This is a genomic window from Natronosalvus caseinilyticus, assembly GCF_017357105.1.
Lineage (GTDB): Archaea > Halobacteriota > Halobacteria > Halobacteriales > Natrialbaceae > Natronosalvus > Natronosalvus caseinilyticus.
This window is the reverse complement of record NZ_CP071596.1, coordinates 960735-1869358: the sequence shown is the minus strand read 5'-3', so window position 1 is coordinate 1869358 and position 908624 is coordinate 960735. Positions and strand designations below refer to the sequence as shown.

The 908624-nt window shown below is 63.0% G+C and carries 862 protein-coding genes, 9 tRNA genes and 23 pseudogenes (2 of these 894 cut by a window edge); 413 read left to right on the top strand and 481 right to left on the bottom strand.

The genetic code is table 11. The features are described from left to right. A protein-coding gene (phoU, locus tag J1N60_RS09045; RefSeq protein ID WP_312912401.1) for a phosphate signaling complex protein PhoU crosses the window boundary here: on the top strand, positions 1 to 188 show its final stretch. It extends 484 nt beyond the left edge of the window; the window shows 188 of its 672 coding nt (coding positions 485-672); its start codon lies beyond the left edge, outside the window; it ends in the stop codon at positions 186 to 188. 580 nt (positions 189 to 768) lie between these two features. Then, positions 769 to 1287, top strand: a complete 519-nt coding sequence (locus J1N60_RS09040; RefSeq protein WP_312912400.1) for a DUF21 domain-containing protein — start codon at positions 769 to 771, stop codon at positions 1285 to 1287. A 189-nt stretch (positions 1288 to 1476) separates the two neighbouring features. Here the strand turns inward: J1N60_RS09040 and J1N60_RS09035 are convergent, their stop codons facing one another. Next, positions 1477 to 2133 (bottom strand): DUF7344 domain-containing protein, encoded by a 657-nt coding sequence (locus J1N60_RS09035; protein WP_312912399.1) that lies wholly within the window; start codon positions 2131 to 2133, stop codon positions 1477 to 1479. 161 nt (positions 2134 to 2294) lie between these two features. Here J1N60_RS09035 and J1N60_RS09030 point away from each other — a divergent pair, with 161 nt between their 5' ends. The 4 genes from J1N60_RS09030 (at position 2295) to J1N60_RS09015 (ending at position 10306) form a co-directional block, all read left to right on the top strand. Next, positions 2295 to 3029, top strand: coding sequence for an MBL fold metallo-hydrolase (locus tag J1N60_RS09030; protein ID WP_312912398.1), 735 nt, complete (start codon positions 2295 to 2297; stop codon positions 3027 to 3029). Positions 3030 to 3137: 108 nt separating this feature from the next. Beyond that, positions 3138 to 6263: an MMPL family transporter gene (locus tag J1N60_RS09025; RefSeq protein ID WP_312912397.1), complete on the top strand. Its 3126-nt coding sequence runs from the start codon at positions 3138 to 3140 to the stop codon at positions 6261 to 6263. A gap of 156 nt (positions 6264 to 6419) precedes the next feature. After that, positions 6420 to 9545: an MMPL family transporter gene (locus tag J1N60_RS09020; RefSeq protein WP_312912396.1), complete on the top strand. Its 3126-nt coding sequence runs from the start codon at positions 6420 to 6422 to the stop codon at positions 9543 to 9545. Further along, positions 9542 to 10306, top strand: coding sequence for a TrmB family transcriptional regulator (locus tag J1N60_RS09015; RefSeq protein WP_312912395.1), 765 nt, complete (start codon positions 9542 to 9544; stop codon positions 10304 to 10306). The genes J1N60_RS09020 and J1N60_RS09015 overlap by 4 nt, the downstream gene beginning before the upstream one ends. 25 nt (positions 10307 to 10331) lie before the next feature. Here J1N60_RS09015 and J1N60_RS09010 read toward each other — a convergent pair whose 3' ends face one another. Then, positions 10332 to 11399: an mRNA surveillance protein pelota gene (locus J1N60_RS09010; protein WP_312912394.1), complete on the bottom strand. Its 1068-nt coding sequence runs from the start codon at positions 11397 to 11399 to the stop codon at positions 10332 to 10334. 141 nt (positions 11400 to 11540) lie between these two features. Here J1N60_RS09010 and J1N60_RS09005 point away from each other — a divergent pair, with 141 nt between their 5' ends. Further along, the gene (locus J1N60_RS09005; RefSeq protein WP_312912393.1) at positions 11541 to 11984 is read left to right on the top strand and encodes a DUF4870 domain-containing protein; all 444 of its coding nucleotides are present in this window, start codon (positions 11541 to 11543) and stop codon (positions 11982 to 11984) included. A gap of 159 nt (positions 11985 to 12143) precedes the next feature. Here J1N60_RS09005 and J1N60_RS09000 read toward each other — a convergent pair whose 3' ends face one another. The 3 genes from J1N60_RS09000 to J1N60_RS08990 form a co-directional block, all read right to left on the bottom strand. Then, positions 12144 to 12539: an OsmC family protein gene (locus J1N60_RS09000; RefSeq protein ID WP_312912392.1), complete on the bottom strand. Its 396-nt coding sequence runs from the start codon at positions 12537 to 12539 to the stop codon at positions 12144 to 12146. Between the two features lie 66 nt (positions 12540 to 12605). After that, positions 12606 to 13043: an SHOCT domain-containing protein gene (locus J1N60_RS08995; RefSeq protein ID WP_312912391.1), complete on the bottom strand. Its 438-nt coding sequence runs from the start codon at positions 13041 to 13043 to the stop codon at positions 12606 to 12608. A gap of 18 nt (positions 13044 to 13061) precedes the next feature. Continuing rightward, positions 13062 to 13784, bottom strand: a complete 723-nt coding sequence (locus tag J1N60_RS08990) for a metal-dependent hydrolase (RefSeq protein WP_312912390.1) — start codon at positions 13782 to 13784, stop codon at positions 13062 to 13064. A 331-nt stretch (positions 13785 to 14115) separates the two neighbouring features. Between J1N60_RS08990 and J1N60_RS08985 the strand changes: the two genes are divergently transcribed. The 5 genes from J1N60_RS08985 to J1N60_RS08965 all read left to right on the top strand — a co-directional run bounded on the left by J1N60_RS08985 (position 14116) and on the right by J1N60_RS08965 (position 20552). Then, a complete protein-coding gene (locus J1N60_RS08985) occupies positions 14116 to 14382 on the top strand; it encodes a hypothetical protein (RefSeq protein WP_312912389.1) in 267 nt (88 codons plus the stop codon). Between the two features lie 99 nt (positions 14383 to 14481). After that, positions 14482 to 16659: a DHH family phosphoesterase gene (locus tag J1N60_RS08980; RefSeq protein ID WP_312912388.1), complete on the top strand. Its 2178-nt coding sequence runs from the start codon at positions 14482 to 14484 to the stop codon at positions 16657 to 16659. A 231-nt stretch (positions 16660 to 16890) separates the two neighbouring features. After that, positions 16891 to 17283, top strand: coding sequence for a DUF6176 family protein (locus tag J1N60_RS08975; RefSeq protein WP_312912387.1), 393 nt, complete (start codon positions 16891 to 16893; stop codon positions 17281 to 17283). 128 nt (positions 17284 to 17411) lie between these two features. Continuing rightward, positions 17412 to 19853, top strand: coding sequence for a PAS domain-containing sensor histidine kinase (locus J1N60_RS08970; protein WP_312912386.1), 2442 nt, complete (start codon positions 17412 to 17414; stop codon positions 19851 to 19853). A 129-nt stretch (positions 19854 to 19982) separates the two neighbouring features. After that, entirely contained in the window at positions 19983 to 20552 is a 570-nt protein-coding gene (locus tag J1N60_RS08965) for an SHOCT domain-containing protein (RefSeq protein WP_312912385.1), read from the top strand. A gap of 39 nt (positions 20553 to 20591) precedes the next feature. Here the strand turns inward: J1N60_RS08965 and mnhG (J1N60_RS08960) are convergent, their stop codons facing one another. Genes mnhG (J1N60_RS08960) through mbhE form a run of 7 tightly spaced genes read right to left on the bottom strand, consistent with a single transcriptional unit; the run spans position 20592 to position 27223 of the window. After that, positions 20592 to 21023 (bottom strand): monovalent cation/H(+) antiporter subunit G, encoded by a 432-nt coding sequence (gene mnhG, locus J1N60_RS08960; RefSeq protein WP_312912384.1) that lies wholly within the window; start codon positions 21021 to 21023, stop codon positions 20592 to 20594. Then, positions 21020 to 21364: an MrpF/PhaF family protein gene (locus tag J1N60_RS08955; RefSeq protein ID WP_312912383.1), complete on the bottom strand. Its 345-nt coding sequence runs from the start codon at positions 21362 to 21364 to the stop codon at positions 21020 to 21022. Before J1N60_RS08955 ends, mnhG (J1N60_RS08960) begins: the two co-directional genes overlap by 4 nt. Next, the gene (locus tag J1N60_RS08950; protein WP_312912382.1) at positions 21342 to 22046 is read right to left on the bottom strand and encodes a Na+/H+ antiporter subunit E; all 705 of its coding nucleotides are present in this window, start codon (positions 22044 to 22046) and stop codon (positions 21342 to 21344) included. Before J1N60_RS08950 ends, J1N60_RS08955 begins: the two co-directional genes overlap by 23 nt. Continuing rightward, a complete protein-coding gene (locus tag J1N60_RS08945) occupies positions 22046 to 23713 on the bottom strand; it encodes a complex I subunit 5 family protein (protein ID WP_312912381.1) in 1668 nt (555 codons plus the stop codon). The genes J1N60_RS08950 and J1N60_RS08945 overlap by 1 nt, the downstream gene beginning before the upstream one ends. Beyond that, positions 23710 to 24081, bottom strand: a complete 372-nt coding sequence (locus tag J1N60_RS08940) for a sodium:proton antiporter (RefSeq protein WP_312912380.1) — start codon at positions 24079 to 24081, stop codon at positions 23710 to 23712. The genes J1N60_RS08945 and J1N60_RS08940 overlap by 4 nt, the downstream gene beginning before the upstream one ends. After that, a complete protein-coding gene (locus J1N60_RS08935) occupies positions 24078 to 24542 on the bottom strand; it encodes an MnhB domain-containing protein (RefSeq protein ID WP_312912379.1) in 465 nt (154 codons plus the stop codon). Before J1N60_RS08935 ends, J1N60_RS08940 begins: the two co-directional genes overlap by 4 nt. Continuing rightward, positions 24539 to 27223 carry a hydrogen gas-evolving membrane-bound hydrogenase subunit E gene (gene mbhE, locus J1N60_RS08930; protein ID WP_312912378.1) on the bottom strand — a complete coding sequence of 895 codons (2685 nt, stop codon included), beginning with the start codon at positions 27221 to 27223 and terminating at the stop codon, positions 24539 to 24541. Before mbhE ends, J1N60_RS08935 begins: the two co-directional genes overlap by 4 nt. Positions 27224 to 27381: 158 nt before the next feature. Here mbhE and J1N60_RS08925 point away from each other — a divergent pair, with 158 nt between their 5' ends. Together J1N60_RS08925 and J1N60_RS08920 are read left to right on the top strand one after the other, a co-directional pair. Then, positions 27382 to 29043 carry a tRNA uridine(34) 5-carboxymethylaminomethyl modification radical SAM/GNAT enzyme Elp3 gene (locus J1N60_RS08925; protein ID WP_312912377.1) on the top strand — a complete coding sequence of 554 codons (1662 nt, stop codon included), beginning with the start codon at positions 27382 to 27384 and terminating at the stop codon, positions 29041 to 29043. 138 nt (positions 29044 to 29181) lie between these two features. Beyond that, the gene (locus tag J1N60_RS08920; RefSeq protein WP_312912376.1) at positions 29182 to 29592 is read left to right on the top strand and encodes a universal stress protein; all 411 of its coding nucleotides are present in this window, start codon (positions 29182 to 29184) and stop codon (positions 29590 to 29592) included. A 158-nt stretch (positions 29593 to 29750) separates the two neighbouring features. Here J1N60_RS08920 and J1N60_RS08915 read toward each other — a convergent pair whose 3' ends face one another. Further along, positions 29751 to 30161, bottom strand: a complete 411-nt coding sequence (locus J1N60_RS08915; protein WP_312912375.1) for a thioredoxin family protein — start codon at positions 30159 to 30161, stop codon at positions 29751 to 29753. Between the two features lie 139 nt (positions 30162 to 30300). Between J1N60_RS08915 and J1N60_RS08910 the strand changes: the two genes are divergently transcribed. After that, complete coding sequence (locus J1N60_RS08910; protein ID WP_312912374.1) at positions 30301 to 31680, top strand: NAD(P)/FAD-dependent oxidoreductase; 1380 nt, start codon at positions 30301 to 30303, stop codon at positions 31678 to 31680. Positions 31681 to 31776: 96 nt separating this feature from the next. Beyond that, positions 31777 to 32289, top strand: coding sequence for a dCTP deaminase/dUTPase family protein (locus J1N60_RS08905; protein ID WP_312912373.1), 513 nt, complete (start codon positions 31777 to 31779; stop codon positions 32287 to 32289). 147 nt (positions 32290 to 32436) lie between these two features. Here J1N60_RS08905 and J1N60_RS08900 read toward each other — a convergent pair whose 3' ends face one another. Then, on the bottom strand, positions 32437 to 33267 hold the full coding sequence (locus tag J1N60_RS08900; RefSeq protein WP_312912372.1) for a BtpA/SgcQ family protein: 831 nt from the start codon (positions 33265 to 33267) through the stop codon (positions 32437 to 32439). A gap of 233 nt (positions 33268 to 33500) precedes the next feature. On the opposite strand from J1N60_RS08900, the gene J1N60_RS08895 reads away from it, so the two are divergent. Next, complete coding sequence (locus tag J1N60_RS08895) at positions 33501 to 34592, top strand: NADH:flavin oxidoreductase/NADH oxidase (RefSeq protein ID WP_312912371.1); 1092 nt, start codon at positions 33501 to 33503, stop codon at positions 34590 to 34592. A gap of 14 nt (positions 34593 to 34606) precedes the next feature. Here the strand turns inward: J1N60_RS08895 and J1N60_RS08890 are convergent, their stop codons facing one another. From J1N60_RS08890 to J1N60_RS20765, 3 genes and pseudogenes are all read right to left on the bottom strand, one after another. Next, positions 34607 to 35755: a mechanosensitive ion channel family protein gene (locus tag J1N60_RS08890; protein ID WP_312912370.1), complete on the bottom strand. Its 1149-nt coding sequence runs from the start codon at positions 35753 to 35755 to the stop codon at positions 34607 to 34609. A gap of 123 nt (positions 35756 to 35878) precedes the next feature. Beyond that, positions 35879 to 36442, bottom strand: a complete 564-nt coding sequence (locus J1N60_RS08885; protein WP_312912369.1) for a thioredoxin family protein — start codon at positions 36440 to 36442, stop codon at positions 35879 to 35881. 46 nt (positions 36443 to 36488) lie between these two features. Further along, positions 36489 to 36581 (bottom strand): annotated as a pseudogene (locus J1N60_RS20765) (DUF6199 family natural product biosynthesis protein); the annotation flags it as partial. A gap of 292 nt (positions 36582 to 36873) precedes the next feature. On the opposite strand from J1N60_RS20765, the gene J1N60_RS08880 reads away from it, so the two are divergent. From J1N60_RS08880 to ddfA (J1N60_RS08870), 3 genes are all read left to right on the top strand, one after another. Continuing rightward, positions 36874 to 38022: an MBL fold metallo-hydrolase gene (locus J1N60_RS08880; protein WP_312912368.1), complete on the top strand. Its 1149-nt coding sequence runs from the start codon at positions 36874 to 36876 to the stop codon at positions 38020 to 38022. A gap of 154 nt (positions 38023 to 38176) precedes the next feature. Then, positions 38177 to 38851, top strand: coding sequence for a helix-turn-helix domain-containing protein (locus tag J1N60_RS08875; protein WP_312912367.1), 675 nt, complete (start codon positions 38177 to 38179; stop codon positions 38849 to 38851). 275 nt (positions 38852 to 39126) lie between these two features. Beyond that, positions 39127 to 39402: a DdfA family disk-determining factor gene (gene ddfA, locus J1N60_RS08870; RefSeq protein WP_312912366.1), complete on the top strand. Its 276-nt coding sequence runs from the start codon at positions 39127 to 39129 to the stop codon at positions 39400 to 39402. A gap of 181 nt (positions 39403 to 39583) precedes the next feature. On the opposite strand, the gene J1N60_RS08865 is transcribed toward ddfA (J1N60_RS08870), so the two are convergent. Beyond that, positions 39584 to 39985, bottom strand: coding sequence for a helix-turn-helix domain-containing protein (locus J1N60_RS08865; protein WP_312912365.1), 402 nt, complete (start codon positions 39983 to 39985; stop codon positions 39584 to 39586). 347 nt (positions 39986 to 40332) lie between these two features. On the opposite strand from J1N60_RS08865, the gene J1N60_RS08860 reads away from it, so the two are divergent. Further along, positions 40333 to 40773 carry a DUF302 domain-containing protein gene (locus J1N60_RS08860; protein WP_312912364.1) on the top strand — a complete coding sequence of 147 codons (441 nt, stop codon included), beginning with the start codon at positions 40333 to 40335 and terminating at the stop codon, positions 40771 to 40773. A gap of 4 nt (positions 40774 to 40777) precedes the next feature. Beyond that, a complete protein-coding gene (locus tag J1N60_RS08855; RefSeq protein ID WP_312912363.1) occupies positions 40778 to 41338 on the top strand; it encodes a class I SAM-dependent methyltransferase in 561 nt (186 codons plus the stop codon). Between the two features lie 75 nt (positions 41339 to 41413). Here J1N60_RS08855 and J1N60_RS08850 read toward each other — a convergent pair whose 3' ends face one another. Continuing rightward, positions 41414 to 42052 carry a class I SAM-dependent methyltransferase gene (locus J1N60_RS08850; protein WP_312912362.1) on the bottom strand — a complete coding sequence of 213 codons (639 nt, stop codon included), beginning with the start codon at positions 42050 to 42052 and terminating at the stop codon, positions 41414 to 41416. 111 nt (positions 42053 to 42163) lie between these two features. Here J1N60_RS08850 and aglM point away from each other — a divergent pair, with 111 nt between their 5' ends. Together aglM and aglJ are read left to right on the top strand one after the other, a co-directional pair. After that, complete coding sequence (aglM, locus tag J1N60_RS08845; protein WP_312912361.1) at positions 42164 to 43480, top strand: UDP-glucose 6-dehydrogenase AglM; 1317 nt, start codon at positions 42164 to 42166, stop codon at positions 43478 to 43480. 98 nt (positions 43481 to 43578) lie between these two features. Next, positions 43579 to 44661 (top strand): S-layer glycoprotein N-glycosyltransferase AglJ, encoded by a 1083-nt coding sequence (aglJ, locus tag J1N60_RS08840; RefSeq protein WP_312912360.1) that lies wholly within the window; start codon positions 43579 to 43581, stop codon positions 44659 to 44661. 110 nt (positions 44662 to 44771) lie between these two features. Here the strand turns inward: aglJ and J1N60_RS08835 are convergent, their stop codons facing one another. Next, positions 44772 to 45101, bottom strand: coding sequence for a DUF5789 family protein (locus J1N60_RS08835; protein ID WP_312912359.1), 330 nt, complete (start codon positions 45099 to 45101; stop codon positions 44772 to 44774). A 120-nt stretch (positions 45102 to 45221) separates the two neighbouring features. Between J1N60_RS08835 and J1N60_RS08830 the strand changes: the two genes are divergently transcribed. Then, positions 45222 to 45431, top strand: coding sequence for a ribbon-helix-helix domain-containing protein (locus J1N60_RS08830; RefSeq protein ID WP_253433767.1), 210 nt, complete (start codon positions 45222 to 45224; stop codon positions 45429 to 45431). A 108-nt stretch (positions 45432 to 45539) separates the two neighbouring features. Here the strand turns inward: J1N60_RS08830 and pstB are convergent, their stop codons facing one another. Both pstB and J1N60_RS08820 read right to left on the bottom strand, forming a co-directional pair. After that, positions 45540 to 46397, bottom strand: a complete 858-nt coding sequence (gene pstB, locus J1N60_RS08825; RefSeq protein ID WP_312912358.1) for a phosphate ABC transporter ATP-binding protein PstB — start codon at positions 46395 to 46397, stop codon at positions 45540 to 45542. Positions 46398 to 46567: 170 nt separating this feature from the next. Beyond that, positions 46568 to 47095, bottom strand: coding sequence for a hypothetical protein (locus J1N60_RS08820; protein WP_312912357.1), 528 nt, complete (start codon positions 47093 to 47095; stop codon positions 46568 to 46570). 153 nt (positions 47096 to 47248) lie between these two features. On the opposite strand from J1N60_RS08820, the gene J1N60_RS08815 reads away from it, so the two are divergent. Continuing rightward, positions 47249 to 47542, top strand: coding sequence for a hypothetical protein (locus tag J1N60_RS08815; RefSeq protein WP_312912356.1), 294 nt, complete (start codon positions 47249 to 47251; stop codon positions 47540 to 47542). Here J1N60_RS08815 and J1N60_RS08810 read toward each other — a convergent pair. Beyond that, complete coding sequence (locus J1N60_RS08810; protein WP_312912355.1) at positions 47527 to 47790, bottom strand: hypothetical protein; 264 nt, start codon at positions 47788 to 47790, stop codon at positions 47527 to 47529. The genes J1N60_RS08815 and J1N60_RS08810 overlap by 16 nt on opposite strands. A 283-nt stretch (positions 47791 to 48073) precedes the next feature. Here J1N60_RS08810 and J1N60_RS08805 point away from each other — a divergent pair, with 283 nt between their 5' ends. After that, complete coding sequence (locus tag J1N60_RS08805; RefSeq protein WP_312912354.1) at positions 48074 to 48691, top strand: VOC family protein; 618 nt, start codon at positions 48074 to 48076, stop codon at positions 48689 to 48691. 26 nt (positions 48692 to 48717) lie between these two features. On the opposite strand, the gene J1N60_RS08800 is transcribed toward J1N60_RS08805, so the two are convergent. Beyond that, entirely contained in the window at positions 48718 to 50517 is a 1800-nt protein-coding gene (locus tag J1N60_RS08800) for a DUF6541 family protein (RefSeq protein ID WP_312912353.1), read from the bottom strand. A gap of 443 nt (positions 50518 to 50960) precedes the next feature. On the opposite strand from J1N60_RS08800, the gene J1N60_RS08795 reads away from it, so the two are divergent. Then, positions 50961 to 52286, top strand: coding sequence for a hypothetical protein (locus J1N60_RS08795; RefSeq protein WP_312912352.1), 1326 nt, complete (start codon positions 50961 to 50963; stop codon positions 52284 to 52286). Positions 52287 to 52693: 407 nt separating this feature from the next. Here J1N60_RS08795 and J1N60_RS08790 read toward each other — a convergent pair whose 3' ends face one another. The 4 genes from J1N60_RS08790 to gyrB all read right to left on the bottom strand — a co-directional run bounded on the left by J1N60_RS08790 (position 52694) and on the right by gyrB (position 58207). Next, positions 52694 to 53128 (bottom strand): type II toxin-antitoxin system VapC family toxin, encoded by a 435-nt coding sequence (locus J1N60_RS08790; protein WP_312912350.1) that lies wholly within the window; start codon positions 53126 to 53128, stop codon positions 52694 to 52696. A 9-nt stretch (positions 53129 to 53137) separates the two neighbouring features. Beyond that, the gene (locus J1N60_RS08785) at positions 53138 to 53389 is read right to left on the bottom strand and encodes an AbrB/MazE/SpoVT family DNA-binding domain-containing protein (RefSeq protein ID WP_312912348.1); all 252 of its coding nucleotides are present in this window, start codon (positions 53387 to 53389) and stop codon (positions 53138 to 53140) included. Positions 53390 to 53629: 240 nt separating this feature from the next. Next, positions 53630 to 56173 (bottom strand): DNA gyrase subunit A, encoded by a 2544-nt coding sequence (gene gyrA / locus J1N60_RS08780; RefSeq protein WP_312912346.1) that lies wholly within the window; start codon positions 56171 to 56173, stop codon positions 53630 to 53632. Between the two features lie 102 nt (positions 56174 to 56275). After that, positions 56276 to 58207, bottom strand: a complete 1932-nt coding sequence (gene gyrB, locus J1N60_RS08775) for a DNA topoisomerase (ATP-hydrolyzing) subunit B (protein ID WP_312912344.1) — start codon at positions 58205 to 58207, stop codon at positions 56276 to 56278. Positions 58208 to 58478: 271 nt separating this feature from the next. Between gyrB and J1N60_RS08770 the strand changes: the two genes are divergently transcribed. Both J1N60_RS08770 and J1N60_RS08765 read left to right on the top strand, forming a co-directional pair. Beyond that, positions 58479 to 60977: a DNA topoisomerase VI subunit B gene (locus J1N60_RS08770; protein WP_312912342.1), complete on the top strand. Its 2499-nt coding sequence runs from the start codon at positions 58479 to 58481 to the stop codon at positions 60975 to 60977. Then, the gene (locus J1N60_RS08765; protein ID WP_312912340.1) at positions 60974 to 62062 is read left to right on the top strand and encodes a DNA topoisomerase IV subunit A; all 1089 of its coding nucleotides are present in this window, start codon (positions 60974 to 60976) and stop codon (positions 62060 to 62062) included. The genes J1N60_RS08770 and J1N60_RS08765 overlap by 4 nt, the downstream gene beginning before the upstream one ends. Before the next feature lie 3 nt (positions 62063 to 62065). On the opposite strand, the gene J1N60_RS08760 is transcribed toward J1N60_RS08765, so the two are convergent. The 6 genes from J1N60_RS08760 to J1N60_RS08735 all read right to left on the bottom strand — a co-directional run bounded on the left by J1N60_RS08760 (position 62066) and on the right by J1N60_RS08735 (position 66883). Continuing rightward, positions 62066 to 63064 carry a DUF8108 domain-containing protein gene (locus tag J1N60_RS08760; RefSeq protein WP_312912338.1) on the bottom strand — a complete coding sequence of 333 codons (999 nt, stop codon included), beginning with the start codon at positions 63062 to 63064 and terminating at the stop codon, positions 62066 to 62068. 77 nt (positions 63065 to 63141) lie between these two features. After that, entirely contained in the window at positions 63142 to 63840 is a 699-nt protein-coding gene (locus tag J1N60_RS08755; protein WP_312912337.1) for an MBL fold metallo-hydrolase, read from the bottom strand. 75 nt (positions 63841 to 63915) lie between these two features. Then, a complete protein-coding gene (locus J1N60_RS08750) occupies positions 63916 to 64920 on the bottom strand; it encodes a D-2-hydroxyacid dehydrogenase (RefSeq protein WP_312912335.1) in 1005 nt (334 codons plus the stop codon). 56 nt (positions 64921 to 64976) lie between these two features. Then, positions 64977 to 65771, bottom strand: coding sequence for an enoyl-CoA hydratase/isomerase family protein (locus tag J1N60_RS08745; RefSeq protein ID WP_312912333.1), 795 nt, complete (start codon positions 65769 to 65771; stop codon positions 64977 to 64979). A 124-nt stretch (positions 65772 to 65895) separates the two neighbouring features. Then, the gene (locus J1N60_RS08740; RefSeq protein ID WP_312912331.1) at positions 65896 to 66390 is read right to left on the bottom strand and encodes a YciE/YciF ferroxidase family protein; all 495 of its coding nucleotides are present in this window, start codon (positions 66388 to 66390) and stop codon (positions 65896 to 65898) included. A gap of 414 nt (positions 66391 to 66804) precedes the next feature. Beyond that, positions 66805 to 66883: transfer RNA gene (locus J1N60_RS08735), tRNA-Ser, on the bottom strand. Positions 66884 to 67065: 182 nt separating this feature from the next. Here J1N60_RS08735 and J1N60_RS08730 point away from each other — a divergent pair. Both J1N60_RS08730 and J1N60_RS08725 read left to right on the top strand, forming a co-directional pair. Beyond that, entirely contained in the window at positions 67066 to 68223 is a 1158-nt protein-coding gene (locus J1N60_RS08730) for a tyrosine-type recombinase/integrase (RefSeq protein ID WP_312912329.1), read from the top strand. Between the two features lie 160 nt (positions 68224 to 68383). Continuing rightward, positions 68384 to 68989, top strand: coding sequence for an HNH endonuclease (locus tag J1N60_RS08725; protein ID WP_312912327.1), 606 nt, complete (start codon positions 68384 to 68386; stop codon positions 68987 to 68989). A 780-nt stretch (positions 68990 to 69769) separates the two neighbouring features. Here the strand turns inward: J1N60_RS08725 and J1N60_RS08720 are convergent. From J1N60_RS08720 to J1N60_RS08710, 3 genes are all read right to left on the bottom strand, one after another. Then, on the bottom strand, positions 69770 to 70366 hold the full coding sequence (locus J1N60_RS08720) for a site-specific integrase (protein ID WP_312912326.1): 597 nt from the start codon (positions 70364 to 70366) through the stop codon (positions 69770 to 69772). Positions 70367 to 73101: 2735 nt separating this feature from the next. Continuing rightward, positions 73102 to 73183: transfer RNA gene (locus J1N60_RS08715), tRNA-Ser, on the bottom strand. A gap of 30 nt (positions 73184 to 73213) precedes the next feature. Then, on the bottom strand, positions 73214 to 73999 hold the full coding sequence (locus J1N60_RS08710) for a hypothetical protein (RefSeq protein WP_312912325.1): 786 nt from the start codon (positions 73997 to 73999) through the stop codon (positions 73214 to 73216). A gap of 78 nt (positions 74000 to 74077) precedes the next feature. Between J1N60_RS08710 and J1N60_RS08705 the strand changes: the two genes are divergently transcribed. Continuing rightward, positions 74078 to 74293: a hypothetical protein gene (locus tag J1N60_RS08705; RefSeq protein ID WP_254159995.1), complete on the top strand. Its 216-nt coding sequence runs from the start codon at positions 74078 to 74080 to the stop codon at positions 74291 to 74293. Between the two features lie 73 nt (positions 74294 to 74366). Here J1N60_RS08705 and J1N60_RS08700 read toward each other — a convergent pair whose 3' ends face one another. Beyond that, on the bottom strand, positions 74367 to 74831 hold the full coding sequence (locus J1N60_RS08700) for an ester cyclase (RefSeq protein WP_312912323.1): 465 nt from the start codon (positions 74829 to 74831) through the stop codon (positions 74367 to 74369). A 233-nt stretch (positions 74832 to 75064) separates the two neighbouring features. Between J1N60_RS08700 and J1N60_RS20630 the strand changes: the two are divergent. Further along, positions 75065 to 75444 (top strand): annotated as a pseudogene (locus J1N60_RS20630) (type II toxin-antitoxin system death-on-curing family toxin); the annotation flags it as partial. A 133-nt stretch (positions 75445 to 75577) separates the two neighbouring features. After that, the gene (locus J1N60_RS08690) at positions 75578 to 75718 is read left to right on the top strand and encodes a hypothetical protein (RefSeq protein ID WP_312912322.1); all 141 of its coding nucleotides are present in this window, start codon (positions 75578 to 75580) and stop codon (positions 75716 to 75718) included. Between the two features lie 20 nt (positions 75719 to 75738). On the opposite strand, the gene J1N60_RS08685 is transcribed toward J1N60_RS08690, so the two are convergent. Then, positions 75739 to 76917, bottom strand: coding sequence for a redox-regulated ATPase YchF (locus J1N60_RS08685; protein ID WP_312912321.1), 1179 nt, complete (start codon positions 76915 to 76917; stop codon positions 75739 to 75741). 108 nt (positions 76918 to 77025) lie between these two features. On the opposite strand from J1N60_RS08685, the gene J1N60_RS08680 reads away from it, so the two are divergent. Next, positions 77026 to 77442 (top strand): DUF2267 domain-containing protein, encoded by a 417-nt coding sequence (locus tag J1N60_RS08680; RefSeq protein WP_312912319.1) that lies wholly within the window; start codon positions 77026 to 77028, stop codon positions 77440 to 77442. A 39-nt stretch (positions 77443 to 77481) separates the two neighbouring features. On the opposite strand, the gene J1N60_RS08675 is transcribed toward J1N60_RS08680, so the two are convergent. Beyond that, complete coding sequence (locus J1N60_RS08675; protein WP_312912317.1) at positions 77482 to 78213, bottom strand: GNAT family N-acetyltransferase; 732 nt, start codon at positions 78211 to 78213, stop codon at positions 77482 to 77484. Between the two features lie 194 nt (positions 78214 to 78407). On the opposite strand from J1N60_RS08675, the gene J1N60_RS08670 reads away from it, so the two are divergent. Next, positions 78408 to 78848: a hypothetical protein gene (locus J1N60_RS08670; RefSeq protein WP_312912315.1), complete on the top strand. Its 441-nt coding sequence runs from the start codon at positions 78408 to 78410 to the stop codon at positions 78846 to 78848. A gap of 129 nt (positions 78849 to 78977) precedes the next feature. On the opposite strand, the gene J1N60_RS08665 is transcribed toward J1N60_RS08670, so the two are convergent. The 5 genes from J1N60_RS08665 to J1N60_RS08645 all read right to left on the bottom strand — a co-directional run bounded on the left by J1N60_RS08665 (position 78978) and on the right by J1N60_RS08645 (position 84570). Beyond that, positions 78978 to 79334, bottom strand: a complete 357-nt coding sequence (locus J1N60_RS08665; protein WP_312912313.1) for a DUF8055 family protein — start codon at positions 79332 to 79334, stop codon at positions 78978 to 78980. Between the two features lie 4 nt (positions 79335 to 79338). Then, positions 79339 to 81024 (bottom strand): NAD(P)-binding protein, encoded by a 1686-nt coding sequence (locus tag J1N60_RS08660; protein WP_312912311.1) that lies wholly within the window; start codon positions 81022 to 81024, stop codon positions 79339 to 79341. Beyond that, a complete protein-coding gene (locus J1N60_RS08655; RefSeq protein ID WP_312912310.1) occupies positions 81021 to 82607 on the bottom strand; it encodes an electron transfer flavoprotein subunit alpha/FixB family protein in 1587 nt (528 codons plus the stop codon). The genes J1N60_RS08660 and J1N60_RS08655 overlap by 4 nt, the downstream gene beginning before the upstream one ends. Before the next feature lie 2 nt (positions 82608 to 82609). Further along, positions 82610 to 83473, bottom strand: a complete 864-nt coding sequence (locus tag J1N60_RS08650; RefSeq protein WP_312912308.1) for an electron transfer flavoprotein subunit beta/FixA family protein — start codon at positions 83471 to 83473, stop codon at positions 82610 to 82612. 242 nt (positions 83474 to 83715) lie between these two features. Further along, positions 83716 to 84570 carry a polymer-forming cytoskeletal protein gene (locus J1N60_RS08645; RefSeq protein WP_312912306.1) on the bottom strand — a complete coding sequence of 285 codons (855 nt, stop codon included), beginning with the start codon at positions 84568 to 84570 and terminating at the stop codon, positions 83716 to 83718. A 153-nt stretch (positions 84571 to 84723) separates the two neighbouring features. Here J1N60_RS08645 and J1N60_RS08640 point away from each other — a divergent pair, with 153 nt between their 5' ends. After that, positions 84724 to 84918 carry a DUF5800 family protein gene (locus J1N60_RS08640; RefSeq protein ID WP_312912304.1) on the top strand — a complete coding sequence of 65 codons (195 nt, stop codon included), beginning with the start codon at positions 84724 to 84726 and terminating at the stop codon, positions 84916 to 84918. A 39-nt stretch (positions 84919 to 84957) separates the two neighbouring features. On the opposite strand, the gene J1N60_RS08635 is transcribed toward J1N60_RS08640, so the two are convergent. Continuing rightward, a complete protein-coding gene (locus J1N60_RS08635) occupies positions 84958 to 85539 on the bottom strand; it encodes an NUDIX domain-containing protein (protein WP_312912302.1) in 582 nt (193 codons plus the stop codon). Positions 85540 to 85688: 149 nt separating this feature from the next. Next, positions 85689 to 86450 (bottom strand): endonuclease NucS, encoded by a 762-nt coding sequence (nucS, locus tag J1N60_RS08630; protein WP_312912300.1) that lies wholly within the window; start codon positions 86448 to 86450, stop codon positions 85689 to 85691. A 148-nt stretch (positions 86451 to 86598) separates the two neighbouring features. Between nucS and J1N60_RS08625 the strand changes: the two genes are divergently transcribed. Next, positions 86599 to 87195: a hypothetical protein gene (locus J1N60_RS08625; protein ID WP_312912299.1), complete on the top strand. Its 597-nt coding sequence runs from the start codon at positions 86599 to 86601 to the stop codon at positions 87193 to 87195. 50 nt (positions 87196 to 87245) lie between these two features. Here J1N60_RS08625 and J1N60_RS08620 read toward each other — a convergent pair whose 3' ends face one another. Continuing rightward, complete coding sequence (locus J1N60_RS08620) at positions 87246 to 87725, bottom strand: DUF7984 family protein (protein WP_312912567.1); 480 nt, start codon at positions 87723 to 87725, stop codon at positions 87246 to 87248. Positions 87726 to 88135: 410 nt separating this feature from the next. On the opposite strand from J1N60_RS08620, the gene J1N60_RS08615 reads away from it, so the two are divergent. After that, complete coding sequence (locus J1N60_RS08615) at positions 88136 to 90079, top strand: beta-CASP ribonuclease aCPSF1 (RefSeq protein WP_312912298.1); 1944 nt, start codon at positions 88136 to 88138, stop codon at positions 90077 to 90079. A 124-nt stretch (positions 90080 to 90203) separates the two neighbouring features. After that, positions 90204 to 90674, top strand: coding sequence for a hypothetical protein (locus J1N60_RS08610; protein WP_312912297.1), 471 nt, complete (start codon positions 90204 to 90206; stop codon positions 90672 to 90674). 154 nt (positions 90675 to 90828) lie between these two features. On the opposite strand, the gene J1N60_RS08605 is transcribed toward J1N60_RS08610, so the two are convergent. Next, positions 90829 to 91704 carry a glycosyltransferase gene (locus J1N60_RS08605; protein WP_312912296.1) on the bottom strand — a complete coding sequence of 292 codons (876 nt, stop codon included), beginning with the start codon at positions 91702 to 91704 and terminating at the stop codon, positions 90829 to 90831. 19 nt (positions 91705 to 91723) lie between these two features. Between J1N60_RS08605 and J1N60_RS08600 the strand changes: the two genes are divergently transcribed. Then, positions 91724 to 92692: a beta-ribofuranosylaminobenzene 5'-phosphate synthase family protein gene (locus J1N60_RS08600; protein ID WP_312912295.1), complete on the top strand. Its 969-nt coding sequence runs from the start codon at positions 91724 to 91726 to the stop codon at positions 92690 to 92692. Between the two features lie 39 nt (positions 92693 to 92731). Here the strand turns inward: J1N60_RS08600 and J1N60_RS08595 are convergent, their stop codons facing one another. Continuing rightward, positions 92732 to 94492, bottom strand: coding sequence for an AAA family ATPase (locus J1N60_RS08595; RefSeq protein ID WP_312912294.1), 1761 nt, complete (start codon positions 94490 to 94492; stop codon positions 92732 to 92734). Between the two features lie 148 nt (positions 94493 to 94640). Here J1N60_RS08595 and dph5 point away from each other — a divergent pair, with 148 nt between their 5' ends. Both dph5 and J1N60_RS08585 read left to right on the top strand, forming a co-directional pair. Next, positions 94641 to 95414 carry a diphthine synthase gene (gene dph5 / locus J1N60_RS08590; RefSeq protein WP_312912293.1) on the top strand — a complete coding sequence of 258 codons (774 nt, stop codon included), beginning with the start codon at positions 94641 to 94643 and terminating at the stop codon, positions 95412 to 95414. Then, positions 95369 to 96031, top strand: coding sequence for a GrpB family protein (locus J1N60_RS08585; RefSeq protein WP_312912566.1), 663 nt, complete (start codon positions 95369 to 95371; stop codon positions 96029 to 96031). Before dph5 ends, J1N60_RS08585 begins: the two co-directional genes overlap by 46 nt. A 15-nt stretch (positions 96032 to 96046) precedes the next feature. Here J1N60_RS08585 and J1N60_RS08580 read toward each other — a convergent pair whose 3' ends face one another. The 17 genes from J1N60_RS08580 to J1N60_RS08500 all read right to left on the bottom strand — a co-directional run bounded on the left by J1N60_RS08580 (position 96047) and on the right by J1N60_RS08500 (position 112388). Further along, entirely contained in the window at positions 96047 to 96493 is a 447-nt protein-coding gene (locus J1N60_RS08580; RefSeq protein ID WP_312912292.1) for a PTS fructose transporter subunit IIB, read from the bottom strand. A 3-nt stretch (positions 96494 to 96496) separates the two neighbouring features. Then, complete coding sequence (gene ptsP, locus J1N60_RS08575) at positions 96497 to 98206, bottom strand: phosphoenolpyruvate--protein phosphotransferase (protein ID WP_312912290.1); 1710 nt, start codon at positions 98204 to 98206, stop codon at positions 96497 to 96499. A 24-nt stretch (positions 98207 to 98230) separates the two neighbouring features. Beyond that, positions 98231 to 98503 carry an HPr family phosphocarrier protein gene (locus J1N60_RS08570; RefSeq protein WP_312912288.1) on the bottom strand — a complete coding sequence of 91 codons (273 nt, stop codon included), beginning with the start codon at positions 98501 to 98503 and terminating at the stop codon, positions 98231 to 98233. Beyond that, positions 98503 to 98967 carry a PTS sugar transporter subunit IIA gene (locus J1N60_RS08565; protein WP_312912286.1) on the bottom strand — a complete coding sequence of 155 codons (465 nt, stop codon included), beginning with the start codon at positions 98965 to 98967 and terminating at the stop codon, positions 98503 to 98505. Before J1N60_RS08565 ends, J1N60_RS08570 begins: the two co-directional genes overlap by 1 nt. 24 nt (positions 98968 to 98991) lie before the next feature. Next, positions 98992 to 100113, bottom strand: a complete 1122-nt coding sequence (locus J1N60_RS08560; protein WP_312912284.1) for a PTS fructose transporter subunit IIC — start codon at positions 100111 to 100113, stop codon at positions 98992 to 98994. A 24-nt stretch (positions 100114 to 100137) separates the two neighbouring features. Then, complete coding sequence (gene pfkB, locus J1N60_RS08555; RefSeq protein ID WP_425499339.1) at positions 100138 to 101046, bottom strand: 1-phosphofructokinase; 909 nt, start codon at positions 101044 to 101046, stop codon at positions 100138 to 100140. Then, positions 101043 to 101804: an HTH-type transcriptional regulator GlpR gene (glpR, locus tag J1N60_RS08550; RefSeq protein ID WP_312912280.1), complete on the bottom strand. Its 762-nt coding sequence runs from the start codon at positions 101802 to 101804 to the stop codon at positions 101043 to 101045. The genes pfkB and glpR overlap by 4 nt, the downstream gene beginning before the upstream one ends. 76 nt (positions 101805 to 101880) lie before the next feature. After that, positions 101881 to 102057, bottom strand: coding sequence for a hypothetical protein (locus tag J1N60_RS08545; protein ID WP_312912278.1), 177 nt, complete (start codon positions 102055 to 102057; stop codon positions 101881 to 101883). Beyond that, positions 102054 to 103181: an ABC transporter ATP-binding protein gene (locus J1N60_RS08540; RefSeq protein WP_312912276.1), complete on the bottom strand. Its 1128-nt coding sequence runs from the start codon at positions 103179 to 103181 to the stop codon at positions 102054 to 102056. Before J1N60_RS08540 ends, J1N60_RS08545 begins: the two co-directional genes overlap by 4 nt. A gap of 45 nt (positions 103182 to 103226) precedes the next feature. Next, on the bottom strand, positions 103227 to 104141 hold the full coding sequence (locus J1N60_RS08535) for a carbohydrate ABC transporter permease (protein WP_312912274.1): 915 nt from the start codon (positions 104139 to 104141) through the stop codon (positions 103227 to 103229). Continuing rightward, positions 104138 to 105073 (bottom strand): carbohydrate ABC transporter permease, encoded by a 936-nt coding sequence (locus J1N60_RS08530; protein ID WP_312912273.1) that lies wholly within the window; start codon positions 105071 to 105073, stop codon positions 104138 to 104140. The genes J1N60_RS08535 and J1N60_RS08530 overlap by 4 nt, the downstream gene beginning before the upstream one ends. Before the next feature lie 17 nt (positions 105074 to 105090). Continuing rightward, the gene (locus J1N60_RS08525; RefSeq protein ID WP_312912271.1) at positions 105091 to 106371 is read right to left on the bottom strand and encodes an ABC transporter substrate-binding protein; all 1281 of its coding nucleotides are present in this window, start codon (positions 106369 to 106371) and stop codon (positions 105091 to 105093) included. Positions 106372 to 106563: 192 nt separating this feature from the next. Next, complete coding sequence (locus J1N60_RS08520) at positions 106564 to 107739, bottom strand: ABC transporter ATP-binding protein (protein WP_312912269.1); 1176 nt, start codon at positions 107737 to 107739, stop codon at positions 106564 to 106566. A 141-nt stretch (positions 107740 to 107880) separates the two neighbouring features. After that, entirely contained in the window at positions 107881 to 108762 is an 882-nt protein-coding gene (locus tag J1N60_RS08515) for a carbohydrate ABC transporter permease (RefSeq protein WP_312912267.1), read from the bottom strand. A 4-nt stretch (positions 108763 to 108766) separates the two neighbouring features. Continuing rightward, positions 108767 to 109696: a carbohydrate ABC transporter permease gene (locus tag J1N60_RS08510; RefSeq protein WP_312912265.1), complete on the bottom strand. Its 930-nt coding sequence runs from the start codon at positions 109694 to 109696 to the stop codon at positions 108767 to 108769. A gap of 32 nt (positions 109697 to 109728) precedes the next feature. Then, positions 109729 to 111252 (bottom strand): ABC transporter substrate-binding protein, encoded by a 1524-nt coding sequence (locus J1N60_RS08505; RefSeq protein WP_312912263.1) that lies wholly within the window; start codon positions 111250 to 111252, stop codon positions 109729 to 109731. A 155-nt stretch (positions 111253 to 111407) separates the two neighbouring features. Further along, positions 111408 to 112388 (bottom strand): isocitrate/isopropylmalate dehydrogenase family protein, encoded by a 981-nt coding sequence (locus tag J1N60_RS08500; RefSeq protein WP_312912261.1) that lies wholly within the window; start codon positions 112386 to 112388, stop codon positions 111408 to 111410. A 155-nt stretch (positions 112389 to 112543) separates the two neighbouring features. Here J1N60_RS08500 and J1N60_RS08495 point away from each other — a divergent pair, with 155 nt between their 5' ends. Beyond that, positions 112544 to 112723 (top strand): hypothetical protein, encoded by a 180-nt coding sequence (locus J1N60_RS08495; RefSeq protein ID WP_312912259.1) that lies wholly within the window; start codon positions 112544 to 112546, stop codon positions 112721 to 112723. Positions 112724 to 113046: 323 nt separating this feature from the next. Here J1N60_RS08495 and J1N60_RS08490 read toward each other — a convergent pair whose 3' ends face one another. Then, complete coding sequence (locus J1N60_RS08490) at positions 113047 to 113895, bottom strand: helix-turn-helix transcriptional regulator (RefSeq protein ID WP_312912257.1); 849 nt, start codon at positions 113893 to 113895, stop codon at positions 113047 to 113049. A gap of 342 nt (positions 113896 to 114237) precedes the next feature. Between J1N60_RS08490 and J1N60_RS08485 the strand changes: the two genes are divergently transcribed. The 4 genes from J1N60_RS08485 (at position 114238) to J1N60_RS08470 (ending at position 118227) form a co-directional block, all read left to right on the top strand. Then, positions 114238 to 115296, top strand: a complete 1059-nt coding sequence (locus J1N60_RS08485) for a class I SAM-dependent methyltransferase (protein WP_312912255.1) — start codon at positions 114238 to 114240, stop codon at positions 115294 to 115296. Positions 115297 to 115492: 196 nt separating this feature from the next. Then, positions 115493 to 116317 (top strand): helix-turn-helix transcriptional regulator, encoded by an 825-nt coding sequence (locus J1N60_RS08480; RefSeq protein WP_312912253.1) that lies wholly within the window; start codon positions 115493 to 115495, stop codon positions 116315 to 116317. A 184-nt stretch (positions 116318 to 116501) separates the two neighbouring features. Next, positions 116502 to 117332, top strand: coding sequence for a class I SAM-dependent methyltransferase (locus J1N60_RS08475; protein ID WP_312912251.1), 831 nt, complete (start codon positions 116502 to 116504; stop codon positions 117330 to 117332). Between the two features lie 7 nt (positions 117333 to 117339). Next, on the top strand, positions 117340 to 118227 hold the full coding sequence (locus J1N60_RS08470) for an alpha/beta fold hydrolase (RefSeq protein WP_312912249.1): 888 nt from the start codon (positions 117340 to 117342) through the stop codon (positions 118225 to 118227). 143 nt (positions 118228 to 118370) lie between these two features. Here the strand turns inward: J1N60_RS08470 and leuD are convergent, their stop codons facing one another. The 11 genes from leuD to J1N60_RS08415 form a co-directional block, all read right to left on the bottom strand. Continuing rightward, positions 118371 to 118997 (bottom strand): 3-isopropylmalate dehydratase small subunit, encoded by a 627-nt coding sequence (gene leuD / locus J1N60_RS08465; protein WP_312912247.1) that lies wholly within the window; start codon positions 118995 to 118997, stop codon positions 118371 to 118373. Further along, the gene (gene leuC / locus J1N60_RS08460) at positions 118990 to 120411 is read right to left on the bottom strand and encodes a 3-isopropylmalate dehydratase large subunit (RefSeq protein WP_312912245.1); all 1422 of its coding nucleotides are present in this window, start codon (positions 120409 to 120411) and stop codon (positions 118990 to 118992) included. The genes leuD and leuC overlap by 8 nt, the downstream gene beginning before the upstream one ends. Further along, positions 120408 to 120761 (bottom strand): DUF7989 family protein, encoded by a 354-nt coding sequence (locus J1N60_RS08455; protein WP_312912243.1) that lies wholly within the window; start codon positions 120759 to 120761, stop codon positions 120408 to 120410. The genes leuC and J1N60_RS08455 overlap by 4 nt, the downstream gene beginning before the upstream one ends. A 15-nt stretch (positions 120762 to 120776) precedes the next feature. Continuing rightward, a complete protein-coding gene (ilvC, locus tag J1N60_RS08450) occupies positions 120777 to 121862 on the bottom strand; it encodes a ketol-acid reductoisomerase (RefSeq protein ID WP_312912241.1) in 1086 nt (361 codons plus the stop codon). Then, positions 121855 to 122511, bottom strand: coding sequence for an acetolactate synthase small subunit (gene ilvN / locus J1N60_RS08445; protein WP_312912239.1), 657 nt, complete (start codon positions 122509 to 122511; stop codon positions 121855 to 121857). The genes ilvC and ilvN overlap by 8 nt, the downstream gene beginning before the upstream one ends. A gap of 67 nt (positions 122512 to 122578) precedes the next feature. After that, positions 122579 to 124405: a biosynthetic-type acetolactate synthase large subunit gene (gene ilvB / locus J1N60_RS08440; protein ID WP_312912237.1), complete on the bottom strand. Its 1827-nt coding sequence runs from the start codon at positions 124403 to 124405 to the stop codon at positions 122579 to 122581. Positions 124406 to 124832: 427 nt separating this feature from the next. Beyond that, a complete protein-coding gene (locus J1N60_RS08435; RefSeq protein ID WP_425499347.1) occupies positions 124833 to 126077 on the bottom strand; it encodes a LeuA family protein in 1245 nt (414 codons plus the stop codon). A gap of 503 nt (positions 126078 to 126580) precedes the next feature. Beyond that, entirely contained in the window at positions 126581 to 127036 is a 456-nt protein-coding gene (bcp, locus tag J1N60_RS08430; protein WP_312912235.1) for a thioredoxin-dependent thiol peroxidase, read from the bottom strand. Between the two features lie 81 nt (positions 127037 to 127117). Then, entirely contained in the window at positions 127118 to 128020 is a 903-nt protein-coding gene (locus J1N60_RS08425; protein ID WP_312912233.1) for a DNA replication complex subunit Gins51, read from the bottom strand. 7 nt (positions 128021 to 128027) lie between these two features. Beyond that, complete coding sequence (gene priS, locus J1N60_RS08420) at positions 128028 to 129203, bottom strand: DNA primase small subunit PriS (RefSeq protein ID WP_312912231.1); 1176 nt, start codon at positions 129201 to 129203, stop codon at positions 128028 to 128030. An 87-nt stretch (positions 129204 to 129290) separates the two neighbouring features. Next, complete coding sequence (locus J1N60_RS08415) at positions 129291 to 129770, bottom strand: GNAT family N-acetyltransferase (RefSeq protein WP_312912230.1); 480 nt, start codon at positions 129768 to 129770, stop codon at positions 129291 to 129293. 159 nt (positions 129771 to 129929) lie between these two features. Here J1N60_RS08415 and J1N60_RS08410 point away from each other — a divergent pair, with 159 nt between their 5' ends. The 3 genes from J1N60_RS08410 (at position 129930) to J1N60_RS08400 (ending at position 133192) form a co-directional block, all read left to right on the top strand. Beyond that, positions 129930 to 130463 carry an archease gene (locus tag J1N60_RS08410; RefSeq protein WP_312912228.1) on the top strand — a complete coding sequence of 178 codons (534 nt, stop codon included), beginning with the start codon at positions 129930 to 129932 and terminating at the stop codon, positions 130461 to 130463. 104 nt (positions 130464 to 130567) lie between these two features. Then, complete coding sequence (locus tag J1N60_RS08405; protein ID WP_312912226.1) at positions 130568 to 131692, top strand: DoxX family protein; 1125 nt, start codon at positions 130568 to 130570, stop codon at positions 131690 to 131692. Between the two features lie 36 nt (positions 131693 to 131728). Next, the gene (locus tag J1N60_RS08400) at positions 131729 to 133192 is read left to right on the top strand and encodes an RtcB family protein (protein WP_312912225.1); all 1464 of its coding nucleotides are present in this window, start codon (positions 131729 to 131731) and stop codon (positions 133190 to 133192) included. 30 nt (positions 133193 to 133222) lie between these two features. On the opposite strand, the gene J1N60_RS08395 is transcribed toward J1N60_RS08400, so the two are convergent. The 13 genes and pseudogenes from J1N60_RS08395 to J1N60_RS08335 form a co-directional block, all read right to left on the bottom strand. Then, positions 133223 to 133462 carry a hypothetical protein gene (locus J1N60_RS08395; RefSeq protein WP_312912223.1) on the bottom strand — a complete coding sequence of 80 codons (240 nt, stop codon included), beginning with the start codon at positions 133460 to 133462 and terminating at the stop codon, positions 133223 to 133225. A gap of 109 nt (positions 133463 to 133571) precedes the next feature. After that, positions 133572 to 134336, bottom strand: coding sequence for an isopentenyl phosphate kinase (locus J1N60_RS08390; protein WP_312912221.1), 765 nt, complete (start codon positions 134334 to 134336; stop codon positions 133572 to 133574). Next, complete coding sequence (mvk, locus tag J1N60_RS08385; RefSeq protein WP_312912219.1) at positions 134333 to 135319, bottom strand: mevalonate kinase; 987 nt, start codon at positions 135317 to 135319, stop codon at positions 134333 to 134335. Before mvk ends, J1N60_RS08390 begins: the two co-directional genes overlap by 4 nt. Before the next feature lie 133 nt (positions 135320 to 135452). Continuing rightward, the gene (locus tag J1N60_RS08380) at positions 135453 to 135971 is read right to left on the bottom strand and encodes a YkgJ family cysteine cluster protein (protein WP_312912564.1); all 519 of its coding nucleotides are present in this window, start codon (positions 135969 to 135971) and stop codon (positions 135453 to 135455) included. A 269-nt stretch (positions 135972 to 136240) separates the two neighbouring features. Then, a complete protein-coding gene (locus J1N60_RS08375; RefSeq protein WP_312912217.1) occupies positions 136241 to 136411 on the bottom strand; it encodes a hypothetical protein in 171 nt (56 codons plus the stop codon). Between the two features lie 168 nt (positions 136412 to 136579). Beyond that, positions 136580 to 137008, bottom strand: a complete 429-nt coding sequence (locus J1N60_RS08370) for a DUF8009 family protein (protein WP_312912215.1) — start codon at positions 137006 to 137008, stop codon at positions 136580 to 136582. Positions 137009 to 137075: 67 nt separating this feature from the next. After that, on the bottom strand, positions 137076 to 137936 hold the full coding sequence (locus J1N60_RS08365) for an adenosylcobinamide amidohydrolase (protein WP_312912213.1): 861 nt from the start codon (positions 137934 to 137936) through the stop codon (positions 137076 to 137078). Beyond that, complete coding sequence (locus J1N60_RS08360) at positions 137929 to 139020, bottom strand: aminotransferase class I/II-fold pyridoxal phosphate-dependent enzyme (protein ID WP_312912212.1); 1092 nt, start codon at positions 139018 to 139020, stop codon at positions 137929 to 137931. Before J1N60_RS08360 ends, J1N60_RS08365 begins: the two co-directional genes overlap by 8 nt. After that, positions 139010 to 140053: a nicotinate mononucleotide-dependent phosphoribosyltransferase CobT gene (cobT, locus tag J1N60_RS08355; protein ID WP_312912210.1), complete on the bottom strand. Its 1044-nt coding sequence runs from the start codon at positions 140051 to 140053 to the stop codon at positions 139010 to 139012. The genes J1N60_RS08360 and cobT overlap by 11 nt, the downstream gene beginning before the upstream one ends. Next, on the bottom strand, positions 140050 to 140703 hold the full coding sequence (locus J1N60_RS08350; protein ID WP_312912563.1) for an NTP transferase domain-containing protein: 654 nt from the start codon (positions 140701 to 140703) through the stop codon (positions 140050 to 140052). Before J1N60_RS08350 ends, cobT begins: the two co-directional genes overlap by 4 nt. After that, complete coding sequence (cobS, locus tag J1N60_RS08345) at positions 140703 to 141515, bottom strand: adenosylcobinamide-GDP ribazoletransferase (protein ID WP_425499338.1); 813 nt, start codon at positions 141513 to 141515, stop codon at positions 140703 to 140705. The genes J1N60_RS08350 and cobS overlap by 1 nt, the downstream gene beginning before the upstream one ends. After that, entirely contained in the window at positions 141512 to 142498 is a 987-nt protein-coding gene (gene cbiB, locus J1N60_RS08340; RefSeq protein WP_312912208.1) for an adenosylcobinamide-phosphate synthase CbiB, read from the bottom strand. The genes cobS and cbiB overlap by 4 nt, the downstream gene beginning before the upstream one ends. 137 nt (positions 142499 to 142635) lie before the next feature. Then, positions 142636 to 143283 (bottom strand): annotated as a pseudogene (locus J1N60_RS08335) (HAD family hydrolase); the annotation flags it as partial. A gap of 100 nt (positions 143284 to 143383) precedes the next feature. On the opposite strand from J1N60_RS08335, the gene J1N60_RS08330 reads away from it, so the two are divergent. Next, positions 143384 to 143815, top strand: a complete 432-nt coding sequence (locus tag J1N60_RS08330; protein ID WP_312912204.1) for an SHOCT domain-containing protein — start codon at positions 143384 to 143386, stop codon at positions 143813 to 143815. 230 nt (positions 143816 to 144045) lie between these two features. Here J1N60_RS08330 and J1N60_RS08325 read toward each other — a convergent pair whose 3' ends face one another. After that, positions 144046 to 144642 carry a DUF7344 domain-containing protein gene (locus tag J1N60_RS08325; protein ID WP_312912202.1) on the bottom strand — a complete coding sequence of 199 codons (597 nt, stop codon included), beginning with the start codon at positions 144640 to 144642 and terminating at the stop codon, positions 144046 to 144048. 906 nt (positions 144643 to 145548) lie between these two features. On the opposite strand from J1N60_RS08325, the gene J1N60_RS08320 reads away from it, so the two are divergent. Further along, a complete protein-coding gene (locus J1N60_RS08320; protein ID WP_312912200.1) occupies positions 145549 to 146502 on the top strand; it encodes a transcription initiation factor IIB in 954 nt (317 codons plus the stop codon). A 123-nt stretch (positions 146503 to 146625) separates the two neighbouring features. Here J1N60_RS08320 and J1N60_RS08315 read toward each other — a convergent pair whose 3' ends face one another. After that, a complete protein-coding gene (locus J1N60_RS08315) occupies positions 146626 to 146802 on the bottom strand; it encodes a hypothetical protein (protein WP_312912198.1) in 177 nt (58 codons plus the stop codon). A 231-nt stretch (positions 146803 to 147033) separates the two neighbouring features. Between J1N60_RS08315 and J1N60_RS08310 the strand changes: the two genes are divergently transcribed. Continuing rightward, complete coding sequence (locus J1N60_RS08310) at positions 147034 to 148980, top strand: DEAD/DEAH box helicase (RefSeq protein WP_312912196.1); 1947 nt, start codon at positions 147034 to 147036, stop codon at positions 148978 to 148980. A gap of 64 nt (positions 148981 to 149044) precedes the next feature. Here the strand turns inward: J1N60_RS08310 and J1N60_RS08305 are convergent, their stop codons facing one another. Beyond that, complete coding sequence (locus J1N60_RS08305; RefSeq protein WP_312912195.1) at positions 149045 to 149425, bottom strand: hypothetical protein; 381 nt, start codon at positions 149423 to 149425, stop codon at positions 149045 to 149047. A 211-nt stretch (positions 149426 to 149636) separates the two neighbouring features. Then, positions 149637 to 149891: a hypothetical protein gene (locus tag J1N60_RS08300; RefSeq protein ID WP_312912193.1), complete on the bottom strand. Its 255-nt coding sequence runs from the start codon at positions 149889 to 149891 to the stop codon at positions 149637 to 149639. Positions 149892 to 150080: 189 nt separating this feature from the next. Between J1N60_RS08300 and J1N60_RS08295 the strand changes: the two genes are divergently transcribed. After that, positions 150081 to 151943 (top strand): ATP-binding protein, encoded by a 1863-nt coding sequence (locus J1N60_RS08295; RefSeq protein ID WP_312912561.1) that lies wholly within the window; start codon positions 150081 to 150083, stop codon positions 151941 to 151943. Positions 151944 to 152069: 126 nt separating this feature from the next. Next, the gene (locus tag J1N60_RS08290) at positions 152070 to 153182 is read left to right on the top strand and encodes a phosphotransferase family protein (protein WP_312912191.1); all 1113 of its coding nucleotides are present in this window, start codon (positions 152070 to 152072) and stop codon (positions 153180 to 153182) included. 121 nt (positions 153183 to 153303) lie between these two features. Here J1N60_RS08290 and J1N60_RS08285 read toward each other — a convergent pair whose 3' ends face one another. The 7 genes from J1N60_RS08285 to metG form a co-directional block, all read right to left on the bottom strand. Further along, entirely contained in the window at positions 153304 to 154989 is a 1686-nt protein-coding gene (locus J1N60_RS08285; protein ID WP_312912189.1) for a spermidine synthase, read from the bottom strand. 53 nt (positions 154990 to 155042) lie between these two features. Continuing rightward, positions 155043 to 156245: a hypothetical protein gene (locus J1N60_RS08280; protein ID WP_312912188.1), complete on the bottom strand. Its 1203-nt coding sequence runs from the start codon at positions 156243 to 156245 to the stop codon at positions 155043 to 155045. A 30-nt stretch (positions 156246 to 156275) separates the two neighbouring features. Beyond that, positions 156276 to 156947, bottom strand: a complete 672-nt coding sequence (locus J1N60_RS08275; RefSeq protein WP_312912186.1) for a hypothetical protein — start codon at positions 156945 to 156947, stop codon at positions 156276 to 156278. A gap of 105 nt (positions 156948 to 157052) precedes the next feature. Beyond that, positions 157053 to 157529 carry a hypothetical protein gene (locus J1N60_RS08270; RefSeq protein WP_312912184.1) on the bottom strand — a complete coding sequence of 159 codons (477 nt, stop codon included), beginning with the start codon at positions 157527 to 157529 and terminating at the stop codon, positions 157053 to 157055. Continuing rightward, positions 157526 to 158665 (bottom strand): hypothetical protein, encoded by a 1140-nt coding sequence (locus J1N60_RS08265; protein ID WP_312912182.1) that lies wholly within the window; start codon positions 158663 to 158665, stop codon positions 157526 to 157528. The genes J1N60_RS08270 and J1N60_RS08265 overlap by 4 nt, the downstream gene beginning before the upstream one ends. A 175-nt stretch (positions 158666 to 158840) precedes the next feature. Next, complete coding sequence (locus J1N60_RS08260; RefSeq protein ID WP_312912560.1) at positions 158841 to 159293, bottom strand: response regulator; 453 nt, start codon at positions 159291 to 159293, stop codon at positions 158841 to 158843. Positions 159294 to 159405: 112 nt separating this feature from the next. Beyond that, positions 159406 to 161565 carry a methionine--tRNA ligase gene (metG, locus tag J1N60_RS08255; RefSeq protein WP_312912180.1) on the bottom strand — a complete coding sequence of 720 codons (2160 nt, stop codon included), beginning with the start codon at positions 161563 to 161565 and terminating at the stop codon, positions 159406 to 159408. Between the two features lie 305 nt (positions 161566 to 161870). Between metG and J1N60_RS08250 the strand changes: the two genes are divergently transcribed. Beyond that, entirely contained in the window at positions 161871 to 163202 is a 1332-nt protein-coding gene (locus tag J1N60_RS08250) for a sodium-dependent transporter (RefSeq protein WP_312912178.1), read from the top strand. 90 nt (positions 163203 to 163292) lie between these two features. On the opposite strand, the gene J1N60_RS08245 is transcribed toward J1N60_RS08250, so the two are convergent. Both J1N60_RS08245 and mfnA read right to left on the bottom strand, forming a co-directional pair. Next, complete coding sequence (locus tag J1N60_RS08245; protein ID WP_312912176.1) at positions 163293 to 164672, bottom strand: MATE family efflux transporter; 1380 nt, start codon at positions 164670 to 164672, stop codon at positions 163293 to 163295. A 208-nt stretch (positions 164673 to 164880) separates the two neighbouring features. Continuing rightward, complete coding sequence (gene mfnA, locus J1N60_RS08240) at positions 164881 to 165966, bottom strand: tyrosine decarboxylase MfnA (RefSeq protein ID WP_312912174.1); 1086 nt, start codon at positions 165964 to 165966, stop codon at positions 164881 to 164883. A 450-nt stretch (positions 165967 to 166416) separates the two neighbouring features. Between mfnA and J1N60_RS08235 the strand changes: the two genes are divergently transcribed. The 3 genes from J1N60_RS08235 (at position 166417) to J1N60_RS08225 (ending at position 170726) form a co-directional block, all read left to right on the top strand. Next, entirely contained in the window at positions 166417 to 167367 is a 951-nt protein-coding gene (locus J1N60_RS08235) for a hypothetical protein (RefSeq protein ID WP_312912172.1), read from the top strand. 472 nt (positions 167368 to 167839) lie between these two features. Beyond that, positions 167840 to 169903: a right-handed parallel beta-helix repeat-containing protein gene (locus J1N60_RS08230; protein ID WP_312912171.1), complete on the top strand. Its 2064-nt coding sequence runs from the start codon at positions 167840 to 167842 to the stop codon at positions 169901 to 169903. Between the two features lie 187 nt (positions 169904 to 170090). Continuing rightward, on the top strand, positions 170091 to 170726 hold the full coding sequence (locus tag J1N60_RS08225) for a phosphoribosyltransferase (protein WP_312912170.1): 636 nt from the start codon (positions 170091 to 170093) through the stop codon (positions 170724 to 170726). A gap of 58 nt (positions 170727 to 170784) precedes the next feature. On the opposite strand, the gene J1N60_RS08220 is transcribed toward J1N60_RS08225, so the two are convergent. Together J1N60_RS08220 and J1N60_RS08215 are read right to left on the bottom strand one after the other, a co-directional pair. Then, complete coding sequence (locus tag J1N60_RS08220; protein ID WP_312912169.1) at positions 170785 to 171249, bottom strand: methyltransferase family protein; 465 nt, start codon at positions 171247 to 171249, stop codon at positions 170785 to 170787. A 211-nt stretch (positions 171250 to 171460) separates the two neighbouring features. Next, positions 171461 to 171667 (bottom strand): DUF2196 domain-containing protein, encoded by a 207-nt coding sequence (locus tag J1N60_RS08215; RefSeq protein WP_312912167.1) that lies wholly within the window; start codon positions 171665 to 171667, stop codon positions 171461 to 171463. Between the two features lie 156 nt (positions 171668 to 171823). Between J1N60_RS08215 and J1N60_RS08210 the strand changes: the two genes are divergently transcribed. Beyond that, positions 171824 to 173209, top strand: coding sequence for a phosphohexomutase domain-containing protein (locus tag J1N60_RS08210; protein ID WP_312912559.1), 1386 nt, complete (start codon positions 171824 to 171826; stop codon positions 173207 to 173209). A gap of 60 nt (positions 173210 to 173269) precedes the next feature. On the opposite strand, the gene J1N60_RS08205 is transcribed toward J1N60_RS08210, so the two are convergent. Then, positions 173270 to 173617 carry a winged helix-turn-helix domain-containing protein gene (locus J1N60_RS08205; RefSeq protein ID WP_312912165.1) on the bottom strand — a complete coding sequence of 116 codons (348 nt, stop codon included), beginning with the start codon at positions 173615 to 173617 and terminating at the stop codon, positions 173270 to 173272. A gap of 126 nt (positions 173618 to 173743) precedes the next feature. On the opposite strand from J1N60_RS08205, the gene cdd reads away from it, so the two are divergent. After that, entirely contained in the window at positions 173744 to 174136 is a 393-nt protein-coding gene (cdd, locus tag J1N60_RS08200) for a cytidine deaminase (protein WP_312912163.1), read from the top strand. Positions 174137 to 174290: 154 nt separating this feature from the next. On the opposite strand, the gene J1N60_RS08195 is transcribed toward cdd, so the two are convergent. After that, positions 174291 to 175001: a phosphoribosyltransferase family protein gene (locus tag J1N60_RS08195; RefSeq protein WP_312912161.1), complete on the bottom strand. Its 711-nt coding sequence runs from the start codon at positions 174999 to 175001 to the stop codon at positions 174291 to 174293. A gap of 99 nt (positions 175002 to 175100) precedes the next feature. Continuing rightward, positions 175101 to 175772 carry a helix-turn-helix domain-containing protein gene (locus J1N60_RS08190; protein WP_312912159.1) on the bottom strand — a complete coding sequence of 224 codons (672 nt, stop codon included), beginning with the start codon at positions 175770 to 175772 and terminating at the stop codon, positions 175101 to 175103. An 89-nt stretch (positions 175773 to 175861) separates the two neighbouring features. Between J1N60_RS08190 and J1N60_RS08185 the strand changes: the two genes are divergently transcribed. Next, a complete protein-coding gene (locus J1N60_RS08185) occupies positions 175862 to 176488 on the top strand; it encodes a methyltransferase family protein (protein WP_312912157.1) in 627 nt (208 codons plus the stop codon). A gap of 113 nt (positions 176489 to 176601) precedes the next feature. Here the strand turns inward: J1N60_RS08185 and thrS are convergent, their stop codons facing one another. Beyond that, positions 176602 to 178560 (bottom strand): threonine--tRNA ligase, encoded by a 1959-nt coding sequence (thrS, locus tag J1N60_RS08180; RefSeq protein WP_312912155.1) that lies wholly within the window; start codon positions 178558 to 178560, stop codon positions 176602 to 176604. Between the two features lie 449 nt (positions 178561 to 179009). Here thrS and J1N60_RS08175 point away from each other — a divergent pair, with 449 nt between their 5' ends. Beyond that, the gene (locus J1N60_RS08175) at positions 179010 to 180122 is read left to right on the top strand and encodes an outer membrane protein assembly factor BamB family protein (RefSeq protein ID WP_312912153.1); all 1113 of its coding nucleotides are present in this window, start codon (positions 179010 to 179012) and stop codon (positions 180120 to 180122) included. 90 nt (positions 180123 to 180212) lie between these two features. Further along, positions 180213 to 182906, top strand: coding sequence for a DNA mismatch repair protein MutS (gene mutS, locus J1N60_RS08170; RefSeq protein ID WP_312912151.1), 2694 nt, complete (start codon positions 180213 to 180215; stop codon positions 182904 to 182906). A gap of 42 nt (positions 182907 to 182948) precedes the next feature. Here the strand turns inward: mutS and J1N60_RS08165 are convergent, their stop codons facing one another. Continuing rightward, a complete protein-coding gene (locus J1N60_RS08165) occupies positions 182949 to 184187 on the bottom strand; it encodes an Nramp family divalent metal transporter (protein ID WP_312912149.1) in 1239 nt (412 codons plus the stop codon). A 211-nt stretch (positions 184188 to 184398) separates the two neighbouring features. Here J1N60_RS08165 and J1N60_RS08160 point away from each other — a divergent pair, with 211 nt between their 5' ends. The 4 genes from J1N60_RS08160 (at position 184399) to msrB (ending at position 188447) form a co-directional block, all read left to right on the top strand. Then, positions 184399 to 185286: a dihydrodipicolinate synthase family protein gene (locus tag J1N60_RS08160; RefSeq protein WP_312912147.1), complete on the top strand. Its 888-nt coding sequence runs from the start codon at positions 184399 to 184401 to the stop codon at positions 185284 to 185286. A gap of 3 nt (positions 185287 to 185289) precedes the next feature. Continuing rightward, positions 185290 to 187587, top strand: coding sequence for a DNA mismatch repair endonuclease MutL (gene mutL, locus J1N60_RS08155; RefSeq protein WP_312912145.1), 2298 nt, complete (start codon positions 185290 to 185292; stop codon positions 187585 to 187587). A gap of 236 nt (positions 187588 to 187823) precedes the next feature. Next, a complete protein-coding gene (locus J1N60_RS08150; RefSeq protein ID WP_312912143.1) occupies positions 187824 to 187985 on the top strand; it encodes a hypothetical protein in 162 nt (53 codons plus the stop codon). A gap of 60 nt (positions 187986 to 188045) precedes the next feature. Further along, the gene (msrB, locus tag J1N60_RS08145) at positions 188046 to 188447 is read left to right on the top strand and encodes a peptide-methionine (R)-S-oxide reductase MsrB (RefSeq protein WP_312912141.1); all 402 of its coding nucleotides are present in this window, start codon (positions 188046 to 188048) and stop codon (positions 188445 to 188447) included. Positions 188448 to 188540: 93 nt separating this feature from the next. Here the strand turns inward: msrB and J1N60_RS08140 are convergent, their stop codons facing one another. Continuing rightward, entirely contained in the window at positions 188541 to 189542 is a 1002-nt protein-coding gene (locus J1N60_RS08140; RefSeq protein ID WP_312912139.1) for a glutathione S-transferase family protein, read from the bottom strand. A gap of 116 nt (positions 189543 to 189658) precedes the next feature. Beyond that, entirely contained in the window at positions 189659 to 190597 is a 939-nt protein-coding gene (locus J1N60_RS08135; RefSeq protein ID WP_312912137.1) for a calcium/sodium antiporter, read from the bottom strand. Between the two features lie 103 nt (positions 190598 to 190700). On the opposite strand from J1N60_RS08135, the gene J1N60_RS08130 reads away from it, so the two are divergent. Beyond that, on the top strand, positions 190701 to 191852 hold the full coding sequence (locus tag J1N60_RS08130; RefSeq protein ID WP_312912135.1) for a DNA methyltransferase: 1152 nt from the start codon (positions 190701 to 190703) through the stop codon (positions 191850 to 191852). A 174-nt stretch (positions 191853 to 192026) separates the two neighbouring features. On the opposite strand, the gene J1N60_RS08125 is transcribed toward J1N60_RS08130, so the two are convergent. Further along, complete coding sequence (locus J1N60_RS08125; RefSeq protein WP_312912133.1) at positions 192027 to 192686, bottom strand: potassium channel family protein; 660 nt, start codon at positions 192684 to 192686, stop codon at positions 192027 to 192029. A 232-nt stretch (positions 192687 to 192918) separates the two neighbouring features. Between J1N60_RS08125 and J1N60_RS08120 the strand changes: the two genes are divergently transcribed. Together J1N60_RS08120 and J1N60_RS08115 are read left to right on the top strand one after the other, a co-directional pair. Continuing rightward, positions 192919 to 194331 carry an NCS2 family permease gene (locus J1N60_RS08120; RefSeq protein WP_312912131.1) on the top strand — a complete coding sequence of 471 codons (1413 nt, stop codon included), beginning with the start codon at positions 192919 to 192921 and terminating at the stop codon, positions 194329 to 194331. A 58-nt stretch (positions 194332 to 194389) separates the two neighbouring features. Continuing rightward, on the top strand, positions 194390 to 194644 hold the full coding sequence (locus J1N60_RS08115) for a glutathione S-transferase N-terminal domain-containing protein (RefSeq protein WP_312912129.1): 255 nt from the start codon (positions 194390 to 194392) through the stop codon (positions 194642 to 194644). A gap of 15 nt (positions 194645 to 194659) precedes the next feature. On the opposite strand, the gene J1N60_RS08110 is transcribed toward J1N60_RS08115, so the two are convergent. Beyond that, positions 194660 to 195628 carry a transcriptional regulator gene (locus J1N60_RS08110; protein ID WP_312912127.1) on the bottom strand — a complete coding sequence of 323 codons (969 nt, stop codon included), beginning with the start codon at positions 195626 to 195628 and terminating at the stop codon, positions 194660 to 194662. Between the two features lie 217 nt (positions 195629 to 195845). Here J1N60_RS08110 and J1N60_RS08105 point away from each other — a divergent pair, with 217 nt between their 5' ends. Continuing rightward, on the top strand, positions 195846 to 197213 hold the full coding sequence (locus tag J1N60_RS08105) for a TiaS agmantine-binding domain-containing protein (RefSeq protein ID WP_312912125.1): 1368 nt from the start codon (positions 195846 to 195848) through the stop codon (positions 197211 to 197213). Positions 197214 to 197231: 18 nt separating this feature from the next. Here the strand turns inward: J1N60_RS08105 and J1N60_RS08100 are convergent, their stop codons facing one another. Next, complete coding sequence (locus J1N60_RS08100; RefSeq protein WP_253433448.1) at positions 197232 to 197435, bottom strand: VNG_1110C family protein; 204 nt, start codon at positions 197433 to 197435, stop codon at positions 197232 to 197234. A 192-nt stretch (positions 197436 to 197627) separates the two neighbouring features. Here J1N60_RS08100 and J1N60_RS08095 point away from each other — a divergent pair, with 192 nt between their 5' ends. Then, a complete protein-coding gene (locus J1N60_RS08095) occupies positions 197628 to 198737 on the top strand; it encodes an OBG GTPase family GTP-binding protein (RefSeq protein WP_312912124.1) in 1110 nt (369 codons plus the stop codon). Between the two features lie 205 nt (positions 198738 to 198942). Here the strand turns inward: J1N60_RS08095 and J1N60_RS08090 are convergent, their stop codons facing one another. Both J1N60_RS08090 and J1N60_RS08085 read right to left on the bottom strand, forming a co-directional pair. Further along, positions 198943 to 199173 (bottom strand): DUF8151 family protein, encoded by a 231-nt coding sequence (locus J1N60_RS08090; protein WP_312912122.1) that lies wholly within the window; start codon positions 199171 to 199173, stop codon positions 198943 to 198945. 25 nt (positions 199174 to 199198) lie between these two features. Then, positions 199199 to 200101, bottom strand: coding sequence for a DUF8155 domain-containing protein (locus J1N60_RS08085; RefSeq protein WP_312912120.1), 903 nt, complete (start codon positions 200099 to 200101; stop codon positions 199199 to 199201). 54 nt (positions 200102 to 200155) lie between these two features. Here J1N60_RS08085 and J1N60_RS08080 point away from each other — a divergent pair, with 54 nt between their 5' ends. After that, positions 200156 to 200866 carry a lipoate--protein ligase family protein gene (locus J1N60_RS08080; protein ID WP_312912119.1) on the top strand — a complete coding sequence of 237 codons (711 nt, stop codon included), beginning with the start codon at positions 200156 to 200158 and terminating at the stop codon, positions 200864 to 200866. Here J1N60_RS08080 and J1N60_RS08075 read toward each other — a convergent pair. From J1N60_RS08075 to J1N60_RS08060, 4 genes are all read right to left on the bottom strand, one after another. Then, positions 200863 to 201567 (bottom strand): energy-coupling factor transporter transmembrane component T family protein, encoded by a 705-nt coding sequence (locus J1N60_RS08075; RefSeq protein WP_312912118.1) that lies wholly within the window; start codon positions 201565 to 201567, stop codon positions 200863 to 200865. The genes J1N60_RS08080 and J1N60_RS08075 overlap by 4 nt on opposite strands. 6 nt (positions 201568 to 201573) lie before the next feature. After that, on the bottom strand, positions 201574 to 202302 hold the full coding sequence (locus J1N60_RS08070; RefSeq protein ID WP_312912116.1) for an energy-coupling factor ABC transporter ATP-binding protein: 729 nt from the start codon (positions 202300 to 202302) through the stop codon (positions 201574 to 201576). Positions 202303 to 202305: 3 nt separating this feature from the next. After that, positions 202306 to 202887 (bottom strand): biotin transporter BioY, encoded by a 582-nt coding sequence (locus J1N60_RS08065; RefSeq protein ID WP_312912115.1) that lies wholly within the window; start codon positions 202885 to 202887, stop codon positions 202306 to 202308. Positions 202888 to 203139: 252 nt separating this feature from the next. Next, positions 203140 to 203427: a DUF7545 family protein gene (locus J1N60_RS08060; protein WP_312912113.1), complete on the bottom strand. Its 288-nt coding sequence runs from the start codon at positions 203425 to 203427 to the stop codon at positions 203140 to 203142. Between the two features lie 69 nt (positions 203428 to 203496). Here J1N60_RS08060 and J1N60_RS08055 point away from each other — a divergent pair, with 69 nt between their 5' ends. Further along, positions 203497 to 203640, top strand: coding sequence for a DUF7557 family protein (locus tag J1N60_RS08055; RefSeq protein ID WP_312912111.1), 144 nt, complete (start codon positions 203497 to 203499; stop codon positions 203638 to 203640). Positions 203641 to 203709: 69 nt separating this feature from the next. Here J1N60_RS08055 and J1N60_RS08050 read toward each other — a convergent pair whose 3' ends face one another. From J1N60_RS08050 to J1N60_RS08010, 9 genes and pseudogenes are all read right to left on the bottom strand, one after another. Further along, a complete protein-coding gene (locus tag J1N60_RS08050) occupies positions 203710 to 204150 on the bottom strand; it encodes a DUF5799 family protein (RefSeq protein WP_312912109.1) in 441 nt (146 codons plus the stop codon). A 217-nt stretch (positions 204151 to 204367) separates the two neighbouring features. Then, a complete protein-coding gene (locus J1N60_RS08045) occupies positions 204368 to 204787 on the bottom strand; it encodes a tRNA-binding protein (protein ID WP_312912107.1) in 420 nt (139 codons plus the stop codon). Between the two features lie 169 nt (positions 204788 to 204956). After that, positions 204957 to 206222 (bottom strand): outer membrane protein assembly factor BamB family protein, encoded by a 1266-nt coding sequence (locus J1N60_RS08040; protein WP_312912105.1) that lies wholly within the window; start codon positions 206220 to 206222, stop codon positions 204957 to 204959. 279 nt (positions 206223 to 206501) lie between these two features. Continuing rightward, positions 206502 to 207293: pseudogene (gene thiD / locus J1N60_RS08035) on the bottom strand (bifunctional hydroxymethylpyrimidine kinase/phosphomethylpyrimidine kinase); the annotation flags it as partial. Next, complete coding sequence (locus J1N60_RS08030; protein WP_312912103.1) at positions 207290 to 208435, bottom strand: AIR synthase family protein; 1146 nt, start codon at positions 208433 to 208435, stop codon at positions 207290 to 207292. The gene J1N60_RS08030 and the pseudogene thiD, both read right to left, overlap by 4 nt. Before the next feature lie 189 nt (positions 208436 to 208624). Next, entirely contained in the window at positions 208625 to 208804 is a 180-nt protein-coding gene (locus J1N60_RS08025; protein WP_312912101.1) for a hypothetical protein, read from the bottom strand. Continuing rightward, positions 208801 to 209657: pseudogene (locus J1N60_RS08020) on the bottom strand (IS5 family transposase). Before J1N60_RS08020 ends, J1N60_RS08025 begins: the two are co-directional and overlap by 4 nt. Before the next feature lie 32 nt (positions 209658 to 209689). Beyond that, positions 209690 to 210124 (bottom strand): hypothetical protein, encoded by a 435-nt coding sequence (locus J1N60_RS08015; protein WP_312912099.1) that lies wholly within the window; start codon positions 210122 to 210124, stop codon positions 209690 to 209692. Between the two features lie 207 nt (positions 210125 to 210331). Beyond that, positions 210332 to 211489 carry an AIR synthase family protein gene (locus J1N60_RS08010; protein ID WP_312912097.1) on the bottom strand — a complete coding sequence of 386 codons (1158 nt, stop codon included), beginning with the start codon at positions 211487 to 211489 and terminating at the stop codon, positions 210332 to 210334. Between the two features lie 15 nt (positions 211490 to 211504). Here J1N60_RS08010 and J1N60_RS08005 point away from each other — a divergent pair, with 15 nt between their 5' ends. From J1N60_RS08005 to ddfA (J1N60_RS07995), 3 genes are all read left to right on the top strand, one after another. Beyond that, positions 211505 to 212374: a dihydrodipicolinate synthase family protein gene (locus J1N60_RS08005; RefSeq protein WP_312912094.1), complete on the top strand. Its 870-nt coding sequence runs from the start codon at positions 211505 to 211507 to the stop codon at positions 212372 to 212374. A 107-nt stretch (positions 212375 to 212481) separates the two neighbouring features. Further along, the gene (locus J1N60_RS08000) at positions 212482 to 215703 is read left to right on the top strand and encodes a PAS domain-containing sensor histidine kinase (RefSeq protein ID WP_312912092.1); all 3222 of its coding nucleotides are present in this window, start codon (positions 212482 to 212484) and stop codon (positions 215701 to 215703) included. Between the two features lie 119 nt (positions 215704 to 215822). Continuing rightward, positions 215823 to 216143, top strand: a complete 321-nt coding sequence (gene ddfA / locus J1N60_RS07995) for a DdfA family disk-determining factor (protein ID WP_312912090.1) — start codon at positions 215823 to 215825, stop codon at positions 216141 to 216143. 63 nt (positions 216144 to 216206) lie between these two features. Here the strand turns inward: ddfA (J1N60_RS07995) and J1N60_RS07990 are convergent, their stop codons facing one another. Beyond that, positions 216207 to 216902 (bottom strand): helix-turn-helix domain-containing protein, encoded by a 696-nt coding sequence (locus tag J1N60_RS07990; RefSeq protein WP_312912088.1) that lies wholly within the window; start codon positions 216900 to 216902, stop codon positions 216207 to 216209. Between the two features lie 182 nt (positions 216903 to 217084). On the opposite strand from J1N60_RS07990, the gene J1N60_RS07985 reads away from it, so the two are divergent. Both J1N60_RS07985 and J1N60_RS07980 read left to right on the top strand, forming a co-directional pair. After that, on the top strand, positions 217085 to 217303 hold the full coding sequence (locus tag J1N60_RS07985) for a hypothetical protein (RefSeq protein ID WP_312912087.1): 219 nt from the start codon (positions 217085 to 217087) through the stop codon (positions 217301 to 217303). Further along, positions 217296 to 217769 carry a DUF7384 family protein gene (locus tag J1N60_RS07980; RefSeq protein ID WP_312912086.1) on the top strand — a complete coding sequence of 158 codons (474 nt, stop codon included), beginning with the start codon at positions 217296 to 217298 and terminating at the stop codon, positions 217767 to 217769. Before J1N60_RS07985 ends, J1N60_RS07980 begins: the two co-directional genes overlap by 8 nt. Positions 217770 to 217841: 72 nt before the next feature. Here J1N60_RS07980 and J1N60_RS07975 read toward each other — a convergent pair whose 3' ends face one another. Then, entirely contained in the window at positions 217842 to 218846 is a 1005-nt protein-coding gene (locus tag J1N60_RS07975; protein WP_312912084.1) for a DUF3179 domain-containing (seleno)protein, read from the bottom strand. Positions 218847 to 218931: 85 nt separating this feature from the next. Between J1N60_RS07975 and J1N60_RS07970 the strand changes: the two genes are divergently transcribed. Then, positions 218932 to 219381: a universal stress protein gene (locus J1N60_RS07970; RefSeq protein ID WP_312912083.1), complete on the top strand. Its 450-nt coding sequence runs from the start codon at positions 218932 to 218934 to the stop codon at positions 219379 to 219381. A gap of 6 nt (positions 219382 to 219387) precedes the next feature. Here the strand turns inward: J1N60_RS07970 and J1N60_RS07965 are convergent, their stop codons facing one another. From J1N60_RS07965 to rocF, 3 genes are all read right to left on the bottom strand, one after another. Next, positions 219388 to 220011: a small multi-drug export protein gene (locus J1N60_RS07965; protein ID WP_312912081.1), complete on the bottom strand. Its 624-nt coding sequence runs from the start codon at positions 220009 to 220011 to the stop codon at positions 219388 to 219390. An 18-nt stretch (positions 220012 to 220029) separates the two neighbouring features. After that, complete coding sequence (locus J1N60_RS07960) at positions 220030 to 221184, bottom strand: NAD(P)/FAD-dependent oxidoreductase (RefSeq protein WP_312912079.1); 1155 nt, start codon at positions 221182 to 221184, stop codon at positions 220030 to 220032. A 110-nt stretch (positions 221185 to 221294) separates the two neighbouring features. Next, positions 221295 to 222215 carry an arginase gene (rocF, locus tag J1N60_RS07955; RefSeq protein WP_312912077.1) on the bottom strand — a complete coding sequence of 307 codons (921 nt, stop codon included), beginning with the start codon at positions 222213 to 222215 and terminating at the stop codon, positions 221295 to 221297. A 143-nt stretch (positions 222216 to 222358) separates the two neighbouring features. On the opposite strand from rocF, the gene J1N60_RS07950 reads away from it, so the two are divergent. The 4 genes from J1N60_RS07950 to J1N60_RS07935 all read left to right on the top strand — a co-directional run bounded on the left by J1N60_RS07950 (position 222359) and on the right by J1N60_RS07935 (position 225413). After that, positions 222359 to 223048, top strand: a complete 690-nt coding sequence (locus J1N60_RS07950) for a metal-dependent transcriptional regulator (protein ID WP_312912075.1) — start codon at positions 222359 to 222361, stop codon at positions 223046 to 223048. 168 nt (positions 223049 to 223216) lie between these two features. Further along, complete coding sequence (gene tnpA, locus J1N60_RS07945) at positions 223217 to 223606, top strand: IS200/IS605 family transposase (RefSeq protein WP_312912073.1); 390 nt, start codon at positions 223217 to 223219, stop codon at positions 223604 to 223606. A gap of 1 nt (position 223607) precedes the next feature. Beyond that, entirely contained in the window at positions 223608 to 224792 is a 1185-nt protein-coding gene (locus J1N60_RS07940) for an RNA-guided endonuclease InsQ/TnpB family protein (protein ID WP_312912071.1), read from the top strand. Positions 224793 to 224879: 87 nt separating this feature from the next. Beyond that, complete coding sequence (locus J1N60_RS07935) at positions 224880 to 225413, top strand: Rrf2 family transcriptional regulator (RefSeq protein WP_312912069.1); 534 nt, start codon at positions 224880 to 224882, stop codon at positions 225411 to 225413. Between the two features lie 206 nt (positions 225414 to 225619). Here the strand turns inward: J1N60_RS07935 and J1N60_RS07930 are convergent, their stop codons facing one another. Continuing rightward, a complete protein-coding gene (locus J1N60_RS07930; RefSeq protein ID WP_312912067.1) occupies positions 225620 to 226531 on the bottom strand; it encodes a DNA-3-methyladenine glycosylase family protein in 912 nt (303 codons plus the stop codon). Positions 226532 to 226679: 148 nt separating this feature from the next. On the opposite strand from J1N60_RS07930, the gene J1N60_RS07925 reads away from it, so the two are divergent. After that, positions 226680 to 227228 (top strand): DUF555 domain-containing protein, encoded by a 549-nt coding sequence (locus J1N60_RS07925; RefSeq protein WP_312912065.1) that lies wholly within the window; start codon positions 226680 to 226682, stop codon positions 227226 to 227228. Positions 227229 to 227513: 285 nt separating this feature from the next. Here the strand turns inward: J1N60_RS07925 and J1N60_RS07920 are convergent, their stop codons facing one another. The 4 genes from J1N60_RS07920 to J1N60_RS07905 form a co-directional block, all read right to left on the bottom strand. Next, entirely contained in the window at positions 227514 to 227750 is a 237-nt protein-coding gene (locus J1N60_RS07920) for a UPF0058 family protein (protein ID WP_253438168.1), read from the bottom strand. Between the two features lie 522 nt (positions 227751 to 228272). After that, the gene (locus J1N60_RS07915; protein WP_254159800.1) at positions 228273 to 228452 is read right to left on the bottom strand and encodes a DUF7836 family putative zinc-binding protein; all 180 of its coding nucleotides are present in this window, start codon (positions 228450 to 228452) and stop codon (positions 228273 to 228275) included. A gap of 104 nt (positions 228453 to 228556) precedes the next feature. Then, positions 228557 to 229522, bottom strand: coding sequence for a transcription initiation factor IIB (locus J1N60_RS07910; RefSeq protein WP_312912061.1), 966 nt, complete (start codon positions 229520 to 229522; stop codon positions 228557 to 228559). A 207-nt stretch (positions 229523 to 229729) separates the two neighbouring features. Then, positions 229730 to 230014, bottom strand: a complete 285-nt coding sequence (locus tag J1N60_RS07905) for a DUF357 domain-containing protein (protein WP_312912059.1) — start codon at positions 230012 to 230014, stop codon at positions 229730 to 229732. A 158-nt stretch (positions 230015 to 230172) separates the two neighbouring features. Here J1N60_RS07905 and J1N60_RS07900 point away from each other — a divergent pair, with 158 nt between their 5' ends. Beyond that, positions 230173 to 231594, top strand: coding sequence for a DUF389 domain-containing protein (locus J1N60_RS07900; protein ID WP_312912057.1), 1422 nt, complete (start codon positions 230173 to 230175; stop codon positions 231592 to 231594). After that, entirely contained in the window at positions 231591 to 232955 is a 1365-nt protein-coding gene (locus tag J1N60_RS07895; protein ID WP_312912055.1) for an FAD-dependent oxidoreductase, read from the top strand. Before J1N60_RS07900 ends, J1N60_RS07895 begins: the two co-directional genes overlap by 4 nt. A gap of 412 nt (positions 232956 to 233367) precedes the next feature. Here the strand turns inward: J1N60_RS07895 and J1N60_RS07890 are convergent, their stop codons facing one another. Next, positions 233368 to 233802 (bottom strand): thiol-disulfide oxidoreductase DCC family protein, encoded by a 435-nt coding sequence (locus J1N60_RS07890; RefSeq protein ID WP_312912053.1) that lies wholly within the window; start codon positions 233800 to 233802, stop codon positions 233368 to 233370. 249 nt (positions 233803 to 234051) lie between these two features. Here J1N60_RS07890 and J1N60_RS07885 point away from each other — a divergent pair, with 249 nt between their 5' ends. Continuing rightward, entirely contained in the window at positions 234052 to 235599 is a 1548-nt protein-coding gene (locus J1N60_RS07885; protein WP_312912051.1) for an HTTM domain-containing protein, read from the top strand. Between the two features lie 992 nt (positions 235600 to 236591). Here J1N60_RS07885 and J1N60_RS07880 read toward each other — a convergent pair. Continuing rightward, entirely contained in the window at positions 236592 to 238994 is a 2403-nt protein-coding gene (locus tag J1N60_RS07880; RefSeq protein WP_312912049.1) for a DUF7827 domain-containing protein, read from the bottom strand. A gap of 762 nt (positions 238995 to 239756) precedes the next feature. On the opposite strand from J1N60_RS07880, the gene J1N60_RS07875 reads away from it, so the two are divergent. Beyond that, positions 239757 to 239999, top strand: a complete 243-nt coding sequence (locus J1N60_RS07875) for a hypothetical protein (protein WP_312912047.1) — start codon at positions 239757 to 239759, stop codon at positions 239997 to 239999. Beyond that, entirely contained in the window at positions 239986 to 240387 is a 402-nt protein-coding gene (locus J1N60_RS07870) for a PIN domain-containing protein (RefSeq protein ID WP_312912045.1), read from the top strand. Before J1N60_RS07875 ends, J1N60_RS07870 begins: the two co-directional genes overlap by 14 nt. Positions 240388 to 240470: 83 nt before the next feature. Here J1N60_RS07870 and J1N60_RS07865 read toward each other — a convergent pair whose 3' ends face one another. Continuing rightward, on the bottom strand, positions 240471 to 241235 hold the full coding sequence (locus J1N60_RS07865) for a VOC family protein (protein ID WP_312912043.1): 765 nt from the start codon (positions 241233 to 241235) through the stop codon (positions 240471 to 240473). 110 nt (positions 241236 to 241345) lie between these two features. On the opposite strand from J1N60_RS07865, the gene rdgB reads away from it, so the two are divergent. From rdgB to J1N60_RS07825, 8 genes are all read left to right on the top strand, one after another. Further along, entirely contained in the window at positions 241346 to 241948 is a 603-nt protein-coding gene (rdgB, locus tag J1N60_RS07860; RefSeq protein WP_312912041.1) for an RdgB/HAM1 family non-canonical purine NTP pyrophosphatase, read from the top strand. A gap of 187 nt (positions 241949 to 242135) precedes the next feature. Then, positions 242136 to 243146, top strand: a complete 1011-nt coding sequence (locus J1N60_RS07855) for an NAD-dependent epimerase/dehydratase family protein (RefSeq protein WP_312912039.1) — start codon at positions 242136 to 242138, stop codon at positions 243144 to 243146. 224 nt (positions 243147 to 243370) lie between these two features. Further along, positions 243371 to 243730, top strand: coding sequence for a hypothetical protein (locus tag J1N60_RS07850; protein ID WP_312912037.1), 360 nt, complete (start codon positions 243371 to 243373; stop codon positions 243728 to 243730). Positions 243731 to 244002: 272 nt separating this feature from the next. Further along, on the top strand, positions 244003 to 244518 hold the full coding sequence (locus J1N60_RS07845) for a helix-turn-helix transcriptional regulator (protein ID WP_312912035.1): 516 nt from the start codon (positions 244003 to 244005) through the stop codon (positions 244516 to 244518). Between the two features lie 177 nt (positions 244519 to 244695). Beyond that, entirely contained in the window at positions 244696 to 246558 is a 1863-nt protein-coding gene (locus J1N60_RS07840) for a DUF7282 domain-containing protein (RefSeq protein ID WP_312912033.1), read from the top strand. Positions 246559 to 246735: 177 nt separating this feature from the next. Next, positions 246736 to 247041, top strand: a complete 306-nt coding sequence (locus J1N60_RS07835) for a MazG nucleotide pyrophosphohydrolase domain-containing protein (protein WP_312912031.1) — start codon at positions 246736 to 246738, stop codon at positions 247039 to 247041. Positions 247042 to 247208: 167 nt separating this feature from the next. Next, positions 247209 to 248732 carry an MATE family efflux transporter gene (locus J1N60_RS07830; protein WP_312912558.1) on the top strand — a complete coding sequence of 508 codons (1524 nt, stop codon included), beginning with the start codon at positions 247209 to 247211 and terminating at the stop codon, positions 248730 to 248732. Between the two features lie 329 nt (positions 248733 to 249061). Continuing rightward, complete coding sequence (locus tag J1N60_RS07825) at positions 249062 to 250252, top strand: tyrosine-type recombinase/integrase (RefSeq protein WP_312912029.1); 1191 nt, start codon at positions 249062 to 249064, stop codon at positions 250250 to 250252. Positions 250253 to 250361: 109 nt separating this feature from the next. Here J1N60_RS07825 and J1N60_RS07820 read toward each other — a convergent pair whose 3' ends face one another. The 11 genes from J1N60_RS07820 to J1N60_RS07770 form a co-directional block, all read right to left on the bottom strand. Beyond that, positions 250362 to 251441: a DUF354 domain-containing protein gene (locus J1N60_RS07820; RefSeq protein WP_312912027.1), complete on the bottom strand. Its 1080-nt coding sequence runs from the start codon at positions 251439 to 251441 to the stop codon at positions 250362 to 250364. Next, positions 251438 to 252697, bottom strand: a complete 1260-nt coding sequence (locus J1N60_RS07815) for a glycosyltransferase family 2 protein (protein ID WP_312912025.1) — start codon at positions 252695 to 252697, stop codon at positions 251438 to 251440. Before J1N60_RS07815 ends, J1N60_RS07820 begins: the two co-directional genes overlap by 4 nt. Before the next feature lie 223 nt (positions 252698 to 252920). Next, positions 252921 to 254753: a Na(+)/H(+) antiporter subunit D gene (locus tag J1N60_RS07810; RefSeq protein WP_425499337.1), complete on the bottom strand. Its 1833-nt coding sequence runs from the start codon at positions 254751 to 254753 to the stop codon at positions 252921 to 252923. Beyond that, a complete protein-coding gene (locus J1N60_RS07805; RefSeq protein ID WP_312912023.1) occupies positions 254750 to 256666 on the bottom strand; it encodes a proton-conducting transporter transmembrane domain-containing protein in 1917 nt (638 codons plus the stop codon). The genes J1N60_RS07810 and J1N60_RS07805 overlap by 4 nt, the downstream gene beginning before the upstream one ends. Then, on the bottom strand, positions 256666 to 258222 hold the full coding sequence (locus J1N60_RS07800; RefSeq protein WP_312912021.1) for a proton-conducting transporter transmembrane domain-containing protein: 1557 nt from the start codon (positions 258220 to 258222) through the stop codon (positions 256666 to 256668). The genes J1N60_RS07805 and J1N60_RS07800 overlap by 1 nt, the downstream gene beginning before the upstream one ends. Further along, positions 258215 to 258577: a cation:proton antiporter subunit C gene (locus tag J1N60_RS07795; RefSeq protein ID WP_312912019.1), complete on the bottom strand. Its 363-nt coding sequence runs from the start codon at positions 258575 to 258577 to the stop codon at positions 258215 to 258217. The genes J1N60_RS07800 and J1N60_RS07795 overlap by 8 nt, the downstream gene beginning before the upstream one ends. Then, positions 258570 to 259067, bottom strand: a complete 498-nt coding sequence (locus tag J1N60_RS07790) for an MnhB domain-containing protein (RefSeq protein ID WP_312912017.1) — start codon at positions 259065 to 259067, stop codon at positions 258570 to 258572. Before J1N60_RS07790 ends, J1N60_RS07795 begins: the two co-directional genes overlap by 8 nt. After that, the gene (locus J1N60_RS07785; protein WP_312912015.1) at positions 259067 to 259606 is read right to left on the bottom strand and encodes a DUF4040 domain-containing protein; all 540 of its coding nucleotides are present in this window, start codon (positions 259604 to 259606) and stop codon (positions 259067 to 259069) included. The genes J1N60_RS07790 and J1N60_RS07785 overlap by 1 nt, the downstream gene beginning before the upstream one ends. Beyond that, positions 259603 to 259956, bottom strand: coding sequence for a monovalent cation/H(+) antiporter subunit G (mnhG, locus tag J1N60_RS07780; protein WP_312912013.1), 354 nt, complete (start codon positions 259954 to 259956; stop codon positions 259603 to 259605). The genes J1N60_RS07785 and mnhG (J1N60_RS07780) overlap by 4 nt, the downstream gene beginning before the upstream one ends. Beyond that, positions 259953 to 260234: a cation:proton antiporter gene (locus tag J1N60_RS07775; protein WP_312912011.1), complete on the bottom strand. Its 282-nt coding sequence runs from the start codon at positions 260232 to 260234 to the stop codon at positions 259953 to 259955. The genes mnhG (J1N60_RS07780) and J1N60_RS07775 overlap by 4 nt, the downstream gene beginning before the upstream one ends. Further along, positions 260231 to 261388: a monovalent cation/H+ antiporter subunit E gene (locus tag J1N60_RS07770; RefSeq protein ID WP_312912009.1), complete on the bottom strand. Its 1158-nt coding sequence runs from the start codon at positions 261386 to 261388 to the stop codon at positions 260231 to 260233. The genes J1N60_RS07775 and J1N60_RS07770 overlap by 4 nt, the downstream gene beginning before the upstream one ends. Before the next feature lie 277 nt (positions 261389 to 261665). On the opposite strand from J1N60_RS07770, the gene J1N60_RS07765 reads away from it, so the two are divergent. Next, complete coding sequence (locus tag J1N60_RS07765) at positions 261666 to 262730, top strand: quinone-dependent dihydroorotate dehydrogenase (protein ID WP_312912007.1); 1065 nt, start codon at positions 261666 to 261668, stop codon at positions 262728 to 262730. A 37-nt stretch (positions 262731 to 262767) separates the two neighbouring features. Here the strand turns inward: J1N60_RS07765 and J1N60_RS07760 are convergent, their stop codons facing one another. The 3 genes from J1N60_RS07760 to J1N60_RS07750 all read right to left on the bottom strand — a co-directional run bounded on the left by J1N60_RS07760 (position 262768) and on the right by J1N60_RS07750 (position 267672). Further along, positions 262768 to 265170, bottom strand: a complete 2403-nt coding sequence (locus J1N60_RS07760; protein ID WP_312912005.1) for a thermonuclease family protein — start codon at positions 265168 to 265170, stop codon at positions 262768 to 262770. Positions 265171 to 265459: 289 nt separating this feature from the next. Continuing rightward, positions 265460 to 265873, bottom strand: coding sequence for a DoxX family protein (locus J1N60_RS07755; protein WP_312912003.1), 414 nt, complete (start codon positions 265871 to 265873; stop codon positions 265460 to 265462). A gap of 203 nt (positions 265874 to 266076) precedes the next feature. Beyond that, on the bottom strand, positions 266077 to 267672 hold the full coding sequence (locus J1N60_RS07750; protein ID WP_312912001.1) for an alkaline phosphatase family protein: 1596 nt from the start codon (positions 267670 to 267672) through the stop codon (positions 266077 to 266079). 317 nt (positions 267673 to 267989) lie between these two features. Between J1N60_RS07750 and J1N60_RS07745 the strand changes: the two genes are divergently transcribed. Continuing rightward, positions 267990 to 268973: a polysaccharide deacetylase family protein gene (locus J1N60_RS07745; RefSeq protein WP_312912556.1), complete on the top strand. Its 984-nt coding sequence runs from the start codon at positions 267990 to 267992 to the stop codon at positions 268971 to 268973. A gap of 168 nt (positions 268974 to 269141) precedes the next feature. On the opposite strand, the gene J1N60_RS07740 is transcribed toward J1N60_RS07745, so the two are convergent. Then, positions 269142 to 270104, bottom strand: a complete 963-nt coding sequence (locus J1N60_RS07740; protein WP_312912000.1) for a glycosyltransferase — start codon at positions 270102 to 270104, stop codon at positions 269142 to 269144. Between the two features lie 327 nt (positions 270105 to 270431). On the opposite strand from J1N60_RS07740, the gene J1N60_RS07735 reads away from it, so the two are divergent. Further along, positions 270432 to 270635 (top strand): zinc ribbon domain-containing protein, encoded by a 204-nt coding sequence (locus J1N60_RS07735; protein WP_312911998.1) that lies wholly within the window; start codon positions 270432 to 270434, stop codon positions 270633 to 270635. 52 nt (positions 270636 to 270687) lie between these two features. Next, positions 270688 to 271443, top strand: a complete 756-nt coding sequence (locus J1N60_RS07730) for an Lrp/AsnC family transcriptional regulator (RefSeq protein ID WP_312911997.1) — start codon at positions 270688 to 270690, stop codon at positions 271441 to 271443. A 99-nt stretch (positions 271444 to 271542) separates the two neighbouring features. On the opposite strand, the gene J1N60_RS07725 is transcribed toward J1N60_RS07730, so the two are convergent. The 5 genes from J1N60_RS07725 to J1N60_RS07705 all read right to left on the bottom strand — a co-directional run bounded on the left by J1N60_RS07725 (position 271543) and on the right by J1N60_RS07705 (position 277515). Then, entirely contained in the window at positions 271543 to 273060 is a 1518-nt protein-coding gene (locus J1N60_RS07725; RefSeq protein ID WP_312911995.1) for an alkaline phosphatase family protein, read from the bottom strand. Between the two features lie 279 nt (positions 273061 to 273339). Further along, a complete protein-coding gene (locus J1N60_RS07720) occupies positions 273340 to 274830 on the bottom strand; it encodes a nucleotide sugar dehydrogenase (RefSeq protein WP_312911993.1) in 1491 nt (496 codons plus the stop codon). Beyond that, positions 274827 to 275813, bottom strand: coding sequence for a Gfo/Idh/MocA family oxidoreductase (locus J1N60_RS07715; protein WP_312911991.1), 987 nt, complete (start codon positions 275811 to 275813; stop codon positions 274827 to 274829). The genes J1N60_RS07720 and J1N60_RS07715 overlap by 4 nt, the downstream gene beginning before the upstream one ends. Beyond that, complete coding sequence (locus tag J1N60_RS07710; RefSeq protein ID WP_425499346.1) at positions 275810 to 276967, bottom strand: DegT/DnrJ/EryC1/StrS family aminotransferase; 1158 nt, start codon at positions 276965 to 276967, stop codon at positions 275810 to 275812. Before J1N60_RS07710 ends, J1N60_RS07715 begins: the two co-directional genes overlap by 4 nt. Beyond that, positions 276919 to 277515 (bottom strand): acyltransferase, encoded by a 597-nt coding sequence (locus J1N60_RS07705; protein WP_425499336.1) that lies wholly within the window; start codon positions 277513 to 277515, stop codon positions 276919 to 276921. The genes J1N60_RS07710 and J1N60_RS07705 overlap by 49 nt, the downstream gene beginning before the upstream one ends. A gap of 395 nt (positions 277516 to 277910) precedes the next feature. Here J1N60_RS07705 and J1N60_RS07700 point away from each other — a divergent pair, with 395 nt between their 5' ends. Further along, positions 277911 to 278447, top strand: coding sequence for a DUF7344 domain-containing protein (locus J1N60_RS07700; RefSeq protein ID WP_312912554.1), 537 nt, complete (start codon positions 277911 to 277913; stop codon positions 278445 to 278447). A 220-nt stretch (positions 278448 to 278667) separates the two neighbouring features. After that, a complete protein-coding gene (gene gvpH / locus J1N60_RS07695; protein WP_312911988.1) occupies positions 278668 to 279189 on the top strand; it encodes a gas vesicle protein GvpH in 522 nt (173 codons plus the stop codon). Between the two features lie 35 nt (positions 279190 to 279224). Here gvpH and J1N60_RS07690 read toward each other — a convergent pair whose 3' ends face one another. The 3 genes from J1N60_RS07690 to J1N60_RS07680 form a co-directional block, all read right to left on the bottom strand. Next, entirely contained in the window at positions 279225 to 280559 is a 1335-nt protein-coding gene (locus J1N60_RS07690) for a transposase (RefSeq protein WP_312911986.1), read from the bottom strand. Between the two features lie 183 nt (positions 280560 to 280742). Next, positions 280743 to 281246 (bottom strand): DUF7344 domain-containing protein, encoded by a 504-nt coding sequence (locus J1N60_RS07685; protein WP_312911985.1) that lies wholly within the window; start codon positions 281244 to 281246, stop codon positions 280743 to 280745. Between the two features lie 203 nt (positions 281247 to 281449). Beyond that, positions 281450 to 281641: a DUF7563 family protein gene (locus J1N60_RS07680; RefSeq protein ID WP_253433255.1), complete on the bottom strand. Its 192-nt coding sequence runs from the start codon at positions 281639 to 281641 to the stop codon at positions 281450 to 281452. A 473-nt stretch (positions 281642 to 282114) separates the two neighbouring features. On the opposite strand from J1N60_RS07680, the gene J1N60_RS07675 reads away from it, so the two are divergent. The 3 genes from J1N60_RS07675 (at position 282115) to J1N60_RS07665 (ending at position 284962) form a co-directional block, all read left to right on the top strand. After that, a complete protein-coding gene (locus J1N60_RS07675; protein WP_312911984.1) occupies positions 282115 to 282492 on the top strand; it encodes a helix-turn-helix domain-containing protein in 378 nt (125 codons plus the stop codon). Positions 282493 to 282688: 196 nt separating this feature from the next. Then, on the top strand, positions 282689 to 282964 hold the full coding sequence (locus J1N60_RS07670) for a PadR family transcriptional regulator (protein WP_254159748.1): 276 nt from the start codon (positions 282689 to 282691) through the stop codon (positions 282962 to 282964). A gap of 633 nt (positions 282965 to 283597) precedes the next feature. After that, positions 283598 to 284962: a DUF1616 domain-containing protein gene (locus J1N60_RS07665; RefSeq protein WP_312911982.1), complete on the top strand. Its 1365-nt coding sequence runs from the start codon at positions 283598 to 283600 to the stop codon at positions 284960 to 284962. 1056 nt (positions 284963 to 286018) lie between these two features. Here J1N60_RS07665 and allB read toward each other — a convergent pair. Further along, positions 286019 to 287383: an allantoinase AllB gene (allB, locus tag J1N60_RS07660; RefSeq protein WP_312911980.1), complete on the bottom strand. Its 1365-nt coding sequence runs from the start codon at positions 287381 to 287383 to the stop codon at positions 286019 to 286021. 287 nt (positions 287384 to 287670) lie between these two features. Between allB and J1N60_RS07655 the strand changes: the two genes are divergently transcribed. Beyond that, positions 287671 to 288120: a MaoC family dehydratase gene (locus J1N60_RS07655; RefSeq protein ID WP_312911978.1), complete on the top strand. Its 450-nt coding sequence runs from the start codon at positions 287671 to 287673 to the stop codon at positions 288118 to 288120. 242 nt (positions 288121 to 288362) lie between these two features. Then, on the top strand, positions 288363 to 289253 hold the full coding sequence (locus J1N60_RS07650) for a mechanosensitive ion channel family protein (protein WP_312911976.1): 891 nt from the start codon (positions 288363 to 288365) through the stop codon (positions 289251 to 289253). An 84-nt stretch (positions 289254 to 289337) separates the two neighbouring features. Here J1N60_RS07650 and J1N60_RS07645 read toward each other — a convergent pair whose 3' ends face one another. From J1N60_RS07645 to J1N60_RS07635, 3 genes are all read right to left on the bottom strand, one after another. Next, a complete protein-coding gene (locus tag J1N60_RS07645; RefSeq protein WP_312911975.1) occupies positions 289338 to 290537 on the bottom strand; it encodes a redox-regulated ATPase YchF in 1200 nt (399 codons plus the stop codon). Positions 290538 to 290727: 190 nt separating this feature from the next. Continuing rightward, positions 290728 to 291702, bottom strand: a complete 975-nt coding sequence (locus tag J1N60_RS07640; protein WP_312911974.1) for an ArsA family ATPase — start codon at positions 291700 to 291702, stop codon at positions 290728 to 290730. Positions 291703 to 291709: 7 nt separating this feature from the next. After that, positions 291710 to 292006 carry a DUF7990 family protein gene (locus tag J1N60_RS07635; RefSeq protein WP_312911972.1) on the bottom strand — a complete coding sequence of 99 codons (297 nt, stop codon included), beginning with the start codon at positions 292004 to 292006 and terminating at the stop codon, positions 291710 to 291712. A gap of 118 nt (positions 292007 to 292124) precedes the next feature. Here J1N60_RS07635 and J1N60_RS07630 point away from each other — a divergent pair, with 118 nt between their 5' ends. Continuing rightward, positions 292125 to 293423, top strand: coding sequence for a CobW family GTP-binding protein (locus tag J1N60_RS07630; protein ID WP_312911970.1), 1299 nt, complete (start codon positions 292125 to 292127; stop codon positions 293421 to 293423). A 53-nt stretch (positions 293424 to 293476) separates the two neighbouring features. On the opposite strand, the pseudogene J1N60_RS20625 reads toward J1N60_RS07630, so the two are convergent. Further along, positions 293477 to 293658: pseudogene (locus J1N60_RS20625) on the bottom strand (hypothetical protein). A gap of 145 nt (positions 293659 to 293803) precedes the next feature. Then, positions 293804 to 294121, bottom strand: a complete 318-nt coding sequence (locus tag J1N60_RS07620) for a hypothetical protein (protein ID WP_312911966.1) — start codon at positions 294119 to 294121, stop codon at positions 293804 to 293806. A gap of 57 nt (positions 294122 to 294178) precedes the next feature. Here J1N60_RS07620 and J1N60_RS07615 point away from each other — a divergent pair, with 57 nt between their 5' ends. Further along, positions 294179 to 294400, top strand: a complete 222-nt coding sequence (locus J1N60_RS07615; RefSeq protein ID WP_312911964.1) for a DUF8107 family protein — start codon at positions 294179 to 294181, stop codon at positions 294398 to 294400. 120 nt (positions 294401 to 294520) lie between these two features. On the opposite strand, the gene J1N60_RS07610 is transcribed toward J1N60_RS07615, so the two are convergent. Further along, complete coding sequence (locus tag J1N60_RS07610; RefSeq protein ID WP_425499335.1) at positions 294521 to 294754, bottom strand: DUF8007 family protein; 234 nt, start codon at positions 294752 to 294754, stop codon at positions 294521 to 294523. A gap of 114 nt (positions 294755 to 294868) precedes the next feature. Here J1N60_RS07610 and J1N60_RS07605 point away from each other — a divergent pair, with 114 nt between their 5' ends. Beyond that, positions 294869 to 295258 (top strand): cupin domain-containing protein, encoded by a 390-nt coding sequence (locus J1N60_RS07605; protein WP_312911962.1) that lies wholly within the window; start codon positions 294869 to 294871, stop codon positions 295256 to 295258. Then, positions 295255 to 295872: a DUF8052 family protein gene (locus tag J1N60_RS07600; protein WP_312911960.1), complete on the top strand. Its 618-nt coding sequence runs from the start codon at positions 295255 to 295257 to the stop codon at positions 295870 to 295872. Before J1N60_RS07605 ends, J1N60_RS07600 begins: the two co-directional genes overlap by 4 nt. Before the next feature lie 154 nt (positions 295873 to 296026). On the opposite strand, the gene J1N60_RS07595 is transcribed toward J1N60_RS07600, so the two are convergent. The 5 genes and pseudogenes from J1N60_RS07595 to J1N60_RS07575 form a co-directional block, all read right to left on the bottom strand. Continuing rightward, on the bottom strand, positions 296027 to 297880 hold the full coding sequence (locus J1N60_RS07595) for a carbon starvation CstA family protein (protein WP_312911958.1): 1854 nt from the start codon (positions 297878 to 297880) through the stop codon (positions 296027 to 296029). Positions 297881 to 298117: 237 nt separating this feature from the next. Continuing rightward, positions 298118 to 299188, bottom strand: a complete 1071-nt coding sequence (locus J1N60_RS07590) for a pyridoxal-phosphate-dependent aminotransferase family protein (protein ID WP_312911956.1) — start codon at positions 299186 to 299188, stop codon at positions 298118 to 298120. Between the two features lie 191 nt (positions 299189 to 299379). Next, positions 299380 to 300615, bottom strand: coding sequence for an RNA-guided endonuclease InsQ/TnpB family protein (locus J1N60_RS07585; protein ID WP_312911954.1), 1236 nt, complete (start codon positions 300613 to 300615; stop codon positions 299380 to 299382). Positions 300616 to 300778: 163 nt separating this feature from the next. Continuing rightward, a complete protein-coding gene (locus J1N60_RS07580; protein ID WP_312911952.1) occupies positions 300779 to 303862 on the bottom strand; it encodes an oligosaccharyl transferase, archaeosortase A system-associated in 3084 nt (1027 codons plus the stop codon). Positions 303863 to 304145: 283 nt separating this feature from the next. After that, positions 304146 to 305060, bottom strand: a pseudogene (locus tag J1N60_RS07575) (NAD-dependent epimerase/dehydratase family protein). A gap of 190 nt (positions 305061 to 305250) precedes the next feature. Here J1N60_RS07575 and aglG point away from each other — a divergent pair. From aglG to J1N60_RS07550, 6 genes are all read left to right on the top strand, one after another. After that, positions 305251 to 306171 carry a glucosyl-dolichyl phosphate glucuronosyltransferase gene (gene aglG, locus J1N60_RS07570; RefSeq protein ID WP_312911951.1) on the top strand — a complete coding sequence of 307 codons (921 nt, stop codon included), beginning with the start codon at positions 305251 to 305253 and terminating at the stop codon, positions 306169 to 306171. A 65-nt stretch (positions 306172 to 306236) separates the two neighbouring features. Next, a complete protein-coding gene (locus tag J1N60_RS07565) occupies positions 306237 to 307385 on the top strand; it encodes a glycosyltransferase (protein ID WP_312911949.1) in 1149 nt (382 codons plus the stop codon). Then, on the top strand, positions 307385 to 308899 hold the full coding sequence (locus J1N60_RS07560) for an alkaline phosphatase family protein (protein ID WP_312911948.1): 1515 nt from the start codon (positions 307385 to 307387) through the stop codon (positions 308897 to 308899). The genes J1N60_RS07565 and J1N60_RS07560 overlap by 1 nt, the downstream gene beginning before the upstream one ends. Before the next feature lie 29 nt (positions 308900 to 308928). Then, a complete protein-coding gene (locus tag J1N60_RS07555; protein ID WP_312911947.1) occupies positions 308929 to 309687 on the top strand; it encodes a hypothetical protein in 759 nt (252 codons plus the stop codon). A 196-nt stretch (positions 309688 to 309883) separates the two neighbouring features. Beyond that, positions 309884 to 310774 (top strand): glycosyltransferase, encoded by an 891-nt coding sequence (locus J1N60_RS20620; RefSeq protein ID WP_425499345.1) that lies wholly within the window; start codon positions 309884 to 309886, stop codon positions 310772 to 310774. Positions 310775 to 310810: 36 nt separating this feature from the next. After that, a complete protein-coding gene (locus J1N60_RS07550) occupies positions 310811 to 311614 on the top strand; it encodes a polysaccharide deacetylase family protein (protein ID WP_312911946.1) in 804 nt (267 codons plus the stop codon). 12 nt (positions 311615 to 311626) lie between these two features. Here the strand turns inward: J1N60_RS07550 and J1N60_RS07545 are convergent, their stop codons facing one another. Next, positions 311627 to 312169, bottom strand: coding sequence for a methyltransferase domain-containing protein (locus J1N60_RS07545; protein WP_312911945.1), 543 nt, complete (start codon positions 312167 to 312169; stop codon positions 311627 to 311629). Positions 312170 to 312267: 98 nt separating this feature from the next. Next, positions 312268 to 312888, bottom strand: a pseudogene (locus J1N60_RS07540) (IS6 family transposase). A gap of 163 nt (positions 312889 to 313051) precedes the next feature. Here J1N60_RS07540 and J1N60_RS07535 point away from each other — a divergent pair. Continuing rightward, the gene (locus J1N60_RS07535) at positions 313052 to 313231 is read left to right on the top strand and encodes a hypothetical protein (protein WP_312911944.1); all 180 of its coding nucleotides are present in this window, start codon (positions 313052 to 313054) and stop codon (positions 313229 to 313231) included. Between the two features lie 5 nt (positions 313232 to 313236). Here J1N60_RS07535 and J1N60_RS07530 read toward each other — a convergent pair whose 3' ends face one another. From J1N60_RS07530 to J1N60_RS07490, 10 genes and pseudogenes are all read right to left on the bottom strand, one after another. Continuing rightward, positions 313237 to 314688 (bottom strand): sulfatase-like hydrolase/transferase, encoded by a 1452-nt coding sequence (locus tag J1N60_RS07530; protein WP_312911943.1) that lies wholly within the window; start codon positions 314686 to 314688, stop codon positions 313237 to 313239. Positions 314689 to 314989: 301 nt separating this feature from the next. Continuing rightward, positions 314990 to 315660: pseudogene (locus J1N60_RS07525) on the bottom strand (IS6 family transposase); the annotation flags it as partial. 375 nt (positions 315661 to 316035) lie between these two features. Continuing rightward, on the bottom strand, positions 316036 to 317559 hold the full coding sequence (locus tag J1N60_RS07520; protein WP_312911942.1) for an oligosaccharide flippase family protein: 1524 nt from the start codon (positions 317557 to 317559) through the stop codon (positions 316036 to 316038). A gap of 4 nt (positions 317560 to 317563) precedes the next feature. Beyond that, positions 317564 to 318073, bottom strand: coding sequence for a glycosyltransferase family 4 protein (locus tag J1N60_RS07515; RefSeq protein ID WP_312911941.1), 510 nt, complete (start codon positions 318071 to 318073; stop codon positions 317564 to 317566). Between the two features lie 138 nt (positions 318074 to 318211). Beyond that, positions 318212 to 318625, bottom strand: a pseudogene (locus J1N60_RS20615) (glycosyltransferase); the annotation flags it as partial. 118 nt (positions 318626 to 318743) lie between these two features. Further along, complete coding sequence (locus tag J1N60_RS07510) at positions 318744 to 319595, bottom strand: TrmB family transcriptional regulator (RefSeq protein WP_312911940.1); 852 nt, start codon at positions 319593 to 319595, stop codon at positions 318744 to 318746. Positions 319596 to 319674: 79 nt separating this feature from the next. Next, positions 319675 to 320682 (bottom strand): NAD-dependent epimerase/dehydratase family protein, encoded by a 1008-nt coding sequence (locus J1N60_RS07505; protein WP_312911939.1) that lies wholly within the window; start codon positions 320680 to 320682, stop codon positions 319675 to 319677. A 4-nt stretch (positions 320683 to 320686) separates the two neighbouring features. Continuing rightward, complete coding sequence (locus J1N60_RS07500) at positions 320687 to 321637, bottom strand: NAD-dependent epimerase/dehydratase family protein (RefSeq protein WP_425499334.1); 951 nt, start codon at positions 321635 to 321637, stop codon at positions 320687 to 320689. Continuing rightward, positions 321630 to 322799: an NAD-dependent epimerase/dehydratase family protein gene (locus J1N60_RS07495; RefSeq protein ID WP_312911938.1), complete on the bottom strand. Its 1170-nt coding sequence runs from the start codon at positions 322797 to 322799 to the stop codon at positions 321630 to 321632. Before J1N60_RS07495 ends, J1N60_RS07500 begins: the two co-directional genes overlap by 8 nt. A 547-nt stretch (positions 322800 to 323346) precedes the next feature. After that, positions 323347 to 323703 carry a cell division protein SepF gene (locus tag J1N60_RS07490; RefSeq protein WP_253433197.1) on the bottom strand — a complete coding sequence of 119 codons (357 nt, stop codon included), beginning with the start codon at positions 323701 to 323703 and terminating at the stop codon, positions 323347 to 323349. Between the two features lie 193 nt (positions 323704 to 323896). Here J1N60_RS07490 and J1N60_RS07485 point away from each other — a divergent pair, with 193 nt between their 5' ends. Continuing rightward, positions 323897 to 325423: a S8 family peptidase gene (locus tag J1N60_RS07485; protein WP_312911937.1), complete on the top strand. Its 1527-nt coding sequence runs from the start codon at positions 323897 to 323899 to the stop codon at positions 325421 to 325423. A 90-nt stretch (positions 325424 to 325513) separates the two neighbouring features. Next, positions 325514 to 326224, top strand: coding sequence for a DUF1028 domain-containing protein (locus J1N60_RS07480; protein WP_312911936.1), 711 nt, complete (start codon positions 325514 to 325516; stop codon positions 326222 to 326224). 77 nt (positions 326225 to 326301) lie between these two features. Here the strand turns inward: J1N60_RS07480 and J1N60_RS07475 are convergent, their stop codons facing one another. Then, positions 326302 to 326781: an RNA-binding protein gene (locus J1N60_RS07475; protein ID WP_312911935.1), complete on the bottom strand. Its 480-nt coding sequence runs from the start codon at positions 326779 to 326781 to the stop codon at positions 326302 to 326304. 142 nt (positions 326782 to 326923) lie between these two features. On the opposite strand from J1N60_RS07475, the gene J1N60_RS07470 reads away from it, so the two are divergent. Continuing rightward, the gene (locus tag J1N60_RS07470; protein WP_312911934.1) at positions 326924 to 327211 is read left to right on the top strand and encodes a DUF7562 family protein; all 288 of its coding nucleotides are present in this window, start codon (positions 326924 to 326926) and stop codon (positions 327209 to 327211) included. 67 nt (positions 327212 to 327278) lie between these two features. On the opposite strand, the gene J1N60_RS07465 is transcribed toward J1N60_RS07470, so the two are convergent. The 4 genes from J1N60_RS07465 to J1N60_RS07450 form a co-directional block, all read right to left on the bottom strand. After that, complete coding sequence (locus J1N60_RS07465; RefSeq protein WP_312911933.1) at positions 327279 to 328094, bottom strand: ABC transporter permease subunit; 816 nt, start codon at positions 328092 to 328094, stop codon at positions 327279 to 327281. Continuing rightward, complete coding sequence (locus tag J1N60_RS07460) at positions 328091 to 329065, bottom strand: ABC transporter ATP-binding protein (protein ID WP_312911932.1); 975 nt, start codon at positions 329063 to 329065, stop codon at positions 328091 to 328093. The genes J1N60_RS07465 and J1N60_RS07460 overlap by 4 nt, the downstream gene beginning before the upstream one ends. Positions 329066 to 329269: 204 nt before the next feature. Next, positions 329270 to 329731 (bottom strand): response regulator, encoded by a 462-nt coding sequence (locus tag J1N60_RS07455; RefSeq protein ID WP_312911931.1) that lies wholly within the window; start codon positions 329729 to 329731, stop codon positions 329270 to 329272. An 86-nt stretch (positions 329732 to 329817) separates the two neighbouring features. Beyond that, positions 329818 to 331305, bottom strand: a complete 1488-nt coding sequence (locus J1N60_RS07450) for a sensor histidine kinase (protein WP_312911930.1) — start codon at positions 331303 to 331305, stop codon at positions 329818 to 329820. Positions 331306 to 331474: 169 nt separating this feature from the next. On the opposite strand from J1N60_RS07450, the gene J1N60_RS07445 reads away from it, so the two are divergent. Then, on the top strand, positions 331475 to 332773 hold the full coding sequence (locus tag J1N60_RS07445; RefSeq protein ID WP_312911928.1) for an RNB domain-containing ribonuclease: 1299 nt from the start codon (positions 331475 to 331477) through the stop codon (positions 332771 to 332773). A gap of 24 nt (positions 332774 to 332797) precedes the next feature. Here J1N60_RS07445 and J1N60_RS07440 read toward each other — a convergent pair whose 3' ends face one another. Next, positions 332798 to 333346 carry a GNAT family N-acetyltransferase gene (locus J1N60_RS07440; RefSeq protein ID WP_312911927.1) on the bottom strand — a complete coding sequence of 183 codons (549 nt, stop codon included), beginning with the start codon at positions 333344 to 333346 and terminating at the stop codon, positions 332798 to 332800. A gap of 148 nt (positions 333347 to 333494) precedes the next feature. Then, complete coding sequence (locus J1N60_RS07435; protein WP_312911926.1) at positions 333495 to 334781, bottom strand: MFS transporter; 1287 nt, start codon at positions 334779 to 334781, stop codon at positions 333495 to 333497. 286 nt (positions 334782 to 335067) lie between these two features. Between J1N60_RS07435 and rtcA the strand changes: the two genes are divergently transcribed. The 6 genes from rtcA to J1N60_RS07405 all read left to right on the top strand — a co-directional run bounded on the left by rtcA (position 335068) and on the right by J1N60_RS07405 (position 341585). Then, positions 335068 to 336198, top strand: a complete 1131-nt coding sequence (rtcA, locus tag J1N60_RS07430; protein WP_312911925.1) for an RNA 3'-terminal phosphate cyclase — start codon at positions 335068 to 335070, stop codon at positions 336196 to 336198. A 178-nt stretch (positions 336199 to 336376) separates the two neighbouring features. After that, a complete protein-coding gene (gene kdgK1, locus J1N60_RS07425) occupies positions 336377 to 337330 on the top strand; it encodes a bifunctional 2-dehydro-3-deoxygluconokinase/2-dehydro-3-deoxygalactonokinase (RefSeq protein ID WP_312911924.1) in 954 nt (317 codons plus the stop codon). 154 nt (positions 337331 to 337484) lie between these two features. Then, positions 337485 to 338663, top strand: a complete 1179-nt coding sequence (locus tag J1N60_RS07420; protein WP_312911923.1) for a hypothetical protein — start codon at positions 337485 to 337487, stop codon at positions 338661 to 338663. A 208-nt stretch (positions 338664 to 338871) separates the two neighbouring features. After that, complete coding sequence (locus J1N60_RS07415) at positions 338872 to 340290, top strand: dihydrolipoyl dehydrogenase family protein (RefSeq protein ID WP_312911922.1); 1419 nt, start codon at positions 338872 to 338874, stop codon at positions 340288 to 340290. A gap of 69 nt (positions 340291 to 340359) precedes the next feature. After that, positions 340360 to 341013 (top strand): transcriptional regulator, encoded by a 654-nt coding sequence (locus J1N60_RS07410; protein WP_425499344.1) that lies wholly within the window; start codon positions 340360 to 340362, stop codon positions 341011 to 341013. 14 nt (positions 341014 to 341027) lie between these two features. Then, positions 341028 to 341585 carry a PIN domain-containing protein gene (locus J1N60_RS07405; RefSeq protein ID WP_312911920.1) on the top strand — a complete coding sequence of 186 codons (558 nt, stop codon included), beginning with the start codon at positions 341028 to 341030 and terminating at the stop codon, positions 341583 to 341585. Positions 341586 to 341829: 244 nt separating this feature from the next. Here J1N60_RS07405 and J1N60_RS07400 read toward each other — a convergent pair whose 3' ends face one another. The 5 genes from J1N60_RS07400 to J1N60_RS07380 form a co-directional block, all read right to left on the bottom strand. Beyond that, entirely contained in the window at positions 341830 to 342732 is a 903-nt protein-coding gene (locus J1N60_RS07400) for a serine/threonine-protein kinase RIO2 (RefSeq protein ID WP_312911918.1), read from the bottom strand. A gap of 331 nt (positions 342733 to 343063) precedes the next feature. After that, entirely contained in the window at positions 343064 to 345907 is a 2844-nt protein-coding gene (locus J1N60_RS07395) for a PAS domain-containing protein (RefSeq protein WP_312911916.1), read from the bottom strand. Positions 345908 to 346048: 141 nt separating this feature from the next. Next, positions 346049 to 347098 (bottom strand): metal ABC transporter permease, encoded by a 1050-nt coding sequence (locus J1N60_RS07390; protein WP_312911914.1) that lies wholly within the window; start codon positions 347096 to 347098, stop codon positions 346049 to 346051. Next, positions 347095 to 347880: a metal ABC transporter ATP-binding protein gene (locus tag J1N60_RS07385; RefSeq protein WP_312911912.1), complete on the bottom strand. Its 786-nt coding sequence runs from the start codon at positions 347878 to 347880 to the stop codon at positions 347095 to 347097. The genes J1N60_RS07390 and J1N60_RS07385 overlap by 4 nt, the downstream gene beginning before the upstream one ends. Positions 347881 to 347885: 5 nt before the next feature. Beyond that, on the bottom strand, positions 347886 to 348950 hold the full coding sequence (locus J1N60_RS07380; protein WP_312911910.1) for a metal ABC transporter substrate-binding protein: 1065 nt from the start codon (positions 348948 to 348950) through the stop codon (positions 347886 to 347888). Positions 348951 to 349131: 181 nt separating this feature from the next. Between J1N60_RS07380 and J1N60_RS07375 the strand changes: the two genes are divergently transcribed. After that, positions 349132 to 349953 carry a lipoate--protein ligase family protein gene (locus J1N60_RS07375; protein WP_312911908.1) on the top strand — a complete coding sequence of 274 codons (822 nt, stop codon included), beginning with the start codon at positions 349132 to 349134 and terminating at the stop codon, positions 349951 to 349953. A 164-nt stretch (positions 349954 to 350117) separates the two neighbouring features. Here J1N60_RS07375 and J1N60_RS07370 read toward each other — a convergent pair whose 3' ends face one another. The 3 genes from J1N60_RS07370 to pcp form a co-directional block, all read right to left on the bottom strand. Further along, positions 350118 to 350411, bottom strand: coding sequence for a DUF5808 domain-containing protein (locus tag J1N60_RS07370; RefSeq protein ID WP_312911907.1), 294 nt, complete (start codon positions 350409 to 350411; stop codon positions 350118 to 350120). 145 nt (positions 350412 to 350556) lie between these two features. Further along, positions 350557 to 351723, bottom strand: coding sequence for a threonine synthase (gene thrC / locus J1N60_RS07365; protein WP_312911906.1), 1167 nt, complete (start codon positions 351721 to 351723; stop codon positions 350557 to 350559). Between the two features lie 201 nt (positions 351724 to 351924). Further along, positions 351925 to 352542 (bottom strand): pyroglutamyl-peptidase I, encoded by a 618-nt coding sequence (pcp, locus tag J1N60_RS07360; protein ID WP_312912551.1) that lies wholly within the window; start codon positions 352540 to 352542, stop codon positions 351925 to 351927. 162 nt (positions 352543 to 352704) lie between these two features. Between pcp and J1N60_RS07355 the strand changes: the two genes are divergently transcribed. Next, positions 352705 to 353214, top strand: a complete 510-nt coding sequence (locus tag J1N60_RS07355; RefSeq protein WP_312911904.1) for a DUF8050 family protein — start codon at positions 352705 to 352707, stop codon at positions 353212 to 353214. Between the two features lie 140 nt (positions 353215 to 353354). Here J1N60_RS07355 and J1N60_RS07350 read toward each other — a convergent pair whose 3' ends face one another. Next, complete coding sequence (locus J1N60_RS07350; protein ID WP_312911903.1) at positions 353355 to 353780, bottom strand: DUF5789 family protein; 426 nt, start codon at positions 353778 to 353780, stop codon at positions 353355 to 353357. Between the two features lie 126 nt (positions 353781 to 353906). Here J1N60_RS07350 and J1N60_RS07345 point away from each other — a divergent pair, with 126 nt between their 5' ends. Both J1N60_RS07345 and J1N60_RS07340 read left to right on the top strand, forming a co-directional pair. After that, entirely contained in the window at positions 353907 to 354572 is a 666-nt protein-coding gene (locus tag J1N60_RS07345) for an HAD family hydrolase (RefSeq protein ID WP_312911902.1), read from the top strand. Positions 354573 to 354732: 160 nt separating this feature from the next. Further along, positions 354733 to 356076, top strand: coding sequence for a PQQ-dependent sugar dehydrogenase (locus tag J1N60_RS07340; protein WP_312911900.1), 1344 nt, complete (start codon positions 354733 to 354735; stop codon positions 356074 to 356076). 155 nt (positions 356077 to 356231) lie between these two features. On the opposite strand, the gene J1N60_RS07335 is transcribed toward J1N60_RS07340, so the two are convergent. Continuing rightward, positions 356232 to 356305 (bottom strand) — tRNA-Tyr (locus J1N60_RS07335). A gap of 123 nt (positions 356306 to 356428) precedes the next feature. Here J1N60_RS07335 and J1N60_RS07330 point away from each other — a divergent pair. The 3 genes from J1N60_RS07330 (at position 356429) to ftsZ (ending at position 358685) form a co-directional block, all read left to right on the top strand. After that, on the top strand, positions 356429 to 357046 hold the full coding sequence (locus tag J1N60_RS07330) for a double zinc ribbon domain-containing protein (RefSeq protein WP_312911898.1): 618 nt from the start codon (positions 356429 to 356431) through the stop codon (positions 357044 to 357046). 215 nt (positions 357047 to 357261) lie between these two features. Continuing rightward, positions 357262 to 357441, top strand: a complete 180-nt coding sequence (locus J1N60_RS07325) for a ribbon-helix-helix domain-containing protein (RefSeq protein WP_253433115.1) — start codon at positions 357262 to 357264, stop codon at positions 357439 to 357441. A gap of 2 nt (positions 357442 to 357443) precedes the next feature. Further along, positions 357444 to 358685 (top strand): cell division protein FtsZ, encoded by a 1242-nt coding sequence (gene ftsZ, locus J1N60_RS07320; RefSeq protein ID WP_312911897.1) that lies wholly within the window; start codon positions 357444 to 357446, stop codon positions 358683 to 358685. 337 nt (positions 358686 to 359022) lie between these two features. Here ftsZ and ncsA read toward each other — a convergent pair whose 3' ends face one another. Both ncsA and J1N60_RS07310 read right to left on the bottom strand, forming a co-directional pair. After that, the gene (ncsA, locus tag J1N60_RS07315) at positions 359023 to 359991 is read right to left on the bottom strand and encodes a tRNA 2-thiolation protein NcsA (protein WP_312911896.1); all 969 of its coding nucleotides are present in this window, start codon (positions 359989 to 359991) and stop codon (positions 359023 to 359025) included. Positions 359992 to 360097: 106 nt separating this feature from the next. Continuing rightward, a complete protein-coding gene (locus J1N60_RS07310) occupies positions 360098 to 360919 on the bottom strand; it encodes an alpha/beta hydrolase (protein WP_312911895.1) in 822 nt (273 codons plus the stop codon). A gap of 131 nt (positions 360920 to 361050) precedes the next feature. Between J1N60_RS07310 and J1N60_RS07305 the strand changes: the two genes are divergently transcribed. Then, entirely contained in the window at positions 361051 to 361518 is a 468-nt protein-coding gene (locus tag J1N60_RS07305; protein WP_312911894.1) for a DUF4442 domain-containing protein, read from the top strand. Between the two features lie 116 nt (positions 361519 to 361634). Then, on the top strand, positions 361635 to 362288 hold the full coding sequence (locus J1N60_RS07300; RefSeq protein ID WP_312911893.1) for a DUF7095 family protein: 654 nt from the start codon (positions 361635 to 361637) through the stop codon (positions 362286 to 362288). Between the two features lie 141 nt (positions 362289 to 362429). Here J1N60_RS07300 and J1N60_RS07295 read toward each other — a convergent pair whose 3' ends face one another. Next, complete coding sequence (locus tag J1N60_RS07295) at positions 362430 to 363587, bottom strand: Fic family protein (protein ID WP_312911892.1); 1158 nt, start codon at positions 363585 to 363587, stop codon at positions 362430 to 362432. Positions 363588 to 363822: 235 nt separating this feature from the next. On the opposite strand from J1N60_RS07295, the gene larE reads away from it, so the two are divergent. Both larE and J1N60_RS07285 read left to right on the top strand, forming a co-directional pair. After that, on the top strand, positions 363823 to 364734 hold the full coding sequence (gene larE / locus J1N60_RS07290) for an ATP-dependent sacrificial sulfur transferase LarE (RefSeq protein ID WP_312911891.1): 912 nt from the start codon (positions 363823 to 363825) through the stop codon (positions 364732 to 364734). A gap of 150 nt (positions 364735 to 364884) precedes the next feature. Then, positions 364885 to 365328, top strand: a complete 444-nt coding sequence (locus J1N60_RS07285) for a hypothetical protein (RefSeq protein ID WP_312911889.1) — start codon at positions 364885 to 364887, stop codon at positions 365326 to 365328. Between the two features lie 71 nt (positions 365329 to 365399). Here the strand turns inward: J1N60_RS07285 and J1N60_RS07280 are convergent, their stop codons facing one another. After that, a complete protein-coding gene (locus tag J1N60_RS07280) occupies positions 365400 to 365927 on the bottom strand; it encodes a TspO/MBR family protein (RefSeq protein ID WP_312911887.1) in 528 nt (175 codons plus the stop codon). 124 nt (positions 365928 to 366051) lie between these two features. On the opposite strand from J1N60_RS07280, the gene J1N60_RS07275 reads away from it, so the two are divergent. From J1N60_RS07275 to J1N60_RS07255, 5 genes are all read left to right on the top strand, one after another. Beyond that, positions 366052 to 368556 carry a DEAD/DEAH box helicase gene (locus tag J1N60_RS07275; protein WP_312911886.1) on the top strand — a complete coding sequence of 835 codons (2505 nt, stop codon included), beginning with the start codon at positions 366052 to 366054 and terminating at the stop codon, positions 368554 to 368556. Positions 368557 to 368732: 176 nt separating this feature from the next. Continuing rightward, positions 368733 to 369692 carry a DUF368 domain-containing protein gene (locus tag J1N60_RS07270; RefSeq protein ID WP_312911884.1) on the top strand — a complete coding sequence of 320 codons (960 nt, stop codon included), beginning with the start codon at positions 368733 to 368735 and terminating at the stop codon, positions 369690 to 369692. A gap of 74 nt (positions 369693 to 369766) precedes the next feature. Next, positions 369767 to 369979, top strand: a complete 213-nt coding sequence (locus J1N60_RS07265) for a hypothetical protein (RefSeq protein ID WP_312911882.1) — start codon at positions 369767 to 369769, stop codon at positions 369977 to 369979. 91 nt (positions 369980 to 370070) lie between these two features. Further along, complete coding sequence (gene map, locus J1N60_RS07260; RefSeq protein WP_312911880.1) at positions 370071 to 370973, top strand: type II methionyl aminopeptidase; 903 nt, start codon at positions 370071 to 370073, stop codon at positions 370971 to 370973. A gap of 280 nt (positions 370974 to 371253) precedes the next feature. Further along, positions 371254 to 372522, top strand: a complete 1269-nt coding sequence (locus J1N60_RS07255; protein WP_312911878.1) for an RNA-guided endonuclease InsQ/TnpB family protein — start codon at positions 371254 to 371256, stop codon at positions 372520 to 372522. 11 nt (positions 372523 to 372533) lie between these two features. Here J1N60_RS07255 and J1N60_RS07250 read toward each other — a convergent pair whose 3' ends face one another. Then, positions 372534 to 372734, bottom strand: coding sequence for a DUF7835 family putative zinc beta-ribbon protein (locus tag J1N60_RS07250; protein ID WP_254159655.1), 201 nt, complete (start codon positions 372732 to 372734; stop codon positions 372534 to 372536). A 314-nt stretch (positions 372735 to 373048) separates the two neighbouring features. Here J1N60_RS07250 and J1N60_RS07245 point away from each other — a divergent pair, with 314 nt between their 5' ends. Beyond that, entirely contained in the window at positions 373049 to 373594 is a 546-nt protein-coding gene (locus J1N60_RS07245) for an HIT family protein (RefSeq protein WP_312911875.1), read from the top strand. A 36-nt stretch (positions 373595 to 373630) separates the two neighbouring features. On the opposite strand, the gene J1N60_RS07240 is transcribed toward J1N60_RS07245, so the two are convergent. The 3 genes from J1N60_RS07240 to J1N60_RS07230 all read right to left on the bottom strand — a co-directional run bounded on the left by J1N60_RS07240 (position 373631) and on the right by J1N60_RS07230 (position 377698). Then, on the bottom strand, positions 373631 to 375226 hold the full coding sequence (locus J1N60_RS07240) for an acetolactate synthase large subunit (RefSeq protein WP_312911873.1): 1596 nt from the start codon (positions 375224 to 375226) through the stop codon (positions 373631 to 373633). A gap of 5 nt (positions 375227 to 375231) precedes the next feature. Continuing rightward, positions 375232 to 376629 carry an NAD-dependent succinate-semialdehyde dehydrogenase gene (locus J1N60_RS07235; RefSeq protein WP_312911871.1) on the bottom strand — a complete coding sequence of 466 codons (1398 nt, stop codon included), beginning with the start codon at positions 376627 to 376629 and terminating at the stop codon, positions 375232 to 375234. Positions 376630 to 376726: 97 nt separating this feature from the next. After that, positions 376727 to 377698 (bottom strand): DUF7351 domain-containing protein, encoded by a 972-nt coding sequence (locus tag J1N60_RS07230; protein WP_312911869.1) that lies wholly within the window; start codon positions 377696 to 377698, stop codon positions 376727 to 376729. Between the two features lie 236 nt (positions 377699 to 377934). On the opposite strand from J1N60_RS07230, the gene J1N60_RS07225 reads away from it, so the two are divergent. Together J1N60_RS07225 and J1N60_RS07220 are read left to right on the top strand one after the other, a co-directional pair. Then, positions 377935 to 378108, top strand: coding sequence for a DUF1059 domain-containing protein (locus J1N60_RS07225; protein ID WP_312911867.1), 174 nt, complete (start codon positions 377935 to 377937; stop codon positions 378106 to 378108). Positions 378109 to 378124: 16 nt separating this feature from the next. Beyond that, positions 378125 to 379207: a class I SAM-dependent methyltransferase gene (locus tag J1N60_RS07220; RefSeq protein WP_312911865.1), complete on the top strand. Its 1083-nt coding sequence runs from the start codon at positions 378125 to 378127 to the stop codon at positions 379205 to 379207. 32 nt (positions 379208 to 379239) lie between these two features. Here the strand turns inward: J1N60_RS07220 and J1N60_RS07215 are convergent, their stop codons facing one another. Continuing rightward, positions 379240 to 380487, bottom strand: a complete 1248-nt coding sequence (locus tag J1N60_RS07215; protein ID WP_312911863.1) for a tRNA (N(6)-L-threonylcarbamoyladenosine(37)-C(2))-methylthiotransferase — start codon at positions 380485 to 380487, stop codon at positions 379240 to 379242. Between the two features lie 139 nt (positions 380488 to 380626). On the opposite strand from J1N60_RS07215, the gene J1N60_RS07210 reads away from it, so the two are divergent. Beyond that, positions 380627 to 382564 carry a hypothetical protein gene (locus J1N60_RS07210; protein WP_312911861.1) on the top strand — a complete coding sequence of 646 codons (1938 nt, stop codon included), beginning with the start codon at positions 380627 to 380629 and terminating at the stop codon, positions 382562 to 382564. Between the two features lie 296 nt (positions 382565 to 382860). Here the strand turns inward: J1N60_RS07210 and J1N60_RS07205 are convergent, their stop codons facing one another. Then, entirely contained in the window at positions 382861 to 383472 is a 612-nt protein-coding gene (locus J1N60_RS07205; RefSeq protein WP_312911860.1) for a translation initiation factor IF-2 subunit beta, read from the bottom strand. 46 nt (positions 383473 to 383518) lie between these two features. Continuing rightward, entirely contained in the window at positions 383519 to 384265 is a 747-nt protein-coding gene (locus J1N60_RS07200; RefSeq protein ID WP_312911858.1) for a minichromosome maintenance protein MCM, read from the bottom strand. Positions 384266 to 384462: 197 nt separating this feature from the next. Here J1N60_RS07200 and J1N60_RS07195 point away from each other — a divergent pair, with 197 nt between their 5' ends. Continuing rightward, positions 384463 to 385707, top strand: a complete 1245-nt coding sequence (locus tag J1N60_RS07195; protein ID WP_312911856.1) for an ornithine cyclodeaminase, nickel-pincer nucleotide-dependent — start codon at positions 384463 to 384465, stop codon at positions 385705 to 385707. A 56-nt stretch (positions 385708 to 385763) separates the two neighbouring features. Here J1N60_RS07195 and J1N60_RS07190 read toward each other — a convergent pair whose 3' ends face one another. Beyond that, the gene (locus J1N60_RS07190; protein WP_312911854.1) at positions 385764 to 386759 is read right to left on the bottom strand and encodes a hypothetical protein; all 996 of its coding nucleotides are present in this window, start codon (positions 386757 to 386759) and stop codon (positions 385764 to 385766) included. Positions 386760 to 386895: 136 nt separating this feature from the next. Here J1N60_RS07190 and J1N60_RS07185 point away from each other — a divergent pair, with 136 nt between their 5' ends. Next, positions 386896 to 387855, top strand: a complete 960-nt coding sequence (locus tag J1N60_RS07185) for a phytoene/squalene synthase family protein (protein ID WP_312911852.1) — start codon at positions 386896 to 386898, stop codon at positions 387853 to 387855. Between the two features lie 118 nt (positions 387856 to 387973). On the opposite strand, the gene J1N60_RS07180 is transcribed toward J1N60_RS07185, so the two are convergent. Beyond that, positions 387974 to 388231, bottom strand: a complete 258-nt coding sequence (locus tag J1N60_RS07180) for a hypothetical protein (RefSeq protein ID WP_312911851.1) — start codon at positions 388229 to 388231, stop codon at positions 387974 to 387976. Positions 388232 to 389094: 863 nt separating this feature from the next. Here J1N60_RS07180 and J1N60_RS07175 point away from each other — a divergent pair. Beyond that, positions 389095 to 389388: an acylphosphatase gene (locus J1N60_RS07175; RefSeq protein ID WP_312911850.1), complete on the top strand. Its 294-nt coding sequence runs from the start codon at positions 389095 to 389097 to the stop codon at positions 389386 to 389388. Between the two features lie 3 nt (positions 389389 to 389391). On the opposite strand, the gene J1N60_RS07170 is transcribed toward J1N60_RS07175, so the two are convergent. Further along, positions 389392 to 389898 (bottom strand): hypothetical protein, encoded by a 507-nt coding sequence (locus tag J1N60_RS07170; protein WP_312911849.1) that lies wholly within the window; start codon positions 389896 to 389898, stop codon positions 389392 to 389394. 160 nt (positions 389899 to 390058) lie between these two features. Here J1N60_RS07170 and J1N60_RS07165 point away from each other — a divergent pair, with 160 nt between their 5' ends. From J1N60_RS07165 to J1N60_RS07155, 3 genes are all read left to right on the top strand, one after another. Further along, a complete protein-coding gene (locus tag J1N60_RS07165; RefSeq protein ID WP_312911848.1) occupies positions 390059 to 391486 on the top strand; it encodes an NAD(P)H-hydrate dehydratase in 1428 nt (475 codons plus the stop codon). Continuing rightward, the gene (locus tag J1N60_RS07160; protein WP_312911846.1) at positions 391479 to 392105 is read left to right on the top strand and encodes a cyclic pyranopterin monophosphate synthase MoaC; all 627 of its coding nucleotides are present in this window, start codon (positions 391479 to 391481) and stop codon (positions 392103 to 392105) included. Before J1N60_RS07165 ends, J1N60_RS07160 begins: the two co-directional genes overlap by 8 nt. 183 nt (positions 392106 to 392288) lie before the next feature. Next, a complete protein-coding gene (locus tag J1N60_RS07155) occupies positions 392289 to 393569 on the top strand; it encodes a polysaccharide deacetylase family protein (protein ID WP_312911844.1) in 1281 nt (426 codons plus the stop codon). A 139-nt stretch (positions 393570 to 393708) separates the two neighbouring features. Here the strand turns inward: J1N60_RS07155 and J1N60_RS07150 are convergent, their stop codons facing one another. Then, positions 393709 to 395046, bottom strand: a complete 1338-nt coding sequence (locus J1N60_RS07150; RefSeq protein ID WP_312911842.1) for an RNA-guided endonuclease InsQ/TnpB family protein — start codon at positions 395044 to 395046, stop codon at positions 393709 to 393711. A 267-nt stretch (positions 395047 to 395313) separates the two neighbouring features. On the opposite strand from J1N60_RS07150, the gene J1N60_RS07145 reads away from it, so the two are divergent. Further along, complete coding sequence (locus tag J1N60_RS07145; RefSeq protein WP_312911840.1) at positions 395314 to 396042, top strand: DUF7847 domain-containing protein; 729 nt, start codon at positions 395314 to 395316, stop codon at positions 396040 to 396042. Between the two features lie 167 nt (positions 396043 to 396209). Here the strand turns inward: J1N60_RS07145 and J1N60_RS07140 are convergent, their stop codons facing one another. The 6 genes from J1N60_RS07140 to J1N60_RS07115 form a co-directional block, all read right to left on the bottom strand. Further along, positions 396210 to 397529, bottom strand: coding sequence for an IS200/IS605 family accessory protein TnpB-related protein (locus J1N60_RS07140; RefSeq protein ID WP_312911839.1), 1320 nt, complete (start codon positions 397527 to 397529; stop codon positions 396210 to 396212). Next, the gene (locus tag J1N60_RS07135) at positions 397526 to 397660 is read right to left on the bottom strand and encodes a hypothetical protein (protein ID WP_312911838.1); all 135 of its coding nucleotides are present in this window, start codon (positions 397658 to 397660) and stop codon (positions 397526 to 397528) included. The genes J1N60_RS07140 and J1N60_RS07135 overlap by 4 nt, the downstream gene beginning before the upstream one ends. Positions 397661 to 397818: 158 nt before the next feature. Beyond that, positions 397819 to 398322 (bottom strand): PadR family transcriptional regulator, encoded by a 504-nt coding sequence (locus J1N60_RS07130; RefSeq protein WP_312911837.1) that lies wholly within the window; start codon positions 398320 to 398322, stop codon positions 397819 to 397821. A 384-nt stretch (positions 398323 to 398706) separates the two neighbouring features. Continuing rightward, the gene (locus J1N60_RS07125) at positions 398707 to 400365 is read right to left on the bottom strand and encodes a bifunctional N(6)-L-threonylcarbamoyladenine synthase/serine/threonine protein kinase (protein ID WP_312912550.1); all 1659 of its coding nucleotides are present in this window, start codon (positions 400363 to 400365) and stop codon (positions 398707 to 398709) included. 184 nt (positions 400366 to 400549) lie between these two features. Beyond that, the gene (locus J1N60_RS07120) at positions 400550 to 400684 is read right to left on the bottom strand and encodes a 30S ribosomal protein S27ae (RefSeq protein ID WP_253433020.1); all 135 of its coding nucleotides are present in this window, start codon (positions 400682 to 400684) and stop codon (positions 400550 to 400552) included. Position 400685: 1 nt separating this feature from the next. Further along, positions 400686 to 400997 carry a 30S ribosomal protein S24e gene (locus J1N60_RS07115; RefSeq protein ID WP_312911836.1) on the bottom strand — a complete coding sequence of 104 codons (312 nt, stop codon included), beginning with the start codon at positions 400995 to 400997 and terminating at the stop codon, positions 400686 to 400688. A gap of 371 nt (positions 400998 to 401368) precedes the next feature. Between J1N60_RS07115 and J1N60_RS07110 the strand changes: the two genes are divergently transcribed. Next, positions 401369 to 402757, top strand: a complete 1389-nt coding sequence (locus tag J1N60_RS07110) for an ATP-binding protein (RefSeq protein WP_312911834.1) — start codon at positions 401369 to 401371, stop codon at positions 402755 to 402757. 24 nt (positions 402758 to 402781) lie between these two features. Here the strand turns inward: J1N60_RS07110 and J1N60_RS07105 are convergent, their stop codons facing one another. From J1N60_RS07105 to J1N60_RS07095, 3 genes are all read right to left on the bottom strand, one after another. Continuing rightward, the gene (locus J1N60_RS07105) at positions 402782 to 403090 is read right to left on the bottom strand and encodes an SDR family oxidoreductase (protein ID WP_312911833.1); all 309 of its coding nucleotides are present in this window, start codon (positions 403088 to 403090) and stop codon (positions 402782 to 402784) included. 67 nt (positions 403091 to 403157) lie between these two features. Next, on the bottom strand, positions 403158 to 403544 hold the full coding sequence (locus J1N60_RS07100; protein WP_312911832.1) for a DUF6220 domain-containing protein: 387 nt from the start codon (positions 403542 to 403544) through the stop codon (positions 403158 to 403160). After that, the gene (locus J1N60_RS07095; protein WP_312911831.1) at positions 403545 to 404132 is read right to left on the bottom strand and encodes a halocyanin domain-containing protein; all 588 of its coding nucleotides are present in this window, start codon (positions 404130 to 404132) and stop codon (positions 403545 to 403547) included. It lies immediately after the preceding gene. A gap of 339 nt (positions 404133 to 404471) precedes the next feature. Between J1N60_RS07095 and J1N60_RS07090 the strand changes: the two genes are divergently transcribed. From J1N60_RS07090 to J1N60_RS07080, 3 genes are all read left to right on the top strand, one after another. After that, complete coding sequence (locus J1N60_RS07090) at positions 404472 to 405302, top strand: ABC transporter permease (protein WP_312911830.1); 831 nt, start codon at positions 404472 to 404474, stop codon at positions 405300 to 405302. Further along, positions 405299 to 406195, top strand: coding sequence for an ABC transporter ATP-binding protein (locus J1N60_RS07085; protein ID WP_312911829.1), 897 nt, complete (start codon positions 405299 to 405301; stop codon positions 406193 to 406195). The genes J1N60_RS07090 and J1N60_RS07085 overlap by 4 nt, the downstream gene beginning before the upstream one ends. 87 nt (positions 406196 to 406282) lie before the next feature. Next, positions 406283 to 407032 (top strand): sensor domain-containing protein, encoded by a 750-nt coding sequence (locus J1N60_RS07080; RefSeq protein ID WP_312911828.1) that lies wholly within the window; start codon positions 406283 to 406285, stop codon positions 407030 to 407032. A 29-nt stretch (positions 407033 to 407061) separates the two neighbouring features. Here the strand turns inward: J1N60_RS07080 and J1N60_RS07075 are convergent, their stop codons facing one another. Genes J1N60_RS07075 through J1N60_RS07065 form a run of 3 tightly spaced genes read right to left on the bottom strand, consistent with a single transcriptional unit; the run spans position 407062 to position 408108 of the window. After that, complete coding sequence (locus J1N60_RS07075) at positions 407062 to 407370, bottom strand: DUF7521 family protein (RefSeq protein WP_312911827.1); 309 nt, start codon at positions 407368 to 407370, stop codon at positions 407062 to 407064. After that, positions 407367 to 407759 carry a DUF7521 family protein gene (locus J1N60_RS07070; RefSeq protein ID WP_312911826.1) on the bottom strand — a complete coding sequence of 131 codons (393 nt, stop codon included), beginning with the start codon at positions 407757 to 407759 and terminating at the stop codon, positions 407367 to 407369. Before J1N60_RS07070 ends, J1N60_RS07075 begins: the two co-directional genes overlap by 4 nt. Before the next feature lies 1 nt (position 407760). Beyond that, positions 407761 to 408108, bottom strand: coding sequence for a transcriptional regulator (locus J1N60_RS07065; RefSeq protein ID WP_312911825.1), 348 nt, complete (start codon positions 408106 to 408108; stop codon positions 407761 to 407763). 250 nt (positions 408109 to 408358) lie between these two features. Between J1N60_RS07065 and J1N60_RS07060 the strand changes: the two genes are divergently transcribed. Beyond that, on the top strand, positions 408359 to 408715 hold the full coding sequence (locus J1N60_RS07060; protein WP_312911824.1) for an SHOCT domain-containing protein: 357 nt from the start codon (positions 408359 to 408361) through the stop codon (positions 408713 to 408715). Between the two features lie 42 nt (positions 408716 to 408757). Here the strand turns inward: J1N60_RS07060 and J1N60_RS07055 are convergent, their stop codons facing one another. Together J1N60_RS07055 and J1N60_RS20610 are read right to left on the bottom strand one after the other, a co-directional pair. After that, a complete protein-coding gene (locus J1N60_RS07055; RefSeq protein ID WP_312911823.1) occupies positions 408758 to 409792 on the bottom strand; it encodes a WD40/YVTN/BNR-like repeat-containing protein in 1035 nt (344 codons plus the stop codon). Positions 409793 to 409843: 51 nt separating this feature from the next. Beyond that, a pseudogene (locus tag J1N60_RS20610) lies at positions 409844 to 409945 on the bottom strand (RNA-guided endonuclease InsQ/TnpB family protein); the annotation flags it as partial. Positions 409946 to 410036: 91 nt separating this feature from the next. On the opposite strand from J1N60_RS20610, the gene J1N60_RS07050 reads away from it, so the two are divergent. The 13 genes from J1N60_RS07050 to J1N60_RS06990 all read left to right on the top strand — a co-directional run bounded on the left by J1N60_RS07050 (position 410037) and on the right by J1N60_RS06990 (position 419838). Beyond that, positions 410037 to 410417, top strand: a complete 381-nt coding sequence (locus J1N60_RS07050; RefSeq protein WP_312911821.1) for a DUF1428 domain-containing protein — start codon at positions 410037 to 410039, stop codon at positions 410415 to 410417. A gap of 80 nt (positions 410418 to 410497) precedes the next feature. Next, positions 410498 to 410956 (top strand): pyridoxamine 5'-phosphate oxidase family protein, encoded by a 459-nt coding sequence (locus J1N60_RS07045; protein ID WP_312911820.1) that lies wholly within the window; start codon positions 410498 to 410500, stop codon positions 410954 to 410956. Between the two features lie 14 nt (positions 410957 to 410970). Beyond that, complete coding sequence (locus J1N60_RS07040) at positions 410971 to 411822, top strand: undecaprenyl-diphosphate phosphatase (RefSeq protein WP_312911819.1); 852 nt, start codon at positions 410971 to 410973, stop codon at positions 411820 to 411822. 99 nt (positions 411823 to 411921) lie between these two features. Further along, on the top strand, positions 411922 to 412437 hold the full coding sequence (locus J1N60_RS07035) for a winged helix-turn-helix domain-containing protein (protein ID WP_312911818.1): 516 nt from the start codon (positions 411922 to 411924) through the stop codon (positions 412435 to 412437). Continuing rightward, positions 412434 to 412880, top strand: coding sequence for a toxin-antitoxin system TumE family protein (locus J1N60_RS07030; RefSeq protein WP_312911817.1), 447 nt, complete (start codon positions 412434 to 412436; stop codon positions 412878 to 412880). The genes J1N60_RS07035 and J1N60_RS07030 overlap by 4 nt, the downstream gene beginning before the upstream one ends. 57 nt (positions 412881 to 412937) lie before the next feature. After that, the gene (locus J1N60_RS07025) at positions 412938 to 413066 is read left to right on the top strand and encodes a hypothetical protein (protein ID WP_312911816.1); all 129 of its coding nucleotides are present in this window, start codon (positions 412938 to 412940) and stop codon (positions 413064 to 413066) included. Between the two features lie 88 nt (positions 413067 to 413154). Continuing rightward, the gene (locus J1N60_RS07020; protein ID WP_312911814.1) at positions 413155 to 415137 is read left to right on the top strand and encodes a hypothetical protein; all 1983 of its coding nucleotides are present in this window, start codon (positions 413155 to 413157) and stop codon (positions 415135 to 415137) included. Between the two features lie 209 nt (positions 415138 to 415346). Then, on the top strand, positions 415347 to 415550 hold the full coding sequence (locus J1N60_RS07015) for a ribbon-helix-helix domain-containing protein (RefSeq protein WP_312911813.1): 204 nt from the start codon (positions 415347 to 415349) through the stop codon (positions 415548 to 415550). 179 nt (positions 415551 to 415729) lie between these two features. Next, positions 415730 to 416056, top strand: a complete 327-nt coding sequence (locus tag J1N60_RS07010; RefSeq protein WP_312911812.1) for a TRAM domain-containing protein — start codon at positions 415730 to 415732, stop codon at positions 416054 to 416056. 283 nt (positions 416057 to 416339) lie between these two features. Next, positions 416340 to 416501 carry a hypothetical protein gene (locus tag J1N60_RS07005; protein ID WP_312911811.1) on the top strand — a complete coding sequence of 54 codons (162 nt, stop codon included), beginning with the start codon at positions 416340 to 416342 and terminating at the stop codon, positions 416499 to 416501. Next, the gene (locus tag J1N60_RS07000; RefSeq protein ID WP_312911810.1) at positions 416476 to 417747 is read left to right on the top strand and encodes a transposase; all 1272 of its coding nucleotides are present in this window, start codon (positions 416476 to 416478) and stop codon (positions 417745 to 417747) included. Before J1N60_RS07005 ends, J1N60_RS07000 begins: the two co-directional genes overlap by 26 nt. Positions 417748 to 417844: 97 nt before the next feature. After that, positions 417845 to 419323, top strand: a complete 1479-nt coding sequence (locus J1N60_RS06995; RefSeq protein WP_425499333.1) for a DUF7305 domain-containing protein — start codon at positions 417845 to 417847, stop codon at positions 419321 to 419323. A gap of 101 nt (positions 419324 to 419424) precedes the next feature. Then, positions 419425 to 419838, top strand: coding sequence for a MarR family winged helix-turn-helix transcriptional regulator (locus tag J1N60_RS06990; RefSeq protein ID WP_312911808.1), 414 nt, complete (start codon positions 419425 to 419427; stop codon positions 419836 to 419838). Here J1N60_RS06990 and J1N60_RS06985 read toward each other — a convergent pair. After that, a pseudogene (locus J1N60_RS06985) lies at positions 419766 to 420091 on the bottom strand (AbrB/MazE/SpoVT family DNA-binding domain-containing protein). The gene J1N60_RS06990 and the pseudogene J1N60_RS06985 overlap by 73 nt on opposite strands. Positions 420092 to 420482: 391 nt before the next feature. Here J1N60_RS06985 and J1N60_RS06980 point away from each other — a divergent pair. Then, positions 420483 to 421649, top strand: a complete 1167-nt coding sequence (locus tag J1N60_RS06980; RefSeq protein ID WP_312911806.1) for a right-handed parallel beta-helix repeat-containing protein — start codon at positions 420483 to 420485, stop codon at positions 421647 to 421649. Between the two features lie 167 nt (positions 421650 to 421816). Here J1N60_RS06980 and J1N60_RS06975 read toward each other — a convergent pair whose 3' ends face one another. From J1N60_RS06975 to J1N60_RS06955, 5 genes are all read right to left on the bottom strand, one after another. Further along, positions 421817 to 422659, bottom strand: coding sequence for a hypothetical protein (locus J1N60_RS06975; RefSeq protein WP_312911805.1), 843 nt, complete (start codon positions 422657 to 422659; stop codon positions 421817 to 421819). A gap of 15 nt (positions 422660 to 422674) precedes the next feature. Continuing rightward, positions 422675 to 423808 carry a DUF4330 family protein gene (locus J1N60_RS06970; RefSeq protein WP_312911803.1) on the bottom strand — a complete coding sequence of 378 codons (1134 nt, stop codon included), beginning with the start codon at positions 423806 to 423808 and terminating at the stop codon, positions 422675 to 422677. 145 nt (positions 423809 to 423953) lie between these two features. After that, complete coding sequence (aglF, locus tag J1N60_RS06965) at positions 423954 to 424688, bottom strand: UTP--glucose-1-phosphate uridylyltransferase AglF (RefSeq protein ID WP_312911801.1); 735 nt, start codon at positions 424686 to 424688, stop codon at positions 423954 to 423956. Between the two features lie 75 nt (positions 424689 to 424763). After that, positions 424764 to 425261 (bottom strand): metal-dependent hydrolase, encoded by a 498-nt coding sequence (locus J1N60_RS06960; protein ID WP_312911799.1) that lies wholly within the window; start codon positions 425259 to 425261, stop codon positions 424764 to 424766. Then, positions 425254 to 425766 (bottom strand): OB-like fold-containing membrane protein, encoded by a 513-nt coding sequence (locus tag J1N60_RS06955; RefSeq protein WP_312911797.1) that lies wholly within the window; start codon positions 425764 to 425766, stop codon positions 425254 to 425256. Before J1N60_RS06955 ends, J1N60_RS06960 begins: the two co-directional genes overlap by 8 nt. A 348-nt stretch (positions 425767 to 426114) precedes the next feature. Here J1N60_RS06955 and J1N60_RS06950 point away from each other — a divergent pair, with 348 nt between their 5' ends. Both J1N60_RS06950 and J1N60_RS06945 read left to right on the top strand, forming a co-directional pair. Next, the gene (locus J1N60_RS06950) at positions 426115 to 427572 is read left to right on the top strand and encodes a sugar transferase (RefSeq protein ID WP_312911795.1); all 1458 of its coding nucleotides are present in this window, start codon (positions 426115 to 426117) and stop codon (positions 427570 to 427572) included. Between the two features lie 51 nt (positions 427573 to 427623). Beyond that, positions 427624 to 428709 carry a glycosyltransferase family 4 protein gene (locus tag J1N60_RS06945; RefSeq protein WP_312912549.1) on the top strand — a complete coding sequence of 362 codons (1086 nt, stop codon included), beginning with the start codon at positions 427624 to 427626 and terminating at the stop codon, positions 428707 to 428709. Positions 428710 to 429176: 467 nt separating this feature from the next. On the opposite strand, the gene J1N60_RS06940 is transcribed toward J1N60_RS06945, so the two are convergent. From J1N60_RS06940 to J1N60_RS06920, 5 genes are all read right to left on the bottom strand, one after another. Next, positions 429177 to 429905 (bottom strand): hypothetical protein, encoded by a 729-nt coding sequence (locus tag J1N60_RS06940; protein ID WP_312911793.1) that lies wholly within the window; start codon positions 429903 to 429905, stop codon positions 429177 to 429179. A gap of 157 nt (positions 429906 to 430062) precedes the next feature. After that, complete coding sequence (locus J1N60_RS06935) at positions 430063 to 430935, bottom strand: glycosyltransferase family 2 protein (RefSeq protein WP_312911791.1); 873 nt, start codon at positions 430933 to 430935, stop codon at positions 430063 to 430065. A 234-nt stretch (positions 430936 to 431169) separates the two neighbouring features. Further along, on the bottom strand, positions 431170 to 432471 hold the full coding sequence (locus tag J1N60_RS06930) for an O-antigen ligase family protein (protein WP_312911790.1): 1302 nt from the start codon (positions 432469 to 432471) through the stop codon (positions 431170 to 431172). A gap of 40 nt (positions 432472 to 432511) precedes the next feature. Next, a complete protein-coding gene (locus tag J1N60_RS06925) occupies positions 432512 to 433396 on the bottom strand; it encodes a glycosyltransferase family 2 protein (RefSeq protein WP_312911789.1) in 885 nt (294 codons plus the stop codon). A gap of 169 nt (positions 433397 to 433565) precedes the next feature. Next, positions 433566 to 434459 carry a nitroreductase family protein gene (locus J1N60_RS06920; protein WP_312911788.1) on the bottom strand — a complete coding sequence of 298 codons (894 nt, stop codon included), beginning with the start codon at positions 434457 to 434459 and terminating at the stop codon, positions 433566 to 433568. Between the two features lie 333 nt (positions 434460 to 434792). Here J1N60_RS06920 and J1N60_RS06915 point away from each other — a divergent pair, with 333 nt between their 5' ends. Further along, positions 434793 to 436094: a polysaccharide pyruvyl transferase family protein gene (locus J1N60_RS06915; protein ID WP_312911787.1), complete on the top strand. Its 1302-nt coding sequence runs from the start codon at positions 434793 to 434795 to the stop codon at positions 436092 to 436094. A 42-nt stretch (positions 436095 to 436136) separates the two neighbouring features. After that, positions 436137 to 437606 (top strand): oligosaccharide flippase family protein, encoded by a 1470-nt coding sequence (locus J1N60_RS06910; RefSeq protein ID WP_312911786.1) that lies wholly within the window; start codon positions 436137 to 436139, stop codon positions 437604 to 437606. Positions 437607 to 437771: 165 nt separating this feature from the next. On the opposite strand, the gene J1N60_RS06905 is transcribed toward J1N60_RS06910, so the two are convergent. The 3 genes from J1N60_RS06905 to J1N60_RS06900 form a co-directional block, all read right to left on the bottom strand. After that, complete coding sequence (locus tag J1N60_RS06905; RefSeq protein ID WP_312911784.1) at positions 437772 to 440183, bottom strand: MFS transporter; 2412 nt, start codon at positions 440181 to 440183, stop codon at positions 437772 to 437774. A gap of 302 nt (positions 440184 to 440485) precedes the next feature. Continuing rightward, positions 440486 to 440842, bottom strand: a complete 357-nt coding sequence (locus J1N60_RS20605; RefSeq protein WP_425499332.1) for an HNH endonuclease signature motif containing protein — start codon at positions 440840 to 440842, stop codon at positions 440486 to 440488. A 283-nt stretch (positions 440843 to 441125) separates the two neighbouring features. Next, positions 441126 to 441281, bottom strand: coding sequence for a hypothetical protein (locus J1N60_RS06900; RefSeq protein WP_312911782.1), 156 nt, complete (start codon positions 441279 to 441281; stop codon positions 441126 to 441128). Between the two features lie 312 nt (positions 441282 to 441593). Here J1N60_RS06900 and J1N60_RS06895 point away from each other — a divergent pair, with 312 nt between their 5' ends. From J1N60_RS06895 to hepT, 4 genes are all read left to right on the top strand, one after another. Next, positions 441594 to 441815 carry a hypothetical protein gene (locus J1N60_RS06895; protein WP_312911780.1) on the top strand — a complete coding sequence of 74 codons (222 nt, stop codon included), beginning with the start codon at positions 441594 to 441596 and terminating at the stop codon, positions 441813 to 441815. Continuing rightward, on the top strand, positions 441808 to 442701 hold the full coding sequence (locus J1N60_RS06890; protein ID WP_312911777.1) for a DUF8008 family protein: 894 nt from the start codon (positions 441808 to 441810) through the stop codon (positions 442699 to 442701). The genes J1N60_RS06895 and J1N60_RS06890 overlap by 8 nt, the downstream gene beginning before the upstream one ends. 259 nt (positions 442702 to 442960) lie before the next feature. Next, the gene (gene mntA / locus J1N60_RS06885; protein ID WP_312911775.1) at positions 442961 to 443425 is read left to right on the top strand and encodes a type VII toxin-antitoxin system MntA family adenylyltransferase antitoxin; all 465 of its coding nucleotides are present in this window, start codon (positions 442961 to 442963) and stop codon (positions 443423 to 443425) included. Beyond that, a complete protein-coding gene (gene hepT / locus J1N60_RS06880) occupies positions 443422 to 443874 on the top strand; it encodes a type VII toxin-antitoxin system HepT family RNase toxin (protein ID WP_312911774.1) in 453 nt (150 codons plus the stop codon). Before mntA ends, hepT begins: the two co-directional genes overlap by 4 nt. Positions 443875 to 443952: 78 nt before the next feature. Here the strand turns inward: hepT and J1N60_RS20600 are convergent, their stop codons facing one another. From J1N60_RS20600 to J1N60_RS06870, 3 genes are all read right to left on the bottom strand, one after another. Further along, positions 443953 to 444297 carry a toxin-antitoxin system TumE family protein gene (locus J1N60_RS20600; protein ID WP_425499343.1) on the bottom strand — a complete coding sequence of 115 codons (345 nt, stop codon included), beginning with the start codon at positions 444295 to 444297 and terminating at the stop codon, positions 443953 to 443955. Positions 444298 to 444386: 89 nt separating this feature from the next. Then, positions 444387 to 444899 carry a DUF7342 family protein gene (locus tag J1N60_RS06875; protein ID WP_312911772.1) on the bottom strand — a complete coding sequence of 171 codons (513 nt, stop codon included), beginning with the start codon at positions 444897 to 444899 and terminating at the stop codon, positions 444387 to 444389. 128 nt (positions 444900 to 445027) lie between these two features. Then, positions 445028 to 445324, bottom strand: coding sequence for a ribbon-helix-helix domain-containing protein (locus tag J1N60_RS06870; protein WP_312911770.1), 297 nt, complete (start codon positions 445322 to 445324; stop codon positions 445028 to 445030). Positions 445325 to 445720: 396 nt separating this feature from the next. On the opposite strand from J1N60_RS06870, the gene J1N60_RS06865 reads away from it, so the two are divergent. Together J1N60_RS06865 and J1N60_RS06860 are read left to right on the top strand one after the other, a co-directional pair. Then, positions 445721 to 446707 (top strand): GDP-mannose 4,6-dehydratase, encoded by a 987-nt coding sequence (locus J1N60_RS06865; protein WP_312911768.1) that lies wholly within the window; start codon positions 445721 to 445723, stop codon positions 446705 to 446707. Between the two features lie 1150 nt (positions 446708 to 447857). Then, on the top strand, positions 447858 to 448190 hold the full coding sequence (locus tag J1N60_RS06860) for a DUF5789 family protein (RefSeq protein WP_312911766.1): 333 nt from the start codon (positions 447858 to 447860) through the stop codon (positions 448188 to 448190). A 301-nt stretch (positions 448191 to 448491) separates the two neighbouring features. Here the strand turns inward: J1N60_RS06860 and J1N60_RS06855 are convergent, their stop codons facing one another. Together J1N60_RS06855 and J1N60_RS06850 are read right to left on the bottom strand one after the other, a co-directional pair. Continuing rightward, complete coding sequence (locus tag J1N60_RS06855) at positions 448492 to 449793, bottom strand: hypothetical protein (RefSeq protein WP_312911764.1); 1302 nt, start codon at positions 449791 to 449793, stop codon at positions 448492 to 448494. Between the two features lie 396 nt (positions 449794 to 450189). Beyond that, positions 450190 to 450816 (bottom strand): helix-turn-helix domain-containing protein, encoded by a 627-nt coding sequence (locus J1N60_RS06850; protein ID WP_312911762.1) that lies wholly within the window; start codon positions 450814 to 450816, stop codon positions 450190 to 450192. A 178-nt stretch (positions 450817 to 450994) separates the two neighbouring features. Here J1N60_RS06850 and J1N60_RS06845 point away from each other — a divergent pair, with 178 nt between their 5' ends. Together J1N60_RS06845 and J1N60_RS06840 are read left to right on the top strand one after the other, a co-directional pair. Continuing rightward, positions 450995 to 451363, top strand: coding sequence for a DoxX family protein (locus tag J1N60_RS06845; protein ID WP_312911760.1), 369 nt, complete (start codon positions 450995 to 450997; stop codon positions 451361 to 451363). Between the two features lie 231 nt (positions 451364 to 451594). Beyond that, the gene (locus J1N60_RS06840; RefSeq protein WP_312911758.1) at positions 451595 to 452194 is read left to right on the top strand and encodes a nitroreductase family protein; all 600 of its coding nucleotides are present in this window, start codon (positions 451595 to 451597) and stop codon (positions 452192 to 452194) included. 283 nt (positions 452195 to 452477) lie between these two features. Here J1N60_RS06840 and J1N60_RS06835 read toward each other — a convergent pair whose 3' ends face one another. The 3 genes from J1N60_RS06835 to J1N60_RS06825 all read right to left on the bottom strand — a co-directional run bounded on the left by J1N60_RS06835 (position 452478) and on the right by J1N60_RS06825 (position 457486). Beyond that, entirely contained in the window at positions 452478 to 452972 is a 495-nt protein-coding gene (locus J1N60_RS06835) for a hypothetical protein (RefSeq protein WP_312911756.1), read from the bottom strand. Between the two features lie 157 nt (positions 452973 to 453129). Continuing rightward, a complete protein-coding gene (locus tag J1N60_RS06830) occupies positions 453130 to 456987 on the bottom strand; it encodes an ATP-binding protein (RefSeq protein WP_312911755.1) in 3858 nt (1285 codons plus the stop codon). A gap of 334 nt (positions 456988 to 457321) precedes the next feature. Then, positions 457322 to 457486, bottom strand: coding sequence for a hypothetical protein (locus J1N60_RS06825; RefSeq protein WP_312911753.1), 165 nt, complete (start codon positions 457484 to 457486; stop codon positions 457322 to 457324). Positions 457487 to 457752: 266 nt separating this feature from the next. Here J1N60_RS06825 and J1N60_RS06820 point away from each other — a divergent pair, with 266 nt between their 5' ends. From J1N60_RS06820 to J1N60_RS06800, 5 genes are all read left to right on the top strand, one after another. Beyond that, the gene (locus J1N60_RS06820; RefSeq protein WP_312911751.1) at positions 457753 to 458133 is read left to right on the top strand and encodes a hypothetical protein; all 381 of its coding nucleotides are present in this window, start codon (positions 457753 to 457755) and stop codon (positions 458131 to 458133) included. Further along, positions 458130 to 458702: a hypothetical protein gene (locus J1N60_RS06815; protein WP_312911749.1), complete on the top strand. Its 573-nt coding sequence runs from the start codon at positions 458130 to 458132 to the stop codon at positions 458700 to 458702. Before J1N60_RS06820 ends, J1N60_RS06815 begins: the two co-directional genes overlap by 4 nt. Positions 458703 to 458839: 137 nt before the next feature. Next, the gene (locus J1N60_RS06810) at positions 458840 to 459766 is read left to right on the top strand and encodes an ArdC-like ssDNA-binding domain-containing protein (RefSeq protein WP_312911747.1); all 927 of its coding nucleotides are present in this window, start codon (positions 458840 to 458842) and stop codon (positions 459764 to 459766) included. Between the two features lie 126 nt (positions 459767 to 459892). Then, positions 459893 to 460171, top strand: a complete 279-nt coding sequence (locus tag J1N60_RS06805) for a type II toxin-antitoxin system Phd/YefM family antitoxin (protein WP_312911746.1) — start codon at positions 459893 to 459895, stop codon at positions 460169 to 460171. 10 nt (positions 460172 to 460181) lie between these two features. Further along, complete coding sequence (locus J1N60_RS06800; protein WP_312911745.1) at positions 460182 to 460481, top strand: type II toxin-antitoxin system RelE family toxin; 300 nt, start codon at positions 460182 to 460184, stop codon at positions 460479 to 460481. 223 nt (positions 460482 to 460704) lie between these two features. On the opposite strand, the pseudogene J1N60_RS06795 reads toward J1N60_RS06800, so the two are convergent. After that, positions 460705 to 461788: pseudogene (locus J1N60_RS06795) on the bottom strand (RNA-guided endonuclease InsQ/TnpB family protein); the annotation flags it as partial. Here J1N60_RS06795 and J1N60_RS06790 point away from each other — a divergent pair. From J1N60_RS06790 to J1N60_RS06745, 10 genes and pseudogenes are all read left to right on the top strand, one after another. Next, positions 461789 to 461995, top strand: a pseudogene (locus tag J1N60_RS06790) (RNA-guided endonuclease TnpB family protein); the annotation flags it as partial. Between the two features lie 399 nt (positions 461996 to 462394). Beyond that, entirely contained in the window at positions 462395 to 463201 is an 807-nt protein-coding gene (locus J1N60_RS06785) for a helix-turn-helix transcriptional regulator (RefSeq protein WP_312911744.1), read from the top strand. A gap of 277 nt (positions 463202 to 463478) precedes the next feature. Further along, positions 463479 to 463652, top strand: coding sequence for a DUF1059 domain-containing protein (locus J1N60_RS06780; RefSeq protein WP_312911743.1), 174 nt, complete (start codon positions 463479 to 463481; stop codon positions 463650 to 463652). Positions 463653 to 463654: 2 nt separating this feature from the next. Beyond that, a complete protein-coding gene (locus J1N60_RS06775; protein ID WP_312911742.1) occupies positions 463655 to 464260 on the top strand; it encodes an OsmC family protein in 606 nt (201 codons plus the stop codon). A 14-nt stretch (positions 464261 to 464274) separates the two neighbouring features. After that, complete coding sequence (locus J1N60_RS06770) at positions 464275 to 465042, top strand: methyltransferase domain-containing protein (protein ID WP_312911741.1); 768 nt, start codon at positions 464275 to 464277, stop codon at positions 465040 to 465042. Positions 465043 to 465047: 5 nt separating this feature from the next. Then, entirely contained in the window at positions 465048 to 465545 is a 498-nt protein-coding gene (locus J1N60_RS06765) for a hypothetical protein (protein ID WP_312911740.1), read from the top strand. 28 nt (positions 465546 to 465573) lie between these two features. Continuing rightward, on the top strand, positions 465574 to 465771 hold the full coding sequence (locus J1N60_RS06760; RefSeq protein WP_312911739.1) for a hypothetical protein: 198 nt from the start codon (positions 465574 to 465576) through the stop codon (positions 465769 to 465771). Between the two features lie 632 nt (positions 465772 to 466403). After that, the gene (locus J1N60_RS06750; RefSeq protein ID WP_312912548.1) at positions 466404 to 467084 is read left to right on the top strand and encodes a nucleotidyltransferase domain-containing protein; all 681 of its coding nucleotides are present in this window, start codon (positions 466404 to 466406) and stop codon (positions 467082 to 467084) included. Further along, positions 467077 to 467193, top strand: a pseudogene (locus J1N60_RS20760) (DUF8154 family protein); the annotation flags it as partial. The gene J1N60_RS06750 and the pseudogene J1N60_RS20760, both read left to right, overlap by 8 nt. A gap of 605 nt (positions 467194 to 467798) precedes the next feature. Next, on the top strand, positions 467799 to 468641 hold the full coding sequence (locus J1N60_RS06745) for a DNA-binding protein (RefSeq protein ID WP_312911738.1): 843 nt from the start codon (positions 467799 to 467801) through the stop codon (positions 468639 to 468641). A 233-nt stretch (positions 468642 to 468874) separates the two neighbouring features. On the opposite strand, the gene J1N60_RS06740 is transcribed toward J1N60_RS06745, so the two are convergent. Both J1N60_RS06740 and pdhA read right to left on the bottom strand, forming a co-directional pair. Further along, on the bottom strand, positions 468875 to 469843 hold the full coding sequence (locus tag J1N60_RS06740; protein ID WP_312911737.1) for an alpha-ketoacid dehydrogenase subunit beta: 969 nt from the start codon (positions 469841 to 469843) through the stop codon (positions 468875 to 468877). Beyond that, positions 469836 to 470921 carry a pyruvate dehydrogenase (acetyl-transferring) E1 component subunit alpha gene (pdhA, locus tag J1N60_RS06735; RefSeq protein WP_312911735.1) on the bottom strand — a complete coding sequence of 362 codons (1086 nt, stop codon included), beginning with the start codon at positions 470919 to 470921 and terminating at the stop codon, positions 469836 to 469838. The genes J1N60_RS06740 and pdhA overlap by 8 nt, the downstream gene beginning before the upstream one ends. A 147-nt stretch (positions 470922 to 471068) precedes the next feature. Between pdhA and J1N60_RS06730 the strand changes: the two genes are divergently transcribed. Continuing rightward, entirely contained in the window at positions 471069 to 472130 is a 1062-nt protein-coding gene (locus J1N60_RS06730) for a glutamate-cysteine ligase family protein (RefSeq protein ID WP_312911733.1), read from the top strand. Between the two features lie 752 nt (positions 472131 to 472882). Here the strand turns inward: J1N60_RS06730 and J1N60_RS06725 are convergent. Then, the gene (locus J1N60_RS06725) at positions 472883 to 473146 is read right to left on the bottom strand and encodes a carboxypeptidase regulatory-like domain-containing protein (RefSeq protein WP_312911731.1); all 264 of its coding nucleotides are present in this window, start codon (positions 473144 to 473146) and stop codon (positions 472883 to 472885) included. A 518-nt stretch (positions 473147 to 473664) separates the two neighbouring features. Continuing rightward, positions 473665 to 475458 (bottom strand): ribosome biogenesis/translation initiation ATPase RLI, encoded by a 1794-nt coding sequence (locus J1N60_RS06720; RefSeq protein WP_312911729.1) that lies wholly within the window; start codon positions 475456 to 475458, stop codon positions 473665 to 473667. A 578-nt stretch (positions 475459 to 476036) separates the two neighbouring features. On the opposite strand from J1N60_RS06720, the gene J1N60_RS06715 reads away from it, so the two are divergent. Next, entirely contained in the window at positions 476037 to 476246 is a 210-nt protein-coding gene (locus J1N60_RS06715) for a hypothetical protein (RefSeq protein ID WP_312911727.1), read from the top strand. A gap of 334 nt (positions 476247 to 476580) precedes the next feature. Here J1N60_RS06715 and J1N60_RS06710 read toward each other — a convergent pair. Then, positions 476581 to 476871, bottom strand: a pseudogene (locus J1N60_RS06710) (hypothetical protein). A 132-nt stretch (positions 476872 to 477003) separates the two neighbouring features. Here J1N60_RS06710 and J1N60_RS06705 point away from each other — a divergent pair. Together J1N60_RS06705 and J1N60_RS06700 are read left to right on the top strand one after the other, a co-directional pair. Continuing rightward, positions 477004 to 477951 carry a transcription initiation factor IIB gene (locus tag J1N60_RS06705; RefSeq protein ID WP_312911726.1) on the top strand — a complete coding sequence of 316 codons (948 nt, stop codon included), beginning with the start codon at positions 477004 to 477006 and terminating at the stop codon, positions 477949 to 477951. A 190-nt stretch (positions 477952 to 478141) separates the two neighbouring features. Further along, positions 478142 to 479425 carry an RNA-guided endonuclease InsQ/TnpB family protein gene (locus J1N60_RS06700; RefSeq protein ID WP_312911724.1) on the top strand — a complete coding sequence of 428 codons (1284 nt, stop codon included), beginning with the start codon at positions 478142 to 478144 and terminating at the stop codon, positions 479423 to 479425. A 27-nt stretch (positions 479426 to 479452) separates the two neighbouring features. On the opposite strand, the gene J1N60_RS06695 is transcribed toward J1N60_RS06700, so the two are convergent. Further along, entirely contained in the window at positions 479453 to 480844 is a 1392-nt protein-coding gene (locus J1N60_RS06695; protein WP_312911722.1) for an ATP-binding protein, read from the bottom strand. 203 nt (positions 480845 to 481047) lie between these two features. Between J1N60_RS06695 and J1N60_RS06690 the strand changes: the two genes are divergently transcribed. From J1N60_RS06690 to J1N60_RS06660, 7 genes are all read left to right on the top strand, one after another. Next, positions 481048 to 481485 (top strand): SWIM zinc finger family protein, encoded by a 438-nt coding sequence (locus tag J1N60_RS06690; RefSeq protein ID WP_312911721.1) that lies wholly within the window; start codon positions 481048 to 481050, stop codon positions 481483 to 481485. Positions 481486 to 481712: 227 nt separating this feature from the next. Continuing rightward, the gene (locus tag J1N60_RS06685) at positions 481713 to 482255 is read left to right on the top strand and encodes a DUF7342 family protein (protein WP_312911720.1); all 543 of its coding nucleotides are present in this window, start codon (positions 481713 to 481715) and stop codon (positions 482253 to 482255) included. Between the two features lie 3 nt (positions 482256 to 482258). After that, positions 482259 to 482714, top strand: coding sequence for a hypothetical protein (locus J1N60_RS06680; RefSeq protein WP_312911718.1), 456 nt, complete (start codon positions 482259 to 482261; stop codon positions 482712 to 482714). A gap of 328 nt (positions 482715 to 483042) precedes the next feature. Further along, complete coding sequence (locus tag J1N60_RS06675) at positions 483043 to 483390, top strand: DUF7985 family protein (RefSeq protein WP_312911717.1); 348 nt, start codon at positions 483043 to 483045, stop codon at positions 483388 to 483390. Continuing rightward, entirely contained in the window at positions 483366 to 485153 is a 1788-nt protein-coding gene (locus tag J1N60_RS06670) for a DUF8186 domain-containing protein (RefSeq protein WP_484551600.1), read from the top strand. Before J1N60_RS06675 ends, J1N60_RS06670 begins: the two co-directional genes overlap by 25 nt. A gap of 44 nt (positions 485154 to 485197) precedes the next feature. Continuing rightward, the gene (locus J1N60_RS06665; protein WP_312911715.1) at positions 485198 to 485986 is read left to right on the top strand and encodes a hypothetical protein; all 789 of its coding nucleotides are present in this window, start codon (positions 485198 to 485200) and stop codon (positions 485984 to 485986) included. Then, entirely contained in the window at positions 485986 to 487128 is a 1143-nt protein-coding gene (locus J1N60_RS06660) for a TrbL/VirB6 family protein (protein WP_312912547.1), read from the top strand. Before J1N60_RS06665 ends, J1N60_RS06660 begins: the two co-directional genes overlap by 1 nt. A gap of 62 nt (positions 487129 to 487190) precedes the next feature. Here J1N60_RS06660 and J1N60_RS06655 read toward each other — a convergent pair whose 3' ends face one another. Continuing rightward, the gene (locus tag J1N60_RS06655; RefSeq protein WP_312911714.1) at positions 487191 to 488423 is read right to left on the bottom strand and encodes an RNA-guided endonuclease TnpB family protein; all 1233 of its coding nucleotides are present in this window, start codon (positions 488421 to 488423) and stop codon (positions 487191 to 487193) included. 263 nt (positions 488424 to 488686) lie between these two features. Here J1N60_RS06655 and J1N60_RS06650 point away from each other — a divergent pair, with 263 nt between their 5' ends. From J1N60_RS06650 to J1N60_RS06630, 5 genes and pseudogenes are all read left to right on the top strand, one after another. Further along, positions 488687 to 489787, top strand: a complete 1101-nt coding sequence (locus tag J1N60_RS06650; protein WP_312911713.1) for a TraC-like domain-containing protein — start codon at positions 488687 to 488689, stop codon at positions 489785 to 489787. Continuing rightward, complete coding sequence (locus J1N60_RS06645; protein ID WP_312911712.1) at positions 489784 to 491919, top strand: VirB4 family type IV secretion system protein; 2136 nt, start codon at positions 489784 to 489786, stop codon at positions 491917 to 491919. Before J1N60_RS06650 ends, J1N60_RS06645 begins: the two co-directional genes overlap by 4 nt. A 5-nt stretch (positions 491920 to 491924) precedes the next feature. Then, positions 491925 to 493118, top strand: coding sequence for a phage NrS-1 polymerase family protein (locus tag J1N60_RS06640; RefSeq protein WP_312911711.1), 1194 nt, complete (start codon positions 491925 to 491927; stop codon positions 493116 to 493118). 319 nt (positions 493119 to 493437) lie between these two features. Next, a pseudogene (locus J1N60_RS06635) lies at positions 493438 to 494099 on the top strand (transposase domain-containing protein). A 60-nt stretch (positions 494100 to 494159) separates the two neighbouring features. Beyond that, entirely contained in the window at positions 494160 to 494837 is a 678-nt protein-coding gene (locus J1N60_RS06630; RefSeq protein ID WP_312911710.1) for an MBL fold metallo-hydrolase, read from the top strand. A 38-nt stretch (positions 494838 to 494875) separates the two neighbouring features. Here the strand turns inward: J1N60_RS06630 and J1N60_RS06625 are convergent, their stop codons facing one another. The 5 genes from J1N60_RS06625 to J1N60_RS06605 all read right to left on the bottom strand — a co-directional run bounded on the left by J1N60_RS06625 (position 494876) and on the right by J1N60_RS06605 (position 499198). Continuing rightward, positions 494876 to 495718: an ABC transporter permease gene (locus J1N60_RS06625; protein ID WP_312911709.1), complete on the bottom strand. Its 843-nt coding sequence runs from the start codon at positions 495716 to 495718 to the stop codon at positions 494876 to 494878. Next, on the bottom strand, positions 495719 to 496552 hold the full coding sequence (locus J1N60_RS06620; protein WP_312911708.1) for an ABC transporter ATP-binding protein: 834 nt from the start codon (positions 496550 to 496552) through the stop codon (positions 495719 to 495721). It lies immediately after the preceding gene. Between the two features lie 2 nt (positions 496553 to 496554). Further along, complete coding sequence (locus J1N60_RS06615; RefSeq protein ID WP_312911706.1) at positions 496555 to 497178, bottom strand: ABC transporter permease; 624 nt, start codon at positions 497176 to 497178, stop codon at positions 496555 to 496557. A gap of 244 nt (positions 497179 to 497422) precedes the next feature. Beyond that, complete coding sequence (locus J1N60_RS06610; protein ID WP_312911705.1) at positions 497423 to 498496, bottom strand: ABC transporter substrate-binding protein; 1074 nt, start codon at positions 498494 to 498496, stop codon at positions 497423 to 497425. 144 nt (positions 498497 to 498640) lie between these two features. Continuing rightward, the gene (locus J1N60_RS06605) at positions 498641 to 499198 is read right to left on the bottom strand and encodes an HD domain-containing protein (RefSeq protein ID WP_312911703.1); all 558 of its coding nucleotides are present in this window, start codon (positions 499196 to 499198) and stop codon (positions 498641 to 498643) included. A gap of 100 nt (positions 499199 to 499298) precedes the next feature. On the opposite strand from J1N60_RS06605, the gene J1N60_RS06600 reads away from it, so the two are divergent. Next, positions 499299 to 500075 (top strand): HpcH/HpaI aldolase family protein, encoded by a 777-nt coding sequence (locus J1N60_RS06600; RefSeq protein ID WP_312911701.1) that lies wholly within the window; start codon positions 499299 to 499301, stop codon positions 500073 to 500075. Between the two features lie 52 nt (positions 500076 to 500127). Next, positions 500128 to 501096 carry an NAD(P)-dependent oxidoreductase gene (locus tag J1N60_RS06595; protein ID WP_312911699.1) on the top strand — a complete coding sequence of 323 codons (969 nt, stop codon included), beginning with the start codon at positions 500128 to 500130 and terminating at the stop codon, positions 501094 to 501096. Positions 501097 to 501194: 98 nt separating this feature from the next. Here the strand turns inward: J1N60_RS06595 and J1N60_RS06590 are convergent, their stop codons facing one another. The 3 genes and pseudogenes from J1N60_RS06590 to J1N60_RS06580 all read right to left on the bottom strand — a co-directional run. After that, entirely contained in the window at positions 501195 to 501560 is a 366-nt protein-coding gene (locus J1N60_RS06590) for a VOC family protein (protein WP_312911697.1), read from the bottom strand. A 234-nt stretch (positions 501561 to 501794) separates the two neighbouring features. Then, the gene (locus J1N60_RS06585) at positions 501795 to 502562 is read right to left on the bottom strand and encodes an IclR family transcriptional regulator (RefSeq protein WP_312911695.1); all 768 of its coding nucleotides are present in this window, start codon (positions 502560 to 502562) and stop codon (positions 501795 to 501797) included. A 620-nt stretch (positions 502563 to 503182) separates the two neighbouring features. Next, a pseudogene (locus J1N60_RS06580) lies at positions 503183 to 503739 on the bottom strand (transposase domain-containing protein); the annotation flags it as partial. A gap of 1347 nt (positions 503740 to 505086) precedes the next feature. Between J1N60_RS06580 and J1N60_RS06575 the strand changes: the two are divergent. From J1N60_RS06575 to J1N60_RS06565, 3 genes are all read left to right on the top strand, one after another. Next, positions 505087 to 505470, top strand: coding sequence for a hypothetical protein (locus tag J1N60_RS06575; protein ID WP_312911693.1), 384 nt, complete (start codon positions 505087 to 505089; stop codon positions 505468 to 505470). A gap of 49 nt (positions 505471 to 505519) precedes the next feature. Further along, positions 505520 to 506056, top strand: a complete 537-nt coding sequence (locus tag J1N60_RS06570) for a redoxin domain-containing protein (protein WP_312911691.1) — start codon at positions 505520 to 505522, stop codon at positions 506054 to 506056. 116 nt (positions 506057 to 506172) lie between these two features. Beyond that, a complete protein-coding gene (locus J1N60_RS06565; protein WP_312911689.1) occupies positions 506173 to 506604 on the top strand; it encodes a universal stress protein in 432 nt (143 codons plus the stop codon). Positions 506605 to 506735: 131 nt separating this feature from the next. Here the strand turns inward: J1N60_RS06565 and J1N60_RS06560 are convergent, their stop codons facing one another. The 3 genes from J1N60_RS06560 to J1N60_RS06550 all read right to left on the bottom strand — a co-directional run bounded on the left by J1N60_RS06560 (position 506736) and on the right by J1N60_RS06550 (position 509861). After that, positions 506736 to 508151, bottom strand: a complete 1416-nt coding sequence (locus J1N60_RS06560; protein ID WP_312911687.1) for a tripartite tricarboxylate transporter permease — start codon at positions 508149 to 508151, stop codon at positions 506736 to 506738. A gap of 65 nt (positions 508152 to 508216) precedes the next feature. After that, positions 508217 to 508756, bottom strand: coding sequence for a tripartite tricarboxylate transporter TctB family protein (locus J1N60_RS06555; protein WP_312911685.1), 540 nt, complete (start codon positions 508754 to 508756; stop codon positions 508217 to 508219). A gap of 31 nt (positions 508757 to 508787) precedes the next feature. After that, positions 508788 to 509861 (bottom strand): Bug family tripartite tricarboxylate transporter substrate binding protein, encoded by a 1074-nt coding sequence (locus J1N60_RS06550; protein ID WP_312911683.1) that lies wholly within the window; start codon positions 509859 to 509861, stop codon positions 508788 to 508790. 185 nt (positions 509862 to 510046) lie between these two features. Between J1N60_RS06550 and J1N60_RS06545 the strand changes: the two genes are divergently transcribed. Continuing rightward, complete coding sequence (locus tag J1N60_RS06545) at positions 510047 to 510979, top strand: isocitrate lyase/PEP mutase family protein (RefSeq protein ID WP_312911681.1); 933 nt, start codon at positions 510047 to 510049, stop codon at positions 510977 to 510979. Positions 510980 to 510986: 7 nt separating this feature from the next. On the opposite strand, the gene J1N60_RS06540 is transcribed toward J1N60_RS06545, so the two are convergent. The 8 genes from J1N60_RS06540 to J1N60_RS06505 all read right to left on the bottom strand — a co-directional run bounded on the left by J1N60_RS06540 (position 510987) and on the right by J1N60_RS06505 (position 520005). After that, a complete protein-coding gene (locus J1N60_RS06540; protein WP_312911679.1) occupies positions 510987 to 512372 on the bottom strand; it encodes an MmgE/PrpD family protein in 1386 nt (461 codons plus the stop codon). A 137-nt stretch (positions 512373 to 512509) separates the two neighbouring features. Next, a complete protein-coding gene (locus tag J1N60_RS06535; protein ID WP_312911678.1) occupies positions 512510 to 512899 on the bottom strand; it encodes a Zn-ribbon domain-containing OB-fold protein in 390 nt (129 codons plus the stop codon). Then, positions 512896 to 514062, bottom strand: coding sequence for a thiolase domain-containing protein (locus J1N60_RS06530; protein WP_312912546.1), 1167 nt, complete (start codon positions 514060 to 514062; stop codon positions 512896 to 512898). The genes J1N60_RS06535 and J1N60_RS06530 overlap by 4 nt, the downstream gene beginning before the upstream one ends. Before the next feature lie 86 nt (positions 514063 to 514148). Continuing rightward, entirely contained in the window at positions 514149 to 515381 is a 1233-nt protein-coding gene (locus J1N60_RS06525; protein ID WP_312911676.1) for a CaiB/BaiF CoA transferase family protein, read from the bottom strand. Positions 515382 to 515389: 8 nt separating this feature from the next. Next, the gene (locus J1N60_RS06520; RefSeq protein ID WP_312911674.1) at positions 515390 to 516553 is read right to left on the bottom strand and encodes an acyl-CoA dehydrogenase family protein; all 1164 of its coding nucleotides are present in this window, start codon (positions 516551 to 516553) and stop codon (positions 515390 to 515392) included. 225 nt (positions 516554 to 516778) lie between these two features. Continuing rightward, positions 516779 to 517549, bottom strand: coding sequence for an IclR family transcriptional regulator (locus J1N60_RS06515; protein ID WP_312911672.1), 771 nt, complete (start codon positions 517547 to 517549; stop codon positions 516779 to 516781). A 711-nt stretch (positions 517550 to 518260) separates the two neighbouring features. Continuing rightward, positions 518261 to 518752: a LeuD/DmdB family oxidoreductase small subunit gene (locus J1N60_RS06510; RefSeq protein WP_312911671.1), complete on the bottom strand. Its 492-nt coding sequence runs from the start codon at positions 518750 to 518752 to the stop codon at positions 518261 to 518263. Beyond that, positions 518752 to 520005 carry an aconitase/3-isopropylmalate dehydratase large subunit family protein gene (locus J1N60_RS06505; RefSeq protein WP_312911669.1) on the bottom strand — a complete coding sequence of 418 codons (1254 nt, stop codon included), beginning with the start codon at positions 520003 to 520005 and terminating at the stop codon, positions 518752 to 518754. Before J1N60_RS06505 ends, J1N60_RS06510 begins: the two co-directional genes overlap by 1 nt. Before the next feature lie 81 nt (positions 520006 to 520086). Between J1N60_RS06505 and J1N60_RS06500 the strand changes: the two genes are divergently transcribed. The 5 genes from J1N60_RS06500 to J1N60_RS06480 all read left to right on the top strand — a co-directional run bounded on the left by J1N60_RS06500 (position 520087) and on the right by J1N60_RS06480 (position 525112). Then, entirely contained in the window at positions 520087 to 521313 is a 1227-nt protein-coding gene (locus J1N60_RS06500; RefSeq protein ID WP_312911667.1) for an amidohydrolase family protein, read from the top strand. A 45-nt stretch (positions 521314 to 521358) separates the two neighbouring features. After that, complete coding sequence (locus tag J1N60_RS06495) at positions 521359 to 521715, top strand: Rieske (2Fe-2S) protein (protein WP_312911665.1); 357 nt, start codon at positions 521359 to 521361, stop codon at positions 521713 to 521715. Positions 521716 to 521720: 5 nt separating this feature from the next. Continuing rightward, positions 521721 to 522617, top strand: a complete 897-nt coding sequence (locus J1N60_RS06490; RefSeq protein WP_312911663.1) for an isocitrate lyase/PEP mutase family protein — start codon at positions 521721 to 521723, stop codon at positions 522615 to 522617. Positions 522618 to 522668: 51 nt separating this feature from the next. Continuing rightward, positions 522669 to 523826 (top strand): CaiB/BaiF CoA transferase family protein, encoded by a 1158-nt coding sequence (locus J1N60_RS06485; protein ID WP_312911662.1) that lies wholly within the window; start codon positions 522669 to 522671, stop codon positions 523824 to 523826. Between the two features lie 71 nt (positions 523827 to 523897). Further along, a complete protein-coding gene (locus J1N60_RS06480) occupies positions 523898 to 525112 on the top strand; it encodes an MFS transporter (RefSeq protein WP_312911660.1) in 1215 nt (404 codons plus the stop codon). Between the two features lie 78 nt (positions 525113 to 525190). Here the strand turns inward: J1N60_RS06480 and J1N60_RS06475 are convergent, their stop codons facing one another. After that, the gene (locus J1N60_RS06475; RefSeq protein ID WP_312911658.1) at positions 525191 to 526360 is read right to left on the bottom strand and encodes an acyl-CoA dehydrogenase family protein; all 1170 of its coding nucleotides are present in this window, start codon (positions 526358 to 526360) and stop codon (positions 525191 to 525193) included. A gap of 641 nt (positions 526361 to 527001) precedes the next feature. Between J1N60_RS06475 and J1N60_RS06470 the strand changes: the two genes are divergently transcribed. From J1N60_RS06470 to J1N60_RS06460, 3 genes are all read left to right on the top strand, one after another. Continuing rightward, positions 527002 to 527967 (top strand): transcription initiation factor IIB, encoded by a 966-nt coding sequence (locus tag J1N60_RS06470; RefSeq protein ID WP_312911656.1) that lies wholly within the window; start codon positions 527002 to 527004, stop codon positions 527965 to 527967. Between the two features lie 741 nt (positions 527968 to 528708). Continuing rightward, positions 528709 to 529428: a winged helix-turn-helix transcriptional regulator gene (locus tag J1N60_RS06465; RefSeq protein WP_312911654.1), complete on the top strand. Its 720-nt coding sequence runs from the start codon at positions 528709 to 528711 to the stop codon at positions 529426 to 529428. A 123-nt stretch (positions 529429 to 529551) separates the two neighbouring features. Then, the gene (locus J1N60_RS06460; RefSeq protein WP_312911652.1) at positions 529552 to 530019 is read left to right on the top strand and encodes a response regulator; all 468 of its coding nucleotides are present in this window, start codon (positions 529552 to 529554) and stop codon (positions 530017 to 530019) included. A gap of 217 nt (positions 530020 to 530236) precedes the next feature. On the opposite strand, the gene J1N60_RS06455 is transcribed toward J1N60_RS06460, so the two are convergent. The 6 genes from J1N60_RS06455 to J1N60_RS06430 form a co-directional block, all read right to left on the bottom strand. Further along, positions 530237 to 530953, bottom strand: a complete 717-nt coding sequence (locus J1N60_RS06455; RefSeq protein WP_312911650.1) for a phosphatase PAP2 family protein — start codon at positions 530951 to 530953, stop codon at positions 530237 to 530239. A 198-nt stretch (positions 530954 to 531151) separates the two neighbouring features. Further along, complete coding sequence (locus tag J1N60_RS06450; protein ID WP_312911648.1) at positions 531152 to 531475, bottom strand: hypothetical protein; 324 nt, start codon at positions 531473 to 531475, stop codon at positions 531152 to 531154. 237 nt (positions 531476 to 531712) lie between these two features. Continuing rightward, positions 531713 to 532717: an aldo/keto reductase gene (locus J1N60_RS06445; RefSeq protein WP_312911646.1), complete on the bottom strand. Its 1005-nt coding sequence runs from the start codon at positions 532715 to 532717 to the stop codon at positions 531713 to 531715. Between the two features lie 42 nt (positions 532718 to 532759). After that, complete coding sequence (locus J1N60_RS06440) at positions 532760 to 533317, bottom strand: YqaA family protein (RefSeq protein ID WP_425499331.1); 558 nt, start codon at positions 533315 to 533317, stop codon at positions 532760 to 532762. A 201-nt stretch (positions 533318 to 533518) separates the two neighbouring features. Further along, complete coding sequence (locus J1N60_RS06435) at positions 533519 to 534277, bottom strand: proteasome assembly chaperone family protein (RefSeq protein ID WP_312911644.1); 759 nt, start codon at positions 534275 to 534277, stop codon at positions 533519 to 533521. A 127-nt stretch (positions 534278 to 534404) separates the two neighbouring features. Continuing rightward, the gene (locus J1N60_RS06430) at positions 534405 to 535340 is read right to left on the bottom strand and encodes an ROK family protein (RefSeq protein ID WP_312911643.1); all 936 of its coding nucleotides are present in this window, start codon (positions 535338 to 535340) and stop codon (positions 534405 to 534407) included. Between the two features lie 859 nt (positions 535341 to 536199). On the opposite strand from J1N60_RS06430, the gene J1N60_RS06425 reads away from it, so the two are divergent. The 6 genes from J1N60_RS06425 to J1N60_RS06400 all read left to right on the top strand — a co-directional run bounded on the left by J1N60_RS06425 (position 536200) and on the right by J1N60_RS06400 (position 541869). Beyond that, positions 536200 to 536661, top strand: a complete 462-nt coding sequence (locus tag J1N60_RS06425; protein ID WP_312911641.1) for a hypothetical protein — start codon at positions 536200 to 536202, stop codon at positions 536659 to 536661. 227 nt (positions 536662 to 536888) lie between these two features. Next, positions 536889 to 538196 carry an ABC transporter substrate-binding protein gene (locus J1N60_RS06420; RefSeq protein WP_425499330.1) on the top strand — a complete coding sequence of 436 codons (1308 nt, stop codon included), beginning with the start codon at positions 536889 to 536891 and terminating at the stop codon, positions 538194 to 538196. A 9-nt stretch (positions 538197 to 538205) separates the two neighbouring features. Continuing rightward, positions 538206 to 539135, top strand: a complete 930-nt coding sequence (locus tag J1N60_RS06415; protein ID WP_312911637.1) for a branched-chain amino acid ABC transporter permease — start codon at positions 538206 to 538208, stop codon at positions 539133 to 539135. Between the two features lies 1 nt (position 539136). Continuing rightward, on the top strand, positions 539137 to 540318 hold the full coding sequence (locus J1N60_RS06410) for a branched-chain amino acid ABC transporter permease (protein WP_312911635.1): 1182 nt from the start codon (positions 539137 to 539139) through the stop codon (positions 540316 to 540318). Next, a complete protein-coding gene (locus J1N60_RS06405; protein ID WP_312911633.1) occupies positions 540311 to 541123 on the top strand; it encodes an ABC transporter ATP-binding protein in 813 nt (270 codons plus the stop codon). The genes J1N60_RS06410 and J1N60_RS06405 overlap by 8 nt, the downstream gene beginning before the upstream one ends. Then, positions 541120 to 541869: an ABC transporter ATP-binding protein gene (locus J1N60_RS06400; RefSeq protein WP_312911631.1), complete on the top strand. Its 750-nt coding sequence runs from the start codon at positions 541120 to 541122 to the stop codon at positions 541867 to 541869. The genes J1N60_RS06405 and J1N60_RS06400 overlap by 4 nt, the downstream gene beginning before the upstream one ends. Positions 541870 to 542047: 178 nt before the next feature. Here the strand turns inward: J1N60_RS06400 and uvrA are convergent, their stop codons facing one another. After that, positions 542048 to 544999 carry an excinuclease ABC subunit UvrA gene (gene uvrA, locus J1N60_RS06395; protein WP_312911629.1) on the bottom strand — a complete coding sequence of 984 codons (2952 nt, stop codon included), beginning with the start codon at positions 544997 to 544999 and terminating at the stop codon, positions 542048 to 542050. Positions 545000 to 545250: 251 nt separating this feature from the next. Between uvrA and J1N60_RS06390 the strand changes: the two genes are divergently transcribed. After that, positions 545251 to 545607 carry a hypothetical protein gene (locus J1N60_RS06390; RefSeq protein ID WP_312911628.1) on the top strand — a complete coding sequence of 119 codons (357 nt, stop codon included), beginning with the start codon at positions 545251 to 545253 and terminating at the stop codon, positions 545605 to 545607. 27 nt (positions 545608 to 545634) lie between these two features. On the opposite strand, the gene J1N60_RS06385 is transcribed toward J1N60_RS06390, so the two are convergent. Together J1N60_RS06385 and tnpA (J1N60_RS06380) are read right to left on the bottom strand one after the other, a co-directional pair. Then, positions 545635 to 546465, bottom strand: a complete 831-nt coding sequence (locus J1N60_RS06385; protein ID WP_312911626.1) for a class I SAM-dependent methyltransferase — start codon at positions 546463 to 546465, stop codon at positions 545635 to 545637. 509 nt (positions 546466 to 546974) lie between these two features. Further along, on the bottom strand, positions 546975 to 547382 hold the full coding sequence (tnpA, locus tag J1N60_RS06380) for an IS200/IS605 family transposase (RefSeq protein WP_312911624.1): 408 nt from the start codon (positions 547380 to 547382) through the stop codon (positions 546975 to 546977). Positions 547383 to 547426: 44 nt separating this feature from the next. On the opposite strand from tnpA (J1N60_RS06380), the pseudogene J1N60_RS20595 reads away from it, so the two are divergent. After that, positions 547427 to 548728: pseudogene (locus J1N60_RS20595) on the top strand (RNA-guided endonuclease TnpB family protein). 278 nt (positions 548729 to 549006) lie between these two features. Continuing rightward, positions 549007 to 549324: an RPA12/RPB9/RPC11 RNA polymerase family protein gene (locus J1N60_RS06365; protein ID WP_312911618.1), complete on the top strand. Its 318-nt coding sequence runs from the start codon at positions 549007 to 549009 to the stop codon at positions 549322 to 549324. Between the two features lie 441 nt (positions 549325 to 549765). On the opposite strand, the gene J1N60_RS06360 is transcribed toward J1N60_RS06365, so the two are convergent. The 6 genes from J1N60_RS06360 to J1N60_RS06335 form a co-directional block, all read right to left on the bottom strand. After that, positions 549766 to 550113 carry an amphi-Trp domain-containing protein gene (locus J1N60_RS06360; protein WP_312911617.1) on the bottom strand — a complete coding sequence of 116 codons (348 nt, stop codon included), beginning with the start codon at positions 550111 to 550113 and terminating at the stop codon, positions 549766 to 549768. 90 nt (positions 550114 to 550203) lie between these two features. Further along, positions 550204 to 551073: a deoxyribonuclease IV gene (locus tag J1N60_RS06355; RefSeq protein ID WP_312912544.1), complete on the bottom strand. Its 870-nt coding sequence runs from the start codon at positions 551071 to 551073 to the stop codon at positions 550204 to 550206. A gap of 91 nt (positions 551074 to 551164) precedes the next feature. Next, on the bottom strand, positions 551165 to 552697 hold the full coding sequence (locus J1N60_RS06350) for a pyridoxal phosphate-dependent decarboxylase family protein (protein WP_312911616.1): 1533 nt from the start codon (positions 552695 to 552697) through the stop codon (positions 551165 to 551167). A gap of 112 nt (positions 552698 to 552809) precedes the next feature. Then, a complete protein-coding gene (locus J1N60_RS06345) occupies positions 552810 to 553814 on the bottom strand; it encodes a CapA family protein (RefSeq protein WP_312911615.1) in 1005 nt (334 codons plus the stop codon). Between the two features lie 229 nt (positions 553815 to 554043). Continuing rightward, on the bottom strand, positions 554044 to 554445 hold the full coding sequence (locus J1N60_RS06340) for a PPOX class F420-dependent oxidoreductase (protein WP_312911613.1): 402 nt from the start codon (positions 554443 to 554445) through the stop codon (positions 554044 to 554046). A gap of 60 nt (positions 554446 to 554505) precedes the next feature. Beyond that, positions 554506 to 557568, bottom strand: coding sequence for an FAD-binding and (Fe-S)-binding domain-containing protein (locus J1N60_RS06335; RefSeq protein ID WP_312911611.1), 3063 nt, complete (start codon positions 557566 to 557568; stop codon positions 554506 to 554508). Between the two features lie 133 nt (positions 557569 to 557701). Here J1N60_RS06335 and J1N60_RS06330 point away from each other — a divergent pair, with 133 nt between their 5' ends. Continuing rightward, positions 557702 to 558445, top strand: coding sequence for a fumarylacetoacetate hydrolase family protein (locus J1N60_RS06330; protein WP_312911610.1), 744 nt, complete (start codon positions 557702 to 557704; stop codon positions 558443 to 558445). 77 nt (positions 558446 to 558522) lie between these two features. On the opposite strand, the gene J1N60_RS06325 is transcribed toward J1N60_RS06330, so the two are convergent. Then, complete coding sequence (locus J1N60_RS06325) at positions 558523 to 560709, bottom strand: elongation factor EF-2 (protein WP_312911608.1); 2187 nt, start codon at positions 560707 to 560709, stop codon at positions 558523 to 558525. Between the two features lie 196 nt (positions 560710 to 560905). Here J1N60_RS06325 and J1N60_RS06320 point away from each other — a divergent pair, with 196 nt between their 5' ends. The 3 genes from J1N60_RS06320 (at position 560906) to J1N60_RS06310 (ending at position 564668) form a co-directional block, all read left to right on the top strand. Beyond that, on the top strand, positions 560906 to 561667 hold the full coding sequence (locus J1N60_RS06320; protein ID WP_312911606.1) for a DUF5781 family protein: 762 nt from the start codon (positions 560906 to 560908) through the stop codon (positions 561665 to 561667). A 129-nt stretch (positions 561668 to 561796) separates the two neighbouring features. Continuing rightward, positions 561797 to 562546: a DUF7504 family protein gene (locus J1N60_RS06315; protein WP_312911604.1), complete on the top strand. Its 750-nt coding sequence runs from the start codon at positions 561797 to 561799 to the stop codon at positions 562544 to 562546. 67 nt (positions 562547 to 562613) lie between these two features. Continuing rightward, positions 562614 to 564668 (top strand): hypothetical protein, encoded by a 2055-nt coding sequence (locus tag J1N60_RS06310; protein ID WP_312911602.1) that lies wholly within the window; start codon positions 562614 to 562616, stop codon positions 564666 to 564668. Between the two features lie 4 nt (positions 564669 to 564672). On the opposite strand, the gene J1N60_RS06305 is transcribed toward J1N60_RS06310, so the two are convergent. From J1N60_RS06305 to J1N60_RS06255, 11 genes are all read right to left on the bottom strand, one after another. Beyond that, positions 564673 to 564801 (bottom strand): DUF7503 family protein, encoded by a 129-nt coding sequence (locus tag J1N60_RS06305; protein WP_312911600.1) that lies wholly within the window; start codon positions 564799 to 564801, stop codon positions 564673 to 564675. Between the two features lie 160 nt (positions 564802 to 564961). Then, a complete protein-coding gene (locus tag J1N60_RS06300; RefSeq protein ID WP_312911598.1) occupies positions 564962 to 565477 on the bottom strand; it encodes a HalX domain-containing protein in 516 nt (171 codons plus the stop codon). 380 nt (positions 565478 to 565857) lie between these two features. Then, entirely contained in the window at positions 565858 to 566466 is a 609-nt protein-coding gene (locus J1N60_RS06295) for a 30S ribosomal protein S7 (protein WP_312911596.1), read from the bottom strand. Between the two features lies 1 nt (position 566467). Beyond that, a complete protein-coding gene (locus tag J1N60_RS06290; protein WP_253432648.1) occupies positions 566468 to 566896 on the bottom strand; it encodes a 30S ribosomal protein S12 in 429 nt (142 codons plus the stop codon). 164 nt (positions 566897 to 567060) lie between these two features. Beyond that, entirely contained in the window at positions 567061 to 568272 is a 1212-nt protein-coding gene (locus tag J1N60_RS06285) for an alpha-hydroxy-acid oxidizing protein (RefSeq protein WP_312911593.1), read from the bottom strand. Between the two features lie 109 nt (positions 568273 to 568381). Further along, positions 568382 to 568801 (bottom strand): NusA-like transcription termination signal-binding factor, encoded by a 420-nt coding sequence (locus J1N60_RS06280; RefSeq protein WP_312911591.1) that lies wholly within the window; start codon positions 568799 to 568801, stop codon positions 568382 to 568384. A 36-nt stretch (positions 568802 to 568837) separates the two neighbouring features. Next, positions 568838 to 570064, bottom strand: coding sequence for a DNA-directed RNA polymerase subunit A'' (gene rpoA2, locus J1N60_RS06275; protein WP_312911589.1), 1227 nt, complete (start codon positions 570062 to 570064; stop codon positions 568838 to 568840). Beyond that, positions 570057 to 573020: a DNA-directed RNA polymerase subunit A' gene (locus tag J1N60_RS06270; RefSeq protein WP_312911587.1), complete on the bottom strand. Its 2964-nt coding sequence runs from the start codon at positions 573018 to 573020 to the stop codon at positions 570057 to 570059. The genes rpoA2 and J1N60_RS06270 overlap by 8 nt, the downstream gene beginning before the upstream one ends. 3 nt (positions 573021 to 573023) lie before the next feature. Beyond that, the gene (rpoB, locus tag J1N60_RS06265) at positions 573024 to 574853 is read right to left on the bottom strand and encodes a DNA-directed RNA polymerase subunit B (RefSeq protein ID WP_312911585.1); all 1830 of its coding nucleotides are present in this window, start codon (positions 574851 to 574853) and stop codon (positions 573024 to 573026) included. 3 nt (positions 574854 to 574856) lie between these two features. Next, entirely contained in the window at positions 574857 to 576431 is a 1575-nt protein-coding gene (locus J1N60_RS06260) for a DNA-directed RNA polymerase subunit B'' (protein ID WP_312911583.1), read from the bottom strand. Further along, complete coding sequence (locus tag J1N60_RS06255) at positions 576432 to 576659, bottom strand: DNA-directed RNA polymerase subunit H (protein WP_254159406.1); 228 nt, start codon at positions 576657 to 576659, stop codon at positions 576432 to 576434. 377 nt (positions 576660 to 577036) lie between these two features. On the opposite strand from J1N60_RS06255, the gene J1N60_RS06250 reads away from it, so the two are divergent. The 4 genes from J1N60_RS06250 (at position 577037) to J1N60_RS06235 (ending at position 580655) form a co-directional block, all read left to right on the top strand. Continuing rightward, positions 577037 to 577109 (top strand) — tRNA-Asp (locus J1N60_RS06250). A 212-nt stretch (positions 577110 to 577321) separates the two neighbouring features. Beyond that, complete coding sequence (locus J1N60_RS06245; protein ID WP_312911580.1) at positions 577322 to 577729, top strand: group I intron-associated PD-(D/E)XK endonuclease; 408 nt, start codon at positions 577322 to 577324, stop codon at positions 577727 to 577729. Positions 577730 to 577881: 152 nt separating this feature from the next. Then, the gene (locus J1N60_RS06240) at positions 577882 to 579999 is read left to right on the top strand and encodes a bacterio-opsin activator domain-containing protein (protein WP_312911578.1); all 2118 of its coding nucleotides are present in this window, start codon (positions 577882 to 577884) and stop codon (positions 579997 to 579999) included. 203 nt (positions 580000 to 580202) lie between these two features. Continuing rightward, entirely contained in the window at positions 580203 to 580655 is a 453-nt protein-coding gene (locus J1N60_RS06235; RefSeq protein WP_312911576.1) for a DUF7382 domain-containing protein, read from the top strand. A gap of 2 nt (positions 580656 to 580657) precedes the next feature. Here J1N60_RS06235 and J1N60_RS06230 read toward each other — a convergent pair whose 3' ends face one another. The 7 genes from J1N60_RS06230 to J1N60_RS06200 form a co-directional block, all read right to left on the bottom strand. After that, a complete protein-coding gene (locus tag J1N60_RS06230) occupies positions 580658 to 581392 on the bottom strand; it encodes a protein-L-isoaspartate O-methyltransferase family protein (RefSeq protein ID WP_312911574.1) in 735 nt (244 codons plus the stop codon). Positions 581393 to 581454: 62 nt separating this feature from the next. Further along, complete coding sequence (locus J1N60_RS06225; RefSeq protein ID WP_312911572.1) at positions 581455 to 582402, bottom strand: methyltransferase domain-containing protein; 948 nt, start codon at positions 582400 to 582402, stop codon at positions 581455 to 581457. A 77-nt stretch (positions 582403 to 582479) separates the two neighbouring features. Further along, complete coding sequence (locus J1N60_RS06220) at positions 582480 to 583130, bottom strand: protein-L-isoaspartate(D-aspartate) O-methyltransferase (RefSeq protein WP_312911570.1); 651 nt, start codon at positions 583128 to 583130, stop codon at positions 582480 to 582482. A 77-nt stretch (positions 583131 to 583207) separates the two neighbouring features. Beyond that, positions 583208 to 583873 (bottom strand): HVO_0476 family zinc finger protein, encoded by a 666-nt coding sequence (locus J1N60_RS06215; RefSeq protein WP_312911568.1) that lies wholly within the window; start codon positions 583871 to 583873, stop codon positions 583208 to 583210. A 316-nt stretch (positions 583874 to 584189) separates the two neighbouring features. Continuing rightward, positions 584190 to 585140: an aminopeptidase gene (locus tag J1N60_RS06210; RefSeq protein ID WP_312911566.1), complete on the bottom strand. Its 951-nt coding sequence runs from the start codon at positions 585138 to 585140 to the stop codon at positions 584190 to 584192. Positions 585141 to 585188: 48 nt separating this feature from the next. After that, positions 585189 to 585893: a MinD/ParA family ATP-binding protein gene (locus J1N60_RS06205; protein WP_312911564.1), complete on the bottom strand. Its 705-nt coding sequence runs from the start codon at positions 585891 to 585893 to the stop codon at positions 585189 to 585191. After that, positions 585890 to 586675, bottom strand: a complete 786-nt coding sequence (locus tag J1N60_RS06200) for a DUF7857 domain-containing protein (protein WP_312911562.1) — start codon at positions 586673 to 586675, stop codon at positions 585890 to 585892. Before J1N60_RS06200 ends, J1N60_RS06205 begins: the two co-directional genes overlap by 4 nt. A 25-nt stretch (positions 586676 to 586700) precedes the next feature. On the opposite strand from J1N60_RS06200, the gene J1N60_RS06195 reads away from it, so the two are divergent. Together J1N60_RS06195 and J1N60_RS06190 are read left to right on the top strand one after the other, a co-directional pair. Then, positions 586701 to 587615: an AEC family transporter gene (locus J1N60_RS06195; RefSeq protein ID WP_312911560.1), complete on the top strand. Its 915-nt coding sequence runs from the start codon at positions 586701 to 586703 to the stop codon at positions 587613 to 587615. Between the two features lie 107 nt (positions 587616 to 587722). After that, complete coding sequence (locus tag J1N60_RS06190; protein WP_312911558.1) at positions 587723 to 588676, top strand: AAA family ATPase; 954 nt, start codon at positions 587723 to 587725, stop codon at positions 588674 to 588676. Positions 588677 to 588949: 273 nt separating this feature from the next. Here the strand turns inward: J1N60_RS06190 and J1N60_RS06185 are convergent, their stop codons facing one another. Then, positions 588950 to 589447: a LabA-like NYN domain-containing protein gene (locus J1N60_RS06185; protein ID WP_312911556.1), complete on the bottom strand. Its 498-nt coding sequence runs from the start codon at positions 589445 to 589447 to the stop codon at positions 588950 to 588952. A 179-nt stretch (positions 589448 to 589626) separates the two neighbouring features. Here J1N60_RS06185 and J1N60_RS06180 point away from each other — a divergent pair, with 179 nt between their 5' ends. Continuing rightward, positions 589627 to 590202, top strand: coding sequence for a cupredoxin domain-containing protein (locus J1N60_RS06180; RefSeq protein WP_312911554.1), 576 nt, complete (start codon positions 589627 to 589629; stop codon positions 590200 to 590202). A 22-nt stretch (positions 590203 to 590224) separates the two neighbouring features. On the opposite strand, the gene J1N60_RS06175 is transcribed toward J1N60_RS06180, so the two are convergent. After that, the gene (locus tag J1N60_RS06175) at positions 590225 to 591058 is read right to left on the bottom strand and encodes a M48 family metallopeptidase (protein WP_312911552.1); all 834 of its coding nucleotides are present in this window, start codon (positions 591056 to 591058) and stop codon (positions 590225 to 590227) included. Positions 591059 to 591569: 511 nt separating this feature from the next. Between J1N60_RS06175 and dapA the strand changes: the two genes are divergently transcribed. From dapA to J1N60_RS06125, 10 genes are all read left to right on the top strand, one after another. Then, positions 591570 to 592490: a 4-hydroxy-tetrahydrodipicolinate synthase gene (gene dapA / locus J1N60_RS06170; RefSeq protein ID WP_312911550.1), complete on the top strand. Its 921-nt coding sequence runs from the start codon at positions 591570 to 591572 to the stop codon at positions 592488 to 592490. After that, positions 592490 to 593257, top strand: a complete 768-nt coding sequence (dapB, locus tag J1N60_RS06165; RefSeq protein WP_312911548.1) for a 4-hydroxy-tetrahydrodipicolinate reductase — start codon at positions 592490 to 592492, stop codon at positions 593255 to 593257. The genes dapA and dapB overlap by 1 nt, the downstream gene beginning before the upstream one ends. Then, a complete protein-coding gene (locus J1N60_RS06160; RefSeq protein WP_312911546.1) occupies positions 593254 to 594105 on the top strand; it encodes a 2,3,4,5-tetrahydropyridine-2,6-dicarboxylate N-succinyltransferase in 852 nt (283 codons plus the stop codon). The genes dapB and J1N60_RS06160 overlap by 4 nt, the downstream gene beginning before the upstream one ends. Continuing rightward, entirely contained in the window at positions 594102 to 595457 is a 1356-nt protein-coding gene (gene lysA, locus J1N60_RS06155) for a diaminopimelate decarboxylase (protein WP_312911544.1), read from the top strand. Before J1N60_RS06160 ends, lysA begins: the two co-directional genes overlap by 4 nt. Continuing rightward, positions 595454 to 596380, top strand: coding sequence for a diaminopimelate epimerase (gene dapF, locus J1N60_RS06150; protein ID WP_312911542.1), 927 nt, complete (start codon positions 595454 to 595456; stop codon positions 596378 to 596380). Before lysA ends, dapF begins: the two co-directional genes overlap by 4 nt. Then, the gene (locus tag J1N60_RS06145) at positions 596377 to 597504 is read left to right on the top strand and encodes a M20 family metallopeptidase (RefSeq protein ID WP_312911541.1); all 1128 of its coding nucleotides are present in this window, start codon (positions 596377 to 596379) and stop codon (positions 597502 to 597504) included. The genes dapF and J1N60_RS06145 overlap by 4 nt, the downstream gene beginning before the upstream one ends. Positions 597505 to 597587: 83 nt before the next feature. Continuing rightward, positions 597588 to 598091, top strand: a complete 504-nt coding sequence (locus J1N60_RS06140; protein ID WP_312911540.1) for a PUA domain-containing protein — start codon at positions 597588 to 597590, stop codon at positions 598089 to 598091. 132 nt (positions 598092 to 598223) lie between these two features. Next, on the top strand, positions 598224 to 598730 hold the full coding sequence (locus J1N60_RS06135) for a hypothetical protein (RefSeq protein WP_312911538.1): 507 nt from the start codon (positions 598224 to 598226) through the stop codon (positions 598728 to 598730). Positions 598731 to 598924: 194 nt separating this feature from the next. Next, the gene (locus J1N60_RS06130) at positions 598925 to 599323 is read left to right on the top strand and encodes a nascent polypeptide-associated complex protein (protein ID WP_312911536.1); all 399 of its coding nucleotides are present in this window, start codon (positions 598925 to 598927) and stop codon (positions 599321 to 599323) included. Between the two features lie 76 nt (positions 599324 to 599399). Further along, the gene (locus J1N60_RS06125; protein ID WP_312912543.1) at positions 599400 to 600191 is read left to right on the top strand and encodes a methyltransferase domain-containing protein; all 792 of its coding nucleotides are present in this window, start codon (positions 599400 to 599402) and stop codon (positions 600189 to 600191) included. A gap of 119 nt (positions 600192 to 600310) precedes the next feature. Here the strand turns inward: J1N60_RS06125 and J1N60_RS06120 are convergent, their stop codons facing one another. The 11 genes from J1N60_RS06120 to J1N60_RS06070 form a co-directional block, all read right to left on the bottom strand. Continuing rightward, positions 600311 to 600625: a transcription factor S gene (locus tag J1N60_RS06120; RefSeq protein ID WP_312911534.1), complete on the bottom strand. Its 315-nt coding sequence runs from the start codon at positions 600623 to 600625 to the stop codon at positions 600311 to 600313. 497 nt (positions 600626 to 601122) lie between these two features. Further along, positions 601123 to 602025 carry an ornithine carbamoyltransferase gene (gene argF / locus J1N60_RS06115; protein WP_312912542.1) on the bottom strand — a complete coding sequence of 301 codons (903 nt, stop codon included), beginning with the start codon at positions 602023 to 602025 and terminating at the stop codon, positions 601123 to 601125. Positions 602026 to 602087: 62 nt separating this feature from the next. Further along, a complete protein-coding gene (locus tag J1N60_RS06110; protein ID WP_312911532.1) occupies positions 602088 to 603269 on the bottom strand; it encodes a [LysW]-lysine hydrolase in 1182 nt (393 codons plus the stop codon). Then, the gene (locus J1N60_RS06105) at positions 603266 to 604417 is read right to left on the bottom strand and encodes an aspartate aminotransferase family protein (protein ID WP_312911530.1); all 1152 of its coding nucleotides are present in this window, start codon (positions 604415 to 604417) and stop codon (positions 603266 to 603268) included. The genes J1N60_RS06110 and J1N60_RS06105 overlap by 4 nt, the downstream gene beginning before the upstream one ends. After that, entirely contained in the window at positions 604417 to 605412 is a 996-nt protein-coding gene (locus J1N60_RS06100; RefSeq protein WP_312911529.1) for an acetylglutamate/acetylaminoadipate kinase, read from the bottom strand. The genes J1N60_RS06105 and J1N60_RS06100 overlap by 1 nt, the downstream gene beginning before the upstream one ends. Before the next feature lies 1 nt (position 605413). Next, the gene (gene argC / locus J1N60_RS06095; RefSeq protein ID WP_312911527.1) at positions 605414 to 606499 is read right to left on the bottom strand and encodes an N-acetyl-gamma-glutamyl-phosphate reductase; all 1086 of its coding nucleotides are present in this window, start codon (positions 606497 to 606499) and stop codon (positions 605414 to 605416) included. After that, the gene (gene lysX, locus J1N60_RS06090) at positions 606499 to 607407 is read right to left on the bottom strand and encodes a lysine biosynthesis protein LysX (RefSeq protein ID WP_312911525.1); all 909 of its coding nucleotides are present in this window, start codon (positions 607405 to 607407) and stop codon (positions 606499 to 606501) included. Before lysX ends, argC begins: the two co-directional genes overlap by 1 nt. Continuing rightward, positions 607404 to 607568 carry a lysine biosynthesis protein LysW gene (lysW, locus tag J1N60_RS06085; protein WP_253432542.1) on the bottom strand — a complete coding sequence of 55 codons (165 nt, stop codon included), beginning with the start codon at positions 607566 to 607568 and terminating at the stop codon, positions 607404 to 607406. Before lysW ends, lysX begins: the two co-directional genes overlap by 4 nt. Before the next feature lie 210 nt (positions 607569 to 607778). Continuing rightward, complete coding sequence (gene argH / locus J1N60_RS06080) at positions 607779 to 609284, bottom strand: argininosuccinate lyase (RefSeq protein WP_312911522.1); 1506 nt, start codon at positions 609282 to 609284, stop codon at positions 607779 to 607781. A gap of 2 nt (positions 609285 to 609286) precedes the next feature. Then, on the bottom strand, positions 609287 to 610537 hold the full coding sequence (locus tag J1N60_RS06075; protein ID WP_312911520.1) for an argininosuccinate synthase: 1251 nt from the start codon (positions 610535 to 610537) through the stop codon (positions 609287 to 609289). A gap of 280 nt (positions 610538 to 610817) precedes the next feature. Next, positions 610818 to 612203 carry a helix-turn-helix transcriptional regulator gene (locus tag J1N60_RS06070; RefSeq protein ID WP_312911519.1) on the bottom strand — a complete coding sequence of 462 codons (1386 nt, stop codon included), beginning with the start codon at positions 612201 to 612203 and terminating at the stop codon, positions 610818 to 610820. A gap of 225 nt (positions 612204 to 612428) precedes the next feature. Between J1N60_RS06070 and J1N60_RS06065 the strand changes: the two genes are divergently transcribed. Then, positions 612429 to 612929: a 2'-5' RNA ligase family protein gene (locus J1N60_RS06065; protein ID WP_312911517.1), complete on the top strand. Its 501-nt coding sequence runs from the start codon at positions 612429 to 612431 to the stop codon at positions 612927 to 612929. Positions 612930 to 613008: 79 nt separating this feature from the next. Here J1N60_RS06065 and J1N60_RS06060 read toward each other — a convergent pair whose 3' ends face one another. Both J1N60_RS06060 and J1N60_RS06055 read right to left on the bottom strand, forming a co-directional pair. Next, positions 613009 to 615117, bottom strand: a complete 2109-nt coding sequence (locus J1N60_RS06060; protein ID WP_312912541.1) for an ATP-dependent DNA helicase — start codon at positions 615115 to 615117, stop codon at positions 613009 to 613011. Between the two features lie 216 nt (positions 615118 to 615333). After that, positions 615334 to 616296: a cation diffusion facilitator family transporter gene (locus tag J1N60_RS06055; RefSeq protein ID WP_312911516.1), complete on the bottom strand. Its 963-nt coding sequence runs from the start codon at positions 616294 to 616296 to the stop codon at positions 615334 to 615336. Positions 616297 to 616445: 149 nt separating this feature from the next. Between J1N60_RS06055 and J1N60_RS06050 the strand changes: the two genes are divergently transcribed. Together J1N60_RS06050 and J1N60_RS06045 are read left to right on the top strand one after the other, a co-directional pair. Next, the gene (locus tag J1N60_RS06050; protein WP_312911514.1) at positions 616446 to 618296 is read left to right on the top strand and encodes an Hvo_1808 family surface protein; all 1851 of its coding nucleotides are present in this window, start codon (positions 616446 to 616448) and stop codon (positions 618294 to 618296) included. A 36-nt stretch (positions 618297 to 618332) separates the two neighbouring features. Further along, complete coding sequence (locus tag J1N60_RS06045; protein WP_312911512.1) at positions 618333 to 619913, top strand: Hvo_1808 family surface protein; 1581 nt, start codon at positions 618333 to 618335, stop codon at positions 619911 to 619913. 57 nt (positions 619914 to 619970) lie between these two features. On the opposite strand, the gene J1N60_RS06040 is transcribed toward J1N60_RS06045, so the two are convergent. Genes J1N60_RS06040 through J1N60_RS06030 form a run of 3 tightly spaced genes read right to left on the bottom strand, consistent with a single transcriptional unit; the run spans position 619971 to position 622697 of the window. Then, positions 619971 to 620282 carry a hypothetical protein gene (locus J1N60_RS06040; protein WP_425499342.1) on the bottom strand — a complete coding sequence of 104 codons (312 nt, stop codon included), beginning with the start codon at positions 620280 to 620282 and terminating at the stop codon, positions 619971 to 619973. After that, a complete protein-coding gene (locus J1N60_RS06035; protein ID WP_312911508.1) occupies positions 620279 to 621280 on the bottom strand; it encodes a cytochrome d ubiquinol oxidase subunit II in 1002 nt (333 codons plus the stop codon). Before J1N60_RS06035 ends, J1N60_RS06040 begins: the two co-directional genes overlap by 4 nt. After that, complete coding sequence (locus J1N60_RS06030; protein WP_312911507.1) at positions 621273 to 622697, bottom strand: cytochrome ubiquinol oxidase subunit I; 1425 nt, start codon at positions 622695 to 622697, stop codon at positions 621273 to 621275. The genes J1N60_RS06035 and J1N60_RS06030 overlap by 8 nt, the downstream gene beginning before the upstream one ends. 242 nt (positions 622698 to 622939) lie before the next feature. Between J1N60_RS06030 and J1N60_RS06025 the strand changes: the two genes are divergently transcribed. From J1N60_RS06025 to J1N60_RS06015, 3 genes are all read left to right on the top strand, one after another. Next, complete coding sequence (locus tag J1N60_RS06025; protein ID WP_312911505.1) at positions 622940 to 623656, top strand: DUF5828 family protein; 717 nt, start codon at positions 622940 to 622942, stop codon at positions 623654 to 623656. Between the two features lie 155 nt (positions 623657 to 623811). After that, a complete protein-coding gene (locus J1N60_RS06020) occupies positions 623812 to 625005 on the top strand; it encodes an inorganic phosphate transporter (protein WP_312911503.1) in 1194 nt (397 codons plus the stop codon). A gap of 63 nt (positions 625006 to 625068) precedes the next feature. Beyond that, a complete protein-coding gene (locus J1N60_RS06015) occupies positions 625069 to 625830 on the top strand; it encodes a hypothetical protein (protein WP_312911501.1) in 762 nt (253 codons plus the stop codon). Positions 625831 to 625973: 143 nt separating this feature from the next. Here J1N60_RS06015 and J1N60_RS06010 read toward each other — a convergent pair whose 3' ends face one another. After that, positions 625974 to 627470, bottom strand: coding sequence for a hemolysin family protein (locus J1N60_RS06010; RefSeq protein WP_312911499.1), 1497 nt, complete (start codon positions 627468 to 627470; stop codon positions 625974 to 625976). Positions 627471 to 627560: 90 nt separating this feature from the next. Here J1N60_RS06010 and J1N60_RS06005 point away from each other — a divergent pair, with 90 nt between their 5' ends. Both J1N60_RS06005 and J1N60_RS06000 read left to right on the top strand, forming a co-directional pair. After that, positions 627561 to 627875: a glutaredoxin family protein gene (locus J1N60_RS06005; protein WP_312911497.1), complete on the top strand. Its 315-nt coding sequence runs from the start codon at positions 627561 to 627563 to the stop codon at positions 627873 to 627875. Next, positions 627875 to 628390, top strand: coding sequence for a redoxin domain-containing protein (locus tag J1N60_RS06000; protein WP_312911496.1), 516 nt, complete (start codon positions 627875 to 627877; stop codon positions 628388 to 628390). The genes J1N60_RS06005 and J1N60_RS06000 overlap by 1 nt, the downstream gene beginning before the upstream one ends. A gap of 73 nt (positions 628391 to 628463) precedes the next feature. Here J1N60_RS06000 and J1N60_RS05995 read toward each other — a convergent pair whose 3' ends face one another. The 4 genes and pseudogenes from J1N60_RS05995 to J1N60_RS05980 form a co-directional block, all read right to left on the bottom strand. After that, positions 628464 to 629282 carry a glycerophosphodiester phosphodiesterase gene (locus J1N60_RS05995; protein WP_312911495.1) on the bottom strand — a complete coding sequence of 273 codons (819 nt, stop codon included), beginning with the start codon at positions 629280 to 629282 and terminating at the stop codon, positions 628464 to 628466. Positions 629283 to 629362: 80 nt separating this feature from the next. Further along, positions 629363 to 630100, bottom strand: a complete 738-nt coding sequence (locus J1N60_RS05990) for an Sjogren's syndrome/scleroderma autoantigen 1 family protein (protein ID WP_312911493.1) — start codon at positions 630098 to 630100, stop codon at positions 629363 to 629365. An 85-nt stretch (positions 630101 to 630185) separates the two neighbouring features. Continuing rightward, positions 630186 to 630566: pseudogene (locus J1N60_RS05985) on the bottom strand (GNAT family N-acetyltransferase); the annotation flags it as partial. A 105-nt stretch (positions 630567 to 630671) separates the two neighbouring features. Then, positions 630672 to 631109, bottom strand: a pseudogene (locus J1N60_RS05980) (TIGR00725 family protein); the annotation flags it as partial. 192 nt (positions 631110 to 631301) lie between these two features. Between J1N60_RS05980 and mdh the strand changes: the two are divergent. Further along, positions 631302 to 632216: a malate dehydrogenase gene (mdh, locus tag J1N60_RS05975; RefSeq protein WP_312911491.1), complete on the top strand. Its 915-nt coding sequence runs from the start codon at positions 631302 to 631304 to the stop codon at positions 632214 to 632216. Between the two features lie 156 nt (positions 632217 to 632372). Here mdh and J1N60_RS05970 read toward each other — a convergent pair whose 3' ends face one another. From J1N60_RS05970 to J1N60_RS05960, 3 genes are read right to left on the bottom strand one after another with little or no spacing between them, the layout of a single operon-like run. Next, positions 632373 to 633764: a signal recognition particle protein Srp54 gene (locus J1N60_RS05970; protein ID WP_312911489.1), complete on the bottom strand. Its 1392-nt coding sequence runs from the start codon at positions 633762 to 633764 to the stop codon at positions 632373 to 632375. A 51-nt stretch (positions 633765 to 633815) separates the two neighbouring features. Continuing rightward, the gene (locus J1N60_RS05965) at positions 633816 to 634943 is read right to left on the bottom strand and encodes a DUF8167 domain-containing protein (RefSeq protein WP_312911488.1); all 1128 of its coding nucleotides are present in this window, start codon (positions 634941 to 634943) and stop codon (positions 633816 to 633818) included. Then, positions 634940 to 636166: a DUF8167 domain-containing protein gene (locus J1N60_RS05960; protein WP_312911486.1), complete on the bottom strand. Its 1227-nt coding sequence runs from the start codon at positions 636164 to 636166 to the stop codon at positions 634940 to 634942. Before J1N60_RS05960 ends, J1N60_RS05965 begins: the two co-directional genes overlap by 4 nt. Positions 636167 to 636252: 86 nt before the next feature. Here J1N60_RS05960 and J1N60_RS05955 point away from each other — a divergent pair, with 86 nt between their 5' ends. The 7 genes from J1N60_RS05955 to J1N60_RS05925 all read left to right on the top strand — a co-directional run bounded on the left by J1N60_RS05955 (position 636253) and on the right by J1N60_RS05925 (position 644528). Beyond that, positions 636253 to 637368, top strand: a complete 1116-nt coding sequence (locus J1N60_RS05955) for an ATP-binding protein (protein ID WP_312911484.1) — start codon at positions 636253 to 636255, stop codon at positions 637366 to 637368. 83 nt (positions 637369 to 637451) lie between these two features. Next, on the top strand, positions 637452 to 638144 hold the full coding sequence (locus J1N60_RS05950; RefSeq protein WP_312911482.1) for a DUF7310 family coiled-coil domain-containing protein: 693 nt from the start codon (positions 637452 to 637454) through the stop codon (positions 638142 to 638144). Then, entirely contained in the window at positions 638141 to 638602 is a 462-nt protein-coding gene (locus J1N60_RS05945) for a DUF7311 family protein (RefSeq protein WP_312911480.1), read from the top strand. The genes J1N60_RS05950 and J1N60_RS05945 overlap by 4 nt, the downstream gene beginning before the upstream one ends. Positions 638603 to 638633: 31 nt before the next feature. Further along, entirely contained in the window at positions 638634 to 640580 is a 1947-nt protein-coding gene (locus J1N60_RS05940; RefSeq protein ID WP_312911478.1) for an ATPase, T2SS/T4P/T4SS family, read from the top strand. A gap of 2 nt (positions 640581 to 640582) precedes the next feature. Next, positions 640583 to 642298: a secretion system protein gene (locus J1N60_RS05935; RefSeq protein ID WP_312911476.1), complete on the top strand. Its 1716-nt coding sequence runs from the start codon at positions 640583 to 640585 to the stop codon at positions 642296 to 642298. A gap of 154 nt (positions 642299 to 642452) precedes the next feature. Next, positions 642453 to 643046, top strand: a complete 594-nt coding sequence (locus J1N60_RS05930) for a DUF7283 family protein (protein ID WP_312911474.1) — start codon at positions 642453 to 642455, stop codon at positions 643044 to 643046. Between the two features lie 84 nt (positions 643047 to 643130). Then, positions 643131 to 644528 (top strand): DUF7125 family protein, encoded by a 1398-nt coding sequence (locus J1N60_RS05925; RefSeq protein WP_312911472.1) that lies wholly within the window; start codon positions 643131 to 643133, stop codon positions 644526 to 644528. A 141-nt stretch (positions 644529 to 644669) separates the two neighbouring features. Here J1N60_RS05925 and J1N60_RS05920 read toward each other — a convergent pair whose 3' ends face one another. Then, on the bottom strand, positions 644670 to 645875 hold the full coding sequence (locus J1N60_RS05920; RefSeq protein WP_312911470.1) for a phosphoglycerate kinase: 1206 nt from the start codon (positions 645873 to 645875) through the stop codon (positions 644670 to 644672). An 88-nt stretch (positions 645876 to 645963) separates the two neighbouring features. Then, on the bottom strand, positions 645964 to 647031 hold the full coding sequence (gene gap / locus J1N60_RS05915) for a type I glyceraldehyde-3-phosphate dehydrogenase (RefSeq protein WP_312911468.1): 1068 nt from the start codon (positions 647029 to 647031) through the stop codon (positions 645964 to 645966). A gap of 326 nt (positions 647032 to 647357) precedes the next feature. Between gap and J1N60_RS05910 the strand changes: the two genes are divergently transcribed. From J1N60_RS05910 to J1N60_RS05895, 4 genes are all read left to right on the top strand, one after another. Beyond that, positions 647358 to 648428 carry a type II glyceraldehyde-3-phosphate dehydrogenase gene (locus J1N60_RS05910; protein ID WP_312911466.1) on the top strand — a complete coding sequence of 357 codons (1071 nt, stop codon included), beginning with the start codon at positions 647358 to 647360 and terminating at the stop codon, positions 648426 to 648428. A 193-nt stretch (positions 648429 to 648621) separates the two neighbouring features. Further along, on the top strand, positions 648622 to 649017 hold the full coding sequence (locus J1N60_RS05905) for an Hsp20/alpha crystallin family protein (protein WP_312911464.1): 396 nt from the start codon (positions 648622 to 648624) through the stop codon (positions 649015 to 649017). Between the two features lie 253 nt (positions 649018 to 649270). Then, positions 649271 to 649987, top strand: a complete 717-nt coding sequence (locus J1N60_RS05900; protein WP_312911462.1) for a V-type ATP synthase subunit D — start codon at positions 649271 to 649273, stop codon at positions 649985 to 649987. 41 nt (positions 649988 to 650028) lie between these two features. Further along, complete coding sequence (locus J1N60_RS05895) at positions 650029 to 650415, top strand: DUF6276 family protein (protein ID WP_312911460.1); 387 nt, start codon at positions 650029 to 650031, stop codon at positions 650413 to 650415. Between the two features lie 111 nt (positions 650416 to 650526). Here the strand turns inward: J1N60_RS05895 and J1N60_RS05890 are convergent, their stop codons facing one another. Then, positions 650527 to 651309 (bottom strand): helix-turn-helix transcriptional regulator, encoded by a 783-nt coding sequence (locus tag J1N60_RS05890; RefSeq protein WP_312911458.1) that lies wholly within the window; start codon positions 651307 to 651309, stop codon positions 650527 to 650529. Between the two features lie 207 nt (positions 651310 to 651516). Continuing rightward, the gene (gene prf1, locus J1N60_RS05885; protein ID WP_312911456.1) at positions 651517 to 652776 is read right to left on the bottom strand and encodes a peptide chain release factor aRF-1; all 1260 of its coding nucleotides are present in this window, start codon (positions 652774 to 652776) and stop codon (positions 651517 to 651519) included. Positions 652777 to 652913: 137 nt separating this feature from the next. Between prf1 and J1N60_RS05880 the strand changes: the two genes are divergently transcribed. Next, on the top strand, positions 652914 to 653549 hold the full coding sequence (locus J1N60_RS05880) for a hypothetical protein (protein ID WP_312911454.1): 636 nt from the start codon (positions 652914 to 652916) through the stop codon (positions 653547 to 653549). 107 nt (positions 653550 to 653656) lie between these two features. Beyond that, entirely contained in the window at positions 653657 to 654781 is a 1125-nt protein-coding gene (locus J1N60_RS05875) for an archaeosine biosynthesis radical SAM protein RaSEA (protein ID WP_312911452.1), read from the top strand. 21 nt (positions 654782 to 654802) lie between these two features. On the opposite strand, the gene J1N60_RS05870 is transcribed toward J1N60_RS05875, so the two are convergent. The 3 genes from J1N60_RS05870 to J1N60_RS05860 all read right to left on the bottom strand — a co-directional run bounded on the left by J1N60_RS05870 (position 654803) and on the right by J1N60_RS05860 (position 662568). After that, the gene (locus J1N60_RS05870) at positions 654803 to 656824 is read right to left on the bottom strand and encodes a hypothetical protein (RefSeq protein ID WP_312911450.1); all 2022 of its coding nucleotides are present in this window, start codon (positions 656822 to 656824) and stop codon (positions 654803 to 654805) included. Beyond that, entirely contained in the window at positions 656821 to 659199 is a 2379-nt protein-coding gene (locus J1N60_RS05865) for a GAF domain-containing sensor histidine kinase (protein ID WP_312911448.1), read from the bottom strand. The genes J1N60_RS05870 and J1N60_RS05865 overlap by 4 nt, the downstream gene beginning before the upstream one ends. Before the next feature lie 72 nt (positions 659200 to 659271). Next, positions 659272 to 662568: a PAS domain S-box protein gene (locus tag J1N60_RS05860; RefSeq protein ID WP_312911446.1), complete on the bottom strand. Its 3297-nt coding sequence runs from the start codon at positions 662566 to 662568 to the stop codon at positions 659272 to 659274. Positions 662569 to 662799: 231 nt separating this feature from the next. Here J1N60_RS05860 and J1N60_RS05855 point away from each other — a divergent pair, with 231 nt between their 5' ends. After that, positions 662800 to 663924, top strand: a complete 1125-nt coding sequence (locus J1N60_RS05855; protein WP_312911444.1) for an MBL fold metallo-hydrolase — start codon at positions 662800 to 662802, stop codon at positions 663922 to 663924. A 130-nt stretch (positions 663925 to 664054) separates the two neighbouring features. Here the strand turns inward: J1N60_RS05855 and purQ are convergent, their stop codons facing one another. From purQ to J1N60_RS05825, 6 genes are all read right to left on the bottom strand, one after another. Further along, positions 664055 to 664744, bottom strand: coding sequence for a phosphoribosylformylglycinamidine synthase I (gene purQ, locus J1N60_RS05850; RefSeq protein ID WP_312911442.1), 690 nt, complete (start codon positions 664742 to 664744; stop codon positions 664055 to 664057). Further along, entirely contained in the window at positions 664741 to 664887 is a 147-nt protein-coding gene (locus J1N60_RS05845; RefSeq protein ID WP_312911441.1) for a hypothetical protein, read from the bottom strand. The genes purQ and J1N60_RS05845 overlap by 4 nt, the downstream gene beginning before the upstream one ends. After that, complete coding sequence (gene purS / locus J1N60_RS05840; protein WP_253432447.1) at positions 664888 to 665139, bottom strand: phosphoribosylformylglycinamidine synthase subunit PurS; 252 nt, start codon at positions 665137 to 665139, stop codon at positions 664888 to 664890. A 247-nt stretch (positions 665140 to 665386) separates the two neighbouring features. Then, positions 665387 to 665683: a DUF7853 family protein gene (locus J1N60_RS05835; RefSeq protein ID WP_312911439.1), complete on the bottom strand. Its 297-nt coding sequence runs from the start codon at positions 665681 to 665683 to the stop codon at positions 665387 to 665389. A 91-nt stretch (positions 665684 to 665774) separates the two neighbouring features. Beyond that, positions 665775 to 666341: an NUDIX hydrolase gene (locus tag J1N60_RS05830; RefSeq protein ID WP_312911438.1), complete on the bottom strand. Its 567-nt coding sequence runs from the start codon at positions 666339 to 666341 to the stop codon at positions 665775 to 665777. A gap of 103 nt (positions 666342 to 666444) precedes the next feature. Then, the gene (locus J1N60_RS05825; protein ID WP_312911436.1) at positions 666445 to 667428 is read right to left on the bottom strand and encodes a diacylglycerol/lipid kinase family protein; all 984 of its coding nucleotides are present in this window, start codon (positions 667426 to 667428) and stop codon (positions 666445 to 666447) included. 53 nt (positions 667429 to 667481) lie between these two features. On the opposite strand from J1N60_RS05825, the gene J1N60_RS05820 reads away from it, so the two are divergent. Next, on the top strand, positions 667482 to 668183 hold the full coding sequence (locus J1N60_RS05820; protein WP_312911434.1) for a PHP-associated domain-containing protein: 702 nt from the start codon (positions 667482 to 667484) through the stop codon (positions 668181 to 668183). A 33-nt stretch (positions 668184 to 668216) separates the two neighbouring features. Here J1N60_RS05820 and J1N60_RS05815 read toward each other — a convergent pair whose 3' ends face one another. After that, positions 668217 to 668630 carry an Lrp/AsnC family transcriptional regulator gene (locus tag J1N60_RS05815; RefSeq protein ID WP_254159320.1) on the bottom strand — a complete coding sequence of 138 codons (414 nt, stop codon included), beginning with the start codon at positions 668628 to 668630 and terminating at the stop codon, positions 668217 to 668219. 102 nt (positions 668631 to 668732) lie between these two features. Here J1N60_RS05815 and carA point away from each other — a divergent pair, with 102 nt between their 5' ends. Further along, entirely contained in the window at positions 668733 to 669812 is a 1080-nt protein-coding gene (gene carA / locus J1N60_RS05810) for a glutamine-hydrolyzing carbamoyl-phosphate synthase small subunit (protein WP_312911431.1), read from the top strand. Positions 669813 to 669905: 93 nt separating this feature from the next. After that, positions 669906 to 670565, top strand: a complete 660-nt coding sequence (locus tag J1N60_RS05805) for a maltose acetyltransferase domain-containing protein (RefSeq protein WP_312911429.1) — start codon at positions 669906 to 669908, stop codon at positions 670563 to 670565. Here J1N60_RS05805 and J1N60_RS05800 read toward each other — a convergent pair whose 3' ends face one another. The 5 genes from J1N60_RS05800 to J1N60_RS05780 form a co-directional block, all read right to left on the bottom strand. Further along, a complete protein-coding gene (locus tag J1N60_RS05800) occupies positions 670566 to 672365 on the bottom strand; it encodes a DUF7519 family protein (RefSeq protein WP_312911427.1) in 1800 nt (599 codons plus the stop codon). Then, positions 672362 to 673645: a DUF58 domain-containing protein gene (locus J1N60_RS05795; protein ID WP_312911426.1), complete on the bottom strand. Its 1284-nt coding sequence runs from the start codon at positions 673643 to 673645 to the stop codon at positions 672362 to 672364. Before J1N60_RS05795 ends, J1N60_RS05800 begins: the two co-directional genes overlap by 4 nt. Further along, positions 673642 to 674337, bottom strand: a complete 696-nt coding sequence (locus tag J1N60_RS05790; protein ID WP_312911425.1) for a DUF7269 family protein — start codon at positions 674335 to 674337, stop codon at positions 673642 to 673644. The genes J1N60_RS05795 and J1N60_RS05790 overlap by 4 nt, the downstream gene beginning before the upstream one ends. Further along, positions 674334 to 676127, bottom strand: coding sequence for a hypothetical protein (locus tag J1N60_RS05785; RefSeq protein ID WP_312911424.1), 1794 nt, complete (start codon positions 676125 to 676127; stop codon positions 674334 to 674336). Before J1N60_RS05785 ends, J1N60_RS05790 begins: the two co-directional genes overlap by 4 nt. Positions 676128 to 676256: 129 nt before the next feature. Further along, the gene (locus J1N60_RS05780) at positions 676257 to 676742 is read right to left on the bottom strand and encodes a TRAM domain-containing protein (protein ID WP_312911422.1); all 486 of its coding nucleotides are present in this window, start codon (positions 676740 to 676742) and stop codon (positions 676257 to 676259) included. Between the two features lie 214 nt (positions 676743 to 676956). On the opposite strand from J1N60_RS05780, the gene J1N60_RS05775 reads away from it, so the two are divergent. The 3 genes from J1N60_RS05775 to J1N60_RS05765 all read left to right on the top strand — a co-directional run bounded on the left by J1N60_RS05775 (position 676957) and on the right by J1N60_RS05765 (position 679855). Next, positions 676957 to 677748 (top strand): electron transfer flavoprotein subunit beta/FixA family protein, encoded by a 792-nt coding sequence (locus J1N60_RS05775; protein WP_312911420.1) that lies wholly within the window; start codon positions 676957 to 676959, stop codon positions 677746 to 677748. Continuing rightward, the gene (locus J1N60_RS05770; RefSeq protein WP_312911418.1) at positions 677745 to 678704 is read left to right on the top strand and encodes an electron transfer flavoprotein subunit alpha/FixB family protein; all 960 of its coding nucleotides are present in this window, start codon (positions 677745 to 677747) and stop codon (positions 678702 to 678704) included. Before J1N60_RS05775 ends, J1N60_RS05770 begins: the two co-directional genes overlap by 4 nt. Positions 678705 to 678910: 206 nt before the next feature. Then, a complete protein-coding gene (locus J1N60_RS05765) occupies positions 678911 to 679855 on the top strand; it encodes a formyltetrahydrofolate deformylase (RefSeq protein WP_312911417.1) in 945 nt (314 codons plus the stop codon). A gap of 64 nt (positions 679856 to 679919) precedes the next feature. On the opposite strand, the gene J1N60_RS05760 is transcribed toward J1N60_RS05765, so the two are convergent. Next, positions 679920 to 681320 carry an MATE family efflux transporter gene (locus J1N60_RS05760; RefSeq protein ID WP_312911416.1) on the bottom strand — a complete coding sequence of 467 codons (1401 nt, stop codon included), beginning with the start codon at positions 681318 to 681320 and terminating at the stop codon, positions 679920 to 679922. Between the two features lie 393 nt (positions 681321 to 681713). Between J1N60_RS05760 and ilvA the strand changes: the two genes are divergently transcribed. Further along, positions 681714 to 682925: a threonine ammonia-lyase gene (ilvA, locus tag J1N60_RS05755; RefSeq protein WP_312911414.1), complete on the top strand. Its 1212-nt coding sequence runs from the start codon at positions 681714 to 681716 to the stop codon at positions 682923 to 682925. Positions 682926 to 682975: 50 nt separating this feature from the next. Here ilvA and J1N60_RS05750 read toward each other — a convergent pair whose 3' ends face one another. The 3 genes from J1N60_RS05750 to J1N60_RS05740 form a co-directional block, all read right to left on the bottom strand. Further along, entirely contained in the window at positions 682976 to 685477 is a 2502-nt protein-coding gene (locus J1N60_RS05750) for a methyl-accepting chemotaxis protein (protein ID WP_312911412.1), read from the bottom strand. Continuing rightward, positions 685474 to 686754 (bottom strand): ABC transporter substrate-binding protein, encoded by a 1281-nt coding sequence (locus J1N60_RS05745; RefSeq protein WP_312911410.1) that lies wholly within the window; start codon positions 686752 to 686754, stop codon positions 685474 to 685476. Before J1N60_RS05745 ends, J1N60_RS05750 begins: the two co-directional genes overlap by 4 nt. Before the next feature lie 449 nt (positions 686755 to 687203). Then, positions 687204 to 688199, bottom strand: coding sequence for a radical SAM protein (locus J1N60_RS05740; protein WP_312911408.1), 996 nt, complete (start codon positions 688197 to 688199; stop codon positions 687204 to 687206). Positions 688200 to 688394: 195 nt separating this feature from the next. Here J1N60_RS05740 and J1N60_RS05735 point away from each other — a divergent pair, with 195 nt between their 5' ends. Further along, complete coding sequence (locus tag J1N60_RS05735) at positions 688395 to 689042, top strand: helix-turn-helix domain-containing protein (RefSeq protein ID WP_312911406.1); 648 nt, start codon at positions 688395 to 688397, stop codon at positions 689040 to 689042. 16 nt (positions 689043 to 689058) lie between these two features. Here J1N60_RS05735 and J1N60_RS05730 read toward each other — a convergent pair whose 3' ends face one another. Continuing rightward, positions 689059 to 689820, bottom strand: coding sequence for a class I SAM-dependent methyltransferase (locus J1N60_RS05730; RefSeq protein WP_312911405.1), 762 nt, complete (start codon positions 689818 to 689820; stop codon positions 689059 to 689061). A 180-nt stretch (positions 689821 to 690000) separates the two neighbouring features. Between J1N60_RS05730 and J1N60_RS05725 the strand changes: the two genes are divergently transcribed. The 3 genes from J1N60_RS05725 to glmS all read left to right on the top strand — a co-directional run bounded on the left by J1N60_RS05725 (position 690001) and on the right by glmS (position 693516). Continuing rightward, positions 690001 to 690255, top strand: coding sequence for a DUF5789 family protein (locus J1N60_RS05725; protein WP_312911403.1), 255 nt, complete (start codon positions 690001 to 690003; stop codon positions 690253 to 690255). Positions 690256 to 690526: 271 nt separating this feature from the next. Beyond that, positions 690527 to 691711: a sugar phosphate nucleotidyltransferase gene (locus J1N60_RS05720; protein WP_312911401.1), complete on the top strand. Its 1185-nt coding sequence runs from the start codon at positions 690527 to 690529 to the stop codon at positions 691709 to 691711. Continuing rightward, on the top strand, positions 691711 to 693516 hold the full coding sequence (gene glmS, locus J1N60_RS05715) for a glutamine--fructose-6-phosphate transaminase (isomerizing) (protein ID WP_312911399.1): 1806 nt from the start codon (positions 691711 to 691713) through the stop codon (positions 693514 to 693516). Before J1N60_RS05720 ends, glmS begins: the two co-directional genes overlap by 1 nt. Before the next feature lie 230 nt (positions 693517 to 693746). Here glmS and J1N60_RS05710 read toward each other — a convergent pair whose 3' ends face one another. The 4 genes from J1N60_RS05710 to J1N60_RS05695 all read right to left on the bottom strand — a co-directional run bounded on the left by J1N60_RS05710 (position 693747) and on the right by J1N60_RS05695 (position 699338). Continuing rightward, the gene (locus J1N60_RS05710) at positions 693747 to 695927 is read right to left on the bottom strand and encodes a dipeptide ABC transporter ATP-binding protein (RefSeq protein WP_312911398.1); all 2181 of its coding nucleotides are present in this window, start codon (positions 695925 to 695927) and stop codon (positions 693747 to 693749) included. Positions 695928 to 695929: 2 nt separating this feature from the next. After that, positions 695930 to 696835, bottom strand: coding sequence for an ABC transporter permease (locus J1N60_RS05705; protein WP_312911396.1), 906 nt, complete (start codon positions 696833 to 696835; stop codon positions 695930 to 695932). Beyond that, entirely contained in the window at positions 696832 to 697782 is a 951-nt protein-coding gene (locus tag J1N60_RS05700; protein WP_312911394.1) for an ABC transporter permease, read from the bottom strand. Before J1N60_RS05700 ends, J1N60_RS05705 begins: the two co-directional genes overlap by 4 nt. A gap of 221 nt (positions 697783 to 698003) precedes the next feature. Beyond that, the gene (locus J1N60_RS05695) at positions 698004 to 699338 is read right to left on the bottom strand and encodes an aminotransferase family protein (protein WP_312911393.1); all 1335 of its coding nucleotides are present in this window, start codon (positions 699336 to 699338) and stop codon (positions 698004 to 698006) included. A 176-nt stretch (positions 699339 to 699514) separates the two neighbouring features. Between J1N60_RS05695 and J1N60_RS05690 the strand changes: the two genes are divergently transcribed. Further along, a complete protein-coding gene (locus tag J1N60_RS05690; protein WP_312911392.1) occupies positions 699515 to 700984 on the top strand; it encodes a CoA-acylating methylmalonate-semialdehyde dehydrogenase in 1470 nt (489 codons plus the stop codon). Positions 700985 to 701024: 40 nt separating this feature from the next. Here the strand turns inward: J1N60_RS05690 and J1N60_RS05685 are convergent, their stop codons facing one another. The 9 genes from J1N60_RS05685 to J1N60_RS05645 form a co-directional block, all read right to left on the bottom strand. After that, the gene (locus J1N60_RS05685) at positions 701025 to 701546 is read right to left on the bottom strand and encodes an Lrp/AsnC family transcriptional regulator (protein WP_312911391.1); all 522 of its coding nucleotides are present in this window, start codon (positions 701544 to 701546) and stop codon (positions 701025 to 701027) included. A gap of 58 nt (positions 701547 to 701604) precedes the next feature. Beyond that, a complete protein-coding gene (locus J1N60_RS05680) occupies positions 701605 to 702390 on the bottom strand; it encodes a hypothetical protein (RefSeq protein ID WP_312911390.1) in 786 nt (261 codons plus the stop codon). Next, the gene (locus J1N60_RS05675; protein ID WP_312911388.1) at positions 702387 to 703382 is read right to left on the bottom strand and encodes a hypothetical protein; all 996 of its coding nucleotides are present in this window, start codon (positions 703380 to 703382) and stop codon (positions 702387 to 702389) included. The genes J1N60_RS05680 and J1N60_RS05675 overlap by 4 nt, the downstream gene beginning before the upstream one ends. Further along, the gene (locus tag J1N60_RS05670; RefSeq protein WP_312911387.1) at positions 703375 to 704640 is read right to left on the bottom strand and encodes an ArgE/DapE family deacylase; all 1266 of its coding nucleotides are present in this window, start codon (positions 704638 to 704640) and stop codon (positions 703375 to 703377) included. The genes J1N60_RS05675 and J1N60_RS05670 overlap by 8 nt, the downstream gene beginning before the upstream one ends. Before the next feature lie 2 nt (positions 704641 to 704642). Continuing rightward, on the bottom strand, positions 704643 to 705392 hold the full coding sequence (locus J1N60_RS05665; protein ID WP_312911386.1) for an SDR family NAD(P)-dependent oxidoreductase: 750 nt from the start codon (positions 705390 to 705392) through the stop codon (positions 704643 to 704645). A gap of 138 nt (positions 705393 to 705530) precedes the next feature. Then, the gene (locus J1N60_RS05660) at positions 705531 to 707105 is read right to left on the bottom strand and encodes an ABC transporter substrate-binding protein (protein WP_312911385.1); all 1575 of its coding nucleotides are present in this window, start codon (positions 707103 to 707105) and stop codon (positions 705531 to 705533) included. 188 nt (positions 707106 to 707293) lie between these two features. Next, the gene (locus tag J1N60_RS05655; protein WP_312911384.1) at positions 707294 to 708775 is read right to left on the bottom strand and encodes an aldehyde dehydrogenase family protein; all 1482 of its coding nucleotides are present in this window, start codon (positions 708773 to 708775) and stop codon (positions 707294 to 707296) included. Positions 708776 to 708915: 140 nt separating this feature from the next. Continuing rightward, on the bottom strand, positions 708916 to 711573 hold the full coding sequence (locus J1N60_RS05650; protein WP_312911383.1) for a heavy metal translocating P-type ATPase: 2658 nt from the start codon (positions 711571 to 711573) through the stop codon (positions 708916 to 708918). 189 nt (positions 711574 to 711762) lie between these two features. After that, positions 711763 to 713199 (bottom strand): hypothetical protein, encoded by a 1437-nt coding sequence (locus J1N60_RS05645; protein ID WP_312911381.1) that lies wholly within the window; start codon positions 713197 to 713199, stop codon positions 711763 to 711765. Positions 713200 to 713670: 471 nt separating this feature from the next. Here J1N60_RS05645 and hisG point away from each other — a divergent pair, with 471 nt between their 5' ends. The 10 genes and pseudogenes from hisG (at position 713671) to J1N60_RS05595 (ending at position 724185) form a co-directional block, all read left to right on the top strand. Then, positions 713671 to 714525 carry an ATP phosphoribosyltransferase gene (gene hisG / locus J1N60_RS05640; protein ID WP_312911380.1) on the top strand — a complete coding sequence of 285 codons (855 nt, stop codon included), beginning with the start codon at positions 713671 to 713673 and terminating at the stop codon, positions 714523 to 714525. Positions 714526 to 714637: 112 nt separating this feature from the next. Next, entirely contained in the window at positions 714638 to 716320 is a 1683-nt protein-coding gene (locus tag J1N60_RS05635) for an MATE family efflux transporter (protein WP_312911379.1), read from the top strand. A 46-nt stretch (positions 716321 to 716366) separates the two neighbouring features. Further along, positions 716367 to 716439, top strand: a tRNA-Arg gene (locus tag J1N60_RS05630). Between the two features lie 283 nt (positions 716440 to 716722). Next, positions 716723 to 717134 (top strand): annotated as a pseudogene (locus tag J1N60_RS05625) (DUF7845 domain-containing protein); the annotation flags it as partial. A gap of 483 nt (positions 717135 to 717617) precedes the next feature. Next, positions 717618 to 718421, top strand: coding sequence for a hypothetical protein (locus tag J1N60_RS05620; protein ID WP_312911378.1), 804 nt, complete (start codon positions 717618 to 717620; stop codon positions 718419 to 718421). Then, positions 718421 to 718927, top strand: coding sequence for a hypothetical protein (locus tag J1N60_RS05615; protein ID WP_312911376.1), 507 nt, complete (start codon positions 718421 to 718423; stop codon positions 718925 to 718927). Before J1N60_RS05620 ends, J1N60_RS05615 begins: the two co-directional genes overlap by 1 nt. Next, positions 718927 to 719862 carry a hypothetical protein gene (locus J1N60_RS05610; protein WP_312911375.1) on the top strand — a complete coding sequence of 312 codons (936 nt, stop codon included), beginning with the start codon at positions 718927 to 718929 and terminating at the stop codon, positions 719860 to 719862. The genes J1N60_RS05615 and J1N60_RS05610 overlap by 1 nt, the downstream gene beginning before the upstream one ends. After that, positions 719855 to 721891 (top strand): AAA family ATPase, encoded by a 2037-nt coding sequence (locus tag J1N60_RS05605; protein ID WP_312911374.1) that lies wholly within the window; start codon positions 719855 to 719857, stop codon positions 721889 to 721891. The genes J1N60_RS05610 and J1N60_RS05605 overlap by 8 nt, the downstream gene beginning before the upstream one ends. A gap of 201 nt (positions 721892 to 722092) precedes the next feature. Then, entirely contained in the window at positions 722093 to 722794 is a 702-nt protein-coding gene (locus J1N60_RS05600; protein WP_312911372.1) for a hypothetical protein, read from the top strand. 674 nt (positions 722795 to 723468) lie between these two features. Further along, entirely contained in the window at positions 723469 to 724185 is a 717-nt protein-coding gene (locus J1N60_RS05595) for a hypothetical protein (RefSeq protein WP_312911370.1), read from the top strand. 40 nt (positions 724186 to 724225) lie between these two features. Here J1N60_RS05595 and J1N60_RS05590 read toward each other — a convergent pair. Together J1N60_RS05590 and J1N60_RS20755 are read right to left on the bottom strand one after the other, a co-directional pair. Beyond that, positions 724226 to 724456 (bottom strand): annotated as a pseudogene (locus tag J1N60_RS05590) (PD-(D/E)XK family putative nuclease); the annotation flags it as partial. 98 nt (positions 724457 to 724554) lie between these two features. Beyond that, positions 724555 to 724800 carry a DUF8154 family protein gene (locus tag J1N60_RS20755; protein WP_484551601.1) on the bottom strand — a complete coding sequence of 82 codons (246 nt, stop codon included), beginning with the start codon at positions 724798 to 724800 and terminating at the stop codon, positions 724555 to 724557. Positions 724801 to 726020: 1220 nt separating this feature from the next. On the opposite strand from J1N60_RS20755, the gene J1N60_RS05585 reads away from it, so the two are divergent. Further along, positions 726021 to 726230 carry a ribbon-helix-helix domain-containing protein gene (locus tag J1N60_RS05585; RefSeq protein ID WP_312911368.1) on the top strand — a complete coding sequence of 70 codons (210 nt, stop codon included), beginning with the start codon at positions 726021 to 726023 and terminating at the stop codon, positions 726228 to 726230. Further along, positions 726227 to 727336 (top strand): tyrosine-type recombinase/integrase, encoded by a 1110-nt coding sequence (locus J1N60_RS05580; protein ID WP_312911366.1) that lies wholly within the window; start codon positions 726227 to 726229, stop codon positions 727334 to 727336. The genes J1N60_RS05585 and J1N60_RS05580 overlap by 4 nt, the downstream gene beginning before the upstream one ends. A 206-nt stretch (positions 727337 to 727542) precedes the next feature. Here the strand turns inward: J1N60_RS05580 and J1N60_RS05575 are convergent, their stop codons facing one another. Further along, on the bottom strand, positions 727543 to 727836 hold the full coding sequence (locus J1N60_RS05575; protein ID WP_312911364.1) for a HalOD1 output domain-containing protein: 294 nt from the start codon (positions 727834 to 727836) through the stop codon (positions 727543 to 727545). Beyond that, positions 727833 to 728183, bottom strand: a complete 351-nt coding sequence (locus J1N60_RS05570; RefSeq protein ID WP_312911362.1) for a DUF7344 domain-containing protein — start codon at positions 728181 to 728183, stop codon at positions 727833 to 727835. Before J1N60_RS05570 ends, J1N60_RS05575 begins: the two co-directional genes overlap by 4 nt. Positions 728184 to 729415: 1232 nt before the next feature. Between J1N60_RS05570 and J1N60_RS05565 the strand changes: the two genes are divergently transcribed. From J1N60_RS05565 to J1N60_RS05555, 3 genes are all read left to right on the top strand, one after another. Next, on the top strand, positions 729416 to 730066 hold the full coding sequence (locus tag J1N60_RS05565; protein WP_312911360.1) for a helix-turn-helix domain-containing protein: 651 nt from the start codon (positions 729416 to 729418) through the stop codon (positions 730064 to 730066). A 123-nt stretch (positions 730067 to 730189) separates the two neighbouring features. Continuing rightward, positions 730190 to 730339 (top strand): hypothetical protein, encoded by a 150-nt coding sequence (locus J1N60_RS05560; protein WP_312911359.1) that lies wholly within the window; start codon positions 730190 to 730192, stop codon positions 730337 to 730339. 223 nt (positions 730340 to 730562) lie between these two features. Then, on the top strand, positions 730563 to 731210 hold the full coding sequence (locus tag J1N60_RS05555; protein ID WP_312911358.1) for a helix-turn-helix domain-containing protein: 648 nt from the start codon (positions 730563 to 730565) through the stop codon (positions 731208 to 731210). A gap of 404 nt (positions 731211 to 731614) precedes the next feature. On the opposite strand, the gene J1N60_RS05550 is transcribed toward J1N60_RS05555, so the two are convergent. Further along, on the bottom strand, positions 731615 to 732385 hold the full coding sequence (locus J1N60_RS05550) for a methyltransferase domain-containing protein (RefSeq protein ID WP_312911357.1): 771 nt from the start codon (positions 732383 to 732385) through the stop codon (positions 731615 to 731617). Between the two features lie 5 nt (positions 732386 to 732390). Beyond that, positions 732391 to 732945 carry an OsmC family protein gene (locus tag J1N60_RS05545; protein ID WP_312912540.1) on the bottom strand — a complete coding sequence of 185 codons (555 nt, stop codon included), beginning with the start codon at positions 732943 to 732945 and terminating at the stop codon, positions 732391 to 732393. A 412-nt stretch (positions 732946 to 733357) separates the two neighbouring features. Between J1N60_RS05545 and J1N60_RS20590 the strand changes: the two genes are divergently transcribed. Next, positions 733358 to 733810, top strand: a complete 453-nt coding sequence (locus J1N60_RS20590) for a methyltransferase family protein (protein WP_425499328.1) — start codon at positions 733358 to 733360, stop codon at positions 733808 to 733810. Positions 733811 to 734180: 370 nt separating this feature from the next. Here J1N60_RS20590 and J1N60_RS05540 read toward each other — a convergent pair whose 3' ends face one another. Then, on the bottom strand, positions 734181 to 735359 hold the full coding sequence (locus tag J1N60_RS05540) for a sodium:calcium antiporter (protein ID WP_312911356.1): 1179 nt from the start codon (positions 735357 to 735359) through the stop codon (positions 734181 to 734183). Positions 735360 to 735700: 341 nt separating this feature from the next. After that, positions 735701 to 736630 carry a DMT family transporter gene (locus J1N60_RS05535; RefSeq protein ID WP_312911355.1) on the bottom strand — a complete coding sequence of 310 codons (930 nt, stop codon included), beginning with the start codon at positions 736628 to 736630 and terminating at the stop codon, positions 735701 to 735703. A 316-nt stretch (positions 736631 to 736946) separates the two neighbouring features. Here J1N60_RS05535 and J1N60_RS05530 point away from each other — a divergent pair, with 316 nt between their 5' ends. The 3 genes from J1N60_RS05530 to J1N60_RS05520 all read left to right on the top strand — a co-directional run bounded on the left by J1N60_RS05530 (position 736947) and on the right by J1N60_RS05520 (position 738589). Beyond that, the gene (locus tag J1N60_RS05530) at positions 736947 to 737774 is read left to right on the top strand and encodes a helix-turn-helix transcriptional regulator (protein ID WP_312911354.1); all 828 of its coding nucleotides are present in this window, start codon (positions 736947 to 736949) and stop codon (positions 737772 to 737774) included. A 213-nt stretch (positions 737775 to 737987) separates the two neighbouring features. Continuing rightward, a complete protein-coding gene (locus J1N60_RS05525; RefSeq protein ID WP_312911353.1) occupies positions 737988 to 738293 on the top strand; it encodes a DUF4242 domain-containing protein in 306 nt (101 codons plus the stop codon). A 23-nt stretch (positions 738294 to 738316) separates the two neighbouring features. Continuing rightward, complete coding sequence (locus J1N60_RS05520; protein WP_312911352.1) at positions 738317 to 738589, top strand: DUF3303 family protein; 273 nt, start codon at positions 738317 to 738319, stop codon at positions 738587 to 738589. Between the two features lie 600 nt (positions 738590 to 739189). On the opposite strand, the gene J1N60_RS05515 is transcribed toward J1N60_RS05520, so the two are convergent. Both J1N60_RS05515 and J1N60_RS05510 read right to left on the bottom strand, forming a co-directional pair. Then, positions 739190 to 739636: an ester cyclase gene (locus J1N60_RS05515; RefSeq protein ID WP_425499327.1), complete on the bottom strand. Its 447-nt coding sequence runs from the start codon at positions 739634 to 739636 to the stop codon at positions 739190 to 739192. 454 nt (positions 739637 to 740090) lie between these two features. After that, positions 740091 to 740405, bottom strand: a complete 315-nt coding sequence (locus tag J1N60_RS05510; protein ID WP_312911350.1) for a DUF7344 domain-containing protein — start codon at positions 740403 to 740405, stop codon at positions 740091 to 740093. 267 nt (positions 740406 to 740672) lie between these two features. Between J1N60_RS05510 and J1N60_RS05505 the strand changes: the two genes are divergently transcribed. After that, positions 740673 to 741104 carry a response regulator gene (locus tag J1N60_RS05505; protein ID WP_312911348.1) on the top strand — a complete coding sequence of 144 codons (432 nt, stop codon included), beginning with the start codon at positions 740673 to 740675 and terminating at the stop codon, positions 741102 to 741104. 308 nt (positions 741105 to 741412) lie between these two features. Here the strand turns inward: J1N60_RS05505 and J1N60_RS20585 are convergent, their stop codons facing one another. From J1N60_RS20585 to J1N60_RS05495, 3 genes are all read right to left on the bottom strand, one after another. Beyond that, complete coding sequence (locus J1N60_RS20585) at positions 741413 to 741766, bottom strand: DUF7344 domain-containing protein (protein WP_425499326.1); 354 nt, start codon at positions 741764 to 741766, stop codon at positions 741413 to 741415. A 75-nt stretch (positions 741767 to 741841) separates the two neighbouring features. Further along, positions 741842 to 742504: a helix-turn-helix domain-containing protein gene (locus tag J1N60_RS05500; RefSeq protein WP_312911347.1), complete on the bottom strand. Its 663-nt coding sequence runs from the start codon at positions 742502 to 742504 to the stop codon at positions 741842 to 741844. A 335-nt stretch (positions 742505 to 742839) separates the two neighbouring features. Next, complete coding sequence (locus tag J1N60_RS05495) at positions 742840 to 743850, bottom strand: tyrosine-type recombinase/integrase (protein WP_312911345.1); 1011 nt, start codon at positions 743848 to 743850, stop codon at positions 742840 to 742842. Positions 743851 to 744212: 362 nt separating this feature from the next. Here J1N60_RS05495 and J1N60_RS05490 point away from each other — a divergent pair, with 362 nt between their 5' ends. Beyond that, the gene (locus J1N60_RS05490; RefSeq protein ID WP_312911344.1) at positions 744213 to 745073 is read left to right on the top strand and encodes a sensor histidine kinase; all 861 of its coding nucleotides are present in this window, start codon (positions 744213 to 744215) and stop codon (positions 745071 to 745073) included. Further along, positions 745028 to 745408 carry a sensor histidine kinase gene (locus tag J1N60_RS05485; RefSeq protein ID WP_312911343.1) on the top strand — a complete coding sequence of 127 codons (381 nt, stop codon included), beginning with the start codon at positions 745028 to 745030 and terminating at the stop codon, positions 745406 to 745408. The genes J1N60_RS05490 and J1N60_RS05485 overlap by 46 nt, the downstream gene beginning before the upstream one ends. Before the next feature lie 56 nt (positions 745409 to 745464). Here J1N60_RS05485 and J1N60_RS05480 read toward each other — a convergent pair whose 3' ends face one another. After that, complete coding sequence (locus J1N60_RS05480; protein WP_312911341.1) at positions 745465 to 745782, bottom strand: AzlD family protein; 318 nt, start codon at positions 745780 to 745782, stop codon at positions 745465 to 745467. Continuing rightward, entirely contained in the window at positions 745775 to 746509 is a 735-nt protein-coding gene (locus tag J1N60_RS05475) for an AzlC family ABC transporter permease (RefSeq protein WP_312911339.1), read from the bottom strand. Before J1N60_RS05475 ends, J1N60_RS05480 begins: the two co-directional genes overlap by 8 nt. A 317-nt stretch (positions 746510 to 746826) precedes the next feature. Here J1N60_RS05475 and J1N60_RS05470 point away from each other — a divergent pair, with 317 nt between their 5' ends. From J1N60_RS05470 to J1N60_RS05455, 4 genes are read left to right on the top strand one after another with little or no spacing between them, the layout of a single operon-like run. Beyond that, complete coding sequence (locus J1N60_RS05470) at positions 746827 to 747465, top strand: Era-like GTP-binding protein (RefSeq protein WP_253432329.1); 639 nt, start codon at positions 746827 to 746829, stop codon at positions 747463 to 747465. Positions 747466 to 747467: 2 nt separating this feature from the next. Then, positions 747468 to 747866: a DUF2073 domain-containing protein gene (locus tag J1N60_RS05465; protein WP_312911337.1), complete on the top strand. Its 399-nt coding sequence runs from the start codon at positions 747468 to 747470 to the stop codon at positions 747864 to 747866. A 9-nt stretch (positions 747867 to 747875) separates the two neighbouring features. Beyond that, complete coding sequence (locus tag J1N60_RS05460; RefSeq protein WP_312911336.1) at positions 747876 to 748727, top strand: OapC/ArvC family zinc-ribbon domain-containing protein; 852 nt, start codon at positions 747876 to 747878, stop codon at positions 748725 to 748727. A 45-nt stretch (positions 748728 to 748772) separates the two neighbouring features. Further along, complete coding sequence (locus tag J1N60_RS05455) at positions 748773 to 749588, top strand: CPBP family intramembrane glutamic endopeptidase (RefSeq protein WP_312911335.1); 816 nt, start codon at positions 748773 to 748775, stop codon at positions 749586 to 749588. A gap of 53 nt (positions 749589 to 749641) precedes the next feature. Here the strand turns inward: J1N60_RS05455 and J1N60_RS05450 are convergent, their stop codons facing one another. From J1N60_RS05450 to J1N60_RS05440, 3 genes are all read right to left on the bottom strand, one after another. Next, positions 749642 to 750268 carry a DUF7411 family protein gene (locus J1N60_RS05450; protein ID WP_312911333.1) on the bottom strand — a complete coding sequence of 209 codons (627 nt, stop codon included), beginning with the start codon at positions 750266 to 750268 and terminating at the stop codon, positions 749642 to 749644. 1 nt (position 750269) lies between these two features. After that, positions 750270 to 750647 carry a DNA-binding protein gene (locus J1N60_RS05445; RefSeq protein ID WP_254159270.1) on the bottom strand — a complete coding sequence of 126 codons (378 nt, stop codon included), beginning with the start codon at positions 750645 to 750647 and terminating at the stop codon, positions 750270 to 750272. Positions 750648 to 750878: 231 nt separating this feature from the next. Continuing rightward, positions 750879 to 751334, bottom strand: a complete 456-nt coding sequence (locus J1N60_RS05440) for a 30S ribosomal protein S19e (protein WP_312911332.1) — start codon at positions 751332 to 751334, stop codon at positions 750879 to 750881. 150 nt (positions 751335 to 751484) lie between these two features. On the opposite strand from J1N60_RS05440, the gene thiL reads away from it, so the two are divergent. Then, on the top strand, positions 751485 to 752432 hold the full coding sequence (thiL, locus tag J1N60_RS05435; RefSeq protein ID WP_312911330.1) for a thiamine-phosphate kinase: 948 nt from the start codon (positions 751485 to 751487) through the stop codon (positions 752430 to 752432). A 72-nt stretch (positions 752433 to 752504) separates the two neighbouring features. On the opposite strand, the gene J1N60_RS05430 is transcribed toward thiL, so the two are convergent. The 3 genes from J1N60_RS05430 to J1N60_RS05420 all read right to left on the bottom strand — a co-directional run bounded on the left by J1N60_RS05430 (position 752505) and on the right by J1N60_RS05420 (position 755338). Then, positions 752505 to 753629 (bottom strand): site-2 protease family protein, encoded by a 1125-nt coding sequence (locus J1N60_RS05430; protein WP_312911328.1) that lies wholly within the window; start codon positions 753627 to 753629, stop codon positions 752505 to 752507. 399 nt (positions 753630 to 754028) lie between these two features. Then, complete coding sequence (locus J1N60_RS05425; protein WP_253432306.1) at positions 754029 to 754268, bottom strand: DUF7123 family protein; 240 nt, start codon at positions 754266 to 754268, stop codon at positions 754029 to 754031. A gap of 236 nt (positions 754269 to 754504) precedes the next feature. After that, the gene (locus J1N60_RS05420; protein WP_312911326.1) at positions 754505 to 755338 is read right to left on the bottom strand and encodes a molybdopterin synthase; all 834 of its coding nucleotides are present in this window, start codon (positions 755336 to 755338) and stop codon (positions 754505 to 754507) included. A gap of 107 nt (positions 755339 to 755445) precedes the next feature. Here J1N60_RS05420 and pyrH point away from each other — a divergent pair, with 107 nt between their 5' ends. Both pyrH and lysS read left to right on the top strand, forming a co-directional pair. After that, complete coding sequence (pyrH, locus tag J1N60_RS05415) at positions 755446 to 756177, top strand: UMP kinase (protein ID WP_312911325.1); 732 nt, start codon at positions 755446 to 755448, stop codon at positions 756175 to 756177. Continuing rightward, positions 756167 to 757951, top strand: coding sequence for a lysine--tRNA ligase (lysS, locus tag J1N60_RS05410; protein WP_312911324.1), 1785 nt, complete (start codon positions 756167 to 756169; stop codon positions 757949 to 757951). The genes pyrH and lysS overlap by 11 nt, the downstream gene beginning before the upstream one ends. Positions 757952 to 757968: 17 nt before the next feature. Here lysS and J1N60_RS05405 read toward each other — a convergent pair whose 3' ends face one another. Beyond that, positions 757969 to 758343 carry a PIN domain-containing protein gene (locus tag J1N60_RS05405; RefSeq protein WP_312911323.1) on the bottom strand — a complete coding sequence of 125 codons (375 nt, stop codon included), beginning with the start codon at positions 758341 to 758343 and terminating at the stop codon, positions 757969 to 757971. After that, positions 758344 to 758574, bottom strand: a complete 231-nt coding sequence (locus J1N60_RS05400; RefSeq protein ID WP_312911322.1) for an AbrB/MazE/SpoVT family DNA-binding domain-containing protein — start codon at positions 758572 to 758574, stop codon at positions 758344 to 758346. Positions 758575 to 758822: 248 nt separating this feature from the next. Between J1N60_RS05400 and J1N60_RS05395 the strand changes: the two genes are divergently transcribed. The 4 genes from J1N60_RS05395 to upp all read left to right on the top strand — a co-directional run bounded on the left by J1N60_RS05395 (position 758823) and on the right by upp (position 765287). Further along, complete coding sequence (locus J1N60_RS05395) at positions 758823 to 760646, top strand: site-2 protease family protein (protein ID WP_312911321.1); 1824 nt, start codon at positions 758823 to 758825, stop codon at positions 760644 to 760646. 460 nt (positions 760647 to 761106) lie between these two features. Further along, the gene (locus J1N60_RS05390; protein ID WP_312911319.1) at positions 761107 to 762849 is read left to right on the top strand and encodes a nitrite/sulfite reductase; all 1743 of its coding nucleotides are present in this window, start codon (positions 761107 to 761109) and stop codon (positions 762847 to 762849) included. Beyond that, positions 762842 to 764521, top strand: a complete 1680-nt coding sequence (locus J1N60_RS05385; RefSeq protein ID WP_312911317.1) for a Coenzyme F420 hydrogenase/dehydrogenase, beta subunit C-terminal domain — start codon at positions 762842 to 762844, stop codon at positions 764519 to 764521. Before J1N60_RS05390 ends, J1N60_RS05385 begins: the two co-directional genes overlap by 8 nt. A gap of 88 nt (positions 764522 to 764609) precedes the next feature. Further along, a complete protein-coding gene (gene upp / locus J1N60_RS05380; protein ID WP_312911315.1) occupies positions 764610 to 765287 on the top strand; it encodes a uracil phosphoribosyltransferase in 678 nt (225 codons plus the stop codon). A 103-nt stretch (positions 765288 to 765390) separates the two neighbouring features. Here the strand turns inward: upp and J1N60_RS05375 are convergent, their stop codons facing one another. Beyond that, the gene (locus J1N60_RS05375; protein ID WP_312911313.1) at positions 765391 to 765990 is read right to left on the bottom strand and encodes an alpha/beta hydrolase; all 600 of its coding nucleotides are present in this window, start codon (positions 765988 to 765990) and stop codon (positions 765391 to 765393) included. A gap of 123 nt (positions 765991 to 766113) precedes the next feature. Between J1N60_RS05375 and J1N60_RS05370 the strand changes: the two genes are divergently transcribed. Then, positions 766114 to 767985: a S9 family peptidase gene (locus J1N60_RS05370; RefSeq protein ID WP_312911311.1), complete on the top strand. Its 1872-nt coding sequence runs from the start codon at positions 766114 to 766116 to the stop codon at positions 767983 to 767985. A 52-nt stretch (positions 767986 to 768037) separates the two neighbouring features. Here the strand turns inward: J1N60_RS05370 and J1N60_RS05365 are convergent, their stop codons facing one another. Then, positions 768038 to 768664, bottom strand: coding sequence for a methyltransferase domain-containing protein (locus J1N60_RS05365; protein ID WP_312911309.1), 627 nt, complete (start codon positions 768662 to 768664; stop codon positions 768038 to 768040). Positions 768665 to 768882: 218 nt separating this feature from the next. Between J1N60_RS05365 and ahaH the strand changes: the two genes are divergently transcribed. From ahaH to J1N60_RS05325, 8 genes are read left to right on the top strand one after another with little or no spacing between them, the layout of a single operon-like run. After that, positions 768883 to 769215, top strand: a complete 333-nt coding sequence (gene ahaH / locus J1N60_RS05360; protein ID WP_312911307.1) for an ATP synthase archaeal subunit H — start codon at positions 768883 to 768885, stop codon at positions 769213 to 769215. Beyond that, positions 769202 to 771481, top strand: coding sequence for a V-type ATP synthase subunit I (locus J1N60_RS05355; RefSeq protein WP_312911305.1), 2280 nt, complete (start codon positions 769202 to 769204; stop codon positions 771479 to 771481). The genes ahaH and J1N60_RS05355 overlap by 14 nt, the downstream gene beginning before the upstream one ends. 6 nt (positions 771482 to 771487) lie before the next feature. Further along, positions 771488 to 771727 carry a hypothetical protein gene (locus J1N60_RS05350; protein ID WP_254159245.1) on the top strand — a complete coding sequence of 80 codons (240 nt, stop codon included), beginning with the start codon at positions 771488 to 771490 and terminating at the stop codon, positions 771725 to 771727. Between the two features lie 23 nt (positions 771728 to 771750). Beyond that, positions 771751 to 772332, top strand: coding sequence for a V-type ATP synthase subunit E (locus J1N60_RS05345; protein ID WP_312911303.1), 582 nt, complete (start codon positions 771751 to 771753; stop codon positions 772330 to 772332). Next, the gene (locus J1N60_RS05340) at positions 772329 to 773405 is read left to right on the top strand and encodes a V-type ATP synthase subunit C (protein ID WP_312911301.1); all 1077 of its coding nucleotides are present in this window, start codon (positions 772329 to 772331) and stop codon (positions 773403 to 773405) included. The genes J1N60_RS05345 and J1N60_RS05340 overlap by 4 nt, the downstream gene beginning before the upstream one ends. Beyond that, positions 773402 to 773746: a V-type ATP synthase subunit F gene (locus tag J1N60_RS05335; protein WP_312911300.1), complete on the top strand. Its 345-nt coding sequence runs from the start codon at positions 773402 to 773404 to the stop codon at positions 773744 to 773746. Before J1N60_RS05340 ends, J1N60_RS05335 begins: the two co-directional genes overlap by 4 nt. A 2-nt stretch (positions 773747 to 773748) precedes the next feature. After that, positions 773749 to 775506, top strand: a complete 1758-nt coding sequence (locus J1N60_RS05330) for an ATP synthase subunit A (protein ID WP_312911298.1) — start codon at positions 773749 to 773751, stop codon at positions 775504 to 775506. Between the two features lie 6 nt (positions 775507 to 775512). Then, positions 775513 to 776934, top strand: coding sequence for an ATP synthase subunit B (locus J1N60_RS05325; RefSeq protein ID WP_312911296.1), 1422 nt, complete (start codon positions 775513 to 775515; stop codon positions 776932 to 776934). 86 nt (positions 776935 to 777020) lie between these two features. Here the strand turns inward: J1N60_RS05325 and J1N60_RS05320 are convergent, their stop codons facing one another. From J1N60_RS05320 to J1N60_RS05290, 7 genes are all read right to left on the bottom strand, one after another. Beyond that, positions 777021 to 777326: a hypothetical protein gene (locus J1N60_RS05320; RefSeq protein ID WP_312911294.1), complete on the bottom strand. Its 306-nt coding sequence runs from the start codon at positions 777324 to 777326 to the stop codon at positions 777021 to 777023. Positions 777327 to 777543: 217 nt separating this feature from the next. Continuing rightward, a complete protein-coding gene (locus J1N60_RS05315; RefSeq protein ID WP_312911292.1) occupies positions 777544 to 778338 on the bottom strand; it encodes a hypothetical protein in 795 nt (264 codons plus the stop codon). Between the two features lie 372 nt (positions 778339 to 778710). Then, entirely contained in the window at positions 778711 to 779487 is a 777-nt protein-coding gene (locus J1N60_RS05310) for a hypothetical protein (protein WP_312911290.1), read from the bottom strand. Positions 779488 to 780016: 529 nt separating this feature from the next. Beyond that, a complete protein-coding gene (gene pdxS, locus J1N60_RS05305) occupies positions 780017 to 780925 on the bottom strand; it encodes a pyridoxal 5'-phosphate synthase lyase subunit PdxS (protein ID WP_312911289.1) in 909 nt (302 codons plus the stop codon). 78 nt (positions 780926 to 781003) lie between these two features. Further along, complete coding sequence (locus J1N60_RS05300; RefSeq protein WP_312911287.1) at positions 781004 to 781678, bottom strand: DUF6517 family protein; 675 nt, start codon at positions 781676 to 781678, stop codon at positions 781004 to 781006. 131 nt (positions 781679 to 781809) lie between these two features. Further along, the gene (locus tag J1N60_RS05295) at positions 781810 to 783294 is read right to left on the bottom strand and encodes a sodium:solute symporter family protein (protein ID WP_312911285.1); all 1485 of its coding nucleotides are present in this window, start codon (positions 783292 to 783294) and stop codon (positions 781810 to 781812) included. Beyond that, positions 783291 to 783563, bottom strand: a complete 273-nt coding sequence (locus tag J1N60_RS05290) for a DUF3311 domain-containing protein (RefSeq protein WP_312911283.1) — start codon at positions 783561 to 783563, stop codon at positions 783291 to 783293. Before J1N60_RS05290 ends, J1N60_RS05295 begins: the two co-directional genes overlap by 4 nt. Before the next feature lie 174 nt (positions 783564 to 783737). Between J1N60_RS05290 and J1N60_RS05285 the strand changes: the two genes are divergently transcribed. After that, positions 783738 to 784805, top strand: coding sequence for an ArsR/SmtB family transcription factor (locus J1N60_RS05285; RefSeq protein ID WP_312911281.1), 1068 nt, complete (start codon positions 783738 to 783740; stop codon positions 784803 to 784805). Between the two features lie 61 nt (positions 784806 to 784866). On the opposite strand, the gene J1N60_RS05280 is transcribed toward J1N60_RS05285, so the two are convergent. Next, positions 784867 to 785979, bottom strand: a complete 1113-nt coding sequence (locus J1N60_RS05280) for a CPBP family intramembrane glutamic endopeptidase (RefSeq protein ID WP_312911279.1) — start codon at positions 785977 to 785979, stop codon at positions 784867 to 784869. Between the two features lie 309 nt (positions 785980 to 786288). Then, positions 786289 to 787593: a glucose-6-phosphate isomerase gene (locus J1N60_RS05275; RefSeq protein ID WP_312911277.1), complete on the bottom strand. Its 1305-nt coding sequence runs from the start codon at positions 787591 to 787593 to the stop codon at positions 786289 to 786291. Positions 787594 to 787715: 122 nt separating this feature from the next. Here J1N60_RS05275 and J1N60_RS05270 point away from each other — a divergent pair, with 122 nt between their 5' ends. Beyond that, entirely contained in the window at positions 787716 to 788333 is a 618-nt protein-coding gene (locus tag J1N60_RS05270; protein WP_312911275.1) for a DUF8056 family protein, read from the top strand. Between the two features lie 92 nt (positions 788334 to 788425). Further along, positions 788426 to 788911 carry a DUF5812 family protein gene (locus J1N60_RS05265; protein WP_312911273.1) on the top strand — a complete coding sequence of 162 codons (486 nt, stop codon included), beginning with the start codon at positions 788426 to 788428 and terminating at the stop codon, positions 788909 to 788911. Positions 788912 to 789172: 261 nt separating this feature from the next. Here J1N60_RS05265 and J1N60_RS05260 read toward each other — a convergent pair whose 3' ends face one another. Next, positions 789173 to 789973: an Ig-like domain-containing protein gene (locus J1N60_RS05260; protein WP_312911271.1), complete on the bottom strand. Its 801-nt coding sequence runs from the start codon at positions 789971 to 789973 to the stop codon at positions 789173 to 789175. A gap of 120 nt (positions 789974 to 790093) precedes the next feature. Between J1N60_RS05260 and J1N60_RS05255 the strand changes: the two genes are divergently transcribed. Beyond that, complete coding sequence (locus J1N60_RS05255) at positions 790094 to 790264, top strand: hypothetical protein (protein ID WP_312911269.1); 171 nt, start codon at positions 790094 to 790096, stop codon at positions 790262 to 790264. A gap of 143 nt (positions 790265 to 790407) precedes the next feature. Then, complete coding sequence (locus J1N60_RS05250; RefSeq protein ID WP_312911267.1) at positions 790408 to 791358, top strand: HFX_2341 family transcriptional regulator; 951 nt, start codon at positions 790408 to 790410, stop codon at positions 791356 to 791358. Between the two features lie 13 nt (positions 791359 to 791371). On the opposite strand, the gene J1N60_RS05245 is transcribed toward J1N60_RS05250, so the two are convergent. Both J1N60_RS05245 and J1N60_RS05240 read right to left on the bottom strand, forming a co-directional pair. Next, entirely contained in the window at positions 791372 to 792103 is a 732-nt protein-coding gene (locus J1N60_RS05245) for a hypothetical protein (RefSeq protein WP_312911265.1), read from the bottom strand. Between the two features lie 26 nt (positions 792104 to 792129). Beyond that, on the bottom strand, positions 792130 to 794859 hold the full coding sequence (locus tag J1N60_RS05240; protein WP_312911263.1) for an efflux RND transporter permease subunit: 2730 nt from the start codon (positions 794857 to 794859) through the stop codon (positions 792130 to 792132). 128 nt (positions 794860 to 794987) lie between these two features. Here J1N60_RS05240 and J1N60_RS05235 point away from each other — a divergent pair, with 128 nt between their 5' ends. From J1N60_RS05235 to J1N60_RS05225, 3 genes are all read left to right on the top strand, one after another. Next, a complete protein-coding gene (locus J1N60_RS05235; RefSeq protein WP_312911262.1) occupies positions 794988 to 795653 on the top strand; it encodes a DUF8102 family protein in 666 nt (221 codons plus the stop codon). A 240-nt stretch (positions 795654 to 795893) separates the two neighbouring features. Next, the gene (locus J1N60_RS05230; protein ID WP_425499325.1) at positions 795894 to 798605 is read left to right on the top strand and encodes a valine--tRNA ligase; all 2712 of its coding nucleotides are present in this window, start codon (positions 795894 to 795896) and stop codon (positions 798603 to 798605) included. Positions 798606 to 798759: 154 nt separating this feature from the next. Next, on the top strand, positions 798760 to 798987 hold the full coding sequence (locus J1N60_RS05225) for a DUF7344 domain-containing protein (RefSeq protein ID WP_312911260.1): 228 nt from the start codon (positions 798760 to 798762) through the stop codon (positions 798985 to 798987). 19 nt (positions 798988 to 799006) lie between these two features. On the opposite strand, the gene J1N60_RS05220 is transcribed toward J1N60_RS05225, so the two are convergent. Next, positions 799007 to 799702, bottom strand: coding sequence for a DUF1405 domain-containing protein (locus J1N60_RS05220; RefSeq protein ID WP_312911259.1), 696 nt, complete (start codon positions 799700 to 799702; stop codon positions 799007 to 799009). Between the two features lie 293 nt (positions 799703 to 799995). Between J1N60_RS05220 and J1N60_RS05215 the strand changes: the two genes are divergently transcribed. Further along, a complete protein-coding gene (locus J1N60_RS05215) occupies positions 799996 to 800142 on the top strand; it encodes a hypothetical protein (protein ID WP_312911257.1) in 147 nt (48 codons plus the stop codon). 99 nt (positions 800143 to 800241) lie between these two features. Here J1N60_RS05215 and J1N60_RS05210 read toward each other — a convergent pair whose 3' ends face one another. Next, complete coding sequence (locus tag J1N60_RS05210) at positions 800242 to 800394, bottom strand: hypothetical protein (RefSeq protein WP_312911255.1); 153 nt, start codon at positions 800392 to 800394, stop codon at positions 800242 to 800244. A 147-nt stretch (positions 800395 to 800541) separates the two neighbouring features. Between J1N60_RS05210 and J1N60_RS05205 the strand changes: the two genes are divergently transcribed. After that, positions 800542 to 801336 (top strand): YqcI/YcgG family protein, encoded by a 795-nt coding sequence (locus J1N60_RS05205; RefSeq protein ID WP_312911253.1) that lies wholly within the window; start codon positions 800542 to 800544, stop codon positions 801334 to 801336. A gap of 105 nt (positions 801337 to 801441) precedes the next feature. Here the strand turns inward: J1N60_RS05205 and J1N60_RS05200 are convergent, their stop codons facing one another. After that, positions 801442 to 801930, bottom strand: a complete 489-nt coding sequence (locus J1N60_RS05200; protein ID WP_312911251.1) for a hypothetical protein — start codon at positions 801928 to 801930, stop codon at positions 801442 to 801444. Between the two features lie 133 nt (positions 801931 to 802063). Here J1N60_RS05200 and ileS point away from each other — a divergent pair, with 133 nt between their 5' ends. Both ileS and surE read left to right on the top strand, forming a co-directional pair. Beyond that, positions 802064 to 805273 carry an isoleucine--tRNA ligase gene (gene ileS, locus J1N60_RS05195; RefSeq protein ID WP_312911249.1) on the top strand — a complete coding sequence of 1070 codons (3210 nt, stop codon included), beginning with the start codon at positions 802064 to 802066 and terminating at the stop codon, positions 805271 to 805273. A gap of 182 nt (positions 805274 to 805455) precedes the next feature. Beyond that, on the top strand, positions 805456 to 806256 hold the full coding sequence (gene surE / locus J1N60_RS05190; protein ID WP_312911247.1) for a 5'/3'-nucleotidase SurE: 801 nt from the start codon (positions 805456 to 805458) through the stop codon (positions 806254 to 806256). 93 nt (positions 806257 to 806349) lie between these two features. On the opposite strand, the gene samp2 is transcribed toward surE, so the two are convergent. Next, positions 806350 to 806574, bottom strand: coding sequence for a ubiquitin-like small modifier protein SAMP2 (gene samp2 / locus J1N60_RS05185; protein ID WP_312911245.1), 225 nt, complete (start codon positions 806572 to 806574; stop codon positions 806350 to 806352). 61 nt (positions 806575 to 806635) lie between these two features. Next, positions 806636 to 806926 (bottom strand): hypothetical protein, encoded by a 291-nt coding sequence (locus J1N60_RS05180; protein WP_312911243.1) that lies wholly within the window; start codon positions 806924 to 806926, stop codon positions 806636 to 806638. Here J1N60_RS05180 and J1N60_RS05175 point away from each other — a divergent pair. From J1N60_RS05175 to J1N60_RS05165, 3 genes are all read left to right on the top strand, one after another. Further along, complete coding sequence (locus J1N60_RS05175) at positions 806925 to 807941, top strand: replication factor C small subunit (RefSeq protein WP_312911241.1); 1017 nt, start codon at positions 806925 to 806927, stop codon at positions 807939 to 807941. The two genes, J1N60_RS05180 and J1N60_RS05175, sit on opposite strands and share 2 nt — an antisense overlap. Before the next feature lie 360 nt (positions 807942 to 808301). Next, positions 808302 to 808664, top strand: a complete 363-nt coding sequence (locus tag J1N60_RS05170) for a hypothetical protein (protein ID WP_312911239.1) — start codon at positions 808302 to 808304, stop codon at positions 808662 to 808664. A 139-nt stretch (positions 808665 to 808803) separates the two neighbouring features. Next, positions 808804 to 809301, top strand: a complete 498-nt coding sequence (locus tag J1N60_RS05165) for a hypothetical protein (RefSeq protein WP_312911238.1) — start codon at positions 808804 to 808806, stop codon at positions 809299 to 809301. On the opposite strand, the gene J1N60_RS05160 is transcribed toward J1N60_RS05165, so the two are convergent. The 3 genes from J1N60_RS05160 to J1N60_RS05150 form a co-directional block, all read right to left on the bottom strand. After that, positions 809302 to 811866: a GAF domain-containing protein gene (locus J1N60_RS05160; RefSeq protein WP_312911236.1), complete on the bottom strand. Its 2565-nt coding sequence runs from the start codon at positions 811864 to 811866 to the stop codon at positions 809302 to 809304. Between the two features lie 137 nt (positions 811867 to 812003). Then, entirely contained in the window at positions 812004 to 812711 is a 708-nt protein-coding gene (locus J1N60_RS05155; RefSeq protein WP_312911234.1) for a hypothetical protein, read from the bottom strand. Next, entirely contained in the window at positions 812708 to 813364 is a 657-nt protein-coding gene (locus J1N60_RS05150) for a hypothetical protein (RefSeq protein WP_312911232.1), read from the bottom strand. Before J1N60_RS05150 ends, J1N60_RS05155 begins: the two co-directional genes overlap by 4 nt. Positions 813365 to 813706: 342 nt before the next feature. Here J1N60_RS05150 and alaS point away from each other — a divergent pair, with 342 nt between their 5' ends. Then, positions 813707 to 816478 carry an alanine--tRNA ligase gene (gene alaS, locus J1N60_RS05145; RefSeq protein ID WP_312911231.1) on the top strand — a complete coding sequence of 924 codons (2772 nt, stop codon included), beginning with the start codon at positions 813707 to 813709 and terminating at the stop codon, positions 816476 to 816478. A gap of 99 nt (positions 816479 to 816577) precedes the next feature. Next, positions 816578 to 817237: a helix-turn-helix domain-containing protein gene (locus tag J1N60_RS05140; protein WP_312911230.1), complete on the top strand. Its 660-nt coding sequence runs from the start codon at positions 816578 to 816580 to the stop codon at positions 817235 to 817237. Here the strand turns inward: J1N60_RS05140 and J1N60_RS05135 are convergent, their stop codons facing one another. Next, positions 817238 to 817627 carry a hypothetical protein gene (locus J1N60_RS05135; protein WP_425494450.1) on the bottom strand — a complete coding sequence of 130 codons (390 nt, stop codon included), beginning with the start codon at positions 817625 to 817627 and terminating at the stop codon, positions 817238 to 817240. A gap of 70 nt (positions 817628 to 817697) precedes the next feature. Here J1N60_RS05135 and J1N60_RS05130 point away from each other — a divergent pair, with 70 nt between their 5' ends. Beyond that, the gene (locus tag J1N60_RS05130) at positions 817698 to 818834 is read left to right on the top strand and encodes a tRNA (guanine(26)-N(2))-dimethyltransferase (RefSeq protein WP_312911229.1); all 1137 of its coding nucleotides are present in this window, start codon (positions 817698 to 817700) and stop codon (positions 818832 to 818834) included. A gap of 9 nt (positions 818835 to 818843) precedes the next feature. Here J1N60_RS05130 and J1N60_RS05125 read toward each other — a convergent pair whose 3' ends face one another. Continuing rightward, positions 818844 to 819059 (bottom strand): hypothetical protein, encoded by a 216-nt coding sequence (locus J1N60_RS05125; protein ID WP_312911227.1) that lies wholly within the window; start codon positions 819057 to 819059, stop codon positions 818844 to 818846. A 129-nt stretch (positions 819060 to 819188) separates the two neighbouring features. On the opposite strand from J1N60_RS05125, the gene J1N60_RS05120 reads away from it, so the two are divergent. After that, positions 819189 to 820502, top strand: a complete 1314-nt coding sequence (locus J1N60_RS05120; protein WP_312911225.1) for a YihY/virulence factor BrkB family protein — start codon at positions 819189 to 819191, stop codon at positions 820500 to 820502. A gap of 117 nt (positions 820503 to 820619) precedes the next feature. On the opposite strand, the gene glnA is transcribed toward J1N60_RS05120, so the two are convergent. Further along, entirely contained in the window at positions 820620 to 821975 is a 1356-nt protein-coding gene (glnA, locus tag J1N60_RS05115) for a type I glutamate--ammonia ligase (protein ID WP_312912539.1), read from the bottom strand. Between the two features lie 125 nt (positions 821976 to 822100). On the opposite strand from glnA, the gene lrp reads away from it, so the two are divergent. Beyond that, on the top strand, positions 822101 to 822559 hold the full coding sequence (gene lrp, locus J1N60_RS05110) for an HTH-type transcriptional regulator Lrp (protein WP_312911223.1): 459 nt from the start codon (positions 822101 to 822103) through the stop codon (positions 822557 to 822559). A gap of 7 nt (positions 822560 to 822566) precedes the next feature. Here the strand turns inward: lrp and J1N60_RS05105 are convergent, their stop codons facing one another. Then, positions 822567 to 823493 carry a hypothetical protein gene (locus J1N60_RS05105; RefSeq protein ID WP_312911221.1) on the bottom strand — a complete coding sequence of 309 codons (927 nt, stop codon included), beginning with the start codon at positions 823491 to 823493 and terminating at the stop codon, positions 822567 to 822569. Positions 823494 to 823598: 105 nt separating this feature from the next. Here J1N60_RS05105 and J1N60_RS05100 point away from each other — a divergent pair, with 105 nt between their 5' ends. The 3 genes from J1N60_RS05100 (at position 823599) to J1N60_RS05090 (ending at position 824382) form a co-directional block, all read left to right on the top strand. After that, positions 823599 to 823979 carry a Rid family detoxifying hydrolase gene (locus tag J1N60_RS05100; protein WP_312911220.1) on the top strand — a complete coding sequence of 127 codons (381 nt, stop codon included), beginning with the start codon at positions 823599 to 823601 and terminating at the stop codon, positions 823977 to 823979. A 25-nt stretch (positions 823980 to 824004) separates the two neighbouring features. Then, positions 824005 to 824244 carry a DUF7981 family protein gene (locus tag J1N60_RS05095; RefSeq protein WP_312912538.1) on the top strand — a complete coding sequence of 80 codons (240 nt, stop codon included), beginning with the start codon at positions 824005 to 824007 and terminating at the stop codon, positions 824242 to 824244. 56 nt (positions 824245 to 824300) lie between these two features. Next, positions 824301 to 824382: transfer RNA gene (locus J1N60_RS05090), tRNA-Ser, on the top strand. Between the two features lie 507 nt (positions 824383 to 824889). Here the strand turns inward: J1N60_RS05090 and J1N60_RS05085 are convergent. Together J1N60_RS05085 and J1N60_RS05080 are read right to left on the bottom strand one after the other, a co-directional pair. After that, on the bottom strand, positions 824890 to 825378 hold the full coding sequence (locus J1N60_RS05085) for a PIN domain-containing protein (RefSeq protein ID WP_312911219.1): 489 nt from the start codon (positions 825376 to 825378) through the stop codon (positions 824890 to 824892). After that, the gene (locus tag J1N60_RS05080; protein ID WP_312911217.1) at positions 825378 to 825671 is read right to left on the bottom strand and encodes a UPF0175 family protein; all 294 of its coding nucleotides are present in this window, start codon (positions 825669 to 825671) and stop codon (positions 825378 to 825380) included. The genes J1N60_RS05085 and J1N60_RS05080 overlap by 1 nt, the downstream gene beginning before the upstream one ends. Positions 825672 to 826073: 402 nt before the next feature. On the opposite strand from J1N60_RS05080, the gene J1N60_RS05075 reads away from it, so the two are divergent. Together J1N60_RS05075 and J1N60_RS05070 are read left to right on the top strand one after the other, a co-directional pair. Further along, positions 826074 to 826853: an RlmE family RNA methyltransferase gene (locus J1N60_RS05075; protein ID WP_312911216.1), complete on the top strand. Its 780-nt coding sequence runs from the start codon at positions 826074 to 826076 to the stop codon at positions 826851 to 826853. Positions 826854 to 826930: 77 nt separating this feature from the next. After that, positions 826931 to 827416: a hypothetical protein gene (locus J1N60_RS05070; RefSeq protein ID WP_312911214.1), complete on the top strand. Its 486-nt coding sequence runs from the start codon at positions 826931 to 826933 to the stop codon at positions 827414 to 827416. A gap of 49 nt (positions 827417 to 827465) precedes the next feature. On the opposite strand, the gene J1N60_RS05065 is transcribed toward J1N60_RS05070, so the two are convergent. Next, a complete protein-coding gene (locus J1N60_RS05065; protein ID WP_312911212.1) occupies positions 827466 to 828458 on the bottom strand; it encodes an ornithine cyclodeaminase family protein in 993 nt (330 codons plus the stop codon). A gap of 166 nt (positions 828459 to 828624) precedes the next feature. Here J1N60_RS05065 and J1N60_RS05060 point away from each other — a divergent pair, with 166 nt between their 5' ends. Together J1N60_RS05060 and J1N60_RS05055 are read left to right on the top strand one after the other, a co-directional pair. Then, on the top strand, positions 828625 to 829422 hold the full coding sequence (locus J1N60_RS05060) for a tetratricopeptide repeat protein (protein ID WP_312911211.1): 798 nt from the start codon (positions 828625 to 828627) through the stop codon (positions 829420 to 829422). Positions 829423 to 829637: 215 nt separating this feature from the next. Then, positions 829638 to 829940 carry a DUF424 domain-containing protein gene (locus J1N60_RS05055; RefSeq protein WP_312912537.1) on the top strand — a complete coding sequence of 101 codons (303 nt, stop codon included), beginning with the start codon at positions 829638 to 829640 and terminating at the stop codon, positions 829938 to 829940. Between the two features lie 56 nt (positions 829941 to 829996). Here the strand turns inward: J1N60_RS05055 and azf are convergent, their stop codons facing one another. From azf to cofH, 3 genes are all read right to left on the bottom strand, one after another. Beyond that, positions 829997 to 830746, bottom strand: coding sequence for an NAD-dependent glucose-6-phosphate dehydrogenase Azf (gene azf, locus J1N60_RS05050; protein ID WP_312911210.1), 750 nt, complete (start codon positions 830744 to 830746; stop codon positions 829997 to 829999). A 155-nt stretch (positions 830747 to 830901) separates the two neighbouring features. Next, positions 830902 to 831186 carry a hypothetical protein gene (locus J1N60_RS05045; RefSeq protein ID WP_312911209.1) on the bottom strand — a complete coding sequence of 95 codons (285 nt, stop codon included), beginning with the start codon at positions 831184 to 831186 and terminating at the stop codon, positions 830902 to 830904. A 206-nt stretch (positions 831187 to 831392) separates the two neighbouring features. Beyond that, positions 831393 to 832778, bottom strand: coding sequence for a 7,8-didemethyl-8-hydroxy-5-deazariboflavin synthase subunit CofH (gene cofH, locus J1N60_RS05040; protein WP_312911207.1), 1386 nt, complete (start codon positions 832776 to 832778; stop codon positions 831393 to 831395). Between the two features lie 196 nt (positions 832779 to 832974). Between cofH and J1N60_RS05035 the strand changes: the two genes are divergently transcribed. The 7 genes from J1N60_RS05035 (at position 832975) to J1N60_RS05005 (ending at position 840298) form a co-directional block, all read left to right on the top strand. Continuing rightward, positions 832975 to 835107 (top strand): hydantoinase/oxoprolinase family protein, encoded by a 2133-nt coding sequence (locus J1N60_RS05035; RefSeq protein WP_312911206.1) that lies wholly within the window; start codon positions 832975 to 832977, stop codon positions 835105 to 835107. After that, positions 835104 to 836747, top strand: coding sequence for a hydantoinase B/oxoprolinase family protein (locus J1N60_RS05030; RefSeq protein ID WP_312911205.1), 1644 nt, complete (start codon positions 835104 to 835106; stop codon positions 836745 to 836747). Before J1N60_RS05035 ends, J1N60_RS05030 begins: the two co-directional genes overlap by 4 nt. A 211-nt stretch (positions 836748 to 836958) precedes the next feature. After that, complete coding sequence (locus J1N60_RS05025; RefSeq protein WP_312911204.1) at positions 836959 to 837978, top strand: phosphoribosylaminoimidazolesuccinocarboxamide synthase; 1020 nt, start codon at positions 836959 to 836961, stop codon at positions 837976 to 837978. A 230-nt stretch (positions 837979 to 838208) separates the two neighbouring features. Beyond that, entirely contained in the window at positions 838209 to 838397 is a 189-nt protein-coding gene (locus J1N60_RS05020) for a hypothetical protein (protein WP_312911203.1), read from the top strand. Between the two features lie 105 nt (positions 838398 to 838502). Then, positions 838503 to 838934, top strand: a complete 432-nt coding sequence (locus J1N60_RS05015) for a DUF5807 family protein (protein WP_312911202.1) — start codon at positions 838503 to 838505, stop codon at positions 838932 to 838934. Between the two features lie 109 nt (positions 838935 to 839043). Then, on the top strand, positions 839044 to 839736 hold the full coding sequence (locus J1N60_RS05010) for a hypothetical protein (protein ID WP_312911201.1): 693 nt from the start codon (positions 839044 to 839046) through the stop codon (positions 839734 to 839736). 163 nt (positions 839737 to 839899) lie between these two features. After that, positions 839900 to 840298 (top strand): hypothetical protein, encoded by a 399-nt coding sequence (locus tag J1N60_RS05005; RefSeq protein WP_312911199.1) that lies wholly within the window; start codon positions 839900 to 839902, stop codon positions 840296 to 840298. Between the two features lie 39 nt (positions 840299 to 840337). On the opposite strand, the gene J1N60_RS05000 is transcribed toward J1N60_RS05005, so the two are convergent. Then, on the bottom strand, positions 840338 to 842281 hold the full coding sequence (locus J1N60_RS05000) for a PAS domain-containing sensor histidine kinase (protein ID WP_312911198.1): 1944 nt from the start codon (positions 842279 to 842281) through the stop codon (positions 840338 to 840340). A 338-nt stretch (positions 842282 to 842619) separates the two neighbouring features. Here J1N60_RS05000 and J1N60_RS04995 point away from each other — a divergent pair, with 338 nt between their 5' ends. Beyond that, positions 842620 to 843873, top strand: coding sequence for a tryptophan--tRNA ligase (locus J1N60_RS04995; RefSeq protein WP_312911197.1), 1254 nt, complete (start codon positions 842620 to 842622; stop codon positions 843871 to 843873). Positions 843874 to 843934: 61 nt separating this feature from the next. On the opposite strand, the gene J1N60_RS04990 is transcribed toward J1N60_RS04995, so the two are convergent. After that, complete coding sequence (locus J1N60_RS04990; RefSeq protein WP_312912536.1) at positions 843935 to 844828, bottom strand: isoaspartyl peptidase/L-asparaginase; 894 nt, start codon at positions 844826 to 844828, stop codon at positions 843935 to 843937. A 140-nt stretch (positions 844829 to 844968) separates the two neighbouring features. On the opposite strand from J1N60_RS04990, the gene J1N60_RS04985 reads away from it, so the two are divergent. Together J1N60_RS04985 and icd are read left to right on the top strand one after the other, a co-directional pair. Continuing rightward, positions 844969 to 845268 carry a hypothetical protein gene (locus tag J1N60_RS04985; RefSeq protein ID WP_312911196.1) on the top strand — a complete coding sequence of 100 codons (300 nt, stop codon included), beginning with the start codon at positions 844969 to 844971 and terminating at the stop codon, positions 845266 to 845268. A gap of 59 nt (positions 845269 to 845327) precedes the next feature. Continuing rightward, a complete protein-coding gene (icd, locus tag J1N60_RS04980) occupies positions 845328 to 846590 on the top strand; it encodes an isocitrate dehydrogenase (NADP(+)) (protein WP_312911195.1) in 1263 nt (420 codons plus the stop codon). Between the two features lie 241 nt (positions 846591 to 846831). Here the strand turns inward: icd and J1N60_RS04975 are convergent, their stop codons facing one another. Continuing rightward, positions 846832 to 847233: an ArsR/SmtB family transcription factor gene (locus tag J1N60_RS04975; protein ID WP_312911194.1), complete on the bottom strand. Its 402-nt coding sequence runs from the start codon at positions 847231 to 847233 to the stop codon at positions 846832 to 846834. A 97-nt stretch (positions 847234 to 847330) separates the two neighbouring features. Between J1N60_RS04975 and J1N60_RS04970 the strand changes: the two genes are divergently transcribed. After that, positions 847331 to 847882 (top strand): DUF7509 family protein, encoded by a 552-nt coding sequence (locus J1N60_RS04970; RefSeq protein ID WP_312911193.1) that lies wholly within the window; start codon positions 847331 to 847333, stop codon positions 847880 to 847882. 107 nt (positions 847883 to 847989) lie between these two features. Here the strand turns inward: J1N60_RS04970 and J1N60_RS04965 are convergent, their stop codons facing one another. Continuing rightward, complete coding sequence (locus J1N60_RS04965) at positions 847990 to 848328, bottom strand: cupin domain-containing protein (RefSeq protein WP_312911191.1); 339 nt, start codon at positions 848326 to 848328, stop codon at positions 847990 to 847992. A 107-nt stretch (positions 848329 to 848435) separates the two neighbouring features. Between J1N60_RS04965 and J1N60_RS04960 the strand changes: the two genes are divergently transcribed. Next, positions 848436 to 848960 (top strand): DUF5817 domain-containing protein, encoded by a 525-nt coding sequence (locus J1N60_RS04960; RefSeq protein ID WP_312911189.1) that lies wholly within the window; start codon positions 848436 to 848438, stop codon positions 848958 to 848960. Further along, a complete protein-coding gene (locus tag J1N60_RS04955; RefSeq protein WP_312911187.1) occupies positions 848957 to 849310 on the top strand; it encodes a hypothetical protein in 354 nt (117 codons plus the stop codon). Before J1N60_RS04960 ends, J1N60_RS04955 begins: the two co-directional genes overlap by 4 nt. 56 nt (positions 849311 to 849366) lie before the next feature. On the opposite strand, the gene J1N60_RS04950 is transcribed toward J1N60_RS04955, so the two are convergent. The 3 genes from J1N60_RS04950 to J1N60_RS04940 form a co-directional block, all read right to left on the bottom strand. Continuing rightward, positions 849367 to 849495, bottom strand: coding sequence for a hypothetical protein (locus J1N60_RS04950; protein WP_312911186.1), 129 nt, complete (start codon positions 849493 to 849495; stop codon positions 849367 to 849369). 251 nt (positions 849496 to 849746) lie between these two features. Further along, positions 849747 to 850406, bottom strand: a complete 660-nt coding sequence (locus J1N60_RS04945; protein ID WP_312911185.1) for an ArsR/SmtB family transcription factor — start codon at positions 850404 to 850406, stop codon at positions 849747 to 849749. Between the two features lie 156 nt (positions 850407 to 850562). Next, positions 850563 to 851444, bottom strand: coding sequence for a hypothetical protein (locus J1N60_RS04940; protein ID WP_312911183.1), 882 nt, complete (start codon positions 851442 to 851444; stop codon positions 850563 to 850565). A gap of 270 nt (positions 851445 to 851714) precedes the next feature. Here J1N60_RS04940 and J1N60_RS04935 point away from each other — a divergent pair, with 270 nt between their 5' ends. The 5 genes from J1N60_RS04935 (at position 851715) to J1N60_RS04915 (ending at position 856028) form a co-directional block, all read left to right on the top strand. Continuing rightward, entirely contained in the window at positions 851715 to 852173 is a 459-nt protein-coding gene (locus J1N60_RS04935) for a DUF5802 family protein (RefSeq protein ID WP_312911182.1), read from the top strand. 28 nt (positions 852174 to 852201) lie between these two features. Further along, complete coding sequence (locus J1N60_RS04930; RefSeq protein WP_312911181.1) at positions 852202 to 853170, top strand: Vms1/Ankzf1 family peptidyl-tRNA hydrolase; 969 nt, start codon at positions 852202 to 852204, stop codon at positions 853168 to 853170. A gap of 277 nt (positions 853171 to 853447) precedes the next feature. Beyond that, positions 853448 to 854464 carry an N-acetyltransferase DgcN family protein gene (locus J1N60_RS04925; RefSeq protein ID WP_312911180.1) on the top strand — a complete coding sequence of 339 codons (1017 nt, stop codon included), beginning with the start codon at positions 853448 to 853450 and terminating at the stop codon, positions 854462 to 854464. Further along, positions 854461 to 855501, top strand: a complete 1041-nt coding sequence (locus tag J1N60_RS04920; RefSeq protein WP_312911178.1) for a dipeptide epimerase — start codon at positions 854461 to 854463, stop codon at positions 855499 to 855501. The genes J1N60_RS04925 and J1N60_RS04920 overlap by 4 nt, the downstream gene beginning before the upstream one ends. Positions 855502 to 855611: 110 nt before the next feature. Next, positions 855612 to 856028, top strand: coding sequence for a hypothetical protein (locus tag J1N60_RS04915; RefSeq protein ID WP_312911176.1), 417 nt, complete (start codon positions 855612 to 855614; stop codon positions 856026 to 856028). Positions 856029 to 856033: 5 nt separating this feature from the next. On the opposite strand, the gene J1N60_RS04910 is transcribed toward J1N60_RS04915, so the two are convergent. Beyond that, positions 856034 to 857098, bottom strand: a complete 1065-nt coding sequence (locus J1N60_RS04910; protein WP_312911175.1) for a DUF7972 family membrane protein — start codon at positions 857096 to 857098, stop codon at positions 856034 to 856036. Between the two features lie 223 nt (positions 857099 to 857321). Here J1N60_RS04910 and J1N60_RS04905 point away from each other — a divergent pair, with 223 nt between their 5' ends. Further along, entirely contained in the window at positions 857322 to 857978 is a 657-nt protein-coding gene (locus J1N60_RS04905; protein ID WP_312911173.1) for an FxLYD domain-containing protein, read from the top strand. Between the two features lie 252 nt (positions 857979 to 858230). On the opposite strand, the gene J1N60_RS04900 is transcribed toward J1N60_RS04905, so the two are convergent. Continuing rightward, positions 858231 to 859073, bottom strand: a complete 843-nt coding sequence (locus tag J1N60_RS04900) for a PspA/IM30 family protein (protein WP_312911171.1) — start codon at positions 859071 to 859073, stop codon at positions 858231 to 858233. Positions 859074 to 859220: 147 nt separating this feature from the next. On the opposite strand from J1N60_RS04900, the gene J1N60_RS04895 reads away from it, so the two are divergent. From J1N60_RS04895 to J1N60_RS04885, 3 genes are all read left to right on the top strand, one after another. Next, positions 859221 to 859607: a dihydroneopterin aldolase family protein gene (locus J1N60_RS04895; RefSeq protein WP_312911170.1), complete on the top strand. Its 387-nt coding sequence runs from the start codon at positions 859221 to 859223 to the stop codon at positions 859605 to 859607. Positions 859608 to 859785: 178 nt separating this feature from the next. Then, positions 859786 to 860316, top strand: a complete 531-nt coding sequence (locus tag J1N60_RS04890; protein ID WP_312911169.1) for a hypothetical protein — start codon at positions 859786 to 859788, stop codon at positions 860314 to 860316. A gap of 310 nt (positions 860317 to 860626) precedes the next feature. After that, positions 860627 to 861079 (top strand): DUF5790 family protein, encoded by a 453-nt coding sequence (locus J1N60_RS04885; protein WP_312911167.1) that lies wholly within the window; start codon positions 860627 to 860629, stop codon positions 861077 to 861079. 58 nt (positions 861080 to 861137) lie between these two features. Here J1N60_RS04885 and J1N60_RS04880 read toward each other — a convergent pair whose 3' ends face one another. After that, positions 861138 to 861875, bottom strand: a complete 738-nt coding sequence (locus J1N60_RS04880) for a creatininase family protein (protein ID WP_312911165.1) — start codon at positions 861873 to 861875, stop codon at positions 861138 to 861140. A 127-nt stretch (positions 861876 to 862002) separates the two neighbouring features. Here J1N60_RS04880 and J1N60_RS04875 point away from each other — a divergent pair, with 127 nt between their 5' ends. Then, positions 862003 to 862347 (top strand): DUF5789 family protein, encoded by a 345-nt coding sequence (locus J1N60_RS04875; protein ID WP_312911164.1) that lies wholly within the window; start codon positions 862003 to 862005, stop codon positions 862345 to 862347. A gap of 15 nt (positions 862348 to 862362) precedes the next feature. Here J1N60_RS04875 and J1N60_RS04870 read toward each other — a convergent pair whose 3' ends face one another. Both J1N60_RS04870 and J1N60_RS04865 read right to left on the bottom strand, forming a co-directional pair. After that, positions 862363 to 864291: an ABC transporter ATP-binding protein gene (locus tag J1N60_RS04870; RefSeq protein WP_312911162.1), complete on the bottom strand. Its 1929-nt coding sequence runs from the start codon at positions 864289 to 864291 to the stop codon at positions 862363 to 862365. A gap of 162 nt (positions 864292 to 864453) precedes the next feature. Next, on the bottom strand, positions 864454 to 864954 hold the full coding sequence (locus tag J1N60_RS04865) for a DUF192 domain-containing protein (protein WP_312911161.1): 501 nt from the start codon (positions 864952 to 864954) through the stop codon (positions 864454 to 864456). Between the two features lie 63 nt (positions 864955 to 865017). Between J1N60_RS04865 and J1N60_RS04860 the strand changes: the two genes are divergently transcribed. Then, positions 865018 to 865091, top strand: a tRNA-Val gene (locus tag J1N60_RS04860). A 371-nt stretch (positions 865092 to 865462) separates the two neighbouring features. On the opposite strand, the gene J1N60_RS04855 is transcribed toward J1N60_RS04860, so the two are convergent. Both J1N60_RS04855 and J1N60_RS04850 read right to left on the bottom strand, forming a co-directional pair. Further along, complete coding sequence (locus J1N60_RS04855) at positions 865463 to 865900, bottom strand: DUF7344 domain-containing protein (RefSeq protein WP_254159142.1); 438 nt, start codon at positions 865898 to 865900, stop codon at positions 865463 to 865465. 465 nt (positions 865901 to 866365) lie between these two features. Then, on the bottom strand, positions 866366 to 867238 hold the full coding sequence (locus J1N60_RS04850; protein ID WP_312911159.1) for a DUF502 domain-containing protein: 873 nt from the start codon (positions 867236 to 867238) through the stop codon (positions 866366 to 866368). A 123-nt stretch (positions 867239 to 867361) separates the two neighbouring features. Here J1N60_RS04850 and J1N60_RS04845 point away from each other — a divergent pair. The 7 genes from J1N60_RS04845 (at position 867362) to J1N60_RS04815 (ending at position 873395) form a co-directional block, all read left to right on the top strand. After that, positions 867362 to 867435 (top strand) — tRNA-Phe (locus tag J1N60_RS04845). A 238-nt stretch (positions 867436 to 867673) separates the two neighbouring features. Then, entirely contained in the window at positions 867674 to 868534 is an 861-nt protein-coding gene (locus tag J1N60_RS04840; protein WP_312911158.1) for an aldo/keto reductase, read from the top strand. Between the two features lie 337 nt (positions 868535 to 868871). Then, on the top strand, positions 868872 to 869798 hold the full coding sequence (locus tag J1N60_RS04835) for a hypothetical protein (RefSeq protein WP_312911157.1): 927 nt from the start codon (positions 868872 to 868874) through the stop codon (positions 869796 to 869798). A gap of 197 nt (positions 869799 to 869995) precedes the next feature. Next, complete coding sequence (locus J1N60_RS04830; protein ID WP_312911156.1) at positions 869996 to 870577, top strand: OB-like fold-containing membrane protein; 582 nt, start codon at positions 869996 to 869998, stop codon at positions 870575 to 870577. Beyond that, positions 870570 to 871088: a metal-dependent hydrolase gene (locus J1N60_RS04825; RefSeq protein WP_312911155.1), complete on the top strand. Its 519-nt coding sequence runs from the start codon at positions 870570 to 870572 to the stop codon at positions 871086 to 871088. Before J1N60_RS04830 ends, J1N60_RS04825 begins: the two co-directional genes overlap by 8 nt. Positions 871089 to 871493: 405 nt before the next feature. Next, a complete protein-coding gene (locus J1N60_RS04820) occupies positions 871494 to 872012 on the top strand; it encodes a hypothetical protein (protein ID WP_312911153.1) in 519 nt (172 codons plus the stop codon). Between the two features lie 39 nt (positions 872013 to 872051). Further along, complete coding sequence (locus J1N60_RS04815; RefSeq protein ID WP_312911151.1) at positions 872052 to 873395, top strand: asparagine synthase-related protein; 1344 nt, start codon at positions 872052 to 872054, stop codon at positions 873393 to 873395. Between the two features lie 20 nt (positions 873396 to 873415). On the opposite strand, the gene J1N60_RS04810 is transcribed toward J1N60_RS04815, so the two are convergent. Beyond that, the gene (locus tag J1N60_RS04810) at positions 873416 to 874762 is read right to left on the bottom strand and encodes a DUF2238 domain-containing protein (protein WP_312911149.1); all 1347 of its coding nucleotides are present in this window, start codon (positions 874760 to 874762) and stop codon (positions 873416 to 873418) included. Positions 874763 to 875025: 263 nt separating this feature from the next. Between J1N60_RS04810 and J1N60_RS04805 the strand changes: the two genes are divergently transcribed. Next, positions 875026 to 875568: a hypothetical protein gene (locus J1N60_RS04805; RefSeq protein WP_312911148.1), complete on the top strand. Its 543-nt coding sequence runs from the start codon at positions 875026 to 875028 to the stop codon at positions 875566 to 875568. Positions 875569 to 875735: 167 nt separating this feature from the next. Beyond that, positions 875736 to 876290, top strand: a complete 555-nt coding sequence (locus J1N60_RS04800; protein ID WP_312911147.1) for an NUDIX domain-containing protein — start codon at positions 875736 to 875738, stop codon at positions 876288 to 876290. A gap of 93 nt (positions 876291 to 876383) precedes the next feature. On the opposite strand, the gene J1N60_RS04795 is transcribed toward J1N60_RS04800, so the two are convergent. Then, a complete protein-coding gene (locus J1N60_RS04795; protein WP_312911146.1) occupies positions 876384 to 877181 on the bottom strand; it encodes an alpha/beta fold hydrolase in 798 nt (265 codons plus the stop codon). 535 nt (positions 877182 to 877716) lie between these two features. Between J1N60_RS04795 and J1N60_RS04790 the strand changes: the two genes are divergently transcribed. Further along, positions 877717 to 879300: an AAA family ATPase gene (locus J1N60_RS04790; RefSeq protein ID WP_312911145.1), complete on the top strand. Its 1584-nt coding sequence runs from the start codon at positions 877717 to 877719 to the stop codon at positions 879298 to 879300. An 18-nt stretch (positions 879301 to 879318) separates the two neighbouring features. Here J1N60_RS04790 and J1N60_RS04785 read toward each other — a convergent pair whose 3' ends face one another. From J1N60_RS04785 to J1N60_RS04775, 3 genes are all read right to left on the bottom strand, one after another. Next, positions 879319 to 879753, bottom strand: a complete 435-nt coding sequence (locus tag J1N60_RS04785) for a hypothetical protein (RefSeq protein WP_312911144.1) — start codon at positions 879751 to 879753, stop codon at positions 879319 to 879321. Positions 879754 to 879858: 105 nt separating this feature from the next. After that, a complete protein-coding gene (locus tag J1N60_RS04780; RefSeq protein ID WP_312911142.1) occupies positions 879859 to 880338 on the bottom strand; it encodes a copper resistance protein CopD in 480 nt (159 codons plus the stop codon). A 58-nt stretch (positions 880339 to 880396) separates the two neighbouring features. Next, entirely contained in the window at positions 880397 to 880948 is a 552-nt protein-coding gene (locus J1N60_RS04775; protein ID WP_312912535.1) for a metal-dependent hydrolase, read from the bottom strand. Between the two features lie 142 nt (positions 880949 to 881090). Here J1N60_RS04775 and J1N60_RS04770 point away from each other — a divergent pair, with 142 nt between their 5' ends. Next, positions 881091 to 881972, top strand: coding sequence for a hypothetical protein (locus tag J1N60_RS04770; protein ID WP_312911140.1), 882 nt, complete (start codon positions 881091 to 881093; stop codon positions 881970 to 881972). Positions 881973 to 881994: 22 nt separating this feature from the next. Here the strand turns inward: J1N60_RS04770 and J1N60_RS04765 are convergent, their stop codons facing one another. Both J1N60_RS04765 and J1N60_RS04760 read right to left on the bottom strand, forming a co-directional pair. Further along, positions 881995 to 882474: a deoxyuridine 5'-triphosphate nucleotidohydrolase gene (locus tag J1N60_RS04765; RefSeq protein ID WP_312911138.1), complete on the bottom strand. Its 480-nt coding sequence runs from the start codon at positions 882472 to 882474 to the stop codon at positions 881995 to 881997. A gap of 145 nt (positions 882475 to 882619) precedes the next feature. Next, a complete protein-coding gene (locus J1N60_RS04760; RefSeq protein WP_254159118.1) occupies positions 882620 to 882826 on the bottom strand; it encodes a dodecin family protein in 207 nt (68 codons plus the stop codon). 160 nt (positions 882827 to 882986) lie between these two features. On the opposite strand from J1N60_RS04760, the gene J1N60_RS04755 reads away from it, so the two are divergent. Next, positions 882987 to 883268, top strand: a complete 282-nt coding sequence (locus tag J1N60_RS04755) for a hypothetical protein (RefSeq protein ID WP_312911136.1) — start codon at positions 882987 to 882989, stop codon at positions 883266 to 883268. A gap of 238 nt (positions 883269 to 883506) precedes the next feature. Here the strand turns inward: J1N60_RS04755 and J1N60_RS04750 are convergent, their stop codons facing one another. From J1N60_RS04750 to J1N60_RS04740, 3 genes are all read right to left on the bottom strand, one after another. Beyond that, the gene (locus J1N60_RS04750; RefSeq protein WP_312911134.1) at positions 883507 to 883902 is read right to left on the bottom strand and encodes a DUF7522 family protein; all 396 of its coding nucleotides are present in this window, start codon (positions 883900 to 883902) and stop codon (positions 883507 to 883509) included. Positions 883903 to 884244: 342 nt separating this feature from the next. Beyond that, positions 884245 to 885369, bottom strand: a complete 1125-nt coding sequence (locus J1N60_RS04745; RefSeq protein ID WP_312911132.1) for a tyrosine-type recombinase/integrase — start codon at positions 885367 to 885369, stop codon at positions 884245 to 884247. A 431-nt stretch (positions 885370 to 885800) separates the two neighbouring features. Beyond that, positions 885801 to 885935 carry a hypothetical protein gene (locus tag J1N60_RS04740; RefSeq protein WP_312911131.1) on the bottom strand — a complete coding sequence of 45 codons (135 nt, stop codon included), beginning with the start codon at positions 885933 to 885935 and terminating at the stop codon, positions 885801 to 885803. A gap of 642 nt (positions 885936 to 886577) precedes the next feature. Between J1N60_RS04740 and J1N60_RS04735 the strand changes: the two genes are divergently transcribed. Next, the gene (locus J1N60_RS04735; protein WP_312911129.1) at positions 886578 to 886925 is read left to right on the top strand and encodes a hypothetical protein; all 348 of its coding nucleotides are present in this window, start codon (positions 886578 to 886580) and stop codon (positions 886923 to 886925) included. Positions 886926 to 887125: 200 nt separating this feature from the next. Here the strand turns inward: J1N60_RS04735 and J1N60_RS04730 are convergent, their stop codons facing one another. Genes J1N60_RS04730 through J1N60_RS04720 form a run of 3 tightly spaced genes read right to left on the bottom strand, consistent with a single transcriptional unit; the run spans position 887126 to position 888125 of the window. Next, positions 887126 to 887383, bottom strand: coding sequence for a hypothetical protein (locus J1N60_RS04730; RefSeq protein WP_312911127.1), 258 nt, complete (start codon positions 887381 to 887383; stop codon positions 887126 to 887128). Further along, positions 887380 to 887604 carry a hypothetical protein gene (locus tag J1N60_RS04725; RefSeq protein WP_312911125.1) on the bottom strand — a complete coding sequence of 75 codons (225 nt, stop codon included), beginning with the start codon at positions 887602 to 887604 and terminating at the stop codon, positions 887380 to 887382. Before J1N60_RS04725 ends, J1N60_RS04730 begins: the two co-directional genes overlap by 4 nt. Beyond that, positions 887601 to 888125: a hypothetical protein gene (locus tag J1N60_RS04720; RefSeq protein WP_312911123.1), complete on the bottom strand. Its 525-nt coding sequence runs from the start codon at positions 888123 to 888125 to the stop codon at positions 887601 to 887603. The genes J1N60_RS04725 and J1N60_RS04720 overlap by 4 nt, the downstream gene beginning before the upstream one ends. Positions 888126 to 888341: 216 nt before the next feature. Between J1N60_RS04720 and J1N60_RS04715 the strand changes: the two genes are divergently transcribed. Both J1N60_RS04715 and J1N60_RS04710 read left to right on the top strand, forming a co-directional pair. Further along, a complete protein-coding gene (locus J1N60_RS04715; protein ID WP_312911121.1) occupies positions 888342 to 888599 on the top strand; it encodes an ArsR family transcriptional regulator in 258 nt (85 codons plus the stop codon). A 436-nt stretch (positions 888600 to 889035) separates the two neighbouring features. Continuing rightward, positions 889036 to 889416 (top strand): hypothetical protein, encoded by a 381-nt coding sequence (locus J1N60_RS04710; RefSeq protein WP_312911119.1) that lies wholly within the window; start codon positions 889036 to 889038, stop codon positions 889414 to 889416. Positions 889417 to 890100: 684 nt separating this feature from the next. Here J1N60_RS04710 and J1N60_RS04705 read toward each other — a convergent pair. The 5 genes from J1N60_RS04705 to J1N60_RS04685 all read right to left on the bottom strand — a co-directional run bounded on the left by J1N60_RS04705 (position 890101) and on the right by J1N60_RS04685 (position 893862). Further along, on the bottom strand, positions 890101 to 890634 hold the full coding sequence (locus J1N60_RS04705) for a hypothetical protein (RefSeq protein ID WP_312911118.1): 534 nt from the start codon (positions 890632 to 890634) through the stop codon (positions 890101 to 890103). Positions 890635 to 890897: 263 nt separating this feature from the next. Beyond that, positions 890898 to 891197: a hypothetical protein gene (locus tag J1N60_RS04700; protein WP_312911116.1), complete on the bottom strand. Its 300-nt coding sequence runs from the start codon at positions 891195 to 891197 to the stop codon at positions 890898 to 890900. Further along, positions 891194 to 891634 carry a hypothetical protein gene (locus J1N60_RS04695; protein ID WP_312911115.1) on the bottom strand — a complete coding sequence of 147 codons (441 nt, stop codon included), beginning with the start codon at positions 891632 to 891634 and terminating at the stop codon, positions 891194 to 891196. Before J1N60_RS04695 ends, J1N60_RS04700 begins: the two co-directional genes overlap by 4 nt. 718 nt (positions 891635 to 892352) lie before the next feature. Continuing rightward, positions 892353 to 893405, bottom strand: coding sequence for a GNAT family N-acetyltransferase (locus J1N60_RS04690; RefSeq protein ID WP_312911113.1), 1053 nt, complete (start codon positions 893403 to 893405; stop codon positions 892353 to 892355). Positions 893406 to 893601: 196 nt separating this feature from the next. Further along, positions 893602 to 893862, bottom strand: coding sequence for an HTH domain-containing protein (locus J1N60_RS04685; protein WP_312911112.1), 261 nt, complete (start codon positions 893860 to 893862; stop codon positions 893602 to 893604). A 235-nt stretch (positions 893863 to 894097) separates the two neighbouring features. On the opposite strand from J1N60_RS04685, the gene J1N60_RS04680 reads away from it, so the two are divergent. Then, on the top strand, positions 894098 to 894619 hold the full coding sequence (locus J1N60_RS04680; protein ID WP_312911110.1) for a hypothetical protein: 522 nt from the start codon (positions 894098 to 894100) through the stop codon (positions 894617 to 894619). 214 nt (positions 894620 to 894833) lie between these two features. Then, entirely contained in the window at positions 894834 to 895091 is a 258-nt protein-coding gene (locus J1N60_RS04675) for a hypothetical protein (protein WP_312911109.1), read from the top strand. Positions 895092 to 896725: 1634 nt separating this feature from the next. Here the strand turns inward: J1N60_RS04675 and J1N60_RS04670 are convergent. The 5 genes from J1N60_RS04670 to J1N60_RS04650 form a co-directional block, all read right to left on the bottom strand. Beyond that, positions 896726 to 899353 (bottom strand): hypothetical protein, encoded by a 2628-nt coding sequence (locus J1N60_RS04670; protein ID WP_312911107.1) that lies wholly within the window; start codon positions 899351 to 899353, stop codon positions 896726 to 896728. A 449-nt stretch (positions 899354 to 899802) separates the two neighbouring features. Next, positions 899803 to 900342 (bottom strand): Ig-like domain-containing protein, encoded by a 540-nt coding sequence (locus J1N60_RS04665; protein ID WP_312911104.1) that lies wholly within the window; start codon positions 900340 to 900342, stop codon positions 899803 to 899805. A gap of 344 nt (positions 900343 to 900686) precedes the next feature. Next, on the bottom strand, positions 900687 to 901898 hold the full coding sequence (locus J1N60_RS04660) for a hypothetical protein (RefSeq protein WP_312911102.1): 1212 nt from the start codon (positions 901896 to 901898) through the stop codon (positions 900687 to 900689). Between the two features lie 300 nt (positions 901899 to 902198). Further along, positions 902199 to 905165: a bifunctional DNA primase/polymerase gene (locus J1N60_RS04655; RefSeq protein ID WP_312911100.1), complete on the bottom strand. Its 2967-nt coding sequence runs from the start codon at positions 905163 to 905165 to the stop codon at positions 902199 to 902201. Positions 905166 to 905359: 194 nt separating this feature from the next. Next, positions 905360 to 905432, bottom strand: a tRNA-Pro gene (locus J1N60_RS04650). 84 nt (positions 905433 to 905516) lie between these two features. On the opposite strand from J1N60_RS04650, the gene J1N60_RS04645 reads away from it, so the two are divergent. Further along, positions 905517 to 905771, top strand: coding sequence for a pro-sigmaK processing inhibitor BofA family protein (locus J1N60_RS04645; RefSeq protein ID WP_312911098.1), 255 nt, complete (start codon positions 905517 to 905519; stop codon positions 905769 to 905771). A gap of 65 nt (positions 905772 to 905836) precedes the next feature. Here J1N60_RS04645 and J1N60_RS04640 read toward each other — a convergent pair whose 3' ends face one another. Beyond that, on the bottom strand, positions 905837 to 906550 hold the full coding sequence (locus J1N60_RS04640) for a DUF7504 family protein (RefSeq protein WP_312911096.1): 714 nt from the start codon (positions 906548 to 906550) through the stop codon (positions 905837 to 905839). Positions 906551 to 906704: 154 nt separating this feature from the next. Here J1N60_RS04640 and J1N60_RS04635 point away from each other — a divergent pair, with 154 nt between their 5' ends. After that, positions 906705 to 907364, top strand: a complete 660-nt coding sequence (locus tag J1N60_RS04635) for a metallophosphoesterase family protein (protein WP_312911094.1) — start codon at positions 906705 to 906707, stop codon at positions 907362 to 907364. A gap of 154 nt (positions 907365 to 907518) precedes the next feature. Here the strand turns inward: J1N60_RS04635 and J1N60_RS04630 are convergent, their stop codons facing one another. The 3 genes from J1N60_RS04630 to J1N60_RS04620 form a co-directional block, all read right to left on the bottom strand. Then, on the bottom strand, positions 907519 to 907881 hold the full coding sequence (locus J1N60_RS04630; RefSeq protein WP_312911092.1) for a hypothetical protein: 363 nt from the start codon (positions 907879 to 907881) through the stop codon (positions 907519 to 907521). A gap of 65 nt (positions 907882 to 907946) precedes the next feature. After that, complete coding sequence (locus J1N60_RS04625) at positions 907947 to 908198, bottom strand: amphi-Trp domain-containing protein (RefSeq protein WP_254159110.1); 252 nt, start codon at positions 908196 to 908198, stop codon at positions 907947 to 907949. A 114-nt stretch (positions 908199 to 908312) separates the two neighbouring features. Further along, positions 908313 to 908624, bottom strand: partial view of a phosphohexomutase domain-containing protein gene (locus J1N60_RS04620; protein ID WP_312911090.1) — the end only. 1137 nt of this gene lie beyond the right edge of the window; the window shows 312 of its 1449 coding nt (coding positions 1138-1449); its start codon lies beyond the right edge, outside the window — the gene reads right to left on this strand; its stop codon occupies positions 908313 to 908315.

Below are 908624 nucleotides of genomic sequence, written 5' to 3'. Positions count from 1 at the left end.
GCGAGATCGTCGTTCGGGATCTCATCGAGCGGGAACTCGACGCCCCCGACGAGGTCGAAAGCCTCCTCCAGGACGTCTCTCGACTCCTGTTGACGATTCGAGACCTCGAACGGGTGGGCGACCACGCGGTCAACATCGCTGCCCGGACGCTGTACATGGTCGAGAACGACGACGAACTCATCTACTGAGTCGCCGGCTCTGTTGAGTTCCTTCGTAATTGATAGGAATCGCGTGCTGCATACAGAGGGTGGATGCAGCGAATCAGAACTGTTATGACATTCAATCACCAAATAATTCCAATGAGAATAAACAAAACTCATGTAACTCTTATTGGTCTTCATATAACGGTTCTCGGAGGGTTCCTCCGCATCGATGACTATCTCACTTGGCAATTGACCGGTGGGGGAAGAGCATCCCTTCCCCTTGTTTTGCTTTATGGTGGACTTCTCATAACACTCGGATCACTTCTCATATCCGAACCGACAGAAGATAGTCACTAAAACCTCCTTCTTGGATGATTCATCGGTGGATTATGCTGAGGATCTTCTTCACACGAAGTGAGTCAAGCCTCATACGACACTCGCCCTCTGAGTTCAGCACGGGTTGTTCGAACTACTGAGTTTCTGTCAGGAGCGGCGTGACCGACTCAGAGGATATATTCAGCACGATTGCTGTGTTTGTTTCACGTTGAGAAAGTTGGACCACCCGCTCACTACGCTTGCGAATCAACCACCGGTATTCATACAGCTACCTTTATATGAGTCAAACATGAGTACATACTTGTTCTTGGTTCCGTCCCTTATCGCAGTCATGATTCTATTGTCATTGAGTGCGTTCTTTTCCAGCAGTGAGTCAGCGATCTTTTCACTCCCGGATGAATGGGTGGAGACTACTCCCGAAGACAGTACACGAGATAGTCGTATGCTCCAACAACTCCGTGCGAACCCGCATCGACTCCTCGTCACACTGCTGGTCGGGAACAACCTCGTTAACATCGCCATCACCAGCATCATCACACTTCTTGTTGCACGGTTCGTTCCCCCTGGGTTCGCCGTCGTAATAGCAACACTCAGCGTCAGCGTTCTAATCCTCGTCTTCGGAGAAATCGTGCCGAAATCGTACGGGCTCGGCCATGCAGAGTCCTGGAGTCTCCGCGTCGCCCGCCCGATTTCGTACGTCGAACGCGCACTGGGTCCACTCGTTGCGTTGTTCGATACCGTCACTCGGTGGCTGACGACGCTTATTGGGGGCGACCCACATGTTGAGAAACCATATCTTGACGACTGAGCGGCTATACTCTCCACAGGTTGTATCAACCAATCTGTATCGCCGCTTCTCACTGAACGAGGAGTGACCGATTCGCGCCCTGTATTCAGCAGTCTTACCGAAACCTATCACCGCTCGAGGGGTTTAACGAAGCCGAGTCGCCCGCGCTGCAGTGCAATTATGGTCGCCGACCGGTCCTTTTTGCTGCGGTCACCGACCAATCCTGGTTGCTATCGCCTCGAGGTCGAGTCCGTTCGTCCGCCCCGTCGCCACCAGCGCGTGAAAAATCGACAGTATCGCGAACGAGGAAATGACGAGGCCTGCGGCGGCGAGCGCGGGGAGCGGGAGAACGCCGCCCGCCGCCAGACCGACCAGGGCGACGCCGAGACCGGAGAGGGCGAGGTACGGTCGCCACCACGCTCGAGCGCCCTCGGATTCGTCATTGCCCTCGACTCCATCCCTGGCCTCGGAGGGGGCGAGGTACTCGTCGAAGTGTTCGACGAGCGCCAGCGGGGTGACGGCCCCGCGGTCTTTGTGATAGCGCACGACCCCGTACTCGTCGAGTTTGGGCAGGTGCGTCTGGTAGAGCGAGATGTAGACGCGCTGGCGCTGGCGGGAGGTCAACTGCTCCGTCGTCGTCTCGTGTTCGCGCGCGGCGACCCACTCGGCGAGATCCCGGACGTCGACAGGTTCGTCGCGGCGGCGGAGGTACCGGAGCGTATCGCGACGACGACGCGTCTGTAAAATGTGATACCGGTCATCAGGAGGAAGCGACGACGGGGAGTCACCCAAACGACGCCCGTCGGTCGCTGACGCTTCCCCGACCGCTAACGCCGGATCCGGCGGGGTGGACTCCCCGGGGCTCATTTGTACGTTACCCGATACGTAAACCACATCATATAAATTGATGGATTCACCTATCACTTTTGATAGGACGGTGAACATCGGTTCGAACCGATCGACCGAACGACGGCTCACCGCCGAGTCAGCCACGAACATATATCCGTGATCCGGCCACATCTACGAGTATGCGCGTCACGTTTCTCGGCACCGGCAGCGCAATCCCGACCGGTGAACGGTTCCAGACCGGGTTGCTCGTCCAGAACGAGGGACGGACCGTCCTCGTCGACTGCGGTGCAGGCGTCCTCCAACGGCTGCAGCAGTCGGGCGTCGGCTTCGAGGCAATCTCGAGCGTCCTCCTGACCCACCACCACCTGGATCACGTCTCCGATCTGCTTCCGCTGATGAAAGCCCGGTGGCTCGCCGGCGAAGAACACCTCGAGGTCGTCGGCCCGCAGGGAACGAAGTCGCTCGTCGACGGGTTGCTCGATGTCCACGAGTACATGCAGGACAGACTCGAGTTGCGGGTCAGGGAGGTCGTGGCTGGCTCGTTCACGGTGGCTGACTTCGACGTCGAGGCCTACGAGACGCGTCACTCGCTGCCGTGTCTGGCCTACCGCTTCGGTGACTACGTCACCTTCAGCGGCGACACGGAGGCGTTCGCGGGGCTGGCGAACTTCGCCGACGGCTCGGCAATCTTGATCCACGACTGTTCGTTCCCCGACGACGTCGACGTCTCGAACCACCCGACGCCGAGCGAACTCGGGAAGGTCCTCGAGGGCCACGAAATCGGTCGCGTCTACCTGAGCCACCTCTACCCTCACACGGACGGCCGCCACACGGAGATGCGCGAGTCGATCGCTCGTCACTACGACGGCGACGTCCGATTCGCCGAGGACCTCCAGACGATTTCGGTCGAGTAGCTTCGGGCACACCGACTCGAGACGCACCGTCATCAAGTTATATACTCGCGGCCTGTCAACGGCTCATCGAATGCAGGGAGACGGGTCGCACGGTCAGCAGGTGGTCGCGTGAGGCGACGCTCCCGACTGGTCGAGGCGATCACGACCCACGCACGGTTCGTGCTGGTCGGTTGTCTCCTCGCAACGCTACTCTTCGGCGCGGGGATTCCTGCCCTCGAGACGGACACTACCCTCGAGCAGTTCCGGACCGACACCCCCGAAAGCGAGGCGCTCGCGTACGCCGACCGCCACTTCGAGGAACGGGGCGAGAACACGACGACCGCGCACGTCGTCGTCACCGACGAGAAGGCCCTCGAGCGCGAGTCGTTGCTCGAGGGGCTCCGATTCCAGCAGTCGCTCCGCGATGACGAGGCGATCGGGCCGACGCTAGTCGAGAACGACTCGACGCTCGGAATCGAGAACGTCGTCGCTACGGCAATTATCCGGCTGGAACAGGCGGACGCCCTCGAGGTACGCGCCACTGAACTCGAGACCCGGGTGAGCGACCTCGAAGAACGGATCGACGGCCTCGCGTCGGCGCTCGAGAGCGTCGGCTCGCTCCAGGCCGACTACGAGGCCCTGAACGACTCCTACGCGGCCGGCGAGGTGAGCGACGAGGAGTACGACCGGCGGGCGGCCGCCATCGAGGCCGACCTGAACGCGACGGTTTCGAACGCGACGGCCGACCTCGATCAGGAGCGAACCACGCAGTTCGAGCGGGCGGCCGCGACCGTCCGAGCGATCGAAAGTGAGATGGCCGACCTCGAGCGCCGGCGAGCCGCGGGTTCCGTCACGGACCGGGAGTACGAGGCTCGAATGGAGACCCTCGAGGACGACCGTGAACAGGCTATCGTCGACGGCTCGCGCTGGCTCTTCGGCGACGACCTCCAGTCCCTCCAGCAGGAAGCGCGGGAACTCGAGGCCGAACGCGACGGGGTCGAGCGCCTCGACCGACCGCCGCTCGAAGAGCAGATTTCGGCCCTCGAACGTGCCGACGACGACCGGTTCGACCGGGCGATCACCCTGGTGCTGGCCGAGGGCGGCCCGGGAAGTGCGGCAGCGCTTCGCCTCCTCCCGTCGTCGTACGAACCGGGATCGCTGGAATCCGACGAGCGACTGCTGCTCGTGACCCAGTCGCTCGACCGCGGGGCAGGGCCGCCCGGCGAGGTTGGTCCCGACATCGTCGAGAGCCAACTCGCCCTCGAGGAGCGCGTGCTCGAGCGCGGCGAGGAGAACCTGGTCTTCGGGATGGGACTGGTGGCCGACGAGGTAGACCGCGCGGTGGCCGATAGCCTCGTGATCGTCGGCCCACTCGCGCTACTCTTCGTGATCGTGGCACTCGCCATCGCCTACCGCGACGTTCTCGACATCGCGCTGGGCGTCACGGGTACGGTGATGGTACTCGTCTGGACGCTCGGGATGGCCGGGTGGGCCGACGTCGCGTTCACGCAGGTGTTCGTGGCCGTTCCCGTCCTGCTGATCGGGCTCTCGATCGACTACGCGATCCACGTGGTGATGCGCCACCGCGAGGAACGCGAGGGCGGGGGCAAAGGCGAGAGCAAGGACGATGGCAAAGGCGAGGACGAGGACGTCCGAACGACCGACGACGTTCGAACCTCGATGGCCGGCGCACTCGCAGGGCTCGCAACGGCGTTCGTACTGGTCACCGCGACGACGGCCATCGGCTTCCTCGCCAACGTCGTCAGCCCAATCGACCCCATCAGGGAGTTCGGGGTCGTGAGCGCCTTCGGCATCGTCTCCGCACTCGTCGTCTTCGGGACCGCAGTCCCGGCCGCGAAGGTCGAACTCGACGCCGCCCTCGAGGCGCGGGGCGTCGACCGTCGTCGACGAGCGATCGGTGGGAGCGACCGGGTCGCCCGAACGCTCTCCGTGGGCGCGATGGCTGCCCGGAAAGCGCTGCTCGTCGTCCTCGTCTGCGCCCTGCTGGTGACCGCCGGCGGCGCCTACGGGGCGACACACGTCGACACCACGTTCGACGAAACTTCGTTCCTGGCGGACGATCCCCCGTCGTGGACGGCACACCTCGGCCCGCTCGCCCCCGGCGAGTACCGGATGCAGTCGACCCTCGACGTGCTCGAGGAGCGCTACCAGCGCGAGGGCGGACAGGTGCAGATCCTGTTACGTGGCGACGTCACGGCAGGCAATACCCTCCAGCGAGTCGAGGATGCGTCGGCGCGCGCAGAGGCGAGCGAGGTGGTGTACGTGCTCCCCGACGGCGAATCCGACGTTCGGTCGCCTCTGTCGGTGATGCGGGCGACGGCCGACGAGAGCGAGTCCTTCAATGCGACGTTCTCGCTGGCCGATCGGACCGGAAACGGCGTGCCCGACCAGAACCACCTGGGCCTCTACGACGGCCTCTTCGAGTACAACCCCGACTCGGCGAGTAATCTCGTCTACCGCAGCGAGACGGGCGAGTACGAGGCGATTCGACTGGTCGTCGGGGTGCAGACCAGCGCCGAGAGCGACGAGACGGCTGCGGAGATGCGGTCGGTCGCCGCAGTGCTCGAGGGCGACGGCGACGCCGTCGACGCCGTCGCAACCGGCGGGCCGCTCACCACCTACGCACTCGAGCGCACCCTCTTCGAGAGCGTCGTCGGCGCGCTCGCGGTCGCACTCGGGGCGATCGTCGCGCTGCTCGCCGTCGGCTACCGGGTCACGGGCCGCGGGGCGACGCTGGGCGCGGTGGCCGCGGTTCCCGTTGTCGTCGCCCTCGGCGCCACGCTTGGGACGATGGCCATCCTCGGCCTCCCGTTCAACGTCCTGACCGGGATGGTGGCGAGCCTGACGATCGGCCTCGGGATCGACTACAGCGTCCACGTCACGACCCGGTACACGCACGAGCTCGGGGCGCTCGAGGCCGGCGAAACCGCGTGGGACGCCCTCGAACGGACGCTGTCGACGACCGGCGGCGCGCTGGCCGGGAGCGTCGTGACGACCGGCTGTGGCTTCGGCGTCCTCGTCGTCGCCCTCGTCCCGTTGCTCCGGCAGTTCGGCCTGGTGACGGCGCTGACGATCGGGTACGCCTTCCTCGCGAGCGTTCTCGTCCTGCCGACGCTACTCGCCTGCTGGACGCGGTATCTGGCCCCGGAACCGTATCGCGTTCCGTCGCTCGCGGTCGCCCCCTCGAGGAAGTCGCTGTGGTCGCGGCCGACTCGAGACGACGATCGCGAGTGAGCTGCGTCGCCACGCGAGTCACCTGACCTCCAATGGCCTGTCAGCCACTGATTCTGTTAGTATAATCGTAACAACGAGTATTTATGCGCTGATTTAGTAGGATCGTAACAACAGAATGGTGCCCTCAGCAGTTCGAGACGAGAACGGAGGCTCGAGATGAGCCTCGCCGATCGCATCGCCGGAACGATCACGAGCCACAGCAAGGCGGCGCTCGCGGTCATGCTCGTGCTCACGCTCGTGGTGGGCGCCGGCGCACCGATGGTCGACGACGACTCCTCGCTCGGGCAGTTCGAGAGCGAATCGCCGGAAGTCGCGGCTTCCGAGTACATCGCCGAGAACTTCACTGTCGAAGGCGCGGAGAATACGACGACCGTCCAGGTGATCGTCCGCGGCAACGGCGAGAACGTCCTCTCCCAGGAGTCGCTAATCGACTCGCTTCGCTTCCAGCAGGCGCTTCGCGAGAACGAGTCGATCAACGCGACCCTCGTCGGCGAAAACGCCATCACCGGCGTCGAGAACATCGCCGCGATCACCCACATTCGAGGCCAGGAAACCGCCGAACTCGCCGAACGCGGCGCCGAACTCGAGAATCGGACCGAACGGCTCAACGAGACGAGCGAACGACTCAACGAGTCGCTGGTGACCGTCGTCGGCCTCGAGCGAGAGTACGCCGCGCTCAACGCCTCCTACGAAAACGGCGAGATCGACGAGGGAACGTACGAGGAGGAATCGGCCGCAATCGAAACCCAACTCGAGGAAACCACCGACGAAGCGACTGCGGATCTCGAGTCCGAGCAGGCGGCGACCTTCGAGACAACGGTCAACGACCTCCGTGCTGTCGTCAACCAAGAGGCCCAGCTCGAGCGCCAGTACGAGGCTGGCGAGGTGAGCGACGACGAGTACGAGACCCAGTCCGCCGAACTCGCCGAGCAACGCGAGGGACTGTTCGAGCAGGGCACCGCCGGCGTGCTCGCCGACGAGTGGGCGCAACTCGAGGAAGATAGCGAGACGCTTCAGGCGGACCAGGAGGCCCTCCAGACTGCCGACCAGCCGTCGCTCGAGGAACAGATCGAGGCCCTCGAGGGGCTCGACGACGACGAGTACGAGGAGCTCATCGCAGACGTCCTATCCGACGACGGCGAGGACACCACCGCACTCGCGTTCATGCCCGCGGATTACGAGCCGGGCGAGACGTCTGCCGAGGCGCGAATGCTGTTCGTCACCCAGACCTCCGAGGGTGGCGGCATGGCCGAGATGGGCGGTGGCGGCGGACCCGCACTCGACGCCCAGCTCGACATGCAGACGCTCGCGAGCGAGCACGACGGGGTCGAGGAGTACCTCATCTTCGGTGCGGGCGTCATCACGGACGAGATCGATCGGTCGATGGGCGACAGCCTGGCCATCGTCGGCCCGCTGGCGCTGCTGTTCGTCGTCGCGGCGCTCGCCATCGCCTACCGCGACCTGATCGACATCGCGCTGGGCGTCCTCGGCATCCTGCTGGTGCTGGTCTGGACGTTCGGCTTCATGGGCTGGGCCGACATCGCGTTCAACCAGATGTTCGTCGCCGTACCCGTCTTATTGATCGGCCTCTCGATCGACTACGCGATTCACGTCTTCATGCGTCACCGGGAGCAACGCGAGGACGAGCGGACGACCGACGACGTTCGCGGGTCGATGAAAGTAGCGCTCGCCGGCGTCGGCATCGCCCTCGTCTGGGTGACCGCGACGACGGTCATCGGGTTCCTCTCGAACCTCATCAGTCCTATCGCCCCCATCCGCGACTTCGGCATCGTCAGTTCGTTCGGCATCGTCGCGGCGCTGGCAATCTTCGGCGTGCTCGTCCCCGCCGCGAAGGTCGAACTCGACGACCTGCTCGAGTCCCGCGGGTTCGACCGGCGAAAACGAGCGTTCGGAACGGGGAGCGGCCGGTTCAGCGACGCTCTCACCCTCGGATCCACGGCCGCACGCAAGGTGCCCCTCGTGGTCCTCGTCGTGGCACTCCTGTTGACCGCAGGTGGGGTCTACGGCGCGAGCCAGGTCGACACCTCCTTCAGCGAGGAGGACTTCCTCGCGGAGAGTCCGCCAGCCTGGACCGACAACTTGGGGCCGCTGAGTCCGGGCGAATACAACGCCAAGTCCAACCTGAACTACGTCAACGACCACTTCCAGCGCCAGGACGTCCGCGCCCAGGTTCTGGTGACAGGCGACGTCACCGATCCGGAGACGCTCGAGCGCCTGGACGCGGCCGAATCGGCCGCCGCCGCGAACGAGGACGTCGTCTACGTCCTGCCGAACGGTGAGGCCGACGTCTCCGGGCCGCTGTCGACCATGCGCGACGTGGCCGCCGAGAACGAGTCGTTCAACGAGACCTTCACCGCCGCCGGCGGCGGGCCCGACTCGGTGCCGACCGAGAACCTCGAGGGCGTCTACGACCACCTGCTCGAGGTCGAACCGTCGGCCGCCCAGTACGTCTACCGGACCGACGACGGCGAGTACGAGGCGGTCCAGCTATCGATCGCGGTCCAGGGTAATGCCGACCTCGCGGACGTCACCGCGGAGATGCGCGCCATCGCGGACGGCATCGACGACGGCGGCACCGACCCGCGCTGGGAGGCGACCGCTACCGGCGACCCGATCGTCAACCACGTCGTCGAGAACGACCTGATGCAGACCGTCCTTGAAAGCCTGCTGATCACGCTCGTCGCGGTCGTGGTCTTCCTCTCGCTGGCCTACTGGTTGACGGGGAAGGGCGCGACGCTGGGGGTCGTGACACTGTTGCCGGTCGCGCTCGCGGTGAGCTGGATCCTCGGCTCGATGTATCTGCTGGGGATGTCGTTCAACGTCCTCACGGGGATGATCACCAGCCTCACGATTGGACTGGGCATCGCCTACAGCATCCACGTCAGCTCCCGGTACATGCTCGAGCTCGAGCGCCAGGGGAACGTCTGGACGGCCATGGAGACGACCGTCACCGGCACCGGCGGCGCGCTCCTGGGCAGCGCCGCGACGACCGTCGGCGGGTTCGGCGTCCTCGCGTTCGCCATCCTGCCAGTCCTTCGCCAGTTCGGGATCATCACCGGGCTGACGATCATCTACGCGTTCCTCGCGAGCGTGATCGTCCTCCCGACGCTCCTGGTGCTCTGGACGCGCTACCTCGGCCCCGACCTGTCGAGTGCCGACTGGTCGACCGACCGGCCGACGCCGGCCAGCGACGGCGGCCGCGAGGCCGGCGACAGCGGTCACGAGACCAGCGACGCGACCGCCGGAGGTGACGACGAGTGAGCGCGCCGACCGAGAACGACGCCATCGAGTCCTTCGAACGACTCGGACTGACGAGCTACGAAGCCCGGGTGTTCATCGCGCTCCAGCAACTCGGCTCGGGCACCGCTCGAGACGTCGCGAGCGTCGCCGACGTCCCCCGCTCGCAGGTCTACAGCGTGGCCGAGAGCCTCGCCGACCGCGGACTCCTCGAGATGCAACAGTCCAGTCCCATCCGATACCGACCGGTGAACCTCGAGGAAGCGCGTTCGATCCTCCGCTCGCGCTTCGAGTCAGAACAGGAGCGCGCCTTCGACTACGTCGAGCGCGTCCGGGAGGAACCCGGGGGCGAGGAAGAACAGGAAGACATCTGGACGGTTCGCGGCCGAGCGCGCATCGACGACCGCGTGGTCGACCTCTGCTCGCGCGCCGAAGAGCGCATCATATTCGGCGCGCGACTCCCGCCGCTCGTCACCGACGAAATCGAACAACTGCTCGAGAGCAGCGCCGAGGAGGGCCTCGAAGTGACGGCCGTGAGCGCCGAACCCGAAGTCCGGTCGCGGTTCGAACGGCTCGAGGGCATCGCGGTGTTCGAGTCCCCGGAACATCGCCAGGCCGACGATCGGTCGGGACGGATCCTGATCGTCGACGACCAGACGATTCTACTCAGTGTCGTCGACGACGACGGGAGCGAAACCGCCATCTGGAGCGCTGACTCGCTGTTCGCCTCGGTGTTGATCCAGTTGATCGAGGCGAACAGCGAAGCGCGCGGACGGGCAGAGTAGCTGGCTGTCGCGGGGCTAGGACAGCTTACTCGAGTCGATACCGCAACAGCGCCGCGATACCGCCGAGATTCGAGAGTTGTTCGCCCGGCGGGAACTCGCTCGAGAAGACTGTCACGTCGCCGCCTTTCTGTTCGGCCGTCCGGACGACGTCGTCGACGTTTATCGCCCAGTCGCCCTCGGGACCGCGTTCCTTGCGGAGCTTCTCGTCCAGGACGAGCAGTCGTTCGATGGCGCCGTATTCGGCGGCCTGGGCGACCGCCTCGGGGCCGTAGGCCGCTTTCGCTCCCTCGGCGATCCGTTTCGTGAGTTCGTCGATGTAGGCGGCCTCCGACTCGATCCGGGTCTCCTCCTGGACGTCCGCGACGGCACCGCGTTTGAGCACCTCGTGGACCCCGCGGTCGCCGACGCCCGCAGTGTCGACCATCGTTATTTGTTCGGCAACCTCGGGGTGATTGCGCTCGAGGTGCTTCAGCGCGTCCTGTTTCGTGAACCCGGGCCCCGCGAGGATGATCGCGTCGACCTCGAGACGCGAGAGGATGGTACCGAGCTCGGCGAACAGTTCCGAGCGGTCACGGGCGTACTCACCTTTCCCCGTCGGGCCTGTGATCGAGGCTCGTTCCTCGGTCCCGTACTGGGCGACCGTGTGGACGTGGGCCTCGCCCTCCTCGACGGTCGCGATGGCGACGTCCGGGTTTTCGGTGGCCTCGGCGGCCTCCTCGAGTCGCTCGTTCTGGTCGGGCTTGAACCGCTTGTCGATCGAGAGTTCGTCGCGGGCCTCGACGTTCAGCGTGTGGTGAAAGCCCAGCTGGTCCTCTCGGGAGCAGGCGACGATCTCGCCGCCGACCCGGAGTCGGTTGGCGAACTTGTGGAACTCGACGTCGTCGACGGCGATGGCGACCCACATGTGTTCGCGCTCGCCGCCCGTATCGCGCATCTGCTCGTCGTCGCGCTGGATTCGCCGGGTGGTGTCGCCGGCGACGCGGTCGCCCGGTTCGAGGACGTACTGGAGGTGCCAGAGGTCGTCGACGCTCTCGGGGACGACCGTCACCCGCTCGCGCCCGCCCTCGAGGGGCTCGCGACTCTTGATCTGCATACTCCGTGATGAACGCCGGTGGGGTAAGTTACCTGCGGTCGGCCGCGGTTAGGTGTCGAACCGGCTCGAGCGCGTCTCACGCCGTGAACAAATTTCACGAGATGAGGATATCAGGGTCGACGTGGTGAGGGACGTACGCACATGTCAAACGACACTCCCGCACCTGACGTGACGGACGTCGCGGAGACGACGATCGCCGACGAACGAACCCAGGAGACGAGCCTCGGACCGGACGAGAACGTCCTCGGGGCACTCTCGTACTTCACCCTCGTCGGCGGGCTACTCGTCTACCTGCTCGAGGACGAAAACGAGTTCGCCAGGTTCCACGCCGCCCAGTGCATCGCTCTCTGCGTCGGCGCGATTGCCCTGTACGCAGGTCTGACGATCGTCGGGGTGACGGTTTCGGTCGTCCTCGGCGACGTCTTCCTGATCGGGTGGCTCGTCGGGGCCGGGCTCTCGATCGTCTCGCTGTTCGTCTGGTTCGCGCTCTTCCTGGTCTGGCTCTACCTGGTCGTGACGGCGTTCCAGGGCAAGCGCACTCGAATCCCGGTCGTCGGGAACCTCGCGGAATCGACCCTGCTCTGATCGGCTCGAGAATCGACCCTGCTCTGGGCAACTCGAGTACACCTTTTCCATAGCCGTGAACCAACCCCGTCGTACTGCGTGGGACGACGACCCGTTCCAGGGCGGCGAAAAACAGCGCCGGTGGGCCGTGAAAACGTCGATCGATGACTGCCGTCGCGCTTAGAACGCGTCACCCTGGAACGACGCGTCGGCGTGGAGGCTGTCCTTCAGCGCGTCGTGGACTTTGCAGAGTTCGAACGCGCGGTCGATGATCTTCTGGCCCGTCTCGTCGTCGACGTCCGCTTCGACGCGGATGTCGAACGCCGTCGACTCGAGTTTGTCGTCGTCGTTCAGGTCACCGGAGACGTCGATCTCGATTTTCCCCAGCTCCTCGACGCCGCGCTGCTGACCGCCGACGCGCAGGGCGGGGACGTAACAGGAGCCGTAGGCCGCGAGCAGGCTCTCGAGCGTGTCCGGGGCCTCCTCGCCGGTGGCGTCGATGTCGACGCTGAAGTCGCGAACCTCGTTCGTCGCACTAAATCCCTCCTCCGAGATGGTGGTGACTTCTTTCGTCATTGCACGTCGACAATCGTGCCCCCGCGGCGTAAACGTTGTTCTCTCGGACGGGGTCGCCGGAGTCTGTCACTCCTGCTCGAGGGCCGGTTCCGCATCGAACTCGTTGGAGCGGTCGGAACTGTGTCTGTCGACGGAGCGACTCCGGTCGACGCGCCCGATTGCCTCGTCAGTTTCTACGAGCCGATCGAGCCGTCGTTCGAACTCCGCGTCGTCGATCTCGCCGCGGGCGTAGCGATCCTTGAGCGTCTCGAGCGGCTCGTGCGCTCGTTGGCGCGCTCGCTCGTCGCCCCCGCGGGCGGGTTCGTCGGACTCGAAAGCGATCGCTGCCAGTTCCTCGCCCCAGAACAGAAACACCGGCGTGAGGAGAAACCAGCCGACGATCGTAATGGCTCCGGCCAGCCCCCCGAGACCCGCGACGCCCGCCAGTCCGGCGAGGGCGAAGGTCACGATAGCGACGAGCAACCAGAGGTCGTCGGCCACGAACGCAGCGAGATCGTCGGTCATCGGTTCGGTAGCTTGTCCTTACAGGTCGAACGTCTCGTCGCCCTCGAGAGCGACGACCTCTGCGCTGCTCCCCGCCGCTTTCACCTCGCGGGCGAAGTCGTCGGGATCCTGCTCGATCGGCGGGAACGTGTCGTAGTGCTGTGGCAGGGCGTAGTCGACGTCGAGCCAGTCGGCCGCGATGGCGGCCTGCCAAGGCCCCATCGTGAAGTGGTCGCCGATGGGCAGCGCCGCGGCGTCGGGCTCGAGGTACGGGCCGATGACCTCCCGCATCTCGGTCATGAGGCCGGTGTCGCCGGCGTGGTAGAACGTCGTCGACTCCTCGTCTTCGACCTGAGTCGGTTTCGTGTCCGAGACGACGAAACCGCCCGGCATTCCCGCGGAGTCCTCGTAGTCAGTCATGATGCCGTTGGTGTGGTCGGCGCGGTGCATCGTGACGAAGGCGTCGCCACACTCGACGGTCCCGCCGATGTTCATCCCCATGCCGCCGACGGCGTCCTCGAAGCCGAACTCGTCCTGGCAATAGGAGACGAGTTCCGGGGTCGCCACGAGCGTAGCATCCGAAAAGGCGCCAGCGTCAGCGATGTGGTCGGCGTGGCCGTGGGTGAGCAACACGTAGTCCGGCGACTCGAGGTCGTCGGCCTCGAGGTCCGTCTTCGGGTTGTCGAAGAACGGGTCGATCAGCAGGTCGGTACTGCCGACGGTGACGTGCCACGTCGAGTGGCCGTGCCAGGTGAGCTCCATTGCGGGTCAACCTACTCGCGTTATCGGCATAAAGGTGGGCGCGACCGTGTGCCGGCCGGATCCTCACGCCGGCCGCAGGCGCGTACGATCACAAATATTTATGTGGCGATGTGCTCGATAGTCGGTGACCGCACTGCTGACACACCACGCGGTCAAACCGATCAGGGAGACGGGGACTACCGGTTCGCGCGAACCGGGAGCGAAACACGGCGTTGCCGTGTCTTTTATTGGCCTACTGTCGACGGACGGTCGAGTCCCGGACGTGGGCCGAACGAGTACCACACACCGTCAATCATCAATCTTTACAGCGGTCGCCACGAGGGTACAGCGTATGCTCACCCTCTCGCTCGAAGACTTCACGATCGAACTCAAGGACGGCTCGGTGAAGAACGTCGGCCCGACGAACAAGTCCGCGACCGCGAAACTGTTCGACGTCTCCAGTGCGGAGGCCCGCGAGTTCGGCGACAAGCGCGTCAAACTCGTCTTCGAGGACGACGACGGAAACAAACTCCAGGCCGCGCTCTTTCCGGAGGAGGCTCGCGCGATCGCAGACGACCTCGAGGCGCTCGAGGCGGAATCACCGGTCTTCGAAGAGTGATCGCGCCCACGGCTATCGATTTCGGCGAACGATTCGCGCCGTCACGACGCGAGTGGATTTCGACAACCGTTTTAGGACGAACCTGCTTGTGTGAAGTAGATGGGTACCTGTATCATCTGTGGCAAACCCGTCGACGACCACGTGTGTGAGTTCCACGAGGAGGACGTCGCCTTCGAATTCGAAGGCACCTCCGCGTCGGAGCTCGTCACTTCCCGGTACTACCGGGGTTCGGTCGACGGCTACGCTGACTTCGGTCTCTTCGTCGACATCGGAGACCACGTCACGGGTTTGCTCCATCGAAGCGAGCTGGATCGTCGCCTCGAGAGTCTCGATCTCGAGCCGGGCGATCCGGTCTACGTACAAGTATTGGACGTCAGAGACAACGGCAACATCGACCTCGGCTGGTCGATCCGCCAGGACGACCGCGAGTTCCGCGGGAAGGTCATCCAGACCCCCGACGGCAACGTCCTGCCGGACGAGCGAGCCGACGACGGTGCCGAGTCCACTGACGAAACGAACGAGACGCAGTCGACCGATACCGCCGAGGTGTCGGCCGACGCTAACACCGACACCGAGACGACGTCGACCGCCGACGAGCAGTCAACGCCAGCGTCAGCCGCTGCATCGACCTCGACCTCGGCCTCGACCTCGAGCGACGACGCTGGTCACGGTTCGAACACGGAACCGAGTTCGACTTCGAGTCCGGGCTCGAGTTCGAGCGCCCACGCAGCAACCACGACCGAGGAAGCGACCCCCTCGACCCCGCTCAATCGGACCACGATCGACACGATCGAGAATCAGGTCGGCTCTATCGTCCGACTCGAGGGCGAGATCACGGGCGTCCGCCAGACCAGCGGCCCGACGGTCTTCGAACTCAGCGACGAGACCGGCACCGTCGAGTGCGCCGCCTTCGAGGAGGCCGGCGTCCGCGCCTACCCCACCGTCGAGATCGGCGACGTCGTCACCCTCGAGGGCGAGGTCGAACGCCACTACGGCGACCTCCAGATCGAAACGGAGACCCTCGAGGTACTCGAGGGCGAAGACCGCGAAACCGTCACCGAACGCCTCGAGGACGCCATCGATCAGCAGGCGCGCCCAACCATCGTCGCCCCGCTCGTCGACGACCCGATCGTCGAGACGGTCGAGGACGAAATCGTCGACGCCGCGACGGCCATCCGCCGTGCGGTCGTCGAGGCCCGCCCCATCGTCGTCCGTCACAGCGCGACCGCCGACGGCTACGTCGCCGGCGCCGCCCTCGAGCGCGCCATCCTACCGCTGATCGAGGAGAAACACACCCGCGACGACGCCGTCTACCACTACGTCGAACGCCGCCCGCTCGACGGCCACGTCTACGACATGGACGCCGCCACGGGCGACGTGACCTCGATGCTCGAGGCCCGCGACCGCCACGGCGAGCAGTTGCCGCTGATCGTGCTCGTCGACGCCGGGTCGACGACCGACTCGCTGGACGGCTTCGAACTGCTCGACATCTACGGCGCCGATCGACTCGTGATCGACGACAGTCGCGCCGACGCGGCGGTCGCCGATGCCGTGGACGTCGTGGTTTCGCCGTCGCTCGCCGACGAAGACGCCAGTAGCGACCTCTCGGCGATCACCACGAGCACGCTCGCGGCGAACGTCGCCGCCCACGTCAACGACGACGTGCGCGCTGACCTGGAGCACCTGCCCGCCGTGAGTTTCTGGGGCGACGTTCCGGAAGCCTACGCCGACCTGGCGGAAAACGCCGGCTACGACGCCGAGGACTGCGCCGAGCGACGGGAGGCCGTCGCCCTCGAGGCGTACTACCAGTCCTACAAGGACAAGCGCGAACTCGTCGCCGACTTGCTGTTCGACGGCGCCGGCGACGGCAACCTCGCGGCGCACGTCGCCGCCCAGTTCCGGGCCAAACTCGAGACGGAACTCGAGACGGCCCGGGAGAACCTCGAGGTTCGCGACGTCGACGGCCGTTCGGTCGCCGTGATCGACACCGCGGCGTTCATCCACCGCTTTAACTTCCCGACGACGACGCTGTTGCTCGACGAACTCCACCGACGCGGCGAGGAGTCGGTCACCCTCGGCGTCGGCGAGGACGAACTCTACGTGCGCTCGGACGACGACGTCAACGTCCGCGAACTCGGTGCGGCCCTCGAAACCACCGTCCCCGATGCTGGCATCACCGTCGTCGGCGGGCGTGACGGCTACATCGAGTTCCTCTCTGGCGAACGCGAAGCCGTTCGAGAGGCGGCGCTCGAGGCGCTCGGCGAGACGCTCGCGTAAGTCAGTTTTTCTCGTCTCGTTTGGCTCGAGCGGTACTGAATACGAAAAGCGATACGTCTCCTGAATTCGTCTACGGCAACGGATACGGAATACGTCCACGTCTACACCGACACATACAAACGACCCCATTGAAACGCTTTGACGGAGATTCGTGTGAGCGGTCGCACTGAATCTTGAGAGTGCACCTCGCCCCCAGAACAACTATCATCTTGCCAAGTAAATTCGTCCCTGATGGCTGAAATCTTCATCCGTAAGCAGAAGATTCGCCCCGGCAAAACCGAACGCCTCCGCGAGTGGATCGCGAAGATGGACGAGGAAGTCGAAGCCGACAGTCAGGGCGTCCGGGATATCTGGTCAGCGGAGAGTCTCCACACGATATCGTTGTTTATCGAACACGCTTCGGACGGCGACTATTTCGTCTGGTATCTCGAGGCGGACTCGATGGACCAACTCATCGACGCTCGACGCGCCTCGACACATCCGTTGCACGACGTCGAGGATACGATGATGGAGGACGTCCTGGAAGACCCGAACGAGAGTGGTGATTTCGAACCCCTGCTACACGGCGTGAGTCCCGAACGTCCGAACGACTTTGCTGTTCACCAGTACATCGAGGAGTCCTAATACACTCGCGCCCTGGATCGTGCTGAGATTCGATAAACAGTCCACGTAGTGTGCGTAGAGAGGGCCGATCTGTCAGAAACGATACCCAGAACATCAACTTTTTAGTGTCACAGCGATATCCGGAAGCAATGGTTTCCCCTGGACCGCCGGAACGGACGATAGAGGATATCCAGGAGTTCTTCAGTCGGACCGGACAGCCATCGACGCCAGTGTTCACCGAGGAAGTCGCCGAGGCACTCGAGTGTCCCCGTCAAACCGTCCGTCACTGCCTGGAGGCCCTCGCTGAACGGGGTGAAATTCAGACCAAACAGGGAGGCGACTCGAGTAGGGTCTGGTGGAAGGCTTCGGACGATCTCGCTGACGATCCACACCAGGACGAAACGCAGTTCAGCGCTCTGGTGAGTGCGGTCAAAGATTACGCGATCTTCATGCTCGATCCCGAGGGGTCGGTCGTCACCTGGAACGAAGGGGCCGAGCAGATCAAGGGCTATTCCGAAGCGGAAATCGTTGGCGAACACTTCTCGACGTTCTATACCGAGGACGATATCGCCGACGAGGTGCCCGATCACAATCTCGAAACCGCAGCGACAGCGGGTCGTGTCGAAGACGAGGGGTGGCGGGTCCGCAAGGATGGCTCGAGGTTCTGGGCAAACGTCACGATCACGGCTATTCGCGACAGGGAGGGCACGCTTCGAGGATTTACCAAGGTCACGCGCGACATGACCGAACGGCACGAGTACGAACAGCAACTCGAGCAGCAGGCAAACCGGTTCGAACAGCAGCGAGACGAATTCAAACGGGAACTCGACGACGTCTTCGATCGAATTGACGACGCGTTTTACGCGCTCGACGACGAGTTCCGGTTCGAATACGTGAACGAGCGCGCCGAGACGTTTTTCGGCACGTCGGAAGGAGAAATTCTCGGGCGAAAACCCTGGGAGGTGCTCGACGTCGACGAATCCGACTCGCTCTTCGAGAAGTTCAAAACGACGATGGTCGCCCAGGAACCGACGAGCTTCGAGCGGTACTCTGACCCACTGGGGATCTGGGCGATGGTCCGGGTATATCCCTCCGAATCCGGTCTCTCCGTGTATTTCCGGGACATCACTGAGCGGAAAGAGCGCGAGAGAGAGCTCGAACTGACGCGCGAACTCCTGGAGAAGGCCGAACGCATCGCGGACGTCGGCGGCTGGGAGATCGACACCGACACTCGAGAGGTGTTCTGGACCGACCACCTCTTCGAGATTTTGGGGATACCCGACGACGACGAACCACCGCTGGACGAAGCCCTCGACGTCTACAACGAGGCGGACCGACCGATCATCGAACACGCCGTCGAGGAGGCACTCGACACCGGCGAGTCGTTCGACGTAGAGGTTCGGTTCAGAACGCCCGATGGCGAGATACGCTGGCTTCACGTCAAGGGCGATCCCGACGTCGACGACGGTGAAGTCGTTTTGCTTCGTGGCGCGGTTCAGGACATCACCGAACGAAAAGAACGAGAGTGGGAACTCCAGCGCATCCGAGACCGGATGGAGTTCGCTCTCAATGCCACCGATTCGGTCGTCTGGGACTGGGACGTCGAGAACGACGAAGCGTCGTTCTATCCCTCCGAAGAATCGCTCTATGGGACGACAGTCGAATCGTGGGAGGAATTCGTCGACGTAATTCATCCGGACGATCGACAACGAGCACAGCAGGGTATCGAGAAGGCCCTCGAAACAGGTGAGCCAAAGCACGAGGAAATTCGAATTATTCGAGACGGAAACGTACGGTGGATCGAAGCGCCTGGCTACCCAGTACAGGACGATAACGGGTCGACCAGAGTGGTCGGTGTAGCTCGTGACATTACCGAACGAAAGACGTACGAACGGAAACTCCAGGAGTCGAACGAGCGCCTCGAGCAGTTCGCGTACGCGGTTTCTCACGACCTCCAGGAGCCGTTACGGATGGTCTCGAGTTATATCCAGTTGATCGAGAACCGCTACGCCGACGAACTCGACGAGGACGGCGAGGAATTCATCGAGTTCGCGGTCGACGGTGCTGACCGAATGCGGTCGATGATCCAGGACTTGCTTGAGTACTCCCGTATCCAGACGGAGGGTGATGCGTTCGAATCGGTGGAACTTGACGCGATCGTCGAGGACGTGTTGGCTGATCTCCAGTTCCAGATCGAAGAACACGACGCCAACGTCACGATTGACGATCTCCCAGAGATCGAGGGTGACGCGAGTCAGCTTCGCCAGTTATTCCAGAACTTGCTCGATAACGCTATCGAATACAGCGGTGACGAACCGCCACGCGTTCACGTCTCAGCCACACGAGACGGTGACGAGTGGGTCGTGTCGGTCTGTGACGAAGGAATTGGAATCGACCCAGAGGACCAGGATCGAATTTTCGAGGTCTTCCAGCGACTCCACACGCAGGAAGAATACGCCGGTACGGGGATCGGACTCGCACTATGTAAGCGAATCGTCGAACGCCACGGCGGCGACATCTGGGTCGATTCGGAGCCAGGTGGGGGAGCGACGTTTTCGTTGTCCATTCCGGTACCGGACACTACCGAGTAGGGACCAAAGATAGCGGTGTGCGCCTGGCGAGGGGATGCACAACGAAATGGTGCCATTTCACCGAACCGCACGGACACGAATTTCCCATCGAGAGAAACGTCTTTTTACTGAGAGGACGCAGGCGTGTACATGGACGAGGATCTATGGGAGCGATTTCGAGCGAACGCGACCGGCATCGCGTCGACGCTCGTCACCGGTCTCTGGCTCGGGTTGCTCGTCGGAGATATCGGCGGTGACCTGTGGCTCGCCGTGCTCATCGTCGGGTACGTCGGGGTCGTTCCCGTGGTGTCGATGCTCTTCGACGACGACGTGGATGAGGCGGACGAAACGGATGAATCGGACGAAGCGCGCGAATCGAACTGGGCGACCGACTCCGACGACACGGACGAAACTGGCACAACCGGCACACGCGAGCCCGACCAACGACAGCCCGCATCTCGAACTCCGTCGTCAGAAGACCGGGCCGACGCGCTCGCGACGCTTCGCACCCGGTACGCCGCCGGCGAGTTGACCGACGCGCAGTTCGAACACAAACTCGAGCGATTGCTCGAGGTCGAGACGCTCGAGGACGCCGAGGTCTGGGGGCGCGAACGTGACGAATCGACAGAGGAGAGGTCGGAACCGGGCGAACGGGAGCGATCGCTCGAGCGAGAAAACGAGTACGAGTACGAGCACGAACGCGAACGCGAACGCAAGTGATCGACTCGATCCGACGAGAATCGACTGCGGGAAGCGAAGTCAGTCCTTGGACTCGCCAGACTCTCCTGGCCGGTTCGCGCCAGTTTCGTATCGCCTCGAGTCGCCAGGATCGAGTGCTCGTTCGTCCCAGGTCCGTTCGGGCGGTCGCTCGAGCGCGTCGGGATCGGGCCAGGTGACGCCCTCGACGAAGGGAACCCCGATGCGCTCGGCTGCGCGGGCGATCATGTGCGAACCCGTCGGAATCGTCAGGAACAGAAAGAGGATGCCGACGAGCGCGGTCAGTCCTTCGGCGCCCGGACCGAAGTGGACGAACCCGGCGAGGAACATGGAGGCGGTTCCAAGGGTCGTCGGCTTGCTCGTCGCGTGCATCCGGTTGTAGACGTTGGGCAATCGCAGGAGGCCGATGGTGCCGACGGTCAGGAAGAACGTCCCGACGACGACCAGCGCGATTACGATCGTCGTTCGGATCACTCGATCACCTCCCCCTCGGTGAGGAACTTCGCGACCGCCACGGTCGCGATGAAGCCGATGATCGCCAGGACGAGGCTCACGGTGATGAACAACCCGCGATCGGTCAGCAGGGCCACGAGGACGGCGATTGCCACCACGTTTGTCGCGATGGCGTCGAGTCCGATGACGCGATCCGGTTCCGTCGGCCCGCGGATAACGCGATAGCTCGCGAGCACGCACAGGATACCCGCGAGTACCAGCGCCGCGCGGACGGTCGTCTCGAGTGCGGCCGGCGGAGCGCTCGGCTGCGTGGCCGAGAGCACCTCGAGGAGGGCGGGGTCAGTCACGACTATCGCCTCCATTTCCGTTCTCCCGCTCGGTTCTGTCGGCGGCCTCGAGTTCCTCGGCCAGCTCGTCCGCTGGCAACTGGTTCACCGCCGAGGTCTCGTCGGCGCGTTCGTCGGGCGGGGTCGGCGTGCTCGCCCGAGTGCCGCCGGAGACGACGATGTTCCGCGTCGGATCCTCGGGGCTCGCTCGCTCGTCGAAGATCACTAGTGCGTACTCCTCCCACGTCCTGATCGTTCTGGCGATCGCCTCCGGGTCGCGGCCGTCGACCGCGTGGATGTAGAGCGCGTTCGTCTCGCCGTCGTAGTCGAGCGTGACGGTCCCCGGCGTGATCGAGACGCTGTTGGCGATGGTCGTGATCGCGAGGTCGGTCTCGACGCGCATGGGGAACAGGAACACCTCCGGTTCGATCGGCATCGAGGGCGAGAGGACGCGTTTCGTGACGTCGACGTTCGCCCGTAGGATCTCCCAGGTGAAGATCCCGAGGTACGAAAGGGCGGACGGAATCGCGCGAACGCTCCGCGGGACGTCGACCCACTCGTCGTAGAGCCGACGGAAGACGAACGCGACGGGAAAGCCGACGGCGAGCCCCAGGAGCAGCTGTCCGAGGACGGCAGACGGCGTCAGGGTGACGCCGCGGACGAACACCCACAGGAGTGCGAAGACGACACCGGCGAGGGGCCAGGTTCTGGTCCGCATCAGTGGTCACCCCCGGATCCCGTCGAGACCTCGTCGGCCGGATCGACGGCCTCGACGTAGGCGTCGGCGTCCAGCGCGGCCTCGGCTCCGGCCTCGGCGAAGGCGTAGACGGGCTCGAAGCCGACGCCAACGCCGACGATCGCGAGCGCGAGCGCGAGGAGGACGGCCGCCTGCACGTGATCGGTCACCGCCGTCTCGACCGCCGTAGACGGCGGTCCCCAGAAGCTCCGCGTCCACAGGCGCGTCGCGTACACGAGCGACAGCACCGACCCGGCGACGACCACGATCACGAGCGCGCTCGAGGCCGTGCGCGCGGCGACGTCGAAGACGAGGAACTTCCCGAAGAAGCCCGACAGCGGCGGGATGCCGACGAGCGCGAGCGAGCCGACGAAGAACGGTACCGCGAGCGACGGACTGCGCCCGGCCAGGCCGCCCAGTTCGGCGAGGCGGCTCGTTCCCGTCGCGGTCCGGACCGCCCCGACCGCGAGGAAGAGTAGCCCCTTCGCGAGGGTGTGGTTGAGCGCGTACACGAGCGCGGCGACGATACCCAGAGTCCGGAGCTCCGGGACCGCCGCCGCGATGGCGACCGGGAGCGCGATGAACCCGACCTGGCCGATGCTCGAGTACGCCAGCACCGACTCGATGGAGCGGCCGCCGACGGCGCCGAGTCCGCCGACGAAGATGCTCGCGACAGCCATGGCGAACAGCGCCGCGCCGACGAAGACGAGTGGCGAGTCGCCGGCTAGCTCGAGGCCCGTGAACGGCACCGCGAGGGAGACGTCGACCGGCGCGTCGCCGACGACGGTGAACGAGAGCCGGATGATCGCGTAGATACCGACCTTCTTCGTCGCCCCGGCCAGCAGGGCGGCGATCTGTGGCGGCGCGGCCTGGTACGCCGACGGAATCCAGAACTGGAAGGGAACGAGCCCCGCCTTGATGGCGAAGACTGCGAGCAGGAGGCCGAAGAGGCCGACTACCGGCACGGGGTCGATACCGTAGGCCGCTGGCTCCGCGAGGCGCCTCGAGAGGTCGGCCATGTTGAGCGACCCCGCCGTGGCGTAGAGGCCGCCGACACCGAGCAAGAAGACGGCGCTCGCGACGAGGTTGAGGCTGACGTACCAGAACGCCGCCCGGGTCTGAAGGGGACCGCCGTCGTAGGCGACGAAGAGGTAGCTGGCCATGAGCATCACCTCGAACCAGACGAACAGGTTGAACAGGTCGCCCGTGAGGAAGGCGCCGGTCACGCCCACCATCAGGAAGTGAAACAGCGGGAAGTAGTACCGGTGGCGGTCGAGGTCGGGCAACACGCGGATCGAGGAGAGCAGCGAGGCTATCCCGATCACGGCGACCATCGTCAGCATGAACGCCGAGAGGCCGTCGACGACCAGCGTGATCCCGAAAGGGGCGGGCCAGCCGCCGACCTGGTAGGTCGCGATCCCCGGGGCGTCGGGCGCGAGCACGAGGTACCAGTCGATCGCCACCACGGCGAGCAGGTACGCGAGCGCGCCGAAGAGGCTGACGCCGATCCGGCCGCGGTGCTGGCGACCGGCGAGCAGGCTGGCGACGCCGGTCACGAGGGCGATCAGGAGCGGGGCGACGACGAGGGTGGAGGCCGCGTCGGCCCCGATCGCCGCCGGCATCGGCGTCCAGGACGCGATCACACTCATCGTCGATCACCTGCCTCGTCCGCCTCGGCCAACTCGGCCAGCGCGAGCGTCCCGTGTTCCTGGTACACCCGGTACGAGAGGAACAGGGCGAACGCCGTCATCCCGAAGCCGATGACGATGGCCGTCAACACGAGCGCTTGGACCAACGGGTCGGTGACCCCCGACGGAGGCTCGCCGTGGCCCGCCAGGACGGGGACTGCGTCGGGGCTAGCGGGAAGTATATTCCCCATCGCCAGCAGGTAGACGTTCGCCGCCTGGCCCAGCAGCGACAGCCCCCAGACGACGCGCACGAGGTCCTGCTGGAGCAGCAGGTACGTCCCGATGGCACACAGCGCGCCGACCACGGTCGCGACGACGATGGCGGTCATTCGTCTCCCACCACCGAGAGGATCGTCAGGAGGCCCCCGAGTACCACACAGAGGACCCCGAAGTCGAACGCCAGCGCGCTGGCGATCTCGACGTGGTGGTAGAGCGGGACCCCCTCGAACTCGCGGAACGTCTGGCTGAGGAACGGGTAGCCGAGGGCCATAGGGACCAGCGCACTGACGACGGCGATCGCCAGCCCGTACTCGAACAGTCGACGGTAGGCGAGGACGACGCGATCCCGAGAGGGTGGCCCGCCGGGTTCGACATCGCGTCCGAGGACGCCGCGCTCGAGGAAGTCGAGGTCGAACGCGAGGTAGATGACGACGAAGGCGGTGGCCGCGAGGACGCCGCCGATGAAGCCGCCGCCGGGGAGGTTGTGGCCCTCGACGAACAGCGAGGCGGCGACGACCAGGATGATGGGGACGACGACGCGGGCGGTGGTCCGCATGATTACGGTGGTCATCGGTCGTCACCTCTCGAGTCGTCTGTGTCCGTGTCCGTGTCACCAGTTTCCGCGTCGATGTCCGTACCCGTTCCTGTATCGCTAGTTTCCGTGTCCACGTTCGTATCCGTCTCTGAATCGTTAGTTTCCGCGTCGATGTCCGTATCCGTCTCTGTGTCGCCGGTTTCTTCGTCCGTGTCTCCGTCCACATCCGTCTCACCAGTCGTCGTGTAGAACCCCTGCGCGTCGCCCCCGAGCCCGCGCTCGAGGACGTCGACATCGTCCGGATAGTCGTCCGCCTCGAGTCGCGCTCGCTTCGCCCGGTCGCCCGTCCGTTCGGTGTTCGAGCGCATCGTGATCAGGGTCGAGATCGAGATAGCCGCGAGCGCGACCACGACGAGTTCGCCGAGCGTGTCGAATCCCCGGAAGTCGACGAGGGTGACGTTGACGATGTTCGTCCCGCCGCCCTCCGGCACGGCCCACTGGACGTACTGGCGGGCGACCTCAGTCGTGCCGTCCGGACGGGCGCCGGTCGTCACGACGACGGTGACGAAGGCGGTCACGCCCACGAGCATCGAGAGGCCGACGTCCCGGACCTCCCCCACCAGCGATCGGCCCGTCTCGACGAACTCGGGAACTTCCTCGATGACGAGCAAGAAGAGCACGAGGACCAGCGTCTCGACGACTAGCTGGGTCAACGCGAGGTCGGGCGCGCTCGCCAGGATGTAGAAGATCGCCAGCATGAACCCGAGGATCGAGAGCGTCAGCACCCCGGAGACGTGGCTTCGGGCGACGACGACGGCGACGCTCGCTAGCACTGCGACGAGCAGGATCAGGGCGACCTCGAGTCGCACGTCCGTCCCGAGTTCGAACGGCGTGATCGCGCCGGTCGCGACGAAGCCGCCGAGGACGAGCGCGCAGATGCCGAGGAGCGTCCAAGTCGCGTAGGTCCGGAGAAGGCCGTCGTGAACCGTCGCGTCGAGCCGGTCGGCCAGGACCTCGAGGCCGTCGACGGTGCCGTCGTACCAGCGCGACGGGTTGACGGCACGCGTTCGGCCGACGAGTCCGATTGCTCCGCGGTGGAGTCGGTCGACGAACGGGAACAGGCCGACGCCGAGGGCGATCGTCACCGCGCTCATGCCGACGGGGAGGCTGAGGGACGTGGGAAGTCCGACGTGCATCTCGTGGGGATCGGTCGCCGTCGCGTCGAAGCCCGCCTGGACGATCGCCTGGACGGCGAGGTCGGGGTCGACGCTGACGACGACGGCGAGCAGCGTCAGGACGGCCGGCGACGCGAGCAGCGGGATCGCCGGTCGACCCGCGTGCTCGGGCGTGGAGACGCGATCGCCGAAGAAAATCGACAGGAACCGCAGCGAGTATAGCACCGTAATGATGCTCCCGAAGACGGCGACCACCGGGTAGATCCACTCGAGGACGCCGACGTCGTGGTAGGTGCCGACCTCGAGGACCGCCTCGAAGAGCAGTTCCTTCGAGTAGAAGCCGTTGAACGGCGGGATGCCGGCCATCGAGAGGGCGACGATGGTCGTCATTCCGGCCGTGATCGGCAGGTGATGACGGAGCCCTCCAAGTTCCGAAAGGCGCCGGGTCCCCATCTGGTGGGCGACGATGCCGGCGATGAGGAAGAGGGCGGCCTTGAACAGCGCGTGGTTGAGCAGGTGGAAGACGCCCGTCTCGGCCCCCAGATACGACGGGACCCCGAAGCCGGCGATCATCAGGCCGAGGTGGCTGGCCGTCGAGTACGCGAGCAGTTCCTTGATGTCCGTCGACGCCAGCGCCAGGACCGCACAGACGACCATCGTCGTCAGGCCGAGGGTCACGAACAGGAGGAGCCACTCGGAGCCGACGAAGATCGGTCGAACCCGGCCGACGAAGTAGACGCCGACCTTGACCATCGTTGCGGAGTGCAAAAAGGCAGAGACCGGCGTCGGCGCGGCCATCGCGTTCGGTAACCAGAAGTGCAGCGGGACCTGCGCGGACTTCGACGCCGCGCCGACGGCGATCAGGCCGAGGGCCGGGAGGAACAGCCCCCGTTCGCGGAGGCCCGCCTCCATCGCGTCGGGATCCTCGAGCATCGCCGCGAGGTCGAACGCGGCGGTCGGGCCGATGGCGTCGCCGGCGACCAGCGAGAGGAGGAGGAGACCGACCAGCAAGAACAGGCCGCCGCCGGCGGTGACGATCATGGCCATACGAGCGGCCCGCGTCGAACCCGGATCCGACGTGTAGTAGCCGATCAGGAGGAACGACCAAATGCTGGTGAGTTCCCAGAAGACGAAAATCGCGATCAGGTCGGCCGCCAGCGCGACGCCGATGATCGAGCCCATGAACGCGAGCAACGCGCCGTAGTAGCGGCTCAGCCCGTCCGACCCGCGAACGTACGCTGGCGAGTACGAGAAGACGAGGACACCGATGCCACTCGCGAGCAGGGCGAACAGCAGTCCCCAGCCGTCGACGGTGAACCGGAGCGCGATATCGAGAGTGGGTATCCAGGCTAGCTCGACCGTCCCCGGATCGGTCGTCGCCGTCTCGTACTGGGTGGCGAGCAGGCCGAACGAACAGAGGGCAACGAGGGCGCCGACGTAGCCCGTTCGCTCCTCGAGGAGGCGAACGAACAGCGGGGCGAAGCCGGCAGCCAGAAAGGGGAGAAAAACCGCCGCGAGAACGACCAACAGGTCGGGAGACATGCGATACGCCGACGATAAGACGAGGCCGTCCTTAAACGATTACCTTTCGGGTTTCGGCTCGGGGTTTTCGGCCGTGACCTCGGCCGCGACCTCGAGCCCGGGATTCCGCCCTCGAGAGTTCGACACGCTTATTCACGAACGGGCACCAGTACCTACCAGTGAGTACCGAGACGCCCGATCCGACCGAAACCGACGCGTTCGAGCGCGCCTGCGAAACCCTCGTCGAGCGACTGCTCGAGGGCGACATCGAACGCGAAGAGGTCGAGAAGGCCAAACTCGAGGTCTGTTCGGAGCACTCCGCACCGAAGGTGCCCAAGAACTCCGAACTCCTCGACTTCGCCCCCAGCGAGCGCCGCGAGGACCTCGAGGGCCTCCTCCGGCGCAAACCCGTCCGGACCGCCTCGGGCGTCTCCCCCGTCGCGATCATGACCAGCCCCGAGCGCTGCCCGCACGGGAAGTGTCTCTACTGTCCCGGCGGGCCGGACTCGGAGTTCTCGAGTTCCCAGAGTTACACCGGCCAGGAACCCGCCGCCGCCCGCGGCGTCCAGAACGACTACGACCCCTACGGTCAGGTCACCCTGCGCCTCGAGCAGTTGCGCGAGATTGGTCACCCCGTCGATAAGGTCGAACTCATCCTGATGGGTGGGACGATGACCGCCCGCAGCCACGACTACCAGGAGTGGTTCGTCAAGCGCGCCCTCGAGGCGATGAACGACTACGACGTCGAGAAGGATCCGGAGCCGGCAGAGGGCGAGAGTTTCGCTCAGGACCGAGAGGACTACGAGTTCCGCTACCTCGAGGACGTGATCGCCGAGAACGAGACCAACGACGTCCGCAACATCGGGACGACCTTCGAGACCAAGCCCGACTGGTGTGACCCCGAGCAGATCGACCGGATGCTCGATCTCGGCGGGACGAAGGTCGAGGTCGGCGTCCAGACCACCTTCGAGCGCATCAACCGCGAGATGCACCGCGGCCACGGCACCCAGGACTCCATCGACGCCAACCGACGACTCCGGGACTCGGCGTTCAAGGTCGGCTTCCACATGATGCCGGGCCAGCCCGGGATGAGCAAAGAGATGTGCCTCGAGGACTTCCGGGAACTGTTCGAATCCACCCAGTGGCGCCCGGACTACCTCAAGATCTACCCCACGCTCGTGGTTCGCGGGACGGCGACCTACGACTGGTGGCACAACGACGAGTACGAGCCGCTGACCAACGAGGAGGCCGCCGACCTGGTCGCGGAGATCAAGGACATGATCCCCCGGTACACCCGCCTCCAGCGCGTCCAGCGGGACATTCCGGCGGACTTCATCGACGCCGGCGTCTGGAAGTCGAACCTCCGCCAACTGGCTCGCCAGCGGATGGACGAGCACGGCTGGACCTGCGACTGTATCCGCTGTCGGGAGGTGGGCATGAACGACGCCGAACCCGAGGAGATCGATCTCGACGTGATGACCTACGAGGTCTGTGGCGGCACCGAGCACTTCATTTCGATCGAGGACTTCCAGCAGGACCTCCTGATCGGCTTCTGCCGGCTCCGGTTCCCCAACGATCCCGTGAGACCGGAACTCGAGAACGCGGCCCTCGTGCGCGAACTGCACGTCTACGGCAGCGAAGTGTCGGTGGGCGACGCGAGCGAGGGCGACCAGCACCAACACCAAGGGTACGGCCGCCGGTTGATGACCCGCGCCGAGGAACTGGCGGCCGACGCGGGCTACGACAAGATCAGCGTCATCTCGGGCATCGGCGCGCGGGAGTACTACCGGAACAAGCTGGGGTACCACCAGGACGGGCCGTACGTGAGCAAGCGGTTCTAGCTGGTCGATTGTACAGCGTTCAGTGTTCAGCGCCCAGCGTTCAGCGCTCGAACCTGAACTCGAGCGCGTGTCGCCCGATTCTCGCTCTCGAGCGTGTGCCGTACCGACATTTATTAGCGCTCGCCGTCGAGTCCACGTATGGCAATTCTCGTCGCCTACGACGGCTCGGACCCCGCACAGGAGGCGGTCGAACACGCGGTTCGCAAACACGCCGACGAGGAGATTATTCTCCTGCGCATCGTCGAACTCGCCGACGGCTTCACGGGCGCCGGCTACAACCTCCTCAAAGAGCAGTTCGAAGCGGACGAGGAGGCGCCGGAAGTCTCCGAGGAACTCAGACTGCTACTCGACGAGGAAGACGTCGAGTTCCGAATCGAGACCGCCGTCGGCGACCCTGCTCGAGAGATCGTCGAATTCGCCGAGGACAACGCCGTCGACCACATTATCGTCGGCAGTCACGGTCACCAGGGCGTCTCGCGCGTGCTGCTCGGGAGCGTGGCCGAGAAGGTCGTTCGTCGAGCCCCGATACCGGTTACCGTCGTACGGTGAGCAAGGTAATTCGACGACCGGGTCTCCGAACGAGTTTGTAAATGCTATAATTTGTATACTATTGGCCTGCGGCTGGTAAACGGGTACGGAGCCGAACTGACGGTTCAGACTATATTGACACACAACCGTCCACCGTCCTCGAGGTGACCGACGGAACGCTACTGATCAGTCTCCGACTCGAGCCACTCGGTGAGCTCCTCGGCGGGAACGAATCCATCAGCGTGCCGAGCAGTGGGTTCGCCGTCGACGAACGCGACCAGCAACGGCACACTCCGGACGTCGAATCGCTCGATCAGCGGCGGGTCGTCCCGCGGATTGATCGTGCCAATGGCGACGTCGGTCGCTCGAGCGACGCCTCCGAGGACGGGGACCATCGCGTCGCACATCGAACACCCCGCCGTATAGAACTCGACGAGTGCGCGTTCGTGATCCGCGACGAACGCCTCGAGGTCGGCCTCGTTCTCGAGGGAAACGGGGCGTGCCAGGCGTTCGGCTGCCTGGTCGCTCGACGCCGCTGTCTCGCCAGCGTCGGCCGTTTCGCCTACGTCGCCTGCCGTCGGGTCAGTCATATCCGGAATTGGGCTCGAGGCAACGTCTGTCTTGTGCCGTGGGGGCTGGTGATCGTCGATTGGCACCGACTCGAGTCGAATCGTCTCGTCGCAGCGACTTTCAGGCACTTTAATAGGGGTCGCTGAGTCCCAACGCTATATGGAACGCGTTGACGTTGCGATCGTCGGCGGTGGGCCCGCGGGAGCATCGGCGGCCGAACGGGCCGCCGCCCACGGCGCCGAGACGGTCCTGTTCGAACAGGGCGTCCCTCGAGAGGATCGAGAGGGCCTCGGTCCGGACTCGACCGACGCCGCGGGGATGCTCGACTACTGGATCGACATCATGGACTTCGACTACGAGGAGATTCCCGACGAGGTGATCCTCCGGGAACTCGAGGGGACGGAGTTCGTCGGCCCCACGACGAAGATTCGCCTCGAGACGACGGGCATAGAGGCCCGATACCCCAAGTTCGGCTACACCTTCCACCGCGCCCGGATGGACGACTGGCTCCACGAGCGCGCCGCGGACGCGGGGGCCGACATGCGCGTCGGGACGGGTGTCAAGAACCTCGAGAGCGACCTCTCGGGCGAGCCGGTCCACACCCTGACGCTCTCGAACGGGGACGAACTCGAGGCGAGCCACGTCGTCCTCGCCGACGGGCCACAGCGCCGGATCACGCTGAACGCGCTGGATCAATTTCTGGTGGGCAAGAGCGTCTCCGACTACCTCTCGCCCCCGAAGGCGAACCACATCGCCTACCAGCAGTACCGCGAGTTCCCCGAGGAACTGTTCGCCGAGTTCGAGGACACCCTCAAGTTCTGGTGGGGCTACATGCCCGGCGAGACCGCGTACCCGTGGATCTTCCCCAACGACGGCACCGTCGCCCGCGTCGGCCTGACGATGCCCATCGGGATGGACCTCGCAGACGTCGCTCACCCGGAGTCGTACAAGCTCCTGCGGCCCTCGGACGACAAGATCCCGACCGGCGCGGAGTACATCCGCCGTCTGCTCGAGCAGGAGTACGGCGACGAGTACGATATCGAGGAAGACATCCCGATCGTCGAGAACCGCGGGAAGTCGAAGGGAACCGAAACGTATCCAATTTCGTCGACGCGGCCGATCGAGTCCCCCGTGGGTGCGAACATCGCCGTCGCGGGCGGCGCGATGGGGACGACCTCGGCGTTCCACGAGGGCGGCTACCACGTCGCCGTTCGCACGGGCAAGATCGCCGGTCGGCTGGCGGCGACGGACGGTCTCGAACACTACAACGAGGTCTGGAAGCGAGCGATCGGCGACGAGCTCCTCCGAAACGTCGCGTTCGCGGACATCGTCAAGGACTATGAACCGGACGACTGGGACTGGGCGTTTGACGTCATCAGCGGGATGCAGGGCTCGAGCAGCGGTAACGGCTCCATTCTGGACAGGAAGTTTACGGCTGGCGTCGGCGGTGCGAAGATCCTGGCGGCGTACAAGCGGCGCAAGTTCAAGTACCGAAACGGGAAGTACGTCCAGTTGCGCGAGGACGAGTACGTCTACTGATCACTGAGCGACGGGGTTGGTTTCCGCGACTCGAGCGCCCACCCGTGATTCGAGACACCACGCTTTTTCACCTCCGGGACCGTTGCCTCGACCAGTATGTCCGTCGAACACGACGTGTTACCGTTCGTCGACAACCTGGTGTACGAGCCCGAACAGGTCCACGACCACGGCGTCGACCTCACGGTGGCCGCCGTCTACGAGGTCGCCGGCCCCGGTCGCCTGGACTTCGGGGGCGACGAACTCGAGGACGCCGACCTCGAGCCGGTCGGTACGGAGCCGCGAAACCCGGACGACGAGTACGAGTGGTGGACCCTCGAGGGCGGCCAGTACGTCATCCAGTACAACGAGTTCCTGACGGGTGCCGAGGACGACGGACCGCTGGTTCTCCAGCCCCGCCACGAGTTGCTGGCTCGAGGGGGCTCGCATCCGACCGTCCACGTGTTCTCGCACCTCCCATTGCTCCCGCTCTCGGTCCCGGCAGGGGGTATTCGGATCAAGGAGAACGCACGAATCTCGACGTTGCTGGCGCTCGATTCGGGCGGGGGCTCGCGAACCGGTAGGACCGACGGTTCCGAACCGGTCGACGCTCGAGGGGACGTGGATCGGTAGTTGGTGATCGCCTCGAGCTTTCCTGACGGCCCTTGCGAGCTGTTTTCGAGCAGCAATTCGACGGTCGAGCCTCGAACCTCGAGACTGAGATCCGGAACTCAAGCGTCGAGACTGAGATCCGAAAACTCGAGACCCGATCCTCGAAGGCTACGGCTCCGCCGCTCGAGCCGCCTCCATCAACGCTTCCACTCGCTCCCGGGAGACGCGGTTCGTCGTCTCCCCGCCTTCTTTCAACGCCGTGCCGACGATGGCGCCGTCCGCGCCGACCGAAAAGGCGTCGTCGATCGATTCGGAGGTGACGCCGCTGCCGACGAACACCGGTATCGACACCTCGCGGTCGACCGTCGACACCGCCTCGGCCACCCGCTCCAGGTCCTCGAGCGACGTGGTCTGTCCGGTGCCAGCCCCGGAGACGATTAGCCCGTCAGCCCGTCCACGGACCGCCGTCTCGAGGGCGGTCTGTGCCAACCCCGCCTCCCCGAGAGGCGTCGCGTGCTTGACGTCCACGTCCGCGAGGATGGCCACGTCGGCCTCGAGCCGGTCGCGGAGCCGGACCGTCTCGTGCGCTCGGCCCTCGACGATGCCCTGGTCCGTCGTCGCGGCACCGACGTGGACGTTGACCCGGACGAACGACGCCCCCGCCGCCGCGGCGACCGAGAGGGCGGCCTCGGCGTCGTTTCGGAGGACGTTGACGCCGACCGGAACGTCGACTGCGCTCGTGACCGTCGTCACGATGGCCGTCATTTCGGCGACGGTGTGGGTCGGCACCTCGTCGGGGTAAAACGGCGAATCGCCGAAGTTCTCGACGACGATGCCGTCGACGCCGCCGGCCTCGAGCGTGGCGGCGTCCTCGAGCGCACGAGTGCGAATCGCCTCGCGGCTTCCCCCGTAGCCCGGCGATCCGGGGAGCGCCGGAAGGTGGATCATTCCGCAAATTGGGCGTTCGGTTCCGAAGGCGTCGCGGTGATTCCAGTCCATACGCGTGGTGCTCGGGCGAAGCGTATTACTGTTGGGAGGAACGGTTGGCGGTCGCGTTCCACGTGCACCAATGATACAGAAAGTATAGTAGGGTGGTACACTCCGAGTTTCCCGGACGACGTTCCCCTCGAGCGAACCGACGACCCCGAATAGATTCGAACGCGGATCCTCGATTGCGGCAAGGACGTCGCTCGTCGGGTCGGTTTTCCGCATCGAACTCGTCTCTTCGCTCGATGACGAACCTGTTCTCGCCACTGCGGCTTCGCGACCTCGAGATCCCCAACCGAATCGCCGTCTCGCCGATGTGCCAGTACTCCTCGCCGAACGACGGCCTGGCGCGGGAGTGGCACCGCGTCCACCTCGGCAGTCGGGCCGTCGGCGGTGCGGGGCTGGTGATGGCCGAGGCGACGGCCGTCGAGGCCCGCGGGCGCATCTCGACGCACGACCTGGGCATCTGGAGCGACGAACACGCGAAGGCGCTCGAGCCGGTCACCTCGTTCCTGAAGTCGCAGGGATCGGTGCCGGCGATCCAGCTCGCCCACGCCGGCCACAAGGCCAGCAAGAACCAGCCCTGGGAGGGGAACGTCCCCGTTTCGCTCGCAGACGGCGGCTGGGAAGTCCTGTCGCCTTCGCCCGAGGCGTACCCGTTCGAGCACGAACCCGAGGCGATGCGCCGAGCCACCACCGAGGACGTCGAGGCCGTGATCGACGCCTTCCGCGAGAGCGCGAAACGGTCGCTCGAGGCCGGTTTCGAGGTTGTGGAGGTCCACGCCGCCCACGGCTACCTGCTCCACCAGTTCCTCTCGCCGGTGACGAACCGCCGCGAGGACGACTACGGCGGCAGCTACGAGAACCGGACCCGGATCGTCCGGGAGGCGACCGCGGCGGTCCGGGAGGTGTGGCCCGACGACCGTCCCGTGTTCGTCCGCATCTCTGGCACTGACTGGCTCCCCAACCGGGACTCGTGGGACCTCGAGCAGTCGAAGCGCCTCGCTGCCGACCTCGCGGACCTCGACGTCGACCTGATCGACGTCAGTTCCGGCGGGATCCATCCCGACCAGCAGGGGCCGTCGGGGCCGAACTACCAGGTGCCCCTCGCGGAGGGCATCGACGAGGCCGTCGGCGACGACGTCGCGGTGGGCACCGTCGGTGGAATCACGCGGGCCGAGCAGGCCGACGCCCTCGTTCGAAACGAGCGCGCCGACCTGGTGCTGGTCGCTCGCGAGTTCCTGCGCGATCCATACTTCCCGCTTCGGTGGGCCGACGACCTGGGGATCGAGGGCCCCGAGTGGCCGGTGCAGTACCGGCGGGCCGTCGGCAAGTGATCATGGTCGAGAACTCAATCCGTCGGCTGACCGACCTCGAGCCCCTCGCGTGAGCCCTCGGTGATCGGGAACCCGTCGTCGCCTCGCGGAGCGTGGACCCGCTGGGGGAAGGGAATCTCGATCCCTTCCCGTTCGAATCGCTCCGTCACCGCCTCGATCGCCGCAGTCTGCGCCTCGAGCCGGCGACGCATCGTCGGGTCGCCGATCCAGACCTGGAGTTCGAGGACAATCGCCGAATCGCCGAACCGCCTGGCGACGACCTGCGGGTCCGGGCTCGTTCGGATCTCCTCGAGGTCCTCGACGGCGTCGACTACGACCGCTCGCGCCCGCTCGAGGTCGGTGTCGTAGTCGACGCCGATCTCGACGTCGACGCGGAGCTGGTCGTTCTCGGAGTAGTTGATCAGCTGGCTGTCGGTGATCTCGTCGTTCGGCACGAGGACGTGTTTCTCGGTGAACGTCTGTATTTTCGTGTTGAAGACGGTCACGTCGGTGACGATCCCGGTCGTGTCGTTGACCTCGATCCAGTCGCCGACGCGAAACGGCCGCGAGAAGAGCAGGATGAACCCGGCGAGCATCGCGGCGAGCGTTTGACGAGCGGTGAGCGCGACGATTGCGGTGACCGCCCCGGCTCCGATGAAGATGTTGGTGAGGTCCACGCCCCAGATGGTGAGGATGAGCGAGGCGGTCCCAAGCACGATCGCAACGTCAGTGACGTGGTAGGCGACTTCGCGCTGGTGGGTCGTGATCGCGTCGGTCTCGCTGAGTTTGTCGATCGAACGGTTAACGAACCGGATCGCCAGGTACGCGACGGCCACCAGCGCCGCCGTGACGAGTTGCTGGGCAGCCGTGAATCGATCGACCTGGGCCGTCTCGAGCGTGTACGCCAGGACGTAGGTGACGTGCCAGACGACGCTGAGCGCGTAAACGGAACCGGCGACGAGCACGCCTATCGCCGCGACGGTCGTCGCTTCGGCGACCTGGCCGCCGTAGCGGCGTCGAAGGGAGGGGTGGCCCAGGCGGGCGAGCCAGAAGCCGAGAATGACCCCGAGTACGACGACGACGGTCGCCAGCAGTTGCGCCTCGAGCGTCGAGAGGTACGTCTCCTGGATGGAAAGGAGCGGCTCCGGGCGAAGCGCCTGGAGCGGGCGAACAGCGGCGACCATACGAACGGCGCCTATGGGCGCGACGGCATAAGGAGCGCGGCCGGCAGTCTCAACGTCGGCTTCGGTGGTGACACCGGTGACAACGGTGGCGGCGGTGGAAGCGGTACCGAAACCGCAGTTCGATCACTCCTCGGTCCACTTGATCGAGCAACCCCGGGAGGGCTGCCACTCGAGGTCGACCGACTCGCCGGCGAGGACGGCGTCGATTGCCTCCCGAATGTGGTAGCGACTAGGTTCGTCCTCGGGGTTCGGCGCGTCGTCGAGTCGGCCTTGGTAGACCAGCCTGAACTCGTCGCCGTCGCGTTCGAAGAGGAACGGATCGGGCGTGCAGACGGCACCGTAGGCCTTCGCAACGGCCTGGGTCCGATCCCGGAGGTAGGCGTCGTAGGCGATCGTTCCGTCCTCGACGAGTTCCTGCATCCGGTCGAAGGAGTCATCGGGATACTCATCGGAATCGTTCGGGTTGATGCCGACGACTGCCACATCGTCGTACTCGGCAGCGAGGTCGTTGAGAAGGTCGATCTTCGCCTTCGCGTACGGGCAGTGGTTGCAGGTGAACACGACCAGCAGGGCCTCGGCGTCCGCGAAGGACTCGAGCGTGTACGTCTCGCCGTCGACGCCCTCGAGTTCGAACGTCGGTGCGGGGTCGCCGGCCTCGAGTTCGCTCTCGGATTCTTTCATGACCATAGGAGAGTGTGCAACCGTCTCCTCCTTAAGCGCCCCGTTCCCGTAATCAGATGTCGAAGAAGATAAACAGACCAAACAGCGTCACGGCGATGCCTATTGCGCGAGTGACCGCGACCTTCCAGTCGGCCGGCTCCACGCTGAACGTGGAACGTTTGCTGCCGACGGCATATAGTTGTTCTTCGAACCGGGCGAGTTTGTAGGGCTAGAGCGCCCCGACGAGCCCCATCGCGATGACGAGCGTTCCCAGGATCGGGTTGACCATACCCAATCGTTATTCCTCACAGTCATATTCTTTCTGATAGCTGCGCTTCGGGACGGTCGAAACCGGGCTCGAGACGGGGCTATCGCTTCGGACGGAAACGCAGTCAGTGATCTTGCAAGGGAGATGCATTTGCGCGTCCTGCTCGCAGTAACAGTGTACGGAGGCACCCATGGTACGCCAGATCACCGCCGACCGACTCGCCAACATGATCGACGGGGACGAGTCGTTCACGCTCATCGACACGCGGCCGGAGGACAGTTTCGAAGGGTGGCACATCCGGGGCGCAAAGAACGTCCCTTTTGGGCCGAACGACGACCTCACGGAGCAACAACGAAACCGTATCGGTAACAGCGACGACGCCGGATCCATCATCGCGATCTGCGGGAAAGGGCTCACCTCGACGTCGTTCAGTTTCGAACTCGAGACCATCGGGTACGACGACGTCAGCGTCGTCAAGGGCGGGATGGAAGACTGGTCCACGGTCTACGAGGTCGTCCCCATCGATACCGAGAACGACGACCCCGTGATCGTCCAGGTGCAGCGACGAGCGAAGGGCTGTCTCGGGTACGTCGTCGGCTCGAGTGCGTCGGGGAGCGCCGTCGCCGTCGACCCCACCCGCCAGACGGACCGATTCAAGGTCGTCGCCGAGGAGGTCGGCCTCACGATCGAGCGCGTCCTCGACACGCACGTTCACGCCGACCACGTCTCGGGGGGTCGAACGCTCGCCGACGAACTCGGCGTCCCCTACCACCTCGGCGAACGTGCGAGGGAGCGCGACGTCGAGTACGATTACGAACCGCTCGCCGACGGAGAGACGATCGACGTCGGCGGCGTCGAAATCGAAGCGCTCCACACGCCGGGGCACACCACGGAGATGATGAACTACCGCGTCGACGGCGAGGCCGTCCTGACGGGCGACACGCTGTTCGTCGAATCCGTCGGCCGGACGGAACTCCAGTTCGGCGACGAGGACGCCGCCGACGGCGCCGAAATGCTCTACGACTCCCTCCACGAGACGCTCCTCGAGCTCCCCGAAGACACGCGCGTCCTGCCCGGCCACGTCTCGGTCTCGGCGGACGGAAGGTACGAGGTCGGGTCGCCGGGCGACGCGATCGAGGCCCGACTCGGAACGCTCCGAGACGAACTCGAGTTGCTGGGCCTCGAAAAAGAAGAATTCGTGGACCGCCTCGTCGACAACACGCCCGAGAAGCCGGCGAACTACGAGCGCGTCATCGAGATCAACACCGGGCAGGAGACGCTCGATGACGAAAGCGAGGCGACCGAACTCGAGATGGGGCCGAACAACTGCGCGGCCTGATTGCTGCGTTCTGGGCGACGCTATCTGCCTCGAGTGCGACGACGCGAGACGGTCATTTACCCAGAACGGGCCGAGAAAACGCCGAGTCTCGAAGTCGCCACCACCAGATCGGTGGTCTCTGTTTTACAGTCGTGGTCGTCGAACGACGACTACGATGAGCGTCTTGACGGAACTCACGATCCCCGCCGAGGAGTTCGTCCTCGCGGATACATTAACTGCGTCGCCGGACATGCACATCGAGATAAAGCGCGTCGTGGGCGGGAAGTCCACCGTCACCCCTTACCTCTGGGCCTCAGGCGAGGGGTTCGACGCCTTCGAGAAGAATCTCCGCGACGACGACATGGTTCGGGAAGTCCTCATGCTCGAGGAGCAAGACGACCGGTCGAACGAGGACGGGACGGAGGAGCGATTCTACCGAGTGACCTGGGAGATGGACGTACCGAATCTCATCACGGCCGTCTCGGACGCGAGAGCGACCGTGCTCGAGGCGGTGAGCAACGAAGCACACCGATGGGAGGTGAAGATTCTCTTTCCCGGCGAGCAATCCCTCGCTGACTTTCACGAGTACTGCGTCGAACACGGCTTCTCGTTCGAACCCCAGCGCGTGTACCGCCCCGAAAACCCGGAAGAACAGGCGGAGTACGGCGTCACAGCCGAACAGCAGGAAGCGCTCGAGGCAGCCTATCACGCCGGATACTTCGACGTCCCTCGCGATCAGACGCTGACGGAACTCGCGTCCGAACTCGACATCTCGCGCAACGCGCTGTCCGCTCGGCTCCGGCGCGGCCAGCGAAACCTCCTCGCCAACACACTTGTGCGTGAAAAATGAACGATTGTTCACGACCCCCGTCGTGGCGAGGAGACGGGACCTGTTATAAATGCCGTGCGTGCTACCACAACAGACCTTTCTGCTCACTTCGCCTAGTGAGAGTTGGCGAATACGTGTGGTATCATGTACATTGAGAAACGGCATACAGCACCCGCTGAGGGGTACACGGGAGACGGTACGGGGAACAGTATTGTAACCATCGTTGGAATCCGGAGACCAAATCTACGAGAATGACAGTTGACCACCAGAACTCATCGTCTGTCAGCCATCGTGTCGTGAACGCAGTCGCCAGAAAGGAGGGGATCGATCCAATCGATCTGGAACCGCTGTATCACGCCATCGATCCGGATAGCCTCGACAGGCTGTTCTCGAGCGAGGCGGCGGCCGCCAACCGGACGGCCGACGAACTCACGTTTACGTTCGCCGGCTATCGCGTCACCGTCTCCGCCGACGGATCGATCGACACGGTCGCGATCAGCGGAGACGGCGGACAACCGAGTTCGATCGACCGCTCGGCCACACCGTCAGGCGAACCGAACACCCCCGATTGAACGAATGCCGTCTCGACTAGAAGTGTGAAAAATCGATAGAACGCTCGAGTGCAATCGAAGGGTCCGATGGACCGAGCCGTTCGACGTTTGCTATCTGGTTTTGGCCTCGACTCGCTCGGGGTGTCGACCCCGGAGGCGAACGTGACATATCCGTCTGTGAAGCCGACTACCGAACGATCGACTATCCTTCGGCGGGAGCCGTCGCCTCGGCCTGCTCGTACTTGTCCTCGAACTCCTGGATGAGCTGGCCCATCTTCGCGTACCAGTCGTTGAGCAGGCGCTGCATGTCGCCGGCGATCTTCGACGGATCGGTCGGCGAGTAGACGTGGTAGTAGCCGCCCTGGTCGTAGTTGACCTGTTCCTTCTGGATGAAGCCCGTCTGGAGCAGGCGCTGAACGGCCCGGTAGGCCGTCGATCGTTCGCGGTCGACCGCCGCCGCGATTTCGTCCACCGTCAGCGGTTCCTCGGCTTCCACCAGCACTTCGAAGCACGCCCTGTCGAGTTGTTTGAGGCCGTGAAAGCACTCGAGGAGGCCCTCACAGACCATGTCTTGCTGCAATTGTTCGGCCATCGAGTCAGGCATCAGTATCACTCGTAGGTAGCAGCCGTGTCGTTAAAAGATTTGTGTATAGATTGCACAATTCCGGCTCGAGTGACGCTGGAGGCCGGAAATCGAGGGCGACGTGGCAGCGAGGGAATCGAGCCGACGGCGACGGAGTCGTTCTCGAGTACTGCAAGAACGAGTGGCAGCAAATCGAGCCTCGATTGTGAGGCGTTCGTTCGGCCCGAGCGTTCGTTCGACTATCGACTCGGTTCCCGGCGCATCAGGTTCGTACGTCCTCGTGTTCACTCGAGCGGCGAACGTCGAGCGAGACGGTTCCGAACCGCCGTCGAAAGAACTTTTCTCGCTGGCCCCACTACTTCACACGAATGACGCTCCCTATCGATCCGGCCGAGATCGACCCCGACGACATCGGCGCGAAACAGACCACCCTCGAGATGGACCACGAGGACGCGATCGAACACGTGCGCGAGGTGTTCACCGACGCCGGCTTCGGCGTCCCCGTCGAGTTCTCCCCCTCGGAGTTGCTCAACGAGAAAGTCGACGCCGACCGGGACCCCTACTACGTCCTCGGGGCCTGCAACCCGGCCGTCGCGGACGAGGCGCTCGAGGTTTCTGACAACAAAATCGGCGCGATCTTCCCGTGTAACGTCGTCATCTGGGAGGAGTCGACCGGCACCCAGCGCGTCTACCACGTGAGCATCATGCGCATCGCTCGACTCGTCGGAATGGCTCCGGACGACGACGCGATGGCCGACATCGTGGCCACAACTGGCGAACTGGTCGACGACGCCTTCGCGAACCTCTAATCCCATGGGACACCACACCTTCGACGCCTCGCGGGCGGACAAACTCGAGCGGGCCGAGCGCCGGTACCGATTCTGCTCGAGGGAGGAGTTACGCTGGGCGCTCGACTCTGCGGAAACCGACACCGTGGCCGACCTCGGGAGCGGGACGGGATTTTTCACCGACGACGTGGCCCCGCACGTCGAGACGGTGTACGCCGTCGACCTCCAGGAGGCGATGCACGACTACTACCGCGAGAAGGGCGTCCCCGAGAACGTCGACCTCGTCACGGCGGACGTGAGCGACCTCCCGTTCGAGGACGGGGACGTCGACGCCGCGTTCTCCACGATGACCTACCACGAGTTCGCGAGCGAGGCGGCCCTCGAGGAGATTACCCGCGTTCTGGCACCCGGCGGGCGACTCGCCATCGTCGACTGGGCGGCGAGCGGCACCGGCGAGGACGGCCCGCCGACCGACGAGCGCTACAGCGCCGACGAGGCGACCGAGGCCCTCAAGGCGGCAGGCTTCGCCATCGAGCACGTGGCGGTTCGTCCGGAGACGTTCTTGCTGGTCGCGACGCTCGAGTAGTCAACACTCGAGTAGCGTTCGTCCGAATCGCCTCACTCGAGTAGCGCCCATCCGTATCGCGACGCACGAGCCCCATCACACTCGTTTTCGCATCCGCCCCCGAACGAACGGGCGCACCGGCGTCACCCCGAGGTTCATCCGCTCGAGTTCGAGCACGTCGAAGGCCCGGTCGGCCGCGAACAGCGACGCCGTCTGTCGAGTCAGGTGACAGCCGCCGGCGGCTCGTTTCCAGAGCGGTTCGACCAGCGACTGGACCCGTCCGCGCCAGCCGTCGTCTCGAACGTGCTCGAGGAAGCGGAACTCACCGCCGGGACGGAGGATGCGCTCGACTTCCTCGAGGGCGGCCTCGGTACCCGGAATCGTACAGAAGACCAGCGAGGCGACGACGACGTCGAAGGACTCGTCCTGGTAGGGAAGTGCCTCGGCCCGGGCGTCTCGCAGGTCGACCGCGAGACCCAGGTCGGCGGCCGTCGACGCGGCCTGCCGTCGCATGTACGGGTCGGGTTCGATGGCGTGGAACGTCACGTCTCCGTCGGGTACCTGGGCGAGGTACGGAAAGAGGGCGCCCGTTCCCGCGCCAACGTCGAGCACCCGGCCCTCGAGGCCCTCGACCAGGTACTCGCGGTGGGGACGAAGCAGGGTTCGTTCGGCGAGTGCGGTCGCCGGGTCGTAAATCGCTGCGAGCAGCGGGTGGGAGGAATCGTCCGTCGACATGGGGCCCGATACGTGCCGAAGAACTATTCTTGTTAGTGGTCCCCCGAGGATTGGGACGATGCTGGCGACGAACCCAAAAATCACTACCCCTCCGGGTGCCTTGAGCACTGCATGAACGTCTCCATCGTCGGCAGCGGCTACGTCGGCACGACGATCGCGGCCTGTCTCGCGGACCTCGGTCACGACGTCACGAACGTCGAGATCGACCAGGACACGGTCGACGCGATCAACGCCGGCGAGGCACCTATCCACGAAGCGGGTCTCGCGGAACGAATCGCCGAGCACGCAGGCGAGCGACTGCGGGCGACCACCGACTACGGCGCCGTCCGCGACACCGACCTCACCTTCCTCTGTCTGCCGACGCCCCAGCACGACGACGGCAGCCTCGACCTGACGGCGATGCGCGCGGCCTCGGAGTCGCTCGGGGCCGCACTCGCCGAGAAGGACGGCGACCACCTCGTCGTCGTCAAGAGCACCGTGTTGCCGGGGACGACCGAGGACGTCGTCGGGCCCATCGTCAGCGAGGCGAGCGGACGGGCCGTCGGCGAGGGCCTCGAGCTGGCAATGAACCCCGAGTTCCTGCGGATGGGCACCGCCGTCGAGGACTTCCTCGAGCCCGAGAAGGTCGTCGTCGGGGCGACCGACCCAGCGGCCGCCGACACGCTGCGGGAACTCTACGCCCCCATGCGCGAGCGCGGGGCGGACTTCGTCGAGACGGGCGTTCGCGAGGCCGAGTTGATCAAGTACGCCAACAACGCCTTCCTCGCCTCGAAGGTCTCGCTGGTGAACGAACTCGGGAACGTCGCGAAGGCCTACGGCGTCGACGCCTACGAAGTGCTCGAGGCCGTCGGGCTCGACGACCGCATCTCCGAGCGGTTCATGCGCTCGGGACTCGGCTGGGGCGGCTCGTGTTTCCCCAAAGACGTCAACGCCCTCCGAGCGGGCGCGCGAGAGCAGGGCTACGACCCCGAACTCCTGGACGCCGTCGTCCGCGTCAACGACGCCCAGCCCCGACGACTCGTCGACTTGCTCTCGAACCACGTCGACCTCGAGGGCGCCCGGATCACCGTCCTCGGGCTATCGTTCAAACCCGGGACCGACGACGTCCGGAAGTCCCGCGCACTAGAGGTCATCGACGTCCTCCTGGAGCGCGGCGCGACCGTCGTCGGCTACGATCCGGTTGCTACCGAGAACCTGCAATCTACGTACCCCGAATACGCCGACCACGAGGGCCTCGAGTACGCCGCGAGCGCCGCGGACGCGCTCGAGGGAGCCGATGGAGCGGTCGTCGCGACCGACTGGCCCGAATTCGACGACCTCGCAAGGGCGCTCGAGGGAATGACGAATCGAGTACTCGTCGACGGCCGCCGAATCGACGTCTCCGACGCGAAAGCGGATCTCGAGGTCTACGAGGGCCTCACCTGGTGAGTGGCGAGTCGTCAGGAAGACGTTACTTCCATCGGAAATGTGAACAGTCACCAAATACACCAGTACGTTTTTCCAATCCGGGCGTCGAGTGCATTCCAATGGACGAGCACGCAGGGATCGAGTCCGCCGCATCCGACGGCGACGCATCACCCGCGGACCAGAACGCTGACGCGGACGGCGATGCGAACGCGACGAGCGACGCCGACGAAGAATCTCGCTCGTCGACCATCGACCACCCACTCCCGCCCGACCAGGTCTGTATTCTGCTCCCCACGCTCGAGGAGGCCGCGACAATCGGAGGGATCGTCGACCGGTTTCGCGAGCGCGGCTACGAGAACGTCCTCGTCGTCGACGGCGACTCGAGCGACGGCACGCGCGACATCGCCCGCGAGCACGGCGCTCGGGTGTTGACCCAGTCCGGCTCCGGGAAGGGACAGGCCGTCCGCGAAGCCGTCGAGTACATCGACGTGCGCTACGTCCTCATGCTCGACGGCGACGGCACGTACGATCCGGCCGACGCCGAGACGATGCTCGAGCCCCTGTCTCAAGGGTACGAACACGTGATCGGCAATCGCTTCGCTAACATGGACGACGACGCGATGAAGCGCCTCAACGGGGTCGGCAACCGGATGATCAACGGCGCGTTCGGGTTCATCCACGGGGCTCACTACGAGGACATCCTCTCGGGCTATCGTGCGTTTACTCGCGACTCGTTCGAGCGCCTCTTGCTCGATTCCGACGGATTCACCATCGAGACGGAACTCGCCGTCGAGTGCGTCCGCCACGGCGTCGAGACGGCCGTCGTCCCGGTGAGTTACCGGGCCCGACCCGACGAGTCCGAGACGAACCTCCACCCCGTCTGGGACGGCGGAACGATCATCCTGACGCTGTACTCGCTGGCGAAGACGAACAATCCGCTGTTTTACTTCGGGAGCGTCGGCGCCGCGTCGGTCGTCTCGGGAGTTACCCTCGCAGGCTACGTGCTCTGGCGCTGGATCCAGTACAGTTCCGGCCACGAAATCCTCGCGGTTGTCTCCGCGGCTGCCATCTTGCTCGGCGTCCAGTTACTCATGTTCGGCGTCCTCTCGGACATGATCGTCACCCTCCACCGCGAGCAGCGCCGACGCCTCGAGCAGGTTCGCCTCGAGAGTCGTCAGGAGCGAGACGACCGGCAGCGCTGAACCGGCGTCTCTCCGAGCGAGTCGAAAACGAGTCAGAACGAGAGCCGAACGATACGGTCAGGACGGACGTCGAACCGACACGTTCAGAAGGGGGCGTCGAACGAAACCGATCAGAACGGGAGCAGCGTCCGGACCTGCCGGAGAAAGCCGCCCGAGTGATTCTTGCGATACTCCTCGAAGACCGGGTGGAGTGCGTTGAGCAACTCCTGTCGGCTCTCGAATCGCTCTCGGTCGACGTGCTCGAGCGCCGTCTCGAGTACGACCGTATTCCCGTGCACGTCGTAGGGGATGTTGGCGTCGCCGAGTGCGGCCGAGACGTCCGCTCTCGAGGCGGGAAACGAGAGGTCACCTCGTTTGAGGCGGGCGTCGACGGCGGCGATGCCAAATTCGATGCTCGTCGGCTCGTCGTCGGGTCCGTTCGATGGTGGCCGGACTCCCATGGGGTACCATACCACCTCGGGACCGAAAATGGCTACGCTCTCGAGACGGCTCGAGCGCTCACGGATGCCCCTCTGCAGTGGGAATCTTTACGCCGATCCGTCACCCAGTTTCGACATGAGATGACCGAATACACGACGGTCTCGATCCCGAAGGATCTCGCGGCGCGCGTCGAGGAGACCATCGAGGGCACGAGCTTTCAGAGTACGAGCGATCTCACCCGGTTTCTCCTGCGGAGCATTGTGATTCAACACCAGAAGTCCGGGCAGCTCACGGAGGCCGAGTTCGAGGAGATCGCCGAACAGCTCCGGGGGCTGGGCTATCTGGAGTAACCGAGCACACCGAACCGCTCGCACCAGGTTGTCGCTCGAGGGGCCACAGAACGCGAGAAATAGTCGAGCGTCCTCGACCTCAACTTCGACCTCGACCTCGACTTCGAACTATCCAAATTTCCCGGTAATGTAGTCTTCGACACGCTGGCTCTCCGGATTCTCGAAGATTTTCGTCGTGTCGTCGAACTCGACGAGTTCCCCGCCGGTGAGAAATACAGCGGTCTTGTCCGAAATTCGGGCCGCCTGTTGCATGTTGTGGGTGACAATCACGACCGTGTACTCCTCGGCCAGGGTCTCGACCAGGTCCTCGATCTTCGAGGTGGCGACGGGGTCGAGCGCCGACGCCGGCTCGTCCATCAGGATGACCTCGGGGTCGGTCGCGATGGCCCGGGCGATGCACAGGCGCTGTTGCTGGCCGCCCGAGAGGTCCAGCCCGCTCGAGTCCAGTTGATCCTCGACCTCCTCGAGCAACGCGGCACGCTCGAGGGCAGTGTGAACCTGCTTCTCGAGGTCGTCGTCCATCCCCTGGACCCGGAGTCCGTAGGCGACGTTGTCGAAGATGCTCTTCGGGAAGGGGTTCGGTTGCTGGAAGATCATCCCGATCTTCCGGCGGAGCGCGACGGGGTCGACGTCGTCGTCGTAGACGTTCTTGCCGTGAAAGAACAGGTCGCCCTCTACGCGGGCGACGTCGATGAGGTCGTTCATGCGGTTGATCGATCGCAGAAACGTCGACTTGCCACAGCCCGAGGGCCCGATGAGCGCCGTCACCCGTCGTTCGGGAATGTCCATCGTGATGCCGTCGAGCGCCTGGGTGTCGCCGTAGAAGACGTCGAGGTCGCGCGACTGGATCACGGGCGACTCGACCCCGGGCGATCCTCGCGGGCTGGCAATCTCGGTCATCGAGGTCACGCCGGAGTCGCCGGTCGCGTCGGAACGCTCTTCGGACTCGGCTCGGTTGGCGGTCATGCGCGGTAGGTGCCTAGTCACCCCTCGAGCAGTTACCTGTTGTGGACGCGTAGCATACACGGTCGAGAGCAGGGTGCGCTCGAGACGGAGACCTGGTCGCGGCAGTCGGCAGTCGGCCGGGACGGGAGAAGAGTCGTTCTGGAAGGCGCCGAGTCGTCTCGAAGGCGCCGCTACGAGACTCGAGACGGCGTCTCTCGAACCCGCTCCTGACCGGATTCGAAAATCTCCGCGTACCACTCCGCGGCCAGCGACTCGAGGTCGGCGCTCGCCACCGAAACCGCGTGTGACTCCCCCAGCCCGCGCCAGGTGATCGACACCCGCGAGATCGGCACCAGCGCCAGGCCGCCGACGGTGACCGGCCCCTCGTTCGTCCGGACGATCCACTCCGTTCGCAGCCAAGAGGCCGAGCGGGTGACCGACTCGACGCTCCCGCCGGCGGCGACCCACTCCTCGACGAGCGATTCGGTCACGCGACGGACGCGACGCTGGCCGAGCCAGTGAGCAGCGATACCGGCGACGACCAGCAGACCGAACGCGACGAGGGCGAACTCGAGGCCGCCCGCGGTGAGGTTCGCGGAGGCCGCGAGGCCGGAGGCCACGAGGATGAGGGCGACGACCCGCAGGTCGAAGGCGTTGGGGACGGTGCCGTCCCAGTCGGTTCCGTCCAGGTCGGTGCGCGCGGCGGACTCGAGTGGCATCTGAGGGTCGCTTGTGAGCGAGCCTGGGTAGCTTCGGGGGTGGCCAGATGCACGCGTTAAGTGCGCTCGAGCCCAGGTGCATCGCGGTCTCGAGCCTGGCGGCGTCGAGAAGCTCGAGCGAGCAGGCGACCCGGTGACCGTGCCTCAGTCGAGGTGCGAATCGACCTCTCGGACGAACACCGGAAACTCGCGGGTGGCTTCCTCGTCGGCGAGTTCGACGGTTCCGGAAGCCGTTCGGCGCGTTACCTCGAGCAGTTCATCGAGCGCGATGTCGGGTTCGGACAGTTGCTCGCCGTCGCGGTTGTATTGCGTGACAAGGGAGACGATGATTGCGAGGCCATCGTAGCCGCCCGCTCCGGTTCCGTACCCGACGCCGACGTCTCGCGGATCCTCGAGTCGCTCGCGGAGGCGCTCGAAGACGGCGCGTTCACTTACTCGCGTCGCTGATCCTCGAGTTCCCGCGCCCGTTCCTCGAGGGCTGCCAATTTGCGGTCGGTGCCGGGGTCGCCCCCGTGAGCGGCGCGGACCGAGCGGTCGAGCGGTGATAGGACGAACCGCGACTCGTCATTGCCATCGTTATCGCCATCGTCGCCGTCGTCGCCGTCGAACCCACCGACGTCCCCGTCGGAACCGGTATCGACCGCGTCGTCGATGTCGCCTCGACCGAGCACCCAGGTCAGGAGACTGCGCAGCATGGATCGACGTACGTGTCCGTCGAATAAAAGGTTCGGGCGTCGTCGCGCACCGCCCGGGGCACGGGCCTGCCCTTCCCCGGGTCACGCCGCTCTCGTTTCCTCGAGCGGCGTTCCCGGCCCGTCGATCGGACCGCCGTCGTACCGGGCACAGACTCGAGTCGATCGAACGATTGGGACGATAGTATAGAATCGATAGCTAGTCGAACGCTGCGCGCGAATCAACTGCCACGGGTGACATCGACGTTAGCGGAAACGTATGTACGGTCGGAACCTACGAGGTGGTATGGCTGACAACTTCGAAATCACCGCCGACCGACCCGACAGTCCCATTCAAACCACCGGCACCGACCACATCACGCTGATCGGCTCGAACGCCGAGGACACCATCGCCTACTACCGGGACGTGCTGGGGATGCCCCTCGTCCTGAAACAGCCGAACCTGGACGACCCGACTTCGACGCATCTCTTCTTCGACACCGGGGATGGCCGGATCATCACGTTCTTCGTGAGCGACGACCGCCAATCGAACCCGGCGCCGCTTCGCCACCAGATCGGTTCGGTCCACCACCTCGCGTTCAGCATCGATCCCGAGCGCTTCGTCGACACCCGGGAAGCCCTCGAGGAGGCCGGCTACGGCTACAACGAGTTCGATCGGGGCATCTTCCACTCGCTGTACACCAGAGACAACAACGGCCTGACGATCGAACTCGCCACGGACAAGTTCTCGATTCCGGACGACCGCCGCGCCGAGGTGCTCGCGACGACCCAGCGGATCCGCGAGGAGGACGGCTCGGACTTCGCCGAGGAGCGACACATGGAGGCCGCCCTCGAGGAACTGGGAATCGACGTCGAGAAGCAGGAACTGCCGGATGCGCCGACGGGAGCGGGCGTCGACAACTGACGCCGAGTTCGAGTTCCGCCGACTTACTAGGAGGGCGTCCCCTCCACCGAATACATCGTGAACTCCTCGCTCGAGACCAATCGATCCGCGTAGGGCTCGCGCTCGATTCCTTCCAGGGCTTCCTCGGAGTGGTGGAGTTCGTCGTACACCTCGAGTTCCCTCGCTTTATCGTAGGCGCTCACGGTGAAGTAGTAGTCCGCGCCGTGGTAGGCCTCCCGGTAGTTGCCGTCCTCGAACTCATCGACGAGGACCGCACCGCCGGCACCGCCGTCGTAGTTGATCTCGCTCCCGGCCTCGGTGCCGTAGTGGGCGTCGCCGTAGCGGTTGATTCCGTAGCCGAATCCGGCGTACAACCGCTCGTCGGCCCGGTGCTCGAGGGCGGTGTCGTAGCCGAACTGTTGCTGTTCGGTGACGTGCTGGGTCGGCTGGTAGATCAGCGGCGACGTGAACAGCGTCACGAGCGTCAGGACGAGACAAGCCGCGACGAAGACGGCGGCGAGCGCGTTCGCCCCCGGAGTCGTCAACGGTCCGGTCAGCCAGCCGAAGAGGTGCGCGAGGGCGATTCCCGAGAGAATCGTCAGGACGACGTAGATGAAGCCGACCTGCCGGAACGCCATCGTCGGCGTCCCGAGGAAGTAGACGACGAACATGCCGCCGAGGGGCACCAGCGCGAGCGCGAAGTAGGTAACGTACGAGCGGCCATCGGGATCCAGACTCGTTCGCCCGAGCCACGTCGCGAGGACGAACAGCGCTGCGATCGCCCCGAGGACGGCGGCGACGAGGAACATGATCGCAAACAGCTCGAGCAGGCTACCGCCCAGTTCCGTCAGCGACCCGCTTCGCTGACCGACAGTCGAGCCAGTCCCGATGTCACGGCTGAACAAACCGTAGACGAGCCCCGAGAAGGCGCGTCGGAACCGCGCGTTCGCGGCCGCCCAGACGACGAATAACACACCGAGCATGACCGCCGGCGCGAACAGCGACGGATGGTGCACCATCGGGTGATCGTCGTACCGACGCTTCGCGAGGTACTGCACCCCGGCGAGCGCCCCGAGGAAGACGACCACGTTGATCATCTGCTGGGGGTGAACCAGCAGGAGGCCCACGCCCGCGAGAAACAGGCAGACGGTGAACGGCGAGATGCCGAACGGGAGGCGCTCGAGGTCCGAGCGTCGGCTCACGAGCGCCACGGTCGCGAAGAGAGCGACGGGGACGACGAACAGTGCGTTGGAGTTCGTGTGCGGGCCCATGTGCGTCGCCACGTTGTTGATGGGGAGCACCATCCAGGAGGCGATGGCGGCGAACCCGGCCGCGGCGCCCGTTCCCGAGATATCGCGTGCGATGAGCGGGACGAAGACGACGAACGGGACGAACAGGAGGACGACGGCGATCAGGAGCGCCCGCTCCATCGAGACGCCGCCGCCGAGGTGGAGGGTCGTCGCGACGGCGTGGAGCCCGGGGTAGAACAGTTCGTGGGGCTGCATCGTCCCCTGGACGAAGTCCCGGACCCACCCCAGGTGCGTGAGCGAGTCGCCCATCCCCTGGAAGTGGTAGTTGCGGATCACCGGCAGGCTGACGATGCTCGTCACCGTGAGCCCGCCGAGGGCGATGGCGCCGGCCTGGTACCACCCTCGAGTGCCGATAGTCACCCCGACCGCGACGGCCAGCGCGAGGCCGAACGCGACCCAGGTGAGCGTCGGCGTGCCCGTGTAAATCGACGATTCGTACCCCGAAGGTGGGGACCGATGCGCGACGGCGATAGCGATCGCCACGGCGAGAAACCCGACCGCGAGGACGAGATCCAGCAGGGTTCGTCTCTGCGTCATCGACTCACCCGCACGAGGCGACCGCCGACGGTGGCTGGCGTGACAGTTCGCATTGGTGAAATGCCTCGAGAAGAGAGGGGTTTGTTATCCTCCGCCTACCCCCTCGAGGCGGTCGCGATCCCGAGTTGGCCCGGCGGCTGACCGGCTAGCGCGCGCTTGTGCCCGGTACCAACCCTGCGCTCTCCTGCTGGGCGAGAGTCGACGCTCGAGACGACGGTCAACGCCGGTCGAAACTGGGAAATGAGGTCTCCATCGCGGCGGTCGAGGCGACGATCGAAGAGGTGGCAGAGGCGGATACGAACGCCTACCGATCTCTAGGCGGTGATTTCTACGACGCTCGACGCGTCAACGATTGTGCCTGTTTTTACCGTCCTCGGTGGTGGTCACGGGACGACCGGTCGTCACCCTCGAGCCGAAACCGGTGGCGACCCTGCTCTTCGACCATGGCATCGATACACATCGACACCCCGACGACGGATGGACGCACCCTTCGAACGACCGTTCGCCCCTCGAGCGACCTCACCCGATTTTTCACCGGTGACCCGCTCGAGGTAACCTACGACGTCGACGTCGAGTCGGTTCCCGACTCGCTGCTGGTCGTCCCGGCACTGGCCCAGGTGTGTCCGGTCGCCTGGGCCGCAGGTGCAGACGTCTCCGTCGACACCGTCGACGCGACGTTCGTCTCGGCGCTCGAGGACGTCCAAGCGGCCATGCTCGAGATGTACGACTTCCTCGAGGGTGGCGACCTCTACGCTCGTGAGGTCGTCGACACGCGTGTATCCAGCGACGACGGCGACGATGAGAATGCGGAGAGCGGCCTCCTCTTCACCGGCGGCGTCGACTCCACGTGCTCGTACGTCCGTCACCGCGAGGAGGAACCCACGCTGATCAGCGTCCGCGGCTGGACGATCACGCCCGACAGTTCGGACGACGTGCAGTGGAACCACCTGGTCGATCGGGTGACCGACTTCGCCGCCGACCGCGGCCTCGAGACCGCCTTCGTCGAGGCCAACATGCTCTCCTTCCTCGATCACCCGATGCTGCTCGCTCACTACAAACGCTACGTCGACGGTGGCTGGTACAGCTCCGTCGGCCACGGCCTCGGCTTGCTGGGGCTCTGTGCCCCACTGGCCGCCTCCCGCGGCATCGAGGACCTCTACATGGCCGCCACCCACTGGGAGGGAATCGACCTCGAGTGGGGCTCTCACCCCGACATCGACGACAACGTCCGCTGGGACGGCACCCGGTGTCACCACGACGCCTACGACCTGACCCGTCAGGAGCGCCTCGACGTGCTCGCGGAGTACGTCGAAAGCGACGCCCCCGACCTCGAGCTCCAGACCTGTAACGACCGCATGGATGGCAACTGCGGGGTCTGCGAAAAGTGCTACCGGACGGCCGTCGGCCTTCGACTTGCGGGGCTCGAACCGACCGAACACGGCTACCCGTTCACCGACGACCGGTACCACGACCTTCGGCGAGGACTCGAGGGCGGCCACTGGATCCTGGGCCAGGACGAACGCTACATGTGGGAGGACATCCGCAACCGGGTTCGCAAGACTGAGCCGAGAACGTCGGCCGAACGCGCGTTCTTCGCCTGGCTCGAGTCCGCCAACCTCGACGAAATCGTCGACAACTCGGGGTCGCCACTGCGCCACCGCGTGCTCCGAGCGGGCGCCCGCAACGCGCCCGACCCGGTGTATACGACGCTGTACCCCGCCTGGAGCGCGGCGAAGGCGAGCTACCAGCGTTTGCTCACGAGGCGGTGAGCGGATCCAGGAACCGAGGCCGGCGGACCGAGCGGCCGGGTAGCCGAGCGAGCGGCCGGGTAGCCGAACGAGCGACCAGGTGGAATCGACGAACCACCGCGGCGCGCGCTGTCGAGCGGCTCGAGCACCGCGAGGGCCGGTCGTTCACGTCGCGCGAGGGGTGAGGAGCGCAGCGAAGCGAGCACCGCAATCGGCTGGGGAGGGCGAGGCTGCTCGAGGAATTCACCCTGGCGGTCATTGAAACCCTGCTTTAGAAGCGGTGTGCGGGGAACAGACGCTTACTGTGTGTGCATGTCACTGTGTGTGCGGCTCACTACGTGTGCGAATTGAGCGCCGACGTGAGCATCGATCGAACATCAACTTCAGCTGATGATTGTCGAGTTGTGCTGAATTCGGGGGCGTCTCGATCACTCTGGGTGATACGGGTTCGTTGCGACGTCGAGTCGGTAGACGTCATCTGCAGCGTCGAAATCGTCGTCGAACGCGTAGAGGTACCCGAGCCCCTCCGCTTGCATGTACGCGACGATCGCGGCATCGACGAACGAGAAGCACTCGTGCTGTCGGAAGAGGGCTTTTGCCGCGGCAAATTCGTCCGCCGTCAGGGAATCGATGTGAAATTGCGTATTCTCTTCCACCCGATCCAAAAAATCGACAGCGGCGTCGTGATCCGCGTGCGTCGTCAACCCGTTTAGCGTCTCCGCGAGGACGTAATCGAGAATCACCGCCTCCGGGAGAGCAGCGGCGTCGATTCGCCTGAGGATAGGGAGGGCGGCGTCGTGTGCACTGTCACGGCGGTACGCCGCCGCAAAGAGTACGGTCGTATCGACGAGTGCGCGCGGCATCTATCTCAGCTACTCGAGGTCGACGCCCCACGCGTCGTGTTGGCTCTCGGCCTCCGTCGCCTGATCGCCGTCGTAGCCGTCGAAGTCGCTGAACGTCCCGGTGCGCTGCTGGACGACCTGAACCCGGAGCGTCCCGTCGTCCTCGACGTGCCAGCGGAGTCTGTCGCCGTCGTCGATGTCGAGTTCCCGGCGGATACGAGCGGGAATGTTCGCCTGATTCCCCGACACCTTGCTCTCGGAGTCGACACGCTCACTGCTCATGTCCGAAAGGACGAGTCCACCACTCATAAATCATAGTGTGCGCCCACACTACCCCGACAGAGTGACGAATACGTCCGCTGAATCTCGTTTGGGCCCTGAATTCCTCGGCTCGAGCTCTCGGAAGTACGTTCGATGTTTGGGCCGCGGGTTACAGGACAGATTCTCGAGACTGGCCGAGCCAGGTTCTCCTCGAAAGCGGCGATACGCTCTCGAGGCCGGCGAAGGAAAACGAGAGGCCGGTTATTCGTCGGTCGTCGAATCTGTGTCGACGGCCGTCTCGTCGATATCCGTCTCGTCAGCAACGTCTACATCGTCGGCCTCCATCTCCTCGGCGTCCACACCGAGTTCCGCCGGAATCACGTCCACGCTGGCGACCGCATCGCCCGCCTCGACGTCCATCACCGTCACGCCCATCGTGTTCCGACCGACCGTCGAAATCTCGCTTGCTCGCGTGCGCATGATCTGGCCACGCTCGCTCATCAGGACGAGTCCGTCGTCTTCCGTGACCGCCTTCACCGGACCGTTCCGCTCGTTCGTCTTAATGTCGATCAATCCCTTGCCATACCGGGACTGGGCCCGATACGCCGAGAGCAGCGTCCGCTTGCCGTAGCCGTTCTCGGTCACCGTGAGAAGGGCTCGCTCGTCGCCCTCGTCGGTCGAGACGAGTCCCGCGACGGCGTCGCCATCCTCGAGTTTGATCCCGTTGACCCCGCGGGCGTTCCGACCCATGGCCCGGACCTCGTCCTCGTCGAAGCGAATCGTCATCCCCTGCTCGGTCGCGATGACGAGGTCCTTCGACCCGTCGGTGACGTCCACGTCGACGAGTTCGTCGCCCTCCTCGAGGCTGGCGGCGATGATGCCCGTCGAGAGGATGTTGTCGAACTCCTCGCCCGCCGTCCGTTTGACGTACCCGTGTTTGGTCACCATCGTCACGTACTCCTCCCCGTCGAAGGCGTCGGTGTCGACGATGGCCGTGATGTCCTCGCCCGGATCGAGGTCGAGGATGTTGACGGCGGATTTCCCCCGCGCCGTCCGGCTCATCTCCGGGATCTCGTAGGTCTTGAGCCGGTAAACCTGGCCGTGATTCGTAAAGCACAGCAGGTAGTCGTGGGTGTTCGCCCGGAAGACCGTCGTCACGCGGTCCTCGTCCTTGACGTCCGCACCGATGATCCCCTTGCCGCCCCGACCCTGGGGGTCGAAGTTCTCGATCGGCATCCGCTTGACGTAGTCGTCCTCGGTCATGACGACGAAGACGTCCTCCTGGGGGATCAGATCCTCGTGGGTGACAGTTCCCATGTCCTCGATGATCGAGGTCCGCCGGTCGTCGGCGTACTCGTCTTTGATCTCGAGCAACTCCTCCTTGATGACCTCGTACAGCGCCGACTCGCTCCCGAGGATCGCCTCGAGGCGCTCGATTTCCGCCGTAACCTCCTCGTACTCGTCCTCGATTTCGGCCGACTCCATCGAGGTGAGGCTCCCGAGTTGCATCCGGACGATGTGCTCGGCCTGCGATTCGGAGAAGTCGAACGTCGCCTCGAGCCCCGCCCGCGCCTCGTCGCGGTCCTCGGAGTCCTGGATGAGGTCGACCACGTCGTCGATGTTCTCGAGCGCTTTCAGTCGGCCCTCGAGGATGTGGGCGCGGTCTTCCGCCTCCTCGAGGTCGTACTCGCTGCGCCGTCGGACGACCTCCTTGCGGTGGGCGATGTACTCCTGGAGCGTCTCCCTGAGCGTGAGCACCTTCGGCTGGCCGTCGACCAGCGCGAGGTTGATGACGCCGAAGGTTCGCTCTAAGTGATTCTCGAGCAGTCGGTTCTTGACGACGTCCGTGTTCGCGCCGCGTTTGAGTTCGATCACGATGCGGACGCCGTCGCGATCGGACTCGTCGCGCAGGTCCGAGATGCCCTCGAGGGTGCCCTCGGTGACGTCCTCGGCGATGCGCTCGACCAGGCGGGCCTTGTTCGCCTGGTAGGGCACTTCGGTGACGACGATGCGCTCGCGATCGCGCTTCCACTCCTCGACCTCGAACTCGGCGCGTACGCGGATGCGCCCGCGACCGGTCTTGTACGCCGAGTAGATGGCGTCCCGGCCGACGATGTTGGCTCCCGTCGGGAAGTCGGGTCCTTTGACGTGTTCCATCAGGTCCTCGACGGTCGCATCGGGGTTGTCGATGAGTTCGACGGTCGCGTCGATCACCTCACCGAGGTTGTGCGGCGGAATGTTCGTCGACATGCCGACGGCGATGCCCGAGGAGCCGTTCACGAGGAGGTTCGGGAACGCCGCCGGGAGCACGTCCGGTTCCTGGAGGCGGTCGTCGTAGTTCGAGGAGAAGTCGACCGTGTCCTTGTCGATGTCCTCGAGCAACTCCTCGGCGATGGCGGCCATGCGGGCCTCCGTGTACCGCTGGGCCGCGGGCGGGTCGCCGTCCATCGAACCGAAGTTCCCCTGGCCGTCCACGAGCGGGTAGCGCATCGAGAAGTCCTGGGCCATCCGGACCAGGGTGTCGTAGATCGCCTGGTCACCGTGGGGGTGGAAGTCACCCATCGTCTCCCCGACGATCGAGGAGGACTTGCGGTGACTCGAGCGACTCGTGACGCCCATCTCGTGCATCGCGTAGAGGATGCGCCGGTGGACGGGTTTGAGGCCGTCTTCGACCCGGGGGAGGGCGCGCCCGGCGATGACGCTCATCGCATAGTCGATGTAACTCTGCTCCATCTCGTCTTCGATGCGGACCGGTTCGACCGAGGCCGCATCGATGTCCGTCGGGTCTGGTACTTCGGAACTCATCGCTCGAGGGGCACCTCTGTTCGTCGGTGGTCTCGTTTCCGTGTCGATTCGTGTCGTGACTGCATCGTCGTCAGTCGATGTGTGGCTGCGTACATGGCGCTATCAGATGTCGATCCACTCTGCCTCGGGGGCGTGGTCCTTGATGAACTGCTTTCGCGGCTCGACGGCGTCGCCCATCAGCACCGAGAACATGCGGTCGGCCGCTGCCGCGTCCTCGACCGCGATCTGCTTGAGGATGCGGTTGTCCGGATTCATCGTCGTACTCCAGAGCTGTTCGGGGTTCATCTCGCCGAGCCCCTTGAAGCGCTGGACCTGCGTCGGGTTGCCGTTGCACTGCTCCTCGACGATCTCGTCGCGCTCGGCGTCGGTCATCGCGTCGTAGGTCTCCCCACGGTACCGGATGCGATACAGCGGCGGCTGGGTCGCGTAGACGTAGCCGCCCTCGAGCAGCGGGCGCATGTGCCGGTAGAAGAACGTCAACAGCAGGGTCCGGATGTGGGCCCCGTCGACGTCGGCGTCGGTCGCCATGATGATCTTCTTGTACCGGATGTTGTCGATGTCGAACTCCTCGCCGATCCCCGCGCCGATGGCGGTGATCATGTTCCGGATCTCCTCGTTCTCGAGGATGCGATCCAGTCGGTGCTTCTCGACGTTGAGGATCTTCCCCTTGATGGGGAGGACGGCCTGGAACTCCGGGTTGCGGGCCTGTTTCGCGCTGCCGCCCGCGGAGTCACCCTCCGCGATGAACAGTTCGGCCTCGTCGGGATCTTTGGTCTGACAGTCCGCGAGTTTGCCGGGGAGGGAAGTGGACTCGAGGGCGGACTTTCGCCGCGTGAGCTCTTCTGCCTTCTTCGCGGCCTTGCGGGCCTTCGCGGCCTCGACGGCCTTCATCACGATGGCCTGAGCCGAGTCGGGGTGTTCCTCGAAGTAAGTAGAGAGACCGTCGTGCATCGCACTCTCGACGATGCCCCGTACCTCCGAGTTGCCGAGTTTCGTCTTCGTCTGCCCCTCGAACTGCGGGTCGGGGTGTTTGATCGAGATGACCGCGGTGAGCCCCTCGCGGATGTCGTCGCCGCGGAGGTTCTCCTCGAGGTCCGAGAGCAGGCCGTTCTCGCTCCCGTAGTCGTTGACCACGCGGGTGAGGGCGGTCTTGAACCCGGTCAGGTGGGTCCCGCCCTCGCGCGTGTTGATGTTGTTGGCGAAGGCGTGAATCGAGCCCTGGAGTTCCTCGGTGGCCTGCATCGCCACCTCGACCTGGATGTTCTGGGCGTCGTCCTCGAAGTAGATGACGTCGTCGTGGAGGGCAGAGCGCGTCTCGTTCAAGTACTCGACGAACTCGCGAATCCCACCGTCGTAGACGTACGTATCCTCGACTGGCTGGCCCTCGTCGTCCGTCTCGCGTTCGTCCCGGAGCGTGATCCGAACGCCTGAGTTCAGAAACGCGAGTTCGCGAAGCCGGTTCGAGAGCGTCGAGAAGGATAACTCGGTCGTCTCGAAGATGTCGCGGTCGGGCCAGAAGGTGATCTGGGTACCCGTCTCTTCGTCTGGCTCGAGATCTCGAACCCGTTCCATGTCGCCCTGCGGCTCACCGTTCTCGAACGTGTGGGTGAAGACGCCGCCGTCGCGCTTGACGGTCACCTCGAAACGCTCGGAGAGGGCATTGACGACGGAGACGCCGACGCCGTGGAGCCCACCGGAGACCTGGTAAGACTTGTTGTCGAACTTCCCGCCGGCGTGGAGGACGGTGAGAATGACCTCGAGGGCCGGGCGGTCGTACTCCTCGTGGGTGTCGACGGGGATGCCGCGGCCGTCGTCGGCGACGCTCACCGCGCCGTCCTCGTGGATGGTCACGGTGATGTCGTCGCAGTGGCCGGCCAGCGCCTCGTCGATGGAGTTGTCCACGACCTCGTAGACGAGGTGGTGGAGTCCCCGCGTATCCGTCGAACCGATGTACATCGCCGGTCGCTTTTGGACCGCTTCCAGGCCCTCTAAGACCTGGATTTGTCCGGCGCCGTACTCGCTATCTTGAGACATACAAAACCTGATTGCGGGTAGTGGTCGGGGGGTAATAAAAGTCACGTACGCGCGCGAGCGCGCGAATTTCGGCCGGGTGTCACGTATGCAACACACGAGTACTCACCGACGCCTCGAGTCGAGTACGACTCGTCGAGCCGCTCGCCTCGGGTACGCAGAAACAACCACGAACGGAACGCACGAAGAGACCAGACACCGGCCATCTCGAACGTCGATCACTTTCACTACGGTAACGCACACCTTTTACCCCCGCCGCTACAACAGGACGACGATGACGTCGCTACAGTCGACACTCGGCGACGAGCCGGGGATCGCCGAGGAACTCGCTGACAACCAGCGAGCGATCTCCATCGCCGAGTTCTTCGAGAAGAACAAGCACATGCTGGGCTTCGACAGCGGTGCTCGCGGGCTCGTCACGGCCGTCAAAGAGGCCGTCGACAACGCCCTCGACGCCGCCGAAGAGTCCAGCATTCTCCCCGATATCTACGTCGAGATCCAGGAAGCCGACGACTACTATCGCCTGATCGTCGAGGACAACGGACCGGGAATCACGAAAGAATCGCTCCCGAAGGTCTTCGGGAAACTCCTCTACGGCTCTCGTTTCCACGCCCGCGAACAGTCGCGCGGTCAGCAAGGGATCGGTATCTCCGCGGCAGTGCTCTACTCCCAGCTGACGAGCGGCAAACCTGCGAAGATCACCAGCCGAACCCAGGGCTCGAGCGAGGCCGAGTACTTCGAGTTGATCGTCGACACCGACGAGAACGAACCCGAGATCAGCGTCGCGGAGACGACCACCTGGGATCGCCCCCACGGCACCCGGATCGAACTCGAGATGGAGGCCAACATGCGCGCTCGCGCCCAGCTCCACGACTACATCAAGCACACCGCGGTCGTCAATCCCCACGCCCGCCTCGAGTTGCGCGAGCCCACGGCCCACTTCAAGTTCGAGCGCGCCACCGACCAGCTCCCCGAGGAGACCGAGGAGATCCGCCCCCACCCCCACGGAGTCGAACTGGGCACGGTGATCAAGATGCTCGCCGCGACCGACTCTCACTCCGTCTCGGGGTTCCTCCAGGAGGAGTTCACCCGTGTCGGCAAGAAGACGGCCGACTCGATCATCGACGAGTTCCGCGACCGCCACTTCGGCCGCGAGATGGCCTGGAAGCCGCCTGCGAGCCACGAGGCCGCAGACGTCGCCGCCGCCGTCGAGAACTCCACGGCAAACAAGGGGGCCAAAGCGACGACCGACTTCGCGGAGGGAATCGCCGACGCCGTCTCGAGCCGGGACCGAATCGCCCACCACGAACTGTCGACGGTCGTCGAGGAGGTCGCCGACGAGGTCGGTGACGAGTACGGGACGACGTTCGGATCAACGGTTCGCGAGAAGGCGCTCGAGTCGGCGTGGGCCGCGCTCGTCGGGCACGATGAGGCGGACGAGGCGGACGATCAGGACGACGAAGTCGGCCCAGACGCCACGACCCCAGATGAGGTCTCCCGAATCGTGGCCGACCTCTACGAACTCAGCGACGACGCCACGAGCACTCGGAAGGACGACGAGGTCGTCCACGCCTTCGCCGTCCGCCTGGCCGGCACGTTCGAGGACCTCGAGGACGGCCGACACCGGCTCACCCGGAAGGCCCTCGAGTCCGCCGTCGACCGGGCCGCGGACCTGACCGAGGAGTACGACGACGTGGCGTTCGGCGAGACTGCCCGCGAGAACGTCGTCGAAGCGGTCTGGGACGTGATGGTGACCGTCCCGGACGACACGCCGCTCGTTCGCGAACTCGCGAGCGACCGGGACGCTGCCAGCAACCTCGTGGAGGGGATGCGCGCGACGAACATCATGGCGCCGCCGACGCGGTGTCTCTCGCCGATCACAGCCGACCTCGTCGAGGCCGGGCTGAAAAAGGAGTTCGACGCGGACTTCTACGCGGCGGCGACCCGCGACGCGGGCGTCTCCGGCGGCGACCCGTTCATCGTCGAGGCCGGCATCGCCTACGGCGGCGACCTCCCGGCCGAGGGGACCGCCGACGTCCTCCGGTTCGCGAACCGGGTGCCGCTGGTCTACCAGCGCGGCGCCTGTGCGACCACCGACGTCGTCAAGGGCATCGGCTGGCGTAACTACGGCCTCGACCAGCCCGGGGGCTCCGGGATACCGACCGGACCCGCCGTGATCATGGTCCACGTTGCCTCGACGAACGTTCCCTTCACGAGCGAGTCCAAGGACGCCATCGCGAACGTCCCCGAGATCGAAGACGAGATCGAACTCGCCATCCGAGAGGCCGCTCGCGAACTCAAGCGCTACCTCAACAAACGGCGCTCGATGCAAAAGCGTCGGCAGAAGCAGAACGTCCTCGGCAAGATCCTCCCGGAGATGGCCGAGAAAGTCGCCGAAGTGACGGGGCGCGACCAGCCCGACATCGACGACGCCGTGGCACGGATCATGAACAACGTCCTGGTCGAGCGTCACCTCGAGGACGGTGACGGCGACGGCGGCGGTGATGGCGACGCATCGACGGTCAAACTCGTCGTCGAGAACCACTCGAGCACGAACGAGACCCTCGAGATAACCGACATCGTCTCCGCCGAGCCGCGGAACCTCTCCGACGGCGCCTCGGCCGTCGAGATGGACGGCGAGTGGTTCGTCTCCTGGGAGGCGGACGTCCCCGGTGGCGACGAGGCGACCCTCGAGTACGACGTGTCGGGTGAGGCGACGTTCGACATCGACGTCAAAGGCGTCGACGCGGAAAAACTGACGATCACATCATGAGCACGGACGAATCACAGGCCAGAGCACAGTTGATCGACCTCGCCGCCCAGTTCTACGACCAGTTCGAACTAGGCGAGATTCCCCACATGGAGGTCCCGACCCGATCGAAGAGCAACATCGAACTCGACGAGGAGGCCAACGTCTGGGTCTACGGCGACCGAACGTCGACCCGGAGTGCGAACTCCGTTCGCGGTGCCCGGAAACTTTTGAAGGCGGTCTACACCATCGAGTTCCTCGCAAACCAGCTCGAGGAGGATCGCTCCTCGACCCTGCGTGAACTCTACTACCTCTCGGAAAGCTGGGACAACGAAGAGGCCCAGTTCAACGATCAGGACGAGTCCAATCAGCTCGTCGAGGACCTCGAAATCGTGAGCGCGGTCACCCGCGAGGACTTTCACATGCGCCCCGAGGAGTCGGGAGCGACGATCATGGGGCCACTGTACTTGCGCGAGCAGACCCGCCGCGGCGAGCGCGACATCCACTGCCAGGAAGACGTCGGCGAGGGCGGCTACCAGATCCCGAACAACCCCGACACGATCGAGTTCCTCGACAGCGATGCCGAGTTCATCCTGTGTGTCGAGACCGGCGGGATGCGCGACCGACTCGTCGAGAACGGCTTCGACGACGAGTACGGCGCGCTCATCGTCCACCTCAAGGGCCAGCCCGCTCGAGCGACCCGTCGAATCACCAAACGGCTCCACGACGAACTCGAGCTTCCGGTGACGGTCTTTACCGACGGCGACCCGTGGTCGTACCGCATCTTCGGCTCGGTCGCCTACGGCTCGATCAAGTCCGCCCACCTCTCTGAGTACCTGGCGACGCCCGAAGCGCAGTTCATCGGCATCCAGCCCGCCGACATCGTCGAGTACGACCTCCCGACCGACCCGCTCTCGGACTCGGACGTCAACGCCCTCGAGAACGAACTCACCGATCCCCGGTTCCAGACCGACTACTGGAAAGAACAGATCGAACTGCAACTCGAGATCGGGAAGAAGGCCGAGCAGCAGGCACTCGCCTCGCGCGGCCTGGACTTCGTGACGGACACGTACCTGCCGGAGCGACTCGAGGAAATGGGCGTCATCTGATCGTCAGTTCGTTTTCATTTCTGCGTCCGGTTCCGTCGTTTCGGTCGCCAGTTCGTCGTCCGCTTCGAATCCGTCGTCCACCTCGAGCGCGTCACGGATCGAACCCGCGGAGGGATCGGCATAGGCACAGCGGTCGCAGTAGCAGTTCGAGCCCTCGTTCGTGGTGACGATCGGAACGCCGGCGACGACCAGTTCCTGTCGGTAGGTTCGTTCGACGCCGTCGACGATCGGCTTGAGACAGCCCGTGCAGCGTTTCTCGGGGGCGTGAACGTTCCGCTCCTCGATCGACCTCGTCCGGCCGTTCGTCGTGATCGGTTTTCGACGCTCGAGACGGCTCCTGGCCGGCGGCGAGACGACGACCCCGGCGCCGAGAACGAGTGAGCCGACAAGGAACCCGCCGAGACTCGCGCTCGAGGCGACGATCCAGAGCCCGAGTGCGAGGAGGGCGAGTGACACGAACGTTGAGAGCCACCTCGAGCGTCGTGTCGGTTCGTTTCTCGCTCGAGTGGACGGACTCGCCCGCTCGCGAGCGGGCGAGTCCGCCGACGGCGGATCGTCGGCGTGGAGCACTGTCCGCTCGGTTCGGTCGAAGTAACAGATCGCCGCGTAGATCGCGTTCGCGAGCCCCATCGTCCACCAGATCGTGATCGCCGCGATCAGCAGGTGGGTTCGCGTGGAGCCGAGGTTCCGTCGCACGAGGGTCACGCTGTCGTCCGTTCGGTCCTCGACTCGCCAGCCGTCTTCGACGTGTCGTCGGACGCGGCGGCGGAGTCGCCCTCGCTGCGCCGGGCTCGCAGTTGATCGCGGGCTGGACGACCTCCGCGAGCGAACGGCCCACTGCAGCAGTTCAGTCATGGATCCGCTCGAGGTGGCTCGATCCCGGCTGGAATCGCCGACGTCGCCGTCGACGGCCGTCCCACACTGGCCACAGAAGTTCGCTTGCCGGGAGAGCCGTTCTCCGCAGGATTCACAGAACCGACTCGAGGCTCGAGTCTCGTCCATCACCGATGAGTACGAGCCGCGCGACGTAATTATTGTGGAACTTATAGGTTATTCTGAGACTTGCCTCGACGTGACGGTCACTCGTCGAGAACGACCGGAACCGCACGTCTCGCTACGTCGAGCACGAACGCGTCGGCGTCGGTCTCGAGCGCCTCGAACGTGTCGTAGTGGATCGGGAGGACGAGGTCGGGCCGGATCGTTTCAGCGAGGTCGGCGACGTCGTGGCGATCCATCGTGTAACTCCCGCCGATCGGCGGGAGCAAGAGGTCGACGTCGAGTCTCTCGTGAATCGGAAGGACGTCACTGTCGCCGGGCCAGAACGCACAGATGCCGTCGATCGTCACGCCGAAGCCACAGCCCTCGCCTTCGAGGTGGTAGGGCGTGCCGTCGTCGCGGGTGTACGGGCCGTTTGGCTCGTTGTACGCGGGCGTCGTGAAGAGGTCGAGCGGGCCGAGGACGAACGACTCGTCCTCCCGCACGCGTTCGACCTCGTAGGGAAGGGCCTCGGGTTGTTCGTCGACGCGGTCGATGTCGTCGGCGTCGACGGCCTCGTGGACCACGACGATGGCGTCCTCGTGTGCGACGCGCCGGATGCCGTCGGGGTCGTAGTGATGGTCGTGGCTCACGAGAATCAGGTCGCCGTCTTTCGGTTCGACGTCGTCGAGGACGCCGTACCGGCCGGGGTCGAGGTAGACGACGGTGCCAGTCTCGCCCTCGAGGCGGACGGTCGCGTAACCGTGCCAGTCGATACGAAGTGAGTCGAACGTGACGGTCATAGCGGCCATTCGGCCAGCGAGTCGAAAAGGGTTGTCGCTGCGGTCGATACCGACGACCCGGAACCGATCGTCCGGCTACGGCCGGGGCAACACCTGGTTCTCGAGCCCCTCGTACGAACCCGACTCGAGCACCCGCTCGACGTTTCCGGCGACGATGTTGGCCAGACGGTCGTAGTACTTCGGTGTGTGCCCCGAGTTGTGTGGAGTGATCTGGACGTTCTCGAGCGTCCACAGCGGGTGGTCTTCCGGCAGGGGTTCGGGATCCGTGACGTCCAGCGAGGCCCCGCGGATGCCGTTACGACGGAGCGCCGAGACGAGCGCGTCGGTGTCGACGACCGGGCCGCGGGCGACGTTGATCACCACCGCGTTCGGCGGGAGGGTGTCGAACGCCGCCGCGTCGACCAGCCCCCGGGTCTCGTCGGTGAGCGGACACGCCAACACGAGGTAGTCGGTCCGGGAGAGGGCGTCGTGGAAATCGTCCGCGTCGAAGCCGTAAATTTCGTCCGCCGGGCCGCCTTTCTCCGGCGTGTAGCGGACGGCCTGGACGTCGACGCCGAACGGCTCGAGGCGCGCACAGACGGATCGACCGATCGCACCGAGGCCGACGACCGTCACCGTCGAGCCCTGCAGTTCGTGGGCCTGGTAGTGGCGCCACTCGCGGCGACGCTGGCGGCGGGACGCGACGTGGAACCGGCGGGTGAACCAGAGGATCGCCCCCAGGACGTGTTCGCCGATGTTGGGGCCGTGGACGCCCGACGCGTTCGTCACCGTGACGCCCATCTCCTCAAGGGTCTCGAGGGGCAGGTGACCGGTACCCGCGTAGGCGCAGGCGAATAGCTCCAGGTTCTCGGCGTGCTCGAGGAGGGACTCGTCGATCGTCATTCCGGTGACGATCTCGGCGTCTCGGATCGCCTCCCGTTCTTCGACTGGCGTGCTGGCGACGGTAATCTCGACGTCCGGATTCGAAACGCGTTCTCGCAGTGCGTTCGCGTACTCTTCGATGGGGGTTCCGTGCGTTCCCTTGCGGAGGACCAGTATCGACGGTCCCTCGCCGCTCCGAACGCTGTCCGTCTCGGTCATATCGCTATCCTCACGTCGATTCCTCTTGAACCTGTGGTCGGCCGAGGCTGCCTCGATCACTCCCCCCTGAACGTCGGCGACTCCTTCTCGAGGAACCCGCGCAACCCCGCCGCGTAGTCGGCCGTCGACGCCAGGTCGGTAATTCGCTCCTGTTCCTCCTCGAGGTGAGCCTCGATCCCGTTCGTCGAAGATGCCGCAAACAGGCGCTTGATCTCCGCGTAGGCCTTCGTCGGACCGCTCGCGAGTTCCGAGGCGACGGCCTCGAGGCGGTCGTCGAATTCCTCGGACGCGACGGCTTCAGTCGCCAGTCCCAGTTCGACGGCCTCCTCGGCGTCGATTGGCTCGTCCAAGAATGCGATCCGCTGAGCCGTCCGCCGACCGACGAGTCGCGGCAGGAGCCACGTCGCTCCGCCGTCGCCCGAGAGGCCGATCTTCGGGTAGGCGTACTCGAACCGGGCGTCTTCGGCGGCGAGGACGACGTCACCCGCGAGGGCGAGTCCAAGTCCGCCGCCGGCGACGACCCCATTGACCCCCGTCACGACCGGTTTCGGCGCCGAGACGAGCGTCGAGACGGTTTCGTGAAGGGGAGTCGCGATGGCCTCGAGGCGCTCGGCATCGGTCTCGTCGCCCTCGAACGTCGAGAGGTCGGCTCCCGTGTTGAATACGGCGCCGGTACCAGTGAGCACGAGACACCGGACCGCGTCGTCTTCCGCGGCCTGTGTCACCGTCTCGGCGAGCGTTCGGGCGACCGTCTCGTCCATCGCGTTGTGACGCTCCGGTCTGTCGACGGTGATCGTCGCGATTCCGTCGTCGCGCTCGAGCCGAATCGCGTCCGTCTCGGTCTCGGTCATACGCGTCTCGAGGCTCGAGACCGAGAAAAAGGTGGGTGGTTACGAACGCTCACGAGCCGGGGGAAAGCGCACGCGGTCGCAGTCGCAGCCACGCCCGACTACCGTCTGCATCCGACCGTGCAGCCTACGCGCTCGCCATTCCCTGCAGTCGGTCGACCGCGTTCTCGGCTTCCTGCTTGTTCGTCCGCAGAATCTCCACGGCCTCGGGCTCCAGATCGACCCGATCCGCGAGCGCGAGCAGCGTCTCGAGTTTCGTAATCTCGAGGCGCTCGATGGCCAGTCCGGTCTCGACGTCGACGAGGTCGCTCAGCGTGGGATCCGCCGTGTCTCCGATAAGTCCCTCTCGTTCCTCGACGACCCCTTCGAAACGGCTGCTTTCGCGACGTTCGGGATCGGCACCGATCGCCTCGAAGACGCGCTCGAGGCGGTCGATCTGTTCGGTCGTGGCCTCGCTGTGACCCATGTAGAAGTCCTCGAGGTCCTCGCTGGTTGCGTCGCCAGCACGGGCGGACTGGAACGCCTCGAGTCGGTGTTCGATCCCGTACAGTTCGGCGAGTTCCCTGACGAACAGATCGGCCTCGTTCTCGATCATGTGACTGTCCACACCGCCGTGGCTCATAGGACGACGGCTTTCACAGGCAAATCCTTCGTCGCGGTCGGCATTCGGCACTTGGTCGAGGTTGACGGCTCGAGTCGAGATTCATTACTATACTATTCGTAGTATTGATATGTGAGCAGGTGTTCTGGCTCGAGAACCGATTCAGATCGAACACCTCGAACAACGAGCCGGTCTCGAGCTGGCGAGTTGACGCGAGTCGAATCACAGTCGAACGTGCTCGCTTTCGTTCGCACAACCCAGTATCGTTCCCTGTGAGCCGTGCTATTGCTCACGGTAGTGTTCGCAACAAAAACGGTGAGGATGGGATTTGAACCACGGTCGGACGTGCTCGCTCGCGTCGCTCGCTGTGCGCGACCTCCCTGATTCAAATCCCAGCGTTCACGCTTCGCTCCTCACGTCCGTTCGTCGTAGAAGCGGTGAGGATGGGATTTGAACCCATGAGGCTTGCGCCACCTGCTTTCAAGGCAGGCGCGTTGGGCCGCTCTGCCACTCCGTGGGGACACTCCGTAGGGTGCCCCCACGAAATCCGACAGATATCATACGATATCGGCCGGATCTCACCTCGCCTCGTATTTGCTCTCACCAAGAGAGTGACCAAACCATGACGCTAATCCAAGCTCGATTGAATTGGTTATCAGACACCCGTCTAGCGATTTTACAGAGGTGTCTAATCTAATGGCGATAGAAGATCAGAGACACTCGTTTGACACTCAACGTGCTCCAGATAACGATAGAATCAGTACTGATGAGGGAACGATCATCCTCATACCTGAGCCAACGAGAGAGCGATTGAACACTAAACAACAAACTGACTACCGACATCACCGTGAAGAACTAATCAAGTGGATGCTCCACCTGGGGAAAGACCCTGATAAAGCGAAGGGATATTCCTTTGACGTTGTGAGACGGCGTGCTCATGATACTGATGTATTCTATCGATGGGTCTGGGATAACTACGATGGATACACTACTACTGTTACGACAGACCATGCAGATGCCTATACACAAGAATTAGCCTACAGTGACTACAGTGAGAGCCACAAGTCAAACATCCAGAAATCTTTGAAGATGTTCTTTCGCTGGAAAGGAGATGAATGGGAACCAGATATCTCCTTTACTGGCTCTACAGGAACCTCACCACAGGATTATCTTACCAGAGATGAACGCCAGAGGCTTAGAGAAGCAGCACTGCAATGGGACTCTATTCCTGCGTATGCAGCTATGTCGCCCGAAGAACGACAACGATGGAAAGAATACCTCTCGTATCGTCTTGATAGACCAGTATCAGCAGTGCAACCCTCTGACTTTGAAGAAGCAGAGGGATTCAAATATGCTTCACTAATCTGTGTCTCACTTGATGCTGGATTACGTCCCATCGAAGTAGGGAGAGCAACAGTCCAATGGGTAGACATAGACAATGCAGTTCTTCGTATCCCAAAAGAAGAATCAAGTAAGAACCGTGAGAACTGGATTGTCTCACTACGTCGATCTACAGCAGAGTTGTTACAGAATTGGCTTGAAGAAAGAAAATTGTATGACAGGTATGTAGATAGTGACCAACTTTGGATGACTCGTCACGGAAACCCCTATAGATCATCGTCTCTCAAATACGTACTCGAAAAGATAGCAGAGGTAGCGAACATTAGTATGGAGAACCGCTCTCTAACATGGTATAGTCTTCGGCACTCTGTAGGAACATATATGGCAAGAGAAGAAGGGCTTGCAGCGGCACAAAGTCAGTTACGGCACCAATCACCTCGCACTACCTTCAAATACGATCAGGCACCTGTGGAGGACCGTAGAAACGCTCTGGACAGAATGGATAGTAACTAGTCATTTTATCTATTCTTTGTGCCTTACTTCTCAACGAGACAGGCACCTATCTAAGATCAGAAGTTAGTCTTTCTAATAACTCCTGTGGATAATAATTTATAACAATACATTATTGTCTAATTAGATAACCTAATCGTGTTTAGGCAGTAAGTGTAAATAGATGAGTGATAACTGGGGAGACCAATATGCTGACAATTGGAATAGCATATCTGAATACGTGAAAGAGAGAGACCACTACACCTGCCAAATATGTGGGATAATGGGGCGTGAGTATGGTCCTGCTGAATTACACGCTCATCATGTTCATCACAAAAGCGAAGGTGGCGGAGATCATCCGTCAAATTTGATCACGCTCTGTTGGAAGTGTCATAATAACCAGCACGACCATTATGTGCAACCAATGACTGAAAGAGCACGAACGAATCAAACTCCTGTATCAGCAAAATCATCACGGTCATCCACGTCTAAACAATCATGGAAAGTGAGTGATGGGCCCGCTGATGAAAATTTACAACATATTGCTGAAAATGTTTATGGAAGTTCTAAGAATAATGAGTCTAAAACAGTGACCAACTCTTCCAGTACAAATAACGAAAATCCATCTTCTAAAGACTCTGTTGACTACTTTGTGCCCCTCCTAATCCTCCTTACTTTCTCTATGGCTATTGTACTATTCTGGGATATTAATGCATTATATTTAATTTACCAAGTTTTATTTGGCTTCTTTTTAATATGGATGTCGCTTGTCCTTGCTTCAGAGATTTAAATAAAACACGATCGTAGTATCTGCACATATGCTTTAATACACATTTATAGTTCAGAATTATATATGACGGCTTATCACTCAGTCTTACAGTGTTCCTAAGGAGTACTCCACAACAACGCAACGTACTCCTTACACCTCCACTGACGACATGAGATGATGAAGCCTTTTCTACACTGCGTAGAGTGAAGGGGGTTGGTTATTCATCCCCCTCGCTCCCTGTTATGAGGATGCACCAACCAGGGAGATATACTCTCTAAGACCATCTCCATATCCAACCACCCTCATTACCAAGAAGGGGAATAACACCAACCAATCCAATCTCAACTAAGAGTTGGATCAAGGCGCTTCACCTCCGCGTTTCAGATGGAGCGTCACAAGAGCCACGGGCGGTGCTGAGAGTGGCTCTTTGAGGAACACTGAAACCGGAGTGAACGCCGCTACACAAAGATGCTAAGTCAAGTAGATGGATGAGAGAAGCATTTGACCTGTCGTAACATCAAATGCATCATCAACAACTACATGGAGCAAAGAGGTGACTCCCACTCTCTTTTCTTTTTTCTCTCGAAATCAGCGACGTAGGATGTACTATAGTATAGACAATAATAAAACTTACTATCGAAAAATTATAAGAGTAATAGGTGTTAATATGATATTGATTACCAAGTAATTGTCTCTACAATCGACTTGAGTAGTATAATGATGAAAAACTACTTACTTCTCTAAAGAATCCGCTGACGGACATATACAAGCCATTATTTGGCTAACAAATACTACTGTCTTTCAGTTTATGCTGTTCAATTCATCTCCGATTTTCGAGGGAGTTGGTTTAGCAAGGTATGGCTCAATCGCATTGTAACTGTCCCATCCACCGATCTCCATCATGACTCGAGGACTCACTTCTTGTTCAACTAAGTGGTAGGTAGCCCAACTACGTCTAAGGTCATGGCTGGATACGTCTCCCCACCGCTCAGATTCTTCTGTAAGCTCCTCTGCTGCTTCTCTGACCCACCTTCTAACAGAGTCAACTGATACATCGACGTATGGCTCTGATGGTGCTATGTCCCTCTCCTTGGCGTAGTTTTCCAACTCTCTTTTCACACCAGTTGGAACGTAAGCGTCTCTGGTGGCTTTTCCATCAGTGTCTTTGGTGTTCTTACCTCTGACTGTGAGACTCCAGTACTCACCATTGTCGTTGTAGGACAGTCCTTTGGGGTTTGCAGTAAGCACACCACTGGCTCGCAGCCCTACTTTGCCCATCAACAGGATAGCGATACGTCGTTTCCATCCTGCTTCTCTTGCAGCATCAGCAAGTTGGTCGATCTCATTGGGATACTCTAACCAGCACTTCGTTTCTCTGCCTGAGTCATCTATCTGCATACACGGATAATTAACTTGCCGTGCAAAAAGTGCTTTGGTAAGTGTCTTTCACCATCCCTCTGTTTTCTATATCACGGATAGAGGGATTGGGAGAAGGAAATAGAATATAACATACACGGTAAGGTGTCTAACCGTGTATCTGATTGCAGCCCTTTCAGTTGGATTAGTAACAGCTATCGACTTGGACTCTCTAATCTCACGTCGATCTCCACTAACCCCATGTCGTCAAGAAGATCATCACCACTACTCTCTAATCCTTTGCTGGGATGGACTACATGAAGTTGTTTATCCTAAGATCATCTCCATCTCCTCTACAATCCCTTGCAGTACAGAGAAAGCAACTCTACCACCAATCTCTAAGTCAGGGTTGTGACTACAAAGGTTTCATCTGTACACTGTGGAGTGAGTACCGTAAGAACACTATGTGTTCTACGGAACGGAACGGAACAGTTACAGTGAAACCGCAATCATATACATTACCGCTGTAGTCAATACAATGAACAGCACTCCATCTTACTAACCCCCTATAGTCCCCCTTTCATCTTCCTCATCCATCATGGTTTGTAATGGTGGTTAGAAACGTCAATGAGAATTACTTGTAGAAGTCGTTTCTTTCTAAGAGCCATAGATTAGCCTACAATCAATTTCTATGCTTGGACAATCAAAACCACTTAGAAGAAAATGAGATTGTCTGACGACTCTGTTAGAAGTGTTAGAAAGAAAATCTGAGTATACCCATAGTCCTCACTCGAAATTTAGGTGGGTTTGGTGGTTATGATAAGCCATTGTCTCTCATAGTTGAAAGAGGTTTAGATTACCAGTGATTTTCTCGAGTCAGTGACCTACAATGGTATCTTCATGGCTCAGAGTGTGGGTAACACCTTGAGAATAGCAACTCCTTCCGACTCTCGACACTCAACGCCTTGAGAGTAGCCTTGCATCACTACGTAGAGAGAATGGTATTGAAGGATTCACTCCTTTCCTGGTAATGAGGGTGGATCAATCAGGGAGATACACTCTTTAAGATCATCTCCATGTCCAATTATCCTCATTACCAAGAAAGGGAATAACACCAACCAACTCCATCTCTACGTAGTGGATCAAGGCTCCACCACTCAAAGCGGAAGTGGAGCGCATGAGAAGGACGGGCTGTGCTGAGAGGCCTTCTCATCGAACGACTGGAGACTGAGTGTGAGCCGTCAACACAAAGATGCTGAACCATGTAGATTACTTAGGACAACTACGGACGTAGATGACTATGGGACAACTACATGAAGCAAAGAGGTGGCTCCCTAACTCCTTTTCTTTTCCTCTTTAGAAAATCGTCGTAGTGGTAACACTGTTATGGAAGACAATAAGTCTTTCTATCGGAAAATTATTATCGTAATAGGTATTAATATGATAATTATTATCACACTAATGGCTCACTATATCACTGACTCATTGGGCGAAAATTGGTGACTATACTACAGTACTAATCAGGATCTTGTGGATTGGTGTTTGCACTACTCAAAGGGTAGGTTACGGAACTAAAACCACTATCTAAGTGCTCTGTGATTACTGAATTTCTTTGGCTAATATCAGCCTGTCACCCTTTGTCTTGATCACTTCTGTTTGAGGAGTACACTCGAGTTTACAGAGTCTCTCATCCACCTCAGTAACGTCAGTGATCGTTACAGGGACATTACGATGAATGGTCCATGTCTCACCAACAAGCTGCTTAGCACGGTGATAGGGGCTACACAATTGGACTGTGACAGTACCCTCGTATTGTTCTCTCGTCATAGGTACTGGTCAAAGTTTACTGATTGACTCTCGAGCATATCAGTGAACCTCCAGTCAGCAAGTTGATTTTGTACTTCTTGCTGACTTGGTGTACTGATTTGGTCTGGGTCAAGTCGTGGTACGCTAATCTTTTTCTCTGTTTCTGCGAACGTCATAAGCATATTTACGTAGGAATAGGACAGTCATGTAACTTTGGGAGTGTACAGGTATAGGTTACATATATCTTTTGTATCCATTACTTTGTTACACTACCCTATGCATCAAAGATAGGTGGGGAAAGGGGTGTATGGCATTTTGCGTGGAGGGGTACACGACCTCCCTCCCCATGGGATAAGAACCTGAGACAGAAGGGTAGGGAACCTGTTTTTATCTTGAATATTATTTTAGTAAATACCTTTGAGCGTATTTGTCCCAAAATGGATAATGTAATAACCCCGTTGTATTAAAATGGTACAGTCATGTGTGGTAGTAATAATTTAGGTAATTTCACTGATCTACTATCCGTTAATTCTATCTATACTGAATGTCACGTCGAATAATATGGTATCACAAAGATCGCTAATATCTGTACCAGTCACCACCACTTCTTTTCTTCTAATTTTCTTTCCTTTTGGGGCTACTCTTTTGGCTGTGGGCTTTTCAGGTAGTACGTTTTTAATCACTCACTGTTAGATGGATCTGCTTAGAGGGGTATCACTGCCTCTCAGACAGAAGGCGTGACTACTACGTAGATCTCGAGTGGTGACGATCACTGATTTTCCACTTTGGTTGATTCATTGTATTGGTCTAATCTGTCATGGGGTCAAAGGGTTACCACATGGTTCAATGTTACTTCGATTAGCCGTGGACCATCGTGGCATGGATTTATCACTGTAGGTCAATCCTGTAGAGGTGAGAGCGATACGAGTGTGACATGGTGATGTTACTAATCAACAAAATCGCAACAGAAGCGGTGAGGATGGGATTTGAACCCATGAGGCTTGCGCCACCTGCTTTCAAGGCAGGCGCGTTGGGCCGCTCTGCCACCTCACCTCAAGCTGCACGTCGTCCTTTTCGACCGACTCAAAAAGCGTTGTCGGTGTCGATGTCGGTGTCGGCGTCGGTGTCGGTGTCACCCTCGAGGACCGAAAGCGTCTGCTCCGGCACAACTCGACCCGCCACCCGCCGGGCTCGAGCCTCGGCAGCCGTCCCGACGAGTCCTCGACGATCCGTTACCGTCGGCACCCGCGGCGCGAACCCAACCCCCAGGCCGGCGTCGTTCGCTCGAGTCGTCAGCGTCGACACCGCCGGCTCCGCGAAGGCGTCCGTGAAGTCGATCGGTTCCGTGAACGCCGCCAGGTACACGTCCCCGCCCTGGGAGGGGCCCAGGACGACCTCGTTGCGACGCAGCGACATCGCCACGCCGTCGATTTCCGTCCGTCCGACGAGGGGTGCCGTCGGCTCGAGCACCCCGACGCTCTGGACTTCTTCGCGCTCGAGGAGGTGCGTCACCGTGTTGCCGACGCGGGCCGCTCGCGTCGAGCCGACCTGGCGCTCGAATCGGACGGCTTCGGCGCCCTCGCCGACTTCGGCGTCCCCATCGAGGCTCTCGAGATCCCCGAGAGCCTCGAGCACCATCGCCCGGACGGCTGCCTCGGGGTCGTCGACGGCCACGTCGTCGAGCAGGGTCTCCTCGTCTCGGTAGTTGATCAGCAGGTCGCCACCGCTCGAGGCGACGGCGTTCACGACGTCCGCGACCATCGCCCGGTAGTACGCCGGCCAGTCCGCGGCCGCGAACGAGTCGTGCTCGAGCAGCGAGTCGGGAGCCAGCGCCTCGTGGGGCGGGTCGACGGGAACGACGACGATCATACCCGAAACGGGGGCCGCCCCGGCCTTGAAGCCGTCGAAGCCTCAACCTATATACGCCTCTCGAGCGTCGTGTCGGCCATGCATCGCGTCGTCTCCGGTCTCGGGGTTCCGCTCGTGACCGCCGGCCTGGTCGCGGCCGCCCTCTGGACCGTCGTTGACACCTACGTCGTCAGGTCGTACACCGAGTACCTGCTCCCCACCGCGGGCGCCCTCGTCGTCGCCTTCGCGTTCGTCTTTGCACTGTTCGTCCTGGGCGCGCGGTCGGATCGGTGGCTCAGCAGCCCGTACTGGTGAAGCAGAACTGAGGTTCGGGTACGCGCTCGAGCACTACCGGACCCGAGTCGCGCAAAAATCGAACGTTGGACACTCACACCGGCGCCGGCTCCAGATCCTCTGGCGAGGAGACGATGCCGAGTTGTCGGAGGGCATCCAGGCTGTCCGACTCCTCCCAGCGCTCGACGATCATCCCGTCCTCGAATCTCATGAAGACCATGTTCGATCCCTCGAGTCGCTCGCCCGTGGGCTCGAATCCCGCGAATGGCCCCTCGTGAGTCCCCGCGAACGTGAATCGTACCGCGACCGTGTCGTCCTCGGCGACCATGTCCTCGATCGTCACCGTCGCGCCGTCGAACGCCTCGTGGGCGGCCTCGACGTGGCGGACGAACCCCTCGAACCCCCTGGCCTCCTCGGGCATGAGCGTCTCGTCCGAGACCGGGTCGTGGTTGACGACGTTCTCGGCAATTAGCTCCTCGAGCAGGTCGGTTCGGCCCTCGTTGAAGGCCTCCTCGTAGTACCGGCGAACGATCTCCTTGTTCTCTGCCGCAGTGTTCATAGCTAGCTCACCACACGATATAGGACTCGAGCGCGTATAACGTGCGTCTCAGGGTTTTCTACGGGTCACGGCGTCAACCAATCAGGACGCCGTGAGACGAGCTTGATTAGTCCATCTGAGTGTAGACAGTGTACACAACGGATAAACGCAGTCTAATTAGCGATGTGGTCGTAGAGAGTTCAAGGATTGGTTGGCCAAAGTTGATAGCAAGGATTACCCCGGCTGCGACCTAAATGGCTGACTCGCTCTGGTACCCGTCAGTCGACGACGTTATCGCCATCCACGACGACATCGTGTCAGAGTATTCTAACACATACGCTGGCGTCCACAATCGTGGCGATATTGAGTTTGCCCTGGACTACGTCGAGAGCGGTAACTTCGGAACGGTACCCAGGACAATTCACGAGAAGGCGTTTCATCTTCTGCGACTGCTGGTAGCGATCATCCGTTCGTCGACGCAAACAAACGTACTGCGCTCAACACTACGGTCGTATTCTACTTTCTCAACGGATATCAGTTCGAGTACGACGACGAAATTAGAACGATTCTCAGGCGGTTCGGAACTGATCAGACGACCGTCGACGAAGCAAAAACCATCGAATACCTGCGGTCGAACACTGACGAGATCAACCTCGAAAACGAGATTGAACAATGGCGTGCTGATCTCATCCGGTATGGAATAGACGAACTAACCGGTGACTCGTCTAACCCGAACGATTAACCGCAGCCGGAACGATACGCCACATATGGCGACCGAGGAAGGTTCGGAGTCCGGTTCCCCGCTCGATGAAGTGATGGAGGACATCCGACGAGAACTCGTCCAGCGAGTGGCAGCGGCAGACCGGGACGCGAATCGAGAGTTCTACGACGCGCTCGAAAACGAGTAACGCGTACGACTCCCGCGTTCTCAGTTCGTACTGACGATCTTGATCACGTCGCCCTCCTCGAGGTCGTAACTGTCGCTGATCTCTCTCGAGCTGCGGGCGTCGACCGCGTGGAGGTAGCCGTCGCCGATGTCCGAGTGGACCGCGTACGCCAGGTCGACCGGCGTCGATCCCTGCGCCAGGAGGAACGCGTCGGGGAGCACGTTCCCGCTCCCATCGGACCACTTCGTGGCGTCCTGAACCGGGTAGGCGGTGAGGTGCTCGAGCAACTCGTAGACCGCGTAGTCTAACGCGGCCTGGACGCCCGTACCGTCCCAGCGGGCCATCGTCTCCTGGAGCCCCTCGAGGGCCTCGCGCTGGGCGTCGCTGACGTCGCCGGTGATCTCGAAGTCGTCGTCTCCCGGGTCGTAATCGATCAGCCCGCCCTCGGCCGCGTTCCGGAGCGCGCGCTCGCCCTCCGCCGACGTCGGGATCACGGGTTTGTCGAGGTCGAGCAGACGGTCGACGTTCTCCTCGGGCGCGACGTCGATCTTGTTCGCCGCGACGACGATCGGCTTGGTCCGCTGGCGGATCTCGGTCGCGAGCGCCTCGCGGTCGTCGTCGGTCCACTGGATCGGGTCAGCGGGGTACTCGAGTTCGCGCAGAATCCGGGCGATGTCGGTGGGCGAGGCGCCGAAGCCCGACATCATGTCCCCCAGCACCTCGTCTAAGTCGAAGTCGGGCGAGCGGGACTTGCGCTCGACACTCTCCCAGTTACGCTCGACGATGCCGGCGAGCCACATATCCATCTCCGTCTCGACGAAGTCGATGTCCTCGAGCGGGTCGTGGCTCCCGATGTCGACGGGTTCGCCCTTCTCGTTGGTCCCGCCGGAGGCGTCGATCACGTTGACGATCACGTCGGCGTTGGTCAGTTCGTCGAGGAACTGGTTGCCCAGGCCCTTCCCCTCATGGGCTCCGGGAACGAGTCCCGCAACGTCGAGCAGTTCGATGGGGACGTAGCGCTTGCCGTCGTGGCAGTTCTCGTTCCCGCAGCGTTCCTCACGCTCGAGACAGGGGCACTCGGTGCGGACGTAACTGACCCCGCGATTGGCGTCGATCGTTGTGAACGGGTAGTTCGCGACGTCGACGTCGGCCATCGTCGCCGCGGTGTAGAACGTGGACTTGCCGGCGTTGGGCTTCCCGGCAAGCGCGATCGAGAGCATACCGTCCGTTGCCGGGATCGGGAAAACTGTCTTTCGGTTCGCGGAGTCAGTTACTGGCCTTCAGATGAAGGGTGTACGCTGAATTGAACCACCGTCCAACCCGCGACTATGCAGTACGACGAACTCATCGGCGAGGTTCAACACCGTGCACAGCTCGACTCCCGGGAAGCCGCCCTCAGCACCACGCGAGCGACGCTCGAGACCCTCAGCGAGCGCATCCAGCCCGGCGAGGCGGAGAACCTCGCCGGACAACTCCCGGAGGAACTGGGACGCCACCTCGAGAATGTCGACGACGTGGAGCGGTTCGACCTGGAAACGTTCGTCGAGCGCGTCGCCGAGCGAGAGAGCCTCGGCGGGGACGACTACGAGGACGTCGCGTACCGCTCGCGGGTCGTGATGGAGGTACTCGACGAGGCGGTAACGGGGAGCGTAATGACCGAACTCAAGTCCCAGCTACCGGACGAGTACGACGACCTCTTCGCGTTGCAGGAGACGGAGGCGACGGCGGGTCCGGACTCGGAATAATCAGGAGAACGGCGCCGCAAAATCGGTCCGGGCCGGGGGCTACAGCTCGAGAGCCATCATCACTTCGTCGACGTACTCGCCCTCGAGCTTGTAGTGGTCCTCCCGAACCGCTTCGACCTCCCAGCCGTGTCTCTCGAGGAACGCGATGGCGTCCTCGTTGCTCGAGGGGACGCTGTTGTACACTTTCTCGTAGGCATTGGCGCCGGCCCACTCGAGTCCGCGCGAGAGGAGGTGCGAGCCGATTCCGTTCCCGCGATACTCCTCGATGACCCCGACCGTGAGTTCGGCCGTGTGGCTCAGTTTCTCGAGTTCGGGCGCGTGGAGGTGGACCCAGCCGACGACCTCGTCGCCGACGGTCGCGACGAAGAACATCCGGGACTCGATTTCGTTGTGCCGGAGCAGGGCGTTCTGGTGGTCGACCTCGTCGGCGACGCTCTCGGCGACGATGTAGGTTCGCTCCTCGGCGACCTGCCGAATCGCGCCGACGATTCCCGCGAGGTCGTCCTGGCGAGCAGGACGAATGTGGAACTCGAGGTCGTCGCTCTGATACTCCTCTTCGGCACCCGCGTCGATCGCCACCTGCAGGCGACCGTTGCGGTCCTCGAGCCGGCCGTCGCGTTTGAGGATGGCGACGTGGTGGCGGAAACCGCCGGGATCGATCCGGAGGCGCTCCTGGGCGTCGTCGGGGTGGACCGCCCCGTGGCGCTCGACGTACTCGTAGATTCGCTTGCGGTCCTCGTGCCCGAATTCGATCTCTTCGGCGAACGTCATGCCATGCTATAACGCACCAGTATACTTAACCGTTGTTCACGGTCGAGCGCATCGTCGGGTGGTGCCTACTTCAAGTCGCAAACTATCCACCCCGAACGGTTTCTCCCCCGACTCGAATCCTCGAGTGCGTGAGTCGGTCGGACCGACGGATTGATAACCCGTTCGTGAGAGACCGATACGAGCGCAAACGACGAATGAACGGAATCGATCTACTGGTTGCTGGAATCGCCCTCCCGATAACGGTACTGCTCGGCCTGGTCGCCCACGAGTGGGCCCACGCCCTGGTGCTTCGACTCGCCGGCATCGACTACGACGTCGTGTACTTCCCCGACCGACGCGACGGCGTCCTCGCCGCCCTGGCGAGCTGTCCCTGGGCGGCCGTGCACCCCCGGCCGACCGGGGACGAACCCCCCTGGCAGCTTCGGACCGCAGCAATGATCCCCTTCGTACTCGCGGTGCCAGCACTGGTTCTCGCAACCGTGTTTCCAAGTTCGCATCCGGCCGTCGCCGCCATCCTCGTCGGCTGGCTGGCGTGTTCGATCCCCTCCCCGCAGGACTTCTCCGTGGCCTTCTACGCCCACCGCGTGCTCGAGGAGACGGCTGAGTCGACGACGGTCGCCACGCGAGCATCGTAACGGACGGGGAGCGAACCGCTTCGCTGACAGTTGTCCGTTTTCGACGATCCCGGACCCCGATAGTGGAGCGTGGGTCGGTCTCCTGATTCCGCTATAGTGATTTCCCGGTCGATTCCAACGGTGGCGCCCTTACCGCTCCGGAACCCGCGTCAACAACTGCGCCGTGTCGAAGACGTTTCGCGTCTCGAGCAACACTTCCGCGGCTTCGCGAACGGTGAAGTCGGCCTCGAGTTCGACGCCGTGACAGCGGGCGTATAGCTCGAGCCAGCCGTTCATCGACGTCCGCAGGGCGGTCAACTCCGGTTCCGAAAACGGGACCATTCGGCCACCCGTTCGCGCCTCGACGTAGAGCCAGATTGCCTGTCCGGCCCCATCCCGAAGGTACTGCCGTCCGTCTGCGACCGTGGCAGCCGCCGGGTCGAACGCCTCGCGGTCGCGTTCGGCCCGGCGCTCGAGGGCCGCGATCCGGGGGCCGTACCGACTCATTTAGCTACCCCTGCCGGAACTCGACGCCCTTCCCGCCGCGGGGGTGTTCCCACTCGGTGTCGGCGACGATGGCACACGTGCCACACTCGACGCAGGGCTGGGTGTCGAGGCTGACGACCGTCTCCTCGCCGCCGTTGGTCTTGACGGTTTCCGAGCGGTAACAGCCGCCGCCGAAGTCCTCGGCACTGACCGGGCAGGCGTAGACCGCAGCCCCGCTCGCCTCGACTGAGTTGTCGCGCAAGCGGATGTGCGGATTGCCGACGTCCGTGTCGTAGGTCAGATCGCCGATGCGCTCTTCCAGCGTCGGCGGTTCGACCTCGTTGTCCCAGTGGATCGTCCGCCCCTGCTTTTCCCCGATGATCGACGGTAAGGTGGTGTAGCCCGTCTCCGTGTCGGGGAGCATCCCGACGAGCGTCGGGGAGTTGTAGGCCTTCTCGAGCAGCCGGTTCGAGAGGCGATTCCCGATAGCGGCAGAGCCGACCGACGAGCCCAGGATGCCCTCGATCGCCCGCGTCACGAGGCCGTGTTCGCCGACGGGACTCGTCATCTCGTAGCGCCGCGGGCGGAGTTTGCCCATCGTACCCGACTGCTCGAGCATCGTGGTGTACCGTCGCCCGGCCGACTCGGCGTCGGCGTTTCCGCGGGTGACCGCGTGGGCGTCAGCCGCGAGCGCGCCCGCGGTGACCGCGTGGTTCATTCCCTTGATGATCGGCCCCTGGGCCTGCATCTGGCCGCCGGCGTCGCCGACGAGCACGAGCCGGTCGCTGTAGGGCTCGCGGTGGGCGACCTTCTTCGAGTCGGGAACGAGTTTCGCGCCGTACTCGAGTTCGACGTACTCCTCGTCGAGCCACTGGGCGAGCAGCGGGTGAGTGAGCAGGGCGTCGAGCAGTTCGTGTGGCTCGGCCTGCTCGGCGACGAGGCTGTCCAGGTGGAAGACGGTCCCGATCGAGAGGGTGTCCTCGTTGGTGTAGAGGAAGCCGCCGCCGCGGACGTCCTCGAAGAGGTCGCCCGAGAAGAGGTGGGCGACGCCCTCGCCCTCCTCGATGTCGAAGCGGTCGTTGATGACCTCGGGATCCATCTCGACAACGGCCTTGACGCCCTGGAACCACTCGTCGGGCTCCTCCCAGTCCATCAGCCCTGCGTCGCGCGCGAGTTCGGAGTTGGCGCCGTCGGCGGCGACGATGAAGTCGGCCGTGATGGGATCGAGTTCGTCGCAGGTGACGCCCACGATCTCGCCGTTCTCCCGCAGCAGGCCGTTGACGCGTACGTCGGTCAACAGCCCGCCGCCGGTTTCGCTCGTCAGTTCGTGGACCCGGTCCTCGAGCCAGCCGTCCATCCGACGTCGGAGGACGGCGTCACACCACTCGGTGTCGTGCTCGTGGAGGTCGGTCAGGTCGTAGGACTTGACCTTCCGACCGGCGATGTTGTGGATCTCGTAGTCGGTGATCGGCCGTTCGGCCGCTTCCTCCCGGAAGTTCGGGAAGAAGTCGTCGATCGTGTACGGCGCGGACTCCTCGGCGTAGATGAGGCCGCCGGAGACGTTCTTCGAGCCGGCCTCGACGCCGCGCTCTAAGACGAGCGTCTCGATGCCGTGTTGAGCCAGTCGCGCCGCCGCGGCCGCCCCGCCGGGGCCACAGCCGACGACGATGGCTTCGTAGTGTTCGTACTCGCCGCCTTCGCTGGCGCTCATTCCGCCTCACCTCCGTCGGTCGCGGCCTCCATCGGTAACTCTCCGGACTTCACTGCCTCGGTGAGCCGCGGCAGCACCTCGAAGAGGTCGCCCTCGATGAAGTAGTCACTGAAGTCCCTGATCGTCGCCTCCGGATCGGTGTTGATGGCGACGATGGTGTCCGACTCGTCCATGCCGACCTTGTGCTGGACCGCACCGGAGACGCCGGCGGCGATGTACAGCGGCGGCGCGACGACCTGCCCCGTCTCGCCGATCTGACGCTCTTCTTTCGAGTACTGCTCGACGTGACCCTCGAACTGGTAGGAGGAGGTGACGATTCCTCGGGTGATTCCCAGGGCGGCGTCCTCGAAAGCGTCGGCCAGTTCGAGCCCGAGTTCCATCCCGCGGGTTGGGTCGTCCCCAATTCCGCGTCCGAGACAGACGACGACCTCGTGGCCCGTGAGGTCGACACCGCCCTCGAGCGTGTCGTATTCGGTGATTTCGACGCTGAACCACTCGTCCTCGAGCTCCATCTCGTGTTCGACGACGAGCCCGTCGCGGTCGTAGTCGGGTTCGGGGACGTCGAAGGTCCCCGGAATCACGGAGGCACCCTGCGGGTGGAAGTCCCGGTCGGGGTTGTCCAGACAGAGGATGGTCGAGTACTCGAAGCCCGAGAAGTCCGGGCGCTTCATGTGGAGGACACGCTCGAACGTCTTCTTGACGCCGGGCTCGCCGGTCTTGACCGGGTTCGAAATCTCCTCGGGTTCGATGAAGAGGTCCGAGCAGTCGGAGGCCAGTCCCGAGTCGAGTTCGCCCTGGACGAGCGCCGAGAGGTCTCGGCCGTTGTTCGTCGCCGGGTAGAGGGCGTAGCGCGGTTCGTCGTAGTCGCGCCAGTCCGTACTGTCGTCCGTCCCCTGCCCGCGGGCCATGTGCGCCGTGATCCGGGTGAACGGCGTGTGCAGGAAGCGCTCCAGACGGTCGTCCTCGTGGTAGACGGCGACGTCGGCCCCGTAGGCGATGGCCTCCTCGGCCAGGTTCCGACAGTCGTCGCCCATGAGAAAGGCGACGACGTTCTCTTCCTCGTACTCCTCGGCGTAGTCGTCCATCAGCTCTCGGGCCTTCCCGAGCATCTCCTTCGAGACGTCGAGCAGTTCGCCCTGCTGGGTCTCACAGAACACCCACATGTCACGGTAGGTGCCACCCTGGAGCGCGCGGACGTGCTTTTTGTCTCGAGTTGGGTGGGAGAGTCCGTCGTCTTCTTCCTCCTCGTCTTCCGGTTCTTCCGCTTCGTCCTCATCCGCCGTTTCGTCCACGGCCTCAGTCGTCTCGTCAGACTCCGACTCCGTCGCTACTTCCTCTCCTTCGGCATCCTCGCCGACGTCCTCCCGCGTCTCCTCGTACTCGCCCTCGGTCTCGTCGTCGGTTTCGGTCCCGGCGTCTTCGCCGAGTACCTCGAGGCGTCGCTCGATTACCTCACGGGCCGTCTTCCGGTTCTGCCCGGTCTGTTCGGCCTCGAGGACCGACTGGACCGTCTCGAGGTCGTCGACCGCGTCCAGTTCGTCGCGTAGTTCGTCTACCGTGTACTCGTCCGGATCCAGTGTCATGATCAGTCACCCGTCGCAAACGGCTGCAGTTCTTCGAGGACCTGTCCCATTCCGTCGTCGTCACCCGGATCGACCATCGTGGCCTCCCGTTCCGAGGGGGCCTTCGGAATCGGGTCGACCGAGGAGACGATGGTGGGCGAGCCGTCCAGCCCGATGTAGTCCGGGTCGAGGTTGAGATCCTGGTGGTTCCAGGTCGTCAGGTGGTCGTCGTGATTCTCGACGCGCTCCTCGGTTTCCGCGCGCAGGCGCTTGTGCTCGAGGCGGTGAGCCGCCTTCCGGTAAGTCGGCTCGAACTCAGGGTCGGCGATGACGACACACGGCAGGGGCGCCTCGACCGTCTCGATCTCGTCGACGTCGCCCTCGACGAGGCGTTTCGCTCGCAGCGTCCGCTCGTCGGGGTCGATGTCCAGCGCCAGGACGTGGGTGACGATCGGCCAGTCGAGACACCAGGTCGTCTGCGGGCCGGTGTGACCCGTCTCCCCGTCGGCCGTCTTGAAGCCCGCGAACACCAGGTCGACGTCCGCAATCTCCTCCTGGTACTTCTCGATCCCCGCCGAGAGCGTGATCGCGGTCGCCCACGTGTCCGACGCCGCGAGTTCGCGATCCGAGAGCAGGATGCTGTCGTCGGCGTACACCGACCCCATCGCCTCCTCGAGAACGCTCGTGTAACTCGGCGGCCCCATACTCATCCCGGTGACGTGGCCGCCGTGACGAACTTTCGTCTGCAGGGCGGCCTGGAGCGCGAAGTAGTCGTTCGGGTTCATCACCGTCGGCGTCTTCCCTCGCTCGAGGTGGCCGTCCTCGTCGAACGAGACGGCCCCCTCCGAGAAGTCCGGGACGCCCTTCGTCAGCACTACCGATCGCATACTCGCCTCCACTCACGTGGTATGGTTGTTCGTATCATGCCTAGTACGTTCCATCACAACAGGTGTTATTAAGAATGGTGGTGAAATCCGCTGCCGTGGCGGTTTTTTTCGACCCACGAACCGGTTTTTCCGATGGACGCGATGGTAGCACGCGCTCGAGGCGTCACACCGCGGTCGTCAGAACGCCCTACCGAAGTCGGTAGGCCGGTATACCGGCGAGCCGCCGACGCCACTCGAGTGCGCTACTCGAGGTCGCGTTCCGTCGTATTCATCGTGATTTCGCCGCTGGCTCGAATCGAGCCGTCGACCTCCGCGCCGGGGCCGAGTTCGAGGTCCGAACAGGAGACGTCGCCTAGCACGCGAACGTCGGGTCCGAGCGCGACGGCGCCGTCGCGCGTCGTCACGTCGCCGTGAATACGGGTTCCCTCGCCGACCGCTATGTCGCCTCGAGCCCGGAGGCTGCCGAAGACGTTGCCATTGGTCCCGACTGAAATCGACTCCGCGCGGACGTTCCCGTGGAGGCGGCAGTCGTCGCCGATTCGGGCCGGCGTCGAGACCCGCCAGGCGTCGTCGCTGACGGTCGCGTTCCGCGGGACGACGAGCGGTTCCGTCTCGGGTTCGGTGTCGTCGTCGACGACCTCGGAGATGAGTTGCTGAGCGGCGTCCTCCTCGCCGATCAGGAGGAGGTGTTTGAGGTACATGAACAGGAAGATGATCGTCGGCATCGGGTTGCGGATGACGATCCAGCCGTTGGCCTCGAACCCCTCCTCGATGTCGACGTCGTCGCCGATGTCGAGGTCGCCCGCGACCTTGAGTTCGCCGCCGACGTGAACGCGCTCGCCGAGGTAGGCGTCCTCACCGACGAGGACGTTGTCGGCCACTTCACACCACATGTCGAGCCGACAGTCCCCCTCGGCCTCGATCGATCCGCCGAACTTGGCGCCTTCGCCGGCGAGAACGTTTCGCCCGCGAACGCCGAACTCGACCGTCGACCGACCGCCGACCAGCACGTCGCCGCCGGTTACGAGGTCGTGCTCCTCGGCTTCCGTCCCCGTCGGCACGACGAGTTCGTCGAGCGGATCGCTACTGAACGCCACACTCTGAGCCAATGTGACCCCCGGGTAATAAACCCCGCGCGAACGTCTGACGGGCGGCAGACGGGGCCTCGAGCGCCGAACGCTGACGACGTCGCGGGGACGGACGCCCCGCAGTTCGCATCTTTTTTGCTCGCGCGTCGCTTCGATGGCGGTATGACCACGCTCGCGTTCGACGATGCTGGCGTCGACGTCGTCTACGAAGGAACCGAGTTTCGCCTCGAGCGCGCCCTCATCGAGGAAGCCGTCGGGAAACCCTACCCCGACGTGACCGACCACGAGGTGTTGCAAATGGTGGCCGAACAGCCGAATCTCCAGGGCGAACCGCGGCGCATCGCCGACATCATCTGAACTTAATTAACTCGAGGCGTTCGACCGTATCTCGATCCGTCAGCGTGAGGCGTTCGACTGCAGCTCGAGTGCCGACCTGGCCTCCTCCATGAGCCACGGCAGACTCTCGTCACCGAACCGATCTACGTGTGACTCCCGGAGAATGAACGACGAGGACTCGAACTCGTCGGGGGTGAAAAAACGGGCGTCCGTCGCGTCAGACCCGGCCTCGAGCGTCCCGCTCGTCTTCGACCGGGGGACAGCGTACTCGACATTGACCATATGCTGGTCCGGAACCGGCTCTCCCGCTTCGTCGTGGACGTAAACCAGATCGTCGGGATCGACGACGAGCCCGGTTTCCTCCTCGAGTTCGCGGGCGACGCCCTCCCGCATCGACTCGCCGAGTTCGATTCGACCGGACGGCAGTTTCCACTCCCCGGAGGCGCGAAAGTCCTCCACGAGAAGCAGGGCGTCGCCGTTGACGACGACGGCACTCCCGCCTGGCGTGGGGTTGTAGAAGACGTAGTCGTCGCACGACTCGCAGCGGTAGACCATCAGCGTCTCGACCCTCGAGTGCATCGGGGAATCGACGCCCTCTACCGACGCTCCACAGTAGGGGCAGTATGACGGTGGCTGATTCATGGTATCATACGTCACTTTATAGCATCGTAATGCTTCCGTCGAAAAGATCGCGACAAACTACGTCCAGTACTATATTTTTCATAGTAAGTCGAGGGACGAGCTAGAGAAGATCGCGACGACCACCCGAGCGAAACTCTCGAGCACCAGAATCAATCAGCTGTCGGCTCGAGCGCGACGAACTCGAGGCCGTGTTCGTCGAGGAGCCGCCCCGCCCGATCGGTTACCGAGGGCGCGACGAGAATACCCCGCAACTCGACCTCGGTGTGGAGGTCGCGAGCGAGGGCGTCAACGTACCGGCGGAGTTGGCCGACGGCGTCCGGACCGACGCGCCGTCGCTTGAGTTCGACGACCACCGTGCGTCCCGCGTCGTCCTCGCCGTAGATGTCCACGGCCCCGGCGGGCGTCTCGCGCTCGGTCGCCAGCGGCGTGAATCCGGGCTCGAGCAGGGCAGGATCCTCGAGGATGCGATCCCGGAGGTCGGCCTCGGTGCCAACGACGGCGACCGAGTCGGGGTCGGACATCGCGAACGTCGACACCTGGAGGACGTCCTCGACGGTGACGACGAGTTCCTCCGCGGGGGTCGAGCGCGTGCTGTGGAGGACGAGCGCCCCATCTGTGACCCGGACGGCGTGTTCACACCCCGGCGGCTGCCAGTTGACCGGCTGCTGACCCTCCGCGGTATGAACGAGTGCGGCGCCGTCGGGCTTCAGCATGACGTGACGGTCGCCAGCCTCGAGTCGGCTGGCCGCCCGTCCCTCGTAGTCGACCGTACAGCGCCCGAAGACGGTCACGAGCGCGTCGTCCTCGAGGCCGCGCTGGACGGCGTCTCGAGCGGTCGCGAGGGAGGGTGTCTCGAGACTGGTGACGGGTGATCGTCGCGTCACGGAGTGGGGGTCGCCGTCGGTCGTCATGGAGAGGTTGGTGGCTCGGACAGGTGCTTTCGGCGGAGAGGGCGCACGTGTCGAGACAGGACTCGAGCGAGTAAAAACCGCCCGGAACGAGGCTCCGTCTTGCGATAGCCAAGGCTTATTGGCGGCCGGGCCTCGACGCTAAGGCACGATGGATGCTGCCCCCAATCGACGACGGGTCCTCCAGGCGACCGGCGTAGCCGGTCTCGCCTCGCTGGCTGGTTGCAGTCAGCTTCGCTCCCAGGACGACTCGCCGGCGGACGGCAACGAGACGGAAGACACCGGCGGCTCGAACGACACCGAGTACTCGAACAAGGAGCCGACGATCGACCCCGAAGACGGCATCGCCGCGGTCGTCGAGCCGAGCGAGGAGGGGCAGGCCGAACTCGCCGCCCTCCGGCAGGAACTCGGGACGAAGATACAAGACGACGAGATCAGCCAGCAGGAAGCCCAGGCCCAGTTGCAACAACGGCAGGTTGAACTCACGATCGAAGCCGTCACCGAGTTCGAATCGTACGCCGAAGACGCCGAGGGGCTCTCCGTCGCCGGCAGCATCGGTGAGTACGGGCTGCTCCTGCTCGAGGGCGACGACGGCCCGCTCGTCGCCACGCTCGAGGACGACGCCGTCAGCGCGCTCTTGCCTGGCGGTCGGTTCGCGGAGGTGCAGAGCCAGCAGGCACAGCAAGGGCAGCAAGGCGAGCAAGATCAGCAAGACCAACAAGAGAACTCGTCCGAAAACTCGTCCTGATAGCGTTCTGAACGCGTTTATCGTCGGAGACTGAGCGTAGCGACACGCGTCTATCGCACGCTAAAGGGGCTCTCACGCTCCACCCACGGCCAGCCCGGTAGCCGCTCCTGAAAGCCGGCCGCGAGCGCCGCCTCGAGGTCGTCGACACCCGCATTTTCGTCGCCACCATGGTGGTGGACGTCCGCGTAGTGGAACGTGGCCTCCCCGAGTGTCCGGAGCGGTTGTGTTCCGGCGATCGCGCCCGCGAGCTCTCGGCCGACGATTTCGTCGACGACGAACCCCGGATAGTCGCCCTCGACGTCGAGTTCTCTGAGGACGGCGATCATGCCGGCGACGTTGACCGCGAGGTCGCCGTCGGCGAAGACGTCGTCGACCGCCTCGAGGTACTGCGCCTCGGTGACCGGTTCGACGTCGGTATCGAAGAGGTCGCTAAACTCGTCTCGAACGGCGTTGATGAGCGAGACGACGGTCTCCGCGCGATCTCGTACCCAGTCGCGCTCGGCGACGACGCGCTCCGGCGTCAGCGTCAGCGTGTCCATACCGGCCCTACGGACTCGAGCGTCGTGTGCGTTCGGGCGGGTCGGGTCGACGTATCAACTACTCGGGTTGCGAAGACTTTTATACTACGCACCGGATAGGCTCCGATAAGCGGGTTCTTCCTGGAATCTTCCCGCACGAACCAGGCTAACCGACCTGGGAGCGTGCTCGTCACAGCACGACACCGGACACTCGAGACGATGATCCGATACGGTGGACCATTCGTACCCGAACCCGAACCCGAACCGGAATCGGCGTGGTCAGTTCGTTCGACGGCTTCGAACCGGCTTCGTCGATTCGTGTGGGTAGACAGCGATCGACCGGTCACCCGCATCTGGTTCCGTGTCCTCGCCGTGACGGCACCTGCCCGGCGACGAGTTCACGCAAGCCACCTCTGGCGACTATGAGTACTGTAGAGCAGCAACTCGACGATTTGAAAGCAGAGATCACGAGCGAGTTACCGAACGACATCTCGGTCTCCTCGGTGAAATACGAAGGCCCCGAACTGGTGGTCTACACGCGCGATCCGAAGAAATTCGCCCGCCAGGGCGACCTCGTGCGAAAACTCGCGAGCAAACTTCGCAAGCGCATCACGATCCGACCCGACCCGGACGTCCTTTCCCCGCCCGACACCGCTCGAGCGGAGATCATGGACGTGATTCCGGAGGAGGCGGGCGTGACGGACCTGGACTTCCACGCCGACACGGGCGAAGTGGTTATCGAGGCCGCAAAGCCCGGCATGGTGATCGGTCGCCACGGCTCGACGCTTCGCGAGATCACGAAACAGGTCGGCTGGACGCCCGAGGTCGTCCGCACCCCACCGATCGAATCCTCGACCGTCTCGAACGTTCGCAACTTCCTCAAACAGGAGCGAAGCGACCGCCGGGACATCTTAGAGCGCGTCGGTCGACAGATCCACCGCGAGGAGATGTCCGACGACGAGTGGGTCCGCATTACGACACTCGGGTGCTGTCGAGAGGTCGGCCGCGCCTCGTTCATCCTCTCGACGCCCGAAACGCGGATTCTGATCGACTGCGGTGACAAACCCGGTGCCGAAGGCGAGGTGCCGTACCTCCACGTCCCCGAAGCGCTCGGCGCGGGCGCCCAGACGATCGACGCCGTGGTGCTCACCCACGCTCACCTCGACCACTCCGCGCTGCTCCCGCTGCTGTTCAAGTACGGCTACGACGGTCCGATCTACTGCACCGAGCCGAGCCGCGACCTCATGGGCCTCCTGCAACTCGATTACCTCGACGTCGCCGCCAAGGAGGGGCGAACCCCACCGTACGAGTCCGAACAGGTCCGCGAGGCGATCAAACACACGATCCCGCTCGAGTACGGCGACGTCACCGACATCGCGCCGGACGTCAAACTCACGTTCCACAACGCGGGCCACATTCTCGGTTCCGCCGTCTCGCACTTCCACATCGGTGACGGCCTCTACAACGTCGCGTTCTCCGGTGACATCCACTACACGGACACACGCCTGTTCAACGGCGCGACCAACGACTTCCCGCGCGTGGAGACGCTCGTCCTCGAGTCGACCTACGGCGGGCGAAACGACTACCAGACCGATCAGGCCGATTCCGAGGAGAAACTCAAGAAGGTGATCAGGGAGACGGCCGAGCGCGGCGGCAAGGTGCTCATCCCGGCGTTCGCCGTCGGCCGCTCCCAGGAGATTATGCTCGTCATCGAGGAGGCCATGCGCGAGGGCGAGATTCCTTCGATGCCGGTCCACCTGGACGGGATGATCTGGGAGGCGACGGCGATCCACACCACCTATCCGGAGTACCTGCGCGACGACCTCCGGGATCGGATCTTCCACGAGGACGAGAACCCGTTCCTCGCCGACGAGTTCAACCACATCGACGGCGGCGAGGACGAACGCCAGGACGTCGCTGACGGCGGTCCCTGCATCATCCTCTCGACGTCCGGGATGGTCACCGGCGGCCCAATCATGTCCTGGCTCTCACACATCGGTCCGGATCCGGACTCGACGCTCGTCTTCGTCGGCTACCAGGCCCAGGGAACGCTCGGCCGTCGGATTCAGAACGGCTGGGACGAGATTCCGACGAGCGAAGTGGGGAGCATGAGCCGAAACGGTAACGGGAACGGTCGCGGCACGCTCACGCTCAACATGGACGTCGACACCGTCGACGGCTTCTCCGGCCACGCCGACCGCGCCGGCCTCGAGAACTTCGTCCGGACGATGAACCCCCGACCCGAGAAGGTCCTCTGCGTCCACGGCGACGAACGCTCCGTCCAGGACCTCTCCTCGGCGCTCTACCACGAGTTCAACATGCGGACGTTCGCGCCGAAGAACCTCGAGACGTTCCGGTTCCTCTGAGTCGGCGCCGTCGAACGCCACTCGCGGCACTCGCTGCGGATAGAACGAATCGATCCCGGTACTGTCGATCGCGTCGTCCGCGATGTTTCGATATTATTTTACTATTCTAATAATATATTGGCGTATGAAACGTCGGCGATATCTCTCGGCGACCGCAGCGGGTACGGTAGCAGGCTTCAGCGGCTGTCTTTCCGTTTTCGACGACACCGTCGAACTGGCCGGGGTCGTCGGCATAAATCACGCCGAGGAACCGAAACAGCTCGAGGCCCGCGTCCTGGATGGGAATGCAGAGATTCTGACAACCGAGATGGAACTCGACGCGGCCGAACGAGGAGATGGATACGTGCTCGCCAGTCACGAGAGCGTCGAGTGTCGATGGTCAGGCGAGGCGAAGTCGTTCACCGTCGACGCACGAACGGAAGGCGAGTGGCAGTCCGTCGTCGTAGCGGACGAAGTCGACGAAAACTGCGCCGTCGTCGGTCTCGAATTCGGCCACCCGTTCGAGCCGGACCTGCGCTTCAGGGTCGAACCGTGCGACTCGATCGATCGCTCGTCCGACCTGTTTTGTACCTTCGACGAGAGTGACGGGCAGTAACGAGGACTGACGGGAGTGGTGGTCGGTAGGGGAAGAGTTCGAACCACTGCGAGGATCCGCTAGTGACGGTACGGATTCCGACCTTCGTTTCTCGACCTGATGGCCAGGCCGGCGGACGCCAGCATTCCGCGCTCTCGAGAGTGCGAGCCACGCGCTAGAAGTACGTCGCCGGCGGTGACCGACCGGGCAGCAGATACGCCAGATAGCCGCGAGCATAGGTCAGGAAGAGACGCCCGTACCCCTCCCGCTCCTGTCGGCGGACGGACGTCCTGACCGCACACTCCCGGTCGTAGATGCCCTCGCCCTCTCGACGGAGGCGCAGAGAGAGATCCGTGTCCTCGAGAAACGGGAGCGACTCGTCGAAGCCGCCCACCCGTTCGAAGGCCGTCCGGCGCACGCTACAGTTGGGACCAGGCTGCTGGACGAACCCCAGCGGCCAGCTGAGTCGGTACCACCAGTCCGAGAGGAGGCGAAAGCAGACGCGGTGGCGAAGACCGGGCTCGAGCGGCTCGAGCGGGCCGCCGACACCCACTACGGTGGCGTTCCGGTAGTGACGGCAGTGGTCCCGCACCCACGTCGGCGGAACGACGGTGTCGGCGTCGGTGAAACAGAGCACGTCGCCGGATGCCTGCTTCGCGCCGCGGTTTCGCGCCCGGGCCGGCCCTAGGGCCGTCTTTTCGGGTCCATCTCCGAACTCGTCGGATCGACTCCCGGACTCGTCGCAAAGTACGCGGTCGACGACGGCGTGCTCGCGAGCGGCGGCAATCGTCTCCGTCCCGCTCGCGACGACGATTACCTCAAGGTCGAGGTCGCCGTCGAAACGCTGAGCCGACAGCGAGTCGAGCGTCGCCTCGAGTCGGGCTCCTTCGTCTCTCGCCGGTACGACGACCGAGGCGCTGACCATGTACCGGACTGTCGTCTCGAGGACAAAAATCGGGGTGATTCGTCCCTCGGGGCGGCAGTTACCGGTTCGAAACGACGGAGGCAGACCATCGGCGACCGTTGCCACCGTCGCAACCCCCTTTTCCACACGTTTCGTTTTGTCGAGTATGCCGAGCGTAACCGTCAGCGCGGGCGCCCGCCTGCACTTCGGCTTCCAGAACCTATCGTTGGCCCGAGAGCGCCTCTACGGCGGCATCGGGGTCGGCCTCGAGGAGCCCCGCGTGACGGTCGCCGCCGAACCCGCGGACGCCGTCCGCGTCGAGGACCCACTCGCCGAGGAGTACGCCCGGCGGGCGGTCGGGCGTCTCGACGTTCCCGGCGTCTCTCTCGCCCTCGAGGAACGGCTCCCGCGACACGTCGGGTTTGGGAGCGGGACGCAACTCGCCCTCGCCGTCCTGGCGGCGACGGCGGGAGCGTACGACCTCGAGCCGTCGATTCGTGACCTGGCGCCGGCGCTCGGGCGGGCCGGCCGGAGCGGGATTGGCGTCGCAACGTTCGAGGACGGCGGGTTCGTCGTCGACGCGGGCCATCCGACGGGCCGGTTCACCACCGAACCGCCGGCCGAGGGCGACTGGACGGTTCCGCCCGTCGTCGCCCGACACGACCTCCCCGACTCCTGGCGGTTTCTGGTCGTCGTCCCGGACGTCGAACCCGGCCGTTGTGGTGAGGACGAGGACGCCAGTCTCCGCTCGGTCATCGAACACGCCGACCCGGGAATCGCCGACGACATCGCCGGCGTCCTCACGCGAAAACTGCTCCCCGCGGCCACGGAAGGGCGACTCGAGGCCTTCGGCGAGGCGGTTTCGACCATCGGCCACAAAAATGGAGCCTGGTACGCCGACGTCCAGGGCGGCGTCTTTCGCCCGCCTGCAGGCGAACTCGTCGACGCGCTGGCCTCGAGTCCAGTCCTCACCGGCGTCGGGCAATCGTCCTGGGGGCCGACCGTCTACGGCGTCACCGACGACCGACACGCCGACGAGGCCGTCGTCGCGGCGAGAGACGCACTCGAGGGGACGGGTGTCGAGGGACGAGTTCTCGTCTCGCGGGCGGCGGCCGAGGGCGCGACTCGAGGGTGATAAAGGGAGTGGAAGAGAGCAGCGATAAAGAGAGAGCGCTCAGTTGCCGTTGTCCGACAGGTAGAGCGTTCGATCGATGATGCTGACGGCCCCCTGTCCCCAGCGCTGGATTGCTGCGCCGTCGGCGTCCGGCACGTCGATGACGATCTGCTGGCCGTCGATCGTCACGTCGCCGTCCGGCGTCGACTCCTGGTCCGCGAAGCTCTGGAGCTGATAGGTGAGTAAGCGCTTCGTCGACCCCGTGATGGACACCGTTTCGGGGTCGAACGTGTAGGTCAACACGGCCCCGTCCTCGTCTTCCTCGGCGGACACCTCGAAGCCGTGACTGCTTAGCGAGAGGTCCGGTTTCTCCTCGTTGAGCGTCTCGAGTGCACGGTCGACCGGAATTTCCTCGATTTCGTCTTCAGCGTCGTCCTCGACGGAGTCGAGGTGATCGATAGGGTCGAACGGGTCGAATGCGACGGCCGCCTCGTCCGGTGCGTCCGAATCGCCTGTTTCGCCAGGTTCGCCCGTGCCGTCCAATTCGTCCAGTTCCTCTGGTCCGTCATCCACAACCTCGACACTCCCGTCGTCGCTCGCTTCGTCCAGATCGCTCGATTCTCGAGGAGCGGGCGCCTCGAGGGACGAGTCTCGTTCAGTCTCGGCCACGGCGTCGGCATCTGCAGCGACCCCTTCCGAGAAGGTGAATTCGTCTCTATCGGCGTCGGTCCCTGGATCCGGATCTGAATCGCTGGCGGGCACCGTGTCGAGGTGATCGGGTTCGACGTCGCCGTCGCCATTTGCAGCGGAGGACGCCTCGAGTCCGGCCCCGCCTGAGCCGTCCGTCGTCGGCTTTCGGACGGCTTCGGGAGAGTCGGGACTATTCGCTGGCGGGGCGGCGTAGACGGTGGATTCGTCGGCGTTCGCTGTCTCCGCGTCGTCATCTCCTTCGTCCGTTGACCTCTGCTCGTCGCCGTCATCCTCGCTGTCTGAACTCGAGCCCTCACCACCGTCATCCGAACTCGAGTCCTCGGCATCCGGTTCTGGGGCGCTCTCGAGTTCGCCGGCGATCTGGGGGTACCTGGCGTCGGCGATTGCATCCCGGTCGAGCGGGGTCGCGTACCATGCCGTTCGATCCGGGGACGTGATGAATCTCCCGCGGTTGCGAGCGACCAGCGCGTCGTCTGGTGCCGATTCCTCGTCCTCGGCGTGGTCGAGCTCGGCCTCGCCGTCGATCGCGGTCTCCTCCTGATCGTCACCCTCGTGCTCCACTTCGGCCGACTCGGTACTGTCATCGTCGGACTCGGCACCGTCGTCACCCTCCGGGTCGGTCGACCGCGTAGCCGATTCGTCGACCGCCGCAGAGTTGTCCGCCGCATTGTCGTCCGCTCGAGCCTGTTCGGCCTCGGACGCCGGCTCCGCCTGTTCGGCCTGGTCCTCGTGTGCTGGCTGTGGCTGTGTGTGCGCCTGGCCCGCCGGTGTATGGTGTGGCGATTGCTGTCCTTGCTGGGGCTGCTGTCCCTGTTGAGGGCGGTGAGGCTGCTGTCCCTGCTGGACCGGACCCTGCGTCGGCCCCGAACTGATCGTCCCGCTACTCAGATGCAGCTGGGTCCCACCGCCAGAACCGTGGGAAAATCCCTCGAGGTTGTGCCCGACGTCGGTCAACCCGTCGTCCAGCGTGTCCTCGAGTTTATCGACTTTGTCACCGACGCTACGGAGGGCGAGCGAGAGGTCCCAGAGGACGACGACCGCGAAAAACAATAGCGCCAGAAAGACCGTTACAGCGACACCGCCCAGAAATTGCACGTCCATCTCGACCATACTAGTAACTACATTCGAAATCTCCTGGTCGTACCTTAGTAGTTCGGACCGTTTCAGCGGTCGACTCACTACTCGATACGTACGGCTGTAGCGCTCGAGAGCAGGCGTGACTCGAAAGCGTATTCCACGCGCCGCCGAAAGACCCGGTATGCTCACGTTCGTCGGACTCGGCCTCTACGACGAGCGGTCGATCACCGTCGAGGGCCAGGAGGCCCTCCGGACCGCCGACCGCGCTTACGCCGAGTTCTACACCAGCCAGCTCGTCGGGACCACCGTCGAATCACTCGAGGAGTACCACGATGTCGACGTCGAGGTCCGCGACCGGGCGGGGGTCGAACAGTATCCGGACGACATCCTCGCGGCCGCCGAAACCGAGGACGTCGTCTTCCTCACCGCCGGCGACACCATGATCTCGACCACGCACGTCGACCTCCGGCTGCGGACCCACGAACGCGGAATCGAGACCCGCGTGATCCACGGCATCACCGCCCAGACGGCGACCAGTTCGCTTACCGGACTGCAGAACTACCGGTTCGGGAAGGCGACGACCCTCCCATTCCCCTACGCCCACGGCGCCGACGGGTTGCCCGCGAGCGTCACCGAGACCATCGAGGCGAACCGCGAGGCGAACCTGCACACGGTCGTCTACCTGGACATCAAGGCCGAGCGCGGCGAGTACATGACCGCCGACGTCGCCGCCGAGTTGCTCGCCGACGCGTACCCCGACCTGGTGGGCGTCGTCGTCGCTCGAGCCGGCAGTCCCGACCCCCTGATCGAGGCGGGGACGATGACCGACCTCGCCGAGCGGGAGTTCGGCGACCCGCTCCACCTGCTCGTAATCCCCGGCGAACTGCACCTGCTCGAGGCCGATGCCCTCTGCGAACTGGCGGGGGCGGATCGGGACGACCTCGAGATTGCCTGATTCGTGCGAATGCCGGACGCAAGCCCCCAGACGCAGGTCCACCGAACGACGGTCCACCGCTCGGCCTCGAGCGAGGGACCGTCGCCCTCGCGTCACACCACCCTGAGTGGCTCGACGCGGCTGCAACCGAACTCGAGCGCCTCGAGGCGGCGTTCGAGCGCGACGGGGACGACGGCCGCGTCCTCGGATACGAGCACGTCGGTTCGACGGCCGTCCCCGGACTCGCCGCGAAGCCGATTCTGGATCTGCTGGTCCTCGTCGCGGACCTCGAGGCTGTCATCAGTCTGCAACCGGCGCTCGAGCGCCTCCAATACGAACGGCGACCGAACGGCGATGTTCCTGACCGCGTCTTCTTCGCGAAGGGGCCGGAGACCGACCGAACGCACTACCTGTCGGTCGCACCGTGGGGAAGCGACTGTCACCGCGAGCAGGTGGTCTTCCGCGACTTCCTGCAGGCGAATCCATCGGCGGCCGAGGCGTACGAGACGCTCAAGCGACGGCTCGCGGAAGGTCATTCGGATGAACGGGCAGCGTACACCGACCGAAAGGAACCGTTCGTCGAAGACATCCTCGAGCGGGCCGCCTCGGCGGGGTTTGGACTCGAGGAATGGCCCTAGTCGGACTGATCGGCACTACGAGAAGAACCGCCTCAGTCGGGCGAGCAACCCGTTCGCTCGTTCGTCGGCTCGACCCTCGGAAACGCCCCTCTCGAGGGGTCCCTGGTCGGGACGAGGCGGTTCCGAGCGCCCGTCGTCGGCCCCTGCGGCTCCGTCGTTCTTCGCCACCTCGACCGCCCGGTCGAGAAGGCCTTCGCCGCCATTGACCGCGTCTTGCACCGGCACGGCCACGAGCGGTTTCCCGTCGAACCGGTCGCGTTCGACCGACGTCGCGGCGGCGATGATGACGGCGTCGGCGGCCTCGATCGACTCGCCCGAGAGTTCGTTCTCCGTACCCATGGCTCCCTGGATCTCGACGTCGATTTCGTGGCCGGTCGCCTCGGCGACCCGCTCGAGGTTCTCGGCGGCCATCTGACTGTGTGCGATCCCCGTCGGGCACGCGGTGACTGCGACGAACTTCATGGGCTAGCGGTCCGCTACGTAGTCGCGAACCGTAGGCTTCGTGGTCGCCTCGAGCGCGCGCTCGGCGAACGACCTGGCCTCGTCCGTGTCGACGCCGGTGACGCTCGCCTTCACCTCGGGAATCGAGTGGGGAGTGACGCTGAGTTCGTCGAGGCCGAGTCCGATCAGGAGTTCGGTCAGTTCCGAATCGGCGGCCATCTCGCCGCACATTCCGATTCGAGCACCACCGGAGTGACCCGCCCGAACCGCACGCTCGACGATCCGAAGCACCGCCGGTTCGCAGGGGTCGTGGAGGTGGGCGACCCGATCGTCCTCCCGAGCGGCGGCCATAACGTACTGGGTGAGGTCGTTCGTCCCGATGCTGAGAAAGTCGACGCGTTCGGCGAACGCCTCGGCGAGCAACGCTGCACTCGGCGTCTCGATCATCGCGCCCAGTTCGGGCATCGCGTAGTCGACGCCCTCCTCGGCGAGCGCCCCGGCCGCCGATTCGACCGCCGCGATCGCCGCCTCGAGTTCCCCGACCGTCGACACCATCGGGAACGGCACTGACAGCGAACCCTCGCCGACGGCCTCCGCCCGGAGCAAGGCCCGCAGCTGCGTTTCGAATCGGTCGGCGTCCGGGCCGAGTGACCGACGAATCCCGCGCTCGCCGAGGAACGAGTGCTCCGCCCCGGGGCGGCCGGGGGGCGAAATCGGTTTGTCGCCTCCGACGTCGAGGGTCCGGACGACGACGCGACCCTCGGGAAACGCGTCGAGCACCTCCGCGTAGGTCTCGACCTGTTCGTCCTCGTTCGGCGGGGTCGGTCGGTCCAGAAAGAGGAACTCGGTTCGAAAGAGTCCGATTCCATCCGCACCGTGGTGGATCGCCGCCTCGAGGTCCGAGAGCGTGCAGACGTTTGCGTCGACAGCGATCGGATTCCCGTCGGCCGTCGATACCGGCGCCGCGCGAATCTCGACGTCGCCCCCCACCTCGACGCGCTTTCGCTGTTCGGTCGTCGGATCGACGATCACCGACCCGGCGTCGCCGTCGACGAGGACGGTCGCACCGGCTTCGATCGACCGCAGTTCCTCCCCCGCGTCGACGACGGCTGGTACGCCAATCGACCGGGCGAAGATCGCCGCGTGAGCGGTTCGTCCGCCTTCGACGGTCGCGAATCCAGCCACCCGATCGGGGTCCAGTCGTGCGGCGTCGCTGGGCGTGAGCCGTCGGACGAGCACCACCGTCCCGTCTGGCACCGTACCGAGATCGACGCCATCGTCGCCGGCGAGTATCCGAAGCAGTCGATCGCGAACGTCCCGGAGGTCGTCGGCCCGCTCGGCCACCGTGCCGTCCGTCTCCTGGAACTGGTCGATCGGACCCTCGAACGCTCGACGGACCGCGTGTTCGGCGGGCAGTCGATCCGCGATGGCGTCCGCGACGGCGTCCGTGATCTGCGGATCGTCGAGGAACTGTCGGTGGGCGTCGAAGACCGCCGCTTCCGCCTCGCCGATCCGTTCGGCCGTCCGCTCGCGTTCGCGCTCGAGTTCCTCGCGAGCGCGCGCTTTGGCGTCGTCGAACCGGCCTCGTTCCACCGCCGGGTCGACCGTCGCCGGCTCCGGCGGTGCCTCGAGGTCGGCGGCGGAACCGGAACGGGCCCACACCGCGGTCCCGACGCCGACGAGAGGGGCAGCGCCCGTCCCGTCGATCGTTCGGCGGTGGTCGTCTTCGGGCATGGTTGGGGTTTCAGGTTTCACGTTTCAGGTCGAACGCTTCGCTTCGGGCGTCGAGAGCACCGCCTCGAGGGCGTCAAGGGCAGCCTCGGCGTCGGCCCCCTTCGCGACGATTCGAACCGCCCGGCCGCTCGGAACGCCGAGGCTCGTCACCGCGAGGACGCTCTCCGCCTCGACGAGGTCGCCGTCCGCCGGCCCGACCCGTACGTTGGCGTCGAACCCGTTCGCAGTCCGGACGAACGCCGTGGCTGGGCGGACGTGGAGTCCGTCCTCGGGCGCTACGGTGACGATCCGTTCCATCAAGAGATCGCCTCCGCGAGCGCGGTTCGGACCTCCGCGGGGGACTCGGCGTCGTGAAGCCGCTCGCGCACCTCGTCGTGTACGAGCGCACGCGAGAGCGAACTGAGCGTCTCGAGGTGGTCGTCGGCCCCATTCTCGTCGGCGGGAACGAGCAGCATGAACAGGAGCGTCGCCGGTTCGGCGTCCGCGTCGCCGAGAGGGACCCCCTCGCTCGAGCGGGTGAACGCGACCGTCGCCCGCCTGACGGCCTCGGTCCTGGCGTGGAACAGGCCGACACCCTTCCCCACTGCAGGGCTCGTCTCGGCCTCGCGGGCGAGGACGGCCTCGAGTGCGACGTCGCGGTCCGTCACGCGACCGGCCTCGACGGCGCAGTCGAGCAGGTACTCGATGCAGGCGTACGCGTCCGGGGGTGGCTCCTGGAGCGCGATGAGCTCCGGTGTGAGTACGGCGTCGATGTCGTCCATGCGTGGAGTATACTCGGGAGGGGTTTAATCAGTCACTCTTCCCCTGTCTTTCGATCTCGCCCCGCTCGAAACGGCCTCGTAGTCGGGTTTGAGGGCCGTGACGACCGCGGCCGTCACGACGGTTCCGACGGCGAGACACGCCAGGAACTGGATCCAGTTATTGGCCAAAAGCACGACGAGGATCCCGCCGTGGGGCGCGGGCATCGTCACGCCGAGCCACACCGCCGTCGCGGCCGCGGTCGCGCTTCCGAGCACGGTGCTAGGGACGACCCGAGCGGGGTCGGCGGTCGCGTAGGGGATCACCCCCTCGGTGACGAACGACAGTCCCATCGCCAGCGCGGGTCTGGCGCGTTCGTAGCGCCCCCACGGGTACTTCTGCGGGGCGACGACGTTGGACAGCGCGAGTCCGAGCGGCGGCACCATACCGGCGATCATCACCGCCGCCATCGGCGCGTAAATCTGTTCGGGAATCAGTGTCACGCCGAATACGTACGCGATCTTGTTGACAGGGCCGCCGCCGTCGACCGCCATCATCGCCCCCAGTACGGCCCCCAGTGCGATCGCCTCGAGACCGGACGGGTCGCGAACCAGAGCCGTCAGTCGCTCCATCGCGAGCGCGAGCGGTGGCGCGAGCACGAAGAGCACGACCGGCGCGAGTACACAGGTTACCAAGACGGGAAGGAGAAGAACCGGGACGAGCGGTTCGATGGCCGTCGGGACGTCGATTCGAGCGAGGGCGGCGACGACGACGCCGACGAGGAGTCCGACCCCGAGCGCCCCCAGATACCCCGCTCCCGCCTGGCCCGTCTCGATCCCGACGATCCGGCCCGCCTGCTCGACGACCGCGCCCTGCTGGACGAGCGCGGCCAGGACGAATCCTGGCGCGAGCGCGGGTCGATCGGCGATTCCATAGGCGATGTACGCGCCGAACGCCGGCACCGCGAACGCGAGCCCCGCACGACCGATCTCGGCGAGAAACCACGCGAGCGTGCCCGGTCGCTCGAGTGCCCCCGCTCCCCCAGCGATGTGGGCCGCCGCGAAGAAGACGCCGCCGATGGTGACGAACGGGATCATGAAGCTCACGCCGGTCATGACGTCCCGTCGAACCGACGCGAGGTGGGCTGAGAGGGCGGTCGTGACGGTCATGTTCGTGTGCGCCTCTGGCGCGGATCACCTTGTAAAGAGCGGGACGTCGGTCGAGTCCGAGCGTAGACCGGACATCTCGGGGACGGTCGTCCCCGGGACCGAAACGACCTCCGCGGCGACGGTCACGCCCATGCGGAGGGCGGCGGTGCCGGACTGCCCACGGACGAACGTCGAGAGAACGCCCGCCAGTAGCGCGTCGCCCGCGCCCACGGTGTCGACGACGTCGGCATCCTGGGATTCCGCCCGATAGATTCCCTCTGGCGAGGCCAGCAGTGCGCCGTCGTCGCCCAGCGATGCGACGACGTGTTCGAAGCCCTCGTCGCGGAGCGCCTGTGCCGCTTCCACGCACTCCTCGACGGTGTGGACGGGCATTCCTGTCGCCGTGCCGAGTTCGCGACGATTGGGTTTACAGACGAAGTACTCGCTTCGAAGTCCCCTCAGCAGGTCTCCCTGGACGTCCACGATTGTCTGCCACGGCCCCGCTCGAGCGATCCGATCGATCGTCGCCGGGCCCAGGTTCGGCGGAAGGCTCCCCGCGACGACGACCATCTCGGGGTCGTGCTCGCGGACCTTCGCGACGACCTCGCGGACGGTTTCTTTCTTGACGTTGTGTCCCGATTGGTTGATCTTGTACTCCTCGTCGTCCGTAAGAATTGTCGTGTTGAGACGGGTACAGCCCCCCATCTCGACGAAATCGTTCGGCACTTTCTGTCGGACGAGTTGCTCCTCGATGTACGTCCCCAGAAAGCCGCCCGTGAGTCCGGTCGCCAGCGTCTCGATGCCGAGTCCGTAGAGGTACTTCGAGACGTTGATCCCCTTCCCGCCGGGATCGTACTGAGACATACTCGCGCGCTTGACGGCGTCGGAATCGAGTTTTCCCTCGACAGTGATGGTGTGATCCACGGCCGGATTGAGAGTCACGGTGAGGATCACTCGACCACCCCGTCGACGACGTCGACGCCCGCGGCCTCGAACGGCTCGCGCTGGGCGTCGGTGAGGACCGCATCGGTCACGAACGTGTCGATCGAGGCGTAGTCGGCGAAGTGGACGAAACTCCGCCGACCGAGTTTCGACCCGTCGGAGACGAGGACGACCCGCTGGGCCTTCTCGACCATCAACGACTTCATCCGCGCTTCGTCCTCGTTCGGCGTCGTCAGCCCCGACTCGGGGTGGATCGCGTTCGTTCCGAGGAAGACGACGTCGAAGTTCGTCCGCTCGAGGAATTCCTCGCCGGTGGGCCCGACGAGCGCCCAGGTCTGTTCACGAAGCGTGCCGCCGGTCAGCTTCACGTCACCGTGTTCGCCCAGTTCCATCGCGATGAGCGGCGAGTTCGTCGCGGCGATGAACGCGACGTCGGGCGTGGCTTTCGCGACTTCCATCGTCGTCGTACCGGAATCGAAGAAGACGACCTGTCCCTCGAGGACCTCCTCGGCCGCACGCCGCCCGATGGCGCGTTTTGCCTCCAGGTTCTGCACCTGTTTCTGGCTGTACGATCGTTCCTCGGCGACGCTGGTGACCGGAAGCGCGCCCCCGTGAGAGCGTTCGATCAGCCCGTCGGACTCGAGGTCCTGTAGGTCGCGACGAACCGTCGCCTCGGAGACGCCGAGTTCATCCGCGAGGTCGGTAACGGTCTGTCCGTTCTCTTCCGAGACGACGTCGACGATTTCACGTTTCCGTTGTTTAGGCAACATAGCTCGAGAGGGATGGTGGTGCTCGTTAGTTGTTGATTCACCGGCCCGGACCTTATGTGTTTTCGCTCGTTTCTGCTCATCTTTGACGGCTCGAGAGAATAGTGAGGACGAACGTGACGATCGCGCCGACGCTCGATACGATCGCACCGCCGTAGATCCCCTGCAGATAGTTGTACGCCGCGATCAGGACGAGCGCGACACCGAGCGCCAATGGGACGAATTCCGCCACCGAAGCCGTGTCAATCGACGTCACGCGAGTTGCTCTCCACCTTCCGTCGTGGGCCTGGTCTCGGAATCGAACGTGAGCGACTCGCCGGATTCGGAATCGAAGTAGTGGAGCGAGCGGCGGTCGAACTCGACGCTCACCCGGTCGTCGACCTCGATCGGGCCGCCCGGTTCGACCGATGCCTTCACGGTTTTGCCGTCTCCCAGGCCGAGTTCGAGGACGGTCTTTTCACCCTGGGGTTCGACAACGTTGACCGTCGCCGGCAATCCGTCGGGTCGCAGGGTCACGTCCTCCGAACGGACCCCGAGAACGACTTCGTCACCGATCGAATCCTCGAGCGCCCACTGATACTCGTCGGGAACGTCGTGCTGGAACGGCCCGAGGTCGATTACGAGGTTGTCCACCTCCCGGCGAACCGCCCCCTCGAGGAAGTTCATACTCGGCGAGCCGAGGAAGTCGGCTACGAACAGGTTCCGCGGGTTGGAGTAGACGTACGTCGGCGGGCCGACCTGCTGGATCTGCCCGTTATCCATGACAGCAATCTGATCGCCAAGCGTCATCGCCTCGACCTGATCGTGGGTAACGTACACCATCGTCGTCGAGAGCGTATCGTGGAGCTTGTTGAGTTCGGCGCGCATCTGGACGCGAAGCTTCGCATCGAGGTTACTGAGCGGTTCGTCCATCAGGAACACGTTCGGTTTGCGGACGATCGCGCGACCGAGGGCGACGCGTTGTTGTTGCCCGCCAGAGAGTTCACCGGGTTTGCGCTCGAGGAAGTCATCGATCTGGAGTAGGGCTGCAGCGTCGGCGACACGCTCTTCAATGATGGCCTCGTCGACGCCGTGTTGTTCGAGGCCGAACCGCATATTCTCTCGAACGGTCTTATGCGGGTAGAGCGCGTAGTTCTGAAACACCATCGCGATGTCGCGCTCGTAGGCGCGTCGGTCGTTGACGACCTGGTCACCAATCTGAATAGTCCCGTCGCTGGCCCGCTCGAGACCGGCGATGAGCCGAAGGGTCGTGGTCTTGCCACAGCCCGACGGGCCGACGAGAACGGTGAAACTCTCGTCGGGAATCTCGAGTGAAACGCCGTCGACGGCGACGATGTCGCCGAACCGCTTGACGAGATCGTCGAGTCGTACTTCAGCCATTGCACTCACCATCGGTCGGGTCGGGCGTGAACGTTCCTATCCGCGTCATTCTTTCACCGCCCCCCGGGTGATGCCGCTGACGATGTGTCGCTGGAAGAACAGTCCGAACAGAATGCCGGGAAAGGCGGCGATCATGCCACCGGCTGCGAGGCGCGCCCAGTCGATGAAGTCGTCGGCGACGAACAGCGATACGGCGATCGGCAGCGTCTGGGACGACTCCGTCGAGGTGAGCACGAGGGCGAAGACGAACTCGTTCCACGAGAATATAAACGCCAGGATGGCCGTCGCGGCGATACCGGGTTTGGCCATCGGAAGGACGATCTTGAAGAATCCTTCCCAGGCGGAACAGCCGTCGATCTGTGCCTGTTCGTCGAGCGAAACCGGAATGCCGTCGAAGTAGTTTTTCATAATCCAGACGCTAAACGGGAGGTTGAAGAAGATGTACGTGAGGATGAGCGCGACCCGAGTGTCGTAGAGGCTCCCGGTTAGCCCGCCGATCAGCGGTGGGTCGGACATGATCGCGAAGAACGGCACGATCAGGGCGATCGGCGGGAACATTCGCGCCCCGACGATGGTCAACAGCAGCGCCCTGTTCCCGATGAAGTCGTACCGGGAGAACGTATACCCGGTGAGAGTACCGAGCGTGACGCAGATCACCGTCGTTGTCGTGGCGACGACCAAACTGTTGAACGTGTACAGTTCGAACGGGCGCTGGGTGAAGATGTCGACGTAATTCGCCGCCGTCGGCTCCGTGGGGAGAAACGACGCGGGGATCGAAACGGCCTCGCCTGGCGGCTTGATGCTCGTGATGAAGATGAAGTAGACGGGGAACCACAGGACGATCACGTAGAGGCTGAGCAGACCGTAGGCGATCCACCGCTCTCTGACGACGTCCGGCCACTCGTCCCCGGTTTCTATGCCGAGCAAACGCGCGAGTTTCGTCGAGGGTTTCGTGCTCATTGTTCGTAGGGACTTCCGGAGAAGAACGTGTACAGAACCGTCACGATACCGAAGGTCACCGCCAGCATCAACACCCCCATTGCGGCCCCTTCGCCAGCGTTCTGGAACTCCATGGACGTTCGGTAGAGAAAAGACGCCCAGACTTCCGTTTCCTTGCTGGGGCCGCCCTCGGTCATGACCCAGACGATGTCGAGGGCACGAAGGTCGAAGATAATTCGAATCGTCAGGGCGACGAGGATCGACGGTTTCAGGAACGGGTAGGTGACGTTCCAGAACCGGGACCATCGACTCGCGCCGTCGACCTCGGCTGCGTCGTAGAGCTGTTCGGGCACGTTCTGGAGGCCGGCAAGCAGGATTACGATGACGAACGGCGTGAACACCCAGACGTCGGCGACGATCAGCGCGACCATCGCTAACGTGCCATTCGAGAGGAAGGCGACACTCTCTTCGATCACCCCCAGCCTGAGGAGAAAGCCGTTGATAGCGCCGTACTGCGCCTGAAACATCCACCGCCACATCAGCCCGCTGAACACGTACGGGAGGATCCATGGAACGATGACCGCCGTCCGGATCCAGCTTCGTCCCTTCAGATCCCTATCGAGTAGCATGGCCACTCCTAGGCCAAGCAGGAAAGATATCGTGACGCTTGACCCGACATAGACGATCGTATTTCGCGTGAACGCCACGAACGACGGGTCGAAAACGGTCAGCCAGCCGTCGGCACCGTCGGCGAACAACAGCCGTCGAAAGTTCTCGAGGCCGACGAACTGCCACTCCCCCGTGATCGGATGGGTCCGGTAGAGGCTGGTAACGAACAGGCGATACACCGGATACGCAATTATCGTGACGATGAGGATCAACGTCGGTCCGACGGTCATCGGAACGAACAGCCGGTCGAGCAACCGCCGCAACGATTTATTCGAGCGTTCCATGAATAGATAGGGGTTCGTTACAGTATGCCGATCTCCTGATAGAGTGCTTCGACGTCGTCGTGAGCCTGCTCGAGCGCTCGCTGGGGATCCTTATCGTTGACGAGTACGTCAGTAATCTGGGTGGAAAGGTAGTCGTCGACCTGGGCCTGTGCGATGTAAGTTTCACCCATCGCGTGCTCGAGATTGTACTGCATCGTCTCGAGGAGATGAGACGGATAGGCATCGTGGACGTCGTCGTCGTCGTAGACATCGGGCACGACGCACGGATTCCCTTCGACGAGCATGTCGTGTTTGCACGACTCTCGACTGGTCATAAACTCGACGAATCGCATTGCAGCAGGCTTCCGCTCAGAGTACGCCGAAATGCTCAACCCATTCGTGTCCTGAAACGTCGCCCGCGAACCTCCGGGGCCCTCTGGCAGACGAGCGCTGCCGAGTCGAGATTCTCCCCAGCGATCGTACTCGAGCGCGTTCGCGCCCAGTGGGGTCCACGCGTTGACAGTCGCGAATTGCCCGGCCAGAAACGCGTCATTGAGATTCCCTTCGCTCATACTGGCCATGCCAACAGGTATCTTGCCGCGCTCCCGAAGCGCAACGATGAACTCCATGACATCGCGGCCAGCCCGGCCGTGGAATCTCGGTTCATCGTCCTCGTTGAACATTCGTCCGCCAGCCTGATAGAGAAATTGTTTGAACATGAACACGTCTTTGTCCGCCCACGTGAACCCGAACTCGCTCTGATCGGGCACCTCGAGTTCTAGGACATCGTCCCAGGTCTCGGGCGGCGCACTTACGGAGTGTTTGTCATAGAGATACGTTCCCCACTTACCGAACTGGGGAGCCATGTAGACCTCGCCGTCGAACGTCATCAACGAAACCAGGTCGTCAGGGAACTTCTCGACGTGCTCGTTCGGAAGGTCGAGTGGCTCGAGCCAGCCCGAGCGGACGAAGTCGTCTAACCACCACGACGGACCGTTCCAGACGTCGACGGTCCCGTCTTCGTTGCGCCAGATCGTCGTCAGACTCGTTTTGAGGTTGTTCCAGGGAACCTCATTCACGTCGACGGAGATGCCAGTTTCCGATTCGAACCGGTCGATGTTTGCCGCCGTGCCTGGATCGTACTCTAGCGAACCGGCATTGTAGAACACGATTTCGTCTTCCGCCTCATCGCTCCGACGGCCGAATCCGATGCCGAGACAGCCAGATAGTCCGGCTATCCCGGTCGCAGCGACGCCGCTACTGGTGACGAATCCTCGCCGGGTGTCGGCTCTACCGGTAGCGGTGGCATTGGTATCCATGTCGGGCGGTCCCTTCCGGCGGTGCAAACGGGTCACGCGCGATCGGTAAACGGTTCGGCTCTTCCTCCAGTCTCGATTTCGTGGGATCCGGTGCGCACGAGACCAGGATTCACTTCGGCCGGTCTCATCGAAGCCGGTCGGTTCCGGTGACGTTTGTAGCGATTGAACTTAGCCGTTTGTATTGTCGATCACCTATCGTGTCAAGTTTTTTCCGGTCCGATCGTTGAACACGTGCATATCCTCGAGATCGGCGACTATTTCGAGTGATCGCTCCTCGGTTGCCTCTGATTCCGAGTCGATCCGAGCCGTAAATTCGGCATCGCTCTCCCTGTCGACGTCGGTGAACGTGACGTACTTGTCCGCGCCCACCGGTTCGATCACTTTGACGTAGGTGGTGAACGTGTCGCTTTCGGTGTGTTCGCCGGTGGCAAGTGCCGCATCGTGAAAGCTCTCCGGCCTGACGCCGAGAGTCAGGTCCAACTCCGCCCACTCAGAGAGAGGATACCTGTTCGCAAACGATTCGGGGACGTCCAGTTCGAACAGGTCGGAGTCGACGACCCACCGATCGCCAGCTTTCCGGACGTCGATCGGGAGGAAATTCATCGCTGGTTCACCGATGAATCCGGCGACGAACCGGTTCGCTGGTTCGTCGTAAATCTCCTCTGGCGTGCCGACCTGCTGAAGTTCGCCGAGATTGAGGACAGCGATGCGATCGCCGAGCATCATCGCCTCCGCTTGATCGTGAGTTACGTATATCGTCGTCTTCCCGATTTTCTTGTGCAGCTTATTCAGTTCCGTCCGCATCTGCGCTCTGAGTTTGGCGTCCAGGTTCGACAACGGTTCGTCGAAAAGGAACACCGATGCGTTCCGGATGATCGCTCGCCCGAGCGCGACCCGCTGTTGCTGGCCGCCAGAGAGGTCCTTCGGTTTGCGGTCGAGCAGTTCCGTGATGCTGAGAATCTCCGCGGTTTCGGCGACGCGTTCCTCGACCTCATCGTTTGCGACGTTGCGAATCTGAAGCGGGAACGCGAGGTTCTCCCGGACGGTCTTGTGCGGATACAGCGCGTAGTTCTGGAACACCATCGCCACGTCCCGTTGGCGGGGATCCAGTCCGGTGACGTCCTCGCCGTCGATGACAATCTTTCCCTCCGTCGTCGTCTCGAGTCCGGCGACGCACCGAAGCGTCGTCGTCTTCCCGCAGCCAGACGGACCGACGAGGACGAGGAACTCCTCTTCCTTGATCTCGAGCGAGAGGTTTTCGACTGCGGTTACCGGGTCGTCGTCGTCCTGGTAAATCTTGAGCAGGTCGTCGATTTCGACGTGAGTGTTTCGTTCCGTTTCCGATCGAGAGTGCGTTGTTTGTGCCATGTGTGTTGAAAGTCGTTTTTGGTTACGGTTTCGTGCGTTCGAATCGTATCGATCCGGCGTTCCGCGAGTTGCCAGACGAGCGTACAATCGCACCCGCCAGCCGGTCGCGAGCGAGTCGACGATGAGTGGAGACGAGTCGCATCATCCCTTCACCGCCCCCGAAGTGAGGCCGCTCACGATGTACCGGTGGAAGAAGATGATGATGAGTACGGTCGGGAGCATCGCGAGGACGCTGGCGGCCGACAGGGAAGCCCAGAGCGTCGTCTGGTCCCCGATGAACCGGTACGCCCCGACCGAGACCGGCATCGAACTGCGATCCGCGCTGACCATGAACGCGAAGAGGAACTCCCGCCAGGAAAACAGGAAGGTGAGAATAGCACTCGCGGCGAATCCCGGTAGCGCAAGCGGAAAGATCACCTTTCGAAACGACTGGAACTTGGTGCAGCCGTCCACTCGTGCGGACTCGTCGATCGCCTTCGGGATCGACATGAAGAAGTTCCGCATCATGTAGATGACCAGCGGGAGCCACAGATAGACGTTCGCGAAGATGATCCCCATTTTCGTGTTGAGCAGCCCCATCGAGTCGATGATCTGGAAGTACGGGATCAACAACCCAATCGGCGGGAATAGCCGAGCGGCGATCACCGCGATGAACACGTACGTGTCGAACGGAAACCGGTACCGGCTGAACACGTAGCCCGCCGGGGTTCCGAGTCCGACGGTGATAATTGTCGTCACCGACGCGATGATGAGCGTGTTGTATATCGCCAGGTAGAACTGCTCGGTGACCAGGACGTTGTACAGCGTGGTGAAGGTCACCTCCTGGGGGAGGTACGCCACCTGTCGCGCCCCGTGATCGGTCTGAATCGACGTGAGAACCGTCCAGACGATGGGCGTGAGAACCATCACGAGCCCCATCGCGACGACGAGGTGGACTACCGCAGGTCCCTCGAGGACCTCCCAGATGCGTTTTCGAGTCGAGTAATCCAACAGCCGATTGCCTTCGATTTGTTTCGATGCCATAGCGTTATTCCTCCACGTTGACCATGATCTTCGTCACGACGAACGCAGCGACCGCGAGCGTGATCAGTACGAGGATGACGGAGGTCGCTGATCCGGTGCCGAGATTGAAGTTGACGATGCCATCCCGATAGATCCACGTCGCGAGTACGTGCGTCGAGTTCCCCGGACCGCCCTGAGTGAGTCCCCAGATGACGCCGAACGCGCGAAACGAGAACATCCAGTTGATCAGGATCACGATTGCGAACGATGGAAGCAGGTACGGGATCGTGACGTTTCGAAACGCCTGAAACGAAGTCGCCCCGTCCATCTTCGCCGCGTCGTACATGTGCTGAGGAATTGCCTGCAGACCGGCCAGGAACACGATCATCGCGAACGGTGTCCGCACCCAGCCATCGACGAACGTCACCGAGATCATCGCCCAGGTCGGATCGGCGAGCCACAAGATCTCCGAAAAGCCCAGATCGGTGAGGATCATGTTGATCAGGCCGAGATCCGCGTTGAACATCCAGCGCCAGATTAGTGCACTGACGACGAGCGGTGACGCCCACGAGATCAGCAGTAACGTCGAGTACGACGTCCGAAGCCACTCCCGCTTCACGTGATTGACAGCGAGTGCGAGGAGTAGTCCGCCACAGACCGATATCGTTAGCGACCCGAACGAGTAGTAGAGGGAATTCTTCAGGTTATCGACGAAGCGACCTCTTGTGAGGACGTACCTGAAGTTGTCGAGGAAGACAAACTCCTGTACGTACCCGCCGGTAGCCAGGGTCGTCCTGAATAGCGATTGCCAGATGAGGTACAATACCGGGTAGATGAAGACCACGAAGATGGCGACGAGGGCGGGGCCGAGCATGATCGCCGTAAAGTAGCGATTGACGAACTCGGCGATCGTGTTTCGTATACCCGATTCACGTCCGAATTTGTTTGTTGACATAATTGAAAATGGCGTGGGAATCGACGGCAGTGCTACTGGTCCAGGATGATATCGATATTCTCTTGAGAGGCGGACAGCGCATCGTCAACGCTTTTATCGCCCCCGATCGCGGCTTTAAGTTCGTCCGCGTGTGCCTCGAGAATCTCCTTCGAAGCCGGGAAGTAGTCGTTGTCGATGTTGTTCGCGGCCTCCATACGAATGTCGTTGAACGGCACTGATCCTAGTTCGGCGGCGTCCTCGTAGACCGGATTCATGTAGGAATCGTTCGCCTCGTAGGTGTACTCCCACCACTGGCTCTCGTAGCTAAACCGGCAGTCCATGTACAGAGCAGCAGCTACCTTCTTGGCCGGATCCGCGTACCGGTTGATGCTGACGTTGTTCAGGTGGCCCAGCCCGTTCTGCTGCGGATCGGGGCCCTCGCTCGCTTTCGGGTGAAGCGCGACGATGTACTCCTCGCCCGGTTCGAGACCGGCGTTGATGACGCGGCTGACCTGCGACCCCATCGAGGAGTGCATCGCGAGGTCGCCGTTGACGAGCAGGTCGTTGAGGGTCCCCTCGTTGTAACTGGTGACGGCGTCCGAGACGAGTCCTTCCTCTTTCAGGTGGACCATCCGCTCGAGGGCTCGAGCGGATTCGTCGGTGTCCACGCGGACAGTCCCGTCGTCCTGAACGAGGTTTGCGCCCTGCTGGTAGATCATCTCCTTGTGGTTCTTGATCACGTAGTTCCACTGATTACCCCAGTAGGCGTATCCCTCGATATCGGTGTCCTGAAACTCCTGGGCGACCATATCGACGTCTTCCCACGTGTATTCACCCTGAACTCGCTGGGGGTCGATCCCCTGTTCCTCGAGCAAGTCTTTTCGGATATGCATGAACGTATTCCAGCGAATACCCGGCGCACCGTAGAGGTGGTCGCCTTCGTCGGGCCCGATGTCGCTGGTGAATGCCTCCTGGATGTAGTCCGGGTAGGGCTCCCACATCTCATCTTCAGGCATGAGTTCGTCGATCGGTTCCAGGTAGCCGGCCTGAATGAACGTCGAGTACGACGTGGGCGTTGTCACCTGGAAGATTGCCGGTTCGTTACTCCCCTGAGAGAGGAACGTCTGCTGTTTGGTGAGTGCCTGTGTCGCAGCGATCTCCTGTGGAACGATCTCGATTCCAGTCTCACGCTCGAAGGCAGCATAAGTGGCTGCCGTCGCCGGATCACCACCGAGACCACCGAAGTTGATGATCTCGAGTTGATCGACGTCGCTCGCAATGGTATCCTCCCAGTTGTCCGGTGGCGACCACGGGCCTTGCTGCACTGCTTCACTCGAGGCCCACGCATCAACGACGCCGCCCTGATCCGGATCGGGGAACTGAGAGCGAACGTCCTCCGGCCACTCGTCGAAGCTGGTCAGCCGCCGCTCGCGCCAATTTTCCGCGAGGTTCAACTTCTCGAGTTCGCTCTGGAATTCATCGTCTTCCGAGACGGAACCACCGCCGTTGCCGCCAGTGATATTACTGAGACACCCTGCAAGGCTGGTTATACCAGCAGCGCCGACGGCACCGGTCATCTCAAGAACTCGACGCCGAGAGTGAGAATGATTGTTTCCATCGGATTGTGATTGGTTGCGATTGTTATCCATGCGTTCCGATCACACATTCGGAATAGTAATATAAATATCTTTCCCTGAATCAATCACATTCAATCAAAAGGAGTCAAAACTGCCTACAGTCGATCGATAACTGCCGCCGTCACCTCGTCTGTCGAGGCGTCGCCGCCGAGGTCACCCGTCCGTGGGCCGTTCTCGAGCACATCCTCGACGGCCTCCCGGACGGCCGCGCCCTCGTCCTCGTGGCCGAGGTACTCGAGCAACATCGCCGCCGAGAGGATGGCGGCGGCGGGGTTAGCGATGCCCTGGCCGGCGATGTCGGGCGCAGTGCCGTGGACCGGCTCGAAGAGCGCTCGGTCGGGACCGATGTTCGCGCTCGGGAGTAAGCCGAGACCGCCGACGAGCCCGGCCGCGAGGTCCGAGAGCACGTCGCCCGCGAGGTTCGGACAGACGACCACGTCGAACTGCGTCGGGTCGAGACAGACGTGGGTGGCGAAGGCGTCCATGAGCACCTCCCTGGTTTCGACGCCACGGGCGTCGGCTACGTCGACGACCGCGTCGCGAAACCGACCGTCGGTTTCGCGCATGACGTTCGCCTTGTGGACGACCGTGAATTCGTCGAGGCCGCGATCGTCGACGAACTCGCAGGCGAACGCGGCGAGTCGCCGCGAGGCCGAGTCGGTCACCACGCGCGTCAGCGTCGAGAGGTCGTCGCTCAGCCGGGTTTCGTGGCCCGAGTAAACTCCCTCGGTGTTCTCACGGAGGAAGACGAGGTCCGTCTCCGGCCGAACCGCGTCGACGCCGGGGTAGGCCCTGGCGGGCCGCACGTTGACGAACGAGTCGACGGCCTCGCGCAACGGAAGGATCACGTCCGCAGCGGTTTCGCCCGCGGCACCGAAGAGCGTCGCGTCGCTCGAGGCGACGAGATCGTAGGTCTCCTGGGGAAGTGCCTCGCCGGTTTCGGCCTTCACGGCGTCGCCCGCCGCCGCCTCGTGAAACGAGAAATCGATGTCCAGTGACTCGAGCACCTCGAGCGCCGCCGGCGTCACTTCCTGGCCGATTCCGTCGCCTGGGACGACGGCGATGTCGTGGGTCATGCTCGCGCTCGTCGTGGAAGCTCAAAGAGGGTATCGAAAGCGGTATATTTGCCAGTCCTAGTCCTCGACGAGCGGTCATATATCAATATATCGCACACTCCCGGAAACACGAATAGCCAGAAAGGTTATCATACTCGCATTCGAGTATCTGCGTCATGGTGGTGCTCGGACGGACCCAGATCGCGTACAGTACACTGAATACACTCGGGAAGCGAGAAATTTCGTACAGTGGGTTGGTGCTTCTGAACGTACTCTTCCTGTACCTCTTCGGATTGCTCGTCGTCGTTCCGGTGCTGTTCACCCTCGGATTCTTGCTCCACGCACGAACCCTGTGACGGAACCGAACGGGACCTCGCGGTACCGTCGAACCGTCACCCCCCAGTAACCTGGTACCGCAGGCCCCTCGGAACACCCATTGACCAGATCGCGGAAGTTGACGGCTGAGACGCATCGAGCGTTCGCCCTCGACGAGTTCCACGACGTCGGAGAAGCGACACAGTCACGGGGTTCGTCGAGTCTACAGGTAGCTGGTGAGCCACCCAACGCCAGCGCTGGGTCGAACGTTTTCGAAGGGGCTCGAGCGGTTCCGACACGCGCGAATGGGGCGAGGCCCCCACGGCAAGACGGCGAGATCCGTGGACGACCCCGGCGAGACGGACTACGACGCGGGCCCGTCTCGCTCTCGAGACTGAGCAGGATTGGCGCCAACCGAGTGGTCAGCCGCGACCTCGTCAGGATCCACGGGGTTCGCTTCGTCACGGCACGCTTCGAAGAGGTCGACTGCCCACTCATAGACGGCCTCGTCTTCGGTGACGAACCCTCCTTTGACGACGCCCTGCTCGTCGGTGAGGTCGATTCCAACCGCGCCGTCGACGATCCCGACTGAGATCGGGACGTCGTCGAAGACGGAAACGTGGACGTCCGTTTCCTCGAGCATCTCACGCAACTGCTTCGCGGAGGTCGAATGGGTTCGGATGGCGTCGAGGACGTCCGGTGTGATCACCATTTCGAGGTGCGTGTCCCCGTGGACGGTCGATTTCCAGTCGTTTTCGATGAACTCCGGGGCGACCGTGCGTGTAACGCCCCGAATCCGGTCGCCAGAGCGGCGAAATTCGAGTATTCGTCGAACGATGGCGGTCGCGTCACTCTCCTCGAGAACGACGAGTTCGGCGTCGCGAAGGCGCCGGACGTCGAACGTCAGAAGGTCGGACGGCAGCCACTGCAGCGGTTCACGCAGACGACGTTCGGCCTCCATTTCGCCCACCAAACGCGTGAGCTCGTCACACACCCATTCACCGGTCGGTGTCACCGTACACTCCTGTCCCGAGCGTGCGATCCAGTTGCGCGCTTCGAACTCTCGGAGAATGCGCGCGGTCGTCACCCGCGATGCACCGATCCGATCACGGATCTCGTCGTGACTGTGCGGTGCCTCGACGAGGAACTCCAAGACTGCCACGCGGTTCTCCGAGTTCGCGAGAAACGCGACGTCCTCGAGTGCAGTTTCCATGTTTATTGGTAACTCATAACATGATATTAACCTATGGGGTAAGACGCCCGTGTCCAATGGTCTGCTGATCGTTGGTCGAGTGTTTCGAGATCGTCCGGCCTGGCCACAGCGACTTGATCCACAGCTGACGAGGTCGTCATCTCACCATCGCTCATCGTTCACACCGTGGTCAGCGAAGACACCGTGATCGATGTAAACACCGCAACATCATGCTGACGCGAATCGACGAGTGAGACTGTACCCACACGAAGGCGCCGTCGAGCCGCCTCGAGGGTGGGACGTGAGAATCGGGCGACCGAACGCACTCAGCAATCCAGCCGACGACACCTACGACGACCACTCATGACACTCGACGAAGAACGATTGAACCAGCACGTACAGACGGCGATAACCGACTTCGGAGCGACAGCGCACGCACCACTCGTCGTCATCGGCGACGAACTCGGCCTGTACGAGACGCTCGCTGATGTGGGGCCGCTCACGTCGGCCGAACTGGCCGAGAAAACGGATACTGCGGAACGGTACGTCCGCGAGTGGCTCCCCGCACAGGCCGCCGGGGGGTACGTCACCTACGATGCGGAGATGGACCGCTACACCCTCACCCCCGAGCAGGCCGCGGTGCTCGCCGACGAGACCAGCCCGGCGTTCATGGTCGGAAACTTCCAGGTCGCCCTGTCGGCGGCCAGGATCGAATCACAGCTCGTCGAGGCGTTCCGCACGGGCGAGGGCGTGGGGTGGCACGAACACGACGCGGACCTCTTCCACGCAATCGAGCACTCCTGGCGGCCTCAGTACGCGGCCAATCTGGTCGACAACTGGATTCCCGCGCTCGAGGGGGTGGACGCGACGCTCCAGGACGGTGGGCGCGTCGCCGACGTGGGCTGTGGCCACGGCGCCTCGACCATCCTGATGGCCGAGGCGTACCCGGAGTCGACGTTCGTCGGCATCGACCCCCACGAACCCTCGATCGCGGCAGCCCGCGAGCGAGCAGCGGAAGCCGGCGTCGCCGACCGTGTCAGCTTCGAGGTGGCGACGGCCAAGTCGTACAACGGCGCGAGGTACGACTTCGTAGCCACGTTCGACGCCCTCCACGACATGGGAGATCCGGTGGGTGCGGCGGCGCACGTCCGTAACACGCTCACCGACGACGGCACGTGGATGATCGTCGAGCTGTTCGCCAACGACCGTGTGGCAGACAACCTCAATCCGATGGGGCGGGCAGCCTACTCGATCTCGACGCTAATCTGCACGCCGTGTGCACTCGATCAGGAGGCCGAGCGCGTGCTGGGCGCACAGGCTGGCGAGACCGGTATTCGGGAAGCCGTGACCGACGGCGGTTTCACCCGGTTCCGCCGTGCGGCCGAGACGCCCCTGAATCTCGTGTTCGAAGCCAAGCCGTAGTACGGGACGAGCGATCGGTAGGAGCCGATACAGGCGAATTGAAATGCTGTCTGTTCCGAACCGCTCGAGCCCTGGAGCATAACCGAGCTCGAGTATCGAACAGCACGCTCAGGCGATACTGAGTAGACGGCGCGCATTCCGTCTCGAGGGAGACGAACACCGATACGTACTATACTATGGCATGTGTAAACATACCATGGATACTGCCCTCGACGAGATCGACTTTCTCGCCAGATCGACCCACCGAGTTGGTGTCCTGGAGGGTCTGACCGATGGCGCCCGCGAACGGCACGAGCTCCGCACCGCCACGGGCGCCTCTACACCGACCATGAGTCGGATTCTCGCCGACTTCGAAGACCGTCGGTGGATCGCTCGGGACGGGCCAACGTATCACTTGACGTCACTCGGCGAGTTCGTCGCAGAGCGGTTCCTCGAGCTCCGCGAGGCGATGGAACTCGAACGAAAACTCCGCGGCGTCTGGCAGTGGCTCCCCCAGGAGATGGAGGAGTTCTCCGTCGACCTCTTCACCGATGCGGTTGTCTCGTACCCCGGACCAGGCTACCCGTACGAGCCGATCGAGCGTCTCACCCGCCTCATCGAGGGGACCACTCGAATGCGGGGGTTCGACAGTATCGTGTTCAAGTCGATCAACAACGAGGCGGTGTGCCAGGCCGTCCTCGACGGGATGGAGCTAGAGTACGTGTACTCGCCGACAGCGCTCGAGCAGACCCTCGCCTGGAATCCAGAACGGGTGATGGAAGCCGCATCGTGTGACCACTGCACCGTCCTCGTCCACGACGACCTCCCCGACCGGTCCCGGTGCGGGCTCGGCATCGTCGACGACCGTGCCGGCATCTGCTGTCACGACCCCGAAACCGGAGCGCTGACGGCCGTAATCGATACGGATGCACCGGCAGCTCGAGCGTGGGCCATCGCCACCTTCGAACGCGTCCGCAACGAGGCGAGGCCAGTCGAGTCGCAGGCGTTCGAGACGGTCGTCTCGTCGGACCTCCACCCGTAGAACGCGTCTGGGAGTCGAAGAAACTGCAACGACTAACGATACGTCAGGAACCACCGCCTCTGACGACCACGCCGGTCCACCGTGCAGAGATTAACTGTCGTAGTTCCAACTGTTTCTTCACGGGGCGAAATATTTCACCAGATATGTAGATGTATCCAGCGAGCGTACTGGAATTCGAGGAATCATGCCCGAACGAGCAGAAATCCAGCACGAATGGACTAAAATCGCGCCGGAGTACGACGAGTACGTAACTCCGTCGAACGTGGCCATAGCAGAACAGGCCCTCGAGCGGGCGGGGCTCCAGCCGGGAATGCGAATGCTGGACGTCGCGGCCGGCAGTGGCGCGTTGAGCATCCCCGCGGCTCGCGCGGGGGCACAGGTGCTGGCGACGGACATCTCTCCCGCCATGGTCGAGCACCTCGAGGCGCGTGCGCGTGGCGAGGGGCTCACCAGCCTGGAGGTCCGCGTCATGGACGGGCACGCACTCGAGCTCGAGGACGACACCTTCGACGTCGCCGGTTCACAGTTCGGCGTCATGTTGTTCCCCGACCTCCCACGGGGACTGGACGAATTGACGCGCGTTACCAAACCAGGTGGCCGCGTCCTCCTGGTCACGATGGGACCGCCCGCCGAAATCGAGTTCCTGGGGTTCTTCCTCGGTGCCGTGAAAGCTGCCGTCCCCGGTTTCACGGGCCTCCCGTCGGACCCGCCGCCGTTACCGTTTCAGGTAGCGGATCCCGAGACGTTGCACGAGAAACTGGCCGAGGCCGGTCTCACGGAGATTCGCGTGGAGACGACGAATCATCGGCTGGCGTTCCACTCCGGCGCACAGCTGTGGGACTGGGTGACCGCCAGCAATCCGATCGGGGCGGGGTTAGTCGCCGATCTGACGGCGGAGCAGCGAGACGTGGTCCAGACGATGCTGGACGACAAACTGAGCGAGCGTTCCGACGGGAGCGGTCCGGCCGTGTTGAACAACACCGTCAACGTCGGTATCGGAACGAAGTCGAGGTGAGGAAATCATGATCACACAGAAACGACGATCAGAGGGTGCTCGAGAGCGCCTGCTCGACGACCTCCCTGTGACGGAGCGACGGCTGCAGTTGGCTGGGGTTTCGACCGCCATTCTGGAGGGCGGTACCGGACCGCCAATCGTCCTGCTGCACGGCCCCGGCGAATCCGCGCTCTGGTGGATGCGGACCATCCCGGACCTGGTAACGACCCATCGCGTAATCGTTCCCGACCTGCCCGGCCACGGCGCCTCCAGCGTAACGAACAACGCGCTGGACGCTGACGCCGTGAAAGCGTGGCTCGGCGAACTGATCGAGCGGACCTGTCCGACGCCGCCGACGCTGGTCGGGCACCTGCTCGGGGGCGCGATCGCGGCCCGGTTCGCGAGCGATCACAGTGACCGACTTCGAGGACTGATCCTCGTGGACACGTTCGGCCTCAGTCCGTTCCGACCGTCCCCGATGTTCGCGTTCGGTTTGGTCCGGTTCCTCGTGCGACCGTCGGACCGTGCGTACCACCGGTTCCTCGACCAGTGTCTGGTCGATCGAGACGGTCTGATCGAGCGGATGGGCGACGACTGGGAGCCGTTCCTGGTGTACAACCTCGAGCGTTCACGGGCGTCGGACGTGAAGGCCGCTATGCGGACCATGATGAAGGAGGTCGGGGTGCCCACGGTACCGACAGCGGATCTGGAGCGAATCACGGTTCCGACGGCGCTGATCTGGGGTCGAAACGACCGCGCCGTACGACTCGAAATTGCCAGCGACGCGAGCGCCCGCTACGGATGGCCATTGCGCGTAATCGACGACGCCGGTGACGATCCCAAACTCGAACAGCCCGAAGCGTTCCTGGAAGCACTGTACGGGGTGCTCGACGACTGGTTGTCCATCGAAGGATAACGATCGAGAACCGCACCACCTGTGTGTACCCAGAACGGGATCGAACCTGCCGCTCGAGGCGGATTCAACGGAGTGGAAAACCGCGTTCACCGGTATCGCCTCAGCAGAATCGTCTCGTCCAGGTCGATGGACGAAAAACGAACCTACACTCGTTTCCCGTCTTCGACGTACGGGAGTGCCTCGGCGGTCTCGTCGACGGCTTCGGCGTTCGCCTTCATCAGCGCCGTGGTGTCCCAGACGCCCTCGACGAGTGCCTTTCGCTGGGCGTCGTCGACGCGGACGTCGACCGTCTTCCCGCCGTAGGTGACGGTCTCGTCGGCCACGTCGACGTCGAGCTCGCCGTCGGGATTCGCTTCGACCCACTCCTGCAGCTCCTCGACGACCTCGGTATCGGCCTCGAGCGTGGGCATCCCGAGTGCGAGACAGTTCCCCGCGAAGATTTCGGCGAAGCTCTCGCCGATGAAGGCGTCGATACCCCAGCGCATGAGCGCCTGGGGGGCGTGCTCGCGCGAGGAGCCACAGCCGAAGTTGGCGTTGACGACCATCACCGAAGCATCGCGGTGCTCGGGCTCGTTCAGCGGGTGGTCCTTCTCGTTGTCGTCGTCGTCGAATCGTTGATCGAAAAAGGCGAACTCTCCCAGGCCGTCGAAGGTGACGACCTTCATGAACCGGGCCGGGATGATCTGGTCGGTGTCGATGTCGTTGCCGCGAACCGCGACGCCCGTTCCCGACACCGAATCGACGCTCGGGATCTCGAGTTCGTTACTCATTCACCGTCACCTCCTTCATCGCCCGCACGTCAGTCACTTCCCCGTTGATCGCCGCCGCGACGACCATCCGGGGGTTCATCAGTACCGTGCGGCCGTCCTTGCTCCCCTGGCGGCCAACGAAGTTCCGGTTCGAGGAGGAGGCACAGGCCTCGTCGCCCTCGAGCTGGTCTTCGTTCATGCCGAGACACATCGAGCAGCCGGCGCCGCGCCAGTCGAAGCCGGCCTCGGTGAAGATTTCGTCCAGGCCCTCCTCCTCGGCGGCCTGCTTGACCTGCTGGCTACCGGGGACGACCATCGCACGGACGTTGGGGTCGACTGTCCGGCCCTTTACGAGCCGAGCGGCCCGCCGGAGGTCCGGCAGGCGCGCGTTGGTACACGAACCCAGGAAGGCCACGTCGATGGGGTAGCCCTCCATCGTCTCGCCGGGTTCGACCCCCATGTGCTCCTGGGCGCGGCGAGCCGTCTCGACCTTGTCCACGGGGAGGTTCTCGGGCTCGGGAATCGGCTCGGTGATGCCGACGCCCTGCCCCGGTGTCGTGCCCCAGGTGACGACCGGCTCGAGGTCGCCGCCGTCGATCGTGACGACGTCGTCGTACGTCGCGTCGTCGTCCGATCGGATCGACTCCCAGTACTCCTTGCGCTGCTCGAATGCCTCGCCCTCGGGGACGCGCTCGCGACCCTCGAGCCACGCGTAGGTGGTCTCGTCGGGATTGACGTAGCCCGCGCGGGCGCCGCCCTCGATGGACATGTTGCAGATGCTCATCCGGCCCTCCATGTCGAGGCTCTCGATGGCCTCGCCGGCGTACTCGTAGACGTAGCCGACGCCGCCCTCGGTGCCGAGTCGCCGGATGATCTCGAGGATGACGTCCTTGGCTTCGACGCCGTCGCCCAGTTCGCCGGTGACCTCGATCTTGCGAACCTTTTGTTTCTCCATCGCGACGGTGCCCGTGGCGAGGACGTCCCGGATCTGACTCGTGCCGATCCCGAACGCAAGCGTGCCGAAGGCGCCGTGGGTCGAGGTGTGGCTGTCGCCGCAGACGATGGTCGTCCCGGGCTGGGTCAGCCCCTGCTCCGGGCCGATGACGTGGACGATGCCCTGTTCGCCCGTGTCGGGGTGGGAGAACTCGATGCCGGACTCGCGGACGTTCTCCTCGAGTTCGGCCATCATCTCCTCGGCCGCCGTATCGGCGTAGGGCCGTTCCTTGCTCGAGGTCGGCACGATGTGATCGACCGTCGCGTGGGTCAGGTCCGGGTAGGCGACCTCGAGGTCGCGCTCGCGGAGCATCCCGAACGCTTGGGGGCTCGTCACCTCGTGAATGAGGTGGAGGCCGACGAACAGCTGGTCCTGGCCGGTGGGCAGGCGGGTGACCGCGTGGCGGTCCCAGACCTTGTCGTAGAGCGTTCCCTCGCTCATTCGTCGGCTCCGACCTCGCTCCCGCCGCGCTCGAATACCGCGTTCGCGTCGGCGGCGTCACGCGGCGGCGTGTGGCTCACGTCTTTCATGCGGTCGTCCCCGTCCCCGTCCGTGGGGTCGCTCGAGGCTCGTTCGTCCCGTTCGTCCGTCCGGTCTTCGGGAACCGCGTTCGCCTTCCCGCCGTCGGCGGCCACGATCGGCCCGCGGCTGAACAGGTGGCCGGTCGATTCGCCCGTGTAGGGGTTGGTGTGGCTGACGTCGCCCATCGTTCGTCGGTCTCGATTTCGGGCTCGGTTCCGTTTCGCGTCGTTCGATTTCGCTGCGGTCGTGGTGTCGGTAGTTCGTGTCATGGTTCTCTCCTCGTCTCAGTCGTCCGCCGGCACTTCCGCCGGTTCGTTCTCGCTCGAGTCGTCCTCCCACTCGAAGAGGTCGCGCAGGGGCGCGCCGATCGCCTCGATCTCGTGTTCCTCGTCGTGGCGCTTCAGCTGGGTGTACGACGGCCGTCCGGCCTGGTTCTCGTTGATCCACTCGCGGGCGAACGCGCCGCTCTGGACCTCCTCGAGTACTTCCTCCATGTTCTCGCGCACGGAGTCGTCGACGATGCGGTCGCCGCGGGTCAGGCCGCCGTACTCCGCCGTGTCGCTCACGGAGTACCACATGCCGCCGATCCCGTCCTCGTACATCAGGTCGACGATCAGTTTGAGTTCGTTCAGGCACTCGAAGTAGGCCATTTCGGGGGCGTAACCCGCGTCGACCAGCGTCTCGAAGCCGTGTTTGACCAGCGAGGTGACGCCGCCACAGAGGACGGCCTGCTCGCCGAAGAGGTCCGACTCGACCTCCTCGCGGAACGTCGTCTCGACGACGCCCGCGCGGGTGCCGCCGATGCCCTGGGCGTAGGCCAGCGCCTCCTCCTTGGCGTCGCCCGTGTAGTCCTGGTAGACCGCGATCAGGGCCGGGGTGCCGCCGCCGTTCTCGTAGTCGCGGCGCACGATGTGACCCGGGCCCTTCGGAGCGGCCATCGTGACGTCCACGTATTCGGGTGGCTGAATCTGATTGTAGTGAATGTTGAACCCGTGGGCGAACATGACCGTGTTCCCCTCCTCGAGACCGTTCTCGACGGCTTCGAAGACCGCGGGCTGGATGGTGTCGGGGACGAGGAACATGATCACGTCGGCTTCCGCGGTGGCGTCGTCGGGCGTCGTCACCCGCAGGCCGTCGTCCTCGGCCTGGCTCCAGGAACTCGAGTCCTCGCGCAGGCCGACCACGACGTCGAACCCGCTGTCGTGGAGGTTCAGCGCGTGGGCGTGACCCTGGCTGCCGTAGCCGAGGACGGCTACCGTCTTGTCCTCGAGGTAGCTTGAGTCGGCGTCCTCGCCGTAGTAGATGTTCGTCGTAAACGTGTCGTCTGCGTCGGTATCGGTGTCAGTGTGGGTGTGGGTGTCGTCAGTCATCGTCTGCTGGAACGGTGTGTCGGTGGTCGGCTGGCTGTGCTTGCGTCTGCTCGGCGGCCGTGTCGTCAGTCCCGCGGGCCATCGCGGTCGTTCCCGTTCGGGAGATTTCACGGATGCCAAACTGCCCGAACGAGTCGATCGCCGCGTCGATTTTCTGCCGCGATCCCGTGATCTCGATCGTCGCCGTCTCCGGGCTGGCGTCGACGGTCTTTCCGCCGTACATCTCCGCGACGGCGGCGACCTGGTCGGGCCGGGTCGCGTTCACCTTCACGAGCGCCAGTTCCCGGCGCATCGCGTCCGGCTCGAGTTCGCGGACCGCGATCACCGGGATCAGCTTCCGGAGCTGTTTTTTCGCCTGTTCGATGCCGGGATCGGGCTCCTCGACGACAATCGTCATGCGCGCGTGGGCCTCGTCCTCCGTGGGCCCAACGGTGAGGCTCTCGATGTTGAACTGCCGCCTCGAGAACAGCCCCGAGACGTCCGAGAGCACGCCGGGTTCGTGCTCGACGAGCGCCGAGATGACGGTCCGTCGCGGTGGGCGGGCGGCCTCGACTTCCGGATCGACCCGGATGCCGAGTTCGTTGCGCTTGCCCGCCGGGGCCGGCCGTTCGTCGGGAGCAGGGCCCTCGAGTCCACGTCGGTCAGTCACGCGGACCACCTCGAGTTCGGACCCGACCTCGCGGGTCGCGCACGGGCGACTGGTGTCCGTTCGGCGGTCATAGCTGGTCCTCCGACAGCGCGAACCGTCCGTTGTCGCCGCCGCTCGGCACCATCGGGTAGACGTTCGCCCGCGGGTCGACGTGGGCGTCGATCACCGAGGGGCCGTCGTAGGCCAGCGCGGCCTCGACCGTGTCGGCGACCTCGTCGTAGTCGTCGATGCGGAATCCCTTCGCGCCAAAGGCCTCGGCGAGGGTATCGAACTCGGGACACCAGTTGTACTCCGAGGCGGCGTGTCGGCCCTCGAAGAAGGCGTCCTGCCACTGGCGAACCATGCCGATGTACTCGTTGTTGAGCACGACGACGGTGATGTCCATGTTCTCGCGAACGGCCACGGCGAGCTCCTGAATCGTCATCAGGAACGAGCCGTCGCCCTCGAAGCAGACGACCTCCTGGTCGTCTTCGGCGGCGAGTCGCGCGCCGACGGCGGCGGGCAGGCCGTAGCCCATCGTCCCCAGCCCGTGGCTCGAGACCCAGGTCCGGGGTTCGGTGAACGTCCAGTACTGGCAGGCCCACATCTGGTGTTGGCCGACGCCCGTGGTCACGATCGCCCGGTCGCTCGTGGCCTCGTCGAGCGCTTCGACGACGAACGGCGGCTGGACGGGTTCGTCCTCGGGCGTCCGGTAGGCCATCGAGTACTCGGACTTCCACTGCTGGCACTGGGCGCGCCACTTGGTGGCTCGCGGGGATTCCGTCACCTCGTCGGCCAACTGCTCGATCACCGTTTCCGCGTCGCCGACGAGCGGATACTCTGCGTGGATGTTCTTGCTGATCTCGGCTGGATCGATGTCGACGTGGATGACCTCCGCGTCGGGCGCGAAGTGCTCGATGCCACCAGTCAACCGGTCGTCGAACCGGGTGCCGACGCCGATCAAGGTGTCGCAGTGGGTGATCGCCATGTTGGCGAACCCCGTCCCGTGCATCCCGGCCATTTCCATCGCGAGGTCGTGATCCTCGGGAAACGCGCCGAGCCCGGGCATCGTCGTCACGACCGGAATCTCGTGTTCGATCGCGAACGCCCGGACGGCCTCGGTGGCGTCGCCCTTGATGACGCCACCGCCCAGCAGCAAGACCGGCTTCGAGGACTGCTCGATGCGACGGGCGGCCAGTCGAACCGTCTCGGGGTCGGCGTGCTCTTGCACCTCGTAGGTGTCCGGCGTCCGCGGCTGGCCCGGCTCGCTCGAGGTTTCGCCCAGGGTCACGTCCTTCGGCAGGTCGACCAGCGTCGGGCCGGGTCGACCCGCGCCCGCGAGCGCGAACGCCTCGCCGACGTCGTCGCCGACGCGGTCGGGGTCGCTCGAGAACGTGTTGGCCTTCGTGATGGGCTTCGTGACGCCCGTGGTGTCTGTCTCCTGGAAGGCGTCGTTGCCGACCATCGCGGTCGGCACCTGGCCCGTCAGCGCGATCATCGGGTCCGAGTCCATGTCGGCGTCGGCGATGCCCGTCACCAGGTTCGTCGCGCCGGGTCCGGAGGTCGCGAAGCAGACGCCCGGGTCGCCCGAGACGATGCCGTAGGCGTCGGCGGCGTGGGAAGCGCCCTGCTCGTGGGCCATCGTGACGTGTCGAATCTCGGAATCGTAGAGCGCGTCGTAGACGGGCATGATCGCCCCGCCCTGGACGCCGAAGACGTACTCGGCGCCCGCGGTTTCGAGCGCGCGGATGACGGATTCGGCGCCCGTCGTGACCGGTTTCGTCGAGGCGTCGGTGTTCGAATCTGGTTCGGTCGAGGCGTCGGCGGTGGCTTCGGGGTCGTGTTCTCGCTCGCGCTCGGTTTCCGTCGCATCCGCTTCCGTCCGCGGTGTCACCGGTGTCGCGCGTTCACTCATCGATACCCTCCTGCCGCCGGATGGCGGCAATTTCGTGTGTGCTGTCGTGTCATCGTTCGGGGTCGCTGGGGACTGTGGGTGCTGCGTCGCTGGTCGCTATGAAATCGGTGCAACGTCGGGACAGGGAGGGTGAAGTGAGGGGCTAGGCGGCCCCTACAATAATGAGCGTCGCGACCGCGCCGCTGTCGGCACCGCGAGCCGAGCTGGAAGCGCGGGTCGTCATTACTACACTGGTAGACGCCTCGAGGCATATAACCGTTTCCCGGCTGGCAAACGTTGCTCGGGCTCGAGTCCGTGAACGGGGGCCGGCTGCCACTCGAGGCGACGTCGGCACGGGCGGCGCTCGAGCGACTGACTGATCCATCCGATCGAACGTCGATCCGCGACAGCCGACGCTGGCCGGCCGAAGCAACCGAAGGGTGCATCGTTACGCCTGCACCTCCTCTCGCTCCCGCTCGGGGAGCCGAGCGACGCCTTCCGCTTCGGCGAATCGCTCGAGATCCGAAACGGTGACGCGACGCTTCTCGGCGCCGTAGTCCTTGACACGGCGGGTCACGGCACGTACCTCAGTCTCAGTCGGGTCGAAGCCCGTCTCGACCAGTCGTTCGCGGACCGAGTGGGTTCCCGTGTGTTTCCCCAGGACGAGTCGGCGCCGGGCGCCGACCATCTCCGGGGTCATGACGCCGGGTTCGAAGGTGTCGGCGTTCTCGATGACGCCGGCGGCGTGGATACCGCTCTCGTGGGAGAAGGCGTTCGCGCCCACGACCGGCTTGTTCGAGGGGACCGGGACGCCGCTTCGATCGGCGACGACCTGGGAGAGTTCGGTGATCCGCGTCGTGTCGATGCCCGTGTCGGCCTGATAGACCGACTCGACGGCCATCACGAACTCCTCGTAGGCGGCGTTGCCGGCGCGCTCGCCGATCGAGTTGACCGATACCTGCGCCTGGTCGGCGCCGGCCTCGATCCCCGCCAGCGCGTTCGCCGTCGCCAATCCGAAGTCGTCGTGGGTGTGGACGTCGATGCGCGCGTCGGTGTGATCGGTGACCGTCTCGATCAGGTCGTAGAACCGTCGCGGGGTCGCGACCCCGCACGTGTCGGGGACGTTGATCCAGTCGGTTCCCGCCTCGGTGACGGCCTCGATGACCTCGAGCAGGAACGGCTCGTCGGTCCGGGTGGCGTCCATCGGCGAGAACATGCAGATCGCGCCCGCCTCGGTGACGCGCTCGACGGCGTCGATGGCGCGCTCGACGACGGCCTCGCGACTCGAGTGCATCGAGTCCTCGATCTGGACGTCACTCGTGGAGACGAAGACGTGGACCATCTCGACGCCGGAATCCAGCGCCGCCTCGACGTCTTTGTCGACGACGCGGGCCAGTCCGCAGGTCGTCGTCCGCGTCGAGGACGCGATGTCACTGACGGCTTCAAACTCGGCCTCGGAGTTGACGGGGAAGCCTGCTTCGATGACGTGGGTTTCCATTTCGTCCAGGATTCGCGCAATCTCGCGCTTGTCATCGTACGAGAACGAGGTGCCTGGGGACTGTTCGCCATCGCGCAGGGTCGTGTCGAAAACGCGTGCGGTTGCGATTTCGTCAGTAGAATCTAACGTGCCCTGGAAGAACTCGACCGCCCTGAGGGGTCTCAGAGCCGGTGTCGTTTGGTGTCGACATTGTATCCAACCCCAGGCCCGAGGCAGTATATAAACCTGGCGCTGAAACAGACGCTGGCAGTTTTTGCGCGCTGCTATACGATCGTGTGGATTCGGAAAACCGCACGACGTAAACGGCCTATATCGAACGGGTAGACCTTATACGCCACCCAATGATACTATGCCAGTTCCGGACACGGTACGACGTGGCACTGTAAATTCCACCCGATTTCTTGAGGACGTAACGATGTGGCCGGTCGCGCGCGCTGGGAGTTGGTCGTTCGTCCACCTGGGTGACATCGTCGTCCGGCCGGATGAGCATCACCGCCCTTGTCGTTCACCGGGGTGAGCACCACCGTCGGCCCGAGCGAGCGCCGTCGTCGACTGTATCGCCACAGCGCCTCGAGTGCTGCTCCGAGCAGTCTCGAGGGAACCACTCAGTCGCGATACTACTCGTTTCGAAGAGAACGCGCGTCTGGACCGTCGCTATCGCATCGAGAACCGGAATCGAAACTGAACCGTCCGGACGCTCACTCGAGAACGTTCAGCACTTCGTCGGCGTGTCCCTCGGGGGTGACGCCCTCGAACACCGCCTCGATGGTGCCGTCCGGACCGACGACGAAGGTGTTCCGGAAGACGCCGTCGAACGTGTTCCCGAACATCTGCTTCTCGCCGTAGGAGTCGTACGCGGCCGACACGGAGCCGTCCTCGTCGGAGAGGAGGTCGAACTCGAGGTCGTAGTCGTCTGCGAAGTCCGCGAGATCCGAGACGGGGTCGTCGCTGATCCCGACGACGGCCGCGTTCTCGGTCTCGAGAGCGGGGCGCGCGTCGCGGAACTCACAGGCCTCGACCGTACAGCCCTCGGTGTTCGCCCGGGGGTAGAAGTAGACGATCAGGTGCTGGCCCTCGAAGTCGTCCAGGCGAACCGTCTCGCCGTGCTGGTTCGGCAGTGCAAAGTCGGGTGCGTCGTCGCCAGCCTCGAGCATGTCCGGTGATTCGTCTCGCGGGTTGTAGTGTTGTCGGTCCCCGGGGCATCACTCGGGAGTTACTCGGGAGTTACTCGGGAGTCACTCCAGCGGTTCTGCCGCCTCGCGCTCGACCAGTGGCGTCGCATTTTGCTCGGGCAGCGTGACGACGTCGTCGGCCGCGAGCGTGTACTCGCGGTCGTCGATCCCGAGGATCGAGCCGACGTCGCGGGTGATGCGGACGGTGACGCGGTCGACGTCGGGTGCAGAACCGCTCGAGTCCTCGCCTCCCGTCGTCTCGACACCGGGTTCGGCGTCGCCAGCGTCCTCTCGGTCCGCCGGCGGTTCCTCTGGTGGCGGTGGCCGGACGTCGTCGCCGGCGTCTCCCGTTCCAGTCGCGGCCCCTGTCTCGGCGGCATCGACGGCATCCGCGTCGTCGCTCGAGGGCAGGTCTCCGCCCATGGCGTCGGCGACGCTGACCGAGCCCTCCGGCGACGGGTCGGCGGTCGGCTCGTCGCCCGCGGAACCGGCGACGTCGGCCAGTGCGTCGCCTGGATCGGCCGGCGGATCGGGCACGGCCGACTCGCTCGCGGCCGTCGCCTCCGCGACCGCGTCCTCGTTCCCGTCGAGCACGTCGAGCACGCGCTGTTTGTTGCTCTGGATGCGATCGACGAGGTCGGTGAACAGGTCCGATTCCTCCGCAGTCAGTCCCTCGTCGTCGGCGGGCATCCCGGCCGCAGCGAGGCTCGCCTGCTTGACGAGTTTGCCCATCCGGCGCTCGTAGATGGCCTCGACGACGTCCTTCGCCGTCTCGATTTCGTCCGTCAGGCGCCCGACTTCGGGCGAGGAGAAGGGGTCGTCGGCGGCCTCGGCGACGCGCTCGCGCTCGGCTTCGAGGTTCGCGATGTACTCGCCGACTTCTTTGTAAAACGACGGACGCAGGTGCTGGAGGCTGTCCTTCTGGCGCTCCTTGCTCTGCACCGTACGTAACTCGTCGAGATTCATTATTGGGTCATTCTTTCTCCTTTTCAGCGCGGCCACGCGCCATGAGAAACATGGCGACGTACTCCGGTAGTGACTGGTCACCCTCCTGGACTGTAAAGATATCGCCCCCCAGTTCGACCTCGCCGCCGCGGTTCACGTCGACGGCGATCTCGTGGCCCCGGAACGTCTCGGGGACGGCGTCGACCAGCGGGTCGAAATCCGTCAGGTCGTCCCTGTCGATTCGTCGCGTCTCGAGCGCGCTGCCACCGTGGAGGCTCCTCGGGAGCCGAATGAGTCGGTTCGTGTCGGTCGTGACCGGTTCGTCGATCGGCGCGTTGTCGGCCTCGACGGCCCGCCCGGCGAAGCGCTCGGCGAGCTGGGAGACCGCCGTGTGGACCGTCACGTTCCCCGCCTCGAGTTCAGCGCGGTTGTTCCGGGCGGCGTTGAGCGTCGCCTGAGCTTTCCCCTCGCCGATGCCGTCGAACGACTGCAGTCTCTCGAGGGCGGCGTCTTCCTCGAGGTCGAGCAGGTCGTCGACGTAGTTCATGAACCGCCGGTGGGTGCGTCGGCCCCAGCCGCCGTCGATCGAGAGGTGTCGGCGCTGCGTGGGCGTCTTGCGCCCCAGTCCGGCGACGGTCTCGGTCTCAATCAGCGCGTCGTACTCGAGGCCGATCCCGCGAACGTAGTCGACGATCTCGCGCCGGTGGTCGCTCTCTAACTGTTGAACGCACTCGTCGCGGACGTGAACGTGGTAGCCCCGCCCGCCCGAGAAGACGACCTCGAGGTCCTCGAAGGCGAAGTCGTCCTCGAGGAAGTCGAGCAGGCGAAACAGGGCGTCCTTGCACTTCTCGAGCATTTCGGCGTAGGAGTCCTCCCCGAGGGTCACGCTCGGCAGGTGATCGGCGTCGAGGTCGAAGACCAGATCCGAGGAGCGCCAGTCCTTGGCGCTCATCGAGTTCGCGCCGGGGTCGCGGTAGCGCCCGACCGAGAAGTAGACGTGCTGGGGGCGCTCGCGCTCGAGGAAGTCCTCGAGCGAGCCGAGTTCGAGGAGCGAGCGGTGGCGAACCATCGTGGTCTTGGGGCCTTCCGTCCAGGGGATGTACCCCCACTCGCGTTCGTTCGCCTCCGGGGGCAGAGTGATCTCCGTCCGTCGGTAGTGGTCCCGAAATCGCCCCCGAAGATAGGCCCGCGTGCGCTCCTCCATGCGTCCCCGGTAGTCGGCGGCACTGGCATATAGGCGTTTCCGAATGGCCGTCGCTCGAGACGGTCAGGTCCGCGTGCAGAACGAGAATCAGCGACGAATCAATTCCGAAATTCGATCCGAGAGCCCGGCGCTCGAGCCGAGTTTGAGGTAGTAGGCATCGCCACCGTCCTCGTAGTAGTTGTCGATGCGGCGCTTGATCTCGAAGCCGAGATGTTCGTAGAACTGGAGGGCGTTCTCGTTGGTCGTACGGGCGTGGCAGGTGATCGAGCGGTGGTCCTCGGCGACCTGGGCGACGAGGCGTTTGCCGATGCCCTCGCCCCGACAGTCGGGCGAGACGGCCAGAAAGAGGATGTAGCCGTCGCGTCGAACCGCGGCGAACCCGACGAGTTCCGTCCCGTTTCGGACGTAGCAGTGGACCGTCGAGCGCCGGTAGGCGTCGACGAAGAAGTTGCGTCGCTGTTTGAGCACCCCCTCAGCCTGGCTGATCGTCTCCTTGAGCTCCCAGGCCGAGTCGACGAACTCGTCGCTACCGGGTTCGACGACGCGACTGTCGATGTTGACGCTCACTAACCAACCGTACCACCGTCGCCAATATAATTCCACCGGCGGCCGGATCGGCGTTCCTCGCGGAACGGAGTGAACGACGTCGTTGGCGGCCACAAAACGATACCACTCGAGCCTCGCGGAACCGATGCACATAGCACGCTGGCGACGGAACGACTCCCCATGAGCTACGAGCTTCGCGCGCACACCGCGGACGTCGCCGTCGCCGCGAGCGGCGACACCCTCGAGGCGACCGTCGCCGCCGTTGCCGACGGGCTGGCGGCGGCCTCGTGCGACGAGATTCCCGGCACCGGCGCGGGTGCTGGCGAGAGCGACGACCGCTTCACACTCGAGGTGCGCGCCGAGAGCCGCGAGGCCCTCCTCTTCGAGTACCTGGACGAACTCATCTACCTCCGGGACGTCCGCCTCGAGTTGCCGGTCGACAACCGCGTTCAGACGCTCGAGCGAATCGAGGAGGATGCGGGGGACGAGAATGCAGGAGACGAGAGCCAGAGTGAGGGCACGGACGACGAGGGTGCACTCGAGGTACCAGTCAGCGGGGACGGACACGCCGACCGCTGGCGACTCGCAGCCGACGCTCACGGGATTCCGCTGTCGACGATTGACGCCAGAGAGGTCAAAGCCGTCACCTACTCCGAGATGCGCCTCGAGGACGTCGACGGCGGCTGGGAGGCATACGTCGTCTTCGACGTCTGACCAGGATCGAGCGACCACAGGGAGTCACTCGTGGCCGTAACCCCGGCCCCGTCTCGCCCGCTGCAACTCGAGTCCTTTTGTCGATCGACCGGATAGACACGACCATGCTCGACGGTCGACGACTTCGCAACCGAATAGCCGCCTCGTGGATCGCTGGAGTAGGTCTGATCTGGCTTTCGACGTCCGCGACCGCCCACGAGGAGTACGTCGTCGACGAAGAGCGAGAGGCGTCGGCCCTCGAGTTCCTCGCGGACGGACTCGGCGATCCTGCCGTCCTCGGCCCGCTGTTCGCTGGCCTCATCGGCGTCGGTCTCGCCATGGTGCTCTACCTGCGGATTCGTCCCGTTCCGAACGACGTCGCCGCCTTCCGAACGGCCATGCGAGAGTACACCGAGTTCGTCCCCTGGTTGCTCCGGATCTCGTTCGGCATCCCGCTGGTCGGGGCGGGCTTCGCCGGCTACTTCATCAGCCCCGCAGTCACGCTCGACGCCCGTCTGCTCCAGGTGGCTCTGGGCTTTCTGCTCCTGTTCGGCCTCGCTACCCGCCTCGTCGCTATCGTGACCCTGACTGCGTACCTCCTCGGACTGCTCGTCTGGCCGACGCTCCTGTTGCAACTCGAGTTCGTCGGTGGGCTGCTGGCCATCACCCTCGTCGGGAGCGGCCGGCCGAGCGCGGACCACGTCCTCCAGCGCGTCGCCGGCGGCCCGGGGACCGAGTACGGCCGAATCGATCGGGTTCACGACGTGGCCCAGGCGTTCCAGTCGCGAATCGAGCCCTACGAGGTGTACGCTCCGACGATCGCCCGCGTCGGCCTCGGGTTGACGTTCATCACCCTCGGCGTCGGCCAGAAACTCCTTCGCCCCGGCATCGCCCTCGCGGTGGTCGACCGGTACGACCTGACGAGCGTCGTGCCCGTGCCGGCCGAACTGTGGGTGCTCGGGGCCGGGTTCACCGAGGCGGCCCTCGGTCTCGCGCTCGTCGTCGGGTTGTTCACCCGCGCAAGCGCCGCCGTCGCCATCGCCATGTTCTCGCTGACGCTATTCGCCTTGCCCGACGACCCCGTGCTGGCGCACGTCTCGCTGTTCGGGATGGCCTCGGTGTTGCTCATCACCGGCGCGGGTCCCTACGCCGTCGACAACCGGCTCGAAGCCGTCGAGACGAGGGTCGAAGAAACGGTCTCGTCACCAGCCGATCGACCGGACGCCGGCGAGTCTCGGCAGGCGCGGTAACAAAGGTCTTTCAGCGAGGGCGACCCACTCTCGAGTATGACCACCACGTTCGACGCCGACGGCATCGTGCTCGAGCAGGTTCGCGAGCACGTCTGGGAGCTGCCACAGGAAGACGGGATGCGCGTCCCCGCCCGGGTGCTCGCCAGCGAGTCGCTGCTCGAGGAGATCAGTGAGGACAAGACGCTCGAGCAGCTGTGCAACGCGACGCACTTGCCGGGGATCACGAACTACGCGATCTGCATGCCCGACGGCCACCAGGGATACGGCTTCCCGGTCGGCGGGGTAGGCGCGATGGACGCCGAAGACGGCTGTATCTCCCCCGGGGCGGTCGGCTACGACATCAATTGCGGCGTCCGGATGATGAAGACCAACCTGACCTACGAGGACGTTGCCGGGCGCGAGCGCGAACTCGTGGACGCCCTGTTCGAGGCGATTCCCTCCGGCCTCGGCGGCGGCGGTGTCGTCGAGACCGACGTCGACACCGTCGAGCAGATCCTCGAGCGCGGCGTCGACTGGGCGCTCGAGGCCGGCTACGCGGTCGAGGACGACCTCCTTCACTGCGAGGACGAGGGCGTCCGGGCGGGCGCCGACGCGTCGATGGTGAGCCAGAAGGCGAAGGATCGCGGGAAGAACCAGGTCGGCTCCCTGGGATCCGGAAATCACTTCCTCGAGGTCCAGCGGGTGACCGACGTGTACGACGACGCTGTGGCGGAGGCGTTCGGCCTCGAGCGCGACCAGATCGTCGTGCTCATCCACTGCGGTTCCAGGGGGCTGGGCCACCAGACCTGCAACGACTACCTGCGGAAGATCGAGCGCCAGCACGGCGGCCTCCTCAATCAACTCCCCGACAAGGAACTCGCCGCCGCCCCCGCCGGCTCGCAACTGGCCGAAGAGTACTACGCGGCGATGAACGCCGCGATCAACTACGCCTGGGTCAATCGCCAGCTGATCATGCACCGGACCCGAGAGGTGTTCGCGGACGTGTTCGACCGCCCCTGGGAGTCGATGGAGATGGACCTCCTCTACGACGTGGCCCACAACATCGCGAAGAAGGAGGTCCACGCGGTCGACGGCGAGAATCGGGAGCTATTCGTCCACCGCAAGGGCGCGACACGGGCGTTCCCGGCGGGCCATCCCGACGTGCCCGCGGCCTATCGCGACGTCGGCCAGCCAGTGATCATCCCCGGGAGCATGGGCGCCGGTAGTTACGTCCTGCGAGGCGGTGAACACTCCCTCGACCTCACGTTCGGCTCGACGGCCCACGGCGCCGGCCGACTGATGAGTCGCACGCAGGCCAAAAACGAGTACTGGGGCGAGGACGTCCGCGAGGACCTCGAGTCGGGCCAGGGGATCTACGTGAAGGCCCAGTCGGGGGCGACGGTGGCCGAAGAGGCCCCGGGCGTCTACAAGGACGTCGACGAGGTCGTGCGCGTCTCGGACGAACTCGGGATCGGCAACAAGGTCGCTCGGACGTTCCCGGTGTGTAACATCAAGGGGTAATCGTCGTCAGATCCGGCGGTCTCAGTTTCGTCAGTTGATTCGGAACGGGCTGTCGTTCTCGTCGTCTCCGTCTCCCTCCCCGTCCGCGTCTCCGGCCACGTCACCATCGCCGTACGGCTTCCTCGCCGTGATCGTCACCTCGGCCTCGGGAGCATCCTCGTCGACCCATGGGCTGTCGTAGCTCGAGAGTTCGAGGCCGGTGACCTCCCAGCCGGCGTCCTCGATCAGGTCGACGAGTTCGCGCTGGTCGTCGAGCATGTCTCGGTCCATAGGCGCCGTACCACCTCGAGGACGGTAGCCGTTGGGTTTCGTGTGCCGGGGGTCGGTTCCAGAGAAATGCTGACCGTGAACGGCGTCCGGCCCGCGGTATTGTCGGCGACTACTCGATCGTCGTCCCCGCCCCTTCCCCGCGGAAGAACGCCGGCAGCGACTCGAGACCGAAGATCGAGGCGCGGCTCTCCAGGGCGAGCAGTGCCTGCACCTTCGCGGCCATGCCGCCGGTGACGTCCGTGGACTCGCTAGCGCCGAGGACGGCCTCGACGTCGGCGTAGTCCTCGATGCGCTCGATAACGGTTCCGTCGTCGTCGAGCACGCCGGGAACCGTCGAGCACAGGCCGACGCGGTCGGCCTCGAGGGCCATCGCGAGTTCGACGATCAGTTCGTCGCCGCTGACGATGGTGACGCCCTCCCCGCGGTGGCTCACGACGTCGCCGTGCAGGACGGGGACGAACCCCTCCGCGAGCATCGTCTCGACCTGTGCCGTGGGGAGAGTGAGTCGGCCCTCGGCGTCCCGCGATGCGACCGAAAAGGGGTGGACCGGAACCGCGGGGACGTCCTGCTCGAGCAACCGCTGGAGGACGAACCCGTCGAGCGTCTTCATCGCGCCGTGGATCGCGTGGACGGCGCCTACGTCGTGCGTACCGTCTGTCGTACTCACGCCGTGCTCGCTCGCGTGGACGTGGCCGAAGCTCCCGCCGCCGTGGACGATGACGAGGTCGTCGACGTCGCCCGCCTCGAGCGCCGTCGCGACGGCGTCGGCGGCCGTCTCGAGGGAATTAGCGTCGAGCGTCTCGTCGCGGTCCTTGTCCGTGACGACGCTGCCGCCGAGTTTGACGACGGTCGTTCCGGTACCGGAGCTGGTCATGCGAGTCGCTTCACCCCCTCTTCGGCCAGTTCGGCCCGGAACGCGTCCTCACAGCCAGGCGTAAAGCGCAGGGCCGTCTCCGTCTCCGGCGTCGGGTCGAGCGCGACGATACAGCCGCCCCCGCCTGCGCCGGTGAGCTTCGCCCCGTGGGCGCCCGCGTCGCGAGCGGCCCACACCATCGTCTCGAGGTCCCGCGCGGAAACCCCGAGCGCCGAGAGCAGCCCGTGGTTGAAGTTCATCAGTCGACCTACCTCCTCGAGGTCGCCCGCCCGGAGAGCCGTCTCGCCCCGTCGAACGACGTCGCCGATTGCCTCGACGGTGTCGGCGGCGAAGTCGTACTCGTCCCGGAGGGCACGGACGCCGGCGACCAGTTCGCCCGTCTCGCCGGCGCCGCCGTCGAAACCGATGACGAAGGGCAGCTCCGGCGCCTCGATCGATCGGCAGTCGTCGCCCTCGACGCGAACGGCGCCACCGGTCGCCGAACAGAAGGTGTCAGCGCGGGAGGCCTGCCCCTCCTGAACCGCGTGCTCGGTTCGGTAGGCTCGCTCGGCCAGTTCGTCGGTCTCGAGGGTGAGCCCGAGTTCCCGCGTCGCGGCGTCGATGGCGGCGACGACGACCGCGGCGGAGGAACCGAGGCCCGCCCCGAGCGGAATGTCGCTCTCGATGGTGACGTCGAAGCCGACGTCGTCCTCGCCGGTGACGTCGTGAACCTGCTCGATGGCGCCGTCGACGTAGCCCATCGCGGCGCTGATGAGCGGTTCGGGGACGTTCACGTCGTGCTGGCCGTCGTGCTGGCCGCCGTATTCGACCGTGAACCCGTCTATACTGAGGTCGTCCGCCTGCACCCTGAGCCGGTCGTCCGATCGCTGTTCGACGGTGACTCGCGCCCGTCGCTCGATGGCACAGGGAACCGCCGGTTCGCCGTAGACGACCGCGTGCTCCCCAAACAGATAGACCTTCCCGGGAGCGCTCGAGACTGTCATGTACGGGCGTTCGCACGACGACGGTTAATAGCTATCTTCTCGTTGTCGCGATTCGCGATCGGAGAATGTTAACTATACAATCTATAGTATTATACAGGCTTCTCAATATCGGCTGCTACCATCTCGAGCCCCCTCAGAGCACCCGATCACTGTCCGGATTCTCGAGGTCCCAGAGGAGTTCGGGGAGAAACGCCTCGAGGTTGTCGACGACCCGGCGCTCGCTCACACCGAGACCCTCGCAGTGGTCGTGCGCCGAGTCCCGGATGTCGACGTGGAGGCCGTCGTCCTCGAGCCAGACGCCCAGCGGGAAGACCGAACACCGCGTGGGCTTCCAGTCCTGCTCGAGGTGGAGCGAACACAACCCGTCCTCCCGGAGGAAGGCGCAGGCCTGGCCGTCCTCGGCGACGTGTTCCTCGCGGTCTTTGGCCTCCCGGGTAACGAACGGTTCGCCGCGAAACTGGGTCGTCGTCTCCGAGAGGTTCGCTCGCTGGGCTAACTCGAGGAGGTCGCGGTCATAGAGCAAGACGCCGTGGTGGCAACACCAGGTGCAGTCCTCGACGCACTCGAACGTGAGGCCGGGATCGAACTCGACGATCACCTCGCGGTCGGGGTACACCTCGACGGGAAACGGCGGTTCCGAATCGGGAGCGATTTCGCTCGAGTCGAGATCGGTGTGCGTTTCGGGTGCGGACGGGCGATCCAGGCCGAGATGAGGACCAGACTCGGTGCGCTTGCGATCGCTGTCGTCGGTGTCGGCGTCGGCGCCGGCAGCACTGTCGTCGGTTCTGACAGCACCGTCGCCGTCCCGTATCTCGCGCTCGCTCCCGGCGTCGTCGGTCACGCTCGAGTCGAGGGGGCGCTGACGGAAGTGCCTTCCCACTCGAAAATCCGTTCGAGCACCTCTCGCGAACCGTTCTCAACTCACTGCCCGACGACGAGGTAGGTCCGCGCGCCGCGATGCTCGAGCGAGACGGCGTCGGTGTCGACGCTCGTGCGAACGAACTCCTCGACACCGGCGGCGTCGAGGTCGGTGACGTCGATTCGCCGCGTGCGTTGCTGTCTCGAGTCGTCGTGGGTCGTAGCGGTGTGCATACGTCGGCATTCGACCCGACCCACGTGAAGTCGATCCGTCCGCAGTGAAAGTGAAACTGGTTGATGAGTACGGGCTCGAGAGTACCCGAATTGCCCGAAAACGACGTCTGGTCTCCCGGGTGTGGTCACCGAAGTCTGGTCACCGAGGTCTAGTCACCGACGGGCAATTCACCCGAGCGTCCTCACCGACACCCGATGTGTCCCGTTGGCCGTCTCGAGCGTCGCCGACTCGAGGATCGACTCCCGTGCTCGTTCGGCCCACGCCTCGAGCGCGTCGGCGCGTTGCTCTCGTACTGTTTCGGCACTCGCCTCGCCGTCGAGGCGCTGTTCGACCTCCGCGAGCGTCGGATACGCCGCGACGATTTCGTCGTCGAGCAGGGCCGCGGCCTCGAGGTGAACGGCGCCGGTTGCCGGCGAATCGTCGACCCGGTAGACGTGCAGGCGGGCGCGCATTCGTCCGTGAAACGGTGGTGTCGCTCGGAGGACTGCCTGGCCGGGGTTCTCGCGGGTGTAGACGAACGCGTTCACCACGTCCTCGGCGGTGACGGCCAGCGAACGGACGGTCGTCGGGTCCCGATCTCGATCCTCGCTCGGCATAGACGATAGCAGGAAGCGGACGGCCATATAGACCGGCGACTCGCTCGAGGCGAACTCGGGGCTGGGCTCAGGGACGAAAGACCGTCGCCCGCGCGTCCGTCGAGACGCCGTACTCGGCCGCCTGGACGCTCGGCGGAATCGTCGCATCGGTTCCCTCGTACCTGGACGCCAGCGACGCCGTGATCGCCTCCCGAACGCACGCCCGGGTCGCCGCGCCGACGGCCGTCGCGCTACCCGAGAACGGGAGGTTGGTGCCAGACGGGTCGTGGCCGACGACGATCGCGTCCGTCGTCGTCCCGGGAAATCCCGTTCGCGCGAGGAGCGTCGCCGCCTTCGCCTCCGCTGCAACCGCGAGGAGGTTCTCGAGAGCCCCCGCCTCGAGCGCGCGGGTCGTCCCGACGATCAGATTGACCGTGCCGGCGCGGCGTTCACTCCCTCGCTCGCCCTCGTTGCCCCCTCGTTTGTCCCCGCCGTCTCCCGAGTTCGACCCTTCAGTCCGTTCGAGGGAATCGGGCTCGAGCCGTCCGTCGGGCAACGATCCCCCGGCCGGATCCATCGGCAACGCGGCCGGGTTCGAGATCCCGGCCGTGGCGTAGACCGTCACCGATCCGCAACGGGCGCCGCGGGCGTGCGCCAGGTCGACGCCGGTGAGCAGGACGGGGCGGTCGCGTCGGCCGTCCACAAAACCCGCCCGCTCGAGGCGCCCCTCGATGTAGTGGGCGAGGTCGTCACAGCGCCAATCCTCGGGAACCGAGACGTTGAATGCCCGGTCGGTTCGCGTCCGACCGCCGTTCCAGCCCGAGGAGAGCCACTCGACCCCGGGGCGGTGGACACAGAGGACGCCGTCGGTTCGTTCGGCCCGGTACTCGGCGTCGGCGTTGCCGCCGGGGGCGGTATCGGCGTCAGCGTCCGTGTCGCCATCAGTCATCCACCAACACCTCGAGAAGCCGATCGTTCGCGTCGCGGTCCTTGACCGCAACGCGGACGTGCGAGTCGAGCCCGCGGAAGGAACGGGCATCCCGGAGGACGACTCCGGCCTCGCGGGTTCGCTCGAGGAGGTCGTCGACGGGATCGGTCGTCCCGTCACTGTCGGCGGAACCGGCTTCCCCGCCGTCGCCACCGTCACCACCGTCGCCGTCGACCTCGAGCAACAGGAACGGCGCACTTGAAGACGCCACCGCGTAACGGTCGTCCGCTAACAGCGCCTCGCGCAGCCGTTCTCGCTCTTCGGCGACTCGCTCTCGCGTGTCACGCACGAACGCCGTCTGCCCCATGCAGTACGCGCCGACGGTAGCCGCGGGTGAGCCGAGGTTCCACGTGCGACGGGCCGTCTCGAGGCGCTCGCCGAGCGGACCGAACGCGACGGCGAACCCCGCCCTGAGCCCCGGTAGCCCGAAGAGTTTGGTGAGCGAGCGGGCGACGACGACGCACTCGTCCTCCCGTCGAGCCATCGATTCCTGCTCGGTGAACCCCAGAAACGCCTCGTCGACGAGCAGCGTCGTCCCGGCCGCTCGGCACCGATCGGCGAGCGCCTCGAGGCGCGAGCGATCGGGAAGGTCGCCCGTGGGGTTGTTCGGCGTGCAGACGACGACCAGGTCGACGTCCCGCAGCGACTCGGCCTCGAGGTCACACACCGTCTCGTGGGGCACAAACCGCGGCCTCGCCCCCTGGAGGCGAACCTCCCGGGCGTACTCGCCGAAACTCGGGTGCGGAACGACGGCCAGATCGCCAGGATCGAGGGTCACTTCGAGGGCGAGGCGAATCGCGGCGAGGCCGCCCGGCGTCGGCACGACGGCGGACGGGTCGCAGCCGACGTAGGTCCCGGCCGCGTTCCGGTAGGCCGGATACCCGTCGTCCGGATACCGCCGGGCCGTCTCGAGCGCGTCGGCGTAGACCGACTCGACGCCCTCCGGCGTCCGCGGATTCGTGTTCGCCGAGAAGTCGAGCAGCGAACGGTCGGGTTCCCCGCCGTGTGGAACGCGCCCCTCGCCGTCGATGGCGTCAGGATGCATCGCCGTCACCCCTCGCGTCCGGTGATCGCGGGCCCTCCGCCGTCGTCTCACCGTCGACGCCCAGTCGCTCGCAGACGGCTTCGATCCGCCGGCGAACGGTCGCCATCTCTCCGGGCGGAACGAGCGAGAGCGCCCCGCCCATGGCGACGCCCTCTTTCGCCTCCCCGGCGCAGTACCGGGCCATCGAGACGTGTTCGCTCCGCTCGAACGCGGGGTCGGTGACGACCACCTCGAGGTCGAACCGGTCACCGGCCGCCTCGAGGTCGACGCTCGGATCGTCGGCCACGAACGAGGTGGTCGCGAGTCGGAGCGGCCTGTCGACCCCGGCGTGACGGAGGACGGCCGCGACGGCGACCAGTTGCGTCCCCCCGGCCAGGGTCACGTCGACGCCGGCCTCGAGCGCCCCGGCCGCAATGCCAGCGACGGCGGCCTGGACGGGATCGCCCACCGCCCGGATCGCCGCCAGCGAATCGCCCGCACAGTCGCCGGGCGCGAGGTCGCTCGCTGCCAGCCCCGTCTCGACGACCGCTCGCTTGCGATCGAGCGGATTCCGGGGGAGCGACGACGAGACGCCGATGGGCGCTCCGAGGGCGGTCGCGACCCCCAGGGCGGTCGTCGTCCCGCCCGGAATCGTCTCGCCGATCAGCACCCGATCGTCGGGGAGCGTCGCGCCGAACTGGCGAGCCCGGTCGTAGATCCCCGCGGCGTCCGGGACCGCCACGGCCTCGCGAACGTCAGCGCCTGGATCGGCCCCGAGGTCGATCGTCGGCGCGGCCGTCGATTCGGACAGGCCGGCATCGAGCACCGTCGCGTCGAAGCCGACGACCTCCCGAACGGCGCGGGTGATCGCCGCCGGCGTCGGGCACCCGGTCGGGCTCACGGGGGTGACGGGCGCGGCCGTCGGCCGACCGTAAACGAGGATTTCGGCGTCTGCTGGCGGCGTGTAGCCCATCACTTCGGCCGACGCCCCGGCGGCGCTGAGCCCGTCGATAAGTCCCGTTTCGGTCGACCCGGCGGCGAGGAGGACCCTCATCGGAACGTTTCCTCTTCTTCCTCCTCGCCGTCCCCATCACGGCAGTACGTCTTCGCCGCACGGGCGTCGGTTCGTCTGTTCACGTTACAGGCCAGTCTGTGGTCGTAGCTGCGTGTGATCATCGTTTCACTGGAGGTGCCGACGACGTTGACCCCGGTCGGCGCGAGGTGGCGGTCGGATTCGAGCGTCGCGTCGACGCTGAACCCGAGCCGTCGTTTCAGCGCGGTCGGGACGCAGACGGTCATCGACGGCGCCGGCGCTTCCCCGCCGTCACCGGCTTCCCGTCTTCTCGCCCGAACGCGGCGTCGGTACCGCTCGAGAACGCCGTCTACCGTCGCCCCCTCGAGCAACGGAAGATCCGCGGCCACTGTCAGCACCGGCGTCGAAATTGGGGCCGAGTCCGACTCGAGGATCGACCCGAGGTCGGCGACGTAGCCATCGCCGGGGGTCTCGCGAAGGGTGATGGGAGGATTACGTTCCGCCAGGTGCTCGTGGGTGTCGGGCGCGTTCGGCGAAACCGCGACGGTAATCCGGCCGACTGCACTCGCCTCGAGCGCCGCGAGAACCCGATCGATCATCGCGACGCCGCCGATCTCGTACAGCGGCTTTTCGACTCGGCTCTCGAGTCGAGTTCCCCGCCCGCCGGCCATCACCAGAGCGTCCACGCGATCACCCCCAGGTGGATGCCGAGCAGTCGCCCGATCTCGTTGGCCGCTCCGAAGACGTCGCCGGAGACGCCCCCGAGCCGTCGTCGGGCCCACCACCACGGAAGAGCGGTTCCCGCGAGCGCGCCGACGAGAGCCGCGGCCGCGGCCGGGTGAGGCCAGGTCAGTGCGACCGCCGGAATCGCCAGCGCCGCGGGTCCGAGGAGCGCAGACGGGCCCCCGGCGTCCGTCAACTGCGAGCCGAACCCCTCGTGAACGGCCGTCCCGAAGCAGGCCATCGCGGCCATTCCAGTCTTGGCGCCGACCTCAGCGGCGACGGTGACGCCAACGGCGACTGCGACTGGCGCGCCGGCGAGTGCGAGCGCGCCCAGCGCGAGTCCCGCCACGACCAGCGAGACGGCGAGCAGCGCGCCGACGCCGGTCGTCGTGTCCGTCATGACGGCCCGCCGGCGTTCGGCGTCGCCGTGGACGACGAGCGCGTCGCCGAGATCCGCGACGCCGTCGAGGTGGTGGATCCCGGTCAGCGCGTAGACGGCCAGCAGGTATCCGAAGGCGATCGTCGCAGCCGGCACCACCGGAGATGCGAGGAAGACGACGGCCGCCAGTCCGCCGACGATCCACCCCACGACCGTTATCGTCCACGGACTCGAGCGAAACGCCTTCCAGTCCCGGTCGGTGTTCGTGTCGGTAATCGCCCCGTCGACATTTTCCGTCCTCGAGCCGACCGGCAGGCGCGTCAGGAAGGCGAGAGCCCCGCGAAGTGCACGAACGGCCGTTCGAATCCGTCCGCCGATCACGGCACCACCCCCTGAACGCGGGTCGAGACGGCGTCGACGGTCGGCGCGATCAGCGACTCGAGCGTCGGCACCGACGCCACACAGACCGCCGCTACCGCCACGAGCGCGGCGGCAGCCAGGCCGACGACCGAAATCGCACGCCGGCCGTCCTCGAGGGTCGGGAGCGATTCTGCGGGGTTCAGCACGTACGCGCCGCGTTTCTCGAGGCGAACGTCGAGCACGCAGGCGAGCGTCGCCATCGGCCAGCCGGAGTTAGGTGAGGACGGGACTCGCGCCCAGCGACGGGCTCGAAAGAGTGCCCGGGGTCGGCTCGTGACCAGTGCGAGACAGCACGCGGTGACTCGAGCGGGGACGGCCATCACGAGGTCGTCGAGGCGGGCACTAGCGGTACCGATCGGTTTCGACGGGTAGCCGAGCATCGAGTCCAGGGTATTGACGCCCTTGACCCAAGCGGCGGCCGCCGCGGCGGCGGGGAGCGAGATCGGACCGAGGAGCGCGAACGGGAGGAGCGTCGCGGCGAACCCGTCGGCGAGATTCTCGGCTGCGCTCTCGACTGCCGCCGAACGGATCTCCGCGTCCGTGAGCGAGTCCACGTCGCGGCCGACGAGGCCGCGGACGCGCTCGCGGGCGGTCTCGAGGTCGTCCCCGGTCGCTGCGACGACTTCCTGTGCGAGGTCGAGGAGCGCCCGCACACTCGTGGTCAGAAAGAGGACGAGCGACGCGGCGACCGCGCCGAAGAAGGGGTCGATCCTTCCCGTCGCGACGACGAGATACCCCGCGATCACCGCCGGAATCAGGGGGACGAACAGGGCGACGAGGAATCCGATTCGACGCTGCATTCGATCGGTCGCGGACCAGGGGCGGTCGAGTCGATCGATCAGTCGACCCAGCCACGCCACGGGATGACAACGCGTCGGCGGTTCCCCGACCAGCAGGTCGAGACTGAGCGCCAGGCCGATCGCGGCGAGCGTTTGGACCGTCATTTCACGTGGTCACTCGAGTCGTCATCGTCACTCGAGTCGCCGTCACAAGTCGGTTCGCCGTCGCTCGAGCCATCGTCACTCGTCTCTTCACCACTCGAGTCGTCGTCACAGACCGTCTCTCCGCCGACCGGCGCCGTTGACGAGTCGTTTTCTAACACCAATTCAAGCCGATCGGGAACCGACTCGAGGGGCGTCTCCTCGAGCACGACCGACGTTCCGCCGGCCGCCTCGATACCGCCATCGGTTCGCGGATCGTCGCCCACGTGGACCAGGTCGGTGACGTCGACCCCGAGCCGTCGCGCCGTCGTCTCGAAGATGTGCGGCGAGGGTTTGCGCCACCCACAGCCGACGCTCGTCACGACGGCGTCGAAGTCGTCGCGCTCGAGCGTCGAGCGAGCGAGTGTCCGCCCGACCAGTTCCGGGACGGCGCAGTTCGAGCAGACGGCCACGGGTCCGTGCTCGCGAGCGGCCTCGACCGCCCGACGGGCGCCGACCCGGGTCTCGACGTTGGGATCGAACGCGGCGACGACGGCCCGACGAACGACGTTCCCCGCCCCGGCCGCTCGCCACTCGACGCCGGCGCTCGAGAGCGCCCGGCCGACGTGGGCCGGCAGCGGCACCTCCGCGCCCTCGGGGGCATCGACGGTCGGGCGAGCGTAGCGCTCGGCCCAGTCGCCAGGGACCGCCACGCCGCGTTTCTCGAGTTCGGTCGCGACCGCCGTCGCCGGGTCCGCAGGGCGGTCGGCGGCGACGAGCGTGCCGAACAGGTCGAACGAAACTGCCACGTGCGTGTGACTGGTGCAAGTCAACTTGAGTTTCGCGGTCCGCGCCGACCACAGATTCGTCACTCGGAAGACTTTTTCCGCCGCCCCCTGATCGAATCTCATGCGAGCGAAAACGCGTCGATTGCTCGGCTCGATCCCCGCACTGATCGCCGTCGGGACGCTTCCGGTAGCGATTCTCGCCTGGTTTACGGTCGGCGTGTCAGCGGCCGTCGTTATCGTACTCTTCTGCTGGCTCGGCCTGCTGCCGCTGTCGGGGGTACTCATCGAGGAGGTCCTCGGAATCGACGGCGACCAGCACGACCCGGTGGTTGGCGAACGCCGACCTGCGAGCCCCGACAAATCGGCGGCAGACCCCGTCGAGGTCCTCCGGGAACGCTACGCCCGCGGCGAAATCGACGACGAGGCGTTCGAACGCGGCCTCGAGACGCTGCTCGAGAGCGAGGGGAGCGACCCCGAAACGATCCTCGAGCGCTGGCGGAATCGTTCGGACCCTGACGACCGAAAAATCGAGCGCGAAACGAGCTACCGCTAACGCCGTCGCTCGGCGCGTAGAGGGGCTCCCGCGAGGGAACAGGTTGCTGGCACGCGAACTGCTCCGGTACTGGATGACCTCGGGAGCCAGTTTCGTGTACGTGCTCGAGAACTAAAAGTGCTTCTCGATAATTCGGCCACGAACGGGTCGGTACCCGAGGTTTGCATCGCTGGTCGGGTCGAAACAATCGCCACGTCCCAATCCGCGCGACCGAAGCGCGGCCGTCGAGATTACTGGATCCGGGACAGCTTCTCCTCGATGACCTGCTGGAATCGGTGGTTCACGAAGACGTGCACGAACGAAACCGCGAGGAAGGCTGCGACGATCACGCCGGCGAGGGCCGAGAGCGGGATGGCCGAGATGCCGGGGACACCGAGGAGTCCAGCCGCGAGTACCACCGCGCCCACGACGCTCATGGTCGCGTACCACCGATCCCACCGCTCGCGACGGTGGGTGTCCGTGTCGAGGTACATGACCAGTAAATCTGCGTTGTCGGCCAGGGTGATGAGACCGCGATCCTGGTCGTAATCGACGATCCCCGCGTCGTCCATCTTCGGCAGATGCGTCTGGTAGAGGGCGACGTAGACTCGTTTTCGCTGATCGGAACTCAGCGCGTTGACGTCGGTGTCGTTCTCCCAGGCTGCGATCTGTTCGGCGAGTTCACCCAGCGTTACCGTCTCCTCGGCCTCGAGTAAGTACGCGAGTACCTCTCGCCGTCGTCGGTTTTTCAGCAACTCGAAGATGACGTCTTTCGAGAGCGTTTCGTCGGTATCGTTCGCCGTAACGGAGGTTATTTCCTCGGGAAGGGACGTATCGATGGAGGACATTACCGGCACCTCCCGCCGGGAACTCGACGCCCGAACGCGGCCGACCGCGCTCGAGTACCGCTCGATCGCACCAGACTCGACCGGCTTCGGAGTCGGGTACGAGTCGGTTCCGTCCACCGTAGTTGATCGTTTACTGCCACCACAGAGCCGCTCGGCTCCGCCGAGGGAGACCGCTGTCCCGGCGAAGGGATACTCGCAATCACGTTTGACACACCAGTTTCTACGCCAACGGTATCAGTCTTAAACGCGGTCACGTTTTGCATTGGTTGCGAAGCCGGTACGTCGCCGCTTCTCGCCGCGAGCGAGGGCCGTGGCGCCCATCGCTCGAGTCGGGCGAATCGCGACTCGCCCGACGCGCCGTTTATACCTGCGACGGGGGCTGTATCGAGCGCATACTGAGCCGACCGACCGCCGTTCCGCGGAGACGGGGGCCGCTCGAGACGCGCCCTGCAGGGCGATCGAAAACGGGCTAGCGAGGGCTCCTCGGGACCACGTTGGCCGGTACGTCCGTCCTCGACGAGCGGGTGGACTCTATCCAGCGACACGCGCGTCCTTCTCGAGAACCGACCGCTTAACGGTCGTGGTCGGTTCGTCGTCGAAGCCAACCGTTACTCCCCTCAGTCGTCACTTACCCAGCTGTAGCCACAGTCAGCATGCTCGTACGCGGCTGGAGTCACACCGGCGTATGGCCAGGGATGAACCAGCGTGTGGTTAGGTTGAACCGGCCTCTGGCCAGGGACGGTCCGACGTTCGATCCGCCGGTTCGGGGTGGCCATCGACCACGCTCACTGACGCACGTCGAGCGTCAACCTGCCGAAGGTGGCGCCGTAGCCGGCGGAAAGTCCCTGTTACTCTCGAAACCATGTGACCCCCTTACAAAGACGGCTGGGTTCTCACCGCCTACTAATGACGCGGTCCGTCACCGAACGCACACGACAGGAGTCACAGCGGACGAACAGCGGCCAGTGTCCGGATTGTGAGACGAACACGGTCGTGAGCGATCCCGACCGCGGCGAACTGGTCTGTCGGGAGTGCGGCCTCGTCCTGAGCGACGAACCCATCGACTACGGCCCCGAGTGGCGGGCGTTCAACGCCAAAGAACACGACCAGCTCTCTCGCGTCGGCGCCCCGCTCACCCAGTCGATGCACGACCGGGGACTCACGACCACCATCGACTGGCGCAATCGGGACGCGAACGGCCACACGATGTCGGCCGACAAGCACGGACAGCTCCACCGGCTTCGCGTCTGGCAGGAACGCATCCGCACGAAGAACGCCGGCGAACGAAACCTCAAGTACGCCCTCTCCGAGATCGACCGCATGGTGAGCGCCCTCGGCCTCCCCAACTCGGTCAAAGAGACCGCGAGCGTGATCTACCGACGAGCACTCGATCGGGACCTCATCCGTGGGCGCTCCATCGAGGGGGTCGCGACCTCGGCGCTGTACACCGCCTGCCGAGAGGAGGGCATTCCACGGAGTCTCGAGGAGGTGACGGCCGTCTCGCGGGTCGATCAGCGCGAGATCGGACGGACCTACCGCTACATCGCCGACGAACTGAACATCAACCTCGAGCCGACGAACCCGCGCCAGTTCGTTCCTCGATTCTGTTCCGAACTCGGCGTCGGCAAGGACGTCGAGTCGAAGGCGGTCGAGATCATCGACGCGACGACCGACCAGGGACTGCACTCGGGGAAGTCACCGACCGGGTTCGCCGCGGCGGCCATCTACGCCGCCGGACTCCTGTGTAACGAAACGATCCCCCAGCGAGCGGTCGCGGAGACCGCCCAGACGACCGTCGTCACCGTCAGGAACCGCTACCGGGAGCAACTCGACGCCATCGATCAGAGCGTCGAAGCCTAGTCGTTGCGGTCGTGGCGGTACTCGAGCGGGCGTTGTTTCGGTTCTAAAGTGGCCTGAAGACAGTTTGAAGCGACCAGGGAGTAGAGCGGCCGCGAGTTTTCGTCGACGCGACCACGTTGTATTTCACATTATCGAGCGTTCCTCTCCGCTGTAGACGTCCTCGTCGAGCAACGCGTGAAGCGAGTTGTACGGCACGAACGCGACGAACGCGTCGTCCTCGTCGAACAGTTCGACGCCCGTGTCCGTGTGTTCGTAGCGCGCACAGATGATCTGGCCTTCAGGCAGGATCGCGCGATACATGGGTTCGAATACGCCAGCACGCGGTAAAGCCGTTTGCCTCGACCGCTGAAACACCACAATCGTTATGTCGCCGTGTGCTAAAAATTGCGCTGGCGCATACCACCAACACCACCACCTACCGCTGTGCGCCCGGCTGCCACTGCAGCCGTTTTGTGCGGCCTGGACTACCCTACCCTCGAGCCGTGGCGCTCGAGCGAAATCGGTTTATCGCCGAGTCCGGTAGCCATTCCAGTGACTGACGACGAGACCGATGTGGTCGACGAGGCCCACGACGCCGACGCCAACGACCCCCACAACCCCGCCGGCGGGGATGGAGCGACGGATCCCGACGACTCCCACCCATCCCTCTCGCTCTCGGCGTTCCACGACGCCTGCCAGCGGGCCGGCCGCCCGCTGCTCACCGCGTCCGAACTCGCCAGACACCTCGAGCGACCCCACAGCGAGGTGACCGGCGACCTCGAGGCGCTCGCGGAGCGGGGCGACCTCGACCACCTGGCCGTCTCCAGGGACCCCGTGGTCTGGTTCCCGGCTGAACTCGAGGACCTGACCGAACGCGAGCGGGTGGTCGTCTTCCCGAAGCGACGCGAGATTATCGTCGACCGCCCGGACCAGTTCACCCGCGCACAGCTCTCCCAGTTCGCCCACCTCGCGGACGGCAACGGCGAGGGCGGCTACCGCTACGTCGTCCGCCCCGAAGACGTCTGGCAAGCCCCCCACGACTCGTTCACCGACTTGCAGCGAACGATGCGACAGGCCCTTAGCCAGCGTTCGGACGCGCTCGAGTCCTGGGTCGAGAGTCAGTGGGACCGCGCCCGCCAGTTTCGGCTCGTCACCCACCCCGATGGCTACACCGTGCTCAAGGCCCGAAGTGCGGAGATCATGGGCAACGTCGCCCGGCAGAAACTCGACGAGGAGCACGTCCACGCGCCGATTTCGGACACCGAGGACTGGGTCCGTGAGGGATCGGAGGCAGCCATCAAGCGGATCCTCTACGAGGCGGGCTACCCCGTTCGAGACGACCGCGACCTCGAGTCAGGAGACGCCCTCGACGTCGGCCTCGAGGTCTCCTTGCGGGAGTACCAGCGGACGTGGGTAGACCGCTTCCTCGAGGTCGGGTCGGGCGTCTACGTCGGCCCGCCGGGCAGCGGCAAGACGATCGCCGCGATCGCCACGATGGAGGAAGTCGGCGGCGAGACACTCGTATTAGTCCCCAGTCGCGACCTCGCTCGCCAGTGGGCCGAGACGGTGCTCGACGTCACGAGTCTGGAACCTGAGCAGGTCGGCCAGTACCACGGCGGCCGCAAGGAGATCCGCCCGGTGACCATCGCGACCTACCAGATCGCCGGGATGGACCGCCACCGCTCGCTCTTCGACGACCGCGAGTGGGGGCTGGTGGTGTTCGACGAGTGCCAGCACGTCCCCTCGGACGTCTACCGCCGGAGCACGCACCTCCAGTCGCGCCACCGCCTCGGCCTCTCGGCCTCGCCGCTCCGGGAGGACGACCGTGCCGCGGACATATTCACGCTGATTGGGCCGCCCATCGGCACCGACTGGGAGGCGCTGTTCGAGGCCGGCTTCGTCGCCGAGCCCGAACTCGAGATCCGGTACGTGCCGTGGGGCGACGACGAGCACCGAAACGCGTACGGCTCGGCGGAGGGCCGGGAGCGTTACCAGCTGGCGGCGACGAACCCTGGAAAAGTCGCCGAGGTGCGCTACCTCCTGGCGTCCCACCCTGGTTCCCGTGCGCTCGTCTTCGTCGACTACCTCGAGCAGGGCCGGGACCTCGCGTCGGCGCTCGACGCGCCGTTCCTCAGCGGCGAGACGCCCCACCTCGAGCGCCAGCGGCTCCTGGACTCGTTCCGCCACGACGAGATCGACACGCTCGTGCTCTCGCGGGTCGGCGACGAGGGGATCGACCTGCCGAGCGCCGATCTCGCCATCGTCGCGTCGGGGCTCGGTGGCTCGAGACGACAGGGAACCCAGCGAGCGGGCCGGACGATGCGGCCCGCTGGGGGTGCGCTGATGTACGTCCTGGCGACCCGCGGAACGCGCGAGGAGGAGTTCGCCCGCCGTCAGTTACAGCACCTCGGCCGACAGGGGCTGACGGTTCGCGAGGAGACGGTCGAGCGGGATCTCGAGGCGGAGTCCGATACGTCCTCCGAAGTCGCCGACGAATAGTTCTGACTGCGGCGTCGCCGGGGACCACGTCGCTCGAATCCGTACTCGAGCGCTTCCGCTGACTCTACGCTCGAGGCGCCACCTGCAGGTCGGCCTCCTCCTCGGCGTCCGCCTCGAGGTCGGTCTCGGCCTCGAGGTCGGTCTCGGCCTCGAGTTCGACCTCGACGGTCGCTACCTCCTCGACGGTCACGCCGACGCCCTCGTTCAACTCGCGTCTCACGACGGCCAGGTCCTCGCCGCGGTCGCCGACGAGAACAATTTGTGCCTCGAGCGTGACGGTCGTGTCGTTCAGGCCGGGTTCGAGGCCGCGAACAGTGGCGTCGTCGACGCGCTCGACGGCCGCAACTCGTTCGATGATTCGTGCGCCTGCGGTGACGAGGTCGCCGGTCGCGTTCACGGGAACGCGCACGGCGAGTTTCGCCACGACGGTCTGGTATCGTGCCATAGTCCCCCGCCGAGAGTCGAACTCGGGGGCGGTCGCACGTGCCCGAGAATCGGGGACGCTGACGACCGCGCGGTGTCCACCACCGGGGGAAACCGCGCGGTCCAGGCTCGCCGGCAGAACGGATGGAATCGACGGACCGACCCCCGACCTCGAGCGAGAGGGAATGAGGGAGTCGGAAACGCGTACAAACCGTCCGGCCGGGAGAATGGACCTACGCGGCGCGGACGGAGATTCCGTCGAGATTCGACGAAATCGGGGTCGGGTGACCGAGTGCCCGTCCACGACCCTTCGGTCCGGCAACGCCGGAGTCCATGGAGACGCCATAGCGTCCGGAGACGCCGGTGACGCCCCAGCCAGCGACGTCGACACACCGACCGGCGGTGCCGGCGGCGTCGGCGTCGGTGGCGACCCCCGCGTTGCCACTCGTCGGGGCGAACGCGGGAATCGGGTGGGTCGTGGTGGTCATGGTCGGTCGCGATCTGTGACGATCGGCTACCCGATACATCCGGGGGGAGTGACATAATCGTTTCCCAGGGTTGTGAATAGTTCACAATCATCAGACACGGTGAGTGTCGCCCGAGGCGAACCTTCAAGGGAACCCGAGGGCAGTGTGAACTATGCAACGTTCGCGCAGGCGAGACGGGGTGAGGAGACGGTGAGCGAGACGCGCGAGGTGACGGTTGGCGAGACGGCCGACGGGACCGACGTGAGGCTCCCCGTCGTTGAGTTGCTGACAGGCCGGGGGTTCGTTACCGGCAAATCCGGCTCCGGGAAGTCGAACACGGCGTCGGTGATCGCCGAGGAGCTCCTCGAGGCCGGCTTTCCACTGCTCATCGTCGACACCGACGGCGAGTACTACGGGCTGAAAGAGGAGTACGAGATGCTCCACGCGGGCGCCGACGAGGAGTGTGACATCCAGATCGGGCCCGAACACGCCGAGCAGATGGCCTCGCTGGCGCTCGAGGAGAACGTCCCCGTCATCCTCGACGTCTCTGGCTACCTGGACGAGGAGGAGGCTGACGAACTCCTGCGAGAGACCGCTCGACAGCTGTTCGTCAAGGAGAAGAAGCTCAAGAAACCCTTCTTGCTGGTGGTCGAGGAGGTCCACGAGTACATCCCCGAGGGCGGCGGCATGGGCGAGACCGGGCGACTGCTGATCAAGATCGGCAAGCGCGGGCGCAAGCACGGCCTCGGCATCCTGGGGATCAGTCAGCGTCCCGCCGACGTCAAGAAGGACTTCATCACGCAGGCGAACTGGCTCGTCTGGCACCGGCTCACCTGGGAGAACGACACCAACGTCGTCGGGCGGATCATCGACTCGGAGTACGCCGAACTCGTCTCGGAACTCGAGGACGGCCAGGCGTTCGTCCAGACCGACTGGATGGACGCGGGCGTCCGCAAGATCCAGTTCCGGCGCAAGCGCACCTTCGACGCCGGGGCGACGCCCGGTCTGGACGACTTCGAGCGTCCCGAACTCAAGTCGGTCTCCGACGCGCTCGTCGACGACCTCCAGACCATCTCCGAGCGCAAGGACCGCGAGGAGGACCGCATCGACGAACTCGAGAAGCGCCTCGACCGGAAAGACTCCAGGATCGAGACCCTCGAGGACGAACTCTCCTCTGCCCGAGACGTCTCCGAGGCCGCCCGGCAGATGGCCGATGCGCTCTCCCAGGCCGAACCCGTCCAGACGACGTTTCCGGAGACCGGCGGCGACATGCGCCGACTGCACGACGAACTGGTCGACCTCGAGGACCGCATCGAGGAACTCGAGTCCGAGCGCGAGGAACTCGAGGAGGAGAACGACGACCTCCGCGAGCGACTCGCAGCACGCAAACGGGAACTCGAGAACCGAGACGACGACCTCGAGCGTCTCGAGGCCGAGAACGCGGACCTCCGCGAGCGCTGTCACGAACTCGAGTTGTGGCTCGAGCCCGCGGATTCGGGTGGCGAAGCGGGAGCGAACGGAGGTAGTGAAGCGACGGCCGACGGTGGTGAGAACGCAGACGGGAAGGCGGAGGCGGAAGTGGAAGGTGAAGCGACGGACGGAACGGAGACGCCGATCCTCCACGCCGACGGCGACGACCTCACGTTCGGCTACACGCCCGTCGACGACGCGAGCGAGGACGACATCCTCGAGACCGGCACGGCGGACGACCCCGCGACGGGACCAGTCGACCTCGACATGATGGTTCCCGACGAACGCGACACCATCGAGGACCTGTTGGCCCTCGAGGAAATTTCGACCCGCGTCACGGCAGCCTGCGACGACTCCCGGTGTGACGAGCCGACCGCCCGGCGCGTCATCGAGACGGTCGCCATCGACGGGCCGCTCTCGACGACCGCGACGGCCGAGTCGGTCGGCCGCTCGCCCGTCGCCGTTCAGAGCCTCCTCTCGGAGCTTCGAACCCGCGACGTCGTCGACCGCCGCGCGGACGGCACCTACGTCCTCGAGCCGGGATTGCTCGACGCGCTCGGCGGAGGCGGTGGGGAGTCCACGCTCGAGGCGGACGCCGAGTGACCGGTATCTTCGGATAGGCCCTGCGATCGCGAGGAACGCATTGATATAGAAAGTATAGTTTAGCGTGATCGAGAATCACAAACACACAACCGAACAGATTTTTAAATACCGGAGAGTGATCCACGCATGAACGACAGCGACGTGGATGTCGACATCGATGCGGACGTCGACCACCTCGAGGCCGTCCTCGCCGCCGGTCTTGGAACGGAGGTGACCGGACTCGAGGTCGTCGCCGACGGCCTCAATCTGATTCTCGAGGTGTCGACCGGGGATGCCAGCGGCCCGTACGTGCTGCGAACGCCCACCAAGTTGCGAGACGCGGCGTACATGAACGACCTGCGACGGGAGTACGCGGTGATGGAGCGGCTTCGAGAGACCTCGGTTCCCGCGCCAGTTCCCGTTCTGTATTGTGACGACGAATCGATCTTCGGCGACCCGTTCTACCTGATGACCGTACTCGAGGGCGAACCGATTCCCCTCGGCGAGGACCTCCCCGAGCGCTTTCGGACGCCGCAGTCGCGAGAACGGGTGGCCGAGCAACTCGTCGAGACGCTCGCCGGCATCCACACGGTCGACTCGGAGCCGTTCGCGGACGTCTGTCACCGGCTGACGCCGCGAGCCCGCGTCGACCGCGCTGTGAAACGACTCGATGAGACACTCGAGGTGACGGGTCACGAGGTTCCGACACTCCGGTCGGTCGCCGAGTGGCTCCGAGAACACGCGCCGACGGAGACGAGGACGACGCTCGTTCACGGCGATTTCAGGCCGGGGAACGTGTGCTTCGCCGGTACGAACCGACCCGAAATCACTGGCGTCCTCGACTGGGAAACGGCCGCGCTCGGCGACCCGCTGGTCGACCTGGGCTACCTGCTGCTCCGGTGGCGAGACGCGAACGACTGGCGACCGTCGCTCGAGGCGCTCGAGGTGCGACACGGGGACGACCACGAAGGAGCACTCCAGCAATTGCGGCAGCAAAACGAGCGCGGCCTCAGCCCGTTCACGGCGAAGCCCGGCAGCCCCACTCGGCGAGACCTGGTCGCTCGCTACGAGGCGGCAACGGGGTTCGCGTTCGAGCACGATTGGTTCTACCGGGCGCTGGCAGCGTTCTCGCTCGCAGTGGTCTGGGAGGACCTCCATCGCGACCGACTCGAGGCCGGGGACGCGTCCAACTGGGCGCCCTACGTCGAGTACATGTCACTGATGGCGGACGGCATCGCTGACGGCGAATTTCTGCTGTAGCGGCGTCGGCGCTTCCGCATCCTCCAGAACGTACCGGCATCACCGGCTTTCGGATAGCGAGTGCTGGTTCGACTGTGGTCGCGGTAGTGATGTCGACCGCGAATGTGGCCGTCGCGATCGATCACGACGCTCGCGCGAGCGGCGCCAGACTCGAGGTCGTTCCATCAGTGTCGTCCTCGCTCGAGTTCGTGGCGTCCGTGTCGTTCGTTCCGTCGGGTTCGTCGCTCGAGGCCGAATCGGAGGTCGCCCCGGACGCCCCGTCGTCGGTCGTTTCCTCGATCACGTACTGCTGGCCGAGCATCGGGTCGAGCAACTCGTTGACCGCCGCCCGGTCGTCGGTGAGCACCGGTACGTCGTCAGTATTCGGTTCGGCCATGTAGTTCTCGATCTCCCCGGAGAGATCGATCGGGAGGTCGGTGTTCCGGTTTCGTGCCTGGAGCTCTGCTTCAGAGTAACGCGTGTCGTTCTTGGTCGCGATCACCTGGATGTTCTGGACGGCTCCGGTGTCAGACGTGCGAAAGCTGTACACCTGCGGGAAGACCTCGTTCATGGTCGCATATTCGGCGCGATAGAAATCCGAGGCCGGGCCGCTGGGCGCGGAGATGACGTTCGAGATGAGGACGCCGTCCTCGCTCAGGTGCTCGTCGACCAGTTGCATGAACTCGACGGTCGTCAACTCGAAGGGAACCTGATCGCGCTTGAACGCGTCCAGGACGATCACGTCGTAGGTCTCGTCGCTGTTCTGGAGGAACGATCTCCCGTCGACGGTGTGGGCCTGGAGGTCCGCTGATTGCTCGAGGCCGAAGTAGGTCTCGGCAGTGGCGGTCACCTCCTCGTCGATCTCGACGACGTCGATCTCGACGTCGTACTGGCGCTCGAAGTCCTGCGGCCCGGTGTATCCGCCACCTCCGATGAACAGCACTCGGTCGACCGATTCGGGACTCTCGGCCATGAGCATCGGTAAGTGAAAGTACCGCGTGTACTCGAAGACGTGCCGGTCGGGATCGCTCAGATCCCGCGCGCTGTGACGCGTGTCGTCGAGGTACAGCGTCCGGACGTCGCCGTTGTCGACCACCTCGAGTTGCTGGTGGGCCGTCTGAGTCTGGTAGACGACGTCTCCCCGAGGATCGAGCCCGATAGAGCTACTGGTGGCGGCGCCGACCAGCAGGAGCGAGACGACGGCGACGACGGCGAGCGTCCGCCTCGACGGCCGCGGGAGCGACACGACGACAGCGGTTCCGACGAGCACGAATCCAAAGAAGAGGCTGATCTGCGTAATCGACAACGACGGAATGAGGAGATACGTCGTCACGCCGGAGCCGACGATGCTCCCGATGGTTCCGAGCGCGTAGACGTGTCCGGAGGCCTCGCCGATTCCCTCCTTGGCCGACAGTTCCGCCGCGTAGGGGCTGATGAACCCGAGGAGGTACGTCGGTGGCCCGAAGAGGATGATGATCGACGGGAGCGAGGCGTACCGCGGCGAGAGCGGGATGGCCGCCGTAGCGTACAGCAACATGTCGCTCGTGTAGATGATGATCGCGATGTAAATCGCCGTAGCGAACAGCAACCACCGCATCTGACTGTTCGAGGCTCGCTCCGCCGCTCGCCCGCCCTGCCAGTAGCCCAGACTCAGTCCGGCCAGAAAGACCGTGAGCAGGCCGCCGACCGTGTAGATGTGACTCCCGAACTGCGGCGCGACGATGCGCAACGCGAGGATCTCGAGACCCATGCTGACGACGCCGGAGACGAAAACGGCGAGTTCGGGTTTCGAGAACCGCGTCGACTCGAGCGCCCGTGAAACGTCCATTAGCCGCCCAAAGTGGGTCCACCGACGAGTACCTGTTGGATCGATCGACGGCCTCAGTTTCGTTTCGGCATCGTCGAGTGACGGGTCGTCGCCTTCATGTCCGCCCGTTTCGACGGCGAGCGGGCGACGGTCGAGTACATCGTCCCGCGCCTGCGGCCGCTGCTCGAGTCGCCGAAGGGGCCGCCGTCGTCTCCGGTGCTCAGAAGGCCGTCGTCTTCGTCTTCGTCGTCGTCAGCCCCGTCTCCTTCATCGCCGTCCTCCTCGTCGGTTTCGTCTCCATTCGCCTCCTCGTCCACAGGATCTGCTTCGTCCTCGGCATCGGCCTCCTCGTCGTCACCGAGACCCGCCGCCTCGAGCCCCGCTTTGAGAGATTCGACTTCATCACCAAACCCGCCGACTGCATCCTTGAGGGCGGACGAAATGGAGTCCTCGAGGTCGCCGTCGCCGTCCGTTTCGTCGGCCTCGTCAGTTTCGTCGCTGTCAGTCTCGTCGGTGGCTTCCGCTGGTTCGCTATCGGACTCCGACGTGGATTCCTCGCTCTCGTCCGTCTCGTCTTCGTCCTTCTGGTCCGCTTCGCCCTCATCGTCAATCTCGTCTTCGCCCTTCTCCTTGTCCATCTCATCCTCGTCCGACTCGTCCTCGTCCGTCTCGTCTACAGCCGCTTCACCCCCCTCCTCGCCGGGTTCCTCGGCATCCGCGCTCGCATCGGTGTCGGCCTCGCTGGCCTCCTCGTCACCCGTCTCGACCGCGCCGCTCTTCTCGAGGAGGCCGTACAGATCCAGCACCGTCTCCTCGAGCGAGTCCGCGTCGGCCAGGTCGGAATTTGTATCTGTATCTGAATCTGATTCGGGATCCGCGAGCGAAGCTAACCGCTGGAGGGCCCGCAGCGTGGCGACCTGGCCGGGATCGCCGTTCGCAATCGCCTCCGGAAGCGACGACGGGGTGGAGCCGTCGGGAAGGGTATCCAGGCCGACGCGCTCGAGCAGCGACTGGACGTCGCCCTCCTCGACGAGTTCGTGTGCTTCCGCCGCGAGCGACGGCAGGTCGGTAGACGAAATCGGCTCCGGAAGGCCGTCCTGGGCGCCGCTTTCGAGGTCGGCCGTCAGTTCGAGCGCTCGGGCCTCGTCACCGTCGTCACCGCCGGCCTCATCGTCCGCATCGCTTTCGTCCCCCGCCTCGCGGATACCGAGGTCGTCGAGTGCCGCTCGAGCGTCGGTCAACAGTGTCGTGATTCGGTCGTCCGTTTCTGTAGTCATAGGTGGAACTCACCGCGCTGGTCGTGCTAATCAGGACTCCTCGTCGATCACGGCGTCGACGATCTGTTCGCGCATCTCATCGCCTTTGAGGTTCGCCTTCACGCCGACGTCCTTCGCGACCGACTGGAGGTCCCGATAGGAGAGCATCTCCAGGACGTCCTCGAGGGTCTCCCGGCGCAGGTCCTCGAGCGTGTCGAGGGAAGGTGGACCGTTCTCGACGATCGCTTCGGTGTCCGTCTCGGTCTCGGTCTCGCTCTCACTCTCGCTTTCGCTTTCTTCGTCCGTATCGGTCTCGTCACCCTCACCTGCGTCGGCCTCCCCGGTTTCGTCACCGGCTTCGTCCGCATCTTCTGCTTCGCCTACCGCTTCGCTGGCGGCGACCCGCTCGGCCAACCCCTCCTGGCCGAACTCCTCGAGCCAGGCGGCAATCGCGTTCCGGAGCGACACGACGAGTTCCTCGAGGAACGTCCGAAGGCTCAGGCCCTCCTCCATCGCGTCGGTGGCCGTCTCCTGGATCGCTCTGCCGAGGCGTTCGCCGATCGAGCGACCGAACCGCTCGCCGATTCGGGCGCCGGCGGCGGCGCCGATTTCGCCGGCCTCGACCTCGTCGCCGATGCCGTCCCCGTTGAGGACGGACTCGATGTCGACGTACTCGAGGGCTTCCTCGACGACGATTTCTTGCAGTGAGGGATCGTCGCTCATTCAGATCCCTCCGTGGGTGGCGCGACGACGATCGAGGCGCTTCTTTCGTCGATCCGCCTCGAGTGGCAGTTACCCTCGAGTCGTCCGTCGAGCGCGGAAGGGGCGTCACGACTCGTCATTTTCGTCAGTGTCGTCAGCGTCCTCGTTGTCTTCGCTATCCTCGTTACTCTCGCCGCCCTCACTGTCCTCGTCTGACTCGCCCTCCTCGCTGTCTTCGCTACTTTCGCTGTCTTCTCCGTCCTCACTGTCCTCGTCTGACTCGCCGCCTTCGTCATCGTCTTGGCCGTTCTCATCGTCGGCCGCCTCGTCCTCCGCTGACTCGTCACCGTCGTCCGTCTCCTCGGATTCCTCCTCGTCGCTCTCGAGGATCGAATCCACGAGGACGTCACCGAGCAATCGACCGACCTCCTTGCCGACCGTCCGGCCGACCGTCGCACCGATGAGACCGCCTAACTCGGGCCCGATCGGTTCCTCCGAGTCGAACTCGTCCTCGAGCGAGGTGCCCTCGAGCAGCGATTCGAAGTCGATGCCGTCGATGATCTCGTCCACGTCGACGCGTTGGGTCAGTGTGTCGTCGGTCATGCAGTAGCCTCCGCTTCCTGGTCTTGCTCCTGGTCCTGATCTTGGTCCTGATCCGGACTCTCCTCTTCACTATCCGATTCCTCGGCGCCCTCGTCGCCGTCACCTTCCGACGCGGCTTCCATCCGTTCGATCACCTGCTCGAGGACCGACCGGACGATCGTCGCGAGCACCTGCTCGATCGGCAGCGAGGAGACGGCTCGCTCGAGCGGGTTGCGAAGGGTGTCGACGATCGAACGGCCTAGTCCGCGGAACCAGTCGGCGATCGAGGAGAGGATGCCGCCCTCGCTTTCCTCGGCTTCTTCGGCTTCTTCGGCTTCCTCGTCACCGTCGCCCTCGCCCGAACTGATCCCGGGCAGGAGTCCGCCGAGCCGGTCCCGCAATCCGCCGAGGAGACCGGTCGCGGCGCTCTTGAGCCCGCCTGGGATCTTCCCGAGTGCGTTCGAGATACTCTCGAGCGGCGACCCCAGCCCATCGAGGAGGCCGGTCACCGACGATAACAGGTTACCGAGCAGATTGTTGTCGCCCGGTCGGGCCGAGACGTCGAGGGTCACTTCGTTCAGGTTCACCTCGAGACCGAGGACGTCAAGAAAGAGGCCGTCCAGGTCGAGGTGGGCGACGCCGGTGGCGTCCTCGCTCTCGTAGACCTCCTCGGCGTCGCGGTCGTGTTCTTCGCCGGGTTCCTCGCTCTCGTCTTCTGTTTCTTCCTCTTCCTCGCTCTCGTCTTCTGTTTCTTCCTCTTCCTCGCTCTCGTCGTCACCCTCGTCCGCTTCGTCGCCTTCACCGTCACCGTTCTCTGATTCTCCGTCGTCAGCCGAACCGTCCTGATCCTCGGAGTCGTCGGGTTCTCCCTCATCAGTTGCTTCGTCGGCGCTTTCGGACTCGTCCGCCGCGTCACTCGAGTCCTCGTCGTTTTCGGCGTTCGCGTCTTCGTCGTCGGAATCGGAAGAGCCGTCTGTCTCTGCCTCTACTTCGCCGCCGTCCGGCAGGAGCGTCCTGGGCTCGTCGCCTTCCTCGGCGACGGTGACGGCCGCCGGATCACGGCCGACGTCACCCCTCGAGGTCTCGCGCTCGGCGGACGGCCTGTCGTCTCGACTGTGTTTCTGGGCGACCATGATAGTATCCGTGAGGATATACAATGATCTCGCCCGTGTCGTTTGGCCTTGCGTGTGCTATCCGCCGATGGGGACGAGCGATAGAGGCGAGCACCGAACGATGGGGACGGGCGACGAGCGGTGGACGCCCCCTCGATCGTTACAGCATCCGACAGCGACGCAAGGTGAGCGAATCCGGTCGCTCGAGTCAACCTCGGCCCTAGCTGGTCGGTTCCTGCACGATCGCGAACCAGAAGTCCTCGATCGATCGGACGAACTGGAAGAAGTCGTCCGGGGTAACCGGTTTCTGGATGTAGTGGTCCGCGTCGACGTCCTGGGACTTGACGATGTCCTCTTCGGCGTCCGACCCCGTGAGGACGACGACCGGAATCTCGGCGAGCGCCGGCTCGTCGTTCAGTTCCGAGAGGATTTCCATCCCGCTTTTCCCCGGTAGCTGTGGCTCGAGCAAGACGAGGTCCGGACAGGCGTTCGATTCGTACTCCCCACGTCCGTGGAGAAAGTCGAGCGCGTCTTCGCCGTTAGTCACCGTGTACAGACGATTCGCGAGTTTCGCCTCGTGCAGTGATTCCGTGAAGAGTCGCGTATCCCCCGGGTTCGGTTCGACCAGCAGGATCGTGATTGGCTCCTCCGTCCCCGCTTCCTTCGCACTTATTGCGGAGGGTAGACGCCGAGACGGTATAACCCCTCGTTACTCGGGTGTGCCAACCGATTCTGGTCACGAGCAGGTGAGATCGATTCACATACCTCCTCTCGAGCCAGTGAACCTACCGAATCTTCTCGCCGAGTGCGGCGTCGCCGTGGGTCGTCAGCAGGTCCGCCTCCTCGCCAGCCGCGAGGATCATGCCGTTCGACTCGACGCCGAACAGTTCGGCGGGTTCCATGTTCGCCAGCAGGACGCACTTCGTTCCCGGCAGCGACTCGAGGTCGTGGAGTCGCTTGATCCCGGCGACGACCTGGCGGGTCTCGAAGCCGATGTCGACCTCGAGGCGAGCCAGGTCGTCGGCGCCTTCGACGCCCTCGGCGGCCTCGATCCGGCCAACGCGGATGTCCAGTTCCTGGAAGTCCTCGAAGCCGATTCGATCCTCGAGCAGGGGCTCGAGGTCGCTAGTGTCGGCGTCGGCGTCTGCTTTCGTGTCTGTGGTGTCAGCGTCGCTCATGTCGTCACCCCCGCGCTCGTCGGGTTCGTTACTTTCGGTTTTGGGTTCCTCGCCCTCGTCCGCATCCGCGTCTTCAGCGGCTGCCGCGATCTTCTTCTCGAGCGTCGCCTCGAGTTCCTCGACGCGCTCGTCCTCGATCTTCTCGAACAGTTCGCTGGGTTCCTCGAAGGTGCGCGGCGGCGCCTCGAGGGCGTCCTCGAGGTGGGCGTCCGTGACGGCGCCGTCCTCGCCGAGTTGCTCCCAGAGCGCCTGGGCCTTGCCGGGGGCGATCGGCTCGAGCAGGACGCCGACGGCCTTCGCGATCTGGACGCAGTCGCGGATAACCTGGGCCTGCTCGGGGTCGCCGTCCTCGAGCTTCCAGGGCTCGTTGCGCTGGATGTACTCGTTGCCGAACTGGGCGAGGCGGGTCGCGGCGAGGCCCGTTTCCCGGAGGGAGTAGTCGTTGACCGCCTCGCGGAACTCGCCGATGGCGCCCTCGATGCGCTCTTCGACTTCCCCGGATACGTCTGCCTCGGGCGTCCCCTCGAAATTGCGCTGGGCGAACAGCAGCGAGCGGTACCAGAAGTTGCCGATCGTCCCGACGAGCTCGCCGTTGACCTTCTCCTGGAACGCCGTCCAGGTGAAGTCGATGTCCTGCTGGAGGCCGCCGGTCGTCGTCAGGTAGTACCGCAGGAGGTCGGGATGGAAGCCCTCCTCGAGGTACTCTCTGGCCCAGATGGCGCGATTCCGGCTGGTCGAGAGCCCCTTGCCGTCGATGGTGATGAAGCCCGTCGCGGCCACCGCTCGGGGGGCGTTGTAGCCCGCGCCCTGGAGCATCGCCGGCCAGAAGACGGTGTGGTGCTGGATGATGTCTCGTCCGATGACGTGGACGATCTCCCCATCGTCCTTCCACACGCGCTCCCAGTCGTACTCGTCGCTCCCGACGCGTTCCGTGTACTGCTTCGTACTCGAGATGTACTCGATCGGTGCGTCGACCCAGACGTAGAGGACGATGTCTTCGGCACTACCATCGCCGATATCCGTCTCCGGATAGTCGATCCCCCACTCCATGTCGCGGGTGAGACACCAGTCCTGAAGTCCCTCCTCGATCCACTGGCGAGGCTGGTTGCGGGCGTTGTCGGTGCCCTCGAGGCCGTCCAGGAACGCCGTCAGGTAGTCGGCGAACTCCGAGACGCGGAAGAACTTGTGGGTGCGCTCGCGGTACTCCGCCGGATTACCCGTTCGGACGCTCGTCGGGTTCTCGATCTCGCCCGGCTCGAGGTGGCGCTGACAGCCCTCGTCGCACTCGTCGCCGCGGGCCTTCGCGCCGCAGTAGGGGCAGGTGCCCTCGACGTAGCGGTCGGGCAGGTAGTCGTCGGCTTTTGGGTCGTAGGCGACGAGCACCTCGTCCTCGTAGACGTACCCCTCCTCGTCTAACGTGCGAACGATCTCCTGGGTGAGCTCGACGTTCGTCTCGTCGTGGGTGTGACCGTAGTTGTCGAACTCGACGTCGAACTTCGGGAACGTCTCCTGGTACCGTTCGTGAAATCGCAGGGCGAACTCTTCGGGGTCGACGCCCTCCTTCTCGGCGGTGACGGCGATCGGCGTGCCGTGCATGTCCGAGCCGCTCACGTAGGCCGTCTCCTGACCCAGCGTCTCGAGGGCGCGGTTGAACGCGTCGGCGCCGATGTAGCCGCGGAGGTGGCCGATGTGCAGGTCGCCGTTGGCGTAGGGCAACCCGCAGGTCACCACCGCGGGGCGGTCCGTCGGGAAGTCGTCGTGGCTCATACTCGTCACCACTCGCCCGCGGGCGTAAAACCCGCCGGTTTTCGCCGCGCGGAGTGGGCAATTCCTGCCAGCTCGAGCGGTCGTCGAGGCAGTACCCGCGACCCGTGTCGACCCGGCCTCGAATCCTCTGAGGATTGAATCCGCTCGAGGAACGACCGCGAGACGACCGGTGGCACTGCTGTCGGTGATTACTTCCCACACCGATCAGATGACGATCATGTAATACTCCAATAGATAGTTTATCGACAGACTGCGTCGATGGGAGTTCAATAGGTATTTAATCAATTACCTGGAAACGCACAGCCATGGTACGTGATACCTGGGCAACGCGGGCGGGGTTCATCCTCGCCGCCGTCGGTAGCGCAGTGGGACTCGGAAACATCTGGCGATTCCCCTTCCTGGCCGGAGAATCGGGCGGGGCCGTGTTCGTCGTCGTTTACCTCGCTCTCGTCGCGCTCATCGGCCTCCCCGTGATGCTCGTCGAGTTCGTCATCGGGCGACGATCCGAACGAAACCCGGTCGGCGCGTTCAGACGCCTCGGCCACCCGTCCTGGAAGTTCGCAGGAGCCATCGGCGCAGTAGCGGGGTTCATCATCCTCTCGTACTACAGCGTCGTCGGCGGCTGGGTGCTCCAGTACATCGTGGCGAGTTTCTCGGGCGGGTACACCGGCGACACGGAGGCGTTCTTCTTCCAGACGGCGTCCGGCACGAACGCGATCATCTACCACGCGATCTTCATGGCGCTCGTCGCCGGCATCGTCTCGCTGGGCGTCCGTGACGGCCTCGAGCGAGCGGCCAAGCTAATGGTCCCGAGCGTCATCGTCCTTCTCGTGATCCTCGCGGTCTACGCCGCCACGCTGCCCGACACCGGCGCGGGATACGAGTTCTACCTCTCCCCGGACGTCGACGCCTTCGCCACCAACGCCGTCGACATCCTGCCCGCCGCGGCCGGCCAGGCGTTCTTCACGCTGTCGCTCGGGATGGGCGTGATGATCACCTACTCCTCCTACCTCGGCGAAGATCGGAATCTGCTCAACGACTCGCTCATCATCGTCGCCATCGACACGTTCATCGCGATCCTGGCGGGGCTGGTCACCTTCCCGTTCCTCGCCTCTCAGGGCGTCGACCTCGAGCAGGGAGGGGGCGGGGCTGGCGCCGTCTTCATCAGTCTCGCGGCCGCGTTCGAGACCATGCCGATGGGTCATCTCGTTGGCGGTGTCTTCTTCATCATGCTGGCGGTCGCCGCGCTCACCAGCGCGTTTAGCATCCTCGAGATGGTGGTCTCGTTCGTGGTAGATACCTTCGACATCGCACGCCTCCCGGCAACGCTGGGGCTGGCGGCGATCATCTTCGTCATCGGCATTCCGACCGGGCTCAATCTCGACTACCTCGACGCGTACGACCTGTTCGCGAACAACATCCTGCTGATCGCCGGCGGGCTCGTGCTCTCGCTGTTCATCGGTTGGGTGTTCGCCTCCGATGCCCTCGAGGAACTCGGCCAGGGGCGGGGCGGCAACGGCGGGTTCGACACGTACTGGATCAACGTCGTGAAGTACGTCGTGCCGATCGCCCTCCTCGTCACGCTGGCGCTCGCAATTCAGGAGTACGTCGAGTTCATCCAGGGAACGTTCTTCTGACCGGCGAAGACGACGTCACTTTTTCCAGCGCCCGTTCGCCCCTGAGTCTCGACTCGAGGTGGCGCCGATCGGTCGCTCGACGTCCTCTACTCAGTCGTCGCCGCTCGTCTCGGCTCGTTCGGCCATCATCGAGGCGGCCAGATCCGCCCAGCCACCCCACCGGAACCCGGCCAGAGCCACGACGGCCCAGCAGACGTAACACAGGACGATGCCGACGTAGACGCCGAGGAGCCCGTATTCGAGGGTGACCCCGAGCAGGTACGAGCCGCCGAGCATGAAGACGACCGTCCCCGTCAGTCGAGCGTAGAACGGCGTCCGGGTATCTCCTGCCCCGCGGAGAGAGCCGGCGATGGGGAAGAAGATCCCGAAGAACAGCATCGAAACGGCGAACACGCGCGTGAACTCGACGGCGTAGCTCGCAGTGAGCGGATCGCGCGTGAACACCCAGACGAGCGGTCGCGCGGCCGCGAACAACAGGACGCCCGAGATGCCGAGCGTCACGATTCCGAGAGCAAGAATCGACCGGGCGGCGTGACGCGCCGCCGTGGGCTCGCCCTCGCCGAGCGTCTGGCCGACGATGATACTCGAGACGGTCGAACTCGACCGATAGAGCGGACCCGTAAATTGTTGATAGATGCGACGACCGATGTGGTAGGCCGCGTTCGCCTCGGTGCCGAACAGGAGGATCAGGGCGTTGAACGGGAAGTTCGCCAGCGACGTGCTCATCCCCTCGGCAACGTTTGGAATGCTGACGGCGAGCAGCTGGCGAGTGATGGTGAGGTCCCGCGGTCGAGCGAGCGAGACCGGCGTCCAGGGGCTCGCGATGGCGGCGACGACCGCGCCGGCCTCGACGGTTCGACTGGCCGCCGTGGCGACGGCCACGCCGACGATTCCCATGTCGGGGGCGATCCAGATGCCGAGTCCGAGCGCGATCGTCAACACGACGTTGAGCCCGTTCGCCCCGCCGTTGACGACCATCGGCGTCCGCGTGTCGCCCGCGCCCTGTAACGCATTCGCACCGACGAGCCCGACGATGCGCATCGGCGCGGCAGCGAAGACGATCGCCAGGTAGAGCCCACCGAGACGGACGACCGCCGACTCCGCCCCGAGCACGGCGATCAGCCAGTGGCTTGCGACCAACCCGACGATGGCCAGGGGGACGCCACAGAGGGCTCCGATGAGCAGCGCCTGGGTGATCGCGCGGTCGCGCGTGCGTTCCGCGCCGCGACCCGTGTCCTGGCTCGAGAGCGCGATCGCGCCGGTCCCGAGACCGAGGCCGATCCGGAGGGGCAGTTGTCCATAGAGGTCAGCGAGGCCGACCGCGGCTACCGCCGCGGGCGAGAACAGGCCGGTGACGATGACGTCGACGGTCCGCATCAAGGTCGTCAGCGTCTGCTGGACGGCGACGGGCCAGCCCAGGCGCAGCGCTCGCCACCAGACCTGCCGAACGCTCTCGTCGACCCGGAGCATCACCTTCACGAACGAGACGTCGACGCTTAACTGCCCCGCGGTCGCGGCGAAACGGTCGGTCGGCCCTCCGTCTCGTCCGTCGAGCGCTCGCCACTCGAGCCATCTGGCCTGCTGTTCACCCGGAGAAAAGGAATCCGAGTCGGCTCGCGCGTGTACGATCGATTCCCGTCACGAGTGCACCGAGAGCGCGCAGTCGAACCGATCCGCCTCAGTCGCAACTCGAGACGGGTGCCGCCGCCTGCGGCGTCAGTTCGGCTACGTCCGCGAGGAACACCTCGAGCATCTTGCGAGTGACGTGAGGCATACACACCACGCGCAGTTCGCCCGATCCGGTCCGAGAAATTCGCCAGCCAGCCTCACGAAGCGCATCGAACGTCGGTGTCGGGACGTCCGCCGCGACCAGCGGGAGCGTCGGCTCGACGACGTCGTAGCCGAGCGCTCCGAGTTCGTCGGCCAACCACTCGGCGTTCGCCTGCGAACGCTCGTACTGGGCGGCGTACCCATCAGGCCAGAGCTCCTCGAGGGCGGCGACCGTACTGGCGACGCCCGCACCCGACCGCGTGCCGGTGAGCGTCGCCTGCGAGGTCGTCTCGAGGTAGGGCGTGTCGACGGCGAGTTCGTCGAGCAAGGACTCGTCCTGGACGAGGAGGCCGCCTGCGGGGACGGCCGCCTGGCCCATCTTGTGCGGGTCGATAGTCATCGTGTCGACGCTCGCGTGCGCGAAGTTCCACTTGTAGTCCGTGAAGGGGAGAACGAAGCCACCCCAGGCGGCGTCGACGTGAAAGAGCGCGTCCACCGCTCGGGCGACATCGCCGAGTTCCGGAATGGGATCGACGCGTCCGTACTCCGTCGATCCGGCGACCCCGACGACCAGGGCGGTCTCCTCGTCGACGGCCTGGCGAACGGCCTCGAGGTCGGCCCGCTGGTCGTCGTCGGTCGGAACGACGCGGAGGTCGACCTCGAGTACGGTCGCGGCTTTCCGGAAACTGAAGTGGGCGGACTCGGGTATCACGACGTTCGGGCGGTCGCCGTCGGCCCGCTCGCGGGCGATTCTGACGGCCTGGAGGTTCGCCTCGGTTCCGCCGCTGGCGACGTACCCCGACGCCTCGGCCAGTCCGGCGACGTCACCGAGGCGCGAAACGGCTTCGCGCTCGAGTTCCGACACCTGCGGATAGGTGCCGGGGTCGCCGGGATTGGTTGCGAGAAAGCGGACGGCGGCCTCTCGAGCGACCGGGTGTGGCTCGGTGCACATAGAGGAGAGCACCCGGTCGAACGACTGCGGCTCGGCTCGCATACGCCTATGGATGGGAGTCGTCGGTTTAGTGATTGTTGTTCTCGTCCGCACGCGCGGAACGGTGTCGAGACGAGAGTGAGAGAGTCCGAAGCGAGTGTGAGGTGGACCGGGTCGATCGTGGTCCGGTTCCTCGGCTAGTCGTAGCGGTGGGAAACGCCGAAACCGGAAAATCCCGGACCGTTTCATTGGGTAATTCTCGAGTACGTACGAACGTTCCGGACGGAAAACGGCGGTATCGAGACGATACCATCGACGCTCACGACCCAAATCGGCGGTAACGAGTCATTATTCGCGGTCCAGTCCGATGGCCGGTCGTCTCTGAAATTCTTCGAACCACGGATGATCGTTCAAAAATACGTGAACGAACCCAACAGTTCAAATTAAACTACATAAATTTAATGAGTGTAATAAGAAAAAGTTTATGTGCGAAAGGCGGGGTTACGCAAGTGCATGGCGCAGAAGTCCCCCACTACCGACGTTGAATCTTCGACTACTCTTCGAAACTCGCTGGTAAGCCGTCGTTCCTACGTTCGTTCGATCGCGACGGCCGCGGTCGCAGCGAGCGTCTTCGGTGGCGTTGCTGACGCCGCGGCGGCGGAGAGCGACTACGAAACGGTGACCCTCGACCCCGGCGAGGACCACCAGGTCACCGTCGGAGATGGCGAGACGCTCGAGAACGTCCTGTTCGACTGTACGGCCGAGGGCGCGCGCGTGACCATCGCGGCCCACGCGACCGACTGGACGATCCGCAACGTCGGTATCAAGGGCGAGTTCGACGTCGGAAGCCCCGACGCGGCCTTCGGGATTTCCGATCAGGGTGGCAACACCTCGACCATCGAAAACGTGTACGTGGCCGACGGTGCGATTCACGGCTCGGAAGCTACCGACGAGACCGCCTTCTGGGTTTCCCCGGAGCACAACGGCCACATCGACTTCACGAACGTCAACGTCCAGAACTTCCCGGACAACGGCATCTACGCCTCCGCACCGGCCGGCAAGGGTGGCGGCACGATCCACATCGACGAGTGCTACGCCGCGAACAACTACGTGGCGAACTTCCGGATCGGCTCGGCGGGCAGCGCCGTCACGAACTCGAGCGTCCGCGTCGACCGCGACGGCTACGGCGGCCGCGGCATCTGGGTGTGGGCGCCGGGCGAGTGCGAGATCGACAACTGTCAGCTCGAGCTCGGCGGCCACAACTACGCGATCGACGCGGGCGCGAACGGCAGCGGGACGTCGGTGACGGTGACCGACACCGACTACAGCACGGACTTCCACGGCGGGGTCAACGAGACCGCCGGCTCGAGCGTCGACTTCGGCGACGGCGTTGGGAACGACCCCGAACCGACGATCCCCGACGGCGTCCCCGAGACGGCCGAGGACGCGGCGAGCGCGAACTGAGTCGCCCTGTTTTGCTGACGTAGCGGCCCTCCACACAGGTGCCGATGCGGTCTCCGTTCTGCGTTCTATCCTCCTCGACGGTAACTATCACTCTAGACTCGCCTCGAGCACCGTTCTAGCGTTCCCTTCGAGCGCCGCGGAACTCGCTCGAAAACGTCGAAATCGTCTCGGCGCACGATAGGTCACTCTACCGATCCGTCGTAATCCAGAATTACGCTCGAGACGTCGCCCGTTCGTTCACCGCTGGACGAAGGTCACAATAGCGAGTCGATCGCCTCGTTCGGCCGTCAATACGCGTCTCGAGCGGTAAGGTACAATTACTGCCGTCCGTTGCGCGATCATTCGTATAAATTTTTGTGGGTTATCGTTCTTGCTTTCGAAACGATACGTTCCGATTCCTGTTATTCTCTGTAAATTCAATCGATTCTATCTACGGAAGATTTAAACCAGTATCCTCGCATTACCCGAACGCATGGCACGCGACTCTTCGGTACTGGACGACGATTCGATTGCGGGACACGACGGGAACGCCCCGCGAGACGGTAATACGACGTTACTCGACCGACGAAGCTACCTCAAGCTCGCGTCCGCGAGCGCGGTGGCGGGTCCGGCACTCGCCGCCGCAACCGGCACCGCCGCGGCGGCCGACTACGACGTGATCACGGTCCCCGCCGGACAGCGTGAAGTGATCCGCGTCGAGTCGAACGAGACGCTCGAGAACACGCTAATCGACGTCACCGCCGACGGGGCAACGGTGACCATCGCCGCCCACGGCACCAACTGGACGATCCGAAACGTCGGGATCAAGGGCCGCGTCACGAGCGAGAATGCCGTCTTCGGCGTCTCCGATCGCCAGGGTGGCACCTCCAGAATCGAGAACGTCTACCTGGGTGACGGCGCCACGGACGGCCACCGCCACGGCGTCGGTCTCTGGGTCGCCCCCCAGCACAGCGGTCACATCGAGATCGACCGCGTGAACATCTCCGAGATGGGCGACAACTCGTTTTACTGCTCCGCGCCGGGGTACAACGGCGCCGGCGGAACGGTCGACATCTCGAACTGTTACTCCCGGGACTCCTGGGTCTCGCACTTCCGGCTCGGCGAGGGAACGGTCACGAACTGCACGGCCGTGAACACGGGCGCGCACAAGGACGGCCGCGGCATCTGGGCCTGGGCACCCGGCGACGTCGTCGTGGAAGACTGTAACCTCGCGATGAACGGCCGTCACTACTCCGTCGTCGTCGGCGCCAACGGCGGCTCCTCCACCGTTCGGATGGTGAACACGCAGTACGACACCGGCTACAGCGGGGGCTTCAGACGAGCAGGGGGCTCGATCGACCTCGAGTCGGGCAACGGCACGTCGCCCGAGGACGTCGTCCCCGAGGGCTGTCCGACCAGCGCGGAGGCGGCCGCGTCGGGAAACGCGAACAGCGGTGAGAGTCGGATCGAACGCGCGACCGACCAGCGCGATTCGGCGGACCTCCCCAACGTCATCGTCTTCGACGGCCGCGACGCGTCCACGACGACCACCGACTACGCGTTCACCGTAACCGGCGACCTGGAGTCGTCCACGGACGACGGGGCGACGATCGACGAGGAATCGACGGTCGACGGCTCGAGCGCAGAGGGCGTCGTCGCGAACTACCTCGACGCCTACCGCTTCGACGGCGAACTCGAGAGCCTCCAGCTCGACGGCGACGCCGCGGTTCGCGTCAACGGCGTCGAGATCGATCCCATCGAATTCGACGACCGCCCCGAAAACGTCCTCCTCGTCGAGGGCGCGGACGCGGACGTCACCCGCTACGAGTTCGTCGTCGACGGCGAGGTCGTCCCGTCGAATTACGAGGGGGCGACGATCGACGACACCGACGCAATCGCGGACGGTCACGTCCACGGAACCGTCGCGAACTGGAAGGACGCGTTCCGCTTCGACGGCGATCTCCAGCAACTGTCCGTCGACGGCCCCGGTACCGTTTCCCTCAACGGCGAGGAAGTCGACCCCGGCGAGTACGGCGAGGACCTGCCGAACGTCCTCGAGATCGAGGGCACCGGCGAGGCGGCGAGCTACGAGGTCACGGTCGAGGGAACGATCGCGTACGAGGGCGACGACGACGAGGTGACGGTCCGCTCGGGGACGACCGTCCAGAGCTCGATCCTCGAGGGCACCCAGCGCTACCGGTTCTCCGGCGCACTCACCGACGTGACCTTCACCGATGGTGTGGCGGCGATCCGCCTCAACGACGAGACGGTCGACCCCGACGAGACCGGCGACGACGAGCTCCTCCCCCACGTGGTCGTCGTCGACGGGACGAACGCCGACGGTCCGTCGACGTACTCGCTCCAGGTGGACGGGTGCGTTCGCAAGGCCGACTACCGAAACGCCTCGGTCGACGAGGGCGACCTGCTCGAGGACCGCACCGTTCGCGGCGCCGTCGGCAACTGGCTCGACGCCTACTGGTTCGACGGCGACCTCGAGGACTTCACGCTGCTCGGCGACGCGGAAGTCGACGTCGTCTACAACGCGCGCGATCAGTGAACCGTTAGCTGTTAGCCGTTAACCGTTCGTCCGTTCACTCGAGACGACTCGAGGCTCGCAGTCGACGGCAAATTTCGTTCTAATCGGCGAAAACACCCGATATCACGACCGAGCACCCATCGGCACGCTCCGAGGCGTGACTCGAGAGGCGCCAATAACCAAGTCGCTCGAGCCCGTACCTGTATCCATGTTCGCGGACAGAGCCGACGCCGGGAACCAGCTCGCCACCGAACTCGAGCGACGGGGCGTCGAGGCCGACGTCGTCCTCGGAATTCCGCGCGGAGCCCTTCCCATCGCCCGCCCGGTGGCCGACGCACTCGAGGCCGACATCGACGTCGTCGTCGCGCGAAAAATGGGCGCGCCGTCGAACCCCGAACTCGCCATCGGGGCCGTCGCGAGCGACGGCGCGGTCTGGCTCAACGACTCGCTCGTCGAGCACCTCTCGGTTTCCGAGGACTACCTCGATGACGTACGCGAACGAGAAGCCGAAAACGCGGCGACGAAGGCGGCTCGCTATCGCGACGAAGGCGAGGCAGGAACGCTCCCCGACCTCGAGGGAACGCGCGTCGTCGTGGTCGACGACGGGGTCGCGACGGGGGCGACGGCCATCGCCTGTCTGCGCCAGGTACGCGAGGCGGGTGCGGCTCACGTCACCCTCGCCGTTCCCATCGGCTCGCCGGATTCGATTTCCCAGCTTGAGGACGAAGCCGACGCGGTCGTCGCACTCCAGACGCCGGCAGGCTTTCGCGCGGTCGGTCAGTTCTACCGCCGGTTCGACCAGGTGAGCGACGAGGAGGCGATGCGATATCTAGATCGGTCCTGAGCGACCGGCTGTAGTCGACGTTTGTCGATTCGTTCCTCATCGACGGTGCATCCCTCGTCTAGAGATACCGACGAACGTCGCGCCGGTAGGCACGATACGCATCTCCGAATTCGCGTTCCAGCGAACGTTCCTCGCGTCGGACGACCAGGTGAACGGTAGACAGCATGGCCGGGAGTACGACGAGCAGCCACGCGGTGTTCAGAAGGAATGTGATTCCCAGATACAACGCCGACCACCCGACGTACATCGGGTTGCGACTGAACGCGTACGGTCCGGTCGTCACGAGTGCCGTCGGCTTTCCACCGTTCAGTTCCAGTTCACCAACCGTTCGAACCGCCCACCCGATGATCAGCAGGCCGACCCCGGTCAATCCCCAGCCAGCGGACCGAGCGAGTCGCTGGTTCTCGAGCAACCGCACCGGCTTCAGTACGTGGGCGACTGTCCCTGCGAGTAGCCCAGCGACGTGCGACTCGGGGACGGGGACGTTCGACCATCGCCACCTCCCGCTTTGCCCCCTTCTCATGTCCTTAGATAGGCTTCCGGACCACAAGTAGAGGGTTCCGTTGAGACGCAGACACTCAGTACTACGAGGAGATTCTTTATTACACCCAGAGGTTGGGTCTGACCAGGAAAAGATTACTCGACTGAGGCGATAGTGGGCGAAATGCTCGGCGCGTTCGTGGTCACGTGAGGAGTGATTCGAGGCGTTTTCGCGCGTCTTTCCTGATCGACGGTTACGCGTCGGCCACGACCTCGAGGACGTGTCCCACGGCCCCGTTCTTTAGCTCGACTTCTGGCCCATCCGCGTCGTCGCCGATGACGGTGCCGATCTCGCCAACGATCGGTTCCTGGTCGGTCGACTGGACGTCCTGATCGCCCTGGACGATTCGGACGGTCATTCCTTGCCTGAGTTCGGTGGCTGACGGACGTTCGTCGGACATACGCGAGGGTCCATCGGTGACGTCAAAAAGCGTGGTGCCTGCAGTCGCGCCGAACGCAGGGAGGTGCTAGCTCCTGAATTCGTAATGGCATCGACGCCGGCCAACGGAACTCCTCGAGACGGTGTCGCTAAGTACCTCCTCGAGCAACACCACCCCATGACCCTCTTTGGAACCGCCGGTATTCGCGGCCCCGTCGCCGACACGGTGACGCCATCGCTCGCGCTCGCCGTCGGGCAGGCCGCCGGCTCGCCGGGCGACTCCTTCGTCGTCGGTCGGGACGGCCGAGAGACCGGGCCCGCACTGGCCGCCGCGCTCGAGGCTGGCCTCGAGAGCGCCGGATCGAACGTCGAACGCGTCGGCCAGGTGCCGACGCCCGCGCTGGCGTTCGCCTCGCAGGGGCGTCGCGGCGTCATGGTCACGGCGAGTCACAACCCGCCCGCTGACAACGGGATCAAACTGTTCGTCGACGGCGTCGAGTACGACCGCGAGGCCGAGAAGGCGATCGAATCGGTCGTCGAAACGCCCGAACTCGCCCCGTGGGACGAGTGGGGGAAACCGCGACGTGGCGACGTCCTCGAACGGTACCGCCAGGCCGTGGTGGACTACGTCCGGGAGCGGTTCCCCGACGAGGACGACCGGCCGCTCGCGGGACTGTCGGTCGCCGTCGACTGCGGCAACGGCGTCGGCGCGCTGGCGACCCCGCAGGTCCTCGACGTCCTCGGCGCCGACGTGGTGGCGATCAACGCGACCGTCGACGGCCACTTCCCCGCCCGGGAGAGCAAGCCCACCGCGGAGACGCTAACGGACTTTTCGGCGTTTCTGGCCGAGGGCTCGTTCCACCTGGGGCTCGCTCACGACGGGGACGCGGACCGACTCGTCGTCCTGAACGGCGACGGCGAGGTCGTCCACGAGGACACGATCCTGGCGGTCGTCGCCGCCCACTACACCGAAACGAGCGCCGCAGACGACCCGGTCGTCGTCACGACGCCCAACGCCTCCGCCAGAATCGACGAGCGCGTTCGTGAGGCCGGCGGCCGCGTCGAGCGAGTTCGGCTGGGCTCGCTCCACGAGGGAATCGCCCGGGTCGAAGCAGCGGCCGCCGGAGACGGCACCGCGGCGGACACCGAAGTCGTCTTCGCGGCCGAACCCTGGAAACACATCCACACCGCCTCCGGCGGCTGGATCGACGGCGTCACCAGCGCGGCCGTCGTCGGCGCGCTCACTCTCGAGGCCGGGTCGCTCGAGGCCCTGCGCGACCCCGTCACCGAACGACCCTACCGCAAGGTCTCGGTCGAGTGCCCAGAGTCCGCGAAAGGTCCCGCCATGGCGACCCTCGAGTCGACGCTGCCGGCGGCGTTCGACGACGTAGCGGTCGACACCGACTACGGAGTCCGCCTCGAGTTCCCCGACGCCTCGTGGTTGCTGGTTCGCCCGAGCGGGACCGAGCCCTACGTCCGCCTGTACGCCGAGAGCGACGACGTCGACGCGCTCGTCTCGGACGCGCGTGAGGTAATCGAGTCGGCGGTGGCCGACCACCGATAACACTGCCGTGGGGAGTCAGGTAGAGCGAAAAAAGCAAAGCGAAAAGCAGAGTGACCGAGCCTATAGATCGCAGTACAGCGGTACGCCTCCTCGCACGCACGAAATTCGAATCGAGTCGTCGTAGCTCACGGAGACGTGGTCGGCCGCGCGGACGTACCTCGCCGGATCGGTCCGACTCACCGAGCGCAACAGTCCGGCGTCCTCGAGTCGAGAGATCGTTCGGTAAGTCGTGCTGAGCGGCAGCTCGAGTCCCTCCGCGAACTTGCCGACGGTCGTCGGGCCGTCCGCGTAGCGATACAGCTCGCGAGCGGTGTCCTCGGAGAGGAGGGAGACGATGCGCTCGGGGTTGCAGCCACCCTCCCCGTCGCTGATACCGCACGGGTGTCCGTCGGATACGATCTGGCCCATACGTAATCGTCACCGCGTGTTCACATACCTCCCGTCAGTCGCTCCCACTCGGTGGGAATCGCTGGCAGGCGCTCGGATCTCGACGAAACGCTTTGATACCTCCCCGCCGAACCGTGGCCCACAGCCATGGATTCACTCATCGAGGCCGCCCGCGACGTCCAGTCTCGAGCCCACGTCCCCTACTCCAAGTACCCCGTCGGCGCGGCGCTCGAGACCGCCGACGGCGAGGTCTTCGTCGGTTGCAATCTCGAGAACGCGAACTACAGCAACAGCCTCCACGCCGAGGAGGTCGCTATCGCCGAAGCCGTCAAGAACGGTCACCGCGAGTTTGCCCGACTCGCCGTCAGTTCGGGTCGTCGCGACGGCGTCACCCCCTGCGGGATGTGTCGTCAGACGCTCGCGGAGTTCGCCGACGACGACCTCGTCGTCTACTGTGACGAGGGCGACGACGACCCGCCGAGTGAGTACACCCTCGGGGAGCTCCTGCCGAATACGATCACCGAAGAGATGCTCGAGTGAGGCGAGGGAGGTGAAAGTGTGGCTCGAGTGGAGCGTGGCTCGAGTGAGGGGAAAGCAAAATAGAGAGCGAAAGGAGGGAGAAGAGAGAGGGAGAGACCGGGGGAGACGAGAGCGAGAGTGGAGGAGATAGAGAGGACGAGAGCGAGAACCAACCTCAAACCGTCGTCAACGACCCGACCGGCGCCTCCGTTCGCCCCTCCGCACGTTCGATGCCGTCGGTTCCGGCCGCGATGAGCGCGAAGACCCCGGCGACCTCCGCCCCCGCAGTTTCGACGATGTCCAGGAGCAGTTCCTGGGTCTCGCCCGACCGGATCAGGTCGTCGACGACCAGGACGGATTCGTCCGGGTCGATCGCGGCCGCGGGCAGGTAGTAGGTGAGTTCGATGCCCGACTCGAGGCGCTCGCGAGCCTCGAAGAACTCCTCGACGGCGGTCTCCTTGCGTTTCTTCGCGTACGCACACCGGGTTCCGTAGTAGCTGGCGAGCGAGGCGGCCAGCGTGATGCCGTCGGTGGCGGCCGTCAGCACGACGTCGGGGCGCTCGAAGTCGAAGGCGTCAGCCACGACGGGGGCGGCGAGGTCGAGAAACGGCTGGTCGAAGACGGCCCCGGAGTTGTCGACGTACCCCTCCGAGTCGACCTGGATGCGGGCCTCGAGTTCGGCCGCCAGCGCCTCCCGACCGACTTCCTCGACCACCTCGCGGGCGCGTTCGGTGCCGGGGAGGACGTGCCCGTTGACGTAGCGGTTGAGGTCGCCCGCCGGCAGGCCGGTCGCCTCGGCGAGTTCGTCGTACGTCCGGGTTTCTTTGAGCATCCGCAACACGTCGACCGCTCGTAGCTGGAGCGCGGCTTTTTCGGCTCGGTTCATGCGTGTACGCACGATTCCACAAGTATGTATATTTCGATCGGCAGTTTCGTGATACACCACCACAAACGTGGGTAGCCCGGTTGGTCGATCGTGACCCGGTCATCGGTGGTATCGAGCCACCAGCCGCCGGGCGAGGCGGGCCTGAGCACGCTGGAGGAGACGCGACGCCGTGCTCGAGGCACAGCCCAGTTCCCTGGCGACGGCCGCGACGCCAGCCTCGCGGGGCACCTCGAAGTAGCCGACCTCGACGCCCGCGGCGACGGCCTCGAGTTGTCGGTCGGTGAGCGCGTCCGCGATGGGGGCGTGGCGACGGTCGTACTCGCCGATCGAGCGAACGGTGACGTCGATGGACTCGGGTAGACCCTCGAGCATCGCCTGCAGGTTCTCGCCCGTGCCGACGACGGTCATTCCGAAATCCGCGGACTCGTCGTAGGTAATCGGCGGGACGACGACGAGGTCGAGCGCGGCGAACGCCGCGCGCCAGCGGACGTCCTCTTCGCGCGTCTCCTGGCAGACGTAGAGGTAAAATGAGTCGTCGTCGATCGGCGTCAGATCGTACCACCGGATCGATTCCGTGGACTCGAGCGCCTCCTCGTAGGGCTCGCGGTCGGCCTCGACGTAGAAGAGTTCGTACTCGAGGCCGTCCTGGCGGGCGTCGACGTTCCAGGCCTGGAGTTCCTCGTAGCGAACGGCGTCGCCGTCCCTGATGAATCGCTGCATCGGGTGGAGCATCCAGTCGGGCTGGGAGAGTTCCACGGAGAGCGACTTCACGGTTCGTTCGTCTCGAGTGGTCGAATTGTTATAAATACACTAGTCACTTCGTCATAACGTCGATCGAAACCGCGGCGCAACTCACGACTATGATCGACTGGATTCCGCTCCACGCACCGGAACGACTCGCGTTCGTCGTCGCCGCGAGCGCGTTATCGCTCAATTTCATCGGCGTGCTCGCGACGATCGCGGGCCGCACCGACTACTGGCCGCCCGGCGAGCGTGACAGGCGGTTCTACGCCCAGTGGACGCTCGCACAGACGTTTTCCGTATGTCTGCTCGTGGTGGCCGTCCTCGACTGGAATGGCCTTGGCCTCCCGCGAACGCCGACGCTCGTCGCCGGCCTCGTGCTCTTCGTACCCGGGTTCGCTGCGGCGCTCGCCGCCGGACGCGACCTGGGAAGCGAAGAGACCGTCGGCCTGACCGGCGAATTGCGAACCGGCGGCTGGTATCGCTACTCGAGAAACCCACAGTACGTCGCTTACCTCGTCGCCACGGTCGGATTCGCGCTGCTGGCGAACTCCGCGTTCGTGGCGGCGCTCTGTGGCCTGTACGCCTGCTGGTGGCTCCTCTTGCCGCTGGCCGAGGAGCCGTGGCTCCGCGAGCAGTACGGGGAGGCCTACGAGCGGTACGCCGAAGTGACCCCGCGGTTCGTCGGCTTGCGAACGCTCAGGCGACTCTCGGACGAGCGCACCGAGCGCGACGCGGCGGGATGAGCGTGCTCGAGCAATCTCGAAAACGAGGTCAAACGAGTCCGACGCTCGAGTGAGAACGAAACCGACGCGCGAACGATGGCGGAGAGAACGAAACGGAAACGGTCCGTAACGGCCTATTCCGCGAGGAAGTCCGGTTCGGAGCGCTTCTCGTCGCGCTCGGCCTCGAGGTGCGCCCGGAACTCGTCGATCTCGACGTCGTACTCCTGGTCCTCGAAGCGGTCCCGAACCGAGATGTTCCCGGCTTCTTCCTCGTTGTCGCCGACGATGATCTGGTAGGGGACGCGGTCGTCGTGGGCCGCCCGGATCTTGCGCTCGAGCGTGCTGTCTCGGTGGTCGACCTCGGTCCTGAAATCGCCGAACTCGTTGGCGACGCGGTGGGCGTAGCCGAGGTTGTCGTCGGAGATGGGCAGGACGCGCACCTGCTCGGGAGCGAGCCAGAACGGGAAGTTCCCCTCGTAGTGCTCGATGAGCATCATGAAGAAGCGCTCGTAGCTGCCGTAGAGCGCCCGGTGGATCATGACCGGCTCGTGGGCCTCGTTGTCCTCGCCGACGTAGTCGAGGTCGAAGCGCTCTGGCATGTTGAAGTCCAGCTGGACCGTCGGGCCGTCCCAGTGGCGACCGATGGCGTCCTCGAAGGCGTAGTCGATCTTCGGGCCGTAGAACGCGCCGTCGCCGGCCTCGAGGTCGTAGTCCACGTTTCGCTTCTCGAGGACGGACTCGAGCTGGGCCTCCGCTTTATCCCAGATCTCGTCGCTCCCCACGGACTTCTCGGGGCGCGTCGCGAGCGCGACCTCGTACTCGAGGTCGAACGTCGAGAGTACCTCGTCGATGACGTCCATGATGGCCTCGACCTCGCGCTCGATCTGGTCGGGGCGGACGAACAGGTGGCCGTCGTCGATCGTGAACGCCCAGACCCGCGAGAGGCCGGAGAGTTCGCCGCGCTGTTCTTTCCGATACACTTTGCCGTTCTCGGCGTACCGGATCGGCAGGTCGCGGTAGCTCCAGGAGTGGTCCTGGAAGATGGCGGCGTGGCCAGGACAGTTCATCGGCTTCAGGCCGAACTCGTCGTCGCCCACGTCGAAGATGAACATGTCGTCTTCGTAGTTCTCGTAGTGACCAGACTTGTGCCAGAGGTCCGTCTTGAACACGTGGGGCGTCTCGACGTAGTCGTAGCCCGCGTCCTCGTTCAGGTCCTCAACGAAGCCCTCGAGTTCCCGCAGGATGGTCTTTCCCGGCGGGTGATACAGTGGGAGTCCGGGACCCGTGACGTCCTGGATCGAGAACAGGTCCATCTCGTTCCCGATCTTGCGGTGGTCGCGCTCTTTGGCCTCCTCGCGGCGCTCGAGGTAATCCTCCAGGTCGCTCTCGTCCTCGAAGGCCGTTCCGTAGATCCGGGTCTGCATCGGATTCTCCTCGTCGCCGCGCCAGTAGGCGCCCGCGATCTCGAGCAGTTTGACGACGCCGATCTCGCCCGTCGACTCGAGGTGGGGGCCGGCACAGAGGTCTTCCCACTCACCCTGGCTGTAGAAGGTGACCTGTTCGCCCTCCTCGGCCAATTCGTCGAGCAACTCGAGTTTGTAGGGTTCGTCGGCCAGGCGTTCCTCGGCCTCCGCGACCGAGACTTCCTCGCGCTCAATGTCGTAGTCGGCCTCGATGATGTCCTCGATCTCGGCCTCGAGCGCCGAAAAGTCGCCCTCGTCGACCTCGAGGTCGTCGAAGTCGTAGTAGAAGCCCTCCTCCGTCGGCGGGCCGATGGCGAGTTTCACGTCGTCGAAGTGGCGCTCGACGGCCTGGGCCAGACAGTGGGCCGCGGAGTGACGGAGCACGTCGAGGTACTCGTCGGACTGGTCGGTGACGATCTCGAGGCGGGCCTCGTCGTAGACGGGGGCCTCCTTGGCGACGAGTTCGCCGTCGAGTTTGCCGGCGACCGTGTCGCGGCCGAGGCCGGGGCCGATCTCGTAGGCGCAGTCCTCGACGGTGGCGTCGGGGGCGACCTCGAGTTCGGACCCGTCGGGAAGGACGACGTTGATCGATTGCGGTGCGGATTCGGATTCGGATTCGGGTTCTGACATTGGTGGGTTGTGGGTGTTGGAGTGGGTGTCGATGTTGTGGTAGCTGTGAGTGTCGCTATCGGGTGACTACGGACAGGCAGTATCCTCGCTCGAGTCGCTCGAGCGGGATGTCGGGACGCTGGTACGCGTGACCGCGTCCGTACTCGTATCGCCGGGCGTCGCACCGAGCGTCGTGCGTACCGCTCGCCGAGGCGTTCGTGTCGACACAACGAGCGGTAGGTGGGAATTAGAAACGGGCGGACGGCCCTGTAAAGTAGACACCTACCATCGTACCTCAGGATATCCCCGAACGGAATAAAAACGTTTTGATGGTGTGGGGGTCGCTCGAGCGACGGTAGGCCGTGGACGAATCCGAACCCCACGCTCGCGGCGCGAACCCGCGATTTCACGCACAACTCGAGAGAAGAAAGCTTATACCGACATTACGCTGGTGTTACATCAAACGACGAATGGACAGAAGACACACATCACTACGAACGCACCGCCGCGAGTTTCTCGCCGCCTGCGGCGTCGGAGCCGCGACGATCGCCGGCTGCTCGAGGCTCCGCGCCGACTCGAAGCCAAATGTCGCCTGGACGGTCGACGGATCGAACGTACCGTACTCGTGGCCGGTACTTGTCGACGGGACGCTGTACGTCGGGACACGAGGTGGACAGCTCAAGGCAATCGACACCGAAACAGGATCCGTCTCCTGGAGCGCCTATATCGCCGAGGACCTGTTCGTAACGCCCGCCGTCGACGACTCGCGAATCTACGTTGGATACCACGACTTCTCGGCGTTCGCGACCGACGGAACGGAGTCGTGGACGACGACGCTCGAGTGGGGTTCACTCGTCCACGGTCCGAATCCATCAGTTCTGGTCGACGATTCCGTGATCGTCGGCACCCGAAACGGCTACCTGTATTCGCTCGCCACGGACGACGGAACCGTCGAGTGGGAGACCCAGATGGGTGAGAGAAGGCCAACGCCGTACGCAGTGATCGACGATGGAGTTCTCGTCGGCGACGAGAGTGGAACCATCGCTGCCATCGACCCGGCGGACGCGAGCGTCCGATGGGAGCGCACCGTAAGCGTGGACCCAGAGAGATCCGGGGACCCGTATCTTACGGTGAACGGCGACGCCGCCTACGTGAGCGGAACGTCGATCCAGCGACTGGACCTCGAGACCGGCGACTCGGTGTGGACGGTCGACGACGCGGACCGTACGTTCACGTCGCCTGCCCCGGCGAACGACACCGTCTACGTGACCGGTTCCGATCTGGCCGCCGAGAAAAACGAGGATCTGAGCAGACCCGGATACATCTGCGCGCTGGACGCCGAAACCGGCGATCAGCGCTGGCGGGAGCCACTGGAATCCAGCGCGTACAGACCAGCCGCCCGCGACGACGGGCGGGTCTACGTGGGTGACGTCTCCGAGCAATTCTACTCCTTCGACGCCGACGGCTCCGAGCGCTGGACCGTCTCCGTCGACGGTAACGTCGTCAACAGGCCCGCCCTCGAGGGCGATCGGATCTACTTCGGCACGGGTCAGGGGACGACCTACGCGCTCGAGGAGTCCTGACCCACACCCAGGCCCCTGCCTCTGAGCACCCGCCCTCGAGTCGCCCGCCAACCCGGAGGACTTTACTCTCCGGAACACGCTCGAGCCAGTATGACCGAGGCGACGGGAATCGTCGGCGAGTTTCTCTCTCTGAAAGCCGACACCGACGCGGACGTGCTGGCGATGCAGTGTGGCGACTTCTACGAGTTCTTCGGCGACGACGCCGAACTCGTCGGCGAGGAACTCGAGCTCAAGGTGACCTCCAAATCGTCCCAGGGCCAGTCGTACCCGATGGCGGGCGTGCCGCTGGCCGACCTCACGCCCTACCTCAAGGCGCTCGTCGAGCGCGGCTACCGCGTCGCGGTGGCCGACCAGTACGAGACCGACGACGGCCACGCCCGCGAGGTCGTTCGCGTGGTAACGCCCGGGACGTTCGTCGAGACGAGCGACGCCGACGCGCAGTACCTCGCGGCGGTGGTCGCGGACCAGGGCTCGGACTCGAGTTCGGGATCTGGGTCGGGCTCCGGCTCGAGTTCCGGCGACGAAACCGCGTACGGACTCGCCTTCGCCGACGTCACGACGGGCCGATTCCTCGTCGCCGGTACCGAGGACGTCGACGAGGCGATGACCGAACTCTACCGCTTCGCTCCCGTCGAAGTCCTGCCTGGCCCCGACGTTCGGACCGACGACGACCTCCTCGCACAGCTCCGCGACCGACTCGAGGCCCGTCTCACCCTCCACGAGACGGAGGCGTTCGCTCCCAAACGAGCGGCCCATCGGGTACGCGACCACTTCGGAGGCGAGACCGTCGACCGCCTCGACCTCCCGGAATCCGCACTCGCCGCCGCGGGCGCCGTCCTCGCCTACGTCGAAGAGACCGGCGCGGGCGTGCTGGCGTCGATGACCCGCCTCCAGACCCACCGTGGGGACGACCACGTCACCCTCGACGTGACCACCCAGCGCAACCTCGAGCTAACCGAGACCATGCACGGGGACCGCGACGGCTCTCTGTTCGCGACCATCGACCACACGAAGACCAGCGCCGGAGGGCGGTTGCTCAAGGAGTGGCTCCAGCGTCCCCGGCGCTCGCTCGACGTGCTCGAGGAGCGCCAGGCGAGCGTCGGCGCACTCGCCACCGCCGCGCTCGCCCGGGACGAACTCCAGGACGTGCTCGGCGGGGCCTACGACCTCGAGCGCCTGGCCTCGAGAGCGACTCACGGAAGCGCGGACGCGCGAGACCTGCTGGCGGTGCGGGATACCCTCGCGCTGGTTCCCCGGGTAGTCGAGGCCGTCGAATCGACGCCCGACCTGGCCGACTCGCCGCTATCGACCGTCGTGAATCGGGTCGACCGCGAGCGGGCCGCCGACCTCCGCGAGACGCTGGCGGACGCGCTGGCCGAGGAGCCGCCGTCGACGGTGCGCCAGGGCGGCATGCTGAAGAAGGGGTACGACGACGATCTCGACGACCTCATCGAGCGCCACGACGAACTCGAGCAGTGGCTCGACACGCTGGCCGACCGCGAGAAGCGCCAGCACGGGCTGAACCACGTCACCGTCGACCGGAACAAGACCGACGGCTACTACATCCAGGTCGGGCGTTCGGCCGCCGACGGCGTGCCCGACCACTACGAGGAGATAAAACAGCTCAAGAACTCGAAGCGGTTTACCACCGACGAACTCGAGGACAAGGAGCGCGAAATCCTCCGGATCGAGGAACAGCGCGGCGACCTCGAGTACGAGTTGTTCCAGGGGCTTCGCCAAGATGTCGCGGAGCGGGCCGCCCTCCTCCAGGACGTCGGACGTACCCTCGCGACGGTCGACGCGCTCTCGAGTCTGGCGAGTCACGCCGCCGAGAACGGCTGGGTTCGTCCCGCCCTCTCGCGGGGCGGAGCCCTCGAGATCAACCAGGGGCGTCACCCCGTCGTCGAGCAGACGACCGAGTTCGTCCCGAACGACGTCGCGATGGACGCGGATCGCGGCTTTCTGGTGGTGACCGGCCCCAACATGTCCGGCAAGTCGACGTACATGCGCCAGGTCGCCTGCATCGTCCTGTTGGCCCAGATCGGCAGTTTCGTGCCCGCCCGCGAGGCCGAGATCGGGCTGGTCGACGGCATCTTCACCCGCGTCGGCGCCCTCGACGAACTGGCCCAGGGGCGCTCGACGTTCATGGTCGAGATGAGCGAACTCTCGAACATCCTGCACGCCGCGACCGACGAGTCGCTCGTCATCTTAGACGAAGTGGGGCGAGGAACCGCCACCTACGACGGCATCTCCATCGCCTGGGCGGCCACCGAGTACCTGCACAACGAGATCCGGGCGAAGACGCTCTTCGCGACTCACTACCACGAACTCACGGGTCTGGCCGACCACCTGCCCCGCGTGGCGAACGTCCACGTCGCGGCCGACGAGCGCGACGGCGACGTGACCTTCCTTCGAACCGTTCGCGACGGCCCGACCGATCGCTCCTACGGGATTCACGTCGCCGACCTCGCGGGCGTTCCCGCTCCCGTCGTCGACCGCGCTCGCGACGTCCTCGAACGACTGCGCGAGGAGAAGGCCATCGAAGCGAAGGGTGGGGGCTCGAGCGAGCCCGTGCAGACGGTGTTCGACGTCTCGAGCGGGAGTTTTCGGGGACCGGCGAACGCCGACGGGGGCGATCCGGAGCCGGCCACAGGCGTGGAGCGCGATCCCGACGCCGAGGCCGTCCTTGAGGACCTCGAATCGATCGACGTGAACAGTACGCCACCCGTCGAGTTGATGGCGACGGTCCAGGAGTGGAAACGACGGCTGGATCTCGAGGAGTGAAACAGCAGCGGAAACCGATACAACAGAGGCCGACAGCGGAGTTCAGAGAAACGCGATTACTTCGCGCAGGTAATTGAGGACGATCCCGATGATCGCGAGGTAGCCGACGATCCCGAGGACGTTGACGATCAACCCGTTCGTGTACGGTCCCATATACTCCTCGTCGTTCGCGATACCGAGAATGAGAAGGCCGAGGATCGGGAACGCGATCACGGCGACCGCCTGGGCTATCCGGAGGAGTTCGATCGGATCCTCCTGGAACACGAGCACGACGGCGAGGCCGAAGAGAACGGCAACCGTCGCCCACGACTTGACGGGTCGGCCATCCATCGTCGGATCCTGACCGAATCCGTCGGCGAGGAGGGTCGCCCCGAGGATCGCGTTGACGACCAGCGAGGAGAGTGCGGCGAAGAAGAAGCCGAGCGTAAAGAGGTAGAACGCGCCCGAACCGGCGACGGGCTCGAGCTGGGAGGCCATACCCACGGCGTCGAAGACCGGATCGGTCTCGCCGTGGATGACGCTCGCACTCGTCAGCATGATGACCGTTACGATGAGCCCGAGGACGGCGATACCGAGAATGCTGTCCGATCCCTTCTCGGCGAGCTGGTCCGGGCCCCACTCTTTCTCCCGAACGAGATACGTCTGGTAGGCCGCGGCAGCGATCGAGAACGTCGTCGCCGCCATCCCAAGCGCGAGAAAGAGCGCGTTGACGTTCGGGACCGACGGAATCAGCCCGCCGGCAGCGGCGGGAACGTCGAAGCCGACGATTGCGAGCGTCCCGACGAACGCGACGAGCATGATCCCGACGACGAGTTTGATGAGGAGTTCGATCTTCTCGTACAGGTTCGGCAACCAGATGAACCCGATCGCCGCGATGGAGAATACGGCGGCCCAGAGTCTGACGTCGTAGCCGACGAGCGCATTCGTCGCGAATCCGATGCCCGCGTTGTTCCCGGCTTGAAACGCGAGGATAGCGAGAAAGCCAAAGACACCACCAACGGTCGCCAGGCCGTTACCGTACTTCTCCCGGGCGACCTCGAGGAGCGTTTCCCCGGTAGCGAGGCCGATCCGTGCGGCCATCCACGTGTACGTAATCATAAAAACCGTCGCGAGTATCGGCACCCACAGTAACTGGTAGCCGTAGAGGCTCCCGGCGATCGTACTCAGCGCGATACTGCCCGGTCCGACGACAACGGCTGCCAGGATGAGTGCTGGACCAATGGCCGTGATCCGATTCCAGAGAGATCGACTCGATGCAGGTTCTGTGTTAGTTGCAACCATACCGCAAAACTACTTTCAGGAAATAAATAGATTCTGGCAATTCGAACAGACATCACTGAAAACGATTCCGAAGGAGACGCTGAAAACGTTGAGTCACCACCCCTACAGAACCATCCCACGGGACCATCGACCGACGTACCTGTTTCGAGGAACACGAACCCAGTCGAATTCCCGTCGATACCCTTTTGCATCCGCTCAGAAACAACCATACATGACTTTCCAGCAGGCACTCGAGGGCGTCACGTGTCCCATCGTGACGCCGTTCGACGAATCGGGATCGGTCGACGAGGAATCGCTGGGTTCGCTCGTCGACGCGCTCCTCGAGGGCGGCATCGACGGGCTCTTCCCCTGCGGGACGACCGGCGAGTTCGCGAGCCTCTCGCCCGACGAACAGCGTCGAGTCGTCGAGGTCACGGTGGAGCGAGCAGACGGCGAGGTACCGGTGCTCGCCGGCGCCGCCGCGACGAGCGTCGTCGAGACGGTCGACTACGCCGAAGCGGCCGCCGAGGTCGGCGCCGACGTCGCGGTTGTTGTCCCCCCGTACTTCCACTCGTCAAACGATCCCGATGGCAACCGCCGGTTCTTCGAGACGGTGGCCGACGAGTCGCCGCTCCCCCTCGTGCTCTACAACATCCCGTCGTGTACGGGCCAGCCCATCGCCCTCGAGACGCTCGAGGCGATCGCCGACCACGAGAACGTCGTCGGCCTGAAGGACTCGAGCGGCGACTTCGAGTACTTTCTGGCGGCGATGCGCCGGACGCCCGAGGAATTTCTGTGTCTCCAGGGGTTCGACACGCTGCTCGTCCCTTCCCTCCGAATGGGCGCCGACGGCGGCGTGAACGCGCTCTCGAACGTCGCTCCGGAGGCGTACGCCGAGGTGCTCGAGACCGCCGAAACCGGGCGCGGGGAGGCACTCCAGGCGTCGATATCGGGGCTGTTCGAGGCGTGTGGAACCTACGGATTCGCTCCGGCGACCAAAGCCGCCCTCGGCCACCGCGGGTGGCTCCCGTCCGACGCGGTTCGCCCGCCGCTCGTGGCCGTTCCCGAGGCAGGTCGAAAGACGATCACCGACCGTACCAACGCGCTGCTCGAGGGCTGATTCATGACCGACGATACATTCGACGCCCCATCTCACGACGCGGACGACAGTGCAGATACTCGTTCAACGGACGACGCGGACAAGCGAGCAACGGACGAGACGACCATCCACCAACTCGACGAGCACACCGTCGCCCGGATCGCCGCCGGAGAAGTCGTCGAGCGGCCCGCCAGCGCGGTCAAGGAGCTGGTCGAGAACGCCCTCGACGCCGACGCCACGCGCATCGAGGTGGCAATCGAGAAAGGCGGCACCGAGTCCATCCGGGTCAGCGACGACGGCCGCGGGATGACCGAGACGGACGTCCGGCGGGCGGTTCGCCAGCACACGACGAGCAAGATCACGGGCCTGGAGGACCTCGAGCGCGGCGTCGAGAGCCTGGGCTTTCGCGGGGAGGCGCTCCACACCATCGGGTCGGTGTCGAAGCTGACGATTCGGACCCGGCCTCGAGCCGACGGAACCGCCGACGAAACCCCGACGGGAACCGAACTCGTCTACGAGGGCAGCGACGTCGTCGCCGTCGAACCGACCGGCTGCCCCGCGGGAACCACGGTCGTCGTCGAGGACCTCTTCTACAATACCCCCGCCCGTCGAAAGTTCCTCAAGACCACCGCGACCGAGTTCGCCCACGTCAACCAGATCGTCACCCGTTACGCCCTCGCCAACCCGGACGTGGCGCTCTCGCTCACCCACGACGGCCGCGAGGTGTTCGCCACGACGGGCCAGGCCGACCTGCAGGCCGCCATTCTCGCCGTCTACGGCCGCGAGGTCGCTCGATCGATGATCGACGTCGAGGCCGAAGCCGAGGAACTCCCGGTTGGCCCGCTCGAGACGGTCTCGGGAACGGTTTCCCACCCAGAGACGAACCGGGCCAGTCGAGACTACCTCGCGACCTACGTCAACGGGCGAGCGGTCACCTCCGAGGCCATCCGCGAGGGAATCATGAACGCCTACGGGGGCCAGCTCGGCGGGGACCGCTACCCCTTCGTCGTGCTCTTCCTCGAGGTCCCAGGTGACGCCGTCGACGTGAACGTCCACCCCAGAAAGCGCGAGGTTCGCTTCGACGACGACGACGCCGTCCGCCGGGCGGTCGAGTCGGCCGTCGAGGACGCGCTGCTCGAGCACGGGTTGCTCCGCTCGCGGGCTCCTCGAGGACGCTCGGCGCCCGAGGAGGCGACCGTCGGGCCCGACAACGAGTACGAGGACGGAACGCTTGCGGGCGCGGCTGACGAACCCGAGACGGGCGGTTCGAGCGGTTCGGGGCCGTCGACCGCGGCAGGCTCGAGCGATGCCGTCGGCTCCCATTCGATCGACCGTCGAGATAGCGACTCGAACGAGGCGCCTGCAACGCAGGCAGACGGCTCGAGGACGGCCGAGGCACCAGAAACTGGGCAGTCGTCGGACAGATCACGAGCGAACACCTCGAGTGGAGTCGAAACGTCACCGTCGGCCCCTTCGTCCGACCTCGAGGCGAACCGTTCCGATCCCTCGAGGGTATCCGAACAGACGAATCGAACGACGGGTACGTCGGATGCGACAGATGCGGCGAACGCAACGGACGCGGCGGACACGACGGAGACGACAGACGCAGGAGATCGATCTCGACACCCCGCCTCGAGCGACCCGTCGCGCTCGATCATTCCGTCGACGAACCAGCAGACGCTGGCGGGCGGGACGGCTACCGAGACCCTCGAGTACGACTCTCTGCCCTCACTTCGGGTACTCGGCCAGTTGAAGGACACCTACGTCGTCTGCGAGACGCCCGAGGGACTCGTCCTGATCGACCAGCACGCCGCCGACGAGCGGGTCAACTACGAGCGCCTCCAGCGAGCCTTCGCCGACGATCCGACGACCCAGGCGCTCGCCTCGCCCGTCGAACTCGAGCTCACTGCTGTGGAGGCCGAGGCCTTCGAGCACTACCGGGACGCGCTCGCGAGTCTGGGCTTTTCCGCCGACCGCGTCGACGACAGGACGGTCGCCGTCACCACCGTCCCCGCCGTCCTCGAGAAGACCCTCGAGCCGGCCCAGCTCCGCGACGTCCTCGCCTCGTTCCTCGACGGGGACCACGAGGCGGGCGCCGAGACGGTCGACGCGCTGGCCGACGACTTCCTCGCCGACCTGGCCTGCTATCCGTCGATCACCGGCAACACCTCGCTCTCGGAGGGGTCCGTGCTGGATCTGCTCGAGGCGCTCGACGACTGCGAGAATCCCTACGCCTGCCCCCATGGGCGTCCCGTCGTTGTGCAGTTCGAGTACGGCGACCTCGAGGACCGATTCGAGCGGGATTATCCGGGTCACGCTTGATCGTCGTTACGGCCGCTCGCGGGAACCGTAGCTATAGAAATTGTAGTATTTACACCATCAGGTGTATCGGGCGAGAACGGGGCGTACCACCGTGGCGGGTCCAACGGAGGGACGTTCGGCGGCCGACCGGTCGGCACGCTCCGACGATAGTGTCCGAAATCGACGGATCGATCACCGCTGTGAAACATCACTCGAGAGATAAAAACGCATATGGTACGCGATAGCATAGCGCGAGTATGGCGATGCAACCCCCCTCCGGTCGACACTCGCGCTGTCTGAACTGCGGCTTCGAAGCGCCCGGCGGTGACGACGCGTGGGTTCGCCTCGAGGTGCCCGGCCTCGGGCGGATGACCCAGTGTCCGGAGTGTGAGAGCACGAACGTAATGACGGGGCGCTAGTTCGCTCACCTGCCGCCTCGTCGCAGACAGACTCTTGAGTCCGACGCCCTTACTGGGCCTATGAGCCAGGAATCCAACGAGCGAGCGCTGACCGACGAGGAGTGGCGCGAGCGCCTGACCGACGAGCAATACCGCGTTCTCCGGGAGGCCGGGACCGAGCGCCCGTTCTCTGGTGAGTACGTCGACCACGAGGAGGACGGCTCGTACTCGTGTGCGGGCTGTGGAGCCACGCTCTTCGAGTCCGACACGAAGTACCACTCGGGGTGTGGGTGGCCGAGTTTCTACGACGCCGACGACGACGTGGTCGAGACGCGCGTCGACACCAGCCACGGCATGCACCGCACCGAAGTCCTATGTGCCAACTGTGGCGGCCACCTCGGGCACATCTTCGAGGACGGCCCCGAGCCCACCGGCCAGCGCTACTGCATCAACTCGGCGGCGCTCGAGTTCGAGGACGAGTAGGGACGAGTAGTCACGATGCGTTTCGGATCGGCGAGCGCGGAATCGTCGGTGACCGACTCGAATGGAGGGTAAAACGATCGTGAACTGGACAGGTTAGTCGAGCGACGACGCCAGCGCCGCGGGTGGCTCTCCAGACAACTGATCCCGATCGTGTGGCGCCTCGAACTCGAGGTCGGGGCCGCGGGCCACGATGCCATGCGGGTTCACGTCCGGGTGAGTCGTGTAGTAGTGTTCTTTGATGTGGTCCATATCGACCGTCTCCGCGACCCCGGGCGTCTGGTACAGGTCGCGCAGGTACGGCCAGAGGTGGTCGAACTCGCGGATGAACTTGACGTTGCACATGAAGTGCGTGTGGTAGACCTGGTCGAATCGCACGAGCGTCGTGAACAGGCAGACGTCGGCCTCGGTCAGGCGGTCACCGGCGAGGTAGCGCTGCTCGGCGAGCACGTCGTCCCAGTGTGCGAGCGCCTCGAAAAGGTCGTCGACGGCCTCCTCGTACGGCTCCTGCTTCGTCGCGAACCCGGCCCGGTAGACGCCATTGTTGATCGGCTCGTAGATCGCCTCGATGATCTCGTCGACCTCCTCGCGGTAGCCCTCGGGGTAGAGGTCGACGTCCCTGGTCGCCAGGTCGTCGAACTCGGTATCGAGCATGCGGATGATCTCTTCGGACTCGTTGTTGACGATGGTGTCCTCCTTCGTGTCCCAGAGTACCGGCACCGTGACGCGACAGGTCGCGTCCGGGTCGGCGCGCACGTAGAGTTCCCGGAGGTAGTCCGCCCCGTGGACGTGATCCACGGTGCACCCGTCTTTCTCGGGTGTGAACTGCCAGCCACCCTCGGCGCGATAGGGGTCGACGACCGAAACGGAGATGGCGTCCTCGAGGCCCTTCAGCGACCGCACCAGGAGCGTTCGGTGGGCCCACGGGCACGCGTAGGAGACGTAGAGGTGATACCGTCCAGCTTCGGGCTGGAATCGAGCGTCCGGCTCGTCCCGGATCTCGTCGCGGAACGTCGTCGTCTGGCGCTCGAAGGCCCCCTCCTCGTTCGTGGTCTCGGACGCGTCGGTTCGCCACTCGCCGTCGACGAGCATGTTCATAGACCAATGAAGGGGCCGCCCGCACAAAGGCCCTCGCTAACACCGATGTCACCTCGAGCGACGACGACGACGGACGAATGGCTCGAGGAGCTATCGAGCCTCGGGCCGGAGACACCTCAACCCGCCGCCAGCACCCAGTAGCCCGCCACCGAGAGTACGAGCGCGACGCCCTCGAGACGGGTCAGCCGACGACCGGTCGCCAGGAGGACGGCCGATACGGCAGTCAACGCGGCGAGCCACCACAGTCCCAAGCGAACACTCACGTCGACGGCCAGCGGCGCAGCCACCGCGGAGATGCCGAGCACGCCCAGCAGGTTGAACACGTTCGACCCGACTACGTTCCCGGCCGCGATGCCGACTTCAGCGCGCCGCGCTGCGACGACGGACGCTGCTGCCTCGGGGAGGGAGGTTCCCCCGGCGACCACCGTCACGCCGATGAGCCACTCCGAGACGCCTCCGGCGCGAGCGATTTCGACCGCGCCCTGGACGAGCAACCGACCGCCGATACCGACCAGGACCAGGCCGACGACGAGGACGAGCGCATCGACCCCGGGATGGCGGTTCGTTTCCGAGCGCTCGGGTTCGCTAACGTCGACGTCGGAACCGCGTGCCGATCGGGCGAGCCAGCTCATATAGGCGACCAGACACGCGATGAGAAAGATGCCTTCGGTACGCGAGACGTGCAAATTCACCAGAACCGCGATCCCAACCGCTGTCGCCGCCGCCATCGCGACGGCGTCCCGTCGGACGAGGGTATCGGCGACGCGAAACGGACTGATGATCGCCAGTACGCCCAGAATCGCGCCCAGGTTGAACGCGTTCGATCCGACCACGTTGCCGACGGCGATGGCGCCGCGTCCCTCGAGGGCCGCCTCGACGCCCACGACGATTTCGGGCGCCGACGTCCCGAAGGCGACGACGGTGAGACCGACGATCAGCGGCGGGATGCCCGCGGCTCGAGCGAGTCGGGAAGCCGCGGTAACGAGCCAGCGAGCGCCGAGCCAGAGCGCGAGAAGACCGACGAGAGTCGAGGCGATGGGTTCGAACGGGACCACGGGTGACCTTCCACCGCCGATCGGATAAGCGTCGGCGTCGGCACTGGTCCGACACCGATCCGCGAGCGAAAGCGCTTATGTCCGACCGGTGAGGACTCGAGGTATGGCCGACGACGGCGACGCAGGCGGCGAGAACGGGCACCGCCAGAGCCGCCTGTTCACCGACGACGACGGTGACTTCGACGCCGAGCGGGCGCGTGAGGAGTCCCTCCCCGTCGAGGACGGCGACGTGGTCAACACCGACGAACTGGCCGACCACCAGACCTACCTCGAGGGACGGGGGATCTACGACGAACGAAACCGACTCAACGACCTCACCGGCCGGGAGTGGAAGTTCGCCACGAAGTCGGTGATCCCCGAAGCCTATCCACCGGATCTCCAGCACGACCTGCGAAGCGAACACGGCGGGCAGAAGCCCCCACGGCTCTGTGCGGACCTCGTCGATCGGTTCAGCAAAGCCGGCGAGACCGTCCTCGACCCGTTCGCGGGCGTCGGCGGTACGCTACTGGGTGCGAGCCTCTGTGAACACGAGGGGACTGGCCTGCGGGAGGCCATCGGCTTCGAGCGCAACCCTCGCTGGATCGATATCTACGAGACAGCCCTCGAGCGGGAAAACGAGGAACGGCGGGAACGCGGGGAGCGGCCGCTGGCTGCACAGGACGTCCGCGAGGGCGACTGTGCAGACCTGATCGAGGACCTCTCCGAGGACTCGGTCGACCTGCTCCTGACCGACGTCCCCTACTGGGACATGGACGAGCGCGAGCAGACGCGGAATCGGCGGGCGACTCGAGAGAGTAAGTTGGGGTCGTTCGATGCCGGCGGCGATGCCGTTGACGCCGATGCCGACGACGGTGGCGGTGACGATGTCGGTGGCCGTGAGAGTGAGAGTGAGAGTGAGAGTGAGAGTGAGAGTGGGAGCGACGATGAGGGTGACGCACAGCACGCCGACGCGAGCGGCCAGTCGAAAGCCGACTGGCTCGCCGAGATGGGCGAGCGATTCGCCCAGTTCGCGAGGGTCGTGAGACCCGGACGCTACGCCGTCGTCTTCATCGGCGACATGTACCGCGAGCAATCCTACGCGTTCCTGGCCGCCGACCTCGCTCGAGCGATAGAGGACGCGGCGCCGATGACGCTCGCGGCGAACCTGATCTGGTACGACCCGTCGAAGGACCTCCACGTCTACGGCTACCCGTTCTCGTTCGTACCGTCGATGGTCCACCAGAACGTACTCGTGTTCCGGGTCGAGAGCGAGTAGGTTTCGGGTCGAGAGCGAGGAACGAGCGCGTCTGACCGCCGTCACACGGTCGTCTGACTCAGTTTTATGCCCGGTCAGTGAGTACGTTCATTCGAGGCACGCACCACCCTGACGGTATCAGTTCCCATCCTTCCCCGGTGTGTGCCTGCACGTACCCCCTCTTTCAACGTCGACTTAGACCTCCGTCAGCAACGTCGCTCGAACCTGCTCGACGGCATCCGTCTCGGTGATCACCGCCACCTCGTCACCGGCGGCGAGCGCCGTCCCCGGAAGCGGAATCGTCAGCGATTCGGTCTTTCGCCCGTGGGCGTAGATCCGCGACCCCTCGGGTAACTCGAGTTCGCTGAGTCGCTTGCCGACCGCCGGTGAGCCCTCCCCAACTTCGAGCACCGTCAGTTGTAGATTCTGGGCCAGATCGGCGACGACGTTGAAGTCGCCGCCGAGGAGCGCGGTCTTCGCGCCCGCGGCACCGAGTCGCTCGGGGTAGATGATCTCGTCGACGTCCGCGGCGTACTTCTCGTAAATGTCCTCCCGGTAGTCCTCGTCGATCCGCAAGACGGTCCGGCAGCCGTAGTGTTTGCCGACCATACACGCCGCGAAGTTGACGTTTAGGTCGGGCGTCATCGCACCGATCGCGTCGGCCGTCTCGATGCCCGCCTCGAGCAGCGCGTCCTCGTCGGCACCGTCCCCCTGCACGCCGTCGAACCCCTCGCCGTCGGCGCGCTCGAGGCGTTTCTGGTCGTTGTCCAGGATGACGACGTCGTGGCCCTCCTCTGAGAGAATGCGGGCCGTTCGCGCGCCCACCCGACCGTACCCGACGATGATGAACTTCATGCGATAGCGGTACGCGGGCAGGGGTGAAATATGTTGGTCCGTGACACGGCTCGCGCTCGGTCGGGCGAGTGCGTCGTGCAGCGCGAAATCGGCTCTCGAGTTCAAATTTCAGTGACAGGTAGTGGTGAGGGCTGCCTGCGAAACGGCTCGAGTATGCACATATGCGTATAGGTGGTCACATCGAGACGGGAAGGTTTAAGCGACCCCCCTCACCTATGCTCGAACGTCCAACATGGGGGCAACCGACACGCTCGCGGAGTACTTCGACTTCCGGGCTCACGACACGGACCTGCGCACCGAATCGGTCGCGGGGATCACCACGTTCCTCGCGATGTCGTACATCATCCTCGTCAACCCGTTCATTCTCGCAGACGCGATCGATATTCCGGGTTACGGTTTCATCGCGACTGTCCAGATGATCGCCATCGGGACGATCATCGCCTCGGCCGTCGCCATCTTCGTAATGGCGTTCTACGCGAATCGGCCGTTCGGCCTCGCGCCCGGGATGGGACTGAACGCCTTCTTCGCGTACACCGTCGTCCTCGGCATGGGAATTCCCTGGGAGACAGCGCTCGCGGCGGTGTTCGTCGAGGGGATCATCTTCATCGCCATCACCGCAATCGGCGCTCGAGAGTACGTTATCCGACTGTTTCCCGAACCCGTCAAGATGGCCGTCGGGGCCGGTATCGGGATCTTCCTGCTCTTTATCGGCCTGCAGGAGATGTCGATCGTCGTCGCCGATCCCGCGACGGCGGTCACGCTCGGCGGCCTCGCGACGAATCCTGCGGCACTGCTCGGGCTGTTCGGTCTGTTGCTCACGTTCGTGCTCTGGGCACGAGCCATCAAGGGGTCGATAATCGTCGGCATCGTCGCCACGACCGGGCTCGGCTGGCTCGTTTACCTGACCGGACTCGCCGGCACGACAGTCCTGCCGGAGGCGCTCGTCGGTGAAGATGGCGGCCTCACGTTCGCCGTCGTCACCTCCCCGCAGTACGACATCTCGCCGTTGCTCTTCGCGTTCGTGGACGGCCTCAGCGACGTCGACCCTCTGACGTTCACGCTGGTCGTCTTCACGTTCTTCTTCGTCGACTTCTTCGACACCGCCGGGACGCTCATCGGCGTCTCCCAGTTCGGCGGCTTCCTCGACGAGGACGGTAACCTGCCCGACATCGATAAGCCCCTGATGGCCGACGCCGTCGGCACCACCGTCGGGGCGATGGTGGGTACCTCGACCGTGACGACGTACATCGAGTCCTCGACCGGCGTCGAGGAGGGCGGACGCACGGGCATGACCGCGTTCGTCGTCGGGCTTCTCTTCCTCGCCGCGCTGGTGTTGATCCCGTTAATCGCGCTGATTCCCGCCTATGCGTCGTTCATCGCACTGGTCGTCGTTGGCATCATCATGCTCGAGGGCGTTCTCGACGTCGAGTGGCAGGATCCGGCCTGGGCGGTGTCGGCCGGTCTGACCATCACGATCATGCCGCTCACGTACTCCATCGCGAACGGCCTCGCCGCCGGGATCATCGTATATCCGATCATCAAGGCCGCCACCGGCGAATTCGAGGACGTGCGCCTCGGCCAGTGGCTGATGGCGCTGGCGCTCGTGGGTTACTTCTACGTCTACACGAGCGGGATGCTCGGCTGACGAGTAATTGACTGCCGCAACCACGTCTTTCTTCTCGCTCGAGCCCCGTTTTTCATACATGACAGACATTACCTTGTACGAACTGCCCGGCTGTCCGTTCTGTGCGAAAGTCCGAACCAAACTCGAGGAACTGAACCTCGAGTACCACATCGTCCAGGTCCCGGGGGCTCGCAACGAGCGCACCGAAGTCGAAGCTATCAGCGGTCAAACCGGCGTCCCGGTCATCGTCGACGAGGCTCACGGCGTCGAGGGGATGGCCGAGAGCAGCGATATCGTCGCGTATCTCGAGGAGACTTACGGCGCCGGAGCCTGAGAAAAAAGTTCGGTTTCAGGCCGCTTCTTCGCGCTTCGCCCGCTCGCGAATCACCTTCCGGAGTTCCGCGGCGTCGTCCAGGCCCTCGAGTTCCTCGCGCTCGACCAGCGCCGTCCCGTCGACGTTTTCCTGCTTCGCGCGGTCGACGACGTAGACCGACTGGGTGTGCGTGACCTGGCCGATGGAACTCATGATCCGGGCGCGTTTCTCCGCCGCCTTGGTGAACTGGGAGTGGCCGGTGAGGACGACGTCCTCGTCGTCGGCCTCGTCCTGGCTGACGGCCTTGAACGGCGAGCGTAGCGTCGGGTGGACCCGGTAGCCCGCTCGCGTGAGGACCGCGACGACCTCCTCGTCGTCGGGGTCGGCGTCCGGCTCTTCGGGCGTCGCGTCGGGGTCGCGCACGTCCTCCGTGCCCTCGAGAACGTCCACCGGGCTGGTCAGGGGCGCGTCGAAGAGGTCCTCGAGCGCCATCGCGACCTCGATGGAGGCGTTCATGCCGTCTTCGTACTTCGAGACCGTCCGGCGGGAGACCCCGAGTTCGTTCGCGAGTTGCCCCAGGCTCCACTCGCGAGCCTCGCGTTCGTCGGCCAGCAGGTCGCCGTCGATGTTGACGTAGAGACCGCCGGGGGCCGCGTAGATCAGCGGCGGGACGTTCTCGATGAACAGGTTGTACGCCGTGTCGGGGCTGAACACCGGAACGCCGTGGCGGAAGTAGACCACGTCGGGTTTCAGGTCCTCGTCGCGACTGCGCAGGCCGATGACCAGTGGCGTCGCCTCGAGGTAGGTGCCGAGTCGGCGCATCTCGTGGCCGGTCGCCTGGTTGAAGGCGTCGACGTTGCCGAGGATCTTCACGAGGATCAGATCCTCGCCGCGGCGGGCCGCGATGTCGAAGCTCTTCGGGCGAATTGCACACCGGTCGCTCACCGTAAAGCCCGCGTCTTCGAGCATCGCGGTGACGTTGCCGACCAGTGCGGATCGGGACATAGGGAAAGGTAAGTCACTCCTGGTATATGAGCGTTTCCCCGAGGACTCCGTGCCGTCCGGTCTTTTTGGGTTTTGGCCGGATCGTCGCCACCCCTCGAGATCCGAGCACCCGGTTTTATAACTGGCCGGACCAGTGCAGTCGATCAGAATCGGCGAGGGTCGGTTCGGGAAACTGCGAGGCGAAACCGGTTAACGACTCGCGGCCCAACGAGCAGCGATGACCGTCGTCGGCCTCGACGATACGGACTCCCGCGAGCGTGGGATGTGTACGACTTACGTCGCGACCGAGGTGGCCAGCCGCCTGGCCGAACGAACGGGCGCGACCGTCCAGCGCCTGCTCCTGGTCCGGCTCAACCCCGCCGTCGAACACAAGACCCGCGGCAACGCCGCCCTCGCCATCCACCTCGGCCACGACCAGGAGTGCGATCCAGAGACGGTTTACGACGTCGCCCGGACGACACTCGAGGACCTCGCGGAGACGGCCGACGAGCGGACGAACCCGGGACTGGTCGTCGCCCAACACGCTCCCGACGAGGTTCCCGACGACGTGAGCGCGTTCGCACTGTCGGCGATCCGTGACCACCTGTCGATCGACGAAGCGACGACGCTCGCCGACGACCGCGACTACCGTCGATGGGGAGCGGGCAACGGCCGCGGCCAGATCGGGGCGCTGGCCGCCATTGGCGCCTGGGGTACCCTCGAGGACTGGACCTGGACCCACGAGTGCATCGCCTATCGCGATCCGGAACGGTGGGGAACGCCGCGAACGATCGACGAGGAGAGCGTCTTCGCGGCCGCCGAGGTGGGCTATCCGACCGTCTGGGACACCGTCGACCGCGTCGAGGGCGAGACAGTCTGCGTCCCGCACACGCCGGGACCGATCCTGCACGGGATTCGCGGCGACGACCCGGAGGCCGTCCGGACCGTGTCCGAAGCGATCGGGGGCGAACCGGTCGCCCGGACTCAGCGGTTCGTGACCAACCAGGGAACCGACGTCCACCTCCGGGACGGGTCGACCCTCGAGTCGCTCTCGGCGGCTCGAGACGGACGGGCCTACCGCCTCGAGGGGCGAGTCGCCAGCGAGCCCGAAACGCGACGGGGTGGGCACGTGTTCTTCGAGCTGGGCGACCCGATTAATGGTGACGACACGGACGCCTCGAGCACGAGTGGCAACGCAGACGCCTCGAGTGCAAACGCGACCGAGACGCTCACCTGCGCCGCCTTCGAGCCCACCAAACGCTTCCGCGACCGGGTTCGCGCTCTGCGAGTCGGCGACCGGCTCACCGTCTGTGGCGAGGTCGCCCGCGGCACCCTGAAACTCGAGAAGTTCGCGGTTCGCGACCTCGTCGAGACCGAACGCGGGACCCCGACCTGCGAGTCCTGCGACCGACGGATGAAGAGCGCCGGGCGGGGCCAGGGCTATCGCTGTCGAGACTGCGGGACGACGGCGGCGACGAAGGTCGACCAACCGCTCGAACGCGACCTCGAGGTCGGGTGGTACGAGGTGCCCCCGTGTGCGCGCCGCCACGTCGCGAAACCGCTGGTCAGAGGGGGGTTCGACGGGCCGACGCACCCGGAGCGGTGACGTGCCGGATCGGAGGTGTCAGGGTAAGCTGACGCCCTGGCGCACCAGAAACTGACTCGCTTCCTTGATCTCGACCGGGCTGCCGATGATCCGGCAGTACCGATCGCCTTCGGGGAAAATCGTTATCGTGAACTCCTCGTCGAGTTGCGCCTCGAGGCCCGCCAGGGCCTCCTGTGGGAGGACGATTTGCGTGCTATCGCGCAGACTCGACGGATCTGGCATTCGTTCGGCTAAACGATGCGTTGCCGGTCGTTTATGTGTGTCGAAGTGTCCGTCGGTTCGAGTGGAAGGGGGATCTCCGGATGCATCCTGATTTTCGGTTTCCCGGTTCGTCCGTTCGCGGCCGCGACCCCACCGCGACGCCTGCACGAGGTCGAAAGGGTTTTTCGCGACGCGCGGATGAGGCTAGATAGAATGGGGCTCGAGGAGGACATCCAGGCAATCGAGGAGGAAATCGCCAACACGCCCTACAACAAGTCGACCGAGGCGCACATCGGTCGGCTGAAATCGAAGCTCGCCGAGAAGAAAGAGAAGCTCCAGAACCAGTCCTCGGCGGGCGGCGGGACGGGCTACTCCGTCGAGAAGACCGGCGACGCGACGGTCGGTCTCGTCGGGTTTCCGAGCGTCGGCAAGTCCTCGCTGCTGAACTCGCTGACCAACGCCGAGAGCGAGACCGGCGAGTACGAGTTCACGACCCTCGACGTCAATCCCGGGATGTGCAAACACCGCGGCGCGAACATCCAGCTCCTCGACGTGCCCGGGCTTATCGAGGGCGCGGCGACCGGGAAGGGCGACGGCAAGCAGGTGCTCTCGGTCGTCCGGAACGCCGACCTCATCCTCTTCGTCCTCTCGGTGTTCGAGATCGAGCAGTACGACCGCCTGCAAGAGGAGTTGTACGACATCAACATCCGCGTCGACAAGGAACCACCGCGGGTGACCGTCCGGCCGAAGATCAAAGACGGTATCAAGGTCACCTCGAGCGCCGACCAGGACCTGGATGAGGCCACGATCAAGGAGGTCCTGCGCGACCAGGGGTACGTCAACGCCGACCTCAACCTCGGCGAGAAGGTCGACATCGACCGCCTGATCGACGGCCTAATGGAGAACCGGGAGTACATCCCGTCGATCACCTGCGTCAACAAGGTCGACCTGATCACCCCAGAGTACAAAGAAACCGTCGACGAGCAACTCCGAGAGCGTGGCCTCGACCCCGAGGAGGTCACGTTCATCAGCGCCGAGGAAGAGAAGGGGCTCGAGGCGCTCAAGGACCGAATGTGGGACAACCTCGACCTGATCCGTGTCTACATGGACAAGCCGGGACGAGGAGTCGACTACGAGGAACCGCTCGTCATTTCGGCGGGGTCGACCATCGAGGACGCCGTCGACAAGCTCGGCGGCGAGTTCGAGGAGCGATTCCGGTTCGCACGGGTGTCCGGGCCCAGTGCGACCCACGACAAACAGCAGGTGGGCGATCAGCACGTGCTCGAGGACGAGGACGTGTTGAAGCTGATTCTTCGCCGGTAGCGGCGTTGTCTGATCGGTGGAATTTCCGGATCGCGATCGTTCATCAGCGATGAGTCGACGGTGGTTCGAGGATGGTTCGAAGACGGATCGACGGTGGCTCGGCGGAGACTCGAAGACGGATCGACGGTGGCTCGAGGATGGCTCGACTCCGCCAGGAACGCCGTCGCTGAGTAGACGACGATCAACCGAAGAACTGACAGGCGCCTCAGATCACTCGAGCCAGCAACTTCTGGTAGCCGATGCCGTAGAGACCGGCGTACAGCAGGACGAAGCCGAGTACTCCCGCCCAGACGGCCACGGACAGTTCACCGGCGCCGAAGTTCTGGATGCTCAGCAACTCCGCGGCGGCTCCGGCCACCGTCAGGGCGGCCGCGATCAGCGAGTAAAGCAGTAACGTCGCCACCTCGAGGACGAGTTCCGTATTCAGTGCAGCCATTGCCGACACCAGTCTCTCGAAGGACCTAACCTTTTCTGTTGGCGCCGAGACCACCGTTTCGGATCTCGACTGTGACCTGAGAGCCCACGGCGAAATCGTGATCCGGGCAGATGAGCTTCGCGCCGAAGCCGTCGTCGCGGGCGCAAAAGAACGAGAGTCCAGTAATCGGCGTGCCGTCGACGGTTACCGTGAGGCGGTCCCAGTCGATCGTTCGACCGCCGTCCTCAAGTGTGCCGAGTCGGGTTCCACCGAGGCGAACGTCGGTACCCGAAACGTCCCCGAGGACGCCTCCACCCTCGTAGTGGGGCATCCCGCCGTCTACGACCCCGCCATCGTCCGCCGCGACCCCGACGAACTCCGCTCCGGGAGACGGGTGCGTCGGGGCGTCGAGCACCGCGTACGTCTCGCCGACGTCGACCACTGTGCCGGCGCCGTCCCACGCGAGCGGGCGAACCTCCAAGCCGAGCACCAGCGGGAGCGATCCCGACGCCCGATAACAGTTCTGGTCGGGTCGACGAAAGCCGACGTGGAGGTGGTTGTCGACCCAGGGAGCGAAGAAGCCGGCCCGCACAAGTCGACCCAGCGACTCTCCCGCCTCGACCCTCTCGCCCGCCTCGACGGCGGGGTCGACGTGGAGGATCCGGGCGATCAGTCCAGCGAACGGCCCGTCGCACTTGAGGAGAATCAGGTGGTCGTGATCGGGCGCGTACGGTTTCGGCGGCGCCCGGACAGTCCGCGTCTCGAGGACAGTTCCCGAGACGGGACTCGGCGCCGCGGTCGTCCGGCCGTCCCGGAGCGTCCCGGGATAGAGGTCGATCGCACAGCCCCGGTCGTGGGCAGGGTACGGCGAGTTGTACAGCGAGAAGCGAGCGTAGCGCTCGAGCATCGAGGGTCCGAGCGTGACCGGTTCCGGCCCTGGCGCGTCCATCGACCGCAAATCGGAGTCGCGGGAATTTAGATAGTTCGGCTCCACGCTACGAATATGCCAGCGACTCCGCCGGTTCGCGTCCTCCGGGGCCGAAAGCCGACGATCGACGCCGACCGGGCGGCGAGCGAACGCCTCCTCGAGGTCGCCGCCGATGGCCAGCAGGCGGTTCGCGTCTGGACGCCCCACCGCCAGGTCGCGTTCGGCCGCCGCGACGCCCGACGCGGTGGGTACGAACGAGGTCGCGAGGCCGCCGACGAACGCGGGTTCCCTCCGGTCGAGCGCAGCGTCGGTGGTCGAGCGGTGGCCTACGACGGGTCGCGAGTGCTGGCGTTCGCCCGCGCAGAGCCCGTCGCGGACTTCCGGCGAGGAACCGACGAGCGCTACGAACGGCTCACGGCCGACGTCGAATCGGCTCTCGTGGACCTCGGCGTCGAACCGGTTCGGGGCGAGCCCGACGACTCGTTCTGTCCGGGGACCCACTCCCTCTCGCTCGAGGTTGGCGGGTCGCTCCGAAAAGTCGTCGGCATCGCCCAGCGAGTGACGAGCGACGCCGCCCTCGTTTCGGGGATCCTGCTCGTCGAGGCGAGCGACGAGCTTCGAGACGTCCTCGAGGCCGTCTACGACGCGCTCGAGGTGCCGTTCGATCCGGATTCGGTGGGCGGCGTGGCGGACGGCTCGACCGTCTCTCCCGAACGGGTGCGGCGCGTCCTCGAGTCGGCGCTCGTCGGCAATCGAGAGTTCGTTCTCGAGGACCTCGACGTCTAGACGAACGCCGATACCGATAGCGCGACGGCCAGCCCAAACGCTGGGACGTCGAGCCGTGTGAGTGCGAGTTCCGGGAGCGTCGGGTTCCAGGCGAAACACCGCGCCTGCATCGCGATCGCCAGTCGGTCCGCCCGGAGAAATGCTCGCTCGAGGGCCGTCACTCCGAGGTGGGTCACCCGCTCGAGCAAGCCCCGTTCGGTCCCCAGTCGAGACGCAGAGGCGTCCCGGATCGACTGCAAATCGGCCCGGAGCACGGGGAGAAACCGAAAGACGAGCGCGACGCCCATTCCCAGCACCTGTCCGGGTTTCCCCGGAATCGTTCGTTGGATAGCCGCCCGAGAGGCGCGAACCGGCGTCGAGCGCACGTAAGCGGCGCTGACGAGGACGATCAACAGGACGCGGTAGCTCGCGAGCGTCGGCTCGACCGCGTCGCCAGGCTCGAGCCACGGCGGGCCGAACGAGAGCGCGGCGACGACCGGGGCCGCGAGCAGAAACGGCAGCGCGAATCGGTAGGCAACGAGCGCACGAAGCGGCGAAACGTCCGCAGACCACAGGAACCCCAGCGCGAGGACGGTGAGTGCCGCGAGTGGTCGCGGCGAGAGGTGAGCCAGCGCCGCGACGGAGAACCCGATCTGGACGGCGAGTTTCGACCGTGGATCGAGGCGGTGAGCGAGCGTGTCGTCGGGTTCGTAACCGAGCATCGATCGTCAGTCCCCGACTCGCGTACCGCTGCCGGGCGCGCGAACGGCGAACGCCTCGCTCTCGAGGGAGTCGCGAGCGTCAGCCGGTGGTTTATCGATCGCGATTGAGCCGTTTCGCATGACGAGCACCCGGTCAGCCAGTTCGAGGACGTCCCGCAGGTCGTGGGTCGCGAGGACGATTCCGGTTCCTTGCCGGGAGAGGGCGGACAGGCGCTCGAGGACCGCTCGACGGGCGGGGTCGTCGAGGCCGGTGAACGGTTCGTCGAGGACGAGGTGAGTCGGCTCCATCGCGAGCGCGCCCGCAATGGCGACGCGGGACTGTTCGCCCCCGGAGAGGGTGTGGATTCGATCGTCCTCGCGTCCCTCGAGTCGGACGGCTTCGAGCGCGTCGGCGACGCGTCGATCGATCTCCGGATGCTCGAGGCCGAGGTTTTCCGGGCCGAACGCGACGTCCGCGCCGACCGTCGCGGCGACGAACTGGTCCCGTGGGTGCTGGAAGACCATCCCCACAGCTGTGCGGGCGGCCACGAGATTGTCGATGACCGGCGTGCCGTCGACGAGGACCGCCCCCGACGTCGGCGTCAGTAGGCCGTTGCAGTGACGCAGGAGCGTCGTCTTCCCGCTCCCGTTCGCGCCCGCGAGGACGACGAACTCGTCGCTCCCGACCTCGAGCGAGATGGACTCGAGGACGGTGACGCCCTCGATCTCGTAGCGAACGTCGCGAAATTCGATCATCGACTAGGCGACGGGGATCCGTTCGCTCCGAACGATTGCGATCGCGGCGGCGAGTTTCACGAGGTCGAGGGGAACGTAGTACGCCATGCCGATGATGGCCGCCTCGGCGAGCGAGAGGCTCTGGACCCAGGCAAGCCACGGGACGCCGAGGCCGTAGATGATACCGAGGCCAACCAGCAGCGCCGCGGCGAGCGTCGTCTTCTGTACCGTCGCGGGGTCTCGAACCCGCCAGCCACGGTGGACGAGGAGGCCGATGACGAACGCCGCGATCGGGTACGACCAGAGGTACCCTCCGGTGTAGCCGAACAGGTGACCGACGCCGCCTACGCCCCCGGCGAAGACCGGAACGCCGATCGCACCGGCGGCGAGGTACAGCACCATCGAGATGACGCCCCAGACGGGCCCGAGCACCAGTCCTGCGAGGAAGACGAACAACACCTGGAGCGTGAACGGGACCGGCGAGACCGGCAGTGGAATCGATACGTAGGCGCTCGCGCCGATCAACACCGCTAACAGGGCGGCTCGAGCGAACGAGCGCACGACGTCGCCGTCGACGAGGTCGACATTTTCGGTTGACGTAGCCATACCTCGAGTCACTCGTAAACCCGATTTAATGCTTCGGTTTACGTCCGTCGCCACACGAATACCGTCTCCGAATCACGGTCCCTCGAGATTCGAGGTGGTGGTAGAATCGGTGACGACGGGGCTCGAGGTGGCAACGCGGCTCGAAGACGGTGACGGCTCGAGGTGGCAACGTGACTCGAGGTGGCAACGGGGCTCGAGAGTAGTGTCGAAACCGCGAAAATCGGCTCGAGTCCGGCGGTCTCGAGCGTCAACTCAGTGGTGGTGGCCCGTCGCTTCCGCAAACGAGACGCCGAAGCGCTCTTCGAAGAGGTCCATGACGCGCTCTTCCTGGGCCTCGAGGTCCTCACCCGGATCCTCGCCGTGGTGGACGAGGTGGTGGGCGCGGCTCGCAAAGGAAAGCAGGGTGATGTCCGCGACGGTCTCGGCCTCGCCCTGACCCTCCTCCGCGAGGAGGTCGACCAGGCCGATCGGGAGCGTGACTTCGTCGGCGTCGCCGTCGGTTTCGATCGAAAACGTAGTCGTCTCGATGTCGTCTGTCATCGACTGGCCCTTGGCGGGCCACCTTAAAGGTACTGTGCCTTTATTGCCGTCGGCATCTAACGTTCGCCCATGCCCCAGGTCGAACTCGACGAGGAAACGATCGAGCGACTGGACGCCCTGCGGATCGAAGACGAGTCCTACGACGAACTCGTGACCGAACTGATCAACATCTACGAATCGAGCGAGCGGACGCTGTTTCACGCGGGCGATTGATTCGACGGAGCGTCGTGCACACCAGGCGACGGAGCGACGCGCGCGCTGAAGCGAGTCACTCGAGCGACGTTACTCCGCCGCGGTCGCACAAATCCCCTCCCAGCGGCCGTTCTCCTCGAGTCGGGACTGCAGTTCCTCGGCGTACTCCTGGGTGAGCGCCTCGGCGGCCTCGCGTTCGGCGTCGTGGGAGCCACCGCCGCCCATCCCGAGGGCACCCTTGATCGAGTCGAGGAACCCGCCGCTCGAGTCGTCGCCGCCGGGCGCGCCGCCCATCGCCCCCACCTGGGAACGGACGTTCTCGAGTTCCGGCAGGATCTGGTCGATCTTGTCGGTGTTGGCGACCATGCGCGCGGTTTCGGGGTCGTCGGGATTCTCGATTTCGAACTCGGTCGCGGTCATGATCAGACTCCACTCCTGGCTCGAAAAACGAGAGCTCTGGACTCGCGTCGAGAACTCCCGGTCGACGGTCATGCGCTCGCTGACGATCCGGTCGGTCCACTCGGTTCCCATGCGTGACGATTAGGCGACGGCAGTATCAGGGTTTCCCTCCTCCGGTCGTGCAGGGTACCTCCTCCGGTCGACGTTCAGCCGCGCGCTCGAGGGGGCGACTTGGCCATCGACACCGACGTCGTCGTCGAACGCGTCGAGTCACCCCACCGCGAGCGATCACGGCGAGATCACCGCCCAACCCTCGATTTCGCCGTGCTCGAGGCAACGGCCCTGACCGTCAGTACAGGACGCCACCGAGTGGCACGTCGGCGTCGACTTCGGTGTCGGGATTCACGAGCACTGGATACCCGTCGTCGCTGGGGACGCCGACGGTGAGCGCTTCCGATTTGAAGCCGGCGATACGGACGCTTCCGAGGTTCGTGGCACAGAGGACCCGTCTGCCGACGAGGTCATCGGGATCGTAGTGGTAGTCGTGCTGGCCGGCGGACTGGACGAGGGTGCTCTCGTCGCTCGAGTCGTCGTTCGCCCCGTCATCCTCCGTACCGCCATCCTCCGTATCGTCGCCACCAGCGCCGTCGTCACCAGCACCGAGGTCGATCCACAGCTTCGTCATGTGCGACTTTCGCGCTTCGGGAAACGATTCCGCGCGGACGATCTCGCCGACCCGAATCTCGACGTCGAACGGACTCTCCGGCATTGGCTCGAGACAGGGGCGCTGGACAGATATAGGTCGGTGGTCCGCTCGAGGCAGCGCGTGAAGTCGGGTCGAAATCGAGGTCAGGATCGAGAGTCAGGATCGAGAGTCAGGATCGGGAGTATCGCTGATGAATAGGGTCTTGGAGGGATACGACGCGTTCTCGAGGTCGTCAACAGCCGTCCTCGGGCACACCCTCTCTGAACGCGACCAGTTCCCCGTCGTGGTCGACGTACAGCGTGTCACCGCTGATCGCCCGAACGTACCCGACGGGGGCATCGTCCGTCGAAATCGCCCACTTCTCGGTGCCATCGTCCTTGTTCAGCGCGACGAGTTCCTCGTCGTACTCGCCCCAGTCGCCCTCGGCCCGTCCGAAGTAGACGTAGATGGTCTCGCCACAGATAACCGCCTGTCCGGCGTTGTGTGCACAGGGGACCTCCCACTCGTTTTCACACTCCTCGAGAGAGCCGCCGTACAGGTTGAAGGCGTCACCGGTTGTATACACGTCCTGGTCGATCGAGACTTCGTGGTCAGTCTCCAACGTGATCAGGCCGTTCACCTCGCCCGTCTGCGCGTCGTGTACGCCCAGATCGATGTCGGACCACCAGTCGACGACGACCGCGCTCGCGTTCGCGTGGATCGGACTCTCGACGTCCTGGTAGACCTCCTCGTTTCGCCAGACTTCGTTCCCGGCTTCGGGCTCCAGTGCGAGCACGGTCCGGGGTGTCGCGGCGTAGACGACGCCGTTCGCCGCGGCGGGGGCCCTGGCGAACTCGAACGTCCCGTCCGGGCTAGCGGGCGATTCGAGCGTGACCGACTCACGTTCCCACCGAATCGAGCCGTCGTCGACCTCGAGGGCGTAGAGAGTTCCGTCGACGACGACGAACGCGGCGTCGTAGGCCACCGTGTGACGGGTGACCGAGTCTGCTGGATCGAACGACGCCTCCCACCGGACGCCGCCGTCGGACCGGTCGAGCGCCACGACGCCCTCGTCGGTGGTCAGACAGACCACGTCGTCGGCGACTGCGGGGTCGTGCGCGAGGACATCTGTGTTCTCCCAGACGATTGCCCCGTCCCCGGCGTCCAGCGCGACGACACCGTCGGCGGTCGAGGTGTACACTGTGTCGTCAGCGACGGCGACCGAACCGTCGTGGTCGGCCGACCAGACGGGGGCGAGTGCCTCGCCGTCGAAGTCGTGTCCGTCAGCGATGCACCTGGTCTGTCCCGCGTCACCACGGTAGGATGCCCAGTCTTCGTTCATAGTAGCGTTCGGCTGGCGTGTCGGGTCCGGGAGATCTGTATCGAGTGATGCGTTGACATCGGAGGGTCCGTCACCGTCGTCGGCATCGACGTCTCCCGCCCCACTCGAGACGAGACCGACGCCGATCGACAGTGCTGCACCAGTTGCGAGGAAGGAGCGGCGTTGCCATTTTCCCATACCGACACAGCGTCGAATCATCTCATAACTATCGACGTAATATTCCACAGTTGTGCAGTGAGCAACTGTTCAAGCGGGTCTAACAACCGATTAAACAAACGCTCGCCAGTGGTTTCGAGCAGCCCACCCCGTCAGCAGTTGGCCCGAAGTCTCGACGTGATTCGACCACGGGAACCGTCCATCGGACAGCAGACAGCAGACGCCAGACAGCAGACGCCAGATGTCGGCCCCTCGAGTCAGTCTCTTCGACCGCGTTCCATTCGGGACTCACTCGCGTACCACAGTCGGGTTCACTGCACCCGCTCCGCGGCCCACGTCGGCGTAGCGAGTCAGCGCGGCCTCGACGAACTCGATCCCACCCTCGACGGCCGCCTCGATGCCCTCGCCTCGAGCCAGGTTCGACGCGATCGCGGCGGAGAGCGTACACCCGGAGCCGTGGGTCGCCTCTGTGTCGATTCGCGGGTGGTCGATCGCTACGATCCCGTCGTCGGTACAGAGGAGGTCCCGAACCGTCTCGCCGGGGACGTGGCCCCCCTTCACCAGTACGGCGTCGGTGCCGGTCTCGAGGAGCGCCCGTCCGGCCTCGCGCGCCGCATCGTGACTCTCGACGTCGATTCCCGTCAACACGCTCGCCTCGTCGGCGTTGGGCGTGACGAGCGTCGCCTGGGCGAACAGCTCTCGGTAAGCGGCCTCCGCATCCGTGTCGAGCAGTCGGTCGCCCGAGGTGGCGACCATCACCGGGTCCACGACGAGCGGCACCTCGAGGTCGCCCGCGTGCTCGGTCACCAGGTCGACGGCCTCGGCGGTCGCGAGCATCCCCGTCTTCACTGCGCGAACGTCGAAGTCGTCCAGCACCGCCCGAATCTGGGCGTCGATTTCCTCGAGCGGGAGGACGAAACTCGACTCGACGCCGCGGGTGTGCTGGGCGGTGACGGCGGTGATCGCGCTCGTGCCGAAGACGCCGTGGGCGGCCATCGTCTTCAGGTCGGCCTGGATGCCGGCGCCGCCGCCGGAGTCGCTGCCCGCGATAGTGAGGGCGACGGGCGGCGTCTCGGGCGAAGGGGCGATCATCGGTCGTCGCCCCCGTTCGCGTTCTCCTCTCCCGATTCGTTCTCGCCTCCTTCTCCCGGTCCGTTCGCCTCCCCCTCCCTCGATCCGTTCTCGCCTCCTTCTCCCGACCTATCCCCACTCGAGGCCTCCTCGGCCAATCGCTCGAACGTCCCCCAGAACGGGTCCGTCCCGGGGTGGTCGATCGCCTCGCCGTCGACGATAACGCCCTCGCCGTCCGTGACCTCGCCGACGGCCGCCGCCGGGATTCCCTCGGCCTCGAGCGCCTCGAGCACCGCATCAACGCCATCTGGAGCGACCGTCGCGAGCAGCGTCCCCTCGCTGATCGAGATCCAGGGGTCGACACCGACGGCCTCACAGGTCTCGCGGACGCCGGGCATGATCGGCACGCGGTCGCGGTCGATCCGCATTCCGACCCCTGCCGAGCGGGCCATCTCGAACAGCCCGCCGTAGACGCCGCCCTCGGTCGCGTCGTGCATCGCCGTGACGGCGTCGTCGCCGACGTCGGCCGCGAGCATCGCCTCCTGAAGGGGGCTCATGTCGTAATAGCGTTCCTTCGCGGCCTCGAGCGCGTCGGGGTCCATCCGTTCGGCGAGCAGGGACTCGTACTGAATCGACAGCAAGCCGGTCGTCTCGATGGCCGGCCCCTTCGTCACCAGGACGCGGTCGCCCGGTCGAGCGCCGTCCGGACGAATCAGGTCGTCGTGATCCCCGACGGCGACGACGGTCGCGCCCCCGACCATCGGGTAGTTGCACCCGGCGTAGCGGGCGGTGTGGCCCGTGACGACCGAGACGCCCAGGTCGCGCGCCTCCCGGTCGAACGTCTCCCAGACGGTCGCGAACTGTTCGTCGGTGATCTCCGACGGGAGGTTGAAGTCGACGCTCAAGTACGCCGGCTCGAGCCCCGAGACCGCCACGTCGCTGAAGAGGATGTGGAAGGCGAACCAGGCCGCCCGCTCGAAGCCCAGCGAGGGCATGATGAAGACGGGGTCGGTCGCCATCGCCACCGCCCGCCCGCCGACGTCGACGACGCCGAAGTCGACGCCGTGTTGCGGTGCGAGTCGCACGTCCTCGCGCTCGGCGCCCAGGTTCGGGTAGAGGTACTGATCGAAGAACTCGCGGTCGGCTTTGCCGAGGTCGTTCATACGTGTGGTATTCGTCGGTTGTACAAATGGATGTTGCTCGCTCGAGTTAGCGGAATGACCGTCGCGAAGTGGAACGTGGCGTGGACTCGAGTTACGGAAGAGTATCGAACAGCAGTGTTAAGGTAAATATGTGATATCCGGTCGAGCTAAAAACACCGGAACGAGCCCGGAAACCCTGACCCTGGCCGACTAAATAATATATTTTTCGTGGTCGAAGTAATCTATACCCGCCTGAATTCCAGTGGATTTCTCGTCACATCCCTCTGTAAATACAGCCAGAGCTTCGTCTTCTTTTATGAGTATTGATTGGTCTGTCGATTCGTTTTCGTGAATACATGTGTCTGGCCTTGTTTGAACGCGTGATTTCACAGGTGTGAGTCCTCGATGGCGCGTTCGATGTTGCGGACGGCGGATTTCATGACAAGTTCACGGAATTGGCCGAACCAGGTTCTCGACCAGAGCGTATCGCCGTATCTGCGTCGGAGGCCGAAAAACACTGATTCAGCGTTCGAACGTTGGTAATACGCCCGATCCTTGATAAGCAGATTTCTCGCCCATCCCCGCATTCCAGGGTCGCGCTGCGGAATCAACGGTGTGATATGTTCTGCACGCAATCGCGTGCGAAGCTCCTCCCAGTCGTAGCCTTTATCGGCAGCGACAGTACTCAATACGTCGAGATTCCGGATTAACACCTGCCAGCCGACTTGCGTATCGTGCGGTTGTTTCATCGAACAGTGTATATCAAGAATCGCACTGGTTTCACAATCGATGAGCAGCGTCGTCTTCACCGCCTCGAACGTGTAGTCCGTCCGTTTTGCGTAGTGCTGGCTGGCCTGGACGCGATCAACACCGGTTGCGTCGATCGCCTGCACATTACCGAGATCGTACAGTTCGACGGACTGATCGAGGATCGCTCGCCACCGCTTCATCGGAATCGCCTGTTTTCGCGCACACACCGTCGAGAAGTGTGGGACCGTTTCAGGCGTCAACCCCAGTGATTTCGTCACTCTCGGCATCTCACGGAGGACGTCCATCAGCTTCCGGTACGGATGGCCGAGATACTCCTTCAACCCCTGAACGGCGAGAATCACCCAGTCAGCGTAGCCGTCTTCTCCCGGACGATAGGCCGGTGCTGGCCAACGACGGCTTTTTGGGCGAGCGACACAACCTTCTCAGTGAAGCGGGAGGTCTTCGTGTGCACAACGAACCCGTCCCGCTTCACTTCCTAGTAAATTTGGTATTTTCCCCGAGCTACTAGCACGGCGATACGAGTTCGATCGACTCTGCACTGCGGAAGTTTGAGCGTCTAAACAAGGCCCATGTGTCTTTTACAGACCACTCGTCTTCTTTATGGACACCGTCATACTGCACAGAAACGTCGTACTCTTCTCCCTCTATACCGACCGCCGGTATTTCTATTCCAGTGCTTCCAGGGATTCTGTACGCGTTGGCTAGTATTTCGTCACCGTTCTCCTTCTGGACAACAACTTCCACCCGTGCTTCAGTTTCACTAAGATTCTCGATAAATACGGAATCTACTCGGCCTTCGGGCGTTTCGTCTGCTGAACCGTTCTGATCGGATTCTGGGTTAGTTGATTCACTGGGCTCGTTGGAGGATTCACTGAGACAGCCACTAAATGGAATAGAACAGGCAACAACGAATTTGACGAGGACGGTTCGCCGGTTCATATCCACGTACTATACCTCCTCGTTTAAATTAGTGCCGTCAAGTTGAACAGTTTGAACAACGACCAGGTCGTCGCGATAATCTGGAGCACTGGTCGGGGACTTGCAGAGTGAGAACAACGAGGTGGGTACAGAAGATTTCTGAAAGAAATCGATCTCGCTGAATCGAGCATCGAGTGCTCCCACGGGGCTGTTTGGATTTGTGTTCGCTCAGAACTCGGCGAAGCGTTCGAACGCCGACCACGAGGAGTCAACGCCGGGGTGCTCGAGCACGGCGCCATCGACGCGAACTTCGGGAGCATCGCCGGGCCCCTCGACGTGCCCGATTTCAGCGACGGTCGTTCCACGACTCTCGAGCGCCTCCACGGTTGCGGAGACGTCCCCCGGATCGACCGCGATCACGAGCGAACCGCAACTGGTCGCCCGCCAGGGGTCCATCTCGAGAGCGTCACAGACCTCTCGCACGGCCGGCCGGATCGGGACTGCCGACCGATCGATCTCGAAACGAGTTCCCGATCCCTCCGACATCTCCACGAGCGCGCCTGCGAGGCCGCCTTCGGTTACGTCGTGCATCGCGTGAACCGGCGCGCTCACCGCCGCGGTCAGCGCGTCCCGGACGGCGAAGCTATCGTCGAGGCAGGCCCCGGCGTCCTCGAGCGTCGATTCGGAGACGTCGATCTGGTCGCCGAAGAGAGTGCTTAGGAGGGCGACGGCTTCGACGGCCGGCCCGGTGGTGAGCAAGAGCACGTCACCAGGGCGGGCACCATCGGGACGGACGACGGCCTCGTGGTCGCCGACGCCGAGCACCGTCGCGCCGCCGACCCAGGAGTACGAGATGCCGGCATAACGGGCGGTGTGGCCCGCCGTGATCGCGATTCCGAGGTCGACGCACTCCTCGTGGATCGCCTCCCAGATCGTCGCAAACTGCTCGTCGGTCATCTCCGGGGGCAGGGTAAACGAAATCGAGAGATGAGAAGGTGAGATTCCGCTGACCGCGACGTCCGTGAGCACGATGTCCAGGGCGAACCTGGCGGCGCGCTCGAGGCCCAGGTCGGGGAGGATCGATACCGGATCGGTCGCCACCACGACGGCACGACCGCCGACGTCGAGCACACCGAAGTCGACGCCGTGGGTGGGCCCAAGCACGACGTCGTCGCGGTCGGCGCCGAGTCGGGGAGCGATCTGTCGCTCGAACACCGTCCGGTCGATCTTGCCGAGCGAAGGGTCGGCGTCGGGCGAGGGGTCGGTCACGGTCGAACGTTCTCGAAGCGGGCGCTTAGGCCTGCTGATGCTCGCTCGAGTCCCGACGACGTCGACGACCCCGGAACGATCGTCGGCGTCCGAACGGCCACAACTATTAGCCGTCATCACCCAGGAACCGCCATGCACGGAACTGGCGTGCCGCTGGTGACGCCGATCACCGACGACGGACGCGTCGATCACGAGCGCCTCGAGGCCCTCGTGGACTGGTTCGCGAGCGCGGGAATCGACTTCTTCGTCCCCTGCGGGTCGACGGGCGAGGCGCCGCTGTTGACGGCCGACGAACGAACGCAGGTCGTCGAGACGGTCGCCGACGCGACCGAGAAACCCGTCCTCGCGGGCACCGGTCACGAGGGGTACGAACCGACACTCGAGTCGACCGAGGACGCGGCCGCAGCAGGTGCCGACGTCGCTCTGGTCGTGACGCCGTCGTACTACGGCAGCGACGACGCTGCACTCGGGCGCTACTACCGCGACCTGGCCGTGGAATCGCCGATCCCCATCTACCTCTACAGCGTGCCGAAGTTCACCGGCTTCCCACTCTCGCCGCGACTCGTCGAGTCGCTCGCGACCCACGAGAATATCGCCGGGATCAAGGACTCGAGCGGGAGCCTCGAGTCGATCCAGCGCCTCGTCCGGTTTACCGCCGACGCCGACTTCTCGGTGCTCGTCGGCCACGGGAGCGTCTACGCCCACGCGCTCGATGCCGGCGCCGACGGCGGGGTGCTGGCGGTTGCGAACGCCGTTCCCGACCTGGCGAGCGAGATTTTCGAGACCCATCACAGCGGCGACGCCGCCGCCGCTCGCGACCTGAACGCCGCTATCGTGGAACTCAACCGGACGCTCACGGCCCGCTACGGCGTCCCCGGCATTAAGACGGCCCTCGCTCACCGTGGCCTCGAGGTCGGGCCCCCGCGCCGACCGCTCGAGCCGATTGACGAGGACGCCGCGGCCGAGGTCACGGCGGTGCTCGAGGCCGCGCTCGAGGCCTGACGATCGGTCGTCGCGCCCGTCTTCGACGCTCGAGTGACGTCCGTCACGGGATGCTTCACCGAGAAGCATGCCAGAGATTTTATCCCATCGAGTGATCATTACGACGTATGAACGACCGGTCGATAGGCACACGAACGACTTTCTGGGAGGGGGTGTCCGACGACGTGGCGCGGGACCGCTACCGGACGCTCGTCGACACGGTCGACGACGGTCTCTACCAGCTCGATGCCGAGGGCCGCTTCGAGGCCGTCAACGAAGCGATCGTCGAGACGACGGGATTCGCCCGCGAGGACCTCGTCGGTGAGCACATCTCGATGCTCCTCGAGGACGAGGACGTCACTCGAGGGAGACGGGAGATCAGGCGACAACTCGAGGAGGGGGCCGCCAACGTGTCGACGATGGAGTTTTCGGTCCGGACAGCGGAGGGCGGGGCGGTTCCCTGCGACGTCCGGATGACGGTGCTGATCGAGGATGGGGAATTCACCGGAACGATCGGCGTCGCGCGTGACGTCTCCGAACGCGAACGCCACCGCGAACGCGCCGAATCCGCCCGGGAGACCTACCGGTCGATCACGAGCGTCCTGGACGACGCCGAGATCGGCGTCATCGTTCTCGACGACGAGTTCACCGTCGCGTGGGCCGACGAGACGATCGAGGAGTACTTCGGACTCTCGCGAGCGGACCTCGTCGGTCGCGACAAACGCACCGTCGTCGACGACGTCAGTAAGCGGATCGCCGACTCCGAGACGTTCGCGGAACGCGTCCTCGCGACCTACGAGAACAACGACACCGTCGAGCGCTTCGAGTGTCGCGTCACCGAAGACGAGGAACGGACCGGCCGCTGGCTCGAGCACTGGAGCAAGCCGATCGAGACAGGCCAGTACGCCGGCGGGCGGGTCGAACTCTACTCCGACATTACCGAACAGAAGCGCTCAGAAGGTGCCCTCCTCGAGAGCGAGGCGGAGTTCGCGTCGCTGGTCGACGCCGTCGAGGAGTACGCCATCTTTCGACTCGATCCCGCGGGGCGGGTCGTCTCTTGGAACGAGGGTGCCTCGAAGATCAAGGGCTACGACCGCGAGGAGATCGTCGGAAAGCACTTCTCGAGTTTTTACACGGCCGACGACAGGGCCGAGCGCGTCCCCGAACGAAACCTCGCTACCGCCCTCAAGCGGGGATCGGTCGAGGACGAGGGATGGCGCGTCAGGCGCGACGGCACGACGTTCTGGGCGAACGTCACCATCACGGCGATCTTCGACGGCGACGGCACCCACCGGGGGTTCCTCAAAGTCACCCGCGACATGACCGACCGGCGCGAGCACGAACAGCAACTGCAACACGAGCGCGACCTGATCAATCGTGTCCTGGAGACGAGTCCGGTCGGGATCATGGTCGCGAATCCGGACGGAACGACCGTGCGGGCGAACGATCGGCTGGCGGAGATCTTCGACCGATCGGTGGAGACGATGGAAGCCTACAGCGCCGGTCAGCGGGACATGTACGACGCGACCGGCGAGCACATTCCCCTCGAGGAGCGGCCGATCAGCCGGGTGCTCGAGACCGGTGAGCCGGTGACGGACACGGAGATCTGGATCGAAGACGCCGACGGCCAGCCCCGATGGCTCTCGATCAACGCCACGCCCGTCACGCGAGGCGACGGCAGCGTTCGCCACGTCGTCGCCGCGGTGACGGACATCACGCAACTGAAAGTACAGGCCGAGCGTATCGAGCGACAGCGCGACGACCTGCGAACCGAACTCGACGACCTGTTCGAGCGGATCGACGACGCCTTCTTCGCGGTCGACACCGACTGGCACGTCATCTACGCCAACGAGGCATTCGCCGACCTAGTCGACGTCTCGGGGTCGGAACTGCTCGGCGCACCGATCTGGGACGCCCTCCCCGAACTCGAGGCAACCGCGTGTTCCGATGCGGCCCACGAGGCGAAGCAAACCGGAACCACAGTCGAACGCGAGGTGTTCTACGAGCCAGCCGACGCCTGGCTCCAGGTGACGGTCTATCCCTCCGAGACTGGCCAGTCGGTCTACCTCACGGACATCACCGAGCGCGTCCGGTCGCGAAACCGACTGCAACGTCGTGCCGTCCAACAGGCGGTCATCGCCGACCTGGGTCAGTTCGCCATCGAGACCAACGACATCGACGAGCTCATGCACGAGGCGACGCGACAGGTCGCCGACGCGCTCGAGGCCGACTACTGCAAGGTCCTTGATCTCGACCCCGTCGCCGACGAACTGCGCCTTCGGCAGGGCGTCGGCTGGCAGGCGGGAATCGTCGGCACGGCGACGGTCTCCGCCACCGACAACTCCCAGGCCGGATACACGCTCGTCGCGGAGGAACCCGTCGTCGTCGACGACCTCGAGTCGGAGAGCCGATTCCAGGGTCCCGACCTGCTGACCGACCACGACGTCTCGAGCGGCATTAGTACTATCATCGGCTCCGCCGACGATCCGTGGGGCATCCTCGGCGTCCACGACACCGACCACCGGTCGTTCACCGACGAGGACGTGAACTTCGTGCAAAGCGTCGCCAACATCCTCGCGGAAACGATCGAGCGCACCGACTACCGGGCGGAACTCGAGGGGACGATCGACCGCCTCGAGGCCTCGAACGAACGTCTCGAGCAGTTCGCCTACGCCGCCAGCCACGACCTCCAGGAACCCCTGCGGATGGTCTCGAGCTACCTCCAGCTGATCGAGCGCCGGTACGGCGACGAACTCGACGAGGACGGCGAGGAGTTCCTGGAATTCGCCGTCGACGGCGCCGATCGGATGCGCGAGATGATCGACGGCCTGCTCCAGTACTCGCGTATCGACACCCAGGGCGCCCCGCTCGAACCGGTCGACGCCGGCGAGGCCCTCGAGGAGGCGCTCGCCAATCTCGAGGTGCGAGTCGTCGAGACCGACGCGGTGATTACCGCCGATCCGCTGCCGTGGGTTCGGGCCGACGGCAGTCAGCTCAGGCAAGTCTTTCAGAACCTGATCGCCAACGCGCTCACCTACGCTGGCGACGCCCCGCCACGCGTGCATGTCTCGGCCGAGCGCGACGAATCGGACTGGATCATCTCGGTGCGAGACGAGGGCATCGGCATCGATCCCCGAGAGGCGGATCGAATCTTCGACGTCTTCAATCGCGCTCACTCGCGCGAGGAAGATACCGGCACCGGCATCGGCCTGGCGATCTGCCAGCGCGTCCTCGAGCGCCACGGGGGCAAGATCTGGGTCGACTCCGAACCGGGCGAAGGTGCGACCTTCTCGTTTACCCTTTCGGCCGCGGCCGACGTCGGTGTCGACGGCGACGGCGACGACGAGTGAAGAAAACCGGATACCCGGTTGACGGTTCGAACCCGATCACGGCCCTCGAGATGTAGGGGCCGAAACTAAGGTGTCACTTCTCGTCGTCCCCGATAGTCAATCATCACTTCTGTCCTCCAATGTCCTCAGACCACTCACCCGACGACAGGATTGGGTACGATCCGGAGACTGACACGTACACCGTCTCCTCCGACTGGGCGAGCGACGAATCACCCTCGGAGGCAGTAGTCGAGGCAGTCGCCGCCGCCACTGGGTCGACGCCGGAATCCCTCCCTCCGCTCTACGAGGCCGTCGATCCCGAGGCACTGGACCAACTGTTCGAACCGACAAGCCACATGCCGTCGCTGCGAACGGGTGTCGTCGAGTTCCGGTTTCACGGGTGTGACGTGACCGTCTCCACCAGCGGCCGGACGACCATTACGGTTTCCGAGCGCAATTGACGACGCGTTCCGTCGCGTTCTATCGCATTCTGTCGGGTTCCGGATCGGCCCCAGGCCCTACCTTCACGGCCCGCTGAAAAGCATCGTGAGCAACTTTCGCTCGGCCGTGTGGATGTGCTCGGAGAACGTCGCGGAGGTAATGTCGAGGCGCTCGGCTACCTCCTCGCCGGTACACGTTCGCGGCCAGTCGTAGTAGCCCGCCTGGTATGCGACCTCGAGCACCTCGTGCTGGCGGTCGGTGAGCTGGGCCTCCAGGACCTGCTCGAACGACGATTCCGTAAAGAGCGGTGTGACGGACCCCGTTTCGCGCTTCGAGACGAGCGAGACGCCGGCGGTCTCCTCGAGAAACGTCTCGATGACGTCGCCGGCGTCGTACGGCGACGGAATTTCGGCGACGATCCGCCCTTCACCGTCGACGCCGCGAACCTCCCTGGGGAGCGCGCCGCACGTCGCCAGCGTCACGGCGGGACAGTCGGTGGAGACCAGAAATTCGAACAACCCACCGTGGTCGTACGTCTCGAGGAGCGAAACGTTCACGGAGGCGTGGTCCGCGGCGAGGTCGTGGATTCGACCTGTATCGGCGCCGGTGACGGTGAAGTACTCCGCGAACCGGCCGTCGTCCCGCGGAAGCAGCTTCGCTAACTCGATTTCACAGCCGTCGATGGTCGATGCTGCGACGAACGGATACGAATCATCAGATATCGAAAATGTAACTTCGACGGCGGAGGCGCTCCGTTGTGCGTTGGGGGACCGATGCATTTTTCTCACGAACAATCACACATAGGTGAATTACTACTCTACCTCCTAAATAATTTGGTTACTAGCTGTCGAAATCGCTGCCCGGCTCGGGTCGCCTCGAACTCGGCGTCCCTCTCGAACAACCGCGACCGTCGAGCGCCACCCCTCGAGTACTTTTGAGGCTCGACCCCCAACCTCGAGTGATGACCGAACGCTGGGAAACGCTGTTCGACCGGGGGGAGTCGTTCGCGGTCGACCTCGAGACGATTCGAAACGAACTGGCGAGACGGCGCGAGTCGGCTGCCGACGATTCTGGCCCGGATTCGGGGTCGAAACCTGAATCGGCCTCAGCCTCAGCCTCGGAATCGGAATCGGCCCTGGAACCAGCATCGAAATCGAACCCGGAGGCCGACGATGCCTGACCGGCCGAACCCGGCACGCATCGTCGCTGACGCGGACGTGCTCGCGGCGGATCTCCTCGTCGGCGGGGCGGCCAGGGACGCCCTCGACTACGTGCGCCGCCACTCCTGGCTCGACCTGGTCGCGAGCGACGACCTCCTCGAGGCAACTGAATCGCTCGTGGCAGCGCTAGCCGACACTGACCTCGCGCGAAGCCACCGCGACCGACTCGAGCACGAGCGCGTTCGCGTCGAGCACCCGCCCGAGGACCACCCGGCGCTCGCCTCGGCCTACCGGGGAAACGCCGCGCACCTCCTCTCGTTCGACGAGCACCTGGGGTCGGCAAAAGCGGGAATGACCTTACAGCCGCGGGTCGCCGTGAGCGTGCGGACGCCGGACGCGTTCGCGACGGTGTTCGACGCCGAGAGCCTCTACGAGGCCGTCGAGGACGGTGGCTATCCGGGGCCGGACCGGGACCCTCGAGCGTGAGGTAACGCGGCGTTCGTCGCCGAGCGGCGCGTTCACCGGCACCGACCCCCAGGGGGTACGCTCGCTGCCGGCTCACCGATCGACGAGCGATTCCTGCCCGTGGTCGTCACACCAGGCGAACGCGAACAACCGCTTCGCGGGGACGGTCTCGAGGCGGCGCCCGTCCTCGCTCTCGCCGGTGACGGGGTCCCAGGTCGTGCCGTCGCCGACGAGTGGTGGGTCGTCGGTCGCATCCGTATCCGCGTCCGCGTTCGCGTCTTCCACCGCTCGCGCGAACTCGAGGGCGAAGTCGGGCGCCTCGAACGCGTGAATGCCGGCCTCGCCGGCCACAACGACGATCTCGTTCTTGCCGACCGACGTCCTCAGGACGCCGCCTGCCTCGCGAACCCACGGAAACGGGATACCGAGCGCGTCACCGTCTCGTTCGATGCCGAGGACGACCGCTTTGGGGTCAAGATCGCGGCGGTCCCACGTCCGGCCCCCGTCGCCGTCGCCACGAAGACCAGCGAGACCGACCTCGTCGCTCGCGAAGTACCCCGCGTACGGTCGTTCGTCGTAGTCGACCGGCGCCGGGTCGTCGTCCTCGCTCGCGGCCTCGCTCTCGGCGTCAGGGACTGGCTGGAGGACTCGTCCGTCGGGGTAGCGCTCGAAGAAACGGTCGACCGTCGTCAGCGAGGACGCCCGCGGCGACAGTCGCGCCCCCTCGAGGGGGCCGTCGATGCAGACGCCCGAGGATTGTTTCCACGCCGAGTCAGTCTCTCGGTCGTAGAGGACGAGGTCGTCGTCGGCGAGCTTTCCGCTCACGCCGAACGTGAGCCGACGACCGTCGACGACGGCGTCGTAGACGACGGCACTGGCACAGAGCGGACACCAGGTGACGGCAACCGAGGCGCCCGACACCTCGTCGTTGACCACCTCGTGGTAGTCGAGAATCCGGATCGGGTACGCTCGTGCAGGGCCATCCTCGGCCTCGAGGACGACGGCTTCGTCGGAGGCCGGTCCCCGGTGGTCCTGGCCGAACCGGGGATCGTCGATGCTTGGGATCGCGTCCCGCGGAATAACCTGTCTGACGTTCATACGAGGCCCTCGTCCGGATACGAGAAAAATCCAGGGCTCGATCCAGGAGGTGAATCTTCTTTCCGACCGGCGACCAAGGCCAGGTATGTACGAGTCGATTCTCGTCGCCACCGACGGCAGCGAGACGGCCGAGCGAGCGGTGGAACACGCCGTATTCCTCGCCGAGACGCTCGCTGTCCCGCTGTTCGCCATCTCGGTGCTCGAGGACCGAACGGCATACGATTCGGGTATCGTCGACCCCGAGGAGGTTCGCGACCGACAGCGGTCCCGTGCCGACGACGCCCTCGAGCGAGTCGAGGCCGCGGCGAGCGAGTCCGACGTCCCCGTCACGACAACCCGGAAACGAGGAACGCCCCACGAGGAGGTCCTCGACTACGCCGACGAGCAGGCCTGTTCGGTGATCGTCGTCGGCGCACAGGGTCGGTCGGCGTTTCGCGACGCCCTGCTCGGGAGCACGGTCGACGCGCTGGTTCGCCTGTCCTCGAGGCCGGTGCTGGTCGTCGGCGACGGCGGGGCAAACCGAGTGAGTCCGTAGAAGCGACTAGAAGGCGCCCTCGAGCGCCGACCGTCCGGCGACGCTGACGAGCGTGATGAGGGCCGTCCAGAGGGCGATGCTGCCGGTCATCCACGCGAGCGTGTCCCGGCCACGGGCGCCCAGCGAGAGCGCGAGGACGGCCGCGAGGTGGACTCCGGTCGTGACGGGTGAGAGCAGCGCCAGCCCCGGCAGCCCGTAGCGATTCCAGATGCGGACCGCCCGTTTCCGTCGTGCGGAGGGCTCGTCCGAGCGACGGTTCTCGAGCCACGCCGCGACCCGGTCGGCCGCGAGGACGATGCCGTAGATCGGGAGGACGTTGCCGGCGAACGCCGTCACGGCGACCGCGATCGGATCGAGTCCGAGGGCGATACCGAGCGGGATCACGACCAGGATTTCGAGCAGGGGAGTCGCCGCGAGCGCGAAGACGAGGACGTACTGCCAGGGGCCGCTGGCGGCGTCGAGGAGGTTTCGAGTCCACTCCTCGACGCTGGCGAGTTGCGCCTGAGCTAACCCTGTGACCGGGCCCGTGCTCGGGTTCGGAACCGGAACCACATTCGAAACCGATCCGCCGCCGAGGATACCGAGAGAGCGGTCGAGCGACACCAAAGCGTCGAAAACGATCGGGTCCACGAAATTCTCAGCCCTCGATCAGAGTACGGACCAGGCCTTGCGGGCCCGATTCCAGGAGGTCAGGTCGGCGATCCAGCGGGCGGCGATGAGCTTCTTGAGGTTCTTCGCGGGGAAGCCACCGAAGGTGTCGACGGGGAGCATCTTGACGCCGTGAGCGACGGCCTCGTCGCCGACGGAGACGACCGTTCCCTTGTCGTCGTACTCCCAGGTCTTGAGCGGGCGATTGTCGATCGCACGGGCGATGTTCTCGCCGACGACCTCCGCGGCCTGCCAGGCGGCCTGTGCGGTCGGCGGGGCGGGCTGGCTGCCCTGATCGACGATCGCCGAGTCGCCGATGGCGAACACGTGCTCGTCGGAGGTTCGGAAGTTCGCCTTCGCCTCGACGCGGTTGTGCTGGTTATCGAGGTCGGTCCCGTCGAGGGCCTCACGCCCCGTGATGCCGCCGGTCCAGACGAACACGTCGTACTCGAGGGGGTCGCCCTCGTCGAAGTGGATGACGCCGTCCTCGGCCTCGGTGATCGGGTCGTCGGTGTGGATCTTGACGCCGGCTTCCTCGAGCAGGTCGCGCAGGGCCTGCTGGATCTCGGGGTCGTTCCCGGGGAAGATCTCGTCGAGTGCCTCGACCAGATGGATCTCGAGGGGCGCGCGGTTTTCGTCGCGGAACGCCGCGACCTCGCCGGCGGTCTGGATGCCCGAGAGACCGGCGCCGCCGATGACGACCTGGGCCGGCTCGCCGCGGGTCGCGTCGCGACTCGCCTCGGTGATCTGTTCGTTGATCTCGAGGGCGTCATCGAGGCTCTTGAGCGTCAGGGAGTGCTCCGCGAGGCCGGGGATGCCGTAGTAGGCAGTACCGCTCCCGAGGGCGACCAGCACGTAGTCGTACTCGACGTCTTCGCCGTCTGCGAGTTCGACGACGCGTTCCTCAGTGTCGAGGCCGGTGACGGTGTCGGTGATGAATCGGGTCCGCGGGTCGGCGATGTCGGCGACAGGGATGGTGATGTCAGCGCGAACCGAGGGATCTCGAATCACGCGGTGGGACTCGTGCAACACGAGGTGGTAGTCGGTGTCGGAGATCCAGGTCAGTCGAGCGGTCTCGTCGAGTTCCGATTGGAGCGACTTGATCGCGCCGGCGCCGGCGTAGCCGGAGCCGAGCACGACGACGTTCTCGGTCATATACGCCAACCTCCGTAACACACCGATACAAAGGTGTTGAAACCCGGATAGGCGTGCGCACCGTTCGCATGTAACAGAACTCGACAGAAACAATCGATTAGTCTACATATCTACAGAATCCGCTTTCCGAAGACGCTCGCCGCCAGTTCGGCGGCCAGTTCGGCCGTCTCGTTCTGTTCGTCGAGGATCGGATTGACCTCGACGACGTCCATCGACCGGAGAATCCCCTCGTTCTGGTCACGTTCGTAGACAGTCTCGAGCGCGGAGTGGGCCTCCCGGTAGGTGACGCCACCGCGGACGGGGGTCCCGACACCGGGGGCTGCGTTAGGGTCGAGCCAGTCCAGATCGAGGCTGACGTGGACGCCGTCGGTGCCCGCCGTCGCCACGTCGAGGGCGTCCTCGACGACCGCCGTGATGCCCCGCTCGTCGATGTCGGACATGGTGAACGCGGTCATCTCGCTCTCGCGAACGAGTTCGCGCTCGCGCTCGTCGATACTCCGGAGGCCGACGTAGGCGATCGATTCCTCGCGGACCCGCGGGGCGTGAGCCCACTCGAGGCCCTCGAACATGCCGCGACCGAGCGTCGCGGCCAGGGGCATCCCGTGGACGTTCCCGCTTGGGGACGTCGCGGGCGTGTTGAGGTCGGCGTGGGCGTCGAACCAGACGACGCCGAGATCGGCGTCCCGTGAGGAGCCGCCCATCGATCCGATGGCGATGGAGTGGTCGCCGCCGAGGACGAGCGGGAACGCGCCGGTCTCCAGGGTCGCGGCGACGGAACTGGCGACGCGCGTGGTCACGTCCTCGACCTCCCGGAGGAATTTGGCGCTGCCCTCGACCGGCTGATTCGCGTCGGGGTCGCGCTCCTCGGCACGGGGCATCGGGAGGTCACCCTGGTCGAGAACCTCGACGCCGGCGTCGGCGAGTTCGTCGGCGAGGCCCGCGTACCTGATCGCGGAGGTTCCCATGTCGACGCCGCGTCGGTCGGCCCCGTAGTCCATCGGTGCACCGATTACGTGGACAGCTCGATCCATACCTCGAGGTTCTCCACCCGACGTTTAGAGTGACCCGATTTCGGATTCGAGTATCCGATTCCACGAAACCGCTGGATACGGGGCGGTCGCGGTCGGATTCGGTCGTCGGAACCTTTAGGAATAGACGCACCTAAATTCGGACGATGATGCTGAGTGACGTCATGGAAGACTACCTCAAGGCGATCTACCAGCTCCAGGCGGGACGCGACGAGCGGGTCAAGACCTCCGCCATCGCCGACGAACTCGAGGTCACGTCCCCCACCGTCACCAGCATGCTCACCAAACTCGAGGAGCGTGGCCTCGTCGACCGCGAGAAGTACCGCGGCGTGGTCCTCACCCCGGAGGGCGAGACCGTCGCCCTCGAGGTAATCCGTCACCACCGCCTGCTCGAGGCCTACCTGACCGAGCACCTCGACTACGACTGGTCAGAGGTCCACGCGGAGGCCGACCGCCTCGAACACCACATCAGCGAGGACTTCGAGGCCAGAGTGGCCGCCGCCCTCGACGACCCCGACGTCGACCCCCACGGCGCCCCCATCCCGAGCGCCGACCTCGAGGCACCGAAGACGCCGACCGGCGATGCCATCTCGGCGTTCGAGGCGGGCGACCGCGTCGTCGTCCGGGAAGTCGCCGATCACGACCCCGAGATTCTCTCGTACCTGGCCGAACACGGCGTCGAGCCCGGCGTCGAACTCGAGATCCTCGAGGTCGCCCCCTTCGGGATGGTGACCGCGCGGCCGCTCGAGTCGACGGATACCGAAACCCAGGTCTCGCTCCCACAGGAGGTGGCCCGCCACGTCCGTGTCGCGACGCCGGTGGACGCCCGGTCGTGATCCGTCGGCGAACGGGCGGGCGGGAATTGATTACACGAAGTCAAGGAGAAAGCCCACGACTTCAGTCGTGAGATGTATCCGACAAATCCGACACAATCGCTCCTCCTAGCACGGTGTAGGGTTGATAGAATCAAAGCAACTAATAGTGAGTGAGTTTTATCTAAGGCTATGCCTCGTGGGTATAGTCGAGAGCGAACGTCGGTACACAACCTCCACTACCACTTCGTGTGGTGTCCGAAGTACCGCAAGCCGGTGCTGACTGACGAGGTTGTAGACTGTCTCGAACAACTCATCGAGGAGAAAGCCGACGAACTCGACCTCGACATACTCCGGCTGGCAATCCAGCCCGACCACGTACACCTGTTCATCACGGGGAATCCGAAACTCTCCCCGAACAAAATCATCCAACAGATCAAGGGCTACACCTCGCGGAACCTCCGAGACGAATTCGACTTCGGCCTCCCCTCGCTGTGGACGCGCTCGTACTTCGTCTCCTCAGCAGGCGAGGTATCGAGCCAGACCATTGAGGAATACATCGAAGCCCAGACCGGCCAATAAAATGCGTCGCGAAGTCACCACCACGATACGGGTCAGGCTCCACTCACTCACTCAGCGGAAAGCCCGACTCATCGAACGCGAATACACCGCGTTCCAAGACGCCGTTCACGGTGACGATGACGCGAACCTCTACTCCGCCACCAAACAACAGGCGGGGAAAGTCCAATCGAACAAGAACCCACGCGAGGATACCGAACAACCAGTCGTTCTTCGAAATGACTGCATCACCATTGAACACGACGAGGATACGGTTCTCTCGTCGTGGTGGTTTAAACTCCCCGTCTACAACCCCGAGCGAGAACGCGGAGACAGCATCTGGGTACCCGTTCACGTTCCTGAGAAAGACACGCGCCTCCTCACCGACGAGTACATCCGAGACTCGGAACTCGTCCGCCGCGACGGTGAGTGGTACGTCCATCTCGTCTGCAAGCGGTCTGTGGCCGTTGCAGACGCGTACGACGACGTACTCGCCGTCGATATGGGTGCCAAATGGATAGCCGTCAGTACGTTCCTCTCCGACCGTGAGACCAAATTCCACGGCGTGGAAGTGCGACGCATTCGCGAACACTACAAGCAACTCCGCAAGTCCATCGGGAAGGCGAAGGTTCGTTCGGGGGCACAGGTTATCGACCGCATCGGCGACAAAGAGTCGCGAACGGTCGAACACGAGTTACATCAGGTGGCGAACGGACTCGTCGCCCGCGCTCGTAAACGGAACGCTGCCATCGTGTTCGGTGATTTGACGGGCTTGCGTTTCGACAACGATAAGGGGCGGTACGTGAACGACAAGACGCACAAGATGCCGTACGCGAAGCTGGCGACCATCCTCACGTACAAAGCGCATCTCGACGGTCGAGAGTGTTTGCCGGTGAACGAGGCGGACACGTCGGTGACGTGTTGGCGGTGTGGGTCACAGAATACGAGTCGTGACGTGCAGGGTCGATTGGAGTGTCACGAGTGTGAGTTGGATGATAATGCGGACAAGAACGGTGCGTCGAACATCGGAAAACGAGCCGTCGGTAAGGACCTTCAGAGCCCGCTATCGACGGTGGGGGCTGTTGTGGCTCAGCCCGAAACGCAGGTCAGACTCGAGGGAACAAACGGTGAGACAGAACCTGCGAACTCCCCGGAAGACGTGAGCCTAACCCTCAGTGAGGGAAGCCCACGACTCCAGTCGTGGGAGTAGTCACTACGGTCGTGAAGAAATTCGAGATAGCTATCGAAACCGAACCTGACCATCGGATTTAAGCAAATCAATTACCAAGGATTCACCATGTCATCAATCGAGCTTACCCCGAGCCAAAAGAAAATTTTGCGTGCGCTCACCAATCTTCACTCCGAGGACGAAGATGCGATCAAAGGTGAAGACATCGCCGAGCAGGTCGACCGCAACCCGGGAACCATCCGCAACCAGATGCAGAGCCTGAAGGCCCTCCAGCTGGTCGAGGGCGTACCTGGCCCCAAAGGCGGCTACAAACCGACTGCAGCCGCCTTCGAGGCCCTCGAGATCCAGCAAATGGACGAGCCGGCGGCCGTCCCGCTCACCCACGAGGGCACCCCGATCGAGGGGATCATCGTCGAGGAGATCGACCTCTCGAGCGTCCACCACCCGGAACTCTGCCGGGCCGAGATTCACGTCCAGGGCTCGACCGGTGACATCCACGAGGGCGACAGCGTCACCGTCGGGCCGACGCCGCTGTCGAAACTGGTCATCGAGGGAGTACTCGATGGGAAAGACGACACGAACAACATCCTGATTCTCCGGATCGAGGACATGGTCGCGCCGGCAGAAGAGCCGGCCCACTGACGCCAGCCCGTCGTCTTCGACCCTCGCTGTAACTCTCGACTCGCACTGTGGCTCTCGAGTCGCGGGTGACTCCAGACTCGCGTTGTTACTCTCGAGTTACCTCGAGCGTTCGTCGGCATCTCGAGAGACGGACTGCTGTTCGCGTCACGCGTCGACGCCAGCTCGAGGGGCCGAATCGGTTGCGGGCCGAATTTCTCGCGAACCGCTTACGCGTCGACGGCACCCGTCCGCAGGTGATGGAAGAGGTACGTCTGGGCATACCCGGCGTAACGCCCGCCGAGTCGCTCGCGAATCGCTCGAGACGTCTCGGCGTACGATCCCTGGTCGCAATCGGGGTAGTACTCCGCGATGGCGCTCCTGATCCACGTGTCGAGAGGCACGGCCTCGTCGAACCCCAGCGAGAAGAGCAGGACGCAGTCGGCCACCTTGTCGCCGACGCCGACGAACCGCGTGAGGTACTCGCGAGCGGCCTCGTACTCGAGGTCGCAGGCGTCCTCGGGGCGGGCCTCGCCGTCTGCGACCATCTCGGCCGTGCGCTGGACGTAGGGGGCGCGATACCCCAGGCGCAGGTCCCGGAGGTCGGCTTCGGTGGCCCTCGCGAGCTGGTCGGGCGTCGGGAAGGCGTAGACGGTCTGGCCGGCGAGCGCGTAGGCGTCGCCGTACTCCCGCGCGAGCGTCGAAACCATGCCGTGGATCCGTCCAACGCGCATCTGCGCCGAACAGATGAACGAGATCAACGTCCCGAAGGGTGGGTCGTCGACCAGTCGCATCCCGTCGTGGGCCGCGTACGCCGCCCGTATCAGCGGATCGTCGGGCGCGTCCGCGGCGATCGCCTCGAGGTCGTCCTCGAGACGCAACAGTTCGCGGACGAGCGGGTCGGCGTCGACCGTCGAGTGCCACTCGAGGTCGCCACCGGGGCCGTCGGGCTGGCGCACCCGGATCGGAACGTCGTCGACGACGGTCCGGTACCACGTCTCGGGCGCCCGACGGTCCGTGTACATCTCGCCGTCGCTTCGCGTCCAGAGGTAGCTCTGGCCGCTCTCGAGGGTGAGGTACAGGTCGAACCCGCCCGAGAGGGCTTCGACGGCAATCGTGTCGCTGACAGTGGCTGTCGCCATCGCTCTCGTCGTGGCCTTCGTGGGTGCGGGTATGGGCCTTCTGATTTCGGCCCGGTTCGAAAATTCGACAGCGGGAGCGAGACCGAGACCGACGCCTGTGGCCCACTACGGGCGAACCTTCATACCGAATGCGATACAATAGCTCACTATGCACTGCAGGGTTGTCGTCGAAGCTGCCGTGCCGGTGTTCGACGTCGAGACGGAGGACGAGGCAATCCGTATCGCCATCTCGAAAACTGGCGAGATGCTGAACCCTGACCTGAACTACGTCGAGATCAACATGGGCAAGCGCACCTCCCCCGGCGGCGAGGAACTGCCGCCCGCGTTCATCGCCGCCGACGAGGCCCTCGTCGCCCTCGAGCTCGAGATAACCGTGTTCAACGTCGAACGCGAGGAACACGCCTCCCGAATCGCCCGCAAGGAGATCGGTCAGCGCCTCGAGAACATCCCGCTGGAGGTGCTTTCGGTCGAGGTGCTCGAGGACGACGAGGACGACGACAGCGACACGGACGACAGCGACACGGACGACGACAGCGACACGGACGACGACAGCGACACGGACAGCAATAGCGACAACGAAACGTCGACCGACGAATCGGCTCGAGACGACGAGACTCCCAGCGAAGACGCCGCTGACGATCAGAGCTCCGAGACGGACGACGACGTTCTCCCCGAATTCGAAGATTTGCTCGAGTGACAGTCACGAACCGGACGCAATAGTCGACCAGTCATCGCACGAATACGGAGCCAGCGTACGCCTCGAGCGAGAGCAGCACAGTCCGTCGCCGAGGGCGCTCGAAGAACGACTGTGGGTAGTGAAACACAAAGAGAGACGGCAAAACTGGTTTTTGCGTCGAAGTCGAAGGTCGGGGTCGAAAACGAACGTCGAACGTCGAGAGTCGAAATCGAAATCGAAATCAAACGTCAGATAGCGCCAGTCTTTCCAGTCGGTGGTGTCGTTGATCAGGGTATCGCAGGAAACTCAGTCGGCCGTGGCTGCGACTGCTTCCGCCTCCCCCTCTCGCATCGGTTGCGTAATTCCCCCAGCCAGCGCAAAAACAGCAGCTTTGTGATCGGTTTTCGATTTGTGGATCGATGTCGGTCGAATCCCAAGAGACTCGTACTCGTCGAGCGAAACCGAACAGTCCTCCCAGTTAGCACAGTGGTTCGATACTTCGGCAAGAAGGCCGTGAAGGTGAATGAGCTCTTGTTTCTTCATAACCATGCAATCATACCCACTGCAGGGTTATATTATTATCTTGAGTCTCGTTAACACGCTCCAGGTGACGATTGAACGAAATTTCGCCGTTCGAGACCATCTCGAGGGGAAATCGCTCTTCAAAAACCACTCGGAAGGATCGGCCTAACGAGGATTTGAACGACGAAATCTCCGGTTTCTGACGGAATCCAACGAGGTTTTCCTCGGACCGCCGATCGGAGTGGCTGTGCGGACGAAACTGGTCGCCAGTAGGGATGGAGAAATCGACACGAACGACGGAACGTGTCGCTCGCTGACGTCGAGTCACTGCCGTGTAAATTGGTCGGAAACCGGGGTCGAAAACCGACGTATGGTCGCGTTCCGGTCGTCGACGGTCGAGGCCGGAGTCAACCTGGATTCGTGCGAACTCGAACTCGCGCGAACTCGACGCGAACCCGGACTCGAGCATCGAGCGCTCGTTCACCCTTCGAGCGGCGGCGCTCTGCACGGGTGCGATCGAAAAAAGCTCGACGAACGTCGCAGTTACCCGAGTTGTTTCAACGTTCGCAGATCGCGATCCGTCCGGGTAAATTCGGCCATTCGCCGGGAAGCGTGGCAGTTAGGACAGTGAAACATTGAGGTGGAGTCGGGCAATTCAGCGGGCGTCAGTTGCCATTCTTTGACGCATTCAGGGCAGACGAGTTGGACGGTCGTTTCGACCATGCTATGTCAATACACACCCACCGTCAAAAACGTTACCGCGCACCTGAAACGATGAAACGACGAGTCGATCGACACCGAACCGACGGACACGCTGTCGACCGATCTTAGACCGTCATCGTGTCGCTGGCCTCGAGCAACTCCTTGTACCGGTTTCGGATGGTCACTTCGGAGATGCTCGCGACCTCGCTGACGTCGTTCTGGGTGACCTTTTCGTTGGTCAGCAAGGCGGCGGCGTACACCGACGCGGCCGCGAGGCCGACCGGCGACTTGCCGCTGTGGACGCCCTGCTTGCGGGCCGACTCGAGCAGGCTCCGGGCCCGGCGCTCGGTCTCGTCCGAGAGGTCCAGGTCGCTGATGAACCGTGGGACGTAGCTCTCGGGGTCGGCCGGCTTGATCTCGAGGTTGAGCTGGCGGACGATGTAGCGGTAGGTCCGGGTCAGCTCCATTCGGTCGACGCGGCTGACGGCGGCGATCTCGTCGAGGCTGCGCGGCGTCCCCGCCTGTCGCGCGGCGGCGTACAGCGCCGAGGTGGCGACGCCCTCGATCGAGCGTCCCGGGAGCAGGTCCTCGTCGAGCGCTCGCCGGTAGATCACGCTGGCGGTCTCCCGGACGTTCTCCGGGAGGCCGAGAGCGCTGGCCATGCGGTCGATCTCGCCGAGGGCCTGCTTGAGGTTGCGCTCCTTGCTGTCCCGGGTGCGGAAGCGCTCGTTCCAGGTGCGCAGGCGCTGCATCTTCTGGCGCTGGCGACTCGAGAGCGAACGCCCGTAGGCGTCCTTGTCCTGCCAGCCGATGTTGGTCGACAGGCCCTGGTCGTGCATCATCTTGGTCGTCGGCGCGCCGACGCGAGACTTCTTGTCCTTCTCGGCGGAGTCGAACGCGCGCCACTCGGGCCCGCGGTCGATTTCGTCTTCCTCGACGACCAGGCCACACTCCGAGCAGACCGTCTCGGCGTGCTCGCTATCCGAGACCAGTCGGCCGCCGCACTCGGGGCACTGCTCGTCCTCGCTGGCTCGCGGCTCCTGTTCCCGCTGTGTCTCGCCACTGTAGGTTCGAATTGTCGTATCTGTCATGGTGTATCGACTCAGTTACTCAGAGCTCCCGGGTGGGGGGAACCAGAAGAAAACCCGGACGCTCCAGCTAACATACGGTAAGGGCGAAAGGCATATAAAGCTTTTGCCTTCTTTATAAAGAAGTCACGCGAGTAGTTATGTACGTTTCGGTTATTACATGATCGTTCGTTGCTGATCAGCTGTCGAGCGCTGGAATTCCCGGCACCGTCAGACGGTGAAGAGGTGACCCTCGGTTGGCACGTCGAATAGTCCGATCCGAGCCCCGGCATCGAGCCAGGCGTGTCCGTAGGAGAACGCCGCGAGCGCGTTCACCAGGTCGCCTTCCTCCCGAAAGTGGCGACCGTCCTCGAGGTACGACCGGGCCATCTCGTGACACTCCGCGGCAGCCTCCGCCATCGGGGTTCCCTCCGGCGGCGCGATGGTCGCCGCCTCGAGCGCCTCCGCCAAGAGGGTGCCGTAGCGATCGGTCTTCTCCTCGAGTTCAGCGGGCATACTCGCGAGTCGGTCGGACGGGCCGTAAACGCATCGTCATCGTGATCACCCCACGCCAACGCCATCGCCGTCACCATCACCTTCGACTGCGGACGGTCCGTTCACGGCGACTGTCAGGACGATAAAGACGTAACTAGGGGGCCGTGGTATCGCCGGCGATGCGACTGATACAGGCGCTCGTCCCCTCCGCCGTCCGGGACGACGTGCTGTTCGCGCTCGACACCGAGGGGATCGACTACGTAACCCTCCGGGAGAACACCGACGAGGAAGACAGCGTCATCGTCCAGTTTCCGTTGCCCACACAGGCCGTCGAGGAGGTCCTCGAGACGCTCGAGGAAGCCGGCGTCGACGACGACTTCATCGTCGTCAGTTCGATCGAGACGGCACGGACGCCGGGCCTCGAGTCCCTCGAGAAGCGCTTCGTCAGCGGGAGCGAGTCCGACGACAGTATCTTCTACGAAGAGATTCGGACGCGGGCACTGAACATGACGCCGAACCGCCTCACCTACTACGCGATGACGCTTCTGAGTGCAGTCGTGGCGACGGCCGGCCTTCTGCTCGACTCGCCGGCTATCGTCGTGGGGTCGATGGTCATCGCCCCGCAGGTGAGCGCCGCGCTGACCGGCACCGTCGGGATGGTGCTCAACGACCGCGGCATGATCGTCGGCGGCATCTCCTCGCTCGTCGGCGGGCTGGTGGCCGCGATGGCCGGGGCGTTCGCGTTCGCCTGGCTCGTCCGCTCGGGGGCCATCGTCCCCTCGACTATCGAGATCACGGCCATCCACCAGGTGAGCACCCGCATCTCGCCCGACCTCCTCTCGCTGCTCATTGGCATCTGCGCCGGTGCTGCGGGCGCGTTCGGGCTGGCGACCGCCCTGCCCGTCTCACTCGTCGGCGTCATGATCGCCGCGGCGCTCATCCCCGCCGCGGCGGCCGTGGGCATCGGCCTGGCCTGGAACGCGCCCCTGGTCGCGGCCGGAGCGTTCGTCCTGCTCACGATCAACGCCGCGTCCATCGTCCTCTCCGGCCTCGCCGTCTTCTGGTACCTCGGCTACCGGCCCGACCACTGGGTCCCGGGAGATCTGCGTGGGAACCTGGCCCGCGACCGCCTCGGCGCGATCGTTCCCGCAATCCTCGTCCTCTCGCTCGTCTGCCTGCTCGCCGGCGGCGTCCTCTTCCACCACGTCTCCTTCGAAAACGACGTCAACGAGGAGATCCGAACCGTCCTCGATAATCCCGAGTACGACCGGCTCGAGCTCGTCGAACTCCGGACGGAGTTCGCCGGGGGCGACCTGGCTACCTCCTACGAGGTGACCGCCGTAATTCGCCGTCCCGACGGTGTCGCCTACCCGGACCTCGTCTCTACCCTCGAGGACGCGCTCGAGGATCGGACGGGTCGCCAGATCGACGTGACCGTCGAGTACGTCGACCGGGACACCGGAGCGAACCTTGGCGACGCGCGGTTCGACTCGGTGAACCGACATGCGGACGACCGCGGAATGGGAGGGTCGCCAGGACCGACCGCGGAATGCCAGGAACGCAAGGCGTTTAGGTCGCCTGTGCGTAGTACGGATACATGAGCGACGCCCCTCGAGTCGAAATTTACACCAAAGAGAACTGCCCGTACTGCGAGAAGGCGAAGGACCTCTTCGACGCCAAGGAGGTCGCCTACGAGACCTACAACGTCACGGGTGACGAGGACCTGTTCGAGGAGATGGTCGACCGCGCCGAGGGCCGCAAGACCGCCCCCGAAGTGTTCGTGAACGACGAACTGATCGGCGGCTGGGACGAGACCAGCGCCCTCGACGAGACCGGCGAACTCGACGAGATGCTCGGGATCGCCCGCGAAGACGACTGCGAGGTCGTCGAGCACCGTCGCCTGATCATCGCCGGAACGGGTATCGCCGGCCTGACGGCGGCCATCTACGCCGGCCGGTCGAACAACGAGCCCCTGGTCATCGAGGGCGACGAACCCGGCGGCCAGCTCACCTTGACGACCGACGTGGCGAACTACCCGGGCTTCCCCGAGGGGATCAGCGGCCCGGAACTCGTGAACGACATGAAGGAACAGGCCCGCCAGTTCGGCGCCGAGCTGAAAAACGGCATCGTCGCGAACGTCGAACGGCTCGAGGATCCCTCGGTCGTGGAGGGCGCCACCGAGGACTCCTTCTGCGTCGACCTCACCAACGGCGACCGCTACACCGCCGACGCCGTCATCGTCGCCTCCGGCGCCAGCGCCCGAACCCTCGGCATCCCTGGCGAGGACGAACTCATGGGCTACGGCCTCTCGACGTGTGCGACCTGCGACGGCGCGTTCTTCCGCGACGAGGACATGCTCGTGGTCGGCGGTGGCGACGCAGCCATGGAGGAAGCCTCGTTCCTCACGAAGTTCGCCGACACGGTCTACCTGGCCCACCGCCGCGAGGAGTTCCGCGCCGAGGACTACTGGATCGACCGCGTCCACGAGCACGTCGAGGACGGCAACATCGAGATCATGAAGAACACCGAATTGATCGAGATTCACGGCTCCCAGGAGGAAGGTGTCGACCACGTCACCCTCGTTCGCAACGAGAAGGGGCACCCCACCGACCGCCTCGACGACCCCGAAACCGAGGAGTTCGACTTCGACGTCGGCGCCGTCTTCTTCGCCATCGGCCACACGCCCAACACCGACTACCTCGAGGGACTCGGCATCGAAACCGACGACGAAGGCTACCTCGAGACAAAAGGCGGCGACGGCGGCGGCCAGACCGAAACCGACGTCGCCGGTATCTTCGGCGCCGGCGACGTCGTTGACTACCACTACCAGCAAGCGGTCACCGCCGCGGGCATGGGCTCGAAGGCGGCCATCGACGCCGACGAGTACCTCGAGGACCTCGAGCGAGAGCGCGAGGACGCCGTGCTCGAGGAGAGAGAGGAAGTTCCGGCGGCCGACGACTGACGACTGACGGTTGTCGGCTGATACAGACCGATAGCGCATACCTCCGACTTTAGGCGGAGGTCAAGCGGTAGGCCCAGCGAGCCACTCGCAGTCGGTGGCCGGGACAGATTTCGACCGCAATCGTTTTCGTGTGCTTCCGAGTAACATGAACTGCTACGAATACCGTGAGATGCCGTCCCCGAACCAGAAGGGGAAGCGAGCCAGCGGTGGTTCGCACGGCGATGACATGGTATTCGATGGGGCCTGTTTGACCGGGCCACAGCCCTATACGAGGGAGGAAACGAGAGTTCCCCCGGTGTGTCGCCGGTTCCCTCTGAGTGCGGGTTGGAACCTCGAACGCCACACTCGGCGGAAATCCGATGGGCGGATTCCACGTCCTTTAGGGCGTGGAGGAGGTCAAACCCGACTCCAGTCAGGGATCGGTACGCTCGAGGAACCGCGACTGCACGTCCCCCGTCGGCATCATACACTGCTCTTTCTTCCCGAACCAGCGGTAGCGCCGGTTCGCGACGAAGTCGTACGCCCAGTCTCGAACCGGGCGCGGGACGAACCGAAACGGCGATAGCAGGGCGTAGATCCCACCGAGATGGCTCGCCGTGCGGATGATCGCTCCCGACTTGACGTAACTGTCCTCGCCCTCGATCAGGACGACCGACTCGAGTTCGTCGGTCGGCAGACCGTGCTCGGCACACAGCGCCTTGCCCACGTCGGACTGGATCGAAGCGAAGTAGAACTGCTCGTCCGTATCGCGGGGGACGACGAACTGGACGAAGCCGTTGCAGAGGTTGCAAATGCCGTCGAAGAGGAGGATTGGGGCGTCTGCGGGAACCTCGAGGTCGGCGCTCATTGGTCGATTTTCGTTCGGTGTGTAGTTCAGCATTCCGATGGCGGTGATTGGGGTCTCCGTTTACTCTATCCGTCGACTCTCACAGTTGCACGGACGTCCCAGGTCGAGTGATAGACGAACGCGCGGGCTTGAGCAAAGACGAGCGCAAATCGCGTGACGATACCGGCCGCAAGGCCACGTCAGGCCCGAAGAAGACAACAAGCTTATGCATCATTGCGCGTGACACCTCGGAAACGATCGACCCAAACGATGTCCTCGCAATCCACCTCCAGTCTGGACCGGCTGTCAGCCGCCATGGATCGGTTCGCCGTCGCCCTCCAGCGACGGTTCGAGATAGACCTCCGGGCGCTCGCCGCGTTTCGAATCGCACTCGGGCTCCTCATCATCCTCGACCTGCTGAATCGGACTCGTCACCTCAGAGAGTTCCACACCGACGAGGGCGTCCTTCCGCTACGGGCACTTTTCTCGGACTACTCCGACGTCTACTCAGTACACGCAATTTCGGGCGAACCGTGGGTACAGGCGCTGTTATTCGCCATTGCAGGAGGGTTTGCACTCGCGTTGATACTCGGGTATCGAACTCGACTCGCAACCGTCGTCTCCTGGTTCCTGCTCGTGTCGCTGCACATTCGAATGCCGATGGTACTTAACTCGGGCGACATCCTGTTGCGATTACTGTTGTTCTGGGGAATCTTCCTCCCGCTCGGGGAGCGGTGGGCCATCGACGCCCGACGGATCGATCTGCCACGGTCGACGCTCTCGAGCGAAGCGACGATGGCCGTCCTATTACAGGTGTTCCTGATGTACTTCACTAACGCCATCCACAAGTACGGGAGCGACAAGTGGATGAGCGGAGAAGCGGTCGGCTTCATCTTCCAGGCGGACCACCTGACGATCCTCCTCGGCAATGTGCTCGCGGATCAGTTCCTGCTGCTCAAGTTGTTTACGTACGCCTGGCTCGTCTGTATCTTCGCTTCCCCACTGTTAATCCTCCTCACCGGGTATCCTCGAGCCCTGCTGGCGACGGCTCTCGCCGGAATGCACCTCGGGATGGTCGTCACCCTCCGTATCGATCTCTTCCCCCTGATCGCCGTCTCCGGGTTGCTCCTCTTTTATCCACCAGCGGTGTGGGATCGGGTGACCGCACTCGGCGCCTATCTCGGCCTGGATACGCCGCTTCGAGCACGACTCGAGTGGCTGCAGCGGACCGCCCCGAGATTCCCCTCGCCGTCGGCATCGCTGTCTCACCCGTCGCTCTCGACGGTAACCGCAGGCGGGCGCGACGCGTTTTTCTCCGTTCTTCCCGCCATGTTCCTGCTCCTCGTCCTGTTCGCCAACGCAGAGGCTGTCGACTACACCGAGGTCCCCGACCCTGCAGAGCAGGTCATCGACACTACGATGATCGATCAGAGCTGGCGGATGTTCGCCCCGAACCCCACCTCGAACGCCAAGTGGTTCGTCGTCCCTGGTGAACTCGAGGACGGTTCGGAAGTCGACGTCATGCACGGCGGGGAAGTCGACTGGGACAGGCCACCGAGCGTCGACGAGACCTACAAGAGTGCGCGCTGGCGCAAGTACCTCTCGAACATGCGATACGTCGACAACGAAAAACATCGGTCGTACACGGCGAACTACCTCTGTGATCGCTGGAACGAGGAGCACGAGACTGACGTCGAGAGCCTGACCATCTACGGAATGACGGATCGATCGGGACCGTACGACGACGAACCGGACGTCGCCCGATTCACGCTCATCGAATACGACTGCTCGGGCGACTTCGTACAGGAGTCGGCGTAGGGAGACGTTCAGTGATCGACGTCCTTCTCGACGTGAGCCATTAGAGAACGGCTGCGTCCCACCGAATCGCGCTATTTTCGTTGTTGTTAGAATACGTGCTGGCACCGTCAACTACCCCCATGTATCCGTATCGACAGTGCACTATCGCTTTCCGGGGAGTTCTCTGGGTGACTTGTCGTCACAGTCGCAGACGTACCGTAGACCGGAGTGAGTTCCAGGTCCTGTCGGCTGTCACCGACCGGTTCGTCAGCCCCGAAATGCATGGCGTTCATCCAGGGCCCCGTCCAACTCTCGAGGCCGAACGCAAGATCCGAAGAACCCGAGAAAAACGATCGGAGAACGAGACTATACGAGTGCTCGAGGCCGTGGTGTTGACTCGACTGACGACTCCTACCCGACACCGGAGGCTGACTGAGCGATTCGGAAGGGGCCTGCTCTCGTAGGCGTGCCAATAATCCACGGGCCGACGCTGCCGTATCCTTCGGTATCGACTACTGGCGATCAGCACCTGAACGATGGGTTCGTACACAGTGACCAGCGAATACACGCGAGAAAGTCGATAGTTGAGAGTTAGTCTACGGCTGGTCATTTCCAGAGATCACAGTCCCCAGGGGCGTCAGGCATCGTCGTTCGGGAACGAGGCCTCGAGCAGTGCTCGAGTACGAACCGTCGACGACTGGACTCAAAATCGGGGTCTGGTCTGCTCGAGCGTTCGAACCGAACGTTGCGAGCGACTCCTGAGACGATGTGGAGGTGGAGTTCGCTACGAGCGCGTACGCGTCTGAGATCCGTACTCTGCAAATGGGCTCAGTTGCACGGACGAGGTCGTATCGGAGCCTCACAAGTGAGAGAAGAGATACCAGGACCAGCAGTACGAGCCAACCGCTATTCTCGATTTATTTGTCCACCGATCTCGAGCGCTGTCGCTGTCGGGTCAGTGTTCGATAAAATGAAAAACGCGGGACCGGAACTGCTCCGGTTAGTTCAGCTGCTTAGTCCTGGCGGCGGAGTGCCAGCATCGCAGCGCCGAGGATTGCGACGAGGGCGACAGCGACGCCGAATCCGGGCTGATCATCGGAGTCGTCGTCATCGTCGCCGGTGTCGTCACCAGTGTCGTCGCCGGTGTCGTCACCAGTGTCGTCGCCGGTGTCGTCGCCGGTGTCGTCACCAGTGTCGTCGCCGGTGTCGTCGCCAGTGTCGTCGCCGGTGTCGTCACCAGTGTCGTCGCCGGTGTCGTCGCCAGTGTCGTCACCGTCGGTGTCGTCACCGTCAGTGTCTTCACCTTCTTCGACCGTGAAGGTACCCTCGTCGATGACATTGTCACCAACGATGAGCTGCCAGTCGTGGTCACCAGCAGAGGCCTTCTCGTCCGTGCCTTCGAGCGTCACGGATTCGCCAGCGCCGACGGTCGGTTCCTCGTCGATGACGTTCTTCTCGCCGTCCACGACGAGCTGAACGGTGGTCGTGCCTTCGGCGTCACCGTTGTTCTCGAGATCAACGGAGAACTCGAGGACGTCACCTTCGACAGCGTTCTCAGGGACGGTTGCGGTTGCCTTCCAGGCAGCACCGGGCTCAGAGTCGTCTTCGCCTTCGACGACTACGCCGGTGTACTCAGCGGAAGCGCCACCAGCTTCGGTCGCGCGAACGGTGCGAAGTTCCTCACCAACCTCGCGGTCGCTGAGGTCGAACGTTGCAGTTGCCGTGTGGTCGTCACCGATGACGATACCGGACTGGGAAAGAACCGAGGTCTCGAAGCGGAGACGGAAGTCGACTTCCGTACCGGGCGCGACGTTGCTCGTCACGGAGACTGCGGATTCTTCGACGTTATCGAGTTCGACATCGCCGTCATCGTTGACTCTGTCGAAGTCGATCGTACGCTCTTCGATGCTGAGGTCAGAGTCGTCGCCTTCGTCCTCAGTGACGTACGGGTTGTCTTCGGAGACCGTGAAGTCAACGTTCCAGGTTTCGCCGGCGTCGACCTCGCTGTGAGCGCTGAGGTCAGTCACGACGTAGAACGTACCGTTCTCGGCGTCAGGTACGACCTGGTAGTCAGTCTCAGTGACGTTGAACGAGGGAGCCTCACCGTATCGAGGCTCGTTCGTGTCGGAGAACGTCAGGGAGACGTTGCTGTCAGTGTTCCAGGTACCGTCGGCGTTGAACAGGTATCCGTAGACACCAGTTGCCTCAACCTCAACGATAACGAGGTCATCGTTAGCGATAGTGTCGGTCGAGGTCAGGTCGTCCTGGATGTTGCTGAAGTCGTCGTCGTAGTTGTAGCTAGCTGGTGCGGTCCAGGTGTTGAGTTCGCCGGTCGAACGGTCCTGGAGCAGCAGGAGTGCGGCGTCGTACTCGTCACCAGCCGCCTCGGTACCCTCGTAGACTTCGAGCTCGAAGTCAGCGGGCTGGAGGCGGTATTCTTCGTCGAACTGAGCATCGAAGTCAGTTTCGTCGCTGACGGACACAGAACCACTGTCGCTAACGACCTCGAACGTTGGTCCATCGTCGTTAGCTGCGTTGTAGGAGTTGAAGCGGACAGTTACTTCGCCTGCCTCTTCGGTGTCGGTCACCGTGACGTTGGCGTTGTAGTTCTCGTCCTCTTCAACGATGTTGAACGTGGCCGTGTCGGCGTTCTCGAACTGAATCGTGATGTCGACGTAGTCGCCAGCGTCAACCTCGTAGGTGTTCTGATCGAACGAGATGTCAGTCTGGAGCTCTGGTGGTTCCTCGACAGTAATCGAGGGAGTTGCTTCAGCCGTCGTGTCAGGGACATCGACGGTGAAGTTGTATTCACCAGCAGCGATACCCGAGAAGTCGGCATCGAGTTCCGCGTCGCCGTTCTGGACGACGTAGACGTCGCCCTCGGCAGCACCAGCGTCAGTTCCGAAGATGCTCTCGAGTTCGCTGCCGTCGAGACCATCAGCACTGATGTTGGTCTGGTAGTCGCCACGGTTCGAGTCGATCGTGAGCGTGGCGGACGTGCTGTCGCCCGAGTTGTAGACGGAGTCCTCACTCCACTCAGACGTCAGAGACTGTTCGACGACTTCAAAGGTTGCCCCAACGTCGTCGGCGTCTCCATCCTGGGTGTCTTTGATCCAGTAGTCGCCGTTCTGAAGACTCGTCGAATCAATCAGAACGTACCCGTTCTCTGGCGAGAGCTCCCGAACGAGCCCGTCATCATCACCAGGACCGGTTCCGTGGCGGAGCTGTACATCATTCGTAGTGTCGTAGTGTCCAGTCTGGCCTTGCCAGAGCAGGGACGTAGACGTGACGTCATCACCGTGGTTCGATGCAGCGGCGGAACCCGCAAGGGCCGCGCCACCGATCGCAACAACGGAGAGGACCATCAGCGTAGCCATGAGGACTGCGCTGAACTTATCCTTGTAATTGCCTGTCATTGTTATCGTTGTATTCTGTTACGGCAACAGTATCGTTCCTGCCAATCGCACATTACCGTGCGTGAGGCCATACTTACTACTGTCACCCTGGGTAGGGGTATTAGATACCGAAGAGCCATTGTTATAAATGCTTTGTGGTGGTCTCGGGGTATGCCAACCCTGCACAATCTCCCTCAGACCCCGCTCAGTCCGGTATTAGCGCCGAACGCGGTCGACGTCCAGCTCGAGAATACATATAAAGGCCAGTAACTGTCACGGATTGGTGAGGGTCACGGTTTGGCGCAGGACCGACTCCAGTATTAGTGGTTAGACCGAACTATTCGTCGGGAGTGAGTGTCCAGGATTGCCGAGAGGATGGAGTTTCGGGCAATCGTAAGACCGGATTACCGCTTCAACGATCCAACCAGTCTCAGGGCTGCCGGCGAACGTGATGATGACATGACGACTATGGGGCAGACTCGAGACGAGTCGTGCGCAGCGTGGCCACCAGTGATCGGCTCTCGAGGGTCGCACTGCTCGAACCACTCGAGCCGCTCAAATCACTCTAACTTCTCGAGCTGCTCGAGCCGGACGACGCTGTGTCACTATACCATCGATGCCGTGAGAAGGGTCGAAAGCGCTGAAGAGAGAAGGAGCGTCCGCGGCTGTCGATCGCTATCGGGAATTCAGTCTCGAGTCAGGATCGTGATCGCGATTGCGATTTTGATCTCGTGACCCGTTTCGGAAGAACGCTCAAGTGTACGCCCGTGTAACCCGAGACATATGAGCGGGAAGACGATCCGGGTTCCCGAGTGGTTCCACGACCGCGTCGCGAAGGCCAAACGATCGGACGAAACGATGGCCGATGCGTTAATCCGACTCTCCGGTGGACCGCATCCAGAAGCTGTCGCCGGTTTCCTCTCGGAAGAAACGGCCGCTGAAATGGAAGCGGCTATCGACAAAAAGAGAGACGCAAGCATCGAGAATCGACGTGATCTGGTTGACAGCATGGATGATTCTCGATAGCTCTTTTTTGATCGCGCTCGGACGCCACGATCAGGCTGCGTTCGAAACGGGCGTCTCGATCGCCGAACGAGGTGACATTCAGTGGGTTCCAACGCCAGTAATCGCCGAACTCGAGTACGGCGTCGAAATGGTCGGCGATGCGGACGAGCGGCGACGAACTCGAAATGTGCTCCGTATGTACCCACACGTCGAAATCAACGCGGAGTTCGCTCGCTGTGCCGGACAGTTACTAGCCGCGGCCGACAAAGACGCGGGTGGTCCAGGTAATTCGGGTGCAGACGACATCGATGCGCTGATTGCGGGGGTTGCAACAGTACTCGAGGATACCGTTCTAACAGACAACGTAGCCGACTTCGAGGCGCTCGGTGTCGAGATTGAAACGTGGTAATCACTGACCATCTTCCTCGATCGAGTCCGTCCCGTGAATCCAACTGAGATGCCTCGAAACAGACGACCCAAAACGTCGGCTACTCAGTCTCGAGTCACGATCTCGATCTCGTGGCCGTCCTGATCCTTCGTGAACGCGTAGCGGTCGTCACACGACTCCGGATCGCGATAGTCCTCGCTCTCGCGCTCGAGCAACTGATCCCAGGCTTCGTGCAGATCGTCCACGGAAACCGCGAGGTGGCCCCAGGCGTCGCCCATGTCGTAGCTCCGGCCGTCGTAATTGTACGTGAGCTCGAGGGTCATCTCCTCTCTGGAGGCGCCCTCCCGCTGGACGAAGTAGTTCGCGAAGGTGTCGGACTCCCAGCGACCGATCTCGTCGTACTCGAACTTTCGGGACCAGTAGCCCAGCGCCTCGTCGGCGTCCTCGACGCGGATCATCGTGTGGTCGAGGCTCCACTTCTCGCCGTAGTCGCGCTTGACGATCTCGATCTCGTGGCCGTCCGGGTCCTTCACGAACGCGTAGCGATTCCCGCAGGACTCGGGATCGCGGTAGTCCTCGACGCCCTCGTCCATCAGCTGCTGGTAGCTCGACTCGAGTTCGTCCTCGGGAACCCGGACGGCGATGTGGCCCCAGGCGTCGCCCACCTCGTAGCTCCGGTCGTCGTGGTTGTACGTCAACTCGAGGACTGCGCCGTCCTCGTGGTCATCCTCGGGACCGAGGTAGACGTTGGTGAAGGTGTCGGCCTCCCAGCGTCCCTTCTCCTCGTAGTCGAAGTGGGTACCGTACCACTCCAGGCTCTCCTCGAGGTCCTCGACGCGCAACATGACGTGATCGAGCGTAGCATCCATGCCCAGAAACTCGGCTGCCGGGAGGAAAAGGCTAGCGGAGGCGGCGACCGACGGGGGAGAGAAAAGGAGAAATCGACGGCGCTTTCCCGCTCCCGTGCGCGCCCACGCGTATGGACACACTCTACTTCGCCACCGGCAACGCGGGCAAACTCGAGGAGGCCCGCGAGTACCTCGACGGGCAGGCGGCCCTCGAGCAGGTCGAGTACGACTACACCGAGATCCAGAGCGACGACCTGGGGGAGATCGCCGCGACGGGTGCGCGGGAGACCTACGACGCGCTGAAGGCCGGCGACGCGTTGGCGGGAGACGACGAGCTGGCGGCCGAGAAAGCCGACGTCGACGGCGTCCTCGTCGACGACACCGGCCTCTTCATCGACGCCCTCGGCGGCTTCCCGGGACCGTACTCGGCCTACGTCGAGACGACTGTCGGCGTCGAACGCGTCTGGCGACTGCTCGAGGCCGAGGACGAACCCAACCGTCGCGCACACTTCCGCACGGTCATGGCCTACGCCGACGCCGAGGGCGTCGAGACCTTCGAGGGGTCCGTCGCCGGTACCATCGTCGCCCCGCGGGGCGAGGCGGGCTTCGGCTACGATCCGATCTTCGAGTACAACGGCCAGACGTTCGCGGAGATGACGGCCGCGGAGAAGAACGCCATCTCCCACCGCGGACGCGCGCTGGCGGCGTTCACCGACTGGTACGCGGATCGGTAGCGCCTCGGAACTCTCTCGAGGGACGAACTCGCAGGAGAGACACGAGCGGCTCGAGCGACGTGAACGACTTAGACGATGCGAACCACTCGAGCAACGCGAACCACTCGAGCACACTGCCCTCGTAGGAATCGAATACGACGGGGTACGTCGCCTATACTAAACCGCGGGCGACTGGTTGGCCTCCCCGATGGAGCACCTCCCACTCGCCGACCGCCGTGTCCTCGTCACCGGTGGCGCCGGCTTCATCGGCAGCCACCTCGTCGACGCGCTGGCCCCCCACGCGGAGGTTCGCGTCCTCGACAACTTCGTCAACGGGACGCGTGAACACGTCCACGACGACGCGACCGTGATCGAGGGCGACCTCCGCGATCCGATCGCCCTCCAGCGTGCGGCCCGTGGCGTCGACGTCATCTTCCACGAGGGCGCCATCGTCAGCGTTACCGAGAGCGTCGACGAGCCCCGGTACACGAACGACGTCAACCTCGAGGGAACCCTCGGCGTGCTCGAGCAGGCCCGCCTCGAGGATGCCCGGGTCGTCCTGGCCTCGAGCGCGGCGATCTACGGTCATCCCGAGAGCGTCCCCGTCGCGGAGTCCGATTCGCTGACGCCAACCTCGCCCTACGGAATCCAGAAACTCGCCCTCGATCACTACGCACGCGCGTACAACGAGTTATACGGGCTCGAGACCGTCGCTCTGCGCTACTTCAACGCCTACGGCCCTCGCCAGCAGGGCCCCTACAGCGGCGTGATCGCGACGTTCCTCGAGCAGGCTCGCGCCGGCGAACCGATCACGATCGAGGGCGACGGCGAGCAGACGCGCGACTTCGTCCACGTCTCGGACGTCGTCCAGGCGAATCTCCTGGCGGCGACGACCGACGCGGTCGGGCGGGCGTACAACGTCGGAACCGGCACGCGGACGTCGATTCGAGATCTCGCCGAGACGATTCGAGACGTCACCGATTCGGACTCGAACATCGTCCACGTCGAACCCCGCCCGGGCGACGTCCGCCACAGCGTCGCGTCCGTGGCTCGAGCGCGCGACGAGCTGGACTTTACGGCACGAATCGACCTCGAGCCGGGGCTCGAGCGCCTCGTCGAAGGGGAGACGGACTCCCGGGCAGTACAGCAGACAGAGGGTCGCCCGACGAACGAGGTCGGCGGCGAGCGGGGAACGAGCGGGGGCCGGCAGGACGCGTAGACACCTGGGACGACCGCGCCCACGATTTGGACTCGGTGTCCCTTTCGTGCGTGGTCTCTTTTTCGTCTCCGGTGACCGTCACGGAAGGGACGACTTACTGCGACGAGAGTCCGGCGACGCTCTCATCTGTGAGCGACTCGAGACAGCCACGGCTTCTTGGGAGTCACGCTCGCGTGCGTGTAGGACGCCGATAACTAACGAGGGAGCAGCCCTACTCCCTGGGTATGGCTACAATCGACAGCATCATCGTGTTCGCCGTGAGCTTGCTCATCGGAGCCCTCGGAATCTACGTCGGGGCCAAAGTCATCGTCGACACGGAGGACTACACCTACGCCCTGGTCACGGCCCTCATTGGGGCGATCGTCTGGGGCGTCGTCGGGTTTTTCCTCGGCTGGATTCCCCTCCTGGGTCCAGCGATCGTCCTCATCGCGTACCTCGCGGTGATCAACGCGCGCTATCCGGGCGGCTGGATTCAGGCGGCGGCGATCACGCTCGTGGCCTGGCTGAGCGTGCTCATCGTGCTCTACATCCTCGCGTTCCTCGGCGTGACGACGTTCGACGCGGCGGGGGTCCCGGGCGTCTGAGTCGTGTTCGACGGGTTGAGCCATTGGAGGCGGACCGCCAAGCTCGAGTCGCCGGGATCGACCCCTCGACCACACTGCTCGACGGGCGTCACACGCCAGCTCCCCGCGCTGGACGCGGGTATCAAGCCAACCTCTCGAGTCGCCTGAGTGTCGCCGAATACAATATCACTTGTACTCTTATAAAAACTACTTTAGCGCCGCGCGTCGATGATTGCTGACAGACCCCCACAGAACGGCGTTTCGACCAGTTTCAACCGAGTTACACTCGTCGCATGAATCCAGCCACCATCTCTAACCCGGTCGTATCTGCCCCGGCCGAGTGGTCGACCCTCGAGTGGTCGATCACCGGTATCGGTGCCCAGACACGTGCACAGGTGTTCGCGCTCCAGACACACCTCCAGGCCCAGACCCAGGGCGGCGAGGAGTCCCACCTGGCCGCGATCGTCGGCATCTTGGCGCTGGCGTTTCTGGCCGGTGGCCTGGTTCTCCGGAAGCGACTCGCCGTGGGCAAGGAAGCGGACTCGAGAGATTCTTCGGAGGGCGAGTCGATGCTTACCGACCGCGAGCGGGTGTGCTCGCTGATCCAGCGCAATGGCGGGCGGATGAAGCAGTCGGCGATCGTCGACTCAGTCGACTGGTCGAAGGCGAAGGTGAGTCGCCTGCTGGCCGACCTCGAGGACGAGGGCGAGATCACGAAGTTGCGGATCGGTCGCGAGAACCTCGTGTGTATTCGGGGGAACGAGCCCACCGCGACCCGATCGCACGAGCCGCCGCGCGATCCCCAGTAGGTATCGAGTACACGATGCGGTGTCCGACGTAAACCCAAACGAAATGGCTCATTTCTGGCGCGGGCGCCGGTTGGAACGATATCGGTAAGGAGCAGTTTGTCGTTTCCCGTCGAAAGCGTTGGGCCGGTTTATGCCCGCCTTCGTCAAGTTTCGTACGCCTTTACGGCACGAGATGACATGAGCACACGAAAACACGTAGTCGTCGTACTCGTCGCCCTGATGATGCTGACGAGCGGTGTTGCCCTGGTGGGGGCGGCATCCGCATCAGGAGCGAGCCTGGCAATACAGGACGACGAGGCGAACGACACTGAGAACGACACAGCGAACGACACGAGCGAGGCGGACGACGAAACAGCACAACCGTCCGCGAGCGTGACGTTCAGTGACCAGACTACCGACGGAACCTCCGTCGTCGTCGACGAGGTGACGATGGAGGAGGGCGGCTTCGTGACGATCCACGATAGCTCGCTGCTCGTCGGCAACGCGCTCGAGAGCGTCCTCGGAACCTCCGAGTACCTCGAGGCGGGCACGCACGAAGACGTCGAGGTCCAACTCGACTCCTCGCTCGAGGAGAGCGAGACGCTGATCGCGATGCCCCACCTCGATACGAACGACAACGAGACCTACGACTTCGTCGAGACCGAGGGCGAAGACGACGGTCCCTACCTCACCGAAGATGGTGAACCGGTGACCGACGAGGCTGCGGTGACCCTCGAGTCGGCAGAAGAGCCGGCCAACGACACCGACGACGTCGATGACACGGAAGCCGATAACGAGACGGACGACACCGATGCCGAAGAGCCGTCTGAGTGCCCCGTCGAGGAGGATGACGGCGACGACGCTGACGACGAGCACGACGGCGTCGATAACGAGACCGACGACGCCGAAGCCGAACCGCCGGCCGACGATGCTGACGAAGAACCGGCCAACGACACCGACGAGGATCCGGCTGACCACGCCGACGAAGAACCAGCCAACGACAGCGACGACGCTCCCGTTATGGAGCCCGACGCTGACGCCGTCGAAGACGGCGTGACGATCGTCAACGCGAACTTCTCGTCGGTGACGATCGAGGAAGTCACGATCGAGAACGTCTACATCCTCGTCCTCGACGACGAGGAAGCGCTCGACCGGCTCGAGGAGATGCTGGGAGACGAAGAGAACGTAACCGTCGTCGACGGTGAAGACGACATGGATGGCGTCCACGATAACGAGACTGACGACGATGGTCTCGACGACAATGAGACCGACGATGACGGCCTAGACGACGAGGACGGCCTCGATGACGACGATGGTCTCGACGACAACGAGACTGACGACGATGGTCTCGACGACAACGAGACTGACGACGATGGTCTCGACGACAACGAGACTGACGACGATGGTCTCGACGACAACGAGACTGACGAGGACGGCCTAGACGACGATGACGGTCTCGATGACAACGAAACAGACGACGGTCTCGGCGACGATGATGGCCTCGACGATAACGAGACCGACGACGGCTTAGACGACAACGAGACTGATGATGGCCTCGATGACAACGAGACTGACGACGGCCTCGACGGCGACATGGAATCGTTCACCATCGAAAGCCTCGAGGCACCGGAGAACGCCACCGCCGGTGACACCATCACGGTCAACGCGACCGTCACCAACCCCAACGACGAGGAGGCCACCCAGGACGTCGAGTTCAGGCTCCAGGGCAACCTCGTCGAGTCGCAATCGGTGACACTCGACGCGGACTCGAGTGACACCGTCGAGTTCGAGGTCGACACCACCGGCGTCGAAGCCGGCGAGTACGTCCACATGGTCCTCACTGACGAGTTCGGTGAAGTAGCCTTCATCGAGCTGACGGAGGAAGACGAGATGGACGACACCGAGACCGATGGGGACGACGCGGACGATAACGAAACCGACACTGACGACAACGACACTGACGAGACCGACGACTACGACGACAACGAGACCGACGACAACGAAACCGACGACACGGATACGGACTCCCGTATTCCGATCGGCGTCGTCGGACTGGTCTAGGCACGACCGGACGTCGAGTCGCTATTTTTCAGCCGTCCGTCACCAGACCCATAGACGTGCGCCCGCTCGAGTGACTGACGAGGCGCTAAACGGACGACCGACGGAGGAGAACGAGCGACTTACTCGAGTAGTCACGAAACCGGCGCTTTTTTCGATCGATCGCCACACGTCCCAGTCATGGACGCACAGGACGACGTCGCGGCGTTTCTCGAGAGACACGAACTCCAGACGGATCCGGCCTACCGTGCCCTCGACCTCGCTTCCGAGGTCGGTGAGGTGGCGAAGGAACTCAACGAGTCGACGACATACGGAGCTGACCCCGAGGCCGCCGCCATCGCTCGAGACGAACTCGGGGACGCGCTCTTCGCCCTGCTCGCACTCTGTACCGAAGCCGACGTCGACGCCGGAGCAGCCCTCGAGGAATCGCTCGAAAAGTACGAGCGGCGACTCGAGGCGTCCGGGAGCGCTGGCTCCGGGAGTTGACGGGCGAACGTGACGGGTGAGAGGAGCGATGAGTCGGAGCCAGGGTCACGAACGATAATAGGGCATGCGAGCCCCACCCGTGGGAGATGGTTTCGATTCGAAACCGGTCGGCTATGCCGCGTCGGGAAGTGCTTTTAAGCGGAGGCTGCTAGGCTCGCGTGATTCCGGTGGTCCGTCGCGTCCCGAACCCGTTTCGATTGCTGATTCTCTGGATCGGCTTCGCCCTCGCTCGAGCGGGGCTGATCGAGCGCGAACGGGCCCGGCGGACCACCGACCTCGCCTGGCCGCGCATCGTCACCGGCATCGCCCGCATGTCCAAGAGCGCCGTCGACGTCGCGATGGTCGGCATCGCGGTTGGCTCGTCGGCCATCGCCGGCGTCGGGTTCGCCGGCCCGTTCTGGGGGCTCGCGTTCTCCGTCGGCGGCGGCGTCGCCGGCGGCACCATCGCACTCGTCTCCCAGCGCTACGGCGCCGAGGCCTACGACCAGCTCGGACAGGCCGTTCGCTCGAGCGTCTTCCTCGTGGTCGTCGTCTCGCTCCCCATCACGGCTACTTTCTGGCTGTACGCCGAGTCATTCATCGGGCTGATCACGAACAACCCGGACGCGATTCGGTACGGCTCAGACTACCTCCAGGTCGTCGCCCTTGGCATCCCCTTCGCGGGGCTCAACCTCATCGGGAGCCGCGTATTCGTCGGCATGGACGACGCCTGGACGCCCATGGTCGTCCGGGCCGGCGGCGCCGTCGCCAACATCGGGATCAACGCGGTGTTGATCTTCGGCCTCGACCTGGGCGTCGTCGGCGCCGCCCTCGGGACCGTTCTCTCGAACGTCGTCGTCACCGCGGTGTTCGCGATTGGCCTGACCGCCGGTCGGTTGCCCGGGGCGAGGGCGTTCCCCGTCCGCGTCAATCCCGTCGGGAGCTACGTGGACGCCCCGACGCTGCGGGACCTGGTCACCATCGGCCTCCCCGTGTTCGGCACCAACCTCGTCTGGACCCTCGCCGAGTTCCCCATGCTCGCCATCGTCGACGTCTTCGGCGAGGACACCGTCGCCGCCTACGTCATCGCCCGGCGCATCTGGGGCGTCATGAACACCCCCGGCTGGGGCTTCGGGCTGGCCTCCTCGAGTCTCGTCGGGCAGGTACTCGGCACCGGCGACGAGGGAACCGCCGAGCAGTACGGCCGCGAGATCATCCGCTTCGCCGTCGCCGTCTACGCAGTCTCGGCGTTCCTGGTCTTCGTCTTCGCCGAGCAGATCACGCTGCTGTTCAGCAACGATCCGACGGATCCCGCGATTCCGATCGCCGTCTCGCTCGTCCACGCCGCCTGCGTGGCCGTCGTGCTTCGCGGCGTATCCGGCGGCGCCTCCGGCCCGCTCAACGCCAGTGGCGACACCCGCTGGCCGTTCTACAGCCAGTTCCTCGGGATGTTCGGCTTCGCGATTCCGCTCGCATACCTCGGCGCGAACGGCCTCGAGCTCCCGCCGCTCGAGGCAGCCGTCCCCCTCGTCGACGCCACGGTCGCGGCCCCCGGCGTCTCGATACCCGCGATCGGGCTGATGGGGCTGTACCTCGCGTTCGTCGCCGAGACGGCCGTCCCTGCCGCGGTCAACTACTACCGATTCTCGACGGGGAAGTGGAAGCAAATCAGCCGGTCGTACCGTCCGGAGACACCGACGGCGGATGACTGACGTCCGAAGCGGCACCTTTCTTTCCGTTTCTCGACACCGAAACGCAGATGTACGAGGGTCGAGTAGAAAGCGACGAGAATGACGGTCGAGTCCTGCTCGGCAAAGGGTGGCGTCGGGGGAGACGCGTCGATCGTCGCGTCCGCTGTCCAACTATTCCAGAGCCGTTTCTCGAGCGCTCGACGTCGCATCCAGCGCGAGGGCCGAGTGGTGTCCGGTGAGGACCGAGTGACGTCCCGCGAGGGAGAAGAACGCGATCAATACGGCCAACCAGAGGAATGTGAGGAACGCGACGGATCAGACAAAAGTGACCGACGCGAGGTGATCGCTGCGTGAGCGAGGTCCGCGTTCGCGTCGCCGACGCCGTCGACGCCTACCTCCAGCGCAAGGCCGTCGGCAACCCGGACGGACCCGGCGCCGGCACCTACGCCTCGAACGCCGAGTCCGTCCTCCGCCGGTGGGCGGAGTGGCTCGAGCGCGAACACGCCGTCGCCTCGCTGTTCGACCTCGACGTCGAACACATGCGCGCCTACGCCGAGGAACTCGACGGCAGAACGCGCCGGGGCGACTACACCGCATCGACGGCCGGCACGTACTTCGCCGTCGTCAGGGCCTTCCTCTCGTGGTGCGTCCGCGGCGGCATCCTCGAGACCAATCCCGCGGCGACCGACGCTGCCGAGGGGCCCCTCCCGGTCGACGACGGCGCCGACGCCAGCGACCGATCCTGGACCCGCGAGCAACGCGACGCGCTCGAGGCGTTCGTCCGCGAGCGATCGCTCGAGGCCGAGGACGCCCCCAGATCCGAGCGCCTCGCCCGACTGCGCGAGTACGCGATGGTCGCCGTGCTGGCTCACTCGGGCGTCCGCGGCGCCGAACTCTTCCGGGTTCCGGAGGACGACCGCCGCACCGGGGCGACCTGGGCTGACGTCGACTTCTACTCGGGAACGATCCGCGTCCTGGGGCGATCACAGCGCCTCGAGGACGTCCCGTTACCGGCCTCGGCGCGGACGCCGCTCCGGCGCTACCGCGTCGTCCAGGACCCGCCCTCGAACGAGTGGCCGCTGTTCCCGACGCGACACGCCCCCTCGGTCTCCCGGCGGGTACGGACGGTCCTCGAGGAACGCGGGTTCGGGGACGACGAGATCGAATCGCTCTGTGAGAAACACACGTCCGCGGAGCTCTCTCGACGGTTCGCTATCGCGCCGCCGGCGATCACCACCGAGGGCGCGCGTTCGATCCTGAAGCGGCTGTGTACGGCCGCCGAGATCGACGTCGGTGGCGACTACCTGACCCCGCGGGGAGCCCGAACGGGACTGGGCGAGCGAACCTATCCAGGCGAGCAGGCCTCGGTGGAGACGGCCCTCCGCCAGCAGTCCTCGGAGCAATCGATCGCCATCGTCGAGGATCGGCCCGACCTGGGGCTCGGCGGCGTCGACGATCTGGTGGACGTGGAGGTTGATGTCGACGCGAACGCGGATTCGGGTGCGGATGCGGATGTCGACGCGGACGCGGACGAATCCTGATCGACCCAACACGGGTACCCGAGCTCCCAGGAGCTCGATGCCTGAGGCTCGAGGCTGGAGGATCAAGGCTGGAGGACTTAGGCTGGAGGCTGGAGGTCTAGTCCCCTGATCAATCCGCCGAAACGGCCCGCTGCTCGACCATCTCCACCGCCGCTCCACCCTGCTCGCAGAGCAGTTCCGTGACGTACGCCGCGACGTCGATCTTGTCGTCGAACAGCCGTTCCCGGCGCGCTCGCCAGCGCGCTCTCGTCTCGGGATCCTCGACGATCTCCCGAACCAGGTCGAGTCCCACCTCCTCGTCGGGCGTCGACCGGAGCAGGTCGTAGGTCTCCTCGAGTTCGACGAAGTTAGTCATGTCCTTCTCGCGAGCGGCGAACGACTGGATGCGAACGGTCGGCGTCCCGAGAAGCGCCGACTCGGTCGCCATCGTCGCCGAGTCACCCGCGTAACAGTCGGCGAAGTAGAGCAGGTCGTGGATCAACGTCGGCGGAACGGGCAGCTGGTAGGCCTCGAGGTCCGACGGAAGCGGATCCGTACTCGTGATGTAGATGTCGCCGTGCTCGTCGAGCATCGAGACGAGTCGACGCTTGCCCTCGAGCGAGAGGCCGCCCTCGCCGACGTCGTGGAGCGCGTCCCACCGGCGAAACCGGAGAACGAAGTAGGTGGCGTCGGGGTCGACGCCGTGGGCGACCAGTGCGTCCGGGTCGGGTTCGAAGTACTCCGGGTGGAGGTAGGCGAGTTCGTGGAAGCCCTCGTAGCGGACGTGGTTCGCGCCGTAGTCCTCGTCGTAGTGGCGCGGGGTGGCGACCACGTGGGCGAACGGGGTCGTGATTCGGTGGGAGGTCGTCCCTTCGTTGTCGACGAAGACGACGCTCCGGGCGCCGACGAGCGGGGCGACGTGGGATACCGCGACACCGCCGATGGCAGTCATCACGTCCGGACCGATCTTCCGAACTCGCCGGAGCAGTCGGAGTTCGTAGGCCAGTTGCACCTTCGCGAGTTCCGACAGCGAGTCCTGGGGGCCCGTTAGCACCTCGTGGGGGATGCCGTAGGCGTTGAGCAGCGGCACCGCCAGGTCGTTCTCGCGTGCGAAGACGAACACTTCGTGGCCCCGCGCCTCGAGTTCGTCGATGACGTGGCGATAGAAGTGGACGTGGGCGGGGTGCTGGATGGTCACGACGGCCTTCATTCCTCGCTCACCACCGTCACCGTGCCGACGTTGGCATCGTGGTCGAGCGTCATCGCGAACGCGAGACACATCGCCCCGAGGAAGGCGTAGAGGACGGTCCAGCCGACGCGACCGGTCCGCGTCTCCGCACGGGCGCGATTGGCTGCCGCCCACCCGAACGCCGCCGTCGCCAGCAGCCAGCCCGCGACGCCGAGTCCGTAGAGCACCACCAGCGGGTGGAACTCGCGGACGACGTACCGTCGGCCGAGCCGGCGCAGGAAGCCCGTCAGGAGGAGCTTTGAGAGCCGCGGAACGAAGGTCCGGTACTCGATGTGGCTCCGCTCGTCGCCGTACACTGCCGGCATCGACACGTCCGCGATCCGGTAGCCGGCCGTGTTGAGTTCGACGAGCAGGTCGTTCGCGAAGCCGTACTCCTCGTAGAGGGCGTCGAGGTCGACGGCCTCGAGCGCGTCCTTCGAGATGGCCGTGTAGCCGTTCTGGGGGTCCATCATCTCCCAGTAGCCGCTGGCGACCTTCGTCAGGACGGTCAGGGTGACGTTACCGAAGAGTCGCCAGTTCGACATCGACTCCCGATGGTCGCGACCCGCGAGGCGGTTGCCCTTGGCGTAGTCGGCCTGGCCCTCGACGAGCGGATCGAGCAAGCGGTGGAGCTGGTCGGGGTCCATCTGGGCGTCCCCGGCCATGACCGCGGTGACGTCCATCCCGTCCTCGAGGGCGCGGCGGTAGCCGGTCTTGATCGCGCCGCCGACGCCACGGTTTCGCTCGTGGCGAATGGGGACGACCGTCGTCGAAGCGTCCTCGCTGGCCTCATCGTCAGACTGGCTCGAGCGATCGGACGTCTCGAGGGGGGCATCGGACAGCTGTGCGTGGTCGTCTATCGGGCGGTCGAGTTCACGTTCTCGCTCGATACTGCCCAGGTCCGACTCTGGCAGGCGATCTGTCTCGGCGTCGGTACTGGAGGCGACGCTCGAGCCGCCGTCGGGAGCCGTCCGGTCGGGTTGGTCAGAACGCTCGACCCGGCCCTCTCCATCACTCGAGGCCTGGACAGCGCTCGAGGAACCGTTTCCGTCCGTCACCAGTTGCGGGGTCGCCCGCTCGGCGTAGCGCGTAATCTCGTCCCAGGTGCCGTCCGTCGAGCGGTCGTCGACGACGTACACCCGGTCGACGAACGCGGGCATCGTTTCGATCACTTGGCCGACGAACCCCTCCTCGTTGTAGGCGGGCACCACGACGCCGACGCTGTGTGCTCGGTACACGGCGCTCACCTCCGCGCAGGCGACGTGCTCGGAGAGCGAGCGTCGGACTCGCGGGGAGCCGATATCGGTACGTGGGTAGAAGTGCGTCTCATCTACGACTGAGATTCGTCCGTTCGCCCATTGTTATGCGACGCTTGCGGGAACTGTAGTCTCGAGCTATCACGAACGGCGTTTCGGCGGCCCTCGAGCGTCGTCGGTGCCGCTCGGAATCGGTCGACTCCGGTCAGAGCACGAGCGCGAGGACGACCGTCAGGGCGAGCGTAATGAGGAGGACGCTGGTCCCGATGGTCGCCCGGAGCGAGAGCGTCGAGGGGCGGCCACCGTCGGTTCGTCCCGCCTCCTCGAGGTCCACGAGCCACGACGGGAGTCCGCGCGTCGCCCGTTCGACGGCGAGTACGGGGTTGTTTCCGACCCAGTAGCCCGAGCGTACGAGCGAGACGGCAGCCCGGTCGACGGCGGCGAATAGTTCCGTCACCGCGAGTGTCGACCACCGCCCGACGTAGTAGCCCACGGGGTAGACGATGGTCGCGGGGTCCGCGAGGTTGAGTTTCGAGAGCGGCTTGCGGACGAGCGCGAAGCCGACGACCGAGATGCCCAGCAGCAGGGCCGACTCGATCAGGTGACTCTCGCTGTAGGGGTGCAGGTGGCTCTCGCCGCCGGGATACTCGAAGGCCGTCCCCTCGATCAGCGGCAGGAAGTCGACGAGCCCCTGCCACCAGACGCCCAGGAGGAGACACGCGCCGCCGACCGACAGCATGGCGACGGTCTGACCCGGCCGCGCGTCGGCCACCTGGACGTCGCTCTCCCCGTGGAGGAAGGCGTAGTAGCCGAGCTTGATGAACGAGAGGAAGGTGCCGATGGCGCCGAGCAAGAGCAGGTAGTACAGCGCCTGGTACTCGGGCGCACCGTAGTAGCCCGGATCGGCCGCGTCGAGGATCATCCCCTTGCTGATGTAGCCGTTGAACCCGGGAACGGCGGTGATCGAGAGCGCGCCGAGGCCGAACGCGGCGGCAGTCAGGGGCATCTCGCGCCAGAGTCCTCCCAACTTGTACAGGTCCTCCTCGCCAGTCCGGTAGATGACGACGCCGACGGCCATGAACAGCAGGCTCTTGAAGAGGACGTTGTTGAACAGGTGACCCATCGCCCCGGCGACGGCGAGGTTCGAGGCGATGCCGATGCCGGCGACCATGTAGCCGACCTGGGCCTGGATGTGGTAGGACAGCAGCGCGCGCATGTCGTGCTGAAGGAGTGCGAACGTTGCGCCGTAGACGGCCATCAGCCCGCCCATGTACGCCAGCGCGAGGTCTCCTTCGCCAGGGAACGCCCGGTAGAGGACGTACGCGCTCGTCTTCGTGGTGAACACCGAGAGGAACACCGACGCGGCAAAGTGCGGGCGCGGGTAGGTATCGGGGAGCCAGGTGTGCAGGCCGATGAAGCCGACGTTGACGCCGATGCCGACCATCGCCAGTATCGTCGGGATGCCGTCCGCGATGCCGCCCTCGTAGGCGAACGTCCCCGTCTGGGCGTAGTGAGCGGTGACGGCGAACAGCACCAGCACGCCGCCGATGCCGTGGAACAGCGCGTACCGAAAGCCCGCGCGGACGGCGTCGTCGCCGTGGAGCCACACGAGCAGGGTACTGGTCATCGCCATGAGTTCCCACATGAACACCAGCGCGAGCCAGTCGCCGGCGAACGCTGCGCCGAGACAGGAGGCGACGTAGAACAGCGAGAGTGCGAGGAGTCGACGGCTGGCCTCGCTCGAGTAGGCGTAGACGACGGCCATGCCCCCGAGGAAGCCGATCCCGGTCCCGATCATCCGGCTGAAGTCGTCGACGAAGAACGGCTGGACGTCGGCGAACCCGAGGAACGTCGTCGTCAGGTGCTGGCCCTCCGGAACGAGCAGGGAGACGGCGAGGACGCCGAACAGCGAGAGTGCGCCTACGGCGTAGCCGAGGGCACGGGGCAGGACGAGCGCGAGTAGCGCCGCCGTCAGCACGAGCAGGGGCGGGTAGGCGTAGACGAGCGTCTCGACGCTGGTGGCTGCCATCTCTGTCATCCGAGGACCACCTCCCCGGTGACGTTCTCGACGATGGTTCCCGCCAGCTCGAGGAAGATCGCGTAGTCGGGGACCACGCCGAGAACGACGGCCCCGGTGGCGATCACGGTGATGGGGACGAGCATGAGCCACGTGCTCTCGGTGAGTGGGGTGTGTCGCGCCCAGCCGTCGGCGGGCGGGCCGCCGTGGTGGCCGTCGTGGTGGTCGCTATCGAGGGGGACGGGCTCCCCGCGGGGTCCGCGCCGCGTTCCGGCTCCGAACGGGACGTCGGCGTCGCTCGGGTTCGCGTCGACGGCGTGGTTCGCGTGACCGACCGTTTCAGTGTCGGTGTCGGTCTCGCCCTCGAGGCTCCCAGCGTCCGCATCGACCTCGTTTCGCCCGCCGTCGGGCTGGACGGGGTCGGCCACCCGCCCGGTGTAGGACCGGAACTGCCCACCCATCGGGAACTCGACGAGCGGCTTGGCGTCGTGGCGATCCTCGCGTTCGAAGAACGCGGTGTAGACGATGGGCCAGAAGTACGCGATGTTGAGCACGCCCGAGAGCAGGAGGGTGGCTGCGAACAGCCAGCCCCAGCCGTCGAGGTAGATCCACTCGGATCCCTCGAGTCTGACCGAGCCGATCAGCATGTAGAACTTGCTGACGAAGCCGGCGACCAGGGGCATGCCAGCCATGCCAGCCGCGCCAATCGTGAACGCCGACAGGGTGAGCGGCATCCGTTTGCCGATGCCAGCCATCTCGCTGATGTAGTCGGTGTGGGTCTCGACGTGGATGGCCCCGGCGCAGAAGAACAGCGTGAGCTTGCCGAACGCGTGGGCCGGGATGTGGAACAGCGCGCCGAAGATCGTCCACGGGTGCAACAGCGAGAGCCCGAGGACGATGTACGAGAGCTGAGCCGTCGTCGAGTACGCTAACCGGCGCTTGAGGTGATCCTTCCGCATGGCGATGATGCTCGCCGCGGTCAGCGTGAACGCGGCCATGATCGCCACGGGGATGTTGAGTCCCACCTCGCCGACGCCGGGGACCGAGAGCGGCAGGTCGCGGATGGTCTCGGGGCCGTACACCTCGAGAATCACGCGGGCGACGCCGAATGCCCCGGACTTGACGACGGCGACGGCGTGGAGCAGGCCGGAGACGGGCGTCGGCGCGACCATCGCGTCGGCGAGCCAGGAGTGAAGCGGCATCACCGCGGCTTTGACGCCGAAGCCGGCGATCAGGAGGTAGAAGGCGGCCTGGGCCATCGCGGGATCGGCCGCGGCGGCGTCGGCGAGTGCCGACATGCCGCCGGATTCGAAGGCGAGCGTGGGTTCCCCGACGCCCGAGGTGAGCCAGTAGACCAACACCGTGCCCGCGAGCAGGAGGACGCCGCCGCCGAAGAACGTGTAGAAGAGGTACTTCCGGCCGGCGATTCTGGCCTCGTCGTCCTCGTTGTGCGCGACCAGCGGGTAGGTCACGAGCGAGAGGAGTTCGTAGAACACGAAGATGGTGACCAGGTTGCCGGCGAACGCGATGCCGACGGCCGTCGAGAGGCTGGCCGCGAACGCGGCGAAAAAGCGCGTCTGGGCGTGCTCGTCCAGTCCGCGCATGTAGCCCGCGGCGTAAAAGGAGGTGAAGATCCACAGGAAGCTCGCGAGCAGGGCGAAGAAGAGACCCAGCGGGTCGGCCCGCAGGGTGAAGTCGATCCCCGAGACGAACGTGTAGCCCGTCGCCTCGCTGAGACGCCACTCGTAGACGGTCCCGTCCATCACGCCGGGGAGCATGCTCGCGACGATGGCGAACTTCGAGATCGCGGCGAGGACGGACCAGCCCTCGCGAACGTTCGGGTGGCGATACGAGGCGATAATCAAGGCGACGGTGACGGCCGAAACGAGGACGGCCGCCAGCGGTCGCGGGTCGGCGACGGCGTGTTCTACCATCAGGAAGACACCTCCAGGACGCTCTCGAGGAACGGCTCGAGCACGTCGACGAACAGCTCACCGGCGAACCCGAGCGCGACGGCGAGGACGGCGGCGAGAACGAGCACCGTGAGAGTGCCGAGCGGGACCGACTTCCGGGTCGCGATACTCGATTTCGAGTGCCCCCCGTCGGTCGCCGCCGGGGTGTCGTGGGCCGGTTCGACCGTCGAATCGAGGGGTGGAGTAACGTACATGGTCTCGAGCAACCGGGCGGCGTAGGCGAGGGTGAGCATGGTGCTGAAGAGGATGACGGCGGCGACGGGCCAGGCCTGGGCCTCTACGGCGCCGAGGGCGATGTACCACTTGCCGACGAAGCCGACCGAGGGCGGGATGCCGACGAGCGAAAGCAAGAGGACGGCCACCGCCCCGGCGACGAACGGCTGTCGACCGGCGAGGCCGGCGTACTCGTCGACCGTTCGGGCGCCGTGAGCGATGGCGATCCAGCCGACGGCGACGAACAGGCCGGCCTTCGTCAGGCCGTGGCCGACGAGGTGGATGAGCGCGCCAGAGAGCGCCTGCTCGGTGAGCACGCCGTAAGCGGCGACGATCAGCCCGAACTGGGACACCGAGGAGTACGCCAGCAGTCGCATGACGTCGCGCTGGATCACCGCGAGGGTGCTCCCGGCGACGACGCTGAGACAGCCGATGGTCACGACGACTGCCGACGCATTGGGCGTCGAGGCGATAAATTCGGGGCCGTAGACTCCGAAGAGGACGCGCCCGAGCGCGTACGCCGAGGCCGTCGAGACGAGCGCGGCGATCACCGGCGTCACGCCGTCGGGGGCGTGCTGGTAGGCGTCTGGCTGCCAGCTGTGCAGCGGCCACTGGGCGACTTTGATCGCGAAGCCGATGACGATGAAGGCCAATCCCGCGCGAGCGAGGGTGACGTTCTGGCCCTCGAGTTCGGGAATCGTCGCGGCCAGGTCGGCCATGTTGAGCGTCCCGGTTCCCATGAACAGGAGGCCGACGCCCATGAGGTACAGCGAGGCCGCGACCGTCCCCAGGATCAGGTACTTCAGGGCAGCGACCGCCGACTCGGGGCCGTCGCCGCTGGCGACCAGCGCGTAGGTCGCGAGGCTCGTGATCTCGAGGAAGACGAACAGGTTGAACACGTCGCCGGTGAGCGTGATGCCGAGCAGGCCGCCCACGAGCAGCAGGTAGGCGGTGTAGAACGTGTTTCCTCGCGGCCCGTTCGTCCGGGTGTGGAGGAGGACGGCGAACGCCGTTCCGGTGATCAGGAGGGCGATCAGGGTCGAGAGCGGGTCCGCGACGAGTTCGATCCCCATCGGGGCATCGAAGTTGCCGAGCACGTGAATCCGGGCGATCTCGCGGTTCGTCCCCTCGGCGCCGAAGACATCCGACGCCAGCGCGAGCGCGGCGGCGAACAACCCCGCCGTCGTGATCGTCGCGACCGGCCAGCCGACGCGGTCGTATCGGAGGCCGAGCGCAATCGGCGCCAGCGACAACAGGATGGGCCCGACGATCAGCAAGACGACGAGCGTCTCGAGGCTACTCATCGGTGCGCACCTCCCGGAGGGTGTCCTCCCGAAGCGTCCCGTACTCGCTGTGGATGCGGACGATGAGCGCGAGCCCGACCGCCGTCAACGCGATGCCGACGACGATGGCGGTGAGCACGATCACCTGCGGGAGCGGACTCGCCAGCGGCGCGTCCGTCCCCGTCTTGAGAATCGGCGCCCGGCCGTCCTCGACGTAGGCCGTGGCGACGAAGAACAGGAAGATCGCCGACTGGAACAGGTTGACGCCGATGAGCTTCTTCACGAGGTTCTGGCTGGCGATGGTCATGTAGAGCCCGATGCCGAGTACGGCGAACACCAGGACGTAGGCGTAGTGGCTTGCGAGTAACTCAATCATCGGTAGGTTCCTCCGTCTCGTCGAATCCATCGGTGGCGAAGCCGGCTGCCGTCGCGAAGAACAGCGTGACGATCACGCCCGAGACGATCAGGGCGATGCCGCCGACCTCGATGGCCTCCATCCCCCACTTTTTCGCGATGCCGATCGACTCGAAGCGCGCGTACTCGAGGAACGCGCCGTCAAGCGCGATAGTCGCGAGGCCGATCCCGACGAAGACGGCGACGCCGCCGGTCACGAGCGCGACGATGACGCTGTTCGCGAGCCACTGACGGGTTGGCTCGATCCCGAACGCGAAGGCGATCATCAGGATGGTGACGCCGACGATGGCGCCGCCCTGGAAGCTCCCGCCGGGCGTGTTCGCCCCGTGGAGCGTCATGAACAGGCCATAGGTGAGCGTGAACGGGGCGATGATCCTGACCGCCACGAGGATCACCTGGCTCTCGGTGTAGGTGTCCTCGAACCCACCGTTGACGGGTTCTCGATCGCTCATCAGACGAACACCTCCCGTTTCAGGACGAGCAGGGTGGCGACGCCAGCCGCGAAGACGACGACCGCCTCTCCGAAGGTGTCGAAACCACGGTAGGCAGCCAGGACGGCCGTCACCGCGTTTTCGGCCCCCGTGTCCGTGTACGCCGACTCGAGGTACGCCTGAGTCACCTCGGCGTTCGCCCAGATGGGCGCTTCCTGAGAGCCGACGGCGTACATCTCGGGCAGGACCGCCGTCGCGAGGACGAGGACGAACGCCCCGACGACGACGAGCGAGGGCACGTGAATCGACTCGAAGCGGTCCTCGGCCGTCGGGCGGGCCGTCCGGGCGATGGTGAGCAACAGGAGCACCGTCGTCACGCCGGCGCCGATGGCAGCCTCGGTCATGGCCACGTCCGGCGCGAGGAGGAAGGCGTACAGGATCGCCATTCCCAGGCTGTAGGCGCCGAAGACGACGATGACCGAGAGGACGTCCCGGAACAATGCGGTCGCGACGGCTGACAGCAAGACGAAGACGGCGAGTGTGTAAGCGACGGCGCTCATCGCGAATCACCTCCTGTGTCGTCGTGGGTGTCCTCGCGGGCGTCGTCGGCCGTCCACGGCTCGATACCGACGTCGGAGGCCGACCGCGCGATGGCGTGGGCGGCCGTCGGGTTCGTGACGAACACGAAGAACAGCAGGAGGACGGTGTACGCCGTCGCGTGTTGCCATCCCAGCGCCAGCGCGACTGCCGCGAGCGTGAAGCCTGCGCCGAGGGTGTCCGTCTGGGACGCCGTGTGCGCGCGCGTGTAGACGTCTGGAAGGCGGATGACGCCGACTGCCGAGACGAGCGTGAAGAACACGCCCGCGCCGACGAGAGCGACGATGGCCCAGACGCGGATCGTTTCGATCACAGCACTCCACCTCGTTCGACGGTGAACTTCGAGATGGCGATTGCCATCAGGAAGTTCAACAGGGCGTAGATCAACGCGATGTCGAGGTACCACGGCTGCTCGAGCGCCACCGAGAGCAGCGCGAGGATGACGACCGTGTTCGTCCCGAGGACGTTGACCGCGAGGAGGCGATCCTGGGTCGTCGGGCCGGCGACCGCCCGGTAGAACATGACGATGGCGAGGACGACGAACACCGCGGCGGCGACGAGGAAGATTTCGCTGAGGTCGGTCGGCGTCATCGCTCGTCACCCCCTTCGGTGGGAGATGCGGCGTCCGGGTTCGAATTCGGGTCCGAATCGGCATCTGCGTCAGCGGTAGCGTCCGCGTCGAGGGCAGGGGCCGAAGCGGGAGTGGGCTCCGGATAGACGACCTCAGCGTCCCCCCGTTCTCGAGGCGACGCGATGGCCGCGGACCCCCGGCCGTAGAAGACGAACCGGATCGCTCGCTCGAGGCTGCCGTCGAACAGATCGTCCTGTGCGGCGGGGATCAGCGTGTGGACGATCAGCGACTGGTCGTTCGCCCGGACGGTTAGCGTCCCTGGCGTGAGCGTGATGCTGTTGGCCAGCGCGAGCAGCGGCAGGCCGCTCTTGACGCGGGCGTCGACGCGTGTCATCGTGGGCTCGATCGGCATCGAGGGCCGAAGGATGGCGATCGAGACGGCCACGTTGGCCTTGACGATCTCGTAGAGGAGGTACGGAATGTAGAGGAGAAAGCGGATCAACAACACGGGGCCACGCGTGATCGACGGCTCGCGGATGAATGTGACCTGCGAGAGCGTCAGCGAGACGATTCCGGCGACGGCGACGCCGGTGACGAGGTCGAACCAGTAGGTCGGATCGCCGAGGACCAGGTAGAAAATGAACGAGATGCCGAAGAGGCCGAAGAAACGACGCCAGCCGCCAGTGCCGACGAATCGCGCGTGCTGGGCTGGCCGGTCGACCGGCGCTTCGTCGAAGGGCAGATCGATCCGTGTCAGTTCGCGCTCGAGCGGTTGCAACAGCGGCGCGGTCGCCCCGGGCTGGTACTCCGGATCGAGGACGAGTCGGTCCAGGTCGTGTGCCTCGGCGTAGGCCGCGAACGCGTCGGCGTAGTCCTTCGGGCCGAAGAGGTACTCGTCGGCGCCGATGATGGCCGTCTCGACGGTGACGGTCGCCTCGACGTCGTCGGTGTCCTCGCCGACCCACGTCGCCGCCCGCTCGAGCAAACGCTCGGCGGCCTCGAGTTCCGCACGTTCCTCGGGGACGTCGGCCTCGAAGGGAACGGCGACCACGAGGTGACAGACGAGTTCCCTGGGGCCGGACGCGGACTCGAGACTCGACTGGACCGCGTAGGCGACCGTCTGGCGGACGGTGGACGACTCAGAGAGCGGGACGAGCAGGCGGTCAGCCGCCACGGCGGTTCCCTCCGGTCGAGCGCACGTGCGGGTGACACGCTCGAGTCGCCCGGGTTCCGGCCCCCGATCCGGCCCCGAAGACGACGCTCGAACGCGTGCGATATTCGTTACTCATGGCGCTGTTGTCTGATAGTCGACTCAAGCGGTAGCCACAGGAAAACTATTTCGTTATCCGCCAGATGGAACGGGGATTTTTTCGGGTTCCGGAACGCGTTTCCGGGAGTGGATGTTTCGAGTCCTTTAGGTGTGTTCCCGCTGGAGGACTAGGCGATACTCGATGACGCTGTACTCGCGGCTCCGGCCGCTGGCGTTCGCGCTGCCGCCCGAAACGGCTCACGACGCCGGGAAGACAGCCCTCCGGGCGGCTCAGTCGACGCGGCCGACCAGGTGGGCCCTCGAGGCCGCCTACCGATACGAACACCCCGCCCTCGAGGTCGAGCGGTTCGGGACGACGTTCCCCAACCCCGTCGGTGTGGCCGCGGGTTTCGACAAGAACGCGGAGTGTACGCACGCTCTGGCCGCCCTCGGATTCGGCTTCGTCGAAATCGGGACCGTCACGCCGTACGCCCAGACCGGCAACGAGCGCCCGCGCCTGTTCCGCCTCCAGGAGGACGAGGCGATGGTCAACCGGATGGGGTTCAACGGCGACGGGATGGATCGAGTCCGAAAACGGCTAGAGGCGGACGGCACGCCCCGGATTCCCCTCGGCGTCAACGTCGGGAAGATGAACATTTCGACCGAGCGCGAGGCGATCGAGGACTACCGCCGCGTGTTCACCAGACTGGCGCCGTTCGCCGATTACGTCGTCGTCAACGTCTCCTGTCCGAACACGCCCGACGAGTTCGACGAGAGTTCGCCCGAGCACCTCGAAGCCATCTTCGAAACCCTCCACGCCGAGAACGACGGCGACGTCCCCCTCCTGGTGAAGATCGGTCCCGATTCGCCCGACGAATCGGTCCTCGAGTTGCTCGAGATCGTCGAGGACCAGGGAGTCGACGGCATCGTCGCGACGAATACGACGACTACGCGCGAGGGCTTGCGCTCGCCCGCGCGCGAGGAGTGGGGTGGGCTAAGCGGTGCGCCGCTGCGTGATCGCTCGACGGGCGTGATCCGGTTGCTCGCCGATCACGGCGAGGTGCCCATCGTCGGCGTCGGCGGCGTCGACTCCGCGCAGGCAGCCTACGAGAAGATTCGCGCCGGGGCCTCGCTGGTGCAACTCTACACCGGATTCGTCTACAACGGGCCGTCGACGGCCCGGGAGATCAATCGTGGGCTCCTCGAGTTGCTCCGCGAGGACGGGTTTTCGTCGATCGAAGAGGCTGTTGGGGCCGACCTCGAGTGAGATATCGATTTTCGGGTGACGACGCTCTCGTGCCCCGTCAGTCCACGATGAATTCGGCGTCGACGGAGTGGAAATCCTCCCCCTCGAGCGTCTCGTTAGCGACGTACTCGCCCGACACGGGATTGGTCACACCATCGATTTCGACGCGCACCTCGCCCTCGACCGACGTGTTGTAGACGCCGTTGAGGTCGAACGTTGCGGCGCTTCCGGCGTATTCGTTCGAGTTGACGGCGATCTCGTCGACCGTCCCGTCTCCGTCGCGGTCCATGTAGACGGTCACGTCGTCGTTCGTGAGCCCGTCTACGCTGGTTCCGTCAGGATAGTCGACCGTGATCGTGTCGACCTCGCCGTCGAAGTCGGCGGACAGGTCCGCGAGGGTCCACGTGTGGTACGACTCCGTACCCGCCGTTGCCGGGTCGGCCTCGAGGACGTCCGTCCGAACGTCGCTCCGAGCGGTGAACGACCGCACGGAACCGTAGGCCGTGTAGCCGTGGTTCGACTCGACGACGGCGCGGAACTCGTACTCCTGACCGGCCTCGAGACCGTCGATATCTTCGCTGAACGATCCCGTTTCCTCGAGCAAGCGGGAGGGAGTGGTCATCTCGAGGTCGCCCGTTGGCCCCCACTCGAAGTACACTTCACCCCAGTCCGCGCCGTCGAGGTCCTCGAGCGTTCCGTTCAGCGTCGCGGACGTCTCGCCGACGCGAGTGGCCGAATCCGTCGCGACCCGCAGGTCGGTCACGTTGTACTCGACGTCGACCGAGAGGGTGTCGTCGCCCTCGAGCGTCTCCGTCGCGACGTACTCGCCCGACTCCGGATTCGCGACGCCGGCGATCTCGACGCGCACCTCGCCCTCGACTGACGTATTGTACCGACCGTCGAGGTCGAAGGTGGCGGTGCTCCCAGCGTAGGAATCGGAGTTAACCGGAATCTCGTCGACCGTGCCATCGCCGTCGCGGTCCAGGTAGACGGTCACGTCGTCGTTCGTGAGGCCGTCTAGACTGGTCCCGTCAGGGTAGTCGACGGTGATCGTGTCGACCTCGCCGTTGAACTCGTCGGCGGAGTCCGCGAGCGTCCAGACGTGGTCCGCGGCGACGGTGGGATCGTTCGGCGACGCTCGCAGGACGTCCGTCCGAACGCCCTTCCCGCTCTCGTAAGCCGACCAGAGGTCGAAGTCGGTCGTGTTCAGCCGCCCCGTTTGGAGGAGCTTTCGACTGCCACCGGCGTAGTTCGTATCGTCTCGAACGTCGTCGTAGTTGAGGCGGAGGTCCGATCCGAGACCCGCGGCGAGGTCGTCGAGGTTGGCTCGTTCCCCGGCAGTCTCGCTGCCGCTGCCCAGCAGGAGGACGACGCCGCCCTGGTCGACGAACTCCTGTACCTCCGCGATTTCCGCCCCGGTCCACGCCTCCGGGCTACAGGAAGCGACGAGCGCGCGAGCATCCGACAGGCTGTACCCGCGTCCGTTCCCGTAGGCGTTGATGCTGTGGAGTTCGATACCGAGCCCCTCGAGGTGGCGCTGGTAGTACGCGGTGTCCTCCGCCGAAACCGCGTTGTCCTGTTCGAACGTCCGGTGGCCGCCGTCGACCAGCACCGGCCCGGAGGGATCGTCGCTCCCGTGCAGATGATCGATCAGGTTCGTGACGAACGTGAAGTGGTCCAGGTCGGCCGACTCGCCCTCCCAGCGCTCGTTGATCGTACAGCCGCCGAAGTACGCGAGGTTGCACGACTCGTCGACGCCGACCATCGGGATCGCGTCGTAGTCGACGGTGCTCGCGGTGGTGTTCTCCTGGACGGCGGTGTCCTCGGCCCAGACCGGCACTCGTGAGTCGGGAACGGGGCCATCCGTCGTCCTGACGCTCGAGGCGTGGGGGTGGAACGTCGCCGCGACGTCGTCGTTTCGCCACTCCGAGACGTAGCCGTCGTCGGCGACCCAGAGCCCCCGCCCGGCCGCTCGGGCGGCCTCCTGGGCCTCGAGGTACTCGTCGGTGTTCGTCAGGCTCGCGGCGTACACACGGGCGTACCCCTCCTCGAGGGTGAGTTTGTTGTACACCGTGTAGGCGCCGTCGCCGTTTCGATCGTACCTGATCTTCGCGAGGAGACGGCCGAACTGGTCGATTTCCTCGGATGCGCAGTCGACCTGGACCTGGCAGGCCGAACCCGCCGGGAGTTCCGTCTCGGCAAAGTTGGTGGCCTCGTTACCCCAGTGCTCGAGGTGGGACTCGTCCTCGATGAACTCCCACTCCTCGATTTTCTCGTACGTGGTGTTTCCCGTTTTCTCGGGCGTGTCGTGCCCGAGCGTACGGACGTTGTACTCCTCACCGGTCTCGTAGACGTAGACGTCGAAGGTGTCGCCGTCGACGACGCGGGTGATCTCGGCGTCGTACCAGACGCCACAATCGAGGGCGGAATCTGCGGCCTGCGTGGGTTGGGTCGCAGCCAATCCCGCGAGCGTGCTCGTGACAGTTTTAATGAATGTACGCCGTTTCACTATGTGACACGACAGTGATTGTCTGACGATCAATCATCAATATTCCGCCAGATAATACTGTGTTGTTACGTATTGTTCTTATTCAATCCGTTTACAGTCACTCCTGAATTACTTCGAGAGCAGCGTGAGAACAGGTGTCAGTTACCCATCAATATGGTGCTGCTCGAGTTCGGCGGACGTGCTCGGAACGGGATCGACCAGCCCATCCGAGGAACGTCGTATCGCCCTCGGCCTCGAGTGCCTAAAGCCCGATGTTCAGCGCGTAGGGCCAGGCAGCGTTGCTAACCGCGAGGAACGCGAGGGCCGCACCCGCGCCGTAGACGTTCTTGAGAAACGCCGTCATCTCGTTCTGGGCCTCCTCGCCTTCGGCGTTCCAGAAGTCGTGCATCTTCAGCGCCGAGACGACGAGGAACACCGCGAGCGCGCCGGCGCCCACCGCGGGGAACACCCCCACGATGAGCGAGAGTCCGCCGAGAACGAGGAGGACGCCACTCAGCACGACAGACGCCTTCGGTGCTGGCAGGCCCTTGAACTCCGCGTAGCCGGCCATCCTCTCGACGTCGAGGAAGTGGTTGAACCCCATAAACGCGAGGACGCCACCGAAGATCACGCGCGCGAGCAGGAACGCCACGTCGGCGCCGGCAGACTCGAACATCAGGCGCTCACCTCGATTCCGTGGGCAGTCGTAGAACGATTCGATCGGTAGTCGCAAACTGGTTTCATTGCGTTACCAGGTACGAATTGGAACCTATATATCGGTTCCCGGACATGCATGCAACCGGGTTACGGAGACGTTACCGACGTTTCGTTCCGGTGCAACGATCGGGTTCGGAGGACTCGATTCGAGTCCGAGACCGGTCACTCCATGTAGCCGAGGCCCTTCAATCGGTCCTCGACGCCCGAAAAGTCGTCGTCGACGCTCTCTTGGTCGCGCTCGCTCGTGACGTCTCGGCGGGCGACCTTGGTCCCGGTTGGTTCGGCGTCCGGTCGGAACGCGTCGAAGAGAACCCGGCCGTCGGCGTTCGTGGGGACGGGCTTGCCGATCCCGTGGAGCAACGTGGGGGCGACGTCGACGACCCGTGCACCCCGCAGCGTCGCCCCGGGTTCGATCGACGGGCCGCGACAGAGCATGATCCCCTCGGGGCGATGGCTCGCGGCGGTCGGCGACGGGTCGCCGAACGGTTCGTCGGTGACGGCGTTGCGCCCCTCGTAACGGTTCGTCCCGTTGACGATGAGGTCCGGCGAATCGGGGTCCGTCGGGAAGAGGTCGTCGCCGTCGTAGACGACGAAGACGCGCTCGACCGCGTCATCGGTGATCGACTCGAAGAGGTCGGTGAGTTCGGCCTTGAGCGCCGGAATCTCCCGCGGCGAGACGACGCCGTGGTCGAACCGATCCGAGTCGTTGACGTAGAGGTTACCCGCGTCGTGGACGAACGCGACGGTTCGCTCGTAGTCCACGTCGTAGAGGGCGTGCTGGCCCGGTATCTGCTCGGCGACGGAGTCCAGTAGCTGACGCGGCAGCTTCGAGACCAGGAACTCCTCGGAGATGCCGACCCGGTTCAGCGCACTCGAGACGCGTTCCCGGGAGATCCCCAGGCTCGCGAGCGCGCCGCGAGTTCCGTCGTCTTCCTCCTCGAAGAGGTAGCCCTCCCGCTCGAGGAAGTGATTCGGGTAGGCGAGTTCGTCGATGGGCCCGAACCCGTGGTCGGAGACGACGTAGAGGTCAGCGTCGTGCTCGTCGGTGTAGTCCATCACCTCGCCGAGAATGTCGTCGAGCGCGCGGTACTGCTCGAGGATGCGGTCTTCGTCCCAGATGAGGTGCTGAAAGCGATCGGGGGCGGTGTAGACGAAGAAGAACAGCTCCCAGTCGTCTCGACGCTCCATCAACAGTCGCATCAACTCCCGGCGCTTTCTGAGGATGTCCGAGACCGCGACCTCGAACTCGTCGAGGCGGTCGGCGTAGTCGGGGTAGTTGAGGCTGATCTGGTAGTCGGGAATCCGGTCGACGACCTCGTCGGCGAGTTCTGGTGGATGGGTGAAGTCGTGCTCGAGCGAGGGCGTCATCATCCCCGAGACCACCTCGCCGTCGATGGCGGTCGCCGGGTACGTCATCGGGACGTTACCGACGACCGCAGGGCCGAGTTGTTCCCACAGCGGCGGCTGCTTGCAGTCCCGGCTGGTGTACATCCGGTGTGAGTACGACGAAGAGAGCTGTTGAAAGCCGTAAATGCCGTGTTTGTCGGGCCAGACACCGGTCGCAATCGACGGCCACGCCAGTGGCGTCGTCGCCGGGCGCGTGCTGTCGAGCGGGCCCGATGCCCCCTCCTCACGCAGCCGGGCGAAGTTCGGGAGCTCGCCCTCGTCGGTCCAGCGTTCGATCAAGTTCCAGGGGACGCCGTCGAGCCCGAGCACGAACGCTCGCTCGGACGCCGTCGTCGATGTAGATCCGCTCATGATGATACTCGAGGCGTTGGTGACGCCTGCTGTCGCTGACAAGGCACACTGACGCCTTTGTTATCCAGCGACTGCGATCGGGAAACCGCCACGAACGGAACATACTCTCCTGCTCGAGACGGTTCACTCGATGGGTACTACCGCGGGATTCGGCGGGAAGCACGCCAGAGGTGTTCGTTCGAGCCCAGCCGAGTACGAACGGCCACAGCGCGGTGGCAGGCCATCCATAACAAAACCATTACGGGAGAATCCACCAGCTATGTTCGCTCCCGTCGACGCCACGAGTCGCGACCGCGAGCGGGTGGCAGGTGACCGTCGTGGGTAGCGTCGTCGTCTCGGTCGACGCCGAGCTCGGCTGGGGATTTCTCGACCTCCACCCACCACCGGCCGACCGCATCGAGCGCTGCCGACGCGGCTGGCACGCCCTCCGCGAGGCCTTCGAGGCCTACGACGTCCCCGCCACGTGGGCCGTCGTCGGCCACCTCATGCTCGAAGACTGCGACGGCCGCCACGTCGACCACCCCGCCCCGGCTGGCTGGTTCGAGCGTGAGCGGACCGACTGGAAGGATCGCCCCGACCTCCGGTTCGGTCCCGACCTGGTCCGGTCCGTGCTCGAGTCGCCGGTCGACCACGAGTTCGCGAGTCACTCCTTCTCTCACGTCCTCTTCGGCGCGCCGAGCACCGATCGGGAACTGGCTCGCGCCGAGTTCGAGCGGGCGCTCGACCTGGCCGACGAGTGGGGCCTCGAGTGCTCGTCGTTCGTCTACCCGCGAAACAACGTCGGCCACCGGGCCGCGCTCGCCGAGGCGGGGTTCACCGCCTACCGGGGCCGAACGTCGACGCCGGAGGGGTTCCGGGCGGTCCTCGAGACTGGCCTGGGCGGGCGCTCGGTGCTAGTCGAACCAACGGTCGACGAGCACGGCCTGGTGAACGTGCCGGCCTCGCTGTTTTGCTTCGGATTCGAGAGCGTCGCCCGCACCGTCGCCGAGTCCGTCTGGACCGACCCGATGGTCGTCACGGCCCGCCGGGCGATCGATCAGGCCGTCGCGGCCGACGACGACCGGCTCTGTCACCTCTGGCTCCACCCGAACAACCTCACGACCGACCGCGACGACGAGCGAATGCGGGCAATCCTCGCCTACATCGACCAGCAGCGTCGAGAAACCGACCTCACCGTGGAGACGATGGACGAGGTCGCCGCTCGAGTCGGCAAGTCGGCCGAGGACGCCGACGAAAGCGAGAACGCGGACGAGGAGGGGATCGAGACGAGTATCACGCAAACCGTCGGTGGCGACGACTGATCAGGTCCGCGACCGGTATCGGGAACGACGTGGTCGTTCCCGTGACGTGGACGGCCTATCGATGAGATCCTGGTTATAACTATAGAAATAATAGTTTTGGACTTCGGTTAGGGACCACTTACGCGTGCAGGCCGCCCGTGTTCAGAATCGTCTACGGTCGCCCTGCGTTCAGGACCGCGCCACTCGCGTTCGCCGCTGGTCTGCGCGCTCGAGCCCCGTTACCGACTCGTAGACCTCGAGGACGGCGTCGGTCGTGCGCTCCAGACTCACCTCGCGAGCGGCCTTGCGGCCGTTCGACCGGGCCCCCGACTCGAGGATCGTCGTCAGTCCCTCGACCAGGACGTCGTCCGCGTCGGCCACGCACGACGGGGAGACACCTTCGAGGCGTTCGCGCACGTCACCGACGTCGACGGCGACCACCGGGAGGTCACAGGCCATCGCCTCCTTGACCGCGTTTGGCGAACCCTCACTGTGGGAGGTCACCAGGAGGGCGTCGGCGGCGTTCATGTAGTGGGGCATCTCGTCGTGGTCGACGCCCGTAATCGTCCGCAGGGAGACGGGCCGCTCGAGGCGGCCGTCGGCGCGGTCGACGATCCGTTTCGCCCGCGGGTAGTTCTTCACCGACCGGTCGGGCGCGTATGGGAACAGGACCGCGTGCTCGTCGGTGGGCCAGCCGACGCGGTCACGAGCGGCCGCCTGTGACCCCGGCCGAAAGGTCTCGAGGTCGACGCCGTCGGGGATCACGCGACACTCCCGACCGAGCGCGTCGGCCATCGCCTCGGACATGACGATCACCTCGTCACAGAAGGGTGCACAGAAGCGACTCACGGGTGCGACGGGGCCGTGGACGTCCGATCCCCAGAGCGAGCAGACGACCGGCACCCGTCGCTGGGCGAGCGCCATCGGGGCCGTGAGCCCGTAGTGGGCGTGGATCAGGTCGTATTCGCGATCCAGTTCGCGGCGCACCGTCCGGAAGAACTGGAGGTACTCGAGCGGCCCGCGAGCGTTCTCGCCGGTCACGTCGCCGGCGACCGACAGCGTCTCGAATCGAACGCCGCAGCGCTCGAGGGCAGCCTGTTGCTGGTTCAAAAACGGCGCGTCCGCGGCGTTCGTGAGCGTGAGTACGTCCATTCGACCGAGAGACCACCGGGAACGCGCTTTGTTAGGGACGGCCTTCGCCTCGAGGCAGGAACCTGTATCGAGTCGCCCCCGGTTTCGGGGCTCGACCGGACCCAACTCGAGGCGAGTCTCGACGTCGAACGGAGCCTCGAGCGTCGACCTCGAGCATCGACCTCGAGCGTCGAGCGACGTCCGTCAGACGCGAGTCACACCTGGGCCGGTTGACGAACTCAAGGGTATCGGGAGTTTCGGCTCCAACAATCGAATATAAATACCCTCTATCGATAGCCGACGAAACGCTTATACTGGTGAACATTGAAGCGGCTGTCAGGACGATCAATGTCACTCTCCGATCTATTCACTGGACTCCTGCCGGGGACAGACACCGAGCCGGAGTCACCCGACGCGCCACGCGGCGCCCACGTGGACGGGCCGACGACGGTCGTCTACGAGTGTCGAAACTGTGGGACCACGGTCGACCCGAAGACGAGTCGGTGTCCCCACTGCGACCACGACGAGATCGTCGAGTACCCCATCGATTGATCTCGAGGAAGCGAAACGCAGTCTCCTTAATACTGTCGCGTGAACGGACCGTATGGACATTCGTCTGGACGAGGTCAACAGGCGCATCATCCACGCCCTCATGGAGGACGCGCGGTCCACCTCGGCGCCGATGATCGCCGACGAGGTGGGCGTTTCGGCGGCGACGATCCGCAACCGAATCGGGCAACTCGAGGAGGCGGGCGTGATCGAGGGCTATCACGCGAACGTCGACTTCGAGCGCGGCGACGGCCGGTTACGGAATCTCTACCTCTGTAACGCCCCGGTCGACGACCGCGAGCGCATGGCCCACCAGGTGCGACTGATTCCCGGCGTGATCAACGTCCGCGAGCTCATGACCGGTCGACGAAACCTCCACGTGCTCGCCGTCGGTACGGACACGAACGATCTGCGCCGAATCGCCCGCGAGATCGCCTCCCTCGGAATCGACATCGAGGACGAGGACTTGCTCCAGGCCGAACACTACCAGGCCTACCGCCCCTTCGGCCCCGACGACCGGACGCCACAGCCACTCTCAGATTACATCAGCCTGACCGGCGGCGCCGAGGTCGTCGAGGTGACCGTCGCCGAATCGGCCCCCATCGCGGGGCTCTCGCTCGAGCGCGCCGCTAGGGAGGGCGTCCTCCCCGACGACGTACTCGTGATCGCCATTGAGCGCGACGACGCCGTGTTGACTCCCCGCGGCGATACCGAGATCGAACCCGACGACCTTCTGACGCTGCTCTCACGTGAGGGAGTGACCGGAGACGCGCTCGAGGCGTTCGAGGCGGATAGTATGAGAGACCGATAGTTCGACGGCCAGGATACCTCGGCCTCGAGCGATAGTAGCCACTGGACGTCATTTCATCCCCTGGTAGCCAGAGGTATCGGCGGCAGTGTGTAACCCGTTTCAGTTGTTTCGAGACCGGTAATCGAACTCCTCGAGGCGCTCCCCCAGGCGCGCATCGTCGAACGTGGGGTCGTCACAGGCCGTGCCGTGCGCGACGTTCGCGTATGTGCCGTATCCGACAGGGGCAGTCGTCAGCGCCGACGGATCGCGCCCGGTCATCAGACGGGGAACCGGGCGACTCAGCGTCGCCATCACCAGCGGCGCGACGTCCGCGGCGGTGAGACAAACCGGTTCCGGGGACACCTGGATCGTCGGCCCGGACGCGAAGAACGTCCCGACACCCGTTCGCGTCACGCCCTCGAGCCGCGTGAATACCCGATTCGCGGGAGCGGCCGACACCGTACAGTTCGTCCCCGCCGTGGAGACGAGGACATCGGGTGCTTCGCGAGCGAACGGCCCCTCGTAGAGGTGCTCACGTCGGCAGGCGAACTCGAGGGCGGGGTTCCCGTCCGGATCCGCGAGGTCGGCCAGCGCCTCGAGCACCCGCGACCGGGTCTCCTCGTACGTGGAGTTGACGACTCGACCGTAGCGCTCCCGGCCGGCGACGTTGAGACGGACCCCTGCACCGGTCGCACTCGGGAAGAACGCCTCCGAGGTCGCCCACCGGTACCCGTCGACGTCCTTTCTGTTCGCGTGAAAACCGCCACCGAGCGCCCCAGAGACGACGCTGAGCACCGATTCGAGGACGCCGGGTCGCCACCGACAGTTTCGTGCGTTCCGCTCGAGCAGGTCGTGATCGGCGAGCACCTCGTTGACGTGGACGCGATACCCTCGCGAGCGCTCGACGCCGAGCGGCGAACACCCGATGACGGTCGATTCCTCGGGAGCGACCTCGAGGACGTCCCGGACGAGTCGATCCGCAGCCCGGCACGCGGCCTCGAGGGCGCGGTCGCCAACGTCCGCGTCGACGGTCTCGAGGAGGTCCGGATCGGCGACCGGAACGTGGACGAGCGCCAGCTCCCATGGCTCGGCCTCGAGCAAATCGCAAGCGAGGCGACGTCGCGTCTCGAGGAGCGTCGGCACCTCGGCGGGGTCCTCGAGGTCCCGGAGCGTCCACGGCGAGCCGGGTGAGCCGGACGGGAGTCTCGCGTCCGCGGGATCATCCGACAGACGGCCGTCGACAGACCCCGCGGGGCGCCGTCCGGGAACCACGACGCCGCTCACCGGTCCCGGCGGGTCGGTCATCGGTACTCCACAGGCCACCGTGGAGCCCCCCTCGCCGGTGAGGTACGCCCAAAGGGTCGGCCGGCGGACGTCGATGGCGGAGGCTGGCCGACAATCGTCGTCGGGGTAGCTCGCGCGGACGGCGTCGTCGAAGACGCCGTGGAAACTCGGGTCGGTCCCCGTCAAGAGCGACGCCCAGGCGCTCGCCGGACTGGCCGGAACGGTCGACTCGAGCGACCCCGAGACGCCGTCGGTTCGAAGGCCAGAAACGGTCGGCATCACGTCGGCAAAGCGCTCGAGGTGTCGGTTCGTCACGCCCTCGAACGCGAAGACGACGGTCTTCACATCGACCACTGCCGATCCCTCGAAGTCGAGGTCGAGGCCACGCGACAGCCACCGGCCCGCTCGAGCGCGAACAGTTCGGTCATGAACGGACGGACGACTGGCGGTGGTTTCGTTATTCTTCGGCTTCCAGCGAGTCAGGACCGGCTACGATGGCTCTCGGTTGGCTAATCGGTCCCTGCGCCGTTCTCGACCGACGAGGAGCTTGCGGTCGGCTAACCGGTTCCTGTCGGCTCGCTCGCCGTTGGCTAACCAGTCCCTGCGTCGCTCTCGACCGACGAAAAGCGCGAACTACCGTCCGGTCGCGTCGAACGCCGCCGGGCGACCGATCGTCGAGGTGCCGGTTTCGGTCGGCACGTCGCCGTCGACGACCGTCGGCCGACCGTCGCGCGCGCCGCCGAGCGTGACGACCCGGTGGTCCGTGTTCGACAGCGAGAGCACGTCCCGGCCGTCGAGGACCACCATCGGCTCGAGGTCGGCCCACGGGATTCGCTCGAAGGCGTCCTGGGGCGTGACGAGAATCGCCGCATCGAACGCGGGACCCGAGGCCAGGTCCTCGACGTCGATCGCTCGAGCGCCGAAGTCGGTCGGGTCGACCAGCGGGTCGCAGCCCCAGACCTCGGCGTCGCGCTCGCAGAGGGACTCGACGACGCCGATGGCGGGGGAGGCTCGCGTCTCCTCGACGCCCGGTCGGTAGGTGAACCCGAGGACGAGGACCGTGGCGTCCTCGAGGCTGTCCGCGGGTTCCTTCCCCCGGCTTTTACTCTCGTCCGTGCCCGTACCGTCGAGCGCCGCCTCGAGCATCGCCACCGCGCGCGCGGGCATCTCGCGATTGACCTCGCGACCGAGTTCGACCATCGAGAGCGGGGCCTCGGTCTGGGCGAGCAGGAAGTGCGGGTAGTAGGGGATGCAGTGGCCGCCGACGCCCGGCCCCGGGTCGTGCAGGTGACACATCGGGATGTGGTTGGCCGTCTCGATCGCCTCGCGCACCGAGATCCCGAGGTCGTCGGCGGTGCCCGCGAGCTGGTTCGCCAGCGCGATGTTGACGTCGCGGTAGACCCCCTCGAACACCTTGACGGCTTCCGCCGTCGTCGCGTCCGAGACCAGGTGGACCGCGTTGTCCGAGAGTTCGTCGTAGATCAGCGCGGCCGCCCGGCCGCTCGCCTCGTCGACGCCGCCGACGACCTTCGGGTACTGCCCGCGGATGTCCCGCAGGGCCGTCCCCGAGGCGGTTCGCTCCGGGCAGAACGCGACGCCGAACGAGCCGGACTCGAGCCCGCTTCGGGCCGTCAGGTGTGGGGCGATGACGTCCCGACACGTGCCCGGCGGCAAGGTTGATTCGGCGATCACGAGGTCGCCTGGCTCGAGCCCACTGGCGACGTCCTCCAGGACCGCCTCGATAATCGAGAGGTCCGGTTCCGGTTCGTCGTCGTCGGTGATCAGCGTCGGGACGATGATCACGTGGACGCGCGCCTCGCTGGCAGCAGCGGCCCCGTCGGTCGTCGCCCGCAGTCGACCCCGTGAAACCTGCTCGGCGACGAGGTCGTCGAGACCGGGTTCGCCGCCGACGTGACTCCGACCGGCGTTCACCGACTCGACGATCGCGGGATCGACGTCGACGCCGGTCACGGCGCCCGTCCCCTCGGCGAAGACCGCGGCGAGGGGGAGCCCCATCTTGCCGAGGCCGTACACCGCGATCGGAACCGATCCGTTCGTCAGCGCCCGTCGTTTCGCGGCCTCGGTATCTGGCCCGCCATAGAGGGCCGTCGTCGCCCGACTCATCGAGCGACCACCTCCTGATCCTCGTCGGCGACGAACCGGTCGATCCGTTCGACCATCTCGAGGGCGGCCACGCCGTCTTCGCCAGTGACCACCGGCTCGTCGCCGTTTCGCACGGCGTCGACGAACGACTCGAGTTCGCGCTTGAGTGGTTCGCCGTTCTCGACGCGCGGGCGCTCGACGACGCTCTCGTGTCGGTGGCGGTTCGTCCCCTCGTCGGTGACGTACTCGGGGTAAGAATCCCGGTGGATCAGCACCGACTGCTGGAGGTAGTCGACCTCGACGAGGCACTCGCTGGCGGTCACCGTGAGCCGTCGCACCTTCTTCTGGGTGCGGCGACTCGCCGTCAGCGAGACGATCACGTCGTCGGCCGTCATCGTCGCCGTCGCGTACTGGCCGTCGTCGGTGCTCGTCGCCGAGACCACCTCGGGACGGGACTCGAGCAACGAGCCGACGACGTCGATGTCGTGGATCATCAGGTCGAGGACGACGCCGTCGGTCGCCGTCCGATCGACCGGCGGGCCGAGACGCTCGGCCTCGACGGCGATCACGTCCAGGTCGGCGATGACCGACTCGAGAGTGTCGACGGCCGGGTTGAACCGCTCGATGTGGCCGACCTGCAGAACGAGGCCGGCCTCCTCGGCCTTCCGCGCAAGAGAGCGGCCCTGCTCAACGGTTTCGGCGATCGGCTTCTCGACCAGCACGTGCACGCCGGCCTCGAGACACGCCGAGACCGTCTCGTAGTGAGCGTGGGTAGGCACCGCGACGGTGACGACGTCGCAGTTCGCGAGCAGGTCGTCCATCGGCACGGCGGCGGTGCCGTAACGGGCGGCGACCGTCTCCGCGAGTGCCTCGTCGAGGTCGCTGACGCCGACGAGGTCGACGTCCCGGCACTCGCTGTAGACGCGCGCGTGGTTCTCTCCCATCGAGCCGACGCCGATGACGCCGGCCCGTACCGTCTCCGTCGAAGTAGTCTGTTTCGTCATTGTGAGTCGTAGTAGTCGGTAATCGCTTGCACGACCCGCTCGCGGTCTGCGGGTTCGAGGTTCGGGTGGACGGGCAGCGACAGCACGCGCTCGGCGGCCCGTTCGGCGTTCGGCAGCGTCGCGGCCGCCGTGCTCACCGTCTCGTAGGCCGGCTGGCGGTGAATCGGCGTCGGGTAGTAGATACCCGTCCCGATCCCGCGCTCTTCGAGCCAGGCGGCGAGGTCGTCCCGGTCGGTCGTCGCGACGGTGTACTGGTGGTAGACGTGGGTCATCCCGTCGGGGACGGTCGGCGTCTCCACCGGCACGTCGGCCAACCCGTCGTCGTAGTACGCTGCGTTCGCCTGCCTCGCCTCCGTGAAGTCCGTCAGGCGCTCGAGTTGCGCCCGGCCGATGGCGGCGGCGAGGCTGGTCATGCGGTGGTTCCCGCCGAGGGAGACGTGGTCGTAGCCGCGCGTTCCGGTCACGTCCCGGCCGTGGTTGACGTAGCTCGCGGCGGCGTTCGCCACGTCCTGGCTGTCGGTCGTGATCATGCCACCCTCGCCGGTCGTCATGTTCTTCGTCGGGTAAAACGAGAAGCAGGCGGCGTCCCCGAGGCTGCCGACGCGCTCACCGTCGATGGCCGCGCCGTGGGCCTGGCAGGCGTCCTCCAGGACGAATAGGTCGTTCGCCTCGGCGATCTCGCACAGGGGGCCCATCGCTGCGGGCAACCCGTAGAGGTGGACCGGCAGGATGCCGACGACGTCCTCGCGCTCGCACACGACCGCCTCGACGGCCTCGGGGTCGACCGTGTACGTCTCGAGGTCGACGTCGGCGAAGACCGGCGTCGCTCCAGCCAGCCGGATCGCGTTCGCGCTGGCGACGAACGAGAACGGCGAGGTGACGACCGCGTCACCCGCCTCGACGCCCAGCGCCTCGAGGGCGGTCACCAGCGCCGTGGTCCCGTTCGTCGTCGCGACGCCGTGCTCGGCGCCGCAGTAGTCGGCGAACTCGGACTCGAAGCGTCGGACCTCGGGGCCGTCTGCGAGCTGGCCGCTCTCGAGAATCGCGTGGACCCGATCGTAGACCCCCTCGCCCAGGTCGGGGTCGGCGATGGAGATGTCGCCGGTCATGCGATTCGGTTCGGCCCCTCGAGGGGTGCCGGGAGGGCTCTCGATTCCGCCGGCGCGCCGATCGCGAGCGTGTCCGGGGGGACGTCCTCGGTCACCAGTGCCCCCGCCCCGACGAACGCGTTCTCGCCGATCGTGACGCCGGGGAGGATGGTCGCGTTCGCGCCGATCGAGGCGCCGTCCTCGACGGTCGGTCCCTCGAGGTCGACCTCGGTTCGGATGGGGTACTGGTCGTTCGTGAGGACGGCGCCGGGGCCGACGAACACGTTGTCCCCGATCGTCGTGTCCGTCGGAACGTAGACGGCCGACTGGATGCTCACGTGCGAGCCGATGTCGGTTCGCCCGTCGACGATCGTCTTCGTTCCCAGGAGGACGTCGTGGCCGATCGTCGTCTCCTCGCGGACGAGGACGTCGTGGCCGGTCGTGAAGTCGTTCCCGACGACGACGTCGCCGTAGACGATCGATCCCCGACGGATCGTCGCATCGTCGCCCAGCGTGGTCGGTTCGAACGCGTCGTCGACGCCGTAGCCGACGGTCGCCCCGTCGTCGATCGAACACCGGTCGCCCGCCGTGTAGGTCGCTTCGGTCACCGCCACGACCGGTCACCTCGCGTCGTCGATGCCGTTCGGTCGTTCGTCCGTCGATATCGGTCAGTGTACATGGAGATCGAATACCCGGTTGGGTAATCACGTAGGATCATCCGGTAATCGGGCTTTGTTATCCCCGGCCTGAGCGCCGGTAGCGCGCCACTACGACCGAACAGGCACTGGCTCGAGACCGACGAGACGACCGACCTTTCGGCGACGAGAGGGGGGTTTCGCGTTCACGCGTGCGTGACAGTTCGATAGTGATGAGAAACACCGAAGCAGACCGGTACAAACCGATTTCGAGACGGTAGCCGCGAGATAGTAAAGTGTCACTCGGTGGCACCTGAGTGCGTGAGTCTCTCGACGACGGGCACCTGGGAGCGGTTTCGAGGACATCGATGACCATGACCGATGGCACGCTAACGCAGGCGGAGCTGTTCGACGTGTTCAGCAACGCCAGACGACGACAGACGGTACAGTACCTCAAACGCCATCACGGGACCTGCGATCTGGCACCGCTGGTCGAACAGGTCGCCGCCTGGGAGAACGACACGACGACCGACGAGGTGACGCGCGCCCAGCGTCGGCGCGTGTACATCTCGCTCTACCAGACGCACCTGCCGATGCTCGAAGATCACGGCATCGTCGACTGGGATCCCGACGCCCACCGCATCGAGTTGGTGCCGAACGAGGAGACGTTCGAGCCGTACCTGGATCGGAACCTCGAGGACCAGCGGCCCTGGCACTGGTACTACGCGTCGGTCTCGGTCGCCAGCGCCGTCGTCGCCGTCCTGGCCGGCTTTTCCGTCGGCACCCTGTCGTCGGGGCTCGTCCCGTTCGTCGCGCTGGGGCTTTGCATTCTCGTTTTGGTCCTCGCAATCGCCCAGCGTGCGTCCAGTCGGTCCACGTTCCGCCTTCCGTTCGCGAGCAGACGACTCTAGTTTTCGTCTGAGTAATCTCCCGCAGAACGGGTACGCAGGACGCGAAGAAGATCAGGTGGAGTGGGGCTGACGTGGTCAAGCTCGAGCAAAAACCCCTCCGCAAACTTTCGTCTCAGTGGTCCCTACATCGTCCCCGCCCAGCGGTGCGCGCCACTTATCCCCTTCGAGGTGTTAGCACACGGCACGTGCCGTGAGACTGGCTCACGGTCTCGACACACGCATGAGCGAAGAGGACACAGACGACTCGAACGATCCGAACTCGAGCGAATCCGAAGACCGGCCTCGCGCGTTCCGACTGAGAGCCGGGTTGCGATCCCTGTCGACCCTGCTCGGCAACCTGGTGGAGGTATCGGTGGATGAATCACCACCCCCGGTGAACTCGGCCAACCGGACGACCGTCGAGGGCGGCGGGGAGTACCGTCGGCGCCAGGAAGACCAACCGGAGCGCACCCGGGTCAAGCGGGTACGGAAAACGACGGCCGACCACCTGATCGACACCCGCCTCGACGGCGACGAGTTTCTCGTCACCGCCGACGTTCCCGGGGCCAGCAAAGACGACCTCTCGGTCGGAATCGACTCGAGCACGAACCAACTCGTCATCGGTCGGGAGGGAACCGTCCTCGAGCGCGTCGAAATTCCCTGGCGGTCGCCCGAAACGACCGAGGCCTGGTTCAACAACGGCGTCCTCGAAATCCGCGTTCGCCGGTCGAGAACGAACCGACGTATCGACTCACCCGGGTGAAGTACCACGGGTCGGGTGACCCGTGGCGTCTGTGTCTAATCCACCGTGGACGCAACAGTCTTTAATTCCTCTCGCGCTTGGCGGTTGCCTCGCGCCGACGATCCGTGTCGGTGAACACCCGAAGCAAAAACTGCTCCGGGAGAGTCGGCCTCTTCACACAGGCCCGATGCCGCCCGTCTCACCTTCCGCACGCGCGGAAGGGTGTCGAGAGACGGCACATTTTCATCCTGTTCGTCAAACCAGTCTTGCGCCACACAAACTGCTGCCTTCCTATCCGCATGGTCTTGGAACCCGCATTCGTTGCACTTGAATCGCTTCTTGTACCGATTCGCTCGCTCTGTGTGCAAACACTTCGTCCGTGGACACCGCTGGCTCGTGTACTCGGGGTCAACTTCATCCGAAGGAATGGCTTCCCAAGCGGCTTTGTACGTCACCATCTCACGAAGTGCGGCGAACGGGAGGCTGTGTAAGCGCCGGTTCATTCGCGTGCCGTAGTCGATGGAGTCTCGCATGTCTTTGAGGTCTTCAAAGACGATTACCGGGTCGTTGAATTGCGAAACCCACTGAGTCACGTCACGCGATACTTTGTGGAGGTGGTCGTGAACGAAGTCGCGTTCTTCCGTCCGAACCACGGTTTCGAACGCAGTCTGCCCAACCTTCTGCATCCGCTTGCGCTTCGTGAAGTATTCGTGGCGAAGACGCTTGATGTCTGGATACTCAAGAACGAGTGAATCGAGTACGTCTCCGTCTCGAGCCATCGCGGCGAGTGCAACGCAGTCTTCGTTGATGTCTACGCCAACCACTGTGCCAGCCTCTTCAGGCGCCCGAACCGTGCGCTGTTTGTGCGTGACGGTGACGTGGAGTCGCCACTCGTTGTGTTTCTGAACGAGTTCTGCAACTCCCACCCGCCACGCATCCGAGGAAAGTGCGTTCTTCACGCGGTCGAGGTGACCAGGACTACCGCGAAGCACGCCCTTGACGTAGTTGTATGGCTTATAACTGACACGGAATCGTACGTTTCCTGAGTCGTCCACGGTGAGTGCGTATCCTTCGTCGTGGTTCATTCGCATTGGATACAGCTCGTGAATGTAGGGGAACGGTCGGCCCCAGCCATCGTCTTTGTGGTCAAAGTACGTTTCAATCTCCGTGAGTGCTTTCTGCACGAGGAGTTGCGTGGTGTTTTTGACGTGGGTGGCGGTGTCCACTACCGTGTCGTGGATGTCGTTCCAGTCCCAGCCTTCACGGTCGAGACGGTTGACCTCGTTTCTGATTCGTCGTGCTTCGAGACAGCCTTCTAGCAAGTTGTCAGAACTACCCTCGTGGATGGTTAATCCAAAGGAGAGCGTCTGGGTTAGTTCTGAATCTTGCATTATCAGTTACTTGTCTTATGTACTAGTAAATGTATTGATTGGGGGCTGTTGGCATTCACCCACGGGTCGAGTGACCCGTGGTACTCTGCCTTGCAATCTATAGACCGCGAGCAACGGCTATGGGTCACCGGTAGGATTCGGGACGTGGCATCGACGAGAAGGGGCTCCAGCCTGGCCGATTCCTCAACTCAACAGCCGATACAGACTGCTCGCCGCCACCGCGAGCAAGACCAGCACGCTCGAGAGCACGGGATCGATACTCGAGACGAGGGGCGCCTCGAGGCCGGACACCGCGATCAGGACCAGACCGAAGACGCCCACGAGGAGGTGGCCGATCAGGACCGACCGATCCGTCGACTGGTCGCCGTCGACGTAGCCGTAGACCGTCTCGAAGGTCGGCCCCGGCGTGATCGTCTTCGCCGTCGAGTCGTACTCGATCACGCCGTCTTCCTCGAGTTGGGGCAGGTGCGTCTGCTGTAAGGAGACGTAGACACTCTTGTAGAGGTTGTTTGGAACGGACCCACCGTCGGTTTCCGCCGAGGCGATATCCGAGGCGACGTCGGAAACGTCGAGTCGGCCGTGTTCGTCAGCGAGCAACTGAACGATCGCCCGCCGTCGATCGTTGCCCAGAATGTGAAAGACGTCGCTCTCGGCGAGCGATCCCGTTCGGCTCTGCTGTACCGACATGATTCAGCTGCCTCGACAGCGGATATCGCTGGAAGACGTTCCACCACCTACCATCGTATACCTCTCAATTCGCGTACTGCACCCTTCAATCTGATGTAAAATGTGCTAGACGTTGTGGGCGAACGAAACGTACACGGCGTGACACGTACCGACGATCGCACCATCGCGTCGTGAAACCGTCGTGGAACGGACTCGAAAGTCGGTTACCGAGAAGGAAGGTGGCCGCCCGATTGCATCTCGCGGTAGGTCGTACACGCGGGACAGCCGTGTACGACGTCGCCGTTGTCGCCGAAGACGCGAGCGAACTGCTGGGTCACGTGCGTTCCGCAGTTCTCACACCGCGTACCTGTCGCCGACGATTCGTTCGGAGTCCAGTTGAGTCGAGTCGTTGTCATGGATTGGAAAGGGGGGATTCGATGCGGTCGTTCTGGCTGTACACGCACTCGAACGAGGGAGCGCTCGAGCAGTACTCAACCGAGGTGGTCAGATCCGAATAAAAGAGGCCGACCGTTCAGTTCGCTCAGGGCGGGTAGAACCGGTTAATACGCTGTTTTATCGGCGTCTGGGCCGCTGTGACCGATCTGTGCGGGTGTGCTGGCCGACGACTTCCGGCTGGATTTACCCGGATTCGCTCGAATTCACCGTTTAGGAGGCCGATATCGGGCACCGAAATTCGAACTTTCCATCGGGAAATTCAAGCTTTCGTGACGGAACGGGCGCCCTTCGCCGAGTAAGGCTGTCCGTTATAAAATACTAGTCCTCCTTACGGGTTAGATGGTTAGAACGTACCGATGGCCTGTCACTGTCGACAGTTGACGTCGGTGCTGCCCCACGACCCGATTACCGTCTCACAACGGAGATTCCACACATGTCCACTCACGTAAACGACACGGCGACAGAATCGACAGTCAACCCGGCGGCTCAGCTCGACGTGCTCGGCGACGAGTGTGCGCGAACGATCCTCGTCGCCGCCAGCGAGGGACCACGGACCGCGAAAGAACTGACCGAACGAACCGACTGCTCGTCGGCGACGATCTATCGACGGATCAACAACCTCCTCGAGAGCGAGTTGCTGGCGGAGTGCATCCGGTTCGAACCGGACGGGACGCACACGACGGCCTACGAATCGACCGTCGACCGCGTGCAGGTCGAGATCGGCGAGACGGGGATCACGGTTTCGACCGGGCCGGGCCACGACACGGAAACGGAACCGAGCGTGCAGGCGCGACGTGGCGGTAACCGGTAAATTCGCGACCCGCCGTTGCGATCAGATCGGGGAACACGACGGGTGGCGCTCTCGGGGGAGTTGGCCCGAGTTTACGCGAGAAAGACGAGCAAAGCGTAAAAACAGTACATTTGGTTGACAAAATCGAGAGCGAGCAACGGCTGTATGATGCGGATAACAAATATCCAATCTACGGAACGGTCCATGTGATTGAGCAATGCACGACCTGACCGGATTCCAGCGAGACCTGCTATACGTAATCGCCGGCGCGGACCGCCCGTCCGGACAAACCGTCAAAGAAGAAGTTGAACAGTACTACAGCTCCGAGATCAACCACGGACGGCTGTACCCGAACCTCGATACGCTCGTCAACAAGGAGCTGGTCGAAAAGGGACAACTCGACAGACGAACGAACTATTACGCGATTACCGACGAAGGGCTCGATCGGATCAGCGAGCGCCGCGACTGGGAGGCCCAGTACGTCGACGTCTAGAGGGACGGTGGCCGTCACCGAACGACGATTAGCGAGACGATAGCCGTCGGCCAATGCCGAACGGCGGACGGTGGACGACGCCCAGAACGATCCCCGACACCATTTTCCGATCGACAACGGGCGATAGCCGATATACGACGAGCGACGGGTGATGAGTGGCGAGTGACGAGTGACGAGTGACGTGACCACCGCCGACGGGTACCATGTCGATCAAACACCTGAACGAGGTCGCTCGAGGCGTCTGAACACCCCTTTCTCGAGGCCCCTGGAAGAGGGTCCTCTAGATCCCTGGATGGGCTTTCTCGGGCCACCGGATGAGACTACCCTCTCCTCTCGAGCATCCTCGCACTCCCGATCCCGTCCCGGGTCACCGCCGCCGAGCGCTAGCACGCTACCCGGTGTTCTGCCCGGACAATTGAGCGGCACAGTGGTCGATGGTCGACGGCCGACGATGACGGTTGCCGGTCGACGACCGAACGACCGGCGACCGCAACCGCGCTCTGCGTCGGAAACGAACGACAGATGCCGACTCGAGGACGGTAACCCGGCCATAACAAAGGCCGGCTACCGCTAGCGATTCACTGATTCGAGTATGTCCGGTATCCCTGACCGACTCCTGTGGAGGCGGAATCGATGAGTCTCACCACGAAGACCCAGAACACCGTCGGAGCGGTGGGTCGGTACCCGACCGACCTCGCGTTCGTCACGCTCGCGACGGTCCTCGCGTACGTGCTCGTCACGAACCTACCGCCAGGGAGCGGTCCCCGTCTACTGTCCGCGCTGGCGTTCGTCTCGTTCCTGCCGGGCTACGCGCTCGTCTCGATGCTCTTCCCGGTTCAGGCCAGAGCACGAGCCCCGGGACCACAGGTGACCGCCGAAGCCCGCCCAGGCGGTATCGACCCCGTCGAACGACTGGCGCTCGGCCTGGGACTCTCGATCGCGGTCGTCCCGATCGTCGTGCTGGCGCTCCCACTGACGCGCTGGGGCCTCACAGTCGGTTCGACGGTCGGCGCGCTCGCGGTAGTGACCGTTGTGGCCGCCCAACTCGCGGTGGTCCGCCGACTCCGCGTCCCGCCCGCGGATCGCTTTACGGTGTCGCTGGCCGGCCTGCGAAGTCGCTTCTCGAGCGCGAACGAAACCGGCGCGGCCCGCGCCTCGTCGCTCCTGCTCGGACTCGCGGTCATCGCTGCCGTCGGCGTGTTGTTGTACTCGTTCACGGCGCCGATGGCTGCCGGGGGGTTCACCCAGCTGGCCATCTACACGGCAGAAGGCGACGGTGACCTCGAGGCCGAGATGCCCGACACGGTCGCCCCCGGTGATCCGATCCCGATTACCTTCCAGATCCACAACGAGGAGGGTCGCGAGATGGAGTACACCGTGGTGATGCAAGAGCAGGTGGTCGCTGACGGCGAGGTCGTCGATCGGGTGACCCACCAGGAGGTGTCGGCGATCAGCCAGTCCGAGGACGGCGGACAGATCACCGCCGAGCGATCGGTGACGCCGACCGCTGGAGACGGCGAGACGGTTCGCATCGCGGTGATGCTCTTCGAGGGTGACGCCCCCGAGACGGCCACGATGGAGGAAGCCATGGAGTACACGTACTTCTGGGTCACGGTGGAGACGCCGCCGGACGCGCCCGGATCCGGTGGCGCAGACGACGGCGAGGAATCGGGTGCCGACGCTGACGGTGCTGACGATGGTGACGGCGGTGACGGCGGTGACGGCGGTGACGACACCGGTGGCGAGGACGACGCTGGCGAGGACGGCGGTGACGGCGAGAGCGACGAAGCTGAGTCCGACGAGGACTCGAGCGAGGAGGGAGACGAAAGTGAAGACGATGAAGGAGACGAGGAGGAAGGCGACGAGGAAGAAGGTGGCGAGGGCGGCGATGAAGACGAGACTGAAGAGGAAGAGGACGATGTTGCAGATGACGGCGGCGAGGACGAAGAGGACGACGATGAAGATGAAGACGAGGATGCAGACGAAGGCGAGGAGTGATACTCGCTCGCCGTGACGGCGGAACTCACACGCGCGAAAGCGTGAGTCGATTGAGAGATTAACTAACATCGACTCGCCTCGCCGATCGCTCAGAGGGAGCCCTCGACTCGAGAATATACCATGCTGCTGCCGGTCCAGCAATCCCGAATCGATACGGCAAGCATGACTGCGGTCTACCCTGCAGAGTGGCTTCGAGAACAGTTATGGCCGTCTTTCAGATGGCTCATAATTGGGCTATTCGTCCGGAAGATGTGTGTAGTGAGTGTTTTAGAGGGCATCTAGGAAGAGGCGAACTGCGGATTTGCAAGATCGAGATCACGTTCAAGAACGCGCTCAATTCCACAAACGTTGGGTAGGGAGTCTCTCAAGGCAATTTATTGGCGCCTAGGTAAATAACAGGGCTAATCAGAATCGGCAGATAAGCACGGTATGTCTCATCGTCGTCATCCGATCATCTGATGTCTTTCTCGAAGCGTTCTCCCTGAATAACGGACCGAGACGCTCTAAGAGAGTAGTTTACACTTTCTGTATTGAAGATCTATCTACGCAGTCACCTCAACAGATTAAATTTCCAAAAACGGTAGCAGTAAACCGATTATGAAATCGTGTATCTAATATTTGATGAGATATTCCGGAGTCGAGGTGGCAGGTCAAATCACCGCATAGAGGCCTACATACCGCTGAATTCGAATCGGGATAGCAGACTTGAGCCAGCAATTCGGTTCATCGTCTATCGGTCGTCGCTCAATACGTAAAACGCCATACGGAAACCGGTTATGAACTTATTGAGGGCACGATTATACCTCCTCTTTACATCCCTTCGGGTATTCTTCTCTCTCCCGTTCAATCCTGACGCTGCTCTGAGCGCCATCTCGAGCAAAAACTGCTCACAAATCTCCGTCTTCCTAGTTTCGTTCTCAGACCACCATACCACACATCTTCCGGACGATTACAGCGAGTATGATCTCGAATGCAGTGAGGTGAACACGGGTTTGATACTGAACCTCGCCCGCGGATCGGTACGCGTTCTGCGCTGAATCCCTCGAGTCCACCGCTTCAGACCGGCTCAACGCGGGCTCCGTATCCCGACTCCCCGACGACCTCGCCATCGTCGTAGACGACCTCGCCGCGGACCACCGTCGTCACCGCCTTCCCGGTGAAGGTCTCGCCCTCGAACGGCGTCACGCAGTTCTTCGAGTGTAACTCGGAGGCGTCCTCGAGCGTCCACTCCAGGTCGGGGTCGACGATCGTAATATCGGCGTCCGTCCCCACCTGCAGCGACCCCTTCTGTGGGTACAGCCCCCAGACCTGGGCGGGCCGCGTCGCGTGATGGTAGGCCCACTCCTCGAGCGTGAGCCGTCCCTGCTCGACGAACGAGAGCAGCGCGGGGACCTCCGTCTCGAGGCCGACGAAACCGGAGATAGCGTCCCAGGTGTTCCCGAAGGGGTCGTCGACCAGCTTCTCCTCGGGGGTGTGGGGCGCGTGGTCGGTGGCGACGCAGTCGATGGCGCCCGTCTGGAAGGCCGTCCAGAGCCGGTCGCGCTGGTCGGCGTCCCGGATCGGCGGCTGGATCCGGGCGACGTTGCCCTTCTCCTCGAGGACCGACTCGGTGAACCAGAGGTAGTGCGGGCAAGTTTCGGCGGTCACGTCGACGCCGCGCTCCTTGCCGCGGGCGACGGCCTCCGCACCCGACCCCGAGGAAACGTGGAACATGTGGATCTTCGCGCCGGTTTCCTCGGCGAAGGTGATCATGCGCTCGATGGCCTCGCACTCGGCAATGACGGGTCGAGAGTGAGCGTGGTCGATCGGCCGGTTCTTCCCTGCGTCCTGGAACTGACGAGTGTAGTGGTCGATGATCTCGCCGTTCTCCTCGTGGAAGCCGAGGCGCTTGCCCGTCTCCCGAATCATTTCCATCGCCTCGAGGATCTCGCCGTCGTTCGGCGGCGGGACATCCCCGACGGTCGAACCGAGGAAGATTTTATACCCCAACGCGCCCGCTTCGTCCAACGCGGCAATGCGGTCGAGGTTCTCGGAGGTGACGACGACGTAGCTCCCGAAGTCGACGTGGGCGCTCGCGTCACCGCGCTCGAGTTTCAGCTCGAGGTGCTCGGGCCGGTCGATGACGGGGTCGGTGTTGGGCATGCCGACGACGGTCGTGACGCCGCCCGCGGCGGCCGCCCGGGTAGCCGACTCCCAGTCTTCCTTGTACTCGAGGCCGGGTTCGCGGTTGTGGATGTGACAGTCGACGACGCCGGGGGCGATGACGTTCCCGCCGGCATCGATCGTTTTTCGGGCGCTCGGAAGCTGGTCGCTCCGGCCGACGGCGACGATTTTCCCGTCCTCGACGGCAATACCCGAGTTCGGGCTTCGACCCGCAGGTGTGAGGACGATCCCGTTGTGAATAACGAGGTCCACGGTCATGACTCGAGGTTCCGAAGCCGCGGGGAAATAGCTTCTGTTCGGGCGGATTTCGCCGGCCATTTTCGACGAGCGGTGACTCGAGGACGACGATTTCGAGCGGCCGAGATTGGGTACGAGCCGCGTTGGGGGAGGTTCGAAGGCGCGCTCGGGACGGCCGACGCGAAAATCGCCCGTTCCATCGAGGCTCGGCATTACTATAGAAAATAAGTTTTATTTTAAGGTCTTTACCCTCCACAGGCACCCAGGATTACGAAGCACAGCAACCAGCCAATGAACCCGTTATAAAAATGCACTATTACGAAGACATCGAAATCGGCGACGTAGAAGAGTACGGCACGTATGAAGTCACGAAAGAAGAGATCAAGGAGTTCGCACGGAAATACGACCCACAACCGTTCCACCTGGACGAAGACGCCGCGAAAGAGTCTATCTTCGGAGAACTCGTTGCATCTGGCTGGCACACCGCGTCCATCATGATGCGTCTGAGCGTTGTAAATAGCGACGGGGAGAGCGCGTTCCTCGGCTCGTTCGGTATCGATGAAATCAGATGGAAGTCACCTGTGAGGCCAGGAGATACACTCCGGCGGCGAAGCGAAGTTATTGAGAAACGACTCTCGAAGAGCCGAGATGATCGCGGCTACGTGAAGAGCCGAATCGAAGGGCTCAATCAGAACGATGAAGTTGTCATTTCTATGATCGGGAACGGCATCTATGCGTGCCGACCTGACGATGGATAGAGAGGGTGTTGTGAGTGGATGGGTCGCCGGTGTCAATGCGAAATAAACGATGATGTCGTGCTGAACTCATCCTCTGCGACGGTCACAGCATTTCTGACAGAATGTAAGTGATTCGGCTATCTGTGCTGAATTCACAGCGCGAGTCTGGTACAATGGCCTGAAAAACGGCATGACCTCAATGCGCGTGAGAGCATTGAGCAGCCAGCAAGTGTGTTTTTATTGGCAAACCCTAACCGTACGGCATGATCGGCCAGACCTCTCCACCAGAATGGGTGACAGATGTACTGTCGGCGTACGACCAGGTGTTGTCAGAATTGTTGTGGTTCCTTCTGGGCCTCGGGATCGTCTATTTCATCGGTCGGATCGTTCTCGTTCCGCTTGTCACTCGAGTTGTCAGATCGCGCAATCGCAATAACCCCACGATCGAGACTGCAACGAAGACGTACCTTCAGGTGGTTCTGATAGGGTTTGCGATCCTGACGGGCACAATTGCCGCCGGATACGGAAGGGTGTTTTCCGAATCGGCGGTCATCATTGCAGCCATCACGTTCGTCCTCGGTATCGCCGGGCAGCACGTGTTCGGTTCGCTGATCAGCGGGATGTTTCTCGTCGCTGATCCCGACTTTAACGTTGGCGACTGGATAGAGTGGCCGGGTGGGGAAGGAACCATCGAAGCAGTCGACTTTCGTGTCACGCGGGTTCGGACACTGGACAACGAAACGATCTCGGTCCCGAACACTGAACTCACGAACAACGCGCTCACCCGGCCCTACGGTCGGGACCAGTACCGAATTACGGAACAGGTGTCCGTCGCCTACTACGAGGACACCGAGCGGGCGATGATGGATATTCAACAGATTGCGGTCAATTATGATTCGATCCTCGATGATCCAGCGCCGAACGCACGGATTCTCGAGCTCGGGGAGAACGCGATTACGGTGCAAGCAGAGTTGTGGATCGAAGATCCGAATAACAGGGACATCTTGACGATTCGGTCGGACTTCCGTCGATTAGTGAAACGGCACTTTGAGGAGGAAGAGATCACGCTCGCTCCGCCTTCTGAACAGTTGCTCTCGGGCGAAGTTACCGTAACAGATCGACAGAGCGAGTCACCAGTCTCGAACGGCGTGTGAAAACGGGCTATCAGAGCCAAAATTGAGTTTACTGTGATGCTCGTGCCAGACCGAAGTCAACTCGAGACGCGCGCAGTTCGAGACTCAGTTCGTCGTCACGACCTCGATGACGTCGCGAGCCTCGACGGGGTAGTCCTTGCCTAACTGGCGGTTGCTCCGGCAGTCGATGGCGTAGAGGAAGCCGTCGCCGATGTCGGAGTGGAGGCTGTACGCGAAGTCCTCCGCGGTCGACTCCGGCGGGATCAGGAAACAGTCGGGGAGCACCTCGCCGCGTTCGTTCCCCAGGCCGTTCGCACCGCCGGGGAACACCGGCGTCACGCCGAGGACGTCGAACAGGGCGGTCTCGAGCGCCGCCTGGACACCTGTCGCGCCGTAGGCGTCGAGGAAGTCGCGGATCTGCTCGAGGCCCTCCTCCTGGCTCTCGGAGATGTCACCCGTGATCTCGAAGTGATCGTCACCCGGCTGGTAGTCGACGACGCCGGCCTTGTCGGCCGACTTGAGCGCCTTCTCGGCGTGGGCGCTGCAGGGAACGATGGTCAGGTCCTCGTACTCGGGATCGCTCGTGATCTCGTCGTAGTTCGCCTGGGCTGCGGACGTATCCATCTTGTTCGCCGCAATCACCATCGGCTTCGTGGCCTTGCGAATCTCGCGGGCCAGTTCGAGTTTGTCCTCGTCGTCCCACTCCTCGGGGTCGAAACCAATGTCGACGCGCCGGATGAGGAGTTTGAGCTCGTCCTCGTTCGTCTTGAACGCGCTCATCTGCTCGGCCAGATCCTCCTCAATGGCGTCGTCCTCGGTGACGTAGCCCGACGAGTAGCGGTTGATCCCCTTCTCGAGCACCCCGAGGTACCACTGGTCGAGTTCGGTCTCGAGAAAGTCGATGTCCTCGCGGGGGTCGTGACCCTCGGTGGGTTCGCCCTCGAGGTCCGTCTCCCCGGCGAAGTCGACGACGTGGACGAGCACGTCGGTCTCGTTGAGGTCCGTCAGGAACTGGTTCCCGAGGCCCTTCCCCTCGTGAGCGCCGGGGATGAGGCCGGCGACGTCGACGAGTTTGGTGGGGACGAAGCGGGTTCCGTGCTCGCAGTAGCCGACGTTGGGGGTGCAGGTTTCGTCGAACTCGGGGGCGGCGCACTCGACGCGGACGTAGGCCTCGCCGACGCTGGGGTCGATAGTGGTGAACGGGTAGGCCCCCTCGGGGACGTCGTTCATCGTGGCGGCGTTGAAGAAGGAGGACTTGCCGACGGAGGGTTTGCCGACGAGTCCGATCCGGTAACTGCTGGTCATTACCCCTCTTGAGCACGGCCTGGCTAAACGGCTTTTGCTCTCGTCGTCGTGTGAAAGGGGACGGCATGCCACGGCCTCGGGTTGAGGGGTCGTCATCGTCCCTCACCTGCTCCTCGAGCATACTGACTACGGAACGACGAAGTGAACCCGTCGAGGTAGGCTCGAACCGCGCTCAGACCCCGCTCGAGTATCAAACGTGTGTCGGCGGTTCGACCGCCGTCTCGATCTCGAGTTCGCTCGCGACGTCCTCGAGCAGGCTCCCTTTGACCTCCGCGGTCCGCCAGCCGATTTCGGCTACCAGCGGCGGCCCGAACGTCTCCCGAATCGTCTCGAGGTGTGCGCGCTCGGTCTTCACGCGCTCGCGGAGGTACCGCGCGCCCCGTCCGTTCTCGTCGGCGTCGGGTTCGGGCGTGAGTTTGTTGGCGACGAGGCCGCGGACGGGGAGGTCCTTCTCCTCGAGGTCGGCGATCGAGCGTTCGGTCTCGTTCAGCGAGAGTTCGTCGGGGTTGAGTACGAGGAAGAAGGCCGCGTCGTCACCGAGGGTGTCTCCGGCGAACCGGAAGAACTCCTTGCGCTCCTGGAGACGGGCGAGGACGGGATCACCGTCCATCACGCGCCGGGGTTCGTTGTTCCCGATGGCGGCCTTCTCGAACAGGTCGATGCTCGTCCGGCGTTTGTACATCAGCCGATCGATCCAGCCCTCGAGCAACTCCGGCAGGCCGAGCAGGCGGAGCGTGCTCCCCGATGGGGCGGTGTCGAAGACGACCCGGTCGTATCCCTCGGAATTGCGCATGACCTCGATGAATCGGTCGAACAGCGCCGACTCGTAGGCCCCGGGCGTCCCGTGAGCCATCTCGAGCTGGCGATTGATCTCGTTGACCATCGCCGCCGAGACCTGCTCGGAGAGGTCCCGCCGGATGTCGTCGAGATGGCGCGTGACCTCCTCCTCGGGGTCGAGTTGCATCGCCTCGAGGCCGTCGATGCCCTCGACGGGCGTCGGATCGTCGTCGAAGTGCTGATCGAACACGTCGGTGACCGAGTGGGCCGGGTCGGTCGAGACGACGAGCGTCCGCAGCCCGTCGCGGGCACACCGCAGGCCGTAGGCACAGGAGACGGTGGTCTTGCCGACCCCGCCCTTGCCACCGAAGAAGACGAAGGGTTCCATGGATCGATCAGAAGTGATACTGCTGGCCTTTGCGTTCGATGAGGGTGTCGCGATCCCACAGCCGGCGCTCCCAGGCCTCGAACTCGGTCTCGAGGTACGGTAGGAGTTCGGCGGTGTAGTACGACACGGGTGAGGGGATGCCGAACGCGTCGGGGAAACACGCGAGCATGAACGCGTCCTCGAGGTCCTCGGCTTCCTTCTCGATCTTCTCGTAGGCCGGGTGCGTGATCATCCCGTGGTAGAGCCCACGGAGCCACTCCTCGAGCGTCTCTCGAAAGCGTTCGATACGATCGGCCAGGTCCATGCCCTGATGTGGGAGGCCGACGGGTAAAAGGTATCGCGGCGGTGGGAGATTCGAGCCAGAGCCGGATCTCGTCCTCCTCGAGGATCGGATTCAAGGGACCACGGCACCAGTAGCCGGTATGAACGGGCAGACCGAACAGATTCCGGTCACGATTCTCTCCGGGAGCCTGGGGGCGGGAAAGACGACGCTGCTCAACCACCTGCTGACGACCGCCGAGGACCGGTCGCTCGCGGTGCTGGTCAACGACATGGGCGAGGTCAACGTCGACGCCGAGCTGATCGCCGAGGGGTCGGAACTCGACCTCGAGGACGGCGTCGCGGAGCTCTCGAACGGCTGTATCTGCTGTGAACTCCAGGACGACCTCGAGACCGCCGTCGTCCGGTTGGCTCGCGACCGGGACTTCGACCACCTGATCGTCGAGTCCTCGGGCATCTCCGAACCCGCGCCCGTCGCGCGACTGTTCACGACCGAATCCCGCGTCGCCGCCCGCTACGCCGTCGACACGCTCGTGACCGTCCTCGACACGCCCGCGTTCCTCGAGGCCTTCGCCGGGGACGAGGTCCCGGAGCGTCGCGGCACCGAGGACGACCGGCCGCTCTCGGACCTGCTGGTCGAGCAGGTCGAGGTCTCGAACCTGGTCTTGCTCAACAAGGCAGATCTGTGTAGCGAAGGCGAACTCGAGCACGCCGCCGAACTCGTCCGGGCGCTCCAGCCCGATGCGGAGACGGTTCGGACGGAGTTCTCCGCGGTGGACCCGGATCGACTCCTCGGCAGGGGGCTGTTCGATGCAGACCGTCTCGCCGACCTGCCGGGCTGGAAGCGTGCGCTCGACGAAGGGTCGGAGACCCGCGATGACGACGGGGAACGCGACTCCGATCACGAGCATCACGAAGGAGGAGGCTACGAGCATCACGAAGGAGGAGGCCACGATCACCACGGAGATGGGGGCCACGGGCGCAACCACGACCACCGCCACCCCGACGAAATCTACGGCGTCTCCTCGTTCGTCTTCCGCCGCCGCCGTCCCTTCCACCCCGAACGGTTCGCCGACGTTCTCCGGGAGTTACCGTCAGAAATCGTCCGTTCGAAGGGCACTGCCTGGATCGCCGACAACGAGATGCGGGTGACGGTCGCCCAGGCCGGTCCCTCCGTCAGGGCCACCGCACAGGGCCCCTGGATCGCCAGCCTCCCCGCCGTCGAGCGCGACATGCTCAGGTCGAACCGACCCGACCTCGAGTGGCACGACGAGCACGGTGACCGCCGAACGGAACTCGTGTTCATCGGTACCGACTACGACGAGGAAGCGCTCCGAGCGGAGCTCTCGCACGCGCTCGTAACCGACGACGAGCGGAGCGAAGGCGTCGACGGACCCTTCCCCGTCGCCCAGGGCGAAGAGACCGTGCTGAGAGGCGGCTGACGGTGGCTGAGCAACTCAGAGGACAGACGGAGACGATCTCTCAGCAGGCGCAGCTACGAGCGCTCGAAGCGCATCTCCTCGCCACAGTCCGGACAGACGGGGTCGCCCTCGAGGTCGACGTCCCTGATTCGGACGTTGCAATCGTCACACCAGTACGCACCTGCGAGCCGTCCGTGGGACGGGCGTTCGACTCCGGCGACGCGAGCGCTGACTTCACCGAATCGATGACACCCATACTCGAGTGTTCTGGCTCCAGCACTACCAGCCCTTTGTGAGTGTGTATCAATGGTGCACGACCGTCGACCGTCTTCGGAATCACTCGACTCTCTTCGCAGCCGCTCGAGCCCTCAAATCGCTCGAACGGCGTATTTCGCACCGCCTCAGAGGATCAGCGGGATCGCGAGGCCGACGATGAGCGCTGCGAGGACGACCATGAGGTAAAATAGCCGCTCGGCGCGAATTCCGGCCGGAACGGTCTCGAGGAGTTCCGGGCGGACGGTCCAGACCTGCCGGTAGTACGCTCCGACGGTGGTCGCGAGCGAGATAATGACGGAGCCGGCAGCCGAACGCTCGAGACCAGCACCGAGGGCCTGCCCGTACAGTGGGCCGAACGAGAGCACGAGCATACACGCGAGTCCCGCGACGACGAAAAACGGGACGGGATCGACGGGCACCCCCTCACGATTCCGAAATCGCATACGGTTCGAACGCTTTCGAGCGACAAAAGCTAAGTGGGAAACCGTCCGTTGTCCGGTATGACTGACGCCGAGGAGCCAGAGGGGTTTAGCGAGGGCGTGTCGTCGTCACAGGGGGACCCCCGCGTGCTCCTCGTGATGAACCTCGTCCTGTCGACGCTGTTCGCCGTGTCGATCATCTGGGGGCTCTCGTTTATCGGAATCGTCGAGTACACCCTGATCAACGTAGCGACGGCGGCGATACTGCTGTTTGCGGCGACGTACGCCGTGACGATGACCTGACCGATTCGATTCGAGGCGGGGCGACCTGAACTCGAGGGAGCAGTCGCTCCAGCACGAACGCGAGGTACCAGCGGTTCGAGCACGAATTCGAGGCAGCGTCCGCCGGCCGAGCGCTACTGACTATCGACCGTAGATAACGCGTCGAGCGGCGTCGTCGATTCGATCGGTCACCCGTTCCAGCCACGCGGCGGGCGAAACTCGACGGAGCGTTGCGTCGTCGACCTCGATTGCCTCGTCACCGAACGGATCGTTGTCGGCGCCCTCACCGTCTGACCCGGTGACGTCGACGACCGACGACATCGCACACCGCCCGCAGGATTCGGTTTGTTTCCCACCCATGAGAGTCTCTGTCACGAGTTACCGTCTCCAGGGGCTAAAGCGTACCGCCCACACGTTCGAGGCGTTCACGCCTGCCTCGAGACCGCCGTCACCGACGCCTATTTGCTCCCCCGGTCGGTACGGGGTGATATGGGATACCGTATCGTCGATCCGGGCGCCGTCGACCCCGCGCCCGATCGGCCGAGCGAGTGTCGAAAGCTGTCCGAGACGGGCGGTCTCGAGACCATGGCTATCAATCGGTTTCGCGCCGAGCCAGGGGAGGAATTGCCGCTGGCGTATCACTACCACGAGACCCAGCAGGAGGCGTTCTACGTTCTCGAGGGGACGATGGCCGTCGAGACGCCCGAGGAGACCTACGAGGTGCCGGCCGACTGCCTGTTCGTCGTCGATCCGGGAAGCCCGCAACGGGCGTACAACCCGACCGACGCCGAAGGGCCGATAACCGTCCTGGCGATCGGCGCACCGGCAACAGACGGCGACGCCCACGCATACGACCCCGACGACGAAAGCGACGTATGAGCGACAGCGAACAATTCCTCGAGGCCGACGAACTCCCCGCGGAGATTCGCGAGGCCGTCCCCGATTGGGACGACGAGTATCTCGATCGAGTCTCCGACCGGCTGATGTACAGTTACGACCTCGAGAAAGACCATCGCGCCGCTGGCGAGAGCTGGGACCTCTACGGCGAGATGCGCGTGCTCAACCAGAAGCAGTTCTTCCACCCCGCGTTGAGCTACGCCGACCACGAGGCCGAGGAGTACCTGTTCGCCCGCCGCGAATCCCACCCGACGGTCGCCGAACTCGAGCGACTCCTGGAGCTGGGCCACGACGTGGCCGACGAGAAGATCGTCGCCGACGAGGAACACTTCGGGACGGACGTGAGCTTCGTGCTCGTCGCAGACGAGTTGCCGAGCGACGTCCGCGAGTACGTCTCGGGCTTTCGCGACCGGACGCTGTTGAAGTTCGGCTACTACGGTCACTACGACGTGAACCTCGCCGTGGTGGTGCCCGACGAGGAAGACCACGTCGCCAGCGAGGCTGCCGATGTCGCCGAGGCGTTCACCCTCTGGGACGACGTCAGCGAGCCCGACGAAGGCGTTCTCTCGAGGTTCGCAAAGCGTTTCTGGCGGTAGACGACGTAAATTCGCATCGTTCATCGACTGGGAAACGGCCAGGATGGGAGCGAACTGCTTGTACCGGAGAAAGTGACGAGGTTGAGATGAGCACGGCCTACTCGAGAGCAGCGTACGGCAAAAAGTGTGTTCGAAGTTCAGCGGTCGTCGATCGTCAGTCGTCGCCCGGTGCGGCGGGCGTTTCAGGCCCGCGACGGACGTTGCTGATATTCTTGTACCCCAGCCTGACGAGCATCAGCGCCAACGTGATGAGAACGATAGCGAGTACCATCTGGACGGCCGAGGAGACGACCGCTTCCGTTGTGTCTGCCCCGCCGTTCAGCAGGTTGACGTAGAGGTTCTCGTAGAACGCCAGCCACGAGAGTCCGAGAACGGTGATCGTCACCATGATCGCCATCGGGACGCCGGTGGAGACGAGCTGCTTGCTGTCGTCCCAGTTGGCGAGCCAGACGGTCGCGGTGAGCAGCGCCAGCGCCGCGAGCAGCTGGTTTGCGCCGCCGAACAGCGCCCACAGCGTGACCCACTGGCCGGAGACGACGAGCAGGTACGCAGGAATGGCCTGGACGATCGGGTTGGTGTACCGACCTCGAGCGATCGAGCCGATGTTGGCGTTCAGTCCAGTGTCGGTCCGGCCCGCGGGGGTGCCGACGATCTCTTCCATCATGTACCGACCGAGTCGGACGGCCGTGTCGGTCGAGGTGAGCAGGAAGCTACAGAGGACGAGCGCCATGAACACGGCGCCGACCGTTTCTGGGATACCGAGGCTCGTGAGAATGAGGCCGCCGCCCGAAGCGAAATTCGGCAGTGCCGCACCGATTCCGCCACCGGGGCTTGCGAAGCCCCAGACGGCGAGCGTCGAGAGTGCGACGGCGGCGAGCAGCCCCTCACCGAGCATGCCGCCGTAGCCGATCAGTCGGGCGTCAGTCTCCTTGTTGAGTTGTTTGGCGGTCGTCCCCGAGGAAACCAGCGAGTGGAACCCGCTGATCGTCCCGCAGGCGATCGTGATGAACAACAGCGGGAACAGGGGCAAGAAGACGCCTTCGACGCCCCAGAAGCCCTGGAACGCGCCGATAGACTCGTCGATGACGAGCGGTTGAGACGACGTCCCGAGGAGCGTGCCGACGATGATCGCAACGATCGCTCCGCCGACCCCGGTGTACAGCAGGAACGACGAGAGGTAATCACGCGGCTGGAGCAACACCCAGACCGGGAGTGCACTCGCAATCGCCGCGTACACCATCACGACGGGAATCCACGCCGCGGTGTTCCCGCCGAGGTCGGCCGCGCCGGGAACCCACGATCCGTCGCCGCCCAGGAGCGTGATCGGGGTCAAATCGGGATTCTCGACGACCCGCTCGGCGGTCGGTTCGAAGATCGCGACCGGGAATTGGATTCCGACCCACACAGCGCCGAATACGCCCAGAACGAACAGGATCGTCCCAGGAATGAACGGACCGTTCAGCTGGTAGAGGTACACCCCGAACGCCAGCGCGAGCAAGATGTAGATGAACGACGCCGTCGACACCTCCGGATAGGCGTTGAAGACGATGCCGACGACCAGCGCGAACACGGCCACGACCAGTATAATCGTCAAGAACGCGAACCACAGGAGCATGTCTTTCCCCTGTTCGCCCACGTACTCTCCGATCATGTATCCGATCGACTTCCCTTCGTGTCGAAGACTGCCCGACAGTGAGACGAAGTCGTGAACCGCGCCCATCAGCGGGTTGCCGATGGCAATCCACAGCAACGCGGGCACCCAACCCCAAACCGCACCCGCCGTAATCGGGCCGACGATCGGCGCCCCGCCGGCGATACTCGAGTAGTGATGCCCCAGCAACACCGGTTTCTTCGACGGGACGTACTCCTGGCCGTCCTCGTACTTGTGTGCCGGTGTGGTTCGGTTCGAGTCGAGTTCGACGAACTGTGCGAGGTACCTCGAGTACCCCACGTACCCCACTGTAAACGTTACCAGTACCGCGGCAACGATCCAAATTACCTGTGTCATGACAAGCCCACCCACATCAAGTGTGAGCGATTACCTTAATACTTATTTATATTCTCGGGTGGATTGATGAAGTTATTAGTTACATCGATCATTAATGTATATTTTACAACAATAATTGGCATAGAGGCTCCCGCATGCAGGTCAAAAGGAACCTGTTCTATCGACTTGAGTAGCCGGAACCACCAGTGAACGGCCTCCAAACCAGCCGTCGGCACCGACTCCCCCCCCCCAAGCCAGTCACTCGAGCGCCGCTCCGAGGGCGTCCATCGTTCGCTCGACCCGGTCGGTTCGGGCGTTGTGGCCCATGTGCCCGATCCTGAGGATGTCGTCCTCGAGGTCGCCCAGACCCGTCGAGAGGATGATATCGTGGTCCTCGCGCATCTGCACCTGGAGTTCCGTCGCGCGTCCCTCGAGGTCGAGTGCCGTCACCGTCGGCGACGCGAGCGAGTCGTCGGGATACGCCTCGAGGCCCAGTTCGTCGGCCCGCTCGCGACACCGCTCGGCGGCCGCCTCGTGGCGCGCGTAGACGGCGTCGAGACCCTCCTCGAGCAGCAGGTCAGTCGCCGCATCGAGCGCCTGCAGATTCGCCGTGAGGTGCGTGTAGGGGAACCACTCGTCCTCGATAACCGTTCGCCAGGGCTCGAGACTCGCGTAGAACGAGCGCGTTTCGACGGTTTCGATCCGTTCCCAGGCGCGGTCGCTCACTGCACAGACGGTCAGCCCCGGCGGCGCGCTGAAACACTTCTGGGTCGCTCCGAGGACGATGTCGATGCGCTCGGTCGGCACCGGAGTTCCACCGAGTGAGGAGACGGCGTCGACGACGCTGATCACGTCGTGCTCGGCGAGGCGGTCGAGTACCGGCTCGAGGTCGTTGAGCACACCCGTCGGCGTTTCACAGTGGACCATCGTCGCGACGTCGTAGTCGCCGGACTCGAGTTCCTGCTCGACCGCGTCGAGGTCGATCGGATCTCGCCAGTCACCACCACAGACGGTCGCCTCGCCGTCGTACAGGTCGACGAAGTCCGCAAACCCCTCACCGTAGAGCCCGTTGGCGATACACAGCACCTCGTCGCCGGGGCCGACCAGCGAGGCAACCGCGGCCTCGAGCCCCAGGATGCCCTCGCCGCCGAGAATGGCGACGTCACCGTCGCCGTAGATCGGCTCGAGCTTTTCCGTGAGGTCGCGGTAGAAGTCGACGAACTCGGGTTCGACATCGGGGTTCCGACTCGGTTCGGCCATGCGCTCGCGGACGCGTTCGGGGACCTCCGTGGGCCCGGGCGTCATGCGTAGCAGGTCGTGATCGTCCATGCCCGTTTGCTCGATGCGCGTCACAAAAGCGTCGGCGGTCGACGTCGACGAAAGTTCGCCCCTGAGTCGAGTGTCCGTCTCGAGTCGACAGCGCGCGGTTCGAGAAGAAACGTGACCGATTGACCTCCTCTCGCGCCTCAAGTCGCGGGAATCCCACCATGGGATTTCAGGCCGAGTTCGGCCCTAAGGTTTCAAGACGCGTTCGTTCCAAGCGTCTCTTGCTGGGTAGCATCGGCTTGGCTGTCTTGTGGGACGGTCAAACGTCCCCCTCCCTCAGCCGAGTCATTGCCACTCGTGTGTTCTCTTGAGTGGCTCTCTCCGCTGAGGTAGCGATCTGCAATATTGAGCGCGGCGTTAATATCCGCGTGGTACGCTGAGATCCAACACTCCGAGTTGGAACACCTAAACGTCGCCTGGTCGGGGCGATAACCCTGTTCTCCGCAACAGTGGCACGTCTTCGAGGTGTACGCGGGATTTACTGTCTCTACGCAAATCCCTTTCTCAGCGGCCTTGTACCGGATCTGAGCGTGCATCTTCGCAAAGCCCCATCCGTGCAACCGGCGGTTCATGAACGCGCCGTAGTCCATGTTCTCGCGGATGTGCGTCAAGTCTTCGAGGACCAATACGGGATTCTCGAATTGGTCGGCGTAGGCGACGACCTCCGACGTGACCGTGTGGAGTATGTCGTCTATCTGCCGCCAGAGCGAGTCTCCGTAGGACTCTGCAATACGTTCGCTTCCGCGTTTCTGAAGGCGTCGCGTCGCCGTAAAGTACGTCTCACGGAGTTGTCTGACCCGCTTGCCTTCGTCGTTCCAGAGGGTGGGTGCAGCCGGGGAGCCACGCTCGTCACGGTGACACACCGTTACCAAAGAGGCTTCCCCGATGTCTACCCCAATCGCCGTTGCCTCCGAATTGGTAGTCTGTCGTTCCTCCACGTTTCGCGTAGCGACGATGTGAAAATACCACTCGCCGTCGCGGTCGAACAGCCGACACTCGCCCATCTTTGCGTCCCCTGCGTGCAACGCTTTGAGCCACTCCCGCTGTTCAGGATTCGGTTCGGCGGGCACCCAGAGGTTGTAGTCGTCGTGGTGGGGGATTTTGACGTACCACTCGATAGCGTTCTGGGGCTTGTGGTCGAGTTTCGGCCCTTCGTTCGTGAAGCGGACGGGATGGTCGTCGTGAAGCTCTTTCGCGTTGTAGCTGGCACCACACAGTTGCGGGACGTACTTCTTGAGCGCGTTTTTCGCGTAGCCGGAGAGGTCGTACTCGACGACGATGGCGTTGGTAGCGGACGGGGTGGTACAGTCGGCGTCGAAGGCTGCCTGAAGCGCCTGCTGGTATGCCTTGTGCGTCTCACGAAGCTTGCGCTCTTTGTGGGCATTGGGGTCGACAAGGCGTACCTCCAGCGTCTTCGTGACTTTAGCCATCCTTCCTGTATTCATCGCTACGGCTCAGGACGACATGTACGTCAGCCATGCGGAGTGAAAGTAAACGAGGGAAATCCACCCGACGTCACTCTCGAGAACGGGAAACCCACTGCCTATCGCTCGACCTGCGCCTGAAGACGCAGGTATGCGCTATCGACCTCTATCAGCCCGCTCGAGGCGCCACCGGGTCCATCAGTGCGGGAGCGTCCGGCGTGTCGTTCGTTTCGTTCGTCTCGTTGTCGTCCGAACCAGTATCCGTCTCGTTGGCGTCGTCCGAACCCGCATCCGTCTCGTTTCCGTCCTCGGTGACGTTCTCCGATCCGTCCTCGTCAGATTCGTTCTCGTCGGCACCGTCGTCATCGTCCGCCTCGTTCTCTCCGTCACTCTCGTTCCCGTCCTCACCTTCGGACGGTTGGGTCTCCGCATCCGGATCTGGCACGACCTCACCGTCACCCTCCTCGAGCGTCACCTCGAGCGTCTCGCCATCCACGACGGCCGTCTCGGGAACCGCCGTGGTCCCGAGGTACTGGCGCTCGATCTCGCCGTCTTCGGGCGTCCCGACGAAGATTTCGTACTCCTCGTCGACCGCCTCGACCGCGCTATCGGTGTAGCCGTCTTCCGGCCCGAGCTCGTCGTTCGTCGCGTACGGCACCGTCAGCTCGAACGTGCCGTCGTCGCTCACGTTGGCCTGTTGCGTGTAAGTGAACGTTCGTCCCGGCTCCGTCTCGAGTTCGATCTGCGCGTAGACGCGGTCGGAGTCGGCGACTTCGCCGTCGACCGAGCCAGTGATGTTCGCCCCCTCGACGCGCTCGAAGGTCTTGACGTCCGAGACCAGATACGCGTTGTAGGCGTAGGCGGGGTAGTACCGGCCACCGAGTTCGACTGCATATCCGCCAAACGGCATTGTCGCCTGGTCGGCCGCCCGTGCCTCCTCGAGCATCGCCGAGATGTTGTTCGCCTGGTCACCGACGGCTCCAACCCGACCGGAGCGGGTCGTCACCGGGTACAGCCCGTTCGGCGTCTGGAGCAACTGCGTCCCCACGATCGAGTACGAGCTTGATTCGTGGACCAGTCGGTAATGCTCCATTCCCTCCGCGTCGTGGAGGTACAGCGAGGCGAGCATCGTGTCGTGGTAGGCCTCGCTCGTCGTTGGCACGTCGAACTCCTGGCCGCTGAGATTTGCCGTCTCCTGGGTCTGGAACCGACTGTACGCCGGGTCAGTCCACTGCGTGATCGCACTGAACTTCCCGCCGGCCATCTCGTTGTCGATCATGACGTACCGCATCTCGCCCTCGTCGGCGCTGTCGGCATTCTCGAGGTCGCTGCGAATCGTCTCTTCCGGCTGGTTGACGACAGGGACGTCTGCAGCGATACCGTCGAGAATCGCCTCGCCGTGACTTTCGTCTTCGGCCAGCAAGTACCACGAGGACGACTGCGCGTTCTGCTGGAACGGGTTCGAGTGCGGGATGCGCTCGCCGTTGGTCGTGATCAGGTGACCGTAGTCCCACCACGACATCACGCCATAGGCGCCGCCCGGGTAGTCGAAGTCGCCGTCTGCGGGCCGGTCGTAAGTTCCGTAATACTCGAGGTCGCTTTGGTTACCCGCGCCCGCCCAGTTTCCGGGTTCGGGCGTGCTCTCGAGGAGCCACTGGGTCGACTCGTCCCAGGTCATCGCGTCGCTGCTCGGCCCAACGTTCTCGCCGCGCTCCCAGGTAGTGGCGCCGTCAGCCGCGATCGGCGGGAGCAAGGGCATGAACAGCATCATGACGACGAGGACGATCGCAATCACTTGGTAGGTCTCGACGTCGCGAACCGAGTCGACCGTTCTATGGAAATCAAGGCTGAGGAGGCGGGCGATGTCCGCGACGAAGACTGCGTTAACGACCGCAACTGCAATCGCGAGGTAGTATGAGAACCGGGTCTGGGTTGCCGCCATACTGATCAAGAATAGCGACCAGACGATCACGAGAGTGTACTCCGCGCGCCACTCGCGACCGAACAGCGGTCGGAGCATGAGGAACGCGAGTCCGCCGAGCATAGTGTAAAAGGCGGCTCCGAACTCGCCGAAGGCGTACTGGGTGAAGTCGTCCGGAGGCTGAGCCTCCGAAACCGTAAGTGCCCCGGTCGAGGGGTTGAGCGGCAGGAGTCGTCTCGTGACGTTGTTGATCAACGTGCTGTAGAGGTCAGGAACAATGACAGCCATCGCGCCGAGTCCGACGATCAGGAGGCCGCCGATCGCAGCCGGGTAATAGTGACGGTCGACATTGAGGTCGTCCCACTGGCGAGCGAGCCAGGCCATGAACACGCAGCCCAGGGCGACAGCCAGCGCGAGCGTCGGTTGAAGGTAGCCGAAGTGGGAGACGCTACCGGACCACTGTTCGAACAGTAGCGCGGATCCGATTGCTGTCATACCGAGGCTGACGGCTCCGACGAAGGCAACGTGGTCGGGAGAGATCCCACGGACGTAGTCGACACAAAGCTGGATGCAAAAGAAAACGCCGAAGATGCCGATCAGCAATACCGCCGAAGGCCAGACCCAGATGAACAGCGTGAGCGCGAGACCGGCAAGGACCGAGTAGATCGTTGGGCGACGAAGGGCATCCCAGTCGCGGTCGGCGACGAGTTCGTAGATCGGGCGGTCGCGTTCGCCTGCCCGGACGGCGACCATCATCGCGAGAACCGCAATCGCCATGAACAGCGCCTCACCGATGTGATGATCGAGCTGGCCAACAGCCGATCGGTAGAAGAACGAGCCAGGCACGAGCGCGAGGAGGACGACCGAGACGAGTCCTCCGATAGTTCCGCCAAGTCGACGGCCCATGTAGAAGACGGGAATTGCAGTGAGCGCGCCCATCAGCGGAATGGACACGAGGGCGACCATATAGAGGGTTTCAGGAGAAGGATTTCCGAGACCGACGATCATCGCTGCCGTGACGATGAGCTGGTCGAACAGGGTTCCGAAGTGGCCGACGTACTGTCCCGTCGGGAATCCCGTATAGACCTCGTAAGGCATCGTGAACGGATAATTCTCGGCGGTCCACTGGATCGTCCGCCAATGGTACCACGAGTCGACGCCGGACAAACGCGGCGAGCCGTCGGCGACGAAGTTTTCGTAGGACCGGAGGCGAGTCCACAGCATGAACAGTACCACCAGCCCAAGCAGGGGAAGGTGATACCACTCCTGCCACGTCTCGAGGGTGGAGGGCGTTTCGGTTCCCTCGTCGACGTGTTCAGTGTCAGTACTCATTACGTCCCACCAGTGCAATATGGCGAATAAACTTTGTTATCTACTGTTGGAAGCTATTGGTGAGACTGTTTTCATGTGTAGTTGACCGAATGAGAATCTGACCGTATCCAGCGCGATTTGTCCCAGTGATCGCAAAGAGCGAATTACCCGATAAATTAACAAACGCGGGTGGGTACGCCGTATCGAGTGATGAACACTGGTATCCAACGCGGCTTAGTGAATTCTCGAGCGCTGTCGAGAAGCAGGCCGTACCAGTTCTCAGGCTCCAGGCTAACCTATTGACTTAGTCAAGGTAGGACTGGCACACCATCTTCACTCCATCCTCGAAATTGATCGATGGGCTCCAACCCGTTGCTCGAGAGAATTTCGATGGGTCGGCACACGTGTGCTCGACGTAATCGTCAAAGGGACAGTCAATGTACTCTGGCTCGACATCAGTGCCGAGTTCATCATTGATCAGTTCGATCATCCTGTTGAAGCTGTAGGCATCGCCCGTCCCGACGTTATACACCCCGCTCAGTTTGTGATCTGCAGCGAGTTCGAACGCGCGTACGACGTCATCAACGTGTGTGAAATCTCGTGTCTATGTGCCATCGCCGAACACTTTGGGCGACTCACCGGCGGCGATTCGGTCAGCGAACTGGGCGACGGTATTTGCGAATTTTCCTTTGTGTTTCTCGTTACCTCCGAATCCCTGATAGACGGAGAACAGACGGAGGCCAGCCATCGAGAGTCCGTGGTGATTGACATAGTATTCAGCGTAACGTTCGCGAGCCAGTTTCGACGCTTCGTACCCGGTGTGTGCCTCGACATCCATGCTTTCAGCGGATGGATCGGTCTGGCTACCATAGATCGACGATGTGGATGCGTAAACGACGTTTTCGCAACCCTGTTTACGAACCTGCTCGACCGCGTTGACAAAACCCTCGACGTTGACACGGCATCCACGTCGAGGATCATCTTCGTGCATATTCCGAGAGGACAGTGCTGCGAGGTGAAACAGGACATCAACATCAGACGGGAGATCATCATCAAGGACGCTCACGCTACGGAAATCGACTTCGTCGAGGAGATTGTCGGTAGTCCCGAGATAGAGGTCATCAATTGCGATTACTTCGTTGTCAGAAACAAGCTGATTTGCGAGGTTGGAACCGATAAATCCAGCGCCGCCCGTGATCAGAACGCGTTTTCCTTCCATGCACCAACGGTCTGCTCGTTTCATTAAATAACCTCACGTTCCGTTTTTTGCCTTCGACAGCTCGAGTAGCGCTGATACGATTGTCGTGTCAAATGAATAGGTTCGAAATCAATCGTGAGGGTTGTCGGCTACTGGTGCTGGCCCGGGCTTTAACGAAATAACTAACTCTCTGAGTTTCGCAGGACCGTATATGCGCGTCTCGGTGGTCATCTGTGAACATACGCTAGACCGGTACCAGGACCTTCGAGAGGCGGCCGATAGCGTTCTCACCCAGACCCACGACGACATTGAACTCGTGCTGGTAGCCGACGGGAGCGAAGAAGTCTGCCAGCAATTCTATGATGAATACGACGACCACGAAAACGTCTCATTACACTGTAACGAGAATAACGTCGGACTTCTCGAAAGTCGAAACAACGGTGCCAAAGTGGCGACCGGGGACGTGGTAGCGTTCCTCGACGATGATGCCGTAGCCGATCCCGGATGGGTGGCCGAGCTCGTCGAGGTGTATGAGAACTTGAATGCGATCTCTGTGGGCGGGAAAATGATTCCACTCTGGGTTGCTGGACGACCAAGCTTTCTCCCCGAGGAGTTCTACTTTCTCGTCGGCGTTACACAGCGCGGATTCGCCGATGGTCGAGGTGAAGTTCGAAACACTTTCGGCTCGAATATCTCCTTTCGTCGCGACATCTTCCTCGAGCTGGACGGGTTCGATACAACCATCGGCGGTCGTCAGGGGGATGAGAACCTCCAAGGTGGCGAAACGGAACTGTGCGCCAGGCTTCGTAGCGAGTACGGCCAAGGCGTCTACTACAATCCTGAAGCGAAGGTCGCCCACAAGGTGTTCGATTACCGGACGAAACCACTGTGGCTGCTCGACCGTGCATTCTGGCAGGGGTACTCCAAGCGCGGGATGGAAGTGCTGGTCCCCGAATCGACCGGCGAGGAATATGATTTTCTCGGTCGACTCTTCGGTAAGTTCGTCCCAGCACGTACGAGGGACCTCGTTCGGAACCCCTCTTTGGAAAAGATCGTTCAGTTCATCATGTTGTTCGCCTTTACCGGCGCTGTTGGATTTGGTTACTTATATGGAATGACGAAGTGGCGTTGACGTGAACGCTTGCCGATACGCTTATACAGCCGACTTTGCTCGGTAGAAACATGAGTGACTCTTCAGTGGACGAGGACACCGACTTGCGTCTCCGCGATCTCGACATCGCTATCGCCCACTGGGGAATCAACGCCTGGGGAGGCGCGGAATATCTCGCAACGATTCTTGCTGATGTACTGAATGTGGACCGAATATACACGATCGGAAAACCCAAACCCGATGATCCAAATCCGTATGGAAAAGTACGGTTCGTGGACGTGACGGAGGATCTCTCCCCCCGCCTGCTTCGGAAGGCTCAGGCGCACGTAGGTCGACCTTTTGAATACGCTCTCTGGGAAGACGTCGATTGGCGCAAGTACGGATCTCCCGACGTGTTGATCACGTCGGGTGCGACGACCCGTTCGGTCATTACGCCGGCCGAGACCTTGCATCTGAACTACTGCCACTCACCACCGCGCTGGTTTTACGACCTCTATCACGACCGGAAAGACTCCACAACCGGGGTGCTTACCAGACCCCTGATTCGATATCTTCGGATGCGCGATCACACGATCGACCCGCGCGTAGACGGCTACTTCGCAAACAGTCCAATTATCGCGCAGCGCTTACATAAATACTACAAACGTGATTCAGAGGTGCTGTATCCGCCCGTCGCCGTCGACTCTTATCACGAAGACGACGACGGCGGGTTCTATCTCCATCTTGGCCGTCTTGACGAGGAGAAGGGCGTTCCGGAGGTGGTCGAAGCGTTCGCGGAACTTGACCATCAGTTGGTACTGGCCGGCGGACGTGGCGACGTTGAAGACGCGGTTGTCGAGGAAATAAAGCGAAGTGGGAACCTCGAATACCGTGGATTCGTCGAGGAAGAAGAGAAACGAGAGTTATTGGCGACCTGTCGCGCTGTCGTGTTCAACGGCCGGAATGAAGACTTCGGGATCGTCCCGATCGAAGCGAACGCTAGTGGAAAAGCCGTTCTGGCGCGTAACGACGGATTCCCGGGGATCTACGTCAAGGACGGTGAGAACGGGTACCGTCACGGCGGAACGCCGGCGGGAATTCAAGGCGCCGTCGAACGGTTCGAATCGAACGGACTGGACGGCGATCCTCGGTCCGAAGTCGAAACGTTCTCAACCGCTGCCTTCGAGAAGCAACTGAAATCGGCAGTCGTCGATCGATATGAGGCGTTCGCGACGACGGCGAGAGGAAACTACTGATGACTGAAACAATCGTACTTGGGCTCGACGGGGCGAACTGGGCGCTACTCAAGCCGTGGCTGGAAGAAGGGCGCCTTCCGAACATCGAAGCACTCCGATCCGAAGGCGTCTTCACAGATATGGAAAGCTGTCTACCTCCGGTCACGTGCCCGAATTGGCGATGTTATTCCACGGGAAAGAACCCGGGAAAACTGGGCGTTTTCTGGTGGGAGCGCATCGACACAGACAGGCGAACGCTTACGACGCCCGACTCGCGATCGTTCAAGAGTGCCAACTACTGGGACTACCTCAACGAACAGGGCCGAACTGCGGGCATACTCAACCTTCCGATGACGTACCCGCCGTTTGAGGTCGATCGATTTCTCGTTGCAGGCGGGCCAGGAAGCGAGCAAAAAGAGTACGCCTATCCCCCCAATCTGGGTGCACGTCTCGATGACGAGGGATACACGCTCCATCCCGACCGGCCGGTTACCGCAAAAGGTGATCTCAAGGAGGCCGATAACATCGTTGACCTCATCGAACGCCGACTGGAGACGTTTCGCGGCCTTCTCGACGAGGAAGACCCGGACGTAGCACACTGCACAGTGTTCTACGTCAACGTTCTCCAACACTTCTTCTGGCGCAATGAGCCGACCCGCCGAGCGTGGGAGGTCATCGACGAACATATCGGACAACTCCGGGAAGAGAATCCGGACAGCAACCTCTTCCTGATGTCAGACCACGGTTGCAAGAACGTCGATACAGTATTTTACGCCAATAGCTGGCTCGAGGCCGAAGGGTACCTGGTTACCGAAAGCGAAACGTCGGATCTTCTCACGAAGTACGGCATCAACAAGAAGCGGATCTCGAAACTGGCCCACAAACTCGGCGTCCACGACCTCGTAACGCGGCTGGCGCCCGACCGTTTGACGGACTCGATCCCGGAAGACGAGGAAGGGTTCAAACGCGAGCAGAAGCTCGAGAAGGTAGATTGGGAACGGTCACAAGCTATCGCCAGCGGCCAGGGCCTCATTTACGTCATCGATAACGATCCCGAGACGGTCGATGCCATAATCAACGATCTGTCCGCACTTACCAACGAGAACGGCGATCCAATCGCTCGAGAGGTGATGCGCAGTGACGAAGCCTATAGCGGGCCGTACACTGACGAAGCGCCGGACATCGTCTTCGACCAGCGGCCGGGAGTTCACACGAGTGGAGCGATCGGATCGAACCCGATTTTCGACGATGTCGGACAGTGGGAAGCCGAGAACGTCCGGACGGGGCTCTTTCTCGCGAGCGGTCCGGATATCGAGGCATCAGCCGTTGATCGCGACGTGTCAATCACGGACGTCGCTCCAACCGTCCTCCACAGCGTCGGCTGTGCAGTTCCGACGGACATGGATGGCACGCCGCTCCCTCTGTTCGGCGACGACGGCTTCGATGAATGCGACCCATTGCCCTTCGAGGCCGTCGATTCGACGGGCCGGCAGAGCGTCCAGAACAGACTTGAAGACCTCGGGTATCTGGAATGACGGTTTGTCTCACTGGCGATGTCCACCACATGTCTCTTGAAACCCGTGAACAGCCGTACATGAGTCGGTCTGAGGCTGCTGCAGCTGTCGAATATGCTGAAATCGCAGCTGAGTTCGACGTTCCAGTGACGCTATTTTTGACCGGGAAGGTTGTTCTCGAGGAGCCCGAACTTGTGGACCGTCTCATAGGGATGGAGACCGTCGAACTCGGAGGCCACAACTATTACGCCTTCGAGACACTTGCCCACAAAGCATTTCGTGGCCTCCTCGGATCGTGGAACGGGCCGCGCAGGTTCCAGGCGTGGGAAATAGATCGGACCATTGCAGCATTCAACGAACGTCAGGTCGATATTTCAGCTTGGCGCGACCACGCTTACCGCCACGACAACAACACTGTACCGCTGCTCGCAGAGCGCGGCTTTACACATTTTTCTGACGTCGTCGGCCCGGGCGAACAGGTTCGCTGTGAAAGCGGTTTAACCGTTGTGCCTGTCAATACGCCCCCGGACCACGAACATGTCTATCACGGGTTTAGAACGCCAAAGTTCGTCGCAGAGGACGAATTTTCGGGGCCCTTCGGCGATGAGTCGTTCACAATTGAAGAATGGCACGAATGGGTGCTGAAAGAGATCGAGGTGTGTCATCGGAAGGGGCAGCCAGCGACGATACTCGCGCATCCCGGATGCATGGATCTTTCAGATGAGTTAATTATATTCAAAAAACTTTGTTCAGTCCTTAGTGAGGAGTACGAGACAGTTCCGATTTCAGAGGTAGACAGTAGTGACTGACGTTCACGTGGGTATTGTCGGTGGGACTCGGCTCCCCGGAAATGTACGTACTTTCTTAGGGAATATTCAGGAGATTTTGTCTGAGTCACCAGTCGAGTTCAAAATTGACCTTTTGCTGCGAGCAGATGCTGCTCCCGATGAATGGCAGTACAGCGTCATAGACCCCGGTCTCAACGAAACAGACCGAGCTGTGGGAATGATTTTGTCGCTATCCCAGGCGCTCACCCGATACGCGAAAGCCAATAGGCCAGATTTGCTATGGCAGATAACGAAATTTCCAGCCCATGGATTCGCTACAACAGTCGCAGGACAGCGTGCCAACGTTCCTGTACTGACTCGGTTCGCAGGCGATAACTTTCGCGAACACACCCTCTCAGAGAGCCCAGGAGAGAAGTTGCGGACATATGCATTAAATAACGTCCTCGGACGAGTTGCTGTACGAAATTCTGATGCAACTATCGTCCTTGGACCGTACGGCCGAAAACAGATATTAAGCTACGGCGGTACACGTACTTACGAGATCCCACAGCCAGTTAACAGAGACCGTTTCAGGCCGGCATCGGGGGAAAGCCGCGCCGATATCAGAGCAAAACTTGGGTTACCTCAAACGGAGAGACTACTGTTGACTGTTGGACGGGTCTCACAACGCAAAGGTGCAAATGATTTAATGAAGGCCGCTCGGACTCTTCTCCGTCGCGGATCATCAATATCGTGGTGTATTGTCGGTGATGGACCACTACGCCACCGATTAAACTCGCTCCCAAACGTCACCGCTGTCGGGCGGGTTCCACATTCAGAGATGCCCCAGTACTACCAATCAGCAGACCTCGTGGTTTGTCCGTCACACCTTGAGGGACTCCCAAACGTCCTATTAGAGGCAGCCGCGTGTGGGACGCCAACGCTCGCCCGCGACGTGGGGGACTGTGCCCTCGCGGCAAGCATGACTTACGAAAACTCAGACCGACTACCAATTCTCGTCAAACAGGAATATGAACCGGTGGACCTCAACAACCAATTTGATCCTGAACGCCTTCGAGACGCATACTCCGAGGCTCTTCTTAAGACGGCGGCTACCGGCGATTGGTAAAAAAAGTCTTGTACCCGCTATAGGAAAGTTAAACAGATGGAGTTAGCGTTCTCGGTTGACCTCGAACCAAACAAGGACGGTTCATTTGACGGAATTAGAGATGCAATGCGGTGGTTTGACAAGGTGATACCACGAGGGACAGTATACACGACTTCGCAAATCGCAACTGAACTCCCTGAGGTCGTTGAATCACTCTCTGAGGATCACGAAATTGGTGTTCACGTTCATCCTCAAGAATTCGGCCACGAAGCAGACGATCTCGCCGCACTTTCTCGCGACCGGCAACGGGAACTCATCTCTCAAACCCGAAAGACAGTGGCTGGAGCTGCCGGGGTGGCCCCCGAAACACTCACTGCCTTCCGTGCTGGCCGCCACAAGGCCAGTCAAACAACGCTTGATGTATTGACGGACATTGGATTCAAAATTGACGCCTCGATTAATGTCAGATATCGCAACTATATGCCAGACACAATGACGGTGCGTACAGAACCATTCATCTACAACGGGGATCTCATGGAACTTCCAACGACTTATGCACGTCCCTCGAAACCTTCCCGAGTCTGGGTTCGAACGTTCCCTAATGGTAACATTACTGCCACGGCGCACACGCTAAGAACCGACCGAAGAGGGTGCTCGGGATTGCGTGCACTGCAGTGGTTGTTCGAGAACACTGACAATGTCGTTTCGATGTACATGCACCCATACGATGCTATTGACTACCATTCAGACCTGGAAAACAACGGCCAGGAGTTCCGAGATCGCATCAAACTGCTCTTCGACTGGTCCGACCACCGATTTGTCGTTGCAACCGATATACTAACGAAACTAACTGAACGGTAAAGAACCTTTCAGTCACTCATGTTTTCGCCATCGAGCACGGACCCGCCCACCCGCGAATGGGAATTTCATTAACTCATCGGCAAGATCATGCCCGATAATATCAATTAAATTACCATAAAGGTATGAAAATGGCCGAAGCCACCAGCGATACGGACGTAACCAACCAACAACCGAGACATCAATCAGTTCTAGTTCGGCGTTGTAGAAGTAGTTCCACTTACTGTCGGCATCGTACCATTCGGGTGTCTGAGATGTCCAGGACCACAAGGAATGGTCCGGATCAGCGACGATGCCAGTGCTGTGGGCATGCGTCGCAGCAAGTTCAAGTTCTCCACCCGGCTCTAATGCTCGAGACCATTCTTCGATGGCTCTATTCAAATCAGGGAGATGTGGAACAAGGCTATTGGCATGTATCCTCTTGACGGTTCCATCTTTAAACGGAAGATTGTCCGCCGATGCAACGATATCGACGGATTCAGTTACCCTTAAATCAATATTTAAGTGATTTTCTACGGGGTCTGCCCCACCACCTAAATCCAAACGAATATCTTCCATAGTAGGATATAACATCAAATACATAATAGAGTTTGGTTCTATTGCACTATCTAGTCTAGCACCTCTGCTGGCGTCTATCCGTTAAGTGACTGATACGGTCATTGTGTGTCGTAGTGTCCGAACTGTTCAAGCCACTTTCTGACGCTCGCCCGACTGCTCACCCACGAGGAATAAGCGGTCAACCCGCATTTTTAGCGTGTGAAACCACCTCTCGAACAGAGTTCGCTCGACGTAGTCGACCTGATCGATCAGCACCTAATCGAGTGAAAGCAGTCAGACAACCGTAGCTATCGACGAGAAACACGGGCTCTCCGAAACTGTGTTTCTCGGTCAATCGATGCAGGAACGCGGCAGCTGGATCGGTGCCTCATCGTCTAAAGGCTGCGGCATCGAGGAGCAACCGAGAGTCGAGATCGATTACAGCGTACACTCAAGACCAATTGCCGTTGATCTTGACAGCGGTCTCATCAACAACTCGCGAGGGCTTCGCCGTCGACGGATCTGGCACGTTGTCAGCTAGTCGATGCACCCAGTTCCAGATGGCTTGATGAGATCGTTCAACGCCGAGCAAGCGGAGAATTGCTCGTGTTTCGCGGAGCGAACACCCGATTGTGTGGAAGCGGACGGCGAACGCCCGTCAGGGTGTTCGCCGTCCGCTCACGTTCCCAACAATTATCAAATTCCGCTGCGTACCACTCGCTGAGCAGGTCTGCGAGCAATGTTCCAAACTATCTCCATGACCTGTTCGTTCCTCAAACTAGCCTAACTAGACACTGCCGGTCATCTGTACGTCCAAGGGAGTAATTGACATTCTTACGGCCCATACTCCTAACTAAAAAGGTCTTTGGGACAGGCTAAAGGTAGTTTGACCTGTATGATCTGGTGGCGGACCCCAACGAAACAAGAGACGTGAGCGACGATAATCCCGAGGTCGTCAATCGGTTCACGGCCGTCATGAGTGAACACCTAAAGATGGCGCAGACGACCGATACTGACCTCTCGAATATAAAGGAAGACAAAGCAGTCAAACAACGATTTCGGGAGCTAGGATACCTTGATTGATTAGGTCACCGGTAGCCGAGTTGTTCGAGCCGTGCTTTAACATCGTCAGCTGGCACAACATCGTCCGATGTGACGGCCTTCGAAGGCTCAAGTCCGGCGAATGCCTCCTGAAGTACCGTTGGATCGGGATCGTCGAGCCTAATTGTCTCCCTTGGAGAGGTGCAATCAAACGCCATCGTGTTGCCGTTCCACTTGACGTCTTTTCGAATTCGTTTGTCTCGAGTCGTTCGATATACAGCCTTACCACCGTGTTCATATACCTCAACATCTTCAACGTATTCCGGCACGCTATCACGTTTCTGTTCGGACAGTCCGCTATCCGAGGCCAGAACGAGACCATTATCGGGGATGAATCCGGATTCGTCCCGCTCACCGGCAATCGTTCGCCTAACGAGCGTCGGGAACTCAGTCAAGGATGCGACAGTCTTTATACGCGTACCTTCAGTTTGGTTGGGGTACTTGACTACGAGCGGGACATGGAGGATCTCTTCCTCAAGCCCACCAGTTGTCCCATGTGCAACCGACCGAACGGGGCGAATGGTACCTTTTTCGCCGAATCCTTCGCCGTGGTCAGCAGTAATGACCACAAGCGTGTTATTGAGCTCACCATGTCTGGACAGTGTTGAAAGCAGTCGCTTCAGCTCGGCATCGACTTGGCGTATACATCCATTATATGCTCGCTCAAGAGCAGCCCGCTCGCTCCAGGGCCGGCATCCGGCGATGAACTCCCATTTGTGAGACTTAAGATCACACATTAATTTACGTTCCGTCTGGTCGGCCCATAAGTTGTACTCAGGATCAGGGAGGTATGGCGTGTGGGCGCACATATAGTTGACACAGGCCGCCCACGAACCATTACGGTTATCGACCCAGGTCTCGAATTCGTCGGTAAACTTGCTGTCAGGGACTATATTTAGCCCCTGGAATTTCGACGGAATCAATGGCCTCGTGACGTCCCAGAGTGCCAATCCGTTCGCAAGTGACTGTAGCGGTCGCCCGCTACTGACAACGCACTGCATGAATTCTAAGTAGCGCTTGAGACCATCTCGATTGAGATTTGAGGGATCAAACCCGCCAGGGAAGGGTACACGGTGGTTTTCACCTGAAACTACCGTCTCGAACGCATCAGATAGACCAACTGGGGCCTGAGTTAGGTAGGAGTTGTACGAAAACACACCTGTCTCGTATCCATCCGCGGCTAGTTCTTCCCAAATGGTGTTGCCGGGTCGGAGCCGGTCTCCGATATCTCGCATTTGGTGTTCAGCGACGTGCAGGCCGGTGAAAATGCTTGCATGACTCTGAAGGCTATCCGTTCCTGGGGCACGCGCTTGCTCGTAAACGGTCGCCTTTTGAGCGAATTCTTCTAAAAACGGAGTCGTCTCGGCATCGGACTCATAAAGAGACGTGTTCCGTGCCCGTACGGAGTCAAGAACCACGAGAAGAATATTCGGTGTCATTAGTCGGGATTTGAATGATCGGTACGAGCGAAGTATCAGTCTAGCCGATCAACTACATCTCGATTGTACAGTTGAGCGTTACCATTATCAACTAAATATGTTTCGGTTCGTCTGGATTCGGCTGACTCTATCCTGCATAGTGTGTTCAGAGGGAGGTAACGATACTTGACACAGTCTATGTAAGGAATATTTCAAGTTGGGAGAACGCTGAAGAGGTAACGAGACTCGTGGCACCATCATATAGTCTCTGATGAATTTGGGGTTGATCGACAAGCAGTGAAAATCGGTACTGTCTAGTTCCCACCTCCTCGACAGGGGTTCGGCCGTTTAGTGCCTGGTTCGGTCGATCGTGGCTATAATGGTGTCTGAAGCGCCTCAGCCAGCGGCGTGCGCTGGCTGGACTGCCCCGCCAGAACGAGTGAAAGCGGTCGATCCGCATCGACACTGTCTGAAACCACTTTTCGATGGTGTTTCGCTCGCTGTAGTCGAGCTGACCGTTCAACTTCCGACGAGCAAGGGCAGTCAGATAGCCGCCAGCATCCACGAGAAACGCTGTGTCGTCGAAATCGTGTTTCTCCTCAAGCGTGAGAGGAACGCCGCCGCGGGGTCGGTGCCGCGGCGGCTGAACACGTCGATTTCCAGCAAGAGCTTCGATTCTGTGTCGATTGCGGCGTACAGCCACTTTTTCTCGCCGTCGACCTCGATCTGTTTCTCGTCGACCGCGACCCGCGACGGCGAGGCCGTCGGCGGGTCGCTCTGCGCCTCGGACAGCGTGTGCGTCCAGTTCCAAATTGCGCCGTGAGAGCGGTCAATACCGAGTAATTCAAGCACTGAGACGACCTCCCGAACCGACAATCCCATCGAGTGCAGACGCACCCCAAACACCCTGACGGGTGCCGGGGTGCGATCGTTCTCCCAACCCTCATCACAGTCCACGTTCAAGGTTTCTCTGAGCAGGTCGGCGAGTTGCATGAGCACTTCTCGCCACCACCTGCTCGTTCCTCAAACTCTCATCTAGACAGTGTCTGAAAATCAAATATTTCAGTACGATGTTCATGGAGAGTGTACGAAACTAATAGTGCTTCGACAGCTACTGAAACGCTGTTATATGCCAAATTGCTAGCCAGTATTATCTACGTCAAGTCTCTCTAGTGAGACCACTGATGGAAATGTTATTTATATCTGTTATTTTATAAAGTATTAATATATAACCACAATTTTATACCCCACCAACCGAGCGGAATTCTCGTAAAGTGACTGTATGTTGAACACCAGTACCCGCGGCATCGTTTTATCGGTCCAACAAATATATGACCAATAGTGAAAGATGGTAATCACTAAGACTATTCATGAGAACCGGTTTATCAATATATCGAGCATCCAGGAGTCTATCTCATACTTCTCCTCAATTGATCTGAGAATCATTATTTCATACTGGAAGAGTCCAGTAATCGACAAAATGACCAGTACATACGCTATCGAAAACAATCCAGAAATAAGGACGAGAAAGACGAACGAAACCGGGATAATAGGCCTAATGAGTACTGCGAGGGCAACAAACGGAAGTGATATTAAAACAGGAGTTAATGTCGCTCTGGAAAGAGGCGTTCGATTTGTGTAATAGTGGATCTGTATCGTTGCCATCCCATCACGGATAATAAACGATACCCCTGTAGCAATGGCAGCCCCCATGATACCGAGAGTAGGAATCAATATGATGTTAAATGCGACATTCGAGATCGCCGCAGCGGCACTGTTGAAAGAGAGAAGTTTCGACTTTCCGAGTGCCCGCAGGAGCGGCCCGTGAACGTTCAGGACGTTACTGGCGGCATACCCAATTGCCAGAATTGTGAGGACTAATCCTCCTTCAGCATACTCGCCACCGTAAATTACGCTAATGAACTCCGTAGAGAACACACCGAGGGGGAAAAGGGCACATACGCTTGCAATTGCTAGCCATCGGGCTATCGATCGATAAACCTTAATCATCCCCGAGACATCACCTTCACTCTCGAGCCGGCTTGCCATCGGAGTTCCGATGAAATTAAAGGCAGTAGAGAACATTTGCATAAAACCTACAGCTGCGTACGCGACTCCGTACACTCCGACCGCTGCGCTCCCTAAAAAACGAAGCACGAGGAATATATCAACACTTCTGTATATGAAGCTCGAAAGTTCGGTAATAGTAAATGGGAGAGAGTATCGAAACACTTCGGATCTCCTGTCCTGGTCGAGCGATTCCGAAACTTCTGGAAGCGCACGATAAAGAAAATAAACTGCGGCAACGAGACTGGCGGTGTACGGTATCGCGTATGCAGTGGCAAATCCAAACTGGCCGAGGCCGAAAGTGACCGCGGTGATGATAAGCAATAGTCGGACGCTGGTATGCAGAATGTTCTGAACAAACGCGTATCGGGCCGACTCAGATTGTCCACGTAAACCGCTTAGTGCAACGTTAAGAAGGGCAGCGAATGGAATTGCTGCCCCAAAGACTCTAATGCTCGCCTCAACTGTTGGGTCGTCAAAAATGGTCGCTGCGACGAATTCTGCGTTGAGCGAAACTAGTAGGCCTAACGGCAGAGAGGCTATCGCAACCACACTAAACGCAAACTGGGTAAGCGCACGTTTTTCCGAATTATCTACGCGGGGGAGGTACCGTACCAAACCGGAGGCTAATCCAAGCCCTCCAATTATTGCGCCTACGCTTAAAAGCGCAGTCCCGGTCGTTAATCCTCCGAATTCACTAACCGAGAGGTATCTCGCGGCCAGCACCTGCGCTACAAATGCGATAACCAACTCGAGAAACAGTCCAACGTAGATGACACTCGCGCCTTTGACCACGTCCCGAATTGCCTGATCGTTATCGCTCATCTGGTCACCCGATCACCTGTTGAAGAGCGCGTTCGTATCGATCGTACAACTCGTCCCAGGAGAACCCCTCCTCGACGGCCGTTCGACCGTTCTCGCCGAGGCGCTCACGTTCGCGTTCGTCCGTCGCGAGGTGATCAATTGCCGTCGTCAGTTGATCCGGTCGATGGGGATCACAGAGCAATCCTGTCTCGCCGTCCTGAACGATTTCCGGGACCCCGCCGACTCGAGTGGCCGCAACCGGCGTTGCCGTTGCCTGCGCCTCGAGTATTACTCGCGGAAGCCCCTCAGTATGGGAAGGAAGAACGAACGCGTCGAACTCATGATACAGCGAGGGGATCTGTTCGTATGGCACCGATCCGAGGAACGTAGCCGTTTCTCCGAAAATCTTCTCGAGGTGTGTTCGTTCCGGGCCATCACCGGCAACGATCAGGTCGCAGTCGGCATCGGCCGACTCGAGGGCTGCGGCGAGATCAGCGAGGCCTTTGTACGGCTGGAGTCCACCGACGTACCCCAAATGGAGACCGCTTTCGAGATCGTCAATTCGACGTTCAAATCGACTGGAAAGCGCGACAGGCGCTGATTCTGGGTTGAATCTGTCCACGTCGACTGCGTTACGTATGTTGAAGATACGGCCTCCATTGATACTGTACGATTGGAGCTGGGAACCGATGTAGTCACAGACCACGAAATATCCGTCGTGAGGCGCACGAAGCCGCACTTTGAACGACGCCAAATCCGTTCGTCCGAAGAGGCTCTCCACCGGCGGATCGAGACTCGAGCCGACGTGGACGACGTGAGTCACGCCGAGATTCCGTGCTGCGAGCAGTCCCGGAAGATACGTTTTTCGGGTCTTCGAGATGACGATGTCGATGGCATGCCTCCGTCCGATTCGAATCGCTCGAATGAGCGTTCTGAGAGGCCCTTCGACGAATCGGGACCGAGGATTAACCGAAACCTGAAACGAACGTTCTGGTTCGGAGTTCCAGTCGAGAAGATAAACGTCGTGTCCTCGCTTTCGAAGTCCTGAGACGACATTTCGGACATGTATCGCCCCACCTCGTACCATCGCATCGGAGAAAGAGATAGGCTCCTCGGTGAGGTAGAGGATACGCATTGTTTGAATATGCTGAAGACTCGGCTAAATATCTCGCGGTCCAGTGTCTTCAGTTATGGTTTGTAATCGTTCAGACATATGGTCGTGACTCGAGACTCTCGTACCGCCAGATCAAATCGAAATACCGTTTCATACCTGCGACGAACGAGCCGTTTTCCGTAATCGCGGCTTGCCGCTGATGGTTCGGAACGTCGGTCTCTTCAACCAGGAAGATCGCTTTCCCAGAATCGTACTCCATACTCGGGTCGATAAACGTTCCGCGCCAGGGCAGTACCTCCTCGCTGAATCGATATCTGATAGCAGGATACTCGGAGGCGATTCGCTCGACGATATCCGCCTGTACCGCTGCCTTCTCCGACGGAAGTCTACGGGGATCGAGGAACAACACCGAGACCTCGAGTCCTTGCTCGCTCGCGGTCGAAATCGCCGTTTCGATATCCTCGAAGTAGGCGAAGCTGTTCGTAATCACGTAGACGGTTTCGGCCGCGTTCTGGTAGAGCTGACGCGTCTCCGTCTCGCTCGGATCGCCGACGTCGACGACGTGAAAGAGTTCCGACGTCGGCGTCACGTCCTCGTTCGCTTGTTCGTACAGGGGCCCGAACGTCTCAAGAAACGTCGATTCGATGGAATCGATCTCGGTGCAGTAGTCCTCGTACGCCTGTCGTCGATTCTCCTTCGCCCGCTCGAGAACGGTTTCCGGAGATTTCGGTTGATACTGCTTCGGCCGGCCGGGAATCACCTTGATGAAGCCGTAGTTCGCGAGCGACTCGAGAACGCCGTACACGCGAGCCTTGGGGATGCCCGTCGCCTTGGCGATGTCCGGTGCAGTCGTCCGTCCGGCGCTCAAGAGATGCTCGAGTGCCGTCGCCTCGTACTCCTTCAATTCTAGTTCCTGCAGTAAGTCGGTTGGCTCGGTCCCCATAGCAGATACTCCACAATTGGGCTGAGAAACCGTAAATCCGTGTATTTATACTCAGAGGTTCAGGTCTGGGATCGACAACTCAACCCTCTGCTCGCTGCAGGAGTTCTCGAACCGATTCCTCGATCGTGTGTCGTGGCGACCAGCCCAGCTGCTCGTCTGCCCTCGACGTGTCGACGGTGAAGCTTTCGACCATCGTTTCGCCACTTCGGGGGTTTTCGACGAGTTCAACGTCGACGTCGACGTTCAGTTCCTCGCGGGCGATCGCCTGAACGGTTTCCGCGACCGACATCACGGAGGGATCCTCGGTACCGGCTATCTCGTAAATCTCGGTGCCGGTCTCGCCCGTCTCGAGTTGCTCGAGCAGTCGTTCGCAGCTGTGGATGTACGCTCTGGCGACGTCTTTGACGTGAACGAAGTTTCTCGATTGGGTGCCCGGTTTGTACACCGTCAACGGCTCGTTCGACGTGGCCCGGTTGACGAAGAAGTTGATCACCGTCGGTTTCGAGACGACCGTTCCGTCGACGACGTGGTCGCCGTAGAGGTTCGACTTGAGGAACAGGTGGGCCGGAAACGCACCGTCGGCCAGCGTGTCGATCGCGCGTTCGCCGAGGAGCTTGGTTCGGCCGTACCAGTTGAGCGGGTCCCGTGGATCGTCCGCCGTAATCGGGAACGTGTCTGGGTCGCCGAGAACGGCCATGCTAAACGGGAAGACGAGCGCGGCACCCGTTTTTCGGCAGAACCACGCGACGTCGTTCGTTCCGGTGACGTTGACGTCGTAGGCGAGGTCGCGGTTGGTATCGCAGTCGTCGACCCCGCTGACTGCTGCCAGGTGGAGCACGATATCCGCTCCGTCGAGCACCGATTCCAGCCGGTTACGGTCTCGAATGTCGACGTGTTCGATGTCGACCGACCCGACCGCGGAAACCTGACCCCGGTACTGGTTATCGATCGCGCGAACGGACCAGTCGGGATGCGTTTGTTCCAGCAGGTGAAGGACGCGGCTGCCGATGAATCCGGCCGCGCCGGTGACGGCAATCGTCGGCGGTTCGTTCGTGTCGTCTTGTATCGATGATCGTTGACTCGTCATAGTATCATTGCCTCGGGTGTGATCGTTGTAGCCGGTCGGCCAGATCCGCAATTCCCTCTCGTACGGTCCATTCCGTCTCGAAGCCGGTTTCCGATAATCGGTCGAAGCTCACGTGATACGACGGCCCCGGGTGCTCGTCCTCGAGGTACGTAATATCGAGTTCCCGATCGAGTTCGTCTCGAACGAGTTCCGCGATGGTGGCGATCTGGTAGTTCTGGTCGTTCGCCCCCACGTTGTAGACCAGTTGCGGCCACGAGTTCGGGTTCAGCGCAGCGTGGGCGTAGGCTCTCGCGGCGTCTTTGACGTGAATAAACGGGCGCCAGTTACTCCCGTCACCGTAGACGGTAAGCGGTCGATCGGTGAGTGCTCGGAACACGAAGTGGTTGATGACCAGGTTGAAACGAACGCCCGGCGACCAGCCGTAGTTCGTGCTCATTCGGAGTGCCGTCCCGTCGAACCCGTGTTCGTCGATTGCCTCGCGAAGCAACGCCTCGGATTCGACCTTCGACTCCGCGTACGGATTGAGCGGATCCTGGTCGGTCGTCTCGTCGATGTCGGTGCTCGCGGTACGCCCGTAGTTGTTACACGACGAGGCGAAGACGACGTGTTCGACGTCGAACTTGCCGGCAGCCGTGAGCACGTTCTCCGTCCCGTGATAGTTGACCGAGAATGTCTCCTCGCGGCGGTCGTGCGTCGACGCTGCACCGGTAATCGCGGCGAGATGGATCACTCGATCGACGTCGCGCATCGCGTTCTCGACGTCACCGTACTCGCGTACGTCGCCACGTCGAAACTGTACGTCGTCGACGCGTCCGGCGAGGTTCGACGGCGAGCCAGTCGTCAGCGAATCCAGGACGCTGACGGTTCCGACGGCTTCCTCCTCGAGGAGGAGCGAAACGAGTTCGCTCCCGATGTACCCACAGCCGCCCGTCACGAGGACGTGCAGATCAGTCATCAGACGTCAGGACGCCGGGGAGGAACCGATCTTCGTGGGCAGTGACCGTCCGTTCGTGATCGACCAGCGTTCCGAGGATCTGTCTGACGCCGTCCTCGAACGTCGTCGACTGGCCGTCGATCAGGTCCGCGTAGCGGTCGTGTTCGATCTCCATCTTGTGCGTCTCGTCTTCTTCGCGTGGGTTTTCGAAGTGTTCGACGTCGACGTCGAGATCGAACTCGTGGGCGACAGAGGCGATGGTTTCTGCAATCTCGACGATACTGATCGCTCGAGTGACCTGATTGTAGACGTCGAGTCCGTCGTGGTCGGTCTCTTCGAGGGCCAGACGCGCCAGCCCTTCGACCGCGTCCTCGAGGGCGATAAACGGCTTTCGCTGTTCGCCTTTCCCGTACACGGTCATCGGATAGCCAGCGACGGCCTGTGCACAGAATCGGTGGGTAACGACCCCGAAGTAGTAATCGAAGTCGAACCGGGTCGCCAGGTCGGGGTGTGCTGCGGTCTCTTCGGTTTCGGTGCCGTACGTGATCGCCGTTCGCACGTCCGAGATTGGTATGTCGAACTGTTTGTGTGCCAGGCGCATATTGGCTGCGTCGTGCGATTTCGTCAGGTGGTACCAGCTACCGGCCATCGCTGGGAACGGGACGTCGTCCCGCTCGCCCTGGTTTTCCATCGTCGCCCCACCCTCCGGAATCGGGAACGTGGGCGCCCCGTAGACGCCGGTCGTCGTCGTTTCGATGAAGTGGGTGTCTGAAAGTCCAGCTTCGTGCAGCCCCCAGAGCAGATTCCGGGTCGCCTGCATATTGTTGTGCTGCGTGTAGTTTGCCCGTTCACCGTTGATCTGTGAGTACGGCGCAGACGGTTGTGCGGCAGTGTGAACGATCGTCTCGGGTTCGTGAACTGAGAGCAACTGATCGACGAACGCTCTGTCGGTCAAATCACCCTCGACGAAGGAGAGGTTCTCGAGACCGAGCACTTCTTCGGCTGCTTCCAGTCGCGCATCGATATCCGCGATGGGTACCGCTGTCGTCGACCCGACGGATTCTACCCACTCTCTCCTCGCGAAGTTATCGACGAGGACCACGCGGTCGTCGGTTCGCGATGCGATGCGCAGTGCGGTAGGCCAGCCGAGATATCCGTCACCGCCCGTAACCAGTATCGACATAGTTACTCATAATTTGAGTACCTTCCATATAATGCTTCTGCCATCACCTGCGAGATCGAGGGAAAGTACTAAGACCTCATGGATAATTGAGTTACTCAGAAACTGAGTACCATGGCATCTACAAACGATGAACCCCTGGCCGAGGATGAGCGAGACGATCAACACTTAGCGGACGTTGCTGACGGCTGCGGGTGTACCGAAGTGTGGGAACATTTGGCCCAGAAGCGAGAATCTGATTGACGTATTATCAGTAAAAGGCCGAGGAAAACGAGCAATAACCGGATTACGACGCGCACTACCCCCACTGGAATCTCAATTGACATTACTCCCCAGGCGGGACCATACACACGCTTTTGCGGGAACCAAATAGAGCGGATACCTCCAGACTCCGGAGTAATCGTTCGAACGAATGCAGGAATAGTGTCGACGGGAGTTACAACTGACGAACTTTGGAGCACCGAATGCGGTCACTCTCGCTGCCAGCCGGAGGGTGGAAAATGCCACGCTCGATGATGCTCGAGCGTTCGAGAAGCGAAATTCCTGAACCTTACCGACCCAATTTCTCCCGACCGATCCGAATCCCTGTGGGCGTGATGATGAGCTGGTCGTCACCCTTCTGGACGATGTCGCCGTCGACCTCGCGGGCGACCTGTCGGAGTTCGTCGACGATGTGTTCGGTCGTGCTGTCTTTGGTGCGCAGGCGGGTGATGTCGGCGATGACGATGTCGCCGTCGTAGACGGCGTCTTTGATGTCGATGGCGTCGACTTGCCCCCCGATTTCGGCGATGTGGACGGACATTCCGGCGTCCCCGGTCGACGGCGTGACGTCGTCGAGGTCGAGTTCGACGTACTCGTCGGCGGTGCGCGTCTGCCCGCTGCCGAGGATCTTGCTCATTAATCCCATAGCGTCAATGGACCCGCGCTGGAGTATAGTTCTTACGTCAGACGCTGTCTCACGACCTCACGGTCCTCCCCGATTTAGTAACCGCAATACCAGCTTGTTGCAATCCACCTAATTGTTATTCGCCTATCAGTTAGAATTCATTTTTCGAAGTATCATAAGAACGTTTATATGGTAAGGTATGGAGAGTGTTGTCGTGGTTGATAATACCATGTCACGGGAACACATCTCACGACGAACGCTGCTGCACGGAGTCGGCGCTGGAGTCGCCGCGACGGCACTGGCCGGACAGGCGTCCGGGCGGGACGACGAGTACATCGTCGGACTACGGGCCGACAGCGGATTCGAGGTCGCCAGCGAGCGAGCCAGCGGTGTCCGGCTCGAGCTCGAGTTCGGCGACGTCGGCAAAGCCCTCTCGGGACGGTTCTCCGAGCAGGCGATCGAGGCGCTCGAGAACAACCCGAACGTTCGCTACGTCGAGCAGAACGGCCGGATGCACGCCCTCGAGCAGACGACGCCGTACGGCATCGACCTGGTAGACGCCGACGTGGCGATCGACAACGGCGAGACCGGCGCCGGCGCCAACATCGCGATCATCGACACGGGGATCGACGCCCAACACGAGACGCTCTCGGCAAACCTCGGCGAGGGCTGGGCCGCGGGCGACGCGGAGTGTGACACCGGCTGTGGCGGCGGTCCCTTCGGCGGCGGCAACGACATCGACGAGTGTCTCGAGGTCTGGGACGACGACAACGATCACGGGAGCCACTGCGCGGGGACGGCCGCCGCGGCCGACAACGGACTGGGCGTCATCGGTGTCGCCCCGGACGCCACCCTGCACGCGGTCAAGGTGCTGGACTGTTCGGGCGGTGGCTCGTACGACAGCATCGCCGCTGGCATCGAGTGGGCTGCCGACCAGGGCCAGATCGATGTGTTGAGTATGAGCCTCGGTGGCGACGACTCGAGCGTCGTCCGCGACGCCTGCCAGTACGCCGACCAGCAGGGGAAGATCATCGTCGCGGCGGCCGGGAACTCCGGACCGTGTACCGACTGCGTCGGCTACCCCGCCGCGTACGACGAGGTCGTTGCCGTCAGCGCGACCGACTCGAACGACGATCTCGCGGACTTCTCCTCGACCGGCCCGGAGGTGGAGATCGCCGCTCCCGGTGTCGACGTCCTCTCGTCGATCCCGCGCAGCGACTACGCCCAGTTCTCCGGGACTTCGATGGCCTGCCCGCACGTCGCCGGCGCGGCCGCGAGCCTGATCGGTGCCGGCGAGGATCCGGCGAACGTCCGACAGCTCCTGAGAGATGGCGCCGAGGACGTCGGCCTGGCCAGCAACGAGCAAGGCGCGGGTCGGCTGAACGTCGCGAACTCGCTGGGGCTCGACGGTGGTGACGATGACGACGGCGGCGACGGCGGTGACGGCGGTGACGGCGACACCGCACCCGTCATCGACCAGTTCGCCGTCTCGACCAAATCGAGCGGCCCCTGGTCGCGCGCGAGCGTCACCTGGTCCGTCTCAGACGCCGACGGCGACCTCGCGAGCGTGACGACGGAACTTCTCTCGGGAACCAGCGTGCTCGACAGCCAGACCACGAGCGTCAGCGGCTCGAGCGCCTCGGGCGAAGACGACCTCCGAACCCGCGACAGTCCCGACAGCGTCCGGATGGTCGTGACGGACGCCGCGGGGAACGAAACGAGCGACAGCCAGGCGTACTGAGCGGACGAGACAGTTCGATCGCCCCCTTCGGCCTCGCGAACTGCCGCGAGCCACTCCTTTTTGCCGGCGGAGTACGTGCCCCCGGACGACATGACGTTCAGTATCTGTGTCCACGAGACGTACGAGGATGACGACGGCGAGGAACACGACCGCTTTGGTGTCGCCGTGACCACCCGGCTCCCGGGCGTCGGCACCCTCTGCCCGTTCGTCAGCGAGAACGGGGCCGTCGCCACTCAGAGTCTGGTGAACGTCGACCTCGGCCGGCGGGGAATCCAGTACGTCGACGACGGACTCGCCGTCGAGGACGCTCTCGAGGCCCTGCTCAACGCGGACGAGGGGGCCTCGAACCGCCAACTCCACGGCGTCGACCGCGACGGCAAGTTCACGTTCTCGGGAGAAGACTGCAAGGACTGGTACGGACACACGAGCGGCGACCGCTACACGGTCGCCGGCAACCTCCTGACCGGGGAGTCCGTGATCGAGGCAACCGCGGCGGCCTACGCCGATTCGAGGGACGACACCCCGCTCGCCGAACGCCTGATCGACGCCCTCGCCGCTGGGCACGCCGAAGGAGGCGACAAGCGCGAGGAACTGCGGGTCCAGAGCGCGGCCGTCCGCGTCGCGACGACCGAGGAGCGCGAACTCGAGCCGTTCTACGACGACCTCCGGGTCGACGCCACCCTCGAGCCGATCGCGGACCTCCGGGAGACCTTCGACCTGGCTCGGGAGGGCTACGAGACGGCGCTCGAGAAGTACGAGGACGCCTACGAGGAAGACGACATCGACGCGGGCGAGGAGTGAGCCGTCGCTCGAGAGGTAGGACCCTCGCTCGAGGGGTTAGAGTACGTAGCGGTCAGCGAACGCGAACAGGTCGAGCGCTACCCGGAGAACGAATAGAGGTCGTCGCCGACGTGGTGCAGCGAGTCGACGACCTTCCCCTCCTCGCCGACCATCTCCGTCCCCGAGACGCGAGCGCGCCCGATCGCCAACACCTTGCCGTGGGACTCCTCGGCGATCAACACGAGGTCCCCTTCAGAGATTTCGGCATCGGCTTCGGTGATCCCCGGGCGCATCACGTCCGCGCCGTCGGAGACGAACGAGACCGCGCCCGCGTCGACGGTCACGATCCGGTAGTCGGGGTCGTAGGCGTTCGCCCCGCGGACGGTCAGGAACGGCTCGTCGTCGAAGTAGGCAATTTCGGGGGCGCCGTCGACTAGAACGACCTCCCAGTCGCTGTCTTCGAACTCGACGCGTTCGTAGGTGTCGCCCGCGAGCGTGACGCCGAGCCGGTTGGACACGGCCGTCTCGATCTCGGAGATGGCGTCACTGCGGAGGTGGTGTCGCGATTTGACCTGCATACGCGCCACCACGGTCACGCCGGCTATAAAACGCCCGTCTCGAGGCCGGTTCGATCACGAGGTTCCGTGTTCTCGGTCGCCAATCGTGACCGTCACACGAGCCGTGAGAATTGCTAAGTAGGCGCACGGTGATAGCCGACGTATGTGGCTCTCCCGGTGGCGAACGGAGACCGTGACCTGCATCGCCTGCGGCGAGACGATCCCGCGATCCGAGGCCCGCGAGTACGACAAGTACGGCAATCGCTGGGAACGCGAGGGAAAAACGTTCGAGTACTTCTGTAAACCCTGCGACGGCGACCTCTGTCGGTACGGCCGCAACGGCCTCGAGGCCCAGCTCACCGACCTCGAGGCTGGCGAGCACTCCCAGGAGGCGTTTTTGCGTCGGTATCTGTGTTCGCTCGAGGAGCGCCGGCGAGTCGAAGAGCGGTGATCGTGGGCCGCGCCGACGGTCGCAAGTCGGTGTGCGTGGACCGGTAGAGGCCGGTGTCCGTCGAACGCTAGAGATCCGTCCGGTCGAACTGCAGATACCCCGCCAGCGGTGCGAGTATCACCCAGGCGAGCAAGACCGCCACGCCGAACGCCGACGGCGCGTCCTCGCCAGCTCGCTCGAACACGTAAGCGTCGAGCACCCGTTCGTAGGCCACGCTCGGGGAGAGCGTCGCCACGTAGGGGCGCCACCACGGGAGTTCGTCGGGGAACTCGAGCCCCGAGAGCAGGTAGACGACGCCGTCGGGAACGACTCGCCAGACGAAGACGAACAGCATGAACACGCCGAAGGCACAGACGGCGGCCCACGACGGCGACCGGACCAAGCCGGAGAGGCCGATGCCGATGGCGACGTAGGCCAGACCCAGACCGGCGGTGGCGAGCGTGAATCCGGCCAGCGCCGCCAGCGGAATCGTCGCGCCGAACCCGAGGAGGATCGCGACCGCGACGACGACGCCGAGGAGTAGCGGCGCGAGGAACACCAGGTACCGACCCACCAGCGACCCGATCACGACGTCGCGTCGGTCGTGAGGCATTCCCAGTACGAGCGTGAGCTGGCCGCCGTCGCGTCGCTTGACGATGGCCTCGTACGAGAGCATCAGCCCGGTGGCCGGGATCAGCACGATACAGAGCAACGAGAGCATCGTGACGAACTCGACCGGTTCGGGCGCCGAGAGGTAGTCGTGAACGCGAGCCTGCCGAACGTTCCGCACGTGGATGTAGCCGAACACGCCGAAGACGAGCCCGAAGAGCGCCGTCATCGCGTACAGCTGGTAGTTGCGGATCGCGTCGCCGAACTCCTTGCTCGCGAGCAGTCGCCAGTTCATCGCTCGCCCTCCGTGTAGGAGACGAACAGTTCCTCGAGCGACGTCTCCGCGGTCGAAAAGTCGGTGATGGTTGCCCCGTGCTCGCGGATTGTATCCAGCACCTCGAGTTTCGCCTTCGTCGCGCAGGTGACCACGAGCGCGTCTCCGTCTTGACGCACCGAGGAGACGCCCGTGAGGGAGTCGACGGCTGCGACGATCGGTTCGAGGGCGACGCCAGCTTCGATTCCGGATATGCCTTCGCCAGCGGCCAGTTTCTCGTCTGTTTCGGCCGTCTCGAGATCGAGTTCGACGACGAGTTCGCCGTCGCTCTCGTTGGCCGTCCGGAGGCCGTCGATCGTGTCGACGGCGATCAGCGAGCCCTGCCGGAGGATACCGACCCGGTCGGCGACGGCCTCGACCTGCTCTAAGATGTGACTCGAGAAGAAGACCGTCGCGCCCCGGTCGCGCTCCTCACGGACGATCTGACGCATCAGTCGGACGCCGTGGGGGTCGAGCCCAGTCGACGGTTCGTCGAGGATCAGGAGTTCGGGTTCGCCGACGAGAGCCATCGCCAGCCCCAGGCGCTGGGTCATCCCCTTCGAGTAGCCGATGGCCTTGCGGTCGGCCGCGTGGGCCACGTCCACGCGCTCGAGCAAGACGTCGGGGTCGTCGTCGGCGTCGTTGGCCGCAATGGCGTACTCGAGGTGCTGGCGGCCGGTCATCGTCTCGAAGGGGGCATACCCCTCCGGGAGGATACCGGTCCGCTCGCGGACGGCGACCGGGTCGCTCGTCACGTCGTGACCCAGGACTTCGACCCGCCCGCTCGTGGGGTGGGTGTAGCGCAGCAGGATGTCGATGGTCGTCGACTTGCCGGCCCCGTTCGGGCCCAGGAAGCCGAAGACCTCGCCGGATTCGACCTCGAGGTCGATGCCGGCCAGTGCGGTGACGTCGCCGTAGCGTTTCGCGACGTCGTGGAGGGCAATCGTCGTCATCGCCGAATACTCTTTGCTGATAATATATAAAATCCAACGTGTTTCTCGTGAACTGGTTGAGTGACTCGAGAGAGCCAGAACGCGGTCGGTTCTGCGTGATCGCACAAACTATAAAAAGTGTAGTTAGTCGCGAGGGGCCGTAGTCGGTGCTCGAGCGTGGCACGTACAGACAGTCAAGTGAGGCGAAGTTTACTCGAGCGTGGCTCACAGGGGCTGGTCGATGTCGGCGAACTTCCCCGACGGGAGCGATCCGGGCGAGGCCAGCGAATCCCCGATCGTTTTGACGAGCGAGATGAACTCGTGGGGGTCTACCGGTTTGACGAAGTATCCGTCCGCTCCCAGCTGATAGGTCTCCAGAATGTGGTCGTCGGACTGGGAGCCGGAGAGAACGAGTATCGGCGTCGAACGAAAGTCGGGGTCGTCGGTAATCCGCTCGAGAACCGCGTTGCCGGTCAGTTTCGGCACGTTCAGATCCAGCAGCACGAGGTCCGGTTTCGCCGCGGATTCGTAGCCGTTTCGTCGATAGAGGTAGTTGAGCGCTTCCGCGCCGTCGGTGACGACGGTCAGCGAACGCGGGACGTCGCTCTCGTCGAATCCGTTCTCGATGAGACGGACGTCGCCCGGGTTGTCCTCGATTACCAGGATGTCGAACGGTTCCTCGGCCATTGGAGTGAATCTTGAGTCTGGTGACGGTGAGCCTGTGAGTCTGTGCCTGTGCCTGGAGCCTGTGATCCTGGTACCTGTGAACCGATCTACGCCGCCGCAGGAAGGGTGAAGTAAAACGTCGTACCGTCGCCCGGTTCGGAGTCGACCCAGATGTCGCCGCCGTGGTGGTCGACGATCTTCCGACACAGCGAGAGTCCGATACCGGTCCCCTGGAACTCGTCGTTCGAGTGGAGTCGATTGAAGATGTCGAAGATCTGGTCGACGTACTCCGTCTCGATACCGATTCCGTCGTCGGCGACCGAGAGGACGCAGCGGTCGCCCCGTTTCTCGTCGGCGATCTCGATCCGGGGTGGCTCGTCGCCACTGTACTTGATCGCGTTCGAAACCAGGTTCGAGAACAGTTGCTTGAGCTGGTGGACCTCGCCGCGAACTGTGGGTAACGGCTCGAGGTCGACTGCGGCATCGGTCTCGTCGATCTGCACCTGCAGATCGGTCAGTACGTCGTCGACGACGTCGTCGCACTCGACTCGTTCGAAGTCCGCCTCGTCCATGTCGATTCGCGAGTACGCGAGCAACCCGTCGACCATCTCCCGCATCCGGTCGGAGCCGTCCACGGCGAAGTCGATGTACTCTCGCGCCTCTTCGTCCAGGTCGTCCGCGTAGCGGGAATCGAGCAACTGGAGATAGCTCGAGATCATCCGTAGCGGCTCCTGTAAGTCGTGGGAGGCGACGTACGCGAACCGCCTGAGTCGCTCGTTGGACTCCTCGAGTTCCGCGACCGTCTCGTTGAGTTCGGACCGCGCTCTGGCGCGGTCGACCAGCGTGTTCAGCATTCGCTCGACGTCACGGGTGGGTTCGTCAGGTTCGAAGAACTCCTCAGGCGGCGTGTAGTAGAAGTTGTGACAGACGGTGTCTTCGTACACCAGGTGCGGGTGCGTTCGGATAACGTCGACGAGCGTCTCGGGTGGGATGCGCTCACAATCGTAGTGACAGAGGGCGATGCAGTCCTCGCCGCGGAAGAGGTCGTTGACGCGGCTCTCGTAGGCCATGAAGTCCTCGAGGGTCGCGTACTCGTCCAGGATGAAGTTCGTGTTCGCGGTCACCCGGAGCGCCGGGTACTCCGCTTTTGCCTCTTCGATCGCGTCGGCGTACACCTCGAGCATGTCGTCGGGGTCGAAGCGGCCGGACCGCAGGTAGGTCTCCTCGAGCGTGTGAAACGTCAGCTGGCCCGACTCGAGAGCCGCGTCTACGTCGACGTCGCCGCCGCGGAGTTCCGTGAGGATGTCGGACTTCGGGAGGTCGTCGATGACGTACATGACCCGCTCGCCGCGCTCGATACCCTGTCGAATAAACGGGGTAACGGTGGCGAACCGTTCCTCGCGGCTCCGGTAGAACAGTGCGATGTGCTCGCAGGTTTCGAGGTCGTCGAGCCCGTCGAGCGGTTCGACCGTGCCGTGAAACGACGGGCTCGATCGAAGCGCCTCCAGACCGTTCTCCAGGGTTAGCGGGTCGGCGGTGGCGGAGTTCTCCGCCCGCGACTCCTGCTGACGGCTTCGATCTGCCTTCTGACTCATCGTCACGAACCTCGGTGTCTAACGATAAGTAACCTTTGCCTGTTCCCCGTCTTCCCGCGAGAGAGGGGATAACGGACGACACAGCACGGGTACCAGCCGGTTGAGTCGCTGTGAAATACCGCGTACGCGTCCCGACACGACTTTGGCACTCCTGTTCGTAGCCGAGGGTATGAGCGACGACGCACAGGCCGCAGCCGGCACGGCCGAGGGGCAAGGTCCCGTCCAAATCTCCGAGGACCTGGCCCGCCACCTCGAGAACAAGCGCGAGGACCTCTTCGAGAAGTTCGAGATCCGCGACGAGTTCCCCGCGAGCGTCCTCGAAGAGGCCAAGGAGTTGACCGAGGATCCACAGGCCGACATCGACGCGGAACTCGAGGATCGGCGCGACCTCCGGGACATGACGACGTGGACGACCGACCCCATCGACGCCCAGGACTTCGACGACGCGCTCTCGATCGAAGAGCGCGAGGACGAGTACGTCCTCTGGGTCCACATCGCGGACGTGACTCACTACGTCCACCCCGAATCCGAGATGTGGAACGAGGCCGTCGAGCGCGGCAACACGGTCTACCTGCCCGCCTACACCATCCACATGCTGCCGCCGGTGCTGGCCGAGTCGGTCTGTTCCCTCGTACCCAACGAGGAGCGACTGGCCCACACCGTCGAAATGCACCTCGACAAGGAGACCCTGAGCTACGACTCCATCGACATCTACAAGTCCGTCATCGAGTCCGACGAACGGCTCACCTACTCCCAGGCCGAACAGCGCCTCGAGGACCCCGACGCACCCCTCCACGAGGAGAACAAGCTCGTCTACGAGGTCGCCAACGAGATGCACGAGATTCGCAAGGAAGACGGCTCGCTCGTCCTGAACCCTAGCCGCGACCGCGCTCACACCATCATCGAGGAGTGCATGCTCAAGGCCAACAAGGCCGTCACGCACGAACTCATGTGGAACCGGGGCGTCGAGGCGATGTACCGCGTCCACCCCCAGCCGACGCCCGACGAGTGGTCGAAGGCCCTCCAGGAGATCCAGGACCTCGACGGCGTCTCCATCCCCGGCGACACCTGGGACGAGCCCCGCAAAGCAGTCAACGCGACCCTCGAGACCGCGCCGGGTCGCCAACTCGATAAGATCCAGTGGGCGGTGATGAAGGTGATGCCCCGCGCGAAGTACATGAACGACCCGTTCGGCGGCCACCACGCGCTCAACTTCGAGATTTACGGCCACTTCACGAGCCCCATCCGCCGACTCTCGGACCTGATCAACCACTGGATCGTCTACCAGAACGACGTGCCGGAGAATCTCGTCGCCCTCTGTGACCGCGCCAGCGACAAGCAGAAGGCCGCCGAGACCTGCGAACGCGAGTACAAGGGGTTCCTCCAGGAGGTCGGCCTCGATCCGATGGCGGTGAACAACCGCGGGCTCGAGGTCGTCGAGGAGGACGAGGCGGACAAAACACTCTGAATCGCGGAGAACGCGGTTACGAACTCACAGAGCCTTCTCGAGCAACGACACCCGATACGTCTCGCCCTCGAGTTCTTCGACCACCTCGGCGACGGGTTCGTACCCTCGGTCCTCGTAAAAGTCGATCGCTCGCTCGTTTCTCGCGAACACCTCGAGACGAATCCGGTCGAAGCCGTCGTCCTCGAGGGCTCGTTCCCCGCGCTCACAGAGCGACGTTCCCAGCCCCCGTCCCCAGTGGCTCGAGTGAACGTAGAGCCGAGCGAGGTGGCCGACGGCGGGTTCGTCCGGCCACTGGCCGACATGGACGAAGCCGGCGAGGTCGTCAGTTCGATCCGCTTCGTCATCGTCGGACTCGGGGGCGACGAACAGGTGGCTGTCCCTCGACTGGATCGACTCGCGCAGACCCTCGAGGGCGTACCACTCGTCGGTCACCGACTCGACGGCGTCGGGGCCGAGGAGGTCGTCGTACGCGGCGTGCCAGCTCTCGCGGGCGACGGCCCGGATCGCACGGGCGTCTTCGAGGCGCGCGGGTCGGACGAAGTGAGTGGATCGGTGGCGGCTCGAATCGGTCACGATGGCTTGTGAGTGGGCAAAGACGAAAAAATGTGCGGCTAGTCACGTTCCGAGTGAACAGGTGGGTGAAACCGATAGCGTTCATCCGGTTTCACGCATCATTTCACGCACCGGTCGACGCCTGAAAGGGTGCTACTCGCTCGGACCATCAGACGCTCGAGCCGTCCGCCGCGTACCGATACAACCAGAGCGTACACGCGAGCGCGACGGCGGCCGCGACGGTCGCGATCACGAACGCCATGCGGTAGCCGGTCGCGGTGTAGACGCGCACGCCGGCCTCGAGTTCGCCCGTCCAGTAGGTGTCGAGAGCGAATCCCATCGCCGTCGGGAGCACGGCGGCGCCGAAGAAGGCCGCGCCGTTGATCACGCTGGTCGAGATGCCGCTCGCGCTCGCGTCGTGGCGATCCTTCACCAGCGGGTACCCGAGGACGAACGCGCCGAGCAGGACGCCCGCGACGAAGAAGACGACGCCGACGACGGCGATCGGCGGTCGCCCCAGTGCGGCGACGAGACCGAGCGAAGCCACGTAGAGGACGGCGCCGACGACCATCAGCTCGACGCGGCGCTCGAGGCGGTCGGACACCCAGCCGATCGACGGCGGGCCGACGATCATGCCGACGCCGCCGGCGAGGGTGTACAGCGAGGCGTGGGTCACGGAGACGTCGTAGGTCTGGACGACGTACGGGACGCCCCACAGCCCGAACAGCGTCAGGTTGAGCCCGGAGGTACAGAAGAGCATCACGCTGGCGACCCAGGTGACCCGATCGGAGAGCACGGTGCGGACGTGGCGGACGACGGCAGCCGTCGAGAGCGTCGGCTGGCCAGGCACGCCCTCGATGGGGTCGAAACCGGCCCGTTCGGGCGTGTCGCGGACGACCGCATAGACGACGACGCTGAACGCGACGCCGAAGACCCCGAGCGCGCCGACGGTCGTCCGCCAACCCGCCGATTCCGCGGCGACCGCGAGGGGCGTAGTCGCGAGGACGCCACCGACGCCCGAAACCGCGAAACTGAGGCCGCTGAGGGTAGCGAACTCGTCGGCCCGGAACCAGCTGGCACAGAACCGGAGGATGCAGACGAAGATCACGCTCGCCCCGAGGCCGACGAGTCCACGGGCGACCAGCGCTCCCGCGTAGCTGGTGGCCAGCGCGAACCAGATCGCGCCGACGTTCATCACGAGCCCGCCGGCGGCGGCCGTCCGACGGGGACCGATCCGGTCGGCCAGGATCCCCGTCGGCAACTGCATCAGCGCGTAGATCCAGAAGAAAATCGCGTGGAGCGTCCCGAGCTGGGCGCCCGTGGTCCGGAAACCGGCCATCAGCTCCTCGGCGAGGACGGCCGTCGAGAGCCGATAGACGTTCACGAGCAAGAAGACGACGCCGAGGGTCCCCCAGAGGAACCACCGGCGAGTGAGCGGGTCGCGCCAGCCTCGCATGACTGTCCTCTCTCGACTCGAGTGACCTAACGATTCAGGTTCCGGAAGCGGTCATCGCGAACGGGGTTCGAGAGAGATTCGCGGCTCTACCGGCGTGCATCGATACCGTTCGACCGTGATCGCTCGTGTTCGACCGCGCTCCTCGCGTTCGTCTCACTCGAACATATCCGGCTCACACGAGCCATCGGATCCATTTCACTCGGGTGCGTTCCACGGATGCGCTGGAAACCACGCGCCGTATCACACCACGCGAAGACCTTTCCACGCCGCGCTCGAGCACGCAGGTATGCACACCCTCGACGGGCACGACGCCGGCGGCCAGTTCCTCCGGCGAGCGCTCACCCTCTCGGCACTCACCGGCGAGCCCGTTCGCCTCGAGCGCGTCCGCGGCGACCGGCCGAACCCCGGACTCGCGAACCAGCACCTGGCCGTCCTGGAGGCGATTGCGGCGATCACCGACGCCGAGGTCTCGGGTGGCGAACTCGAGGCCGAGACGGTCGAGTTCGACCCTCATGCGGGAACGGGCGGCGACGGCGCAGTCGAAATTTCGGGTGGAGAATACACCGTCGACGTCGGCACCGCCGGCAGCCTCACGCTCCTCTTCGACGCGGTCCTTCCCCTCACCGCCCGCCTCGAGTCGCCGCTCACTCTGACCGCCACGGGCGGAACGGACGTCGCCTGGTCGCCGCCCGTGGACTACCTCCGGTACGTCAAGCTCCCACTCCTTCGTCGGTGCGGCCTGCAGGCCGCCCTCGAGGTCGACCGTCGCGGTTTCTATCCCGCCGGCGGCGGTTGGTTGCGGCTTCACCTCGCCCCCTCGCGGTTCCGACCGCTGGACCTCCAGACCCGCGGCGACCTCACGGACGTGTGCGTCTACTCGACGGAAGCCGCCGCGCTGGCCGACGCCGACGTCGCCGAACGGCAGGTCGAGGGTGCCCTCGAGCGGTTGCGAGCACGAATCGGTGCGGATGGTGCGAATTTCGAGGTTCGCGAGCGCGTCGAGACGACGGCCGAGAGCGCCTGTCCGGGGTCGGTAATCGTCCTGGCCCTCGAGTTCGAGCACGAGTTCGCCAACGGCACGCGAAGATCGGCGTCGACGCCTCGTCCCCAGGCCGGATTCTCCGCCCTCGGCGAACCCGGCAAACCGGCCGAGCGCGTTGGGGAGGAAGCCGCCGACGCCGCCGTCGCGTTTCTCGAGGAGGACGGAAGCGTCGACGCCCACCTCGCCGATCAACTCCTCGACTTCCTCGTTCTCGGCGGCGGTCGCCTGCGGATTCCCGCCGTGACCGACCACGTCGAGACGAGCCTGCGACTGCTCGAGGCGTTTGGCTCCGACCTAGATTTCGACTTCGAACCCGAGCACCGGAAGAACGACGACGGGTCGACCGCCCTGGTCGCCGAGACGAGTCTCGAGTGAGACGCCACAGGTCAGGACCTCGAGTGTGGGTGAAAGTGAGAGTGGAGTGCGAATGTGAGTGAGAGTGTGAGCGAGATACCGCCACCAACGACACAACTTATAGCATGGCCCTCCGTTTTTCGACCATGAGCCAGCGATTCACCATCACCACCGACCGACCGAACCGGGAGGGAGACGCGTGAGCGACCTCGTCACCTTCGGCGAGACGATGCTCCGCCTCTCGCCGCCCGGGCACGAACGCCTCGAGACCGCCAACGAGTTCGAGGTTCGCGCGGCAGGCGCCGAGAGCAACGTGGCCGTCGCCGCCGAGCGACTCGGTGCCGTCTCCACCTGGACCTCGAAGCTCCCGGACTCCCCGCTGGGCCGGCGCGTCGTCGGCGAACTCGAGCAGTACGGCATCGACACCGACGTCGTCTGGAGCGACGAGGGCCGCCAGGGGACGTACTACCTCGAGCACGGGGGCAAGCCCCGCGGAACGAACGTCGTCTACGACCGATCGGACGCCGCAATCACGACCGCCGAACCCCAGGAGTTCGACATCGACCTCATCCGGGACGCTCGGGTCTTCTTCACCTCGGGCATCACCCCCGCGCTGTCGCCGACGCTCCGGGAGACCACGGCACAGCTCCTGAGGGCGGCGCGACAGAACGACACGACCACCGCTTTCGACCTTAACTACCGACGAAAGCTCTGGTCGCCCGAGGAGGCGCGAGACACCCTGACGAAACTGTTCCCCGGAATCGACGTGCTCGTGATCGCGGCCCGCGACGCCCGCACCGTGCTCGGCTACGAGGGCGACCCTCGTCAGCTCGCCCACAAGCTCGGCTCTCAGTTCGACTTCCGAACCGTCGTCGTCACCCGCGGTGACCAGGGCGCGCTCGCCTGGCACGACAACGTCGTCCACGACCACGACGCCTACGAGACCGAGACCCACGACCCCATCGGCACTGGCGACGCATTCACGGGCGCGTTCATCGCCCGCCGGCTCTCCGGCGACGACGTCGGTCGTGCCCTCGAGTACGCCGCCGCAACGGCTGCACTGAAGCGGACGATTCCAGGCGATGCCGCCCTCCTCACGAAAGCGGAGGTCGACGCGGTCGTCGCCGACAGCGGCGAGTCGATCTCGCGCTAAACACCCTCTCCTGCCCGACTGGCGAGCGTCGTGAATCGAAGGTCGAGCGTCGTGAACGAATCTCCTGGACGAACTCGAGTGGTTTTCGAGCCCCGTTCGATTGGACGGCTCTGCCAGAACCCCTTTTATGGTGTGGACGAACGGATCAGATGAAATGAATCGAAATGCAGTCGTAGCCGTCCTCGTCGCAGCGATGCTCGGCGTCAGTCTCGTCGCCGCGGCCGGGGCCGGTGCGAGTTCGGCCGAATCGAGCGCGACCACCCAGAGCGAAACGTACGCAGGAAGCCACCTCGAGTTCGAGACCTCGGGTAGCGCCCTAACGAACTACGCTGTTGGCGGCGAGACCCTCTTTTCGTCGGTCGCCGTCGACTCCCGAAGCAACGCCGGCGTCGGCGCCGGTATCGACCTCGGAGCCGTCGTGAACCTCGAGGGCGCCGGCCTCTCGGTGAGTGCCGAGTCCCAGACGAAAACGCGAATCGAATCCGAGAGCGGCGCGACGCTGTCGGCTCACGACAACGAACGCGGGATTCTCGTCGTCCGGGCCGGCGGTGACGCCCAGGTCGTCGAAGCACAACTCGGCGAGAACGTCCAGGCCAGCGCCGAAGGCGACGGCGAGCGCGTCGTCGTCGAGGGCGGCGACCGCAACGGCGTCTTCCTCGTGATCGGCGACGGCGACGTGACCGTCAACGAGGAGGGCAACGTCGCGGCCAGCCTCGAGGGCGAATCGACGCTCGTTTTCCGGTCCTACGGGGACGGCGAGCGCACCGACGAGACGAAAGGGGAAGAACAGCTCATCGCCGACGGCTCGGCTGCTGCCGAGGTCTACGTCGAGCAGCGCGACGGCGAGACCGTCGCCGACGCGGTCACCTACGGCGAGGACCTGACCCTCGAGGCCAAACAGGAGAGCGAGCGCCGCGTTGACGTCACCGTCGACCGCGCCATCGAGGAAGGGACGATCGTCATGACGACGGTCGAAGAGGAGACCGTGGGCACGCTCGAAGAGCTCGAGGTTCGCGTCGACGGCGAGGCCGCTGCCCAGGCGTCCTCCCACTCCGAACTCGAGAGCGCGATCGGCAGCGAGGAATCCGCGTACATGGTGCGCCAGCACGCCGAGGCGGACGCGACGGCGACCGTCTACGTCGCGTTCAACCACTTCTCGGAACGAACCGCGTCGATCGACGGCTCGGGTGCCGAGGATGGCACTGACGACGACGCGACGGCCGACGACGACAGCGGCTCGAGCGCCGAAAGCGACGGCCTCCCCGGATTCGGGGCACTCGCCGCACTGCTCGGACTCCTCGGGACGGGTGTCGTGTCCAGACTTCGACGATAGACCCGTCGTCGCGTCCGTTTTCGAAAATGCCATCTCCTTTTGCCCGCCCGTCGTACGAACGGAAGTCACTCGAGTAAATGCTGGTGGCGGACCCGTGTCCCTCGATTCGTCACACCCCCACCCCTTCGCCAGTGAGTCGTCTCTCGCCAGTGAGTCGTCCGCGCACGACCGCACGAACGCCTATTGGGGAAGCCACCGTTTCGCCGATATGGACAGTCTCCACGTCGCGGTGATCGGCGCCTACGGGAGCGCGGGCGTCGCCGCCGCCGACGAGTTGCTCGAGCGTGCCGCGGAATCGGAAACCGACCTCGAACTGACGCTGATCGACGGCGGCGAACCGGGCGGCGGCCTCTGCATTCTACGGGGCTGCATGCCCTCGAAGGACGTCCTCTCGGCCGCCCAGCACCGCTATCAGGCGCGACACGACGGCCGACTCGAGGGCACACCGTCAGTCGATCCCGAAGCGGTCGTCACCCAGAAGGACGAGCACATTCACGGATTCGCCGAGCATCGACGGAATCACGTCCACAACCTCGCCGACCGCGACGGCGTCGAGTTCCTCCACGAGCGAGCCAGGTTCGTCGACGACCGCACGCTCACCGTCGGCGACCGCACGATCGAGCCCGACTACGTCGTGATCGCGACTGGCTCGACGCTCAACGTTCCCGACACGCCTGGCATCGAGGACGTCGACTACTGCTCGAGCGCGGACGTGCTCGACGCGACGTCGTTTCCCGACTCGGGGATCGTGATGGGCTTTGGCTACATCGGCCTCGAACTCGCTCCCTACCTTAGCGAGGTCGGCGACGTCGACCTCACGGTGATCGAACACGACGACCGCCCGCTCGAGGAGTTCGAGGACGCCTATGGCGACACGATCCTCGACCTCTACCGTGACCAGTTCGACGTCGAAATTCTGACGAACACCGACGAGAAACATCTCGAGTCGACCGCCGACGGCGGCGTTCGGCTCACGGTCGACCGCGACGGCACCGAGCAGGTCCTGGAGGCCGATCAGCTCTACGTCTTCACCGGCCGCCGCCCGAACGTCGACGGACTCGGCCTCGAGAACACACCCCTCGAACCGGAGCAGGGCTGGGTCGAGCCGACGATGCAGGCCACAGACGACGAGCACACGTTCGTCGTCGGAGACGCCAACGGCCGCGAGCCGATCCTCCACGTCGCCAAGGAACAGGGGTTCGCCGCCGGGGAGAACATCTTGCGCCACGCTCGAGGTGACGACCTCGAGCCCTACGCGAACGTCCCCCATCACGTCATCTTCTCGGGCCTGGGCACCTACCCGGTGGCCCGCGTTGGCCACACCCCGGACACCGCCGCGGATTCGGCGATGGACGCGGTCGTGGTCTCGAGGGAGGCGTCCGACGACGGCATCTTCGAGAGCAAGAACCACCCAGAGGGCGTCGCGACGCTGGTCGTCAACGCTCGCGACGGGACCGTTCTGGGGTACCAGGGTCTGCACCTCCACGCCGACGTGATGGTCAAGACGATGCAGGTGGTCGTCGAGATGGGCCTCGACGTGCGCGAAATTCCGGACCGTGCGTACCACCCGACCACGCCCGAGATATTGGACGGGTTGTTTCGAGATGCGGCAGCAGAACTCGAGTAGGCGGTTTTCGGGCTCGAGCGGGTTCGAGAGTCAGTGTCCGATAACGTCCCGTTTCCGTGGCAAACGTTTATGGTTTCTAGTTTCGTAACTCTATACAAGATGAGCTACGATACAGAACACGTGCGAAACGCAGGGAACACTCCGGGAACGATCACTGGAATTCCGACGTTCGCAGAATTACTTGAAAACCCGTCTCTCGCTGACCTCTATACGTCGATAAAACGGGCAGAGACTGCAACAGGCCCCGAACTCATCGAAACAACGACCGTCTCCAAAAAGACGGTGTACGACTACCTGCATAAATTGGAGCAAGCGGGCCTGATCAGCAAGGTTGGTAACGAGGCCGGGACTGCCGTATACACCGCTGAGGAGTTCGAACTCACGTTGACGGTCCGCGAGACGGAAGTCTCGATCACTCCCAAGATTATCGAGGTAATCGCCCAGAAGAACGAGTACCCAGCGATCGAACGGGTTCTCGAAGACCACGGGATCGTCACATTCGCGCTCGCATACGATCTCGTGAAGGCACACAGTGAGGGCGATGTCACAATCCGGCAAATCGCGAGTCTCACAGATCTATCCCCTGGAACGATGTACGACCTCGTCGAAGCGCTCTATTCGATCCTCGATCTCGGTGACGACGATTCGACCCCGACGACGTACACACCGGATGATTTCGATAAGGACGGGGGCGATCATCTCAAAGAATACACCGACAGGTAGACCGAGTGACGGAGATGTATACTGCGAACATTGCAGACACGGTGATGTTTCGGAACCTGGGGAAACACCCTAGTCTACACTTGCAGAATCTCAAGTCGGCCGTCGAAGACGCCGGAACAGAAATTTGGGTGCCAGCAGCGGTTTACCACGAGCTGGCGGATACCGGGAGTGCCGACTCACCGACGAATCCGTACCTCGATACGGCTATCGAAGAAGAGTGGCTTCGGGTAGCCTCACCACTGCCAGGTGATCGCACAGAGGGGTTCGATAGGAGTGCTGGACCAGTTGAGAAAGCACGGTTCGTTGCAGATGAGTTTCTCAACCAGCAGAGCAAGTATCCAGAGACGAACAACTGGCAGGATGCGGCATTGGTCGCATTGGCAGTTCGATTATTCGATGCGAACGCCAGAATTCGTGTGATTACCCACACAGCGGACGAAAATCTGGCAAAGGCGTGTGCTCGTATCCCTCCCGAATTTGGGTACTACGATATCAAGTCTCGATACTACAATCCACCCCACACAGCGAAGGTTGAGTTTCCAACTATCGATCAGCTCACCTGGAAGGAGTAGCGGAAATTTTCGCGGTTGGACCAGTATCAGCACGTCCGTTCACGACTTCGACATCAACTCAAAATACGGTCTCCATGGAACGGACAGATCTCCTGCCTCGTCTGTTGTCAGAGAAAGCGGCGAAAACGTCGAAGGAGCACCTCGTCCATAGCTCCAAACCGGTTCGAGGATCGTATGCATTGAGACGGCCGGTCTCAACTACTGGGAAGGATGTTTTGTATACCGTTATAGAGTTTATTAATAGCTATACCGACAACGAGTCGAACTCTCCAGCGGCGATTTCGGCAGCGATCGCGTCGCTCTCGAGGCCCTCGGGCACAACTGACGGATATTTCCGCCGGAAGTATCCAACCAGATTCTCGAGATCGCGATCCAGGAACTCGCGGGCGTGTTCGTGGTCGATCGGCACCGCCTGCGGCCAGTCGAAGATCGTCACCCCCTCCTCGGCGACGAACACGTTGTACTCGCTCATGTCCGCGTGGACGTACCCCGCCTCATACGCACGCGAGAGTTCTCGCAAGAGTAACTCGAGTACCCCTAGCACCTGGTCGTCCTCGAACCGGGTTCGCGAGAGCTCTACCCCCGGCATCTTCTCCATCACAATGGCGTGTCGGTTCTGGTCGATCGGTTGGGGGACCGAGACGTCGGGATACAGCGTCTCGAGGGCGTCGAACTCCCGTTCAGCCGCTTTCCGGGCGGTGTAGAGCCAGGAGACGTGCTGATTCTCCGAGGTGTAATCGCGCTCGCGGTTGACCTCCCGGAAGTTGGTATAGCCCTCGCGGTGGTACTTCAGAGCCAGCGGCTTGTAGGATTTGACCTCGTAGACGTCGCTCTCCTTGCCGACGCCAAGTGGGGCGCCGAACTCCGAGATCGTATCCCGCTCGACGAGTGCCCGGAGGGCCAGGGCGTCGTAGCCCTCGAACTGAAGGGTGTACCCCTCGTACTGGATCGTCTTCTTCTCGATCAACCCGCGCTTGAGACAGCGCTCGAGGCGGTAGTCCACCTCCTCGGGGGTGAGCCCCGAGAAGTTCGACAGCTTCTCGCGCTGGACCCACTCCGAGAAGCGCATTCCCTGCTCGATCCCCGAGAGGAGATAGAAGTCCTCGGACTCGAGTTCTGCCAACAGCTCGGCGACGTTCCGCACCATAGGCGCCGTAGCCGCCGTGGACGTAAAAGTGCTCACAACCGCTCGAGCGGCTCGGGCGCCACGTTATAAACTGTATATAGCTGTATGAAATTCCGTTTCACCCGGCAGTCATGACTCGTCGAGCGGCTCGCGGCGGAGCGCCCAGGTTACCGGCTCTCAGCGCTCGAGTCGCGTGTGGGTCGAGAAAACCGCTGCTCAGCGAGCAGGAGCGAAAATTCGATCGACCGACTTGTCTCCAGGGTCAGGGACTCGTTGCGGGAGAGACGAGCCGCCGCAAGAGAGGAACTCGCAGCAGGAAAGAAGAATCCGTCTCGAGAGCAGTGACGACCGTTCAGTCCTGGTCAGCGCCGTCCGCCGCCGGGAGCGTAAAGGTAAAGGTCGTCCCGACGCCCGGTTCCGAATCGGCCCGGATCGTCCCGCCGTGGCGCTCGACGATGCGTCGACAGAGCGCGAGCCCGATCCCCGTTCCAGCGTGTTCTTCCTGACTGTGGAGACGCTGGAAGACCTCGAAGATCCGGTCGGTGTCGTCGGGATCCATACCGATTCCCTCGTCGCAGACCGACACTTCCCAGAGGTTACCGGCTCGCTCGGCGGTGACGTGCACCCGGGGCGGTTCGTCGCCGTTGTACTCGATCGCGTTGCTTAGCAGGTTCTGGAACACCTGGCGCAACTGGGTCGGATCGCCCTCGACGCGAGGGAGGGAGTCCGCCGTGACGTCGGCCCCGCTCTCCTCGATGGGGAACCGGAGGTCGGCTCGCGCCTCCGAGAGAACCGTCTCGAGGTCGACGGGCTCGAACGCGTTCCCCTGGGTTTCCACTCTCGAGTACTCGAGGAGCCCGTCGATCATCTCGCGCATGCGTTCGGCGCCGTCCACAGCGAACTCGAGGAACTCCTCGCCGTCTTCGTCGAGGTCGTCGCCGTACCGGCGCTCGATTAGCTGCAGGTAACTGGAGACCATCCGCAGTGGTTCCTGCAGGTCGTGGCTGGCAGCGTAGGCGAACTGCTCGAGGCGCTCGTTCGACGCCTCGAGTTGTCGCTCGTACGTTCGCCGTTCGGTGACGTCCTGGGACATCCCGAGAGTGGCGAAGACCTCCCCGCTCTCGTCGCGGATGGGGACCGTCTGGAACTGGTAGGCCCGCTCGCCGAGTTCCATCTCGAACGAACTGGACTCTCCCTCGAGCGCGGCCTCGTATCGTGGCACGAGTTCGTCCTCGAGCGGCGCCGGGAGGACGTCCTCGATTGGTTCGTCGAACCCGGTCCCGACCGTGACGTCCGCCCCGTCGAGCGGCGTGCCACCGATCGTCTGGTAGCGGAGGTGCTCGTCGACGAGCGCGACGGCGCCGTTTGGGAAGTGTTCGACGAGCGTGCGGTAGCGCCGTTCGGACTCCTCGAGCTGGCGCTCGTGCTCTTTCCGTTCGGTGACGTCCCGGAAGTAGACCGAGAGACCCGTCTCCGACGGATAGGCGTGTATTTCTAGCCACGCGTCCAGCGGATCGGGGTAGTAGAACTCGAACGAGGTCGGTTCTTGCGTCTCCATCGCTCGCTCGTACTCCTCGCGAAGTTGCGTGTTCGCGACCCAGTCGAAGACCTCCCAGACGTGCTCGCCGACCAGCCCCTGATCATCGAAGTCGAGCAACTCCTCGGCGCGGTCGTTGACGTGCGTGAATCGCCACTCGTCGTCGAGCGCGTAGAACGCGTCGGTGATCCGACCGAGGATCTCGCTCAGTTCGGTCTCGAGTTCCGACTTCCGTCGCTCTAGCTGGTGTTCCCGATCCTTGAGGTCGGTGATGTCCTCGCCAGCGACGATGATTCGTTCGACGTTTCCGTCGGGATCGACCACCGGTGCGGCGTTGACGTGCAGATGAATGCGGTCGCCGTCGGGCGGATCGACGACGACTTCCTCGTTGCGAACCGGTTCGCCGGTCGCGACAGCGCGCGCGGACGGCGTTTCGCTCGAGTCGAGCGGGTTCCCATCGGGGTCGTAGAGTTCCCACTGGTGGGCGCCGTCGGGGTCGTCGAGGAACTCCTGCTCGGAAACGTCGAGCGTTTCCTGGGCGCGTCGGTTCGCCATCACCGTCTCCCCGTCGGCGTCCCAAACGGCGATTGGAATCGGCACCGTCCGCAGGAGCTGCTCGGTCTGTTCGGATTCGCGACGGAGTTGCTGTTCGCGTTCGTGCTGTTCGGTGACGTCCTCGACGGAGAAGACGACTCGTTCGTCGTCGCCGTCGTCGATCGGTGCAGCGTTGATTGAGACCCACCGCCGACCGCGTGCCGGCGTGTCGATCTGGCACTGGTAGCCGAAAACTGGCTCGCCGGTTTCGACGACCTGCACCAGTGGCCAGTCCTCGAACGGGATCTGCTCGCCTTCGGTATCGTAGACGTCCCACGTCTCGCGGTCGTGGTCGGTGAACGACGACGCCTCGGCATCGAGCCAGTCCAGGACGCGCCTGTTCGCTCGAGTAAGTTCACCGTCGGGCGTGCTCACAAGAATCCCGACCGGGACAGTCTCGAGCACCTGGGCGGTGAAGTCCCGTTCGCGTTGCAGGCGTTGTTCGTACCCTCGTCGCTCTGTCATGTCGCGAGTGACCTTGGTGAATCCGCGAAGCGTCCCCTCGTCGTCGTGGAGTGCCGTTATGGTGACGTTGGCCCAGAATAGCGAGCCGTCCTCTCGAACGCGCCAGCCCTCGTCCTCGACGCGACCCTCGTCGACCGCTCGCTCGAGGTTTCGCTCGGGAACGCCGGCGGCAGTATCGTCGTCGGTGTAGAACGTGGAGAAGTGCTCGCCGACGATGTCGGCTTCGTCGTAGCCCTTGATCCGTTCCGCGCCATCGTTCCAGCTGGCGACGGTGCCGTCGGGGTCGAGCGCGAAGATGGCGTAATCCTCGACAGCGGTGATGAAGGCGCTGAACTCCTCTCGATCCGTTCGTTCGTCGTCGTCGGGACGCTCAGCATCGCTCGAGCGCCACCAGACTCGCGTCGAGTCGTCGATTCGCTTCGACCGGAGTGTGCCTCGTTCGACGAGCTCCGACAGGGTTCGGCGGACAGACTCCCGGGAACACCCCAGCTCGTCGGCGATTTCGGTAGCCGAGACCGGCGTGGAAGGGTCCTCGAGTTGCGAAAACATGCGTCGGACGTCCGCTCGAGTGCAGTTCGGAGCCGAACCTGGCGATTCCATTACGCCAAGACGTAGAGCCAGGCGTATAAACATATAGTGGTTGAACGACCGGGTGAAACCGCTCGAGGTGTGCCGTATAGGGGCGTTCGAGGTTCAGTGATCGGGCCGTCACTCGAGCGAGGTTCCGTCGCCGTCGAACCGTCACTCGAGGGGAGTCCCATCGCTGTCGATCGCGTCGACGTCTGGCGCCGACTCCTCGCGGTGGCTTCCGGCGAAGAGCTTGCCGAGGCCGACGCACCCGACGTAGATGGCGACGGCGACCAGCACGACGACGCCGCCGGCGGTCGCCTCGGCGTAGTACGCGACCCCGATACCGACGACGACGGCGAGTTCGGCGAGGACGACCGACGTCAGTAGCGCCTGCGAGAAGCTTCGCGCGACTTGCGAGGCGCCGGCGACGGGGACGACCAGCATCGCCGCCACGAGGATGACGCCCATGATCTGCATCGCGCCGACGACGACCAGCGCAGTGAGCATCACCATCACCCGATTGTACCAGCGCACGGGAATCCCCGCGACCTCGGCGGCCACTTCGTCGAAGGTGACGTACAGCAGTTGATTGCGGGTGAGCGCGACGGTGCCGACGACGACGGCGAACAGCACCAGCAGCAAGACCGCGTTTTCGGCCGACACCGTCGAGAGGTTCCCGAAGAGGTACTGGTCGATCGAGACCGTGAGCCCACCCGCGTTGAGGCTGATGAGCACCGTCCCGAGAGCGAACCCCGTCGAGAGGACGATCGCCATCGAGACGTCGTTGTAGGCGTCGGTGTACTCCGAGATGAGTTCGATGAGCAACGCGGCGATTACCGCGACGACGATGGCTGTCAGATACGGCGACACCGAGAACGACAGGGTCGCATTGACGAATAGCCCCACTGCAACGCCCGCAAACGCGGTGTGTGCGAGAGCGTCGCCGATGAGCGCGAGCTGGCGGTGGACCAGAAAGGTGCCGATGAGCGGGGCCATCACGCCGATGCAGAGACCGACCAGGATCGCCCGGTGCATGAACGCGTACTCGGGGTGGATCAGCTCGAGTCCCGTCGCGTAGTACAACTGAGACAGGAGCCAGTACCACGCCTCGAGCAGCCAGTACAGCGGCTCGAGGGCGACGTCGACGGGATCCGATTGCAGTGGGTCGAGGGCGACGTCTGTGGGGTTCGACTGCAGCGGGCCGACGGCCAGTCGACTCATCGACGGTCACCTACGATGGCCGCCGCCGCACCGAACGCCTGGGCGAGCGCGTCGCTCTCGACGAACGCCTCCGCCGTCCCGTCGAAGTACACCTCGCGGTTGAGACAGACGATTCGATCGGCGTGGGCGGTCACCGCGCCCAGGTCGTGTTCGATCAGGAGGACGGTAATCCCCGAGTCGTTGAGTGACTCGAGCAGGTCGTAGAACGCCTCGACCGATTCGGCGTCGACGCCGACGGTCGGTTCGTCCAGGACGAGTAAGTCCGCCTCGCCCGCGAGCGCCCGCGCGATGAACGCCCGCTGGCGCTGGCCCCCGGAGAGGTTCGTGATCCGCCGGTCGGCGAACGCGTCCATACCGACTGTCTCGAGGGCGCGATCGACGATTGCCCAGTCTTCCTCGTCGAGTCGGCCGAAGCGAACGTGGGGAAACCGACCCATCTTCACGACCTCGCGAACCGTAATCGGCATCTCCGTCGAGGCGCTCGCCCGCTGAGCGACGTACCCGACTCGAGCGCCGTCGTCAAAGCGGTGGGCGGGTTCGTCGAACAGCCGTGCGGTGCCCCGGTCCGGTTGGAGTAGCCCGAGCGCGAGTCGCATGAGCGTCGACTTTCCGGAGCCGTTCGGGCCGACGATGGCGACGTACTCGCCGGGATCGACGCGGAGCGAGACGTCCTCGACGACCGGGGTGGACGTGTATCCGAAGTCGACGTCGGCGAGTTCGATGACGGGCGTATTCGGGTCAGCGGGGTTCGTCTGCGCTTCCTGGTTAGCTGTGGTTTGCATATGTCTCACTCGAAGTTTCGCCACTCGTCGGCCCAGCCGTCCGGTCCGGCCTCGTCCGGCGATTCATTGCCGAGGACCACACTGAACGTGGGCATGTTGATGTTGTACGCGATCTCCTCGTAGCCCCAGCCCGCGTCGACCCACTCCTCGTAGACGCCGGCGTACGGCGTCACGGGGAAGTAGGCCTCGACGGGCGTCTCCGCGAGCAACTGCTCGGCCGGTTTGCGTGTCTCGAAGACCGCGGCACCGATGTACTCGATATCGTTCTCCTCGATGACCTCTTTGGCTGCCACGATGTCGCTCGGTGCCACGTTCCCACTGGCAGCGAGGTTCGTCACCAGCGGCCGCATCTCGACGCCGTAGCGAACGCCGACGTACTGGAACGCGTTGTGGGCCGCGAGCTGGACCACGTCCCGCGAAGCCGCCTCGAAGATTCGTTCGTAATCCGCGTCGATCCGGTTCAGGACGTCCGCCTTGTACGTCTCGGCGTTCTCCCGGAGCGTCTCCTCGTGGTCGGGGGCGACCTCGATCAGGCCGTCGGCGATGTTGTCGACGGAGCGCTTCGCGCGCTGCGGGTCGAGCCAGAAGTGCGGATCTTTGCCTCGTCCGTCGCCGACACCCTCCTCTTCCGGGTCCAGGCTGGCCGCCAGCGAGACCAGTTCGACGCCCTCGCGGGCGTTGATCAACGCCGTGTCGACGCCGTCGTCCTCGAGCGTCTGGATCGCCCGATCGGCCCAGGGCTGGAACTCCGGGCCGACGTGGATGAACGCGTCCGCCTCGATGATGTCGCGCGTGATGCTCGCGTCCGGTTCCCAGCCGTGGCCGTGGAGGCCAGTCGGAATCAGATTCGTCACCTGGACGGGCGTGTTCTCGGCTACCTTGCGCCCGAAGTCGTAGAAGCTGAAAAAGGACGCCGCGACGACCGGCGACCCGTCCTCACCCCTCGACGGACTTCCGCGGACGCCCGCGAGACAGCCCGCGCTCCCGGCGACGAGTACGCCAGCGCCGCTCGCGAGTGCCTGGCGGCGGGATATCGTGTGTTCGTCAGACGACCGTAGTCGCTCGCTCATTGTCGAGACGTAGCGCCTGCGAACTATAAAGTAGTTACTACCGAAGTCTATTTTTAGACCGATCTAAATCAGGTGCTTGTACGAGGATTCGTCGACGGTTGACGGTCGGCAGTCGGCAGGCGACGATCGACGGCGACCGCACGTCGGAATCCATTTCTCGGTGGCCGTCGAGCACACGGGTATGACCGACCTCGCCGACCGCGAGTGGCGCCTGATCAGGGACGACCCCAGGGACGGAGCGACCCAGATGTCCCTCGAGGAAATCGCCGCGCAAACGGCGCTCGAGGACGACCTGCGCACCGTTCGGGTCTACGACTGGGAGCCGAGCACGCTCTCGCTGGGCTATCAGCAAGATTCGGATACCGTCGACTGGGACTTTTGCGAAGAGTACGGAGTCGACGTCACCCGACGCCAGACCGGCGGTGGTGGCATCTACCACGATTCCGTCGCCGACATCTCTTACACCATCGTCGCCCCGGCCGCGGAAGTCCCCGGCGACCTGATGGACTGTTACGCCATGTTCTGTGAACCCATCCTCGAGGCGTTCTCCCGGATGGGCGTCGACGCCGACTTCGCGGAGGCGAAACAGGAGGCCATCTACCGTCCCTCGTGTTACCTCCGGGACATCCACCCGGCTCACGACGTGGTGGCGCCGGCGAGCGAATCCGAGGCGAAGAAGATTAGCGGCAACGCCCAGTACCGCCAGCGCGACGTCGTCATCCAGCACGGCTCGCTGAGTTTCGACCTCGAGCCCGAAACCCACGTCGGCGTCTTCGCCGCAGATATCGAGCCGGAGACGTTTACGGACCGCGTCACGAGCATCCGCGAGCAGGCGGGAATCGACCGCGAGGAGGCCGTCGACTGTCTCGCCAACGCGCTCGGAGAGTGGTCTAACGCCGAGGAGGGCGAGTGGCGTGACGGGGAACTCGAGGCCGCGGCCGACCTCGCCGAGCGGAAGTTCGGCGCTGAAGGCTGGGTTCGCGACCGCGCGGTCGAGGCCTGAGCTCACGCGCGAAAGGGGAAGAGGAAAAAGGAAAATCGGCGCCTGAAGTCGTCGAATTCGGCATACGAGTTCCGGGAGAGGGAGAGACTCGAGCGGCAGGGCTAGCGCTCGACCTCGAGGCTCGAGCGAACGAAAGACGGTCGAAAAGTGCTACTGGAGACCGCTCAGTCGTCGTTCTCGTCGTCGACGATCACTTCGACCGGGTCGATCGCCGATTCCGAGTCCGACTCCGTCTCCGACGACGGCGACTGTTCCTGCCAGAGCAGTGCGCCCGCGATGAGGACGACGATCCACGAGCGCCAGTTGGCCAGGTTGAGCGTGTAGCCGACGCCGAAGGGCTTCTCGACGAGCATTCCCTCACCGGGTTGCCAGTACGACGAGAGCATTCGGCCGAAACTCGGTCGCTCGAAGTTGTACGGGACGCCGAAAATCTCACCGGAGGTCGGTTTGTCTGCCATACCCGGGCGTACATCGTCCGGTAATAAGAGTATTATGTACCACTCGGAGTCTGAATGCTCCCTCGAGCTACGCGGAACCGTCACCCGAAGTGAGTGCCGATTCGAACTGTCCGTCCCCGGACTCGAGTATCACAAGGAATCCGCGTCACCTGGACTCGAGTACCGACTCGAGGTCCTCGCAGTCGACGATGGGTGTCATCGGAACGTCGCCTCCACCGCCGTAGCCGCGCCCGGTCAGCACGCAGGTGACCGTCTCGTCAGCGTCGATTTCCCCGCGTTCGGTCAGTCGGCGAAGGCCCGCGAGCGTGGTCGCCGAGGCGGGTTCGACGCGCACGCCAGCGTCGCGGGCCAGGCGATCCTGGGCCTCGAGAATCGCGTCGTCGTCGACCGAGAGGACGGCACCATCGGTATCTCGAACCGCCGCGAGCGCGCGGGTTCCGCTCGGCGGGTCGGCATTGGCGATTGAGTAGGCGACGGTCTCGTTCACGTTCGCAGCGGGGTCGACACGCTCTCGACCCGACCGGAACGCCACGACGATCGGATCGCAGGCCGCCGCCTGGGTCAGGTACAGTCGCGGCAGCGACTCGAGCAATCCGCCGGCGCGCAACTCCAGCAGTCCTTTCCAGACGGCGCTCGCGTTGCCGCCACTGCTGACCGGGAGGACGATGGCGTCGAGCGAGGGAACGCGCTCGAGGAGGTCGAACACGAGCGTCTTCTGACCCGCGACCCGGAGAGGAACGTCGGAGTTGAGGAACTGAATTCCGTGCCTGCGGCCGAGTTCGAGGGCGTCGTAATACAGCCGGCCGTAGTCCCCGCGGACGCGGACGATCTGTGGGTCGAACCGGGCGATGGCCCGGATCCGCTCCTCGGCGATGTCCGCGGGGACCAGAACGGTACAGTCGATCCCGACGGCCGCCGCGTGTGCCGCCACGCTCCTCGCCATGTTGCCATGGGAGACGGTCCCGACGCGATCGATTCCGGCCTCGAGGGTGGCCGCGACGCCGACGGCGCTTCCTCGATCCTTGAAGCTCCCCGTCGGGTTTCGCCCCTCGTCAGCGAGCCAGACGCGCGTCCCAGCGTAGCCTTCGAGGGAGTGGCTTCGCCAGACTGCCGCACCGCCGGCCTCGAGATCGCCCGCCGGCTGGCTCGCCGGGAGCACGGCGTCGTACCGCCAGACGGATCGAGAATCCGAAGCGGTGGGCCACTCCACGAGCGGCTCGATGGGGCGCCACAGCGGTTCGCCACAGTCACACCGGGCCCGAGGGGACTCAAACGTTCGGTCGCAGGCGTAGCAGACGCGCATCGGAGGCATTGTCGACCGTTCGCCCTGGAGAACGAAGACTTTCCGGGGCGGCGCCATCGGCAGCTGGGCGAAATCGGCGCCTATCGCCCTCGTTCGCCGTTCAGGCGGGTTCGAGAGGTGGACCAACGCACGGGATCTGAGGTGCCGATATGTCTGTAGTCGCTATATCAAATATGGTGTGGCGGGCGCAGTCAAGTCGTCGCAGGTGCGTTACGCCTCGAGTGCCGTCTTCAGCCCAACCTCGAGTCCACGTCGCATCGTCTCGAGGGCCATGCTCGGCTGGGTGGCCGCGCGGGTGGCCGCCTGCTCGTGACTCAGCGGAACGTGGACGAATCCCGACCGAGTCTCGAGATCGTTCGTTTCGACGTACCGGCGAGTCGCGTAGAGGATGTCGTTACAGAGGTGGGTGCCCGCCGACGTCGACAGCGTCGTCGGAACTCCTGCCTCGCGCATAGCTGTCCTCATTTGGCGAACCGGGAGCGTCGAGAAGTACGCGTCCGGGCCCTCGGCGTTGACCGGGTCGTCCGTGACCGAGCGGTCGTCGTTGTCCGGCGTTCCGGCAGTGTCGCGGAGGTTGATCCCCACGCGCTCGAGCGAGAGCGCGGGTCGACCGGCGGCCAGGCCGAGCGAGACGACCAGCGTCGGATCGTGGCGCTCGAGGTGCTCGACGAGAGCGGGACGTGCCCGGTCGAAGGCCACCGGGAGTTCGCGCCCGACGACGGCCGCTCCCGCCACTCGCGTGCCGTCGAGTGCTGCAGCCAGCTGGCTCGCCGGATTCGTTTCGAACTCGCCGAACGGTTCGTAGCCCGTCACCAGAATCGTCGACATGTGCCACTCGTTCGGGCGCGCGATGATGAGTTCCCCGGTCGCGAGCGGTCGCCACGCTTTTTTCGCCGCGTCGCGCACGCTCGAGCATACCTGGACAAATGATCACCAGCGGTGAGAAACGGCGGACGTGTGCCCGTTCTGAACGTGCAGGTGGCTGGTAACGTGGCGCCCACCGACGAGTTGCACGAGTCGGACGGAGCAGGCGACAACACGAGTCCCGAATCGAAGACAGGTGGCCAGAATCGCCGCCATCGGATCGTCCGCTGGCTCGCCCTGCTATCTCTCGGCGTCGTTCCCTGGGTCGTCATCCGAACTAGCGGGACGACCTTGCTGTTTCCCTGGGGGACGGTCGTCCTCGAGACCGGGCACGTCACCCTCTTGCCGACGTTTCTCGATCAGCCGGGGCCGACGCCCTCGTTCCTCCGCTACTGGCCACTCGGGAGCCTCGCCTACGCGCTCGCACTCTGCTGGGCCGGCGCTCGAGCCGTCGGTTTCCCCGCCGACCGGCGAGTCACGGCCGGCCTGGTCGCGCTCGTCGCCGTCGCCGCCATCGGCCTGGCCGCCGGGTTCGGAGTCGACCCCAATCGAACCGCCTACCCGCTCGCAACGATCCACGCCCCCCTGGTCGCTGGCTGGCTGTGGCTCTCGAGGATGCCGAGAGGGGACGAGTAGACGACGCCTCCAGTGGCGGTGGTTAGTTCGGAGCCGCAACGCTCGTCGACTCGAAACACTCGAAATGGATGACGGTGAACGGTGGCGTCGTCGCGGCTTCCGGTGGACGACAGCGCGGACGACGGGCGCTACTCGACCGATCAGAGACTGCTGCCCCCGCTCTCACTCGGCGACCCCTGTTCCGCCTCGTCCAGCGACTCGAGGTCGCGCTCCGGGTTCGCCTCGGTTCGCCCGCCCGCCTCGCCGGTCAACTGGCCGAAGATCGCCTCGCGGGCCTCCTCGGGCGTGTCGTAGGTCTCGCCGGCCAGCCGATCGAGGACGCTCCCCATCGTCTCGGTCTCGTTGGGCAGGTCGATCGGTTCGCTGCCGTACTCGGCCGCGATTTCCTCGCTCGAGACGGGATACTCGAGGTCGCCGAGGTGCGTTTCGACGGTCTCGAGGATGTCCTCGGTCGACTCCGCCCGGGATGACTGGCGCTCTCGTGCGCGTTCCTGGACGCGTTCGGGGTCGGGGTCTTGCTGGTTAGAACCCGCACTCGAGTCAGCATCTGGTGGCTGGTCGCTCATGGTCCTGCCTACCACGAGCGGCGGAAAAAGCGGTTGGCTGGCGACTGCGGGGGTGACCGTCCGGGAGCGAATCGCGCGTCTCTGGAGACCGAAACGATCACGTGCCCTCCGCGAACACGTTCGCGAGTGACAGCCTACGACGCGGTCATCTTCGACAGCGACGGCGTGCTCGTGCGCCCGCCGACCGACGACGTCCAGGCAGAGGCGACGGCGGCCGCGTTCGAAGCGATGGGCGTCGAGACCGTCGACCGGGCGGTCGTCGACGAGCTCTGTGACGGCGTTCCCGCTGACCGAGTTCGGGAGCTGTGTCAGCAATACGACCTCGAGCCGAAGCCGTTCTGGCGGACGTGGGAGGATCACGACGAACGATCCCAGTTTCACCGGTTCAGGGATGGAACACGCGGGCCATACGACGACCTCGAGACGATCGAGACACTCGAGCAACCCTGTGGAATCGTCAGCAACAACCACCACACCACGATCGAGTTCGTCCTCGAGTACTTCGACCTCGAGCACCTGTTCGAGACGTATTACGGCCGGGAGAAGACCCTCGAGAGCCTGGCGTTGCAGAAGCCGAATGGACACTACCTCGAGCGGGCGCTGGCCGACCTCGACGTCGAGGCTAGCCGCGCGCTCTACGTCGGAGACAGCGAGAGCGACGTGCTCGCCGCCCACCGGACGGGAATGGACTCGGCATTCGTCCGTCGGGATCACTGTAGAGACGTCGTGCTTTCGGAAGCCGCGACCTACGAGGTGGCAGGCCTGGACGCGATTCCGGAGCTCGTGCGGTAGGCGGTCGGGTTCGGGAGTTCACCGTCCAATCCGGCGGTCCGCTTTCGGTCACCTCGGACCCGTCCTCGAGGTCGTGACACCCTCACCCTTACCCTCGTCCTCGTCGCCTTCGCCCTCGCTCTCGCCGGAGCTATTTATCTCGAAAACGAACGGTCACGAAATGCCCGATTGGCCCAATCGGCCCTCCCGTCGCCGCCTGCTCACCGCGACTGCGGCCGCGAGCGCCGTGCTTGGCGGCTGTTCGATGCCCGACAGCGCCACCGAATTACAACCGGACGGGGATGGAGGTGGGGAGCGAGAGCGCGATGGAGACGAACCCGCCGAAACCGGACCCTCGAACGATTCCAGCGACGAATCAGCCGAGTCACCGCTCGAGGCCGACGTCGACGCCACGCCGTTGCTCGTCGGCCTCGAGGTCCCCTGGGAGATCGCGTTTACGCCCACCGGCGAGGTCTTCGTCTCCGAACGCGCGGGACGATTGCTGCGCCTGGACGCGGAGACGCTGCTCGAGGCAGCCGGCGATCCGATACGGGCGGGCGACGTTCCTGACGAGCGGCGTCAGGAGTGGCCGGGCGAGTCGATCCAGGGGATCGCCATCCACCCGTCCTACCCGGATCCCGCGTACGTCTACCTGTATTACAACGTGGGCGGGGAGAATCGCGTCGGGCGATTCGACGCCGAGGCGAGCGATCCGGAGGCGACCCACGAGGTGCTCCTCGAGGGCATCGTCGGGGACCACACGATTGGCGGCGAGATCACGTTCGGTCCCAATGGAGCGCTCTGGGTCACGGCCGGGACCGCCGACAAAACGCCCGCGCAGGACCCCGGGAGCCTCGGGGGGACGGTCCTCAGACTCACCCCGGCCGGCGAGGCTTCGCCGGACAATCCCGACATCGACGGCGCCGACCCCCGGGTGTTCTCATACGGTCACCGTAACCCGCAGGGAATCGCCTGGCTCGCCGATGGGACGCCCGTTTGCGTCGATCACGGACCGGACGGCCGCGACGAGGTAACTGTCCTTCGACCCGGCGCGAACTACGGCTGGCCGGACGTCCAGGGCGGTCCCGACGACCCCGAGTACGAGTCTTACGACGCCCGCGAGGACATCGCGCCGCCGCTCGTCAACACCGGGTCGGACGACACGTGGGCTCCCAGCGCGTGTATTCGGTACACCGGCGACGCCATTCCCGCGTGGCGCGATTGCCTCCTAGTCGGGACGTTGCAACGTCAATCCCTCGCCGTCCTCTCGCTCCGGTCGTCCGACGCGGACGACGAAGATTCGCCTAAAAGCGACGACGCACAGCAGTTCGACGCGCCGTGGCTCGACGACGCCTACTCCGTGACCGCCCACCATCTCCTCGAGGACGAGTTCGGACGAATCCGCGCCGTCACGCAGGCCCCGGACGGGAGCGTCCTCCTCGGAACCTCGAACCGCGACGGGGCGGCCGACGAGCCGTTCCCGCTCGAGCACGACGACGCGCTCGTGCAGCTTCGCCCCTCCTGATCGCCCGTAAACGTCCATCTGAAAAGCGTAGCATCTGGACACGTGGGAGAGCACTCGAGCAGTCACTTTCAGGATCGACGACTCGCCGTGGACACGACGTGGTATCGAAATCGCTCCTGTCGGTCGAACGTGATCCGTTCGACGAAGAAAACGAGTCCGCTCTCCCCGATTTGAACGGGGGGCAAGTCGATCTACAGTCGACTGCTCTACCAGGCTGAGCTAAGAGCGGTCACTCGTACGTAGCAGACGAAGGCGGTATAAGGGTTATTATTCGCACCGTGTGTGACACTGTCGGACGCGTGGGAAGTTTCATATAGGATAAGTTATAATATGGTCGGTAACTGAATCGACCATGGGAAAGATCACGTTCCGCGCGGACGACGACCTCGTCGCCGAACTCGAGGCCTTCGACGCCTCGAAGAGCGAGGTCATGCGCGAGGCACTCCGAGCGTACCTGGACGAGCGGCCGACAGACGGTGTCGACGCCCGTCCGACCGACGACGCTCGTACCGCCGCTCCGGACGACAGCCTCGACGCCTTGCTCGAGGAACGGATCGACTCCCTGCTCGAACAACGATTGTCCGCTCGTCACACATCGAGCGGCCAGGACGTCAACGTCTCCATCGCGCTCGAGGGTGTCGAGGCGACGCGCGCACGCGAGACCGAATCTGCCACCCCGGCAGTGGATGGCGAAACGCACGCGGCCGACCACTCGAGCACCTCAACCGGATCGGCGCGAGACCAACCGGCGCGTTCGGTCGAGGACCGTCCCGCTCGAGGCGCGCACGCCTGTGGCCAGTGTGGGACGGGACTCGAGTCCGAACACGTCTTCTGTCCCAACTGCGGCGAGAAGGCGACTCACCGCGTCTTCTGTGACTGCGGGGACGAGGTGCGATCGGATTGGGCGTTCTGCCCGAGCTGTGGGCGTCGAACGCCGGCAGCGGACGTGCTCGAGTCGAATCAGTCGTGACTGTCATACAAACGATTCAGTCGTAAGACACAGACGGTCACCGACGCCGATAGTTTTAATACCTACCAGCCTGTTGGCTACAGTCGCGTAAGACGGTTGTCTTACAGCGGGTGGACGCCACCCGGAAATCGGCCGCAGTCGGTCGATTCGACGTGTAAGACACGCCGCGTCTGACAGGGGCGCGCACCGTCTTACCCAATACGGGGAATACAATAATGGAGCGTGTGACACTGCGAATACCGAAACAGCAGATCGAAGAAGTCGAACAGCTGGTCGAGACGGGGGAGTTTCCAAACCGGAGCGAAGCTATCCGTTCGGCCGTACGAGAGATGATCAACGACCAGTACGAGGGTCGCCACGAACAGCCGGGTAAACGCGGCTGGGCGAAGGTGTAACGATGCAGGACATCGTGCAAGACGCCCTCGAAAACGCTGAGGAAGAGGCCAAGAACATGGACGGCTCCCTCGACGACGACGAGTTCGGGGAGCCCCGAATCGTCATCATCGGGTGCGGTGGAGCCGGCAACAACACAATCAACCGGCTGTACAACATCGGTGTCGAAGGCGCGGAAACGATCGCGATCAACACCGACAAGCAACACCTGAAGATGATCGAGGCCGACACCAAGATCCTCGTGGGCAAGTCGCTCACGAACGGACTGGGTGCCGGCGGCGACCCCTCGATGGGCGAGCGTGCCACCGAGATGGCCCAGGGTACGATCAAGGAGGTCCTCGGCGACGCGGACCTCGTTTTCGTCACGGCCGGCATGGGTGGCGGTACCGGCACCGGTGCCGCTCCCGTCGCCTCGAAGATCGCCAAAGAGCAGGGCGCCATCGTCGTCGGGATGGTCTCGACGCCGTTCAACGTCGAACGCGCCCGCACGGTCAAGGCCGAGGAAGGTCTCGAGAAGCTGCGCGAGCAGGCCGACTCGATCATCGTCCTGGACAACAACCGGCTGCTCGATTACGTCCCGAATCTGCCGATCGGCAAGGCGTTCTCGGTGATGGACCAGATCATCGCCGAGACCGTCAAGGGCATCTCCGAGACGATCACCCAGCCGAGCCTGATCAACCTGGACTACGCGGACATGTCCACGATCATGAACCAGGGCGGCGTCGCGGTGATGCTCGTGGGGGAGACCCAGGACAAGAACAAGACCGAGGAGGTCGTCCGCGACGCGATGAACCACCCGCTGTTGGACGTCGACTATCGCGGCGCCTCCGGCGGACTGGTCCACATCACTGGCGGCCCCGACCTCACGCTGAAGGAGGCCGAGGGAATCGCCGACAACATCACCGAGCGCCTCGAGGCCTCGGCGAACGTGATCTGGGGCGCCCGGATCCAGGAGAGCTACAAGGGCAAGGTGCGGGTCATGGCGATCATGACCGGCGTCCAGAGCGCGCAGGTGCTCGGCCCGAGTACCCAGAAACAGGCCGACAAATCCCGCGCCAGCCTCGAGGGCGTGACCGAGGCGGACTTCGACGCGAGTCAGAACGTCTCGCAGACACAGGAGCGGGGTTCGGGCGGGCGTCGCTCGAGTTCGCACTCCCACTCGGGCTCGCGTTCGAGCTTCGGTGCTCAGAGCGACGGCGGCCGCGACCAGGTTGAGCGGAACAACGGCGTCGACGTCATCCGCTAACGCGGGGCTAGCCGTTCAGACGTTCGATCGTTCGAGCCGAAACGACACACCAATCGCGACTGACACACTAACGCAATCGCGACCGCGAATCACGACACACCATCGGTCGGTCACCTGCGGCGGCCCTGACACACCGCCGCCGCAGAACACCACACCAGACACACCACTTTGGCCGACCGACGCTTTCACGCCCTCGAGTGGCGACGCTCGGCGAGACCCTACCTACACGTGGGTTTCGTGATCACCGCCGGCCGTTCTCGAGACGTCACTGACGAGCGCGAAAACGGGAACTAGCGAGTACGACGACGTAATACGTCGAGAGCGTTCTCGAGAAAACTCAAACCGCGTGGATCGACTCGAGCAACGAGCACTTCCGACAGACCTCCCGCGTCGTCGTCGAGCCGCACTCGGTACACGCCTGGAGGTCGGCGTCGTCGCCGTCTTCGTCGTAGCGATCGGCGACGATGCCGGCGAGTTCCTCGTAGCCCGAGAGGATGGAGTGGCGCGTTCCGGGGTGATCTTCCTCGAGGCCGTAGAGCAGTCGCTGGATCTCGCCGCGGTAGGCCTCGCTCGAGTGGGGACACTCGGTGATGTGGGCGGGCAGGTCCCGGAGGTGAGCGTAGAGAGCTACCTCCTTCTCGGGGACGTCCCGGAGGGGTTTAGCCCGGGGAACGAAGTTGTCCTGCTCCCGGCGTTCGTCGAGCGGGCCGAGACTCGCGTCGAAGTGCTTGGCGATCTGGGAGACGTCGCCCTCGAGGAAGTTCATCAGGGCCGTCTGGGCCTCGTCGTCGAGGTTGTGACCGGTGAGCATGAGGTCAGCGCCGAAGCGGTCGGCGTACTTCTCGAGGAGGTCGCGTCGGAAGACGCCGCAGTAGGCGCAGGCGGCCATGTTTTCGGGGTCGTCTTCGACGACGTGGTCCATGCGGACGTCGAACTCCTCCTCGTAGCTCACCACCTCGTGACGGATGTCGAGGTCCTCGGTCAACTCGAGGCAGGCCGCCAGGCTCTCGTCGCGGTAGCCCTCGATGCCCTCGTGGATCGTGAGACAGACGAGTTCGATCCGGGGGTCTTCGGCGAAGGTCTCCGAGAGGATCTGGGTTAAGACGACGCTGTCCTTCCCGCCCGAGAGGCCGATTACCCACGTCTGGGGGTTCTCGGGACTGGCGTCTCGCGGGACCAGGTCGTCGCGGCGAATCCGACGCCGAACCCGCTTGTCGACGGACTCGAGGAAGTGGTCTTCACAGAGGTGCGCCCCCGAGTAGGCGGCGTGCATCACCGCCTCGGCGTCACACCGGTTGCAGTTCATCGACTCGAGGTAGCGGGTTCGGGGGGAAACGCGTTTCGCTCCTCGCCGGCTGTAAGCGGTCGTTCCTGGATGGCTGGAACTGGCCGCTCCTGGCTGGCTGCAACGTCTAGTTCGTCGCGTCGACGGCGTCGGCTTCGTCCCCCGCGTCAGAGTCGGCGTCAGCACCAGCGTCGGCGTCGACGGCGTCGCCACGGTCGTCCGACGCCTCGAGCGTGTAGATCCCGTGGGCCGCTTCGATCGCGTCGGCCCCACCCTCGAGCGCGGTCAGCAGGAGGCCGACGTACTGGTCGCGCACGCTCGAGGAGAACAGTTCGTGGCCGCCGTCGTAGAGGACCACGTGTTCGGGCGGCACCCGCTCGCCGATGGGCTGGTGGTCGATGATGGGGTCTTTGAGCGAACAGAAGACGACGGCGTCGTGGTCGATCGCCAGGAGATCACCCTGGGCGCGCCGCGTCTCCCGGACGAACGATGGCGAGACCCACTTCGGGCCCGTCGCGAGCTGGTGGTCCGTCGCGAGGTCGCCGATGGCCGACCTGTCGGTCTCGCCGCGCGGGAGAAACGGCGCGCTCGTCGGAATTTGAGAGAGGAGGTCGAGGACCGGGTCGGGAACCCGCTCGTTGTATCCCCACCACGGACTCAGGTAGACGTGGTTGTCCGCGCCGTCGAGCGCCTGGGCGACGAGCGAGCCCGCGCTGTGAGCCAGTAGTTGATAGTCCTCGAGGTCGACGACGTACTCGGCGACGGGCTCGAGCCAGTCGGCTTTGAAGTCGTCGATGTTCGTCGGGAGTTCGAACGCGTGGACGCGGTAGCCGGCGTTGGCGAGCGTCCCGACGAGCCAGCTGACGTTCTCGTGAGTCCAGCGATTCCCAAAGCCCATGACGAAGACGAGGTCCTCCTCGCCCTCGTCGTTGAAGATTCGATGGCGCATCTCGGCTGTCCATTCGTCGGGAAGTGACAAAAGCGTACGCTGTCCGTCGGCGGGTTCGGGGTGGAAGCCAACAGTCCACACGCCAGGATCGAAGCCGCTACGTTGCCCCCTCGAGATGAGCGACGTACGCAATGCCCGAATCCCTCCGGACGAAACTCGCGCGCTATCGCTTTAACCTGTTTCCCGCCTACCGACTCGCCGGCGGCCGGGTACGGTACATCGCGAGCGACTGGCAGGAGGTCCGCGTCTCGATCCCGCGTAGCTGGCGAACGAAGAACGTCTTCGGGACGACCTTCGGAGGAAGCATCTACGCCGCGATCGATCCGATTTACGCGATGATGCTCATCCAGGCACTCGAGGACTCCTACGTCGTTTGGGACAGAGGCGCGACGATCGAGTTCGAAAAGCCGGGCAAAGAGACGCTGTACGCCAGGTTTCGACTCCCGGACGCGGAACTCGAGGAGATCGAGTCGATCCTCGAGACCGAGTCCTCGACGACCCGGACCTACGCGGTCGACATTGTGGCGGCCGACGGCACCCGTCACGCGAGGGCCGAGAAGGAGGTGTACGTCGGGACCGACGAGTCGAAGCGCGCGTAAACCGGTGTTTGCGGAGGCGATCGAGCGAGTTCGCTGATAGGCGCAGGTCGAGGAACTTCGTCGATCGGCGTAGGTCGAGGAAAACCGTTTTGCCCGACTCGCCCCAATCTCGAGCCATGAGCGGATTCAGCCGGGACGACGCCGTCGACAGGGTGGAGGCGATCCTCGAGACCGTCGACTCGGAACTACTGCCGGTCCCCGTCCGCGAGGTGTGGATCTACGGCGACCTCGCGCTCGGACTCGACCCCGTCGACCGACTCGACATTTACCTGACGAAGGACATCCTGATGCGCGACGAAGCCGAGGCGGAAGCCGAGTTCGAGGAGAGTCACGGCGTCAAGGGCGTCGGCAAGTCGGTTCGAGCCGAGTGGGCCCGCGCCCATCCCGAGTACCTCCGGGCCAACGCGAACGGCCACGCCGCCCCCGAGAAGTGCCTCGCCGCGCAGTTGCTCGCCGACGACGAACCGGTTCACCTCGAGGTCTGCAACGCCCGCTTCGAGGACAACGTGACCCAGCGCCTGCGCGGCGCGCGTTTGCGCGAGGACTACACGCAGTTGCTCGACCCGCGGGGCGTCTGTCTCTGGTCCGACGGCGTTCGCAGCGACGACGCGCTCGAGAAGGTGCGAAACAGCGAACTGGCGTTTCCCCCGCTGTCGGGTGCACTCGAGATGCTCGGGATGGACGACGCGGAGGCACAGGAGGCCGCGGAGGCGGTCCACGCCTGGCGAGGCGAGCAGGCGGGAGCGACGGTTCGCGGTGATGTCTTATGACTCACCACGGGTAGCATCGTCGTGCATCCCAGCTGCCCACCCGAGGTTTGACTGTAGAATCGAACCGCTTCGAAGCCCGCTGTGTCGCCGAAACGAGTCTGGTGTTTAGTTGTCTGCACTGAGTTCTATCCGTCGGTTCGGCTAGTGGTTCGGTGTTCCCTCGAGGATGTCGAAGACGTCGACTGCTTTGTACTCCTGGTTTCGCTGATTCCCGGTCGTCTCGACGAGGACACCCTCGGATATTAACTCCTCGATGGCGTTGTACGCGGTTTGGCGACTGACGTCGAACCGATTCTGGACCTCGCGAGCCGTGAAGTATGGCATGTCGAATACACCTCGCGCGAGGCGATGACTCGTTTTTTGGTGCGGGTACCGTCGTTCGTAGGCGCGTTGAAGCTCCATCAGATTCACCGTCCGCTGGTACGAGTTCCGAGCCTGTACTTCGATACCTTCGATGAAAAACGCGATCCAGTCACGCCACTCTCCGTTTTCACTCACGGCGCGCATCCGTTCGACGTATTGTTGTTTGTTGCGATTGAAGTAGGCGCTCGGGTAGAGGTATGGCTCGTCCAGGTAGCCAGCAGCACAGAGCTGCAACACGATGAGGATACGGCCAAGCCGTCCGTTCCCGTCCTCACAGGGATGGATCGTCTCGAACTGGTAGTGCGTAATTGCGAGGTCGACGAGTGGGTGATGTTGGCCGCCCATCTGAATGTACGCCTCGAGAGAGTCCATAAGACCAGGAACGTCCTGATGCGGCGGCGGAACGAACGGTGGCTTGTCAGAACGTGGGGCAGGGATGTGAACGTCTGTGGTTCGCCATTCTCCGACTGCTTCGCCTTCATTGCGGACGTTCTCGAGGAGCGACTCGTGGAGTGACTGGAGGAGTTCGAGCGTTATCGACTCGCCGTGTTTGATTGCGTTGAATCCGTCCTGAAGTGCACGTTCGGCATTCAGAACCTCCTGGAGGTCTTTGCTCGTGTCGACGTTTGCGCCTGCACTGGTACGCGTGTGGTAGGCGTAGACCTCGTCCACGTCGACGTCAGCACCCTCTATCTCAGCGGTTTCGACGGCTTCGAGCCGGACGAGAGACGTGTAGAGGACCGGTGCAAAGTCGACGGTTGGACTGATTCCGTCGAGGCGACCGAGTTGAAAGGACGCGTCTGCGATACGATTCGCGAGTTCGTCGTCTACAGTGATCGCTGTGGAAAAAGGGAGTTTCTCCGGAATGTAGTACGGGTGTGGATGCGACTCCCGATAATGGCCCGGTGCATCCGCCGGAAGTTCTCGAGTCGGCATTTGATTATACCACGATCCAACGCCTGTTAATCATATCGTTTTTAAGCCAGTTTGACTACTGCCATCTCGAGACGGCCTTGCTCAAATTAGATGCCGGAATTGTGAACGCGACGTTCATCCAGTGGGCGAGCGTGAATAGTAGTCGAATCGAAGAAACAATCAGTAGCCGAAAATCGTGTAACCGCACCTCCGTTCGTGACAACGCGCTTTTGCCCGTCGGGGCCAAACGAGGGCTATGACCCTCGACCTCGAGGCAAAACGCGCAGCCGCCGTCGACGACCTCCGCACCCACGACGGTGTCCTGGTCGCCTTCTCCGGCGGCGTCGACTCGAGTACGGTCGCGGCCCTCGCCCACGAGGCCCTCGGCGAGGACGCCGTCGCCTGCACAGCGAAGAGCGAGACCCTCCCCGAATCGGAACTCGAGGACGCGAAACGCGTCGCCGACGAAATCGGCATCCGCCACGAAGTCGTCGAGTTTTCGGAACTCGACAGCGACGCCTTCGTCGCGAACGACGAGGACCGGTGTTACCACTGTCGAACGATGCGCCTGGGGAGGATGCTCGAGAAGGCCCGCGAACTCGGCATCGAGACGGTCTGTGACGGGACCAACGCGGACGACCCCGGCGCCGGCCACCGACCCGGCCTTCGTGCCGTCGAGGAACTCGAGGTCCACTCGCCGCTGCTCGCGCACGACCTCTCGAAGTCGGCGGTCAGGGAACTGGCCGACGACTACGACCTCTCCGTGGCCGACAAGCCGTCGATGGCCTGTCTCTCCTCGCGAATCCCGACGGGGCTGTCGGTCACCGAGGACCGCCTCTCGCGCATCGAGCGCGCCGAGGCGCTGGTCCGTCAGTGGGGATTCGAGGGCTTTCGCGTGCGCGACCACGACGGCCTCGCCCGCATCGAGATCGATCCGGACGAACTCGAGGACGCCCTCGACCCGGCGTTTGTCGAGTCGATCCGCGACCCGCTGCTCGAGCTCGGGTTCGATCACGTCACCCTCGACCTCCACGGCTACCGGACGGGGAGTGTGAGTCCTGCCGCGGACAGTCCGGTGGAACCCGACGCCACGACGAACACCGCCGACGGCGAACCGCTGGTGGAGGACGTGTTCGCGGCGGAGTATCCGCGGGCAAACGAACGATAGTCCGGGTCGCCGCGTTACTCCCGGACAGACACACACAAATTTCCCCGTTTACGCCAGTAGTACCAGACATTCGTCGTAAAGTAAGACGTTAGTCCGGTAATATTGCTCGAGTCGGTACGAACGTGGCAGTGCCCGTCGTTTCAGTGGACGATGACCGAAGAGGACCTCGAGGACCCGCCAGCCGGCTGGCGCGCCGAGACCCACAGACGCTACACACCGGAGACGAGCGACCGCGAGATGGCCTACGTCACGTACCGCCACGAATCAGGAGATTTGCGGGTCCGAGTCGCTCCCGCCTCGATCGATGGGGACGACCGGCCGGGGTACGCGATCACCACGACGGCCTATCCCGAACTCGAGTCAGCCGACGGTCCCGCCGACGCGGGCCTCGAATCCACCTCGAGGACGATTCGTTACGTCTTTCGCTTCCCCAGGTGCGACGAACTCGCCCGTCGGTTCATGTCGCTCTTCGAGACGGCGTACGACGGACCGACGACGTTCGAACGCGCGCTCGCGTACGCCACCGATCGAGTGCGGGCGTCCGAGGCCCACGACGCACCCGTCGATGCGGACGGGAGGGGGACCCAGAACTGACTCGATAGCGAGGAGGCCAGCCAGGTTGGAGGCGACAGGCCGTACTCCGGAGGTTTCGATTTCCGGCCGACTCAGACGTTCAGCCGCCAGATGCCATAGTTCAGGACGGCCGCGAACGTCACCCAGGCGAGGTACGGCACCAGCAGCGCCGCCGCTCGGCGGTCGACCCGGCGGAACGCCGCGATGGTCGGGACGAGGAGAACCCAGAGGACGACGATGACGACGAGTGCTGCCGCGATTTCCTCGAGCCGGAAGAACACTGGCGTCCAGGCGACGTTGAACGCCAGCTGGACGGCGAACAGCCCGAGAGCCAGCCGTCGGCCGTCCCTCGAGGACCGCCACACCAGCCATACGGCGACCCCCATCAAGGTGAAGAGGAGCGTCCAGACGACCGGGAACGCGAGTTCGGGCGGGTAGTAGGCGGGTTTCTCGAGGCTCTCGAACCAGGCGCTATCGGGGCCGCCGAGAACCGCGGGGAGCCCGCCGACGACGTTGACGCCGATCACGAACGCCAGGGCCTCGAGGACGTCGCCTCGCGAGAGCGATCGAAGGGAAAATCCGCCGCGACGTGCGCTGTCCACTGTTCCCGTTTCGTCCATAACTGACCTACGCCCGCCAAACAGTTAGAATGAGTACGTCAAGAAAGAGCGAGTCAGGAACCGCACCGTTCACTTTCACCACGGTACGAGAACCCTTAACCGATCCCGCCTCGAATCGGGGGCAATGGCCGCGACGGACGAGGGAACGCCCTCCATCGACCACCCGCTGCTCGAGTCGGACTTTCTCGAGCGACGCCTCTATCAGCTAAAACTCGCCGGCACCGCGGCGAACGATCACACCCTCGTCTGTCTCCCGACGGGACTCGGCAAGACGACAGTGAGCCTGCTCGTGACCGCCCGACGCCTCGACGAGGTCGGTGGCAAGTCCCTGATGCTCGCGCCGACGAAACCCCTCGTCCAGCAACACGCCGATTTCTACCGCGAAGCTCTTCAGGTACCGGACGAGGAAATCGTCGTCTTCACTGGCGACGTGAGCCCGGACGACCGCGCGGCGCTGTGGGACGAGGCGACCGTGATCATGGCGACGCCGCAGGTGATCGAGAACGACCTCGTGGGCTCTCGCATCTCTCTCGCCGACGTGACGCACTGTACCTTCGACGAGTGCCACCGCGCCACCGGCGACTACGCCTACAATTACATCGCCGAGCGCTACCACGCCGACGCCACGGACCCCCTCGTCACGGGGATGAGTGCCTCCCCCGGCGGAGACGAGGAGGCCATCCTCGAGGTGTGTGCGAACCTCGGATTACGAGAGGTCGAGGTGATGACCGAGGACGACGCCGACGTCGCGGAGTTCACCCACGACACCGACGTCGAGTGGGAACGCATTCAGCTTCCGGACGACGTCATCGAGATCAGGGACGCCCTGAACGAGGTGATCACGGAACGCCTCGAGAAGCTCAAAGAATTGGGGGTCGCCAGGTCAACCCAGCCCGACCAGTCCCAGAAGGACCTCAACCGGATGCGCGCGGAGTTACAGAAACTGATCAACAACGACCAGTCGGAGGGGTTCAAGGGCATGTCCGTCCACGCGGAGGTGATGAAGCTCCGCCAGGCCGTCACCCTCGTCGAGACCCAGAGCGTCGAGGCGCTGCGGCGGTACTTCGAGCGCCAGCGCAACCAGGCCCGCAGTTCGGGAGCCTCGAAGGCGAGCCAGCGGCTGGTGAGCGATCCGAGAGTACGAGAAGCGATGCGCCGGGCGGAGTCCTTCGACGAACTCCACCCCAAATATCGCAAGACGCGGATGCTCCTAGCCGAGACCCTGGGACTCGAGGGCGGCGAGCGCGTCATCGTCTTCACCGAATCCAGGGACACGGCTGAGGCGCTAACCGAGTTTTTGAACACGAGTTTCGACGCGAAGCGCTTCGTCGGCCAGGGCGACCGCGAGGGCAGCGACGGGATGACCCAGAAACAACAGCAGGAGGTGCTCGACGCGTTCCGGGCCGGCGAGTTCGAGGTGCTCGTCTCGACGTCGGTCGCCGAGGAGGGGCTGGACGTCCCCGAGGTCGACCTCGTACTCTTTTACGAACCCGTCCCGACCGCGATCCGGTCGATTCAGCGCAAGGGCCGAACCGGCCGTCAGGCGAAAGGGCGCGTCGTCGTCCTGATGGCCGAGGACACCCGCGACGAAGCGTACTTCTGGATCTCGCGACGCCGCGAGAAGGAGATGGAGAGCGAACTCAGAGAACTCAAAGGGATGGCGAGCGACCTCGAGGCCGAACTCGACGACGCCCAGCAGTCCCTCGAGGCATTCGAGAGCGGGGCGTCCGCGGCATCGAGCGGGGGAAAACCCGCCTCGGAGAGCGACACCTCGAGTGAGAGTCAGGGGAAGAGCAGCCAGCCTGGACTGCAGGATTTCGTCGGCGACGCGACGGACTCGATCGACGGGATAGGCGATGGCAACGAGGACAGCATCGACGACCCTGACGCGACCGACGAGGAAGCCGCAACGGTCGAAACCCACGAACCCAGCGCCGAGGGTGACGCGGTCGAAATCGTCGCCGACCAGCGCGAGATGGACGCGAACATCGCCCGCGAACTCTCGAGGCGCGAGGAGATCGAAATCCGTCTGGAGACGCTCGACGTCGGCGACTACGTCTGCTCGGACCGCGTGGTCGTCGAGCGCAAGTCGGTCGCGGACTTCGTCGACTCCCTCGTCGGCGGCGAGCGATCGGTGTTCGAGCAGGTGGGGGCGATGGCCCGCCACTACTCCCGCCCGGTCGTCATCGTCGAGGGCGAGGGGCTGTACGAACAACGTGACGTCCACCCGAACGCGATCCGCGGGGCGCTCTCGAGCCTGGCGGTCGACTTCGGCGCGAGTATCCTCCGGAGCGAGAGCGAGGACGATACGACGGAGTTGCTCGCGACGATCGCCAAGCGGGAACAACAGCTCTCGAGCCGGGAGGTATCCGTCCACGGGGAGAAGGGGGCGAAGACTTTGAGCGAACAACAGGAGTACGTCGTCTCCTCGATCGCCGACGTCGGCCCGGTGACCGCTCGCTCGTTGCTCGAGACCTTCGGGAGCGTCGAGGCGGTGATGATCGCGAGCGAGGACGAGTTGCGGGAAGCCGACGGCGTCGGCGAGGTGACCGCCGAACGTTTGCGCGAGGTCATCGGGAGCGACTATACGGGGACCGGAAGCGGCTCGAGTTCGGGCGCCAACGAGTGACGCGTCGACGCCCGGGTCCGGATGGCAGACGATCGCAGCCTGCAGGAACCGTAGCGAGTAGAACCGTTTTAGGGGCTCCCCGCGGTACGGACCTGTAATGGACGCCACTCGGCCCCGCGAATCGTCAGCCTCGACGACCGTCCGGCGAGCGCCACGCGCCCTCGGGGTGACGCGACGTGGGCTATAGCGTCGACGAGCGCCTCGTCGAGCGTCTGTCGATGTTCCGAATCTACGCCTACGGGCTCTGCATGGGAACGGCGGACGCCCTCCCCGGCGTCTCCGGCGGAACGATCGCCCTCCTCCTCGGGTTCTACGGTCGGTTGATCGCGGCGATCACGTCGATCACGCCGAGTCGCATCTGGACCGTGCTCAACGGCGTTCGTCCGGGAAACCGCAACTCGGCCAGGGAGGCACTCCTCGAGATAGACGTGGGCTTCTTGCTCCCACTCGGGCTCGGCGCAGTGACTGCCGTCGCGCTCATCGCCAGCGCGGTGGCGTCGCTTGCGGAATCACATCCCGTCGCCCTCTTTGGCTTCTTCACGGGGCTCATCGGGGCGTCCGCGATCGTCCTCTACCGCGAGCTGCAGGTTCGAACGCGGACGGACGTACTCGTGGCTATCGCGGGCGTATCGCTCGCACTGCTCATCGCGGCGAACATCCTCGAGTTGCCGGGAAGCGGCGCGATCACCATCGTCTTCGCCGGCGCCCTCGCGATTAGCGCGATGATCTTACCGGGCGTCTCCGGGTCGCTCATCCTGATCCTGCTCGGCCAGTACGTCTTCCTCTCGGGCGAACTGAGCGCGTTCCTCTCGGGAATCGCCGGTCTCGCCGGTGGGGGGTCGCTCGAGGCCGTCCTCGATCCCGGGACCACGGTAGTCCTGTTCGTCGCTGGCGGGCTGGTCGGCCTGCTGAGCGTCGCTCGTGTCGTCCGGGCGGCGCTCGACCGACACCGAAACACGACGCTGCTCTTTCTGGTGAGCCTCATCGCCGGGTCGACGCCCGCTCCGCTGCACAACATCGGCGAGACGCACACCTGGACGGCCGATACGGTCGTCCTGGCCGCCGTCTGGACCGTCGTCGGGGCGATTGCGCTCTTCGCGCTCGACCGACTTGTGGGCGGTTTCGACCCGGAGTGATCGTTCCACCCACGACGTTCGAGACTTGCGTATACTGGCACGCGAGGTAACCTCCCTCGAGGACTAGACCGGCTATGGTACTCAAACGGTTGCTGGGGTCGAAAGCGGCTCGAACGCTGACGGTCGTCTCGGTCGCCGCGGAGGCGAAACGGGCGTTCAAGAACGGACGCCGACTCAGGGCAGCAGGGCTGCTCGTCCTCGCGGCGCTCGCCTGGAAGTGGACGATGCTCGGGATGATCGCCCAGGGCGTGCTCAAGCTGGTCCGGGGCGGGCGAACACCGGCATAGAGCGCCACCGAGCTAATGCGGGTCCGATGGCGGTCGACTCACGTCGAGCCGTGACGCAATCTCTTTTTATCGACCCGCACAAGCACACGGCATGAGCGACAGCGCGGTCGACCTCGAGGCCGAACAGTACGAGAAGCATCGCGAAGCCGGGGCGATCCTCGCCCAGGTCCGCCAGGAAGCCGCCGACCGCGTCGAGGTCGGCGTGAGCCACCTCGAGGTCGCCGAGTACGCCGAAGACCGCATCAGGGAACTCGGGGGCCAGCCAGCGTTCCCCGTCAACATCTCCATCGACGAAGAGGCAGCCCACCGCACGCCGACCATCGACGACGAGTCGACCTTCGGCGAGGAGATGATCAACCTCGACATCGGCGTTCACATCGACGGCTGGCTCGCCGACACCGCCATCACGGTCGACCTCTCCGGAAACCCCGAACTCGCGGAGGCCTCGGAGCAAGCTCTCGAGGCTGCCCTCGACCTCGTCGAACCCGGCGTGAACACCGGCGACATCGGCGCCGAAATCGAGGAGGTCATCGACGGCTACGGCTACAACCCCGTGGTCAACCTCACCGGCCACGGCCTGGGTCACTGGGAACAACACACTAGCCCGAACATCCCCAACCGGGCCGTCTCCCAGGGGACGACCCTCGAGGTGGGCGACGTCGTCGCCATCGAACCGTTCGCGACCGACGGCGGCGGGAAGGTGACCGAGGGCTCGAGCGAGGAGATTTACTCGCTCGAGCGGGAGGCGTCGGTTCGCAACCGGCAGGCGCGAGACGCGCTCGCACAGATCACCGAGGAGTTCCGCACGCTGCCGTTTGCGACCCGCTGGCTCGAGACCGACCGTCCCGAGATGGCGCTTCGCCGACTCAAGCGCCAGAACGTGGTCCACGGCTACCCCGTGCTCAAGGAGGACGAGGGCTGTCTGGTCAGTCAGAAAGAACACACCATCATCGTCACCGAAGACGGGTGTGAGGTCACGACGGCCGATCAGTGAACCGCTCGGGGTCAAGCCCCGAGACACTCGCCTCGAACCGCCTGGTGACCGACCGGTAAGCGGTCGTACGCAGAACACAACGAGAGGGAAAAGGAAATGGGGGACCGAGGTGATCACCGAACGCCAGCCGATTAGCTGAAATAGAGGGCGCTAAGCCCCCGTCCTCAAGAAGCGAGGCGAAGCCGAGCGAGTAGGGCGGGGATACAGCGCCCGCAAGAGGGACACTCGGTTATGATCAGAATAGTTAACTAACCACAACAACTAGCAGGGGATACGTCGCATGGAGTACAGTCCACGATTCCGACTCTTCCCTTCGACCACACAGCGGGAGAGCCTTGAGTGGACTCGCAACATTGTGCGACAAGTCTACAACAACGCGCTCCATGAATTCAACAAGATACCACAAGACGAGGGGACGCTCCGACAGCGCGTCTGGCAAGTCCGAGACAAACTGCCACAACACAAACAACAGTGGACCGAACTCAAACAGGTCTACTCTACCGTATTACAGAAAGCTGTCGAACGCATCCGAACCAACATCAACAACCTTGGCAAACTGAAAGCCAAGGGATACAGTGTTGGCTCGTTGAACTGGAAGAAACCGCGTGAATTTCGGAGTTTCACGTATCGGCAGTCGGGCTTCGAACTCGACAAGAAGAGTGGCCCGAGAGACCGAGCAATTCTCCGACTCAAAAAAGTCCGCGGAGAAACGCTCGACGTTCCAATCCGTCTTCACCGAGACCTCCCAGAGCACGACTCGATTAAGGAGATCACAGTGAAGAAAGAACCTACGGGAGCGTGGTACGCGTCGTTCTGCATCAGCACCGAGGAACCAGAGAAACCCGAACCAGAAGACATCGATGCAGTGGACACGGTTGGACTCGACTTTGGAGTCCTTAACTTCATCCACGACTCAGTCGGACGCTCTCTCTCCCGTCTCGACTTGGCCGACGAGCGCGAGCGCCTCGAACGCGAGCAGCGCTCGCTCTCTCGCAAACAGTACGAGTCAAACAACTGGGAGAAACAACGGCGTCGGGTCGCTGAGGTTCACGCCCGCATGTCGAACAAGAAGCGCGATTACAAGCATAAACTCGCGCATTTCTACGCGACGGAGTACGACGCCGTGTTCGTCGAGAACTTGAACGTGAAGTCGATGCTGGAAAGTGATGGGAACGCTCGGAACAAGGCTGAAGTGGGCTGGAGTGATTTCCGCCGGATTCTCGAACATCACTGTGACAAGCACGGCACGCACTACGTGGAAGTGCCTGCTCAGGGCACGACGAAAGAGTGTGCCAGGTGTGGCGTCGAAACCGAGAAGCCGTTGTGGGTTCGAGAACACTCGTGCCCGTCGTGTGGGTTTGAGTTGGATAGGGACTGGAACGCGGCGTTGAACGTGAAATCGCGTGGCCTGTCGAAACTAGGGGTGGTTCACTCCGAAGCAACGCCTGTGGAGACTGCGACCGCTGTGGACTCGGTTTCCGTGTCTGCAAGTCTCGTCGTCGAAGCAGGAAGCCTCTGCCTCAAGGAACGAGCGCAAGCGAGTGAGTAGGCAGGGGTAGTTCACGCGTTGTTCATCCGCTGGCTCGAACGCGTTCCGCAGCGTTGGCACTCGGTGACGCGGTAGGGTTCGCGGGAGAACTGCGCGTTCTCTTTTTTGAGGCTCTCGGTGCGGATCTGCACGTTCACTTCGTGTAGCGTATCCAGGTCGCACTCCTTGCAGTATTCGGTCAATCCGTTAAATGAGCTGTCAGTCGTTGCCATTGAGAGATTCTTCCGTTAGAGTAGTATTAAAACCCAGTTTCATTTCGGATCCTGAGTCGAGAAAACCGCAAGCAGGGGATTATACAGACCATAAGCAGGCCCGAGACGGTTTTAGACAGTTCAAACTCATCGCTCAGTGATTATTTCACGATTTCCTGAAAGTAGTGACAGAAATGTAAGTTTGGATTATCGACAAGGGCCGTGAGAACGGCCAACACGCCACAATACCGGAATTGAGCCCATTTGTCCTCGTCGTGCTCACCGCCCACACCTCTTCTCGACACCTCTTTCAGTTCGTCTCGAGTGGAACCCGTATGGACCGGATCTTTGCGCCGTGGCGAATCGAGTGGATCAGGCGCGAGGAGAAAAATCCGAACGTCGACGAGTGCGTCTTCTGTGAGCTTCCAGAGTGGGAAGACGAACGGGAGAACCGTCTCGTCGCCCGGAGCGACCACGCCTTCGTGTTGCTGAACAACGCCCCGTACAACCCCGGACACGTCATGGTGATCCCCCACCGCCACACCGGCGACTACACCGAACTCACGGACGAGGAGCTGCTCGACCACGCCCGCCTGAAACAGCGCACGTTCGACGCCCTCGAGACCGCCCTCGAGCCGGACGGATTCAACGCCGGACTGAACCTGGGAGCGGGCGCAGGCGGTTCGATCGGCGATCACCTGCACACCCACGTCGTCCCGCGATGGCAGGGCGACACGAACTTCATGCCCGTCCTGAGCGATACCACCGTCATCGTCGAGGCACTCGAGGAGACGTACGCCCTCGTCCACGAGGCCTTCGCCGCCCAGGAGAGCGCGCAGGTTCCGGACGACTCGAGTGCGGTTCGATTTGCGTTCGAGTAGCCGCCTCAAGCAATTTTGCAGGCGACGATCACCCACTCAGTCCGGACGTAACGCGTCCAGACGCACCTCGATCAGCGTCAGGTCGTCTGAGGGGACCGCTTGCGCGAACGCCAGTTCGACCTCGTCCCACGTCTCGGGGCGACGGGCCTCGATCCCGAAGCTCTCGGCGAAGGCGACGAAGTCGGGGTTGGAGAGCGTCGTTCCGGTCGACTCCCCACGATGGTCGACCTGTTGTGCGGAGATGAGTCCGTAATCGTCGTCGGTGAACACGACGATGGTGAACGCACAGCCGAGGCGCGTCGCGGTCTCGATCTCTGCTGCGTTCATCAGGAAACCCCCGTCGCCAGTCGCGGCGACCACGTTCGCGTCCACGGCGAGGTCGGCCGCGAGCGCTCCCGGTACGGCGATACCCATGCTCGCCAGGCCGTTGGAGATGACGCAGGTATTGGGCTCGTAGGTCGGGAAATTCTGTGCGATCGCGAGCTTGTGGTTCCCCACGTCCGAGACCAGTACGTCTTCGTCGGCCATCGCCTCGCGAAGCAGGGGAAGTGCACCCCTGACGGTGACGGGGTCGTCCGCCTCCGGCGGCGCTGAAACGTGCTCGATGATCCGGTCGTGTCGGTCGGCACACCACAGCGAGCAGGCGCTCGCAGGAAGGTGCTCACCGATCGCCTCGAGGGACGCGCCGACGTCGGCGACGATCTCCACCTCGGGGTTGTAGTGACGGTACACCTCGGCTGGTTCGTGATCGACGTGGACGACCGCTGTCTCGAGGTCGGGGTTCCACGCCGCCGGGTCGTGTTCGGCGATGTCGTACCCGACGGCGACGACGCAGTCGGCCAGTTCGATGGCACGGGCGGCCTCCTCGTCCGGGCCGGAGTCGAGCGTCAGGAGCGACGCTGGGTTGCGGTCGGAGATCGCTCCCTTCCCCATGTACGTCGCGACGACCGGAATGTCGAGGCGATCGACGAACGCGCGCAGTCGGTCGGAGGCACGGGTTCGCACCGCACCGTTACCGGCGAGGAGGATCGGCCGTTCGGCCGCCTCGATCGTCCGGGCCGCTCGTGCCGCCGATTCGGTATCCGGATCGGGTCGACGCACCTGATCGTGCTGGGGGATCGGACTGGCGTCGATGGATTCGCCGGCGACGTCCTCGGGGAACTCGAGGTGGGTCGCCCCCGGCTTCTCGTACTCGGCGAGTTTGAACGCCTTGCGGATCGATTCGGGGACGATCTCCGGGGCGGTCAGCTGAGCGTTCCACTTGACGATCGGCTCGAAGATGTCGACTACCTCGAGCGCCTGGTGACTCTCCTTGTGGAGCCGTTCCAGGCCGCCCTGGCCAGTGATCGCGACGACCGGGCTCTTGTCGAGGTGAGCGTCCGCGACCCCGGTGACGAGGTTGGTCGCACCGGGCCCGAGCGTCGACAGGCAGACGCCCGCCTCGCCGGTCAATCGACCGTGTACGTCGGCCATGAACGCCGCGCCCTGTTCGTGGCGGGTCGGGACGAACGTGATCGACGACTCCCGGAGCGAGAACAGGAGGTCCTCGATTTCTTCACCGGGAAGGCCGTAGACGTGCTCGACGCCCTCTGCCTCGAGGCAGGCGACGAGCAGGTTGGATGCAGTGGACACGGGAATCACTCCGTGGGAACCACATCGTCTTCGTCACCGGGCGACTGGACCCACACGGTCTTTCGATTGACGAACTCGTGGATTCCTTCCTTCCCGAGTTCCCGGCCGTATCCCGACGCCTTCACGCCGCCGAAGGGCACCCGCGGATCGGATTTGACGAGTTCGTTGACGAACACGCAGCCGGCGTCGATCTCGCGGGCGAGTCCCTCGCCGCGCTCGAGGTCGTCCGTCCATATCGAGGCGCCGAGTCCGTAGTGGATGTCGTTGGCCATCTCGATCGCGTCGGCCTCGTCCTCGGCGCGGAACACCGCCGCGACCGGGCCGAACACCTCCTCGGTCGCCGCAGGGCTGTTCGCGGGCGGTTCCGCGAGCACCGTCGGCGGGTAGTACCAGCCCTCTCGGTCCATCGGCTCGCCGCCGCACGCGAGGTCGGCGCCGGCGTCGACGCTCGCTTCGACCTGCTCGTGGAGGTCCTCCACGAGGTCCGAGCGGGCCTGCGGGCCGACCTCGGTATCGGAGTCCGTCGGGTCGCCCACCTCGAGCGCCTCCATCTCCCGAACGAACCGGTCGAGGAAGTCCTCGAAAACCTCGTCGACGACGACGAATCGCTTCGCGGCTATGCACGACTGGCCGGAGTTGATCGTCCTCGCCGCAACGCCGGTTTTGGCCGCTGCTTCGAGGTTAGCGTCGTCGAGAACGACGAACGGGTCGCTTCCGCCGAGTTCGAGGACGTGTTTCTTTAGCTCGCTTCCCGCCTGCTCGGCGACAGTACGTCCCGCGCCCTCGCTCCCCGTGAGCGTCACCGCGTCGAGGCGGTCGTCCCGGATTACGTCCTCCATCTTCTCGGAGCCGACCAGCAGCGTCGAGAAGACGCCCTCCGGGTAGCCCGCCTCGCGGAAGACGTCCTCGATCGCCAGCGCGCAGCCCGGTACGTTCGAGGCGTGCTTGAGCAGGCCGACGTTGCCCGCGGTGAGGTGGGGTGCGGCGAACCGGAACACCTGCCAGAACGGGAAGTTCCAGGGCATCACCGCGAGCACCGCGCCGAGCGGTTCGTAGGAGACGAACGTCCGCGCGTGGGGTTCGCTCCCGATAACCCGATCCGCGAGGAACTCGCCTGCCCGTTCGGCGTAATACTCACAGACCCAGGCACACTTCTCGACTTCCGCCCGGGACTCCGAGATGGGTTTCCCCATCTCGCGGGTGATCAACTCGGCGTACTCGTCCTCGCGATCGCGCAGGATCTCGGCCGCTCGCTCGAGCAATTGCTGTCGATCGGTGATGGGCGTCTCCGCCCAGTCGTCCATAGCGTCCGCCGATTCGTCGAGGATGGAATCGACGTCGTCCGCAGTGTGATCGTCGTACGTTTCGACCACCTCCTCCGTCGCCGGATTGATGCTGTCCATTGTCGTAACCCTCCTGCTGCACGGTCAGACGTTCTAACAGCGCAGGTACCATAGAGCCCCACCCAGCGAATGTACCGTCGAGTAGGCAACCGTTGAGTCAGTGTTTTCGCTCCCGCCGATCCACATCCATCACCTCCATCCGTTCATCGTATGTCACCTGCAGCGCTTCGTCCTCCAACGGAATCGAGATGCCGATACGAAGCGGATCCTCCGAGAGGAGTTCCTCCTCGAAGTCGAGGAGGAGTGCGCGCTGTTCGTACGTGGCGAGGTCGAACTCGATGCCGTGCTCGTAATAGAACGCGGTCACTGCCGGCTGTCTCGACGGGTAGAACAACGTCGGCATCCGCCACCGATATTTACACCCCTCGCAGACGTGCGAGACGAGCATCCAGAAGAGCGACCCACAGCCCTCACAGAACTGGTACTCGTTCCAATCGGGGTGATGGTCGTCGCAGATATCGACCGCGGTAACGGGCATATCGCTCGCACACTCCGGACAGACGCCGTCTATTACGGATGCTCGTCGATGCGTGCCCCAGATCCGATCGGCTTCGTTGATTTCGTTCGGCGTGCGATTCCGTAACCCCGACGGTGGGAACTCGTTTTTGCTGATGACGCCGGGCGGGAAGGTATCGACGCACCGGGCGTCGCAGTCGGTACATTCCAGGTATCGCCACCCATCCCGGTAGCTCCACTTAGGTTTCCCTCCGCAGTACCAACACGAGATATCCACCGCCACTGGTTCGATCTCCGGATCGTCGATCGCGGTGCCGGAAAGGAGCATTCTGACGATCCGCTTTCCCGAATCCCTGAGCTCGTATCCATCTTCAGTTCGCCGGACGAAGTAACCTGTGAGCTTGTTCAAGTGGTAGTTGAGACGGCCGGGATCCTCGACGCCGATGCGTTGGCGAAGTTCGGCGAACCGCATCGGCGTCTCGTTTGCGGGGTCGTGTGATTCCCAGAGAACCTGTAATACGGCTAGTCTGGTCTCGTTCGAAAGGAGCTGGAACGCCTCGTCTCCGGTGGATTGAGGTGATCCCGCTGTTTCGCTCGGAATTGAGGAGTCCATACAGAAACCACGCGAACGACGGTAAAGACGTTTCCTCACGTTAGCATACAGCACAGTATCGGGACCTCGAAAAGAGCCTCGAGAGGTGCCGAGGGGATCGCACCCATACTGCATCGGGTTCGGGACAAGACATCATATTAATTATAGAACCACAGTTCGATCAGCATTCCAATAGAAATATCGTTCTAATTACACTTATTCCGGTCGTGGTCGATGGTGTATCCGGGGGTACAGAAATGGCACAGGCCCACAGGCTGGATTGTGAATCGGCAGTCGGCGATTGCCGGTTCATTATTCAGTCGGAAAACGAGGAAGAAACGATCGAATTAGCGAAAACGCACATGCGCGACGTCCACGGGAAGGACTACGCGGTCGAGGTACTCCGGAGTGAACACCTGAAAATCGTGTAGCGACGGAAATGAGACAATGACAACAGAAACCCGAGCAGAAGCAGATCCGATCGACGAACAGCAACTGAACGAACTCGTGGAGACGTCGCTCGTCGATCTCGGCGCGACGGTCCACGCCGCGCTGGCCGTCATCGGCGACGAACTTGGTCTCTATACGGCACTGGACGACGCCGGGCCGCTCACGTCCACCGAGGTAGCAGAAAAAACGGATACCGCGGAGCGCTACGTCCGCGAATGGCTGCGCTCGCAGGCCGCTGGCGGGTACGTGACCTACGATCCCGAGACCGACCGCTACGATCTCTCTCCCGAGCAGGCGTACGTGTTAGCCAACAGGGAGAGCCCGGTATTCATGCCGGGCGCCTTCCAGCTAGTCACGTCGGTAGCCAAGATCGAACCCGACCTTACCGAGGCGTTTCGAACGGGCGAGGGCATCGGCTGGCACGAACACGACGAGGACGTGTTTCACGGCACCGAACGCTTCTTTGGCCCGTCCTACGGGGCCTTCCTGCTCGACTGGATCGAGGCGCTCGACGGGGTAGATGCAGCGTTGAAAGCGGGTGGACGGATCGCTGACATTGGCTGTGGACACGGCGCACCGACGATCCGCATGGCCGAAGCGTACCCCGACTCGAGGGTCGTCGGCATCGACTATCACGAAGCCTCGATAGCGGTAGCACGCGAGCGGGCGGAAGCGGCGGGCGTCGCCGATCGCGTCGACTTCGAGGTGGCGACCGCGAGGGAGTACAACGGAACTGACTACGACCTCGTGACGATGTTCAACTGTTTCCACGACATGGGCGATCCCGTCGGCGTGGCGGCCCACGTCCGAGAGACGCTCACCGACGACGGTGCGTGGATGATCGTCGAGCCCTACGCCGAGGATCGAGTCGAAGACAACCTCACCCCGTTCGGTCGCCTCGCGTACTCGATCTCGACGGTGGCCTGTACGCCGAACTCGCTCAGCCAGGACGTCGGCTACGGTCTCGGCGCCCAGGCGGGTGAGGAGCAGACTCGCGACGTCGTCACCGAGGGCGGGTTTACGCGGTTTCGCCGCGCGGCAGAGACGCCGACCAGTCTGGTCTTCGAAGCGAAGCCCTAGAATTGCCGAAAAGTGGGCCTGCGTGTACGGACTCAGATCGGCTCGGCGAACGCGTACACCGTGTTCGCGCTCGTCACCTCGAGGTCGACGAACTGCCCGGGCTCGAGGCCGTACTCGCTGGCGTTGCGGACGATGAGCTGTCGGTACGCCGAATCGCGACACTTCACCGAGTCGCCCGTCCCCTCCTCGACGACCAGAACGTCCTCGCGGGTTTCGCCGACCATCTCCTCGTAGGCGGCGCCGACGATCTCGAGTTTGAGCTCGGACATCGCCTTCGATCGCTCCTTCTTGATCGTGCCGCCGAGGCCCTTCATCTCGTCGGCGTCGGTGCCGGGTCGCTTCGAGAACCGGGTGACGTTGATCTTCTCGGGCCGGGTCTCTCGCAGGAGGGCCATCGACTGCTCGTGATCGTGGTCGGTCTCGGTCGGGAAGCCGACGATGAAGTCCGTCGAGAGCGTCCAGTAGCCGAGCGCCTCGTCGAAGGTTTCGACGACCTCGAGGTACTCGCTGACCTGGTGCTGGCGACGCATGTCGCCGAGGACGTCGTCGCTACCCGACTGCACGGGCGCGTGCAGGAAGTCGTAGAGTTCGTCGTTCGCCGCGAAGACGTCGGCGAGTTCCTCGCGGATGCCGTGGACGCCCTTCGGGTTGGCCATCCCGACGCGCACGCGAAAGTCCCCGTCGATGGCGCAGATACGCTCGAGGAGTTCGTGGAGTTTGCGTTCGCCGGTGTCCCAGCCGTAGACGCCGGTGTCCTGGCCGGTGATCCGGAGTTCTTTCGCCCCCGCGTGAACGAGCGCACGCGCCTTCTCGACGTTCTCCTCGATCGGCGGCGACTCGATCTTACCCGTTGCCTGCTTCGTGATGCAGTACGAGCAGTCGGACATACAGCCGCGTGCGATGGGGAGGATACCGATGACACCGTCGAGGATCGGCTCGGCGTCGGGCGTCGTCGTCGGGCACTCGCCGTTGGTGACCGCGGTCGGAACCTCGTCCCAGTGGAGGACCTGGGCGTCGAGGCCGGCGAACTCTTCTCCCTGGGCGAGGGCCATACAGCCGGTGACGAACAGATCGGCCGTCTCCTCGCTCAGTTCCGTGGCTCGCTCGAGCATGTTTCGCTCGGTCTTCTCGACGACGGTACAGGTGTTGAGGATGGCGACGTCGGCCGTCTCCGGACCGTCGACGCGATAGTGGCCCGCGTCACGGAGACGCCGCTCGATCTCGCGGCTCTCGCCGCGATTGGACGTACAGCCGTAGGTCTCGATGTGATAGCGGGCCACGGGTGGTACTCGCGAATGGGGCGTCAGCGGCCAAAAGCCCGACGAATCGTCTGCGATCTTCGCTGGCAAATATTGTTGTCTGCTAACAGGCACCTACAGAAACTATTATGCGTGTGAAGTGTCCTACTTACCAGTAGGTATGATACGCAATAAACAAATTGGTGCACTGGTGCTGTCCCTCTTGCTCGTCGCGAGTCTCGGGGCGACGGCCATCGCGGCGACGCAAACCTCGGGCGCGTCGACGCAGGAAGAATTCGACGCGGACCCCGACGAAGCGGACGAAGTCTACGTCTCCGAGAACGGCGACGCTGTCCTCGTCTACGAGGAGACCTCCAACGACTCCGACGCGGAGGCCGTCTCCGGTACGTTCGGTATCGAGACCCAAACGGGACTCATGCACGCCCTCTACGGCGCCGACTTCACCGAGATGGACGAGAACGCTAGCGAGGAACTCGGCATGGTCGGGGACGCCTCGTTCCGGATGTCCCCCGAGTCGGTCACGAGTGCGGCCGACCTCACGTTCCGAGACGTCGAGGCCTACGAGGAGTTCAGTGCCGACGTCAACCTCGAGCAGTCCCGAACGACCTACTCGGCGAACGCCGACCTCGCGATGGTGATCAACGAGAGTAACTACGTCGAAACGGAGGAATCGGTCGACCTCTCCGCAGAGACCAGAACCACCGCAACGACGTTCGAGTCCTCGGGAACGATGACCGTCGACAGCGGGACCCCCGCTGAAGAGGGCGACTTCACCATCGACATGACGCTTACCCAGAGCGACGACCAGTACGACCTCTCGGTGAGCGAAACGCGAGCGCTCAGCGACTACGAGCAGGACAACTGGGCCACCGAGGAGGACGCACGCGCCGCCCTCGACCGCCAGTTCCAGTCCGTCGCGATGAACTTTGGCGGGAACTACGACCTCACGCTCGAGTCTTACAGCTACGACGACAACGGCGAGTCGGCGACGGTCGACCTCGAGTACTCGGTGACCTTCACCGGCATCAGCGACCAGGTTGCCGACATGATCGCGATGGAACTCCAGAACGATCCCGAACTCGACCTCGACGAAACCGAGGCGCGAGCGATCGCCGACCGCCTCGCTGAGTTGCACATCGAAGAAATCCAGTTCTCCGCCGAGCAGAACGGCTCGACGGTCGTCATGAACTGGAACACCGAGATCCACAACTACGACCAGGTCGTCCTGGGCGTCATCGAGATCGCCGAATCACTCGACGACGTCGACGACGAACTCGCCGACCAGTTCGACGAGGCCCGACAGATGATCGAGGCTCAGAAGGAAGCGGACCTCGTCCAGACGTCCGAGTTCGACCTCTCGATGACCCAGACGCCCAACGAGACGAGTCTGGAGTTCAGTTCCTCGGCCGACGCCGAGAACTGGGGCGACTACGTCGACGAACTCGAGGAACGTGACGTCGAGCAGTTCATCGCGGAGACGACGCTCTCCTTCGAGGCCGAGACGGTCGACGGCGACGTCAACATCGTCTACGACTACGCCGCCAAAGACGACGCTCTGCTCGAGCGCATCCTCGACGAGTACGAGCAAATGGCAGAACAGGATCCGATGATCGGTGACGAGTTCACCGACACCATCGAGAACTTCCGCGCTGCCGAATTCGAGACGGCCAAAGCGACGATGTCGATCACCGAGGAAGAAGCCGAGTTCGAGACGGCCGCGGCGTTCGGCAACATGACCGAACTCGAGGGCGTCCCCTTCGAGACCGAAGACGGCCTCACGGTCACAGCGGTCCACGGCGAGACCGAGAACGCGACGACGACGATGTACGTTACCGTCGAGGGATTCGTCGGCGAGGACGCTGACGAGGCCGAAGTTCGCGAACAGCGCCAGGTCGGCGAGGACACCGACGTCCACCTGCCCGGCGAGTGGGACCGCGAGTTCCCCTCGATCGACGAAGACGAGGTCCGCTCGTTCCTCGAGGAAGGTGAGGACGACGACTCGCTGCTCCCGATTTCGACGACCGCTGCCGTCGCAGCAGGCGTTGCCGGCGTCGCTGTCATCGGTGGGCTGTTCGTAGCCTCCCGGAAGTTCCTCTAGACGAGCGAATCAGATTTTTCGTTTTTGCTGGTAATTCAACGTTCACGACCGTCTCGCGTCTCTCGAGCAGGAGCGATCGGTACCGACTAGACGCGGCAGGAACGAGTCCCCTATCTTCGACGACGACGTTCCCGAGTGGACTGACGTCGTGACTGCCCAGTCCTCCGTCGAACAAGCAAATCGCCTGCCACCCGTCGGCTGACGGGTTAACAAGTTTTCCCACCAGATACTATCGGCTCAAGGCTCGTGTCCAATTACAAAGAGTAGCATCCAACCAGACCGAGCGAACTCGAGGGTCAGTCGATTCGAGCGAACGCCAGGTTGCCCGAGATGTTCTTGATGTAGATGTCGACGACGTCGCCCTCGCTCGCGCCGGGAACGAAGATTGTGTACTCGCCCTTCTCGGCGACCCCGTCGCCTTTGCGTCCCGTGCCCGTGATCTCGACCGTGTAGGTCTGGCCTTCCTCGACGGCCTCGCGCTGGGTCTGTTGCTGGGCGCTCGAGGAGCGCTTCGTGACCGGGCGGAACGCCCCACAGGCGTCACACCGGAGCATCGGGGTGCGGTCCTCGCGGACGAGTCGGGTGTCGGGCAGGCCACACTCCGAACAGCGGACGTACTCTTCGACGTAGGCGTCGATTGCGGCGTCGAAGTCCTGACCGGAGAACGAACCGTTGTACCGGCCGCGACCGTCGGCCAGTTTCCCGTTCGTCCCGAGTTCTCGCTGGACGAATCGGTGCAGGTGGTCGGTCTCTCGCGAGAGGACGTCCGCGATCTCGCCGAGGTTGGTAAACCGGGTGAAGGCGCCGTCCTTCTGGGTCTGGGCGTCGGGAATCTGCAGTCGGTCGTCGTCCCCGCCGATGTCGGGGACGTTCTCCATCGCGCGCTCGAGGCTCGCTTCGTAATCCATACTCGAGCCAAGTGGCCCGCGACGTAAATCCGTTCTGCTCTCGCGTTCAGGGCGCTAGCGCCGGGTTTTCGCCCTCGTGGTCGGCGCTCACCGCCTCGAGTTCGAGCGTGCCGGTCGTCGTCTTCCCGTCGAGTCGCGCCCTGGGGATGGCGACGAGTTCGATTTCCTCGCCGATCGAGAAGGCGTCGACGAGGTCGTGTTCGAGTTCGACGGCGAGCGTCCGGCCGTCGTCGCTGATGGCGATGGTCTGGGCGTCGACGCAGGTCGCTCGATCGGGCTCGAGCGTGAACGGCCCGCTCGCGTTGCAGTGGCGACAGCGCCCCGGGCGACGCATGAATCGACCCGGCTGGCGGACCGAGACGAGTTCCTCGCAGTGGTCACAGCGGAAGTCGGCGACGGCGACCCGCGGGCCGGGTGCGTCCACGTCGGCGACGGTGCCCTCGACGGTCACGAGTCGGTTGAGGTGCTCCGTGCCGAGGTCCGACAGCGAGTGGCGAACGCTCGTCGGCGCCCCGGTCACTCGCAGGTAGACCCGGTCGTCCGGGTGAATCCGCCCCTCTCGCGCCCCGAGTTCTTCAGCGAACTCGCCGAGGGCCGCCCGTCCGGCCTCGAGCGTCCGGTCGGGTTGTTCGAGCAGCGGCGCCGAAAAACGGTAGTCGGTCCCGCAACGGTCGAACGGGACCGTGAGCGACCGGCGGTCGGGGAACCGCTCGAGGAGCGACCTGACCTCGTCTGCTGCGGGTCGAAACACGTGCGTTCGCCACTTGTCGACCAGTTCGCGGTCCGAGACCATGCGCGACCTTCGCTCTCGCAGGACTTTGGTAGTCGTCGGCTAACAGCCTTCAGAGTGGCGGGAAGGGGTCGGTCGAGTTCGAGTCGGTGACGGGAGGTCCCGGAAATCGGGTTGTCGGTTGCCCGACTCCGAGTGAATCACTCCGTCGCGGACGGGTGATACACAGATTCACGGTCCCCCGGAACCAAGCCCGACCGATGACCGTCAGTCGTACCGTCGAACTCGAGGGGCACATTATCGACTCCGGGACGATGGCCCGGTGTTTCGGGGCCGTGATGGACCTCGGTGGCGAGTTCGACGTCGAGGCGTTCGAGGTGGGTCGACACAAACACGAGGAGTCCTACTGCCGGATGGCCGTCAGCGCCGAAAGCGAGGCGGACCTCCGGGCGATCCTCCACGAACTCAACCAGAACGGCGCGACCGTGGCCGATCCGCGCGACGCGACGCTCGAGCCGGCGCCCGCCGACCAGGTGGTACCGATCGACTTCTACTCGACGACGAACCACCCGACCGAGGTCCGCGTCGACGGCGAGTGGATTCCCGTCGAGAACGTCGAGATGGACTGTGCGCTGGTCGTCACCCGCGCCGAGGACGAGGCCGACGAGGTGCGCGTGCGGACGCGCGTCCTCAACGCCATCGAGGAGAGCGACCTCGTCGTTACGGGGGAAACCGGCATTCGCGTCGACCCCCCGGAACGCCCACGCGGGAAAGGCAGCGCCTTCGGGTTCATGCAGGGCGGCGTCTCGAGCGAGCGCCCCTCGAAGTCCCTGATCGAGGAGATCGCCGACGAGATGCGCGACGTGGCCGAGCGCGACGGCAACGTGCTCGTCGTCTGTGGCCCCGCCATCGTCCACGCCGGGGGGCGGGAGGCCCTCGCAGACCTCGTCCGCGAGGGATACGTCGACGCGCTGAGCGCGGGCAACGGGTTCGCGGTTCACGACCTCGAGCGCGACCTCTATGGCACGTCACTCGGCGTCGACACGGAGACGCTCGAGCACCCCCGGAAGGGCCACAAGCACCACATCTACACGATCAGCGAGATCGGCCGCGCCGGAGGGATTGAGGCGGCCGTCGACGCGGGCATCGTCGACAGCGGCGTCATGTACGAGTGTGTGGCCAACGACGTCCCCTACGTGCTCGCGGGGTCGATCCGGGACGACGGCCCGCTCCCGGACACGATCACGGACTCGATCGAGGCTCAGGACGCGATCCGCGAGCAGGCCCAACAGGCCGACCTCGTGTTGATGCTCTCGACGCTGCTCCACTCGGTGGCCGTCGGCAACTGCCTGCCGTCGACGACGAAGACCGTCTGCGTCGACATCAACCCCGCGACCGTCACCCAGTTGCTCGACCGCGGGAGCGCCCAGGCGATCGGGATGGTCACCGACATCGGGACGTTCCTGCCGATGCTGGCCGAGGAGTTGCTCGAGGACGAGGCGTAGACGCGCTGGGCGAGCGTCAGTCGTCAGCGCTGTTCGGTACGCGACCTGTTCGCGGATCAGTCGTCAGTAGTATTCTCAGGAGCGTCGTCTCCCTCTCGTTCAGCCGGTTCGGTTTCGGCGTCGTCGGGTTCGACCCTGTCTTCCCGAGCGGGTGCCTCCTCCCGCGCCGTCTCAACCCAGTCGGGTTCCTCGAGATCCGTTTCGTTGATATCCGTCGTCGTGGCGACGTGCTGGACGGTGACCGTCTTCCCCTCGCGTTCTCCTGCGTCGAATCGCTGTCCGATCGGCACCTCCTTGAGGCGCATCGTTCCCTCGAGGCTGGCGTAGACGATGACGCCATCGCTGTCCACGTAGGCCTCGAACTGGAAGGGTTCGTCCTCGAGATACGTGTCGTCTCGAGGCGTCTGCGAGGTGAGCCGGTAGTACCGATCGCCGCCGTCCTCGAGTCGCTCCACGGTGACGTCCTCGACGGACTGAACCATGGATTGCTGAGTGGAGTAGTAGTCGACGAACCCGACCATCGTCCGGGTGTATCGCGTCGACCCGTTCTCGTACTCGTACACGCCGAGCTGTTCCGATTCGGACCGGTTGATCCACTGTTCGGCCGCCGTCAGTCCGTCGACCGGAACGTCGACGCGAACTCTCGATGGTGGGCGCTGCGTCGGAAATCGGCCTTCGAAGCGCTCCGTGGCGTGGAAGATACCCGCTTCGGGGTCGGCCGCCAGCGAAGCGCGATTGTCGAGCAGCGTCGTCCCGTTATCGAGGGTAACGACGTTCCGGATGTGTTGTCGATACGTACTGTGCAGTGTCGCCTCCATGTGGCCCCTGGCTACCTCTCCCGTGTCGACTGATCCGGACTCGTCGCTCGGAATGTCGGGAGGGGCGTCCTGGTCGGATCCGGTTTCGATTTCGTCGGGATCCAGTGGCTCGTCGACACCGTAGGCCTCGCGATCGGGACTCGAGTCCTCGAACGGGCTCGCAGCGAAGCCGGTACACCCTGCGAGGGCGATCAGGGCGACCACGGCGATGACCTGGAGGGCAAATCGCGTCACAGTGTCGTCGTTACTGGCCAGCCCTCAAATACTTTCTCGAGCGAAACTTAACCTGGTGAGGGATTCCCTTTTTGTACGCTTCTGCCGGACAGTATAGTATCGGATCGGTGTCGAATCGGTCGACGAGGGGATTCATATGGATCGAGAACACGTACACGCCGGCAAGGAAATTCAGCGACGAACCGGGAAGACGTTCTACCTCGCGACGCGCTTCCTGCCGCGACGCGTCCGGGAGCCGACGCACGTCCTCTACGGCTTCTTCCGGATCGCCGACGAAGTCGTCGACGACGCTTCGGGCGTTCCATCCGAGCGGCAAGCCGCCCGCCTCGAGACCCTTCGCGCACAGGCGCTGGGCGAACAGCCCACCGATGATCCGGTCCTCATCGCCTTTAGCGACCTCCGGGAGCGATACGGGATCAGCGACGCCGAGGTCGACGCGTTCGTCGAGGCGATGAAGTCCGACATCCACACCAGTCGGTACGACACCTACGCCGACCTCGAGGCGTACATGCGCGGGTCGGCGGCCGCCGTCGGGGTGATGATGACGGCGATCATGGACCCCGACGATCCGGAGACAGCCCTCCCCTACGCGGTCAAACTCGGCGAGGCGTTCCAGATGACGAACTTCCTGCGGGACGTTCGCGAGGACGTCCTCGAGCGCAACCGCATTTACCTGCCCCTCGAGACGCTCGCGGCTCACGGGGTCACCGAAGAGCAAGTCGAGCGCCTCGAGATGACCGACGCGTTCGCGACGGCGATGGCCCAGGAACTCCGGCGCACGGAGTCGCTGTACCGCGAGGGCGTCGCTGGCATCCAGTATCTCCCCGAAGACTGTCAGCTTCCAGTCTTGCTCGCGGCCGTGCTGTACGCCGAACATCACGCGCTCATCCGCGCTCGAGGGTACGACGTGTTGAACGCCGAGCCGTCGCTCTCGACGGCACGCAAACTGTGGTGTGTCCTGAAGACGCGCTGGCACTGGCAGTGGAACCGCGACCCGGAAGCCGTCTTCCGGCGGGTGTCGGCCGTTCCCGGACGCGAGACGGGGACGGCAGGCGGGACGGACCCGCGTCCCGAAGACGGAGTTCCGACCCGGTGACGTCACCGAGGGTGGCGTTCGGCGGTTGCCGTTGAAGGTGGTGTTCGGCGTCGTTACCGAAGACGACGTTCGCAGTCGCTGCTGAGGGCGGTGTTCGGCGTCGCTGAAGGTGGTGGCGTCAGCCGTCGTCCTCGCGATAATCCGACCGTCCGGTGAGCCCCCAGTAGGCCTGCGACAAAATCGTGATGGTGAAGATGATCGCGAGAATCACCGCGACGCCCAGTGCGGCCGCGTCGCCGACGAACGTGGAGACGAACAACCAGGCGAGCGCGACGAAGACCACCGACCCGACGACGAGTTCGACGATGTCGCGCACGGTCGCACGACTGCTCGAGACGTCGAGGTACTCGGTTTCGAACCGGTCGATGATGCCCATGGGTCGATTTCGACGGACGCGCTGATGTGACATCCTCCCCGTCGTAAACGACGGGGCTTCCCCCGCACGAGGAAACCCGGCCTGTTGCCGAGCAGGTTTCAGGACCGTCTCTCCCGAGGTCGGTGGAACGGGTTTCGTTCCTCGCTCGGGAGCGTCCTGTGGCGCTGTCACGGGCGCTCCCATCCGCAAGCGAGTCATCGACGCCCGGTTTCTCAGGGCGTCTCTCTCCCAAGCGGTCATGCCTCACGGCACGGTCGGTTCGGTCACACTTCCCCGACCCGTAGGCCGGGTTCCCGTGCTGGCGAACGACGCGAACCCCGCAATCGGTTGCAGAACCGACCCGTGGGAACCGACGCCCGAGAAAATCCCAGACGTTGGTTTCAGCGCGTCTCATACTCCCGCGCAAGTGCCGAGAGCCGACGTAACCCTTGGTAACGTAGACGAGACGGCGTGTACTAAGCGTTGGGGTTTCGGCGGGCAACCGGCGGCCGTTGTTTCGCAACATGTCGGATTCACGCCCGCCGTGAACGACGGGATTCTCTCCTTGAATCAAGATAGGTTGGTCGAACTTCCTGGACGGATCGGCGTGCACGTTCGCGAGGATGACGACCGTCTGTCGGCGAGTCCACGGCCTCAGACAGTGCTACCCTGGTTCGTGTTCACTCGACCCAAACAATTTTGGAAGAACCCACATGTAGCTATTCGTTGACCACTGTAGTACGCGGGTCACCCTATCCGGGCGTCGATGTCCGCCCGTCGGGTGGCCCGCGAGTCACCCCCTCACCTCCCCCCCCCCCTTTCCAACCCCACCCCAAGCCCCTTTCGGGAGTGGCTTTTTGCTCATCGCGAGCCACTGCTCGCGTATGACGACCGAACACTCCGACGACAGCACGCGAGCCCACGTCTTCGTCTCCGGGACGGTGCAGGGCGTCTACTATCGGGCGACGACCAGAGAGACCGCTCGAGAAGTAGGCGTCGACGGCTGGGTCAAAAACCTCGACGACGGGCGCGTCGAAGCGGTCTTCGAGGGTCCCGAGGCGGCCGTCGAGTCGATGGTCGAGTGGTGTCACGAGGGCAGCCCGGCGGCCGACGTCAGCGGCGTCGAGGTCGAGTACGAGGAGCCACAGGGTGAGAGTGGGTTCGAGGTCCGGTACTGACGATTATGCGTCTCCGTCGCTCGCCTCGAGGTCGGCGAGCCACGGTGGTCGCTCGGTGTGGGCCCAGGTAGCCCAGGGCGCCTTCTCGGCTGCGTAGTACGCCCGGTAGGCGGCGACGGGATCGTCGCGTCTGTACGCCTCGGGCATCGCCTGTGGTCGCGGGGTCGGCTCCGCGCTCGGGAAGTCGATCAGGTCGGGGTCGATCCGCTCGACGACGGTCCAGCTAGCGTGGTCGTCGGCGTGCCCGTAGCGCTCGCGAAACTCCGCGTTGAGTGCCGCGGCGTGTTCGCGAAGGCGTAGCCAGTTGGCTTCCGACTCGGTCGCCCAGCGCGTAATCGGATGGTTCGCGTGCGTCGAGGCGTAAAGGAACTCGTCGTCCCCGTCGTAGCCGTTCTCCCGGGCCGCTGTACACAACACCTGTGCGGCCTCGAGCAACAGTTTGTTGACGTGCTCGTCGCAGTGATAGCGAGCCGCCAGGCGCGGGTCCTCGTCGAGCCAGAAGACGTTCACGGGAGACGGTAGGGCTCGAGAGACCTAAGCGTCTCGCAGGCCGCGTCACGCCCCCTTCCCGGCTCGGCGGCTCGCCACCCGAATTCCGCCAACCAGCGACTCGGTGATTCGCCATCCGAACCCCGCAATCTTCAACGGGTCGGATGGCGAAGGCTCGAGCATGATCACTGGCGAACGGATGGCCGCCGTCGACGAGAACGCCGCCGTGCTGGGCGTCCCCCGCCGACAGCTCATGGAATCCAGTGGAAACGCCGTCGCTCGAGCCGTCGAGCGCGTCGCCGACCCCGGCGCACGGGTCGTCGTGGTCGCCGGCCGCGGGAACAACGGCGGGGACGCCCTCGTCTCCGTCCGCTTTCTCGATGACTACAACGTGACGACGCTGTTGCTCGGTCGACCGGAGGCCATCGGCACCGACATCGCGCGAGCGAACTGGGAGGCGCTCGAGCGAGGCGAGTACGACCTGCGGACGGTCACCGACTCCCGCTCGTTTTCCCTCCCCGAGTGCGACGTGGTCGTCGACGCGATGCTCGGTACCGGGATCAGCGGCAATCTTCGGGAACCTGCGGCTTCGGCCGCCCGGGCGATCAACGCGGCCGACGCGACGGTGGTGAGCGTCGACGTCCCCTCCGGGTTCGACGCCGACGCGGGCGAGCACGCCGACAACGGCGTCGCGGCCGACCACGTCGTCACCTTCCACGACGCCAAGCCGGGGCTCGAAGCCCTCGAGGCGACGCTCGAGGTTGCCGACATCGGCATTCCGGCGGCCGCGGAGCGATTCGCGGGCCCCGGCGATGTCGACCTCGCTCGACCCGCCGAGCGAACGGGTCGGGCGTTCGTCATTGGTGGTGGCCCCTACACCGGCGCGCCGGCGCTCGCCGCCCAGGCTGCGCTCCGGGCGGGCATGGAACTCGCGTTCGTCGCTGCGCCCGACACGGTCGCCGGAGAGATCCAGGGGTACGCCGAGGACCTGATCGTCCAGCCATACGAGGGCGAGGTGCTGACGCCCGATCAGGTCGAGGGGCTCGTCGAGACGGCCGAACGCCACGACGACGTGGTCGTCCTCGGGCCTGGCCTGGGCACTGCTGAGAAAACCCTCGAGGCTGCCCGGCAATTTCTCGAGTCGTACACCGGCCCGGCCGTCGTCGACGCGGACGCCCTCGAGGTCGTGCCCGACCTCGAAACCGAGGCGACGCTGGTCTGTACGCCCAACCGGCACGAACTCGCGGGGATGGGCGGGCCCGAGGCCGACGACCTCCGAGAAGTCACGGACGAGCTCGAGACCTTCACCGAAGGTTTGGGTCACGTCGTCCTCGCGAAGGGGGCGGCGGACGTGATCTCCGACGGCGAGACGACCCGCGTCAGCCGCGTGGGGACGCCAGCGATGGCCGTCGGTGGCACCGGCGACCTCCTGTCGGGAATCACGGCGGGGCTACTCGAGCACGCCGACCCCCTCGAGGCCGCGACGGCGGCGGCGTACGTCAACGGCCGTGCCGGCGAGCGCGTCGCGCGTCGCCACGACCTCGGGTTGGTCGCATCGGACCTGCTCGAGGCGATTCCGGCAGCGATCTGGGGTGGGGACGATGAGTGAGGATCGATCGGATGCCGTGGACGCCGACCGCCACGAATCGACGGCGAGCGACCTCACCCACACGACCGACGACGGCGACGTCCAGATGGTCGACGTGGGAGCCAAACCCGACACTCGACGGCGGGCCGTCGCCGTCGGCGAGATCAGACTTCGGAAATCGACGCTCGAGGCGATCCGCGAAGACGAGGTGAGCAAGGGTGACGTGCTCGCGACCGCGCGCGTCGGAGCGATCCAGGCGGTCAAACACACCTGGGAGACGATCCCGATGTGCCACCAGATCCCGATCACGAACGTCGACACGGCGTTTCGGTTCCTCGAGGATGGTGCGGGCGAACGGGGTGGATCGGCCGGGGAAGACGACGTGGACGAGGGATCCGAGAGGAGCGAGCCAGGCGACAGCGAACCCGCATCGGCCGCACTCGAACTCGAGGTTACCGTCGAGACGACGGGAAAAACCGGCTGCGAGATGGAGGCTCTCGAGGGCGTGACGACGGGGCTAAACGTCGTCTGGGACATGGTCAAGGCCGTCGAAAAGGACGCAGACGGTCAGTACCCGGCTACGCGAATCGAGCACGTCCGCGTACTCGAGAAGGAGAAGCGCTCGTCGAACACCAAGTAGGGATCGGACACGCGACCGGGCGCCGGTAACGGTCGCCTACCCTCGTCATCGGGCGATTTCACCGGATAGCGCATCGATTCGAGCGGTCGGCTTCCTCGTGAAACCGTTCGGAAGTGGTGACCTACGGTGACGCCAACCGGTTCATAACAATCCCCATCTCCCGTCGTACCCCCTGTCGGCGCAATGAAGCGACGTACCTATCTCGCAACGGCAGGCGCACTGACCCTCGGCGGTTGTATGGGCTTTGGTGAGACCGACGAACCGCGAGGAAACGACAGCAACTCGAGCGACCCGGACGGCAACGAAACCGGGAACGGCGATGGTAACGGCAACGGGAATGGCGACGGAAACGGCGATGGCAACGGGAATGGCGACGGCGACGTGCCGACGGAAGCCGAAACCTTCGACGACTTCGAAGACCTCTCCGACTGGCAGGTCGTCTCCGGGTCGGCCACCCCCTACACCGACTACTCGGTCGTCGGCTCCCAGTCCGTCCTCCTAGAGGCGAGCGAAGAAGAGTCCCAGGTTCGCATCGCACGCGAACTCGACGAACCCCTCGACGTGACCGAGATCACGCCCGGACTGGCCGTGGCCTCCCACTCGACGGTCAACGTCGGCATCCAGCTCTACGATGAAACCCGCGACAAGGTGGTTTACCGCCAGCGGACCCACGGCATGTCCATCCGTCACGTGAACTTCGGCGTCGAGTACATCAACGGCGACCCCGACCTGAGCGCGGTCACCGAGATCCACATCTCGATCTGGGTCGGCGACGGCACGGCCGAGGCCTGGATCGACGACCTCCACTTCGTTCCCAAGCCCGACCCGACCGTCCTCCTCCAGTTCGACGGCGGCTACGAATCTCACCTCACCGAGGCCATGCCCCTCCTCGAGGAGTACGGCTACTCCGCGACGGCGTTCGTCCCCCCATCCCGTCTCCGTGCCTCCGAGGACGACGAGGGCGACCGCCTCACCGCAGACCAGGTCGCCGAACTCGCCGACGCCGGCTGGACCATCGGGAGCTACGGCGCCCACGGCAACGACCTGACGGCCCTCGAGGGCGAGCGGACGCCCGCGAGCGAAATCGAGGAGGCCGCCACCTGGCTCGAAGACGAGGGGTACGACCCCGAGTACGTCGCCTACCCGGGCGGTGCGTACAACGACGAGGCGATCGAGGCCGTCGAGGCGAACCACGAACTCGGCTTCACGGGCGGCTACCCCGTCAACGGCTACCTCACGAACGCCGCGCTGTGCCCGCGACTCGTCCACCCCGACGGCGACGAGGCCCGCGAGGCTCTCGAGACGACGGCCGAACTCGGCGGCATCACCGCCATCTCGTTCGTCCGATTCGACGGCGGCGTCGGCGAACTCGAGGCGACCCTGGGACACGTCCAGGAACTCGAAGAGGCCGGCGAAATCGAGGTCGTCACGCCCCAGGACGTCGCCGACGAGTACGTGCTCTAGGCCGGATTCGGTTGCGTTTCTTTTGTGGAGGACTCGAGTGTCGAGCGAGCGTTAGGTTCGGTCGGTTGAACCGCACTCTTTGACATCCTCCACACGACTGAAGTCGTGGGATTCCCGACCGTCGTTGGGATATTGTGGTTTACGACGTGACCTGTTCTCGAGGTGCGAACGCACCAGTTTCCTTGTCAAACAGGAACGTCGATGGCTGTGCCAACCAGCCGTTACTCCTATCGCCGTCCCCAGAATGCTTCGCGTTCTGGTGTGCGGACGAGACGCTGTGCGTCTCGTCAACGCCATCCGTGACGAGAATCGGAGATACTTTCTGCCGAATGTTCTCTGCGCCATTCACGTCAGCATTCGCCACCATCCCACACTCGTCGCAGACGTACAACCCGCGCTCCACGCGGTTCGCGTCACGCTTACGACCACAGCACGAACACGATTTGGACGTATCCCGCTCAAACACCTGCTTGATTGTGATGCCTTCCATCTCGGCCTTGTATTCGAGAAGGTCGGTAAAGCGGTCGAACGCCCACGAATGCAGATCGAGGTTCCCGTGCTTGCCCCAGTCCTTTGACTCGCCGTTCTCCTCGTCTTCGCGGATACCGGAGAGGTCGCCCACCACAATCGTTCCAACCCCTTCGTCAACGCACCGCTGGACGATGTGCTTGGAAAGCGTGTGGAAGTAGTGGGTGCGGCGAGCCGACTTCCTCCGGTTCAACCGCGTGGCTTGCTCGGAATCCGAGTCGTCACAGCGAGCGATACGCTTGCTGAAGTAGTAGTCGTCCTGCTTCAGACAGTTGAGCGGATACAACTCAGCGTGGCCATCTTCGTAGGCGAGTACGGCGAAGTTGGTGATCCCGAGGTCAACACCCACGGTTTGCTCACTAGGGGCTTCGGACACTTCGATTTCGACTTTGCAGACGAAGTGCAGTTCCCACTCATCCCCTGTCCAGACGGTTCGAACTTGTTGAACGCTCTCTACGGTAGAGAGGTCAACGTCGGGGCGAGTCTGGTATTCACAGAGGATGAAGTCCGACCAGTACTCCTTGAGGTTGGAGCCTTTGGAGAGGCGGAGGCGGTTGTACTTAGTGTCGAGTTTGAAGCCTTTGTTTTTGAACGTGACCGTGGAACGCGGATGTTCGTCTCTGTGTTTGCGGTAGCCGAGCGGGTTCGCGTTCGTGTCTCCGTTGCGTCGTTTGCCGTACCAGCCGTTGAACGCCTCAGCGAGTTCTTGAAGGACTCGCTGACTTGACTGAGAATGCAGGTCATCGTAGCGTTCGTGTGACTTCAGGTACGCGGTGAGTTCGTCGTGTTCTGGGATGTAGCCGATTTCATCCCAGACGCGACTGATTGTCCACCGTCCGACGTTCCAGAGTTTCGAGGCGGCGAACCCAAGGGCGTCAAGGTCGTCAGACACCTGTTGCTGATTCCCAATGGAAGCAGTGTAGGTTCGTGTGACGACCTGTTTCGCCATATGTAACCTATGTAGACAAACCTACTATAAGGTATGGATTCAGGCGTGGAATATCCTGCTGTGCCATCGAACGGTGGACTGTGTATGGGTTTGTCGGATTCATCCCACGACTGAAGTCGTGGGCTTTCTCCTCGATGTTCTGTAATTTTGGCACCTTCCCGCGTCGAGTGGGAACGCCATTCGGTGTTCGAGAGAGGAACCAAACTGTCTGACTTCCAGACACATGTCTGCGTACTAGTATATGCTGCTCGGGCGCCTACTAGTGGTATGGGAATTCCTATTATCGACACGATGACTGATGGGTTCGAGCGAGCCACGACTCGAAACGGGCTGCGGTTCGTCGCCGTCTTCGCCATCCTCTCGATCGCGAGCGTCCTCCTATCCCCGATGCGACTCGACGCTGGTGAGCCAGCAGTGCCGATCGTCGGGTTCGGCGGCGCGGTCGCCGGATTGCTCTCGATCGTCGTCGCTATCGCTACCGTCGTCGCCGCGATCGTCGCTTTGCGCACGTTCGCCGCGGGCGAAACGGAGACGATCCCGGACGCGTTCGTGCGTCGGAACGTCGGATGGGCGACGCTCAACGTGATCCTCGGCGGCATCGCGTTCGGACTGATCGTCGCCTTCGGAACCGTCCTATTCGTCGTTCCGGGGCTGTTCTTGCTCGTCAGCCTCTACTACTGGGCTGTCTTCGTGGCCGTCGAGGACCAGAACGCGCTCGAGGGCTTTCGCAGCAGCTGGCAGCTCACCCGTGGCAACCGGCTTCGGCTGTTCGGCCTCGGCGTCGCCGTCTTCGTGACCGGTGCCGTCGTCACGGCGGCTTTTGCCCTGCCAGTCGCCCTGCTCGGCATCGTCGGAGGCGTGCTGGCCCAGGTCGTCAGCGCGGCCATCACGGTGTACGTGCTCGCGACGACCGTCAGCGCGTACGAACAGCTTCGCGACGGCGGGCCTAGCGAACGCCCCGACACTCAACCGTTCGTTCCGGGAACGACGGCCTGAGCGGTTCTGTCGATACCCTCCTTTCCAAACACTGGTTTTGTTCAGAAAGCGTCAATAAATTGACTACGTAGCGCTACTCAGTTCTGGTTTCGGTGACATCCTCGCCCGGCGTGAACGCCGGGGCTTCCACCGCAGGTGGAATACCAGTGAAGTGCTGGATTGAGGTTTCAAGACGTGTGCGTGTCACCGGTCTCCGGCTTCGTCCCTGCTCCCACTGCTGGTGAGCTAGACGAAACCTTGTCATCGGAAGCCCGCTTCTCAGACGGGAGTTCCTCGCTCGGTGACGTGTCTTCGTGGGCCTGCCACTGGCCCCCGCTCTGTGGTGAGTCATCGCCTGCCGATTTCCAAGGCAGGCTCTCTCCCCACGGATTTAGCCGACTGGCTATATTCGCGGCTGCGTTCAAATCCGCTTGATACTCCGACACCCAACACCCCTTGTACGTACACTTGAACGTGCCCTGATGCGGTCGATACCCGATGTGCTTGCAGGCGTGACACGTCTTCGACGTGTAATGCGGGTACACGTACTCCACAGGGATACCACGCTCCGCAGCCTTATCCTCGATACGCGATTGTATCTGAGAGAACAACCACTTGCCGAGGCGTCGATTCCAGTACTTCCCGATATCCTCGTCCGTGATGCCATCGAGGCATTCGAGGACGACAATCGGGTTTTCGAATTGGAAGGCGTATTCGACAGCTCGTGTCGAGGCTTTCTCGATTTCGTCTTCAATGGCGTCTTGCCACCGTCCCCACACGAGATCGTCGAGGAGCTTTGGGGCGTCTCGGGGTTTCAAGCGGTCTTCGGCACTGGCTTGTTTCTGTCGGAGGTGTCGGACGCGACCACCATCCACGAACAACGGGTCAACGGGGGTGTCGTCTTGAAGGGCACAGCCTACCAAGAGCTTGGATTCGCCCACGTCGAATCCAACGGGCGTTACATCGTCGCTGTCACACGAGCACGAGTGGTCAAGTTCGACTTCGTAGTTCGCAGTGACGTGTAACACCCAGCGAGTCCCATCGCGTTGCAGGCGGAGTTCCCCCGCCCGTACACTCTCGTCGTCTTCATCGATGAGTGCGTACCACCAGTCTTCTTGCTCGGGATTCAACTGGAGTGGAATCCAGACGTTTGTTCCACGACCGGGGAGTGGAACCTCCCAGCATATTTTGTGGTGGCGATCTTCATGGATGTCGAAGACGGCTGCGGTGTTGGCGTAGCGGATGGGGTGGTCGTCTGCGAGTTGCTTCGCATCATACGTGTCCTCGTCTAAGAGGTTTGGCACGTATTGTTTGAGCGCGTTTTTCGAGTGCCAGTTGAGGGCTTCGCCGCTAACGACCTCGTTGACGGCACTCATCGTATCGCACTCGTCGTTGAAACTACGATGGAGTAACGCTTCGTATCGTTCGTGTTCGTTTTCGAGTTTGCGCTGCTTGTGCTGAGTGAGTGGGGCAAGATACGCTTCGAGCGTCTTGCACTCCTCACTCATTCGTCAGCGTCTAACCCTTGTTCGACGAGTTCGGCGTAGGCGAAGTCCATTCGTAGGCCGTTCTCGCGAGAGTATTCTTTCACTCGCTCGTGGAGGTCGCTTCCACGGTCGATGGCGATATCAATTCGCATCCGTTTTTCAGTACGTTATTGTGTATCTTAAAGATTCGTATCGCGATAGATGTTCGGTTGGCCGTCGCTCGTAGGTTACGTAGTTGAGTGACGCGATTCACGCCCGCCGTGAACGGCGGGATTCTCTCGCTGATTAAAGATAGTAGCAGTCGTGTAAGTTATGATGAGGTGAGTCGGGAGAGAAACGCAGAGAGCAGCAAACCGAACGCGAGGTGCTGGACCATCGTCGACTCGAGCGTCGCACGTACGTGGTCTTCGTTCGAAATCGAATATTCCTTCGTCCGGACCATCGGGTGCATCTCCAGGAATGCCTCGTCCTCGAGGTCGTGAAGCGCTGGGTACACGATACCGGGGCTCAACTGGACGTCGAAGTAGGTGGCTAACGTCGAGAGGAGTTCCTTGCCGTTAGCCCCGTCGTGGAGGGCGACGAGCATCAAGAGGACCTCGTCGAGATTTTCCTTGAGAAGCGCGTCCTCGAACCGAACGTCGTCGGCAGGGAGGACGCTAACGACCTGCGCCATCATCTCCTCGAGGTCACGGTCAACCGCGGACTGATGGTTTTCGTTACACTCGACGGAGTCCTGCGCTGTCGCGGCAGCCATCGACCCCTCGTTCGCTAATTTGGTGAGAATCGCGCCCGTGTGTTTCGTGTGATTACTCATGGGTGATCGCTCCTCGAGATTCGTGACCAGGAATCCAGCGGTCGTTCGTTAGTTTATTCATGAAATACAAGAATACATATACGTGGTACGCCAAAAGGAAGACTAGCTTGTCTTGAAGGTATGCGAAGCGTACTCAATGGCTAGCATAGTAAAATCGAGCTGGCACAGCCACTATTGGTGCCGGACGATTTGGGGATGTATTCGCTGTACAGTACGGTGATAGTCAGCAATGTGGGGTATGGTTCTTCTCAAGTCATTGGAAGACTGACTCATCCCGAGTACGGAATAGGACAACCTCGCCGGTCGTGAACGACCCAATCCGCCTCAGTCTCGACTTCGGACTTACGGCCCCGCTGTGGCCAGGGAGTTCCAGAGCGACCCGAATCACTCTTTTTCGACGTACCGACCCCGGCGCTCGATTTCGCGGAGACGCTCGAGGACTGCCCCGTCCCCGGCCTCGCGGTAGCCCGCCCGAAGCGCCTCCCTGAGTGGCTCGGGATCGTCGGCCGTCCCGACCAGGCTCTGGTCGAAGACGTGGAGGTCCATCGCGTAGTCCTCGAGGTGGTCGGAGTGATAGCCCAGTCCGAAGTCGATCAGGTAGGTTCGATCGGCGTCGACGCGCACGTTTCGCGTGGTCGGGTCGCCGTGGACGAACCCCGCCTCGTGGATAGTCGCGAGCGACCGGCCAACGGATTCGACCCGGTCGATCGTCAGCGCTTTCTGTAAATCGTCGTCGCCGACGTACTCGAACTCGAGGGTCGCTTCCTGGCGGTCGACGTCGCGAACCACCGGCGTCGGGACGCCCGCTCGTCGAGCGTGGCTCGTCAGGCGTGCCTCGAGGGTGGTCCGCTCGCGTCGCAGACGTGCATCGAGATCAGGGTGGCGGTAGCGTTTGGGGCGGCGACGCTTGCGGACGCGACCGGCCTCGGGCTCGAGGGTGACGACGGCTTCGGCGCCGCGAATCGTCGTCTCGCTCTCGTTTTCGTCGTCACGTTCGTTTCCGCCTTCGCCTTCACGCTCGGCGTCGTCGACTCCTTGGCCTCCGACGACGGCCCGATCTGGTTCGTCGCTTCGCCAAGTGACCGGCACCTGGTCGGGCCGAAAGTCTGGATCGACGCGGGAGTTCGGAATCTCGAGCGTATCACCCACAGCGTACATCTTCGCGCCGAGGACGGCGATCATCCCCGCGTTGTCGCCCAGGAATCGAGGCTCGGGGGCGTAGAACTCGGCACCCCGGTCGGCACACATCGTCTCGAGCATCTCGCGGAGGCGAGCATTGTGGCCGACGCCGCCCCCGAGAACGAGTTCGTCGCTGCCGGTGAGCGAGAGCGCGCGTTCGGCGACTTCGGTGAGCATCGCGAAGATGTGCTCCTGGAGGGAAAAGCAGACGTCCTCGACGGCGTGGCCCTCGTCGACGGCGGCCTTCGCCGCGGACATGATCCCCGAAAACGAGAAGTCCATCCCCTTGACGACGTAGGGCAAATCGACGTACTCGCCGTCTTTAGCGGCTTGCTCGACCTTCGGGCCGCCGGGGTGGGACCAGCCGACGTGTCGGGTGAACTTATCGATCGCGTTGCCGACGCCGGTGTCCATCGTCTCGCCTAGGACGCGGTAGCGCCCGTTGCGATAGGCAAGCAGGTGGGCGTTAGCTCCGCTGGCGTTCAGACAGACGGGGTCGTCGAAGTCGGCTGCGTGGCGCCCGACCTCGAGGTGGGCGACCATGTGGTTGACGCCGACGAGAGGCACCTCGAGGGTACCCGCGAGCGCCCGTGCGGCAGTGCCGACGACGCGCAGGCAGGGGCCGAGACCGGGGCCGCGAGAGAAGGCGACGGCGTCGATGGGCGGCCGTTCGTCCGTCGTCTCGGCCGCGTGCTCGAGCACCGTCTCGACGACTCGCGGAATCGCGTCGTGCATGTGCTCGGCCGCCTCGCGGGGGTGGATGCCGCCGCTGTCGGGTTCGTAGGCGTCGGTCTCGATTACCACGTCGTCGCCGTCGTACAGGGCCGCACTCGCCGCCCACGCGGTACCCTCGATGCCGAGGATCCGCGGCGGTCGGTCGCTGTCGGAGGCGGAGGTGGAAGCAGGGTTCGCGTGTGTGCTCGAGTGGGCCTCGGGCTCATTGTCATTGTGGGTGTTCCGGGTCACAGCCGACACTCCTCACGTGTAAAAAATCGTGGTCTTGGTCGAGTTCGGTTCGACACGGCGACGAAACGGATCTCGAGCCGGCTTACGCCCACTCGGTGTAGCCGCACTTGCCGCAGTGCTGGCGGTCGCCGTGGTCGGCGAGGAACGAGTCCCCACAGCGTGGGCACTGTTCGCGCTCGACTTCGCCCTCGTCGTTGTAGAGTTCGTAGTGTGCCATCTCAGGCCTCCTCCGCTTCGACGTCGCTCTCGTCGCTGACGATCTTGTTGCGCTCGAGCATGTGCTCCTGTTCGACCTCGGTGGCGTGAGCGGAGGTCTCATAGACCTTCGCGTGGCCGACGGTCTTTCGCATGCCGAACTTGGTGTCGAGTTTGCGGATGACGACCTCGTCGGCGTCCTTGTTCAGCTTCGCGGCGAGGCTGTCACGGACCTGCAGACGCGAGGGCGTCGCCTCGTCGTGGGTCAGTTCGAACGTGACGTTCGAGCGGTGCAACATGGGATTTTCCTCCTCGGAGATGATGTCGACGTCCATGATATCACTCAGTTACTCTACTATGCCCGGGTAGCGCCTAAAAGGATTTCGAACCCGGGGGCGTGTCGGTTGGGCACACACTGATTAGAGCGAGCGGACGACGACGAACGGTATGTACCGAAAAGTCGTTCTATCTCACGTGCCTAGATGTAAAACGTGTTCGAGCAACCACCCCCGGCAAATCCATTCCAATTCCGAAGTATCTTCTCGATCAGTTCGACGGGGGCACCGGCTGCTTTGACGGTAATCGGGCGAAACCCCGTCCCTGTTCCCAGATGTCCATAAAGATTTGAAAATAGCCAATTTTGAGTTAGGCTATTTTGAGTTAGGCTATTCGGAAGTATTATTCACCACCGAGAGTAAGTAGACGTATGGAGGACTTCGTCAATCGGGAAGTCGAACTCTCACGCTTGCGAGGGAGCTACGAGTCCGATGATGCCGAAATGATCGTCATTTTTGGGCGACGACGTCTCGGGAAGACACAGCTCGTCCAGCATTCGCTCGCCGACCGCGATGATGCTGTCATCTTTCAGGCCACGGAGACCACGGCACAGATTCAACTCGACGAATTCGTCGATGTCGCGTCCGAGGCGTTTCCCAGCATTACACAGATCAGACAGAATTGGGAAGCACTGCTCGGATATCTCGGCGATCAGGGCGGGGTCGTCGTCCTCGACGAATTTCCGTATCTTATCGACGCCGACGAGAGTCTCCCCTCAGTCATCCAGCGGTTGTGGGACCAGCAGTTCCAAAACACGTCGGGGACGCTCATTCTGATCGGGTCGTCGATCAGTATGATGGAAGAAGCGACACTACTCGGGAACAGTCCCCTGTACGGGCGGTTTACAGAACGGCTCGACCTCCGTCCCCTCGACTTCGCCGCCGCACAGGAGTTCATCCCAGATGAGTACTCGCCTGAAGAGCGGATCTTCGTCTGGGGTACCTTTGGCGGTACTCCGTACTATCTCGATGGCATCGACCTCAACCAGACCCTCGGGACGATTCTCACCGAAGAAGTGTTCTCCCAGAACGGCTACCTTCACAACGAACCGGAGTACGTGCTTCGGACGGAACTCACCGACCCGAATCGGTATTTTGCAATCCTCACTACGATCGCAGCGGGCAAAACGACGTCGAACGAGATCGCCCAGGCAATCGGAATCGATGGGAAGCAGATCTCGACGTACACACAGAAGCTAGAGCGATTACGACTCATCGAGCGCGAAGTACCGATTACTGAAGAGAAAGCGAAGTCACGCCGTGGACGCTACCGGATCCGAGACCCCCTGTTTCGGTTTTGGTTCCGCTTCGTCTACGGCAAGGAGGACCGATACGAACGCCTCGGTGAGGAGGCATACGAGGCAATCATCGAGCCAGAGATGGCTGACTTCGTCAGTCCAGAGTTCGAGAAACTGTGCCAGGACGCCCTGCCGAACCTCTACCCAGAGACGACGTTTCTCGACATCGGCCGCTGGTGGTACAAGGAGCACGAGGTCGACGTCGTCGGACTGGCCACAGATGGGACAATCGTTGCAGGGGAGTGCAAATTCACGAATGCACCGCTCGACTACGGTGCTCTTGCCTCGCTCGAGGACCACGTAGAAGAAATTCGCTGGGGGCCAAACGCAGATGGTTCCGCCACGGAATACGCGCTATTCACACGGAGCGGCGCAACACAGTCCGTCCAGGAGGCAGTATCCGAGCGCGATGATCTACGTTTGTTCAATTTGAGTGACGTCAATCGAGCGATCGGTAACTGACGCCGTGAGAGCTAGCAATCGCCGTTACGAGACGACGGCTAGCCCACGCGGCGTTTTGGACTCCTCGCCGTCCCAGTCGGTCTCGAGCACCGAGCAGGAATCGCCGAAGTCCTGTGAGACGAAACAGCCGGCGTTGTTGACAGCGTAGATCGACCCCCCACACTCGTCGAAGATCGTCCGGACGACCCTGTTGCCCATCGGGAGGCCACGGTCGTCGAGGCGCTCCCAGTCGGTGTCCGGTCCCGGTTTGCGGTAGGCATAGGCTGTCGCTCGCAGGCCGTCTGCGCGCTCGAGAGGAGCATCCGATCGGGTCGTCGGAATGGGGGACGACACTGACCATCCCAGTTCTGCTCCCGCACGAAATCGGTATCTGAACGGTGTTCGACGAGTGTGCTTTTCTCTACCGATCCGCCTGGATCTGTGCCCACGTTCGTCTGACCGCCATCGCAGCCACGAAGACGATGACGACGGCGTTTACCGAATGGATGGCGGCGACGAGGGAACCGTAGAGGTGGGCCGTTGCGTACTGGGCGGAGACCAGTACGAACAACACGACGGGAACGGCTTTCAGAAACGCCGAGAGTCGACCCAGGAAGGCGAGCGGGAACAACAGGAAGACAACGGGTTCGAAGACGTGGACGAACGTTCGGTGTAGCGACCAGTTCGTCGGATCGACGAAGACAGCCATCCCCGCGATGTACACCTGCACGAGCACGCAGAGGACGAAGAACGACGCCAGTACGAAGAAACCGTAGCGCGCCCAGACGACCCGCTTTGGTTCCGCCATTTAGCCGCTCCGTTCGTTCTCGGTCGCCGCCGCGCCCTCGTGTTCGTCGACGATAACGACGCCTTTCATCCCCGCCCGCCGATGCGGATCGCAGTAGTAACGCGTCGTGCCAACGGTGTCGAACGTGTGTTCGAAGGTCGCACGCTGCTCGACGCCGCCGCTGTCGAACAGGCCGTCGGTGGCGACGACGTTGTGCGAGCCGTTCCCGATCCACTCCCACCTGACCGTCGTTCCCGGCCGAATCTGGATTGCAGCCGGTTCGAAAACCATCTCGTTGACGTCTGGCCCAACTTCGACAGTTACCATATCCCCGTCCGGTTCCTCAATACTGCCGTCGTAGTTGTCCGCGTTCGCTAACCACTCGTCGACGCTCTCGTTTCCGCCGTCCTCGCCTGAGCCGTTTCCGAGGGTCTCCGTACACCCGGCGAGCGCCCCCGAAACGAGGAGTGTGCCCGCCGTGAGGAGGAACTGGCGGCGATTCGTGCCCTCGTGAGACACTGATGGCCCGCTCTCGTCGATGGCCGACCGGTTCCGCTGGCCCTCGATGTCGTGACTCGATCGTGATCCAGAGTTCGTCTCGTTGTTCACACTCTCTCAGACGGCCGGGACGGGGATAGAGCGTCCAGCACAGACGCCGACACAGCGGGTGTGCGAAAGACGTATATATCGACGACAGTCGTGCAGGGCGCCCCCGGACGCAGAACGGTAGCTGTCGCTCTCGCGCCCACCGACCGCGAGCGGGGTGCGGAAGCGATGACAGGCATAAATGTTTCCCCACAGTTGCTCGCGTGGCGATCGTGCGCGTCGGTCTATCACCGGCGCCCCGAATAGTCGAGGTATGCTACTGATGGAGATTTCGGCGGACTCGACGTTCGATCGCGTGTTCGTTCAGAACCGGCAGGCGACACCGCAGCGGGGTGATTCTCGGTGACGAACGTGACCTCGAGCCCGGTTCCCTGGCGACGACAGACCCGTGCGTTCGCGCGACGACACCTGCAGCAACTCGTCCGCGACAAGATGATTCTCTTTCTCACCGTGGGCTGGCCGATCCTCTGGTACTTCCTCACGATGACTTTCTTCGTTGAGGTCCCCGCGGGAACCGATCTCGGACCGCTCAAGGCAGCCAACGGGATCAACTACGGACTCTTCGGTGCGTTTACGGTCACCGTCTCCCTGTTCGCCGGCGGATTCGCTCGCGACCTCGAGAGCAATCGATACCGGAAGCTCCGGACGATGCCGCTCGCGCCGACCGCGGACCTGGCCGGCCGGTTCGCGGTCGGGACGCTCTTCGGCGTCACGTCCTACCTCGCGACCGTCGCCGTAGCCTCCCTCGACGGTGCGGCGTTCCCGGCCCTCGATGCGGGTACGATCGGCGTACTGCTTGCGACGTTACTGCTGTTCTGTCTGATCGCGATGGCCCTGGCGATGGTGCTCGCGCTCGTGGTGACGAAACCCGAGCAACTGACGACGATCGCCATCGTCATCGTTCTGCTCGCCTACTTCATGACGGGATTCAACGGCACGTCGCCGGAGATGCTGGCGAACAGCGCGGGCATGGTGAATTACCTCCCCAACTCGCTGGCGACGCGAATGCAGATCGGGTACTGGCTGGGCACCGAGCGTATCGCGTTCATGGCGCCGCCAGAGGTCCCCACCTCGAGGGAGTACGTCGCCCTCCTCGTGGGGTATGCGGCGGTGCTGTCGGCGGTCTCCGTGCTCGTTATGCGACGAGTCGCCTACGGGGGTGGCTCCCGATGAGCGATTCGGGGACGCCGAATGCGGTCGTCGAGGCCGTGAACGTCACGAAACGATTCGGCGACCAGAACGTGCTCAGGGGGCTCGACTTCACCGTCGCCCCGGGCGAGATCGTCCTCCTGATGGGGCCCAACGGTGCGGGAAAGTCCGTGTTCGTTTCGTGTCTCTCTGGGAGCGCGACGCCCGACGGTGGCACCATCACGCTCTTCGACGAACTGACCCCTCGAGCAGCCCGGCCGGCGGTGAGTACGATGTTCCAAGGCGCGATGGCCGATCCCGATCTGACCGGTCGCGAGAACCTCCAGTTCTACGAGGCGCTCCACCCGAACGGGACGGGTCGATGGCGCGAGCTGGTAACGCGGCTCGAAATCGAGGACGATCTCGATCGCGTCGTCGGCGACTACTCCGGCGGCATGCAACGAAAACTCGAGATCGCGATCACGCTGAGCCTCGATGTCCCCTTCTACGTCCTCGACGAGCCGACGATCGAACTGGACCTCGCGACGATTCGCGAACTCCACGATCTGCTCCTGGGCATGCGAACGGCGGGAAAGACGGTGCTGATTACCAGCCACGCGCCGCTAGACGCACAGATCGCGGACAGAATCGTCTTCGTCCGGGACGGGAAGGTCATCGCAAGCGACGCTCCCCGGACCCTGATCGAGACGCTGCCGCCAGTTCTCCGCGTCCGGGGGACGCTACCCCCGGAGAACGACCTGCTCGGAGGCAGGGTGTTTCGGCGGGGAGACGAGATTCGAGGCTTCCTCGAAGGAAGCGACGCATTCGACGAGATTAGAACGAACCTGGAGATGAAGGGCGCCGATTTGGTCGACATCGACCGCCCCTCGTACACGGACCTGTTCAACTACTACACGTACGTTCATGCGAACGAATGAGAGCTGGCTCCGAAAGGGGCCATCGCGGCGATTAAGGATACACGAGTCCTACGACGCTCCAACAACGATGCGACCACTTCCCATCCCATGTCCACGCAATTGAGGTCGTCCGACGAGCCGAACGCCTCCTCGATCGGTCACGTCCTTCGTGCGCCCTTGCGACGGGAGACGTACCTGAACGTCTGTTATCTCGTCCTGATGTTCCCGCTCGGGATCCTCTACTTCGACGTCCTGGTCGTCGGATTCGCGACGGGGATCCCGCTTCTGGTCCTCGGCGTCGGCGTTCCGCTCCTGCTCGCCGTGTTCGTGATCGCCGTCGAAGCGGCCCATCTCGAGCGCCGACTCGTCGGCGCCCTGTTGGGCGTTCACATCCCCGTTCCGGACCCAAAGACGAGCGGATCGCGCTGGGTGCGTTCGAAGCGGTTGGTGACGGCTCGAGAGACGTGGAAAGCCATCGCCTACGTGCTCTCGGAGTTCGTCTACGGCAGTCTCCTGTTCGGCGTCCTCGCCTCGGGAGCGGCGACGGCGGCGAGTTTCATCCTCGCCCCGCTGTACTACACCCGGGCGCCGATCGTCGCGTACGGTCCGATCCCGACCACCGACGTGGCCCTCGACGTGCTGTTCGGATGGGATTCGCTGCTCGTCGGCCTCACCACGACGTTCACTCTCGGCTCTTGGCGAATCGAGACCCTCCCGGGGGCCCTGCTGGTGTCGGGACTCGGAATCGTCCTTCTCTGGGGGCTGCTCGTACTGGCCGACGTCGCCGCCGGGCTGTGGGGACGGTACGCGCGTCGAATGCTCACGACGCCGCGTTACTGGACGCGTCCTGGCAGGTAGCTCATCGAAGCAGTGGGATTCTCGAGCGGCTAGGCTCTGGTCAGGGCGTACAGGATCGAGGCGACACCAGCGAGGTGTGCTACCGAGATCACGAGTAGGATCTCCGCGTCGGTCGCCGTCGTCAGCGCCACGAGTGCGTAGTTGAGGCTCACTGGGATCGTGGTCAGACAGAGAATGCCGGCGGCGAGATACGCCATCGGCCGGCTCCCGTTTCGGCGGGAGCCTTCGTAAGCGAGCGCCGCGACGAGGAAGCCGACGACGGCGGTCGCGCCGGCGAAAAGCGCGATCAGCCCACCGCCAGGGATGGCAGCCGCTGGGACCAGCGCGGCGGCGATCACGACGAATCCTCCTCCGATTGGCCGGGACGTGGGTCCGGATTCGACTTCCGTTCCGACCGGACCACTCGATGGGATCGGGTGATCCCGTAGATGGCATAGAGCATCGCCGCGAGCCCGACGAGTTTGCTCCCGTTCGCGGCCGCCGACCGGAGCTCGGGGGAGAGGCCGGCGTTCGTCAGGGCAAACTGGACGAGGATGGGGACGGTGGTGAGGAAGACCAGCCCCAGCCCGAGATACAGTCGGGCGCGATCCCGGTTCCGTCGATAGCCGCGAACCAGGAGGACCGCGACGGCGAGTGACAACACCGCCGTCACGAGCAGGGTGGCGAGTGCGAGCGTCACGACGATCGGCGATCCGCCCGTCGACTGGAGTGGTGTGAGTGTGAGCATCCTATCGGAACCCCTCGAAAAGGTCGGTGAACCGATCGGCCGCGTTCGGTTCCCGGTAGGTGATCGTGAGCCCAAATCCGCCGTCCTCGAGTTCGATTTCGATGCGTTCGAGCCGTGCGGTGTACGTGTTGTAGTGGTGGCCGTCCTTGTCGAGTTGGAGCTGCTCCTCGAGGAGGTCGTACGCCTGGAGGCGTTCGATCCGTCGGTAGATGGTCGAGACGGAGGCGTCGCAGACCTCGCTTAGTTCTGGCGCGGACATCGATTTAGTGCTCGTATGGATGAGGATTGCATGGGCGTACTCGTCCTCGAGGAGACCGCCGACCGCCCGTACGTCGTTCTCCTCGCTCATTCGTATCGGTGGCCGTCCGAGGCGGAACGACGGACTCTCGAGACACCCGGTGCAGCCATGTGTGGGCGTGAGCGGCGAGAGTACTTAAAAGAACGAACACAGTCGCTGGACGAGCGACTGTCGGCTACCATCGACGGCATCGCCTGGCGATTCGATCAGGCCGACGGCGCGGCTGTATTCGAGCGACGTTTCCTGTTTTGCGGGAATGGGGGTGGAGGAATAACGTACCTGGGCGCCGTATCCTTGGTGTATGGCAACCGATGATTCACTCACTCGAACGCTCCTGATCGTCATCGCTGCAATCCTGCTCGTGCCGGTCGTCATGATGGTCGTGATGATGCCGATGATGGGTCTCTGGGGGTGGGGACATATGTGGGGCGGTGGTGCGTGGGACGGCTCCGGCGGAACCTGGATGTGGGCGCTCATGTTTCTGGTGCCCGTACTCGTGATTCTCGGTATCGGATACCTGCTGTACAGCGCGATTCGCCAATCAGGCACTCGACAGAGCGACGCGGCGTTCGAGGAGCTGCGATTGGCCTACGCTCGTGGGGACCTCTCGGATGAAGAATTTGAGGAACGTCGCGAGCGTCTCCAGCGGGAGAGGTAGGAGTTATTGCTTTCGGTTAGACCGGAAAAATGGCTGTGTCGGTTACGCGACGACCGCCAGCCCCCGCGGCGTTTTGGACTCCGGACCCTCCCAATCCGCCTCGAGCACCGACCACGAGTCCCCGAAGTCCCGTGAGACGAAACAGCCCAAGTTGTTGACGGCGTACACCGTTCCTTCAGACTCGTCGAATATCGTCCGGACGATGCCCTCGCCCATCGGGAGCCCCCGGTCGTCGAGGCGCTCCCAGTCGGCGTCCCGTCCTGGTTTTCGGTAGGCGTAGGCCTTCGCCCGCGAGGCCGTGTGCGCGCTCGAGGCGCCGCTGGCGCTCGAGATGAGCACCCGATCGGGGTCGTCGGGATGGGGGACGACCGACCAGCAGTAGCGGTGCTCGAGGCCCATCTGCGGGTGACTCCAGGTCTCGCCGCCGTCGTCACTCTGGGCGTAGCCGTCACCCGCCGCGGAGTACACCCGGCCCTCCATATCGGGGTGGGTGGCGAGGCTGTGGTTGTCGAACCGCGAGCCTTCGGGGCGCTCCTGCCAGCTATCCTGGGCTTCGTCGCGGATGACGAACGCCCCCGCCTCGATCCCCACGTAGAGGCGGTCGGGGTCGTGGGGGTCCACCTCGAGCCAGCGCACGTGGTGGGTGTGGGGTCGCGGCGGGAAGTACCACTCCTCCTCGGAAGGGAGGTCGACCAGCCCCTCGACGTGCGTCCAGGAGTCGCCGCCGTCCTCGGAGCGGTAGACGCGGCTGGGTTCGGTGCCGACGTAGACAACGTCGGGGTCGTGGGGGCTGACCGTCGCCGCCATGACGGCGTCGCTGGCGAAGTCCGTCTCGAGTGCGTCGAAGGTCTCGCCGCCGTCGGTCGAGCGGAAGAGGCCGTCCTCGAACGTGCCGACGAAGACCCGGTCGGGCGCGTCGGGCGAGGCGGCGACGCACTCGAGGTCGTAGCCCTCGAGGCGAGTCGACTGTGACCACTCGCCGTCGCCGTCGTCCTCGCTTTCGTCATCGCCAGTGGCACCCGTATCGTCTCGAGAGACCAGCAACCGATTCGGGAGCGCCGTATAGATGGTCGTCATGGGGTGGGATACGCTCTCGAGGGACACAAGTGTTCCCGTGAACTACCCACTCTATCGTTCGCCTAACGGCTCGCGTTTGAGAGTGAGGCTTCCTGTTTCCACGACGCGCTTTGCAGACACCTGAGTGGTGCCTGTAGGGAGCGCAGTCTCCACGGATCGTTCGAACGAAAACTGTATGCAGCAGAAGTAGATCTCGATTGGTGCAAAAAAGTTCAACTCCTCTCACATCCTCCTTACGTAAGCTATGGAACGATACGTCGATGGATTCGTTATCCCGGTCCCGAACGAACAGCTCGATGCGTACCGTGAAATGGCCAGCGAGGCCGGAAATCTCTGGATCGAACACGGCGCTCTCGAGTATTTCGAAGGGGTCGGAGACGACATGGAGCCCGACATGGACGGCATGCCGATGGTGACGTTCCCACAGCTCGCGGGCATGGGGGACGACGAGACGGTCGTGTTCTCATTTATCGTCTTCGAGTCGCGAGACCACCGCGACGACGTGAACGCGAAGGTGATGGACGATCCGACAATGGGCCCCGAAAACTACGAAGAGGAGATGCCCTTCGACCCGGAGCGTATGGCATACGGTGGCTTCCGTTCAATCGTTAGCTACGAAGATTGACGAAAGAGACGAATCGTGCCCAAGAATGAGCCGAATACGGTGTTTACGCACCTCTCGACTCAATCACAGCGGAAAATCGAATGAGTGAGTTCACCAAGCCGGAGATCGACTACCTGAACGGACAACGCCTGGGGCGACTAGCGACCATCGGACCCGAGAACCAACCGCACGTCGTCCCGGTTGGATTCCGCTACGACGTCGAGACCGACACCATTCAGATCGGCGGGCGCAACCTCACCGAGACGAAGAAGTTCCACGACGTCGAACGCAATCCACGAGTCGCCTTCGTCGCGATGATCTGGCCAGCGTCGATCCGTGGGTGGTTCACGGTATCGAAATACGAGGTCGGGCCGAGACACATCACGGCGATGGCGAACGCTTCGGCCCCGGCTCCGGGGAGGCATGGATACAGGTCACGCCCGAACGCGTCGTCTCCTGGGGCATCAACGATGACGCGGATAGACGCTCCAGTCGTGAATCGGCGTAACCAGCCGCATGGTTCGGCACTCGAATGTAAACGGTCTTGTGCGTCCACCTGAGAGTCAGGAACGATATGGGGGCGTTCGTTGCTGCCGCGGAGTCGGACCTCGAGGTGCTCGTCGCGATCCTCGCCGGGATCGTCCAGGGCGTCGTCGAGTGGCTGCCGGTCTCGAGCCAGGGCAACCTCTCGCTGTTTCTGACGCTCGTCGGCACCGACCCCGACGTGGCGCTCCAGTTGGCGCTGTTCTTGCAGGTCGGGACGACCCTCTCGGCAGCGACGTACTATCGCGGGGAGATCCGGGCGGCCCTCGCGTCCGTTCCTGAGTGGCGCCCGAGTCGGGCCTACGAGGGCGAGAACGCGATTACGTCCTACATCGTGCTTGCGTCGATGATGACCGGCCTGGTGGGCATTCCGCTGTATATCTACGCCGTCGAGTTCGCGGGCCAGTTGACGGGTGGGGTGTTCATCGGTCTGATCGGCGTCCTCCTGATTCTCACTGGGGTGATCCAGTTGCGCCTCGAGTCCGTTTCGATGGGCACCCGCGAGAAGCCAACGCTGGTGGATTCGATCCTGGTCGGCGCGGTACAGGGCCTCGCCATCCTGCCCGGCATCTCGCGCTCTGGGATGACCTCGAGCACGCTCTTGTTCCGGAGCTACGAACCGCCCGCGGCGTTTCGCCTGTCGTTTTTGCTGTCGATTCCGGCCAGTCTCGGCGCGGCGGCGCTGACGATGGCCGGCGCCGGTGGGTTGCCCGGAATCGCACCCGTGCCAGCTGTGGTCGCACTGCTGGTGAGCGGGTTCGTGGGGTACCTGACCATCGACGCCCTCATGCGAGTCGTCGAGCGAGTGCCCTTCTGGGCGGTCTGTTTCGGCCTCGGTGGGCTGGCGATCGTCGGCGGGACGGTCGTTTCTGTGGTTGTCTAGTCGCGACGCCGCGATCACGTGATCGTAGCCGCTTGAAGCAGTGGAAAAGGAATTATTTTCTGAGGAAACTATTTGTCCTCTCGAGTCGTACGTGAGACTATGACTGAGGACACGTGGGACGACATCAACGAACACGTCGAAGCGGAGTGGAAAGCCGAGACGACACCGTTCGAACGTGTTTACGAGATTGTCGAACAGACTCACGACGGTCAGTCGGCTGCCGAAATCGCCGAGCGAGCGCTCGTTAGCGAGCCGACCGCTCGTCGACACTGCAAGGCCCTCGTCAACACCGGGTTCGCCGAAGCCGAGCAGGACGGCCGATCGACGGTCTACAAACGGAACGCCGACCGCGTACTCATGACCCGTATTCGCGAGCTTCGACGCGAAACGACTCGTGAGGAGTTGCTCGACGGCATCAAACGGATGAAACGGGAGATTCGCCGGTACGAAGACCAGTACGACGTCGTTTCGCCCGAGGAACTCGCACGTGAACTCGACGCCGACGATGGACAGGGGTGGGAGGACCTGAGTACGTGGCGCACCACTCGGCAGAACCTCTCTATCGCACAGGCGGCCCTCGCATACAGCGAGGCGAGCCAGCAGCTCACTGCATGACAGGGGCTGATCGTGCTGGCGAGTTCGGTCCGATTTACCTTCCTGCACTTCGACGAATTCGCGACCTCTGGCGCACGCTCGAGCCGCTCGTCGACGAGACGTCCTACGACGACCCCATCGCTCCGACCGAACTCCACATCGAACTCGACGACGGCATCGGAACGGCTGACGGCGCGCGTCTCGACGTCCAGTGGAGCGAGCGCGGAATGTATTCGTTCCACTACGTCGGTAGCGATGACGTCAACTGGCGATTCGATCGCCATCCCAATACCCACTCTCCCGAGAAACACTTCCATCCACCTGTTCAGGGTGTGACCGCAGAGCCCTCGTGTATTACCGTCGAGGAGGTGTCGCTCGTCACACGGGCAGTCCACGCAATGTGGCGAGCCGCCTACGAGCACGATGACGTCAGTCGATTGAATTCGTTCACCAATCCGCCGTGAGCGTAGCGGTGGAAACCGGTTGCGGTCTCAATTCTGTCTGCTCTCCCAATCGTGAGTGTGATCATCAGATACCAGATTGTCGACGCCCTGATGCAGATCGTCGAGCAGGTCCCCTTCTGGGCGGTCTGTTTCGGCCTCGGGGAGCTGGCAATCGTCGGCGGGACAATTGTCTCCGTGGTCGTCTGAGAACTACAGCCGAGACGAAGGAGTGGGCCGTTGCCTGCGTGGTTAACTCTCAAGGTCGCGGGTGTTGTGGTCGACGTTACTGGTACGCATGCCCGAGGATTCCTCCAGATGGTCGACCGTTGGTACTCGTCTCTCGCGTCGCGGCTCGCTCGCCCTGGCCGCTGGTCTCGGCCTCGGCGCGATCGGTGGCCTGGCTCACCACCGATTCGACTCGCCACCGGTCGCCGACGCGTCCGAATCTCGCCAAGACTTCCTCTGGCTGTCGGGCGGGCAGTGGCCGCAGAAAACCGTCCGCGAGAACCTGTTCGCGTTCGCCCAGCGACACGACCTCGCGGTCGTGCTGGTCGTCTCCCCCTCGAGCGGCCCCGACACCGAGGCGTTCACCGCGGCTCTCGAGTCTGCGAGCGAGTACGGGCTAGAGGTCTGGCTCAATACGGGACTGTTGAGCGAAATCCCCGCCGAAGCGTTCGTGAACGATGAACAGGCTCGAGAGACTCACCTCGAGTGGCTGAAGTCGGTCGTCACTGCCCACGGCGAGTTCTTCGACCGCGGGCGGGTGATTCTCTGGCAGGAGGCCCCCGTTATCGGGCAGTGGGTTCCCGGTGGCGAGTGGACCGAGGAAGCCGTCGACAACCTGCTCGAGCTGGGGCCGGAGATCTTCGCCGCCCAGAAAGACGCTGTCGAATCGGTTACCGACGAGCTCGACGTTGGGTTGTTCGTCCACTTTCCATATATTATCGATTCGAAGCGCCCCGAGGTGTTCGAGGAACTCCTCCAGAAGATGTATGCACGCGACATCGCCCCGGCGTTCGCGTTCACCGACTTCTACCGGGGCTGGTTCGACAAGGACGTCGAACCAGCTCGGGCCAACGCTGCTCTCCACAGTCTCGTCTCGAACGCTCGAGACGTCCTCGACGATCGGCCCGTGTTCTACCTCGGTCAGAGTCACACCGTCAACCCGAACCACACGCCGAATAAGGAGACGCTCGGAATGACGATTCGAACGGCGCTTTCGGCGGGTGCGAGCGGGCTCGGGTGGTACGTCCGGAACGGCTACGTGCCCACGGAGGCCGGCTTCGATCCCTTCGTGCCGAACGTTCCCGGCGCCGAGCCCGATGGGGACGCCATCAACACCTTCACGATCGCCCGGGATCGCTTCCAGTACGCCTGGGCGGCGACGCTCGCGAGCCGTGACGGGTTCGACGCCGACGAGGCGTTCGACCTCTGGGTAGTCGGCGACAGCTTCGGGTACGCCGACCATCGATTGGCGGCGCGAACACACAATGGGGCGTGGACGTACCTCGGCGACCTCGGGGGATACGCCAATGGCGAGTACCCGGACGCCAGCGCGGTGACCGACCGGGCCACGTGCTTTCACGCGCTGGATCGCGACCGCTTTCTCGAGGACGGGGTGCTCGAACTTCAAATCGAGACGCCCGCCGACAGCGAAGGCACCACCGTTGACGCCGCAGTCGCGGTCCCGTTCGATCCTGGGGCCTACGTGCCCGCACAGGAGGTAGCCGCGCTCGTCGACCGCGCGCTGGGGGAGACGGCGTTCGAAGCTGCCAGCCTCGGTCACAGCGAGTCCACGAGGTTAGCGCCCGGAGAGCGTCGCGAACTCTCGATTTCGATAACCGATGTCGAGTCCGACGCCCCGACGCTCGACGCGCTGCGCTACCCGGACTTCGCCGAGCAACTCCGCGAACTGGCTACACTCGAGGATGACGGGCTCGACCCAGCCGCCCGCTTCGATCTGTGGCTCCGCGGGAGTGGTCTCACTGATTCGAGTAGCCACCCGTCGCTTGTCGACCAAGAGGGAACGGAAAACACCCTGTCCGACGTCGGCGTCGTCACGGCCGCGTCGGACGCCGCCATCTGCTACGGTCTCTCGCGCGAGCGCTTTCTCGCCGACGGCCTCACCCTGGCGAACGCCGAGGCGGTCAGCGAGGCCTACGCGATGCCGTATGCTGGTCGCGCCGCCTTCCGACTGCCGTCGCGAGCGGCGAGCCTCCTCGACGATCAGCCGGGCGAAGCAGAGCGGTTCTGTCTCGAGCGGATGCGCCTCGAGTAACAGGCCATTCGAGCCCTGGGGGCCGAGGACGGTGGAGTCCAGTCGACAGTGCTTCGGGAGTTTGGACCAGCTCCCATGGTCCGAGCGACCAGCCGAGTGACGCAGAACGGCCAGTCGCCGAACAGACGGAACGTGTCGACACGGAGACGTAGTGGCGAGGGAAGCAATTACACAGACGCGAGTAGAACGGACGTACAAGAGGTGTTGGTATGGGAACCAGGAGAGTCAACATTATACTACCGAACGAACTGGTCAAGAAGGCAGATCTCGTCGCCAAAGTCGCTCACAAAAATCGGACCGAGGTCATCAAGGAAGCACTCCAGGAGTACTTCGAGGGGATCGAGGACGAAGCCGATTTAAGGAAGGGGTCACCGAACTCTACCTCGAGGATCAGATCGAGTTCGACACCCTGAAAACCGTTCTCGGTCGGCAGGATGCAGAGGCGCTCCGGGCATCGAAAACCGTTCTCGAGCAGGGCGACGAACTGACAGACGAACTCACAGACCTGTGAATGATCGTCGTCGATACCAGCGCGAAGGGACTCTTCGAGGAATGAACGACCTTTTTGCTCCTGGCTCTCGACAGTGGTAGCGTGGGACGTTATTTACCAGGCGAACACGAGACGTTCATCAAATGCGATACGCCGAGGTGTGGCGCGAACAACGCGCCTGAAGGCACGCCAGCGTACGATACGGAGTGCTGGCGGTGCGGGGAGCCCCTCGGCGGGAAACCCGAACCGGGCGACGAACTGACCGTCGACATCGTCGACGAGAAGCCCGACGGGACGCTCGTTTGCAAAACCGACGGCGGATTCGTTCTCTTTCTCGAAGAAGAAGTGATGGGTATCCAGGCGACCGTCCGCGTAACTGAGGTCGAAGGGACCGCCGGGCAGGCCGAGCTCGTCGATCCGGACGCGTAGCTATCGTCGCGGTCGTGTCGCTCGAGCGTTCTGGACAGTCCATTCGGCTGCCTACCTGTGTTGTTCCTTCGGTTAGGCAACCCATTCGATTTGCAGAATGTTAAACTCGCCATAATGTGTATGTATACCACCGTTGGGCTGACATGACAACTTCCTTCAATGAAGGAATCTCACCGTTTGCAGCGAGAGGGAATCCGATATTTGCTGAACGAACCACGTTCTGACGCTTAGTCTGAATGTTGAGCGTTATCTTTAACTTACGCAATATCTTACGTTTTGATGGATGAGAGCCGACTTCAATATGGAGCGAGGCGGGCCGCTCCACGAAGCCGTGAAGCAATACGCCCGCGACCACGGGATTCGCCACTCACGGGCGTACCCCGAACTCCTCCGTAAAGCACTTGAATCCGAAGGCTACGATGTCAACGACTCCGACAGCGAATAAGACGCTGGAAGCCACGCTCGCGCCACCCACTCGGTGCAAAGAGCAATGTCTTCAACAAACGCTGTCTGAATACCGTGAAGCTCTCGAAGACGCCTTCGAGCAAGACTGTACGACGATGAGCGCCACGAACGACGTGGTGACGCCGTACAGCCTGCCGTACCAAGCAAAAGACGCCCTCAAATCCTACGTCCCCAAACTCCACAAAACGTACAACGCGAACGAGTTGGACGACAACCACCCCCTCCGATTCGTCAATCGAGCTGGAAAGTTCGACCGCGATACCTCGCGCAAGTACGAAATCTGCTGGAACGTCCCGCAACCCGGTCGCGGAACCAACTTCTGGATTCCGCTCCGACTGAACCCAGACCAGCAAGACTTGTGGGACGATCTGCTCAATAAGGAGTCGAGTACCAAGGTGGGCGAACTTCGCTTACAGAAATGCCGTACGACGTGGACACTCCACGTTACCGTTGAATACGGGATCGAAGACACGACCGAAATGCCCGAGAACCCGACTCACGTCGGCTTCGATATTGGCGAGTCGATGCTGGTCACGGGCTGTGCCCTCCAGCACGACACTCCCACGAAACCACTGCTAATCAACGGGAAAGAAGCCAAACGACTCCGCAAGGAGATGTTCACGACTCTCAAGCGTCTCCAAGAACGAGACGCCTCGGAGTGGCGTATCGAAGAACGGTTCTCGTTCTACCAGAACCGGCTCACAGACATCATCGAGAAAGCCTCTCGTGAGGCTGTGGAGTATGCTAAGCAGTTCGAGAATCCAGTCATCGCAATGGAAGACTTGGCGTACATCCGCGAGTCGCTGGATTACGGGACGTACATGAACCGACGCCTGCATTCGTGGGCGTTCGCTCGCTTGCAGGGACGAATCGACGACAAGGCGAAGGACGCGGGTATTCCGGTTCGATACGTTCATCCGCAGTATACTTCGAAGACGTGCCACGCGTGCAAGCAGATCGGGTATCGGCCTCGGCAAGCCGAGTTTAAATGCAAGAACCCGGCGTGCCACGTTTCGACGTTTCAAGCAGATATTAACGCGAGTGCGAACATCGCACATCGCGTAGACCCGTGGGGAGAGAGCCTGCCGTGGAAACAGGCAGGCGATGACTCGCCACAGGACGGGAGCCGTAGTGACACGGCCACGACTCACCGTGAGCAGAGCGCACCAGCGCAGATGACACTCACGCCGTTTCAAGAGCCAAAACCCACTGCCAGCAACGACTAACTGGCATTCCCCTTGTAGGGAAGCCCCATCTTAACGAGGGGAGGATGTCACGGGGCGTGCACAGGCGGAGGTTCTCGGAGTCGTCCTCCTCTTTGGGATGGTACTGGTGGGAGCCACGGCGATTGCGACTGTGGGAGTGAGTGGACTAGAGCTAGTGCAAGACGAAGCCGAGACAGAACGGGATCGCCTCGAGATGCAGACGGTCGCCCACGAGATTTCCTCGCTGGGGGAAGGCGATCGCCAGGCTGTCGGCCTCGAGGAGTCGTATGAGCGGGGCGAGGGTGGACGGCTCGTGATCAGCGTCGACGGCCAAGAGGCATACAACGAGACGATGGGGCGGCTCGTGACCGATGGCCTGGTGTACGAAGGCGGCCTCGTGGTGCAGGACGGTCGGGCTATCAGGCAGCCGGCCGTCGAGACGCGGGAGCGGGCGACGCAGATTACGGTGCCGCGACTTGCCGGTGAGACGTTTTCTGGCGACCTCGAGCGAACGGGAACGACAGCGATTCGCGTCGAGGATCCGACCGCGAACGTGACCCTCACCGTCCACAGTGCGTACGCGCCGGCCTGGTACGAGGCGTTCGAAGACCACGGTGACGCGCGGCTGGTCGACGGCGAGACCGTCGAGGTGGTCTTCGAAGGGGGCAACGCGCCACGGCCATCGACCGTTTCGTCGGCGATTGCCTTCGGGGAGTCAGGGGGCGTGACGGTCGGCGAGATCGATCGACTGTGGGTCGACAGCTACGCCTCCTCGGCGGGGGCCTATGACGGGGACAATCGCGGGGCCAACGCAACGATTCGCTCGCCGAACGAACTGCACTTTGCGGCCGGTGGCGGTGGCACGATGGACCTTCAGGTCGAGCGCGTTATCTCAGGTGAGTCGATCACCCCCGGTCCCTGGCTCACAGAGGATCAGGTCGTCGAGTATGCCGACAACGTCTCTGTGCCAGTGCCCACGAGCGACGTCATCGCAGCCCAGGAGTCAACCCAGGGTGCCCAGATCGGAGCATCGAACTTGACCACCCTCGAAGCCGGCGGGTCGTACCATACGGACGGTGACCTCGAGGTCAGGGATCAGACGCTCTACCTGGCCGATGACACCTCCCTATTCGTCGATGGTGACCTCACGCTCGAGAACGCGACAATCGTCGCTGATGACGAGCTTCAAGTGTACGTGACGGGCGACCTCGAGCTGGGCGATGACGTCCGGATCGAAACCGCTGGCAATCCCCATCGGGCGTCCACCGTGCGTGTCTTCGTCGCTGGTGACATCCAGGCGGGCGAAGAACGACGCGGCGAACGCGCCGACCCCGACGATATCAGCGTGACGGGGTACGTCCACGCCTCCGAATCGACGCTGTACATGCACGGCGAGTTCGAACTGTACGGCGCGCTGGCCATTGGCGACATCCAGAATATGGGGTCGGCCCAGACGGGGGATCTGATCGTCCACTACGACGAGGAACTCGTCGCTATGGACGTGTACGTCCAGGAGAAAGCCCCGTCGATGGACGCCGTGTACACCCGCGAGTCCTACTATCTGCGGTTTGTAATCCCCGAGATCGACACGGCGTGAGCGAGAACACCTCCCAATTTCGAGTGTAAGTATGTTTGATTTACTCGAGAGTAATTTACCCAGAGGTAAACTACTTGCCGCCATACCGTGTACCGTGCAGTATGAGCACCGACCTTGGAACTACGGACGGGATGGAGGCCCGAGAACTCGTCCACTTCGTCACCCAGCAGACGCGATTTGCGCTCATCAACAATATCCTCCAGCATCCCGACCAGCTCCCCTCGATGTACGAACTCGAGGCGCTCAATCCGAGCGTCAGCGACGCCACCGTCTACAAGCACATCCAGAAGTTGATCGACGCCGACATCGTCAAGGAGGTCGCACTCAACGACGATGAACGCCGACAGGGGTATCCCTGGAAGTTCTATGGGCTCACCGACGAGGGCCGTGAATTCCTCGAGGCCCACAACCTTCTCGCGGCCGAGGAGACGCTCCAACGGATCTACGAGACGATCTCCGAGAAACCCGAGAAGATGGTCAAGTACGAGAACGCGCCACGCCCAGACGAGCCGTAGCCGTGTTTCAGTTTTCGAACCCGATCGAGCACTTCACCACGCTCGCGGACGGTATCAGCGTGAATCCCACCCCGCTCCTCGGTGATAGGATCGGTTCGACGATGATTCGCTCATCTTCCTCGTAATTGAACACCTCACCCGGGGTGTCGACCCCGAATCGCTCTCGCCGCGTCTTCGGAATCGTCGCCTGTCCCTTCTGGGAGACGCGTATGACAAGGGCTACTACTGGGGCAACTCTTCTGAGTCCAGTCAACGTGCTCACTCGCTGGAAATTGCCATGAGTCTCGCTGGCAGACTTTGAAGACGAGTTTCGACTACCGATAACGGATGACTATCCAGAAACGCAGCCTCTTCCCGATCCACTGAGCTCTCCGGATGATCAATCTGGAAGTGGCAGTGGCCTAAATCCATGTGGGGATGTGCGTATTCGCCACCACTCACCCGAGTAGCGGTACGCTCTCGAACTGGTGGATGTCCACTCAGGCAATAATGGCCGACTGGAGGGCTCGAATATGCTGATTGGATCGATGCTAGATGTCCTCCTAAACAATCGTTTCATGTGGGACAATGCTACCTCGTTAGCCGTATCCGGATACCATCAGGTCAGTCGATCCGTTACAGGGAGGTACCGACTCCATACTCGGATGGAACAGTTTATCTGTGACATAGCGATGCTGCTAGCCCATCAGGTAAACCATGTAATGAACGAAAACAACGAGGAGTCCAGAGACTCACGAATTCCTCACCACAGTCGCCGGCTTTTCATCCAATTAGCTGGGGCCGCGGGGCTCTGCCTGACAGCTGGCACGACAGTGGTCACCTCGGTAAAGGATGATGTCAATACCGAGAACAAGGAGACGACCGACAACGGCCGCGAAAACGATGGTGACCCGACACCGGTCGATTCATGTACGCTGATCGACGAACCCGGCGAGTACGAACTCGTCGCCGATATTTCCTTCGACGACCTCGAAGCCGGATCGCATTACCCGGGTTGCATCGTTATTGCTTCCGAGGGCGTCACGTTGTGGGGCAACGGACACACGATCGAAGGGGATGGAACTGGCTCCTGTATCGTGGTGGGAGATCCCTTCGAGGATGAGATTCTAAATACGGTAATCGAGGACGTGGTCGTCCGCGGTGGCCGTAATGGCATCGCCTCGCTGTTCGCGGAGGGCTTCGAGTACACGAACATCACCGCTATCGAGAACGACAGCGGCTTCTTTTTCTTGGGCACCGGAGGGAGCCTTATGAACTGTCACGTCGAAAACAACGCGGGCGACGGGATCATCCTCCAGGGAGAAGAAGAGGTGTTTTTGATGGGGCCAAGAGTCAAGCTGGACCACTGTACGATCACGTCGAATGGGGGTACTGGTCTCCGGGTGGGTCACCTGAGCCGTGCCGAAGTCTCCCGGAGTCGTATCGTCAAAAACGCCATCGGCGTAGAGACCTCCCCCATCGCCGAAGGGACGATTCTCGAGGAGTGTCACATCTGTCGAAATGAACACTACGGCGTCAACGCTGGTTCCCAGCCGGGAATGGATCCGGAGCTGTTAGACGATCCCGACCGCGACTTTCCGTTTGAACATCGGCGGGAAGGACTGGTTACAGCTGTCGACAACTACTGGGGGGCTGCAAACGGCCCCTCCAGCTTCGGTGACCCGGAAGAACCGTACGCCGACCCCGAGACCGGTAGGCCTGCCGACGGCGATGGCGATGCCATCTCTCAGGGGCTCGAACCCGGCGTCTCCAACGTTCGCTTCGATCCGTTCTATGAATTGGCGCTCGACGACATCGGTGCCGATCGCTGAACGCCGAGGAGAGTTCTAGTGGCTCTCGTCGTCGACCGTGTTTGATGGTTTTCGTTTGGTCAGCTGCACCCGATATTGTCAATAGCAATCACAGGATCCAATACGGGAAAAATGGTTTACAGCCTAGGCGACCAGAAAGACAAGTTCGAGTTTCTCGAGTTGACACCTCACCGTCGGTCGGACTCAGATAGCGACTCATCGTCTACCCGTTCGGGCGGTTCCGGTGGCTCTAATACCGTGCTGAGAAGGGCAGCAGCCCGCGACGAGCGCAGATCCTCGAGGGCCATGTTCGAACGCGTTCCGGCGGCCGCCACGAGGGCCAGCAGGCCGTGGACGACGGCGAGAGGGACAGTGAGCGCATTGGTTACCGTCAACAGAAAAAAGCTCGAGATCAGCGCTGAAAGGAGACACAGCCCCAGAACGCGGATCGGACGGGCGCTGATCCGGTCGGCGATCAAACGGCCGGTCCTGGCGACACGCGAGGTCGTGAGGCCGGCAGTCACGAACGCGATTACCCGATCGAGGATGGTGAAGATGGGCCCGACAGTTCTCGTCTTGCGCAGGTCGATGACGATCACCTCCGGTTCGGGTTCGGCCGTGAACCAGCGATAGACCGCCGACGACGTCACGTATCGAGCGAGAACGGTCGCGGCTCCCACGAGTCGAGCGGAACGGCCAGCGCGAGTTACAGAGCGCTGGACTGCCCGGCCGCACGAAGCGATGACCGACGACTCGGTCGCCCGCGCGACGAACGATCGGGAGTTGCGCTCCGTCGTGGAGTCGTCAGCTCCGAGAGCCCCGGCTCCGGCCGCCTCTGCAGGCGTAACGCGTTCGTCTTCGACGCCAGCGGAGTCATCGGGCGAATCTCGGCCATCTCGGCTCGAGGATTCAGAAAGGATTGGCGAGGCGAGCCACGATCGTGCGAACGCCGTTGCAAGCCTCCGGCGAACCCGCTCGACGACGGTGACGACGGTCGAACGTTCGTAGGCTACGCGGAGTGAATCGGTCATCGGTGTGGTTAGGTGTTATCGATCGATATCCGTTACCTCGACGGTGACGATGACGGTGCCGAAGTCGAGGATTATCGTCTCACCCTCCCGAAGTGGTTCACCGTGGAATCGGAGGCCAGATTCGGTCTCTCGACCCTCGAGTTCGAGGTCGAGCGTGAGGTCGAGGTTCCGGGGATGGTCGCGTTCGTAGATGTTGCCGTCCTCACTTTCGAGGATGACTGACGCGGGTTCGGATTCGACGGCGTCGATGGTCGCGACCGTTTCACCCCGTTCGGTTTCGGTCATGCCGGCCTCGAGGTTGTCGGCGACGTCTGGTTTCACGTTATCGAGGGTCGCCGTGACGCTCACGGTGGTTTCCTCGCCGGACTCCTCGAGCGCCCCGCGTCGCGTGACGTTCCCCGCGAACGCGTAGGCGTCGGTCCGGACGGGAATCGTCGACCCGAGTACGACTGGCTGATCGCCGAACGCCGGCCCGGAGCTGGTGTCGATCGTCTTGGCGGTGAGTCCGACGACGACGCGGCGCCGGTTGTCCCCGGCGACGTGCGTCCGTACCGACTCGACAGTCGCGACGGTGTCACCGGCGATACGGTAGGTATCCCCTTCGGCGATCTCGTCGGCCGTCGCGGTCGGAACGGTCGTCTCGACGACCAGTTCCGTCTCGTTCACCGGCAGCGTCGTCTCCTCGCCAGCCACCGATCGGACCTCGCCCTCGGTCGTGTACTCGAGCGTGTCGATCGTCAGAGTCTGGCCGACGTGCAGGCGTTGACCACCGAACTGGAAGACGCGGTCCTCTCGCTGGTCGTCCTCGGCGAGTTGCCCGTTGAGTTCCGCGCGGATCACGACGTGAGCGCCACCAGCGCGTTCCTCGTCATCGCTATTCGACGCCGACCGATAGACGTCGGTCACCGTGAGATTGTCTCCACTTCCCTCGAGGTACATGACGTCACCCTCGGAAATTTGTTCAGCGACGTGCTCGGATTGAGGGCCGAGATCGATCGTCGCATAGCGGGTTTCGGGTTCGGCATCGCCCGAAAGGACCCCGACGACGGCGATGCCGGCAACGACGACTGCAAGCAAAATCAGTACGACGAGCGCGTCAACGACGTTGACTCGCCCGAAGAGCTTGCCCTCGTCGTCGATCAGCTCCATACGTCAGCCACCACGATCATATGTCTGGCAAGGCCGACGCTGGACTATAGCTGTTGTTATCTGTCGATGGATTCACGAAGAAAGGACGATTCTCGTGGATCGACACGGCAGTGATGGTAAGTCGGTGGGACGGTATCGATCGCGCTCAGGCCGCCGGCGTCTCGAGTTCCTCGTCTTCGACTCGTTCCTCGGCAGCGTCCCGATCCTCCGGGTAACCGATGTCGGCTCGCCAGCCATCGAGGCGGAGCGCGTCGATGGTACGTCCGGACTGGATCAAGAGGTCGATTGCCTCGCTGATCTCGTACTCGCCGCGGTTCGAGGGCTGGACCAGGTGACAGGCGTGGAAAATCGCGGGCGTAAACGTATAGAAGCCAGTCATCACCAGATTCGAGGGCGGCTCCTCGGGTTTCTCGACGACGTCGGTGATCTCGCCGTACTTATTCGTGTCACAGACCCCATACCGGGAGGCCTCCTCCCAGGGCACCTCCTCGACGAGGAAAGCCGCGTCAGCGCGGTCCTCCTGCTGACGACGCACGACATCGCTGAGATTCGCCCGGAAGATATTGTCCCCGAGGATCAGCATGAAGTCGTCGTCGATGTGTTCCTCGACGGTGAGCAACGCGTGAGCCAGCCCGTTTTGCTCGCGCTGGTGGGTGTAGGTGATAGGAACACCCTGGAAGTCGTCGCCGTAGTGTTCGATGATCTTTTCTTTCTCGTAGCCAACGACGACGATGAGTTCGTCGGCACCGAGGTCGACGACCTGTTCAAGACAATGCGTGAGAATCGGCTTGCCGGCAACCTCTACCATCCCTTTGGGTTTATCGTCGGTTAACGGGCGTAGGCGGGTACCCTTCCCCGCGGCGAGAACAACTGCTTGCATGTCATCTAGGGGTGATTTCCAGTCACAAATACTTTCTTCCTCAGCGCTCTCCTCGAGCGGTGGCGGTTCGAAGGCTTACTGCGTCGCCTCCGGCCTTAGCGATCGATCGACCCACCAAACGACTACGGCTACGATGAGCGCCGATGTGAGCACGACGGGGTCCGAGGAGACGTACAGGTTCGGCGACGGGTGACGATACCAGGTGAACGGGTACAGCCAGACCCCTGACTGTGCGTCGGCGTACACCTTCAGGCTGTCCACGACGAGATGCGAGAGAGCTCCCGCGAACAGCATGACGAATGCCCGCTGGTGACTGGCTCGAAAGCAGAGCGCGCCGATGGCGGCGAGGATAACGATGCCGCCGAACGTGTGGATCGCATCAAAATCGAAGGGGACGCCGGTCGCGGCCTCGACCGCGGCATCGGAGATGATCAGTTCGGTTCGATTGAGGTTCGGCAGGAGTGACCCGACGAGACCAACGGCGAGCCAGCGCGGGGTGATCCACTCGAGGCGCCAACTCAGGACAGTAAAACAGGCGTAAGCCACGAGGACGTGTGTGAGGAGGTCAGCCATCGTCGGGCACCTCTTGCGTATCACTTGTGGCGTGGCGAGGTTCGAAGCTGATTCTAGCGACGTCGATTCGCCACTGCCTGAGGAAGTACCCGGCGGCGAGGAGCCCGCCAATGAGGGAAGCGAGGTGCTTGTACCGGGTAGCCGTCGGACTCTCGTTCACAACGACGAACTCGTCGGGTGTCATGGTTCGATCGGTCTCTAGGACTCCATAGACCTGGACCACACCGCCGGGTTCGACTGACTCGGTGGGACCGTAGACCGTCAGCTCAAGAACGACCTCGTCGGCGTCGTTGGTCACGTGGACCGTCAGTGCGTCGTCCTTGACCGCGTGGACCTCGCCGAAGAGGAGCACTTGTTCGCCGGTGTAGGCCTCGACGTTCCCCTCGAGCTGGTCGCCCGTCGGGTGGGGCCAGTGTTCGTCGTAGGTCGCCCCGTAGTGGATCGCGAGTCCGACGACCCCGAGGAGACAGATGGCGAGCAGTCCGAGACGGACCGCGGTGTGCATCGTCTCTGCCGACTCACGGTCAGTACTTCGGCGTTTCGTTCTGCACTACTTCGAGAACGCGATACGTATTGGTGAGCGAGCGCTCTTTCGGGCGGTCTGTTTCGCCTCGGGAGGAGGCGATCGCTATCGCGCAGTTGTCTCCGTAATCATGTGACTGTGGACGACGCTCTCTGGACTTCCTTACTTGCGTGAAGATATACAGGAGCAAACTAATGAGCACCAACGTGATTCCCAACTTACGTGATCGGAGTAAAACGATCGAACGGCCACAACCGTTATGTGGATTGGTGTAAGCAATCCAGTAATTTCCAAAGACATATATCTTCAGAACGCGGGTGCCTTACTTAGATGTTGAAGGGGTGGCAGTACCGAATCGTGAGCGCAGGTGGGATACTCGCGCTAACGATTACTGCCGTCCTCATTGCGAACCACCCGATCCCCCAGCGTCTGTTCACGACATACGTCCCGGTGTTCGACCGCCTTGAGCCGACGATCCTCTCGGGGGCGTCGTTGCGGTGGGCAGTGGCGCTGAGTGCGATTGCGGTAGTCGGGGCGCTGTTGCCGCTGTACAAGCCACAGCCCCGACGGGCCCTCGATACGATCTTCATCGCCGAGAAACGCGTACTCGTGGCCGGACTGGCGATGGCGACGCTCGGGTACTTCAAGTGGTCCCACCGGTTGCCTCGCCAGACGCTCACAATGACCGTCGCGATTCTGGCCGTCGTAGTACCAGTGTGGTTCTTCCAGGTGCGCCGACGGCCGGCCGGCGAGACGGGTCGAACGCTGATCGTCGGCGACGACCTCCACCAGATCGAACGGGTCGCGCCATCCATCGACGCTCCCGTGATTGGGTATCTCTGTCCGACCCGGCCCACGGTGAACGGACACTCCGGGACCGAAGTCGACGGAGTTTTGACCGACGGTGGGACGGTCGAGGAGAGTGTCGCGGACGTCGAAGCGGCCATCGACGAGTACGGCCACCTGGGTGCGATGACCAGACTCGGCGGGTTGTCTCGGCTCGAGGACGTCCTGGTCGAATACGACGTCGACACCGTCGTCCTGGCCTTCTTCCGGGCCGACCGCGCGGAGTTCTTCGGCGCGCTGGATGCCTGTCACGAACATGGCGTCGAGGCGAAAGTTCACCGGGAGTACGCCTCGAGCGTGCTCGTGAATACCGACGACGTCGGGGAGCTGGTAGATGTGGACCTCGAGCCCTGGGACCCGCTCGATCACGTGTTCAAGCGGCTGTTCGACGTGGTGTTCGCTGCCGTGGGTCTGGTCGTCTTTGCGCCGCTGATGATGGTAATTGCAGCGGCCGTCAAACTCGACAGTCCGGGACCAGTGTTGTACAAACAGCATCGCACCGCCGGCTTCGGCGAGACGTTCCCCGTCTACAAGTTCCGGTCGATGGTCCCCGAGGGGGACTCAGCCGAACCCGTCGACGACGAGTCGAACGATCGGATCACGCGGGTGGGTCGGGTGCTGCGAAAGACGCACCTGGACGAACTCCCGCAGCTGTGGGCGATCCTCGTCGGGAAGATGAGCGTCGTCGGCCCGCGGGCCGCCTGGACCGAAGAGGAAGTCCTGCTCGAGGAAGATACGCCCGCCTGGCGCAAGCGCTGGTTCGTGAAACCCGGGCTGACGGGGCTGGCCCAGATCAACGACGCGAAAAGTACTGAGCCTGGGATGAAGCTTCGCTACGACCTCGAGTACATTCGTCGACAGTCGTTCTGGGTCGACGTGAAGATCGTTATTCGACAGGTATGGAAAGTGCTCGAGGACGTGTGGGAGACATTTCGCTCCTGATCAATAAGGGGAATCGAACGGCCTATCAAATTGCTCGAGAATACAGATACAATGCGAATTCTACGCGTCGCACAGAAGGTCTACCCGGACGTAAAAGGCGGTGGCCCGTACCACGTCCACGCGATGAGTCGCGATCAGGCGGCGATGGGCCACGACGTGACCGTGTTGACCGTTCGAACAGACCCGGAGCTGCCGCCGGTGGAGACTCGAGACGGGTACACCGTGGTGCGGTACGATCCGGCGGTGAACCTGCTGGGGAACGACATCAGTCTCGGACTGGCGCGGTTTCTTGCGGAGGCCGAGGCGTACGACGTGATGCACGCCCACTCGCACTTGTACTTCGCGACGAACCTGGCGGCGATCAAGCGGTTCCTTGGCGACATCCCGCTGGCGATCACGAACCACGGGCTGTACTCCCAGAACGCGCCCGAGTGGGTGTTCGACCTGTACCTGCGGACGGTGGGGCGGTGGACGTTCAACCAGGCCGACGTGGTGTTTTGCTATACTGAGACCGACAAGGAGCGGGTGCGGGAGTTCGGCGTCTCGAGTCGGATCGAGGTCGTGCCGAACGGGATCGACACGGAACGGTTCACACCTGAAGGTCCGGAAAGCGAACTGGTGAATAGCGACGGTCAAGTGGTGCTATTCGTTGGACGCCTAGTCGAGGGGAAACGTCCACAGGATGCCATTCGGGCGGTCTCGAGAGTAGCCGAGACGAGGGACGTAGAACTATACGTCGTCGGTGATGGGACCATGCGTTCCGAACTCGAGGCGATGGCCGACGACGATATTGTGACCTTCCTTGGTCAGGTACCCTACGACGAGATGCCAGCAATCTACCGCACTGGTGTTGCACTGCTATTACCGAGTCGCGCCGAAGGGTTACCGCGAACCGTACTAGAAGCATTTGCCTCCGGTGTCCCAGTTGTGTCGAGCCACCTTGAGCATACTGCACCAATCGTTCAGGAAGGTGGCGAAACCGTACCGATTGGGGATGTTGAAGGGTACGTTCAATCATTAGAACGAATGCTTGAGTTTGGGGAGATTGGGAAGAAGGGACGAAAAGCAGTTGTCGAGGAATTCCGCTGGCGAGATACAGTTAAACAAGCAACAATATCTCTACAATCAATAATTTAATAAATTATATTTATAAATTCGCCTCAGGTGTGGAATTCAGGAGTGATCGCAAATAGTGTTTTATTAAACCATCTATCGACTCGCGAAAATATAGCCCTTCAGAGACTAGGGTTCTCATTGATGGCTACGGCTATCAGACTGCTCTCGATTAGGGTTGAGTGGTCGATCCAAATACGGTAAATAAAAGCCTATCAAAAAGTGGTTTCATACGCTCAAATGCGTGTTGACCGTTTACACATCTCATGGGTGGACGGGCGGCCGAGTAATCAAGAGTGTTCTTACAATTTGCGCAAGATAATATCTTCCAGCGACCGCCTCAAGCACTTGATAGGCAAATACCGGTCGAGAAAATCACTAGATAATACCAAGACTAGCGGGATGTTTCTGCTTACTTTGGCAGCAGCAGTTCCGGCGGCATGCTTATGTCCCTTGCTATTGGCGCTGTGGTACCACAATGAGGCCGGCATTCATCTGTAGCCCAGGTCACGAAGACGTTGATCAACACTCTCGAACTCTACATTAGTGGCCGACTCGTTTGCACTGACAATCGATCTACGTTCTTCATAAGGAAATTCGACCCACGGAACAGCCGTGAGTTCAGGATCGTGTATTCCAGGTGGATGTCCATAGATGCGGATTGGCAGCCAGCACACTCGTTTTCCGTAGAGATTTCCGTGATCGCTAGTCAGGACAATCTTTCCTGTCAGTTCCGACTGGAGCCTGTCCATCTCCGAAAGGACGAGCTCCAAGTTCTCCCGATAAGCTGTTCGGACGGTTGCCTCTGAAATCTGGCCAGCTGACAGTTGTACCCACACGGAACTATACTTGCTCTCACGGTTCGGACCGAATGTGGCTTGTTCATCGATCTCTCTTCCCGTTGGCCCGATGAAGGGATAGTGTGGCTGCATATAATGGATGATCAGTCGCTTATTTGGATATTCGTTATCAAGGTCAATCGCAGCTTTGGTGACGTGTTCGGGGCGCACCGTCCGGATGTTCTCGTTCCAGTTGTTCTGCCAAACGTGTTCAATGTGTGCGAAAGAAAGTTCGAAGTCCGCGAACTGCGGCGAGGCCGTCACGTAGACGGTGTCTCGACAGTCGACACCGGTAAAGTTCCGCTTGATGAACTCCCGTGTATGGCTAGAGTTCGAATGGACCTTCCCCACTGAGATCTCGAATGGATCAATTTCTGCCATCAGGTCGTACCGACATGCGTCAAGTATGACGAGTACATCCCAGTCCTCTTCAAGAAATTGAATCTCATCAGGTAATCGAGACACAAACGGGCGAACCAAATTAATCCGGATTTTTCGCTTGACGGTCTCTGGATTTTGTAGTCCCCGCCGAATACTTTTACTTAGCATACGAATCTATGAGTTCTCTTATCTTTCTACAGTCTTCTTTTGTTGCCTCACACTGTGTAGTGGGTGAAAACGCTGAACGGAGTCGACGCTGGATCTTCACAGGTACATTCATGTATATCAGCCACCCGAATTGGAGTAACAGGTATCGGTAGGGCAGTTTGAATGCTTTAATCGCTTGCCAACTACGATATGCAAGCGTAGCTTTCTTTACGAGTTCATTGTGCTGACTCCGTGATCCGTCATTTATTCGGTAGACGTATACAGGGTCAGACAGATTTGCAAGCTCCCAGTTGATTCCAATCTTGATTATAAGTTCATACCCTTCGACATTTTCAGACTGAAAGAGGTCGGCTCCGAAAAGCGCCTCTCGACGATACATAGCTGTTCCGCCATTAATCATCGGTCCACGTCCCATGTTCTTCCGAATATCTCCATCAGACGACGGGCGAACTCGCAGCTCCGGGGTTTCCTGGTTTGGAGTAATATAATAGAACGCACCTCCAACGACACCGATGCCAGGATTAGTTTCAAGGAATTCTACCTGCTTTTCGAAACGGACAGGCAGCGAAATGTCATCGGCATCGTGAAACACAAGGAATTCCCCGTCGGCGTGCATTGCACCCCGATTCATTGAGAAGGTCTGTCCCATATTTGTCTCGTTTCTGAGGATCGTATGTTGCTCGTCATCTATGAATGAGCGAGCTTTGATTATAGTCCCATCAGTAGAGCCATCATCTACAAGTATAAGTTCGAAATTTGGATACGTCTGAGCAAGCAGTGAATTAATAGTAGTTTGAATGTGGTCTTCCTCATTATACATCGGGATGATTACGGAAACTAGGGGGGAACTATCATTAGACATACGTATTATAGATCAACGATGGACCGCATTAGAATCGATATATAGAGTCATCACACATAAACAAATCGAAATCATACAAGGGATTTATACACTTTATTATGGTATGAATTGTAGTAAGTCTTAGCACAGTTTTTGGGTACAGTTTGAGTGCATTATCTCTGTTTTCGATAGACACGACAACGGAATCAGAACACATGGAAACGGGGTGTAGTTTGTTCCCAAGTATGTCCTCAATCATGTGCTTTTATCCAGTTTTGGCGCGATTTTTCCTAATGAAAGCACAAATATGAAAATCAGCCATAGATGCCGTTGTCTAAATCCAAAATGAACGGTTCCATAAGCCAAGAGACCTGCTAAACTAATGTACACCCCGGCAGCAAGTCGACGGAGTTCTCCATCAGGTAGTATTGCGAACGTGCGCAGTACTGTCCGGCCGAGCAAAATATGAAATGCTAGAAAAAATACACCACCAACAATTCCTGTCGTGGCCAGAATCGCGAGAAAGGTATTGTGGATCGAGCCACCTCCACCAACCTCAACGCTCATAAATCTTGCCGAGGCACCGATACCAACACCCACAATCGGATGCAACTCTAGTGCCCGTGGAACCCCATACACAAACTGGAGATACCGCGGCCCGCTAAGCGCTTGCAGGCTATAGTCTTGGCGAGTGAATAGGTCAAACGAGGAAGTGACTGCGGACGGCATTTGAACACCCATAATTAGAGGAGTCGCGATAAGAAGTCCGATACCGCCGCAAACACTCGCCCAAAGTTCCGTTCTGAAGGTTATATCTCGAGAAATCAGTTCGTAGGCAAGGACCATCATGACTTGGACGATGAGAATTACAAGCGAACCGTCGGATCCGCTCGCAATGACTGCCAGAAAGGATAGTAAAGTTGCACCGACAAACATGAAGAAATGGCGTCTGGAGCGGGATCGCGCCGGATGAAGCGCCAATAGCGGGACAATAGTATGGAGATATGCTGGGAGCTGGTTCGGCCGTCGAAACGTTGCGATGAGGCGATTGCTTGGTTCAAACACAAATGAAGATGGAATCTCCATAAGGATAGCGACCATTCCGATAATGCTCACTAACAGAACCACCGCTGCGCCTGCCAAATACATGTTAATGTACCAGACAAAGTTTTCAACCGTGTCAATAATCTGGTAGCAGACAATGAGACACCCCACATAATAGATTAAAATGAATAGCATGAGAGAACTTGAGGTCAGACTGTAGGAGTTCCAGAGAGAAGCGATGCCAGCAACTATTAGAAGGACCAACGGAAAGACATGAATAGGAAGTTGTAGTTTAGCGTCACGTTTATACACGTAGATTATATATTTCATTGCCAGAAGAACAAATATTACCTCAAACACAGCAAATCTCTCACCAACAAATGGGAGTTCAATGGACTGAACGAATGGCGTCGTAAAGAGTAGGAAGGCAAGCATTTGTCTAATTGTACCTCGAACTGCGAGATATAGACCGACAGAGCCAAGAATGCCAAAGAAAGCGATTGAAATATTCATCGGTGAATAATTAGTTAGGGCAGATTATTTGCTCTGTGGTTTATCGAATGTGAAAAAACAGACGTTTAAAGGTTTTCTTGAACCAACTCGCAGCCTGAATCCCGTATCGGCCACCAAAGCTAGCGAACAAGTGATACCAGTGGCGCCAAGATCTTGGATTAGTTCGCAATCCCTTCCAAAAGAAAAATCTCGCTGCTCCCATGTTCCCAGAACGAGCGTGAGCCATCCCCCGTTGGTAGTATTGATTCGCGATACCTGCTTGTGGAAACTTGTCACGATGTTTTTCCAGTAGCCTATTCTGACCTTCAATCTTTTTTTGTAAATTTGCCCCAATCCGGGTTTCTCCTTGGTCATGGATGTGATATCCAATATAGGCATCCCGGATTGGCTGAATCAAATAGTCGTCGGGTTGCAGTGCTCTGATGAAGAAATCGTAGTCTTGAGAGGAACTCATCTCTTCGTCCAAATAGCCGACTTCCTCAAAGATACGACGGCGAAAGGCAGTGTTTGAAAAACCCCCGATCTTATTTTTCACAAGAATCTCCTCATATTTGATTGCCTGATCTGCAATTGTGACGTTGGTCTTATCTCCGTCCTTATAAATAATTCGGGAGGAATACGTCCCAATACATCGATTCGACCTACTATCAAACTGATTAAGAACTTTACCAAGGTAATTCGGTTCGAACTGATCATCAGAGTCGAGAAATGCTACAATATCTCCTTCTGACTCTTTAATACCTTTATTTCTAGCGGCGTTAGCACCCATATTTTTATCAAGGCGCACGTATGTCACACGATCGTCAGTGTAAGATTTGATAACTTCTTTTGTGTTGTCTGTCGAACAATCATCAATAATTATCAATTCAAGATCTCCCATTGACTGCTCAAGAACACTGTCGATAGCTCGTGGAAGAACGTTCACTCGATTGTATGTGGGAGTGATTACACTTATTGCTACCATATTGTTCTGAAGTTTCTGATCAGAGAGATATGAAGTTGATGGAACGTGGTAGGTATAGATAGACGATTACTATCCATTAGCATCTGTACCATGGCTGGCACATGTTATGCATATTCTACCATTCATTTAATCACCAGTTGCCAACATTATACGATCTTATGTCCTCTAACCTTTTCTTTTCAGAATAAGGGATTAGACCATCTGGATCAGGATAACCGATTGCCATTAACATTATAACGATTTCATCATTTTCTAGGCCAAGAAGATCGGTTATTTGACGGTCATTGCTTGGAATAGATGGCCAATTAATACAGCAAGACGCGAGTCCCTGTGTTTCCAAAGAAAACTGGAATGCCATAGCAGCGAGACTAGAATCGATGTAAGTAACGTGTTTATCACGAGAATCAAAGTATGCTCGCTGCTTTCCAATAATGACTGCTAGACATGGAATATTATGCCTATATCCTCCAGCTCCGATGGCAAGTGAAGAAATCTTCTCAATTGATTCTGGATCATCGTAAAATCTGAATTCAAATGACTGCCTATTACACGCACTCGGTGATTGTATCGCCACCTCTAGTGACTTGTCAATAAGATATCTTGGAACCTCTTGGTCTTGAAACCACCTAGTACTAGTTCTCTGGGTCGCAAGTTGCTTTAATTCGTCATGAGACACGGGGGGATCACTTAATTCTCTACGTGGGAATGGTACTCGATCGCCTGGTGTATGATCAATATGTGCTAGGAAACTTGAAAACTCACTGTACGCATCTCCTATTACATCAGTATGATCTACCGTTTCAAAGTATTCGACAAGAACATCAATAGTCCAATAGAGTTGAGCATCTTCTTGGGAATGATCCCACGCATTTTTTAAATCATTAACTAAATCCCGAATGTACCCTTCTGCAAATACGGGGCGGCGGTTTCTCATTGAAAGACCTTTTTCAATCCGATGAGTGTTTCGAATAATACGGTGCCGTAAATTATCTCGTTCTTCCTCCAATTTATGATACTCTGACACACCACAAAGCACAGTACGTTGTTCCTGGTAGAATGTTCCTTTAAAGAAGAAGTATAGACTAGTTAAAACCCGTGAACGGGAGATCGTTCGAAGTGTCTTATCCCTTGGAAGAGCTCTCCAGATGACGTTTTCGTAGAACATGTTAAGTGAAAACTGCATACCCTTTCGGAGTAGTTTCCTGGTGCCTCCCTGACAGTAAATTGATTTTCCTCGAGAAAGCATCGATGACATTCCAAATAGCATTAATCTGCTGGGGCCACTTCAACGTATCTTTTCATTCATCCTTGCGATATCTTCGAGGTATTTATACTGGTGCGTGACAGGTATTTGGTTATGAGTGAAAGATGTAGAGAGGTTGCTCGAAATATGTCTCTTGCCGCTTCTACCGAGAAGGAACTTCTGTCTACTCTACTGTTTTCCAAAGATAATCACCCCACTGATTCCACGGACCGAAGTAATATTATTATCATCGGTGGAGAGTTATTCAACAAGGGGGCACAAGCGATGACATTTACCGTGGTTGATCAGATGTCCAAACGATTTCCCGAGAAAGACATTATTTTGCTCTCTGGACGAGATTATCAACGGTCAACGGACGAGAAGTCACAATACACGTTTGAGATCCTACCTTGGGGTGCAGAAATTCAGCTGCCTTTGCTATCTCCCTCGATGAAGTACTTCAATACTACTGAATTTACAAACGACGTAGTAGAACAGATCCATGAAGCGCTGGAAAACTGCTCATTTCTTATTGACATCAATGGTTATGCATTCTCCTCACAATGTAGCTTCAGAGGATCAATAATCTATATTAATAATATAATTATAGCTAGAAAATTCGGAATGCCGATGTACATATTTCCGCAATCAATTGGGCCATTCGATTATGAAATGGCAAAGAAACAGGTTATTAATCCATTGATGGAAACTTACCTCCAATATCCCGAAGTTATTTGTCCACGGGAAGTTGAGGGGGTTGAATCACTTACTCCGTATACACGGGATAATGTTCAAAGAGAATTTGATATCGTTCTTCAGAAACAGGGATATGACATTAGAAATATTTATTTAGATAAACCCAATTTGAGATATGAAAAAATCCAATCAGATGCTGTTGGAATCGTCCCAAATTCGAAAGTGTTTGAACACGCAGATCACGAAGATCTGTACTCACTCTACGACGCAGCTATAGAGAAATTACTCTCAGAGAATCGGACGATCTATATTCTTCGACATTCAGTTGAAGATCTTGATCTTTGTCGCAATATAAAACGACAGTTTAGAAACAATGAAAGAGTCATTCTACTTGAAGACGAATTAAATGCAATTGAACTTGAGCATATTATCAACCAATTTGATTTCCTAATAGGTTCTCGTTACCACTCGCTTATTCATGCGTATAAGAACCATACACCCGTTATCACTATCGGTTGGGCTATTAAATATAAATCACTTCTGAGAGACTTTAATCAAGGAGAGTACTTCTTCGAAGGGAGAGAGAAGATTAACGAGAAAGAGTTCACTGTTGCAGTAAGCAAAATGAGTGAACAGTATAGCCGTGAGTCTAGTACCATAGAAACAAAACTCAAAATCGTTCAGCAAAATAATTTATTTAACAGATTATTTGATAAGTGATAAAGAGTGTCACGAAACCTAGTTCGCGCTTTCTTCTCTATCTTGGGAACAAAGATCGGTGTTCTTGTTTTAGGTATACTTACAACACCGATTATCGTCCGTTTCTTGGGTAGTGGTGGCTATGGTGATTACGCACTTGTGATGTCTGTGTTTAGTGTCTTATCTGTCTTTACTACATCTGGAATATTTAATGGCATAAGAAAGTATATCGCTGAGGATCGATCGATTGCTCACTGGAATGACCATGTATTCGCATTTTACTTTAAATTATCGATATTGATTACTGGAGGATTTGCGAGTCTCTTGGCGGTGTTCTCACAAACGGATATCGTCGAAAATATGTTCTCGGTAGAGTTTCAAACGTACTTTATAATTCTGGCGGCGTATCTTTTCCTCAACCAATTTTATTCGGTAGGGCGAGGGGCCCTAATGGGCTTTGGATTAGAGCATCGTTCGGAACCACTTCAAATCATGAAGAAGCTAACATATGCAGTAACAGCGGTCGTACTGCTGCAGTTTGGACTGGGTGTAGAAGGTGTCCTTATCGGTCAAGTTACTGCAGCGCTGATCGTGGGCGCTATTACTCTCTGGTTAATTAGAGAACAGATATCATTTTCAATCTTGTTCAAAAGGTCTCAATCTGTTCCGAGATACGAGCTGTTGAGTTTCAATGCGTATAGTATTCTGCTGGCATTTCTTACAATATCGTTATATCACGTTGATATTCTAATTCTACGGCCAGTAGCAGGAGATGTCGAGACTGGTTATTACAAAGCAGCACTCGTAGTTGCTGAGTTCCTCTGGATGGCACCCATGGCAATCCAGTATACCCTCGTTCATTCTACGTCCGAGATGTGGTCCAAGGGACAACACGAAACGGTCACAGAGATTGCGTCTCAATCCACGAGACTGAATCTCTCTCTTATGGTTATTATGATAATTGGATTGGCTGCTCTTGCAGACGTCTTCGTTCCGATCTATTTTGGATCTGAATTTTACCCAGCAGTTGGACCTCTCTTAGTTCTCCTACCGGGTGTTCTCGGATTTGCCCTAGCTCGTCCGATTTTCGCTATTGGTCAAGGAAAAGGTGAACTCCGAAGCCTTGTTCTCGCCACTAGTGGTGCTGCAGTCCTTAACCTGTGTCTGAATCTCTTATTGATTCCACGATACGGCATGATTGGCGCCGCACTTGCAACATCTATCGGTTACGGTTCGATGGTCCTTCTTCATACGTGGATTGCACGACGGATTGGATTCGATCCAATTTCTGATCTACGTGCAATTCGGATAATTGCAGCTGGTCTTCTTACTGCACCGATCGTGTTCGGCTTAGCAAGAATCCTTACACCAATTCCCTCACTCATCGTTGTCCCGTCTATTGGATTCCTACTGTATTTTGTACTCTCAATCCAGCTTGGAGTGATTAATACCGATGAAATAGAACTGGTTCGCCAGAAAGCACCGAGAAAGTTCGATCCACTTTTCAAATGGATATTGACTCTCAAAAGATAGTAATTGATTCACAATTCCTCCTCAAGGTCACTCACATCGAACTCTCTCGAGATACGCCTGTCCCTCCTCAGTGATTACGTAGAACCCTCAATACGGCCGTTCAACCAACCCATACGAGACTCCAGTAGTGCCAGCTAAAGTTGAACGAATACCCTGAGATACGTCTTACCCGCCTGCGACCGCCTCACCGGCCTCCACGTTCGCCTGCGTCACCGTAATGTTTCGATCACCGACCTCGTATGTTCCCGGATAGGCCACGGTGACCTCGAGTCGCCCCTCGCCATCCGCCTCCCCGTCCCGCCCGTACTCGAGGGTTTGTCCATCGACCTCGACAGTCGTTCGTACCGAAACCCTCTCGTTCGGCGAGACGGTTGCGTTGATAGTCGCGCCGGGGACGACTGCATAGGCAGCACTCGAGTCCGACAGGGAAATCGCCTGGTAGTGACCAAGCTCTGGAACAGACCCGTTATCTTGGAGGAATTGTTCGTGCGTACTCCCCGAGCGAACCGTTCCCTCGTCATTGGTTACGACAACGTAGCCGACGCGCCCGGAAATCTGCTCGTACTGCTCGTCCGGAGAAGCCCCGCCGACGAACTCGCCGTAGTTTGAGCGAGCGTATGAATAGCTCCGCGACTCGCCGTTGACAAAGTAGTTGTACATCCGGTTGTCCCCCCACTCGCTCAGCACGAAGGTCTCCGGGTACTCGCGATCGGTCTCGAGAGCGTGTTCCTCGATCGCCGCCGTCGCTCCGTGCTGTCCCTCGCTGTAGGTGATCTGTCCGGTCAGGCCGGGAACGAAGAGTAACCCGAACCCGCAGACGAGCAGGCCGGTACCGAGGACGTAGAGCACCTGTCGTCGTTCGGGCCAGTCTATCGACGGCTCCGTCCTACCGTCGGCAGCGACAGCCCGACTACTTTCCTCCCGAAACGGACGGGGCCGCCGGGCTAGGTCGACTACCGAGAGGACGTAGACGAATCCAATGCCACCAAGCACGGCTACAGGGATCATGAGCTGGGCGGCGAATCGAATCTGGATTCCAGCGAGTACGGTAAAGAAGACCGTGTAGACGGCGAGCACTAACCAGGCAGGTTCGTACTCTCGAGAGAGAAGCCACACGGCCCACGCGAGAACGGCGACGCCGAGGTAGAAGCCCACCCCGAGCTGCACCAGGGGCCCAAAGATCACCATGTAGTCAGGAGTGAACAGCGACGCCGACTCTGTGTACCCCTCGCGGAGGAAAAGGTCGTCCGCCCGGCCTCGAGCGTTCGCCCAGTCCTCGGGCCGGAGCCGCCGAAGCGCGTAGAGGCCGATGCCGACGACGCCGACCTCGAGCGCAGCTAGCCCACCGACGTGGAGGTCGAGAGAGCGCCAGAGTTCACCCAGTGCGACCACCACGATTGCTCCACCGAGCACCATCGCCGGCGTGTACGCGACGAACGCGAGTCGCCAGCCCCAGCTGGTGTGCGCCCAGATCGAGAGTCCCGCTCCGATCGCCAACCCTGCGAGCAACGGAAGGTTCGCCAGCGTCGGGGAAATACTCTCCCGGACGTCGACGAGGACGCGGAGGGCGACGTACGCGGCGAGCGGCATGAACAGCAACGGCGAGCCGCCCCATAGGTGGATCGATATCCCCAGCGCGAGGCCCAGACCGATCGAAACCACCCACGTCACCGGCGACTCGAGATGACCGCGAATAGCGTCCTCCGTTCTCGTCTCCGCTCGTCGACGAGTAAAGTCGGCGGCGAGCAACGCGAGCGCCAGCAATGTCACGCCGAGCCAGAAGTACTGGTGGAGTCGGTGCTCGAGGAAGCCGAGTTGCGTGTAGACCGCGTGAACGGGGGCGACGGCCAGCAACACCACCGACGCGACCCCCACTCGAACATCTCGCGTGACGACCACGGCCAGGGCGTACACCACGACTCCCAGCGCCACCGTCGCGACGACGGGGAGCCACGCAGCTACCATATCGGCGGCCCACTGGTCACCGCCGAGGAGCGTCGCAAACCACCAGTTAGCGGCGTGGGTGAGCGGCCGCCTAGTCATCGCTCCGGCCGGCATCTCGGCGAGCAAGCCGATGTCCGTCGGACTCGTCGATCGCGACAGCAGGTCCTCCATCCAGTAGCGGTAGAAGTAGGGATCGTTCCCCGGCGACAACACGTCGTCCCCTCGAAAGACCGATCCGTACTGAACGATCCGCATTGCGAACAGGAAAACGAGCGCCCCAGCAAGCCCGGCGAGCGCCCGCCGATCGCCCCAGATCCCCAGCTCGAGCGACCGCTCCTCGAGAAAGCCTCTCGCTGCACCCGCATCGAATTCCGTCTCGAGGGACTCCCCCTCAAGCGCCGCCCGGACGGCTTTCGGGTCCGAGACCTGGTACTCGCCGTCGGCCTTCTCGACGATTCCGCGTGAGACCAGCTCGCCGAAGGTCCCCGAGTTCACCGGCACGTCGTCGAACGTCCACGTCTCGCGCGCCGAATCGGTCTCGAGGACAGCCTCGAGCGTCGCTTCACCGTCGTCGCGGTCCTCAAGGAACTCGGTCGTGGCCTCGTGAACGGCGACGCGATCGTCCGCAGCCATTGAACCGATAGTGAGTATCCCGTTCCATTACCCTTTCGTTCCGGGACACGTTCTCGTCCCCCCAACGCGGTCTCGGGAGCAACCGCTCGAAAGACGAGCAACCGCTCTCGACGCGTCTCGAGTTCCCTCGAAAGGAATCGGGTGTTGTGAGGTAGATTCCTCGAGCAACACGTATAGCGCCCGGAGAGACACCCGCTCGCAAGCCAGAGCAGTCAAAATCTCGTCGAGGTGAGACCGACTCGAGCGATGACTTCGTAAGTACACGCAATCCTGCCAGCCAGCCGGACCATCCCAGGACAGAGTCATTCCGAACACTGGTTGAAGTGCTTCTGCGCCTCGGCAAACATTCCCGGCCACGGGTCAGGCGCCGTCTCCAACGTTGCTACTCGTTCCCAGTATTTCTCCATCCAAGCCGCATCTTCGCCACGCAATCGCAACTCGTCTCGAGACTCTATGTCACAGGCTTGTAGTTGTTCCTCTGGGGGTAGCCCTTCGAGCGACTGGTGGCACGCATCACAGACCGAGAGGAGATTCTGTGGGTCGTGGGGATCTTCAGCCTTCCTTTCGGGAATAATATGGTGGACGTACAATCCCCGTCCATTTGATGTCTCCTCCCGTCCGCAACGAACACACGCACTGTCCCTGGCGCGAACAGCCATGGCAATCCACCGAAATTCGCGTCCGCGTGACGTCCCATCCTTGAAGTTTGGATGTCGCTCTCCAGTTTGTAAGTACGTCCTCCAGGCCACACCGCATTCCCGACTGCAGTAGTGATTCTGGTCTGTCTTCCATTCGCGGACATCCATCGGCGTGCCACACCAGTTACATCGGATAATTACCGTCGTTTGTTTGTCGTGTGCAGCTGCCATATGGACTCGAAGTCCTCTGTTCCCCTGAAAGTCATCGCCACAGTGTGGACACGTCTTCTGATCAGTACTCGAATTACGTTTGTTCTTTGCTGTCATCTTCGATTACTCGTCCATCCGTATCGGCCTCAATCAACTCGATGAGGCGTTGTTCGAGGCTTTTCGTCCGCGGAACCGTCTCTTTCCACGCGTTCCACGTCTCGTCGTCGACCTGGAATTGATATTTGACCATGCACCCGATTCGACAGGTTACGTCATTAGCGTTTCTTACTGTGTGTCTGGAACACTTATACTTTGTTAGTCTAACTAAGTCTTAGTAAGCACTAAGGCGCTAGCGGTCAGAGTCAGAAGTAGAGGCACAAGCGGCCACAAATCTGCGGCCCGGTGCTGGTACACCGAGCCTTGTGCCTTGGGATAAGGCAATGACGACTACGACGACCACGCACGAAACCATTTCGACTGAATCGATACAACCAAGAACTCTCTTCGAGCGCCCCGGCGACCTCGAGCAAGCCTACTGCGCCCTCTGCGAGGAGGTAAACCGATGATCATCCTCGAGTGGGCGCCACGCGATAATCAGCCCCAAAAGGTGGTATTCGACCCACAACCGGACCAGGACTGCACGTGGCTCCGGTGTGAGTACGAGCACCGCAACGGCGCGTGGCGCCTGTGTGGCTGTGAGCCCCTCGAGTCGCTCTCGGTCGAACATCAAAGCACCGACCCCGCGACCGACCGCTCGAGCCAGGGTGGTGAACACAATGAGTGAGGCCCTCGAGGCCATCCGCGAGCGCCTCTCCGCGCTCGAGCGGGAGAACGACCACCTCGCCGACCGCGTCGAACGGCTCGAGACCGACCTCGAGGAGGCACACGAGACGATCGCCAGTCTCGAAACTCAGACCGACCGCCTCCAGACGACGAACGCCGCGCTCGAAACCGAGGTCGAAGAACTCAGCGAGCGCCTCAACATCCACAACAAAGACCTCACCCGCGTCGACGCGCTGACCGAGGCCACCCGCAAGCGCACCGGGGCGAACAAGGTCCGCCTCGAGGAACTTCAGGAAAGGGAACTCGAGAAAGGCGCCCACCTCCGAACCGAAACCGTTGATGAACACGCACTCGAGATCCAGGGCGGCCACCTCGAGCGGATCACCAAAGATGACGGGCAGACGTACTTCCGCGTACCGGAGAGCGCGGACCCACTCGACAGTGGGAGCGTCTCGCTGGCCTACGGCGACCTGCTCCCAATTCAGCAACTCGCCCGGATGGACGAGGATATGCGTCGCTCGACGGCCAAGGCGTTACCGACGCGATTAGCCACGAAGCTGTGGCAGACACGCGTCGACTCGAGTGTCGGCGACAATCCCTGGGAGCCCGGCAGGAAGGAAATTCGTGAGTACGTCAAAGCGAGCGACCTCAAACACTGGATCCGCCGACAGGAGCCCGGGACGAGCGAGACCTACGCGAAAAAGCTCGTCTCGCGAACCATCGATTCCATCCTCGAGCTCTCGAACCATCGTGTGGCCGTCCGGAAACGCACTGAACGAAAGAACGGCCTCGAGTACATCGAACGGCGCCTCATTATTCCAGCGGACGTCGAGATCCCTGGAGAGACCACAACCCCAGCGCCGGAGACAGCTGGCGTCCTCGGATAGCCGTGGACGCCCCTGAGTAAGAACCCTCGAGAGAGACGATCACTCTCATAGACACGACCGAGACACGGACTGGCGCGGCGTGCTGGTGGGTTGGGTACTGGCAAGTGGGTCTCTCGAGCAGTCTTCGGCAGTCACCAGGGAGACGCACTCGAGTGTGGTACCGAAGACGACGACTGTCCATGGAACCTCAACGGCTCTTCGAACCTGGTACCCACGTGAGACAAACGATTTTAACCGTTCCCTGTGTACAGTTAGAATAATGGGGCCGACACCACCTTCAGATACAGGTTCGAACACGCCTCTCGAGCGTGAGATCGACCTCGAGGAGCTCACCTGTGTCCTTGAAGGATACCCAGTTCGCCTCGCGATACTGTTTGGCTCGACGGTTCACGGGACGGCCACCGACCAGAGTGATATCGACATTGCTGTTGCGTTCGAGTCCGATCTCGATCCGACTGAACGCCTCGAGCAGCGCATTTCACTCATTGTGTCACTCACTGATGCGCTTGAAACTGACGCCATCGACGTTGCTGACCTCGAGGGAATCAATTCAGGTATTGGTCTGGCAGCGCTCGAAAACGGCTACGTCCTTGTCGACAATCCCGCCCTTCGTGAGCACCTCAAAGAAAAATATGAAGGCTCATATCCGGAAGGCGACGAGACTCACGAAGAGCGAATGCGTCGGTTTGATTCGTTGCTAAGCCGATTGGAGGGGCGGGTGTGAACGTCTCCCCGCAAGACGAAATTCGCATCCTCGAAAAAGCCGCCTACATCGAAGAGGCAGTGACGGTGTTAGCTCGAAAACAGTCGCTTGATGCAAAGGCCTATCAGGACGATCGGGAAGAACGAGCCATCGTCGAACGTGAGTTTCAGACGACCATCGAAGCGTGTATTGACATTGCGGGTATCCTCATTGTTGCTGCAGACGCACCAATGCCCGAAACGTACGCTGGTCGGTTTGCAAGCCTTCACGAATTGGATGTCCTCTCACACGAAACGAGCGAACGGATGCGACAAGCTGCGGGGTTTCGGAACGTGCTAGCCCACAACTATGGAACTGATATCGACGATATGGTCGTGTATCAGCACCTACAATCGGAACTCGAGTGGTTTGTTCGATACCTACACGAAATCAAAGCTACTCTCGAAAACACGTCAGTAGAAAATAACTAAACTTCCGAGAGTACGCGGATTTTCATCGGAATTTTCGAAAGCGCCAGAAGCCGATAAACACCGCCTGAGTCTGCCCGCCTACTGCTGTTCCCACAGCGTCTCGATATGCTCCTCGAGAAAATCGAGGACGAGACGACACACCTCTCGATGGTCAGTCGGCCACTGGGCGTCTTGTGCATCGATGCAACTGGCATCTGGTGGTGGGTGGAAGTGATCCCGTGAATTGTGCGTGTTTGGATGGCGGTCCCATCGACACGTCCACGTCTCGGTCTGTCGGTCCTCTTGGTAGTGGATACTGAAGTCATCGTTCGTATACCAGCGTATCTCAAAGCGCATTGAGGCCTCACTCGGGTAGTAGTCACCGGATAATTCGACTTGGAGGTACAGCTTTCCTTCCTCGATAATTGCTGCGGATTCGGCCAGGCGACTCCCAGTGAATCGTGAACGCATCTGTTCCATCACAGCCCGATCTAATGGCGCAGGACTTGCGCCGTTGTCCACAGGCACCATCGTTAGCCGCGTGATGGGGCCGTCGAACCGGCGACCTTTCTCCGGGCGCGTTCGTGCAGGCGGCGTTCTTCGAGTGCGGTGGCCCAATCACCAAGCTCTCGGTAGATGTCGTCGACTGCGTCGAACTCGAGGACATCGACGTCGGCAGGCGAGCCAGCCTCGTATTTATCGCGGTACGTTTCGATCTGATTGGTTAGCTCCGATACGCGACTCTGCAACTCATCGACGGTGTTTTCCCGCGAGAGTTTGCTCACCCGTCGCCACTCGAAATAGTCGTCATTGCGCTCGTATCTGGCTGGCCGCCCGTCGTGTCGTATGACGATGCCGAGGTCGGCATAGAAGGATAAATGTGCTCGAGCGGATTCTTCCGAGCAGTCCGCTCGGTCGGCGATCTCGGCAGCCGTCATCGGCTCTCGGGCGTGTAGTACGGCCCCGTATACACGTTGCTTCGTATCTTCGTCCTCGAACGGCCGATCGAACGGCGGTGGGCCGTCACGGTGGGCGTCGTCTGACATACTTCTCCCAACGGGTGTAACACATATATTCCTTTCTTCAGCCAAAATATATTGCCTTTCTTCTGATCCGCTCTGTGATGAGATACTCGTACTAGCAACTACCGGTGGATTTCCGGTCCCGTTCGCCGTCACTGGCTGCCATCCGTGTCCTCGTTCAGACGCGCTCGAATCTCGCCGCTGCTATAGGTTCGTCCCTCGCCGGTTGCCAGTTGATGCTCGCTGGCAGCGATATCCTTCCAGCCCTTCCGCGAGAACGAGGGGTGCTTGACGGCGTCTCGGAGCGCCCAACGGATAAACTCACTACGAGACGGGAAGTTTTCAGCACGCCAGGTCGCATCGAGATCGTCGAGGAACGCCTGCGGAATCTTCAGCGTGATCGTTGTCATGTTGGGGTCATCATTAACCCCAGCGTCAGCATCAGACATACGTCTGTATTACGTCTGTATTACCATAAGCATTGCTGGTATGTCGAACGAGCTATCGGTGTGTTGTTCTCACACAGGGACGACCGAGACACAGACTGGGGGCGGTATCTAGAGGACGGGACTGGCTATTGGATCTCTCGAGCAGTCCTCCGCAATCTATAGGGAGAAGCGCTTGAGTGCAGATGAAGACGACGACTGTCCACGGAAACTCGAGAAGATCTTTAGGACGAGATGGCAGACCTCTCGATGGTCAGTCTGCCACTGGGCGTCTTATGCATCGGTGCGACTGGCAGCTGGTGGTGAGTGCTCGCGAGAAGACGAGGACAAACAGTCGCTTCGCGAACCCGGAAGCGAATGCGGTTCCTTTTTGTATCACCGAACGTACTCGTTCGAGCAATGAACGTTCTCGTCACGGGTGGCGCAGGATTCATCGGCGGGCACATCGCCGAAGGGGTAGCCAGCGGCGGCCACGACGTCACGGTCCTCGACAACCTCGAGCCCTACTACGACCTCGGGATCAAGGAACACAACGTCGACGCGGCGAAGTCCGTGGCCAAAAGCGCCGACTCGAGCTACGAGTTCGTCGAGGGTTCGGTCACCGACCAGTCCCTCCTCGACGACCTGGTCGCCGACGCCGACGTGGTCTACCACCAGGCCGCCCAAGCCGGCGTCCGAAAGAGCGTCGAGGAACCGGCGAAAGTCAACGCCTACAACGTCGACGGAACGGTCAATCTGCTCGAGGCCGCCCGCAACCACGATCTCGAGCGCGTCGTCGTCGCCTCTTCCTCCTCTGTCTACGGCAAACCGGAGTACCTCCCCTACGACGAGGACCACCCGACGAATCCGGTCAGTCCCTACGGCGTCTCCAAACTCGCCACGGAACAGTACGCGCGCGTCTACAGCGAGATTTATGGCCTACCAACGGTCTCACTGCGATATTTCACCGTCTACGGGCCACGAATGCGCCCGAACATGGCCATGACGAACTTCGTCTCGCGGTGTCTCCACGGCGAGCCCCCGGTGATCTATGGCGACGGCTCGAAGACGCGCGATTTCACCTATATCGAGGACATCGTCGGCGTCAACGAACAGCTGCTCACCGACGACAGTGCAGACGGCGAGATTCTGAACGTCGGTTCGACAGACACCATCGACGTGCTCACGCTTGCCGAGGTCATCCGCGACGAAATCGATCCCAGTCTCGAGCTCGAGTTCAGCGACCCGCGAGAGGGCGACGCCGAACACACCCACGCCGACATCTCGAAGGCCAACGAGTTACTCGGCTACAAACCGAGCGTCGACATCCGCCAGGGCGTCGCCAAATTCATCGACTGGTACCAGGAGAATCGGGAATGGTATGACCCGCTCGTCCGCTCATCCTGAGGTCTATGAGGATTATGAGGGAAACTATTCTCACTTCCTCTAATCGGAAATATGCGTTGCCGTACCAAGGTTTGTGAGCGGCTGCCTCGGTCCATCCACTAAATCGATGAGATCGAACTCTATCCGAGGAGGTCACCGACTTTGCGATCGCCGACGACCGTCGCATCAACGGCGACACGTTCGATCATAACCACGACAGTGGTCCGGAAGATGTGTGTAAAGGTGATCTAAAGACGAATCTAGGAAGAGATCATGGAGTAGGCGATTATCGCTCGAGATAGCGTCCAGGACAGAGGGAGGCGTGAGCAGGACAAAGAGAGTAACCCGAAAAGAGGGGAAAGTCACGCTCTCAAAAGTTCATAATCGGTTTCTGTCTTGCGTTTTCCGAGTTAGAGGTAACCAGGATAAGAAACGCCACGAAGAGAGCCTCAGATCCAATCCACAAAATTGGATTCGGCGGTTTAGTACCTTCTCTGCAGGGATCTCACTCACCCACTCGAGTCGAACGTGTGACTGTCCAGTACACAATTCAAAAGTTCATAATCGGTTCCCTGCTATCGGTTTTGGGGTGCTAGACAACACTGGAATTACCGATGAGACTGAGACACTTTCCGAGAAGGTAAACATACCATAGAGCGCGTCTCGAGCCGGTTATGGACGTTTGACGCCTCGAGTCCTGCATCTACGCAGCAAGTACCGATCACGAAACGGACCTCGCTCGCCCATCAGTCTCGGCAATCACCAAAACATATGCGAACGCTCCCTAATCGCCTCGAGAGGCCTCTTACTCGACGATTGGGTCACAAGTCATACGCTCGAGGGAGATTCTTATCGTGCAACCTTTCCTAGACGATCTTCATAATCGGCCCTCGAAGAGAGACCAGACCTACTCTTCCGGACGTAGAACCCGATTATGAGTGATTTGAAACGCGAATAGTACGTTTTGTTGTAATCCTCAATAGATTACAAGAGTTGCCTGCTGAATACAGAGGATCTAGTCAGCCCATCGACCTTGTTCACTTCATCCAAACTGGGCAGGATCAACCGACATACATGGATACGAATGTACCGATCCCAGGAGAGGTCTGTGGAGGCGGTCGCACCGATGAGCGACCACACCGTTATCCGAATCGATCTCCTATTGTACGCGATGGCAGATGACAAACAGGGCCGGGACAAACAAGCAGATGACGAAGAGCGACGCCAGCAAGAGCGAGAAGTTGAGGAAGCACGTACCCGGGCCGATGAGGCCGAACCGATACCCAACGACACTGTTGAACAGCTTGATGAGCTTGATGAAGCACTCGAAACTCATGACTATCCAACCACGACGGATGACTTGATCGAGGCATATGGCGACTATGAAATCGAAACGCAGGATGGGTGGGAATCCCTTGAGGAAGTGCTTGGCCCGACCGACAACCAAACGTACGTTTCCGCCGATGACGTTCGAAGCCGGATACTGGGACGCATACGTCGCTGATGAATACGCCCCTACTCATCCCGTGCCTCGCCAGTCGGGCATGCCTGGCTCTGATACGCACCTCCTCTGTTCTGAGTGATCACTACCTTCGAAACCCGAACTGAATCTCGTACAACATTCTCGCCTGTACTGAGCGATCCCCAACTCTCGTAGATCCCCTCTCATCTCGTGGCACATTCGTGCCTTGTATTCAGCAGCGTCTGCATTACCTACTGAATTGCCGCCAGGACAGGCGTGCCGAATATAGAGTAGACATGCCTGTGATCGTCCTCCGTGTAATCGTTCCCGAATGTGAGAGCGATCAAGACGGGCTTTCCTCTTCGTGCCATCGCTGCATGTGCTCGGTATGGGTATCGAGGTATGCACCGGCTTTGAAATACGCGTCGTAGTAGTCCGTGTCAATATGGTGTGCCTGGACGCAACCAGGCAGCACCATCGTCGGCACCGTCCCCGGGAACTTCCCGTGTTTGTCGTAGACGTACTGGGCGATCTCGCCGAGACACTCGACCGTCTCGTCGTCGTATGGCTCGATCGAGCGCTTCACCGCCTCGCTGTCCTCCCACGGACCAGGCGTCGCCGGGTCGTAGGTGCCGCCCGGTCCGAACTTCCGCTCGACGAGTTCGTCGACCGCCGCGTGCATGTCTGAGTAGTACGGTGGACAGAGGCCCTCGTACCGGTCGTCGAGGCCCACTGGGTTCGGTACGGTCCAGTCCTCATCGTCGACGAACCGGAACCCGAGACCGTCGAGATCGTCACGCATCGGGGCACCGAACAGGCTCAGCTCGTTGATCCCCGCGAAATACAATCCGCCAAGTCCCATCGCCTGCATCGTGAGCACCATGTTGTGTGCCATGAACGCCAACTCGGCACAGTTCTGTTCCAGGGTGGCGCGTTCGAGGAAGGACAGCGGGAACGCCTTATCGGAGTCTAACAACCCCGATTCGATGTACGGCCCGAGGTCGCCGGCCGGTTCACCGATCTCGTCATCCATGATTACGTAGCCGTTCTCGACGAAAAGACAGAGGAGCGCCAGCATCTCTTCGCTGGCGTCGCCGACGGGCATGAACAGCGTCGACCCCGGCGTGTTGGTCCACCAGTGGTTCGGTTCGAGGATGTGACCGGACTCGGCGGGGATGTCCACCCGCTCGTCGTCGAGTTTCTCAGTGTGCGCTCTGGTCACTGCCATAATGCGTCCGGCGTCGTCTTCGAGGTCCATTGCCTCGCGGAGTCGGCTCGGTTCGACGCTCCGGGTGTTCGTTAGGTATGTGCCGTCGTCGTCGGTATAGAACAGAACCGGTGTGCCGATCCCGGCCGCCGTCGGTGCCGTTCGACCGGTCAACCGAACCGAGAAGTCGGTGTGTTCGTCCGGCCGATGCGGACCGAACGGAATCCCGTAGTGCCACCCGCTCACCCCGATCCCGGCAGCGACGAGGGCCGATTGCTCGAGGTCGGATAATGGAAGCGGGTCAGCGTCCGATTCAAACGCCAGCGGTCCCGAGGGAATCGACAGGCCACGACCGAACCGGCGGGACCGTCGCCCGAAAATGGCCTGAAGCAGTGGATACTCGAGCAGTTCGGTAAGGGATTGTGTGGTGTCAGGCATGATGACTCCTCAATGGGTTACCAGACATCAATTGTAGTGAGAGCACTTGCAGGTCTGGCAATATGCTGTCTGCCATGGGTTAGTTGACCTCAATTCTACTATGGGAACCAGTCACATAACGCCACCCCGTGAAACATCTGCAGGGGTTGAACAGGATTTATGATTTGACCAGGGAAACGGTGTGCTAGGGATCAATCCGCTGATGAACGATAGGTTCCTACTATCCAGCAGTTGCTGAACGTCCTGCTCAGATTCTGTCAGAAGGCGCGTGCTGAATACTGAGGATGAGTGCAGCAACGTAGTATCTGCAAGCGCTGTCGCTCTCGGCAAATTCGTCATCGAGTGTCCAACGACAATCGGATGAGACGAGAGCGATTCGTCTCCCTCTGTCGTCGTCTACGAGATGAATTCCTTGATAATCCGGCCTTCAGCTCGATGGAGAACACCACTAGCCGCCGATTGGTTGACCCCCAACGTTTCTGCAAGTTCGACGAGCGTACAGCCGCGGGGACTGTCGTAATAGCCCCGTTCAACCGCTTCAGTGATGACCTCCCGCTGGCGCTCGGTCAGAAGTCCGGTCGAGTCGTATGAGTGGGTTACCGACAGTATCTCGTACGAAATGTGAGCCGCTGCTAGCTCGGTAGTTAACTTCGACAACTGCTCTTGTGAGGCAGTTTGTACACCGGATGCCCATCCGTCTCGGATGATGAGCGGAAATCGCGGAAGGATCTCCATCGAACGTCTCGCCTCATACGTTGACGGCATCGGAAACACCAACTGGATCAGCACCATCCCGTCGTCAGAATGGAGTACTTCGTACGAGCGCACTTCCGGTGCGTCGTCGAACCGGCGAACGATGGCGTCCCCCTCCGATGTCGTTACCTCGATCAGCTCGAGCACGCCATCGTCTACGGGCTGGCTCGTCAGAATCTTGAACTCGGCGTCCGAGAAGTCGGTCGAGACACCAGCCAACCAGTTGTCGTCGTCTGCCCCGATCTCGACCCTCAGGTGTACACGGACCATACCACCGGAGTTGGTTGGCGAGTGGCTTAGCATGAGTTCCTATTGACTTAAAAAGGTGAATATATTCACGGGGAACTCCGTCGTCTCAACACGCGTAACAAACCCGTGCCTCTCGTCGGAGAGAGGGACGGAACGGTATGACTGAACACTCATTCGAATCGCGTGAGAAAAGTAGACTATGAGCACAATTGAAACAGCCATCTTCCTCGTGCAAGGGTTGCTCGGACTCATCATGCTAGCTGCGGGCATTGCGAAGCTAATCGGTATTGACCTCGTGGTAGCGGATTTCGACCGCTACGGCTATCCAAAGTGGTTCCGATTCGTTACTGGTGGCATCGAGGCTATTGGGGGTCTCGGCTTGCTCGTCGGACTCGTGTTCGCGCCGATTCTCGCTGTTCTCGGCGGACTGGTAATCGTCGTCACGATGGCCGGAGCCATCCTGACACATCTCTTCCGGGTTGACGATCCGTTCTGGAGATTCATCGGGCCAGCGATCTATCTCACCGTCGGACTCCTCGTGACGAGATTTTACCTACCGTCGTTCTAGCCATCGAAGTACGAGCAACAGTAGTTGCCCCGGTTACGGTAGGGACGGGAGTCGTAGGCACGATTCAGGCAGGATGGTCGTCCTCGATAACTACGCGGGCGTGAACCGCCTCGGGGTCAAGCCTCGAGGCACTCGCCTTGCTCATCTGTAGAACGCCGACCGAACCCACCAGCTGACCCTTCACGTCGGCATCCTACAGTACTATAGCAGGCGAGTTCGAACTGACCCAGTATGGATTACTACGAGGTCATCCACCGCCGTCGGATGGTCCGGAACTTTCGCGACGAGTCCATCGATGACGAGACGGTCGAACGGATCGTCAGCGCCGGTTTGCAGGGTCCCTCGGCCGGGTTTAGCCAGGGCTTCACCTTCCTCGCGCTGGAGTCACCCGAAGATCGCGAGCGTTTCTGGGCTACCAACGAACACAACGCCCAGCCCGAACGCATCCGTCGGGCACCGCTGGTGGTCATACCGTTCGCCTGCAAGGACGCCTATCTCGACCGGTACGCCGAGCCGGACAAGGGGTGGACCGACCGAGAGGAATCGCGCTGGCCGGTGCCGTACTGGTATATCGACACGGGGATGGCCGCATTGAATATCCTCCACGCCGCCGTCGCCGAGGAACTCGGTGCGCTGTTTTTCGGCATCCCTGACGAGGACTGGCCAGCGCTTCGGGACGCCTTCGACGTGCCTGAGGCGTATGACCCCATCGGCGCGATCGTTGTCGGCCATCCTATGGATGAGCAAGTCGAGAGTTCGGCCGATACTCGCCAACGGAAGAACGTCGAGGAACTCGTCCACGGCGGCGACTGGGACAGTCCGTTCCGTTGAGGGCCGCTATCCACGAAAAGCGGCTCTTGTCGGCATGGCGTTGAGGTAGTGACTGGGAAGGAAGGTTGCGATGTGGACGATCCATTACCAGTTTCTGCAAGCTCCGCGCCCTGTATCTTGCAGAGACTCGATGAACTCCCGAGTTGCTGTCAGAAGGAGCGTGACTGCTGGGGCGGCGTCTTGGCGTAGGTTTTCTCGACTCAAGGACCTCCGGAGGATCGATGGTTGCAGAACCCACCCTCTGACCACCGGCCTGTTTTATAATTCGACAACAATCAGAGGACTAGATGAGTTCGTCGAGAGGCCGGTCTGCACCGTCTTTGGTTTCAACATCTTCATCCGGCTCAATAGGGGGAGCATCGAATAGCTGGCTGCCACCCTGTTCTCGGGCAGCGAGCACGTCATCGATAATGGCCGCTGTTTCGTCGTCGATTTCTGGAATTTTGAGGGCTTCACTAACGTCTTCTGGCAAGTCTGGTCGCGGCGCATCCTGACGGCGTTCGATTTTCTCGGTGAAATAGAGATTTTCCTGTAGGGCACGCAAAACCGGGACGTACCGGAGGTAGCTGTACTCATCTACGAGGGTGATCCCGTAGCTGGTGAATCCCCAGAACTCCCGTGGGTCGTTACGCTCGGCCTCATCTCCACGGTATTTGTACTTCGCCATCACCTGCTTATCGGCAAGTCGGTCCTTCACTTGTCCCCGCAGGTTCGTGTTTTTCGACCGCTGCGAGGACATCGCGTTCGGAGTGTATGGGGGTAAACCGTCCTCGCTCATCACGCTTACTCTCGCTCATAACAATATACACACGCCCTATCGGTAAAATCCCATCTACTGTGGAGTAGAGGGAAAACCATATGTGAACTGGTAACCGGCATCCTTCTTGGTTCAAAGGAACAGCGTTGGCGTTCGTCCCTCAGACGGACCTGTTCGATCAATACTGCTCTCGAAGCCAGTCTGCAGGGTAAACAGCAGTCATTCCCGGGGTATCGATGCGGAACTGCTGGGGTGGCGTCGTCTTGGCGTAGGTCTTCTCGACGCGAGGCTCACCCTCTAACGGATCGTTGAGCGCAGAAAGCACTTTGTGGCCATCGGCCTGTCTCATAACGACCCATATCGCCTCCTCAGGCTCGCACGAAGCCATTTTATCGAAGTCTTCGGGAACGGCCCGGTGATAATCGTTATTGATCCGTTCGACTTCGGCGGTGACGACGATCTCGCCATCGGCGTCGACACCTGCGAGATCGAGGCGGTGTTGATCGTCGAGATCGTAGTATGGAATCACCTCTGTAACGCTCGAGTCAGCGCTCTGGGCGTACGCCGCCTCGAGATACTGGCGAGTCACCTCGATGCCGAAGACGTGCTGGCTGGACTCTTCGAGGTCGCCAGCGCCGTGGCCATAGTCGACGCCGCGTCGATAGCTCTCCCCAATGGCGTCGCGACCATCTGATGAAACGGTATAGAGTCGATGTGGATGGTCGGTATCGTGACGAAGGACGTCTGCATCGAGCAGTGGTGTGATATCGTCGTTGTCGATGCCGACGTACTCCTGGAGCCTGAGCATCGAGTCAGAGAGGATGTCGTACTCGAGGGGATCATATCGCAGCTGCTGGGCGTTGTAGACTGCCTGTAAGAACAGCAGTTGTCGATCACTCCACTCGGAAGCTTCGCGCTCGGCTGGCGTGAGTTTGAGATTGATTTCACAGACCGGGATATCGTCGGCGTCGACGTCCTCGAGGGAGTGACAGCACTCGATCGCTCGCTTCATCCCCTCGATCGTTGGGTCGTAGCGATTCTCACACTCACCACAACAGAGTGCGTCGATTGCCTCGTCGTAGACGACACAGTCAGGAAATCGCTTCGTATGGGGAAGAAGGGAGTCGACGCGGAGCGACGATTCATCGTGCCCTGATTCGTCTCCGTCAGAATCGTCTAATGAATCTGTGTGAGTAGCCTGGGTCGGTTCCGATTCGTGACCGAGACCCGAGCGTCTCCAGGTCTCGAGAGTGATGGACTCGAAGGCCGCGTCGAAGGCTCGTTTTTGCTCGCCCGTCAGTGGCTCATCGCTCGCTGGATGGCCGCGTGGTGGAGCTAACGAACGGCCGAGAAACGGCCGTGCCGGTGGCGCGCCGAATTCGGCAGCGGGGCGGATGAGCCACTCACCGTGACGAATTGCAGCGAGGCGTCGCGCTACCTTGTGGGGTTGGACGTCATCAGTCGCTAGCGTCTTCGCGAGGTCGTCTTCGATGCTGACGTTGCCGACGACGAGCGTGCCGATCTCGTTGAGCGCCTCTTCGTACGTCTGATTCGAGGGATCGGGCGAATCGAGCTGACTCGGAAACTGGACGCCCAGCATGATCGAGAGGCCGAAGGACCGGCCCTGGGAGAGCAGCGTATCCACCAACTGGGTGGCCGCAACGTCTTTCGCTTCCTCAAGATACAGGTTGACCTGCGGTGGGTTCGGTGGTGTATCCGGAGCTTCAGCACGGGCTTTCAACGCACTCCACATATTGGAGAGTAAGACGAGCGTGAGTGCTCGCTTGACTCGCTCTTCCATGCCACCGAAGTCGAAGATGACTACGCTGTCTTCGTCGATAACATCGATAAAATCGAAGTGTGGATTTCGAATCTGATCTGAGTCACGTTCTGATTTTATTTGTATCGCTTCTTCAGAACGTAATTCGCGACCAGCATCCTGGGCTGAGTCTTCGTGCTCAACGTCCGGATCTTCGAGGTGAACGTAATCAAACAGCGGTGCCAGTCGATCGTCCGTGGCAATCGTCTCGACTCGAGCGACGGCCCCACCGAGGACCATATTGAAGACGTCGCGATCGCGCTCGAGCAATCCCGCGAAGTACTCCGTGAGGCGTTCGTCTGAGGTCGGCGGCGGTGTTCGATCGCTCAGCGTTCGCTGAAGCGTGCTGTAGAGATCCTTGTGGGAGATCGCATCCGAACCATGGATGGGGTCGTACAACGCCCGGAGGTGATTACGGATGGCTTTGGTCGATTCGGTAGCGCTGTAATACTGTTCTTCGCCCAGGAGCCCCGCGAGAATTTCCTCGTAGTGCCCCGCAATCCGTGATCGGGCTTCCTCTCGAGAGAGACCCGCATCCAGAAGAGGGCCGATATCGAACAGCGAGAGCGCAGGGAGCATCTTCGTGAGATCGAAGTACTGGACGGTGTCGGCATCGAGGCCACCAGCGGCCGCGTAGTGCGCCTGAAGGTATTCTTCGGCCGTTCCCCCACCTTTGTAGTCGAACAGGATCTCCGGGCCAGCTGTGGCCGTCGTATTGGACAGCATGGCCCCAGCCGTGAGGACGGATTTCCCGGAGCCAGTATCACCGACGATGAACAGATGCCGGTCCTGCAACTCGGGCGGGAGGACGAACCGCTCACCAGCTGGCTGGCGATCGTCAGTCAACGGACGGCACAGCGCCTGTCCAGCCCCCGTGTAACGAGCAAGTTGCTGCGGGGCCGGAAGCGGGAGTCCAGTTCGCTCTGCATGTCGTGCCTCGAGGGCTCGCTGTCCGCGTGCAGTAAGCCCACCACCGTCCAGCAGGCAGAACACGGGCAGTTCCGTGGCGGAAACGACGATTCCTGAACTCTCGTGTGACTTCCACGGGAAACGGTTCCCGAGTTCGTCGTACGTTGGCTCGAGACAGGTTCGGTCGATGAGCGTCTCGTAGAGGTGCGTGCCAGGCGGGGTGAGACCCGTATGAAAATCGTCGTCGGTGACGACGTGGCCCGCAATTTCGTGAAAGTCCCCGCTAAGATGGGACAGCGCCCCTGCAAGGTTGTGTGCGACCTTGGTCACCGTCTCCGGGTCGTCCCTGGAGAGTACAACCGCTCGAGCGGACGCCTGAAAGGCGTGTCTGTGATCACGATGCTCGAGGGCCTCGAGGCGGTCTCGATAGGCCGGTGTGACCTCCCGGGGCTCTGTGCGCTCTTCTGGTGCTGGTCGCGGAAAGAGGAACTCTGAGAGTCGATCACCACTCGTGACAACCTCGCTCTCGAGTTCGAATCGATACTCGTCCGCGAGCGGTTGGAGAGAGCCTGCCGGTCGGCAGACCACCTGGTAGATGACTGGGACGTCACTCTCACAGAGCGTTTCGACGAGCGTTGCAAGCGGAACACGAGGTGAGTCAGCGTGTCGAGGCTCCTGTCTGGACCGGGTTGAGGATCGAGTACCCAATTCGTCGAACGACCTGAACGGCATGAGCCAATCGCGGCGTAACTGGGCCCGGCCGCGATACTCGACGCCGGCGACGAACGGATCTGAGGTGGAGACTCGTTCATCTGACCCTGTGTCCAACTCACTGTCGGGAGCGTTCAGGACCACCTCGAGATCGCGTGGATGCCACTCGACCCGCGTGAGTTCGTACGAGTTCGGAACGACCGTCCGACAGATACCTTCGAGATCATCGAGGAAGTCGTCGTCAGTCGTCCCGATCCGATACCGAATACTCGTATCCGTGTGCCCATCTGAGACGAGAAGCATCTCGACGACTGGCGTGTTCGAACGCCCGCGTAGCGAGTTCAACACGCCTGTTGCCGTCCGATCCTCGAGTCGCCTGTAGAGTAACTCCATCGCCTGGGCAACTGCACCGTACTCCAGCGAGTTCGTCGACGGTCGGATCTCGAGATACGTTCGCGAGCGTGGCGTCTCTTCGAGCGAACTGTCTGTCGTCTCGTTCTCTTTCGACGTCTCAGGCGGGCGATCATCGCTGTCAGCGGCTGTCTCGAGGTCACCCTGTGATGTGGTCTCAGAACTCGGCTCTGTTTCTTCGCCCATCGAGATTGACTCTGCAGGCGGCGTGGTGTGTTTTTCAGTCGCCATTGCTAGCTACGGAGTCGCCATCAAACGCGACGTCGTCACTCTGGAGATTGCGATAGAGCGGCCGTGTTCGAGTAACTCCAATACTCCGTAACTGGAGTAGGTCGTATTAAATTCGTATTCGAGTTCGTGTGACTATCATTACAACCGATAAGCGTGGCTCGTTGACCTGTGTGTGAAATTATATTCCAACCAATTCAACGCTCTACCCTTTCTTGAAGGGATCCTTATTCCGTTATCCAACAAACTGAGCGGGCGACTACAGAGGAACCGTTCAGCCCCCTTACCGAGTTCACTCGACCGGTTCGACCGTCTCCTTGCCACAGTGAGGGCAGTGATCGTAGTCATCGTCCACTGGCTCCTCACAGGACCGACATACGTACGACGTATCCTTACCTTCCATGAACGACTGTTTCGTTTCTTCGAACTTCTCCCCGGCCTTCCTGAATACATCCATTGTTCATAACAGGCTGGCAACCCGAATAAACGTTGGGACAAATATTCCCGATTGACCAACGACGAGTAACGAAACGAGCAGTCATTCACCCACGACTGAAGTCATGGGCCTCCTCCTTTGCAATTCTGCGAACAACGTATTGACAAACTCTGAAGCAAGTGGTTTTGCCGACGCCGAATCGTGTGCGAATCGACCCGGCATCCATGTGCAATCTATGTGCATCGGGAGAAACAATTATCCGTTCGTGTGCAGAACATGCACATGATATGAGTGCAAGTGACGATCCCCGACGAGTCCACTTCCAATCTCCAGAGTACCTTGTCGACCGGTTGGACGCGATCGCTGATCTCTTCGATAAAGACCGTACCGATCTGCTCGTGAACGCCATCCGTGAGTACATCGAGGACACGGCTGAGAGCAAGACATTCCAAAATCTGGTCGCGACGAAGTACTACAACGGGCAACTGGACTTCGAGACGGTCAAACAGTTAGTCGGTGCCGAAACTGCCCAGCAACTCCGTCTCCTCAAAGCAGATCTCGAGGGCGAGCCGTTCGACCTCGCTGCGCCCGATGACGTCGACATCTATGACGGGGATGCCGGGACCGTCGATCCTGAGAACGTGTCTGACGATGTCGACGAGCGATGAGCGGCCAGCTTCAGCTACGAACGGTGGTCGCTGATACGAGTGCACTTGTGAGCCTCGGTGTTCCTCGCGCCGATGCAGGATATGACAGCGGCACTAATCCGGATGCGCTCCAGTACCTGCTGACATCGTGTACCGTCTCTGTCCCACCCGAAGTTGTCTCTGAACTCCGTGATATCGCCCAGTATCAGGACATCCACGGAGCGGCGGCTAGCAACGTACTCGCCGCACAGAACCACTATACTGTCGAAGATCCCTACCAGCGGGCAGAGACGCCAGATTCTCGACCGACGTTTGGACTTGATGATGGTGAGACGGACGGTATCGTCCTCGCAAATGCACTCAGCGTCGATGGCTTTCTCACTGACGAGTTCGGCGGCACGAATTTCGCGCTCGTCCATGCAGCACTTACTGGGCCACGAATTATCCCCACCCCGCGGCTCATTACTGAGTACGCTCGTGCTGGCCACATGACTCACCAGGAAGCACGGGCTCTTATCACCGTGATCGGTCCACACCGGAGCTGGGACAACAGTCCGTATGTGACCCAACTTTTGCAACAGCTCGATTGAGCTGACCGTCGTTCCAGCCAGCTCTGTTTTGCCCACTTGAGCGACCATCGGCGTTACGAACATCTCGCTCGCAGTTCGAGCAATTATTGTGTGCCCTCACGGGTGAGGGCACTCCATTCGGTGTGCCTGTTCGACCAATGGCAACGAAACAACCCACAGTAGCGTCGTTCGAGGATACCGAAACTCGACACGACGAGATGAACGAGACGATTGAATCGTGGCTTAGCGACCTCGTCGACCTAATCGGCGAAGCACGAGGAAGTGAGGAGTTTAAACACTGGCTCGAGGTACAGAGTCGCTTTCACGACTATTCGCACCGCAATACGCTCTTGATCGCCCAGCAGTGTCCAACGGCAACACGCGTCGCCGGCTATCGAAGCTGGCAAACGAACTTCGACAGGCAGGTAAAGAAAGGAGAACGAGCAATCTGGATCTGGGCACCGATCACGGCTCGAAAATGCCCGTCGTGTGGGCTCTCGAAATCGCGTCACTCGAGTACTGGGTGTGAGTACACCGAAACACCTCCAGAGGAGTGGTCGAAAGGCCTCGTCGGATTCAAGCCCGTTCCAGTCTTCGATATCTCCCAGACGGAAGGCGAGGCGCTCCCGTCGCTCGAGACCGAAACAACGGGGGATGCTCACGAGATCGTTCCACTGCTCTATAAGGCAGGGAACGCGCTCGATATCGAGGTGACGATCGTATCTAAGGAAGCGTGGCCTTTCGGTTCGGCCAAAGGCGTCTGTGAGTTTCACAGTGACAGCCGACCTACCGTGAAAGTGCGTGAGCGTACAAACCTAGCTGACCTCGCGACGACGCTCGTGCACGAATACGCCCATGCACTGTTGCACGCAGATGATCTCAGCAAGGGCGAGCACGCGAGTCGCGAAGTCGAAGCCGAAGCAGTCGCCTACATCGTTGGTCGATACGTCGGACTCGATACGAGCGGTTCGGCGTTTTACCTGGCCGCGTGGCAAGGCGACGAACCTGAAACGGTGAGTGAACGTTTCGAGCGTATTCGCTCGAGTGCACATATAGTTATCAAACAGCTGGAGGCAATTGAGTAACGGGAAAACAGCGGTAGTTCACCACGAATTGTCCTTTCGGACCGACAGTGGCGGACAAAGAGGCAGAACTTGGCCACCACTACTAGCAGCGATAGTTCTATCAGTACCACCCACGTACCACGATACATGAGCACGGATACAGGCGACAACGGCGACATGGTGAAACTCAACGTCAAAGTTCCCAGACGACTTCTGGAGGAACTTGATGAATTAGCGGAGGAACTAAACTATACTAATCGATCAGAGTTCATCCGCGAGGTGCTTCGCGACACGACGGAGCCGATCCTAACACCCGGGGCACAAGAAGGCGTCTCCGAAGGCTACGCGGACGTGGCCGCGGGACGGACGATGTCGATCTCGGAAGCGAAGAACCGACTCGGCATCGACAACGACAGCGAGGAGTGAGGATTGTCGAGTGCCACACGACATTATTCTGACAGAGGCATTCTTTTCGACGGTAGAACAGTTCGAGACAGAAGATGCGAAGCGCGTTATCAATAAACTCGAAGGCATAAGGGACTTTCCCGACCACTTTCTCGACCGACTGAAGAACCACCCAGGGTACAAGCTCCGGGTCGGTGACTTCCGCGTGCTGATCGACTGGGACAAAGATAACGAGCAAATCTACGCCATCGACGTCTTCGAGCGCAAGAAGGAATATCGGGAGCTCGGGAAGTACCGTGAGGTCTGGGGGTCCTGGCGCGACGACGAGTAGCATAGGAGATGGCGAGTCAGGGACTTTCACGCAGTCGATAGATGAGATTCTCAAAAGCGGTACGAGCGGCTTCAAGAACTCAACAGTGAATGGGATGCCCCGACGATTACCTGAAGTTCAGCAACTGAAAGAGCATAAACCGTCGACCCCCTCGAACTGATTGACATCCTCCCGCGCCTGAAGACGCGGGAATCCCACGGCACCGCACCGCTGAGTTGGGATATTAGGGTTCGCGGTTAGCAACCTGTTCTCGTGGGGCGAAGCGGCCCTCACTACAGTCGAACAGGTGAACCGCTGGCTGTGCCAACCAGCCGTTATCCCTATCTCCCCCATCGCAGGCAAGACTCGGGAGTACCTTTCCGCCGAATGTTCTCCGCACCATTCACGTCCGCGTTTGCAACCGTATCACACGTCTCACACACGTACAACCCGCGTTCGATACGCTGAGTATCGTCTGTGTGGCCGCACGCCGAACACGACTTCGACGTATCGCGTTCAGACACCAACTTCACGTCAATACCTTCGGCTTCCGCCTTGTACTCAAGGAGCGTCGTGAAGCGGTCAAACGCCCATCCATGCAGGTCGAAATTGCCGTGGTCGCCCCAGTTACGGGATTCGCCGTTCTCGTCGTCTTCTCGGATACCACCGAGATCGCCAACGACAAGCGTCCCGACACTCCGTTCGACACACTCCTCCACGATTGCTTTCGAGAGGGTATGCAAGAAGTGCGTCCGACGACCAGTCCGCTTCCGATCAAGACGAGTGGCCTCTCGGGATGAGGAATCGTCGCACTTGGCTTTCTTCTTCGTGAAGTAGTATTCGTCCTCTTTGAGTGCGCCACCGGGGTACAACACCGACTCGCCGCCGAACGAGACGACGGCGAAGTTGCATATCCCGAGGTCAACACCGGCCACTTCGTCGCCCGGCGGTTCCGGGTTGATGGTGGTTCGGCAGACGAATTGCAGTCGCCACTCGTCGCACTTGTAGACGGCGCGAACCTGTTGAATGTCCCAGTCGGTCAGGTCAACGTCCGGGCGAGTCTGATACTCGCACAGAATGAAGTCCGAACGGTGTTCTTTGAGGTTACGGCCTTTTGAGAGACGGACACGGGTGAACTGTGCGTCGTGCTTGAAGCCAGCCGTTTTGAACGACACGGTTGAACGTGGGTGGGAGTCTCCGTTTTTACGGAAGCCGGGCGGTCGGGCACGGTCGTCGTTCCGACGCTTGCCGAACCAGCCGTTGAACGCTTCAGCGAGTTCTTCGAGAACGCGCTGACTGGATTGAGAATGCAAGTCCGTGTAGCGTTGGCCAATGCGGACGTGAACGGCGCGGAGAACATTCGGCGGAAAGTAACTCCGAGTCTCGCCACGGATGGCGTTGACGAGACGCACAGCGTCTCGTCCGCACACCAGAACGCGAAGCGTTCTGGGGACGGCGATAGGAGTAACGGCTGGTTGGCACAGCCATCGACTTTCGTGTTCGATACAGAGAGCGGTTGCTTTGCACCGCGATAACACGTGGGCTCGTAAACCCTAATATCTCAACTGCGGTCGGGATTCCCGCGTCTTCAGGCGCGGGAGGATGTCAATCTAACGGCCAGAAAGGACGCGAGAGACGTTCTTCATGCTGTTCCTGTGTGAATATTGTTCAAACAGTTGTAGGAATACTCAATGTGCTTCGATCACGAGGAAGGCATCCTGTGGTCGCATCACCGGTGTTGGTTGCTTAATCGGATAAAAAGAATTGATTACAAAATTGTAATTTGAATTCTCAGATCAATCTTGTAGATGAGAATTTTGTATCCGAGAGGTTCCACGGCTGTCAGCCAATTATCAGCGATAGGCAAAGCTCGATGTCCTATCTCTGTCTAGAGGAGTGCAAATGATTATTACGGAACCATGTGTAAGACTAGCATGGGATCGAGTACGGGTTCACCAATCGACGATATTTCGTATCTCGCGCGGTCCGAACACCGTGCTCCAACGCTCATCGCTCTAACTGTCCGTCCGCGGAGCCGATCAGAGCTCTGGGAGATGACTGGAGTCTCGTCGTCAACGATTCGGCGGACACTGAGCGAGTTCGAAGAGCGCAACTGGATCCGTAGAAATGGATACCAGTATGAAGCGTCACCACTGGGTACGTTCATCGCATCCGCAGTAGCGGAGTTAATTGAGCGGGTCGAAATCGAGCGAAACCTCCGCGACGTCTGGCAGTGGCTTCCAGGCGAAGAGAGTGGGTTCACGATAGAGATGTGCTCCGATGCGGTCGTGACGGTCGCCGAAGCTGACAACCCGTATGGCCCGATAAACCGATTCCGTGAACTGATCGGTGAAACCGACCAGTTCCGGTTCGTCGGGTCCGATCTCGCTCTCATCGAGCCATGTCGAGACGAGTTCTGTCAGCGGGTCATCGACGGCATGCAAGCGGAGATCATCGATCCGCCAAGCGTCGCCGAGTACATTCGCTCGACTTACCCCGAACTGTCTTCTAAAACCCTGGCAAGTGGCAATCTCACGATCTGGTTACACGACGACCTGCCGCCGTATGGAATCTGTATCTTCGATCACCGGATCGCGATATGTGGTCACGATCCTGACAGCGTGACGGTTCGTGTGCTGGTTGATACCGATTCGCACGAAGCACGAGAGTGGGCGGAATCAAAGTACACGTACTATCGCCGCCAGACCCCAACGATCCCGCTCGAAACAGTCGTGGACTGACGAACTGGCGTGTCTAGTCCCAGTGCGTCTATTCTCTCTTTTCCATACGCCGCCGAAACATTGTCTGATGACATGCCAGCATAGTAAGAGAACAGAATTTCCGATTCGTGGCTCGATCTCCCTCAGTCACTGCCAACTATTCAGCTTTTGCACGAGAGTCACTCGTTGCACAACCGTTAATCAGTGGACACGGCACCAGTCATCACCGGTGTGTCACGAGTTAGCTATCTAACGCTTGAACGCGAACCATCTCTTGCCGAAAGGCAACTGAAACACCATGGCAAAAGCACACAAACTCGATTGTGAAGCGGCAGCTGCTGATTGTCGGTTCATCATCCAATCAGAGAACGAAGCCGAAGCGACCGAACTGGCCAGGAACCACATGAAAGAGGTTCACGGGCAAGACTACACAGCCGAAGAACTACGAGAAAAGCACCTCCAGGTCGTGTAAATATGGCTATCGACACGCAGGTCAACCACGGTATCGACATCGAACAATTCGAAGAGTTCGCCGAATTCGCGGCTGAAAACCCCAATGGGGTGCAGCTCGGGCTCGCTGCTCGCTCGACATACGAGGGGACGTGCGCTCATAGCTTGGCGAAGGTAGACAGCTACGAACTCGGCGGTGAGACGATCGCGCGCGAGACTCGCGAGTACACGATTCCTTACGGAGCGTGGAAGGAAGTGTTGGACGCAGGCGGATGGGTCGGCGGAACCGACCGACTGGAACCGATCGAGGCCGCACTCTCCGCGCTCGCCTCTTGCATCAACGTCGGCATCACCATCAACGCCGTCGCGAACGGCGTCGATATCGAGTACCTCCAGACCCGGGTCCGCACCGAGTTCGATCCGCGCGTCCTCTTCAGCCTCAAGGACCTCGGAGAGGCCGATGCCGTCTTCGAGAATCTAACCGCAGAAGTCGAGATCGAGAGTCCGAATCTCGATAAGGACCAGGTCGACGAATGGGCGCGGCGGGCACCAGTCTACACGCTCGTCTCTCTCGCTCAGGACATCCAACTCACGGTGAATACCCCGGCCGAAGTGGCGGCCGACGACTGATGAGGTGAAGACAAATGGCAAAATCACTAGACGTCGAACGGCTCGAACAGGCGGTCAAGAGCGTCTATCAAGACGTTGCAGAAGAACCGGCAGAAGAGTATCACTTCGAGATGGGGCGCGAGTTGGCAGAACGGCTCGGCTACCCAGCAAGCGATCTCGATCAGATCCCCCCGCAGGCTCTGGAGTCATTCGCGGGCGTGGGATACCACTTCGACCTCGCCGCTCTCGAAGAAGGAGATGACGTGCTCGACCTTGGGAGCGGTTCCGGGACGGATGCGTTCGTCGCAGCGTTACATGTCGGCGAATCCGGGAGTGTGGCCGGGTTAGATATGACCGACCAACAGCTATCGAAGGCACGGCAGTTGCGTGATGAGGTTGGGATGGACAACGTATTCTTCGAGAAGGGGTACATCGAGGACATTCCTTTCGATGACGGGACATTCGACGTCGTACTCTCGAACGGGGTCATCAACCTCTCTGCGGAAAAGCAGCGAGTGTTCACGGAGGCAAATCGAGTCCTCAAACCAGGCGGACGGCTCGCCATCTCCGATATCATCAGCGAGAAACTGATGCCGAAGAGCATCAAGAACAACGAGGACCTGTGGGCAGCTTGTATCGGCGGAGCCGAACAGGTCGATCGTTACACGGAGCTCATAGAGCAGACCGGGTTTGAAGTGAGGGAGGTTCGGGACAATACTCAGTATGAGTTCATCTCGGATCAAGCAGCGAATGCATGTCAGAAGTACGGCGTGAAGAGCATCTCGCTCGGCGCCAACAAGTGATTACAATGGCAACAAGACAATCGGTTACAGACGAACAGCAAGAACAAGTCGAACTCGAGGCAACGCTCCGGAACGGATCACTATTGATGGCGCTCGCGGGCGTCGCGTTCATCGGATACGGAATCGTATTCCTCGTAATGAACTTCGTAGGGACTGGTTTCGAACTCGGGGTCAGTACGCTAAACGGGATGACGAAAGCCGACTTGGACCCGACAGTGGCGTACTACATCAGTCACCTGCACGTCGCCACTGCCGCGTTCATAATTTCGACAGGAATCGCGATCACCGCCCTGTCGTGGTATGGCGTGCGTCAGCGGCTCACCTGGGCGTGGGCAACCGCAGTCGTCGCTGCCGTTACCGGCTTAGCGCTCGCGCTGCCGATGCACTACACGGCAGATGCATTTGCTCACGACTGGATGACGCATCTCGGCCCCATCTACGTGGCGACGGTCGTCTTCGTCGTCGGCGTCGTCATGGCATATCGAGGCTTGAACGCGGCGTAGCTGCGATAGATAGTCAACAGAATTACAGATGATCATCGAATCCAATATCATTTTGCATGGCGGTTCTGTTGTTGAGTTTACACTGCTTGAATACTTACTCCGCGTCGTTCTCTCCCTGTTTGCCTTCGGTGGTATTGCTGCCTTCGTTGTCGGGGGGCTCAAAATTGCCAGCGCCATCCGCTCCAGAACTGTGGAAAACCGGCGGCAGGGAGAAAGGGGCATATGATTACAGCCCAATCGCGTCTGTAAGAGGTCAACTTGCCGAGATCGCCGGCCTCGAGTCGATCGAGCGGATCGGATAAAATCCCATGGACACCATCACCGCCGACTAATTATACGTCCACCTGCTAACGGACATCTATGGACGGTACCGAGCTCCGGGTGGAACACTCGTCGTCGAACACAAGCTGAACCAGCCATCGGGAAGCAGATTGACAGCCGGGTTCTCGAGAGCAAAGACATGTTCGAGACGGTGATGGATACGAAAGAAGAGATACAACACGAGGCAGGGACGATCGTGCCGATTAGAAATGGCGAGTCGATTAGAAAGGGCGAGGTTAGTGTGGAGGCGAAGAACTGGTACAATGGACGGTGTTCGATCGCGCTGACTCGGTGATCAAAAATCAGATTCCTAGAGCGCGAGTCCTAGTGGGAGTAGCCCAATGAACTCTCTTTTTGCTGGTGCCCGATCACCCACTACCCACCGCCCTACCCACCTCGACGTTCGGGCTGTTAACGGCCAACGGCCGTTTCACTGCCGGGCTTTCACAGTTAACTTCGTTCACCACAGCACCCAGCGCTTAACCTGCTAGAACAAGTTATTTATAACTCGTTGCACAATATCAGACAGTGTCTGAAATGACGGGTCAAGATATGGCGGTGTGTATCGATGTCAATCCTGCCGATGATACCGATATCTTCCGAATTGCTGCAGCTGACGATATCCTTCGTCTGTTGGCTGATGCGCACGAGACAGAGTTTACTATAGCTGAACTCGTCAACGCGACCACTGTTACTCGATCCACAGTGTGGAGGGCTATTGATTTACTCGATGGAATTGGTGCAGTCCATGTTCGTGAAACACCCCAGCGAAATTACGTAGCTATCAATCCTCGGCGATTACAAAAAGATGATCCGCTATTAGCTATCGAACAGACGGAGTTCCACGCCCCGATACGCGCATTTATTGAACAGACTCGTGTGGCTATGACTGGCGCCGACAGCGTAGATGATCTTCTCGGAATCGTCGTCTTCGGAAGCGTTGCTCGTGGCGAAGCCGACAGACAGAGTGATATCGATCTGTTCGTCGTCGTTGATGGTGATCGAACGACAGCACGCCGTCTCGTAACTGACGTCGTCAATGATCTCAGTGACCGCCGTTTTGATGGAGACCGGTTTGACTTCGAACCCTACGTCGAATCTAAAGAGAGTGCACACCGTGCCGGATCGAAACTGCGAGAAATTTTCCAAGAAGGAATCACGGTGTATGGCGACGACCGGATCCAGGCAGTGCGTAAGGCGGTGTTCGCCGATGAGTAGTACGCGAATCGATCAACTGATCGACGATGTGCAAGCAGCATTCGACCGCCGGCCAACCGAGATTGAACTCGGCCTCGATGTCGAAGACGCTGCACTCCTCCAACTTCGAAATATGAGTGTCTCTGTGCCTCGAGATGACTACCAAGGTGAAGAATGGGTGCTGAGTTGTTCTGAGTAGACTCGAGTGTACACTACTGTGAAAGCCTCCTGGCGCGCTCGAGTCCCGCGTCTAGTGAGACGCGTCTCGCTAGCCTTCGTTCGTATCACTTGCGAAGATCTCTCTGCGCTCCTCACGAAGTTGCGGTGCTTGCGTCGACGGGGATCCCTGAGCGCGTCAGCCCTTTTCGGACCCACCCGTGTGGACAAATCAGCTGGCTTTTGTGGTTGTTCCCTCCTCGAATAACGGCACGCCCCCCTCGCCGCTTCTGACCGTCGCTCACTCCCGCTCTTCGGTTGCCAGTATTAAGCGCGCTTTCGGTCTTCGCTCGCTCAGACGCGAAAACGGCTTAAAACTGGACGTTCACTCCGGTTGAAGCGCCGCGCGGTACTGGTTAGGTCTAACATCGGCGCGTCTCGCTCGCGCCCCAAGGGGCGCGTGCGAAGGCGCGAGCGAGACGCGTGTGATGAAAAGTTGAACGACGAAGAGAGCCATGGCTGGAGAGTCGTGGTGTCGGAAAAGACGCCGAGTGAGCGCCTTTGGAAGTTGGAATTCCAATGTCTACTAAGAAGTCAGTCAGTAAGGTCGTTTCGATCAATGAACAGGCGTACGAACAGGAGGCGGTTCGAGAAGGAGCGGACGTCGTCGATGAGACCCCAGAATTGCGGCCAACGGTCGAGATGGAGATACAGGCGAAGGTGGATTCGAACCACCCAGAGGGGATGGTCGACACCAGCAAGGATCGGATCTACGGCGTCACCCTGGCCCAGGAAGAGCGCATTCGAGCGAGAGAGGAAGAACTCGAGCGAATCAGTGTACAGGCGGCGTTCGGTCGGCAAGAGGGACGAGCGGAGCGAACGAGAGTAGTGGTCGAAGCGGCACGTCGTGAGCAGGCGGACGAACGAGTCGATCCCCGTGAGAAACTCGAGCGAGAAGAACTGAGACAGGTCAATCAGCAGGCACAGCGGTTGACAGAGGACGTCCAAGGTGGGTACACGCGAGCGGTCATCGGAAAGCGGATTGCCAGTCGAGTACTCGAGGATGCGGACATGTTCGAGGCAGTGATGGACACCAAAGAAGAGATGCAACACGAGGCAGGGACGATCGTACCGATTGGAGACCTCGAGTCGATCAGGCGAGGCGAGGTCAGTGTCGAAGGCCGTGTGATCGAATTGTGGGAGCCCTCAAGTTCAGCGATTCAACAGGTTGGATTGCTTGAGGACGAGACGGGTCGAACGAAGTTTACGATTTGGGCGAAGAGTCGGCAGACGATGGTTCGAGAAGGCGAACGGGTGCGGTTCAGGGCGGCGGCGAAGAACTGGTACAATGGACGGTGTTCGATCGCGCTGACTCGGTGGTCGGAAATCGTGTTCCCAGAGCGCGAGTCCTGGTGGGAGTAGCCCAACGAGTTCTCTTTTTTGCTGTTGTGCCCGATCACCCACTACCCACCGCCCCACCCACCTCCACGTTCCGGGCTGCTCACGGCCGATGGCCGTTGCGCTGCCGGGCTTTCGCCAAAGGAATCCAGTGATGAGAACTCTATCAGACAAATGATGAAGCCACAGGGATCATGAGTGGAATGAAGGAGTAACGGACCCTTTTCGCTCTACTCTCGGGGAATTCTTGCACATTTCTACCCGAACTCGAGAGCCCGGCTTATCCCGTTTCTGATGCGGTCCTCATCGGGCAGATAGTCGTCCTCGCGGGCGAACAGCGGCACGGGCACGTCGTAACCGGTCACCCGTTCGACGGGTGCCTCGAGGTAAAGAAACGCCTCCTCGTTGATGCGAGCCGTGATCTCTCCACCCATTCCGGCCGTCTTAGGCGCCTCGTGAACGACGACGCAGCGGCCAGTCTTCTTCACAGACTCGACGATAGTCTGCGTGTCCAGCGGGTAGAGCGTCCGTGGGTCGATCACCTCAACGCTTGCTTCGACGTCGTTGACGGCGTCAAGCGTCTTGCGGAGCATCGAACCCCACGCAACCACCGTCACATCGTCGCCGAACTCGACGACGCGGGCCTCACCGAGCGGAATTTTGTGTTGGTCAGGTACCTCCTCACGGAACGAGCGGTACAGCCGCGTCGGTTCCATAAATATGACCGGATCGGGGTCGCGAATAGCGGACGTGAGCAGCCCCTTCGTTTCGGCGGGGGACGACGGGAAGACGACCTGCAGGCCGGGAAGATGGGAAAAGCCTGCCTCATAGCTTTCTGAGTGAAGTTCCAATGCATGGATCCCGCCACCGTAGGGCATTCGGATTGTCATGGGACAGGTTATTGTCCCCCGACTTCGGCTTCGTATACGCGCAACGTGCTGTGCTAGCTGGTGAAATCCCTGATAGAGGAAACTCTGGAACTGGATCTCCGCGACCGGCTTCATTCCAGTGGCCGCGAGTCCAACGCCGGTGCCGATAATCCCCGCCTCTGCGACCGGTGTGTCGAACACCCGATCCGGATAGTCGTTGATCAAACCCTGAGTCGCCCTGAATACCCCGCCAACCCGACCAACGTCCTCCCCGTAAACGACGACGCTATCGTCGCGGGCTAACTCCGCATCCAGGGTATCACGAACAGCCTCGACCATTCGGAGTCGTTCAGCCATCCGTATCACCCTCGACCCCTTCCTCGAAGGCATCGGACTGTTGCTCGAGTTCAGACGGCATGTCATCGTACACAAAGCGGAACATATCCGCCGGGTCGATTGCCTGGCGTTCCTTGTTTGCCTGATCGATCGCGTCAGCGAGCTCGGATTCGATTCGTTCGTCGATCGTACCCTCCGTTTCCTCATCCAGGATCTCTCGGTTTTCGAGGAACACCTGGAACCGCAGAATGGGATCACGAAGCTCCCACTCCGCTTCTTCTTCGTGGCCGCGGTAGGCTGTGGGGTCGTCGGAGGTCGTATGCATCGAGCGCCGATACGTCAACGCCTCGATCAGGACTGGATTGCCGTTCCGGGCTTTTTCGACCGCTTCCCTGGCGACACGGTAGACACCCAGAACGTCATTGCCGTCGACTTGAACCCCTTCGATGCCTGCCGCAATTGCCTTTTGAGCCAGCGTCTTTGCTTTGGTTTGCTTCTCAACCCCCGTCGAGATTGCATACCGATTGTTCTGGCAGATAAAAACCGTCTGAGAGTCAGAGACGCCGGCGAAGTTGAACGCTTCGTAGACGTCACCTTCGCTGGTTGCCCCGTCCCCGAAGTACGTAATGGCGATCGTGTCGCGATCTTGCAGTGCCTCTCCCCAACCGATGCCAACGGCGTGCAGCGGCTGGCTCCCAACAGGAATAGCTGGCGGCAAGGCGCCCTTCCCGCCCGGTATTTCGGCGCCTTCCTCCATCCCCATTGCGTACTGGAGGATCTGCTCAGGATCAGTTCCATGCGTCAGTAGCGCAGCTTGCTCGCGGAACGATGGGACGAGCCAATCGTCATCTGCCAGGGCGTATGCGCTCCCGACCTGCGCCGCTTCCTGTCCGATCGCCGGTGCGTATGTCCCGAGTTCACCCCGGCGTTGCAACGCAATTCCGCGCTCGTCGAGTCTGCGTGACCGTTTCATCTGTTCGTACAGGTCGAGCAACTGATCGTCGGTCAACTCGGGCACCAATTCATCGTCAACCGTTTCATCCTCTGCGAGGACCTGTACAGACCGGACAGTAAACTGAGCAACGTCTTCCTGGGGCATACCGAAGGCATGCGCTCGAGCGAGTTAATGCGCGGCCCAGTGTACGACGGCATCTAACGGTGAATGCGCTATCATAAAATACCAAAGTTCGATTTGACAATACTGGTCGGTGAGATGTTTATCCCCGTGTGGGCCCTAGAATCAGGAATGACTATCGGACTTGAAATGGAGTTTTGGGTCGTCGACGAGTATGGGCACCTCTGTGACGGCCACGACCTCACCGAGGTACACGACGATGCCCTTCCCGAATTCGTTGAATCGCTCATCGAAGTTCAGACACCGCCAGGGAACTCAGTTGCTACCATCGCGGACAGTCTTCGGGATGTCCTCGAGCGCCTCCTCGAAGAAGCAGCCGAAACAGACCGAAGGCTCGTTCCACTGGGAACACCGCTCAGTGAGAATCCATCAGGTATCCCCTCGGAACGAGGGGAGTTCCTCGAGCAGATTTACGGAGACGGCCTGGAAGTCGCGAAAAACTGCGCGGGTACCCACGTTCACTTCGAGAAAGGGAACGTAGCCCGGCAGTTGAACCTCTTGACGGCGCTCGACCCGGCGCTGGCTCTCGCCTGTTCGTCACCCTATTACAAGAGCGAACGACTGGCGTGTTCTTCTCGCGCCTATGCCTACCGGTACAAGGCGGGCTACAAATTCGGCAAGTTCCGGGTGCTATGGGAGTATACCGACGATGTGGCCGAGTGGGAGTCACGACTCCAACAGGTCTACGACGAACTGCGAGCAATGGCGCTCAAGCGCGACGTCACTCCGGAGCAGTTCGGCGAGTTGTTCGACCGTGAAAATGTCGTGGTGACACCGGTCAGACTCCGCAATAAGACTCCGACCGTCGAGTGGCGGTCGCCCGACACAACACTCCCGTCCCAGATCCTGCAACTGCTTGCGGATCTGGTCCCACTCGTCCGGCTGACCGATGACCTACCGGTCGAAATCGGTGACCCAGGGATCGAGTCCGACCGAATTGGAATCCCGGAGTATGCCAACCTCCAGCACCTCAGCGATGCGGCGATCGAACGAGGATTGAACTCGACGTCAGTCTGGAAGTATCTAGAACAGATGAACTTCGATACGACTCGGTATCATCCGATTTCCGACCAGATCTACGCTGATGAGACGATCTCGGATGAACGCGCTCGTCGAGTCCGCCTCGAGTACGCGACCCTCCTCGAACGGGACGTGCGCGGACTCGGGAGGTAGTCTCTCCCCCGTGGAACTCATCTTTTTGCTTCCTGCTGGCGCCGCCAGAATGTGAACGCGGCCACTGCGAAGAAGGACTGAGCGGTCAGTCGTCGTCGGTCGATCGGCCGCCGGAGCGTTCTCGCTCGGCGCGACGTTGCTCGTCTAGCCCATCCAGTTCTCGAAGTTTTCAGCGACGTAGTCCTTGTTGCCCCGGCCAAACGCGACGCTAACACCTATGGCGATCGCGTTTCTCCTTACCTCCCTGTGCGAGTAGTTACCCTCGAAATACAGGTTCCAGTACGTGGATCGGTAGCAAAAACGGCCACCTGGGGGAGTGGCCGGGTTATGATGGTGCGACTCGTCCGCTTCGATGCCTAACGGTCTGTATCCTCTGGCATGGGAGGGTATCAGACCGGGCTGACCTCCACCGATGAGTGACAAGGCTGTTGGCCCGTCGTATTCATGCACCGCTCGCTCACAGGGTTACGCCCTCGGTTTCAGTACGTAGAAGCAGTTTCAGCCACGGAGCCGGCGTTCGCCACACGTCGAACACTCGAACACAGAGGCGTGGTGGCCGTTTCGAGCCGGTTCCGAGTTTCCGAGATACTTCATCGTCGGGCCACAGACCCGCCACCGATTTCGAAGCCGGCTTGAGTGATGGGGCTGGCTCACCGGAATCGACCCTCTGCGTATACGAGTTGCACCCGCCCGTGGTCTCGAGAACCCTACCAAATCGGTGAACGTCTCGAACGTTCGGTTCTCGGTCCGCTTCACGTGGCTGGGGCTGCGACGCGGTCGGTGAGCGGCGACGCGCCGGGAAGGACTCGGACGAGCGCCGTCAAAGGTTCGTACGCGAACCGTTCGTCGGGTGACTTAACGACGAGGAGTTTCCAGAATCCGGGAGCGGCAAGTTCGATTCGACAGCGTCCCGTGTCGTCAGTCCGTACCAAGATCCGACGACGGGTTCTGATGGTGATACCCTCGACGGGCCTTTTCCAGTGATCGCGAACACGGACGGTGACGGGTTCGCCCACCAAGATCTCGTCCGGCGTTTCGAGAGTGATCGGAAGAACGGGGTGCATGCCACACAGCAACATAGTTGAGTCCAAATAGCTTCGCCCGCCCATTGATGGGGCGTGGTGCAGCGTCTCTCGCGGTACACGTAGGCGATCCTCTCTTGACGGCATCACGAGGCGTGACATCCTCCCACGACTACAGTCGTGGGCTTCCCACGCCCGCACCGCAATGCGCTGGTTTGGGAACGTACGTTTACGACCCGACACGCCGATGGGAGTGCCACGCCCCCGTTACACCTATCCTGTACAGGACTCGGAGGTACCTGGTTGTTTACCGTCGGTCTGGTCGTCCGAAGGCTTACTTTTTGATGAGGCAAACACCAGGTCAACTGCCAGTTTTCGGACAGTCAATCACGATGGGGAACCATCGCAACGACAACTACGGATACGTAGTATGGACACTCATACGTTGCGATTTCAGTGGTTGCGAACAGTGCGGCGATTCATCCCACGACTTCAGTCGGGGGTTTTCTCGCCTAATCTCTATAATAGTCGTCCATATTCTTCTGTTCTCGATCTTTCTGGCTGCCAGGCTTGTTTGCACGCGGTCGCCCAGTGTTTGGATCCTTCCGAAATGTCACATCGACGGTCTTGAGAAATCGATTAATTCCCTGACGGACAGATTGGGGTGATCGACCGATGCCGTTTGCCCCAGGGTTGCCTTCAAACACCATTGCCCGATCAGAGAGATAATCCAGCAGCAGCAGGTCGTGCTCGATAACGAGACAGGGTGAACCGGTCTGATCGATGAACTGACGGAGCGTCGCAGCAAATGACATCCGCTGTTCCGCATCAAGGTACGCTGATGGTTCGTCTAACAAGTATATCTCCGCGTCTCTGGCGAGCGCGAGTGCAATGCTAGTGCGCTGTAGTTCGCCACCGGAGAGGTCGTTGATCTCTCGTTTAAACAGTGACTCGAGATCGAACGGCTTCTGAATCCTCGTTTCGAACTCCTGATCGTAAATATCGACGTGATTGGCAAAGAGCTCCCGGACCGTGCCTTCAACGGGCGGATCAAGGTACTGCGGTTTGTACGAGATTGTCGCGTTCGTCTCTAGTTCTCCGGTATCCGGTTCGAGGACGCCCGCTAGCAGCCTCGCGAACGTACTCTTTCCGAGGCCATTACGACCGAAAATTCCGAGGATCTCTCCCTCGAAGATAGTACCCGATTCCACTTCAAGCGTAAATGAGTCGAACTCCTTTCGGAGGATCGGAAACTCGAGGAACGGCGCGCCGTCGATGTCACGTCGGTCGGATCGTCTGAGGAAGTCAATGGCAGTTTCTCGGATGCGCACATTTTCACCTCGTAAGTGCCCATCCAGAAACTGATTGATCCCTCGTCGAGCGGAGAGCGGCCGCGAGACGACACCGAACCCGCCCGGGTCCCCGTAAAAGACGTGAATGTTATCGGCTACGACATCGAGCGTGATGAGATCATGGTCAACGACGATGACCTGCCTTCCTCTTGCAAGCTCCTTGAGTGCTCGTGCGATAGTCACCCGCAGGCCGGCGTCGAGGTATGACGAGGGTTCGTCGATCAGATAGCTGTCCACGTTGGCGACGATCGTCGCTGCAATCGCGACTCGCTGGAGTTCGCCGCCTGAGAGGTCATCGAGACTCCGGTCAGCGACCTCCTCGAGGTCCAACCGTTCGATAGCCTCGTTGCGGATAGATCGTTCGTCACGCTCCTTGAGGAGAGCTCGAACGGTCCCATCGTAGCGCTCGGGGATCCGATCGACTCGCTGTGGTTTATATACAGACTGGACGGCGCCGTCCCGAAGCTTCTCGAGGTAGTTCTGGACTGCAGTCCCACGGAACTCACGGACGATGTCGTCCCAGTCTGGCTCGTCGTCGGCGTTCCCTAAGTTCGGTTTTAACAAACCGCCGAGGATCCGGAGCGCGGTCGATTTCCCGCTTCCGTTTGGGCCTAGGATACCGACGACGCGGTCTTCGATAGGGGCTGGCAATTCGTAGAGCCGGAACCCGTTTTCACCGTATTGATGGACCAATTCGCCGCGTTCGGCGGGCAGGCGAACAATCTTGATTGCGTCGTTCGGAATCTTGTTTGTGACAATTTTGTGTTCCTCAATCACTTTCTCGTCGTCGATGTGGAGTTCGCCATCCTTTGTGACGTGAAATCCGTCGCGCCCCATCCGATTCAAGGGGTCGTATTTCAAGGCGATATTTCGAACCTCGTCGGTGAGCTGCCCTTGATCGATAATCGCGGCATACTCGTCTTTTTGTGCTGTCCGCGAGTGGGCGTCACCCATAGACTAATTAGTGGACTCAGCCTCAAATGGATTTCACCAGCGGATTCCTCTCACCGGTTGATGTACGTCGCCTATGACACCATCACAATTGTGATATTTCGCCAATCATATTCTCAGCAAATCCGATGCTCGAAACGCCTTATTGCTGAACGTCAGGAGTGGGCGTGGAGCACGAATCGAGTACTGAGTTGATGCATATGTTTTTCAACTGCGTGTTCTATAATCTAACAAATGACTCTGGAATTGACGAATTATAATCCAAAGTCTCCTATATCGCCAATTATCGGTTTCGGTCTCACCGTAATAACTACACTTACGTCAGCGATTGCTATCGCATTCTTCTCAATATTATTTATCTCCTGAGATTATTCGCTGACGATTAATATCATCCACATATTGATCTCTATGCTATCGTCGATGTCGCCATGTGTAATGTTATCAATAGACGCCAATGAGTCCGTTGCCTGACCAGAAAGGAGAGAAGAGCATATATAAGGAATTCAAGTTGTCTGGCTAGCTTACCTCTGTTTAGCTAATTCAGGCTGCCTGTTTATCGCTGTCAGAAGCAAAAGCGTGGTATGAGTGAGTTTTCCGATCGGCTTTTGATACTCCTGATGGCATCGGTCACCCTCGGAAGCGTCCTCATAGGATGGGTCGGTGGATTCTTACTACCGCAGGTTACTGGCTGGGGACAAAACGTCGGAATGGCTATTCTATTCGTCGTTTTCGTAGCCGCTTTGATCGGGGTCTGGTTCGAATTAAAGAGTATCGATACAGATCGTGGCTGATCCACGTCGGAGCCCAGTTACCGATTGAAATGTGGCCAATTTTCTTGGGCGACCAGTTCTGTTGCACCGCAGCATCCACATTTTGCGGGTGCATCGTACTGGTGACCGTTATCGGTTTGTTCGGACACCGTACCGGCGTGTATTACCTGACACTGCGTGCAAACGTACTTTTCAGGGAGTTCTGGAGTGTGTGCCTTGTATTTAGATACCGCTGTCAACAAGTTGTTAAGTACCACGGATCGGGTGATCCGTGGCACTCTGCCTTGCAATCTATAGAAGGTCATTCGCCCTCGTTTTCTGTGTGAACTGCCTCGGAGTCAAGACCTGAGGCGATTTACAGTTCCGCGAAGTCGGTTTCTAGGTGATCGCCAGACACCCACATGGTGTCACGATCCTTTGCGAGCTGGGCAAACTCCCAGACAGACATCTCTGCACGTTGGGCGGCTTTCGTGAACGTGATCTCATCGGCAGCGAGCCGTTCGAGTGCTTGCTCTCGACGTCATTTCTCGAGCCCCTCCAAGAGGAGTTTTCGCACTGCGGTGCTCCGATCAAGACGTTCTTCCTCGAGGTATACTTCGAGTTCCGCTTCAAGATCATCCGAAATCCGCGCCGATATCGTTCCCATGGCTTATGCTCTGTTAGCAAGGTATGCTGGTGTTTCGTTCATTTCAGTTGCTCCGATTCCATCGCTCGAGACGGTTTATCGCCCCATGAGGGGTGACGGGGCGAACAGGTAGTTGCCTCGTCGGAGTTAGTGATGGCTACACAGACGACATATAGCAGTCGCTTTGCTCGAGTATCGAATACAGAGAGACCGTCAAACTCAACGTGTCCCGAATGCAGTGGACAACTCCTCACAGTAAACCGTGAAACGTGTTGTCGAACGTGCGGGTTGATCGTCGACGAAGAGTTGCTCGATCACAGTGCAGAATGGTTCGTCTCAGGTGAAAACGCGGATCGGCGTCGAACCGGAGCGCCTTTGACTGCCGGACGGCACGACCGCGGCCTTTCGAGCGAAATCGGTTGGCACGTCGATGGACAGGGGAACACACTCTCGGGACGAAAGCAACGCCAACTCAACCGACTACGCAATCACCATCGACGAAGTCAGTGGCGATCAAAGCGCGAACAGAATCTTGCATATGGTCTTGGCGAAGTGCGTCGGCTAATGAGCGCTCTCGAGTTGTCAACGTCACTCGTTGAGCAGGCGTGTACGCTCTTTCGCCGTGCCCAGAGTCGCGATCTCTGTCGAGGCCGATCCCTCGATTCAATCGCCGCAGCGAGCGTGTACGCAGTCTGTCGATGCAACGGGCTGGGTCGAACGCTCGGTGAGATCCAATGCGTAGCGACGTGCTCACGAGCACAGATCGAGCGTGCATATGCAGTCATGAATGTTACACTCGAGTTGCCAACGGTGGTTCCACGCCCACAAAACGTTCTCCCGCGACTCTCGAATGAACTAGAGTTGCCTGATGAGGTTCGGTATCGAGCGCTCAGGTTAGCGACAATCGCCGACAACGCTAGACTCACAGTCGGGCGTCAACCTCAGGGATTCGCTGCAGCCTGTGTGTACGAAGCGGGGAAAGAACTCGGGTACCCGATTACACAAAGAAAACTCGCAGACGTAGCAAACACGTCCACAGCGACAATTCGGACACATCGAAATGTACTCCTCGAAGCCCTTGATGTTCAGAAAAGCAATTAAGTCGGGGTTGCAGCAGTCAGAAATCGAGTTCAGAGATTCGATTAGCTGAAATAGAGGGCGCTAAGCCCCCGTCCTCAAGGAGCGAGGCGAAGCCGAGCGAGTAGGGCGGGGATACAGCGCCCGCAAGAGAGACAATCGATTATGGTCAGAATAGTTAACTGAACACAACAACTAGCAGGGGATACGTCGCATGGAGTACAGTCCACGATTCCGACTCTTCCCTTCGACCACACAGCGGGAGAGCCTTGAGTGGACTCGCAACATTGTGCGACAAGTTTACAACAACGCGCTCCACGAATTCAACAAGATACCACAAGACGAGGGGACGCTCCGACAGCGCGTCTGGCAAGTCCGAGACAAACTGCCACAACACAAACAACAGTGGACCGAACTCAAACAGGTCTACTCTACCGTATTACAGAAAGCTGTCGAACGCATCCGAACCAACATCAACAACCTTGGCAAACTGAAAGCCAAGGGATACAGTGTTGGCTCGTTGAACTGGAAGAAACCGCGTGAATTTCGGAGTTTCACGTATCGGCAATCGGGCTTCGAACTCGACAAGAAGAGTGGCCCGAGAGACCGAGCAATTCTCCGACTCAAAAAAGTCCGCGGCGAAACGCTCGACGTTCCAATCCGTCTTCACCGAGACCTCCCAGAGCACGACTCGATTAAGGAGGTCACAGTGAAGAAAGAACCGACGGGAGCGTGGTACACGTCGTTCTGCATAAGCACCGAGGAACCAAAGAAACCCGAGCCAGAAGACACCGACGCAGTGGACACGGTTGGACTCGACCTCGGCGTGCTCACCTTCATCCACGACTCGAGCGGACGCTCTCTCTCCCGTCTCGACTTGACCGACGAGCGCGAGCGCCTCGAACGCGAGCAGCGCTCGCTCTCTCGCAAACAGTACGAGTCAAACAACTGGGAGAAACAACGGCGTCGGGTCGCTGAGGTTCACGCCCGCATGTCGAACAAGAAGCGCGATTACAAGCATAAACTCGCGCATTTCTACGCGACGGAGTACGACGCCGTGTTCGTCGAGAACTTGAACGTGAAGTCGATGCTGGAAGGTGATGGGAACGCTCGGAACAAGGCAGAAGTGGGCTGGAGTGATTTCCGCCGGATTCTCGAACATCACTGTGACAAGCACGGCACGCACTACGTGGAAGTGCCTGCTCAGGGCACGACGAAAGAGTGTGCCAGGTGTGGCGTCGAAACCGAGAAGCCGTTGTGGATTCGAGAACACTCGTGCCCGTCGTGTGGGTTTGAGTTAGATAGGGATTGGAACGCGGCATTGAACGTGAAATCGCGTAGCCTGTCGAAACTAGGGGTGGTTCACTCCGAAGCAACGCCTGTGGAGACTGCGACCGCTGTGGACTCGGTTTCCGTGTCTGCAAGTCTCGTCGTCGAAGCAGGAAGCCTCTGCCTCAAGGAACGAGCGGCGAAGCCGCGAGTGAGTAGGCAGGGGTAGTTCACTTCCAAGAGCCTCCTGGGATGGTTAGGAAATCGCTGTCTTGAGGTCAGTTAGGTCGAAGAACGACCACCTCTCATTGTCCTCTACCTCCTTCTCGAGTCCGTCGACAAACCCAGATTTCGAGAAGAGCATAAACTGTTCGTCGCGGGTTCCTGGCCCCCATCTGATATTTTCAGCTTTCGTCCGGAGGTCATCAATGAGCGAATACCCGACCGGTTCGTTCGTCCACTTACACTCAGCGAACAGAATCCGATCGTCCTTCGGTGCCAGTCCTACGATATCGATTTCGTGTTCGCCATACCACCAGCGGCCAACCTTGGAGTAAGGCTCGAGTTCACCACTACGAATCGCCTCCCAGATGGCTTCCTGACAGATATCTTTAAACGTCGGTGCGACGTGGGTTGGTAGATCTGGCTGGATAGTACCTTCGAAGACGACATCAGGTGCTTCCTCGATACTCGAGCGGTTCGGCTCGACATATCGAAACCAGAAGCGCAGAAATTCATCAGCAATGTGATAGCGCGATCGCTTCGACTTCTTTCTAGATTCGGTGATGGGCACCTCCCGATCGATGAGACGAAGTCGGCGGAGTGTCTGCAGATACTTCGACAGTGGTCCAACGTCAATACCGGTCGCTCCCGAAATTTCGTTTGGTGTCGTGTGACCCAGCGCAACCGATTCGAGGATACTCATGTACCGCGAAGGATTTCGCAGTTCAGTACGCAGGAGAAACTCCGGTTCGTTGTAGAGAATTCCCGTTGGCGACAGGATGTGTGTTCGAATATTTTCGGCGAGTGGGCGTTCGTAGTCGAAGCGAGTGAGATACATTGGCGTCCCACCGGTAACTGCGTACGATTGAATTGCCTCCTCGAAATCGTATGTAATCGCCTCCTGAGCTTGTTTGAACGAGAACGGCTGTAGATCAATCTGACCCGTACGGCGACCGTACAGGGGGCTCTTGTGGCCGAGCACTTCTGACTCCATCGTGCTCACGCTCGAGCCACAGAGAACGAGCATCGAATCTGTATCTTGGAGTTGTTCGTCGACGAACGACTGCACATACGACGGGAGAGAATCGTTCTCTTCGATCAGGTACGGAAATTCATCGATAACGATCACTACCTGTTCGTCAGCGATCGCCTCTCCGAGATACTCAAACGCATCGTCCCATCCATCGATTCGCGGGATGCGATCGTTGAAGTACTCGGCAACTTGTTCGATGAACTTCTCACGCTGGCGCTGTTCTGACTCCTGAGCAGCGAGGAAGTAGATATGCGGGTGGTCGGTACAAAACGTTTTGAGTAATTCGGTCTTCCCGACGCGACGCCGTCCATACACCACGTAGAACTCGTAATCCGGTGATACGGCTGCAGCCTCGAGGGCTTCGAGTTCACTGCCGCGATCGTAGAAGGTCATACTCCAGATAATGATTACTGCGATAATGACTTAGGTGTTCCGCATGTAGAGGAGGCAACTGGTACAGCAGGTCAGCAATATTAACCAACAAGGATGGATATAACCGGGTTCCGTTGGTTAACACGATGAGCTCCCTCGAGTTGCTGTTTTTGTGTGCCCCACAGGGGTGCAGGGCATCAAACTGTGTCCTGCGTGAAAACCGAATGGAGAAACATCCACTCACGCAACTCGAGTTTACTCGACGAACGGCCAAACGCGCCCAATACGAGGCGTTTGAATACACACTCATCCTGGAAGGCGTCCTCGTCAGGAATGCTAGTCACGAAACCCCAGCTGATCACGAATACATCGTGACGATCGAAAACGGGGTTCCAACACACTGTGAGTGCCCGGCAGATGAGCACTACGAAGGTGCGTGTAAACACCGAGTGTCGATCGCGATCCGACGACCGCTCATCCTGGCAGTAACAGACAAACAGCTCGTTGCTGATGGTGGTATCCCCGCCGAAAGCCAGGAGCCAGAGCAAGCACACGAGAGCGAAAACGACGAGTCAACAGAGTGTGTCTGTGCTGAGCTCAGCTCACTACCCTGCTGGGAGTGTGTTCGAACTGGTCGAAAGTCACTGGAGGAGACGGAGTGATCGTTCTCCACTGGTTGCTCGGACGAGAGCACCAATCTTCGATCATCTACGAGTGTCGGGACTGTGGAACGACGCTCAAGTCGGCGAAAAGCGTGTGTCCGTATTGTAGAACAACCGAAGTTGCTGTCTTCGAGCTCGAGTAGTCTACAGTCCAACACCACTGCTGGTTTGTCGATATAGCTCGAATAGCCTCAATCTATATTAAGAAAGCAGCCGAAGTGTGAAACATGACCGAGGAAACGCCGGATGGTGCTACCGGGCTCAGAGATCGCCAGACGACCGGAGAAGACCGCGTACAGATGGTTACTCGCCAGCTGTCAGAACCAAAAACAGTAAATTGGATTGCTTCAGAGGCAGAGTGGTCACACGAACCGACCAAGCGTGTCCTGAGGAGACTCGTCAACGACGGTGTCCTTCGTCAAGATGATAGCGGGACGCACACGACGTACTATCCGGACTACCGCCAGCAAGCGATGCAGGAAGCAATGCGACTTCGTGATGGTGGTCGAACAGTTGAGGAGTTAACCGATCGACTCGCCGAAATGAAAGAACAGATTCGCGACTGGGAGGAGGAGTTCGAAGTTGAGTCACCGAACCAGCTTCGAGCAACCCTCGCTGATGAGAGTCTTGATCCTGATGAAGAGGGTCGTCGACGCGATATTGCACGCGAGTGGACACATCTCCAACGACGTATCCAGATCGTTGGATTCGCAATCCGCGAATGGGATTTCCTGGCTCCGAACGCAGAACATGCTGATGCCAGGAGTTGACGGATGTCCATTCAACATCCGGGAGGCGATCCAAACGCGAATCTGTATGCACAACTCAAGCGTGACGTCCTTGAGCGCATCCCCCATATCACGACAGTTGAGTATGTTCCTGACGACGTTCAGGCAAAGCAGCTACAGGCAACGTTCGATCCAACGCGCCTTGATCCACAGACAGGACCAGAATCGCCGAAGCTGATTATTGCTTGGTATCGACAGAAACCTCATGATTGGTTTCGAGTGAACTACACCGATCCAAATACAGGATTCCACGCTGGTTGGCACCAAGATGAGGATCACCCTAATCTCGGCCGAGCACATTTCCAGTACAAAACAGGGACGAGTGAAGACAGATGGGGGATTACGTTCAAGCACCAGACCCCATCCCTAATCCTCTGGGAAATTATCGACGAGCTCCTAGAAGATGTTCTCCCGACATACCAGTCCTCTACTCACGGCTAGATCCGAGTAGGGCATTATGCCGCGGAAGTTATGTTGTGTTGATTTGCAGAATCGACGCTCGAGTGCTCGTTCAACCCGTTTTTCTGCTGACGACCAGTTGATAGCGCGAAAGACTCTCACTCGAAAATGAGAGTTTAATCCAACAGATTTTATCAGAAAAATACTTAGTCAATCACGCGAGACTGAGTGTGACGACACAATGACTGACGTTTCGTATACGTACGTTACCTACCCTCAGATACTGATTGAGAGGCACGCCTAGATGTGTTTGAGTAACACCGCTGTCGAAGCCTCATCTGACCCGACATCGAGTCGACTCAGGCGATTCATGCGTACAAGCGCTGGAATCGTCGTGTTGTTGACTGTAGTCGCCGTTGATCCAGTCCTTGCACAAGATAGCGTTGTCTGTGATGCTGAAGGCCTTCCCGGGATGGTTTCTGGCTTCTTCCAGATTACGACTGCCCTCGGACTCATGGGACTCGTCGTCGTCTGGCAGGCAGATTCACTCGTCGAGATGTTCACGATGAACTTCGAGCAAAAGAAGGACCTCAAACAGCACAAACGAACGGCGCTCAAGTCCGCGCTCATCCTGGTAATACTGGGTCCACTGTACACCGTCGCTGGGTCGACGATGGGATTGCCGCTCGCTGAGTGTGTGGATTTCGTCCCGTGGTAATTCTGAGCCAGCGGCGACGAAATCGCCCTCTCTGGAATCGTCGCGTTCGATCGACGTTCGTGCTGCTGGGAGTCGTAACCGTCGCGGTCATCGCCAGTAGTGTGGCCGGCCAGAGTTCCCCAGTGCCTGCCGACGAGGATGACCTCGATGCTAACGAAACAGCAACGCTCTGGTCGAACGACCTCGATGAGTGTCTAACCCCTGCTGAGTACGAAGCTCAGTACGGCAAAGAGCCATCAGCGATAGAAGAACTCGCCACCTGTACAGACATTTCGTTTACCCACCCTCCAGATACAGCCACACGTTGGACGGACCAGGACTACGACCGCCTCGAGGCAGGTGGAAGTGACACCTCGAGGTATCCGGAACACGCTACACTCACGGATTCAGTTGGCATCGCCGATGCGCACGCGACGGTGTTTGGGATCCATCCATCGACACGGATGCATATCGATCCAGAGCAATCCGTTCACTACGTCGCCCCAGAGGGAACAGTGAGAGGGTTCGTCGATTATCGGATTCGACTTGATGGAGCCCAACTACGGGATACCGAAATCGTTTCGTGGTCGATCCAAGACCACGGTATCAACGAAGTCAGATTACGAGTCGACGAGACCGTCGTCGAGACGGCCGAGGGGACGCACAACCCGGTATTCGAATACGACTTCGAGCACTCTGGGCAGGGGACGCTAACACTCGAGGCCGACATCTACACGCGCCTCGAAGTAGAGGCACGGGTTGGCAACCAGAGCGAGGTCGAAACCCGAGTCGTCTCCGATAACGTTACCGTCAGTCAGGAACTCGAGGTTGACGTCTACGATCCGCAAGCGGTGATCTACTATGCATCGTATCCCGATGACGAGGATGGCGTTGCCATCTACCAACGTCAGCCCTGGAACGGGTACACACTCTCTGAAGACGGCGACGTCAGCGTCCGTGGTGTATGGCGATACTATACGGCTCGCGATACAGACTGGGATCAACTCATCGAGTCGACTCGAGACGGTACACGATCACTCAACGAAACACCGCGCCCCGTGTACGTCCACGCGTTCCCATCCGATATTGGGCCACGCGTAGAACCAATTCGTGACGGTCCGAAACTACTCGAGGTCTGGGGGAACGAAACTGAATCTCCAGCGTCGTCGATGCACGACAACGTCGAGGTTGACGTCGTTTCAGGTCCCTATACGCGTTCATCGGGAGTCGCACTTCGATACGATGAGATCGACCCGGATTCGATCACCGTTGAGGGAATCGTTCGCGGTGTCACTGCAGAGATTGTCGAACCCGATAACGGTACACAACGTGAGATCCGTGAGAGTGAGCTCTCGATCGAGGTCGTCAACTCGAGTGACACAGCGAGTACGCTTCGAATCGAGCTCCGCGATACGGCAACCGGAGAGCCGATTATGCTCGATACCCTCGACGATCCGCGGTTCTCGTTGATCGGTCAGGACGCTCGATCAGGGTACATTACCGTTGGTGATCGCCGTGTCCGAACGGACGCGACCGGAGCCGTCGAGATAACAGTGAGCCAGCCGGGAATCTACACGGCGGAGTACCACCCAGGATCGTGGCGCTCACATCAGCCAGCCTATCTCGGGGATACCGCTACGGCAACCTGGCACCCACTGACGTCGCCCACTGGCTGGTTTACGCTGCTGGTCGATCTCGTACGCTTTGCCCTCCCGTTTGCAGTCGCCCTCTATGCCGCCAAGCGGATTGGCACTTTCTTGAAATTCAATGACGAGCTGCCATGAAAATCAACCAACAGACATACTGTAGACGAACCGTCCTCAGGGTATTGACCATCGCCACATCAGTAGGGTTGGCTGGCTGTACCGCCTCAGACAGTGACGAATCAGCGGCTGGGTCGAACGACTCCCTCGAGTTTACCTCGAAAGTTGAGGGGACGCAGCTAATTCTTCGATTCCAAGCGGGCGTAATCGATCAGGTGAACATCGTCGAGCCCGCAGGAGAACTCTTCGTGACTCGAACGGTCGAAGCTGGTGTTTCTCGACTTGCCGTCGAGATCGGGACAGAGTATACTCCAGGTACATATGACGTGATCGGCCTCGCTGCAGACGAGGTCGTGGAAACCATCTCTTTGAAACTCGAACCCAATCTCGAGTTGACCGACCTTCGGTTAGGTAAAGAGTATCCCGAAGAGATGTATGAAGGGGCAGATGAGCTAGATATAGCAGCAAAAGCAATACTCTATCTCACAAATACGGGTTCCGCATCGACTGCAGTCACGTCACTTCGATTTCGAGGAGACGTACCTCTCCCAACACACGAAAGTTATGACGAGACAGGGGATAGCGGTATCTACGATACTGACAGTAAAGTTGGAGGTAATGCAGACGAGGTCGTAATCCCAGCTGGTGAGACAATAGTCATCTACAGCAATACACGGCCGTTCTCACCTACCGCTCGGGGAGCTGAATGTAATTTAGCAGGGTACGAGGGTCGTTTCACTGTAGAGTTATCCTCTGTTCACGCTTCTCAGGATATCAAACTTGAATACACGATACAGTATCAAGATACTGAACCTCGGGGCTGTGCATACGAGATTGAGAGGGCACTATCATGATTGCATGGTCCCTTAGCGAGATCGGGATCAAGTGGTTCGAAGATGCCATCGACAAACTCATCGAATGGTTCCAAGAAGGGCTAGCAGACGCTTACGGAGCAATTACAGCACAGGTATTCGGAACACCAACACCAGAAACTGATGGTGCGTTCGTATTTGGTCAACCGACAAATACACCGTGGGTAGACATTCATAGTGCTCTCGTCATAGGCGAGATCATGCTCGTTGCCCTCCTGTTGCTCGTAATGTGTGTCCAGGGACGGCACACGATCCGAATTTTCAATATGGGGAGCGCCTTCGATGCTCGGAAAACGAAACGAAGTGCCTGGACGGGCGCATTTCTGATTGTGACGTGGTACTGGGTTGCTGTGTTAGCCCTCTATCTCGTCAATGGATTCACTATTGCCCTCATTCCTGATGTGGCCACAGTTACATCGGTAATGGTCAATTTGCTTGATCTCACAATCACAAATCCACTTCTCGCCCTCTTTTTGACCGGCATTGGTGCAACAGCGATGTGGATTCTTCAGGCGTTGTTTTTCCTTCGGGAGATCATGCTCTACATCTTCATCTACGCAATGCCGATCGGGATTGCACTCGCGTTTGGCAACTTGCCTGTCGTCTCCCAAATCGCGAGGACGGCCTGTATGAAATTCGTCCCGCTGGCGATCATGCCGATCCCCGTTGCGCTCCTGTTCAAGGGCTATGAACTCCTCTTCGGTAACGGTGCAGACTCGAGTCTTGTCCCAGACAGCGCCTTTCTGAGTTACCTCATCGCCGTTACGCTACCGCTTCTATCGATCATTATCGTCTGGAAGCTGTTCAAATACGCTGCACCGATGACGACCAGAGTTATCGGCGCGACGGGCAAAGCAACCGTGACAACCGGTGCAGTCGTTGGAGCAGGGACAATCGCTGGGCCTGCAGCCGCCTCAGCAGCGGCACGATGGGGGCCAAAAGCTGCGGCAGGGTATACCGTGGCTTCGAGATTTGGCGAGTCAGGAACTCAATCCACTTCTGGTGTGGCCACGGGTACAGCTTCCGAGGGTCAGACAGCGAACGACAATACGGTGAGTGATTCTTACGGCAACGCTGGAATCCCCGACTATCGTCGTACAGAAAACGATCCGGGGTACTACTAGTGACATCCTCGCCCGCCGTAAAGGGCAGGGCTTCCTACAAGGGAAGCCTCGCGTCGGAGGTTTCAGGACTCGAAGGCCGCAAGCGTCGTCTGTCGGGGTTGCCGACTCGGCGTGCGGTGTCCTGTGGCCGTGTCACAACGGCTCCCATTCCGTGGCGAGTCATCGCGTTCCGGTTTCCAAGGAACGCTCTCTCCCCACGGATCTACGCGACCGGCGATATTCGCAGCCGCATTGATATCCGCCTGAAACGTCGAAACGTGACACTCTACGTTCGTACACTTGAACTCGGCTTGCGATCCACGACGACCGATATGTCCGCAAGCGTGGCACGTCTGGGACGTGTAGCGCGGGTTCACGATCTCGACCGGAATACCGGCTTCGAGAGCCTTGTCCCCGATCCGGTCGGTGAGTCGAGCGAACGCCCACGCGTGAAGTCGTCGGTTCATGTACTTCCCGTAATCCAAGTTCTCACGGATGTACGACAAGTCCTCCATAACGATCACGGGGTCGTCGAAGGACTCGGCGTACTCGACGGCTTCTCGGGACGCCTTCTCAACGATGTCGGTGAGGGCGTTCTGGTAGTGGTCGAAACGTTCGTCCACCCGCCAGTCAGCGTCACGTTCCTGAAGTCGTTTCAGAGTCGTGAACATCTCCTTGCGGAGTGCCCGCGCTCGCTTACCGTCAATGATCAACGGCCGGGTCGGAGTGTCGCGCTGAAGGGCACAGCCCGTCAGCAACTTCGATTCACCGAGGTCGAACCCGATGTAGGTCGGGTCGTCCGGCGTCTCCGGTTCGGCGATCTCGTATTCGACGGTGACGTGAAGCACCCAGTTCGTTCGGTGCTCTTGAAGTCGGAACTCACCAACCGTCACGTCGCCGTCGATCAGGCCGAACCAAAGCGATTCCTGTTCGGGGTTGATCCGGAGCGGAATCCAGAAGGCGTTCCCACGCCCGGCCTGTGGAACGCGCCAACAGAATTCGTGCGTTCTGTTGACGGAGTGGTCGATTCGAAAGCCCCGGTTAGTGAATCGAATCGGGTGGTCGTCCTTGAGATCCGACGTGTTGTACGTCCGTCGAAGCTTCGGGACGTAGTTCTTGAGCGCGTCCTTGGCGTAGGACGTGAGCGTGTACGGCGTGACGACATCGTTGACTGCTGTTTGCGTGTCTGCGCCACTCTCAAAGGCGTCCGAGAGGGCGCGTCGGTAGGTCGCCACGGTTCGCCGAAGCCGTTGTTCTTTGCCCGTAGTGGGCGGAGCAAGGGTAGATTCGAGCGTTTTGGTGGCGGTCGCCGTCACAACTACGAGTACGATAGCGTAATAGTTAAAGATAACGAAAAACTAACCATGCATGTAGATGCCCAACTTGAACATCGAAGTAGATCAAGAAGAGTACGATCGCCTAAGCGAGATCAAAGACGCGCACGGGCTCACCTGGAAAGGGATGTTGCTCCAAGGTGCGAAGTCGTTAGACACCGAGGGGCCGTTGTAGGGCGAGTCGAGACACGAACGAACGCGATTCCTCCCCGTGCTAAAGCACGAGGTTTCCTCGCTACTGCAAGATGACGCGAGAACACGACGCCGCGAGTCGGCGTATTATGGATAAATTCGGCGAAGAGAGTCGCATCCTACTGTTGAATATCGATGAAGGGGACGTCTACGTCCTGGTTGGCTTCCCGATTGCAGGTCTTCTCTTTGGAGGCTTGACGGGGCTCGATGGGGCGATTCTTCCGTTCGTCTTACTTGGAGTTACCCTCGGTGGCGCAATCGTTTATGCCTCACCGGGTCATCTCCCCGCGACCGTATGGCTCGGAGACGTCTATCGCTACTACGGCAAACGGCCGCGATTCACCTACAGTGGCGAAGCCGGTCGAGACTCCGACGAGCCAACCACCGAGGGCGGCCTGATCAACTACACGCCGTTCAAACCCGATGAGTCCACCCAGGACCTCACCTCGATTGCCCGCGCCTGGCCGGGTGCTGGAGCGATCGAACGAACCGATGGCACGATGGAGGCAATCCTCGAGATCGATGCTGGCAACATGGACTTCGCGATGTCCGGTGACTGGGCACACATTCAGCGCCTCGGCGAAGAGTTCGCAAATCGTGAGCTCGATTTCAAACTCACCTTTCACGCGACGACCCGGGCGTTTCCCGTCGAGCGCCTGATCGACCGGATCAATGATCGGCTCTTAGACGAAGACGTCAAGAACAACCCGGTTTTCGAGGTGTTGCTCGAGGAGTATCGTGAGAAGCGACCGCGAGAGCTGTCGGGGACTACGCAGCTCCGGTACTTCATCGGCGTTGAAGTCGCTCCACTCGAGGTCTACGATCGCTATCAAGACGAGCGTTCACCAGCGGAGAAACTGACCTCGTTTCCAGTGATCGGCTTTCTGTTCAATCCGTTCGTGACTCGACGAGCGAACATGAGCGATGGCGAGTTACGAGCAGCGATGTTCGAGAAACTCGAGACGCGGCGGCGAGCGGTCCAGACCGAGTTCGTGCAAAAAGCGCCAGGGTGGTCTGTTTGCCCGCTGAGCACGGTTGAAATGTTCCTCCTCGCGATGGACTTCTGGAACGGCGAAGAACACGAATACGACACTCCGGAGAACGCGATGCGTGAACAGCCAGTGATCGACAACCGAGAGAGGCGAGGCGAATGAGCGACGGATCGATCCGATTCGCTCTCATCGGATACGTAGCACAGACACTGCCCGACCCCGCAACACAGGAAGGACTCGTCCTGTATCTGGGGCTCACCGTTGTGGGTACACTTCTGGTAAGGAGTGGCTGGGATCGGTGGCACACAGAGGAAGTCAACGAGGTCGAACTGGGCGACCTTCTCGAGCAGGCAACGATCGAAGCGGCCCAGGATGAGCGTACGGTTCTCGACGAGGTAGCTCACCGGCACCAAAACCTCATCGCTCCCGAGGCAATTGAATGGGGGACACGGACGGCACGAGTCGGTGAGCAATGGACATCAACGCTCTACGTTGCAGACTATCCGGATTATCCCAAAGACGGCTATCTGAACGAACTCTTCGAACTGACCGACGTCGAATTCGATCTCACGATACACCTCACACCCAAAAATCAGGTGCAAGCTCGAGACGAATTACAGCGAGCCGCAGACGATTTGCAAGCAGATGCCGACCTCGAACGAAACGTCCGTGGTGCGTACTTACAGGAACGAGCAGCCGAAGCCATATCGACGTACAAGAGCGTCGAGAGCGGAAGCCGTGTCTTCAGCCAGGGTATGTTCATCACGATCCGCGCCCAAACGCGTGATGAACTTCGAGAAAGTGTTCGAACCGTTCGGAGCCGACTCCGTGAAGATCCGGCCGGACTCTCGCCGAAGACGGCCATCTGCAAGCAGGACCTAGCACTACGGGCGGCCGCCCCAGTCGGACCGAATCCCTTCGGTCGTGAAGCAACGGCATTAGGCGGAGCCGTAGGAGCTCTCTTCGCGTCGATACATTCGGCCACGATCCTCGAAGACGGCGGCGTCGAATTCGGCGCTCACTGGAAGAATCAAAGTCCGGTCGTGATCGACCCGTTCGCCCGTGAAAATGGCTATGCCATGTTTACAATCGGCGATCCTGGCTCCGGGAAATCGTTTGGCTCGAAACAGAACTTCATCCGCTCGATCGAGCAGAGCGAGGATCGCATCGGCATCATCCTCGAGCCGTTGAATAACTGGGCTGGCGTCGCCGACGCCCTCGGTGGCGAACGAATCACGATCGGCGGAGAGATGGGACTCAATCCACTCGAGATCAAGCCAACGCCGGAACGCGTCCAGCGGGCGATGGGCGAAGACGCCAGTCCGTATCGCGAAAAGCTCGATAGCGTGATGAGCTTTCTCTCGAATTACTTCGCTCTTCGCGGGATCAGCCTCGACGACCGACGGACAACACTCGAGACAGCGCTTGAACGAGCGTACACTCGAAACGGTATCACCGACGACATTGCGACCCACCACAACGAGAGTCCAACGATGCGTAACGTGCTCGATATCCTCGAGGAGATGGTCGAGAATCCATCGGAGTATGTCGTTCGGACGGCTGCAGAAGCAGGCAAGATCGAGTCCGATGCGACGTGGCTCATCGATCAATTGCGACCATTTTCCCAGGAGGGCCGGTATGAGAATCTGGGTCGCAAGACGGAGTTCGATATTCGTGATGAGAAGGTGATCTACCTCGACCTCGCCCAACAGGAGGGCAGTCTCGGTGGCAGTACGAGCCTCATCATGCAGTTACTGATCTCGCTCGTATACGAGCGCGCCAAAGAGACCGAGAAAGAGGTCGTCTTCGTCATCGACGAAGCGCGATACATCATGCAGGATGCGGCGAGTCTCGAGTATCTCGAGGTGGTCTTTCGCCACCATCGCCACCACAATCTGTCTATTCGACTCGTCACCCAGACCGTCGACGAGTTCTTCCAGCATCCCGAGTCGGAGGCGATCATCGACCAGTGTGCGATCAAGCAATTCCACCATCTCGACGGCATGGACCGTGCGTGGGCAGAGGAATTCGGCCTCAATACAGCACAGATGCGCTTCGTTCAGGAAGCCGTCCCAGGGAATGAGCGAACGGGTTACTCCGAGGCACTCGTCGGCGTCGACGGAGAGTGGCGTGGCATCGAAGTCCGAGCGATGGAGAACGAGGCGACTGTGATCGATTTCGACCCGAAGACACACTCTCGACGCGACCTTCCAAGCAAAGACGAACCCGACGTGGGGTTTGGTGCTGACCGCACCACGGGTGACGGTCAGCGAGACAAGGCCATCTCCGACTGATGACAATGTATGAAGAAACCATCCCAGAGCAACTGCGAGAACGAGATCAGTGGCTCTGTTGGCGAAGCGAAGAACGTAATGGGAAATCCACGAAGGTTCCGATCAACCCAAAAACTGGTTCGTTTGCCTCATCGACGGACGACACGACGTGGAGCGATTTCGACAGCGCACTCGCGTATTCACAATCGGGAACAGCAGATGGTATCGGCTTCGTGTTCACTGCTTCAGACCCGTTTGTCGGTATCGACCTTGACGACTGTCGCGACCCCGAAACGGGACGCCCGGATACCGAGATCAAATCGATTGTACAACAACTCGATTCGTATACCGAAGTCTCTCCATCGGGAACGGGATATCATGTTCTCATCGAGGGCACGTTACCCAGTGGCCGAAACAGGCGTGGACAGGTCGAACTCTATGACCACGCTCGGTATTTCACCGTCACTGGGGATCGCGTTCCTGGCTTACCCTCAGAGATCGAACGCCGACAAACAGACCTCGAAGAGATCCATCGTGAGTATATTGAACAGGATTCGAATGAAGATGAAAACTCGAGAACGAGGACTGAGAAGACGAGAGCATATCCCACGCTATCAGATGAGGAGTTACTCGAAAGAGCTCGAGCGGCCTCGAATAGCGAGAAGTTTGAGCGACTCTGGAACGGATCGACTGTCGGGTACGATAGCCACTCAGAGGCAGATATAGCCCTCTGTTGTTTGCTGGCGTTCTGGACTGGCGGCAATCAGAACCAGATGGATCGACTGTTTCGTCAATCGGGACTCATTCGGCCGAAATGGGATGCCGTCCACTATGGAGATGGCGCAACGTACGGTGAACGGACGCTCGAGCGTGCCGTCGAACATACGACCGAGTACTATGAGCCAAGTGCCTCTGAGGAAGCGACTGCAAAGGGTAGACCGAGAAGCACGTCTGAGCCGGCAAGAGTGAGGAGGGAGAACGATCGAGAGAGGTATTATTATGTGCGGAAAAATGAGATTCTGGAAAAACGAGTGAGAAACCTTGAGGAGACGCTCGAGGAAAAGAACCAGCGCATTAGTGAGTTGAAGGTGGCCATCGAAGACAGAGAAGACACGAGGAAAACTAGTATCTCTACGGGAAAAATCGATAAGTCGGATTCTACGCTCACTCCCCCGCTTTGGAAACGGTTACGACGGCTCGTCTTTCCCCGAGACAAGTAGCTACTTTGGCTCGAGAGCGATCTCACGAAGTATTTCGATGCACGTCGACTGACTCGTGAGCAAGCGCTCGTGCGGTCCATTATGTAACGTGTTTTGAGGACGGCGAAGCACCAACCAGCCGCCACATTCCTGTATCAATTGACTGAGAAACACAAGTTCTCCGTCACCGTGTTTCTACCGACTGCGTGATCTGAGTTTCTGTTTGGAATTTGATTATTTTGAACATGTAGATTAACACGGCACCGTCTATTGGCCAGTCTGAGGAGTGAGCAGGTCGTGGAGGTGATTTGGATTAAATCACACAGACCTTCTCAACGAGTTGTACGCAGTGGAATTTGATGAAGGTTGGGAGCGTAAGCGGACGGCGATTGCGCCAGGGCGTTTCCCATATATCTCCAGGCGACCGGATATTCGATTCGAGAGCACAAGCAATTCTTCACATTCTCGATGTTGAACGGTCTCATCAGGCCATATGGCAGTGGGTGCATCGACTGACAGCGTTCTAGGCCCGCCGAGGGCAAAGCCCTCGCGGGTCGCGGTTGATGAGAACGCTGTCAAGATCAACGGCAACTGATCTTGGACGTATTATGCAATTTATCTCGACTCTCGGTTGCACCTCGAAGTCGCAGTCTTTGGACGACAAGCCACCGATTCAATCGCTGCGTTCCTGAACCGATTTGCCGAGAAGTACGAACTTTCCAGCACGGTCTTTCTCGTCGATGGCTACGGATATATGACTGCCTCCTCTGGATTAGGCTTGAGCAGTCACCTTGACTACGTCAAGCGAAAATCTCATCGAAAAGTGTTTCATACATTGAAGATACGGATTAAGCGCTTCCACAACTCGTGGGTGATCGATCGGACGAATGTCGGAGAGGATATTGTATATTTAAGACAATAATATTTGCGGGATGATTATACCAGCCACTCAACGGACAGACATCGACGGAGGTGCTAAACTGGACAGTATCAGTAGAGTGAAACTAGCACAGCAACTGCCACTGACAATACCATTAAGGGGACTGAGTCAATGACTTCACTATGGAGATCAGTGACCACGTCTACGTATTCCCGGTAGAGACGACATACTTCGGTAACGAACGAACGTTCTATCTCACTGGGGTGGAGACACGTCGCGGCTTGATCCTGTTCGACGTTGGAGGCCCAGACGATGAAGACGTACTCGAGGAGGCACTCGCCCAGGACGGGTTCACATTCGACGACGTCGACAAAATCGTCCTGACTCATCAGGACTACGATCACCTCGGGTGTCTCGCCCCGGTCGCCACACGGACGGACGCCGAGATACTTGCCCACGAATACGCCGCCCCGTACGTGAGCGGCGAGGTAAAGATGCTGAAACGACCCAAGGAACCGTATCCCGGCGTCCCCGTCGATATAGAACTCACTGATGGAATGCGCTTTCATACTCAAGCCGGGCCGGTGAAAGCCCTCTTCACACCCGGACACGCACCCGGACACCTCGTCTTCTATGTTGAAGAACGTGGCCTCCTCATCGCGGGCGATCTTCTGTACAATGAGGGTGGGTTCTCAGGACCGAATCGCGCCATGACACCCGACCTCGAGGAAGCCCGTAACTCAATCGGCCGTCTCATTGATCTCGATGTAGAGATGGTTCTCTGTCACCACGGTGGTCCTGCAGACGTCACTGAAGCGGACATCCTACGCGTTTACCACAACTTCGGCACCGACATATAATTCGAAGCGATTCCAACGTGCTGCTGGAGGAGTGAAAACTAGCCTCGCCACCTGAACAGGCGCGTTTCTAGTGGCTTCAACACGCCATATTCGATCGTCAGGACGACGACAATGAAGGGGATGAGGTACGCCAGCACCATGATGAGCTCTCCCTGCTGAAAGTAGTACCGAAACATCGCGCCGATACCAACAGACAGTCCGAATACCTCCGCCAGTACAACGATTTTCCACACCATTCCGAGGATGTAGCGGTAGCTGCCAAAGAGATACGGGAGGAGGTGGGGAAGATAGATGTGACGCCACACGCTCGCAGTACTTGCATCATATGCGTTTGCCATCGTCAACAGTTTTACGTCGACGTCCTTCGCTCCTTCCCACATATTCACCGTCCCGAAGGGGGTGGAAGCAACGATGACCGCAAAGTAAACCGCCGTCTCGCTAAAGTTGAACCATACCATCGCGAGGAGGATGATCACGACAGTCGGCGTGGTCATCCAGAACGGCAACCAGCTGCTCACGGCGTCTTCCACGACCGCGTTCGTAGACATCAAGACCCCGCCAACAACAGCGAGGACGATAGCGACCGTACTTGAAAGGAGTGCACGCCGGAGCGTTAACTGGAGGTGATCGAACACGGTCAACTCACGGAAGTCGGGGGTCGTGAGTATTTCGTACGTTTGCATCACGGTGGCCACAGGACTCGGGAGTTGCGCCGGGTCGTTTATCAGAAGTGCCCCGACATGCCAAACAACGCTAATAACTACGAGCGGGAGCACGATTTGCTTTATACGAGTAAGGACGTGCCAATGGAAGCCACTCGAGATGGATGGAATTGTCGCCTTTAGCCGACCGAGCAGTCCCGTTTCGGCTTCTGACGACATTCAGGCACCACCGGATTGATCCTGGAATTGCGCAGGTTGTTCTCCGGGCTCTGCAGTGGGAGGCTCCGATTCACCAGCGTCAATCGCTTCCATCCTGTCGAAGAACGTATCCATGAGGTCAGATTCGAGAGCGAGTAACGACGAGTCATTCGGATTCCGGGGTCTCTCGTAATCAAGGCTGATTTCGTTGAATATGAGCCCTTGCGTGTCCAGGAACACGATCTCATCCGATAAATAGATGGCCTCACTGATGTCGTGCGTGACGAATACGATTGTCTTTCCCGTCTGCTGCCACAACTCGATCAGATCGTCACGAAGGTTCCGTGCAGTGAGTTCGTCGAGATCGCTGAACGGTTCGTCCATAAGGAGAATCTCTGGGTCGACTGCAAGCGCACGTGCAATACCGACACGCTGGCGCATCCCACCGGATAATCGGAGTGGATAGGATTTCTTCTCATCAGCGAGTCCCACCGTTGTGAGTACGTCGTCGATACGTTCATCGTGTTCTTCTTTAGGGACCCCCTGTGCGTTTAGCGCGAATTTGATGTTGTCCTCGACAGTCCGCCAATTCAAGAGTCGAGGCTCCTGGAACACGTATGCGATAGGAAGATCGCTTGGATCGACGATTTCACCCTGCCATTCTATCTCACCTTCATCGTACGTATGAAGGCCTGCGAGAATATTCAGCAGTGTTGATTTTCCACATCCCGAGGGCCCCATAATGCTCGTAAAGGAGCCTTCGTCCACTGTACAGCTAATACTGTTGAGGACGACAAATTCGTTCCCGCTTGACTCTTCGAACGTCTTCGTCAGGTTGCGTATTTTCAGATCCATTGTTATCGCCTCTGTCCAGCGCTCTCCTCGAGTTCCGGACGCCATTCGAACGATCGATCTTCCAGTCTCTTGAATAGCCGCTCTATCGCGAACATCACGACCATGACCGGCAACGCCCAGGCAATGATCATGTCTGCACGGAGCGTCTGGAAGTAGTAATCGACAACGTACCCAACACCCGACGTCGCGCCAAATACTTCCGCGATCAGCGAGATTTTCCAGGACAGCGCGAAGGCTAGACGCGCCGAGGAGAAAATAAACGGCTGCAGGTGTGGGATATGTATGTGTCTCCATTGATTTATGCGAGATGCGTCAAATGTAGCTGCCATCTCCACGAGATCGTGGTCGACGGATTCAGCCCCCTTCCAGACGTTTACGGTAACGTAAGGGGCAACGGCGAGTGTTATCACGAACACCGACACCACGTAGTCGGTAATTCCGAACCAGAGAACCCCGAGAAAGGCCCACACAACGGCCGGAAACGTCATTATCGCCATAACCGGCGCCGTGAGATAGTCCTCGAATACCGGATAGATACCCATGCTCGTACCGATGATCACGCCAATAATCATGGACAGTCCGAAACCGATGCCGATTCGGACGAGTGAGGGCTGAATATTCGCCATGAATTCAAACTGGTCACCACTGGTTACGACCAGCCATATATTCTCAGCCAGTAGACCCAAGCCCGGAAAAACAGTCGAGTCGTACGACTGCGAAACCAATTGCCACAGTCCGAGAAATAGCGCGATTGCGATCAGGTTTGGCTGGATTAGTCTCGATTGGTACAGGCTGGTAACCCATGCTCGTTTTTGCGAGCGATCATTTAACACCATGTCTGTGGGATCGGAACGGTTGGCAGGTATTCGTTCATGACATATCCTGAATCTCTTCGTGTGTCAAGAAACTGTCGGTGTCCGGGGCCGCATCGAGACCACCATATTGTTCAACGAGTTTGAACAGGTCTACGTTCATTTGAATCCACTCTTCGTCCCAGTCGGTCGGGAAGAGCTGCCCCTCATTTACCAGTTGACGAACTTCATCGACTTCTCCTTCCGAGGACAGATCGATACCACCAACAGCACCGTACTGGTTCATCGCCTGGTCGAATTCATCACGGAATAGCTCTACTGCTTCCGTCCAGCCATCCCAGAAATCCATTACGACAGATGGATTCTCGTTCAGGAAGTCATCGAATACGCCGAACATTGTGACGGATGGTGGATAACCGTGTTGTTCTTCCCACGCAGGAACGGGATTGTAGATCGAACGCAGGTCGTCGTTTGCGAGTGCTTTGATTGTATCTCCCGTAAAAAGGATACCCGCATCGATTTCTTCGTTCCCCTCGAGGAAGTTGTACAACGTCGACGTCGGCGAATCGACGATTTCTGTGGGATCGTTCATCAGGTCGAAGTCATACAATTCCGCCCACTGAGCGATGTAGTATCGAGTTGTGGAGGAGCCCCGCCCTGGAACCCCAACGGTCATCCCTTCGAGGTCGCCGGGTTCTTCGATATCGGAATCGTTCTGTACAAAACATTGGTTGATGAAATTCATAGTCTGGCCGAAGCATTTCACACCCGTATCGCCGGCGAGGTTACCGGCAAGCGGCAGCGACGAAAGCGGGGAGAGACCAGTGGCTAATCCTTCGGAGAATGTCCGTGAGAACTTCCCAAACCCGGCAACCTCAATAGAGAGATCGATACCACGGCTCGCCCAGAGGTCCTGTTCACGGCCGTAGAAGAACACTGGGACAAACATCGAACCTTCCAGATTCAGCATATGAATATTGGTAAGGTCCCCTGAACCGTCGTCTTCCCCATTGTCGCCCATACCGAGACACCCGGCTACCCCACCCGCGAGGAGGGCGGCCCCACCAGAGAGAACCTGTCTCCTGTCGAGTGAACGGTACAGCTGTCCCTGCGAATAATCATGCTCTTCCATGGTATTGCGATACAATGTCTATATTTATGCGTAATAAGAGTACTGGTTACTGTTAGCTATAAATCATTTGTCGGAGAATGCGGATGCGGTACAATTACTGGCCCGGGAATAAAATAGGGTGCCGCGGGAGATTATACTGAGACATCACGCGCTGGGATCAACAAGTAATCCAGCTCCTTGCGCGTACGCACCCTCAACGACGAGTTCGTCTGCTGCTTGCACGATCTTCGCCTCGAGTGTCTTCGGTTCGACTGACGACGAATTGCTATGAGAGAGGACGATATGTTGAAGATGTAATGAACAACCAGCGCTCGCGAGTAGATGGATGCTATAGTGCGGATGGGGGACGAGTTCCTGAAGAAGTGTTGTCCCATCTTGCGTTACTTCGTATACTTTGCTCACATCGTGCAAAAGGGAGCCTGCGATGACAAGATTTCTATCTACGTCAACGTCGCTGTGTGTAGCAAGAGCATCTGCAATCGCTATTGCACACCTTGTTACGTCGTGAACATGTGAAGTGGTGGTTTCGTCTTGGCCAATATTGTTCTGGCGTGGTGGCCACCATGGAAGGTCATCCGGACTCTCAAACGAACTCTCTCTGAGTGCCTTCGTCCAGACCTTCACGATTTGGTTCCGTAGCGACTCGTCTGTGACTTCCTGAAGTTCGGTGAACTGCCGACGAACTATCGATCCGTAGTCCATGTAAAACGCTGTATCGCCGAAGCGTAAAACTGTGTTCGTGGAAACTATGTTGTGGCTTCCCAAACGCATATTGCAGTCCAGAAAAAACACTCAAATACCGATGGATCAGTCAAATTCCTTCCGGAGTAGTATAGAGAACGGCGATGTCGTATTCGGGACGAGTGCCGATACATTCGCTCCCAGTCTGGTAGAACTCTACGGAGAGCTTGGTATCGATTTCGTCTGGTTAGATTTCGAACACCACGGTCCGAGCCCTTGGGATAGCCACGTCATAGAGAACCTCACCCGCGCGGCCGAACTCGGTGGTACGGAGTTGCTCGTGCGAGTTCCAGAGAGCGACCCGGCAATGATTCGGAAAGTACTGGATACCGGCGTAAGGAACATCCTCATACCTCGTGTCGATACTGCAGAAGAGGCTCGAACCGCCGTCGAGGCGTCACGGTATGTATATCAAGAAGAACCAGGTGAACGAGGAAACTCTACGGCACGTACGAACACCTGGCGAAACGTCGACCGATACCTGAAGACTGAGGACGAACAGGTGTGTATCGGCGTTATGATCGAAAAAGCGACTGCTACTGACAATATTGAGGAGATTCTTTCGGTTCCAGATCTCGGGTTTGCATTTATCGGACCTTCCGATCTCTCGGTACAGATGGGCTATCCGTCCGACAAGAATCACCCGGAAGTCCATCGCCGCGTTCAGGAGGTGAGAGAAAAGTGTAACGCAGCGGGAATTCCCGTTGGATGCATCAAGAGTGATCCGGATGAAGCCACCAAAGCAATTGACGATGGGTATCAAATTGTACGAATTACTAGTGAATTCGGTGCCGTTCAGGAAGTCGTTCGCGACCGTCTAAACCGTATTCGCTCGTGAGGTTTGGCCAACAATGGAAATCTATACTTAGCCCGGGTATGGAGAGTTAGGCATGGGGACTTGGAATGCGTTGGTAGACCCTGATATCCAACCGGCAGAAATACTCCGCGACGCCGTCACACCAGCTATCGACCTCGAATTTGACGAACCAGACACCGAATCATCACTTATCGATGCACTCAGCGGCAAGGAAGTCCTGTTTACTACGTCCCGACTTTCTGTGACAGAACGGGTACTGGCCGACACAGAGCTCGAAGTGATTGCGAAACTCGGCACAGGCATCGACAATGTCGATCTCGATGCTGCTCGTGACCACGACGTCACAGTTACTCACACACCAGGGATGAACGCACTATCCGTTGCTGAGCACACCGTCACGCTGTTGCTTGGCATTGCACGTCGAGTAGGTGAAACTCAGGAACTCCTGAGCGATGGTAATTGGCGTGATACCGCTCCACAAGGGACACTCCTCTCGGGGAAAACAATCGGTATTTTTGGCTATGGGAATATCGGACGCCGGGTTGCCAAACTGCTTACGGGATTTAACGTGCAGACGCTTGCCCACGATCCGTACGTCCACGAGGTCGAATCGGAACTCACCGACACGGACATAGTCTCCATCGAGCGCCTGCTTGAGGAGAGTCAGATGATTTGTGTGAACGCCGCACTCACCGAGGAGACACGTGGAACGTTCGACGAGGCGGCTTTCAATGCGATGAGAGATCGCGTTCTGCTCGTAAATACTGCACGGGGGCCTCTCGTCGACACTGACGCATTGATCGATGCCCTCCAGTCTGGAAAGGTCGCTGGCGCAGGCCTCGACGTATTTGAGACAGAACCACTACCAGCTGACTCGAAGCTTCACGAACTGGATAACGTCATTACGACACCACACGTCGCCGCGATGACGGAAGAGTACCGAGAACGTGGCATCACTACACTTGCACGAAATACGCTGATACTTCTGGATAACGGATCGGTAGACAACGAGTTTCTTGCAGTTGCTCCGGAGGTTCGATGACAATGTGGAAGGCCAGAGCAGGTAACTGCTGGTTCCACTGATTCCCATGACAGGCCGATTGTTGGTCGCCGTGTCACAGCTGCCGTGTGACTGAGATATTAATCGTCGGAAGATACCACTTGGAACCGTCGACCGTCAGGGTCACGGAAATTCAGAATTGTGCGTCCAGTTGCTTCGACGTAATACGGATCTCTGACCTGGTCGACACCCTTCTCACGAAGGTCCTCCGCCAGTGCTTCGACATCGTCCGAAGTGAAGGCGATGTGGTTAATTCCTGGCGTTTCCTCACCCTCAACAGTGTGAATTTCGAACAGTGGCTGTTCCGAGTTCGGTGGCTTGAGTTCGTACGATTTTCCGTGATGTTCGGTTTCGCGGTGAATTTCGAATCCGAGGTTTTGCAGGAACTCTGCCATCTCGTCCGCGTTGCTAGCCTCTATCTCGATATGGTCGATTGTACCGTCCATTTCAATTTCCTCGTTCTCAATTGATGGCCATATATCTTTCGTATGAGCCAATACGTGCCACAATTCCCCGGTCACTCCTGACCACCGTATCGATTATGCCAGTAAGAACCAACATTGAGAAAGCGAGAGTGTTGAGAATTTACCGATCAGGATGCGATCGAACAACACTGAGGCATCTCTGCCAAAATCTATCGATCGCCCATAAATTGATTGAGAGGGAAGTACTCTCAGTGACTACGAGTGGGCGATATTCAGTTCCAGTTCATTCACGAAGCTCAATAACGTTTCAGAGATGTCTTCGTTGACCGGGTCACCCTTCATACGGTGATAGGGGCCCGTTACAGAACAGGCGCCAAGGACTTCACCATCGGGAACAAGAGGAACAGCCATCGCGATCAGTCCCTCGACGCTCTCGCCGAGGTTGAACGCATATCCCTGTTCGCGAACGACGTGTAACTCGTCGAGGAATTCTGCTCTGTCAGTAATCGTGTTCTTGGTAACTGCGGGTAGCCCAACGTCATCGATGATCCGCTCAACTTCTTCCTCCGAAAGTTGAGAGAGTATTGTTTTTCCGGCAGCGGTTTCGTGTGGGTAGAGTCGCTTTCCGATACGTGTCCGTGTAGAGACCCCTCTGCTCCCCGTCTCGCGAAACAATGTAGTCGTCCGTGTATCATCCAGTACGGTATAGATGCTTGTTTCGTTAGTTTCCTCGGCCAGTTCTTGCATCTTGTCCTTGATGATCTGAGAACCCGGATGGGTATATCGGAGTTGTCCACCGATATCTAGAAACCGCAAACCGAGACGGTATTCGTTATCCTCACGAACAACGAATCCGCTTTCCTGAAGGGTCTTCAGATGCTTGAATACTCCTCCCTTTGAAACATCTGTATGGGTCGAGACTTCAGTGACCGTTGCCTGTCCAAGTTCCTGTAGCACCTTGATAACCGCATGTGACGTCTCTACGGCTTTGATCGTTGGAGTCCCCGTGTTATCTTTGGCCATGTGAATTCACACGGATACAATCACCGTAATAGTTTCTATTTGGAAAAGATTTCGAGAATATGTGTCCGATAGAAATAGGGCACGTTCTTTCATTATAGACTCCGCACTCAAATTCGGACCATTTTTAGTTCAAGTTGCCAGTCACGTTTACCAGTAGAAACCGTTTCCCTCCGTTCGACCAGTTACATACAAGACGTAATCATCAACTGTTACAACATTATGTGTGTAATGCTATTGTCCGATAGAATCTGTACGACGGCGAAAGATCGTTGAGAGCATTCAAGTGAAGACGGGATAACGACAAGAAGGAGAGTTCGAAAGCTACCCCGTTACGTGGAAATGAGTACACTAAGAACTATCATCCACGCTCATCTGGACCATCACGACTACGATCCCCAATAGTGTTTCTCTGAGGAAAAACAGGATACAATCGATTCCTGGCAAGTGGGTGGCGAACTCGGCTGTCACCGTTGCCGAAACGTTACAGCGTAGTGCTCACGTGAAATGAATTGTATTCTGCTCCTGGTACGCACCTGTCCGCATACATTTTGCATCATTACCTCAGACGGAAAGGTTGGGGGAGTCATGATAGACACTGATTAGATTAGCTGGTTCCAGCACTATGCGAAGCTTTGGTGCCATGTTTCGGTGGTTGTTGAATCGGCGTTTCTGAAACAGTTTCTGAACGAGGAGGTTCATCGTTTTACTTCTTGAAAGACACCTTCGACGGCGTGCCAGTTTCCGTGGTGCTCGTGTCGAAATTGGAGGTCGTCACAGTGGAGTACAGCCTGTAGCCACGATGCTGTATCGACGAAAAACACGGCATCGGAGACATCGCGTATCTCGGAAGTACGGGAAGAAAACTTGAGGTGGCAGCGGTATTCGCGTCGGAAACAGCTGGATTTACAGGAATTCGTTTGTTTGTGGATCGACAACGGAGTACAGTCAGTAGCGCTGGTTGGTGACTTGGATCACCGTCTTGTCAACGGCGACGTGATCCGGGACTTGCCTTCCGTGGCTGTAAATCTGCTCCAGTACCCAGTTGTGAACGGTGGATCGAGCCCGATCGACATCGAATATCTCGAATATATAGACAGTACTTGAAGGTGATAATACGGAAATAGAGGTAGATGCTAAGGCGCATCAGCTCACACGATGTCGCCTCCCGCTCTACAAACCCAAACTGAACTTATGTTCTGGGACCGCTGAGGACGGTGGGTTCTGACACCATGAGTTCCCTGCCTCGCTCCTTCGGTCTCTACTCTGAACAGTACTCAACAAATCAACTGACAGTCTTAAGTTCTGTGATATCGTGTATTGACTTCACTTCGGACGATCAAACGATAGAACCTCCTATCTCGTAAAATATAGCACAACTTCGTCAAATTAACGTAAGAAATGATTAAATGGTGTCGACCAAACCTGGTAGCATGGGTCAACACAGTGACCACGACCGACTGTCAACACTCCGGCGGGAATTCCACTCTCATCCCAAACCGAGGTGGAGAGAGTTTTGGACGACCTGCCGTATTATCGAGGAAGCCGAGCGTCTCGGTGTTATTGAGTGGTACGTTGGTGAGGACGTCCTTGACACGGAGTACCAGACAGGCCTCCCTGATGAAGAAGCGTTAGACCAGTGGTTCGTACGCGCACGAGAATTGGGCGCAACCGGGTCAGTTCTCGACCAGCTCGAGGGAGAGTATCCCAGTCCAACGAGCAGCAGGAGATTCGCGAGCGTCAGCGAGACGTCGTCGTGGGCGTCGAGCACCCGGACCCGGCGTAGACCGCCAGCGGCATGAACAGCAGCGACGATCCACTCTCAGAAATGGGTCGGAATCCACAGTGTAAGCCCCACCAGGAACGCCCAGACCGACGTGAGCAGTAAGTGGAAATGCACGGCGATATCCACGGGGGCGTTGTTCCTGTGCAGCCCATCGGAACAAACGTGTTCTGAGGGAGGTAATGTCGTCGCGAGTCGCTATCAATGAGATTATTGTCAGTGTGAATTTATTTTGGTCTTGTTCAAATACTACAATAGTCATCAAGTCAAAGCTTATTCTCAGTGTCGCTGGCTTTGGATGACTAGGCACCGATCCAGCTACGCATTCCTACCTAGCTCAACTAAGAAACACAAATCCTCAGCCAGCACGTTTCCTGTCGATGGCTGCAATTTTCTGTTATGGTTTTGGTAATTTAGGGCCTATCATCTGGAAACTGATCGGAAAGCAATTTCGACCCTCAATTGCCTATTGATCGCTTTCACAACACAGAGAGAAAGTTGACTGAGCACGACCTATATTGATTAAACACCACACTATTATGCCATATAGTGGACTTTTGATTACCAATCTATCAACGTTCATAAATGGTGCTAACCATACAATGCCTAGTCATCCGACCAGATCCCATCATCTTCCGTCACCCCCAGCGTCGGAGACAATTATCATTCAGTCGCATTCCACGAGCAAGAGCTCGAACTTACAACTCCCGGAAATATATACCTCGAGAACCCATAGTCGTGGTTATGGCTACAGACCGAAGTGCAGATGCCCCTCCAGGATATGACGAGGAGGATCCATACACGGATGCCGATCTCACGAAGTTCGAACCGTGGTGGCGCAATAATATCGAGGTATTCAACGCACACGGCATGCGACCGTATAGACCGCCGCAATTTTCCGACGGCACTTACACACCGAAAGTGATCCGTGCACTCGAGAAAGAACACGGCGTTTCCATACAGCTTCGGGTTCTCGACCCACAGGCAGGAAACGACTGGGAGATACGAATTGATGGCGAACCTGTTGAGACAGTCGAACGGTATCGAGACGACGGAGGATTTAGCGTCTACGACATCGATTCCGAAGCATTTCGGCAACTCGTCAACGATTCCCTCGGCCCGGAATAATCGCAGGGGGACCTCGCCAGACCACTGACATCTTTGGAGAAAGAGTGCCGTGACCGTGACATCTAATGTAGCTGGACTTGAAGATACAGGTATGGTTTCTGTTGGGGAAATCGCCCCAGATTTCACGATTCCAAAAGCTGGTGGAAGCGCGTATAACGACATCTCCGAGTTCATCCTCTCCGACGCACTTGGAGACGGACCGCTCGTACTTGCGTTCTTTCCTGCAGCATTTACGAGCGGTTGTACGGACGAAATGTGCGCGTTTCGGGATTCGATACACGCATTCAACGATCTTAATGCGCAGGTATACGGGATCAGTGTCGATCTACCGTTTGCATTGAATGTCTGGATCGAACAGGAAGGGCTAAACTTTCCAATGCTGTCTGACTGGAACCACGACGTGATTCGACAATACGACGTCGTGAGATCGGATCTGTACGGTTCCATCGAAAGTGCTCGACGAAGTGTTTTCGTCATCGAGAGCGACAGGACAGTCGCTCACAAGTGGGTCCGGGCAGACGAGAACCCGGACTTCGGTGAGCTGATTGACCACGTTCTCGACCAAGTAAAGGCAGTAGAGGCGTAGTCCGGTTTCTCAGATCGTGAAGCCGAGACAGCTACTCATGGAGAGTTCGAGACCGATCGCCGTCAAAACATCGTTCAAGAGCAACACCCATATGGGTTGGTGAGAATAGGTGTGTTATGATCGTCGCAGCAGTAGATCAATCAGCACACGCTCGAAGAGTCGTCAAGGAAGCGGCGGCACTCGCCCAGGCATTTGATCAACCACTTCACGTTGTTCACGTGATGAGGCAATCAGAGTTCGTCTCTCGGCAACAAGATCACGCCGAGGAGACTGGAAAGCCAATCGATATGGCCGAAATTCGAGAAATCGCGACCGAACACGCAGAGTCAATCGCCGAGGACGTCGATACTATCGGGGAATACACGCCCGTCGGCCTCGTCGGTGATGCTCCAAGCGAGGTCGTGGAATACGCAAACACGCACGATGTACGGTACATCGTCGTCGGGCCGCGAAGTCGATCACCTGCCGGTAAAGCGGTCTTTGGAAGCACCGCTCAGTCGATTCTGCTCAACGCTTCCTGTGCTGTCGTCTCTATCGTGGATAACTAGCCGACAACCGTGCCGTCAGAAACTCTGGCTTTTGTAGTGTTGAGGGTTCGAAAGCGATTCTTGGAATGAGCACTCGTTTTTGAAAGCGAGATAGTAGAAAGAACCGTGACGAATCGTTGTTTAAGGACTCCTCACGCCAACCCGCGTATTTTTTGCAGCTGTGGTGAGAGGACGATGAGCAACGTGATGACGATGATCGCGATTGAGAGTGGGCTTTCGACGAAGATTTCGTACGATCCCCCTGAAATCTGCAGAGAGCGAAAGAGGTTCTCTTCGGCCATTCGGCCCAGGATTGCTCCGAGCAAGAAGGCGACGATGGAGAAGTCATACTTTCGCATGTAATAGCCCCCAATTCCGAGGAGAAAGACGGTGAGTACATCAATCCAGCTGATGTTGGACGTGTAGATTCCCGCCATCGAGAGAACGACGATAATCGGGATGATGTAATCGGTGTTGACCTTCGTCAAGTGACCGAGTTGGGTGATTACGAGTAATCCGAGAAGCGGGATTAGTACGATAACACCAATCGCGACGGCCAGGTAGATACTGAAGGTAATATTGAGATTCGACCCGAACAGCGAGGGGCCGGGGTTCAGACCGTGCATGAGGAACCCGCCGAGGAGGATGGCCGTTGACGCGCTTCCGGGAATACCGAACGAAAGTGTTGGGATGAGTGCACCACCCACGGCTGAGTTATTCGAGGCCTCTGACGCGAGAACACCGCGTTTGTCGCCCTTTCCGAACGAATCAGCCATGCCCGACGAACGCATCGCCTCGCTGTAGGCAACGAAGTTCGCCATCGACGAACCGGCTCCTGGGAGCGCTCCAATGATCGTGCCGATCAAACTTGATTTGATCACGTACCACGGGTGGTAGATGGTGAAGGCAATGCCTTCGGCGACGCTCCCAGATAGTTCGGTGTCGGATTTGGCGATTCCGCCTCGTTCCGCGGCGAGTTTGATCATCTCGCTGATCGCAAACAGACCGAGTAATGCGGCGACGATGTTTAGACCGTCGTACAACAGGACGCTGTCGAAGTTATACCGGACGTCAGGAGCAGTTGGTGAAACACCAACGGTCGAAAACAGCAGGCCGAACATACCAATGGTCAACCCTTTCACCATTGAACCTCGTGAGACAACGGTAATCATCGCTAACCCGAGCAAGGCGACAAGGAAGAGGTCTGGTGAATTGAACAACAGGACTAGTTCGATAATAAATGGGGTGATCAAAAACAGGATGATCACGGAGATCAGTCCACCAATTGCGGACGAGGCAGCCGAAATCGAAAGTGCGGTGACCGCCTGTCCTTTTCGGGACATTGGGTACCCGTCGAACGTCGTCGCTGCCGAACCTGCTGTCCCCGGAACGTTGAGCAGGATTGCGGAGATACTCCCGCCGTACATCCCACCCATGTAGATACAGGTCAAGAGGATTACGGCAGTCGTTCCATCAACGAAGATTGTGAGCGGCAAGACGAGTGCCATGCCGACGGCTGTTCCGACGCCCGGAATTGCACCGAGGATGACGCCGAAACAGAATCCCATCAGGATCCACAGTAACGTCTCGACGGAGAGGACGTACCAGAGCGCCTCGAGGAATGCGTCGTACATTAGAATCCCACCGTGAAGATGAGTCCCTCGTCCAACGGTGCATTAAGTGCTCTTTCGAGTCCAGCTATCACGAGAACGCTCGCGATAAGGATCATCGAACCGTACAGACGATTAATGTCGAACACAAATATGTACGCGAGGACGAACAGCGGTGTTGCGACAAAGAACCCGGCGAGATACGCAACGATCACGTATCCCCCGATCATCAGCGCTGTATAGGCGCTATTGATCGGTTTGAGCTCGGACTCTTCAGGATCACTGTCGGCTGGCGTCTCGTCCGCTTTAGCTGTGGCATCGTCCTGTTTAACGATTCGTGCGTCCTCTTCGACGAACGATCGAATCGGGCCGGGAAGAAACGGTGAAATCAGCAGCAGTACGCACCCAACTATTGCAGCCCCCGATATCGCTCGGGGAAACGTCGCTGCCCGAGAGGAAAACGTCGCAGCTTCGACGAACATGTACACTGCAATAACGAGGAGAATCCCCGTGAACACTGTCTCGCCGTCGATTACCCGTAGTCGATTTAGAGATGATTTCATTGGTTAGTGGCCTGCTGCTATTATTCGTTTTTTATCCCGAGAACTGATCGAGGTCGATGAGATCCGGCAGTTCGTCAATGATCCGGTGGAAGTTCTCGTCGAACTCCTCGCGCGGGGTGTAGAAGACGTTCTGGCCGGTCGATTCCGCCCAGTCCTGAACGCTATCACTGGTCACCGCTTCTTCCATTCCGTCGGCAAGGATGTCCTTTCGGTTGTCCGGAACGTCCTCGAGTACGGTGAAACCCCGGCTCTGGGAGATGAAGTCCGCCGGCGGGTAACCCATATCTTCGATAGTAGGGACATCGTAAAGGTCCGTCTCGTTCGTCGTGAACATCGGGGTTACCTCGCCCTCATTGACAAGCTGACTCGCTCCTGCTTCTGAAGAGAACGCTGCCGGAATTTCACCAGAAGCGACCGCACGATTGTGTTCGGCCGCGTCCGGGTAGCCGACCCACTCGAAGGAGACGTCGAAGTAATCCTCCGATTCGAGTACGGCGCCCATCATGTGGAAACTGCCCAGGTGGACGACACCGATATTCGAGAACTCACCGGTTCGATAGGCCTCGAGGACTTCTTCGGGCTCCCAATCTGCGTAGTCGTTGTTGACGACCATGACGGCGCCTTCACCGGCGAACCCACCGAGACCTTCAAACGACCGAAGGTCGAAATCGGGCTCTTCGATTAGCCAGCCAGCGGGCACGGCAGGGAGATTAACGACGGCGATTGTGTAGCCGTCAGCTTCCTGATTCGCAACGTGACCGGGGCCGATGAGCTGGTTGCCACCGGGCCGGTTATCGATCTGGACGGGAACCCCGAGTGCATCACCTAGGGCCGGGCCGAGTTCGCGAGAGTAGGTGTCGGTCCCTCCGCCAGCACTTCCAGGCACGACGAGTGTGATCGTTTCATCCGGGAAGTCGTCACCACCGTTTCCGTTCCCGTTACCTCCGTTTCCGTTCCCGTTACCTCCGTTGCCGTTTCCATTACCTCCGTTACCGTTTCCGTTCCCATTTCCTTCCCCATCGTCGGTGAGACATCCTGCGAGCAGTGACATTCCCGCACCGCCGAGCGCCAGCTTCTTCGCGAATTCTCTTCTATTCGTATCCATGGCTGTTAGGCTCCGGCGGATGATTGTCGAGGACTATCATTAAAAAGTCCCTCTAGGCAATTGTTGCCACATGTCGCTACAACCGTTTTTCACATCATAGCCTCGGACAATTATCAACAGTCATACATCAAGAGTAGTGCCGTTTTCACAACTGTTATCCCCACGCACACGGATCGTTCCTCAGTATGCGTTACAGCACGCAGTTGAAAGAGCGACTCGAACAGGACGAAATTCTCGTCTGTCCTGGCTCCCACGACCCGTTGACAGCACGGGTGATCGACAAGGTCGGGTTCGACGCGGCCTACATGACCGGTTACGGGACCTCACTGTCGACGACTGGTTACCCCGATTCGGGACTAATCACGATGACCGAGATGGTCCGTAATGCCAGAAATATCCAGGAAACGATCGATGTGCCGCTGATCGCTGATGCGGACAACGGCTTCGGAAATGCGGTCAATACGATCCGGACCGTCAGGGAGTACATCAACGCTGGCCTCGGCGGCATTCAGATTGAAGACCAGACGTTTCCGAAACGATGCGGTCACGTCGAGGGGCGACAGGTGATCGGCAGGGAGGAAGCCGTCGGAAAAGTCGAAGCCGCCGCCAGCGTTCGCGATGAACGGGACGAGGACTTCGTCATCATCGCTCGAACCGACGCGCTCGGTGCCGTCGACGGGACCGTCAAGAAGGCAATCAGCAGAGCGAACGCGTTTCTGGACGCTGGCGCCGACGTCGCATTCGTGGAGGGGCCGACCACCACAGACGAAGTTGAGGAGGTCGGCGCTGGCGTTGATGGCCCGCTCCTGTACAACTGTACGGGTATCTCGCCGCTGATGGACGCAGACGAACTCGAGTCAGCTGGCTTTGACATTCTTCTCTATCCAGGAATCTGTACGCGTACGGCGATCATTTCGATGTACGAGGCAGCGGTAAAGGTGAAATCGGAGGGGACTGATGCCGTCGGCGAGGTCTACAAGGAGATGGATGAATTACCGATCGGCGGTCTTCACGAGTTTTCTGGGTTCCCCCAGATCGTCGAGTGGGAGGAACAATTCCTCCCCGAAACGGAACAGGAGAAATACGAAGATACACTTGGCGAGTCGATAACGGATTGACCCCGCGTTAGTTTGAATCGATCGCCCCCGCAATCGTCGATGCCACGTCGCGGATGTCGCGTGACTCGAGGGAAAGGACCGCCTCAACAACGGCATCTTGCCCAGTCGCTGTGGTTCGTGGTTCAGTCAAGGATCGGAACTTCTCGATCATTTCAGTCTCGGTCAGGCGCGCTTCCGGTTCGCCACTGGGGCCATCGACTCTGGCCGTATAGGTTCCGCGATTAGTTTCAACCGATACCCGGGCTGGCCAGGCTGACGGGAAGTGTTCGGTCATCGATTCGGCTTCGCGAACAGTGACCCGCTCTAACAGCGAACGTAGCTCCGAATCATTGAGGCGTTCACGCGTGTACTGCGATGCGAGCGCCTGTCGGTCGATTGCGGCGACGGCGACTGCGTACTGCGGACTGAACTGAGCATCGACCACGTTCTCCGGGCGTATTTTTCGTTCCACCGGCTGGCTCAGTTCGTATGCACTTTCGAACGTTTCGAGCATAATATTCGTAATCTCCTCCGGATCAATGTCGTGTTCTATGACCACCTCGAGCGTCGCGTCAATCGCCGGGTGGTTGTACCGACAGCACGCATACGGCTTGATCCCCGTACGCTGGATTTCGTGGTCGTCGCCCAGTCCTTCGGTTAGCCGCTCTACGTCCGGATCAACGCCGAACATCTCGAGGAAGCCGTGCCGTCCGGTAATCGGTTCCGCCGCTCCTCTGAACCCCTGTTTTGCGAGTGCCACGGCGAGTACGGCGTCTCGTGCGGCCAGTCCTGGATGAATCCGCTTGGTCCAGGCGCCGTTGGCTTTGTACTGCAGCGAACCCGATGCCTGGCTGAGCGTGATTCCGAGGAGGTTCTCGAGTTCGTCCGCGTCAAAACCAGCGAGTAACCCCCCGGCGACGGCCGCACCGAACACGCCACACGTCGCTGTGCCATGAAATCCGCGTTCGAGATGAACGCGATGATTATTGAGAGCCATCCCCAGTCGGCAAGCGACCTCGTAGCCAGCGACGACGGCTGTGAGCAGGTCGTGGCCGGTGGCTCCCTCGCGCTCGCCGATCGCGAACGCAGTCGGAACGATAGGCGCTCCTGGATGAATCACTGCTTCCCGATGGGTGTCGTCGAGTTCGAGCGTGTGAACGAACGAGGCGTTCACAAACGCCGCGTACGTGGCTGACTCTCGGTCGCCAGTGGCCCAGACGGTACACTCCGGGGTTCCGGTTAGAACGTCGTCTGCGCCAGCTGTCAGGGCTCGGCTCGAATCTTTGTCGGCCGCTCGGATCGCGATTCCAAGGGTATCCAGGACAAACTGACCGGCCAAATTCTGCACATCGTCTGGAAGTTGCGTGTACTCGAGTTCGGCACAGTACGTACAGAGGTCCCGCTCGGGGGTCATGATCTGCATAAACGGCTCGATTAACTAATACGTATTTGTTTTCGGTCTGACACCGCATGGGTAGCGTAGATTGCCGGACTGAAGTCGCAAAACCGATGTCCACTCGAACAGGCGCAATCGTATCGCTCGCGATCTGATCACTTCGGCCGAAACGTAACGACTTCCTCATCAGCAGCTGTGTGCTCGAGTAAGAGCGTCACAGTTTGTCCTATCTCGAGATTAGCGGGATCGACCCCTCGTAACAAACCAGTGATCGAGACAGGCCCGAACGAGGCAATACCAGTCGTATACGGGACATCATCGACAAACTCAGATGGCGGAACCTCGATTCGAGTGTACGTCACGACGGAACCGGTGGTCGGTACGGATTCACGACGGAGCTCCGTCGACCCGCAGGACGGACAGACACGCCGCGGGGGGATCCAGTGATGATCGTTTGGGCAGACGAGTGCGAAGGGGTCACCCGCATCGACCGCCTCAAGAAAGTCATTGTACTCCGGGACATCCTCGTTGCCTCCGGCACTCATTTGATCACCTCCAATACGTGGACAGTAGCGCTTGCGACCGTTCCGCCTGCGTTGTGAGCTATGCCGACTGTGGCGTCTGGTACTTTCGACGCGTTGGGATGTGACCCCGATAGCAACCCGGTGACCGCGGCGACTTGTGCAGCGCCCGTTGCACCGACTGGATGACCTTTTGCTTTCAGCCCGCCGGATAGATTAACCGGGATTCGCCCGTCTGGGGTTGTCACGCCGTCTCGAGCATGTCGAATACCGTTACCGCGTTCGGCGAGCCCCAGCGATTCGAGAGCCAGTACCTCCGCGATGGTAAAGCAGTCGTGGACTTCCGCGAAGTCGATGTCTTTCGGGTCAATTCCGGCGGCGTCGTACGCGTCGGTTGCTGCTTCTTCGGTTGCCGGCGTGTACGTTATTGAGGACCGATCCTGGAGTGCAAGTCGGTCAGATCCGGCACCGGACCCGGTGATCGCGACTGGAGTCTCGAGGCTTCGAGATTCAGCGTACCGTTCGCTGGTCAAAACGAGGGCAGCAGCCCCATCGCTGATCGGACACGCGTCATACAGTCCGAGTGGTGAGGCAACCATTGGTGCATTGAGAGCCTCGTCGATGGTGATCGAACGTGGAAAGTGGGCGTGTGGGTTCGTGGTCGCATTCGCATGATTCTTGACCGCGATATGGGCGAGATCGGTTCTCGATCCACCATATTGATTGAAGTAGGCGTTCGCCATCAACGCATACGCGCCTGGGAACGTGATACCTGCTCGGCCTTCGTACGCCGCATCAGCGGCTGTCGCTAACCCGCTGGTAACTGCCGTCGTACTCATGTTGGTCAGCCGTTCCATCCCGCCGACGATAGCGACATCCGTCTGGCCGGATTCGATCGCTCGAACGGCGTCGCGAACAGCTAAGCCGCTCGATGCACACGCGCCCTCAAGTCGTCTTGTCGGTGCAGTCACGCCAATCGCGTCGGCCATCAGCGGCCCCTGGTGACCCTGCCCTTCAGCGAGTTCACCGATGAAATTGCCGTAATAGACCTCCTCGACTGCATTAGGATGTACATTGGCATCATTGAGCGCAGCCAACCCAGCCTCCGCGAATAGATCTCGTCCGGAGCGCCCTTCGTGGGCCCCGAAAGGTGTGAGTCCAATCCCAGCCACGTGCGTTTTAGACATGGCATCCCTCGTCAAAGCGGCCGAGCGCGTGTCCTTGAGCCGAGACGAGGTCAGGTGGCGAATTTCGCAACCAACCAACCATCAAACTAGATAACATCATTGTTGTCAAATTTGCGTATCGTTTCGTCGTCGTACCCTAGCTCCGAGAGGACGGATGCGGTGTGTTCGCCTAAATCCGGTGGGTGTCGACGGACGGTGGTCGGTGTTGCCGAAAGGTGCATTGGACTCGACGGCATTTCGACGGCCCCAGCGCGCGGATGGTCGACGGTTGCTTTCATCCCACGGGCTTTCGCTTGCGGATGCCCGAACGCGTCCGCAATGTCGTAGACTGGTGACGCCGGTACATCCGCTGCTTCAAGTACTGCGACGATGTCCTCTGTGTCGTATGGCTCGATTTCAGCCGCAAGAATCGCTTCGAGTGCCTCGCGGTTGTCGACTCGATCAGCGTTTCGGCTGAACCGTTCGTCATCGAGTAAGTCGGGCCGTTCGAGAGCGTTACACAGGTTTTGCCAAATTTTTTCGGAGGCAGCAGCTACAACGACGTGGCCATCTTGAGTTGAAAACGCCTGGTACGGTACGATAGTCGGATGCCTCGATCCCATCTTCTCCGGTGACTCTCCTGTCGCAAAGTAGTAGCTGGCCATATAGGACATCCAAGCGAGCTGGCCGTCGAACAGACTGACGTCGATTTTCTGGCCGCCCGCGTCAGCGAACTCCCGTCGGAAGAGGGCGGCCAAGATTGCCTGAGTGGCGTACATCCCTGCCCCGATGTCAGCAATGGCAACACCGACTCGGACGGGATTCCCGTCGGCCTCTCCTGTGATGCTCATCAGCCCGCTTTCAGCCTGCATGATTAAATCGTAGGCCGGTCGTTCGGCGTGAGGCCCCCATTCGCCGTATCCCGAAAGCGAACAGTAGACGAGATCGGGATTCTCTGCGGCTAGATCTTCGTATCCTAAGCCCCATTTCTCCGTCGTTCCGACTCGAAAGTTTTCCACGAACACGTCCGCCTCACGCACGAGATCGCGAAGGATCCCACGCCCTCGTTCGTCCTTGAGATTTACCGTAACTGATCGCTTGTTACGGTTGACGCTCGCGTAGTAGGCGCTGAGGGATTTTTCATCCTTGTTGAACGTCGGGGGATACCAACCTCGGGTCTGGTCGCCTACCTCGGGTCGTTCGACCTTGATCACGTCCGCGCCGAGATCTCCCAACTGCATCGTACAGAACGGGCCGACGAGCACCTGTGAGGCGTCGACGACGGTAACGCCCTCAAGCGGACCGGTCTCCGTATCTGGATCGCGTGCTTCTCCAACCATGTGTATGCTTACTGGTCGTAGGCGGGAATTCCGGTCAGATCGTGGCCCAGCACGAGCGTGTGGATATCGTGGGTTCCCTCGTAGGTGTAGACCGTTTCCATGTTCGCGAGGTGGCGCATCGGCGAGTAGTCTGTCGTGATGCCGTTGCCCCCGAGCATTTCGCGAGCCACGCGAGACTGCTCGCGAGCCATCCGGACGTTGTTGCGTTTGGCCATCGAGACGTGCTGCGGGCGCAAGTCGCCGCGTTCTTTGAGTTCGGCGAGGCGGTGAGCCAGCAACTGCGCTAGCGTTATCTGGGTCGCCATCTCCGCTAGCTTGTCCTGCTGAAGCTGGAAGCGACCGATCGGCCCTCCGAATTGCTCGCGGTCGGTGGCATACTGGCGTGCGGTCTCGAAACAGTCTCGTGCTGCGCCGACCGCGCCCCAGGCGATACCGTACCGGGCCTGAGTCAGACACGACAGCGGCCCTTTCATCCCTTCGACCCCCGGAAGGACGTTCTCCTCGGGCACGCGTACATCGTTCAGGCCGATTTCGCCCGTGATCGACGCCCGAAGCGAGAGCTTCTCGGTGATCTTGTTGGTTGACACCCCGTCGCGATCGGTCTCGACTAGGAATCCACGAACCGTATTGTCGCTCGATCGATCCTTCGCCCAGACGACCGCCACGTCGGCGATAGGGGAGTTCGTGATCCAAGTCTTCGAGCCGTTGAGCACGTAGCCGTCGGCATCCTTCTCGGCGCGGGTCTCCATCCCCGACGGATTTGAGCCGTGTTCGGGCTCCGTGAGGCCGAAACAGCCGACGGCCTCGCCCGCCCCGAGTTTGGGGAGCCACGCTTCCTTCTGGGCCTCGCTCCCGTAGGCGTGGATAGGATACATGACCAGGGCGCCCTGAACCGAGGCCATCGACCGCAGGCCAGAGTCACAGGCCTCGAGTTCCTGCATCAACAGCCCGTAGGCCGTTTCGGAGACGTTCGGAGAGCCGTACCCCTCGAGGTTCGGCGCGTAAAAGCCCATCTCACCCATCTCAGGGATCAACTCGGTGGGGAAGGTCCCGTTCTCGAAGTGGTCGCCGATATCAGGCGCAACTTCCTTCTCGACGAACTCACGGGCAGTATCGCGAATGAGACGCTCTTCACTATTCAGACCTGCCTCTAACTCTACGAAGTCGAGCATCACACGAAGTATATCGACACCGATGATATAACTCTTTGTATCGACCAAATGTTGCGGTTTGACTCCAGCAGGCGGCGCAACTTTTGAGGCAGAATACTGAGCGTACACCCGCACTGAGAACAGAAGGATTAGTGTTCAGACCGAGACGCGAAACACCTTGGAATTTTAATAATAAATATAACGAACAATTCTACACGAGACATGGAGGATTCCACCGCAAAGCGCTTACTGGTAAGCGAGTTTGAGTTCGATTTCGTTGACTGCCCCGAGCAAGAGGTCGGGGATCTCGGTTCTGAAATACTCACCGGTCAATCGTCTGGCGGGACCAGCGACCGAAACGGCTCCGTGAACGGTATCATTCAGGATGATGGGGGCACCGACGGCCCGAATGCTTTCGTGTGACTCACGGTTGTTGAACGCAACCCCGCGCTGACGAATGTCTGCAAGTTCATCTTTGAGTTCGTCCTGAGCGGTGATGGTGTCGTCCGTTACCCCCACCAAACCGGTTCGCCTCGTCAGGTCGTCAACCCGTTCGTCGGGAAGGTGGGCGAGAATTGCCTTTCCCGCCGAAAGCGTATGGATCTGTTTCCGCTTTCCGACCCATGAGTTTGTCGGGACGCCCCGATCACCGGTAAGACGCGCGATGTACACGGCGTAGTCGTGTTCCTCCACGACTAAATTAACGGCTTCGTCGGTCTCGTTGACCAGCTGCTCAAGGACGGGTTTGGCGGCTTCGTGCAACTCGCGGTAGTGATACTTCGCCTGCATTCCGTGGTCGAGAAGTTTTAGTCCCAGTCGGAATCCATCGTCGTCCTCGACAACGTATCCGAGTTCCTTGAGCGTGGCGAGATGGTCGAACGCCGTGCTATTGGCGATACCGACTTCGTTTGCGAGCTCGACCAGACGAATGTGTCCCCGCTCATGGATCGTTTCGATGATATCGAACGTCGTCTTGGTGGCTTTGATCCCGCGTCGTTCCCCCGTATTGGACGCCATTGATAGCTCTATTCACGCGCCAGCATCACATATCTCTTACTATCGCGCCTATCGGCTCTATATTTGACCTGAAACCAAATCATCTAGTTCGGGAGTGAAGGCGGGAAATTCGATCTCTCCCGCGATACCTACGTATTCTTCCGAATGAATTGTCTAATGAAGCGAGTCGACGTGTTAGTGCAGGCGAAACGGAACCCCGACCCAGTGTTTCGACGATACCGAAATTATGTCTTCTGGAATTTTGAACAGGATAGGAAGGATTCGGCGAGGAATATGAGTCCCTACGACTACAGGGATCGGCAGACGGGGCCGAATCAGGGCCATCGAAGGCAAGGACAACGCATAATTCATGTTTCGTCCCGCACTGCTATTACAAGCATATCGGTGTAATGCTCAGAAATTCCTCCTCAATTGCCCCCACACTATATTTCGGCATTGTCGAAACACGCTATGTGGGTCTTGTGACAACGCAGAGCATGGAGAGAGGATGTCTTGAAGCTAACCAGTAGCTTCACGAATCATGCGAATAATTATCGAGAGCTTTTCTACCGGTCACAAATAGATGATGCAAGCGGTAATAACTCCAGAGTCGGTAGAATCCATTAGGAGCGGAGATAATTTCGACGACACGGAAACACCGCTAGGCAATTGACACCATAGAGTCGACGCTCGACGGGACTGATTGAAAATACCCGGTAGGGTCAGTTCGTCCTATTCGATCTGTTGTTTTCGATATTCGACGAGACCACCGGCATCGAGTATCTCCTGAAGATTAGGGGGAAGCGTCTCCGAGGGGAGCGTCGTTCCGCTATCGACATGCGTGAATTCTCCCTCCGTAAGATCGACAGCAACGACGTCACCGTCATCGACGTATGACGTCACGTCGTCAACTTCTGCTAGAGGTAGACCGACGTTGATGCAGTTTCGATAGAAGATCCGCGAGAATGACTCGGCAATGACAGCTCCAACGCCTGCGTATTTGAGCGCGAGCGGAGCGGCCTCGCGAGAGGAGCCGAGACCGAGGTTCTCTCCAGCGACGATAACATCGCCCGTTTCGATACGGTTCGGAAGGCCCGGATCGTACCCCTCCAGCACGTGATCTCCAAAATCGCTCTTATCGTCCAGGTGAAGGTATTTTCCGGGGATAATTTGATCGGTGTCGACCGCATCGCCGATCACATGAGCAGGTCCCTCGATCCGCATCAGACCACCTCCCTCGGATCGGTGATTTCGCCGTACATTGCCGATGCTGCTGCCGTTTCCGGGCTACTAATATAAATTTCACCTGGACCCATTCGACCAGGGAAGTTGCGGTTCATCGTTCCGACGCAGGTATCGCCCTCGCCGAGGAGACCGCCGTGAGCTCCGAAACAGGGCCCGCACCCGGGCGCGTTAACTACGCCACCAGCGTCCATAATCTGGTTCGTAATGCCTTCTTCGTTCATTCGCTTGTAGGCCTGCTTGCTGCCGGGAACGACGATCAACTTGGTGTGCTTTGCGACAGAATCGTTTCCCAGGACGTCGGCGAACGCTTGGATATCTTCAAACCGACCGTTATTGCAGGTGCCGACGAACACTTGATCGACTGTCGTTCCGACGTTCTCCGCGACCGTTCCAACGTTGTCGACGGCCGACGGCATTGCGACGAGAGGCTCGATATCCCCACCCTCGAGTTCGTGAGTCGCCGTATACTCGGCGTCCTCGTCCGCTTCAACCGGTTCGTATGACTCTCGCGCTCTTCCCTTGAGGTAGGATTCGGTGACATCGTCAGCCGGAATGATTCCGGCCTGGGCACCGAGTTCGACCGCAAAGTTGGTCAGCGTCTGTCGCTCGTGCATCTGGAGAGCTTCTATTCCTGCGCCGTAGTATTCAATCGTGTCATAGATTGCCTTACTGGCGGTGAGTTCCCCCATGATTGCGAGGCCGAGATCCTTAGCGCTAGTTCCGTCGGGAAGTTCTTCGTCGACGACTACTCTGCGCGTTTCCGGGACCTTGAGCCACAGTTCGCCCGATCCCAGCGCCTGTCCGAGGTCGGTATGAGAGATGCCGGTCGAAAGCATTCCGAATGCTCCGTGGGTCGTGGTGTGCGAATCCGATCCGATGATAAGTTGACCAGGTAGGGCGTACCCATTCTCTGCGACGATGTTGTGAAGGATTCCCTCCCCCGAATCATAGAAGTGCTCGACGTTTTGCTCGGTGAGCCACTTTCGCATCTCGTTCATATGGGTCGTGATCGTCGGATCGCTCGAGGGAACGTGATGATCAAACGCAATAATCGCGCGATCCGGGTCAGCGATCCGTCCGTATCCGAGGTCATCCATTCGTTCCATTCCGCGGTACATTGAGAGGTCGTTCGCCAGGATCCAATCGGGTGTGACGTCGACGAGATCGCCTGGATCGACGTCTGTCGCGTCCGAATGGTCGGCTATGACCTTCTGGGCGATGGTCTGCCCCATAGGCAGTCGGTAGGCTTTGTCCCGGAAATAGTTATCTATTAGCAACCTTACACTTGTGTAGTTCGTCTGAAAATGCCGATTGTGACAGACTACTTCAAAATGTTCGTTGGCAGTAACACGAACAGACTGCTGTCACCAGAAAGTATAAGGACTATCGAGGGATGGGTTAGAGTACCAAACATGGGGTCACCCAGTAACACTGCCGAGAGTCAACGCATACGTAATCTAGACGAACTCGACGTAATCGTCGACACCGACGCCCATATCAGAGAGACGATCGACGATCTCCTTCCGTACATAGACGACCAATACGAGGGAGCAAAGTGGATCGTTGAACGGACCGAACATCCGGAGCGCGATATTTACTCGTTGACCCACTCGTTGCCGCCGAGCCTTCACGCTGAGCGGGGTGGATGGAGTGCCGATACGAACACCGTCGATAAAAAGCTCAACGAACTCGACGAATTCAACATCGATTACGGAATCGTCGATCCGGGCCTCAATCTCGTGTTACCGACAGTGAACAACGAACGAATCGCTGTGGCACTTACAAAGGCATACAACAACTGGTTGCTCGATAACTTCCTTGACGAGGGCAACCACCGGCTCAAGGCGAATTTGCTCGTCTCTCACCACCGTCCCGAGATGATGGCCGAAGAGATCGACCGAATGGCGGGCGAAAAAGACATCGTTGGCGTCGCGTTTCCATCGACCGGCGTCATCCCTCCGGCCGGTCACGATCGATATGATCCGATCTACCAGGCGGCGGAAGACAACGGCCTTCCCGTGTTCTTCCACGGTGCGTCCACGAACACCAGCCATGTGTTCCCCCTCCAGCGGATGTACAATCAGACGTACACCGAAGATCACGTAATCATCCATCCGTTCAGCCAGATGTGGAACCTCTCGTCGCTCATCTTTCAGGGCGCACCGGAACGGTTTCCAGACCTTGACTTCGTCTTCCAGGAGTCGGGCGTCGGTTGGATTCCCTACCTGATGTGGCGGATGGACGACCACTACCTCGAGATGAACTACGAACTCCCACTTCTCGAGAAGATGCCGAGTGAGTACATTCACGACCAGATATACTTCACGACTCAACCGCTCGGTCATACCGAAGATAACCCGAGACATCTCGCAATGGCAATCGAGATGGCCGGGCCGAATAACATCATGTACTCTTCTGACTTGCCCCACTCGGACTTCGACCCGCCGAGCGAGCTGTTTAATCGCATTCGGGGACACTTCGATCGTGAGACAGTCGAAAATATCATGGGAGAAACGGCAAGAGAGTTACTCGATCTTTAAGGAACCAAAGCAAAGCTCCGATTTAGAAGTTAGAAATAAAACACTATGCCGAGCAAACACAAAGTCGCCACGACTGACGAACTCACTGACGGATCGAGAGTCATCACCGAAATCAACGGCCAAGAGATCGCCGTCTTCCAGATCGACGGTGAGTATCACGCGATCGCGAATTACTGCGTCCACCAGGCAGGCCCCCTCTGTGAAGGTAAACTCACTGGTGAAACCTATGTAGAGGACAACGGGTGGGATTGGAACTATGATGACGACGAAAAACACATTACGTGCCCATGGCATGGCTGGCTGTTCGATGTAACCAACGGCGAGAATATCCACAATTCGAAGTACAAAGTACCGACGTACAACGTCGAAATCGAAAATGAGTCGATATTCGTGGTCCGGTGATAAACGTGTCCGAGACATCGAAATCAAACGCCCAACAGCTTCGTGAGGCGATCCTGAGCGAGGACCTCGTCGTCGCTCCCGGCGCGGTTGACGCCCTAACAGCGACGATCGCGACTGATGTCGGCTTCGATACCGTCTATCTCGGCGGATACGCGACTGGCGCGGCGACGGCCGTCACCGAACCGATGGCCACGATGACCGAGATGAGTGACCGTGCCCGGGAAATAACCTATGCAGTTGACGTCCCGCTCGTCGTTGATGGCAACGCTGGCTTCGGCGATCCGGCACACACCCACCGGACGGTCAACCATTTCATCAATTCAGGTATCGCCGGAATGCACATCGAGGATCAGGTATACCCGAAACGCCTCCACTACCACGAAGGACGCCACCATATCACCGATATCGACTCGATGAAAACAAAAATCGAGGTTGCCGACCGTGCTCGACGAGATGCGGACGGTGATATCGTCCTCATCGCTCGATCGGATGCCAATCGAGGTAATCGTCGAGAAAGCGAAACCATCGAGGATGCAGTCAATCGCGTCAACGAGTATCTCGGGGCTGGCGCAGAGGTAGGGATGCTCTTTCCCCGCACGTGGGAAGAGATGGAGTACGTCGCAGACCACGCAGAGGGACCGATGACGTTCGTCCTTTCGGACAACTACGACCCACGGCCCACGACCGAAGAGTTAGAGGAATTGGGATATGGAATGGTCATCTATCCGACCGCGGCCCCCGTGGTGATTACGAAGCACATGAAAGCGCTGTATGAGAATATCCGTGACAACGGTGAGACGGGCTGGAATCCCGAGGAGTATGGCGACCTTCGAACGTACATCGAGGAGATCATCGGCCTTCCAGACTACTACGACATCGAAGCAGCCTCGGGGAAGAAGTAACAAGAGCACTCAGCGAGAAGACCTATGCCTGCTGATTCCCACACGCAATCGATGCCGCTCGAGGGACTGCGCGTCGTCGACTGCACTCAGATGCTCTCCGGTCCCTTCGCCAGCCAGATCCTCGGCGATTTAGGCGCAGAAATCATCAAGATCGAACGGCCAGGTGTTGGAGATATTACGAGAAACATTGACCCAAGAATCGACGGCGACGTAACGGCGTACTTCGCCTCTCTCAACGGCGGCAAAAAGAGCGTCGAACTCGACTGCTCGAGCCCCGAAGGCGCTGCCGCGCTCGAGCGCCTCGTCGAATCCGCCGACATCCTCCTCGAAAATCACAAACCCCAGACGATGAAGCGATGGGGTCTCGGATACAACGAGCTCTCAGCCGTCAATCCCGATTTACTCTACTGCTCGATTACCGGCTTTCTCGACGGACCCTACGAGGACCTCCCAGCATTCGACATGGTTGTACAGGCACTCAGTGGCAGCATGAGTATCACCGGCGAAGCGAATGGGCCACCAGTCAGACCCGGTATTCCAATCGGGGATATCTGTGCGGGTATGTACGCAGTTATAGGTTTAACCTCGGCCCTCTCGGTCAGTGATTCTTGCGGGGGACAGCACATTCGCGTCCCGATGTTCGGCGGTCTCGTATCCTGGCTTACAGAACGCGCTGGACGAACGTTCGCAACGGGAAGCCCATATCCACGAAACGGAAGCGAACACCCATCGTTGGCCCCATACCGACTCGTAGAAACCGCTGACGGGTGGCTCGCTGTCGCAGTTGGGAGCGAGCGTTCCTGGGAACGATTCTGTGCGGCAATCGAACAACCAGAACTCGTCGATGACCCGCGGTTCCGAACCAACTCAGATCGGTTAGCAAACCGATCCATACTCGGCGAAGTAATCGAAGATGCTCTCGAGTCCGAGTCGGCCGAAACGTGGTTTGATAGATTCCAAGAGTACGGCGTACCTGGTGCCCCTGTAAAGGACACTGTCGAGGTGTTTGAAGATCCGCATCTTCGCCAAGCATCGTATACGCTCGATAAAACGATCGGGGAGACGGAGATGACATTCGTCACCGTGCCGATCGGTTTCTCAGGACTGTCAACGGGAATGGATCGGACAGTGCCAAACCTTGGCCAGCACACTGATTCGGTACTCGGTGAAGTACTTTCAGAGACGGAACTCCAGTCGGTCACGCAATGAAGAGGTCGTGCGTGTCCGGTTTCACAACAATCAATAGCGTATCACGTAGAACAAGAGTAGGTTAGATATCCGTGCTAACGTTCGCGAAACGATCACTCGAAGGCATTCGACAGGCGTCGGCGGAGCTATGGCGTGACGGACGGGGCTGGATACTCCTGTCGATCAGCGCCGGTTGGTTCCTTTCTATTGGTGTTCGGCTCGTCTATCCCGCTCTTGCTCCGTTCTTCCGAGATGACCTCGGTATTGGGCTGGGCACAACTGGGCTGTTGCTCATGCTTCTGTGGGTCGCATACGCGGTGGGGCACATTCCTGGTGGAGTACTGGGAGATCGAGTAGGGGAGGGGCGTATTCTCGTCATCAGTACGGTGCTTGCGGGCCTGACGGTGCTCGGTGTTGCACTCTCAGTGAACGTCTGGATGCTCTTTCTCGCGACGATTACGTTCGGCTTCGCAACGGCACTGTTTGGGCCGACACGATTTACCGTCTTCACCGACATCTACGATGAGCGAGCCGGGTCCGCGATTGGCATCACAATGGCTGCGGGGAGCGCTGGAAATGCTATTCTTCCCGTCGTATCGACGGTTATTGCCGCTGCTATTGCTTGGAGATACAGTTTCGGCGCGCTCGTTGCTCCGTTTTTCGTCGTCGCTGTGGCACTTTGGCTCTCGGTTCCCCCTCGAACCTCAGAGACAGTGAGCGCCGTCGAAGAACTCTCGTGGCGGACCCTCAAACGAATCAGAACGGGAATCTCAAGCGGTACGATTCCGACAGTCGTCGCTATTCAGGTGAGTTTTTCGTTCATGTTCCAGGGATTTTCAGGGTTTTATCCCCTGTACTTGAACGAGGTAAAAGGTCTCTCACCGGAACTCGCTTCGACACTGTTCGGCCTGTTTTTCGCAGCCTCTTTTATTGTTCAGCCGATCGCCGGTAGCAGCAGGGATCGCTACGGAACACGATTGTCACTGATCGGCATTCTAGGAGTGAGCGTTACCGCCCTCTGGGTACTGCCCTTCGTCAGTGGCCTCGTTTCGATCGTAGCCGTTACCATCGTTCTCAGCGTACTCAATGGATGTGCAGTGGTGACACAGACTCACATCGCCGAGTCGCTTCCCGACGATATGAAAGGAACAGGGTTAGGAACGCTAAAAGCCGGATGGATGACCCTCGGTGCGACGAGTGCGGCAATCATCGGAATTCTCGGTGATTTCGGACATCTCGACGGCGGATTTCTCGTTCTAGCGGCGATCGGCACTGTCGGATTACTTTTGACTGTGTTCAAACTCTGAGTAATTCAATTCAAGAACCTAGTGCAAAAACGCTAACGGAAGGACACGAACGTAGTATAGTCGGAACCAGGTGTGAAATCAGTACGACCGTGGTAGTCCCAGCTCGTGTGTCGCAAGGTAATTTTTGACCATCTCATTTGAGATCGGAGCAAGCACATTGATCATTAGCTCCCTCCAGTAGCGCTCAACGTCGTACTCTTTCGCATATCCCATCCCACCGTGAACGCGGATTGCCCGTTCACAGGCTTCAAGCGCGTCCTCACTTGCTCGTAGTTTAACCGCATTGGCGATCCCTCCACAGTTTTCGTTGGCGTCGTATGACCAGGCGGCCTTCCGAAGCATGAGCTCGGCCTGCTCGAGTTTACTCCAAGAATCAGCGAGCGGGTGTTGGATAGCTTGGTAGGATCCGATCGGATTGCCGAAGACGACACGCTCGTTTGCATAGGCGGCCGCTTTCTCAATTGCTCGCTGACCGGTACCGATCGAACACGCCGCGAGAGCAATTCGTTCGGAGTTTGCGAACTCGAGTAAGTATCGAAATCCCTCGCCTTCCTCGCCGATTCGGTCGGCCGCTGGAATTCGAGCACCGTCGAACCAAACCTCGTTCGAATCGGAGGCACCGCGACCAGCCTTGGCTATCTCGTTTACCTCTATACTGGGACTATCAGCGTTGAACTCGGTGAAGAACAACGAGAGACCGCCAAATCGATTCGATTCCTCACGAGGCGTCGTCCGTGCTAGTAACATGATTACGTCCGCGTGTTGGGCCTTCGACGTCCAGATTTTCTGGCCATCGATCACGTACTCGGAACCGTTACGGGTAGCCGTGGTCTCGATTCTCGACGTGTCAAGTCCGGCATTTGGTTCAGTAACACCAGTACATACCTGAACATCACCACGGGCGATTTGCGGGAGGTATCGCTCGCGGTGGGCTTCATTACCAAACTCGACTAATGGAGCGGTGCTGAAGACGTGATGAGACGTCACAGAGGTTCCGGCCATTGCCGCCCCTGAACGAGCGACTTCTTGTTGAACGAGCGCCGCTTCCTGAATACCGTATCCTTCGCCACCGTAAGCCGTTGGAATCGTCAATCCGCACCACCCGCCATCGGCGAATGCGTCAAAGAACGCAGTTGGGTATTCGTGGTATTGGTCCTTCTCTCGCCAGTAGTTATCTCCAAACTGCTCACAGAGCGCTCGAATCTCTCGTCGAATCAGCTGTTGCTCCTGCTCGAGACCGAATTCCATAGCTCATTTTCATGCTAAAATGGCTTGTACCTCTTTGTCACGGCAAGTTGTGTGTGAACAAGACACGAGAAAGAGAGTAAAGGGCAACGGGTATTAACCCAGGAGAGACATCATATTGTGGATATAGCTACACAGGGGGTTGATTACCTACCACATAGCATATACTTTGATTAGGTTGCTCAATAGTAGTGTGTTAATTGCTCAATCAATATACCGTATTTTCATCCAATTTCACCCACGAGTTATGAAGCAGGGAATGCGCATATTGAGTATTTAGACCATATATTGGGCAGATTTTGCTCGACAGAGTCGAATCAATCACTAATACTATTAGAAAGGGATATTTAGGCCACTATTATCGCTAAATATCGATATTATTCCAATTTAAGCAAATATATTCAGACTATCGAGCAAGAATTCTACAATTTAGCCATGTTTTTACGATTCTAGTATACCGGTGTTAGGAAAGAATTTATACCCCATATATTGCAAGCTATTCACAATATATGCCGATAAATCAATATCACATTTATTACCAATAGGCCTGCAACAGATATGACGTTTGAAGAGGTTGCCATCACTCAGACACACCGCCCCGAATCCACCCAGTGTTTAACTCTCTCGAGGAATAATGAGAGGTAATGGAACGCCTGACTTCCCAGACAGAGCACACGAATCAGACAGAACGCGAAACTACTGGAGAAGAGGGTGTTCGAACCTGCCCGGAGTGTGAGTCGACGTCGCTCTCGAGAAGCGCGGACGGGAGCGAGATTAGCTGTGAGGACTGCGGACTGATTCTGGAAGAGGAGACGATCGACCGGGGGCCGGAGTGGCGAGCGTTCAACGCGGCCGAGCGCGACAGCAAGTCGCGCGTCGGTGCGCCGACGACGCAGACGATGCACGACAAGGGGCTCACCACGACGATCGACTGGAAGAACCAGGACGCCTACGGACGATCACTCTCCTCGGAAAAGCGCAGTCAGATGAACCGGCTGCGCAAGTGGCAGGAGCGAATCCGGACGAAGGACGCCGGCGAACGGAACCTCCAGTTCGCGCTCTCCGAGACCGATCGCATGGCCTCCGCCCTGGGTGTTCCGCGCTCCGTTCGGGAAGTCGCGAGCGTGCTCTATCGACGCGCGCTCGAGGAGGACCTCATCCGCGGGCGGTCCATCGAGGGCGTCTCCACGAGCACGTTGTACGCGGCCTGTCGGATGGAGGGGATTCCGCGATCCCTCGACGAAATTGCCGCCGTCTCCCGGGTCGACCGGATGGAGATCGGCCGCACGTATCGGTACATCTCGAAGGAACTCGGCCTCGAGATGCAGCCCGTCGATCCGAAGAAGTACGTCCCTCGCTTCTGTTCCGAACTCGAGTTGCCCGAGGAAGTGCAATCGAAGGCCAACGAGATTATCGACACCACGGCCGAAAAGGGGATGTTGTCGGGGAAGTCACCGACGGGATATGCCGCAGCCGCCATCTATGCCGCGGCGCTCCTCTGTAACAAGAAGAAGACCCAGCGGGAAGTCGCGAACGTTGCCCAGGTGACCGAGGTCACGATTCGAAACCGGTACCAGGAGCAAATTAGCGCGATGGGCATTCACGAATAACCGAGATGTGCCTCGTTATTCGCCAGAGGGGTTCCGGTTCTGTATTCGGAACATCCTTCGAATAGCGGCCCCGTCCATATCGGACAGTTGGACTGATTCGGTTCTGGAATCGCTTCACCAGTCATTAAAACCGTGTCATCTGGTGAAACGGAGCGCGAAGGGGTTCGACCTCGTACTATCGTTCTCATGTTTTAAATATGATTTCGAAATAGTGCACGTCGATGAGCAATTCGCGAGGCCCTACTGATCTGAGTGAAAACGGGCGAACCGCGGATGATACGAAACGGAAGACAGCGACCAATAGTACTGGAAATAGGCCCAAATCCACAGTGAGAGCCGGTTCGTATCGGAAGATTGAACAAGGAGAAACGTACGTTCACAGAGAGCATGGACTGGTCGAGGTCGCCGGGATCTGGAAGGGAACCGAACAACTCGAGAGCGCTCGTTACACGGACGAGAAGGACACAATCATCGTTCGGTTTACGACACGCAACTCCGACGAACGAGCACACGAACTCGCCGACACATTCGGAAGCTTTGTCCGTAGTCTCGAGTAAGAACGTCTCAGAAAATCCGGCAGAAGTAAGTGTGCTTTTTTTAGCTAACGACATTGACCAGTCACAGTATCGGTAAAAGTCGCTCACCTCCCGGTAGCGTCCACGGACGACCGAAATCCACGGGTCTGCCCGTGTGCACCGCCGCTGATCCGATTCGAACAACGACGATCGAACGGCAGAACCCATGCTCATTCGACCAACCCGGACCGTCCTGATCGCAGCCGTCGGAATCGTCCTCGTCCTGAACAGCTTCGCGGCGACCGGCCTCGTCGTCGGAGAATCAACGAGCGAACCCACGACACACAGTCGTAACGATTCGGGATTGATCGAGCCCTCCGACACGGTCGATAGCACGTCGTCCGAGACGACGCTCTCGGTATCGTCCTCCACGGTCACGTCTATCGTCTTTCTGGCCGGACACGCCCACTCCAGGAGTTCCGATCCGCTGGATCACGACGTCCGTCAGGAACTGTACGAGACGGTCCACCAGACGTCCGGAATATACCTCGGTGATCTTCGGGAGTCCCACGACCTCCACCGTTCGACGCTCCGGTATCACCTCGAGGTCCTCGAACAGGCGGAGTTACTCGCATCCGTGACGGTATTCGGGAAGCTCTGGTACTATCCCGCCGGAAGCGACACGAACCACCTTCGTGCCGCGCTCACCCACGAACCGACCGGAGACATCCTCGAGGCAATCGCTCGCCTCGAACCCGTCAGCGTGACGGATCTAGCGGACGAAGTCGATCGGTCTGACAGTACGGTGTCACACCATCTGGAACGCCTCGAGACCAAAGGACTGGTCGAGCAGGAACGTGGTAGCACGACGGTGCTTTCACGGTTGGCGCCAGAGGCCCGTGGCGAATTCGAAACGACGTCGGAGCTGGGACAGTGGACGGATTGACGAAGAGTCAGTCCCCCCCCCCCCACCACCCCGGTTAATGAGAATTATCTGTCGAGTTTGAAGAATTGGTCAGAACGCCCATATCAAACGGATTCGAACGTTCGGACATGGAGGGATAACGCGATGAAGATCGTAAATAATCAGTTGCCCTCCTTTCATCAGTCGGCGGATATTTTGCTCGTCGAAGACAACGCCGGCGACGTTCGCCTCACCGAAGAGGCCTTCAAGGACGGCCGAATCGCGAACACGCTCTACGTCGTGAACGACGGCGTTCGCGCCCTCGACTTTCTCTACCAGCGTGGTGAGTACACGGATGCGCCGCGGCCTCACGTCGTCCTCCTCGACCTGAACCTCCCGCGAATGAACGGCGACGAGGTCCTCCAGAAAATTAGAGCGGATTCCGAGTTCGAGCGGCTTCCGATCATCGTCCTGACGACGTCAGAAGCGCAACACGATTTCGTGAGATCGATCGTCCCCGACGCCGACGCCTATCTCGAGAAACCGGTCGACCCCGACGACTTCATCGACACCGTCCGCACGTTCGAATCCGTCTGGCTCTCGGTCGGTTGGGTGGAAGAGCAAGAAGAGTGACGGTTGGCCTGGGCAGTCATCTCTCATCCTGGGTTACGGTCCTCGATGACCGAAAGGTGACTGACCAAGATTCGAGCACGACCGACAGCGGTCGATAGAGGAACTCACCCGACGAAAGAGGACACCTCCAGTATCGGTCCGTGGGTTCTGTATCCCACGTGAAGAACCGTCGAGTCAGATACCAGAATCAGATGTCAGAACGTCCAGAGAGGAGCCATCATTTGGTCTGTCCGACCAGGTCCACCATCCGCGCTCGAGCCGAGGGGAGCTCGACGACCTGCCACCCGACGCCCCCGCCGACCGTCCCTACGAGCGCCAACAGGGCTCGAGTACTCCCACCCGTCACCACCGCTGCCAGAACGGCGATGCCGATCGCCACGCCGAACGCGCGCTCGGGGCGCCCCTTCGCGAGCCACGCGATCGCGACGAGATACCCGGCTCCAAAGATCACGGCGGCAAGGACGTCAACGAGGTAGTGGACGCCAAGCACGAGCCGGGCGACGGCCACCAGCGAGATTACCAGCCCGGCACCCGCGAATCGAGTCCACCGACGTCCGACCGGGAACCACGTCGCGAGCGCACCGAAGAAAATCGTCGCGCCCATCGTGTGTCCGCTCGGGAAGCCGTACGCACTCGGGTCGGTCACCTGGATCTCGGCAGGAGGACGCGAAAGCGCGAACAGCCCCTTCAGGAGCACGACCAGGGCGCACCCGCCGAAGACGACCGCCACGAGAAACGCCGTCCGAGTCGAGCACAGCGGCTTCGATCGATCGCCTCGAGCGAGGCTTCGTCCCACGTCCGACAGGTAGAGGACGGCGAGCGCTGGGACGATCACCACGAGGTCGCCGAGCATCGAGAGGACGACGAACAGTTCAAGCGACCACTCGGGGATCACCTCGCGAAGTGCGTCTGTGACGCCGAGACTGCGACTCATCGGACCTCGAGAGGTACTGCGCGGTTGGTCGTTCGACGGAGGGAGACAGCGGTCGACGGGTCGGCGAGGCCACCGGCCCGCCTCGCGATACCTGGGTTCATCACCGAAACGTCAGGGGGCGAGACGAAAAAGCCATTGCTCGCCATCTCTCGAGTCCGGTTCCCTCTCGGGGACCGGCGTCGGTATCCCTCGATGCAATCAACCCTCGAGCGTTCCGTCGGTGAACTCGAGCGTCGTCGCACCGTCCGCGTTCCGTTCGTTTCCTTCTCCCGAAAATTCCCCGATGGACGCGTTTTCGAAGAGCAGGCGACGACCGAGCCTCGAGATGCGGTAGGCGGTCGCCTCGTCGTGGGCGACGACCAGGTCGTACGTCTCGAACGTTCGGCACCGTTTCGTCACGTGCGAGGCCGTGTAGGGCAGATTGAGCGAGAGACTCTCAGGCGTGACCCACCCGAGATGCGTCGCGAGTTCGACCAGAATCGGGCGATCGGACGGATCCATCCACGCTACGTCGTCGGTCATGCGATACAGGTAGTTCGACACCGTCGCCTCGCTTCAATCTTCGTCGCCGTCGCACGCCGTGAGTCTGTGAATCGAACTCGACGAGGTGATCGAAGTTCACTCCCAGCGCGCCTGGCAGCAGTTGGCGCCGATGCAATACGTTCTCGATTTCGAGACCGCTCGAGACCGACTGCGAAGGCGTCTACGACCGTCTGCGTCGCACCGTTCAGAAACCGAATCGCGTCCCGATGTCGTCCACTACCCAGTCCTGTACAGCTTGCCGTGCTCGTCGTAACGCGCCTCGAGGATGCGATCGAACTGCTCGTCCGAGAGGTCGACCTCGAGCGCGCCGAGGTTCTCCTCGAGCTGGTCGACCGTCCGCGCGCCGATGATCGGGACGCAGTCGAAGTCGGGCTGGTCGATCAACCAGCGAATTGCGACCTGGGCGGGCGAGGCGTCGCACTCGTCGGCGATCTCCCGGACCGCCTCGAGGACATGCCAGCCGCGCTCGGAGACGTAGTAGTCCAGAAAGCGGTCGTCGAGCTGGGCGCGCGTCCCCTCCGGGGCGTCCAGGTCGTAGGTGTCCTCACCGGCGCGTTCGTACTTCCCGGTCAGGAAGCCACCGGCCAGCGGCGAGTACGGACAGACCGCCAGGTCCTGGTCGGCACAGACGTCGAGGTACTCGGCGACGTCCTCGTAGTACGCCGCGTGGAAGAGGGGCTGGGTGACCGTGAACGCCTCGTAGTTGTTGACGTCGGCTTTCCACAACCCCTTCGTGAGCTTCCAGGCGTCGGCCGTCGAGAGGCCGACGGAGTGGACCTTGCCGTCGCTCACGAGGTCGTCGACGGCCCGAAGCGTCTGCTCGATGGGCGTCTCGTCGTCGAACCGGTGGAGGTAGAGCACGTCGAGATAGTCCGTCCCGAGGCGCTCAAGCGAGCCCTCGACCTCGGCCCGGACGTTCTTCTTCGAGAGGTTCTCCTGGAAGCGCGAGACGGTCGACCAGAAGCACTTCGAGGCGATGACGTAGTCCTCGCGGTCGCGCTCGTCGAGCCACTCGCCGATCCAGCGCTCGGAGTCGCCGTCACCGTAGCCGTTGGCGGTATCGATGAAGTTCCCGCCCCGATCGGCGAACGCCGACAGCAGGTCGTGGGCCGTCTCACGGTCGGTTTCGAGGACTCCGTTCGATTCCTGACCGAAGCGCCACGTGCCGAGACAGAGCGGCGAGACCTGCAGTCCCGTCGTTCCGAGTCGTCGGTAGTGCATACAGTGTCACTGCCACTGCGAGTGGGTTAAGAGTTCCAGTGGCTAAACCGCAACCGATGCCCCGCCGACGAGTCCAGCAGTCACGAGAAGTCGCCCGAGACTGCCGACGAACGTCGCAATCGCGAATCGCAGGTAGTTCTTCTCGAGGACCGCGAATGCGTAGATCGATATGGTGTCGGGAAAGAACGGAACCGACAGCGCCAACGCGAGACCGGCGTACCCGTATCGCCGTGCAAGCTGGGTAGATCGCTTCTCCGACCACTCCAGGACGTCCCATCTCGAGCGCCGAACCCAGCGGACGATCGGCCCGGATTGTTTGACCTCCTGGCCGATGTGAAAGGCGAAGACGCTCCCGGCGGCCTTTCCGAGTGCACTCACGAGCATGATAGTCGAGAGATGCGCCCACGAGGGAAGCCCCAGATCGAGGGGAGCGAGCAGGACGATTTCGCTCGGTCCAGGAAGGGCGAACGCGATCAGAAACGAGTAGGCGAATATGATACCCATTCCGGGCCAGCCCGTCGCCGACTCGACGACCGCCTCGAGGTTTCCGCCAATCGTAAGCGACAGTTCGGCTACGAGAAACGGTGTCAGGTGTATCATACGGCTGTATGGGACGTGCGTTGGAACGGTATCCTCGGTTCGCGTCCGATGGACTCGTAACTGTCGATGCGCGTTCCGCTCCGATCGTGCGCCCCGTTTACACCCCTCGTTCGACACTCGTTGGAAACGCGGCGCTCGAGGTCAGGTTTACAATTCGAGTCACAGAACGGGCACGTCGCGAGGTCGATCCTACGAACAGCGTTACCGGAACATTCCCCGCGCTTGCATCGGTTCTTCTTGCTGGTCTTGACCCTGGGGCTGCATCTGCTGGGCGAGCTGTTGTTTCTGGCGTTGAATCTCCTCAGCTTGCTCGCGGAGTTCGTCGGTGTCGACGTCGAACTCGACGAGCGGCTCGAGTGCGTTCTCGATGACCGACCGGGCCGCGGCCGGGTCGGGGACTCGCGGATCCGCGCGGACGAGCAGGAGTGCTGCCGGCACGTCAGCCTGGTAACACGCGGAGACGAGGGCGCCGGTTACGCCGCCGACGGCCCCGGAGTCCACCGCGAGTTCGATGCCTGCCGCCTCAAGGTCGCCCCGCAAGGATTCGGTCGTCGCGGCGCCGGTGACCTCCCCCCGTTGCTCCTCGGACTGGGCGGGCGCCCCGGCGAGGAAGATCGCCCGGCTGAAGTCGTCGGCCAGTTCGTCCAGCACGCACCGGCTCAGGTCGGCGAACGCCTCTTCCGGAATCGGCACGTCGCTCTGCAGGGTGAGGACGTCGGGATCCGTCCCGCCGTAGACGCGAACCGTGTCCTGGACGAGTCCGTCCGCGAACGAGGCAACGGGCGGAAACGATTCGGACCGAATCGATCCGTACTGCTCGAGTTCCAGCTGGTCGGTGAGTTGATCGACCGCGATTGAAGCGACCAGCCCGTGTCCTGGCAGTCCCTCGATCAGCGTCGGTTGCACCGCGTCGGGGTCGGACGACCGGTGAAATTCGACTCCGTTAGGGGTTGGCGTCATACCAGACGGACTACATCGGCTCGACACATATGCGTAGGGGAGGAGTACGAGCCACTCGACGAGTCTCCAGAATCTCGATCGACAGTGCCTCGCAGGATTCGAGAACGGCGAGAACGCATTCGCCTCCTCACTCCCGGCCGTTTCGGTCGGCTAGGGCCAGCGCCCCGTACAGCCCGATGAAGTCCCCGAGTGGCGTCACCTCGAGTGCTGGTCGATCCACGAACAGATAGTCGTCGAGGTGAGCCTCGATGGCCTCGAGGAGGACCTCGGCGTTGTTCAGCGCGACGCCACCACCCACCGTCACCAACCCCGGGTCGTGGGCGTTACAGACCCCGCCGAGGCCAGCGGCGTTCAGCCGACCGATTCGATCGAGGTAGTCCTCGGCAACCTGGTCGCCAGCGTCGACGGCCTCGAACACCGCCTCGGCGGTCACGGTCTCGTAATCGAGCGTCGTCTCCCGGGACTCCTCGGCGAGCAGGGAGCGAACGTACTGCCCGATTCCCCGCCCGGAGCAGTACGCCTCCCACGCCCCGCGGACCCCACAGCTCTCGAGGTCTCCGTCCGCGACGATCGGAAGCAGGCCGACCTCGCCGGCGTGGCCGTGTTCGCCCCGGAGCAGGTGCCCGTCTTCGACGACGCCGCCGCCGATTCCGGTTCCGAAGGTGACGTGGGCGACCGTTCGATAGTCCCCGTCAGCGCCGGCGCCGAAGGCGTACTCCCCGAGCGCCGAGGCAGTGCAGTCGTTCGCGACCGCGGTCGGGAGGCCGAACGACGCCTCGATTCGCTCACCGAGTCGCACCTGGGGAACGGTCTCTCCACCGGGCGTGTCGAACGAAAAGACCGTGCCTGCGTCGTCAACGAGGCCGGCCGTGGCGATGCCGACTCCGTCGAGGTCGCCGTCCACTTTTGCGGCCAGGCGCTCGAGCGCCTCGAGCGTCTGGGTCTCGAGTTCGTACGGTCGCGTCGGTTCGGTCGTGACTTCCTCCAGGAATCCTTCAGATGGCGATCCGAGAACGGAGCGAAAATTCGTACTGCCAATGCCGAAGACGGCTATCCGATCCATTGGACTCGAGAAATCGGTAAGGGGGTAAAGGTATGTTGATGCTAAGCGGGCGTGAGCGTCGAGAACATCGTTCCTCAAACCACCGACGTAGGCGTCGAATTGAGGAAGTTCACGCCTAATTGACCTCATTAGTGACTCGTTAGTGAGGCAGTTCCCGTCGAGACTCGAGTTTACGAGTCTCGAGGCGGTTCTGCCAGGTACCTCAGGTAGAAAGCACGAAAGCGACCGAAGCGCCGGAGTCAGCGAGAGAGATTTGTTCACTCGAGCCCGGATCGATTCCCTGCTCGATCGTTCTAAACGAAAAGCAGCGCGAGTTCCCTGCCCCACCGTGGGCGGGGGTGAAGCGCGTCCGCTCGGCTGCGTCCCCGTTTTTAAGTATCGGAACGCCGTACTGTTGATTGGAACCCACGTTATCGGCCTCGCAAAACCCGCGCACCCATTTCGGGGTAAGACGCGGTGCGCCGGGCCTGTGTCGCGCCCTCGTGAAGGGGCGGACGCCCACGGACACACCCGCCACGGCAGCAACAGACAACCTCTGTTGCGGTGGCACTCCCAGTGTGTTCGGGTGTTACTGGTTCTACGCGAGTCTCGCCAGAGACGAGCGCGGGCGGAATTAAATTCGCCACCGGTCGTTCCGCTGGCCTCGTGCCAGAGACCATGGCGAAGCCACGGGCCACCGCGCCCGTGGTACTTCACCAGGCTATTACCCCGTTCGTTCCGCAAAACTAGCGAGAAGCTGTAGATCCTTCCGAACGCAGGAACGAACAGCGTAACCGACCATAGCGATCCGTAAACCACCGATGACTCCACGTTACGGCGCTCGTACTTACGGCCGACGGCCGCACAGTCACGTCTCGAGATGGCCCCCGCGATCGTTCACTTCCTCGTCGGTGCCTCGCTCGTCCTCCTGGTGGCAGCGCCGCTGGCGGCCCGGTACGACATCGACGGACGGTGGCCGTTGTGGCTGGTCGTCATCGGCGGTATCTGGGGTCTGGGCCCGGATTTCTATCACGTCACGCCGGTGCACCAGGCCCAGCTGGAGGCCTTCCACGATACCGCGTGGGCCGACCTGTTCGCGTTTCACCACACCCTCGACCGGCCGTTCGTCCGCGCACGGTACGATGCCAGCGTATTCGGCGCCATCGCGCTCTTCCTGGGTGCGGTGAGTGTGTACACAATCGCGGACGTGCTGGATCCGTGGCGGGAGACGGGAACTGGCGAGCCAGCACGGCCGACGCTGGCGTCTCCGTCGTTGCTGTTTCTCAGCGCGGCGATCCTCGGTGGGCTCGTGAGCCTGCTCGTGTACGCGGCGTTCGCCTGATCGGTGGCCCCTCGCACAACAGTAACGCACGTCCGTTTCAGGCACTCAGGAGACGCCGATCCCCCGGCCACCTCGAGGGCGTGGTGCTCGAACGCGTCGTACGAGTCACGCCGGTCTGATTCGAGTGTGTCGCACGCGAAATACGAGATTAGGGAAGATAGTCGATTGGTTGCCCGTGGTTAGGGGGTCAAAGCTAAGGCGTCTTGTTCGAAACTACTACGATAGATATGGCAATGGATGACACGTTACGACCGAGTCGTCGGAAGGTGCTGACGTACAGTGGAGCTGCAGGGTTGGCAGCTGTCGCCGGGTGCATTAGTACGACGGACGAGGAGGGCAATGGAAACGGGAACGGAAACGGGAATGGGAATGGCGGCGATGGAAACGGCAACGGCAACGGGGACGGGAACGGCGACGAGACGGTCTACGAGATCGGAATGGTCGACTCCCTAACCGGCTCGCTGGCCGACTTCGGCGAACGGAACCAGCGCGCGAAGGACCTGGCGCTCGAGCACGTCAACGAGGTGGGAGTCGGCGACGGCGAACTCGAGATCATCGTCGAGGACTCAGAGAGCGAGAGTCAGGCCGGCGTCTCGGCCGCCCAGAAACTGGTCAACCAGGACAACGTACCGTTTCTCATCGGCGCCGTCGGATCGGGCGTCTCGCTGTCGATTTACGAGAGCGTGATCCAGGATACGGAGGTCGTCCAGTTGAGCCAGAATTCGACGGGGCTCGGACTGACGGATTTCCCCGGACTGCTCCGAATGTCCCCGAGCGGGCGGACACAATCGATCGCCCTCGCGGATATCATCGCGGAGGACGGCTACGACGAAGTCGCGGTCACGTACATCAACGACGAGTTCGGCGAGAGCCTCTACGATGCGTTCGCGGAGGCCTACGAGGGGACTATCGCCTACGATAGCGCCCACAATGCCGAGGAAGCGTCGTACTCGAGTCTGGTTTCGGAGATGAACAGCTCCGAGGCCGAAGCGTGGCTCTGTATCACCTACCAGCAGGAGTTCGCGACGATGGTGACCGATATGTTCGAGAGCGGGTACGAACCACAGCTCTACGGTGCCGACTCGAACCGCGGGGACACCGTCATCGAGAACACGCCGGAAGGCAGCATGGATGGGATGAAACTCGTCGAGCCGGCAGCCCCGGAGGACCAGGACAACTATCAGGACTTCGCGGCGGCCTTCGAGGAGGAGTACGACGAGGCCCCCACGGCCTGGTCGGCCTTCGCCTACGATTGCGTGGTGACGGCTGCCCTCTCGATCGCGGCCGCCGACGACTTCTCTGGCGAGGCGCTCGGCGAGGTCGTCCGCGACGTGACCCGGCCCGAGGGCGAGGAGGTCTTCACCTACGAGGACGCCCACACGATCCTGGCCGACGGCGGGTCGGCGTCCGACATCGACTATCAGGGGGTCAGCGGGCCGATCGACTTCGACGAGAACGGCGACCCACGGGGCAGTCTCGTCGTCTTCGAAGTCCAGGACCACGACTACGAGGCGATCGAGTTCCGGCAGTCGTAGGTCCATCCAATGTCTGTCATCGAATTTGCGGCCAACGGCGTCGTCTACAGCAGCATCATCGTTCTCGGGAGCATCGGCCTCGCGATCATCTACTCCATCGCCGGTTTCGCTAACTTCGCCCACGGCGATACCATGACGGTCGGCGGGTACGCGGCGTTCATCGCCTTCGGCGCGATCGGTGGCCTCGGCACCACCGTCCTCGCGCTGCCAGTCGGCTTTTTCGTCGCCGTACTGGTCGGCATTGCGGTCGCCGCCGTCGTTGCTATTATCACCGAAAAAATCGTCTACGAGCCTCTGGACATCGGCTCCATCGGCCTCCTCATCACCTCGATCGGGGTTGCGTTCGTCTACCGGGCGCTGATCCAACTCGGCTTCGGTGCCGGTCGGAACCAGTTCGACATCCCCGCCCAGCGGCCGATCGAGGAGCTGATCGCCTACGGCGTTCGGGTCACCCCCCACGACCTCGCCATCGTCATTTCCGCGCTCGTTCTCGTCGTCGGCGTTCACGTCCTGCTCCAGTACACCGACCTCGGGCGCAAGATGCGGGCGATGGCCGACAACCCCGACCTCGCTCGAGCCAGCGGTATCCGAACCCACCGAATCAAGCTGTGGTCGTGGGTTCTGGGCGCGGGACTGGCGGGGGCGGGCGGCGCGTTCCTGGGGCTCTACAACGCTCTGACGCCGCGGGTGGGATTTAGCGTCCTGCTGGTTATCTTCGCTGCGGTGATCCTCGGCGGAATCGGCTCGGTGTACGGCGCGATGCTCGGGGGCTTTCTCATCGGCATGGTCGTCGAGATGACGCCGCTGCTCTCTCGCGTGGGCATCCCGATCGGCGTCGACTACGGCCCCGCGGTCGCGTTCGTGATCATGGTCGTCGTCTTGCTCGTTCGTCCGACCGGCATCGCCGGCGACGGAACCGCGGGCGGGGAGGGGATCTGACGTGACCGATCGATTCGATTTCGGGGCTTACTGGTCGAACCTGACGAACGCGGAAAAGCGTCTCACCATGGCGCTGAGCGTCCTCGTGTTTGGGCTGGTGATCGCACTTCTCACCGGCGCTCTCGGCGCCTCGTACTTCCTGTTCCTGTTCGGCCTGGCGGGGATGTACGCGCTGCTCTCGCTGGGACTCAACAGCCAGTGGGGGTTCACCGGTCTGATCAACTTCAGCGTCGCCGCCTTCTTCGGCATCGGCGCCTACGGCGCGGCGCTGATGACCGGGAGCAACTCGCCGATTGCCGGCGGATTCAATCCGATTTTCGGGCTCGCTATCGGACTAGTGCTGGCCGCGATTGTCGCCGTCGCCATCGGTATTCCGACGCTTCGTCTACGGGCCGATTACCTCGCTATCGCCACGCTCGGACTGGCGGAGGTGCTCCGGCTGGTCTTGCAGAACGAACGCCAGTGGACCAACGGCAGTGCCGGGATTCGCGGCATTCCCAGTTTCTTCGACGGGTGGCCGCTCCTAGGCGAGTTCCCGCAGTCGATGCCCGGCCTCGAGATCGCCATCGTCCCGGGATCGCCCGTGGTTCTCGGGACGCCGTTCTGGCGCCAGTTGCTCAACGTGACGCTGTTGTTGGGATTTCTGGGCGCGGCGTTTTTGATTCTCCGGCGGGCCCAGCGCTCACCGTGGGGGCGACTGCAGCGCACGATTCGGGCCGACGAGGACCTGGCGAAGGCACTCGGGAAGAACACGTACAGCTACAAGATGCAGGCGTTCGTGCTGGGCAGTCTCATCATGGCGCTTGCAGGCGTCTTCTACGCGCACCTCAATCTCTTCGTCAACCCGGGGGATCTCGACCCGATCACGACGTTCTACGTCTGGGTCGCGGTTATTCTCGGCGGCAGCGGTTCGAATCGCGGGGCCTTACTGGGCGGGTTCGTCGTCGTCGCCATCCGCGAAGGGTCCCGGTTCGCGAACGACATTTCGTGGCTGCCCCTCGACGCGGCACCGTTGCGGCTGCTGATGATCGGCCTCTTGATCATCCTGGTCATGCGATTCCGGCCACAGGGAATCCTCCCGCCGCAGCGAGAGTTGATCTGGCCGAGCGCAATCGGGCGCGAGGCACCGTCTCGACCCGACCGTGGCGTGCCACAGTCCAACGGCGGTGAAACCGATGAGTGAATCCACAGCCAACGCTCGAACGAACGCCCACATGGCGAAAAACGACGTCCTGCTTCGCGTCGAGGACCTCCAGAAGTCCTTCGGCGCGCTCCAGGTCACCGACCACGCGAGCTTCGCGGTCGAACGCGGCTCGATCACCGGTCTCATCGGGCCGAACGGGGCCGGCAAGTCGACTCTCTTCAATCTCATCTCGGGCTTTTACGAACCCGAGGGTGGCACGGTCACCGTCGACGGTACCGACGTCACCGGGTTAGAACCCTACGAGGTCGCGAACCACGGCCTCATCCGGACGTTCCAGACCCCCCGCAAGGTCGAGGGGATGACCGTCCGCGAGGCGATGCTCGTCGGGCCCCAGAACCAGCCCGGCGAGTCGTTCTTCGAGCTGTTCACCGCTCCCTCGCGAGTTGGCGAGGCCGAACGCGAGAACCTCGAGCGCGTCGAACGGATCCTCGAGGAGTTCGAGATCGATCACCTCGCGACCCAGCCCGCGACGGACCTCTCGGGCGGACAGATGAAACTGGTCGAACTGGCCCGGGCGATGCTCGCCGAGCCCGAAATCCTGCTGCTCGACGAGCCGGTCGCCGGAGTGAACCCGACGCTGGCGAACAAACTAGCCGTCCAGATCGAGCGGCTCAACGAGCAGGGAATCACGTTCTTGATCATCGAACACGACATGGAGTTCATCATGAACCTCGCAGATCCGATCATCGTCCTCGATCAGGGGAGCGTCCTCACGGAAGGCCGACCCGACGAGATCCGCGCGAACGACCGCGTCATCGACGCCTATCTCGGTGGTGGCGCGTGAGCGCGACTCGAGACCTCGAGGATGGGACGACCGCGGCCGAAAACGCCGTCCTCAGCCTCGAGGGGGTCGACAGCGGCTACGGCGAGGTGCAGGTGCTCGACGACTGCTCGTTGCACCTCGACACCGACGAAATCGTCTGTCTGATCGGGCCGAACGGGGCCGGGAAGTCGACAGTGTTGAAGACGGCCTTCGGGATGCTGACGCCCTGGACGGGTGCCGTCCGCTATCACGGCGAGGACATCGGCGGCATGGCCCCTGAAGACATCGTCCGGGAGGGCATCGGCTACGTGCCCCAGACCGAGAACGTCTTCGGCTCGCTCACCATCGCCGAGAACCTCCGGATGGGGGGCGTGGCCCGAAAGGACGACCTCGAGCCGGTGCTCGACGAACTGTACGAGCGGTTCCCGCTCCTGGAGGAAAAGCGCACGCAGAAGGCCCGGAACCTCTCGGGCGGCCAGCGCCAGATCCTCGCGCTCGCTCGAGCGCTGGTGATGGAGCCCGACGTCCTGTTGATCGACGAGCCCTCCGCCGGACTCGCGCCGAACACGGCCGACGACGTGTTCGCCGAGGTCCGGACGGTCAACGAGATGGACACGTCGATCCTGATGGTCGAACAAAACGCCAAAAAGGGACTGGGAATTTCCGACCGTGGCTACGTCCTCGACCAGGGCAGCGTCCGATTCGAGGGGCGCGCCGACGCGCTGCTCGAGGACGACGAGGTCGGCAGGCTCTACCTGGGCGGCTAATCTCCTCGATTGACCGCTCCGCTGGGCGGCTGACCACATCGATTGGCCCCCACCTACAGTCGCGGGCGCCCACACTGCGTTTCTCGCCCATCAGATCGGACGGAACTTGCGAGTTCGTCGAGACTGATGATCTGCGATCCAAAACAGGAGACCTGGACGACGGAAGCCGATACGTCCTTCAGTCGTCGTCCATCGGCATCGTCATCGGTTCGACGCGCTCGCCGCGTGGGCCCTCGAGGTCCACGCCCGGAAGCAGGTCCCGGAGGTACAGCCCCGTGTAGGAGTTTTCGCTCCGGGCGACCGCCTCGGGCGTACCCGTCGCAACGACCTCGCCGCCGTTCTCGCCGCCCTCGGGGCCGAGGTCGATGATGTGGTCGGCGTTCTTCACGAGGTCGAGTTCGTGCTCGATGACGACGACGGTGTTGTCGTTGTCCGTCAGGCGGTGGAGCACGTCGATGAGTTTGCGCTCGTCTTCCGAGTGCAGTCCCGTCGTGGGCTCGTCGAGTAAGTAGAGCGTGTTGCCCGTGTCCCGCTTGCCGAGTTCCTCGGCGAGCTTGATCCGCTGGGCTTCCCCACCGGAGAGCGTGGTCGAGGGCTGGCCCAGCTTCATGTAATCGAGGCCGACGTCTTTCAGGAGCTGGAGGCGGCGACGAAGCTGGCTCGAGGACTCGAAGAAGTCGTAGGCCTCCTCGACGGACATTTCGAGGACGTCCGCGATGGTCTTGTCCTTGTAGGTGACGTCGAGGGTGGCGTCGTTGTACCGGGCGCCGCCGCAGGCTTCGCAGGGGACGTAGACGTCCGAGAGGAAGTTCATCTCGATCTTGACCGTTCCCTGACCGCCACACTCCGCACAGCGGCCCTCCTTGACGTTGAAGGAGAACCGCCCCTTCTCGTAGCCGCGCTGTTTGGCGAGTTTGGTCTGGGCGAACAGTTCGCGGATGTAGTCGAAGACGCCGGTGTACGTCGCCGGGTTCGAACGCGGGGTGCGCCCGATGGGCGACTGGTCGATCAGTCGAACGGTCTCGACGTCCTCGATCCCCTCGATGGCGTCGTGATCGCCCGGAATCACGGAAGTGTTGTCGTTCATCTCCCGCGCCAGCGCCTTGTAGAGCACCTTGTGCATCAGGGTCGACTTTCCAGAGCCCGAGACGCCCGTGATCGCCGTGAAACACCCCAGCGGGATGTCCACGTCCACGTCATCGAGGTTGTGCTGGCGGGCCCCGCGGATCGTCAGCGCGCCCTGTGGCTCGCGGCGCTCCTCGGGGACGGGAATCCCCTTCCGCCCGGAGAGGTAGTCGCCCGTGATCGACTCCTCGCAGGCCTTGACTTCCTCGAGCGGTCCGTTGACGACGACTTCGCCGCCGCGTTTCCCGGGCCCAGGACCCATGTCGATGACCTGGTCGGCCCGACGCATCGTCTCCTCGTCGTGTTCGACGACGAGCAGCGTGTTGCCGATGTCGCGAAGCTCACAGAGCGTGTCGAGCAGCCGATCGTTGTCGCGCTGGTGGAGCCCGATGGAGGGCTCGTCCAGCACGTAGAGCACGCCGACGAGGCCGGAGCCGACCTGGGTTGCCAGCCGAATGCGCTGGCTCTCGCCGCCCGAGAGGGTGGAGGCCTCCCGGTCGAGCGTGAGGTACTCGAGGCCGACCTCGCACATGAAGCCCAGGCGGGCGCGAATCTCTTTGAGGATCTCCTCGGCGATGGTGAGGTCGCGACCCGATAACTCGGCCTCGAGCCCCTCGAAGTGCTCGAGGGCGTCGCCGATGGACAGCCGGTTCACCTCGTCGATCGAGGTTCCGCCGACGCGAACGTGGCGGGACTGTTCTTTCAGCCGGGAGCCGTCACAGGCCGGACACTCCGTGACGGCCATGTACTTCTCGATGTGATCGCGGGTGCCGTCGGAGTCGGTCTCGAGGTAGCGCCGGTCGAGGTTCGGAATGACGCCCTCGAAGCGCTTGGTCTTGCGCCGGATGCCGTTTTTGGTGCGGCGTTTGAAGACGACCTGGCGGTTCGTGCCGTAGAGGAACTGATCCTGGATACTCGCGTCAAGGTCTTCCCACGGCGTCTCGAGGCTCACATCGAAGTGGTCGGCCACCGCGTCGAGTCGCGTCTGGTAGTACGAGCGGTTGTAGCTCCAGGGTTCGAAGACGTGCTTGAGCGACTTCGAGGGATCCTGGATCACCAGGTCCTCGTCGACCTCTTTGGTCTTGCCCAACCCCTCACACTCGGGACAGGCGCCGTGCGGACTGTTGAACGAGAAGCTACGGGTTTCGATTTCGCTGAACTGGAAGTCGCTGTTCGGATTTCCCAGCGCCGTCGAGAACTCGACGGTCAGGCGGTCGTCGCCCTCACCAGCCAGGTCGCCCGTCGAGCGGGTGTTCGATCCCAGGTCAATCTCGTCGCCCGAGTCGGGGATGATGAGCTTGAGGACGCCGTCGGCTTCCTCGAGGACCGTCTCGACGCTGTCGGTGATCCGGGGACGGGCCTCCTCGCTGATCTTCACGCGGTCGACGATCACGTCGATGGTGTGGTCGTAGTTCTTGTCGAGGTCGGGTTTCTCGGTCGCGAGGTCGACTTCTTCGCCGTCGACTTCGACTCGAGAGTACCCCTCGGTCAGGAGTTCCTCGAACAGGTCCTCGAAGGCCCCCTTCTGGTCGCGGACGATCGGGGCGGCGATCTTCGCACGGGTGCCCTCGGGCAGGGCCATCACCTGCTGGACCATATCCTGGGCGCTCTGGGTGCCGACCTCCTCGCCCGTGATCGGGTCGTACTGCGTGCCGACGCGGGCGTAGAGCAGGCGGAGGTAGTCGTGTAACTCGGTGACGGTCCCGACGGTCGACCGGGGATTGTTCGCCGCGTTCTTCTGATCGATGGAGATGGCGGGCGAGAGCCCTTCGACGGTCTCGACCTGGGGTTTGTCCATCTGCCCCAGGAAGTTGCGGGCGTACGCCGAGAGACTCTCGATGTAGCGGCGCTGGCCTTCGGCGTAGATCGTGTCGAACGCGAGGGAGGACTTTCCGGACCCGGAGAGGCCGGTGACGACGGTGAACGATTCGCGCGGAATCGAGACGTCGACGTCCTTGAGGTTGTGTTCCTGTGCCCCACGGACTTCGATCTGGTCCTTGCTCATCGCTGACCTCGTCTCGATTTGCGCGGTCGTTCGGCGGCTCGATTCATGTACCATAGCCAGTAGCCGAAGCGACTTAACGGGTCTGAAAGCGGTTCATCTCGAGACGTGCTATCGTGGGCCAGACTGCTGTCGAATCGCTCGAGCGACGACCGGAGACGAGACGCACGAGAGGCGGAGTAAGAAGTGCTTACGGCTGTCGGGGAAGCAGATGCAAGCAGCGCATTCGTTCGAACGAGTGTCGTACATCTCGTATGGTCGTTGCCACAGCCATCGTCTTCCTCGTCAGCCTGCTGCTCGGCGCGGTGGGCATCTACGTCGGAGCGCGGATCATCGTCGGCGCGAAGGACTTCGATCACGCGATCGTCACCGCGTTGCTCGGCGCGATCGTCTGGGCCGTCGCCGGGGCGCTCGTCGGGTGGATTCCCCTCGTCGGGCCGCTCGTCGCGCTCGTGGCCTACGTCGGCGTGATCAACTGGCGCTACTCGGCGGAGTGGACCGGGGCCGCGATGATCGCCCTCCTCGCGTGGATCACCGTGTTTGCCGCGCTGTACGCGCTCAATATCGTCGGCGTGACGGGAGTCGAAGCCACCGGGGTTCCCGACGTGTGAGGACCCGAGGCGGACGATCGATCCGCCTCACTCGAGGCCCGACACCCGGCCTGACGTCACGTAGAACGGCACCGTCTCCGTCCGTTCGTAGGTGCCCGCTTGCATCTGCTCGATCACGTCCCGTCCCATCTCGCGCCAGGCTCGACGCAGGTCGTCGTACCCCTCGCCAGTGAGGTCGCTCTCGAGCATCGTCGCCCGGTCGTCGGCCAGGCCGGCCCCCGTCGCCTTCCGTCGGGCGACCGTCAGCGCGTGCTCGTCGTAAGGCGGCTCGATCGAGCGCTCGTGGTCGTAGCGGGCGGTGGTGACGTCCTCGAGGCCGACGGACTCGAACACCTCGCTGGCGCCCGCCCCGAGAGTGACGTCCGTTTCGATGCCCCCGAGGTACGCCCGGCGAGCGCGGCGCTCGAGGGGTGCCTCTCGGGGGACCGTGGACTCGACGGTGACGGCGCCATTGTCGGGTTCGACGGCAGCGACGCCCTCGCTCGAGACGCGGGAGAACTCCCGGACGGCCGCGGCCGGGTCGGGCAGGTTGATCAGGAGGGCCTGACAGAGCACGAGGTCGAAGCTGTCGTCGGCGAAGGGGAGGCGGGTGGCGTCGCCCTGGACGACGGGGATGGCCGACGCCTGCTCGGGATCCAACGGCTCGCGAGCGAACTCGAGCAACGACCGGTCGACGTCACACCCGACGACCTCGCCAGGACACTCCTCGGCGAGGACGCGAGTGAGTTCGCCCGAGCCACAGCCCACGTCGAGGACGCGCTCGCGGGAGCCGAGGTCGAGACTCGAGAGGGCTTCGCGGGAGTCGGCCCACATGCCCTCGCGGGTCCGGCGGAGGTAGGCTTCGGAGAACGCGCGCACGCCTCGAGATTGTAGGTAGCGGGTAAAAAGGCGTCTGGATTGTGGCGGGTGTCTCGAGGGAGCGCAGCCGCTGGCGTGTCGAGTCGAGACTCGAGAGGGCTTCGAACGGGCTCGAGCAGCCTCCGAACGGGCTCGAGCAGCCGCCGGACGACGAGACGACGAGATCCACAGCCCAGCGGTACTGTCTGACTAGTCCACCCGCAAGAGGTACAACACACCTCACCGTACCATCTCTCGAGACCAATGCTCGAGACGCTCGGGATGGTGCTATTCGTGCTGGTGATAGGAGTCGTGCTATTTCTCCCATCGATTGCCATCACCTGGTGGCGATCGCGAGAACGAGACGACGACCGAGAAGATCAGGATGCTCGCTGACCGACCGGTCGTGGCCGAACGAATCGCGACAGTCCGTGCAACCGTCTACCGGAGTTCGAGTCTCCTCGAATCAGATCTTCTAAAGGAAAAACAGCGCGAGTTCCCCATCCCACCGTGGGCAGGGGTGAAGCGCGTCACTCCGGCGCGTGTTCCGTCTCCTCGATATACCGTTCAACCACTTCCTCCGATACCGCTCCTGTCATCCCCACGTAGTACCCGACCTTCCAGAACCCACCACCCCAGAAATACGCCTCTCGAATCTCGGGATACCGCTCCAGCAAGTGCTTGCCAGAGTACGACTTGAATTGCCGAGCGATGTCCGCCGGACTGTGCTTCGGGTCAGTTTGCACGAACAGGTGTACGTGGTCGTCTGCAATCTCCAACGCCAGAATCTCGTGCCCGAAGTGGCCAGCAGTCTCACCAAACAACTCTCTCACGTCGCTCTCCACTACATCGAGAACTGAGTGGCGATACTTCGGGCACCACACGAAGTGATACTTGCAGGAACTAACCGAATGTGCATGAGTTCGGTACTCTTCCATCCCTAATCCCTAAATTTATGACTAATCGGGACAACCGTCAAAGTATGGGTGAAGAAGCCACGAAGACGATTCAGACGCGCCTTCACATCTCGTCTGGTGAACGGTCGTGGCTTCACGACGCCCGCCTCGCATCACGCGAGATATTCAACGACACCATCCGCCTCAAACAACAAGGGTACACTCGCACCGAGATACAACGAGAGGTTGACCGCGACGACTTTTTGCGGAACAACAAATGCGCGGTCGTCGGCAAAGCCCTCCAAACGTGGGACTCCTACCAGTCACTCAAAGAGTGGTGGGAGAATCAAGACGACTCTGACGGAGGGAAGCTGACGCCGCCGAGTACGGACAAATCTGGTGTGTACCCGCTCGTCATGGCGCACACGGAAGGCTACCGCCTCACCGTGGACGACACGAACCGCGTCCAGTTTCGCATCAGCCCGAAACCCTACAAGGAAGTAAAGGGGCATCTGCGCGGTGAACCGGGCGCGATGGACGAACTTCGTGAGGCCATCACGTCGGAGGAGGTGGATGTGGGGCAGGCCGAACTCCTGTACCGAGATGGCGTGTACTACCTACACGTCATGGTCACACGCGAGTTAGACGTGCCCGAATCCGACACCGCTGATACTGTGGTTGGCGTAGACATCAACGAGCGTAACGTCGCTCTCACCGCCCTCGACCGCGAGACGATGCAGACGAAGGGCACACTCGTCCTCGACTACGGACGGGTGAAGCAGGAACGCCAACGCTACCACACCATCACCACTCGCTGTCAGGAACACGGCAAGACCAGTATCCATTAGAAACTCGGTGACAAAGAAGAGCGATTCACCGAATGGACACTCCATCGTCTCTCCCGTGCTGTCGTGGAGTTCGCAGAACAGTTCTCGAACCCGGTTATCGTGTTCGAGGATATGAGCGGTATCCGCGACAAAATGCAGTACGGGACGTATTTGAACCGTCGGTTGCACAAACTACCGTTCCACAAGTTCGAGAAATTTGTCTCGTACAAGGCGACGTGGCGAGAGATTCCGACGGATACGGTGGACGCGTACTACAACTCACAGACGTGTTCGTGCTGTGGCGAACGTGGGTATCGGCAGGGATGCCGGTTCCGCTGTACGAACGACGAGTGTGACGTGGTGCAAGACCACGCTGATCGGAATGCGTCGGTGAACATCGCGTGGCGCGAGACGACGAAACTCGACAGTAACGGTACGAATTACCGGACTCACAAAACCCAACCGCAGGTGCGATTGGTGCGTCTGTCCGGGTCGGGGCGCGTAAGCCGCCCAACCTCATCCCGTTCCCTTGCGGAACAGGGAGTGCTAGCGCACGGCTGAGGAAATTAGAAAAGCCTCGGGCCACCGCGCCCGAGGTTGTTTACCGGTATACTGACGAGTATTCCCGCATAATTCCGATGGCTCCGACACCGACGTCCACTTTCGTCCCGAGATTCTGAGCAATATCTACTACACCCCGTGGCCAGTTGGTAGTTGTCAGGCAACATCAAACGTTGCCTCTTCGGTAACCCAGTACAGTCAGCATGAGCAGGTGCCTGACATCCACGACGGATCGGAAGTTAACACATATATCCGACACCCGTGTATTCCTCCTTTATATGCAATTCTGTGACGAGTGTGGTTCGATGATGCACACGGAGGGCGACACGTGGGTGTGTCGCTCCTGTGAGAACGAGGAGCCGCGGGACTCGCAAGCAGAAGCGGCGATGGCAACCCAGAATGGACAGCGGGACGACGGGGCACCCGCCGTAGTCGACGCGACCCAGGGCTCCACCGAGACGATGGAGGAGCCCTGTCCGACGGACGACTGCGACAGCGACCGGGCCTACTACGAGATGATGCCGAAGCCGGGCGGCTCCTACGAGTTTCGGCTGTTCACCTGCGTCGAGTGCGGCCACAAGTGGCGCGAGTCCTGACGGCGCATCTCGCGAACCTCGCCGCTTAACTAGGCACAGACCGCCACCTCAGACTCTCAACTCCCGAGGTTACTCGGCCTCAAGGAGCCACACATCGACTCCAACCCAACTCCCACAACGTTCTCGAGGCTATCAACAACCTCTGTCACAAGAGCCTTTATCGGGATGTTCATTCGCCCGATTATCGGTACGGAAATCGTTGGAACACTCTATCTCCAGAAACGGAACCGCAGACGGGGCAATGTTCGGACTCCTCGGTAACCCAAAACACGCAATTCACACTCTCAGCGAGTAGCTGGTTCAACGTTTCCGTCACAAAAGAAGCCATCGTGCTGCATGGAACCTCTGTATGCAACAGACACGTTTTGTCCGATGATGAGGGGTTCAACAGAGATTCCCAGTTTCGGGCTCGGTTGGTGGAGTGGACGCGGTCTTGCTCTATCAATCGTGATCGTCGTCCGGGGCCACCGCTTCGCCGTCTTCCATCGGCCACTCGAGTTCGACTTCGAACTCGGCCTCGTCGTCGGTGACCTCGTACTCGACTTCCAGTTCGAAGCGTTCTGGGACGTCCACTGTGAAGCCGTCCTCTCCCTCGATGTCGATCGTCCCGTTCTCGACGCCGTCAGCGACTTCGCGTAAGATTGCCGCGCCGTCCGACCGGCTCATCACCCGCTCGCCTTCGCGTTCCGTTTCGTCGGATTCGGTTTCTGTCTCGTCGACTTGCGATTCTGCTTCGGTTTCGGTTTCGGTCTCGGTCTCGTGTTCGTGTTCGTGTTCGTCGTCTGCCATACCGGAACCACCACGACTGCCGGTAAAATAGACGTGCTTTCAATGCACCCTCTAACTCGAGAACCCGTCCGAACGGTTGCTATACGGAGGCTACTCCTCGCGCAATTCCTTGACCTTCGCAATGTTCCACGCGAAGCCCTTCCCGTCCTCGGTAGGCGTCTCGAGTGCGAACGGCAGGTCCCGGAGGTCGGGATGGTTCACGATCGCGCGCATCCCGTCCTCGCCGATGTACCCCTCGCCGATGAGCGCGTGTTCGTCCTTGTGGGTGCCCACGTCGTGTTTCGAGTCGTTGAGGTGGATGTACTCGAGGTGCTCGAGGCCGACCACGTCGTCGAAGCGCTCGACGGTCTCGTCGACGGCTTCGGGCGTCGTGAGATCGTTGCCCGCGACGAGGGTGTGGGCGGTGTCGATGCAGATGCCGATGTCCTCGTCAGTACGGTCGATAATGCCCGCGAGGTGCTCAAATTCGCCGCCCAGCTTGGTGCCGCTGCCGGCGTCGGATTCGATCAGGATAGTCACGTCCTCGGGCACCTCGAGGTCGTCGATGACGCCCGCGGCGTTGTCGAGGCCGCCCTCGACGCCCGCGCCGGTGTGAGCTCCCAGATGAACGTTCACGTACGGGATCCCCAGCTGGTCGGCGGCGTCGAGTTCGGCCTGCATGCTCGCCATCGACTTCTCCCGGAGGCCCTCCTTGGGCGTACAGAGGTTGACCAGATAGGCCGAGTGGATCACCCAGGGGCCCTCGAGCAACTCGTCGGTCTCCTCGCGGAAGCCGGAGGCGGCCTCCTCGCTAATTTCGGGCTGAGCCCAGACCTGCGGGGAGGTGGTGAAGATCTGCCCGCAGTTGCCGCCGAATGCGAGCTGTCGGTGAACGGCGTTGCGGACGTCGCTGTACGGTGGTGTCTCGTCGTCAGAGGAGACGCGCGATCCGGAGATGGACACGTGTGCGCCGACGTGCATGGACATAGCGGGGAGTCTGTATCCGGGGATCAAAGGTACTTCGAACCCGGCCAGGGAGACGAGCCGTTCCAGCGGGTTCCGAACGCACTCCTCAGACCGGCAGACTCGCCTTCGGGCGCCACTCCTCGTCGATTCGGGCGCCCGTCTCAGCCAGCGCGTCGAACACCGTCTCGACGTCCGCCTCGGTCGTCCGGTGGCTGCAGATAGACATGCGGAGCGCCCGTCGACCGCGGATGGTCGTCGTCGTGAGGAACGCGAGGCCGCTCCGGACGACCTCGTCGGTGATCGCCTGGTTGAGTTCGTCCAGGTACTGGTCAACCCGCGCCAGTGGCACGTCCGGTGGGTCGGCCAGCGTCATCTGAAGGTCGCCGGGCACGTACCTGAACGAGTAGATGAACAGGTTCGGTTCCTGAACGGCCAGGAAGTCCTCGTGGGTACGAACGAGCGTATCGAGGTGTTCGGCACAGCGAACGCTCGTTCGCAATAGCTCCCGGTAACCCTCCAATCCGTAGTACTTCATGGATATCCAGAGCTTCAACGCGCGGAAGCCGCGGGACAGTTGCGGGCCGAACTCGTAGAAGTCGAACTCCTGTGGCGTCTCCGCGACCGATCCCCGGAGATACGACGCGTCCATCGCGAACGTCTTCGCGAGGCACTCCTGGTCGTGGACGAGCACTGCGCCACACTCGTAGGGAACGAACAGCCACTTGTGCGGGTCGAGCGTTACGGAGTCGGCGCGCTCCATGCCGTCGTATCGCGACTCGAGTTCGGGAACCATCGCCCCCACCGCACCGCACGCGCCGTCGACGTGAAACCAGCACTCGTGTTCGGCACAGACGTCGGCGATAGCCCGGAGGGGGTCGATGGCACTCACGTTGATCGACCCGGCCTGGCCGACGACGCAGAAGGGTTCGGCCCCCGCCTCTCGATCGGTCTCGAGCAGTCGTTCGAGGGCGTCTACGTCCATCGTGAAGTCGTCGCGACTCGGCACTCGTCGCACGGCGTCGCGACCGAGGTTGAGCATGTCCGCTGCCCGGACGACGCTCGAGTGGCCCTCGTGGTCGGCGACGTAGAGCGTGTATCGCGGGTGGTCCCCCTGGAGCCCGGCCTCCGTCGTCTCGTACGCCGTGTGATCGCGCAGTGCGGTCATGAGGGCGGTGAAGTTGGCCATCGTCCCGCCGCTGGTGAGGAGGCCACCGGTGTCGGGCGCGTAGCCGATCGCCTCGGCCAGCCAGCGGACGCACCGCCGTTCGATCTCGGTTCCGGACGGTGCCGGATGCCACCCGCCGACGTTCATGTTGACCGTCGCCGCGATGGCGTCGGCCAGCGGGGCGAGCGGCGTTCCGGACCCCATCACGAAGCCGAAGTACCGCGGCGAAGGGTTGTGGGTCGCGTACGGGATGACCGACTCCTCGACGGCGTCGAGGATTCGTTCCGGATCCTCACCGCGCTCGGGAAGGGGTTCGTCGAACGCCGCGACGACGTCCTCGGGATCAGCCTGGACGTAGACGAGGCGGTCGTCGATGCGCTCGTAGTAGTCAGCGATCAGGTCGACGGTCCGGTAACCGATCGCCCGAAACTCGTCGTGGTCGAGGTCGCCAACCGGCCGATCCTGGGTAGCCATGACTGTGCAACCACGAGTGGTAGGTTAACACTTGCCAAAGTACGGGGTACTTGTCAGGGTCCGGGGTTCCTACGACGTTCGAGTGACCCTGGTGAACGACACGCTCAGTCATTCAGTCGATTTCGTCGCCCTCGAGCGACAGCACGAGATCCGCACCCTCGCGCTTGAAGGTCGTCCCGTACTCGCTGGAAAGCGAGCGCATCCGCTCTCGACTCCATTCGGCCGCGTCGGGAGAGGCCGTGTGAACCGTACAGTCGTCGATCTCGGTCGGGCGCAACCGGAGCTCGGTGAGTCGTCCGTCGTCGACCTCGAGTTCGAACAGGAAGCTTCGATCGTTGTGGAGGCGTCGGTCGACCGCGTAGTCGTCGACGAAGTCGCCGGTATCGTACAAGATTGGTTTTCCGTCGTGTACCTCGATGCCGTGAAAGACGTGGGCGCTGTGGCCGTGGACGACGTCGACACCCTCGTCGACGAGCCAGCGTCCGAACGCCCGGAACTCGTCGGGCGGGCGCTCGACCATGTTTGGGCCCCAGTGGAGCGACGCGATCACAAGATCCGGATCCGGTTCTCGAGCGCGGGCGAGCGCTTCCCGAACGGTTTCGCGCGTCTCGTCGTCGTCGACGTCGATCTTGATGTACGCCGTGCCGGACGTCGTTTCGCTGGCGGCGTACTCGGGGACGTTGTCGGTGAACGCGACGACGGCGACCGCGAGGTCACCGACCGCGACGACCGCGGGGTCCAACGCCTCCTCGAGCCTTCGTCCCGCGCCGGTGCGAGCGATGCCCGCCGCGTCGAGCGCGTCGAGCGTATCGCGCAGCGCCTCCTCCTCGAAGTCGAGCACGTGGTTGTTCGCGAGCGCGCAGACGTCGACGCCGGCACGCTCGAGCGCGGGAATCGCCCACGTCGGGTCTGCTCGAAAGTGAAACGCCCGGTCGGTTCGACGCCAGGGCTCTCCCCGCGTCGACAGGCAGCACTCGAGGTTGATGCACAACCCGTCGCAGGAACGAAGTCGGTCCAGCAGATCGCCCCATACCGCCTCGGGAGGTCGACGCCGCTGACGGGTATTCACGAGTCGGCCGAGCATCACGTCGCCGGTCAGGCCGATCCGGTACGCCATCGGCGTGACTTCGACTCGAGGGAGCAAAATGCCCCCGCCATCGCTCGAGGGCCGACAGCGGCGCCGCGCTGTTCGAAGTCGAAGAGGGTTCGACGAGCACGACCCGGCCTCGAGTCGAAGAGCATACGCCAACGACGGATTCCAGCGTCGTCGATCAGCAACACCGAGAGAGCGCCGTCGGCTTCGGGGCTCGAGTGCGACGAGGTCGCCGGTAGCCCCACTGCCAGGGTCACCCCTCGAAGCTGCTGACGTGCTCGGGCTCGATCGAAATGATGACGCGTTCGGACTGGATCGGATTCGGGTACTCGTCCTCGCCCATGTAGCGTTGGGCCAGCTCGTCGATGTGCTCGCGTGCACCGTCCGTCGTGACCTCGTCGACCTCGCCCGTCACCGACAGCATCCGGTACGGGTTGTCCGGGTCGGTCATGCTGATCGCGATCCGCGAATCGTTCCGGGCGTTCTTCGTCTTGCGCCGGTCACGCTCGGTGTTCACCAGCAGGCGATCCGCGTCGGCGTCGTAGTCGACCCACACCGGGGTGACGTGGGGTGCCCCATCCGGGAGCAGGGTGGCGACGTGGGCGAACGTCTGTTTCTCGAACAGGTCCTGGAAGTCGGCTGGGATCGATGCCATACCGGCAGTTCACCACTCCGGAACTAAGGTGTGGACCCCACTTACGCAAATCCCCCTCGGTCACTCGAGGCGCGCTCGCTCGACCAGTTCCACGGGATGGGGTGGGCGCTCCATCTCGTCCTCGCTCTCGCCCGAGAGCACCTGCGCGAGCTGGCTCCGACAGGAGGTGCCGGTGGCCGTCACGCGGTCGCCCGGACTCGACTCGACCTGGTCGGCGAGCAGGGCCCCGATGGCCAGCGACAGGTCGTAGTGTTCGGCCTCGTAGCCGAACGAGCCAGCCATCCCACAGCACGTCGAGTCCAGCGGATCGACGGCGTAGCCGGCCCGACGGAGGACGCCCACGGCGTGGTGATCGGTGCCCTGCGCCTTCTGGTTGCAGTGGCCGTGGTAGGTAAGTGACTCACTCGGCGCATCGAACTCGAGTTCCCGGTCGAGCCCCGCCCGGTCGACGTACTCGAGGACGGCGAGCGACGCGCTCGAGACGGCCTCGAGCGCCCGCGGGTCGACGTCCGCACCGCCGGCGAGCAGGTCGCGGTACTCGTCCTGGAACATGACGGCGTCAGAGGGCTCGACGAAGACGACCGACCAGCCGCGGTCGGCGTAGGGAGCCAGCGCGCGGACGTTGCGTTTCGCCCGGTTTCGGGCCTCGTCGAGCAGACCCGTCGAGTAGGCCGCCCGGCCACTGGGGGCGAGGTCGGTCGGAACGCGAACGTGAACACCGGCAGCCTCGAGCAGGCGAACCGCGGCTTTCCCGGGGCCGGGGTCGCTGTAGGTAGTGAAGGTGTCGGGAAAGAGGACGACGGCGGCCTCGGCGTCGGATTCCGGAACGGCAGGACCGCCGCGTTCGTCCCACCAGTCGTTGAACGTCTCCCGTTCGAACGATGGCAGATGACGGTCGCGAGCGATTCCCAGGATCCGCTCCATCGCGGATCGAACGCCCGGCAGGTCGGGCACACGGTTCGAGACGGGCGCGGCGGCACTCGCGAGGGCCGCCAGTCGGTCGATGTTCGTGAACAGCTTCGTCCGGAGACTCGCACCCTGATCCTGGTGGTACTGGTGTTTGACCGCCGTCTTGAGCTTCGCCAGGTCGACGCCCGTCGGGCAGTCACTCGAGCAGCCCTTACAGCCGACGCAGAGGTCGAGGACCTCGGACTGGAACCGTTCGGAGTGGAGCTCCTCGGGCGGGAGTTCACCCGAAATAGCCGCCCGGAGCAGGTTCGCCCGGCCGCGCGTCGTCTGGATTTCCTCGCCGGAGGCCCGATAGGTCGGGCACATCACGTCGCTATCGGTCTGGCGGCAGGTGCCACAGCCGTTACACAATTCGACGAGGTGAGCGAAGCCGCCCTCCTCGGCGAACGAGAGCGTCGACCGCGGCTCGAGCGAGCGGTAGGCGGGCCCGTACCGCAGGTTGTCGTGCATGTCGGCGCCGACGCCTCGCTCGGTATCGGGACCGACGTCGTCCGGGCCGTCGCGGTAGACGACGTTGCCGGGGTGGAGGCGCCACTCCGGGTCGAAGGCCGTCTTGAGTTTCTTGAACGCCCGCCAGAGGTCCTCACCGTACATCTTGGGCGTGAACGCCGTCCGGGCCTTCCCGTCGCCGTGTTCCCCGGAGAAGGCGCCGTCGTGCTCGAGTACGAGGTCGGTCACGTCCTCAGTGATGGCCTGCATCGTCTCGACGCCGTCCTCGTCCTTGAGGTTCAGGATAGGGCGAATGTGGAGGGTGCCGGCGCCCGCGTGGGCGAAGTACGCCGCCGAGGTGCCGTGGTCGCGCAGGATCTCCTCGAACCGGCGGACGTAGGTGGCCAGCTCGGCCGGCGGCACGGAGGCGTCCTCGATGAACGGGTAGGGCTTGGGGTCGCCGTCCATGCTCATCAGGAGCGGGATCGCCGCCTTCCGGAGCTTCCAGAGGTCGGCCTGGTCGTCGTCGGTGTAGGCCTTGACGACGTCGAAGGCGTCGCCGTCGTCGACGAACTCGACGGTCGTTTTTTCGATGGCCGCCTCGAAGTCCTCGACCAGTTCCGAGTCGAACTCGAGCGTGAGCGCGGCCGCGGCCTCCTCGGGGATTGCCTCGGCGTAGGCCGCGTAGCCTTCCGACTCGCGGGCGAGGCGGAACACCTCGTCGTCCATCAACTCGACGGCGCTGACGTCGTGGGCGAGCGCGCGCGGGACGGCGGCGAGTGCGTCGATCAGGTCCGTGAAGGAGTACACGACCAGCGCCGTCTCCTCGGGCACACTCACGAGCGAGAGAGTCGCCTCGACGACGATTCCCAGCGTCCCCTCGGCGCCCACCAGCAGCTTCGAGAGGTTGATCGCCCGCTCGCCGTCGTCGGTCTCGTAGATCACCTTCTGGAGGTTGTAGCCACTGACCGACCGTTTGAGGTCGGGGTAGCGCGCCTCGATTTCGGCCTCGTGGTCCTCGACCAGGCCGCGAACCGTCTTGTAGATGCGGGCTTCCCGGTCGTCTTTCGCGACGATGGCGTCCCACTCCGGTCCGTCGAGGACGACTTCCCGCGCGTGGAGCAACGAGCCGTCGGCGAGGACGACCTCGCACGCCTCGACGTAGGCGTCGGTGATCCCGTAGCGAACCGAGTGCGCGCCGGTCGAGTTGTTGCCGATGCCACCGCCGATCGTCGCCCGGTTCGACGAGGCCGGATCTGGCGCGAACTTGAGCCCGTGAGGCTCGAGGTGGGCGTCGAGGTGATCCTGGACGACGCCGGGCTGGACGACCGCCCGACGGTCGTCGGGGTCGACTTCGAGGACGTCGTCCATGTGCGTGGTGAAATCGAGGACGACGCAACCCGGACCGACGGCCTGCCCGGCCAGCGACGAACCGGCCCCGCGGGGGAGGATCGGCACGTCGAACTCGGCAGCCGTTCGAACGGCCGCACGCACGTCGTCGACGTTCGTCGGGTGGACGACGCCGGCCGGGCGGGCCTGGTAGATGCTCCCGTCGGTGGCGTACAGCACTTGCGCGTACTCGTCGAAAGCGATCTCGCCCTCGAGGCGCGTCTCGAGCGCCTGGGCGAGAGCGGCGTACTCCTCAACGGGTGGGTGGTCCCTGCCGGTCGACTCGAGGTGCAATCCGGCGTCGCCTGCCACGGGCGGAACGTCCTCAACTGCCATGCCCCCTCGTACACGGAGGGCGGTGAAATATGCTGTGCCAGGTAGTGTCTCACGAAGAAATTATACTGGATCGACAGAGACGCCGTCCGAATCGACCAGCAGACATACGTCGCTCGCCTCGAGAGTCTCCCGTATGCGACTCGCGAGACTGTTAACGCCCAATGGCCCCATCTCGGGCCAGCTCGAGGTCGGGACCGCAACCCCCGACGACGGCTACGACGGCGCCGTCCTCCGCGCCGACGACGGCACCTACGAGGTCGGCCGGGACGGCCGCCTCCTCCCACCGTGTGAGCCCTCGGCGCTGTACTGCGTCGGGAGAAACTACGCCGACACGCTCGAGCAGATGAACTACGAGCGCCCGGACGAACCGGACTTCTTCATCAAACCTCCCACCTCCGTGCTCGGACACGGACAGCCGATTCCGTACCCGGCGTTCACCGACGAACTGACCTACGCGGGCGAGCTGGCGGCGGTGATCGACCGACGCTGTCGGAACCTCGAGCCCGAACAGGTCCCCGAAGTCGTCCGCGGCTACACGATCGTAAACGATGTCGACGCCCTCGACCAGCAGGGTCGAACCGCCCGGAAGGCCTTCGACGGGTCGGCGCCGCTGGGCCCGTGGCTCGTGACCGACGTCGATCCGACGCGCCTCGAGATGTGGACCGACGTCGCCGGGGAGCGTCGCCAGGAGGCGAGCACCGAGTTGATGCTGTTCGATCCCTTCGAAGTCGTCGCCTTCCTCTCTGAGCGGTTCACCCTCCGACCCGGCGACGTGGTCGCCTTCGGCAGCCCGGCGAATCCGGGTCTGCTCGAGCCCGGCGATACCGTCGAGATCACGTACGAGGGCGTGGGAACGCTGCGTAACGTCGTCGAGTAATAGCCGGGTTCGGACGACCAATTCGGCCGAGTCGCCGCTCGGTGGACGCAAAATCGAGAGAAAGTGGAGCCGAGCGATTAGATGTAGTCGATCGACGGCGGCAACTCGAGCTTCATGCCCTTGCGCTCGCGGATCTCCATGATCGTCTCGCGCTGGAGCGAGTCGGCCATGACGTCGAAGCCGGCGTTCTCGGTGTTCCAGGCCGCACGACCCTCGGTGGCCGAACGGATGTCGCTCGAGAACCCGATCATCTCTTCGACCGGCGCGACGCCTTCGACGACCATGAGGTCGCCCTCCTGGTACATGTCGTCAACCTGGCCACGGCGGCCCTGGATCTCGCCGGAGGCGGCGCCCATGTGCTCGTTGGGCACGTCGATCCGGACGTCCTGCATCGGCTCGAGCAGCTTGATGTGGGCGTCGATCAGCGACTTGTGGACGGCCTCCCGCGTCGCGGGGATGACCTGTGCCGGACCGCGATGGATGGTGTCCTCGTGGAGCTTCGCGTCGTGCAGCCGGATCAGGGTTCCCTGGACCGGCTCGGCGGCCAGTGGCCCGTTGTCGAGGGCCTCCTCGAGCCCCTCGATGACGAGTTCCATCGTCTCGTTCAGGTGCTGAATCCCCTTCGTGTCGTCGATGAGGATGTTCGTCCCGTGGATGTGCTCGACGTTCTGGGAGGTGTCCTTGTCGAGGCCGGCCTCCTGGAGCGCTTCGCGGCGCTCGAGTTCGGGCATGTCCATCGAGGCTTCGCCGAGCTGGATCGTCTCGATCAGCTCCTGGGTCAGCGGCTCGGCGGAGATGTAGAAACGGTTGTGGCGGTTGGGCGAGATGCCCTCGACCGTGTCGCTCGGTCGCTGGACGGCCTCGCGGTAGACGACGATCGGTTCACCGGTGTTGACCGGGATGCCCTGGTTGGCCTCGATACGCTGGGTGATGACCTCGAGGTGAAGTTCACCCTGCCCGGAGATCAGGTGCTCGCCGGTGTCCTCGTTGATCGTGATCTGGATCGTGGGGTCTTCCTTCGAGACCTGGCGAAGCGTTTCGATGAGCTTCGGCAGGTCGTCCATCGTCTTCGCCTCGACCGCCTTCGTGATGACGGGCTCGGAGATGTGCTCGATGGACTCGAACGGCGTCATCTCGATGCTCGAGACGGTCGAGCCGGCGATGGCGTCGCGCAGGCCGGTGACTGCGGCGATGTTCCCTGCAGGGACGTTCTCGACTTCCTCGCGCTCGCCACCCATGTAGATGCCGACGGACTGGACGCGGTTCGTGCCTGCGGTGCCCGACACGTATAGCTCCTGGCCCTTCTCGAGGGTGCCCGAGAAGACGCGGCCCGAAGCGATTTCACCGGCGTGGGGGTCCATGGAGATGTCGGTGACCATGAAGACGACCTCGCCGGACTCGTCGACGAATCGCATCGTCTCGGCGAGTTCGGACTCGCTGTCGCCGCGCCAGATCCGGGGGATACGACGGGGCTGGGCGTCGACCGGATTCGGGAAGTGCTCACAGACCATGTCCAGCACGACGTCCGAGAGCGGCGTCCGCTCGTGGAGTTCCTGGCGCTCGTCGTTGCGCTCGAGTTCCATGATGTCGCCGAAGTCCATGCCGGTGCGCTGCATCGACGGCATCGAGACGCCCCACTTGTAGAGGGCGGAGCCGAAGCCGACGGTGCCGTCTTCGACGGAGACGGACCAGTCGTCGACGTCGTCCATCTCCTCGGTCATGCCGCGGATGAGGTCGTTGACGTCGTGGATGACCGAGAGGAGACGCTCTTGCATCTCCTGTGGGCCTTCCTGCAGTTCGGAGATCAGGCGATCGACCTTGTTGATGAACAGCGCGGGCTTGACGCCCTCGCGAAGGGCCTGCCGCAGGACCGTTTCGGTCTGGGGCATGGCACCCTCGACGGCGTCGACGACGACGAGCGCACCGTCGACGGCGCGCATCGCCCGGGTGACGTCGCCACCGAAGTCGACGTGGCCCGGCGTGTCGATGAGGTTGATGAGGTGGTTGGTATCCTCGTACTCGTGGGTCATCGAGACGTTCGCCGCGTCGATGGTGATCCCACGTTCCTGCTCGTCTTCTTCCGTGTCCATCGCGAGCTGCTGGCCGGCAGTATCATCGGAGATCATACCGGCGCCCGCGAGGAGGTTGTCGGAGAGGGTCGTTTTTCCGTGGTCGACGTGAGCGGCGATGGCGATGTTCCGGATGTTCTCCGGGTCGTCCATCAGCCGTTCACACTCTTGGACGATCTTTTTGCGTCGGCCCATATATCCACCTGTACCGGTAGCGGGGTCAAAAGGGTGCTGTTTCGTCTCGGCGAGAACGGGCCCGAAACGCGCCTCGAGACTCGAATTGACCAATTTGCGTGAGAGAATAGCACGCACCCAACGATCGGTGCTCGCGCCTCAGCCGACGAATCCCGGCGTAAGAGCCATAGGCGCCCGACCCCTGTTAGGGACACACATGGATTTGCGCATACAGGGACCGGGACCCGCCGCCCCGTTTCTCAGCGCCCAGGACCTGTTCGAAACCGAGTGTGACCTCTCACTCCCCGTCTACGTCCACCTGCGTGACGACCCCGACGAGCGGACCTGGGCCGCTCACCACGACGACCGACACGTGCTCAACATCTCGAGGCAGGCTGCGTCCTCGGCGATGGCGCGCGAACTCGCGCTTCACGAGTTCGCACACATGGCCCGCCACGAGCAGGACCACCCCTCACACGTCCAGTCGACGGCGGAGGTTCTCTACCTCGCGCTGGCCGGGCAACGCGTCGAGCAGTACAAGCTCTCACACTGCTACCAGATCGCCAACCACATGAAAGACATCTACGCCGACGACATCACGCTCTCGGTCGGTCCCGGGGAAAAGCTACTGGCGTTCCTCGAGTCCTCGCTCGCGACCGCCCTCCGTGATCGGCCGGCGACGCCGCCGGGATCGACCCCTGGCGTCGAACGACTCTCACCTGCCGCCGATCCCGATATCACCGCCGTCAACGCGGCCTTCGCGCTCGCACTCGCCGAGCGACACGACTTGCTCGAGGCCGACCATCGCCTGTACGACCTCGCCCATGCAGCGGCGATGGACGCCCCCCAGATCGACTTCGAGGCGTTCCGGCGGCGGTTCCGGGAACTCAGCCAGGATCCCGACCCGAGCACCTATCGGCAGGTGCTCGTCGAGACCACCCGGTCGTACGTCGGCGAGGGGACTCGAGCGGCGGATTGACCGACGGGCGACCACTGCGAATTTAGTCGTCCCTCCCGCTCGAAGTTAGCCGTCCTTCTCGCGCGTGGGGTGTCGTCTCGACCCAAACGTTTAATGTTCGATACTTCATACGTGTGGAACATACTACTGATGCTTTCGGGGAAGGATTGTCGTGATGGGACGACGGAGCGCGCATTTGCCGACGAACTATCCCGGTTGAAACGACGAGGGGCGAGCGTCCTCGTGACCGGTGTCGTCGAGGCCGACCAGCGACAGGTGATCGCTAGCCGGTTGCTCGGAACGGCTCCCGAGGAAGATCGGAAGCGCATCGTGATTTCGACGCCTGGGACGGAGTTCGACATCGAGCGCCTGGTCGACGACGCAGGTTCCGGGACCGCCGAAATCGTCAGTTACCAGGGCACGGCCCGTAGCGTCTCGGCGGGGACGACGGAAACGGCGGAAACGGCGAAGACGACGGGAATCGCGACTCCGTCAGCACCACCGACACCAGGTACCGAAGCGCCAATGACGACCGCCGAAACCCTCGGCGACGTCGGCGTCGCCGTCTCGAGCGCCATCGAACGATTCGAACGCGATGGCGACAGCGGCCTCGAACCCGGCATGCTTCGCGTTGGCGTCGACTCGCTCGTGCCGTTCCTCGAGGAGTACGGCAAGGAAGCCGTGTTCCAGTGTCTGCACTTACTCAACGGACGGACTCGAGCGGCCGGCGGCATCGCCCACTACCAGCTCCCCATCGAACGCGATGCGAGCACCGTTTCGATCCTCACCCCCCTGTTCGACGTCGTCGTCGAACTTCGAGAACGGAACGGCGTCGCCCAGGAGCGATGGTTGCTCACAGAGAGCAATCTCTCCACCGGCTGGGTACCGATAACCCAGTGAGTGGGACGCATCGAGGCACCGATCAGGTGTCCCAGCCTGGACGGGGTCGACTTCAGAGACTACTGAGATGAAGCCGACATTCGAAGCAGTCGATGGCGGGCTCGAGATCATCGATCAGATAGAGCGTCATCGCTACCGGTTGACGACTCACGAGTCGGTGTCGCCGGAGCCGGTCAGCGACGATTGTTTGCAGTATCCGGTCGATTCGGCCGTCGAAATCGAAGTCGAGAGCGTCACACTACCGACGAACGACCTCGTGTACGTCCGCGACGAGACAGGGGCGATGGTCCACGAGGTTCGTCCAGGAGAACAGCAATTACTTCCAGAAGGGGCGTACACCCTCGATCTCTCGACACCGTTCAAGATCTATCTTCATTTTAAAAGTTCGATGCATATCTACGCAGATAGTCAACAAACACACATCACTCTTGACGATGCAACCCGAGTGATCGTTGGAACCCGTTCATCACATACGCGCCCTGCAGGAACGATTACCACGACAGAGGAGCCAGCAGACCTCATGGAAGCAGTTACGGCCTTCGGGTCAGCGTTAAAAACCACCACTCCCGAACGATCCTATCCAACGCTCAGAGGACATCCACCAGCGCTCGAACTCGGAGAGACGTTATCGATTCCGAACGGGTTTGACCGGCCGGAAACTGGAATACAGATCGAAGTTCCGCCGAGTCTCGAGAATGTATACGTTGTAGCCCCACTCGCGTACTATCTCGGCGCGGAGGTCATCTCCGGAGAGGCATCAAGGGTAACGACCGATGCCGGGCTATCTTACTCGCTGACCAGTGACGGTGGTTTCGAAGAAACCGTCGAACGGTTACTCAAACAGATCTTCTTCCTCGACTGTATCGTACGCACCGAAGGGATGACTCCCGTACCATTACACGAACGACAGGCGATCGAACCATCCCTTCCGTTCGATTTAGAGCAGGTGTACGAACAACCCCTCCCCAAACAACTTGAGAAATATCTCTCGACGCCATTTTCGACAATCGAACCAGTCATCCCCGAGTGGCGTCTCGAAGTCCATTTAAAGCCGACGTCAGAGAGTATTACGTTTCTACCCTATATCGCGAACGATCTCGCAATCGTCCAGATACAGCAAACCAACCGCGCTTCGCCAGAAGCCCCAGTACAACGTGAAGCGATTCAAGAGTTCACACGGGGAGTGAGTACTTCTCGAGGTGCGGAGAAGCCCGACATCCATGCTCAGGTTCATGACATACCAACAATCGAACAGCATTGGAAAACCGACGACTCGACGACTTTGATAAGCACAACACCCCTGTCCGCCTTTACTCACAGTATCGGTCGAGAGCCACGAGAGGATCCAATCGAGATTAAAGTCGTCTGTAATGACTCGGAGATGAAAGATGAACTCGAGACTGTGAACGGGATTTACGGTAATCGCGACGAACTCCCGTTCAACGTGGCCGAGTACTATTCTCTGACGAGAGACGAGCTCAGAGATGTGTTGGCCAAAGAGAGCGATTTTGTACACTACATCGGCCACATCGATCGAGAGGGGTTCCAGTGCTCGGACGGCAAATTATCGGGAACGACGCTCGAGAAAGTCGGCGCAAAAGCATTCTTGCTCAACGCGTGTCAGTCGCGCAACCAGGGGCTTCATCTGGTGGAAGCCGGAAGTTCTGGAGGAATTGTCACACTCGGTGACGTAATCAACAGCGGCGCGATTCGCATGGGCAGTATGATTGCCCGAGTGCTAAATCGAGGCTACCCGCTCTATGCTGCACTCGACGTGGCGCGAAGGAAGACTCTTGTAGGACAACAGTACCGAATGGTCGGAAACGGATTAATCTCTATAGCGCAGTCGGAAACGGGTCCACCAAATGTTTGTATTATAGAAAAAAAGGGGTCTAGAGCAGATATTATCCTCGACACCTACGAAACGAGTGAATTACGGAAAGGAACTATATTTGTTCCTTACGTCGAATCGAACGATTCGTATTTCCTCACTTCAGGAAAAGCCGGACCGTTTTCACTAACAGAGTCAGAACTCAGTCAATTTCTGGATTTAGAGGACGTACCGATACTATACGAGGGCGAAATTCAATGGAGTAAGGATTTCTCCATAGATGGGTTGTAAGTGTTTAAGGGCCGGTGTAAGCACCGCTGTTCCCCGCCGCAACCGTTCCGGCCTGGGACAGCAACAGCATGGCCGTGAACAGGACGCCAATCATTCGTGGGTGGTTCTTCAGGTAGTCGCTAAGTTCCGTCATGGTACATCCAACCCATGGTACCGACCCGTAATGAATTTATTTTAATAAATCAGACACAGAATCCATGTGAAAACCTGATAGTATAAATATTTAAACAGCCAGAGAGAATAGAAAAAGAAGACGGCGTCGGGTTCGGTCAGAAAACTACCGTAAAAATTCGTTATTCACTGAGTAACCGACGAAGTGCCCGGTCGAACCCCTCGCGCGAGAACTCCGCTCTGATCGAATCCGCTCGTTCTCGCCACTCGTGCAAGTCAGCCACTACCTGTTCGTATCGTTCGTCGACATCGACACCCGCTTCGCGTTCGTTCTCGAGTAACGCCCGCTCTGTCGCGAGTCGAAAGTACTCGCACATCGCCTCCTCGTAGGCGTGCTGGAGAACCAGTCGATCGATCGTCGACCGCAGTTTCTCGACCGAGACGGGCGTCACCAGATACTCGTCGGCACCACGGTCGACGGGGTCGTCCGTCGGGACGTCGCTCGCGACTGCGAGGATAGGCGTCGATGGCGCGCTCTGGCTGAGCGCATCGAGTACCCCTCTGGGGTCCGGACTCTCGAGTTCCCAGTCGACGAGGATGACGTCGTCGCCCGCCTCGAGTTGATCCAGGATCGATCGGTCGAAGTCGATGCAGCGAACGTCGTACACCGCGGAGAGGACCTCAGCATCCGATACCACTCGAGAAACGTCGTGGTGAACGGCGAAGATGCGAGGTGACGTAATAGACAACACAGTTAGTACGTAGAATCCACGCGCGGGGCCTATAAATCTGACTCGCCTTGCCGGCAAGTGCAAGCAAACTGGTCAGAGAAGGTTGTTATCAGTCGCGACTGGTTCGTACGGCGTACACTGACTGGATCAGCAGTGTCACTCACGAGGTCGAACTCGAGCTCACACTCGAGGAGGATGGTAACAAACGTCGAGCGCGCTCGAGGCATGCTGGCTCGATGTGAGAGGCAACTCGAGCTCGATAGTCAGTAGTCGGTAGGCAAGGCCACCAATTGGTAACCGAAATCGGATCGAAATTGGAAAAGAGCGAAACCAAAAAACGAAACGCGTTATCTCGCAGCGGCCGCGACGCGTTCTTTCTCCTCTTTCTGGTTGATCGCGTACGTCTGGACGTCGTAGTTCGACGCGCCGATGAGCTGGCTGGCGAGCGCTTCCGAAGCCGACGTCGGCGACTTGAACGAGGCGCTGTGTGCACCTTCGGCGATGAACTTCAGGGCCTGGTCGACGCGGCGCTGGGGCGCGACGTCGACGGCCTTGGGGACCGAGATACCGCCGTACTTCAGGCGGACGGTCTCCTCGCGTGGCGCCGCGTTCTCGACAGCGGTGACGAGGACCTGGACGGGGTTCTCCTCGGTGCGGTCGTTGACGATCTCGAACGCGTCGCGAATAATCTTCAGGGTCTGCTGTTTCTTGCCCGTGTTCTCCTCGGTCTGCATCAGGCGGTTGGCCAGTCGCTCGACGACGGAGAGTTCGGACTTCTTGAACTGCTTGCTCGCGTGGCGACCCGCCGTGTGCGCGATTGGCGTCACCGCCAGGTAGCGCTCGGTCGAGGGGTCGTTGTAGGCGATCTCGGAGACGTCCCACGTACCAAAGAGCTTTGCAGTGAGGTCGCTGCCGCCGGCGGGCGCGTCGGGTTCGGGTTGTTCCTGTTCGCTCATGTTATCGCACCGGTTTCTCTGCGTTGCCGCGAACCAGTTCGAGCATGGCGACACCGTTGACCTTGTCGACCTTGTAGTTGACGCCCGAGAGGTCACCCATGGCACGACCCTTCGCGCCACCGATACCGGCGATGGTGACCTCGTCGTGTTCGTCGATGAACGAGATCGCCCCGTCGCCAGGACAGAACGCCGTGACCTGCTTGCCGTTCTTGATCAGCTGGACGCGGACACACTTTCGGATGGCCGAGTTGGGCTGTTTCGCTTCGATGCCGACCTTTTCGAGGACGATACCGCGAGCCTGGGGCGCACCCTCGAGCGGGTCCGATTTCTCGCGCAGGCCGCGTGCTCGGCGCGCGTAGTCAGAGTCGGACCACCGCTGGTTCTGGCGGTCCTTCTTGAGTTTGCGCGCGGCGTATTTGCCGTTTGCCATGGCGATGGCTATCCGACGAAGGCACTTAAGCATCCCCTTTTGCTTCCGGGAGAAACGCCTCGAGAGCGCTTTATCGAACCCCATCGAGAGATCTGAGGGCGTTTCGTGGTCTCGAGTTACGGGCTCAGCGCGGTCTATGGTCACTCGGCGCCACTGAGGCGCCGTCACTCGAGTTCGAACGAACCGTCGGCGGGGACGATCGACGACCGTTCCAGCTCCGCAACGGACGCGTGACCCGCCAGCCCGAGCGTCAGGTCGAGATCCGCCAGGAAGTTCCGGCAGACTTCCCGCACCCCGTCTTCGCCGTCGATCGCGAGTCCGTAGACGTAAGGACGTCCCAGAAGCACCATCTCGGCACCGAGAGCGAGGGCCATGACGGCGTCTGCACCGCGACGGATGCCGCTGTCGAAGAGGACCGGAGCATCGCCGTACCCGCTGTCGGCCAGCCGGTCGACCACTCGAGGGAGCGCCTCAATTGCGGGGAGCGCGTTGTCGACCTGGCGACCGCCGTGGTTCGAGACGATCACGCCGTCGGCGCCGGACTCGAACGCCAGAATGGCGTCGTCCGGGTGGACGATCCCCTTGACCAGGATCGGCAGGTCGGTCAGCCCGGCGAGCCACTGGAGATCGTCCCACGTGAGCGAGGCGTCGCCGAAGACGTCCACGAATTTCATGACCGCGGCGTCGGGGTTCTCCTCGGGCGGGTCGGCGAGCAGGTCCCGAAAGGTGGGATCCGAGAAGTAGTTCGCGACGCCCTCGCCGTCGAGGAACGGGAGGTACGCCTGTTCGACGTCGCGTTCGCGCCAGCTAATGATCGGCGTGTCGACGGTGACGACCAGCGCCTCGTATCCCGCGTCCGCCGCACGCGAGACGAAGCTCTCCGTCACGTCGCGATCCGAACTCCAGTACAACTGGAACCACGCTGGTGAGTCCCCGACCGCGTCGGCGACGTCCTCGAGCGTCTCGGAGGCGGCGGTGCTCTGGACGAACGGCAAGCCGAGACCAGCGGCTGCCCGCGCCGATCCGAGTTCCGCCTCCTCGTGAAGGATCGACTGCACCCCGATCGGCGCCAGCGCGACCGGCGCGGGGTAGGTTTCGCCGAACAGGTCGACCGAGAGGTCCCGCGTAGCGACGTCCCTGAGCATCCGCGGAACGATCCGCCACTGCTCGAACGCCGTCCGGTTCGCCGCTTTCGTTCGTTCGGCACCGGCACTTCCCGCGACGTAGCCGAACGCCTCCGGCTCAAGTTCCGCCTCCGCGGCCGCCTCGAGCGCCTCGTAGGACGGCGGCAGCGATGGCGGCTGTCCGGCGAGCATTCCCTGCGTGTAGATCTCGGTCAGCCGTTCCCGGCCGTAGGTTGGCCCGTCGTCGGTCATGCCTGTCGATCTGTCACGAACGACCGTATACGTTCGGGGCTTCTCGAGGAACGTCGATCGAAACAGCGTCCTCGGATCGAGGACGATTGGAGAGAAATTGGGCGAGCGCTCAGGCTAACTGCACGTCGTCGATCCCAAAGTGACGCTCAGCGAGCGTTCGGGCGTCCTCGATCCGCTGGCCGTCGGTGCCGATTGCCACTCCGCGATCGTCCTCGGCAACTTCGACGTAGGCGACCGTCGTCTCGTTCTCGCTGAGCGTAACGTTGCGGACCGCTGCAGGCGCCAGCGCGTTCGCCACGAAGGCTTCGGGGTCGCTCGAGCCTTCGACTAGCCGCACGGATCGCCCCGTCTGGCGCTCGAACTGCTCGACGTGCTGGCCGCGGGCGCCGACCGCCTGCCCCATCGTCCCCGGAGGGGCGACGATCACCAGGCGGTCCTCGAAGACGAGACAGTCCTGGCCGGAGATGCCGGAGACGTCCTCGAAGCGGGCGATGAACTGGCGGGCGTCGTCCTCGAGGGTGATGGTCATTTGGTATAGGGCGTCTAGAAAACGAGCGTTAGCGTGTCAGTCCGCCCGGTTCGGCGACGACCCCATCCGGAGGTCGACGTCGCCGGTGCCGAGCTTGATCGGCTTGCCGACGATGACGTTCTCGGTGACGCCGTCGAGTTCGTCGATTTCGCCGTGGATCGCGGCGTTGAGCAGGTGGTTGACCGTCACCTCGAACGCCGCGCGGGCGAGCACGGAGTCCTTCGAGCCCGAGATGCCGTGCCGGCCGATGGACTCGATGGTCCCCTCGTTGGTCATCATGTCGGCGACCAGCATCAGGTGACGAACGTTCACGTCGTCGAGCCCCTGCTCGGCCAGCGTGTTGTTCGTCTCCTCGATGATCGCCTCGCGGGCGGCCTCGATGCCGAGGTTGCGGTGAATCTCGTGGATGTTGTTACAGGTCGTCCGCGAGGCGTCGACGCCCTCGATCGAGAGCACGTCGCCGAAGGCCGACCCCTCGGTGTAGAGGACGAACTCCTCGCGCTCCTCGACGCCGTCGTCGGTCTCGACCTCGAGGTCCTCCCGGCGGATGACGACCCGCGAGATGTCCTCGATGCCCTTGAACGTGATGTCCCGAAGCTCCTCGACCAGCTGGAGGAGGTCCCGGTAGGACGGCTCTTCGGGGCCGAACTCGATCTGGGTCCCCTGCTGGGTCGTCGACACGCCCAGGGAGTCCTCGATGATCTCGGCGACCTCCTCGGCCGTGATGAGTCGCTCCTCGAGCGTGTCCTGGTTCAGGTCGATCTGAACGCGCATGTCGGCGACGTTCGTCGACACGTCACCCAGCGCGAGGATCTTCGTCGCCTCGATGTTCCAGACGACCTCGTGAGCTTTCTCGCGCTCGGTCGCGTACTCCTCTGTGAGGTGGACCTGCATCGTCGGCGTATCGGGCGTCTTCCGGGCGTCGACGAGCTCGATCAGTCGGGGCAGTCCCTGGGTAACGTCGATCTCGGCGACCCCCGCGTAGTGGAACGTGTTCATCGTCAGCTGCGTCCCAGGCTCCCCGATGGACTGGGCACTGACGGTCCCGACGGGGTCGAGCGGGTCGACGCGCGTCTCGACGTACTCGGTCTCGACGGCGTTGACGATATCCTGGGCCTGCTCAATCGTCACGTCTCCCTTCTCCTCGAGCACCGCGTAGACGCGATCCTTGAGCCGTCGAGGGAGTTCGCTATCCTCGACGATGACGACGGCGTCGTCGTCGACGTCGTAGTCCTGGATGAAGACGTTCTCGGTCTCAGTCATCCGAACTCACCCCCTCTGGCTCGACGAGTCGACGACTGTCGGCGTGTTCCGAGAGGTTTGTCTCGATCCGCTTCCCGGAGAGGAACGCCTCGCGCTCGGCCTCGGAGTCGAACTCCTCTTCGAGCACCGTCTCGGCGATTCCCTCGACGTCGACGTCGTGGGCGTCGTCGTAGGCCACCTGGACCGGCGACGTGCCGTCCTCGCCGAACTCGAACTGCACGATGGTGTCGCCCGTGTCCCGGACGGTGCCGTCGTACTGGGCCTCGAGTTCCGAGAGCGCGTTGATCAGCCGACGCTGGAGGTAGCCGGACTTCGAGGTCCGGACTGCCGTGTCGACCAGCCCCTCGCGGCCGCCCATCGCGTGGAAGAAGAACTCCCGCGGGTCCAGACCAACCGTGTAGGAACTCTCGACGAAGCCGTGCGCCTCCGCGGAGAGGTCGTTTTGCTGGTAGTGGCTCAGGGTGCGGTTCTCGTAGCCGCGGTTGATCCGCTCGCCACGAACTGCCTGCTGGCCGACACAGCCGGCCATCTGGGTCAGGTTGAGCATCGAGCCACGCGCCCCGGACTCGGCCATGACGACTGCGGGGTTGTCGCCCTCGAAGTGCTCCTCGGCGATGTTCCCCGCGTTGTCACGCGCCCGCGAAAGCGTCTGCATGATCTTCATCTCGAGCGTCTCGTCGAGCGTCCGCCCGGGCAGGCTCTCGAGTTCGCCGCGCTCGTAGGCCTCGATGAGTTCCGCGACGCGGTCGTAGGCCTCCTCGATCGTCTCGTCGATGCGCGCTTCGGCCTCGGCCGGAATCGTCTCGTCGTCGATCCCGATCGAGAACCCGAAGTGCATGATCGCCCGCATCGCGAGCGTCGAGAGTTCGTTGATGAAGACGCGCGAGCGGGTGTTGCCGTACTGCTTCGTGATCGCGTCGACGATCTCGCCGCCGAACTCGCCAACCTCATCCTCGGCGATGGTTCCCGAGACGAGTTGGCCGTCCTCGATGACGACGTCGTCGCCGACCGTCCCCGTGAACTCGAGGTTCATGTCGTCGGGCAGCAGTTCGGAGAAGACGTCCCGGCCGGTCCAGAACGGCTCGTCCTCGTCGTCGATGCCGCTGGGTTCGGGCAGTTCGTCGATCCGGGTCGCCCGGAGCAAGTCGAGCGCCTGCGTCTCGTTGAACCGGGGGTTGTCCTTCGTCAGCAGGTACGTCCCGGAGATGTGGTCCTGGATCGCCCCGATGATGTTCTTCCCGAAGCGGGGACTCAGGATCTGTTCTTGCACGCGCATGAGGACGCGCGCCTCCGCGCGGGCCTCCTCGTTCTGCAGGGCGTGCATGTTCATCTCGTCGCCGTCGAAGTCGGCGTTGTACGGCGGGCAAACGACGGTGTTGAGCCGGAAGGTCTTGTACGGCATGACCACGACCTCGTGGGCCATGATCGACATCCGGTGGAGCGACGGCTGGCGGTTGAAGATGACGATGTCGCCGTCGATCAGGTGCCGGTTGACCTCCCAGCCTGGACCGATCGTCTGGGAACTCTCGAGTTCACCTTCCTCGGACAGCCCCGCGAGCGCCTCGCAGTTCTTCTCGGTCACCTTGAGCCGGCGGCCGTCCGGCCGTCGCACGTAGTTCGCGCCGGGGTGGCTGTTCGGCCCGTTGGCGACGTAGCGTCGAGCCTCCTCTAAGTTGCGCTCGGTGACGAGCATCGTCTGGGTCATCTCCGTCGCCACGCGGTCGGGAACGCCGACCTCGTTGAGGCTCAGGGTGGGGTCGGGGGAGATGACGGTCCGGGCCGAGAAGTTGACGCGCTTCCCGGACAGGGAACCACGGAACCGGCCCTCCTTCCCCTTCAGTCGCTGGGAGAGGGTTTTCAGTGGCCGCCCGGAGCGGTGTCGCGCCGGCGGCGTTCCCGAGATCTCGTTGTCCATGAACGTCGTGACGTGGTACTGGAGCAGTTCCCACAGGTCCTCGATGATCAGCTGGGGCGCACCGGCCTCGCGGTTCTCCATGAACCGCTGGTTGATCCGGATGATGTCGACCAGCTTGTGGGTGAGGTCGTCCTCGCTGCGCTGACCGTTGTCCAGCGTGATCGACGGACGAGCGGTGACCGGCGGCACCGGCAGCACCGTCAGGATCATCCACTCGGGTCGGGACCGCTCGGCGTCGATGCCGAGTACCTCGAGGTCCTCGTCCGGAATCGCCTCGAACCAGTCGCGGATGTCCGAGGGCATCAGCTTGTTCGTGTCCTCCTCGGTCAGGTCGATGTCGAGCGCCTTCTCGATCGCCTTGCGTTGATCCTCGCGCGGGCGGAACGAACCCGAGAGGATCTCGTTGATCCGGGTGAGCTCGATGTCGGTCTTGTCCGCGAGTTCGTCGGGCGTCGTTCGGTCGATGCCCTCCTCCTCGTTGCCCTGCATCGCACCGGCGATGCGCTGGGAGTACTCGCTCGTGAGAACCTGCTGGACCTCGTAGTACGTGGTCGGCTTCTCGTGGTCGATGTCGTACTGGATCTCGCCGCAGTGCGGACACCGATCCTTCTTTCGTGCCTGCCGAATCGCCGCCTTCGTCACGTCGTTCAGGTCGTGACCCAGCTTTCGGTACTCCGTGATCTGGTCGCGAAACTCCTGGCGCTCGTCCTCGGTGAGCAGGAGCTTCGAACACTCGCGGCAGGTCCCCCGGAGCAGTCGCCGGATGAGTTTGGTGAAACCGACGTGGATCACCGGCGCCGCGAGTTCGATGTGGCCGAAGTGGCCGTTACACGACCCCGAGTGCTTCCCGCAGGTCTTGCACTCGAGTCCGGGGTCGATGACCCCCAGCCTGGGGTCCATCAACCCCATGTCGATGGGGAAGCCGTCGTCGTCGTAGGTGTCGGCGGTGATGATCTTCGTCGCGCTCATCTCCCGGTACTCTTCGGGCTCCATGAGCCCGAAGTTGATCGATCCGATGTCTTTGGGTGTGCTGTGTTGCATGTGTTAGACGGCGTCCTCCAGTTCGAGTCGCGGGGCGATGCCGAGGGCCTTCATCTCGTCGAGCAGCAGTTTGAACGCGTAGCTCATCTCGATCTCGTGGATGTCGGTCTCCTCGTCGCAGTTCGGGCAGTACACCCGGCGTTGCTCGACGTTCTCGACCGCGCTCATCCCGCAGTTACCACAGATGTGGATGAACTCGCGGTCGGACTCATCGAGCAGGCGTTCCTTGAGCGTCATGGCCGCGCCGTGGCCGATGAACACGTCGCGCTCCATCTCCCCGATGCGCAGCCCACCCTCGCGGGCCCGCCCTTCGGTGGGCTGGCGGGTCAGCACCTGCACCGGCCCGCGCGAACGGGCGTGCAGTTTGTTCGAGACCATGTGGTAGAGCTTCTGGTAGAAAATGACGCCCACGAAGATTTCAGCCTCGATCTTCTCGCCGGTCACGCCCGAGTACATGACCTCCTTGCCCGCGGAGTTGAAGCCGGCCTCCTCGAGTCCGCCGCGAAGTTGGTCCTCGTCCTCGCCGAGGAACGGCGTGCCGTCGACGCGACGACCCTCCATCGCGCCGAGTTTGCCGCCGATCATCTCGAGGATGTGCCCGACGGTCATCCGCGAGGGCAGGGCGTGGGGGTTGACGACCAGGTCGGGAACGACGCCCTCCTCGGTGAACGGCATGTCCTCCTGGGGCGCCAGGTGACCGACGACCCCCTTCTGGCCGTGGCGGCTGGCGAACTTGTCCCCGAGTTCGGGGATTCGCTCGTCGCGCACCGAGACCTTCGACAGTTTCGACCCGTCCTCGCCCTCCATCAGGGTGACGGTGTCGACGATCCCGTTTTCGCCCGAACGCATCGTGACCGAAGTCTCTCGGCGTTTCTGGGGCGAGAGGCCGCCCATGTCGTCGGGTTCCTCGAGGAACCGCGGTGGGGAGGTCTTGCCCAGCAGGACGGAGTTCTCGTCGACGTTCGTCTCGGGGTTGACGAGACCGTCCTCGTCGAGGTGGGTGTAGGCCTCCTCGCCGCGTGCGCCGCGGACGTCCTGGCTCGGAATCTCGAAGCGGTCCTCCTGCCCACCTGGGTAGCGTCGTTCCTCGCCCTCGTAGGTCCGGAAGAAGTGCGAGCGAGCGAGCGCGCGTTCCACGGAGGCCTTGTTCATGACGAGCGCGTCCTCGATGTTGAACCCCTCGTAGCTCATGACGGCGACGACGAAGTTCTGGGCGGCGGGGCGCTCGTCGAACCCGATTTGCTCGGTCGTCTGGGTCTTGACCATCGACAGCTGTGGGTAGTGCAGCAGGTGCTGGCGCGTGTCCGGCCGGATCCGGTAGTTGGCCGACGGGAGTCCCAGCGACTGCTTGACCATCCCCGCCCCCATCGTAATCCGGGGGCTCGCGTTGTGCTCGGGGTAGGGAATCATCCCCGCACCGATCCCGAAGATCAGCGAGGGGTCGATCTCGAGGTGGGTGTGATCGTCGTTCAGGTCGTCCTCGTCGACGGCGACGTAGATGTCCTCTTCCTCCTCGGCGTCGATGAACTCGATGTAGCCGTGGTCGACGAGGTCCTCGAACTCGAGGTCGCCGTCGCGCAGGGCTTCGATTTCGGCGTCCGTAATGCGGGGTTCGCCATCCTCGACGACCAGCAGGGGACGGCGAGCACGGCCCGCGTCGGCGTTGACGATGACCTCGCGCGTGCGCTCTTTCACCGAGACGTTGACCATCTCGCTGACGTCGCCGATGCGTCGCGCTTCGCGAATCTGTTCGGCCAGCTTCTCCGGGTCCGGGTGCGTACCCACCAGCGACCCGTTGACGTACACCTTGGCTTCTCGTTGTTGGCTACTCATGTGTTAGTCGTCCGCACTCGTTGTCGTTCGTTCGACGCCCTCGATGCCGGGAATGCCCTCGACACCCATCGACGCCAGTTCGCGTTTCAGGTCCTGTTCGTCCTCGACGTGCTGGGAGAGTTCCATCGCCTGCGCGAAGTTCTTCACCAGCCCACAGTTCGGCCCCTCCGGCGTCTCGGAGGGACAGATGCGACCCCACTGGGTCGCGTGCAGGTCCCGCGCCTCGAAGTGTGGCTGTGAGCGCGAGAGCGGCGAGCGCAGCCGACGAAGGTGGCTCAGAACGCCCATGAAGTCCGTTCGGTCGACGAGCTGTGAGACGCCGGATCGGCCGCCGACCCAGTTCCCCGTCGCGATGGGGTGCTCGAGTCGCTCGGTCAGGACGTCGGATCGTACGACGGTGTTGACCGACAGGTTCCGGTTTCGCATGTTCGCTCGCTCGAGCTGGTACTTCACGTCGCGTGCCAGCTTGTTCAGCGCTGTCCGGAACAGGTCGCGCATCAAGTCGCCGCTGACTTTCAGCCGCTTGTTCGCGTAGTGGTCCTTGTCGTCGGATTCGCGCCGGTTGAGCGCGAGTTCGAAACACGCCTCGGCCATCCGACAGAGGTAGTGAGCCTTGTTGATTCGGACGTCTTCTTCCTCGACGCCCTCCTCGTGGAGGTGGGGCAGGAGGTAACGGTCGATCACGTAGTTCGCCCGCTTGAGCTGGTAGTTCTTGCCCTGGCCGGAGGCGACGCGCTTGCCCAGCGCCTCGATGGCCTCCTCTTTCGTCTGGACCTCCGCCTCCTCGAGGTTCTCGAGCATGTACTTGACGACCTCGGGGTCGTTCGAGACCTTGTGGACGATTTCCTCGTCGGACTCGAGACCCAGCGCGCGCACGAGTGTGACGAAGTTGATCGAGCCCGATACCGACGGGAACGACACCTCGAGCAGGCCGTTCCGGGTCCGCTCACACAGCACCAGAGCGCGGTAGCCACGGCGCTGACTGAAGGTTTTGGCGACCTGAATCTCGTCGCCGTACTTCGTGTCGTACTCGGCGAGAATCTTGTTCGGCGCGAGGTCTTCGCTGGTCATCAGCACGCGCTCGGAGCCGTTGACGATGAAGTAGCCGCCGGGGTCGGCGGGGTCCTCGCCGATTTCGACGAGCTCCTGGTCGGAAAAGCCCGCGATGTTACACTTCTCGGAGCCCACCATGATCGGCATCCGGCCGATCTTCGTCTCCGTCGAGTCGACGACGCGCTCGTCGCCCTCCTCGCCCTTGACGATGCTCATCTCCATGAAGACGGGAGCGGAGTAGGTGATGTTGCGCAGGCGGGCCTCTTGCGGGTAGAGCAGTTCCTCGGACCCGTCGGCCTCGCGAACTCGGGGTGTGACGACGCGCACGTCCCCGAGATCGACGCGGACGGGCTCCTCGCCCTCCTTGTCGCCGATGTCCGTGTCGATGGTCGCCTTCTCGTCGACGACCTCCTGCATCCCTCGCGTGAGGAATGCGTTGAACGAGCGGTAGTGGTGCTCGGCCAGTCGTTCTTTCGAAAAATACTCCCGCGAGATGTCCCGTCTGAGTGTTCGATCCAGTTCCATTTATTCCACCACGAGTCGATAGACGACGGCCTGGTCCGTCGTTCGCGAGTTTCGCACGATCTTGATGACGTCGCCGACTTCCGCCTCGTCGGGCAGCGCCTTGTCCGTGCGTTTGATTTTTGGCAAGTCTGTACGGTCGATGTCGTACTCGTCGAGCACGTCCTCGAGTACCTCCTCGTCGAGGATGGTGTGCTCAGGCACGAGTTCGTGTTGGCTTACGTCTACCATGTGTTGTTGGTCCGGCCTACCGGGGGAGAAGCGGCTGTCACGAGATACTACAGGGACGTATTGCCGGAAGGCATTTAACGGTTACTAAGTTGCCCCACAGGCACGGCTAGTCGGCCCGCCGGCCGTCACCCGTCGCCGGCGGCGTCACATACCAGTACGTACCACACGTATCGATTAAATCCTTTGCGGAGAATTGGCAACCGTTCGTCAGGTAGTTTGTCTCATCGCTCGAAAGTTTGTCCGGCTCGAAGTTCGAGTCATTTCGAGCAATTCGAACGGCGTCGAAAATCCAGAAATTGTGTTGCGTCCCGGCCTACCAAACCGTCACCGATTGGAAAGCCTTAATACTGCGACCGGGAAACGAAGAGTTGCAGGGTGCCCGGGTGGTGTAGTGGCCCATCATACGACCCTGTCACGGTCGTGACGCGGGTTCAAATCCCGCCTCGGGCGCTTTTCGAGAAACTAACCGATGAGCGGAGCGAGTCAGCACATTTCGAGAACCACAGTAGGATGGGTCAACTCGCACCCAGGCGGTTGTTTTGGGCCAGAACTCGAGCGTATAGCGACGAGGACACCGGTAGAGAAGCCCAGGAGTCGACCGGACTTGTAGAATTGTATACACAGTCCGAGAGTTTTTGTACAGACACGGGACCAGATCCTGCGTGAATACGAAGCAAACGGGAGACGAGACCGAAGCGATGGTCCTGGCGGCACTGGTCGCTATGGGCTACTCGGTGGCGGTTCCGTTCGGAGACAACGACAAGTACGACCTCCTGCTCGATACTGGCGCTCGCATACTCCGAGTGCAGTGCAAAACCGGCTGGATCGAAGGCGACGTCATTCGATTCAAGACGGCCAGCAAGACGACGGTCGACGGAACCGACACGGTCGTCGACTACGACGATACAATCGACGGATTCGCCGTTCGGTGCCGAGAGACAGACGAGTTGTACTGGGTCCCGATGGAAGACGCCGGAAAGAAGAGCACCTATCTCCGGATCGCGGAACCCAAGATAGCGCATCCGTCGACGAAACGGGAGTCGGACTATCGTCTCGAGAAGCGGCTGTGAGTTCGCCAGAGCCGAGGGACAATGCTAATTGTTTAGTACACACCAGTTTACGTCTCGATAATGAGTACCGTCGCTCCTCGAGCCAGCACGAGTCGCCCGATTAGGGCCGGCACCGTGGAGCCGTCACTGCGAGACGCAGAGCGTGGTCCGACGTGACCGAAACCATGCGCGTTCTCGTCGTCGACAACGACGCCAGGTTCGCCGAATTGACGACGACGATGCTCGAGCGCGAACGCGATGACATCATGGCGACGGACGTCTCGAGCGCGGACGCGGCTCTCGACGTCCTCGAGGCCGACCCCATCGAGTGTATCGTGAGCGACTACGACATGCCCAAGACGAACGGACTCGAGTTGCTCGAGGCCGTCCGGGAACGCGATCTGGAGTTGCCGTTCATCCTGTTCACCGGGAAGGGCTCCGAGGAGATCGCGAGCGAGGCGATCGCCGCCGGGGTGACCCAGTACTTGCAGAAACAGCCCGGAAGCGACCGGTTCACCCTGCTGGCGAATCAGATCGAGAACGCCGTCGCACAGTACCGGACGGAGACCGAACTCAGGGAGAACGAACGGCGATACGAACGGACGCTGACGGCACTCCACGACACCACGCGCGACCTGATGCGAGCGGGGACGAAGGACGAGATTTACGAGGCCGCCGTCGAAACCGCGGGCGCGATCCTCGAGGTGCCAATCGTCTCCGCGTATCGGTTCGAACCCGCCGAGGGGACGCTCGCTCACGCGGCGTCGACGGCCGAGACGCGCCAGTTGCTGACGCCGGCGGAGACGGTCGGGCGTGGCGACGGGCTGATCTGGGAGGCGTTCTCGGAGGGCGAACCGCAGTACTACGCCAACGTCCGGGCAGCAGGGGTGACGGACGTCGCCGATACGGTGAGCCGAAGTAAACTCGTCGTTCCGCTCGGGACGCACGGGATCGTCGTCGCGGGAAGCGAGCGACCCGACCGGTTCGACGAGTCGATGCGAGAACTGCTGTACATCCTGGGGGCCAACACCGAGGCCGCCCTGGACCGGGCCGAGCGCGAGCAGTTACTGCGCGAACACGACCGCACGCTCACCGAGCAAAACGAGGAACTGACTCGGTTGAATCACACGAACGAGATCGTTCGGGCGATCAACCGTGGGATCGCCAAGGCCTCGACTCGAGAGGAGATCGAGCGGACAGTCTGTCAACGCCTCGCCGAAACCGATCGCTACCTCTGTGCGTGGATCACCGCGGGCCAGGAAACGCCGTCGCCGACCGTCTGGGAGGGAATCGACGTCACCTACGTCGACCGCGTTCGCGAGGATGGGGCAGGGGCACCCGAAGCGGCCCTGATCGAGCGCGCGCTCGAGACCGAATCGGTGCAGGTCGTCGAGAACGTGCTCGACGACGAGGCGTGGGCCGACCGGCGAAAGGCCGCGCTCACCTACGGTTACCAGACGGTGCTCGCCGTGCCGCTGCTCGACGCCGAACGGAGGTACGGCGCCATCGTGGTCCACGCCCCACAGGCGGACGCGATCAGCGAGAGCGAGCGCGAGGTCCTGGGTGAACTCGGCGAGACGATCGGCCACGCGATACGATCGGTCGAGCGCACCCGGGCGATGCTCACCGACAGCCGACTCGAGATCGAACTCGAGTGCCAGGACCCGCAGTTGCTGTTCAATCGGCTCGGAACGATTGCCCCCGGGACAATCACCCTGGAAGGCATCATCGATCGGGCCCAGGAGACCGTCCTGTTCGTCTCGATCGAGGAACCGCCGGTCGACGAGATCCTCGACCTGGCGGAGCGGTGGGCGGTGGTCGACTCCCTCTCGGTCGTCTCCGACGGCGAGGAGTCGACGCTGTTCGAGGTGACGATCGCGCCGACGCCGTTCGTCGAGCTACTGCGAGAGTACGACGCGCACGTGACGTCCACCACCACGAACGACGAGGTAACGACCATCGCGCTGTCGGTCCCGAGCCAGATCGATACGCGGGCACTGGTCGAGTCGATCCAGGACCACTATCCGGAAACTGAGCTGGCGGCTCGCCGGGAGACGACGTCGAGCGTCTCGAGTACCCGGTTCGACGCGCGACTCGAGGAGTCGCTGACGGCCAAACAGTTCGAGGCGTTGCAGGCGGCCCACTACAGCGGCTTTTTCGAATGGCCGCGCGAGAGTACGGGCGAGGACCTCGCCGCGGCCCTCGACGTGACGCCGCCGACCTACCACTATCACCTGCGAGCGGCCCAGCGAAAGCTGGTTTCGCTGGCGTTCGGACCCGACTCTAATTAATTAGTGCCGTGTTTTCTATCCCTCCAAACAGATAGAAGCTATTTTTAATGGCCCCGCGTCCATACCATTAGTTGGCGATCTGAGACAGACTGTCGCCACCCCCCCCCCCCCCCCTTAACCCCCCACCCCACTTTTCAAACGCTTGAGTGTCGACTCGGTCGTCCAGCCGTGAGTTTATATACGAACGAGCGGCCAGACCGGTCATGCGACCACCACATCGGTTCGGCGCGGACGACAGGGCGATCGAAGGACTCCCCATCAGGTTGATCATCGCACTCGTCGTCGGCGTTGCGAGCCTGGCGATCATGATGAGCATGCTCGGCGGCATCGGCACGCTGGCCGAGACGGAAACGGACGTCGAGATCGATCCCGTGACGGTCGACGCCGGGAAAACGACGAGCGTCGACCTCACCGTCCTCGGGGACGACGGCAACACCGTCGAAGGCGCGACCGTCATCGTGATAAGCGACGACGCCTGGCTGGACTCGGCCGTCAAAGGCGAGACTGGAAGCGACGGCACGGTTACCCTACGACTCGACCCGACGCTCAGACAGGGCCAGCGAACCGGGACGCTCCAGGTCGACGTCGTCCCGCCGACGAACACCGACTACGTCGACGACCAGTCGAACACGGAAATCGTCGTCATCGAGAACTGAGCCTACCCCTCCCACTCGATCCACTCTCGCTCCCAGCCGGTTCGAGACTGGGCACGGCGCGTCGCGTGCTCGACGTCCTCTCGAGCCGTCCGATTTCGTTCGACAGCCCCGACCTGCTCGCCGTCGACGAGCAGCGGTTCGAACGAGACGGCGCCAAATCGTTCGGTCGTACCGTCGGGCCGACGCGCCTCGAGGCGTTGGGGCTGAGCGCCCCGCGGATACACGATCCGGCCGTCCTCGCGACACTGCTCGAGCAGTTCTCTAGGGGGCGAAACAGTCGCCGCCTCGAGCAAGATTCGATCGAACGGCGCGTACGCCGGCAATCCGCGGGCCCCGTCTCGACAGTCGACGAGGACGCCACCGTACCCCGCTCGCTCGAGGTTCTCGCGAGCCTCGTACACCATCGGGCGGGCGATGTCGACGGCGTGGACGTTGGTCTCGCCGACGAGTTCCGCGAGAACGGCGGCGGTGTAGCCGACGCCGACCCCGACGACGAGGACGGAGTCGTCGCGTCGGGGGGCGAGCGCCTCGAGTAATCGCGCGACCGTGCTGGGGGCCAGCACGCGCGTTCCACGACACTCGTGGGCTCGGTCGGCGTAGGCCGCCGACTCGTCCTCGACGAACTCGTGGCGCGGGACGTCGCGCATGGCGACGGCGAGCGATTCGTCCGCGAGAACGCCTTTCGACTCGTGGACGAGACCGTCGACCATGTCCTCACGCAGTACCGCCGGGTCCATAGAGACGGTATCGCCGCGACGGTAATCAACGACTCGCTTGCTGTGAGCAATTCGGTGTCACGTCAGGCGACCGAGCGCCGGCCGGCGAGCACCGCGTACGCCGTTCCGGGTACCGACTCGACGGTCCACCGCTCGAGGCCCGCTCGCTCGAACCACTCGCGATACCGATCGGTCGGGTAGACGCGCCCCGCCGGCGTCTCGAGCAGCGTTTCCACGGCGGCCCGCGTCGCTGCCGACCCCTCTAGTCGTTCCGCGACGACGAGCCAGCCGCCGGGGGCGAGGCCGTCCACTGCGGCGTCGACGAGGGTTTCGTTCGCCGCTGGATCGAGTCGCGACAGCTGATCGACGGCGACGAGCAGGTCGAACCGGTCCGTGGTGGCTCCTTCGAGCGTCTCCGACAACCCACCGGGGACGCTTCCCTCGAGCACGGCCACCGGTTCGTGGGCGAGGATAGCCCGCGAGTCGGCGATGGCTTCCGCCTCGTCGTACAGCGTGACGTCCGTCCCGCGACGGGCGAACTCGACGGCACGTCGTCCCGGCGCACCGCCGACCTCGAGGACGCGTCGGGCCTCGGGAGCAATGCGAATCGCCGCGGTGACGAGCGCGCGGATATTCGTCTCGTCTGCGGCCGCTGCCCTGCCGAGGCGATTCCGCCGCTCGGCGTCCGTCTCGGTGGGCCGGTCGTCGGTCAGGAGCCAGTCGGCCTCGAGGCCCCGGTCCAGTCGATCCAGCGTCGCGGGAAGCGACCCGATGGACCGGACGTCCGTCTTCGCGAGGAAACCGAGCGAGCGATTCGTGGGTTCGTACGCGCCGTTGACGTCCGCGAGGAATCCCTCGGCCTCAAGGACGTCGACGAGCGTCTCGGCTGCGCGTTCGGTCAGGTCGGTTTCGCTCGCCAGGTCGGTCGGCGTGCCCGCAGTGGTCATTAGCGCCTCGAGCGCGCCGGTCTCGCGGGCGGCGCGAAGGAGCAATAATAGTTCGAGCGATGGCGTCGCAGGTGGCTGTGACATAGTCGTCTCTGGTCGCCGATGGTGCGCCGGGTCGAAAAAGGACGCGTACTCGTTCGCTGCGCCGGTCGGCGCCTCTCTCAGCCACGCATCGGAACGAATCGCACCGTCCCGCGTTCCTCGCGCTCGAGCGACCCGTCCTCCCGTTTTCGGGCAAACGTCAGCGTCTGGGAGCCCAGTCCGCCCTCGAGCGGCGCGAGGAGTCGACCGCCCGGACGGACCTGCTCGACGACCGGGTCGGGGAACGCGGAAGCCGCGCAGGTCAGGTAGGCCGCGTCGTAGGGGGCGTGTTCGGGCCACCCGTCGCGCCCGTCGCCGGTCCGGACGTCGACGGCCTCGTAGTCGAGGTCGGCGAGGCGACTTCGCGCAGCGTCGGCGAGTTCGGGGTCGTACTCGACGCTGTAGACGTTGTCAGCGCCGACCAGTTCGGCGGTGACCGCGGCGTGGTAGCCACACCCCGTACCGATCTCGAGGACGGCGTCGCCCGGTTCCAGAGAGAGTTCGTCGGCCATGACGGCGACCATGTGCGGGGCGCTGATCGTCTGTCCGTTGCCGATGGGTAGCGGGCGATCGACGTAGGCGTTGGCCTGCCGGTCGTCGGGGACGAAGGCGTGGCGGGGGACGGCCTCGAGCGCCGACTGGACGCGGTCGTCGATTTCGTTTCGGGCGGCGACAGTCTCGGCGAGTCGTTCGCGTTCGTCGCGTCGGTCTCGGGTGGCATCATCGGTCATGGTCTCGTTCTCGATCTGAGTCGGAGTCGTTATCGGAGCGTGAGCGTAATCGGAGCGTGCGCAGGAGCGGAAACTCGTTACCAGGCCGACCAGGCCGTGCTCGTCTCGTCGTAGGCGTAGACCCGCTTGACGTCCTTCGCGAAGGCCATGTCGCCAGCCTCCTCGAAGCGATCTCGATGATAGCCCTCGGCGTCGCCGCGGACGACGAACGCGTCGATCTCGAACTCGTCGTCGCCGAAGGAGTCGGTCTCCCCGACGGTGAACTCGTAATCACCGGGGACGTAGACGGTGAGACTCCGACTGTCCTCTCGCCGGCCGTCCTGGGGGTGGATCGTGACGTTGACCGAGACGTTGTCGACCTCGCGGGTCCAGACGGTCGCGGCCTCGTCGGCCGGGGCCGACTCGACGCGTTTGTCTCCCTCGAGCTCAACGCTCGTGACCCGAACGGTCGCGAGCACGTCATCGGTCTCGAGGAGGAACTCGTCGCCCACCTCGACGGTCTCGTCCTCGGGCGTGGTCACGTTCGCGGTGAAGGACTCGCCGTCCTGGGAGACGACGACGTCGAGGGTCACCTCGCGGTCGGGTTCGGGCTGGATCTTGTGGACGTGGCCGCACTCCCCACAGCGGACGGTGAGGCTGCCGCCGCCGGGCGAGAGCACCTCGTGGACCGTCTCGAGGTCGGGCGAACACGAGGGACAGGGCGTCGGGATGCGGTCCTGGTCCTGGGCGTGGGTATCGCTCATAGCACGCCTCTACAGGCTCCGGGCGTAAAAGGCGATTGAAGCGGGCTCGATGCTCGAGGAGGGGTCGCCACCCACTGCTTGGCCACGGACCACCCGCCGTGGCGCGCGAAGCGGCTGGGGAGGGTGAGGCGGCTAGGGAGGGAGAGGCCTGTGTTCGTGGTTGCTCTCGAGCGAGACCGGAGCTCGAGCGACGAGTTAGCTGGGAAGACGAGCCCCCGAGACGGCAGAATCGACAGTCGACGGTTCGAAGACGGCGTGATGACAGGCGTTTCGAGACGAAACACCGAGAACAGCCACAGAGACGACTCGACGACGGCTACTCGCTCGTCGGCAACGTCACGTCCTCGCCGTCGGCGTACACCGTCGGCTCGCGGAGAATCCCGTCCAGGTGAATCGGGGCCTCCACATCGCCGCCGATCCCCGCATCGTCGCCGATCGCGATGTGGACCGTGCCGGCCGCCTTCTCGTCCAGCAAGACGCTCCCGACCAGCGTCGTCACCGCGACGTTCGTTCCGATACCCAGTTCCGCCAGGTTGTACGCCGCGTCGCCGACCTCCTCGGCCGCCGTCTCGACCGTCTCGCGGATCTCCGGGTCCGAGATCCGGGTGACGAGACCGTCTTCGACCTCGAACTCGAGCGTCTGACCTGGCTCGAGCAACCCGTGGGGCATCATGGTGCCGTCGACGACGAAGGTCCCGTCGGCAGTCTCGGGGCTGACGAACACCTCGCCAGCGGGGAGGTTCGACATCCGACCGGGTTCGTGGACGATACCGGTGTCCGAGAGGAACTGCCGGTCGCCGATGCCGAACGTGACGTCGGTGCCGATGGGCGTCGTCACGCGAACCTCGTCGGCGCCGTCGACCTGCTCGCGAACGTCCGCACAGTGGGCCGCGATCGTCTCGTAGTCGGCGTCCAGGCCAGTGGTGAAGACGTCCTCGGTGATTCCGGGGAGGGTCGCGACGCGAGCACCGGCCTCGTTGGCCTCCGTTCGCGCCCGGGTGTGACTCAGGCTCTTGCTCGTCGGCGCGAGGACGACGTCCGCGTCGGCCATCGCGGCCGCCACGGGCGCCGGTGGCTCGCCGCCGTGGGTTTCTCCTGGTGGGTAGCGCACGATCACCGCGTCGTCGGTAATCTCGCTCGCTACCTCGTAGAGGGCCGCCCCGATCTGGACCCGCTCGTCGTCGGTGACGACGACGCACGATTCGTCGGGCTCGAGGGCCAGGCACTGTCGAACGGCAGTTTCGGCAGGTGATCGAAGATCCGTCATGGATACAGTTCGACGGAGGGTTCGGAAAGGTGTTCCGGACGGCAAAAATTACAGGGTTCCGACGTGTTCGGAAGGCCGACGAGCACGGCGTTCGATCATCCGCGAGAGTTCCTCGAGCACCTCGAGCGCGGGGCACTCGGGCGCAACTGTGCGAAGCGGGCGCCCCAACGAATGCGCCTCGGCGATCGCCGGTCGCGTTTCGACCCGCACCGCCGGCGCTCCGAAGTGGCGCTCGACTGGATCGAGCAGGCGTTCGTCGCGACGGGAGCGCGATCGGTTGACCACGACCGCCGCGATCGGCGTCTCGAGCGCCAGGGCGAGCTGGCGGGTTCGGTACGCGTCGTGGATGGCAACCCGGGACGGCGTCGTGACGAGCACCGCCGCGTCCGCGCTGGCGAGTTGTACTCCCACGTCGCGGGCCAGTCCGGCCGGGCAGTCGACGACGACGCGGCCGTAGCGTCGGTCGAGCGCGTCTACGACGCGCGGGAGTTCGGCGAGGTCCGACGCTCGAGCGCCCTCGAGGGTACGTCCGCAGGGGAGGATCCGGACGGACCCGGTCGAATCGACGGCGTCCAGGGGCGTCGCCCGGCCGACGAGGACGTCGTGGAGGTCCGGACCGCGGCCGGATCCCGCCGGGAGGTCGGCGGCGGCGAGGTCCGCGTCGACGACGACCGCTCCGAGTTCGGCGCCGATATTTAGCGCCATCGTCGACTTGCCGACGCCGCCTTTTCCGCCGGCGACGGCGACGATCATCGTTCCAGGGGATCTCGAGGGAGGTGGGTGGCTCGAGAGGAGTGAGTATCTCCAGAGGAGAGGATGACTCGAGAACGATCGGTGGGCACGGAGCGAGCGCCGGTACTGTGATCGGGATCAGGATCACGACCTGAACCACGCGGGGCATCGAAATCCGGATCGGAGCAACCGTCCAGAACCGCACCGATCGGTGCCCACGACGCGAGCGACGCCAGGACGTCGTCCGGTCGGGCCGGTCCGCCCTCGCCGTCCGCCCGTTCGGTCGATACGAGTTCGACTGGCGACTCGAGGGCCGCCTCGAGGTCGGTTCGAGCGTCAGTGGTATTGGCGGTTCGAGCATCGTCGACCGACTCGGACACCGGCGTCGCGAATCCGAACCCCCGGCGACGGCCGGGCTCGAGACGGGCCGTCCACTCGTCGTTCGACCACCCGGACGTCGCCCCCTCGCCGTCTCGCGGCGCCCACGTCGGTCCGAGTACGGTACTTCGCACGCGGACACGCTGGGGCGTCGTGTATGTGTTCCACACCATCGCGCAGACGAACGCCACCCCGGAGACGGTCGTCGCCGTCGCCTCAACCTCGACCATGGTCGCTCCTGCCTCCCGCTGGTATTTAAACTCGAGCACGGTGGCTTCCCGACTCGAGTACGGAGGCTTCCCGACGGCACGGCGCTCGAGACTGGGGTCGACGATGGATCGACGAACAGTGAGGCCGTCGAGTGCGAGGCAACGGATTCGAGACAGCGGGTTCGAGACGACTGTGACCGAGATCCGAACGATCAAATCCGTGAGTCCACTGGGGACGGGCATGGAGGTTCTGCTCCGGTTGCTGGCGTTGCTCGCCGTCGTGCTCGCCGGCGCCGGACTCCGAACGGCCGGAATCCTCGACGCGACGCGGACGAGTCGACTGAACGCCGCCACCTACTACGTCGCGCTGCCGGCCCTGATCTTCGTCGCCACCTACGACCAGGCGATCGCGTCGCTGCTCTCGCCGGCCCTCCCCGTCGGCATCGTCGCCGTCCTGGCGACCACGGCGGCGCTGGCGTGGGCCGTCCACCGCAATCGCGACTCGAGCGCCCGGCGGAGCGTCGCCGTCGTCCAGTCGTACCACTCGAACCTGGGCTATCTGGGGATTCCGCTCGTGGCGGCGACTTTCGACGCGAGCGTAACCGCGATCGCGAGCGTGATCCTCGGCATCGCGACGCTGCTCCAGGCGCCTCTGACGATCACGATTCTCGTGACGTTCAACGGGGCCGAAACGAGCGCGAGACGCCAGCTCGTCCGACTCCTCAGGAATCCCGTCTTGCTTGCGCTGGTCGCCGGCATGGTCGTCGGCTCGTTCAGCCTTTCGGTGCCGGGGCCGTTCGTCACTGGCCTCGACGTCCTGGCTACGCTGGCGCTTCCGCTTGCGCTCGTCTGCGTCGGCGCCTCCCTCGAGTTCGACCTGCCCGAACTCGATCCCGTCGCGACCGGTGCCGTGACCGCGATGAAGGTCGCGGTCATGCCCGCTGTCGCCTGGGTGATCTTCTCCGCGCTGGCGGTCGACGGCGCGACGTTCACCGCCGCGGTCGTCATGCTGGCGATGCCGACGGCCGTCTCCACGTACGTCTTCTCGAGCGAACTCGGCGGCGACGAACGGTTCGCCTCGCTCAACGTCTTCGTGACGACGGTGGCGTCCGTGTTGACGCTGTTCGTCGTGATCGCGCTCGTCGGCGGCGCGTGAACGCGTCGGCAACGTGTGAATCGGCGGCGATTCGAGAGACGGCGATTCGAGAGACTGCGCGACGAAACGGCCGAACCGTATATAGTGCTCCCGCGGTGACAGCAGACATGAACGTTCCCGAGGCCGCGCGAACCGGCGAGGCCACCCTCGCGGAGATCCAGACCGCCGTCGTCGGCGACTCTCGACGGCTCGAGACGATACTGACTGCCATCCTCGCACAGGGCCACGTCCTGCTCGAGGACGTCCCCGGGACGGGGAAGACGCTCACCGCCCAGACGATCGCGACGGCGCTCGACCTCGAGTTCACCCGGATCCAGTTCACACCCGACTTGCTCCCGGCAGATATCACGGGCACGCACATCTACAACGAACACGACGCGACCTTTGAATTCGAACGCGGCCCGATCTTCGCGAACGTCGTCCTGGCCGACGAGATCAACCGCGCGCCGCCGAAGACTCAGGCCGCGCTGCTCGAGGCGATGGGCGAAGGGCAGGTGTCGGTGGCCGGAGACACGTACGACCTGCCAGAGCCGTTTTTCGTCATCGCGACCCAGAACCCCGTCGAGCAGGAGGGGACGTTCCCGCTTCCGGAGGCCCAGATCGACCGGTTTATGGTCAAGACGTCGATGGGGTACCCCGACCGCGACGGCGAGTTGACGCTGATCGATCGCCGGGCGAGTCGCCACTCGCGGACGCCCACGGTCGAACCCGTCGTCGACCGCGAGGCGGTGCTGGCGCTCCAGGAGGTCCCCGAGACGGTGACCGTCGACCCCGCCATCCGGGCGTACCTGATCGACGTGTGCCGGGCGACCCGCACCGACGATCGTGTTCAGGTCGGCGTCTCGCCGCGGGGCATCCAGCGACTGTTCGAGGCCAGTCGGGCGCGGGCGGTGCTCGGCGGGCGGGACTACGTCGCTCCGGAGGACGTTCACGCGGTCGTGCACCCGGTCCTCGACCATCGGCTGGTACTGACGACCGAAGCGGACGTCCGCGGCGTCGATCGGGGTGCGGTGATCGACAGCGCGCTCAATGGCGTCCAGGTGCCGTCGATGGGCGAGTGAGGGGCGAGGGGCTCGAGGAATCGGTGGCCGACTGGCTCGAGGGGTTCGGTGGTAGTACTATAGATTTTATATCTATGAGAGAAGGTAGCGCTGGCGCGGACGACCGAACCGAGACGCGTTCTGTCGACTCGTGGTCGATGCTTGAGCAGGGGAACCGAACGGAAGCGGTCGGTGGACCGAAGAAGACGAGAGGATACCGTGAGAACAGCGTTCGACAGGATCGCTCGAGAGCGAAAGCGAGGGCGAGAGCGAGAGCGATAGAAAGACGAATGCCTACAGGAGGTACGTGTCGTGGCGCTCACCCAGGTCCTCGAAATCGTCGGCCGCCTCGACGAGTTCCTCGGCAGTCGAGGATTCGAACGCCATCACTTCGACCTTGACACCCTCGTGGCGCAGGTGCGAACAGAGCCTCGAGAAGTCGCCGTCGCCGGTACAGAGGACCATCGTGTCGACGTGGTTGGCGAGCGTGACGGCGTCGAGGCTCATCCCAACGTCCCAGTCGGCCTTCTTCGTCCCGTCCGAGAAGCGCTTGATGTCCTTTATCTTGGGCTCGAAGCCGATGTCGTACAGCGCCTCGAAGAAGCTCTCCTCCTCGGGCGAATCGGCCCGGATAACGTAAGCGATCGCGCGCGTGAGCTGGCGGCCGTCGACGGCCTCCTCGAGGAGTTCAGAGTAGTCGATGTTTCGACTGTAGATACTCTGGGCGGTATGATACAGATTCTGCGCGTCGACCAGAACTGCGACGCGCTGGCCCGGATGAACGTCTGTCATACGGTGTCCTGTGTGGGCCACCGTGAAAACCGCTTCCATCTCCAATGTCGTGAAAAGAACGGTGCCAGTGAAGATGGGTTCGAATCGACTCGAGGCGGCCAAATTCGGTCCTTTCGCCGGTCGCGAACCATGCGAGTGACTGGTATCGGCTTATCCGTCTCACGGGTGAAGGGAGTCCCATGGAAAGAGACAATTCAGTATCACGACGGCGAGTGCTCTCCGCCGCGGGCGCCGGTGTCACCCTGGCACTGCTCGCGGGCTGTACGGAAGGAGGCGGGCCGGGGGACAACAACACTACCGGCGGCGACAACGAGACAACGGGTGGTGGCGACGAAAACGAGACCGGTGCTGGCGGAACGGATAACGAGACCGAAGCCGGCAACGAGACCGGAGACGGTAACGAGACCGGCGCGGGTGAGTGGGAGGGCGTCGACGAAATCGTCCTCGACGGAATCACCGAGGGGTGGGAGGGCGTCGAACCGGCGCCAATCGAGGGCGAGACCAACCCGACGCTCACCCTGATGGAGGGCCAGGAGTACGATATCACCTGGGAGAACGCCGACGGCCAGCCCCACAACATCGTGATCTGGGACGACAACGACGAGGTCGTCGAGGACTACCAGACCGAGATCATCGAGGAGGAAGGCGAAACCCAGACGCTGACGCTCGAGGCCACCTCGGAGATGACCCAGTACGTCTGCGAGGTGCACGTCGGGACGATGCTCGGCGAGATTCAGGTCGAGTCGGGCGGGTAATCGAGACGACTCGAGTGAGCAATCAGTTCCGAAGCCGCGCGATGCGTTTCTCCGTCGGCGGGTGCGTCGAGAGCACCTGCTGGAGGAGGCTCCGGTCGGTGTTCAGAATGCACAGTGCGCTGACGCTGTCGTCGATCCTCGACTCGCGCCCTTCGGCGCCCCGGGAAATCTTCTCGAGCGCGCGGGCCAGCGGGTCGCCGGTGCCGATTGCCTCGCGGGCGTCGGCGTCGGCGACGTACTCGCGGTAGCGGCTAATCGCCATGACGAACAGCATGACGAGGAAGTTCGCCGCGATGGAGGCGACGTACGCGAGGACGAAGCTCCCGATGTTGTTCTCGCCCAGGCCGCGGACGACGAAGAAGACGGCGTAGCTGACGATCATGCCGATCGACTGCCCGAGCACCATCGTGATCACGTCGCGGTTGTTGATGTGGGCGAGTTCGTGGGCGATGACGCCCTCGAGTTCGTCGCGCTCGAGCAGGCGGATGAGTTCGGTCGAGACGACGACGATACCGGCGCCCTTGCGGCCGGTGGCGAACGCGTTGGGGACGCCCATGTCGGCGACCATGAGCCGCGGCTTGGTCTCGAGGCCCATCCGATCGCAGAGCGTCTCGGTCATGTGGTGAATCTCCTGGTACTGCCCGGATTCTGGCATGTCCTCGGCGCCGACGCTCCTGACGGCCATCCACCGGCCGAGTTTGTACTGGATCGCCGGGACGACGACGATCCCGACGCCCAGCACGAGGTACAGCGGTGCGCCGAAGGCGGCGGCGAAGACGAACCCCCCGAGGAGGTAGAAGCCGAACAGTATCGAGCCGACGATCGCCATCCGGACTTTCAATCCAAAGTCGTTCATACGCGCTCCAGTTAGCGATTCGAACGTATAAATATCGCGGGAAGTCACGACCTCGAGTCGGTTTTTGCCCCACACTCGAGTTGCGGCTCGACGATCGACGCTGACTGTCGACCAGGCCGACCTGCCGACGGACGGGGCCGACGATCAACTCGAGTCGTCAACCCGTGTGACCCACGCTGCAAACCATCGTGTGATAACACACCAGGCAGATTTGACGAGAGGCGCAACCGATAAGTTCCTCGACTGCCGTGTGTCTCGTATGCGTCGCGTCACGCTCGCGGTCGAGGCCCGTTCGACGGCCCGGAGCGACGCGACACCTCGTTTTCGCCCCACAAAATCGAAAAAACGTGCGTAAGAGTGCTCACTGCGAGATTAGCACCCTCGTTTCGGGCACATTTCGGATCGAACGCACGGTCTACCAACTCACACTTCAGAGGGCAGCGTGGTCGTTTCGCGCTGCTTTCGAGTGCAGAATCCACGACACACGACCCACAAACCCACACCCACACCAATGACACACGACAACGACATCGACTTCACGGGCGTCTTCCCGGCAATGTGCACACCCTTCGACGCCGACGAGCGAATCGACTACGAGACACTCCGCGCGGACGCCCAGCGCCTCGAGACCGCGGGCGTCGACGGCCTCGTCCCCGTCGGCTCCACCGGCGAGTCCGCCACCCTGACCCACGACGAGCACGTTCGCGTGCTCGAGGCGGTGATCGACGCCGTCGACGACGTGCCCGTGATCGCGGGTACTGGCTCGAACAACACGCGCGAAGCGCTCGAACTCTCCGAGCGCGCGGCCGACGCCGGCGCCGACGGCCTGCTCCTGATCTCGCCGTACTACAACAAGCCCGAACAGCGCGGCCTGCTCGAGCACTACCGGACCATCGCGGACGCGGTCGACGTGCCACAGATCGTCTACAACGTCCCCTCCCGTACTGGCCGGACGATCGAACCGGACACGGTCGTCGAACTGGCCGAGCACCCCAACATCGGCGGCTACAAGGCCGCCGAAGGCGACCTCGGTGTCATCGGCGAAATCGTCGAGCGAACCGCTGACTCGGACTTCTCGGTGCTCTCGGGCGACGACGCGCTCACTCTCCCGATGCTCTCGATCGGCGGACGCGGTGGCATCAGCGTCGTCGCCAATATCGAACCCGAACGAACCGTCGCGATGGTCGGGGCCGCCCTCGAAGGCGACTACGAGCGCGCCCGGGCCATTCACCACGAACTCGGGCCGCTGATGCGCGAACTGTTCGTCGAGACGAACCCCATCCCGGTCAAGGAGGCGATGGCCATCCGCGGGTACGGCCCCGCGAGACTGCGCCCGCCGCTCACCCAGCTCCGGGAGGAGTACCGCGACGACCTCGAGGCCGTCCTCGAGGACCTCGAGAACCAGCCCACCTCCCGGGCGGAGGCCGAGTGATGAGCGTCCGGGTCGGCGTCACGGGCGCGGCCGGACGCATGGGGCGACGCGTCCTCGGCGTACTCACGGCCCGCGACGACTGCGAGGTCACCTTCGCGGTCAACCGGAGCACCGACGTCGAGCGCGTCCAGGGCATCGAGATCGAGTCGGCTCTCGAGATCAACCTCCTGCTCGAGGAGCGCGACCCGGGCGCCGTGATCGACTTTACGGGACCGGAGTCGGCGCTCGAGTACGCCGCCGCCTGCGCCGAGGCGGGCGTCCCGTTCGTCACGGGGACGACGGGATTTTCCGACGACGAGACGTCCCAGCTCGAGGCCTACGGCGACGAAATCGCGCTGCTCCACAGCCCGAACTTCGCTCGCGGCGTCCAGGCGCTGCTCGCGCTCGTCGGGGATGCCGTCGCGAGCCTGCCCGGCTACGACGTCGAACTCGTCGAGACCCACCACAACGGCAAGCGCGACGCCCCCAGCGGCACGGCGAACCGGCTGCTCGAGGAGATCGAAGCGGCCGGCGACTTCACGGACCGCGTCCACGGTCGGGAGGGCGAGCAGCCACGAACGTCAGGCGAGATCGGCGTTCACGCCCTGCGAGCCGGGAACGTAACGGGGGAGCACGAGGTCGTTCTCGCCGGCAACCACGAGGAACTACGACTCACCCACCGCGCCGAGGACCGGGGCGTCTTCGCCGCCGGCGCCGTCGACGCGGCGGTCTGGCTGGCCGGCCAGGAACCCGGGCGATACGACTTTGCGGAGGTACTTTCAGCATGAGCTCATCGACCCTCGAGTCCGCGATTACCGACCTGTGGAACCGCTACGAGGCGAACGACGTCGACGCCGAGTCGGCGACCGAAGACGACATGGCGACGCTCGAGACGTTCCTCGACGCGCTCGAGGCCGGCGACGTCCGCGCGGCCGAGCCCCGCGGCGAGGACGGCGAGTGGACGGCTAACGCCTGGGTCAAGCAGGGCATCCTGCTCAACTTCGGCCTCCGTGAGACCCGCGCCCGCGAGTACGGCGGCGTCACCTACAACGACGTGCTCCCGCTCGCGGACTCGAGCGACTTCGGCGAGCGCGGCTCTCGAAACACGCCCGACGGCACGGTCGTTCGGCGGGGCGCCCACGTCGGCTCCGACTGCATCCTGATGAGCCCGGCGTTCGTCAACGTCGGCGCCCACGTCGGGGACGGAACGCTCGTCGACTCCTGCGATACGGTCGGATCGTGCGCCCAGATCGGCGCGAACGTCAAGCTCGGGGCCAACACGCTGATCGGCGGCGTCCTCGAGCCCGTCGAGAGCGCGCCCGTCGTGGTCGAAGACGGCGTCTCGCTGGGCGCGGGCTGTCGCGTGACGTCGGGTTTCGTCGTCGGCGAGAACGCCGTCGTCGGCGAGAACACGCTGCTCACGCCGCGGATCCCGGTCTACGACCTCGTCGAGGAGGAGGTTATCTACGGCGAGTTGCCCGCCGAGCGCCGCGCCTTCACCCGGTTCGTCGAGTCCTCGATCAGCGACCACGACCTGTTCGAGGGCGGCGCGTACAAGCCCGCCGTCGTCGCGACCGCCCTCGAGGACCGGACACTCGAGCGCTCCGAGCGCGAGGAGGTGTTACGGAACCGATGAGTGCGGCCGAATCGGGGGTACCGAACCCGCCAGCGCGCCGCCTCGGCGACTGGAGCGCGAGCCACCTGCGGGACCTGGCCGACGAGTACGGAACGCCGCTGTACGTCCTCGACCTCGAGCGCGTCCGCGAGAACTACGAGCGACTCGAGGCCGCGTTCCCCGAGAGCGAAATCATGTTCGCGGCGAAGGCGAACGCGCTCGACAGGGTACTGGAAACGCTGCTCGAGGCCGATGCGGGCATCGAGTGCGCCTCCGCGGGCGAACTCGTCCGGGCGCTCGAGGCGGGCGCGCCGGGCGAGCGGGTCCACTACACGGCGGTCAACCCGCCCGCGGCCGACCTGGACGTCGCCGTCGAGGCGGCCGACGAACACCCGAATCTGACGATCACCGCCGGCGCCGAAGACACCATCGACAGGCTCGAGGAACGCGGCTACGACGGCCGCCTCTGTCTCCGGGTGAACCCCGGTATCGGTGCGGGCCACCACGAGAAGGTCCGGACGGGCGCGGACGCGAAGTTCGGCGTTCCCGCGAACCGGGCGGTCGAGACGCTCGTCGACGCCGCCGAGCGCGGGTTCGACGTCGTCGGCGTCCACGCTCACGTCGGCTCCGGCGTCTCGAGCGACGACCTGGACGCTCACCGCGAGTTCGTCTCGCGAATGGGCGAGCTGGCACGAGAGCTGAACAAGGCGTTGACCGCCGCTCCCGACGCGCAGGCGGGCCTCGAGTTCATCGACGTCGGTGGCGGCTTCGGCGTCCCCTACCGCGAAAACGAGGCGCCGCTCGACCTCGAGGCGGTCGCCGACGCCACGCGCGACGCGCTGGGAACGGTCGACGCCCGACTGACGATCGAACCCGGCCGGTACCTGGTGGCCGACGCTGGCGTACTCCTGACGCGGGTGAATACGGTCAAGGACGCCCCCGAGACGACCGTCGTGGGCGTCGACGCGGGCATGACGACGCTGGCTCGACCGGCGATGTACGGCTCCTACCATCCAATTCGAAACCTCGAGGCCGACGCCGTCGATCGACCCGAGAACCCGCAAACGGTGACGGGCTCCATCTGCGAGAGTTCGGACGTCTTCTGTACGGACCGCTCGCTGCCGGAGACGGCCCGCGGCGACCTCCTCGCGATTGGCAACGCCGGCGCCTACGGCTACGAGATGGCGAGCACGTACAACTCGCGCCCGCGGCCCGCCTCGGTCGTTCTCGAGCCCGACGGTTCGGCGACGCTCTCGCGGCGCCGCGAGACGCTTTCGGACGTCACCCGGGTCGAGCGAGCGGCTGGGAATGAAGACGGCGGGAGCGATACCGACGAACCGGATCGCGGCCCACCGCGGGAGGTGTCCCGATGAGCGCATTCGCCGACGTCCACTTCGAGAAGTACCACGGGACCGGCAACGACTTCCTCGTGATCGACGCCGAGACCTACGTCCCAGACCGGCGGGGCCTCGCCAGTCGCGAGTGTGACCGCGAGACCGGCGTCGGCGCCGACGGCATCCTGTTCCTGGCGCTCGAGGACCGGTACAACCCGCCACGAGTGATCATGACGCTCGTCCAGCCCGACGGCGGCACGGCGCCGATGTGTGGCAACGGTGCCCGTTGCGCCGGCCGGTGGGCCATGGAGCGCACCGAGAGCGACGAGGTCATGATCGACACGCAGGCCGGGACGCGACGGGCCTATCGCGTCGAGAGCGACGGGAGCGACGGAAGCGACGGAAGCCACGGAAGCCACGGAAGCCACGGAAGCCACGGAAGCGACGAACAGGATCAGGACGACCGGATCGCCGTCGAAATGGGCGAGCCAACCTTCGACCCGAAGTCGATCCCAGTACTCGCAGACGACCCCGTGATCGAGGAACCCATCGAGGGCCTCGAGGTCACGGTCGTCAACACGGGCGTTCCACACGCCGTCGCGTTCGTCGACGACGTGGACGCGGTCGACCTCGAGGCCGTCGCGACGCCGGTTCGCCACGCCGATGCGTTCCCGCTGGGGACGAACGTTAACCTCGCGAGCTCCGCTGCGGAAGGGTTCCGACAACGAACGTTCGAACGCGGCGTCGAGGGGGAAACCGACGCCTGCGGAACCGGCGCGGTGGCCATCGCGGCGGCCGCCCGCCGGCTGGGGCTCACCGACGGCGACTCGATTTCCGTTAGCCCGCCGGGTGGCGACCTCGAGGTCGTCTTCGACGGCGACACCGCGACCCTGATCGGCCCGGTCGAACACGAGTTCGACGGAGAAGTGCAGACGACTCACTTCTCGTCGTTCGACCCGTGACGGGGGCTTCGGAGGGATTCGATCCGATCGCCTTCCTCGAGGATGCGGTCGCGATTCCCTCACACCCTGCGGCCGGGGTCGCCGAGATGCGAGCCTTCCTGGTCGAGACCCTCGAGGACTACGAGATCGAAGCGACGGTCGACGAGGCGGGGAACGTGCTGGCGACGCGCGAGCCGACGACAGCCAACGAATGGCGGAACGGCGGCCAACACTACGTCCTCAATACCCACATCGACACCGTCTCGCCACACGTCCCGCTCGAGGTCGGCGACGGCAAAATCCGCGGCCGTGGGTCCTGCGACGCGAAGGGACAGGTCGCCGCGCTGCTCGCCGCGTTTCTCGAGGCCGAGACGACGAATCGAGTGACACTCGCGATAACCCCCGACGAGGAACTCCTCTCGACGGGCGCCCACGCCCTCGTCTCCCGGCCCGACTCGCCTATTCGGGACGCCGACGCCGTCGTCGTCGGCGAACCGACCGGCCTCGACGTCTGCACCGCCGCGAAGGGGCGCTTCGAGGGGACGGTCGAACTCTCGGGGGCGAACGCTCACGCCGCCGAACCGCAGTCGGGCGTCAATGCGGTGGCCGCCCTCGAGCAGGTTCTGAGGGCGCTCGAGACGTTCGACGACCACGAGGACGCACCGCCCGCCCACCCTGACCTCGGGGCCGCGACGCTCACGCCGACGGTCGTCGAGGGCGGCGACGCGACCAATCAGGTCCCCGACCAGGTTCGACTCACGGTCGACCGCCGGAGCGTTCCACCCGAAACCGCCGAGGGGTTCGAACAGGCGCTGGTGGCCCACCTCGAGGCGGCCGTTCCCGCCGACGTGGGCGTCTCGTTCTCGTTCACCGAGCGACCGACGCCGTTTCTCGAGGCCTGGGCGACCGACACGGAGGCGCCGGTCGTCGACGCCCTCGCGGCGAGAGGGAGCGGCGAGGTGCGCCCGTTCACGGCCGCCACCGAGGCTTCCTACTTCGCCGCCCACGCGCCCACCGTCGTCTTCGGGCCGGGGGTGCTCGCGGACGAGGACGGCGCCGTCGCTCACTCCCCGCGAGAGTACGTCGAGACGGCCGCCGTTCGGGCGGGAGCGGAGGCCGTGAAGCGAGTACTCGAGTCGCCGTGAGTGGCGATCACCAGGCGAGCGCCAATCCGTGAGGCAGATCCGGGTCCGAAGCCCTTTCCTCGAGTCCGCTCGAACGACGCCCAATGAGCGAACGCGCAGCGGACGCGGAGCGAGAGGAGGGCGGCGAGGACGCCGACCTGCGGACCATCGCGGACTACCAGTTCGGGAGCGGCGCTGGCGCGGCGCTGTTCCCGCCCGACGAAGATCGACGCATCGAGCGAACGACCTCCGGTCGCCCTCAGCAGATTCACGCTGACCGCGGGCGGGTCGTCTCCTTCGGCACCGACGGTCGATTCACCCTCGGACTCGAGGGTGGCCGCCGCCTCCACGACGCGCTCGAGCCGCCGGCGTACCGGGTCGTCGTCGACGACGAGAGCGAACCGTTCGTTCGCGACGGGAAGAACGTCTTCTCGAAGTTCGTCCTCGAGACAGGGCCCAAGATTCGACCGGGCGACGAGGTGCTCGTCGTTCACGAGCGGGGCGACCTGCTCGCGGTTGGGCGGGCAGAACTCGACGGCGAGTCGATTCTCGACTTCGAATCTGGGATGGCGGTGAACGTTCGGAGCGGCGTTCAAGCGGAAGACTGACGGCCTCGAGCGTTCGGCTCGCCCGGATTCGAGCCTCCGCGTCGCTACGACCAGGTCCGTACGTCTGTCCCGACTCGAGTCACGAAACTGACCTGTGATAGGAATATGGTACTTGGTAGCATAGTATCACCTATGCTCCCACGACTGCGACGATTCCTGGTCATGCTCGGCGGGGCGGTCGTCGCCGCTGCCGTGATCACGCTCCTGTTCGCCCCACCGACGCTCGTCGCCGGAGTGGTCACGTTCGCCATCGTGATGGTCGCCGGCGCCACGCTCTCGTACGTGATCGGCTACCTCGAGACGCCGTGGGCGACGCCCGGCTACGTCGACGCCGACGCGGAAATTCGATCACGTCGCCACACCGAGACAGCCGATCGCGACGCCGAGGAACTTCGGTGGGCGATCCGGGAGGGGATCGGCGTCGCCATCGCCTCGCTGTTCGGGCTGCTGTTGCTCGTCGCGTTCTTGCTCCAGGCGACGACCCTGTTTACCGGATCAGCGCTGACGGCGACCCAGATCGGCGTCTGGGCGGTCATCGCGATCCTCGGGATCACGATGATGGTCCTCGGACTGTGGAGTTGGCGTGGCCGGGACGGCCTCGAGAGCGGCGATACGCAGGAGTCCGGAAGTTTCCGGTGAGACGTATCTCGAGTTCCGTCGCTCGAGTCGAGATGTGACGAAGACAAAACGGACGTGACGGATGCGAAGGGTACGACGGCTACGGGACGCGAGGGGCGCGAAGACTCCGAAAGACGTCGAGGGGCGCGAGAGACGCGAGAGACGCGAGAAACCGTTCCGGTGGGTTTTTGCCCGCGGCTGGCCACGTCTCGAGTATGTTTGGAGGCGGCGGCGGACTCAATCCACGGAAGATGGAACAGATGATGAAACAGATGGGGATCGACGTCGACGAACTCGACGCCGAGGAGGTCATTATCCGGACGGCCGACCACGACCTCGTCTTCACCGACGCGGACGTCACGAAGATGGACGCCCGTGGCCAGGAGACCTACCAGGTCATCGGGACGCCCGAGGAGCGCGAGCGCGGGAGTGCCGGCGGCGCTGGCGGCGCCGACGCGGACGTAACTGACGCGGACGCCGACAGCGAGCCGGCCATCCCCGACTCCGACGTCGAAATCGTCGCGGCCCGCACCGGCGTCAGCGACGACGAGGCCCGCGAGGCCCTCGAAGCCGAGGACGGCGACCTCGCAGCCGCAGTCGAACGCCTCGAGTGAGCCCAATACTCGCGTGACGGGATCACCTGACGCCGGAGACGAGAGTGGAACTGACGAGCGAGACACGAACGCAGACGTGAACGCGAACGACGCGGGCGAACCGGTAGCCGAAGCCGAAGCGGAACCCACCGACCGACCGCCGGTCCTACTTATCCACGAGGACCGCGAACACCTCGTCCAGCCCGGCGAGGAGTTCGGCTCCGACCTCGGCGTCCTCGAGGTTCCCACCGACGTCGAACCGGGGCAAGTCCTCGAAACCCACCTCGGCACCGAGTTTCGCGTCCGAAAGCTCCGCGGGCCCGATCTCTTTCACCACTTCGAGCGTACCGGTGCCCCGATGGTGCCCCGCGACGTCGGCCTCGTGATCGGCGAGACCGGCGTCGGCGTCGGGGACCGCGTGCTCGACACCGGTACCGGCACCGGCGTCCTCGCCGCCTCGATGGCCCGCGCCGGGGCGAGTGTGGTGAGCTACGAACGCGACCCCGAGTTCGCCGAGGTCGCACGAGAGAACATGGCCCTGGGTGGCGTCTCGAGCGACGTCGAGGTCCGGACGGGCGACCTTCGAGACGACCTCGAAGAACTGGCTGGAGGCGACGGCTTCGACGTCCTCACGCTCGACACGGGCGACGCGCCGACCATCGTCGAGCACGCGCCCGACCTCCTCGTCGAGGGCGGGTTTGTAGCCGTCTACAGCCCGTTCGTCGAGACCGCTCGCGAGACCAGCGAGGCCGCTCGCGAGGCCGGACTCTCGAGCGTCGTCACCCGCGAGACCATCCAGCGGGAGATGACTTTCGACGACCGGGGGTCACGGCCGTCGACCGCCCCCGTCGGCCACACTGGGTACCTGCTCGTGGCTCGACTCGAGTGATCGATTTATCGAGTAATCGCTGGGCGACTAGTCGGCCAATCGATCGGTCGACTGACCGACTGTCGAGTTCGTCCGCTACGGGCGTCAACGACGAACTCGAGTGATCGATTCCGCGAGAATCAGTTGTCGTCTTCGCGCCACTTGTACTCACACTCCGCGCAGACGAAGAACCTGGTCTCGGACTCGTCCGCCGAGCGCGTCTGTTGGAGGTACCAGTACGCCTGGTCGTGGCCACACTCGGGGCACCGGGCCTCGGTCTTCGGGAGCGAGGTTTCGTCGGAGGACTCGATCACCTCGGTCGCCTCCTGGTCTTCGGTGACCACGTACTCGTCGCTGTTGCCTTTCGGTTTCTTGGCACCGCACTCGTCATTTCCACAGACCCAGTAGCCATCGTCCGCCTTCATCATCGAGCCACATTCGTCGCAGAATTCCATGTATCCGGCTACGGGAGTCGAGACACATTAATGGCGCGTTCCGCCGCGGGCGCCAAGAAATCGAGCGACGAAGGGCCTCGAGGGCGATTGAGGCGTCGAGACGCTCGAGCATCGTGCTCGCCGCTCCGTCACGACCGCAAAAAACGGAAACAGGCGATCCCCCAGTGGATCGGTTAGTGGTAGATGGTTTCCCCCCATCGCTCGCCCGCGTCTGCCGGGCACCCCATACGCACGGCATCCGCGGTGCGCAGCAGCCTGTCTAACGTGCTGCTAACTCGGGATAGCAGGCTCTTCCATATAAAAACATGGGATTTTCCGTCTCGAGGAATGACCTGGAAGGTCGCTCAATCCGATCCTGAACACGATCTGGTGGCCTTTGAAGCATCGCTGTCTCTCGTTTTCCGCCCGCTGCTGTTCGCGCAGGGGTCGTCTAGAAACGGCCGACCGCAGCCTCGCACCGCCCAACCGCGGACGAGAAAGCAACCGCATCGCTCGAGCTACTCGAGCAACCAGCTCAACACTGCCTTCTGGGCGTGGAGCCGGTTTTCCGCCTGGTCGAACATGATCGAACGCTCGCTCTCGATGACGGCGTCAGTGATCTCCTCGCCGCGGTGAGCCGGCAGGCAGTGCATAACCGCCGCTTCGGGCGCGTGCTCGAGCAGTTCCTGGTTGACCTGGAACCCCTCGAACGTCCGGAGGCGGATCTCGCGTTCGTCCTCCTGGCCCATGCTGACCCAGACGTCGGTGTAGACGACGTTCGCGTCCGTCACCGCATCGACGGGGTCGTGCGTAACCGACGGCGCCGTTCCAAGTTCGGCCGCCCGCTCGAGGACGGCCTCGTCGATGCCGTGTTCTTCGGGCGTCGCTACCGTGAGGTCGATTCCGGCGAGTGCACAGCCGAGAACGAACGACTGAGCGACGTTGTTGCCGTCGCCGATCCAGGTCGCCGAGACGGAATCGAGGTCGGCGAAACGCTCGCGGATCGTCAGAAGGTCAGCCAACGTCTGGCACGGGTGGGCGTCATCGGTCAGCCCGTTGACGATCGGTACGTCCGCGTACTCGGCCATCACCCGGATGTTCTCGTGTTTGAACACCCGGGCCATCACCGCGTCGACGTACCGCGAGAGGGTCCTCGCGGTGTCTTTAAGCGGCTCTCCCCGACCCAGCTGGATGTCGTCGGCCCCGAGGAAGATGGCGTGCCCCCCGAGGTGAGTCATCCCCGTCTCGAACGAGACGCGCGTCCGGGTGCTGGGCTTTTGAAAGAGCATGCCCAGCGTTTGCCCCGGCAGGTCGGCGTGGCCCTCGCCACGCGTCTGGGCGAGTTTGTAGTCGGCCGCCCGGTCCAGGACGGTAAACAGTTCCTCGCGAGAGAGGTCGTCGACGTCGAGCAGGTGACGCACGTCGCCCTCGCTTTCGGCCGCCGAGCGACTCGCGTGGGCGGGACGACTCGAGTCCTCCGAGGTCACGCCTCCTCACCCCGGAGCGTATTCGCGACGCGCTCGAGCACCGCGATGGAGCGGTCGTACTCAGCGAGCGAGAGGCGTTCGTCGGGTGCGTGGTCGAGGTCGGAGTTCCCCGGGCCGTATGTCACCATCGGACAGTCCCACGCGCCGGCGTAGATGTTCATGTCGCTCGTGCCGGTCTTCCGGAGGAGGCGCGGATCGCCGCCTTCCGTCCGGATAGCGACGCGAAACGCCCGCGCGATTTCGGTTCGAGGGCTCTCCATCACCGGCGGAATCGGCTCCTTCCAGGAAACCGTTCCGACCTCGAGAGCCGCCTCCGCCGTCTCCCTGACGCTGTCGGCGTCGAGACTCGGCGGGATGCGCAACTGGGCCTCGAGGGTCGCCTCGACGGAGAGGCCGTCTTCGGTGGTGCCGCCCTCGAGCGAGACGGGTTTGGCGGTCACCTGCTCGAACACCGGTTCGTAATCGTCGGGTTCGAAGGCATCCTCGACGGCCGACCACCAGCGAGTGGCCTGCTGGATGGCGTTCGGCTCGGGCCGGGAGGTGTGCCCCGACTCGCTGGTCGCGACGTAGGTTCCGGCGAGGAAGCCACGGTAGCCGAGCGTGATGCCGTCGACGCCCGAGGGTTCGCCGTTGATCACGGCACCGGGCGCCTCCCGGTCGGCGACGAGGTGGCGCGCACCCCGCGAGTCCGTCTCCTCGCCGACGACGCCGACGAAGGAGACGCCGGTGGTGACGGCGGCGACGGCCATCGCGGCCAGCGGGCCGGTGGCGTCGACGCTGCCGCGACCCCAGAGGACGTCGTCCCCGGCCGCGGCGATTTCGTCGTCCTTCGTGGCCGTCTCGACGCGAACCGGAATGTCCCCCGGCACGGTGTCGACGTGTGAGGTCAGGAGGACCGCGTCGTCGGCCGGGGCCCGCACGTTGCCGACCTCGTCGATCCAGACCTCGCGGTCGTGGGCTTCGAAGAAGTCGACGAGCACCGCGGCGGCCGCGTCCTCCTCACCGGAGGGCGAGGGAGTCGAGACGAGGTCGATCAGTAGCTCGCGGGCCGCCTCGCGCGAAACTGCACTCGAGTCGGAGGCGGCGCTCGTCCCGATTTCGTCGGTCTCGTCGGTCTCGTCGGCGGTCGCCGACTCGTCCGTTTCGTTCGTGTCCATCTCTGTCGTGGCCTGGGTCATTGCTCGGGTGTGGGGGAGAGAATCGCCGACAGCGCCTCGACGAGGTCGTCGGCGTGTGCGCGCTCGAGGACCAGCGGCGGCAGCAACCGAACGACGCTTCGGCCCGCGGGCAGGGCGAGAATCTCGTGCTCGAGGGCGAGGTCCCGAAGTACGCGGTTGGCCCCGCGTTTCACCTCGAGACCGAGCATCAGGCCCTCGCCGCGGACGTCCCGGAAGGGAACGTCCGAGGACTCGAGTTCGGTCTGCAGGTAGTCGCCGACCTCCGCAGCGTTCCCCGCCAGATCGTCGTCGACGAGGACGTCGATGGTGGCGTTCGCGGCCGCACAGACGAGCGGATTCCCGGAGAACGTCGACCCGTGCGGGCCGGCGTTCTCGGCGATCCAGTCGGCACACAGGGTCGCCCCGAGGGGGAGGCCGCTGGCGAGTCCCTTCGCGGTCGTGAGGATGTCCGGCGTGACGGGACCGCCGACGGCCTCGTTCTCGCAGGCCCAGGTCGTACCCGTCCGGCCGAGACCCGTCTGGATCTCGTCGAAGATCAGCGCCGTGCCCGTCGCCTCGGTGACCTCGCGGGCCGCCTCGAGGTAGCCCGCCGGCGCGGGGTGGATGCCGCCCTCGCCCTGGATGGGCTCGAGGATCACCGCGGCGGTGTCGTCGTCGACGGCCGCCTCGAGTTCCTCGTCGTCGCCGTAGGTGACGAACTCGACGTCCGCGAGCAGCGGTTCGAACGGCTTCTTGTACTTGGGTTTCCAGGTCGCCGATAGTGTCCCCGCGGTGCGTCCGTGGAACGCGCGCTTGGCGGCGACGATCTTCGTCCCACCGGTCGCACTCCGGGCGAACTTCAGCGCGGCCTCGTTGGCCTCAGTACCCGAATTGCAGAGCCAGACGTTCTCGAGGTCGCCGGGCGCGAGCGCCGCAAGTCGGGTGTGGAGGTCCGTCCGCGACTTGACCGGATACGAACCCTGGACGTACAGCAACTCGCCCGCCTGCTCCTGGATCGCCTCGACCACCTGCGGATGACAGTGACCGGTCGGTGTGCAGGCGTAACTCGCGCCGAAGTCGAGGTAGTCGGTACCGCCCTCGCTCGAGAGGTGGACGCCCTCGCCCGATTCGATGGAGATCGGTTTCTCCGAAAAGACGAACCCGGACATCAGTCGCTCACCTCGAGCGCCGCCGTCTCGTCCGTTTCGCCATCGTCTACGTCATCATCGTCCGTACCGCTTCCGTCCGCGTCGCCTCCGTCTCCTCTGCCATCGAGTCCCAGGCCCAGCGCACCGGGCGTGATAGTCGTCCCGTAGCCCTCGAGGGCGTTCGAGACGGGGTCGTTCGCGTTCGCGTCCGCGACGACGACCGAACGCGCGCCGCTCTCGAGGGCCTCCGTCGCGGCCATGACCTTCTTCGTCATGAACCCTTCGGCGGCCTCCTCGACGGCCTCGTACTCGGCTTCCGTCGTCGCTTCGTCGATCTTCGTCGATTCGTCCTCGGGGTCGGCGTAGATGCCCGAGACGTCCGTCAGGAGCACGAGGTCGGCCTCGAGTGCACCCGCGACGGCCGCGGCGGTGCGGTCGGCGTCGGCGTTGACCGCGGTGTAGCCGCCGTCCTTCTCCGCGCCGAGCACGGGCCCGCCGACGACGGGGACGTATCCGCCCGCGAGCAGGGTTTCGAGGAGATCCGAATTGACGTCCTCGATGGTCCCGGAGTGGTCGCCGCGCTTGATCTTCTTCTTGCCGTCCTCCTGGACGCGGACGGCCGACTTCCGTTTCCCAGAGAGGAGTTGGCCGTCGACACCCGAGAGCCCGACGGCGTCGACGCCCTCGTTCTGCAGGGCCTCGACGAGGTCCGTATTCAACTTGCCGGGCATGACCATCTTGAACACGTCCATGGTGCGCTCGTCGGTAAAGCGCCCGACGACGCCGCCGGGAGTCTCGACGTAGGTCGGCTCCTCGTCCAGTTCCTCGAGGGTCTCGTCGACGGCGGTAGAGCCGCCATGAACGACGATTACGTCTTCTCGCGGGCGTTGCCCGCTCGAGTTGTCCGCGGAACGTGGTTCCGCGCTCTCCCCGTTGGCGACGAGATGGGCCACGTCGGCCAGTGCTCCCACGGGGTCGACCGCACGGGCACCGCCGATTTTCACGACTACCGTCATCTCAGGGCGCCCCCACGGGATGCAATCCCGTAAACTCGAGTCCGGCCGTCTCCTCGAAGCCTAGCGCGATGTTCGCGGCGTGGACGGCCTGGCCGGCCGAGCCCTTCATCATGTTGTCGATGGCCGAGAAGACCACGATCCGTTTGTTCGAGGGGTCGAGTTCGAAGCCGACCTCGGCGATGTTCGTCCCCGCGACCGCCTTGGGTTCGGGGTAGCGGTAGACGCCCGAGCCGCCGGCGGCCATGCGGACGAACGGTTCGTCCTCGTAGGTTTCGCGGTAGGCGTTCCAGAGGTCGCCCTTCGAGACCGGCCCCGAGGGGAAGACGTGGCTCGTCGCGCTCGCGCCGCGAACCATGTCGACCGCGTGGCAGGTGAACGCCACCGAGGTGCCGAGGAACTGCTCGATTTCGGCCTCGTGGCGGTGGCCCGTCGGCGCGTACGGGCGGACGACTCCCGAGCGTTCGGGGTGGGAGGAGGCCTCGCCGCCGCCGGCGCCGCCCTCCGAGGAGCCGACTTTCACGTCAACGACGATCTGCTCTCCCCCCTCGAGGATGCCGTGCTCGAACAGGGGATACAGCCCCAGAATCGTGGCGGTGGCGTTACACCCGCCGCCGGCGATCAGGTCGGCGCCCGCGAGGTTCTCGCGGTTGATCTCGGGCAGGGCGTACTCCGCGCGCTCGAGATACTCTGGTGAACTATGCCCGTCGTACCACTCGTCGTACTGGTCCTCGCTCTCGAGGCGGAAGTCCGCCGAGAGGTCGACGACGGTGTCCGCGACGTCGAAGAATTCATCGATCTGGCCCATCGAGACGCCGTGGGGCGTCGCTGCGAAGAGGACGTCGACGGACTCGAGGTCCTCCGGGTCGCTGAATCGCAGGTCGCTCCCGCGCAGGGGCGGGTGCTTCGAGCCGACACTCTTTCCCGCCGCAGAGCGACTCGTGGCCTGCTGAATCTCGAAGGTGGGGTGGCCGGCGAGCAGGCGGAGGAGTTCCCCACCGGTGAAGCCGGTGCCGCCGACGACGGAAGTGGTGACGGTCTCGGCGTCGGTCGCGGTCGCATCGTCCGCGGCCTGTGCGCCCGTCGCCATCACAGCGTCACCTCGAGTTCGGCGTCGTTCGCCCCGTCCTCGCCGGTCGTAGCCTCGGCCTCGGCTTTCGCCTCGAGCCAGTCGACGACGACACCGGGAACGTCAACGTCGACGGCATCGTTGAGCGCCTTGAACTCGACGGTGTGGTTGACCTCGTGGACGGTGTACGAATCACCGGCTTCCATGAGGTCGATACCCAACAGACCCCCGCCAACGGCGTCGCTCGCCTTTGCGACCAGTTCGAGCGCCTCGTCGTCCAGTTCGAAGGGCTCGGTCGTGGCGCCCTTGGCCGCGTTGGTGAGCCAGTGGTCCGACGAGCGAGCCATCGCCGCCACGGGTTCGCCGTCGACGGCCAGCACGCGCACGTCTCGACCGGGCTTCTCGACGAACTCCTGGACGTAGAAGACCTTGTGCTCGTAGTGGCCCAGGGTCGCCTTGTGCTCGAGGATCGCCTCCGCGGCGCTCTTCGAATCGATCTTGGCCATCAGGCGCCCCCACGAACCCACGACGGGCTTGAGGACGCAGGGGTAGCCGAAGCTCTCGATAGCCTCGAGGGCGCTCTCCTTGGTGAACGCCACCTTCGTCGCGGGCGTGGGGACGTCCGCGGCCTCGAGCGCGAGACTGTTCTTCACCTTGTCGGCGCAGATTTCGGCCGTCTCGTTGCTGTTGACCACGGGAACGCCGTAGGCCTCGCAGAACCGCGTAGCGTACAGGCTACGACTGGTAGCGAGACAGCGGTCGACGACGAGGTCGAGGTCGGCGAACGTCTCGCTGGCCTCGGCGACGTCGAATGTCTCCTTGCGGACGTCGATCTTTTCGACCTTGTGGCCGCGCTCGCGAAGCTCGCTCAGGAGGAGCTTCTCGTCCTTGCGGATCCGGGAGTAGAGTATTCCAATCTTCAAGGTCACTCACCCCAGTCCTCTTCGAGCTCGGGGGCTCGCTCGAGGACTGGCGGCTCGGTGTCGATAACTTCGAGTTCGGCACCGCAGGTGGTACAGTCGACGATTTCTCCGACTTCCAGATCGTCGTGCAGGGTCAGGTCCGCCCCGCACTCGACGCATTCTGTCATTGTACTCCCCTCTCGGCGGCGATGTACCTTAAACCCTTCGAAACTACCAGAAAAATTATACAACCTATAGTCCGCTCTAACGGTGTCAAAAGCCTACTTTTCCACAATTCTTGTTTCGAATATCATCGAAATTGTATATTGTCCCCGGGCGGGGACGGCGGCGGTGATCGCGGCGGCTTCACTAGCCGCCTCCGCTCGCGGACGTTCCGTTCACACATACGTCATCACCTCGGAGCGGAGCGCGTCGCGGGCCGCCTCGAGGTCCGCCTCGAGACCTTCGACGGTCTCCCGGTCGGCCTCGAGCACCGCCGTCGCCGCGTCTATCTGGCTCTCGGCGGCTCCGAGTGCTGGCCCGCCCGTCGAGTCGCGACTGGCCACGCTCGTCGCAGGGTCGAGCGCCGCCTCGACCGCGCCGGAATCGGCGTAGGATTCGAGCGGTTCGCCCAGCACGTCCTCGGCGGCGTCCTCGATGGCCGCGTAGTCGGCCCCGTTCTCGGCGGCGACGGCCACGATTTCGTGGGCCGTCCGGAACGGCAACCCGTTCGCCGCGAGCAGGTCCGCGACGCCGGTCGCCGTCGAGAAGCCAGCCCCCGCCTCCGCGGCGAGGGCGTCCTCGTTCCACTCGGCGGTGGCGACTGCGCCCGCAGCGACTCGGGTCGCCTCGAGCACGGCGTCGACCGTCGACCACGCGTGCGGGGTCGCCCGCTGGAGGTCGCGGTTGTACGCACGGGGCAGTCCCTTGAGCATCGTCGTCAGGCCCTGCACCCCGGCGGCTGCATCGCCCGCGACCGCGCGGACGAGTTCGAGCGTGTCGGGGTTCTTCTTCTGGGGCATGATCGACGACGTCGAGGAGTAGTCGTCCGAGAGGTCGACGAAGCCGCGGTTGGCGAAGAGGATCACGTCCTCGGCCAGCCCCGACAGCGTCGTCGACAGCGTCGACAGCGCCTGGACGGTCTCGAGCAGGAAGTCCCGGCTCGATGACGCGTCCATCGAGTTTTCCACGACCCCGTCGAACCCGAGCAACTCGGCCGTCCGTTCGCGATCGATATCGAAGGTTGTCCCCGCGAACGCGGCCCCGCCCAGCGGCGAGACGTTGATCCGCGCGTAGGCCTCGAGCAGGCGCTCAGTGTCGCGACGAATCGCCCCCTCGTAAGACAGCGCCCAGTGGGCGACGGTCGTCGGCTGGGCGGGCTGGAGGTGGGTGTAGCCGGGCATCGTCGTCTCGACGTGCTCGCTCGCGACCGCCGAGAGGGCCTCGCGCAGCTCGAGCGTCGCCTCGAGTGCCTCGAGGACGTCCTCGCGGAGGCGGTACCGGATGCACGCCGCGACCTCGTCGTTGCGGCTGCGGGCGGTGTGCATCTTCCCGCCGTCGACTCCGACCTCGTCGATGACGGCCGTCTCGATGGCCTCGTGGACGTCCTCGCCGTCGGGGAGGTTCGCGTGCCCGTCTACCTCGATGGCGTCGAGCGCGCGCAGGATCTCGCCCGCGGTGTCGTCCTCGACGATCCCGCACTCGGCGAGCATTACGACGTGGGCGCGGTCGACCGCGAGGTCCGCCTCGAAGATGCGCTCGTCGGCCGTCAGCGACGAGAGGAACCCGCGCGCGGGGCCGCCGCTGAAGCGGTCACGGCGGACGACGCTGCCCGCGTCGCTCTCGTCGGTCGAACTCGAGCGGGGTGCGTCGGCGTCGCCCTGCAGGGAATCCTCTCTGGTCATGTTCACTCGTCGGTCGTCTCAGTGTCGGTGTCGGTGTCGGCGCCGCCGTCGGTCGCCATCTCGAGGCTCTCACCCTCGCCTTCGAGCGACTTGTTCGCCAGGCGGCGCTGGAAGCCGTGGTACTTCGCGACACCCGTGGCGTCCTCCTGATCGATCTTGCCGACGGTCTCGGTGTCGAAGGAGGCGTGGGCCGCCGAGTACGCCGCGTACTCGCTGTCGCGGGCGACGGGGCGGGCCTGTCCGCCCTCGAACTTGATCGTCACCGTGCCCGTGACGCGCTTCTGGGTCTCGGCGATGAAGCCCTCGAGCGCGCTTACGAGCGGGGCGTCGACCAGTCCCTCGTAGCCCTTCTGGGCCCATTGCTGGTCGACGTGCTGTTTGAACTGACGCTCCTCCTGGGTCAGGACGAGGCCCTCGAGCGACTCGTGGGCGTTCAGCAACGTCGTCGCCGCGGGGTGCTCGTAGTTTTCCCTGACCTTGAGCCCGAGCATGCGGTCTTCCATCACGTCCGTGCGACCGACGCCGTGGGCGCCGGCGACCTCGTTGAGGTGCTCGATGAGGGTGACGGGGTCCATCTCCTCGCCGTCGACGGCGACGGGATAGCCCTCCTCGAACGCGATCTCGATCAGTTCAGTTTCGCCGGTGGGTTCCTGGGTCCACTCGTAGATGTCCTCCGGTGGGACGTAGCCGGGGTCCTCGAGCTCGTCGCCCTCGACCGAGCGACTCCAGAGGTTGGTGTCGATCGACCAGTCGCCCTCGTTGCCGCCCTCGACGGGCAGGCCCTTCTCCGCGGCGTACTCCTGTTCCCACGTGCGCGTGAGTCCCAGTTCGCGGATGGGAGCGATGACCTCGAGGTCCGAGTCGCGCCAGACGGCCTCGAACCGGAGCTGGTCGTTCCCCTTGCCGGTACAGCCGTGTGCGATGCCCGTACAGCCGTGTTCCTCGGCAACCTCGAGAATTTTCGAGGCGATCACGGGGCGAGCGAGCGCGGTTCCGAGCGGGTAGCCCTGGTAGGTCGCGTTCGCGCGAACGCCATCGAGACAGAGCTGGGCGAATTCCGCTCGCGCGTCGACGACGTAGTGCTCGAGGCCGAGGGCCTCGGCGGTTTCTTTGGCTTCGGCGAACTCCGAAGCGGGCTGACCGACGTCGACCGTGACGCCGATAACGTCGTCGTATCCGTATTCTTCCTCGAGCAGCGGGACGCAGATGGTCGTGTCCAGTCCGCCCGAGAACGCGAGTGCAACGCGTGTCATATCGTACTCGAGTACAATCGGCTACGGGACTTAAATTCGTTGGTTTTATTTTCGTAATTTAGTGGTGAAGTGGACACTAACCAGGAAAAACAGGAAATCCTGCAGCGTTGAGCAATACCGAAATCTGGGGATGAAGTAGTAGTGGGCCTAGAGGCCCGGTCGTCGTCGCGGGGCGACGGCGCTCGCGCTACCGAGGACAGCGAGGACGGTAGTGGCGAGTGCGCTCATCTGGACAGACGTAGGATACTCGAGCTATTAAAGGCTACTGGGTGGGCAAATGTTACGTTTCGCTTCCCGTGTCCGCTCCGTTCGCGGTGACGCCGTTGACGGACTCGGTTTCGTCGGCGAGCGTCAACACGTTCTCCCGACCGATTCGGAACGCCTCGATCGTGCCATCTTCCCGGAGGCCGCTGACGACCTGACTGGTCTTCGCCTCGGTCCACTCGAGTGTCGAGACCACCTCCTGTTGTTTCATCCGGCCGCCGTGTTGCTCGAGCAGGCGGACGACGCGTTCTTCGTTGCTCAGTAACGCGTCCGGCGGCGTCGACGGCTGGCGTTGCGTCGACGTTTCGGGCTCGGGCGGTTCCGGCTCGGGTTGCTCCCGCCAGGATCCGATCGGGAAGTCAGTGGAATCACCGTTTCGCAGGGCGAACCAGCCCACCGCAGCCACGATCGCGAGGACAAGGAGTCCGAGGGCCGCCAGCCACGATTGTGAGAGGGGCGACTCGTCGTCCGGTTCGGGGGGCGACGATTCCGACGTCTGTACCATGAGTTCGACGAACGGCTCGTCCTCGAGGAAGTCCGTCTCGTCCCCGTTCCAGATCGCCGCCTGCTCGCGCCGGTCGTTGGGGAACGGTTCGATCGTCTGGGCGCGGAAGTCCGCCGGCCAGGTGACGATCAACTGCGTGCGGTCGTCGAGTTCGAGGTGCCCGAAGGCGTCGCCGATCCGGATTCGGTGGTTGAGTTCGACGCTCGCGAACTCCTCCCACAGGAACTGGACGCGGACGTAGCCGGTTTCCTGGGGCGTCGACGTCTCCTCGAGTGAGACGCGATAGCCGCTGGCGGTCATGTCCCGGCCCGTCTCCGCGGCCGCGGCGTCGACCCGCTCTGACCAGTTGGTCTCGACGTTCTCGAGGTACGTCTCGTTTTCCGCCTCGATCGTCGACCGGACCGACTCCCAGCGGTCGGTGGCGTTTTCATCGCCGTCGAGTCGGTACCGGTACTCGAGGGTCCAGGTGGCCGATCCGTTCTCGTGGACCGTCACCTCGATCGTGAGTTCGTCGTAGCCGGGCGGCGTCGCTCCCGTAATCGCGCTCTCGTTACCCGTCTCATTGGCGGTGCCACCGTCGGTCTCGTTGGCCGCGTTTCCACCCGTATCGTCGCTCTCGTTGGCGTCTCCGGTGTCGTTCGCGTCGTCAGTCTCGTTGGATTCTTCCTGGAGCGCAGTACGCTCGAGCGACTCCACCGACGGTTCCGTGAGAACGGTCGCATCGCTCACCGATCCAGCTGCCATCCCGGCGTCAGTCGAACCGTCCAGGCCGAGACGTGCACCCGCTTCGGCCTCGAGGCCGCCGCCGTCGGCGACAGCGATCGATGGAAATCCCGCGCACAGACACCCGAGCACGACGAGCACTCCGAGGAGCGCCCGGTGCTCCCTCGCATCCATCGTTCACCATTGGCATGGCCGGACAAATAGGTCTTTCCGACCCGGAACCGGTTGCGCCCACTCGAGCGGCGCTCTTTCGCTCATTCTGCCAACGTGTTTCGCGGCGGACTCGCAAGCGGTGTGCGACGGTCGTTCACCCGAACACTTGCTATAAAAAGTATAGTTTTAGCCATCGTCTACCGAACACCGCCACGCTCATACTGTCCCGGGGAGTACCTCGAACCAGTGTACAGCGTCAACGTCCCTGTTCCCGGCCGCGTCCGGGCGCTCGCAGCCGACCTCTATCCGTCGCTGGTCGGCTTCGACACCGTGCGGGACGACCACTCCCTCCTGCTCAAACGCCTCGGCGACGCCCCCCAGGTCGACCGCCTCCAGCACCGCGCTCACCGCGCCCTGGCGGGCGCCCCCGCAGTCGAGGCGGCGGTCACCGGCATCGACTACTTTGCGGAGCCGCCGCTCGGCTCGGCACCCGTGGTCTACCTCGCCGTCGAGAGTCCCGGCCTCGAGCAGATTCACCGCGACCTCACCGAGGTATTCGACCCCGTGGAGGGACTCGAGGGACCCGACTACGTCCCACACGTGACCCTGGCGCGGGGCGGCGACCTCGAGACTGCCCGTCGACTCGCCGACCGCGAGATTGACAAGGTGACGTGGACCGTGAGCGAACTCGAGTTCTTCGACGGCCAGTATCGTTTGCCCGTGAGTCGGATTTCGTTGCCGGCCTGAGACCGCTCCTCGAGGCCGCTCCTCGAGACTGTGAGAAACGGCGAGAGACTGCGAAAGGCCGCTGGAGACCGCTGCCCGCTCAGGGCGCGGGTGGCTCCCCTGCGTACCGGTCGTGGTCGCCGTAGAAGTTCATCATCGCGAACTTGAGCTTCTCGGGGTCAAGGTCCAGCAGTTCCTCTCGTTCCTCGTGCGGGAACGTGCCGTTGACGCTGTAGGTTCCCAGGTCGGATTTGGCCCGTCGCGAGTAGCGTCGGTCGAGGAGAGCGCGGACGCCCACGTCCTCGGGCGAGCGGATCACCCGCCCGAGCGCCTGTCGGGTCTTCCGAACGGTGGGAATCTCGACGGCGTAGCGCCACCCGGTGTCGGTCCCCTCGAAGGCGACATCGTAGGCCTCTTGCACCGCCTCAGCTCGGTCGTCGAGGTGCGGGTAGGGGACGCCGACGACCAGCACCGTGTGGGCGTCGTCGCCGTCGAAGCTCACGCCCTCGGCGAGGGTCCCCCAGAGCGAGGTACAGCAGACGGCGTGTTCGTCGGCGACGAATTGCTGGCGAAGTTCCTCGGCGCCGACGCCCGGCTCGTCGAGGTATACCGTCGCGTCGGTCCGGGACTCGAGGCGCTCAGCGTACCGGGCGGCCTCGCCGTAGTTCGGGAAGAAGGCGAGCGTGTTTCCGGGGGTCATCCGGACGGCGTCGTAGATGGCCTCCTCGACCGCCGCCTGGACGTCGGGATCGTCGCGGGCGGAGGCGAACAGTGCGGGCGTCTCGACGGCGTACGTTCGCCGGCGATCCTCCGGGAATTGCAACCCGTAAGCCATCGTCACACACTCCTCGAGGCCGAGGACGTTCTCGGTGACCTCGAACGGCTGGATGGTCGCGCTCATCAGGACCGTCCCGGAGACGGCCTCGAAGAGCTGTCCGGTGACGTGGCGAGGAAGGCAACTGTAGAGTTCCGCCTGACCGTAGACCTCGTCGGTGCCTGCGTCCCGGCGGACGGAGACGACGGGGTACAGCCCCTGGTCGGTCCCCTCGTCCATCCAGGCCGCGACGAACGCGGCCGCCTCGAGGGTCTGGCACTCCGTCCGGGTCGCCGTCTCGCCCTCGCGGTAGGCCTCCTCGTACTTCTCGTCGAGGTGCTGGCCGAGTTTGCGCGCGGCCTCGAGGTCGCCCTCGATTCCCTGGCCCGAGTACGCCTGCAGGAAGGCGAGCGTGAGGTCGTCCCGACGGTTCTCGTTGCTGATCGGGACGTCCTCCCAGTTGTCGCCGACCGACTCGCGCTGACCGAAGCCGAAGCTGTCCTCGTAGGTCTCGACCAGCGCGTCGCGAAACGCCTCGAGCACGTTCGCGGCGTCGTCGGTCCGCGGGTCCTCCGTCTCGGCGAGTTCGTCAAGCGCGCTGTCGAAAGTTCGCTCCGAACACTCGCGGCTGGCGTGGTCGCGCGCGGCGTCCTCGACGTTGTGCGCTTCGTCGAAGACGGCGATGACGTCGTCCGGATCGCGCCCGAGCCAGCGGAAGAACTGCTCGCGAATCATCGGATCGAGCAGGTGGTGGTAGTTACAGACCACGAGGTCGACCCCCTCGAGGCCCTCCTTCAGCAGTTCGTAACCGCAGAGCTCGCGCTGGTCGGCGTACTCGTAGATTTCGTCGGGCGTCCGGACGTCCTCGAACAGCCAGCCGAAGAACTCGTCGGTGGCCTCGGTATCGAGCAAATTGTTTCGGTAGTGGTCACAGACGTTCGCCTCCTCGAGGTCGTCGATTTGCTCCTCGAGGTTCTCGAGTTCGTCCATCACGGCTGCGCGAGCATCCGCGGCCGACTCGCTGCCGGCCTGGCTCTCGGCGAGTAAGTCGCGCTGGCGCTGCTCGAGCTGGGCATGGTCGCTCTCGGCCTCGACGAGCGCGCGGGTGTTGTCCCGCAGGGCCTGACACTCCTCGTAGCCGACGTCGATGTGACACATCGAGGACTTGCCCTTGAAGACCACCGCGCGGATGGACTCCTCGCGGGTGATCGCTCGAGCCTCGGCGACGAACTGGCGCATCTGCTGGTGGACGTTCGTCGTGATGACGACCGTCTTGTCCTGCTCGCGGGCCACCTCGAGGGCGGGGACGAGCGCCGAGAGGGTCTTGCCGGTCCCGCAGGCTCCCTCGAAGAGGACGTTCTGCCCGCGCACGAGGCTGTTGTAGATGCGGTCCATCGCCTCGCGCTGGTTCTCGTAGGGCTCCTCGTACGGGAAAAAACGCAGGTACTCGCCCACTCCTGGCACGACTGATGATTGGGCACCCATCCGATAAAAGGGTTCGTCTCGCCCGTGCGTTCGTTCGGTTGAGTAGTTCGGTCGGCTCGCGTTCGGTCAGGCCGACTCGAGTGCAGTCCGACCGACTCGAGTTCAGTCAGGACGATTCGGGCCCAGTCAGGCCGAACCGAGTTCCCCCGTCTCGGGTTCGATGTAGACGCGCCGGATCTGACCGTCGTGTTCGCGCAGGGCGTCCTCGATGTCGGTAATCCGGTCGTCGATGGTTTCCGTATCGAGAGTCGGATCGAACGCGACGTCGGCGGTGACCAGCAGCTTCTCGGGACCGAAGTAGACCGTCCGGAAGTCGACCAGGTCGACGACGCCGTCCCAGCCGGCGACGATGTCGCGAAGTTCGTCCTCGGCGGGCTCGGGGAGGCTCTCGCCGAGGATGAGCCGCTTGTTCTCCCAGGCCAGTGCGACGGCGAATCCCATGAGCAGGATACCGATGAGGAGGGCGGCTCCGGCGTCGTAGATCGGGTTCTCGAACGTCCTCGAGAGGTAGATCCCGAAGAGGGCGATGCCGGCACCGGCGAGGGCGATGGCGTCCTCGGTGAGGGCAGTCAGCGTCGTCACGTCGCTGGTCTTGCGGAAGGCCTCGCGTAAGGTCTCCCAGCCGTACTCGTCCATCTGAGCGGTGATGCCCTGGTAGGCCTTCCAGAAGGCGTACGTCTCGAAGACGATCGCTCCGATCAGGACCGCGTAGTTGACGTAGATAGGGTCGACCGAGGCGCCGAGTATCGGTACGGGTTCGCTCGCCCGGTGGACCTCGCCCGCCCGCAACGCCTGGTACCCGTGTTTCGCGCTCTCCCAGCCGGCGATGCCGAAGAGCATGATGCTCACGAGAAAGCTGTAGAAAAACTGCGCCTTGCCGTGGCCGAACGGGTGCGACCGGTTCGCTTCCTGGGCGCCGTAGCGGATGCCGATCAGCAAGAAGACCTGGTTCCCGGTGTCAGAAATCGAGTGATAGGTCTCCGAGAGCATCGCGGGGCTCCCAGTGAGCGTGAAGCCGATGAATTTGAGGACGGCGATCGCCCCGTTCGCGAACAGCGCGGCGAGCACGACTTTAGTGCTACTGGCCATCGGTTCCTCCTTCGAGACAGGTCACCAAAGAAGTACGGCAGTCGAATCGAGTCGAGCGGTTTCGAACGCCCGTCACCGGGACGCTCCCTCGAGCCACGTCCCGAAAACGGACAGACACTTTTATCCGCCCGTTGCCCCGAGAGAGCACAATGGGAATCGGGAACACACGGGTTGCGGTCGTCGCCGCGTTCGTCGCGCTGATCGTCCTCTCGGGGACCGTCGCTGGGACCGTCGGCGCGGTCCCCCCCGCTACGGACGCCAACGGGATCGACGGAACGACGCTCGAAGGGGAGACGGCGAGCGAGGCAGTACTCGAGGGACCAACGGCGAACAGGACGTCACTCGAGGGGCAGACTGCCTCGACCCTCGATTTCGCCCAGGACGACGGCGACCTCGTCCAGGCGTGCGCCGCGGACCCGCCGGAAGACTTCGATGCACCCGCGGACGGAAACGACACCGTCGGCTGGTTCGACGGTTACTGGTACAACCAGCCACTCGAGGTCGACGCCTCTGACGGCCTGACCCAGGCGGAACTCGAGAAGGTCAGTGCCCGGACGGCTGCCCGAATCGAGGCGCTCCGGTGTCTCTCCTTCGAGACGCTGCCGCCGGTCGAAATCGTCGACCGCGAGACGTTCGCCGAGGAGAGCGCCGGCCAGTACGAGGACGTCGACCAGCGAACCCGGCAGTTCGACAACGCCCAGTTCGAGACCCTGCTGCTCATCGGAAGCGGCCAGGACGCAGTCGACGTGCGCCAGGCGGACCGAAACGCGACCGTCGGCGGCTACTACGACTACGTGAACGACGAAATCGTCGTCATCTCCGAGAACAGCGACCAACTACAACTCGACGAGGCGATCCTCGCCCACGAACTGGGCCACGCCCTCCAGGACCAGCACTTCCCGCTCGAGGAGTACGTCCGCAACACCACCGACCGCGACAACGCCGTCCTGGGCGTCATCGAGGGCGACACCCACCGCATGGAACAGCAGTACCTCGCGTACTGCGAGAACGACCAGTGGAACGAACCCTGTATCCTCGACGACGGCGTCGACGGTGAGGAGGGCGAGCAGGGACAGGCCCAGGCGCCTCCCAACTGGGGGCTGTACTTCATGCAGTTCCAGCCCTACAGTGACGGCCCCTCGTTCGTCCAGTCGGTCTACGACGAGGGAGGCTGGGAGGCCGTCAACGCCCTCTACGACGACATGCCGGACTCCGCCGTCGAGGTGATCTACCCCGAGCGCTACGGCGAGTTCGAAGCGAACGACCTCGAGGTTCCCGACCGCTCGAGTGACGACTGGGAACGACTCACGTTCGAGGAGGGGCCGAACTACAACGTAATCGGGCAGGCCGGCCTCTCGGCGATGTTCATGGACCCCGCCTACGACGGGACGCCGGTCGTTCCCCCGGAATCGTTCCTGAACCTCGAGGCCAGCGGTGAGGTCAACACCACCGATCCCCTGAACTACGACCTCGAGGCCACGAGCGGCTGGCAGGGCGACAAACTGTACGCCTACGAGAACGGCGACGGCGAGACGGCGACCGTCTGGGCCCTCGAGTGGGAAAACGCCGACGAGGCCGCCACCTTCGTCGAGACCTACGAGCGACTGATCGAGGTCCGGGGCGGCGAGCGCGTCGACGGCACCGCCCACACCTACGCGTTCGGCGACGGCTCCGCGTTCGACATGGCGCTGACGATCTACCCCGAGGACGACCGCCTCTTGATCGTCACCGCGCCCACCGTCGACGACCTGACGGCCGTCCACGGCGGCGTCGAGGTGCTCGAGGCGGGTGAAAGCCCGCTCGTGGACGGTGACGGTGAGACCGACGAATCGGACGGCTCGAACGACTCGAACGGCTCCGAGAGCGACGCGGACGGTGACGACTCGAGCGACGACGAGTCGACCGACGACGACAGCATTCCCGGATTCGGGATCGGTGCCGCCGTGAGCGCCCTGCTCCTCTCGTTCGCGGGCCTGGCTCGCGTCCGTCGGAATCGATAGGAACGCCTTACTCGCTGGCTCCCCTCGAAAGACCAAATGCGAACGCGCGGCCACCTCGTTCTCGTCACCGTCACTGTCACCCTCCTCGTCGTCCTCGCCGGCTGTGCGGCCCCCTTGACGACACCGAGCGACGCGCCCGCCTCCGCCGATCGGGATCTGGGAACGATCTACGGCTACAACGCGACGAGCACGCTCGAGGTCGACGACCCCGCTCGGCTGAGTCGGGACGAACTCGAGGCCGCCACCTACCGCGCGATGGCTCGCCTCGAGGAGCTTCGCGGCCTTCGGTACACCGAGGACGTTGAGGTCGAGGTGTGGTCCCGCGAAGAACTCCGCGAGTGGTACGGCGAGAGCGAGCCCGCCGACGCGTTCACGAACGAACTCTGGCGCGCCGCGTTCGTCGTCGATGGCGAGACCGACGTCAACGAGGCATTCGACTCGCTGTACGGCGATTCTGTGCTGGGCTTCTACGTCGACGGGCGAATCGTCGTCGTCACCGACGACCCCGACGCCGACCGCCTCCGAATCGACCGTACCACGCTCGTCCACGAACTCGCCCACGCCCTCCAGGACCAGCAGTTCGGCCTCGAGCGCTGGGGAACGACCGTCGACGCGCGCCGCGCGGAAACCGGGCTCATCGAGGGCGAAGCCGAACTGCTCGCCCATCGCTACGAGCAGCGGTGTCGCGACGATCCGGCGTGGGAGTGCCTGCCCGAAACGAGCGACGGCGGACTCGAGGGAGAGGGCAGGTCAGAGAGCGGCGACGAACCATCGGACGGCGACGACGATGGCGACGGTGACGGTACCAGCGAAACGAGCCAGCCGCTGAACGTCGGTCTCTACCTCTCGATTTACGCACCGTACGCCGAGGGGCCGACGTTCGTCCAGTCGGTCTACGACGCCGGCGGCTGGGACGCCGTCGACGCCACCTTCGCCGACCGGCCGACGAGCACCAGCCAGCTCATCCATCCCGAGCGCTACCCCGACGACCGGCCGGCCGACGTCGCGGTCGACGATCGCTCGAGTCCCGCGTGGTCGCCGATCACCGACGACGGCGGCGACGTCCGAACCGAGACCGTCGGCGAGGCGACCCTCTTCGGGGCGCTGTGGGCCAACGGGGCGCTGGATCACTCCCTGCTCGACGAGGAACGCGAGTTGTCGCCGTACAACTACTCACATCCCGCCACCGCGGGGTGGACCGGCGACACGTTCGTCGCATACGAGGCGACGGCTGGCGACGGTTCGGGTGAAGGCGGGGACGGAGACGGCGATGGCGACGCAAACGGAGCCACCGGCCACGTCTGGGCCCTCGAGTTCCGCACGCCAGCGGACGCCGACCGCTTCGCCAGCGCTTACGAGCGCCTGCTCGAGAACCGGGGTGCCGAGGAAGTCGACGCCGAGCGCGCGACGTACCGAATCGATGACGACGAGCCCTTCGCCGGGGCCTATCGGCTCGTCGTCGACGGGAGCCGCGTCGAACTCGTCGGCGCGCCGACGGTCGAGGGGCTCGAGGGGATTCGCCCGTCCGAAGAAACGGGGGCGACGACGTCGATAGCACTCGGTGGAAGCGCGCTCGAGGTGCCGGCAGCGGCCGGGATGGTTTCGGTCCGGGTTTGAGTCCGAGACTGATCTCGAATCCGCCCGGACCGGCCGTTCAGCCTGGAAAGGAACCAGCTAGTGCGCCCCGCGCTCGCTCCGGAGCCACGCCTTGATGAGTTCGTTCACGTTGTGGAAGATGACGGCGACTGTGAGCAGGGTCGTCGTCAGGTAGATCACGAACCCCGGTGGCCCGCCGACGGTGGCACCGAGGATGCCGCCGGTGATGCCGACGACGGTGAGTTCGAGCCACGTCAGGAGCACTCGAGAGCCCAGCCGTGGCGGTGACGACTCGAGCGCTCTCGACCTCGATTCCGGTCGGCCGCTGGGGCAATCTCGGGGCTGCTCGTCGCCGGTCGGTGACCGACGGCCGTCACGTTCGCTCATCAGTAGGACTCACCGGCTTCGATCGGGCCGCTAAACGTGGAGTACAGAACGGCGAAGTACCCGAAGACCAGCGGGAGCAAGATCGCTGCCCCGATCGACATGAGGTTAAGCGGGAGCGTCGAGACGATAGCCGACTCGACCGTCAGGCCGCCGGCCCGGTCGATAGCCGGATACATCAGGCCGGCGACGATGCCGACCAGAGCGAAGACGAGCCCCGCAGCGGCGCCGAAGGCGAGGTAGTATCGGTCCTCCCGCGTCGCCATCGCGTACACGCCGGCGAGGGTGAGCGTCGCGACAACGAGCGCGACGACCGGCGCGGAGAAGAGGCCCGCTCGGAGGTCGGGCGCCGCGACGTAGACGGAGCCAATCGTCGCCACGACCAGGACGAGGTACGCGGCGAGCGCCCGGTAGCCGTCCGTCCGGAGGTCGTCGCGCAGGTCCCCTCGCGTCTTCAGCCGGAGGAACGCCGCACCGTCGACGACGGTCAGCGCGACGAGGGCGAGTCCGACGATAATTCCCGGCAGCGTGACGATCGTCGTCGCCCCGAGCAGCCAGTTCGCCGTAAACATCCCCAGGAAGAACGGCGCCGTGAGGCTGCCGACGACGAACGCTCGCCCCCACCAGGTCTGCCAGGTTTCGTCGTGGCGCTGTTCGTACATTTCGGGGGAGAGTCCGCGAACGATGAGCGCGCCCAGGATAGCGAACATCAGGAGGTAGTGGCGGCTGAACAGGTTGGCGTAGACGGACGGAAACGCCGCGAACATGGCTCCGCCGAACACGACGAGCCACACCTCGTTGCCGTCCCAGAACGGCCCGATCGCGGCGAGAAGCTGTTCACGCTCCTCGGCGTCCTCCCGCGTCGCGAACAGCGCGCCGGCGCCGAAGTCGAACCCGTCGAGAAACAGGAACGTCCCGAGGATGAAAAACAGGAGGCCGAACCAGAGGTCCGCGAGCGGGAGCCCGAACAGCGGTTCGGCCGCGAGTGCGTCGACGTCAGTCATCAACGCTCACCTCGGATGCCGGCGTCTCGGGCGCGTCTCGAGCGGCGGATCCGTCGACGTCCGGCGGCCCGGCGCGAACGATCCTGGCGACGACGTACGCGTAGAGCGTGAGCAAGCCGAGGTAGACGACGGCGAACCCGGCGAGCGTCAGCGTCGCTTCGGCCCCAGTAAGTCCCGGCGAGACGCCGTCGCTCGTCCGCATGACGTCCTGGATGACCCAGGGCTGGCGGCCGACCTCGGTGACGATCCACCCTAACTCGACTGCGACGATGCCGAGCGGTGCCGAGAGCATCAGCGCCCTGTGGAGCAGGTCGTCCTCGAGGAGTTCGCCGCGCCACCAGCGGTAGCCGCCCCAGACGGCCAGCAGGATGAACCAGAAGCCGAGCGCGACCATGATGCGAAACGCCCAGAAGACGATCGCGACGGGCGGCTGGGGGCCCTCGAACTCCTCGAGGCCCTGGATCGTCGCCTGCGGGTCGCCGCCGCTGGCGAGCCACGACGCCCCGCCCGGGATGCCGATGCCGAACACGCTCTTTGCACGCGGATCGAGCAGGTCGGTGAGGCTCGTCGGGAACGCGACGATGTACTCGGGGACGTAGGTGTCGGTCACCCAGACGGCCTCCATCGCGGCGAACTTCTGGGGCTGGGTCTCGAAGACGTGGCGGGCGTAGAGGTCGCCGTGGATCACCTGCAGCGGGGCGGTGACGATTAGCGCGATCAGGCCGAACTTGAGCGTCGTCTCCCAGAAGTCGACGTTCTCGACGGGGTAGCCCCACACGTGATGGCGAAAGACGAAGTACGCGCCCAGGCCGGCCATGAACAGGGCGACGGATTCCACCGCCGCGTTTTGCATGTGGACGAACATCCACGGGAACCGGGGGTTGGCGTAGGCGGCGATCGGGTCGACCAGAGTGACGATCACCTGGTCGTTCTCCGTGACCAGTTCGTAGCCCCGCGGCGTCTGCATCCAGGAGTTCGCGATCAGAATCCAGACGGCCGACAGCCACGTTCCCAGGCCGACGGCCACCGCAGAGACCATGTACAGCGCGTCGCCGACGCGCTCACGACCGAAGACGAAGACCCCGAGGAACGTCGCCTCGAGCATGAACGCCATCATCCCCTCGAGTGCGAGCGGCCCGCCGAACAGTTCGCCGGCGGTCGTCGAGAACGCCGCGAAGTTAGTGCCGAACTCGAACTCGAGGACGATTCCCGTCACGGTCCCGACGACGAAACTCACGGCGAAGATCTTCGTCCAGAACCGGCGCAGCTGCTCGTAGATGGGCTCGCCGGTTCGAATGTCCTTCCACGTGAAGTAGACGAGAAACGGTGCGAGCCCCATGCTCATCACGGGAAAGATGATGTGGACGATGGTCGTGAGGGCGAACTGGAGGCGGCTCGCGAGGACCGGGTCGATCATCGCGGGACGTACCCGTCGTCACCATTCGGTTCGTCGCACACTACGACCGAGCCGTCGGCCGGGTGTAAAACCGAGCCCATTGGTGGAGGTAGGGGGAACGTCCCCCTATCGTTTGTGGTCGGAACATCGAGCATCTTACAGGAGCGGGGCGGGCGCCGAGATGGAAGCGGGCCTGCGTGAAGACCTCACACTAGCCGGCGACGAAGTTTATAACCGAGCGGGGCATAGGACCGCTCGACCGAATGGAAGAGAGTATTTCGGGATTCAAAGTCCGCGGTGACTGGGGCGACGTCGTCGAGCACGGCGAGCGAATCACCCAGGCCCTCCGCGAGACGGGCGTCGACGATCCCGACCTCGACGCCGGTGCGCGGTTAGCCCGCGCGTTCGAGGAGTGGGACGAGTGGCGACCCAAGGCCCACGAGCGCCTCGAGACCGAGGTCAGCGAGAAGACGGCCGAGCAGGCCAGCGTCGAGGAGGGCAAGGGCGAAAAGGCCGGCAAAAATCCCGACGACGACCTCAAGACGGCCGGCGAGAAGTTGTCGGCGTCGTACGAGGCCCTCGAGGCCGACGAGGCGGACGAGGCCGTCGACAGCTGGCGAGAGTCGGTCGATTACGTCGCGCGCGCGGCCGACACCGCCGGCCGTAAGGCGATTCGACGGGTCGAGGACACCGTCTACCAGAAGGTGATGACCCAGCTCGCGCCGTACTACTTCGACAACGAACTCGTCAGCGCGAACATCCAGCAGAGCGGCCGGGGCAACGGCACCCAGTTCGTCTTCGAGGTGAACGTCAACGACGACGTTCTCAAGTCCGACGTCTCGGACCTGCTCACCGAGTACGAAGACGAGGTCGACCGCTGGCACGTCGAGACCGAGAAGGACACGGAACGAGCCGAGGCCGTCGAGGGCGTCGAGCCACCGCCGGAGCCCAGCGACGGGTCGCGGTCGACGACGAACTGACGACGACGCATTCCCTGCCCTCCACAACCTGACCTCCACCCGACGAGTAGCGATCGGTGACCGATCACGAGGGGCCCCACGAACGGCCTCGAATCGAGTCTGGCGACGCCGCTGGGTCGGCACACACTTGTATCGGTTGGCCGAATAGCGAACGAATGGTCGAGATTGCGACCCTCCTGACCTTCGTCCTCGCCGCCCTCGCTAGCCTCTTCATGGCCTGGGCGATCGGCGCCGGCTCGAGCGGCTCCACCCCGTTCGCCCCCGCCGTCGGCGCGAACGCCATCTCGGTGATGCGAGCGGGCTTTCTGGTCGGATTACTCGGGTTCGCCGGCGCCGTCTTGCAGGGGGCGAACGTCTCCGAGGCGGTCGGCGCGGAACTCATCGACGGCGTCGTTCTCTCGCCGGCCGCCGCGACCATCGGGCTGTCGATCGCCGCCGTCTTGGTCGCCATCGGCGTCTTCGCGGGTTATCCCATAGCGACGGCGTTTACGGTGACGGGATCGATTATCGGCGTCGGCCTCGCGATGGGCGGGGCGCCGGCCTGGCCCAAGTACCAGGAGATCGCCGCGCTGTGGCTGCTCACGCCGTTCGTCGGCGGCGGGATCGCGTACCTGATCGCCCGGCTGCTACGGGACGAACCCGTCTCCGAACGAACGCTCATCGTCGGTCTCGCCGGCGTCGTCGGCGTGCTCCTCGCGAACATCGAATTCGCTGCCCTCGGCGGGGTCGACGAGAGCGCGTCGCTGGCACTCGCAGCGGGTACCGCCGTTCCCGGCCCCGCGCTCGCCGGACCCGTCGCCGTGACCGCTCTCGTCGCCCTCTTCTGGGCGCTCCTCTTCTGGACCGACACACGCGGAACGATCGAACGCGGCGAACGACACTTCCTGCTCGTCCTCGGGGGGCTGGTCGCATTCTCGGCGGGCGGCAGCCAGGTCGGTCTGGCGATCGGGCCGCTAATACCCCTCTCGAGCGACCTCGAGATCCCCCTCACGGCGCTGCTGGTCGGCGGCGGCGTCGGCCTGCTGGTCGGCTCCTGGACGGGCGCTCCCCGGATGATCAAGGCGATCTCCCAGGACTACTCCTCGCTCGGGCCCCGTCGCTCGATCGCCGCACTCATCCCCTCGTTCGCCATCGCCCAGACGGCCGTGCTCTACGGCATCCCCGTCTCGTTCAACGAGATCATCGTCAGCGCCATCATCGGGAGCGGCTACGCCGCCTCGAGTGCCGACGGTGGCGGGGTGAGCGCCCGAAAGATGGGATTGACCGTGCTGGCGTGGGTGCTCTCGCTGGCCGGTTCGATCGTCCTCTCGTACGCGGGCTTTCGGTTCCTCGACTGGCTGCTCCTCTAAACTGACGGTCCGCTCGAGCAAGCGGACCGAACGGATTTTAATCGCCCGGACCCGACCTCGAGTATGGCAGACGCCCAGCCGATCCAGTGGCGGCGAGACGCGACGACCTCGCGCGCGGTGCGAACGCTCTGGGCGTTCGGCGTCGGGACGTTCTTCGCCGTCATCTCGATCGTCGCCGTCTGGCGGGTGTTCGACCTGCTCGGACAGGCCGGATCGACCATTCTGTCGACGACCGTCGCCGGCACCGGGTTCGAACTGACGAGCCCACAGGCCGTCCTCGTCGCCACCCTTCTCGGCGTCGCCGCAACGATTCTCGCCCTCGCCGCCAGCCCCCACACGCAGGCGCGCCTCGAGCGGCTCTTCGCTGGACTCCCGCTTCCGGTGTCGACCCCCGGGGAACGCGGCCTCCAGCGAGCGATAGACGCCGCTCTCGGCACGCTCGCCATGGTCGGCGTCGTCGGCGCACTGATGCTCGCCGGCCGGCTCGTCTCCCAGGGCGACCTGCTCGCCGTCGGGGCCGGCCCGTTCACGTTCCTCGCTGCGTTTACGCTCCCGCTCGCGCTGATCGCACTCGTCGGCTCCTCGTTCCTGCGCTCCGTGGGGACCATCGACGCCGACGAGGGCGCCATCTACCTCCACGACCCCGAAGAACGGATCGCCCTCGAGCACCTCGAGGATGCGTCCGTACGACCGATCGGTGAGACGGCTATCGTCACCCTCGAGTACGCCACCCCCAGCGGCCAGTACGTCCCCGGCCCACGGCGACTGGTCGTGCCGCTGACGGTGGCGCGAGAACTCGAGGGGCTTATTGCACGGTCGCAGTAGCGGGGCCACGAGCACGAGTACGAGCACGAGCACGAGTACGGAATCGGTTTTTGCACCTCGAGTCCCACCTCATCGATACAGCGCTCGAGTTCCTCTTCGGTCAGAACAGACTCCTTCGCGGTCGAGGCCGCCGACTCGACCGATCACTCGTCTTCGATTGCCACGCTCTCGTCGGAATCCGCGTCGCCGTTCTCGTTTTCGTTTCCGTCACCGTAACCGCTCCCGTTTTCATCGTCGCCGTCACCATCTCGATCGCCCCCAGGCTCGTCTCCGTCTCCATCGACCGCTTCCTCGTCCTCCTCGAGGCCCAGTTTCTCGAGTCGAGCCTTCATGATCCGGGTGTTTTCGACCTCTTCGACGGTGATCTCGACACCGCCGTCCTCGTCGTACATGATGGTTTCGCCCTCCTCGACCAGGCGTCCGGCACGGTTGAAGATGAACCCCGCGATGGTCTCGAACTCCTCGCCCTCCGGGAGTTCGATGCCGAGAGCCTCGTTGACCTCCTCGATGTTGACCTCGCCGCGGACGACGACGGTGTCCTCGTCGACCTCCTCGACCGGCTCTTCCTCGCCGCCTTCGAGGATTTCGCCGACGATTTCCTCGACCATGTCCTCCATCGTCACCAGCCCCTCGGTGGTGCCGAACTCGTCGATGACGATGGCCATGTGCATCCGGTTTTCGCGCATCTCGCCCAGCAGTTCGTCGACGTTCTTCGACTCCGGGACGTGCAGCGTCGGGCGAATAACGTCCTCCATCGTGAGATCCGTCGACTCGCCGTAGTTCAGATCCCGGACGAGGTCCCGGATGTGGACGACGCCCTGGACGTTGTCCAGGCTGCCCTCGTAGACCGGGATCCGGGCGTGGCCGCTCTGGATGCTGGTCTCGATGGCCTCGTCGATGCCGGCCTCTCGCGGCACGGCCGTCATGTCGAGTCGGGGCGTCATCACCTCCTTGACGATGGTGTTGTTGAACCGGAAGATGCGGGTGAGCATCTCGTGTTCTTCCTCCTCGAGGACGCCCTCGCGCTCGCCGGATTCGATCATCTCCTGGATTTCGTCGCGGGTAACGTAGGGCGTCTCGATGGCGCCGGTCGCCGACCCGGTCAGGCGGTTGATCTGGCGGGTGAGGTAGTCGAAGAGGACGACGAGCGGGTAGAGCAGGTACTCGGTTGCCTTGAGCGGTTTCGCCGTCCGAACGGACCAGGTCTCAGTGTGCTCGACGGCATAGGATTTTGGGGCGCTTTCGCCGAACAGGAGGACGATGGCGGTGATGCCGAAGGTCGCGATCAACACGCCCACGAGGCCACCGAAGTGGATAGACAGGACGGCCGTCGCGATAGAGGACATGGCGATGTTGGCCACGTTATTGCCGACCAGAATCGTCACGAGCAACCGATGTGGGTCCGATTTGAGCGCCTGGACACGCTCTGCGCCGGGAATGCCCTCCTCGACCATCCCCTCGACGCGGTGTTTCGGCAGGGAGAACATCGCGATCTCCGAGGAAGAGAAGAAGGCAGAGAGGCCGATGAGCAAGATCACGGTGATCCCACCGAGGATCGTCACGATCGATTCGTCCATCTCCAGCCCCAGTCCTGGGACCGTGTACGCGAACACGACCGCTTCGAGCAGCGAATACACCATTAACTCCCTGTCTGTTATCACCGGACTGATTAACGTTTTACCCTTTTGAGCCCCGGCACCGTTTTTGCACTCGTCTCCCAATCGGGAACTATGTCAGCACCGGCCGACTCGCCACGGACGCTGTACCGACTGCAAGGGTGTCCCTACTGCGAACGGGTCGTTTCCCGACTGCAAACGTACGGCCTCGAGTACCGATCGCGCTTCGTCGAACCGATGCACTCGCGACGAAACGCGGTCAAACGCGAGGCCGGGGTCCGGTCGGTTCCCGTCCTCGTCGACGAGGAAACTGGAGTCACGATGGCCGAGAGTGCGAACATCGTCGACTACCTGGATTCGGTTTACGGTGACGGCGCTGGGGGCACTGCAGACGCTGCAGGCGCTGCGGAAAGCCGGGGTGACGACTAGTGGTCGACTTCGACGTCGTCGACCTTGGGCCGGCCGATCATCCCGAAACGGGAACGACGGTGCCGGACTTCACCCGACCGCTCGTCTCGAGCGAGTTCTGGGAGGATCGGTCGCTATCGGCGTTAGCGGCCGAGGAGGACGGCAACGACCTCGTCCTGGTGTTCACCCCCATGATCGGCTCGTTCGTCGCCCAGTACGTCTGGACGGAACTCGCCGAGCGCGAGTGGGGCGAGCGCGCCCACGTCGTCGGCGTCTCCGCCGCGAACCCCTACGGCATCGCCGGCTTCCTCGAGGAGCGCGACCTGCCGTTCGAGATCGTCGCCGATCCGGGCAACGACGTCGCCGAAGACTACGGAATCGCTCACGATCTCGACGGGATGACCGGCCTCAGTGAGCCACGGGTTGCCTTCTTCGCCGTCGACGCCGACCTGACGGTGACGGGGTCGTGGGTCGCCACCGAGTGGCCGGAGTTCCCCGACTACGACGCGCTCGAGGAGACGCTGGGGCTCGAGTAGCCAACGGACGCCTCAGAAACCGGGCTGGTACGAACGCTCGAATACTCGAATACTCGAACGCCCGAGCACCCGCTCACCACGAGTCGAGACCCGGATAGTTCACGATGATCCCGTCGACGCCGGCCGATCGCAACTGATCGAACTGGATCCAGGTGTCGACCGTCCAGACGTTGACCGTTCGCCCCTCGTCGCGAGCGACCTCGAGCAGGTCGACCGTCGGCGCTTCCGAGACGCCGGCGGACGATTCCGTCGACAGCGCCGTCCCGACAATCGCGTTTCGCGGCGGATGGATCGCCTCACAGTCGTACTCGCGGGCGATTTCGAGGCTCGTCTCGAGGTCGTCTTCGACGAGCGTTCCGATGGAATACTCGGGTGCCACGTTCCGGATGGCCGCGAGCGCGCCGGCACAGAACGACGAGAAGAGCACCTCGCCGTCGAAGCCGTCACAGACCTCGACGACGCGCTCGACGAACGGTTCCCAGATCGCTCGGCGTTCGGCGCGCGCACTCCGCGACAGCGACTCCGCCGGACGGATCGACGGCGTCCCCGGATTCTTGAGTTCGACGTTGACGCCGACGCCGGGGCCGACGGCCGTGAGGAACGCCTCGAGCGTCGGGACCGTCTCGTCTGTCCCCAGGATCCGGGCGTTCGAGAGGTCCTCGAGGCTAGTCTCCCACACTATCCCCTCGGAATCGGTGAGCGGACGCCCGTCGCGGGTCCCCTCGAGTCGATCGTCGTGAATCACGACCGGCGTTCCGCAGGCAGCGGGCTGGACGTCGATCTCGATCATGTCCGTCGAGGGGTGCTCGCTGGCGACTCGAGCCGCCTCGATCGTGTTCTCGGGGGCGACGCCGGCGAATCCGCGGTGGGAAATGACCGCTGGCTCGGGCATGGCTGGCAGGACGGCCGGCGGTGAGTTGTAGGTTCCGGAGCGTCTTGTGCCGATTCTTCTGTTTCCCACCCCGTACTCCGCTACTCGCGAAGCACCGACAGCGTTTCCGCCGCCTCGTGGGCCGCCTCGAGGCACGCCTTCGCGTACCGTGGGTCGTCGGCCTCAGCGGCTGCCCGCGAGAATCGCTCGAGCGCAGTTACGAGGGCGTCCGTTCCAGCCTCGAGGTCGCTGCCGACGTCGACACCCGATCCGGAGCTGGAACCGCTCGATGGGACGGTCGACGGTGCTCGACTGGGTTCGGCGGTTCCATGGGTTTCGGGCGCATCGACGGCTCCGGGGGTGTCGGGCGCCTCTCGAGGGATCTCGTGTTCTGGCTCCTCGCTCACCGTACTGGACGTGGCGCGAGTTTCGGGCGTCGCCGTCGATCGATCCGCGTCGGCGTCGCCGGCACCGGCGCTCGAGGCCGCATGCTCGGGGTCGTTCGCGGCTTCCGCCTCCCCGGCAGGTACTTCGCTCGACGGTCGGTCGTCCGCTCGCGTCTCCTGGGTCGACCCCGCTTCCGTGGCTCGGCTCGCATCGCTGGCACCGTCGTCGACCGACGCCTCGACGCCCTCCGGCCCGCCGTGACAGCTCGGGCAGAATGTCGTCCCCTGGTAGCGAAAGAGGGGGTCACCGCAGACGTCGCAGTGGGTGTTGGTCATCGTCGCCCCCTTGAGCAGAAGGTCGCTCATCCGCTGGGTCGCCTCGCGGTCAGCCTCGTCGCGCTCGTACTTCTTTCGAAGCTTCTCGCGTTCGGCTTCCTTGTCGAAGTCGCTCATATCCGGTGTATGGAGGGCAGACGTCGAAAAAGCTACGGACTGACGCGGGCTGGCCCCGGCCTCGAGGCCGCATCGCCCTGCCCGGTCACTCGACCCGGCGATACATTCCCTTCGAAGCCGGACGAGTCTCCTCGAAACCGAAGCGCTCGTAGAACCCGTCGACGTCGGCCAGCAGGTTTACGTACGCCGACTCGGGCGCCGTCTCCTCGATGTAGGCCCACAGTCGGTCCATGATGTGCGTGCCGAGCCCCTGTCCCTGGTGATCGGGGTGGACGGCCATGTCCGAAATGTGATAGACCGCCCCGTCGTCGCCGACGATGCGCCCCATACCGACCGGTTCGCCCGAGGGGTCGTGGGTTACGTGCACCGCGAACACCGAATTCGGGAGGCCGCGCTCGACGGCCTCGAGCGAGCGCGGGGCCATGTCCGCAGCTTCCCGGAGGGCGACGAACGCCTCGGGGCTCGGCGGCCGGGGGACGAGAGTGTACGGTCCCGGGAGGTCGGCTTCGACTCCCTCGGGCCCTTCGTCCCTCTCGACTCCCTCGGCCGCCGAGTCGGTCGTCTCGCCGACCACCGCTCGTTCGACCGCGTCGACGGCTGTCTTCGGCGTCTCGACGGTCTCGACGTCGGGAACGTCGTGGGTCTCGATGCCGACGACCGGGCGACCGTAGACGAGGGCGAAACCGATCTCCGAGAGGGTTCCGGGACCGCCGCTGAGCGCGATGACTGCGTCTCCGTTCAGCGGGACGAGCGCGTTCCGGGCGTGGCCCATTCCGGTCGCGATCACCGTCTCGACGTACGGGTTCGCGTCCGAACGCTCGCTCGAGGGCAGGATACCGATCGTCTCGCCGCCGGCCTCGCGTGCCCCGCGACAGACTGCCTCCATCGTCCCGCCTCGGCCGCCGCAGACGACCGCGTGGCCGCGCTGGCCCAGTTCGCGACCGACCGCAACAGCTCGCTCGGTCTCCTCGTCCGTGATCGACCCACCGCCGACGACGCTGACGCGCATACTCGAGGGAGGGACTCGAGCGTGCAAGGGTGGTTCGGTTCCCGTCGGGACGGGTGACTCGAGCGCGACAACACCGCCACCGCGGTCATCCCCGACGGCCGACCACGGGCGGTCCGTCCGATCGCTCGACGCTCCGCTCGAATCCCGTTTTCCGACGGATTTAACGCCCTGGCAGGTGACGAGGAACGTGGTATGACAAAAGTGAGCGTGGTCGGCGCGGCCGGTACCGTCGGGGCCGCGGCGGGCTACAACATCGCATTGCGCGGAGTCACTGACGAACTCATCTTCGTCGACATTCCGGACAAGGAAGACGACACGATCGGCCAGGCGGCCGACGTCAATCACGGCGCCGCCTACGACTCGAACACGGTCGTCCGCCAGGGTAGTTACGAGGACACCGCAGGGTCGGACGTCGTCGTCATCACGGCCGGCATTCCGCGCCAGCCGGGCCAGACCCGAATCGACCTCGCGGGGGACAACGCCCCGATCATGGAGGACATCGGCTCCTCGCTCGCCGAGCACAACGACGACTTCGTGACGATCACCACCTCGAACCCGGTCGACCTGCTGAACCGGCACCTCTACGAGACGGGTGATCGAAGTCGGGAACAGGTGATCGGCTTCGGCGGCCGCCTCGACTCCGCCCGGTTCCGGTACGTCCTCTCCCAGCGCTACGACGTCCCCGTCCAGAACGTCGAGGCGACGATTCTCGGCGAACACGGCGACGCGCAGGTTCCCGTGTTCTCGAAAGTGCGCGTCGACGGCGAGGATCGCTCGTTCTCGGACGACGAAAAGAAGGAGATCCTGAACGAACTCCAGACCTCCGCGATGAACGTCATCGAGAAGAAAGGCGCCACCGAGTGGGGCCCCGCCACCGGCGTCGCCCACATGGTCGAGGCCGTCCTCCGTGACACCGGCGAAGTGCTGCCCGCCAGCGTCGTCCTCGAGGGCGAGTTCGGCCACGAAGACACCGCCTTCGGCGTCCCCGCGAAGCTCGGCTCGAACGGCGTCGAGGAGATCGTCGAGTGGGACCTCTCGGCCTACGAGCGCGAACAGCTGGGCGAGGCCGCCGAGAAGCTTACCGATCAGTACGAGAAAATCGCCTGAAGCGGGCTCGAGTCGCGTTCTGACGGCGAACCTCGGGTTTGGACACGATAGCCGGTAGCGACAGGAGTGAAGCCGACTCGAGGAGCGAAAGAAGGGAACGGTCAGCGTCTCGGCGAAAGTCGACCTAGACGTCTTCGGGAAGCCGCGACTGACGTCTCAGAACGGGCCGCCGCCACCCATTCCGCCCATGCCACCGCCGCCTTGCTGTTGCATCTGCTGCATCATCCGCTGCATCTCCTTATCTGAGCCCATTCCCTGGAACTGTTTGAGGGTGCGTTCCATCATCTTGAACTGCTGGAGGAGTTCCCGAACGCTCTCCTCCGAGGTCCCGGAACCACGAGCGATCCGGCGAATCTGGTCAGCCCCAATCGCCCGCGGATACTCCTTCTCGGCGTCGGTCATCGAATCCATGATGACCTCGAAGGTCCGCATTCGGTCCTGGGTGACGTCCATCGCGTCGTCGGGCAACTGGTCCTTGATCCCGCCGCCGAAGCCGGGAATCATGTCCAGCACCTGATCGAGGGGGCCCATGTTGTTCATCGCCTCCATCTGCTTTTGCATGTCGTTGAGGGTGAACTGCCCCTGGAGCATGTCCTCGGGGTCCCAGTCGTCTTCCTCCTCGCCGGTGTGCTCCATCGCGCGCTCGACGCGCTCGGCGAGCTGGGCGAGGTCGCCCATCCCCAGCAGTCGGGAGATGAACCCGTTGGGCTCGAAGCGTTCGATGTCCTGGACCTCCTCGCCAGTCCCGAGGAAAGCGATGGAGGAGTCGGTCTGATCGACCGCCGTCAGCGCGCCACCACCCTTCGCCGTCCCGTCGAGTTTGGTGATGACGACGCCATCGATGCCCACGGACTCGTCGAACTGCTGGGCCTGGTCTTTCGCGCCCTGACCGATCGCCGCGTCGAGCACCAGCAGGCCGACGTCGGGGTCGACCACGTCCTCGATGTCCTCGATCTCGTCGATCAGATCGTCTTCGAGCGCGTGGCGACCCGCCGTGTCGACGATGTGGACGTCGGCCTCGCTCGTCGCCTCGAGGCCGTCGCGGGCGATCTGGACCGGGTTGTCGCCGTCCGGGTCGCCGTAGAAGTCGACTTCCGCGCGCCGGCACATCTCTTTGGCCTGCTCGTAGGCACCGGGCCGGAACGTGTCGGTCTGGATCACGGCGGGCCGGAGCCCCTTCGTCGAGAACCACCACGCCATCTTCGCGGACGTGGTCGTCTTCCCCGACCCCTGGAGACCGGCCAGCAGGATGGTCTGTTCCTCGAGCGGGAGGTCGGTCGACTCGCCGATGAGATCGACCAGTTCCTCGTAGACGATGCGGAGGACGAAGTCGCGAGCGGGCGTCCCCGCGGGTGGCTCCTCCTCGAGCGCGCGGGTCTTGATGTTGTCCGAGAGCTCCATCACCAGGGAGACGTCGACGTCGGCCGACAGCAGCGACCGCTGAATCTCCTTGACGACCTCCTCGACGTCCTCCTCGGAGATGCGCGACTTGCCGCGGAGTTTGTCGAGGGTGCCTCGGAGGGAACTTCCGAGATCGTCGAGTACCATTTGCATGCCGATAGGCGACGATGCGGTTAAAGCCTTGTCCGTTGACCGCAGTCAGGGCGCCGCCAGTTCCTCGGGCGCACCGAAGGCGTGAATCCGGTCGCCCGCTCGAATCGGTTCGCGCCCCGCCGGGAACGGGTGGAGGTCGCCGTCGCGTTCGATCACCAGGACGGTTCCCGGAACCCACTCGACGAACTCACCCTCGAGGTCGTCCCCGATCTCGACCGTTCGCGTCGAAATTGTCTCCGATGCACGCTGGATCCGTCGAACCAGTTCTCGTCCGTCGTCGGGCGCCGCAGCCCGGATCGCGAGCCGGTAGCGGTGCTCGTCCTCGAGATCCGCCGTCACACCGGCCTCGACGAGGACCGTCGCGGTCGGGCCGTCGACCCCGCACAGGACGCCCGTCGCGACGAGGTGACCGTCCTCGTCCCGGACCTCGAGCGGGTCGCCGTCGCTCGCCGCGGCGGGAACGTCGCTGTCGATTGCGACCGCCTCCATCCCCGGCGGAACCGTCGGACTTCGTCCCGGATGGAGACGACCGACGGCAAGCGACTCGATCGACCCGTGCGGTCCCATCTCGAGTACTGTTCGATCGACGTCGAAATCCGCCTCGAGTCGGTCGCGAAGTCGTCGCTCGAGCGCCGATTCCGAGAGGCCGCGAGGAACGATCAGTCGTCGACCAGCCAGCCGCCGTCTGGTCCCCTCGGCGACTGTTCGGTACCCCTCGAGGTCGCTGATCACGTTGGGAAGCGTCAGCGAGACGGCCACTCCCGCCGAGCGAACGAGTCCCGCCGCGATACTATCGCCCTCGACTCGCCGGACTTCGAACACCGCGCAGGCGAGGTGGTCGCCGACGGACCGACCGCCGGCGGTGGCGAGTAGGGTGCCCGCGAACACGCCGAGTAAGTAGCTGCTACTCGCGTACCCGGCCAGCGGTGCTGGCTCGACGAACGCACCGCGGACGACCGCCTGGACGAGGAGGACGGACGCCGGGACGGTCGAACCTGCGACGATAGCCACACCCGTCGACAGCGCCCGGCCCGTCGCCCAGCGAGTGACGAACGCGGCACCCATCGCCACGACGCCAGCCAGGGCAGCGAACCCGAGGACGGACAGCACCGCAGTGTGCGTCCACTGGGAGACCAGTGCGAGCGGCGCGCTCGAGGGGAGGACGTATGTCACTGGACCGCCTCCGCGAGAACCCCGGCCGGTGGGTTCGATTCGTTCCTACCGTACTGTCGAGACCGGTGATCGTCCGCATCGACCGCCGAGGACGCCGACGGGGAGAGCGCGTTCACCCGGCGTTCGTCGCCCACGACGAACGCCTCGTCGCCCGGTACGAGAGCCGAGTAGTCGGGCTCGAACTGCCACATCACACCGTCGTCGCCCTCGAGACGTGCCGCGAACGGCCTGACGTCGTTCGCGGCCTCGAGTTCGGCGAGCAAGTCGGCGTCGAGGGCCACCCGTCGAGCGCCCGTTCCCGCTCGCTCCAGGAGCGACCAGGTTTCGAACACCCGGGAGCGTCCGTCCGGGACGACGACGAGACGCGCCCGGTCTGTCGCGAGGACGTCACCGGCGTCGCTCGTCCGAACGGCAACCGTCACGCTGGCGACGCCATCGGACGCCGTCGCGCGCGTCGATTCGAGTCCTTCGTCGAGGCAGGGTACGTCGACGACCGTGCCGGGCACGGACGCCGATTCCGTCTCGACGCGCACCCGGTCGCCCGCTGCGAGTCCGTCCGGGACGCGGGCCGTGAGAGAGACGGCACGAAACCCCGGTCGAAGCCGATTCGAGACGCCGTTTCTGGGCGAAGCTGCACCGATGGACGCTCGGCCGCGAGCGTCGATCGAAACGCGAACGGCCGCCAGTTCGTGGACCGTCCGCAACCGGTCCTCGAGGCGCGACTCGAGCGCCGGAAGCGGCAGATCCGCCGGTAGTCGCCAGGAACCAGCCTCGAGTCGGCGGCGTCGCTGGCGGTCGAGCGGTGGGTAGCCCTCGAGGTCGGCGATGTCCGTCGCGGTGACGGTAACCTGCCCCGTTGCGTCGACGTCGTCGAGGGCGTCGCTCGAGAGCGTCGGTTCGCGGACGAGCGAGCGGGTCGTCCATCGCGGAACCGTCGCCGCGAATCGGTCGGCGACGGTCGTGGCGTAGACTCCCAGTACCACGACGACGGTCGTCGAGAGGACGAGTCTGAAACCGCCACCACCGACCGTCTCGAGGAGGTCCAGGTGCCAGGAGACGGCGAGCGTAGCGAGGAAAGCGGTTACGGCGATTACCGCTCGCGGGGGTGTGCCGTCGAACGCAAACCGGTAGCAAGCAGCGACCACCGTGAAGGCGGGGGTGACGGCGAGTCCGATCAACAGACCGTAGGCGAGACCCGCGAGGGCGTCGACTGGAAGCGACATAGCCGCCGTTTGCCGCGCCATCCGACTTATACTCTCGGCGGCCAGCAGGCGAACGTTTATATCGCAGAGCGAGCCCACAACGAGCCGTGACGTTCGTGATCGGACGCGGCGACGGCAACCACGGTGACGGCAACCACGGCGACGATGGCGACAATGGCGACAATAGCGACGACGATACTGGCAGCCGGCCGACCGCGAACTTCGGCACGTACCGCGCCCGCGACGGGAGCGCCGGCGCGGCACTCTTCCTGGACCTCGACGGGCCGCACGCGGTGTCCATCGTCGGCAAACGCGGCTACGGCAAGTCCTATACGCTCGGGGTCGTCGCCGAGGAACTCGCCCGCGCTCGCGGCGTCTCGCCAGTGGTCGTCGACCCGATGGGCGTCTTCGGATCGCTCGCGGACCCCGCAGACGGTGCGCCCGTTCCGGCCACCGTCGTCGACCGGCCAACCGTCGATCCGTCGTCGCTGAACCCGAAATCCTGGTGTGCCCTCGTCGGCCTCTCGCCCGAAAGCGGCGCCGGCAGCCTCCTCTGGCGAGCGGCCCAGCGTGAGTCGACGCTCGAGGCGATGGCCGAGCGGATCGAAGCCGCGGACGCGCCGCGGGCCGACAAGCGGGCAGCGAGCAACCACCTCGAACTCGCCGACGCCTGGGGCGTCTTCGATCCAGATGGACTCACTGCCGCTGATCTGGCGGGACCGGACGCGACCGTTCTCGACGTCTCCGGGCTGGCCGACGCGCCGATGAACGCCGTGGCCAGGGGCGTCGCCGAGGCGCTCTACCGGGCCCGGGTCGACGGCGCGATCGATCGCTTGCCCTGGCTGCTGCTCGACGAGGCCCACACGTTCTTCGACGGCGTCGCCCGGCCCGCTCTCGAAACCATCCTCACACGCGGTCGAGCCCCCGGCGTCAGTCTCGTGGCGGCCACCCAGCGCCCGAGCGCCGTTCCTGCCGTGGGCATCTCCCAGTCCGACATCGTCGTCTCCCATCGACTGACGGCGAGGGCCGACCTCGAGGCGCTCGAGACGGCCCGGCCGGCGTACGTGAGCGGACCGCTGGCCGATCGGCTACCCGAGCGACCGGGAGAGGTCGTCGTGATTGACGACGCGACGGAGACGATACACGTCGCACAGGTTCGTCGTCGGGAGACGCCCCACGGCGGGGACAGTCCTCGCGCGAGCGATATAGTACAAATTTTATAGTATTCAACTACACCGTTTATATTATTGACGGTGAGTCGTTTCGAGGCCAAGAGTTTAAGTACGATACCCGGACCAACGGCGGCATGACCGACACCGAGCGACTCGAGCGACGACTGGCCGGTGTGGAACGGGTGTTGCTCGAGGACGAACGGCCGTTCGACGACATCGCCGAAGTCGCCGCACTCGACGAGGACGTCACGCAGTTCGAAGCCCGACTCGAGGCCCACGACCGGCGGATCGCCGAGGTCGAGGGCTCGATGCAAGCGACGAGCGGGTTCGTCGACAACGTCCGCCACGTCAACGACGACGTCGAACGACGGGCGAACGCCGCACTGGCGGCCGTCGACCGGCTCGAACGGCGACTGGACGAGTTCGAGACGCGCCTCGAGGCGTCGCCGCCGGAACTTGACCAGCCAGTCGAGGGGCGTGTTTCCGTTAGCGCGGCGCCCGCGGGCGAAAGAGGAAGTGGACCCGAGGAACGAACGGGCGTTCCCGATTCCCGCGGCGCTCCTCGGTCGACCAACGCGAGCGAAACGGGTGACGGACTCAGCGACCCGTCGGCGGCCGACCGAACCGTCGCGGCGATATTCGAGGGCGACGGTACTGATGTGGAATCGACCACGCAGGCAGACGGGACGGTTGACAGGGGGGACGAGTACGGAGGCGGACGCGAACGCGAAGACGAAAACGGAAACGGAAACGGAGGCGAGCAGGACGGCAACTCGAGTTCGAAGCCGTCGACCGTTCTCGAGCGCCTCGCAGCCCGACTCCCGTGATCCGCGTCGTCCTGGCCGCGTTGCTCGCCGTCGCCCTGCTGGCGATGGCAGTGCCCGCGCTCGAGCACGCAGCCGCCGAGAACACCGACCGACACGCCAGGGCTGCGCTGACCGATCTCGCCGAGGCAGCGAATTCGCTCGCACGCGAGGAAGAAGTCCCGCCACCAGGACACCCGCCACCGCAACGAACAGTCACGGTCGCGCTTCCGCCGGACGCGGCGACGGCACATCCGTTGTCGGCGTTCGAAATCGAGCGACTGGACCGGGACTCGAGCGTGGCCCGGTACCGATTCGAGGATCGGGCGATGCGGACACATGTCATCGACGTCCCGATCGTCGCCGACGCGGCTGACTCGAGTCGCCCGGTGAGACTCCAGGGGACCGGCGAGCGAACCCTTCGGCTGACGCTCGAGACCGACGACTGCGGACAGCCGGTCGTCGTCGCCACCCGTGTGTGAGTTTAAGTCGGAAGGCGCGGCAACCGCCGGTATGACACGGGACGGGTCGGTACTCGAGACCGCGCTCGAGGCAGTCGGTTTCGGTTCGGCCGGTGAATCCAACGAAACGGCGACCGGGGGCTGTCGGTGCTCGCCCGCGTTCGACGGCGACACGCTCACCGCCGACGCCACCGACTGCGACTGCGACGGCAGACTCGCGAGTTCCCCCGCGTGTCGGCGTACGGTGATCGAGCACCTCGAGACGCGAGCGGCCGCCTCGGTGGTCGTCCACTCCGGCGGGAACGTCTATCGGTACGGATCGGCGGTTTCGGCGTTGCTGTCGGGAGCCGGTCGATTCGCTCGAGCCGCCGATGCGCGAGACCACCGCCTCGCCGAAACCGCGCGAACGGATCCGCTGGCTGTCACGGACGAGCTCCGAACCCGCACTGGACCGGTCGCCGAACTCGGCGTGAGTTCCGGATTGCTCGAGTCGGCACGGAACGTCGACACGTACGAAGGCGGGTTCGCTCCGTCGGTGGGCGTCTCGTTCGGCCACTACGCCGTCGACCCGACGCTCGGCGACGGGTGCCGGCTACGGGACGTCCGATCTCTCGAGACCGGAAGCGAGGCGCGAATCTACGAGCGAGCCGACAGCGTTCCCCTGTACGCCCTCGAAGTGGTCGAAACGACCCTCTCCGCCCCAGCAATGGCCCTCCTCGTCGAGAGCTACAAGGCCATCGCCGAGGGGACCGTCGACGGTGACCGCGCTCCCGAGCGCGCGATCGAGCGGTGTTCTGCGGGCGCCGCCGATCCGCTCCTGGTGTCGATTCTCGAGAAGCACACCGCCGGCTACGGCGTGCTCGAGGACCTGTTCGCGGATTCCCGGATCAGCGACGTGTACGTCACGTCACCGGTCGAGGAGAACCCCCTGCGGATCGTCTGTGATGGGGAGGCCATGGCGACGAACCTCTCGCTCGTGCCAGCGGGGGCTGCGGCCCTCGCCTCGCGCGTTCGGCGCACGAGCGGACGGGCCTTCTCGAGGGCGAACCCGACAGTCGACGCCACCGTCGACCTCGAGAACGGCGTTGGCGTCCGCATCGCCGGCGTGAACGAACCGGTGTCCCGGGGCGTCGCGTTCGCGTTCCGCGAGCGGGCCGACGATCGGTTCACCGTTCCGGGACTCGTCGAGAACGGGACCGTGACCCCGGAGGTGGCGGCGTTTCTCTCGGTCGCCGTCGAACGCAACGCGGCGGCGTTGATCGCTGGCACTCGAGGCGCGGGGAAGACGACGCTGCTGGGAACGTTGCTGTACGAACTGACCCCCGACACGCGGACGGTCGTGATCGAGGACACGCCCGAACTGCCGGTTCGGTCCCTCCAGTCGGTCGACCGGGACGTCCAGGCGCTTCGAACGGGCCGGGGAGACGGACCCGAGATCACCCCCGCGGCGGCGCTCCGGACCGCGCTTCGTCTCGGCGACGGGGCGCTCGTCGTCGGCGAGATTCGCGGCGAGGAGGCCCGCGTGCTGTACGAGGCGATGCGCGTCGGGGCGAACGCGAACGCCGTACTCGGGACTATCCACGGTGACGGCGCGGCGGACGTCTACGAGCGCGTCGTCTCCGACCTCGGCGTCGAGCCCTCCTCGTTCGGCGCGACGGATCTGGTCGTCACAGTCCAGGCCTACCGGACGCCGTCGGGGAAACGTCGTCGCCTCGCCCGCATCGAAGAGGTCGTCGGTTCCGGGATGGAGGCGCGGTTCGAACCGCTCTACGAACTCGACGGCGAGCAGGCGCGAGCGACCGGCCGCATCGACCGCGGCGAGAGCCACCTCGTCGACCGACTCGCCGGACCGACCGAAACCTACGCCGACGTCCGGGCGGCGATCGACGAGCGAACGCGACGGCTGCGAACGCTCGCCGCCGAAGGACGGACGACTCCCGCGGACGTCACGGCCGCGTACGCGACGGACCGACTGCACGCACGCCGCTCGAGGCCGTAGCGATGGGGCGACTCGACGCACTTGTCGTCGCGCTCGCGCGGTGGTATCCGTACCCCGTCACCTACGGCGACGACCTGGCTGACGCGCTGTCGTTTCTCGAGTCACCGCACAGTCCGGAGACCGTCGTTCGGGCGGGCTACGTCGCTGGCGTGGTCACCGCCTGCGTTCTCCTCGCGTTGTTCCTCACGCCGCTCCGCACGTTCGCGGTCCCGGTCGTGATACTCGCTGCGGCGCTGAGCGTTGTCCACGGGGTGCACACGGCGCCGGCCGTTCGCGCCGCCATCGCGCGGACGGAGGCGCTCGGGGGGACACCGTCGCTGATCGGTCGAGCCGTCCTTCGCATGCAGATCCAACCCTCTGTCGAGAGCGCCGTTCGCTTCGCCGCCGACACCGGACGCGGGCCGCTCTCGGTCAGCCTGTCGAGACACGTCGCTCGAGCCAGCGGGCATCCCCGGTCGGGACTGCTGACGTTCGCCGAGGAGTGGACGACGCGGTTTCCGGCGCTTCGACGGTCGGCGTACCTGCTCGCGACGGCCCAGGACGCGCCCGATGGCGAGCGCGGACGGACCCTCGACCGGGCACTCACCGCCATCCTGACCGGAACGCGCGAGCAGATGGCCGAGTTCACGAGCGCGATCCGTGGCCCGACGACCGCGCTGTACGCGTTCGGCGTCTTGCTCCCGCTGGCGCTGGTCGCGCTCGTCCCCGCCGCGGCCATCGTCGGCTACGCCGTGACCATCTGGCCGTTCGTCGCGGTCTACAACTTGTTGCTCCCCGTCGGCCTCCTCGCGGCGAGCGTCTGGTTGCTCACGCGACGGCCGGTCGCGTTCCCGCCGCCGACGGTGCCGCCCGACCACCCGGGCGTCCCGGATCGGCTGTGGCTTCGAGTCACCTGGGGCGTCGCCGCCGGGACGGTGGCGTTCGTCGCCACTTCCCTGTTCGGTCCGTCGTATCTCGCCCCGATAGCCGGACTCGGCGTCGGCGGCGGCGTCACACTCCTCGCGCTCTTCCACCCGATCCTGGCCGTCCGAAACCACGTCCGCGACGTCGAAGCGCACCTCGTGGACGCCCTCTACCTCGTCGGTCGACAGGTGTCGGACGGCCACGCCGTGGAGTCCGCGGTTGCGCTCGCCGCCGACCGGGTTCCGGCCGAAACCGGTGACGTGTTCGAGCGTGCGGCGGGCGTCCAGCATCGGTTACAGGTCTCGGTCGAGGAGTCATTTCTCGGCGAGTACGGCGCTCTCCGAGCGATTCCCAGCCCTCGAGCCCGGAGCATGGCGCGCCTGCTCGCCATCGCCGCCGAGGAAGGTCGCCCCGCCGGACGTGCGGTCGTCGCGATGGCCGACCACCTCGAGGAACTCCAGGAACTCGAGCGGGAGACCCGTCGCCAGCTGGCGGCGGTGACGGGCACCCTCGAGAACACGGCCTCGTTCTTCGGACCGCTGGTCGCCGGGTCGACGGTCGCGCTGGCCGGATTGATGGCCGAGCACGTCCTCGAGGGCGACGACCTGGCCGAGTCGATGCTGGCAGTCGAGGACCTGGGCGTCGTCATCGGCGTCTACGTCCTGACGCTCTGTCTCGTGTTGACGCCGCTGTCGCTGGCGCTCCGCCACGGTCTCGACCGGGCGCTGATCGGGTACTACGCGGGCCGATCGCTCGTGATCGCCACGCCGGTGTACGTCGCGACGGTCTGGCTGGTTGGAACGGTGATTCACTGATCCAGTGTCTCGAGCGAATGCTTCGAACGGGCGACTCGAGCAGACGTCTCGAGAAACGGGTGCCTCGAGCGAGTGACTCGGCGGATGGCTCGAAGAACACGCGCCCGTCGCAGCCGTGAATGCGTTTACATACGAAGAGGGAACGAACGCCGGCATGGACTGGGATGCACCCCTCGACGCCTGGTACGTCTGGATGGCCGTCGCACTCGTGAGCTTCGCGATCGCCGGCGTGGCACTCGCCGTTCCGACCGGGCCGGCGCCGGACGCGAACGGCGTGGCGAACGCGATCGATCAAGTCGCCGCGAGTCCCTACCAGGCGAGCGGTTCGTACGCCCACGACGGCGACGAGGTTCGAGTGACCGCGCGAACGATCGCGTTGCGAAACCAGCACGGAACGAGCCACGCGACGGTGTCGTTCGGCACGGTGGTTCCCGCGAGCGGCGTCCGAAGTCTCGAGAACGTCACCTACGGGACGGCGTACGAAGCCGAGTACGGTTCGCCGTACGTCCCGCCCGAGTACCGCTTCCTCGAAGCCGTCGACGTTGCCGCCAGCGCGCCGCCGGAGTGGCGGCCAACGACCGGGGACGTGGTCGTGAGACGAGTCACGCTGGACTCGCGGCTGCTCGAGATTCTCGATCGGGTCTCGGTCGGTCCGATCGACGGGCCTGAGACGGTGACCTCGGAGTGGCGGGGGGTTCGGTACGATGACTCCAGCGGGGAGTTCTACGTCGTGCTGGTGGCTGCGTGAGCCGCCCTCGAGGCGCCCGTGGTTCCACCGGTGGCCCCGACCGTCGTCCGCACATTCAAGACCCATGACGCGGCCAACCCCGGCATGACGATCGTTGCGATCGCCGGCGTGAAGGGTGGCTGTGGAAAGACGACGACGACCCTCGGGCTAGCCGAGGCGGTGGGGCGGACGGGGGCGACCGCCCTCGCCGTCGACGCCGACAGGCAGCTTCCGAACCTGCACGTGATGGCGGGAACCGATCGAACGCCGACGCTCGAGGCCGTCTGTGCCGACGAGGAGGACCCAGGTGGGGATGCAGATGCGAGGCCAGATGTGGGTGTGGGTGTGGATGGAGACGCGAGTGCAGCCCCATTCGCCGTCGCCCAGCGAAGCCCGCGCGCGGGAAACGTCGGCATCGTCTCGGCACCGCCAACGGACGCGGCCGTCGACCTCGAGGTAGCGATCGGCCGCCTGGACGGCGACGGGTCGGGAACGGTGTTCGTCGACTGTCCGTCGGGGGCCGGCCCCGAACTGGTCGATCCGCTGTCGGCGGCCGACGGCGTCGTCGTAGTGACGACGGGGACCGAGCGAAGCGTCGTCGCGGCGGAGACGACCGTCGACGTCGCTCGCCGACTCGACGTCCCGATCCTGGGCGTCGTCTGCACCCGGTGTGACGCCGTTCCGTCGGGGCTCGAGGCCCGTCTCGGCGTCGAAGCGCTCGGAGCGGTTCCCGAGGTGGAAGAGCCCTCACCGCTGACGGTGGACGCGGCTACCGACGCCTTCGACCACGTCGTCGAGCGACTCGAGCGGTCCGGTCTGGCCACGTTCGGAAACGCCGACCGTGGTCGATTACCGATCGGCGTCGACGCGGTCGACCGTGCGCTCGGCGGTGGCGTTCCGGCCGGATCGATCGTGACGTTGACGGCACCGCCCGCGAGTCAGGTCGAACACCTCCTCTACGGGGTTACGGCCGTTCGCGGCACGCTGTACCTCGCAACCGATCGCTCGAAGGCACAACTCGAGCGGGCGATCCAGGCGGCGCCTCGTCGGACCGGAACGCCGACGATTCGATCACTCGCGGGCGAGCGCGTCGAAGTCGAGGACGACCTGGACCGGGTCCTCGAGTTGCTGGAGAAACTACCGGAGGGGGCGACGGTGATCGTCGACGTCGTGGACGCCCTCGAGCGGGCGGGTCGACGGTCCTACCGCGAGTTCCTCTCGTCGGTTTTCGAACGAGTGGTCGAGACAGAGAGCGTGGTCGTCCTGTACGGTCTGCGTGACGGCCACGAGCCACGGAACCGGCGGCTGACGGTACAGGTATCAGACGTGGTGCTCGAGGTCCCGTCGCCGAATCGTGGTGGTGCCGTAGGAAGCGATCCGCGGCTACGGGTCAGCAAGTGTCGCTTCGGGCGTACGATCCCCGAATCCACCACCGGTAAACGGGGGTCGCTCGAGGAGCTGACGGCGGCTGGAAACGAGGGTGAGCCCCTCGAGTCCGACTGAATTGGGGACGGGTGACCCGGTAGCTCGAGCGGTGCCGGTGTCGTCGGTCGAGTCCAGTCGGTATCGGCGAGTCCAGGCGGTGCTGGTCGGGTGCAAACGGTATGTATCGGTACAAGCGGTGTCCTCGGTCGGAGTGCAGAATCAGGCTTCCCGCTCGAGCACCTCGACGCCGGCCAGCGTGTCACCCGTGAGCGCCCGAACGTAGGCGCCGCCGGCGATGGAGACGTGCGAGAAGTCGGCCTCGTCGAGCCCGTACATTTCGATGGCCCGTGAAGTGTCGCCGCCGCCGACGACCGAGAAGCAGTCGGTTTCGGCGATGGCACGGAGGACCTCGACGGTGCCGTCCGCGAAGCGCTCGTCCTCGAAGACGCCCAGTGCACCCTTCACGAAGACCGCCTCGGAGTCCCGGACGAGGTCGGCGTACGCGTCGGCGGTGTCGCTGCCAACGTCGAGGTAAGAGGTGTCCTTCTCGAGACCTTCGACGTCGGTTTCCGCGCGGTCGCCGTCGTCGCCCTCGTAGGCGAGGTCCGTCGCGAGAGTCAGGCGGTCGCCGTAGGTCTCGAGGATGCGCTCGATGGTGTCGGCCTGATCGTCCCACTGGTGGTCGAAGAACTCGGTGCCGTCGACGTCGTAGCCCACGTCGTGGTCCGCGGCCCGGAGGAAGAGCTCACCGACGATTCCGCCTAGGCAGAAGCGGTCGACCGTCTCGTCGACCTGCTCGATGACCGGGATGAGGTCCTCGGCCTTGGTGCCACCGAGCACCATAGTGACGGGACCGTCGAACTCGCGGTCCTGGATGGCGGAGTTGGCGGTGTACTCGGCGTCCATCACCGGCCCCGCGTAGGCGTCCATCACGAGCGGGAAGCCGACGAGGGAGGCGTGGGCGCGGTGGGCCGCCGAGTAGGCGTCGTTGACGTAGGCGTCGAAGTGCGGGGCGAGGGTTCGTACGAACTCGCTCTCGGCGTGTTCCTCGGGCTCCTTCTCGGGGAGTTCGTCCTCGCACATGCGGACGTTCTCGAGCACCAGGACGTCGTCGGCCTCGAGGTCGTCGATGGCCTCGAGCGCCACCTCGCCGTAGGTGTCAGCGACGAACTCGACGGGTCGGTCGAGGTGGTCGGCGAGGATCTCGGCGTGGCTTTCGAGCGAGATGAACGTGTCCCGACCGGGTCGGCCCTGGTGAGCCATGACGGCGACGGCGTGACCGTGCTCGAGCAACGCGCGAATCGAGTCGGCGTGGCGAGCGAACCGGCGATTGTCCTGGGCGCGGCCGTCCTCGACGGGCGCGTTGAGGTCGACGCGGACGAGCAGTCGCTGGCCGGACTCGAGATCGTCGATGGTGTCGAACATATCCGTACGCGCGTCGCGCGATCGCTTAAAAGGGACGGATGTGTCAGGTGTTTCGTCCGGTCCGTCGCGAACGACAACTCGAGCGTGACTACTGCGTCGGGGCTTCCGCCTCGGCTTCGTCCTCGGCGATCACGTACGTCGCGAGGTCGAGCATGCGGTTCGAGAAGCCGTGTTCGTTGTCGTACCACGTGAGGATCTTCACGAGGCCGTCCTCGAGCACCATCGCGGACTCGAGGTCGACGTACGACGAGAAGGGAAGGCCGACGATGTCCCGGGAGACGATCTCCTCGTCGGTGTAGCCGAGTACGCCGGCGAGCTCGCCGTCGGCGGCCTCGCGGATTGCGGCCTCGAGGTCGTCTTTCGTGACGTCGGCCTCGAGGTCGACCGTCAGATCGGTGATTGAGCCGTTGGGGACGGGGACGCGCATGGCCATGCCGTCGAGTTTCCCCTTGAGTTCGGGGAGGACTTCGGTGGTGGCGATGGCGGCGCCGGTCGTCGTGGGGATGATGTTCTCGGCGGCGGCGCGACCGCGGCGGCGCTTCGATTCGGGACCGTCGACGAGCGACTGGGTGCCGGTGTAGGCATGGACCGTGGTGAGCAGTCCCGAGGCGATGCCGAACTCCTCGTCGAGCACCTTGGCGACGGGGGCGACGCTGTTCGTGGTACAGGAGGCGTTCGAGAGGATGTCCTCGCCCTCGTACTCGTCGTGGTTGACGCCGTAAACGAACATCGAGACGTCCTTCTCGCCCTTCGGCGGCGCGGAGATGATGACCTTGTCGGCGCCGGCCTCGAGGTGCATGGCAGCGTCGTCGTGGGAGCGAAACAGGCCGGTCGCCTCGAAGGCGACGTCGACGTCGAACTCCGCCCACGGCAACTCGGAAGGGTCGCGCTCGTTGAGCAGGCGGATTTCCTGGCCGCCGACGAACAGGGTGTCACCGTCGCGCTCGACGTCGTCGAGGCGGCCGTGGACGGAGTCGTACCGGAGCAGGTACTCCATGTCGTCGTTGTCCATCACGTCGTTGATCGCGACGATCTCGATCCCGTCGTACTCGAGGGACGCGCGCAAGACGTTCCGGCCGATGCGACCGAATCCGTTGAGGCCGACGCGAACGACGCCCTCCGTGGAAGTGTCTTCGGCGAATGAATGTTCACTCATATCTGAGTACTAAGCTGTCCAGGGTTAAAGTAGTTGCCCTGGCTCTGGACAGCGTCCGACGTACCCTGGATCCGATACTAACAGGCAGACCGTAATTAACACTAGAGATGTTCGAACGGTCTGTCGAACGAGACTGACGTACTGAGGTCGATATAGGACCCACTAAACCCCGTTTATGAAAAAATTAAAAGATATGTGTTCGGCCGTGTGCCCCATTACCAACCCGATGCAGTCTGCCGATTATCCTCCAGAGTACTCAATTACGAGTTAACATCTATCAGTCTGTCCGAAACAATTATACCCGTCGCCGGTGGAGTGGACCTCGTATGCTCCGCGTCGGAATCAACGGATATGGAACCATCGGGAAACGCGTCGCGGACGCCGTCTCGGCGCAACCCGACATGGAACTCTGTGGCGTCGCCAAGGTCAGCCCGGACTACGTCGCCATCGGCGCCGTCGAGGCCGGCTACCCCCTCTACGTGGTCGACGAAACGCGGATCGAGGAGTTCCGCGAGATCGGCGTCGACGTCGCCGGCACGGTCGACGAACTCGTCGCGGAAAGCGACGTCGTCGTCGACGCAACGCCCTCCGGGATCGGTGCCGAAAACCGCTCGCTCTACGAGCGCCACGACACGCCCGCGATCTTCCAGGGCGGCGAAGACGCCACCGTCGCCGAAGTGAGCTTCAACGCCCGCGTGAACTACGACGAGGCCGAAGACGCCGACTACGTCCGCGTTGTCTCCTGTAACACGACCGGACTCTCCCGGCTCGTCGCCCCGCTCGAGGAGGCCTACGGCATCGAGAAGGTACGGGCAACGCTTGTTCGACGCGGCGGCGACCCCAACCAGACCGGACGCGGCCCGATCAACGACGCCGTCCCCGACCCCGTCTCTATCCCCTCCCACCACGGTCCCGACGTGCAGACGCTCTTCCCCAAACTCGACATCGACACCATCGGCCTGAAGGTGCCGACGACAATGATGCACGTTCACGCCATCAACGTCACCCTCGAGAACCCGCCTGCGAGCGAAGACGACGTACGCGACCTGCTCGCAGCGCAAGAGCGAACCATCATGGTCCCCGAGTACGCCCGCATCGACGGCGCCGGGACGCTCAAGGACATGGCGGCCGACGCCGGTCGACCCCGCGGCGACATCTGGGAGAACTGCATCTGGGAGGAGTCGGTCACGCTCCAGGGCCCGGACCTCTACTGCATGCAGGCGATCCACCAGGAGTCCGACGTCGTCCCCGAGAACGTCGACGCCCTGCGTGCAATCTCCGGTCACCTTTCGGGTCCCGAAAGCCGGTCGCTGACGAACGAGACGCTCGGCATCGGCTTCGGAGGCCTCCGCGACCGACCGGTGAAGCGACTCGATACGCAGACGGCCGACGACTGACGGCTGAACCGACGACTGATGATCAACGACTGACCGCTGGCGAGACTACCAACCACGTTCCATCCTCCACCACTCCGTTTCACACCGAGTCGCCAGCGCCAGCAAAGTCGCCCTCACTCGAGCACGTCGATCCCGTTCTCAGGATCTCGCCTCGAGGAATACCTTTTTGCACCTGCCACTTCTAGAGTTCCTCATGCGCCGAGACGACCGCGACGAACCCTTTGACGACCTCTTTCGGGAGATTGAACGGATGATGAACGACATGATGGCCGGCGGTGACGTCGGCTTCGAGTCACGGACGGACACCGACGCTGGCTTCGGCGCCGACACCCACGTCGACGTCCACGACACCGAGGAGGAAGTCCGCGTCATCGCCGACCTCCCAGGCGTCGAAAAGGGGAACATCGAACTCGAGTGCGACGGCAAGACGCTCACGATCTCCGCCCGGAGCGATCACCGCGAGTACGACGAACGCGTCTCCCTTCCTCGCCGGGTCAACGAACACACCGCCTCCGCGACCTACAACAACGGGGTGCTCGAGGTCGTCTTCGAGCCCGCCGAGCAGTCCTCGGACATCAGCCTCGAGTAGCGGTATCGAAAGCGGTCTCGGTACACAGTCGGTTTTTTCCTCGCCTCTGTGCGATCAGTGTCCTCCAGTTCCTTGACTCCTACCAGCAGTCACCGACGGTTACCGACGATTATCAGCGGCCACCAGCGGCCGCCAGCGGTCACCACAGCCACCGGCACCCGTCGAGGACGATCACACAGACACGCAACGACCGTCTGGCTGTTGGCTGCAACTGTAAACAGTTATCCGACTGCGCGCGCAACCCACCCACAAGATGGCCAAGGACGTCAAACCCACCCGGAAGGAGTTGATGCAGATCGAGGATCGCATCGACCTCTCCGAGCGCGGGCACGGGACGCTCGAGAAGAAACGCGACGGGCTGATCATGGAGTTCATGGACATCCTGGACCAGGCCCAGGACGTCCGGGGCGAACTCTCGGAGGACTACGAGCGCGCCCAGAAGACGATCAACATGGCGCGTGCGATGGAAGGCGACGTCGCCGTTCGCGGCGCGGCCGCCGCCCTGCAGGAACACCCCGAGATCACGACCGAGTCGAAGAACATCATGGGCGTCGTCGTCCCCCAGATCGAGTCCTCGAAGGTCACGAAGAGTCTCGACCAGCGTGGCTACGGGATCATGGGCACCTCCGCGCGCATCGACGAGGCCGCCGAAGCCTACGAGGACCTCCTCCAGAGCATCATCCTCGCCGCCGAGGTCGAGACGGCGATGAAGAAGATGCTGCGGGAGATCGAGACCACCAAACGGCGCGTCAACGCCCTCGAGTTCAAACTCCTGCCCGACCTCTACGAGAACAAGGAGTACATCGAGCAGAAACTCGAGGAGCAAGAACGCGAGGAGATTTTCCGGCTCAAGAAGATCAAGGAGAAGAAAGAGGCAGAGGAAGACGAAGAGAAGGAACTCGTCGGTACTCCGCGTGACGCCGAGGAACACGAACCCGCGACCGCGAGCGGCGTTCCCGGAACCAACTGACTCGGTATCGTCCCGAAGACCGTCGACACGCATTTATCTCGATGAACTGCTCCTGTGACGTCGACCCGATTGCCTTCGCGGTTTCGTCCTCGCTTCGAGCCTACGCTCCCGAGGAGGCTGACGCGGCGGCAATCTGTCCGCACTGCCTTCGCGTCGAACCCGCCACCTCCGGGGCGGGCGATCCCGACTTCTCGCGCGTGAGTGTTTCATTTCCGTCAGGTGACGCAGGAATCGCACTGGCGCTCGCGATCGGACTCTGTGACTCGCTGGCGACGAACCGCACGAAACTCGAGGGCGCCCTCGAGGCGGTCGAGCGCCACGGGGCCGACCCACTGCTGGCCATCGATCGGGTGCTCGCCGAGCCGTCGGTCGAGCCAGCGGTCGACCTCGAGCGCCGGCGCCATCAACTCGAACAGCTACTCTACTGATTGAGCGATCGGCGCTGTGAGCCACGGGGCTCAGGGACTACAGGGGTTGAGGCTATAATGGCTACAGGGCTACTCGAGCGACGCCACTCGGTTCTGTAACTCACGCGCAGTCTACTCCGGCGGCTGCAGCGCTGTCGCCGCAGAGCGAATCTGTCGAAACACCTCGCGCCCCCACTCGTAGGCCGCCCGCGAGTCGTTCTCGATAACTCCCTGGACGTTGCCCTCATTCGTGAGAGTGACGAACGTGTACGTCTTCGCCGGCAGCTCGAGGACCGCCAGTCCGTACGGAATCTCCTCGACCGTCGCCGCTTCGAACGCATCCACCTCGAGGAAGCGCTCGAGGGCATCAGTGGAGGTCTCGAGGAGAAACGATATGAGGTCGTCCGTCAAAACGACCTCGACCGCGAGGTCGCCGTCGGCCGTTTGCTCGGCGATGATGCGACGGAACTGTGGCGTGCGTTCGGTGGCGCCGAGTGCCCAGACCCGGTCCGCGTCTCGCATGCAGTCGGCGATCCGTTCGACTGGCGCGTTCGGCGCGTGCGAACTGGGTTCGTGGAGCGTCGCCCCCTCCAGAACCGCCATCGACAGCGGCGCGTCGGGCGGGGCGAACTGCAGGACGTGACTGGCCGCCGTGATGGATTCGAGGGCTCGCTGGCTCCGCCGGTACTCCTCGAGGGCGAGTCGACCCGCAGTGGTCAACCGTACCGACCCGTCGCGACGCTCGAGGAAGTAGGAGGTCTCGAGTTCGCGGATGGCGCGGTCGAGCGTCGACGACGAGCAGTCGACGGCGTCGAGGAGGTCGCCTTTCACCCGCGGCCCCGTCTCGAGCGCTGCCAGCAGTGAGTGACGGCGGGACACCATCTCGAGCGGGTCGGCGGGCGACGGTGCGGTCATCGTTCGTCATCGACTCCTCTACTCGCGGTAAAAAGTCTCTCGGTCGTTCACGACGTGCGATTCACGACTCGAGCCTTGCACCTCGTGATTCGAAACTCGTGATTCGTCGTTCCAACTGGACACGGGGTCGAGAGAGCTACCGCCACTCGAGGAATCGACAGGAAGGTCAGATCGCAGTAGCCGTCTAGAGGGAAATGCCTGAACCGCCTAGATGCCCGTATCGTACCGGAGAATGCCCGCAATACCGCCGAAGGCGTTGTAGAGCTGTTCGCCCTTCTCGAAGTCACTCGAGATGAACTTGGTCTCGGTGCCGCGCTGTTCGGCGATCGTGATGAGGTGCTCGATGGCGTCCTCGCGGTCTTCGTCCGTGGCCTCGACCGCGGTGCCACACTCGCTGCACTCGTGGGACGGCGTGGCCTTCCGGCGGTCGATCAGGTCGTAGTCGGTGTTGCCACAGGCCTCGCAGTCGAAGGTGACGACGTCCTTGCGGAGGTCCTCGCTGATCAGGAGGGTCTCCACTGAGCCCATCACGAGGTTGCGTCGAGTCTGGTCGAATCCGTAGGTGGCGAGTTCCCCGCTGTGGAGTTCCTTGAAGAAGCGCTCCATGTGCTTCTTGTCCTTCATCACCTCGGCGTCGGCCAGGGCGTCCTCGGCGTTGTCGACCAGGTCCTTCAGGCCGGACTCGTCGGTGTAGGAGACGTCGAACTTCCCTAAGACCGCGTCCTGAATCTCGTGATGGAGGTAGTCGCCGTCGAGGAACTCGTCTTTCGTCGGGGAGGGGCCGCCGACCAAGACGCCGTCGAGTTCGTGACGCTTCGGGACGAACAGGTCGTTGGCCATCCCCGCGACCTCCTGGTAGAAGTTATCGATGGCCTCGAGACGGAGGCGGGCGAATCGCTGGGCGGACTGGCCACCTTTCCGCTGCTTGCCGGGGACGAGCGAGGAGGCGGACTTGACGGGTTCGATGCGCTTGCCCTTCAGCCAGCCGACGTTGGCCTCCCGGCGGTCCAGGACGATCAGCCCGTAGAGGCCGTGGTCCTCGAGCATGTACTCGAGTGGGTCGGTCAGGAAGTTCGAGTCGCAGTGGTAGCGAAAGGACTCGACCGGGTCGGGCGGACTCTCGAGGACGCGCGTGATCATCTCGGTCTGGCCACCGCCGGAGTCGACGGCGCCCGAGAACAGCACCATGCCGTTCTCGGGCGGGTAAGTGTCGTAGTAGCGGAGCCGGTCCTTGATGCTCTTGAGGGCGTCCTGGACGTTCGTCCGGGTCTGCTTGGACTTGATGTTCGCCGCCTCGCTGTGTTCCTGGGTGACGTGGGCGACGACGTCGCTGACCTGGCGGTCCTCGGGGACGTAGATCGTTACGAGCTGGGTTCCCGACCCCTCGTAGTTGTCGAGGTCCTCGATGACCTTCCGGAACTCGTACTTCTTCCGGTCGGAACTGGCCTGCTCTCCCTCCTGACTCATTGTCTCTCTAGAACGGAGCCGCAGGTAAGTACCCTTTGACACGTCGTGGGACGCGGTGTCACCGGCCATCGGCGCCGCCACCTGAAGCAAGCAGCACCACCCGAAGGATTACGTTCAGGCGTATTGTCACTACAGGTATGCACCGCCGTGCCCTCCTCACCGGATCCGCCGCCGCCCTCGTCGCCGGAGCCGCCGGCTGTCTCGGCGAGATTGGATCGACCTCGAGCGCCCGAGCAAAGAACACCGAGCGCGAACTCGCGCTGGTCGAACAGGAGTCGATTCCCGACGAGTACGGGTTCTCGATCGATGTGACGCTACTCGAGGAGACGGTAACGGAAGATCAATCGGCACGTCTCGAGGTGCGGACGACGAACGAGGGCGACGAACGGGCGCTCTCCGTGGGCGAAGCCGGGTGTAGTCTGTTCAACCGATCGAGAGGCGGAAGCGACGACCCCGAGGGGCTGTGGCTCTACAGACACATCGACCACCTCGAGCGGGTCGATGGCAGGTGGGTCGAGGACCGCGATGCAGACGAAGGGCGAACGTTCACCACTCAGGGCTGTCCGCCCCGGGCGTACGACCCCGGCGAGTCGATCGTCACCGAGTACGAGGTGTGGCACGACTTTCAGGTCGAAGGCTACTTCGAGCCCGGAACCTACCACTGGAGCCAGCGCGTTTCGGGGTGGGACGACCCGGACGCGAGATGGGACGCGGACAAAGCCGTCTCGCTCGAGTGGGGGTTCGCGCTCCGGGTTTCGAATCCGGATTCGTGACGACAGCCGCACGAAGTGACGAACGTCTCCACCCACGAGCGAACGGCCTCTTTAACTACTGTGTACGTCCCGAAGCCGCTTTACCCCTCGAGACGCTTCCTCCGGTAATGAGCCAGCCGACGCCCGAGGTCTACGAGCAGGGCAAGGGCATGGACGCCCACAACCAGGTGATGCGCGAGGTTCGCTCGCGCAAAGAGAAGAGCTACGACCCCCACGAACCGACGCGGGTCTGGCTCGACGAGGACAACACGCCCAATGGCGTCAGGGAGAGCCTGACGATCATCCTCAACACCGGCGGCTGTCGCTGGGCGCGTGCCGGCGGCTGTACGATGTGTGGCTACGTCGCCGAGAGCGTCGACGGCGGGACGGTCCCCCACGGGGCGCTGATGGACCAGATCCAGGTCTGTCTGGATCACGAAGCCGACGAGGCCGACGAGCCAGCACCCCTGATCAAGATCTACACCTCCGGGTCGTTCCTCGACGAACGCGAAGTGAGCGCCGAGTCCCGGAAGGCCATCGCCGAGACTTTCGGCGACCGCGAGCGGATCGTCCTCGAGTCGCTGCCCGACTTCGTCGACCGCGAGAAGATCGGCGACTTCACGCAGTACGGCCTCCAGACCGACGTGGCGATCGGCCTCGAGACGGCGACCGACCGCGTGCGTCGCGATTGCGTGAACAAGTACTTCGACTTCGAGGCGTTCGAGGCGGCCTGTGCGGAGGCGGTCGCGGCGGACGGGGCCGGTGACGCCTCCTCTGAGACCGGCGAGAAACCCACCGGCGGCGCCGGCATCAAAGCCTACCTCCTCATGAAACCCCCCTTCCTCACCGAATCGGAGGCTCTCGAGGACATGGTCGCCTCCGTCGAACGCTGCCTGGCCGTCGACGGCTGTCACACCGTCTCGATGAACCCCTGCAACGTCCAGCGCTACACCATGGTCGACGACCTCTACTTCCAGGATGGCTACCGCCCGCCGTGGCTCTGGTCGGTCGCCGCCGTCCTCGAGCAGACCGCGGACGTCGACGGCATCGTCGTCTCCGATCCGGTCGGCCACGGCACCGACCGCGGCGCCCACAACTGCGGGGAGTGTGACGACCTCGTCCAGAAGGCGATCAAGGACTTCGACCTGCGCCAGGACCCATCGGTGTTCGAGCAGGTTTCGTGTGAGTGCGAGGCGACCTGGGAGGCCGTCCTCGACCTCGAAACGGGGTTCAACCAGCCGCTCACGCGGTAGCGAGAGAGTAGAGCGACAGTATCAAAACAGCGGGTAGAACAGGCCCCGACTCGAGTCCCAGTAGACGGTGTCGCCCTCGATGGGCAGCAAGTTCTCGAACTCGACCAGCGACTCGAACTGTACCCCCGACATGGTCAGGTGAAACGGGTTGCCACAGAGTCGGGGTTCGACGTTGAGTGGCCCCGGTCGCCAGATGAAGCCCGCCTCGGGAATGTAGGGGTAGGCCTCCACCTGGTAGGTGAGCGCGTCACGGGCCTCCACGACGGCGGGGACGCAGTAGAGGTTCAACATTCTCGCGAGTTGCTGATGGGCGTCGCCGAGTGCGACAACGTCTCCTCGCTCGTCGGCAGGGAGAGCGGCGTAGCGAACCGTCTGGTCGACGGTGAGTCCCTGGGCGAACAGTCCGAGCAGTCGCTCGCGGTAGGCCGGATTCAGTTCGCCCGCTCCCCGGACGAATCCGCCGACGCTCCCGCGTTCGATGCAGGTCTCGCCTGCCTCGAGCGAATCGTACCCATCGAGGAAGAAGAGTCGAACGTGCGATTGCTCGAGGGTCTCGAGGGCCAGCGTGCCGTCTGGACACGACAGTCCGTCTCGACAGTCGCCGACGAAGTGCAGGAAGTCGGCTCCCCGTTCGAATTGCTCGCGCAGGTCGGCACACGAGAGGTCGGTGCGAACCTCGAGGTCGATGTCCGCGGGGCCGGTGGTGCGGTAGCGGTTCACGGCAGCCGCACACTCGTCGGTTCGACTCGCATCGTTGCAGACGACGACGACGCTTCCGGCAGTTTCCGCGCGGTCGACGTACTCGGGTCGATTGACGAAGCCCGCCGGCGACGCGCGAAACAGCGTCGGATCCGGCGGCGCGCCGTCGGCCATCCAGACCGCGGCGCTCCCGTGCGGACCGCCTTCGACGAGCCGCCGTGGAACGGTGTCGGGTGCCCGTTGCCAGCGTCGATGCGCCTCGCCGCCGGACGTCGATCCCGGCGCGGCCGCTGGGTGATAGATCGTCGCCAGGTACTGGAGCAGGTACGGGATCGCCTCGACGTGGTCTAGCGTCGGCTCGACGTATCCGACGAAGTGCCAGTCCGGCAGGGCGTGGCTGATTCGCTCGAAGTCGGCCTCGAGGTAGTACGCGAGCTGGGGACCCGGTTCGAAGTCGACGCAGGTAGCAGGGTCGAACTCGAGGAGCGAGAACAAGTCGAGTTCCTGGGGTGGGACGTCGGTGTGCTGATCGCTTCGCACCAGCATGTCGAGCAGGAACACGCGCCTGAGCAGGGACGCACACTGGTACTGGAATCCCGGCATCGACTCGAACCGATACCGTTCCGCACCGTCGATCGAGAGGACGGGATCGCCGGGTCCGAGGCGAATCCTGGCACCCAGGTAGTAGACGAGCGGGGCGGCGGGAAACAGGTACTCGAGACTGGATGGAATCCGCAGTTCGATTCCGGTTTCGGGGGTGCGATTGCGAACGGCGTCCGGCACCTCGAGCGAGTCGTCGTATCGGATTCTCGGCGGGTGAGGCCGGTTCATGGCCGTGACTTTTTGCGAATTGGCCGCTCGAATCGACGCTGACATGTGTGAGAGTCCCGTCGCGATCCCCTCGGGCGTTCGCGGGACGGTGATCGTCTCTCGCGGGCGTTTGAGCCAGGTCGTGAAGCCGAGGCTCACTCGCTGTGGGTGGGGAAACGAAATCGTGAGTTCGCCGTCGGTGGACCTGATCGTGGCCTCGCCGTCGAACCGGATCGTCACCTGAACCGGCGCCTCGATCAGCAGCCGATACGAGCCGGGATCGATATCGAGTCGGCTTTCGTCGTCGATGGCGGCGCGTCGACGGGCGGTACCGTCGGCGAAGACTTCCGAGAGGAGTGGGAAGTTCGCTGGCAACGCAAGCTCTGACACTCGAGCAGAGATCACGTCGTCGACCGGTTCGGTGAACGTGTAGTGATCGTCGATGCGATCCCAGCCGACGACGTCGAGTTCGACGCTGTTGTCGGCCGGATCGGTCGCACGGATAGTCGTATCGATCACCGAGATGTCGATCATCTGTCCCGACCACCAGCCCCGCCGGTCAGCGACTCGAGGCCGCCGAGTCGACTCTCGTCAATCGAGATTTCGAAGCGAGCGCCGCCCGCGGCGCCGTCGACGACGTCGACGCGCCAGCCGTGTGCCACCGCGATTTCGGAAACGATCGCCAGCCCGAACCCGTTTCCACCCTGCCCTTTCGCCGTCGAGACGCCCATCTCGAGGACTTCGTCTTTCATCATGTCCGGAATGCCCGGACCGTCGTCTTCGACGTAGAAGCCGTTCTCGCAGGTCCCGACGGTGACGGAGACCTGATCGCCCCCGTGGAGGACCGCGTTTCGAAACAGGTTCTCGAAGAGGTGCTGTAAGCGGTCGGCGTCACCCTCGACCGCCGGTACCGACTCGATCGACAGGGTCGCGTCGGCGGTGTCGACGCCGTCCCACGAGCGCTCGGCGACGGCCTCGAGGTCGACGGGTTCGACGTCGCCGATCGAGTCGCCCTGACGAGCCAGTTGCAACAGGTCTTCGATCATGTCGTACATTCGGTCGTGTTCCTCGGCGACGACGTGAAGGTGTTCGCGCTCTCCCGTGTCGAGGGCCGTTTCGAGGTAGCCGCTGGCGATAGACAGCGGGTTTCGCAGGTCGTGACTGACGACCGAGGCGAACGTATCGAGGCGTTCGTTCTGGCGCTCGAGTTGACGTTCGCGTTCGACGAGTTCGCCGATGTCGGTGTAGATGAAGTAGCCGCGCTGGTCGTCGCCGTCGGTTCCCACGGGGGCGCTCCGGAGCAAGAACGGGGCGAGTCCGTCGACGCCCAGTCGGGTTACCTCCGCCTCGAGGCGCTCGCCCTGGGCGACGGTGTTGTAGAGCGACCGGGCGGCCTCGAGCGCCTCGTCGTCGTCCGGGACCAGCAGGTCGCACGTCGACTGGCCGATGGCGTCCACCGGTTCGTAGCCGAACAGCCGCACGAACGCCGCGTTGACGGCTTCGACGATGGGTTTGGGCTCGCCGGACTCGTCCGTCTCGACGACGTACTGGACGGCCGCATCCGGCACGTTCTGGAAGAGTGCCGCGAAGCGGTCGCGTTCGCGGGTGATCGTCCGATCGTAGCGAACCCGTTCGATCGCGTGGGTGGCGTTGGAGACGAGCAGTTCGGCGAGTTCGCGGTCGGTATCGCTGAAGGCGCGAGGCTCGACCGACGCCGCCTGGAACACGCCAAACTCCCCGACCGGGATCGAGAGCCCCGACCGGTAGCGATCGTCGGTCGATCGGGCGACCGGGTCGTCGCGAATGTCGTCGACGACGATCGATTTACCCCGGCGAAGGGTCTCCCCGGCGATTCCGTCGTCGGCGGAGTGGTATTCGAGTGACTGTGATGGGTCCGACGCGGTCGCCGCGAGCGGGACGAGTTCGTCGTCTATCCGTTCGGTGATCGAACACGCGTCGAACTCGAGGACCTGGGCAGCGGTTTCGACCGTCCGTCGACAGATAAGAGACTCGTCGTCGTACTCGTCGAGTTCCGAAGCGATTGCCGAGAGGCGATCGAGTTTGTCCCGGGTCTCCCGGGGCGTCGTTTCCGGCACCGGTCGATACCGGGCGATGCCGAACCGGCCCTCGAGGTCCGGGACGGGCGTCGTTTCGACCGCGTACGGGCGTCCACGGAGGCGAAATTCCCGTCGCCGAGCGGTTCCCTCAAGCGCGGCGACGTAGTTGGCTTCGAGGTGGGTGCAGGCGCCCGGGTCCAGGCCGCTCTCGGAGCGGTCGTCCGAGTCGACGGACCCGTCTGCCGCCAGTTCGTCGATCGCAACGCCCTCGAGCGACGACGCCTCGAGGCCGCGACCGAGCGCCCCGCCGACGGCGACGACGTGTCGTAACTCCGCGTCGAACAGGCAGTGAAGTGCCGCGTCCGTTCCGTGGGCCCCGTCGTACAACGCACGCGAGGCGATGCGTTCCAGAGCGCGGTCGCGAGCCACCTCGAGTCGCCGACAGAGGAGCGGACCCCATGCCTCGATCGACCCCGCCTGGACGACGTAATCGGTGGCCCCTGCCTCCAGAATCGTGGCTGGGTCGGCGGTGGGATCGCTGGGGATGTCGGGGTCAGGAACGGGGTCGAGATCGGGGTCAGTGATAGAATCAGAATCAGAATCGGGAAGCAACGCCAGAATCGGAACCAGTGGTCGAACCTCCTCGAGCGCCGAAACCGTCTCGTAGGGCGAGCCCGTCGCCACGAGGAGACAGTCGACCGAGTCCGACGAATCCGCCACGAGTCGCGCTCGCGCATCCTCGACAGTCGATTCGGTTCGTAGGGACCACCCCGCATTCGACAGTACGGACGTGAGGTCGTCCCTGCAGGGCGGCGAACCGACCAGCAGGAGCGACATTTCGGGGGTATCCATGATAATAGCGATCGATTCCCACATATTAAAGCCATTGTGGCTCCCGCGAATCGCCGTCGTGACCCGCTCGAATCAGTCGCTCGCCGCCGTCCCGTCCATCGCCGCTGAGCGCGTCGGCACGTCGGCCGTCGGGATCTGCATCCTGACGATGGTGCCTCGCGGATCGTTCTCCTGGAAGGTCAACTGACCGCCGGACTGGGTGATCACCCAGTTGACGAGCCACAGCCCGAGCCCGCTGGCGTGACGGAGCTGGGTAATCTCTTCGTCTTCCTGCAAGAGCGCACGCTCTTCCCCAGGAATGCCGGGGCCGTCGTCGGCGACCGTGAGCGTGAGCGTGTCGTCGTCGTCCACCTCGAGACCGATCTCGATCGTCGGTTCCGCCCGGTCGCTGTGTTCGATGGCGTTCTCGAGGACGTGGAAGATCGCGTCGGCGAGGAGTTCGTCGGCACGAGCGTGTGCCCGATCGGGGAGCGTACAGTCGACGTCCACGGACGGGTACTCCGTGTCGATTCGGTCGAGGGCGGTTTCGACGCAGTCGACGACGTCGACAGGGCCGGTCGCCGCGCCGTCGCGATCCAGCGTTCGTTCGACCGCTCGGGTCTTCTCGGCGAGGCTGATGAGTTCGCCAGCCCGTTCCTGAATCGCTTCGGCAAAGTCCCGGTCGGCCTCGTCCTCGACGACCTCCGCGAGCATCTCCGCGCAGCCGTTGATGATGTTCATGCCGTTTCGCAGATCGTGTCGGAGGACGCGATTCAGGATCTCGACGCGCTTCTGGTGCTGTTTCTGGGCCGTGATGTCGGTGTAGAGGCCGAACGCGCGGTCGGTCGATCCGGTCATGTCCATCGGGACGACCCGCATCATGAAGTCGCGGAGCCCGTCGCTCGTCCGACGCTTGACCTCCGCCTCGACAGCCTCTCCCTTCGTCCCGCGCTCGTTGATCTCCTGGGCGTGCCCGAAGCGATCGGGAGGCACGATGAACGAATCGAGCGGTTCCTCGAGCAGTTCGGACTCCTCGTACCCGAATATTCGCTCGAACGCCGGGTTCACCTGCTCGACGATCGGGCCCTCGGGGACGCGCTTCGTGCTGACGATCGCGTCGGGGACGTTCTCGAAGAGCGCAGCGAAGCGGTCGCGTTCCGCCTTGAGCCGGGTTTCGAACGCGAGACGGTCGAGCGTATCCGTGACGTGCGAGAGCAACAACTCGGTCAGTTCCTGGTCGGCCCGGTCGAACGCACCCACGTCCGTCGAGACCGCCTGGAAGATTCCGCGGCCTCCGATCGGCGCACTCAGCGCCGACCGGTAGGAGTCGCGTTCGGGCGTTGCCTCCTCGTCGGCTCTGAGGTCGTCGAGCCGGTACGTCCGGTCGTTTCGATAGGTTTTCCCGGCGATGCCCTGATCGATCGGCGCGCGACTCGAGAACCCGTCTTCGTGGATCGTCGAGGAGACGGCGACGGTTTCGAGGTACTCGCCGTCGACGCGGTCGACGACGCAGACGTCGAACTCGAGGACGTCCTCGGCGGTTTCGACGGTGAGGTCGTAGACGTCCTGGGGCGTTTCACACGAGTCGAGGCGGGAGGCGATCTCGTGGAGTTTCGCCATCTTCTCCCGATGATCGACGAGCTCTCGTTCCATCTGCTTTCGATCGGTGACGTCCCGGAGGATGCCGACGCTGCCCGAGAGGTCGCCTTCGTCCTCGAGGAGCGTGGTGTTGACCTCGCAGGGGACGATGTCCCCGCTCGCGCTGACGATGTCGACGTCGTAGGTCGCGACCTCGTCTCTGCCGCCGTCGCCGTCGCAAGCAGCGAGCCGTTCGACCACCCGGGCGCCGCGCTCGAAACTCTCGTCAGTGAGGATTTCGGAGGCGTGGAGTCCGACGAGGGTGTCCCGATCGTAACCGGTGATCTCGACCATCGTGTCGTTGACCGTGACGAGCGTCCCCTGGGTGTCGACGGCATACAGGCTATCGCCGACGGCCTCGACGACCGTCTTCGCCCGCTCGAGTTCGCGCTCGCGGGCGGCCTGGTCGAAGGCGGCTTCGGCCGTTGCCGCGAGAATTTGTATCAAGGTGAGGTCGGTCTCCTCGATCGTGGCGGACCCGGAGGCGGCGACGGTCAGCAGGCCGTGCTCGCCGAGCGGGTAGATGACGGCGTTGCCCACCTCGTCGGTGAGGTCGTAGGGGACCATCTCCGCGGAGGCGTCCTCGATGACGACCGGCGATCCGGATTCGTAGGTCGACCACAGCGGGTCGTCGCCGGGACCGACCGGCGTAAACTGCACCGTTTGCTCCTCGAGTCGATCGCTCACCGCCACCAGGTCGAGTCGGTTCGCGTCCTCGTCGTAGACCCGGATACCGGCGAGGACGTCGTCGATAATCTCGTCCGTCGCGTCGATGACCAGCGAGCCGATTTCGGCCTCCGAACTCGTCTGCATCAGCGCCTGGGTCGTCTCCTGGAGCGTCTCGAGTGCGAGCGACCGCCGAAACTCCGACGTCATGTCGCGGACGAACGAGAGGGCTCCCGTGACGGTGCCGTCAGCGTCGACAAGGGGCGTCGTGGACCACTCGCACCGAAACGACGTCCCGTCTTTGGCGACGTTTCGCGAGATACCGTGATTCGTACTCGGCTCGCCCTCGAGCCAGGTCGCCCACCAGTCGGTAATCGCGTCGCGTTGCTCCCGGGGGACGACGAGGTCGGTCGCGTGACGGCCAATCGCTTCCGCCGCGGTGTAGCCGAACAGGTCGGCCGCGGCGTCGTTCCAGTGGCGGACCTCGAAATCGGGAGTCCACTTGATGATCGCAAACGGCGACTGCTCGACGATGAGGTGGACGTGGTCAGGAGACGACTCGAGGAACGATTCGTTTCGCTCGTCGTGCGTTTTTGCGAGCGAGGACGAGTCGCTGGAGTCAGGGTGGGGGTTGGGGTCGGGTTCGGGTTCTGAGTCTGAGTTGAGACCGGAGTCGGGTTCGGAATCGGAGCCGTGACCGAGGTCCGGGTTAGCACCGGTTTCCGTCTCGACGATCGCCTCGAGCACGCGGGTCACGAGCGTCTCGACGCCCTGTGACTTCGGAACGTAGCCGGCGACGCCGGCGGCGAGCGCCTCGCCCGCGATGGCTTCGGTACCGGCGTCGGTGTAGAGCACGACCGGAACGTCCGGCGCCCGCCGGCGAATCGCTCGGTGGAGGTCGAGGCCAGTTCTCGCGGCGGAGCCGAGGTCGTACTCCGTAATGACGCAATCGGCGGACTCGAGTCGGTCGAGACACGCCTCGTCGCTCTCGACGCACTCGAGGTCGAGACCGACTGCTCGAACGGCGGAGGCGACGCGATCGGTGCAGTCGGGGTCGACGTATATGACGCGGGTTCGTGTGTCCATGACTCGAGTTCCAGAACGGGTGCTGTCGTTCAGTTGCAATCTACAAGGAACGGCCCCGTCTTTAGTGTTCGAGTCGACTCAGGAATTGAGTCCACTTTAAGCTATGGGAAATTAACGGTGGTGAGGGCTCGCGAAGCGTTTTTCCCGAATACCATTGCTGAAGGCCAGCGCAGAGCGCCGCGACAGCCTGCAACACATTTATAATCGCCTGCGCAGATAGTATTGTATAGGATGAGCAATACTGATATCGACGCGTCCGAGGTTGCCCGCCGCATCGTTGACGACCATGCCGAGGACCTGTTCGTCCTCGACGTCCGCAACGAGGACGACTACGAAGAGTGGCAGATTCCGACCAGCACGAACGTCCCGGTCTACGACGAACTGCTCGAGTACGACTACTCGGGGCTCGAAGATCACCTCGAGGACCTCCCCGAGGACGAGGAGATCGCCGTCGTCTGCGTCGCGGGCGTCACGTCCGCTCGCGCGGCCGAGTTCCTCCGCGACCACGGGTTCGACGCGAAGTCGATCCCAGACGGAATGAACGACTGGGGCCGCGTCCACCGGGAGTACGAAATCCCCGATATTGACGGCGTCGTACAGATCGTCCGACCCGGAACTGGCTGTGTCTCCTACCTCGTCCACGACGGCGAGGAAGCCGTCGTCGTCGATCCGACCCAGTACGTCGACCGGTACCTGGGCCTCGCCGACGACCGCGACCTCGAAATCGTCGGCGTCGTCGACACCCACGCCCACGCCGATCACGTCTCCGGGGCGCGTCAACTGGCCGGCGAACTCGACGTCCCGTACTATCTCCACGCGGCGGACACGGGCGAACTCGAGGACATCACGGCCCTCGCAGACGGCGACACGATTTCGGTCGGTGGCCGGGAGCTCGAAACGATACACACGCCCGGCCACACGCCCGGAAGCGTCTCGTTCCGTTTCGGCGACGCACTCCTCTCCGGGGACACCCTGTTCCTCCGGAGCGTCGGCCGTCCCGACCTCGAGGACGGCTCCGAGGACGCCATCCGCGAGGCGTCCGGCCAGTTGTTCGACAGCCTCGACGGACTCCTCGACCTCCCCGACGAGGCCGTCGTCCTCCCCGGGCACTTCAACGACGAGGACGTGCGCCCGCTCGCGACCGAACTCGGCGACCTCCGGGCGGAGACGACGAACGAACTCCTGGGGTACGTCGAAGATGGTGACGAAGAGGCGTTCGTCGAAACCATCGTCGAGAATCTCTCCGACGAACCCGCGAACTACAACGAGATCAAGCAGATCAACTGGGGCAAAGAACAGCCAGGTGGCGACGTCGAAACCCTCGAGCTCGGACCCAACAACTGCGCGGCCAACTGAGCCATCGTCGTTCGTTCGTTCGAGCAGAGTGTATCGAGCATGATTCGCTCGAGTGGAGTCGGTTCGAGTGTAGTCCACTCGATCAAGGGCCGCTCGAGTAGAGTCCGCTCGAGGCTGACCCCGTCGCCGATTACCCCTCGAGGGCCCGTTCGAATCCGCGCAGAATTTCCTGTCCGTCCGTCCCGCCAACGTCAGGGAGCGTCGCCCGTTCGGGGTGGGGCATCAGTACCGCCACCGTCTCGCTCTCGCCCAGCACGCCCGCAACGTTGTGCTTCGAGCCGTTCGGATTGGCGTCGTCGGTGAGGTTGCCCTCGGCGTCGCAGTACCGGAAAAGGACGCGGTCCTCGGTCTCGAGGCGGGTGAGTCGGTCCTCCTCGATCTCGAAGCGGCCCTCGCCGTGGGCGATCGGGATCTCGATTACGTCGCCCTCCTCGAAGGCGGCCGTCCAGGGCGCGTCGGTGCGTTCGACGCGCAGGAAGACGTGCTCACACTGGAAGCGGGCGCTCTCGTTCGTCGTGAACGCCCCCTCGGTCAGGCCGGACTCGCAGCCGACCTGGGCGCCGTTACAGATCCCGAGGACGGGGACGCCCTCGGCGGCCGCCTCGCGCACCTCCTCGAGGATCGGGGACCGGGCGGCCATCGCGCCCGCGCGAAGGTAGTCGCCATAGGAGAAGCCGCCGGGGAGGACGATACCCGTCGTGTCCGCGGGGAGGCCGTCCTCGTGCCAGACGATTTCGGCGTCGATGTTCAGGTGCCCGAGGGCGGCTTCGGCGTCGCGGTCGCAGTTCGAGCCGCCGAAGCGGACGACGGCGACCGTCACCGTCGGCACCCCCTGGTGTGGCGACTCCCGGTCGGTGTCGGGTTGACGGCGACCGTCATCGTCGGCACCGTTGGCTTCTCGGTGTGGCGAGTCTCGGTCGACGTCGGCATGGGCACCGGCGTCGACGCACGTGCCACCGTCATCTATCGCTCGTCGACCGCCACGTCGTAGTCGTGGATGGTCGGGTTCGCGAGCAGTCGTTCGGCCATCTCGTCGGCTCGATCAGCCGCCTCGTCGGCCGACGCCGCCTCGAGGTCGATCTCGAAGCGATCGGCCGAGCGAAGCGCCTCGAGCGAGAACCCCAGTCGCTCGAGGGCACGGCGGGTGGTCTCGGCCTCGGGGTCGAGGACGCCGCGTTTGAGTCGGACGGTCACCGTGGCGGTGTAGGCGGTCATCGTCTGAATCCCCGCATCCGTGCTCAAAAACGCTTTCGGGTTCGCCTCGTCATACACGTTCGTGGATAGTATCAACCGCTGCTCGAGGTTCCGGAAGTTCTCGAGAGCAATCTGGGCGTTCGACGACCGAAGGAAGCGCCAGGGGTTCGCTTCGGTGTGATGGACGGCCATCCCGCGTTCGGTAGCACGGTTCGACGGGTTGTAACGTAGAATCGAGAAGTCGCGTTCGTGAGGACGAAAATGGACGTCAGACCAGCGCGGCCTCGAGTTCGACGAGCGCGCCGTCGACGGCCTCCTGGTCCGCGTCCGGAATCGAAACGCGGTCACCCCGGAGCAGCGAGATGAGTTTCTGGCCCTGTCTGACCGTAATCGTGTCGTCGTCGGCCTCGATGCTCTCGACGACCTGGACGAGCCACGCCGGGATGGTTCGCTCGTCCTCGAGGTACGTGTCGGCACGCTGGACGAGGGCGTGATGAACGACCCAGCGCTCTTCGCGCGAGAGGTCGACAGTGCGGCTATCGGCTTCCTGTGGAGGTGTACTCATCGTGTCACGGGTCGGCTCTACCGACCGCTGGCTGACAGTAAGGACCGTCCACTAATAAGCCTTGTCGATTGTTAACATGCCTGGAAGTCGCTCACCGGGTGTCCCGCCGCATCGCGATCTCGAACCAGGGACAGAGGCGAAGTTGTCGGTACCACTCGGGATGGGTCGAGAGTCGCTCGTAGGGCACCCACATGAGGCCCGCGACCTCCTCCTCGTCCGGATCGAGCGTCGTGTCGTGGAGCGTCACCTCGAGGACGGCACAGACTTCGTGCTCGACGCCTGCGTTCTCGAAGTACCGCTTGTACTCGAAGCGGTCGGTGAGGCGGAGGTCCTCGTACTGATCCGGTGTGATGCCGAGTTCCTCCTCGAGACGCTGGCGCGTCGCGTCCTCCTGGCTCTGGCCCTCGACGGGGTGGGAGGCGACCGTCCCGTCCCAGTAGGTCCCCCAGAGGCGCTTTCCGGGGGCTCGCTGGGCGAGCAGGATGTTGTCGTCCTGGTCGAACACGAGCGACGTAAAGGCCCGGTGGCGCGTCCCCTCGCCGGTGTGAGCCTCGAGGCGGTTGACCAGGCCGAGTTCGGTGTCGTCGGCGTCGACCGCGATCACGTCCTGGGCAGCGTTCTTGTGTGGCAGTTCTTCGGAATCCGTCGACTCGTTCATACGACAACTGAACGGGGCGTCCGTGAAACCAGTATCGGCTTTCGGGAGGGGGAGTTCCTCGAGACCAGCCCTACCAGCCCCCTCGAGCCCTCCCCTACCAGCTCTACAAGCCCGCACCCTCGGCGTCCGGGTTCGACGCGTAGTCGTCCCCCACGACGACCGAAATCGCTCCCGGGAGGGTCTCGAGATCGAGTTCCTCGGCCGCGAGCACCTCGCCGTCGAGGCTGTAGGTGATCGGTTCGTCGTGGAGACTCTCGATCGTTACCCGCGGCACGCGGTTGCGAACGAGACCGTCCGTCTCCCGGTCGAAGAGGTGCTCGAGCGCCGTCGCACCGACCATCGACGGCATCGACGCGTTCTCGACGAGAGTCACCTCGAGCAACCCGTCCTCGGCGTGGGCCTGTGCCTGGCGACGGCCGAACCGGCGACAGTTCCCGATGAACGCGAGCGCGACGTCTCCCTCCCAGACGACGGACGTCTCTCTGTCGGCGTTCTCGAGGGTGACCCGCAATGGCGCTCCGTTGTAGTTCGTCGCCGTCTCGATCGTCTTGAGCACGTACGCGAGCACGCCGAACCGGCGTTTGCTCTCGGAGTCGGTCTCGAGGCTGGCCTCGGCGGTCAGCCCGCCGATACAGGAGTTGAGAAACGCGCGGTCGTTGGCCCGCCCGAGGTCGAGGCGTCTTCGTCGGCCCGACTCCGCCAGCGAGAACGCCTCGCCGATGCTCTCGATGCCGAGGTTCGACGCGGCGTTGTTGCCCGTCCCGGCGGGGACGATCAGCAGCGTCGGCCAGTCCTCGACTCCGGAGTCGACGAATCCGTCGACAACCTCGTTCACCGTCCCGTCGCCGCCGGCCGCTGCGACGAGGTCCGTCCCGCTCTCGGCCGCTTCCCGGGCGTACTCGCGGGCGTCGCCTTCGGATTCGGTCACACGCAACGCCCACCCACCCTCTGTCGCCAGCGCGTGCACCTGCTCGAGGTGGTCCTCGCTCCCGCTCACCGGGTTACAGATCACGACTCTGTCGGTCGATTCGGCGACCCCGGAACCGTCTGCTCTGACCGAGCCAGGAGGGACCATCGGGACGTACATGCCAACACCAACTGTCCCCAAAACAAAAACCCTCCCCCATCGTTGTCCAGGGTATGTTCGCCGTCGATTTACACGCACACACCCGGTTCTTTCACGGCCATCGGGGACTCGGGGATCGGTACGATCCAATCGGCGTCTCGCTCCTCGCTCGAACCGCCCGCTGGCGCGGGCTCGACGGCGTCGCGACGACCAATCACGACTACTACACCCCCTTCGAGCGCGAGGCCGCCACGGTCGTCCCCGGAATCGAGGTTACGACGACGCGCGGACACGTCCTGGTCGTCGGCCCGGATCCGCCAGCGGAGACGGTCCCGCTCGAGTACACCCCCGCAGAGGTGATCGAGATGGCCCACGACCGTGGCTGTGCGGCTATCGTCGCCCATCCGTTTCGAAACAGCACAGTGACCGACGTCCCGGACCTCCCGTTCGACGCCATCGAGATCAACGGCAAACACCCCCGGACGCAGCCACTGGTCGAGCGACTTGCGACCGAACACGATGTCCCCCTGGTCGCCGGGAGCGACGCCCACTACCCGATCGAGGTCGGCCGGGCGTACACGCGAATCGACGCCGACGAACTGACCCCCGAGTCGGTCGTCGAGGCGATCCGGGACGATCGGGTCGAAGCGGTCGTCGATCGACGGCCCGTCGACCGGTTTATCCGTCGCTGGTATCGGGCGATCCACAGCCGAAAACACCCGGAAGACCTGCTCTCAAAGCCGACGCCCGGCGTCGGGGAACCCCCACAGAGCTAGTTCTCGATGCCTGGCCCAGTTTTTCCTCGAGAATCAGCCCAGTTTTTCCTCGAGAATCAGCCGCGTCTTCGTGCTCACGACCTCCTCCTGCTCGCGCGCCTGCGTGATGAGTTCGTTGACGCTGCGGGTGTCGGCGGCGTCGACGACGAGTACGACGTCCTGTTCGCCCGAGACCTGCCAGACGAAGTCGACTTCCGCCCACTCGGCCATGCGCTCGGCGATGCTCGCGGTGTCGACGTCGACGGCGACGCTGATCTCGATCATCGCCTTGACGTTCCCCGTGCGCGTGGTGACGGTGAATCGTTCGATCACACCGTCGGCGTTCATACGTTCGACGCGATTTCTGACGGTCCCCTCGCTCGTTCCAACCTCTTCGGCGATCTCCGTGTACGGCGTGCGGGCGTCTCGCCGGAGAATGTTCAGGATGTGTCGGTCCAGGTCGTCCATTGAGATGTGACTGTTCGGACGGCACCTACTTGTCGATTACGAATTTCGTAACAATACTTCGAAGGCAACACTTATGGTGGGCCGTACAATACGTATCTCGTAATGAACCCGGCCTACGTTGCGCTGGAGAGCGGTCACGTACTCGAGGGACGTGCTCGTGCTCCGGGTACCGCACGCGGGGAACTGGTTTTCACAACAGCTTACACCGGCTACGAGGAGAGTCTCACCGACCCCTCCTACGAGGAGCAGATCCTCACCTTCTCGTACCCGCTGATCGGCAACTACGGCGTCCGCGAGGAGCGCTTCGAGTCCGATCGAATCCACCCACGAGCCGTCCTGGCTCGCGAGCTCACCGACGACGTCGCCGACTGGCTCGCGTCCGAGGGCGTTCCGGCCGTCGACCACCTCGACACTCGCGACGTCGTCACCGACGTCCGCGAGGGCGGCGCCATGAAGTGCGGCATCGCCGTCGGCGAGGGCGTCACCCCCGACGACGCCCGCGCGGAACTCGAGCAGTGTGGGGCGATGAGCGACCACACCGAGATCGGCGCACAGGTCAGCGTCGACGAACCCGTGGTCCGCGGCGCGGACAACGACGGGCCGACCGTCGCGCTCGTCGACTGCGGCGCGAAGGGGTCGATCGTCGACTCGCTGCTCGCCCGTAGCGCCACGGTTCACGTCCTCCCCCACGACGCGAGCACCGCCGACGTCGAGGCCGTCGATCCCGACGTCCTGTTCGTCTCGAACGGCCCCGGCGACCCGGTCAACTTCAAGGCCGCGATCGACCTCGTCCAGGAATTCGTCGAGGGCACGCCCGTAGCCGGCATCTGTCTCGGCCAACAGATCGTCGCCGAGGCCCTGGGTGGGACCACCGAGAAGATGACCTTTGGCCACCGCGGCGTCAACCAGCCCGTCCTCGACCTCGAGTCCGGCCGGGTCGTGATGACGACCCAGAACCACGGCTACACCGTCGCCGAACCCGGCGACCACCTCGAGATCACCCAGCTCAACGTCAACGACGACACGCCCGAAGGCCTCGACGGGATCGAGTACGACGTGCTCACTCGCCAGTACCACCCCGAAGCAAACCCCGGCCCCGAGGACACCCTCGACTTCTTCGACGACGTCCTCGCGATGGCCGCGCCTCGACGTTCCCCTCGTGCGATCCCGGCTGACGACTGAGCGACCTCGTCAGCCGTAGGTCGGTTCGCCCCCGCCGAGCCGATCACGAAAACCGTTTTCTACCCGCGTTCGAATCGACGTCCACACACCCGTATGGGACCTGAAAAACGGAAGATGGTAGCCGGGGAGTTGTACGACCCCGGCGATCCCGAACTCGTGGCCGACCGTGAGCGCGCTCGAGCGCTCACGCGTCGATACAACCGGATGAGCGAGAGCGGCGGCGACGACGATAGTGACGGCGGCAGTGACGGGACAGCAGACAGCGACGAGACGGCCGACAGCGACGGTGACAGCGACCAGCGACGGCAGATACTCGAGGACCTCCTCGGATCGATCGGCGACGAGTGTCAGATCGAGCCACCCTTTCGCTGCGATTACGGGTACAACGTCCACGTCGGCGAGGACTTCTTCGCAAACTACGACTGCTTCGTCCTGGACGTCTGTCCCGTGGAGTTCGGCCGGAACTGCCTGCTCGGGCCCGGCGTCCACGTCTACACGGCGACGCACCCGCTCGAGGCCGCCGCGCGACGCGAGGGCCTCGAGTACGGAAAGCCGGTCACGGTCGGCGACGACGTCTGGATCGGCGGGCAGGCGGTGCTCACCCCCGGCGCGACGGTCGGCGACGGCGCCGTCGTCGCGGCCGGCGCGGTCGTGGTCGACGACGTGCCCGCGGGCGTCGTGGTCGGCGGGAATCCCGCGCGGGTGATCAGGGAGGTGCCGTCGGCGGAGGGAGCGGGAACGGAAGAAACGTAATCACTTGCGGAGGATCCAGGCGACCAGCACGACCGCCAGCAACGCCGCCCCGAGTGCCGCCGCCGCGAGACGGCGGTCGACGACGAGGACGTCGCTCCCCGCCCAGCGATAGAGGCCGACGGTCCCGAGTGCGACTGCAGCGCCGGTCGCGACCGCGCCGAGCGCGTGGACCAGTTCGGCCCGCATCGTCGCCGCGTCCCGTCCGAGTTCGGCGCGGAGCCCGTCCGCGTACTCGCCGACGTCCCAGACGACGAACGCGCCGGCGGCCGTCCAGATCGCCGCCTCCGTCCGGCCGATGACCGCGAGCGAGCCAGCGAGGCCGAGGATCGCCATCGCCGCTAGCGCCGATCCGATCGCCCGCGGCGGCAGGAGGCGAATCGCTCGAAGCAACGAGACCGTCCCGAACAGCGACGAGAGCATCCCCAGCGCGACCAGCAGGACGGCGACGACGAGCGCGATCGGCGGGAACTCGAGCAGCAGGTCGGCGACCACCTGCGGTTCGATCTGGCGAACCAGGGCCTCGAGCGACGCCTCGACGGCGGGCGTGGCGAGCACCGACGCCAGCGCGAGCGTCAGGACGACTCCGCCGACCATCGGAGCCAGGAGCCGAGCGAGCACCGCAGCCAGCCCCCGCCGCAGCGCCCGCCGAGTCCACTCGAGGGCAGCCACGAACGCGGCTATGGCGAGGACGACGAGCAATACCAGGCGAATTTCGCGTGCGAGGACGACCGTGGCCAGCGCCTCGCCGACGGGTAACGGGACGATAGTGGAGAGTTCCCGCGGCGAGAGCGGAACGTCCGAGAACTGCTCGAGCAGCGCCGGAAGCATCACGACCCCGGAAAGACCGACCAGCGCCACACGGATGGCAATCGAGTTGCCGCGGCGAACGACACCGACGGCCCGCGAGACGGCCTCACGCCGGTCGGGCGGGGCGAGGCGTTCGATCGGGACGTAGCCGACCGTCACGAAGACGGCCCCGGCCGTCGCCAGGACGAGCGCGAAGAACGAGACGGTCGCCAGGGTCTGGCCTGGCTCACGGAGGACGCCACTGGCAGCCCCCGTCACTTCGGCGACCGCCGGCCCCGCGCGCTCCCTGACGCCGGCCTCTGGGAGCACGCGAACAACGACCACGGCCACGACCCCGAGTGCGGCGAGCGTCGTGGCTCTGGCGGCTGCGCGGACCCCGCCGTCGCCCAGTCGATCCCACGACGCCAGCGTCCCGGCGAGGGCGGCGACGACGAGCGACCAGACGATCACTGCCGTAAACGGGCCGAACCCGGCGACGCCGACGGCGAACGCCCAGGCGAGGGTCACGGGAACGGCGACCAGGACGGCCACGGGGACGGCGAGCGCCCCGCCGACGGCGCGACGCACCGGACGGTCGCTCCCGAGCAGGGTGGCGACCAGCGCCGCGCCGACGCCGCCGACCGTCGCGACGGCCGCGAATCGCGGGCCGATCAGGGACCCGCCGACGGCGAGACAGATCGCGAGCGTGAGCACGAGGGTCGCGACGTCGCTCGTCGTCGGCTGTGCCAGGGCGCCTCGAACGGCCCCGAGTACGGCACTCGTTCCTCGTTTCCCGGACGCGATTGTCACGGTTCGGACCGACTCGAGTCGGGACGGACTACGCCCATCGCGGTCGGTACTCGAGGGAACGGTGCGGCTCGAACGCGGACTCGAGCGCGGATCCGGGCTACCGACTCGAGTCGACGCACCTGATTCGGTTCCGCCGTCCGACCGAAACGGCGTCGACTGCTGGTCGCGTCCGTCCGTTCCCGGTTCCGGGTCGGATGTCGTCATCGGGCGCCCCCCATCGCCCCCATCGTGCGGATCGCACGAGCCAGTTCGACCGACAGCGGGTCGGCCAGGTCCCAGTCGACGACGACGGAGCCGAGTCCGCGGAGGTCGTCGACGCGATTCCCGCGTTCGATGCCGGCGATCGCCGTTCCCGGCGACCGGTCGCCGCCGGACACGCTGGTCGTCATGTCCGGGCTCACGACGGTCACCGTCCGTCCGCGGAGGCGAAGCTGTTCGACCAGGTCGACCGCCGCGTCGTCCGTGAGCGGGCTACAGAGAACGACCTGCGCGTTTCGGGGGAGGCGCGTCTCGAGGCCGGTCGCGAGCGTCCCGCCGTCGGCGGCGAGGCGGCTCGCGGTGCCGTTACCGGACACGTCGCCGACCGCGTCGTCCACACGCCGACGAACGTCGTCGCCCCCACCGGGGTCGATCCACACGTCGTCCTCGAGCGTCGCGAACCCGGTTCGGTTACCGTCCTCGAGCGAGGCGAGCACGCCGCGGGAGGCGGCGTACAGCGTCAGGTCGTGCGAGTCGGGGCCGCCGGAACGCGACTCGCGGTGGACACCGGTTCGGTCGTCGACGAGGAAGACCATCGTGACGGCGCGTTCCTCCCGGTGTTCGATCGTCGCGAGGTCGCCGGTCCGGGCGAGGCGGTGCCAGTCGATTCGGTTGATTGGATCGCCGTGGCGGTACTCCCGAGCCGCGTAGAACTCGATCCCGCTCCCGCCGTCGTCGGTCGGCGTCCGCCCGACGAAGCGGATCGTTCGGTCGCGAACGGCGAAGGAGTCGAGCAGCGTCTCACAGGTCAGCGAGTCGTCGCCCTCGGCGTCGGGCTCGAGCGTCTCGAGCGCGCTCGCGGCCAGGTTCCGGACGCGAACGCGGGGTGTGCCGAACGGGTACTGGCCCCGGGGCGGCAGCACCTCGTACTCGTGGCTGACGGTTTCCCCGGGTCGAATTGCGGTGGCGAACGCGCTCGAGCCGGTGACCACCGGCACGTCCTCGGGGACGGCGTCAACCACCCGGACGTCGGGGAGCACCCGGTCGCCCTCGTTGGTCACCGAAAGGGTGACGGAAACCGGCTGACCGGGTCGCGGTCGATCGTCGTCGAGGGTTCGCTCGACGGCGAGGTCGGTCGACGGCGCGCCGCTCGAGACGCCGACGAGGACGTACCCGAGCGGAACGACGGCGACCATGAACAACGCGGGCGCGCCCAGCACCACAGCGAGGAGGCAGATGGCGAGGGCAACGACGACAGCACTCTGCCAGCGGGGAACGCGGCTCATCGCGAGCCCTCGCATCGTTTGCCTTCGATCCCCGCTCTCACAGGGCGCTCCCGAATCGCCTCGACTGCTTCGATCGCGTGCTCGAGCCCGCGCGTGAAGGGATCGGCCGTGCTGCAGAGGTCGAACAACCAGAGCGACAGCGGCGTCGACGGGCCGTCCTCGTCGGCGAGGAAGGCAGCCGCCCGTCGGTCGTCGGTCCAGGTCCCTGCCCGGATTGCCTCGAGGGCGTCCGCCCGGTCCAGTCCGGCGCGAGTCGCGTAGGCGTCCGCGGCGAGCGCGCGAAGCGCCTCGACGAGTTCCGTTCGGGCCTGGTCGCGAACCGGGCGAGGCTCGTCGTCGTACGCCGTCGCGCGGTCGATCCAGTCGTCGTAGACCGCGCCCGCGAGTCGAGACGAGCTATCGGTCAGCGAGCGAGAGTCGGCGAACGGCTCTGTCGAACCCGCATCGATCGGTCGCGGCGCGTCGACTCGGAACCGACCGGCGGCCGTGATCGTCGGGGCGACGATCAGGAGGACGAGCGCGAACGCCAGCACCAGGTGGGTCGGGTTCAGCGTCGAGAGCGCCGCCTCGAGTTCGGGAACCGCCTCGAGCACCGTCGCCGGGCGGTACAGCAGGCCTGCACCGAGTGCGAGCAGACCGGTCGCGAGGGCGGTTCCGGCGAGCAGGCCGAGCGTCGACGGGCCACGGCTCACGGGTCACCTGTCGAGTTCTCGTTCGGGTTTTCGTTTGCGTCCCGACTCGCGTCACCGTCCCCGTCGCTCGGTGCGTCGTCCGCCGATTCGTCGCCCGCCGCGAGCGACGACCGAATCGTCGCTCGAGCGGCCGTCGTTCGCTCGAGTCGCCGTTCCGGGTCCCGACCGCCGTACTCGACGTCGCGGAAGGCGTCCGTGATCGTCTCGACCGGTTCGGCGGGCACGCCCCGGGCCTTCGCCCCCTCGGCGACGTCCGTGGGGGTCGCGACCCGCAGTCGGGACACGGTCGAGACCGCGGCCACGTCCGCGAACGCCTCGCGGATGCGTACGCGAGCGGTCGGTCGGTCGTCTGGTGTGGCGGCTTCGGGATCGGCCTCGATCCCCTCGCCGACGAACGGAAGCGACGCCCGTACGGACCGAGCTTTCGTCCTCGCTCCGGCGAGGATCCCGGCGACTACCCCGAGGAGGAGCCCCGGCAACTCGGCGATCGATCGAAGTCCGCACAGCGCCGCGTAGGCCCGCTCGAGCGCCCGTGAGCAGGCGACGACGACGCCCATCGCGACCGCCAGCAGGCGGCCGGGGAGCGCTCGAAGCGTCGCGATCGGGTCGTCCGTTCGCACGAAGACGTAGCCGACGACGACCGTCAATGCGACGGCCAGGAGTGTCAGGATCGGCCGCTCGCCGGCCGGTCCCAGCGAGTCCTCGAGCGAGTCGATCATACTGTTCGTCTCTTCCTCGGCGCTGTCCGTTCCGTCCGTCTCAGCGCTGTTCGTTTCGTCGTCTTTGGCGCTGTCAGTTCCGTCAGCCTCCGCACCGTTTGTCTCGTCGTCCGAAGCGTCGGTAGCGTCGGTGGCGTCACTGACGTCGCTCGCGCTCGAATCCTCGGTTCCGCCCGTCGTCTCGACGCCCGACTCGTCGCCGTCCTGACTCGCATCCGGGTCGACGGTCGGATCGTCGGTCCAGCTGTCGTCGGGGGCGGCGTCCTCGTCCCACGCCCCGTCGTTGGCGTTCGCGTCGAACCCGTCGCTCGAGTCGAGTTCGGCATCTGTATTCGGGCCGCCAGCCCCATCGCCCTCGAGCGAAGTCGACCCGGCGCGCTGGTCGGTCACGAGGTCGCCGTAGCCGCCCTCGAGTCCGTTCGCCGAGGTCGGCACGTCGAGCAATCCGCCCGACGTCATCGGCTCGTCGGCCGTCCCAGCCAGGTCTTCGGGAGCGGCTCCCTCGAGGTTCGCGGGGTCGTCGTATGCGCTCGGCTCGAGGTCCCCGGGGTCGTCGTACGCGCCGGGATCGGAATCGGCGGCACCGGCGGCGAAATCGCCCGGTGACCCACCGATAGCGGCGTAGATACCCGCGAGTCCGAACAACGCGTCGCTCACGACGGGATTCGTCAGGAGGTCGTGCTGGTCCTCCATCGCCGAGAGAGCTGCTGCCTGCACGAGTTGGTTGTCGAAGGCGCCAGCACCAGCACCGCCACTGGCGCCAGCTCCTGTACCACCTGCACCAGCACCGGAACCACCCGTTCGAAGTCCTTCGCCGTCCGCATCCGACGCTCCGAGTTCGTCAGCCCGCCCAGCGAGGTCGCCGTCGCCCTCCGCGGCCGCCTCGAGCATCGCCTCCTGGATCGCCCGGTCGCGCTCTGCGCTCGTCTCACCGTCGCCGAGCGCGGTCGCCACTGGAGAATCCGCGGCGAGCATCGGCATCGCACTCGCGGCCAGGACGATCCCACCGATGGCACAGCCGACGGCGAGAACGGCGAGGAGGCGAGACGTTCCGTCCGATCCAATCGTCATTCACGTGTGACATACCAGCAGGTCTACTTACGTCTTATTGCAGATTGGCGCACGAAGCGGCGAGTAGAGGCGAAAACGAGAATACGTGGCGACGGCTCTACGAAGGGTCTGTCCACCCCGGCGGCCCGCTCAGGAGCCCCAGAAGTTCTCGCGACTGCCGAGTTGCTCGCGCTGTGGGCGACGCCCGCCCCGCTCGGACGCGTCTTCCTCGTCGTCGGCGTCCGCCCCGTCGGCGTTCGCGTCGTCGTCATCGTCGCTTTCGTCGTCGGACTCCTCGGGCTCGAGCGGCAATCGCTCGAGGACGTCAGCGCGTGCGTGGTTGCTGTGGACGCGGGTGATTTCGGCCTTGACACGGGCCTCCGGGAGGACGCCGTCGATCATGACGATGAAGCCGTCCTCAGTTCGCCCGACGCCGGCGCCGCTTTCGTGCATGTCGACGACGTCGACGACCACTTCCTCGCCGGATTTGACCGGCTGGGTCTTGAGGTCCTGGATCGGCTGGTTGTAGTGATTACACCACTCTTTGCCGCCGCGGTCGCCGTAGTGCGTACACCCCATTCCGCTGATTCGCTCGGTAAAGCTGGGGCAGTCGTCTGCGAGTGGACAGTCCGCCATGGGCCCTAGTACCTGTGGTATCGTTAAACCGCTTCCGGAACTGGCTTCCAGAATCGAGTCGAACGCCGGGTAAACCCACCGCAGACGCGTCCGGAGGCGTGATACTCTCGGTCGGTGAGAGACCGTCACGAATCCAGGCGAGCCCGAATCAACTGAACGCCCGCGACGCGCGGTTTCGAAAACGTTTACGCCCGGGGGAGCGCAATCAACGATGATGAAGGTACTCGTACCGGTCAAGGAGGTTGCAACCGTCGAAGACGAGTTCGAAATCGACGGGACGACCATCGACGAGCGGTATCTCGGCGCCGATCTCAACGAGTGGGACGACTACGCCATCGAGGAAGCCGTCCAGCTCGAGGAAGACGGCATCGTCGACGAGGTCGTCACCGTCACCATCGGCGACGAGGAGACCGAACAGACCATCCGCCAGGCGCTCGCGAAGGGCGCCGACCGCGCCATCCGCGTCTGGGACGACACCCTCGAGGACGTCGACCTCCTCGACGTCGGTGCGAAGGTCGCCATCCTCGAGGCGATCGTCGAAGCCGAGGATCCCGACCTCGTGCTGACGGGCGTCCAGTCGGGCGACGATAGCTTCGGCGCGACGGGCGTCGCCCTCGCGGAAGCCGTCGGCTACCAGTGGGGCGCCGTCGTCAACCAGCTCGACCTGGGGGCTGGCGACGAGACCGCCTCCGTCCACCGCGAGCTCGAGGGCGGGATCGAGGAACTGACCGAGATCGACCTCCCCGCCGTGCTCACGATCCAGACGGGGATCAACGAGCCTCGCTACGCCAGCCTCCGGGGCATCCGGATGGCCCAGCGCAAGGACCTCGACCACCAGACGCTCGCCGACCTCGGCGTCGAGGCCGACGCCGTCGCGGGCGACCTCCGACTGACCGCGATGTACGAGCCCGAGAGCGAGAGCGACACTACCGTCTTCGAGGGCGGCGCCGACGAGACGGCGGCAGCGTTAGCTGATCTCCTGCGGGAGAAGGGGGTGGCCCAATGAGCGCCGACGTGCTGGCCGTCGCCGAGCACCGCCAGGGCGAGCTCCGGGACGTCAGCCGCGAGGTCGTCACCGCGGGGACCGAACTCGCCGGCGAAACCGGCGGCGACCTCCACGTGGCCGTCGTCGGCGGCGACGTCGAGACCTTCGCCGACGCGCTGACCCTCGAGGGCGTCGACACCGTCCACACCGTCGCCTACGGCGAGGAATTCAACCACGACGTCTACACCCAGGCGGTCACCCAGCTGGCGGACGCACTCGAGCCCGCGTACCTGGTGATGCCCAACAGCGTCAACGGGCTGGATTACGCGCCCGCGGTCGCCACCCGCCTCGAGATTCCGCTGGTGACAGACGCCGTTGGCCTCGCGACCGAGGGCGACACCCTCGTTGGCACGCGCGAGATGTACGGCGGGAAGGTCGAGACGACCACCGAGGTCGACGCCGAGCAGGCCGCGGTCACCATCCGCGGGGCCGAGTGGGAACCCACCGAGGCCGCGGGCGACGCCACCGTCGAGGCCTTTGAGGCCGACATCGACGAGGACGCTATCGGCTCCACGGTCACGGGCTTCGAGGAGGTCGCCGGCGGCGACGTCGACATCAGCGAGGCGGACCTGCTGGTCTCCATCGGACGCGGCATCGAGGAAGAGGAGAACCTGGACCTGATCCGCGAGCTGGTCGAGGCGCTGGATGCGACGCTCTCGTCGTCGCGACCGATCGTCGACGCGGGCTGGCTCCCGGCCAACCGTCAGGTCGGCCAGTCCGGCAAGGTCGTCACGCCCGACGTCTACATCGCCATCGGTATCTCCGGCGCCGTCCAGCACGTCGCCGGGATGAAAGGCTCCGAGACGATCGTCGCGATCAACACGGACCCGAACGCACCGATCATGGACATCGCGGATTACGCGATCCACGACGACCTCTTCGACGTGGTGCCGGCGCTGATCGAGCAGTTCTCCTGAGCACCCGCGCGAGCGGTGCGCGGTGCGGACGCGAGCGCGGTTTTTCAGCTCGCACCATCACTATATCTTCTATAGCGTGAGCTCGAGTTCGCGGGCTGACGTCACCTCGAGCGAGACCAATATTACGTGGATGGCAGGGCTTTTACCCACCCGTGGCATGAGGAGGAGGTAATGTCTACTGCAGTGCTCGAGCAGTGGTGGTGTCGATGACAACCGATCTGACCGAAATCACGGTCGTCGGAGACGACGACACCGGACTGATCGCCAACGTCACGACGCTCCTGTTCGAGCGCGGGTGCAACATCGAGGACCTCGACCAGGCGGTTCGCGACGGCGTCTTCCGGATGAACCTCGCCATCGACACGTCGGGGATGGTCTGCACGGAGGCCAAACTCCGGGCGGACCTCGAGGACCTGGGCGACGACCTGGGTCTGGACGTCCAGGTCCGGTTCCCGACCGACCGCGACAGCCAGCAAATCGCCGTCCTCGTCACGAAGGAGAGCCACTGCCTCGAGGCACTGTTCGAGGCCTGGGCCAACGACCGACTGGGCGCCGACATCGGCGTCGTGATCGGCAACCACGACACCCTCGAGCCGCTGGCCGACCACTACGACGTGCCCTTCCACGACGTCGGGACGGAGAACGGCCAGCAGGACGAGGAACACCTCCTCGAGTTGCTCGCCGAGTACGACGCCGACCTGATCGTCCTCGCCCGGTACATGCGGATCCTGAGTCCGAACGTCGTGTTCCGCTACGAGGACCGCATCATCAACGTCCACCCCTCCCTGCTGCCGTCGTTCCCCGGCGCCGAAGCCTACCGGCAGGCAATCGAGGAAGGCGTCCGGGTCGCCGGCGTCACCGCCCACTACGTCACGACGGACCTCGACCAGGGACCGATCATCACCCAGCGGGCCTTCGACGTCCCCGACGATGCCGACCTCGCGGAGATGAAAGCCCGCGGACAGCCACTCGAGGCCGAGGCGCTGCTCGAGGCCGTCCAGCTCCACCTGAACGGCGACGTCTCGGTCCACCGCGGCCGGACGACGGTGCGAGAGAACGGCGACGCCTACCAGCTCGGGTTGCCCCGGGAACTCGAGGACGTGACGCCCGACCGCCCGGTCGACGGGATCACGAGCGCGCTCGACGACTGAGCGTACGGCGAGTCGCGTTCGATTTTTTCGTTGCTCGCTCGCCGTTCGTTCACTCGTCGCTCCCTCACTCGCTCGAGCGACTGCCGCGCTCGGCCATCATCCGGGCCGCTTTGGCCGCCCAGTCGCGCTCGAGGTACGCCCAGGAGACGACACACAGCGCCCAGAGGTAGTACAGAAAAACGCCGGTCGCGACGCCGAGGACGCCCCACTCGAGCGAGATGGCGGCGACGTAGGAGAAACAGAGATAGAACAGGAAGAGACCGCTCGAGCGCGCCAGCAGGGGGTAGATCGTCTCGCTAGCGCCCTGGAGCGCGCCCGCGATGGCGACGTAGACGACGAGGAACGGCGCGCTGAGGCCGTAGGCTCGAGCGAAGGTGACGGCGTGGCTCGCCGTTTCCGGGTCGTCGGTGAAGATCCGGACGAACCGGGGCGCGAAGACCGCGAGGACGAGCCCGATGACGCCGACCGTCGCCAGCCCCAGGCCGGCGATCGCCCAGCCGTCGTAGCGGGCCGTGTCCGGATCGCCCTCCCCGAGGTGCTGGCCGACGACGATGCTCGCGGCGACGTGATAGCCGCGGGAGAGGGGACTCGAGATCTGCTGGTAGACCCGGCGGCCGATCTGGTAGGCGGCGTTGGCCTCCGTGCTGATCAGGAGGAGGATCGAGTTGAACGGGAACTCGATGGCGGTCGCGATCAGGCCCTCGGCGATGCGCGGCGCGCTCACTGCAAGCAGTTGCTTCGCGATGATCCAGTCGGTCGGCCTGACGAGCGAACTCTCCCGCCAGGGACCCGCAAGTATTCCCAGCAACGCCAGGGCCGTGAACACGTTGGCGCCGGCCGTCGCGAGACCGACGCCGACGACCTCGAGGCGCGGGGCGCCGAACAGGCCGAGTCCCAGCACGACCGACCCCGTCACGTTGAGGACGTTGGCGAAGACGTTGACGACCATCGGCGAGATCGTGTCGCCGGTTCCCTGCAGCGCTCTCGCGGCAATGATGCCGACGTGGCGGGCGGGCGCGGTGGCCATAATGATCGCGAGGTACACCGAGCCGTACGCCACGACCGCCGATTCGGCGCCGAGGACCGCGATCGCGTATTCACTGAGGAGGACGCCGAAGAGCACGAAGGGGACGCCGGCGACGGCTCCGAGGAGGATCGCCTGGGTGATCGCCTCGTCGCGAGTTTCGGTTGCGCCGCTGCCGGTGTCCTGGCTCGAGAGCGCGATGGCGCCGTCACCGAGGCCGAGGCCGATCCGGAGCGGCAGGCGCGCGTAGAGGTCTGCGAGGCCGATAGCGGCGATGGCGGCCGGCGAAAAGAGGCCAGTCACGACGATGTCGACGGTCCGCATCAGCGTCCGCGTCGTCTGCTCGGCCATGATCGGCCACGCGAGCGCGAGGACGCGTTTCCAGACCGAAAGCAGTCGCTCGCGCCCCGACGACTCGGCTCCGGAGCCGCTCGCGCCCATACGGTCGAACCGTTCTCGGCGGCGTTTATTCCTCCGAAAGGAGCAAGCTGCGCGACGTTTAGTTCACGCAGTAGAAGTGGCAAGAAGGGGCGTCTGACGTGTCACCGAGGCACGAACGACAACCGTCTGCTACCCGTCAGACGCCAGTTTCACCTCGCTCCCGTCTATCGATTACACTTTCGCTCCGGCTGCATGAGATTTATATATCTCCGGTCCTCCTATACAGTCGCACGTCACACGCCGTGCATACCCTGTATTCCCTGTCGTGCTGTCGCTTCTGACAGCACGTTTTCCACACGAGGCCAGCGGCGCTGATGTCTCCGACCGAATCGACGAACAGCTGGGCCGTCGCCAACAGCAATCCTTTACAATACTTGCCCGATACTCGCAGGTATGCTCGAGCTTGCCGACGTCCTCGAGGCCCGCGAACGGGTTCGAGAGACCTCGCGTCACACCCCGCTGACGTACTCACACACCTACTCCGACATGACCGGCGCGGCGGTCCACCTGAAACTCGAGAACTTCCAGCGGACCGGCGCGTTCAAGATCCGTGGGGCGACCAACCGCATTCAGACGCTCTCGCCCGACGAGCAGGCCGCCGGCGTCGTCACGGCCAGCGCGGGCAACCACGCCCAGGGCGTCGCGCTCGCGGCCACGCGGGCGGGCGTCGACTCGAAGATCGTCATGCCCGAGCAGGCTCCGATCGCGAAGGTCAAGGCGACCCGGAGTTACGGCGCCGAGGTCGTCCTCGCGGGGGCCGACTACGACGCGGCCGCCGAGCGCGCCCACGAAATCGAGCGCGAGGAGGGCCGAACCTACGTCCACGCCTTCGACGACGAGTACGTGATGGCCGGCCAGGGGACGATCGGCCTCGAGATCCTCGAGGACTGCCCCGACGTCGAGACCGTGGTCGTCCCTATCGGCGGCGGCGGCCTCATTGCCGGCATCGCGACGGCCGTCAAGGCGAAGCGACCCGACGTCCGCGTCGTCGGCGTCCAGTCGACGGGCGCCTCGAGCGTCGCGGCGTCCCTCGAGAAGGGATCGGTCGTCACCATCGACGGGGTCGACACCATCGCCGACGGGATCGCGACCCGGAGCATCGGCGAGAAGACGTTCTCGGTCATCCGCGAGCGCGTCGACGAGGTCGTCACCGTCACCGACGAACAGATCGCGATGGCCGTCGCCCACCTCCTCGAGCGTTCGAAGACCGTCGTCGAGGGTGCGGGCGCCGTCCCGCTCGCGGCGATCCTCTTCGAGGCGTTCGACTACGACGACGGCGAGGTGATCGTTCCGCTCCTCTCGGGAGGGAACATCGACCTCAACATGCTCACCACGGTGATCGTTCGCGGGTTGATCGAAACCGGCCGCTACCTGAAGATCCAGACCGTCCTCAAGGACCAGCCGGGAGCGCTCGAGGAACTCCTGGCGATCATCTCGGGCCATCGAGCGAACATCTACGCGATCCAGCACGATCGAACGTCGAGGGACATCAAGATGAGCGACACCGAAGTCGAGATCGACCTCGAGACGCGGGGCCACGACCACGTCGAGGAGTTGCTCGAGGCCATCGAGGATCACGGGTACGCGGTCGAAGTGCTGGTGTAGTCCCGAGAATCGAGCGTCGTCCGAGGAGGGACTCGAAGCCGGTCCGACCCCTATTTAGTATCGCCGAACGTGAACGTCCCCTCGGTGTCGGGGTCCGAGTCGTCCGCAGTCTCGCGCTCATCCTCGGCGTCCTCGAGGGGTTCGTCTCCGTCTTCGTCTCCGTCTCCACCCACCTGCACGGGTTCGTCACCAGCCGAGTCGTCGGTCGATTCCGTTGCCGACGCGTCGTCGAACTCGAGCGGCTCGTCCGACGCGGTCGACGCGTGGGCTGTATCGGGGTCCTGAAGGGCCCCAGCCCTAGGGCCGTCGATCCCGACGCTCGCACCGTTCGTCTCGAAGCGCTCGAGGGCGGCGCTCAACTGGCTCGCCTGGTCGGTGAGCGAACTCGCGGAGGTCGTTACTTCAGAAATCGCCGAGGTCTGTTCCTCGGCTGCGGCGGCGACGTGCTGTGACTCGTTCGAGGTCGCCTGGGAGATCTCGGTTGCGTTCGAGACCATCGCCACGGCCTCCTGGGTCGAGGCCGCCTGTTCCTCGGTCGCCGCCGAGATCTCCTGAACGCCGTCGTTCGTCCGCTGGGCGTACTCGGCGATCTCGTCGAGCGCCGTCACCGCGTTCTCGATCGACTCGCTGTGCTCGTCGATGCGCGTCGCCGTCCCCTCGATTTGGGCAGCCGTCTCGTGGGTTTGAGAACTGATCGACTCGATGCGCTCCTCGATGTCCTCGGCCGTCTCCTTGGCGTCGGCGGCCAGTTCCTTGACCTGCGCGGCGACGACCGCGAACCCGCCGTCTTCGTCGCCGCCAGTTCCGCCGCGGGAGGCCTCGATGTTCGCGTTGAGCGCCAGCATGTTCGTCTCCCTGGCGATGTCGGAGATGAACTCGACCAGGTGGTCGATCTGGGCCATCTCTTCCTCGAGGGCGTCGATCGCCTCGACGGCCTCCTCCGACTCGGCCTCGATCTCGTCCATGCCGTCTTTGGCCGCCTGGGCGGCTTCCTTCCCGCGCCGTCCGGTTTCCGCCGTCCGCGCCGCGATGTCGGCGACCTCGTTCGAGGAGGCCGCGATCTCCTCGGTCGTCGTCGAGAGGCCCTCCATCTCCCCGGAGACGGCCTGCAGTTCCTCGTGCTGTCTGTCCGCACCGTCCGAAATCGCCTGGATCGACTGCGTGACCTGCTCGCTCGCGGAGCGCACCTCCTCGCTCGAGGCCGTGACCTGCTCGCTCGCGGTGGCGACCTCGTGGGCGAATCGCTTGACGCCGTCGGTCGTCTCCTCGAGTTCCTCGAGCATTGCATTGAACGAGTGAGCGATGTCGGTCATCGCCTCGCTCTGGCTCTCTGGGTCGAGTCGTCGAGTGAGGTCGCCGTCGGCGGCCTCCTCCATCACGACGCGGTACTCGTCGGCTTTCGTTTCGAGGTGACGGGCCATCGCCTCGGATTCGGCGCGGGCCTGCTCGGCATCCGTTCGCGCCCGCTCAGCCTCGCGGATCTGCTCGCGAAGCGACGTTCGCATGCTGTCGAACGCAACGAACAGTTGTCCGATCTCGTCGACGCGGTTCGTCTCGAGGTCGACCTCCAGGTCCCCGCGTTCCATGTCCGCCGCTCGATCCCGGAGGCGCCCGAGCGGGGCGACCGTCTGCCGCCCGAGGACGACCGCAACGAGCCCCAGCGCGAGCAGGCTCACCAGGAGCATCGCGAGGACGTTCTGGCCCACGTCCGTCGCCACGCCGTAGGCCGCGTCGGTGGGCACGCTTGAGACGGCGACCCACTGAGTGTCAGCGACGGGGACGTACGCGCGGACGTAGTCGCCCTCGTTCGCGACCGTCATCCGTCCGCCAAGGGCCGCTTCGACGGCTTCCCCGTCGAGGTCGTCGCCGTCGAACGCGAGCGATCCCGGCGCCAACACCCCACTTCGGTCGCCGTCGACGATCATCGTCGTCGACGCCGCGCCGGGCTGGTCGAGCTGGTTGACGCGGTACTCGAGGGTGCCGATCAGCACCACCACGCGGTCGCCGTCGCCAGCGACTGGGCTGGCGAAGGCCATCACCTGATCGCCCAGAGCCTCTGACTCGTAGGCCTCCTCGGTGTTCCAGACCGCTTCCTCGTTGCCGAGTTCGCTCGCGAACTCGGCCTCAGTCCAGGGCTCCGAGACCGACTCGAGGGAGACGTCCCGGTACTGGGAACTCGTGCTGGTCTCGATCGTTCCTGTCTCGGCGTTCACGACGTGGATCGCCCGGACGTCGACGGAGAGGCGCGCCTGCGATTCGACGATCGCCCCCTGCACTTCCTGCACGTCCTCGGAACGCAGGGTCTCGTCGGTCGAAGTCGTTCGCGTCTGGACACGCATCGACTCGACCCAGTCGCCGATTCCCTCCGCCTGCAACTCGGCCGTCGAGGCGAGCTGGTCGGTCGCGTCGTCGCGAACCGTTCGGTTGATTTCGTCGTAGCTGACCGCACCGACGGCGCCGATCACGAGCGTCACGGCGAGAATCGAGATGACGAATTTGAGCAGGTACCGCCGGCGAATCGGGCCCGGAACGAGTCGCGAGAGACGGCTCATTCGAGACTCACCTCGTCCAGACTGGCGATGCCGCCGTCCGCGCTCTCGTCGAACTCCCAGTACTCGAAGGTCGCGTCGACCGTATCGCCGTTCGTATCGAAGACGACCGAACTCGAGGCGCCCCGGTACTCGACCGGCTCTCCGGCAGCCGCCGTCTCGAGGCCGTCGGCGAGGCTCTCTGGGGTGACGATCGTGCCGGACTCGCTCGTGACGGCGTACATCGCGCTCCGGATGGCCGTCCCATCGTTCTGCCCGGCGTACGCGTTCGCGAGCAACAGCGCCGCCGACGCGTCGTAGGCGTGGGCGGTGAAGATGCCCGGCTCGGCGTCGTAGGCGTCCGTGAAGAGGTCGGCGAACTCGTCAGCGTGGGGACCGGCCGACAGCGGCGCCGTTCCGCGGATGCCGTCGAGGGAGTAGTCGACGGCCTCGTGGAGCGTCGGATCCCGCATCCCTTCGGTCACCAGCACGTCCTCCTCACCGCCGGCATCGTAGAAGTCGGTGAGGATACGCGCACCGGTGAGCGGATAGCCGATGAGCACCAGCAGATTCGGGTCGTCGGCTCGAGCGGACTCGAGTTCGTCCTCGTACGATCGGTCGTCTTCCTCGTCCTCGAGGGGATTGAACGGCACCCGGTTCGTCACCGTTCCGTCGTGTTCCGTCTCGAACGACTGGGTGAACGCCTGGCTCAACTGCCAGCCGTAGTCGTTGTTGACGTACAGGACCGCCGCGCTGTCGTGGCCCAGGTCGCTCGCGGCGCGTTCGGCGAGGACGACCGCCTGCAGGGAGTCCGAGAGCGCCGTCCGAAAGACCAGCCCCCCGTCGTTCAGCGACGTAATTGTCGGGGTCGTACTCGCCGGCGAGCAACAGACTGCCCGATACGGAATCAAGACCTGTTGGGTCGCCTGCAACGTGACGTCCGAAGCGGCCGGTCCGTTCACCATCGGGTACCCCGCCTCGACGAGTTCGACGGCCCGCTGGACGCCGGTCACCTGATCGGCGGCGGTGTCGGCGACGCTGTAGTCGACGTCCGCGTCGATGGAATCGGCTACCTGTTCTGCGGGCAGGATCGCCGCGTCCCGAATCGGTTTCCCCACCGCCTCGAGGTCGCCCGTCAGTGGTTGCATCACGCCGAGTTTGATCGTTCGATTCGTTTCGTCCTGGCTCTGGCCGTCGCTCGAGGGAACGAACTCGCGAACGTCACTCAGACAACCGGACAGTGCGGTCAGGCTGCCGGCACCAACGGCAGCGAGGACTGCCCGCCTGGGGGAAGAAGTCATACGCCTGCGTTAGAGCCCGTATTAATAATTGTTTATACAAACATTGGAGGTATTACAGTATTGGAGAAAGTTCGGATATTTGTGGTGTAATTTAACGTCACTCATTCAAACCGAGGGGTCGCGACTATGGTTTGAAGATCGGTGTGGAACCGTACTTTGCGAGTCTAGAGGCGAACGAGACGACAACCACACGCGTTTCACTGGTGTGCTACGCGGTGAAACACCGAAAAACCGCCTCGAGACCGAGATGACGTCAGGCCGGCAGTGCCCGCTCGACCACCTGCCCGTCGTTCGTCGGGCACCGCGTCGTCACTATTTTACGCTCGAACTCGCTCACGGCGTCGCCGTTCGCAGTCGCGGTTCTCACTCGCTCTGTACGTTCCGAACCGCGCACCGCCCACGCTCCGACAAAAATCTGGCCCGAAAACGGCCTCGGTCCGCTCGGCCGGTCACGCTAGCGGCGTCCGCTCGACCACCTGGCCGTCGTACGTCGGATACTGCTCGACGATCTCGCCGTCGTCGACGTCGCCCGCCTCGATCATCTCCTCGAGCAGCCACCAGGCGACCTCGACGTGATTCGACTTCACGGTGTAGAACTCCTCGGGGACTCCGAGGGCCTCGAACCTCGAGGGGTCGACGCGAGTCTTTCCATAAACCAGGGTGCCGTCGTCGGTGACGTCGTCGAACTCCCGGCGGACCGTGCGGGCCATCCGCTTGAGTCGCCGCCGGTGCTGGGCCGCGTCCTTGAACACCGAGGTGCAGAAGTAGACCTTCGGGTGGTCGCCCATCACCTCGAGGATGCCGTCGCGGTCGTTGTCGACGGCGCTCATGTGGCCCTCTTTGAGTTCGAACCCTTCCGCCTGCATCCGGCGGTAGTTGCCGTGGGACATCTCGAACTCGTTGACGTTACAGAAGTCGGCGGCGCCCTCGTCCAGAAAGTCGAGGAACTCCATCTCGGGGCGGATACCGGGGATCTCGAAGGCAGGGGTCAGTCCCTCCTCGCGAGCGATATAGAGGATGTCCTCCCACTCCGTGCCGTGGAGGTCGCCCCACTGCTCGAGCGGCGGGTGGAAGCGAATCTCGTCGAGGCCGGCCTCCGAGAGTCGTCGCATGTTCTCTCGTCCCCCCGGAATGCCGGTGTAGAGGTGGGTGTGGTGATCCTCGCCGAACTCGTCTTTCAGCAAGGAGAGGTAGTGACAGGTTCGCTCGAGGGCCTCCTGGGGTTCCCCGCCGGTGATCGAGGTGCCCAGCGCGTCCATGCGGTGGGCCTCGGTGACCACGTCCTCGTCAGACTCGACGAGGCGCTCGTTGGCGTAGACGTCCGTGACGTTCTTGCGGTTCTCGCCGAGCGGGCAGTAAAAGCAGTCGCGCTGGTCGCAATAACCGTAGACGAACAGCACCATCTTGCCGCCTTTCGCACACTGCTCACAGCCCTTCGAGATCATTCAATAGTACCGATTCGGTCTCGAGGGTCAAAAGCGGTGCGAATCGGCGCGTGCGAATCCCTGCGTGCGAATCGCTCTCGTGTGTTCTCCGCGATCTTTACCGATCGGCTCTGGGAGGCGAGTCGAACGAACCGACGGGAGTTTCGACCGAAGCATATCGTGGATTTATAACGGCCGAATTCGTGTCGTCGGCGCATGAAGTCCGTGCGCGTTTCGCTCGGTCACGACCCGGAGGCGCTCGCGCCGATCCACGCGGCCATCTGCGAGTCGCCCGCCATCGACCGCGAGGTCGTTCTCGGCGGGCAAGCGGTCGACGGCGTCGAGACGATTACTTCGTTCGTGTACGGTGACGTCGACGCCTACGAGTCGATCCTGGACGGCCTCGAGACGGTTCACGAGTACGACACGACCCCCGCCGACGACGGGTTCTTCCTGTACCTCCGTCGAGACCTCGGGCCCGAAGGAGCGTCGTTGCTCGACGCGCTCTCGCAGGAGACCGTCGTCGTGGTTCCGCCGATCGACATTCGCTCCGACCGGACGATCCGAACGACCCTCGTCGGCCACTCGAGCGACCTCGCGACCGTGCTCGAGGAACTCGCCGGCGGCGTCACAGTCGACGTCCGCTGGACGAGCGATTCCGTGACGACGAACGAAACGGCGGCCACTGAGCGACAGCTGGCGGCGCTCGAGACCGCCTGGGCGGTCGGCTACTACGAGGTCCCGCGCCGCAACGGCATCGAAATGGTCGCCGACGAACTCAAGTGCGCCGTGTCGACGGCCTCGGAACTGCTCAGGCGCGGAGAAGCGAACGTCGTTGGCCGGGTGCTCGAGACGCGCCGGTGATCGCGCGAGCGTCCGTTCAGTGATCGTCTCGGGCGGTGGAACCGGCGTCGATACCCGCGTCGACACCGCCATCCGAACCGAGAGCCTTCCGACACCGTACCGTGTACCCGATCCCCGCGGCGTACGTCTCGACGACCTCGCACTCGTCGAAGACCGCCCGGAGCGATTCGTCGACGTCGCCGTCGGGATTCCAGTTCGCGTACCAGCGAAGGAACCACCGGAGGAACGGATTCGCGACCCGTGCGGGTCCCGCCGGGACGGCACCGAGGTCGAACACGACGAACGACCCGCCGGGAACGAGGAGTCGGTGGACGTTCTCCACCGCCCGACGCACGTCGGGCATGACGCTCATCGAGAGGGTCGCGACGGCGGCGTCGAACCAGTCGTCGAACGCGACGGTCGTCGCGTCGACACGGTGAACCTCGACGTTTTTCCACCCGTACCGGTCGATCCGCTCTCGAGCCTTCGCGACCATCGCTGGGCTGTAATCGACGGCGACGAGGCGTCCGTCCTTCCCGATCGCCCGTCGAATCGGCTCGAAGTTTACCCCCGGACCGCAGCCGACGTCGAGCACGCGGTCCCCCGGTCGGAGGTCCAGATGGTCGATCGCATCCTCGCGTATCGGCTCGAAGTCGCGTTCGCTCATCGCGTACCAGTCGCTCCAGCGATTCCACACCTTCCGACTGCGTTCCAGGTGGGCCTCGTGCTCGGCGCTCGAGACGTCACCGTCGCCGTCTGCTTCCGTCACGTCCCTCGACTCCGTCGATTCGTCGCTCATAGTCGTGGGTTGGGCCAGGTCGACCGAGTACCTGGTCACGAAATATATCGGCCAGTTATATAGTATCGAGCCCGAATTTCTATCGCTCGAGCGAACACTCACGGAAAATTCGAATCACTCGAGCGAACACTCACGGGAAACCTCACAGAAATTCAAGCCATTCCGCGGTGTCCGAGGCGTATGGAGGAAGTCAAACTCAGCCGCGTCGAGCACGCACTCTCGGAACTCTCGTACCCGATTACGCGGGCGGACGCCGCAGTCGAGTTGAACGACGTGACGCTGTTGCTCGCCGACGGCGAGGCCAACCTCGGGTCGCTCATTGAAGACACGCACAGCGAGGAGTACGACTCCGCGGACCAACTCGAGGACTCGCTGTACAACGCCCTGCCGATGGAGGCCGTCGGCGAGCCGTACCAGTCCGAAGGGGAGGGATAGGTCGGCTCCGCCCTGGCCCCGTTTCGGCGCTCGTCTGTCGCGCTCGCGTCCACGTCGGGTGTTCGCGTTCACGTCCGTCGCTCGGGTCCGCCCGGTTGCCCGCTCGTCCGATCACCCGCTCGCACCCCACCGACTCAAGCCCACTGGACCCGCCGAATCGGGGACGCTCGAGGGAAACCCCACACCCGCCGTGAGAATCGACCGAGATACAGAACCCGTGTACATGAGCCCATCCAAAAGACTGACGTCGCCAGACGGAGGGTCGAATAGTATGACCGAACGTTCCGCGATCGTGCTCGCGGCCGGGGAGGGAAGCCGTCTCAGACCGCTGACCAAACATCGGCCGAAGCCGATGTTGCCAGCGGCGACGAAACCGATCCTCGAGCACGTCTTCGACGCGCTGATCGACGCGGGCGTGACCGAGATCACGACCGTCGTGGGCTACCAGCGAAACCGCGTCCAGTCACACTTCGGGCCGACCCACCGCAACGTCCCGATCAGGTACGTCAAACAGGAGAAGTTGCTGGGAAGTGGCCACGCCCTACTGGCCGCAGAGGACGCCCATCGGGACCACCAGGGGCCGACACTCGTCGTCTACGGCGACCAGCTCGTCGACGGCGACATCGTCGCGGACGTGCTCGAGTCCCACGACGAGGACTCGGTCGCGACGCTCGGCCTGATCCCGACCGACGACGTCGGTGAGTACGGCGGCGTCCTCACGGACGACGGCGAGGTGACCGAAATCGTCGAGCACCCGTTCGACGACCGCGAGTACTACCTCAACGCTGGCGTCTACGTCTTCGACGACCTGATCTTCGAGGCGATTCGCGGCGTCGATCCACGCGTCGGCGAACAGTCCCTCATCGACGGCATCTCGAGCCTGGTCGACGACGAGACCGCCAGCGTTCGTGGCGTCGTCTCCGACGGCCTCTGGGTCGACGCGACCTACCCGTGGGACCTGCTGACCATCGCCGAGGACCTCCTCGCCAGCGGCGGCGTCGAGAGCCAGGTGTCAGCCGACGCCTACGTCCACGAGTCCGCGACGGTGGTCGACCCCGTCGTCGTCCCCGCCGACTGCGTTGTCGGGGCGGGATCGGTCGTGGGACCGAACGTCTGTCTCGGCGAGAACGTGACGGTCGGGTCGAACGTCTCGCTCACGCACGCCGTGGTCGACGCCGACACGCGGGTCGAAGACGGGGCGACGGTTCGCGACTGCGTCACCGGCCGCGGAGCGCGAATTGGCCCTGGATCGACCGTCGTCGGCGGACCGAGCGACGTCCAGATCAACGACGCGGTCCACCGTGACGTCGACTTCGGCGCGCTGTTCGCCGACCACGCCCACGACGAGGGCGGATCGACGTTCGCCCCCGGCGTAATCGTCGGCGCCGACGCCTACGTCCAGGCGGGGTCGACGCTCCGTGGAACGCTCGAGGACGACGTGGAGGTGCGTTCCTGATGTGTGGCATCATCGGCTTCGTCGGCAACGGTGAGGGCGAGGCCGACGCGCTCGACGTCCTCATGACCGGGCTCTCGGGTCTCGAGTACCGAGGGTACGACTCCGCCGGCGTCGCCCTCGGGGATACGAACCTCCGCGTCCACAAGCGCCAGGGCGAGGTGTCCTCGCTCGAGGAGACCCTGGCGGCGAACGAACCGGGCGGCGAGTCCGTCGGCATCGGCCACACCCGCTGGAGCACCCACGGCCCGCCCTCGGACGTGAACGCCCACCCACACACCGACGCGGAGGGCCGGGTCGCCGTCGTCCACAACGGCATCATCGAGAACTACCAGTCGCTCCGGACGGAACTGCGCGAGGCCGGGATCACGTTCCAGAGTGACACCGACACCGAGGTCGTTCCCCACCTGATCGCTCGGGGCCTCGAGGACGGCCTCGACCCCGAAACGGCGTTCCGGGCGGCCATCGAGCGTCTCGAGGGGAGTTACGCCATCGCCGCCGTCTTCGAGGGGTCGGAGACGGTGTACGCGGCCCGCCACGAGTCGCCGCTCGTGCTCGGTCTGGGCGAGGACGGCCACTACCTGGCGAGCGACGTCCCCGCGTTTATCGAGTACACCGACCGCGTGATCTACCTCGACGACGGCGAGTTCGCGACGCTCACCGGCGACTCGATTCGGATCACCGATTCGAACGGCGAGGTCGTCGAGAGCAGCGTCGAGACCATCGAGTGGGACGCCGAGGACGCCGGCAAGAGCGGCTACGACCACTACATGCTCAAGGAGATCCACGAACAACCCACCGCCATCCGGGAGTGTCTCCGCGGGCGACTCAACGAACTCACCGGCCGGATCGAACTCGAGGAACTGGCGGACATCGCCTTCGACGGCCCCGTGACGTTCGTCGCCTGCGGAACCTCCTACCACGCCGCGATGTTCGGCGTCTCGCTGTTGAACCGCTGGGGCGTTCCCGCCCAGGCGACCCTGGCGAGCGAGTTTACGGCCGAGACGATGCCACTTACGGACGACTCGCTCGTCGTCGGCGTCACCCAGAGCGGCGAGACGGCCGACACGATGCGCGCGCTCCGGGAGGCGAACCGGGCGGGCGCGACGACGCTCGCCGTGACGAACGTCGTCGGCAGTTCGGCCGCCCGCGAGACCGATCACGTCCTCTACATCCGGGCCGGCCCGGAGATTGGCGTCGCCGCCACGAAGACGTTCGCGAGCCAGCAGGCCGCCCTCACCATGGTCGCCGCCGCGCTGAGCGATCACCGGTCCCGCGAACTGATCCAGTCGCTCCGATCCATCGCCGACGCCATTCAACAGGTGCTCGACACCTCGAGCGCCCGGGAGGTCGCTCACGCCTATCGCGACGCCGACGCCTACTTCTTCATCGGCCGCGGCCTCCACTACCCGGTCGCGCTCGAGGGGGCGCTGAAGCTCAAAGAGATTTCCTACGAACACGCCGAGGGCTTCGCAGCAGGCGAGTTGAAACACGGCCCGCTCGCGCTCGTCGGCCCGAATACACCCGTGTTCGCGCTCGTGACCGGCGACGGCGAGGAAGCCGAGAAGACCATCGGCAACGTCAAGGAAGTCGAGGCCCGCGGCGTCCCCATCGTCGCGGTCACTGACGGCCAGTCGGACGTCGAGCGATACGCCGACCACGTCCTCGAGATTCCGGCGCTCGAGGCCGTCGCGAGTTCGGTCGTGGCGAACGTCCAGCTCCAACTGGTATCGTACTGGGTCGCCAACGAGCTGGGTCGATCGATCGACAAGCCCCGCCACCTGGCGAAGAGCGTCACCGTCGAGTGATCGGAGAGTGCGTCACTGTCGAGTGATCGAACGACCGTTTCCGGAAAAGTGCGAGATTTGTGGTGGTTCGGTGGTGGTGGAACAGTTCCAAATCTCGCAGCCGTAACATGCAGCTATTCATTTATATTACTATTGGATGAACTCCGTTCTATTTATCAGTGAGTTCGCGGATCTTCGTTCTACCAAAACCGGTCGAGTCGGCTGCACCTGTCGATTCGACCGTGTCCGGTTCAGTCGTCGTCCCGGGCGGCCAGCTCGAGAACGTCCTCTGGCGGCTCCTCGTCGCCCCTGGTGGCCGTCGAGTGGAGGAAACAGGCCGCACGCTGATCGCCGTCGACCGGGACGAGTGCCGGGTCGTGTTCGCGACACTTCGGCATGACCGCCGGACAGCGGCTGGCGAAGTTACACCCCGTCGGCGGGTATCGCGGGTCCGGAATCTCGCCCTCGAGGGTGATCCGCTCGCTCGAGTGCCGTGAGTCGGGGTCGGGGTCGGGATCGGGAATCGCGCTCAACAGTGCCTCGGTGTAGGGGTGTTTCGGATCGGTGAAGAGCGCGTCGACGGGCCCGGTCTCCACGAGTCTCCCGAGGTACATCACGGCGACGCGATCGGAGACGTGGCGGATGACCGAGAGATCGTGGCTGATGAAGATCATCGAGAGGTCGCGTTCGGCCTTGATCCGCTCGAGGAGGGCCAGGATCTGGCCCTGGACACTTACGTCCAGCGCGCTGGTCGGCTCGTCCGCGATCAGGACGTCCGGATCGACCGCGAGCGCCCGGGCGACGCCCACGCGCTGTTTCTGCCCGCCGGATAGTTCGTGGGGATGGCGGTGGCGGGTCTCGGCGTCGAGACCCACCTCCTCGAGCAGATCGATCACGCGGTCGGTGACCGTCTCGTCGGGCCCCAGCGTCGCGTGTTTCTCGACCGCGAACCCGAGAACGCGCCCAATTCGTTGGCGCGGATTGAGCGACGAACTGGGGTCCTGGAAGACGAACTGGACTCGCTGGCGGAGCTCCTCGTCGGGAGTCTCCGCGAGGGAGACGCCGTCGAGCAGGATGTCGCCCTCGGTCCGGTCCTCGAGCGCGATACAGAGGCGCCCGAGGGTCGTCTTGCCGGAGCCGCTCTCCCCGACGAGCCCGACGGTTTCGCCCGCGCGAAGCGAGAGCGAGACGCCGTCGACGGCCTGCACCGGCGGCGATCCCTTCGGGAGCAATCGATCGAGGAGGGAGGACGAGGTGTCGAACTCCTTTCGCACGTTCTCGATCTCGAGAATCGGGTCACCGACGTCGGTTGTCCGCGACCCGGCCGTCCCGGATACCTCGGCGGGCACGGGCTCGAGGACGCCGATTTCGTCGGTTCGAACGCAGGCTGCTCGCTGGACGGCGCCGTCGCCGGTCGATGCCCGGGTCCCTGCCGTCTCCGGCACGCTCTCCGCATCGACCCGGTTGCCCCCCTCGACCGGCTCGAGCGGCGGATCGTCCGCCTCGCAAGCCGCCGTCGCGTACGGACAGCGCGGGGCAAAGTTACAGCCACTCGGCCGGTTTCCAGGCTGGGGAACGGTCCCCTCGAGCAGTTCGGGCACGTGGTCGGTCAGTCGCGGCATCGATCGGAGCAGGCCCGCCGTGTAGGGGTGGCGGGGTTCGGTGAACACCCGCTCGGTCGGCCCCTGCTCGACCATCCGTCCGGCGTACATGACGCCCACGCGGTCGGTCGACTCCGCGACGACCCCCAGGTCGTGGGTGATGAGGACGACACTGAGGTCGCGGGAGTCCCGGAGGTCCTCGAGCAACTCGAGGATCTGGGCCTCGATGGTCACGTCCAGTGCCGTCGTCGGCTCGTCGGCGATCAGCACCTCGGGATCACAGCAGATGGCGATGGCGATGAGCACTCGCTGGCGCTGGCCCCCGGAGAGCTCGTGCGGGTAGGACTCGAAGACGTCATCGGGATCGGGCAGGCGAACCTGCTCGAGCAGGGAGAGCGCCGTCTCCCGCGCTTCCTCGTCTGACAGCTCCCGGTGCTGGTGGAGCGTCTCGAGGAGTTGCGTGCCGACGGTCAACACCGGCGTGAGCGAGGTCATCGGGTCCTGGAAGACCATGGCGATCTCCGATCCGCGGATCGACTGCAGCGTCGAGTCGGACATCGTCGTCAGATCGGCGCCGTCGAACGTGACCGAGCCCGACGCGATCCGGCCGTTGTCCTCGAGCAGCCGCATGATCGAGTGAGCGGTGACGCTCTTGCCGGAACCGCTCTCTCCGACGATACCGAGGGTTTCCCCGCGCTCGAGGGTGAAGCTCACGTCCTCGATGGCGCGAATGCCGCCCTCGTCGGTCGCGAACTCCGTCGTCAGTCCGTCGACCGATAGCAGTGGGTCACCCGTGCTCGTGCTCGTATTCGTGCTCGTGTTCGTACTCATACTCAGAACCTCCGTTCGGCGTTTTCGTGCGGGTCGAGCGCGTCGCGCAGCCCGTCGCCGACCAGGTTGAAGCCCAACACGGTGACGAAGACGGCGACCCCGGGGAACACCGAGATCCAGGGGGCGTTGCTCATGTAGCTACTCCCGTCGGCGACCATCTGCCCCCACGAGGCCTGGGGCGGCTGGACGCCGAGGCCGAGGAACGAGAGGGAGGCTTCCGCGATGATGGCGAACGCCATCAGCAGGGAGGCCTGGACCAGCAGCGGCGAGAGGCAGTTGGGCAACACCTCCCGGAAGACGATGTGGCGCCTCGAGTAGCCGAGGGCTTCGGCGGCCTCGACGTACTCCTCCTCGGTGATCGAGAGGGCGCTACTGCGGGCGATGCGTGCGAACTGGGGGATGTAGACGATTCCCAGCGCGATGATGACGTTCTGGAGGCTAAATCCGAGTGCGGCGACGACGCCGATCGCGAGGATGAGCGCCGGAAAGCCGAGCAGCACGTCCACCCCGCGCATGATGACCGTCTCCGTGTACCCCTTCGCGTAGCCAGCGAGCACGCCGAGCAGCGAGCCGATCACGGCGGCGACCGAGACCGCCGTGAGTGCGACCTGTACCGACACCTTCGCGCCGTAGATCGTTCGCGACAGGACGTCGCGACCCAGTTCGTCGGTCCCGAACGGGTGGTCGGCACTCGGTCCCTCGAGCGGGGTAAACGCGGGATCGTTCGGGTCGTGGTGGACGGTTTCGACGATCGCCCCGCCGAAGAACTGCTCGTCGACGAACGCGAGCACGCCGACGACGACGATTACCGACACGACCGCGAGCCCGGCGACCGCCAGTTTGTGCGCCGCAAAACTCCGGGCGAAGCGACGGAACCGTTCCCAACGGGCGCTCGAGGCGACGCTCATTGGACGCTCACCCGCGGGTCGAGGTAGCCGTACGTGAGGTCGACGAGCAGATTGATCACGACGAACAGGGTGGCGACGACGAGGACGGCTCCCTGTACCGCCGGGTAGTCCTGCTGGAGGACGGCGAACCAGATCAGCCGCCCCATGCCGGGCCAGGCGAACACCTGCTCGACGACGACGGTGGCCGAGAGGAGGTAGCCGAACTGCAACCCCGCGACGGTGATGACGGGCAAGAGCGCCCCCTTCAGAACGTGGGCGGTCATGATCCGGCGCGTCGAGAGTCCTTTCGCCTTCGCCATCCGTACGCTATCGGAGCGCAGGTTCTCGAGGACAGCCGAGCGCGTCTGGCGTGTCAGCAAGGCAGCGTAGGCGGTTCCAACCGTCACCGCCGGCAGGAAGACGCTCTCGAGCGCACCGACGGGGTCGTCCATCGGCGAGACGTAGTTCCCCGCGGGGAAGAGATTGATCGACGTCGCGAAGAAGAGGATCAGGAGGAGGCCGAGCCAGAAGTTCGGGATCGAGATGCCCGAGAGCGCCCCGAGCGTGACCGCAAAATCGGTCTTCGATCCCTTGCGGACTGCGCTCACCATGCCGGCCGGAATCGCGATGAGTATGGCGACGACCATCGAGGAGACGGCGAGGAACAGCGTCGCTGGCAGACGGCTCACGATCAGGTCCGAGACGGCCCGCCCCTGGACGAGCGAGCGGCCGAAGTCGCCCTGGAGCACGTTCGAGAGCCACGAGAAGTACTGGATGTACAGCGGCTGGTCCAGTCCGTGGGCGGCCCGGACCGCCTCGATGTTCTCATCTGTCGCCTGGATACCGAGCATGTTGACGACCGGATCGCCGGGTGCCGCGTGGACGATCAGGAACACGACTGCGGAGACACCGGCCAGCACGGGGACCGTCTGGAGCGTCCGCACCGCGACGTAGCGAAGGAAGTTCATCGAGCGATCAGGCCACCTCCGGCGGTGTGAGGCGTAAAATCATGGGTAGGTCGTTTTCACGGGCTCGCTTAAGTGTTGTGTCGAGTTCGTGGGAATCCCGGGTTACCTGAAATTCGTTCATTGTTTCGATTGTAGGTTGGATTCTGTTGGTCGAACTGGCTGGTCGGGCGCGTGTGAGCGACCCCTCGGGCCGAGAACCGCTCGAGTTACCGTCGGTCGAGTCAGGCCTCCATCGCCGCGTCGGCAGCCTCGAGGGCCACATCGATCGCTGCAATCGCCTCGTCGATCTCTTCTCGGGTGATCGTCAGCGGCGGCGCGACGATGAGCGTGTTGATCATGTTGGCGACGTAGGTCCCGTGCTCGAGGGCGCGGGCGGCGACCTCGTCGACGACAGTCGACCCCTTCGAGAGTTTGTCCTCGCGCGTTCCGAAGGGGACCCGCTCGTCGGCCCGTCTCGTGAGTTCGATTCCGTGGAACAGCCCGGTTCCGCGGACGTCGCCGACGCTCGGGTGGTCGACCGCGAGCGAGGCGATTCGGTCGCCCAGGTACGAGCCGACCTCGTCCGCCCGCTCGATCAACCCCTCGGACTGGTAGGTCTCGATGGCCGCTAGCCCCGCTGCGCAGGCGACCGGATGGCCCGCGTAGGTGTGGCCGTGCGTGAACATGTTGTCCTCGAAGTAAGCAGCGACCTCGTCGGTGACGATCGTCGCCGCGAGGGGCTGGTAGGCGCCCGTGAGCCCCTTCGCCATCGTCATGATGTCGGGGGTCACGTCGAAGAGGTCGCTGCCGAACCACTCGCCGGTCCGACCGAACCCGGTCATCACCTCGTCGCAGACGAGCAACGCGCCGTGGTCGTGGGCGATCTCCTTCAGCCGCGGGAGGTACTCCGCGGGCGGGACTAGGATGCCGTTCGAGCCGACGACCGGTTCGACCAGTACCGCCGCGACGGTATCGCCCTCGAGCATCAGCATCTCGTCGATGTACTCGAGGCTCTCCATCGGGTCGAGCGTCGACCCGTAGGCGTAGGGGTCGGGCGCCTTGATCGCGCCCGGAATGCCGGGTTCGGCGGCAAGTCGGCGGGGGTCGCCGGTGACGCTGATCGACCCCGCGGTCGCGCCGTGGTAGGAGCGATACCGGGAGACGATTTTGTCCTTGCCCGTGTAGAATTTCGCGATCTTGATCGCAGCCTCGATGGCCTCGGTGCCGCTGGTCGAGAAGAACGTCTTCGAGAGGTTTCCCGGCGTCACCTCGGCGAGTTTCTTCCCGAGTTCGGCCCGCGCCTCGGTGGCGAAGCCCGGCGCGAAGTACGCCCCCGCTCGAGTCTGGTCGGCGATAGCTTCCTCGACCGCCGTGGCCGAGTGGCCGAGGTTCGAACACATGAGTTGCCCGGAGAAGTCGACGTACTCGTTGCCGTCGGCGTCGATGAACCGGGCGCCGTCGCCGCCGACGATCTGGGTCGGCGAGACCTCGCTCTGGTAGGCCCACGTCCCGAACACGTACTCTCTGTCCATCGCCTCGACGGCGTTCAGCCCGTCGCTCGAGTTATCCGTTACCATATCCCTATCACGGCTATCGGACTCTATTGATTAATATTTATCCCTCAATCAGATTTCTCGGACAAAATTCTACAATTCACGGTGGTACAGCATTCAGTCCATGTTTTCAACCAGTATGGGGTACAATATTCATAATTTCAGAAGCCTTATAGTGGCCGGCGGACAGCCCTAGACGAATGCCACACGATACCACCGAACAGTTCGGGACGGTGAAAAACTACGTCGACGGAGGATGGGTCGCCCCGGGTGCGGACGGCCAGGACGTGGTGAACCCGGCGACCGGCGACGCCCTCGGATACGTCGGCTTCAGCACCGACGAGGACGTGGACGCGGCAGTTGAGGCGGGGCTGGCCGCCTTCGAGGACTGGCGAGAGACCCCCGTCGAGGCGCGCATCCAGCCGCTGTTCGAGCTGAAGCGCCTCCTCGAGGACCACCTGGACGAACTCACGGAGATCCTCGTCCGCGAGCACGGAAAGACGATGGGCGAGGCTCGAGGGGAACTCCGACGAGGCATCGAGAACGTCGAAGTCGCCTGCGGCATCCCGACGCTCATGCAGGCGGGACACGTCCAGCACGCCGCCCCCGACATCGACGAAACGGCCGTCAGGGAGCCTCTCGGCGTGTTCGCCGCCGTCACCCCGTTCAACTTCCCCGGCATGATCCCGCTGTGGTTCCTCCCGTACGCGGTCGCGACCGGGAACAGCTTCATTCTGAAACCGAGCGAACGGGACCCGCTCGTGACCCAGCGGCTGTTCGAACTCATCGAGCAGGCCGGCTTCCCCGACGGCGTCGTCCAGCTCGTCAACGGGAGCGTCGACACCGTCGACGCCCTGCTCGAGCACCCCGACGTCGCCGGCATCTCCTTCGTCGGCTCCACCCCCGTCGCGAAACACGTCTACGAGAAGGCGGCCGCCCACGGCAAGCGCGTCCAGGCCCAGGGTGGGGCGAAGAACCACGTCGTCGTCTCCGCGACCGCCGACCTCGAGTTCGCCGCCGAGAAGACGGTGAGTTCCGCGCTGGCGTGCTCGGGCGAGCGCTGTCTCGCCAACGACGTCGTGCTGGTCGAGGAACCGGTGTACGAGGAGTTCGTCGACCTCCTCGCCGCCGAAACCGAGGCACAGGTCGTCGGCGACGGCCTCGACCCCGAGACTACCGTCGGCCCGCTGATCACGCCCGAACACGAGGAGCGAGTCCGGGAGCACGTCGAAACCGGTCTCGAGGAGGGAGCCGAACTGGTCGTCGACGGCCGGGACGTCGGTCGCGACGGCGAGGGCAACTTCCTCGGTCCCTGTCTCTTCCGGGACGTGACCCCGGAGATGACCATCTGCCGAGAGGAAATATTCGGCCCCGTCCTCGCCGCGATGTCGGTCGAGAGCGTCGCGGAGGGAATCGAGGTCATGAACCGCAGCGACTTCGGCAACGCCGCGAGCCTCTTCACCGAAAGTGGCTCGGAGGCCCGCCAGTTCCGCCACCGGGCGGAGGCGGGCAACCTCGCGGTCAACGCCGGAACGGCCGCGCCGATGGCCTTCTTCCACTTCGGCGGGCAGAAAGACTCGTTCTTCGGCGATCTCCACGCCCAGGCGGAGGACGTCGTCCGGTTCTACACCGACGAGACGGTGTACATCGAACGCTGGCCGAACGCGTAGGCCCTATCCTCCGTTCGAAACGCTCGAGTCGAGACGCCGATCAGCGATCCCCGTCCTGGACGACCTGTTTCATCTCCTCAGACATCACCGAAACGACCCGCGGAGTGCTCTTGATCTCGTCCATGACGAATCGCGAGGACGTTTCCTTCACTCCCTCGATGCCGACGATTTCGTCGATGACCTCGTTCATTTGCTCGCGGTCCTGGACGCGCACGATCGTCACGAAGTCCACGTCGCCCATCGTGTAGTAGACCTGTTCGATGCCATCGATCGCCGCGAGTTCGGTTCCAATGTCCTCGGAGTACCCCTGCTCGTGGGTGACCGAAATCTCCGTCAGCGCCACCATGTCCAGTCCGAAGGGCACCGGATCGAGATCGGCCGTGATCCCCCGGATGACGCCCCGGTCCTTGAGTTTCTCGAGTCGGTAGTGGATCGCGGATTTCGACAGGCCGAGTTCCTCCGAGAGGACGTTGAGGTTGACGTCGAAGTCGTTCTCGACGTACTCGAGGAGGTCGACGTCCGTCTGATCGAAGGTCTCGCCGCGAGGGCGCGTGTTCGACATACTTCACGTAGAGCGCCGTCTCACATAAAAACGTGTGTCTTCACGGGTATTTGATAGGTCACCGGTCCGCCGCCGGGCGTTCGAGCCCGCTGACGGCCCCCTGCTCGCGGGCGCGTCGCGCGACCCCGATCGTCTCGGCGTGGTAGGCTCCGCCCAGGCTCGCCTCGATGCAGACGTCCTCGAGGCCGCCGAGCACCACGATGTCCGAGAGCACGTCGGCGGCGGCGTGCGTGACGGCCACCTCGGCGTCGGGCGCGAGGTACGGCGTCGTCGCGGTGGTGATCGCCTCGATCACGTCGCCTCGAGCGCCGTCGTGGGGTACCGCCGCCTCGAAGCGCGCGCCGTCGTACTCGAGGGCGAGGGAGACACCCGATCCCGTCTCGGCGGGCGAGACGGTGATCGAGCCGTTGTCGGTCTCGCGGGTCACGGCCGCCGAGAGCGTCGCGCGGGTCTCACCGTCGACCGGTTCCGTGCCGACCTCGCGTACGGCCCTCGCGATCGCGGGATTCGGGAGTCCCGCGGGGTGGCTCACGACCGCGTCGGGGCCGAGCGTCGTCGCGTAACAGAAGCGGTGTTCCGGCCGGGAGAAGTCCCACTCGCTGGCGATTCCGGTGACGGATGCGGCGGTAACGCCACAGAGCCGCAGCGGGCCGAGGACGTGTTCGACCACGAACGCGCGGCCGTCGCCGGTATAGTCGGCGTCCGGCTCGACGAGGTCAACGCGCACGTCCGCCTTGCGGACACACTCGAGGCTCGCCGGGATGCCGTTGACCTCGATGCCCGGTTCCCACCGGGGTTCGACGCGAACGTACTCGCCCTCGACGGGTTCGGCGACCGTCCTCACGGCGATCCCTCCATGCGGGCGAGCGCCTCCTCGAGGAGTCGCGTCCCGGTAGCGAACGCGTCCGCGTCGAACGGTTCACCCGGCTCGCCGGTTCCGAGCGCCACTTTCTCGGGAGTCGGTACGGCCTCGAGGATCGATCCGGGCGGCAGCCAGTCGTACGTGCAGTCCCCGAGCACCGCCCGGTGGGCGCCCTCGACGGCCGTCCGCGTCGCTCGAGACGGTCGGGCGCGGTCGACGCCCGCGACGCGCTCGAGTCGAACCGCCTCGACGCCCGGACAGGATTCGAACCGGGATTCGACCTCGGCGTACACGGTCGTCGGGGTCGTGGCCGCCTCGAGGACGACCGTCAGCCGTTCGCTGCTGGCCTCACCTCCGGTGGTCAGCCGGTCGTCACCGGCCTCGACGCCGGCCAGCGAGAAGGTGGTCATTCCAGTCGTGAAGACCCCGTCTCGGTCGTCCTCGACCGGATAGTGGGGATGAGACGGCTTCGCGGCCTCGAGGACGGCCGACAGCCGGTCCTCGTCGATCTCGAGTCGCTGGTAAGTAGCGCTCGCCTCCGGCGCACGCTCGAGGTCGACCGACACCCTCGCTCGTCCCCGCACGACGGTCGACAGCCGCCCGTCGAGGGGCTCGAGGACGAGCCACGGACCCGCCGCGGTGAGGTTCGCATCCGGGAAGTGCAGTCGCGCGTTCGTGTCCGCGGCCGCGCTCGACTCCCCGTCCGCCTCCTCGCTCCCGGCGACCGTCGCCGCGACGGCGAGCAGCCCCGCTCGGGCCGCCCGTGGTCCGCGATAGACGGATTCGCCGGTTTCGGCGTCGGTCGCGACCTCGAGGTCGGCCAGCGGGTCGGTGCCGTCGAGCGGGCCGACGAGCAGGTTGACGGGCTCGCTCCGTCCGCCGTGGTCCGCACGGTCGCTGGCGGCACCCGAACCGCGTTCGACCGCCTCGAGCGCTCGCTCTCGAATCGTTTCCGGCGACGGTAACTCAGTCATCGAGGTGGCCCATCAGATCCGCCATCGCGGCGGCCATCACCGTCGCAGCCGTGACGACCTCCTCGACGGGCACGTACTCGTCCTCGACGTGGGCCTGCTCGAGCAGGCCCGGCCCGTAGACGATGCACTCCTCGATGCCGGCGTCGTTGACGACGAAGCGCTGGTCGTCCGACCCCGGCGAAACGACGTACTCCGGCGGCCCGTGGTGGGGTTCGATCTCCCGCGCGAACGTCTGGGCGACGGTACAGTCCCGCGAGACGAGCGCGGGTTCGGCGAACATAATCTCCTCGTAGCCGACCCGCGCACCCGTCGCGGCCTCGGTCTCGGCCATCAGCGCCTCGATTTCCTCGCGAGCGCCGTCAACGCTCTCTTCGGGGACGAGCACGCGGTAGAACGTTGCCGTACAGCGGTCGGGGACCACGTTCTCGGAGTAACCCGCGTCGATCATCGTCGCAGAGACGTCTGCCCGGGCCGACGCCGCGGGGACCACTGGTTCGTCCGTCGTCCGTTCGTGGAGGGTCTCGCGGTACTCGCCGATCCGCGAGAGGAAGTCGTTCATCGCCATCACCGCGTTCTCCCCGCCATGGGCCATGCAGCCGTGGGCCTTCTCGCCGTGGGTGACGACGCGGAACTTCAACACGCCGCGGTGGCCCAGACAGATCCGCGAGGAGTCGAAGCACTCGGTGTAGACGCAGTAATCCGTGTTCTCACGGGAGAGGTGGCCCTCCCGGACCAGTTCGCCGAGGCCGGTGAAGCCACCGGTCTCCTCGTCGACGGTCATGCTCTGGGTGATCGACCCCTCGATCGGCATACCCAGCTCGCGAAGCGCGTCGACGGCCAGCACGCTCGCGGCGATGCCGGATTTCATGTCGCTGGCCCCGCGAGCGTAGAGGTTCCCGTCCTCGAGGGTCGGCTCGTAGGGGTCGGTGGTCCAGTCCTCGCCCGCGGGGACCACGTCGTAGTGGCCCGTGAAGTGGACGTCGGGGCCCTCTCGGCCCTCGTCCAGTCGAGCGAGGACGTTCATCCGGTCGTGGTCGGTCCGGTCCGGGTAGTGCTCCTCGACGACCTCGTCGGGGACCTCGATCACGTCCACGTCGTACTCGCGGGCCTCGAGTTGCTCCCGGAGGAACTCGGCTCCCTCGCGGTAGTTTCGCCCCGGCGGGTTCTCGGTGTCGATCCGGAGGAACTCCGTCAGGAACTCGAGGCCGTCCGCCCGGCGCGACTCGACGGCGTCCGCGATGGCAGTTCGGGTTACCATGGTCAGATGTCGCGCCCCCCGTCGACCTCGAGGGCGGTGCCGGTGATCATCGAGGCGTCCTCGCTGGCGAGGAAGACGGCCGCGCCGGCGACGTCCTCCGGTTCGCAGAGCCGGCCGAGCGGGATGGTGTCGTGCATCGATTCGACGCTCAGGTCGCCGGCGGCGAAGTCCTGCAGCATCGGCGTGTCCGTCGCGACGGGGCAGATGGCGTTGACGCGGATCCCGTCATCGGCCAGCTCGTAGGCCAGTTGCTTCGTGAGGCCGACCATCCCGGCCTTGGAGGCGACGTACGCCGAGAGCCCGGTCCGCGGACGAATCGCGGCGGTCGAGGCGGTGTTGAGGATCACGCCCGCCTCGCTCTCCCTGAGTTCGGGCACCGCGTACTTCGCCCCGAGAAACGCGCTCTTGAGGTTTACGTCGACGGTGGCGTCCCACGTCTCCTCGGTCACGTCCTCGACGGGCGTCGACTCCTGGGGCACGCCCGCGTTGTTGTGGAGCACGTCCAGCCCGCCGAACGCCTCGACCGCGCGATCGATCATCCCCTCGACGGCCGCTGGATCGGATACATCGGCGACGTGGCTCCGGGCGGTCCCCCCGTCGGACTCGATCGTCTCGACCGTCGCCGCGGCCCCGTCCTCGTCGAGGTCGACGACCAGCACGTTCGCGCCCGTCGCCGCGAACCGCCGGGCGGTGGCTTCGCCCATCCCCGACCCGGCCCCGGTCACGAGGACGCTTCTGTCACTGTCAGACATACTCGAGGGTCAGTTCGAACGGACATGAAGTTTTGGGATGCGGGGGCCGATATCGGGACTTTGTTCCGCCTATAGACGAATTATAGAACAATATTCGACTATATTCCGAGAGAAGACATTTCTTTCAGTATCTTCGGCTCACTCGTAGGTCGCTTCGTGGAGCGACCGGAACGACCCGTGGGGATACTGCTCGAAACCCTCGAAACCGTCCGAGACGCCCTGGATCCGTTCTGGGTAATAGGTGTAGACCGAGTACGCCTCCTCGTAGATAATCTGCTGAATCTCGTCGAGGAGTTCCTGGCGGTCTTCCTGGTCCGGTGTCTCGCGTTGCTCCTCGAGCAGCGCGTCGAGGTCCTCGTTGCTGATGTTCCAGACGTTGAGGCCGTCGGTGTGATGGAGGTAGAGCAACTCGTCCGGATCGGCGAACGACTCCCAGTTGGAGACGGCAATCTCGAAGTCACCCTCCTGCTCGCGGGTCCAGAACGTCGAACCGTCCAGCGTCTGCACGCTCGCCTCGACGCCGATGTCCTCGAGCATGCTCTGGACGAGCGTCGCCGCTTGCTCGTGCTGGGTCGTCGTCGAACTGATGATTTCGAGCGAGAGGTCCTCGTGACCGGCCTCTGCGAGCAGGTCCTGGGCCTGTTGTGGGTCCCCGTTCGGGTGATTGAAGTCCGAGAGGTCGCCGTTGTAGGCCGCGAACGAACTCGGGAGAATCGACTTCCCGGCCTCGCCGTACCCCTGCAGAACCGTCTGGACGATCTGTTCCTTGTCGATCGCCCACGCGATGGCCCGACGGACCCGACGGTCGTCGAGCGGTTCGACGTCCGTGTTGAAGTCGACGCGACCGGAACTGACGTCCTCGGTTCGCATGACCGAGATGCCGTCGGCGCTCTCGACCTGGTCGACGTACTGAGGCGACAGCTGGTCGACGGCCTGGATCGATCCCGTCTCGAGCTGGGAGACCATCGAGGACTCGTCGGGGAGGATGCGGAACTCGATCTCGTCGATGTTCGGCAGGTCGGCCTGCCAGTAGTCGTCGTACTTCCGAAGGATCGCGTTCTGCCCCGAGTTCCACTCGACCAGTTCGTACGGCCCGGTCCCGACCGGGTTCGAGTTGTAGTCCTCGCCGTGTTCGGTGACGGCCGCCTCCGAGAGCGGCCACATCACCTTCTCGACGTTGTCGAGGAACGGGGCGTGGGGGTGTGCGAGGTCGAAACGAACCGTGTAGTCGTCCTCGACGACGACGTCCTCGATCGCGCTGACGTAGTTCTTCCGGGGGTTCTCCTCGGTCTCGATCCACTCGTAGGTGTACTGGACGTCCGAAGCGGTGAAGTCCTCGCCGTTGTGGAACGTGACGCCCTCCTCGAGTTCGAACACGTACTGGGTGTCGCTCTCGAGTTCCCAGTCGCTGGCCAGCTGCGGGACGTACTCTCCCTCGGGGGTGATGTCCACGAGGTTGTTGTAGATCAGCGAGTACACTTTGTTGGAGTCGAAGTCGGTGTCGCGCGCAGGAATCAGGTCCCAGGCGCCCCGCCCGATGCCGAGCGAGACGCTGGTTCCGCCGCCACCGTTCCCGCTGCCACCGTTCCCGCCGTCGCCGTTCCCGTCGTCGCTGGTACACCCCGCGAGACTCACCCCGCCAGCCGCTGCGATCGCCGTGAGGAGCCGTCGCCGCGACGCGTCGATCGCACCCTGTGTGGAAATGTCAGTCATGACGCTCGTATCACTATTATCGCTCGATGATAAAACAGTTTCCATAACCATCGTGATAAATGTGGAAATTTTTCTCTCGCGGAGGAAATATCCGGATTTATTACACCACATTCGACCGGAGACCGATCAAAACTGCCTTCGGCGTGGAGTTGCCGAACGGTGTTCTCCCAGGTACGGGGACCGGACGGTCACGCACCCGGAAGGTTGCCGCCGCCGTCCTCGAGCGCGATGGCAACGTTCTTCGTCTGGACGTAGGATTCGAGCGCTTCCAGACCCTTCTCGCGGCCGATTCCGCTCCGCTTGTACCCGCCGAAGGGCGTCTGCTGGGTGTCGACGAACCAGTCGTTAACGTAGACGTTCCCCGCCTCGAGACGCCTCGCCAGTCGACCCGCCCTCGAGACGTCCCGGGTAAAGACGCCGGAGACCAGCCCGTACTCGACGTCGTTGGCGATTGCGAGGGCCTCGGCCTCGTCGGCGAACGGAACGACGCAGAGGACCGGGCCGAAGATTTCCTCCTGCTCGATGCGCATCCCGGGTTCGACGTCGGCGAAGACGGTCGGTTCGACGTAGTAACCGGGCCGATCCGGCGTCCCGCCGCCGGCCGCGAGCGTCGCCCCCTCGCGTTGCCCGAGGTCGACGTAGCTCGTGACCTTCTCGAACTGGTCCTCGGAGGCGAGCGGCCCCATGTCGGCGTCCTCGGCTCCGGGAGCGAGGTCGTACTCCTCGGCCAGGTCGACGATTCGTTCGACGAACTCGTCGTAGACCGACTCGTGAACGAGCGCCCGGTCGGCGGCCGAACAGACCTGCCCGGCGTTCGTGAAGATGGCCGTCGAAATCGTTTCCGTCGCAGCCTCGAGGTCAGCGTCTGGAAACACGATGGCGGGGTTCTTCCCCCCGAGCTCGAGCGTGACGGGCGTGATCGACTCGGCAGCCGATCGCATGATAGCCTGACCCGTCGGGACGCTGCCCGTGAAGGTGATCGTGTCGACATCCTCGTGACCGGTGAGCGCGGCCCCCGTCTCCCCGCCGCCGGGAACGACGTTGATGAGACCGTCGGGAACGCCCACCTCCGCACACAGTTCGGCTAGCCGGAGCGTGCTCAACGGCGTGTTCGGCGCCGGTTTGACGACGACCGCGTTCCCGCCGACCAGCGCGGGGGCGGTCCCGCGCGCGAAGAGATTTCCGGGGAAGTTCCACGGCGTGATCTGCGCGCTCACGCCGTAAGGCTCCCGGATCGTGAAATCGAGCGTGTCGGAGCCGAGCGGGATGCTCTTGCCCTCGAGTTTGTCGGTGAACCCGGCGTAGTACTCGAAGTAGCAGGCCGCGCTCTCGACGTCACTTTGCGCCTGCGATAGCGGCTTCCCCTGGTCAAGACTCTCGAGGGCGGCGAGTTCGTCGACGTGCTCGCGAATGACGCGCCCCATCTCGTAGATCCGTCGACCTCGTTCGTCCGGGGGCGTCTCTCGCCACTCCGCGAAGGCTCGCCGCGCCGCTCGCACGGCGTCGTCGATGTCGGCCTCGGTGCAGCTGGCGACCCGGGTGAAGGATTCCTCGCTCGCCGGATCGATCAGGTCGCTGTAGTCTCCCCCGGCCGGCGGGGTCCGTTCGCCGTCGATGTAGGCGTCGTACGCCGACGCGATCTCGAGGTCGGCGTGCGTGAACTGGCCCATGCGTGTCACTGACGCCCCAACTATATTATGTCTGTGAATAGCACTCGATTCTCGAGTTTTGTTCTTTCATGGGGAAGAATACAGAACGTCGTTCATCGAGACTGGGGAATCCAAAAATATATTCGACCTCTGGCCAGTCGCTACCGCCGAATCCACTCGAGCGGCCGCGTGACCAGCGGCCGGTAGTCCTCGTGAGGATCGTAGGCGGCGAACGAGAGGCTGTTCGTCATCACGCTCACGCTCGAGGTCGCCATCGCCAGACCGGCCAGGGCGGGATTGAGCAACCCGAGCGAGGCGATCGGGACCAGCGTGGTGTTGTAGATCAACGCCCAGAAGAGGTTCTGTCGGACCTTCCGCAGGGTGGCCTCCGAGATGCGGATCGCCTTGAGCACGTCGGCGGGGTCGTCGCGCATCAGCGTCACGTCGGCCGATTCGATGGCCACGTCGGTCCCGGACCCGATCGCGACGCCGACGTGGGCCGTCGTGAGCGCAGGGGCGTCGTTGACGCCGTCGCCGACCATCATCACTCGCGTGCCGTCGCTGCCGTCGCCGCGGGCCGACTGCAGATCCTCGACGTGGTCCGCCTTGTCCTCCGGCAGGACGCCCGCCCGGACGTTCTCGGGATCGATGCCCACTCGCTCCGCGACCGCTCGAGCGGTCCGCTCGTTGTCCCCGGTCAGCATGACGACCTCGATGCCCCGCTCGCGCAGGGCAGCCACGGTCTCCGTCGCGCTCTCGCGGACCTCGTCGGCCACCGCGACGACGCCCAGCAACGTGCCGTCGACGGCGACCGGAATCGCGGTCTTCCCCTCGCGCTCGAGGCGCTCGAGGGTTTCTTCGGCTGGCCCGGGGTCGATCCCCTCGTCCTCGAGCAGCTTTCGCCGGCCGACCACGACCGTCCCGCGGGCCGTCTCCGCGCGAATCCCGTGACCAGGGACGTTCTCGAAGTCCTCGAGGTCGCCTATCTCGATACCGCGATCCGCGGCACCCTCGACGACGGCGCGCCCGATGGGGTGTTCCGAACCCGATTCGGCGGCCGCCGCAGCCCCCAGGACGAACGACTCGAGGGACTCCTCGCGCGTCTCGAGGACGCCGCCGTCGGCGCGGGGGTCCGCCTCGCTCCCGCCGTCGGCCGCGACCCCGCTCGCTTCGTCGCTACCGTCCAGGACGACCACGTCGGTCAGCGTCATCTCGCCGTGGGTCAGGGTCCCGGTCTTGTCGAAGACGACGGTGTCGACCCCCCGAACCTGCTCGAGGACGTCGCCGCCCTTGAAGAGGACGCCGTTGGTCGCGCTCAGCGTGGACCCGACCATCGTCGCCGCGGGCGTGGCCAGCCCGAGCGCGCAGGGGCAGGCGATCAGCAGCGCGGAGGCGAGCACGACGACCGAGAACTCGAGGACGGGTACGCCGCCCGCGACCGGGCCGCCACCGACCGGCTCGAGCACGGGGATCCACGAACCGAGCCAGGCCGAGGCGCCGTAGAGGGCGTCGGGGAACAGCGACCAGAGGACGGCCCAGACCACGGCGTTGACGATCACCGCGGGGACGAAGTAGGCGCTCACCGTGTCGACCACCCGCTGGATATCGGGCTGGCGCGACTGGGCCTCCTTGACCCGGTCGACGATCTGCTGGAGCGCCGTCTCGGAGCCGACTTTGGTCGCCTCGACCAGCAGGACGCCGTTCTCGTTGATCGTACTGCCCACCACGTCGTCACCTTCGCTCTTCTCGACGGGGACCGATTCGCCGGTCAGCATCGACTCGTCGACGGCGCTCTGGCCCTCGAGGACGACGCCGTCGGTCGGGATTCGCTCGCCAGGGCGAACCTTGAGTACGTCGCCGACCTGGACGTCCTCGAGGGGGACCTGCACTTCAGTCCCGTCCCGCACGACCGTGGCGTCCTCGGCCTCCATCTCGAGGAGTTCCCGCAGGGCGTTGCCCGCTCGCGCCTTCGAGCGGACCTCGAGCCAGTTGCCCAGCGTGATGAACCAGAGGATGAACGCGACGGCCTCGAAGTAGAGGTTGCCGGTCAGCCCGACCGTGAGCACGGCCGTCGAGTAGACGTAGCCCGCGAGGGTGCCGACGGCGACGAGGGTGTCCATGTTCGCCCGCCGGTTGTGCGCGAACGCGCGGTAGGCGCCGACGAGGAACTCGCGGCCGAGGGTCGCCATCATGACCGTCGCGATGGCAAACTCGGTCCAGTCGACGGCCGCGTGGTCGACGCCGAGTAGCTCGTGGAGCGGCGGTACGAGTCCGAGCATCGCGAGCATGATCGGCACGAACGGCAGCGTGAGCAGGCCGCCCCCGATCACCAGCCGTCGCTGCCGGGACAGTTCGCGCTCGACGGCGCGCTCGCGCTGGCCCTCGTCTTCCTCGTCCTCGCTGCCCGCGGGTTCGTACCCCACCTCCTCGATCGCGCGTCGGATTTCGGCCAGTGAGACGTCCGACGGATTGTACCGGATCCGGGCCTCGTCCGAGGCGAAGTTCACGTCCGCCGAGACGACGCCGGGTAGGGACTCCGTCGCCTCCTGGACGGTTCCCGAGCAGGTCGCACAGGACATCCCCATCACGGGAATCGAGGTGGTCTCGGTCGCGACCTCGTAGCCCGCGTTCGACACCGCCTCGACGACCTCCTCGAGGGTGACTTCCTCGTCGTCGTAGGCGACGACCCCCTCGTCGGTCGCGAAGTTCGCGCTCGCCTCCTCGACCCCCTCGAGACCAGCCAGAGCGTCCTCGACGGTCCCCGAACACGTCGCACAGGACATCCCGGTTATCTCGAGGTGGGCGCGTCGTTTCGTCATGGTAGAGACTACGGGCTACGGGTTCAAGCGAGTTGTGCCTTTCAAAAGGAGGTTATCCTGCCATCTGAATTTTGATTGTAAACCACCACATCCTGTGGATTGATGAAGTGAAAGTTGACGAGCCGTTCGTCGTCTCGAAAAAGAACCCTTCGCTCGAAGAACACAGCGGGCGAAATTACTGCGACCGGGCTACATCGATTTCTCGTCCGATCCGAGTTCCTCGGCTCCTTTGAGTACTACCTGGTCGTCGGTCACGCGCTCGATTTCGGTAGCCTCGACGGGGAAGTCGTCGTCGTTGACGTCGCCCCAGTCGAGCGCAGCTTTGATCTTCTCGGTGATCCCCGGGTGGGCATCGACGTACATCGTTTCGCCGCCCTCTTCGACGTCGGTAACCATCCCGAGTTCCTCGCCCGCGGTGTCGACGACCGTCTTTCCGATTTCGTCCTCGGAGAGCGTTACCCGTCCGGCCCCTTCCGTGGCCTCCATTGGCTCCTCTCCGGTGGCTTCCATCGGTTCCGCTTCGGTAGCACCTACCGGTTCCCCCTCGGTAGAGCCCATCGATTCCCCTTCGGCGCCCTCGACAGCGTCACCCTCGGTCGTGCCGGTCGGCATCGTTCCGGATTCCTCGGTAACGACGTCCTCGGTGTGAACGGTCTCCATCGCCAGGAGTTCGCCCCCGGTCACGTCGGCGTACAGGCGCTTCCGGTCGACCACTTCGTCCTCGACGACGTGTTCGCGGGTGAAGTAGGTGTGAATTCGATCGTCTTCGCTCACCTCGGATTCGACCTCGTACTCCGTGAGCACGTTCTCGGTCGAAACGTCGACGTCCAGAAGGTCGCTCTCGGCGATGGTGCGCTGGAGCCCCTCGATGTCGATGTCACGGTCCTCGACGGTGTCGGTTTCGACCACGTCGGTGCCCGCGACGTGGCTCTCGACGGTGAATCGTTCGGTGAACTCGCGCGTGACCGACCACATCTCCTCGACGTCGAGTTCGGCGGAGTACGGGACGTCAGTAGTGGACTCGATGGCACCTACCTCGGTGTCTGCAGGCGCGGACTCTGACTCCATGCGACCGACCGCGTCGTAGTAGCGGTCCTCGTCGAACCAGTCCACGTGATCGTGCTCACCCGCTCCCTCCTCGACGAGCGTACAGCCCGTACACTCACGTTGCAGGAGTTCGACGTCGACTACGCTTTCGTCGATCACCTCGGTGTCGACGAGTTCGCTCTCGATACTCGTCTCCTCGACGACGACGCTCTCGACGACGGTGGTCTCGGTAACTTCCGTCGTCACCGTCTCGCCCTCGAGGAGGCGCTCTTTCAGGTCCTCTCGATCGACGTTGCTTCGCGTGAGGGCCTCCTCGCGACGGGTTACTTCGAATGGCTCGGACGCCTCCGCACCGTGGTAGATTACCACCTGGTCGCCTTCCTCGAGTCGGCCGAAGAACTCGTCCCACTCGACCGTCTCGTGGGATCCCATCGTCTCGGACTCCGGGAGGATGCGGTAGCGATCCGGTTCGTCCTCGTGGCGAGCGGGCGTCGCAGCGTGTTCGTCCGCCCAGCGGCGGATCGTCTCTCGGTCTGCCGACAATCGACTCTCTCCAGGTTGGTCTGTGGGTTCGTCCATAACACCTTCGAGATGCACGGTCGGACGTAAATTGGGACGGATCGTTTCGCTCGCAGATCGATATTAGAAAGTGGTAACCGGTGGGCGCAATCGGCCACGAACGGGTAAAAGTACGCTTACCGATCTGGAACTGGGAGATGGCGTCGCTTGGCGGTCGTGTCGGTTCTCGCTTTGAAACCGATGGATCCTCGGTCACCCGCTCCACGCGAGTATTTCCAATGGCCCAGCGAAATCTCGACCGTGACCAGCTTACGGGTCGTCGACGGAGTTTGTACGCCGTCGTCTCGCTTCCTGTTCAGTTCACGGTTACCTCCAGTAATCAGTGAACTCGAGAGCCGATTCCCGGAATCGGACTACTCGGGCTGGCGACTTTTCGATCGGCTCAAGACGAAGCGACCTCACCGGGATCGAGCAAACGTGGAGCAGTTGCGATGGAAAGACAGTTCCCGACGCGATCCCAATAGCCCGTCAATGCGTCTCGCCGTCCCCAACAAGGGCCGCCTGCACGACCCGACGATCGACCTCCTCGAGCGGGCCGGCCTCCACCTCGAGAACGGCGCCGCCAGGAAGCTCTACGCCGACACCGTCGACCCCGAGGTCACCATCCTCTTCGCCCGCGCGGCCGACATCCCTGAGTACGTCGCCGACGGGGCGGCCGACCTGGGGATCACCGGCTACGACCAGTACCGGGAAGCCGACGTCGGCACCGTCGCCGAGCTGCTCGACCTCGAGTTCGGCCGCTGTCGACTCGTACTCGCGTCACCCGAGGATGGCGACATCAACGCGGTCGAGGACCTAGCGGGGAAGACCGTCGCCACTGAGTTCCCAACCGTCACCCGGCAGTTCTTCGACGAGCGCGGTCTCGAGCCCGCAATCGTCGAGGTCACGGGCGCGACCGAGTTGACGCCGCACGTCGAAATGGCCGACGCCATCGTCGACATCACGAGCACGGGGACGACCCTGAAGATGAACCGCCTCGCCGTCATCGAGGAGGTCCTCTCGAGTTCCGTCCGCCTGTTCGCCCGCGAGGACGTCCTCGAGGACCCCAAAGTGCAGGAGATACGAACCGCACTCTCCTCGGTGCTGGCCGCCGACGGGAAGCGCTACCTGATGATGAACGTGCCCAGAGACCGGCTCGAGGACGTCCGCGAAGTCATCCCCGGCATGGGCGGCCCAACGATCATGGACATCGCCAATGGCGGCGGCGAATCAGTTGCCGTCCACGCCGTCGTCGACGAACGCGAAGTGTTCGAGACGATTACGGAGGTCAAGAAGGCTGGCGCGAGCGACATCCTGGTCACCGAGATCGAGCGACTGGTCGAGTAGGGCTCGCTCGAGGAACGAGAACCCCCCCCCCCCCCGCTCGAACGTGGTCACGAAATAGCGACGACGCGGCGGGTTCAGAACGTTCATTGTCCCGCCGACACATTCGCTACCAGTGAGCGACGAGTCAGACGCCTCGAGCGACCGGCCAGCCCCGGACGACGACGGTGGCGTGGACGTCGACGACGATAGCAACCCTGACGACGCCCCAGCCGACCCCACCCCCGCCGACACCAGCGCCTCGATTACCGAGGGCAGCCTCGTCCGACCGCTCTTTCGCCTCGCCTGGCCCATCGTCGTCATCCAGCTGCTGCAGGTCACCTACAACGTCGTCGACACACTCTACCTCGGACGCCTCTCCGCCGAGGCCGTCGGCGCGATCAGCCTCGCCTTTCCACTGATCTTCTTGCTCATCGCTATCGCCGGCGGCTTCACCACCGCGGGCGCGATTCTCGTCGCCCAGTATACGGGCGCCCAGGGCGACCGGTCGGCCGGCCTCGTCGCCGGCCAGACCCTCTCGTTCGTCGGCCTCCTCTCGGTGTTCATCGGCATCGCCGGCTACTTCTACACCCGCCCCGCTCTCGAGCTCCTCCCGAGCGACCAGGAGACCGCCGCAACGGTGATTCCGCTGGCCGCCGACTACATGGAGGTCATCTTCCTCGGCATCCCGCTCATGTTTGGCTTCTTCGTCTTCTCGGCGCTCATGCGCGGCTACGGAGACACCCGAACCCCGATGCTCGTGATGGTCGTCTCCGTCTTCCTCAACGTCCTGCTCGACCCGTTCTTCATCTTCGGGTTCGCCGACAACCCCCTGTTCGTCTGGCTCAACCTCGAGGGCCTCGAGGCCGCTCTCTACGGCCTTACCGGCTTTTCTGGACTCGGGATCCAGGGCGCCGCGCTCGCCACGATTGCCGCCCGCGGCGTCGCGACCGCGATGGGCCTGTGGATCCTCTTCACCACCGCGAGCGGGCCGGCCGTGCGCGTCGAACACCTCCCGCTCGACCGCGAGATCATCGAGGACATCGTCCGCCTCGGCGTGCCGAGCACGGTCGAACAGACCACGAGCGCGATGGCGATGATCACGCTCACCGCCATGATCGTCACGTTCTCGCCGCCGGTGGTCGCCGCCTACGGCCTGGGCAACCGGCTGATCTCGCTCGTCTTCCTGCCCGCGATGGGGCTCGGTCGCGCCATCGACACCATGGTCGGCCAGAACCTCGGCGCCGACCGGAGCGACCGCGCCGAGCGCTCGGTCTGGCTCGCCGCCTCGACCGGCGCTGGGGTAATGCTCATCGTCGCCGTAATCGCCGTCGCCTTCACCGAACCCATCGTCAGCGTCTTCCTCGGGGACGTCCCCGACGCCCCCGCGACCATCGCCTACGGCGTCGAGTACGTCCGCATCCGCTCCGTCGAGTTCGCCTTTATCGGCGTCTCCCAGGTGATCCTCGGCGCCTTCCGCGGGGCCGGCAACACGAAGACTGCGATGGTCATCTCGATGCTCACCCTCTGGGTCGGTCGCGTCGCGAGCGTCCTCGTGCTGGCGTTCTCCTGGTCAGTCACGGTTCCCGGCGCCGGGATTACCCTGGCCGCTCTCGGCTGGGGCGAAACCGGCGTCTGGGTCGGGATGGCCCTGGGGAACGTCCTCGGCGCCACCGTGGGGGTCGCCTGGTTCACCCGCGGTACCTGGAAGGAGAAGTACATCGACGACGCAGAGGTTGTGGACGACGCGAACGTGATCGAAGAGGACCTCGAGGATGAGGCCAAAGTCGAGGCGCCGACCGCTCGAGGCGAAGACTAGCCCACGACAGAAACGTTATACGGCCGTAGTCAATCTGTACCGACGGGGGCGCGTAGCTCAGTGGACAGAGTCCCTGGTTCCGGACCAGGATGTCGCGGGTTCAAATCCCGTCGCGCCCGTTCGAGTTCTGAACGGTGCAGATTCGATAGACGGCGTCGAGGCGTTTATAAGCCAAGCGCTGTCCGCGCGAAAGAGTTCGTTCGTTTTTCGAACGGGGGTCGGCGTCATCGTGCGATTCGCTAGGAGCTAAATCACAAGGGTTGGTCATAATTGTTCCGGGTGACCTTGGGAAAGACGAAAGCTCGGGTTCAAATTCCGTTCTGGGTTTTCTCCCTTCCGCGATACGGTGACCCCTACTACCCCTTCTCGAGCGTGATGCTCGTCCCACCGTTCGAAGGTTACCTCGAGGTCGGCCGCGTCTCGTATCGGGTCCGGAAGTACCGCGATGATTCGAGCCCTGTTGGAGAGCGCCGAGTATGGCATCGAGAGCTATGCCGACCGCATCCAGCACATCATGGGTCTGGCGGATCACGTCGCCGAGTGCTCGCCATTCCAGAAGTGGCTGGCCGAACACGGCGCCGAACTCGAGTTCGACCAGGAAGGCGAACCGAAGCGGCTCCGAATCGACACGATCCTGTCGACGCTGAAAGCCTCAAGCTTCGAGAGCGCCCACGAAGTCGCCCGCGAGGCGATCGAGAAGTGGCGCCACTCAGGGAACGACCCAGCGCTCTTCTCGAGAGTACCGATGCTGTGGCGGACGCCTGGAGGCGACACGGAAACGCGACCGGTCGGACGACTCGTGCCCGACTGGTAGAGCGGCCCTCGTGAGTGGCGACACTCTTTCGCACCTTCTTCTCAGCAATTAAGATTGTATTCAAGCCGTGAGTGTACAACTTCGGTTGTGTCCTGATCCTCGAGGGGTTGGGCTCCGCCGCGATCGGGCCGGAGCCTCGGCGGTGGCGATTCGCGCTGCGCGCGAACGCCCCCTTGAGGCGTGTCCCCAAGGGGATGAAGCCAAAAAATTACAACGTCCCCACCCCGCCTCCGCGCGGGGATTTCCAGTTGAAACACATGAAACGGTGGTTAGTTAGGCCGCGATCGGATTTTTGAAACCGCCGTGTGTCGCTTATTTGGTGTCCGATCCTTTGGTGCCACTACAGTCAATGTAACAATCAGTCTCGGTAGTTCGCAGATAACGAGCTTACACCGATAGTCCACAACTCCAATATGGCGATCAAAGGACCTGAGCGTTTCTGGAGGCTTACATTTTATAGGATACGTCGCTCATGAGTGATCTATGGATGTTCAGAGAAGGGGTCAAATACTCCTTGATCACATCACTTTCGGGCAGGGTGCACACTTCCTATTGGAAGTCCTACTCTTGCAATTTGCCTCAGTATTTCTCACATTCCAGTTCTCAAGTTCACTCCTTATTGAGATCTCGAAACCCGATCTCTTCATATATGCATATACTGGTGTTTCAATCGTCTTCTTCGGTGTTCTTGTACTCTTCACGGCGAAGATGCGGAAGCGTACCTTCTCACCAAGCCTCTATTCCCGTACTCGGCTAGCCGTATCCGTACTTGGATACCTTATTGCGTCTGGTTTGGTCATTTTGTTCGGATACATTCTCCTCATATTCGTATTAATGGGCGAAACTAGAATTGGTCAACTTGATTATGTATTCTCGGGGATGCTCACGACACTGTTCGCAGCACTGCTCGCTGTAGGTTATCACGCACGTATTGCCGATGATCGGCCGAACCGCGACACTATGGTCGAAACGATTACTGGGTGGGATGATTCGCACTCTTGGATTAATGAGGATGATCGGAGTAACGCTAAGCAAGAAGCCTATGGTGAATTCGTCGACCGAATGGACGACCTTTCCAGCATATTATATTCCGCAAAAACGGTTGAAGGGAAGCTATTAAGGGAGGATTTTGAGGGTTGGCGAGACGATTTTGAATCCCACAGTGAATTGTCAAAGGAAACCATTATCAAAGGACAGCGAGAGAAGAAGAATGAACGTTTGGAACAAGAGCACCAGAAACTAGCATCAATCCGCCACAGACTCCGGATTATCGCTGGAAAACAGTAATGATTACACGATACAAGATACCGGAAGATGCTGTCCCTCACGAAGAAAATCTGCTGATTCTCACCACCAGTGGCAAATGCTATGGCCATGACTTCACCGATATTGTCCGAGAAATCCGGGATGGCATCCAAGGCGATAAGCTCCTAGTCGAGGAATACTTTCATTCCCTCTCCGAACTTGCAGACCGTGATACGTTAATCCAAAATAGTGTTTGGATCATTCACTGGGACGAATGTTTACAGAACGAACCCTATCCCGAACTTAAGTTCTATCTCGATACACGTAGTTATCCAAATGAAAGTGAGATTATCCTCTGCATTGATGATGCACCTGAAGCATCGAGTATTGAATCTAAGTACCCAGGTGTATCAGTAGCACCCACGAAAGAATATCTCGTCGCTTATGCTCACGGTCATCTAAACACAGCGAATCCGGCTCACCCCGGTGGTCTCAAGAAGGTAATGGAGTGGAACAACGATGTTTGCGACACACTGGAGGTGCCATAATGCCTAATGAATGGAAGGTCATTGAACGTGTGGTTGACCAGTTTGACCTAAACGATACAGAACACGAGGAATATGTCATGGTCGTCACTAAGGTCTACAGTGAGGCAATGGCGACCTCCGCTGAGTTTGAGGAGTTCAACGAAGAGTACTATAATTTCTTAAACCGGGAAGTATTCTCAGATGAGCGAGTCATTTCTACTCTCAATAGCTTCGGGCTTACTGATGATCAATTGGCTGAGTTTCGGAATGGTACTGTCTCTTGTGACAATCTGGTCAAGGACTGGAACGAGCTTCGGTTCAGGATTGATGAGCTTATCGACTTCGCGATGATGTTGAAATTGATAAAAGATTACTCGGCCCAATCGGACAACGGAATGATTGAGTCGCGGTACCGCCTGCAAAAGCTGATTTACCTCGTAAACCGCCAGATTTCGAAGCAAGAGGATTACTCAGCAACCGGGGAGCTACAAGGTGATCTCGGGATGCTTGATCATACTGGCTACCGCTATCGGTTCACAAAACGAAGTTCGGGCCCCTTCTCTTCCGACGTTTATGAGGACAAAAACCGCCTCTTTGCGTGGGCACTCATTGAAGAACCAGTAGCAAGTGAAGACGGCACCGGTGAAGTCGCGGAACGCAACCGCAGTTATGGGATTGAACTCACACCCGCAGGAGAAATGATGGTGGACCAGTTTGATGATCGAATCGAACAGGCCGACAGCATCATGCTCTCATCTTGGAACTATGCCCAGCAAACCGTTATCGACGAAGTAGCAATCATGACACATGAAGAGGTTGTCAGTCACATCAACGAAGATGATAGAATACACCAAACTCCAACCGGTTCTGAACTACTTGTAGGACCGATGAAAAAATTCAAAGCCAGTGAAATCGAGTTCCTAGGAGAATTACAGGGGGAATTTGCTCATGCCTGATCGTCAAGAGATTATTGAGAGTATTATAGATGAACTAGAAATAGAAGACTTGGTGGAGGAGGACATCAACGAGTGCAGACGCTTACTTGAAGAGAACTATCGCGATCTCAATTTCCCCGCCGACAGAGTAACGATTCGGCGAATTCAAGCGAAGAACTTCAGGAATCTAGATGACCGGATAGTCCGAATGGACGACACAAATACGGCTCTCTATGGCGAAAATGAAAGTGGGAAGACCACCATCTTTGAAGCGATCCGGTTCAACCTGTTTGGGCGTCAGGAAAAGCAACGGATCACTCTTACTGATCCAATCCAGGACGAACAAAGTACGTTAGAAACAACTGGTAATTGGTCGGTTGACGCTAACCACTATCTTGTATATCGGACGATGAGCTGGGATGGTCCAGGATACGCTGACGATGATCGGCCAAAACTAAATACTGATCCGTCATCGGAGGACGAAATCCCTTTCCATGCTCGAAACACGCAGCAGGATGTCTCCGAGGCGTTCGGGATTTGGCCGGTTGAATCCCGTGAATTTGGCCGGTACAATATATTCTCGATGTTCTGCCTGATGTCGCCTAATTATAAGAAATTCATCAATTGGCAAAACAAAGCAGGCTTTATTGATCTGTTGTTCGGAATTGATCTAGCGGCTCCGATCAATGAGAGCAAGAAACGACGGAAAGAGGTCTATGAACTCACCGATGAAGAGGAAACCTCACCAGAAAACCTTGCTAGAGCTGAGGGGCGAGAGAATAATCTTCGAGATCGGCTAGAGGAATTACTAGAGGTCAAAGAAGAGACAGAGACGATACTGGCGGATAGAAGGTCGGAGTTGCGGTCAATCAATGAGACGCTTGATCAGAATAGTGATCTTGAGCGTTTAGAATCGGAGAAGCTCAGGCTACAGAGACAGATAAACAACCTGGAATCAGAGAGACGAGAGACGCGCGGTGATCTGCGTGAGGCTCGTTTGAATATCAAACGGTACGAGGAGATGGAGATGGGCGAGGAGCTTCACTCAACCGCGCAGGATCTCCAGCAACTAATGACTGTCCCGGACAGATGCCCAATCTGTACAAATGATGTAGATGATGATCAGCGCCAGCGTCTCTTGAATGACGCAGCCTGTCCGCTTTGTAGCAAAGATGTCCCTGATAAGCGGATCGAGACTGGGACAGAACAGGATGTTAGAGAGACAATCGCAGAGCAGGACCAACTTGAGGAGAAAATAGGGCAGTTTCAATCTCGAGAACGTGAACTAGAAGGAGAATTAAACCTACTTGATTCGCGGATTCAGGACCACCAAGATCAACTGGACAGGGTTGTAGCTCAAATTGAGGAAAGTGATGCCAACCAACTGGTCGATCGGCGAAACGAGTTAGAGACAGAAATATCTGAATTAGAGCGTGAGGCGACATCGACTCAAGTCGAGATCAATGCGAAACAGGATGAGCTTGAGGATGTCGCAGACCGTCTTGAGAGTCTTGAGGAAGCGTACGAACGCCGCACTGAAAAGATGCGGAAATGGAAGGCTCTACAGGCCTTCGAAAGAATCGTACGGAGGCATATTGAGGAAGAACGGACCAGCCTAAAGGCTGATTTCGAAGATGAGATGAGTTCGCTTCTCTCGTACTTCGAGCACGGACGGTTCGCTAGTGCCAGAAATGTAGAATTCAATTCACAAGGTGGATACGATTTTACCGTTATGATTGACAATGGCGATGATATACCCTCGGATCGCCATAACGAATTCTCAAATGAAGGAAAAATTTTGGCTTTACTTTTCCATACAGCAGTGTTGAAGTTGTTAGCAGAACAGTCGAACACGTTACCAATCCGTATGTTCCTATTAGACGCTCCATATTCTGAAATCCCTGACGAAGGAAATACACCCGACATCACAAACTTCCTATTAGCATTACCAGAAGAACTCCCAGATTACCAGATCCTCCTTACAGTGACTGATTCTGCATTGTCAGATAGGGATGAATTTAATGAAGCATATCAGATTAAAGATTTCTAATCCCTTCAATATCTCAACCTCACCTGTTTCGGCGGATATCGATCGATTGTGAGACAACGCGGCTGACCTGGGTGCTGAGGTTGATGTGGCGTATCTACCGCGGGCGGGAGAGGTGCAGTTCACTCGTTCAATCGGGTGAGCGGAATGCTTTGTAAGGAAATGCAGAAAGTCTATCAAGGGTTTGACGAGTGACCACAGGTAATGATCGACTTCGAATTCACGCCTCCGTCGATTGATATCGACAATGAAGCGCTCGCAAAAGCGGTTGTTGCCGCAAATAACGCCAAGGACTACTTTGATGCAGCACGGGCGTTGGCAGAGGCACAGATCGATATCGAGTATCCGTGGAACTACGATCCGGCGAATCATCAGATTCAGAAAGAGGCGGTTCAGGTCGCGATCACGTGGGCGGTAGAAGCTCGGGAAGGTCTTGAGTCCGCAAACGACGACGATCTGGAAAAGTTGGCGAGTCGGATGGAGGAATGTGAGCTGGCATTCGTCGACGAGTGGGATGATACGGGGGCATCTAACTATTACGAGACACTCTATCTGGCCATCTCAACGCATGACGCCCTCATCAGCTGGCTATGCGAAAAAGATCCGAACCTGACTGGATCGGATCCCAACAATATCGGAGAGGACGTCTATTGGGGCGGTGACAAGGAGGAAGCGGTGAAACGCTGGTTTGGCCAGTATGCCCCGATGAACCTAGAAGAAGGGGATAGTTCGGCGTTCAAGGACAAATGGGAGAAATTCTTCAAGCACCGGCACTGGATCATGCACGGCCACCCCGATGCTCATTTTGACGCGAATCTGGCGCTCACAGCCCTGTTCTTCCTCGGCTTGACAGGATATATTGTGGACGACAGGTACAATGATCTCGTTCGGGCCGGGAAAATCTGAGCGGAACGGCTCTTGTAGAGGCGACAGGAGCTGTGGATCGATAGTATCTCGATTGATTTGACCGGTAATATCCACGCGCTTATCGGTAATACTGTTTTCAATCTGTTTATATGTGTAAGATACACGCTCTGTATTCAGCACGACCCTTGAAACCTATCATCGAGAGAAAGGGGTTCAACAGAGCCACCTACGAGGGTTTATCAATGAAGGGGCAGCGAACAGCGGTCACAATGCGACATCCCCAGGATGACTTGCTCATTGTTCACGCCCTGGTTCAACTGGCTCAAGAAAATGGAAGGACTCCCACTGAAAACCATGCGATTGAATTAGCCAACGAGATCGCCAACCAACACGGTCTCGCACCATGTGAAGTACCAGCCCAACTCGAGGAGCGTAGCAAACCTGACCATTGGGGTTGAACACTGCCCCTAAGGGGGCAAGGTAATCTTGCGGCGCGCAGAACGCGCGCTGTTACGAACACGACCTCCTATTGCGCTGGCCATCACCGAGAACAGTTTGCTTAAATTTCACAATGGCATTCAAAAGTAAGAAGAGAACACAATAATTGGGAAAATATCTTACCCAGTAATAGCCTCAATGAATCCAAATTTGTTTTGATCATTTCCTCAGACAATATCGGTTTCCTTTTGATTGTGAGGTGAAATATTAGCGTAATGCCCGGGGCCCCATCTAGCAGGGATCAAAAAACGGAACAAGTAGAATCCCCTTCACTAGATTTCTTTTTCGCTACGAATTATGAATTATTTGCGATACTAGGTCTCTTCGCTGCTCTCTCTGTTTACCTTACCCAGCTACCGGATGAGATGAGCATTGAAGTCCAAGCAGGCATTGGAGGAAGCCTAATCATCTTCGTGATCATTGCGTTTGTTGTCATAAATAAGGCTTCCAACTGCGCTTCCTACGCACTCGCTCAAGGTCAATTTCTTCGATTCAGCGCATATATTGTCATCATGTTTTGCTTAGGAAGTCTTATATTATCAGTTGTGAGTGTCATGAATCGATATTCAGAGGGTACCGTTCCGCTCATTGACTACAGTATGACATTTGGTTTCTCGATATCATACATTTCGTTCGTCCAGAAAGATGGGGCGGTAATTAAATATGATGGGGGATCTCTTCTTGAAAACTTAATTCCCTATTCCCCATATTTGGCAGCAGCTTTGCTTAGCGTCTGGCACTTGCAAACTGGTGTATTCGATGAAAGTATTCGTGCAGCCCAAGATGAAGTAATGTTTGGTGTGGTGATCGGTTTAGCTTTGGTTCATTTTTTTACCAGTATCGTCATTGGAACTTCTATGATTTACGTAGATCGGGCTGGGGAACGGATTCTTTCTACCCAATTGTTTGAGAGAACGTATTTCAAGCGATAAATGGATTTTTGGACGGAATTCTTATCCAACCACCACTCGATTATAACACCTCGCTAATACCAATTTTCGCCTGTTGGGTCCCACGGTGATTTCCTCCACCATGCCAACGAAGTAACAGGAGGCTTGAAGCCTTACACATCTGGTCTTTGACGATCGTCAATCCAGAGCGGCCATGTGACCAGTACACCACGAAGCAGTACCAACCGCCCACTCGCCGGAGTCGGTCATGATACGCCTTGTAGATCTTGAAATTCCCCGGCTGCCCATCACTGTACGTGGTCGCCGTCGTCTCGGTACTCACGCCAGCGCGAACCCACCCAACCGTTCCACGGATCTTCTCGAGGTCACCAATCGCGGATGTACTCGTGTTTAATCCGACTCGTAGAACCGAGACCTTGGTGGAAATTGGTGGCGAATCGTGCATCGCCTCGGCTTGCTCCTCGGTCCGATCCCGAGCCGGTAATACGTCTTCGTCCGGTTGTGGTCCCACAGGTGGGCGAGTTCCTCACCAAACCGATCGTCGTAGAGCCCGGCCTGGGCGCTCTGCTGGTAGAGTCGTCGGTGACTACAGATGATTTCCTCGACGCCATCGCTCCATCGCGAATAAATCGGCACGGTCACAGTATGCACGGAAGAGGGTTGGTCGATCAAGACAGAGAGAACGCCCTATACCCCCTGGTAACGGAAGAACCGTTCTCGGAGGAACTGAATTCCAGCACGATCGCTGTGGACTCTTTCCTATTAGGCATATGATTTCTATTGGGAATATATGGGCAACAGACAGTGGGTCACTACTCGTATCGGAGACGGATTATCGAGGTCATCAACCTTGAGGAGTACAATCCGTACGTTACCCTCATGTTACGTGCCAAAATAGAGGAATTCAGCCTACTCCACAACCGACCATGCGCCGTTTGGTGACACCGGTCCTCAATCCGAAGTGACTGACGAGATAGTATCCGAATCCTCCCGCCATTCCCGATATCCGAATATCGCCATCTCAGCTGACGAAGATGTCGGTTTTGCTGGTGAGCCGTCGATAGCACCCGTCGCCAATTCCGCCGCTTCATCTAGCGAATTGGCCCGATGACTCGAAAGAGCAGAGAATCCCATCAAATAATGACTCACCAACTGACCGAAAACCGGGGGAGGCGACCGACCCGTTGACGTCCCCGGCTAACCCGTTTGAATCACAATCCGAATTCCGCCAGATCGACCGACGAGAAGGCCCTAATTGAGCCGATTCGTAGTTGTCGCATACGGCCCACAAACCCGACTACTGAACCCGACCGTTGGCCCTATTCGCCCCGCTAACGGTAAATCCGACTCGATGACCAGTGGCTCAACCGGGGCTCGAGGCCGATCGCCGGGACCGGTAACTAGAACCGACTCAATTGGCCAAAGCGGGGTGTAACCCCCACGTAACGGTTGGGCGTTGCTGTTCGTGAGCTTTCGATTATTCTCGAGAGCGGTCCATCTTCCATTTGGATATGATCGATCCGACGCAATCGCAGCTCCAGGGTAATGTGTTGCATCCAGTCCGATGTGATCGTCGTGGAATCGCTAAACAGTCGAATTTCACCATTGGATTGGCCGAACTCCACCAACTAATGGTACAGGAGACCATGAATCAGTCTGATCGACCGCGCGCGATATAATATTCTTCCCCAAACACATTATCTAAAATGTAGCGTGGGGAAACAATCCGATTTCGCTAGTTTGTCAAATTTTGCGTTCACCATTAGAATCACCATTACCCCTCCGTCACCTAGCGGTTTTCACCAACCCACCAATTAAATGGTCCGCTTATATAGTACGAGTTGAACGTCGGGTGCATGGGAAAGCCCCAAACGAAGCCCGTCTCCGGCCGGGTCCCGACCGACGTCGCCCAGCGACTCGAGCGGGCCGCCGACGAGACTGGTCTTACGAAATCGAAGCTTGTCGCCCGGGCAGTAGAGTACTACGTTGACGAAAATCCGGATCGAATCATGGAGTTCTATCCGGACGGATCGCTCGCCGCGTTCGTCGAGGAATTATGCCAATGAGTCAGACAAATCACGTCCCCACGATCGTCGAGGAGTCGGATGCCGAGCGGTTGCTCCGACAGCTCCACGAAGCGACGGAGACAAGCCTCGAGCCAATCGAACCGGAGAAAGCTCTCGGACTCTACCTCGAAGACAAGGCGCGCGACTGTCGACAGTCGACGGTCGACGCGCACCGATCCCGGCTCGGCTTCTTCGTCGACTGGTGTCGCGAGCGCGACCTCGAGAACCTCAACGACCTGACCGCCCGCGACCTCCACGAGTATCGCGTCTGGCGACGCGAGGACCTCAACGTCGTAAGCGAGAAGACGCAGATGGACACGTTACGCGTCTTCGTCGAGTGGTGTGAGACGATCAACTCGGTCGAGTCCGGCCTCTTCAAGAAAGTCAAGTCGCCGGCGATCCCCGACGGCGAAAACGCCCGCGAGACGGTCATCCACGCCGACCGTGCCCGAACGATCCTCGAGCACCTCAGGAAGTACGAGTACGCCTCGACCGAGCACGTCGTCTGGCTCGTCCTGTCTGAGACGGGGATGCGAATGGGAGCCGCTCGGGCGCTCGACATCGATGACTACCGATGCGACGCCGAGGTCCCCCACCTGACCGTCGTCCACCGACCGGAGACCGACACACCGATTAAGAACGGTACTCGAGGCGAGCGTCGAGTCGGACTCTCCGACGAGGCGTGCGAGGTACTCGACGACTACCTCGAGCACCAGCGGCCCGACGTGACCGACCAGCACGACCGGGTGCCGCTACTCGCTACCACACAGGGTCGAATCGCCAAGTCGACGATTCGAAAGTACGTCTACAAGTGGTCCCGACCATGCCTCATCGGTCTTGAGTGTCCGCACGATCGAGATCCAGATGAATGCAGCGCGGCCACCGATCTCGATCTTGCGTCGAAGTGTCCCTCGAGCGTGACGCCCCACCCGATCCGTCGAGGGTACATCACGCAGCTCCTCCGGTCTGGCGTCGACGTACAGGTCGTGAGCGAGCGATGTAACGTCTCACCGGCGATCATCGACGAGCATTACGATGTTCGGTCGGAGGAGGACAAAATGCGCCAGCGCCAGGAGGTATTGCGTCGGTCGCTTCTAGAGGAGTAATCGAGGATTGAGGAAGAACGGCTCTGTTGAAACGCTTGGTCAGTGGCATATTTCAGAAGTCGTGCTAAATACAAGGCGTGAAAGCAGTACGAGATTTAGATCGATCTCCGAAGTGGTGAGCACTCAGTACAGTGAAGCACTCATCGCGGCAGTGGTCGTCTATCCGATACTGGCTCCAGAGCGCGTTCTGGACCATCTTCGGCCACTTAGTCGACTGATCGGTCCGTGACGCGGATCTCGACCCCGCCATTCCCCCGGAGTTCGACCGTGACCCCGTCGGTGTCGAACGTCACGGTCGTTCTCGACTGTGCATCGGGGCGAAAGAGGGAATTGAGAGCGTCAGGGTTTACGTCCTCGTAGAGGACGAAATCTGCTCGCAGGAGATCTTCCCCCTTATAGTCCTCGATAGCGTCAAGCACCGCTTCGGTTAACGAGCGGTCCTGATCAGGGGTGTACCATCCCCGTGTCTTGCTCGCTTGCCTGGACCTGTCTTGCGTCATGGACTACTCACTCCTCCATGGCAGTTGGGGGACTCGGAGAAGCGCTCCGCTATCTGTTCGAGTTGCGAGTGACCGTGATATCGGACCGTTTTGGTCCGCCTGTCGTAGTCAACGAGTCCAGCGTCGTCCAGTTTGGGGAGTGCAGCGTGGTGGAGCCGGATTGCAACCCGGGTCTCGTCTGCGTGGTCACGTCGGGCGAACGCGGTTGCAATGTCGTCGACGGTAGCGTGGTCTTCGGGCGCGTTTTTGAAGTATTCGATGACAAAACGACAGTGCCGATTGGCGAGCGCGAGAAGGAGCGTATCTCTTCCGGGGATCATTGGCGAGGAGTCGGTTTCCGTGAACATTGTATACTCGACTTGAAGAGACCGCTCCACGTGAGACTTCATTTTGTCTATACAACTTCCTTATATAGATTCGAGTTCAGGTCTCCAGCACAGTGAGGGTATTGCCGAGGATTCTCCGCGTCTCTCGCTGGAGTTGAGAGGCAATTGCCTGCTGTGAGATACCGGTTCCTGCTTGTACGTACGTGTAGTGAGCGGGTGGTTCTCGGGCTTCGGCGTGAAACAAACGAAGTCGTCGTGCTGAATGGGCCCTCTGTATCTCGCACGCCATTTCTGACAGCAGTTCGGTAGTTCGTTATGCCTCTGCAAGATACAAAGCGCGAATGTCGCACGAAGTGAGAGCCAATCTGGATGGGGTGATCGATCAGTACAGAGCATGCATGTAGCACGACGACTCCGGGTATTTCGCAGTCTCTGATCAAAACAGCTGTCAGGATCAGTGTAATATTAATGTGTGTACCCCCTTTGTGTCGGAGTGACTGACCTGATTACCGAATACGCCGACTACGACTCATTTGCCCGTACGTGGCATTCAGATACCCTCGCTGACTACGATGTCTCTCTCGAAGAAACCGGGAACGGGGCTTCTCAACGAACAGAAAACCCGGCAACTGTGGCAATTGTTGGGACTCCTTGGCACCGATGAGATTTTCATTCAACTGCCAGATTGGTTGGCCGACGAGAAGGGTGGAGTCACGGACAGAGCCCCACCCACAATGTTCGTTGGATGCATCTCCAGAGAGACCGAGGACGCAATTCTTTTCAAAGAGTCCGCAGCGGCCCAGCCACTGATGGGACTCGCTCACAGGATTCATTCACTCTAGAATGGGGTGAAAAGACAGGTGCCGATACCGACCGCCACGAGCGGTCAGAGAATCGTCTTCGAGACCACTACCAACAGTTCCACAACCGAGATAACCTTCCCACCCTTTCTGACGAGTGGCTTCCAAAAAGCCAACTCATAACGGCTGTTCAGCGGTGTAAGTAAACCAGATACCAGCCTTTATTAGTAGAAATGACGGTTGTAATGGCGGATTTTCAGAAATGACCGTACATCACCAGACCGATGTGATCAGGCCGATATACGCAGATCCACATAGCAGACCGTTATTCTTCTTTGCAGCCGATTTTCAGATCGATTCTCTCGCTGGTATAACTGTTTGACCAAAGAGTCTTTCCGCAGAGCGCTCCGGCAGCAGCGACTAACTCAAGGGGACGTCCCGCTAGTCGTATCTATGGCCATTGAAGCCTCATTCACCATCGACCAAGAAGACTTCCCGCTGAGTGCCGTTTTTAATCAATTGGCCGATGCCACTATCGAACTGGATCGAATTGTTCCCACGAACGATGCTATAATCCCCTACTTCTGGATTTATGCCGATACCACCGACGACCTCACGACCGATTTGAGTGACGACATCGGGATTGACCGGGTGAAGATAATTGATGAAGTAGAGGGACAGATGTTTGTCCGGATTGAGTGGAACCTCGATCATGAAAGTGTTCTCACGGCGATCACCAACACGGAGGTCAATCTCCTTTCCGGGATAGGAGATGAAGAAAAGTGGACATTTGAAATTCGCGCTGATGAACAACGAGAAATATCGAATTTTCAAACGTACTGCCGAGAACACAACATCCCTATCGAGCTCACCCAGCTTCATGCGCTCTCATCACTCAAATCGGATCGAGAGTACGATCTGACAGGGGGGCAACGGACAGCGTTGGTGATGGCGTATTCTCGCGGGTACTTCGATTCGCCACGTGATGCGACGCAGGACGATCTCGCAGAGGAACTCGAGATCACTAGGCAAGCGGTTTCATCACGGTTACAGCGTGGTCTTCGACGGCTCGTAGCGAGCACGCTGATAACGTCTCAAGAATAATACTTAAACAGCACTTAAAAGAATGTTGCGCGAGCAAAAGCCATTGTCAACCCACTGGCGCACGTCGTTAGTTATGATGACACCTCTCGAGAAACACCCGAAAGCATTGATGTCGTTGACTCTATGACCGCTGTTGAATACGATATCGAGGAGGAGTTCTTTCAGGCGACGTACGATGAGAATTCTGAATTGGCAACTCTAGCAGTAGTTGCCGTGATCGATTCAACCAACGGTACGATGAAGCATGGCAGTACTTCCTTCGATGATGAGTGATTTGAACTGACAGTATTCAGCGAAGGAAGAATTGATGCCGACCCAATAACCGGCGCACAGTCAGCAGTATGGTTCCGTATCGAATGATGTGTTCCAACTGTGGAACACTGCGACTAGGGCGAAAACGAACACCTGACGGTAAGATCACTCCATACAAAAAGACGTATTCGGAGTGTGGCTGCGAAGACACCGATATCTGGAGAAAGAACACGGATGACTGCCGATGACTGTTGAAGCGACGTTTACCGTTCCGCCCAATCAATTTCTTCTGGGCAATCTGTTCGAGCACCGACCAGAAGTGATGGTCGAATTAGAACGGATTATTCCCAGCCAAGACATGACGATCTACTTGTGGATCCAAGGTATTGCCGTTGGTAATATTGAGAGTACATTAACCAAACATTCCGCGGTAGAGAATATCCAACTCGTTGATGATATCAAAGACGAGCACCTGTTGCGTGCTGAGTTAGGCATTGACTCTAACGGCGTTCTCAGCACGCTAACAGAAACGAATTGCTCGATCATCAACGCTAGCGGTATGAACCAGCAGTGGACGTTCGAAATCCGTGGAGACACTCAAAAAGAAATCTCGCATTTTCAGGCCCGCTGTTTAGAGTTGGGCATTTCAATCACATTGACGGAACTACATGCGCTCACGCCGGTCAATTCAGAGACTCAGTCTGCATTAACTGATGCACAACAAGAGGCGCTTGTACTCGCCTTCAACCACGGGTACTTCGAATCACCTCACGAAGTGACGATGGAAGAACTTGGCGACGAACTCGGAATCACACAGCAGGCTATTGCATCTCGACTCCGGCGCGGGATCAAACAGATTCTTGGAATAACGCTTTCTGAAATCATCCCATAGAAAGATTGAACAAGACTATATCTCCTGTATCGTACCACCGACTATTGACACGAGACCGCATGTCTCTCACCAATTGCCTCTGAAGCAGCGATCAATCTGCATCCGTATGTATCGGTTGATTCCGGCCTAAGATTGTGAAACAAACGAATTTGCTGTGCTGCATCCATTCTCTGTATCTCGCACTACGTTCCTGGCAGCACCCCGGTAGTTCGATCAGCTGTTGCTGAATAGAAGGCGCATATTCGGCATGGTTGTAATTCAGCTGGGCTGGTTGGCATTGCCCACGGAGAAGATAGCGTCAGGCTGTGGATTGATCTACTTTGGGTTTGCCACGAATAGCGCGGTGAATGTGGGGTTTTATTCATCAAGAGTATCCATTGGTAGGATAACAAACGACGCTCGATTCAGCGTTTGCTGGCGCTGAGCGAGATACTCTTGACACCGTACTTCTGACACGCGTTCACTGCCTGGTCAGAGGCAAACTCGTATTGTGGATTCTCCCTGATCTCGATGGCGTCGAACCCTGGCGTCTCAATCATCATCGTATAATCATCGACCTGTTCAGCCCCACCGATACACGCCGCCCAGAGATCCGCATCGGTCTTGATGCTCTCAGACATGTGTTCCTCGCTGATGATGTCCGAAAGCGCCAATCGGCCATTCGGTTCGAGGACGCGATTGACCTCACTGAACACGTCTTCCTTCTCCGCGGAGAGGTTGACGACCCCGTTGGAGATCACGACATCGAAGGTTGTGTCCTCGAACGGGAGGTCCTCGATGTACGCTTTCTCGAAGGAGACAGTATCCATTCCGGCCTCGTCACGGAGCCGTCGTGCCTTCTCCAGTTGTTCATCGGTCATGTCTACCCCGGTCACGCTCCCGGTCTCGCCGACATGGAGTGCCGCGACAAACGCGTCCGTTCCGGACCCACTACCAAGGTCGAGGACATCGTCGCCCGGTTGCAGGTCTGCGAGATCGAAGTGGTATCCCACACCCGCGAAGGACTCGACGGCTTCCTCAGGGATGCCATCGAGATCCTCCGATGAATAGCCGAGTCGTTCCGCCAATGGGCGGCCCATCTCGAAATGATACCTTTCGGTCGGCGCCTCTGCGACATCTCGATAGACGGATTTAACCTCTCGTTCGAGTTTGCTAACATCAAGTGATTTTGACATGATATTCATCCCTGTACCGAGACCAGATCAGTTTCGACCTGGACAGCGTTCATGAGGTTGTCCATCAACGGTGACGTGGTTTCGACCCGGTCACGCAGCTCGGCGAGTTCCTCATCCGATGCGTCAGCGTCGATGTACGCGGTGTAGGTCACTGTGTTGTACCCGGCACGGACATCGTCGGAGATACCGAGGAATCCCCGAAGGTCAACGTCTCCTTCAAGCTCGAACCGGAGTTCATTGAGTTCGATACCCATGGCTGCGGCATTCGCTGCATACCCGACGCTCAGGCACGATCCGAGAGCGGCGAGCAGGAGTTCCACCGCGTTGGGTGCCGCTCGCTTCCCGAGGATTTGTTCCGGCTCGTCACCCTCGATTTTGAATTCCTGGGTATGAATTTGCTCGCCCGCCTGATCGAAATCGTTGATCGACGTGACACACTGCAGGCCATCAGTCCATTCGGTTTCCGCTCGAAATCTGAATTGGCCGGTCGCTGATTCCGCTGTAATTGCTTCGACTGCTTGGCCGAGTTGCTCTACATCTACGCCATTATTGATTGACATTTTGAAGTATCTCTCTTTGCGCTTTCTCACCCCCTGCCAGGTTGGGTAAAATTGCGTACAACTACTATGACTCGCACGTATAAAGCCTCATACTACTGATAATATTATATGAGGGATTGGGCAGGTATTCCTGTTGAACCCTTTCTTCCCACAGCGAATGACCGAGTGTTTTCGCTGTGTTTTCTCAATAAGTCAATGATGAATACAGCCTCTATATCTTGCATGTCGCTTCTGACAACAGTCCAGTAGTTAGTCGAGTCTCTGCAAGATACAAGGCGCGAATCTTTCACGTCGAATCGTCGAAAAGGTCGAACTCAACCTACTCCAGTTGCATAGTACCGGTGACCAATATCGGGTCGTATGGCCTGGCAGGCGGAAGCGACTTGCGGACCGAATACGTGGATACCGATTGATGTACCAAATTATTCGGCAATATTGGGAGTACACTCCGTTGCCGGAGCCTCACGTTGCTGGGATCGTTGTGGGGAGTGCGCTGCATGCTCGCCGGCCGTGGCGAATAACTCGTTATCGGTCAATTACCCGGATTTGTGGACTCGCACTGATCGGATGGGGGGTGTTCGTCAATGGGTGGGCCTTCTATTCGGTCGCCAAGACTATCGGTCGTGGGGAGCGACAGCTCGTCACGACTGGCCCGTACTCATTCAGCCGAAATCCCATCTACGTTGGGTGGACGATGCTCTACGCAGGCTTCGCGTTGCTCAAGAACAACGGGTGGATTGCTCTTTTTCTTCCAGCGGTGATTGCCATAACTCACTGGGCTACTCATCGGGAGGAGCAGTGGTTAGAACAGGAATTCGGTGAGGAATATCGTGCGTACCGTCGACGCGTTCCCCCGTATCTATAAGCAAATCGAGATTTGCCTGACTTTCCTGATAGCCACTTCAATTTCGGCGCGAATTGAGGAAGCAGTCGAGATGCGAACACTACTGGTACATACATCCTCTGTATTCAGCACGCTATTTTTGACAGCGCCCCGATAATTCGATCACGATTTGCTGAATACAGAGGGCGAATGCAGCACGAGATTTAACTCGATCTCCGAAGAGGTAATCGATCAGTACAGGCGAAGTAGTGATCGTGGCGATCAACCGCGGTGACCTCGAATAAAACGAAGCCTCACAATCTATATCGAGTCGCCTTAGGGTTCTCGAAGAGGGTGGCTAGAATAGCATGGGAAGCGTTGACTTCGACCGCTGAACACCGAAGATAGTACCCTACCCGCTAATTGGTACGCCACCAAATATGAGGATCGCGATCAGCCAGTAGGCGACGTAAAGCCCGCCGAGTAGATACCCGTGCCACCGCTTCAGTTCGCCCGCATAGAGGAAGTACGCGGCGAGTGCCGTCATGAGAATTACCGACGGCAGGTGGAACGTCAGCACCGACCGGGAGATTTCGAGATCGCTCACTAACATGATCACCCCCACGTTGGCGGTCACCGAGAAGAGAACGCTCCCGATAACGTTCCCGACGCCGATCTCGGGGACCCCTCGACGAACCGGTTCGACCGTCAGCATTACGTCCTCGAAGGTGAGGATCACCGTTAGCATGGTCGCTCCGAAAACGGTCTCTTCGATGCCGAATCCGTCAATCACGACTTCCGATCCCGCCTCCAGCATCATCGACGCCACTACGATGCCCGCCAATGCGAGGATAGAAAGAGCAAGCCAGATCCAGCCCGCGGCAGATCGACCGCCAATGAGGCGATCCTCGGGGATTGTCGAGACTGCTGACGGGAGGGCTATGCCACCATCGGCCTGTATCTCCTTGCCCAGTTCGGTGTTCCGGAACACGGGCATGTCGCGCTGATATTCGCGGACGATGATATAGCCGAAGACCGCGACAAACGCGCTGAGTAGTAAGAGTCCGTGAACGAGGGTCAGTGTCCCGGCAAGGACGAACGGAAGTAACAGAAGGGGTGCCAGTGCAAAGAGGGCGACGTAATCAGGCGGGAGATCGACCGGGAACGGCTTGATGATCGCCGCGAGCGCGAGCGTTACGCCGATAATCGCTAAGCCGGTTCCGAGCGCCGTCCCGAGCGCCGCTCCCTCGAGACCACCGCCAGACAGAACAAGCGCGAGAATCGTATCGTCGAATTCGAATCCCGTGAAAAGAATCGCGAGGGCGAACAACGAGATTTTCAAGCCGAACGCCGTGCGCGTGAGATAGCTGATGAGTTTCTCAACGCAAACCGTCAGCAAGATCCCACCGCCAGCGAGGACGAGTAATGCACCCAGTAGTCCTTGACCTTCGACGAAGCCCTCGATGAGCCCTTCAATACCGCCCTCTTCTTCTGCGTCTTCGCCCTGTTCCTGCGCGAGTACTGGGGTGACGATTAGGCAGACAGCGAGTAGTACGATGAACCCTGTGGTTAGTACCCGTGTTCGATCCATAGGAGACACACGCGGGGTCCGAATATGAAACTACAGATGCATGTATACTCTCCCGTTGGAAAAGTCTACATACACGCTCTTTAAAGGGCGAAATTCCTTACAATTATCGTATACGGGAGCAGGGGTTGCGTCGAAAGTAAGCATCCGTATGTATCGGTTGGTTCCTCCCAGAGATGGCGAAATAATTGAACTGGCTGTGCTGCATACATCCTCTGAGTCGCTCACGTCGTTTCTGAAAGGAGCCGGGCAATTCATTTGGTGTGTGCTGAACTCAGGGCGCGTATCCAGCACTCATCCGCCGCATTATCACCTACATACTGGTACTCTATCGAATGGCCGGATCAGCGCCAGGCGTGCTGGGCCCGCGCTCTGATCCAGGCGGACTGGACGCTCCGGGACAGTTCGGACCACTTGACCACGAGGAAGCCCCCGAAGATCACCAAGAACCCGGCTAACGTGACCGCAGGCAGGTGCTCGCCCAGCCAGGCCCACCCGACGATGGTGGCGACGACGGGGACGACATAGACTACGAGGTTCGCCTGGTGGGGCCCGACCCGGTCTAGCAGCGAGAAGTACGCCACGAAACCCATCGTGGTTGCGACTATCGCGAGGTAGAGGTACGATCCGATGAACGTCGGGGTGAGGGCGACGGCCTGGGGTTCGCCCGACAGGAGACTCCCGACGTGGAGCACTGCCCCGCCCAGCGCCAGCGAGAGGCCCGTAGTCGTCGCTGCGGGCATGTGCGACCCGCTCTTGCGGATCCCGATCGATCCGAGCGTGACGCCCGTGATGGCCGTCAACACCAGCAGCTTGCCCCGGAAGCCGTCGCTGAACAGCGCTTCAGGTGTCGGGCGAACGACGAGGACGACCCCCACTAGGCCGATGAGGACGCCGACCAGCGCCCGTCGGGAGAGACGCTCGGCGGGCAATAGCACCCACGCGAGGACGACCGTCAGGATGGGGCCGAGACTGTAGATGATCGCCGCGACGCCGGCGGTCGTGTACTGCTGACCGAGGTAGAGGAAGCCTGTGGACCCGAAGAACAGCAGACCTCCCGCGAGAACGGCCAGCCAGTCGGCGCGCCGATGCGGACGCCAATCCCGCAGGACGAACGCGGCGTAGGCGACCAACAGCAGCGCCGCCAGGTCGTACCGCAGAGCCGCGAACAACAGCGGCGGCGCGTCGGCTAATCCAGCCTTGATCGCCGGGAAGGCGGCGCCGAACGCCACTCCCATGAACAGAAAGAGCCCAGCAGCTCTCTGGGCAGACATAGGCACGGTATGCTCCCCGAGGAGATACCCCTGTCGGCGCGATGAAGGGAACGTGGAGCGATCCTGAACTCGTCCTCTGTATTCAGTAATCTCTCTCTTTGACAGATTCTCGGTAGATGATTCGGGTCGTGCAAGATACACAGCGCAAATGCAGCAGTGAGAGAGCCGCTTAGTGTAGTGATACAGATCAATCAGTATACTTGGATTGATTAATGCCCCTTCGTGTATTTCCGGGGGTAGTGTCTGAAGAGGGGTGTTTCACAGTGTCGATGGGCTCACTAGACAACGTATTATAGCGGCCGTGCGTATCCGTGACATGGGCTCGTCCATCAACGATATCGAATTCATCGCCAGTTCGAATCACCGCGTCGGGGTGCTTGACGCACTCGCTGATGGACGCTGTGACCGGGACGACCTGCGATCGGCGACGGGCGCGTCGTCCCCGACCATGGGACGCGTTCTCGGCGACTTCGAGGAGCGGCACTGGATCGAACGGATCGGGCGAATGTACCAGTTGACACCGCTTGGAACCTTCGTTGCCGAGCGGTTCGTGGACCTGCGCGAAGCGATGGACACCGAGCGCAGGCTGCGCGACGTCTGGCGGTGGCTCCCGCGCGAGATGGAGGGCTTCACCGTGGACCTGTTCGCGGATGCCGTTGTCGCCTACCCGGGGCCAGGCTACCCGTACGAACCCGTAGCACGAGTCATCCAGCTGGTCGAGGGAAGTACCTCAATGCGTGGATTAGGGACGACGGTGTTCAAGTCGATCGCCAATGAGACAGTCTGTCTGGCGGTCCTCGACGGCATGGAGTTCGAGTACGTGTATCCGCCGGACATCCTCGCGGCAACCGTCGCCTGGGACCCAGAGATGGTCGAACGGGCGGCTACCCGTGATCACTGCACCGTCCTGGTCCACGACGACCTCCCCGACAGAGAGCGGTGTGGCATTGGCATCTTTGACGATCGCGTCGGCATCTGCTGTCACGACGCCGATACCAGAGCGCTGCGGGCGTGGATCGATACGGATGCACCCAAGGCTCGGGAGTGGGCCCTTTCGGTCTTTGAGCACTACCGCCGGGGGGCGCGGCCAGCAGACGAGACCGATATGGATGCACCCGTCCCGGAGGAGCTTACGGTCCCATGATGCGACCCGACAGCCAGTATGGAGTGCGCTCGGCGGTATCCTGACGGACTGCTTAGCACCGAAATTGGTAGCCCGCTAGTGAGAGTTGGTGATTAGCCTAACGAAATCCCGTGTTGGGCACGTCGTCACATTACTTTCACTCCGTGAAATATTTCACTAGGCATTTACATTTAAGTGGCGCTTGTAGCATCTCGTGCGGAGAGATGACCGAACATGACTGAAACCGAACTGGAGGATTTTCTAATCCTTCGAAACCTTGATGAACCGATCCCTGAAGACACGTTCGAAGCCGCCGCCGGAAAGGCCATGGAGGTTCTGGAGTACCTCACCGACGAGGGTGTTGGCATTCGGTGGATGAAATCGGATGTGCGGACTCGGGAGGACGGAGCGGTCACTGGCACGTTCTGTCACTATCAGGCTGAGAACGAGGAGGCGCTATACGAACACGCCGACCGTGCGGGACTTCCGGTGACCCGGATCGATCTCCGTGGTGCGACCCTGGAAAGTGGATCTCGGTGAGACAAATGCGCTATGTAGTTACCATGGAACACAGCACGGAGAACTGCTGGGCACGGGAAGAGAACGAAGAAAAAGCTGGCGAGTGGATCGACGGCATGGCTGAGAAGGCCGAGGAAGCTGGCGTTGAAATACACGGGGCGTACGTCTGCCCGAACGAACACACGTTCTACTTCGTCCTGGAAGCCGATTCCTTCGAAGGAGTCTCTACGTTCCTCGGACCACCCTTGCTCACCGACCACGATGCCCACATCGCGCCCGTCGTCTCGTTTGGCGAGGCCGAGCGCGCCGTCCGGTGAAAAACTCCAAACCCCCTATCCCCGGTCGTAATTGGATGCGAGATAGCGCGAATATGAAACGGCTGAGAGTCGATCTGCATAGGGTAGTAATCGGTCAGTACAGGCCGAGGCGTTACCGCAGCGGTCGAGCAGCAAGCGCTGCACCCGCGAGCGACCACCGGGAGCGAGCGGCCTTTTTAGCGTAGATTTTTGGAGGAGCGGTGAGCGAGCGACGCAAGCGAACCCGACGAGAAAAAGGTACTTCTGCAGAGCTATTGAACGGTTCATTCGGTACAGATCATTCGGAACAAACGAAATCAGTTTGCTGAATCCATCCTCTGAGCCCTGTTTAGACGCTCCTGGATGAACGGGTTAGGAGTTATTTGACTAAACAGAATCCGATGGTAAGCACCTCACAGTACGGTTTCATACTATGAGAGCGAAGCGTTAGTGCCGATCTCGGTCGCGTCTAAACAAGGCCCATCCTCTGTATTCAGCATACAGCTTCTGACAGCTGCTGGGGAGTTCTAAACGGACGCGATGCGTACAGAGCACGTATTCACCAAATTGGCGCGATCGGTGAGGCATTTTCCCGCTTGCGCTGAAAGAACGGGGGTCAGGTTATTTTTCGGGTCGGTCGACGGCCCCGAGCTGTTGCATCAATCCGAGAGTATCGGGCTGAACCCATCGTTCGGCGATTTTGCCATCTTCGATGCGGGTGAAGACCATATTTCCGACCTCGAAATCTCGGCCAGTTGGCTCGACACCCATGAATTCGCCCTTGTGGGTCCCTCGAAGGGTAACCCGCATCGCGACGGTATCTCCTTCGGCGACGATGTCCTCGACGGTGGCCGAGAAGTCCCCGAACGCGCTGCGAAGGAATTCCATCTGATCCTCGAGTTCCTCGAGGCCTCGTGCCTCCCCGAGCGGGCTGTGGTCAATTACGTCCTCGGCGCATATCTCCTCGAGAACGTCGGTGTTTCCCTTCGTCGCTACTTCTTCCGGGAAGCGACGTGCAATTTGCTTGTTCTCCTCCGTCGTGGTTGTGGCGGCCATGTCTGTCACCATCTATCATTAGGTTCCGCACGTGCATAAGATAGTAGGAGACGTTCTCACAAGAAGCGGGGTCGGAAACTACGAGCAACTGTATCGGCGGTCGTCTGTAGCCGGGTCGGAGCTCGTACCAGAGAAGCCTGTGTGCGGTTCCATTTCCCGAGCCGATTCGACCCCGCTCAAATAGGGCTACAGTGATAGATTCGCAGCTTCTATTTCGGTTGGTTCGGCTACGACCGCTCGAAATAGCTGAAGGAGTCGTGCTGCATAGGACCTCTCTATTCAGCAGGGCGCTTTTGCCAACAACTCGCCAGTTCCGATCTTGCCTGCTGCATACAGAGCGCGAATGTGTCACGGCTTCAAAGCCAATTTACCAGGGAGAAATGATTGCTGATCGACGACGCCACCCCTGGAGCCAGTGATCCGTTACTCAATACGCCCCACGGAGATCATGACCTCAGGTGTACGCCTACGACTGGGCCTCTCGGGGGCACGGAATGCTGACTTCGTCAGCCTGGTCGTTGAATGATTCAAGAACCGGTTGGAGGTCGTCAAATCTGCGCCCCTTCGCTACTCTGTTCGTCTTTGGGTCCCAGTCGATGAAACCGTAATCATCCAGCAGGGGAAGATGTTTATGGTACAACGCGATTTCGAGATCTCTTCGTTCCTCCCCGTCATTGAGAATGGCCTCGGGGACCTGTACGCCATCTACTGGTTGGTCGTACAATTCGGCCAGGACTCGGCGACGCGGGCCAGCGGACAATGCCGTGAAGATTAGGTCCATGGCCTTTCTTCTGACGGGACTACAAAAAAGAAATTGCCAAATTATTTTGGGTAAAGCCTCTTAGAACTCAAGAAAAGCGGAGGGTATAAAGTCGGCGTCAGTCCGTCGAGCTAATGAGTAGCGATTACTCAGTAGAAGACAAGTCGTTGCTGGGGCGAGGGACAATCTCTCCGATCAGCTACTAAAGTAATTGGCGAGTAGATTTAACAATGATGGATTCAATTATTCAGGCGACTTCGAATATACGACGGAAACCCATTGATATACGTGACTGAAAACGATTCAACTCCCCTTATATTGCTTGTAGAGGATAATCCTGGCGACGTTCGGTTAACTCAGATAGCCTTTCAAGATGCTGGATTTGACGTAAGAACCCATGTCGCCTTAGATGGAGTTGAGGCAATCGAGTTCTTAGAAGACGAAGAAGCACCATGCCCTGATTTGATATTGCTGGATTTGAATTTGCCCCGCAAAAACGGATTTGACGTGTTAGAGGAGATTAAGAGCGATTCTGAACTGAGGCAGCTTCCAGTGATTGTGCTGACCAGTTCGGCAAGCAGTGATGATGTTATTTTGAGTTATGAACAACACGCGAACGCTTACTTGACGAAGCCTACCAATCCTGGGTCGTTTGTCGATCTAATTCAGTCTCTGGGGGAGTTTTGGATTGAGAAGGTTCGGATGCCGTCCTATTCGTAAGGAATCAGAGCCAAACAGCGACTACCACCAGAAACGATAGAGACCTCAGTGGGTACGTTCGAAAATCTGCCAATCAATATATTCAACAAACTTCGACTGGAACAAATTAAACCAGATTGCTGAACTGATCCTCTGTATTCAGCAGCCTATCTGACAAAATCTGAGCAGAACGTTCAGTCTCTGCTGAATACAGGGCGCGAATGATGCACGACATTTGGCTCGATCAGCGAAGACGGTGATCGCTCAGTACAGCGAATACATGTAGCGGGCTATTCAGATAATATCAAGGTGAAAAAGGAGGACCCGTGCTATAGTTCATCTTCCATTTCGGCTACAAGACGGACCATCGTCTCCAACTGCGGAAACCCCCGATACCGAACGGAGGAACTGCGTCCATCATACTCGATAATTCCGGCTTCTTCCAATTTTGGCAGTGTAACATGCTGGAGAGCGATGGCTGCCTGCTCCCGAGTGTCGATGGTATCGTCATGCTTGCATCTGTGCGTGATGAGGGCTTCGTACGACGCCACAGTGGGCGTTGATTCCTGAAAGTAGTAGAGGACCGAACGGCACCACTCATTTGCAAGCACAGAACACACGTCACCAACTGCGATATCTGCCTGTAAGGAAGCGGACTCATCGTCATTAGTGGCAGGTGGCATACGACACGTACCAGTCTTAGGTGGGAGAGTGTGTGTCTTGATCAATCCGGTTATTTTTATACCGTCCACTCCCAGTCAGTCGGAGTTGGCTACTGAAGAGAGCAACACAGAGCGAAGTACCTTCTCGTTGCCCCGACGAATGCGGTCTGATAGTGCCTGCTTTGAGAGGCTAAGTTCGTCCGCCAACTCGTCGAGGGAGGTTTCTCGTGGCGTGCCGAAATATCCCCGTTGGAGGGCGAGGACGAGCGCTTCGCGTTGTTTCTGCGAGAGGTTGAGCTGGTGGCCACTGCCGGTCGTCTCTTGCAACGTGTAGGTGCGTTCGATGAAGAGTGGGAAGTCATGAGCGACGCAATAGTTGTGAAATTGTGAGAGGGCATGGTGATTGTTAAAGCGAAGTCGAAACTCCCACGTGTCGCCCCCGCGCGCTTCGAGGACGGTTGCGTTCGTCTGTGCAATCCCTTCCATGAGGTTGTCCTCGCGGGGAACGTTCCATTCGACCCGATACAGACCGCTGTCCCCGATTCTGTCGAGGGCGCGGAGTTCTTTCACGTAGGGACTATCACGTACCTTCGTTTCGAACGCGTTGAAGTCGGTTCCGGTCGCCCACACGAACGGCATTTCCAATGTCCCTGTCGGGACAATTCGTTCAAGTTCAATACGCATCACCGGTGGCCCTGACAGCACCCTACCGAGTGTAAACGCCTCTGCCTCAATTGTGAACTCTACGATGACGCTCATTACCGTGACTATACACGCGCTACACTCGTATGGATTCTCCTGCTTTTGTGGGGAGGTCTAATACGGAAGTGCTCAATCAGTACGTGTAGTATGCGGGTGGTTCACCGGTTTCGACGTGAAACAAACGAAGTCGTCGTGCTGCACTCATGCTCTGTATTCAGCACGCCACTTTTGACAGCGCCTCGGTAGTTCGATCACAATCTGCTGAATACAGGGCGCGAATGTAGCACGCGATCTGGCCCAATTTGCGAAGGGGTGATCAATTAGTATAGATAAATTACATATAAATACCAATAGATACGAAAATATTGTCTTCCGAACTTGTGATTGGAGAATCAGATGTTGTTCAAATACTGTCGTCGCTGCTCCATCTTCTCTCGCTCTGATCGTTGATCGTAGTGCTGTGCGAGTACCTCCTGACTCACGTTCGCTCTATCACCGACCGCCGTCTCCGGCACGTCGCTGTTGAGGTGGTGAGTTATAGACCCTCGCCGAAAGGCGTGTGGACTGACGCTCGAGGGACACGAAGACGATCCGGTCTCGCCCGTCGCCTCACACGCCTCGAGATCGCGGTCGTGTGGACATTTGCCCGAGTAGACGCATGGACGCGTGTGCTGGTAGCAGTACTTGCGTAGCGTACTGATCGCTGCCCGACCCTGGACCGTCGCGAGCAACGGTCGACGACCGTGGTCGTCGGTCACGTCGGGTCGCCGATCCCTGATCCAGTCGTCCAGCAGGATGCACGTGCCGCCCGAGAGCGCGACCATGCGCTCGCCACGCCGCTGATTCTTGATCGGCGTTCCCGACTCGGGGCGGTGCCTGACCTCGAGACACTGCCCCTCCGGGTCGTAGTCCTCAAGGTCGAGTGCGCGGGCGGCTCCGACGCGCATCATCGTGTGCCAGAACAGCGACAGCGTCACGTGCTCGAGAGAAGCGTACTCGTACCGCTCGAGGTACTCGAGCATCGGCTCCGCGTCCTCGGCGTCGAGCATCACGTCTCGCGTATTCTCGTCCGGCGTGACGTTTGGCGACAGGACCTTGAGGTGGAGATCCTGTTCGACGCCGTCGATGCTCTCGAGCCACCGGATAAACACCCGCAAAGTGTCCATCTGTGTCTTTTCGCTGGTCTTCGAGAGGTCGCCGACGTTCCGCCGCCACAGCCGGTACTCGTGCAGTCGACGGCCGGTAAGGGTGTTCAGGTTCTCGATGTCTCGCTTGCCACACCAGCGGAGGAAGAAGCCGAGCCGCATCCGGTGGGAGTAGATGGTCGCCTCCGAGCACTCGGTTTCTCGTTCAGCTAGGTACAGTTCTAACGCGGTTTCGGGATCGATCGGTTCGAGTGTCATGGTTCGTTGGGTCGCGAACCACACGATGACGGCGACCAAATGGTGGGAAATAACTCGAAATCCCTGAAACGCCGAAATCCGGGCTGAATTACCATTAATTCCCCCGATACGGTGTAACCCCGTCGCGCTCGCTACGTTTCGTCACAGTTCGAATCCACCAGCCAGCGGCATGGTGTTATAAACCTACTGCCGCCAGCCCTACTGGAGACCGTCACAGTTCGCGTTCCAGCGGCCACCATCGTGTAATTCGTTATAACCAATGGCCTCTGGAGCCGGCTGTCCCAACTCACCACCGGTCTCGAGTCACGAACCAATGTGTATTGGACAGAAACTTATGCGACTTCGGAATATTGGCTGCCACGATGAGTTCATCGTCCGACTCGGAGACGGAGCTTTACACCCGCATTCATCAGCAAAAAGTCGTTTCTTCGCTGGGAAGACGGGCGCTCGAGACGGACGACATCGATCGACTCATGCACGACGCAGCGGCGACAGTCGCGGAGACGCTCGACTGTGAGTACTGCAAGGTGCTCGAGTTGGTCCCCTCCGGGAACGTCTTCCTGCGACAGGGGGTGGGCTGGCAGGAGGGGATCGTCGGGGAGGCGGAGGTGCCGACGGATACGAACTCGCAGGCTGGGTACACGCTCCTCTCGGAGGAACCGGTCGTCGTCGACGACCTGCGGACCGAAGAGCGATTCAGTGGACCGGACCTCCTCACCGATCACGACGTGGTGAGCGGCATTAGCGTCATCATCGGCACCATCGACGATCCGTGGGGGATCCTGGGCGTCCACACGACGGACCAGGCCTCGTTCACCGACCACGACGTCGACTTCGTCCAGAGCGTCGCCAACCTCCTCGCCGCGGCGATTGAGCGCCACACCTACCAGGACGAACTCGAGGAGACGGTCGCGGAACTCCAGAAGTTGAACACGCGCCTCGAGAAGTTCGCCAGCATGCTCGCCCACGAACTCCGGAACCCGGTGACGATCGGCCAGATCTACGCCCAGCACCTGCCGGAGGAGGCCGCGCCGAAGGCGGTCGAAAACGTCGTGGAGTCGTTCGACCGGATCGAGAACATGATCGACGTGATGCTCGTGTTGACGCGGCGTGGGGACGCCGTCGGGGAACGGCACCCGTGTCACTCGCCGAGATGGCTCGAGACGTCTGGGACGACGTGGAGACCCGTGAGGCGACCCTGGCGGTCGATGGCGACCTCGTGATCGAAGCGGACGAGGTGTACGTGCGACACCTGTTCAGGAACCTGTTCGAGAACGCGATTCGACACGGCGGATCGGACGTGGCGATCGAGGTCGGAGCGGTGGCGGACGGGTTCTACGTGGCCGACGACGGGAGCGGCATCCCGCCCGAAGACAGGGAGCTGGTGTTCGAGCCGGGGTTCACGACGGCCGCCGACAAAGACGGGACCGGACTCGGACTGGCGTTCGTCGACCGACTGGCCGGCATCTACGACTGGGACCTGCAGTTGACCGAGAGCGACGCCGGTGGAGCGCAATTTGAGTTTCGAGACGTGACCGCCAGCGAATCGTCACCCTGACCGACCCAGGCCCCCCTCGAGCACCGAGCCAGCACAACCTCGGCCACGCCCCACGATCAGACGAGACCACGAAACGCTACGACCGCGAGGACGCCGCCACAAAGCGCCAGGAGGATGTTCTCCGTTCGCCACGCGATTGCCAGGACGACGGCTCCGGCGGCCCACTCGACCGGCCCGCCCGACGCCAGTTCCGGCCCCAGGATGGCGATCACGATCGCCCCCGGGAGCACCGACAGGCCGGCCTCGAGGCGGTCGCTCACCTCGAGTCGGCTCAGGACCCATAGTCCGCCGACCTTCGTGAGGTAGGTGAGGACGGCCATCGCGAGGACGACGGCGACGACGAACGGATCGAGCGAGAGCCATCCCTCACGCATCGTAGCGGATCACCTCGAGGACCGCCGCGGCGAGTCCGCCGAGGAGGATGTACCAGCGGCCGGGAAGCATCGACGAGGCGGCCAGCGCCGTGGCGAGGGCGACGAGCCAGGGGACGAGCGTCGACCGGCCGTCCCACAGGTCGGCCGCGAGCGCGAGGAAGACGGCGGCGAGGATGAAGTCGAATCCGTACCTGGCCGGATCACCGATGACGCCACCGGCGAGGACGCCGACGACCGTCGAGGCGACCCAGAAGGTCCAGATCGCGATGCCGCTGCCGAGGAGGAAGGCGCCGCGGCCGCTCCCGGTTTTCAGGTCGCGAACGGTGAGCGCCCAGTTCTCGTCGGCCATCAGGAAGAGGCTGCCGTAGACCTGGGCGGGCGAGAGGTGGCGAAACCAGCGCTCGAGGGCGGCGCCCATGAGCGAGTACCGGAGGTTGACGGCGACGGTCGTCACGAGGATCGCGGTGACCGGAAGCGGGTCGGCCCAGAGCTCGACCGCGATGAGCTGTGAGGCACCGGCGACGACCGTCGTGCTCATCAACGCGGCTTCCGCGACGCTGAGACCGGCCTGGTTCGCGACGACGCCGAAGGCGACGCCGTAGCCGGCGACGCCGAGCGCGACCGGGATACAGGTTAGAAAGCCGGTTCGGACGCCCTCGAGGGAGAAACTGACAGCGGAATCGGGGGCGGCATCTGCCGATGAGGAGTAGTCGTGGGATGGAGCCATTGAGCGGTGTACTGTTTACTCGCGTAGAGGGTGGTGAGCGCGAAAACCGTCTCGGTTCCCCCAACAACTGACCGCTTTCTGTGAATCGGGAGTTCGAACCGACTACACTACAGCGATTCCCGAAGCACCCATACGCCCTCGAGCAGCTCGATCCGTTCCGAACTCGAGTCGCCCACCGCCAAAATCGCGGGAGGGGATACGGTCTCGCGGTCGAAACCGTCGCCCGTGTGTGACAATCCCTCTGTCTGACGTAGACTTAAGTGAATTCGGTTCTGTAGTACGTTCAGACACACTCGCAAGTGTGGAGGATCTCCAGGATGGGATTGTTTACAGGACTCAAAGATAGCATCTCTCGCGCGACGGATCGGCTCTTCTCCGAGCAGGAGCCAAAGCGGATCGGCATCTATGGCCCCCCAAACGCCGGGAAGACGACCCTCGCGAATCGTATCGCCCGTGATTGGACCGGTGACGCCATCGGTACCGAAAGCCACATTCCCCACGAAACCCGGCGCGCTCGCCGGAAAGAAGACGTCGAAATCGAGCGAAACGGCAAGTCGGTGACCATCGACATCGTCGACACCCCCGGCGTGACGACGAAAGTCGATTACGAGGAGTTCACCGACGAAATGGAGAAAGACGACGCGATCAGGCGCTCTCGAGAGGCCACGGAAGGCGTCGCCGAGGCCATGCACTGGCTTCGCGAGGACGTCGACGGCGTCATCTACGTACTCGACAGCGCCGAAGACCCGATCACGCAGGTCAACACGATGCTGATCGGCATCATCGAATCGCGCGACCTGCCCGTGCTCATCTTCGCGAACAAGATCGACCTCCCCGAATCGAGCGTCAAGCGGATCGAGGACGCCTTCCCCCAGCACAAGACGGTCCCGCTGTCGGCGAAGGAAGGAGAGAACATGGACGAAGTGTACGAGAACATCGCGGAGTACTTTGGATAACCATGCCTGAAGCAACCAAAGCCGACGACAACCGCCACGACGGCGTCCAGATCGACCTCATCAGCGGGGAACGCATGGAGGGTCTGGCGAGCATGGAGAAGATCCGGATGATCCTCGACGGCGTCCACGACGGAAACATCGTCATCCTCGAGGAGGGGCTCACCCCGGACGAGGAGAGTCGCCTGATCGAGGTGACGATGGCCGAGATCAGCCCCGACGAGTTCAACGGCATCGAGATCGAAACCTATCCGAAGTCCGGCACCCGCGACTCCTCGCTGCTCGGCCGGATCATGGGCAACGACGAGTCGCCGAAGAAACTCACCGTCATCGGGCCGGCGAACCAGATCGAGACCCTGCACAAGGACGAGACGCTCATCAGCGCGCTCGTCTCCCGGAGCTAACGACGACGAATGCCACACCAGTGTACCACCTGCGGCCGGACGTTTCCCGACGGATCCAAAGAGATGCTCTCGGGGTGTCCGAACTGTGGCGGCAACAAGTTCCAGTTTGCGCCGGCGTCGTCCGGCAGCGCGACCTCGAGTGGGACCGACACCGACACCAAGGCAGCCACCGGCGGTCAGTCCGGCGGTATCACGCGAGCGTCCGAGTCCAAGTCCGAGTCGGCGTCCTCGAGTGAGGGTGTCGGTGACGGTGACGGGCGCGGGATTACGCAGTCGGGTTCGACGTCCGGATCCACCTCGACGTCGGAATCAACGGCGACGAGCCGCACCTGGCCCCAAACTGCGAGCGAACCCGCCTCGACCGAGCAGGACGACGCGCCAGCGGAGTTCACCGAGTGGCCCGAGTCGGCACGACGGCCCGACGATCGCGGTCGAGCGGAAAAACACACCGAGCGGTCCGCACCTCGAGCGGACGACTCGACCGTCGAAGCAGGTGACACCCACACCGAACCCGAAGGAAGTGAGGGGGACGAGGACGCCGCCCAGGCGAGCGCCCGGAGCGACGTCGTCTCGAGCGACGAACTCCCCACTTCGAGTGCGACCGGCCCGGCCGAAGAGCAGGCAGGTCCCGACGTCGAAAACGGCCGCGTCGTCAGCGAACCGACGGACGACGAGCGTCCGTCGCTCGAGGACCTCCGCGAGGAACTCAACGAGCAGTTCGAGAGCATCAAGATCCTCAAGCCCGGCCAGTACGAACTCAACCTGATGGAACTCTACGACCGCGAGGAGTACATCGTCTCCCTGCAGGAAGACGGCCGGTACGTGATCGACGTGCCGGACTCCTGGCGCGACAGCGAGTGAATCCAGGAAGGCAACGCCAAAGAGGCGGGACGCTGACACGGTACTATGGACACCGTGAATCGGACCAGCGGATACACCCGATCCATACTCGTCGCCGTTGGGCTGATAATTGCCGGATTTATAGCACAAACGTTCGCTTCTCTACCGGCGGTACTCGTCGACCCACAGGTAGCCGAAGCGCCGCTCGAGACCTCCTACGAGGTCAGGGCGCTTTACCTGATCCCACAATTCATCGGATTCGTCGTCGTTGGTGGCGCGTATCTACAGTGGACTGGCCGCGGGCTGGGGTTCGTCGACCTCTCGATTCCGAGTCTTCGCCAATCGATCATCGGCATCGTCGGCGTGGTCGGGAGCATCGCGTTCGTGATGGTCGCGGGCGTCGTCATCCAGGTCATCGGGATCGAAGCGACGTCGAATCAAATTCTCCAGTTCGTCGGCGAAGATCCGACGATGGTACTCATCATGATCGTCATCGTCTTCCTGTTCAACGCACCCGCCGAGGAGTTCCTCTTCCGGGGAATTATACAGAAGCGACTCTACGAAGCGTTCACGAAACCACAGGCGATCGTCGTGACGAGTGCCATCTTCGGCCTGGTCCACGTTCCCATCTACCTCGTCAGTGGACAGCCACTCGTGGGGACGTTCGCCTCGATACTGATCGTCGCCGGTGCGGCAGTCATCTTCGGCTACCTGTATGCGATCACCGACAATCTCTTCGTGCCGATCGCCGCCCACGCCGGATACAACGCGTTCCAGTTCGGGCTCCTCTACCTCGCGCTCAAGTACGGTAACGAAGAACTGATCGAGGAGGCGACCTCGATCGTCGTAACCCTTCTCGAGACGGGCTCGATCCTCCTGTAGCGACGAAACGTCTGTAGCGTCGATACGAAACCGCTGCTCGAGTGACGCGAGTGTCAGCGATTCCGTTCCTGTACGCCCGTGACGTGCGTCTGTTCGTGAGCCGGGAAGATCGACCCGAGCGCCGCCTCGCCGTCGCGCTCGGCGATGAGCGCTCGCAACTCGGCCTCGTAATCCGCCCGCGTGATCTCCTCGCTCGGTCCGACCGTCACATCCAGCGTCGACTCGACCAGCCGATCGACCGCCTGGCGGCCGAACCCCGACAGCGGTGCGATGTAGTCGACGTCGTGGCGATCCTCGAGGCTCTGGGCCTGGGCGCGCGAGACCGTCGGAACCCGGTCGTCGCGTCGCGTTCCGTCGGCGACGGCGTCGAAGTCCATCTCCGCCAGGCGCTCGAGGGCGTGCTGGTGGACCCGCTGGATCCCGTTTCGCGGGAAACCGTCGGTGCGAATCGTCTCGACGGCCTCGGTCGCGACGTCGGAATCGAGTTCGAGCTTCTCGAACGTGAAGCCGAGCGAACGGGCGGTGTCTCGCGCGTAGGTCCAGTCGTCGGTGACGCCGAAGGTGGCTGTCGTCAGCGTCACGTCGTAGAAGTCCTCGAGCATGAGTGCGGCGAGCGTCGAGTCCTTGCCGCCGCTGTAGAGGAGCCCGAGACGGAGTGAGGCGGGCGTCGACTCGTCCATTCTAGCGGCGCTTGATGTCGAAGCTCTTCTTCTCTGGCTGGAGTTCCTTGAGCAACTGCTCCATCTTCTGGTCGTCGATCTTGCCCTGGATGCGCCCGCTCTGGGCAAGGGCGACGACCTGGCGTTCGACCTGCTCGCCGAACTGCTGTTTGCTCATCTTGACGGTGTTCAGGCGCTTTCGCGCGTCGTCGGTGAGGTACTGGCGCAGGAGGGCCTGGCGCTGGGCGTCGGCCTGCTGCTGGGCGGCCTCCTGGGCCTCGGCGTTGGCCCGTCCCTGTCCCTGCCCCTGTCCACCCTGGGACTCGGCGCGGTCCTGTAGCTGCTCCAGTTTCTTCCGGCGCAGTTCCTCGAGGTCGTCGTCAGATTGTCCGCCGTTCATAGACGCATGTTGTCGGGCAACGGAGAAAATGATTACGGACGCGTACAGGCACGTGCAACTGGAGGTCGAGAATCGGGCCGTCGACTCGTTCTCGAGCAATCGAGCCGTCGCTCACCGTTCGGCTGCGAATCGAAGCCCGTCGAAAACCGATCTGACGGATCGTTTCGTTGGGTTCCCGCCAATCGCTCAAACGAAGCAGAGATTGCTGATACCGAACGACAACGGACCCTCTCAGGCGTAGCGCTCGAGTTCCGGACGGTCGAGCTCCGAGAGGACCTCCCCAGCGGTCTCGTCCAGGCGGCTGCGTCCCTCGGCGGTGATACGGCGACCCTCGCCCTCGGCGGTCTCGACGAGGTCGAGCTCCTCGAGTTGCTGGAGGATCGTTCGAATGACGTTTCGAGAGCCGTCGGCGCGCTTGTCGGGGGCGACCTGGTAGCGGTTCGAGCCGCGTTTGGCGCCGCCGTACTCGGTCGCCAGGCGCTCGACGCCGATGGGACCGTTGTCGGCGATTTTTCGAAGGAGACTCGCCGCGCGGACCGCCCAGAAGTTCTCCTGCTCTGGGGGAAGGTCTCGGTTGACGCCGTTTTTCGCGAACGCTGCCCACTCCGGTTGCTCGAGGTCGTCTTCGAGGTCGTCGGCGAGCGCCTCGATGAGCGCTTCCGCCGGGACGTCGTACATCGTAGCCATTGGGTTCTGGTTCCCGCTTGCGCCATTTAAGCGCATCGTTGTCCCTTCGGCTGTTGACCGGCCAGCCTCGCCGGTTTCGGATGTGAGAGCCCCGCACGGGTCGAGCCAGGGATCCGGATGGTTTTTCGCCCCGCCGTCGAAAGGACCGGTATGGACGAACGGGCCGCGCTGGCGTTGCTCGAGAACCGGCTCGACCCGGTAGGTGACGACGCCGCCGTCGTGGACGACCTCGTCATCACGACGGACATGCTCCACGAGACGACCGACTTTCCGCCGGGGACGACCCGGTACACCGTCGGCTGGCGGGCCGTCGGCGCCTCGCTCTCGGACGTGGCGGCCATGGGCGCCGAGGCGACGGCGGCCGTCGCCGCCTACGCGGCCCCCGAGTTCGACGCCGCGGACCTCGAGGCGTTCGTCGACGGCGCGAGCGCGGTCTGTGACCTCGTGAACGCGACGTACGTCGGTGGCGATCTCGATACTCACCGGGAGTTGACGGTGGCGACGACCGCCGTCGGACGGGCCGACGAGCCGGTGTTTCGCGACGGGGCCTCTCCTGGGGATGTCGTCTGCGTGACGGGGACGCTCGGACGGACCGCGGCAGCTCTCGAGTTGTTCGAGGTCGGTAAAGATGGGAGAGACGGAAACGAGGGTAGAGACAGCAGAGACGGAGGCGACGAAGAGGGAAACAGCGTCCTCGAGCGAGCCAACGACCTCTTCCAGTTCGAGCCCCGCGTCCGCGCGGGTCGCGCCCTCGCCCCCCACGCGAGCGCGATGATGGACTCGAGCGACGGCCTCGCCCGATCGCTCCACCAGCTGGCCGAGGCCAGCGACTGCGGGTTCGCCATCGAGCGCGAGTCGATCCCCGTCGCGCCCGAGCTCGAGGCCGTCGTCGACGATCACGAAACCGCCCTCGAGCGAGCGATCACGACCGGCGAGGACTTCGAACTCGTCTGCACCGCGCCCGAGGCAGCCGTCGAACGTGTCCGGGACGACCTCGAGTGTTCGCTCTCGGTCGTCGGACGGGTCGTCAACGCCGACGCGAAGATCACACTCGACGGCGAAGCGCTGGCCGATCGGGGCTACACGCACGGCGAGTGACCCCACGCACAGCGAGTGAAGCGAATAAATGCACAGCGAGTGCACACGGCCGTCTCCGGCAGTCTCGAGCCGTCAGTTGATCACGGCGATCGGCGCGGGCATAAAACACAGCAATCCCAGCCCGAACGTGACGACCCCGAGTGCGAACCGTTTGCGGTCCAGCCGGTCGTCGTCGATCGGAACCGCTGGACCCACGGCCGCGAGCAACCCGGTAAACAGCCCCCAGAACACCCAGATGAACACCGAGTTTCCGCTGTAGTCGCCCACGTAGTAGAGGTAGCCCGCGAGCGCGAACAGGACCCCGGGCACCAGCGCTGCGATGGTCTCCTGGAGGTCGCCGGCCATCGCCCGGAGGATGTGGCCGCCGTCGAGTTGGCCCACCGGAATCAGGTTCAGGAACGTGATGAACATCCCGACCCAGCCGCCGATGACGACCGGGTTGACGTTTCGCGTCTGATCGTCGGCGTACAGCGGCTGATCGACGGCGACCGCGATCAACTCGAGCATCGGCGGGAACCCCAGTCGAATCTGGGTCGCATTCGGGTCGGTCGCCCCCTCGGGGACCGGAACCGGCGGGAGGTGGAGACCGACGACGGTGACGACGACCGTCGCGACGAGCCCGGCGATCGGACCCGCGACGCCGATGTCGAACAGCGCCTTGCGGTCGGGCATTTGCCCTTTCATCTTGATCACGGCGCCCATCGTCCCGATGAGCGTCGGCACCGGCAGGAAGTACGGCAGGGAGGCGTCCACCCGGTGGTAGCGACTCAGCACGTAGTGGCCCATCTCGTGGACGCCGAGGACGCCGAGGATCGCGACGGTGAACGGCCAGGCGCGCCACATCTCGGTCGGGTCGGCGATCGGGTCGATACCGTACCACATCGTCCCGGCGAACAGTGTCGAGACGACCGTGGCGAGCAAGAGAAAGACGTTCGTCCAGGGGACGCCGTCCGGGCCGAGCGAGAGCGGTTCCGCGACGAGCACGTACTCGCCGCGGCGAACCGTGAGTTGCACGTCGTAGCCGGCGTCTCGAAAGTCCCGCCAGAGTTCGCGCATCATCCGCTCGGGGGCCATTTGCGGCGTGCCGTAGTAGCGAATCTCCTCGTCGTCGACGGCGATCTCGTAGACCGAAAACGCCGGTTCGATCGACTCGAGGGGCGGGCCATCGACGGGGTCGGTCGGGTCCGCCGGATCCATTACCGGTTCGTTGACCGTCTGTGCGTATAAATCGACTGTCGGCGGCGAGCACTGGCGGGAACCGGGCGAGTGAGAGTGGAGTGGGAGTGGCTATTCCGGTCGTTTCTGACCCAGTCGACGCTCGAGGCGTGGAGACGATCGAACACGAGTCGCCACTTTAGGCGTGGAGAAAGTGGAAGGGGAACGCCCGGCACCGACGGGTACGACAGGGTCGGCGCCGGAACGTGTGCGTGTTAGGTGTCCGCTGTGCGTTCGATCACGCCCTCGTCCGGTTGGCGAGGGCGACGGTACGTGGGTAGGGCGATACGGAATCGCCCAGGTCCGGTAATGATCGCCGTGTGCGCCTTGGAGGAACGCACACGCGTCGGGGCCGTTCAGGGCGTCAATGGCACGACGTGATCAGGCGGGGGCGACGCGCCAGGTCGTCGCACTCGTGTACGACCACTTCTCGATCTCGAGGTCGGTCGCCGAGTCGGAGAGCTTGACCATCAGCGCGCCGATTTCCTTGGGGGAGAGGCCGACATCGTCGGCGATGAACTTCCCTTTGAAGTACATCTCGCCGTCTGCGGCACGGTCGCGCAGGTACTGCTTCAGGCGGAGTTCTTTGCGGTCGGTGGAGGGTTGGGCTGTCGTGCTCATCGACAACTCCCTCTACAGACCGGATACTGTTATAAAGGTCAGTTACTTAGAACCGTTTCAAATCGCTTCAGGAAAACGAGGGGTAATCGTCGTTTTATCCGTGTTTTACGAACCGTTAAAGACGCCACCAGATCCGATTAGACGTTTTAAAACAGCTTCTAACGTATTATTGATTGATTCTCATCGAGGGCCATGAACGGTCGCAAAAATGGTGTTTCAATGTCACTTTGAGGCACTCACGAGCGTTCGTGAACCCAGAATTCGTCCTCGACCGTCACTTCCTTCTTGAACAGGGGCACCTCGTCTTTGAGCCGATTGATCCCGTCTTCGACCGTCCGAAACGCCTCCTCGCGGTGGCCGGCGAGGACGACGACGTACACGATGTCCTCGCCGTCGCGGACGACGCCCGTCCGGTGGTGTAACTCGACACCGAAGACGCCCTCGCGCGCCTCGAGTTCCGCCTGGATCGTCGCCATGCGCTGCTCGGCGACTCCCTCGTAGGTCTCGAACTCGAGGTACTCCGTCCGCTCGTCGTCCGGCGTGTCTTTCGCGCGGACGCGCCCGGTGAACGTCGCGATCGCTCCCGCTCGGTCCGCTGCCGGACGATCCCTGAGGCGATCGACGAGGGACTCGAGCGTCTCGTAGGGCTCGTGGACCTCGAGTTCCGCGACGAGGGACGTGAGATCGAGGTTGCCGGGTGCGTCGACGGTCGCGAGAACCGGCGAACGAGCGATCGCGGCGTCGCTGCCGACCACGACCGACGGGTGGCCGGGGATCTCGAGGCCGACGACGACCGCGAACGCGCAGTCGGTTGCCAGCGTGTCGAGGGCGTCGGTCACCGAGAGACCGGTTCCCGTGGCCGTCCAGTCGCCGTCGGCGCCGAGGGCGTAGGTGACGTCGCCGCCGGGAGTGAGTCCCGAACCGTGGGCGTCCGCCAGTCCGTCCGCGATCGTCGCGTCGTAGCGGACGACGCCGACTCGGCCCGCCTGCGAGAGCCTGTCCACGGCCAGGTCGGCCGTTCGCTCGAGGACGTCGGCGGGCTCGTCGCCGATGATGCCGAGGACGTGCATACTCGATACTCGGCGTGGAGCGTTTTGTAGCTGTCGTCCGCGCGCGGAGCGGTCGCCGAACGGGGTTGACAACCCTTAAGATGGCAACCCGGTTAGACCGCGGTAGTATGAAAGTGGTCGTCTCAATCGGCGGGAGCGTGCTCGTGCCCGAGCCCGGCGCGGATCGGGTGCAGGCACACGCCGCCGTCGTCGAAGACCTCGTCGCGGACGGGTGTCGAGTCGGGGCCGTCGTCGGGGGTGGCGGCGTCGCTCGCGAGTATATCAGCGCCGCCCGAGATTTGGGTGCTAACGAAATCGAACTCGACCAGCTGGGTATCGACGTCACCCGGCTCAACGCGCGCCTGCTCATCGCCGCGCTCGGCGAAGATGCCGTGACGGCGCCGGCTCGAGACTACGAAACCGCCGGCGACGCCCTTCGGCGCGGAGAGGTCTGCGTGATGGGCGGGGTCGCTCCGGCCCAGACGACCGACGCCGTCGGCGCCGCTCTCGCGGAGTACGTCGACGCCGACCTACTCGTCTACGCCACGAGCGTCCCCGGCGTCTACTCCGACGACCCGAACGAGAACGACGGGGCGACGAAGTACGGTGAACTGTCGGCCACGGAGCTGGTAGACGTCATCGCCGGCCTCGAGATGAACGCCGGTTCCTCGGCGCCCGTCGACCTGCTCGCCGCCAAAATCATCCAGCGCTCGGGCATGCGAACCATCGTCCTCGACGGGACGGACCCCGATCGAATCGCCCGGGCCGTTCGCTACGGCGACCACGACGGGACGGACGTTATCCCGGAGAGAGCGGGCGAGGAACCGACCTACTGGGCGGGCGAGACCGATGAGCACTGAGAAGACGGCCTCGAGCGACGGCGACTCCGGCGGGGCCGATGGCTCCCCGGCGAGTGAGACGGAGACGGAGAGTCCGTACACGCTCCAGCGCGAGCCCGAAGAAGGCGGCGACGAGTATCACGCATTCTGGGCCGACGAGGTGGCGGATCGCATCGAGGCTCGAGACCCCGAGGAGCCGATCGTCATCAAGGGCGGCATCTCCCCCTCCGGCGTCCCTCACCTCGGCAACATGAACGAGATCATGCGCGGCTACTACGTCGCCGAGGTCCTCCGCGAGCGCGGCCACGAGGTCCGCCAGGTGTTCACCAGCGACGACCGCGACCCCCTCAGAAAACTCCCGCGCACGCTCTGTGACCTCGAGGGGAACCTCGTCGACCTCGGGGACGTCGACGCGGGCGCACTCGGGCGGAATCTGGGGGCACCCTACACCGACATCCCGGATCCGTTCGGCTGCTGTGACTCCTACGGCGACCACTTCTCGACCATCATTCAGGACAGCGCCGACGCCCTCGAGGTGCCCATCGACCTCGTCTCGACGACCGACCTCTACCTCGAGGGCACGTTCGACGACGTCGTCGCGTACGTCCTCGAGAACCGCGACCGCGCGGCCGAAGTACTCTCACAGTACCAGGACAAGGTCGACAGCGACGGTGACTACGTCCCGTTCAACCCCATTTGCAGCGAGTGCGGCAAGGTGACCGAAACCGTCACCGGCGTCGATCTCGAGGCCGGCACCGTCGACTACGAGTGCACCGACATGGAAGCCGGCGACCGGACGATTTCGGGCTGTGGCCACGAGGGAACCGCCACGTTCCGCGAGGGCAAGATGCCCTGGCGCTTCGAGTGGCCCGGCCAGTGGCAGGTCCTGGGCGTCGACTTCGAGCCCTTCGGGAAGGACCACGCCGAGGGCTCCTGGCCCAGCGGCGAGGACATCGCCCGGAATTTCTTCGAGATCGAACCGCCGGTCCCGATGGTCTACGAGTGGTTCACCCTCGACGGCGAGCCCTTCTCGTCCTCGCAGGGGAACGTGATTCTGGTTTCGGACGTCCTCGAGGTGCTCGAGTCCGAGGTGCTACGGTACTTCTTCGCGAAGGACCCGGCGAAGGCCCGGGACTTCAGCGTCGAACGCCTCGACCTGCTCGTCGACGAGTTCGACCGCTTCGAGGCGATCTACTTCGGCGAAGTCGACGCCAGCGAGGACGAGCGGGCGTTCGCCGAGCGAGTCTATCCGCTGGTGGTCGGCAGCGTTACCGGCGACGGTGACGATGGCGACGCAACCAGCGCCAACGAACTCGAGGCCCGAGCGGAGCGCATCCGCCTCCCCTACACCTTCGCCGCCGTCCTCGGCATGACCGAGGATCCCGACCTGCGCGAGGAGATCGCCCGACGCGAAGGGCACATCCCCGACGACGCCCCCGAGTGGGCCGTCGAGGACGCCCTCGCCCGCGTCGAGCGCGCCCGGAACTGGGCCCGGCGCACCGAAAACGAGTTCGACTACGAACTCAAGCGCGAGGCGGTCCCGGACCACGACTTCGACGCGGCGACGGAGGCGGCGCTCGAGGAACTGGCCGACTTCATCGAGGAAGGCCACGGCCCCGACGAGATCCAGGGCGAAATCTACGAGACCGCGAAACGTCACGACGTCGGCGTCGGCGACTTCTTTTCGGCTGGCTACCGCCTCTTCTTCGACGAGGAACAGGGCCCGAAGCTCGGTCCGTTCCTCGCGAAGGTGGATCGAGCGTTCGTCGTGGATCGGCTTCGACGGGAGCGATAGTCTCCAGTCGGCTGCACCTACTCCTCGTCTATCGCGGTCAGATCGAGACGGGAGCTGACCCCTTCGTACGCCCCGTCACTGGAGACGATAGTATCGTCCCCGGACTCGACGAGGTGAAGTGTATCGAACGGTGTGAAGCCGTGATCTTCCACGTACGTTGCTGCTGCGACGACGGTGTCCACGTCGCCGTGGACATCGACGAGTCTCGCGGCGTTCGTCACGACGCGTTCCGAATCTCGACCCTCGCGATAGGCGACGAGGAGCAGTTCGATGAGCGTAAACTGCGAGGTCCACAAGTCGTCTCGATGGTCGCGATACACCGTCTCGGCCGCATCTCCAAGCCAGTCGTCGTCCTTGATGAGCGCGAAGAGAAAATCCGTTTCCGCGTACATTCAGCGTCCAGCCTCTTCTAGCGCCGCTTCGCGTGCCTCCTCACGGAGTTCGCTAGCCGTTTTCTCGACGTCCGCAAATTCGTCTCGAAGCGCCTCGAGGGGATCGTCCTCGATCGGTATCAACTTGATTCCGTCGTGGAGCTGGACGACGTGATAGTGGTCACCGTATCGCTCTCGGATCGCCTTTGGGAGCGTCAAACGGCCGCGATCGTCCAGCGTCGCGTCGGTCATATACGGTCGTACGATAGGTATTTACAAGAATCTTCCCCGAGAATCAGAAGCTACCCACACAGATTGGCACGCCATCAGGAGACCGGTATTCAAAAGCCGTCCAGGCCGGTTTCGATCCGTCGATGGCGTGACGGCTACCCCTACCGGCCGCTCGTGGGCACGCACTCGTGACTGCCCCTCGAGGTGAACACGCTCCGCCACGGTTCCAGACAAAACGCCTTTGGCTACGCCGCTCCCACAACGTACCAATGCAGCCTTCCACGGTCGTCGCGTTCCTCCCCATCTCGGACACTCTCACGTGGATTCTCGCCGGGATCGCCGCCTACTGGCTCGCCGTCATCGCCCTCCGCCAGCGCGGTCTCCTCCCCAACTACGTCAAGACCCAGGGGCCGATCCTGACGATCCACACGAAACGCGGGCGCGCCTTCCTCGACTGGCTCGCCGGGCCAAAGCGGCTCTGGCGCGCCTGGGCGAATTTCGGCGTCGGCATCGCCATCGTCGTCATGGGCGCGATGTTCGTCTTCTTGCTCACCGCCGCGTTCGCCGCCGCGAACTCCCCCCAGCCCTCGAGCGTCCAGCAACCCTCGAACGTCCTCGTGATCCCGGGCGTCAACGAGTTCCTGCCGCTGTCGGCTACTCCGGGCATCGTCATCGGCCTCCTGGTCGGCCTGGTCGTCCACGAGGGCGGCCACGGCCTGCTCTGTCGCGTCGAGGACATCGACATCGACTCGATGGGCGTCGCCATGCTCGCCGTCCTGCCGATCGGCGCGTTCGTCGAACCCGACCAGGAGAGCAGTCGAGCGGCCTCCCGCGGGGCGCAAACGCGAATGTTCGCCGCGGGCGTCACGTTCAACTTCGCGGTGACGATCCTCGCGTTCGCCCTGCTCTTCGGCCCCGTCGTCGGATCGATCGGCACCGCCCCGGGCGCTGCCGTCGGCGGCGTCGCCCCCGGTTCGCCCGCCGAAGCCGCGGGCATCCAGCCCAACGACCGCATCACCGCCGTCGAGGGACAACCGGTCGAGTCCAACGACGACCTCTCGGAGACGCTCGAGGCCGCGGGGAGCGGCACCGTCACCGTCGAACTCAACGGCGACCGGACCGAGGAGATGGACCAGTCCCTGCCGGTGACCGCCGCGCTCGAGGACTCGCCGATCGACATCGAACCCGGGGACCTCATCCTGGCCGTCGACGGCGAGCCGGTCGTCACCGAGGCTGGATTCCTCGAGGCCGTTGGCGACAGCGAGGTCGTCGACCTGACGATCCAGCGCGACGGCGAGGAACGGACGCTCGAGGCCGTCCCCATCGGGAGCGTCGTCCAGGTCGCCGACGACGGGCCGCTCACCGAGGCGGGGGCACCCGCCGGCGAGCGATTCGTCATCACCGAGTTCGATGGCGAGCGTACGCAGTCGTACGCCGACCTCGAGTCCCTGCTCGGCGACACCGATCCCGGCAACGAGGTGACCGTCGCGGGCTACCTCGACGGCGAGCGCGTCAGCTACGACGTCACCCTCGGCGAGCGCAGCCAACTCACCGAGGGCGGGACCGTCGGCTTCTTCAGCGTCGGCGGCATCTCGGGCATCCAGGTGAGCGACGCCGGCCTCGAGCTGTACCCGGTCGAGGAGTACCTGGCGATTCTCGGCGGCGACGCTCAGGGCAGTTACGGCCACATCACCGAGAGCTTCCTCGGAAAGGTCGCGTTCGTGCTCTTCTTGCCGATCGTCTCCGTCGTCGGCCTCCTGCCGTACAACTTCGCCGGCTTCGCCGGCGGCATCGAGAACTTCTACCAGGCCCAGGGGCTGCTCGCCGGGCTGGGCGACTGGACCGTGTTCGCCCTCGCTAACGCGCTGTTCTGGACCGGCTGGATCAACGTCCAGCTCGGCTTCTTCAACTGCATTCCGGCGTTCCCGCTCGACGGCGGCCACATCCTCCGGACGAGCACGGAGTCGGTCCTCTCGCGACTTCCGCTCGAGGCGACCCGCGGGATGGTCCGGGTCGTGACGACGCTCGTCGGCATCACGATGCTCGTGAGCTTCCTGTTCATGCTGTTCGGGCCGCAGCTGTTGGCAGGGTGATCGGCCGAGATGGTCTCGGCTCGAGAACGGAGTCGAGCGCTTGCCGACGTTGTCGACCGAACGAACGCGCGGCCGGGCCCAGTCGTCGCCACCGCTGACCAAAACCGGCAATTTCCACCGCATCGTGACGAACGACGAGTACCTGGTCGCCCACCAGGACCGATAGCGTGCCCGTTCGAGCGCTCGCGGCGAGCAGCGGGAACACCGGTCGGGCGTGTCGGGTCGGGCCCGGCGGGGTGGACAATGGGCCGGAGAGGAGTACCACGTGCCAGTGGCCTCACTCGCGGACGCGTCACGGGTACCGGCAAGAACAGACCGTTTCGCGCAGCGGGAGCAGCGTTAACCGTGATACCAAGAGGCATTGAACGGGACTCTGTAAGACATTCGCACGCAACTCGCGGCAGTGAATCACCATGCACGGTACAGACGATCCCCCGCACCAGAACCGGAGGACGACACGATGAACGCGGTCGAGGAGTGGAAACAGGAGAAACACCCGTTAGACGTGATCGAGGACGTCAGGCGGTACGCCGAAGAGGGGCTATCCTTCGACGAGATCGAAGAACGCGCTGGCGGCGGCGAGTGGGAACGGCTCAAGTGGGCCGGCATGTACAGCCACGGCGTCCAGGACGGTTACTTCATGATGCGGACGAAGGTTCCCGGCGGCTACCTTACGCCCGATCAGGCCGAGGTGATCGGCGAGGTCGTCGAGGAGTACGCCACCGCGCCCGAGGAGTACGGGGGCGAGAACCAGAACGACCTCTGGGGTGACGCCTACCTCGACATCACGACTCGCCAGGATGTCCAGAAGCACTGGGTGGAGGTCGAAGATGTCCCCGCCATCTGGGAGCGCTACGACGAGGTCGGGCTGACGACGATCCAGGGGTGCGGTGACGGCGCGCGGAACGTACTCGGCTGTCCCGCCGCGGGGCTCGACGATCACGAGTGCTTCGACGCCCAGCCGGTCGTCGACGCCGTCTCCGAGTACTTCACCGGCAACCGCGAGTACGCGAACCTCCCCCGCAAGTTCAAGATGACGATTACGGGGTGTACACACGACTGCGCCCAGTCCCAGATCAACGACCTCGGACTGGTTCCCGCACGCAAGGAACGCGACGGACAGGCGTACTACGGCTTCCACGTCCGCGTCGGCGGCGGCCTCTCGGACGGTCCGCGGATGGCCTCGAACCTCGACGTGTTCGTCCCGCCGGAAGACGCCGTCGAGTTCTGCCGGGCGGTCGCCCAGACGTTCAAGGAACTCGGCGACCGAAACAACCGCGGCGTCTGCCGGATGCGCTACCTCGTCGAGCAACTCGGCCCCGAGACGTTCGAGGCGGCGATCCGCGACCGCTGCACCGTCGACTTGCCTACCAGGGGCGTCGACCTCACCGAGGGGTATGCCGGCGACCACGTCGGCGTCCACGACCAGAAACAGGAAGGCCTGACCTACGTCGGCTTCAACGTAATCGCAGGACGAATGGGCGGTGACGAGTTCGCCGAGGCGGCCCGCGCGGCCAGGACCTACGGCACCGAGGATGCCTCGATCCGGCTGGCGACCGACCAGAACTTCCTCATCACCCACGTTCCGTCGGAGAACGTCGAGGACCTGCTCGCGGAGCCGTTCGCCCAGGACTACCAGCCCAACCCCGGCCCGTTCTCGCGCGGCGCCGTCGGCTGCACCGGTTCGGAGTTCTGCAACTACGGCATCATCGAGACGAAAAAGCGCGTCAGGCGCTGGGCCCGCGAACTCGACGAGCGCATCGACACGCCCGAGGACCTCGAGGTCGTCCGGATGCACATGTCGGGCTGTTCCGCGTCGTGCGCCCAGCCTCAGATCGCGGACATCGGTTTCCGCGGCGAGACCGTCCAGGTCGATACCGACGGTGAGAGCGCGGAGCCTCGCTCCGCGGACGATTCGAGCGGGCAAAACCCGCGAGACGCTGACGACATCGTCGAGGGCATGGACTTCGGCCTCGGCGGCTCGCTCGGGTCCGACAACGAGTTCCTCGACTGGGTCGAGAACGCGGTCCCCGCCGACGCCGTCATCCCCGCCCTCGAGCGGCTGTTCGAGGCCTATGCCGAGGGCCGGGCCGACGGCGAGCGGTTCTACGAGTGGTGTCGCCGGGTCGACAACGGACAGCTGCGCTCGATCATGAAGCGGGCCGACGCGCCCGTCACCGAGGGGGTAGCCGTCGATGACTGAGGAACACGACGAACGGACGACCGAGGAACGGGACAGCGACGTCGACGATACCCCCGTGTACCCGGCGGTCCCCGAGACGGATGCCGACGGTGACGAGGAGTCCGTCCCGACGGCGTCGAGCGCGCGGATCCACCGCCCCGACAGCGAACACGGCACGATTCCTGCCGACGGCGTCGGTCCCGACGGCGAGGAGCCCGAGTCGGCCGCGGTGGCTGCGGCAGCTACGGCGGAAACCGCCAACGAGGACTCGTCGGAGATCCGTTCCGACGGTGTCCCCGCGAGTGAAAGGAATGGGGGCAGGCCAGGGCTTCGACCAGACGGTGGCGCTCGACCGGCCAACGTCGACGCCGACGGCACCCTCAGAGACGTGGAGTTCACCGAACCCGCCGAGGGGGTCAGCCAGGACGTCGACAGCGGCGCGCCCGACGAGCGCGTCGGCGTTCCCGAGCGCGTCGACCTCGACACGCCGGGCTACGAGATCCGCTCGGAGATGAACGACATCGAGACGCCCGACGAGAAGACCTGGTTCATGGAACTGGACGAGGCCGTCATCGACGACGGCCGCTGTATCCAGTGTGGGACCTGCGTCTCGGCCTGCCCGTCCGACTCCATCGACGTCGGCGACGACGACCTGCCGAAACTGGTCAAGATGTGTACCGGCTGTTCGCTCTGCTGGGACTTCTGTCCCCGCGGCGGCCTGCGCTACGAGCGCCAGTGGAAGATCACCGGCGGCGACGACAACGTCTCGGGCGCGGGCGACCCGATCACGGAGTTCTCCGCGAAGGTCGACGACGACTGGACCGGCGGTGCCCAGGACGGCGGCGTCGTCACCGGCATCCTCGCCACCCTGCTCGAGGCCGGCGAGATCGACGGCGCGCTCATCGCCACCGAGAGCGAGGAGGAGCCCTGGAAGGCCGAGAGCTACCTCGCCACCAGCCGCGAGGACCTGATCGAGAACGCGGGCACCATCTACAACCAGACGCTCGCGCTCGGCAACCTCGATCTGGACCAGTGGGAGCACAAGCTTCCCGACGAACCGTGGGAGAACCTCTCGCTGGCGCTCGTGGGCACCCCCTGTGAGATCGAAGGCATCCGTGCGTTGCAGGACTTCGAGTGGGAATACGGCGCCCAGGAGGAGGGGGTTCGCGCGGTGGATTACACCATCGCGCTGATGTGCACCAAGAACTTCAACTACTACAGCCTCATGGGCGAGCACCTCGAGGAACAACGGGGAATCTCGCCCGACGAGATCGGCAAGATGGACGTCCTCCAGGGGAAGTTGATGGTCTACGACCACGACGACCGGATGATGCTGGAGGAGGACATCGAGAACTTCCACGACGCCGCGCTCAAGGGCTGTGACGAGTGCGCCGACTTCACCGGCTACGCCGCCGACGTCACCGTCGGCTCCGTCGGGTCCGCCGACGAGTACTCGAGCGTCATCGTCCGCACCGAGCAGGGGCTGAAAGCATGGGAGCTCACCGAACCAATTCTCGAGTACCACGACCTCGAGGACCGGTCGGCCATCGGCGGCCTCCAGAGCTGGGACAAGAAGAAGGCCTTCGAGAGCCTCGAGCGGCCGTTCGACCCCGACGCGCCGCGATTCATCGACTACGCCGACCACGCTGAACACTACGGCACGGTGTTGAATCCGCACGACTCCGGGCACTGAACGGATCGACCGATGCTGGACGACCGGCGCCGGACGGTCCGTCTCGAGCAATCGGTACAATAAATGTCACCGCCCGCGGAGTGCCGGTATGCCGATCGAAGACCGCGGTGACGCCTACCTCGTCACCCACGCGCTGGCGAAGGACACGCTCTCGCGCCTGCGGGACGTCGAAACCGAACAGGTGAGCTTCCGGAAGGGACTCGTGAAACTCGGGCGGATCTGTGGCTACGAGATCATCGACGGACGCATGGAAACCGAGTACGTCGAGATCGAGACGCCACTCGAGGCAACCATGGGCGAGCGGGTCAAGGGCCTCGACGACGTGGTCATCATCAACGTCCTCCGGGCCGCGACGCCCTTCGTCGAAGGATTGCTCAAGGCCTTCCCGCGCGCCCGCCAGGGCGTCATCAGTGCCAGTCGCGACGAGGAGGCCGGGCGCGACGAGAACGGCACCTTCCCCATTACGATCGACTACGTCAAGCTCCCCGAGATCACCGAGGACGACACCGTGATCGTCGCGGATCCGATGCTCGCGACCGGCAGCACGATGAACGCCGTCCTCGAGCACGTGGTCGCGAACTCGACCGATCCGGAGCATCTGATCGTCCTCTCAGCAGTTTCGGCGCCCGAGGGGCTCCTCCGCGTGAGTGAGGCCGTTCCCGAGGCCGACCTCCTGACGGTGGCTATCGACGACCACCTCGACGAGAACGGCTTCATCGTCCCCGGCCTGGGCGACGCGGGCGATCGGGCGTTCCGGACGACCTGAGCGGGCGACGAGCCGTTTTTCTCTGGGCGTATTTCCACGAAAGGGTGTCGCTCGAGCGAGAGTCAGTGACCGAACCGACCACTCGGAGAGAGAGAGCGACGCCTCACTCGAGCGTCTCGGCGAAAAAATCGCCAATCTCCGTCGCGACCGACTCGTGCTGGCCGACGAAGAAGTGATCCGCCGAGAACTCGAGCACGCGGTCGCCCCGCTCCGTCGCCGCCTCGACGACCGGTTCCCAGTCGACGGTCGTATCCCGGGCCCCGTAGCCGATCTGGACCGGAATATCGAGCGACGCGAGCGCCGGCACCACCTCGAGATCCTGGCCGAGGCTCGAGGGCGGCGCCAGCGCCGAGACCGCGTCGACGGCGGGGTCGTCGGCGCTCGCGAGCAGGGCCAGTCCGGAGCCGAAACTGAAGCCGAAGACGCCGACGCGGTCGTATCGTGGGCTGGCCCAGCGGATCGCGTTCCGGACGTCTTCGCGCTCGCCGTGGCCCTCGTCCCACTCCCCGTAGTCGATCCGCAGGCAGGCGATCCCGCGATCGACGAGAGCGTCGCTGACGGCGACCAGACGGCGGTCCCCCCGGTTGCCGCCGTGCTGGGGGTGGGGCGGACAGGCGACGACGATGGTGGTCGGCTCCGACGACGGTTCCTCGAACGTGGCCCGGACGTCTCGCGCTCCGGGGACGACGATCGGCTGTGACACGGCCGGCGGTTCGGGTCCAGTCGGCTTGAAGCCACCAGATCTCGTGGCCGGCATCGGCTCGTGAAACCGGTGAGACGTGACGCATTTCCAAGTATTGAAGAGCCGTCCGAGTCACGATGTCGTATGGCACAGTCTGTCGACGCCGACGTCCTCGAGGAACTGGCGAGTCTGCCGACGATGGCCCACCCGACGGTGAGGCCGGATGGCAACGAAGTGGCGCTCTACTACGACGTGACGGGCCGAAACGAACTCCACGTCCTCGACGTCGAGAGTGGCGACCTCGAGCAGTGGTCCGACGGCGAGGTCCCCCGAAACGCCCGCTGGTTCGTCACCTGGGGCGACGGCGATCGGGTGTTCTTCCACCTCGACGACGACGGTAACGAGCAGAACGACATCTACGCGCTCACCCGCGACGGCGAGGTCGAGTCCGTCCTCGAGATGGACGGGCAGGTCACGATTCAGGACGTGAGCGACGACGGCGAGACGCTGATCGTTGGCTCGACACGAGACGGGCAGATGAACCTCTATCACCACGACCGCTCGAGCGGTGAGACGACCAAGATCACGGACTACGAGCGAGCGGCCGGTGGCGCGAAACTCTCGCCGGACGGCCAGCGGGTGGCGTTCTCGACGAACGAATCGGACGACCACAATAACAAGGACGTCTACGTGATGGACGTCGACGGCTCGAACCCCCGGAACCTCGAACTGGGCGAGGACGGCGCGGAGTCGATGCCCAACGACTGGAGCCCCGAGGGCGAGCGCTTGCTCGTCAGCGACAACTCCGCGGACCTGGGACGGATCGGCGTCTACGACCTCGAGTCGGACTCGGTCGAGTGGTACGGCGAGGGCGAGTACGAGTACGAAGAACACGGCACCACCTTCCTCCCCGACGGCGAGCGGGTACTCGCGATGCGGAGTCGCGACGCCGTCGCCGTCCCCGTCGTCTACGACCTCGAGACCGGCGAGAACCGCGAGTTCGACGTCCCCGAGGGCGTCGCCTCTCTGGGCGGCTACGGCCCCGGCAGCGTCGTCATCGACGACGACCGCGTACTCGTCCAGCACACGACGCCCACCCGGCGTCCCGAACTGCTGGTCTACGACCTCGCCGAGGATAGCTACGAGACGCTGCTCGAGGCCGAGTACGGGCCGTTCGATCCCGAGGACTTCGCGGACGCGGAGTACCTCCGCATGGACTCCGACGGGATTCCGGAGACACCTCAGCGCGCTGTCGAGCACGAACCCTACGACGAACTCGAGATCGGCGCGCTCTTCTACGATTCGGGCGAACGACCGTCGCCACTGATCGTCAATCCCCACGGCGGCCCCCGTGCTCGAGACACCAAGTCGTTCGACCTCTACACCCAGGTGCTGGTCTCCCAGGGCTTCTCGGTGCTCCAGATCAACTACCGCGGATCCACGGGCCGAGGCCGAAAGTTCGTTCGCGAACTCTACGACGACTGGGCGGGCGCCGAACAGGGCGATGTCGCTACCGCGGCCGAGTACGTCCTCGAGACCTACGGCTTCCTCGATTCGGACCGCGTCGTCGTCTTCGGCGGCTCCTACGGCGGCTACTCCGCCTACTGGCAGATGGTCCAGTACCCCGACCTCTATAGCGCGGGCGTCGCCTGGATCGGCCTCACCGACCTCGAGGATATGTTCGAGAACACGATGCCCCACTTCCGGACCGAGTTGATGGAGACCTACCTCGGGACGCCCGAGGAGAACCCCGACCTCTACCGGGAGCGCAGTCCCGTGACCCACGTCGAGAACGTCGAGGATCCGATCTTCCTCGTTCACGGCGTCAACGACCGCCGCGTCCCGGTGTCGCAGGCCCGAATCTTCCGGGACGCCCTGCTCGAGAACGGCTACGAGGAGGGCGAGGACTTCGAGTACGAGGAACTCGGCGAGGAGGGCCACGCCTCCTCAGATCAGGCACAGAAACTGCGGATGTTCGAACTGCTGGCGGACTTCCTCGAGCGACGGGTAGAGTGAGGCCGACTCGATAAGGGCCACCAAAGAATCGGCGTCAAACCGCGTCTCGAGGTTACTTCTCGGGCGCTCGAGCGATCGTCGTGATCGCCACCTCGGGTTCGTAGCTGGGCCCCTGGAACAGGTGTTTGACCTCCTCGAAGCCCGCCGCCTTGAACATGCGGTCGGCCTCGTACTCGTCGTAGAAGAGCATCATCGCGTCGGCCAGCACCTGGGCGATCCGGTTATCCGGGTAGTTCGGCCCCACGACGAGCACCTGACCGCCCGGTTTCAGCACGCGGTTGAACTCCCGCAGGGCGAGAACGGGTTCGGGCCAGTACTCGATCGACCCCGACGACCAGACGATATCGAACGTGTCCGTCTCGAACGGAAGTCGCTCGGCGTCGCCCCGGTGGAAGTGAACGGGGCCGCCCGTCTTCCCGAACTTGGCGTAGGCCTTCTCGAGCTGGTGTTCGCTCTGATCGAGCGCGTAGACGGTGTCGACGTGCTCGAGCAGACCCTCGGTCGCGAAGCCGGTTCCACAGCCCACGTCGAGCACCATTTCGGCGTCTTCGAAGTTTAGCAGCGAGAGCGCCTCGGTTCGCATCTCCTCGTTCCAGATGAAGGGGTTGATCCGGTCGTAAATCGTCGAGAGGTACTTGTAGAACAGCCGCGCCCGCGCCTTGTTCTCGAGGATTCCCATTTGGCGCCGATTGACCGGCTGTCGTGATAGGTCTGTCCATCCAGCGTGGCTCGAGCGCTCCCGTCCGCCGGTTCGGCGCCTGGCGACACCGCTGGGGCGATTCGAGAGAGGCGCTCGTCGGCAGTTCGTTCGCGCACCGAAGCGAAACGCGAGGCCCCACGCCAGCCACTTTCGCAACTACCTTATACGCGCTCAAGCAAACGTCGGGTGCTTAGAGTATGCCGAGGCCACAGGTTCTACAAGAGATCAAGTCGGCAGAAGAGGAGGCCGACAAAATCGTCGCACAGGCGGAGAACGACCGCGACGAGCGCATCGCCGAGGCCCGGAAACGCGCCGAGGAGATACGCTCGGAAGCGGAAGCGGAGGCTCGAGACCTCAAGGAGCGCCGACTCGAGGACGCTCGCGAGGAGATCGACGCCGAGTGTGAGCGCGTGCTCCGGGAGGGAACCGAGGATCGCGAGGCGCTCGAAAAACGCGCCACGACACGGGTCGACGAGGTGGCATCCCACGTCGTCGACCTGTTCCAGGAGGACGTCAATGCTCAGACCTGAACGGATGAGCAAGGTCTCGGTGACCGGTTCGAAGGGCGTCATGCCCACGGTCATCGAGGCAGTTTACGACCTGAACCTGGTACACCTTTCGGACTACGACGGCTCCTGGGCGGGCTTCGACAACGGCAACCCCATCGTGGGCGCCGACGAGGCCTCCGAGAAGCTCGTCACGGTTCGAGCCCTCGAGAGCACGCTCGACCTCGAGGACGAGGACGTGGACGTCGCCTCCGGCCGGCTCGGCGACGACTGGGAGCCTCGCCTCGAGTCCATCCGGACGCGGGTCAACGACCTCGACGACCGACGCACCGAGGTTCGCGACCAGTTGCGCCGCGTCAGGGAGCGACTCGACCGGATCGAACCGTTCGCGGACCTCGGGATCGACCTCGACTTGCTGTCGGGGTACGACTCCGTCGAGGTCGTCGTCGGCGAGGGCTCGCTGACTGCGGTCGAGGCTGCCCTCGACGCGTCCGACGACGTCCGTGCCTACGAGACGTTCACTGGCACCGGCGACGGGGTCGTCGCGATCGTCGCAGCGCCCGCCGCCGGAGCCGACGAAGGGTTCGTCGACGACGCCCTCGTCGGCGTCGACTTCAGCCGCTACCAGGTGCCCGAGACGGAGAAGGACCCCGAGTCCTACGTATCCGATCTCGAGCGCGATGAACGCGACCTCGAGGCCAAACTCGAGGAGATCGACGCCGACCTCGAGACGATCAAGACCGAGGAGGGCGCGTTCCTGTTGCTCGCCGAGGAGAAACTCACGATCGAGGTCCAGCGCGCCGAGGCGCCGCTGCAGTTCGCGACGAGCGACCGGGCGTTCATCGCCGAGGGCTGGATCCCAACGACCGAGTACGACCGCCTCGTCGCCGCGCTGAACGACGCCGTCGGCGACAGCGTCGAGATCGAAGAACTCGAGCGCGCCGACTACGACCGTCACGGCGCCCACACCCACACCGAAGACGTCCAGAAGGGGACGCCCGCCGCACAGGACGAGGACGGGCCGAGCGCCAGTGAGGACGAAGAAGAGCGGGCCGAGCAGAAAGTCGTCCCTGACGGCGGCTCGGCCGTCACGATGGACGACGAACCGCCGGTCATCCAGGACAACCCCTCGGCCGCGAAGCCGTTCGAGGCCCTGGTTAACGCGGTCAACAAACCCAAATACAGCGAACTCGACCCGACGATCTTCCTGTTCCTGACGTTCCCGGTCTTCTTCGGCTTCATGATCGGCGACGTCGGCTACGGGATCCTGTACGTCGCCATCGGCTACTACATGGCGACCAACTTCGAGAGCGACGGCATCTCGAGTCTTGGCGGCGTGGCCATCTGGGCCGGCGCGTTCACGATCATATTCGGGTTCATCTACGGCGAAATCTTCGGCTTGCACGCCCTCGGCGACATCGTCTGGGGCGACCTGTTCGGCGTCGAGCTGTTGCCGCTGAACAAGGGGCTCGAGCCCGGTGCCGCCGAGTTCGCCATCGGCTGGATGGTCGTGAGCGTGCTCGCCGGCATCGTGCACCTGAACATTGGTTACCTGATCGACTTCTACGAGAACCTCAGCCACGGCGTCAAGGACGCGCTCTTCCACAGCGGGTCGTGGATCCTGATGCTCAACGGGATCTGGATCTGGATCTTCTCGGCTCACGCCGCGGGCGAGAAGCCGGAGTTCCTCTACACGACGTTCGCCAGCGACGGACCCTTCCCGATCGGGTTCACCGGGTTCCCCGAGTGGGGCCTGTTCACGTTCCCGGAAGCGATCCCGGGCATCGGCGGCTCCCTGCTGACGGTGCCGCTGCTCGTGTTCTTCGTCGGACTGGTCATGCTCGCGATCGGCGACACCGTCGAGGTCGTCGAAGCGCTCGACGTCGTCGTCAACGTCTTCTCGTACACCCGGATGGGCGCGGTGTTGCTCGCGAAGGCCGGCATGGCCTTCGTGGTCAACCTGCTGTTCTTCGGTGCTTACGAGGATCCCGATGGCGCGTTCCACTTCCTCGGGTCGGCCGGACACGACCCTAGCTACGTCGCCGAGCACTACGGCAGCGGGGCCACCGTCATCTTCGACGGCCTCATGCACATGGGTGGCATCGCCGGACTCATCGGCGGCTTCGTCATTCTAGTTGTCGGACACATCGTCGTGTTAATCCTTGGCGTGACAAGCGCCGGCTTACAGGGCGTTCGACTGGAGTACGTCGAATTCTTTAACAAGTTTTATGAAGGCGGTGGAGCCAACTACGAACCGTTCGGACACGATCGAACCTACAGTCAGGAGTAATCAAAAATGATGGAATCCCTCGAAGCCTCGAACGTTGCACTGCAGACCCTGAACGACCCCGGCGCGGCCGCCGCGATCGCGGTCGGTCTCGCGGCACTCGCCTCCGGATACGCCGAGCGAGGTATCGGCGCGGCTGCCGTCGGCGCGATGGCCGAGGACGACGACATGTTCGTGCCAGGCCTGATCATGACCGTCCTCCCAGAGACGCTCGTGATCCTGGCACTGGTCGTCGTCTTCATCGCCTGAGCACCCCCGTTCGCTTTTCCACAATGAGTTTGGATACAGTCGTCACAGACATTCGAGAAGAGGCCCACGCGCGTGCGGAAGAGATCCGCGCGGAAGGCGAGGCTCGCGCCGAGGAGATCGAGTCGGCGGCCGAGGACGACGCCGAGGAAACCCTCGAGCGTGCCGAGACCGAGGTCGAACGCGAGATCGAGCAGCTGCGCGAACAGCGACTCTCCAGTGCGAAACTGGAGGCGAAACAGGAGCGCCTGGAGGCCCGACGGAACGTCCTCGGCGAGGTTCGCGAGCAGGTCGAAGCCGAACTGGCCGGCCTCGAAGGCGAGACCCGCGAGGATCTGACGCGGACGCTCATCGACGCGGCCGGCGAGGAGTTCGACGAGGGCGACGACGTTCGCGTCTACGGTCGCGCCGAGGACCAGGCACTGATCGAGTCGATCCTCGCGGACTACGACGGCTACGCGTACGCCGGCGAGCGCGACTGCCTCGGCGGCGTCGTCGTCGAGAGCGACCAGTCCCGCGTCCGGGTGAACAACACCTTCGACTCGGTACTCGAGGACGTCTGGGAAGAGAACCTCCGGGAGATCAGTAACCGACTCTTCGAGCAATGAGCACGGGCGCCTCGAATCCGGAATACGTGAACGCTCGCGTGCGGTCGCGTCGAGCCTCGCTGTTCGCGGACGAAGACTATCGGAAGCTGGTCCGGATGGGGCCGAGCGAGATCGCACGGTTCATGGAGGAGACGGAGTACGAACGCGAGATCAACGCCCTCGGTACCCGCTTTTCCGGCGTCGACCTGATCGAGTACGCGCTGAACCAGAACCTCGCCAGGCACTTCCACGACCTGCTCGACTGGTCGGACGGTCGTCTCTACGACCTCATCGCCCGCTACCTCCGGAAGTTCGACGTCTGGAACCTGAAGACGATCCTGCGAGGGATCTACACCGACTCCAGCCCCGAGGACATCCGGACGGACCTGATCCGCGCCGGCGAACTCGACGATCGAACCATCGACCGCTTACTCGAGGTCGACACCATCGAGGACGCGATCGAAGTCCTCGGTCGGACGATCTACCACGACCCCCTCGAGGTCGCCTACGAGGAGTACGAGGAGAGCCACGCGCTGGTCCCCCTCGAGAACGCGCTCGATCGGGCGTTCTATGAACGGCTGCTGGCCGACATCCGCGGGCTCGACACGCCCGGGTCGGCCGGTCCACAGGAGGGACCACGAGCGCTCTACATCGAGTTCCTCCAGGCCGAGATCGACTTCCGCAACGCACGGAACGCCCTGCGACTCGCTCGCAGCGGCGCCGACCTCGACCCCGCGGCGTACTACATCGACGGCGGCGTGCTCTTTACCGAGAGCGAACTCCGCCAGCTGGTCAACCGCTACGACGACCTGGTCGATCACATCGCCGCCAACCGCCGCTACGGTGACCGGCTCTCGGGCGCGCTCGACCGACTGCGCGACGCCGACAGCCTGATCCAGTTCGAGCACGCCGTCGACGCCGCGTTGCTCGAGTACGCGGACACGCTCTCGAGCATCTACCCGGTGTCGGTGTCGGCCGTGCTGTCGTACATCCTCGCGAAAGAACGCGAGATCGAGAACATCCGCGCCATCGCCCGCGGTCGGGAGGTCGGCCTCTCTGAGAGCGAAATCGAAGAGGAGCTGGTGATCCTATGAGCCAGGAAATCGCGGTCGTCGGCAGTCCGGAGTTCACCACGGGCTTTCGGCTCGCCGGCGTCAGACGGTTCGAGAACGTCCCCGACGACGAAAAGGCCGACGCCCTCGACGACGCCGCCACGGCCGTCCTCGAGGACAGTGACGTCGGAATCGTCATCATGCACGAGGGCGACCTCGAGTATCTCTCGCGAAACGTCCGTTCGGACGTCGAAACGAGCGTCGAGCCGGTCGTCATCACCATCGGCGGCGGTGCCGGCGGTGGCGGTGGCCTTCGCGAGCAGATCAAACGCGCCATCGGGATCGACCTGATGGACGAGGACGAAGACCAAGACAGTCAGTAAGTATGAGCCAGGCACTAGAATCCGTCGACGAAGACGGTGTGATAGAAAGCGTGAGCGGTCCCGTCGTGACCGCCGCGGACCTCGACGCCCGAATGAACGACGTCGTCTACGTCGGCGACGAAGGGCTGATGGGCGAGGTCATCGAAATCGAAGGGAACCTGACCACGATTCAGGTATACGAGGAGACCTCCGGCGTCGGCCCCGGCGAACCCGTCGAGAACACGGGCGAGCCGCTCTCGGTCGACCTCGGACCCGGCCTGCTGGACACCATCTACGACGGCGTCCAGCGCCCCCTCGACGAACTCGAGGAGAAGATGAACTCGGCATTCCTCGACCGCGGAGTCGACGCGCCGGGGATCGACCTCGAGAGAACGTGGGAGTTTACGCCCACCGTCGAGGAGGGGGACGCGGTCGAACCCGGGGACGTTATCGGTGAAGTCCCCGAAACCGAGAGCATCACCCACAAGGTAATGGTCCCGCCGGATTACGAGGGTGGCGAGATTACCTCGATCGAGAGCGGCACGTTCGCGGTCGACGAGGTCGTCGCCGAACTCGATTCCGGCGAGGAGGTTACGATGCACCAGGAGTGGCCGGTTCGGTCAGCCCGCCCCGCCAAGGAAAAGCAGACGCCGACGATCCCACTCGTCAGCGGACAGCGCATCCTCGACGGCCTGTTCCCGATCGCCAAGGGCGGTACCGCGGCGATTCCGGGCCCCTTCGGCTCCGGGAAGACGGTCACCCAGCACCAGCTCGCGAAGTGGGCCGACGCGGACATCGTCGTCTACGTCGGCTGTGGCGAGCGCGGTAACGAGATGACCGAGGTCATCGAGGACTTCCCGGAACTGGAAGACCCCAAGACCGGGAAGCCCCTCATGTCCCGGACCTGCCTCATCGCGAACACCTCGAACATGCCCGTCGCAGCCCGTGAATCCTGCATCTACACGGGGATCACCATCGCGGAGTACTTCCGCGACATGGGCTACGACGTCGCGCTGATGGCCGACTCCACCTCGCGGTGGGCGGAGGCCATGCGCGAGATTTCGAGCCGACTCGAGGAGATGCCCGGCGAGGAGGGCTACCCCGCCTACCTCGCCGCGTCGCTCTCGGAGTTCTACGAGCGCGCCGGCCTGTTCCAGAACATCAACGGTACCCAGGGATCGGTGTCGGCCATCGGCGCAGTCTCGCCTCCGGGCGGTGACTTCTCCGAGCCGGTCACCCAGAACACCCTGCGCATCGTCAAGACGTTCTGGGCACTGGACGCTGACCTCGCCGAGCGCCGGCACTTCCCGTCGATCAACTGGAACGAGTCGTACTCGTTGTACCGACAGCAGCTCGACCCCTGGTACCGGGAGAACGTCGCGGAAGACTACCCGGAGGTCCGCCAGTGGGCCGTCGACGTGCTCGACGAGGAGGACGAACTCCAGGAGATCGTTCAGCTCGTCGGCAAGGACGCCCTGCCGGAAGACCAGCAGCTGACCCTCGAGGTCGCACGCTACCTCCGGGAGGCGTGGCTCCAGCAGAACGCGTTCCACGACGTGGACACCTACTGCGAACCCGAGAAGACTTACCGGATGCTCCAGGCAATCAAGACGTTCAACGACGAGGCCTTCGAGGCGCTCGACGCCGGCGTCCCGGTCGACGAGATCCGGGACGTCGAGGCGACCCCCCGGCTCAACCGGATGGGCACCGCCGAGGACTGGCACGCATTCATCGACGAACTCGAGTCGGATCTCGAGTCCCAGATCAGGGCCCTCTACTAGCCAAACATGAAAGAATATCAAACGATCACGGAAATCAGCGGTCCGCTGGTGTTTGCCGAGGTCGACGAACCCGTTGGCTACGACGAGATCGTCGAGATCGAAACGGAAGACGGCAAGACCCTGCGCGGACAGGTACTCGAATCGAGCGAAGGACTCGTCTCGATCCAGGTGTTCGAGGGGACGGGCGGCATCGACCGCAACGCCTCCGTTCGCTTCCTGGGCGAGACCATGAAGATGCCCGTCACGGAGGACCTGCTCGGACGCGTCCTCGACGGGTCCGGGAACCCGATCGACGGCGGTCCCGAGATCGTTCCCGACGAGCGACTCGACATCGTCGGCGCGGCGATCAACCCCTACTCCCGGGAGTACCCCGAGGAGTTCATCCAGACGGGCGTTAGCTCCATCGACGGCATGAACACGCTCGTTCGCGGGCAGAAACTGCCGATTTTCTCCGGCTCCGGACTGCCGCACAACGATCTAGCGCTCCAGATTGCCCGGCAGGCGACAGTGCCGGAAGAGGCGGACGAAGCGGACGACGAGGGATCGGAGTTCGCCGTCATCTTCGGCGCGATGGGGATCACCCAGGAGGAGGCCAACGAGTTCATGCAGGACTTCGAACGTACCGGCGCGCTCGAGCGCTCGGTGGTCTTCATGAACCTCGCGGACGACCCCGCCGTCGAGCGGACGGTCACGCCGCGACTGGCCCTGACCACCGCGGAGTACCTCGCCTTCGAGAAGGATTACCACGTGCTCGTCATCCTCACGGACATCACGAACTACTGTGAGGCACTGCGCGAAATCGGCGCGGCCCGCGAAGAGGTTCCGGGTCGGCGTGGCTACCCCGGATACATGTACACCGACCTGGCCCAGCTCTACGAGCGGGCGGGTCGAATCCAGGGCCGCGAAGGCTCGGTCACCCAGATTCCGATCCTGACGATGCCCTCCGACGACATCACTCACCCGATCCCGGACCTGACGGGCTACATCACAGAGGGCCAGATCATCGTCGACCGGTCCCTGAACAGCCAGGGGATCGAGCCGCCGATCAACGTCCTGCCCAGCCTGTCGCGGCTGATGGACGACGGGATCGGCGAGGGGCTGACCCGCGGAGACCACGAGGACCTCGCGAACCAGCTGTATGCCGCGTACGCCCGTGGTGAGGACCTGCGTGATCTCGTGAACATCGTCGGTCGCGAAGCGCTGAGCGAACTCGACAACAAGTTCCTCGACTTCGCCGACCGCTTCGAAAACGAGTTCATCCAGCAGGGCTTCGAGACGAACCGCGAGCTCGAGGAGACGCTGGACATCGGCTGGGAGTTGCTCTCGATGTTGCCGAAAGAGGAACTCAATCGGGTCGACGAGGAATTCATCGAGGAGTACTACCTCGAGTCCGAATCCGAGTCCGCGGAAGCCGTTCAGGCCGACTGATCGCGCCTTTTTTGCGTTTCTCGAGTGGCATTGGGAATCGTCCGTAGTAGTAGCTGTCAGCCCCGACGATTCTCGAGAGATTCCGATTACGACTCACACAGCGGCCGGTCCGTCGACATCGTTGCTGAAATCTCGTCGTCCGCAATCAAGAAATCGAGTTGCAGGCAGGCCTGTTCATCTCCTTGCCCGAGTAGTGACCCGGACGCCCGTTTATTGCCCGCAATAGCCTGATATCCCGACCATTTGCGCTCTGATGTCGGCTGGAGACTGACCTCGCGGCGAGTATCGGCTTCAAGATCGAAGTCGTACCACCGGCCGAGAGCGTCATCCGCTTCTAACGCAAAGTGAAACGTTAGCGACTCATCTGTCTGGTTCGATAACTCCAGATGCATCTCCTGGAGCGACTCGGTAGTCCTCAAATCGCTACAACCACAGATGCCAGGCAGCAGTACAACGCTGCCAGTAACAAATTGACGTCTAGATTTAGACATAGTAATTAAGACCATATTTTACACACTGCTCGTAACTGTGGGGCCAGTGCTGATAGAACTCCAATTAGTACTGGCCAGCAGGCTGCGGGCGCGTGTGGACTGAATTTCAGTGGCCACTCTATCTCGAGCCACTCCTTGCACGCCAGCGGCGACCGTAAATCCGGGGTAATGGGTCGATCGCCGCACCCCGAACGGCGGTTGGAACCGACGAGTACCGCACGGAGGCACTGTCCGGCAGCGGACCGCCCGAGAGCAACGAGACGGCCGTCGGATTTCGGGGCCCTCCTCGCCGCCTTCTGGAGGGCTTCGATCGATTCCCGGCGTACACCTCCTCGAGGGCCGCGTGTCCCTCGAGCACGCCACGTCGGGCCTGCTTCATCCGTTTCTTGGCCTGCTGCTGGAGCGCCACGTTCGGCGCCTCGGCTCGGATCTCGTCGCCGAACGCCTCGAGGTCGGCTGCAGCTTCGGAGTCTCCGTTCAAGGATTCGGACGATCCATCGGAATCGATCACGTCCTCGATCTCTGCCTTGAGTCGGTGGCTCGCCTCTCGAAAGTCCACGAGGTCGACCGTATTCCAGAATTCCCGCAACTCGATCGCGCGACGAAGCTTGCCGAGGTCAAGTCCCTCACTCGCGTCGCGATTTCGGATCGCGTTCGGGAGGTTCTCGACGTCGATCAGGTCGGGGAGGGCGTCGGCATCGACGACGTCGGGCAGCCGCTCGAGGTCCACCGTCTCGAGCAGGCCTTCGGCCGCGTCGGTGATCTCCCACAGTTCCTTCGCCAGGCTCGACACCCGCTCGTCGGGCGCGTCCCGTTCGATTGCCTGAAACAATCCGGTCGTTCCCTCCAGGACACGTTCAGAGAGGTGCTCGAGGTCTTTCGTCTCGGTCGTTGAGTTCGCGGCGCTGCTCATGCAGCGTAGAAGGTGCCGAGCGGAGAAAACGGAGTACCTTACCAGAGAAAGGTCGCACAGCAGGAGTTGGGCTCGGGTCCAGACGCCTCGGCCCTGCAGCCGTTCATCAACCGACAAACAGGTTCCTGGACTTCACCGACTGCTTCGAGAACGAGTTTATCCAGTGAGGATACGACACCGATCAATCAGGGTCCCTATTGCGGACACTACCGCGAGTCTGAGTTCGAATCCGCGAAAGCGATACAGGCGGACAAGTCGCGGTCTTTACGTTCTCTGTATTTGTTACGTACAGTAGTAACAAAGCCCAGCCATCTGCGTTCGTGCATCGATATCACACAAAGAATACGATTATAAGGGAGGGTTTTCCGCTGACTATCCAAGAGCGTATTTTGGATCAACAGGTTTCGCTTTTTCCCACGAATCAGCAAGGAAGGACCAATTTAAGCTCACGTCAAGAGGTCCTGGACCGCCCTGGATGCTGTCAATTGTTACTTTTGAACTAGATGCCCAACTGTGCTCGTAATAGCCCCAAAGAGTTCCTGGGACACCGTCAATACATTTCAATGTAGATTCGATAGCGATCTGGGCTTGATTCGGGAGAGCCCACGAACTATTGAGGGCTATTTCAGCTGCAAGCCCACCCTTCGATAGACTCTTTGAGAACCAACTTATTTCGTGACCGTCAGTCGCCCAGATCTGGGGTTCACCCACAACCGACCAGTGATCACCATCAAAACCGATTCCAATAACATCGTTTGCTTTTGACGCAGTTTTTAAGTCCTTGTATCTTACCGTGTCAAGATTTACAAGAGTCTGAATGAATACACAATCGTCGTAATTCGCCAGTGGCCATACAGTGACACTGAGTTCAGAATTGGATTCTGAATATCTATCTTGGATATTAATTGAATCATCAGAATCGGAAGTTGTTGCTAGGTCGTAATGAAATCCTTGTTTTTCCAGTAGTTGTTCTACTTCGTTAGCTCCATTCTTCTTGAAAGCAGTTCGAATCTTATTACGCATCATCCTCTCTTTATCCGATAAGATGTTTTCTGGAATAGTATCTTGATCATTTGCACTCACAATACCGATCGTCCCGAGTGTACCAATTGTACCTACAGCCTTCACCACTGACCTTCTTTTTGCCATGCAATTCAATATGGATTCATCATAGTATATGAATTCAAATAATATTACAAATTTTTTATATTTATCGCATAGATATATTCAAGTACTACGTCTTCGTATGTGTTATGCTGAATGAACAGAACTGAATTACTCCTCATAATCATTGTGTGGGAACTTGCAGGAATGATATTGGTAATTAGTGGTGTAGAAGAATGGTTTGTATTGGTCCCTTCCGTTATTCTAATATTCATAATACCGACGTACCTCTTGATTCATTTCGTCTGGAATGGTCAGCTCGGCCGCGTTCTCACTTGGGTGAGTACTCGATAGAATTGTCAATTGTCACAAGCCCACCAATTATAAATAATATGATTATGTGATTTTGCGTTTTTAAGATTTTTGAAATTTAATACCGGTCCAATATATAATTCAATCTTTGATTTTTGTGGCCGCCCCATACTTACAGCATAGATACTTGTCGCTAGATCTCCTGTTATTCTAGGCAAAATCGCTTCTTCGATTTTGGTTTCAAGTAACCCCAAGCACTCGTTCAGACGCCTCGACCCTGCATCCGCTCCTCTTCGGGCAGGTCGACGTTCGCGTCACCCTTCATGCTCTTGCCCAGGTTCTTCGAGATTTCGGCGAGGGATTCGGGGTCGTCCCAGTGGTTGACCGCTTCGACGATGGCCTCGGCCATCTCCGGCGGGTTCTCCGCGCCGAAGATGCCGCTGCCGACGAAGATGCCGTCGCAGTCGTGGGTCATCATGAGCGCGGCGTCTGCCGGGGTGGCGATGCCGCCCGCGGCGAAGTTCACGACCGGGAGGCGACCCATCTCGGCGGCCTCGTGGACCAGGTCGGCGTTGGCCTCGATCTCGCGGGCGTAGGCCTCGCGTTCCTCGTGGCTCATCCCCTCGAGTTTGCGGATCTCGCCCTTGATCGTGCGCTGGTGGTAGACCGCCTGGTTGACGTCGCCGGTGCCGGCTTCGCCCTTGGTACGGATCATGGCCGCACCCTCGTCGATCCGGCGCAGGGCCTCCCCGAGGTTGCGCGCGCCGCAGACGAACGGCGCGGTGAACGCCCGCTTGTCGATGTGGTAGTCGTTGTCCGCGGGGGTGAGCACCTCGCTCTCGTCGATCATGTCGACGCCGACGGCCTCGAGGATCTGTGCCTCGGTGCGGTGGCCGATACGGGCCTTGCCCATGACGGGGATCGAGACGGACTCGACGATCTCCTCGACGTTGGCGGGGTCAGCCATTCGGGCGACGCCGCCGCGTTTTCTGATGTCGGCGGGGACGGCCTCGAGCGCCATCACGGCGACGGCGCCGGCGTCCTCCGCAATCCGTGCTTGCTCGGGGTTCACGACGTCCATGATGACGCCGCCTTTCTGCATACGGGCGAAGCCGCGTTTGACGAGATCGGTGCCGCGTCGGAGCTCCTCGAGATCGGTTGGCTCGGGCATGAGCGAGCGTTCGGAACCCCTGCACTTACGCGTGTCTGTTGGGCTTCGCGGCTCGATTGTGTCTCGCGGATCGAATCATCAGTCGAGCGTCGATTCGCCCGGTTCCGCTCCCGCGTCGATTCCCTCCGGACGCTCGGTCGAGTCGACCGTCTCGCGGACGCGAGCGCGGACGAACGCGGCGATCGTCTCGCGGTCGGTCTGCGGATGGACCTCGACTTTTGCCTCGTTCTCGACCTCGTTCGCTGTCTCTACCTCTCCCTCGAGGGCGTCTTCGGGTGGTGTCTCGAGCGGAATAGTGCCGCCCGCCATCGCGAACTGGTCGCCCGCGGGCCAGACGGCGAGGTGCGTTTGGGTGTCGACCCGTCCGTCGTCTGCCGGGTGAGTCGTCTCGAAGACGTACCAGCGACCGGCGGTGCCGTCGCCGCGGTCGAACTCGGTGACGGAACGCTCGTTCTCGACGGTGATGCCCTCCTCGTCGAGCAGGGAGACGAACCGTTCTTTGGCCGGGTCCGCGGCCAGCGACATCACGTCCTCGACGGATTTTCCAATGGCCGACAGCGACGGCGAGAGGTTGACGTCGATCTCGAGCAGCGATCGGGGCTGAATATCACAGTCGCCGATCGTCAGCGTCCCGGCGTGCTCGTAGACCGTCGTTTCGGCCGTGATCGACAGCAGCGAGATCGAAACGTCCTCGGTTCTCGAGCCGACGGCCCCCCACGACTCACGAAGCGACGGCGGCAACACGGCGGTCATACCTCCGCTTCGACGGCCGTCCTTTTTGCCGTGGCGGTCTTCCGGCGTAGTACTCTCCCAAGCGTCGACTGATGAGTAAAACCGGATGAACGCCGTCGGTTCCACCCATCAGTTCAGGCCTGGAAAAGCACTCAGTCAGCCTCGAGCGCCTCGAAGTAGATTGCCCGCTGTTCGGCGGCCGCGGGGGCGGTGAGCCACGAGACGCCAATCGTGAGCGCGAGTCCGAGGCCCATCCCGAGGAGGCCGGCCGACCAGCCGCCGTAGCTACCAGGGACGAACGAGAGGAAGACGCTCGCGAGGTAGAAGGCCTGGCTCCCCAGGATTCCTGCGATAATGCCGGCTCGGGTCGTCCCGCGCCAGTAGAGCGCGACCATCACGGGCAAGGCGAGCTGGGCGAATCCGCTGAATGCGGCGTCGCCAAGTTCGAACAGCGTGGCCTGGTTCGAGAGGCTCGCGAGGAAGGTCGAGACGGCGAAGACGACGACGCCGAGGCGAGCGATCGTGTCCTCGCGCCGTTCCGAGAGCGTCGCGTCGACGAACGGGCGATAGAGGTCGCGCGTAAAGTACGACGACCCCGACAGCAACATGGAATCCGAGGAGGACATCATCGCAGCCATCGCGCCCGCGATGACGAGCGCGGCGAACCACGTCGGCGTGAACTCGGCGAGGATCAGCGGGAGGACGTTGCCGCCGGCCTCGATTTCGGCGACCGCGATGCCGGTGTCGAGCCCGCGCGCCCAGGCGCCGAGCAGGAACGCGGGGACGAAGAGGAGCAGACAGAGGACGGGCCAGAGGGCGAACGACCGCTTGAGCACCGCCTTCGAGCCTGCGGCGAAGAACCGCTGATTGACCTGCGGGAACATGGCGACGCCGAAGCCGATCGTGATCGCCGTCGAGAGCATAAACTGCGGGGAGTAGTAGGCCCCGCCCAGCGCGAGGTGTTCGCTCGCGGTCGCCTCGAGTTCGGCCGTCGCCGCGGTCGGCCCGCCCACGGCGGCGAGCATCCAGAGCAGGGCGGCCCAGGTCGTGACGAGCATGAACGCGCCCTGGAGGGTGTCGGTCCAGGCGATGCCCCGGAAGCCGGCGAGGACGACGTAGAGAATCATGAAGAGCGTGATGAGGCCCGCGCCGCCGGCGTAGGGAATCGCACCGTCGGTCAGCGCCTCGAGAGCGGTTCCCGCGCCGACCTGCTGGAGCATCACGTACGGGAAGAGCCACACGAGGCTCACCCCGGCGACGAGGCCGCGGAGGCGCCTCGAGCCGAAGCGGTCCCCGAGCATCTCCCCGAAGGTGACGTAGCCGCGCTGCTGGCCGAGCAACCACTGCTTGTAACCGACGACGTACCAGAGGACGGCGAAGATGAGGCCGTCCATCACGCCCATGACGAGGATCCACTCGGGGCCGTAGAGGAAGGCCAGGTTCGGGCCGGCGAAGAAGGTGAACGCCGAGAGCAGGGTCGCGAAGGTGGTAAACAGCAGGACGATCGTTCCGAGCGTTCGGCTGGCGAGGTAGAAGTCCTCGGCCGTGCGCTCGGTGAGCCGGTAGGCGACGAGACCGACGGCGAGCGCGAGCAGGAGGTAGCCGACGACGATCCCGAGCTGGAGCGCGAGGGTCACTGGCGATCACCCCCACCGTCTGCTCGGCCGTCTGACCGTGGTGACCGTGACTGTGACTGCGGTCGGTTTGGCTCGATCCCGACGCCCCAGGCGTGCTGGGCGAACGTCCAGAAGAGCGCGGAACACAGCACCAACCAGCCGATGTGCCACCAGAGCCACAGCGGCAGACCAAGTGCGGTCGTCGCGTTCCCCCAGAGGAACCACGGGATCCCGAGGAGGCAGACGAGCACCGCCGCGAGGACCCAGCCGATTCGTTCGAGACGCTTCATACGCCCCGTCGTCACTCGTCCTGGGTAATTGTTTCTATTCGACCCCGGTCTTTGAAGACGATCGTTCATCAATAGCGTTTTGGGCGGTTTCGACCGGCTCTCTGAAAGGTAAAACGCCTCTTTCAGGTAGGGAAAGGAGTATATGTGTCGGTGAGAATACCTGAATAGAGACCGATGGCCCGCCTCTTTCCCCTTCGTTCGGAGACGCCCGCCCAGGAGGGCCAGCCTCGAGTGGTCGACCTCGAGGACGAGGACGCCGACGCGGTGTTCGGTGCGCTGTCGTCGACGACGGCCCGGCGAATCTACAGTCACTTAAACGACGAACCCGGGACGCCGAGCGACGTCGCCGACGCCATCGACTCCTCGATCCAGAACGTCCGCTACCACCTCGAGAAACTCGAGGACGCGGGACTGGTCGAGGTCGTCGACACCTGGTACTCCTCGCGGGGTAACGAGATGAGCGTCTACGCGACGGCGGACGGGCCGCTTATCGTGACGAGCGACCGCTCGACGGCCGAGCGGCTGAAGACGGCCCTCTCGCGATTCATCGGGGGCGTCGCGGCCCTCGCGGGCGGGAGTTTACTCGTCCAGTACGGCCTCTCGAGGTACGTCGGTCCGCAGGCGGGAACGGAAGGGACGGCGGGAACGGGCGGAACGACTGATGGTGGAGCTGCTGGGAACGGAAACGGGAACGGGAACGGGGCCGGCGACGAGGCCGGCAACGGAAACGGAGCGGCTACCGACGACAGCGCGGACAGCGCCGACGCCCCCGAAGCCGAAGATAGCGAGACGGCCGAGGAGGAGACGGCCGACGGCGATGGGGGTGATGGCGCCGAGAGCGAAGACGGTGGAACTGACGGCGGTGACGGTGGCGACGATGGCGATATGGGTACTACCGACGTGGACGAGTCCGACGAGGAGACGGAAACCGGCGACGACGCCTCGAGCGACGGCGGTGACGACTCGGCCGCAGGGGACGACGCCACCGACGCGGACGGCGCCAACTACAGCGACAACTACACCGACAACGGTACCGACGGCGACGTCGCCACCGATGGCGGCAACGAGCCGGTCGTCCCGTCGGGTGACGGCAACGGCAGCGTCGACGGCGTCACGGACGGCGCTGCAGAGGCCGCAGACGCCATCTTCGCGACGATTCCGCCCGGTGCGCTCTTCTTCCTCGGCGGACTCGTCGTCCTGATCGCCGTCACCGTATACTGGTACTGGGCAACCTCCTACTGAGACAGTATGCGACCACAACTGCGATTCGAGGGAGACGGGGCGGGACGCGTTCGGAGTCGAGTCACAGAGCAATCGACGCGAAGATGACGGCGTTGTAGATGCCGTGGATGATCGCCGGGACGACGAGGTTGCTCGTCACGAGATACACCGTGCCGAGCACGAGCGAGAGGCCGAAGACGATGGCGAGGCTGGCGATGAGCGCCTCCGGGCCCGCCGTTGCGTACGCAGCGGTGTGAACTGCCGTGAAGAGGACGCTCGAGACCAGGAGGGCCCCGACCGGGGAGAACACGTCGTACATCGACTTCTGGATGACGTTCCGGTACATCAGTTCCTCGAACGGGCCAGTGATGAGAATCGAGGCGGGGACCATGACGTAGAGCAGTTCGGGGTTTCGTTGCGCGGCCTGCGTCGCCGAGTGCTCGGCCCCTTCAATGCCGCCCGAGGAGAACAGTACCGAGATGGCGATATTGACGAGAAAGATGAGCGCCACGCCCCCGGCGATCCAGGCGACGGCGCGGAGACTCGGTGTCTCGAGGTCGAAATACGAGCGATCGCGCCCCGTGGTGTAGACGAATGCGACGGCGATCGCTGCCGTACCGATGGCGACGCCAATCTGCATGACCGCCTGGCGCTGGATTTCAGACAACCCGCCGACGACGAGCACGACGGGGACCTCGAGGAGGAGGCCGATCAACGGACTCACGATCCAGGCGACCAGCGCGAGCGCCGCGAGACGTGCAGTCACGACGGTTCGCCGGAGCAGGCCGGCGGTCGGAACCGATCCGTACTCGGCGAGTGCGATGCCGATAGCTGTTCCGGCCGCGAGAAACGACACGAAGACGGTCGAGATCCGTACGCCGAGGCCGGGAATATCTGTCCCGCCGGAGATGCCCTGCGTGAGGGCGTAGCCGGCCAGCAAGACGACGAGCAGGCTACCCAGCGCACCGGCCAGGCTGTAGCGACGCTCGAGGAGGTCGTACCGGCGGCCAGCGAAGACGGCGAGGGTCCCGACGGCGAATAAGAGCCCGAACAGGACGGCGAGGTGGTCGACGCCCTCGCGAACGGGGACGGCGAGTCCGGTCGTCGCGAACGCCGCGACGACGAGGCCGAGGCCGGCGACTGCCCCGGTTTCGTCGCTCGATCGAGCGCGGTCCTCCCGCGCGGTCTCGTTCATATCTCTCCGTTCGCCCGAACGATAATAGGCGCTCTGCAATCGGGACCTGGTCGCGTTCGTCGAGGGTGCTCGAGATCAGCGGGTCGATGCTCGCATGCAGGCGCTACTGGGTACTGGATACTGGGTCCTGGGTATTGAATATTGGATACTAGGGCCTCGAGCAGGTCGAACCAGATCAGGTCGCGCTCGGGCTCGAACACGTCTACTCGAGGTACCGTCTCCGGTATCGACTCAACGACGCTCGAGGTCGTTCGAGCGAACTTCGGTCGTCGCGTCGTCACGCCACACTGACGTCGGCTCGTTCTCGAATTACCGCTCGACGCGCAGCGTCGTCTTCTCCGCGACCGCCTCTGCTTCCTCGAACTCACCACCACCGAGCAGTCCGCGAGTGGCCTTTTTCGCCCACTCGACGGCCGGCTGGGTGAACGTGCTCACCTCGTAGAGTTCGCCCGCGAGGACGCAGGCGGCTTCCATGCCGTAGAGGAGACCGCCGAGTTCGAAGACGTCGACCGACTCGAGTTCGACCCGGACGTTGGGGCGGCCGGCCGCGGCGAGGCTCGCCTCGGTGGCCTCGAACTCCGCCTCGAGCAACTCGCCGAGAGTGGCGTCGCCGAGGTAGGCGAGTTCGTCGACGTCGGTCGCGGGGATCTCGCGGTCGGCGGTCTCGCGCGGTGTGACGAACGTCACGAGCTTGTCGCGGGGGCCGGCTCGATAGAGTTGCAGCTGTGAGTGCTGGTCAGTCACCCCCAGCGCGCGGACGGGAGTCTGGCCCAGGTCGTCCTTGCCGAGGCTCTCGGCCCACAGCTGGGCGAACCACTCGGCGTAGGTTTCGAGCGACTCCGCGTAGGGGACCATCGCGTTCATCGAGGCGCCCCGGGCGTCGAGTGCGTAGGCCGTCGCGCCGTAGGCGTAGGCGGGACACTCGAACAGCGATCCAGTCAGCGAGTCGGCTTCGGCCGCCGCCCCCTCGAGGATGGCCTCGAGGTCGTGCCCGCAGACGGCCGCGGCGACCAGGCCGACCGCCGAGAGCGCCGAGAAGCGACCGGGGACGCCGTCGGGCACGGAGACCGCGGCGAGGTCGTGACGGTTTGCAAGTGACCGCAGGGGGCCGGACTCGCCAGTCGTGACGACCGTCCGCTCGGTCCAGTCGACGCCAGCGTCCTCGAAGGCCTCGCGGACGACGAGGAAGTTCGCGAGCGTCTCTGCGGTCGTCCCCGAACGGGAGACGACGTTGATCGCGGTCGACTCGAGGGGCAGGGCCTCGAGACGCCGGGTGATCCAGGCGGGGTCGACGTTGTCGAGATAGATCGCCTCGGTGCCGTCGCCCGCGTCGGCGAGCGCATCCGTAATCGTCGCCGCACCGAGCGCGCTCCCGCCGATGCCGATGGTGACGAGCGCGTCGGCGTCGGCCACCGGCTCGACCGCTGCGCGAATCGCGTCGGGGTCCGTCCGTTCGGGGAGATTCAGCGCGGCGTAGCCGTGTTCGTCGTTCGCCCGTCCCGCCTCGATTCGCTCGTGTGCCGTCGCGACCCGTTCGTCCAGACGCTCGAGACCCTCCCGCGAGATGCCGGGAGAAGCGACCGACGCGAGCGCGTTGCCGATGTCGACGTCCATACCGGAAGGGCGACAGCGACCGGTAAAGGCGTTCCGTCACGCCCCGAGGCGGTGCTCTCCGAGCGGGGACTCGGCACTCGAGCATCGCATCCCTTATTCGCCCCGACTGCCAACCGCGGTCAATGAGCGCGTCTGACGAGTCGCCCGACTCGAGGGCGGTACCTGGCGACGAGTCGGTCGACTCCGGAGACGCGACCGGTGACGAGACGATCGACTCCGGAGACGCGACCGGTGACGAGACGATCGACTCGAGGACGTACGGCGGGGTGCTCGGCGCGTTCCCGTACGCGATTCGCCAGAGCAACTCCCGGCTGTTCAGGAGCTACGTCCTCGTCGGCGGGGCCGTCGCGGCGATTCTCGTGTTCGCGTTCGCCCTCTCCCTGGTTCGCGTGATCGGGGAGACGGTCGGCACGACGGCGACGCTGTCGTTCTCCCGGTCGTTCGTCATCGTCGTCGGCATGGTCGTCGTCGCGCCGATCCTCGCGCCCGTGTTGCTCGTCGCCCGGCGCCACCGGCGACAGGTCGGCGACGACGTGCGGTACGACCGGCGACTCGCCGCGAGCGGCTACCTCTTCCTCGTTGCGCTGTACGTCGGCCTGATCCCGACGGTCCCGGCGGAGTTTCAGACCGAGGGCGGGCCAGTGGTGGGCTTTCTGTACGGCCTCCCGCCCGCCGTCGGACTCGCCATCCCCGCGCTCGCCGGGGCCGGGATCTACGTGGTCCACCGGGTCTCCAGGTAGCCGAGCGGCGAGCAGCGCACTTGAATCGACTCGCGAGTGCAAGCCCGCGACGAGTCGAAACCCCGAAAGCCGTCGCACTCCTCTCACCCACTATGACTGAGACCGAGAAGACGGGCACCTTCGTCGTCACCCACGCCGAGGACGAGTCGGTCGTCCTCCGGGACGTCGACTCCGCGCAGGTGCACACGCTCGCCGCGAACGACGGCCTCGAGACACACGACGTGCTCGAGGCGACGATCGCCCCCGAACCACCCCTCGAGGTCTCCTGGACGCTGATCGACGTCGAGGACCGTCGGCGCGTCGAACTGGTCGACAGCGACCTCGAGCCGACGACCCACTCGAAGGAGCTGGCCGCCGAGGCCAACTTCGGCGACCTCGAACAGCACGAACGGGCCGGAACGGGCGAGATTCACGTCTTTCGCGTTCCCGCTGCGCGCGTCGAGGAGGCGGCCCGCGACGTCCTCGAGGACGACGAGACCATCGCGCGAGCGGCCCGCCTCGAGGCCGTCCGCGTCGAGGTTCGTCGATCGGTGGACGGCGAGGCCGGCGTGTTGAGCGTCAGGTACCTGCCGGACTGACTCGAGTGCATACTACATATTTTGAAGTAATGGCGGGTACGAGTGTTCGGGTCGAAAGCGGATGCTGGCGCCGAGGGCGCTGTCGAGAGGAAAAAGGCCTGGCCTTAGGGTGAAACGCTGTTGGCGAGGGTCTGCCGGTGAAGGCATCGTCACGAGGACAGAACCCCTGAGGCGACGTCGAGGCCACAGCGCCCCGATCTCGAGTCGGCCACTCACGTACGACAGCCTTCGACGTTCGTCACGGGCCGGTTCCAGTCGTGCTCAGAACTCGCCGTACGGTTCGCGCCGTTCGATCGACACCTCGCCGGTGACGAGGACGCGGACCACCCGGCTCGCGTTCCGGTTCGGATCGACGGTCCACGTGCCGGAGGCCGTCGCCCCTTCGTCCGTCTCGACCGACACCCCGTGGTCGCCGGGAGCGGCGCTCACGTTTCGAACGTGGACGGCCGATCGAGGCTCGAGGGCGACGATTTCCTCGTACACCGTGTCGCCCTCGTGGGTCACGGTGACGGTGACGTCGTGGGCGAGGTAGTCGAAGTTGGTGACGGCAAATCCCGACGCGCGTCCGTCCCCGTGGTCGGTCCCGAACGTTCGCTCGGCGTTCCGGTACCTGGTGGCGTCGTCACCGATCCGAACGGCGTACTCCTCGCCGACGGCCCACTCGATGGGTGGCGGCCCGTAGTCGCGATGTTCGGGTACCGAACCCGCCCCACACCGCGAGTAGCCGGTCGCCACGGCGAACGCGTAGATGCCGTGGTCGGTCTCGGTCTCGAGGACGGCATCGGATGCGACGTCGATCTCCCGCAGGTCGTGGCACTCGAGCGTGTTGTACGCGAGCGCGTGTTCGTATCCGGAGACGTACGCCGAGACATGCTCGGCCGTCACCTCAGTGGGCCGTTCGGGTGCGTCTTCCGGACCAGGTGGGAGTGCGGGCGGCTCGGTCGGCGCGGGCAGGTGCGGATCGAACGTCGTTGAGTCCGGCCCGCTCTCGAGACGGCCCGCCAGCGGAAGCGAAACACCGCTCCCAATTCCAGTTGCCGCGAGGAAGTGACGTCGATTCACGTCGCTTGGAGAGACAGTCAGCCGGTAAATAACTTCTTGCCGATCGAGAGGTCTGGTACCACGAGTCGAAGACGCCATCTCCGGACAAGGTACTTGGACACGAAAGGCGAATAACGGAGCATGGACGAAGAGATCGAGACGACGACCGAGAACGCCAGCGACGAACCGGACGAGAACACCACGGACGAAGCCGAACTGGTGTCCTGGGTCGAACAGCAACGTGGTCGGGAACTCACCGAGGAAGAGGAGAATCTGTCTCTCGCCCAGGCTCGCCTGATCGGCGAACTGTGAGGCGACCAGCCGTTCGAATCGGAACGGACGGCCGATTCGGTTTCACAGACGCCGACGGAAGCTGGAGCGACAACGACTGACGAACGCATTGCAGCGGTCGAGAGTCTGGTGGTTTTTATACTATCCGGCCACCTCTACCGCGTATGCAAACGCACATCGTTCCGGTCGGCTTCGACTACGACCGGCTGATCGCCCCGCTAGTGCGCGATCAGTACGGCGTCGACCGCGTCATCCTCCTCGAGGGGGCCGTCGGGAGCGAGGCCAACGTCGAGTACTCCCGGCACCTCTCCCAGAAACTCGAGACCGACTTCCAGAACCTGCTGGGGGCCACTACCGAGCGGTTCGTCCTCGAGGACGTCTACGACTACGACGAGGCGTTCGAGCAGGCCTACGACCTGATCAACGACGAACTCGACGAAGGCAACGAGGTCTGGGTCAACATCGCCGCGATGCCCCGGACGGTGAGCTTCGCCTTTGCGACTGCGGCCCACTCACTGATGGTCGAGCGCCAGGAGGATCGCGAGCACATCCACACCTACTACACGGCTCCAGAGAAGTACCTCGAGACGGAACTGGCCGAGGAGTTACGCGAGCAGTCGGCGCTGCTCGAGGATTTGCTTGCAGGGGGAGGGGAGTCGGGCAGGGGCGAATCCACGGACGTCGTCGAGACCGACCGCGTGATCAGCCGTCTCGAGAGCGCCCGACAACTCCTCGCGGAGTTCGACGAGCGCGGGACGACCATCGGTGCGAAGGAGATCGACGGCGAGCACATCGTCGAACTACCCGTGGCCTCCTTCTCGAACGTCAAGCCGTTCGAGGAGCTCATCCTCTACAAACTCGGCGAGGACGGCGAGTTCGAGTCCGTTTCAGAACTGGCGGAGGCGCTCTCACGCGAACTCAACGAGGAGTACACCGACAGCTTCCGCTCGAAGGTGATCTACAACGTCGATCGACTGGGGCCGGGCGGCAAGGGCTACATCGAGCGCGAGGAACACGGGAAGTCCTACCGGACGCGGCTGTCACGGATCGGCGAACTGTGGGTGCGGGCGCACTCGGATTCCGATTCGAACGTGGATGCGGCGACGGGGCCGTGAGCGCGGTCGGCAGTTAGCGACCGTTTCCGCGACCCGGATTATCGTTTTCGCTGTCTCCTCGAGCCCCTTCGTCGGCCGCCTCACCGTGACCCTGGTCGCCGGTCGTCTCGTCGCGGTCGTTGTCGCCGCCATCGGCGTCGGAGTCGGTGTTGGCGTCGGCGTCATTGGAACGCGCTCCGGAACCCGAGCCCGCGTGTGAAGGTGGTCCGGATCCGGAACCGGCGTGTGCCGGCGCGTTCGCGTGTGCTGGCGGACCAGAACGGTCGGACCCGGAGTCGTCTTGCGCTCGAGTCGAGGGCGTGCGGCGTTCGTCGTCCGATCGAGCGGAGGGCTCCTCGGTCGCCATCTCGGAGGACGGGGACCTCGAGTCCGCCGACCGATCGTTAGCGCCGTCTTCGCGCGTCGCTGGCGTCCCGGATCCCGCATCCGTCTCCGATCCTTCGTCGCCGGCCTCGTCGGCGGGTTCCGTAGGCGCCGTCGAATCGGTTCCGTCGTCGACCAGTGGCGAGTCAGTCCACGGCGACGGCGACGGCGACGGCGCTGTAGGATCGGCAGCGTCGTCGCTCGAGTCGATCACGTCCGGCTCGAGGGCCGGGACGAGCAGGAGGGCGAGTCCGACGAAGGTGACGGCGGCGAGCACGATCGGGACGACGAGACCGAGCGTCGAGAGGTCACCGCCGCGCTCCGGCGAATCGTCGGCCATCGTGTCCGTCGAAACGGGGGCGACGACCTTCGTTACGCACACCAAACTGGCGGCTTCGTCGTCTCCTTTTATACGTTCGACCTGCCCAGTCGATCGAGCACCCGTTCCCGAATGACGAGCAACGACGGAAGGACCGTCAGGCAGGCGACGAACGCGAACGCGATCGCCAGCCCAGTCACCAGCCCGAATCGCTGGAGCGGCGGCGCGAGCGCGAGCGCGAGCACCCCGAATCCGGCGGTGGTCGTCGCCGCACTGCCGAGCAAGGCGCCACCCGTTCCCGTCACTGTCGCCGAGAGGGCGGCCTCGAGGGTCGGGCGCTCGCGGCGTTCGGCGACGAAGCGCTCCCCGAGGTGGATGCTGTAGTCCACCCCGAGACCGATGGCGAGGCTCGTGATGACGGCCGTCTCGCTGTTGAACGGAATCTCGAGGAGCGCCATCGCGCCGAGCAGCCACGCCAGCGCGGCGACGACTGGCGCGAGCGTCACCAGGCCGAGCGAGAGCGTACGATAACGGACCCAGTAGAGGACGGTGAGGAAGACGAAGATCACGACGAGCGTCACCGCGAACGCCTGGACGAGCGTCTCGAGCAGCGCGTCCTGGATCACCGCGGTCGTGACGGGGCCGCCGGTGGCGACGGCCGTGACCGAACTGCCGCGGTCGGCCACGCCATCTTCGACCGCGGTCGCGAACGCGCGCGCGTCGTCGGCCACGGCCTGGGCGGACTCGTCGCCGCGCACGGAGACGACGAGACGGGCGGACTCGTAGGTACCGTCGTCGGTTCGCTCGAGTACCGCCCCGGCGGCCTCGGCGTCGGCTTCGAACAGCAGGTCGTACAGGCCCGCCAGGTCCTCGTCCGGAACGCCGTCGCCGTTCGTGTCGCGTTCCTCGAGGGCGGTCTCGACGGTGTCGTTGTTGTCCGCGACCGCTCGAAGGGTCGACAGCGGCCCCTCGACGGCGGCGGTGCCATCGGAGCGAACGACGACGGTGCCGTTGGGATCGACGCCAGTTCGGGCGTCCTGGATCGCTTCGAGGAGGGCGGGGTCGGTGATGGCGTTTTCGCCGTCATCGATTTCACTACTATCTCCGCGTATCAGCACCTGTGCCCGCCCGTCGTCGCCCCGCTGCTGGAAGTTCTCGCCGAGGTACTCGACATCTTCCGCAATCGTGTACGTCCCGGGTGCCAGTAGTCCGGGCAGGGACTTCGCCCAATCGGGGGCGTCCTGTGGCAAGAAGTCGGCCCGGTTGAACTCGGTGTCGATGCCAGTCGCGCCGTAGACGCCGCCCGCGGCGACGAGGAATGCGACGAGGACCACGGCGAGCGGAGCGCGTTTCGCCAGCGTGACGCCGCTCGAGAGCGCGCGGTTGACCGGTCCCGGCGTGGAACCGAAGGCCGGTTTCGCCCGGTTTCGCCCGAATCGGTCCTCGAGCAGGCCGTCGACTTCGACCTTCAGCGCGGGGACGAAGAGGCCGAAGGCGACGAAGGCGGCGAAGATGCCGCCGGCGCTGAGGATCGCGAAGTTCCGGATCGCCGGGAGCGGACTGACGACGTTCGAGAGGAAGCCGACGCCGGTCGAGAACGTGGCTGCCGCGAGCGCGAGGACGACGCCACTAACGGCGAGGATCATGCCACGGCGGATACCGGTCTCGATTCCACCGTCGGTGATGGTTCCCGCACTGCCGTCACCGCCAGCCCCCTCGAGCGTCCCGTTCCTGGCCTCCCGGTAGCGCATCACGACGTGTAACGAGTAGTCGATCGAGAGGCCGATCAGGAGGAAGGGGACGGCGATCAACAGCTGACTGGTCGGGATCTCGAGCCAGCCGAGGAGGCCGCCGAGCCAGGCCATCACGACGGCGATGCCGGTCAGCCCCAGGAGGACGTCGACCACGTCGCGGTAGGTCACCCCGAGGACGAACAGGACGAGCACCAGCGCGACGGGCGTGATGATGGCGAAGCTGTCGCCGACAGCGCTCGAGGACGCCTCGTCGGAGATGCCCTGGCCGAAGACGAAGCCGTCGTCGAAGCGCTGCTCGAAGAGGGTCTCGAGTTCGACCTGGGCGTCGTAGGCAGCCTGTTCGGTGGTCTCGTCAGTGGCGGTTTCGTCGTCGGTAGCGCCATCGTCCTCGCTCCCACTCGAGGCCTCGTCACCTTCGCCGTCACCGCTCGAGGCTCCGTCACCTCCCTCCTGAAACACGAACGTGATCCGCGACTCGGCGCTCGTCGATCCCTGCTCGTAGCTCGAGGGCAGGAACTCGTCGGGATCGCCCCCGTGCGTCTCGGCGTCCGGGTCGAGCACGTCCGCGAGCAGGGCCTCGACTTCCTCGTCGGAGCGATCCTCGAGTGCCGTAATCTGTTCCTCGAGCGTGGGCTGACTGGTGTCGGGCGGGCCCTGCCCCTCGCTCGCCACGGCCCGATCCTCGAAGACCGCGCCCGTCGCGACGACGTTCTCGAGGCCGACGAACCCCTCCTCGGCCAGCGTGGCGTTTCGGTCGGCGTCCTTGCTAAAGTCCTGCTGGAGGCGGAGGCTCTCGAGCAGGGAATCGCGGGTGAGCACGTCGCCGCCCTCGTCGCGGACGACAACCTGGGCGACGATCCGGTCGTCGGTCTCGTAGCGCTCGTCGACGTACTCGAGGGCCGCGGTCTCCTCGGAGTCGGTCTCGAACTCACCGATTCCGGCGCTCTCGGTCTCGTTGACGGCCGCACCCGCGGAGACGAGTGCCGTGCACACGAGCACGGCGAGGACGATCCAGCGACTGTGCTCGACGACGAACGCGGCGTATCGTCCGGCCAGGTCAGCCACGGTATCGTCCCCTCCGCGCGGACTGTGCTCCAACGCCTTCCGTCCCGACGCTCGACATTGGCGGCTCTCGGACCCGAGAATTCATAATGGTTCGGTTGTTACCGGCTACGTATAATCGATAGTGGATTATGAACACCGACACCGACCGTGATCGGGGGCTGTTGAGTCCGGCCGACCGGGCCTACCTGCTCGGCGAACGCAAGATGAGCCACGACCAGTCCAGGCGCAACGCCGAGGCGCGCATCCGTAACCGCGTTCGAGACGGCGTGCTCGACTTCGACCTGCTCTTGCACACCCTCTCGAGGAAGGACCGCGAGCAGGTCTTCGCGGACGTTCACACCGACGACGCCTTCCTCGACGGCCTCCGGGCAATGGTCGCGTTCGCCTACGTCGGCACCAGCGAGCAGGGCCTCGCGTTCGAGGAGGTGCTCGTCCCCGCCGTCAGAAACTCCGAGGAGGCCATCGCAGCCAAGCGAGCGGGCGAGAACGTCTCCGTCGACGTCACCTTCGACGTGGAGACGACCGTCGAGGACTCACTCGAGGGAATCGCCGGGCGACTCGAGGCCGGTGACCCGGTGACCCCGCGACAGCTGTTCGCGCTGGTGATGGAGGGCGAGCACGATCCGACCGACCACGACGAGCTCGTTCTCGTGCGAGCAGGAGGGGAGTCGCCCCACGACGACGGCGTCGACGACCAGTTCCTCGAGCGCCTGGCGGCGTACCTCGAGGCCGACGTCGACTTCGAGGGGGAGGCCCGGGCGGTTCTCCGCCCCGGCGAGACGCGAAAAGGCTAACACGCTGTAGCGAGCAGTGACCGTATGGACGAGTCCGTCAGGGTCGTCGACGACGGTCCTCGAGCCGCCGTTTTTGTAGGGGCCGCCTAGGCCCATCTCTCCCTCGTTTCGACGGATGTATTGTTCCGGACTGGAATACAGCGACCAACGACCAGTATCACCGATGTACGATCACGACACCGATTACCGATTGCGAGCGGCCCAGGAGTACCGACGACGCCCTTCGCGGGCGGTGAGAGCATGAGTGCCGATAGCGACCTCGAGTCACAGGACCGAGACGGAGACCGGGACCGCGGCCTCGAGGGCACCTACGACCCCGAAACCATCGAATCCCGATGGCAGGACGCCTGGGTCGACGCGAAGACCTACGCCTACGAGGGCGAACCCGGCCAGGATCCGAACACCACCTACACCATCGACACGCCGCCGCCGACGGTGTCGGGGAGCTTGCACATCGGCCACCTCTACGGCTCGACACTGCAAGACTTCGCGGCCCGCTACCAGCGAATGGCTGACGGGGACGTCCTCTTCCCGTTCGGCTACGACGACAACGGTATCGCCTCCGAGCGCCTCACCGAACAGGACCTCGACATCCGCCACCAGGACTACGAGCGCCGGGAGTTCCAGCAACTCTGCCGGGAGGTCTGTCAGAAGTACGAGGCCGAGTTCACCGAGAAGATGCAGTCGCTGGGGTGCTCGATCGACTGGGATCACACCTACAAGACGATCGAACCGCGCGTCCAGCGGATCTCCCAGCTCTCCTTCATCGACCTCTACGAGAAGGGCCGCGAGTACCGCAAGAAGGCGCCCGCGATCTGGTGTCCCGAGTGCGAGACGGCCATCTCCCAGGTCGAGACGGAGGACGACGAGCGGAACTCGCACTTCAACGACATCGCGTTCGAGATGAGTGGCGATAATCCGCCTCGAGAGGAGTTCGTCATCTCGACGACGCGCCCCGAACTCCTGCCGGCGTGCGTCTCCGTCTTCGTCCACCCCGACGACGAGGAGAACCGGGATCTCGTGGGTGAGACGGCCAGGATCCCGATCTTCGACCACGAGGTGCCGATCATCGAAGACGACCGCGTCGACATGGAGAAAGGCAGCGGCGTCGTCATGTGCTGTACGTTCGGCGACCAAAACGACATCGAGTGGTACCAGGCCCACGACCTGCCCCTGCGAGTCGCCATCGACGAGACCGCGACGATGACCGATCTCGCGGGCGACTACGAGGGACTGAGTACCGAGGAAGCGCGCGAGGCCATCGTCGAGGACCTCCAGGACGAGGGATACCTCCGGGACCGCCGCGAAATCGTCCACGACGTCGGCGTCCACGAGCGCTGTGACACCCCCGTCGAGTACCGCGTCTCCAAGCAGTGGTACGTCGAAATTCTGGACCACAAAGCGGAGTACCTCGAGGCCGGCGAGGCCATGGACTGGTACCCCGAGAAGATGTTTACCAGGTACCGTCACTGGATCGAAGGCCTCGAGTGGGACTGGCTGATCTCGCGCCAGCGCGACTCGGGCATCCCGTTCCCGGTCTGGTACTGTGGCGAGTGCGATCACCCGATCATCGCGGGGAAGGAGGATCTACCGGTCGACCCCCTGAGCGACGACCCGCCGGTCGAGCACTGCCCCGAGTGCGGTGGTGAGGAGTTCGAGGCCGAGGAGGACGTCTTCGACACCTGGGCGACCTCCTCGCTAACGCCGCTTATCAACGCCGGCTGGGACTGGGACGACGATAGCGAGGAGTTCACGATGGCAAACCCGGAACTCTACCCCTTCGACCTGCGCCCACAGGGCCACGACATCATCTCGTTCTGGCTGTTCCACACCATCGTCAAGTGCTACGAACACACCGGCGAGGTGCCCTTCGACGCGACGCTGATCAACGGCCACGTCCTCGACGAGAACCGTGAGAAGATGTCTAAATCACGGGGCAACGTCGTTCAACCCGCCGAGGTGCTCGCGGAGTACCCCGTCGATGCGGTCCGCTTCTGGGCGGCCAGCGCCGCCGTCGGCGACGACTTCCCCTACCAGGACCAGGACATCGTCGCCGGCGAGAAGCTCCTCCGGAAGCTCTGGAACGCCTCGAAGTTGGTCGACAATCTGGCGCCCGCCGAGCCCGAAGAGCCCGCGGAACTCGAGGCCATCGACCGCTGGCTGCTGGCGGAACTCGACGCCACCGTCGAGACCCTCACCGAGCACTTCGAGAACTACGAGTTCGCCAAAGCCCGCAACCACCTCCGGACGTTCTTCTGGAACACGTTCTGTGACGACTACCTCGAGATCGCCAAGACCCGCGCAGACAGCGTCTCGACGCAGTATGCGCTGCGGACGGCCCATCGAACCTTCCTCCTGCTGTGGGCACCCATCCTCCCCCACGCCACCGAGGAGATCTGGCAGGCGGTGTATGCCTCGAGCGCCGAGGCGACGGACGAGGACGAGGACGGGGACGACTTCGACAGCGTCCACACCGAAACCTGGCCCGTTCCACAGGGCTACGAAGCCAACCTCGAGGCCGGCGAGACCGCGATGGAGGTCATCTCCGCGCTCCGCCGGTACAAGTCCGAACGCCAGCTGCCGCTAAACGCCAGCCTCGACAGCGTGGCCGTCTACGGCCCCATCGAGGGCTTCGTGGACGCGGTCCAGGACGTGAGCCACGTCCGGTCGCTCGAGTCGCTCGAGGAACCGCCGGAGATCACCACCGAGGTTGCATCGATCGACCTCGACTACGCGACCCTCGGCCCGAAGTACGGGGCGAAAGTCGGCGAGATCGACGCGGCCATCGACGCTGGCGAGTACGAGCTCGAAGACGAGACGCTCGCCGTCGCGGGCGAGGAACTCGAGGCCGACGTGTTCGAGGTCGACCTCGAGCGAACCTACTCGGGCGACGGTGAGATGATCGAGACGGAGTCGGCGGTCGTCATCGTCGACGACGAACGGGCGGACTGAGTCCGTCGGATTTCGCGCGTTCTGTCCGAGTTCCCGCAAGTTATTCGACGCCCAGGACTCCCGAACGGTCGTGGAAATCGAGCACGTTGGCTATATACGTTCACTGGTAAGAACGACGAGAGCGACGGGTGCACACACTGCGCCGCTCGAGGCAATGGACGACCAGGACATTCAACGACGAAGCGAAGCAACGGTCGCGTTCGAACGATCGCTCGAGTCACTCGTGCTCGAGCGCGTCGCCACCGCGTTACACCACGTCCACCTGCCGAAACTGGCCGACGCCAACGTCGTCGCCTACGAGCGCGAAATCGGCCGCGTGGAGCGACTGCCGGCCGCCGCACAGCTCGACCCGTTCCTCGAGTTGGTCGACGACGAGAACTAGCTGACCCCCGGTTTTCCGTTCATTCGACCGCAGCCCGCCGAGCTGCTTCGCACAGTTTCGCCCGGGTCGCCAGCGCCAGAAACAGCGCCAGCAGCGTGACGGTTACCTCACCAGCGCCGATGACGCCCAGCGCGTCAGCCCCGAGGTACATCGGTTCGGTTCGCTCGAGTGGGATCGCCGTGTGGTGGAGGTCGCCGACAACGGGAACGAAGTAATCCAGGACGAGGTTGACGCCGTAGTACGCGAGCGCGACGGCGACGGCCCAGACGGGAAAGTCGGAGATCCGGTGGAGGACGAACGCCTGGACGACCATCGCGAGGTGGCTCCAGAAGAGGAAGTGGAACATCAGCGGGTCGAGGTAGCTGTAGGCGTTCCAGAAGGCGAGCAGCGTGTAGGGCGTCCAGAGTCCGAGGATGATGTTTCCGAAGAAGGCGATGGCGGTGAGCCAGGGCTGTTCGTGACCGAGTTTCCAGGCGGCGATAGCCAGTGCGATGGCCAGGGTCGCCAGCGGGCTGTCGGGAACGAACGGCCACATCACGGGCGACGTCGACAGGAGCTGGGCCTGGTAGTACCAGAACCCGAAGACCGTCCCCGCGAGGTTGATCGCGACCACGAGCCACGCGAACCGGAGCCCCAGGTCCTCGAGCGCCGTCGGTACCGGCGCCAGGTATCGCGGGAGCGGCTGGCGGTCGGCCACTCGCGTGTGTACTGTCATCGTGACCGACCACGAAGACGGGGTGCAAAACGATAGCGGTCCGTCTCTTCGGTGTCCGAACCCGTCGACTGCTCGCTCGAGTCGAGCGTTCGACCGTCGAACGGGGTGCGGCTACGTCGGGACGGCGGTGTGATGGGACGGCGGTACGGTGGACGGCGGTATGATGGGACGGCGATACGGTGGACGGCGGTGTGATGGGACGGCGGTACGGCAGAACGGTGGGGCGACGGTATGGCGGAGACGACGAAGGCGCGTGCGAGTCCTTTATGTGCCCGCCGTCTGAATATCAACCAATGAAATCCGATGGATCGTCAATGGCTGGCGAGGATCGAACGTTCACCCGCGAGATCATGTTCGTCATGCTCCTGTGGATCATCGCCGTCGTCGCCGCCGGCATCGTCCTGATCCTCTTCCGGGACGTACTGACCGGCCTGTTCTGAGGGACTTAGTCCGACGCGACAAACTCGAGGGGTGACTCGACGAGTCGAGGGGCCCGTCATCGGCTTCCTTCGTCGATCACCGATTCAGCGTTCGAGCGATCAAAGCATTCGATACCGGAACAACAGATAGACGATTACGAAGACGAACGCGCTCGCGAAGAGGTACTCGCCGATCGAGATTGCGTAGACGAGCGCCCCCGTGTTGAGCGCGATACCGAAGAGGTAGATCGGCCCCAACCGCTCGGTGTTCATACGGATCTCACCCGACGGGGTGCCTCGAGTCGGTCGGCCACCAGTCTGTCAACGGCCATCGTCGTTCTCTCGAGGTGCCAGGGACCTCAATCCGTCGGTCGTAACTGGATCCGAAACCGATAGCACCATCGAGCCCCAGAAACCGGTATGAACGAACCCGGCGCGGGATCCCTCCTGGATCAGGCGACCCTCGAGGCACGCGTCGAGTCGGGTGCGGCCCCCGACTGGGTCGTAGCGCACTACGAAAGCTTCACCGACGGGCTCCTCGGGAGCCACGACGACAGTCCCTTCCCCTGTTACTTCGGTGTCGAGTCCGTTCAGAAGGGGTGGCCGCTGTACACCACCGTCGAGTCGATGACCGACAGGGACGCCCTCTTCGCGCTGGGCGAAGCCATCCTCGAGTACCTCGACGTGTACGAAAGTCACAGCGAACTGGCCTCACTGGTGACGTTCTTCAAGCCGCCCGAACGCAGGTTGAGCGAGCGGGAGTACCACGAGGCCCTCTGGCACATTCTGCAAGTGCTCCACGCCCACGACCCCGAGCCCTGGCCCGAGGACATCCCGGCCGATCCCGACACCAGCACCTGGGAGTTCTGCTTCGGCGGCGAGCCCATGTTTCCGACCTGCCGGGCCCCGTTCTACGACGTCCGTCGGAGTCGTTACTGCCCGGTCGGCCTCGAGATTACCTTCCAGCCCCGGGCACTGTTCGAGGGAATCACTGCCGACACGGCTGCCGGCCAGCGCGCCCGGGAGGTTATCCAGGGTCGCCTCGAGGACTACGACGGCGTCTGTCCTCATGTCGACCTCGGGGACTGGGGCGTCGAGGGCGACCGCGAGTGGGTGCAGTACATGCTCTCCTCTGACGAGTCGCAGTTCCCCGACGCCTGTCCCATGCAGGTGAGCCGCGAGCACCCGAAGGGACCGGTCGTCATCGGCGATTGACCGGGACTCGAGACAGCGGCGTTCGAGGCGGCAGGGAAACGCGGAACTGGCACGCCCAGGCCGACGGTGCCACCGACGAGCAAGCGGGTACTCGACTGTCCGTGATCAGCGGTCAGCCGTTCGATTCGAGGCCAGGGAAATTTCGAAGACGCCGGCGATCAGACCCGCCAGCCCCAGTAGAAGTACGCCGGTGACACCGGTGACAACGACGGGTTCGCGTTGTAACGTCGTCAGGAGAATCGAAACGGCGAGGAGCGTAGAGAGCACACCCACGACGCCGAGAGCGCCGGCGACGCCGGGGCGAACCCATGCGAAGCCGGAATCGGGAACCCGAGCGCGCCCACGAACGAGAGACGCGACCGCCGCCCCCGCGAGTCCGAGGACGAGGACGTAGGCGACAAACAGGATCGAGGAAGTGGCGTCCGCGAACTCGACGGCGACTATTTCCTCGAGGACGCCGAACCCCACGACGAGGAGGTAGCCCGGGAGCTGCAGGGGCTGAAACGACGTCGAGTGGGCGAGGGCGTACAGACCGCCGAATATGGCCGTCGCGACGACGGCGTCGCGGACGAACGCCTGCTGGCGCGCGTGCATCGGTTACGTGTACGCTCTCCGACAACATAGGTGTGCCGTCCACTCCTCGCTCGAGCGTCCCCCACGGTTCCGATCCGGCAGATCCGTCTGCCCAACCGATTCCTCTTTACTCCCGGAGTGATTCACCACGGGTATGAGCCGGTTCGAGGAGGTGGACGACCAGTACGATCCCCACGCGCTCGAGGAGCGCGTGTTCGACTACTGGGACGAGGTCGACGCCTACGAACGAACGAAGCAGCATCGCGCCGACGGCGAGTCGTTCTTCTTCGTCGACGGCCCGCCGTACACCTCCGGGGCGGCCCACATGGGCACGACCTGGAACAAGAGCCTCAAAGACCTCTACATCCGCTTCAAGCGGATGCAGGGGTACGACGTCACCGACCGGCCGGGCTACGACATGCACGGCCTGCCGATCGAGACGAAAGTCGAGGAGGAACTCGGCTTCGAGAACAAGAAGGACATCGAGGAGTTCGGCGAGGAGAACTTCATCCAGGCGTGCAAGGAGTACGCCGACGAGCAACTCGAGGGCCTGCAGTCGGACTTCAAGTCCTTCGGCGTCTGGATGGACTGGGACGACCCGTACAAGACGGTGAATCCCGAGTACATGGAGGCCGCCTGGTGGGGCTTCTCGAAGGCCGCCGAGCGCGGGCTTGTCGAGCAGGGGCAGCGCTCAATCTCGCAGTGTCCCCGGTGTGAGACCGGCCTCGCGAACAACGAAGTCGAGTACGAAGACGTCGAGGATCCCTCGATCTACGTAAAATTCGATCTCGTCGATCACGAGGGATCGATCGTCATCTGGACGACCACCCCGTGGACCATCCCCGCGAACGCCTTCACGGCGGTCGATCCGGACCTCGAGTACGTCGGTGTTCGCGCGGAAAGGGATGGGGACGAAGAGGTGCTCTACGTCGCCGAAGCCTGCCTCGAGGGCGTCCTGAAGAAGGGGCACTACGAGGACTACGAGGTCCTCGAGGAACTCACCGGCGAGGAGATGCTCGGATGGGAGTACGAACACCCCCTCGCGGAGGAGGTGCCCGACCACGCGAGTCACGAGGGCGCCCACCAGGTGTACGCCGCGGACTACGTCGAGGCCGACCGCACGGGCCTCGTCCACTCCGCACCCGGCCACGGTGAGGAGGACTTCGTCCGCGGCCGCGAACTCGGGTTCCCAATCTTCTGTCCCGTCGGGAGCGACGGCGTCTACACCGAAGAAGGCGGGAAGTACGAAGGGCAGTTCGTCAAGGAGGCCGACGAGGAGATTACCGCCGACCTCGAGGCAAACGGCGCTCTCCTCGCCTCGGAGACGGTCACCCACAGCTACGGGCACTGCTGGCGCTGTGACACCGGCATCATCCAGATCGTCACCGACCAGTGGTTCATCACGATCACGGACGTCAAGGACGAACTCCTCGAGAACATCGAGGACAGCGAGTGGTTCCCCGACTGGGCTCGCGACAATCGCTTCCGGGACTTCGTCGAGGACGCCCCCGACTGGAACGTCTCCCGCCAGCGCTACTGGGGCATCCCGATCCCGATCTGGACACCCGAGGGACGCGACGACGACGAGGACATGATCGTCGTCAGCACCCGCGAGGAGCTCGCCGAGCGGGTCGACCAGGACGTCGATCCCAACACCGTCGACATCCACAAGGACGTCGTCGACGACCTCACGATCACCGAAGACGGGACGACCTACACCCGCGTGCCAGACGTCTTCGACGTCTGGCTCGACTCCTCGGTGGCGTCGTGGGGGACGCTCAACTTCCCCGGCGAACAGGAGCGATTCGAGGAGCTCTGGCCCGCCGACTTCATCCTCGAGGCCCACGACCAGACGCGGGGCTGGTTCTGGTCCCAGCTGGGGATGGGCACCGCCGCGATGGGCGAGGTTCCCTACGACACGGTGCTGATGCACGGTCACGCGCTGGACGAGGACGGTCGGAAGATGTCCAAGTCGGTCGGGAACGTCGTGGAACCGCACGAGGCCATCGAGCGCCACGGCTCCGACGCGATGCGAATGTTCCTGCTCTCGGCGAACCCGCAGGGCGAGGACATGCGCTTCTCGTGGGACGGCATGCGGACGATGGAAAACCACCTCCGGACGCTCTGGAACGTGTTCCGGTTCCCGCTGCCGTACATGCAACTGGACGGGTTCGATCCGAGCGAGACGGGGCTCGAGTCAGTCGATTCGGACCTCGAACTGGTCGACGAGTGGGTCCTCGCCCGCCTCCAGTCCACGAAGGACGAGATGACCGAGCACCTCGAGCAATTCCGCCAGGATCGCGCCCTCGAGGCGCTGCTCGAGTTCCTCGTCGAGGACGTCTCTCGGTTCTACGTCCAGGCGGTTCGCGAGCGCATGTGGGACGAATCGGACAGCCCCTCGAAGGCGGCCGCGTACGCGACGATCTACCGCGTCCTCCGCGAGGTCGTGGTGCTGCTCGCGCCCTACGCGCCGTTCGTCACCGAGGAGATCTACGGCACCCTCACTGGCGACGACGGCCATCCGACAGTCCACATGGAAGACTGGCCCGCGGTCGAAGAGTACTGGGCCGATCCCGAACTCGAGACCGACGTGGCCTACGTCCGCGCCATCGAGGAGGCGGGGGCGAACGCCCGCCAGCAGGCAGGTCGCAAGCTCCGCTGGCCCGTTCCGCGCGTGGTCGTCGCCGCAGACGACGAGCGCGCCGTCGAGGCCGTCGAGCGCCACGAGTCCCTCGTGGCCGACCGGCTCAACGCCCGCGCGGTCGAACTTATCGGCCCCGGCCAGCAGTGGGGCGAACTCGCCTACAGCGCCGAGGCGGACATGAGCGAACTCGGCCCCGCCTTCGGCGGCCGCGCCGGTGAGGTCATGAACGCGCTCAACGAGGCCCGAATCGAGGAACCGAGCCTCGAGGCGCTCGAGGCGGCCGTCTCGGACGCGCTCGAGGACGAGAAACTGACCGAGGAGATGGTCTCGTTCGTCACCCAGACCCCCGACGACGTGGCCGGTACCGCGTTCGGCCTCGACGGCGACGACAGAGGCGTGGTCTACGTCGACGCCTCGCTCACCGACGACATCGAGAGCGAGGGTTACGCACGGGAGGTCATCCGCCGCGTTCAGGAGATGCGCAAGGAACTCGACCTGGACGTCGAAGAGCGCATCGTGCTCGAGATCGAGATCGAGGACGACCGCGTATCCGACCTCGTCCGCCAGCGCGAGGACCTGATCCGCGAGGAGGTCCGCGCCGAAGCGCTTCGAGCGGTCGAGGCGGACGGCCCCGACGCCTACCAGAAGTCGTGGGACGTCGAGGGCGTGACGATGGAGTTGGCGCTCGAGCCGGTTGCGGCGGCGGAAGCGTCGGACTGATCGGCTCGAGAGCGATTCCGGCCACGGAACGCGAGCGGAAGCGAGCGTTTGCCTTTTTGGTCTCTTGGCGAGCACCCGTGCTCGCCAGACAGAGTTTTGCGCGAGTAGCGCTGGACGCGGAACCGGCGGCCGTATCCGACGGCTAACGAAAGCTGATAGTCGTGGCGAGCGAAGGATCGTTCATGTCCGCCCGACCGGCCGTGTTGTTGACGAACGACGACGGGATCGACGCGACGGGAATCCGGGCGCTCTACGACGCACTCGAGTCCGTCACGGACGTGACGATGGTCGCACCCGCCACCGACCGGAGCGGCATGTCCCGGAGCGACTCCAGTGCGTTCACCGTCGAGGAGCGAGCGGAGGGCTACGCCGTCCACGGAACGCCGGTCGACTGCGTCCACTTCGGGCGAGGCAAACTCGAGCGGGAGTTCGACGTCGTCGTCTCCGGCTGTAACGACAGCCCCAACCTCGGCGCGCACAAGATCGAGCGCTCGGGGACGGTCTGTGCGGCCATCGAGGCCGGCTTCCTCGGCCTGCCGGGAATCGCCCTCTCGCTGTACGACTCCGTGACGGGGAGCCGCGAGTTCGGGCGGGACGAGTACGCCGACGCCGAGCGGATCACCCGGTACCTGGTCCGGGAAACCCTCGAGCTCGGCGACCGACGGCCGTTCGACTACCTCAACGTCAACGTGCCCGCCGGCGAGTCCGACCCACGGATCAGGATCACGGAACCCACCTACCACTTTGACGTGCGGATCGACGAGCGACCGGATGGCACCTACCGCGCCTGGGATCACTTCTACGACCCGCTGGACCCGAGCGTGGACGTCGACCTGACCGATCCCGTCGGCACCGACCGCCGGGCCGTCGCCGACGGCGAAGTGTCGATCACGCCGCTGTTCGTCGATCACCGGACGCCCGAACTCGACGCGCTCGAGTCGCTGGCGAGTGGGTACTCGAGCGACGGTGAGGGGCGTCGCTAGGCGATTCGAACGATCGGCTGGTACCCGCGAATCATGCTATCGGAACTATAGTGAAGTGCTCGAGAGACCGAGTTCACGAGTTAGGATCAAAAACTACCCGCCCTTGATCAACCGCAGGACGGTCATCCTCTCGGCGTCGATCGGCTGATCCTCGGGCACCGGACGACCGTCGACCAGGACGCTCACCTCGTGGGGACTGAGGTCCACGGCAGCGAGGGCGTCGGCGTAGGTGGGGGCGTCGCCGTCGCACTCGAGGGCCGCGAACTCGAGTTCTCTCGTCCCCTCGCCTTTGACGTCGACGGTTACGCGGTCGGGCATTCGTGTTCGGCTCGAGGTTGCCGTCGGGAGCACTTGAGCGCGTCGTTCGCGGTCTGCACGTTCACGCGGCGGCGTCGCCGGGCTCCGGGCGACCGGCGTCGGTAACCGACTGTCTGACCCACCGGTGGTGAGCGAGCAGCCCACCAACGAGTGCCCCGAGGCCGAGAAGGGTGACCAGCAGGTTCAGGAACCAGCCGACGAACGGTACCAGCCCGACGAGGGCGCCGGCGACCAGGCCGACCACCAGCGCGAGCCAGCGGTTGTGGACGTCCACGAGCGAGAGCGCCCACGCGGCGACGGCGAATCGGCGCTTCGGTCGTTTTATTGCCGGCGCTCCCCTCGTCGGGGACATGAGTGAAGACGAGTCCGGGTCGTCGTCTGCCGACACCGAGTCGACCGGCCAGGCGGAGTCCGTCGCCGGGCGAACCGAAGTCTGGATCGAGAAGTACCGGCCCGAGACGTTAGACGAGATCAAGGGCCACGAGAACATCGTCCCCCGACTGGTGAGCTACGTCGAGCAAAACGACCTGCCGAACCTCATGTTCTCGGGGCCGGCCGGCACCGGCAAGACCACGGCCGCGCAGGCCGTCGCCCGCGAACTCTACGGCGAGGACTGGCGGGAGAACTTCCTCGAGTTGAACGCCTCTGACGAGCGCGGCATCGACGTCGTCAGGGATCGAATCAAGAACTTCGCGCGCTCGAGTTTCGGCGGCTACAACTACCGCATCATCTTTTTGGACGAGGCCGACGCGCTCACCAGCGACGCCCAGTCCGCCCTGCGCCGGACGATGGAGCAGTTCTCCCACAACACGCGCTTCATCCTCTCGTGTAACTACTCGAGCCAGATCATCGATCCGATCCAGTCTCGCTGTGCCGTCTTCCGCTTCACGGAACTCTCCGATGATGCCGTCGAGGCACAGGTGCGCGAAATCGCCGATGCCGAGGGTATCGAGGTGACCGACGACGGCGTCGACGCGCTCGTCTACGCCGCCGCGGGGGACATGCGCAAGGCGATCAACGGCCTGCAGGCCGCCGCCGTCATGGGCGACGCCGTCGACGAGGAAGGCGTCTTCGCGATCACGGCGACCGCCCGCCCCGAGGAGGTCGAGGAGATGGTCGAGAAGGCCATCACGGGCGACTTCACGGCGGCCAGGGCCACCCTCGACTCGCTGCTCACCGACCGCGGACTGGCCGGCGGCGACGTGATCGATCAGCTCCACCGGTCAGCCTGGGAGTTCGACCTCGAGGAACTGGCCACGGTGCGCTTACTCGAGCGGCTGGGGGAAGTGGACTATCGGATTACGGAAGGGGCGAACGAACGCCTCCAGCTCGAGGCGATGCTGGCGTCGCTGGCGCTCGAGGAGTGATCATCGTTTCCTGAAACACCTCCGTCGGAACCGACCTGCTCAGCGGAGGGAAGTTCAGGACGATGCTCTCGACGATCCATGGGTGGAACGCCGTATCGACTGTCGGACTCGGTCGCTGGTCGGATGCGGGAGACGAACGGCGAATCCGATTCGTGGATGAATTCACGAGACGGGTGCTACCACGCTATTTTATGCGTGGGTGAGGAGATAGTACTTAAAGATGCCATTTCGAGTGAGCGTATGGATCGTAGACAGGTACTGGCGGTCTGTTGCAGCAGCGCATTAATGCCAGTCGTCGGTTGTCTCGATCGGGATACCAGTACCGCCAGCGACGATCCTCGAGAGACGGATACTAACACAGTGGGTGCTCTCGAGAGCGACCAGATGAGAGCAGTGTACGCGCTTCTCGTTACTGAGGCCCCATCTGAAGTAGACATTACACCATCAACGCGCGAAGCAATCGCAGACGATCCGGTGCTGGACGAGATCCTCTCACGGTCAGTGGAGTCTGGGAGGGACCTTCCAACCGAAAAGCGAGCGAGCGGCGAGTACGAAGTCGTGACGATCGATACCGATGAGATGGATCGAGAGAAACTGTACGACGCCGCTGTCTCTCTCGAGAAACTCCCCGCGTACGACGAAGATTCGACAGAACACCCGTTGGGAAGGTACGTCGAGCACGAAGGTCAGCTACTCGTGTTCGGGTACGGGGTCGACGATTAGGTCATTTCACGGAACATCTGAGTATCGAAACGTACAATGCTGGCATCGCTGGCGCTCGAGGAGTGATTCGCGGGAAAAGAGCACGAGCGAACGAGAGCGCCACGAAACGATTTTGCCGACGACAGTTCTAGTATCGAACATGGTAGTCGATGTCAATCCCGGCGTCGCAATCGTCGGCCTCGTTGGCGTCGGCTGTCTCGCCCTCGCGCTGGCGAGCCTGCGCCACGGCAGCTGGATCCGTCGCGCGTACGGAACGGATCCCGCCGACGAGGCCGGCGCTCGAGCGAACGCGCTCGTGATGGGCGTCGTTGGGGCGTCGATGCTAGCACTCGCGGTCGCCATCGATCTCGAGCTCCCCGAGCGCGCCGTCGGGACCGCCGCGATCATCGGGACGAGCGCACTCTGTATTGGCCTGGGGTGGGCGGTCAGGAGGTACGACCGCCGTGACCTGCTGACGACGCCGAACGTCGACCGCGAGACTGGAAAGCGACTCGGAACCGCCGCGATGCTCTGTGGCGTGCTGGTTCTTCCGCTCGCAGGAGCGCTCTGGCTCGAGGTCGACGCCGGACTCGTCGTTCTCCTGGCTACAGGCGCGGGTCTCGCGTCGTTGCTGTCGATCGGGATTGCCTACCGATAACTACGCCGACGGGTCGCCGCCGTCGGCCGGCGGCTCGAGGTTCGAGCGACGGCCGTCGTCGGTACCGCCAGTGGACTCGGGAACCGGTTCCGGCGCAGCGTCCTCGGGCGACCCTTCCCGGAACTCGAACCGGGCACCACCCGCGTCGCTGTCGGTAACCTCGACGGTCCAGCCGTGCGCCCGGGCGATCTGGTCGACGATGTTCAGTCCGAACCCGGTGCCGCCACTGGCGGTCGTGTACCCGGTTTCGAACACGGACTGGCGCTCGTTCGGCGGGATGCCGACGCCGTCGTCGGCGACGAAGAAGCCGTCCTCGAGGGCACCGACCGTGATGGTCAGATCGCTCGCGTTGGCGTTTCGATCCCCGCCGGATTCACTCGAGCCGTGTTCCACCGAATTTCGAAACAGGTTCTCGAGCGCTTCCCGAAGTCGCGCCCGGTCGGCCTCGAGCGACTGGTTCTCGCCGAGTTGCAGCGTCGCCCCGTCGGTGTCGACTGCCGACCAGGCGTCCGTCGCCACCGCGTGGATCTCGAGGGGTTCGGTGTCGTCGATGACGTCGCCGCGTCGCGAGAGCGTGAGCAGCCGTTCGATGAGTTCGTCCATCCGATCGAGCGCGTCGTCGATCTCCGCGAGGTGGGACTGATCGCCGGTCTCGTCGAGCAACTCGAGGTAGCCCTGGGCGACGTTGAGCGGGTTGCGGAGGTCGTGGCTGACGATGCTGGCGAACTCGTCTAGGCGCTCGTTCTTCGCCGTGAGCGCGCGTTCGTGGCGCTTCTGGTCGGTGATGTCGGTGTAGATGGCGTACCCCTCGACGCTTCGTTCGCCGGCGGTGAGGGGGACGACGTTGACCAGGAAGTCCCGAACGTCGGTCGCGGTTCGCCGCCGCGTGACCACGCGCAGGGTTTCGCCGGCGAACAGCGCCTCGTTGAGCTGACGAGCTTCGTCCTCGTACCCCGGTGGGATGATGTAGTCGTCGACGGCCTCGTGCAGAACGGTCTCGGTGTCGAATCCGAAGACCTCCTCGAATCGGTCGTTGACCGCCCGGACGGTCGGTTCGCCGTCCGAGAGGTGGTACTGGACGGCGGGGTCGGGGACGTTGTCGAACAGCGCTGAGAGCCGATCCCGTTCCTCGACGAGGCTGGCTTCGGCGCGCGCCCTGCCGATGGCTTCGGTCACGTGGGCACACAGGAGTTCCGCCAGCTCGAGGTCGACGTCGTCGAAGGCGTGTGATTGCTCGGAGACCGCCTGGAAGACGCCGTACTCCCCGAGGGGCACGGTCATCGCCGACTTGAACCGTTCCAGCCCCTCGATTTCCGGGTCTTCGATCACGACTTCGTCGATGATCGACGGCTCGCCCCGTCGGTAGGTCTCGCCGACGATTCCGTGGTCGAGGGGCACCCTCCTGGCCAGTCGCTCGTCCATCGTCTCCGAGTAGGCCTCGGGGACGAGTTCCTCGGTCTCGAGGTCCGCCGAGAGGAAGACGCAGATGTCGAGTTCGAGCACCGTCTCCGTCGTCTCGAGGGCCCGCTCGTAGACTGCCGCCTCGTCAGTCGAGCCGACGATTTTGGTCGTCCCCTCGTGGAGCCTGGTCAGGCGCTCGCGCCGTTCGCGCAACGTCTCCGCGACGCGAAGTCGACTGAGCGTCTGGGCGACGTAGGTCACGAGCAACTCGGCGAACTCGAGGTCGGACTCGTCGTAGGCGCGTTCGTCAGTCGAGATCGCCTGAAAGACGCCGAACTCCTCGATCGGGACGCTGATCGCGGATCGGTAGCCGTCCTCGTGCGGACGGGCGTCGGGGTGATCCGCCACGTCCTCGAGCAGGAACGAGCGTTGTTTCCGGTAGGTCTTCCCGAGGATTCCCTCCGAGAGGTCGTGTGCTCGCGAGATGTCGGCGAACTCGTCCGAGCCGGCGCGAATCACCAGCTTCGTCTCGCCGTCTCGCTCTTCGGCGAGCGAGATCGACGACGCGTCGAATCCGAGGATGGCTTCGGCCGACTCGATGGCGAGGTCGAGGAGGCGTTCCTCGGAACGACACGCGACGAGTCGAGTGGTCATCCGGTGAAGGCGGGCGATCTTCGGTCGATCGACGCTTCCGTCAGCCGTGCCGGTCGTCGACTGTCGCGGCTGTCGCCTACACTGCCAGTCGATCTCGTCAGCCAGGTGAACCGCCGAGTCGCCGGTCCGGCGAACGAACCCGTCGACGCCCTCGAGGGCGTGGATCGGGGTGGAATGGGCACGCGAGTCAGCGTCGGAGTCGGGACCGTTGTCGGGATTGACAGCAGAGACACGGTCGGGATTACCGTAATAGATGAGCGGCGTTCCGCTACAGGCAGCGGCGACGGCCTCGATCGGCGGCCCGTCACCGGTCGTGTCCTCCGCGAAGACGACGCAGTCGGCAGCGACGACGCGCTCGTCGAGGGCTTCGATCGAGTCGACGCACTCGACGGACGACCGCGGCGCCACCCGCTCGAGTTCGCGTTCGAGTTCGAGAACGCCTTCGGGCCTGGTGGTTTCGGCCGACGGCCCGGTGCCGTGTGCAGTTACGTAGAGGACGGTATCGGTCATTGGTAGTGAAGCGAAACGCTGGAATCGACGCTCGAGTTACCGTAGAATGGGCGATATCTAACATATATCTGTGGGTTGTACAGTGCCGGAATTCTTCGGGTCGATCCAGGTGAGTTCAGCCGAGACCGTCCTCGCCGTCAGACCGACTCGTCCGAGCGGGCGCGATCCGCCGACAGCGACCACGCCCACCGTACCCAGTAGCACCCGAGGATCGCGGCAACGACGATCCAGAGGGTGCCGAACGGGGCGTACCACTCGAGCACGTACGTCGGTGCGGCGGCGACGAACCAACCGGCGCCTACAGCTGCCACAATCGCGAGCGCTGTGACGAACAGGAGCCGATCGCTATCGGCGTCGGTCTCCCTCGAGCGCCACACCCGCCACACTCGAACCGAACCGAGTCTCCGAACGTCAGCGGAGACGAGCGCGACGGCGGCCGCGCTCGCGCCGACGGTCAGTGCGAGCGCGACGTCCAGGTCGAGGACGTATCCGCCGGCGAGGAGGTCCCCAATAGTCACCGGGACGAGCGGCAGCGCGAACGACAGCGCCGGGCCGCCGTTCCAGGCCGCGTAACAGAGCGGAATCAGCAGGATTGTCGGGGTGACGAGCGCGATAGCGATCGTTCTGACGGTGTCGAAGCCCACCGTCAGCGAGTCGAGGACGACGTCGTCGATCGTGACGCGTGCGCCGACGTGGCTGATCAGAAACAGCGCGAGGAGACCACACAGGTAGCCCCCGACGGCGACCGTCCGCCGGCGCTCGAGGCCGAGCCAGGGGTGGTCCAGGAGCTCGAGGACGGGGCCGGGCGTCGATCGCTCTGGGAGGGAGGGGGCGTCGGTGCTCACGAGTCCTCCACGATGAGCGTCGCGAATCCATCGTGGTCCGGGCCGGACTCGTTGGTCAGATCGATCGCACCGGGGAAGACTCGCCACCCAGCGGCGTCGAAGATCGCCTCGACGGTCTCTCGGCCCCGTTGGTAGGAGGCGATACCGTGTTTCGGACGGGCGCCGGTGTCCTCGTGGGCCTGCATCGAGACGACGTCCTCGAACGACCAGCACCGGACGTGGCGCCGACCGCTGGCCCCCCAGTAGGTCTGGGCGGCGGTCGCTTGCTGGCGAACGTACGAGTCGCTCTCCCGGTTCCAGGCGAATCGCGTGTATTCGACCGGGTTTCGGACCCAGCCCTCGTCGTCGAGGACGGTCATGACGCGCTCGAGGCCCGTCTCGCCGTCCGCAGCGGGGAGGAGCACGAGGTTGAACGGCGCCGTGGGGACGAACCCGTCGCGCGTCGGCGCGTAGTGGTGGCGGCCGACGGGCGTCTCGTCCTCGGTGGTGATTTCCGTGCCGATCCAGTCGGCGGCGGCCGCAGGTGGTTCGGCGCCCTCGACCGTGCCGTGGAGTGTAGTCGAGTGTGGGGGCGTTGGGAGGAGGGCGATACCGGTGGCCGTGCCGATGCCGGTCAGGCCGATTTTCCGCAGCAGGGACCGTCGCGTCGTCATCGTCGGCACTCGACCTCATTTACTATTGCAGCCGTAGCCGTGACTGAGACTGGGGCCGTCGCCACAGCCGTGGCTGCGACCGTCGTTGGCGGACGGTGGAGGGTCGGCCCGTCGCGGCCTCGAGACGGACGTCGTCCGGTTCGAGACACACGTTCGTTCGCTAACATTATATCGGAAATTCCAACCAGGGGTATTTATTAATTTCGTGTTTAACGTATCTCGTAATAGTCGGTTCGAACGACACGCGGGTCGTGGGGACGGAAATGCCAGGCGTTCAGCAACCTGGCCGTGACACCCGTTGCGCAACTGTTTTACCGCCTGCAGGGCCAGTACGAGGTACGAATGAGTGAACTGGAGGAGGAGTACCGACTCGAGTATTTCGAGGAGGAGGGGTTCGAGCGCAAGGAGTGTCCCTCCTGTGGGGCACACTTCTGGACGCGCGATCACAGTCGCGAGACCTGCGGGGAACCGCCCTGCGAGCAGTACGACTTCATCGACGAGCCGGGCTTCGCCGAGGAGTACACCTTAGAGGAGATGCGCGAGGCGTTCCTCTCGTTCTTCGAGGACCACGGCCACGAGCGCATCGACCCGTACCCGGTGGCGGCCAACCGCTGGCGCGACGACGTTCTCCTGACGCAGGCGTCGATCTACGACTTCCAGCCGCTGGTCACCTCGGGGAAGACGCCGCCGCCGGCGAACCCGCTGACCGTCAGTCAGCCCTGCATCCGGATGCAGGACATCGACAACGTGGGCAAGACGGGCCGGCACACGATGGCCTTCGAGATGATGGCCCACCACGCGTTCAACGTCCGCGAGGACGCCGAGGAGGAGTACGCCTACGAGGGCGAGGTCTACTGGAAGGACCGCACCGTCGAACTCTGTGACGAACTGCTCGACTCCCTGGGCGCGGACATCACCGACGTCACCTACATCGAGGATCCGTGGGTCGGCGGCGGCAACGCCGGGCCCGCCATCGAGGTCATCTACAAGGGCCTCGAGCTGGCCACGCTGGTCTTCATGTGCATGGAGCAGGACCCCGACGGCGAGTACGAACTCAAAGACGGGAACACCTACTCGTTCATGGACACCTACATCGTCGACACGGGCTACGGCCTCGAGCGCTGGACCTGGATGAGCCAGGGGACGGCGACGGTCTACGAGGCGATCTACCCCGAGATGATCGACTTCCTCAAAGACAACGCGGGGCTGGAGTACACTGACGAAGAAGCCGACCTCGTCGCCCGGGCGGCGCGGCTCTCGGGCCAGCTCGACATCGACGACGTCGACGACGTCGAGGCCGCCCGCGGCGACATCGCGGACGAACTCGGCGTCGACGTCGGTGACCTCCGCGACCTGGTGGAGCCACTCGAGCGAATCTACGCCATCGCCGACCACTGCCGGACCCTCGCGTACATGTTCGGCGACGGCATCGTCCCCTCGAACGTCGGCACGGGCTACCTCGCGCGGATGGTGCTCCGCCGGACGAAACGCCTCTGTGACACCGTCGGCGTCGACGCGCCGCTCGACGAACTCGTCGACATGCAGGCCGAGCGCCTGGGCTACGAGAACCGCGACACCGTCCGGGACATCGTCCGCACCGAGGTCGAGAAGTACCGCGAGACGCTCGAGCGCGGCGGCCGACGGGTCGAAGCCCTCGCTGCGGAGTACGCGAAGAAAGGCGAGTCGATCCCCCTCGAGGAACTGATCGAACTCTACGACAGCCACGGCATCCAGCCCGACATGGTCGAGGAGATCGCCACCGAGGCCGGCGCCGAGGTGGACGTGCCCGACGACTTCTACAGTCTCGTCGCCGACCGCCACGACACGACGACGGTCGAGGAAGCCACCGAGGAGGGCGACGAGCGATTCGCCGACCTCCCCGAGACGGAGAAACTGTACTACGACGACCAGCAGCGAACCCAGTTCGAGGCGGTCGTCCTCGACGTATTCGACCGCGAGGAGGGCTACGACGTCGTGCTCGACCAGACGATGTTCTACCCCGAGGGTGGCGGCCAGCCAGCGGACCGGGGCACGCTCTCGAGCGAGGAGAAGACCGTCGACGTGCTCGACGTCCAGATCGAGGACGGCGTCGTCACCCACCGGACCGACGAGGATCCGGGGAAGGGCGAGTTCGTCAAGGGACAGCTCGACGCCCCCCGTCGCCGGCAATTGATGCGCCACCACACGGCAACCCACATCGTCATGCACGCCGCCCGGCAGGTGCTCGGCGACCACGTCCGCCAGGCGGGCGCCCAGAAGGGCGTCGAGTCCTCGCGGGTCGACGTCCGTCACTACAACCGGATCTCCCGGGAGGCCGTCAAGCAAATCGAGCGCGTCGCCAACGGCATGGTGATGGACAACGTCTCCGTCGACCAGGAGTGGCCCCACCGACACGAGGCCGAGGCCGAACACGGCTTCGACCTCTACCAGGGCGGGATCCCGCCGGGAACGAACATCCGACTCATCCACGTCGCCGAGGACGTCCAGGCCTGCGGTGGCACCCACGTCGCCCGCACTGGCGACATCGGCGCGATCAAGATTCTGACCACCGAGCGCGTCCAGGACGGCGTCGAGCGACTCGTCTTCGCCGCCGGCGACGCGGCCATCGAGTCCACCCAGCGTACCGAGGACGCCCTCTACGGGGCCGCCGAGGCCCTCGACGTCTCCCCCGAGAACGTCCCGGAGACCGCCGAGCGCTTCTTCGAGGAGTGGAAGGCTCGCGGCAAGGAAATCGAGGACCTGAAAGAACAGCTCGCGACCGCCCGCGCCAGCGGCGGTGGCGGCGGCGAGGAGGTGGAGGTCGGCGAAACGACCGCCGTCGTCCAGCGAATCGACGCCGACATGGACGAGCTCCGGGCGACGGCCAACGCTCTCGCTGCGGAGGGCAAGCTCGCCGTCATCGGCTCCGGTGAGAGCGGCGCGCAGTTCGTCGTCGCTGTTCCCGACGGCGCCGACGTCAACGCCGGCGAGGTCGTCGGCGAACTCGCCTCGCGAGTCGGCGGCGGCGGCGGCGGTCCAGCCGACTTCGCCCAGGGTGGCGGGCCGAACGTCGACGCCCTCGACGAGGCGCTCGAGGACGCGCCCGACGTGCTCCGGCAGGTACTGGACGCCTGAGACGCGCTCGCCGTCACGGGACTCACTCGACCGACGGCAACACCAGTACCCGTGGGAGGCCAGGGTTTTTTACCACCGCTCGTCCCATGACCGACGACGATGGCGCTATTCGCGGAGTTTTCCGTTCCAACCGAGGCGTTTGCCCTCCACGAAACGCTCGAGGCCGAGCCTGGCGCCGTCGTCGAAATCGAGCGCGTCGCCGCCACCGAGGAACTCATCACGCCGTACTTCCGGGTCAGCGGCGTCGATCTTGACGCCTTCGAGGCCGCCGCCGCGGACGACCCGTCGGTCCGGGGACTCACGCGAATCGATCGGTTCAGGGAGGCGACGCTGTACCGGGCCGATCTGGTCCGAGACGTCGACGCGATCGTCTACGCGTACACGTCGACGGACGCGACGATCCTCGAGGCGTCGGCCCAGCACGACCGCTGGGAGCTTCGGATGCGATTTCCCGACGGCGACGCCCTCTCGCAGTTCAGTGCCTACTGTGAGGACCGCGGGATTCCGTTCGAACTCACGCGACTGTACGACCGGGCCAACCCCCAGTCCAGGGCGAAGTTCGGCGTCACGGCCAAGCAACACGAGGCGCTGTTGACCGCGTGGAAGCGCGGGTACTTCTCCTCGCCGGAGGTCACGCTCGAGGACGTCGCTGCGGAGTTGGACATCACGCCACAGGCGCTCTCGAATCGGTTGCGACGTGGCTACGAGTCGTTGATCGAGCACACGATCGCGATGACGGCACCGGAGGAGAGGGACTAACTACAGAAACTCGCGCACGTCGGAGTACCACATGTCGTGGTAGTCGACGTGACCGACGCGACGCCCGATCGACACCGCGAGGACGTGCCAGCACAGTGCCGTGGGGTCCTCGGGATCGAGGTTGAACTCGCTGTCCTTGCAGGTACACCCGCCGTCCTCGACGACGTACTCGTCCTCGTAACCCACGACGACGGTGAAATCCCGGTAGACCTTGACCCGGCCCTCTGCGACGGCCTCGATGGCGCGCACCCCGCGATCGCCGTGCAGGCGGGAGATGCGCTCGACGATCGAGGGGGAGAGTTCGCCGGCCTCCTCGAGGTCGGCCTGCCAGCGCTCGACGGGATCGGCGTTCGACTCGGGCACGTCCGGTACTCTCTGTCGGACCGTCATATCGGTTTGGGTGTCCGGACGGGAGCGTGGAAATCACACCGCTTTTCGCCCCCCGCCGTCGAGAACAGGTATGCGCGTGACGGAGGGTGGCGTCGAGTTCGAGGTTCCCGGCGAACAGACCGAAGGCGTCGAGGAGTCGGTGTTCTACAACCCCCGCCAGGAGCTGAATCGGGATCTGACGATCGCCGTCCTGCGAGCGTTTCGCGAGCGCCAACCGCGGACACGGCGCTACCTCGACGCGATGACCGCCAGCGGCGTCCGCGGCCTCCGGGCCGCGGTCGACGGCTGGGACGTCACCTGCTGTGACCGCGAGCCGGAAGCTGTAGACCTCGCCAGCGAGAACCTCGAGCGCGCCGGGTTCGAACTCGGAGTCGACGCCGAAGTCGTCCACCGGAACGTCAACGCCCTGATGCACGACGCCGTCTTCGACGTGATCGACCTCGACCCCTACGGCACGCCGATGCCGTTCGCCGACGCGGCATTCGCCCGGTGTCGCCACCTCGTCTGCGTCACCGCGACCGACACCGCGCCGCTGTGTGGCGCACACTTCAGGAGCGGGATTCGCTCCTACGGCGCCATCCCTCGAAATACCGAGTACCACACCGAGATGGGCGTCCGGACCCTGCTCTCGGGGCTCACCCGGAGCGCCGCCCGGTTCGACGTCGGCGTCACCCCGCTCCTCACGCACGCGACCAGCCACTACGTCCGCACGTTCCTCGAACTCGACCGGAAGCCGACCGCCGCCGACGCCAGTCTCGAGGAGCTGGGCTTCCTGGTTCACTGTGAGGACTGCCTGTACCGCGAGTACGCGTTCGGGCTGGCGCCCTCGGCCGACCTGCCGCTCGAGACGTGCCCCAACTGCGCGGGAGAGCGAATGCTCGCCGCTGGCCCGCTCTGGCTAGGTCCGATGCGGGATCGCGCGTTCGTCGCCGACGTTCGCGACCGAATCCCGGACGAGTTCGGGACCGCCGAGACGGGACGCGCGCTCCTCGAGACGCTCGCGGCCGAACTCGACGAACCGACCTACTACGACCAGCACAAGCTCTGCAAGAACTGGGGCCTGCCCGCTAACACGATGGCCGACTTCCTGGCCGATCTCGAGGCGGCGGGGTACGCGACATCGAAGACCCACTACGGCGGGACGACGTTCAAGACGAACGCCGGCGTGGGCGAGATTCTCGAGGCGACGAGGGCGAATCTGGAGTGAGCGTTCGGGTCAGGTTTCGTGCTCGACGTCTCCGTCCGCGTACAGCCGAACGAGTCCACACTCCGGACAGCACACCGCCTCGAGTTTCGTCGTCGACTCGAGGCCGAGTTTCCCGAGCACGCCATCGCGCTTGCCGCCGTCGATCCGGAGCCCGTAGCCGTTACCGGTCCGGACCGTCGTCTCCGCCATCGTCACGGCACAGTCGGGGCATCGACGCTGGTTCATGTCGCGTTCATTTGGCGTTCGGACAATAGGTCTGGTGGATACCAACGGTGAATCGACCGCTCGGCAGGATGGCGAGTCACGGGACGCGATGGCCGCAGGGCTATTACCCTCGCCGAGGAAGACCCACCCGTGATCGACCGTCGCCGCACGATTCAGCTCACCTATCGCATCCTCTCGCTCGCACGGGCCGAACAACTGACGCTGCTGTCGGCCGCCGTCGCGTTCTACGCCTTCCTCTCCCTCGTGCCGCTGTCGCTGCTGTCACTCGGGGTGGCGGCGTCGATCGGCGGCGAGCCGCTGGCAGCCCGGGTGGCCGCAGTCTCCGAAGACGTACTGACGCCCACGGCCCGACAGATCCTCGCGGAGACGCTCCTCGACGAAACCGGCCGACAGGGGGCGACGGCCATCGGGGCCGTCGGCCTCATCTGGGGCGCCAGTCGCGTCCTGCACGGCCTCGACCAGATGTTCTCGGCCGTCTACGGTACCGTGCGGTCGTCCTCACTGCTGGACACCCTCTGGGACTCGATGATCGTCCTGGTGGCCGCCACGCTCGGCTTCAGCGCGGTCACCGTCCTCGAGGTCGCCGTCGAGTTCGTTCCCGGGTTCTCTGTCGGCCTCCTCGGCCCGGTGTTCGTCCTGATTAGCCTCCTCGCCGCGTTCTTCCCGATGTACGTCGTCTTCCCGGACGTCCCGGTGAGCCTCCGGGAAGCCGCACCGGGGGCGATCATCGCCACGATCGGCTGGTTCGCGCTCGGGCAGGTGTTCTCACTCTACACCGCGTTCGTGGGCGGATTCAGCGTCTACGGCGTCCTCGGCGCCGTCTTGCTCGTGCTCATCTGGCTCTACCTCGGCGCCGCGATCGTCGTCTTCGGCGTCGTGGTCAACGCCGTCCTCGCCGGAATTGACGTGGATCGGCAGCTACAAAGTCACGGGCCACGACAGGTATCCACAGAAGCGATGTCCGAGGACGCCACTGGAGCCGACGAGCGAGACGGGCCAGCACGGGGGGCGAGCGAGCCGCAGTCACGATCACGTTCACGACAGCGCGAGGGATCCAGAACCCGCGACCGAGCGGACGATCCCGCCGCTCTCCGCGAGGAACTCCGCCAGCTCGAGGACCGGCTCGAGTCCTTCGAAACGTCGGTCGAGGACCGGACTGTCAGGCGCCAGTCCCTCGAGGCCGACCTCAAGCGGTACGTCCGTCGCCGCGTTCGCCGGGGCCACGCCCACGGCTGGGGGCCGTACCTCGTCTTGCTGTACGGCACCGCGATGACTCTGGGTGCGTTCTACTTCCTCGAGGGCCCATGGGCCGTGCTGGCGATGCTCGTCGTCTGGACGTCGACGCTCGGCGTCTACGTGCTGATGGTGCTGTTTGGCGCCGGCATTTCCGCGCTCGGTCTTCCGGGACGGCTCCGCAACCGAATCTCGGAGTGGCGCTCCTGAACGAAGACGGCTCGAGGAGGAACCGATGGACGACCGTGCACTCCTCTCGTCGGCACCATCCGACAGACGAAGAAGAACGAAAATAGCGAGCGACGCGGGCGGTGATCCAGTGAAGCGCTAGAACGTCTCGAGGTACCGGTCGAGTTCCCACTGAGAGACGTCGACCAGATACTCCTCGAACTCCTGGCGCTTCGCCTCGACGAACTTCGGTCCGACGTGGTCGCCGAGGGCGTCGTAGATGACCTCGTCCGCTTCGAGGGCGTCGACCGCCTCGCCGAGGTTCGTCGGCAGGGTCTCGATGCCGTACTCCTCGCGTTTCTTCCCGTCGAACTCGTAGATGTTCTCCCGGACTGGGTCGGGCGCCTCGAGGTCGTTCTCGATGCCGTCGAGACCCGCGTGGATCATGACCGCCAGCGCGAGGTAGGGGTTACACGAGGGATCGGGCGAGCGCAGTTCGATGCGAGAGGCCGCCGGCACGCGAGCGGCCGGCCTGCGGATGAGCGCCGAGCGGTTGCGATCGGACCACGCCACGTAGACCGGCGCCTCGTAGCCGGGCACCAGTCGCTTGTAGCTGTTGACGATCGGGTTCGCGATGGCCGTGATCGCCGGGGCGTGCTCGAGGACGCCCGCGAGGAACGACTTCGCCGTACTCGAGAGGTTGAACTCGTCGTCGCCGTCGTGGAACGCGTTCTCGCCGCCCTCGGTGAACAGCGAGATGTGGGTGTGCATCCCGGAGCCGTTGATCCGCGGGATCGGCTTCGGCATGAACGTCGCGTGATAGCCGTGCTGGGCCGCGATGGCGCGCACGACCGTCCGGAAGGTGCCGACGTTGTCGGCCGTGGTGAGCGCGTCGTCGTACTCGAAGTTGATCTCGTGCTGGCCCTCGGCGACCTCGTGGTGGCTCGCCTCGACCTCGAAGCCCATGCTCTCGAGGCCGTAGATGATGTCCCGGCGGACGTCGCTCGCGAGGTCCTTCGGCGCGAGGTCGAAGTACCCGCCGGCGTCGTTCGTCTCGGTCGTCGCGCCGCCCTCCTCGTCCTCCTCGAACAGGAAGAACTCGGGTTCAGGCGCGGCGTTGATCGAGTAGCCGAGGTCCTGGGCGCGGTCGATCGCCCGCTTCAGAATGTAGCGCGGGTCGCCCTCGAAGGGATCGCCGGTAGAGGTGTTGTAGACGTCACAGATCATCCGGGCCGAGGCGCTCTCGCCACTCTGTCTCCACGGGAGGATGGCGAACGTGTCCGGGTCGGGCACGAGGCGCATGTCCGATTCCTGGATCCGCACGAAGCCTTCGATCGAGGAGCCGTCGAAGTAGATTCCCTCGGTGAACGCCTTCTCGGCCTGGCGGGCCGGAACGGCGACGTTCTTGACGACGCCGAGGATGTCGGTAAACTGGAGCCGGAGGAAATCGACGCCCTTCTCCTCGATTTCGTCCAGCACCGCCTGTTCGGTCGGGGTGATGTTTCCGCTTGTCATCTTCTCGTCGTCCTCCTCAACGATGTCCACTACTAAAATCCTGCTGTTGTGAGCAAATCTCCCGTCTCTCGATCGAAAGTGGATATTCGTAAAGTTCTAATGGTGGGAGTGAGTTGGTAGACGTGATGACGTACGAAAATCTCGACGCAAAGTTAGTGAATGCACTTCTGGGCGACGGCCGGGCGAGCCTCCGGAGCCTCGCCGAGGATCTCGACGTCTCCGTGACCACCATCTCGAACCACCTCTCTGCCCTCGAGGACGAGGGCGTGATCCACGGCTACACCCCGAAGATCGACTACGACGCCCTCGACTACGACGTTACGGCCGTCATCCAGCTGAAAGTCGAGGGGAACGCCCTCCCGGACATTACCGAGACGCTCAAAGAGCACAAGCAGATGATCTCCGTCTACGAGGTCACCGGCGACTACGACGTCATCGCCGTCGGCAAGTTCACCGACACCGACGGGATGAACGACCAGATCAAAGCCCTCCTCACCGACCCCGACATCAAGGAGTCGAACACGAGCGTCGTCCTCAACGCCGTCTCCGAGAACGAGCAGTTCGAACTCGAGATCGAGGAGTAACGAGACGCTATCGCGAGTCGCGCTCTCGCGCCTCGATCGCGTACTTGATCGTCAGAAACTGTCGACCGAAGAGCCACATCTCGTGGCTGGCGCGCAGCCGGTCCTGGCCGTCGCTCGCGACCGGCCAGACGCGAAACCGCTGCTCCATCGGCAGGCGAATCGCCCCCAGCGGCGTCACGAGATAGAGACCGCCGTCGCCCGGCCCCCGCGTGGTGAAGGTCACCCCGGGCCCACCCACAGCGGACCCGAGCGAACACTGCTCCGGCCGAAGCACAGTCGAGAGGTTGCTTGCCGGCAGGGGAACGGCGACGTTCGCGTACGTGACGCCCGCTCGCTCGTGGGTCGCGTAAATCGCGACGAACACCGCCTCGCCGGAGTCGGGATCGGTGCGCGTCCAGACGCGACCACCGCGCGGGTCTGCCGACGTCGGAACCCGTGCCAGCCGGCTCTCGAGGCGACGAGTCCGCCCGTCGTTCCGTCCGGGGAGGTTGAGTTGCTCGAGGCGAGCGGTCGCGAACGAGGCGAGCCACGCGCCGAGGCGAAAGCCGCGGTGCCAGCGCGTTTTGTATGTGAGGTCGTAGTCGCTCGTCCGTTCGTAAAAGCGGCGGACTACGGGGTGGACGCCACCGGGGTCGAACGCATCGACCGGACCGGACTCGAGGTCGATTTCCTGGCGTTCGTAGACGTCGAAGTCCTCGAGTTCGCCCGCGACTGGGTCGGCCTCGAGTCCGTTCCTGGCTGCCCAGTCGGGGCCGACGTAGCGGCCGCCGAATAGCGGCGAGAACGGCCGGTCGGCGACGAAACGGGTTCGAACGGCACGCCAGCAGCCGACGAGCGCGACGGCGACGAGGAGCCAGCGCGGCCGTGACCGTGATCGCGAGCGTGAGCGTGAGCGTGAGCGAGCACCGCCAAGACGCCACCTCGAGGGTCCCATCGGTGAGCCATCGGGTCGCGGGCGGCTTATACTGTCGGCCTCCCTCGCGGCACCCGCCCGGCCGTTTCGCCGGTTTTTAAGTCACCCTGTCGAGTTGCCTCGGACATGAAGCGCATCATCAGCACGGACGACGCGCCGGCGGCCGTCGGCGCCTACAGCCAGGGAACGACCGACGACTCGATCGTCTTCACTGCGGGCCAGATCCCGCTCACGCCCGACGGCGACCTGCTCGACGACGAGCCGATCGACGTCCAGACCGAACAGGCCCTCGACAACGTCGAGGCCGTCCTCGAGGAAGCGGGTGCGACCATGTACGACGTGCTCAAGATGACCGTCCTCCTCGACGACATCGAGGAGTTCGAGGCGATGAACGAGGTCTACGCGGGCTACTTCGACGACGAGCCACCGGCCCGTAGCGCCTTCGAGGTCGCGAACCTGCCGAAGGGCGTCGGGATCGAGATCGAAGCGATCGCCAGCCTCGAGTAGTCGACCTGTGGTCGGAACCGTAAACGTGGACGCTCGCCTGAAATCCGCCGTCCTCTGGGGTGCCGTCGGCACGATGACGTTCCTCGTGCTCGTCCAGGGGTACGCCCTCGCCGTCGAGCCGCTGGTGTCGCTGCCTCGAGCGGGACTGGTCGCACTGGTGGTCGGCGTCGGGACTGCGGCGGTGGCGTACCGCCTCGAGTCCCGGGTAGCGCGGTGGGCGGCGGAGCGGGTCGTTGACGACGGCGCGGACGGGAAGCGGAAGTGACGCCCGTCGTCTCCTTACGTAACAGTTAAACGACCCACCCGGCTATGCTCGAGTGAGCCAGGATGGCCGAACGGTAAGGCGCACGCCTGGAAAGCGTGTTCCCTTTCGGGATTCAGGGTTCAAATCCCTGTCCTGGCGTTTCTCGCGTACAACCCCCGCGAGCGGCACGTAGCGACGCGAGCGACCGTGACGCGAGAAACGCGAACGAAGGGATTTGAATCAGGGAGGTCGCGCACAGCGAGCGAAGCGAGCGAGCACGTCCGACCGCGGTTCAAATCCCTGTCTTGGCGTTTTCGTGATTCCACGTCCTGTGAACGGCGCGTAGCGACGTGAGCAATCCGAAATCACGAAACGACGTAATCAGAGTTTGAACGTGAGAAGTCGGAGCCCGCACAGCGAGCGAAGCGAGCGAGCAGGACCGTCTACGCGTGGTTCAAATCCCTGTCCCGGCGTCTATTGTCGCGAGCAACTCGCGAGTGGCGGGATCGATTGCGTCGAGCCTTACCGCTTACCCTTCGAGCGCGTCCACTCGAGCATGACCGGCTATCGCGCCCACCATCTAGCGTTCGAACGCACGGCGAACCGAGGAGTCGAGACTCGAGGTGGGGTCTGATGGAACGAAAGAGAGGGAGAGAGACGACTGACTCAGTCCCCCAGCTCTCGGAGCTTCTTTTGCACCTGCGTGTAGACTTTCGGGTGCAGGTTCATTCCCTCGTTCACGAGGTCGTACAGGACGTCGGTTGCCTCCTCCGCCGTCAAATCTCCGTCGCTTGTACAGCTGAGCAATAGCGTCGTCACCCACCAGCACTCGACGCCGTGGCTTCGGGCAACCTCGAGCAGCCCTTTGTCGTTAGCGAGAAGGACCTCCTCATCAGCCGCTGCCAGCAAGATCACTGACGCGTCGGCCACTGCAATTCCTTCCATCGACGCCACGTCGTCGGCTGCGTCTGGCGTTCCGTGAACGGCGACGTCCGCCAGAAACTCGTCGAGCGTCGCAGTACCCCGCTTCCCTTCGGTGAGGACTTCCGCCCGAACCGCTTCCGTCGTTCGAATATCATCGAATGCGGTCGAGACGAGGTCGAGTCGTCCGACCCATGCGAGCGGAATCAGTGCGGAGGAATCGACGACGACCATTAGATGCGATCGAGGTCCCGTTCGAGGTCGTCCGTCGTGTACCCGACGTCGATCCCCTCTTCAGAAGCGAGGGTCAACATCTCGACGTACGAGACGTCTGCCAGCTCTGCTGCCTTCCGCAGCGTAATGCGGTGGTCACGGAGCCGGTCGAGTGCCCGCTCTTTGCGCCAGTCTTCGAGGCCCTGTCGAATCAGCCGGCGAAGCACCTCCGACCGATCAGCACTCAGCTCCGTCTCGAGTTCGGCGAGGGCCTCCTCGTCGTCCTCCGGGATGCGCGTAGTGACCGTTTTCATCGTTACGATTAACCACGTTACGATACGCAATAGATGTAACGGCGAGCGGTCTCCTGCTTCGAGTACTGAATTGTTTCGAGGTCGAGCCTCGGGGATTCTCCGTCAGTCCCGAAAAATGAACGCATTAGGTGAGACCCTCGAGGCGAAAATCGACGGGCAGAACGAGTTAGATGTCTCAAGATCATTCGAACTCGTCGGTTTCGTGACTGGGCGAGTGCGGAACGCTCGCTACGTTCGCAGGCGCCTTGTTCATGCTCAGTGATAAGACGCTTGTGAGAGCCCGACGACCGGATCGATACTATCCGATGTACCTTTCCGAGTCGGGGGCGTCTCATTTCGTATGAACGCAAATCCGCCGACCGTTCCGACACGGAACGTGACACGAATTTCAGTGACGCACCTATGACACGACGCGACGACTACTACAACCGCGCGAAACAGCAGGGCTACCGCTCGAGAGCCGCGTACAAGCTCAAACAGCTCGACGACCTCGAGTCGCTGATCGAGGGCGGCGACACCGTGGTCGACCTCGGGGCGGCCCCCGGCGGCTGGCTCCAGGTCGCCGCCGAGAAAGTCGGCCCCCGCGGGCGAGTCATCGGCGTCGACCTCCAGCGAATCAAGGATCTCGAGGATCCCGAACTCGCCGACCGCACGGAGACGCTCCGGGGGGACATGACCCAGGAGAAGACCCTGAAGCGAGTCCTCGACGCCGCGGACGGCCCCGTCGACTGCGTCGTCTCGGACATGGCGCCGAACATGTCCGGGGAGTACTCCCTAGATCAGGCGCGCTCGCTCTACCTCGCCCGGATGGCCTTCGAGACGGCCCTCGAGTTGCTCGACACGGGCAGCAACTTCGCGGTGAAGGTGTTCGAGGGACCGGACGTCGACGCCCTCCGGGCGGATATCGAGGACGAGTTCCAGTACGTCAGGGCGACCAGTCCCGACGCCTCCCGACAGTCTTCCTCCGAGATTTACCTCCTCGCCAAGGGACGCCTGACCGCCCCCGTGGAGGTAGGCGAGGAACTCGAGGTCGAGATTATCGACACGGGCTCGGAGGGCGACGGTATCGCGTCGGTGGAGGGCTATCGGCTGTTCGTCGCCGGGACCGAGGAGGGAGAGACCGTCCGGGTTCGCGTCGAGGACGTGAAGCCGAACTTTGGGTTTGCCGAACTGCTCGAGTAGACCTCTTTTACCGCATCCGAGAAAATAGCGTTGCTACCGTGCCGAAGCTATTTACTAACGGTAATTTAACCAGTATTATGGGTCGATCCGTGCTTCTATTTGTCGTAATTCTGGTTGCGGTTTCGGGATGCCTTGGCGGTATTTCACCGTCGAACGGCGGAGGCGAATCCGATCCGTCGGACGAAGTTTGCTATACGGATACTACGAAAGGAGATCCAACGCCGACGTATTGCCGGATTGATGATAAACCGCCGGACCTGTTGGTCGAAAATCGACACGATCGCGCACACGACGTGACCGTCCAGGTCGTCAAGAACTCGAGCGTGATCTACTCTGAGAATATTTCGATCGCCGCTTCTTCCGATCACCCTACTCGTCACGTTTTGGAGGACGTGATACAGTCACCTGGTGAATACACGATTCGAGGAACCGTCGATTCTGAAGCGAACGATGAGTACGTCGAATCGCTCGAGGAGAGGTACGTAGAAACGGCCGGTGAGCAGTGGGTTGTCAGAATTACCGAAGACGGCAACGTAGTGGTCGATCGGATTCGATCACGGTGACGTCCCCCGACTCTATCGTCCGGTGGAAGTCTCGATGGCCGTCTCGAGCCTACTTCTGGACGCCAACGAGGTCGAACGGCGAGCCGTTCTCGTTGTTCGCGGCCTGTTCGTAGACGACGTGAGCGGCCGCGACGTCCTGGATCGCGAGGCCGGTCGAGTCGAAGACGGTGACGCCGGTGTCGGCGTCGCGGCCGGTCTTCTCGCCGACGACGATCTGGCCGATCTCGCCGTAGATGTCGTCGTCGGTGAGGACGCCCTCGTTGTAGGGGACGTTGATCTCGCCGGAGTGGGTGCACTGCTTGTGGTCGTCGATGACGATACGGGCGCCCCGGAGGAGATCGTCGGCCAGTTCGTGCTTGCCTTCGGCGTCGGCCCCCATCGCGTTGATGTGGGTATGCTCGCCGACGTCGTCGGGACCGACGATGGGCGTCTCGACGGGCGTCACCGTCGAGAGCACGTCGCAGTGGCCGGCCTCGCTGATCGATCCCTCGCGCACGTCGAACTCGTCGCCGTAGGTGTCGATAAATCGCCGGACGCGCTCGTCGTCCAGGTCGCTGACGACGACCTCCTCGATGGGGCGAATCTGGGCAATGGCGTCGAGCTGGGTGTACGACTGGACGCCGGCGCCGACGATGCCAAGGCTCGTGGCGTCCTCGACGGCCAGGTAGTCCGTCGCGACGGCGGCCGCCGCGCCGGTGCGTTTCATCGTGAGTTCGGTGCCGTCCATCACCGCGAGCGGGAACGCGGTTTCGGGGTCGGAGTAGATCATCGTCCCCATCACGGTCGGCAGGTCGTGGTCGCCGGGATTGTCGGGGTGGACGTTGACCCACTTCAGCCCGGCGGCGTCCCAGTCCCCAGCGTCGAGGTAGGCGGGCATCGACCGGAAGTCCCCGTTGTACTGCGGGAGGTCGATGTAGGACTTCGCCGGCATCTGTGCGTCCCCGCGCTCGTAGGCGGCGAAGGCGTCCTCGACCGCACCGATGACGTCCGCCATCATCGCGTTCTCGTCGACGTCCTCGCTGTCCAGCAGGAGCGTTTGCATACCCGCGAATTTTGCGGGCCCGTACTTAATACATGAGAATTCCTCGTGTCTTCGTCGCCTCGTCTCTTCGTCGCCTCGTCTCTTGGCCTCCACTCGAGGTCGCAGTCCTCGACTCGACAGCGACCCGAACGCAGGCCTTAACCCGCCAGCAATCCAACCCAGGTACATGACCGACCGAGAGGAGGAGTCAGATCGCAGGCACCGATTTTCGGAGGGTGCCGGCTTCGACGAATCCTACGAGGAGTTCGACCTCGATCCGCCCGAACTCGACGTCGATCCCTCGCGGGTCGACCCGATCGACTCGCGGGCGCTCGCCGACATGCTCGACGAGCGCCAGATCGGGGCCGAGGACGTCGACGCCCAGGAACTGATCGACGTCGGCCTCAGTTATACGCAGATCAACCGCTACGAGCAGGCCACCGAAGCCTTCGAGCGCGCCGCCCGGTTCACCGACGACCCCGCCACGGAACAGGAGGCCTGGGTCAACAAGGGAGTCGCCCACGCCGAACTCGAGGAGTACGACGAGGCCATCGGCGCCCACCGCGAGGCGCTCCGCATCGCCCGCGAAGCGGAGGAGGAGGCCGGCGAGTACGATCGCTCCTCGCCCGAACACACCGCGACCGCCCACACCAATCTCGCCTACGCCCTATGGGAGTTCGGCGAGACGGCCGAAGCACTCGACCACGCCGAGCGGGCCGTCGAGGTCGACGACCGCTTCGCCGAGGGCTGGTACAACCGGGCGTTCTTCCTGGCCGACCGGGGCCTCACCGAGGACGCGCTCCACTCCATCGACAACGCGATCAGGCTGGGGCTCCGGAACGCACCGGTTCTCGAGGAGAAAGCCCGGATTCTCGAGGAGCTAGGCGAGGACGAGCAGGCCGAGGCGCTCGCCGAGGAGGCGAACGAGCTGCGCGAGCAGGCCGAACAGCAACTGGTCGAAGAGCGCGAGCAGATGCGTGAGTGATCGTGACGTCGATGAACTCAGAAGCGGACGACGACCTCGTATCGGACGAAGACGCGCTCGAGAGGAGCGTCGACTCGAACGTGGACGCCGAGATTGAGGCCAGTGAGGACGTCGGCGAAGTGAACGCGGACGCCAATGCTTCGGCTGGCGAGAACGACGACGAGGTGGACACGGATACCGGCGCTGGGGTTGGTGAGGACACCGACGATGGCCCGATGTTACTCGTCGAGCGCCAGACGCCCAAAGGCCTGCTCGTCTCGGTCTGTGATCGGAACGTCCTCGGCGAATCCTTCGAGGCCGCGGACGGTCGCGCCTCCATCACCGTCACCGAGGACTTCTACGGCGAGGGGGCCGACGCGGTCGACGAGGAGGCGGTCGTCGACAGCCTCTCGCGGGCGAGCGTCGCCAACCTGGTCGGTGAGGAAACCGTGTCGGTGGCGATCGACGCCGGGTTCGTCGAGGCCGAGCACGTCCTCGAGCTCGAGGGGACGCGCCACGCGCAGTTCTTGCGGATGTAAGTACTGCAGAAGGTGGATGTGAGCGCTACAGAAGCTAACATCTCGCAACCGCCGCCTTACTCGTGGGCCGCCGAGTTGTCCCGCGGCTCGTACCCCAGCACCTCGCGAGCGCGCTCGAGCGAGTAGTACTTACGGTCGTTGTCGGAGATGCCGTAGACGATCTCGTAACCGTAGTCGGCCTCGATCGTCCGGTCGAAGAGGTGGGCGCAGTCCCGGTAGGAGAGCCACATCGCCTGCCCGCGCTCGTAATCGACGGGCGGGTGGTCCTTCGTGAGGTTCCCGATTCGGACGCAACACACCGAGAGGCCGTACTCGTCGTGGTAGTACCGGCCAAGGGTCTCCCCGGCGGCCTTCGAGACGCCGTAGAGGTTGCCGGGGCGGGGGAGTTCCGTCCCGTCGAGGCGGAACTCGTCGTGGACGCGGTAGAGGTCCGGGGTTCGCTCGTCGGTCTCGAAGGCACCGACGGCGTGGTTCGAGGAGGCGAAGACGACCTTCTCGACGCCGGCGCCGACGGCGGCCTCGAGGACCGTCTGGGTACCGTCGATGTTGTTTCGCAACACGCTGTCCCACGGGGCCTCCGGACGCGGGTCGCCCGCGAGGTGGATGACGACGTCGACGTCCTCCATGGCCTCGCGGACGGCCGTCTCGTCGACGATGTCGGCGACGACGCACTCGTGGTCCGCCGCGTACTCGCCGGTCAGTGGCTCGCGGTCGAGCAGCCGCCAGTAGTAGTCGTCGGCGAGGCGGTCGAGGATCGCGGTCCCGACGCGGCCTCCAGCCCCCGTGAGCAGGACTGACTGTTCCATTCGTTCGGGTGGTAGGGCAGGGGTGATAAGAAACGTGCGGTTCGTGATTCGGGGTCGTGATTCCGATTCCGATTCCGATTCCGGTTCGTGGTTCGAGATTCGTTATTTCTGGCTACCCTCGCGGCCGGCTCGAGGCCAACCCCGAGAGCGCTCACTCATCGCCGCCGAATGCGAAACCGGTCACCGTCCAGAGCCTCGAGCACGCCAGGCTCTCGCAGACTGACGACTCGACCAGTCGGCGTTGTCTCGAGTTCGGCGCGCACGTCGACGGCCCCGAGCGTTCCGAGCAACTGGGCCGAGGGTGGTTTCTGTGCCGCCCCGCAGTCGTAAATCGTGAGCAAGCCGCGTTCGCCGGAGCCCCGCTCGTAGACGACGAGGTGGGCGTGGTTCGGCAGGTGCCAGCGGTTCTCGGCGCCGCTGGCGGGAGCGAGGTGGTTCATACGCGTCACTTTTCGCTCGCCAGTGATAGACTTCCCGACGTCCGCTCGACGTGGGACTCGAGCACGAACCCGAGTGTCCGCTCGCGGTCGATCGGCGCTTGAGCGTCGAACCAGGCCTACTATAGTTTGTATAGTGTGATCGAGAGAGTAGTATTCTGTACGGGCGTCGCACCTAGCTCTCGATCGCTTTGCCGACGCCACCTCGATTACTCCGGGACCGATTCCACGCCAGCGGCGGCCCGCTCGTCCTCGAGCAGCGGCGTTCCGTCGGCCTTCGGTCCCAGTCGCGGCCCGAAGGGCGGATCGTTGGGGTCGATCACGCGCCGCGTTTCGTAGTCAGTCGAGCGCTCGACCGGCACGCGACCGATCGAGGTGACGAGGTCGACGTAATCCTCGAAGGATCGGAACTCGCCATGTTCGCCCCCAGCGCGGGTCGTGATCTCCTCGGAGAGGATCGTCCCCATGAAGTCGTCGGCGCCGCAGGCGAGCATCTTCAGGCCGCCCTCGTCGCCGTACTTGACCCACGAGGACTGAACGTGGTCGATGTTGTCGAGAAAGAGCCGCGAGACGGCGATCAGCAGTTCGTCCTCGTCCTGGCTGGCCCCGCCCGAGACGACGCCGTGTTCGTACAGCGGCGTATTCTGGTGGACGAACGAGAGGGGGACGAACTCGGTGATGGCCCCGTCGACGCGCTCCTGGAGGTCGCGAACTTCCTTCAGGTGCATCGCGCGGTGGGCCTCGTTCTCGACGTGGCCGTACATGATCGTCGCCGTCAGACCGAGACCGACGTTCGCGGCGGCTTCCATAGCCTCGAGCCAGTCGTCGGTCCGAATCTTTCCGGGGCAAATGACGTCCCGCACTTCGTCGACGAGGATCTCGGCAGCGGTTCCCGGCACCGTATCCAGCCCGGCGTCCTGCAGTCGGCCGTACACCTCCTCGTAGGACCAGTCGGTTCCCCGCCGGGCGTGGTATCCCTCCTCGGGGGTCATCGAGTGGACGTGAACGCCGTCGACGCTCATCGCCTCGAGCTGGTCGGCGTAGGTGCCAGGATCGGTTTCATACGCGGTGGGCGGTTTGTAGTTGACCGCCTTCGGGTCCGGGTGGGCCTCGAGGATTTCGAGGTGCTCGTCGTCGAGGGCGAACGCGGGGTGGAGTCCCGAGACCGAGGTCACCTCATAGATTCCGCGCTCGACGGCGTCGGCGACGATCTCGCGCGATTCGGCGGGTGTCTTGGTGAACCCGGCCGTCTCGGGGCCGTCGTAGTCGCGCTCGAACGTGTGGGCGGCGTCCTTGAAGTTACAGAAGAGACAGCCGACGTTGCACGCGGTCGTGACGTTGTTGTTTAGGTTGGCGACGAACGTGACCTCGTCACCGATGACGTCCTGGCGACGGTGGTCGGCCGCCTCGAGCACCCGCTCCTTGCGCTGGCGGTCGATCCCCTCGCGGTCGGTCCCCGTCGTGAGCAACTCGACGGCGTCGTCGACCGAGAGCCGCGTCCCGTTCCGTGCCTTCTCGAGGGCGTTCTCGAACGACTGGTCGGTCTCGGGAACGTGCTCGAAGGCGAGGTCGGCGTCGGTGACGGGGGGTTCCATTGTCGGTACGATGGACGCAGAGCAGGAAAAACGTGGTGAAAGTGGCCGATTCCGCTGTCCACTGGCTTTCACTTCGGCTGCCCCGTCGACACGACTCGAGAGGCCTGCCAACGCTTTTTGGGACCGTCACGTATAGACTGGATGTGAATCCGAACGAGCCCCTCGCGAGACCAGCGGAGACGGCGGAGGCCCGGTGATGGACGCGACGACGCACGTCGGCGTCGACGTCGGCGGCACGTTCACCGACGTCGTCCTGGCGACCGAGGACGGCCTAACGACCGCGAAGGTCCCCTCGACGGCCGACCAGAGCGAAGGCGTCCTCGAGGGAATTGAGAAGGCCTGTGAGAAGGCGGCGCTTCCGCCCGAGTCCGTCGAGACGTTCACCCACGCGATGACAGTTTCGGTGAACGCGCTCCTCGAGGGCGACGGCGCGACGACCGCACTGATCACGACGGAGGGCTTTCGCGACGTCCTCGAGATCGGTCGCCAGGACCGCCCGTCGCTGTATGACCTCTCGGTCGAGCGGGTCGACCCGCTCGTCCCCCGCCGTCGGCGGTTCGAACTCGAGGAACGGGCGACGACCGAGGGTATCGTCGATTCGGTCGCCCTCGAGGACGTGGACGATCTGGTCGACCGCCTCGCCGGGGCGGCCGAGAGCGAGGTCGAGAGCGTGGCCGTTTCGTTCCTCCACGCGTACGCGGATCCCGCGAACGAGGCCGTCGTCGCGGACCGACTGCAGGAGCGACTCGAGGTGCCCGTCTCGGCCTCCCACGAGGTGCTCCCCGCCTTCCGGGAGTACGAACGGACCTCGACGACGGTCGCGAACGCCTACGTCCGCCCGGCGATCGACGCCTACCTCGGACGGCTCGTCGAACGCGCTCGAGACGCTGGACTCCCGGAACCGCGCGTGATGCAGTCCAACGGCGGCATCGCGGACCTCGACGCCGTCCGCGAACGGGCGGTGACGACGGTACTCTCGGGGCCGGCCGCGGGCGTCGTCGGGGCGGCCGCGACCGCCGAGGCCGCCGTCGCGGACGCGGGCCTCGAGGGACTCGTCACCTTCGACATGGGCGGCACCTCGAGCGACGTGAGCCTCGTCCGCGATGGCGAGGTCTCCCGAACCACGTCAGCCGAGATCGCCGGCCACCCCATCGCGACGCCGATGGTCGACGTGACGACCGTCGGCTCCGGCGGCGGCTCGATCGCGTGGATCGACGCCGGCGGCGCCCTTCGGGTGGGTCCCAAGTCGGCGGGCGCCGACCCCGGTCCGGCGTGTTACGGTCGCGGGGGGACCGACCCGACCGTCACCGACGCGGCCGTCGTCCTCGGCTACCTCGGCCAAGACGCAACCCTCGGCGGCGAAGTCACCCTCGACGTCGATGCCGCCCAGAACGCGCTCGAGGAATTGGCGAAGAAGGCGGGCCTCGAGTCCGCCCGCGAAGCCGCCGCCGGGGTCTACCGCGTCGCGAACGCGACGATGACTCGCGCCATCCGATCGGTGACCGTCGAGCGCGGCCACGACCCCCGCGAGTTCGGCCTCGTGGCCTTCGGCGGCGCCGGACCGATGCACGCCGCCGCCGTGGCAGACCGACTCGGAATGGATCGCGTCGTGATCCCCCTCGCCGGCGGGGTGCTCTCGGCGTACGGACTGCTCGACGCCGACGAGAAACACGACCGGGTACGAACCCACCGGACGCCGCTCGAGACGGCCGAGCGCGATGTCCTGGAGGGAATCTACGCCGAACTGACGGCCGACGCGCTCACGAACGTCGAGTCCGGTAGCGACCCCGTCGTCGAACGACGCGCCGACCTCCGATACGCCGGCCAGAGCTTCGAACTCGAGGTGCGCGTCGACGACCCGGTCGACATCGCGACCGTCCGCGAGCGCTTCGACGCGGCCCACGAACGCGCCTACGGTTACCGGATGGACGAACCGATCGAGCTGGTCACGCTCGGGGTGACGGTCCGCGAACCACGCGAGGCGCCGTCGATACGGTACGAGGCTAGGGGCGATGGGCGGGGAAAAGGACGGGACGAGAGAGACGACGAGGACGCACTCGGATCCCGAACAGTCTTCTTCGACGGTGAGCGCCGCGGGGCGGCGGTTCTAGCCAGAGACGCCGTCGCACCCGGAACGACCGTCGAGGGGCCAGCCATCCTCAAGGACGAAGAGAGCACGACGGTCGTTCCCCCGGGGTGGTCCGGTTCGATGGGCGACGACGGCGAACTCGTCCTGGAGCGTGGGCGGACGAACGCCCCCGGCCAGAAATCCAGACGGATGAACGAGCGCGGCCAGAAAACCGGGACCAACGGAGGTGAGCGCCCGTGACCCTCGACGCCGTCTCCCTCGAGGTGCTCCGGAACCGTCTCGAGGGCATCGCCGAGGAGATGGGCCACGTGTTGATCCACGGGGCCTACTCCCCGAACATCAAGGAGCGGCGGGACTGCTCGACGGCGCTGTTCGACGCCGAGGGGAAGATGGTCGCCCAGGCCGAGCACATCCCGGTCCACCTCGGGGCGATGCCGGAGGCGGTGCAGGCGGTTCGAAAGCGTGACCCCGAACCCGGCGAGGCGTACGTCCTGAACGATCCGTTCACCGGGGGAACCCACCTCCCGGACGTGACGATCGTCGCCCCGATCGACGTCGACGGGGAAGTCCTGGGCTACGGGGTCACGCGAGCCCACCACGGCGACGTCGGCGGGATGAGCCCGGGAAGCATGCCCGCGGGGGCGACCGAGATCTACCAGGAGGGGCTGCGATTGCCGCCGACGCGGCTCGTCGTCGACGGCGAGATCGATTCAAACGTGCTGGAACTCGTGCTCGCGAACGTCCGCAACCCCGCCGAACGTCGGGCGGACCTCCGTGCCCAGCTCGCTGCGACCGACCGGGCCCGCGATCGGGTGCGCGAACTCGTCGCCGAACGCGGGCGGGCAAGCCTTCAGGCGGCCTTCGACGGCGTCATCGAGTATTCGCGAGACCGCATCGAGGCCGAACTCGAGGCGATTCCCGACGGCACCTACCGGGGACGCGACTGGCTCGAGGGCGACGGCGTCGAGGAGTCGACGATTCCGCTCGAGGTTGCGGTCACGGTCGACGGGACGACGGTGGACGTCGACTTCGCGGGGACGGCCGCCCAGGTGGCCGGCAACATGAACGCGCCGCTGGCGGTCGCCAGGAGTGCGGTGTACTTCGTCCTCAGGGCCGTGACGGATCCGGACATTCCGCCGAACGACGGCTGCTACCAGCCGGTGACCGTGCGTGCGCCAGCGGGATCCGTTCTGAACCCCAACCGGCCAGCGGCCGTCGTCGGCGGCAACGTCGAGACGAGCCAGCGGGTGACGGACGTGGTACTCTCGGCGTTCGCCGAGGCCGTCCCCGAGCGCGTGCCCGCCCAGAGCCAGGGCACGATGAACAACCTGATTATCGGAAGCCGGGGTGCCGACGGCTTCACCTACTACGAGACCATTGGCGGCGGGTTCGGTGCCCGCCCCGACCGCGACGGCGTCGACGGCGTCCAGGTCGGCATGACGAACACCCTGAACACGCCGATCGAAGCCCTCGAGGCGGCCTACCCGATGCGCGTCGAGCGCTACGCCTTCCGGGCGGGGAGCGGCGGCGACGGGCGATATCGTGGCGGCCTCGGCCTCGAGCGCTCGATTTCCGTCGAGGCTGACGCGACGGTCTCCCTGCTCACAGAGCGACGGCGGTTCGCCCCCCGGGGCACGAGCGGCGGCGCGGACGGCGCAACCGGCGAGAACCGGATCGACGGGACGGTCGTTCCCGCGAAGACGACGGTCGACGTCGAGGCGGGCACCACCGTCACCGTCGAGACGCCCGGCGGTGGCGGGTACGGCGACCCGAGCGAGCGCGACTCGAGTGCGCGCGAACGCGACGCCCTCGACGGGAAGTCGGTCGCCAGGAAGTCGGCGAGATCGGGAGAGCCAGGAACGCAAGGGAGTCGAGAGTAGCCGAGGCGGCCCACATCGACGACGAAAACCGATATGGAAGCCGAAACTCGAACCGATACTGAAACCTTTTAGGCGCCCGTACTGGCATCTCGAGTATGCACGGCGGCCCAGTGGCTCCCTCCGGACCCACGCACGCATTCGCGACGACGGCACCGACGAGCACCCGGGAATCCAACCCGACGAACCGGCCCACGGTTCGGGGGTGGCTCGCGTGACGAGCGTCAAGGAGTTCCGCATCGACGAGGAAGCGACCGCCGACGAACTGGGGTCGGGCGCGTTCGTCTTCACCGACGACTACTCCGTTTTCGACTGGGGGAAGATGCCCGATCAGATCCCCGACAAGGGCGCGAGCCTCTGTACGATGGGCGCGTACAACTTCGAACTGCTGCAGGACGCCGGCGTCCCGACGCACTACCAGGGCGTCGTCGAGGATGGGTCGGTGGTCCCACTCGAGACGGCCACTCGTCCGCCGTTCGAGATGGCGATCGACCTCACCCAGGTCCCCGACCTGCCTCACGAGGGCCGTACCTACGACTACGACGCCTACCACGCCACGGCCGGTGAGAACTACCTGATCCCCCTCGAGATCGTCTTCCGAAACGAGGTGCCGATCGGCTCGAGTCTTCGCCGACGAACCGATCCCGAGGACCACGGCCTCGAGTTCGACGCCTGGCCCGAGGGCGCGGTCGACCTCGAGACGCCGATCGTCGAGTTCTCCACGAAGTACGAGGAGGGCGACCGCTACCTCTCCCGGGAGGAGGCCGACGCCATCGCCGGGAAAGCGGACATCGAGGCCCTCGAGGCGGTCGCCCGCGAAGTCAATCACGCCATCACCGAACAGGCCGAGCAGGCCGGGCTCGTCCACCAGGACGGCAAGATCGAGTGTCTCTACTACCGGGGCGAGATTCGCGTCGCGGACGTCGTCGGCACGTTCGACGAGAACCGCTTCAGCTACGAGGGCGTCCAGCTCTCGAAGGAAGTCATCCGCCAGCACCACAAGCGAACCCAGCCCGACTGGGTCGACGCCGTCACCGACGCGAAAGAACGTGCCAGGGCCGAAGACGTCGCGGACTGGAAGTCCCTCTGTGAACGGGAGCCCCAGCCGCTCGACGAGGACGTGATCGACATCGCTCGAGCGATCTACTGCGCCGGGACGAACGCCTACGTCGGCCGCGAAATCTTCGAAGCGCCGTCGCTGTCGGCGGCGATCGGGGCCGTCCAGCGGCTGTAGACCTGGTTGAGGCTTCTAACGGCTGTAGGACCGCGCTCGACGCCCTCCAGTAGCGTAGGCCGAACCAGCGCTGTCCAGCAGTCGGAGGCCCCAATCGGACTGGAGGGGCCCTCGAGTCGATCTCCCACGCTCTTTGACACCACCCCACAATCACAATTATTAACGAAGATTTCCGGACAAAGTAACGCTCATATGGGTCGATTCCGTACGATCGATCGATACCTATCACCATGTTGGCCTTCCTGTCCGCCGATCCGACGACCGCAATCGCCATCGTCGCGAGCATCGCCCTCGTCTTGCTCGTGTCCATCGTCACGTTCTTCGCGCTGGCCCCGACCATCTCCCCGACGTGGGCCGAGCGACTCGACGCCGGCTCGAACGCGGGTTCGTTCGAACACGAACCGCAACACGGCGACTGATCGACGACGAACGACCGTTTTTCGTTATTACCGCACTCGGCTCGAGTTCACCAACTCTCGCTCGAGTGCGCGTCACTTTTCACTCGTGACCCCCTCGCTCGTGGTATGACCGAGACACGCGAGGCGTTTCTCGCCGGCGAACGACCGGAGGACGTGGCGCTCTTTCTCGCCGATTCGTACGTCTCCGACGACCGACTCGCCGAGTACGGTGATCCCGTCGAGGGTGGCGTCCTGATCGTGGTCGACGGCGAACGCGGTCGAAACGCGTTCAAAGCGGCGACCGGCACCGGGGCGATGGAGTTCGCCAGGCTGGCGATGGAACACGAGGGAATCATCGACGACGATCTCGCTGGTGGGACCTGCCCGGACGAACCCGAGGGTAAGGAGGGCGACCACGACGCCCAGTTCGTCTTCGCGTTCGCCGAAGAACAGAACGAGGAAGTCGGCGGCATCTACGCCGAGGGCGACGTCGTCCACGCCTACGCCCAGTGTACGTGCGGGACGGCGTACTCCGACCGCTGGGCGGTCCAGGACTGAGGCGGGGCATGACTCGCCGTCAGAACGAGCACAGGTACTCGAATCTACCGACACCTCGACTCGAAGAGGCGGACGCAACGTTTTCCGTCCGGCCGACGTAGGCGCACCCATGAGCGTCGATTCGCCGTACGAAACCGACACCGGAACCGGCTTCTCGAGCAGAGAACTGCAGGTCATCGGTGGAGCCTCGATTCTGATGGCGATCAACGTCGCGCTGATGTACGCCGTCGTCCTCACCCCGCTCCAGGCGGCCAACGCGTACCTCTTCCAGTTCCCCATCGTCGGCGTCCTCGTCTACGGGGCCGCGATCACGGGCGGCGAAATCGTCGCCGAGCGCGGCGTCACGGGAGGGAACCTCGGCATCGCCTTCGTCGGCATGGTGATCTTGCAACTCGCCTTCGGCGTCTTCGGCGCCGGCGTGCTGGGATTCGTGCCTCGAGCCCAGCAACCGCAGATCCTCGCCGTCACGGCGGTCGTCGTCGCCGTCGTGACCGCCGTGATCGCCACCTACGTCTACGCCCGCTCGAAGACGTTCGAGTCCTGGGGTCGCTTCGCCACGTACGCCTTCATCGGCGGCGTGGTGGCCATCCTGATCGGGACGTTCGTCGAACCCGTCTTACTGGCCGGCTTCGTCCTGATCTTCCTCGGCTTCTTGCTCCGACTCGGCTACGAGATCTGGCAGGTCCGGGACAAACGCAACGCCTCGGTCGCTCTCCAGACCATCGGCGTCTACATCGCCGTGGCCGGGGTCTTCGTCCACGTGCTCCAGCTCGTGATTCGACTCCTGGCCTCGAGGGGGTAATGGACGATCATCGTCCGTGCCCAGAGATCGCCACCGATCGTTTCTCTCGCGTACCGATCGGGGCCGATGCGCTACCGAAGGCCGAGCGACCGCCACTCGTCGGACGCGTCTGACGGGCGACTGACTGACCTTTTTGACGGGGTGTGTGGTAGCAGGAGACCCAATGGCTGTCACGTTCCGTGAGCTCGAAGCGGACGGGTCGAAAGCAGGTGACGATGAGCCGGCGAGAGGGACCGAGACCAGAACTGAAACTGAAACCGAAACCAGCCTCGACATCGACGCGGCGTACATGCGCCAGTGTATCGACGGCGGCGCGTCGGCCGATCAGGCCACCGACCGGGAGGAACTCGACGAACGCACCCTCCGACAGCAGGTCGCAGTTCTCGAGCGCCTGGTGCGCGCCGAACGACGGCGAAACCAGGCCGTGATCGACCACTACGAGCGGGTACTCGAGGAGCGGGAAGCGGGCGGCGAGCGAGCGGTCCGGGAGTCTGAAACGGAGACGAAGGCGGTAACGGAGACGGAGTCACTACTCGAGCGCGTGCTCTCGAGACTCGGGTGAAACCGACAGTTAGAGAGGCAACGACAGCGGCCGGTACCGCTACGAGTCGAACTCGAGTCCCGTGATTTCGAACCGGGCACCGCCGTCCTCGCCGTCGGCAACCCGGATCGACCAGTCGTGGCCGGTGACGATCTGTTCGACGATGTAGAGGCCGTATCCGGTGCCGTCGACCGATCCGGTGTACCCGAGGTCGAACACCTCGTCCTTTCGGCTGTCGGGAATCCCCGGACCATTGTCCTCGACGGCGAAGCCCTGGGGGATTCGCTCGACCCTGATTCGACCGCCTCCTGCCGTTCGCTCGAGACCGTGCTCCACGGCGTTTTCGTGAGCGTTAGCGAGCGAATGGTTCGTGGAGCCGTGTTCCACGGAATTTCGAAACAGATTCTCGAGGGCTTCCTGGACGCGCTCCGAATCGCCGTACGTCACCCCCTTGAGCTCGTTCTCCAGGACGGCATCGTCAGTCGGGACGTTTCGCCAGGCTCGATCCACGACGGTGGCGAGCTCGACCGGTTCGACGGAGTCGACTATCCGACCGTGACGGGCGAGTTCGAGCATCTCGCCGGTGAGCCGTCCCATTCGGTCGAGGGCGTGTTCGATCTCGTCGGCGTGATTGGGGTCGCCGCTGTCGCGATAGGCCTCGAGGTAGCCTCGCGCGGTGCTCATCGGGTTTCGGAGGTCGTGGCTGACGATGCTCGCGAACTGCTCGAGTCGTTCGTTCTGGGACTGCAGTCGGGCCTCGCGTTCGGCTCGATCGAGCGCGACCTCGACGTTTGCTGCGAGGATCTGCGCGAGGTCGACGCTGAACGGCTCGAGCGTTCCGCTTGTCGTTTCGAAACCCAGCACGCCGTGAGAACCGAGCGGGAGTACCGCGACGACGGCACCGTCCTTGAGGGTGGTTTCGACCCCGTCGGCGTCGAGATACCGCGCCCCGTCCTCGAGCACGGATCGATCGAACGCGTCGCCGTAGCGGTCGAAAACAGCTCGATCGTCGTGGGCCGGTTCGAGGCGGCCGTCCTCGAAGAGCGCGATACAGATCCGCGGTAAATCGGGAATGTCCTCGGCGATGGCGGCGGCGACGTGGGCGACGTCGGCGAAGTTCGTGGCCGAAACGAGGTCGCGACTCGCCTCGTGGAGGACGTCGAGCAGCTGTTCCTGTCGCTGTTGTTCGGTGACGTCCCGGGTGCTCCCCAGGACGCCGATGGTCTCGCCGTCGTCGTACCTGGCGGCTTTGCTCGTGCTCACCCAGCGGTCGCGACCCTGTCGATCGACGTAGTGTTCGATCTTGTTGATGATCGGCTCGCCGGTTTCCATGATCCGGCGCTCCTCGGCGAAGAGCTCCTCGGCCACCTCGGGCTGGAGGAGTTCGAAGTCTGTCAGGCCGATCATCTGCTCGCGCGTGAGTCCGTACTCGTCGGCGGCGACACGACTCGCGTCGACGATTCGGTGGCGGTCATCCTTGAGGAATACCTGGTGAGGGAGATACTCGAGCAGCGACTCGAGTCGGCGGGCGGGCGATTGGGGCGGCGGTCCGTCGCCCGCCGCAGCGCGGAGCCGTCGCTCGAGCAGGGGCGGGCTGTCGGCGCCGGGGCAGATGACGTCGGCGGCGCCGGCGGTAATCGACGCGGTGACGGGCTCGAGTTCGTGAACGAGCGAGTAGACGACGACCGGGGTTGACTCATCGATCCGGTCGAGTACCGCCTCGAGCTGGGCGACGCCGTCGACGTCGCTGGCGTGGCAGACGACGATGCAGTCGGCTGGCCCCCTATCCGTGTTCGTGTTCCCGTCCGCGTCCGTATCCGTATCTACGTGCCTCCCATCGGTGTCCGCGTCCACGTCCACGTCAGCGCCCGCGAGGTCCTCTGGCCGGTCGACGACGGTCACGTCGATGATGGAACAGTCTCGACGGAGCATTTTCGCGAGCGCCTCGAGCGAGCCGTTCGGGCTCACGAGGGTGACGTCGATGTGGGGTCGCGTTCGTTCCATACTGGTCTGTCGCTCGTGGTAAAACTAGATTGTACGTTCATCACTCGGCGACAGTCAAAACCCTATTGGCCCGTTCAGATTTCGCCGTCGGCCACCAGATCATCGAAACGCTCTTTGTCGATTCGTTCGGAGAGTAAGTATGGCGTTCGCTCTCGAGTGGCGGTGGCGCGTGCGGTTCTCGAGAGCGGACAGTGCTGTCGTCGGTCGCATCGATTGAACCGGCCCCGGACTCCCCGGGCGCGGCAGTCGGTGGCGCTCCCTTCGCTCCTCGCTTCTGGCGGCTTCCGGCCGCCGTGGTTTCGCTTCCGATAGCACTGCAGTTCCGTTTCAGTTCCGAGATGACACCGACACCATCGCCACCCACGGACGAATCGACGACGAATAGCCAGCCACCGACCGACGACGAAACCAGCGACGAAACCGACAGTGAGGCCAGAACCGACGGCACTCTCGTCACCCCCTACGCCGTCCGCGGCGACATCGATTACGACCGACTGCTCGAGCAATTCGGCGCCGACCGCCTCACCGACACCCAGCGGGAGCGATTCCCCGATCACCCGACGGTCCGGCGAGGAACGTTCTACGCCGGCCGTGACGTCGACGCCTTCCTCGAGGCCGCCGAGGCGGGCAACCCGCACGCGATCGTCACCGGACGCGGCCCGTCGGGGCCGATGCACCTGGGCCACGTCCTCCCCTTTTACCTCGCGCGGACGATCCAGCGCGAGACCGGCGCCACCGTGTACCTGCCGGTCTCTGACGACGAGAAGTTCCTCGCGAAGGACCAGTCCTTCGCGTCCATCGGCGAGGCCACGCGCGAGAACCTCCGGGATCTACTAGCCGTCGGCTTCGATCCCGAGCGGACCCGAATCGTGATCGACACGGCCGACGCGGACGTGATCTACCCGGTCGCCGTTCGCCTGTCGAAACACCTCACTCCGGCGACCGTCGAGGCCGTCTACGGCGAGCAGGACACCGTCGGCCTGCAGTTCTACCCCGCCGTCCAGGCGACCCACCTCCTGCTCCCGCAGCTCGTCTCGGGTCGCCAGCCGACCCTCGTCCCCATCGCCGTCGACCAGGATCCTCACGTTCGCGTTTGCCGAGACGTCGCTGCCAGAGAGGCGCTCCCGGTCGAGAAGCCGGGCGCCCTGCTGGGTCGATTCCTCCCCGGCCTCGAGGGGCCCAGAAAGATGAGTTCCTCGGGCGCGGCACCGTCGATCGAGCTGACCGATGGCCCGGAAGCCGTCGCCGACACGATTCGTGAACACGCCTACAGCGGCGGCCGCTCGAGCCTCGCAGCCCATCGCGAACACGGCGGCGATCCGACGGTCGACGTGGCCTTCCAGTACCTGCGCTACGGATTCGAACCGGACGACGACCGCCTCGCTGACGTCGCAGCCGACTACCGCGACGGGCACCTCCTCAGCGGCGAACTCAAGGAACTCGCCGCCGAACGAATTTCGGAATTCCTGACCGACCACCAGCGTCGCCGGGCAGCCCTCGGCGACCTCGAGGACGAACTCGAGCCATATCGATTGACGGAGGCGGAGCGGCGGGCGGCGCTCGAGGCGGCGGGCGTGCCACGGCTGGACTAACCTACTCCTCGAGCGAGCGATGCGAGACGCTCGCTCGAGCGAAGACGCCCGCAACGCGAGCCTAACGGCTCGAGGCGCTCACACGGGCCGTCTGCATCGCGTCGCTGTTGAACGCCGCGCCGATCCCCCCGCGGGAGTCGATGGCGATCACGCCGGCGCTCGAGCCAGTCAACTCGCCGAACTCCTCGATGGCGAGGTCCGTGGCCGCCTGGGCGTCCTGCCCACGCTCGACGTGGCGGGCGACGCGCCGCGAGAGGGTGGCCCGGGCGATGTCCTCACCGGCACCCGTCGCGCTCACGCCGGCGGCGGGGCAGGCGTAAAAGCCCGAGCCGACCTGGGGAACGTCGCCAACGCGGCCCGCGAGAGCGAGCCAGCGCCCGCCCGTGGAGGTGGCGGCCGCGATCCGCTTGCCATCGAAGGCGACCGCACCAACGGTGTCGTGATCCTTCGGGTCGTCCCGGCCGTCGGGGTCGGATTGCCCGTACTGGTCGCGAATCCACTCGAGCTGGGCTTTCGGGCCGCCGTCGGGCGCCTCTAGACTGGCCCACTTCTCCCGGGTACGTTCCGAGCGGAGGTCCACGCCCGTCTCGATTCCATATTCCGCGGCGAGCGCGACCGCGTGCTCGCCCGAGACGAACCCGTGGGGCGTCTCGTCCATGACCAGGCGGGCGACGCTGACGGCGTGTTCGACGCCGGGCATCGAGCAAGCCGCGCCCACGCGTCGGTCGTCAGTCATGATCCCCGCGTCGGTTCGGACGACGCCGTCGCTCTGTATGGCGCCGCCGACGCCCGCGTTGAACCGGGGCGAGGACTCGAGGACGTGAATCGCGTTCTCGACGGCGTCGATCGGCGTCTCGCTCTCGGCGCCCTTGTTCGCGGCCGTCTCGAGGACAGTTTGCCTGGATTCGGGCGCTTCGGGAGCGGTTCCGGCACCGCCGTGGACGATGACCTGCAGCTGTGACCGTGAGGACATACTGTGAGGCGGTTTCGGAACCCAGATTATTCTTGCCATCCCGCCGGCAGCCCAGTGGCGACGAACCGCCTACCTGAGACAATCCCACACACTTAGGAGGGCACCGCTTGTACGGACCGGCGATGAGCCCGGTCGCGTTTCTGGTCATCTTCTGTGCGACGATGACCGCGATTGCTGCCAGTCGTGTCGACTGGACCGCCAGCGACGAGTTCGGCGAACCGGAGGGAACGACCGGCGTCGTCCTCGGGTTTATGATCCTCGCCATCCGCTGGTTCGGCCTCGCGGAGGGGTGGCTCTCCTCGCGGTGGCTCTCGCTCGCGCTCGCACTCCTCGGGGCGGTCGCCGTCGTCCTGGGTCTGGTCGTACTGGCCGGCGACTCGAACGCGGACGACGCCCAGGACGCGAACGCGCTCGAGAAGTGAGCGCTAGCCAGCCCAAATGGGAGGTCTTTTACCCCCGAGCAAACCACCTACGAACGATCATGAGCTACGAGCAAGTCGAGGTCCCCGCGGACGGGGAGAAAATTACGCTCGCCGACGAGGAGACCGGCGAACTCGACGTACCGGCAAACCCGATTATCCCGATTATTCACGGCGACGGTATCGGCACCGACGTCGGTCCCGCCGCCCAGAAAGTACTCGACGCCGCCGCGGAAGCGACCGGCCGGTCGATTTCCTGGATGCGCGTCTACGCCGGCGAGAGCGCCCGCGAGCGCTACGACGAGAACCTCCCCGAGGACACCGTCAGCGCGATTCGCGAACACCGCGTCGCGATCAAGGGCCCGCTGACGACCCCCGTAGGGGCCGGCTTCCGCTCGCTCAACGTCGCCCTGCGACAGACGCTCGACATGTACGCGAACGTCCGCCCGACCTACCACATCGACGGCGTCCCCTCGCCGGTCAAAGAGCCCGAGAAGATGGACATGATTACCTTCCGGGAAAACACCGAAGACGTCTACGCCGGCGTCGAGTGGGAAGCCGGCACCGACGAGGTCGAGCAGGTTCGCACGTTCCTCGAGGAGGACATGGAAATCGCGGACGTCATCCACGACGGCCCGGTCGGTATCGGCGTCAAGCCCATCTCGGAGTTCGGTTCGAAGCGCCTGATCCGCGAGGCCATCGACTACGCCATCGCGAACGAGCGAGACTCGGTCACCCTCGTCCACAAGGGCAACATCATGAAGTTCACCGAAGGGGCCTTCCGTGACTGGGGCTACGAACTCGCCGAGGAGGAGTACGGCGACGACGTCATCACCGAGGACGAACTCTGGGACGAGCACGACGGCGACCAGCCCGAGGGCACCGTGGTCGTCAAGGACCGCATCGCCGACAACATGCTCCAGCAGCTGCTGACCCGCACGGACGACTACTCGGTCATCGCGACGATGAACCTCAACGGCGACTACATGTCCGACGCCGCCGGCGCCCAGATCGGCGGCCTCGGCATCGCCCCCGGCGCCAACTTCGGGCACGGCCGCTGTCTCGCCGAACCCGTCCACGGCTCCGCGCCGAAGTACGCCGGTCAGGACAAGGTCAACCCGACCGCGATGATCCTCTCGGGACGGGAGATGCTCGACTACCTCGGCTGGAAAGACGCCGCCGACCTCGTGCGCGACGCCGTCGAGGAGACCATCTCCTCGGGAACCGTGACCTACGACCTCCACCGCCAGATCGACGGTGGCGAGAAGGTCGCCACGAGCGAGTTCGCCGACGCCGTCGTCGAGAACATCGAAAAACTGTCGTAGGCAGTTTTTCGAGCAGTCAGATTCCGTCAGCATCTGACGACATCGAAAACTGTCGTAAACATCCTCTCGACGCGGAACCCGGCACTATCTATCGATTTTATAGCCGAACTCGAGTAGCACGTTCGAATCTCGGCGACAATCGCTCGAACGGATACTCGCTCTCGATACGGCCCAGCGAGTCCCCGTAGCGAAACCTTCGTTCTCACCGACGCGAATCGTTGCTACGTCTCGAGCGCGGTGCTCAGGAATCGGCGGCGCCGTACGTCTCGAGCGATTCCCACTCCAGGCGAAGCAGTTCGCGGATGCCGTGTTCGAGAATTGCCTCGCCCATCCCACTCGCCCGGTAGTACGAGTGGAGGCCACGGCTGTCGGGCGTCTTCCGCTTCCGGTTTTCGACCAGCCCTACGTCGACCAGTTCGTCGAGGTGGTAGTGCAAGGTGTTCCCGCGCAGGTCGAGGGCCTCCCGGAGCTCGGTCGCGCTCATGGCACCAGCCTCGACGAGGGTGTTGAGGATGCGAAATCGGTACTCGTTCCCGATCGCCCGCTGCATGTCGAGATACGCCTCGAGCGGGAGGACGCTGTGCTCGGGGAGGAGCCCCTCGTCGCCCGATCGTCCGACGTCGCCGTGGGATGCACCTGCCATTACCGGAACGTAGTTCCGCCACCGTCTTAACAGTTCTCGAGTCGAAAGATGCTGATATCGCGCATATTTAAATAGTGTCCGTTCGTCGACCGACCCGATGCGCGACCGCCTCCGCGACGCTCTCGATCCGGTTCCCCGCGAACGCTTTCTCGTCTATCTGATGGGACCGTACAAGTCGATCGATTCCGGTTCCAAAGCCGAAGCCGACGGCGACGACGACCTCTTCGACCTGCTCGTCACGCTTCGCGACCGGCTTCGAACCGAGTCCGGCGTGAACGCGTTTCTGGCTGTCGACCCCGAGATTCCGCTCGAGGAGGTCGACGCGGCGACCCAGAGCATCGCGTTCGCCCGGGCGAGCAACGCGGTCGTCTTCGTCCTCCCGTTCTCCGGGGAGAACCTCGGGGTCGGCATCGAGGTCGGCTCGGTACTCGAGGACGTCTACCAGTCGGCGGACCCGGAGCGAGCGGAGCGAACGCTGGTCGTTCACGAGGCGGGCGTCCGAAGCGCCATGCTCGGCGGGGTCACCCGTCGCTGGGACGCGACGGTCTACGACTACGAGGACGCGGACGAACTCGCCTTTCGAACGAAGGAGTTCGTCGGGAACGTCATCGCCCGGGAAGCAGCTGGGTCGCTTTCGAATCTCGAGTGACGTTCGTCGGCGTTCGCGACGGCGATCCACACTCCGCCGGGACGGAGGTGACGCTCGAGCGACGGAACGAGAGCGCCGCGGCCGCGACTCGAGTAGCGGCTGAGTCGCTACTCCTGCCAGGTCGGATTCTCTCGCGGCGGGTCGAAGATGTCCACGCCGCGAACCGTCTCCTCGCCGCGATTCTCGGCAGCGTGGGGCTGGCCTCCGGGGAGACCGTAGGCGTCGCCCGGCCCGCAGACGACCTCCTCGCCGTCGGTCAGGAGCGTCAACTCGCCCTCGTAGATGAACCCCGTCTGCTCGTGGGGGTGGCTGTGCTCCTCGACGGCCGCGCCGGGTTCGATTTCGAAGTGCTGGACGTTCATCGAGTCGGTCCCGGCCATGATCGCGAGGTGGACGCCATCGGCGGCTTCCGTCGTCTCGAGGTCGGATAGCGATACGTGATCCATGCGTCCGAATGGACGGCCACCACCGTAACGATTTGCGCCGCGGCAGGGGCGTTCACTTTCGCCACGGTTCCCGAACGTTCAACTGGCCACGCCCCGGACGAGAGCGCATGTACGCCGTCGTCGGGTGCAGCGAGTGTTCTTATCTCTGGCTGCTCGAGGGGCGATCCGAGACCACGCAGTGCCCCCGCTGTGGCTCTCGCAAGCCCTACGAGCGCCGCAAGAAGTTCGTCGAGACCGACGACCCCGACCACGCTCGCGAGGTGCGCGCCTCGATGCTCGCCAACCGACAGGGCCAGGGCGAGGCCTTCGCCCGCGTCGACTCCTTCGCCGACCTCGAGAGCAAGGTCGCAGACGGCGTCGTCAGCGACGAGGACTATCTCGAGGAATCGGGTCTCGACGTCGAGGAGGTCGCCGCCGCGGGTGAACGCGACCCGCGCCAGCCGACGAGAAGCGGGAGCAAGAAGGACGTCGTCGAGCAGGCGCTGGCGGACCTCGAGGAGCCGACCGAAGACGAGGTGATCGCCTACGCGGGCGACCGGGGGGTCGACGCGGGATACGCCCGAAAGGCCCTCGAGAAACTCGTTCGCGCCGGCGAGGTCAGCGAGAGCCGCGGGCGATATCGGTCGCTATGAGCGAGTCGCTCGAGGTCCAGCGGACGATCATCGGGCTCGGCCTCCTCCTGGCGGTGCTCGTGCTCGGCTACGGCGCGGTCGTCTCCGAAACGATTCTGGGACTCGACGCGACGACGGCCGCGATGTGGGTCCTGGCCGGAACGTTCGCCGTCAGTTCGATCGTTCACGCCTGGATCGGCCAGTACGGCTTCGCGCTGGGTCACGCCGGCGGCGCCTTCGGCTGGGGAGCCGTCTTGCTCGGTTCGAGCGCCGTCGAGGTCGGAGCCGGTCTGGCGTTGCTCGTCCTGTCGGGGGGCTATCTCGCCCTGATGGGGCGGCGCGGGGCGCGGACCGATGCAGCGTCGACCTAGCGCTCGGCCTCGCGTCGACCTCCCATTCGATTGCCCGCTCATCTCGTGAACGAGCCTCAGATGAGGCCGAACGCGGCAGCGATCGACACCGTGAGGACGACAATCGTCAACACCAGTTCGACCAGTAGCAGGTACTGGTAGAAACGATACCGCTGCAGACGGGGGGATGGGGGGTCTCGAGTCATGGGGTGGAGCGCCCGCCGGTGCTCGCCGAACGGACGCACTCTCAGCTACCGGACGACGCGAAAAGTATCGTCGCCTTGGCCCCACGGTGAAAGTAAAAGTGGATTACCGCGAGTAAAACGCCGCGGAGATGGTTCGTCGCGCAGTCTACCGATAGATGTGGGGCCAGTACTCGAGTCGACGACGAGTGAAAGTGAATATCCGGTTCGACGTCGGTTCCCGTTCCTCCTCTCAGTCTAGGTCCCGCTCCCGCTCACGACTCCGTCTTGAGTTCCCACCCGCGCTCGGTTCGCTGGACGACGCCCTCGTCGGCCAACCGCTCGAGTAACTCGGCGATAACCTCCCGCGGCGCGCCAACCTCGTGACCGAGTTCGTCGATCCCTTTGGGTTCCTGGCGAACGCTCGAGAGGACGTCGGCGTGGATGCGACTGTCCTGGCCGACGCCGACTTCCTCCGAGAGGCGGTCGAGCGTCTCGCTGAGTCGTCCCTGCACCCACCGCTGGGCGAGCGAGAGTTCGTTCTCCAGGTGCTCGAGGTCCTCGAGCGTCGAGAGGAGGCCGTCGAGGCCGTCCGACGACGCCCCGGAGACATCGAGAGAAAGGTGCCGACAGGTCGTGATGTCGAAGGTGTTGTTCTCGGGGTAGGCGCTCTTGCTGGCGAAGCCGTACGGCGAGACGTTCACCTCGAGGCGGACGTTGCGGGCGATGTGGAAGTACTTCCGTCGCTGGTCGTCAACGCGGCTCTCGACGAGGCCGGCCTCCTCGAGCTTTCTGAGGTGGTCGATGACGGCCTTCGGACTGACGCCGAGGTACTCGGAAATCTCGGTTACGTAGCAGGGTTTTCGCGAGAGGAGCCGCAGAATCCGTCGCCGGTTCTCGTTCCCGAGCAGATCCAGCAACGCAGCAGAGTCCATCTATCCGGTGTTGGCGATGGGTACTGAAAAGCGTGTCTCTCGTTTTGCAGCGTTTTCGAGTGGTTCGAAGCAAGGCCCGAGAGCGGCTTCACTCGAGCGACGGGAACTCGAGACAGTGAGTAGTGTGTGACACGGAACCGATGGCGAGCCGGTCGATCAGTCGTCGGTGTCGTTGGCGTCCTGGTCCTCGTCGGAGTCGTCGGTCGCCACGCCCTCGTCGGACGCCGATTCCTCGTCGTCGGCGCGTTTGTCGGGTGTATCGGGCGGTGACTCGTCACCGGAGCCAGCGCCTGGATCGTCTGAGGCGCCGGTACCCTGTCCATTAGTATCCTGTCCTTTGTCTTCGCTGTTACCCTGTCCCCTCTCCTCGCCGTTGCCTTCGTTCTCGTCTCCACCCGGCCCAGCTCCTTGACCGGCGTCACTCCCCTTCTCCTGACCGTTTCCCGGCGAACCGTTCTGTCCGCCAGCGTGGTCGGGTGGACCCCGCGGCGGGTCGATACCGGCGATCTGCTTCGCTCGCTCGGCGACTTCGGGACCGGCCAGTTCGGACGCGTTCGCCCGCAACGTCTGAATAGCCGTCGTATTGACGCCGGCATCCGCCGCTCGCTGCTCGGTGCGGTTGATCGAGTCGTCGACACTCGCGAGTTCGACGGTCAGGCGCGCCATTCGGACGTTGTACTCGCCCGGATGGAGGTCGTCTTTCTGCTCCTGGAGGGCCCGGTACTCCTCCTTCAGATCAGCGATCGTCGAGTTGTGCTTCTCGGTTCGTTCGGCGATCAGTTCGGCTCGTCGCTCCTCGCTGGCGTCCTGGAAGGCTGCCTCGAACATGCCATCGTCGACGGCGTGAGTGGTACTCACCGAGCTGGTTTGCATGAACGTCGACACTTCCTCCCCCATCGTCGAGCTATTCTCGGCCGTGGTCGACTCGCTCTGGCTGGTGAACGAACCGAACCCCCCGGTGGCGGCCACGGCTGGGGCGACGAGGAGGCCGACGACGGCCACAGCGACGAGACACACCACGGTACGGGTCGCAGTCATTACTCGAAGCTTCCCCAAACACGACTAAAAAGACGGAGTTTCGTTCGGACCGTTTTTGCGTTCACCAGAACCGTTCGAACCGTTTTGAGCGTTCAAATCACCCGTGGGCGCCGCCGTCCGTCGACTGGCAATTCGGGCGTCGTTACCAGACCAGTCGCCTGTGTTCGCGTGCTCGAGCGGCCTCGAGCCATTCGAAAGGACGCTGAAAGCACTCACTGATAAGGTATTCGCACAATAGTTATACGATATCGTGCCGTGGTATCAGGTAGCATGTTCGAAATCTTCTCTCGAAGCTACTACCTCGGTCGGCTCTACGTGACGCCCGCGAACGGCGATCAGGCCATCATGGAACGAACGCAACACGAACGGATCAACGAGGCCGTCTACACGACCGGCGAGGGAGTCGAACCGCTCGACGCCCCGCTCGTGATGAAACTCGAGTCGGGACACTTCGCCGTCCACGGCGACGATTCGGTCCCGACGAACACCCTCGCGGTTCCCGAGTCGATGCTCGAGGGATCCCAGATTCGAAACCCGCCGAGCCTCCGGGAGGTGTTCCTGGCGCGACGCGACCGGGCCGAACAGTTGCTCGGACTCGGCCTGGGGGGCTACCAGGATCGCTACCCGTCGATGGGCGAGGGCGTCGATGGCACCGACGACACCGATGGGTCCGATACTGGACGCGGACCGGGTCCGGGGCACGGGTCGGGACCAGGAACCGGGACCTAGAAGTACTCTCCATACACGTATCCGGTCGATGATCGACGAGTTGCTCGGGCGGGCGACGCTCAAGGACCGCATCGCCGACCTCGAGGAGGAAAACGAGCGACTACGTCGACGGTACGAGGCCGAATCCGATCGCCGGTCGGAAGCCGTCACGGCACGACAGACGGCCGAGCGCGAGCAGAACCGGCTCGAGGATCGGATCGCCCAACTCGAGGGCGAACTCGAGCGGCTTCGGGCTGACCGGACGGACGCCGACCTGGAAATAGACCCGCGCCGACGCGACCGCATCCGTGGCGCGGAACTATCGTCGGTCCTCGAGCGCCTCGAGTCGTTTCGAACGGGGCCGGAGGGAGCGCTGACGGCGGTGGTACCGACGGACGACGGTCCCGATTCCGCGCCCGATGTCCTGACGGAGGTGCTCGGCGAGCGGATGGCCCTGCTCGAGACCCTCGACCCCGCCGTCGTGTGCGTCGACGACGCCGAACTGGTCGCGGTCGCCCTCTCGCCACCCGTCGATCCCCGCGCCGCGGAACGCGACGCGAGACGCTCGAGCGACGGCGCCGCTGGGCCACACCTCGAGTGGGACGATCGGTTCCGACTCGAGCGCTCGTGGTTTCTCCCGCACGGACGGTTCACGCTTTCGCTCGTTCGCGCGGACCTGTTCGCCCTCGGCGTCTACGACGGCGGCGACCGCCTCGACTATCGCGGGTTCGAGAGCGACGTCAAAGGAAGGCACTCGAAGGGCGGCTTCTCACAGGGACGCTTCGAGCGCATCCGCGACGGCCAGATCGCCGACCACCTCGAGCGCTGTCGGAGCGAAATCGCCGACCGACGGGACGGCCCGCTGTACCTCGTCGGCCAGGACGAGGCCGTCTCGCGGCTGATCGAGCACGGCGTCGAACCAACGGCGACGGCCACCGTCGACGCGACGGGGAAACCGAAGGCGGCGCTCGAGGACGCGTTCCGGTCGTTCTTCACGACGGAACTGATCGTTCTATAACCATAGCTATAACTTGTATAGTATTGATTGCGGGGGTGAAAAGCGAAATTACCGGACGGGTAGAACGGTTTCGGGACGCGAAATCGGTAGCGAACTCGAGGTCGTGTCTCCTCCCGGACCGAACGTCTGCGTGTTCGGGTGCCGCCTCTAGCGGGCGCTCGTTCGGGTTGCCTCGAGAAGACGTGCGTCCAAACCCTCAATCCAGCGGGCGCGTACCGGCGCTGGCCAGGTCGCCGGTGACGACAGAATAAGGTTCCCCCTCGCCGTCTATCCGCGCATGCGCGTCGCTATCCTCGCTCACGAAAAGTTCCCCGACCACGCCAAGACGGCCCTCGGCGTGCTCCGCTACGCGGACTACGACGTCGTCGGCGTCCTCGACCGCGAGACGGCCGGCGACCGCGTCGCCGACTTTGTCCCGGACGTCCAGGACGCACCCATCGTCTCGAGCATGGCAGACCTCGAGGCCGGGAGCGTCGACGCCTTGCTCATCGGCATCGCGCCAGTCGGCGGCGGGTTCGACTCCAGCTGGCGCGAGGACGTGCGCACGGCCCTCGAGTACGGCTGCGACCTCATCTCGGGGCTGCACTACTTCCTCGAGGACGACGAGGAGTTCGCCACCCTCGCCGACGAGTACGGCGCCGACGTCTGGGACGTCAGGAAACCACACGACGAGTTGACGGTCGCCGAAGGCGTCGCCGACGAGGTCGACGCGGAAGTGATTCTGACGGTCGGCACCGACTGTTCGGTCGGGAAGATGACGTCGACGATGGAACTCGCCCGCGACGCCCGCGAGGCGGGCCACGACGCCGCGATAATTCCAACCGGCCAGACGGGGATCATGATCGAGGGATGGGGCAACCCCGTCGACCGGGTCGTCAGCGACTTCACGGCCGGATCGGTCGAAGAGATGATCCTCGAGAAGGGCGACGACCACGACTACCTGTTCGTCGAGGGACAGGGGAGCATCATCCACCCCGCCTACTCCGCCGTGACCTGCGGCATCCTCCACGGGGCGATGGCCGACAAACTGGTCCTCTGTCACGCGGCCGAACGGGAGATGCTCGCGTACGACTACGACGTGACGGTCCCGTCCATGCAAACCTACGTCGATCTCTACGAGAGTCTCGCCGAGCCAGTCTATCCAACCTCGGTCGTCGCCGGCGCACTCAACACCTACGGGCTCGAGGACGACGACGCCCGCGAGGCCGTCGACGCCTTCGAGGCCGACCTGGGGAAACCCGCCACGGACGTCATCCGGTACGGGACCGACGACTTGCTGGAGGTGTTGCTGTGAGCCTCGAGACCGGGTTCGAGCGGGTGACGATGCCGCTCGAGTTCCCGTTCACGATCGCCCGCGGGACGCAGACGACCGCCGAAAACGTAATCGTCAGGATCGAGGACGAGGACGGAACCGTCGGCGTCGGTGGGGCAGCGCCTTCGTCGCACTACGGCGAGACGGCGGCGACGGTCGAGGCGGTCCTGCCGGACCTGCTGGCGGTCGTCGAGGACGTCGGCGAGCCCCACCAGCTCGAGCGAATCGAGCGCCGGCTGCGCGAGACGATCGAACGCAATCCCGCCGCCCGGTGTGCCGTCAGCATCGCCCTCCACGACCTCGTGGCGAAGCGCCTCGACGTCCCGCTCTATCGGTACTGGGGACTCGACCCCGCCGAGACGGTCGAGAGTTCCTACACAATCGGCATCGACAGCACCGAACGAATGCGCGAGAAAACCGAGACCGCCCTCGAGCGCGGCTTCGGGACGTTGAAGGTCAAACTCGGCACCGACCGCGACCTCGAGATCGTCGAGGCGATTCGCGACGTCGCCCCCGACGTTCGCCTCTACGTCGACGCGAACGAGGCCTGGACGCCACGAGAAGCGGTCTCGCGGATCGAGGCGCTGGCCGAGTACGACCTCGAGTTCGTCGAGCAACCCGTCTCGGCGGACGACCCCGAAGGCCTTCGGTACGTCTACGAGCGAGCGGCGCTGCCGATCGCCGCCGACGAGTCCTGCCTCACCGCGAGCGACGTGCCCCAGATCGCCGAGCGGTGTGACGTGGCCAACCTGAAACTGATGAAGTGCGGGAGCCTTCGCGAGGCGCGCCGGATCGTGCACACCGCGCGCGCACACGGCCTCCAGGTGATGTGTGGCTGCATGACCGAGTCCAACGCCTCGATCGCTGCAGCCTGTCACCTCGCGCCGCTGCTCGACTACGCCGACCTGGACGGGTCGCTGTTGCTCGCGGACGACCCCTACGATGGCGTGTCGATACCAGGCGGTCGCATCGACCTCGAGGGTCTCGAGCGGGTCGGGACCGGCGTCGTTCGATCGTGAAGTCCGCTACCGGTGGGATTCCTCGCACGGGAGCAAGACAAGTCGACACACCACGTTGTATGTCAACAATCCACAAACTATTTATGCCAGCAGCTCGAAACAACGAGACCATGGCATTCGAGCGGCCTCACACCGAAACACGGGTCGTCGAGCGGTGGAATCGAGTATTCGAGGCACTCTCGGCGTCGTCGAGGCGTCGCCTCGTGGCGTCGCTGCTCGAGGTTGGGCCGACCGAGTCCGTGGCCCTTCCGGAGGCCGCCCAGCGTCACGAGGATGGAGACGACCAGCGCGCCGTCACGATCCGGCTTCACCACCGGGACTTGCCGCTACTCGCCGACGGGAACTACGTCGACTGGAGTCGCGAGCCGTTCTGTGCGAGCCGCGGCGACAACTTCGACGAACTCGCGGCCGTACTCGAGGCGATCGAGACGGCTGCTCCCACCTTCCCCGAGCAGCTCGCCGCGAGCGGGGACGGACACGGAAAGAGTGATCCGCTCCAGTACGAACGCGCTCCAGTCGACCGATAACGGCCTCATCTGGAGTCCAGTTCGGGTGTACACCGATCCGACGTCGATCCCGACTCGGACTCGAGAACCAGCGGCCCGATCGAGACCGTCCGCCGCGTGATCGTCGCCGTCCGCAGAATGTACGCCGTGAGCAGCGCGAGTGGGACGAAGACCACCGCGAGGAGGCCGCTCACGACCCACGGAAGCGCCGGCAACGCGATGACCGCCCCCGTCCGACCGGCGTACAGAAACCCGATCAGCAACGCCGACGTGATCGCCGGAACCCCGGTCAGGATCGTGAGCTGGGAAAAGCGGGTCAGCTCTCGCTGGAGGTACGTCGTTTTGATGTGTTCGCGGGCGACCGTGAACAACTCGAGGTCCGCGACGATCCGGTCGAGGGCCTCGCGAGCCGGCCGCGAGAGCGCCCCCTCGTGATGGCGACTGAGTCGCTTGGCGGTGTAAAGGTGTCTCGAGACGTCGTACTCGACGGCGACCGACACCGCATCGAACGTTTCGGTGTTCGATTTTTCGGCGTTCGATTCCGAGAGGAGCGTCTGGGCGCGTTCCGTGCTCGACTCGACGGCGCGGACGTACCGCCGAACGTCCTCCCGGGCGTCGCCCTCGAGGGTGTCCGCCTCGTCCTCGAGGGTGGTCGCTCTCCCGTGAATGGACGCGAACAGTTCCTCGAGAACGCGAGCCGGCGACGCCGGGGCGACCGGATCACCGATCGTCTTCGCGACCTCGGACCTGAAGGATTCGACGCCCTCGAGTCTATCCTCCGCCGCTCCGGCGGACGTGAACTCCTGTGAGAGGATGAGCTGGTTGATCGAGACGACGAGCGTGACCAGCGAGAACGTCCCGGCGACCATCCCACTGGCCAGTCGGGTGATCGAGTTGGCGTTGGCGAACGAGATGACGCCGAGCCAGTCCAGTCCCAGAAAGAACACGAACGTGCCGACCGAAATGCACGCGGCGACGAACAGCCGATCGCCGTCCACGAGCACCCACCGCTGAAAGCGGGCGAAAATGGTTGGTCGTCTCGAGGCCGATGCCTCGTCGGCTGTGGCTCTACTCGTCTCGTCACCGACCATAGTCGGCGTTCACCGGCCACGAGCAAAAGCGTCGTCGTTGCAAACGGCTGTCGTGGTCGCTCGGCGGACCGTCACGGTCGATCAGCGCCCGAAGTTGCGCCCTCGGGGAACTGCACACCAATCTGGGAACCGCCTCGAGCGCCAGTCGAGGTCGCCCCGTGGACACGCCCGTTCAGGTGCATGCCACAGACTAAACCCCATCGGCGTCGACGTGAAACCAGCGATGGCGACCATGGATCAGGACGGCGAGCGAACGAACTCGAGGTCGGCGAGGAGCAAGCGTAGCACGTACAACACAAACGACGAGCGATCGCACCGACAGCACCCGGACTGGCGGGACCCACCGACCGGGAGAAGCGAGTGGCCCGGCTCCTCGACGTCCCGGCGCGGCGCCCTCGCTGCCGTCGGGTCGATCGCCGGGATGGCGATCGCCGGGTGCCTCGGAACGGGGACGAGCCCGTCCTACGGCGGGACGGACGACGAGGAGGGAGCGGACACGGAGCGCGTCCCCGTCGACGTCGACGGCGAGGGTCGAACCGCCGAAGAGATGACCGCCGCCGCGGCACTCGCCGACGACGGCCCCGCCGACGGCGTCTCGCCGCTCGACGCGATCACCCTCATCGATCACGAGTTCGTCCTGGAAGACGGTTACCAGGGCTCGACCGTCCAGGGAACCCTCGAGAACGCGGGCAACGATCGATTGGCGCTCGTCGAAATCCGCGTCCGCGTCTACGACGACGCTGACGACCTGCTCGGCGCCTACTTCAGACACACGAACGACCTCGACAGCGGTAGCACGTGGGCGTTTACCGTGTACGTCCTCGAGTCGCCGGCCGACATCGCAGCGTACGACATTGCCGCACTCGGGACGCCGACGTGAACGTACAGCACGTTCGCTACCCGATGGCCGACGACGTCAGGGACCTGCCACTGGACGCTCGAGACTTGACAGTCGACATTCAAGACTCGAAAGCCAACACTCGACACTAGAGACCCGACAGCCGACATTCAAGACCCGACACTCACACTCGAGACCTGCTGTGACGAATCAGTGCGCCATCGAGCATCGATCGGAGAGACGAACCAGATGCAAGGAATCGGTTCGTCTCCTCACGTCAGGCTCGAAACCGCACTAGTTCTCCTCTTCTTCTTTCAACTCCGCGAGTTCAGACTCGACCTCGGCGTCGCTCACATCGGTCTCGGCTCCGGTTTCGGCCTCCGTCTCACCCTCGGCCTCGAGCTCCGCTGACGCCTCCGCCTCACCCTCCGTCGCCTCCTCGCCGCCCATCTCGGCTTTGAGCGTCTCGAGTTCGGCGTCGACACCGCTGTCGGTCGAGAGCGCCTCGAGTTCGCGGTCGATTCTGTCCTTATCGGAGAGGACGTCCTCGAACGCGCCCGACTCGTGGAGTTCGTCCATCGCGGCGGCGCGAGCCTCCATGTCCTCGGTCTTCTCCTCGGCGCGCTCGATCGCTCGGCCGACGTCCTCGAACTCCTCTCCCGTGGCGGTCATCGCCTCCGAGACCGTGGAACTTGCCTCGGCGGCCTCGTACCGGGCCTTCATCGTCTCCTTCTTCGTGCGGAACTCCTCGATGCGGCCCTGGAGCTCGTCTTTCTGCTCGATCAGCCGATCCTGCTGGTTCTGCAGGTCCGAGATCTGGCGCTCGAGTTCCTCGATCTGGTTCATCTTGGCCTTCTTCTTCTCGAGGGCCTTCCGGGCGAGGTCTTCCCGTCCCTGCTGGACCGCCGTTCGGGCCTGCCCGTTGTGCTTCTCGACGTTCTCCTCGAGGCGGCGTTTCTGCATCTCGAGGCGCTTTTTCTGCGTCGTCAGGTCGGCGATACCGCGTTTGACCTGCTGGAGCTGGTCGCGCATCTGTTCGTAGGAGTAATCGAGCGTCTGCGTCGGATCCTCCGAGCGGTCGAGGATCGCGTTGAGCTTCGACCGGATGATGTACGACGTCCGAGAGAGGATACCCATACGTACTACGTGTCGCTCCCGACTCTTAAAAACTTCACATCACCTACTCTTCGTGCGAGCCCGAGAGCAGTCGATCGTTCGGGCGATTCGCTCCTCGTCGTCACCGCGGACCGCAACGACCACAGGCCCGGATGCGAAAGTGAACGTATGCCTACCGACGACGCCGACGACGCCGGCGACTCGAGCGCCGCTCCCACGGACGCCCAGCAGGCCTGCTTCGAGGCCGGCATCAAGTTCGGCTCGCTCTACCACCAGTTCGCCGGCACTCCCATCAGCCTCGAGAGCGCCGACAGCCTCGCGCGAGCGATGGAGGAAGCGATCGAGAACCAGCCCCACTGCACCGACGTGACCGTCAATGTCCGGACGGACGTCCTCGAGGCCGCGCTCGAGGGGGGAGCCGCCGAGTACACCGAACTGACCGGCCGATTCCTCGAAGTCGAAATCGACGTCGCCTACGAGGGCGTCGAGGTCGTCACCAGGATGGCGATGGAGGACGGCTACCCGCTAATGCGCCTCGAGTCGGTGCGTCGGTGAGCCTCGAATCGGCGCATTTCGAGCGGACGCGCCTCGAGTCGATGAACCGATATCGCGTGCGATCGCTATAGACCCGTTAAATCCCGTGAACGGTCCCAAACGGAGGCGAACGGTCGCGAACCCCGCGGACGATGGTCGGCGTTTTTTACCTTTTCTGTGGTCGCCATCGACTGCAGCCATGTACTCAGACGAATCCGGTCGTTCGACGCTCGACCCGCGAATGGTGCAACGAGTGACGAAGCTGGGGCTCGCCTCGGCCGCGGTGGTCGTCGTGCTGTGGGTGGCGACGCTGTTGCCAGGTGCGGGCTGGCTCGTCCCCGGGACTTCGCTCACCGTCGCCGCCCTCCTGAGCGCCGTCGCGACGCTCGCCGTCGTCGGCCTCCTCCTGTTGCTCGCCCCGGCGCTGGCCGACCTCGTGAAGACGGGACTGCGAGACGCTCCCGAGGTCGCCGAGCGCGTCGCGTCCGTGACCCGGGTCGCGACCGTCCTCGCGGCCGTCCTCGTCGCCCATCGAGGACTAGCAGCGGCGATCACGCCGCTGCTGGGTGGGTTCGGATGGTTGTACGACGTAGTCTTCCTCCTCCTGGCGCTGCCGCTGCTCGTCGCCCTCGCGGTCGTCCTCTACGGCTCCCTTGAGCCGACCACCGACCTCTTCGCGACGAAGCTGGTTGGTTCGCGCGACGAGCAGTCGGGCCTCGAATCATCGTAGCATCTCGAGCCGATTTCCACTACCAGAACGGCCGACCGCAGAGCCATACCGACCAACCGCACGAGCCATCCCGGCCAACCGCACGAGCCATCCCGGCCAACCGCACGAGCCATCCCGGCCAACCGCACGAGCGACCACGGCTGATCGCACAAATCACCCCGGTCAACCGCACGGACCACCCCCGGCGTCAACACCGGTATCAACCGTTTCGAATCCGGGACGCCATTTTCCCTCGAGAGCCCTCGTTCACCGCATCTTCACTTTCACTTTCGGGCTATCTTTTAACCCCGGTGCCCGTGAAGTGGGCGTCATGAGCCAAGCCTCACTGGACGACGACGAACTGTTCGGGGAAGCCGCCTCCGAGATGCGCTCGGACGTCGAGTCCTCGCTCGCAGACGCCTGGGACGCCCTCCCCGACCCCGACGACATCTGGGAGACCGACGCCGAGAACGTCCTCGGCGTGCTCAACGGCCTCAAGTCCGCCCTCGACGTAGGCGACGCCGAAGACCACCTCCGCGACGCCAAGAAGTGGTACACGATGGGCGAACGGGCCGACGCGTTCGAGGACGCCGACGACCTCGAGGAAGAGATCGCCGACCTGGAGGAGGCCCTCGAGAACATCACCGACGCGGGCGAGCAGGTCGGCGAGCTCACGGCGACGATTCCGGCGCTTCGAGGGACGCTCGAGGATGCGGGGAGCGAGGAGGCTGACGACGAAGACGAGGACGAGGACGAAGCAGAAGCGGAAGAAGACGACGAATAACCCGACACCAGTTCACGTCCGAAACCCGAACCTCGACACTCGACAGCCACCGCCGACGCTACCGTCGCTCGGGACCCGATACGTCCCGCTCCGCAACCGCCTCGAGCAACCGCTCGAGGGCCGCTGCAGCTACCTCGAGTAGTTCCGCGCCCAGTTTCTCGTCGCCCGCCGTCGGATCGCCGACGACCCCGTTTTCGGTGAACTCCGCCGAATCAACCGCCAGGTTCGCGTAGCTGACCCACTCGCCCCAGCGCTCGGCGGCGCCAGCCTTCGCGTCCTCGACCCGGTCCTCCCTGACGAGATCGGGACAGCACTGGCGCAAGAGCGCCGTCTCGAGTGGTCCACCGTGGCCCATCTCGCTCGCGTGCTCGCCCACGGCCTCGAACCAGGTGAACGGGACCGCGTACGCGTCGTCGTGGCGGGTGATCGTCGCCGCGACCTCCCGCAGCGCGTCGACGTTCCCGCCGTGGCCGTTGACGATCACGACGCGGTCGAACCCGTGGTGGGCGAGGCTGTCGACCGATTCACGAACGTACGCCCGGAAGGTGTCGGGCGAGACCCACATCGTCCCCGGAAAGTGGCGGTGTTCCTCCGCGATGCCGACCGGAACCGCTGGGGCGCGGATCACTTCACGGTCGATCCGCTCGAGGGCGGCGTCCGCGACGGCCTCGGCAGTGAAGACGTCCGTCCCGAGCGGCGCGTGCGGGCCGTGCTGTTCGGTACTCCCCACCGGGAGCACGGCGAGGTCGGTCTCGCAGTCGGCGACGTCGGTCCAGGTAGCCTCCTCGAGGTGCATGGTCGCCACGAGGAGCGGTCGGGCCTTGTAGCCACCGCAACGCACGCTCCAGAGATTTTGTTGGCCCCCAGTGGAGCACGCGATGGCAGGGAAAACTGGTTTCCCGCGCGGTGATGGACGGGCACCCATGAGCGAAGATTCCCGCGAACTCGGCATCGAATTGGGGGCGCTCCAGGACGAACTCAAGGACCACGACTACCCCGTCTCACAGGACGAACTGCTCGAGAATCACGGCGACATCGAACTCGAGATGGGCGAGGAGACCGCGACGCTCGAGGAACTCATCGGGCCGCTGAACGAGGACGAGTACGGGTCCTACGAGGAGGTCGAACAGGCCGTCATGAACATGGTCGGCGACGAGGCGATCGGCCGGAAAAATTACAGCGATCGGACGCCGCCTGCACCCGGCGAGGAGCGACAGAAGGACAACCCCTCGGGCGAGGACGTCCAGTCCGAAGACGAATCCTTCTAAGGCTACCGCTACCGTTCAATCGCCGCCGCGACGCGCCTGTGTCCGCGCCGTTCGCTTCTGAGCGCGCTCGATGAACTCCTGGGGGAGTTCGTCGATTTCGCCCGCCTGCACGCCCCAGAGGTGGGCGTACAGTCCGTCGCTCTCGATCAACTCGTCGTGAGTGCCACGTTCGACGATTTCGCCACCCTCGAGGACGACGATCTGGTCGGCGTCCTTGATCGTCGAGAGGCGGTGCGCGATGGCGAACGTCGTTCGCTCTTCTGTGAGGTGGTCGATCGATCGCTGAATGAGCATCTCGGTCTCGGTGTCGACGTCGCTCGTCGCCTCGTCCAGGATGAGGATCTCGGGGTCCTTGAGGATCGCCCGCGCGATACACAGCCGCTGGCGCTGGCCGCCCGAGAGTTTGACGCCGCGCTCGCCGACCATCGTGTCGTAGCCGTCGGGCAGGTTCTGGATGAAGTCGTGTGCCTCGGCGGCTTTGGCGGCCTCGACGAGCTCCTCCTCGCTGGCGTCGAAGGTCCCGTAAGTGACGTTCTCCTTGACGGTTCCGTAGAAGAGGTACGACTGCTGACCGACGTACCCCATCGACTGGCGCAGACTCGGAAGGGAGACCTCGCGGATGTCCTGGTCGTCGATTCGGATGGCTCCGTCGTCGACGTCGTGGAGGCGCAACAGGAGCTTGAGGACGGTCGACTTCCCGGCCCCAGTCGGACCGACGAGAGCGATCGTCTCGCCGCCAGGGACGTCGAAGGAGATGTCGTCAACGATGATCTCCTCCTCGTCGTAGCTGAACGTCACGTCGTCGTACTCAACGCGGCCCTCGTCGATCTCGAGGTCGGGCGCGTCGACGTCGGTCTCGATGCGCCCCTGTTCGTCCATCAGCCCGAAGATGCGTTCGGCGGACGCCTCCGCTCGCTGGTACATATTGATGATCTGTCCGAACTGGGCCATCGGCCAGACGAGTTGCTGGGTGAGCAGGATGAACGTCGCGAACTCGCCGACGCCAAGGTCTCCGGAGAAGGGGCCCGGCGCGCCATTGAACACCCAGTAACCGCCGACGAGGAACGTCAGGACGAAGCCGATGCCCGAGATGATCTGGAGCCCGGGGAAGAACTTGATCCGGATGGTAATCGCCCCCCAGTTCGTGTCGTAGTACTTCCGGGAGACGTCCTCGACGCGCCCAGATTCGTAGTTCTCGGTGTTGTCGGCCTTGATCACCTGGATGCCCCCGAGGTTGTTCTCGAGGCGGGAGTTGACTTCTCCGACGCTCGAGCGCACCGCGGCGTACTTCGGCTGGATCTTCTTGACGAAGATGTAGGTGAAGACCGCGATCAGGGGCACGGGAGCCATCGAGACGAGGGCCAGTTGTGGATTGATCGTCAGCAGCACCGCAGCGATCCCGAGGACCATAACCCCGAGTCGGAACGCCGAGTTGAGTCCGTCGTTGAGAAATCGCTCGAGCTGGTTGACGTCGTTCGAGAGAATCGACATCATCTCCCCGGTCTGCTTGTCGGCGAAGAACTCCATGTCGAGGCGCTGCATCTTGTCGTAGGTGTCCGTCCGCACGTCGTGCTGGATGTCCTGTGCGAACGCGTTGAACCCCCAGTTGCGAAGCCAGTGAAACGCCGCGCCGATCGTAAACGAGAGGGCGATGATGACGACCGTCAGGGTGAACTGATCGGCTTGCTCAGTCGGCAACCACTCGTTCGGAACGAACCGTAGGTCGAAGGGGCGGTCCTGCAGAAATATCGCGTCGATCGCCAGTCCGAGCAAAATCGGTGGAATCAGATCGAGCAAACGGGCGAAAACGCTCGCGGTAATCCCGGACGTGACCGAGACCCAGTACGGCCGGCCGTACTCGAACACCAGCCGTTGCATGGGATTCTCGATCTTCTCCCGTTGCTCTTGGAATGGGTCGTCCTCGTCCCAGTCAACACTACTCATTGCACTGGCTGAGTGGACGGTCAGCAATAAACGTTGCCTACGAATCGAAATATATCCAGATCGCAACCCGTTAGCTCCGGAACGTGTTGCCGGAAGTCACCGTTCGCACTCGCGACAATCGTTCGTTACCGCCGATTCACCGTCGTCGAAAACGGAAGCGCGTCAGTCTTCGAGGTCAATCTCGACCTCGTCACCGACCTCGAGATTCGACTCGTTGGCCGTGCCGCGTGGCACTTCGAGGACCCACTTCGCCTCGCCGGAGTATCGGAGGTCCTCGCCGTCCTCGCCGGCCTCTGGCGCTCGTGCGTGGTGGATTTCGGTGATTTCGCGGTCGGCCCCGATGAAGATGATGTCGATGTCGAAGTCCATCTCACGCATGACGTACGTTCGGTCGTCCTCGTCGCTGTAGACGAACAGCATTCCCGTGCCGTTCTCGAGGGAGTCGTGGTCGCTGAGACCGGTGTAGCGCTGTTCGTAGGTGTCGGCCACCTCGACGTCGACGGCGAGTTTGGTGGTCCCGTCCCCGTCCACGACACGCACGTCGCCGCTATCGTGAGTCCACGGCGCGGGGAGGATCGAGAGCTGGACGAGTCCGTAGCCGACCGCGAGCACGACGACCACGACGACGAGCGCAGACCAGACGCGCCTGTAGGACTGTCGCATCCGGATTCGTCTTCGACTCGAGAAAGTAAAGGTTATTCGCACGGGCCCGCTCTGGTCGGATACGGGCTCGTGGTCTAGCTGGTTATGACGCGGCCTTTACAAGGCCGAGGTCGGTGGTTCGAACCCGCCCGAGCCCATTTCTGGAACGAACGACAGTGAGTCACAGAACTGTACGCGAGGGCGGTTCGAACGAGAGAAGTCGCAGCGCTCGAGCGAACGCGAGAGCGACCGTCTTCGCGTTGTTCGAACCCGCCCGAGCCCATCTCAATGGCTCGAGCCCATCCCAATAGCTCGAGTTGCTGCCCACTACAGACCGACCTTCGAGCGGCGGGCGCGACATCGAGACCACGCACGAGAGAGGCGACGAGCGGACTCGAAGAACTTGACCTCAACCGGTTACGACTCGAGACCCAGGAAAATCGTCGAAACGATGTGAGAAGAAAAACGGATCACCGGACACACGAAAACTCCCCCCGAGACGACGCACCGAACGCTGGAACCCGTGCAGTCAGGACTTGAGGCGCTGACGAAGCGACCCGAGCAACCCGTCGCCGCGTTCGACCTCGAGGGCGTCGTGGAGCCGTGAGTTCTCGGGTTCGTCCTTGATCACCACCCTGAGATACGGCTCGAGCTGTTCGAAGTTCTCGGCGAGGATGACCGTGTGGTTGTCCTCGTCGTGGTCGACCACGCCGGCGTCGGCGAGCTTCGGAACGTGACACTGAACCGAGGACACGTACACGCTCTTGTACTCGTTTTTCGCGACCTCGTCGGGGTGCACGTCGTGCTCCCAGCCAGCGACTTCTTCGGCCAGTTTCGATAACTCGATGGGCACCGTGCGGCCGCGAAGCGCGTAGAGGAGGTACCGACGACGGCGGTTGGCGAGCAACTCCAGAATTACGTCCGCCGTGAGTTGCTCGTCTGCCTCACTCGAGGGAAGCGCTTCCATACCAGATCATAGGTGAGCGGCGCTGAAAAGGGTGTCTTGAATATCCGAAATTCCAACATACGCCGGCGTAATGGTCGACTATCGGAATCGATGAGTCTACCGACGCTCGAGGGGTCGAGGGATCGAGCGGTGGGGGTGACGAAATTGGCCGGGTCGCCCAGCAGCGATCCGGTCGCTACACGAGTGACCGGAGTAACCGCAGCGGAAACGTGATGATCGCGATGACGAGGCTAATCGCTTCCCGGACGAACGAGCGAAGGGTGCCAAGCATTGCTACTGTGCGTACCACGGCCCTCGACCTACGAACGGGGGTTGTGTGTGCAAGGTGTTCAGGTCCCTCCGGCGTCCTCACGTCGTCGACGTCCTCACGTCGTCGATTCTCTGGGGGCGAACGTCGACGGTCAATTGCCGTCGTCGTCGTCGAATGCCGGGATGACCACCGGCACAGTGGCACCGATTTTGCCGTCAGTTACCGGATTCGCCGTCGTCGTCGACGGAGCCGTCGTCAGCGACGGTGCCATCGTCGGCGGTAATCGCGTCTTGAAGTCGGTCGATGTCCGTGACCTTCTCGAGATCTCCCATGGTGACCGGGGTCGGATCGCTGGCGGATTCGCCGGTGGCGACGCCGCTCGTGAGGATGCTCCGGACGCCCTCCTCGATCGTCATGTCGACGTCCATAACGCGGCTTCGCGGGACGTGCGTCAGGAAGCCACCAGTTACTGGATTCGGCGCGAGCGGGATGAACAGCGTGACCATCTCGTCGTGGCCGGTGACGTCCGCGATCGTCTCCGGCGACGTGCTCGTCTCGAAGCCGATCACGTAGATGTCGTCGTCGAAACACTGGACGAGTTTGATCTCCTGGAAGTTCTCCGCCTCGTTGTCGAGCATGACGTCGCCCATGCGACGAAAGCTCTTGTAGACGGTTCCGAACCCGGGAATAGCGGCGATAGCGAGGTCGACCATCTCGATAGCCCGTTCGCCGTAGCGGTGGCGACCGATCGATCCGACGACGATGACGATCCCTAACAGGAGCGCGAGAGTGATGAGTTCCGTGAGAAAGCCGATAATGTAGGGGTAGAGCCCCATCTGGACGAGCGCACCGACGAGTTCCGTGCGTCGGAACCAGTCGATGATCCCGAACCACTGCAGGAGTTCGATGAACGGCACTAACGCGTTGGTGATGAACTCGAGGACGATCTGTAAAACGTAGAGGGTAATGACGAGCGGAACGATGATCGCGATACCGGTCATCAACACGTCGAGCGTTCCTTCGTAGAGAGACTTGCCAGCTTCTCTGGGAGAGGCCGGTGCCCCATCGGGCGAGTCTGGAATCGCCATTGCGTTTCGAAAGGATACCTCGGTGAAAGAGGTTGTCGTTCGTGGCGCTATCCACCGCTCCTCCGTCGTCGCTCGAGCGGCATTCGAAATCCTTTTTTATATCATCGCCGGAGGTATGAGTGAGCCGCCTTAGCTCAGACTGGGAGAGCACTCGACTGAAGATCGAGCTGTCCCCGGTTCAAATCCGGGAGGCGGCACTTCTCTCGCGAACAACCCGTGAGCGAGAGAAATCCATCCGATCGGATTTGAATCAGGGAGGAGCTTTGCTCCGACCGTGGTTCAAATCCGGGAGGCGACGTTCCTTTTCCACTCGTATCAGAAGCGGTTCTCACTCGAGCAGCTCCCACGTTCGACAGGTCATGACACAATCCCGGCGCCGAGAACACGGCAAATGACCGCCCAACGGTTATCCCACCGTGGACCAGAGACGTCGACGTGAGTAGTAACTCGATCGCAAACGAGAGCGATACGTTCGAGATCGGCAATTCGACCGTCCACCGTCTCGGGTTCGGCGCGATGCGTCTCTGCGGCGACGACATCGTGGGCCCGCCGGTGGACGAGGAGGCCGCCCGCGAGGTCGTCCAGCGCGCCGTCGACTGCGGCGTCGACTTCGTCGACACGGCGGACTCTTACGGCCCCGGCGTTAGCGAGCGACTCGTCGGTGAGGTACTCGGCGACCGCGACGACGTACTCGTCGCGACCAAGGCGGGGCTGCTCCGCAACCGCGAGGGTGACTGGATCGCCCACGGTGATCCGGATTACATTCGCAACCAGGTGCTCACGTCGCTCGATCGGCTCGGGACCGACACCATCGACCTCTATCAGTTCCACCGACCGGACGACGACACGCCGTTCGAAGACTCCGTGGCGGCCTTCGCCGAACTCAAAGACGAGGGGCTCGTTCGCGAGGTCGGCCTCAGTAACGTCTCCACGGAACAGCTCGACCAGGCGCGCGAACAGGTCGAGGTCGCCACCGTCCAGAACCGATACAACGTGAACGACCGCTCGTCGGCGGACGTCCTCGAGGTCTGTGCCGAGAACGACATCGGGTTCATCCCGTGGGCACCGATCGACGGCGACGATCTCGAGGCTCACGACGACCTCCTCGACGAAATCGCGGCGGAGCACGACGCCACGCGGCGTCAGGTCGCGCTGGCGTGGTTGCTCGAGCGAGCCGACGTCATCCTTCCGATCCCCGGCACGTCGAATCCGGATCACGTCGAGTCGAACGTCGCAGCTTCGCAGCTCTCGCTCGCGGACGACGACGTACGGCGGCTGACCGAGGCGGCCAATTAGGCGTCCCAATGAGTACTGGCGGGTGGCCTGTCGGCGAGCGCCCTCGTCTCTCGAGTCGGAGAGACGGACAGTTTCGAGAATGAATCGTTTCGTGAGAGACAACCGTTCGAGACGGTACGGAGAGTTCCTCTCTGTGGCGAATTTTGTAAGTTGACAGATCGGCAAACGAGTGGGAATTCGTGAAATTATAGAAGTGAAACAGTACGTGAATTGCTTAATCGTCCGATAGTAAACACTCGAGCGCCAGAATCCGTAGGCACCTCCCCGCAAGGGGATGGGGACGAAGCGTGTCGACGGAGACAGATTCGAAGACGATTCCACACCTTCACCACTAACCATGTCTGACGAACCCAAGCAACGTCGAACGGTCCTGAAAGCACTCGCAGCATCGGGAACGATCGCTGCCATCGGCGGCGTAACGAACGCACAGATCAACGGCGACGACGAGAACGAGACCGACGAAGATTACGACGAGGACGGCGAGACGATCGAGGACGGCGAAGAGGTCGATGAAGAGGAAAGCGATAGCGATAGCGACGATACTGGCGACGGTGACGACGGCGACGAAGAAACGACCGACGACACGACGACTGGCGGCGCGACGCTATCCGTCGACTCCTCGAAGCCGGGTGCGACGACGACGTACACGTTCCGCGTGACGGTCGGCGACGATACCGACGGGGATTCCCTGAACGACCTGGTCTGTGACCTGGAGGGAACCGACGTCGGGTTGTTCAACGTCGACGATGCGAAGGTAGACGTCACGCACAACGGCGACAGCGTCGTCGACGACCTGGACGAGATTGCTGCCGACGACAGCAAGACGGTCGCGCTCAACTTCGGCGGCAGCTACTCGCTCGAGGCGGGCGACCGGATCTGCGTCACGGTCGAGTGTGTCGTGAACCCCGACGATGAGGGGACCTACGAGGCGTCTGTTATCGTGAACAGCCAGAGTGCGGCCGAGACGTACTCGGTGTCGGTTACGATCGGCGACGAGTGTCCTGGCGACGACGAGGGAGATTCCGGTGGCGACAGCGACGACGGAGACGACGGCAACGATGACGACAGCGATGACAGCGACGATGACGACAGCGATGACAGCGACGATGACGACAGCGACGACGCCAACGAAGACTACGACGAGGACGGCGAGACGATCGAAGACGGCGAAGAGGTAGATGAAGACGACGATGACGACGATGACGACGATGACGACGATGACGGCGATGACGGCGATGACGGCGACGACAACGACAGCGACTAATCCAGCACGACCCGAGCGGACGAAGATCGGACGGTAACCGAAGAAAGCGCACCGTCGCCGCTGAACCGGCCAGGTCGGTTCGAATCCCCGGCGCGGGCGCGTCGTTTCACTGTCATCTCTCGTCTTGAATCACGTCGAAAGCGACGAGAGTGGCCAGGGAAGAAAACACGTATCGACGCCCGAGCGAAACGGGTACCATGGCAGAGCTACACGGCCAGCTCGGTCGCGTTCTCGCCGGGCTCGTTCTCCTCGCCCTCCTGGTCGGCTGTTTGCTCCTAGCAGGTGCGACGTCCGACGAACTCCTGGAAAGCGAGCGTCCAGACCAGATGGACGTGCGCCAAGACCGGGCGGCCTACGTCGGCGAGCAGGTCGTCATCGGCGGCTTCGTCGTCGAAACCGACCCCGTCGTCGTCGCGACGCTCGCCAGCGGTCACGGCCGCTTCACGTTCGTGGACGTCGACGACCGGTTGCTGGACACCGACGAACCGCTCGAGGTAAACGATCGCGTGAACGCGTTCGGAACCCTCGAGGACGAGTCGACCCTCGTGGTCGAACGGGCGGTGACGCGCGAATCGTCCGATAGCGGCTACCTGTACGGCGTTTCGGTGGTGGGCGGGCTCTGGATCATCGGCCGACTCGTTCGGCAGTGGCGTTTCGACCGGACGGCGTTCGCGTTCGTACCGCGAGGGAGCGCGTCCGACAGCCGTCCGTCTGATGGCCGCCCGTCAGACATCCATCACGCCCATAACACTGGGGACGACGGTGATCACCGTGGCTGATCTGCTCACGCACCTGCTGGTCGGGTACAGCATCGGCACGCTCCTCTCGCTTCGATACGAGCGGCTCCGTCCGGCACACGTCTCGCTCGTCATGGTTGGCGCCGCGAGTCCGGATCTGAACCGGATCGAACTGGTCGCTTCGGACGGGTTTGTCGCGGGCGTGTTCGGACTCCCGTTTTCGTGGGAGCCGTTGCACACTCTCGTCGGATCCGCGCTCGTGACCGGTCTTCTCGTTCTGCTGGTGGCGCCGGATCATCGCAAACGAGTCCTCGCGCTGGTGGCCGTCGGCGTCGTCTCTCACCACCTTCTCGACATCCTGCTGATCACCCCGACGGGCCAGTCCTACGCCGTCTTCTGGCCGATCCTCGAGTATCGGATTCCGTCTGGGGATCTCTATCAGAGTACCGACCGGTGGCCGGTCCTCGCATCCGGGTCGTGTGCTACGCTCCTGTGGGCGGTTCGTCGGCGCCGCGACAGTGCCGCTTCAGAGTCGGAGACGCCACCCGACTGAGGTGTCGGTACGCGCGCGATTCGAGACGTGGTCGACCGCCGCGAGAGGGTTCGGGCGTGGCTCGAGGCGACGAGCGCCGATCGGTGTCGGTCGGGAACGCGACGGCGAGCGGCGCGTCCAGTCCGCCTATCGTCGTCTCTCCTGGGAGCGTTAGATCGGTCAGAAATTCTCGACTCGAGCCAGAGCCGGCCGAACGTGACGAGTCATCGAACACGATTCGACGACCGGCAGACGCTCGTCTACCACGACAGAATCGTGGGACCGAAGAGCGAACGCCGTCCGTGGCGTGACGCGACTTCGAGACACCGTCTCGGATAGTTGCCGTTACCGAGACAGTATGTACCGGTTCATAAGTCTCGAAACCGACGAAACCACTATGTACGGGTCCATTGAGGACTCGTCTCAATGGTCGGATTACTCGGCACGGTTGGGCGTCTCTCGAGGGAAACGACGGAACCCGAGGACGTACTCGAGTGGAGGGGAGACGAAGCAACGACTTCGTACACCGACGGGCGGGTCTCGGTTACCGCCGTCTCCCACCCGCTCGAGGCGGAGCCACAACCGGCGTGGACCGACGGCGGCAACGTCGCCATCTGGCTGTGGGGGCCGGTGTGGGGATTCGAGACACCGGGTGGCGAGTACCGGCTCCCGGACGATACGGCTGCTGCGTACTGTTCGACGCTGTACGAGGAGTTCGGACTGACGTTCGTGTCGGGGCTGAACGGAAATTTCGCCGGGCTGGTCTACGACCAGCGCGCCGACGAGGTCACGTTCTTTACCGATCGGCTCGGAACGCATCCGCTCTACGTGATCAAGGTGGACGACGGGATCGTCTTCTCCTCGGACATTCAGCAACTCGAAACGCACCCGGCGGTCGACGTCGAGTTCGACCTCGAGTACCTCGCGGAATACTTTAGCCTGTAGCGATCGTTCGTCGTCAAAACGCCTCTTCGAGGCGTCGAGATGCTACAACCGGGCTCGCTGACGACCGTTTCAACGGACGACGGCGATGACGACCGCACCGTCAATCGGTACTGGCGGCCGGTCCACCGACCATCGGATCGATCGCACTCGTACTACGCCGACCGGCTCGCGGCACTGATCGAGCGAGCGGCCGCGGAGCGCACGGACGAGACGACCGAGTACGGTCTGCTGTTGAGCGGCGGGAGCGACTCGCGGCTCACGCTCGCCGCGCTCGAGAGCGTCGGCTGCTCGGCGAATACGTATCACATAAACGACTGGGTGAACGACGAGGCGGAAGTGGCGAAACGGGCGGCCCAAGCCGTCGACGCCGAGTTCACGTTCCTCCAGCGCGACGAAGGGTATCAGGCGCGGTCACTGGCGTCGACGCCGTCCGTGTCGACGTTCGGCGGCTACTTCAATCAGAGCCACGCCGTCGGCTTCGAGGAGCGACTCAGATCCGACGTGGACGTGTTGTTCACCGGGCACTATGGGGACATGCTGTTCAAGGGAAACCACCTCCCGAAGCCGCCCGTCGACCTCGGACCGCTGGGCTCGTTCGAACTCCCGATGGAATCGGCGTGCGAGACCGTCGAGGAGTTCGTCGAGCATCGTACCGACGAGGCACCGGCGTACCTCGACGACGCGCTCGATCGGTCGATTCACGACCTTTACCGGTCGAACGTGACCCAGCGTGGCGACCGAATCGTCGATCACGGCGTCGAGTTCGAGTCCCTCAGGGAGGCGGTGCTCTGCAGCCGCTGTCCGCTCACGAACGGTACCTCTCACTTCTTCTACTACGGAACCGAGCAGCTGCTACCCTCCGGAACGCTGTTTCTGGACAATCGCCTCATCGACCTCTTCCTCGAGATTCCGATCGAGTCGCTCGTCCGTGGCAACCTCATCAACCGAGCGATCGATCGCCTCTCGCCGGAGCTCGCCGCGATTCCACACGGGGAGACCGGCGTCGCGCTCAAACACCCGTTCGAGGTGCACTGGCTGGGAAGTCTCGCGACCTCGTTCAAGCGCAACCAGCTGCCGTCGTCGACGCCCAGTGCTCGATCGACACACGGCCCATGGCCGAACCACGCCGAACTCATCCGATCGCATCCGTTCGTGCGGGAGACAATCGACGAACACGAGCCGCTCATTCGCGCTCTCCCGTTCCTGAGCTGGGAGAAGGTCAACGAGTGTTACGAGGCGCACCTGTTGGGCGAGAATAACGTCTCGGCGCTGTACACACTAATCACGTTCCTCGAGATGCCAGTCACGAAACGCGTCGCCAAACAACAGACGACAACGACCACGGACACACCGCGTGTGACGTCACGGGAGCTGGTGGAGTGAGTCGTCCGTCGGTCTATCGCTCACTCTCGAGCCTCGAGGCGGTCGGCGAGTCGGTAGGAGACGTCGGTGAGGTACACCCATCCCCAGACGGCGACGAGGACGGCGCCGACGAGGTCGTATAACAGGTCCCCGACCGTGTCGGTGATTCCGTGCTGGGCGAGCACCATCGTGTACCCCGACCACCGACCGATCAGCCCGAGGGCGAACTCCATGAGTTCCCAGACGACGCCGAACGCCAGGACGAAGATGAGGATGAAGACGAACAGCATCCGGTTGGGCAGGTAGACCGAGTCCGTGTGGAGGTCGATCGCTCGAACGACGGCGTAACCCGTGCCGGCGACGATAGACGCCGAGAGAGCGTGCGTCAGGCTGTCCCACTGCCCGAGGAGCCCGTAGAGCCCCGCCGATCCGAGCGCGTGGAGCAAGACCGCTCCCGTGATCCAGACCACGAGTTCCGGCTCGAGTGGCGTGCGGTAGTTTCGCTCGAGGATCGCCGGGAGGGTGGTGATCGCGAGCGCGATGCCCGCATTGGCGATGGTCGTCACGTCGCGCGCGAAGAGGCCGTAGAGGAGGACGGCGACCAGGGCCGCCTGGAGGAGCCAGGCCACGCGCCTGACCGTTCGTTCGGGGACGTCGAATCGCCCTCGAATCAGCGACGGCGTGCTGTCGGGTTCCTCGCCACGGTCCGGACTCGAGCGGTCGTCAGGCGCTCCGGAGGATTCCTCGCCGTGATCGGCGCTCGAGCGGTCGTCAGGCGCTCCGGAGGAGTCCCCGTCGCCCGACAGCGGCGACGCCTGCACCGGGTATCGATTGAAGAGGATTCCGGCGAGCAATCCGGCGACTGCGGCGTAGACAAAGTCCATCATCATCGCGTGGTTGGCCGCGTCCTCGGAACGGCCCGTGAGAATGTAGGACGTCTCGAGCGTCACGTCGGAGAGCCAGAGCACGACGTTCCAGGTCGCGGCGACCGCGAGCGTCGTGAGGACGACCAGGGCAATCGAGAACGTGCGAGTCATCCGAACGGCCGTGAATCGGTCGATTTCGGCGACGGCCACGAGCGCGACAGCGGCGACGGCGACGTAAGTAGCGATCGACGTCAGGAACGTCTCGTCGAGAACCGTCGCGTCGACGACGGGAATCGCGACGAGCACCAGCAGTTCCCAGGACGGCATCGCGAACGGGTTCCGGCGCGCTGCGGCGGGCAGGAGGACGATCACGATTGCGAGTCCCGTGAAGACGAACCACCGGTACGACGACTCGAGGGCGTGAACGGTGGCGAGCACGGCGAGGAGGCCGACGACGAGCCAGCCGAGCGCCGCGTTTCGACGAGAAGGGTCGAAGGGGTCGTCGGAGCGAGTCTCCTGCATAGCACTCCGTACGTGATCGACCGACAAAACGTCGCATCCGGAATAGTATGCGTGCCTGTCTGGCGACTCGGTACGCCTACGCTGGTTGTACCGGGTCAGTTCGGTGTACCGACATCGCCGAGCGCACTGGCGTCGTCGTTCTTCTGAGTGCAGGGAGTGGGCGTGCGACCACTCGAGGGACACCGTCGGTGGATCGCCTCGATTGAAGTAAAATTGTCACTGTAAGGGTCTCCCGCCATACGTCTCGAGCCCCAATAGGGAGCATGAAGCTCGCACACGTCACGCTCTTCGAGGACTTCGGCACCCGTTCGGTCACGATTCACGGGCTCATGGTCGTCGCGTTCGTCAACGCGATCCTGGCCGGCCTGTTCGTCGAGGGACAGGTGGGGCTCGTCTCGTTCGTCGCGCTCCTCAACGTCACCGCCGGGTTGTGGGTCGCACACTCGATTCACTCGCTCGGCAACGTTGCGGCCGGCGACGAGTACAACGGCATCCTGAACGAGTTTTTCGACGTCGGCGACGGCGACGCCGACCAGGGATTCGACACCGGCCGATTCGGACGGCTGCTCGGACTGATCGCGGTGGTGACGGCCGTCTCTTTGCTGACCTCGGCGCAGGCCCTCTCGGGACCGGTGCTCTCGATCGCCGTCGTCGCCCTCGGTGGGATCGCACTCGTGACTGCGATCATCGGCTTCCTCATCGCGCTCGGGGCGTCCTACGACGGCGCCCAGCGGCAGACGGCCGCGAACGTGGAGCGGTACACGGAGGCGACCGACGTCGACGGTGGGCACACCACCGACCAGTGAGATCCACCGTGTCGCGTGATCGGGCACCACAGATGCACTGGTGAGACGAGGGCGCTCACGTTCCACGCGTTGCTCTTGCCCGTGTACGGCACTCGAGACGATCGCTTTCGGTGAAGTGCTCGTCGTCCGGCAAACACTCTTGTCGCCACCCCCTCATTCGCGTTCGTATGGGCAACGAACCGCCGACGTTCTGTCACTACTGCGGTGAAGAACTGACGCCAGTCGACCCGCCGACGGTCCATCGTTGTGCCGCCTGCGGGGAGCACGTTTTCTACAACCCCAGCCCCTGTTCGCGGGTCGCGGTCGTCGACGGTGAATCGATCCTGCTCGTGAAGGTCGACCTCCCGGAGCGCGACATGTGGGGGACGCCGGGTGGCATGGTCGAGGCGGGCGAGGATCCGGACGAAGCGGGCGCTCGAGAACTGGCGGAGGAGACGACGCTCACCGTCGATCCGGACGACCTCGTGTTGTTCGACGTTCGAACGTTCGCGAAGTTCGAGACGGTCCACAAGACGTACCTCGTCTACGCGGTCGACGTCGCGGACGTCCACGGTACGCCGCGAGCCGACGACGAGGTGGCCGCCGCCCGGTTCTGGACGCCGGCCGAACTCGAGGCCGCTCGAGACGAACTCCTCACCAGCTGGCCGACCGAGTACCGGGACCTGCGGTGGTGGGTGGACAGTGCGCGGGCGGCCCTGGACCGGGGCCGGGACCGGTCGTAGATGTGTGGGTCGGACGACGAGACAGGGTGGCGAGGGAAGACAGCGAGGCAGGGTAGCGAGATAGAACGGCGAAACAGGACGACGATCGCTCAATTACCCGTGCCGAGAGAGAAACGCCTGTAGCTCCGCGAAGGCCGCTTCGTACTCGTCGCGAAAGACGCAGTGGCCGGCGCCGGGAACGTGGACCAGTCGCCCGTTCGACAGCGCCGCGGCCGCCTCGAGGTCTCGCACTCGACGGGGAGTCCCGGCGTCGGCCTTCAGCACCAGCGTCGGACAGGTGGTCCCCGCGAACGCGTCCTCGAGGAGCGGGTACCCGGTACGGGCGATTTCGGCGCTGTGAGGGTGAAACTCCTCGCGAGCGACGGCGAGGCGCCGGGCGAGGGGTTTGTCGAGATCGTCGAACGCCGCCATTCGTTCCTCGAGGGACTGACTCATCCACTCGGCACACCGCTCCTCGACGACGGCGACCCGTTCGTCGGGGCCGAGATCGGGATCGCCGTACATCCCGGCGGGGTCCTCGAGGACGATCGCTCGCGCCAGGTCGGGGTGGGTCGCGGCCGCCCACGCGACGGTCGAGCCGCCCATGGAGTGGCCGAGCAAGAGCGGGCGCTCGAGGCCGAGTTCGTCGACGAGGCCGCGAAGGTCGGCCACCCGGTCCTCGATCCCGTACCCGGTTTCGGGCGCGTCGGATCGGCCGTGGCCGCGCGCGTCGTACGTGATCACCTCGTAGCCATCCGCGGCGAGCCCCGCCGCGAGCCGTTCCCAGCAGCGGCCGGTGTCGTAGAAGCCGTGCGCCAGCACTATCGGCTCGCCCTCGCCGGTTCGATAGTACTGGAGGTCGACACCGTTCGTTCGAACGGTTCCCGTCGACCAGCCGTCCGGAAGGTCCATGGAATCCCCGACAGGCGGCGACGAGAAAAACGGTCCGACTGTCGGCGCACGAGCTGACGTCCCGAGGGTACTGAACGTCGTTCGCCCGAGCGATGCCGCTCGAGACGCGCCCCGGTCGAACGGCTCACCAGGACACCTCGGGAGCGAACGCCGGTTCCACGCGAAGAAGGGGTATCGGCGATCGATTCGGACGGCAAATCGATCCGAACTGGTCGCCCGAGATCGAGCGATATCGAGATCTCGAAGCGCCGGTCGAGACAAAACCGGCCCGAATAGCCCAGTATGTGCCGATAAGAGCAGGCAGAGATTTTAGTCACGTGTCGATCGACGAGACAGAAAGTACCACGCCGAGGAACGTCACCTGGATTGAAGGGAAGCGTTTATTAGGTATGTGTTCCTTTGGTTCGTTTGCATCAACTGGACGCCGGAGAATACGCGCTGTACTCAAATCGCCACTTGATCGGGGATTTATGCCATCTACAGGCCGTTTTGGGTCGAGCGCTCCACACGAAATGAGGGGGTATGCGTACGACGAATGTCAGACGAGAAATCAGATACCACGGATTCGGGCCGTTCGGGCGATCGAGAGTTGCCGGCTGGCTTCATGGCAGACCTCGAGAGCGCCACCGAGGGCGAGGAGTCGAATCAGGGGCTGTTCGACGACCTGCTCAGCGGCGAACCGATTTTCGAGAACAAGGAAGTGCTGCGACCGTCGTACACGCCCCACGAACTGCCCCATCGAAGCGACCAGATCAACAAGATGGCGACGATTCTCGTCGCGGCCCTTCGCGGGGAGACTCCGTCGAACATCCTGATCTACGGGAAAACCGGGACCGGCAAGACCGCGAGCGCGAAGTTCGTCAGCAAGGAACTCGAGAGCACCTCCCAGAAGTACAGCGTCCCGTGTGACGTCGAGTACATCAACTGCGAGGTCACCGACACGCAGTACCGCGTGCTCGCCCAGCTCGCCAACAAGTTCATCGAGGAGAATGAGGCGCGAATCGACGAGCGAATCGAGGAACTGGAGTCGATGCGGGCGGCGCTCGAGGAGACAAATGACGAGATGGACGATGACGGCGTCGACGGGTCGGACGAAGACGACGTCGACTGGACGAACGAGAACTCGAGCGAGACGGAAGCCGAAGCGTCACCAGCCCTCGAGGACGAACCGCTCGACTCCATCGAAGACGTGAACGAGGAGATCGACTCGCTCGAGGCCGACCGCGAGGAGTTCGAGGAAGTGCCGATGACCGGCTGGCCGACCGACCGCGTCTACAGCGTCTTCTTCGACGCCGTCGACTACTCCGAACGCGTCGTCGTCATCATGCTCGACGAGATCGACAAACTGGTCGAGAAGTCGGGCGATGACACGCTCTACAACCTCTCGCGGATGAACTCGGAACTCACCAACTCGCGGGTGTCGATCATCGGCATCTCGAACGACCTGAAGTTCACGGACTTCCTCGATCCACGCGTCAAGTCCAGTCTCGGGGAAGAGGAGATCGTCTTCCCACCCTACGACGCCAACCAGCTCCGGGACATCCTCCAGCACCGTTCGGAGGTCGCGTTCAAGGGAGACGCCCTGTCTGCGGACGTCATCCCGCTGTGTGCGGCCTTCGCCGCCCAGGAACACGGCGACGCCCGACGCGCGCTCGACTTGCTCCGAACCGCAGGCGAACTCGCCGAGCGCTCCCAGGCCGAGACGATCGTCGAAGAACACGTCCGCCAGGCCCAGGACAAGATCGAACTCGACCGCGTGGTCGAGGTCGTCCGCACCCTCCCGACCCAGAGCAAACTCGTCCTCTTCGCGATCATCTCCCTCGAGAAAAACGGCGTTCACAGCATCAACACCGGCGAGGTGTTCAACATCTACAAGCGCCTGTGCGACGAGATCGACGCCGACATCCTGACCCAGCGACGGGTCACCGACCTCATCAGCGAACTCGACATGCTCGGCATCGTCAACGCCGTCGTCGTCTCGAAGGGGCGGTACGGCCGCACCAAAGAAATTAGCCTCTCGGTCCCGCTCGAGGAGACCGAGGCGGTCCTCATTTCGGACTCCCGACTCTCCGACATCGACGACGTCCAGCCGTTCGTGCAGGCACGCTTCGAGAACTAGTACTAGTACTGGCTCACGCTACTGGACCGGTTCTTGCCCTTCGATACGCGCCCAGCCGATCGCGTCCAGAACGATCACGTGGTCGCCGTGTTTGACGTAGACGCCGTTGTACTCGCCATCGCGCCCGTCGTAGTACGGGAACGAACGGCGAATCGCGTCGACGATTTCCCAGGAGCCGTCGCGCTCGAGCGTGACGTGTTCCCACTCCTCGCGGGCGTCGTTGCGGACCGCGCGACGGATCGCTCGCGAGACGCCGGGTAGGCGACGGAGTTGGCGGCTCGAGCTATCGACGACGGTCGCGTTGCGGGGGACGTCGTCGACGATTCGCGCTCCGACGTCGGCCTTCGACCGGGCGTCGGGGTCGCGCCTTCCGGCGGATCGAAGGAGATAGCCAGCGGCGGCCGCGGAGCCAACGAAGAGAAGCGACACGGCCACGTCCTTTCCTCTAATCATTATGAAGCTACCTAACAGTAACCGACTAAGTATCTTTCGGCAAGAACTCACGTGCCTGACATCTTTAGCAGAAGCCGCATCGAGGATAGACGGCGGCAGACGGTGCTACAGGACGTAGACAGCGCCCGAGGTGATGACGCCGCCGATGGCGAGCAAGAGCAGACCGACGACCGCTCCGGCCCGGAACAGCGGAAGCGCACGCTGGGCCGGTTCGCGGAGCTTCTTGCCGTTGAGTCCCGATTCGAGGCGCTTCGCACCGACCTCGACCAAGGCGGCGAGGAGCAACCAGCAGACGACCATGAGCACGACGAGCCGCCCGTTCGGCGAGGAGAGCAGACTCGGTTTGCCGACGCCGTCGAACGAGTAGCCGGTCCCGGCGAGGTGCCCGCCAGTGAGCAAGAGTGCGACCGCGCTCACGCGCGAAATCGTCGTGAGTCGAGTCGTGATTCCCTCAAGCGGTTTCGTCGTGTTGAACGCGCCGTCTCGAGCCAGCGGCAACACCACGAACGCGACGTAGAAGACGCTCCCGGCCCAGATTGCGGCGAACAGCAGGTGGGCGATCCGGGAGGCGATGTCCACGAGCATGTTCGCCCGGTCGCCGACCGACCGTATCAGCGTTGCGACTCGTCGGCGTCGACGACAGTCACTCGATCCAGTCCGGGACCCACTCGACCAGTCGGCGTCTGCAGAGCGCGTATGCGAGGGAGACGACCACGCCGGTGACGATCAGCCATCGAACCGGGCCCGAGAAGGCGACGAGCGCGGAAACGGCCAGCATCGTCGCGAGGAGGGCGTCCTCCGGTGCACCGTCGTACCGGATCAGCCGTCGCGGTCGAATCCACGCCCCTCGAGCGTGGTCGTAGACGGCGCGCTCGCTCGGGTTTCGCCAGGGATCCATCTCCGGACCCCCACCCAGGGCGTCGCTGACGGCGTGGACCCAGGCGCTGACGACGCACGCTGCGAGAGCAGCCGTACTCGCCGAAGGCACGACCGCCGCGAGTCCGACGGCCAAACCGGCGGCGACGACTCCGAAGGCGGGGAAGTGCAACGTCTTCCGGTGGCTCAACACGAGGTCGACGTCCGGGAGGAGGCCGCCAACGATTGCGCCGATGGCGAGCGGCGTCGCGAGTTCCGGAACGACGACGGCCGCAGGGGTCACGAGGGCGAGCCCGACGAAGACGTGCGTCGTGGCCATCATGCTCGGACGGAAGGGTCCGGCGCGTAAAAAGAGCGACCACCGTCGACCTGCTCGTTCCTCCGGTATGGAGACCATACGCTCACCCGACGTGAGAGTAGTGCGTCGATAGTAATCACTGGGAAGGGAGTATCGCCAGCACATGACCCTCATCGGAGACGGACAGTTCGTCGTACAGGACTTTACGTTCGACGCCTACGAACGACTGCTCCAGACCCTGAACGAACGGGGGTACGAGACGTACTCCGTGGCGTCGTTTCTCGAGGCGGAGACGGTCTCCGAACGGTACGCAATCGTTCGCCACGACGTCGACCGGCGACCGAGTATCGCCCGCTCGATGGCTCACCTCGAGGCCGAGTACGGCATCGAGGCGACCTACTACCTCCGGACGTCGACGTTCAGTCCCGAGTTCGCTCGCGCCCTCGTGGACCTCGGCCACGAGGTCGGCTACCACTACGAGGACCTCGCACGGGCGAGGGGAAATCGGGAGCTCGCCTACGAAGCGTTCGAGCGAAACCTCGAGCGGTTTCGCGCCCACGTCGACGTGACGACGGCGTGTTCACACGGCAGTCCGCTCTCGCCTCACCTCAACACCGACATGTGGGACGAGGCCCGCCCGCCCGAACAGTACGGACTCGTCGGGACCGCCTACGGAACGATCGAAACGGACGACGCGGATCCGCGGAAGCCGACGTACGTCTCGGACACCGGTCGCCACTGGGGTATCGTCGACCCGACCGTCGGCCGCGTCGACACCACCGACGACCTCGTCGAGCTGCTCGAGTCGGGCGCCTGTCCGCGGCTGTACGTCCTTGCACACCCGAGTCGGTGGGCGCGCTCGCGCGGCGAGTTCGTCGAGCGAGTGAGCTGGGACGTCGCCGCCGAGGCCGGAAAACGAGCCGTGGTGCCGCTCCACCGGGCGCAAGGGCGCGTACGCTCGGCTGCCGACGAAGCGATTCGGGCGATGAGTCGGCCGGTGACGATGTCGAGAAACGCGCTCGGAATGACGACCAGGAAACGGTGATTGGTGCCGAAGACCCTCTCGATCAGAGATTCTCGCCCTGGTAGCTCCCGTCGTACGTCTCGTCGTGGTCGGCCTGCGCGAAGACGAGCTGGGCGATCCGCGCCCCGCGCTCGAGTTCGACGTCGTGGTGGACCTGCAAGAGCCCCTCGCCGCGACCCTCGTAGCCCGCGTCCCAGACGGCCGTGTTGAGCATACACGAGTTTCGCATGAGCGACGACCGCGGGTAGACGAACCCGACGTGACCGTCAGGTACCCGAATCCGCTCGCCGTACCGCACGATGTAGGAGCCGACCGGCAGGTAGTACCTGTCGGGGTCCTTGCGCTCGAGTTCCTCGAGCGGACGGGCGACCCGGTCACCGATCTCCTTGCCGTCACGGGTTATCCGGCCCGGCTCGAGCTGGTCGAAGACGACGTCGACGGTGAGGTCCACGCCGTTGGGCTGTACCTGTTCGTCGATCACCGGCGAGACGTGCTCGGCGACGAACGCACCAGAACGGAACATAGTATCGAAGAGGCGGTGGCGGTGAGAAAAACGTGTCGCGTCGCGATGGCCGGTCGTTCGACTCTCGTCAGCGTTCGGTTCGTCTGGCCGCCAACCGGCCGTCCCGTCTCGAGGCGTCGGCGGACGACGCACCCCTCGAGTGCGACTACGAGTGCTCGACCGGGAACGCGATCTCAGTCGTCGCCTTGTACTCCACGATTTCGCCGTCCTCGACGTTGGCCGTCCAGTTTTCGACGTTGATACCGGAGATGTCGTCGACCGTCTGACTCGCCTCGCGGAACGCTTCTCGAGCGGCTTCTTCCCAGGACTCCTCTGACGTACCCATCACGCGGATTACTTTGACTGCCGTCATGGCACCCGTCGTACTACCGTCGCACTGATAATGCCTACTCGCCCTCGCGATGACGGTCACGCCAGGTGACTCGTCTGCGGAACGTGACGGCGCGGCCGTAGACGACATCACGGTGACGGCCAGGTGGAGGGTTCAACACGTCCGGGGGAGTAGCTCATCTATGCCAATTGATAGCGAGCATCGACTGCGGGCGGACGGTGGTTCAGAGTCCGGCGACAGCGACGACAGCTCGGTCACTCCACAGGCGATCGTCGATTCGATCCTGGCCGCACCCGTGCCCGTCGTCAACACGCAGTACCTGGCCGGCCAGTACTCGACTTCAGTCGAGGAGATGCACAAACAGCTGTCGGCCATGGTCGAGGACGGAACGCTCGAGCACCTGCACGTGGAAGGACGGTGGCACCTCTGGTGGCTCTCGCTCGAGACGGAGCGAACGGAGTGACGCGACTCGTACTCGGCACAGGAGTTGCGCAGCGGCGCAACCTCCCGGTGATCGTCGCATCAGTCCCCGATCGATTGCGTTGTAGTCCGGCGAAGGGAGAACTCGCACTAGCGGGTTGAGGATAGGACCACCAATCGTGAATTATGCCGGATCGGACGTTCTCCTTGTTCAAATTCGGACTCCTTAGGTCGCGTCGCTCGCGGGTTTGTTCGCGACGAGACCAAATAAGGAGGTTCACTCACTCCTCAGCAGTGTCACCCGTATGCGTTACCAGGACCGATTTGAGAGCAGTGGTGAGTTCTTCGAACCGATCCATCGACATTGAGTCAGTCGTCACCCAGGCACCATAGCGGTCGTGAATAACGCGTGTCAGATACCCGTATTCGAACATTCGAACAGTGGCTTGATACTCACCCAACTGCGTATCTCGGTATAGCTCGTCCGCTCGAAAGCCGTTCCGTTCCAACTCGGCGAATCCGATGAGATCAGCCGTCCGATCGAGATCAGACCGGAGGTAGATTTGCTCAACCTGATCCTCGGTGAAATACGTGATACTTCGTAATTCATCCCCGACTACCGTCCGACACACGCTGAGTATTGCATCTGCGAACGCTGACTCGAGTCCGTCATTCATGGTAACGTATAACACGACAGCTCGTGCTATAAGTGCTAGTGGTGGAGAGTACAGCTTCGAGGTTATCTCCGGGTTAGCCTTGCGAAGCATCCGCTGGGCTCGCTGGGCGCCACGAGTTTGACGGTAAAGGCCGCCAATACTGCCCGGTCGGTTGAGGGCCGGCGCTGGTGGAGGTGAAAGAAAGAGTGTGATGGCTCAATTCGAATTAAGAGGATGGGGCCGCCCGGATTGTGAACCACGGTCGGAGCGGAACTCCTCCCTGGTTCAAATCCGGCTTTTCACGTTGGCGTCGCTCGCGGGATTGCTCGCGACGACAGAAGTGGGACCGCCCGGGTTTCAACCTCATCGGTCATCACCCTCCTCGTCGCCGAATGAGAGGCGATCCAGGTATGGGCGCCGACGCTCGCGCATCTCCTCCATCCTGGTCGGTTGATCGTAATGTCGGAGGAGGACCTCGATCGACGTGTTCACCCGTTCGGCGACACGTTCTGGGGGAATCCCTCGGTTGAGTTGCCACGTGATCGAGCCAGTCCGAACCTGGTGGGGACTCCGCGACGAGGGACACTTGCTCGCCGCCGAGTAATCCAGAAAATTACACGTGTCCGGGTCGTTTCCGTGGGGGCACGGTGAGTGGAGACATGGGACGGTGGCCAGGTACATCCAGGCCCGAACGGCATTCGTCGAGGGACGGCCACGCTCACTCGTCAACAGTGGCCGCCGACCATAGTCGTCGTACTTTTCGAGTCGATGTTTCTGAATGTACGCGTCGACAACGTCACACGCCTGCTTCGGGAGGCCAACGAAGCGTTCACCGTCGGCTCCATTCTTCAATGGGGTCTCTTCGCGCGGGCGGTGAGTGAACTTGAGGCACTGTTGCTCTCGGTCGTAGTCCTCGAGATCGAGGCCGCGAAGTGCGCCCAAACGTGCGCCGGTAAACCACGCCAGCGCGAGCAACGTGTGCGCGCGTGAACCACACTCAGTCGCCACGTAGTGGGTGAGTAACGCCTGAGCGCGGTCGGTGTGGAGTCGCACCTTGCTCACCTGATCGGCAGCGGGAACGACCGGTGGGTCAACCTTCGTTGGGAGCCCTTCGTCGACGAGTTCGACCTTAACGCAGTACTCGAAGAAACTTTGCAGGGTGCCCAACTCGTTGTTGAGGGTAATTGGCTCTAACCCCTGTTCCCGCCGGGAGGTCTCGTAGGACTCGATGTCCCACCCGTTCACCTGGCCGACCTCGGAGATGCCCACCTCTTCACACCACTCAACGAAATGTTTCAACCGGTAGTGGTACGCTGAAACGGTGGATTCACTCCTGGACACTCGGAGTTTGTTAAGCCATCGCTCGAGCGCTTCCCGTGGGGAGAGGTCGGGGACACGGTCACCTCCATCCGTTGTTCCCTCGATGGGGACTTCGTACTTGGGTGGCTCGTCCAGGGAGGCCTCAAAGACGTCTGGGGCCGAACTCATAGCTCCCACCTGTTCTGAGGCCCGTTCTTTTGGCTTGGGTGGTCCCAGCTGTTCGAGGCGGCTGGCTCTGAAATAGCCTCAAGAGATGAGGCGTGGATCCCACACACAAGCATGGGGCCACACCCATCTGAGCTGATCGTGGTTGACGCGGGACGTGGGCAGAGTTCGCAGCTGGCTGCGGTCGTTTCGTACGAGTTGTGTTTGTTCGAAGATTTTGTCATGGTTCGGATGTGGATCCCGAACCCGCCGAACCGACGAAACGGCTTTACTCTCGCGGACTGTAGAGTAAAGTGACACCAACTCGGTGTCGGTCTCGTCCGTCGGAAGACGGTCGGGGTGTATGCTAATTCGACTCGGCACGGGGTGTGTCTCCAACACACCCCATTTAATGCGCGAGTCGTTCGATGCATGGTGAGCGATCAGGGCTATTTTCAGTACCCGGCTTCGTTGAGCAGTTGCTCGACCGCATCGTGCAGACTGCACAGATCGTTGTCGTCGCGGTAGAGAGACAACCGGGATCGGACGTCAGAGCCCGCGCGGAGCCCGACCGTCGTGTACCTGCTCATCGGGATCACTCTGGTATACCAATAGAGATGGGTAGTTATAACATTCTCGGTATTGGGCAATATACCGATATGAATTTCCTAATTGAGAACGTATTATATAGGGGCTCTAGCGGCCGTTTTCGGTAACATATAATAACCAACATAAAAATTCTGTTAGTAGTTGGCAGGCAACTGATTCCGCAATAGGATCGTCGAGGCCAACCAGGTCCGTTCGACGTAGCAGGCGACCTCGGGGAAGGGGGGGGCGAACCTATATCTTTTTGCTGTAGTGTTCTCTTTTCTGAGTGTTATGAAAAAGGTGGCAAGATGAAATGAGGGTGCTGTTCGACCTTGAGGCCAGAGCAGACGCCGCGTACTCGACGAGCGCTTCGACGATGAGCAGATCGTCCTGGGGGTGGCGCATCACTGGGGCTGGCTACGTCATCATATAAAAATTCCAGGACGCACTGAAGGACCACCTCAGCCACCGAGCCGACAGTCGAGTCGATTTCGGCACCCCCTCATCACCAGTGTAGTATCGTTGAACCCGCCACTCGCGCCGAGATGAGGATCTGGCCGAGAGGTGGATGGATACCTTACGCGTGAATCCAGGGCGTTCCAAGCTAACGTACACGTATCTGGAGCGACAACAACCCTTCAGGTATGGGGTCAGAACGGAGGTTGCGGGAGGCCGGGGTCGAGGCAGAACGCCGTGTGTTGCGCTACGAACTCGGCGAGCGCCTGCTCAAACTACGAGGGGGTGACGTCTCGGCGATGGTGACCTACATCCTCCGGGAGCATCTCGAGCCGAAGACGGTCGTCGCACTCCGCAACGGCGGACACGAAGTGCTGGTCTACTGGCGGACCCACCAGGAGATTGTCGTCTACGACCTCCCGCGAGGGGGCTTCCTCGAAGCCACGGGAGAAACTTACGACGCCGCGGATGGGCCAGGTGAGTGGCTCGAAGCCAACCACGACGAACTGGAGTGGATCCACCCGGACTGGCGATAGCGCCGGCTTTTTTCGAGATCTGGTTGCGAGGGTGAGACGACTTCCAGAGCACCACCCGTGATGGGGCGAACGGTGGCGCCACGGGGTCATAGCTTGGATCGCTGGGTCGAGGTGAAGCGTGGCGCCTCCGGGGGGACGTCGACGAGTTTCTGGCCGCCGTGGCCGTCGTCGTCGGCGTCCCCTGACCGGGGACGGACGGGTCACTGACCATAGGCGATCGCCCCCGGCGCCTCCAGGTCGATCCCACCGGTGATCCAGGCCGCGAGCCGCGTCTGGCGCGTCTCCTCGAGGACGGGATCGACGTGGCGCCACCGCGCCCGGCACCGAACCGAGCAGAACTCGCGGAGCCGATCATTCGCGGCGCCGAACCCGAGCGACTCCCGAGCCCGGACGATTTCGTCCTCGGGAACCAACCCGAACGACCGACCGCACTCGAAACACGTCGACGAGGCGGTCATGGACGAGCCACCCCTGGGGTCTGACCCTCGAAAACGGGCCCCTGGAGGGCGTCAACGCCGTCAGACCGGCGATCGCGGACCAGGTGGCCGCCTTCGCGGCACGCGCCGCATCGGAAGTGCTCGACCACTCGATCGGCGTCGAACCCGTCCGCGCGGACGAACCGAACGGCACCTCCGCACGCCCGGCAGGTCCGGGGAATCGCGTCGGTCATCACGCTCACGCCCACCCACCGCGGCGCTCGAGGACGCGCTCTCTCGCGGCGTCGAGTCCGGCCTCGTGCTCGATCTCGAGGCGGGCGTCGACGGCTTCCGCCTCGGCGTCGATTGCGGGCGCCATCCGCTCGAGGTCGCGGGCCGCCCGGAGGTCACGGGCGAACACAGGCTCGCTGTCGACGTGCTGGCCGTGTTGGCTGCAAATCGAGTCCTCGAGCCCCTCCGGGACGGGGAGGGTGCCGGTGGCTGTCACGGCGGCGTACCAGTGCTTGCACGCGCGATCGGCGCCTCGGCAGCCATTCCGGGCGTCCGGGCAATCGCAGCGGTCCTCGGGCTCGTCGCCCAGGACGTTCACCCGGTACTCCTTGCCGGAGGCGCTCACGACGCGGTACTCGCCGTCGTCGAGGTCGTGGTAGACGGGGCGCCCGAGGACGCTCATTTCCTGGGTGATGCCGCGGTAGCGGCGGGCTGTGATCGCGTGGTCAGTAGCCTTTTCGTGGTCAGCGGCATAGGTGGTAGCGGTCGTCATTGACTTCACCTGGATTCGGACGACCGATCCCCGGGCGTTCCAGCGCCCGGGTGTTCCAGCACCCCGAGGGGACCGGCCGTCCTCATCCATTACTTTTACCTGTAATGGCTTAAAGGGCTTTCATGGTGGGCAAGACTATCAAATACAGGCTACTGTAAAGGACCTTGAAAGCTACCTGGAAAGGCTAATATCCCACACCCCATACAGCTAACTGTAATGGACGCGAACCCCGCACCCATGCCCGATGCCGATCGCGACGACGAGAGCGGACGATACCGGACGACCTACGCCGACGCCGACTTCCTCGAAGCACTCGACGTCGAGGGGGGCATGGCCGGCACCCAGGACGTCACTGACCGCGTTGGCTGTAGCTACGAACTCGCGTACAAGCGTCTGGTCGCCCTCGAAGACGCCGGCCACGTCTCGAGTCGGAAGGTGGGGAACGCCCGCCTATGGCTGCTTGAGGGCCAGTAGGACGCCCCGGGTAATCGCCAGGGCGTCACATACCCACCCACGTCGACGGACCGGCCGTCGACGAGTCCTCTCAGAGTCCCCAGGAGGCCGCTGGTGACACCGGCGCCGAACCCGACCCCACAAACCTCTGGGCGGGGGCGAGGCGCCAGGGGGCGACCGTAGGGGGCTTGGAAGACGTCGGCGACGAGTTCCCGTCGACCGTCACCCCCAAGGAGGAAATCGCTCGAAGCCGATGACGTCCAGAAGACGCCGCGGGTTGAAATCCTCAGAAACTGATAAATGTTCTGTGCTGAATATAGAGGATGGATGCAGCACGGTCGCGTTGTTTATTTCACTCACCAAGTATGGAACCAACCGATACATACGGCTGCGAACATAGCACCAATCCCACGAATAAAATCAATTAATTTAAATTAAATGGCCGTCATCTCATAATATGGTTTCCCAGATTGACTCATCAGGAACGGTCCTCCACTCTCTCGAGACCTTTGCTGCTAAGACTGACAAGTGGTGGTATCTACCGGCACTATCTGGTGGCAGTGCTGCTTTGCTCACGTTTCTGGCTTATTTCACAGCTGCTCCAGTATGGGCGCTAGAAACGTTCGGTGTACTGTTTTTATTTCCAGCAACAATCTTCGCCATCCCAGCTGTCGCCTTTGATATACTCAATAAATATGATGATGGTCTACCACCCGGGTTATTCTTCTACCCGCCTTTGCTATTAATAGCAATGATAATCGGAACTTTTCCACATATTGCGGTCGTTTCCGTTTACTTTGTGAAGTGGGTGTGGTTCGAAAGCGATAGCGGTGCATGAACCATCTGTATTGAGCGTTCAATCTTCTGCGTTGATCTCTCCTCAGCCCGTGGCACATTCGCGCTGTGTATTCAGCACGGCTACTAAAATCTGTAACAGTATGAGGGTTTCAACAAAGCCTAATATACGTTTCCACCGTCCACTTTTCGAGCGGGCGGGCCGACGGACGTCCAGAAACCGGGGTCGAGCGACGGTGGAACCCCGTTTTCCCGGGTCGAACCCCAGGATCGCGCCTCGAAAACCGGTGTCCAGCGCCCCGCTCGAGCGTGAAATCGGGAGATTCAACTCGTGGGTACGGCGTTCGAGATAAGAAATCTAATCCGCGGTGGGAGTCCCGCCGAGTGGTGGGGCTCAGAACCGGATGAGTTCAACGCCGTCGGCCTCGGCCTCGAGGACGTCTTGGTCGACGCCGAGGATGTCCGCGGCCTGCTCACGGGTGTCCGCATCGATCACGTCGAACACCTCGGCGAGCGACTCCGGTGCGGAGGGCCGGCCTCACCGTCCGACGGCGGGCTCGAGAGCGGCGTCTCAGGCGTCCGGTGGAGGAAGGCCGAGGTCGATCTCAGCGCGACTGCAGGGTGCTGGTGGCCAGCTCGTCGTCGAGCGCCCAGATCCGGCCGGACTCGGCATCCGCGTGGTCGTAAGCGTACTCAATAAGGGCCTATCTGACTTACTCTCTAACGGCTAATCCGTATGCTTGCTACGTTCAGCGTGGAGATACCAGATGAATTTATCAATCTGATCACCTTTTGAGATGTTTAACACCATACTCACGCCGCCGGACGCCTTGATCGCTAACACCTGTTGGCGCCAGAAGTACGCGTAGCCGATTAAACCAAGCCCGACGATGAGAAGAAGTCCGCCAATAGCATCAGCCGAACTTAGGGTTAGCAGTCCAGTGAAGCCGAGAAGAGCCCCAAGAGCAATTGTCACAAGCGACAGCTTCCTGCCATACTCAATAGAGCTAATTTTACCGTGTGGCACGTCTCGAAACGTGAATCCACCGCTTTCTTTAGTCGTCTCTATCACCCTCTCGTTAGTGATAAACCAATAGGTAACGCCGTACCCCAGTAATGATTCAAACCAATTGATAACTCCTCTCGGCCGAAATCGGAGAGAGTAGGTTATTTCCTCGCTATTTAACATATACTCCTGTACCCGCTGTTCAGCCCCGGACTGTTGTTCAGATACTTGTTCTTGTTGTTGTGTTACTGCCATCTACTGGACTGACTCAATAATTCAATATGAATGTTCGGATTTCTTGTGTGTTTTTTTCAACAGTTCTGTTAGAATATCTCCTTTTGATATAACGTGACTGGCACGGACGTGCCGGCGTGGGGATCGGCGCCGGGGCCGGCGTCGTCGCCCCGGTCGGCATCACGCCGAATCGCGGTGTTCGAGGGCGTGCTCGTGGCGGGCGTTCAGGTCGACCTTTGGGCCAGGGTCAGCGTCAGCGTCGGCGTTTGGGGTAGAGTCAGGGCTCATCGCTCACCTCGGGGATCGGCGTCGACGTCGGGGTCGGCCTCGGTGTCCTCCAAGTCGAGCAACTCGCCGGGCTCGATCGGGTCACCCGTCTCCGGGTCGTACCACTGGATGTCACGCTCCCCGGTCGCCGTCGTCCGCTGGCGGGCCATACGGCCGATGGGCTCACCGTCCTCGTCCACGGCCCAGGACTCGATCGTCACCACGAGGCCGGACTCGACGTCACCGTCCGTGTTCGCGTCGTCCTCGATCTGCTCGAGGCGCTCCTCGAAGTCGTCCCAGGACCGGCGGCGCGTCATCGGTCACCACCGTCCTCGAGCGCCTCCAGGCGGGCCTCAATGTCCTCGAGGTCGTAGAACTCGACGAGCCACTCCTCGTAATCCAGGGCCAGGCGGGCCGCCTTCGCCCAGTTTTCGTCCTCGAGCAGTCCTTTGATCGACTTGCGGACCACCGTCTCGCACTCGAGGGCGCGGCGGTCACGATCACGGCCGCGCTCGACGACGCTCGAGGCGATCCGGTCGATGTCTTTCGAGATTTGCTGGTGTGAAACGCCGAACCGCTCGGCCATCTCGGTCCGGGAGACGAGGTCGGGGTGGCCTGCGGTTGCAATCTCCGCCGCGAGGTAGGCCCGTCGCTCGGTGTAATGGTACTCCTCGAGGGGCTTGCTGGGGATTTTGAGGGCGCTGTAATCGGGCTGGGTGCTATCCGACGCAACCTCGGAGGCCGCCTGGGTCATCGGCGGTCCTCCGGGAGAGCTGATAGGAGGGAAGCGGGCGACTGCATAAGGGACTTTCCCCTTCTTATAGCCGGGCGGACATAAGTCTTTCTTATAAACGTTTTGGCCAAGACGGGTATTACCGGTGGTTCGACGCGGCCGGGGAAAGCCGTCGCCGGGATATTCGCCGCGCTCTATCACGGATACCGCTGGGGCTACGCGAACGGATACGACGATGGTTTCGAAGATACTGTCTATCGCCAATCCCGGATGCGAAAGGACGACGCCGAGTAACTGATTCTATGCACTGAAATCGAGGCCCTAACACGTCGGCGATTGGTGCATGCATACGACAGGCCAACAACCTTGTCACTGGTTACCACTGGTTGAATTGGTCTAAAATCCTCAGGGAGACAGACCAGCGGTAGGTGTCAGCATCCGGCGGATAACACCATCAGAAGACGGCCATCTCCACCTGGGTGGCCGCTGCCTACCGTTTGACGTATCTGAACCCTCAAGTCACTGGCTTACACGGCACCTCGTCCTCGCAGGGCTTAAGTGGTCGAACCAGAGGCGGCCGTGCTGTCGAATAGACCACGACGAATGTGGCCGGGAATTATACAGTCTTCTGAGGTCCACCGAAACTATGGGCATACGTTCACTTGAGCGAGATGACTAATGAGGACCAGCTCGGCCCCATCCAGTGAAGTGCGAAGTTCTCCAGTGAATTCTACACCCTTTAATTGTAATGTTGTATTCGAGATAAGAAAGATTGAATGAGTTCGTGGCTTCTCTTTGGAAGGCGTCGATAACCGAACTTGGTCGCCTGCCAGATCTGCGACTCCCATCGCAATTCGAACATGACTCGAGGTTCAGGACCAAACTTGGATTTGTAGTCTGCCAGACTGGGAATCATTGCCGTCGTTAGGTCTACACGATCGAGGTCTTTCGCCGCGGCCTGTTCGATGACGTGCCAGTAGAGGAGTTCATTCACTGGGAGATCGACATCAGTTTTCACGCCGCCGATCCAGACGTGCATCGTGTCGCCGAACTCCAACGCCAGCAACCCACTCACCATTTTTTCATCAATGCAGAGGCAGTAAGGATGCAGTTGCTCCTCGGGAAGTCGAGCGTGGAGTTCCGCCATCAACTCGGGGGTGAGGCCGTAGCTCATCCCCTGTTCTTCGTGGCGGTTCTGGAGTTGTCGAACGATCAGTTGAGTAGTGTCGAGATCTCCTTCAACGATCTCGTAGGCTTGCTCATCGGTATTCCGGATTCGTCGCCGCGTCTCCTTAGTCAACTCACTGAAGAGTGCTTCGACACCGCTGCCAAGTTCGATGATGTAGATGTATCTGGGCGAGGCTTCAAAATCATTCCAAAGGTAGGGTCGGACGTCGGTGTACCGATCACTGCTCCACAACGACACAAAATCGGGCTCAATCGAGGTTTCGATCCACTCCCAACAGGCGTTAACGAACCGTCGGTGGTCTTTCTCGGTCTTCCGCTGTTTCACACCGTTCGAGTGTAGTCGCACCGGGCCGAGATGCGCGATTTCTGCCGCGTCGGGTGGAGAGTGTATCTTGTTAAAAGGCCCTCGCCTCGTCTCGAAAAGCGGAAGCAGCTCCACGGGTTCTTGTCCCTTGTAGCCGATCAGGAGATGAAGGTCGGTATTAGTGTGGTCAGCAAACAGATCAAGAGCCGCGTACTGGTGAAAAGGCGTCGCATGAGATGCTTGGGTGACATATGAGTCCCATTCTTCTTGTTTATCCGTCTTGACAACCTCGATGGTCATATTGCATCCATTACACCACGATGGGACTTATTAACAAGGGGGTGCGGATTTATAGGCCGGAGAGTCTCTTGGCCCACGGGGTAATTCTGGCCATGTGATTGACCGTCTTCGTCTCGCCAACTCCACGAGTCCAGTGAGCCCCTTTCGTGGTCGTCGCGCTAAGCGGGTTGACGTCGCTCTGGTTGGCCGACTGCGGTCAGGATTCGGAGGAATCTCGATGGGTGTCGGCCTCCTCACTGTCGATTGGCTGCCAGAAGACCTTCGAGCGGCCTCCAACCTGCTTGCTCTGGAGGTGGCCGTCCGCCGCGAGTTCGTTGAGTTTGTTGAGCGCCGTCCGCCGCGAGCACTCGAGCGATTCTGCAATCTCCGTGGCGATGAGCGGCTCGGCCGCGTCGCTTCGCAACCGAAACACCTCGAGGACGTCCTCGGGCGTCGTCTCCTCGATCCGTCCTGGCATACTCTCCACTTCGACTACTGCAGTGTTAGTCATTTGCCCTCGTAGGTAGTGCAGTCTCTCACGGTAAATAGCTACCCACGTAGGTAAGATATCCACACTGTCTGGCGATTAGAGAACGCCCTTTATGGTTATTGCCCACGTGGGTATGAATGAGGATGGCCGATCCCCTCGGGGTGCTGGAACACCCGGGCGCTGGAACGCCCGGGGATCGGTCGTCCGAATCCAGGTGAAGTCAATGACGACCACTACCACCTACGCCGCTGACCACGAAAAGGCTGCTGACCACGCGATCACTGCTCGCCGCTACCGCGGAGTCACCCAGGAGATGTCGGTGCTGGGACGCCCGGTCTACCCGGACCTCGAGGACGGTGAGTACCGCGTCGTCTCCGCGAGCGGCCGGGAGTACCGGGTGGACGTCCTGGCCGACGAGCCCGACGACCGATGTGACTGCCCCGACGCGCAGAACGACTGCCTCGGTGCCGACCGCGGGTGCAAGCACTTCTACGCCGCGCTCACGGCGACGGGGCGCCTCCCCGTCCCCGAGGGCCTTGAAGACGACGTCTGCCCCCAGCATGGCCAGCACGTCGATGGCGCGCCCGTGACGGCCGCCCAGCGCCGGGCGGCCTGCGACCTCGAGCGGATGACGCCTGCGATCGACGAGGCGGAGGCCGCCGACGCCCGACTCGAGATCGAGCACGAGGCCGTGCTCGACGCTCGACGCGAGCGCGCGCTCGAACGGCGCAGCGGGTGGGCGTGATGAAAGACGCAACCACTCTACGAGCGTGCGCGGCATGCGGCGGCGCCGTTCGGTTCGTCCGCGCGGACGGCCTCGACGCCGACCGAGTGCTCGAGCACTTTCGATGTGACGCCTGCCGCGAAGGCGGTCATCTGGTGCGCAATCGCCGATCTGACGGTGTTGAGGTATTCCAGGGACCCATCTTCGAGGGTAATACCCCAGGGGTGACGCGCTCATGACGGCGTCGTCGACGTGTTTCGCTTGCGGGCGGGCACTTTCGCTGGTCCCCGAGGACGAGATCGCCCGTGCCCGGGAGTCGCTCGGGTTCGGCGCCGCGAATGATCGGCTCCGCGAGTTCTGCGGGCTCCGCTGCCGGGCGCGGTGGCGCCACGTCGACCCCGTCCTCGAAGAGACGCGCCAAACGCGGCTCGAGGCATGGACCGCTGGTGGAATCGATCTGGAGTCGCCAGGAGCGATCATATATGGACGGTGAGATTCGCCCCAGTTAGGGATCGGCCTATTCGTCATGCTTTAGAATAGGGTCGTTTGTCCATGTCGACGGTTTCAACCCGAAAATGCTCTCTCATGGAGGGTGTTCGTGGAGTTTCAAACCGGTAGTGAGGGGAATTGATCTCGATCTGGAAGTCGATACTGGGACTCCCTCCCAGAGGCTGAGCCCCGAATGTGGGGAGCTACGAGAGGCCAAAGTGGTGTGTGAGGCTTGCAGTGATTTCTCATAGAGATTAACAACGCAACCCATAGTTATGATTCATTTCTATATAGTAGTTGAGAGATTAGGTCTGCTGAATATAGAGGATGAGTTCAGCACGCTGATCGAGTTTGTTGCACGATGAACTAATGAATCAATAGCTCGGTAGAGATCTTATTGAGTATAGTCTTATAGTTAGAGCAGTACTGCTAAAACGGCAGGAATGTCGGTGTCAGAGGCACACCCTGCCGTATTATCCCCGACAATCCGAACAGACAAATGCCTTTTTCCAACTTTCCGATATATCTCTGGTTATTAGATATCAAGCGCGTTCCTGTGATCACCTACACTGACCTCGCCACTCTTCACAGATCGACCTTCAGCACATATCACATTCGAACTATGTATTCAGCACGGGCAGTACGAATTGCTCGGCTTCTGTCAGAAACGCCGTGATCGATACAGGATATATTCAGCATGCCGCCTGCTTTTCACAAATATCGTCAATGAATGGCGTTAGAACACTCTTTCCAATAATTTAATTGATGAATTTGATAAGTAGCCGAACATCGGTTCTCCGTTATTGAGGAGTATACGGAGAGAAGTTACTATCATCACACGTGGTACATTTTCGAGGAGGCACCGGTGATGAGGTAGCCATAACAATTCCGCAGTGGCGGCACACATGTAGGTGGTTTCTGTCTCCCATGATCTCATCCCGAATGAACTATGTCACCATATAGCATATAGTGCTACTATCGTGGATTGGCATAAACGAGAATGATACGCTATTGTTCTGTAGTTGTTAGCGGGAGTCCTCTGATCTTCAACAGGCAAGTGCTACATTCGCGCCTTCTAATCAGCACGACTCCTGAAACTTATCACTGGTTAAGAACTTCACCAGATCCAATCGAGAAGAAATGGCGGGCGGTATGGGTGTGAGTAGATTGTGTTCCCAGAACGGATTACGACCACCGCCAACGGGGGTGGACCCATTCCAGTTCATCACCATGCACGTGGCGGATTATTCGCTCCGCACTGTGATAGGCAGACTGAAACCGGAGACCGGAGTCGAACGGATTGTGATCGAGGCGTCGTGAGTGCGTTCACAGATTCATCGAGCGAGACGCCCACCGGCGCCGTCGTCAGTCTCGAGTCCGTTCCGAACATAATACTGATTCGTTCGGGGCCTACCGCGTCCGGTACGGCGGCAACCACCGTCGGCGATGCGAAGCGGGATTCACGACGGCTCGATATCCGGTCGCGGTGCTGGACGAAAAGAGTGTATCTGCATCCGTTTCCGCGCGGTTATGACGCCGCAAAAAAGGATGAATCGGTCGAGGACGGTCCGCGTTCGGGCCATCCCCGACCGCGATTCTCGGATTCAATCCGTTCCTATCCCATCGAGGCGCGCACGTTTAGCTCGAGGCGCTCTGGGACTGGTTGCTCGAGACGCTGACACTCGAAGTGGAGCTCTGGGTGTTGTCGTCACCCTCGGCTTCCTGCGTCGTGTCCTGGCTGACCTCGACCTCATTGGTCGAGCTCTGCTCGTTGTCGTCACCGTCGGCTTCCTGCTCAGTGTTCTGGTCGACCTCGACGTTCTGTTCGGCGTCCTGCTCGTTGTCGTCACCGTCGGCTTCCTGATCGATCTCCTGATCGACTTCGGCTTCCTGTTCGGCCTCCTGCTCGTTGTCGTCACCGTCGGCTTCCTGCTCGATCTCCTGATCGACGTCGGAGTTCTGCTCGGCGTCCTGTTCGTTGTCGTCGCCCTCAGCCTCCTGCTCGATTTCGTTCTCTTGCTCGACTTCTTGCTCGGCTTCCTGTTCGTTATCGTCGCCCTCAGCCTCTTGCTCGACTTCCTGTTCGGCCTCGTTCTTCTGCTCAGCTTCCTGTTCGTTATCGTCGCCCTCAGCCTCTTGCTCGACTTCGTTCTCTTGCTCGACTTCCTGTTCAGCCTCCTGCTCGTTGGCGTCGCCCTCAGCCTCCTGCTCTACTTCCTGCTCGGCTTCGTTCTCCTGCTCGGCTTCCTGCTCGTTGTCGTCACCGTCTTCGACTTCTTGCTCGGCTTCGTTTTCCTGTTCTATTTCTTGCTCAGCTTCCTGCTCGTTGTCGTCACCGTCGGCTTCCTGCTCGACTTCCTGTTCGGCCTCGTTCTCCTGCTCGGCTTCCTGCTCGTTGTCGTCGCCGTCTTCAACTTCCTGCTCGGCTTCGTTCTCTTGTTCGACCTCCTGTTCGGCCTCCTGTTCGTTGTCGTCGCCCTCAGCCTCTTGCTCGACCTCCTGTTCGGCCTCGTTCTCCTGTTCGGCTTCCTGCTCGTTGTCGTCGCCGTCTTCAACTTCCTGCTCGGCTTCGTTCTCTTGTTCGACCTCCTGTTCGGCCTCCTGTTCGTTGTCGTCGCCGTCTTCGACTTCCTGCTCAGCCTCCTGCTCGGCTTCGTTCTCCTGTTCAGTTTCTTGTTCGTTGTCGTCACCGTCTTCGACTTCCTGCTCGGCCTCGTTCTCCTGCTCGGCTTCCTGCTCGGCTTCCTGTTCGTTGTCGTACCCGTTCTCGACTTCCTGTTCGGTTTCTTGTTCGACCTCGTTCTCCTGTTCTGCCTCCTGCTCGTTGTCGTCACCGTCTTCGACTTCCTGCTCGACTTCGTTCTCTTGCTCGGCTTCCTGCTCGGCTTCCTGCTCGTTGTCGGCGCCAGCTTCGACTTCCTGTTCAGCCTCCTGCTCGGCTTCGTTCTCCTGCTCGGCTTCCTGTTCGTTGTCGTCGCCGTCTTCGACTTCCTGTTCAGCCTCGTTCTCCTGCTCGGCTTCCTGTTCGGCCTCTTGCTCGTTGTCGACGCCAGCCTCGACTTCCTGCTCGACTTCTTGTTCGCCTTCGTTCTCCTGTTCGGCCTCCTGCTCGTTGTCGTCACCGTCTTCGACTTCCTGCTCGGCCTCGTTCTCCTGTTCTAACTCTTGTTCGGCCTCCTGTTCGTTGTTATCTCCGTCCTCGATTTCCTGCTCGACTTCTTGTTCGCCTTCGTTCTCCTGTTCGGCCTCCTGCTCGTTGTCGTCACCATCTTCGACTTCCTGTTCGACCTCGTTCTCCTGCTCGGCTTCCTGTTCGGTCTCCTGCTCATTGTCTGAGAAGCCGAGTAAGGCAGCGAGCAGACCGTTTTCGACTTCCTGCTCACTATCTTGCTCGAGTTCGTTCTCCTGCTCAGCTTCTTGTTCGTTGTCGTCACCGTCTTCGACTTCTTGCTCGGCTTCGTTCTCCTGTTCTAACTCCTGCTCGGTCTCCTGCTCGTTGTCGTCGCTGTTCTCGACTTCCTGCTCGCTCTCTTGTTCGCCTTCGTTCTCCTGTTCTACTTCTTGTTCGTTGTCGTCGCCGTCCTCGATCTCCTGCTCGTTCTCGTTCTCCTGCTCGGCTTCCTGCTCGGCGTCTTGTTCGTTGTCGTCGCCGTCGATCTCTTGCTCGTTCTCCTGCTCGAGCTCGTTCTCCTGTTCTGCTTCCTGCTCGTTGTCGTCACCGTCCTCGATCTCCTGCTCGTTCTCGTTCTCGAGTTCGGCCTCCTGGTCGGCGTACTGTTCGTTGTCGTCGCCGTCGATCTCTTGCTCGCTCTCCTGCTCGAGTTCGTGTTCTTGCTCGGCGTCCTGCTCGTTGTCGTCGCCATCCTCGATCGTCTGCTCGTTCTCGCTCTCGAGCGTGTTCGCCTCGTCACCGTCGGTCGCCTGATCGGCGTCCTGGACGTTGTTGTCGCCGTCGATTTCCTGTTCGGCGTCGACGTCGACGTCGTTGTCCTGGTCGGCGTACTGACAGTTGTCATCCCCGTCCTCGATATCTTGGTTCGAGCCCAGAAGTATCTCGAGGAGCTGGAGCAACCGTTGATCGTTATCGTCCCCGTCCGTGTATTGATCCTGAGTGACGTCTCCTTCGACACTTTGGTCCGTATCTTGACAATTGTCGTCCGAGTCGTTTGCAACTGCTGCGCCAGTCATCCCGATAGCCGCCCCGCTGATCATCATCATCACGACCAGCGCAAGCGTTACGATTCGCGTTATACTGTGTTCTCCCATTGTATTTTCCACGGCCCGATGGCCGTCTCGATAATGGAGGATAGACCCCTATATTGTTAGCCAGGCCACATCAATTCCGTAATCGGGATTACGACCTGTGAGGCTGGACGAAACGATTTCACGGTTGATCGTTATCGAACGACAACTATCTTTTACGCTAACAGTCGTCATCGATTGCGATTCGTCCAGACGAAGACGCGAAGATCAGCCGACGAGACACCACAACGGTAGCTGTAGACCATCGCCAGCGACTGTTCACCTAGAGAAATGCGAAACGAACCGATGGAACGCGAGCGATATGGCGGGCCAGTTGACTCGACAGCGAGACGACGAAGTACCACTGGAAATCAACTGTGCCACCCGTGCTACCCTTGAGCGACTGCGAACGTTGCTCCTCGAAGAAGTCGCTCGAGAGGGGCGTCCGATCGACGAGAGTTAGAGCGTCAGAATCAGTCACAGGACGACTGCACCGATCGCGTTCGCGTGGTGATTCCGGTCGACCGTACCGTCACGGTCGTCCGTGACTGGGCACAGACGGCGTCGGATTCCGAATGATCGACCCTCGTTTTCGTCCTCGTTCCGTCGGACGCGATCTCGATCTCGTAGGAACCCGGGCGGACGAACGCGAACTCGAGGCGTTCGCCTGCCGGGATGGATTCGGTGCTATCGAAGCGGGGCTCGCCGTCGCGAGCGATTCGAATTGAGAGTGTACGTTCGTCTTCACTCTCGTTCCGCACGTGGACTTCGTGTGCGTCAGTTTCGGTCGGCTCGTCCCCCTCGTCCGACCGACCGAGTTCGTACCGCTCGTGCAGGCCATCGTCGTCGTCGGAGAGATCTGATTCCTGATCAGATCCGTTCTCACCACGTGTTCCATCCCGGTTCGAGCCACCGTCCGTCGCTCGTCTCGCTTCGAAGTTCTCGAAGCAGTAGGCGGCCCCTCCGGTTACCGTAGCCGCGCCGATGTGAATGAAGAGATTGCGTCGGTTCATGATCAAACGGAGTCGACTGACGAGAGCTCTTTCGCCGTTCGGTCAGAACGTCGCTCGAGCACCCCGTCGTGTCGATTCGGTGACGGTCCACCACCGCGAGACATAGCCGTTTCGATCGTTTCGGAGCCACGGTCGCGGTAACGTCGATTACTGGCGATCACACGTTTCGAATCTGATACGGTGGGTCGGATGGGATCGGTTTCGAGACGCCGACGCACGTACCGACCGTCGATTTGTTGTCACTGTCGCGTGCGATCCCTACGAGTCGTCTGTCACAATGAGGTCGGATCCCGGGCGGTCATCGCCGAACCGCCGGTATCCCATTCGAAGTGTGTTACCGCTGGTTATCGCGAGGAAGTCCCCTTCTTCTTCGGGGGCTTCGGGTCGCCACACTTGCGGGTGTCCTCGTCGTCATCTTTGTCGCCATTTTTATCATCATCTTTGTCGTCGCCGTCGTCAACGCCGTCGCTCGTGGTGACGTGTTCGGTTTGCTCGCTGATCTGAACGTTTTCCTGCGTTACGTACACCGCGGCGTCGTCGGTCGAGGTGAAGACGTCGACCGACTGATCGCTGTGCTGGTTACTCTCTTGGGTAGCGTCCGCCGTCGCTCCCGGCCCTGCAGCTGCGGCTCTCGCGTGCTGCTCGCTGACCTGTACATTCAATTGGGCCACGACGACGACGGCGTCATCAGCGATGACGCTGACGTTCGCGGTCTGGACGGCGCGTTGGTCGTTCGTCTGCTCGACGAGTGCCGAAGCGTTCTCGCCTGCAGCGGCAGCGTTGCCGGTCTGAGAGCTCTCCTGGACGTTCAACTGGACGACGAGGACGGATGCCTTCTCGGCGGTGACCAAAACCTCCGCCCGCTGTTCTGTGACCTGTTCGTTCGATTGGGTGACGACCGCGCTGGCGTCCTGGCCGGTCGCCGAGGCACTCCCGTTCTGTTCGTTTCGGTCGACGGCAACCTGCTCGACCGTCACTTCCGTACCATGATCGGTCATGATCGACGCGTCGTCGTTCGCGCCAGCCGTCACCGACCTGTCCTCGGCTGCCGTCTCGTCGATTGCCTCACTGATCGCCAGCAGCTCCGACTGGCTCGTCTCCGACTCGTCCTCGACCAGCATCGACCAGACGGACTCCGCCGACTGGTCGTCCAGCGCATACACGTTCGTCTGGGTCTCGTTGCCGACCGTGTTCGACTCGATCACGATTGCCTCCCGAGTGTTGTCGTCCGTCGATGCGAGCGCTTGCTCGATGGGGATTTCCCCCTCCTCCGTCACGACGGTGGCCGATTCGATATCATCACCGTCATTCGTATGCGTCTGCTCAGTGGCGAGCGTTGTCTGCTCCTCCTCGCTCGTGTGTGGCTGATTCGTCGTGAACAGCGAGTCGGCGTATCCGCTCGCGTACGGGTGTGTGGGTTCGACAACCGGGTCATCTTCGTTCAGCTCGGTAGTTTGGCTATTCGCCGCCGCGAGTCCTCCGGCGGATGCGACCAGACCAGTTACCAGCAGGCCGGCCACGAGCATCGTCACAGAGGCCAGAATGTATTGTTTCATGCTAATACAATTGTCGACGACTGTACACCACTGCTTTAATAATAATATCCAAATAGATCGTAGGCGGCACCATCCGTCGAACCGGGCGACGATCCGTGAGAAATGAGATATTCACCGTCGGAACGGTCCCCAGTAGCGGTCGACTATCAATCACTGGAGCTCGCTCTATTCGACACGAAGAGAGCCAGTCGCTCGAGGGTTGACCAAACCGATAGACTCTGCCATTTCCGGTCGTTTTTGGTGGGTTTTTGGCCGACGCCGTCGCTCTACCCGGGCCGGAAACACGGCTTTGATCCGGTGTCAATCGGCGGGTGAATCGGGTGGATCACCACCTTCACGACCCGCCCTCCCCGGGAGAGAGCGTACACCAGGACTCTGGCACGCTCCAGGAGCACCCTCGGAGGGTGAGTTCGTCAAGTTCCACGTATAGGTACTCATACGTACCACTTGACGAACTTCGTCCAGGTCGTCGAGTTCGACCGGCTCGAGTTCGACCTCGCCGTGCTCGGTCACTCGGTGGAGGTCGTCGTCGAGCCACCGGTAGCCCCGGCCGTCCTGGGGGTTCTGTTCGCGGTCGAGGTAGCCGCGGTCGTACAACCGCTCGAGGTGAGTGAACACCTGTTGCCGCGTGATGTTGACGTCCGGGTGGGCGGCCACCTCGGCGGTGGTCCAGGCGGTCCCGGGGAGCGCGTTGAGGGCAGCGACCACCTCGCGTTCGCCCTGGCTCCGGGTGCGGAGGACGCGCCCCTCGCCAGCGATCGGCACCCAGTCGGGGAGGGTGTTGGTGTGGACGTAGACGACGGCGCCGTTGCCGTCCCGGCCGAAGCGCATTGCCGCCTGGAGCGTTTGGTGTTCGGTCATATGCTGGCGGATTTCGTTCCCGACGTCGCCGTAGTCGGTGCGAACGCCCGCCTCGAGCGGGAGGTCCTCACCGGGGAACCGCGGCTCGACGGCGGTCCCGTGGTAGGCGCCCCACTTCGCGACGAAGTCCGGGCCGTAGTTGCGCGAGCCGATGACGGCGCCCAGGCGGGTGCTGGCGTACTCGTTGCTCCCGAGGACGTCGCCGTAGTGTTTCGTCTCCGTGACTAGGTCGAGGACGCCCTCGGGCTCGTAGACGTGTTCCTTGGCGCGTTTCGTGGTGATGAGCGCGGGTTGCTGGCCGTGTTCGGCGGCGATCCCCTCGAGGAGGGCGCGGTCGTCGTCGAGGGTCACCCGGTTGGCAATCTCGGCCTCGCCCGCGGCGTACCCTTTGACGGCGTCGGTCGTCCGCACCAGGTGGAGCCCGAGAACGTCCCGGATGTACTCCACGCGCTCGTCGTCGGTGAGCACCTGACGGTGATTCAGCCGCGAGCGCCCCAGTGCCAGGCGCCACATGGTCACGGTGGGCGTTCCGTCGAGGCCGATGACGTTACGGGCGGCCTCGAACGCGGGGGGCTCAAGCAGGTGGATCGCGCCCCGAGCACGGTCGAACGTGGCGACGTGGCCGTCGAAGCCGTTCCCCAGGAGGGCGCGCTCCCAGCCGTTGCCGAGGTCGTCGCCGGTCAGCAGGGCGTAGACGGCGATCGGGGCCGCCGCGTGGCCGCCGTCGTCGAACGCCTGAAGGGGATCGCGGTCGGCGTCGCCGTCGAACCAGTCGAGCGCCTCAACGCGCCGGTCGTCGTCGGCACGCCCCTCGAGGAGGTCGGTGTAGTCGTCGAACGGGAGGGCGGGCGTCGTCTCGAGGAACCGGCTCACGGCGCGCTCAAGGCCGAGGTCGAGCGTCGTCTCGTAGTCGTCTCCGGGGAACTCGTCGATGAGGACGGTCCGGCCGGCGGTCACCCGGGGGACGTATGCGTGGCTGTAGTGGCCGATAAGGATGTCGTAGTCGTCGGGGTCGAAGCGCCAGGCGCTCGTGTACGGGCACTCGTGGGGCTGGTTCTGGCAGGGGAGGTCGCCGGCATGGTGCTTGTGGATGTCCTGGCCGGTGGCGCCGCGATCGTACCAGCGTTCGACGGCGTCGACCCAGTCATCGCCGTATTCCCCGTTCGCCGTGTCGCATTTGTCGAAGAACGACGGGAGACGCTTCGCCGTGAGGCCGTGGTCGGCGCACCACTCCTCGAGTTTCTCGTACTGTTCGTTGTTGCCCCGGCAGGTGAGGATCGTCGTAGGCTCGCCCGCCGCGGCGGTGGCGGCGACCTCGCCGTAGGTCTTGCCCATCGTCGGCAGCGCCTCGATCAACACGTCGTCACACCCCTCGATGGCGTTGGTGATGGCGTCGGTGGTCCGGTCGCGGGCGGCCTCAATCGTGAGGGCGTCCTCGCCGCGGTAGCCGTCGGAGGTCCAGTCCCAGCCGTCGGTGACCGCGTGGTGACGGAGTGCGTTCGGGAGGATGGCGTGGTGTTCAACGTCCTCGGGTTCGATGGACTCGATCGGGTCGGGGAGCTGGTCGGCGTAGCCGCGTTCACGCGCCGTGTCGAACACCTCGCGCCAGGTGTCCGTCGAGAGACCGCCGGGCACCCAGTCACCGCACGAGATTACGCCCAGTTCCATCCCGAGCAGGTGGAGGCCGTTGCCCGTGGCGCCGTGGCGCCAGCAGCGAAAGGTCTCGCCATCCTCGCTTACCATGAAGTTCGAGCCGGTGCTCGAGCCGTGGAACGGGTGTTCGCATCGCTTGCCCTCGGGGTAGCGTCGCCGCGAGAGGACGTCGTACACCCCGACGTCGGCGTCCCGATCCCGGTCACCGTGGGTGCACCGCCCGGTCCCGTGGCCGTGGTCGGGCTCGTCGTCGTCGGTTGTCCAGGGTTCGAGGAGGTCGCGAAGGTCGTCCTCGTCGATGGTGGCGAGTTCGTCGGGGCCGCGCAGCGGGCCGTAGTAGTTGCCCGACGGGTGGCGCGAGCCGGGGCCTACGACGTAGGACTGCGGGGCCGCCTTGATGTGCCCCAGGTTTTCGCCCGTCTCAGGGTCGTCGAGTGGGATGTCGTTTTCGAGGCCGGGCACCAGCAGAAATCGGTGGTTGCTTGAGCGCGAGCCCGACACCTGCCACGGCGTCTCGGGGAGGCGATCGACGAGGTCGGCCAGGGCGTCGGGCTCGTCCTCGTCGACGATCGCGAGGTCCCCCCGGGCGGCGATCCCGTAGTTGTGGCCCGCCTCGAGGTAGGCGTCGAGGATGGGATCGTCGCCCTCGAACAGCGTCTCCTCGGTGCGCTCGCGATCGGTGCCCTTCTCCCCGGGCGGGATCGGGATGAACACCTTCCCGAGGTCGGCGAGCGGCGCTGGGACGCCGGTCATGGCGCACACCTCCCATTATCGAGGGCGGGGCACAGCTGGTCGTCCTCGATGATGTAGCACCCGCAGAACTCGCACACGGGTGGCTCGAGTTCGACGGTGAGGCTCACCGCGACCACCCCTGGCGAGGGCTACCGAGAGGGTGGTTGTAAACCCCGCATATGGACGGATTTCTCGCGAATTTTCGTATAAGAGGATGGGACCGCCCGGATTTGAACCGGGGTCACGGGCACCCAAGGCCCGAAGTATACCAGGCTAACCCACGGTCCCGTGTCCGTACTTCTGGGCGCGGTGCGTAAAGGCTTTCGTTTGTGAATGGACGCGCTTTTCACCTCCGGCGGTGTGTCAGCCGACATGGTCACCGGTCTCGAGATCCTGATCCTGGTCGTCGCCCTCGCGTTCGTCTTCGGCGCGTCGCGACTCATCGACACCGTTCGACCGCTCTTCGCCAACGCGGTCGCCGGGTTGCTCGTCCTCCTGGCCGTGCAGTGGATGTTCGTCTTCGAGATTACCATCACCCCGATCGTGCTCGTGATCGTCGCTCTGGGCGGCGTTCCCGGAGCGCTGCTAATCGTGTTGCTGTCGATTACCGGGGTTGCCTTCGTCTAGGGTGCCTCGAGACGACGTGGTCGCCGCTCGAGTATTGCATCGAGTGACGAACCGGATAGGCAAAATCAGTTCTCGAGCACGCGAGCGACGTCGTCGTCGGTGGCTTCGTCGAAGTCGGCCGGATCGGTCGTGGGCCAGGACTCGTACTCGTCTCCGTCTTCGTCGTCCCAGTTCGACAGCAACGCCGCGACGTCCTCGTCGGTCGCCTCCGGCAGGTCGTCCTGGACGCTTTCGTCGACGACCATCTCGTCGAAAATCGAGCCGAACGTCGCGACGATGCGGTCCTCGTGTGCCGTCGGGTCGAGGTGGAAGTGCGCGATCGCGCCGACGCTCGAGAGTCGTTTGGTGAGGACGTACGCGAAGTGAAACACCTGCTTCGGCGGGGCGTAGCGCAGGAGCATGTCTAGGGAGTGAAAGCAGATTCGGACGTGGTAGGCGTCGCCCCACTGCTCGCAGAATTCGCTGATCGTGACGCCGAGGGCCGACAGGTCGGTCGGGTCGTCGATCGCATCGACGACGAACGGGGCGGAGTAATCCGGGCCCACGGTGGCCTCGGCCGCACGGAGGACGTCGCCGACGGAGACGATGCCGAGTTTCGCGGGACCGTCGCTGGCCGTCGGCCGACAGTCCGTCTGCGCCCCGGCGAACGAGACGCGCAGCTCGGCGACCTCCGAACACGACTGACAGAGGTCGTGGCAGGCGTCTACTGGCTGGTTCGTCTCGTGAACGAGGAGCACGTTCGACGGTGCCTCGATCGATTCGGGGATACTCGGTTCCATGGTGGCGACGTCGAGTCGACGTTAGGCGAAGGGTCACAGGCCCCGCACATTACTGTTCTGGCCCCTGATACTCGCGATATAACCGTTGTGGCCGGTCTCCGCCTGACGTTCGATCGCCCCTACATACATGTATCTCACGTCAGTAAGAACAGCCATGCAGATCGGACTCTGTGCTGACGTACACGGGAACCTCCCCGCACTCGAGGCCGTCCTCGCGGACCTCCCCGACGTCGACGCGCTGATCTGTGCGGGCGACGTCGTGGGCTACAATCCCTGGCCGGCCGAGTGCGTCGAGCGGCTACGAGACCTCGAGGTGCCGACGGTGATGGGAAACCACGACCGGGCGGTCGCTCGAGAGACGACGTTCCGGTTCAACTCGATGGCCGCGGCGGGGGTCGAACTCGCCCGCGAGCGCCTGACCGACGACCAGCGGGGGTGGCTCGCCGAGTTGCCCGACGAGCGCCTCGCGTTCGACAGCCAGGTGAAAATCGTCCACGGTCACCCCGCAGATCCAGACCGGTACACCTACCCGCGGGACTTCTCGCCGCGGCTGCTCGAGGACGAGTCGGTGCTGGTGCTCGGCCACACCCACGTCCAGCACGTCGAGCGCTACGCCGAGGGGGTCGTCGTGAATCCGGGCAGCATCGGGCAGCCGCGAGACGGCGACCCCCGGGCGGCCTACGCCGTCCTCGACCTTGACGCGCTCGAGGTCGAGACCCGTCGCGTCGCCTACGACGTCGAGCGCGTGCAGCAGGCGGTAGCGGAGGCAGGGCTTCCCGAAAAGATCGGGACGCGGTTGGCTCGAGGCGAGTGAAGCGAGTCTGGCCTGAATTGAGCGCGAACGGTGTGCGAACGGTGCGGTGGAGTTCGCTCGAGGCAAGAGACCGGTCCGTCTGACCCGAGGGGAGCGACCGATCCGACCAACTCGAGGCGAGTCCTGGCCCCATCCAGCGACGACGGCTCGTCGCTCACCCGCGCTGGGACTCGTCGACCGTGCCGTCGGTGCCCGCCGGACTGCCGTGCTTGTCCTCGACGTCGTCGTCCTCCGCCGTCGTGGTCGCGGTCGACTCGGTCGCGCTCTCGTCCGAGGAGGGCGGTTCCTCGCTGTAGCCCAGTTCGAACCACAGCTTCGCCGTACAGTCCGTCCCCTCCGATTCGCCCTCGGAGTGGCGAGCGAGGAACCCGTTACACCGGTTGTGCTCGATGACGTTCGAGAGCGACGCCAACGACCCACACTCCGGGCAGTCGATCGCGTAGCTGCCGTCGTGCTGGTGCCAGCTATCGGGCGTCAGATCCATATAGGCCGCGTCCTCGGTGTCGTGTTTCGTCATAGCGGATAAACGGGTTCTCGAGGGATAATCATCAACCCGGCGAGAGCAACCCCGGACTCGAGCACTCACTCTTTTTCTTTCTTCACGCCCCAGGCCAGCGTCAGGTCGATCTCCTCGCGGCGGCCGCCGAGCATCGGAGACCGTTCCTCGACCTCGAGGTCGTAGGTGACCTGGGCGTCCGGCGAGAGCGTCACCACCTTGTTCCCGACGGAGATGTTGGCGTCGCCGCCGCTTCGGATTTCTCGGGCGAGTTCCTGCAGCCGGTCGGCTACTTCCTCTCTCGTGAGTTCGTCCTTGTAGGTCGTCGTGTCGGCCATGGGCTACGGGCCACGACCGGTCGCAAAAACCTTGGCCCCGAATCACGGCGTAAGGGGTCGATTACCGGAGGAAGAGAACGATTACCGCGGGAGGGAGGGGATCCGCGCACCGCTTCAGACGAGCGGCTCGAGCAGTTCCTCACCTGCCTCGAGCAGTTCCCGGACGCGCTCGTCGCGCTCAGCCTCGGCGTAGACGCGCAGGACGGGTTCGGTCCCGCTCGGCCGAACGAGCACCCAGGAGCCGTCCTCGAGGGTCAGTTTGAACCCGTCGGCCGTGTTCACGGTCGCGACCGGCGTTCCCGCGACCGCGTCGGGGATTTCGTCCTCGAGCGCCGCCAGAACGGCGGCCTTCTCGTCGTCGGGGCAGGCGACGCTGATCTTTCCCTGCGTGACGTCGCCGTGGGTCTCGAGCAGGCGGTCGACCCG

Excerpts from the sequence above, each read along its gene's own strand:
- J1N60_RS06810 (WP_312911747.1), top strand. The coding sequence starts at position 458,840 with ATGGCAACGAAACAACCCACAGTAGCGTCGTTCGAGGATACCGAAACT.
- J1N60_RS05365 (WP_312911309.1), bottom strand. The coding sequence starts at position 768,664 with ATGGGAATCCTCGAGAACAAGGCGCGGGCGCGGCTGTTCTACAAGTAC.
- J1N60_RS08165 (WP_312912149.1), bottom strand. The coding sequence starts at position 184,187 with ATGGTTGCAACTAACACAGAACCTGCATCGAGTCGATCTCTCTGGAAT.
- J1N60_RS08745 (WP_312912333.1), bottom strand. The coding sequence starts at position 65,771 with ATGACCGAGACCGAGACGGACGCGATTCGGCTCGAGCGCGACGACGGA.
- hisG (WP_312911380.1), top strand. The coding sequence starts at position 713,671 with ATGCGTCTCGCCGTCCCCAACAAGGGCCGCCTGCACGACCCGACGATC.
- J1N60_RS07495 (WP_312911938.1), bottom strand. The coding sequence starts at position 322,799 with ATGTCGATACTGGTTACGGGCGGTGACGGATATCTCGGCTGGCCTACC.
- ncsA (WP_312911896.1), bottom strand. The coding sequence starts at position 359,991 with ATGAACTGCAACCGGTGTGACGCCGAGGCGGTGATGCACGCCGCCTAC.
- J1N60_RS07900 (WP_312912057.1), top strand. The coding sequence starts at position 230,173 with ATGCGACTGATACAGGCGCTCGTCCCCTCCGCCGTCCGGGACGACGTG.
- J1N60_RS07840 (WP_312912033.1), top strand. The coding sequence starts at position 244,696 with ATGAGCACACGAAAACACGTAGTCGTCGTACTCGTCGCCCTGATGATG.
- J1N60_RS07040 (WP_312911819.1), top strand. The coding sequence starts at position 410,971 with ATGGGGGCGTTCGTTGCTGCCGCGGAGTCGGACCTCGAGGTGCTCGTC.
- J1N60_RS08690 (WP_312912322.1), top strand. The coding sequence starts at position 75,578 with ATGGCGACCGAGGAAGGTTCGGAGTCCGGTTCCCCGCTCGATGAAGTG.
- J1N60_RS08950 (WP_312912382.1), bottom strand. The coding sequence starts at position 22,046 with ATGCGGACCAGAACCTGGCCCCTCGCCGGTGTCGTCTTCGCACTCCTG.
- J1N60_RS08370 (WP_312912215.1), bottom strand. The coding sequence starts at position 137,008 with ATGCCGAGCGAGGATCGAGATCGGGACCCGACGACCGTCCGTTCGCTG.
- J1N60_RS05650 (WP_312911383.1), bottom strand. The coding sequence starts at position 711,573 with ATGACGAAACGACGCGCCCACCTCGAGATAACCGGGATGTCCTGTGCG.
- J1N60_RS04820 (WP_312911153.1), top strand. The coding sequence starts at position 871,494 with ATGGTCGGATTACTCGGCACGGTTGGGCGTCTCTCGAGGGAAACGACG.
- J1N60_RS07820 (WP_312912027.1), bottom strand. The coding sequence starts at position 251,441 with ATGAAGGCCGTCGTGACCATCCAGCACCCCGCCCACGTCCACTTCTAT.
- J1N60_RS07070 (WP_312911826.1), bottom strand. The coding sequence starts at position 407,759 with ATGCTCACACTCACACCACTCCAGTCGACGGGCGGATCGCCGATCGTC.
- J1N60_RS07390 (WP_312911914.1), bottom strand. The coding sequence starts at position 347,098 with ATGAGTCGACTGGCCGTCGGCCCGCTGCAGTCGAACCCCACAGACGTC.
- J1N60_RS08610 (WP_312912297.1), top strand. The coding sequence starts at position 90,204 with ATGAAACGTCGGCGATATCTCTCGGCGACCGCAGCGGGTACGGTAGCA.
- J1N60_RS05180 (WP_312911243.1), bottom strand. The coding sequence starts at position 806,926 with ATGTCCCCGACGAGGGGAGCGCCGGCAATAAAACGACCGAAGCGCCGA.
- J1N60_RS05490 (WP_312911344.1), top strand. The coding sequence starts at position 744,213 with ATGAGTTCATCGTCCGACTCGGAGACGGAGCTTTACACCCGCATTCAT.
- J1N60_RS20585 (WP_425499326.1), bottom strand. The coding sequence starts at position 741,766 with ATGCCACCTGCCACTAATGACGATGAGTCCGCTTCCTTACAGGCAGAT.
- J1N60_RS08390 (WP_312912221.1), bottom strand. The coding sequence starts at position 134,336 with ATGACCAGCTCCGGTACCGGAACGACCGTCGTCAAACTCGGCGGCAGC.
- J1N60_RS07790 (WP_312912017.1), bottom strand. The coding sequence starts at position 259,067 with ATGAGCGATCGAGAACCCGTCAACGGTGGGTTCGAGGACACCTACACC.
- aglF (WP_312911801.1), bottom strand. The coding sequence starts at position 424,688 with ATGCAAGCAGTTGTTCTCGCCGCGGGGAAGGGTACCCGCCTACGCCCG.
- J1N60_RS07340 (WP_312911900.1), top strand. The coding sequence starts at position 354,733 with ATGCCCGATTGGCCCAATCGGCCCTCCCGTCGCCGCCTGCTCACCGCG.
- J1N60_RS06505 (WP_312911669.1), bottom strand. The coding sequence starts at position 520,005 with ATGGGGCAGACCATCGCCCAGAAGGTCATAGCCGACCATTCGGACGCG.
- J1N60_RS05760 (WP_312911416.1), bottom strand. The coding sequence starts at position 681,320 with ATGGGCGCGAGCGGCTCCGGAGCCGAGTCGTCGGGGCGCGAGCGACTG.
- J1N60_RS07140 (WP_312911839.1), bottom strand. The coding sequence starts at position 397,529 with ATGAGTGAGGAGTGCAAGACGCTCGAAGCGTATCTTGCCCCACTCACT.
- J1N60_RS05335 (WP_312911300.1), top strand. The coding sequence starts at position 773,402 with ATGAGCCAGGAAATCGCGGTCGTCGGCAGTCCGGAGTTCACCACGGGC.
- J1N60_RS06770 (WP_312911741.1), top strand. The coding sequence starts at position 464,275 with ATGGCAAAATCACTAGACGTCGAACGGCTCGAACAGGCGGTCAAGAGC.
- J1N60_RS07985 (WP_312912087.1), top strand. The coding sequence starts at position 217,085 with ATGACCGAACGCTGGGAAACGCTGTTCGACCGGGGGGAGTCGTTCGCG.
- J1N60_RS06415 (WP_312911637.1), top strand. The coding sequence starts at position 538,206 with ATGTCTGTCATCGAATTTGCGGCCAACGGCGTCGTCTACAGCAGCATC.
- J1N60_RS07890 (WP_312912053.1), bottom strand. The coding sequence starts at position 233,802 with ATGAGCGCCGACCTCGAGGTTCCCGCAGACGCCCCAATCCTCCTCTTC.
- J1N60_RS08885 (WP_312912369.1), bottom strand. The coding sequence starts at position 36,442 with ATGGTCATGAAAGAATCCGAGAGCGAACTCGAGGCCGGCGACCCCGCA.
- J1N60_RS08790 (WP_312912350.1), bottom strand. The coding sequence starts at position 53,128 with ATGCCGCGCGCACTCGTCGATACGACCGTACTCTTTGCGGCGGCGTAC.
- mntA (WP_312911775.1), top strand. The coding sequence starts at position 442,961 with ATGGGGCCGACACCACCTTCAGATACAGGTTCGAACACGCCTCTCGAG.
- J1N60_RS04875 (WP_312911164.1), top strand. The coding sequence starts at position 862,003 with ATGAGCGAAGATTCCCGCGAACTCGGCATCGAATTGGGGGCGCTCCAG.
- thrC (WP_312911906.1), bottom strand. The coding sequence starts at position 351,723 with ATGCCTCCGATGCGCGTCTGCTACGCCTGCGACCGAACGTTTGAGTCC.
- J1N60_RS05450 (WP_312911333.1), bottom strand. The coding sequence starts at position 750,268 with ATGGACGAGTCGACGCCCGCCTCACTCCGTCTCGGGCTCCTCTACAGC.
- J1N60_RS05315 (WP_312911292.1), bottom strand. The coding sequence starts at position 778,338 with ATGAGCAGCGCCGCGAACTCAACGACCGAGACGAAAGACCTCGAGCAC.
- J1N60_RS05225 (WP_312911260.1), top strand. The coding sequence starts at position 798,760 with ATGGACGACCAGGACATTCAACGACGAAGCGAAGCAACGGTCGCGTTC.
- J1N60_RS05855 (WP_312911444.1), top strand. The coding sequence starts at position 662,800 with ATGAGCAATACTGATATCGACGCGTCCGAGGTTGCCCGCCGCATCGTT.
- J1N60_RS07020 (WP_312911814.1), top strand. The coding sequence starts at position 413,155 with ATGCCCGAGGATTCCTCCAGATGGTCGACCGTTGGTACTCGTCTCTCG.
- J1N60_RS08250 (WP_312912178.1), top strand. The coding sequence starts at position 161,871 with ATGGTACGTGATACCTGGGCAACGCGGGCGGGGTTCATCCTCGCCGCC.
- J1N60_RS06405 (WP_312911633.1), top strand. The coding sequence starts at position 540,311 with ATGAGTGAATCCACAGCCAACGCTCGAACGAACGCCCACATGGCGAAA.
- J1N60_RS08235 (WP_312912172.1), top strand. The coding sequence starts at position 166,417 with ATGGCGCAGAAGTCCCCCACTACCGACGTTGAATCTTCGACTACTCTT.
- J1N60_RS06110 (WP_312911532.1), bottom strand. The coding sequence starts at position 603,269 with ATGACCCAGGCCACGACAGAGATGGACACGAACGAAACGGACGAGTCG.
- J1N60_RS07420 (WP_312911923.1), top strand. The coding sequence starts at position 337,485 with ATGAATCGAAATGCAGTCGTAGCCGTCCTCGTCGCAGCGATGCTCGGC.
- J1N60_RS05390 (WP_312911319.1), top strand. The coding sequence starts at position 761,107 with ATGAACGCGGTCGAGGAGTGGAAACAGGAGAAACACCCGTTAGACGTG.
- J1N60_RS05215 (WP_312911257.1), top strand. The coding sequence starts at position 799,996 with ATGAAATCCGATGGATCGTCAATGGCTGGCGAGGATCGAACGTTCACC.
- J1N60_RS06750 (WP_312912548.1), top strand. The coding sequence starts at position 466,404 with ATGACGGGTCAAGATATGGCGGTGTGTATCGATGTCAATCCTGCCGAT.
- J1N60_RS05845 (WP_312911441.1), bottom strand. The coding sequence starts at position 664,887 with ATGACGGTGGCACGTGCGTCGACGCCGGTGCCCATGCCGACGTCGACC.
- J1N60_RS06565 (WP_312911689.1), top strand. The coding sequence starts at position 506,173 with ATGATCGTCGCAGCAGTAGATCAATCAGCACACGCTCGAAGAGTCGTC.
- J1N60_RS07325 (WP_253433115.1), top strand. The coding sequence starts at position 357,262 with ATGGAGCGTGTGACACTGCGAATACCGAAACAGCAGATCGAAGAAGTC.
- J1N60_RS07310 (WP_312911895.1), bottom strand. The coding sequence starts at position 360,919 with ATGCGCCATCGAATCTTCAACGACGAGGGCGAGGAGGACCTCGTCTTC.
- J1N60_RS05605 (WP_312911374.1), top strand. The coding sequence starts at position 719,855 with ATGCCTGATCGTCAAGAGATTATTGAGAGTATTATAGATGAACTAGAA.
- J1N60_RS05895 (WP_312911460.1), top strand. The coding sequence starts at position 650,029 with ATGAACTGCTCCTGTGACGTCGACCCGATTGCCTTCGCGGTTTCGTCC.
- J1N60_RS07990 (WP_312912088.1), bottom strand. The coding sequence starts at position 216,902 with ATGCATCGGTCCCCCAACGCACAACGGAGCGCCTCCGCCGTCGAAGTT.
- J1N60_RS08480 (WP_312912253.1), top strand. The coding sequence starts at position 115,493 with ATGGATACTGCCCTCGACGAGATCGACTTTCTCGCCAGATCGACCCAC.
- ilvC (WP_312912241.1), bottom strand. The coding sequence starts at position 121,862 with ATGACTGACGACACCCACACCCACACTGACACCGATACCGACGCAGAC.
- J1N60_RS07120 (WP_253433020.1), bottom strand. The coding sequence starts at position 400,684 with ATGGCACACTACGAACTCTACAACGACGAGGGCGAAGTCGAGCGCGAA.
- J1N60_RS05205 (WP_312911253.1), top strand. The coding sequence starts at position 800,542 with ATGAACGAACCCGGCGCGGGATCCCTCCTGGATCAGGCGACCCTCGAG.
- J1N60_RS07035 (WP_312911818.1), top strand. The coding sequence starts at position 411,922 with ATGACTGAGGACACGTGGGACGACATCAACGAACACGTCGAAGCGGAG.
- J1N60_RS08665 (WP_312912313.1), bottom strand. The coding sequence starts at position 79,334 with ATGAGTCGGTACGGCCCCCGGATCGCGGCCCTCGAGCGCCGGGCCGAA.
- J1N60_RS05665 (WP_312911386.1), bottom strand. The coding sequence starts at position 705,392 with ATGTCTGACAGTGACAGAAGCGTCCTCGTGACCGGGGCCGGGTCGGGG.
- ahaH (WP_312911307.1), top strand. The coding sequence starts at position 768,883 with ATGCCGAGGCCACAGGTTCTACAAGAGATCAAGTCGGCAGAAGAGGAG.
- J1N60_RS06340 (WP_312911613.1), bottom strand. The coding sequence starts at position 554,445 with ATGGCATCGATCCCAGCCGACTTCCAGGACCTGTTCGAGAAACAGACG.
- J1N60_RS06515 (WP_312911672.1), bottom strand. The coding sequence starts at position 517,549 with ATGGCGTCCAATACGGGGGAACGACGCGGGATCAAAGCCACCAAGACG.
- J1N60_RS06900 (WP_312911782.1), bottom strand. The coding sequence starts at position 441,281 with ATGGTCAAATATCAATTCCAGGTCGACGACGAGACGTGGAACGCGTGG.
- J1N60_RS05710 (WP_312911398.1), bottom strand. The coding sequence starts at position 695,927 with ATGAGTACGAACACGAGCACGAATACGAGCACGAGCACGGGTGACCCA.
- J1N60_RS08895 (WP_312912371.1), top strand. The coding sequence starts at position 33,501 with ATGACGAACCTGTTCTCGCCACTGCGGCTTCGCGACCTCGAGATCCCC.
- glmS (WP_312911399.1), top strand. The coding sequence starts at position 691,711 with ATGTGTGGCATCATCGGCTTCGTCGGCAACGGTGAGGGCGAGGCCGAC.
- gyrA (WP_312912346.1), bottom strand. The coding sequence starts at position 56,173 with ATGAGTTCCGAAGTACCAGACCCGACGGACATCGATGCGGCCTCGGTC.
- J1N60_RS06950 (WP_312911795.1), top strand. The coding sequence starts at position 426,115 with ATGTTGAAGGGGTGGCAGTACCGAATCGTGAGCGCAGGTGGGATACTC.
- J1N60_RS08730 (WP_312912329.1), top strand. The coding sequence starts at position 67,066 with ATGGCGATAGAAGATCAGAGACACTCGTTTGACACTCAACGTGCTCCA.
- J1N60_RS04695 (WP_312911115.1), bottom strand. The coding sequence starts at position 891,634 with ATGACCCAGGCGGCCTCCGAGGTTGCGTCGGATAGCACCCAGCCCGAT.
- aglM (WP_312912361.1), top strand. The coding sequence starts at position 42,164 with ATGAACGTCTCCATCGTCGGCAGCGGCTACGTCGGCACGACGATCGCG.
- ptsP (WP_312912290.1), bottom strand. The coding sequence starts at position 98,206 with ATGCCCGAAGACGACCACCGCCGAACGATCGACGGGACGGGCGCTGCC.
- J1N60_RS05575 (WP_312911364.1), bottom strand. The coding sequence starts at position 727,836 with ATGACGCAAGACAGGTCCAGGCAAGCGAGCAAGACACGGGGATGGTAC.
- J1N60_RS06695 (WP_312911722.1), bottom strand. The coding sequence starts at position 480,844 with ATGACCTTCTACGATCGCGGCAGTGAACTCGAAGCCCTCGAGGCTGCA.
- pstB (WP_312912358.1), bottom strand. The coding sequence starts at position 46,397 with ATGACCGCCAACCGAGCCGAGTCCGAAGAGCGTTCCGACGCGACCGGC.
- J1N60_RS04810 (WP_312911149.1), bottom strand. The coding sequence starts at position 874,762 with ATGCAGGAGACTCGCTCCGACGACCCCTTCGACCCTTCTCGTCGAAAC.
- J1N60_RS08820 (WP_312912357.1), bottom strand. The coding sequence starts at position 47,095 with ATGCCACTCGAGTCCGCCGCGCGCACCGACCTGGACGGAACCGACTGG.
- J1N60_RS06360 (WP_312911617.1), bottom strand. The coding sequence starts at position 550,113 with ATGGCAGACGACGAACACGAACACGAACACGAGACCGAGACCGAAACC.
- J1N60_RS08150 (WP_312912143.1), top strand. The coding sequence starts at position 187,824 with ATGGCGATGCAACCCCCCTCCGGTCGACACTCGCGCTGTCTGAACTGC.
- J1N60_RS04985 (WP_312911196.1), top strand. The coding sequence starts at position 844,969 with ATGAGCCCGGTCGCGTTTCTGGTCATCTTCTGTGCGACGATGACCGCG.
- J1N60_RS08905 (WP_312912373.1), top strand. The coding sequence starts at position 31,777 with ATGTCCGTCGAACACGACGTGTTACCGTTCGTCGACAACCTGGTGTAC.
- J1N60_RS08065 (WP_312912115.1), bottom strand. The coding sequence starts at position 202,887 with ATGGCTACGTCAACCGAAAATGTCGACCTCGTCGACGGCGACGTCGTG.
- J1N60_RS05685 (WP_312911391.1), bottom strand. The coding sequence starts at position 701,546 with ATGTCGAACACGCGCCCTCGCGGCGAGACCTTCGATCAGACGGACGTC.
- ftsZ (WP_312911897.1), top strand. The coding sequence starts at position 357,444 with ATGCAGGACATCGTGCAAGACGCCCTCGAAAACGCTGAGGAAGAGGCC.
- J1N60_RS05035 (WP_312911206.1), top strand. The coding sequence starts at position 832,975 with ATGGACGCGACGACGCACGTCGGCGTCGACGTCGGCGGCACGTTCACC.
- J1N60_RS07005 (WP_312911811.1), top strand. The coding sequence starts at position 416,340 with ATGAGAGCCGACTTCAATATGGAGCGAGGCGGGCCGCTCCACGAAGCC.
- J1N60_RS06190 (WP_312911558.1), top strand. The coding sequence starts at position 587,723 with ATGAACGTTCCCGAGGCCGCGCGAACCGGCGAGGCCACCCTCGCGGAG.
- J1N60_RS07185 (WP_312911852.1), top strand. The coding sequence starts at position 386,896 with ATGGATCGAGAACACGTACACGCCGGCAAGGAAATTCAGCGACGAACC.
- J1N60_RS06645 (WP_312911712.1), top strand. The coding sequence starts at position 489,784 with ATGAGCGACGGATCGATCCGATTCGCTCTCATCGGATACGTAGCACAG.
- J1N60_RS05200 (WP_312911251.1), bottom strand. The coding sequence starts at position 801,930 with ATGCACGCGCGCCAGCAGGCGTTCGTCCGCGACGCCGTCGTCGCGACG.
- J1N60_RS06020 (WP_312911503.1), top strand. The coding sequence starts at position 623,812 with ATGGTCGAGATTGCGACCCTCCTGACCTTCGTCCTCGCCGCCCTCGCT.
- J1N60_RS06615 (WP_312911706.1), bottom strand. The coding sequence starts at position 497,178 with ATGGCGAATATTCAGCCCTCACTCGTCCGAATCGGCATCGGTTTCGGA.
- nucS (WP_312912300.1), bottom strand. The coding sequence starts at position 86,450 with ATGACGACCGACGGCGACCCCCACTCCGTGACGCGACGATCACCCGTC.
- J1N60_RS04935 (WP_312911182.1), top strand. The coding sequence starts at position 851,715 with ATGTTCGAAATCTTCTCTCGAAGCTACTACCTCGGTCGGCTCTACGTG.
- J1N60_RS07115 (WP_312911836.1), bottom strand. The coding sequence starts at position 400,997 with ATGGACGTCGACATCATCTCCGAGGAGGAAAATCCCATGTTGCACCGC.
- J1N60_RS05595 (WP_312911370.1), top strand. The coding sequence starts at position 723,469 with ATGCCCGGGGCCCCATCTAGCAGGGATCAAAAAACGGAACAAGTAGAA.
- J1N60_RS06175 (WP_312911552.1), bottom strand. The coding sequence starts at position 591,058 with ATGAACGACTTTGGATTGAAAGTCCGGATGGCGATCGTCGGCTCGATA.
- J1N60_RS08700 (WP_312912323.1), bottom strand. The coding sequence starts at position 74,831 with ATGAACACTGCGGCAGAGAACAAGGAGATCGTTCGCCGGTACTACGAG.
- J1N60_RS06510 (WP_312911671.1), bottom strand. The coding sequence starts at position 518,752 with ATGCGGATCGAGGGACCTGCTCATGTGATCGGCGATGCGGTCGACACC.
- J1N60_RS08085 (WP_312912120.1), bottom strand. The coding sequence starts at position 200,101 with ATGGACGCGCCAGGGCCGGAACCGGTCACGCTCGGACCCTCGATGCTC.
- J1N60_RS05425 (WP_253432306.1), bottom strand. The coding sequence starts at position 754,268 with ATGAGCACGACAGCCCAACCCTCCACCGACCGCAAAGAACTCCGCCTG.
- J1N60_RS05725 (WP_312911403.1), top strand. The coding sequence starts at position 690,001 with ATGGAGGAAGTCAAACTCAGCCGCGTCGAGCACGCACTCTCGGAACTC.
- J1N60_RS09010 (WP_312912394.1), bottom strand. The coding sequence starts at position 11,399 with ATGCAGATCAAGAGTCGCGAGCCCCTCGAGGGCGGGCGCGAGCGGGTG.
- J1N60_RS06865 (WP_312911768.1), top strand. The coding sequence starts at position 445,721 with ATGAACGTTCTCGTCACGGGTGGCGCAGGATTCATCGGCGGGCACATC.
- J1N60_RS05020 (WP_312911203.1), top strand. The coding sequence starts at position 838,209 with ATGTTGGCCTTCCTGTCCGCCGATCCGACGACCGCAATCGCCATCGTC.
- J1N60_RS07460 (WP_312911932.1), bottom strand. The coding sequence starts at position 329,065 with ATGACGACGATTGCCCTCCACGACGTCGCGAAACGCTACGGCGACGTC.
- purS (WP_253432447.1), bottom strand. The coding sequence starts at position 665,139 with ATGACCGCCTACACCGCCACGGTGACCGTCCGACTCAAACGCGGCGTC.
- J1N60_RS08940 (WP_312912380.1), bottom strand. The coding sequence starts at position 24,081 with ATGACCGCCATCGTCGTCGCGACCGTGGTCGGCGCGCTGTGTGCCATC.
- J1N60_RS04750 (WP_312911134.1), bottom strand. The coding sequence starts at position 883,902 with ATGAATGACGGACTCGAGTCAGCGTTCGCAGATGCAATACTCAGCGTG.
- J1N60_RS06845 (WP_312911760.1), top strand. The coding sequence starts at position 450,995 with ATGAGCACAATTGAAACAGCCATCTTCCTCGTGCAAGGGTTGCTCGGA.
- J1N60_RS08305 (WP_312912195.1), bottom strand. The coding sequence starts at position 149,425 with ATGGCACGATACCAGACCGTCGTGGCGAAACTCGCCGTGCGCGTTCCC.
- J1N60_RS05875 (WP_312911452.1), top strand. The coding sequence starts at position 653,657 with ATGAGCCAGCCGACGCCCGAGGTCTACGAGCAGGGCAAGGGCATGGAC.
- J1N60_RS08600 (WP_312912295.1), top strand. The coding sequence starts at position 91,724 with ATGCCGAGCGTAACCGTCAGCGCGGGCGCCCGCCTGCACTTCGGCTTC.
- J1N60_RS05160 (WP_312911236.1), bottom strand. The coding sequence starts at position 811,866 with ATGACCGATACCGTCCTCTACGTAACTGCACACGGCACCGGGCCGTCG.
- J1N60_RS07475 (WP_312911935.1), bottom strand. The coding sequence starts at position 326,781 with ATGCAGGTCAAATCGCGACACCACCTCCGCAGTGACGCCATCTCCGAG.
- J1N60_RS08980 (WP_312912388.1), top strand. The coding sequence starts at position 14,482 with ATGGGTACCTGTATCATCTGTGGCAAACCCGTCGACGACCACGTGTGT.
- tnpA (WP_312911624.1), bottom strand. The coding sequence starts at position 547,382 with ATGGAAGAGTACCGAACTCATGCACATTCGGTTAGTTCCTGCAAGTAT.
- gvpH (WP_312911988.1), top strand. The coding sequence starts at position 278,668 with ATGAGCGAAGAGGACACAGACGACTCGAACGATCCGAACTCGAGCGAA.
- J1N60_RS05455 (WP_312911335.1), top strand. The coding sequence starts at position 748,773 with ATGGACACCGTGAATCGGACCAGCGGATACACCCGATCCATACTCGTC.
- J1N60_RS04880 (WP_312911165.1), bottom strand. The coding sequence starts at position 861,875 with ATGCACCTCGAGGAGGCTACCTGGACCGACGTCGCCGACTGCGAGACC.
- J1N60_RS04890 (WP_312911169.1), top strand. The coding sequence starts at position 859,786 with ATGTACTCAGACGAATCCGGTCGTTCGACGCTCGACCCGCGAATGGTG.
- J1N60_RS07180 (WP_312911851.1), bottom strand. The coding sequence starts at position 388,231 with ATGGGCATCATCGACCGGTTCGAAACCGAGTACCTCGACGTCTCGAGC.
- J1N60_RS05510 (WP_312911350.1), bottom strand. The coding sequence starts at position 740,405 with ATGGACCTAATCTTCACGGCATTGTCCGCTGGCCCGCGTCGCCGAGTC.
- J1N60_RS07605 (WP_312911962.1), top strand. The coding sequence starts at position 294,869 with ATGGGATACCGTATCGTCGATCCGGGCGCCGTCGACCCCGCGCCCGAT.
- J1N60_RS07490 (WP_253433197.1), bottom strand. The coding sequence starts at position 323,703 with ATGGGATTAATGAGCAAGATCCTCGGCAGCGGGCAGACGCGCACCGCC.
- J1N60_RS08725 (WP_312912327.1), top strand. The coding sequence starts at position 68,384 with ATGAGTGATAACTGGGGAGACCAATATGCTGACAATTGGAATAGCATA.
- J1N60_RS07210 (WP_312911861.1), top strand. The coding sequence starts at position 380,627 with ATGATACGCAATAAACAAATTGGTGCACTGGTGCTGTCCCTCTTGCTC.
- J1N60_RS04905 (WP_312911173.1), top strand. The coding sequence starts at position 857,322 with ATGGCGACCATGGATCAGGACGGCGAGCGAACGAACTCGAGGTCGGCG.
- J1N60_RS05255 (WP_312911269.1), top strand. The coding sequence starts at position 790,094 with ATGGACGAAGAGATCGAGACGACGACCGAGAACGCCAGCGACGAACCG.
- J1N60_RS06520 (WP_312911674.1), bottom strand. The coding sequence starts at position 516,553 with ATGCTCGACTTCGTAGAGTTAGAGGCAGGTCTGAATAGTGAAGAGCGT.
- gap (WP_312911468.1), bottom strand. The coding sequence starts at position 647,031 with ATGAGTGAACATTCATTCGCCGAAGACACTTCCACGGAGGGCGTCGTT.
- J1N60_RS06305 (WP_312911600.1), bottom strand. The coding sequence starts at position 564,801 with ATGACGGAACTTAGCGACTACCTGAAGAACCACCCACGAATGATTGGC.
- J1N60_RS08285 (WP_312912189.1), bottom strand. The coding sequence starts at position 154,989 with ATGGACGTTTCACGGGCGCTCGAGTCGACGCGGTTCTCGAAACCCGAA.
- J1N60_RS05990 (WP_312911493.1), bottom strand. The coding sequence starts at position 630,100 with ATGAGCGACTTCGACAAGGAAGCCGAACGCGAGAAGCTTCGAAAGAAG.
- prf1 (WP_312911456.1), bottom strand. The coding sequence starts at position 652,776 with ATGAGTCAGGAGGGAGAGCAGGCCAGTTCCGACCGGAAGAAGTACGAG.
- J1N60_RS07560 (WP_312911948.1), top strand. The coding sequence starts at position 307,385 with ATGACTGAAACAATCGTACTTGGGCTCGACGGGGCGAACTGGGCGCTA.
- J1N60_RS06035 (WP_312911508.1), bottom strand. The coding sequence starts at position 621,280 with ATGACTGACGTCGACGCACTCGCGGCCGAACCGCTGTTCGGGCTCCCG.
- J1N60_RS05930 (WP_312911474.1), top strand. The coding sequence starts at position 642,453 with ATGGACTGGGATGCACCCCTCGACGCCTGGTACGTCTGGATGGCCGTC.
- J1N60_RS08660 (WP_312912311.1), bottom strand. The coding sequence starts at position 81,024 with ATGAGCGCCAGCGAAGGCGGCGAGTACGAACACTACGAAGCCATCGTC.
- J1N60_RS06075 (WP_312911520.1), bottom strand. The coding sequence starts at position 610,537 with ATGACACGCGTTGCACTCGCGTTCTCGGGCGGACTGGACACGACCATC.
- J1N60_RS06005 (WP_312911497.1), top strand. The coding sequence starts at position 627,561 with ATGTCAGCACCGGCCGACTCGCCACGGACGCTGTACCGACTGCAAGGG.
- J1N60_RS08985 (WP_312912389.1), top strand. The coding sequence starts at position 14,116 with ATGCTCACCCTCTCGCTCGAAGACTTCACGATCGAACTCAAGGACGGC.
- J1N60_RS06330 (WP_312911610.1), top strand. The coding sequence starts at position 557,702 with ATGCGACTCGCGAGACTGTTAACGCCCAATGGCCCCATCTCGGGCCAG.
- J1N60_RS06470 (WP_312911656.1), top strand. The coding sequence starts at position 527,002 with ATGGAACGCCTGACTTCCCAGACAGAGCACACGAATCAGACAGAACGC.
- J1N60_RS08315 (WP_312912198.1), bottom strand. The coding sequence starts at position 146,802 with ATGTATCGCGCGATCCTGCCTGAAGGCCAGATCATCTGTGCGCGCTAC.
- J1N60_RS07230 (WP_312911869.1), bottom strand. The coding sequence starts at position 377,698 with ATGGACTCCTCAATTCCGAGCGAAACAGCGGGATCACCTCAATCCACC.
- J1N60_RS05795 (WP_312911426.1), bottom strand. The coding sequence starts at position 673,645 with ATGAGCCGCGTTCCCCGCTGGCAGAGTGCTGTCGTCGTTGCCCTCGCC.
- J1N60_RS07685 (WP_312911985.1), bottom strand. The coding sequence starts at position 281,246 with ATGTCGGTACAGCAGAGCCGAACGGGATCGCTCGCCGAGAGCGACGTC.
- J1N60_RS07295 (WP_312911892.1), bottom strand. The coding sequence starts at position 363,587 with ATGCCGACTCGAGAACTTCCGGCGGATGCACCGGGCCATTATCGGGAG.
- J1N60_RS04930 (WP_312911181.1), top strand. The coding sequence starts at position 852,202 with ATGATCGACGAGTTGCTCGGGCGGGCGACGCTCAAGGACCGCATCGCC.
- J1N60_RS06120 (WP_312911534.1), bottom strand. The coding sequence starts at position 600,625 with ATGGAATTCTGCGACGAATGTGGCTCGATGATGAAGGCGGACGATGGC.
- J1N60_RS05010 (WP_312911201.1), top strand. The coding sequence starts at position 839,044 with ATGAGCGTCGATTCGCCGTACGAAACCGACACCGGAACCGGCTTCTCG.
- J1N60_RS05075 (WP_312911216.1), top strand. The coding sequence starts at position 826,074 with ATGACACGACGCGACGACTACTACAACCGCGCGAAACAGCAGGGCTAC.
- J1N60_RS07735 (WP_312911998.1), top strand. The coding sequence starts at position 270,432 with ATGTCACTCTCCGATCTATTCACTGGACTCCTGCCGGGGACAGACACC.
- J1N60_RS07645 (WP_312911975.1), bottom strand. The coding sequence starts at position 290,537 with ATGACCAGCAGTTACCGGATCGGACTCGTCGGCAAACCCTCCGTCGGC.
- J1N60_RS06295 (WP_312911596.1), bottom strand. The coding sequence starts at position 566,466 with ATGAGCGAACAGGAACAACCCGAACCCGACGCGCCCGCCGGCGGCAGC.
- J1N60_RS06285 (WP_312911593.1), bottom strand. The coding sequence starts at position 568,272 with ATGACCGACGACGGGCCAACCTACGGCCGGGAACGGCTGACCGAGATC.
- J1N60_RS05440 (WP_312911332.1), bottom strand. The coding sequence starts at position 751,334 with ATGGCTACGATGTACGACGTCCCGGCGGAAGCGCTCATCGAGGCGCTC.
- ilvB (WP_312912237.1), bottom strand. The coding sequence starts at position 124,405 with ATGAGTGAACGCGCGACACCGGTGACACCGCGGACGGAAGCGGATGCG.
- mvk (WP_312912219.1), bottom strand. The coding sequence starts at position 135,319 with ATGACAGTCTCGAGCGCTCCCGGGAAGGTCTATCTGTTTGGGGAGCAC.
- J1N60_RS06365 (WP_312911618.1), top strand. The coding sequence starts at position 549,007 with ATGCAATTCTGTGACGAGTGTGGTTCGATGATGCACACGGAGGGCGAC.
- J1N60_RS07970 (WP_312912083.1), top strand. The coding sequence starts at position 218,932 with ATGTACGAGTCGATTCTCGTCGCCACCGACGGCAGCGAGACGGCCGAG.
- J1N60_RS04635 (WP_312911094.1), top strand. The coding sequence starts at position 906,705 with ATGCAGATCGGACTCTGTGCTGACGTACACGGGAACCTCCCCGCACTC.
- J1N60_RS05300 (WP_312911287.1), bottom strand. The coding sequence starts at position 781,678 with ATGACCGCCGTGTTGCCGCCGTCGCTTCGTGAGTCGTGGGGGGCCGTC.
- J1N60_RS05525 (WP_312911353.1), top strand. The coding sequence starts at position 737,988 with ATGACTGAAACCGAACTGGAGGATTTTCTAATCCTTCGAAACCTTGAT.
- J1N60_RS06185 (WP_312911556.1), bottom strand. The coding sequence starts at position 589,447 with ATGACAGACGTTCATCCGGGCCAGCGCGTCGCAGTTCTGGTCGACGCG.
- J1N60_RS05940 (WP_312911478.1), top strand. The coding sequence starts at position 638,634 with ATGACACGGGACGGGTCGGTACTCGAGACCGCGCTCGAGGCAGTCGGT.
- J1N60_RS08515 (WP_312912267.1), bottom strand. The coding sequence starts at position 108,762 with ATGGCATCGAAACAAATCGAAGGCAATCGGCTGTTGGATTACTCGACT.
- J1N60_RS06140 (WP_312911540.1), top strand. The coding sequence starts at position 597,588 with ATGAGCGAACGCGCAGCGGACGCGGAGCGAGAGGAGGGCGGCGAGGAC.
- J1N60_RS08300 (WP_312912193.1), bottom strand. The coding sequence starts at position 149,891 with ATGACCACCACGACCCACCCGATTCCCGCGTTCGCCCCGACGAGTGGC.
- J1N60_RS06210 (WP_312911566.1), bottom strand. The coding sequence starts at position 585,140 with ATGACGGATCTTCGATCACCTGCCGAAACTGCCGTTCGACAGTGCCTG.
- J1N60_RS05905 (WP_312911464.1), top strand. The coding sequence starts at position 648,622 with ATGCGCCGAGACGACCGCGACGAACCCTTTGACGACCTCTTTCGGGAG.
- J1N60_RS08570 (WP_312912288.1), bottom strand. The coding sequence starts at position 98,503 with ATGGAACGGATCGTCACCGTAGCGCCCGAGGACGGACTCCACGTCCGC.
- J1N60_RS07155 (WP_312911844.1), top strand. The coding sequence starts at position 392,289 with ATGAAGCGACGTACCTATCTCGCAACGGCAGGCGCACTGACCCTCGGC.
- J1N60_RS07845 (WP_312912035.1), top strand. The coding sequence starts at position 244,003 with ATGAATCCAGCCACCATCTCTAACCCGGTCGTATCTGCCCCGGCCGAG.
- cbiB (WP_312912208.1), bottom strand. The coding sequence starts at position 142,498 with ATGACGGTCCAAACGCTCGCCGCGATCGGCCTGGCGCTCAGTCTCGAC.
- J1N60_RS04945 (WP_312911185.1), bottom strand. The coding sequence starts at position 850,406 with ATGGACTCTGCTGCGTTGCTGGATCTGCTCGGGAACGAGAACCGGCGA.
- J1N60_RS07100 (WP_312911832.1), bottom strand. The coding sequence starts at position 403,544 with ATGGCGGAACCAAAGCGGGTCGTCTGGGCGCGCTACGGTTTCTTCGTA.
- mutL (WP_312912145.1), top strand. The coding sequence starts at position 185,290 with ATGACCGACGATACATTCGACGCCCCATCTCACGACGCGGACGACAGT.
- J1N60_RS04625 (WP_254159110.1), bottom strand. The coding sequence starts at position 908,198 with ATGGCCGACACGACGACCTACAAGGACGAACTCACGAGAGAGGAAGTA.
- J1N60_RS08875 (WP_312912367.1), top strand. The coding sequence starts at position 38,177 with ATGAGCGTCTTGACGGAACTCACGATCCCCGCCGAGGAGTTCGTCCTC.
- upp (WP_312911315.1), top strand. The coding sequence starts at position 764,610 with ATGCCGATCGAAGACCGCGGTGACGCCTACCTCGTCACCCACGCGCTG.
- J1N60_RS07385 (WP_312911912.1), bottom strand. The coding sequence starts at position 347,880 with ATGCAAACCACAGCTAACCAGGAAGCGCAGACGAACCCCGCTGACCCG.
- J1N60_RS07720 (WP_312911993.1), bottom strand. The coding sequence starts at position 274,830 with ATGAGTCGGGCGACGACGGCCCTCTATGGCGGGCCAGATACCGAGGCC.
- J1N60_RS05535 (WP_312911355.1), bottom strand. The coding sequence starts at position 736,630 with ATGTCTGCCCAGAGAGCTGCTGGGCTCTTTCTGTTCATGGGAGTGGCG.
- J1N60_RS06860 (WP_312911766.1), top strand. The coding sequence starts at position 447,858 with ATGGCAGATGACAAACAGGGCCGGGACAAACAAGCAGATGACGAAGAG.
- J1N60_RS08350 (WP_312912563.1), bottom strand. The coding sequence starts at position 140,703 with ATGGCCGGCGGGCGGGGAACTCGACTCGAGAGCCGAGTCGAAAAGCCG.
- J1N60_RS07615 (WP_312911964.1), top strand. The coding sequence starts at position 294,179 with ATGACTGACGCCGAGGAGCCAGAGGGGTTTAGCGAGGGCGTGTCGTCG.
- J1N60_RS08455 (WP_312912243.1), bottom strand. The coding sequence starts at position 120,761 with ATGACACGAACTACCGACACCACGACCGCAGCGAAATCGAACGACGCG.
- J1N60_RS04665 (WP_312911104.1), bottom strand. The coding sequence starts at position 900,342 with ATGAACCGACGCAATCTCTTCATTCACATCGGCGCGGCTACGGTAACC.
- J1N60_RS07980 (WP_312912086.1), top strand. The coding sequence starts at position 217,296 with ATGCCTGACCGGCCGAACCCGGCACGCATCGTCGCTGACGCGGACGTG.
- J1N60_RS05545 (WP_312912540.1), bottom strand. The coding sequence starts at position 732,945 with ATGTCAATCAATAATGGCGTAGATGTAGAGCAACTCGGCCAAGCAGTC.
- J1N60_RS06215 (WP_312911568.1), bottom strand. The coding sequence starts at position 583,873 with ATGAGCGATACCCACGCCCAGGACCAGGACCGCATCCCGACGCCCTGT.
- J1N60_RS05675 (WP_312911388.1), bottom strand. The coding sequence starts at position 703,382 with ATGACTGAGTTACCGTCGCCGGAAACGATTCGAGAGCGAGCGCTCGAG.
- J1N60_RS08270 (WP_312912184.1), bottom strand. The coding sequence starts at position 157,529 with ATGACCGACGACACACTGACCCAACGCGTCGACGTGGACGAGATCATC.
- J1N60_RS07595 (WP_312911958.1), bottom strand. The coding sequence starts at position 297,880 with ATGACACAGGTAATTTGGATCGTTGCCGCGGTACTGGTAACGTTTACA.
- J1N60_RS20605 (WP_425499332.1), bottom strand. The coding sequence starts at position 440,842 with ATGGCTGTTCGCGCCAGGGACAGTGCGTGTGTTCGTTGCGGACGGGAG.
- J1N60_RS06640 (WP_312911711.1), top strand. The coding sequence starts at position 491,925 with ATGTATGAAGAAACCATCCCAGAGCAACTGCGAGAACGAGATCAGTGG.
- J1N60_RS08290 (WP_312912191.1), top strand. The coding sequence starts at position 152,070 with ATGAACGACAGCGACGTGGATGTCGACATCGATGCGGACGTCGACCAC.
- J1N60_RS06060 (WP_312912541.1), bottom strand. The coding sequence starts at position 615,117 with ATGGACCGCATCTACAACAGCCTCGTGCGCGGGCAGAACGTCCTCTTC.
- J1N60_RS07740 (WP_312912000.1), bottom strand. The coding sequence starts at position 270,104 with ATGGACGTACTCACGCTCACGAACGCCGCGGACGCGCCGTTTTTGAAC.
- J1N60_RS06025 (WP_312911505.1), top strand. The coding sequence starts at position 622,940 with ATGGAAGAGAGTATTTCGGGATTCAAAGTCCGCGGTGACTGGGGCGAC.
- J1N60_RS05870 (WP_312911450.1), bottom strand. The coding sequence starts at position 656,824 with ATGATCGACATCTCGGTGATCGATACGACTATCCGTGCGACCGATCCG.
- J1N60_RS05995 (WP_312911495.1), bottom strand. The coding sequence starts at position 629,282 with ATGCCCGAGCCAGCGGTCATTTCCCACCGCGGATTCGCCGGCGTCGCC.
- J1N60_RS04640 (WP_312911096.1), bottom strand. The coding sequence starts at position 906,550 with ATGGAACCGAGTATCCCCGAATCGATCGAGGCACCGTCGAACGTGCTC.
- J1N60_RS07135 (WP_312911838.1), bottom strand. The coding sequence starts at position 397,660 with ATGCGAATTGATATCGCCATCGACCGTGGAAGCGACCTCCACGAGCGA.
- J1N60_RS07960 (WP_312912079.1), bottom strand. The coding sequence starts at position 221,184 with ATGACCGAGAACGTCGTCGTGCTCGGCTCCGGCTACGCCGGCGCCGGC.
- J1N60_RS04965 (WP_312911191.1), bottom strand. The coding sequence starts at position 848,328 with ATGGATCACGTATCGCTATCCGACCTCGAGACGACGGAAGCCGCCGAT.
- J1N60_RS06050 (WP_312911514.1), top strand. The coding sequence starts at position 616,446 with ATGGGAATCGGGAACACACGGGTTGCGGTCGTCGCCGCGTTCGTCGCG.
- glnA (WP_312912539.1), bottom strand. The coding sequence starts at position 821,975 with ATGACAAGCGGAAACATCACCCCGACCGAACAGGCGGTGCTGGACGAA.
- J1N60_RS08635 (WP_312912302.1), bottom strand. The coding sequence starts at position 85,539 with ATGAATCAGCCACCGTCATACTGCCCCTACTGTGGAGCGTCGGTAGAG.
- J1N60_RS07410 (WP_425499344.1), top strand. The coding sequence starts at position 340,360 with ATGGTTTCTAGTTTCGTAACTCTATACAAGATGAGCTACGATACAGAA.
- J1N60_RS06015 (WP_312911501.1), top strand. The coding sequence starts at position 625,069 with ATGGCAGACGCCCAGCCGATCCAGTGGCGGCGAGACGCGACGACCTCG.
- J1N60_RS05405 (WP_312911323.1), bottom strand. The coding sequence starts at position 758,343 with ATGTACGCGGAAACGGATTTTCTCTTCGCGCTCATCAAGGACGACGAC.
- J1N60_RS05750 (WP_312911412.1), bottom strand. The coding sequence starts at position 685,477 with ATGAGCCGTCTCTCGCGACTCGTTCCGGGCCCGATTCGCCGGCGGTAC.
- J1N60_RS08140 (WP_312912139.1), bottom strand. The coding sequence starts at position 189,542 with ATGAACATGCTCGTCGACGGCGAGTGGCGAACCGACGCGTCCGAGACC.
- J1N60_RS06630 (WP_312911710.1), top strand. The coding sequence starts at position 494,160 with ATGGAGATCAGTGACCACGTCTACGTATTCCCGGTAGAGACGACATAC.
- J1N60_RS08470 (WP_312912249.1), top strand. The coding sequence starts at position 117,340 with ATGATCACACAGAAACGACGATCAGAGGGTGCTCGAGAGCGCCTGCTC.
- J1N60_RS07415 (WP_312911922.1), top strand. The coding sequence starts at position 338,872 with ATGGACAGTCTCCACGTCGCGGTGATCGGCGCCTACGGGAGCGCGGGC.
- J1N60_RS08945 (WP_312912381.1), bottom strand. The coding sequence starts at position 23,713 with ATGAGTGTGATCGCGTCCTGGACGCCGATGCCGGCGGCGATCGGGGCC.
- J1N60_RS07700 (WP_312912554.1), top strand. The coding sequence starts at position 277,911 with ATGACCGATGGCACGCTAACGCAGGCGGAGCTGTTCGACGTGTTCAGC.
- lysW (WP_253432542.1), bottom strand. The coding sequence starts at position 607,568 with ATGACAGAATGCGTCGAGTGCGGGGCGGACCTGACCCTGCACGACGAT.
- J1N60_RS07910 (WP_312912061.1), bottom strand. The coding sequence starts at position 229,522 with ATGACAGATACGACAATTCGAACCTACAGTGGCGAGACACAGCGGGAA.
- J1N60_RS07520 (WP_312911942.1), bottom strand. The coding sequence starts at position 317,559 with ATGAGCGATAACGATCAGGCAATTCGGGACGTGGTCAAAGGCGCGAGT.
- J1N60_RS05345 (WP_312911303.1), top strand. The coding sequence starts at position 771,751 with ATGAGTTTGGATACAGTCGTCACAGACATTCGAGAAGAGGCCCACGCG.
- J1N60_RS05970 (WP_312911489.1), bottom strand. The coding sequence starts at position 633,764 with ATGGTACTCGACGATCTCGGAAGTTCCCTCCGAGGCACCCTCGACAAA.
- J1N60_RS05770 (WP_312911418.1), top strand. The coding sequence starts at position 677,745 with ATGAGCGCCGACGTGCTGGCCGTCGCCGAGCACCGCCAGGGCGAGCTC.
- J1N60_RS07730 (WP_312911997.1), top strand. The coding sequence starts at position 270,688 with ATGGACATTCGTCTGGACGAGGTCAACAGGCGCATCATCCACGCCCTC.
- J1N60_RS08185 (WP_312912157.1), top strand. The coding sequence starts at position 175,862 with ATGATCGACTGGATTCCGCTCCACGCACCGGAACGACTCGCGTTCGTC.
- argC (WP_312911527.1), bottom strand. The coding sequence starts at position 606,499 with ATGGCGACGGGCGCACAGGCCGCGGACGATGCGACCGCGACCGACGCC.
- J1N60_RS08060 (WP_312912113.1), bottom strand. The coding sequence starts at position 203,427 with ATGACAGACGACATCGAGACGACTACGTTTTCGATCGAAACCGACGGC.
- J1N60_RS08365 (WP_312912213.1), bottom strand. The coding sequence starts at position 137,936 with ATGACTGATGGCGACACGGACGCTGACGCCGATACCGCCCCCGGCGGC.
- J1N60_RS08685 (WP_312912321.1), bottom strand. The coding sequence starts at position 76,917 with ATGCTCTCGATCGCGCTTGCCGGGAAGCCCAACGCCGGCAAGTCCACG.
- J1N60_RS08210 (WP_312912559.1), top strand. The coding sequence starts at position 171,824 with ATGACCCTCTTTGGAACCGCCGGTATTCGCGGCCCCGTCGCCGACACG.
- J1N60_RS05780 (WP_312911422.1), bottom strand. The coding sequence starts at position 676,742 with ATGGCGGACTGTCCACTCGCAGACGACTGCCCCAGCTTTACCGAGCGA.
- J1N60_RS08710 (WP_312912325.1), bottom strand. The coding sequence starts at position 73,999 with ATGATCGTCGTCGTTCCCGTCGACCCGCCCCACGAGGCGCTGGCTCCC.
- J1N60_RS05220 (WP_312911259.1), bottom strand. The coding sequence starts at position 799,702 with ATGACAGTACACACGCGAGTGGCCGACCGCCAGCCGCTCCCGCGATAC.
- J1N60_RS08995 (WP_312912391.1), bottom strand. The coding sequence starts at position 13,043 with ATGACCGACGATCTCGCTGCGTTCGTGGCCGACGACCTCTGGTTGCTC.
- J1N60_RS08395 (WP_312912223.1), bottom strand. The coding sequence starts at position 133,462 with ATGGACCGAGACATGCTCGACGACCAGCGCGAACTCGTCGACCTGATC.
- J1N60_RS08040 (WP_312912105.1), bottom strand. The coding sequence starts at position 206,222 with ATGGGAAAATGGCAACGCCGCTCCTTCCTCGCAACTGGTGCAGCACTG.
- J1N60_RS05445 (WP_254159270.1), bottom strand. The coding sequence starts at position 750,647 with ATGAACGGCGGACAATCTGACGACGACCTCGAGGAACTGCGCCGGAAG.
- J1N60_RS05130 (WP_312911229.1), top strand. The coding sequence starts at position 817,698 with ATGCGCGTGACGGAGGGTGGCGTCGAGTTCGAGGTTCCCGGCGAACAG.
- J1N60_RS08010 (WP_312912097.1), bottom strand. The coding sequence starts at position 211,489 with ATGACGGCTAATAGTTGTGGCCGTTCGGACGCCGACGATCGTTCCGGG.
- J1N60_RS06390 (WP_312911628.1), top strand. The coding sequence starts at position 545,251 with ATGGTCGTTGCCACAGCCATCGTCTTCCTCGTCAGCCTGCTGCTCGGC.
- J1N60_RS06995 (WP_425499333.1), top strand. The coding sequence starts at position 417,845 with ATGGTACTGGTGGGAGCCACGGCGATTGCGACTGTGGGAGTGAGTGGA.
- J1N60_RS05350 (WP_254159245.1), top strand. The coding sequence starts at position 771,488 with ATGATGGAATCCCTCGAAGCCTCGAACGTTGCACTGCAGACCCTGAAC.
- J1N60_RS06980 (WP_312911806.1), top strand. The coding sequence starts at position 420,483 with ATGGAACAGTTTATCTGTGACATAGCGATGCTGCTAGCCCATCAGGTA.
- J1N60_RS06230 (WP_312911574.1), bottom strand. The coding sequence starts at position 581,392 with ATGGACCCGGCGGTACTGCGTGAGGACATGGTCGACGGTCTCGTCCAC.
- rpoA2 (WP_312911589.1), bottom strand. The coding sequence starts at position 570,064 with ATGACTGAGACCGAGAACGTCTTCATCCAGGACTACGACGTCGACGAC.
- J1N60_RS06940 (WP_312911793.1), bottom strand. The coding sequence starts at position 429,905 with ATGGCAGAAATTGATCCATTCGAGATCTCAGTGGGGAAGGTCCATTCG.
- J1N60_RS04950 (WP_312911186.1), bottom strand. The coding sequence starts at position 849,495 with ATGACTCGAGACCCCCCATCCCCCCGTCTGCAGCGGTATCGTTTCTAC.
- J1N60_RS06440 (WP_425499331.1), bottom strand. The coding sequence starts at position 533,317 with ATGATACACCTGACACCGTTTCTCGTAGCCGAACTGTCGCTTACGATT.
- allB (WP_312911980.1), bottom strand. The coding sequence starts at position 287,383 with ATGACCGTGGACCTCGTTATTCACAACGGGATCGTCCTCACACCTGCG.
- J1N60_RS08680 (WP_312912319.1), top strand. The coding sequence starts at position 77,026 with ATGCAGTACGACGAACTCATCGGCGAGGTTCAACACCGTGCACAGCTC.
- J1N60_RS06835 (WP_312911756.1), bottom strand. The coding sequence starts at position 452,972 with ATGAGCGAGGACGGTTTACCCCCATACACTCCGAACGCGATGTCCTCG.
- J1N60_RS07450 (WP_312911930.1), bottom strand. The coding sequence starts at position 331,305 with ATGAGTCAGAAGGCAGATCGAAGCCGTCAGCAGGAGTCGCGGGCGGAG.
- J1N60_RS08580 (WP_312912292.1), bottom strand. The coding sequence starts at position 96,493 with ATGAAGTTCGTCGCAGTCACCGCGTGCCCGACGGGGATCGCACACAGT.
- J1N60_RS04670 (WP_312911107.1), bottom strand. The coding sequence starts at position 899,353 with ATGGGAGAACACAGTATAACGCGAATCGTAACGCTTGCGCTGGTCGTG.
- aglG (WP_312911951.1), top strand. The coding sequence starts at position 305,251 with ATGCGCGTCTCGGTGGTCATCTGTGAACATACGCTAGACCGGTACCAG.
- J1N60_RS06105 (WP_312911530.1), bottom strand. The coding sequence starts at position 604,417 with ATGTCCGGGTTCGTCTTTTCGGAGAAACCGATCTCCATCGAATCGGGC.
- J1N60_RS06130 (WP_312911536.1), top strand. The coding sequence starts at position 598,925 with ATGTTTGGAGGCGGCGGCGGACTCAATCCACGGAAGATGGAACAGATG.
- J1N60_RS05135 (WP_425494450.1), bottom strand. The coding sequence starts at position 817,627 with ATGACGGTCCGACAGAGAGTACCGGACGTGCCCGAGTCGAACGCCGAT.
- J1N60_RS08375 (WP_312912217.1), bottom strand. The coding sequence starts at position 136,411 with ATGCACACCGCTACGACCCACGACGACTCGAGACAGCAACGCACGCGG.
- J1N60_RS08175 (WP_312912153.1), top strand. The coding sequence starts at position 179,010 with ATGGACAGAAGACACACATCACTACGAACGCACCGCCGCGAGTTTCTC.
- J1N60_RS07880 (WP_312912049.1), bottom strand. The coding sequence starts at position 238,994 with ATGACAGGCAATTACAAGGATAAGTTCAGCGCAGTCCTCATGGCTACG.
- thiL (WP_312911330.1), top strand. The coding sequence starts at position 751,485 with ATGGACGAACGGGCCGCGCTGGCGTTGCTCGAGAACCGGCTCGACCCG.
- J1N60_RS08855 (WP_312912363.1), top strand. The coding sequence starts at position 40,778 with ATGGGACACCACACCTTCGACGCCTCGCGGGCGGACAAACTCGAGCGG.
- J1N60_RS04925 (WP_312911180.1), top strand. The coding sequence starts at position 853,448 with ATGCGCGTCGCTATCCTCGCTCACGAAAAGTTCCCCGACCACGCCAAG.
- J1N60_RS06625 (WP_312911709.1), bottom strand. The coding sequence starts at position 495,718 with ATGTCGTCAGAAGCCGAAACGGGACTGCTCGGTCGGCTAAAGGCGACA.
- J1N60_RS05805 (WP_312911429.1), top strand. The coding sequence starts at position 669,906 with ATGGGACCTGAAAAACGGAAGATGGTAGCCGGGGAGTTGTACGACCCC.
- J1N60_RS07755 (WP_312912003.1), bottom strand. The coding sequence starts at position 265,873 with ATGTTCGAGTCTGCCGGCGCCGACGTGGCGTTCCTGCTCGCGCGCGTG.
- J1N60_RS06255 (WP_254159406.1), bottom strand. The coding sequence starts at position 576,659 with ATGGTAGACGTAAGCCAACACGAACTCGTGCCTGAGCACACCATCCTC.
- J1N60_RS04895 (WP_312911170.1), top strand. The coding sequence starts at position 859,221 with ATGCCTACCGACGACGCCGACGACGCCGGCGACTCGAGCGCCGCTCCC.
- J1N60_RS08750 (WP_312912335.1), bottom strand. The coding sequence starts at position 64,920 with ATGACCGAGACGGACAGCGTTCGGAGCGGCGAGGGACCGTCGATACTG.
- J1N60_RS07220 (WP_312911865.1), top strand. The coding sequence starts at position 378,125 with ATGACAACAGAAACCCGAGCAGAAGCAGATCCGATCGACGAACAGCAA.
- larE (WP_312911891.1), top strand. The coding sequence starts at position 363,823 with ATGACCCTCGACCTCGAGGCAAAACGCGCAGCCGCCGTCGACGACCTC.
- J1N60_RS06070 (WP_312911519.1), bottom strand. The coding sequence starts at position 612,203 with ATGGATGCGAGGGAGCACCGGGCGCTCCTCGGAGTGCTCGTCGTGCTC.
- J1N60_RS05470 (WP_253432329.1), top strand. The coding sequence starts at position 746,827 with ATGGGATTGTTTACAGGACTCAAAGATAGCATCTCTCGCGCGACGGAT.
- J1N60_RS04770 (WP_312911140.1), top strand. The coding sequence starts at position 881,091 with ATGACCCTCATCGGAGACGGACAGTTCGTCGTACAGGACTTTACGTTC.
- J1N60_RS07925 (WP_312912065.1), top strand. The coding sequence starts at position 226,680 with ATGCACTGCAGGGTTGTCGTCGAAGCTGCCGTGCCGGTGTTCGACGTC.
- argH (WP_312911522.1), bottom strand. The coding sequence starts at position 609,284 with ATGACCAGAGAGGATTCCCTGCAGGGCGACGCCGACGCACCCCGCTCG.
- J1N60_RS06945 (WP_312912549.1), top strand. The coding sequence starts at position 427,624 with ATGCGAATTCTACGCGTCGCACAGAAGGTCTACCCGGACGTAAAAGGC.
- J1N60_RS05900 (WP_312911462.1), top strand. The coding sequence starts at position 649,271 with ATGGCCAAGGACGTCAAACCCACCCGGAAGGAGTTGATGCAGATCGAG.
- mdh (WP_312911491.1), top strand. The coding sequence starts at position 631,302 with ATGACAAAAGTGAGCGTGGTCGGCGCGGCCGGTACCGTCGGGGCCGCG.
- J1N60_RS06345 (WP_312911615.1), bottom strand. The coding sequence starts at position 553,814 with ATGGCGTACCGGATCGGCCTGACCGGCGACGTGATGCTCGGCCGACTC.
- rtcA (WP_312911925.1), top strand. The coding sequence starts at position 335,068 with ATGCACACCCTCGACGGGCACGACGCCGGCGGCCAGTTCCTCCGGCGA.
- J1N60_RS05785 (WP_312911424.1), bottom strand. The coding sequence starts at position 676,127 with ATGACGATTGGATCGGACGGAACGTCTCGCCTCCTCGCCGTTCTCGCC.
- J1N60_RS04960 (WP_312911189.1), top strand. The coding sequence starts at position 848,436 with ATGTACGCCGTCGTCGGGTGCAGCGAGTGTTCTTATCTCTGGCTGCTC.
- lysS (WP_312911324.1), top strand. The coding sequence starts at position 756,167 with ATGAGCACTGAGAAGACGGCCTCGAGCGACGGCGACTCCGGCGGGGCC.
- J1N60_RS08935 (WP_312912379.1), bottom strand. The coding sequence starts at position 24,542 with ATGACCACCGTAATCATGCGGACCACCGCCCGCGTCGTCGTCCCCATC.
- J1N60_RS05835 (WP_312911439.1), bottom strand. The coding sequence starts at position 665,683 with ATGAGTACACCTCCACAGGAAGCCGATAGCCGCACTGTCGACCTCTCG.
- J1N60_RS08100 (WP_253433448.1), bottom strand. The coding sequence starts at position 197,435 with ATGCCAGATCCGTCGAGTCTGCGCGATAGCACGCAAATCGTCCTCCCA.
- J1N60_RS06055 (WP_312911516.1), bottom strand. The coding sequence starts at position 616,296 with ATGGCCAGTAGCACTAAAGTCGTGCTCGCCGCGCTGTTCGCGAACGGG.
- J1N60_RS06780 (WP_312911743.1), top strand. The coding sequence starts at position 463,479 with ATGGCAAAAGCACACAAACTCGATTGTGAAGCGGCAGCTGCTGATTGT.
- J1N60_RS07465 (WP_312911933.1), bottom strand. The coding sequence starts at position 328,094 with ATGAACTGGCGACTGCTCGCGAGCAAGGAGTTCGGCGACGCGATCCGC.
- J1N60_RS08205 (WP_312912165.1), bottom strand. The coding sequence starts at position 173,617 with ATGGGCCAGATCGTATCCGACGGACACCCGTGCGGTATCAGCGACGGG.
- J1N60_RS04660 (WP_312911102.1), bottom strand. The coding sequence starts at position 901,898 with ATGAAACAATACATTCTGGCCTCTGTGACGATGCTCGTGGCCGGCCTG.
- J1N60_RS07865 (WP_312912043.1), bottom strand. The coding sequence starts at position 241,235 with ATGGATGCTACGCTCGATCACGTCATGTTGCGCGTCGAGGACCTCGAG.
- J1N60_RS07435 (WP_312911926.1), bottom strand. The coding sequence starts at position 334,781 with ATGCGAGGCTGGCGCGACCCGCTCACTCGCCGGTGGTTCCTCTGGGGG.
- J1N60_RS04630 (WP_312911092.1), bottom strand. The coding sequence starts at position 907,881 with ATGACGAAACACGACACCGAGGACGCGGCCTATATGGATCTGACGCCC.
- J1N60_RS08865 (WP_312912365.1), bottom strand. The coding sequence starts at position 39,985 with ATGCCTGACTCGATGGCCGAACAATTGCAGCAAGACATGGTCTGTGAG.
- J1N60_RS05270 (WP_312911275.1), top strand. The coding sequence starts at position 787,716 with ATGAGCGCGTCTGACGAGTCGCCCGACTCGAGGGCGGTACCTGGCGAC.
- J1N60_RS08485 (WP_312912255.1), top strand. The coding sequence starts at position 114,238 with ATGACACTCGACGAAGAACGATTGAACCAGCACGTACAGACGGCGATA.
- J1N60_RS08490 (WP_312912257.1), bottom strand. The coding sequence starts at position 113,895 with ATGGAAACTGCACTCGAGGACGTCGCGTTTCTCGCGAACTCGGAGAAC.
- J1N60_RS06775 (WP_312911742.1), top strand. The coding sequence starts at position 463,655 with ATGGCTATCGACACGCAGGTCAACCACGGTATCGACATCGAACAATTC.
- J1N60_RS06235 (WP_312911576.1), top strand. The coding sequence starts at position 580,203 with ATGCGACCACCACATCGGTTCGGCGCGGACGACAGGGCGATCGAAGGA.
- J1N60_RS04775 (WP_312912535.1), bottom strand. The coding sequence starts at position 880,948 with ATGGCCACGACGCACGTCTTCGTCGGGCTCGCCCTCGTGACCCCTGCG.
- J1N60_RS07690 (WP_312911986.1), bottom strand. The coding sequence starts at position 280,559 with ATGCAAGATTCAGAACTAACCCAGACGCTCTCCTTTGGATTAACCATC.
- J1N60_RS04940 (WP_312911183.1), bottom strand. The coding sequence starts at position 851,444 with ATGACTGCGACCCGTACCGTGGTGTGTCTCGTCGCTGTGGCCGTCGTC.
- J1N60_RS06685 (WP_312911720.1), top strand. The coding sequence starts at position 481,713 with ATGACCGAGGAAACGCCGGATGGTGCTACCGGGCTCAGAGATCGCCAG.
- J1N60_RS05070 (WP_312911214.1), top strand. The coding sequence starts at position 826,931 with ATGGGTCGATCCGTGCTTCTATTTGTCGTAATTCTGGTTGCGGTTTCG.
- J1N60_RS05925 (WP_312911472.1), top strand. The coding sequence starts at position 643,131 with ATGACGATCGTTGCGATCGCCGGCGTGAAGGGTGGCTGTGGAAAGACG.
- J1N60_RS06325 (WP_312911608.1), bottom strand. The coding sequence starts at position 560,709 with ATGGGCCGACGCAAAAAGATCGTCCAAGAGTGTGAACGGCTGATGGAC.
- J1N60_RS06875 (WP_312911772.1), bottom strand. The coding sequence starts at position 444,899 with ATGTCAGACGACGCCCACCGTGACGGCCCACCGCCGTTCGATCGGCCG.
- J1N60_RS08540 (WP_312912276.1), bottom strand. The coding sequence starts at position 103,181 with ATGGCTGAAGTACGACTCGACGATCTCGTCAAGCGGTTCGGCGACATC.
- J1N60_RS08220 (WP_312912169.1), bottom strand. The coding sequence starts at position 171,249 with ATGAGAAGGGGGCAAAGCGGGAGGTGGCGATGGTCGAACGTCCCCGTC.
- J1N60_RS06605 (WP_312911703.1), bottom strand. The coding sequence starts at position 499,198 with ATGGACTACGGATCGATAGTTCGTCGGCAGTTCACCGAACTTCAGGAA.
- J1N60_RS04970 (WP_312911193.1), top strand. The coding sequence starts at position 847,331 with ATGCGCGACCGCCTCCGCGACGCTCTCGATCCGGTTCCCCGCGAACGC.
- J1N60_RS07130 (WP_312911837.1), bottom strand. The coding sequence starts at position 398,322 with ATGAGTAATCACACGAAACACACGGGCGCGATTCTCACCAAATTAGCG.
- J1N60_RS07530 (WP_312911943.1), bottom strand. The coding sequence starts at position 314,688 with ATGACACCGAATATTCTTCTCGTGGTTCTTGACTCCGTACGGGCACGG.
- J1N60_RS09005 (WP_312912393.1), top strand. The coding sequence starts at position 11,541 with ATGTCAAACGACACTCCCGCACCTGACGTGACGGACGTCGCGGAGACG.
- J1N60_RS08130 (WP_312912135.1), top strand. The coding sequence starts at position 190,701 with ATGGCCGACGACGGCGACGCAGGCGGCGAGAACGGGCACCGCCAGAGC.
- azf (WP_312911210.1), bottom strand. The coding sequence starts at position 830,746 with ATGGAACAGTCAGTCCTGCTCACGGGGGCTGGAGGCCGCGTCGGGACC.
- dapF (WP_312911542.1), top strand. The coding sequence starts at position 595,454 with ATGAGCGCATTCGCCGACGTCCACTTCGAGAAGTACCACGGGACCGGC.
- J1N60_RS06525 (WP_312911676.1), bottom strand. The coding sequence starts at position 515,381 with ATGGTTGGAGAAGCACGCGATCCAGATACGGAGACCGGTCCGCTTGAG.
- J1N60_RS05150 (WP_312911232.1), bottom strand. The coding sequence starts at position 813,364 with ATGACGACGCGACGGTCCCTGCTGCGGAAAATCGGCCTGACCGGCATC.
- J1N60_RS06805 (WP_312911746.1), top strand. The coding sequence starts at position 459,893 with ATGAGCACGGATACAGGCGACAACGGCGACATGGTGAAACTCAACGTC.
- J1N60_RS05765 (WP_312911417.1), top strand. The coding sequence starts at position 678,911 with ATGACAACCGATCTGACCGAAATCACGGTCGTCGGAGACGACGACACC.
- J1N60_RS08045 (WP_312912107.1), bottom strand. The coding sequence starts at position 204,787 with ATGCCGGAGAGTCCGTTCGACGTCGAGATTCGGGTCGGCGAGATCGTC.
- glpR (WP_312912280.1), bottom strand. The coding sequence starts at position 101,804 with ATGTTGCCTAAACAACGGAAACGTGAAATCGTCGACGTCGTCTCGGAA.
- J1N60_RS05705 (WP_312911396.1), bottom strand. The coding sequence starts at position 696,835 with ATGAGCGTCGCCTCGAGCGCCCGTTGGGAACGGTTCCGTCGCTTCGCC.
- J1N60_RS06450 (WP_312911648.1), bottom strand. The coding sequence starts at position 531,475 with ATGACCGACGACGTAGCGTGGATGGATCCGTCCGATCGCCCGATTCTG.
- J1N60_RS07265 (WP_312911882.1), top strand. The coding sequence starts at position 369,767 with ATGGTACTCAAACGGTTGCTGGGGTCGAAAGCGGCTCGAACGCTGACG.
- J1N60_RS09030 (WP_312912398.1), top strand. The coding sequence starts at position 2,295 with ATGCGCGTCACGTTTCTCGGCACCGGCAGCGCAATCCCGACCGGTGAA.
- J1N60_RS04955 (WP_312911187.1), top strand. The coding sequence starts at position 848,957 with ATGAGCGAGTCGCTCGAGGTCCAGCGGACGATCATCGGGCTCGGCCTC.
- J1N60_RS07655 (WP_312911978.1), top strand. The coding sequence starts at position 287,671 with ATGCACTATTACGAAGACATCGAAATCGGCGACGTAGAAGAGTACGGC.
- J1N60_RS04850 (WP_312911159.1), bottom strand. The coding sequence starts at position 867,238 with ATGGCGATTCCAGACTCGCCCGATGGGGCACCGGCCTCTCCCAGAGAA.
- J1N60_RS05045 (WP_312911209.1), bottom strand. The coding sequence starts at position 831,186 with ATGAACCACCTCGCTCCCGCCAGCGGCGCCGAGAACCGCTGGCACCTG.
- J1N60_RS08510 (WP_312912265.1), bottom strand. The coding sequence starts at position 109,696 with ATGTCAACAAACAAATTCGGACGTGAATCGGGTATACGAAACACGATC.
- J1N60_RS05565 (WP_312911360.1), top strand. The coding sequence starts at position 729,416 with ATGGCCATTGAAGCCTCATTCACCATCGACCAAGAAGACTTCCCGCTG.
- J1N60_RS06890 (WP_312911777.1), top strand. The coding sequence starts at position 441,808 with ATGAGTGAGGCCCTCGAGGCCATCCGCGAGCGCCTCTCCGCGCTCGAG.
- J1N60_RS06195 (WP_312911560.1), top strand. The coding sequence starts at position 586,701 with ATGGAGGTTCTGCTCCGGTTGCTGGCGTTGCTCGCCGTCGTGCTCGCC.
- J1N60_RS07280 (WP_312911887.1), bottom strand. The coding sequence starts at position 365,927 with ATGGACGAAACGGGAACAGTGGACAGCGCACGTCGCGGCGGATTTTCC.
- J1N60_RS06590 (WP_312911697.1), bottom strand. The coding sequence starts at position 501,560 with ATGGACGGTACAATCGACCATATCGAGATAGAGGCTAGCAACGCGGAC.
- J1N60_RS06530 (WP_312912546.1), bottom strand. The coding sequence starts at position 514,062 with ATGTCTAAAACGCACGTGGCTGGGATTGGACTCACACCTTTCGGGGCC.
- J1N60_RS07015 (WP_312911813.1), top strand. The coding sequence starts at position 415,347 with ATGGGAACCAGGAGAGTCAACATTATACTACCGAACGAACTGGTCAAG.
- J1N60_RS07235 (WP_312911871.1), bottom strand. The coding sequence starts at position 376,629 with ATGGACAGCATCAATCCGGCGACGGAGGAGGTGGTCGAAACGTACGAC.
- J1N60_RS06010 (WP_312911499.1), bottom strand. The coding sequence starts at position 627,470 with ATGGTGTATTCGCTGCTCGAAGCGGTCGTGTTCGCGTACACGGTCCCA.
- pcp (WP_312912551.1), bottom strand. The coding sequence starts at position 352,542 with ATGTCGACGATTCTGGTGACGGGCTACGAACCGTTCGGCGAGTTCGAA.
- rdgB (WP_312912041.1), top strand. The coding sequence starts at position 241,346 with ATGGACACACTCTACTTCGCCACCGGCAACGCGGGCAAACTCGAGGAG.
- J1N60_RS04765 (WP_312911138.1), bottom strand. The coding sequence starts at position 882,474 with ATGTTCCGTTCTGGTGCGTTCGTCGCCGAGCACGTCTCGCCGGTGATC.
- J1N60_RS04805 (WP_312911148.1), top strand. The coding sequence starts at position 875,026 with ATGAAGCTCGCACACGTCACGCTCTTCGAGGACTTCGGCACCCGTTCG.
- J1N60_RS04675 (WP_312911109.1), top strand. The coding sequence starts at position 894,834 with ATGACGGCGTCGTCGACGTGTTTCGCTTGCGGGCGGGCACTTTCGCTG.
- J1N60_RS04680 (WP_312911110.1), top strand. The coding sequence starts at position 894,098 with ATGACGACCACTACCACCTACGCCGCTGACCACGAAAAGGCTGCTGAC.
- J1N60_RS09035 (WP_312912399.1), bottom strand. The coding sequence starts at position 2,133 with ATGAGCCCCGGGGAGTCCACCCCGCCGGATCCGGCGTTAGCGGTCGGG.
- J1N60_RS05820 (WP_312911434.1), top strand. The coding sequence starts at position 667,482 with ATGTTCGCCGTCGATTTACACGCACACACCCGGTTCTTTCACGGCCAT.
- J1N60_RS05655 (WP_312911384.1), bottom strand. The coding sequence starts at position 708,775 with ATGGGCCAGTTCACGCACGCCGACCTCGAGATCGCGTCGGCGTACGAC.
- J1N60_RS06825 (WP_312911753.1), bottom strand. The coding sequence starts at position 457,486 with ATGGATGTATTCAGGAAGGCCGGGGAGAAGTTCGAAGAAACGAAACAG.
- J1N60_RS05430 (WP_312911328.1), bottom strand. The coding sequence starts at position 753,629 with ATGGATCCGGCGGACCCGACCGACCCCGTCGATGGCCCGCCCCTCGAG.
- J1N60_RS05700 (WP_312911394.1), bottom strand. The coding sequence starts at position 697,782 with ATGAACTTCCTTCGCTACGTCGCGGTGCGGACGCTCCAGACGGTCCCC.
- J1N60_RS05775 (WP_312911420.1), top strand. The coding sequence starts at position 676,957 with ATGAAGGTACTCGTACCGGTCAAGGAGGTTGCAACCGTCGAAGACGAG.
- J1N60_RS05670 (WP_312911387.1), bottom strand. The coding sequence starts at position 704,640 with ATGGTAACCCGAACTGCCATCGCGGACGCCGTCGAGTCGCGCCGGGCG.
- J1N60_RS06100 (WP_312911529.1), bottom strand. The coding sequence starts at position 605,412 with ATGACGGTAGTCGTGAAAATCGGCGGTGCCCGTGCGGTCGACCCCGTG.
- J1N60_RS08245 (WP_312912176.1), bottom strand. The coding sequence starts at position 164,672 with ATGCTCCGGGTCGACGAGAGCGTTCGGCAGGTCTGGTGGCGAGCGCTG.
- J1N60_RS04715 (WP_312911121.1), top strand. The coding sequence starts at position 888,342 with ATGGACGCGAACCCCGCACCCATGCCCGATGCCGATCGCGACGACGAG.
- J1N60_RS06495 (WP_312911665.1), top strand. The coding sequence starts at position 521,359 with ATGCCGAGCAAACACAAAGTCGCCACGACTGACGAACTCACTGACGGA.
- J1N60_RS04720 (WP_312911123.1), bottom strand. The coding sequence starts at position 888,125 with ATGACGACCGCTACCACCTATGCCGCTGACCACGAAAAGGCTACTGAC.
- J1N60_RS06430 (WP_312911643.1), bottom strand. The coding sequence starts at position 535,340 with ATGGATCGGATAGCCGTCTTCGGCATTGGCAGTACGAATTTTCGCTCC.
- J1N60_RS05175 (WP_312911241.1), top strand. The coding sequence starts at position 806,925 with ATGAGTGAAGACGAGTCCGGGTCGTCGTCTGCCGACACCGAGTCGACC.
- J1N60_RS05645 (WP_312911381.1), bottom strand. The coding sequence starts at position 713,199 with ATGGACGAACCCACAGACCAACCTGGAGAGAGTCGATTGTCGGCAGAC.
- J1N60_RS08765 (WP_312912340.1), top strand. The coding sequence starts at position 60,974 with ATGAGCACGGACGAATCACAGGCCAGAGCACAGTTGATCGACCTCGCC.
- J1N60_RS06705 (WP_312911726.1), top strand. The coding sequence starts at position 477,004 with ATGGCTACACAGACGACATATAGCAGTCGCTTTGCTCGAGTATCGAAT.
- J1N60_RS05865 (WP_312911448.1), bottom strand. The coding sequence starts at position 659,199 with ATGGATACCCCCGAAATGTCGCTCCTGCTGGTCGGTTCGCCGCCCTGC.
- J1N60_RS05585 (WP_312911368.1), top strand. The coding sequence starts at position 726,021 with ATGGGAAAGCCCCAAACGAAGCCCGTCTCCGGCCGGGTCCCGACCGAC.
- J1N60_RS08425 (WP_312912233.1), bottom strand. The coding sequence starts at position 128,020 with ATGAATCTCGACGAGTTACGTACGGTGCAGAGCAAGGAGCGCCAGAAG.
- J1N60_RS04745 (WP_312911132.1), bottom strand. The coding sequence starts at position 885,369 with ATGAGTTCGGCCCCAGACGTCTTTGAGGCCTCCCTGGACGAGCCACCC.
- J1N60_RS05745 (WP_312911410.1), bottom strand. The coding sequence starts at position 686,754 with ATGACTTCTTCCCCCAGGCGGGCAGTCCTCGCTGCCGTTGGTGCCGGC.
- J1N60_RS08990 (WP_312912390.1), bottom strand. The coding sequence starts at position 13,784 with ATGGAGCTCACCTGGCACGGCCACTCGACGTGGCACGTCACCGTCGGC.
- J1N60_RS05005 (WP_312911199.1), top strand. The coding sequence starts at position 839,900 with ATGGCTGTCACGTTCCGTGAGCTCGAAGCGGACGGGTCGAAAGCAGGT.
- J1N60_RS07505 (WP_312911939.1), bottom strand. The coding sequence starts at position 320,682 with ATGACGAGTCAACGATCATCGATACAAGACGACACGAACGAACCGCCG.
- J1N60_RS05165 (WP_312911238.1), top strand. The coding sequence starts at position 808,804 with ATGGTAGTCGATGTCAATCCCGGCGTCGCAATCGTCGGCCTCGTTGGC.
- J1N60_RS07150 (WP_312911842.1), bottom strand. The coding sequence starts at position 395,046 with ATGGCGAAACAGGTCGTCACACGAACCTACACTGCTTCCATTGGGAAT.
- J1N60_RS08595 (WP_312912294.1), bottom strand. The coding sequence starts at position 94,492 with ATGGTCGAGATGGACGTGCAATTTCTGGGCGGTGTCGCTGTAACGGTC.
- J1N60_RS04690 (WP_312911113.1), bottom strand. The coding sequence starts at position 893,405 with ATGACCATCGAGGTTGTCAAGACGGATAAACAAGAAGAATGGGACTCA.
- J1N60_RS04700 (WP_312911116.1), bottom strand. The coding sequence starts at position 891,197 with ATGACGCGCCGCCGGTCCTGGGACGACTTCGAGGAGCGCCTCGAGCAG.
- J1N60_RS08835 (WP_312912359.1), bottom strand. The coding sequence starts at position 45,101 with ATGGGAGTCCGGCCACCATCGAACGGACCCGACGACGAGCCGACGAGC.
- J1N60_RS06460 (WP_312911652.1), top strand. The coding sequence starts at position 529,552 with ATGAAGATCGTAAATAATCAGTTGCCCTCCTTTCATCAGTCGGCGGAT.
- J1N60_RS09000 (WP_312912392.1), bottom strand. The coding sequence starts at position 12,539 with ATGACGAAAGAAGTCACCACCATCTCGGAGGAGGGATTTAGTGCGACG.
- J1N60_RS07000 (WP_312911810.1), top strand. The coding sequence starts at position 416,476 with ATGTCAACGACTCCGACAGCGAATAAGACGCTGGAAGCCACGCTCGCG.
- J1N60_RS06550 (WP_312911683.1), bottom strand. The coding sequence starts at position 509,861 with ATGGATACGAATAGAAGAGAATTCGCGAAGAAGCTGGCGCTCGGCGGT.
- J1N60_RS06045 (WP_312911512.1), top strand. The coding sequence starts at position 618,333 with ATGCGAACGCGCGGCCACCTCGTTCTCGTCACCGTCACTGTCACCCTC.
- J1N60_RS04710 (WP_312911119.1), top strand. The coding sequence starts at position 889,036 with ATGGTTTCCCAGATTGACTCATCAGGAACGGTCCTCCACTCTCTCGAG.
- J1N60_RS06975 (WP_312911805.1), bottom strand. The coding sequence starts at position 422,659 with ATGACCGATTCACTCCGCGTAGCCTACGAACGTTCGACCGTCGTCACC.
- J1N60_RS06820 (WP_312911751.1), top strand. The coding sequence starts at position 457,753 with ATGAGTGCAAGTGACGATCCCCGACGAGTCCACTTCCAATCTCCAGAG.
- J1N60_RS04730 (WP_312911127.1), bottom strand. The coding sequence starts at position 887,383 with ATGACCGCCTCGTCGACGTGTTTCGAGTGCGGTCGGTCGTTCGGGTTG.
- J1N60_RS06955 (WP_312911797.1), bottom strand. The coding sequence starts at position 425,766 with ATGCACACCGCGGTCCGTCTCGGACTGCTCGCCATCTGTCTCCTCGGG.
- J1N60_RS08320 (WP_312912200.1), top strand. The coding sequence starts at position 145,549 with ATGACGCGGTCCGTCACCGAACGCACACGACAGGAGTCACAGCGGACG.
- J1N60_RS05065 (WP_312911212.1), bottom strand. The coding sequence starts at position 828,458 with ATGCAAACGCTCCTGCTGGACAGCGAGGACGTCGACGAGAACGCGATG.
- J1N60_RS08090 (WP_312912122.1), bottom strand. The coding sequence starts at position 199,173 with ATGGCTGCACTGAATACGGAACTCGTCCTCGAGGTGGCGACGTTACTG.
- J1N60_RS08230 (WP_312912171.1), top strand. The coding sequence starts at position 167,840 with ATGGCACGCGACTCTTCGGTACTGGACGACGATTCGATTGCGGGACAC.
- J1N60_RS07200 (WP_312911858.1), bottom strand. The coding sequence starts at position 384,265 with ATGGTCTCGGACCGCGAACTGGTCGACAAGTGGCGAACGCACGTGTTT.
- J1N60_RS07300 (WP_312911893.1), top strand. The coding sequence starts at position 361,635 with ATGAGCGGATTCAGCCGGGACGACGCCGTCGACAGGGTGGAGGCGATC.
- uvrA (WP_312911629.1), bottom strand. The coding sequence starts at position 544,999 with ATGAGCAAGGACCAGATCGAAGTCCGTGGGGCACAGGAACACAACCTC.
- J1N60_RS08005 (WP_312912094.1), top strand. The coding sequence starts at position 211,505 with ATGCACGGAACTGGCGTGCCGCTGGTGACGCCGATCACCGACGACGGA.
- J1N60_RS07555 (WP_312911947.1), top strand. The coding sequence starts at position 308,929 with ATGTCTCTTGAAACCCGTGAACAGCCGTACATGAGTCGGTCTGAGGCT.
- J1N60_RS06290 (WP_253432648.1), bottom strand. The coding sequence starts at position 566,896 with ATGGCAAACGGCAAATACGCCGCGCGCAAACTCAAGAAGGACCGCCAG.
- J1N60_RS06620 (WP_312911708.1), bottom strand. The coding sequence starts at position 496,552 with ATGGATCTGAAAATACGCAACCTGACGAAGACGTTCGAAGAGTCAAGC.
- dapB (WP_312911548.1), top strand. The coding sequence starts at position 592,490 with ATGAGCGTCCGGGTCGGCGTCACGGGCGCGGCCGGACGCATGGGGCGA.
- J1N60_RS06675 (WP_312911717.1), top strand. The coding sequence starts at position 483,043 with ATGCGTACAAGCGCTGGAATCGTCGTGTTGTTGACTGTAGTCGCCGTT.
- J1N60_RS05325 (WP_312911296.1), top strand. The coding sequence starts at position 775,513 with ATGAAAGAATATCAAACGATCACGGAAATCAGCGGTCCGCTGGTGTTT.
- J1N60_RS04865 (WP_312911161.1), bottom strand. The coding sequence starts at position 864,954 with ATGCGACAGTCCTACAGGCGCGTCTGGTCTGCGCTCGTCGTCGTGGTC.
- J1N60_RS08915 (WP_312912375.1), bottom strand. The coding sequence starts at position 30,161 with ATGACTGACCCGACGGCAGGCGACGTAGGCGAAACGGCCGACGCTGGC.
- J1N60_RS05230 (WP_425499325.1), top strand. The coding sequence starts at position 795,894 with ATGAGTGCCGATAGCGACCTCGAGTCACAGGACCGAGACGGAGACCGG.
- J1N60_RS08505 (WP_312912263.1), bottom strand. The coding sequence starts at position 111,252 with ATGACCGGTGCCGTCGGCGCTGCTGGTATAACCAGCCTTGCAGGGTGT.
- J1N60_RS08900 (WP_312912372.1), bottom strand. The coding sequence starts at position 33,267 with ATGGACTGGAATCACCGCGACGCCTTCGGAACCGAACGCCCAATTTGC.
- J1N60_RS07145 (WP_312911840.1), top strand. The coding sequence starts at position 395,314 with ATGGGAATTCCTATTATCGACACGATGACTGATGGGTTCGAGCGAGCC.
- J1N60_RS06160 (WP_312911546.1), top strand. The coding sequence starts at position 593,254 with ATGAGCTCATCGACCCTCGAGTCCGCGATTACCGACCTGTGGAACCGC.
- J1N60_RS05580 (WP_312911366.1), top strand. The coding sequence starts at position 726,227 with ATGAGTCAGACAAATCACGTCCCCACGATCGTCGAGGAGTCGGATGCC.
- J1N60_RS05550 (WP_312911357.1), bottom strand. The coding sequence starts at position 732,385 with ATGTCAAAATCACTTGATGTTAGCAAACTCGAACGAGAGGTTAAATCC.
- J1N60_RS07810 (WP_425499337.1), bottom strand. The coding sequence starts at position 254,753 with ATGACAGAGATGGCAGCCACCAGCGTCGAGACGCTCGTCTACGCCTAC.
- J1N60_RS05515 (WP_425499327.1), bottom strand. The coding sequence starts at position 739,636 with ATGGTGACAGACATGGCCGCCACAACCACGACGGAGGAGAACAAGCAA.
- J1N60_RS05460 (WP_312911336.1), top strand. The coding sequence starts at position 747,876 with ATGCCACACCAGTGTACCACCTGCGGCCGGACGTTTCCCGACGGATCC.
- J1N60_RS07455 (WP_312911931.1), bottom strand. The coding sequence starts at position 329,731 with ATGGCCGAGGAACCGTTCGACATCCTGGTAATCGAGGACAACCCGGGC.
- tnpA (WP_312912073.1), top strand. The coding sequence starts at position 223,217 with ATGCCTCGTGGGTATAGTCGAGAGCGAACGTCGGTACACAACCTCCAC.
- J1N60_RS05520 (WP_312911352.1), top strand. The coding sequence starts at position 738,317 with ATGGAACACAGCACGGAGAACTGCTGGGCACGGGAAGAGAACGAAGAA.
- J1N60_RS08850 (WP_312912362.1), bottom strand. The coding sequence starts at position 42,052 with ATGTCGACGGACGATTCCTCCCACCCGCTGCTCGCAGCGATTTACGAC.
- J1N60_RS07395 (WP_312911916.1), bottom strand. The coding sequence starts at position 345,907 with ATGGAATCGCCAGGTTCGGCTCCGAACTGCACTCGAGCGGACGTCCGA.
- J1N60_RS06840 (WP_312911758.1), top strand. The coding sequence starts at position 451,595 with ATGGATTACTACGAGGTCATCCACCGCCGTCGGATGGTCCGGAACTTT.
- J1N60_RS06690 (WP_312911721.1), top strand. The coding sequence starts at position 481,048 with ATGGAGAAACATCCACTCACGCAACTCGAGTTTACTCGACGAACGGCC.
- J1N60_RS08110 (WP_312912127.1), bottom strand. The coding sequence starts at position 195,628 with ATGTCCCGATCCGCACTGGTCGGCAACGTCACCGCGATGCTCGAAGAC.
- J1N60_RS06355 (WP_312912544.1), bottom strand. The coding sequence starts at position 551,073 with ATGCACGTCGGCGCACACGTGTCCATCTCCGGATCGCGCGTCTCCTCT.
- J1N60_RS04870 (WP_312911162.1), bottom strand. The coding sequence starts at position 864,291 with ATGAGTAGTGTTGACTGGGACGAGGACGACCCATTCCAAGAGCAACGG.
- J1N60_RS06870 (WP_312911770.1), bottom strand. The coding sequence starts at position 445,324 with ATGTCTGATGCTGACGCTGGGGTTAATGATGACCCCAACATGACAACG.
- J1N60_RS04835 (WP_312911157.1), top strand. The coding sequence starts at position 868,872 with ATGTCTGACGAACCCAAGCAACGTCGAACGGTCCTGAAAGCACTCGCA.
- bcp (WP_312912235.1), bottom strand. The coding sequence starts at position 127,036 with ATGCTCGAGGCTGGCGACGACGCACCCGACTTTGCACTGCCGAACCAG.
- J1N60_RS06585 (WP_312911695.1), bottom strand. The coding sequence starts at position 502,562 with ATGGCCAAAGATAACACGGGGACTCCAACGATCAAAGCCGTAGAGACG.
- J1N60_RS07285 (WP_312911889.1), top strand. The coding sequence starts at position 364,885 with ATGACCGAAGAGGACCTCGAGGACCCGCCAGCCGGCTGGCGCGCCGAG.
- J1N60_RS05815 (WP_254159320.1), bottom strand. The coding sequence starts at position 668,630 with ATGGACGACCTGGACCGACACATCCTGAACATTCTCCGGCGAGACGCC.
- J1N60_RS06720 (WP_312911729.1), bottom strand. The coding sequence starts at position 475,458 with ATGGGTGACGCCCACTCGCGGACAGCACAAAAAGACGAGTATGCCGCG.
- J1N60_RS08410 (WP_312912228.1), top strand. The coding sequence starts at position 129,930 with ATGAGCTACGAGCTTCGCGCGCACACCGCGGACGTCGCCGTCGCCGCG.
- J1N60_RS08670 (WP_312912315.1), top strand. The coding sequence starts at position 78,408 with ATGAACGGAATCGATCTACTGGTTGCTGGAATCGCCCTCCCGATAACG.
- aglJ (WP_312912360.1), top strand. The coding sequence starts at position 43,579 with ATGGACGAGCACGCAGGGATCGAGTCCGCCGCATCCGACGGCGACGCA.
- J1N60_RS08195 (WP_312912161.1), bottom strand. The coding sequence starts at position 175,001 with ATGAACCGAGCCGAAAAAGCCGCGCTCCAGCTACGAGCGGTCGACGTG.
- J1N60_RS04855 (WP_254159142.1), bottom strand. The coding sequence starts at position 865,900 with ATGGAAGCGCTTCCCTCGAGTGAGGCAGACGAGCAACTCACGGCGGAC.
- samp2 (WP_312911245.1), bottom strand. The coding sequence starts at position 806,574 with ATGCCCGACCGCGTAACCGTCGACGTCAAAGGCGAGGGGACGAGAGAA.
- J1N60_RS07080 (WP_312911828.1), top strand. The coding sequence starts at position 406,283 with ATGTCCACGCAATTGAGGTCGTCCGACGAGCCGAACGCCTCCTCGATC.
- J1N60_RS07205 (WP_312911860.1), bottom strand. The coding sequence starts at position 383,472 with ATGGATTACGAAGCGAGCCTCGAGCGCGCGATGGAGAACGTCCCCGAC.
- J1N60_RS08920 (WP_312912376.1), top strand. The coding sequence starts at position 29,182 with ATGGCAATTCTCGTCGCCTACGACGGCTCGGACCCCGCACAGGAGGCG.
- J1N60_RS08770 (WP_312912342.1), top strand. The coding sequence starts at position 58,479 with ATGACGTCGCTACAGTCGACACTCGGCGACGAGCCGGGGATCGCCGAG.
- pdxS (WP_312911289.1), bottom strand. The coding sequence starts at position 780,925 with ATGCCCGAGCCAACCGATCTCGAGGAGCTCCGACGCGGCACCGATCTC.
- J1N60_RS06465 (WP_312911654.1), top strand. The coding sequence starts at position 528,709 with ATGCTCATTCGACCAACCCGGACCGTCCTGATCGCAGCCGTCGGAATC.
- J1N60_RS07590 (WP_312911956.1), bottom strand. The coding sequence starts at position 299,188 with ATGGACGATCACGACCTGCTACGCATGACGCCCGGGCCCACGGAGGTC.
- J1N60_RS07250 (WP_254159655.1), bottom strand. The coding sequence starts at position 372,734 with ATGGCAACGACTGACAGCTCATTTAACGGATTGACCGAATACTGCAAG.
- J1N60_RS08655 (WP_312912310.1), bottom strand. The coding sequence starts at position 82,607 with ATGACACTGGATCCGGACGAGTACACGGTAGACGAACTACGCGACGAA.
- J1N60_RS07060 (WP_312911824.1), top strand. The coding sequence starts at position 408,359 with ATGGCAACCGATGATTCACTCACTCGAACGCTCCTGATCGTCATCGCT.
- J1N60_RS08495 (WP_312912259.1), top strand. The coding sequence starts at position 112,544 with ATGGTGGTGCTCGGACGGACCCAGATCGCGTACAGTACACTGAATACA.
- J1N60_RS07550 (WP_312911946.1), top strand. The coding sequence starts at position 310,811 with ATGGAGTTAGCGTTCTCGGTTGACCTCGAACCAAACAAGGACGGTTCA.
- J1N60_RS05540 (WP_312911356.1), bottom strand. The coding sequence starts at position 735,359 with ATGGATCGAACACGGGTACTAACCACAGGGTTCATCGTACTACTCGCT.
- cdd (WP_312912163.1), top strand. The coding sequence starts at position 173,744 with ATGGATTCACTCATCGAGGCCGCCCGCGACGTCCAGTCTCGAGCCCAC.
- mbhE (WP_312912378.1), bottom strand. The coding sequence starts at position 27,223 with ATGTCTCCCGACCTGTTGGTCGTTCTCGCGGCGGTTTTTCTCCCCTTT.
- J1N60_RS07175 (WP_312911850.1), top strand. The coding sequence starts at position 389,095 with ATGACGACCGAACACTCCGACGACAGCACGCGAGCCCACGTCTTCGTC.
- J1N60_RS08225 (WP_312912170.1), top strand. The coding sequence starts at position 170,091 with ATGTTCGCGGACAGAGCCGACGCCGGGAACCAGCTCGCCACCGAACTC.
- J1N60_RS05530 (WP_312911354.1), top strand. The coding sequence starts at position 736,947 with ATGGGCTCGTCCATCAACGATATCGAATTCATCGCCAGTTCGAATCAC.
- J1N60_RS08625 (WP_312912299.1), top strand. The coding sequence starts at position 86,599 with ATGGATGCTGCCCCCAATCGACGACGGGTCCTCCAGGCGACCGGCGTA.
- J1N60_RS08360 (WP_312912212.1), bottom strand. The coding sequence starts at position 139,020 with ATGCATCCTGACGCCATCGACGGCGAGGGGCGCGTTCCACACGGCGGG.
- J1N60_RS08275 (WP_312912186.1), bottom strand. The coding sequence starts at position 156,947 with ATGAGCGACGATCCCTCACTGCAAGAAATCGTCGTCGAGGAAGCCCTC.
- J1N60_RS05890 (WP_312911458.1), bottom strand. The coding sequence starts at position 651,309 with ATGACCGCACCGTCGCCCGCCGACCCGCTCGAGATGGTGTCCCGCCGT.
- J1N60_RS05235 (WP_312911262.1), top strand. The coding sequence starts at position 794,988 with ATGAACACCGACACCGACCGTGATCGGGGGCTGTTGAGTCCGGCCGAC.
- J1N60_RS04780 (WP_312911142.1), bottom strand. The coding sequence starts at position 880,338 with ATGCTCGTGGACATCGCCTCCCGGATCGCCCACCTGCTGTTCGCCGCA.
- J1N60_RS07930 (WP_312912067.1), bottom strand. The coding sequence starts at position 226,531 with ATGGCGACAGCCACTGTCAGCGACACGATTGCCGTCGAAGCCCTCTCG.
- J1N60_RS06555 (WP_312911685.1), bottom strand. The coding sequence starts at position 508,756 with ATGAAATCATCTCTAAATCGACTACGGGTAATCGACGGCGAGACAGTG.
- J1N60_RS05385 (WP_312911317.1), top strand. The coding sequence starts at position 762,842 with ATGACTGAGGAACACGACGAACGGACGACCGAGGAACGGGACAGCGAC.
- J1N60_RS07305 (WP_312911894.1), top strand. The coding sequence starts at position 361,051 with ATGCCCGAATCCCTCCGGACGAAACTCGCGCGCTATCGCTTTAACCTG.
- J1N60_RS06220 (WP_312911570.1), bottom strand. The coding sequence starts at position 583,130 with ATGACCGATGATGCCACCCGAGACCGACGCGACGAACGCGAACGACTC.
- J1N60_RS07855 (WP_312912039.1), top strand. The coding sequence starts at position 242,136 with ATGGAGCACCTCCCACTCGCCGACCGCCGTGTCCTCGTCACCGGTGGC.
- J1N60_RS07620 (WP_312911966.1), bottom strand. The coding sequence starts at position 294,121 with ATGCGATTTCGGAATCGTGAGGGGGTGCCCGTCGATCCCGTCCCGTTT.
- J1N60_RS06855 (WP_312911764.1), bottom strand. The coding sequence starts at position 449,793 with ATGCCTGACACCACACAATCCCTTACCGAACTGCTCGAGTATCCACTG.
- J1N60_RS05935 (WP_312911476.1), top strand. The coding sequence starts at position 640,583 with ATGGGGCGACTCGACGCACTTGTCGTCGCGCTCGCGCGGTGGTATCCG.
- J1N60_RS09020 (WP_312912396.1), top strand. The coding sequence starts at position 6,420 with ATGAGCCTCGCCGATCGCATCGCCGGAACGATCACGAGCCACAGCAAG.
- dph5 (WP_312912293.1), top strand. The coding sequence starts at position 94,641 with ATGCTCACGTTCGTCGGACTCGGCCTCTACGACGAGCGGTCGATCACC.
- J1N60_RS06350 (WP_312911616.1), bottom strand. The coding sequence starts at position 552,697 with ATGGCTACCCAGGATCGGCCGGTTGGCGACCTCGACCACGACGAGTTT.
- J1N60_RS06475 (WP_312911658.1), bottom strand. The coding sequence starts at position 526,360 with ATGGAATTCGGTCTCGAGCAGGAGCAACAGCTGATTCGACGAGAGATT.
- J1N60_RS05735 (WP_312911406.1), top strand. The coding sequence starts at position 688,395 with ATGAAGTCCGTGCGCGTTTCGCTCGGTCACGACCCGGAGGCGCTCGCG.
- J1N60_RS07110 (WP_312911834.1), top strand. The coding sequence starts at position 401,369 with ATGGAGGACTTCGTCAATCGGGAAGTCGAACTCTCACGCTTGCGAGGG.
- J1N60_RS07400 (WP_312911918.1), bottom strand. The coding sequence starts at position 342,732 with ATGGTGCGGAACGTCGCCGAGCTGTTGGCAGAACTCGAGTCCGAGGAC.
- J1N60_RS08125 (WP_312912133.1), bottom strand. The coding sequence starts at position 192,686 with ATGAAGTTCATCATCGTCGGGTACGGTCGGGTGGGCGCGCGAACGGCC.
- J1N60_RS05830 (WP_312911438.1), bottom strand. The coding sequence starts at position 666,341 with ATGAACGAGTCGACGGATTCCGAAGAACTGCCACACAAGAACGCTGCC.
- J1N60_RS08075 (WP_312912118.1), bottom strand. The coding sequence starts at position 201,567 with ATGCTCGGTTACGAACCCGACGACACGCTCGCTCACCGCCTCGATCCA.
- J1N60_RS06765 (WP_312911740.1), top strand. The coding sequence starts at position 465,048 with ATGGCAACAAGACAATCGGTTACAGACGAACAGCAAGAACAAGTCGAA.
- J1N60_RS04755 (WP_312911136.1), top strand. The coding sequence starts at position 882,987 with ATGCCAATTGATAGCGAGCATCGACTGCGGGCGGACGGTGGTTCAGAG.
- cofH (WP_312911207.1), bottom strand. The coding sequence starts at position 832,778 with ATGGAACCCCCCGTCACCGACGCCGACCTCGCCTTCGAGCACGTTCCC.
- rpoB (WP_312911585.1), bottom strand. The coding sequence starts at position 574,853 with ATGAGTAGCCAACAACGAGAAGCCAAGGTGTACGTCAACGGGTCGCTG.
- J1N60_RS06260 (WP_312911583.1), bottom strand. The coding sequence starts at position 576,431 with ATGGAACTGGATCGAACACTCAGACGGGACATCTCGCGGGAGTATTTT.
- J1N60_RS08650 (WP_312912308.1), bottom strand. The coding sequence starts at position 83,473 with ATGCGATCGGTAGTGCTGACGAAGGGCGTCCCGGACTTCTCGGAGGGG.
- J1N60_RS05330 (WP_312911298.1), top strand. The coding sequence starts at position 773,749 with ATGAGCCAGGCACTAGAATCCGTCGACGAAGACGGTGTGATAGAAAGC.
- mfnA (WP_312912174.1), bottom strand. The coding sequence starts at position 165,966 with ATGCGAGCCGAGCCGCAGTCGTTCGACCGGGTGCTCTCCTCTATGTGC.
- J1N60_RS06815 (WP_312911749.1), top strand. The coding sequence starts at position 458,130 with ATGAGCGGCCAGCTTCAGCTACGAACGGTGGTCGCTGATACGAGTGCA.
- J1N60_RS06180 (WP_312911554.1), top strand. The coding sequence starts at position 589,627 with ATGGAAAGAGACAATTCAGTATCACGACGGCGAGTGCTCTCCGCCGCG.
- J1N60_RS05880 (WP_312911454.1), top strand. The coding sequence starts at position 652,914 with ATGCACCGCCGTGCCCTCCTCACCGGATCCGCCGCCGCCCTCGTCGCC.
- J1N60_RS04685 (WP_312911112.1), bottom strand. The coding sequence starts at position 893,862 with ATGCCAGGACGGATCGAGGAGACGACGCCCGAGGACGTCCTCGAGGTG.
- J1N60_RS06280 (WP_312911591.1), bottom strand. The coding sequence starts at position 568,801 with ATGACCATCACCCTCGAGGACGACGCCCGCCAGTTCATCGCCCGCTTC.
- J1N60_RS08640 (WP_312912304.1), top strand. The coding sequence starts at position 84,724 with ATGACCACGCTCGCGTTCGACGATGCTGGCGTCGACGTCGTCTACGAA.
- J1N60_RS08000 (WP_312912092.1), top strand. The coding sequence starts at position 212,482 with ATGAACGACCGGTCGATAGGCACACGAACGACTTTCTGGGAGGGGGTG.
- gyrB (WP_312912344.1), bottom strand. The coding sequence starts at position 58,207 with ATGTCTCAAGATAGCGAGTACGGCGCCGGACAAATCCAGGTCTTAGAG.
- J1N60_RS08755 (WP_312912337.1), bottom strand. The coding sequence starts at position 63,840 with ATGACCGTCACGTTCGACTCACTTCGTATCGACTGGCACGGTTACGCG.
- J1N60_RS07630 (WP_312911970.1), top strand. The coding sequence starts at position 292,125 with ATGAACGGGCAGACCGAACAGATTCCGGTCACGATTCTCTCCGGGAGC.
- J1N60_RS08800 (WP_312912353.1), bottom strand. The coding sequence starts at position 50,517 with ATGACGCAGAGACGAACCCTGCTGGATCTCGTCCTCGCGGTCGGGTTT.
- J1N60_RS08015 (WP_312912099.1), bottom strand. The coding sequence starts at position 210,124 with ATGAACCGGCGAACCGTCCTCGTCAAATTCGTTGTTGCCTGTTCTATT.
- J1N60_RS06715 (WP_312911727.1), top strand. The coding sequence starts at position 476,037 with ATGAGTGAGTTTTCCGATCGGCTTTTGATACTCCTGATGGCATCGGTC.
- J1N60_RS06740 (WP_312911737.1), bottom strand. The coding sequence starts at position 469,843 with ATGGCTGAACGACTCCGAATGGTCGAGGCTGTTCGTGATACCCTGGAT.
- J1N60_RS06680 (WP_312911718.1), top strand. The coding sequence starts at position 482,259 with ATGTCCATTCAACATCCGGGAGGCGATCCAAACGCGAATCTGTATGCA.
- J1N60_RS08030 (WP_312912103.1), bottom strand. The coding sequence starts at position 208,435 with ATGAACGACCTCGGCAAAGCCGACCGCGAGTTCTTCGATCAGTACCTC.
- J1N60_RS07445 (WP_312911928.1), top strand. The coding sequence starts at position 331,475 with ATGAGCGACGACGCACAGGCCGCAGCCGGCACGGCCGAGGGGCAAGGT.
- J1N60_RS05660 (WP_312911385.1), bottom strand. The coding sequence starts at position 707,105 with ATGACTGACATTTCCACACAGGGTGCGATCGACGCGTCGCGGCGACGG.
- ilvA (WP_312911414.1), top strand. The coding sequence starts at position 681,714 with ATGCTCGAGCTTGCCGACGTCCTCGAGGCCCGCGAACGGGTTCGAGAG.
- J1N60_RS08105 (WP_312912125.1), top strand. The coding sequence starts at position 195,846 with ATGACCGTCGTCGGCCTCGACGATACGGACTCCCGCGAGCGTGGGATG.
- J1N60_RS05825 (WP_312911436.1), bottom strand. The coding sequence starts at position 667,428 with ATGTACGTCCCGATGGTCCCTCCTGGCTCGGTCAGAGCAGACGGTTCC.
- J1N60_RS06270 (WP_312911587.1), bottom strand. The coding sequence starts at position 573,020 with ATGCAACACAGCACACCCAAAGACATCGGATCGATCAACTTCGGGCTC.
- J1N60_RS07370 (WP_312911907.1), bottom strand. The coding sequence starts at position 350,411 with ATGGCAGACAAACCGACCTCCGGTGAGATTTTCGGCGTCCCGTACAAC.
- J1N60_RS08560 (WP_312912284.1), bottom strand. The coding sequence starts at position 100,113 with ATGACCGTCACGACCGCCCTCTCAGCCCACCTCGCGTCGGTTCGACGG.
- J1N60_RS04645 (WP_312911098.1), top strand. The coding sequence starts at position 905,517 with ATGGTCACCGGTCTCGAGATCCTGATCCTGGTCGTCGCCCTCGCGTTC.
- J1N60_RS06315 (WP_312911604.1), top strand. The coding sequence starts at position 561,797 with ATGCTTTCGGGGAAGGATTGTCGTGATGGGACGACGGAGCGCGCATTT.
- J1N60_RS06575 (WP_312911693.1), top strand. The coding sequence starts at position 505,087 with ATGGCTACAGACCGAAGTGCAGATGCCCCTCCAGGATATGACGAGGAG.
- J1N60_RS08215 (WP_312912167.1), bottom strand. The coding sequence starts at position 171,667 with ATGTCCGACGAACGTCCGTCAGCCACCGAACTCAGGCAAGGAATGACC.
- J1N60_RS04915 (WP_312911176.1), top strand. The coding sequence starts at position 855,612 with ATGGCATTCGAGCGGCCTCACACCGAAACACGGGTCGTCGAGCGGTGG.
- J1N60_RS07715 (WP_312911991.1), bottom strand. The coding sequence starts at position 275,813 with ATGACGAAACAGACTACTTCGACGGAGACGGTACGGGCCGGCGTCATC.
- J1N60_RS06545 (WP_312911681.1), top strand. The coding sequence starts at position 510,047 with ATGCGTTACAGCACGCAGTTGAAAGAGCGACTCGAACAGGACGAAATT.
- J1N60_RS05740 (WP_312911408.1), bottom strand. The coding sequence starts at position 688,199 with ATGATCTCGAAGGGCTGTGAGCAGTGTGCGAAAGGCGGCAAGATGGTG.
- J1N60_RS07470 (WP_312911934.1), top strand. The coding sequence starts at position 326,924 with ATGTGGCTCTCCCGGTGGCGAACGGAGACCGTGACCTGCATCGCCTGC.
- J1N60_RS07805 (WP_312912023.1), bottom strand. The coding sequence starts at position 256,666 with ATGGTAGAACACGCCGTCGCCGACCCGCGACCGCTGGCGGCCGTCCTC.
- J1N60_RS06560 (WP_312911687.1), bottom strand. The coding sequence starts at position 508,151 with ATGGGATTCTGTTTCGGCGTCATCCTCGGTGCAATTCCGGGCGTCGGA.
- J1N60_RS07940 (WP_312912071.1), top strand. The coding sequence starts at position 223,608 with ATGCGTCGCGAAGTCACCACCACGATACGGGTCAGGCTCCACTCACTC.
- J1N60_RS04740 (WP_312911131.1), bottom strand. The coding sequence starts at position 885,935 with ATGAGCAGGTACACGACGGTCGGGCTCCGCGCGGGCTCTGACGTCCGA.
- J1N60_RS05615 (WP_312911376.1), top strand. The coding sequence starts at position 718,421 with ATGATTACACGATACAAGATACCGGAAGATGCTGTCCCTCACGAAGAA.
- J1N60_RS08055 (WP_312912111.1), top strand. The coding sequence starts at position 203,497 with ATGCCCCAGGTCGAACTCGACGAGGAAACGATCGAGCGACTGGACGCC.
- J1N60_RS20620 (WP_425499345.1), top strand. The coding sequence starts at position 309,884 with ATGATTTTGTCGCTATCCCAGGCGCTCACCCGATACGCGAAAGCCAAT.
- J1N60_RS05275 (WP_312911277.1), bottom strand. The coding sequence starts at position 787,593 with ATGGACGTCGACATCGGCAACGCGCTCGCGTCGGTCGCTTCTCCCGGC.
- mutS (WP_312912151.1), top strand. The coding sequence starts at position 180,213 with ATGACCGAGGCGACGGGAATCGTCGGCGAGTTTCTCTCTCTGAAAGCC.
- J1N60_RS06700 (WP_312911724.1), top strand. The coding sequence starts at position 478,142 with ATGGAGTACAGTCCACGATTCCGACTCTTCCCTTCGACCACACAGCGG.
- J1N60_RS07255 (WP_312911878.1), top strand. The coding sequence starts at position 371,254 with ATGGAGTACAGTCCACGATTCCGACTCTTCCCTTCGACCACACAGCGG.
- J1N60_RS08785 (WP_312912348.1), bottom strand. The coding sequence starts at position 53,389 with ATGAGCAGTGAGCGTGTCGACTCCGAGAGCAAGGTGTCGGGGAATCAG.
- J1N60_RS05285 (WP_312911281.1), top strand. The coding sequence starts at position 783,738 with ATGGCCCGCCTCTTTCCCCTTCGTTCGGAGACGCCCGCCCAGGAGGGC.
- J1N60_RS04995 (WP_312911197.1), top strand. The coding sequence starts at position 842,620 with ATGACACCGACACCATCGCCACCCACGGACGAATCGACGACGAATAGC.
- J1N60_RS08070 (WP_312912116.1), bottom strand. The coding sequence starts at position 202,302 with ATGATCGAATTTCGCGACGTTCGCTACGAGATCGAGGGCGTCACCGTC.
- J1N60_RS07775 (WP_312912011.1), bottom strand. The coding sequence starts at position 260,234 with ATGACGCCGACCGACCTCAGCGAAATCTTCCTCGTCGCCGCCGCGGTG.
- J1N60_RS07380 (WP_312911910.1), bottom strand. The coding sequence starts at position 348,950 with ATGAGCGAGCGACTACGGTCGTCTGACGAACACACGATATCCCGCCGC.
- J1N60_RS06930 (WP_312911790.1), bottom strand. The coding sequence starts at position 432,471 with ATGAATATTTCAATCGCTTTCTTTGGCATTCTTGGCTCTGTCGGTCTA.
- metG (WP_312912180.1), bottom strand. The coding sequence starts at position 161,565 with ATGAGCCACGACGACTTCCCGACGGACCGCCCCGCGGTGGTGACCTGC.
- J1N60_RS07580 (WP_312911952.1), bottom strand. The coding sequence starts at position 303,862 with ATGAGTACTGACACTGAACACGTCGACGAGGGAACCGAAACGCCCTCC.
- leuC (WP_312912245.1), bottom strand. The coding sequence starts at position 120,411 with ATGAGCGAGGGAACGCTCTACGACAAGGTCTGGGACCGCCACGCGGTC.
- J1N60_RS04790 (WP_312911145.1), top strand. The coding sequence starts at position 877,717 with ATGTCAGACGAGAAATCAGATACCACGGATTCGGGCCGTTCGGGCGAT.
- J1N60_RS06610 (WP_312911705.1), bottom strand. The coding sequence starts at position 498,496 with ATGGAAGAGCATGATTATTCGCAGGGACAGCTGTACCGTTCACTCGAC.
- J1N60_RS06785 (WP_312911744.1), top strand. The coding sequence starts at position 462,395 with ATGGGATCGAGTACGGGTTCACCAATCGACGATATTTCGTATCTCGCG.
- J1N60_RS07245 (WP_312911875.1), top strand. The coding sequence starts at position 373,049 with ATGGACCGGATCTTTGCGCCGTGGCGAATCGAGTGGATCAGGCGCGAG.
- J1N60_RS05060 (WP_312911211.1), top strand. The coding sequence starts at position 828,625 with ATGACCGACCGAGAGGAGGAGTCAGATCGCAGGCACCGATTTTCGGAG.
- J1N60_RS06320 (WP_312911606.1), top strand. The coding sequence starts at position 560,906 with ATGGATTTGCGCATACAGGGACCGGGACCCGCCGCCCCGTTTCTCAGC.
- J1N60_RS05500 (WP_312911347.1), bottom strand. The coding sequence starts at position 742,504 with ATGAGCGTCATCGTAGAGTTCACAATTGAGGCAGAGGCGTTTACACTC.
- J1N60_RS08615 (WP_312912298.1), top strand. The coding sequence starts at position 88,136 with ATGAGTACTGTAGAGCAGCAACTCGACGATTTGAAAGCAGAGATCACG.
- J1N60_RS05280 (WP_312911279.1), bottom strand. The coding sequence starts at position 785,979 with ATGAACGAGACCGCGCGGGAGGACCGCGCTCGATCGAGCGACGAAACC.
- J1N60_RS08565 (WP_312912286.1), bottom strand. The coding sequence starts at position 98,967 with ATGGACGACATCGACGCCGTACTCACACCGGAGCTCATCGCGCTCCAG.
- J1N60_RS07875 (WP_312912047.1), top strand. The coding sequence starts at position 239,757 with ATGAGCGGGAAGACGATCCGGGTTCCCGAGTGGTTCCACGACCGCGTC.
- J1N60_RS05355 (WP_312911305.1), top strand. The coding sequence starts at position 769,202 with ATGCTCAGACCTGAACGGATGAGCAAGGTCTCGGTGACCGGTTCGAAG.
- J1N60_RS06445 (WP_312911646.1), bottom strand. The coding sequence starts at position 532,717 with ATGCACTACCGACGACTCGGAACGACGGGACTGCAGGTCTCGCCGCTC.
- J1N60_RS07675 (WP_312911984.1), top strand. The coding sequence starts at position 282,115 with ATGTCCACTCACGTAAACGACACGGCGACAGAATCGACAGTCAACCCG.
- thrS (WP_312912155.1), bottom strand. The coding sequence starts at position 178,560 with ATGTCAGAACCCGAATCCGAATCCGAATCCGCACCGCAATCGATCAAC.
- J1N60_RS06895 (WP_312911780.1), top strand. The coding sequence starts at position 441,594 with ATGATCATCCTCGAGTGGGCGCCACGCGATAATCAGCCCCAAAAGGTG.
- J1N60_RS07500 (WP_425499334.1), bottom strand. The coding sequence starts at position 321,637 with ATGACTGATCTGCACGTCCTCGTGACGGGCGGCTGTGGGTACATCGGG.
- J1N60_RS08830 (WP_253433767.1), top strand. The coding sequence starts at position 45,222 with ATGACCGAATACACGACGGTCTCGATCCCGAAGGATCTCGCGGCGCGC.
- J1N60_RS05800 (WP_312911427.1), bottom strand. The coding sequence starts at position 672,365 with ATGACGACATCCGACCCGGAACCGGGAACGGACGGACGCGACCAGCAG.
- J1N60_RS07915 (WP_254159800.1), bottom strand. The coding sequence starts at position 228,452 with ATGGTCGAAACGACCGTCCAACTCGTCTGCCCTGAATGCGTCAAAGAA.
- J1N60_RS04910 (WP_312911175.1), bottom strand. The coding sequence starts at position 857,098 with ATGGTCGGTGACGAGACGAGTAGAGCCACAGCCGACGAGGCATCGGCC.
- J1N60_RS04800 (WP_312911147.1), top strand. The coding sequence starts at position 875,736 with ATGGGCAACGAACCGCCGACGTTCTGTCACTACTGCGGTGAAGAACTG.
- J1N60_RS06650 (WP_312911713.1), top strand. The coding sequence starts at position 488,687 with ATGACGCGAGAACACGACGCCGCGAGTCGGCGTATTATGGATAAATTC.
- J1N60_RS08405 (WP_312912226.1), top strand. The coding sequence starts at position 130,568 with ATGCTCGACGGTCGACGACTTCGCAACCGAATAGCCGCCTCGTGGATC.
- J1N60_RS05370 (WP_312911311.1), top strand. The coding sequence starts at position 766,114 with ATGGCACAGTCTGTCGACGCCGACGTCCTCGAGGAACTGGCGAGTCTG.
- J1N60_RS06455 (WP_312911650.1), bottom strand. The coding sequence starts at position 530,953 with ATGAGTCGCAGTCTCGGCGTCACAGACGCACTTCGCGAGGTGATCCCC.
- J1N60_RS07165 (WP_312911848.1), top strand. The coding sequence starts at position 390,059 with ATGATCACTGGCGAACGGATGGCCGCCGTCGACGAGAACGCCGCCGTG.
- J1N60_RS07795 (WP_312912019.1), bottom strand. The coding sequence starts at position 258,577 with ATGATTGAGTTACTCGCAAGCCACTACGCCTACGTCCTGGTGTTCGCC.
- J1N60_RS05290 (WP_312911283.1), bottom strand. The coding sequence starts at position 783,563 with ATGAAGCGTCTCGAACGAATCGGCTGGGTCCTCGCGGCGGTGCTCGTC.
- J1N60_RS08525 (WP_312912271.1), bottom strand. The coding sequence starts at position 106,371 with ATGGATACCAATGCCACCGCTACCGGTAGAGCCGACACCCGGCGAGGA.
- J1N60_RS08955 (WP_312912383.1), bottom strand. The coding sequence starts at position 21,364 with ATGGAGGCGATAGTCGTGACTGACCCCGCCCTCCTCGAGGTGCTCTCG.
- J1N60_RS06990 (WP_312911808.1), top strand. The coding sequence starts at position 419,425 with ATGAGCACCGACCTTGGAACTACGGACGGGATGGAGGCCCGAGAACTC.
- J1N60_RS07905 (WP_312912059.1), bottom strand. The coding sequence starts at position 230,014 with ATGCCCGCTGAACTCGAGGAGAAGACCGATCGCTACGGCACCCTCTTG.
- J1N60_RS08910 (WP_312912374.1), top strand. The coding sequence starts at position 30,301 with ATGGAACGCGTTGACGTTGCGATCGTCGGCGGTGGGCCCGCGGGAGCA.
- J1N60_RS08705 (WP_254159995.1), top strand. The coding sequence starts at position 74,078 with ATGCATCGCGTCGTCTCCGGTCTCGGGGTTCCGCTCGTGACCGCCGGC.
- J1N60_RS08080 (WP_312912119.1), top strand. The coding sequence starts at position 200,156 with ATGCCAGCGACTCCGCCGGTTCGCGTCCTCCGGGGCCGAAAGCCGACG.
- J1N60_RS06760 (WP_312911739.1), top strand. The coding sequence starts at position 465,574 with ATGATCATCGAATCCAATATCATTTTGCATGGCGGTTCTGTTGTTGAG.
- J1N60_RS08805 (WP_312912354.1), top strand. The coding sequence starts at position 48,074 with ATGGCTGACAACTTCGAAATCACCGCCGACCGACCCGACAGTCCCATT.
- J1N60_RS06205 (WP_312911564.1), bottom strand. The coding sequence starts at position 585,893 with ATGATCGTCGCCGTCGCCGGCGGAAAAGGCGGCGTCGGCAAGTCGACG.
- J1N60_RS07935 (WP_312912069.1), top strand. The coding sequence starts at position 224,880 with ATGTCATCAATCGAGCTTACCCCGAGCCAAAAGAAAATTTTGCGTGCG.
- lysA (WP_312911544.1), top strand. The coding sequence starts at position 594,102 with ATGAGTGCGGCCGAATCGGGGGTACCGAACCCGCCAGCGCGCCGCCTC.
- J1N60_RS08720 (WP_312912326.1), bottom strand. The coding sequence starts at position 70,366 with ATGCAGATAGATGACTCAGGCAGAGAAACGAAGTGCTGGTTAGAGTAT.
- J1N60_RS06135 (WP_312911538.1), top strand. The coding sequence starts at position 598,224 with ATGCTCCCACGACTGCGACGATTCCTGGTCATGCTCGGCGGGGCGGTC.
- pyrH (WP_312911325.1), top strand. The coding sequence starts at position 755,446 with ATGAAAGTGGTCGTCTCAATCGGCGGGAGCGTGCTCGTGCCCGAGCCC.
- J1N60_RS04705 (WP_312911118.1), bottom strand. The coding sequence starts at position 890,634 with ATGGCAGTAACACAACAACAAGAACAAGTATCTGAACAACAGTCCGGG.
- J1N60_RS06970 (WP_312911803.1), bottom strand. The coding sequence starts at position 423,808 with ATGGAGCTGATCGACGACGAGGGCAAGCTCTTCGGGCGAGTCAACGTC.
- J1N60_RS08115 (WP_312912129.1), top strand. The coding sequence starts at position 194,390 with ATGACAGACATTACCTTGTACGAACTGCCCGGCTGTCCGTTCTGTGCG.
- J1N60_RS06425 (WP_312911641.1), top strand. The coding sequence starts at position 536,200 with ATGGCCCCCGCGATCGTTCACTTCCTCGTCGGTGCCTCGCTCGTCCTC.
- priS (WP_312912231.1), bottom strand. The coding sequence starts at position 129,203 with ATGGAGGAGCGCACGCGGGCCTATCTTCGGGGGCGATTTCGGGACCAC.
- J1N60_RS05210 (WP_312911255.1), bottom strand. The coding sequence starts at position 800,394 with ATGAACACCGAGCGGTTGGGGCCGATCTACCTCTTCGGTATCGCGCTC.
- J1N60_RS04975 (WP_312911194.1), bottom strand. The coding sequence starts at position 847,233 with ATGGCAGGTGCATCCCACGGCGACGTCGGACGATCGGGCGACGAGGGG.
- J1N60_RS04735 (WP_312911129.1), top strand. The coding sequence starts at position 886,578 with ATGGGGTCAGAACGGAGGTTGCGGGAGGCCGGGGTCGAGGCAGAACGC.
- J1N60_RS07920 (WP_253438168.1), bottom strand. The coding sequence starts at position 227,750 with ATGAAGAAACAAGAGCTCATTCACCTTCACGGCCTTCTTGCCGAAGTA.
- lrp (WP_312911223.1), top strand. The coding sequence starts at position 822,101 with ATGACGTACGAAAATCTCGACGCAAAGTTAGTGAATGCACTTCTGGGC.
- J1N60_RS05600 (WP_312911372.1), top strand. The coding sequence starts at position 722,093 with ATGATCGACTTCGAATTCACGCCTCCGTCGATTGATATCGACAATGAA.
- J1N60_RS05910 (WP_312911466.1), top strand. The coding sequence starts at position 647,358 with ATGCTCCGCGTCGGAATCAACGGATATGGAACCATCGGGAAACGCGTC.
- J1N60_RS05250 (WP_312911267.1), top strand. The coding sequence starts at position 790,408 with ATGCAAACGCACATCGTTCCGGTCGGCTTCGACTACGACCGGCTGATC.
- J1N60_RS08740 (WP_312912331.1), bottom strand. The coding sequence starts at position 66,390 with ATGAGCCACGGCGGTGTGGACAGTCACATGATCGAGAACGAGGCCGAT.
- J1N60_RS09040 (WP_312912400.1), top strand. The coding sequence starts at position 769 with ATGAGTACATACTTGTTCTTGGTTCCGTCCCTTATCGCAGTCATGATT.
- J1N60_RS07065 (WP_312911825.1), bottom strand. The coding sequence starts at position 408,108 with ATGAGCGAGGAGAACGACGTACGGGCGGTCGGCGGTCTCCTCGAGGAC.
- J1N60_RS07160 (WP_312911846.1), top strand. The coding sequence starts at position 391,479 with ATGAGTGAGGATCGATCGGATGCCGTGGACGCCGACCGCCACGAATCG.
- J1N60_RS08120 (WP_312912131.1), top strand. The coding sequence starts at position 192,919 with ATGGGGGCAACCGACACGCTCGCGGAGTACTTCGACTTCCGGGCTCAC.
- J1N60_RS06335 (WP_312911611.1), bottom strand. The coding sequence starts at position 557,568 with ATGGCAGTTGAGGACGTTCCGCCCGTGGCAGGCGACGCCGGATTGCAC.
- J1N60_RS05000 (WP_312911198.1), bottom strand. The coding sequence starts at position 842,281 with ATGGAACGAACGCGACCCCACATCGACGTCACCCTCGTGAGCCCGAAC.
- J1N60_RS07850 (WP_312912037.1), top strand. The coding sequence starts at position 243,371 with ATGGCTACAATCGACAGCATCATCGTGTTCGCCGTGAGCTTGCTCATC.
- J1N60_RS06830 (WP_312911755.1), bottom strand. The coding sequence starts at position 456,987 with ATGGGCGAAGAAACAGAGCCGAGTTCTGAGACCACATCACAGGGTGAC.
- J1N60_RS05690 (WP_312911392.1), top strand. The coding sequence starts at position 699,515 with ATGCCACACGATACCACCGAACAGTTCGGGACGGTGAAAAACTACGTC.
- J1N60_RS07030 (WP_312911817.1), top strand. The coding sequence starts at position 412,434 with ATGACAGGGGCTGATCGTGCTGGCGAGTTCGGTCCGATTTACCTTCCT.
- J1N60_RS07950 (WP_312912075.1), top strand. The coding sequence starts at position 222,359 with ATGATGCTGAGTGACGTCATGGAAGACTACCTCAAGGCGATCTACCAG.
- J1N60_RS05085 (WP_312911219.1), bottom strand. The coding sequence starts at position 825,378 with ATGGTCGTCGTCGATTCCTCCGCACTGATTCCGCTCGCATGGGTCGGA.
- J1N60_RS08535 (WP_312912274.1), bottom strand. The coding sequence starts at position 104,141 with ATGAGCACGAAACCCTCGACGAAACTCGCGCGTTTGCTCGGCATAGAA.
- J1N60_RS08970 (WP_312912386.1), top strand. The coding sequence starts at position 17,412 with ATGGTTTCCCCTGGACCGCCGGAACGGACGATAGAGGATATCCAGGAG.
- J1N60_RS07350 (WP_312911903.1), bottom strand. The coding sequence starts at position 353,780 with ATGAGCGACCAGCCACCAGATGCTGACTCGAGTGCGGGTTCTAACCAG.
- J1N60_RS05320 (WP_312911294.1), bottom strand. The coding sequence starts at position 777,326 with ATGCATCTGGAGTTATCGAACCAGACAGATGAGTCGCTAACGTTTCAC.
- J1N60_RS07275 (WP_312911886.1), top strand. The coding sequence starts at position 366,052 with ATGGCCGCGACGGACGAGGGAACGCCCTCCATCGACCACCCGCTGCTC.
- J1N60_RS05015 (WP_312911202.1), top strand. The coding sequence starts at position 838,503 with ATGACCGAGACACGCGAGGCGTTTCTCGCCGGCGAACGACCGGAGGAC.
- J1N60_RS04815 (WP_312911151.1), top strand. The coding sequence starts at position 872,052 with ATGCTACAACCGGGCTCGCTGACGACCGTTTCAACGGACGACGGCGAT.
- J1N60_RS05125 (WP_312911227.1), bottom strand. The coding sequence starts at position 819,059 with ATGAACCAGCGTCGATGCCCCGACTGTGCCGTGACGATGGCGGAGACG.
- J1N60_RS07665 (WP_312911982.1), top strand. The coding sequence starts at position 283,598 with ATGAGTCTCACCACGAAGACCCAGAACACCGTCGGAGCGGTGGGTCGG.
- J1N60_RS06600 (WP_312911701.1), top strand. The coding sequence starts at position 499,299 with ATGGATCAGTCAAATTCCTTCCGGAGTAGTATAGAGAACGGCGATGTC.
- J1N60_RS07785 (WP_312912015.1), bottom strand. The coding sequence starts at position 259,606 with ATGAGCGCCGTCGCTTACACACTCGCCGTCTTCGTCTTGCTGTCAGCC.
- J1N60_RS05610 (WP_312911375.1), top strand. The coding sequence starts at position 718,927 with ATGCCTAATGAATGGAAGGTCATTGAACGTGTGGTTGACCAGTTTGAC.
- J1N60_RS05495 (WP_312911345.1), bottom strand. The coding sequence starts at position 743,850 with ATGACACTCGAACCGATCGATCCCGAAACCGCGTTAGAACTGTACCTA.
- J1N60_RS07225 (WP_312911867.1), top strand. The coding sequence starts at position 377,935 with ATGGCACAGGCCCACAGGCTGGATTGTGAATCGGCAGTCGGCGATTGC.
- J1N60_RS08530 (WP_312912273.1), bottom strand. The coding sequence starts at position 105,073 with ATGGAACGCTCGAATAAATCGTTGCGGCGGTTGCTCGACCGGCTGTTC.
- J1N60_RS05960 (WP_312911486.1), bottom strand. The coding sequence starts at position 636,166 with ATGTCGCTTCCAGTCGACGCCCTCGCGGGTCTCGCCTACGGTCTGTTG.
- J1N60_RS05340 (WP_312911301.1), top strand. The coding sequence starts at position 772,329 with ATGAGCACGGGCGCCTCGAATCCGGAATACGTGAACGCTCGCGTGCGG.
- J1N60_RS08795 (WP_312912352.1), top strand. The coding sequence starts at position 50,961 with ATGGCATCGATACACATCGACACCCCGACGACGGATGGACGCACCCTT.
- J1N60_RS05080 (WP_312911217.1), bottom strand. The coding sequence starts at position 825,671 with ATGAAAACGGTCACTACGCGCATCCCGGAGGACGACGAGGAGGCCCTC.
- J1N60_RS07800 (WP_312912021.1), bottom strand. The coding sequence starts at position 258,222 with ATGAGTAGCCTCGAGACGCTCGTCGTCTTGCTGATCGTCGGGCCCATC.
- J1N60_RS07405 (WP_312911920.1), top strand. The coding sequence starts at position 341,028 with ATGTATACTGCGAACATTGCAGACACGGTGATGTTTCGGAACCTGGGG.
- J1N60_RS05555 (WP_312911358.1), top strand. The coding sequence starts at position 730,563 with ATGACTGTTGAAGCGACGTTTACCGTTCCGCCCAATCAATTTCTTCTG.
- J1N60_RS07750 (WP_312912001.1), bottom strand. The coding sequence starts at position 267,672 with ATGAGCGGATCTACATCGACGACGGCGTCCGAGCGAGCGTTCGTGCTC.
- msrB (WP_312912141.1), top strand. The coding sequence starts at position 188,046 with ATGAGCCAGGAATCCAACGAGCGAGCGCTGACCGACGAGGAGTGGCGC.
- J1N60_RS04900 (WP_312911171.1), bottom strand. The coding sequence starts at position 859,073 with ATGGGTATCCTCTCTCGGACGTCGTACATCATCCGGTCGAAGCTCAAC.
- J1N60_RS07585 (WP_312911954.1), bottom strand. The coding sequence starts at position 300,615 with ATGGCTAAAGTCACGAAGACGCTGGAGGTACGCCTTGTCGACCCCAAT.
- J1N60_RS07055 (WP_312911823.1), bottom strand. The coding sequence starts at position 409,792 with ATGACGACCATCTATACGGCGCTCCCGAATCGGTTGCTGGTCTCTCGA.
- J1N60_RS08890 (WP_312912370.1), bottom strand. The coding sequence starts at position 35,755 with ATGGTCGCCGCTGTTCGCCCGCTCCAGGCGCTTCGCCCGGAGCCGCTC.
- J1N60_RS07895 (WP_312912055.1), top strand. The coding sequence starts at position 231,591 with ATGAGCGACGCCCCTCGAGTCGAAATTTACACCAAAGAGAACTGCCCG.
- J1N60_RS08860 (WP_312912364.1), top strand. The coding sequence starts at position 40,333 with ATGACGCTCCCTATCGATCCGGCCGAGATCGACCCCGACGACATCGGC.
- J1N60_RS05400 (WP_312911322.1), bottom strand. The coding sequence starts at position 758,574 with ATGACCGACGCGACGCTGGACGATCGCGGCCGTTTGACGCTCCCAAAG.
- J1N60_RS05265 (WP_312911273.1), top strand. The coding sequence starts at position 788,426 with ATGACTGAGACCGAGAAGACGGGCACCTTCGTCGTCACCCACGCCGAG.
- J1N60_RS04830 (WP_312911156.1), top strand. The coding sequence starts at position 869,996 with ATGGCAGAGCTACACGGCCAGCTCGGTCGCGTTCTCGCCGGGCTCGTT.
- surE (WP_312911247.1), top strand. The coding sequence starts at position 805,456 with ATGTCCGCCCGACCGGCCGTGTTGTTGACGAACGACGACGGGATCGAC.
- J1N60_RS06905 (WP_312911784.1), bottom strand. The coding sequence starts at position 440,183 with ATGGCTGCGGACGATCGCGTCGCCGTTCACGAGGCCACGACCGAGTTC.
- J1N60_RS07480 (WP_312911936.1), top strand. The coding sequence starts at position 325,514 with ATGACGTTCAGTATCTGTGTCCACGAGACGTACGAGGATGACGACGGC.
- carA (WP_312911431.1), top strand. The coding sequence starts at position 668,733 with ATGAACCCGGCCTACGTTGCGCTGGAGAGCGGTCACGTACTCGAGGGA.
- J1N60_RS06915 (WP_312911787.1), top strand. The coding sequence starts at position 434,793 with ATGAGTGAAAGATGTAGAGAGGTTGCTCGAAATATGTCTCTTGCCGCT.
- J1N60_RS08520 (WP_312912269.1), bottom strand. The coding sequence starts at position 107,739 with ATGGCACAAACAACGCACTCTCGATCGGAAACGGAACGAAACACTCAC.
- J1N60_RS08325 (WP_312912202.1), bottom strand. The coding sequence starts at position 144,642 with ATGTCCTCCATCGATACGTCCCTTCCCGAGGAAATAACCTCCGTTACG.
- J1N60_RS05570 (WP_312911362.1), bottom strand. The coding sequence starts at position 728,183 with ATGTTCACGGAAACCGACTCCTCGCCAATGATCCCCGGAAGAGATACG.
- J1N60_RS07870 (WP_312912045.1), top strand. The coding sequence starts at position 239,986 with ATGATTCTCGATAGCTCTTTTTTGATCGCGCTCGGACGCCACGATCAG.
- J1N60_RS06420 (WP_425499330.1), top strand. The coding sequence starts at position 536,889 with ATGGCAATGGATGACACGTTACGACCGAGTCGTCGGAAGGTGCTGACG.
- J1N60_RS04885 (WP_312911167.1), top strand. The coding sequence starts at position 860,627 with ATGAGCCAAGCCTCACTGGACGACGACGAACTGTTCGGGGAAGCCGCC.
- pdhA (WP_312911735.1), bottom strand. The coding sequence starts at position 470,921 with ATGCCCCAGGAAGACGTTGCTCAGTTTACTGTCCGGTCTGTACAGGTC.
- J1N60_RS08330 (WP_312912204.1), top strand. The coding sequence starts at position 143,384 with ATGCGAGCGAAAACGCGTCGATTGCTCGGCTCGATCCCCGCACTGATC.
- J1N60_RS05695 (WP_312911393.1), bottom strand. The coding sequence starts at position 699,338 with ATGGTAACGGATAACTCGAGCGACGGGCTGAACGCCGTCGAGGCGATG.
- J1N60_RS05720 (WP_312911401.1), top strand. The coding sequence starts at position 690,527 with ATGACCGAACGTTCCGCGATCGTGCTCGCGGCCGGGGAGGGAAGCCGT.
- ddfA (WP_312912090.1), top strand. The coding sequence starts at position 215,823 with ATGTCCTCAGACCACTCACCCGACGACAGGATTGGGTACGATCCGGAG.
- J1N60_RS08050 (WP_312912109.1), bottom strand. The coding sequence starts at position 204,150 with ATGGGAACCGAGTGGACCGACCGGATCGTCAGCGAGCGCATGACCGTC.
- J1N60_RS06535 (WP_312911678.1), bottom strand. The coding sequence starts at position 512,899 with ATGAGTGCCGGAGGCAACGAGGATGTCCCGGAGTACAATGACTTTCTT.
- J1N60_RS06960 (WP_312911799.1), bottom strand. The coding sequence starts at position 425,261 with ATGGCTGACCTCCTCACACACGTCCTCGTGGCTTACGCCTGTTTTACT.
- J1N60_RS05395 (WP_312911321.1), top strand. The coding sequence starts at position 758,823 with ATGCAGCCTTCCACGGTCGTCGCGTTCCTCCCCATCTCGGACACTCTC.
- J1N60_RS05620 (WP_312911378.1), top strand. The coding sequence starts at position 717,618 with ATGGATGTTCAGAGAAGGGGTCAAATACTCCTTGATCACATCACTTTC.
- J1N60_RS05140 (WP_312911230.1), top strand. The coding sequence starts at position 816,578 with ATGGCGCTATTCGCGGAGTTTTCCGTTCCAACCGAGGCGTTTGCCCTC.
- J1N60_RS08400 (WP_312912225.1), top strand. The coding sequence starts at position 131,729 with ATGACCACCACGTTCGACGCCGACGGCATCGTGCTCGAGCAGGTTCGC.
- J1N60_RS07330 (WP_312911898.1), top strand. The coding sequence starts at position 356,429 with ATGGGAAAGATCACGTTCCGCGCGGACGACGACCTCGTCGCCGAACTC.
- map (WP_312911880.1), top strand. The coding sequence starts at position 370,071 with ATGAGCGACAGCGCGGTCGACCTCGAGGCCGAACAGTACGAGAAGCAT.
- J1N60_RS05100 (WP_312911220.1), top strand. The coding sequence starts at position 823,599 with ATGAAGCGCATCATCAGCACGGACGACGCGCCGGCGGCCGTCGGCGCC.
- J1N60_RS05730 (WP_312911405.1), bottom strand. The coding sequence starts at position 689,820 with ATGAGCGACGAATCGACGGAGTCGAGGGACGTGACGGAAGCAGACGGC.
- alaS (WP_312911231.1), top strand. The coding sequence starts at position 813,707 with ATGAGTGAACTGGAGGAGGAGTACCGACTCGAGTATTTCGAGGAGGAG.
- J1N60_RS07050 (WP_312911821.1), top strand. The coding sequence starts at position 410,037 with ATGGAACGATACGTCGATGGATTCGTTATCCCGGTCCCGAACGAACAG.
- J1N60_RS06730 (WP_312911733.1), top strand. The coding sequence starts at position 471,069 with ATGACTATCGGACTTGAAATGGAGTTTTGGGTCGTCGACGAGTATGGG.
- J1N60_RS08280 (WP_312912188.1), bottom strand. The coding sequence starts at position 156,245 with ATGACTACAGAAACGGACGACCGAATCACGACACTGTTGACCGACGCT.
- rocF (WP_312912077.1), bottom strand. The coding sequence starts at position 222,215 with ATGGATCGAGCTGTCCACGTAATCGGTGCACCGATGGACTACGGGGCC.
- J1N60_RS07510 (WP_312911940.1), bottom strand. The coding sequence starts at position 319,595 with ATGGGGACCGAGCCAACCGACTTACTGCAGGAACTAGAATTGAAGGAG.
- J1N60_RS20590 (WP_425499328.1), top strand. The coding sequence starts at position 733,358 with ATGTACCAAATTATTCGGCAATATTGGGAGTACACTCCGTTGCCGGAG.
- J1N60_RS05560 (WP_312911359.1), top strand. The coding sequence starts at position 730,190 with ATGACCGCTGTTGAATACGATATCGAGGAGGAGTTCTTTCAGGCGACG.
- J1N60_RS05950 (WP_312911482.1), top strand. The coding sequence starts at position 637,452 with ATGACCGACACCGAGCGACTCGAGCGACGACTGGCCGGTGTGGAACGG.
- icd (WP_312911195.1), top strand. The coding sequence starts at position 845,328 with ATGAGCTACGAGCAAGTCGAGGTCCCCGCGGACGGGGAGAAAATTACG.
- J1N60_RS07545 (WP_312911945.1), bottom strand. The coding sequence starts at position 312,169 with ATGGAAGATATTCGTTTGGATTTAGGTGGTGGGGCAGACCCCGTAGAA.
- J1N60_RS08675 (WP_312912317.1), bottom strand. The coding sequence starts at position 78,213 with ATGACGTTCGCCGAAGAGATCGAATTCGGGCACGAGGACCGCAAGCGA.
- J1N60_RS04785 (WP_312911144.1), bottom strand. The coding sequence starts at position 879,753 with ATGATTAGAGGAAAGGACGTGGCCGTGTCGCTTCTCTTCGTTGGCTCC.
- J1N60_RS04760 (WP_254159118.1), bottom strand. The coding sequence starts at position 882,826 with ATGACGGCAGTCAAAGTAATCCGCGTGATGGGTACGTCAGAGGAGTCC.
- leuD (WP_312912247.1), bottom strand. The coding sequence starts at position 118,997 with ATGAGTAACGAACTCGAGATCCCGAGCGTCGATTCGGTGTCGGGAACG.
- cobT (WP_312912210.1), bottom strand. The coding sequence starts at position 140,053 with ATGAGGGTCCTCCTCGCCGCCGGGTCGACCGAAACGGGACTTATCGAC.
- ileS (WP_312911249.1), top strand. The coding sequence starts at position 802,064 with ATGAGCCGGTTCGAGGAGGTGGACGACCAGTACGATCCCCACGCGCTC.
- J1N60_RS06030 (WP_312911507.1), bottom strand. The coding sequence starts at position 622,697 with ATGATCGACCCGGTCCTCGCGAGCCGCCTCCAGTTCGCCCTCACGACC.
- J1N60_RS05480 (WP_312911341.1), bottom strand. The coding sequence starts at position 745,782 with ATGCGTGAGGGATGGCTCTCGCTCGATCCGTTCGTCGTCGCCGTCGTC.
- dapA (WP_312911550.1), top strand. The coding sequence starts at position 591,570 with ATGACACACGACAACGACATCGACTTCACGGGCGTCTTCCCGGCAATG.
- J1N60_RS07765 (WP_312912007.1), top strand. The coding sequence starts at position 261,666 with ATGACGCTGTACTCGCGGCTCCGGCCGCTGGCGTTCGCGCTGCCGCCC.
- J1N60_RS07650 (WP_312911976.1), top strand. The coding sequence starts at position 288,363 with ATGATCGGCCAGACCTCTCCACCAGAATGGGTGACAGATGTACTGTCG.
- J1N60_RS06485 (WP_312911662.1), top strand. The coding sequence starts at position 522,669 with ATGCCGCTCGAGGGACTGCGCGTCGTCGACTGCACTCAGATGCTCTCC.
- J1N60_RS07085 (WP_312911829.1), top strand. The coding sequence starts at position 405,299 with ATGAGCGATTCGGGGACGCCGAATGCGGTCGTCGAGGCCGTGAACGTC.
- J1N60_RS08760 (WP_312912338.1), bottom strand. The coding sequence starts at position 63,064 with ATGGACGAGACTCGAGCCTCGAGTCGGTTCTGTGAATCCTGCGGAGAA.
- J1N60_RS07640 (WP_312911974.1), bottom strand. The coding sequence starts at position 291,702 with ATGGAACCCTTCGTCTTCTTCGGTGGCAAGGGCGGGGTCGGCAAGACC.
- J1N60_RS06745 (WP_312911738.1), top strand. The coding sequence starts at position 467,799 with ATGTCTACTAAGAAGTCAGTCAGTAAGGTCGTTTCGATCAATGAACAG.
- J1N60_RS08810 (WP_312912355.1), bottom strand. The coding sequence starts at position 47,790 with ATGCTGCGCAGTCTCCTGACCTGGGTGCTCGGTCGAGGCGACATCGAC.
- J1N60_RS05465 (WP_312911337.1), top strand. The coding sequence starts at position 747,468 with ATGCCTGAAGCAACCAAAGCCGACGACAACCGCCACGACGGCGTCCAG.
- J1N60_RS07975 (WP_312912084.1), bottom strand. The coding sequence starts at position 218,846 with ATGAACGTCAGACAGGTTATTCCGCGGGACGCGATCCCAAGCATCGAC.
- J1N60_RS08095 (WP_312912124.1), top strand. The coding sequence starts at position 197,628 with ATGGGGCTCGAGGAGGACATCCAGGCAATCGAGGAGGAAATCGCCAAC.
- J1N60_RS07600 (WP_312911960.1), top strand. The coding sequence starts at position 295,255 with ATGAGCGACAGCGAACAATTCCTCGAGGCCGACGAACTCCCCGCGGAG.
- J1N60_RS07670 (WP_254159748.1), top strand. The coding sequence starts at position 282,689 with ATGCACGACCTGACCGGATTCCAGCGAGACCTGCTATACGTAATCGCC.
- J1N60_RS07375 (WP_312911908.1), top strand. The coding sequence starts at position 349,132 with ATGACCGACCTCGCCGACCGCGAGTGGCGCCTGATCAGGGACGACCCC.
- J1N60_RS06935 (WP_312911791.1), bottom strand. The coding sequence starts at position 430,935 with ATGTCTAATGATAGTTCCCCCCTAGTTTCCGTAATCATCCCGATGTAT.
- J1N60_RS05105 (WP_312911221.1), bottom strand. The coding sequence starts at position 823,493 with ATGGGACCCTCGAGGTGGCGTCTTGGCGGTGCTCGCTCACGCTCACGC.
- J1N60_RS06540 (WP_312911679.1), bottom strand. The coding sequence starts at position 512,372 with ATGACCCCCGAGCGGGACCTCTGTACGTACTGTGCCGAACTCGAGTAC.
- J1N60_RS06435 (WP_312911644.1), bottom strand. The coding sequence starts at position 534,277 with ATGACGCCAACCCCTAACGGAGTCGAATTTCACCGGTCGTCCGACCCC.
- J1N60_RS05860 (WP_312911446.1), bottom strand. The coding sequence starts at position 662,568 with ATGGACACACGAACCCGCGTCATATACGTCGACCCCGACTGCACCGAT.
- J1N60_RS05310 (WP_312911290.1), bottom strand. The coding sequence starts at position 779,487 with ATGGCAAAAAGAAGGTCAGTGGTGAAGGCTGTAGGTACAATTGGTACA.
- J1N60_RS06850 (WP_312911762.1), bottom strand. The coding sequence starts at position 450,816 with ATGGTCCGTGTACACCTGAGGGTCGAGATCGGGGCAGACGACGACAAC.
- J1N60_RS07885 (WP_312912051.1), top strand. The coding sequence starts at position 234,052 with ATGTCCTCGCAATCCACCTCCAGTCTGGACCGGCTGTCAGCCGCCATG.
- J1N60_RS05055 (WP_312912537.1), top strand. The coding sequence starts at position 829,638 with ATGTTACTCGTCGAGCGCCAGACGCCCAAAGGCCTGCTCGTCTCGGTC.
- J1N60_RS06595 (WP_312911699.1), top strand. The coding sequence starts at position 500,128 with ATGGGGACTTGGAATGCGTTGGTAGACCCTGATATCCAACCGGCAGAA.
- J1N60_RS05920 (WP_312911470.1), bottom strand. The coding sequence starts at position 645,875 with ATGTTCGACACCATCGACGATCTCGAGTCCGGCCAGCGACTGCTCGTC.
- J1N60_RS06310 (WP_312911602.1), top strand. The coding sequence starts at position 562,614 with ATGAAGCCGACATTCGAAGCAGTCGATGGCGGGCTCGAGATCATCGAT.
- J1N60_RS07680 (WP_253433255.1), bottom strand. The coding sequence starts at position 281,641 with ATGACAACGACTCGACTCAACTGGACTCCGAACGAATCGTCGGCGACA.
- J1N60_RS06225 (WP_312911572.1), bottom strand. The coding sequence starts at position 582,402 with ATGTCACAGCCACCTGCGACGCCATCGCTCGAACTATTATTGCTCCTT.
- J1N60_RS04655 (WP_312911100.1), bottom strand. The coding sequence starts at position 905,165 with ATGACCGGCGTCCCAGCGCCGCTCGCCGACCTCGGGAAGGTGTTCATC.
- J1N60_RS08160 (WP_312912147.1), top strand. The coding sequence starts at position 184,399 with ATGACTTTCCAGCAGGCACTCGAGGGCGTCACGTGTCCCATCGTGACG.
- J1N60_RS07195 (WP_312911856.1), top strand. The coding sequence starts at position 384,463 with ATGACCGTCAGTCGTACCGTCGAACTCGAGGGGCACATTATCGACTCC.
- J1N60_RS07835 (WP_312912031.1), top strand. The coding sequence starts at position 246,736 with ATGGACGCACAGGACGACGTCGCGGCGTTTCTCGAGAGACACGAACTC.
- J1N60_RS04795 (WP_312911146.1), bottom strand. The coding sequence starts at position 877,181 with ATGGACCTTCCGGACGGCTGGTCGACGGGAACCGTTCGAACGAACGGT.
- J1N60_RS05420 (WP_312911326.1), bottom strand. The coding sequence starts at position 755,338 with ATGCACGTCCTCGGCATCATCGGCGACGAGCCCGCCGACGTCCTCGAG.
- J1N60_RS05475 (WP_312911339.1), bottom strand. The coding sequence starts at position 746,509 with ATGGCTCCATCCCACGACTACTCCTCATCGGCAGATGCCGCCCCCGAT.
- J1N60_RS08475 (WP_312912251.1), top strand. The coding sequence starts at position 116,502 with ATGCCCGAACGAGCAGAAATCCAGCACGAATGGACTAAAATCGCGCCG.
- J1N60_RS08975 (WP_312912387.1), top strand. The coding sequence starts at position 16,891 with ATGGCTGAAATCTTCATCCGTAAGCAGAAGATTCGCCCCGGCAAAACC.
- J1N60_RS07635 (WP_312911972.1), bottom strand. The coding sequence starts at position 292,006 with ATGGACCTGGCCGATCGTATCGAACGCTTTCGAGAGACGCTCGAGGAG.
- J1N60_RS08965 (WP_312912385.1), top strand. The coding sequence starts at position 19,983 with ATGGACGAGGATCTATGGGAGCGATTTCGAGCGAACGCGACCGGCATC.
- J1N60_RS07045 (WP_312911820.1), top strand. The coding sequence starts at position 410,498 with ATGAGTGAGTTCACCAAGCCGGAGATCGACTACCTGAACGGACAACGC.
- J1N60_RS08880 (WP_312912368.1), top strand. The coding sequence starts at position 36,874 with ATGGTACGCCAGATCACCGCCGACCGACTCGCCAACATGATCGACGGG.
- J1N60_RS08500 (WP_312912261.1), bottom strand. The coding sequence starts at position 112,388 with ATGACCCACGACATCGCCGTCGTCCCAGGCGACGGAATCGGCCAGGAA.